The 922746-nt window shown below is 39.9% G+C and carries 758 protein-coding genes, 4 tRNA genes, 16 pseudogenes and 3 riboswitches (2 of these 781 cut by a window edge); of the genes and pseudogenes, 613 read left to right on the top strand and 165 right to left on the bottom strand.

Features of this window, described 5'->3' with window-relative positions; all coding sequences use genetic code 11:
• The 12 genes from uvrA to nusB all read left to right on the top strand — a co-directional run.
• Positions 1–2129 carry the 3' portion of an excinuclease ABC subunit UvrA gene (uvrA, locus tag NYE32_RS08740; protein ID WP_073949518.1) on the top strand. 697 nt of this gene lie to the left of the window's left edge, so only the last 2129 of its 2826 coding nucleotides appear in the window; the start codon falls outside the window, past its left edge; its stop codon occupies positions 2127–2129.
• Between the two features lie 95 nt (positions 2130–2224).
• Positions 2225–2467 carry a DUF3923 family protein gene (locus NYE32_RS08735; RefSeq protein ID WP_037602605.1) on the top strand — a complete coding sequence of 81 codons (243 nt, stop codon included), beginning with the start codon at positions 2225–2227 and terminating at the stop codon, positions 2465–2467.
• A gap of 174 nt (positions 2468–2641) precedes the next feature.
• Complete coding sequence (locus NYE32_RS08730; protein ID WP_171966959.1) at positions 2642–2791, top strand: hypothetical protein; 150 nt, start codon at positions 2642–2644, stop codon at positions 2789–2791.
• 36 nt (positions 2792–2827) lie between these two features.
• The gene (locus NYE32_RS08725; protein ID WP_037602602.1) at positions 2828–3028 is read left to right on the top strand and encodes a hypothetical protein; all 201 of its coding nucleotides are present in this window, start codon (positions 2828–2830) and stop codon (positions 3026–3028) included.
• Between the two features lie 267 nt (positions 3029–3295).
• Positions 3296–4156, top strand: coding sequence for a thioredoxin family protein (locus tag NYE32_RS08720; RefSeq protein ID WP_070437967.1), 861 nt, complete (start codon positions 3296–3298; stop codon positions 4154–4156).
• A 128-nt stretch (positions 4157–4284) separates the two neighbouring features.
• On the top strand, positions 4285–5106 hold the full coding sequence (locus NYE32_RS08715; protein WP_037599087.1) for an ATP-binding cassette domain-containing protein: 822 nt from the start codon (positions 4285–4287) through the stop codon (positions 5104–5106).
• Positions 5096–5818 carry a hypothetical protein gene (locus tag NYE32_RS08710; RefSeq protein ID WP_247924742.1) on the top strand — a complete coding sequence of 241 codons (723 nt, stop codon included), beginning with the start codon at positions 5096–5098 and terminating at the stop codon, positions 5816–5818. The genes NYE32_RS08715 and NYE32_RS08710 overlap by 11 nt, the downstream gene beginning before the upstream one ends.
• Positions 5819–5950: 132 nt before the next feature.
• A complete protein-coding gene (locus NYE32_RS08705) occupies positions 5951–7012 on the top strand; it encodes a Xaa-Pro peptidase family protein (protein ID WP_070437964.1) in 1062 nt (353 codons plus the stop codon).
• A gap of 18 nt (positions 7013–7030) precedes the next feature.
• Complete coding sequence (locus tag NYE32_RS08700) at positions 7031–7486, top strand: deaminase (RefSeq protein WP_002884736.1); 456 nt, start codon at positions 7031–7033, stop codon at positions 7484–7486.
• 115 nt (positions 7487–7601) lie between these two features.
• Positions 7602–8162: an elongation factor P gene (efp, locus tag NYE32_RS08695; RefSeq protein WP_002891830.1), complete on the top strand. Its 561-nt coding sequence runs from the start codon at positions 7602–7604 to the stop codon at positions 8160–8162.
• A 70-nt stretch (positions 8163–8232) separates the two neighbouring features.
• Positions 8233–8622: an Asp23/Gls24 family envelope stress response protein gene (locus NYE32_RS08690; RefSeq protein WP_002884704.1), complete on the top strand. Its 390-nt coding sequence runs from the start codon at positions 8233–8235 to the stop codon at positions 8620–8622.
• On the top strand, positions 8615–9049 hold the full coding sequence (gene nusB, locus NYE32_RS08685) for a transcription antitermination factor NusB (RefSeq protein ID WP_002884506.1): 435 nt from the start codon (positions 8615–8617) through the stop codon (positions 9047–9049). The genes NYE32_RS08690 and nusB overlap by 8 nt, the downstream gene beginning before the upstream one ends.
• A 90-nt stretch (positions 9050–9139) precedes the next feature.
• On the opposite strand, the gene NYE32_RS08680 is transcribed toward nusB, so the two are convergent.
• Together NYE32_RS08680 and NYE32_RS08675 are read right to left on the bottom strand one after the other, a co-directional pair.
• Positions 9140–10105 (bottom strand): LacI family DNA-binding transcriptional regulator, encoded by a 966-nt coding sequence (locus NYE32_RS08680; RefSeq protein ID WP_070437958.1) that lies wholly within the window; start codon positions 10103–10105, stop codon positions 9140–9142.
• An 8-nt stretch (positions 10106–10113) separates the two neighbouring features.
• Positions 10114–11556, bottom strand: coding sequence for a sucrose-6-phosphate hydrolase (locus NYE32_RS08675; protein WP_070437955.1), 1443 nt, complete (start codon positions 11554–11556; stop codon positions 10114–10116).
• A 188-nt stretch (positions 11557–11744) separates the two neighbouring features.
• Here NYE32_RS08675 and NYE32_RS08670 point away from each other — a divergent pair, with 188 nt between their 5' ends.
• The 14 genes from NYE32_RS08670 to NYE32_RS08605 all read left to right on the top strand — a co-directional run bounded on the left by NYE32_RS08670 (position 11745) and on the right by NYE32_RS08605 (position 27216).
• Positions 11745–13646, top strand: coding sequence for a sucrose-specific PTS transporter subunit IIBC (locus tag NYE32_RS08670; protein ID WP_139723691.1), 1902 nt, complete (start codon positions 11745–11747; stop codon positions 13644–13646).
• A gap of 180 nt (positions 13647–13826) precedes the next feature.
• The gene (scrK, locus tag NYE32_RS08665) at positions 13827–14720 is read left to right on the top strand and encodes a fructokinase ScrK (protein ID WP_004183453.1); all 894 of its coding nucleotides are present in this window, start codon (positions 13827–13829) and stop codon (positions 14718–14720) included.
• 65 nt (positions 14721–14785) lie between these two features.
• Positions 14786–15733, top strand: coding sequence for a mannose-6-phosphate isomerase, class I (manA, locus tag NYE32_RS08660; RefSeq protein ID WP_070437949.1), 948 nt, complete (start codon positions 14786–14788; stop codon positions 15731–15733).
• Positions 15734–15735: 2 nt separating this feature from the next.
• Positions 15736–16080: a hypothetical protein gene (locus tag NYE32_RS08655; RefSeq protein WP_241672425.1), complete on the top strand. Its 345-nt coding sequence runs from the start codon at positions 15736–15738 to the stop codon at positions 16078–16080.
• Positions 16081–16262: 182 nt separating this feature from the next.
• Positions 16263–18812 carry a preprotein translocase subunit SecA gene (gene secA / locus NYE32_RS08650; protein WP_004183450.1) on the top strand — a complete coding sequence of 850 codons (2550 nt, stop codon included), beginning with the start codon at positions 16263–16265 and terminating at the stop codon, positions 18810–18812.
• A 20-nt stretch (positions 18813–18832) separates the two neighbouring features.
• Positions 18833–19864, top strand: coding sequence for a 3-deoxy-7-phosphoheptulonate synthase (locus NYE32_RS08645; protein ID WP_002891816.1), 1032 nt, complete (start codon positions 18833–18835; stop codon positions 19862–19864).
• Positions 19865–19948: 84 nt separating this feature from the next.
• On the top strand, positions 19949–20980 hold the full coding sequence (locus NYE32_RS08640) for a 3-deoxy-7-phosphoheptulonate synthase (RefSeq protein WP_073689905.1): 1032 nt from the start codon (positions 19949–19951) through the stop codon (positions 20978–20980).
• A gap of 2 nt (positions 20981–20982) precedes the next feature.
• Complete coding sequence (gene acpS, locus NYE32_RS08635) at positions 20983–21336, top strand: holo-ACP synthase (protein WP_002891813.1); 354 nt, start codon at positions 20983–20985, stop codon at positions 21334–21336.
• Between the two features lie 27 nt (positions 21337–21363).
• Positions 21364–22467: an alanine racemase gene (gene alr / locus NYE32_RS08630; protein ID WP_156685219.1), complete on the top strand. Its 1104-nt coding sequence runs from the start codon at positions 21364–21366 to the stop codon at positions 22465–22467.
• A 132-nt stretch (positions 22468–22599) separates the two neighbouring features.
• The gene (recG, locus tag NYE32_RS08625) at positions 22600–24618 is read left to right on the top strand and encodes an ATP-dependent DNA helicase RecG (protein WP_073689912.1); all 2019 of its coding nucleotides are present in this window, start codon (positions 22600–22602) and stop codon (positions 24616–24618) included.
• Positions 24619–24629: 11 nt separating this feature from the next.
• On the top strand, positions 24630–25136 hold the full coding sequence (locus tag NYE32_RS08620) for a hypothetical protein (protein ID WP_073689907.1): 507 nt from the start codon (positions 24630–24632) through the stop codon (positions 25134–25136).
• 618 nt (positions 25137–25754) lie between these two features.
• On the top strand, positions 25755–26192 hold the full coding sequence (locus NYE32_RS08615) for a hypothetical protein (RefSeq protein WP_073689908.1): 438 nt from the start codon (positions 25755–25757) through the stop codon (positions 26190–26192).
• Between the two features lie 193 nt (positions 26193–26385).
• Positions 26386–26994 carry a DUF2975 domain-containing protein gene (locus NYE32_RS08610; RefSeq protein ID WP_073689909.1) on the top strand — a complete coding sequence of 203 codons (609 nt, stop codon included), beginning with the start codon at positions 26386–26388 and terminating at the stop codon, positions 26992–26994.
• Between the two features lie 9 nt (positions 26995–27003).
• Positions 27004–27216: a helix-turn-helix transcriptional regulator gene (locus tag NYE32_RS08605; RefSeq protein WP_002884695.1), complete on the top strand. Its 213-nt coding sequence runs from the start codon at positions 27004–27006 to the stop codon at positions 27214–27216.
• Between the two features lie 49 nt (positions 27217–27265).
• Here NYE32_RS08605 and NYE32_RS08600 read toward each other — a convergent pair whose 3' ends face one another.
• On the bottom strand, positions 27266–27409 hold the full coding sequence (locus NYE32_RS08600) for a hypothetical protein (RefSeq protein ID WP_171966960.1): 144 nt from the start codon (positions 27407–27409) through the stop codon (positions 27266–27268).
• Between the two features lie 3 nt (positions 27410–27412).
• The gene (locus NYE32_RS08595) at positions 27413–28378 is read right to left on the bottom strand and encodes an asparaginase (RefSeq protein ID WP_073688481.1); all 966 of its coding nucleotides are present in this window, start codon (positions 28376–28378) and stop codon (positions 27413–27415) included.
• Positions 28379–28451: 73 nt separating this feature from the next.
• Between NYE32_RS08595 and NYE32_RS08590 the strand changes: the two genes are divergently transcribed.
• The 16 genes from NYE32_RS08590 to addA all read left to right on the top strand — a co-directional run bounded on the left by NYE32_RS08590 (position 28452) and on the right by addA (position 51765).
• A complete protein-coding gene (locus tag NYE32_RS08590) occupies positions 28452–29837 on the top strand; it encodes a Cof-type HAD-IIB family hydrolase (RefSeq protein WP_073689910.1) in 1386 nt (461 codons plus the stop codon).
• Between the two features lie 117 nt (positions 29838–29954).
• Positions 29955–31136 carry a DUF6574 domain-containing protein gene (locus tag NYE32_RS08585; RefSeq protein WP_073689911.1) on the top strand — a complete coding sequence of 394 codons (1182 nt, stop codon included), beginning with the start codon at positions 29955–29957 and terminating at the stop codon, positions 31134–31136.
• Between the two features lie 46 nt (positions 31137–31182).
• Positions 31183–32910 (top strand): hypothetical protein, encoded by a 1728-nt coding sequence (locus tag NYE32_RS08580; RefSeq protein ID WP_070437928.1) that lies wholly within the window; start codon positions 31183–31185, stop codon positions 32908–32910.
• A gap of 209 nt (positions 32911–33119) precedes the next feature.
• Positions 33120–33566, top strand: a complete 447-nt coding sequence (locus NYE32_RS08575) for a LytTR family DNA-binding domain-containing protein (RefSeq protein WP_070437925.1) — start codon at positions 33120–33122, stop codon at positions 33564–33566.
• Between the two features lie 4 nt (positions 33567–33570).
• Positions 33571–34266 carry a hypothetical protein gene (locus NYE32_RS08570; protein ID WP_339156992.1) on the top strand — a complete coding sequence of 232 codons (696 nt, stop codon included), beginning with the start codon at positions 33571–33573 and terminating at the stop codon, positions 34264–34266.
• Positions 34267–34362: 96 nt separating this feature from the next.
• The gene (locus NYE32_RS08565; RefSeq protein ID WP_156685220.1) at positions 34363–35394 is read left to right on the top strand and encodes a S66 peptidase family protein; all 1032 of its coding nucleotides are present in this window, start codon (positions 34363–34365) and stop codon (positions 35392–35394) included.
• Positions 35395–35762: 368 nt separating this feature from the next.
• Entirely contained in the window at positions 35763–37361 is a 1599-nt protein-coding gene (locus NYE32_RS08560) for an Hsp70 family protein (RefSeq protein ID WP_037598455.1), read from the top strand.
• The gene (locus tag NYE32_RS08555) at positions 37358–37870 is read left to right on the top strand and encodes a hypothetical protein (protein WP_070839230.1); all 513 of its coding nucleotides are present in this window, start codon (positions 37358–37360) and stop codon (positions 37868–37870) included. Before NYE32_RS08560 ends, NYE32_RS08555 begins: the two co-directional genes overlap by 4 nt.
• 9 nt (positions 37871–37879) lie before the next feature.
• A complete protein-coding gene (locus NYE32_RS08550) occupies positions 37880–38665 on the top strand; it encodes an ABC transporter ATP-binding protein (RefSeq protein ID WP_002891779.1) in 786 nt (261 codons plus the stop codon).
• 8 nt (positions 38666–38673) lie between these two features.
• Positions 38674–39489 carry an ABC transporter permease gene (locus NYE32_RS08545; protein WP_107372357.1) on the top strand — a complete coding sequence of 272 codons (816 nt, stop codon included), beginning with the start codon at positions 38674–38676 and terminating at the stop codon, positions 39487–39489.
• Positions 39490–39750 (top strand): hypothetical protein, encoded by a 261-nt coding sequence (locus tag NYE32_RS08540; protein WP_002884593.1) that lies wholly within the window; start codon positions 39490–39492, stop codon positions 39748–39750.
• Between the two features lie 9 nt (positions 39751–39759).
• Positions 39760–41502: a DUF6287 domain-containing protein gene (locus tag NYE32_RS08535; RefSeq protein ID WP_156685221.1), complete on the top strand. Its 1743-nt coding sequence runs from the start codon at positions 39760–39762 to the stop codon at positions 41500–41502.
• 331 nt (positions 41503–41833) lie between these two features.
• Positions 41834–43144: a hypothetical protein gene (locus tag NYE32_RS08530; protein ID WP_156685222.1), complete on the top strand. Its 1311-nt coding sequence runs from the start codon at positions 41834–41836 to the stop codon at positions 43142–43144.
• Positions 43145–43179: 35 nt separating this feature from the next.
• Entirely contained in the window at positions 43180–44553 is a 1374-nt protein-coding gene (locus tag NYE32_RS08525; protein ID WP_073686189.1) for a GHKL domain-containing protein, read from the top strand.
• 248 nt (positions 44554–44801) lie between these two features.
• Entirely contained in the window at positions 44802–48122 is a 3321-nt protein-coding gene (rexB, locus tag NYE32_RS08520) for an ATP-dependent nuclease subunit B (RefSeq protein WP_156685224.1), read from the top strand.
• Positions 48112–51765 (top strand): helicase-exonuclease AddAB subunit AddA, encoded by a 3654-nt coding sequence (addA, locus tag NYE32_RS08515; protein ID WP_156685225.1) that lies wholly within the window; start codon positions 48112–48114, stop codon positions 51763–51765. The genes rexB and addA overlap by 11 nt, the downstream gene beginning before the upstream one ends.
• Positions 51766–52118: 353 nt before the next feature.
• Here addA and NYE32_RS08510 read toward each other — a convergent pair whose 3' ends face one another.
• Entirely contained in the window at positions 52119–52850 is a 732-nt protein-coding gene (locus NYE32_RS08510; RefSeq protein WP_064523930.1) for a DUF554 domain-containing protein, read from the bottom strand.
• Between the two features lie 273 nt (positions 52851–53123).
• Here NYE32_RS08510 and NYE32_RS08505 point away from each other — a divergent pair, with 273 nt between their 5' ends.
• The 30 genes from NYE32_RS08505 to NYE32_RS08360 all read left to right on the top strand — a co-directional run bounded on the left by NYE32_RS08505 (position 53124) and on the right by NYE32_RS08360 (position 79902).
• The gene (locus NYE32_RS08505) at positions 53124–53855 is read left to right on the top strand and encodes an ABC transporter ATP-binding protein (RefSeq protein ID WP_002891761.1); all 732 of its coding nucleotides are present in this window, start codon (positions 53124–53126) and stop codon (positions 53853–53855) included.
• Positions 53856–53857: 2 nt separating this feature from the next.
• On the top strand, positions 53858–55447 hold the full coding sequence (locus tag NYE32_RS08500; protein WP_339156990.1) for an ABC transporter permease: 1590 nt from the start codon (positions 53858–53860) through the stop codon (positions 55445–55447).
• A 119-nt stretch (positions 55448–55566) separates the two neighbouring features.
• Positions 55567–56370 (top strand): glutamate 5-kinase, encoded by an 804-nt coding sequence (gene proB / locus NYE32_RS08495; RefSeq protein WP_175057780.1) that lies wholly within the window; start codon positions 55567–55569, stop codon positions 56368–56370.
• A gap of 1 nt (position 56371) precedes the next feature.
• On the top strand, positions 56372–57622 hold the full coding sequence (locus NYE32_RS08490; protein WP_073689734.1) for a glutamate-5-semialdehyde dehydrogenase: 1251 nt from the start codon (positions 56372–56374) through the stop codon (positions 57620–57622).
• A 92-nt stretch (positions 57623–57714) separates the two neighbouring features.
• Complete coding sequence (locus NYE32_RS08485) at positions 57715–58107, top strand: DUF805 domain-containing protein (protein WP_339156989.1); 393 nt, start codon at positions 57715–57717, stop codon at positions 58105–58107.
• 99 nt (positions 58108–58206) lie between these two features.
• Complete coding sequence (locus tag NYE32_RS08480; RefSeq protein WP_049545893.1) at positions 58207–58623, top strand: DUF805 domain-containing protein; 417 nt, start codon at positions 58207–58209, stop codon at positions 58621–58623.
• 97 nt (positions 58624–58720) lie between these two features.
• Positions 58721–59128, top strand: coding sequence for a DUF805 domain-containing protein (locus NYE32_RS08475; protein ID WP_064523919.1), 408 nt, complete (start codon positions 58721–58723; stop codon positions 59126–59128).
• 99 nt (positions 59129–59227) lie between these two features.
• Positions 59228–59626 carry a DUF805 domain-containing protein gene (locus tag NYE32_RS08470; protein ID WP_084869549.1) on the top strand — a complete coding sequence of 133 codons (399 nt, stop codon included), beginning with the start codon at positions 59228–59230 and terminating at the stop codon, positions 59624–59626.
• Positions 59627–59767: 141 nt separating this feature from the next.
• Entirely contained in the window at positions 59768–60223 is a 456-nt protein-coding gene (locus tag NYE32_RS08465) for a Wzz/FepE/Etk N-terminal domain-containing protein (protein ID WP_073686181.1), read from the top strand.
• 30 nt (positions 60224–60253) lie between these two features.
• Complete coding sequence (locus NYE32_RS08460; protein ID WP_142246488.1) at positions 60254–61303, top strand: hypothetical protein; 1050 nt, start codon at positions 60254–60256, stop codon at positions 61301–61303.
• 113 nt (positions 61304–61416) lie between these two features.
• Positions 61417–62367: a 16S rRNA (cytosine(1402)-N(4))-methyltransferase RsmH gene (gene rsmH, locus NYE32_RS08455; RefSeq protein ID WP_002888254.1), complete on the top strand. Its 951-nt coding sequence runs from the start codon at positions 61417–61419 to the stop codon at positions 62365–62367.
• A 2-nt stretch (positions 62368–62369) separates the two neighbouring features.
• Positions 62370–62690 carry a cell division protein FtsL gene (gene ftsL, locus NYE32_RS08450; protein WP_002891750.1) on the top strand — a complete coding sequence of 107 codons (321 nt, stop codon included), beginning with the start codon at positions 62370–62372 and terminating at the stop codon, positions 62688–62690.
• 3 nt (positions 62691–62693) lie between these two features.
• On the top strand, positions 62694–64961 hold the full coding sequence (gene pbp2X, locus NYE32_RS08445) for a penicillin-binding protein PBP2X (protein WP_037602531.1): 2268 nt from the start codon (positions 62694–62696) through the stop codon (positions 64959–64961).
• 1 nt (position 64962) lies between these two features.
• A complete protein-coding gene (mraY, locus tag NYE32_RS08440) occupies positions 64963–65985 on the top strand; it encodes a phospho-N-acetylmuramoyl-pentapeptide-transferase (protein WP_198463631.1) in 1023 nt (340 codons plus the stop codon).
• Between the two features lie 73 nt (positions 65986–66058).
• Positions 66059–67402 carry a DEAD/DEAH box helicase gene (locus tag NYE32_RS08435; protein WP_339156988.1) on the top strand — a complete coding sequence of 448 codons (1344 nt, stop codon included), beginning with the start codon at positions 66059–66061 and terminating at the stop codon, positions 67400–67402.
• A 479-nt stretch (positions 67403–67881) separates the two neighbouring features.
• Positions 67882–68112, top strand: a complete 231-nt coding sequence (locus NYE32_RS08430) for a Blp family class II bacteriocin (RefSeq protein WP_002884558.1) — start codon at positions 67882–67884, stop codon at positions 68110–68112.
• 273 nt (positions 68113–68385) lie between these two features.
• Positions 68386–69741 carry a metallophosphatase gene (locus tag NYE32_RS08425; RefSeq protein WP_227071962.1) on the top strand — a complete coding sequence of 452 codons (1356 nt, stop codon included), beginning with the start codon at positions 68386–68388 and terminating at the stop codon, positions 69739–69741.
• Between the two features lie 54 nt (positions 69742–69795).
• Complete coding sequence (locus tag NYE32_RS08420; RefSeq protein WP_155198274.1) at positions 69796–70524, top strand: YutD family protein; 729 nt, start codon at positions 69796–69798, stop codon at positions 70522–70524.
• A 63-nt stretch (positions 70525–70587) separates the two neighbouring features.
• Positions 70588–71697 (top strand): 23S rRNA (adenine(2503)-C(2))-methyltransferase RlmN, encoded by a 1110-nt coding sequence (rlmN, locus tag NYE32_RS08415; protein WP_155198322.1) that lies wholly within the window; start codon positions 70588–70590, stop codon positions 71695–71697.
• A 1-nt stretch (position 71698) separates the two neighbouring features.
• Complete coding sequence (locus NYE32_RS08410) at positions 71699–72226, top strand: VanZ family protein (protein WP_155198273.1); 528 nt, start codon at positions 71699–71701, stop codon at positions 72224–72226.
• Between the two features lie 153 nt (positions 72227–72379).
• A complete protein-coding gene (locus NYE32_RS08405; protein WP_048790204.1) occupies positions 72380–72775 on the top strand; it encodes a hypothetical protein in 396 nt (131 codons plus the stop codon).
• A gap of 63 nt (positions 72776–72838) precedes the next feature.
• The gene (locus tag NYE32_RS08400) at positions 72839–74596 is read left to right on the top strand and encodes an ABC transporter transmembrane domain-containing protein (RefSeq protein WP_339156987.1); all 1758 of its coding nucleotides are present in this window, start codon (positions 72839–72841) and stop codon (positions 74594–74596) included.
• A complete protein-coding gene (locus NYE32_RS08395) occupies positions 74589–76334 on the top strand; it encodes an ABC transporter ATP-binding protein (RefSeq protein ID WP_339156986.1) in 1746 nt (581 codons plus the stop codon). The genes NYE32_RS08400 and NYE32_RS08395 overlap by 8 nt, the downstream gene beginning before the upstream one ends.
• A gap of 159 nt (positions 76335–76493) precedes the next feature.
• Positions 76494–76673 (top strand): Blp family class II bacteriocin, encoded by a 180-nt coding sequence (locus tag NYE32_RS08390; RefSeq protein ID WP_339156985.1) that lies wholly within the window; start codon positions 76494–76496, stop codon positions 76671–76673.
• Between the two features lie 15 nt (positions 76674–76688).
• Positions 76689–76856: a hypothetical protein gene (locus tag NYE32_RS08385; protein ID WP_339156984.1), complete on the top strand. Its 168-nt coding sequence runs from the start codon at positions 76689–76691 to the stop codon at positions 76854–76856.
• A 230-nt stretch (positions 76857–77086) separates the two neighbouring features.
• Positions 77087–77176 carry a ComC/BlpC family leader-containing pheromone/bacteriocin gene (locus NYE32_RS08380; RefSeq protein WP_155718521.1) on the top strand — a complete coding sequence of 30 codons (90 nt, stop codon included), beginning with the start codon at positions 77087–77089 and terminating at the stop codon, positions 77174–77176.
• A gap of 188 nt (positions 77177–77364) precedes the next feature.
• Positions 77365–77532 carry a hypothetical protein gene (locus NYE32_RS08375; RefSeq protein WP_002884432.1) on the top strand — a complete coding sequence of 56 codons (168 nt, stop codon included), beginning with the start codon at positions 77365–77367 and terminating at the stop codon, positions 77530–77532.
• A gap of 329 nt (positions 77533–77861) precedes the next feature.
• On the top strand, positions 77862–78263 hold the full coding sequence (locus tag NYE32_RS08370; RefSeq protein WP_156685228.1) for a hypothetical protein: 402 nt from the start codon (positions 77862–77864) through the stop codon (positions 78261–78263).
• A gap of 760 nt (positions 78264–79023) precedes the next feature.
• On the top strand, positions 79024–79320 hold the full coding sequence (locus NYE32_RS08365) for a bacteriocin immunity protein (RefSeq protein ID WP_073686168.1): 297 nt from the start codon (positions 79024–79026) through the stop codon (positions 79318–79320).
• A gap of 291 nt (positions 79321–79611) precedes the next feature.
• Positions 79612–79902, top strand: a complete 291-nt coding sequence (locus NYE32_RS08360; RefSeq protein WP_073686167.1) for a hypothetical protein — start codon at positions 79612–79614, stop codon at positions 79900–79902.
• A gap of 586 nt (positions 79903–80488) precedes the next feature.
• Here NYE32_RS08360 and NYE32_RS08355 read toward each other — a convergent pair.
• Entirely contained in the window at positions 80489–82756 is a 2268-nt protein-coding gene (locus NYE32_RS08355) for a Xaa-Pro dipeptidyl-peptidase (protein ID WP_110981245.1), read from the bottom strand.
• A 120-nt stretch (positions 82757–82876) separates the two neighbouring features.
• Between NYE32_RS08355 and gla the strand changes: the two genes are divergently transcribed.
• Complete coding sequence (gene gla / locus NYE32_RS08350; RefSeq protein WP_037602504.1) at positions 82877–83743, top strand: aquaglyceroporin Gla; 867 nt, start codon at positions 82877–82879, stop codon at positions 83741–83743.
• Positions 83744–83832: 89 nt separating this feature from the next.
• Here the strand turns inward: gla and NYE32_RS08345 are convergent, their stop codons facing one another.
• On the bottom strand, positions 83833–84504 hold the full coding sequence (locus NYE32_RS08345) for a CPBP family intramembrane glutamic endopeptidase (protein ID WP_081371120.1): 672 nt from the start codon (positions 84502–84504) through the stop codon (positions 83833–83835).
• Positions 84505–84677: 173 nt separating this feature from the next.
• Here NYE32_RS08345 and NYE32_RS08340 point away from each other — a divergent pair, with 173 nt between their 5' ends.
• From NYE32_RS08340 to NYE32_RS08330, 3 genes are all read left to right on the top strand, one after another.
• Positions 84678–85433: a CppA family protein gene (locus tag NYE32_RS08340; protein WP_022495893.1), complete on the top strand. Its 756-nt coding sequence runs from the start codon at positions 84678–84680 to the stop codon at positions 85431–85433.
• Positions 85433–86380 carry a serine hydrolase domain-containing protein gene (locus NYE32_RS08335; RefSeq protein WP_110981246.1) on the top strand — a complete coding sequence of 316 codons (948 nt, stop codon included), beginning with the start codon at positions 85433–85435 and terminating at the stop codon, positions 86378–86380. Before NYE32_RS08340 ends, NYE32_RS08335 begins: the two co-directional genes overlap by 1 nt.
• A gap of 100 nt (positions 86381–86480) precedes the next feature.
• Entirely contained in the window at positions 86481–87038 is a 558-nt protein-coding gene (locus tag NYE32_RS08330; protein ID WP_022495895.1) for a hypothetical protein, read from the top strand.
• 16 nt (positions 87039–87054) lie between these two features.
• Here NYE32_RS08330 and NYE32_RS08325 read toward each other — a convergent pair whose 3' ends face one another.
• The 3 genes from NYE32_RS08325 to pflB form a co-directional block, all read right to left on the bottom strand.
• Positions 87055–87507, bottom strand: coding sequence for a GNAT family N-acetyltransferase (locus tag NYE32_RS08325; RefSeq protein WP_037611921.1), 453 nt, complete (start codon positions 87505–87507; stop codon positions 87055–87057).
• Positions 87508–87592: 85 nt separating this feature from the next.
• The gene (locus NYE32_RS08320; RefSeq protein ID WP_110981248.1) at positions 87593–88375 is read right to left on the bottom strand and encodes a carbonic anhydrase family protein; all 783 of its coding nucleotides are present in this window, start codon (positions 88373–88375) and stop codon (positions 87593–87595) included.
• Between the two features lie 263 nt (positions 88376–88638).
• Complete coding sequence (gene pflB / locus NYE32_RS08315; protein ID WP_049553862.1) at positions 88639–90951, bottom strand: formate C-acetyltransferase; 2313 nt, start codon at positions 90949–90951, stop codon at positions 88639–88641.
• 267 nt (positions 90952–91218) lie between these two features.
• On the opposite strand from pflB, the gene dinB reads away from it, so the two are divergent.
• From dinB to NYE32_RS08235, 16 genes are all read left to right on the top strand, one after another.
• A complete protein-coding gene (gene dinB, locus NYE32_RS08310) occupies positions 91219–92325 on the top strand; it encodes a DNA polymerase IV (RefSeq protein WP_073689434.1) in 1107 nt (368 codons plus the stop codon).
• Between the two features lie 115 nt (positions 92326–92440).
• On the top strand, positions 92441–93331 hold the full coding sequence (locus NYE32_RS08305) for a peptidase (RefSeq protein ID WP_073689435.1): 891 nt from the start codon (positions 92441–92443) through the stop codon (positions 93329–93331).
• Positions 93332–93656: 325 nt separating this feature from the next.
• The gene (locus NYE32_RS08300; protein ID WP_173014517.1) at positions 93657–94478 is read left to right on the top strand and encodes a tetratricopeptide repeat protein; all 822 of its coding nucleotides are present in this window, start codon (positions 93657–93659) and stop codon (positions 94476–94478) included.
• The gene (locus NYE32_RS08295; protein WP_002891708.1) at positions 94475–94834 is read left to right on the top strand and encodes a DUF4176 domain-containing protein; all 360 of its coding nucleotides are present in this window, start codon (positions 94475–94477) and stop codon (positions 94832–94834) included. The genes NYE32_RS08300 and NYE32_RS08295 overlap by 4 nt, the downstream gene beginning before the upstream one ends.
• Positions 94835–95041: 207 nt before the next feature.
• Positions 95042–95872, top strand: coding sequence for a transporter substrate-binding domain-containing protein (locus NYE32_RS08290; RefSeq protein ID WP_021143679.1), 831 nt, complete (start codon positions 95042–95044; stop codon positions 95870–95872).
• 387 nt (positions 95873–96259) lie between these two features.
• Positions 96260–97006, top strand: a complete 747-nt coding sequence (locus NYE32_RS08285; protein WP_095559509.1) for an amino acid ABC transporter permease — start codon at positions 96260–96262, stop codon at positions 97004–97006.
• Complete coding sequence (locus tag NYE32_RS08280) at positions 97006–97749, top strand: amino acid ABC transporter ATP-binding protein (RefSeq protein ID WP_073689505.1); 744 nt, start codon at positions 97006–97008, stop codon at positions 97747–97749. Before NYE32_RS08285 ends, NYE32_RS08280 begins: the two co-directional genes overlap by 1 nt.
• A gap of 211 nt (positions 97750–97960) precedes the next feature.
• The gene (locus tag NYE32_RS08275; protein WP_002884393.1) at positions 97961–98185 is read left to right on the top strand and encodes a DUF4059 family protein; all 225 of its coding nucleotides are present in this window, start codon (positions 97961–97963) and stop codon (positions 98183–98185) included.
• Between the two features lie 32 nt (positions 98186–98217).
• Positions 98218–99171: a thioredoxin-disulfide reductase gene (gene trxB / locus NYE32_RS08270; protein WP_255296714.1), complete on the top strand. Its 954-nt coding sequence runs from the start codon at positions 98218–98220 to the stop codon at positions 99169–99171.
• 93 nt (positions 99172–99264) lie between these two features.
• Positions 99265–99861: a 16S rRNA (guanine(966)-N(2))-methyltransferase RsmD gene (rsmD, locus tag NYE32_RS08265; RefSeq protein WP_257056681.1), complete on the top strand. Its 597-nt coding sequence runs from the start codon at positions 99265–99267 to the stop codon at positions 99859–99861.
• Positions 99862–99893: 32 nt separating this feature from the next.
• A complete protein-coding gene (gene coaD, locus NYE32_RS08260) occupies positions 99894–100391 on the top strand; it encodes a pantetheine-phosphate adenylyltransferase (RefSeq protein WP_073689504.1) in 498 nt (165 codons plus the stop codon).
• Positions 100392–100407: 16 nt separating this feature from the next.
• Complete coding sequence (locus tag NYE32_RS08255; RefSeq protein ID WP_013991104.1) at positions 100408–101445, top strand: SepM family pheromone-processing serine protease; 1038 nt, start codon at positions 100408–100410, stop codon at positions 101443–101445.
• Positions 101446–101530: 85 nt separating this feature from the next.
• On the top strand, positions 101531–102475 hold the full coding sequence (locus NYE32_RS08250; protein ID WP_060972564.1) for a TIGR01212 family radical SAM protein: 945 nt from the start codon (positions 101531–101533) through the stop codon (positions 102473–102475).
• Positions 102472–103020: a class I SAM-dependent methyltransferase gene (locus NYE32_RS08245; protein WP_070437881.1), complete on the top strand. Its 549-nt coding sequence runs from the start codon at positions 102472–102474 to the stop codon at positions 103018–103020. The genes NYE32_RS08250 and NYE32_RS08245 overlap by 4 nt, the downstream gene beginning before the upstream one ends.
• Entirely contained in the window at positions 103017–103259 is a 243-nt protein-coding gene (locus NYE32_RS08240; protein ID WP_002891697.1) for a hypothetical protein, read from the top strand. Before NYE32_RS08245 ends, NYE32_RS08240 begins: the two co-directional genes overlap by 4 nt.
• Before the next feature lie 8 nt (positions 103260–103267).
• Positions 103268–105334, top strand: coding sequence for a sodium:proton antiporter (locus tag NYE32_RS08235; protein WP_339156983.1), 2067 nt, complete (start codon positions 103268–103270; stop codon positions 105332–105334).
• Positions 105335–105366: 32 nt separating this feature from the next.
• Here the strand turns inward: NYE32_RS08235 and NYE32_RS08230 are convergent, their stop codons facing one another.
• Positions 105367–105687 carry a hypothetical protein gene (locus NYE32_RS08230; protein ID WP_155213415.1) on the bottom strand — a complete coding sequence of 107 codons (321 nt, stop codon included), beginning with the start codon at positions 105685–105687 and terminating at the stop codon, positions 105367–105369.
• A gap of 256 nt (positions 105688–105943) precedes the next feature.
• On the opposite strand from NYE32_RS08230, the gene NYE32_RS08225 reads away from it, so the two are divergent.
• Positions 105944–107107, top strand: a complete 1164-nt coding sequence (locus NYE32_RS08225) for a hypothetical protein (RefSeq protein WP_080612071.1) — start codon at positions 105944–105946, stop codon at positions 107105–107107.
• Positions 107108–107205: 98 nt separating this feature from the next.
• Here NYE32_RS08225 and NYE32_RS08220 read toward each other — a convergent pair whose 3' ends face one another.
• Complete coding sequence (locus NYE32_RS08220) at positions 107206–107988, bottom strand: ABC transporter ATP-binding protein (protein WP_070839162.1); 783 nt, start codon at positions 107986–107988, stop codon at positions 107206–107208.
• 110 nt (positions 107989–108098) lie between these two features.
• Between NYE32_RS08220 and NYE32_RS08215 the strand changes: the two genes are divergently transcribed.
• The 4 genes from NYE32_RS08215 to NYE32_RS08200 all read left to right on the top strand — a co-directional run bounded on the left by NYE32_RS08215 (position 108099) and on the right by NYE32_RS08200 (position 112327).
• Complete coding sequence (locus NYE32_RS08215) at positions 108099–109430, top strand: hemolysin family protein (RefSeq protein ID WP_013991098.1); 1332 nt, start codon at positions 108099–108101, stop codon at positions 109428–109430.
• A gap of 353 nt (positions 109431–109783) precedes the next feature.
• Entirely contained in the window at positions 109784–110518 is a 735-nt protein-coding gene (locus NYE32_RS08210) for an LPXTG cell wall anchor domain-containing protein (protein WP_155213414.1), read from the top strand.
• A 186-nt stretch (positions 110519–110704) separates the two neighbouring features.
• Positions 110705–111505: a pyruvate formate-lyase-activating protein gene (gene pflA, locus NYE32_RS08205; RefSeq protein ID WP_002891689.1), complete on the top strand. Its 801-nt coding sequence runs from the start codon at positions 110705–110707 to the stop codon at positions 111503–111505.
• A gap of 69 nt (positions 111506–111574) precedes the next feature.
• Complete coding sequence (locus tag NYE32_RS08200) at positions 111575–112327, top strand: hypothetical protein (protein ID WP_155213413.1); 753 nt, start codon at positions 111575–111577, stop codon at positions 112325–112327.
• A gap of 77 nt (positions 112328–112404) precedes the next feature.
• Here NYE32_RS08200 and NYE32_RS08195 read toward each other — a convergent pair whose 3' ends face one another.
• Complete coding sequence (locus tag NYE32_RS08195; protein ID WP_002884397.1) at positions 112405–112857, bottom strand: universal stress protein; 453 nt, start codon at positions 112855–112857, stop codon at positions 112405–112407.
• Positions 112858–113220: 363 nt separating this feature from the next.
• Here NYE32_RS08195 and NYE32_RS08190 point away from each other — a divergent pair, with 363 nt between their 5' ends.
• From NYE32_RS08190 to gatB, 13 genes are all read left to right on the top strand, one after another.
• Entirely contained in the window at positions 113221–114435 is a 1215-nt protein-coding gene (locus tag NYE32_RS08190) for a pyridoxal phosphate-dependent aminotransferase (protein ID WP_004183315.1), read from the top strand.
• Positions 114436–114693: 258 nt separating this feature from the next.
• Complete coding sequence (gene codY, locus NYE32_RS08185) at positions 114694–115479, top strand: GTP-sensing pleiotropic transcriptional regulator CodY (protein ID WP_002884784.1); 786 nt, start codon at positions 114694–114696, stop codon at positions 115477–115479.
• A 65-nt stretch (positions 115480–115544) separates the two neighbouring features.
• On the top strand, positions 115545–116096 hold the full coding sequence (locus NYE32_RS08180) for an isochorismatase family cysteine hydrolase (protein WP_155213412.1): 552 nt from the start codon (positions 115545–115547) through the stop codon (positions 116094–116096).
• 121 nt (positions 116097–116217) lie between these two features.
• The gene (locus NYE32_RS08175) at positions 116218–117066 is read left to right on the top strand and encodes a MetQ/NlpA family ABC transporter substrate-binding protein (protein WP_139723737.1); all 849 of its coding nucleotides are present in this window, start codon (positions 116218–116220) and stop codon (positions 117064–117066) included.
• An 11-nt stretch (positions 117067–117077) separates the two neighbouring features.
• Entirely contained in the window at positions 117078–117587 is a 510-nt protein-coding gene (gene msrA, locus NYE32_RS08170; protein ID WP_139723738.1) for a peptide-methionine (S)-S-oxide reductase MsrA, read from the top strand.
• 152 nt (positions 117588–117739) lie between these two features.
• On the top strand, positions 117740–119179 hold the full coding sequence (locus NYE32_RS08165; RefSeq protein WP_156685229.1) for a 6-phospho-beta-glucosidase: 1440 nt from the start codon (positions 117740–117742) through the stop codon (positions 119177–119179).
• Positions 119180–119350: 171 nt separating this feature from the next.
• Positions 119351–120559, top strand: coding sequence for a glycosyltransferase (locus tag NYE32_RS08160; protein WP_073689521.1), 1209 nt, complete (start codon positions 119351–119353; stop codon positions 120557–120559).
• 3 nt (positions 120560–120562) lie between these two features.
• Positions 120563–121444 carry a glycosyltransferase family 2 protein gene (locus tag NYE32_RS08155; RefSeq protein WP_073689522.1) on the top strand — a complete coding sequence of 294 codons (882 nt, stop codon included), beginning with the start codon at positions 120563–120565 and terminating at the stop codon, positions 121442–121444.
• Positions 121445–121494: 50 nt separating this feature from the next.
• Positions 121495–122793: an accessory Sec system glycosyltransferase GtfB gene (locus NYE32_RS08150; RefSeq protein WP_073689523.1), complete on the top strand. Its 1299-nt coding sequence runs from the start codon at positions 121495–121497 to the stop codon at positions 122791–122793.
• Positions 122774–124246, top strand: a complete 1473-nt coding sequence (locus tag NYE32_RS08145) for a glycosyltransferase (protein WP_073689524.1) — start codon at positions 122774–122776, stop codon at positions 124244–124246. Before NYE32_RS08150 ends, NYE32_RS08145 begins: the two co-directional genes overlap by 20 nt.
• 139 nt (positions 124247–124385) lie before the next feature.
• Positions 124386–124688 carry an Asp-tRNA(Asn)/Glu-tRNA(Gln) amidotransferase subunit GatC gene (gene gatC / locus NYE32_RS08140; protein ID WP_002884769.1) on the top strand — a complete coding sequence of 101 codons (303 nt, stop codon included), beginning with the start codon at positions 124386–124388 and terminating at the stop codon, positions 124686–124688.
• Positions 124688–126154: an Asp-tRNA(Asn)/Glu-tRNA(Gln) amidotransferase subunit GatA gene (gene gatA, locus NYE32_RS08135; RefSeq protein WP_110981255.1), complete on the top strand. Its 1467-nt coding sequence runs from the start codon at positions 124688–124690 to the stop codon at positions 126152–126154. Before gatC ends, gatA begins: the two co-directional genes overlap by 1 nt.
• The gene (gatB, locus tag NYE32_RS08130; RefSeq protein ID WP_002891678.1) at positions 126154–127596 is read left to right on the top strand and encodes an Asp-tRNA(Asn)/Glu-tRNA(Gln) amidotransferase subunit GatB; all 1443 of its coding nucleotides are present in this window, start codon (positions 126154–126156) and stop codon (positions 127594–127596) included. Before gatA ends, gatB begins: the two co-directional genes overlap by 1 nt.
• A gap of 106 nt (positions 127597–127702) precedes the next feature.
• Here gatB and NYE32_RS08125 read toward each other — a convergent pair whose 3' ends face one another.
• Entirely contained in the window at positions 127703–128068 is a 366-nt protein-coding gene (locus NYE32_RS08125) for a hypothetical protein (RefSeq protein WP_073690247.1), read from the bottom strand.
• A 157-nt stretch (positions 128069–128225) separates the two neighbouring features.
• Between NYE32_RS08125 and NYE32_RS08120 the strand changes: the two genes are divergently transcribed.
• The 24 genes and pseudogenes from NYE32_RS08120 (at position 128226) to NYE32_RS08005 (ending at position 148977) form a co-directional block, all read left to right on the top strand.
• Positions 128226–129662: a 6-phospho-beta-glucosidase gene (locus NYE32_RS08120; protein ID WP_073690246.1), complete on the top strand. Its 1437-nt coding sequence runs from the start codon at positions 128226–128228 to the stop codon at positions 129660–129662.
• A 54-nt stretch (positions 129663–129716) separates the two neighbouring features.
• Positions 129717–129974: a SemiSWEET transporter gene (locus NYE32_RS08115; protein ID WP_073690245.1), complete on the top strand. Its 258-nt coding sequence runs from the start codon at positions 129717–129719 to the stop codon at positions 129972–129974.
• Between the two features lie 112 nt (positions 129975–130086).
• Positions 130087–130401 carry a PTS cellobiose transporter subunit IIB gene (locus tag NYE32_RS08110; RefSeq protein ID WP_003096262.1) on the top strand — a complete coding sequence of 105 codons (315 nt, stop codon included), beginning with the start codon at positions 130087–130089 and terminating at the stop codon, positions 130399–130401.
• A gap of 164 nt (positions 130402–130565) precedes the next feature.
• Complete coding sequence (locus NYE32_RS08105; RefSeq protein ID WP_110981256.1) at positions 130566–132542, top strand: PRD domain-containing protein; 1977 nt, start codon at positions 130566–130568, stop codon at positions 132540–132542.
• A gap of 9 nt (positions 132543–132551) precedes the next feature.
• Positions 132552–132866 (top strand): PTS cellobiose transporter subunit IIA, encoded by a 315-nt coding sequence (locus NYE32_RS08100; RefSeq protein WP_003096270.1) that lies wholly within the window; start codon positions 132552–132554, stop codon positions 132864–132866.
• A 29-nt stretch (positions 132867–132895) separates the two neighbouring features.
• Positions 132896–133402 carry a hypothetical protein gene (locus NYE32_RS08095; RefSeq protein WP_048790341.1) on the top strand — a complete coding sequence of 169 codons (507 nt, stop codon included), beginning with the start codon at positions 132896–132898 and terminating at the stop codon, positions 133400–133402.
• 60 nt (positions 133403–133462) lie between these two features.
• Positions 133463–134809, top strand: coding sequence for a PTS cellobiose transporter subunit IIC (gene celB, locus NYE32_RS08090; RefSeq protein ID WP_048674742.1), 1347 nt, complete (start codon positions 133463–133465; stop codon positions 134807–134809).
• 88 nt (positions 134810–134897) lie between these two features.
• On the top strand, positions 134898–135281 hold the full coding sequence (locus NYE32_RS08085) for a hypothetical protein (protein WP_073689588.1): 384 nt from the start codon (positions 134898–134900) through the stop codon (positions 135279–135281).
• A 158-nt stretch (positions 135282–135439) separates the two neighbouring features.
• Positions 135440–136483, top strand: coding sequence for a 2,3-butanediol dehydrogenase (locus tag NYE32_RS08080; protein ID WP_156685230.1), 1044 nt, complete (start codon positions 135440–135442; stop codon positions 136481–136483).
• Between the two features lie 97 nt (positions 136484–136580).
• Positions 136581–137498 (top strand): DMT family transporter, encoded by a 918-nt coding sequence (locus tag NYE32_RS08075; protein WP_155213405.1) that lies wholly within the window; start codon positions 136581–136583, stop codon positions 137496–137498.
• A gap of 136 nt (positions 137499–137634) precedes the next feature.
• Positions 137635–138162 (top strand): YqeG family HAD IIIA-type phosphatase, encoded by a 528-nt coding sequence (locus NYE32_RS08070; protein ID WP_002891674.1) that lies wholly within the window; start codon positions 137635–137637, stop codon positions 138160–138162.
• A complete protein-coding gene (yqeH, locus tag NYE32_RS08065) occupies positions 138162–139280 on the top strand; it encodes a ribosome biogenesis GTPase YqeH (protein ID WP_156685231.1) in 1119 nt (372 codons plus the stop codon). The genes NYE32_RS08070 and yqeH overlap by 1 nt, the downstream gene beginning before the upstream one ends.
• 29 nt (positions 139281–139309) lie before the next feature.
• The gene (gene yhbY / locus NYE32_RS08060; protein WP_002884193.1) at positions 139310–139627 is read left to right on the top strand and encodes a ribosome assembly RNA-binding protein YhbY; all 318 of its coding nucleotides are present in this window, start codon (positions 139310–139312) and stop codon (positions 139625–139627) included.
• A 105-nt stretch (positions 139628–139732) separates the two neighbouring features.
• Positions 139733–140365 carry a nicotinate-nucleotide adenylyltransferase gene (locus NYE32_RS08055; protein ID WP_156685232.1) on the top strand — a complete coding sequence of 211 codons (633 nt, stop codon included), beginning with the start codon at positions 139733–139735 and terminating at the stop codon, positions 140363–140365.
• Positions 140362–140952, top strand: a complete 591-nt coding sequence (gene yqeK / locus NYE32_RS08050) for a bis(5'-nucleosyl)-tetraphosphatase (symmetrical) YqeK (RefSeq protein WP_156685233.1) — start codon at positions 140362–140364, stop codon at positions 140950–140952. The genes NYE32_RS08055 and yqeK overlap by 4 nt, the downstream gene beginning before the upstream one ends.
• 23 nt (positions 140953–140975) lie before the next feature.
• A complete protein-coding gene (gene rsfS / locus NYE32_RS08045; protein WP_014632696.1) occupies positions 140976–141329 on the top strand; it encodes a ribosome silencing factor in 354 nt (117 codons plus the stop codon).
• A 405-nt stretch (positions 141330–141734) separates the two neighbouring features.
• Positions 141735–142475: a class I SAM-dependent methyltransferase gene (locus tag NYE32_RS08040; protein WP_155198243.1), complete on the top strand. Its 741-nt coding sequence runs from the start codon at positions 141735–141737 to the stop codon at positions 142473–142475.
• A 5-nt stretch (positions 142476–142480) separates the two neighbouring features.
• Positions 142481–143572, top strand: a complete 1092-nt coding sequence (locus NYE32_RS08035; protein WP_156685234.1) for a nucleotidyltransferase — start codon at positions 142481–142483, stop codon at positions 143570–143572.
• Between the two features lie 140 nt (positions 143573–143712).
• Entirely contained in the window at positions 143713–143967 is a 255-nt protein-coding gene (locus NYE32_RS08030) for a type II toxin-antitoxin system Phd/YefM family antitoxin (RefSeq protein WP_060971904.1), read from the top strand.
• Between the two features lie 3 nt (positions 143968–143970).
• Positions 143971–144225, top strand: coding sequence for a Txe/YoeB family addiction module toxin (locus tag NYE32_RS08025; RefSeq protein ID WP_070579630.1), 255 nt, complete (start codon positions 143971–143973; stop codon positions 144223–144225).
• 705 nt (positions 144226–144930) lie between these two features.
• Positions 144931–147036, top strand: coding sequence for an ATP-dependent Clp protease ATP-binding subunit (locus tag NYE32_RS08020; protein WP_014634941.1), 2106 nt, complete (start codon positions 144931–144933; stop codon positions 147034–147036).
• Between the two features lie 437 nt (positions 147037–147473).
• Positions 147474–147599: a hypothetical protein gene (locus NYE32_RS08015; RefSeq protein WP_002884447.1), complete on the top strand. Its 126-nt coding sequence runs from the start codon at positions 147474–147476 to the stop codon at positions 147597–147599.
• A 17-nt stretch (positions 147600–147616) separates the two neighbouring features.
• Positions 147617–148235: pseudogene (locus NYE32_RS08010) on the top strand (DUF4230 domain-containing protein).
• Between the two features lie 574 nt (positions 148236–148809).
• Positions 148810–148977: a hypothetical protein gene (locus NYE32_RS08005; RefSeq protein WP_192573950.1), complete on the top strand. Its 168-nt coding sequence runs from the start codon at positions 148810–148812 to the stop codon at positions 148975–148977.
• 180 nt (positions 148978–149157) lie between these two features.
• Here the strand turns inward: NYE32_RS08005 and NYE32_RS08000 are convergent, their stop codons facing one another.
• Both NYE32_RS08000 and NYE32_RS07995 read right to left on the bottom strand, forming a co-directional pair.
• Positions 149158–149457, bottom strand: a complete 300-nt coding sequence (locus tag NYE32_RS08000; RefSeq protein ID WP_060972580.1) for a hypothetical protein — start codon at positions 149455–149457, stop codon at positions 149158–149160.
• A complete protein-coding gene (locus NYE32_RS07995; RefSeq protein WP_037599159.1) occupies positions 149454–149873 on the bottom strand; it encodes an HIT family protein in 420 nt (139 codons plus the stop codon). The genes NYE32_RS08000 and NYE32_RS07995 overlap by 4 nt, the downstream gene beginning before the upstream one ends.
• Positions 149874–149937: 64 nt before the next feature.
• Between NYE32_RS07995 and NYE32_RS07990 the strand changes: the two genes are divergently transcribed.
• The 5 genes from NYE32_RS07990 (at position 149938) to NYE32_RS07970 (ending at position 153348) form a co-directional block, all read left to right on the top strand.
• Entirely contained in the window at positions 149938–150669 is a 732-nt protein-coding gene (locus NYE32_RS07990; RefSeq protein ID WP_060972581.1) for an ABC transporter ATP-binding protein, read from the top strand.
• On the top strand, positions 150666–151703 hold the full coding sequence (locus tag NYE32_RS07985; protein WP_060972582.1) for an ABC transporter permease: 1038 nt from the start codon (positions 150666–150668) through the stop codon (positions 151701–151703). Before NYE32_RS07990 ends, NYE32_RS07985 begins: the two co-directional genes overlap by 4 nt.
• A gap of 57 nt (positions 151704–151760) precedes the next feature.
• Entirely contained in the window at positions 151761–152552 is a 792-nt protein-coding gene (locus NYE32_RS07980; RefSeq protein WP_002884270.1) for a phosphotransferase family protein, read from the top strand.
• A gap of 9 nt (positions 152553–152561) precedes the next feature.
• Positions 152562–153203: a tRNA (guanosine(46)-N7)-methyltransferase TrmB gene (gene trmB / locus NYE32_RS07975; RefSeq protein WP_060972583.1), complete on the top strand. Its 642-nt coding sequence runs from the start codon at positions 152562–152564 to the stop codon at positions 153201–153203.
• A 58-nt stretch (positions 153204–153261) separates the two neighbouring features.
• Positions 153262–153348, top strand: a tRNA-Ser gene (locus tag NYE32_RS07970).
• Between the two features lie 109 nt (positions 153349–153457).
• Here NYE32_RS07970 and NYE32_RS07965 read toward each other — a convergent pair.
• Entirely contained in the window at positions 153458–154639 is a 1182-nt protein-coding gene (locus NYE32_RS07965; RefSeq protein ID WP_060972584.1) for an NAD(P)/FAD-dependent oxidoreductase, read from the bottom strand.
• Positions 154640–154766: 127 nt separating this feature from the next.
• Here NYE32_RS07965 and ilvD point away from each other — a divergent pair, with 127 nt between their 5' ends.
• Positions 154767–156470 (top strand): dihydroxy-acid dehydratase, encoded by a 1704-nt coding sequence (gene ilvD, locus NYE32_RS07960; RefSeq protein WP_060972679.1) that lies wholly within the window; start codon positions 154767–154769, stop codon positions 156468–156470.
• Between the two features lie 156 nt (positions 156471–156626).
• On the opposite strand, the gene NYE32_RS07955 is transcribed toward ilvD, so the two are convergent.
• Positions 156627–156986: a metal-sulfur cluster assembly factor gene (locus tag NYE32_RS07955; RefSeq protein ID WP_037598415.1), complete on the bottom strand. Its 360-nt coding sequence runs from the start codon at positions 156984–156986 to the stop codon at positions 156627–156629.
• Positions 156987–157489: 503 nt separating this feature from the next.
• On the opposite strand from NYE32_RS07955, the gene NYE32_RS07950 reads away from it, so the two are divergent.
• The 3 genes from NYE32_RS07950 to NYE32_RS07940 all read left to right on the top strand — a co-directional run bounded on the left by NYE32_RS07950 (position 157490) and on the right by NYE32_RS07940 (position 159569).
• Complete coding sequence (locus NYE32_RS07950) at positions 157490–158026, top strand: DUF536 domain-containing protein (RefSeq protein WP_002884601.1); 537 nt, start codon at positions 157490–157492, stop codon at positions 158024–158026.
• A gap of 49 nt (positions 158027–158075) precedes the next feature.
• Positions 158076–158666 (top strand): 3'-5' exonuclease, encoded by a 591-nt coding sequence (locus tag NYE32_RS07945; protein ID WP_002891650.1) that lies wholly within the window; start codon positions 158076–158078, stop codon positions 158664–158666.
• Positions 158667–158840: 174 nt separating this feature from the next.
• Positions 158841–159569, top strand: coding sequence for a MerR family transcriptional regulator (locus NYE32_RS07940; RefSeq protein ID WP_060972585.1), 729 nt, complete (start codon positions 158841–158843; stop codon positions 159567–159569).
• 52 nt (positions 159570–159621) lie between these two features.
• On the opposite strand, the gene NYE32_RS07935 is transcribed toward NYE32_RS07940, so the two are convergent.
• Together NYE32_RS07935 and NYE32_RS07930 are read right to left on the bottom strand one after the other, a co-directional pair.
• The gene (locus tag NYE32_RS07935; RefSeq protein WP_060972586.1) at positions 159622–162264 is read right to left on the bottom strand and encodes an FtsX-like permease family protein; all 2643 of its coding nucleotides are present in this window, start codon (positions 162262–162264) and stop codon (positions 159622–159624) included.
• A 14-nt stretch (positions 162265–162278) separates the two neighbouring features.
• Positions 162279–162980 (bottom strand): ABC transporter ATP-binding protein, encoded by a 702-nt coding sequence (locus NYE32_RS07930; protein ID WP_060972587.1) that lies wholly within the window; start codon positions 162978–162980, stop codon positions 162279–162281.
• Positions 162981–164084: 1104 nt separating this feature from the next.
• Between NYE32_RS07930 and NYE32_RS07925 the strand changes: the two genes are divergently transcribed.
• A complete protein-coding gene (locus NYE32_RS07925) occupies positions 164085–164702 on the top strand; it encodes a hypothetical protein (RefSeq protein ID WP_049546044.1) in 618 nt (205 codons plus the stop codon).
• Positions 164703–164820: 118 nt separating this feature from the next.
• Here the strand turns inward: NYE32_RS07925 and NYE32_RS07920 are convergent, their stop codons facing one another.
• A complete protein-coding gene (locus tag NYE32_RS07920) occupies positions 164821–165120 on the bottom strand; it encodes a YbaB/EbfC family nucleoid-associated protein (protein WP_021143723.1) in 300 nt (99 codons plus the stop codon).
• A 311-nt stretch (positions 165121–165431) separates the two neighbouring features.
• Between NYE32_RS07920 and NYE32_RS07915 the strand changes: the two genes are divergently transcribed.
• From NYE32_RS07915 to NYE32_RS07895, 5 genes and pseudogenes are all read left to right on the top strand, one after another.
• Positions 165432–165938 carry a hypothetical protein gene (locus NYE32_RS07915; RefSeq protein WP_073689591.1) on the top strand — a complete coding sequence of 169 codons (507 nt, stop codon included), beginning with the start codon at positions 165432–165434 and terminating at the stop codon, positions 165936–165938.
• A 23-nt stretch (positions 165939–165961) separates the two neighbouring features.
• Positions 165962–166471 carry a hypothetical protein gene (locus tag NYE32_RS07910; protein ID WP_110981271.1) on the top strand — a complete coding sequence of 170 codons (510 nt, stop codon included), beginning with the start codon at positions 165962–165964 and terminating at the stop codon, positions 166469–166471.
• Between the two features lie 354 nt (positions 166472–166825).
• A complete protein-coding gene (locus tag NYE32_RS07905) occupies positions 166826–167710 on the top strand; it encodes a hypothetical protein (RefSeq protein ID WP_110981272.1) in 885 nt (294 codons plus the stop codon).
• 19 nt (positions 167711–167729) lie between these two features.
• Positions 167730–167978 carry a hypothetical protein gene (locus NYE32_RS07900; protein WP_181419176.1) on the top strand — a complete coding sequence of 83 codons (249 nt, stop codon included), beginning with the start codon at positions 167730–167732 and terminating at the stop codon, positions 167976–167978.
• A pseudogene (locus NYE32_RS07895) lies at positions 167902–168096 on the top strand (hypothetical protein); the annotation flags it as partial. The gene NYE32_RS07900 and the pseudogene NYE32_RS07895, both read left to right, overlap by 77 nt.
• A gap of 112 nt (positions 168097–168208) precedes the next feature.
• Here the strand turns inward: NYE32_RS07895 and NYE32_RS07890 are convergent.
• From NYE32_RS07890 to NYE32_RS07860, 7 genes and pseudogenes are all read right to left on the bottom strand, one after another.
• A complete protein-coding gene (locus NYE32_RS07890) occupies positions 168209–170149 on the bottom strand; it encodes a hypothetical protein (RefSeq protein ID WP_110981273.1) in 1941 nt (646 codons plus the stop codon).
• On the bottom strand, positions 170146–172371 hold the full coding sequence (locus NYE32_RS07885) for a glycosyltransferase family 2 protein (RefSeq protein ID WP_037598397.1): 2226 nt from the start codon (positions 172369–172371) through the stop codon (positions 170146–170148). Before NYE32_RS07885 ends, NYE32_RS07890 begins: the two co-directional genes overlap by 4 nt.
• Positions 172361–173425, bottom strand: coding sequence for a bifunctional glycosyltransferase family 2/GtrA family protein (locus tag NYE32_RS07880; protein ID WP_002891621.1), 1065 nt, complete (start codon positions 173423–173425; stop codon positions 172361–172363). Before NYE32_RS07880 ends, NYE32_RS07885 begins: the two co-directional genes overlap by 11 nt.
• A 102-nt stretch (positions 173426–173527) precedes the next feature.
• Entirely contained in the window at positions 173528–174565 is a 1038-nt protein-coding gene (locus tag NYE32_RS07875) for a GGDEF domain-containing protein (protein WP_014635176.1), read from the bottom strand.
• A 21-nt stretch (positions 174566–174586) separates the two neighbouring features.
• Positions 174587–174820, bottom strand: a pseudogene (locus NYE32_RS07870) (PfkB family carbohydrate kinase); the annotation flags it as partial.
• Positions 174817–175401 carry a UDP-N-acetylglucosamine 2-epimerase gene (locus NYE32_RS07865; RefSeq protein ID WP_339156982.1) on the bottom strand — a complete coding sequence of 195 codons (585 nt, stop codon included), beginning with the start codon at positions 175399–175401 and terminating at the stop codon, positions 174817–174819. The pseudogene NYE32_RS07870 and the gene NYE32_RS07865, both read right to left, overlap by 4 nt.
• A 1064-nt stretch (positions 175402–176465) precedes the next feature.
• A pseudogene (locus NYE32_RS07860) lies at positions 176466–177444 on the bottom strand (IS1182 family transposase); the annotation flags it as partial.
• A gap of 179 nt (positions 177445–177623) precedes the next feature.
• Between NYE32_RS07860 and NYE32_RS07855 the strand changes: the two are divergent.
• The 21 genes from NYE32_RS07855 (at position 177624) to NYE32_RS07755 (ending at position 197830) form a co-directional block, all read left to right on the top strand.
• A complete protein-coding gene (locus tag NYE32_RS07855; RefSeq protein ID WP_156685362.1) occupies positions 177624–178133 on the top strand; it encodes a hypothetical protein in 510 nt (169 codons plus the stop codon).
• 163 nt (positions 178134–178296) lie between these two features.
• Entirely contained in the window at positions 178297–180645 is a 2349-nt protein-coding gene (locus NYE32_RS07850; protein WP_339156979.1) for a cation-translocating P-type ATPase, read from the top strand.
• Between the two features lie 94 nt (positions 180646–180739).
• Positions 180740–181090 (top strand): PBECR2 nuclease fold domain-containing protein, encoded by a 351-nt coding sequence (locus tag NYE32_RS07845; protein ID WP_070655470.1) that lies wholly within the window; start codon positions 180740–180742, stop codon positions 181088–181090.
• Between the two features lie 591 nt (positions 181091–181681).
• Positions 181682–181963, top strand: coding sequence for a chorismate mutase (locus tag NYE32_RS07840; RefSeq protein ID WP_070575524.1), 282 nt, complete (start codon positions 181682–181684; stop codon positions 181961–181963).
• A gap of 76 nt (positions 181964–182039) precedes the next feature.
• Complete coding sequence (gene trpE, locus NYE32_RS07835) at positions 182040–183395, top strand: anthranilate synthase component I (protein WP_064520730.1); 1356 nt, start codon at positions 182040–182042, stop codon at positions 183393–183395.
• The gene (locus NYE32_RS07830; RefSeq protein WP_070655476.1) at positions 183392–183958 is read left to right on the top strand and encodes an aminodeoxychorismate/anthranilate synthase component II; all 567 of its coding nucleotides are present in this window, start codon (positions 183392–183394) and stop codon (positions 183956–183958) included. The genes trpE and NYE32_RS07830 overlap by 4 nt, the downstream gene beginning before the upstream one ends.
• A gap of 90 nt (positions 183959–184048) precedes the next feature.
• Positions 184049–185053: an anthranilate phosphoribosyltransferase gene (gene trpD / locus NYE32_RS07825; protein WP_064524247.1), complete on the top strand. Its 1005-nt coding sequence runs from the start codon at positions 184049–184051 to the stop codon at positions 185051–185053.
• Entirely contained in the window at positions 185050–185817 is a 768-nt protein-coding gene (gene trpC / locus NYE32_RS07820) for an indole-3-glycerol phosphate synthase TrpC (RefSeq protein WP_002891600.1), read from the top strand. The genes trpD and trpC overlap by 4 nt, the downstream gene beginning before the upstream one ends.
• Positions 185804–186385: a phosphoribosylanthranilate isomerase gene (locus NYE32_RS07815; RefSeq protein WP_013991048.1), complete on the top strand. Its 582-nt coding sequence runs from the start codon at positions 185804–185806 to the stop codon at positions 186383–186385. Before trpC ends, NYE32_RS07815 begins: the two co-directional genes overlap by 14 nt.
• On the top strand, positions 186382–187590 hold the full coding sequence (gene trpB, locus NYE32_RS07810) for a tryptophan synthase subunit beta (protein WP_002891598.1): 1209 nt from the start codon (positions 186382–186384) through the stop codon (positions 187588–187590). Before NYE32_RS07815 ends, trpB begins: the two co-directional genes overlap by 4 nt.
• Positions 187591–187593: 3 nt before the next feature.
• Positions 187594–188376, top strand: a complete 783-nt coding sequence (gene trpA, locus NYE32_RS07805) for a tryptophan synthase subunit alpha (protein WP_004183217.1) — start codon at positions 187594–187596, stop codon at positions 188374–188376.
• 728 nt (positions 188377–189104) lie between these two features.
• Complete coding sequence (locus tag NYE32_RS07800) at positions 189105–189536, top strand: CopY/TcrY family copper transport repressor (protein ID WP_037599213.1); 432 nt, start codon at positions 189105–189107, stop codon at positions 189534–189536.
• Positions 189537–189539: 3 nt separating this feature from the next.
• Positions 189540–191768 (top strand): heavy metal translocating P-type ATPase, encoded by a 2229-nt coding sequence (locus NYE32_RS07795; RefSeq protein WP_201059337.1) that lies wholly within the window; start codon positions 189540–189542, stop codon positions 191766–191768.
• Between the two features lie 74 nt (positions 191769–191842).
• Positions 191843–192046, top strand: a complete 204-nt coding sequence (gene copZ / locus NYE32_RS07790; RefSeq protein WP_002891592.1) for a copper chaperone CopZ — start codon at positions 191843–191845, stop codon at positions 192044–192046.
• A 136-nt stretch (positions 192047–192182) separates the two neighbouring features.
• Positions 192183–193229: a D-alanine--D-alanine ligase gene (locus NYE32_RS07785; RefSeq protein WP_037599211.1), complete on the top strand. Its 1047-nt coding sequence runs from the start codon at positions 192183–192185 to the stop codon at positions 193227–193229.
• A 108-nt stretch (positions 193230–193337) separates the two neighbouring features.
• Positions 193338–194090, top strand: coding sequence for a hypothetical protein (locus tag NYE32_RS07780; protein ID WP_339156978.1), 753 nt, complete (start codon positions 193338–193340; stop codon positions 194088–194090).
• Between the two features lie 88 nt (positions 194091–194178).
• Positions 194179–194538, top strand: coding sequence for a hypothetical protein (locus NYE32_RS07775; RefSeq protein ID WP_339156977.1), 360 nt, complete (start codon positions 194179–194181; stop codon positions 194536–194538).
• Between the two features lie 316 nt (positions 194539–194854).
• Entirely contained in the window at positions 194855–195535 is a 681-nt protein-coding gene (locus NYE32_RS07770) for an amino acid ABC transporter permease (protein ID WP_214256875.1), read from the top strand.
• Positions 195495–196172: an amino acid ABC transporter permease gene (locus NYE32_RS07765; protein ID WP_002891585.1), complete on the top strand. Its 678-nt coding sequence runs from the start codon at positions 195495–195497 to the stop codon at positions 196170–196172. The genes NYE32_RS07770 and NYE32_RS07765 overlap by 41 nt, the downstream gene beginning before the upstream one ends.
• Position 196173: 1 nt before the next feature.
• Positions 196174–196932 carry an amino acid ABC transporter ATP-binding protein gene (locus NYE32_RS07760; RefSeq protein WP_073950352.1) on the top strand — a complete coding sequence of 253 codons (759 nt, stop codon included), beginning with the start codon at positions 196174–196176 and terminating at the stop codon, positions 196930–196932.
• A gap of 43 nt (positions 196933–196975) precedes the next feature.
• Positions 196976–197830 (top strand): cysteine ABC transporter substrate-binding protein, encoded by an 855-nt coding sequence (locus NYE32_RS07755; protein WP_070579596.1) that lies wholly within the window; start codon positions 196976–196978, stop codon positions 197828–197830.
• Between the two features lie 99 nt (positions 197831–197929).
• Here NYE32_RS07755 and NYE32_RS07750 read toward each other — a convergent pair whose 3' ends face one another.
• From NYE32_RS07750 to NYE32_RS07740, 3 genes are read right to left on the bottom strand one after another with little or no spacing between them, the layout of a single operon-like run.
• Complete coding sequence (locus NYE32_RS07750; RefSeq protein ID WP_048673843.1) at positions 197930–198631, bottom strand: hypothetical protein; 702 nt, start codon at positions 198629–198631, stop codon at positions 197930–197932.
• Complete coding sequence (locus tag NYE32_RS07745; RefSeq protein ID WP_339156976.1) at positions 198600–199328, bottom strand: hypothetical protein; 729 nt, start codon at positions 199326–199328, stop codon at positions 198600–198602. Before NYE32_RS07745 ends, NYE32_RS07750 begins: the two co-directional genes overlap by 32 nt.
• Positions 199297–199992 (bottom strand): hypothetical protein, encoded by a 696-nt coding sequence (locus NYE32_RS07740; RefSeq protein WP_339156975.1) that lies wholly within the window; start codon positions 199990–199992, stop codon positions 199297–199299. Before NYE32_RS07740 ends, NYE32_RS07745 begins: the two co-directional genes overlap by 32 nt.
• A 142-nt stretch (positions 199993–200134) precedes the next feature.
• Between NYE32_RS07740 and murF the strand changes: the two genes are divergently transcribed.
• The 3 genes from murF (at position 200135) to NYE32_RS07725 (ending at position 204167) form a co-directional block, all read left to right on the top strand.
• Positions 200135–201508, top strand: a complete 1374-nt coding sequence (gene murF / locus NYE32_RS07735; protein WP_070655492.1) for a UDP-N-acetylmuramoyl-tripeptide--D-alanyl-D-alanine ligase — start codon at positions 200135–200137, stop codon at positions 201506–201508.
• 89 nt (positions 201509–201597) lie between these two features.
• The gene (locus NYE32_RS07730; protein WP_070655494.1) at positions 201598–202263 is read left to right on the top strand and encodes a TIGR02206 family membrane protein; all 666 of its coding nucleotides are present in this window, start codon (positions 201598–201600) and stop codon (positions 202261–202263) included.
• Between the two features lie 359 nt (positions 202264–202622).
• Positions 202623–204167: a peptide chain release factor 3 gene (locus NYE32_RS07725; protein WP_002884210.1), complete on the top strand. Its 1545-nt coding sequence runs from the start codon at positions 202623–202625 to the stop codon at positions 204165–204167.
• Between the two features lie 411 nt (positions 204168–204578).
• On the opposite strand, the gene thiT is transcribed toward NYE32_RS07725, so the two are convergent.
• On the bottom strand, positions 204579–205154 hold the full coding sequence (gene thiT, locus NYE32_RS07720; protein ID WP_073689546.1) for an energy-coupled thiamine transporter ThiT: 576 nt from the start codon (positions 205152–205154) through the stop codon (positions 204579–204581).
• Positions 205155–205234: 80 nt separating this feature from the next.
• Positions 205235–205353: riboswitch (TPP riboswitch) on the bottom strand.
• Between the two features lie 103 nt (positions 205354–205456).
• Between thiT and NYE32_RS07715 the strand changes: the two genes are divergently transcribed.
• The 3 genes from NYE32_RS07715 (at position 205457) to NYE32_RS07705 (ending at position 208536) form a co-directional block, all read left to right on the top strand.
• Positions 205457–205837 carry a PH domain-containing protein gene (locus NYE32_RS07715; RefSeq protein WP_013991039.1) on the top strand — a complete coding sequence of 127 codons (381 nt, stop codon included), beginning with the start codon at positions 205457–205459 and terminating at the stop codon, positions 205835–205837.
• A gap of 12 nt (positions 205838–205849) precedes the next feature.
• Positions 205850–206755 carry a magnesium transporter CorA family protein gene (locus tag NYE32_RS07710; protein ID WP_002884299.1) on the top strand — a complete coding sequence of 302 codons (906 nt, stop codon included), beginning with the start codon at positions 205850–205852 and terminating at the stop codon, positions 206753–206755.
• A 194-nt stretch (positions 206756–206949) separates the two neighbouring features.
• The gene (locus NYE32_RS07705; RefSeq protein ID WP_049545589.1) at positions 206950–208536 is read left to right on the top strand and encodes a DEAD/DEAH box helicase; all 1587 of its coding nucleotides are present in this window, start codon (positions 206950–206952) and stop codon (positions 208534–208536) included.
• Positions 208537–208742: 206 nt separating this feature from the next.
• Here NYE32_RS07705 and NYE32_RS07700 read toward each other — a convergent pair whose 3' ends face one another.
• The 3 genes from NYE32_RS07700 to NYE32_RS07690 are packed head-to-tail and all read right to left on the bottom strand — an operon-like array spanning position 208743 to position 210765.
• On the bottom strand, positions 208743–209012 hold the full coding sequence (locus NYE32_RS07700; protein ID WP_008535312.1) for a GIY-YIG nuclease family protein: 270 nt from the start codon (positions 209010–209012) through the stop codon (positions 208743–208745).
• 3 nt (positions 209013–209015) lie between these two features.
• Entirely contained in the window at positions 209016–209780 is a 765-nt protein-coding gene (locus NYE32_RS07695) for a tRNA1(Val) (adenine(37)-N6)-methyltransferase (RefSeq protein WP_049545588.1), read from the bottom strand.
• A 49-nt stretch (positions 209781–209829) separates the two neighbouring features.
• On the bottom strand, positions 209830–210765 hold the full coding sequence (locus NYE32_RS07690) for a polysaccharide deacetylase family protein (protein ID WP_049545587.1): 936 nt from the start codon (positions 210763–210765) through the stop codon (positions 209830–209832).
• Between the two features lie 129 nt (positions 210766–210894).
• Here NYE32_RS07690 and NYE32_RS07685 point away from each other — a divergent pair, with 129 nt between their 5' ends.
• From NYE32_RS07685 to NYE32_RS07620, 14 genes are all read left to right on the top strand, one after another.
• Complete coding sequence (locus NYE32_RS07685; protein ID WP_073689619.1) at positions 210895–211650, top strand: 1-acyl-sn-glycerol-3-phosphate acyltransferase; 756 nt, start codon at positions 210895–210897, stop codon at positions 211648–211650.
• 107 nt (positions 211651–211757) lie between these two features.
• On the top strand, positions 211758–212453 hold the full coding sequence (locus tag NYE32_RS07680; protein ID WP_073689618.1) for a helix-hairpin-helix domain-containing protein: 696 nt from the start codon (positions 211758–211760) through the stop codon (positions 212451–212453).
• Positions 212443–214683 carry a DNA internalization-related competence protein ComEC/Rec2 gene (locus tag NYE32_RS07675; RefSeq protein ID WP_073689617.1) on the top strand — a complete coding sequence of 747 codons (2241 nt, stop codon included), beginning with the start codon at positions 212443–212445 and terminating at the stop codon, positions 214681–214683. Before NYE32_RS07680 ends, NYE32_RS07675 begins: the two co-directional genes overlap by 11 nt.
• Positions 214684–214768: 85 nt before the next feature.
• Entirely contained in the window at positions 214769–216031 is a 1263-nt protein-coding gene (locus NYE32_RS07670; RefSeq protein ID WP_073689616.1) for a UDP-N-acetylglucosamine 1-carboxyvinyltransferase, read from the top strand.
• A gap of 65 nt (positions 216032–216096) precedes the next feature.
• Complete coding sequence (locus tag NYE32_RS07665; RefSeq protein ID WP_073689615.1) at positions 216097–216642, top strand: GNAT family N-acetyltransferase; 546 nt, start codon at positions 216097–216099, stop codon at positions 216640–216642.
• Entirely contained in the window at positions 216635–217915 is a 1281-nt protein-coding gene (gene spxR / locus NYE32_RS07660; protein ID WP_037598368.1) for a CBS-HotDog domain-containing transcription factor SpxR, read from the top strand. Before NYE32_RS07665 ends, spxR begins: the two co-directional genes overlap by 8 nt.
• 39 nt (positions 217916–217954) lie before the next feature.
• A complete protein-coding gene (locus NYE32_RS07655; RefSeq protein WP_004183173.1) occupies positions 217955–218815 on the top strand; it encodes a methionyl aminopeptidase in 861 nt (286 codons plus the stop codon).
• Between the two features lies 1 nt (position 218816).
• Entirely contained in the window at positions 218817–219776 is a 960-nt protein-coding gene (locus NYE32_RS07650; RefSeq protein WP_073689614.1) for a YihY/virulence factor BrkB family protein, read from the top strand.
• 90 nt (positions 219777–219866) lie between these two features.
• On the top strand, positions 219867–220376 hold the full coding sequence (locus tag NYE32_RS07645; protein ID WP_073689613.1) for a QueT transporter family protein: 510 nt from the start codon (positions 219867–219869) through the stop codon (positions 220374–220376).
• Positions 220377–220426: 50 nt separating this feature from the next.
• Entirely contained in the window at positions 220427–222385 is a 1959-nt protein-coding gene (ligA, locus tag NYE32_RS07640) for an NAD-dependent DNA ligase LigA (RefSeq protein WP_073689612.1), read from the top strand.
• Between the two features lie 9 nt (positions 222386–222394).
• Entirely contained in the window at positions 222395–223408 is a 1014-nt protein-coding gene (locus tag NYE32_RS07635; protein WP_073689611.1) for a diacylglycerol kinase, read from the top strand.
• 401 nt (positions 223409–223809) lie between these two features.
• Positions 223810–224556: a hypothetical protein gene (locus NYE32_RS07630; protein ID WP_339156974.1), complete on the top strand. Its 747-nt coding sequence runs from the start codon at positions 223810–223812 to the stop codon at positions 224554–224556.
• Positions 224557–224633: 77 nt separating this feature from the next.
• On the top strand, positions 224634–225623 hold the full coding sequence (locus NYE32_RS07625; RefSeq protein WP_073689610.1) for a WYL domain-containing protein: 990 nt from the start codon (positions 224634–224636) through the stop codon (positions 225621–225623).
• 106 nt (positions 225624–225729) lie between these two features.
• The gene (locus NYE32_RS07620) at positions 225730–227358 is read left to right on the top strand and encodes a hypothetical protein (protein ID WP_156685247.1); all 1629 of its coding nucleotides are present in this window, start codon (positions 225730–225732) and stop codon (positions 227356–227358) included.
• A gap of 40 nt (positions 227359–227398) precedes the next feature.
• Here NYE32_RS07620 and NYE32_RS07615 read toward each other — a convergent pair whose 3' ends face one another.
• Both NYE32_RS07615 and NYE32_RS07610 read right to left on the bottom strand, forming a co-directional pair.
• Entirely contained in the window at positions 227399–227878 is a 480-nt protein-coding gene (locus NYE32_RS07615) for a QueT transporter family protein (protein WP_002891543.1), read from the bottom strand.
• 72 nt (positions 227879–227950) lie between these two features.
• On the bottom strand, positions 227951–228778 hold the full coding sequence (locus tag NYE32_RS07610; RefSeq protein ID WP_155198216.1) for an exodeoxyribonuclease III: 828 nt from the start codon (positions 228776–228778) through the stop codon (positions 227951–227953).
• 561 nt (positions 228779–229339) lie between these two features.
• Here NYE32_RS07610 and NYE32_RS07605 point away from each other — a divergent pair.
• Together NYE32_RS07605 and NYE32_RS07600 are read left to right on the top strand one after the other, a co-directional pair.
• Positions 229340–229933 (top strand): annotated as a pseudogene (locus NYE32_RS07605) (LLM class flavin-dependent oxidoreductase); the annotation flags it as partial.
• A gap of 95 nt (positions 229934–230028) precedes the next feature.
• Positions 230029–230781: a DUF4767 domain-containing protein gene (locus NYE32_RS07600; protein ID WP_073689608.1), complete on the top strand. Its 753-nt coding sequence runs from the start codon at positions 230029–230031 to the stop codon at positions 230779–230781.
• 82 nt (positions 230782–230863) lie between these two features.
• On the opposite strand, the gene tehB is transcribed toward NYE32_RS07600, so the two are convergent.
• Together tehB and NYE32_RS07590 are read right to left on the bottom strand one after the other, a co-directional pair.
• A complete protein-coding gene (gene tehB / locus NYE32_RS07595; RefSeq protein ID WP_073689607.1) occupies positions 230864–231742 on the bottom strand; it encodes an SAM-dependent methyltransferase TehB in 879 nt (292 codons plus the stop codon).
• Between the two features lie 777 nt (positions 231743–232519).
• Positions 232520–233893, bottom strand: a complete 1374-nt coding sequence (locus NYE32_RS07590; RefSeq protein WP_148512851.1) for a matrixin family metalloprotease — start codon at positions 233891–233893, stop codon at positions 232520–232522.
• A 213-nt stretch (positions 233894–234106) separates the two neighbouring features.
• Between NYE32_RS07590 and NYE32_RS07585 the strand changes: the two genes are divergently transcribed.
• From NYE32_RS07585 to folP, 9 genes are all read left to right on the top strand, one after another.
• Positions 234107–234844 carry a LytTR family DNA-binding domain-containing protein gene (locus tag NYE32_RS07585; protein ID WP_002891534.1) on the top strand — a complete coding sequence of 246 codons (738 nt, stop codon included), beginning with the start codon at positions 234107–234109 and terminating at the stop codon, positions 234842–234844.
• A 311-nt stretch (positions 234845–235155) separates the two neighbouring features.
• Complete coding sequence (locus NYE32_RS07580; RefSeq protein WP_037601828.1) at positions 235156–236334, top strand: GHKL domain-containing protein; 1179 nt, start codon at positions 235156–235158, stop codon at positions 236332–236334.
• A 111-nt stretch (positions 236335–236445) separates the two neighbouring features.
• Positions 236446–237825 (top strand): hypothetical protein, encoded by a 1380-nt coding sequence (locus NYE32_RS07575; RefSeq protein ID WP_037601590.1) that lies wholly within the window; start codon positions 236446–236448, stop codon positions 237823–237825.
• Between the two features lie 166 nt (positions 237826–237991).
• Entirely contained in the window at positions 237992–238264 is a 273-nt protein-coding gene (gene rpsP / locus NYE32_RS07570) for a 30S ribosomal protein S16 (RefSeq protein WP_002884675.1), read from the top strand.
• 11 nt (positions 238265–238275) lie between these two features.
• Positions 238276–238524 (top strand): KH domain-containing protein, encoded by a 249-nt coding sequence (locus tag NYE32_RS07565; RefSeq protein ID WP_002884680.1) that lies wholly within the window; start codon positions 238276–238278, stop codon positions 238522–238524.
• 162 nt (positions 238525–238686) lie between these two features.
• Positions 238687–239949, top strand: a complete 1263-nt coding sequence (locus NYE32_RS07560) for a folylpolyglutamate synthase/dihydrofolate synthase family protein (protein WP_156685250.1) — start codon at positions 238687–238689, stop codon at positions 239947–239949.
• A 66-nt stretch (positions 239950–240015) separates the two neighbouring features.
• Positions 240016–241860, top strand: a complete 1845-nt coding sequence (locus NYE32_RS07555; protein WP_156685251.1) for an APC family permease — start codon at positions 240016–240018, stop codon at positions 241858–241860.
• A gap of 145 nt (positions 241861–242005) precedes the next feature.
• Positions 242006–242569, top strand: a complete 564-nt coding sequence (gene folE / locus NYE32_RS07550) for a GTP cyclohydrolase I FolE (RefSeq protein WP_002884345.1) — start codon at positions 242006–242008, stop codon at positions 242567–242569.
• A gap of 8 nt (positions 242570–242577) precedes the next feature.
• Positions 242578–243378 carry a dihydropteroate synthase gene (gene folP / locus NYE32_RS07545; RefSeq protein ID WP_156685252.1) on the top strand — a complete coding sequence of 267 codons (801 nt, stop codon included), beginning with the start codon at positions 242578–242580 and terminating at the stop codon, positions 243376–243378.
• Positions 243379–243413: 35 nt separating this feature from the next.
• Here the strand turns inward: folP and NYE32_RS07540 are convergent, their stop codons facing one another.
• Positions 243414–244865 carry an alpha-amylase gene (locus NYE32_RS07540; RefSeq protein WP_073685693.1) on the bottom strand — a complete coding sequence of 484 codons (1452 nt, stop codon included), beginning with the start codon at positions 244863–244865 and terminating at the stop codon, positions 243414–243416.
• A gap of 222 nt (positions 244866–245087) precedes the next feature.
• Between NYE32_RS07540 and folB the strand changes: the two genes are divergently transcribed.
• From folB to NYE32_RS07500, 8 genes are all read left to right on the top strand, one after another.
• Complete coding sequence (gene folB, locus NYE32_RS07535; RefSeq protein ID WP_073685692.1) at positions 245088–245447, top strand: dihydroneopterin aldolase; 360 nt, start codon at positions 245088–245090, stop codon at positions 245445–245447.
• Positions 245444–245935: a 2-amino-4-hydroxy-6-hydroxymethyldihydropteridine diphosphokinase gene (gene folK / locus NYE32_RS07530; protein ID WP_073685691.1), complete on the top strand. Its 492-nt coding sequence runs from the start codon at positions 245444–245446 to the stop codon at positions 245933–245935. The genes folB and folK overlap by 4 nt, the downstream gene beginning before the upstream one ends.
• A gap of 189 nt (positions 245936–246124) precedes the next feature.
• Positions 246125–247027, top strand: coding sequence for a UDP-N-acetylmuramate dehydrogenase (gene murB, locus NYE32_RS07525; RefSeq protein ID WP_073685690.1), 903 nt, complete (start codon positions 246125–246127; stop codon positions 247025–247027).
• Positions 247028–247073: 46 nt separating this feature from the next.
• Positions 247074–248228, top strand: coding sequence for an ABC transporter ATP-binding protein (locus tag NYE32_RS07520; RefSeq protein WP_064524180.1), 1155 nt, complete (start codon positions 247074–247076; stop codon positions 248226–248228).
• The gene (locus tag NYE32_RS07515) at positions 248212–249006 is read left to right on the top strand and encodes an ABC transporter permease (protein WP_048673786.1); all 795 of its coding nucleotides are present in this window, start codon (positions 248212–248214) and stop codon (positions 249004–249006) included. The genes NYE32_RS07520 and NYE32_RS07515 overlap by 17 nt, the downstream gene beginning before the upstream one ends.
• Positions 249003–249782: an ABC transporter permease gene (locus NYE32_RS07510; RefSeq protein ID WP_037598343.1), complete on the top strand. Its 780-nt coding sequence runs from the start codon at positions 249003–249005 to the stop codon at positions 249780–249782. The genes NYE32_RS07515 and NYE32_RS07510 overlap by 4 nt, the downstream gene beginning before the upstream one ends.
• Positions 249775–250842: an ABC transporter substrate-binding protein gene (locus NYE32_RS07505; protein ID WP_073685688.1), complete on the top strand. Its 1068-nt coding sequence runs from the start codon at positions 249775–249777 to the stop codon at positions 250840–250842. Before NYE32_RS07510 ends, NYE32_RS07505 begins: the two co-directional genes overlap by 8 nt.
• A 308-nt stretch (positions 250843–251150) precedes the next feature.
• Positions 251151–252050 carry an SPFH domain-containing protein gene (locus NYE32_RS07500; protein ID WP_002891518.1) on the top strand — a complete coding sequence of 300 codons (900 nt, stop codon included), beginning with the start codon at positions 251151–251153 and terminating at the stop codon, positions 252048–252050.
• 42 nt (positions 252051–252092) lie between these two features.
• On the opposite strand, the gene NYE32_RS07495 is transcribed toward NYE32_RS07500, so the two are convergent.
• Positions 252093–252488: a VOC family protein gene (locus tag NYE32_RS07495; RefSeq protein ID WP_339156973.1), complete on the bottom strand. Its 396-nt coding sequence runs from the start codon at positions 252486–252488 to the stop codon at positions 252093–252095.
• A gap of 115 nt (positions 252489–252603) precedes the next feature.
• Here NYE32_RS07495 and NYE32_RS07490 point away from each other — a divergent pair, with 115 nt between their 5' ends.
• The 14 genes from NYE32_RS07490 (at position 252604) to NYE32_RS07425 (ending at position 264435) form a co-directional block, all read left to right on the top strand.
• Positions 252604–253497, top strand: coding sequence for an ROK family protein (locus NYE32_RS07490; protein WP_339156972.1), 894 nt, complete (start codon positions 252604–252606; stop codon positions 253495–253497).
• A 154-nt stretch (positions 253498–253651) separates the two neighbouring features.
• Positions 253652–254746, top strand: coding sequence for a 3-phosphoserine/phosphohydroxythreonine transaminase (gene serC / locus NYE32_RS07485; protein WP_014632766.1), 1095 nt, complete (start codon positions 253652–253654; stop codon positions 254744–254746).
• A 12-nt stretch (positions 254747–254758) separates the two neighbouring features.
• On the top strand, positions 254759–255316 hold the full coding sequence (locus NYE32_RS07480; protein ID WP_339156971.1) for a GNAT family N-acetyltransferase: 558 nt from the start codon (positions 254759–254761) through the stop codon (positions 255314–255316).
• A gap of 18 nt (positions 255317–255334) precedes the next feature.
• Entirely contained in the window at positions 255335–256513 is a 1179-nt protein-coding gene (locus NYE32_RS07475) for a 3-phosphoglycerate dehydrogenase family protein (protein WP_060972623.1), read from the top strand.
• 54 nt (positions 256514–256567) lie between these two features.
• Positions 256568–257062 carry a methylated-DNA--[protein]-cysteine S-methyltransferase gene (locus tag NYE32_RS07470; RefSeq protein WP_339156970.1) on the top strand — a complete coding sequence of 165 codons (495 nt, stop codon included), beginning with the start codon at positions 256568–256570 and terminating at the stop codon, positions 257060–257062.
• Between the two features lie 34 nt (positions 257063–257096).
• Entirely contained in the window at positions 257097–257450 is a 354-nt protein-coding gene (locus NYE32_RS07465) for an arsenate reductase family protein (RefSeq protein WP_148512842.1), read from the top strand.
• Between the two features lie 57 nt (positions 257451–257507).
• Positions 257508–257578 (top strand) — tRNA-Thr (locus tag NYE32_RS07460).
• 152 nt (positions 257579–257730) lie between these two features.
• The gene (locus NYE32_RS07455) at positions 257731–258105 is read left to right on the top strand and encodes a CidA/LrgA family protein (RefSeq protein WP_037598332.1); all 375 of its coding nucleotides are present in this window, start codon (positions 257731–257733) and stop codon (positions 258103–258105) included.
• Positions 258098–258793 (top strand): LrgB family protein, encoded by a 696-nt coding sequence (locus NYE32_RS07450; RefSeq protein ID WP_060972243.1) that lies wholly within the window; start codon positions 258098–258100, stop codon positions 258791–258793. Before NYE32_RS07455 ends, NYE32_RS07450 begins: the two co-directional genes overlap by 8 nt.
• An 85-nt stretch (positions 258794–258878) precedes the next feature.
• Positions 258879–259439, top strand: a complete 561-nt coding sequence (locus NYE32_RS07445; protein WP_339156969.1) for an HAD-IA family hydrolase — start codon at positions 258879–258881, stop codon at positions 259437–259439.
• Positions 259440–261392, top strand: a complete 1953-nt coding sequence (gyrB, locus tag NYE32_RS07440; protein ID WP_002884534.1) for a DNA topoisomerase (ATP-hydrolyzing) subunit B — start codon at positions 259440–259442, stop codon at positions 261390–261392.
• Positions 261393–261488: 96 nt separating this feature from the next.
• A complete protein-coding gene (ezrA, locus tag NYE32_RS07435; RefSeq protein WP_339156968.1) occupies positions 261489–263213 on the top strand; it encodes a septation ring formation regulator EzrA in 1725 nt (574 codons plus the stop codon).
• Between the two features lie 111 nt (positions 263214–263324).
• Entirely contained in the window at positions 263325–263972 is a 648-nt protein-coding gene (serB, locus tag NYE32_RS07430) for a phosphoserine phosphatase SerB (RefSeq protein WP_201710713.1), read from the top strand.
• A 223-nt stretch (positions 263973–264195) separates the two neighbouring features.
• Positions 264196–264435: a hypothetical protein gene (locus NYE32_RS07425; RefSeq protein ID WP_002884756.1), complete on the top strand. Its 240-nt coding sequence runs from the start codon at positions 264196–264198 to the stop codon at positions 264433–264435.
• A 36-nt stretch (positions 264436–264471) separates the two neighbouring features.
• Here NYE32_RS07425 and NYE32_RS07420 read toward each other — a convergent pair whose 3' ends face one another.
• Both NYE32_RS07420 and NYE32_RS07415 read right to left on the bottom strand, forming a co-directional pair.
• Positions 264472–265362, bottom strand: a complete 891-nt coding sequence (locus NYE32_RS07420) for a DMT family transporter (protein ID WP_073687909.1) — start codon at positions 265360–265362, stop codon at positions 264472–264474.
• A 115-nt stretch (positions 265363–265477) separates the two neighbouring features.
• Positions 265478–265843, bottom strand: coding sequence for a hypothetical protein (locus NYE32_RS07415; RefSeq protein ID WP_049546227.1), 366 nt, complete (start codon positions 265841–265843; stop codon positions 265478–265480).
• 246 nt (positions 265844–266089) lie between these two features.
• On the opposite strand from NYE32_RS07415, the gene NYE32_RS07410 reads away from it, so the two are divergent.
• The 7 genes from NYE32_RS07410 to NYE32_RS07380 all read left to right on the top strand — a co-directional run bounded on the left by NYE32_RS07410 (position 266090) and on the right by NYE32_RS07380 (position 270966).
• On the top strand, positions 266090–266455 hold the full coding sequence (locus NYE32_RS07410; protein ID WP_037598323.1) for an OsmC family protein: 366 nt from the start codon (positions 266090–266092) through the stop codon (positions 266453–266455).
• Between the two features lie 93 nt (positions 266456–266548).
• A complete protein-coding gene (locus NYE32_RS07405) occupies positions 266549–266932 on the top strand; it encodes a PaaI family thioesterase (RefSeq protein ID WP_002891494.1) in 384 nt (127 codons plus the stop codon).
• Between the two features lie 13 nt (positions 266933–266945).
• Positions 266946–267920 (top strand): GyrI-like domain-containing protein, encoded by a 975-nt coding sequence (locus NYE32_RS07400; protein WP_316715180.1) that lies wholly within the window; start codon positions 266946–266948, stop codon positions 267918–267920.
• Positions 267921–268652, top strand: coding sequence for a pseudouridine synthase (locus NYE32_RS07395; protein ID WP_339156967.1), 732 nt, complete (start codon positions 267921–267923; stop codon positions 268650–268652).
• 80 nt (positions 268653–268732) lie between these two features.
• Complete coding sequence (locus NYE32_RS07390) at positions 268733–268861, top strand: DUF4044 domain-containing protein (RefSeq protein WP_002884629.1); 129 nt, start codon at positions 268733–268735, stop codon at positions 268859–268861.
• A gap of 94 nt (positions 268862–268955) precedes the next feature.
• Positions 268956–270269: a GTPase ObgE gene (gene obgE, locus NYE32_RS07385; protein ID WP_156685261.1), complete on the top strand. Its 1314-nt coding sequence runs from the start codon at positions 268956–268958 to the stop codon at positions 270267–270269.
• A gap of 499 nt (positions 270270–270768) precedes the next feature.
• Positions 270769–270966, top strand: coding sequence for a GTPase (locus NYE32_RS07380; RefSeq protein WP_073685679.1), 198 nt, complete (start codon positions 270769–270771; stop codon positions 270964–270966).
• Between the two features lie 76 nt (positions 270967–271042).
• Here NYE32_RS07380 and NYE32_RS07375 read toward each other — a convergent pair whose 3' ends face one another.
• Together NYE32_RS07375 and NYE32_RS07370 are read right to left on the bottom strand one after the other, a co-directional pair.
• Entirely contained in the window at positions 271043–271783 is a 741-nt protein-coding gene (locus NYE32_RS07375) for an amino acid ABC transporter ATP-binding protein (protein WP_145516737.1), read from the bottom strand.
• Positions 271783–273981, bottom strand: a complete 2199-nt coding sequence (locus NYE32_RS07370; RefSeq protein WP_048673755.1) for an ABC transporter substrate-binding protein/permease — start codon at positions 273979–273981, stop codon at positions 271783–271785. Before NYE32_RS07370 ends, NYE32_RS07375 begins: the two co-directional genes overlap by 1 nt.
• A gap of 199 nt (positions 273982–274180) precedes the next feature.
• Here NYE32_RS07370 and NYE32_RS07365 point away from each other — a divergent pair, with 199 nt between their 5' ends.
• From NYE32_RS07365 to rpsU, 9 genes are all read left to right on the top strand, one after another.
• Positions 274181–275116: a type II CAAX endopeptidase family protein gene (locus tag NYE32_RS07365; protein ID WP_339156966.1), complete on the top strand. Its 936-nt coding sequence runs from the start codon at positions 274181–274183 to the stop codon at positions 275114–275116.
• Between the two features lie 72 nt (positions 275117–275188).
• A complete protein-coding gene (locus NYE32_RS07360; protein ID WP_339156965.1) occupies positions 275189–275809 on the top strand; it encodes a hypothetical protein in 621 nt (206 codons plus the stop codon).
• A complete protein-coding gene (gene uvrB, locus NYE32_RS07355; RefSeq protein ID WP_021143783.1) occupies positions 275799–277790 on the top strand; it encodes an excinuclease ABC subunit UvrB in 1992 nt (663 codons plus the stop codon). Before NYE32_RS07360 ends, uvrB begins: the two co-directional genes overlap by 11 nt.
• 44 nt (positions 277791–277834) lie before the next feature.
• Complete coding sequence (locus tag NYE32_RS07350) at positions 277835–278299, top strand: 8-oxo-dGTP diphosphatase (RefSeq protein ID WP_002891484.1); 465 nt, start codon at positions 277835–277837, stop codon at positions 278297–278299.
• A gap of 214 nt (positions 278300–278513) precedes the next feature.
• On the top strand, positions 278514–279326 hold the full coding sequence (locus NYE32_RS07345; protein ID WP_073685674.1) for a transporter substrate-binding domain-containing protein: 813 nt from the start codon (positions 278514–278516) through the stop codon (positions 279324–279326).
• Positions 279327–279337: 11 nt separating this feature from the next.
• On the top strand, positions 279338–280135 hold the full coding sequence (locus NYE32_RS07340) for a transporter substrate-binding domain-containing protein (RefSeq protein ID WP_201709154.1): 798 nt from the start codon (positions 279338–279340) through the stop codon (positions 280133–280135).
• A gap of 244 nt (positions 280136–280379) precedes the next feature.
• Positions 280380–281489: an aminotransferase gene (locus NYE32_RS07335; RefSeq protein ID WP_198463699.1), complete on the top strand. Its 1110-nt coding sequence runs from the start codon at positions 280380–280382 to the stop codon at positions 281487–281489.
• A gap of 61 nt (positions 281490–281550) precedes the next feature.
• Positions 281551–282345 carry an ABC transporter substrate-binding protein gene (locus NYE32_RS07330; RefSeq protein WP_195187545.1) on the top strand — a complete coding sequence of 265 codons (795 nt, stop codon included), beginning with the start codon at positions 281551–281553 and terminating at the stop codon, positions 282343–282345.
• A 194-nt stretch (positions 282346–282539) separates the two neighbouring features.
• Positions 282540–282716 carry a 30S ribosomal protein S21 gene (rpsU, locus tag NYE32_RS07325; protein WP_002884573.1) on the top strand — a complete coding sequence of 59 codons (177 nt, stop codon included), beginning with the start codon at positions 282540–282542 and terminating at the stop codon, positions 282714–282716.
• A 158-nt stretch (positions 282717–282874) separates the two neighbouring features.
• On the opposite strand, the gene mscL is transcribed toward rpsU, so the two are convergent.
• Positions 282875–283255 (bottom strand): large conductance mechanosensitive channel protein MscL, encoded by a 381-nt coding sequence (gene mscL / locus NYE32_RS07320; RefSeq protein WP_002884705.1) that lies wholly within the window; start codon positions 283253–283255, stop codon positions 282875–282877.
• Positions 283256–283417: 162 nt separating this feature from the next.
• On the opposite strand from mscL, the gene dnaG reads away from it, so the two are divergent.
• The 15 genes from dnaG to radC all read left to right on the top strand — a co-directional run bounded on the left by dnaG (position 283418) and on the right by radC (position 300792).
• Positions 283418–285229, top strand: a complete 1812-nt coding sequence (gene dnaG, locus NYE32_RS07315; RefSeq protein WP_339156964.1) for a DNA primase — start codon at positions 283418–283420, stop codon at positions 285227–285229.
• Between the two features lie 3 nt (positions 285230–285232).
• Complete coding sequence (rpoD, locus tag NYE32_RS07310) at positions 285233–286342, top strand: RNA polymerase sigma factor RpoD (RefSeq protein ID WP_002884252.1); 1110 nt, start codon at positions 285233–285235, stop codon at positions 286340–286342.
• A gap of 53 nt (positions 286343–286395) precedes the next feature.
• Positions 286396–286731, top strand: coding sequence for a metal-sulfur cluster assembly factor (locus NYE32_RS07305; RefSeq protein WP_002891474.1), 336 nt, complete (start codon positions 286396–286398; stop codon positions 286729–286731).
• A 10-nt stretch (positions 286732–286741) separates the two neighbouring features.
• On the top strand, positions 286742–287668 hold the full coding sequence (locus NYE32_RS07300) for a glycosyltransferase family 2 protein (RefSeq protein ID WP_064521024.1): 927 nt from the start codon (positions 286742–286744) through the stop codon (positions 287666–287668).
• A 119-nt stretch (positions 287669–287787) separates the two neighbouring features.
• On the top strand, positions 287788–288639 hold the full coding sequence (gene rfbD / locus NYE32_RS07295; protein ID WP_339156963.1) for a dTDP-4-dehydrorhamnose reductase: 852 nt from the start codon (positions 287788–287790) through the stop codon (positions 288637–288639).
• Between the two features lie 102 nt (positions 288640–288741).
• Positions 288742–289890, top strand: a complete 1149-nt coding sequence (locus NYE32_RS07290) for a glycosyltransferase family 1 protein (protein WP_339156962.1) — start codon at positions 288742–288744, stop codon at positions 289888–289890.
• Positions 289887–290843, top strand: a complete 957-nt coding sequence (locus NYE32_RS07285) for a glycosyltransferase family 2 protein (protein WP_014634841.1) — start codon at positions 289887–289889, stop codon at positions 290841–290843. The genes NYE32_RS07290 and NYE32_RS07285 overlap by 4 nt, the downstream gene beginning before the upstream one ends.
• Positions 290827–291636, top strand: a complete 810-nt coding sequence (locus NYE32_RS07280) for an ABC transporter permease (protein WP_037598308.1) — start codon at positions 290827–290829, stop codon at positions 291634–291636. The genes NYE32_RS07285 and NYE32_RS07280 overlap by 17 nt, the downstream gene beginning before the upstream one ends.
• Positions 291636–292841, top strand: a complete 1206-nt coding sequence (locus tag NYE32_RS07275; protein WP_070476746.1) for an ABC transporter ATP-binding protein — start codon at positions 291636–291638, stop codon at positions 292839–292841. The genes NYE32_RS07280 and NYE32_RS07275 overlap by 1 nt, the downstream gene beginning before the upstream one ends.
• 19 nt (positions 292842–292860) lie before the next feature.
• The gene (locus NYE32_RS07270; protein ID WP_339156961.1) at positions 292861–293907 is read left to right on the top strand and encodes a glycosyltransferase; all 1047 of its coding nucleotides are present in this window, start codon (positions 292861–292863) and stop codon (positions 293905–293907) included.
• Positions 293904–295685 (top strand): rhamnan synthesis F family protein, encoded by a 1782-nt coding sequence (locus NYE32_RS07265; protein WP_339156960.1) that lies wholly within the window; start codon positions 293904–293906, stop codon positions 295683–295685. Before NYE32_RS07270 ends, NYE32_RS07265 begins: the two co-directional genes overlap by 4 nt.
• Positions 295682–296608 (top strand): glycosyltransferase, encoded by a 927-nt coding sequence (locus NYE32_RS07260; protein WP_014634836.1) that lies wholly within the window; start codon positions 295682–295684, stop codon positions 296606–296608. The genes NYE32_RS07265 and NYE32_RS07260 overlap by 4 nt, the downstream gene beginning before the upstream one ends.
• A gap of 11 nt (positions 296609–296619) precedes the next feature.
• Complete coding sequence (locus NYE32_RS07255) at positions 296620–298047, top strand: DUF2142 domain-containing protein (RefSeq protein ID WP_339156959.1); 1428 nt, start codon at positions 296620–296622, stop codon at positions 298045–298047.
• Positions 298048–298064: 17 nt separating this feature from the next.
• Positions 298065–300059, top strand: coding sequence for a hypothetical protein (locus NYE32_RS07250; protein ID WP_339156958.1), 1995 nt, complete (start codon positions 298065–298067; stop codon positions 300057–300059).
• A gap of 46 nt (positions 300060–300105) precedes the next feature.
• Positions 300106–300792, top strand: a complete 687-nt coding sequence (radC, locus tag NYE32_RS07245) for a DNA repair protein RadC (RefSeq protein ID WP_060972656.1) — start codon at positions 300106–300108, stop codon at positions 300790–300792.
• Positions 300793–300849: 57 nt separating this feature from the next.
• On the opposite strand, the gene NYE32_RS07240 is transcribed toward radC, so the two are convergent.
• The 6 genes from NYE32_RS07240 to NYE32_RS07215 form a co-directional block, all read right to left on the bottom strand.
• Positions 300850–301545: a gamma-glutamyl-gamma-aminobutyrate hydrolase family protein gene (locus tag NYE32_RS07240; protein ID WP_339156957.1), complete on the bottom strand. Its 696-nt coding sequence runs from the start codon at positions 301543–301545 to the stop codon at positions 300850–300852.
• Positions 301538–302197: a redox-sensing transcriptional repressor Rex gene (locus NYE32_RS07235; RefSeq protein WP_339156956.1), complete on the bottom strand. Its 660-nt coding sequence runs from the start codon at positions 302195–302197 to the stop codon at positions 301538–301540. The genes NYE32_RS07240 and NYE32_RS07235 overlap by 8 nt, the downstream gene beginning before the upstream one ends.
• 141 nt (positions 302198–302338) lie before the next feature.
• The gene (locus NYE32_RS07230) at positions 302339–302686 is read right to left on the bottom strand and encodes a DUF1831 domain-containing protein (protein WP_002884733.1); all 348 of its coding nucleotides are present in this window, start codon (positions 302684–302686) and stop codon (positions 302339–302341) included.
• Position 302687: 1 nt separating this feature from the next.
• Positions 302688–303800, bottom strand: coding sequence for a cysteine desulfurase family protein (locus NYE32_RS07225; protein ID WP_339156955.1), 1113 nt, complete (start codon positions 303798–303800; stop codon positions 302688–302690).
• Between the two features lie 3 nt (positions 303801–303803).
• Positions 303804–304775: a ribose-phosphate diphosphokinase gene (locus NYE32_RS07220; protein ID WP_002886837.1), complete on the bottom strand. Its 972-nt coding sequence runs from the start codon at positions 304773–304775 to the stop codon at positions 303804–303806.
• A 274-nt stretch (positions 304776–305049) separates the two neighbouring features.
• Positions 305050–305625, bottom strand: coding sequence for a CYTH domain-containing protein (locus NYE32_RS07215; RefSeq protein ID WP_002886838.1), 576 nt, complete (start codon positions 305623–305625; stop codon positions 305050–305052).
• Positions 305626–305720: 95 nt separating this feature from the next.
• Between NYE32_RS07215 and NYE32_RS07210 the strand changes: the two genes are divergently transcribed.
• The 4 genes from NYE32_RS07210 to pta are packed head-to-tail and all read left to right on the top strand — an operon-like array spanning position 305721 to position 309093.
• A complete protein-coding gene (locus tag NYE32_RS07210) occupies positions 305721–306395 on the top strand; it encodes a GTP pyrophosphokinase family protein (protein WP_014634828.1) in 675 nt (224 codons plus the stop codon).
• The gene (locus tag NYE32_RS07205; protein WP_002884507.1) at positions 306367–307203 is read left to right on the top strand and encodes an NAD kinase; all 837 of its coding nucleotides are present in this window, start codon (positions 306367–306369) and stop codon (positions 307201–307203) included. Before NYE32_RS07210 ends, NYE32_RS07205 begins: the two co-directional genes overlap by 29 nt.
• Positions 307200–308096, top strand: a complete 897-nt coding sequence (locus NYE32_RS07200) for an RluA family pseudouridine synthase (RefSeq protein ID WP_060972659.1) — start codon at positions 307200–307202, stop codon at positions 308094–308096. Before NYE32_RS07205 ends, NYE32_RS07200 begins: the two co-directional genes overlap by 4 nt.
• 13 nt (positions 308097–308109) lie before the next feature.
• Positions 308110–309093 (top strand): phosphate acetyltransferase, encoded by a 984-nt coding sequence (gene pta / locus NYE32_RS07195; RefSeq protein WP_288628479.1) that lies wholly within the window; start codon positions 308110–308112, stop codon positions 309091–309093.
• A gap of 54 nt (positions 309094–309147) precedes the next feature.
• Here pta and NYE32_RS07190 read toward each other — a convergent pair.
• Positions 309148–310397, bottom strand: a pseudogene (locus NYE32_RS07190) (ISL3 family transposase).
• Positions 310398–310748: 351 nt separating this feature from the next.
• Between NYE32_RS07190 and NYE32_RS07185 the strand changes: the two are divergent.
• The 6 genes from NYE32_RS07185 (at position 310749) to NYE32_RS07160 (ending at position 319368) form a co-directional block, all read left to right on the top strand.
• A complete protein-coding gene (locus tag NYE32_RS07185) occupies positions 310749–312719 on the top strand; it encodes a peptide ABC transporter substrate-binding protein (protein ID WP_339156953.1) in 1971 nt (656 codons plus the stop codon).
• Positions 312720–312900: 181 nt separating this feature from the next.
• Positions 312901–314871, top strand: coding sequence for a peptide ABC transporter substrate-binding protein (locus NYE32_RS07180; RefSeq protein WP_148512819.1), 1971 nt, complete (start codon positions 312901–312903; stop codon positions 314869–314871).
• A 60-nt stretch (positions 314872–314931) separates the two neighbouring features.
• A complete protein-coding gene (locus NYE32_RS07175) occupies positions 314932–316425 on the top strand; it encodes an ABC transporter permease (protein WP_060971834.1) in 1494 nt (497 codons plus the stop codon).
• Entirely contained in the window at positions 316425–317351 is a 927-nt protein-coding gene (gene oppC, locus NYE32_RS07170; RefSeq protein ID WP_339156952.1) for an oligopeptide ABC transporter permease OppC, read from the top strand. Before NYE32_RS07175 ends, oppC begins: the two co-directional genes overlap by 1 nt.
• 9 nt (positions 317352–317360) lie before the next feature.
• Complete coding sequence (locus NYE32_RS07165; protein ID WP_002884363.1) at positions 317361–318446, top strand: ABC transporter ATP-binding protein; 1086 nt, start codon at positions 317361–317363, stop codon at positions 318444–318446.
• Positions 318439–319368 (top strand): ATP-binding cassette domain-containing protein, encoded by a 930-nt coding sequence (locus NYE32_RS07160; RefSeq protein ID WP_021143812.1) that lies wholly within the window; start codon positions 318439–318441, stop codon positions 319366–319368. The genes NYE32_RS07165 and NYE32_RS07160 overlap by 8 nt, the downstream gene beginning before the upstream one ends.
• Positions 319369–319418: 50 nt before the next feature.
• Here the strand turns inward: NYE32_RS07160 and NYE32_RS07155 are convergent, their stop codons facing one another.
• From NYE32_RS07155 to NYE32_RS07145, 3 genes are read right to left on the bottom strand one after another with little or no spacing between them, the layout of a single operon-like run.
• Positions 319419–320204, bottom strand: a complete 786-nt coding sequence (locus NYE32_RS07155; RefSeq protein ID WP_070576856.1) for an ABC transporter permease — start codon at positions 320202–320204, stop codon at positions 319419–319421.
• 11 nt (positions 320205–320215) lie between these two features.
• Positions 320216–320914 (bottom strand): ABC transporter ATP-binding protein, encoded by a 699-nt coding sequence (locus tag NYE32_RS07150; protein WP_002886849.1) that lies wholly within the window; start codon positions 320912–320914, stop codon positions 320216–320218.
• 4 nt (positions 320915–320918) lie between these two features.
• Entirely contained in the window at positions 320919–321296 is a 378-nt protein-coding gene (locus NYE32_RS07145) for a GntR family transcriptional regulator (protein WP_021143815.1), read from the bottom strand.
• A gap of 181 nt (positions 321297–321477) precedes the next feature.
• On the opposite strand from NYE32_RS07145, the gene NYE32_RS07140 reads away from it, so the two are divergent.
• From NYE32_RS07140 to NYE32_RS07000, 29 genes are all read left to right on the top strand, one after another.
• Positions 321478–322272, top strand: a complete 795-nt coding sequence (locus tag NYE32_RS07140) for an HAD family hydrolase (RefSeq protein ID WP_021143816.1) — start codon at positions 321478–321480, stop codon at positions 322270–322272.
• Positions 322265–323083 (top strand): Cof-type HAD-IIB family hydrolase, encoded by an 819-nt coding sequence (locus NYE32_RS07135; protein WP_064521040.1) that lies wholly within the window; start codon positions 322265–322267, stop codon positions 323081–323083. The genes NYE32_RS07140 and NYE32_RS07135 overlap by 8 nt, the downstream gene beginning before the upstream one ends.
• Before the next feature lie 10 nt (positions 323084–323093).
• Positions 323094–324491 (top strand): signal recognition particle-docking protein FtsY, encoded by a 1398-nt coding sequence (ftsY, locus tag NYE32_RS07130; RefSeq protein ID WP_048790790.1) that lies wholly within the window; start codon positions 323094–323096, stop codon positions 324489–324491.
• Between the two features lie 233 nt (positions 324492–324724).
• Positions 324725–325354, top strand: coding sequence for a guanylate kinase (gene gmk, locus NYE32_RS07125; RefSeq protein WP_002884259.1), 630 nt, complete (start codon positions 324725–324727; stop codon positions 325352–325354).
• A 21-nt stretch (positions 325355–325375) separates the two neighbouring features.
• A complete protein-coding gene (rpoZ, locus tag NYE32_RS07120) occupies positions 325376–325690 on the top strand; it encodes a DNA-directed RNA polymerase subunit omega (protein WP_002886855.1) in 315 nt (104 codons plus the stop codon).
• Between the two features lie 142 nt (positions 325691–325832).
• Positions 325833–328229, top strand: a complete 2397-nt coding sequence (locus tag NYE32_RS07115; RefSeq protein WP_339156951.1) for a primosomal protein N' — start codon at positions 325833–325835, stop codon at positions 328227–328229.
• 17 nt (positions 328230–328246) lie between these two features.
• Positions 328247–329182, top strand: a complete 936-nt coding sequence (fmt, locus tag NYE32_RS07110; RefSeq protein WP_339156950.1) for a methionyl-tRNA formyltransferase — start codon at positions 328247–328249, stop codon at positions 329180–329182.
• On the top strand, positions 329172–330494 hold the full coding sequence (gene rsmB / locus NYE32_RS07105; protein WP_339156949.1) for a 16S rRNA (cytosine(967)-C(5))-methyltransferase RsmB: 1323 nt from the start codon (positions 329172–329174) through the stop codon (positions 330492–330494). Before fmt ends, rsmB begins: the two co-directional genes overlap by 11 nt.
• A gap of 43 nt (positions 330495–330537) precedes the next feature.
• Entirely contained in the window at positions 330538–331275 is a 738-nt protein-coding gene (locus tag NYE32_RS07100) for a Stp1/IreP family PP2C-type Ser/Thr phosphatase (RefSeq protein ID WP_037598574.1), read from the top strand.
• Positions 331275–333146 (top strand): Stk1 family PASTA domain-containing Ser/Thr kinase, encoded by a 1872-nt coding sequence (gene pknB, locus NYE32_RS07095; RefSeq protein ID WP_339156948.1) that lies wholly within the window; start codon positions 331275–331277, stop codon positions 333144–333146. Before NYE32_RS07100 ends, pknB begins: the two co-directional genes overlap by 1 nt.
• 144 nt (positions 333147–333290) lie before the next feature.
• Positions 333291–334049 carry a potassium channel family protein gene (locus NYE32_RS07090; RefSeq protein WP_201041407.1) on the top strand — a complete coding sequence of 253 codons (759 nt, stop codon included), beginning with the start codon at positions 333291–333293 and terminating at the stop codon, positions 334047–334049.
• 162 nt (positions 334050–334211) lie between these two features.
• Positions 334212–334910, top strand: a complete 699-nt coding sequence (gene liaF, locus NYE32_RS07085) for a cell wall-active antibiotics response protein LiaF (protein ID WP_339156946.1) — start codon at positions 334212–334214, stop codon at positions 334908–334910.
• Entirely contained in the window at positions 334907–335917 is a 1011-nt protein-coding gene (locus NYE32_RS07080; RefSeq protein WP_002891418.1) for a sensor histidine kinase, read from the top strand. Before liaF ends, NYE32_RS07080 begins: the two co-directional genes overlap by 4 nt.
• Positions 335907–336551, top strand: coding sequence for a response regulator transcription factor (locus NYE32_RS07075; RefSeq protein WP_002891417.1), 645 nt, complete (start codon positions 335907–335909; stop codon positions 336549–336551). Before NYE32_RS07080 ends, NYE32_RS07075 begins: the two co-directional genes overlap by 11 nt.
• A 301-nt stretch (positions 336552–336852) precedes the next feature.
• Positions 336853–336924: transfer RNA gene (locus NYE32_RS07070), tRNA-Gln, on the top strand.
• A 29-nt stretch (positions 336925–336953) separates the two neighbouring features.
• Positions 336954–337025: transfer RNA gene (locus tag NYE32_RS07065), tRNA-Glu, on the top strand.
• Between the two features lie 220 nt (positions 337026–337245).
• A complete protein-coding gene (gene rimM / locus NYE32_RS07060) occupies positions 337246–337764 on the top strand; it encodes a ribosome maturation factor RimM (RefSeq protein WP_060971504.1) in 519 nt (172 codons plus the stop codon).
• Complete coding sequence (gene trmD / locus NYE32_RS07055; RefSeq protein ID WP_002886864.1) at positions 337754–338473, top strand: tRNA (guanosine(37)-N1)-methyltransferase TrmD; 720 nt, start codon at positions 337754–337756, stop codon at positions 338471–338473. The genes rimM and trmD overlap by 11 nt, the downstream gene beginning before the upstream one ends.
• 1 nt (position 338474) lies before the next feature.
• The gene (locus NYE32_RS07050) at positions 338475–339473 is read left to right on the top strand and encodes an NAD(P)/FAD-dependent oxidoreductase (RefSeq protein WP_060971505.1); all 999 of its coding nucleotides are present in this window, start codon (positions 338475–338477) and stop codon (positions 339471–339473) included.
• Positions 339474–339555: 82 nt separating this feature from the next.
• The gene (locus NYE32_RS07045) at positions 339556–341970 is read left to right on the top strand and encodes a DNA translocase FtsK (RefSeq protein ID WP_073950476.1); all 2415 of its coding nucleotides are present in this window, start codon (positions 339556–339558) and stop codon (positions 341968–341970) included.
• 214 nt (positions 341971–342184) lie between these two features.
• Complete coding sequence (pulA, locus tag NYE32_RS07040; RefSeq protein WP_155222492.1) at positions 342185–344380, top strand: type I pullulanase; 2196 nt, start codon at positions 342185–342187, stop codon at positions 344378–344380.
• 169 nt (positions 344381–344549) lie between these two features.
• A complete protein-coding gene (gene glgB / locus NYE32_RS07035) occupies positions 344550–346430 on the top strand; it encodes a 1,4-alpha-glucan branching protein GlgB (RefSeq protein WP_339156945.1) in 1881 nt (626 codons plus the stop codon).
• A gap of 190 nt (positions 346431–346620) precedes the next feature.
• A complete protein-coding gene (locus tag NYE32_RS07030) occupies positions 346621–347763 on the top strand; it encodes a glucose-1-phosphate adenylyltransferase (protein ID WP_225745296.1) in 1143 nt (380 codons plus the stop codon).
• Complete coding sequence (gene glgD, locus NYE32_RS07025; RefSeq protein WP_339156944.1) at positions 347753–348889, top strand: glucose-1-phosphate adenylyltransferase subunit GlgD; 1137 nt, start codon at positions 347753–347755, stop codon at positions 348887–348889. The genes NYE32_RS07030 and glgD overlap by 11 nt, the downstream gene beginning before the upstream one ends.
• Positions 348886–350316 (top strand): glycogen synthase GlgA, encoded by a 1431-nt coding sequence (gene glgA, locus NYE32_RS07020; protein WP_064524093.1) that lies wholly within the window; start codon positions 348886–348888, stop codon positions 350314–350316. Before glgD ends, glgA begins: the two co-directional genes overlap by 4 nt.
• A 343-nt stretch (positions 350317–350659) precedes the next feature.
• The gene (locus tag NYE32_RS07015) at positions 350660–353065 is read left to right on the top strand and encodes a glycogen/starch/alpha-glucan phosphorylase (protein WP_155198459.1); all 2406 of its coding nucleotides are present in this window, start codon (positions 350660–350662) and stop codon (positions 353063–353065) included.
• A gap of 211 nt (positions 353066–353276) precedes the next feature.
• Positions 353277–353837 (top strand): GNAT family N-acetyltransferase, encoded by a 561-nt coding sequence (locus tag NYE32_RS07010; RefSeq protein ID WP_155198458.1) that lies wholly within the window; start codon positions 353277–353279, stop codon positions 353835–353837.
• A gap of 105 nt (positions 353838–353942) precedes the next feature.
• Positions 353943–355472 (top strand): DUF1310 family protein, encoded by a 1530-nt coding sequence (locus NYE32_RS07005; protein ID WP_175063012.1) that lies wholly within the window; start codon positions 353943–353945, stop codon positions 355470–355472.
• Positions 355453–356049 (top strand): hypothetical protein, encoded by a 597-nt coding sequence (locus tag NYE32_RS07000; RefSeq protein WP_201041398.1) that lies wholly within the window; start codon positions 355453–355455, stop codon positions 356047–356049. The genes NYE32_RS07005 and NYE32_RS07000 overlap by 20 nt, the downstream gene beginning before the upstream one ends.
• Positions 356050–356110: 61 nt before the next feature.
• On the opposite strand, the gene gshAB is transcribed toward NYE32_RS07000, so the two are convergent.
• Entirely contained in the window at positions 356111–358375 is a 2265-nt protein-coding gene (gshAB, locus tag NYE32_RS06995) for a bifunctional glutamate--cysteine ligase GshA/glutathione synthetase GshB (RefSeq protein WP_201041397.1), read from the bottom strand.
• 640 nt (positions 358376–359015) lie between these two features.
• Here gshAB and NYE32_RS06990 point away from each other — a divergent pair.
• Complete coding sequence (locus NYE32_RS06990; protein WP_339156941.1) at positions 359016–360761, top strand: ABC transporter ATP-binding protein; 1746 nt, start codon at positions 359016–359018, stop codon at positions 360759–360761.
• Positions 360751–362619: an ABC transporter ATP-binding protein gene (locus NYE32_RS06985; protein ID WP_339156940.1), complete on the top strand. Its 1869-nt coding sequence runs from the start codon at positions 360751–360753 to the stop codon at positions 362617–362619. Before NYE32_RS06990 ends, NYE32_RS06985 begins: the two co-directional genes overlap by 11 nt.
• Positions 362620–362713: 94 nt before the next feature.
• Here the strand turns inward: NYE32_RS06985 and NYE32_RS06980 are convergent, their stop codons facing one another.
• Positions 362714–364237, bottom strand: coding sequence for an ATP-binding cassette domain-containing protein (locus NYE32_RS06980; RefSeq protein ID WP_155198453.1), 1524 nt, complete (start codon positions 364235–364237; stop codon positions 362714–362716).
• A 433-nt stretch (positions 364238–364670) separates the two neighbouring features.
• On the opposite strand from NYE32_RS06980, the gene NYE32_RS06975 reads away from it, so the two are divergent.
• The 22 genes from NYE32_RS06975 to NYE32_RS06870 all read left to right on the top strand — a co-directional run bounded on the left by NYE32_RS06975 (position 364671) and on the right by NYE32_RS06870 (position 442584).
• Positions 364671–365759, top strand: coding sequence for a hypothetical protein (locus NYE32_RS06975; RefSeq protein ID WP_155198452.1), 1089 nt, complete (start codon positions 364671–364673; stop codon positions 365757–365759).
• A gap of 527 nt (positions 365760–366286) precedes the next feature.
• A complete protein-coding gene (locus NYE32_RS06970) occupies positions 366287–381490 on the top strand; it encodes an SspB-related isopeptide-forming adhesin (protein WP_339156938.1) in 15204 nt (5067 codons plus the stop codon).
• Positions 381491–381906: 416 nt separating this feature from the next.
• A complete protein-coding gene (locus NYE32_RS06965; RefSeq protein ID WP_339156937.1) occupies positions 381907–388752 on the top strand; it encodes a Rib/alpha-like domain-containing protein in 6846 nt (2281 codons plus the stop codon).
• Between the two features lie 457 nt (positions 388753–389209).
• Positions 389210–395461, top strand: coding sequence for a ZmpA/ZmpB/ZmpC family metallo-endopeptidase (locus NYE32_RS06960; protein ID WP_339156936.1), 6252 nt, complete (start codon positions 389210–389212; stop codon positions 395459–395461).
• Positions 395462–395918: 457 nt separating this feature from the next.
• Positions 395919–399557, top strand: coding sequence for a YSIRK-type signal peptide-containing protein (locus NYE32_RS06955; protein WP_339156935.1), 3639 nt, complete (start codon positions 395919–395921; stop codon positions 399555–399557).
• A gap of 206 nt (positions 399558–399763) precedes the next feature.
• A complete protein-coding gene (locus tag NYE32_RS06950) occupies positions 399764–402895 on the top strand; it encodes a DUF2971 domain-containing protein (protein WP_339156934.1) in 3132 nt (1043 codons plus the stop codon).
• A gap of 244 nt (positions 402896–403139) precedes the next feature.
• Entirely contained in the window at positions 403140–404348 is a 1209-nt protein-coding gene (locus NYE32_RS06945) for an exonuclease SbcCD subunit D (RefSeq protein ID WP_339156933.1), read from the top strand.
• Positions 404345–407524, top strand: coding sequence for an SMC family ATPase (locus tag NYE32_RS06940; protein WP_339156932.1), 3180 nt, complete (start codon positions 404345–404347; stop codon positions 407522–407524). Before NYE32_RS06945 ends, NYE32_RS06940 begins: the two co-directional genes overlap by 4 nt.
• 384 nt (positions 407525–407908) lie before the next feature.
• Positions 407909–410002, top strand: coding sequence for a glycosyltransferase (locus NYE32_RS06935; RefSeq protein WP_339156931.1), 2094 nt, complete (start codon positions 407909–407911; stop codon positions 410000–410002).
• Between the two features lie 94 nt (positions 410003–410096).
• On the top strand, positions 410097–411323 hold the full coding sequence (secY2, locus tag NYE32_RS06930) for an accessory Sec system protein translocase subunit SecY2 (protein WP_339156930.1): 1227 nt from the start codon (positions 410097–410099) through the stop codon (positions 411321–411323).
• Between the two features lie 100 nt (positions 411324–411423).
• Positions 411424–412995: an accessory Sec system protein Asp1 gene (asp1, locus tag NYE32_RS06925; RefSeq protein WP_339156929.1), complete on the top strand. Its 1572-nt coding sequence runs from the start codon at positions 411424–411426 to the stop codon at positions 412993–412995.
• The gene (asp2, locus tag NYE32_RS06920; protein WP_339156927.1) at positions 412982–414520 is read left to right on the top strand and encodes an accessory Sec system protein Asp2; all 1539 of its coding nucleotides are present in this window, start codon (positions 412982–412984) and stop codon (positions 414518–414520) included. The genes asp1 and asp2 overlap by 14 nt, the downstream gene beginning before the upstream one ends.
• A 2-nt stretch (positions 414521–414522) precedes the next feature.
• The gene (asp3, locus tag NYE32_RS06915; protein ID WP_048674049.1) at positions 414523–414969 is read left to right on the top strand and encodes an accessory Sec system protein Asp3; all 447 of its coding nucleotides are present in this window, start codon (positions 414523–414525) and stop codon (positions 414967–414969) included.
• Positions 414962–417337 carry an accessory Sec system translocase SecA2 gene (gene secA2 / locus NYE32_RS06910; protein ID WP_339156925.1) on the top strand — a complete coding sequence of 792 codons (2376 nt, stop codon included), beginning with the start codon at positions 414962–414964 and terminating at the stop codon, positions 417335–417337. Before asp3 ends, secA2 begins: the two co-directional genes overlap by 8 nt.
• 12 nt (positions 417338–417349) lie before the next feature.
• Positions 417350–418858, top strand: a complete 1509-nt coding sequence (gene gtfA, locus NYE32_RS06905; RefSeq protein WP_339156924.1) for an accessory Sec system glycosyltransferase GtfA — start codon at positions 417350–417352, stop codon at positions 418856–418858.
• Positions 418855–420207: an accessory Sec system glycosylation chaperone GtfB gene (gtfB, locus tag NYE32_RS06900; protein ID WP_339156923.1), complete on the top strand. Its 1353-nt coding sequence runs from the start codon at positions 418855–418857 to the stop codon at positions 420205–420207. Before gtfA (NYE32_RS06905) ends, gtfB begins: the two co-directional genes overlap by 4 nt.
• Positions 420200–420379: an accessory secretory system protein Asp4 gene (gene asp4 / locus NYE32_RS06895; RefSeq protein WP_002883547.1), complete on the top strand. Its 180-nt coding sequence runs from the start codon at positions 420200–420202 to the stop codon at positions 420377–420379. Before gtfB ends, asp4 begins: the two co-directional genes overlap by 8 nt.
• Before the next feature lie 4 nt (positions 420380–420383).
• Positions 420384–420608 carry an accessory secretory protein Asp5 gene (locus tag NYE32_RS06890; protein ID WP_002883546.1) on the top strand — a complete coding sequence of 75 codons (225 nt, stop codon included), beginning with the start codon at positions 420384–420386 and terminating at the stop codon, positions 420606–420608.
• 38 nt (positions 420609–420646) lie between these two features.
• Positions 420647–421648 carry a sugar transferase gene (locus tag NYE32_RS06885; RefSeq protein WP_002883536.1) on the top strand — a complete coding sequence of 334 codons (1002 nt, stop codon included), beginning with the start codon at positions 420647–420649 and terminating at the stop codon, positions 421646–421648.
• A gap of 493 nt (positions 421649–422141) precedes the next feature.
• A complete protein-coding gene (locus NYE32_RS06880) occupies positions 422142–428126 on the top strand; it encodes an accessory Sec-dependent serine-rich glycoprotein adhesin (RefSeq protein ID WP_339156922.1) in 5985 nt (1994 codons plus the stop codon).
• Positions 428127–428581: 455 nt separating this feature from the next.
• The gene (locus NYE32_RS06875; RefSeq protein ID WP_339156921.1) at positions 428582–434602 is read left to right on the top strand and encodes an accessory Sec-dependent serine-rich glycoprotein adhesin; all 6021 of its coding nucleotides are present in this window, start codon (positions 428582–428584) and stop codon (positions 434600–434602) included.
• A 272-nt stretch (positions 434603–434874) separates the two neighbouring features.
• Entirely contained in the window at positions 434875–442584 is a 7710-nt protein-coding gene (locus NYE32_RS06870; RefSeq protein ID WP_339156920.1) for an accessory Sec-dependent serine-rich glycoprotein adhesin, read from the top strand.
• Between the two features lie 201 nt (positions 442585–442785).
• On the opposite strand, the gene NYE32_RS06865 is transcribed toward NYE32_RS06870, so the two are convergent.
• Positions 442786–443217: a hypothetical protein gene (locus NYE32_RS06865; RefSeq protein WP_156685301.1), complete on the bottom strand. Its 432-nt coding sequence runs from the start codon at positions 443215–443217 to the stop codon at positions 442786–442788.
• A gap of 591 nt (positions 443218–443808) precedes the next feature.
• Between NYE32_RS06865 and NYE32_RS06860 the strand changes: the two genes are divergently transcribed.
• The 11 genes from NYE32_RS06860 to NYE32_RS06810 all read left to right on the top strand — a co-directional run bounded on the left by NYE32_RS06860 (position 443809) and on the right by NYE32_RS06810 (position 460957).
• Positions 443809–448158, top strand: a complete 4350-nt coding sequence (locus tag NYE32_RS06860; RefSeq protein ID WP_156685302.1) for a glycoside hydrolase family 70 protein — start codon at positions 443809–443811, stop codon at positions 448156–448158.
• Between the two features lie 782 nt (positions 448159–448940).
• On the top strand, positions 448941–452924 hold the full coding sequence (locus tag NYE32_RS06855; RefSeq protein WP_156685303.1) for a hypothetical protein: 3984 nt from the start codon (positions 448941–448943) through the stop codon (positions 452922–452924).
• 366 nt (positions 452925–453290) lie between these two features.
• Entirely contained in the window at positions 453291–454007 is a 717-nt protein-coding gene (locus NYE32_RS06850; protein ID WP_037600663.1) for an ATP-binding cassette domain-containing protein, read from the top strand.
• Positions 454001–454810 (top strand): hypothetical protein, encoded by an 810-nt coding sequence (locus NYE32_RS06845; RefSeq protein WP_037600665.1) that lies wholly within the window; start codon positions 454001–454003, stop codon positions 454808–454810. Before NYE32_RS06850 ends, NYE32_RS06845 begins: the two co-directional genes overlap by 7 nt.
• Positions 454791–455462, top strand: coding sequence for a hypothetical protein (locus NYE32_RS06840; protein WP_002891342.1), 672 nt, complete (start codon positions 454791–454793; stop codon positions 455460–455462). Before NYE32_RS06845 ends, NYE32_RS06840 begins: the two co-directional genes overlap by 20 nt.
• Positions 455463–455686: 224 nt before the next feature.
• On the top strand, positions 455687–456361 hold the full coding sequence (locus NYE32_RS06835) for a response regulator transcription factor (protein WP_145517557.1): 675 nt from the start codon (positions 455687–455689) through the stop codon (positions 456359–456361).
• Entirely contained in the window at positions 456346–457413 is a 1068-nt protein-coding gene (locus NYE32_RS06830) for a HAMP domain-containing sensor histidine kinase (protein ID WP_155198589.1), read from the top strand. Before NYE32_RS06835 ends, NYE32_RS06830 begins: the two co-directional genes overlap by 16 nt.
• Before the next feature lie 105 nt (positions 457414–457518).
• Positions 457519–458082, top strand: coding sequence for a sugar O-acetyltransferase (locus NYE32_RS06825; protein WP_155198590.1), 564 nt, complete (start codon positions 457519–457521; stop codon positions 458080–458082).
• A 128-nt stretch (positions 458083–458210) separates the two neighbouring features.
• The gene (locus tag NYE32_RS06820; RefSeq protein ID WP_155198591.1) at positions 458211–458621 is read left to right on the top strand and encodes a MarR family winged helix-turn-helix transcriptional regulator; all 411 of its coding nucleotides are present in this window, start codon (positions 458211–458213) and stop codon (positions 458619–458621) included.
• 19 nt (positions 458622–458640) lie between these two features.
• Positions 458641–460032, top strand: coding sequence for an MFS transporter (locus NYE32_RS06815; RefSeq protein WP_173018072.1), 1392 nt, complete (start codon positions 458641–458643; stop codon positions 460030–460032).
• Between the two features lie 166 nt (positions 460033–460198).
• Positions 460199–460957, top strand: a complete 759-nt coding sequence (locus NYE32_RS06810) for a CPBP family intramembrane glutamic endopeptidase (protein ID WP_155198593.1) — start codon at positions 460199–460201, stop codon at positions 460955–460957.
• Positions 460958–461039: 82 nt separating this feature from the next.
• Here the strand turns inward: NYE32_RS06810 and NYE32_RS06805 are convergent, their stop codons facing one another.
• Together NYE32_RS06805 and NYE32_RS06800 are read right to left on the bottom strand one after the other, a co-directional pair.
• Positions 461040–461915: a LysR family transcriptional regulator gene (locus NYE32_RS06805; RefSeq protein WP_070655973.1), complete on the bottom strand. Its 876-nt coding sequence runs from the start codon at positions 461913–461915 to the stop codon at positions 461040–461042.
• A gap of 140 nt (positions 461916–462055) precedes the next feature.
• Positions 462056–462406, bottom strand: coding sequence for a helix-turn-helix transcriptional regulator (locus NYE32_RS06800; RefSeq protein WP_037598004.1), 351 nt, complete (start codon positions 462404–462406; stop codon positions 462056–462058).
• 351 nt (positions 462407–462757) lie between these two features.
• Here NYE32_RS06800 and NYE32_RS06795 point away from each other — a divergent pair, with 351 nt between their 5' ends.
• The 4 genes from NYE32_RS06795 (at position 462758) to NYE32_RS06780 (ending at position 467287) form a co-directional block, all read left to right on the top strand.
• On the top strand, positions 462758–464383 hold the full coding sequence (locus NYE32_RS06795; RefSeq protein WP_155198594.1) for a malolactic enzyme: 1626 nt from the start codon (positions 462758–462760) through the stop codon (positions 464381–464383).
• Between the two features lie 77 nt (positions 464384–464460).
• Entirely contained in the window at positions 464461–465408 is a 948-nt protein-coding gene (locus NYE32_RS06790) for an AEC family transporter (RefSeq protein ID WP_155198595.1), read from the top strand.
• A 12-nt stretch (positions 465409–465420) separates the two neighbouring features.
• Positions 465421–466050, top strand: coding sequence for a hypothetical protein (locus NYE32_RS06785; protein WP_241672409.1), 630 nt, complete (start codon positions 465421–465423; stop codon positions 466048–466050).
• A gap of 223 nt (positions 466051–466273) precedes the next feature.
• Complete coding sequence (locus NYE32_RS06780; protein WP_155198596.1) at positions 466274–467287, top strand: hypothetical protein; 1014 nt, start codon at positions 466274–466276, stop codon at positions 467285–467287.
• 108 nt (positions 467288–467395) lie between these two features.
• Here NYE32_RS06780 and NYE32_RS06775 read toward each other — a convergent pair whose 3' ends face one another.
• The 5 genes from NYE32_RS06775 to NYE32_RS06755 form a co-directional block, all read right to left on the bottom strand.
• Positions 467396–469921, bottom strand: a complete 2526-nt coding sequence (locus NYE32_RS06775) for a glucosyl transferase (protein ID WP_155198597.1) — start codon at positions 469919–469921, stop codon at positions 467396–467398.
• Between the two features lie 383 nt (positions 469922–470304).
• Complete coding sequence (locus NYE32_RS06770; RefSeq protein ID WP_156685311.1) at positions 470305–473184, bottom strand: glucosyl transferase; 2880 nt, start codon at positions 473182–473184, stop codon at positions 470305–470307.
• Between the two features lie 269 nt (positions 473185–473453).
• Positions 473454–475700 carry a glucosyl transferase gene (locus tag NYE32_RS06765; protein ID WP_156685312.1) on the bottom strand — a complete coding sequence of 749 codons (2247 nt, stop codon included), beginning with the start codon at positions 475698–475700 and terminating at the stop codon, positions 473454–473456.
• A gap of 362 nt (positions 475701–476062) precedes the next feature.
• Complete coding sequence (locus NYE32_RS06760) at positions 476063–478939, bottom strand: glucosyl transferase (protein WP_156685313.1); 2877 nt, start codon at positions 478937–478939, stop codon at positions 476063–476065.
• Positions 478940–479220: 281 nt separating this feature from the next.
• Complete coding sequence (locus tag NYE32_RS06755) at positions 479221–482010, bottom strand: KxYKxGKxW signal peptide domain-containing protein (RefSeq protein ID WP_339156919.1); 2790 nt, start codon at positions 482008–482010, stop codon at positions 479221–479223.
• A 329-nt stretch (positions 482011–482339) separates the two neighbouring features.
• Between NYE32_RS06755 and pdxS the strand changes: the two genes are divergently transcribed.
• Together pdxS and pdxT are read left to right on the top strand one after the other, a co-directional pair.
• Positions 482340–483212, top strand: coding sequence for a pyridoxal 5'-phosphate synthase lyase subunit PdxS (gene pdxS / locus NYE32_RS06750; RefSeq protein ID WP_156685315.1), 873 nt, complete (start codon positions 482340–482342; stop codon positions 483210–483212).
• Positions 483213–483806, top strand: coding sequence for a pyridoxal 5'-phosphate synthase glutaminase subunit PdxT (gene pdxT / locus NYE32_RS06745; protein ID WP_156685316.1), 594 nt, complete (start codon positions 483213–483215; stop codon positions 483804–483806).
• A gap of 256 nt (positions 483807–484062) precedes the next feature.
• Here the strand turns inward: pdxT and NYE32_RS06740 are convergent, their stop codons facing one another.
• Complete coding sequence (locus NYE32_RS06740) at positions 484063–486480, bottom strand: glucosyl transferase (RefSeq protein WP_339156918.1); 2418 nt, start codon at positions 486478–486480, stop codon at positions 484063–484065.
• Between the two features lie 740 nt (positions 486481–487220).
• Positions 487221–489749 (bottom strand): KxYKxGKxW signal peptide domain-containing protein, encoded by a 2529-nt coding sequence (locus tag NYE32_RS06735; RefSeq protein WP_339156916.1) that lies wholly within the window; start codon positions 489747–489749, stop codon positions 487221–487223.
• A gap of 1026 nt (positions 489750–490775) precedes the next feature.
• On the opposite strand from NYE32_RS06735, the gene NYE32_RS06730 reads away from it, so the two are divergent.
• The 3 genes from NYE32_RS06730 to NYE32_RS06720 all read left to right on the top strand — a co-directional run bounded on the left by NYE32_RS06730 (position 490776) and on the right by NYE32_RS06720 (position 503554).
• Entirely contained in the window at positions 490776–495458 is a 4683-nt protein-coding gene (locus tag NYE32_RS06730; RefSeq protein WP_339156914.1) for a glycoside hydrolase family 70 protein, read from the top strand.
• Between the two features lie 480 nt (positions 495459–495938).
• Positions 495939–497924, top strand: a complete 1986-nt coding sequence (locus NYE32_RS06725) for a KxYKxGKxW signal peptide domain-containing protein (protein WP_183135773.1) — start codon at positions 495939–495941, stop codon at positions 497922–497924.
• An 890-nt stretch (positions 497925–498814) separates the two neighbouring features.
• Entirely contained in the window at positions 498815–503554 is a 4740-nt protein-coding gene (locus NYE32_RS06720) for a glycoside hydrolase family 70 protein (protein ID WP_339156913.1), read from the top strand.
• A gap of 203 nt (positions 503555–503757) precedes the next feature.
• On the opposite strand, the gene NYE32_RS06715 is transcribed toward NYE32_RS06720, so the two are convergent.
• Positions 503758–505548, bottom strand: a complete 1791-nt coding sequence (locus tag NYE32_RS06715; RefSeq protein WP_156685323.1) for a P-loop NTPase fold protein — start codon at positions 505546–505548, stop codon at positions 503758–503760.
• Positions 505549–505900: 352 nt separating this feature from the next.
• Between NYE32_RS06715 and NYE32_RS06710 the strand changes: the two genes are divergently transcribed.
• From NYE32_RS06710 to NYE32_RS06695, 4 genes are all read left to right on the top strand, one after another.
• Positions 505901–506230: a bacteriocin immunity protein gene (locus NYE32_RS06710; RefSeq protein WP_156685324.1), complete on the top strand. Its 330-nt coding sequence runs from the start codon at positions 505901–505903 to the stop codon at positions 506228–506230.
• Between the two features lie 246 nt (positions 506231–506476).
• Positions 506477–508492, top strand: coding sequence for a M13 family metallopeptidase (locus NYE32_RS06705; RefSeq protein WP_156685325.1), 2016 nt, complete (start codon positions 506477–506479; stop codon positions 508490–508492).
• 132 nt (positions 508493–508624) lie between these two features.
• The gene (locus NYE32_RS06700; protein WP_156685326.1) at positions 508625–508948 is read left to right on the top strand and encodes a hypothetical protein; all 324 of its coding nucleotides are present in this window, start codon (positions 508625–508627) and stop codon (positions 508946–508948) included.
• A 50-nt stretch (positions 508949–508998) separates the two neighbouring features.
• Complete coding sequence (locus NYE32_RS06695; protein WP_156685327.1) at positions 508999–509832, top strand: metallophosphoesterase family protein; 834 nt, start codon at positions 508999–509001, stop codon at positions 509830–509832.
• Between the two features lie 151 nt (positions 509833–509983).
• On the opposite strand, the gene NYE32_RS06690 is transcribed toward NYE32_RS06695, so the two are convergent.
• Both NYE32_RS06690 and NYE32_RS06685 read right to left on the bottom strand, forming a co-directional pair.
• Positions 509984–513481 (bottom strand): KxYKxGKxW signal peptide domain-containing protein, encoded by a 3498-nt coding sequence (locus tag NYE32_RS06690; RefSeq protein ID WP_156685328.1) that lies wholly within the window; start codon positions 513479–513481, stop codon positions 509984–509986.
• 366 nt (positions 513482–513847) lie between these two features.
• On the bottom strand, positions 513848–515113 hold the full coding sequence (locus NYE32_RS06685; RefSeq protein ID WP_060972003.1) for a threonine/serine exporter family protein: 1266 nt from the start codon (positions 515111–515113) through the stop codon (positions 513848–513850).
• Between the two features lie 326 nt (positions 515114–515439).
• On the opposite strand from NYE32_RS06685, the gene dhaK reads away from it, so the two are divergent.
• The 6 genes from dhaK to NYE32_RS06655 all read left to right on the top strand — a co-directional run bounded on the left by dhaK (position 515440) and on the right by NYE32_RS06655 (position 520294).
• The gene (gene dhaK / locus NYE32_RS06680; protein ID WP_156685329.1) at positions 515440–516429 is read left to right on the top strand and encodes a dihydroxyacetone kinase subunit DhaK; all 990 of its coding nucleotides are present in this window, start codon (positions 515440–515442) and stop codon (positions 516427–516429) included.
• 31 nt (positions 516430–516460) lie between these two features.
• Positions 516461–517036: a dihydroxyacetone kinase subunit DhaL gene (gene dhaL, locus NYE32_RS06675; protein WP_070577010.1), complete on the top strand. Its 576-nt coding sequence runs from the start codon at positions 516461–516463 to the stop codon at positions 517034–517036.
• Positions 517037–517039: 3 nt separating this feature from the next.
• Positions 517040–517414, top strand: coding sequence for a dihydroxyacetone kinase phosphoryl donor subunit DhaM (gene dhaM / locus NYE32_RS06670; protein ID WP_014634742.1), 375 nt, complete (start codon positions 517040–517042; stop codon positions 517412–517414).
• Between the two features lie 14 nt (positions 517415–517428).
• Positions 517429–518412, top strand: a complete 984-nt coding sequence (locus NYE32_RS06665) for a Gfo/Idh/MocA family oxidoreductase (protein ID WP_073688774.1) — start codon at positions 517429–517431, stop codon at positions 518410–518412.
• A 143-nt stretch (positions 518413–518555) separates the two neighbouring features.
• Positions 518556–519647, top strand: a complete 1092-nt coding sequence (locus NYE32_RS06660) for a glycerol dehydrogenase (RefSeq protein WP_037601104.1) — start codon at positions 518556–518558, stop codon at positions 519645–519647.
• Between the two features lie 302 nt (positions 519648–519949).
• Positions 519950–520294, top strand: a complete 345-nt coding sequence (locus tag NYE32_RS06655; RefSeq protein ID WP_037601098.1) for a hypothetical protein — start codon at positions 519950–519952, stop codon at positions 520292–520294.
• A gap of 221 nt (positions 520295–520515) precedes the next feature.
• Here NYE32_RS06655 and NYE32_RS06650 read toward each other — a convergent pair whose 3' ends face one another.
• Entirely contained in the window at positions 520516–522000 is a 1485-nt protein-coding gene (locus tag NYE32_RS06650; protein ID WP_037602244.1) for a DUF1846 domain-containing protein, read from the bottom strand.
• A 222-nt stretch (positions 522001–522222) separates the two neighbouring features.
• Between NYE32_RS06650 and NYE32_RS06645 the strand changes: the two genes are divergently transcribed.
• The 10 genes from NYE32_RS06645 (at position 522223) to NYE32_RS06600 (ending at position 535538) form a co-directional block, all read left to right on the top strand.
• Positions 522223–523482 carry an FtsX-like permease family protein gene (locus NYE32_RS06645; RefSeq protein WP_156685331.1) on the top strand — a complete coding sequence of 420 codons (1260 nt, stop codon included), beginning with the start codon at positions 522223–522225 and terminating at the stop codon, positions 523480–523482.
• Between the two features lie 15 nt (positions 523483–523497).
• Positions 523498–524130: an ABC transporter ATP-binding protein gene (locus NYE32_RS06640; protein ID WP_175062974.1), complete on the top strand. Its 633-nt coding sequence runs from the start codon at positions 523498–523500 to the stop codon at positions 524128–524130.
• A 13-nt stretch (positions 524131–524143) separates the two neighbouring features.
• Positions 524144–525520 carry an ABC transporter permease gene (locus NYE32_RS06635; RefSeq protein ID WP_156685333.1) on the top strand — a complete coding sequence of 459 codons (1377 nt, stop codon included), beginning with the start codon at positions 524144–524146 and terminating at the stop codon, positions 525518–525520.
• 71 nt (positions 525521–525591) lie between these two features.
• Positions 525592–526245: a response regulator transcription factor gene (locus tag NYE32_RS06630; protein ID WP_195519984.1), complete on the top strand. Its 654-nt coding sequence runs from the start codon at positions 525592–525594 to the stop codon at positions 526243–526245.
• Positions 526242–527546, top strand: a complete 1305-nt coding sequence (locus NYE32_RS06625; RefSeq protein WP_195519985.1) for a HAMP domain-containing sensor histidine kinase — start codon at positions 526242–526244, stop codon at positions 527544–527546. Before NYE32_RS06630 ends, NYE32_RS06625 begins: the two co-directional genes overlap by 4 nt.
• 150 nt (positions 527547–527696) lie before the next feature.
• Positions 527697–528065, top strand: a complete 369-nt coding sequence (locus NYE32_RS06620) for a hypothetical protein (protein WP_339156911.1) — start codon at positions 527697–527699, stop codon at positions 528063–528065.
• Between the two features lie 148 nt (positions 528066–528213).
• On the top strand, positions 528214–528888 hold the full coding sequence (locus tag NYE32_RS06615; protein WP_070838983.1) for a methylase: 675 nt from the start codon (positions 528214–528216) through the stop codon (positions 528886–528888).
• A gap of 6 nt (positions 528889–528894) precedes the next feature.
• Complete coding sequence (locus NYE32_RS06610) at positions 528895–533274, top strand: Eco57I restriction-modification methylase domain-containing protein (RefSeq protein WP_339156910.1); 4380 nt, start codon at positions 528895–528897, stop codon at positions 533272–533274.
• A 2-nt stretch (positions 533275–533276) separates the two neighbouring features.
• A complete protein-coding gene (locus NYE32_RS06605) occupies positions 533277–534083 on the top strand; it encodes an abortive infection family protein (RefSeq protein ID WP_339156909.1) in 807 nt (268 codons plus the stop codon).
• A 33-nt stretch (positions 534084–534116) separates the two neighbouring features.
• Positions 534117–535538 (top strand): hypothetical protein, encoded by a 1422-nt coding sequence (locus NYE32_RS06600; protein WP_339156908.1) that lies wholly within the window; start codon positions 534117–534119, stop codon positions 535536–535538.
• 230 nt (positions 535539–535768) lie between these two features.
• Here NYE32_RS06600 and tnpA (NYE32_RS06595) read toward each other — a convergent pair whose 3' ends face one another.
• Together tnpA (NYE32_RS06595) and NYE32_RS06590 are read right to left on the bottom strand one after the other, a co-directional pair.
• The gene (gene tnpA, locus NYE32_RS06595; RefSeq protein ID WP_002891962.1) at positions 535769–536242 is read right to left on the bottom strand and encodes an IS200/IS605 family transposase; all 474 of its coding nucleotides are present in this window, start codon (positions 536240–536242) and stop codon (positions 535769–535771) included.
• 245 nt (positions 536243–536487) lie between these two features.
• Entirely contained in the window at positions 536488–537312 is an 825-nt protein-coding gene (locus NYE32_RS06590) for an AraC family ligand binding domain-containing protein (RefSeq protein ID WP_339156906.1), read from the bottom strand.
• A 105-nt stretch (positions 537313–537417) separates the two neighbouring features.
• Between NYE32_RS06590 and NYE32_RS06585 the strand changes: the two genes are divergently transcribed.
• From NYE32_RS06585 to NYE32_RS06450, 28 genes are all read left to right on the top strand, one after another.
• Positions 537418–539583 carry an alpha-galactosidase gene (locus tag NYE32_RS06585; protein WP_339156905.1) on the top strand — a complete coding sequence of 722 codons (2166 nt, stop codon included), beginning with the start codon at positions 537418–537420 and terminating at the stop codon, positions 539581–539583.
• 15 nt (positions 539584–539598) lie between these two features.
• A complete protein-coding gene (locus tag NYE32_RS06580) occupies positions 539599–540849 on the top strand; it encodes an extracellular solute-binding protein (protein WP_339156904.1) in 1251 nt (416 codons plus the stop codon).
• 16 nt (positions 540850–540865) lie between these two features.
• Positions 540866–541732 (top strand): sugar ABC transporter permease, encoded by an 867-nt coding sequence (locus NYE32_RS06575; RefSeq protein WP_002885235.1) that lies wholly within the window; start codon positions 540866–540868, stop codon positions 541730–541732.
• A gap of 16 nt (positions 541733–541748) precedes the next feature.
• On the top strand, positions 541749–542582 hold the full coding sequence (locus tag NYE32_RS06570) for a carbohydrate ABC transporter permease (RefSeq protein ID WP_084914344.1): 834 nt from the start codon (positions 541749–541751) through the stop codon (positions 542580–542582).
• Between the two features lie 81 nt (positions 542583–542663).
• Positions 542664–543797, top strand: a complete 1134-nt coding sequence (ugpC, locus tag NYE32_RS06565) for a sn-glycerol-3-phosphate ABC transporter ATP-binding protein UgpC (protein ID WP_156209591.1) — start codon at positions 542664–542666, stop codon at positions 543795–543797.
• 106 nt (positions 543798–543903) lie between these two features.
• Complete coding sequence (locus tag NYE32_RS06560) at positions 543904–544839, top strand: carbohydrate kinase (RefSeq protein WP_339156903.1); 936 nt, start codon at positions 543904–543906, stop codon at positions 544837–544839.
• Positions 544832–546295 (top strand): sucrose phosphorylase, encoded by a 1464-nt coding sequence (gene gtfA, locus NYE32_RS06555; RefSeq protein ID WP_339156901.1) that lies wholly within the window; start codon positions 544832–544834, stop codon positions 546293–546295. Before NYE32_RS06560 ends, gtfA (NYE32_RS06555) begins: the two co-directional genes overlap by 8 nt.
• Before the next feature lie 222 nt (positions 546296–546517).
• Positions 546518–548128 (top strand): alpha-glucosidase, encoded by a 1611-nt coding sequence (locus NYE32_RS06550; RefSeq protein ID WP_339156900.1) that lies wholly within the window; start codon positions 546518–546520, stop codon positions 548126–548128.
• Between the two features lie 129 nt (positions 548129–548257).
• Positions 548258–549259 (top strand): UDP-glucose 4-epimerase GalE, encoded by a 1002-nt coding sequence (gene galE / locus NYE32_RS06545; RefSeq protein ID WP_195435346.1) that lies wholly within the window; start codon positions 548258–548260, stop codon positions 549257–549259.
• Positions 549260–549389: 130 nt separating this feature from the next.
• Positions 549390–550232, top strand: coding sequence for an aldo/keto reductase (locus NYE32_RS06540; protein ID WP_195435345.1), 843 nt, complete (start codon positions 549390–549392; stop codon positions 550230–550232).
• Positions 550233–550365: 133 nt separating this feature from the next.
• Positions 550366–550581: a DUF6290 family protein gene (locus tag NYE32_RS06535; protein WP_195435344.1), complete on the top strand. Its 216-nt coding sequence runs from the start codon at positions 550366–550368 to the stop codon at positions 550579–550581.
• Positions 550571–550825 carry a type II toxin-antitoxin system RelE/ParE family toxin gene (locus NYE32_RS06530; RefSeq protein ID WP_195435343.1) on the top strand — a complete coding sequence of 85 codons (255 nt, stop codon included), beginning with the start codon at positions 550571–550573 and terminating at the stop codon, positions 550823–550825. The genes NYE32_RS06535 and NYE32_RS06530 overlap by 11 nt, the downstream gene beginning before the upstream one ends.
• A gap of 143 nt (positions 550826–550968) precedes the next feature.
• On the top strand, positions 550969–551655 hold the full coding sequence (locus tag NYE32_RS06525; RefSeq protein ID WP_195435342.1) for a YoaK family protein: 687 nt from the start codon (positions 550969–550971) through the stop codon (positions 551653–551655).
• 90 nt (positions 551656–551745) lie between these two features.
• Positions 551746–552378, top strand: a complete 633-nt coding sequence (locus NYE32_RS06520; RefSeq protein ID WP_195401229.1) for a nitroreductase family protein — start codon at positions 551746–551748, stop codon at positions 552376–552378.
• Between the two features lie 187 nt (positions 552379–552565).
• Complete coding sequence (locus NYE32_RS06515; RefSeq protein WP_339156899.1) at positions 552566–553858, top strand: PTS sugar transporter subunit IIC; 1293 nt, start codon at positions 552566–552568, stop codon at positions 553856–553858.
• The gene (locus NYE32_RS06510) at positions 553845–554708 is read left to right on the top strand and encodes an alpha/beta hydrolase (protein WP_339156898.1); all 864 of its coding nucleotides are present in this window, start codon (positions 553845–553847) and stop codon (positions 554706–554708) included. The genes NYE32_RS06515 and NYE32_RS06510 overlap by 14 nt, the downstream gene beginning before the upstream one ends.
• 181 nt (positions 554709–554889) lie before the next feature.
• On the top strand, positions 554890–555339 hold the full coding sequence (locus NYE32_RS06505; protein ID WP_339156897.1) for an Rrf2 family transcriptional regulator: 450 nt from the start codon (positions 554890–554892) through the stop codon (positions 555337–555339).
• A 133-nt stretch (positions 555340–555472) separates the two neighbouring features.
• Entirely contained in the window at positions 555473–556327 is an 855-nt protein-coding gene (locus NYE32_RS06500; RefSeq protein WP_156685339.1) for a VOC family protein, read from the top strand.
• 136 nt (positions 556328–556463) lie between these two features.
• The gene (locus NYE32_RS06495) at positions 556464–557066 is read left to right on the top strand and encodes a nitroreductase family protein (protein WP_070838966.1); all 603 of its coding nucleotides are present in this window, start codon (positions 556464–556466) and stop codon (positions 557064–557066) included.
• Positions 557067–557562: 496 nt separating this feature from the next.
• Positions 557563–557871 carry an aspartyl-tRNA synthetase gene (locus NYE32_RS06490; RefSeq protein ID WP_049553591.1) on the top strand — a complete coding sequence of 103 codons (309 nt, stop codon included), beginning with the start codon at positions 557563–557565 and terminating at the stop codon, positions 557869–557871.
• 13 nt (positions 557872–557884) lie between these two features.
• Entirely contained in the window at positions 557885–558094 is a 210-nt protein-coding gene (locus tag NYE32_RS06485; protein ID WP_021143931.1) for a helix-turn-helix transcriptional regulator, read from the top strand.
• Positions 558091–558891: a DUF3169 family protein gene (locus NYE32_RS06480; protein WP_171968061.1), complete on the top strand. Its 801-nt coding sequence runs from the start codon at positions 558091–558093 to the stop codon at positions 558889–558891. The genes NYE32_RS06485 and NYE32_RS06480 overlap by 4 nt, the downstream gene beginning before the upstream one ends.
• A gap of 11 nt (positions 558892–558902) precedes the next feature.
• The gene (locus tag NYE32_RS06475; RefSeq protein WP_049482268.1) at positions 558903–559796 is read left to right on the top strand and encodes an ABC transporter ATP-binding protein; all 894 of its coding nucleotides are present in this window, start codon (positions 558903–558905) and stop codon (positions 559794–559796) included.
• The gene (locus NYE32_RS06470) at positions 559793–561007 is read left to right on the top strand and encodes an ABC transporter permease (protein ID WP_073690026.1); all 1215 of its coding nucleotides are present in this window, start codon (positions 559793–559795) and stop codon (positions 561005–561007) included. Before NYE32_RS06475 ends, NYE32_RS06470 begins: the two co-directional genes overlap by 4 nt.
• Before the next feature lie 97 nt (positions 561008–561104).
• On the top strand, positions 561105–562028 hold the full coding sequence (locus NYE32_RS06465; RefSeq protein WP_155123953.1) for an aldo/keto reductase: 924 nt from the start codon (positions 561105–561107) through the stop codon (positions 562026–562028).
• Between the two features lie 399 nt (positions 562029–562427).
• Positions 562428–563468 (top strand): hypothetical protein, encoded by a 1041-nt coding sequence (locus NYE32_RS06460; protein WP_156685340.1) that lies wholly within the window; start codon positions 562428–562430, stop codon positions 563466–563468.
• 125 nt (positions 563469–563593) lie between these two features.
• The gene (locus NYE32_RS06455; protein WP_339156895.1) at positions 563594–563956 is read left to right on the top strand and encodes a hypothetical protein; all 363 of its coding nucleotides are present in this window, start codon (positions 563594–563596) and stop codon (positions 563954–563956) included.
• Between the two features lie 252 nt (positions 563957–564208).
• A complete protein-coding gene (locus tag NYE32_RS06450) occupies positions 564209–564469 on the top strand; it encodes a SemiSWEET family transporter (protein WP_002888017.1) in 261 nt (86 codons plus the stop codon).
• Between the two features lie 105 nt (positions 564470–564574).
• Here NYE32_RS06450 and NYE32_RS06445 read toward each other — a convergent pair whose 3' ends face one another.
• Complete coding sequence (locus tag NYE32_RS06445; protein ID WP_155197955.1) at positions 564575–565057, bottom strand: glutathione peroxidase; 483 nt, start codon at positions 565055–565057, stop codon at positions 564575–564577.
• Between the two features lie 382 nt (positions 565058–565439).
• Between NYE32_RS06445 and NYE32_RS06440 the strand changes: the two genes are divergently transcribed.
• The 5 genes from NYE32_RS06440 (at position 565440) to NYE32_RS06420 (ending at position 569551) form a co-directional block, all read left to right on the top strand.
• A complete protein-coding gene (locus tag NYE32_RS06440; protein WP_049553596.1) occupies positions 565440–566438 on the top strand; it encodes a uroporphyrinogen decarboxylase family protein in 999 nt (332 codons plus the stop codon).
• 18 nt (positions 566439–566456) lie between these two features.
• On the top strand, positions 566457–567323 hold the full coding sequence (locus tag NYE32_RS06435; protein ID WP_002885359.1) for a transporter substrate-binding domain-containing protein: 867 nt from the start codon (positions 566457–566459) through the stop codon (positions 567321–567323).
• 69 nt (positions 567324–567392) lie between these two features.
• Positions 567393–568085, top strand: a complete 693-nt coding sequence (locus tag NYE32_RS06430) for an amino acid ABC transporter permease (RefSeq protein ID WP_073685789.1) — start codon at positions 567393–567395, stop codon at positions 568083–568085.
• Between the two features lie 3 nt (positions 568086–568088).
• A complete protein-coding gene (locus NYE32_RS06425) occupies positions 568089–568775 on the top strand; it encodes an amino acid ABC transporter permease (RefSeq protein WP_104021142.1) in 687 nt (228 codons plus the stop codon).
• Between the two features lie 11 nt (positions 568776–568786).
• Positions 568787–569551 carry an amino acid ABC transporter ATP-binding protein gene (locus NYE32_RS06420; RefSeq protein WP_002885262.1) on the top strand — a complete coding sequence of 255 codons (765 nt, stop codon included), beginning with the start codon at positions 568787–568789 and terminating at the stop codon, positions 569549–569551.
• A gap of 169 nt (positions 569552–569720) precedes the next feature.
• Here the strand turns inward: NYE32_RS06420 and NYE32_RS06415 are convergent, their stop codons facing one another.
• Complete coding sequence (locus tag NYE32_RS06415) at positions 569721–572870, bottom strand: KxYKxGKxW signal peptide domain-containing protein (RefSeq protein WP_156685342.1); 3150 nt, start codon at positions 572868–572870, stop codon at positions 569721–569723.
• Between the two features lie 324 nt (positions 572871–573194).
• Between NYE32_RS06415 and NYE32_RS06410 the strand changes: the two genes are divergently transcribed.
• From NYE32_RS06410 to NYE32_RS06400, 3 genes are all read left to right on the top strand, one after another.
• Complete coding sequence (locus NYE32_RS06410; protein ID WP_002891257.1) at positions 573195–574580, top strand: amino acid permease; 1386 nt, start codon at positions 573195–573197, stop codon at positions 574578–574580.
• 73 nt (positions 574581–574653) lie between these two features.
• The gene (locus tag NYE32_RS06405) at positions 574654–575097 is read left to right on the top strand and encodes an ASCH domain-containing protein (protein ID WP_201042803.1); all 444 of its coding nucleotides are present in this window, start codon (positions 574654–574656) and stop codon (positions 575095–575097) included.
• Between the two features lie 120 nt (positions 575098–575217).
• Positions 575218–577947 (top strand): carbohydrate-binding domain-containing protein, encoded by a 2730-nt coding sequence (locus NYE32_RS06400; protein ID WP_339156893.1) that lies wholly within the window; start codon positions 575218–575220, stop codon positions 577945–577947.
• Positions 577948–578018: 71 nt separating this feature from the next.
• On the opposite strand, the gene NYE32_RS06395 is transcribed toward NYE32_RS06400, so the two are convergent.
• From NYE32_RS06395 to NYE32_RS06385, 3 genes are all read right to left on the bottom strand, one after another.
• A complete protein-coding gene (locus NYE32_RS06395) occupies positions 578019–578216 on the bottom strand; it encodes a CsbD family protein (RefSeq protein WP_008534959.1) in 198 nt (65 codons plus the stop codon).
• 66 nt (positions 578217–578282) lie between these two features.
• Positions 578283–578915 carry a DUF421 domain-containing protein gene (locus NYE32_RS06390; RefSeq protein WP_339156892.1) on the bottom strand — a complete coding sequence of 211 codons (633 nt, stop codon included), beginning with the start codon at positions 578913–578915 and terminating at the stop codon, positions 578283–578285.
• Positions 578912–579364 carry a DUF3290 family protein gene (locus tag NYE32_RS06385; protein WP_195519996.1) on the bottom strand — a complete coding sequence of 151 codons (453 nt, stop codon included), beginning with the start codon at positions 579362–579364 and terminating at the stop codon, positions 578912–578914. The genes NYE32_RS06390 and NYE32_RS06385 overlap by 4 nt, the downstream gene beginning before the upstream one ends.
• Before the next feature lie 376 nt (positions 579365–579740).
• On the opposite strand from NYE32_RS06385, the gene manA (NYE32_RS06380) reads away from it, so the two are divergent.
• From manA (NYE32_RS06380) to msrB, 3 genes are all read left to right on the top strand, one after another.
• On the top strand, positions 579741–580682 hold the full coding sequence (gene manA, locus NYE32_RS06380; RefSeq protein WP_013990384.1) for a mannose-6-phosphate isomerase, class I: 942 nt from the start codon (positions 579741–579743) through the stop codon (positions 580680–580682).
• A gap of 212 nt (positions 580683–580894) precedes the next feature.
• On the top strand, positions 580895–582223 hold the full coding sequence (brnQ, locus tag NYE32_RS06375; protein ID WP_339156890.1) for a branched-chain amino acid transport system II carrier protein: 1329 nt from the start codon (positions 580895–580897) through the stop codon (positions 582221–582223).
• Between the two features lie 134 nt (positions 582224–582357).
• Positions 582358–583308, top strand: a complete 951-nt coding sequence (gene msrB, locus NYE32_RS06370) for a peptide-methionine (R)-S-oxide reductase MsrB (RefSeq protein ID WP_339156888.1) — start codon at positions 582358–582360, stop codon at positions 583306–583308.
• Between the two features lie 885 nt (positions 583309–584193).
• On the opposite strand, the gene NYE32_RS06365 is transcribed toward msrB, so the two are convergent.
• Complete coding sequence (locus NYE32_RS06365) at positions 584194–585543, bottom strand: MATE family efflux transporter (protein WP_002891247.1); 1350 nt, start codon at positions 585541–585543, stop codon at positions 584194–584196.
• Positions 585544–585606: 63 nt separating this feature from the next.
• A complete protein-coding gene (locus tag NYE32_RS06360; protein WP_037601006.1) occupies positions 585607–586440 on the bottom strand; it encodes an Rgg/GadR/MutR family transcriptional regulator in 834 nt (277 codons plus the stop codon).
• A 91-nt stretch (positions 586441–586531) separates the two neighbouring features.
• Here NYE32_RS06360 and NYE32_RS06355 point away from each other — a divergent pair, with 91 nt between their 5' ends.
• Entirely contained in the window at positions 586532–588133 is a 1602-nt protein-coding gene (locus NYE32_RS06355) for an ABC transporter ATP-binding protein (protein ID WP_080611932.1), read from the top strand.
• Positions 588134–588254: 121 nt separating this feature from the next.
• Here NYE32_RS06355 and NYE32_RS06350 read toward each other — a convergent pair whose 3' ends face one another.
• Both NYE32_RS06350 and NYE32_RS06345 read right to left on the bottom strand, forming a co-directional pair.
• On the bottom strand, positions 588255–589523 hold the full coding sequence (locus NYE32_RS06350) for a nucleobase:cation symporter-2 family protein (protein WP_080611933.1): 1269 nt from the start codon (positions 589521–589523) through the stop codon (positions 588255–588257).
• Positions 589523–590104 carry a xanthine phosphoribosyltransferase gene (locus NYE32_RS06345; protein ID WP_004182304.1) on the bottom strand — a complete coding sequence of 194 codons (582 nt, stop codon included), beginning with the start codon at positions 590102–590104 and terminating at the stop codon, positions 589523–589525. The genes NYE32_RS06350 and NYE32_RS06345 overlap by 1 nt, the downstream gene beginning before the upstream one ends.
• Positions 590105–590252: 148 nt before the next feature.
• Positions 590253–590348, bottom strand: a riboswitch (purine riboswitch).
• A gap of 205 nt (positions 590349–590553) precedes the next feature.
• Here NYE32_RS06345 and NYE32_RS06340 point away from each other — a divergent pair.
• The 27 genes from NYE32_RS06340 (at position 590554) to NYE32_RS06210 (ending at position 621199) form a co-directional block, all read left to right on the top strand.
• On the top strand, positions 590554–591234 hold the full coding sequence (locus NYE32_RS06340; protein WP_004182305.1) for a response regulator transcription factor: 681 nt from the start codon (positions 590554–590556) through the stop codon (positions 591232–591234).
• Entirely contained in the window at positions 591224–592198 is a 975-nt protein-coding gene (locus tag NYE32_RS06335; protein ID WP_080611934.1) for a sensor histidine kinase, read from the top strand. Before NYE32_RS06340 ends, NYE32_RS06335 begins: the two co-directional genes overlap by 11 nt.
• 142 nt (positions 592199–592340) lie before the next feature.
• A complete protein-coding gene (locus tag NYE32_RS06330) occupies positions 592341–593099 on the top strand; it encodes an ABC transporter ATP-binding protein (protein ID WP_080611935.1) in 759 nt (252 codons plus the stop codon).
• Between the two features lies 1 nt (position 593100).
• Positions 593101–595101, top strand: coding sequence for an ABC transporter permease (locus NYE32_RS06325; RefSeq protein WP_037602162.1), 2001 nt, complete (start codon positions 593101–593103; stop codon positions 595099–595101).
• A gap of 84 nt (positions 595102–595185) precedes the next feature.
• Entirely contained in the window at positions 595186–595680 is a 495-nt protein-coding gene (locus NYE32_RS06320; protein WP_004182309.1) for a YkgJ family cysteine cluster protein, read from the top strand.
• A gap of 12 nt (positions 595681–595692) precedes the next feature.
• Positions 595693–596358: a hypothetical protein gene (locus NYE32_RS06315; RefSeq protein ID WP_339156887.1), complete on the top strand. Its 666-nt coding sequence runs from the start codon at positions 595693–595695 to the stop codon at positions 596356–596358.
• A 136-nt stretch (positions 596359–596494) separates the two neighbouring features.
• Positions 596495–597172, top strand: coding sequence for a hypothetical protein (locus NYE32_RS06310; RefSeq protein ID WP_156685348.1), 678 nt, complete (start codon positions 596495–596497; stop codon positions 597170–597172).
• Positions 597173–597242: 70 nt separating this feature from the next.
• Positions 597243–598124 (top strand): ABC transporter ATP-binding protein, encoded by an 882-nt coding sequence (locus NYE32_RS06305; RefSeq protein WP_021143962.1) that lies wholly within the window; start codon positions 597243–597245, stop codon positions 598122–598124.
• A complete protein-coding gene (locus tag NYE32_RS06300; RefSeq protein ID WP_021143963.1) occupies positions 598121–598858 on the top strand; it encodes an ABC transporter permease in 738 nt (245 codons plus the stop codon). Before NYE32_RS06305 ends, NYE32_RS06300 begins: the two co-directional genes overlap by 4 nt.
• Positions 598859–598868: 10 nt before the next feature.
• The gene (locus NYE32_RS06295; RefSeq protein ID WP_021143964.1) at positions 598869–599318 is read left to right on the top strand and encodes a cytidine deaminase; all 450 of its coding nucleotides are present in this window, start codon (positions 598869–598871) and stop codon (positions 599316–599318) included.
• 142 nt (positions 599319–599460) lie between these two features.
• Positions 599461–600399 carry a bile acid:sodium symporter family protein gene (locus NYE32_RS06290; protein ID WP_156685349.1) on the top strand — a complete coding sequence of 313 codons (939 nt, stop codon included), beginning with the start codon at positions 599461–599463 and terminating at the stop codon, positions 600397–600399.
• A gap of 430 nt (positions 600400–600829) precedes the next feature.
• Complete coding sequence (locus NYE32_RS06285; protein ID WP_014632978.1) at positions 600830–601039, top strand: hypothetical protein; 210 nt, start codon at positions 600830–600832, stop codon at positions 601037–601039.
• Between the two features lie 10 nt (positions 601040–601049).
• Positions 601050–601229 carry a hypothetical protein gene (locus NYE32_RS06280; protein WP_339156886.1) on the top strand — a complete coding sequence of 60 codons (180 nt, stop codon included), beginning with the start codon at positions 601050–601052 and terminating at the stop codon, positions 601227–601229.
• The gene (locus tag NYE32_RS06275; RefSeq protein ID WP_037600931.1) at positions 601222–602103 is read left to right on the top strand and encodes an ABC transporter ATP-binding protein; all 882 of its coding nucleotides are present in this window, start codon (positions 601222–601224) and stop codon (positions 602101–602103) included. The genes NYE32_RS06280 and NYE32_RS06275 overlap by 8 nt, the downstream gene beginning before the upstream one ends.
• On the top strand, positions 602100–602837 hold the full coding sequence (locus tag NYE32_RS06270) for an ABC transporter permease (protein ID WP_037600926.1): 738 nt from the start codon (positions 602100–602102) through the stop codon (positions 602835–602837). Before NYE32_RS06275 ends, NYE32_RS06270 begins: the two co-directional genes overlap by 4 nt.
• Positions 602830–603924, top strand: a complete 1095-nt coding sequence (locus tag NYE32_RS06265) for a sensor histidine kinase (protein WP_339156885.1) — start codon at positions 602830–602832, stop codon at positions 603922–603924. Before NYE32_RS06270 ends, NYE32_RS06265 begins: the two co-directional genes overlap by 8 nt.
• Positions 603921–604523: a response regulator transcription factor gene (locus NYE32_RS06260; RefSeq protein WP_038676257.1), complete on the top strand. Its 603-nt coding sequence runs from the start codon at positions 603921–603923 to the stop codon at positions 604521–604523. Before NYE32_RS06265 ends, NYE32_RS06260 begins: the two co-directional genes overlap by 4 nt.
• 183 nt (positions 604524–604706) lie before the next feature.
• Entirely contained in the window at positions 604707–606245 is a 1539-nt protein-coding gene (locus NYE32_RS06255; protein ID WP_070438193.1) for a DUF262 domain-containing protein, read from the top strand.
• Positions 606246–606247: 2 nt separating this feature from the next.
• The gene (locus tag NYE32_RS06250) at positions 606248–608332 is read left to right on the top strand and encodes a DUF262 domain-containing protein (RefSeq protein WP_064520812.1); all 2085 of its coding nucleotides are present in this window, start codon (positions 606248–606250) and stop codon (positions 608330–608332) included.
• Between the two features lie 232 nt (positions 608333–608564).
• Positions 608565–609572 carry a WYL domain-containing protein gene (locus tag NYE32_RS06245; protein WP_339156884.1) on the top strand — a complete coding sequence of 336 codons (1008 nt, stop codon included), beginning with the start codon at positions 608565–608567 and terminating at the stop codon, positions 609570–609572.
• Between the two features lie 210 nt (positions 609573–609782).
• A complete protein-coding gene (locus tag NYE32_RS06240; RefSeq protein WP_060971938.1) occupies positions 609783–610052 on the top strand; it encodes a hypothetical protein in 270 nt (89 codons plus the stop codon).
• Positions 610053–610169: 117 nt separating this feature from the next.
• Entirely contained in the window at positions 610170–610412 is a 243-nt protein-coding gene (locus tag NYE32_RS06235; protein WP_060971937.1) for a hypothetical protein, read from the top strand.
• A gap of 418 nt (positions 610413–610830) precedes the next feature.
• The gene (locus NYE32_RS06230; RefSeq protein ID WP_145517441.1) at positions 610831–611823 is read left to right on the top strand and encodes an ATP-binding cassette domain-containing protein; all 993 of its coding nucleotides are present in this window, start codon (positions 610831–610833) and stop codon (positions 611821–611823) included.
• Between the two features lies 1 nt (position 611824).
• A complete protein-coding gene (locus NYE32_RS06225) occupies positions 611825–612643 on the top strand; it encodes an ABC-2 family transporter protein (RefSeq protein WP_060971935.1) in 819 nt (272 codons plus the stop codon).
• A gap of 1 nt (position 612644) precedes the next feature.
• Positions 612645–613430 (top strand): ABC transporter permease, encoded by a 786-nt coding sequence (locus NYE32_RS06220; RefSeq protein ID WP_070438205.1) that lies wholly within the window; start codon positions 612645–612647, stop codon positions 613428–613430.
• Positions 613431–613468: 38 nt separating this feature from the next.
• Positions 613469–613930: a GNAT family N-acetyltransferase gene (locus NYE32_RS06215; protein ID WP_060971933.1), complete on the top strand. Its 462-nt coding sequence runs from the start codon at positions 613469–613471 to the stop codon at positions 613928–613930.
• Positions 613931–614614: 684 nt separating this feature from the next.
• The gene (locus tag NYE32_RS06210) at positions 614615–621199 is read left to right on the top strand and encodes a S8 family serine peptidase (RefSeq protein WP_339156883.1); all 6585 of its coding nucleotides are present in this window, start codon (positions 614615–614617) and stop codon (positions 621197–621199) included.
• Positions 621200–621623: 424 nt separating this feature from the next.
• On the opposite strand, the pseudogene NYE32_RS06205 reads toward NYE32_RS06210, so the two are convergent.
• Positions 621624–621820: pseudogene (locus NYE32_RS06205) on the bottom strand (transposase); the annotation flags it as partial.
• 32 nt (positions 621821–621852) lie between these two features.
• Between NYE32_RS06205 and NYE32_RS06200 the strand changes: the two are divergent.
• Together NYE32_RS06200 and NYE32_RS06195 are read left to right on the top strand one after the other, a co-directional pair.
• Positions 621853–622365, top strand: coding sequence for an NAD(P)H-dependent oxidoreductase (locus NYE32_RS06200; RefSeq protein WP_060933728.1), 513 nt, complete (start codon positions 621853–621855; stop codon positions 622363–622365).
• Between the two features lie 186 nt (positions 622366–622551).
• A pseudogene (locus NYE32_RS06195) lies at positions 622552–622629 on the top strand (XRE family transcriptional regulator); the annotation flags it as partial.
• Between the two features lie 108 nt (positions 622630–622737).
• Here the strand turns inward: NYE32_RS06195 and NYE32_RS06190 are convergent.
• Positions 622738–623649, bottom strand: coding sequence for an XRE family transcriptional regulator (locus tag NYE32_RS06190; protein WP_145517443.1), 912 nt, complete (start codon positions 623647–623649; stop codon positions 622738–622740).
• A 220-nt stretch (positions 623650–623869) separates the two neighbouring features.
• Here NYE32_RS06190 and NYE32_RS06185 point away from each other — a divergent pair, with 220 nt between their 5' ends.
• The 3 genes from NYE32_RS06185 to NYE32_RS06175 all read left to right on the top strand — a co-directional run bounded on the left by NYE32_RS06185 (position 623870) and on the right by NYE32_RS06175 (position 629218).
• The gene (locus NYE32_RS06185; protein ID WP_101799882.1) at positions 623870–624388 is read left to right on the top strand and encodes an RDD family protein; all 519 of its coding nucleotides are present in this window, start codon (positions 623870–623872) and stop codon (positions 624386–624388) included.
• A gap of 118 nt (positions 624389–624506) precedes the next feature.
• Positions 624507–625052, top strand: a complete 546-nt coding sequence (locus NYE32_RS06180; RefSeq protein WP_339157125.1) for a multidrug resistance efflux transporter family protein — start codon at positions 624507–624509, stop codon at positions 625050–625052.
• A gap of 254 nt (positions 625053–625306) precedes the next feature.
• Entirely contained in the window at positions 625307–629218 is a 3912-nt protein-coding gene (locus NYE32_RS06175) for a GH32 C-terminal domain-containing protein (RefSeq protein ID WP_145517444.1), read from the top strand.
• An 88-nt stretch (positions 629219–629306) separates the two neighbouring features.
• Here the strand turns inward: NYE32_RS06175 and sdaAA are convergent, their stop codons facing one another.
• Positions 629307–630176, bottom strand: a complete 870-nt coding sequence (sdaAA, locus tag NYE32_RS06170) for an L-serine ammonia-lyase, iron-sulfur-dependent, subunit alpha (protein ID WP_064520669.1) — start codon at positions 630174–630176, stop codon at positions 629307–629309.
• Positions 630177–630188: 12 nt separating this feature from the next.
• Positions 630189–630860: an L-serine ammonia-lyase, iron-sulfur-dependent subunit beta gene (gene sdaAB, locus NYE32_RS06165; RefSeq protein WP_064520670.1), complete on the bottom strand. Its 672-nt coding sequence runs from the start codon at positions 630858–630860 to the stop codon at positions 630189–630191.
• Positions 630861–631130: 270 nt separating this feature from the next.
• On the opposite strand from sdaAB, the gene NYE32_RS06160 reads away from it, so the two are divergent.
• From NYE32_RS06160 to NYE32_RS06150, 3 genes are all read left to right on the top strand, one after another.
• Entirely contained in the window at positions 631131–631826 is a 696-nt protein-coding gene (locus NYE32_RS06160; RefSeq protein ID WP_339156881.1) for a YjjG family noncanonical pyrimidine nucleotidase, read from the top strand.
• Positions 631827–631897: 71 nt separating this feature from the next.
• Entirely contained in the window at positions 631898–633682 is a 1785-nt protein-coding gene (gene uvrC / locus NYE32_RS06155) for an excinuclease ABC subunit UvrC (RefSeq protein WP_037600702.1), read from the top strand.
• A gap of 312 nt (positions 633683–633994) precedes the next feature.
• Positions 633995–634234 carry a protein rep gene (locus tag NYE32_RS06150; protein WP_002885362.1) on the top strand — a complete coding sequence of 80 codons (240 nt, stop codon included), beginning with the start codon at positions 633995–633997 and terminating at the stop codon, positions 634232–634234.
• A 12-nt stretch (positions 634235–634246) separates the two neighbouring features.
• On the opposite strand, the gene NYE32_RS06145 is transcribed toward NYE32_RS06150, so the two are convergent.
• From NYE32_RS06145 to NYE32_RS06135, 3 genes and pseudogenes are all read right to left on the bottom strand, one after another.
• Positions 634247–634603 (bottom strand): potassium channel family protein, encoded by a 357-nt coding sequence (locus tag NYE32_RS06145; RefSeq protein ID WP_261787309.1) that lies wholly within the window; start codon positions 634601–634603, stop codon positions 634247–634249.
• Between the two features lie 214 nt (positions 634604–634817).
• A complete protein-coding gene (locus NYE32_RS06140; RefSeq protein WP_002885312.1) occupies positions 634818–636368 on the bottom strand; it encodes a BCCT family transporter in 1551 nt (516 codons plus the stop codon).
• 398 nt (positions 636369–636766) lie between these two features.
• Positions 636767–637603, bottom strand: a pseudogene (locus NYE32_RS06135) (IS30 family transposase); the annotation flags it as partial.
• A 145-nt stretch (positions 637604–637748) separates the two neighbouring features.
• Between NYE32_RS06135 and cls (NYE32_RS06130) the strand changes: the two are divergent.
• From cls (NYE32_RS06130) to smc, 8 genes are all read left to right on the top strand, one after another.
• Entirely contained in the window at positions 637749–639299 is a 1551-nt protein-coding gene (gene cls, locus NYE32_RS06130; RefSeq protein WP_171968077.1) for a cardiolipin synthase, read from the top strand.
• A gap of 80 nt (positions 639300–639379) precedes the next feature.
• Positions 639380–639892, top strand: coding sequence for a GNAT family N-acetyltransferase (locus NYE32_RS06125; protein ID WP_037611427.1), 513 nt, complete (start codon positions 639380–639382; stop codon positions 639890–639892).
• Positions 639893–640026: 134 nt separating this feature from the next.
• The gene (cls, locus tag NYE32_RS06120; RefSeq protein ID WP_045768600.1) at positions 640027–641601 is read left to right on the top strand and encodes a cardiolipin synthase; all 1575 of its coding nucleotides are present in this window, start codon (positions 640027–640029) and stop codon (positions 641599–641601) included.
• 15 nt (positions 641602–641616) lie between these two features.
• The gene (locus NYE32_RS06115; protein ID WP_038676220.1) at positions 641617–642270 is read left to right on the top strand and encodes a DNA alkylation repair protein; all 654 of its coding nucleotides are present in this window, start codon (positions 641617–641619) and stop codon (positions 642268–642270) included.
• Positions 642271–642564: 294 nt separating this feature from the next.
• Positions 642565–643641, top strand: a complete 1077-nt coding sequence (locus tag NYE32_RS06110) for an aspartate-semialdehyde dehydrogenase (protein WP_060973253.1) — start codon at positions 642565–642567, stop codon at positions 643639–643641.
• A gap of 344 nt (positions 643642–643985) precedes the next feature.
• Positions 643986–644921: a 4-hydroxy-tetrahydrodipicolinate synthase gene (gene dapA, locus NYE32_RS06105; protein ID WP_048790454.1), complete on the top strand. Its 936-nt coding sequence runs from the start codon at positions 643986–643988 to the stop codon at positions 644919–644921.
• A gap of 157 nt (positions 644922–645078) precedes the next feature.
• Positions 645079–645768 carry a ribonuclease III gene (gene rnc / locus NYE32_RS06100; RefSeq protein ID WP_002885331.1) on the top strand — a complete coding sequence of 230 codons (690 nt, stop codon included), beginning with the start codon at positions 645079–645081 and terminating at the stop codon, positions 645766–645768.
• A gap of 2 nt (positions 645769–645770) precedes the next feature.
• A complete protein-coding gene (gene smc / locus NYE32_RS06095; RefSeq protein WP_060973254.1) occupies positions 645771–649304 on the top strand; it encodes a chromosome segregation protein SMC in 3534 nt (1177 codons plus the stop codon).
• A 95-nt stretch (positions 649305–649399) separates the two neighbouring features.
• Here smc and NYE32_RS06090 read toward each other — a convergent pair.
• The 3 genes and pseudogenes from NYE32_RS06090 to NYE32_RS06080 all read right to left on the bottom strand — a co-directional run bounded on the left by NYE32_RS06090 (position 649400) and on the right by NYE32_RS06080 (position 651884).
• Positions 649400–650649 (bottom strand): annotated as a pseudogene (locus NYE32_RS06090) (ISL3 family transposase).
• A 465-nt stretch (positions 650650–651114) separates the two neighbouring features.
• Complete coding sequence (locus NYE32_RS06085) at positions 651115–651660, bottom strand: DUF3278 domain-containing protein (protein ID WP_156685136.1); 546 nt, start codon at positions 651658–651660, stop codon at positions 651115–651117.
• 26 nt (positions 651661–651686) lie between these two features.
• On the bottom strand, positions 651687–651884 hold the full coding sequence (locus NYE32_RS06080; RefSeq protein WP_156685135.1) for a helix-turn-helix transcriptional regulator: 198 nt from the start codon (positions 651882–651884) through the stop codon (positions 651687–651689).
• A 439-nt stretch (positions 651885–652323) separates the two neighbouring features.
• Here NYE32_RS06080 and pheS point away from each other — a divergent pair, with 439 nt between their 5' ends.
• The 5 genes from pheS (at position 652324) to NYE32_RS06055 (ending at position 657682) form a co-directional block, all read left to right on the top strand.
• Positions 652324–653367 carry a phenylalanine--tRNA ligase subunit alpha gene (gene pheS, locus NYE32_RS06075; RefSeq protein WP_004182138.1) on the top strand — a complete coding sequence of 348 codons (1044 nt, stop codon included), beginning with the start codon at positions 652324–652326 and terminating at the stop codon, positions 653365–653367.
• A gap of 16 nt (positions 653368–653383) precedes the next feature.
• The gene (locus NYE32_RS06070; protein WP_110981468.1) at positions 653384–653902 is read left to right on the top strand and encodes an N-acetyltransferase; all 519 of its coding nucleotides are present in this window, start codon (positions 653384–653386) and stop codon (positions 653900–653902) included.
• A 291-nt stretch (positions 653903–654193) separates the two neighbouring features.
• On the top strand, positions 654194–656602 hold the full coding sequence (gene pheT, locus NYE32_RS06065; protein WP_110981467.1) for a phenylalanine--tRNA ligase subunit beta: 2409 nt from the start codon (positions 654194–654196) through the stop codon (positions 656600–656602).
• Between the two features lie 68 nt (positions 656603–656670).
• Positions 656671–657252 (top strand): hypothetical protein, encoded by a 582-nt coding sequence (locus tag NYE32_RS06060; protein WP_049545159.1) that lies wholly within the window; start codon positions 656671–656673, stop codon positions 657250–657252.
• 91 nt (positions 657253–657343) lie between these two features.
• On the top strand, positions 657344–657682 hold the full coding sequence (locus NYE32_RS06055) for an ATP cone domain-containing protein (RefSeq protein ID WP_002891184.1): 339 nt from the start codon (positions 657344–657346) through the stop codon (positions 657680–657682).
• 40 nt (positions 657683–657722) lie between these two features.
• Here NYE32_RS06055 and NYE32_RS06050 read toward each other — a convergent pair whose 3' ends face one another.
• Positions 657723–658988: a PLP-dependent aminotransferase family protein gene (locus tag NYE32_RS06050; protein WP_073689806.1), complete on the bottom strand. Its 1266-nt coding sequence runs from the start codon at positions 658986–658988 to the stop codon at positions 657723–657725.
• 159 nt (positions 658989–659147) lie between these two features.
• On the opposite strand from NYE32_RS06050, the gene NYE32_RS06045 reads away from it, so the two are divergent.
• From NYE32_RS06045 to tnpA (NYE32_RS06015), 7 genes are all read left to right on the top strand, one after another.
• Complete coding sequence (locus tag NYE32_RS06045) at positions 659148–659678, top strand: DUF5067 domain-containing protein (RefSeq protein ID WP_339156880.1); 531 nt, start codon at positions 659148–659150, stop codon at positions 659676–659678.
• Between the two features lie 137 nt (positions 659679–659815).
• Complete coding sequence (locus tag NYE32_RS06040; RefSeq protein WP_339156878.1) at positions 659816–660325, top strand: ECF transporter S component; 510 nt, start codon at positions 659816–659818, stop codon at positions 660323–660325.
• Entirely contained in the window at positions 660326–661183 is an 858-nt protein-coding gene (locus NYE32_RS06035) for a pyridoxamine kinase (RefSeq protein ID WP_339156877.1), read from the top strand.
• Complete coding sequence (locus tag NYE32_RS06030) at positions 661173–661703, top strand: ECF transporter S component (protein ID WP_156685134.1); 531 nt, start codon at positions 661173–661175, stop codon at positions 661701–661703. Before NYE32_RS06035 ends, NYE32_RS06030 begins: the two co-directional genes overlap by 11 nt.
• A gap of 138 nt (positions 661704–661841) precedes the next feature.
• Positions 661842–663380, top strand: a complete 1539-nt coding sequence (locus NYE32_RS06025) for an ABC-F family ATP-binding cassette domain-containing protein (protein WP_060973265.1) — start codon at positions 661842–661844, stop codon at positions 663378–663380.
• A gap of 289 nt (positions 663381–663669) precedes the next feature.
• The gene (locus NYE32_RS06020) at positions 663670–665043 is read left to right on the top strand and encodes an FAD-dependent oxidoreductase (RefSeq protein ID WP_048675487.1); all 1374 of its coding nucleotides are present in this window, start codon (positions 663670–663672) and stop codon (positions 665041–665043) included.
• Positions 665044–665216: 173 nt separating this feature from the next.
• Positions 665217–665690, top strand: coding sequence for an IS200/IS605 family transposase (tnpA, locus tag NYE32_RS06015; protein WP_002891962.1), 474 nt, complete (start codon positions 665217–665219; stop codon positions 665688–665690).
• A 189-nt stretch (positions 665691–665879) separates the two neighbouring features.
• On the opposite strand, the gene NYE32_RS06010 is transcribed toward tnpA (NYE32_RS06015), so the two are convergent.
• The gene (locus NYE32_RS06010; protein WP_060972460.1) at positions 665880–666866 is read right to left on the bottom strand and encodes an L-lactate dehydrogenase; all 987 of its coding nucleotides are present in this window, start codon (positions 666864–666866) and stop codon (positions 665880–665882) included.
• A gap of 220 nt (positions 666867–667086) precedes the next feature.
• Here NYE32_RS06010 and gyrA point away from each other — a divergent pair, with 220 nt between their 5' ends.
• The 5 genes and pseudogenes from gyrA (at position 667087) to NYE32_RS05985 (ending at position 673239) form a co-directional block, all read left to right on the top strand.
• Positions 667087–669555, top strand: a complete 2469-nt coding sequence (gyrA, locus tag NYE32_RS06005) for a DNA gyrase subunit A (RefSeq protein WP_060972461.1) — start codon at positions 667087–667089, stop codon at positions 669553–669555.
• On the top strand, positions 669555–670316 hold the full coding sequence (locus NYE32_RS06000) for a sortase (protein ID WP_060972462.1): 762 nt from the start codon (positions 669555–669557) through the stop codon (positions 670314–670316). The genes gyrA and NYE32_RS06000 overlap by 1 nt, the downstream gene beginning before the upstream one ends.
• Positions 670317–670352: 36 nt before the next feature.
• Positions 670353–670754, top strand: a complete 402-nt coding sequence (locus NYE32_RS05995; RefSeq protein WP_060972463.1) for a VOC family protein — start codon at positions 670353–670355, stop codon at positions 670752–670754.
• A 114-nt stretch (positions 670755–670868) separates the two neighbouring features.
• On the top strand, positions 670869–671837 hold the full coding sequence (locus NYE32_RS05990) for a DUF1002 domain-containing protein (protein ID WP_060972464.1): 969 nt from the start codon (positions 670869–670871) through the stop codon (positions 671835–671837).
• A 139-nt stretch (positions 671838–671976) separates the two neighbouring features.
• Positions 671977–673239: pseudogene (locus NYE32_RS05985) on the top strand (NRAMP family divalent metal transporter).
• Positions 673240–673364: 125 nt separating this feature from the next.
• On the opposite strand, the gene NYE32_RS05980 reads toward NYE32_RS05985, so the two are convergent.
• From NYE32_RS05980 to yghU, 4 genes are all read right to left on the bottom strand, one after another.
• Positions 673365–673607, bottom strand: coding sequence for a type B 50S ribosomal protein L31 (locus NYE32_RS05980; protein WP_003093591.1), 243 nt, complete (start codon positions 673605–673607; stop codon positions 673365–673367).
• Between the two features lie 104 nt (positions 673608–673711).
• Positions 673712–674644, bottom strand: coding sequence for an FAD:protein FMN transferase (locus NYE32_RS05975; RefSeq protein WP_073689815.1), 933 nt, complete (start codon positions 674642–674644; stop codon positions 673712–673714).
• Complete coding sequence (locus NYE32_RS05970) at positions 674631–675575, bottom strand: bifunctional oligoribonuclease/PAP phosphatase NrnA (RefSeq protein WP_156685133.1); 945 nt, start codon at positions 675573–675575, stop codon at positions 674631–674633. Before NYE32_RS05970 ends, NYE32_RS05975 begins: the two co-directional genes overlap by 14 nt.
• Positions 675576–675655: 80 nt before the next feature.
• Complete coding sequence (gene yghU, locus NYE32_RS05965) at positions 675656–676444, bottom strand: glutathione-dependent disulfide-bond oxidoreductase (protein WP_037600817.1); 789 nt, start codon at positions 676442–676444, stop codon at positions 675656–675658.
• Between the two features lie 174 nt (positions 676445–676618).
• Between yghU and add the strand changes: the two genes are divergently transcribed.
• From add to dltD, 15 genes are all read left to right on the top strand, one after another.
• Complete coding sequence (add, locus tag NYE32_RS05960) at positions 676619–677629, top strand: adenosine deaminase (protein ID WP_073689817.1); 1011 nt, start codon at positions 676619–676621, stop codon at positions 677627–677629.
• A gap of 184 nt (positions 677630–677813) precedes the next feature.
• A complete protein-coding gene (locus NYE32_RS05955) occupies positions 677814–678410 on the top strand; it encodes a thymidine kinase (RefSeq protein ID WP_073689818.1) in 597 nt (198 codons plus the stop codon).
• A gap of 38 nt (positions 678411–678448) precedes the next feature.
• Positions 678449–679528, top strand: coding sequence for a peptide chain release factor 1 (gene prfA, locus NYE32_RS05950; RefSeq protein WP_002891161.1), 1080 nt, complete (start codon positions 678449–678451; stop codon positions 679526–679528).
• Positions 679525–680358 (top strand): peptide chain release factor N(5)-glutamine methyltransferase, encoded by an 834-nt coding sequence (prmC, locus tag NYE32_RS05945; protein ID WP_073689819.1) that lies wholly within the window; start codon positions 679525–679527, stop codon positions 680356–680358. The genes prfA and prmC overlap by 4 nt, the downstream gene beginning before the upstream one ends.
• Positions 680345–680950 carry an L-threonylcarbamoyladenylate synthase gene (locus NYE32_RS05940; RefSeq protein WP_060972471.1) on the top strand — a complete coding sequence of 202 codons (606 nt, stop codon included), beginning with the start codon at positions 680345–680347 and terminating at the stop codon, positions 680948–680950. Before prmC ends, NYE32_RS05940 begins: the two co-directional genes overlap by 14 nt.
• A gap of 93 nt (positions 680951–681043) precedes the next feature.
• Positions 681044–682294 (top strand): serine hydroxymethyltransferase, encoded by a 1251-nt coding sequence (gene glyA / locus NYE32_RS05935; protein WP_073686357.1) that lies wholly within the window; start codon positions 681044–681046, stop codon positions 682292–682294.
• Between the two features lie 5 nt (positions 682295–682299).
• Positions 682300–683277, top strand: a complete 978-nt coding sequence (locus NYE32_RS05930) for a nucleoid-associated protein (protein WP_004182031.1) — start codon at positions 682300–682302, stop codon at positions 683275–683277.
• A 1-nt stretch (position 683278) separates the two neighbouring features.
• Positions 683279–683890: a lysozyme family protein gene (locus NYE32_RS05925; RefSeq protein WP_037597899.1), complete on the top strand. Its 612-nt coding sequence runs from the start codon at positions 683279–683281 to the stop codon at positions 683888–683890.
• Positions 683891–683920: 30 nt separating this feature from the next.
• The gene (locus tag NYE32_RS05920) at positions 683921–685660 is read left to right on the top strand and encodes an ABC transporter ATP-binding protein (protein ID WP_002891155.1); all 1740 of its coding nucleotides are present in this window, start codon (positions 683921–683923) and stop codon (positions 685658–685660) included.
• Positions 685650–687398, top strand: a complete 1749-nt coding sequence (locus tag NYE32_RS05915) for an ABC transporter ATP-binding protein (RefSeq protein ID WP_037597896.1) — start codon at positions 685650–685652, stop codon at positions 687396–687398. The genes NYE32_RS05920 and NYE32_RS05915 overlap by 11 nt, the downstream gene beginning before the upstream one ends.
• A gap of 174 nt (positions 687399–687572) precedes the next feature.
• Positions 687573–687704: a teichoic acid D-Ala incorporation-associated protein DltX gene (locus NYE32_RS05910; protein WP_002885174.1), complete on the top strand. Its 132-nt coding sequence runs from the start codon at positions 687573–687575 to the stop codon at positions 687702–687704.
• Positions 687705–687712: 8 nt separating this feature from the next.
• Entirely contained in the window at positions 687713–689263 is a 1551-nt protein-coding gene (gene dltA, locus NYE32_RS05905; protein ID WP_004182015.1) for a D-alanine--poly(phosphoribitol) ligase subunit DltA, read from the top strand.
• On the top strand, positions 689260–690507 hold the full coding sequence (gene dltB, locus NYE32_RS05900; protein WP_156685132.1) for a D-alanyl-lipoteichoic acid biosynthesis protein DltB: 1248 nt from the start codon (positions 689260–689262) through the stop codon (positions 690505–690507). Before dltA ends, dltB begins: the two co-directional genes overlap by 4 nt.
• Positions 690508–690524: 17 nt before the next feature.
• Positions 690525–690764 (top strand): D-alanine--poly(phosphoribitol) ligase subunit DltC, encoded by a 240-nt coding sequence (gene dltC, locus NYE32_RS05895; protein WP_002891149.1) that lies wholly within the window; start codon positions 690525–690527, stop codon positions 690762–690764.
• Positions 690757–692025: a D-alanyl-lipoteichoic acid biosynthesis protein DltD gene (dltD, locus tag NYE32_RS05890; protein WP_155197901.1), complete on the top strand. Its 1269-nt coding sequence runs from the start codon at positions 690757–690759 to the stop codon at positions 692023–692025. Before dltC ends, dltD begins: the two co-directional genes overlap by 8 nt.
• 138 nt (positions 692026–692163) lie before the next feature.
• On the opposite strand, the gene NYE32_RS05885 is transcribed toward dltD, so the two are convergent.
• The 11 genes from NYE32_RS05885 to pabB all read right to left on the bottom strand — a co-directional run bounded on the left by NYE32_RS05885 (position 692164) and on the right by pabB (position 705752).
• Positions 692164–693216, bottom strand: coding sequence for an HpcH/HpaI aldolase/citrate lyase family protein (locus tag NYE32_RS05885; RefSeq protein ID WP_156685131.1), 1053 nt, complete (start codon positions 693214–693216; stop codon positions 692164–692166).
• Between the two features lie 11 nt (positions 693217–693227).
• Positions 693228–694007: an HAD family hydrolase gene (locus NYE32_RS05880; protein ID WP_156685130.1), complete on the bottom strand. Its 780-nt coding sequence runs from the start codon at positions 694005–694007 to the stop codon at positions 693228–693230.
• A gap of 90 nt (positions 694008–694097) precedes the next feature.
• Positions 694098–696734: a calcium-translocating P-type ATPase, PMCA-type gene (locus NYE32_RS05875; RefSeq protein ID WP_156685129.1), complete on the bottom strand. Its 2637-nt coding sequence runs from the start codon at positions 696732–696734 to the stop codon at positions 694098–694100.
• 101 nt (positions 696735–696835) lie between these two features.
• A complete protein-coding gene (locus NYE32_RS05870; RefSeq protein WP_107373158.1) occupies positions 696836–697465 on the bottom strand; it encodes a TerD family protein in 630 nt (209 codons plus the stop codon).
• A gap of 23 nt (positions 697466–697488) precedes the next feature.
• Positions 697489–698205, bottom strand: a complete 717-nt coding sequence (locus tag NYE32_RS05865; protein ID WP_156685128.1) for a TerD family protein — start codon at positions 698203–698205, stop codon at positions 697489–697491.
• 23 nt (positions 698206–698228) lie between these two features.
• Entirely contained in the window at positions 698229–698825 is a 597-nt protein-coding gene (locus NYE32_RS05860) for a TerD family protein (protein WP_048790424.1), read from the bottom strand.
• Positions 698826–698845: 20 nt separating this feature from the next.
• A complete protein-coding gene (locus NYE32_RS05855) occupies positions 698846–699976 on the bottom strand; it encodes a toxic anion resistance protein (protein WP_107373157.1) in 1131 nt (376 codons plus the stop codon).
• 11 nt (positions 699977–699987) lie between these two features.
• On the bottom strand, positions 699988–701556 hold the full coding sequence (locus NYE32_RS05850) for a YceG family protein (RefSeq protein ID WP_156685127.1): 1569 nt from the start codon (positions 701554–701556) through the stop codon (positions 699988–699990).
• A 150-nt stretch (positions 701557–701706) separates the two neighbouring features.
• Positions 701707–702795: a cysteine protease StiP family protein gene (locus NYE32_RS05845; RefSeq protein ID WP_156685126.1), complete on the bottom strand. Its 1089-nt coding sequence runs from the start codon at positions 702793–702795 to the stop codon at positions 701707–701709.
• A gap of 24 nt (positions 702796–702819) precedes the next feature.
• Entirely contained in the window at positions 702820–703962 is a 1143-nt protein-coding gene (locus NYE32_RS05840) for a phosphoribosyltransferase domain-containing protein (RefSeq protein ID WP_156685125.1), read from the bottom strand.
• Between the two features lie 71 nt (positions 703963–704033).
• Positions 704034–705752, bottom strand: coding sequence for an aminodeoxychorismate synthase component I (gene pabB, locus NYE32_RS05835; protein WP_156685124.1), 1719 nt, complete (start codon positions 705750–705752; stop codon positions 704034–704036).
• Between the two features lie 146 nt (positions 705753–705898).
• Between pabB and NYE32_RS05830 the strand changes: the two genes are divergently transcribed.
• From NYE32_RS05830 to metF, 3 genes are all read left to right on the top strand, one after another.
• On the top strand, positions 705899–706249 hold the full coding sequence (locus NYE32_RS05830; RefSeq protein ID WP_037600816.1) for a hypothetical protein: 351 nt from the start codon (positions 705899–705901) through the stop codon (positions 706247–706249).
• Between the two features lie 252 nt (positions 706250–706501).
• The gene (gene metE / locus NYE32_RS05825; RefSeq protein WP_073689926.1) at positions 706502–708751 is read left to right on the top strand and encodes a 5-methyltetrahydropteroyltriglutamate--homocysteine S-methyltransferase; all 2250 of its coding nucleotides are present in this window, start codon (positions 706502–706504) and stop codon (positions 708749–708751) included.
• A 186-nt stretch (positions 708752–708937) separates the two neighbouring features.
• The gene (metF, locus tag NYE32_RS05820) at positions 708938–709813 is read left to right on the top strand and encodes a methylenetetrahydrofolate reductase [NAD(P)H] (RefSeq protein ID WP_014634607.1); all 876 of its coding nucleotides are present in this window, start codon (positions 708938–708940) and stop codon (positions 709811–709813) included.
• A 137-nt stretch (positions 709814–709950) separates the two neighbouring features.
• Here metF and NYE32_RS05815 read toward each other — a convergent pair whose 3' ends face one another.
• From NYE32_RS05815 to NYE32_RS05800, 4 genes are all read right to left on the bottom strand, one after another.
• On the bottom strand, positions 709951–711669 hold the full coding sequence (locus NYE32_RS05815; RefSeq protein WP_073689925.1) for a phospho-sugar mutase: 1719 nt from the start codon (positions 711667–711669) through the stop codon (positions 709951–709953).
• Positions 711670–711750: 81 nt separating this feature from the next.
• Positions 711751–712323, bottom strand: a complete 573-nt coding sequence (locus NYE32_RS05810) for an ECF transporter S component (RefSeq protein WP_004182389.1) — start codon at positions 712321–712323, stop codon at positions 711751–711753.
• A gap of 28 nt (positions 712324–712351) precedes the next feature.
• Positions 712352–712897 carry a phosphopantothenoylcysteine decarboxylase gene (gene coaC, locus NYE32_RS05805; protein WP_004182390.1) on the bottom strand — a complete coding sequence of 182 codons (546 nt, stop codon included), beginning with the start codon at positions 712895–712897 and terminating at the stop codon, positions 712352–712354.
• Positions 712890–713573, bottom strand: a complete 684-nt coding sequence (locus NYE32_RS05800) for a phosphopantothenate--cysteine ligase (protein WP_073689924.1) — start codon at positions 713571–713573, stop codon at positions 712890–712892. The genes coaC and NYE32_RS05800 overlap by 8 nt, the downstream gene beginning before the upstream one ends.
• A 194-nt stretch (positions 713574–713767) precedes the next feature.
• Between NYE32_RS05800 and NYE32_RS05795 the strand changes: the two genes are divergently transcribed.
• The 3 genes from NYE32_RS05795 (at position 713768) to NYE32_RS05785 (ending at position 717716) form a co-directional block, all read left to right on the top strand.
• Positions 713768–715438 (top strand): formate--tetrahydrofolate ligase, encoded by a 1671-nt coding sequence (locus NYE32_RS05795; RefSeq protein WP_004182072.1) that lies wholly within the window; start codon positions 713768–713770, stop codon positions 715436–715438.
• Between the two features lie 198 nt (positions 715439–715636).
• Positions 715637–716311 (top strand): response regulator transcription factor, encoded by a 675-nt coding sequence (locus NYE32_RS05790; protein WP_049546057.1) that lies wholly within the window; start codon positions 715637–715639, stop codon positions 716309–716311.
• Positions 716301–717716, top strand: a complete 1416-nt coding sequence (locus NYE32_RS05785) for a HAMP domain-containing sensor histidine kinase (protein WP_073689923.1) — start codon at positions 716301–716303, stop codon at positions 717714–717716. The genes NYE32_RS05790 and NYE32_RS05785 overlap by 11 nt, the downstream gene beginning before the upstream one ends.
• An 84-nt stretch (positions 717717–717800) precedes the next feature.
• Here the strand turns inward: NYE32_RS05785 and rpsT are convergent, their stop codons facing one another.
• Complete coding sequence (gene rpsT, locus NYE32_RS05780) at positions 717801–718037, bottom strand: 30S ribosomal protein S20 (protein WP_037597891.1); 237 nt, start codon at positions 718035–718037, stop codon at positions 717801–717803.
• A gap of 69 nt (positions 718038–718106) precedes the next feature.
• Positions 718107–719027 carry a type I pantothenate kinase gene (gene coaA, locus NYE32_RS05775; RefSeq protein WP_037597889.1) on the bottom strand — a complete coding sequence of 307 codons (921 nt, stop codon included), beginning with the start codon at positions 719025–719027 and terminating at the stop codon, positions 718107–718109.
• A 112-nt stretch (positions 719028–719139) separates the two neighbouring features.
• Between coaA and NYE32_RS05770 the strand changes: the two genes are divergently transcribed.
• The 8 genes from NYE32_RS05770 (at position 719140) to NYE32_RS05735 (ending at position 726889) form a co-directional block, all read left to right on the top strand.
• Positions 719140–719730 carry a class I SAM-dependent methyltransferase gene (locus NYE32_RS05770; RefSeq protein ID WP_110981457.1) on the top strand — a complete coding sequence of 197 codons (591 nt, stop codon included), beginning with the start codon at positions 719140–719142 and terminating at the stop codon, positions 719728–719730.
• Complete coding sequence (locus NYE32_RS05765) at positions 719727–721004, top strand: pyrimidine-nucleoside phosphorylase (RefSeq protein ID WP_156685123.1); 1278 nt, start codon at positions 719727–719729, stop codon at positions 721002–721004. The genes NYE32_RS05770 and NYE32_RS05765 overlap by 4 nt, the downstream gene beginning before the upstream one ends.
• 33 nt (positions 721005–721037) lie before the next feature.
• Positions 721038–721700, top strand: a complete 663-nt coding sequence (gene deoC / locus NYE32_RS05760) for a deoxyribose-phosphate aldolase (protein WP_156685122.1) — start codon at positions 721038–721040, stop codon at positions 721698–721700.
• Positions 721687–722085 (top strand): cytidine deaminase, encoded by a 399-nt coding sequence (locus tag NYE32_RS05755; RefSeq protein ID WP_156685121.1) that lies wholly within the window; start codon positions 721687–721689, stop codon positions 722083–722085. Before deoC ends, NYE32_RS05755 begins: the two co-directional genes overlap by 14 nt.
• A 67-nt stretch (positions 722086–722152) precedes the next feature.
• Positions 722153–723217 (top strand): BMP family protein, encoded by a 1065-nt coding sequence (locus NYE32_RS05750; protein WP_338390383.1) that lies wholly within the window; start codon positions 722153–722155, stop codon positions 723215–723217.
• Positions 723218–723332: 115 nt separating this feature from the next.
• Positions 723333–724871 carry an ABC transporter ATP-binding protein gene (locus NYE32_RS05745; protein ID WP_004184111.1) on the top strand — a complete coding sequence of 513 codons (1539 nt, stop codon included), beginning with the start codon at positions 723333–723335 and terminating at the stop codon, positions 724869–724871.
• Positions 724864–725931, top strand: a complete 1068-nt coding sequence (locus tag NYE32_RS05740) for an ABC transporter permease (protein ID WP_049546062.1) — start codon at positions 724864–724866, stop codon at positions 725929–725931. Before NYE32_RS05745 ends, NYE32_RS05740 begins: the two co-directional genes overlap by 8 nt.
• 1 nt (position 725932) lies before the next feature.
• On the top strand, positions 725933–726889 hold the full coding sequence (locus NYE32_RS05735) for an ABC transporter permease (RefSeq protein ID WP_002891122.1): 957 nt from the start codon (positions 725933–725935) through the stop codon (positions 726887–726889).
• Positions 726890–726993: 104 nt separating this feature from the next.
• Here the strand turns inward: NYE32_RS05735 and NYE32_RS05730 are convergent, their stop codons facing one another.
• Positions 726994–727629 carry an MBL fold metallo-hydrolase gene (locus tag NYE32_RS05730; protein WP_073689918.1) on the bottom strand — a complete coding sequence of 212 codons (636 nt, stop codon included), beginning with the start codon at positions 727627–727629 and terminating at the stop codon, positions 726994–726996.
• Between the two features lie 95 nt (positions 727630–727724).
• Between NYE32_RS05730 and NYE32_RS05725 the strand changes: the two genes are divergently transcribed.
• The 16 genes from NYE32_RS05725 (at position 727725) to NYE32_RS05650 (ending at position 744333) form a co-directional block, all read left to right on the top strand.
• Positions 727725–730211 carry a bifunctional DnaQ family exonuclease/ATP-dependent helicase gene (locus tag NYE32_RS05725; protein ID WP_339156875.1) on the top strand — a complete coding sequence of 829 codons (2487 nt, stop codon included), beginning with the start codon at positions 727725–727727 and terminating at the stop codon, positions 730209–730211.
• Positions 730212–730377: 166 nt separating this feature from the next.
• On the top strand, positions 730378–730860 hold the full coding sequence (locus NYE32_RS05720; protein ID WP_004182029.1) for a DUF5590 domain-containing protein: 483 nt from the start codon (positions 730378–730380) through the stop codon (positions 730858–730860).
• 4 nt (positions 730861–730864) lie between these two features.
• Positions 730865–732046 (top strand): pyridoxal phosphate-dependent aminotransferase, encoded by a 1182-nt coding sequence (locus NYE32_RS05715; RefSeq protein WP_022496686.1) that lies wholly within the window; start codon positions 730865–730867, stop codon positions 732044–732046.
• 36 nt (positions 732047–732082) lie between these two features.
• The gene (gene asnS / locus NYE32_RS05710) at positions 732083–733429 is read left to right on the top strand and encodes an asparagine--tRNA ligase (RefSeq protein WP_002891115.1); all 1347 of its coding nucleotides are present in this window, start codon (positions 732083–732085) and stop codon (positions 733427–733429) included.
• A gap of 26 nt (positions 733430–733455) precedes the next feature.
• A complete protein-coding gene (locus tag NYE32_RS05705) occupies positions 733456–733863 on the top strand; it encodes a hypothetical protein (RefSeq protein WP_022496685.1) in 408 nt (135 codons plus the stop codon).
• 108 nt (positions 733864–733971) lie between these two features.
• Positions 733972–734352: a RidA family protein gene (locus NYE32_RS05700; protein ID WP_002891112.1), complete on the top strand. Its 381-nt coding sequence runs from the start codon at positions 733972–733974 to the stop codon at positions 734350–734352.
• A 174-nt stretch (positions 734353–734526) separates the two neighbouring features.
• Complete coding sequence (queC, locus tag NYE32_RS05695) at positions 734527–735180, top strand: 7-cyano-7-deazaguanine synthase QueC (protein WP_037597875.1); 654 nt, start codon at positions 734527–734529, stop codon at positions 735178–735180.
• Positions 735180–735623 carry a 6-carboxytetrahydropterin synthase QueD gene (queD, locus tag NYE32_RS05690; RefSeq protein WP_339156874.1) on the top strand — a complete coding sequence of 148 codons (444 nt, stop codon included), beginning with the start codon at positions 735180–735182 and terminating at the stop codon, positions 735621–735623. Before queC ends, queD begins: the two co-directional genes overlap by 1 nt.
• Positions 735616–736332 carry a 7-carboxy-7-deazaguanine synthase QueE gene (gene queE / locus NYE32_RS05685; protein ID WP_339156873.1) on the top strand — a complete coding sequence of 239 codons (717 nt, stop codon included), beginning with the start codon at positions 735616–735618 and terminating at the stop codon, positions 736330–736332. The genes queD and queE overlap by 8 nt, the downstream gene beginning before the upstream one ends.
• Positions 736333–736454: 122 nt before the next feature.
• Positions 736455–736946 carry a preQ(1) synthase gene (queF, locus tag NYE32_RS05680; RefSeq protein WP_003097375.1) on the top strand — a complete coding sequence of 164 codons (492 nt, stop codon included), beginning with the start codon at positions 736455–736457 and terminating at the stop codon, positions 736944–736946.
• Positions 736947–737208: 262 nt separating this feature from the next.
• Entirely contained in the window at positions 737209–739272 is a 2064-nt protein-coding gene (locus tag NYE32_RS05675; protein ID WP_339156871.1) for a serine protease, read from the top strand.
• A gap of 125 nt (positions 739273–739397) precedes the next feature.
• Positions 739398–740168, top strand: coding sequence for a DUF1003 domain-containing protein (locus NYE32_RS05670; protein WP_339156870.1), 771 nt, complete (start codon positions 739398–739400; stop codon positions 740166–740168).
• Positions 740149–741039, top strand: coding sequence for an RNase adapter RapZ (gene rapZ, locus NYE32_RS05665; protein ID WP_037603141.1), 891 nt, complete (start codon positions 740149–740151; stop codon positions 741037–741039). The genes NYE32_RS05670 and rapZ overlap by 20 nt, the downstream gene beginning before the upstream one ends.
• Positions 741036–742010 carry a YvcK family protein gene (locus tag NYE32_RS05660; protein ID WP_148512532.1) on the top strand — a complete coding sequence of 325 codons (975 nt, stop codon included), beginning with the start codon at positions 741036–741038 and terminating at the stop codon, positions 742008–742010. Before rapZ ends, NYE32_RS05660 begins: the two co-directional genes overlap by 4 nt.
• A complete protein-coding gene (gene whiA / locus NYE32_RS05655; RefSeq protein ID WP_004182012.1) occupies positions 742007–742918 on the top strand; it encodes a DNA-binding protein WhiA in 912 nt (303 codons plus the stop codon). Before NYE32_RS05660 ends, whiA begins: the two co-directional genes overlap by 4 nt.
• A gap of 17 nt (positions 742919–742935) precedes the next feature.
• A complete protein-coding gene (locus NYE32_RS05650; protein ID WP_073689987.1) occupies positions 742936–744333 on the top strand; it encodes a C69 family dipeptidase in 1398 nt (465 codons plus the stop codon).
• Positions 744334–744388: 55 nt separating this feature from the next.
• Here the strand turns inward: NYE32_RS05650 and NYE32_RS05645 are convergent, their stop codons facing one another.
• Positions 744389–745210, bottom strand: a complete 822-nt coding sequence (locus NYE32_RS05645; RefSeq protein ID WP_073689986.1) for a PrsW family glutamic-type intramembrane protease — start codon at positions 745208–745210, stop codon at positions 744389–744391.
• A 157-nt stretch (positions 745211–745367) separates the two neighbouring features.
• Here NYE32_RS05645 and NYE32_RS05640 point away from each other — a divergent pair, with 157 nt between their 5' ends.
• The 3 genes from NYE32_RS05640 (at position 745368) to NYE32_RS05630 (ending at position 747983) form a co-directional block, all read left to right on the top strand.
• Positions 745368–746912 carry a zinc ABC transporter substrate-binding protein AdcA gene (locus tag NYE32_RS05640; protein ID WP_339156868.1) on the top strand — a complete coding sequence of 515 codons (1545 nt, stop codon included), beginning with the start codon at positions 745368–745370 and terminating at the stop codon, positions 746910–746912.
• A gap of 216 nt (positions 746913–747128) precedes the next feature.
• Positions 747129–747527: a hypothetical protein gene (locus NYE32_RS05635; protein ID WP_004182418.1), complete on the top strand. Its 399-nt coding sequence runs from the start codon at positions 747129–747131 to the stop codon at positions 747525–747527.
• A 144-nt stretch (positions 747528–747671) separates the two neighbouring features.
• The gene (locus tag NYE32_RS05630; RefSeq protein WP_037600014.1) at positions 747672–747983 is read left to right on the top strand and encodes a hypothetical protein; all 312 of its coding nucleotides are present in this window, start codon (positions 747672–747674) and stop codon (positions 747981–747983) included.
• A gap of 54 nt (positions 747984–748037) precedes the next feature.
• Here the strand turns inward: NYE32_RS05630 and NYE32_RS05625 are convergent, their stop codons facing one another.
• Positions 748038–749045, bottom strand: coding sequence for a YeiH family protein (locus tag NYE32_RS05625; protein ID WP_339156867.1), 1008 nt, complete (start codon positions 749043–749045; stop codon positions 748038–748040).
• A gap of 172 nt (positions 749046–749217) precedes the next feature.
• On the opposite strand from NYE32_RS05625, the gene NYE32_RS05620 reads away from it, so the two are divergent.
• Positions 749218–749931, top strand: a complete 714-nt coding sequence (locus tag NYE32_RS05620; RefSeq protein ID WP_110981450.1) for a glycoside hydrolase family 73 protein — start codon at positions 749218–749220, stop codon at positions 749929–749931.
• A 93-nt stretch (positions 749932–750024) separates the two neighbouring features.
• Here NYE32_RS05620 and NYE32_RS05615 read toward each other — a convergent pair whose 3' ends face one another.
• Positions 750025–750933, bottom strand: coding sequence for a LysR family transcriptional regulator (locus tag NYE32_RS05615; protein WP_073685470.1), 909 nt, complete (start codon positions 750931–750933; stop codon positions 750025–750027).
• Between the two features lie 207 nt (positions 750934–751140).
• Here NYE32_RS05615 and glmS point away from each other — a divergent pair, with 207 nt between their 5' ends.
• The 14 genes from glmS to NYE32_RS05545 all read left to right on the top strand — a co-directional run bounded on the left by glmS (position 751141) and on the right by NYE32_RS05545 (position 764409).
• Positions 751141–752949, top strand: coding sequence for a glutamine--fructose-6-phosphate transaminase (isomerizing) (gene glmS, locus NYE32_RS05610; protein WP_339156865.1), 1809 nt, complete (start codon positions 751141–751143; stop codon positions 752947–752949).
• A gap of 108 nt (positions 752950–753057) precedes the next feature.
• Entirely contained in the window at positions 753058–753390 is a 333-nt protein-coding gene (locus NYE32_RS05605) for a zinc ribbon domain-containing protein YjdM (RefSeq protein ID WP_048790513.1), read from the top strand.
• Between the two features lie 200 nt (positions 753391–753590).
• Complete coding sequence (locus NYE32_RS05600) at positions 753591–754232, top strand: amino acid ABC transporter permease (RefSeq protein ID WP_014634576.1); 642 nt, start codon at positions 753591–753593, stop codon at positions 754230–754232.
• 8 nt (positions 754233–754240) lie between these two features.
• Positions 754241–754870: an amino acid ABC transporter ATP-binding protein gene (locus NYE32_RS05595; RefSeq protein WP_014634575.1), complete on the top strand. Its 630-nt coding sequence runs from the start codon at positions 754241–754243 to the stop codon at positions 754868–754870.
• A 12-nt stretch (positions 754871–754882) separates the two neighbouring features.
• The gene (locus NYE32_RS05590; protein ID WP_048790512.1) at positions 754883–755734 is read left to right on the top strand and encodes an amino acid ABC transporter substrate-binding protein; all 852 of its coding nucleotides are present in this window, start codon (positions 754883–754885) and stop codon (positions 755732–755734) included.
• Between the two features lie 113 nt (positions 755735–755847).
• Positions 755848–757263 carry a Y-family DNA polymerase gene (locus NYE32_RS05585; protein ID WP_156246768.1) on the top strand — a complete coding sequence of 472 codons (1416 nt, stop codon included), beginning with the start codon at positions 755848–755850 and terminating at the stop codon, positions 757261–757263.
• Entirely contained in the window at positions 757260–757637 is a 378-nt protein-coding gene (locus NYE32_RS05580) for a hypothetical protein (RefSeq protein WP_156246767.1), read from the top strand. Before NYE32_RS05585 ends, NYE32_RS05580 begins: the two co-directional genes overlap by 4 nt.
• On the top strand, positions 757615–757896 hold the full coding sequence (locus NYE32_RS05575) for a DUF5960 family protein (protein WP_156685109.1): 282 nt from the start codon (positions 757615–757617) through the stop codon (positions 757894–757896). The genes NYE32_RS05580 and NYE32_RS05575 overlap by 23 nt, the downstream gene beginning before the upstream one ends.
• Before the next feature lie 121 nt (positions 757897–758017).
• The gene (gene adhP, locus NYE32_RS05570) at positions 758018–759040 is read left to right on the top strand and encodes an alcohol dehydrogenase AdhP (protein WP_156685108.1); all 1023 of its coding nucleotides are present in this window, start codon (positions 758018–758020) and stop codon (positions 759038–759040) included.
• A gap of 419 nt (positions 759041–759459) precedes the next feature.
• The gene (locus tag NYE32_RS05565; RefSeq protein WP_156685107.1) at positions 759460–760089 is read left to right on the top strand and encodes a TetR/AcrR family transcriptional regulator; all 630 of its coding nucleotides are present in this window, start codon (positions 759460–759462) and stop codon (positions 760087–760089) included.
• A 278-nt stretch (positions 760090–760367) separates the two neighbouring features.
• On the top strand, positions 760368–761108 hold the full coding sequence (locus NYE32_RS05560) for an ABC transporter permease (RefSeq protein WP_156685106.1): 741 nt from the start codon (positions 760368–760370) through the stop codon (positions 761106–761108).
• A 134-nt stretch (positions 761109–761242) separates the two neighbouring features.
• Positions 761243–761980 (top strand): ATP-binding cassette domain-containing protein, encoded by a 738-nt coding sequence (locus tag NYE32_RS05555; protein WP_156685105.1) that lies wholly within the window; start codon positions 761243–761245, stop codon positions 761978–761980.
• 2 nt (positions 761981–761982) lie between these two features.
• Positions 761983–763665 (top strand): ABC transporter ATP-binding protein, encoded by a 1683-nt coding sequence (locus NYE32_RS05550; protein WP_156685104.1) that lies wholly within the window; start codon positions 761983–761985, stop codon positions 763663–763665.
• Between the two features lie 159 nt (positions 763666–763824).
• Positions 763825–764409, top strand: coding sequence for a GNAT family N-acetyltransferase (locus NYE32_RS05545; protein ID WP_156685103.1), 585 nt, complete (start codon positions 763825–763827; stop codon positions 764407–764409).
• A 277-nt stretch (positions 764410–764686) separates the two neighbouring features.
• Here the strand turns inward: NYE32_RS05545 and guaA are convergent, their stop codons facing one another.
• Positions 764687–766249, bottom strand: coding sequence for a glutamine-hydrolyzing GMP synthase (guaA, locus tag NYE32_RS05540; protein ID WP_156685102.1), 1563 nt, complete (start codon positions 766247–766249; stop codon positions 764687–764689).
• Positions 766250–766413: 164 nt separating this feature from the next.
• Between guaA and NYE32_RS05535 the strand changes: the two genes are divergently transcribed.
• The 15 genes and pseudogenes from NYE32_RS05535 to trmFO all read left to right on the top strand — a co-directional run bounded on the left by NYE32_RS05535 (position 766414) and on the right by trmFO (position 781414).
• A complete protein-coding gene (locus NYE32_RS05535) occupies positions 766414–767112 on the top strand; it encodes a GntR family transcriptional regulator (RefSeq protein ID WP_156685101.1) in 699 nt (232 codons plus the stop codon).
• Positions 767113–767177: 65 nt separating this feature from the next.
• Positions 767178–767510, top strand: coding sequence for a putative DNA-binding protein (locus tag NYE32_RS05530; RefSeq protein WP_156685100.1), 333 nt, complete (start codon positions 767178–767180; stop codon positions 767508–767510).
• A 32-nt stretch (positions 767511–767542) separates the two neighbouring features.
• On the top strand, positions 767543–769105 hold the full coding sequence (gene ffh / locus NYE32_RS05525) for a signal recognition particle protein (RefSeq protein ID WP_339156862.1): 1563 nt from the start codon (positions 767543–767545) through the stop codon (positions 769103–769105).
• Between the two features lie 112 nt (positions 769106–769217).
• The gene (locus NYE32_RS05520) at positions 769218–769745 is read left to right on the top strand and encodes an ECF transporter S component (RefSeq protein ID WP_022496664.1); all 528 of its coding nucleotides are present in this window, start codon (positions 769218–769220) and stop codon (positions 769743–769745) included.
• A 22-nt stretch (positions 769746–769767) separates the two neighbouring features.
• Entirely contained in the window at positions 769768–770283 is a 516-nt protein-coding gene (locus NYE32_RS05515; protein ID WP_037611366.1) for a transcription repressor NadR, read from the top strand.
• Between the two features lie 94 nt (positions 770284–770377).
• Positions 770378–771067 carry an XRE family transcriptional regulator gene (locus tag NYE32_RS05510; RefSeq protein ID WP_002883906.1) on the top strand — a complete coding sequence of 230 codons (690 nt, stop codon included), beginning with the start codon at positions 770378–770380 and terminating at the stop codon, positions 771065–771067.
• Positions 771068–771195: 128 nt separating this feature from the next.
• A complete protein-coding gene (ylqF, locus tag NYE32_RS05505; RefSeq protein WP_339156861.1) occupies positions 771196–772050 on the top strand; it encodes a ribosome biogenesis GTPase YlqF in 855 nt (284 codons plus the stop codon).
• Positions 772037–772798, top strand: a pseudogene (locus tag NYE32_RS05500) (ribonuclease HII); the annotation flags it as partial. The gene ylqF and the pseudogene NYE32_RS05500, both read left to right, overlap by 14 nt.
• A 15-nt stretch (positions 772799–772813) precedes the next feature.
• Entirely contained in the window at positions 772814–773734 is a 921-nt protein-coding gene (locus NYE32_RS05495) for an ROK family protein (RefSeq protein WP_339157124.1), read from the top strand.
• A gap of 66 nt (positions 773735–773800) precedes the next feature.
• Positions 773801–774640: a DNA-processing protein DprA gene (gene dprA, locus NYE32_RS05490; RefSeq protein ID WP_064524341.1), complete on the top strand. Its 840-nt coding sequence runs from the start codon at positions 773801–773803 to the stop codon at positions 774638–774640.
• A 167-nt stretch (positions 774641–774807) separates the two neighbouring features.
• A complete protein-coding gene (topA, locus tag NYE32_RS05485) occupies positions 774808–776952 on the top strand; it encodes a type I DNA topoisomerase (RefSeq protein WP_339156860.1) in 2145 nt (714 codons plus the stop codon).
• 114 nt (positions 776953–777066) lie between these two features.
• A complete protein-coding gene (locus NYE32_RS05480; RefSeq protein ID WP_008534743.1) occupies positions 777067–777891 on the top strand; it encodes a TraX family protein in 825 nt (274 codons plus the stop codon).
• A gap of 35 nt (positions 777892–777926) precedes the next feature.
• On the top strand, positions 777927–778586 hold the full coding sequence (locus NYE32_RS05475; protein ID WP_008534741.1) for a response regulator transcription factor: 660 nt from the start codon (positions 777927–777929) through the stop codon (positions 778584–778586).
• On the top strand, positions 778577–779953 hold the full coding sequence (locus tag NYE32_RS05470; RefSeq protein ID WP_156685093.1) for a HAMP domain-containing sensor histidine kinase: 1377 nt from the start codon (positions 778577–778579) through the stop codon (positions 779951–779953). Before NYE32_RS05475 ends, NYE32_RS05470 begins: the two co-directional genes overlap by 10 nt.
• A 117-nt stretch (positions 779954–780070) precedes the next feature.
• Complete coding sequence (gene trmFO / locus NYE32_RS05465) at positions 780071–781414, top strand: methylenetetrahydrofolate--tRNA-(uracil(54)-C(5))-methyltransferase (FADH(2)-oxidizing) TrmFO (protein WP_021144085.1); 1344 nt, start codon at positions 780071–780073, stop codon at positions 781412–781414.
• 59 nt (positions 781415–781473) lie between these two features.
• On the opposite strand, the gene NYE32_RS05460 is transcribed toward trmFO, so the two are convergent.
• Positions 781474–782619 (bottom strand): cobalamin-independent methionine synthase II family protein, encoded by a 1146-nt coding sequence (locus tag NYE32_RS05460; protein WP_107373116.1) that lies wholly within the window; start codon positions 782617–782619, stop codon positions 781474–781476.
• 167 nt (positions 782620–782786) lie between these two features.
• Here NYE32_RS05460 and ndk point away from each other — a divergent pair, with 167 nt between their 5' ends.
• From ndk to NYE32_RS05330, 26 genes and pseudogenes are all read left to right on the top strand, one after another.
• Positions 782787–783200 (top strand): nucleoside-diphosphate kinase, encoded by a 414-nt coding sequence (gene ndk / locus NYE32_RS05455; protein WP_192573960.1) that lies wholly within the window; start codon positions 782787–782789, stop codon positions 783198–783200.
• 1 nt (position 783201) lies between these two features.
• Positions 783202–783495, top strand: coding sequence for a rhodanese-like domain-containing protein (locus tag NYE32_RS05450; protein WP_107373114.1), 294 nt, complete (start codon positions 783202–783204; stop codon positions 783493–783495).
• 212 nt (positions 783496–783707) lie between these two features.
• Positions 783708–784472 (top strand): (S)-acetoin forming diacetyl reductase, encoded by a 765-nt coding sequence (locus NYE32_RS05445; protein WP_002883902.1) that lies wholly within the window; start codon positions 783708–783710, stop codon positions 784470–784472.
• A 385-nt stretch (positions 784473–784857) separates the two neighbouring features.
• Complete coding sequence (gene lepA / locus NYE32_RS05440) at positions 784858–786690, top strand: translation elongation factor 4 (protein ID WP_002891049.1); 1833 nt, start codon at positions 784858–784860, stop codon at positions 786688–786690.
• Positions 786691–786872: 182 nt separating this feature from the next.
• Entirely contained in the window at positions 786873–788117 is a 1245-nt protein-coding gene (locus tag NYE32_RS05435) for a hypothetical protein (RefSeq protein WP_339156858.1), read from the top strand.
• A gap of 97 nt (positions 788118–788214) precedes the next feature.
• On the top strand, positions 788215–788556 hold the full coding sequence (locus NYE32_RS05430; protein WP_021146812.1) for a hypothetical protein: 342 nt from the start codon (positions 788215–788217) through the stop codon (positions 788554–788556).
• Between the two features lie 213 nt (positions 788557–788769).
• The gene (alsS, locus tag NYE32_RS05425) at positions 788770–790446 is read left to right on the top strand and encodes an acetolactate synthase AlsS (RefSeq protein WP_339156857.1); all 1677 of its coding nucleotides are present in this window, start codon (positions 788770–788772) and stop codon (positions 790444–790446) included.
• A gap of 15 nt (positions 790447–790461) precedes the next feature.
• Positions 790462–791181, top strand: a complete 720-nt coding sequence (gene budA / locus NYE32_RS05420; protein ID WP_073689341.1) for an acetolactate decarboxylase — start codon at positions 790462–790464, stop codon at positions 791179–791181.
• Between the two features lie 163 nt (positions 791182–791344).
• The gene (locus NYE32_RS05415) at positions 791345–791794 is read left to right on the top strand and encodes a MarR family transcriptional regulator (RefSeq protein ID WP_156685090.1); all 450 of its coding nucleotides are present in this window, start codon (positions 791345–791347) and stop codon (positions 791792–791794) included.
• 3 nt (positions 791795–791797) lie between these two features.
• Positions 791798–792562: a nuclear transport factor 2 family protein gene (locus tag NYE32_RS05410; RefSeq protein WP_156685089.1), complete on the top strand. Its 765-nt coding sequence runs from the start codon at positions 791798–791800 to the stop codon at positions 792560–792562.
• Between the two features lie 13 nt (positions 792563–792575).
• Positions 792576–793541 (top strand): zinc-binding dehydrogenase, encoded by a 966-nt coding sequence (locus NYE32_RS05405; protein ID WP_156685088.1) that lies wholly within the window; start codon positions 792576–792578, stop codon positions 793539–793541.
• Positions 793534–794262, top strand: a complete 729-nt coding sequence (locus NYE32_RS05400; RefSeq protein ID WP_156685087.1) for an ABC transporter ATP-binding protein — start codon at positions 793534–793536, stop codon at positions 794260–794262. Before NYE32_RS05405 ends, NYE32_RS05400 begins: the two co-directional genes overlap by 8 nt.
• Positions 794255–795775: an ABC transporter permease/substrate-binding protein gene (locus NYE32_RS05395; protein ID WP_156685086.1), complete on the top strand. Its 1521-nt coding sequence runs from the start codon at positions 794255–794257 to the stop codon at positions 795773–795775. Before NYE32_RS05400 ends, NYE32_RS05395 begins: the two co-directional genes overlap by 8 nt.
• 110 nt (positions 795776–795885) lie before the next feature.
• Positions 795886–796686, top strand: coding sequence for a PhzF family phenazine biosynthesis protein (locus tag NYE32_RS05390; RefSeq protein WP_156685085.1), 801 nt, complete (start codon positions 795886–795888; stop codon positions 796684–796686).
• 313 nt (positions 796687–796999) lie between these two features.
• Positions 797000–797602 (top strand): hypothetical protein, encoded by a 603-nt coding sequence (locus tag NYE32_RS05385; protein ID WP_002891037.1) that lies wholly within the window; start codon positions 797000–797002, stop codon positions 797600–797602.
• Complete coding sequence (locus tag NYE32_RS05380; RefSeq protein ID WP_195413605.1) at positions 797602–798393, top strand: energy-coupling factor transporter transmembrane component T; 792 nt, start codon at positions 797602–797604, stop codon at positions 798391–798393. The genes NYE32_RS05385 and NYE32_RS05380 overlap by 1 nt, the downstream gene beginning before the upstream one ends.
• The gene (locus NYE32_RS05375) at positions 798369–799205 is read left to right on the top strand and encodes an ABC transporter ATP-binding protein (protein WP_156685083.1); all 837 of its coding nucleotides are present in this window, start codon (positions 798369–798371) and stop codon (positions 799203–799205) included. The genes NYE32_RS05380 and NYE32_RS05375 overlap by 25 nt, the downstream gene beginning before the upstream one ends.
• Positions 799192–799992 (top strand): ABC transporter ATP-binding protein, encoded by an 801-nt coding sequence (locus NYE32_RS05370; RefSeq protein ID WP_073689366.1) that lies wholly within the window; start codon positions 799192–799194, stop codon positions 799990–799992. Before NYE32_RS05375 ends, NYE32_RS05370 begins: the two co-directional genes overlap by 14 nt.
• A 167-nt stretch (positions 799993–800159) precedes the next feature.
• Positions 800160–800522, top strand: a pseudogene (gene pnuC / locus NYE32_RS05365) (nicotinamide riboside transporter PnuC); the annotation flags it as partial.
• Positions 800523–800662: 140 nt separating this feature from the next.
• Entirely contained in the window at positions 800663–801094 is a 432-nt protein-coding gene (locus tag NYE32_RS05360) for an Rrf2 family transcriptional regulator (protein ID WP_073689364.1), read from the top strand.
• A gap of 77 nt (positions 801095–801171) precedes the next feature.
• Complete coding sequence (locus NYE32_RS05355; RefSeq protein WP_156685082.1) at positions 801172–802176, top strand: NADP-dependent oxidoreductase; 1005 nt, start codon at positions 801172–801174, stop codon at positions 802174–802176.
• Between the two features lie 12 nt (positions 802177–802188).
• The gene (locus tag NYE32_RS05350; protein ID WP_156685081.1) at positions 802189–803025 is read left to right on the top strand and encodes an alpha/beta hydrolase; all 837 of its coding nucleotides are present in this window, start codon (positions 802189–802191) and stop codon (positions 803023–803025) included.
• A 1-nt stretch (position 803026) separates the two neighbouring features.
• Entirely contained in the window at positions 803027–803884 is an 858-nt protein-coding gene (locus NYE32_RS05345) for an SDR family NAD(P)-dependent oxidoreductase (protein ID WP_021144115.1), read from the top strand.
• A 246-nt stretch (positions 803885–804130) separates the two neighbouring features.
• Positions 804131–804847, top strand: coding sequence for an ABC transporter ATP-binding protein (locus tag NYE32_RS05340; protein WP_021144116.1), 717 nt, complete (start codon positions 804131–804133; stop codon positions 804845–804847).
• A 1-nt stretch (position 804848) separates the two neighbouring features.
• Positions 804849–805931, top strand: coding sequence for an ABC transporter permease (locus tag NYE32_RS05335; RefSeq protein ID WP_006154045.1), 1083 nt, complete (start codon positions 804849–804851; stop codon positions 805929–805931).
• A 39-nt stretch (positions 805932–805970) separates the two neighbouring features.
• Positions 805971–806594 (top strand): TetR/AcrR family transcriptional regulator, encoded by a 624-nt coding sequence (locus tag NYE32_RS05330; protein WP_059749170.1) that lies wholly within the window; start codon positions 805971–805973, stop codon positions 806592–806594.
• A 220-nt stretch (positions 806595–806814) separates the two neighbouring features.
• Here the strand turns inward: NYE32_RS05330 and NYE32_RS05325 are convergent, their stop codons facing one another.
• Both NYE32_RS05325 and NYE32_RS05320 read right to left on the bottom strand, forming a co-directional pair.
• Complete coding sequence (locus NYE32_RS05325) at positions 806815–807315, bottom strand: HXXEE domain-containing protein (protein ID WP_059749168.1); 501 nt, start codon at positions 807313–807315, stop codon at positions 806815–806817.
• A 15-nt stretch (positions 807316–807330) separates the two neighbouring features.
• Positions 807331–807870 carry a TetR/AcrR family transcriptional regulator gene (locus tag NYE32_RS05320; protein ID WP_156685079.1) on the bottom strand — a complete coding sequence of 180 codons (540 nt, stop codon included), beginning with the start codon at positions 807868–807870 and terminating at the stop codon, positions 807331–807333.
• A 132-nt stretch (positions 807871–808002) separates the two neighbouring features.
• Between NYE32_RS05320 and NYE32_RS05315 the strand changes: the two genes are divergently transcribed.
• The 8 genes and pseudogenes from NYE32_RS05315 to NYE32_RS05280 all read left to right on the top strand — a co-directional run bounded on the left by NYE32_RS05315 (position 808003) and on the right by NYE32_RS05280 (position 815816).
• Positions 808003–808905 (top strand): cation diffusion facilitator family transporter, encoded by a 903-nt coding sequence (locus NYE32_RS05315; RefSeq protein WP_156685078.1) that lies wholly within the window; start codon positions 808003–808005, stop codon positions 808903–808905.
• 112 nt (positions 808906–809017) lie between these two features.
• On the top strand, positions 809018–810112 hold the full coding sequence (gene hemH, locus NYE32_RS05310; protein ID WP_156685077.1) for a ferrochelatase: 1095 nt from the start codon (positions 809018–809020) through the stop codon (positions 810110–810112).
• Between the two features lie 95 nt (positions 810113–810207).
• Positions 810208–811245 (top strand): alcohol dehydrogenase catalytic domain-containing protein, encoded by a 1038-nt coding sequence (locus NYE32_RS05305; RefSeq protein WP_156685076.1) that lies wholly within the window; start codon positions 810208–810210, stop codon positions 811243–811245.
• A gap of 6 nt (positions 811246–811251) precedes the next feature.
• Positions 811252–811527 (top strand): annotated as a pseudogene (locus NYE32_RS05300) (IS30 family transposase); the annotation flags it as partial.
• Between the two features lie 183 nt (positions 811528–811710).
• Complete coding sequence (locus NYE32_RS05295; protein ID WP_156685075.1) at positions 811711–812106, top strand: CopY/TcrY family copper transport repressor; 396 nt, start codon at positions 811711–811713, stop codon at positions 812104–812106.
• 18 nt (positions 812107–812124) lie between these two features.
• A complete protein-coding gene (locus tag NYE32_RS05290) occupies positions 812125–812496 on the top strand; it encodes a cupredoxin domain-containing protein (protein WP_024056338.1) in 372 nt (123 codons plus the stop codon).
• 11 nt (positions 812497–812507) lie between these two features.
• A pseudogene (locus tag NYE32_RS05285) lies at positions 812508–814730 on the top strand (heavy metal translocating P-type ATPase).
• Between the two features lie 321 nt (positions 814731–815051).
• Positions 815052–815816 carry a nucleoside phosphorylase gene (locus NYE32_RS05280; RefSeq protein ID WP_156685073.1) on the top strand — a complete coding sequence of 255 codons (765 nt, stop codon included), beginning with the start codon at positions 815052–815054 and terminating at the stop codon, positions 815814–815816.
• Positions 815817–815877: 61 nt separating this feature from the next.
• Here NYE32_RS05280 and NYE32_RS05275 read toward each other — a convergent pair whose 3' ends face one another.
• Both NYE32_RS05275 and NYE32_RS05270 read right to left on the bottom strand, forming a co-directional pair.
• Entirely contained in the window at positions 815878–816513 is a 636-nt protein-coding gene (locus NYE32_RS05275) for an HAD hydrolase-like protein (RefSeq protein WP_156685072.1), read from the bottom strand.
• A 72-nt stretch (positions 816514–816585) separates the two neighbouring features.
• Positions 816586–819300: a DEAD/DEAH box helicase family protein gene (locus NYE32_RS05270; RefSeq protein WP_156685071.1), complete on the bottom strand. Its 2715-nt coding sequence runs from the start codon at positions 819298–819300 to the stop codon at positions 816586–816588.
• Positions 819301–820007: 707 nt separating this feature from the next.
• Between NYE32_RS05270 and NYE32_RS05265 the strand changes: the two genes are divergently transcribed.
• Complete coding sequence (locus tag NYE32_RS05265; RefSeq protein ID WP_156685070.1) at positions 820008–820976, top strand: iron-siderophore ABC transporter substrate-binding protein; 969 nt, start codon at positions 820008–820010, stop codon at positions 820974–820976.
• Between the two features lie 46 nt (positions 820977–821022).
• Here NYE32_RS05265 and NYE32_RS05260 read toward each other — a convergent pair whose 3' ends face one another.
• From NYE32_RS05260 to NYE32_RS05250, 3 genes are all read right to left on the bottom strand, one after another.
• Entirely contained in the window at positions 821023–822363 is a 1341-nt protein-coding gene (locus NYE32_RS05260; protein WP_073689320.1) for an MATE family efflux transporter, read from the bottom strand.
• A 50-nt stretch (positions 822364–822413) separates the two neighbouring features.
• Positions 822414–823958 carry a hypothetical protein gene (locus NYE32_RS05255; RefSeq protein ID WP_073689319.1) on the bottom strand — a complete coding sequence of 515 codons (1545 nt, stop codon included), beginning with the start codon at positions 823956–823958 and terminating at the stop codon, positions 822414–822416.
• A 173-nt stretch (positions 823959–824131) separates the two neighbouring features.
• On the bottom strand, positions 824132–825790 hold the full coding sequence (locus NYE32_RS05250) for an NFACT RNA binding domain-containing protein (RefSeq protein WP_110981418.1): 1659 nt from the start codon (positions 825788–825790) through the stop codon (positions 824132–824134).
• A gap of 513 nt (positions 825791–826303) precedes the next feature.
• Between NYE32_RS05250 and NYE32_RS05245 the strand changes: the two genes are divergently transcribed.
• The 10 genes from NYE32_RS05245 (at position 826304) to nt5e (ending at position 837077) form a co-directional block, all read left to right on the top strand.
• Entirely contained in the window at positions 826304–827104 is an 801-nt protein-coding gene (locus NYE32_RS05245; RefSeq protein WP_110981417.1) for a TraX family protein, read from the top strand.
• A gap of 132 nt (positions 827105–827236) precedes the next feature.
• Positions 827237–827785: a DJ-1 family glyoxalase III gene (locus NYE32_RS05240; RefSeq protein ID WP_339157123.1), complete on the top strand. Its 549-nt coding sequence runs from the start codon at positions 827237–827239 to the stop codon at positions 827783–827785.
• Between the two features lie 340 nt (positions 827786–828125).
• A complete protein-coding gene (locus tag NYE32_RS05235) occupies positions 828126–828899 on the top strand; it encodes a dihydroorotate dehydrogenase electron transfer subunit (RefSeq protein ID WP_241672399.1) in 774 nt (257 codons plus the stop codon).
• Between the two features lie 9 nt (positions 828900–828908).
• Positions 828909–829865, top strand: a complete 957-nt coding sequence (locus NYE32_RS05230) for a dihydroorotate dehydrogenase (RefSeq protein WP_008534668.1) — start codon at positions 828909–828911, stop codon at positions 829863–829865.
• A 235-nt stretch (positions 829866–830100) separates the two neighbouring features.
• A complete protein-coding gene (gene pyrF, locus NYE32_RS05225; protein ID WP_156685069.1) occupies positions 830101–830796 on the top strand; it encodes an orotidine-5'-phosphate decarboxylase in 696 nt (231 codons plus the stop codon).
• An 87-nt stretch (positions 830797–830883) separates the two neighbouring features.
• A complete protein-coding gene (gene pyrE, locus NYE32_RS05220) occupies positions 830884–831513 on the top strand; it encodes an orotate phosphoribosyltransferase (RefSeq protein WP_004182503.1) in 630 nt (209 codons plus the stop codon).
• Positions 831514–831598: 85 nt separating this feature from the next.
• Positions 831599–833050, top strand: coding sequence for an amidase (locus NYE32_RS05215; RefSeq protein ID WP_156685068.1), 1452 nt, complete (start codon positions 831599–831601; stop codon positions 833048–833050).
• Positions 833051–833159: 109 nt separating this feature from the next.
• On the top strand, positions 833160–834008 hold the full coding sequence (locus tag NYE32_RS05210) for a transporter substrate-binding domain-containing protein (protein ID WP_022496381.1): 849 nt from the start codon (positions 833160–833162) through the stop codon (positions 834006–834008).
• Between the two features lie 58 nt (positions 834009–834066).
• Entirely contained in the window at positions 834067–834720 is a 654-nt protein-coding gene (locus NYE32_RS05205; RefSeq protein ID WP_002890981.1) for an amino acid ABC transporter permease, read from the top strand.
• A 110-nt stretch (positions 834721–834830) separates the two neighbouring features.
• The gene (gene nt5e / locus NYE32_RS05200) at positions 834831–837077 is read left to right on the top strand and encodes a cell surface ecto-5'-nucleotidase Nt5e (RefSeq protein WP_156685067.1); all 2247 of its coding nucleotides are present in this window, start codon (positions 834831–834833) and stop codon (positions 837075–837077) included.
• 35 nt (positions 837078–837112) lie between these two features.
• Here the strand turns inward: nt5e and NYE32_RS05195 are convergent, their stop codons facing one another.
• From NYE32_RS05195 to NYE32_RS05185, 3 genes are all read right to left on the bottom strand, one after another.
• Positions 837113–838054, bottom strand: coding sequence for an AraC family transcriptional regulator (locus tag NYE32_RS05195; protein ID WP_148512712.1), 942 nt, complete (start codon positions 838052–838054; stop codon positions 837113–837115).
• 143 nt (positions 838055–838197) lie between these two features.
• Positions 838198–839568 carry a tRNA uridine-5-carboxymethylaminomethyl(34) synthesis GTPase MnmE gene (mnmE, locus tag NYE32_RS05190; RefSeq protein WP_156685066.1) on the bottom strand — a complete coding sequence of 457 codons (1371 nt, stop codon included), beginning with the start codon at positions 839566–839568 and terminating at the stop codon, positions 838198–838200.
• A 127-nt stretch (positions 839569–839695) separates the two neighbouring features.
• Positions 839696–841039, bottom strand: a complete 1344-nt coding sequence (locus NYE32_RS05185; RefSeq protein ID WP_156685065.1) for a sodium:alanine symporter family protein — start codon at positions 841037–841039, stop codon at positions 839696–839698.
• Positions 841040–841135: 96 nt separating this feature from the next.
• Positions 841136–841242, bottom strand: a riboswitch (glycine riboswitch).
• Positions 841243–841547: 305 nt separating this feature from the next.
• Between NYE32_RS05185 and pcrA the strand changes: the two genes are divergently transcribed.
• The 20 genes from pcrA to NYE32_RS05085 all read left to right on the top strand — a co-directional run bounded on the left by pcrA (position 841548) and on the right by NYE32_RS05085 (position 861600).
• Positions 841548–843857: a DNA helicase PcrA gene (gene pcrA, locus NYE32_RS05180; RefSeq protein ID WP_110981407.1), complete on the top strand. Its 2310-nt coding sequence runs from the start codon at positions 841548–841550 to the stop codon at positions 843855–843857.
• A 120-nt stretch (positions 843858–843977) separates the two neighbouring features.
• Positions 843978–845258 (top strand): O-acetylhomoserine aminocarboxypropyltransferase/cysteine synthase family protein, encoded by a 1281-nt coding sequence (locus NYE32_RS05175; protein ID WP_037597805.1) that lies wholly within the window; start codon positions 843978–843980, stop codon positions 845256–845258.
• Between the two features lie 60 nt (positions 845259–845318).
• A complete protein-coding gene (locus NYE32_RS05170) occupies positions 845319–846074 on the top strand; it encodes an HAD hydrolase family protein (RefSeq protein ID WP_110981406.1) in 756 nt (251 codons plus the stop codon).
• A 67-nt stretch (positions 846075–846141) separates the two neighbouring features.
• Positions 846142–846636 (top strand): thiol peroxidase, encoded by a 495-nt coding sequence (gene tpx / locus NYE32_RS05165; protein WP_110981405.1) that lies wholly within the window; start codon positions 846142–846144, stop codon positions 846634–846636.
• 126 nt (positions 846637–846762) lie between these two features.
• Positions 846763–847383 (top strand): restriction endonuclease subunit S, encoded by a 621-nt coding sequence (locus NYE32_RS05160; RefSeq protein ID WP_156685064.1) that lies wholly within the window; start codon positions 846763–846765, stop codon positions 847381–847383.
• 88 nt (positions 847384–847471) lie between these two features.
• Positions 847472–847705: a DUF1858 domain-containing protein gene (locus NYE32_RS05155; protein ID WP_110981403.1), complete on the top strand. Its 234-nt coding sequence runs from the start codon at positions 847472–847474 to the stop codon at positions 847703–847705.
• A gap of 1 nt (position 847706) precedes the next feature.
• Entirely contained in the window at positions 847707–849053 is a 1347-nt protein-coding gene (locus NYE32_RS05150) for a DUF438 domain-containing protein (RefSeq protein ID WP_073949853.1), read from the top strand.
• Between the two features lie 119 nt (positions 849054–849172).
• Entirely contained in the window at positions 849173–850054 is an 882-nt protein-coding gene (gene truB, locus NYE32_RS05145) for a tRNA pseudouridine(55) synthase TruB (RefSeq protein WP_073949854.1), read from the top strand.
• Positions 850051–850962: a bifunctional riboflavin kinase/FAD synthetase gene (locus NYE32_RS05140; protein WP_110981402.1), complete on the top strand. Its 912-nt coding sequence runs from the start codon at positions 850051–850053 to the stop codon at positions 850960–850962. Before truB ends, NYE32_RS05140 begins: the two co-directional genes overlap by 4 nt.
• 69 nt (positions 850963–851031) lie before the next feature.
• Positions 851032–851445: a Spx/MgsR family RNA polymerase-binding regulatory protein gene (locus NYE32_RS05135; protein WP_002890965.1), complete on the top strand. Its 414-nt coding sequence runs from the start codon at positions 851032–851034 to the stop codon at positions 851443–851445.
• Complete coding sequence (locus tag NYE32_RS05130; RefSeq protein ID WP_004182521.1) at positions 851438–851719, top strand: UPF0223 family protein; 282 nt, start codon at positions 851438–851440, stop codon at positions 851717–851719. Before NYE32_RS05135 ends, NYE32_RS05130 begins: the two co-directional genes overlap by 8 nt.
• Positions 851709–852476 (top strand): inositol monophosphatase family protein, encoded by a 768-nt coding sequence (locus tag NYE32_RS05125; RefSeq protein WP_339157122.1) that lies wholly within the window; start codon positions 851709–851711, stop codon positions 852474–852476. The genes NYE32_RS05130 and NYE32_RS05125 overlap by 11 nt, the downstream gene beginning before the upstream one ends.
• A gap of 80 nt (positions 852477–852556) precedes the next feature.
• Positions 852557–853867, top strand: coding sequence for an RsmF rRNA methyltransferase first C-terminal domain-containing protein (locus NYE32_RS05120; RefSeq protein ID WP_064524440.1), 1311 nt, complete (start codon positions 852557–852559; stop codon positions 853865–853867).
• A 125-nt stretch (positions 853868–853992) separates the two neighbouring features.
• Positions 853993–854868: a phosphate ABC transporter substrate-binding protein PstS family protein gene (locus NYE32_RS05115; RefSeq protein ID WP_064524442.1), complete on the top strand. Its 876-nt coding sequence runs from the start codon at positions 853993–853995 to the stop codon at positions 854866–854868.
• Between the two features lie 2 nt (positions 854869–854870).
• Positions 854871–855785: a phosphate ABC transporter permease subunit PstC gene (pstC, locus tag NYE32_RS05110; protein ID WP_002890959.1), complete on the top strand. Its 915-nt coding sequence runs from the start codon at positions 854871–854873 to the stop codon at positions 855783–855785.
• Complete coding sequence (pstA, locus tag NYE32_RS05105; RefSeq protein ID WP_110981398.1) at positions 855775–856659, top strand: phosphate ABC transporter permease PstA; 885 nt, start codon at positions 855775–855777, stop codon at positions 856657–856659. Before pstC ends, pstA begins: the two co-directional genes overlap by 11 nt.
• 10 nt (positions 856660–856669) lie before the next feature.
• Positions 856670–857473, top strand: coding sequence for a phosphate ABC transporter ATP-binding protein PstB (gene pstB, locus NYE32_RS05100; protein WP_110981397.1), 804 nt, complete (start codon positions 856670–856672; stop codon positions 857471–857473).
• Positions 857474–857485: 12 nt separating this feature from the next.
• Positions 857486–858244 carry a phosphate ABC transporter ATP-binding protein PstB gene (gene pstB / locus NYE32_RS05095; RefSeq protein WP_002890956.1) on the top strand — a complete coding sequence of 253 codons (759 nt, stop codon included), beginning with the start codon at positions 857486–857488 and terminating at the stop codon, positions 858242–858244.
• Between the two features lie 28 nt (positions 858245–858272).
• Complete coding sequence (gene phoU / locus NYE32_RS05090; protein ID WP_004182526.1) at positions 858273–858926, top strand: phosphate signaling complex protein PhoU; 654 nt, start codon at positions 858273–858275, stop codon at positions 858924–858926.
• A 133-nt stretch (positions 858927–859059) separates the two neighbouring features.
• The gene (locus NYE32_RS05085) at positions 859060–861600 is read left to right on the top strand and encodes a M1 family metallopeptidase (protein ID WP_339157121.1); all 2541 of its coding nucleotides are present in this window, start codon (positions 859060–859062) and stop codon (positions 861598–861600) included.
• Between the two features lie 162 nt (positions 861601–861762).
• Here NYE32_RS05085 and xerS read toward each other — a convergent pair whose 3' ends face one another.
• Together xerS and NYE32_RS05075 are read right to left on the bottom strand one after the other, a co-directional pair.
• Positions 861763–862833, bottom strand: a complete 1071-nt coding sequence (gene xerS, locus NYE32_RS05080; protein WP_339157120.1) for a tyrosine recombinase XerS — start codon at positions 862831–862833, stop codon at positions 861763–861765.
• A 209-nt stretch (positions 862834–863042) separates the two neighbouring features.
• Positions 863043–864032: a lipoate--protein ligase gene (locus NYE32_RS05075; RefSeq protein WP_339157119.1), complete on the bottom strand. Its 990-nt coding sequence runs from the start codon at positions 864030–864032 to the stop codon at positions 863043–863045.
• Between the two features lie 123 nt (positions 864033–864155).
• Between NYE32_RS05075 and NYE32_RS05070 the strand changes: the two genes are divergently transcribed.
• Positions 864156–865283: a hypothetical protein gene (locus NYE32_RS05070; protein WP_257056572.1), complete on the top strand. Its 1128-nt coding sequence runs from the start codon at positions 864156–864158 to the stop codon at positions 865281–865283.
• 108 nt (positions 865284–865391) lie between these two features.
• On the opposite strand, the gene glgP is transcribed toward NYE32_RS05070, so the two are convergent.
• From glgP to NYE32_RS05055, 3 genes are all read right to left on the bottom strand, one after another.
• Entirely contained in the window at positions 865392–867653 is a 2262-nt protein-coding gene (glgP, locus tag NYE32_RS05065) for a glycogen/starch/alpha-glucan family phosphorylase (RefSeq protein WP_156685061.1), read from the bottom strand.
• Between the two features lies 1 nt (position 867654).
• A complete protein-coding gene (gene malQ / locus NYE32_RS05060; RefSeq protein ID WP_155222355.1) occupies positions 867655–869154 on the bottom strand; it encodes a 4-alpha-glucanotransferase in 1500 nt (499 codons plus the stop codon).
• A 253-nt stretch (positions 869155–869407) separates the two neighbouring features.
• Positions 869408–870412 carry a LacI family DNA-binding transcriptional regulator gene (locus tag NYE32_RS05055; protein WP_070577218.1) on the bottom strand — a complete coding sequence of 335 codons (1005 nt, stop codon included), beginning with the start codon at positions 870410–870412 and terminating at the stop codon, positions 869408–869410.
• A 180-nt stretch (positions 870413–870592) separates the two neighbouring features.
• On the opposite strand from NYE32_RS05055, the gene NYE32_RS05050 reads away from it, so the two are divergent.
• From NYE32_RS05050 to NYE32_RS05030, 5 genes are all read left to right on the top strand, one after another.
• Complete coding sequence (locus NYE32_RS05050; RefSeq protein WP_080612023.1) at positions 870593–871840, top strand: extracellular solute-binding protein; 1248 nt, start codon at positions 870593–870595, stop codon at positions 871838–871840.
• An 89-nt stretch (positions 871841–871929) separates the two neighbouring features.
• A complete protein-coding gene (locus tag NYE32_RS05045; RefSeq protein WP_339157118.1) occupies positions 871930–873288 on the top strand; it encodes a sugar ABC transporter permease in 1359 nt (452 codons plus the stop codon).
• Entirely contained in the window at positions 873288–874124 is an 837-nt protein-coding gene (locus tag NYE32_RS05040) for a sugar ABC transporter permease (RefSeq protein WP_021144180.1), read from the top strand. The genes NYE32_RS05045 and NYE32_RS05040 overlap by 1 nt, the downstream gene beginning before the upstream one ends.
• A gap of 15 nt (positions 874125–874139) precedes the next feature.
• Positions 874140–875276: a sn-glycerol-3-phosphate ABC transporter ATP-binding protein UgpC gene (gene ugpC / locus NYE32_RS05035; protein WP_038676008.1), complete on the top strand. Its 1137-nt coding sequence runs from the start codon at positions 874140–874142 to the stop codon at positions 875274–875276.
• 158 nt (positions 875277–875434) lie between these two features.
• Positions 875435–875527: a type I toxin-antitoxin system Fst family toxin gene (locus tag NYE32_RS05030; RefSeq protein ID WP_004182539.1), complete on the top strand. Its 93-nt coding sequence runs from the start codon at positions 875435–875437 to the stop codon at positions 875525–875527.
• Between the two features lie 135 nt (positions 875528–875662).
• On the opposite strand, the gene NYE32_RS05025 is transcribed toward NYE32_RS05030, so the two are convergent.
• The 8 genes from NYE32_RS05025 to NYE32_RS04990 all read right to left on the bottom strand — a co-directional run bounded on the left by NYE32_RS05025 (position 875663) and on the right by NYE32_RS04990 (position 891197).
• Positions 875663–875851 (bottom strand): twin-arginine translocase TatA/TatE family subunit, encoded by a 189-nt coding sequence (locus tag NYE32_RS05025; protein WP_003092496.1) that lies wholly within the window; start codon positions 875849–875851, stop codon positions 875663–875665.
• A gap of 12 nt (positions 875852–875863) precedes the next feature.
• Positions 875864–876592, bottom strand: a complete 729-nt coding sequence (gene tatC / locus NYE32_RS05020) for a twin-arginine translocase subunit TatC (RefSeq protein WP_339157117.1) — start codon at positions 876590–876592, stop codon at positions 875864–875866.
• The gene (locus NYE32_RS05015; protein WP_339157116.1) at positions 876579–878264 is read right to left on the bottom strand and encodes an FTR1 family protein; all 1686 of its coding nucleotides are present in this window, start codon (positions 878262–878264) and stop codon (positions 876579–876581) included. The genes tatC and NYE32_RS05015 overlap by 14 nt, the downstream gene beginning before the upstream one ends.
• The gene (efeB, locus tag NYE32_RS05010; RefSeq protein ID WP_339157115.1) at positions 878242–879447 is read right to left on the bottom strand and encodes an iron uptake transporter deferrochelatase/peroxidase subunit; all 1206 of its coding nucleotides are present in this window, start codon (positions 879445–879447) and stop codon (positions 878242–878244) included. The genes NYE32_RS05015 and efeB overlap by 23 nt, the downstream gene beginning before the upstream one ends.
• 5 nt (positions 879448–879452) lie before the next feature.
• The gene (gene efeO / locus NYE32_RS05005) at positions 879453–880325 is read right to left on the bottom strand and encodes an iron uptake system protein EfeO (RefSeq protein ID WP_080610509.1); all 873 of its coding nucleotides are present in this window, start codon (positions 880323–880325) and stop codon (positions 879453–879455) included.
• A 250-nt stretch (positions 880326–880575) separates the two neighbouring features.
• Entirely contained in the window at positions 880576–884289 is a 3714-nt protein-coding gene (locus NYE32_RS05000; protein ID WP_339157114.1) for a pullulanase, read from the bottom strand.
• 120 nt (positions 884290–884409) lie between these two features.
• Positions 884410–887352: a GBS Bsp-like repeat-containing protein gene (locus tag NYE32_RS04995; protein WP_339157113.1), complete on the bottom strand. Its 2943-nt coding sequence runs from the start codon at positions 887350–887352 to the stop codon at positions 884410–884412.
• Between the two features lie 293 nt (positions 887353–887645).
• Positions 887646–891197, bottom strand: a complete 3552-nt coding sequence (locus tag NYE32_RS04990; protein WP_156685057.1) for a GBS Bsp-like repeat-containing protein — start codon at positions 891195–891197, stop codon at positions 887646–887648.
• Between the two features lie 363 nt (positions 891198–891560).
• Between NYE32_RS04990 and NYE32_RS04985 the strand changes: the two are divergent.
• A pseudogene (locus tag NYE32_RS04985) lies at positions 891561–892810 on the top strand (ISL3 family transposase).
• Positions 892811–892888: 78 nt separating this feature from the next.
• Here the strand turns inward: NYE32_RS04985 and lpdA are convergent.
• The 4 genes from lpdA to NYE32_RS04965 all read right to left on the bottom strand — a co-directional run bounded on the left by lpdA (position 892889) and on the right by NYE32_RS04965 (position 898446).
• A complete protein-coding gene (lpdA, locus tag NYE32_RS04980; RefSeq protein ID WP_156685367.1) occupies positions 892889–894646 on the bottom strand; it encodes a dihydrolipoyl dehydrogenase in 1758 nt (585 codons plus the stop codon).
• Between the two features lie 180 nt (positions 894647–894826).
• A complete protein-coding gene (locus NYE32_RS04975; RefSeq protein ID WP_110981385.1) occupies positions 894827–896215 on the bottom strand; it encodes a dihydrolipoamide acetyltransferase in 1389 nt (462 codons plus the stop codon).
• Positions 896216–896451: 236 nt separating this feature from the next.
• Positions 896452–897450 carry an alpha-ketoacid dehydrogenase subunit beta gene (locus NYE32_RS04970; RefSeq protein ID WP_155198491.1) on the bottom strand — a complete coding sequence of 333 codons (999 nt, stop codon included), beginning with the start codon at positions 897448–897450 and terminating at the stop codon, positions 896452–896454.
• Positions 897451–897474: 24 nt separating this feature from the next.
• Positions 897475–898446 carry a thiamine pyrophosphate-dependent dehydrogenase E1 component subunit alpha gene (locus tag NYE32_RS04965; protein ID WP_021144192.1) on the bottom strand — a complete coding sequence of 324 codons (972 nt, stop codon included), beginning with the start codon at positions 898444–898446 and terminating at the stop codon, positions 897475–897477.
• 187 nt (positions 898447–898633) lie between these two features.
• On the opposite strand from NYE32_RS04965, the gene NYE32_RS04960 reads away from it, so the two are divergent.
• Both NYE32_RS04960 and NYE32_RS04955 read left to right on the top strand, forming a co-directional pair.
• Positions 898634–899890: a hypothetical protein gene (locus NYE32_RS04960; protein WP_156685368.1), complete on the top strand. Its 1257-nt coding sequence runs from the start codon at positions 898634–898636 to the stop codon at positions 899888–899890.
• On the top strand, positions 899880–901169 hold the full coding sequence (locus NYE32_RS04955; RefSeq protein WP_339157112.1) for a hypothetical protein: 1290 nt from the start codon (positions 899880–899882) through the stop codon (positions 901167–901169). Before NYE32_RS04960 ends, NYE32_RS04955 begins: the two co-directional genes overlap by 11 nt.
• A gap of 166 nt (positions 901170–901335) precedes the next feature.
• Here the strand turns inward: NYE32_RS04955 and NYE32_RS04950 are convergent, their stop codons facing one another.
• The 3 genes from NYE32_RS04950 to NYE32_RS04940 form a co-directional block, all read right to left on the bottom strand.
• Positions 901336–903273 carry a DUF2207 domain-containing protein gene (locus NYE32_RS04950; RefSeq protein WP_339157111.1) on the bottom strand — a complete coding sequence of 646 codons (1938 nt, stop codon included), beginning with the start codon at positions 903271–903273 and terminating at the stop codon, positions 901336–901338.
• 75 nt (positions 903274–903348) lie between these two features.
• Positions 903349–904617 carry a dihydroorotase gene (locus NYE32_RS04945; RefSeq protein ID WP_156685371.1) on the bottom strand — a complete coding sequence of 423 codons (1269 nt, stop codon included), beginning with the start codon at positions 904615–904617 and terminating at the stop codon, positions 903349–903351.
• A 19-nt stretch (positions 904618–904636) separates the two neighbouring features.
• Positions 904637–905290: a uracil-DNA glycosylase gene (locus NYE32_RS04940; RefSeq protein WP_060971274.1), complete on the bottom strand. Its 654-nt coding sequence runs from the start codon at positions 905288–905290 to the stop codon at positions 904637–904639.
• Between the two features lie 212 nt (positions 905291–905502).
• Between NYE32_RS04940 and NYE32_RS04935 the strand changes: the two genes are divergently transcribed.
• From NYE32_RS04935 to NYE32_RS04925, 3 genes are all read left to right on the top strand, one after another.
• Positions 905503–906699, top strand: coding sequence for a cation diffusion facilitator family transporter (locus tag NYE32_RS04935; protein ID WP_013990637.1), 1197 nt, complete (start codon positions 905503–905505; stop codon positions 906697–906699).
• Between the two features lie 229 nt (positions 906700–906928).
• Complete coding sequence (locus NYE32_RS04930) at positions 906929–908275, top strand: DUF1958 domain-containing protein (RefSeq protein ID WP_110981296.1); 1347 nt, start codon at positions 906929–906931, stop codon at positions 908273–908275.
• A 191-nt stretch (positions 908276–908466) separates the two neighbouring features.
• On the top strand, positions 908467–909792 hold the full coding sequence (locus NYE32_RS04925; protein ID WP_080612032.1) for a D-alanyl-D-alanine carboxypeptidase family protein: 1326 nt from the start codon (positions 908467–908469) through the stop codon (positions 909790–909792).
• A 41-nt stretch (positions 909793–909833) separates the two neighbouring features.
• Here the strand turns inward: NYE32_RS04925 and NYE32_RS04920 are convergent, their stop codons facing one another.
• The 10 genes from NYE32_RS04920 to NYE32_RS04875 all read right to left on the bottom strand — a co-directional run bounded on the left by NYE32_RS04920 (position 909834) and on the right by NYE32_RS04875 (position 918840).
• Positions 909834–910685: a patatin family protein gene (locus tag NYE32_RS04920; protein ID WP_156685373.1), complete on the bottom strand. Its 852-nt coding sequence runs from the start codon at positions 910683–910685 to the stop codon at positions 909834–909836.
• Positions 910682–911302 carry an SGNH/GDSL hydrolase family protein gene (locus tag NYE32_RS04915; RefSeq protein ID WP_002890919.1) on the bottom strand — a complete coding sequence of 207 codons (621 nt, stop codon included), beginning with the start codon at positions 911300–911302 and terminating at the stop codon, positions 910682–910684. Before NYE32_RS04915 ends, NYE32_RS04920 begins: the two co-directional genes overlap by 4 nt.
• 3 nt (positions 911303–911305) lie before the next feature.
• A complete protein-coding gene (locus NYE32_RS04910) occupies positions 911306–912883 on the bottom strand; it encodes an AarF/UbiB family protein (RefSeq protein ID WP_156685374.1) in 1578 nt (525 codons plus the stop codon).
• 17 nt (positions 912884–912900) lie between these two features.
• Positions 912901–913179 (bottom strand): hypothetical protein, encoded by a 279-nt coding sequence (locus NYE32_RS04905; RefSeq protein WP_013990645.1) that lies wholly within the window; start codon positions 913177–913179, stop codon positions 912901–912903.
• Positions 913180–913425: 246 nt separating this feature from the next.
• Entirely contained in the window at positions 913426–914862 is a 1437-nt protein-coding gene (locus tag NYE32_RS04900) for a glycoside hydrolase family 1 protein (RefSeq protein WP_156685375.1), read from the bottom strand.
• A 123-nt stretch (positions 914863–914985) separates the two neighbouring features.
• Positions 914986–916122, bottom strand: coding sequence for an AI-2E family transporter (locus NYE32_RS04895; protein ID WP_107373042.1), 1137 nt, complete (start codon positions 916120–916122; stop codon positions 914986–914988).
• A gap of 77 nt (positions 916123–916199) precedes the next feature.
• The gene (locus tag NYE32_RS04890; RefSeq protein ID WP_156685376.1) at positions 916200–916796 is read right to left on the bottom strand and encodes a histidine phosphatase family protein; all 597 of its coding nucleotides are present in this window, start codon (positions 916794–916796) and stop codon (positions 916200–916202) included.
• Positions 916793–917401 carry a histidine phosphatase family protein gene (locus tag NYE32_RS04885; RefSeq protein WP_022496638.1) on the bottom strand — a complete coding sequence of 203 codons (609 nt, stop codon included), beginning with the start codon at positions 917399–917401 and terminating at the stop codon, positions 916793–916795. The genes NYE32_RS04890 and NYE32_RS04885 overlap by 4 nt, the downstream gene beginning before the upstream one ends.
• Positions 917398–918000 carry a histidine phosphatase family protein gene (locus tag NYE32_RS04880; RefSeq protein ID WP_080612038.1) on the bottom strand — a complete coding sequence of 201 codons (603 nt, stop codon included), beginning with the start codon at positions 917998–918000 and terminating at the stop codon, positions 917398–917400. The genes NYE32_RS04885 and NYE32_RS04880 overlap by 4 nt, the downstream gene beginning before the upstream one ends.
• A gap of 18 nt (positions 918001–918018) precedes the next feature.
• Positions 918019–918840 (bottom strand): Cof-type HAD-IIB family hydrolase, encoded by an 822-nt coding sequence (locus NYE32_RS04875; protein ID WP_156685377.1) that lies wholly within the window; start codon positions 918838–918840, stop codon positions 918019–918021.
• 145 nt (positions 918841–918985) lie between these two features.
• Between NYE32_RS04875 and NYE32_RS04870 the strand changes: the two genes are divergently transcribed.
• Positions 918986–920005, top strand: coding sequence for a phosphodiester glycosidase family protein (locus NYE32_RS04870; RefSeq protein WP_173017856.1), 1020 nt, complete (start codon positions 918986–918988; stop codon positions 920003–920005).
• A gap of 32 nt (positions 920006–920037) precedes the next feature.
• Here the strand turns inward: NYE32_RS04870 and NYE32_RS04865 are convergent, their stop codons facing one another.
• The 3 genes in view from NYE32_RS04865 to glf are tightly spaced (at most 10 nt apart) and all read right to left on the bottom strand, a layout consistent with a single transcriptional unit that may run on beyond the window.
• Positions 920038–921090 carry a galactofuranosyltransferase gene (locus NYE32_RS04865; protein ID WP_155198501.1) on the bottom strand — a complete coding sequence of 351 codons (1053 nt, stop codon included), beginning with the start codon at positions 921088–921090 and terminating at the stop codon, positions 920038–920040.
• A 10-nt stretch (positions 921091–921100) separates the two neighbouring features.
• Positions 921101–922093: a stealth family protein gene (locus NYE32_RS04860; RefSeq protein WP_060972914.1), complete on the bottom strand. Its 993-nt coding sequence runs from the start codon at positions 922091–922093 to the stop codon at positions 921101–921103.
• Positions 922090–922746 carry the 3' portion of a UDP-galactopyranose mutase gene (glf, locus tag NYE32_RS04855; protein ID WP_060972915.1) on the bottom strand. 444 nt of this gene lie beyond the right edge of the window, so only the last 657 of its 1101 coding nucleotides appear in the window; the start codon falls outside the window, past its right edge; it ends in the stop codon at positions 922090–922092. The genes NYE32_RS04860 and glf overlap by 4 nt, the downstream gene beginning before the upstream one ends.

Here is a 922746-nt window from a genome sequence, read left to right as displayed (position 1 = left end):
TGATTGTGGATACTATGGATGATAATGAGTTGCTTTACTCAGAGCATTATTCTTGTCCAGTTTGTGGCTTCACAGTACCAGAGTTGGAGCCGCGTCTCTTTTCATTCAATGCACCGTTTGGCTCTTGTCCGACCTGTGACGGTTTGGGTAATAAACTGGAAGTTGATATGGATTTGGTTATCCCTGATGCTAGTAAAACCTTGCGTGAAGGCGCTCTGGCGCCTTGGAATCCTATATCATCCAACTATTATCCAGCTATGCTTGAGCAGGCCATGGAGCAGTTCGGCGTGGATATGGATACACCATTTGAAAATCTGAAAAAAGAAGAACAGGATTTGATCCTCTATGGATCTGGGGACCGCGAATTTCACTTCCATTATGTTAATGATTTTGGTGGGGTGCGTGATATTGACATTCCTTTTGAAGGGGTTGTGACTAATATTAATCGTCGCTACCACGAGACCAATAGTGATTTCACTCGTAATGTCATGCGAGGTTATATGAATGAGTTGTCATGTCCAACTTGTCATGGCTATCGTCTTAACGAAGCAGCTCTCTCGGTTCGTGTTGGTGGTGAGAATGGCCTAAATATTGGTCAAATCTCTGATTTGTCTATTTCAGATCATCTTCAGGAAATTGATAGCCTGGAATTAGGTGAAAATGAAGGAATGATTGCCCGTCCAATTATCAAGGAAATCAAGGATCGCTTGACTTTCCTTAATAATGTAGGTCTTAATTATTTGACCCTCTCTCGTATGGCCGGAACCCTTTCTGGGGGTGAGAGTCAGCGTATCCGTTTGGCGACACAGATTGGCTCTAACCTTTCTGGAGTCCTATATGTTTTGGATGAGCCTTCTATTGGGCTTCATCAGCGTGACAATGATCGCTTGATATCAAGTCTTAAAAAGATGCGTGACTTGGGCAATACCCTGATTGTGGTGGAGCATGATGAAGATACTATGCGTGAGGCTGACTGGCTTATTGATGTGGGACCTGGTGCTGGTGCTTTTGGTGGTCAAATCATGGCCTCAGGAACCCCAGAGGAAGTTGCTAAGAACAAGAATTCAATCACCGGGCAATATCTGTCAGGTGCAAAATCAATTCCTGTTCCTCAGGAACGTCGTGTAGGTAATGGTCGTTTTATCGAGGTTAAAGGTGCTAGTGAAAATAACCTTAAGAATGTATCTGTCAAGTTTCCACTTGGAAAGTTGATTGCAGTCACTGGTGTTTCTGGTTCGGGAAAATCGACTTTGGTTAACGGAATTCTCAAGAAAAAGATTGCCCAAGAGCTTAATCGAAATAGTGAGAAACCTGGTAAACACAAATCAGTGACAGGAATCGAGTATATCGAGCGTTTGATTGATATTGACCAAAGTCCAATTGGGCGTACACCTCGTTCTAATCCAGCGACTTATACGGGCGTCTTTGACGATATTCGTGATCTGTTTGCCCAAACCAATGAGGCCAAGATTCGCGGTTACAAGAAGGGACGTTTCTCTTTCAATGTCAAGGGCGGCCGTTGTGAAGCCTGCTCTGGTGATGGTATTATCAAGATTGAGATGCATTTCTTGCCTGACGTCTATGTCCCTTGTGAGGTTTGCCATGGCACACGCTATAATTCTGAGACCTTAGAAGTTCGTTATAAGGGGAAAAATATTGCTGAAATTCTGGATATGACAGTTGATGACGCAGTTGACTTCTTTGCGGCTATCCCTAAGATTGCTCGTAAGGTGCAGACAATCAAGGACGTGGGGCTCGGGTATGTGACTTTGGGACAACCAGCAACAACCCTATCAGGTGGTGAGGCTCAACGTATGAAACTGGCTAGTGAGTTGCACAAACGCTCTACTGGGAAGTCCTTCTACATTCTGGATGAACCGACGACGGGTCTCCATACAGATGACATTGCTCGTCTTTTGAAGGTGCTTCAGCGTTTTGCGGATGATGGCAACACTGTTCTCGTGATTGAGCACAATCTGGATGTTATCAAGACCGCAGACCATATCATCGATTTGGGTCCTGAAGGCGGTGTCGGTGGAGGTACTATCGTTGCTACAGGGACTCCAGAAGAGGTAGCAGCCGTTCCGGAAAGCTACACAGGACAATATTTGAAAGAAAAATTGACATAAAGGAAAAAGGGCTCTCTGAGTCTTTTTTTGCTTTAGGCTGGTTTAAGTTGAGTTTGCTATTCTATGGTTAAGAAAAAAGATACAGGAGCCAGACTATGGTTAAAAAGCGTTTTTTTATAGGATTTAATGGTATTCTTCTAGCCTTATTTCTAGATATTTGTCTTTTAATTAGTATTCGTACAGTGGATCATCACGGCCATTTTCAATCAGCAACAGATAAATGGGAAACTTTGCTTTATGTTTTAGGAATTTATTTTAGTTTTCTCCTTTTTGAAGTAATTTTTTATCTTATTCTGAAACACCGTAGAAATAAACAAGTTTTGGAACAGGTCTTATAAAGGCCTGTCTTTTTGTGTTCAGTGGTAGTGACATTTATGTCACTATTTTTTTGAAAAGGGAGAACTTATAATGACCTTATACCCAAATCCACTAGGTCTCCAAGACGACTAAATCTTTGTATAGTCCAAGTGGTCATTGCTGTATTTATTTTTGAAAAGAAAGGAGAAATAAGAATGCGAACTAAGGCATATGGTGAAGAGCTCAATGCTGAAACCTTAGAAAATGTTACAGGGGGTGGTTTTGTATCTAAACCTCAAACCTTACCTGAACGATTGGGTTGGAACAAATGGTGGTTGAAAAGAAGACCTCCTTATGGCGATTAGAAGTTACCATGAGCACCAGATATGGGAAAGAGGAGTATGGATAAACAGAAGAATAATCTTATTAGAAGTTTAAGCATTGTTATCGTGATTGTCTGGCTATTTATTGTGATCATAAATGCTACACTAAGTTTCACCGAAGGCGTTGCCTTTATTGACCATTGTCTCGTTTGGTCAACTTTTTCACTAGCTTTTTCTTTGTTTGCGCTTAGAGTAGCGAGTAAGGATAAGGAGAAATGATTTTCTCTGCTGATTACTATAGCCTCAGGTTGAGCTTGCTTGCTTAGCCTTTTCTTTTTATCTTTATTCCTATGGGATGGTGACATCTATGTCACTATTTTTTATTTCGTTAAGCTCTTATAATGAAGTCATAGCTCGGACTTAGTGGCTAAAATATTAATATAAATAGAAAAAGGAGAGGAACATGGTAATTAGTGTCATGGTACCATTGCTTTTGTTAATTGGTAAAAAGTAAGATGTAACACAGTAAACAAATAAGGAGAATACATGAAGAAAATACAATTTATTTTGATGGCGAGTTTTGTTTTAGGTACTTGCCAGTTGGCGGTGCTTAGTGGAGCAGCGGATGAGTTAGATGTTAAGGAATCTACAGTCGAATTATCCAATAATTCTGTTGAGAATGGTGAAGTAGAGAATGTGGAAGTTTCTTCTGAAACAGCTTCTCAACAGGTAGCTGAGAAAGTTGAATCTATTAGTGAGACAAAGGAAAATTCGCTTCCTCAATCATTACAGACAGGAGTGGTTGAGACAGAAGTAAGGTCCGAAGAGATCTCGGTTGAAACTTATGAAAAGAATCTTGAAAACCTGAAGCCAGTCTCTTATAGTGATGTCACAAATATGTTGACTGAAGATGGCGGGGACCATATCCTTTATGTTGGCCGGCCAACCTGCTACTATTGTCGTCAAAATTCTCCGGTTTTGAAGGATTTCAATACCCTGATTGATGGTCAGCTTCTTTATTACAATACAGATTCAGATCAGTTGGACCGTGAGTCTCGTAAAATACTATTTGATAAGTTAGGAATTCCAGGGACTCCAAGTGTCATTCGTCTCAAAAATGGTCAATTGGTTTCTGGCTATCTTGGCAGTGCTCCAGATGCCCGAGCTATTTATCAGGCTGTTTTCAAGGAAGAAACTGAGAAAACAGAGGCACCAGAGGGAACAGAAGTAGTAGAGAAGGTGGAAAATCCCTTACCTGAGTCCCCTTCTGAAGATACTATCAAGGATAGTGATAAGGATGTAATTAATCATACTGAAGGGTCTGTTACTAGCCTAATGTCTCAAATTAAGCAAGTTTTTAGGAATCTAACAGATCTGCTTATAAGTCTTTTAGGGAAATTTATCTAACAGACTATTTTCTAAGTTGGAGAATAAAAGAATTTATCAAATATGATTTCATCTGACTTGGTCTAAGGTCATTTCTTCGTGTATCATAAGCGATTGGGCTAGTTATTTAAACAAAGAAAGGTAAATACATGACAGTACTAGCGGTGAAAGGCTTAACCTATAGTTTTGGAAAGCAAACCGTTTTGGATAATATCTCGTTCACGTTAGAGAAGGGGGATATTGCTGGTTTGATTGGTAATAATGGTGCAGGGAAGACGACCCTGATGAAACTAGTCTCAGGTATCTTGGCAGGACCCAAGGATATTATTGACTTAAAAACAAAAACTGTAGGAGCCTTGATTGAAGCTCCAGCTCTATATCCTAACATGACTGTTGAAGCTAACCTTAAATTCTATTGTAAATTGTACAGTAAGGATTACGCGTTAATTGATCGTTATAAGGACGAGTTGGAGGTGGCAGCCTATCTTAAACGCAAGGCTTCCAAATTGTCTTTGGGAATGAAGCAACGTGTGGGTTTATTTATCGCCTTAATTGCTTCAGATGAACTCATCCTTCTTGATGAGCCTACAAATGGTTTGGATCCTAATGGAATCAACAGTCTCCTCACATTAATTAAAAAGTTAGCTAAAAACCATGGTCTAACCTTTATTATCTCAAGTCATATCCTGTCTAATCTTGAACAGGTTTGTACGAAAAACTATTTGTTGAAGAATCATAAGCTAATTTACTTAGATGATAGTGATAATGTCAAATATAAGATTTATACTGAGGATTTAAGTTTGAAGTCATTAATGACCCTACTCAAATTAAATGGTATACCTTTTGAACGACAAAAGCATGACATCTTAGTCAAAGGGTTGGCAGCTGTTAAGCAGGTTATGGATCGGGAGGGGATTCCTTTTACTTATGAAAAAGAAGGATTAAGTGAGGTGCTATTCAATGAAAAGTAAATTGAGAACGGTATTTTTAAAGCAGGAATGTGTGACAAGGAGTGTCTTTATTTGTCTTGGATTGGTAGCATTGATTGGTGCAATTGTAATCTTATGTGATGGCTATAAGGGAGCTTACCTTGGGCCATCAGCGATTATTGCCAGTTATTCCTTTATCGTGGATATCGTCTTTGCTTATCTAGCAGTATCTAGTCTTGGACGAGAATTTCAGAATCGAACAATTAATATGATTCGGGTATCTTCCTTATCTGGATGTGAGGTCATTCTTCGAAAACTCTTAAGTTTCCTTGTGTTGTCTATAGTCGCCGCGACTATTTTGGTTTTAGAGTTAGCTTTTTATAAGTATTCTGTGCAACATGTCGATTTTCCTTTGTGGGATTATATCAGAAACATCTATATTGATTTTCTACTCTATGGAGCCTTTATTTATATGATTTCCTCTTTGCTTGTCTTGTTTGTGAAGAATACCTTAACGGCCTTTGTAACGGCTTATTTTGGAGTAACAGGAATGACTTTCTTTACACTCTATTTGGCTAGTTTAGGGGATACCATGACTAAGCTGATGACTTATGTGCCATTTAGTTTTATGCGAGCAGTCTTTACTAGTGGTCAAGAGTTCTTTAATCTTCGCGAAGCCTTTGTTTTGTTTGTTTGGACTTTGGTTTTGCTCCTTTTTATGCCAACTATCTACGAAAAGCGAGCCTTTGTGTAATGCTAATAAAGTCAGAGTTTGATCTGGCTTTTTCTTTATGACCTCAAAAAAACAATCTAAAATGTCAATTTAATCCTTTAAAATCTGAAAATTTGGTATAATTAACCTAAAATACCAAAGGAGTAATTCATAATGCAACGTAGACTTGAACGATTTGATGCCAAACTTGCCCAATCAGGCCTTGATGCCTTGTTGGTGACAGGACAAAACAATATTTATTATTTGACAGATTTCTGGGGGACAAATGCGACTGTCTTCATCACTAAGAGTCGTCGCCTCTTCTTAACCGATTCACGTTATACCCTCATTGCCAAACAATCCGTGCATGGCTTTGATATTATCGAAAGTAAGGACCCACTTAAGGATATTGTTAAAATTATCGAGGCTGATAAACTGGAAACAATCGGATTTGATAATCAGGTATCATTTGCTTACTATCAAGGTCTTCAAGCGATTTTTGAAGGCTACACTTTATCACCACAAAGCAACTTCATGGAAGAGTTGCGTATGATCAAGGACGAAAAAGAATTGGCAACTATCCGTAAGGCTTGTTCTATCTCAGACCGTGCCTTTACAGATGTACTTGATTTTATTAAACCAGGTCAAACAACAGAGCTACAAGTGGCAAACTTCCTAGATTTCCGTATGCGTGAGTACGGAGCTTCAGGGGTTTCCTTTGAGTCTATCATTGCTTCAGGTTACCGTTCTGCTATGCCTCATGGGGTTGCTTCAGAAAAGGTTATCCAATCTGGTGAAACCTTAACGATGGACTTTGGTTGCTACTACAACCACTACGTTAGCGATATGACTCGTACTATCCATATTGGAGACACCACTGATGAGGAGCGTGAAATTTATGATATCGTTCTACGTTCTAACCAGGCCTTGATTGACGCAGCTAAGGCTGGTATGACACGTCGCGACTATGATAAGGTTGCGCGTGATGTTATTGTCGAAGCGGGGTACGGTGACTACTTTACACATGGTATTGGACATGGTATCGGTCTTGACATTCACGAGATTCCTTACTTTGGTAACTCTGATGAGACTATTGAAGCTGGTATGGTCTTGACGGACGAGCCAGGTGTTTATTTGGCTGATAAATACGGTGTTCGTATCGAAGATGACATCATTATCACAGAAAATGGTTGTGAATTGATTACCCTTGCGCCTAAGGAATTGATTGTTCTCTAAGATTTGGAGGAATACTTTATGCCAAACCGTTTATCTTGGCAAGATTATTTTATGGCTAATGCAGAGCTGATTTCTAAGCGTTCTACGTGTGACCGTGCCTTTGTTGGAGCTGTTTTAGTCAAGGACAAGCGTATTATCGCTACAGGTTATAACGGCGGAGTTTCTGAGACTGATAACTGTAACGAAGTAGGCCACTATATGGAAGATGGTCATTGTATTCGTACGGTACACGCAGAGATGAATGCCCTTATCCAATGTGCCAAAGAGGGGATTTCTACAAAAAATACAGAGATTTATGTGACTCATTTTCCTTGTATCAACTGCACCAAAGCTCTCTTGCAAGCTGGTATTGTTAAGATTACATACAAGGCCAATTATAGGCCCCATCCCTTTGCGATTGAATTGATGGAACAAAAAGGCGTTTCTTATTTGCAACATGATGTTCCAGAGGTTCACTTAGGAATGGATGACTAGTTTGTTCTTTGAAAAAAGCCTGAGGATTGGGCTTGAATCTATAAAACATTTGAGCCATGCTATCATTTATGGTAAAATAAACTGATAATAATTTTTTACAAAGAGGTATTTAATAATGATTGAAGCAAGTAAACTCCGTGCGGGTATGACTTTCGTAACTAACGATGGCAAATTGATCAAAGTTCTTGAAGCTAGCCACCACAAACCTGGTAAAGGTAACACAATCATGCGTATGAAATTGCGTGATGTTCGTTCAGGTTCAACTTTTGATACTAGCTATCGTCCAGAAGAAAAATTTGAACAAGCAATCATCGAAACAGTACCAGCACAATACTTGTACCAAATGGATGATACTGCATACTTCATGAACACTGAAACATATGACCAATATGAAATCCCAGTAGCCAACGTTCAAGAAGAATTGAAATTTATCCTTGAAAACTCAGACGTAAAAATCCAATTCTACGGAACAGAAGTTATTGGTGTTCAAGTTCCAACAACTGTTGAATTGACTGTTACTGAAACACAACCATCAATCAAAGGTGCAACAGTTACAGGTTCAGGTAAACCTGCAACACTTGAAACTGGTCTTGTGGTTAACGTTCCAGACTTTATCGAAGCTGGTCAAAAATTGGTTATCAACACAGCTGAAGGTACTTACGTATCACGTGCCTAAGCCCAACTAAGTCTTTCAAACCACTGGTTTGAAGGCTTTATTTTCCAAACTAACGGAAAGGAAACATGCGATGACTACAGAAAATATCGGTGAAATTGTAATTGCCCCTCGCGTGCTCGAAGTGATTACAGGTATCGCTGCAACTAAAGTGGAAGGTGTTTATGCCCTTCAAAATAAAAATGTTACGGATAGTCTCAGCAAAACAAGCTTGGGACGTGGTGTTTACCTCCGAACAGAAGAAGATGGTACTGTAAATGCTGATATCTACGTCTCACTTCAGTATGGGGTTAACGTACCAGCGGTTTCAATCGAAATTCAAAAGGCTGTTAAAGCAGCTGTCTATGATATGGCAGAAGTGGCAATTTCAGAAGTCAATGTTCACGTTGAATCTATTGTTACTGAAAAGTCACAAAAACCAGACTTGGCTGAATTGTTTAACGAGGATTTTTTGAATGACTAATATCTTTAAAGATTCACGTCGTGACCTTCGTGAGCGTGCTTTTCAAACGCTTTTTGCCCTTGAATTTGGTGGAGAAGCTCTGGAACAAGCACATTTCGCTTACACTTATGACAAGCCAATTGACGAAGAAACTGAAGTTGATGTACCAGCCTTTCTCCTTAGCCTAGTAACAGGTGTCCGTGAAGAGTTGGCCCAACTTGATAGTCAAATTGAAGAAAAGTTGAAAGAGGGTTGGAGCCTCTCACGTTTGATTGTGACAGATCGTACTCTCCTTCGTTTGGGACTTTATGAAATCACGTCATTTGAAGAAACACCAGGACGTGTAGCTATTAACGAAATCATTGAAATCGCTAAAAAATATTCTGATGAAACATCTGCTAAGTTCATTAATGGTGTACTTAGTCAGTTTGTGACAGATGAAGCATAAGTAAAAGAAGTTGAGCGTTGTTTCAACTTCTTTTTTTCTACAAATGTAACAAGAAAAAAGTCGCAAGTGGAGATTTCTTGCGACTTTCATTTATATACTGCCACCAGCAATCAGACTCACTGGAAGTACATAATCACGATTAACTGTTTTGCCTTTAATTTTCTTGAGAAGAATTTCGACACAAAGCTTAGCAATTTCATCCAAAGGTTGTTGGATAGTTGCTAACTCTGGGTAGAAGTGACGGATAAAGGCGGTACCGTCATAACCGATGATTTTTAGGTCATCTGGGATAGAAAGTCCCAATTGTCTAGCTATCTTCATAACCAAGATAGCTGTTAAATCGTCCGAAACAAAGATGCCATCTGGTTTTTCACGAGAGATAATAGATTTGATTTCTAATTCTCGTCGCATGAGAGACAAATCGTTTGGAACAGGACAAATAATACCTTCCTTGTCCAATTCATAATTAAAACCTAGTTGACGAAGTCCTGTTGGAGAATCCGAATTATCATAGCCTGTAATCATGACAATGCGTTGACAGCCAGCCTTGACCATAGCTCTTGCGGCTAACTTGCCACCTTCAAAGTTGTCAGACGAAACAATAGGAATCTTTGGAGCGAGATTACGGTCGAAGGCAACGATGGGAGCTTCAACCTTCTCATAATCCTCAATACCAAGATTGTGACTAGACGAGATGATGCCGTCACATTGGTTGGCGGCAAGCATCTCCAAATAGTCTCTCTCCTTGTTAGGATCATGCTCACTATTACAAATAATGGTTTTATAGCCTTGCTTAAAGAGTTCATCCTCAAGACGTTCAATAAGTTCGGCATAAAATATATTGGAAATATTTGGGAAAATCAAGCCAACGAGTTTGGCCGACTTTCCTTGAAGACCTCGAGCTAAATTATTTGGTTTATAGTTGAGTTCTTGCATAGCAGCGTGAACTTTGTCAATGGTCTTCTGTGAGAGGTAGCCCTTTTTGTTTATGACGCGAGAAACTGTGGTTGGGCTCACACCAGCCAGTTCGGCAACGTCAGTAAGCTTTGCGACCATAAATCACCTTAGTATTTCAAGTCGAAGTAGTGTCCAGAAACGTTTCCTGACGTTACTTTGATACCAGTTTGTTCTGCACTTGGGAAAACACGACTAGTGAAGACTTTCTCACCTTTGTTGAAGTAAATTTCAACGATTGAGTTATCTACAAAGATGTTTGCTGTTGCAGCTTGACCGGCATCAAGTGTACATTCACGACTTGTTCCAAAGTCAGTAGCATATTGTTCACCAGCTTTAGAACGGTCAAGGATAACTTTTCCGTTCTCAGTATCAACAGTAAGTGACAAGCCCTTTCTTTCTTGGTCTGCGAAGAGGACAAGTTCTGTTTGAGTGTTAGCTTCAAAGTTAAGTTCAAGCTCGTAAGTGTTAGTTGTTGCCGTTTTTTCAGAGAAATCTTCTTGACTAGCACGTAAGCTTGTAATAGCTTCTACTGGGTATTGGTAGAGTTTACCATCTTTGATAGATAATTCTTTAACCAAGCTCATAGCACCTTGATAGTCGTATTTGTCAGTTGGATAGTCCACGTCTGGGAGACCAATCCAGCTAACAATAAGGGCACGACCATCAGGAGTGTTAAATCCTTGAGTAGCATAAGCTTCGAACCCGTAGTCCAAGTTAATAATTGGTGTGCCATCAACAAGGGCAGGTTTCTCAGGGTCGAAATCTTGGAAAATCTTATAAGTATTAGGGTAAATATTGCCATAGTCAAGTTCAGCTTTATCAAGACCTTGTGGGCTATAAAGAAGAACAGGTTTGGTATCTACAAAGACAAGGTTAGGACACTCAATCATGTATTCTGAGCCAGTGCCACCAAAGTCTAGGTCTCCAACTTCAACCCAGTTTTCGACATCATTATCAATAGCTTTGTAAAGTTTAATAAAACCTTGTTTATTGTGGTTTTGAGCACCTACGATAGCGTAGAATTGTCCCTTGTAATCGAAGATTTGAGGGTCACGGAAGTGCCCAGTAGCGTCAGCAGGTTGTTTGATAAGAACCTTGTCGAATTTTTCGATTTTGCCGTCTTTATCCATCCAAGCGCCGATTTGACGTGGGTCACGAATCCAGTTTTCATCACGAACGTTCCCAGTATAGAAGATAAAGAGTTTATCACCGATTTGATAAGCAGAACCTGAGTAGGCACCGTGGCTATCATTTTCATGGTCTGGCAAGAGTTTGACACCAGTTTCTGTAAAGTGAACCAAATCTTCAGTTTCAGTATGCACCCATTGTTTCAAACCATGAGCAGCTCCAAATGGCCAACTTTGGTAGAAAAGTTGGAACTTACCATTAAAGTAAGAAAAACCGTTTGGATCATTAAGAAGCCCTGTTTCTGGTTCGATATGGTAACTTGCACGCCAAGGTGATTTAGCGACATTTTCTCTAATCTTTGTTTTTTCTTCGTCTGTCCAATCTGCGTATGGACGGTAACGAACTTCTGTTGGTAGATTCATATTTAGTAATCTCCTAATCTATTTGTTAATAATATAGTAAACGTTTTACCTATAAAAATCAACGATTTATAACAAAAAATAAAAAAATATGCTAAACGGTTGACATATGGCAGAAAGATGCTAAAATAGTTATCGTAAAGAAAAGCTAAACGCTTTCATACCAAATTTTATTAAGGAGAATTTTGCAAATGGATAACAAACAAATTGCAAAAGAAGTCATCGATGCCCTCGGTGGACGTGAAAACGTCAACAGTGTTGCTCACTGTGCGACTCGTCTACGTGTGATGGTCAAAGATGAAAACAAAATCAATAAAGAAAAGGCTGAGAACATTGAAAAAGTTCAAGGTGCTTTCTTTAACTCAGGTCAATACCAAATGATTTTTGGTACAGGTACTGTTAACAAGATTTACGACGAAGTCGTTGCTCAAGGTCTTCCAACAGCATCTAAAGACGAACAAAAAGCAGAAGCTGCTAAACAAGGTAACTGGTTCCAACGTGCTATCCGTTCATTCGGTGACGTTTTCGTTCCATTGCTTCCAGCAATCGTAGCGACTGGTCTTTTCATGGGTATCCGTGGAGCAATCAATAACGATACAGTTCTTGGTTTGTTCGGTACAACATCAAAAGCTTTTGCTGCTACTGATTTCTATACTTACACAGTTGTATTGACAGATACAGCCTTCGCCTTCTTCCCAGCCTTGATTTGTTGGTCAGCCTTTAACGTATTTGGTGGTTCACCACTTCTTGGTTTGGTTCTTGGTTTGATGATGGTTAACAACGCCCTTCCTAACGCTTGGGATGTTGCATCAGGTGCTGCTAAACCAATTTACTTCTTTGATTTTATTCCAGTAGTAGGTTACCAAAACTCAGTGCTTCCAGCCTTCTTCGTAGGTTTGCTTGGTGCTAAGTTCGAGCAATGGGTTCGTAAATGGGTTCCAGACGTTCTTGACCTTCTCTTGCGTCCACTTATCGTCTTCGCAGTAATGTCAGCTTTGGCCCTCTTTATCATTGGTCCTGTCTTCCATACTGTTGAAAGCTATGTTCTTGCTGCTACAGAATGGATTCTTAACTTGCCATTTGGTCTTGCTGGTCTTGTTCTTGGTGGAGTTCACCAAGTTATCGTCGTTACAGGGGTTCACCACGTCTTTAACTTGCTTGAAGCTAACCTCATTGCTAATACTGGTAAAGACCCACTTAACGCTATCATCACAGCTGCTATGACTGCCCAAGCTGGTGCGACACTTGCAGTGGGTGTTAAAACTAAAGATGCTAAATTGAAAGCACTTGCTTTCCCTGCAACTCTTTCAGCGGTACTTGGTATCACTGAACCAGCTATCTTCGGGGTTAACCTTCGTTTCGGTAAACCATTTATCATGGGTCTTATCGCTGGTGCTGCTGGTGGTTGGTTGGCCTCAATCCTTAACCTCGCTGGTACAGGATTTGGTGTAACAATCGTTCCTGGTACTCTTCTTTACCTTAACGGTCAAGTGCTTAAGTATGTGATCATGGTACTTGTAACACTTGCTCTTGGTTTTGCTCTTACTTGGATCTTCGGTTACAAAGAGGAAGAAGTTGAAGCTCAAAAAGAAGTTGTTGCTGAAGATATTGCATCTGCAGAATCAGCTCCAGTTGCATTGCAAGCCGAAACAATCGCTGCACCACTTAAAGGTGAAGTTGTAGCTTTGGAAAATGTTAATGACCCAGTCTTCTCATCAGGAGCTATGGGTAAAGGTGCCGCTATTAAACCTTCAGGAAACCAAGTAGTCGCACCATTTGATGGTGAAGTGCAAATCGCCTTCCCAACAGGTCACGCTTACGGTCTTAAATCTGATAAAGGTGCTGAAGTGCTTATCCACATCGGTATCGACACTGTCTCACTTGACGGTAAAGGATTTGATGCTAAAGTTCAAGCAAATCAACGTATTAAAAAAGGTGATGTCTTGGCTACCTTCGATAGCTCAGTAATCACTGAAGCAGGTCTTGACGATACAACTATGGTTATCGTTACAAACACTGCAGACTTCGAAGATGTTTCATCAGTAGCGAATGGTTCAGTTGCTGAAGGTGCAGACTTCATCGCAGTTAAATAATAAGCTAGAAAAGTCGAAGCCAATTCGGCTTTTTTAGTTAAATGGCTCATAAAGAAAAGTATGAAGCAGAGTAGTCTGTACCTCCTTAAACAAGGTCTCATTTAGATTGTCTTTTGCCTAGCTTTTATTTATAATAGTATAAATAGTTATTATTGATCATAAAAGGAGATAGCTTTACCTATGGCTAAACTTTACGGAAGCTTGGAAGCTGGTGGTACAAAATTTGTTTGTGCTGTTGGTGATGAAAATTTCCAAGTCGTTGAAAAAACTCAATTCCCAACAACTACACCTTACGAAACAATTGACCGTACGATTGAATTTTTCAAACGTTATGAAGATCAATTGGCTGGAATTGCAATTGGTTCATTTGGACCAATTGATGTTGATCCAAACTCTGAAACATATGGTTTTGTGACTTCAACACCAAAACCACATTGGTCAAATGTCGACCTTCTTGGTTTGATTGCTAAAGAGTTTAATATTCCTTTCTACTTTACGACTGATGTTAACTCATCTGCTTATGGTGAGACACTTGTTCGTAAAGGTGTTAAGAGTCTTGTTTACTACACTATCGGAACTGGTATTGGAGCCGGTGCTATTCAAAATGGTGAGTTCATTGGTGGTATGGGTCACACTGAAGCTGGTCACGTATATGTACCTCTTCACCCAAATGATGTTTCCAATGAATTTAACGGAACTTGTCCATTCCACCGTGGGTGTTTGGAAGGTTTGGCTGCTGGACCATCACTCGAAGCTCGAACAGGTATTCGTGGTGAATTGATTGATCAGCACTCTGACGTTTGGGACGTCCAAGCTTACTACATTGCTCAAGCTGCTGTCCAGGCAACTGTGCTCTACCGTCCAGAAGTTATCGTCTTTGGGGGTGGTGTTATGGGACAAGAACACATGCTTCGTCGTGTCCGTGAAAAATTCACAGCTCTTTTGAATGGTTACCTTCCAGTACCAGACGTGACTGAGTATATTGTGACACCTGCTGTTTCAGGTAATGGCTCTGCGACACTTGGTAACTTTGCACTTGCCAAAGATGTAGCTGACAAACACTCACGCAAATAAGCAAAATATGTAAAATCGCTTTAAGACATGATCTTAAGGCGTTTTGCTCTATACAGGAGGATGTAATGGAACCTTTATTTTTAGATTCGCCAATGCATGAAAAAATCTGGGGAGGTAATCGACTTAAGACAGAGTTTGGTTACGATATTCCCAGTGAACACACTGGTGAATACTGGGCAATTTCTGCCCATCCTAATGGTGTATCCTATGTCAAAAACGGGAAGTATGCTGGTTTTCATCTGGCAGAACTTTACAAGGATAAACCAGAACTTTTTGGAAATCCCAAGACTAGTGTTTTTCCTTTGTTGACAAAGATTTTGGACGCTAATGACTGGCTCTCAGTACAAGTACACCCTGATGATGCTTATGGACTAGAGCATGAAGGTGAGCTAGGAAAGACAGAATGTTGGTATATTATTGATGCTGAAGAGGGTGCAGAGATTATTTATGGTCACAAGGCTAAGACCAAGGAAGAATTGGCGTCCTTAATTGAAGCAGGTGATTGGGACGGACTTTTGTCGAAAACTCCTGTTAAAAAAGGTGACTTTTTCTTTGTACCAAGTGGTACCATGCATGCTATTGGTCCAGGTATCCTGATCTTAGAGACTCAACAATCTAGCGACACCACTTACCGTGTCTATGATTTTGATCGTAGGGATGATCAGGGCAATAAACGTGAGCTTCATATTCAACAGTCTCTTGATGTCTTGAATTTAGGGGACCCAGAAAATAGTGTCCCAGTAACTGTTAAGACCTTGCAATTAGAGTCGACTTGTTTGACATCAAACTCCTTCTTCACCGTATATAAATGGAAACTCAGTGGCTTGGTTGACTTCAAGCAATCAGCTCCTTATTTGCTTTGTTCAGTACTTTCTGGCAATGGGACTATGACTATCGATTCACGCATTTATTGTCTAAAAAAAGGTGATCACTTCATTCTTCCAAATGATGTGACAGATTGGGAAATTGATGGACAATTGGAGATGATTGTCAGTCACCCTAACGAGGCTTAAGTATGAGTAATGAAAAAGTTTTAGCTGCACTATTTGAGCGTATTGAAATCGGCAAATCCTATTATTTTGAGGGAGCTTACTATCGTCTGAAAGATTATGGAGATCACATTTATGGCTTACAACGGGCCATTCCGGGTATGTGCGGTGAAAAAACGGCCTCCCCTAGCATCAAATTTTACTGGAAAAATGGTGTCTTGGACTATCAATTCTACGTTGATTTTGAAGCTAGCCCTATGATAATGAAGGCCTATAGTAGCACCGACCATGTCTTCTTTGAGCAGGCTTTTGAAAATCTCTTGCATGATTTTGAGGATATCCTAGAGAGCCAAGAGAACTCTAAGAAGTAGTTTTAAAGCATTATTGTCGATATTTTCAGTGAATCTAATAAAAAAGTTTTCGTTTATTTGCAAATCCATTGTGAAAGCCCTTAAACTAGGGCTTTTTTCTTTGTCAATCCTTGAGTGATTTCTTGTTTAAAGGGGGCTTTTGTGGTAAAATATGGAGATAAAGACTGTCGAAAGGAAAAAAGATGGCAAATATATTACGCAAAATCATTGAAAATGATAAAGGCGAAATTAAGAAACTAGAAAAAACTGCCAAGAAAGTCGAGAGCTATGCTGATGCAATGGCGGCTCTTTCAGATGAAGAACTTCAGGCAAAAACAGAAGAATTTAAAAAACGATATCAAAACGGAGAAAGCCTAGACCAACTCTTGCCAGAGGCATTTGCAGTTGTTCGTGAAGGGGCAAAACGTGTTCTTGGACTTTTCCCATATCGTGTGCAAATCATGGGTGGTATTGTTCTTCACCATGGTGACGTCCCAGAGATGCGTACAGGGGAAGGGAAAACCCTGACTGCGACAATGCCTGTTTACCTAAATGCTATTTCAGGTGAAGGTGTGCACGTTATCACCGTTAACGAATACCTTTCAGAGCGTGATGCAACTGAAATGGGTGAGCTTTATAGTTGGCTTGGTTTGTCAGTAGGGATTAACCTTTCAGCCAAATCACCAGCTGAAAAACGTGAAGCTTATAACTGTGATATCACTTACTCAACCAACTCAGAGGTAGGTTTCGACTATCTTCGTGATAACATGGTTGTTCGTAAGGAAAACATGGTACAACGTCCATTGAACTATGCCTTGGTCGATGAGGTTGACTCAGTTCTTATCGACGAAGCTCGTACACCATTGATTGTATCAGGTCCTGTAAGTTCAGAAACTAATCAGTTATATCACCGTGCGGATGCCTTTGTTAAGACCTTGACAGAGGATGATTATGCCATTGATATTCCAACGAAAACGATTGGTTTGAATGACTCAGGTATTGACAAGGCTGAAGAATTCTTCAACTTGGACAACTTATACGATATTGACAATGTTGCCTTGACTCACTATATTGACAACGCCCTTCGTGCCAACTACATCATGTTGCATGATATTGACTATGTGGTCAGTCCTGAGCAAGAAATTCTTATCGTTGACCAATTTACAGGTCGTACCATGGAAGGTCGTCGTTTCTCAGATGGACTCCACCAAGCCATTGAGGCAAAAGAAGGTGTACCAGTTCAAGAAGAAACGAAGACATCTGCCTCAATCACTTACCAAAATATGTTCCGTATGTACAAGAAATTGTCAGGGATGACTGGTACTGGTAAAACTGAGGAAGATGAATTCCGTGAAATTTACAACATGCGAATCATTCCGATTCCAACTAACCGTCCAATTCAACGTATTGACCACGATGACCTTCTTTACCCTACCTTGGATGCTAAATTCCGCGCTGTGGTACAAGATGTTAAACGTCGTTATGAAAAGGGACAGCCAGTCCTTGTTGGTACGGTTGCCGTTGAAACATCTGACTTGATTTCTAAGATGTTGGTTGAAGCAGGTATTCCTCATGAAGTGCTTAATGCCAAGAACCACGAAAAAGAAGCGCATATTATCATGAATGCGGGTCAACGTGGTGCCGTTACGATTGCGACCAACATGGCCGGTCGTGGTACCGACATCAAACTTGGTGAAGGTGTTCTTGACCTTGGTGGACTCTGTGTCATTGGTACAGAGCGTCACGAAAGCCGTCGTATCGATAACCAGTTGCGTGGTCGTGCGGGACGTCAAGGGGACCCAGGGGAATCTCAATTCTACCTTTCACTTGAAGACGAATTGATGCGTCGTTTCGGTTCTGATCGTATCAAACAAGTCTTGGAACGTTTGAATGCTGATGATGAAGATATTGTTATCAAATCACGTATGTTGACACGCCAAGTGGAAGCGGCTCAAAAACGTGTCGAAGGAAATAACTACGATACTCGTAAACAAGTCCTTCAGTACGATGACGTTATGCGTGAACAACGTGAAATCATCTACGCTGAGCGTTATGATGTTATCACAGCGGAACGTGACCTTGAACCTGAGATTAAGGCTATGATTACGCGTACGATTAACCGTACAGTAGATGGTCACAGCCGCAATGATCAAGAGGAAGCTCTTAAAGGTATTTTGAACTTTGCTCGTCAGGCTTTGGTTCCTGAGAATGCCATCTCACTTGAAGATTTACAAGAAGTGGGAGAGGTAACGAAACGTAGTGTTAATTATGACGCTATTAAAGTTTACTTGAATGAGTTAGCAGATGATGTTTATGATCGTCAAATCAAGAAATTGCGTTCAGAGGAAGCTATCCGTGAATTCCAAAAAGTCTTGATTTTGATGGTTGTTGATAACAAGTGGACGGACCACATCGATGCCCTAGATCAATTACGTAATGCCGTTGGTTTGCGTGGTTATGCACAAAACAACCCAATCGTTGAGTATCAATCTGAAGGGTTCAAGATGTTCCAAGATATGATTGGGGCAATTGAATATGATGTGACACGTACAATGATGAAAGCACAAATTCATGAACAATCTCGTGAAAATGTGAATGAACGTGTTTCGACAACAGCAACAGGCAATATCCAGGCCCACCAAGCAGATGCTAATGGTCAAGAAATTGACTTTAGTAAAGTTGGTCGTAATGACTTCTGTCCATGTGGCTCTGGTAAGAAATTTAAAAATTGTCACGGTCGTAAACAATTTTAGGAAAAAAATAGGTAATTATTATGGTTTTTAAAGCAGTAAGTGAAAAAATTGATTTTGATGCAGTTAAAGAATCAACTACATTAACAGGTGAAGCCCTTGCCAAGAAACAAGCTCGTGATAAAGAGCTTGAAGCAATCATCAAGGGTGAAGATGACCGTACGCTTTTGGTTATCGGTCCATGTTCATCTGATAATGAAGAAGCTGTTCTTGATTATGCTCACCGTTTGGCTAAACTTCAAGAAGAAGTTAAAGATAAAGTCTTTATGGTTATGCGTGTCTATACAGCTAAACCTCGTACAAATGGTGATGGCTATAAAGGACTTGTACACCAACCTGATGCTGAAGGGAAACCAAACCTAATTAACGGTATCAAGGCTGTGCGTAACCTTCACTACCGTGTTATCACTGAAACTGGTATCACAACTGCTGACGAAATGCTTTACCCAGAAAATCTTCCTTTGGTAGATGACCTTGTGTCATACATTGCCGTTGGTGCACGTTCTGTAGAAGACCAACAACACCGTTTTGTTGCGTCAGGTATTGATGTTCCAACTGGTATGAAGAATCCAACATCAGGGAACCTTAACGTGATGTTTAACGGTATCTACGCTGCACAAAACAAACAAAACTTCCTCTTTAACGGTGAAGAAGTTGAAACTCCAGGGAACCCATTGGCACACGTTATTCTTCGTGGTTCAACGAATGAATATGGTAAAAACGTGCCTAACTTCTACTATGATGATGTGCTTGAAACAATCGAACACTATGAACAAATGGGCCTTGAAAATCCATTCATCGTTATTGATACAAACCATGATAACTCAGGTAAACGTTACTTGGAACAAATCCGTATCGTTCGTCAAACCTTGATTAACCGTGATTGGAATGAAAAAATCAACAAAGTGGCACGTGGTTTCATGATTGAATCTTACCTTGAAGATGGCCGTCAAGATGCGCCAGATGTCTATGGTAAATCAATCACTGACCCATGTCTTGGTTGGGATAAGACAGAAGAATTGATTCGTGAAATCCACGATACTTTGTCAAAATAATAAGGTAACAGAAACCATATATGGGGAGTGAACCGTTTGGATGACCAAGCGGTTCGCTCTCTTTTCACAAAGAGAGGAAAATAAATGGGAATTCATCAAAATAGTCCGCTGATTGATGTAGCGGAAGTAAGGAAATTACACGCTCTTACGGGAGACGCTCTAGTAACTAAACAAGCTAATGATGAGGCCTTGGCAAAAATTATCAAGGGTGAGGACAAACGTCTTCTCTTGGTTATTGGTCCATGTTCATCTGATAATGAAGAAGCCGTTCTTGACTATGCTCACCGTTTGGCCAAACTTCAGGAAGAAGTGAAGGACAAAATCTTTATTGTTATGCGTGTTTATACAGCTAAACCACGTACTAATGGAGATGGTTATAAGGGGCTTATCCACCAACCAGATGCAGAGGGTGATGTAGACCTTCTTGCTGGGGTTAAGGCGGTTCGCCACCTTCAGTCACGTATTATTACTGAAACAGGTCTTCCCATCGCTGACGAGATGCTTTATCCGTCAAATCTTTCCTTCTTTGATGATTTGCTTAGCTACCACGCTGTTGGAGCACGTTCTGTTGAGGACCAAGAACACCGCTTTGTAGCTTCAGGTATTGATGTGCCAATTGGCTTGAAGAACCCAACGTCAGGGAATTTGAATGTCATGTTTAATGGTATCTATGCTGCGCAGAACCAACAGCATTTCCTTTACAATGGTGCTGAAGTTAAAACAGATGGTAACCCACTCGCTCACGCTATCCTGCGTGGTGCCAACAATGAAAATGGTCAGAACATTGTCAACTACCATTACGAGGACTTGGTTAAGGCTTTGGACAAGTATAGTGCACTTAATCTGGAAAATCCATTTATCCTTGTTGATACTAACCATGACAACTCAGGTAAAAACTTCATGGAGCAAGTTCGTATTGTGCGTGAAGTCCTTCTTAATCGTGAGTGGGATGAGCGTATCGCGGATACCGTGCGTGGCTTTATGATTGAGTCTTACCTTGAGGATGGTCGTCAGGACACACCTGAAGTTTACGGTAAATCAATCACAGATCCATGTCTTGGTTGGGATAAGACAGATAGCCTTATTCGTGAAATCCACAATCAACTTTCGTTATAATTATGATTTTTGGACATGGTATAGACTTGCAGGAAATTTCAGCTGTAAAAAAGGCTTATGACCGCAATCCACGCTTTGCAAAAAAGGTATTGACACCAAAAGAGTGGGAGCGTTTTGAATCCCTTTCTGGTAATCGTCAGATGTCCTATTTAGCAGGGCGCTGGGCCGGTAAGGAAGCATTTTCAAAGGCTTGGGGTACTGGTATTGGAGCAGTCGGCTTTAAGGATATTGAAATATTGACCAATGACAAGGGAGCTCCAGTGGTGACCCAATCACCTTTTGAAGGCAAGGTTTTTATCTCGATTTCCCATAGCGGTGATTTTGTTCAGGCAAGTGTCATTTTAGAAAAAAACTAAGAGATAGATGTTGGAAGAGGATAGCTTATGATTTCAAGTTTACATCGACCAACCTTGGCAAAGGTTGATCTATCAGCAATTTCAGAAAATATTGAACAAGTGGTTAGTCACATCCCTAAACAGGTAAAGACTTTTGCAGTTGTTAAGGCCAATGCTTATGGTCATGGCGCTGTCGAAGTGGCCAAGCATGTATCTAAGCAGGTGGATGGTTTTTGTGTTTCCAACCTAGACGAGGCGCTTGAACTTCGTCAAGCTGGCTTAGAACAACCGATACTTATTTTAGGAGTCGTCTTGCCAGACGAGGTTCCTTTGGCTATTCAAGAAAACATCACTCTGACGGTAGCTTCGCTTGAGTGGTTGGAAATGGCTAAGAATCAAGGGCTTGATTTAACTGGTTTGACCTGCCATATTAAGATTGATTCAGGTATGGGCCGTATTGGGGTGCGTAACCAAGAGGATGCGGATAGCTTGATTGCTGGTCTTAAATCACTTGGTGCGGATGTCGAAGGTATTTTTACTCATTTTGCAACGGCTGATGAGGCAGATGATAGTAAATTCAAGCGTCAATTGGCCTTCTTCACGGACTTAGTTAATAACTTGGTGGACCGTCCTCGCTTGGTACATGCTAGCAACTCTGCGACGAGTATCTGGCATGCAGAAACAGTCTTTAATGCGGTACGTCTAGGTGTTGTTATCTATGGTCTCAATCCTAGTGGTAGTGTTTTAGACCTTCCATATAGGATTCGTCCTGCTTTAAGTTTGGAGACTGCACTTGTTCATGTTAAGACCCTACCAGCAGGTCAATATGTGGGTTATGGTGCAACCTATACGACGACAGCTGATGAGGTTATTGGAACCATTCCGATTGGCTATGCGGATGGTTGGACCAGAGATTTACAAGGTTTCCACGTTATTGTGGATGGACAGTTTTGTCCTATTGTTGGGCGTGTGTCTATGGACCAGATTACCGTTCGTCTTCCTAAGGTTTATCCCCTAGGAACTCCTGTCACTCTTATGGGTGAAAATGGTGGAGCAAGCATCACTGCGACAGAGGTGGCTGAAAAACGTGGTACTATCAACTACGAAGTTCTTTGTTTACTTAGTGACCGTGTACCTCGTAGCTATGACTAATATAAATAAAAAGAGAAATCCAGTTTGATGCTGGATTTTTTGGTTTTAGTTAAGACCATTTTCATGTGTTATAATAGCTGATAAGGCTTCCTTTTTCACGGGAAGAAGAACACGATAGAAATGATAGAGGATATGATTCAACTAGATTCACCAATTGCGGATTTGAAAGGCTTTGGGCCTAAGTCCGCTGAAAAATTTACCAAATTAGATTTATACACGGTTGGGGACCTCTTGCTTTATTTTCCTTTCCGATATGAGGATTTTAAGAGTAAGTCTATCTTTGAACTGATGGATGGCGAAAAGGCTGTTATTACGGGAACAGTGGTGACGCCTGCCAATGTGCAGTATTATGGCTTTAAACGGAATCGTCTGAGTTTTAAAATCAAGCAAGGAGAGGCTGTGATTGCCATTAGTTTCTTCAACCAACCTTATCTTGTGGACAAGATTGAGATGGGGGCAGAAGTGGCTATTTTTGGCAAATGGGACCAGAAGAAGTCTGCTGTGACTGGTATGAAAGTCCTGGCTCAAGTTGAGGACGATATGCAGCCAGTCTACCATGTGGCCCAGGGTGTTAGTCAGGCCCAACTGATAAAGGCCATAAAGGCAGCTTTTGATAGTGGGGCCCTTAATTTGTTGGAGGAAAATCTCCCTCAGGTGCTGCTGGACAAGTACCGTCTCATGGGACGTCAAGAGGCTGTGCGTGCCATGCATTTTCCGAAAGATTTGGCTGAATATAAGCAGGCCCTACGTAGGACCAAGTTTGAGGAGCTCTTTTATTTCCAGATGAATTTACAGGTGCTGAAGGCTGAAAATAAGTCCGAAACCAATGGTCTAGCAATTGCTTACGATGAAGCCAAAATCAAAGCCAAAATTGCAGAATTACCATTCCCCTTAACAGAGGCCCAACAGCGTAGTTTATCGGAAATCCTAGCTGATATGAAATCTGGGGCTCATATGAACCGTCTCTTGCAAGGAGATGTGGGCTCAGGGAAAACAGTTATCGCTAGCTTGGCTATGTATGGGGCCTATACGGCAGGATTTCAGTCTGCCCTCATGGTACCGACGGAAATCTTAGCAGAGCAGCATTATCAGAGTTTACAGGGGCTTTTTCCTGAGTTAGAGGTAGTGCTCCTAACTTCTGGAATGAAGGCGGCGGATAAGAAAGTAGCCCTTTCCAAAATCGAGTCTGGGGAGGCTCAGATGATTGTGGGAACCCACTCGTTGATTCAAGATGCAGTGACTTATCATAGTCTTGGGCTAGTCATTACTGATGAACAGCACCGATTTGGAGTTAATCAACGTCGTATTTTCCGTGAGAAGGGTGACAATCCTGATGTCCTCATGATGACAGCGACCCCTATCCCTAGGACCTTGGCAATCACTGCCTTTGGGGAGATGGATGTATCTATCATTGACCAGATGCCAGCTGGACGTAAGCCCATTATTACCCGTTGGGTTAAGCATGAGCAGTTAGATACTGTATTGACTTGGATTAAGGGGGAGTTGGAAAAAGATGCTCAGGTCTATTTTATTTCTCCTCTGATTGAAGAGTCTGAGGCTCTTGATTTGAAAAATGCGGTGGCCCTTCATCAGGAACTCACAGAGTTCTTTGGGGATTCAGCTACAGTAGCTCTGATGCACGGTCGTATGAAAAATGATGAAAAAGACCAAATTATGCAAGATTTCAAGGACAGAAAATCTCAGATTTTAGTATCAACTACAGTTATCGAAGTAGGTGTTAACGTGCCAAATGCTACAGTTATGGTCATTATGGATGCGGATCGTTTTGGACTTAGCCAGCTTCACCAGCTTCGAGGGCGTGTTGGTCGTGGCGATAAGCAGTCCTACTGTGTTTTGGTGGCTAATCCTAAAAATGATACTGGTAAAAAACGCATGCAGGCCATGTGTGAGACCACGGATGGCTTTGTTCTAGCTGAGGAGGATCTTAAAATGCGTGGCTCAGGTGAAATCTTTGGGACACGTCAGTCAGGTATTCCTGAATTTCAGGTGGCCGATATTGTGGAAGACTACAATATCTTAGAGGAAGCCAGACGGGTGGCTAGCCAAATTGTATCTGACCCTAACTGGCGAGAGAATCCTGAATGGCAGGTGCTAGGGGCACATTTGAGAAGCCAAGGCGAGTTTGATTGAGGAGGAAACCAATGAACAAAAGACGGTTAAAACTCGATTTTTTTGCTATCTTGCATCCCTTGTTTCTTATGATGTTAGGTCTTATATTTTATTTTTTCGCCTTCATCTTGATTTGGTTTATTACCGAATTGACAAAGCTGATAGAAGGAAAGACAGACTTTCATACCCTATATCTTTATTCACTTCTTATCTCTCTAGCTTGTTCGATATTACTGATTATGTACGTCGCGGGTTTTATAGCTCAACTGATTATCCATATACAGCATCAAAAGGAAAGAACGCTTTTGCCGGTCTGGTGCATGCTTACGGCTGTACTGATGCTTGTGCCCCTATTCGAAGATTTTAGTATCTTAGGCTCAGCCTGGAATTTTAAAGGGTATTTTCTTTCCATAGTTGCTTACATTGCCTATCTTTTTACAAAGCTACCCAAGGTTATTGAAAGTTACCGCTATCATGCGACAATTCGCTATGCCGTTTGGGTGGCTCTGGTCTTGGGAATTATTTTATCCATGCTTTAGACAGAAAAACTCTCAGTAAACTCACTGAGAGTTTTAAGTTCCCTTCAAGCTTATTACAAGCTTTCTTTAAGTTAGGCAACCTATAATAAAACCATCAAAACGAGATAGGTTTTGATAATAAAACGTTTTGGCTAGGCCAAACCATTCCTAAAAAGGAGGACAAAACAATGACAGTAAAAATTAAAGTAACCTACAACCGAAATTTCCAGAAGCATCCTCAAGACTTTAAGGTTTATCAAAACTAGTATTGATGCTAGGAAGAGGCTAAATTTACCCATATTCTACAACTTTCATCCCTCATTTTCCAAAATCCCTTTTTCCTTTTTTTCATAACGTAGAATCCCTCTTCTTAAACTCATAAAAAGTCTAGACGGAAGCTTGACCAGTCTAGGCGATTAACATAAGTAAGCTAACCAGTTGAGATTTTCTTGACTGGTTTTTATTTTTTGAAATTTAGATAAAAAATATCGAAAAACGATAAAAATGTGTTGACAAGGAGAAATAAAGAGTGTAATATATAATTATCGATAAACGATAATAAGTTTTCGATAAAGATAATCTTATTCGCGAAAAAGAGAAATTATTTACTAAAACTATTTAACAAAGGAAAAACTTATCATGAAAACACTTAAACCAATCATCAATGCTCTTCTTATTCTTCTTATGGCAATCTACGGTTTTGCAATGCTTGCTTTACTTATCCTTCCTTTTGTGGATGTGACTAATCTTTTCCCAGGTGCTGAGGTTCATTACCTTTCTGGATGGGGTTACTGGCTAGTATCAGAGTTACAATTTGCCTTCTATCTTGCCTTGATTTGTCTTCTTCGTAAAGAGCTTAAAGACTTTACTTGGAAGGCACTTTGGACAGAAGATTTCTCTCTCTTCTTGAAAAAGGCTGCTCTCTTAACCTTTGTGCCATCAGCATTGAATATCTTCTTGCAGTTGGGAACGACTAATCACCTTGTAGTTGACTTCAGCACATCAGTTTGGCTTCTCTTGGTCTCTCTAGCTTGTGATGCTGTCCGTCTTCGTAAGGGACAAACAGCTGTCAAATAATTGAATGAATCTTAGTTGAAAAGTAATAAAATCTTACCTATAAACTAGTATTTTATATTGATATTCGATATAATTGATACTGTTAATAGTTAGCTACTGATTTAGTATAAGGTCAAGGGCTCCTAGAGGCACCTTGGCTTTTTCTAGTCTATACTCCCAAAAAATCAAAATGTATTTACAATCGAGGTAACACATGACAACTATCTTATTCTATTTTTTAATCGTCCTAGCCTTGGCTGGCTCTAGTTATTATGGTTGGAAATCGGCTAAAAGTGCTAAAAATCGTCAGGAGACGCAAGAACAGAAACGTCTGCGTAGTGTTCTCCTGTTCGTTAATGTCCTCCTTTTTGCGGGCTTTTTAAGTCTTGTTATTACCATTCTTAATGACGCCTTTATTCTGACTGGTCATGAAGGACTCTTACAACAAGGTTTGCGTATGCTTCTCGGTTCGGGAGTTACCGTGAAAAGCAAGGGTCCTAGTCTGACGCTTTTTGTAGCAACCATTGATTTCCTTCGTATGGTAGTCAACATAGGTTTCTTGTTGTGCCTACGTGCCTTTTTGATTAATCTTTATCGTTCTGATATTTTCATCGCTAAAAATGCTAGGTTGGTTCGTTGGTCAGCGCATTTGCTCGTTCTTGGGACCTTTATCAATAATGGTATTTTTACGTTTGGAACAGGCAACCAGAGTTATAGTTTCTTTAACATCAGTTATTTGCTAGTTAGCTTTGTCCTCTATGCTGTCGCTATGATTTTGACTAAGGCTAATGCCATTGCTGAGGAAAATGAGTATACGATTTAGGAGGGGCTTATGATTATTGTCAATTTGGACGTTGAACTTGCCAAGAAGAAGATGCGCTCGGGTGAGCTTGCAGAACGGATTGGTATTACCCCAGCCAATCTCTCGGTTCTTAAGACAGGCAAGGCCAAGGCAATCCGTTTTACGACTCTGGATGCCATTTGTAAGGAGTTAGATTGCCAACCAGGAGATATTCTTGAATATAGACCTGACGAAGAAAACTAAAAGCCTGAAGCAGTTCAGTCACCTTTCTGGTGACCATGCTTCAAGCTTTTTATTTTTTCTTCAACCATGCGACTAGCGCTAGACTGGCTAGCACGGTACCACAGACCATGGCGATATGTGTTTTTGAGATGGTTAGTTCATAGTGGAAATCTTTATTTTCCAATTTATCGGTTGCTTCAATGCTAAGTTTCATGTCTTATCCCTCGATATAATCTTTCAATTCTTGGCCTTTTAGTCCTGCACTAAGTGCAATGAGGAGTTTGAGGCGAGCTTTTGGTGCATTGAGTTCTTTAACAAACATAACGCCAGCTTCTTGGAGTTTGACCCCACCCCCTTCATAGGCGTAGACAGGTTCGGCGATACCGTTGAAACAGCGGGAGACGAGCACAACAGGGACTCCTTTGTCCATAAGCTTTGTGATTTCTCCTGCAGCTAGTGGTGGGAGGTTTCCAGCACCCAGGGCTTCGATGACGACACCGTCAATCTTCTCAGGATCCAGGAGACTGATGATACCATCTCCAATACCCATCCCTGCATAGGCTTTTATGATTGGTACTGTTCCTGTAATTTGTTCCAAATCAAAGCGAACACGAGGCTCAGCAGTTTTGAACCAGAGGATATCATGCTTCATGATGATGCCTAGTGGACCATGGGTTGGTGTGTGGAAGGTTGCCACGTTTGTGGTATGGGTCTTAGTCACATACTTGGCTGCATGGATTTCATCATTCATCACGACCAGGATTCCTTTGTCAGCGGCCTTGTCATCACTGGCAACACGTAGGGCTGATAGATAGTTGTAAACCCCGTCGCTTCCTAGCTCGTTTGACGAACGCATGGCACCAGTTAGAACGATTGGAATCTCAGGGACGGCCATGGTATCTAGGAAGTAGGCTGTTTCTTCCAGGGTATCTGTCCCATGAGTGATGACCACACCATCATATTGACCAGCTGTTTCCTTGATTTTTTTGTAAATATCCAGCATGTGGTAGGGTGTGATATGTGGGCTTGGGATATTAAGAAAATCGAGAACGGTTAGTTCTAAATTATCTAAATCAAGTCCCACATGGTTCATGGGATTATCAGCGTTTTGGCTGACCCTGCCATCATTATCCGCTGACATGGAAATGGTCCCTCCAGTGTGAAGGACTAGGATTTTTTTTATCATTTATACTACTCACTATCATATTTATGTTATAATTTATTTTAGCATAAAATGTTAGAAGGAGGGGAGCTCTGTGGCCATTAAAGCAGTCTTTTTTGATATTGATGGGACTTTTCTAAATGACCGAAAACGCGTGTCTAGTTCAACCAAAAAAGCCATCAGTCAAATGAAGGAAGATGGTATCTTAGTTGGTTTGGCAACAGGTCGTGGTCCAGGATTTGTCCAGCCTTTCATGGACAATCTAGGTCTGGATTTTGCAGTCACTTATAACGGTCAGTATATTTTGACTCACGACAAGATCCTTTATCAAAACCAGCTCCCTAAATCAACAGTCTACAACTTGATTCGCTATGCCACCAAGCACCGTAGAGAGATTTCTCTAGGGACTAGTACAGGTCTTGTTGGTTCCAATATTATCAGTATGGGGACGAGTAAGTTTGGGCAAATCGTTAGTCGTATTGTCCCTAAGTCCTGGGCTAAGATGGTGGAGCGTAGTTTCAAGTCTTTGATTCGTCGTTTCAAGCCACAAAGCATTGAAACCCTTAAAACTATCATGCGTGAGCCTATTTATCAGGTAGTTATGGTAGCGACGGTGGGTGAAACACAAGATATTGAAGAAAAATTTCCTCATGTGAAGATTACCCGCTCAAGTCCTTACTCAGCCGATATTATTTCAGCGAATCAATCTAAGTTGAAAGGTATTGCTCATCTAGGTGAGGTTTTTGGTTTCGAACTCAGTGAGGTTATGGCCTTTGGGGATTCGGAAAATGACCTAGAAATGCTGTCTGGCGTTGGCGTTGGTGTTGCCATGGGAAATGGTGAAGACGAACTGAAAGACCAGGCTACCCATGTCACTGATACTAATAACCAGAATGGGATTGCCAAAGCCTTGTCACACTATGGTTTGATTCACTTTGAAACAGAGAATTCATTTACCAGTGATGATGACAATTTCAACAAGGTTAAGGATTTCCACCATTTGATGGATGGCTCAACTACCGATATGCCTCGTGTTTACGGTATTGAGGAAGCTAGTCACCGTTCGGACTTCAAGTTGGAAGAAATTGTCGAATTCCTCTATGCTTCATCAGGTGGGGACAAGCGTGTCTTTGGTCAGGCTGTTCTGGATTTGCATGCTGCTCTTGACAAGGCAGCGCTCAAAGTTAGTTCTAAAGAGCACTCAGAGTCAACTATGGTTGGTCAGGTGGATGCATTGACTGACTTGCTTTACTTGACCTATGGCTCATTTGTCCTTATGGGTGTGGATCCTAAGCCTTTCTTTGATACGGTTCATGAGGCTAATATGGGTAAAATTTTCCCAGATGGCAAAGCTCACTTTGATCCTGTGACTCACAAAATTCTTAAACCAAGTGATTGGGAAGCGCGATTTGCACCAGAACCACACATTAAACGTGAGCTAGATCGTCAGATTCAAAAATCTCTACAAAGAAGTAAATAAGAAGTTATAAAGGTTTGGACAGTTTGCTCCGAACCTTTTTCTAATAAAAATGACATTTATTAATGGCTTTATTTGTGATAAAATAAAGTCATTCTATGTATTTTTAAGGAGATTATTATGACTAAAGCAGATTGGTTAGATTTTTTTGAAGCCATCAATGGTCGTTCAGCGACTGAAGAAGAAATTGCAGCAGCACTTGCAGCTGGTGAGTTCCAAGATGACGCCCCAGCAGTAGAAACTGCTCCAGTACAAGAAGCGCCAGTTCAACCAGCTTTCGCTAGTGCCCAAGAAACACTAGCACAAGAGGCGCAGCCACAACCAACTTTCGCTGGTGCACAAGAGGCGCAACAACAACCGACTTTCGCTGGTGCACAAGAAGCACAACCGCAAGCTCCTTTTGCAAATGCTCAGGCTGCTCAAGCACAACCAAGCTTTGCAGGGGCTCAAACTGCTCCAGTACAAGGAGTGCCAAATCAAGCAGTGCAACCACAAGCTGGTTTTGCCAATGCTCAAGCTGGTCAACAAACAGCTTTTGCTAACGGTCAACCGCTTCAACCAGGTCAAAATGTTCAATTTATCAATGGCCAAGCTGTAGTTGTTCCAGCACAACCATCAGCATTTGCGACAACTTTCAAAAACTATTGGACATGGTTGCTTAATGCATGGCGTCGTCCAGCTGACATGACAGATTATGGTAAGCACAATGGTTGGCTTAACTACATCTTCTTGTCACTCTTGACTGGACTTGCATTCTTTGCAATTTTGAGCGCTGTTGCACGTAAAGTTGTTAGCTCAATTGTGTCAACCACAAATGTACTGTCTAGTATGTTTGGTTCTTATGGAACAGATGCTTACTCATCTCCAGTTTCAAGTCATACATCTAGCATTGGTTTTGGAGCCTTCTTCGCAAGTATCCTAGCTGCCTTCCTCTTTATCTTTGCCTTTATCTTGGCAGGATTTGTGACACGTAAGGCCATCTTCCGTGACCCTGAGACTACTTTCTTGAATAGCTTTGATCGTTTTGGTCGTTTGACATCATTAGCCTTGCCAATCTTGCTTGTAACAATCTTGTTGGGAGCTATTGGACTTGTTGCCTTCCCAGGATTCTTGTTCTATGTTGTTTACTTCTTATTTGCAATTGCTAATCTATTTACAATTGTTCCTGTAACAACAGCGTGGAAGGCTGATAAGTTCTATCAAATGATTTTGGCAGCACTTTTGAATGGTGTGATTTTGTCAATCTTGTTTGCAATCGTATTTGCTATCATGTCATCATTTACAGTAGGTCTTCTATTCTAAGCAAACATCTAGCAATTTTTGAAAAAGTAAGTTTATAGGAGTCTTTATGGCAACAAAAGAAAAGTGGATTGATTTATTTGAAAAGGCAGTTGGTCGTCCGCCCCATGTTTTGGAGATTGAAGAAGGCCAGAAAGCAGACTTTGACTTAAAGGCTATTAAAGGCATTTCGGCAATGGGCTTGGACCAAGAAGCCACTCCTTCTGAACCAACAGAAGAAGTTGATGAGTATGACGTTGCCGAGGAAGTGTTTGAAGATGTACCGCTTGGTGATGAAGAGGAAACGACTCCTTTAGAAACTAAGGAGCTTTCACCAGTATCTCAAGCAGATCAAGGTCAAACTGAAAAAAATTCAGAGGCTGCTTCTAAAGAAGCACAAGCCATCTGGATGAAGGCTTTTAAAACCTATGTTGGACGTCAGCCTCTCCCTGAGGAATTCCTACTTGGTAAGTCTTCAGGTTATGATGTGTCAACCATCCATCAGTTTATCTCAGATGGTAAGGCAGCGAAACCAGCCAAGCCAGCCATGGCTAAAGGAAAGAAAATCCTGATTATTGCTGGTGTTGTTGCAGCAGTCTTAGCGCTTGCTAGTTACGGCTTTGGTTCTTATTACTACTCACGTGGTCAAGTAGCAGAGCGTTATGAAGCAGCAGCTAAGAAGAGCTTTAAAGATAGCTTGGAATACCAAGTATGGTCTGATACTAAAAAGGAAATTAAAACATCCGAAGTCAAGTACACAGACACTAAAAGTACACAAGCCTATAGCAAGAGCCAACTCCTGTCTGGCGAACGTATGCAAAAGGTTGGGCGTCAGTTCCTTATTTTTCCTAAGTGGAGAGTCGTGGTAGATCCTGGAACGGTTGATTTAACCGTTAATACAGCTGATTTGAATGTGACTATTAACGGGGTTTCTTATGCGACTACAGATGGCAATAACTACACGGCTAAATTGAACCATCTCTATCCAGGAACTTACAATTTTGTGGCTTCTGGTAAGGTCAATGATCAAGATATCACTGTCTCATCTGAGGAAAATGTGACCTCTAAAACAGAAGTCAATCTTTCTGTAGAGTATCTTAGCTTTACTGTTAAGTCTAATCTTAAGGATGGAGACCTCTACGTTGGTGGTACCAAGATTGGAACCCTTAACTCAGGGAAACTAGATGTTAACAAGGTAGCAGTAGCTGGATCATCAGCCGTTTATGTTAAGAAGAATTTCGAAGATGGTAGCTCTATCAAGACAGAGACACTGTCTATTAAGAAACTCTCTGAAGGTCAAACGGTTACTCTAGATGCTGATGGTGTTCTTGATCGTGATACGGCAGATCGTCTTTTGACTGCTGCCTACGGTAAATTTGGTAGCTACGCTTCTAATCACAACACAACACCAGATGGTGTATCCGACATTTTCCTTAATGGTACTGATGATACCATGTACAAGGATGTAACAGCTGATATTGATAGAAATACTACGGGTGCTAAAAACCGTGCTGCTGATAGTATTTCTTTCTCAGACGTTGACGTCACAGAAGTCGTTCAGACTGGTGAGAAGACCTTCAAGGTGACCTTCACAGCAGTTTATGATTTCTATTATGGTTATGATTCGAAATTTAAGTCATCAGGAGATATCAAAGATAAAATCTCTTGGTCATGTAATGTGGAATATGTTGGTGACGATAGCGACTCTAGCAGTAGTGGTTCTAACTACAGCGACTACCGTATCAATGGTAAGGCTGGTGAATCACAAAAAGTGAGTCGTGAAGATACTGTGAAGTAGTAGTTGCTTGCCCAGTTAGTCAGCATTGAACAGATTACAAATGGGAGGGAGTCCTCCACACTAAAAATGAGAACTTGGCAACAGCCAGGTTCTTTTGTTTGTCTGTTTTTACCTCTTAGGGGCTAAACCGTGCCACTTGCCCAAAAGGCCTTGTTTTGTGTAAAGCAGTTGTTATAATGGAAGCATCAAAAAGACAGGAAAGGAGTATTATGAAAGTTAGAATCGAATTGGACCCATCCATGGATGAGCCTGAAATCTTGATTCGAGCTCCTCGGTTAACACAGGAATTGGCCCAGCTCCAAGAATCTATTCTAAGGCAAAAGTTAGTTCCTTTAGCCTTTTACAAGGATCGAAGCGAATATTTTCTGGATTTGGCAAATATTCTCTTTTTTGAAACAGACGGGGAAAAGATTTTTGGACATACCAAGGATGAGGCCTATGAGGTGAAGCAAAAGCTCTACGAATTGGAAGGCTTGCTTCCGATTGCCTTTTGTCGGATTTCCAAATCGACGATTGTTAATGCTAAGCAGATTTATTCTTTAGAGAAGTCTTTTTCGGGGACTAGTACGGTGAATTTTTATCAGACCCACAAGCAGGTCCATGTATCAAGACGCTACTATCAAGTTTTAAAAGAACGACTAAACGAAATGAGGTAAGATAATGAGAAAGAAATTAATTGGGATCCTCTTGATCCTTTTGGCAGCTTTGGTAATTGTACAAGACTATTTTATAAAATGGGAAATTAGTATTTGGATGTTGGCCTGGGTAGTCTTATTGGCAATTTTGTCCCTTTCTAGTCTTTTGAAGAGACATTTTGGTCTTGGTTTCGCCTATGGCATTGTGGCTCTATTTTCACTTAATGGACAGTTCCATTTTCTTCCAGTATCTAATTCGGTCCTTATCTTTTCTTCGATTCTTGCAGTTATTGGCTTGAACATTCTCTTCAATCCTTCTAGTAAAACAAAGAATCGCTTTGGATTAGGGGTTACTGGTTCGGAGGCTAATAATGGTGGAAATGATATTGATGTCACTTTTTCAACAGTGACCAAATATCTCAATGACCAGCAATTTACGCATGGGAGTGCGGATGTTAGTTTAGGACAGGCTTCCGTTTATTTTGATAATTGCCGTATTGAGGGGCCATCTGCTCAGTTTGATGTGGACGTTTCTCTTGGAAGTCTTAGCCTCTATGTGCCCAGTGATTGGCGGGTGCATGTGAATGTGGATAACTCTCTTTCAGCTGTACAGCATGAGGAAAATCCTAGCAACTTAACTAACAAGGATTTCTACATCAAAGGTGATGTTTCCTTGGGTAATTTAGAAATTATTTATGTTGGTGAGAATGCGATTGATTAAGTTAGTGGAGGGAACATCTGATTAATATAATACCTATTGTTTTATCTCATCTCCTGTGATAAGATAGGCTCAATCTATTTTCAGGAGGGACAAGACATGGTTTCTACTATTGGTATTATAAGTTTATCTAGTGGGATTATCGGTGAAGACTTTGTCAAGCACGAAGTGGACTTGGGTATTCAACGTCTCAAGGACCTCGGACTCAATCCTATCTTTTTACCTCATTCGCTAAAAGGCTTAGATTTTATCAAAGAACATCCTGAAGCTCGTGCAGAGGATTTGATTCATGCCTTTTCTGATGATAGCATCGACATGATCCTATGTGCCATTGGTGGAGACGATACCTATCGCTTGCTACCCTACCTCTTTGAAAATGACCAACTACAAAAGGTTATCAAACCAAAGATTTTTCTCGGTTTCTCGGATACAACCATGAACCACCTCATGTTGCATAAGCTAGGGGTCAAGACTTTTTACGGCCAATCATTTTTAGCAGACATTTGTGAGTTAGACAAAGAAATGTTGCCATATAGCCTCCACTACTTCAAGGAATTGATTGAAACGGGAAGAATCTCGGAAATTCGCCCTAGTGACGTTTGGTATGAGGAAAGAACTGACTTCAGTCCCAAAGCCTTGGGAACTCCTCGTGTCAGCCATGCAAATACAGGTTTTGACTTGTTACAAGGCAATGCCCAGTTCGAGGGGGAAATCCTCGGTGGTTGTCTTGAGTCTCTCTATGATATTTTTGACAACTCTCTACACGCAGATAGCACAGACCTCTGCCAAAAATACAAACTTTTCCCTGACTTATCCGACTGGGAAGGAAAGATTCTATTGCTAGAAACAAGTGAAGAAAAGCCTGAACCTGATGATTTCAAAAAAATGTTGCAGGCATTAAAAGAAACTGGGATATTTGAAGTCATTAGTGGACTCTTGGTCGGGAAACCTATGGATGAAACCTTCTATGACGACTATAAGGAGGCTTTAATGGACATCATTGATAGCAAAATCCCGATTGTCTATAATCTGAATGTTGGCCATGCCACACCAAGAGCGATTGTTCCCTTTGGAGTCCACGCCCATGTAGATGCAAAGAAGCAAGTTATCCACTTTGACTATAACAAATAAAGCTGAGATAAGACTCTCAGCTTTTTTAGAAAGTAGGAGTATCTTAGTTGCTATAAAGCATGACACTTTAAGTGGATAATACTCCTGTATTTCTAAGTTCATCCAGTCTATCAGATTGATTGATACTCAAGGGGAGTGGGACAAGGAACAATTTTAAAAAAGTTGTTAGGTCCTACTCCCTTTTTTCCTATTTTATAGTCTCTTTATTTGTGATAATATAGTATAGTGAAAAAAACTAGACTGGAATAACTTTACTCTTTTGGAGTTTTATGTGACAGCAATGAATAGATACAATCTAAGCGGCTGCCTACTTGGAGCTATAGTCAAGAAAACTCAAAATGAGGAATGAGGCTAGAAGGGAAATTGTTATGAGAAAAAAAGCGATTGGTATTGATTTAGGAACAACGAATTCCGTTATGGCTGTTGTTCGTGAAGATGTGCCAGAGATTATTCCGATGGGGACGAATGACGATCAAGTCTTACGTTCAGCGGTTTACTTCTCAAATATTAGTGGCCAAAACCATGTATCTTTTGGTAAAGAAGCCATTGAGCGTGGGACAGAAATCGGAAGTACAGAAAACTTTAAATTTGACTTCAAACGTGACATCGGGCGTCCGATTGCTAGTGATACACCAGACCACACACGTGTCAATTCTATTATTCTTTCGGCCTTGGTTTTGAACGAATTCCGTAAACGCGCCTATGTCGTTGGTCAGGAGATGGGACAAGCAGACGGTATCAAGGATGCTGTCATCACCGTGCCTGCCTACTTTACGTCAGATCAACGTGCGGCAACGAAGAATGCTGGTCGTATCGCAGGATTTAACGTCTTGCGTATTATCAATGAGCCTACAGCTGCGGCCATTGCCTATGCCCACACTAAAAGTGCCCAAGGAAATGTCTTGGTCTTTGACCTTGGTGGAGGAACTTTTGATGTTACCATCATGCGCGTGGCTGATCATGCCTATGATATTTTAGCGACTGACGGGAATTCACGCCTTGGTGGGATTGACTTTGATAAGCGTCTTGTGGGCTACATCATGCAGGAGTTGGAAAAACAAGGGGTCAATATGACTAACCTTTCCGAGAAGGAAAAAATTCAACTTCAATATAAGGCTGAGCAGATTAAGACTAGTCTATCTGTGAATGACCAAGCTCTCTATGAGCATTATGTTAATGGTCAAGGTTACGGTGTCTTGATTACTCAAGCAATTTTCAATGAAATTACCTTGGACCTCCTCAAAGATACTGAAATCAAGGTACAATCTACCCTTCAAGCGTCTGGCTTGAAATGGGAAGAGATTGACCATATCCTGCTTGTGGGTGGTTCAACACGTATGCCAATGATTCGTCAAATGATTCGTTTGATGAGTGGTTTGGAACCTAAGTTTGACCTTAATCCAGACACTATCGTGGCACAGGGGGCATCTATTTTGGCGGACCTTATCGTCAATAACGAGGTTAGCTTCTCTGAGCACCAGGATGGTAAGACAACTGAGACAGACAGAGTAGTTGTCAAGGATGTGACCTCTCAGGGAATAGGTCTGCTCTTCAAGAAAAATCCAAACAAGAACTACAGCTTTGTGGGTGACTACTATAATAGTGTCGTGGTTCCACGTAACTCGGTCTTGCCTTTGGCAGTGACCAAGGACCTCTTTGCGGTCGTGGATGGACAGAGTAAGTTCAAGCTTCGTATCACAGAAGGAAATTATGAAAATCCATTTGCTGTGAAGATTTTGGGACAAGTGGAAGGACAAGTGCCACAACCTCGCCAGAAAGGCGAGCTCTTGGCACAAGTCACCTATGCCTTCGATTCGGAACAAATTGTTACCGTAACAGTGTCTGATCCTCGAAGCAATACTGTTGTGGCACGTTTTTCAGTCAACGCACAAGTCAACCAAACCCAAGAAGTGGTTAAGGAAGACTTGTCAGAACTTCAAGCTATTTTTGCTAAATTCATCTCATGATAGACTACTACAAAGCAATTGATACAGAGACAGGACAGGAAGTATCTTATTTAAGAGAGGTCAGTAACCGTATCTCTCCAGAGATGTCGGCTCAAGATTGTTTCGTGGCACTTTCCTTTTTACGTGAAGAGCTGGAGGAACTCTGGACAAATGGTACCTTGGATAAAGAGGGAGAGCGTTTGCGTAGTGAGCTCTACACGATTCGCTCAATCTTTTTCTCAGACCATGAGAAGTTACAATACGACCGAAAACTCAGACAGGCTCAGAGAAAGGCTTGGGAAGTTGAGAAGGGGACGGCTGCTGATACTAGCAATGTATCAGGTAAAAAGGAAATCCCTTTTGAACCTGTTGCGGTGACTCAAACTAAAGAGTCATATCTTAAAAGTTACCTCTTTGCGGCCTTCGCCTTTGTGATTCTACTAAGCTTGATTCTCTTCTTCAATATCAATGTCATCGTTCTTATTATCGGAGCCATTCTAATTGTGGCTTTGATGTTACTTATGTCTTAGGAGATATTAATGGAAACCAATCAATTAACATTTGAACATATCTGTTTCAAATATAAGGGAAATGATAACCAGCTCTTTACAGATTTAGATGTTACTATGGAGACTGGCCAAGTTGTCGGTATCTTGGGTGCCTCTGGTTCAGGGAAAACAACCTTAACTGAGATTCTCCTTGGCCAGCTTAAACCAACCTGCCAACAATTTCGTATTTTAGAAAATGGCAAACCTGTGACTGCTGGTTCACGCTCTTGGTCCTATGTGCCCCAACAAAATCTCCTACGTGAGTACCTCAAGGTATCTGAGACCTTTGATTTTTATGCGGACCATCATCTGAAAGGAAGTGGTAAGCTGACTAAAAAGCATCGCATTGCAGGCATCATGGATGATTTAGGGTTGACGGAATTTGCAAACAAGAAGATTTCAGAGCTTTCTGGTGGGCAAAAACGTCGTGTATCTATTGGTATCGAGCTTCTTAGCCCTAGTCCCTACTTTATTCTTGATGAACCGTCTTCAGGCTTGGATGCCCTTAGTGACCGTAATCTCTTACGTACCTTGAAAATCTTGGCTAAATCAGCTAACAAGTCTATTGTGGTTATTACTCACAATACAGAAAATTTGGCTATTTTTGACAAGATTATCTTCTTGTCTAAGGGACGTCCGACATTTGCAGGAACCTATGAAGAGTTGCTTTTGGAATACAAGACTAGCGATCCTTATATGATTCGTAAATATATGGATATGAATATCGCAGATGTCTATCAAGAGCTCAATGCTTCAACACGTATTTACAAGATTTAGGGAGACTTATGAACGCAGCATTACGATTAAGTTGGTATAAATTTAAACACCACTACATGGATTTTGTGAAGGTACTTCTGGGCATTGTCGCTTTCGAAGGCTTGATCCTTTATATCCAAGACAAGGGATTTTTGAAAGATTTCGAAACAACTCGAATGACCCTCTTTCTCTTGCTTTTCTCAACCAGTCTCTTGATTGTGGTTCAAAACAGTATTTATATTTCTAAGGAACGCTCGGTCCTCAACCGTGACTTTTTCTCAGGTTTGAGTCGTTCAGCCTTCGCCTTGGCTAGTATGGGGATTCACGCCTTCTTTGCTGTTTTGGAAACCATTGTCTTTATCCTATCTTACTCTGTCTTTAGTAAGTTCTTTGACAAGGAATTTCCAGATGCTGGTCATATTTTTGGTTCCTACCGTTGGGAAGTTGGGATTACAGTGCTCCTGGTTTTCTTGGCGTCGCATTTTATTGCCCTCTTTATCTCAGCCTTGGTTGGCAAATCTGAGATTACCTCTGTTATCCTAGCAGTCGTTGTGGGTATCATGCAATTTTCGTTATCAGGAACTATCCTGTCTTTGCCAAAAGCCATTGATTGGGTACAAAAATTTGTCTATCTAGGTTATGGCCACAAGCTTTTTGGGATTTCTAGTGACTTGTCAGACTTGCCATCTAGCTTGGCTAAGTACAGGGTCCCTGTTCCTAAGAGCCAGTTAGAGGCCTTTCAAGGGTCTACAGGCGAATTCTGGGGACAATGGTGGGCCTTGGTGCTTCATTGCCTCGTTTATGCCCTACTCTTTTTCGTCACACTTCAGAAGAAGGAGAAATAAATGCAACAATATGATGAATGGCTGATTGACTTCCAAGTGCAGCATGGCCGCAAGCCAAGTGATAAGGAAGTCGCAGAAGCTGCTAAGACTGGTTTTGCTCTTTCTAGTGGCTTGAGCAGACAGAAAAATTCTAAATTCAGACAAGTTTTGTCTAAGGTTGGTTTGGGTGATCTCAAGTTTAGCTGGTTTTTAGTTTTGGAAATTTTGCTCTTGATTTGTATTGCTCTTTTTGGTTATGTTGTTGGCTATCTATTTATCTAGGAGGACCTCATGAAACAGTTTAAACATAAAAAGTTTATCGGTTTAGCCTTGCTTGTCTTTTTGGTCTTCATGGTACTTGGAAAATACACTCAGAGCACGGCTTTTACATCGTCTTCAAGAGTTTATGCCACAACCGTTGTCGATAAGAATACCGGGAACAAGGTGCGTTTTGAAGTTCGTAAGATCAAGGGAGACAAATACGAAGTCAAAAATACGGAGACCGGGGATACTTATCAGGCTAATGCTCAATCCGGGGAAGACCGTTCTTTGAGCTTTAAGTTGCCTGGAACTAACGGTAGCTCAGACGGTACTATCCGTATCACACCAAGTATGGTACCTGGAGGAGATGCGAAGGTTGAAATGACTGAATCAGATACCTATACTCAGGTTGAGGGAGGCTCTGAAGTCGTTGAGTCTAGCGAGGCTTCGTCTAGTTCTTCAAGTAGCCAAGTTAAAAGCATTATTAAGGATATTTTGGAATCAAGTAGCTCGTCCTCTGGTAGCGATGCAAGCTCAGAATCTTCTTCTAACGATCCAAATAAGCCAAATGCAGATATCAAGACGAAGACTGATGTCAATGGTGATAAGGAAACCACTTATATTGCAGACTATTCGACCGAAGACATTAAGTCTATCACAGAAGCTTTTGGGAAATGGCTCTATCAGTCTGATTATGCCAAGGATGCTGTTTTAGTTCAAAGCAGCTTTGACAGTATCACCAAGGTCAATGATGGTAGTCCAACCTTCCTGTCATTTAAGGCACCTAAGGAAAAAGGTAGCAGCCAAACGATTACCATCCTTGCTAATCTCATCAATGCGGATGGCTATGAACATATTACTGGTGTTCCGAGTGGTATCATCAATGGCAAGGAAGTCTCAAACTATGATTTCAAGGATTATAAAAACACGGTTGATTCCTTTGCTTTAGGGATTAATGACAATAGTGGTAAGACCGCAGACTATAGTCCAAGATCATCCTTCCGTCTTTATACCTTGAAGGATAAGAAACATGCTATGTATGAAGACGATGCTGCTGAACAAAAAGCCCTCTTTAAGGACTTCTCAGCTGATGACAAAACTGGTGGCAATTATAATGGCTACAACAAGCTCTATAAGGATTTGGTTGACCAAGATAAGGATTCTTACCAAATCGTTCTAGGCTCCAACGGTACCGTTTATTATGTGACGAACTACTGGAAGGGTAATTACGATAAGAAGGCTGTTCAGACCTATAAGGTAGCACCAGATGACATGCAAGAGGCTTACCAAGAGTTGCTCAAGCATTACTCTAGTGCTAGCACATCTGAAAGCTCAGAATCTTCAAGTTCTTCACAATCATCAGAGTCATCATCAAGCTCATCAGAAGCTAAGACAGAATCAAAAACGGAAACCAAGACCGAGCAAACAGGCATGGATGTTAATGCTATCAAAGATAATAACTTCCAAAGCCTCGAAGGGACTTGGAAGAATGGGAATGGTAGTAGTTTGACATTTTCTAAGAATCAAGTAACTGCACCAACAGATTATGAGGTTCAAAATGCTAATTCCAGTCTTGAAAATGGCTACCTGAGAGCGAGCCTAAGAACAGGAATGTATGGCGCAATAATCTATTTCATCCCGAAAGGTACGACATTACCGAATGTGTCAGGAAATAATCCTGATGCTTCAGATAATACTAAAGACCGTATCCTAGTGACCCAATCAGGGGATGCACAATCTGACGCCAAACAATTCTACTACAAGGCTGACTAGATCTTAGGTTTAAAAATAAGTCTTGGAACTTCTATGAAGGTCGCAGAGGTCCCTAGTCACCTAAAGAAAGTTTCTAAAAGAATATGTCTTTAATGAAAAAGTTGAGATAAAATTGTCTCAACTTTTTATGTTACATTTGTAACTTTAATTTAATAGTAAGTCTATCTTCTATAAATAAATGGATTCTTAGAGGTTTTATAGACTTTATTAGAAAATTAATTATTGTGAAAACTTACAAAAAGCTATATAATGAGTAGTGTTGTAAAAAGGGCTTCCTAGGGGATTTTTGAGGGAGTTTCTTAAATCAGATTAAAGGGAGAGGGGGAAAAGAATGACTTTTATTATTGAATCGCTATTTGCTGTTTTTAAAGATTTTCATTGGCTAGTATCTATAGACACACTCTTGATTTTCTTTGTCAATTATCTGATGTTTCATGCAGCTGGTAGGGTCAAGATTTCTTGGAGGCTACTTTTATTAGGTGGTCTTTTGTCAGTTGTTTTGACTCCCCTTCTTCCTATGGGATTCAAATTTTTACTTAATCCTCTCATATTATTTTGTTTTAGTTATTACAAACGTCCAGACTTGCCATGGATAGAGCCGGTATTTAATAGCTTTTATGCCTGGGGAACAACTAATATCATTATACGGGGCTTGTCATTAATCGTCTTTCCTTTACTTTTGGGAGCCGACTTGACTAGCCGTATTCCAGAATCTTTAACGGAGTTTACCTGTGTGGTAGTTACCTATCCTATTTACCTCTTGGTTCACCGTTTTATTGGTTATGAATATTTGCAGGTCGAGGAAAAGGAGCGTTTGCGCATACACTTCACCCCTATTGTTATTGGGGTTAGCTTTGCCTTTCTTTCATATGGGCTTTTAAATGAATTCATGCCTTACTTTGCTAGTATCTGGCCTGTGGAAGTGGTTAACAATTATGCTAAGTTGGTCGTTCTATTGGCAACAGGAGCCTTCTTTATCGTTGTTTCCTATGCCAATCAGTGGATAAAGGATGAACTTTTTCTGGAGTTGAAAGAGGAGCAGGAACGTCATTTCCAGAGCTTACAGGAATCTAGTAGGCATATTCTCCATCTTTATCAGGAGTTATACCGTGATGGAGTGCCTAAGGTAGTTGTATCTAAGAAGGCTAAGACTGTTCTGGCTACTAGTCAAGAGGGGGACAGTCAAAACCTATCTGAGGAAGAAGTTCCCTTCAGCAAGGTTATGCCAGATATTTCCAACCTGCTTTCTCAATTGTTACGTTCCGTCATTGAGAGTAAGTATATGGAGTTTCATGCTGTTGGAATTGATTTTATCATGGAGGTTCCAGACCCTATATCCCCATCCCATATTGATATAGTGGATCTATCAGCTGTCCTAACGACCTTCTTGGACAATGCCTTATTGAGAGCTCATGATCAAGAAAATAGCTTAGTTCGTCTGTCTTATTACCAAAGTGGTGAGGTTCAGGTCCTCTCTGTAGAGACAACCCTTTCGCAAGACAGTGCTGAGGCACCTCACAAGGCGTACGAGAATCATCTGTCAATTAATGAACAGATCGAAGATATTATGGAGCGTTACCCTCAGTCTAAACTTAGCTTTAAGAATGATAAGTTGATCTATAGACAGCAATTTGAATACTAAACAACTTGTAAAAAAATATATAGAAAGAAGATTCGATGTTTGAGTCGTTTTTGGGAATAAATTTTTTAAATCTCTATAATACAGATGCCTTTCTAGCCATTCAGATTATTATAACGCTGACGATAAACTGTGCTATTTTCAAACGAATGACAGACATCCGTATCTCCTGGACGGTGTTTCTGACCTTAGCCCTGCTAGATGTGGTTCTTCAGTATAATATTAAGAGTATGAACATGATTGCTGATGTCTTTATTCTGATGGTTTTGGCTATTCTGGCTAAAGGAAAGACTTGGACGGTAACGCAGTATGCTTTTCATACCTTGTTTCCAGTGGTGACGTCAGATTTACTTTATCGTTTATTGGGACTCTTCTTTATTCCCCTTCTCTTGAATCTCCCTGTCGCTGAGGTAGGGTCTAATGCACTTTTCTATCTCTTATCTTACGGTTTGATTTTGCCACTTTATTTTGTTTTTGACCGTTTCTTGGGCTTGGATTTGAAGCGTTGGAAGGTCTATAGTGATGACTCTTTCCATAACCTCCAGATTTCTAGAAGAGCTGCCTTAGCCATGGCTACTTATTTATTGGGAATCTTTCTCAGTATGAATTTAGATGACTGGTTACCTGGTTATTCTTTAGATTTGGAATTGAGACTTCGTATGTTAGGGGTTCTCTTGTCTGCAGTGGCCTTTATTTTCCTAGTTGCTCATCTTAATCAACTGTCTAGGCAGTATTTGGAAGAGAGTTTGGCCATGGAGGAAAAACGGCATTTGAATAGTTTGACTAAGGCCAACCAAAAGATTGATCTTCTCTACAATGAATTGTTACAATATAGACAGTCTTATCAGACGGTTGTGGAACAATTTTCAGAGGAAGTGCGTGACCAGGAAGAGGCCCTTGCTGAGCAGGTGTATCAGAATGTTCTTAGAGAGAGTGCCAAGGAGTTTGAACGTTTCCGTGTCATTGATAATCCTAAGCTAGAAAATATTCAATCCTTGCCCTTACGTAGTCTTCTTTCGGCTCGTATGATGGAGGCTAAACGTAGTAATATTCCAGTGACTTGTGATATTCCTGAGGAGATTTCAGGCTTTACCATGAACGTGGTTGACTTGACCTTGCTGGTGTCCATTTTCTTTAGTAATGCGATTGATGAGAGTAAGCAGGTGCCTGCCAGTCAAATCAATTTTAGTTTTCATCGTCATGATAAGGATGGGAGTTACCATTTCGTCATGGAAAATAGGACGCAAGAAGAAAAAGTTGACCTTGATGCCATTATGCAGGAAGAAAACCAGAAGAAGACCTCAGGTCTTAACCTCCACTCAGCCAAGGATATTCTTAGGAAGTATAGCGATGCCAACCTGATTACAAGCAGTGGTGATTACCTCTTCAAACAGGAATTGATTTTTAAATAAAGATGTAGAGCTGAATCAGAGGATTTGGCTCTTTTTTTAGGTACAGGTCCATAAAGGAGGGGTCTTTGCTGTGGTGCTTGTGCTTATGTGTGAAACTTAGGACATCAGAGGAGATAGGAGCGAGAGAGGAGTCTGATTGTTGCTTCATTCTGTGTTATAATAGCAAGGATTAGTGGTTGTTAGCGCTAAGTGAATGGTAATTCTTCCTTAGCCCAACGACTGGTGAAGAGACAAGAAAGGGACGTCTTATGAAATTACTTTATACGGATATGTCTCAGGATTTAACAGAAATTCTGACGGAGCAGGCAACCAGCTATGCTCAAAAAGGGAAAAGGGTCTTTTATATTGCCCCTAATGCTCTGTCATTTGAGAAGGAGCGTAAGGTCTTGGAATACTTGCCTCAGTCAGCCTCCTTTGAGATTACGGTGACTCGTTTTACTCAGATGGCGAGATATTTTATTCTCAATACGAGCAACCCAAAGACTCAGCTGGATGATACTGGTCTGGCCATGATTTTTTATAAGGTCTTGTCGCATATGGGCGATGATGAGCTCAAGGTTTATGGCCGTTTGCGCAAGGATAGTAACTTTATTAATCAATTGGTAGACCTTTACAAAGAGTTGCAGCAGGCTAATATGACGGTTCTGGATTTGCAGCATTTGGATCAGCTTGAAAAACAAGAGGATTTGCTCAGGATTTTCAGTGCAGCTCAGGACCTCTTGTTGGCAGGAGATTTTGACAATCAATCAAAACTCAGTGCCTTCTTCAAGGAAATTACCTCAGGCCATCTGGATAAGGCCCTGAGTAACACGGTTTTGGTCATTGATGGCTTTACGCGTTTCTCTGCCGAGGAGGAGGCCCTAGTTGCTCTCTTGAATGATAAGTGCCACCAGATTGTCATTGGGACTTATGCCAGTCAAAAAGCTTATAGGGCTAACTTTGTTTATGGCAATGTTTATCAGGCCTCAGTGGATTTTTTGAGAACTTTGGCTCAGACCTATAAGGTGACACCCAACTACGTGACGACAGACAAAGAGGGCAATCCTTCTTTTGCTCGCATTAGCCGTCTTTTGGAGAGCCGTCATGATTTTAGTACGGTAGACGAGCAGTTGACCGATCAAGACAAGCAAGCCTTGCAGGTCTGGGAAGTGGTCAACCAAAAGGAAGAGGTGGCTCAGGTTGCCAAGAGTATTCGTCAGTTGCTGGCAGATGGCAAGCGATATAAGGATATTCTGGTCTTACTTGGTGATGAAGAGAGTTATAAGCTTCAGGTGGGGCAGATTTTCCGAAAATTTGATATTCCCTATTATTTCGGTAAGGAAGAAACCATGTCTAGCCATCCTTTGGTACAGTTTGTGGATTCGCTGGAACGTATCAAGCGCTATAATTATCGTGCTGAGGATCTGCTTAATCTCGTAAAATCCGGTCTCTATGGTGGTTTTGCTCAAGAGGACTTAGATCTTTTTGAATATTATGTCAATTTTGCAGATATCAAGGGGCGTCACAAGTTCTTGTCTGATTTTACGGCCAATAGTCGTGATAAGTATGATTTAGACCAGCTCAATGCCTTAAGGTTACAACTGGTAGAGCCCTTGGACAAGTTGCTTAATAGTCGCAAACAAAAGGGTTCTAGTCTACTCAAGAAACTAGTGGTCTTTTTAGAGGCTGTGCAAGTGCCAAGTCAGATGGCTAGTTTGACTGCCAAGGCCAGTGAGGCCGAAAAAGAACAGAACGAACAGGTCTGGAAGGCTTTCACACAACTCTTGGAGCAGGTTGAGACTATTTTTGGGGAAGAAACTCTGTCAGTGGACGACTTTTTGTCCATTTTGCGTTCAGGAATGTTGGCCTGTGATTACCGTACGGTCCCAGCCACTGTCGATGTGGTTAATGTGAAGAAATACGATTTGATTCAACCACACTCTGCTCCTTATGTTTTTGCCTTGGGGATGACCCAGTCACATTTTCCTAAGGTAGGGCAAAATAAGAGTCTCCTGTCTGACGAGGAACGTAGTCGTATCAATGAGGCTACGGATGAACACAGGAGTTTGGATATTGTTACGCAGAGCAACAGTCAACGGGGGCATTTTGTGGCTATGTCACTTTTTAATTCGGCTAGTGAACAATTGGTGCTTAGTCAGCCACAAATTCTCAATGAGACTCAAGATGACATGTCGGTTTATTTGAAGGAGCTGCTTGACCTTGGTCTTCCTTTGGTTGAAAAGGGACGTAATCGTTTCGAGGCCAAGGGTGACCAGATTGGGAACTACAAGGATCTTCTATCAACTGTCATCGCCCTTAACAGTAGCCATCTAGATGCTGATTTGGACAAGGAAACGCAGACTTTCTGGTCAGTTGCTGTGCGTTATCTCCGTAAGCGACTTGATAAGGACCAAGTCTTGATTCCAAATGTGATTGACGATGTGACGACGACCAAGGTTGATGATCAGGTCATGCAGCTGGTCTTTCCGGGGGAAGAACCACTAAAATTATCAGCTTCGGCTCTGACGACCTTCTATAACAACCAATATCTTTATTTTTTGCGTTATGTTTTGGGGCTTGAAGAGTTGGAGTCCATCCATCCAGATGCTCGACACCATGGGACTTACTTGCACCGTGTCTTTGAGCGTGTTATGGGGGATTCTTCGCCAGAAAACTTCGATGATAAATTGGAAAAGGCTATTGCTCAGACCAATCAGGAACAACCCTTTGAACTTCTCTATACAGAGGACCAAGAGAGTCGCCTGTCTCGTCAGATTTTGGAAGATATCGCTCGTTCAACTGCCAGTGTTTTGCGTGATAATGCGGCTGTTAAGGTTGAGCGTGAGGAAGCCAAGTTTGATTTGCTTTTAGCAAATAGCATCAAGATTACAGGGATTATTGACCGTGTGGACCGTTTAACGGATGGGGCTCTGGGTGTCGTTGACTACAAATCAGGTAAAAATGTCTTTGACATTCAGAAATTCTACAATGGCCTCAGTCCGCAGTTGGTAACCTATCTAGAAGCCCTCCGCCAGACCTATAAGGTTGATGCTGATCAGCTTTTTGGTGCCATGTATCTTCACATGCAGGACCCACAGCTTAGCTTAGCTCAGTTTGGTCTGGATAAGCTAGCAGCTCAGGCTCATAAGGAATTGACCTATAAGGGACTTTTTGTGGCTTCAGAAACAGAGCATCTGGCTGGTGGAAACTATGATTTACAAAAGACTGTCACCTATGACAAGGAGGACCTAGAAAACTTGCTAGACTACAATATCAAGCTCTTTACAAGTGCTGCTGAAGTTATTCGAAGCGGGAATTTTGCGGTTAATCCTTATACCGAGGATGGCAAGTCTGTTCAAGGGGATCAAATCAAGGCAATTACTCATTTTGAGGCCGACCGCCACATGGGACAGGCTCGAAAGCTCCTGCGTTTACCAAGTAAGGGCAAGAAGGAAGCTTATTTGGAGCTGATGGCAAAAGATGAGGACTATAATGAGATGCAAGTTGCTGAAAAAATCGTCCCCTTTCTAGTCACTGATCAAGCTGTGACAGCAGACAAAAAAGACCAGGAGGACAACCATGTTGACTAAAGCTTTTTTAAGTCCAACAGAGATTAAGGAACGCATTGCCCAAGAAGCAGCTTCTGACAAGGAACGCAAGTTAACACCTGAGCAGATTGAGGCCATTTACAGTAATGGTAGTAATATTCTTGTGTCAGCTTCGGCTGGATCAGGAAAAACCTTTGTTATGGTTGAGCGTATCCTTGATATGATTGGACGTGGCGTTGGCATTGACCAACTCTTTATCTCAACCTTTACGGTAAAGGCTGCAGGTGAGTTAAAAGAGCGTCTGGAAAAACGTCTGACAGAGCAGCTTGGACAAGTTGAGACGGATGAAGAGCGTGCCTTTCTTTCAGATCAGATTGCCAAGATTGGGACGGCAGATATTGGAACTATGGATGCCTTCACCCAGAAATTGGTCAATCAGTATGGCTATCTCTTGGGTGTGTCACCTATTTTCCGCATTATGACAGATCCTGCCGAGCAGACACTTATGAAAAATGAGGTTTATGCCGATCTTTTCAACGATTACATGCAAGGAAAGGATGCCCAACTTTTCCAAAAATTGGTCCGCAACTTCGCAGGAAATGGCAAGACTAGTAAGGCTTTTCGTGATTTAGTTTACGATGTCTATAACTTTTCTCAGGCTACTGCAGGTCCTGAAAAATGGCTACGTCAAAATCTTTTAAAAGGGCAGGCAGAGGCCAATCCAGACAAGGCTAAAGCTGAGCTTTTAGAGGATCTCAAAGATGGCTTGTTGGCTGATTTCTTAGACTTCTTAAGAGACCATTTAGGCCTAGCTCAGCGTGAATTTGCCAAGGCTAAGTATCTTAATAATGTGTCGGATGCCATTAGCCTTCTTGAAGGAGCCTTGGCCAATGACCAGACGGATATGGAGGACTTGCTCAAACAACTCTTGACTTTGTCAGGAGGAACTGGTTTGACCAATATGACTCGTCCCAAAGACGAGGAACTCAAGGCCTACAAGGAGGCTTACAACAAGACCAAAAATGAGTTTGTGGCCCAGTTGCGAGAGCTTGATACCCAGCTAACGGTCCTCGAGGTTTTGACCAAGCATAATGATAACATCTTACCTCTGTTAGAGCTGCTTCAGGCCTTTGTACTTGATTTTTCGGACCAGTATTTACAGGCAAAGATTCAGGAAAATGCCTTTGAATTCTCGGATATTGCCCATTTTGCCATCCGTATTTTGGAGGAAAATCCAGAGGTGGCAGCTAGCTACCGTGACCGTTACCATGAAGTGATGGTAGACGAGTATCAGGACAATAGCCATACCCAAGAACGCATGTTGGAGCTCCTATTTAACGGCCACAACCGATTCATGGTGGGAGATATCAAGCAATCCATCTATCGTTTCCGTCAGGCAGACCCTCAGATTTTTAATGGTAAGTTCCAGCTTTTCCTTGAAAATCCAGATGCAGGTAAGCTGATTCTCCTTAAAGAGAATTTTCGTAGTCAATCTGAAGTTCTTGATGCGACTAATGGTGTTTTCAGCCACCTCATGGACCAGGAAATCGGGGATATCCTCTATGACAAGACGCATATGTTGGTAGCGGGTAGCCAGAAGCAAAAAGAACCCCATCCTGAAAATGAGACAGAGGTTCTGATTTACAATAGTGATGAAGCGAGTGTGACTCCTGACGAGGAAGGTGTTGATCAACCTATTAGTAGCGGCGAGATTTCCTTGGTTATCAAAGAAATCATCAAACTTCACGAGCAGGGTGTACGTTTTGAGGACATTACCCTCCTAGCACCTACACGTAATACCTATCTGGACTTGATGGCAAGCTTCGAGGAGCACGGAATTCCTTTGGTTCCTGACGAGTACAAGTCAAGCTACCTAGAGTCACTAGAAGTTATGATTATGTTGGACACCCTTCGTGCCATCAATAATCCTCTCAATGACTACGCCTTGGTTGCCCTCCTTCGTTCACCTATGTTTAACTTCAACGAGGACGACCTGGCTAGGATCGCTGTCCAGGCTGACAAAGGACAATTTTATGACAAGCTTCTTGCAGCTCATACTAAATCAGGACTTCATCCAGAAGTCGTGACGCAAGGACTGGAGGCCAAGTTGACTCTCTTCATTGAGACTCTGGCAGATTGGCGTGATTACAGTAAGTGGCACTCGCTTTACGACCTCATTTGGAAGATTTACGACGATCGTTTTTACTATGATTATGTTGGCAGTTTTCCACGAGCTGAGCAACGTCAGGCCAATCTCTACGCCCTTGCCTTGCGTGCCAATGCCTATGAAAAGACTGGCTTTAAGGGACTTTCTCGTTTTATTGGTATGATTGATAAAATCATTTCTAGCGGTAACGACCTAGAGGAAGTGACAGACTTGGTTCCCAAAAATGCCGTTAGCCTCATGACCATTCACAAGTCCAAGGGACTAGAGTTCAAGTATGTCTTTGTCTTGCAGATGAATCGCAAGTTTATTGGTCACAGCAAGGACGGTCTAAGTGGCAAGTACATCATCAACCGTGAAAAAGGACTAGGCATTAAGTATCTAGCTGACCTCAAAGACCAGGTAAATACCAATTTGCCTAAGTTAAATGTTGTTCTCGAGACCTTAACCTTCCAGGAAAATCGTAGGGAAGAACGCCGAGCAAGTATCTCAGAAGAGATGCGTCTGCTCTATGTTGCAATGACCCGTGCAGAGAAAAAACTCTACCTAGTTGGTAAGGGCAGTAAGGAGAAATTGACCCAGCAATTTGGCACGGATGTTGAAAATAATCGTTTACCAGTAGCTCTACGTGACCAAATCGCTACTTATCAGGATTGGGTTATGGCTTTGGATACTGCCTTCATGAGAAAGGATCTCAAGTTTACTGTTCGCTTTGTTGAGGCTGAGGAGTTGACTCCAGAGGCTATTGGTCAGGTTGAAGTTCAAGCAACAGTAGATGCTGATGATCTATCTAACAATCGCCAGACGGAAGACATTAAGCGTGCCCTAACTGTCTTAGAAAGTGTTGAAAAACTCAATCAACTTTATGCACCAGCGATTGACCTGCCATCTGTGCGTACGCCGAGCCAGCTCAAAGCCTTCTACGAACCTGTCATGGATACTGAAGGGGTGGATATTATGGACAAGAAAGAGGAGGTACAACCTCTGGAGACATCCACTAGCTTTGAACTTCCAGATTTTGGGCAAAAAACGAAGGTCACTGGAGCTGCAGTTGGTTCAGCCACCCATGAACTCATGCAACGCTTGATTCTTTCTAACAAGGTGACCCTCCAAGATTTGACACAGGCCTTGAGTCGGGTATCCGCAGATGATCAAGTCAAGGCGCGTGTGCAGTTAGAAAAGCTACTAGGCTTCTTTGACACCGAACTTGGAAAGCTCATTCTAGCTAACCGTGATAAGTTGCGTCGCGAAGCGCCATTTGCCATGTTGGCAGAAGACCCGGCTAGTAAGGAAGACTTTGTCGTCCGTGGTATCATCGATGGCTACCTTCTTCTTGAAGACCGTATTGTCCTCTTTGACTATAAGACAGACCGCTTCACTCAACCTGGTGAGCTTAAGGACCGCTACAAAGGGCAAATGAGCCTCTATGCTAAAGCACTTAGCCAAGCCTATCAAGTAGATAAGATTGACAAATACCTTATTCTCCTAGGTGGAAAAAACTTGGAAGTCGTAGAAGTATAAGCTATAACATAACCATTCTTTCATAGTGAAAGAGTGGTTTTTTTGGTGTCTCAATCCCACCAAAAAAGACCGGTGTGCACACACCAGTCTTTTCAGATAGATTTCCATCAGTATTGTAAGTTCGTTAAAATATTAGAGGATGGAAATAGTTATGAAAAAAAGTATCTTGTAGGTTGCTTAGGCCTACAAGGGTTATTATAACAAACTCATCTCAGTCTAAACAAGGTTAGAAAAATTAGAATTCAACACCACGAACATTACTATTTTTTAATAATCCAAGTCTATAACAGCTAAAAAATAGACAAAAACCGCCAGCATTAGACTGACAGTATTTGTTTAGTTTAATCCTAATGTCAACTAATCAAAGGCACCACCCAATTGACCCAGGCCCAGGAAATAGGCATAACCAGAATCATGGATGGAATCATATCTGCTGTTGGGAATTGACGCAGTTTCATAATACGAAAACCGGTCGCAATCATGAGGAAGCCCCCGCAAGCCTTAAAGTCTCCAATCATGGCTTTTGTTGTTAGAGGGAGAATGAAACCAGCACTCACAAAGAGGAGGAAGAAAACGATAAATTGTGGAATGGCAATCATGGAGACGATGTAGCCTAGACTACAAGAGAAAATCATGGCTGTAAAGAAATCTAGGATAGATTTGGAAATCAAGATGGAGGAATCGCCTGTCATCCCAGACTCAAGGCTACCGTAAATTCCTGTACCACTCGCACAAAAAAGGACGATAACTGTCAAGAGCTGTGCATAAAACTCATCGTGAGCTAACCCTGTTTGTTTGCTTGGTGTAATCTTGGACAAGCCTTTTTCCATAAGTCCAGCCCCCTTGTTGATGAGGTTTCCAAACTTTAGGGCCAGTCCAATGATGGTACCAATAACCACCGCGAAGATAACCGCAGGCATATTAACCATATTCATAATAGCACTAATCCCCATAACCATAGAGGCTAGACCAAAGATAAGGTTAAGGTTCTCCTTGAAATCGTCTCGAAGATAATCCCCAAAGAGTCCTCCAGCGATTCCTCCTAAGATAATAGATAGCGAGTTGATGATAATTCCAGTTGGCACCAGTGATTTTCCTCCTATTGATCTAAATACTATAAGTTTAGCATTATCAAAGACCGAATGCAAAATTGTCTCGTTTTTACAAACGTTTTCTTGAAATTGTACCTTTGAAATGATACAATAAATGAGAAGGTAAGGAAATAGCCTTATCTAAATCTATTGCCAGTGTTCTTAGAGTATTGTTCATAAAAAACAAGGTACTAACTCTAATTTACAATCTAATATAAAGTGTAAAATGAGACTATTGTTAAATAGATTCTCAAGAAAGGATAAAAGATGATTCGTTTTGAACACGTAACGAAACGTTATGAAGATAAGGATGCTCTCTCAGATCTTAACCTCGAGATTCGAGATGGGGAGATTTTTGGTCTGATTGGTCACAATGGGGCTGGTAAGACCACGACTATTTCCATTTTGACGTCTATCATTGAAGCTAGCTACGGTGAAGTTTACGTCGATGATATGGCCCTCAGCCAACATCGTGATGCTATCAAGAAAAAAATCGCTTATGTGCCAGATTCACCAGACTTATTCTTAAACTTAACTGCTAATGACTATTGGTACTTTTTGACACGTATCTATGATTTGGAAGCTAGTCAGGTTGAGGAACGTTTGACTAATCTTATGGCTACCTTTGACTTGACGGAAAGTCGCTATAACCTCATTTCTTCCTTCTCTCACGGTATGCGTCAGAAGGTTGTCGTTATCGGTGCTCTTCTGGTTAATCCGCAGATTTGGGTTTTGGATGAGCCTTTGACTGGTCTGGATCCACAGGCATCTTATGATTTGAAAGAAGCCATGCGTAACCATGCTAAGGAGGGTAATAGTGTCCTTTTCTCAACCCACGTTCTAAGTGTAGCTGAGCAGCTCTGTGATCGGATTGCTATTTTGAAGAAAGGAAAACTTATCTTCCAAGGGTCTCTAGCTGAACTGAAGTCTCAGTACCCTGACAAGGATTTGGAAACCATTTATCTAGAAATGGCTGGACGTAAGATTGAGGAGGTATAGTCATGAACTGGAACCATGTTTGGGAGCTTTTTAAAATTAATCTCCTCTACGCTAATCCTCAAGCAGTAACTAACCTACAGAAACGTCAGGAGAAAAAGAAAAAAGCCAATTTCTCCATCGTTAATGCCATGCTTAGACAGCAACTCTTGATTCTAGTTGTTTTTACGGTTGTCTATAGCTATCTTTTTGTAGGTGTCGATTATAAGGCAAATCCTGGAGTCTTAACCCTATATCTCTTGACATTTTCAATCATGGGGCTTCTCCAGACTTTTACGGCTCTCTATAGTACCTTTTACGATAGTAAGGATAGCAAGGCTTATCTGCCTCTTCCCTTAAAGCCATCAGAAGTCTTTTTGGCCAAGACCTTGTCAGGTTCTATGGTTGGGATGACCTTCATGGTACCTATCCTTAGTCTTCTCATTCTAGCTTACTGGCAATTTATTGGCCCACTGGGGATAGTCGTGGGGCTGCTATCCTTTATCGTTTCTCTCTTTATCAATCTCGTTTTTTCAGTGATTCTGTCTAATAGTGTTGGAACGCTGATTGTTCGCAGTTCTCGTCAAAAGCTCTATTCGACTATTTTGATGACCCTGTCAACCCTATTGATTATGTTCCCTATCATGATGGTTGGTTTTCTTAATGGTTATGTTAAGGGTGCTGGACATATTGATTTTCCTTTATTGCCTTATCTAAGAGGTTACTATGATGTGGTAGCTGCTCCTCTATCTCCAGAGGCTCTACTAAATTTTTATCTTCCTCTTATCTTAGTGCTTATCTTGGGCTTTTGGTTTTATAAAGTCAGAATGCCTCGTTATTTCCACGAAGCCATTTATAACAAAAAGGCTAGAAAGACTCAGGTAAAAGTTGTTACTCGAAGTCAAAGACAGGTCTTGGTTCGCCATCATTTATCTACTTTGGGAAACTCAACCCTCATTATCAATACCTATGTGGTACCAGTATTATATATGATCATGCTGGGTGGAGGTGCGTTCTTTTTGAAAGATTTAGGTCCAGACTATTTCGGGCTCATGCTTTTAGTCGGAATTGCCTTTGGTTTCTTTTCAGCGCAACCAACAAGTTTTCTTGGGGTGGCAACTTCCTTAGAGGGAACAAACTTTGACTTTATCCGTAGCCTGCCAATCAATACGGGTGACTATCTTCGTCAAAAGTTTTGGATTTTCTATGGCTTGCAAGTCGGTGTATCCCTCTTACTAGGAGGACTTGGTTTAATATTCCTTGCACATCTCCATCCTATTTTGGTGGCAAGTTTCGCTCTTGGTTTTCTCGTAACAACCTATCTTGTAGGTGGCTATTTCTTTGAACGTGACCTTAAATTATTGGAAGTGAATTGGCAGGAAGTCACTCAGCTCTTCAATCGGGGTGGCGGGCAGTGGCTCTATATGGGTATCTTTATTCTTACAATTTTCATCGCTGCCTTGCTAGGAGGTATTGTCTTCTTTGCAAGTAAGTTCTGGATTGCCCTAGTAGTCAACGCTATAGTATCTGGGCTTATAGCTTTAATTGCCCTAATCGTTTATCTTTTTGTTGATCGCAGACGTTGGAAACGTATTAGAGCCATGTTTTTTGCCTAGAACAAACTGTTTAAAGAGTCTCTCCGATTGGAGGGATTCTTTTTTACTGAAAATCCTTAATATGTAAACTTATGCATTATATATGTTAAAATACCTGAATTTAGTGTATAATCATAAACATGAAACGAAATTTTGACTCAGTAAAACGCCTGGTTATCAAAATCGGGACTAGCTCTCTGGTTTTGCCATCAGGAAAAATTAATCTTGAAAAAATCGATCAATTAGCTTTTGTCATTTCTAGCTTGCATAATAAAGGGATTGAGGTTGTCCTCGTATCCTCTGGTGCTATGGGCTTTGGGCTCAATGTCCTAGACCTAGACAAGCGACCGGCTGAAGTCGGTAAGCAACAAGCCGTCTCAAGTGTAGGGCAGGTAGCCATGATGAGCCTCTATTCTCAGGTCTTTTCACATTACCAAACTAAGGTATCTCAGTTGCTTTTGACCCGTGATGTGGTCGAGTATCCTGAGAGTTTGGCCAATGCCATCAATGCCTTCGAGAGCCTCTTCGACCTTGGAGTTGTTCCAGTTGTTAATGAAAATGATGCTGTCAGCGTAGATGAAATGGATCATGCGACTAAGTTTGGGGACAACGACCGCTTGTCAGCTATCGTAGCTAAGATTGTTGGTGCTGACCTACTCATTATGTTGTCAGATATTGATGGGCTCTTCGATAAGAACCCAAATGTCTATGAGGATGCCACCCTTCGTAGCTATGTCCCAGAGATTACAGAGGAAATTATAGCCTCAGCTGGTGGTGCCGGTAGTAAATTTGGTACAGGTGGTATGATGAGTAAGATTAAGTCAGCTCAGATGGTTTTTGAAAATCAAAGCCAAATGGTTTTGATGAATGGTGAAAATCCACGTGACATCCTTCGTGTCCTAGAAGGAGCCAAGATTGGTACACTCTTTAAACAGGAGGACTAAGATGACATATATCGATACGCTAGGTCAACAGGCCAAGGTGGCAGGTCGTCAGATTGCTAAATTGTCAACAGCAGCTAAAAACGACCTTTTAAATCAGGTAGCCAAAGCTCTAGTAGCTGAGAGTGCCTATATTATCACTGAAAATGCTAAGGATATGGCCAATGCCAAGGAAAATGGTATTTCAGAGATTATGCAAGACCGCTTGCTCTTGACGGAAGACCGTATCGCAGGGATTGCTGAGGGTGTCCGTCAGGTGGCAGATCTTCAGGACCCAATCGGTCAAGTAGTTCGTGGCTATACGAATCTGGATGGTCTCAAAATTGTTCAAAAGCGTGTTCCTATGGGTGTTATCGCTATGATTTTTGAGAGCCGTCCCAATGTCTCAATCGATGCCTTTAGCCTGGCCTTTAAAACTAATAATGCCATTATTCTTCGTGGAGGACGTGATGCCATCAATTCCAACAAGGCCTTGGTTACAGTAGCTCGTAAGGCTTTGGAAAATGCGGGTATCACAGCAGATGCCGTTCAGCTGATTGAAGATACCTCTCATGAGGTAGCAGAAGAACTCATGGCGGCGACTAAGTATGTAGACTTGCTCATTCCTCGTGGCGGAGCCCGTCTCATCCAAACAGTTAAAGAAAAAGCCAAAGTTCCAGTCATTGAAACGGGTGTTGGTAACTGTCATATTTATGTGGATAAATATGCTAACTTAGATATGGCGACACAGATTGTCATCAATGCCAAGACTCAACGACCAAGTGTGTGTAATGCTGCAGAATCTCTCGTCGTTCATGCTGATATTGCGGAAGATTTCTTGCCTAACTTGGAAAAAGCTATTTCAAAAGTTCAGGCTGTTGAGTTCCGTGCGGATGAAACGGCTTTGAAACTTATGGAAAAAGCTGTACCAGCTTCACCAGAAGATTTTGCGACAGAATTTCTTGACTATATCATGTCTGTTAAAGTAGTAGATAGCCTTGATGAGGCCATTGATTGGATTAATACTTACACGACATCGCATTCAGAGGCTATTGTGACTCAGGATATCAGTCGTGCGGAGCAATTCCAAGACGACGTAGACGCTGCAGCTGTCTATGTTAATGCCTCAACCCGCTTCACAGACGGCTTCGTCTTTGGATTGGGTGCTGAAATCGGAATCTCAACCCAAAAAATGCACGCCCGTGGCCCAATGGGACTTGAGGCCCTAACCTCAACCAAGTTCTATATTAATGGCCAAGGTCAAATTAGAGAATAAACAAAAAGCTCCTCATGGGGCTTTTTTGGTCTATTTGCTAGAGTATAAAGCTTTTGCTATACTGGGGGTATCAAAAATGAGGAGCTTTTGTGATGTTTAGAGCTTATAAAAAGTATTGGATGGGCTATGTCGATTTCACGGGACGTTCAAGCCGCTCAGATTATTGGTTAGCAGTTCTAGCAAATACTATAGTAACTATCATTTTATTTAGCATAGTTATAGTTGTAATTGTTTTTGATAGTCCCGATAGTCCTTACCATGTTATTCTCAACTTACTGTATCTGCTTGTAATGACCTATTTTCCTGCTAGCTTTATCCCATCTATTTCCCTTCAGGTACGTCGCTTGCGCGATGCAGGCTATCACTGGGCCTTGTTTTTTTTACGTTTTGCCTTTGTTATAGGTGATATCGTACTTTTGGTTTTGTTTTGTCAACCCACAAAAGTAGAATTTCCTTTCAAACAGTTCAATAATTCACAACAATAATAATGACTTAACAGCCTTGCTAGGCTGTTTTTTAGTTGATTTGTCAATCTTCCCTTCTCTTGCTATACTGGGAGTATCATAAAAAAGGGGGATTTTATTATGATTGAAGCCTACAAAAAATTTTGGAAGGGATATGTAGATTTTAAGGGACGTTCAACGCGTTCAGATTATTGGCTTAATGTTCTTGCGCAATGCTTGGTTTATTTATTGTTTAGTTTCTTACTCATACTAATCATGATTTTAGGAGGAGACTCCTCTACGTATACGTCTGATCCATATAGTTTTCAAATGATTTTGGTCTATATTGTAGTGTTAGGAATTGGAGTCTATGCGTTGGCCTCACTTGTACCATCCATTGCAATCATAGTACGTCGTTTACGAGATGCAGGTTACCACTGGGCCTTGATATTCCTATCGCTAATTCCATATCTTGGTGGTTTTATTATTTTTATCTTAACCTTACAACCAACAAAGGTAGAAGTAGCGTTTAATAATTTCAATAACCCACAGCAATAAAAGTGCTTAGCAGCCTTATAGGCTGCTCCTTAGTCAATTTGCCAGAAGACCGGTCTTTTGGTATAGTAGTATTATCAAAAAATGAGGAGATTTTATTATGATCGAAGCTTATAAGAAGTTTTGGAAGGGCTACGTAGATTTTGAGGGACGTTCAACACGTTCAGATTACTGGTTTGCATATTTGGCAAATATGTTAACTGTCGTTGCTTTTTATGTGTTGTTAGCAGTATTTGGAGGAATTGCAGGTGCAACTGATTCAAGCTTTTTAGCTGTTATTTCACTTATCCTACTACTTATCTTTTTTGCCTATGGTATTGCTGCGTGTTTACCTGGTATTGCTGTAACTGTTCGTCGTTTGCGTGATGCTGGCTACAATTGGCCGTATATTTTTGTTGCATTTATCCCATTTGTAGGTGGTATTATCTTAATTGTGTTGTTGTGTAAACCAACTAAGGTTGAGTATCCATTCAATAACTTCAATAACTTCAATAATCCACAGCAATAATAATGACTTAACAGCCTTGCTAGGCTGTTTTTTAGTTGATTTGTCAAGCTCCTTTTCTCTTGTTATACTGAGAGTAACATAAAAAAGGGGGATTTTATTATGATTGAAGCCTACAAAAAATTTTGGAAGGGCTATGTTGATTTTAAGGGCCGTTCAACACCCTCGGATTACTGGTTTGCATATTCGGCACATGTATTGATTTTCTTTGCTTCTTATTTGCTCCTAGCAGTGTTTGAAAGAATGGATTCTGAAACAGGATCAAGCGATTTATTTACTATTGGTGTTATTTTACTACTTATCTTTTTTGCCTATGGTGTTGCTGCGGTTTTACCTGGTATTGCTGTAACGGTTCGTCGTTTACGTGATGCTGGCTATCATTGGGCATATATTTTTATTCCTTTAATCCCATTTGTCGGTATTTTTATCCTTATTTTTTTACTATGTCAACCAACAGAAGTAGAAGTGCCATTGAACAACGTCGATAACCCACAGCAATAATGACAATCAACCAACTCTTTGAGTTGGTTTTTCTAATGTCAAAAAAGTTTTATGTTAATGTTGCACATTTTAATATTTCTGATATAATCTTATCTGAGACTAATCAATACTAAAATATAATTTAAGAAATGTGAATAACTTATGAAACTATTTCGTCACTTGAAAGAAAAACGTTACCTTATTTTGACATTTACCCTACCAGCTATCCTTTTGGCTCTGGCTATCGTCTTTTTGCAACCTGCGCAGAATCATGCTAAGGTCCAAGTTAAGGTGGGGACTAAGCAATCATCATCAAGCAAACCCAAGGCTTCATCCAAGTCATCGAGCTCAAGTTCGTCGTCATCTTCTTCAACTTCAAGTGAGTCTTCAAGCGAATCATCGTCAGCAAGCTCAACGGTAGAAGCAGCTAGTCAGACAGAAGCAAGCTCAACTCCTGCGGTAGCATCGGCGCCAACGCCTTCTTCAGCACAAGAGGCTTATCAAGCGCCCCAGTATAACTATGTGCCACCAACAACTTATACAGAGTCACATAGTGAGTCTTCAAGCTATACAGTACCTGCCTACAGCGCAGATGTTAGCTCTGGAACAACAGAATAAGGGTTAGAGAAAAGGAATTTAGGATTAGAAATGAAAAATAAAGTTTTAGCATTAGTGACAGGATTATCTAGTTTAGTCCTATTAGCAGCTTGTTCAAACCAGCAAAATGACATGATTTCGACGACTTCATCTTCATCAGTAGAGCAGTCACAATCAAGTAGTAGTGAAAGCTCTAGCACGAGTAATAGCTCAAGCTCTAGTCAGGAGAAAAAGGTAGATACCTCTGCCTATGATAGCATCATTAGTAAGTACCAAACGGCCGTGGCCAACAACCAAACGGATGCCTCACTTAATTCTCTCATTGTGACCTATGCTAATTCTCAAACAAGTCCTGCCTCAACGGTCTATACTTATCGTGATTTGGATGGTAATGGTGTTGATGAGTTGATTCTTGCTTTTAAGCCAGGTAAACTCTTTAAAGAACATGTGATTACGGATATTTACACTATCTCTAAGGATAGTGGTCAGGTGATTCGTCTGACAGAAGGTCCACAACTGGGCATGTTGGGTGAGCGTATGACATTGGCCTACCTCATGGATGACACCTTTAGCTACTATGGTAGTGCTGGTGCTATGGCTGGTGGAGGTTCTGGCTACCACTTTAGTAGTGATGGCCAGTCTCTTGTAAAAGATGACAGTGATTCGGGTGCAGACAAGGTTGATCTCTCTAATTGGGGTTGGAAGGACCTGAGCAGCGCCTCTACTAGTAGCTCTAGCACAGCGTCACAAACGCCAACAAGTTCATCAGCTCTTAAGCCTGATGAGCTCAAAAATGGCAATTACAAATCAGCTGTAGGAACATGGAAATCTTCAAATGGAAAGACCATCATCATTACTTCGGATGGACAGTTGGATTTCTGGGGCTATACTTATCCTATCGACAAAGTCTCACCGAATCAGTATGTGTCTGGTATATATACCTTAACTTATGTTGATTCTAGTCCAGTTGGGAATACTCCAATTCAGCTTTGTCCTAAGGGAGTTAGTGATGCAAGTGATGCGGGAGATAACAGTAAGGACCGTATTCTAGCGACGAATGGAGTGCCATCTGAGGAAAGCTATTTTTACAGAGTGGATTAATCTTATCAGATGATATAGTAACTAAAGAGTTAGGCCTCGGGTCTGGCTCTTTTACTATCCTGTCAACTTACAGAACGAGACAATTTCTCTATTCTTGTGCTATAATAAAAGTTATGACTAATGAATTTCACCATGTAACCGTTCTTTTACACGAAACTGTTGATATGCTTGATATCAAGCCCGATGGCATCTATGTTGATGCGACCTTGGGTGGCGCAGGACATTCGTCTTATCTTTTGTCGCAATTATCTGAAAAGGGTCATTTGTACTGCTTTGATCAGGACCAAAAGGCTATTGATAATGCTCAAGTGCGTCTCAAGGACTATATTGATAAGGGTATGGTGACTTTCATCAAGGATAATTTCCGTAATCTCAAGTCCAACCTTGAAGCCTTGGGGGTGTCTGAAATTGATGGCATTCTCTATGACTTGGGTGTCTCTAGCCCACAGTTGGATGAGCGTGAGCGTGGTTTCTCCTATAAACAGGATGCCAAGCTGGATATGCGCATGAATGAGGAGGCGAGTCTGACTGCTTACGATGTGGTCAATACCTATCCTTACAACGATTTGGTGCGTATTTTCTTCAAGTATGGTGAGGACAAGTTCTCTAAACAGATTGCACGTAAGATTGAACAGGCTCGTCAGGTTAAACCAATTGAGACCACGACGGAACTGGCGGAAATCATTAAATCAGCTAAGCCTGCTAAGGAATTGAAGAAGAAGGGCCATCCAGCCAAGCAAATTTTCCAAGCTATTCGTATCGAAGTGAACGATGAGCTGGGTGCTGCGGATGAGTCTATTCAAGAGGCCTTGGATTTACTTGCTGTAGATGGCCGTATTTCGGTCATTACCTTCCATTCTTTGGAGGATCGATTGACTAAACAGCTTTTCAAGGAAGCCAGTACGGTAGATGTGCCTAAAGGTCTACCTTTTATTCCTGAAGACCTCCAGCCTAAGGTGGCCTTAGTTAATCGTAAGCCAATCCTACCTAGTCAGGAAGAATTAGAAGCTAATAACCGCTCGCATTCTGCTAAATTGCGTGTGGCTAAAAAAATCAGGAAATAATTATGGAAAATAAGGAACATCAGATTGTTAATAGAGCCATTAGAAACCATATTCGTTTTATGACGCGTATGGAAAAGGCCTTCTATTCGGCAATTGTTTTGACAGCTATTGTGATGAGTATCGCTGTTGTATTTTTACAAGGGCGTAATCAGGCTATCAAGCAACAAATCACAGACCTTAATAGCAAGATTAGTGATGAAAAAACAGAGCTTAACAATGCTAAGCAGGCGGTTAATGAGTTGACTAACTCTGACCGTATTAAAGAGATTGCTAATAAGGCAGGCCTGTCTATTAATAACGATAGTATTAAGAGTGTGAAGTAACCAATGAACAGATTAAGAAAACTTAAACATTTATTTCTAAACTATGTCGTTAGGGATAGGCGAAAGCCAGCCCAGAATCGACAGCACGTTGGTCAGAACCTTATGGTTCTCAGCATCTTTATCTTTTTCGTCTTTATTATCAACTTTGTGGTGATTATCGGGACAGACAGTAAGTTTGGTGTCGATTTGTCTACCCAGGCTGCTAAATCTTATAACACTAAGACCACGGTGGCTGCCAAGCGTGGGACGATTTACGACCGAAATGGAAATGTTTTGGCTGAGGATTCAACCAGTTATGCCATTTACGCTATCGTGTCGACCAGTTATGTATCAGCGACTCAAGAAAAACTCTATGTCCAAGATAGTCAGTTTGACAAGGTTGCTGATATTTTAAAGGATAAGCTAGGAATTGAAAAGAGTGATTCCTTGGCCCAATTGCGTACTAAGGGTGCCTACCAGGTTTCCTTTGGGCTAAAGGGGAAGGGAATTACCTACTCTGTTAAAGAAGAACTAGAAAAAGCCTTTAAAGATGCGGGAATTAAGGGGATGGCCTTTGAAGCAACAACGTCACGAATGTACCCTAATGGAACCTTCGCGTCAGAGTTTCTTGGTCGTGCCGAAGCTGTTGAAAATAAAAAAGACGGCTCATATTCTTTAATTGGTCAAACTGGTTTGGAGCGCTCGCTCAATAGCCTCTTGACTGGAACAGATGGAGAGGCCATCTATGAAAAGGATAAAAACGGTAATACGCTTCTAGGTACGGAAACCATTACCAAGGAAGCTATCGATGGTAAGAACATCTATACAACCTTGTCAGCGCCTCTCCAAACCTTCTTAGAAACGCAGATGGATACCTTTATGGAGCAGACGCAAGGTGTCAATGCTTCAGCGACAGTTGTCAATGCAAAAACAGGTGAAATTCTTGCGACGACACAACGTCCTACCTATAACTCTGATACCCTCGAAGGACAAGCCAAGAAAAGTTATGACTGGGTTAACCGACTTTATGAGGCCCAATATGAACCAGGGTCAACCATGAAGGTCATGCTCTTGTCATCGGCTATCAATAACGGAAGTTTCAATCCTAATGCGACCTATAGCAATGCCAACGGTATCAAGGTTGATGATGTTGAAATCAATGACTGGTCTATTAATGAAGGTATCTCGTCAGGCCGAACCATGTCATTTGCTCAAGGCTTCTCTTATTCAAGTAACGTTTTGATGACCATGTTGGAACAAGAGATGGGAGACAAGGTTTGGTCAAACTACCTATCACTCTATAAGTTTGGACTTCCAACCCGTTTTGGGATGGTAGGTGAATCTTCAGGGGTTGTCTCAAGAAACTCTGTGAATATTGCGCAATCATCCTTTGGACAAGGGATTTCAGTGACTCAGGTTCAGATGCTTCGTGCTTTTTCAGCTATCTCTAACAATGGTGTTATGTTGGAACCTCAATTTATCAAACAAGTTGCAGATGTTAACCAAGGCACTGTTCGTACGGCTAAGAAAGAAGTTATTGGTAAGCCAGTTTCCAAGCAGGCTGCTTCTGAGACCCGTAATTATATGATTTCTGTTGGTACAGACCCAGAGTTTGGTACCCTGTACAACAAGTCTGAAGGTTCGCCAATCATTAAGGTTGGTAACTATGATGTTGCGGTTAAGTCAGGAACAGCCCAAGTGGCCGATGAAAAAACAGGAACCTATAAAGTTGGGACCAACGAAACGCTCAACTCAGTTGTAGCTATGGTTCCTTCTGATGATCCACAATATGTTATGTATGTAACAGTTCAGGAACCTAAGACCTGGGATAATAATTTTTATGCGACGGTGGTTAACCCTGTCCTAGAAGAAGCTATGTCCATGGGTGATACGCTTGATACCTCTGTTTCTGAAGGTGGTGGAAAGACCGATGAAACGAGCTATCAAACCGGCGATATTATCGGTAAGAGTCCGGGCGAGACAGCTAACACCCTTCGTCAAAACTTGATTCATCCGATTGTTCTGGGTGTTGGTGATAAGATTGAGAAGGTTTCTGTAGATGCCAAAGCCAATATCAAGGCTAATGAACAGATTCTTATCATGACCAATGATTTCACAGAACTTCCAGACATGTATGGTTGGACCAAGAAGAACGTTGAAACCTTTGCCAAATGGAAAGGCATTAAAGTTACTTATAAGGGTGGCAAGTCAGGGACTGTTACCAAACAAAGTGTTGCGGCAGGAAAAGCCCTGTCTAAAACCAAGAAGATTACCATTACTTTAGGAGACTAAGATGACTATGAGTCTGATAGCAGGTGTGGCCGCCTTTGTGTTGACGGTGCTCGCCATGCCTCACTTTATTACTTACTACAAAATCAAGAAAATCGGTGGCCAACAAATGCATGAAGATGTGAAGCAGCATTTGGCTAAGGCTGGAACACCAACTATGGGAGGGACAGTCTTCCTAGTGGTTGCCATCTTGGTTAGCTTGATTTTCAACTTCCACGTCTTTAGCGAGGGACACCAAGCCTATGGTGCCACAGCGGGGATTCTCTTTGTCATTTTGATTTATGGAATCATCGGTTTCCTTGATGATTTCCTTAAGATTTTCCGTCAAATCAATGAGGGACTTAAACCTTGGCAAAAGATGGCCTTGCAGATTATTGCTGGTTTGCTTTTCTACTTTATCCACGTACTCCCTAGTGGGACAGATAGCCTAGCTATTGGTGGATTAACCATTCACCTCGGTGTCTTTTATGTTCTCTTTGTCCTATTCTGGATTGTTGGTTTCTCAAATGCTGTGAACTTGACAGACGGTATTGATGGTTTAGCTTCTATCTCTGTGGTTATCAGCTTGATTGCCTATGGAATTATCGCTTTTGTCAAGGGTGAGTTCGCTATCTTGACTATCATTATCACTATGATTGGGGCACTTCTTGGCTTCTTCGTCTTTAACCACAAGCCAGCCAAGGTCTTTATGGGAGATGTCGGTTCCTTGTCACTTGGGGCTATGCTTGCGGTTATCTCTATTGCCCTACGTGTAGAATGGACGCTACTCTTGATTGGTGTGGTTTATGTCTTTGAGACAGCTTCTGTCATGCTACAGGTCAGCTATTTCAAATACACTAAGCGTAAGTATGGAGAAGGCCGTCGTATCTTCCGTATGACACCATTTCACCATCACCTCGAATTGGGTGGTCTTTCAGGTAAGGGTGACAAATGGTCAGAGTGGAAGGTTGATGCTTTCCTTTGGACCGTTGGAGCGCTTGCAAGTGCCATTACCCTTTGGATGGTTCTTGGAAACGTTATGAAATAAATGAAAAGAGCAGAAATGCTCTTTTTTTGTTATAATGATAAGGATAGACTAGATAGAAAAGAAGTAAATAAATATGTCATTTAAAGATTTTAATTTTAAAACATTTATTCAGGAGGCTCTTGACGAGATTAAGTTTAAAGAGCCAACACCTGTTCAACAGAAATTGATTCCTGTAGTCCGTTCAGGTCGTGATTTGGTTGGTGAATCAAAGACGGGTTCAGGGAAGACACATACCTTCCTCTTGCCAATTTTTGAGAAACTAAATCCAAAGAGTGGTGATGTTCAGGTTGTTATTACAGCACCATCACGTGAATTGGCGACACAAATTTACCAAGCGACAAAACAAATTGCCAAACACTCTGAGACTGAAATTCGTGTGGTCAACTATGTGGGTGGTACAGACAAGCAACGTCAGATTGAGAAACTCAAGGTAGCACAACCTCATATTGTTATCGGGACACCAGGTCGTATTTATGACCTAGTTAAGTCTGGGGACTTGGCTATCCACAAGGCCCATACCTTTGTTGTTGACGAAGCTGATATGACCATGGATATGGGATTCTTGGATACTGTAGACAAGATTGCGGCAAGTCTGCCTAAGGAAGTTCAAATTTTGGTCTTCTCAGCAACCATTCCTCAAAAATTGCAACCATTCTTGAAGAAGTATTTGACCAATCCAGTCATGGAACAAATTAAAACTTCAACAGTTATTGCGGATACCATTGATAACTGGTTGGTATCTACCAAGGGTCGCAACAAGAATGAACAGATTCTTGAGATGCTTAAGGGGATGCAGCCTTATCTAGCAATGATTTTCGTTAATACCAAGGAACGTGCTGACGATTTGCACAGTTACCTAGTGTCAAATGGTCTTAAGGTTGCCAAAATTCACGGCGGTATTCCACCACGTGAACGTAAACGTATCATGAATCAAGTTAAGAAGCTTGAGTTTGAGTATATAGTAGCGACTGACCTTGCAGCGCGTGGGATTGACATTGAAGGGGTTAGCCATGTAATCAATGACGTCATCCCTCAAGACTTGTCCTTTTTTGTTCACCGTGTGGGACGTACTGGACGTAATGGCTTGTCAGGAACAGCCATCACCCTCTATCAACCAAGTGATGACTCAGATATTCGTGAGCTTGAAAAGATGGGGATTACCTTTGAGCCGAAAGTCTATAAGGACGGCGAGTTTCAAGATACCTATGACCGTGACCGTCGTGCCAACCGTGAAAAAGCCTATCAAAAACTTGATACGGAAATGATTGGTTTGGTTAAGAAGAAAAAGAAAAAAATCAAGCCTGGCTACAAGAAGAAAATTCAGTGGAAGGTTGACGAAAAACGCAAACGTGAACGCCGTGCAGCTAACCGTGCTAAGGGACGTGCTGAGCGTAAAGCTAAGAAGCAAAGTTTCTAAGTATTGGCTTCTAGGTGAGAGCAAATTTTAATTTAAAAATTCAAGAGGTTGAAACCAAAGTGTTTCAGCTTTTTTGATTATTATCAAACTTTTTGGAAACTCAAAAGACCTTATTTAGTTTGAAGATATATTTTTCTTTTGAGCCTAAGGTCTCAAAACTTCCCAACGCTTATGACTACAAAGTCTTAGTCGTCATTATCACAGTGACAAGTCTCAGTATATGCTCACTACACTCGCAAAATAATTGGCTGTCTTAAGAACTGAAACTATGACAGATTTTAAATAGTTTTATCACAGCCATTTTTAAGAAGCTTTCCGTTTAAAGTAAAATAATGTGTAAGTTTGAGGTTATTAGTTGAGTCAACTCTCAAAATCAGGTAGTGACATTTATGTCACTACTTTTTTGTTGGCTTTCTATCTATAATACAATCATAGCTTTTGAGAAAAGGCTAAAAAATATTTTAAAGGAGGTTGTTTTAATGACGACACAAATCATTAACAATTTTAACTCACTTAATTCCGAAGATCTTTCTACTGTTAAGGGTGGAGCATGTAGTTTTTGGGGAGCTACAGCTGCCGTAGGCGTCGGGGCTGTTGGAGGAGCCATTAAAGGTGGTATTCAAACAGGTACTTGGCAAGGTGCAGCCTTAAAGGGTATTGGTTATGGTATTAAAGATGGGATTACTTATGGACTTATTTGTCGTTATTAGGCGATTACTGAGTCAATTTTTTGGCCAAATAGTACTTGCGCTACTAATTTATGGGCTTATATTCTTTGCTTGGCAACACTTTAGAGGAGAAATTTTCTCAATTGTGTGCATCTATGTCAGTATATCCCTAGCAGATGACGTCTATCATCTCGCAGAAGAATATGTTAAAAAGAAAGTTAACTAGGAATACGTTCCTGTTTGAAAAATAGCATGTAAAAACTTGGCAAAATGATTGTCAAGTTTTTTTATAGCAAAAGTGCTACAATAGGAGTCATGAAAGACACGATTCGAATTCTTCATATCAATGATTTACACTCTCATTTTGAACAGTATCCACAACTCAAGCGAGCCGTGGATGATTTGAGTCAGACGGATAGAGAGCTGATTAAGGTAGATCTTGGGGACAATGTGGATAAGTCCCATCCCCTATCTGATGCGACAGCTGGGCGTTTTAATGTAGCCATGATGAATGAGTTGGGGATAGACTATGCGACTATTGGAAATAATGAGGGGATTGGTCTAGCTAAGAATGAGCTAGACTGTCTTTATGAGCAAGCTGATTTTCAACCTATCATAGGAAATCTCAAGGATAAGGGGAGACAGCCTGAATGGGCCAAGCCCTATCTTATCCACAAAACTAAAGTAGGTACAAAAATTGCTTTCTTGGCCTATACCTTTCCCTATTACATTACCTATGCTCCCAACGGTTGGGAGGTTTTGAATCCACTCACGCAGTTGGAAGAGGATTTGGCTCGCCCTGAGGTAAAGGATGCAGACATAGTCGTCGTTCTTAGTCATCTAGGTGTTCGTTATGATGAGCAGATTGCAGAGACTTACCCTCAGGTGAATCTTATTATCGGGAGTCACACGCATCACCTTTTTGAAGAGGGCAAGTTGATTAATGAGACTTATTTGGCAGCTGCTGACAGATATGGTTATTATCTTGGCTGTATTGATCTTACTGTGAAAAATGGACAATTGATAGAGTGTCAGATTGAGGCTATCCCCACCAAGTCCTATATCTTGGATTTAGACAAGGAGGACGAAACCTTTATCAAGGCTATGCGTGAGGAAGGCCATCGTCGTTTAGCTCAGAAAAAAGTAGCTAATCTAGGTCGAGAACTAGATTTTGATGAGACCTGCCAATTGGTTTTACAGGCTGTTTGTCAGGAGACCGATAGCCAGTTAACGCTTTTGAATACTGGACTTATCATGAAGACTTTAGGTCCTCAAGTGACCATGGCAGACCTTCAAGAAGCCCTTCCCCATCAGATGCGGATGGCGCGTCTAGTCGTGACAGGACAAGAACTCAAGGAAATCTGTCGTGAAGTTTTTACCAAGGCTGAACTCCTTAAAAACCAAGCTATTAAAGGTATGGGATTTAGAGGGAAGACATTTGGTGAAGTAATTACGGGGAATTTTGCTTACAAAAACGGTAATTTGTTGTATAATAGAAGGGTTGTAGATTCCAATGAGAAGTTTAGTTTGGTCCTTGTGGATCAGTACTACTTTGCTTCTTACTTCCCTACAATCAAGGAAAAGGAGGTCACTCTTCTTTTTCCGGATTTGTTAAGGGAACTTGTGGCCAAGTATTTAAGAAAAAATGGTGCCAATTGGGATAAGATATAGAGACATTATTACAGCATCAGGATAGAAAATAAGAGAGAGCAGAAAGGATGGCACATGCGTAAAGAAATCTTGCCAGAAATGTTTAATTATAATAAATATCCAGGGCCAGACTTTGTGTATGTGGCTGACCTTCTGAAATCAGATGCCTGTCAGTTTACGGTTCTTGAAAATCACAAGGATGCTTTAGACGCTACCCGCTTTAGGCAACGTTTTTCTGAAATCATGCTCAAGTATGATTATATTGTTGGGGACTGGTCTAATGACCAGCTTCGCCTTAAGGGATTTTACGAGGACGAGCGCCCTAATACGCGTAAGACAGACCGCATTAGCCGATTGTCAGAGTATTTACGTGAATACTGTGCCTTTGGTTGTGCCTACTTTATTTTGAAAAATGAAGAGCCGCAATTAATTGTCTTTGAAGAGGAGACTGAGCCTCGTCGCAAGCGCCGTCGTTCTAATAATCGTCGTCATTCTTCTCAGGAATCTAGAGATAGAGAGCACAATGCTTCTCAAAAGAATAAGGGGCAAAAAGCTTCTGCTAAGCAAAAGCCAGACAAGTCCAAACGAAGAGATAGGGATCAAGAGGGCCCAAGCTTTGAGAAAATCAAGCGTCGTCCTAAGTTTAAATCTAGATCCGAGGACGGTGGCCGTGAGCGTAAGTCTAACTTCAAGAAGAGTCAGAAGCAAGCTCCAAAATCTAAAGGTCAAAACACCCCATCGAAGAAACAAAGCCAGACCAAGTCAGATGGTCAGCATTTTACAATCAGAAAAAAAGGAAATTAAACTATGTCAGAAGTAACAACACAAGCAAAACCAGAACGCCGTAAACGTCAGAAGTTAGAGGATATGGAAGGCTACAAACCTTCTATTTATGGTCTTACTCGTGATGAGTTGATCGACTGGGCTATGGAACACGGTGAAAAGAAATTCCGTGCGACTCAAATTTGGGATTGGCTCTACAAGAAGCGTGTGCAGTCTTTCGAAGAAATGACCAACATTTCTAAAGATTTCATTGCCAAGTTGAATGAGAATTTCTGCGTAAACCCATTGAAACAACGTATCGTTCAAGAATCTAAAGATGGTACAGTTAAGTATCTTTTTGAATTGCCAGATGGTATGTTGATTGAGACTGTTTTGATGCGTCAACACTACGGTTTGTCTGTCTGTGTGACAACTCAGGTTGGATGTAACATCGGTTGTACTTTCTGTGCCAGTGGTTTGATTAAGAAACAACGTGACTTGACTGCTGGTGAGATTGTGGCACAAATCATGTTGGTACAAAAATATTTTGATGACCGTGGCGATGGTGAACGTGTCAGCCACGTGGTTGTTATGGGTATCGGTGAGCCATTTGATAACTATGACAATGTGCTTCGTTTCTTGCGTACTATTAACAATGACAATGGTCTTGCTATTGGAGCGCGTCACATTACAGTGTCAACATCTGGTTTGGCACCAAAAATTAAGGAATTTGCTAACGAAGGTGTTCAAGTTAACCTTGCCGTATCACTTCACGCGCCTAACAATGACCTTCGTTCAAGCATCATGCGTATTAACCGCTCATTCCCACTTGAAAAACTCTTTGAAGCGATCGAGTATTACATCCAGACAACCAACCGTCGTGTAACTTTTGAGTACATCATGCTTAATGAGGTCAATGACCACCCTGAAAACGCTCAAGAGTTGGCTGATTTGACTAAGAAAATCCGTAAGTTGTCATACATCAACTTGATTCCATATAACCCAGTATCAGAGCACGACCAATATAGTCGTTCAACCAAGGAACGTGTGGCGGCCTTCTACGATGTGCTCAAGAAAAACGGGGTTAACTGTGTCGTTCGTCAAGAACACGGTACAGATATCGATGCTGCTTGTGGACAATTGCGTTCAAACACTATGAAACGCGACCGTCAAAAAGCAGTGGCAGATGCTTCTGGTAAATCAGAAGGTAAGTAAGATGTTTCAGCTTAAGACTTGGGTAGATAAGGACGGAGAACTAACACCAAAAGGAAGAAAGGTAAGCCAAGTTTTGGTCTGTGCTTATCTCCTTTGTTTAGTGCTCCTATGTTGGACACCCCAGTACGGGCTAGTTGAAGGTGTTGAAACCCCTGGTATTCAACATTTTGGTCGTGTAGTGGTCCTATTAACCCCATTCAATAGTTTGACCAACTTTTATCAGCTGGATAGTCTTAAAGAGATTGTCTTTGTGCTTGGGCAAAATGTGACCAACATTTTCTTGCTGAGTCCGCTGATTTTAGGGCTTTTAGCCTTGTATCCAAGATTCAGGTCTTGGAAAAAGGTCCTTTTAGCGACCTTTGTCATGTCTTTGACGATTGAGGTTGGACAAGTCATTCTAGACCTTCTCATTGATGCTAATCGTGTCTTTGAGTTAGATGATTTATGGACCAATACTTTAGGAGGTTTGCTGGCACTAGGTGTCTACCGACTTCTTGTAAAACTGATTCAAACGCATTTTAAAGAGTAAAAAACCTGGGAGCTTACGCGTCCCAGGTTTCACTTATTTTCTATCATACAAATACAACATATTCAAAAGAGGGAAAAATGAATAAACACGTTTGGAGAAATAATGAAACACTTAATGATGACAGTAGTCACCGTATTAACGTTAGGAGTAACAATGACGATGGTTAAGGCAGATACTTATCAAAGTGGCCGTGATGCCGATATCATGCGAGAAAGAGGACAGGTTTGGAATTATTCTGAGTCTAAGAGAGAGCCTCAATTAGCTAACTACAACACCGATGGTCGCTATCTCAGTGAGGCAACTAACTTTGAATTGTACAATTTTGTCAGAGAGTATAAGACATCTGATGAAATCAGACGCATTTGGAACCCCAAGAAGGACGAATCAGTTATCCACGATAAGGATAGCTACTCTATTGATGATGGGCACAAGGTCTATAATTTTGACTCCTTTGCTTATCAATTGCCAGAGTCTACTGATTTTGGGAAATTGACTTATATTGGTTACTTTCAGTTAGAAGATGGCACAATCTATCGCTATTGGAAGTAACCTTATCATACGAGACTTATACGAGGTCTATTATTAACCATTTGTAAGGATAGGGGGAATCACTTGTTTTTTAAAGAATCAATCATTGCAAAACTTTGGTGGTTTTTCAAGTTAGAAAAACGCCGGTATATTGTCGGGATTTTGGCACTGAGTCTGGTTTCGTTACTCAATCTGATTCCTCCTATGGTTATGGGGCGGGTCATTGATGCTATTACATCGGGAAAATTGACCAATCAGATCTTGCTTTTGAATCTTGTGTATTTGCTTTTGGCAGCTTTAGGAATGTACTATTTGCGCTATGTTTGGCGGATGTATATCTTGGCGACCTCTTATCGCTTGGGTCAGATTATGAGGTCACGCCTTTTTGAGCATTTTACCAAGATGTCGCCTTCTTTTTACCAGAAGTACCGAACAGGGGACCTCATGGCTCATGCAACCAATGATATTAACTCTTTAACCCGTTTGGCTGGTGGGGGTGTCATGTCAGCTGTAGATGCGTCTATCACAGCCTTGGTAACCTTAATCACCATGTTCTTCAGCATTTCCTGGCAGATGACCCTGGTGGCTGTCTTACCCCTACCCTTCATGGCCTTTGCGACTAGTCGTTTGGGACGCAAGACCCATAAAGCTTTTGGAGAATCCCAGGCAGCCTTTTCAGAACTTAATAATAAGGTTCAGGAGTCGGTATCAGGGATTAAGGTAACAAAGTCTTTTGGCTATCAGGAGGCTGAGCTTCAGTCCTTCCAAGAGACCAATAAGATGACTTTTAAAAAGAATATGCATACCATGAAGTATGACAGCCTTTTTGATCCTTTGGTCTTGCTCTTTGTTGGCTCATCTTATGTTTTAACCCTTCTTGTCGGGGCCTTTATGATTCAGGCTAATCAGATAACGGTCGGAAATTTAGTAACCTTCATTACCTATTTGGATATGTTGGTTTGGCCTTTGATGGCCATTGGTTTCCTCTTTAATATCACACAGAGGGGAAATGTATCCTACCAACGTATTGAAAATCTTCTGGAGCAGGAATCAGATGTTCAAGATCCTGCACATCCTCTCCCAAGTATCGAAAATGGTCGCTTAGAATATGCGATTGACCGCTTTGCTTTTGAGGATGAGGATACTTTGCGAGATATTCATTTCACCTTGGACAAGGGCCAAACCCTTGGTTTGGTTGGACAGACTGGCTCAGGAAAGACGGCCCTTGTCAAGTTGCTCTTGCGGGAGCACGATGTTAATCAAGGAGCCATCTATTTAAATGGCCATGACATCAGAGACTATCGCCTATCAGACTTGCGTAGCTTGATGGGGTATGTTCCTCAAGACCAGTTTCTCTTTGCCAGTTCCATTTTAGACAATGTTCGTTTTGGTAATCCTGACCTCGCCTTTGAAAAGGTGGAAGAAGCGACTAAGTTGGCTCAAGTTTATGAGGATATCAAAGCTATGCCTGAAGGCTTTGAAACAATCATTGGTGAAAAGGGTGTCAGCCTATCAGGTGGTCAAAAACAACGTCTGGCCATGAGTCGGGCTATGATTCTGGATCCAGATATTTTGATTTTGGACGACTCCCTATCTGCGGTTGATGCCAAGACAGAACATGCCATTATTGATAATCTCAAGCATACCCGCAAGGACAAGACGACGATCATTACCGCCCATCGTCTTAGTGCGGTGGTGCACGCTGACCTCATCTTAGTCATGCAAAATGGTCGTATCATTGAACGGGGCCGTCATGAGGACTTACTAGCTCAGGGTGGTTGGTATGCCAAGACCTATGAGTCTCAACAGTTAGAAATGGAAGGAGGAGAAGTTGATGCCTAATCAAAACCAATGGTCTGTGTTTAAGCGTCTCTTGACTTATCTCAAGCCTTACAAATTCTTGACCTTTCTAGCTTTGACCTTCCTCTTGTCCACTACGGTTATCAAGAGTATCATTCCCCTTGTGGCCTCTTATTTTATTGACCACTATCTGCATGATGTGAATCAGGCGGCAAGCTTGATTCTGATTGGTTACTATGGGCTTTATCTCTTGCAGACGCTAGTCCAGTATTTGGGAAATCTCTTTTTTGCGCGTGTGTCCTACAGTATTGTCAGGGATATTCGTCGAGATGCCTTTGCCAATATGGAGAAACTAGGTATGTCTTACTTTGACAAAACTCCAGCAGGCTCTATCGTTTCCCGCTTGACCAATGATACAGAGACTATTAGCGAGATGTTCTCAGGGATTCTGTCTAGCTTTATTTCGGCTATTTTTATCTTTGTTACCACCCTTTACACCATGATGATCTTGGACATTCGTCTGACCGGGCTTATTGTGCTCTTTCTTCCTCTGATTGTTCTTTTGGTTAATCTCTACCGCAAAAAATCAGTGGTCATCATTGAAAAGACCAGAGCCTTGCTTTCAGATATAAATGCCAAACTGTCAGAGAGTATCGAAGGGATTCGCATCATTCAGGCCTTTAACCAAGAGAAACGTCTCAAAAAAGAGTTTGATGCCATTAATGAGGAACACCTGATTTACGCCAGCCGTTCCATGTCACTGGATTCTCTCTTTCTACGCCCAGCCATGAGTTTACTGAAGCTTCTGGGCTACGCTGTTCTCATGGCCTACTTTGGCTACCGAGGTATCTATTTGGGCATAACAGCAGGGACCATGTATGCCTTTATCCAGTATATTAACCGCCTCTTTGATCCCTTGATTGAAGTGACACAAAACTTCTCAACCTTGCAAACTTCTATGGTCTCAGCAGGTCGGGTCTTTGCCTTGATTGACGAGCGTACCTATGAGCCTGAACAGAGAGACACAGATGCTAAGGTTACCGAGGGGAACATTCGCTTTGAAAATGTCTCTTTCTCCTATGATGGTAAACACCAGATTTTAGATAACATATCCTTCTCTGTCAATAAAGGTGAAACCATCGCTTTTGTCGGTTCCACAGGTTCTGGAAAATCCTCTATTATCAACGTTTTCATGCGTTTTTATGAGTTCCAATCAGGGCGAGTTCTTCTTGATGGTGTAGATATTCGCGATTATAGTCAGGCAGAGCTGCGTAAGAACATTGGTCTTGTCCTTCAGGAACCCTTTCTCTATCATGGTACAATCAAATCCAATATTGCCATGTATCAAGATTTAATTGATGAAGAGATCAAAGCCGCTGCTGAGTTTGTGGATGCCAACCACTTTATCGACAAACTTCCAGAAGGTTATGATGCTCCAGTTTCCGAAAGAGGTTCAAGTTTTTCAACCGGTCAACGTCAGCTTCTAGCCTTTGCTAGGACCGTTGCTAGTCAGCCTAAAATCTTGATTTTGGATGAAGCGACAGCCAATATTGATTCGGAGACAGAGGCTATTGTTCAAAACTCTCTAGCAAAAATGCGTCAAGGACGTACAACCATTGCCATTGCCCACCGCCTATCGACTATCCAAGATGCCAACTGCATCTATGTCCTAGACAAGGGTCGCATCATCGAACACGGTAGCCATGAGGAGCTCCTAGCCCTCGGTGGTACTTACCACAAGATGTACAGCCTACAAGCAGGTGCAATGGAAGGAGAGTAAGTTAGTCTAGACCATAGATTCTATATTCGAAAAGATTTCTTAAAAATCAAAATCGAGTAGTGACATTTATGTCACTACTTTTTTGTCGGCTTGCAACCTATAATAAAATCATAGCTTGAGAGAAAAAGCTAAAAAATAATATTTTAGGAGGTTGTTAGAATGACAACACAAACAATGAACAATTTTGAAACACTCGATCTCAAGGCACTTGCAAACGTTGAAGGTGGCGGATGGGTTAAGTGTTATGCCGGCACAATTGGCTCTGCTCTAGTAGGATCAGCAGGAGGCCCAGTAGGTTACTGGGGAGGAGCTTTAGTTGGTTACGCTACATTCTGCTAATATTTAGGTGACCCTATGCTTAAAGATAAAAAAATGTATTTACTAGCAATTTTCCTTTTAGGATTTGGCATTGCTAACCTTTTTAGAAATTTAGATTTTGTTCATCATATCATTAATTTGGTAGGGTTGGCATTAATCACTTTTAGTTTGATTTTTAGTAAATGGGAGCGACTCAAAAAATAGAAGTATTCCTGTGAGTGGTCACCTAGGTACTAAATTAGTTCTGTCAATTGAGGAATAATATTTTGGGATATTGCTTCTCTGACATAAATCAGAAGCATTTGAAATGTAGAGTTCTTAAAACACAAAATCGAGTAGTGACATTTATGTCACTACTTTTTTGTTGGCTACCACCCTATAATAAAATCATAGCTTGAGAGAAAAAGCTAAAAATAATTTAGGAGGTTGTTAGAATGACAAGGCAAACAAATAACACTTTTGAAACACTCGATCTCGAGGCACTTGCAAACGTTGAAGGTGGTGATGGATTATGTTTGATTTGAAAAGTTATATTTTAGGGATGGTTTTCATGGCTGTGATGAGTTTTTTAGATAAGCCTATTCTGTCATTTCTTGAAAAACACAAAGTTACCAATTCCGCTAAAAAGAAATCCTAATTGAGATACCTTGTCAATTGCTAGTCTGTGAATAGCTTGAACACAGAACGCTAAAAACACTTTAAGGAGAAAAGTATGTTTAAAAACTCAAAACCGTATTTACTGGCTACCATTCTCATCGGAATGGGCCTCGCTAATCTATTTAGAAGTTTGGATGCAGTCCACCATACCATTAACTTGTTGGGGCTAACCTTGCTTCTTTATAGTCTCCTTTTTAAAAAATGGGCACAGTTTAAAAAGTAACTTGTGGCCCCTTTGAACGTGAGGTGCTTGCAAATGCTTATTTTTGATGTTCCCGAAGTAAAATTATTCTTGCTAATGATAGCGGAGATTGTATTATATTTGATTGCTTTTCTTTGTAATAGAAAAAACAAAGATATGTATATTCGCTTATTTAAAGTATCAGTACTAATGACGCTATTGTATTACATCTCCAGTAGAATTTAATCGCTAAGGTCTTTTTTGAGATCTTACAGCAGTATAAAAAAATACAGAAAGGAATAGAGTTTAATGTAATAGCTTATTCAGTTTACAAGACTGACTGAGGTTATTCATAGCTTAATTGTTTTATCATGAAGTTAAAGAATATTAGTTCGAGAGTGTTGCGATTTTTTAGGACAATCACTGCTACCTTGGCAGTTTTCCTTATAAGTATCAGTATTTCTCTCTATAAGAGCAAGACTTCGCCAGAGATTTGGTTAGCAGTCGGAGCACTAGCTTTAGTAGTCATTTTTGTTAATGGACTGCTCTACTGTATTCTTAAGAAGCGTCCAGATTCAGTAAATCCGTTAACAATACGGCAGTCCTTCCTTGTCTTTCTTGTCATCTCATTGCTAGTGCTTTGTGTAGAGTTTTACACATTACTAACATTCAGTGATACCACAGACCGTATAGTACTAGCCGTATTAATGCTTTTGTTAATCCTCTGTGATTTTCTAGCTTACTTGCAAGTCAAAAGATATTTTAAAAGATAGAAAATATAGTAACTGTTTGTGACATTATTCAATTTACGTTGCATAAAAGTGTTATAATAAGAAAGTGATTAATGAAACATGTGAAAATTAGAGTGAATTTCCAATGTTTGAAGGATAGTCTTCTATCGTATAGACAAAACTTGCAGGGGCTGGGTCTTCAAAAAATGTCATGAAAGGAGGATTACTATTTGAAACAATCACTTATTTCTAGAAAATATATTAAATTTATCGTGCAAGTTATTTTGGCTGTCTGTATTCAATGTGTGATAATATTTTTCTGGCATCAAGAAAGGACATTTTTATTTTACACCTTGTCACTCTATGTTTCTTTATCGCTCTCTGATGATCTTAGTCAGTTGATTTTTAGAAACGATAAGTGATGTATTTGTTTTAAGCAGCATGGAAAGTGACAGATTCGTGTCTTTAGCCATGCTAGATTCAGAATAATAGCCAATCATTCTTTAGATAACGCCCTAGTAGTTTATGTAAATGACTCTAGTAGAAAAGGAATTACTATGGTGATATTACAAAAATTTAGTTCTGCTGTGTTACGTTCGTTACGTTTCCTATCAGCAATCCTAGGAGTAGTCATTTGGAATATAGCTTTAAATGCTCTATCTAGTCAGCATCCAATCTGGATTTGGCTACCATTCGGGACATATAGCCACTTTTTGGGACGCTGGCTTTTAAATGACTATCAGGGTGCTATACTAAAGATGTGATTGAAAAATTAGTTGAAAGAAATAAGGAGGTTTTCTTAATGACAGGACTTAAATGGTTTGCAGGAGGCAAAGAGAGACGAGAACAAGCAGTAGCTATCATCGATGAAGTAATTGAAACGATTGGAGATAAGCCAGATTATGCTGATTTGAAGCAGGTCCTGAACTCCTACCGAACGGAACTTGCAGATTCTCGTTCAGCCACTCCCTATATCTTAAGCAGGATGTCACTGGAAATATCCGAAGTGGTCAGAAAGAACCAGCTAACCTTGTCTCCCTTTATCGAGGAGCGAATGGCAGAGTTGCGAAAATTGCTAGCGATTCGTTATGGCTATTGATGTCATTAGGGAGGATTTCTTGGTTTTAAGGTTGAGTTGTCCATTGAGAAAAGGAAGATGGGGCAAAAAGGTTCTTTTCCAACCTGTTGAGGAGCAGAGAAAGACCCTTAAGTTCTAGTTATGATTATGCCAAGCGGACAAGTGATTGTGATGAAAGGAGAGTGCGATGCCTTATCTTAACCGACTTCGTTCAGGAACGTTACTTTATTTACGACTCATGGTTGTTGCCTTTGGTTTGATATGTGGAAATATTGGTTTAGAATTATTATATAATGGTTCTTCTTTCTTATTTTGGCTGCCTCTGGCATTGCTATCAATCTTTTGCTTGTGTTGCCATTGTTGATTAAGCGAGAGCTTGACCGTCGTCCACTTGAAGAACGACAGTTTACTCTTAAACAAATTTACGCTGGCATGGGCTTGGCACATTTGGCTATTATTTTAGCTGGTATTTATCGTTTGCTGACGGTGAGAGATGCCGAATGGAGCTTAATCATTATTGTTGTGATTGTTTTGGATATTTGTTTACTAGCTTTTCTGACACCTAGAGTGCTTAAAATCATTAAACAAAGTGAACGAGGTTAGAATCGCAGTTTATGATAGACGTGCTTATAAAGATAGCGAGGCTGTAAGTGCTTATCTATGCTTTGGTAACTTTCTAGGTATTGTAAAAACTTTCTGTTTGAGAGAAGTGTGAGGTTTAAGTTTTATGTCAAAAAATCTACGTGCCCTTACGGCCATTGTTTTGTCCCAATTACTTATTGAGTGGATGGGATTCTTTTTAGGTATTCCTCTAAGTAAGATTCTGGTTTTAACAGTACTTAGCAGTCTAGTAGAGATCTTGATGCATCTTTTCCTAAGTAAAAAATCTAAAGTTACTTTGGGTGATAAAGAGATATGGCATCAATACTTTTTATTCGTTAAGAAGACGCTGTGGTTCTCTATTTTATTAGTTGCAATTTTTCTTTTTTATTCGATAATCAAATCTGATAGCTTTATGCTCTATTTTTACTGGCATATCTTTGTATTATTCCATTGTCTTGGATATATCATTTGTTTAAATAACATTAAAATGAATCGTAAAAATTGAAGCCTAAATCTTGTTTATTTCCACACAATCAAAAAATCCCATGAGAGTTCTCATCCTATGGGATTTTTTTGTTATAAAAAGCTAATAAGGCAATGTCATCTGACTTTGGCTTAGGTCCACAGTTAATTCGTAGTCACTATTGTCACGAATGGTGTGCTCAAAGTCTGTGGTATAGAGAACAAGTCGGAGTTTGTCGCCCTTGTTGAGTTTGTAGATGGTTGGTTGCAAATCCAAACCGATAGTCATCCATTCATTTGGAGTGACATCCTCAATGGTGAGGAGGTCTTTACGATTTTGCAGGTTAAGGTGTCCCTTGGTAATGACACGGTATTTTGCCTGCTTGAATGGCAATTCACGTAAGGCTTCTTCCTTGAATAGACGGCCGTTATCTAGATTCATGCGTTTGAGTGCGGGAATAGGTGCGAGATACTTCTTGTCACCGATTTCTAGAACTTGGGCCGAAATGAGACCACGGTTTGTGTTAGACTTAACCTTGAGCTCTAGGTGGACACGACCATTGATTTGGATATCTTGGTCCAGTTCAAAGTCCAAGGTGATGGCGTTGGCTTTGTCTGCAAAGAGGTCATCCTTGAAGCTTTGGTAAGCTTTACCGTATTTGGTGAAGGTTTCCTCTTCATAATGGTTAGCGATGCTAGCTTCAGTCTCACCAAACTGAATGTTTTTACCATTGTCGTGTCCAAAGTTATCGAGGACTTCCCAGGTCTGTTCAGACTGGTTATTTTGCCAGATAACAGTAGGCAGTGTGTAGCCATTCTCCAAACCAAGGAGTTTCTGACAAATCAAGGCGTTCATGCTTTCTCGGAAGTCAATAGACTGCCAAGCATTCATGTAAACGTGGGCACCATTGTGGAAGAAGAGGTGTTTTTCAAGAGTGTCAGGAAGAGCATTGAACATTTGATAGACGTTAATCGGTTTGACGTTCCAGTCTTGGCTACCATGTGTAAAGACAACAGTAGCTTTAACACGGTCTGCGAACTGCACATAGTTACGGTCATGCCAGAACTGGCTATAATCACCATGCTTACGATCAATGGCTGTGCTTAGTTCTTTGAGGTAGGCTTGGTAGTCTTTTTGGTGGCGTAGGTATTCTCCAGCTAATAGGGCACGAGAATAGGTAAATTCAGTCAAGGTGTCGAGATCTTCACCAGGGTATCCTCCAGGACTGACGAGGAGTCCATTTTCACGATAGTAGTCGTACCAAGAAGAAATACCTGCTTCAGCGATGACCATCTCCAAACCGTCGACACCAGTTGTAGCAAGGGCGTTGGACATGGTACCTAAGTATGAAAGTCCGGTAGTAGTCACCTTACCAGATGCCCAATCTGCAGTGATGGTATGCTGTCTACTACGGCTAGTAAAGGCGCGTGCACGACCATTGAGCCAGTCGATGACAGCTTTATAGGCCAGAACCTGTTGATAGTCTCCAGAGGTCATGAAACCTTCTGAGTTGAAGGTACCAACACCGGATACATAGATAGAGGCCACACCACGAGCTAACATGTAATCGTTGAGTGTGTAGGTATCTGTGTGAGCAAAACGCTCCTGAGCTTTTGTGACAGGATTGATAGGCATAAGGTCTGCCTCTGGTACCTTGATTTCAGGTTGTCTAAGAGAGATTTCACCTGCTGGTTTGACGAGCAAGTCTCCCTCCATCTTGTGGGTGAGCTTATCTGAAGCAGGCTCATTAGTCCCTTGTTGATAAGGACTTGCGGTCATCATGGCTGGAACTGGGAAGTCTACATTAGGACGTAAGATAGTCACCTTGACCAAGTCTAACTGCCCGTCTTTATCAGTATCTACAGGTGTTTCGACATAAACCACTTCACGGTGAAGCTGATTAGTGTCAAATGTTGCTAAGCTCTTACCATTAAAGAAGACGTAGTCATTACTTACAGGGATTAAATCCTGAGCTACTAACTGATCAATTAAGGTATTGCCAGACTGTGTGCGTGTCGCCAACAATTGATGCAGGTTGTTAAGACTACCATCAAAAGTGATTGGAAAGGCCATTTTCTCTAGGAAAGCCGCACTGTCTGTAAAGTCCACATTAGGGACAAATCCTAGCAGTTGAAGAGCCACCAAACCAAAGACATCAGCAGTCAAAGAACGGTCTGATTGGAAGAAGGTTAGGAGGTCAGTCTCTGAATCAGCAATCCAATTTTTCAAAGCCAAATCAGTATCTTCAAAGAAAAGGAAGTGCTTGCGAACAAAGGCTTCAAAATTGGCTTTGGCACTAGCATCTAGAGAGACTTCAAAGCCCAAAGAACGGAGTTCCTGACAAGCTATTTCAGGACTAACAGGGATGTAACTAAACTGGTTAAATTTCATATTTAAAAACCTCAAAAATAATACGTAAACATTTCAGAAATATCTTTACATCAGACATTATACTTGATAAAATGATAGATGTCTAAATTATTGTAAAATCGAAAGGAAATAAAGAGACAAATGAATGATTTTCTAAAAGAAGCGTTCACCAGTGAATGGGTTTTGAAATACCTCACTGAGTTTATCGCGACTGCTTTTCTTGTAGCACTTGGTAATGGTGCTGTTGCCAACGTTGAGCTTAAGGGAACAAAAGGTAACAAATCTGGTTGGATTGTAATTGCCTTTGGTTATGGTTTTGGTGTTATGATGCCAGCCCTTATGTTTGGTGATGTTTCTGGTAACCACATCAACCCTGCCTTCACACTTGGACTTGCTGCATCTGGCTTGTTCTCATGGGTAGGTGTTCCTGGATACCTTATTGCACAACTTCTTGGTGCCTTTGTAGGTCAAGCTATCGTGGTTTGGGTTCACCAACCTTACTATGTACAAACTGAGAACCCTAACAATATTCTTGGTACCTTCTCAACGATCTCAGCAGTTGACGATCATGATGATACTCCAGAAAATCGTAATCGTGCATGGGCTAACGGTTTTGCCAATGAGTTTGCAGGTTCATTCCTTCTCTTCTTTGGTGCCCTTGCCTTGACTAACAACTACTTTGGTCACAAATTGGTCTCACAAGCAGTCCAATATGGGTATGATAAAGAAGCTGTAACAGGCCAAATGGCGAATGGATCTCTTGCTGTAGCTCACATCGGTGTTGGTTTCTTGGTTTGTGCCTTGGTTCTATCATTTGGTGGACCTACAGGACCAGCCCTTAACCCAGCCCGTGACTTGATGCCACGTCTTCTTCACCACATCTTGCCAACATCAGTTCTTGGTGAGCACAAAGGTGATTCTAAATGGTGGTATGCTTGGGTTCCAGTTGTAGCTCCAATCCTTGCAGGAATTTTGGCTGTATACTTGTTCAAAGCCCTCTACCTTTAATCAATAACAAAAAATCTGAAGTTAGTGCTTCAGATTTTTTTACGCTAAAAATTTTGAAAGTAGCAAAAAAACTGAGAAAGTTTTCTCAGTTACATAGGAGTAGTTATAACTAGGATTGTAGCACCTAAGGTGAAAAGATTCCATAGGACATGAAGTGAGATAGCAGCTGATAGATTTTCTCTTTTTTGGTAAATCATAGAGAGAGACAAGCCCATTCCAATATAAAGGAGGAGGTGGGCAAGGTTGGTAGGCATATGGAATAGGCAAAAGAGACCAGTACTCACTAAAACAGCAACTGTCGAATAAGGAGCCAGCCAAGAGAAAATCCACTTGCGAAAGAGTAGCTCTTGTAAGAAGGCTGTGGTCATCATGCCAATGGCTACTGGTAGGATAGGCGTTGTCGTAAGAGTTCTTTGAAGTTCTGCATGGTAGTTGGTGTGAGTCAGTAGCATAAGATTGCTCCCAATAACTCCCATCAGAAAAATAAGCACAAAGCCCCAGATAATAGCTTTAGTATCCTTTCGGTCTAGTTTAAAGCGAGTAAGCAAACCTTCATTTTTAGCCCAAAGATAGGTAATGTAAAAAATAATGAGATTGACAGCGATAATTCCCCAGCTTTCAAGGCTAGTGAAGGTCAACCCAGTCTGATTGTTATACGACGTTGTCATACCTAAAGCCAGGTTTGGGATAGCTATCATCAGCAGTAAAAAGAGTCCCTGATAGGTATGTCTAAACGCCAAATGATTGACGAGAGTTTTCATAGTCTCTATTATACTCTAAAATGAGGAAATAGCTAGTCCTAAGGTAAATATAATATAATGATTTTCATAATTTATGTGAAAGAATGTGAAAAAATTACAATCCTGTTTTTTCTTAGGAAAATCCTTGTCACACAGGCTCTTTTCGGATAAAATATAAAAGAATGGAGGTTGTCATGACGCAATCAGGGAATTTTAAGTTTCACACACCAATCTTTCGTGTGAATAACAGACAAGAAAATATTGATTTTTACCAAAATACATTAGGATTTAAGCTTTTGACTGAGGAAAATGCCCTTGCTGTCTTCACAGATTGGACAGACCGTAACTCACTTTTTGTGATTGAGGAGTCACCAGCTTACCGTTGCCGTGCGGTTGAAGGCCCTAAGAAAATTAATAAAGTGGTTATCAAGGTTTCAGATCCACTTGAGATTGAGTACCTTTTGGCGCGTGATGATCACCAAGCCAAGGCTATTTTCCAAGGGGAAAAAGGGTATGCTTTTGAAACAATCTCACCTGAGAATGGTCTTATTTTGATGCATGCCGAAGATGACTTGTCTACTCTCAAGACAGTTGAATACGCAGATGTTGAAGAAAAAGAAGATTTCAAAGGAGTGTCAGACTTTACGGTCGAGTCTTTGACCTTGAACGTTGTTGATACAGCTCAAGCAGCTTTCTTTTACGACAATCTTTTTGGCGAAGAATTGCCTTTGTCTATCCACTTTGAGAAAGCAGAAGGTCCTGACCTCCAAGTGAGTCCAGACCAGACTTGGGATTTGGAAATTCTAGAATTTAAGGTAGCTGAAGACTATGACTTGGTTGCCTTGCATGAGAAACTTGAAAAGGAACAGTTCTCAAGTTATCTAGATACTAAAGAAAGCCTACTCGCACTGACTGATATGAGTAATATTGAGGTTTGGCTAACAAAATAATGACTAATTTTAAACAAACATTGTCAACAATTACAGACTACATCAAGGCTGACATCTTCCCGGGTGCCAGCCTTGCACTTTATGACGGACAAGATTGGCAGGAGCATTATCTAGGAACTCAGGATGGAAATATTCCGGTAGTTCCAGGACTGACCTATGATCTAGCCAGTGTTTCCAAGGTGGTAGGAGTAGGGACCCTCTGTCTTTTCTACTTGCAGATGGGAAAATTGGACTTGGACGAGAAACTATCGACCTATTATCCTGCAGTAGTGGATAAGACGCTAACCCTTCGTCAGCTTCTTTCTCATAGTAGCGGCATTGATCCTTTTATTCCAAACCGTGATGAGTTAGACCAAGCTGGCTTGATTTCTGCTATTAATGCCATCAAAGTTAAGGATGATAAACCTTTCTTGTATACCGATATTAATTTTATTCTCCTAGGCTTGATGCTTGAGAAAGTCTCTGGACAAACACTGGATAAGCTCTTTGACAGCGAGATTTTTCAGCCGTTTGGTATATCTGAAACACGGTTTGGGCCAGTTGAGGTTGCTGTTCCAACTGTTGAGGGAATTCCGGGAGGAACTGTTCACGATCCCAAGGCTCGAGTGCTCAAAGAGCATACAGGTTCAGCAGGCCTCTTTTCAACCCTAAAGGACTTGGAAATCTTTGTTGACCATTATTTGACGGATGATTTTGCTAAAAATCTGACGCAGAATATCAGCCAATCCAATAAGGAACGTAGTGTCGCTTGGGACCTCCAAGGCGATTGGATTCTTCATACTGGTTATACAGGTACCTTTGTGCTTATCAATATCCCAGCTCAACGTGCAGCTATTTTCCTCAGTAATCGTACTTACTACAAGGATGAGAGAGCTCAATGGATTAAAGACAGAGATGTTTTAATTGAGATAATGAAAAAGGAGCTGATTCGTGAAACGGTCGAGTAGACATTCTAAGGAAAGCAAACTTGTCCCTTGTTTTTTGAGTCTCCTCTTTTGTGTGCTTAACGGGAGTAGTATCTTTGTCTGTGGTATGTGTTTTGGGGTGATGGTCGACTTGTTGGCATTTGATAAAGATTCCTTCTATTTAGGTGTTCTTGTATTTTCTTGTATAGTAGTCCCTATAATCGCTTCTTCTTATATCTTGATAAGAGAGATACTATACAAATTGATTCATTGCCTTGGTTATCGTGCCCAACCTGATTTGAAAGTCATTCGTATGAGGAGAGGATTTGATATTCACTTTCCTGTATTTGAAAAGTACAGTCAGGACTATAAGTTACTCTACAAGAAGCGTTCCAAGAAGCTTCAAATAGGGTATTTGCTTATATGTTTAGGATACTTTAGTGGACTTAGCCTTATAATGATTACCTTTACAGTTCTATTGAGAGGACTGTTTGAGCTCCTAGAACTAGAATCAAAACTGTCATCTTCTGAATATAAACAATTTCTTGGTTTTTTGGTCTGCATGGGAGTGTTTGTCCTTCTTTTTAAAGGGCAGAAATACTGGAAAAAGATCGTAGAGACATTAAAGAAAAGAGAATATGTATCAGTTCTTGCTGTCGAGCATGGTTATCCTATATTTGCGACAAAAGAAGAAGCTTAAGCAGTAGGTCAACTGCTTAAGCTTTTTTACTTAGTAAGGATTTTTCAACAGTAATGTGTTGGATACCAGCTTCTTCAAAGATCTTACCGACTTCTTGATAGCCATTGTTGCGGTAGAACTTAAGTGCACCGAGTTGAGCATGGAGAGAAATAGTCTGGAAGCCTTGTTCTTGTGCAAAATCTTCAGCTTCTTTTAGGAGAATGCTCCCCAGACCTTGACCTTGGTAGGCATCGAGTACCGCCATACGTTGGAGCGTAAGCTGAGTCAAGTCTTTATTCGGTAGTAGGCGTACGGTTGCTGCTGCCTTGCCTTTGTCATCATATAGAACAAAGTGGATGCAGTAGGCTTCATTCGCATCAATCTCGATGGAGCGAGGAACACCTTGCCCCTTAACAAAAACAGTGTTTCGGATGGCTACGGCATCGAGGTAAGTTTCTGAGAGTGTATCTCTTGTATGTTTGATAATCATAGGGCAAGTGTAACAAAGTCTATAACTAATTGTCAACGAAAAAAAGCCCGATGCGAGGAGTTATCATCAAGCTTTTTATCTTGCTTTATTCTTTAATTTGTCGACCGTTTGTATCTTGGATAGGGCGGTTATTTTCAAATCCAAGGGTTTGGGTGAATTTTTCCACTTGTTCCTTGCTAACGGTTTCTTGATTCTTGAAGACAATCCAGTTAACACCCTCAGTACATGGCGGTGTTGTCAAGGAACCTTCGAAGTTGTAGTAGTCCTTGTCTTCAGGATAGAAATCATATAGTGAGATAGCCTGAGGAAGCTCAGTTTCTGTATTGGCCGCCTGAGGCATTTTATCCCATATTTGTTTTAAGGCTTGATTTTCATCGCCATAATTATAGAGAACCGAGACAACTGTGATTTTCCCATTATCTGTCTTATAGACGAAGTGCCCCTCTAGAGGATAAGTATGACCATCAATTTCATTCTCACTAGGTGCGTGAAAATGGAACTGCTGTAATTTATAGACATCATCACCAATCGTTAGGGTATTCTTTGGATTTTTAAAGCTGACTTCAATCGTATGCCCGTTATTTTCAACTTGAGCTTCTGATTCTTGATTATTAAGGTTTAGTTCTGGAAGATCAACGTCCTCAGCACCGGTGATATTGATCGGAGATTGTTCTTTACCATTTTTGCTGAGTTCATAATCTTTAGAAAGGTCACCCCAATGGTCTGGACCAGTAGAGCCAGTATAACCCCATTGAACGTCCTTGGACTTTGAGTTTTTGGTTTTTGTCTCGGATTGGCAGGCTACGAGTAGGACTGTACTTGCTACGAGAGCTACTAATCCAATTAGCTTAAAACTTTTCTTATTCATCTTTCTTCCTTGTACTCTTTTATTTTATTGTCATACTAGTTGACCTGTTATTTGTAAACTAGCAGTTAGACAGTGATAGAGTGTCATTTCTCTGAGGTGCTTCTGAGAGTGAAGTGTTTGGAGAAACCAAACGGAAACGCTTTTATTTTATAGCTTATCTTATAAAAAGTCAAATGTAAATGATAGTAGTTTTAGAAAAATGTAATGAAAACTAGTTTTTTGCAAAAATAAAAGAACCCGCTATTGCGAGCTCTTTATTTGTTTTATCCCAAAGCGTCGTCCATTGAAAGAACTTCGTGGAAGACACGTTGTGTCAATTCAGTTTTTTGTTCTGGAGTGAGGTATTTAGTGTTTACACAGTATCCAGAGATACGTACGATAACATCTTCACCGCTCATAATCTTTTCGTAAACGTCTGACAAGTCCATAACGTTCAAGTTAACGTGTTGTCCACCGTTTTCGAAGTATCCGTCAAGGATAGTTACGAGGTTGTCAACTTGTTCGTCGTGAGTCTTACCAAGAGCACGAGGTGATACTTGAGTTGTCAATGAGATACCATCAGCTGCGTAACCGAAGTCAAGGCTTGCAAGTGAGTTCAAGTTTTGCAACCATCCACCTTTAGCTTTGTTAGATGGGTTAGCACCTGGTGAGAAGAATTCCAATTTAGACAAGTTCACTGAACCATCTTCGTTGAGGTATACCCCTTTGTGAACTGGAGAGTTACCAGTTTGTTTAGAGTAAGCAACGTTAGAAGTGATTGTAAGAAGTGAAACTGTAGCTTCTGCATCTTTGTAGAGTTTGTGGCTACGAAGACGAGTAGTGTAAGCTTCGATCAACCATTCTGCCAATTCGTTTGAACGTGGGTCATCTTCACCCCAACGTGGGTATTCACCGATTGTTTCGTAGTCGTAGATGTAGCCATCTTCGTCACGGATTGGTTTAACTGTAGCGTATTTGATTGCTGACAATGTATCGACAGTATTTGCGAAACCACAGATACCGAATCCCATGTTAGCACGTTGTTTAGTTGGCAAGAAGGCCATTTGAACAGCTTCGTAGTTGTACTTATCAGTCATGTAGTGGATGATGTTAAGAGCATCTACGTAAGTGTCAGTCAACCAGTCAAGAGATTTTTCGAAGTTAGCTTTAACAGTGTCAAAGTCAAGAACTTCGTCACGAACTGGTTCGATGTCAAATACTTTATAGTCTTTATGAACATCGTCGTAACCACCGTTCAAACCAGTAAGAAGGGCTTTAAGCACGTTAACACGAGCACCGAAGTATTGGATGTTGTGACGTTGTTCTTCGTTTTCTGGGTCAAGTGGTGATACACAACATGAGATACAGCTCATTTCACCGTATCCGTCTTTAGCCATAGTAGTCACACCTTCGTATTGGATAGAAGAGTGTTTGTGGCTCATGTGCATACAGTAGCGACGGAATGAGTAAGGCAATTTGTCAGTCCAAAGAACTGTCAAGTTTGGTTCTGGAGAGTTACCGATATTGTCAAGAGTGTTCAAGAAACGGTAGTCCATCTTAGTAACACGGTGACGTCCGTCAGCACCCATACCAGCCATAGAAGTTGTGATGAATGTTGGGTCACCTGAGTACAATTGGTCGTAAGCTTTTGTACGAGCAAACTTAACTGTACGAAGTTTCATAACGAAATCATCAACGAATTCTTGGATTTCTGATTCAGTGTAAGTACCACGAGCAAGGTCACGTTCTGCATAGATATCAAGAACGATTGGCACACGTCCAAGAGATGTAGCGGCACCGTTGATCACACGACATACTGCCATGAAGGCGATGTTTGTCCATTGGATAGCTTCTTTAGTATCGAAGGCTGGACGACGAACGTCTACTCCGTAAAGGTCACCAAGGCGAACAACGTCTTGAAGTGCTTGGTATTGAAGGTTAACTTCTTCACGAAGACGGATAGTTTCTTCGTCGATTTCTTTGATAGCATTCCAGTCGTTAACTTTTTCTTGCATCAAGTAGTCAGCACCGTAAAGGGCAAGACGAGCATAAACCCCGATGATACGTCCACGTGAGTAAGCATCTGGAAGACCAGTAACTGTGTGAGCGTGACGTGCACGACGGATGTTTGAAGTGTAAGCACGGAAGATACCATCGTTAACTGTAGTTACGTATTTTGTGAAAATTTCGTGTACAGCTGGATCTGGTTCATAACCGTGTTCTTTCAAAGCAGTTTCCGCCATACGGATACCACCTTTAGGCATGAAGTTCAATTTGAAGAGCTCATCATTTTGGATACCATAGATAAGTTCATCTTCTTTTGAAATGTATCCTGCGTCAATGTCAGCGATTGAAGTTGGACGAGTATCCATTGGGAAGCGTCCTTCAGCTTCATAGCCTGCTTTAGTTTCATCTACGATTTTTTTAATTTTTAGAGAGCGTTCAGTTGGTCCTGCAAGGAAGCTTTCGTCACCATCATAAGGTGTGTAGTTTGCTTGAACGAAACGTGAAACGCTAGCTTTTTCTTTCCAGTCAGTTCCTTTAAAGCCTTCCCACGCTTTTTCAAAAACATCTGTGTTAGTTTTAACCGTTGCCATAGTTTGGATCTCCTATAATTCTAGTAACAAAATCATCTGTTACATTCTCTAGAAGTATTCTATCACACAGTAACCGCTTACACAACTTTAAAACTGTGTTTTTAGAGACATTCTTTTATAATACAGTTTTGAAAACGACAAATCTGTATTATAAATTTCTGTTTTTTGGTAGATTTTGGTATCATAAGGGGAGAATGCTTTGTAGTCCCAAAGTTTTATGTGAAAAGCTTTACAATGAGATAAATCTGAGAAAGGAGGCAGGGAGCCATGTTAGAGTTTCCTCTAATAAATGATACCAGTCGGAAAATCATCCATATTGACATGGACGCCTTTTTTGCTCAGGTCGAGATGAGGGATGACCCCAGTCTTAAGGACAAACCGGTTATTATCGGTCACGACCCTAGAAAAACAGGGGGACGTGGTGTGGTATCAACCTGTAATTACGAGGCTAGAAAATATGGTGTCCATTCAGCCATGTCTTCTAAGGAAGCCTATGAACGTTGTCCTAATGCTGTCTTTATCTCAGGAAATTATAGTCATTACAGAGAGGTAGGAATGCAGATTCGTGAGATTTTTAAACGCTATACCGACTTGGTAGAGCCTATGTCTATCGACGAAGCCTATCTTGATGTGACGATAAATAAGCTTGGTATCAAATCGGCGGTTAAGGTAGCCAAACTTATCCAGTATGATATCTGGCAGGAACTTCACCTGACTTGTTCAGCAGGCGTTTCCTACAATAAATTTATCGCCAAACTAGCTTCTGATTTTCAAAAGCCTGCTGGTTTGACGGTGGTGCTTCCAGAGGAGGCTCAAGAATTTTTGGAAAAGCTACCTATTGAAAAGTTTCATGGGGTAGGTAAAAAGTCAGTTGAACGTCTTCATGACATGGAAATATACACCGGTGCCGATCTTCTGAAGATTCCTGAGATGACTCTGATTGATTGTTTTGGACGTTTTGGATTTGATCTCTTTCGAAAGGCCAGAGGGATTTCCAATAGTCCTGTCAGGCCCAATCGCGTCCGTAAATCTATCGGAAGTGAGCGAACCTACGGCAAGCTTCTTTATAATGAAGATGACATCAAGGCTGAGTTGACTAAGAATGCTAGGCGGGTAGCTGAAAGTGCTCAGAAAACTAAAAAAGTCGGTCGAATTATTGTCATCAAAGTCCGTTATTCGGATTTCTCAACCTTAACCAAGCGTATGACCTTGGACAAATCGACCCAGGATTTCGACACCATCGAAAGGATTGCTCATACCATTTTTGATCAACTGGAGGAAAATAGCAGTGGTGTTCGTCTCTTAGGTGTTACTCTGACAGGTTTGGAAGACCAAGAGGGCAGGCAGTTAGATTTGGATGATTTGGAGTCATGATATAAAACAATATAATAGGTAGAGTTTTGCTTCATACCCTGAAAAGTGACCTTGAAGAATCATCAGACCTATGCTATCTTAAATAGTAACCAATAGAAATGAGGGAATAATCTTAATGAAAAAAGTTTTTACTTATCTGGGCTTGATTTTAGCAACCTGCTTGGTTCTTGTAGCCTGTGCTTCCAATAAACCAGCTGAGAAGAAAAAGGCGACACCAACTCCGACAGAACGTGCCAAGGCTGATGCGACAGTTTTAATTGATACCATGCTTGGAAAATCTAGTAACGGTTTTTCAAAACTCTACGGTGAAAATTACGAAACCTGGACTGAAACGAATGTCTTTGAAAAACAGGTTGCAGACACTATTGAAGAGAAGGGGTATACACCGGAAGAAAAGTATACGTTTAAATACATTGAAGGCTATGATGCCAAGACTCCAACTCAAGTACTTTCTAAGTTCCTTAAGGTCCGTCGTAATATGATTGGTAAGATTCAGGACTATAAGCTGAAGGATGTCAAAGTTAAGGGAAATGATGCGACAGTTACCTTTACTTCACGTTCTGTTAGTGCCTATGGAGCTGCAGCTGCTGTTCGTACTCTCCTTATGAGTCTCTATGACAACGACATAGACAAGTTGAAACAATGGAATCAAGCTGATAACAACGATGTGGAAAAAGGTAAGGCCAAAGATCTCACAACGAAATTCCTTTATGGTGAAAACTTTAACGGTGATTTGACGCAATTTAAGGACATTGATAAAGAAATATCCTATACACCTTTGACAGGTGCTGATAATCTGGAAAAGACCTTCAAGCTTACCAAAGATGATGGTGGAAACTGGACTATTTCTGTAGAAGATTATAAAGAGCTTGCCGAAGCCTTGGTCGACCATGATGAATCAGGAAGCAGAGCCGTTTACGCCGAACGCATCCATAAGAATTTGTCAGACTATCAACCTGAAGATAGTAGCGACTCAAGCAGTAAGTCATCATATAAGGATAAGTAGTGTTTTAGCAAAGATTGATTTTATCTATCACCGCCCCCAGCCCCTGGCTGGGGTTTTCTAATACCCAAATCCTAATAATTTTGTCCCTCTCATAATGTCATGAAAGCTTATTTTCCATGGTATAATGGATATTGTAGTCTGTATTCAGAATATTTCGATAAATGATTTGTCGAGTATTTTGGAAAGAATAGGTTGTGACGGTGAACTCTCATATATAGGGTATAGAGTTAGCCACATTATTTATTTTACGTGAAAGAAGCTAAGAAGTATTTGGAGGAATTGGATTGATAGTGACAGATGTCCATGATTAATGCTAGGAGATAAAATGCTAAAAACTTTGACTAATAAGATTTCAAACATGACAGGTGCTGAGATTTTACGTTTTAAAAAGAGAGAAAAGAATCACTTTCTTATTTCTATTATCTTGATAATGGCTGTGTATGTTTACGGTGGGGTTAGCAATAACCCTTTGATATATTGGTCCGCTTTTATAGTAATGGTTGTGTTGGTATTGTTGCATGTGCTTCGACTTGCTTTTATTGAAAAGGGAGTAAGGAATATTCTTTGTGAACATATTGATTTGGACAGGTATCAAAATATATTTGAACATTACTCGGCTTATGGTCAAAACAGGGCACGTAGGAGTAAATCATCACAAGCGTTTTATTTTATTAATATGGCACAGATTTACTATTTGCGGGGCGACTTTGAAGAGTCCTTAAAAATGTTAGGTGAGTTTAAACCGACAGATTTTAATAGCATACAAACACAATCCATTGCAAGGTACTATTATCTAGAATTTTTAAATAAAGTCTTTAACAGAGATAGCTATGACTTGCAACACTATGTCAGTGTCCTATCGACCATTCCTACAAAATTTCAGAACCAAAAAGAACTGATTTCCCAACAAGTAAATGTGATTAAGATGATTGATAGTATAGTAACCGAGAAAATTCCGATTACTATTTCTGTTGAATCTGGAAACAATCATCTTGAACAGGTGGAACTTTGTTACTACAAGGCGCTAAACTATCTCAACCAAAACCAACCCGAAGAAGCTAAATCCTGCTTTCAAGAAATCGTCAACGAAAATCCGGATTTGTTTTACGTGAAAGAGGCTAAGAAGTATTTGGAGGAATTAGTATGATTAAAGCAACAGAGACACAAGAACGTCAACACTTGCCTATTGGTAGTGTTGTTCGAGTCCATGGCAATGACAACAATATGATGATTACCAGTCTGTTTCCAGTAACAGAAAAAGGTGGTGAACAGGGCTACTTTGATTTTGGAGCAGTCCTTCTACCTCTTGGTGCTGTTACTAGGGATTTAATGTTCTTTAACAAAGAAGACATCGACCAGATTATTTATCTAGGCTATGTGGATGTGCATTTCCAAGAACTCATCGCAAATTATGATGAGCTTGTTGATAAGATTGAATATCCAAAATTTACAGTGCAGGAGTTCAAAGAAATGGATGACCAAAATCCTTTCAAAAAGAACTAAGTAAGAATTCAATAGAGTGAACCAACCCGAAAAGTTAGGTTTTTAGAGTTGTCACATGAGTGGCAGCTCTTTTCTATCTTGTTACTTCTACCCTCACCCCTATAACCATTTTCTATCACCACTTAGGATTTTATTATTAGACGAGTTGGGATGAAGATGGTAAACTGTTATCACTAACTATTAATGAAAGTATCGAGGAATATAGATATGAAAAAATGGCTTGCAGGTTTAGGAATTCTTGGCTTGTCGGTTTTGACTTTGGCTGCTTGTGGAAACAAGAGTGACGGTAAGGCATCTGGTGAGAAACAGACGATTACAGTTGCGACAGACTCTGATACGGCGCCTTTCACTTTCAAAAAAGGTGATGACTTCAAGGGTTATGATATTGATTTGGTCAAGGCTATTTTCAAAGATTCAGACAAGTATGAGGTTAAGTTTGTGACGACACCTTTTGATTCCATCTTGACAGGGGTGGATTCTGGACGTTATCAGATTGCGGCTAATGATTTCAACTACAATGAAGAACGTGCACAGAAATATGGTTTCTCAGATCCGATTTCACGTTCTAACTATGCCATCACTAGTGCTGAGGGGACCAAGTATACCAGCCTAGACGATTTGTCTGGTAAGACGACAGAAGTACTTCCTGGCTCTAACTATGCTCAGTTGCTTGAAAATTGGAACCATGCCAATGCGGACAAGACACCAATTACAATCAACTACGCTTCTAGCTCAACTGGTCTTTCAACACGTGTTCAACATATTCAAGAAGGAAAAATTGACTTTATCCTTTACGATGCCATTTCGTCTGAGTACATTGTCAAAGATCAAGGCTATAAGTTGGCTGTAAACAAGATTAAAGACGATATCGGTATGAAGACTGATGGTCTTGAATATCTTCTTTTCTCAAATGATAAGCAAGGTAAGGAACTCAAGACTTTTGTCAATAAACGTATCAAAGAGCTTAAGAAGGATGGAACCCTTGCCAAACTCAGCAAGGAATACTTCGGTGGCGATTACGTCAGTGATTTGAAATAAGACTGTTAAAAGTTGAGACTGCTGTCTCAGCTTTTTGACGTTAATAAAGCTGAATTATCAGTGATATGATTTCCTTATCACTTTGATAAGAAAAGACTATTTCACAGACTTTCTGAGTCGTGCTAAAATGAATATTATAAAATTTATGATAAGATATTTGAACGGTTAGCACTAGGCTAACCGACTTTTTTAGAAAGAAAGGGCGACATTGTGAAAAAGAGTATAGAAGCATTTAATCGGTCACCTTGGTATCTCCAAGTTATCCTTGGCTTGGTTGGTTTGGCAGTAGCTGTTGCTTTAGCCATTCCCTTATCATGGCTAGTGGAAATCCTTTGGGGCTATGTTTTGCAACTGGTTACGGTTGTCTTCAAATGGATTTCATCTTGGATGCCAGCTGGTAAGCTCTTCTCATGGAAGGCTGTCTTCGATGCTGTTCCTAAGATTGTGGAACGCCTGCCTTTAACTTTGGGATTGACTATTGCAGGTGCCTTCTTCGGTTTGATTTTGGCCCTTGTCTTTGCGGTTGTTAAAATCAATCGAGTACGTATCCTTTATCCAATTCAAGCCGTTTTTGTGAGCTTCTTGCGTGGGACACCAATCCTTGTACAACTCATGTTGACTTACTATGGTATTCCACTCTTCCTTCGTTACTTGAATGGTGAGTTCGGCTTAGATTGGAACATTAATGAGATTCCACCAGCTATCTTCGCTATTACAGCCTTTGCCTTTAATGAAGCAGCTTACATGAGTGAGACCATCCGTGCAGCGATTCAGGCCGTTGACGCTGGGGAAATCGAAGCTGCCCGTTCTCTTGGGATGACATCAGCACAAGTTTACCGTCGTGTCATCATTCCAAATGCGGCAGTTATTGCGACACCAAGTTTGATTAACAGTTTGATTGGTTTGACTAAGGGAACATCACTTGCCTTTAGTGCAGGTATCGTCGAAATGTATGCACAGGCTCAAATCTTGGGTGGTGCCGACTACCGTTACTTTGAACGTTATATCTCAGTTGCCCTTGTATACTGGGCAATCTCAATCTTGATTGAGTACATTGGTCGTTCGGTTGAAAATCATATGGCCATTAAGGCTCCTGAAGCGACTGACATTTCTGGAATTGGAGGTGACCGCTAATGATTAGTATCAAAAATTTGACCAAGGAATTTTCAGGACAAAAGGTTCTCGATGGCATTGATATTGACATTGAAAAGGGTGAAGTTGTGGCTCTTGTTGGTGCCTCTGGTGCAGGGAAGTCGACTATTCTTCGTAGCTTAAACTATTTGGAACAGCCTGATTCTGGTACTATTACCATTGACGATTTCAAGGTAGATTTCGAAACAATTACCAAAGAGCAAATCCTTACTCTTCGTCGTAAGTTGTCCATGGTGTTCCAACAGTTTAACCTCTTTGAACGTCGTACAGCCTTGGATAATGTTAAGGAAGGTCTCAAGATTGTTAAGAAACTTTCTGACGACGAAGCTACCAAGATTGCGAAAGAAGAGCTCGCTAAGGTTGGGCTTTCTAATCGTGAAAATCACTACCCACGTCACTTGTCAGGTGGTCAAAAGCAACGTGTGGCCTTGGCTCGTGCCCTTGCAATGAAGCCTGATGTGCTCTTGCTTGACGAACCAACATCTGCCCTTGACCCTGAGTTGGTTGGTGAGGTTGAAAAATCAATCGCTGATGCGGCTAAGTCAGGTCAGACCATGGTTTTGGTTAGTCACGACATGAACTTTGTTTATCAAGTGGCTGACAAGGTGCTTTTCCTTGAAAAAGGTCATATCCTTGAACAAGGAACACCCGATGAAATCTTTAACCATCCAAAAGAAGAACGAACAAAAGAATTTTTCGCTTCTTATTCAAAACAATATCTTTAAGATGGGATTTTTGTTACAATAGAAAAGGTAGTGGGATAGGACTACAGTTTAGTCCATAGTCAAAATCCCACAAGGATGATTAGGAACTTTTGAATGTTTCAAAGGCGACTATAGTCCAATCAGAGGCTGCATCGTGCAGTTATTACTAGTCGAATTTAGAGGTTGGAGAATGTTATCTCAGCCTTTTCTATTTCTCACTTTAGGATGATTTATGTTATTAAATATTTTTAAATTTTATCTCTTAGGCCTTGTGATTGCTTTCTTTGTGTGCTTGGTGATTGGTGCCATTTGGCTTGGATGGCGTGCGTTACGTCGTGCAGACAAAACTGTTAAGGAGCGTCAAGGTGCCCTCTATGATGCTATTATGATGTCGATGGTTTCGATTCCAGTTTTGGCATTTGCTTTTATGGCGATTCTTATCGTACTGAATGCATAATTCTAGCTTTGTTGGCACATTAGGTGTAAGATATCTCTACAAGAAAATCATATAAGGAGTTACTCATGTACGATACAATTGTTATTGGAGCTGGTCCTGCGGGGATGACTGCAGCACTTTATGCAGCTCGTGCCAACCTTAAAGTGGCAACTTTGGAGCAAGGTGCTCCTGGTGGACAGATGAATAACACGTCTGATATTGAAAATTACCCTGGTTTTGAAAGTATCTCTGGTCCAGAATTGTCAATGAAGATGTTTGAACCCTTGGAAAAATTGGGCGTTGAAAATCTTTATGGTATTGTGTCTGGTATCGAAGACAAGGGTGACTATAAAGTTGTCAAAACTGGTGATGAGGAGTACCAAACCAAGACAGTTATCATTGCGACTGGTGCCAAACACCGTCATATTGGTGTTGCTGGTGAAGAAGAGTACAACAGCCGTGGTGTTTCTTACTGTGCGGTGTGCGATGGTGCCTTCTTCCGTAATCAAGACCTCTTGGTCGTTGGTGGTGGTGACTCTGCCGTTGAAGAAGGAATTTATTTGACACGCTTTGCCAATAGCGTGACCATTGTTCACCGTCGTGATGAATTGCGTGCCCAAAAGGTTCTTCAAGACCGTGCCTTCGCCAATGAAAAGGTCAAGTTTATCTGGGATTCAGTCGTTGAAGAAATCAAAGGTGATGATATCAAGGTTCGCAGTGTTGATATCAAGAATGTCAAAACTGGTGAGGTGACTAACCACGAATTTGGCGGTGTCTTTGTTTATGTGGGACTTGATCCAGTTTCAGATTACTTGACAGGTCTTGACATCACTGACCAAGATGGTTGGGTAATTACAGATGATAAGATGGCGACACGTATTCCTGGTATCTTTGCCATTGGGGATGTCCGCCAGAAAGACCTTCGCCAAATTACAACAGCCGTAGGGGATGGTGCCACAGCTGGTATCGAAGCCTACAACTACGTGACTGCACTTGGTGATAAGTAAAATAAATGGAAACTCGGGAGGTTCTCGAGTTTTTTGTGTGGTCTTGTAGGTATTTAGCATGACTAGATTTCTTTGTGGCAACATCTATGTGTAATTTTTTGTTATAATAGAAAAGTCTTACTAAAAATCAGTAAAAACGAGGTGACCAACTTGCGTGTTGTAGCAGGTGATTTTGGCGGGCGTCCGCTTAAAACGTTAGAAGGCAAAACGACTCGTCCAACAACGGACAAGGTCAAAGGTGCTATTTTCAATATGATTGGTCCTTTCTTTGATGGAGGGCGTGTTTTGGATCTCTTTTCTGGGAGCGGTAGCCTGGCTATTGAGGCTATCAGTCGTGGTATGTCGTCTGCTGTCCTCGTGGAAAAGGATCGTCGGGCACAGGCTGTTATTCAGGAAAATATCAAGATGACCAAGAGTGAGAAGCAGTTCCAACTTTTGAAGATGGATGCAACGCGTGCATTGACACAATTGACAGGTCAATTTGACTTGGTGCTTTTAGATCCGCCTTATGCCAAAGAGCAGATTGTGGCTAATATTACTCAGTTAGAGGAGCAAGGGCTCTTGGCTGAAGAAGTTATGTTGGTTTGCGAGACGGATAAGGCTGTGGACTTGCCTGAAGAAATTTCAAACTTTGGGATTTGGAAGCAGAAAACCTATGGTATCAGTAAGGTGACCGTTTACGTGCGTTAGCCTTTGATAGGGAAGTTGTAGAAAGGAATGCTATGACAAAGATTGCTATGTTTACGGGGTCTTTTGATCCGATTACCAATGGGCATATGGATATTATTGCCAGAGCCAGCAAGCTCTTTGATGAGCTCTATATTGGACTATTTTATAATAAAGATAAGCAGGGCTTCTGGGACATTGAGACTCGCAAGCGTATCTTGGAAGAGGTTGTAGCAGATTTTCCCAATGTCAAGGTTATAACGGCTCACGATAGTCTGGCTGTAGATGTCGCCAGAGATCTTGGGGTGACTTATCTGGTTAGAGGCCTTCGTAATGCGACAGATTTTGACTATGAGGCTAATATGGATTATTTCAATAAGGGGCTGGCGCCTGAGCTTGAAACGGTTTATTTGATTGCTAGTCATGAGGTGACACCAGTGTCATCTAGTCGTGTGCGTGAGTTGATTTATTTTGAGGGGGACATTAGTTCTTATGTTCCTCAAGCAGTTGTTAAGAAAGTGGAGGCCAAGCGTGGCAAACAAGAACGAATCTAAATCACTATTAGGGAAAATGTGGCGGATTAAGTGGTGGTTATTAAGTATTTTTACGGTACTGTTCCTCCTGTTTGCTCTCTTTTTCCCGCTAAATAATTATTATGTTGAGCTTCCGGGTGGTGCTTTTGATACTAAGGAAGTCTTGACTGTAGATAAGAAAGCTGATGATTCAAAAGGATCCTACAATTTTGTGGCAGTGGCTCAAACCAAGGCGACTTTGGCCCTCATGCTCTATGCTCAGCTTAATGATTTTGCAAAGCTTCAAACGGCTGAAGAGGCGACTGGAAATTACTCTGACGAAGATTTCATGCGTATTAACCAGTTTTACATGGAGACTTCCCAAAACCAGGCGATTTATCAGGGCTTGACTCTGGCTGGTAAGGAGGCTAGCTTGGAGTATATGGGTGTTTATGTGCTTCAGGTGGCTGATGATTCTAGTTTCAAGGGTGTCCTTAATATTGCGGATACGGTGACAGCTGTCAATGGCAAGACCTTTGATAATTCTACTGACTTGATTAAATACGTCCAGGGACTTAAGTTGGGTTCAAAAGTCAAGGTCACTTATACGACAGAGGACAAAGAAAAGACTGCCACTGGTAAGATCATTAAGATTGCTAATGGTAAAAATGGTATCGGTATTGGTTTGACGGATCATACTGAGGTCAAGAGTCCTGAAAACGTGAAGTTTAAACTTGATGGTGTTGGTGGACCAAGTGCGGGGCTTATGTTTACTTTGGCTATTTACGATCAGGTGTCTGGTCAAGACCTCAAGGCTGGCCGTAAAATTGCTGGAACAGGCACTATTGAAAAGGATGGGGCTGTCGGTGATATCGGTGGGGCCTACCTCAAGGTGAAATCAGCGGCTGATAGTGGCGCAGATATTTTCTTCGTGCCAAATAATCCAGTAACTAAGGAAATGAAAAAGGCTGATCCGGATGCTAAGACTAACTATCAAGAGGCCAAGGAAGCTGCCAAGAAACTGGGGACCAAGATGAAAATCGTCCCTGTTAAAACAGCTCAAGAAGCCATTGATTATTTGAAAAAGACTAAGTAAGAAGAGAGAGTAGGACAGGCAGAAATCCATGATTTTTGTCCTAGTCTTACTCTCTTTTTAAGGTCAAAGTGTTATAATAGTCTTTATGAAAAAACGTTATAGAACAGTCAATGATTACTATCGTGAGATTTTTGGCGAAAAGATTTTCAAACTTCCTATAGATGCGGGCTTTGATTGTCCCAACCGTGATGGAACAGTGGCTCATGGTGGCTGTACCTTTTGTACGGTATCGGGGTCTGGGGACGCCATTGTAGCTCCTGAGGCACCGATTCGTGAGCAGTTTTACCATGAGATTGACTTTATGCACCGCAAGTGGCCAGAAGTTCAGAAATATCTGGTTTATTTTCAAAATTTTACCAATACCCACGCTCCGCTTGAGATTATCAAGGAACGTTACGAACAGGCTATCAATGAGCCTGGTGTTGTTGGCATCAATATCGGTACTCGCCCAGACTGTTTGCCAGATGATGTGATTGATTATCTGGCAGAACTCACAGAACGTATGCATGTGACTGTTGAACTTGGTTTGCAGACGACTTATGAAGAAACGTCAGAACTCATTAACCGAGCACACAGCTATGAACTCTATGTGGAGACGGTTAAGCGTGTGCGTGAGCGTGCGCCCAAGGCTGAAATTGTTTCGCACCTGATTAATGGATTGCCAGGGGAAACTCACGAGATGATGGTGGAAAATGTTCGCCGTTGTGTGACGGACAATGACATTCAGGGAATCAAACTCCACCTCCTCCACCTGATGACCAATACCCGTATGCAAAGAGATTACCACGAGGGGCGTCTTAAATTGCTGAGTCAGGAAGAGTATGTGTCAATCATCTGTGACCAGTTGGAAATCATCCCTAAGGATATCGTCATTCATCGGATTACTGGTGATGCGCCGCGAGATATGTTGATTGGTCCTATGTGGAGTCTCAACAAGTGGGAAGTCCTTAATGCCATTGACAAAGAGATGGAACGTCGTGACTCATGGCAAGGGTGCAAAGTAGCTAGCGAGCAGGAGGAAAAAGCATGATTAAACGACCCATTCATCTATCTCATGACTTTCTAGCAGAAGTGCTGGATGATGAGAGTCTAGCTATCGATGCGACCATGGGAAACGGCAATGATACAGCCTTTCTGGCTGGCCTTGCCAAGAAGGTTTATGCCTTTGACGTGCAGAAACAGGCGCTTGAAAAGACCAGTCAACGCTTGTCAGACCTGGGAATTGAAAATGCGGAACTCATTTTAGATGGTCACGAAAATCTGGACCATTATGTCACGGAACCTATTCGAGCAGCTATTTTCAATCTGGGCTACCTGCCATCTGCAGACAAAAGTGTCATCACTAAGCCCCATACGACTCTTGAGGCCATTGAGAAAATCCTTGACCGCTTAGAGGTTGGTGGGCGCTTGGCTATTATGATTTACTACGGTCATGATGGTGGTGATATGGAGAAGGATGCTGTGCTAGAGTACGTTATCGGTTTGGACCAGCGTGTTTTCACAGCTATGCTTTACCAACCCCTTAATCAAATTAATACCCCACCATTTTTGGTGATGTTGGAGAAATTACAATGATTACAGATATTAAAGAAAAACTTGCAGATATGCAGGCCAAATATATTGATAAGCAGAGTGCCGAGGGTACTTTGAAAAAGGTTGATAATCGTAAAACGGCTAAGATCAAGAAAAAGTTAGCTAGTCTTGAGGTCGAACGTTGCCATAAACTTTTGGCTAAGGAAGATGTCACTGCCATTGATAAAAAAATTAGTAAGCAAAAAGAACTATTCTCAAACTGTTGTCATAAGGAAGGGTAGGAGGAGCTATGCATCTATCGTTAGCTTTGCTTGTTCTTCTTTTTAGCTTGATTTTATCGAACGTTATCAATCGTGTCTTTCCACGTCTTCCCCTACCCTTGATCCAAATTATTTTTGGAGTGGGTATCGGTTTTCTTTTTAAGGGACGTGCTTTCGAGCTTGAAACGGAACTTTTTCTAGCTTTCATTATTGCTCCCTTGCTGTTTCGTGAGGGTGAAGAAAGTGATATTACCAGTATTTTACGTAACTGGAAACTCATTCTATTTTTGATTTTTCCAGTCATCTTTGTGTCTACGCTGGGAATCGGTTATCTTGCTAAGGCTGTCTTGCCTGCCTCAGTGCCTTTGTCTGCCTGTCTAGCCATTGGGGCGGCTCTTGGACCAACGGATTTGGTGGCCTATTCAGCTATTTCTAAACGCTTCAGTTTTCCAAAGTGGATTAGCTATATTTTGCAGGGTGAAGGACTTCTAAACGATGCCTCTGGCTTGGTTGCCTTTCAGGTGGCGGTGACCGCTTTGACAACGGGTGCTTTCTCCCTCCTTGATGCGAGCTGGAATTTGGTTATTTCTGTGCTTGGTGGTTTTTTGGTTGGCTTGATTACAGCCTTATTTAATCGTCTCTTTTTGACCATTTTGGATAATATGGATGCCGCAGATGTCACAGGTGCTCTCTTACTAGAGTTGGTACTATCGATTTCCTCTTACTTTGTAGCCGAGGAAATTCATGCTTCCGGAATTATTGCTGTTGTCGTAGCAGGGATTTCACTTGCCAGTCGCTTTAAAAAAATTACCGTTTTTGATGCCAAGTTGGATAGTGTTTCTCATACGATTTGGGGAACCATTACCTTCATGCTTAATGGCATGGTCTTTTTCCTCTTGGGGACAGAACTTCCAACCCTAGCAGCCCCAGTACTGCGTAGCACTACCTACGATAATCTCTGGATGCTTCTTGCTATCGTCCTTTTAACAGCGACCATGTTTGGCATTCGTTTTGTTATGATTAGTGCGGTATTTGCCCAAAGAGCTTGGAGGGCCAAACGATCACTGAAAAAAATCTGGAAGGGTGCTACTCTTTTAACCTTTTCTGGGGTCAAAGGAACGGTCTCTATTGCAACCATCCTTTTGCTTCCGGTTGCCAATATGACGGCTTTGGAACATAGTCTCTTGCTCTTTACGGTAGCGGGTGTTACTTTATTAAGTTTCTTAACAGGTATCCTAGTCCTACCTAAGCTAGCCACTGGACCAGCGCACACAACCAACCATTATATGCAGATTGCCATTCTTAATGATGTGGTCGGTGAGTTGGAAAAAGATCTAAAACAGTCAACTAATCAAGGAGCTGTCTATGCTACTATTGACAACTACAATCAACGCTTGGAAGATTTAATCTTGGAGCAGGAATCAAATGATGTCAAAGAAGAGTTGGCCAATATCCGAGTCATGATTATGGAAATTGAGAGTGAGGGTCTGGAATATGCCTACAAGAAGGGTAAGATTTCAGAACTCGAATACAATCTCTACCAACGTTATATCAAGGGCTTAGAGCGTCGTATTAACCGTGGTTTTGTCTCTAGTCTTTCTTACGCTCTAGCTGTCTTTGTGCGAGGCCTTCGTAGATTGTTGCACTTGGCTCTTACTTTCAAGTTTCGTATTAATCAGGATGAAACTAGGAGGGGTCCTAGGTTGACGGAAGAAAACCGTGACCATATGGCTGAACTTTATTTAACAAATACGGAGCAGATTTTAGAAGCCTTGAGTAATCTGGAAGGTGTTTATCATTCAGATCTCTTGTCTTATTTGAAGCGCAATCGACTTCAAGAGGCTGAAATAATTCAATCAGGTGCCTTTGTTGAGCGGGTTATCACCCACCTTCATCCAGACAATGTCGATGAAATGTTACGAGGCTACTATTTGGAACGTAAGGTTATTAACGAGTACGAGCAGGCTGAGCTTATCTCTAGCCGTTATGCCAAGCAGCTTCGTAAGGAAGTCAATACTCTTGAGGATTACTCTCTCAAAGAAACTAGCAATACCTTGACCTATGATATGATTAATCTAGCCCGAGGGCGAGTTTAAGTGAAGAAGCCAAGATTTTTCTTGGCTTCTTTTTAATGTCTCCCTTTCTCATTATCGTGGTTTGGAAAAAGAAAGCCCAGTCCTAGGCATGTTAGGATTCCTGCAACAATCAGGATGCTATTTGATATAGGGAGCACGTCATAGATGGCATTAGCAATCATTAAACCAATCAAAGTACTCATGAGGCTAGATTTATAATCTTTTTTGATAAGATTTTCTATTGCAAAGAAAGCAAAAAGAGCGACTGGAAAGAGTGGCCAAAGGGACACCTCCAATTTTGGGAAGCCGAGAATACTGTAAGTGATAACTGTTGCTGCTGTACCGATTAATCCAATACCTATTACTTTAGTCATGTTTTTACCTCGTTTTCTATATCTGAAAGATATTTTGCTTTAACACCTACTAAGTTATCAAAAGGTTAACTTACGGACAATATCATTTGTCTATGTGGTTCATTCTAGGTTCTATTCGGTCAAAAAGGACTGTTTTGTTATCAAGTAAAGAAAAGAAGAAATATTTCACTTTAAAGGTAAAACGCTTACATAAAAAGGAGTATAATGATATTGAATGATGTTTTCTCTAAGATTAAATGAAAGGTGGGGTGGTTGTATGTCCAGAAAAACTTGGTATTATATACTTATCTTTTTTGAAGTATTGTTGGCTCTTTCTATGCTTAGGTCTTATGGTTTGCATTTTGAGTATGAAACGCTCAATTCTGTATCTGTACTAAGTTCTCAACTTCCACAGCAAGTCGTTTTAGTATGGTTTGTTTTTAGGCTTTTGAAGGACAAGCGGAAAGCTGAGGGCGTCTTAGCTGTGCTTGCCTTCCATATTTGTCAGCTAGTTACCTATTTCATAATACCGGCTTCCATTTTTAAGCCTTGGTTGGTTTCCCCAGTTTTAACTATTATGTGCCTAATTTGGCTTGTCATTACGATTAGGAAGACAGAGCTTCCAACACTCTTAGCCTCCCTTAAGAGTTCGTCAGCTTGGCAGTCCTCTGTTCCCCTTATTGGCCTAGGAATGGTCGCCGTAGTGTGGAGCACACACTATATAAATATTGATTTAGATGATTTAAGTAGTCTTACTTCCATACTGTATCCTATACTAGAGTGTGCAAGTATCTTCCTACTACTTAACTTGATGACTGAAAAAACTCAAAAGAAATTAAGAATTTCTTCAATCCTTATCATAATCATTAGTTTACTTGAGTTGATTTATGGTTTCTTGGTTGACCATATCATTACTGATGTCTCTCTTTTTCTACTAGTAGTATCAGCCTATCTGGTCTATCGTGTAAGTGGCAACACTTCCACACTAGTTAAAAAATGGCAGAAGAAGTATGGGGTTGAGTTGAGTGAGGATGACCTACTGGTGGAGAAAAGAACCAAACCAGTCATTGAAAAGCGTAAGGTTTATGATTATGCGGAGAGCCAAAGACAACCAAATCCTCAAAGTCTTCATTCTCCTTGGCTTTGGACAGCTTTTATTCTATCCTTGAGGAATTTAGTTTTTAATATAATTGCAGTTTTCAATTATCCTACTGATGAAACCAATCCCTTAGCAGGTATCGGTTGGTTTATGTACTTCATCGTGATGATTCCATTAATTATTATTCCTACTGTGATGCTTCCAAATGCCATAAGAACTACTGACAAAAAGCGTCTATATATAGTTGCTATGTTATTTATTTTAGTTGCAAGAAGCTCTATAGAACAGCTCATCGTTCCAGCCTTAATTTTGTACGGCGTATCGAAAATAAAAGAGGAGTAGCCATAAAACAACAAGTCCCCTAGACCTAGTCTGGGGGACTTGTTGTTTTGATGTTGTTTTAGAATTGGCCCTAAATCAAGTTAATTTATGACTTGTCTCTATAAAAGAGGGTTAATGTAAAAACGATGGTCGTCAATTGGAATAATTTGAACAGGATTTTGGTAGAAGTCAGCTAAAACTTCTGGTGTGATGATATCATTTTTTGGTCCTTGTGCCACGATTCTTCCCTGACGGAGTAGGAGAATGTGGTCCATTTTTTCAGTAATCTCTTCAGCGTGGTGGGTGACGTAAAGAACCAATGGAGCATGTGGAAGCGAGGTGATACGGTCAATCTGACGTAAGAGTTTTTCGCGGGCAAATAGGTCCAAGCCAACAGTCGCTTCGTCAAGGATAATGATGTCAGGATCTTCCATGAGACTGCGAGCAATCAAACAAATTTGTTTTTCTCCTTGAGACAGGCCATGGTATTTACGACCTATCAAATCTCCAGCACCAAGTGAGGTCAGCATGTCCTTGGCTTCTTGCAACTCCTTATCCCCATATGCCTTGTAGAGGATTGAGCTCTTGTATTTACCAGTAAGGACGATTTTTTCAGCAGTCATATGCTTAGGCAAACGCTCAGTAATGAAGGAGCTGACGATACCGATATGTTGACGAAGACCTGTGATGTCTCCATTCCCAAAGGTGTAGCCTAGTATCTCAGCCTTTCCCTCAGAAGGGAAGAATTCAGCTGTCAACAAACGTAGGAGGGTTGATTTTCCAGCACCGTTAAGTCCCAGGATAGCCCAGGTTTGTCCTTTTTCAACTGTCCAGTCAAGATTAGACAAGAGTGTTTTTCCTTGTCGAGCCAAGCTGACATTTTCTAAGCGTATAAGTGACATAAGTCTCTCCTTCGATGATAAATTACTCTAATTATAGCATAAAATAGGAACCTATATTGGGAATTTGTGATATAATGGAAGTCAGAATTTTTTTTAGAGGAGAAGAAAAAATGGAAGACTCCAGTGGTCAGTCCTTATTATTTCAATCTATTTTATTACTAATATTAACCTTGCTTACGGCCTTTTTCTCAGCATCAGAGATGGCTTTAGTATCACTAAACCGTTCACGTGTGGAACAAAAGGCTGAAGAAGGCGACAAGAAATTTATTCGCCTGCTCAAGGTTCTTGAAAATCCAAATAACTTCTTATCAACCATTCAAGTTGGTATTACCTTTATCAGTCTCTTACAAGGGGCTAGTCTCTCCGCTTCACTAGGTGCAGTAATAGCGACTTGGTTTGGTCATGCGGCTTGGGCTAAGACAGCAGGTAGCATGATTTCTTTAGTTGTCTTGACCTATATCTCGATTGTTTTTGGGGAACTTTATCCTAAACGTATTGCTATGAACCTCAAGGAAAATCTAGCCATCTACTCAGCACCAGTTATTATTGTTACTGGTAAGATTGTTAGTCCCTTTGTTTGGATTCTTTCAGCATCGACAAATCTTGTGTCTCATTTGACGCCTATGACCTTTGATGATGCGGATGAGCAGATGACTCGGGATGAGATTGAGTACATGTTGGCCAAGAGTGAAGATACACTTGAGGCTGAAGAAATTGAAATGCTCCAGGGGATTTTCTCTCTTGATGAATTGATGGCACGTGAGGTTATGGTCCCTCGTACCGATGCTTTCATGATTGATATCGAAGACAATACTCAAGAAAATATCCAAGCTATTCTCAAGGAAAGTTTCTCACGTATCCCTGTTTACGAAGATGACAAGGATAAGATTATCGGTGTCATTCATACTAAAAACCTTCTAAAAGCAGGTTTTGAACTTGGTTTTGAAAATATCAAACTTCGTCGAATCATGAACGAACCTCTCTTTGTTCCAGAGACTATCTTCGTAGATGATCTCTTGGCGGCCTTTCGTAACACCAATAATCAGATGGCTATCTTGCTTGATGAATACGGTGGCGTTGCTGGTCTTGTTACCTTCGAGGACCTTTTGGAAGAAATCGTTGGTGAGATTGACGACGAAACAGATAAAACTAGTGTGGAAGTTCGTGAAATTGGTGAGAATACTTATATTGTCGAAGGAGCTATGACTCTTAACGACTTCAATGAACATTTTGATACAGAACTTGAGAGTGATGACGTTGATACTATCGCAGGTTATTATTTGACTGGTGTGGGGGCCATCCCAACTCAAGAAGTCAAGGAACACTATTCAGTTATCAACAAGGACAAACACCTCGAATTTATCAATGATAAGGTTAAGGATGGTCGCGTAACCAAACTTAAGGTAATCATCACGGCAGCTCCAGAAGAGGCAGAAGAATAGTTTTCTACATGTTTTTATTAGAAAATATTGGAACTTAAAAGCGACTATTTACTAATTAGGCACTTTCTCTCATTATGAGTGAAAGTGCTTTTTCTTATCTATCTTGGAATATCCGCTTATCAAAATAATAAGATTAGAAAACGTATATAAAATACGTCATAAAGCCTTTTTTAGCTATCAAAACTGCCAGACTTTGTCAGAAAAAGAACTATAATTTTGGAGATGCTCTAACATATTTTAGCGTATCGATAGATTTAGAATAAAAATAAATAAGATTTTAATTAAAACAGTCTTTTATTACTTTTTTATGGTAGAATATAAATTAACTGATAAATGAAAAAAGGAGAATCTTAATGGCTTCTAAAAAATCTATATATAGTAGCTTGCTTTTACTCACCCTTACCCTAGGAGCTTTTGTACCAGTAACTTCTTTTGCGGACGACGGTATTGCGACAAATGATGCTGTTCTTACACAACCAACGACAGATCGTGTAGCAACAGGTCCTTCAACAGCCCCAAGTGATGGTGACTTGGCTCGTAGCAATGATTCAAACACAGGTGCGGCAACGCCAACAACACCTACAGTTCCTGAAGTACCAGCTGAACCAACAACACCAGCAACTCCAGAAACACCTGCGACACCGGCTCCAACAGTTGATTCATCAACAACACCAGCTGATAAACCAACTGAGAAACCAGCCGATAAGCCAGAAGAACCGGCCTCACCAACTGATAAAGGGACAAGTGAAGCAGCTCAAACCCCTGAAACTCCAGCAGTGAACATTAATGGACAACCTGTTGTTACCGTAACACCAACAGCTCCAGTTGTCACTGCAGCTGGTCAAACAATTGTGTCTACACAAAACAGCCAAATTGTCATCGCTAACACTGATGGTACAACAAGTGTTGTCGCTCCTGAAGCAGTAGGATTCAAAGTGAATGCTGACGGTACATTGACTGGTAAAGATGCTAAAGGTAAGGAAGTTACACTTCCTAAGACTGGTGAAGCATCAACAGTAATCTTGACATTGGCAGGAACATTTTTCCTTGCTGCTGCAGCCTTTTTGGGGCTTAAGAAACGTGCCTAATAATATAGATGATAAAAGACTGGATTTTTCCAGTTTTTTTGTTTTTCTTCTGGTATAGTATAGATATCATTTAATTTTAGATGTATTATAGTATAACCTTTGCTTGAATTCAGGCAGATATGGAGCATGTTTCCGATAAAAGAGGTATAATAAAAACATGTAAAAAGCGTTTACAAGGAGGCTGCCATGGCAGAAATTGATTACAGTCAGGTGACTGGACTTGTTCATTCAACCGAAAGTTTTGGATCCGTAGATGGTCCGGGTATCCGTTTTATTGTTTTCATGCAAGGCTGTAAGATGCGTTGCCAATATTGTCATAATCCAGATACTTGGGCTATGGAGTCAAATAAGGCTGTTGAACGTACGGTTGAAGATGTCTTAGATGAGGCTCTTCGTTTCCGTCATTTCTGGGGTGAGCATGGTGGTATCACTGTTTCAGGTGGTGAGGCCATGCTTCAGATTGATTTTGTCACTGCCCTCTTTACAGAGGCTAAGAAGCTAGGAATTCACTGTACGCTTGATACTTGTGGGTTTGCTTACCGCAATACTCCTGAGTATCATGAAGTTGTTGACAAACTTTTGGCTGTAACTGACTTGGTTCTACTGGATATCAAAGAGATTGATCCTGAACAACACAAGTTTGTGACCCGTCAACCTAATAAGAATATCTTGGAATTTGCTCAATATCTGTCTGATAAACAAGTTCCAGTCTGGATTCGCCATGTCTTGGTACCTGGTTTGACAGACTTTGATGAACACTTGATTAAGCTCGGCGAGTTTGTAAAGACCTTGAAAAATGTTGATAAATTTGAAATTCTTCCTTACCATACAATGGGTGAGTTCAAATGGCGTGAGCTCGGTATTCCATATCCTTTGGAAGGGGTCAAACCACCAACAGCAGATCGGGTCAAAAATGCCAAAGCTCTCATGCACACTGAAACGTATCAAGAGTATAAAAATCGTATCGGTGTTAAAACCTTGGATTGAAAAAGAACCTCTTGACAAGGGCTTTTTAACTTTGTTATTATTTAGGGAGCAATAAAGAGCAGGTAAATTATGTTTCGTATTTTAAAATTTGATGATGACTTTGTTTATCTCAGTCATCCTGACGGGCGACTTAAGAAAATAGATCGCACGCTTTTTGATTTTGATATAAAATTAGGAGACCGTATTGATGTCTACCAAGATGGGGACTTGACCGTTGTTACTCCGGCAGAAGTTCAAACGGACTTGAGCTTAGAGGGAGACAAATCTGTTAAATCACACCTCTTGCAAGGAATTTTAGATCTTTTCCTTGAGACTCTTAATATTCACAACAATCATTTGGGTGACTTGAAGAAGATTTTCACGCAATTATTGATTACACTCTTCATGGCTTGGAGCTTGCTAGGTGTTATTCTGGTTGAGATTCTTCTTTTCGCAGAATCGATTATTGTTTTCCTATGGAGACTCTTGGTTCGTCTTATTAAGTGGATGCATATTAAAGACAACACTAAAGTCTTGATTGATGAGACGCAAAAACGTCATGCTAAGCGTGAGCGTCAAAAAGCTCAAAGACTTGAGCAGGAAAGACGCCGTCAGGAAGAGCTAGAAGAACGTGAATACCTTCGTGAAACAGAACGTCAAAAGGAACTCATGATTGTTGAAGCTAGCCTTAGTCAGGAAGCAGAGCGTGAGAGCCTTTCAACTAGCCTTGCTTTGGAGCAAGCAGGTGCCTCAAGTCAATCTGCTAGTGAAGACTTGGTCGAAGAAAGCCAGTCAACTTCAGAGTCAGAAGTGATGTCTAAATCAGCAAAGTCTGAAAAATAGAACAAAAAAGAACTGAGAGTTAAAATCTCAGTTCTTTTTTGTATGAGAAAAGCACCAGAGGTGCTTGTGAGAGGTGACTAAAGTGTTTTTTCAGAGTCACGAACAATGAGCAAGTCAACTTTTGCGTGACGGAGAATGTATTCAGAAGATGAACCAATAAGCAAGCGTTCAAAAGTATTGAGACCAGTGGCACCAACCATAATAAGGTCAACATTTTCCTTATCAGGGATATCAACAGCCAAGAGGCTCTTAGGATTACCGAACTCAATAACTTTGCGAATCTTGGTTAAACCAGCTTCTCTGGCTTGGCGTTCAAAGTCAGCCAAAACAGCTTTAGCTTCGTCTTCTAGTTTTTCATAGATATAAGAGTCGAAAGTCGCAACGCTTTGAAGGGCGCGTGTATCGATAACGTGTACCAATAGTAACTGAGCATTATTACGTTTTGCAACGTGCACACCTTTAATAAAGGCCAGTTCTGATTCGTAAGAACCGTCGACAGCTACCATAATACGTTCATATTGTTGAGACATAAGCTCTACCTCCTATCTTTAGCTTTATTATACTCCTTTAATCTAAAAAATGAAAGCGTTGTTATGGATTTTCTGAAATCTTTTTTTGACTGCTTACTTTAGGATGTCTGTAGTAATGTGAAGATTTCAGTATTATCTAAAAATTGAAGATTGCATGAAAAAGAGGTATAATACAATCTGTTATTAGCTTCGTAAGAAACATGATAATTAAACAATAGGAAGACAAGTCTTCAGAAATGATACCAAATGGCTGAGCCTAAATAAAGTTGGTGTCAATAAAAGTGGAAATCCCCATCAGGTGTTGAATTTTCTTATTTTATGCTAGATGTATCTGCTTTTAGTATCTTTTGAAAGGATTAACTTATGAAAACATTTGATAAATCATCAAAGTTGGAACACGTTGCCTATGATATTCGTGGACCAGTTTTGGATGAAGCCAACCGTATGATTGCTAACGGTGAAAAAATTCTTCGTCTTAATACGGGAAATCCTGCGGAATTTGGCTTTACAGCACCGGATGAAGTCATTCGTGATTTAATTATGAATGTTCGTAACAGTGAAGGGTATTCGGATAGTAAAGGGATTTTCTCAGCTCGTAAGGCGATTATGCAGTATTGCCAGTTAAAGGGATTCCCAAATGTAGATATTGATGATATTTATATTGGTAATGGTGTTTCAGAGATGATTTCCATATCTATGCAGGCCTTGCTTGATGATGGAGATGAGGTCTTGGTCCCAATGCCAGATTATCCTCTTTGGACAGCCTGTGTCAGTCTAGCAGGTGGTAATGCCGTACACTATGTATGTGATGAAAAATCTAACTGGTATCCAGATATTGATGATATCAAATCAAAGATTACATCAAATACTAAGGCAATTGTAGTCATCAATCCCAATAATCCTACAGGTTCGCTCTATCCTAAGGATGTTCTTGAACAGATTGTGGATATTGCTCGACAAAATGATTTGATTATCTTTGCGGATGAGATTTATGACCGCTTGGTTATGGATGGTAAGAAACATACTGCAATCGCTAGTCTTGCACCAGATGTCTTCTGCGTGTCTATGAATGGTCTTTCTAAGTCTCACCGCATCTGTGGTTTCCGTGTGGGTTGGATGGTTCTCTCTGGACCTAAAAAGAATGTCAAAGGCTATATTGAAGGGCTTAATATGTTGGCTAACATGCGTCTTTGTGCCAACGTGCTCTCTCAACACGTTATTCAGACTTCACTTGGTGGCTACCAATCCGTTGATGAGCTCTTGATTCCTGGTGGGCGTATCTATGAACAACGTGAGTTTATCACGAATACCGTAAACGCTATTCCAGGGCTATCAGCTGTTAAGCCAGATGCAGGGCTTTACATCTTCCCTAGGATTGACCGTAACATGTATGATATTGAAGATGATGAAGAATTCTGTCTTCGTCTCTTGAAGAAGGAGAAGGTTCTCCTAGTTCCAGGTAAAGGCTTTAACTGGAATGAACCAGATCACTTCCGTATTGTCTATCTTCCTCGAGTGGAAGAGTTGGCTGATCTCGGTAATAAAATCGAACGAGTCTTGTCATATTACAAGCGCTAATTCCTTAAAAAACTGGACAATAAGGCTTGTCCGGTTTTTATTGTTTCTAAAAGGGGGATATATTTGAGCAAAATCTGAACATTCTTCCTAAAAATGCCATAATATAATGAATAGTAGAATAATAAATAATTTTCAGACAATTGTTTGCAATTTCTGGGTTAAGTGTGCTATAATGATAGGGCTAGTGAGTCTTGACGCAGAAGATTAGTACAAGGCTTGATATTATTATGATTACAATAGAAAGTGAAGACAATAAATATGGCAAATTTGCTGGCTAAAACACGTAAAATTACATCTATCTTGCAACGCTCAGTAGACAGCTTGGAAGGAGATCTTCCATACAACAACATGGCTGCTCAATTGGCGGATATCATTGATTGTAACGCTGCTATCGTTAATGGTGGTGGTGCTCTCCTTGGTTTTGCCATGAAGTACAAAACCAACAATGATCGAGTGGAAGAGTTTTTTGAAGCTAAACAACTTCCAGAAGAATACACACGTGGTATCAGCCGTGTTTATGATACTCAAGAAAACATTGGTATTGACAGTGACTTGACCATTTTCCCAGTGGAGTCAAAAGATGACTTCCCAGATGGTTTGACTACAATTGCCCCTATCTATGGTGGTGGTATGCGTCTTGGTTCTTTCATCATTTGGCGTAACGATCATGATTTTGTGGATGAAGATCTTATCTTGGTTGAGATAGCCTCTACGGTAGTTGGGTTGCAGTTGTTGAACCTTCAGACAGAGAACTTGGAAGAAACGATTCGTAAACAAACGGCTATTAACATGGCTATTAATACCTTGTCTTACTCAGAAATCAAGGCAGTTTCAGCTATCTTGAACGAGTTGGACGGTTTGGAAGGTCGCTTGACAGCATCTGTTATTGCTGACCGTATCGGAATTACGCGTTCAGTTATCGTTAATGCCCTTCGTAAGTTGGAATCAGCTGGTATTATTGAGAGCCGTTCACTCGGTATGAAAGGGACTTATCTTAAAGTCCTTAACGAAGGTATCTACGACAAATTGAAAGAATACGAATAAGAAGAATACTGAAAGAGAGTGAGGTAGGAGGACCTGCCCCACTTTTTTTAAAAGGAGAAAGTAGCATGACAAAGGCATTGATATCAATTGATTATTCTTATGATTTTGTGGCAGATGATGGGAAGTTGACGGCTGGTAAGCCTGCCCAAGCCATTGAAAATCGTATTGCTCAGGTAACTCAAGAAGCCTATGACAATGGGGATTATATCTTTGTTGCCATGGATCGACATGATGAAGGAGATACCTTCCATCCTGAGACTAAACTCTTTCCACCTCACAACATTGCAGGGACATCTGGGCGAGAACTTTATGGTAAGTTAGCTAGTGTATATGATGCCATCAAGGACGACCATCGTGTCTTTTGGATGGACAAGCGACACTATTCAGCCTTTTCCGGAACGGATTTAGATATTCGTTTACGTGAGCGTCGTGTGACGACAGTTGTTTTGACGGGAGTTTTAACAGATATTTGTGTGTTACATACGGCCATTGATGCTTATAATTTGGGCTATGATATCGAGGTGGTAGAGAGTGCAACAGCCTCCTTGACGCCTGAAGCTCATGACTTTGCTATTGGACATTTTAAAAATGTTCTTGGAGCAACAATTGTGGAGTAAGAGTTAGTTCTTACTCTTTTTTTGATAGCTCCTCTCTATCAATTGATTAAGAATATGAATTAGTCAAGCAAGTTTTTTCATGTTAGACTGGAACCACTTATTTATTTGAGAGGAGACAATTATGAAGATAAAACGTTTATTAGGTATTGTAGCCCTTGCAGTCGCTTCTGTAGGGATTTTAGCGGCTTGTGGTAAGGATGCTGCTAAGGATAAGACAGTGGTACGAGTTGGAACCATGGCTAAGAGTGAGTCTGAACAAGCACGCTGGGACAAGGTTGAAGAAATTTTGAAAAAAGAAGGTATTACGCTGAAGTTCAGTGAGTTTACAGACTATTCTCAACCTAACGTAGCTCTAAATAATGGTGAGATTGATATCAATGCATTTCAACACTATAATTTCCTTGATAACTGGAATGCGGACCATAAGACTGATTTAGTACCAATTGCTGAGACTTATTTTACGGCCTTCCGTGTTTACTCAGGAACACAGGGTGATAAGAATAAATACAAGGATATTAAAGAATTGCCAGATGGTGCTACGATTGCTATCCCAAATGATGCTGTCAATGAAAGTCGTGCCCTAAACCTCTTGCAGTCTGCAGGTTTGATTAAGCTTAGTGTCGATGCTGACGATAAAGCTAAATTGACTGATATCAGCGAAAATAAGAAGAACCTAAATATCAAAGAAGTAGATGCGGCTCAAACAGCTGCCAATCTTGATTCTGTAGATGCGGCTATCATTAATAATGACTTCGTAACAGAGGCTGGAATTGATCCTAAGACAGCTATCTACGTGGAACCCGCAAGTAAAAATACTAAGCAATGGTACAACTTACTTGTTGCCCAAAAAGGTTGGGAAAAATCAGATAAGGCTGATGCTATTAAGAAAGTCATCAAAGCCTATCATACTGACGAAGTGAAAGAAGTCATCAAGAAATCGTCTCAAGGTTTAGATGAGCCGGTTTGGTAAGAGAGGACGCTATGGAAAGAGCTATTTTTGCTGGAGGGTGTTTCTGGTGCATGGTACAGCCTTTTGAAGAACAGCCTGGTATTTTATCTGTTCGATCTGGTTACACAGGAGGACATGTACCTAATCCATCTTATGAAGAGGTTTGTCGAAAAACGACGGGGCATACAGAGGCGGTAGAAATTATTTTTGATCCAGAAATTATTTCTTTCTCTGAGTTAGTTGAGATTTATTGGGCTCAGACAGATCCGACGGATGCCTTTGGTCAATTTGAGGATCGTGGCGATAACTATCGTCCTGTGATTTATTATTTTGATGAGCGTCAAAAGGAAATTGCCGAAAAGTCTAAGGAAAATCTTCAGAACTCAGGACGTTTTGACCGTCCTATTGTGACAAAAATTGAACCTGCAGAGACTTTCTATGAAGCAGAGGCCTATCACCAGGGATTTTATAGGACTAATCCTGAACGTTATGCACAGAGTAGTGCCATTCGCCACCAATTCTTAGAAGAAAATTGGAAATAAAATATGATTGAGAGTGGGAATCTGTCCTACTCTCAATTTTTTGTCTAAAATCATAGGATAGTATCAGTTTTCCGTAGTTTACTATAAGAAAACGATTACAGGCTATTGTATACTATTACCATATTAAGTCGAAAGATATAGGAAGTAGAATAATGGCTAAAAAATTAACTTTTCCTGATGGATTTTTGTGGGGTGGAGCGACAGCAGCCAACCAATGTGAAGGTGCCTATGATGCTGATGGGCGTGGTTTAGCCAATGTTGATGTGGTGCCAATTGGTGAGGATCGCCTTTCGATTATTACTGGACGTCGCAAGATGTTTGATTTTGAGGATGGTTATTTTTATCCAGCTAAGGAAAGCATCGATATGTACCACCGTTACAAGGAAGATATTGCTCTCTTTGGTGAAATGGGCTTTAAGACTTATCGACTTTCTATTGCTTGGTCACGTATTTTTCCTAAGGGTGATGAGGCTGAGCCAAATGAAGCTGGGCTTGCCTTTTACGAGGACCTCTTCAAGGAATGTCACAAGCATGGCATTGAACCTTTGGTGACGATTACACACTTTGATTGTCCAATGCACTTGATTACCGAGTATGGAGGATGGCGTAATCGTAAGATGCTTGGCTTCTATGAAAATCTTTGCCGTACCCTTTTCACACGCTTTAAAGGTTTGGTTAAGTACTGGCTCACTTTCAATGAAATCAACATGATTCTCCATGCCCCATTTATGGGAGCAGGACTCTGCTTTGAAGAGGGTGAGAATGAGGAGCAGGTTAAATATCAGGCTGCTCACCATGAGTTGGTAGCCTCAGCTATGGTGACGAAATTGGCTCATGAGATTGACCCTGAAAATAAGGTCGGTTGTATGTTGGCAGCAGGTCAATATTATCCAAATACAGCCCATCCACGTGACTACTGGGCAGCTATGCAAGAAGACCGTAGTAGCTATTTCTTTACTGATGTTCAAGCTCGTGGAGAGTATCCAAATTATGCTAAGAAACAGTGGGAACGTGATGGCATTGAGCTTGAGATGACGGAAGAAGATTTGGCCCTTCTTAAAGAGCATACTGTTGATTTCGTTTCCTTCTCTTATTATGCAAGTCGTGTGGCTTCAGGTGATCCAGAGGTTAATGAAAAGACTGCTGGCAATATCTTTGCCTCTATTAAAAATCCATATTTGGAAGCTTCAGAGTGGGGTTGGCAAATTGACCCACTAGGCCTTCGTATTACCCTCAATGCTATTTGGGATCGTTACCAAAAGCCGATGTTTATCGTTGAAAATGGTCTTGGTGCTGTGGATACGCCAGATGAAAATGGTTATGTTGAAGACGATTACCGTATCGACTACTTGGCTGCCCACATCAAGGCTATGCGTGATGCTATTAATGAAGATGGTGTAGAGCTTTGGGGCTACACAACCTGGGGCTGTATCGACCTTGTTTCTGCTGGAACTGGTGAAATGAAGAAACGTTATGGCTTCATCTATGTGGACCGAGATAACGATGGTAATGGTAGTCTTAAACGCTCTAAGAAGAAATCATTTAACTGGTACAAAGAAGTTATCGCAAGTAACGGTGCCTCTGTAGAATAGTGCATTTGAGTTGTGTGCTGGTCTGGCTATAATTTTACGAATCTAGCAAGCACAGAAAGCAAATTGATCTCCGATTGAAGTCAGCCTTTGGGCTGGCTTTTTTGTAAGGGGTAGAAATTGTAATGTTTTCTAAAAAATGATATTCTTATTAGAGTTTGAGAGGAAGAAAACATGGGTAAAAAATCAGTTGTATTTGTAGCTGAGCTATCCTATATGGAAAAGTTAGAGGTAGCTCTTAAATCTTTGTGTGCACATCAAGGGCAGTGGAAAATTTATGTGCTAAATGAGAATTTACCAACAGAATGGTTTACGCTAATGAATCGTCGTTTAGAGGCTATTGATTCTGAAATTCTTAATTGTCGTGTGTCTGCAGAAAGCTTTAAACAATTTTCGCTTCCAAGTGCGCATATTCATTATGCGACTTTTTTCCGTTATGCGATACCTGAGTTTGTTCAAGAAAATCGTGTTCTCTATTTAGACTGTGACATGATCTTCACGCAGGATTTGTCACCACTTTTTGAAGTAGATCTGGGCGGATTTGGTATTGGAGCGGTAGTGGATCGTCCAACGACGACAGATGGTTTTAACGCTGGTTTGATGATTATTGATACCGATTGGTGGCGACAACACAAGGTGACAGAGTCTCTTTTTGAATTAACTAAGGAACATCACCAAAATGTTTATGGGGATCAAGGGATTTTGAATCTTTATTTTAAAGACGCCTGGCACCAACTTCCATGGACTTATAATCTCCAAGTAGGCTCTGACAAGGATCAGTACAGATATGGGGACTTGGATTGGTATGATGTTTTTAAAGGGGTGCCAGCGGTTATTCATTACACCTCTCACAATAAACCTTGGACCTCTAAGCGTTTCAATCGTTTCAGAGATATTTGGTGGTTTTATTATGCCCTATCTTGGGAAGACATCTTATTGAGAAAGCCATCCTTAAAGCTTAGCTTTAGTGATATGGTCGGTGATTTTCCTTACCATACGACTATTTATACTAATACGGCAGACATCTTTGAATTGGAACATTTACTGCAGGCTCTTCCAGATGTAGCTTTTCATGTTTTGGCTCATTCTCATTTCGGGTTTAATTTGGTGAAATTGGAGCAGTATCCAAACCTTATTCTCTATCCGTCCTTTGATCCATTGACCAGTCGAAAGGTTTTGGAAAAAATAGATTTTTATTTGGATATCAACCCATTTGACGAGGTTGATCATATCACAGAAACGATTCATCAGTTGGGTCTTCCAATTTTCTCTTTTGAAGGGACCAATCATGACCACACTGGAAAAAATCAAGTGTTCAAGAATGACCAAGTAGACCAAATGGTAGAGGCAGTTCGAGACTATATAGATACGATTGAGAGATAGACCATGGAAAATAAAGAAGTAGTTAGTATTGTGATTCCCATTTATAATGTGGAAGCTTACCTGAAGCAGTGTTTGGAAACGATAGTGAATCAGACTTATTCAAACCTTGAAATCATTCTTGTCAATGATGGTTCTCCTGACAATTCAGAGGAGATTTGCAAGGAATTTTTCAAGCGAGACCAACGTATTCGCTATGTGCGACAAGTTAATGGGGGCTTATCTGCAGCCCGAAATACAGGAATTGACTTGGCCACAGGTGATTACATCACTTTTGTAGACCCAGATGACTGGGTAACAGAGGATTATGTGGAGACCTTATACACTCAGCTTAAAAAGTATGAAGCAGATGTTTCTATTGCTAACTATAACTTGTTCAATGAGAGTACAAGTAAGTTTTTGATTAAGGTAACGGAGAACGATTATTCTGAAACCCTCTATGAAGGAAGAGATATCATAGATCAGGATGCCATTCAAGAGACACGAGATATGGCTTGGGCTTGTGCCATGATGAAACTCTACAAGATTTCCTTATTCGAGGATCTTCGTTTTCCTGTTGGTAAGAATGTCGAAGATAACTTCCTTATGTATAAACTATTGTTAAAAGCAAATCGTGTTGTCCATACTGAAAAATGTATCTACTGGTATCGAGTGGGACGTAAAGATACGCTGTCACAGGTCTGGACTGAAAAGCGTGTTTTAGATGAGATGGAAGCCAAAAATGAAAAATTAGCTTTGCTAGGTATGTTGGGCTATGATTTGACCTGGCACCGTTATATTTATAAGACGCGTCTAAAACGGGCGATTGAAAAAATGGAAGAAGCTAATCTTCAAGATACTGAGACCTATATGACGGCACAGGTTAACTTGAGATTTTTGGAGCAATAAAGGTCGAGGGTTAAGCTATTTATAGCTTGGATTAGTCAGAAAGGATAACTATGCTCATTATTGCACAAGAACCCAGTCAGGCAACGGAAAAACTGAGAAGATCACTAAACTCCTTTGGTATTCAGTCGCGTGTGTTTTACACGAATTTTGAAACGGATATTGATAAGGACACTATTAGTTTAGCATCGTCATTTATTTATTCCTCTGAGGAAGATTATCAAGGGAAACCACTCTTTTTTAACAATTTGTCAGTTCCTCTATATTGGGAATTGTGGACTTTGGGGATTACGACCTATATTTTTGATGGTCAAGACCGTCGTGCTAGTGTCATTTTTCGTGACAATCTAAAGGAACGTACGGTCAAACAAGTCCAATGGTTTGGACAAGGGGAAAAAGTTCTTGCGATAGACGATTATAATCGCTATGGCTGGCGTACCAAACAGCGTCTTCTGGATGATCAGGGACAAGGCATTATGGATATTTACTTTAATCGTAATCAAGAAGAGGTCTTGCTTCACTATATTCAAGATGGGTACTTGATTGATCAGGGATCTGAAGGAAGAGATAGGATTTTCTTGGGTAGGGAAGAATTAACTAAGGCTGTTTTGAATCGAATCCTAAAGTCAGACGAAGCTATCATCTGTATGGATTCCAAACTAATCTCGATTTTGCAGACCTTGAATGCTAATCGTCTGGTCTATTGCTCCGACAGTCATGATGGTCTTGAGTTTATTCAAAATCAAGTGAATCATGTTTTGATTACTAATTATTATCCACAAGAGGAACGTAGGTCAGGCATGATTTATTTAGCCGGTGCGGAACAAGAAGGTTCTCAGACTTTTGTGCCTCAGGCTATGGTGATGACTGCTTCTGAAAATATTGAGGGACTAGCTGACTTGGTTGATGCTTTTCCGGATATTGACTTTCACATCGGAGCCCAAACTAGTATGGGACCTAAATTGACTTGTCTCGAAGATAAGGGAAATGTCCATCTTTACCCAGGGATTCGTCAGGAGAAATACCAAGAGCTACTAAGGAAATGTTTCATTTATTTAGACTTGAATTATGGAAGTGAAGTGTCTGATGCAACATTGGATGCGATTGAAAATGGGCAGCTACTTTATGGCTTGGAATCAACGGTTCATCGTCACTACTATAAGGACTTACCAACGGTCTATACTTCCTTAGAGGAACTAGAGCAAGATTTCCGACAACTCTTACAGCAACCAGAGTTTTACCCTAAGTCTCTTGAAAGTCAGAAAGAGGTTTTGAAACTCGCCGAGAGAGAAGAAATCTTAGCTTTCTTTACTAGATTGAAGGGGGAAGAAGATGACAATTTACACCTTTAACCTATTGGTGGGCTTTGAGCCTAATGGTGTGGATGTGGCCCAGGCGTCGAGAGCTTTGATGCTACGTGAATTAAATGAGCCTGCTAAGTTTGTCTTTACGACCTGGCCACAACCCTATAAATTAGACTATTATCTTTCTTTAGGGCATCGCTACGAGGAACTCCTCCATGCCTATCTTAGCTTTACAGATCAAGACAGTCATATCCCATCCTTGACAGTGGGGGCCTTACAGCAAAAATTTAAGTTGACACGTCTAGATTTGAAGAGTCAAAGCGAAACAGACTCTGTTTATGTCTGTTCTGATGGCACTTCTTTAGTCTTCAAGATGGATTCCTACCAAAAAGGTTGTGTGCGGTATGTGGATTACCACGTCAATGGTATGCTTTTAAAGCGTGAGTGGTATGGAACAAGTAAATTAGTCACAGAATACTTTGAAAAAGGCATTACCATCAGGAGAAGTTATCACAATAAAGATGGTCGTATCGCCTTTGAAGAACTCAAGCAAGGGACCAGCTGGTTATATAGGTTGGGAACTGAGATTTTAGTAACAAAAACAGAGGTCATGCGTCGTTTTCTAGCAAGACTTCCGCTGACAACTGCGGATACCTTGTTGCTGGATAGGGCCTCCTTGATGGAGTTTATGCGACCGATTTATGAATTGGATACACCTGCAAAGTTAGGCTTCGTTTTTCATTCAGAGCATGAGTTTGAAAATGGCGACCTCTACTATGAGTATTATTACATCTTTAAGTACGCCCAACGTTTTGATTTCTTCATTACAGCTACAGAGGCACAAAAGGCTGTTTTAGAGAATACCCTGAAAAAGCAAGGTGTAACAGATGCTAGTATTCATGACCTAGCAGTGGGACATTTGGATAACCTTAGTTTTCCAGAGGAGCAGAGGAATCCTCTTAGTTTGATGACGGCTTCGCGATTGGATCCACGTAAACGCTTGGATTTAGCTATAAGAGCAGTCGCCCTTGCTCATGAAAAAGAGCCAAATCTTCACTTTGACATCTACGGCAAAGGTGGCGAGCAAGAGAATCTACAAGATCTGATTGATACTCTTGGGGCCGGTGACTTCATCCAACTTCGGGGTCATGCGGATTTGCGTGATGTCTACCCACAGTATGAACTTTATGTCACCGCCTCTCAGTGGGAGACCTTTGGCTTGACTCTGATGGAAGCGGTGGGAGCAGGTCTAGCCTTGGTTGGTTTTGACGCCCGTTATGGCAATCCAACTTTCATCAAAGATGGTAAAAACGGCTTTCTGGTTCCTTATAGCGAAACTATGGATGAGAACCTACTTGTTTCTCAGATGGCAGACAAAATTGTATTTGCCTTAGAAAGTGATCTTGAGTCTATGCACCAAGTCTCATATGACCTGGCAAAACAGTATTTGAAACCAGAAATCCTAGAGGCTTGGAGAAAGCTCTTGATAGCCATACGATAAGTGTTTTGAAAAAGCTCTATCTCTGTAAACTGTAGTAACAAAAAAGTTACTACAGTTTTTTTATCCTCCAAGCAAAATAGGCCTAATTATGGTAAAATAGAACGTATTGAAAAATCATCATTTCACGAAAGGAAGCAAGATGAAAATTACGCAAGAAGAGGTAACCCACGTTGCCAATCTTTCAAAATTGAAATTCTCTCCAGAAGAGACAGCTGAGTTTGCGACAACCTTGTCGAAGATTGTCGACATGGTGGAATTGTTGGAAGAAGTGGACACAACTGGTGTGGCCCCAACAACGACTATGGCTGATCGTAAGACCGTATTGCGTCCGGATGTTGCTGAAAAAGGGACAGACCGTGACCGCTTGTTTAAAAATGTACCTGAAAAAGATAACTACTACATCAAGGTGCCAGCTATCCTAGAAGATGGAGGAGATGCCTAATGTCATTCAACAATAAAACCATTGAAGAGTTGCACGACCTCCTTGTCTCTAAGGAAATTTCAGCAACCGAATTGACACAAGCGACACTTGACGATATCAAGGTGCGTGAAGAAGCGGTCAATGCCTTTGTGACGGTGGCTGAAGAAGCAGCACTTTCCCAAGCTAAGGCTATTGACGAAAAAGGAATTGATAAAGATAACCTCCTGTCAGGGATTCCACTCGCTGTCAAAGACAATATCTCAACAGATGGTATCTTGACGACTGCGGCTTCAAAAATGCTCTACAACTACGAGCCTATCTTTGATGCGACAGCTGTTGCCAATGCAAAAGCCAAAGATATGATTGTCATCGGGAAGACCAACATGGATGAATTTGCTATGGGTGGATCTGGTGAAACATCTTACTATGGGGCGACTAAAAATGCTTGGGACCACAGCAAGGTACCTGGTGGATCTTCTAGTGGTTCAGCAGCTTCTGTCGCTTCAGGGCAAGTTCGTTTGTCTCTTGGTTCTGATACCGGTGGTTCTATCCGCCAACCAGCTGCCTTCAACGGGATTGTTGGTCTCAAACCAACTTATGGAACTGTTTCACGTTTCGGTCTTATTGCCTTCGGTAGCTCACTTGACCAAATTGGTACCTTCTCACCAACCGTTAAGGAAAATGCCCAATTGCTCAATGTCATTGCCAGTGAAGATGCCAAAGATTCGACTTCTGCACCTGTTCGTGTAGCAGACTTTACTTCTAAGATTGGTCAAGATATCAAGGGCATGAAGATTGCCCTTCCAAAAGAATACCTTGGGGAAGGAATTGACCCAGAAGTCAAAGAAACTATCCTTAGTGCAGCTAAGCACTTTGAGAAATTGGGAGCAACTGTCGAAGAAGTCAGCCTGCCTCATTCTAAATACGGGGTTGCCGTCTACTACATCATTGCTTCATCTGAAGCTTCATCAAACTTGCAACGTTTCGATGGTATTCGTTATGGTTTCCGTGCGGAAGATGCCAAGAACTTGGAAGACATCTATGTGAACACTCGTAGCCAAGGCTTTGGTGATGAAGTGAAACGCCGTATCATGCTGGGCACCTTTAGTTTGTCATCTGGTTACTACGATGCTTACTACAAGAAAGCTGGTCAAGTCCGTACCCTCATTATCCAAGATTTTGAAAAAGTCTTTGCGGATTACGACCTCATCCTTGGTCCAACAGCTCCAAGCGTGGCCTTTGATTTGGATTCGCTCAACCATGATCCGGTTGCCATGTACTTGGCGGACTTGTTGACCATTCCAGTTAACTTGGCGGGTCTTCCAGGAATTTCGATTCCTGCAGGTTTTGCGCAAGGACTTCCAGTTGGTTTGCAGTTGATTGGTCCTAAGTATTCGGAAGAGACCATCTACCAAGCCGCAGCGGCCTTTGAAGCAACAACGGATTACCATAAGCAACAACCCCTTATTTTCGGAGGTGACAATTAATGAACTTTGAAACAGTCATCGGACTTGAAGTCCACGTTGAATTGAATACAAACTCAAAAATTTTCTCACCAACCTCTGCTCACTTTGGAAACGAGCAAAATGCCAATACCAATGTGATCGACTGGTCTTTCCCAGGGGTGCTTCCTGTCTTGAACAAGGGCGTTGTGGACGCTGGTATTAAGGCTGCTTTGGCCCTGAATATGGATATCCACCAGCACATGCACTTTGACCGTAAGAACTATTTCTACCCTGATAATCCAAAAGCCTACCAAATCTCACAATTTGACGAGCCAATTGGTTACAATGGGTGGATTGAAGTGCAATTGGAAGACGGCTCAACTAAGAAAATTGGGATTGAACGGGCCCACTTGGAAGAAGATGCCGGTAAGAACACCCACGGAACAGACGGTTTCTCTTATGTAGACCTCAACCGTCAGGGGGTGCCATTGATCGAGATCGTCTCTGAAGCAGATATGCGTTCTCCAGAAGAAGCCTATGCTTATTTGACAGCTTTGAAAGAAGTCATTCAATACACAGGTATTTCTGACGTCAAGATGGAAGAAGGATCAATGCGGGTCGATGCCAACATTTCCCTTCGCCCATACGGTCAAGAGGAATTTGGTACCAAGACGGAGTTGAAAAACTTGAACTCTTTCTCAAACGTCCGTAAAGGTCTTGAATACGAAGTGGAGCGTCAAGCGAAAATCTTGCGTTCAGGTGGTGTTATTCGTCAAGAAACACGCCGTTATGATGAGGCCAACAAGAGCACGATTCTTATGCGTGTCAAAGAAGGGGCAGCGGATTACCGTTACTTCCCAGAACCAGACCTTCCCTTGTTTGAAATCTCAGATGAGTGGATTGAGGAAATGCGTACATCATTGCCTGAGTTTCCAAAAGACCGCCGTGCTCGCTATGTGGCAGAGCTTGGCTTGTCTGACTATGATGCCAACCAATTGACAGCTACTAAGGTCACATCTGACTTCTTTGAAGCAGCCGTAGCCCTTGGCGGAGACGCTAAACAAGTGTCTAACTGGCTCCAAGGTGAAGTCGCTCAATTTTTGAACGCAGAAGGTAAAACGCTTGAAGAAATCAAGTTGACACCAGAAAACTTGGTTGAAATGATTGCCATCATCGAGGATGGAACCATCTCTTCTAAGATTGCCAAGAAAGTCTTCGTTCATTTGGCGAAAAACGGTGGAGGTGCGCGTGAATACGTCGAAAAAGCTGGATTGGTACAGATTTCAGACCCTGAAGTCTTGATCCCAATCATCCACCAAGTCTTTGCAGACAATGAAGCAGCTGTAGCCGACTTCAAGTCAGGTAAACGTAACGCTGACAAGGCCTTCACAGGCTTCCTTATGAAAGCAACCAAAGGCCAAGCCAACCCACAAGTAGCTCTTAAACTACTTGCCCAAGAATTGGCGAAGTTGAAAGAAGAGTAATAGATAAAAAACCAGCCGAGAGGTTGGTTTTTTATCTATTATTAGGGTATACAAAAACTCCTAACGAGTGGAGTTCGTAGGAGTTTTTGAAAAAGACTAAGTGGCTTTAGAAATGAGGAAGAGCTGAAGCAACCTTCATTTCTTCAGGAACAGTGACAATAACTTGATGAGCTTTTAAATGATATTCATCAATAATCCATTGACGAAGTTTTTCTTTAGAGACATTAGCAGTTCCTCGGAATTCATGTCCGTTATCATGGACAGTCCAGTCTCCCATTTTCTTAAAATCAGTATTCTTAAGTAAGTCAGGGTATTGATCTAGCTCTTTAAGATGAATAATAGTAAAGGTATTACTATTACGTACAATGACGTTTTTCTTCAAAGTCTTACTTAAGTACCAGAAGAGTATAGCAACAGCGCTAACTCCAACAACAAGTCCTGCAAAAGCAATTAAAAACTGTATGAAATTCATATTATTGCCTCCTTATGAGACATAGTATACTCTTTATCTAAAACGTTTTCAAGCAAAGGATGACCTATTACTTTCCGTAGTATTATGGAAAAAGAATGCGTTTTCATTACCGCTTATGGAGTTTATAATAGAAGTATCAAAGTCAGGAGGAAAAACGATGACTACTTTTAAAGATGGATTTTTGTGGGGTGGTGCTGTTGCTGCTCATCAACTTGAAGGTGGATGGCAAGAAGGTGGTAAAGGAATCAGTGTTGCTGATGTGATGACTGCTGGTCGTCATGGAGTTGCCCGTGAAATTACCCCGGGAGTTTTGGAAGGTAAATATTATCCAAACCATGAGGCTATAGATTTTTACCATCGTTATAAAGGAGATATTGCACTTTTTGCTGAAATGGGATTTAAGTGCTTCCGAACATCGATTGCCTGGACACGTATTTTCCCCAAAGGTGATGAGTTAGAGCCCAATGAAGAAGGTTTGCAATTTTATGATGATCTTTTTGATGAGTGCTTGAAGTATGGAATTGAACCTGTAATTACGTTATCTCATTTTGAGATGCCTTATCATTTGGTTACAGAATACGGTGGGTGGAAAAATCGAAAATTGATTGATTTCTTTGCTCACTTTGCGGAAGTCGTATTCAAACGTTATAAAGATAAAGTTAAATACTGGATGACCTTTAATGAAATCAACAATCAGGCCAATTACCAGGAAGATTTTGCACCATTTACGAACTCTGGTATTGTATATGAGGAAGGTGACGACCGAGAAGCTATTATGTATCAAGCAGCACACTATGAGTTAGTAGCTTCTGCTCGAGCAGTAAAAATTGGTCATGAAATTAATCCAGATTTTCAAATTGGTTGTATGATTGCGATGTGTCCTATTTATCCTGCAACTTGTAATCCTAAAGATATTTTAATGGCTATGAAGGCTATGCAAAAACGTTATTACTTTACTGATGTACATGTTTTGGGGAAATATCCTGAACACATTCTCAAGTATTGGGAACGTAAAGGAATCTCAGTTGATTTTACAGATCAAGATAAAGAGGATTTACTTAGAGGAACAGTAGACTATATTGGATTTAGTTACTATATGTCTTTCGCTATCGATTCTCATCGTGAGAATAATCCTTATTTCGATTATCTTGAAACAGAAGATTTAGTTAAAAATAATTATGTTCAGGCATCTGAGTGGGAGTGGCAGATTGACCCAGAGGGCTTACGTTATGCATTAAACTGGTTTACTGATCACTATCATTTGCCACTATTCATTGTTGAAAATGGTTTTGGTGCTATAGACCAAGTTGAAGCAGATGGCATGGTTCATGATGATTATCGGATTGATTACCTAGGGGCTCATATTCGTGAAATGAAAAAAGCTGTAGTTGAAGATGGTGTTGATTTGATGGGATATACTCCTTGGGGCTGCATAGACCTAGTTTCAGCTGGTACCGGTGAGATGAGAAAACGTTACGGATTTATCTATGTGGATAAAGATGATGATGGACAAGGGACTTATGAACGCTCACCAAAGAAATCATTTAATTGGTATAAAGAAGTTATTGCATCTAATGGTGCAACGGTGGAATAAAACTAAGAAGCTGGGTGTATTCCCAGCTTCTTTAGTAAACATAGGAGAATAAATATGATTGGTAGTATTGCAGCAATTTTAACAACATTTGCCTTTTTGCCGCAAGTTGTGCGTTTGGTAAAAACAAAAGATACTGAATCAATTGCCTTAGGGATGTATGTTATGCAGGTTATTGGTATTGCTTTGTGGCTTGCTCATGGCCTTCATATTGGTGACTTACCTTTGATTTTGGCTAATAGTGTTTCCTTTTTACTATCTGGTATTATTTTGATTTATAAATTAAAGACAAATAATTATTTTCCGTATCGTTGAGGAAAAATCAGAAATGGTAATTGTAAGCGCTTTATTTTATAATTAAAGTGTAAATAAGAAGTAACCCAATCAGGTATCAATTTGATGGGATTAGATTAAAGGAGAAAATCTTATGGCAAAAGCATTGATTATTTGTGCAGCTGGAATGTCCTCATCACTTATGGCAAAGAAAACAACTGAGTTTCTAAAGGGGAAAGGTCAGGATATTGAGGTTGACGCTATTAGTGCCACTGAGGGCGGAAAAGCTATTGCAGCATCAGAATTTGATTTATACCTTGTAAGTCCTCAAACAAAAATGTATTTTAAACAGTTTGAAGAGGCAGGGGCTAAAGTCGGAAAACCAGTTGTTCAAATTCCACCACAAGCTTACATTCCAATTCCAATGGGAATTGAAAAAATGGCTAATTTAATTGTAGAAAACATCTAATTTTTGTTAAAGAAATAGTGTAAAAAAATAGATGTTAGTTAATATTATCTGTTGACTAGATTATAAATGATTCATAATGTAACTTATGCTCGATAAAAAGAAGTAAAGGTGTGAAAATATCCTATAATAGAAGGTGAATATATCATTTTTAGGAGGATATGTGATTGTCAAAAACTAGGGAAAAAAGCATCCTTCAATTCTTGATAAAGCATAGGGAACGTTATGTTACGAGTAAAGAGCTTGCTGAATACTTGTCCTGCTCGGATAGGACTGTACGTAGTTACTTAAAATCAATTGATCAAACCTTAAACCTTCAAGGTGTTAGCTTAGTATCAAAACAAGGACAAGGTTATAGACTGTTTTTTGAAAGCCAAGAAGCTTGCCAAACTTTTCGTCTGATTTATGAATTAGGAGATGATTATAATACAAAATCTTCCATGTCCCAAAGTGATGATCGGCTAGCCTTCATTTTAAATAAGCTCTTGTTTGAACAGGTTCCAGTTCTTTTTGATGATTTAGTTGAGGAGCTATATGTCAGTCGCTCAACCTTGTCTAATGATTTTAAAAAGATACGCCAGATGCTGGCTGAGTATAACCTAACTATAGAAAGTAGAGCGAATAAAGGTGTCTACGTTTCTGGTGAAGAACGAGACAAACGTCGCTTTATTATGAGTTATTTCTTGGAGAACCAGTTTTTTAAAGCATTGCACTCTTATGTGAAATCAAATTTTTTTGACCAAAATCTTCCATTAGAGGAATTGGCAAAGATTGTTTTAGAAGAATGTCAGGAAGCCAATCTAAAGTTGTCGGATTTTGTTTTACAAAATTTAGTTGTTCATATAGCTTTAGCAATAGGCCGTATCAAGTCTGGTTTTGAAATTAGTAACTTAGATTGTCAGATGGCAGATAATGATATTGAACGCCGGGTTGCTAAGAGGATTCTTTCAAGAGTTAGCGAGGTAACCAATCAGGAATTTCCAGTTCAAGAGATTGATTATGTTACCCTACATCTGTTAGCTAAAAGTCAGTTGCCCCAAAACAATCAAACAGAGTTTTCTAAAGAGGCACTGAGAGACTCGGTGGTCCAAAGCTTTAAAACCTTAGGGTTAGAGGACATATATCACTTTTCTTCGGATTTTCAACTTATTGAGAGTCTTATAACTCATTTGATGACCTTACAGGTACGTTTAGCCAGTCATATTAATCTTAGTAATCCATTGGTAGATGAGGTTAAACAGAATTATAGTGACGTATTCTTCATGACCAAGGAAATTCTTGCAAATATGGAAGCTTTTTCACAGGCTACTATATCTGATGATGAAATAGTTTATGTCTGTCTTCATTTCTTGGCTGCCATCGAACGTCGAAAAGAAAACCATAAATTTTCAGTATTGGCGATTTGTGCGACAGGTTTTGGAGCTGCTCAAATGCTCCGAAATCGCCTTGAATCTGAGCTTGGGAATCGTATAGAGGTGGTTGATGTCATAGGTTACTATGAGTTGAACCAAGAAAAGATAGAGGGGATTGATTTTATTGTATCGGCTGTTGATTTATCGAACCTTTACTTTCAGATACCAGTTTTTACGGTGAGTGTCTTTCTTAAATCCGAGGAAATATCTCAGATTCGTCATGCTATGAATCAGATGCAAGTCTCGAAAATTAGGAAACGTTCAGAAGTAGCCCCTATTGAAGACGACAATTTTAAACAGTACTTTAGTCAATATAACTTCTTTGTTTGGACGAAAGGCGATAAAACACGACTATTGGAAGAAATGGTTGAAGGTCTATCTGTCGGTGAATCAGATGATTTCAAACAATCTTTACTTTACGAAATTAAACAGCGTGAGGCATTAAGTTCAGTTGTTTTTTCCAAAAGAGTCGCGGTTCCACATCCCATTAGACCTTTGGGGAAAGAAGTTAAAGTCTCGGTTGCTATCTGTCAAGAACCTGTATCTTGGGATAGTCAAAGCTCACATATTCAACTTGTTTTTCTTTTATCACCATCATTATATGGAAATGATGGATTGAAGGATGTGACGAAGAAAATAGTTTCCTTAACAGAAAATGATGACTTACAAAAGCAATTAATTAATTGCAAGAAATTTGAAGAGTTTATTACAATATTCGAAAAAATAACATAGGAGGTTCGTATGAATCAAGAAGAACTACAGGTTGCAGCCTTTGAAATTATTCTTCATTCAGGTACTGCTAGAACAGAAATTCATGAAGCGTTTGCTGATATGCGAGAAGGTCGCTTTGACGAAGCAGAAGCTAAGTTAGACCATTCAAATGAAGAAATTTTAGAAGCACACCATGCACAAACAAAACTTTTGCAAGACTATGCAAGTGGTGTGGAAATCAAGATTGAAATTATCATGGTGCATGCTCAAGACCATTTAATGACCACAATGACTCTATTGGAAGTGGCAAAAGAAATGCTAGTTCTTCATAGAAAGGTTGGCTAAATAGATATAGTTAAACAAGGAGGAAGACAATGACAAAAAAAGAACAACTAGAAATCGAGCGTCAACGTCGGGAGACAGCATTAAAAAATACTTTCTTTAATCGTTACCTTCTTCTACGTTATACAATAGCACTCTTCTTTTTTGGCAATATTTATTGGCTTTTGAATCAATTTATTCGTCCTTCTTTTGTTATTGTTCTCCCTGTTACGTTAATTGTATTAGCGATTTTGGCTACTGTTGAGCAGTTTCGATTGTATGGCAAGCGTGATGAACGTTTGAAAGTGACTCAGATGTTTGTTCGCTCGCAAGCTGTTATTCAGGTGGGACTACTTGTTCTAACTTGGACAAGTCTGTTTACAACTCTTTTCCCAATTTTCGAAAATAATCAAGCTGCACGTTTCTTTGTTTTTGTCATTCTTTTACTAGGCTTGGGTCTATGCTTGCTAAATCTTAAAAGAATTCAAGAAATATATGAACGTAAAGATAAGGCTTATCAACGCTTTATCCAGTTAGAAAAGAGTTCTATAACCTTATAACATCTTTTAAAAGGATTGCTATTGAAATAAATATATAATTATTATTAAGGAGGTCCGATTATGGATCAACAAAACGGATTGTTTGGTTTCCTTGAAAATCATGTCATGGGACCAATGGGAAAACTTGCCCAGTTTAAAGTTGTACGTGCAATCACGGCGGCAGGTATGGCAGCTGTACCATTTACTATTGTTGGGTCAATGTTCTTGGTATTTAGTATTCTGCCACAAGCCTTCTCATTCTGGCCAATTGTAGCTGATATTTTCTCAGCTTCATTTGATAAGTTTACTTCTCTATACATGGTTGCTAACTATGCTACTATGGGTTCCCTCTCTCTTTACTTTGTTCTCTCACTTGCTTATGAGTTAACTAAAATCTATGCAGAAGAAGAAGAACTAAATATGAATCCTCTTAACGGTGCTCTTCTTGCGCTCATGGCTTTCATTATGACAGTTCCACAAATCATTTTTGACGGTGGAATGATGAAGGCTGTAGGTAGCCTAAAAGAAGGTGCAGTCGTTGTTGACGGTTGGGCAATGGGTAATGGTGTTACTCGTTTTGGTACAACTGGTATTTTCACAGCTATTATCATGGCTATTGTGACAGTTCTTATTTATCGTACATGTGTAAAACGTAATTGGGTTATTAAAATGCCTGAAGCTGTTCCAGAAGGGGTTTCTCGCGGATTCACAGCCTTGATTCCAGGATTCGTCGTTGCATTTGTAGTTATCTTTATTAACGGTGCACTCGTGGCGTTGGGAACTGACATCTTTAAAGTTATTGCTATTCCATTTGGGTTTGTTGCTAACCTAACTAACTCATGGATTGGATTAATGATTATTTATCTTTTAACTCAACTCCTCTGGATTGTAGGGATTCATGGTGCTAACATTATCTTTGCTTTCGTTAACCCTATCGCACTTGCTAACATGGCAGAAAATGCTGCTGGAGGACACTATGCTGTAGCTGGTGAGTTCTCTAACATGTTTGTTATCGCTGGTGGATCAGGTGCAACTCTTGGTCTGTGTCTCTACATTGCTTTTGCTGCTAAGTCAGAGCAACTTAAAGCGATTGGACGTGCCTCAGTTGTTCCAGCATTGTTCAACATTAATGAACCTTTGATTTTTGGTTTGCCAATTATCTATAATCCAGCATTAGCGATTCCATTTATCTTAGCTCCAATGGTTACAGCTACTATTTACTACTTTGTTAATGCATTGCATTTGATTAATCCTGTTATTGCACAAGTTCCATGGCCAACCCCAGTGGGAATCGGAGCCTTCTTAGGAACAGCAGATCTCCGTGCTGTCTTAGTTGCTCTTGTCTGTGCAGTTGCTGCCTTCCTTGTTTACTTCCCATTCATTCGTGTTTACGATAAGAAATTGTTGAAAGAGGAACAAGAAGCTTAATTTATGATTAAAGATCTTAACTTTGTTAAGGTCTTTTTTGTTATACTAATGGTATTCAATAAAACATCTATTAAGTAGGAGCAACCCCATGAACAAATTCTTAAGAGTCCTATTTATCCTAGTCATCCTGGCCATGACTGGTGCCATTATTTTTCAGCTATTTTTCCCAACCTATATGGGAAGTCACTCGGGGTACGGTATTTCTGCCGGTTGGCAACGGGAGATTGGGATTTGGAATGTGGCGGTTCTGGTCATCCTCCTTGCCGTTAATCTCAAATACGATTGGTTTTATCTGAGAGCCGTTCTGCTTGCTTTGATTCTAGGTGGCCTGGGTATTGGGACCAATCATTTCCTTAGTTATCTTCAACATCATCACTCAGTGAATGCTATTGGAGCACTTGAAAATTATCTTTTAGTCCTTGGCTGGATTGTGGGTTGGTGGCTAGAGGTGTCTCGAATCAAAAAGAAATAAGGTAACTATTGTTTAGATTAGGGAGGTACTTCATAGGATACTTCCCTTATTTTTTTGGTCTCTTTTTCCTTGACAAGCAAAAAGAAAACGTTTACAATTTGATGTATAATGTTTCCTGAAAAGAAAACCAAAAATTGTGAAAACAAGGAGATCATCATATGGCTACTATGAAAGCAGCTCGCTGGCATGCAGCGAAAGACGTTCGTATCGAAGAAGTGGAAGTACCTGAAGTACAGCCTCATCAAGTAAAAGTGGCAGTCAAGTTCACAGGAATCTGTGGTACAGATTTGCATGAATATTTGGATGGACCACTCTTCATTCCAACAGAAGAACATGTGTATTCTGGTCAAAAAGCACCGGTTACTTTGGGACATGAATTCTCTGGTGAGATTGTAGAAGTCGGAAGTAATGTGACTCGTGTCAAAGTTGGCGATCGTGTAACCATCGAACCAATTCTTGCAGAGCACAACTTGATTGGCGATTATAACCTTGATCCAAACTTGAACTTCGTCGGCCTCGCTGCAGATGGTGGTTTTGCCAAATATTGTGTCCTTGATGGTGATCTTGTCCATGTGATTCCAGATAGCTTGAGCTATGAACAAGCCGCTCTTACAGAACCTGCTGCTGTAGCTGTGTATGCAGTCCGTCAATCTGCTTTGAAAGCTGGGGATACAGCTGTTATCTTTGGCTTGGGTCCAATTGGTCTTTTGATCGTTGAAGCCCTTCGTGCAGCAGGCGCATCAAAAATCTATGCGGTTGAATTGTCTCCTGAACGTCAAGCGAAAGCAGAAGAATTGGGAGCAATTGTTGTTCGCCCAGAAGAAGGGGAAACAGTCGTAGAGGCTATCCATCGTTTGACAGGAGGTGGAGCAGATGTTTCTTACGAAGTTACTGGGGTTCCGGTTGTTTTAGGCCAAGCCCTTGCAGCTGTTCATAAAGCTGGGGAATGTATGGTCGTATCTATCTGGGAACGTGAAGCCAGCATCAATCCAAATGAATTCGCCATCCAAGAAAAATCTCTCAAAGGAATTATTGCCTACCGTCACATCTTCCCTAAAGTTTTGGAATTGATGGAACAAGGCTACTTCCCTGCTGATAAATTGGTTACTAAGAAAATTAAATTGGAGAATATCGTTGAAGAAGGATTTGTTGAATTAACCCAAGATAAATCTCAAATTAAAATCTTGGTTCAACCAGAATAAGCTTATAAATGTCGAATGAATAGATAAAGGTCGAAACCGTTTTGTTTCGACCTTTTTGTGTTACAATAACAGAAACAAATAGATTTGGGAGGTGACTATGTCAAAGACGCTAAAAGGTAGTCTGATGGTCATAACTGCAGGAATTGCCTGGGGATTTTCAGGAGTTTCTGGTCAATACCTAATGGCTCATGGTGTTAATGTCAATCTTTTGACGAGTTTACGTTTGCTTCTGTCTGGAATTTTACTAACGGCTTCGGTCTTTTTTAGGCAGCGAGACAAATTAGTACAAGCTATTAAAGATAGAAAAACCTTAGTAAGTATCGCCTTATTTGCTCTCTTTGGTCTGGTACTAAATCAGTACGCCTATCTTAGTGCTATTCAATACACTAATGCTGGGACAGCGACGGTCTTGCAGTATGTCACCCCAGTTATCATCCTGGCTTTTGTATGTGCAAAATATCGTAGGTTCCCAACAGCAGCAGAGCTAGTGGCGATTATCATGGCTATTGTGGGAACCTTTACCATCGCAACGCATGGTCAGATAAGGGAGCTGGCGATTACACCTCTGGGCTTGTTCTGGGGTCTCTTTTCGGCGGTGACCTATGCACTTTATATCTTACTGCCTGCTAAGGCTATTGAAAAATGGGGAAGTTTGATTGTCATTGGTTTAGGCCTGTTGCTCGGTGGTTTAATCTTTCCGATTGTTATTCAAGCCTGGAAGTATAAGCTTCCTTTGACTGGCGGAAATCTCTTAGCGCTTTTTGGTTTGGTCTTCATTGGGACAGTCTTTGCTTACACTGTTTTCCTTAAGGGGACGATCATGGTTGGAGCTGTCAAAGGGAGTCTCTTGGCTTCGGTAGAACCCGTAGCATCGGTCATTTTGACCGTATTAATTATGGGGGACCGCTTCTTTGCCATTGATGTGGTTGGGATGATTTTAATTGTTCTTGCTGTTATCATCATATCGCTTAAGAATTTAGTTGCCCTTAAAAAACAAGAAAAAATTCAAAGATAAGAATGGAGCCTGAGTGATTGTGGCTCTTTTCTTTATTGTTCTGTAAAGGATGTTCTTAAAAAATAGGACTTAAGTCCCACACATAAACCTTAAAAATATGGTAGAATAAGAGGTAAACTAACATTTTGGAGAGAAAATGACTATAGACGATTACAGGCCCCATTTTATGGTGGAGGCTGTTTATGATTTGAAACCTGACCAGCTACGTGAACACGGTATTCGTGCCGTCTTGGTCGATTTGGACAATACCTTGATTGCTTGGAACAACCCTGATGGGACTCCTGAGCTACGTGCTTGGTTGGATGAGATGACAGAGGCTGATATTCCGGTAGTTGTGGTCTCTAACAATAAATATGAACGTGTTGAACGTGCGGTTGCCAATTTCCATGTGGATTTCGTGAGTCGTGCCATGAAGCCTTTCACTAAAGGCATTAATGAAGCGATTGAGCGTTACCACTTTAATCGAGACGAGGTCGTTATGGTGGGAGACCAGCTAATGACTGACATCAGAGCTAGCCACAGAGCTGGAATTCGCTCGATTTTGGTCAAGCCTTTGGTGAAATCAGATGCTTGGGTAACCAAGTTTAACCGTTGGCGTGAACGTCGCATGTGGAAAAAGATTGAAAAAGCATATGGTCCAATGACCTTCAACAAAGGAATTTAATGGAAGAATTATTTTGTATTGGGTGTGGAGCCCAAATTCAAACAGAAGATAAAGAAAAAGCAGGTTTCACACCTGCTAGCTCTATTAAAAAGGCCGAAGAAACAGGTGAGTTATACTGCCAACGCTGTTTCCGTCTTCGTCATTACAATGAGATTGTGGATGTCCACATCACAGATGATGAATTTTTAAAATTGCTTCATGAAGTTGGTGATAGTGATGCCCTCGTTGTCAATGTCGTTGATATTTTTGATTTTAATGGATCAATCATACCAGGCTTATCACGCTTTGTTTCGGGTAATGATGTGCTCTTGGTTGGAAATAAAAAGGATATCCTGCCTAAATCTGTTAAAGATGGTAAGGTAACCCAATGGTTGACAGAACGTGCCCACGAAGAAGGGATGCGTCCGGTGGATGTTATGTTGACGTCTGCCCAAAACCACCACGCCATTAAAGAGCTAATCCAACGTATTGAAAAACTCCGTAAGGGTCGTGATGTCTATGTTGTTGGTGTGACGAATGTTGGTAAATCAACCTTAATCAATGCCATTATCAAGGAAATTACAGGTGATAAAGATGTTATTACAACCTCTCGTTTTCCAGGAACGACCCTTGATAAGATTGAAATCCCATTGGATGACGGTAGCTATATTTTTGATACACCTGGAATTATTCACCGACACCAGATGGCACACTATCTGTCAGCGAAGGATCTCAAGTACGTTAGTCCTAAGAAGGAAATTAAGCCAAAAACTTACCAGTTAAATGCAGGACAAAGCCTATTCCTAGGCGGTCTTGGACGCTTTGACTTTATTGATGGGAATAAGCAAGGATTTACAGCCTTCTTTGACAATAACTTGAAGCTACATCGTACCAAACTTGAAGGCGCAGATGCCTTCTATGATAAGCATGTTGGAAGTCTCCTCATGCCTCCTGGGCCAAAGGAATTGGCTGATTTTCCAAAACTTGTCCGTCACGAGTTCACTGTCAAAGATAAGACAGACATTGTCTTCTCAGGATTAGGATGGATCCGTGTCCAAGGAAAAGCTGACCAACCAACCATCGTTGCTGCTTGGGCACCAGAAGGTGTTGGCGTTGTCGTACGAAAAGCGATTATTTAAACTTAATTAAGTAGTTAAAAGGAATAAACATGTCATTAACATCAAAACAACGTGCCTTCCTCAAATCGGAAGCTCACACACTTAAACCTATTGTGCAAATCGGGAAAAACGGTCTTAACGACCACATCAAAACTAGCGTTCGTAATGCCCTTGATGCCCGTGAATTGATCAAAGTAACCCTACTCCAAAACACTATGGAAGATATTCATGAGGTTGCTGAAATCTTGGAAGAAGAAATTGGCTGTGATACAGTTCTTAAGATTGGACGTATCTTGATTCTCTATAAAGAGTCAGCCAAAAAAGAAAATCGTAAGTTGTCACCAAAGGTCAAAGCTATCCAAAAATAGTTGCTGACTTTGCTTGGTGAAGGATAAACTAAGGTATAGGAACACTTTTGAAGCATCAGCTAGCCTTAAGTCAGTTGTATAATGCTTGAAAAAGAGGAGGCGTATATGGCACTGGATCTCGTAACCCCATTTACAAAGGTTCAACTAGAAGAAGAAATCAAAGATACTGGCCGTAAGCAGGTGGGAATTTTAGGTGGAAATTTCAACCCTGTTCACAATGCTCACTTGGTTGTTGCGGACCAGGTGCGTCAGCAGTTAGGTCTTGACGAAGTTCTTCTCATGCCTGAGTTTGAGCCACCTCATGTCGATAAAAAAGAGACTATTGATGAACAACATCGCCTAAATATGCTTATGTTGGCTATTAACGGCATTGAAGGATTGGACATCGAAACCATCGAGTTGGAACGTAAGGGAATCAGCTATACTTATGACACCATGAAGCTTTTGACAGAGGCCAATCCTGATACGGATTATTACTTTATTATTGGAGCGGATATGGTCGAATACCTACCAAAATGGCATCGTATTGATGAACTAATTGAGATGGTCCAATTTGTTGGTGTTCAGCGTCCTAAGTATAAGGCTGGAACCTCATATCCCGTTATCTGGGTGGATGTGCCCCTTATGGATATTAGTTCGAGTATAGTCAGAGCCTACATTAAGAAGGATCGTACACCTAACTTTATGGTGCCGCAGTCTGTACTTGCCTACATCAAGAAAGCGGGGCTCTATAAATGACCTATGAAAAATATCTAGACTATTCTCGTGAAGAACTCCTTGAAAAAGTTCGAGCGGTCATGAGTCCTAAACGCTTCAATCATGTTTTGGGTGTTGAGCGAGCTGCTGTTGCTCTTGCTGAAAAGTATGGTTACGATACTGAAAAAGCTGGTTTGGCTGGCCTCCTTCATGATTATGCCAAGGAGCTTCCGGATCAGGAATTCTTAGAGCTAATCGATAAGTATGAGCTCGACCCTGAATTGAAAAAATGGGGAAATAATGTCTGGCATGGTATGGTCGGGATTTACAAAATTCAAGAAGATTTGGGTTTAACTGATTCTGAGATTCTACGCAGTATTGAAATCCATACCGTCGGAAGCCATGACATGTCGACCCTAGACAAGATTGTCTATGTGGCTGATTATATTGAGCATAACCGTAATTTCCCTTTGGTAGAGGAAGCTAGACAAGTGGCAGAGCAATCCTTGGATAAGGCAGTTGCTTTTGAAACCGTCCATACGGTAGAACACTTGGCTCACCAAGCTCTACCGATTTTCCCACAAACCTTGGAAACCTATAATGCTTTTGTGCATTACCTAAAAGATTAATAACAAATTACTGGAGAATATCATTGACTAAAGAAGAATTACTTGAATTGGTTGTCAAAGCTGCTGATGAAAAGCGAGCTGAAGACATTGTTGCCCTTGATTTGTACGGCCTTACAAGCCTAACAGATTATTTTGTTATTTTGAGTGCAATGAATAGCCGTCAGTTGGAAGCTATTGCCGACAACATCCGTGAGAAAGTGAAAGAAGCTGGCCTTGACGCTAGTCACATGGAAGGTGACAACAAGGGTGGTTGGATTCTTTTGGATCTTAACGATGTCGTTGTTCACATCTTTACAGAAGATGAACGTGCACACTATAACCTCGAAAAACTCTGGCATGAAGCACCAATGGTGGATGTGTCAGCTTATTTGGCATAAGAAATTGAACTCAGTTGGCGACAACTGGGTTTTGTTGCTTAAACTAAAGATTTAATAGGAAGGATAGAGCCTTGTGTTTGGTTGGTTTGTTAACTGAACACGAGATAAAAGCTGTGAGAAAAAGATAAACTTCCTTTGTGCTTTTGACGCTCTTTGTATCTTAGAAAGGATTTGAATCCGTCCTGTAATCGTCGGAAAACAGATAGTTCTATGTCGAATTATCAATATTAAAATTTATTATTTGGCGCAGTAGCTGATTGGACTCTTCATTCGCTTTTTAAGCTCGGAAGAGTACCTAATCAGCCTTGCGGGGGTGAGACAACGAACGATTTTTTTAAGAAAACTCGTTCTGTCTCACTCCCCCTAATTTTCATTCCGATTACGGACGGACTTGGTATCATCATTATGGCTACTTATGAAACTTTTGCGGCGGTCTACGACGCTGTTATGGATGATAGTCTTTACGATTTGTGGACGGATTTCTCCCTCCGTCATTTGCCAAAGACTAAGGACAAAAAGAAATTGCTCGAATTGGCTTGTGGAACTGGGATTCAATCTGTACGTTTTTCTCAAGCTGGTTTTGATGTAACTGGACTCGATTTGAGTGCTGATATGTTGAAGATTGCGGAGAAGCGTGCGTCTTCCGCCAAACAGAAAATTGACTTTATTGAAGGCAACATGTTGAATTTATCGCAAGCTGGTAAGTACGACTTTGTGACTTGCTACTCAGATTCAATCTGCTATATGCAGGATGAAGTAGAGGTTGGGGACGTCTTCAAGGAGGTTTATAATGCACTGAATGAAGATGGCGTCTTTATCTTTGATGTGCACTCAACCTATCAGACGGATGAGGTTTTCCCTGGCTATTCCTACCATGAAAATGCAGAAGACTTTGCTATGCTCTGGGATACCTATGAGGATGCGGCTCCGCATTCTATTGTCCATGAATTAACTTTCTTTGTCCAAGAGGAAGATGGAAGCTTTAGCCGTCATGATGAGGTGCATGAGGAACGTACCTATGAGGTCTTGACTTATGATATTTTGTTGGAGCAGGCCGGCTTCAAATCTTTCAAACTTTATGCCGATTTCGAGGACAAGGAACCGACTGAAACTAGTGCCCGTTGGTTCTTTGTGGCGCAAAAATAAGAGCTATGACAGTTACAGGTATTATTGCTGAGTTCAATCCTTTTCATAACGGCCACAAGTATCTCTTGGATCAGGCTAAAGGCGTAAAAATCGTTGCCATGTCTGGGAACTTTGTTCAGCGAGGTGAGCCAGCTATTGTGGATAAGTGGACTAGGGCTCAGATGGCTTTGGAAAATGGGGCAGACCTCGTGGTTGAGTTGCCATTCTTGACGGCAGTCCAGTCTGCCGATTATTTTGCTGCTGGAGCCGTCAATATCTTGTCCCGACTGGGAATTGATAGCCTTACTTTTGGAACGGAAGAAGTCATAGACTATCAGACTTTAGCCGATGTCTATGCTGAAAAGTCAGAGGACATGGAAGCCTTTGTGGAAAACTTGCCGAGTGACCTATCTTATCCACAAAAGACACAAAAAATGTGGGAGAAATTTACTGGTGTGGACTTTACTGGCAATACACCCAACCATATTCTAGGATTAGCATATGCCAAAGCTTGTGCTGGTAAAGGCATTAAGTTGAATCCTATCCAGAGACAAGGGGCAGGCTATCATTCCTCAGATAAGGAAGTATTTTTCGCTTCAGCAACCAGCCTACGTCTCCACAAGCAAGATAGTGATTTTGTGGATAAGTTCATGCCCAATAGCAAACTTTTTCAGAATTCTCCACAGGTCTCTTGGGATAATTATTTCCAATTGTTGGTTTATCAGATTCTTACAAACCCTGATTTGACTAGTGTTTTTCAGGTGAATGAAGAGATTGCCAGTCGTTTAAAAGCTGCTATCCGTGAGGCCTCTTCTGTGGAGGAATTGGTGGATAAGGTAGCAACCAAACGCTATACAAAAGCACGGGTACGTCGTATTTTGACTTATATCCTAGTCGGAGCTGTGGACAATCCTTTACCCCAGGCTGTTCATGTCCTTGGGTTTTCTCAAAAAGGGCAGTCTCATCTCAAATCTGTGAAAAAGTCTGTGGATATAGTGGCTCGGATTGGAAGGGAACCTTGGGATATGCTTACACAACAAGCGGATAATGTTTATCAATTAGGTAACCCCGAGCTTTGCGAACAAAACTTTGGACGTGTACCGATTAGAGTAAAATAGTTTTATAGAAGGTCTACCTCTGGTAGGCTTTTTAAATCTTTTTCGAATAAATATTGTAGAAAGTATAAACTTGTCAGGAACTTGTACAAGTTTATACTTTTGATATATAATAAAAGAAAAGAGGAAAACGAGGTATGCTAATGGAAGCAGTCGTCTATTCAACGTTTCGAAATCATTTGAAGGATTATATGAAAAAGGTTAATGATGAATTTGAACCTCTAGCTGTAGTCAATAAAAATCCCGATGAAGATATTGTAGTGGTCTCAAAGAGTGAGTGGGATAGCATTCAAGAAACATTGCGTATTGTTCAAAATAAAGAACTATCAGACAAGGTTTTAAGAGGAATGGCTCAGGTACGTGCTGGAGAGACTCAAGAACATGCACTAAAGGAGTAGAAAATGTTACTCACTTTCACTGAAGATGCATGGATGGATTATTGTTATTGGCAAAATCAGGATAGGAAGACACTTAAGCGAATTAATAAGCTAATTAAAGATATTCAACGGGATCCTTTTTCAGGTATTGGTAAACCAGAACCCTTGAAGTATGACTTTCAAGGAGCTTGGTCCCGAAGAATTGATGCTGAAAATCGTTTAATTTATATGGTTGATGGTAAGAGCGTCGCCTTTCTATCTTTTAAAGATCATTATTAGGTCTACCTCTGGTAGGCTTTTTTTACTTTTCGTAAAATATTTTCAAAAAGGTCAAAAAAGATCAAATAAAACTATTAACCTTTACTGACCAATGGTGTATTATAATCTCATAAGGATTTAGCTTCCTTATAAATCTTGCAGTGCTAGTCTAAATACTTGTCATAAAGTTATTTTGGTTTGACTACAAAAAAATATAACAAAGGTCAAAAAAAGTCAAAAAAACTATTGACTATTACTGACCAATATTGTAGAATATAAACATAAGGAAATGAAATCCTTATGAAGGCTGTCAAAACAGTCCATATACCGATATGAAAAGATTGCAGCTTGTCTGCTTAAATTTTCATTAAAAAGGTCAGTAAAAGTCAAAACTAAATTCTTGACCCAAGCAGATGAAAGGTATATGATAAAGCTATAAGGAAAAAGGTTTCCTTAATCTACAAGTTTCTTTCTGAAAGAGGCTTGGAAGTTAGCTATATTGAGAGATTCACAGAAAGAAGGTGGCTCTTATGCTAAATGACAATTTATTTAAGACTGTGAAAGTTCTCGGTCTCCTACCAAGAGCAAAACCTGAAATTATTAGAAGAGTAGTTGAAGCTACTAAAAATTTTTAGGGTTTTGGTCAGTAAAAGTCAAAACTTACACATTAACATAAAAAATAACATTTAAAAAATTTCACAAGAAAACACAAAACGAGGTAATTATATGAACAACAACTTTAACAATATGGACGATCTTTTCAATCAATTGATGGGGAACATGGGTGGTTACCGTTCAGAAAACCGTCGCTACATGATTAACGGTCGTGAAGTGACACCTGAAGAATTTGCTATCTACCGTCAAACAGGTCAATTGCCTAGTAATGAAGGTGAAGCAGTGAACCCAACTCAACATCAAGGTAAAGGACCTAAACAAGATGGTATTCTTGCTAAACTTGGTCGTAACTTGACTGAAGAAGCTCGCGAAGGTAAATTGGATCCTGTTATCGGACGTAACAAAGAAATCCAAGAAGCTTGCGAAATCTTGGCTCGTCGTACCAAGAATAACCCAGTCCTTGTCGGGGACGCTGGTGTTGGTAAAACAGCTGTAGTTGAAGGTTTGGCTCAAGCTATCGTTAATGGTGATGTCCCAGCTGCTATCAAGAACAAAGAAATCATCTCAATTGATATTTCTGGACTTGAAGCTGGTACGCAATACCGTGGTAGCTTTGAAGAAAACATTCAAAACTTGGTAAATGAAGTCAAAGAAGCTGGAAATATTATCCTCTTCTTCGATGAAATCCACCAAATTCTTGGTGCCGGAAGCACTGGCGATGGCCAAGGGTCTAAAGGTCTTGCTGATATCTTGAAACCTGCTCTTTCACGTGGTGAATTGACAGTGATTGGTGCAACAACTCAGGATGAATACCGTAACACTATCTTGAAGAACGCTGCTCTTGCTCGTCGTTTCAACGAAGTTAAGGTTAATGCTCCTTCTGCTGAAGATACCTTCAAGATTCTCCAAGGTATCCGTGATCTTTATGAAAAACACCACAATGTTATCTTGCCAGATGATGTCTTGAAAGCAGCAGTAGATTTCTCTGTCCAATACATTCCACAACGTAGCTTGCCAGATAAGGCTATCGACCTTGTCGATGTAACAGCGGCTCACTTGGCTGCTCAACACCCAGTGACTGATGTGAATGCTGTTGAACATGAAATCGAAGAAGAAAAAGCTAAACAAGAAGCTGCAGCTGCCAAAGAAGACTACGAAGCAGCTCTAAATGCTAAAGTTCGCATTGAAGAACTTGAAAAGAAAATTGCTAACCACACAGCAGACCTTAAAGTCACTGCAACTGTTAACGATGTGGCTGAATCTGTAGAACGTATGACTGGTATCCCAGTATCGCAAATGGGAGCAACTGATATCGAACGTTTGAAAGATATGGGCCACCGTTTGCAAACTAAAGTTATCGGTCAAGATAAAGCCGTTGAAGCAGTGGCACGTGCCATCCGTCGTAACCGTGCAGGATTTGACGAAGGTAACCGTCCAATCGGTAGCTTCCTCTTTGTAGGACCTACTGGTGTTGGTAAAACTGAGTTGGCTAAACAATTGGCTCTTGATATGTTCGGAACCAAAGATGCCATTATCCGTTTGGACATGTCAGAATACAGCGACCGCACAGCCGTTTCTAAATTGATTGGTACAACAGCTGGTTATGTTGGTTATGATGACAATAGCAATACTTTGACAGAACGTGTTCGCCGTAACCCATACTCAATCGTTCTTCTCGACGAAATTGAAAAGGCTGACCCTCAAGTCATCACCCTTCTCCTCCAAGTTTTGGACGATGGTCGTTTGACAGATGGTCAAGGTAACACTGTAAACTTCAAGAATACTGTGATTATCGCAACTTCAAACGCAGGCTTTGGTTACGAAGCTAACTTGACAGAAGATGCTGATAAACCAGAACTTATGGATCGTTTGAAACCTTACTTCCGTCCAGAATTCCTTAACCGTTTCAATGCTGTCATCGAATTCTCACACTTGAGCAAAGAAGATCTTTCTAAGATTGTCGACCTTATGTTGGTTGAAGTTAACAAGACGCTTTCTAAGAAAGACATTGACTTGGCAGTTAGCGAAGCTGCTAAAGAATACATGACTGAAGAAGGCTACGACGAAGTCATGGGTGTTCGTCCACTCCGTCGTGTGGTTGAACAACAAATCCGTGACAAAGTCACAGACTTCCACTTGGATAACCTTGATGCTAAACACCTAGAAGCTGATATGGAAGATGGTGTCTTGGTTATCAAAGAAAAAGATGCTAAATAAAAAGCATAAAACCTCCTAATCCTATTTATGAAGCAGAGATGTTAGTAGACATCTCTGCTTTTTTTCTTTTTTATTTAAGACTTTCCTTGGGTGCTACGGACGGAAGCGACTTCCTAACGGAATTCCATTCCTAAGATTTGAGTCTGGGTCTCAAATCTTCCGAGTGAGAGAAGCAATAGGACTTCTCTTACTTTTAGCACAGCGGAAAGTCTTGTTTTGTGTATAGCTGTGACTTTTATATTTATTCTTAAATATAAAATGAGATAAAATTGTTTAAATTATGATAATATGATAAATAGTTAAAAATATATTCTATTTTCAAGAAAGCGTTGACAACGCATTCATATCGCTATATAATTTTTGTGTAAAATTAAATTTTAGTTAGTGATTTCTTGGGCTTAATATTACAATCTTTTGTTATTTGATAAGGAGAAATAATGTTAAAAGTAGTTTTATGGATTTTGGCTATTCTACTTCTTGTAGGAATAGCAATGTTGAACCCCCTAATTGCAGCTGGTATTGTGATTGCAGGATTGTTAATCCAGTTGTTTTTGAAGAAATGAGTTAATAGGAAAAAAGTATGAAAAAGATAATATATGGTATTTTAGCGATTTTATTAGTGATTGTCGTAGGATTCATTTTTCTTAGCGTATATAAAGGGAGTGAGTCATCTGGTAATCAAAAACCAAAGACAGAAATCATAGTAAATGTAAAATCTTTGGAAAAGGTCAGTGAGTTAGTTTTACTCAATGCATCTATTCAAAAAGTTAAGTCAATAGAAAATAATACAAAGTTATTTGGTAGTAACTTTGTAATACCTGGTTCAGAAAAGAAAGCACTCATTATTCTAAATTATACGGCAAAATACGGCAAAATTCGGTATTAAGAATGATGTAACCATTAAAGATAATGGTAATCATAATTATCAAGTTACATTACCCAAATTTGAAGTTATTGGTGTTGAATTAGATAAAGACAAACCTTATACACTCTACGATACTAGTGGAGGGATTCTTAGTTATTCGACTAAAGACATAGATACTGGTGAGGCTGTTGCAGAAGGTTTTTCAAATAAGGAACAACAAGGTTTTATAAAGGACAATAAAAAATTATTAAAGGAGTCAGCCGAGAAGTACTACTCTACAATGATTAAATCTTTGGACCACGAGGCAAAAGTGACAATTGAAACTCAAAAATAAAGGTAAGGAAAAGATATGTTAAAGTAAATTTTTAATGTTAGCGTTTATGTACTTGCAGTTTTTGGATTTATATTTACATTGTTAATAATTTTTTTGGCTATTAGAGATTCTTCGAATGAAAATTCTACTAATGGCAATAATACGTCAAAAGTAGGACAAAGTATTACGGGTTCGAAAAAAAAGTAGCAAAAACGGAAGAACTATATAGTGATAAAAATATTAAAATAACAAGAACTGGTGGAAATATTATTATTGATAACTTAACGGATAAAGAAATTAATATTGAATCAACTATTGTAATTAACAATAGTATTGAAGCAACACCATTTAGTTCGTCACAATCTAGTATCGATCCGAAAGGAAAGCAGTCAGTATCTATATCAGAATTTGTTGCAGTTAATCCAGGACAGAAAGTTGAGGAATCAGACGAAAAAGCAAAAAAAGCAAACTACTATAAGCATAAAATGAAGAGCGGTGAAAATATTGGGTGGACTGCTAATATACAGAATGGTAACTATGATACAATGAATTCATTTAGTATAAATTTTAATTACTAATTGTGAGGAGATGCAGAATGGATTTATTGGATAAACTGTTAAGTAATAAGATTGTTAATACAAATGGTTACACACGTTCAGATACTGGTACCAAAGTCCATTCCTATTTAAGGACACATCCTAAAAATCAAGGCTTAACGAAATCAGCAACATGTTCTATTATTAATGCTTTAAAAAAGAAATAGTAATTATATGAAAATAGGTTTAGTAGCGTTCTCTTTAATCTGATTAGTGGTGCCTTTTATTATTGAATGGTACTTTCTGTTGTGAAAAAAAGGAACATTGAGTGACTATTACACTATCCATAAACTTTTTATAAGTTTTCATCATTGATAAAAAAGGTAAGTAGCACAGGCTACTTACCTTTATTCTTTATCATCACCTTGATACTTTTGCAAGCGTTCTTGGATGATATTGAGTCGGGGTTCGAGGTCTTTCTTGAAGACACGTGTTTTATAGTTGAGGTCTTGTTTGATGTCAGCAAGTACCAGGTTTTGTTCCTTGATGATGTCAAGGTTGCGTTTGATATTGTCCAAATCGTAGGAGATATTTTCTCGTGATTGGTTGAGGTCTAGGATTTCCTCTTTGATGTCTTCACGTCGTTTATAGGCGTAGTAGGCACCGTAGGCGAGGGCTCCAAGAGCTAGAAAGCGTCCAATTTTCATTCTGTTACCTCTTTAGCGATGCTGTCAGCAAGGTCAGCCAGGGCAGCGAAGTCTGGTTCGTGTTCGTCAAATCCCATGTGGATACCATCGTCTGCACCGTAACGAGGAACGAGATGAATATGAGCGTGGAAGACGGTTTGTCCAGCAACTTCTTCGTTGTTATTAAGGATATTCATGCCGATTGCTCTAGTTGCTTTTTGCACGGCACGAGCAATTTTTGGAACACGGCTAAAGACAGTCTCAGCAGTCTCAGCAGACATTTCTAAGATGTTACGAACGTGCTCTTTAGGAATAACCAAGGTATGTCCTTTTGTAGCTTGTGAAATATCGAGGAAGGCTAGAACCTTGTCGTCCTCGTAGACTTTTGATGAAGGGATTTCTCCAGATATAATTTTACAGAAAATACAATTATCCATAATAACGACCTTTCCATGAGTTTTTGTTATAATAGATTATATCATACCAAAGAGAGAAAAGATAATGCTTAAATTAGAAAAGGTGACGGGTGGTTACGCTAATATTCCCGTCCTAAAAGATGTGACTTTTGAGGTGGCTGATGGTGAATTGGTTGGTCTCATTGGTCTTAATGGTGCTGGGAAATCAACAACAATTAACGAGATTATTGGTCTCTTAACACCTTATGGGGGACAGATTGCTATTGATGGGTTAACTATTCAACAAGATCCAGCTAGCTATCGTCAGAAGATTGGCTATATTCCTGAAACGCCAAGTCTCTATGAAGAGTTGACGCTTCGTGAACATTTGGAAACGGTGTTGATGGCCTATGGTCTTGATGTGACTGAGGGGATGGCACGTGCGGACAAGTACCTCAAACTCTTTCGCTTAGATGAAAAGTTAGATTGGTTCCCGACTCAGTTTTCAAAGGGAATGAAGCAGAAGGTCATGATTATCTGTGCCTTTATTGTTGGTCCAAGTCTTCTCATTGTTGATGAGCCCTTCCTAGGTTTGGATCCCTTGGCGATTTCGGACTTGATTGAGCTTTTGGCTGAGGAAAAAGCGAATGGTAAGGCTATTCTCATGTCGACTCACGTTTTGGATTCGGCTGAGAAAATGTGTGAACGTTTTGTCATCTTGCATCACGGTCAAGTCTTGGCACAGGGGACCCTTGAAGAGCTTCGTGAGACATTTGGTGACAGTAGTGCCAGTCTTAACGATATTTACATGCAGTTAACTAAGGGAGAATTGTCATGATAGCTAAGCTATTTAAGGAGCGTAGCAAGCGATTCAATGCCCGCTGTGCTAAGTATAGCCGCTACGTCTTTAATGATCACTTTATCTTGGTTCTTCTCTTTCTGCTAGGTTTTGTCTTGGTTCAGTATAGCCAGTTGCTGAAGCATTTTCCAAAAAATCCGTGGGCAATCATTCTTGGCCTGCTTGTGCTTTGTCTGTTATTACCTTTCTGGGGGAATATTGCGACTTATCTAGAACCTGCGGACAAGCACTACCTTTTGGTTAAGGAAGAAGAGGTGCTAGACCATGTTAAGAAGGCAACGGGGCGTGCTTTTAGATTTTGGGTAATCGTACAAACCCTGATTTTTATTTTGGTTATTCCTCTCTTTTTAGCCTTGGGACTTCCAGTTTGGGGAGTTATCCTTGTAGCTGTGGCTATGGCTATTCTTAAGTATGTTATTTTCCAGAAAAAGGCTCAACCTTTTTATAAGCAGTCTGGACTGAATTGGACTGAAGCTATTGCAGGAGAAAATAAGCGTCAACAATCGATCTTGAAGTTCTTTTCACTCTTTACCAATGTTAAAGGGATTACGTCGAGTGTTAAACGTCGTGCCTATTTGGATGGTATTCTCAAACGTACAAAGAAAGACAAGGAAAATACCTGGTATAATCTTTACCTAAGAGCCTTCTTGCGTTCTGGAGATTACTTTGCCCTTAGCCTACGCCTTTTTGCCCTAACGCTTTTAGTTATCTTTTTGGTTCCTGAAAAATGGCTGGCTATGGTGCTTGTGGTTGTTTTTGACTACCTCTTGCTCTTCCAGCTCACAGCGCTAAAATCACACTTTGCTTATCAGAGAATGGCTAACCTTATGCCAGTTGGAAAAGACATGCAGGTGAGCAATCTTAAGCACTTGATTACTCAGATTGTACTTGTGCTGACTCTGGTCCAGGCTATTTGCCTCTTCGATCTTAAGTTTAGCCTGATTTTGGTTGGAATTATGCTAGTTTTGAGCCTTGTTTACCTACCAGCCAAGCTTAAGAAGATGATTGACTAACACCTATTAAATAAGTTAAAATAGAAACGAATGACTAAAGAAAAAGGAGATGCCTAGGTGACATCAACAGATAAAGATTTGAGCCTGACTCCTCTCAAAGGAAATAGTGGTAAGGCCTATATGGGAACTTACCCAAACGGAGATCGCGTCTTTGTGAAGATGAATACAACACCAATCTTGGCAGCTCTTGCCAAGGAACAGATTGCACCACAGCTCTTGTGGGCTAAGCGTCTGGGAAATGGTGACATGATGAGTGCACAGGAGTGGCTTGATGGTCGTATTTTGACCAAACATGACATGAACAGTAAACAGATTATCCAAATTCTTGGTAATTTGCACCGCTCTAAACACTTGGTTAATCAACTTTTGCAGTTGGATTATCATATTGAAAATCCTTTTGATCTTCTACACGAGTGGGAAGAAAATGCTGCTTACCAATTGCGTGAGAATGGCTTCCTTCAAGACGTTGTTAGAGATTTGAAACGTCATCTTCCAGAGTTTCGTGCAGAGATTGCAACAATTGTTCACGGAGATGCTCGTCATAGTAACTTTGTCATCACAACCTCAGGATTGATTTATTTGGTTGATTGGGATTCTGTACGTCTAACAGATCGTATGTATGATGTGGCACAGATCCTCAGCCATTATATTCCATTGGCACATTGGCCACAGTGGTTGTCATATTATGGCTATAAGAACAATGACCTTGTGATGGACAAGATTTACTGGTATGGGCAATTTTCATATTTGACACAGATTTCAAAATTCTTTGATAGTCGTGATATGGAACATGCCAACCGAGAGATTTATGAACTTCGTAAATTCAGAGAGACCTTGCACAGATATTAGAAAGTAGACATGCGAGTTAGAAAACGTAAAGGTGCAGAGGAACACCTAGCTAACCATCCTCAGTACGTTATTCTTGAGCCGGAAGCTGCTAAAGGTAAGTGGCATGAGCTTTTTGGTAATGATAATCCTATCCATATCGAGGTAGGATCTGGTAAAGGGGCCTTCATTACTGGTATGGCCCAACAAAACCCTGACATCAACTACATTGGTATTGATATTCAGTTGTCTGTTTTGAGCTATGCCTTGGATAAGGTCTTGGCTTCTGGTGCTGAAAATGTCAAGCTCTTGCGCGTGGATGGTTCAGCTTTGACCAATTATTTTGAAGATGGCGAAGTGGATATGATGTATCTGAATTTCTCAGATCCATGGCCTAAGAGCCGTCATGAGAAACGTCGTCTAACTTACAAGACTTTCCTAGATACTTATAAGCAAATTTTGCCTAAAAACGGAGAGATTCACTTTAAGACAGACAACCGTGGACTTTTCGAATACAGTTTGGCGAGCTTTTCACAGTATGGAATGGTTATCAACAAAGTTTGGTTGGACCTTCATGCCAGTGATTATGAGGGCAACGTCATGACTGAGTACGAGCGTAAGTTCTCAGAAAAAGGTCAGGTCATCTACCGAGTAGAGGCTCAGTTTAAAGATTAATTATTGAAAACTTGATTAAAAATAACGATTAGCCTATTGATGGCTAATCGTTTGATGTGGAGAGGTCGCATAGAGGCCGAGTGCGCACGCTTGGAAAGCGTGTAGTCCTTAACGGGGCTCGGGGGTTCGAATCCCCTCCTCTCCTTTGAGAAATAGACAAAGTGTCCCTTCCGTTTTAGAAGGGACACTTTTTAGGTATAGTAATTAAAAAGAAGATGGTTTTAACAGCTTTTTATGATAGGAGGACTCAATCCTTAGTCCCAAGGGCTCTGAATCCCTGCTACCCAACCGGTACAGAGGGCGCTAGTAATGTTAAAGCCACCAGTATGGGCATTGATGTCAAGGACCTCTCCTGCAAAGTGTAGGTGAGGGACTTTTTTACTTTCTAGAGTCTTGGGATTAATTTCCTTAAGGTCAACGCCACCTTTAGTCACAAAGGATTTGGCAAGTGACATTTTACCTGTGATTGGAATTTCCATGCCCTTAAGCTGACTGATAATGTTTTCCAAGTCTTTGGGATGCAGTTGTTTAACCTTGCTATCAGCCTTGTCTTCTGCTAGGAATTCAGCGACACGCTCAGGTACAAGAACTTTGAGGGTGTTTTTGACAGATTTCTCGCGATTTTCCTCAAAGTAAGCCTTGAGATTTTCTTGGCTTTGGTTGGGAAGAAAGTCCAGATGAGCTATCTCACCACCCTTGACAAAACTGGAAAGACGTAGGGCAGCTGGGCCAGATAGGCCAAAATGGGTGAAGAGAAGGTCATGGGTAATCTTGTGCTTGCCATAGGATAGAGTGACATCATCAAGAGAAATTCCTTGTAAGGCCTTGTGGGGGAAGTCGGTTAGGAGTGGACTTTCCGCAGCTTCAAGATCAGTGACTTGGAGCTTAAAATGACGGGCAATATCATGTCCAAAACCAGTTGAACCAGTCGATGGATAAGATTTTCCTCCAGTTGTAACGATGAGTTTATCACTGGTAAAAGTTTGGTCTGAAGACTTAACTTGGAATTGCTCATCAACCTTTTTGACGGAGACAACTTCTGTATTGGTGAGGATGCTAGCACCAAGTTCCTGAATTTTATTTTCCAGAGCTTGGATGATGGTCCGAGATTTATCTGTCTTAGGGAAGACACGTCCGTGATCCTCAACCTTGAGTTTGACACCATTGTCCTCGAAAAAAGCAATGATATCGTGGTTATCAAACTGTGAAAAGACGCTATAGAGGAAACGGCCATTACCTGGAATACCTGCTAGAAGATCGTCTAAAGTCCCGTTGTTAGTAACATTACAACGTCCACCACCAGTACCAGCCAGCTTCTTTCCGAGACGTTTATTTTTTTCAATCAGAAGGGTTTGTTGGCCATAGAAGGCTGAGGCAATAGTCGCCATCATGCCAGCAGGACCCCCACCAATAACGATAGTATCAAAATGTTTCATGCCTTTATTTTAGCATAATTTAAAAAGGGAGAATAGTTTGTAAATGGTCAGTTTTTTTAGATAATTTATGTTAGAATAGGAGTAGAAGTTTAAATTAGAATAGTTATTAACTATGGAGGAAAATATCGTGTCTGAAAATAACATGAAACACCGTTCATCTGTCTACGATAGCATGGTTAAATCACCTAACCGTGCCATGCTTCGTGCGACTGGGATGACGGATGATAGTTTTGAAAAGCCTATTGTTGGGGTTATCTCAACTTGGGCTGAGAACACACCATGTAATATCCACTTGCACGGTTTTGGTCAAATTGCCAAAGAAGGTGTTAAAGAAGCGGGTGCTTGGCCAGTTCAATTTGGTACGATTACTGTTGCAGATGGTATTGCCATGGGGACACCAGGAATGCGTTTCTCATTGACATCTCGTGATATCATCGCTGACTCAATCGAAGCAGCTATGGGTGGTCACAACGTCGATGCCTTTGTTGCTATTGGTGGTTGTGATAAGAACATGCCTGGTTCTATGATTGCCATTGCTAACATGGATATTCCAGCGATTTTTGCCTATGGTGGTACCATTGCACCAGGTAACCTTAACGGTAAGGATATCGACTTGGTTTCTGTTTTCGAAGGTATCGGTAAATGGAACCACGGTGATATGACCGCAGAAGAGGTTAAAGATCTTGAATGTAATGCCTGCCCTGGTCCTGGCGGTTGTGGTGGTATGTATACTGCCAACACAATGGCGACAGCAATCGAAGTAATGGGGATGAGCCTTCCAGGATCATCATCTCATCCTGCAGAATCAGCTGAGAAGAAAGCAGATATCGAAGAAGCAGGTCGTGCAGTTGTTAAGATGCTTGAACTAGGTCTTAAGCCATCAGATATCTTGACACGTGAAGCCTTTGAAGATGCCATCACTGTCACAATGGCACTTGGTGGTTCAACAAATGCGACACTTCACTTGCTCGCTATTGCTCATGCAGCTAACGTTGATTTGACACTTGAAGATTTCAACGATTTCCAAGAGCGTGTGCCTCACTTGGCTGACTTGAAACCTTCAGGTCAATATGTCTTCCAAGATCTTTACAATGTTGGTGGTGTACCAGCCGTTATGAAGTACCTTCTTAAGAATGGTTTCCTTCACGGTGATCGTATCACATGTACTGGTAAGACTGTTGCAGAAAACTTGGAAGCCTTCGATGATTTGACACCAGGTCAAAAAGTCATCATGCCGCTTGAAAATCCTAAACGTGCTGATGGTCCATTGATTATCTTGAAAGGTAACTTGGCTCCAGAAGGTGCGGTTGCCAAAGTATCAGGGGTTAAAGTTCGTAACATCACTGGTCCTGCTAAAGTATTTGACTCAGAAGAAGATGCCATCGAAGCAGTTCTTTCTGATGAAATCGTTGATGGCGACGTAGTTGTTGTACGTTTTGTAGGTCCTAAGGGTGGTCCTGGTATGCCAGAAATGTTGTCATTGTCTTCAATGATCGTTGGTAAAGGTCAAGGGGACAAGGTTGCCCTCTTGACAGATGGACGTTTCTCAGGTGGTACTTACGGACTCGTTGTTGGTCACATTGCTCCTGAAGCTCAGGTTGGTGGACCTATTGCCTACCTCCGTACAGGTGATATGGTTACAGTTGACCAAGATACCAAAGAAATTACGATGCACGTTTCAGACGAAGAGTTGGCGAAACGTAAAGCCGAAACTGAGTTGCCACCACTTTATAGCCGTGGTGTCCTCGGTAAATACGCCCACATCGTTTCTTCAGCGTCACGTGGTGCCGTTACCGACTTCTGGAACATGGATAAATCAGGTAAAGCCTAATGATATGATATAAAACAAAATCACACCGGACATTTGTTCGATGTGATTTTTTGATATTAAATCCTGAGACAGTTGTTGGCAGTATGATGACAAGTAATGGTTTGTCTGTTGTTACTCTAGTAAAAACCGGTTGGAAATGTCCAATCGGTTTTCCTTTTATTTTCCGCCTCGAGGTGAGATACCAAGAGCGATACGTCCATAACGACTGATGCGTGTCATCTTCCAGACTGGTGAATAAGTGGTTTCCACCTTGACAGAGTTAATACCGTCAATGGATTTTAGCTTTTCAGCGATTTCATAAGGCATAGTCTCTTCACAGCCACAACCAGTATCAGTAAAGGTCATAAGGAAGTAGCAGTGGCCATTTTCATCGACAGTGATTTCATAAATCAAACCAAGGTTGTAAATGTCTAGCTCAATCTCAGGATCGAATACAGTGGTCATTTGTTCGACGATTGGCTCTAAGAAGGGCTGGGCCAAATCATTGACCTTAATATCATCACGGAAGTTTTTCATAGGACTCATTCTTTCTATTTTGCTTTTGTTTATTATGGCATAATTTAGGGCTTTTTTCAATCTCGGATGGCAATATGAGGCTTTAGTAAGCGAGTAAAGTAACAATAAAAAAACTCCAACAGTCAAACCGTTGAAGATAATGTGATTTATGCTTCAATATCAAGTCGTTTTGCAACCAAGGTTGCTCGAATACCATCAAAAATTGGAGCAAGAATGAAAATCCCAAACCTTGTGGAATTGTTCCCACCATTCCTAGATACAACAGATCTGATACCGACCAAACCCAATTTGGAAGTACCGATTGTTTAAGTCAAAGACTTTCCTTCTATATACATTTATACCCACACATAGTTTACCAAAAGCCTAGCTTCCTATCAAGTAAATTGTTTGAAGAGTGAAAGGAAAAAAGTCCTTCAGATATCCAGAATAACTAGTCAAATTGACAGAAAGGAGTGATTGTGATATTCTCATAGTAAGACATTTCAAGAGAAAATGAGGCTATTATGAGTATTGAAAAGACAGTCAGCGAGATTGCTGAAATCCTTGGTGTTAGTCGTCAAGCAGTCAATAATCGTGTCAAACAACTTCCAGAAGAAGATCTAGAAAAAAATGCTAAAGGGGTTACTGTCGTTAAGCGCAGTGGCTTGATTAAGTTGGAGGAAATTTACAAGAAAACCATCTTTGACGATGAACCAATCGATGAAGAAACAAAACAACGTGAGTTGTTGGAGATTCTTGTAGACGAGAAAAACTCTGAGATTGCCCGTCTCTATGCTCAGTTGAAGGCTAAGGACGAGCAGTTGTCTAACATGGATGACCAATTGCGTGTTAAAGACGTTCAAATCGCCGAAAAGGACAAGCAAATTGATCAACAGCAGCAATTGACCTTGACTGCAATGAAGGACAAGGAAGAGCTTAAACTGGAACTTGATGAGGCTAAGGTTGAGGTTGACGAAGCCAAGGCCCAAGTGGAAGAAATCCAGACCAAACAAGAAGAAGCTTCTAAAAAAGGTTTCTTTGGACGTCTATTTGGAAAATAAAAAAGAAGCTGGGACTCAGTCTCAGCTTTAACTATTGTAGGAGATTAAAATGGAAAATTTAGAAACTTATATTGCCTTTGATTTGGAGTTTAACACAGTGGATGGTGTTAGCCATATTATCCAAGTATCGGCTGTTAAGCTGAACCAGCATGAGGAAGTGGACCAGTTTGATTCTTTCGTCTATTCGGATGTTCCTTTGCAATCCTTTATCAATGGTTTGACTGGAATTACAGCGGATAAGATTGCCAAGGCACCAAAGCTAGAGTCTGTTCTGGCGGATTTTAAATCATTTGTTGGTGACACTCCACTTATTGGCTACAATGCTCTTAAATCAGATTTGCCTATTCTAGCTGAAAATGGTTTAGATTTGGAAGAGCAATATGCTTTAGATGTTTTCGATGAGGCCTTTGACCGTCGTGCTTCTGATTTGAACGGTATTGTTAACCTCAAGTTGACTAGTGTGGCAGATTTCTTTGGAATCAAGGGACACGGTCATAACAGCTTGGAGGATGCTCGTATGACCGCACAGATTTACGAGAAGTTTCTCGAATTAGATGAGAATGCCAAACTCTTGGAGCAACAGGAAGAAGTCAGTAACAATCCTTTTGCTGCCTTAGGTTTGGGTGGCCTTTTCGACTAGGGCTTTACAGAAGCTGTAAAGGGTGTAAAGAGTGATAGCTAACTTTTTCTGTAAGAAAAGAAAATCCTCTAGGGTTAGGGCTTGCATATTACCTTGCGTTATAAGGTAGAATCTAGGTATCAAAGGTGGTGGAGGACCTCCTTTGATAGAAAATCTTAAAAGGAGGTGACTGAGATGTCGCAGTTTTCAACAGGAGAGTTGGCTAAGGCAGCAGAAGTGTCTGTTAGGACTGTCCAGTACTATAATCAACGTGGTATTTTGACGCCATCTGAAGTCACAGAAGGTGGTCGGAGAATCTATCACGACTCAGACTTGGAACGCCTGCAAGTCATTTGTTTCTTAAGAGATTTGGACTTCTCAATCAAACAAATCAAGAAACTCTTGCAAGAGGAGAATAGGGAACAGGTTTTAGAGCTTTTGTTGACAGATCAAATCGAGAGCTTGGAAAAGTCTTCAGAGGAAATAGAGGTCAAACTAAAACGTGCCCGTCACTTGCAAAAAGCAACTGCTAAGTGGCGTCAACTTTCACTAGAAGATTTGTCAGACATTTCACGTCTTATGGAAAATCAAAAATCATGGCGAAATTTGCAGTTGAGAATGTATGGGAGTGTCGTTCTAATCTCCCTTCTTTATCTGATAGGTCTACTGATAGTTATTTATTATTTTAAGGATCCGAGAGGTTTGTTTGTTGTCTGCCCCGCATTTATCATAGCCACAAATTTAGTGGTGTTTCACTATAGAAAGCAGTTCGAATACCTCTGTCCTAATTGTCATAGGACCTTTGATCCAAGTTTTAAAGAGTTTGCTCTTGCCGGACATACACCAAGGACTCGAAAACTGACTTGTCCTCATTGTCATGTTAAGACCTACTGTTTGGAGTTGGCTAAGACTAAAACGAAATAAATTTATCGAATATAAAAAAACGCTTGAGAATTACTTCTCAGGCGTTTTTAGCTTATTCAACTGAACTTAGAGCTTCGAGCATATTTAGTTTGGCAAGGCGTTTGTTAACGACGAAGCCAAGGATAATAAGAATGAAGCCGATAAGAACAGCTGGTAGAAGGTAAGTAGCCAATCCGATCGATGGATCAAACATGATACGATCTGGCGGAATGATGCTTACCATATATTGGTGGAGTGCTTGTCCAAGACCAAACCCTACGAAGATACCGATGATAGACAGGTAAATAGTTTCACGATAGATGTAGAGGGATACTTCATTATTGTAGAAACCAAGAACCTTAACGGTTGAAAGTTCGTGGATACGTTCTGAAACGTTGATGTTAGTTAGGTTATAGAGAACAACCACAGCAAGGAGAATGGAAACCGTAATCAAAATACCAATAACCTGTGTCAATGAATTGACCATAGTGCTGATTTGCAGTTTAAGATTGTTGTTTTGAACAACACCGTAAACATTTGGCAAGTTGATGAATTTGGCTGCCATATTTTCAACATTTTGCTTAGTTGGTTCAGCGAGAGTAACAAGGTTGGCGTTGTTCACTGAAGGTGTCCCAAAAGCCTTTTGGTAGTAGCTAGCATTCATAAAGAGGAAATGCCCCATGTACATTTCAGTGATACCAGCTATCTTAATCTTGACAGATTCATCCTGACTGTTTTGCACAGTAATGGTATCTCCGACCTTGAGGTTTAGAAGTTTTGCCATTTTTTCAGAGATAATTGCTCCGTCATTAGATAGCTTTAGAGTCTTATTGCGGTCTCGGTCGTGTAAGCTAACGTAACTGTCAATGAGTTTTTCGTCACGGTCGTTGAAGACAAGAGTTGAGATTTCTTGGGTGTCCTTATTGGTACCGGCAATTTTTTGCAAGGTTTCAAAATGGACATTCAAGTATTCTTTGACGTCTTTGCTATCGAGGAGTTTAGTGAGTTCCTCATCCAGAGCACTTGACGCATTTGGTTGCTTGGCAACAATCATATCATAGTGAATGATGTCTTCAAACTGTTGCTGGTTAAGGTTAGATACAGAAGATCGAATTCCTAAACCTGCGAAGAGAAGTGCAATAGAACCTGCGACACCAAAGAGGGTCATAAACATCCGTTGCTTATAGCGGAAAATATTACGCATGGTAACTTTTTCCGTAAAGCTGAGACGTTTCCAAAGCGGTGTGATGCGCTCTAGGACAATCTTAGCTCCTGCTCGAGGTGGTTTTGGAAGGAGGAGTTGGGAAGGTTTTTCCCAGAGCTCTTTCTTGGCAACCACAAAGGCAGGTAGCACAGCAGATAAGAGACCTAAAAGGAAGGCCACAAGGGTAAGTCCTAAGTAGAAGTGCAATTCAAAAGCAGGAAGCTGCAAATCGCTCTTATAAGTGTTGTGAATTAGAATCGGAAGTAGTGTATGACCGGTAATAACACCTGCGGTTGTACCAGTAATACTCGTTATCAAACCATAAATGACGAATTTATGGATAATTCGCGAATTACTGTAGCCTAGGGCGTTGAAAATACCAGCCTTACCACGCTCTTCTTCAACAAAGCGTCCCATGGTTACAAAGGTAACCAAAGCTGCCATAAAGTAGAGAGCGACAGGGAAGATGTTACTCACATCGTGAATGATGTTAATATTACTTTCATAAGCAACATATCCCTCGGAACCCGGAATCTCTCGACGTGAGTAGAATTGATAGCTGGGCGCTGGTAAATTATCAACCATTGCTTGACTTTCTTCGAGTTCTTTTTGCTTGGCTTCAATCTTGGTAGTAGCTTCTTTGACACTAGCAGCTTCAGCAGCGTTGCTTGTAGCCATTTGCTGGGTCTGTGCGAGGGCTGTTTCAAGTTCTTGTTTAGCTTGAGTAATTTGAGCTTGAGACTGAGACTTGATCTCAGTTAGGCGTTTCTCAGGTTCATCTTTAAAGAGTTTCTTAAGTTCAGCCTTTCGTTCAGAAATCTTATTTGCGTATTCTTCACTAAAAGGACTAACATTTTCCAAATCCTTGTAGCGGATGCGGGCAATCATGTAATCATTAGAGGTGAAGTTCGTCTCTGGAACAATGGCGTAGCCATCTAGTTTCCCCGTACCAGCGCTGGCATTACCAAGACGGTTCCTAGAGAGAAGTTCAGAGGAATTAACAAAACCAGTAATGGTATATGTTTGTTCCTTTAACTGTTTTTGCCCTGAGCTATCTACTGGCTCAGAAAAGTTAATCTTATCTCCAACGCTATATTCTTCTTTATAAGTTGAGGAAAGAGCGATTTCCCCGTCCTTGGTAGGAAGTTTCCCCTCAATAAGGTCGTAAGTGGAGATTTTCTTAGGTTTAGAGAAGATACGAAATGCCGTATTCGTTCCCTTGACGACAGCATCTTTGAAATAACCATACTCGATGTCTACATTTTTCTTTTTAATTGTATTGAGAAGGTCCTGATCGGTTTGGTTGATACTGTAAGTACTGATTAAGCTCAAGTCAGCTGTTTGATGCGTCTTGAAGAAGTGTTCCCCAGTTTTCTTCATATTAGGAGAAGTTACTTTAAGACCAATCAAGGCAAAGGATCCCAGTGCCATAAGTAAGGCAATAGAGAGCATACGCCCTTTAGAAGCTACAAAGGTTCGCCAAACATCTTTCCAATAAGTTGTTTTTTTCATGACGTTGCTCCTTTCTAGTATTCCAAGTCCTCGATTTTTTGTGGATTAGGATTAAGTTCCACACTCTTAATCTTGGCATCGTGCATTCGAATGACACGATCGGCAATTGGAGCTAGAGAAGCATTATGGGTAACGATAATAACAGTTGTTCCCTGTTTGCGAGCCATTTCTTGAAGGAGGGTCAGGATTTGTTTTCCTGTTTGATAATCCAGAGCCCCTGTTGGTTCATCACAAAGAAGAATCTTTGGATTTTTGGCAACGGCGCGTGCAATAGCGACACGTTGTTGCTCCCCACCAGATAGTTGTGATGGGAAGTTGTCTAAGCGGTCTCCCAAACCGACTTCGACGAGTGTTTGAGTAGCATCTTTAGCGTTTGGAACGATTTCAGATGCTAGTTCGACGTTTTCCCTGGCCGTAAGGTTAGAAACTAAGTTGTAAAATTGGAACACAAAGCCAACGTCCTCACGACGATAGGTTGTAAGTTCTTTGGCTGTGTATTCAGAGATATGCTTACCATCAATAATGACGCGGCCTTCGTCATTGGTGTCCATACCACCCAAGATGTTAAGAACGGTTGATTTCCCAGCGCCAGAGGCACCAAGAATAACGACAAGCTCCCCTTTTTCGATATCAAAGCTTACGTCGTTGTTTGCGATAATTTCCAGATCACCGGTTTTATAGCGTTTATAGCTATGCTTCATTTGAATATAAGCCATGAATTTCCCTTTCATACGAAAATAATGATGCTGATAATTACCTATCTTTCCGTACTCTATTGTAACGGATTTTCCTTGGAATATCTAGGTTTTGAGGGAAAAAAAGGTTTAAAAGTAGAGAAGTTCTTCTTACATGTGACAGAAATGTGGACGAAGCGCTTACATATGAGAAAATACTATTTCAAATGAGCTTTGAGTAAGGTGAAGATTTGGTGAAATAGTTATAAAGTTAGGTTATTTTTAGTCTTTTACGGAGTGGATATACTATTTTTTTCAATTTCCATAATTATCGGAGAGTTTAGGTCGGTAAATACTTCATCATAGGGGTGCCAAAGGGAATCTAGTTTTCCGTCAAAGTTGATGATAGATAAAGAGTTTTTTCATAGTTTCTAGCAATGACGTATCCAGAATACGGACATTTTTTTTGAATTTGGAGGATACATTTTCTATATGGGGAAAGTTATTTATGGGGAAATAGAGGGCTTTTCGTAATGATTTTTTGTGTGTTAGTTATTTTTAAAGAAGTTGTAAACACCTTAAAAATATATATCTAAATGAGAGATGTGCATCTTTAGGATTAGTTATTTATTATGGGGTGTTCCATAAAGTTACCCTTCAATCCTTTTGTTGTGGCATTCTTTTGACTAATAGAGGAATTCTAGTTCCTAATCTTATTTTAGGATATTGAGAATTCGACTTCCTGTCTCAAGAATTCTTTTTTATAGTTACATTTAAAGTGTTTTGACAAAATTTTCTTATCCGATAAAATTTTTTTGGAGATAAGTCAGCAAAAGTGCTTTCTGAAGAATCTGTCTAAAAAACAACTATTATTTCCCTAAGTACTACTTAAAGAAATTACCATTTGCATAGCGTAAAAAAGCTAATCTGATAATAGATTAGCACCAATTTTAAGACATGAAGTTGTCATTTGTTTAAAATGCTTAAAAATTAAAGAAACGCTTGAAATCAAGGGGGTTGCATGCTAAGATTATTATCTGGGTGAAGGGTTGGTCAAACAGCTCAACCAACCTTTTACCTCCTACAGCAGTAAATAGGACGCCTTGTTAGCCAGTTAGAGCTAACCAAATAAATAGTGAGGGATTTATGATTAAGAACAAAGATAATGGTTTTATCGGCAAAGCAATAATCAGCTTGATTGCTACTTTGGGGATTCTGGCTCTATTCATGGGTACCAGTGGGGCCTCGGCTGACGTCAAAGAAACTCCTAAACTTGATTTAGATGCCAATATGACTAAGGTTCAAACCGTTAGTGATGAGGACTTGAAGAATCATGATGGGCAAGCTCAGAATACGAAGAAGCAAGAAACACCTGGACAAAAACAGCCAGAAACTGAAGAATCTAAGACTACAGATGAGGAAACTCCTGACTACATCGTTATCACCGAGGTAGTGGATTCGTCGGAGCATAAGCAAGACTCTAATCAAGTGGTTGATGGAGTAGCTCAAACGCTTGACCCAGACTTGTTGAATGAGATTTTAGCTCAAACTAGCGAGGTTGGAGAATATCAGATTTATGTCAAGAATGATGATGAACTATTAATCTCAGGACCTGTACCTTCCCAAACAGCGAATGAGGATGTGAATTACCCTACTTTAGAAAGTTCATTGGATTCAGCGAGTATCTACTTAGGTCAAAAGAATCGCTATAAATTGGCAAACGAAGAAGACGCACAGTCAGGTCTTGCTTTGGTTGAAGAATAAAATTTTTATATGACTAACACAAAAAGACTTGGATTTCTTGTCCAAGTCTTTTGTATGTTATGACTGAGTTGCTAGATGAGTATATAGAAAAAGGAACCGTGAGATTCCTTTTCGTTTTTTAGAATGGCAATTTACCTGCAAAGGCACCCATTGATTTTTTAGTCGCTTCGTCAATTTGTTCAAGAGCATTGTTAAGTGCTTGAACAGTCATATCTTGGAGTGTTTCCACATCATCAGGATCTACGACAGCATCAGCGAAAGTGATGTTAACTACTTTTTTGTCACCAGTTAATTCAGCAACTACCAAGTCTTGTGCTGATTTTCCAGTGAAGGTTGTAGCAGCCAACTCAGCTTGGCTTTTTTCCATTTGTTTCTGAAGCTTTTGAGCTTGCTTCATCATGTTTTGCATGTTCATCATAATATTTTCTAGATTCCTTTCATACCAAGGGTTTAGCCCCTGTTTCTTAAATTTTACTGCCCACTTCTGCCCAGAAATAAGTAGTATAAAAATCTTAACTATTATACCATGTTTAGCTTGATTAACAAAGTGAGGAGAAGTATTGGAGGAATTTGTTAAGACTTGATTTTTTCTTGTTCATAAAAATGTTAGATCAGTTACAAAGCTACCAATCCTTAAATTATGAGACTTGTTAAAAATAGTGTACAATGGTTTGTTGTTAATCCGATCAAGAGATTGTTTGGTTGTAGAAAAGGAAAGAGAAGATGACAATGCAAAAAAGAAATATTTTAGGGCTCTTTGTAGGACTAATTATAGGGCTGTATACAATCTTGGGAATGAGCCTATTTATCTTTATTAATTTAAAATTTAACTCTGTTTATTATGCTCAGCATATCCCTCATAAGGAGGGGACAGAGCCGGATCTCGTTATGTTGATAGAGAATATGGACTGGATTTATACACCAGAGATTGATGGTATTCGATACGACAATGATGGAACAAATGCTATTATAAATACTAAAAGCAAATCTTTTCTAACAAAATCCTTAGGAAACTTTTTATATGATAAGGATAATATGACTATCGGTTTTGACAGTACGTTTAGATTTGATCACGTCAGTTATTTTTCAGAAGAAGCAAAAAGAATTCAAGTTAATGAATCGAAAATTAAACAAGAGATTAGGGAAGATTTTTCTCCAATTATGAAGGTTCAAACAAAACCTTTTATCAATCTTCAGTGGTTGTTTAATTTAATTTATCAAAGTAGGTTTAATTAGAGAAAAAGAAAGAGAAGACAGGAATGCAAAAAAGAAATATTTTGGGGCTCTTTGTAGGACTAATTATAGGGCTGTATACAGTCTTAGGAATGAGCCTATTTATCTTTATTAATTTAAAATTTAACTCTGTTTATTATGCTCAGCACATCCCTCATAAGGAGGGGACAGAACCAGACGTCATTATGCTGATGGAGAATATGGGTTGGGCTTATACACCGGAATTAGATGGTATTAGCTATGATGAGGACGGGATGTATGCTATAACTAGAGAAAAAGGAACAGAATCGTCTGTATTAGGTTTTTCAGATGGTACTCTAGTCTTTTACCCGGACTCAGGTGAAAGTTATATGTTTAATCGTAATTTTTCTCTCCAAGATGCTTTTGATGAACATTATCATAAGATTAAGTATAGTCAACGAAAAGTCCAAAAAGAAATTAGAGAAACTGTTCAACCTGTGATTGATGTTCAACCAAAACCCTTCATCAATCTTCAATGGTTGTTTAATCTAATTTATCAAAGTAGGTTTAATTAGAGAATAAGAAGCATAGAAGCATTTTGTAAGATTGATTATGCTTGTGAAGTCTATATAGTTACGCTAGTTAAAAGTATAAACGAAAACGCTTTGCAGTTTGCAAAGTGTTTTTTTACGGTTAGAGGATAGGTGCTAATTCTTCCGAAATAAAAAGTAGTAGAATTGAAAATTATAAGGATGTGGGACTAGGATGTTTTACTTAAATCTCACTTTTGATAGTCAGTTTCAAGTAATCTAATTTTTCATTTGAAGAGGATGAGTGAAAAATGTTTGTATATAGTATAATGATTTTAGAAGAGTTATGGAATGGGGGACCTTGAAAAATAAATTAATATAGTGGGAGGCAACAGTGACATGAAGTCGAAAAGATATACAATTATTGGAATAGTTGCCATTGTGAGTTTAATTTTCTTTGTAGTAGTGACTTTTTGTGGAAAAGGGCATCAGTGGAGTAATAATGTCGTACAAGGATTTAAATCGCTTGGTCTTAAAGGTAATGTAAAAGTAATTAGAACATATAAAGAAATTGAAGCATTTCACGGTACTGTTGTTGAAGTGAATTATACTGAGAGATTTTCTGATGGATATTTTTTAGATGAGAATCTGAGAGCAGATATACGAGAATATAATGGGGAGCATATTTCAGATTTTTATCCTCCGTTATCTACAAAGATCGAAGCATTGCTCAATGACAAAGAAAAAGACTTGTTTGATACTGTCAAATTTAACGAGTTTAGCTTCTTGTTAGATGTTTATAAAATGAGACCAGGTTTTCAACGAGAAGAAGATGAAATCAAAAAAGATGTTGCCAATAAAATTAATAAACTATTTGACAGACAAGTGACGTTTGATTATAGTTATAAGTTTGAGCCAGTATCTAGAGAAAAAATCTACGCTACTATTCTTTCACAGGCAGTCAGGAATCGTGATAATGGAGACTTTGAAGCGGCTGGCTTTTATAATATTAGACCTAAAAATTTAATGAAGAGTAAAGCAGTGAGTCTTCATTTGGATTGTATTTTTGCTTCTCTTGATCCTAACGCTAGCAAGTCATTTTCGAGAGAGCATATTGATTATTTTAAAACGAAACTCTTATCTTTGCCCAAAGGCTCATTTTCTGATGGAATCTATGAAATACGCGGTAATTATTATAGTGAAGAAGGGGAAAGTATTGATGTGACTTGTATATTTGTTGTTGAAGACGGTGTTGGTCACTTTGAAGAAGATAAAATGAACTAAAAACAGAAAATACACCTGAATGAAATTTGGTATAAAAAAGTATCTATACTTGGGTTGTCACTTAAAAGGTATTTGCCATCGTGATGGTAATCAAGGGAACAATATTGCTGCTATTTTTATAGCTTTACAAAGAGGTAAGATTCAAGAAGATTCAAAATCGATATTAGAACAACAACGGTTTATTGTTTTGGATGAATCTATTGACAAAGATTACTTTTCATCAAGTGCAAAATATTGCTTTTGTGGATATGAGATCTTTCTATACTAGTGTTGAGTGTGTGGAACGTGGATTGCATCCTTTAAGGACCTCGCTTTGTGTGATGATTAGAGCAGATAATTCAAACGGATTTATCTTAGCTTCCTCTCCAATGTTCAAGAAAGTCTTTTGAGCACCACAAGAGGCGAAGTCACAAACTCCGCCTCCTTCTACATATTTTTTGTTGTAATAGAATATTTTATTTGAAATATCAAGACTTATGCTTGATAAAGCTAGAAAACTTACCCTTTTCCAGCAAGAATATCTGATACTTTATACAATCCTGGGGAATATGTCCGACCAAATAGTTTTTTCGTCAAGGCATTAAACGTATAATGGTCATCTAAAATCAAGACTTCGTCATACGTTTTTAAGAGTGCAATAAAGTCATCGTCTGTTAAATTGGAACCATCTCTAGTATCGATATTTTCATTGCTGAGGTAATAACTTGTTGCGCTGTCGCTGTATGATGCCATTAAATCTAAAAATTCTTGGTCAACCGACACAAAATTTTCTCTGGCATCAACATTGACATCCCACAGATAATAACGACTAGCATATTGGACAAAATAATTATCTACATTCTCCTTATCTGCTGTTACAACCAAAATTCTATCCGTTGACGAATTACTCTGACTTCCAGTAAACTGATGAATTTCTTTTACGACCTTGTTTGTTTCCTGATTGTTATTGTAAACAATGCTATTATTTTCTGACAAGAACATTCCAATGGCATAAACTGTCAAAACAAGGCTCGCGTATTGGTACAAGTGTTTATTAAATAAGCTCTTGTAAGACCTAGCATTACGTTTACTAATGATTTTTTCATACAGACACTTGTCCATTACCCATGCTAAAGCCATGGTCAAACAACCAAAAGCAAAGATAACGATGCTCGAAGCATAGCGCTCAAATCCTGCTAATTCTAACGCTTCATCAGTCGGCATTGCTGTCAGATACATGAGTAAAATGCCAATATAGTAAGTCACAATCGAAATATCAACAAATCCCCAAGTCAACAAGACAAATTTCTTATATTTCAAACGAATGCCAATCACAATAAAGGCAATCAGCATAATCAGATTGATTATCAAAATTCCATTGCTTGCCAAACTGTCAAACGTAAACACCGATTTGACAAAAAGAGTGATAATTTTTTGTGGGTCGCCTGACAGATTTCCAGTCAATACCTGATCAAGTTCTGACATGGACACCGCATGCTTGGCACTTGAGGCATTTGGGAAATTATCCGTCACATGCTTTTGCCAAATAACAAAAGGAAGACAGCTGACTAGCAAGGTCATTATGAGCAGCACTAGTGCTTTTAAACGTGCTCTTTTACGAACAAGTAAACGCACAATACAAACCACATAAACTACTAAAACGAGAGCGACAAAGAAAAGTCCACTTACTTTGACGATACTTAATAATCCAAGAATTACCGCCGTATTTAGCGACAAAAGCCAGAAACGATTACGATAGACAAAACAACCTGCTATGGCTGCCAAGGCCAAGGCCGGAAGCAGAAAATCAACCAGCAAATTATTTAATCGAATAGCAACGTTGAACGTATTAAAAACAGCAAACGAAGCAAAAATCATGCTAACCATTAAGACACGTCGATCATCACGAAGTGCCGCAAACATGGCATAAAGACTGGAAGCAATCAAGAAGAATTGCCCGACCAACATACTACCTTCTGAAAAGCCTACGATAGTCGTGAAAAAATAAATGAAAAGTGAACTTCCAACAGGATAGGTATAATAACTAATAATCGTATCCTGCTGTGTTGGCAAAGCATTATTGATATGGAAAAATTTTACAATCGTTGCCCAATGCGTAAAATTATCATAATGTAAAAGCGGTGAATGCCAGAGCGTTATTCCAAACAAAAGCAAATAAGCCATCATTCCAAGCGCAATATAATCAAGTCTCCTAAAGCGATATTTCTTTTTCCATACCGCCCAAAGATAATAAAGACTCAAAAGACAGCCCAAAACAGAAATGGCATACACGGTTTGCAACATAAAGCCTAACAAACTACCAAGGTACAATACCAATGTAATGACTGAAAATGTAAACACCCATGTTAGACTGCGATTCATCTTCACAGTATTACGGAAAAAGGCATTATACCCCATGGTAATCACAAAGAACAACAGTAATCTAGCAATACTAATCATACTCTCCCTCTCCATTCATTTGCTAAGGCTTTAAAAGCAGGTAAGCTATCCAAATCCGCTAAATTGGTAACTCGATAAAGCGATTCGTCTCTATCAATATCATAGGACACAAAAGTCAACTGAATTGGCAAATCTTTGTAGGTAAATGCGACATTCGGTTCTTTTTTAGGATTTGTCAATTTTCCAGAAAATGTCATGTAATAATAATCTGTCTTTCTAAGCTGGCATTTTTTTCCAGCAACCTGAACCTCTTCATTAACACGAACTTTCGGAAAAGCTACTTGGTCATAGGCTGAAACAGGACGTTCATTATTTTGGAAACGTTGACTAAAGTTCTCAAATAAATCATCCCATGTTGTCATCCAAGGGTCTTTTTCCTTCGGAAGATTGTGATTAATGCGGTCATAAATGTACTGATAAAATTCGCGCTTATCAGCTTCAGGAATTTCTGAAAATTGAACGCCGTAGCGCCAACCATTATCAATCGCAAAAACACGAACAACATGACCTTTTACCCTCGCATGGTAATCACGTGATTGCAAATTAAGCGTCAGTTCTTTTTCTTTTGGCAAATACAATGGTAAATCCGTATAGAATGAAATCCCCGTTTCTGAAATATCACAGACTCTCACTTGGTAAGAATCATCATCAACCTCAATAACCATAGCTTCATCAACAGTAAAACGCTCACTTGAGCGATAAATCGGACGACCAAGCGCACAGAAAATCGCAAAGGTCAAATTGATGATATGATAAATCAACCAAAAACTGATAATACTTCCATAAAAAAGCTCTGAACCAAATTTTCCATAGTTAAAAGTCACCAAACCATAAACGGCTAATCCCCATAAAACAAGATAAGGAAGCGCATAAAGGTACAACGTCCACGACGTATCATTTCCCTTACGTGTCACCTTAAATTTTTTATCGCTAATGCCAAAGGACTCCAACATCATGGGAATAAACAAATACGGAGCAAAAATCGTTTCCACAATTTCTCCCCAAACCTGTGTTCGGTATTGTTTTGAGACTTCTCGCATTGACAAGTGTGTCAATGCGTAACTTGGCAACCAGAATAGGAACAGTAGCCAGATATTTGACACCACCACACGCACATGGAAAACCGTATATAAAATCGGTGCCAAGATATACAATAACCGTCTAAAGAAAGACCACCAATAAAGATAGCCATTAATATAAATAATTCTTTGCCCCTTTGTCAATTTGGGATTAAAGAAGATATTCATATTGTAGCTACTGCGAATAACGCCACGTCCCCAGCGCGCGCGCTGTTTGAGGACACTCTTCAAATCTGTTGGCGTTAACCCGCTAGCCATTGGACTTTTCGTCGAATAATTTACATAACCAGCCGCATTCATCCGAACACCTAGCTCGAAATCCTCCGTAATGGTATCTGTCGGAAAACCACCAACATCTTCAATCGCCTTGCGGAAAATAAGCGTATTAGACCCCGTATAAACCGCTGCACCGTGCGAATTATTGCAAACATTAATTTCTTTGGAAAAGAAATCTTGTTCGTTTGGTAAGGTTGATTCTGAAAACAAGTTAAATTGGAAAATATCAGCATTGTAAAAACTTTGTGGCGTTTGAATCAAACCAACTTTTGACTTATCATAATCGTCACCATTTTCATAAGCCTCAACTTGTTCAACAAAATAAGGCACAGTTTCCAACAGGAATTCACGATAAGGAATCATATCCGCATCAAATGTCGCCACCAAAGGTGATGACGTCTGACGTAAAGCATTATTGTAGTTTCCTGATTTGGCATCTTTATTATCCGCCAAACCAAAATAACCAACACCAAGCTCATCAGCCAATTTGGCAACTTCTAGACGATTGGTATCATCACAGACGTAGATATGCACCTTAGACTTATCAGGATATTCCATAAAAGTACAGGCATTAATCGTCTTATAAAGCAACTCTGGATCCTCATTATGCGTTGCAATCAAAACATCCACATCTGGGTAACGCTCCTTAGCAATCTCAGGCTTTTCAAGCTCAAAGTCCTTTTGCTTATTCCAAATGAGAATGTAGCCTGTAATGGCTGAAACTAACTCACTTCCCCACAATAAAATCCCAAAGATCAGCGCAAACCATGAATCATGCCACGGAATAGTCGCCACCAAACGCCAAGTTAAATAAAAGGCAGTCGTTACAAATGCAACGAAATAGAGTATCCTCTTACTAGTCTTCATTCTCACCTCCACTAAAAATCAAATGTTTTTGCACAAAATAACTGACAAAGAAAAGTGTACCGTCAACTAAAATCTTCACCAATGAAATTGGCAGCGTCGTCAAGGCATTTCCTAGAACTGTTACCAATAAACTTGACAAAACAATCTGTACTACCACCAAAGTGAAGTATTTTATCGCACTATTTGATTGACCTCGTTTAAAGACCACCTTATGATTCAAGGTGAAATTAACAACAGATGATATCACACGCGCTAAAATCGAAGCTAACGTCACCGCACTAAAACTCAATCCATTAAACAAAGAAATTAAAATCGTAAAAGCAACAATATCAACCAAGAAGGAAAACAATGATGCAAAAATGTACTTGAAGAAAACCTTGTAAATTCTAATCGAGTCACGAATCGCATCAAAATGCGACGACTGATTTTCATCCAAATAAATCGTTGCAATGCCAACTTCACAAATCAGAATATTGTCCTCTTTTGCCTCAAGTAACATATTCATCTCAAATTCATACCGTTCACCCTCCACGGTTAAGAGTTTTGGCAACCATGACATAGGAATCACACGAAGTCCCGTTTGCGTATCAGAAACGTGCACACCTGTCATAGCCCCTAAGACGTCTCTTGTCAATAAATTTCCAAATTTACTACGTAAAGGAACAGATTTTTCAAATGTTCTAACACCCAGCACCAAACTATCAGGATGTTGCAAAAATTCAGCCAAACATTTCATCATGTCTTCGTAGGTGTGTTGACCATCAGAATCAATCGTCACAATTCCTTTGGCATTAGGAAAATTGTCCAAAATATATGAAATAGCCGTTTTTAAAGCACGACCTTTTCCTTTATTATCAGCATGTCTTTGTAAATGACATGCATAGTTACTCTGCGCTATTGCAAATAACGGTGCAAAATCAGCTCCACTACCGTCATCGACTAGAATAATGTCAAACATTTGATTTTCCTTATCCCGAATATTTTTCAAAAGTTCTAACAAACGGTCATCAGGTTCATAGGCAGGAATGACAATAACAACATCTTGAAACATCATCGACGTTCTCCTTTCTGACTTTTATTTTCGTACATTTTCTTATCAGCTATTGCAAATAACGGTGCAAAATCAGCTCCACTACCGTCATCGACTAGAATAATGTCAAACATTTGATTTTCCTTTCTGACTTTTATTTTCGTACATTTTCTTATCAGCTATTGCAAAAAAATCAACGAAGTTTTTATGTGATTGATAAGAGTCCGTATAAGCACCTAAAGATGCTGTAATCCCCATATCTTTGAGAGTCATTTCTGCTTGAACAAGTTTTATTAAAAATTCAGCTTGATTTTCAGAAACTCCAGGGAGTAAAACCGCAAATTCATCTCCACCTAACCTTGCTATTACAGCACTTTCAGGCATTATCTTCGTTAAAATATCACCAAATTCAATTAGAATCTTATCTCCCGTAGCATGTCCAAAGGTATCATTTGCTTCCTTGAATTTATCCAAATCAGATATAATAACCGTAATTTGTTCTTCTTTACGTGTCAGACATTCCTCAAAAGCAAGCTCAATATATCGTCGATTATGAACCCGTGTTAAAACATCTTCGTATGCCATCCTCTGTATTTCAAGTTCATGAAGTCTCTGCTCTGTAACATCAAGAACAAAACAAAAAACACCAATCACTTTTTGGCGATTGTTATAAATGGGAGAATACATATTTTGCCAGTAAAGCGTTTTGTCGCCTGTCTTAATAGTATCCATAAATATAAATGTTTCACCCTTTTTCGCACGATCAACATTTGCTTTTAAACGCGCAGCATCTTCACTATTAAGATAATTCATTGGAAAGTCACCAATTTTGGGAGTGAAATAAAAGATTTCTTCCATGAGCCGAATATCATTCTTATTAACCGCAATAAAACGATAATCTAAGTCTACAGCATAGACGTTAATAAGTTTCGAACTCTGTAAGATAAAGTGGGATAGCATATGCTGTCTTCGATTAAGGTAAGATGCTAGGGTCCAAAGAACTAGTATTCCTATAAAGATTGCTAAAACGATGGGATTATCATGGTCAATCAAAACATCATCATACACTAAGCGCATTAATAACATTAACGCAGCAAAAATACTTAAGTACGTTAACAATCTTTGATGCTTGATTAAAAAATCACTTACTTTTCCTAATACCATTACAGCCTCACCATTCTAAGTAGTTTTAATACCTTCAGCATCCAAACTGTCTGTAACAAAACGTCCTGTAAAACCATCGATGAAGCCCGTAGCAGTATTGTCAATTCCTAAACGTTGTAGAATACGGCTGACATTAATACCCTTACCGCCAGCGAATTTATCATCACTCTCCATGCGGTTAACTTCACCAATCTCTACTTTGTCAATACGAACAATGAAGTCGATTGATGGATTCAGCGTTACAGTATAAATCATACTTCAATAACCCTCGTTTTCTCTTTTAATTCTTTTAGGAGCTCTTCTTCCGAAGCATTTGTAATTATGGTTACTTTCTCGACCTCGGCTACCTTAGCATAGGTAATCTGACCAAGTTTAGAGGCATCCGCTAGAACATAGGCTTTTTGAGCATTAGCTATAACCGTCCGTTTAATAACTGCCTCTTCCATGTCTGGTGTGGTGAAATAATTAGCATCAACGCCGTTAGCACCAATGAACGCACAATCAAAATTCAGTTGTCTGATTTGCTCTTGAGCAGTACTTCCAATAGAAGCATCCGTTGAATGTTTAACCTTTCCTCCAACAATCCTAGTGCTAACACCAAGATCTACCAGCTTAACCGCATGGTGGATAGAATTAGTCACAACCGTTACCTGACGATTCATTTCCTCTGGATATGGTGAATATTTGTCATAAGTTCTAAGCCCAGCCTCAACGTGACCAATACTTACTTTATTGTAAAATGCAACCAATCCAGCAGCAAAAGTTGTTGTAGTATCACCACGAACTAAAACCAAATCAGGTTGTTCTTTCTTAACAACTGGATCAAAATTAGCCAAAATTTTAGAAGTAATTTCCTGAAGTGATTGATTTTTTTCCTATGATATCCAAATCATAATCAGGAACTATTTCAAAAGTCTCCAAAACCTGGTCAAGAATTTGATGGTGTCGAGCTGTGACTACTGTAATAGTATTAATGGTTTCTTGATGTTATTTCAACTCAAGAATTAACGGCGCCATCTTAATTGCCTCTGGTCTTGTCCCAAAGACAACCATAATATTTATTTTCCCATAAGATCCCCCCTATGACCTATACGAAATCAATATAATATTGACAAATAAGACTCTACATTATCACTTTATTATCCCCAATAAAAAGGAAAATGAGTTATCCTTTCTCCAAAAGCATTAAAGGGAATGCCCTCGCTATTGGTCTTGTTTTGCAAATGATGTAAAGTAGATAAAGAAAAAGGTCTCAATAAAAAGACTATCATTACGTATAAAATTCAAGAAGTAAGACAAGAAAACTAAGTCATATCATCCAAGGATATCAATTGTTTTGAGATTTTCTAGTCTTCTCCCCCGAATTTAAAAATACACTATTTAATAAATAAAAAAACTGCAGGAGAAAAAACGCTTTGCTAATAAAAGTGTTTTTGAATCCAGCAGTATTGCTAATTTACATATATTTCATAAAAACTTCTCCCCATTTTAAAGAGCGTCCCCTTTACTTACGCTCTACCCCTATCTTACAAATCAAAATATCGGTATGATAACCCTATCCCAATACCATATCATATAGTACCAAGCACCAACACGTAATCGTATAAAACTCTCCCTAAAAGAGTTGAAAGATTACAATCAAGTTGGCTTCAAGTTACTACTACCAATATTCCCTATTCATATAGACGCTATAATTATAACATGTTATTTTTATTTTTCAAACTTTTTTAATTTTTTTATTATTTTAATGTATGTGACAACCATTATAATGAAGTCGTTTGAATTAAACACTCCTACTTAACAAATACTAATCAAATGATATTTATCTATATTTTAATAAATAATAATTAAACACCCTTTGGCTTTTAAATGGATTTGCATAAAAAAATCAGAATTCCTATTAAAATTCTGATTCAGAATGAAGACAAACATCGTTTTTGATGTTTGTCTTTTTTTATATTCACACTTAATTCTCCCATAATCCAATAATATTGAGGTATTTGGATAAAATAACAGGTCTTCCCTACCATCATTTTTACCAATTTTTTGATATTTAGACATGCCAAAGTAAGCCCAACCTTATCTTCCATTTTGGACTTTCCTTTTTCTCTGGTATAACGCAAGTTATGATATTCTTTAGCTGTTCTGAATAAACGTTCTATCGTTTCTTTCCGGTGTTGGTACCGTTCCTTCATCCCACTTTGATGACGGATATCTTCACAGATGTCTAAGGCATCTTTCCAAATATGACGCACAACAACTTTTTGGTGCTGGCGACTTTCAGTACAAATCGCTAACAAGGGAAAGGTCTTACAAATTTCGGGATTGCTTTTATATTCTCTATAACCTTCACGTGTTGTTGTACGGTAAGTTAATACCTGGTTCTCTGGACAAAGATAGCAGTCAAAATGCTCGTCATAGACAAAGTCTTTAGGACGTAGAAAGCCTCTCTTACCTCTTGGCCTAGTGTAAGGGAATACTGGCGTAATCTCTTTTTCTAAAAGAAACTTGGCAATACTAGGTGTTTTATAGCCTGAATCCGCAATAATGAATTCAGGTGAGAAGGGTTCTATCTTGGCAAAAAGAGCAGGAAAGGCCTGACTATCATGGATGTTACCTGCTTCAACTGTATAAGCCAAGGCCCAACCATGTTTATCACAGGCTACCTGAGCATTATAAGCGAAGACTTCCTTGTGTTCTCCCTTGTGAAACCAACCACTATCTGGGTCTGTCGTTGATTGTTTCTTAGGTTTAGCCTCGCCTTTTTTGGCGGGCTTTAAGAACTTTTTTGCATGTTTCTTCCTGTCTAAATTAATCTCAACATCCAGTTGTTCACTCATGAATTTAGCTTTTTGATCAACAACAACATTTTTGTACTGAGGAGAAGTATTGGAGGAATTTGTTAAGACTTAATTTTTTCTTGTTTATAAAAATGTTAGATCAGTTACAAAGCCACCAATCCTTAAATTATGAGACTTGTTAAAAATAGTGTACAATGGTTTGTTGTTAATCCAGTCAAGAAATTGTTTGGTCGTAGAAGAGGAAGGAGAAGATGACAATGAAAATAAGCAATATTTTAGGGATTTTTGTAGGACTATTTTTAGGGCTGGTTACAGTCATGGGAATGAGCCTATTTACCTTTATTAATTTAAAATTTAACTCTGTTTATTATGCTCAGCATATTCCTCATAAGGAGGGAACAGAGCCCGACATCATTATGCTGATGGAGAATATGGGTTGGGCCTATACACCGGAAATAGATGGTATTAGTTATGATGATGATGGGTCGTATGCTATAACTAGAGAAAAAGGAACTAAAACGTCTGTATTAGATCTTACAGGTGATACTCTATTTTTTCATTCGGAGTCAGATGATATGTATCTTCTTAATCGTAATTTTTCTATCCAACATGCTTTTGACAAACGTTATCACAAGATTAAATATAATCAACGAAAAGTCCAAAAAGAAATTAGAGAAACTGTTCAACCTGTGATTGATGCTCAGCCAAAACCATTATTCAATCTTCAGTGGTTGTTTAATTTAATATATCAAAGTAGGTTTAATTAGAGAATAAAATAGCATAGAAGTGTTTTGTAGGGACTCCTACCTTTGCTATTTGAAAGTAGTTTAGGTTGAGTTAAATAGTCGGGAGAGCGGTTCGATATAATAGGTCTATTTCCTGGCTATTCATGACGGCTAACCTTTGAAAACACCTCATTTTTATGCTACTATGAAAGTTATGAAAAAACAGTTACAAGGCTTGACGCAGGTGGAGGTCAAGCGGCGGATAGATGCCGGTAAAACAAATCATTTTAAAGCAAAAACTGGCTCCAGCAATTGGGAGATTTTTAGGCGTAATGTCTTTAACTCCTTTAATGTGCTCAATTTTGCAATCTTTGTGGCCTTGATTGCTGTTCAGGCTTGGTCTAATCTTTTTTTCTTTGGGATTATTGTGCTTAATGCCTTTACGGGGATGATGACGGAGTTGCGTGCCCGTCGCATGATTGATAAGCTCAATCTCATGAATAAGGATCAGATTCGTGTGGTGCGTGATGGACAGCTTGTTTCTATTGATCCTAAGGATATTGTCTTGGATGATGTCATGCTCTTGTCTGCGGGTGAGCAGGTTCCTAGTGATGCCGTGGTTGTTGATGGGATAGCCGAGCTTAACGAGGCCATGCTGACTGGTGAGAGTGATCACATTCTAAAGAAAGATGGGAAGGAGTTGCTCTCCGGTTCTTATCTTGTGAGTGGTCAGGTCTATGCCAGAGTCATTCATGTAGCCGAGGACAATTACGCTAACAAGCTCATGCTAGAGGCCAAGAATCATAAGCCAATCGTGTCCCGTATTCTTTATAATATGGACAAGATTGCTAAGTTTACGGGAAAGATTGTCATACCGTTTGGGCTTGCGCTCTTTTTTGAGGCTTACTTGATTAAACAGCTCTCCCTTCAAGAGTCGGTAGTTACCAGTTCGACAGCTCTTCTGGGAATGTTGCCTAAGGGAATTGCCCTTTTGACTATTACATCTCTTTTGACGGCTGTCATTAAACTTGGGATGAAACATATCCTGGTGCAAGAGATGTACTCTGTTGAAACCTTGGCCCGTGTAGACGTGCTTTGTTTAGATAAGACAGGGACGATTACACAAGGAAAGATGACAGTTAAAGGTCTGGAACTACTGTCAGAGCGTTTTACGAAAGAGGAGTTGGAGCGTTTGCTTGCGGCTTATATGCAACATAGCAAGGATAAAAATGCAACAGCTCAGGCTATTCGAAATGCTTATGAGGGTCTGGAACATCATTATCAGGTAGGTGACGTTATTCCATTTTCAAGCGATCGTAAATGGGGTGCTGTGAGCGTTAATGGGCTTGGAACTCTCTTTTTGGGAGCACCTGAGATGCTTCTTAAGGAAAATCCTAAAGCAGTTGATCAGGCTCAGGCACGGGGGTCTCGTGTTTTGATTTTGGCTTGGAGTCAGTCAGGTGTTGATACAGAGACCATGACTTTGCCGAATGACGTCGAGGCTTTGACCTTACTTGAAATTGCCGATCCTATTCGTGAGGATGCTGCAGAAACTCTGGAATACCTGCGTTCAGAAGATGTGACCCTTAAGATTATTTCTGGTGACAATCCAGTGACGGTTTCTCATATTGCTCATCAAGCTGGTTTTGCCGACTATCAAAGCTATATTGACTGTTCTAAGGTCAGCGATGAGGAATTGGAGGCTTTGGCTGAGGATACTGCGATTTTTGGTCGTGTATCTCCGCACCAGAAAAAGTTGTTAATCCAAACCCTTAATGCCAATGGGCATACGACAGCTATGACTGGTGATGGTGTCAATGATATCTTGGCACTGCGTGAAGCGGATTGTTCGATTGTTATGGCAGAGGGAGATCCTGCAACACGTCAGATTGCCAACTTGGTGCTTATGGATTCTGAGTTTAAGGACATTCCTGAAATTCTATTTGAGGGACGCCGTGTGGTTAATAATATTGCCCACATTGCACCGATTTTCCTCATTAAAACTGTTTATTCCTTCCTTTTGGGGCTTATCTGTATTGCCAGTATTGTTTTTGGTAAAGCAGAGTACCTCTTGGTCTTCCCTTTTATTCAAGTTCAGATGACTTTGGCGGGTCAATTTATCGAAGGTTTTCCACCGTTTATTTTAACCTTTGAGCGTAATATTCGTCCTGTTGAGAAACATTTCCTCAGACGTTCGCTCCAGTTGTCTATTCCTAATGCCTTGATGCTGGTTATCAGTGTTCTTATTTTCCATCTCTCTCAGGTCTATCTTGGCATGAGCAATACGGATATGCTGACGCTGTCTTACTATATGATGGGATCAACGGGTGTCCTTGCCGTTATTCGTGCTTGTATTCCGTTGAATAAGGGGCGTGTGGCCTTGATTATTTACTCAGTCTTTGGCTTCTTAATCAGCTCCTACTATCTTCGAGATGTGATTGAGATTTCGACACTTAATAGCTATACCTTGCCAATCTATCTGGTTGCAATGGCTATCTGTACACCGCTTTTCTTCTGGATTAGCTATAAACAAGGTGCTTTCCAAAAAGCATAAAGCAAAACTCGAGCTTGGTAACAGGCTTGAGTTTTTTTGATAGCTGAACAGTAGGAAAAGCCTTGATGTGTATGAGGTGTGGTACAATAGAAGCATGAAAATAGTAGGTCACTTGACGCCAAAAGTCATTAAAACTTTTGATTTGGACTACAAGCCTGGTGAAGAAATCACGCTGTCTGCACAACGTAAGAAGCATATGGAAAAACATCGCCAGGAATTCAGTGATTTTGATGCTACCTATGAACGGATTCCAGAGATTATTGCTCATCCGGACTATATCGGTCGCCATCCTAATGGCCAGTCCTTGGAATACATCAAACGTATTGATGGTAATGTTTTGGTAGCTGTCAGATTATGTGATAAACTTAATGTCCGTACCATGTTTGTGATTAAAGATTCTAAGCTGAAAAACTATCTAAATGCTGGTAGAGCTAAGAAAATGTGATATAATATAATTAAGAAGTAACAACGAGGGCGGAAGAGGCAGCCGCCGCACCTTCGGGTCTGAAAGAGATGCAGGACTGTCACCCTGCCGTTGTTTATCAAACCAAGAAGTCCCTTTGGGGGCTTTTTTATTTTGTGTAGCTTAGGGACAAGACTATCTCACTTTCTGGATTAGGTTTAGACAAATCTTATAGGAGGGGAATTGTCAAAATTAACAGAAAATTCTTGACATCTTTTTAAAAAGGAGTACAATAGTTAGTAAATCAGAAAGTAACTGGTCTTAGATTTTCAGGGAGCCTGCGGTGATTGTGAGTAGGTAATCGAGATGAGCGAACATTGGGCTGATTGGATGATAATGAGAAGGTAACACATATTCTTCTCGGTTGGCACCCCTTACCGTGCAACTCCTTGTTAGAGGAGATAGAGATGATGGTCGTTTTTTGAGACCATTAACTGAGGTGGTACCGTGTTAAACTAGATTTAATGCCCTCACAGAGTTTTTCTCTGTGAGGTTTTTTGTTTACTTTTATCTTTAAAGGTCTATTTACCTTAAAGGAGTATTATTTCATTATTCAATGAAAGGTTGGGTATTATGGATGCATTAAACGATATTCGAAGTGATATTGATAATATTGATAGTCAGTTAATTCGACTCCTGGCCCAACGTCAAATACTTGTGGAAAAGGCAGGACGGCTGAAGCCCAAAGGAGATAAGTCCGCAGTCCGGGCGAATGATCGTGTTGCTCAAGTCATAGCTAACCGTCGCAAGGAGGCACTAGAGCTTGGCTTATCGCCAGATGTGGCTGAAAGTGTTTGGAGAAGCATGATTAAAGCCTTTATTGCTTTGGAAGAGAAAGTGAATAAAGAACAATAATGGTGCCGATACATCCTATAAAGGAGTCTTGTATCAGTCTTATTACTCTCGATAAACCAGTTTGAAAGGAAATACTATGAGAAAAATTTTACCAGCCGATACCTTAACACCAATCTTGGCTTATATGCGTGTTCAGGGGGAACATAAGGTTATCCTTGAATCCATTCCTCGTGAGAAGGAAAATGCACGTTTTTCTATTGTTGCCTACAATCCGGTCTTTGAAGTAACCTTCAAGGATGGTGTTCTTTATGAAAATGGTAAGGCGATTGATCAGGATCCTTTCGAATACTTGGACCAAGTAACAGTCAAGGGCATCAAGTCTGACCTACCTTTCGCAGGTGGTGCTATCGGGTTTGCAGGTTATGACATGATTGGTCTCTATGAAAATATCGGTGAGATTCCTGAAGATACGATTGGAACACCTGATATGCATTTCTTCATCTACGAGTCTTATTTAATTTTTGACCACAAGAAGGAAAAGGTTTATGTGGTTGAGGACAATATCTACTCTGGTCGTGACAACGATGCGGTGCGTCAGGCTCTTGGTCAGGTGGTAACGGACCTCCAGACTCAGGCGCCAAACGAGTTTACACCTCAAGCCTTACAAGCCTTGCAATTTTCAAATCATATCGAAAAAGAGGTCTTCATGGATATGGTAGCTAAGGCTAAGAAATTCATTCGTGAGGGAGATATGTTCCAATGCGTGCTTAGCCAACGCTTTTCAGCGGACTTTGAGGGGGATCCTTTGGATTACTACCGTAACTTGCGCGTGACCAACCCATCAAACTACCTTTATTTCTATGATTTTGGAGATTATCAGGTGATTGGTGCTAGCCCAGAGAGCTTGGTTTCAGTGAAAAATGGAGAGGTGGTCACCAATCCGATTGCTGGGACTCGTCCTCGTGGTGCCAATGAGGCTGAAGATGCTGCCTTGGCGGATGAACTCTCACATGATGTTAAAGAAACTGCGGAACACCGTATGTTGGTTGACTTGGGACGTAATGATATTGGTAAGATTGCCAAAAATGGTACGGTCAAGGTGACTAAGTATATGGAGGTTGAGTATTTCCGCTATGTGATGCATCTTACCAGTGTGGTCAAAGGGCAACTCTTGCCTGAGTTGACAGCCCTTGATGCTCTTAAATCAACCCTACCAGCTGGAACCGTGTCAGGAGCGCCTAAGATTCGTGCTATGCGTCGTATCTATGAGCTTGAACAGGAAAAACGTGGTATTTATGCGGGAGCTATTGGTTATCTGTCTGCGACAGGAGATATGGACTTTGCCATTGCTATCCGTACTATGATTCTCAAAAATCAAAAAGCCTATGTTCAGGCAGGTGCAGGTGTTGTCTATGACAGTGTTCCTGAGAATGAATTTTACGAAACGATTAACAAGGCGAAAGCTATGACAAGAATAGGAGATGCCCAATGATTTTATTAGTTGATAACTATGATTCTTTTACCTATAATTTGGCACAATACCTAGGGACATTTACAGAGGTGAAAGTCTTGCGTAACGATGATGAGACTCTCTATGAAGAGGCAGAAAAAGCTGACGGGCTAGTCTTTTCACCGGGTCCAGGTTGGCCAGCTGATGCGGGTAAAATGGAAGCCTTGATTAAGGATTTCGCTGGTAAAAAACCGATGATGGGAATTTGCTTGGGGCACCAGGCTATTGCGGAAACTTTTGGTGGGAAACTTGGCTTGGCTAAGAATGTGATGCATGGCAAACAAAGCAATATTACTTTTGAAACGCCATCGCCAATTTTCAAAGATATTGACAATGATGTCCCAATCATGCGTTACCATTCCATCGTTGTTGACCAAATGCCGGAGGGCTTTGATGTGACAGCTATCACAACTGATGATCAAGAAATCATGGCCATTCAACATAAGGAGCTACCAATTTACGGTTTGCAATATCACCCAGAAAGCATCGGAAGTCCAGATGGGCTCAAGATGGTTGAAAATTTCGTGAAAATTGTTGCAGACTAGTTAGACAGTCTTTTGACTAGATTGGTCTACGCTCAAAACATCTCCTCGTGCATCAGAAAACTTTGAACCGTTTTTAAAAGGAAAACAGATATGAAAGAAATATTCCTACAAATCTCAAACCGACAAGACTTGTCTCAAGACCAAGTCCAAGCAGTCTTTGACCGCATTCTCAAAAATGAAGTCTCAGAAAGCCAAATCGCTGCCTTCCTTATGGGACTTAAAACTAAGGGAGAAACAGCAGATGAAATCACAGGTATCGTGCGTGCTCTCAAATCGCATGCGACGGTCTTGCCTGAGACCTTCACAGATGCTATGTGTAACTGTGGAACTGGTGGGGACCAGTCTTATAGCTTTAACATTTCAACAACGGTTTGCTTTGTCTTAGCAGCAGGTGGTATTCGTATGGCCAAGGCTGGTAACCGTTCGATTTCCTCTAAATCTGGTTCGGCAGATGTCCTTGAAGCCCTTGGAATCAACGTTTCGGCGTCGCCAGAAACCCTATCTAAAGCACTTGATGAGGTTGGTTTGGCCTTTATCTTTGCCCAAACCATGCACCCAGCCATGCGTTTTATCGGTCCAGCTCGCCAAGCTCTTGGAATTCCAACGATTATGAACTTGGTCGGACCACTGGCTAATCCGCTTGACCTTGAGACACAACTTATGGGCCTCTACCGTGTGGAATTGCAAGAGATTGTTGCTAATGCTATCCAACAGTTGGGACGTAAACGTGCGGTTATTATCACAGGTCCTGACAATATGGACGAAGCTGCTCTCTATGGCACTAACACCTACACCCTTTTGGAAGATGGTCACATCAGCCAACACACTTTCACTTATGAAGATTTGGGTATGGAAAAGGTTGAGTTGTCTGATATCACAGGTGGTGATGCTAAGGAAAATGCAGAGATTCTCCTTAGTGTCTTGAAAAATGAAGCCAGTCCTTATCTTGAAACAACAGTGCTTAATGCAGGTCTTGGCTTCTTTGCCAATGGTAAGGTTGAGACCATTAAAGAAGGCGTTGAGCTTGCTCGCCAATTGATTGCGGACGGATCAGCCCTAGAGAAACTTCACCAACTCCAAGAGGTACAAGTATGAGTAAAGCCTTTCTCCCAACAATCTTAGAACAAAAAGAAAAAGAAGTGGCCCAGTTGGTCATGGAAGACTTGCAACCCTTGCGCCAGACCTATCGTCTTTATGAGTTTCTCAAGTCAAATCAAAACAAGCTGCAAATTATTTCTGAAGTGAAAAAAGCTAGTCCAAGTATGGGTGATATTAACCTGGATGTGGATATTGTGGCTCAGGCCAAGACCTATGAGGAAAATGGGGCAGCCATGATTTCTGTTTTGACGGACGAGGTTTTCTTCAAGGGTGATATTTCCTATTTGAAAGAAATTTCGTCAGAGGTGGCTATTCCAACCTTGGCTAAGGACTTCATTATTGATGAGAAACAGATTGTGCGTAGCCGTAATGCGGGAGCGACAGTCATTCTCTTGATTGTAGCGGCCTTGCCAGAAGCTCGTCTCAAGGAGCTCTATGATTTTGCGACTAGCCTTGGCTTGGAAGTCTTGGTTGAAACGCATAATCTGCCAGAATTGGAAGTGGCTCATCGTATTGGTGCTGAGATTATCGGTGTTAACAACCGTAATTTGGTGACTTTTGAGACAGATATCAATACCAGTCTTGAGTTATCAACGCATTTCAAGGACAAGCCTGTTTATATTTCTGAGTCAGCTATTTTCACAGGTCAGGATGCTGCCCTAGTTGCCCCATATTTTAATGGGATTCTGGTAGGAACTGCCCTTATGACGGCTGACAATGTGGCTGAAAAGGTCAAGGAGTTGCAAATTGACAAAGGTTAAAATTTGTGGACTGTCGACACCAGAAGCAGTAGCAACTGCAGTTGAAGCAGGTGCTGACTACATTGGCTTTGTGTTCGCCAAAAGCAAGCGTCAAGTGAGTCTTGAACAAGCTCACGGGCTGGCTAAAGGGGTGACAGGCCAGACAAAAATCGTCGGTGTCTTTGTTTCACCTAGTCTTGAAGAACTGGAAGAAGCGATTAGTCAGGTTCCCTTAGATATCGTTCAGATTCATGGAACTTTTGATGAAGCTCTGATTCCAAAGATATCAGTACCAGTTATTAGAGCTATTCAGATTTCGGATAGTGAGTCTCAAGTCAAGAGCCAGGCGGATTATCTTCTTTTTGATGCTCCTATTGCTGGTAGTGGTCAGACCTTTGACTGGCAACTCTTGGCGGACAAGCAGATTGAACAGGTCTATTTCATCGCTGGTGGTTTGACTGTGGACAATGTGGCAGAGGCCAAGGAAACTTTCCATCCCTATGCCTTGGATGTGTCCTCAGGTGTCGAGACAGATGGTCACAAAGATTTAGATAAGATTAAAGCATTTATAGAAAGAGTGAAAGCATGACATATCAACAACCTGATGCAAAAGGATTTTACGGAAAATTCGGTGGTCAGTTCGTTCCAGAAACGCTGATGACAGCCGTTATTGAATTGGACAAGGCCTATCGTGAGGCCAAGGAAGATCCAAGTTTCCAAGCGGAATTGGATGATCTCCTCAAAAACTATGTGGGCCGTGAGACGCCTCTTTACCACGCTAAACGTTTGACTGATCATATTGGTGGGGCACAAATTTATCTTAAACGTGAGGACCTTAACCACACAGGTGCCCACAAGATTAACAATGCCCTTGGTCAAGTTTTACTTGCCAAACGTATGGGCAAGAAGAAAATCATCGCCGAAACTGGTGCAGGTCAACACGGTGTTGCAACAGCGACAGCCGCAGCCCTTTTCGACATGGACTGTACAATCTATATGGGTGAGGAAGATGTTAAACGTCAGGCGCTTAATGTTTTCCGTATGGAGTTGCTTGGTGCCAAAGTTTTCAGTGTTACAGATGGTTCGCGCGTGCTTAAGGACGCTGTAAATGCAGCCCTTCGTGCTTGGGTAGCAGGTATCGAGGATACTCACTACATCATGGGATCTGCCCTTGGTCCCGCACCATTCCCAGAAATTGTTCGTGACTTCCAATCTGTCATCGGTCGTGAAGCCAAACGTCAATACGCAGAGATTTCTGGCGGTAAACTGCCTGATGCCGTCATGGCTTGTATCGGTGGTGGTTCAAATGCTATCGGTATGTTCTACCCATTTGTTAATGATAAATCAGTAGCTATGTATGGTGCTGAGGCTTCTGGTTTGGGTCTTGATACTGAAAAACATGCCGCAACCTTTGCCAAAGGTCGTCCAGGTATTCTTCATGGAGCGCTTATGGATGTCCTCCAAGATGCTCATGGTCAAATCATGGAAGCCTTCTCTATCTCGGCTGGTCTGGACTACCCAGGGGTTGGTCCTGAGCACTGTTATTTCAACGAAATCGGCCGTGCGACTTACGACTCTATTACGGATGAAGAAGCTCTCGAAGGCTTCAAACTTCTGTCACGTTTGGAAGGAATTATCCCAGCTCTTGAGTCTAGCCATGCTATTGCCCTTGCGCAAAAAGTGGCAGCTAAGATGTCGCCAGACCAAAGCCTTATCGTCTGCCTCTCAGGTCGTGGGGACAAGGACGTTATGCAGGTTAAAGAACGTTTCGAAGCTGAAGCAGAAGGGAAATAAACCATGACAAAAACACTAACAAAACACCTACAAGCTATCAAAGACAGTAAACGCGGTATTTTCGTGCCTTATATCATGGCGGGTGACCACGCTAAAGGCCTAGACGGACTCTTTGAGACTATCGCTCTCTTGGAAAATAGTGGTGTCTCAGCTATTGAGGTGGGTATTCCATGGTCAGACCCAGTGGCTGACGGTCCCGTTATTGAACTTGCAGGACAACGTAGTTTGGCTAAAGATGTGACTTTGACAGCTATTATCAAGAAGCTTCAGGAACAAAAAACACAGGTGCCTTTGGTTATCATGACCTACATCAACCCAGTTTATCAATATGGTATTGAAGCCTTTGTTAAGGACCTGGCAGATACATCTGTCAAGGGGCTCATTATTCCTGATTTGCCAGATGAACACGCTGACTTTATCACTCCTTATTTGAAAGACAGTGATATTGCTCTCGTGCCTCTGGTGAGCTTGACTACAGGTATTGACCGTCAAAAACAGTTGATTGATGGTGCAGAAGGCTTTATCTACGCTGTTGCCATTAATGGTGTTACAGGTAAGACTGGTAATTACCGTGATGACCTTGACAAACACTTGGCTAACTTGACTGCCCATGCAGACATTCCAGTTCTCACAGGTTTTGGTGTGTCAACAGAGGAAGACATTAAACGCTTTAACGCTGTATCAGACGGTGTTATCGTAGGATCGAAAATCGTCCGTGACCTCCACGACGGTAAGGAAAAAGAAGTCGCTGAATTTGTTACATTCGGTTCACATTTTGAAAAATAGAAGATGATGCTCTCCAGAAATGGGGAGTGTTTTTTCATCAAAAACATTCTTGGGGATATTTTGATTTTCTTAGTTTCCAGTATTATACTATGAGTGTGGAGTGGCAATTACATTTATCTCTTGTTCTTATTTTCATCTTACTTATAGAAAGAAGGTAGACAAATGAAAGTATCATTAAGGGTAATGCTAGGAGTCTGTTTCTTAATAGGAGCATTACTATTTTTCTATCGTGGAGAGAATCACTATGCACTGATTTTCCTTGTGGTTGGTGCCTTGTATCTTTATAAGGGGTTAAGCTGAGAGTTAAATCTCGTATTGAATGAATAAGCCTGTTTAGTGACATTTATGTCACTATTTTTTTCTTTTTGGAAGCTATAGAATGATTTTATAACTAAAAAGAAAGGAAGAGAAGGCATCACAGAACATGATTAATCATATTTTTTCATTCTTTCTATCACACAAGAAAGCTCTAGCAATACTCTTTATGATTATTTATTTGGCTGTTATTTACCTAGGCATGTTTAAATTTTTGTATGTTGAAGGCAGGGATTTTGGACGTAGCCTCGTCAACTCAATCTTATCTTAGTAAAGTGTAGCACCTCTTAGGTGGTGTTTGTTTTTTAAAGATAAATCTACAAACGTAAACAAAACCCTTGACATATCTCCACAGCAGTGTTAAAATAAATCTACAAAAGTAAACGAATGATAACATTCAGAAAGGAACTATCATGCTGACAATTTCATCTGCGGAATGGGAAGTCATGCGAGTGCTCTGGGCTAAGGGGCAGGCGACTTCTTCAGAGATTATAGCAATTCTATCTAAGAAGCTAGACTGGTCGCCTTCGACAGTTAAGACCTTGCTTGGACGTTTGGCGGACAAGGGGTACCTAACTAGTCAGCGTCAAGGACGAGGGTTTATCTATCAAGCTAGCTTGGGGGAAGATGAGGCGAATTTTCAGGCTTTAGAAGCTGTTTTTGACAAGATTTGTTTGACCAAACATAGCGATTTGTTGGGTCAACTCATGGCAAAGACGCCGATGACCCAGGCCGATGTGGATAAGTTACAGGCCGTGCTTGCAGCAAAAGAACCTGTGGATCAGGTGGTTTGTGACTGTGTGCCTGGTCAATGTGCTTGTGGGCATCATATGGAGGTGATATAGGAAATGGCAAAAGAAACCTTTGTGGTTAATGGGATGACCTGTGCATCCTGTGTAGCCAATGTTGAAAATGCTGTTAATAAGTTGGATGGTGTGGACAAGGCTGTGGTTAACCTAACCACCGAAAAAATGTCTGTGGATTACGCTGGGGATAAGGTTAGTCCAGAAGCTATTGAAAAAGCTGTGGCTGACGCTGGTTATGAAGCTGAAGTTTACAATCCAGACACAGCCAAAAGCCAGGAAGAGCGTGAAGAAGACAAAATTCACAAGGTACGTGAGCGCCTCATTTGGTCATCTGTCTTCACCATTCCTCTCTTTTATCTTGCTATGGGCCCAATGGTTGGTCTACCTGTGCCAAACTTCTTGTCTCCTCACCATGCAGCCTTGACTTATGCCTTGGTGCTACTAGTTTTGACAGTACCAGTCATGTGGTTGGGCCGTTCCTTCTATAGTAATGGTTTTCGTACCTTGGCCAAGGGTCATCCTAACATGGATGCCTTGGTAGCCTTGGCAACATCGGCAGCCTTTCTTTATAGTCTCTATGGTACTTACCATATTTCATTGGGGCATGCCCATCACGCCCACCAACTTTATTTTGAGTCAGTGGCTGTTATTTTGACCTTGATTACTCTAGGAAAATACTTTGAAACCCTGTCTAAAGGTCGAACTTCAGAAGCTATCAAGAAACTCATGCACTTGTCAGCCAAGGAGGCAACCGTCCTTCGGGATGGTAAGGAAGTCAAGCTTCCTGTGGATGAGGTTGTTCTTGGTGACCATATTGTGGTCAAACCTGGGGAAAAGATAGCCGTGGATGGTCAGGTAATTTCTGGTAGCTCTGCGATTGATGAGAGTATGCTTACAGGGGAGTCACTCCCTATTGAAAAATCCTCTGGTAAGCCAGTGTTTGCAGGTTCTATTAATGGTCAAGGTAGCTTAATTTATGAGGCTGAAAAGATTGGTAAGGACACCTTACTTTCCCAAATCATTAAATTGGTTGAGGATGCCCAACAAACCAAGGCACCGATTGCCAAGATTGCCGATCAAGTGTCAGCGATCTTTGTTCCTGTTGTCATGGCTATCGCACTTGTTTCAGGTCTCTTTTGGTACTTTGTCATGGGACAAACCTTTACCTTCGCTATGACAGTAGCAGTTAGTGTCTTGGTTATTGCTTGTCCATGTGCTTTGGGTCTTGCGACACCGACAGCTATCATGGTTGGTACAGGCCTTGGTGCCGAACACGGTATTCTCTACAAGCGTGGGGATGTGCTCGAGCTAGCTCACAAGGCTGATGTCCTCGTTTTTGACAAGACAGGAACTATTACTCAGGGTAAACCTCAGTTGGTTTCTAGCTATACCTATGACAATAGTGGAGCAACCTTACAGCTTTTGGCATCCTTGGAAGCCAAGTCCGAACACCCTTTAGGTCAAGCCATCCTTGTAGCAGCAGAAAATGCTAACTTGGACTTGTTAGAGATGGATAACTTTTCAAGTTTGACTGGACGAGGTCTTACTGCCAGCTATGCAGGTAAAACTTATCTAGCTGGAAATCAAACCCTTATGGCTGAGGAAAAAGTCGACTTGACTTCAGCACAAGCTGATTTCCAAAGCTTGACGGCCGATGGTCAAACTCCTATTTTCCTAGCTGAAGATGGTAAGTTAATTGGACTCTTTGGTGTAGCCGATCAGGTTAAAGCAGATAGTGAAGATATGGTGGCAGCCCTTCATCAAATGGGCAAGGAAGTCATCATGTTGACTGGGGATAATGACCAAACAGCTCAAGCTATCGCTCAAAAGGTTGGCATCAAACGCGTTATCAGTCAAGTGCTTCCGCAAGAGAAATCTAGGGTGATTAGCGACCTTCAGGCAGAAGGAAAATCAGTCATCATGGTTGGTGATGGTATCAATGATGCCCCAGCCCTTGCGACTGCCGATATCGGTATTGCCATGGGATCAGGGACAGATATTGCTATGGAAAGTGCCGATATGGTCCTTATGAAACCCAACCTCATGGATGTCGTTAAGGCTCTGAAAATTAGTCAGGCGACTATCACAACGATTAAAGAGAACCTCTTTTGGGCCTTTATCTACAATATCTTGTCTATCCCAGTAGCTATGGGTGTCCTCCACCTCTTTGGAGGTCCCCTTCTTGACCCAATGATAGCAGGACTTGCCATGAGCTTTAGCTCTGTCTCAGTCGTCCTCAATGCTCTGCGCCTCAAACGTCGCAAAGTCTAAGTGTCGATTGCTTACAACTCTCGCCATTAAAGGAGTGTACTAAAAAAATAATTAAAGAAAAGGAAGAAAGAAAAATGACAAAAACATATAACATCACAGGAATGAAATGCCAAGGCTGTGTTAACACCGTTACTGAAAAACTCTCCGCTGTCAAAGGTGTAGACAAGGTTCAAGTTGACCTCGAAAACAAACAAGTCACTATTGAAGGGAAACCTTGGAAATGGTCTCTCAAACGTGCCCTTAAAGGCACTAAGTTCGAGCTTGGTGACGAAATTTAAGACAGGAATGAAACAGCTATTAGGCTGTTTTTTTGCCTATAATCTTTTTGAAAATCCCTTCCTTTTGTGATATGATTAAGGTAATTATGTTCTCAAAACTGAGACTAGAAAATCAAGAAAAGAAAACGGTATACCTATGTCTAAACAAACCCTTATCCTTCTCTACGGTGGACGTTCAGCAGAACGTGAAGTGTCTGTGCTCTCAGCTGAGAGTGTTATGCGTGCGGTGGATTACAGCGCATTTGAGGTTAAAACCTACTTTATCACTCAGTCTGGTGATTTCATCAAAACACAAGAATTTACAGAAACACCAAGTGATGATGAGAAGCTCATGACTAATGACACAGTTGTGGCTAGTCAGGTTATCAAACCAAGCGATATTTATGAGGAAGGCGCTGTGGTATTCCCTGTGCTCCATGGACCTATGGGTGAGGATGGATCTATCCAAGGTTTCCTCGAAACCCTTAAGTTGCCATACGTGGGTACTAATGTCTTGTCATCAAGTGTGGCTATGGACAAGATTATGACCAAGCATATTCTTGAAGTTGCAGGTGTCCCTCAGGTTGCCTACACAGTCTACATCGAGGGTGAAGATTTGGAAGCAGCAGTAGCAGAGACGCTTGAAAAATTGACCTTCCCAGTTTTCGTAAAACCTGCTAACATGGGGTCATCTGTTGGGATTTCGAAAGCTGAAAACGAAGCGGAGCTTCGTGCAGCGATTGATCTGGCTCTCAAATATGATAGCCGTATCTTGATTGAGCAAGGTGTGGTTGCCCGTGAAATCGAAGTTGGTATCCTTGGAAATACAACTGTCAAAACGACAGATCCAGGTGAAGTGGTCAAAGACGTGGCTTTCTATGATTACCAAGCTAAATACATTGACAATAAGATTACCATGGACATCCCAGCTCACGTGCCTGCAGAAGTCATGACGCAAATGCGTACCTATGCAGCCAAGGCCTTCCGTGCTCTTGGTGGTTGTGGTCTTGCTCGCTGTGATTTCTTCCTGACAGAGGATGGAGCCATCTACCTTAACGAGCTCAACACCATGCCAGGTTTCACTCAATGGTCAATGTACCCACTACTTTGGGAAAATATGGGACTTTCTTACTCAGACCTTATCAAGGAATTGGTAGCCTTGGGACAAGAAATGTTCGAAAAACGTGAAAGCCATTTGATTTAAGCATATTGGAAATTATGCAAAAAAGGTAGAGTTTAACCTCTACCTTTTTATACTCTCAATTAAACTAGTAATTAACTAACTGTAATTAAGGAAAGTGAGGTAATTGATATGTCTAGAATAGCCTGGTATCGTATACTCTTCTTTTTTGAGAGCTTACTTTTTCTTCCAAACTTTATTGCCAATGTGCAAGTCTTAGCAGAAAAACAAAACAACTCAAACTCCTATCTATCACCTATCTTTTTAGCTTTGATTTATGTAATGCCACTATATTTGTTGATACTATGGCTTATTCATAGGCTCAAAGACTTACGTATAGATGTCGAGGGGCTTATGACGATAGGACTTCTAGGCTGTTGTCATCTATTGGCTTGGTTTCTCCCAACTTCATTAGTGGATCATAAATCGATATTTTTGGCAGTTATGGGTGGAATATGCTTTATCTTGATTTGTTTTATATTAAGTAAGTTTGAACGTAAGCATATTTTTGATTCTTTGAAAAGTAGACTTGGGTGGCAATCTTCGGCAATAATTGTGGGATTAGGTATGACTGTCCTTGAGTTTAGCACAAATTACTCTCTGATAAATGCGGTCTCAAGCAATGGGGGAATTTATTACACAACGGTTGATTTACTTGTTATAGCATTACGAGTGGTAAGGTTGTTGTTGTTTGTCATTTTACTATCTAATAAAAAATATCTAAGTCTTATCACTTGTTCCATACTATTTATTATGTCTTCGTTGAGCGAGTTGGTTTTAGGTATAACAATGACTCATAATTTAAGTACGTCAAATCTTTTTTTTTATGTGTCTTTCCATATATCTTTTCTTAAGACTTTGTGGTATTGGGGCTGCTTTAGTTAGGTTATGGGAAAGAAAGGTTGGTACTCACCTTGATAGAGAATCAAAAGTTGTTGAAGAACCTGCTAAGACTGGTAAAGTCTTTGGGTTCATGGATAAGTTTATTTGTGGAATGGCATTTCAGTCTCCATGGCTTTGGACTGCCTATTTCATAGGAGTTTTGAATCTTATTTTTATGTTAAGTGGCTTTCTAGTAGGTGGTATAATTGGTTTTGTTTTCCTCCTTCTCTTTGCAGGGTTTACTATTGCATGGCTTATTTTTCCAGTAATTATGATTCATTTTGGAATAAAAATGGGACAAAAAGCTCTTCTTTGTGTGGCATTTGTTGTCTATTTATTGACATTTATAGGAATCATAGCTTCTCATACTCCGTTTGACCCTAAATCCGTTTTCCTTCAGCCTATTCAAGTAGTTTTATTATTAATTGGAGTATTGACTGTTAATAAATAGTATCTAGAACACAGACATCTTAGTCTCGGAGAAATCCCTGAGACTGAGGTGTTTTTTTCTTTACAGAAATCTAGATTTTATTTATATCTTTTCTTTATCACGCTGATAAAAAATACATATTATCCAAATAATCTAACAGGTGGTAGAATAAATCTAACGTTTCAAATGAAATAGAGCAATTCATTCGTGTTTGATGAAGATTTGCGTATCGCAATGATTACCAGAGGCGAGTGAAGTCAAAGGGCTAGAAGTTGATGTCAGTGAGTGCTTACGGAATTTTCTACGCCTTTTGTATCTTGTTTTGAGGAGGTAAGTTTTGGACTGGTCCATTGTTCAACAGTATTTGCCCTTTTATCAGAAGGCATTCTTTTTAACTTTACATATTGCCGTTCTGGGGATTCTTGGTTCCTTCCTTTTGGGCTTGGTGGTGAGTGTTATTCGTCATTATCGAGTGCCGGTTTTGAGTCAGCTTTCGACGGCTTATATTGAGCTATCTCGTAATACGCCGCTCTTGATTCAGCTCTTCTTTCTCTACTTTGGCTTGCCTCGTATAGGTTTGGTTCTATCGTCAGAGGCTTGTGCTGTGGTAGGTTTGATTTTCTTGGGTGGTTCCTATATGGCGGAGTCCTTCCGAAGTGGTCTAGAGGCCGTTAGTCAGACCCAGCATGAAGTGGGCTTGTCTATTGGTTTGACGCCGTTCCAAGTCTTTCGCTATGTGGTCTTTCCTCAGGCAGTAGCTGTGGCGTTGCCGTCATTTAGTGCTAACGTCATCTTCCTTATCAAGGAAACGTCAGTATTCTCAGCGGTAGCCTTGGCGGATTTGATGTATGTAGCCAAGGATTTGATTGGTCTTTACTACGAAACCGATGTGGCTCTAGGCATGTTGGTGGTGGCTTATCTCTTGATGTTGCTACCGATTTCTCTAGTCTTTAGTTGGATTGAAAGGAGGTTACGCTATGCAGGATTCGGGCTTTCAGGTTCTTCTTCAGGGGAATAATTTCCTACGTATCTTACAAGGTTTAGGCGTAACTATTGGAATTTCCATCGTTTCGGTGCTTCTGTCCCTTTTACTAGGAACCCTTTTTGGAATTGTCATGACTTCGAAATCCAAGATTGTACGTTTTTTGTCACGTATTTATCTGGAATTTATTCGTATCATGCCCCAGTTAGTCTTGCTCTTCATTGTTTATTTTGGTTTGGCTAGGAATTTTAACATCAATATCTCAGGCGAGCTATCGGCTATTATCGTCTTTACCCTTTGGGGAACGGCTGAGATGGGTGATTTGGTGCGTGGGTCAATCACGTCGCTACCTAGACACCAGTTTGAGAGCGGAAGGGCCCTTGGCTTGACCAATGGCCAACTCTATACCTATGTGATTATTCCGCAAGTCTTGCGTCGCTTGTTGCCTCAGGCTATTAACCTGGTGACACGTATGATTAAAACTACGTCCTTGGTGGTTTTGATTGGCGTAGTTGAGGTGACCAAGGTTGGTCAGCAGATTATTGATAGTAACCGCCTGACTATTCCAACAGCTTCTTTCTGGATTTATGGCACGATTTTGATTCTTTATTTTGCCATTTGTTACCCAGTATCTAAGCTGTCTACTTATCTTGAAAATCGTTGGAGGAATTAAGATGACAGAAAGCATTTTACAAATCAAGGATTTGAAAAAGTCCTTTGGGGACAATGAGATTCTCAAAGGCATCTCCTTGGATGTTAAACAAGGTGAAGTCGTTGTTATCCTGGGTTCCTCAGGTTGTGGGAAATCGACCTTGCTACGTTGTATCAATGGCTTGGAGACCATCCAAGGAGGGGATATTCTCCTGGATGGCAAGTCTATCACTGGTAGCAAGAAGGATTTTCACCTGATTCGTCAGAAAATCGGAATGGTCTTTCAAAGTTATGACCTCTTCCCGCATTTGGACATCCTGCAAAATCTGATTTTGGGGCCGGTCAAAGCTCAAGGGCGTAACAAGGAAGAGGTTATTGTGGAGGCTGAGAAACTTTTGGACCGTGTGGGACTTTTGGACAAGAAGCATAGCTTTGCGCGACAACTGTCGGGTGGTCAAAAGCAACGTGTAGCCATTGTCCGTTCACTGCTCATGCATCCTGAAGTTATCCTCTTTGACGAGGTGACGGCGTCGCTTGACCCTGAGATGGTTCGTGAGGTCCTGGAACTAATCAATGACCTCGCTCAAGAAGGGCGTACCATGTTGATTGTAACCCATGAGCTTCAGTTTGCGCGTGCCATCGCTGACCGTATTATCTTTATGGATAAGGGTGTCATCGCTGAGGAAGGGACTGCTGAAGAATTCTTCAATCATCCAAAGACACAGCGAGCTCAAGAGTTCCTCAATGTCTTTGACTTCAGCCAGTTTGGTGCCTATTTGTAACCCATTGTTTTTAGTAAAAAATATAATATTTTAGGAGATATTTATGAAATTAACAAAGAAAATTTTTGCCCTATTAGCTCTCGTCTTTGCCTTGGTGGCAGTGACTGCTTGCTCAAGTAACAGTAGCTCTGGTAAATCAACAGCCAAAGCACGTACTATTGAAGAAATTAAGAAGAGTGGTGAACTCCGTATCGCCGTTTTTGCGGACAAGAAACCTTTTGGTTATGTAGATAACAAGGGTGCTTACCAAGGTTACGATATTGAACTTGGTAACCGTTTGGCTAAAGACTTGGGTGTTAAACCTAAATACGTCTCAGTAGATGCGGCCAACCGTGCAGAATTCTTGATTTCAAACAAGGTAGATATTACGCTTGCCAACTTCACAGTAACTGATGAACGTAAGAAACAAGTGGACTTCGCTCTTCCTTATATGAAAGTCTCAATCGGTGTGGTGTCACCTAAAGACAAGGTCATTAAGGACGTTAAAGAGCTTGAAGGTAAGACTTTGATTGTTACTAAGGGGACAACTGCTGAAACTTACTTTGAAAAGAACTACCCAAATATCAAATTGCAAAAGTATGACCAATATAGCGACGCTTACCAAGCCCTCCTTGATGGTCGTGGCGATGCCTTCTCAACAGATAATACAGAAGTTCTTGCTTGGGCTCTAGAAAATAAAGGTTACGAAGTTGGAATCACATCGCTTGGTGACCCAGATACGATTGCCCCAGCCGTTCAAAAAGGTAACAAAGAACTCCTTGACTTTATCAATAAAGACATTAAGAAACTTGGCGAAGAGAATTTCTTCCACAAAGATTATGAAAAAACACTTCACCCAACTTACGGTGATGCAGCTAAAGCTGATGATCTCGTGGTTGAAGGTGGCGAAGTGAAATAAGACTAATTCCTCTCTAAGGGGAAGTCTTGCTTAACAAGAATAAAACAACCACTCCTGCTTCTAGCTGAGCTAGATATAAGCAGGAGTGGTTGTTTTGTTTTAGGGTGATTTTTTTCTCACCTTTTTGCTTTTTATGTTTCTCCACCCAATGACAATAATTGACAAGAAAGCGGTTTCCACCATTCCCCAAAAAAGAAAAGAGTCAATATAATCAAAAAAAGTTTTGCGTTCTCCATAGACCGAGGTAGAGCCATCTTTCCAAGTAATGATTTTGTCCCTATCATCAATCCTTTTGTAGGACTCATCATTATAAGTCAAATAATGATCCTTCCGTACATACATATTCAAATAGTTATAGCCGTGCTTTGTGGGAAGGTCTGAAAACAGACTTTCCTTGGCGTAAACTTCAATGTAAATGGTTCCATCTTTAAGACCTTTAGTTTTCTGAGTTCGAGCATTTTTGATAAGGAGTTTTCCATCTTGTACAATCTCCCAATCGTACTTACGACTTCTTCCTCCTTCGTTATAGGAAATAGCAAGCTTGTGGTTTTCAGACTGCCATAGCCCGTAGATACTATTTTCACTGATACCATCATAAAAGAATCTAATATAGATGTTGACTATAGGTACCATGATTAGAAAACAAATACTCAAAATCTTGACTAAACGGTCTTTGAATTTACCCCAACGTGCTCGCCATCCAGTTTTGTACTTTTGTGTTCTTCGATATTCATTTTGTGAATGGTCACTTATATTAATTTTCTGTCGGTCAGCGTATTTTCTCTTTAGTTGATGCCTCATTTAGCCTATTTTTCCTTTTTAGATTTCTTTTTATTCTCCAATCGACAAAAATGACATACAAAATCATAGAACCAATAATTCCAAATACGATATAAGGTTTCAGACGATCAAACAAGGTTATTCGTTGACCATAAAGGGATTTTGAACCATCATTCCAGGTAATGCTCTTGTTTTCATCATCAATCCGTTTGTAGGATTCGCCATCATAGGTCAAATAATTGTCTTTACGGACATACATATTTAAATAGTTGTAGCCGTTCTTTGTGGGAAGGTCTGAAAACAGGCGTTCCTCAGCGTAAACTTCAATGTAGAGGGTCCCATCCTCTAAGCGTTTAATATCATCAACGCGTGCATTTTTAATGAGGATATTTCCATCTTGAACAATATCCCAATCACGCTTACTTCCCTTTGAACCATCTTCATATGATATGGCAAGCTGATGATTTTCAGATTGCCACAGACCGTAGATACCATCTTTAGAAACCCCATCGTCAAAGAAAATCATATAGACGATGAAAATCGGTATCATGAGTAGGAAACATATCCCAACAATGTTGGCTAAACGGTCTTTGAATTTACCCCAACGTGCTCGCCATCCCGTTTTGCGTTTTTGTTCTTTTCGATATGCTTTTTGTGAATGATACTTTCGATTGAGTTTCTTTCGGTCAACGTATTTTCTTTTTGTTTGGTGTTTCATTGAGTTTTTCTCTCCTCTTTTGCCGAGCCTCTAAAATAACAAGAAAGAAGCCCAGTCCCAAAATTCCACGATAGATAGTTTGAACAATTGTAGATAGGTTGGTTTTCCGTTCACCATAAGGGCTGGTAGAACCATCTTTCCAAGTGATAGTCTTGTTTCCAGAATTGATACGCTTGTAGGACTCGCCATCATAGGTAAGATAATTGTTTTTGCGAAGATAGAAATCTATGTAGCTGAAGCCGTCCTTGGTAGGTAGGTCTGTCAGGTAGCCTTCCACAGTGTAGAGCTCCATGTGAAGAGTCCCGTCATTAAGCCGCTTGACCGGGCGAGTTCTAGCAGCATAGATAATATACTTACCATCCTGTACGACTTGCCAGTCGATATTTCCTCGTTTCTGAATATGCTTATAGGAAATCGCTAACTTATGATGATTAGACTGCCAGAGACCATATATGTTATCTTCATTGACTGTATAATGATCATAATAATAAAAGCCACCCCAAAGCAGTGCAAGCAGCACTAAGATAATCAATTCAGATGTTGGCTCTAGTGGGATGATCTTTCTCCAATCAAACCGCCATCCTTTAGGTTCTTCAATACTTTGGCAGTCGCTATTTATATTTTCCTCTCCTTTAGAGAGAGTGATTAATTTTTTCTTTGTCATGCCTAATCCTCTCATCAACCATTGTAACAAATTCATCTCCCAAGCAAAAGCTAGCCTGATTTGTGATATAATTGGGAGTGATTGCGGGCAAGAAAATCTTATTTCTTGCCAGACTTGTAAAAATAAAACAGAGGATTTTAAGATGAAACTGACACTCCATGAAATTGCCAAGGTTGTTGGCGCTAAAAATGATGTCACAGCCTATGAAGATGTTGCCATTAACCAGATTGAGTTTGATAGCCGTAAGATTACAGCGGGAGACCTCTTTTTGCCGCTCAAAGGTGCACGTGATGGACATGATTTTATCCCAACAGCCTTTGACAATGGTGCTCTAGCGACATTCACAGAAAAAGAATTATCGGCTGATCAAGCCCATATCCTAGTCGATGATGCTCTTGAAGCCTTCCAAAAACTAGCTGCCTACTATCTTGAAAAGACCGGTGTTGACGTTGTTGCGGTGACTGGTTCTAACGGTAAGACAACGACCAAGGACATGATTTATGATATCTTGGCCACAACCTATCGTACTTACAAGACCCAAGGTAATTACAACAATGAGATTGGTCTTCCTTATACTGCCCTACACATGCCTGATGATACGGAGAAAATCGTCCTTGAGATGGGGCAAGACCACATGGGAGACATTCACCTCTTGTCAACCTTGGCGAAGCCAAAAACAGCTGTTGTTACCTTAATCGGAGAGGCTCATTTGGAATTCTTTGGTAGCCGTGACAAGATTGCTCAAGGTAAAATGCAAATGCAAGACGGTATGCCTGATGGTAGCCTCTTGCTGGTACCTAGTGATCCTATCGTCGATCCATTCTTGCCAAGCAATCTTGAAGTGGTACGCTTTGGGGATGGTGCGGAGCTTACGGTCTCTGAGTTGACAGAGTTCAAAGACCACCTCACCTTCTCAACAAACTTCCTAGACGGACAAGTTACTTTGCCAGTCACTGGAAAATACAATGCCACAAATGCCATGGTTGCTGCCTATGTCGCAAAACACTTGGGTGTAACTGAGGAAAATATCCTCTCAGCTCTTGCTAACTTGCAGCTTACAAAGAACCGTACTGAATGGAAAAAAGCAGCTAACGGTGCCGACATCCTTTCAGATGTCTATAATGCCAATCCAACAGCCATGAAGCTCATTTTGGAGACCTTCTCAGCCATTCCTAAGAATGAAGGAGGCAAGAAAATCGCTGTCTTAGCCGATATGAAAGAACTCGGTGAACAGTCCGTGCAACTTCACACGCAGATGATACTAAGTCTGACACCAGATGCTATTGATACGGTGATTTTCTACGGTGAAGACATTGCAGAATTGTCACAACTTGCTAGCCAAATGTTCCCTCTTGGTCATGTTTATTATTTCAAGAAAACAGCTGACGAAGACCAATTTGACGCTATGGTTAAGCAAATCAAAGAAAGCCTAGGTGAGCACGATCAAATCTTGCTCAAGGGCTCTAACTCTATGAACCTAGCTAAGGTCGTGGAAGAATTACAAGCTAAGAATTAAGTTCTCTAACCTGCTCTCTAAAGCAGGTTTTTGCTTTACCCTGAAATTTGATATAATAGCAGGCATAGTAATTTCAGCAGGAGAAGAGAATGAAGAATTTTTTGACAACCACCCAAACTCATCCACCTCAGATACCTTTGCCCTATTATTTGCTTATGCTTTTGGCGATGGTACTTCTGAGTTACTTGAGTTGGCGTTGGTATAAGAATAAGATATGGCGTTGGACCTTTCTCACTTTCCAAGCCATTCAACTCTTTGCCCTTTATACCTGGTACCTCTGGCAGGGCTTTCCACTTTACATTAGTCTGCCCCTTTACCATTGCCGCATGGCCATGTTTGCTGTTCTCCTCCTGAAAAATAGTAGAATAAAGAGCTATTTCGCTATTATGGGAGTTGTCGGGACTTACTGTGCATTGATTTATCCAGTATTTGATCCCTATGAGTTTCCACATATCACAGGCTTTTCTTTCCTAATTGGTCACTATGCCCTACTGGTCAATAGCCTCAATGTCATTTTTAACAGTTATAAAATCCATCCCGTCAGCAAGCGGCTGATTGTGGTGGCTACCTTATTACTAAATCTAGCTTTGGTAATAGTTAACCAGACCATCGGTGGAAACTATGGCATGCTTAAACACACACCATTTATTATGGGAACTCCCTTACTTGTCAAATACCTTGCTGTTTCAGGAGCTCTGATTATTCTCATGATAATCATGAAAAAAGGTCTGGAGCATTTTGAAGAGAAATATTAAATAAATGAAGAAACACGCTATCAGAAAGTTGATAGCGTGCTTTGTCAATTTATTTGTTTTATTCTAGTTTTATTCTAACACAAAACGCTTTCAGAATTGCTTTCACACTGTAATTTGGATATAATAAAAGAGCTGTGCCTGCGAGAATTATCGCAAGCCTCGACAACAAATGTAGCTTTCAAAAGACAGAAATTTTCTGAATAAGTGCTACAACGATCTTGCTTTTCGTTCTGGTAAAACCCCTATTGCTATTAGTAGCTCTGGGACATGGGATGTTTGAGATTTACAAAGAAGCTACTGACATCCATACCACTAAGGAAAAGTAACAAAAAGATTATTTTCAAAGAAGAAAGAAAACTATGAGTATTCAAGACGAAATCAAAAAACGCCGTACTTTTGCCATCATCTCTCACCCCGATGCTGGTAAAACAACAATCACTGAACAATTGCTTTACTTTGGGGGTGAAATCCGTGAAGCTGGTACCGTAAAAGGTAAGAAAACCGGAAACTTTGCCAAATCAGACTGGATGGATATTGAGAAACAACGTGGTATCTCAGTAACTTCATCTGTGATGCAGTTTGACTATGCTGGCAAACGTGTCAATATCCTTGATACCCCAGGGCACGAGGACTTCTCAGAAGATACTTACCGTACCCTTATGGCGGTTGATGCTGCCGTCATGGTCGTTGACTCAGCCAAAGGTATCGAGGCTCAAACCAAAAAACTTTTCGAAGTTGTCAAACACCGTGGTATTCCTGTCTTCACCTTCATGAACAAATTGGACCGTGATGGACGTGAGCCACTTGACCTCTTGGAGGAGTTGGAAGAAGTGCTTGGTATTGCCAGCTACCCAATGAACTGGCCTATCGGTATGGGTAAAGCCTTCGAAGGACTTTATGACCTCTATAACGAACGCTTGGAGCTCTATAAAGGTGACGAGCGCTTTGCCAAGATTGAAGATGGTGATACTCTTTTTGCCAACAACCCATTCTATGAGCAAGCTAAAGAAGATATTGAACTCTTGACAGAAGCGGGTAATGAATTCTCTGAGGAAGCTATTTTAGCTGGTGAATTGACACCGGTCTTCTTCGGTTCTGCCCTTACTAACTTTGGGGTTCAAACCTTCCTCGATACCTTCCTCAAATTTGCACCAGAACCACATGGTCACAAGACAGTGGATGGCGATGAGATTGATCCTCTCAACAAGGATTTCTCTGGTTTTGTTTTCAAAATCCAAGCTAACATGGACCCACGTCACCGTGACCGTATTGCCTTCGTTCGTATTGTGTCTGGTGAATTCGAGCGTGGTATGAGTGTTAATCTAACACGTACTGGTAAAGGAGCTAAGCTCTCCAACGTCACTCAGTTTATGGCTGAATCCCGTGAAAATGTCGAAAATGCCGTGGCTGGAGATATTATCGGGGTTTACGATACAGGAACTTATCAGGTTGGTGACACCCTTACAGTAGGTAAAAACAAATTTGAATTTGAACCCCTACCAACCTTTACGCCAGAGTTGTTCATGAAAGTCTCTGCTAAAAACGTCATGAAGCAGAAGTCCTTCCATAAAGGAATTGAACAATTGGTGCAAGAAGGAGCCATCCAGCTCTACACCAATTACCAAACAGGTGAATACATGCTTGGTGCCGTTGGGCAACTTCAGTTTGAAGTCTTCAAACACCGTATGGAAAATGAATACAATGCTGAAGTAGTTATGACACCAATGGGTAAAAAGACCGTACGTTGGATTCAACCTGAGGACCTCGATGAACGCATGTCATCAAGCCGAAATATCTTGGCCAAAGACCGCTTTGACCAACCAGTCTTCCTCTTTGAAAATGACTTTGCCCTCCGTTGGTTTGCGGATAAATATCCAGATGTAACATTGGAAGAGAAGATGTAATACGGCACAAAAGATGACGATTTTAAATCGTTCATCTTTTGACGCTAGCCACTATCTTGTGGCTAGCTAGCCGTCTCACTAACTACGTCAGACGAATAATATCGATTCGTCTGACTTCGTGTCGTAATATCTTAATAATGATATCTACACTACATACTATGAGACCGTGGCTAAGTTCCTTACTAACTCGAAAACGGAAAATAATCGTTTCCGTTTTCTCATGTCGTAATACTATGTATAGTTTATGTAAATCGTTCATCTTTTGACGCTAGCCCCTATCTTGTGGCTAGCTAGCCGTCTCACTAACTACGTCAGCTGAATAATATGGATTCGTCTGACTTCGTGTCGTAATATCTCTTAAAAATAAAAGAAACCATAGGACTTTCACTTAAGACTGTCCTATGGTTTCTTTTATTTTTCTGTATTGAGTAATCTGCCTAGGAATCGTTGCAGGGCGAAGAAAACAATAAGGCTTGCCAATGTTTCTCCTAGGAAGGATGAGCTATTGATAATAAATGAATAGAGATAAGGGCTTTGTCCTTTAGGGGCATAGCTTCCCCAAAAGATGACACCGGCTATAAAGTGAATGAGGTAACGAGCAAAGCTACCAAGCAGAATCCCCTCAGTAATCACCATCAGAGACTTGACTTTATTACCTTCTTTAATGGCTTTATCAAGGGCTGGTTTGACCACACCACTGATACCAATCAGACTAAAGGCGACAAAATACTCCAGAAAACCTTGTGTTAAGGTTAGCCAACCACCGGCTGCCTGTCCTGTCACCACTTGAAGTAGCCCCCAGATAAGACCGCCCATAGCACCAGCCTTTAAGCCCCAGCGAAAACTGAGGAGAAAGATGGGTACCATCTTAAAGGAAAGGGAAATCCAAGGGCCTAGTGACATGGGCTGGGTAACTAGGTCCAGGATATAAGCAATGGTTGCAAAAAGGGCAACCTCAATCATTGGCCGAATATTTGTTTTCGACATAAAAAAACCTCCTATACCAATCGTCTTGATTGGCTATTTTTGCCACATCAAAACGACGTCATAGAAGTTCCTCTATTTCAATCTATTTTGAGACACATCCCTACGCAGGTCCTAACCTGATCAGGTGGTAAGAGTTTAGGCAAGTCTTGAAGAAAAATCAAGCTAGCCATTCTCAGCAATTGCTCCTCTTGTGACTCTTTAATTGTACTACTAGAAACCCATTTCTGCAAGTGTCTGAAATCCTAAAATTGTGGTATAGTTAAAGCAAGGATTATCTTTACAATAAAAAAGGAGAAACAACTATGGGACTTTTTTCAGGACTGCTTGGCAACGCATCTAAAAAAGATAATGATAAGGTTGAGCGCCAATTGGAAGGTATCTTAATTCCAGGTGAACAGGTGGAGTTAGCCTATGTTTTAGTTCGTGACTTGATTGTCTTTACAGAGAAGCGCTTGATTTTAGTCGATAAGCAAGGTGTCACAGGGAAGAAAACCTCTTACAAGTCTATCCCTTATCACTCAATCTCTCGTTTTACTGTAGAGAGCTCGGGGCACTTTGACCTAGATGCTGAACTTAAGATTTGGATTTCATCGGCACTTGAGCCTGCAGAAGTACTTCAATTTAAGAGTGATAATAATGTCTTTGAAATTCAACAAGCTTTGGCAGCAGCAGTGCTAAAGTAATGAGGAAGAAAAATGTTTATTGAAAAAGAACTGGGTTATAAGCGTCACTGGATTAATATTGACTCAGATATTATTTCTGAGCAATCCTACCTTTATACCAAGTATGATATTGATCAGGAAACCATAGAGTATGCCTTGGATAAAAATGAACGTGCTCACATGGACTACAATCGTGAGAATGGGACAATTACCTTTATCTATAATGTTCTGGCTCTTGAGAAGGACAAGGAATACTATGAAACCATTCCTCTGACCTTTATTGTACAAGATACGCGTTTGGTGACCATTAGTAATGAGGATAATGCTTATGTGATTAGCAAAATGGAAGACTATGTGGATAACCATGAGGATTTATCCATTTATAAATTGCTCTTTGCAGGGCTTGAGATGATTTCAAATGCTTATTATCCTGTCATTGAACGTTTGGATCAGCAAAAAGATGAGGTTAGTCGACGTCTAAGACAGACTACGACTAGTAAGAATCTTTACGACCTTTCAGATTTGGAAACAGGCATGGTCTATTTGGTGGCTGCCGCTACACAAAACCGTCTTCTATTGGAACACATCAAGGGGCACGCCATTTATCGTCGTCTCAATGAGGTCGAAAAAGAACAGTTTGATGATGCTATGATTGAAGCTAGACAGTTAGTAGCCATGACGGACCTCATTTCTAAGGTCTTACAGCAACTATCAGGTTCTTATAATAATATCCTAAACAACAACCTGAACAACAACTTGAGTAATTTGACCATTATTGAGGTACTCTTGGGAGTACTTGCCGTCATTACCGGTTTCTTTGGGATGAATGTTCCTTTACCGTTTATGACTGTCAGTCCGGCCTGGATCTTCATCATTATCGGTAGTGTGATTCTTTGTTTGGTCTTGGCCCGCTACCTGCGTTGGTTGGTCCATAAATAATAATTAGTGAGTGAAACCGTCTTCTCAAATTGGAGGCGGTTTTAAAACGTTATTTTCTGTCTTTTTATTTCTAAATATGATAGACTAGATGAGTTGTTAAAATAAACGACTATTAAATACAGGTAGTTAAACTACTACACAACCAAGTCTCATAAGGTGGCTTCGCACCGCCTTCAAATAGAAAGAAGAATACTTTGAAATTTACAGATTTAAACCTATCAGAAGACATCCAATCAGCTGTTGTAGCTGCCGGTTTTGAAAAGCCATCACCTATCCAAGAGTTGACGATTCCACTGGCTCTTGAAGGTAAGGATGTTATCGGTCAGGCCCAAACTGGTACTGGTAAAACAGCTGCCTTTGGTTTGCCTACCCTAGATAAAATTCGTACAGAAGAAAATACAATCCAAGCCCTTGTGATTGCCCCAACACGTGAGTTGGCAGTGCAATCTCAAGAAGAGCTTTTCCGTTTTGGCCGTGATAAGGGCGTTAAGGTTCGCTCAGTCTACGGTGGCTCTAGTATTGAGAAACAAATTAAGGCCCTCCGTTCAGGTGCCCACATTGTTGTAGGGACACCAGGTCGTCTCCTTGACCTTATCAAACGTAAAGCTCTGAAACTCAATAATATCGAGACTTTAATTTTGGATGAAGCTGATGAAATGCTTAACATGGGCTTCCTTGAAGATATTGAAGCTATCATTAGCCGAGTACCAGAAGAACGTCAAACCCTTCTTTTCTCAGCAACTATGCCTGATGCCATCAAACGTATTGGTGTGCAGTTCATGAAAGATCCTGAGCATGTGAAAATCAAGGCTAAAGAATTAACAAATGTTAACGTTGACCAATACTTTATCCGAGTGAAGGAACAAGAGAAGTTTGATACCATGACCCGCCTTATGGACGTTGACCAACCAGAATTGTCAATTGTCTTTGGACGTACCAAACGTCGTGTGGATGAGTTGACACGTGGTTTGAAACTTCGTGGTTTCCGTGCAGAAGGTATCCACGGTGACCTTGACCAAAATAAGCGTCTTCGTGTTATCCGTGACTTCAAGAACGACCAAATCGATATTTTGGTTGCGACAGACGTTGCAGCGCGTGGTCTTGACATTTCAGGTGTCACTCACGTCTACAACTACGATATTCCACAAGATCCAGAAAGCTACGTTCACCGTATTGGACGTACAGGACGTGCAGGCCAATCAGGTCAATCTATTACTTTCGTAGCACCAAATGAAATGGGTTACTTGGGAATTATCGAAAACTTGACTAAGAAACGCATGAAAGGTCTTAAGCCACCAACAGCTCAAGAAGCCTTCCAAGCTAAGAAGAAAGTTGCCCTTAAGAAAATCGAACGTGACTTTGCGGATGAAGCTATCCGTTCTAACTTTGACAAGTTCAAAGGTGATGCGGTTAAATTGGCTCAAGAATTCACTCCTGAAGAATTGGCACTTTACATCTTGAGCTTGACCGTTCAAGACCCAGAGACAATGCCAGAAGTGGAAATTGCTCGTGAAAAACCATTGCCATTCAAACCATCAGGTGGTGGCTTTGGTGGTAAAGGCGGCAAAGGTGGCCGTAGCAACCGTGGTCGCGATAACAACCGTCGTGGTGGATACCGTGGCGACCGTAACCGCGATGACCGAGACGGTGGCCGTCGTGACTTCAAACGCAAGTCTAAGAAGAATAGCCGTGACTTCGAAAACCATGGCAACAAACGCCCACACCGTACCTCAAGCGAGAAGAAAAACGGCTTTGTTATCCGTAACAAGGGTGATAAATAAACAATGAAAACGCTCTATGAAAATAGAGCGTTTTTTTATATACCTATTTTTTGAGACTTCCCTTAGGTGAGTGCGGACGTCAGCGAACTTTTTCAAAGTTCCTAATTATAGTATTTTTTTATGAAAGCGCAAACATTTTAAGTGTAAAATAGTTATTATTAGAAAGTAGAAGTAGTAGTCTCAAGTAAATTCAAAAAAACACACGGTTATTTTTCCGTGTGTTCTTTGATATAGGCTAGTTTTTTCTCTCGGCTTTTTTTCTTAAAGAGTGCTTCGGCGCTCATGGCTTCAGGCTTGCTAGCGAAGGCTTCTGAGTAGAGGAGTTTAACTGGTAGGCGAGCTCTGGTATACTTAGCGCCCTTGCCTGAGTTATGGGTTTTGAGGCGGCGTTCGACATCTGTGGTGTAGCCTGTATAGAGGGTGCCATCAGCACACTCAACCACATACATGTAGGCCTTGCTATCCTTTTCTGTCATCGTTTAGGACTCACCCTCAGTCTTTTTTCCAAAGTAAATCTCATAAATTTCGTCAGTATAATCGCCATTTTCCTTATGCACAAAGAGTGGTGGAAGGATTTTCAAGCCATCTGTCGAGCCGTCTTTAATGGCTTCAATCAGGAGCATATTTGCCTCACGTCCCATCTTAGGATAGATAAACTGGATGCGTTTAGGTGCTAGATTATACTGGCGCATGGTGTCGATGATATCCAAAAAACGATCTGGGCGATGTACCATGGCAATGCGTCCATTGGATTTGAGGGCATGACGAGCGACCTGGCAAATTTCCTCTAGATTGGTTGTGATTTCGTGACGGGCCAAGAGGTAGTGCTCGGACAGATTCTTCTTGGACGTTTCTGTCGCCTTAAAGTAGGGAGGGTTACAGAGAATAAGGTCCACCTGAGATCGTGGGGCATGGTCAAGCAAATTTTTCAGGTCGTCATTGACAACGGTCACCTGGTCCTCTAGTTGGTTGAGAGTGACGGAACGTTTGGCCATGTCAGCCAGACGTTCTTGTAGCTCAACCAAGGTAATTGGTGCCTCAGTACGTGTACTAGCAAAGAGGCCAACGGCACCATTTCCCGAACAGAGGTCGACGATTAACCCCTTCTTGGGAATTTTTGGAAATCGAGAGAGGAGGACACTGTCGATAGAATAGCTGAAGACCTCCTTATTTTGAATGATTTTTACATCTGTGGAGAAGAGTTGGTCAATGCGTTCTCCATCTTTTAAAATTGGGTTTGTCATAGCTTTTATTGTAACAAAAAACAGCTCCCAAAGGAACTGTTGTGAGTGATTACTCTAGGACACCAAAGGTGTAACCTTGATCTTTGAAGTATTCGATAATTTGTGGAAGGGTCTGAACTGTGAGCTCCTTACCAGCAGTGTCGTGCATAAGCACAACCTTAACATGACTCTCAGGGAAATATTTTTGTGAACCATCCAAGTAGGCCATCATGGTTTCAGATGTCGTTGGGCGAACAGAGGCTGGTTCTGCATCACCACAAAGCATGTTCCAGTCAATCCACTGGACACCTTCCTTGGCGAGAGCTTGGTCAGTACTTTCTAAACCTTGCCATGACATATGACCACCAGGATAACGGAAGATTCTTGTCTTGAAGTCTTTACCTAGGATGGCTTGGAAATTAGCCATGGTTTGGTTAACCTCAGAAACAATCTGACTTTGATTAGGAACACGTCCTGGATAAAGGAGATTAAAGTTATGGCTGAGGCTATGGTTGGCAATCGCATGTCCTTCTGTAATTTGGCGTTTGAGGATGTCCGCATTTTCTTGTGTAATGGTGTAACCAATGTGGAAGAATGTGGCGTGAACACCGTATTCTTTCAAAATACTCATGACTTGTGGGGTCAGTGTTGGATCAATCCCATCGTCAAATGTTAAAAAGACTACCTTGTCGTCGATATCCTGAGACTGGCCTCGAATAGTGTTATTCACAGCAGTAACATCGTAAGCATAGTCAGAAGCTGCAATGCTGTGGTTACTACCTTTCTTGAGTTGTGTTTCATCATCTTCTTTAGCTTTTTCTGAAGATGAGCTTGTGCTATTAGCGACTTGTTCAGTCTTTTCAGCCTTGGCTACTTGTTCAGATTTCGTGTTATGGCGTTGGAATAGGACAAAGCCTAGGATAGCCAGAACAGCCAAGTTTGCAATAATGAGGCAAAGATTAAGTGCCTTTCGATTTTTCCCTATAATCTCAATACTTTTTTTCATAGTTACATTATAGCTCAAACTATTAGAAAGTGCCACACCATTTTCAAGACTTTTACAAAGAAATTCGGTGAAAAAAGAGCTCCTTTTTTGGTATAATAGTAAAAAACTTGTAGAAAAAGAGGTAAAAACGTGTTTTACGCTTATTTACGTGGGCTTGTTGTCTTCCTTCTTTGGATTATCAATGGTAATGCCCATTACCACAATCGCGATAAATTATTGAACAAGGATGAAAACTATATCTTGGTTGCTCCGCACAGAACTTGGTGGGACCCTGTTTATATGGCTTTTTCAGCCCGTCCTAAGCAGTTTATTTTCATGGCTAAGAAAGAACTCTTCAAGAGCCGTATCTTTGGTTGGTGGATCCGTATGTGTGGAGCCTTCCCAATTGACCGTGAAAATCCTGGTCAAGAAGCTATCAAGTACCCTGTTAACATGCTTAAGAAGAGTAACCGTAGTTTGATTATGTTCCCAAGTGGTAGCCGCCATTCATCTGATGTTAAGGGTGGGGTTGCAGTTATCGCTAAGATGGCTAAGGTTAAGATTATGCCGGTTGTCTATCAAGGACCTCGTGAACTCAAGGGGCTCTTGACAGGTGAACGTGTGGATATGAACTATGGTAATCCCATTGATATTTCAGATTTGAAGCGTTTGAATGACGAAAATATCCAAGAGGTTGCTCGTCGTATCCAGTCTGAATTTGATCGCCTTGATGAGGAAGCTTTGAGCTATCAAACAGGCAAGAAACCCAATCCTTTGACTTATATTTACCGAGTACCTCTCGGTATTGCGGCTATCATTGCGGTACTTTTGACCATGGCTTTCTCATATGTAGCTAGCTTTGTTTGGAATCCTGAAAAACATCGTGCCAAAGAAACTCAGAAATAAGCTAAAAACTCTATCAGACATAGATCTGATGGAGTTTTTTACTTTTTGATATTTTTTTAAAATTTTTTACGAATAAGAAAGGAAATATATCAATTAAGGAGAATAGCGTGAAGGAAAAGATTCTAGCCTATGTCAAAGATAATCGTCTGTTTGTGAGTGTCATCGCTGTACTGATGGTGATTTTTTGCTTCTTTCTATGGATGACTTGTGGTGCCGGCAACAGCATGGAGGCGGAGACGTCTTATACAGATGTGACAACATTGTCAACCTCCTCATCCAAAGAAGGGTCAAAATCACTTACTGAAGTGTCTTCTCAGTCAAAGACGGAAGAAAGTGAAAAGGATAAGTCAAAAGTAACAGTGGATGTTAAAGGAGCCGTAGTCAAGCCAGGGGTTTATACGCTAAAAGCGGGCACTAGAGTGACTGACGCCATCAAAGCCGCTGGGGGAATGACCGAGGATGCGGATGCTAAGAGTGTTAATTTAGCCGCAAGCTTGTCAGACGAAGAGGTTATCTATGTGGCAACTAAGGATGAAAACCTTTCTGTCCTTGGTCAATCAGGAACTAGTCAGGATTCTGACAAAGGAGGACAAACTAATGCTAAGGATGGGAAAATTAACTTAAATACAGCGACTGCAGAGGAATTGCAAACCATTTCTGGAATTGGAGCTAAGCGAGCAGAGGATATCATCGCCTATCGTGAAAGTCATGGAGGCTTTCAATCCGTAGATGACTTGAAAAATGTCTCAGGAATTGGAGATAAAACATTAGATAAAATCAGAGAGTCCCTCTATGTGGCTTAAAAAAGCTCCAATCAATCTTTTTTCCTTGTCTCTTTTAATAGCTGCCCTTTATTTTACGATTTTTGTCACTAATGTTTACGCTATTGGGACTTTTGTCTTTCTTATGGTCTGTTTTTTGAAGCATCATTGGAAGAATAAGACAGCCCTAAAGTTGGTGGGACTTGTAGGTAGTTTCTTTTTGGTCTACTTTTTATTCTTGCACCACAGAGCTAGCATACAAGATAAACAAGCCCCTGCTGAAATCAATCAGGTGACTCTGATTGCTGATACGCTATCGGTTAATGGTGAGCAATTATCCGCTATCGGTAAGGCCAAGGGACAAAACTATCAGGTCTTTTACCGACTCAAATCTGAGAAGGAGCAGCATTTTTTCAAGACTACTAGTCAAACGCTAGTATTAAAAGGGAAAATTACGTTAATCCCAGCAACTGGTCAACGTAATTTTCAAGGGTTTAATTATCAGTCTTATCTTGCCAGTCAAGGTATTTATCGAATCGCTCAGATTGAGCGCTTGGACCAAGTGGTACCTCAAAAATCTCTATCTCCCCTAGCTTTTTTCCATCAACTGAGGAGGAGGGCTTTGGTTCATATCCAGACGCACTTTCCTAGTCCTATGAGACACTATATGACAGGCCTGCTCTTTGGGTATTTGGATAAGGAGTTCGGTGAGCAGAGCCAGCTTTACACAAGTCTAGGTATTATTCATCTATTCGCACTTTCGGGGATGCAAGTGGGCTTTTTTCTGGGATGGTTTCGCTACGGTCTCCTACGCTTAGGTCTTCCTAAAGATTATCTATTTATCGTCTTGCTGCCTTTTTCCTTATGTTATGGCTTAATGACAGGATGGACAGCTTCAGTCCTACGTTCCTTGGTTCAAAGTTTGCTGGCTGAGTTTGATATTAAAAAACTGGACAATATGGGAATAACCTTGCTTCTATTGTTTCTCTTGTTACCTCATTTTCTCTTAACAGTGGGAGGTGTATTAAGTTGTTCCTATGCCTTCTTGTTGTGTTTGTTTGATTTTGAGGACTTGTCATCTTTAAAGAAATCAATCTATACGAGCTTGGTATTGAGTCTTGGGATTTTGCCCTTTTTAACCTACTATTATGGGACTTTTCAACCAGTTAGTTTGATTCTCACTACAATCTTTTCAATTGTATTTGATAGCTTTCTCTTGCCTGTATTGACGGTATTCTTTGCCCTCTCAGGACTGGTAATCTTTTCTCAAATCAACCCACTTTTTGAATGGATGGAGTCCTTTTTGACTTGGATACAATCCTGGATAGGTCAACCTTTGATTTTAGGGAAACCTAGTTTGTTTCAGTTTGGCTTGATGATAGCTGTATTGATTTTGCTCTTTGATTTTTGGAAAAAGCCTCAGTTTAGGATTTGCCTTTTGATGATTTTTGGTCTTTTGATGGTCTGGGTCAAACATCCTTTAACCAATGAGGTGACTGTGGTTGACGTTGGTCAGGGAGATAGTATTTTTCTGAGGAGTATGAAAGGCGAGACTATCCTAATTGATGTGGGTGGCAAGGTGACGTTTGGAGCTAAGGAAAAATGGCAAGAGTCTAGCCAGACGAGCAATGCGGAGAAAACCTTGATTCCCTATCTACAGGCTAGAGGAGTGTCTCAAATTGATTATCTAGTCCTGACGCATACGGACACAGACCATATTGGTGATTTGGAAGAAGTGGCCAAGTGTTTTAAGATTAAGGAAATCTGTGTCAGTCAGGGGGCTTTGACTAAGCCTAGCTTTGTTAAAAGACTTCGGACTATAAAATGCCCAGTTCACACTCTAAAGGCTGGCGACAAATTACCCATGATGGGAAGCAATCTACAGGTTCTTTATCCAAATAAAGTTGGTGATGGCGGTAACAATGATTCGATAGTTCTTTACGGAAAGCTATTAGGAAGCAGTTTTCTGTTTACCGGTGATTTGGAAAAAGAAGGAGAGGAGGAACTGATGGTCAGCTATCCAACTTTAAGGGCAAGCGTCCTCAAAGCTGGACACCACGGTTCAAAAGGTTCTTCGTCTGAAGCTTTTTTGGACCAGCTGCACCCCTCCCTTGCACTTGTTTCAGCTGGTGAGAACAATCGTTATAAACATCCAAATGATGAAACAATAGAACGTTTTAAGCAACGCCACATTAAAATTTTACGAACAGATAAAGACGGAGCCATCCGTTTTAAGGGCTGGTTTAAATGGTCAAGTGAAACTGTCCGATAATTGTTAGAGTTCTTAATTTGTCATGCACCTCAATCTATGGTAGAATGTAAAAGCTAATATTCCAGTATAAGAAAGATTGAACAGTATGCGTAAAATTATCATCAATGGTGGTAAGAAACTTCAGGGAGAAGTTACAGTATCAGGGGCTAAAAATTCAGTTGTTGCATTGATTCCAGCCATCATTTTATCTGATGGAGTGGTTACCCTTGACGGGGTACCATCAATCAGCGACGTCGATAACCTAATTGAAATTATAGAAGTAATGGGTGGTTCTGTTAAGCGTGATGGCGAAACACTTGAAATTGATCCACGAGGCGTTAAAGATATGCCAATGCCATTTGGTAAGATTAACAGCCTTCGTGCTTCTTACTATTTCTACGGTAGCTTGCTTGGACGTTACGGTCAAGCAACAGTAGGTTTGCCTGGTGGCTGTGATTTGGGACCACGTCCTATTGACCTTCACCTTAAGGCTTTTGAAGCGATGGGTGCTAGCATTTCCTATGAAGACGAATCTATGCGTATTGCGACTGATGCTGGTCAACGCATTAAGGGTGCTCATATCTACATGGATACGGTCAGTGTTGGAGCGACTATCAATACCATGTTGGCAGCGGCTAAGGCTGACGGTCGTACGGTCATTGAAAATGCAGCGCGTGAACCTGAGATTATTGATGTGGCAACACTTTTGAATAATATGGGTGCGCGAGTACGTGGTGCTGGTACAGAAGTGATCACGATTGACGGTGTAGAAAGCTTACATGGCACTCGTCACCAGGTTATTCCAGACCGTATTGAAGCGGGTTCCTATATTGCTATGGCCGCGGCTATCGGTAAGGGAATTAAGGTTAAAAATGTTCTTTATGAACACCTTGAAAGTTTTATTGCTAAACTTGAAGCAATGGGTGTTCGTATGACAGTTGAAGAAGATGCCATCTTTGTTGAAGAGCAAGGTGATTTAAAACCTATTGACATTAAGACATCGCCTTATCCAGGTTTTGCGACGGATTTACAACAACCGATGACACCATTGTTGTTGAAAGCAAGTGGTCGAGGAAAAATTATTGATACGATTTATGAGAAGCGTGTGAACCACGTTCCTGAATTGGCTCGTATGGGTGCTGATATTCAGGTACTCGGTGGACAAATTGTTTACAATGGTCCAACGCAACTCTCAGGTGCGCCAGTAAAAGCCAGTGATTTGCGTGCAGGTGCTGCGCTTGTTACGGCAGGTCTTATGGCAGAAGGTCAAACTGAAATTACCAATATTGAGTTTATTCTTCGTGGGTATTCAAATATCATTGAGAAACTTTCTGACCTTGGTGCAGATATTCGTTTGATTGAAGATTAAGTCTAAGGTTCAACCCCTCGTGGTTGAGCCTTTTTCCATTTCTAAAACTGTGTTATAATACTATCATGGATATTTGGACTAGTCTGGGTGCTTTTGCCTTCTTTGAGTCGGAGCGCCTTTCTTTTAGACCACTCATCTTTTTGGATCGTTTTGATTTACACGAAATTGTATCAAATCCTAAGAATCTACAATTTTTCTTTCCTGCCACTCAAACACAGCATGAAACGGATTGCCTTTTGGTTCATTACTTCATGAAGGAGCCTCTAGGTGTATGGGCTATTGTAGATAAAGAGTTAGAAAAGATGATTGGCGTCGTTCGTTTTGAAAAGATAGATGTCCAGAAACGGACTGCAGAGCTTGGCTATTTTTTGAATGTCTCATACTGGGGTAGAGGATTAATGACAGAGGCAGTTACTTGTCTGTCAAATTTGGCTTTGACAGCTGTGGGAATGGATCGTATTATTCTTATTGCCCACTTGGAAAATAAGGCATCGATTCGTGTAGCGGAGAAGTCTGGCTTTAAACTTGTGTCCCGCTTTAAGGGAGCAGACCGATACACCCGTACCATGCGTGATTATCTCCGCTTTGAGAAGGAGGAGAACTGTGAGTAAACATCAAGAAATTCTAGATTATCTAGAGGCCTTACCTATCGGTAAGCGTGTTAGTGTGCGTAGTATTTCGAATCACTTACAGGTTTCTGATGGAACTGCCTATCGAGCAATTAAAGAAGCTGAAAATCGAGGGTTGGTTGAGACACGTCCTCGGAGTGGGACAGTTCGAATTGAAAAGAAAGTCCAGGTTCGCCTTGATAAGCTGACCTTTGCGGAGATTGCGGAGATTACAGAGTCTGAGGTTATCTCTGGTCATGAAGGTCTGGAACGTGTCTTCAGTAAGTTCTATATCGGAGCCATGACTATTGAGAATATCACCCGTTATCTAACCAAAGGAGATCTTCTTATTGTTGGGGACCGTGAGGATATTCAATTGCTTGCCCTAGAACACAATAATGCTATTCTAGTGACGGGGGGCTTTCGGGTTTCCGATAGGGTCAAAGAGCTTTCACGTTTGAAGCAATTTCCAGTCATGGTAACAACTTACGATACTTTTACCGTGGCAACCATGATTAACCAGGCACTTTCGAATGTCCGTATCAAAACAGACATCAAGACTGTGGCTCAAGTCTATACCAGACGAGAAGACTACAACTACATGACTCCAGAAATGACAGTCAGGGATTTTCAGAATTTGGTGAAACGAACGAACTTGGTGCGTTTTCCTATTCTGTCTGAGGCTGACAAGGTGATTGGGATTGTGACCATGCGAGATGTGTCTAATCAGCAACCGACGACCATGCTCAAGGCAATAATGACCAAGCCGACGGTGACACGACTTGAGACTAGTCTGGCAACTGTGGCCCAAAAGATGATTTTTGAGGACTTTGATATCATTCCTGTTGTGGATGAAGAAAAACACTATCTAGGTGTTATCACCCGTCGTCAGGTTTTGGAAGAACTTCAGGACAATAATCGTGGCAACTTGCACACCTTTAGCGATCAAATGATAGCTAACCTAAACCAGGACAAGCATGCTTTCAGCTTTGAGGTCGAGCCCACTATGATTGATAATTCTGGAAACCTCACTCAGGGTGTTCTTGCAGAGATGGTTAAAGAGGTTGTCTATCGTATCATGGAAAAGCAGGAACAAAATGGTCTTGTGATTGAAGAGATGATGTTTTACTTTCTTCAGGCAGCTCAGATCGATGATAAGGTGACGATTACACCAAGTATTATCGCTGAAACCAGACGTAGAGCCCATCTGGACCTTATGGTTACTCACGGAAATCATACCGTCTGCAAATCAGTCGTTGTGGTTAAGAAAACTTAGTAACTAAAAATAAAAGATATAAAGAAAACGGAGAAAACAATGATTACATTAAAATCAGCACGTGAAATTGAAGCAATGGATAGGGCAGGGGATTTTCTTGCTAGCATTCACATTGGTCTACGTGACCTCTTGAAACCAGGAGTAGACATGTGGGAAGTGGAAGAGTATGTGCGTCGTCGTTGTAAAGAAGAGAATGTCCTTCCCCTTCAGATTGGGGTTGAGGGAAGCATTATGGATTACCCTTATGCGACATGCTGTGGCCTTAATGACGAAGTGGCACATGCCTTTCCACGTCACTATATTTTGAAAGATGGTGACCTCTTGAAGGTTGATATGGTCTTGTCAGAACCTATCGATAAGTCAGTCCTTGATGTGTCAAAATTGGATTTTGACAATGTTGCTCAGGTTAAAAAATACACGGAATCATATTCTGGCGGTTTGGCTGACTCATGTTGGGCTTATGCGATTGGAACGCCATCTGACGAAGTTAAAAAACTTATGGAAGTAACACGTGAGGCTATGTACCTTGGCATTGAACAAGCGGTAGTCGGTAACCGTATCGGTGATATCGGTGCAGCTATCCAAGAATATGCTGAAAGTCGTGGTTACGGTGTTGTTCGTGATTTGGTTGGACACGGAGTTGGGCCAACAATGCACGAAGAACCAATGGTGCCAAACTATGGGGTGGCTGGACGAGGTCTCCGTCTCAAAGAAGGAATGGTTTTGACTATCGAGCCGATGATTAACACTGGTACTTGGGAAATCGATACTGACCTTGAAACGGGTTGGGCTCACAAAACTCTTGACGGTGGACTTTCTTGTCAATATGAACACCAATTTGTTATCACTAAGGATGGTCCAGTAATTTTGACTTCTCAAGGCGAAGAAAGAACTTATTAGTATGAAACGACAAGGCATAATGGCCCGTCTCCTGGATAAACTCCAGTGGCGCCCTTTGCAGGTTTATCTTAGTCATTATCGTAGTGCAGAGGTAGATATTTCAACTATCGCAGTGGCTTACTATCTTATTTTGACGGTTTTTCCACTTATTGTCATTGCGGCAAATGTCTTTCCCTATCTGAATATTGATACGACTGATCTCTTGAAGTTTATGAATGAGCATCTTCCTAAGCAGTTTTATGCACCTGCAGCTAATGTTGTTAAAGATATCTTCTCGACACCTTCTGGACAGTTATTGGGAGTTGCCTCTTTGACGGGATTTTGGACCATGATTAAGTCCTTATCTTCGCTTCAAAAGGCGATTAACAAGGCATATGGTGCTTCAGAACACCGTGATGTCTTTATTAGCCACATTGTTGGTGGTTTCATGAGTCTGGTCATCTTGTTCCTGCTCACCTTTGCACTAATGCTGTCTACGATTATTCAGTCGGTCCTTAGAGTTATTACACAGACCTATCCTATTGGTTCCAAGATGACTCAGTTTATTTTAAATAGTATCCAGCCTCTGAGTATTGCAGTTGTCTTCCTGGGAATGATGGTGCTTTATTTTGTGCTTCCGAATGTGAAGATTCGAAAAATCCGCTATGTTATGCCAGGGACTATCTTTACGACTTTAGTGATTGGCTATTTAAGCAACTTGTTTGGAACTTATGTGATTCGTACCTTGAGTCGATTAGTTGATATCAAGTTATTTGGATCCATTATGATTTTCGTCTTCATGCTTTGGTTCATCTTCTTGGCCAGGATTTTGATTTTGGGGGCCGTCTTTAATGCGACCTATCAAGAGCTTAGACAGGGTGAACTGAAAAGTAGAAGAGGAGATGTGATTACTATTATTCAGAGCTTTTCTGGAGACGGTAGTGACAGCAAAAAACACAAAAAAGATGAGGATGATTCCTAGATGATAAAGAGAGCTTGGTGAGATCCAGGCTCTTTTGACGGGAATATTATCCTTTGTAGATAATAAAAAGATAATGATTATGGAGGAAAAATGAAAAAACAAACTGTTCGTGATTTAACACATATTGCTATTGTGGCAGCTCTTTATGTAGTCTTGACTGTTGTGCCACCTTTTAACTTAACTTCGTATGGTCCCTACCAGTTCCGAATTGCAGAAATGTTCAATCTTTTAGGATTTTATAATCGCAAGTATATCATTGCCGTGACTTTGGGCTGTGTGATTGCTAATTTCTTTAGCTTTAACATGATTGATGTGGTTGTCGGAAGTCTCTCGACACTGGTCTTTGTCGGTTCAGGTGTTTATTTCTTCGACCGATTTAAGAACCAAGATATTTTAGGTGGACTTTTTGACAAGGCTCATGTTTACTTTGCCTTTTACTTCTCATTCTTCATGGTGACAATTGCGGCTGAGTTGACCTTGGTTACTCAGGCACCATTTTGGGCAACTTGGTTCACTGTTGCTATGGGAGAATTGGCTTCTCTCTTAGTTGGTGCAATTCTTATTAAGAAATTGGCCAAAGTTATTGATTTTGTTTCCTAAATTAACGTCTGTAAAGGCGTTTTTTTCTGCTTTTATGTTAAAATGTTCCTATGGAAAAACGAATGAAAGAGCTGGTTGTTAAACTTAACCAGTATGCAAAAGAGTATTATACGGAAGATAATCCATCAGTGTCAGATGCCGAGTATGATAAGCTTTATCGTGAGCTTGTAGCTTTGGAGGCTGAACATCCAGAACTTGTTCAAGCAGATAGTCCAACACATCGTGTGGGAGGGCTGGTACTTGATGGTTTTGAAAAATATCAACATGAGTATCCGCTTTATAGTTTGCAGGATGCTTTTTCACGAGAAGAGCTAGATGCCTTTGATAAGAGGGTTAAGGACGAATTTCCTAATGCTGATTATATGGCTGAACTCAAAATCGATGGGCTTTCTATCTCGTTGACCTATGTGGATGGTATTCTTCAGGTAGGTGCGACACGTGGTGATGGTTCTGTAGGTGAGAATATCACTGAAAATGTCAAGCGTATCTCAGATATTCCTCTGAAGTTGGACCAACCTCTTAATATTACGGTGCGTGGGGAGTGTTACCTGCCTCGGGCTGAGTTTGAACGCATCAACATCCAACGCCAGGAAAATGGTGAGGCCGAATTTGCCAATCCACGTAATGCTGCAGCAGGAACTCTTCGTCAATTAGATACCAAAGTAGTTGCAGAGCGTCGTTTGGCGACTTTCCTTTATCAGGAAGCTAGTCCAACGGAACGTCTAACACAAAATGATGTCTTAAATGAAGTGGCAGAACTCGGTTTCTCTGTTAATCCACGACGCATTGTCACATCATCGATGGATGAGATTTGGGACTTTATTCAAGCTGTAGGAGAAGATCGTGATCACTTGGCCTATGACATTGATGGTGTTGTCATCAAAGTCAATAGTTTGGCTATGCAAGAAGAACTCGGTTTTACAGTTAAGGCGCCACGTTGGGCTATTGCTTATAAATTCCCGGCTGAGGAAAAGGAAGCAGAGCTTCTCTCAGTGGACTGGCAAGTAGGTCGTACGGGTGTAGTAACGCCGACTGCTAATTTGACTCCAGTGCAATTAGCGGGGACAACGGTTAGTCGAGCCACCCTTCATAATGTAGATTACATTGCCGAAAAAGACATTCGTATCGGTGATACCGTAATTGTCTACAAAGCTGGTGATATTATCCCTGCTGTACTTCGTGTAGTAGAGAGTAAGCGTACGACACAGGAGCCGATGGAAGTACCGACTCAATGTCCATCTTGTGGCAGTGGTCTTTTACATTTTGAAGATGAAGTTGCCCTACGTTGTATCAATCCTTCTTGCCCTGCTCAGATTAAGGAAGGTCTGATTCATTTTGCCTCTCGAGATGCCATGAACATCGCAGGTATGGGACCTTCAGTGGTTGAAAAGCTCTTTAAAGCTGAATTGGTTAAAGATGTGGCTGATATCTATGGCTTGAACAGTCAGGATTTCCTTCAATTGGAAGGTTTCAAGGAAAAGTCGGCTGAAAAACTTTACGCAGCCATTCAAGCATCAAAAGAAAATTCTGCAGAGAAATTGCTCTATGGCTTGGGTATTCACCATGTTGGCGCCAAAGTTAGTAAGCAGTTGCTAGAAGCTTTTGGCAGCATACAAGAGTTAGCCAGTGCAGATGTCGAGGCTATTGCTGCTGTAGATGGTTTAGGAGAGGTTATTGCCAAGTCCATCCAGCGCTATTTTGCTAAGGAGGAGGCTCAGGTTCTTATGAAAGAACTGGAATCCTATGGCGTTAATTTGTCCTATCTTGGACAAAAGGTGGCAGATGATGCTATCTTATCTGGTAGGACAGTTGTTTTGACAGGAAAATTGGAGCATCTTAAACGTAGTGAAGCAAAGGCAAAACTAGAAGCTCTGGGTGCTAAGGTGACAGGTTCTGTCTCTAAGAAAACAGATTTAGTAGTTGCTGGTAGTGATGCCGGAAGTAAGTTGGAAAAAGCACAAAGCCTAGGAATTGAAGTAAAAGATGAGGCTTGGTTGCTGGATTTATAGGAGTTCAATATGAAACAAAAACGTGCCCGCTTAATTTATAATCCAACATCTGGACAAGAAATTATGAAAAAAAATGTTGCCGAGGTCTTGGATATTCTGGAAGGTGCTGGCTTTGAAGCGTCAGCCTTTCAAACAACACCAGATGAGAACTCAGCAAAAAATGAGGCCACTCGTGCGGCCAAAGCAGGCTTTGACTTAGTTATTGCTGCTGGTGGCGATGGTACAATCAATGAGGTTGTTTCTGGGGTTGCCCCGCTTAAAAAACGCCCACAAATGGCGGTTATTCCAACGGGAACGACAAATGACTTTGCACGCGCCTTGAAGATTCCAAGAGGAAATCCTGTTGAAGCAGCCAAGGTTATCGCTAAAAATCAGACCCTTCAGATGGATATTGGCCGTGCCTATGATGACAAATACTTCATCAATATTGCGGCTGCTGGTTCCTTTACGGAACTAACCTATAGTGTACCTAGTCGCTTAAAGACAGTACTTGGTTATTTGGCCTACCTTGTTAAGGGGGCAGAGTTGTTGCCACAAGTTAAGAAGGTTCCTGTTCGTATTACGCATGATGAGGATGTTTTTGAAGGTGGTCTTTCCATGATTTTCGTTGCCTTGACCAATTCAGTTGGTGGCTTTGAAACGATTGCCCCAGATGCTAAACTGGATGATGGTAAATTTACTCTAATCATGGTTAAGACAGCTAACCTCTTTGAATTGGTTGACCTCATTCGTCAAATTCTCCAAGGTGGTAAACACATCTATGACAAGAGAATTTCCTATATCAAAACGAGCTCGCTGTATATTGAGCCTTTAAGTGATGATCGTATGATGATTAACCTCGATGGCGAATACGGTGGTGATGCACCAATTCATCTCCAAAATCTGAAGAATCATATTGAATTTTATGCAAATATTGATGAGATTTCTGATGATGCCATCACTCTTCCAGATACAGACGAATTAGCTCTTGAAGCCATCGCACAAAAATTCAGTACAGAAGCTGAAAAAATTGAGAATGACTAATGTTAAACCTTTAAGCAACCTAAGATAGGTTGCTTTTTTAGTATATTTGTAGAAAATGACGCTTTCATTTGTTACAATAGAAAAAACTGGGAAATTGTTATATAGAATATTTAGAGGAGTAGAGGTTTAATAAAGAGAACGAACATTATTTAAGTGATGATCATCTAAAGAATGGTGATCAGGCTTTCGAGTCGGCTTTTAGTAATCAAGGGCCAGAGTTTGACTCTGCTTTTCAGGAGGAAAAAGCTGAAAAGCGACATTTCTTTTTGACTTTTGTTTTGCCATTGATACTCTTAAGTGTGAGCTGGATGTCGGTCTTCTTATCTTGGAGGTATAAGCCGATAATTCTGTATCTGGCTGTAATTGTGGCTTGTTTTGTCCTTGCTATCATTCTCTTTAGAATGGGACAGAAGCGAGGTAGATTTCTCTTTACCGCAATCGTGCTTGCCCTGATTGGATTATCCTTCTTTGCAACTTTAGGTGGTTCTGTCTATCGAGGTGCTATGAAAAAATACAGGCTGATCCAACAAGTATCCCAGTCAGAACTTGATGAGGAGAAACCCGACAGTGATGATCCAAAAGAGTACGAAGATAAGTCTGCGATTTATAACTGGACGGAAGAAGATTTTGAAAATCTGAAACCCAAGGTTGATACCTTACGTTCGATTATTAAAAGTCATGGTAAGGGCAATTATGTCGAGATGGAATCCAGTGGTCTCAAGGTGAGATATGACCGTGGAGATGGCAATGAGTATATTGATCTCTCTTTTGTGAAGGACGAAAAGGGACGCTTTGTTTATGATGGTGGAACAGCGACTTATCCACTTGATGGCGTCACTGAAGTTGCTAACTATAGCAGTAATTGGACTGAAGAACAGATAAATAGCTTACGTACCAAAGACCAAGCTTATTTTGGACCAACAACATCCTTGTCTGAGGTAGTGAGGGAACATCCTCAGGCAAAAGAGGCCTGGAGAAGTATAAAGGTCCATTCATCAGGAATCATGCATAAGTCAGTTGATCTTGATTACACTGATCAGAATAGTCCTATTGAGAAAGCACAATTGTTAAGACTCTCTTTTGAGTATAACGAAAAGAAAAAGGACTATTATTTGAGCTATAATTCTGTGGATCGTGGCCACTGGTGATGACTATCTATGATAATTAATAACTAGACAGCAATTTTTTAGTAATAAGAGGTTTGATTATAAAGGGGGATTTTATAATGACAGCATCAAAAACCAAACGTCTCTTGTACTTTATGTCCGAATTGGAAAAGGGAAATGACATTTCAAAAACGGACTACCTAGCTCGCTTTGGTATCAGTGAGCGTACGCTTAAAGAGGATGTGAGTGAGCTCAAGGAGAACTTGACTGAACTCCGTCCAAATATGAAGGTTAAGTATTCCAGAAAATACGGTTCCTACCATGCTCAGTATGAACAGGGCTATGGTAACCTTAAATACAACCAGGCAGTTATCCTATCTAAGATTCTTTTAGAGAGTCGTGCCCTTCGAAAGGATGAAGTAGCAGAGATAATCAACATCTTTGTTGAGAGGGCTGTAGACGACAAGGAGCGCAGACGTATCAAGCGATTGACTGAGCTAGAATTAGATAGTTATCAAGAACTTAAGATTTATCAGGAACAAGATAAGTCACTCTTACCAGCTATTTCAGCCATTTTCGATGCCATTGTGGACCAACGTCCATTGTCATTTAGTTACCGTAAGCCAGGAGAAAAAGTGGAGGAATATAAGGTCTTTCCAATTTCAGTCATTTTTGACAACCATTATTTTTACTGTATTTCTTACAAACTGGATGATAACTTTACTTGTGATTATCAGTTCTCTGAAATCCGTTATTTCCGTGTAGATCGTTTCCAGACCATTCACAAATCTGAAAATGATTTGGCTTTCACGCTCAGTCCAGAACAAAAAGACCGTCTTATTACAGATGAGCAGGTGCGTTATCAGGCTTTCTCAATGCTTTCTGGTAACGAGTGGGCTCGAATTACCTTTGAGTATAAAGGACTTTACCGTGATGTCTTGGAATCAGATATTCCAAAACTAAAATTGCTTGAAGAAAGCACTAGTGATGGTGTTGATCAGGTCCGTTATGAGATTGAAACCTTTAGTTTATTAGGTTTTCAGAAGTACATTCAACGCTTTGATGGGGATTTTGTGTTCCTCAAGATTGAAGCATTAGATAACAAATGAAAAAGGCCTTCGGTTATCCGAATGCCTTTTTAAATCTGACAAAAATAGTATAATTGTGTTAAAATAGGAGTACGGAAACGTTATCATTTCCATAAGGAGGGAAAATATGAAAGAAAAGAAAAAAGAAATGCAAAAACAAGTCTTAACTCTTTTAGGAATCTTGATTTTTGCTTTTGTCAATGTGTTTATCTTTGATAATAAGATGGGCGCTGGTTTTTCTGCCTTCTCAACTATCACCCTGATGAGTATTGGACTCTTATCTAAGCGCACCAGTCTGCGAGTTTTGGCCATTATTTCCTATCTCATCAATGTGGTAGCAGCCGTTTTTGGCTTCAACTACGTTGGTTTTCTAACAGCAGTTCAAGCCATTGAACTTATCTTCGTTATCTGGTATCTTTACCCACGTGACACGTTTTTGAGACGAGATACAACTGATAAATACACTTACCGCTATCGTTGGATTCATTTGCTCTTGACGGTTTTAATCTCAATTGGAGGTTATATCGTTTTTACAGTTGTTTCTAGTATTTGGAATGGTTCCTTCCTAGAATACGGTGGGAACACAGCTCTCATCTTTGCCATGCAATATTTACTCTTTTTGAGTATTACCAAGTCAAGGGAAGATGAACCGACCAAGGTTGCTCATTTGTTCCAAAAGGAACGCCGTACTAAGGAAATGAAAGCGGCAATAGAGGCTGAACGCCAAGCCAAAGAAAGAGCACTTGCACAAGCCTTCGAGGTACCTTTAAAGGCACCTAATCAAACGGCTGCAAAATTTGGTAACAATATGATCAAATTTGCATCTGTCTGGCTTTTGGTGATGGACATGTCCATCTTGGCTTATTTCTTCCGTCCAAATGATGTTGGCTTCGGCTTTGGTGCCTTCTTTGTACTCTTGACCATTGTCTTGTCCTTGATTTTCAAATCTGAGGAAGACAAGGAGGACGTTTTCTCTATCATCTATCATAAGGTCCGTCCTATTCAACCTATTTTCTTCATTTTACTTTTGATTGCCCATGCGCATAAGTTCAGCTACGGTGCTGCTTACGCTCTCTTGTTCTCAGCTGCTTATTTCTTCTGGGCTATCAATAAGATTAATATGAAGACCCTCTTGACCTTTACAGTCATCATTTATTTCTTCCCAGTCTTTGGTTATCTCTCTAACCCATACCGTCTGGGTGCTGAAAATCTTAAGATGGTAGGTGAACTGGTGACAGATCGTGAGAAGTCTAATACCTTCTATCTCGGTCATTATTGGTCACTTCTAGGTCTACAGAGTGATGGTGAATATGAAGGAGTCCCTACTTCTTGGCAGGCTGCTAAGTTCGCTGACATTCAGACATTCTCTGATGATAGTGACATTACTTCAGGTGTTTTCCAAGTGAATAGCCACAATGATTATGATTATGATTTGCATTTAACAAATAACAAGGGCACCATTGAAGTCACAACTGGCTCTGGAAAAGATAAGAAAGAATACCAGTTCACTGACTTTGCCAGAACCTACTATCGATATGAAAAATTGAAAAAAACGGATAACCAAAAGCGTTATAAAGATTTTTACAAGGTAGGTACTGTTTCGACTGAGTTGGGAACCTATAATCTTTACCTCGAAATGAATCAAGATTGGGTTGATGAGTATCAAAAAGATCCTACTAATGTTGACTACCGTTTGCTTATCTCTGGTGACAAATTGACACCAAAAGAAGCTTACAAGAAAGCATATCATTACTAAAAAAATATCTCTGCACATTGCAGAGATATTTTTGTTTTTGTCAGTCTTTATATCCTCGTTTAGCTAATTCTCGTACCAGGACTGCTCCCAAAATCGCAGGAACTAATTGTCCCAGGAGGAGATTAATAACGAGAGCAAAATAAGGAAGTTTGAGTAAGGCGCTAAGCCAGATTGGTACCACTAAGGCAGGAACGAGTAGGATTGGAAGGATGATGAACCAGCTAGATAACTTAGCTTTACGGATGAGGTAGATGCTACCAGTTGTTAAAAAGCTAGCACAGAAACCACCAACCACGTCAATCAATCCCAAACCTCCAAAAGAGTTAGCGATGGCATTAGCCAGACTAATTGGAAATACTAAAAATGGGAAGATGTAGGTTAATCCATATAAAGCAGTGGCCAGACGCATCTGAACCGCACCAAAGGAAATGGCTTGAGATACAAAGAGGATAGCGATGTAAAGAGCCATCATAATAGCTGACAGAACGAGCTTTTGAGTGGTATTAAGTTTGGTTTTCATAATTTCTCCTTAATTGGGCATAGTAAAAGAGTAGCAGTTCTACTCTTTTTGTGATTTAGGTCTAGAGTTATTTTATAAATCAATCTCTAAGACAATAGGTGTGTGGTCTTGGCGATCACCAGAGTCAATCATGTCTGATTTTGTGACCTTATCGGCAATACGGTTTGAAGTCAACCAGTAGTCGATTCTCCAGCCTGTATTGTTGATTTTAGATGTTTTACTACGTTGGGCCCACCATGTATAGGCTCCTGTAACGTCGCCATTGAGGTGACGGTAGGTATCTGTGAAACGTTTGGCAAGGAGGTTAGTGAAGCCAGCACGTTCTTCATCTGTAAAACCAGGTGAACGACGATTACTTGAAGGGTTAGCCAAGTCGATTTCCTTGTGGGCAACATTGTAGTCACCAGTCGCAAGAACGGGTTTCTGAGCGTCCAATTCAGCTAGGTAATCCGCATATTTTTCATCCCAGATTTGACGTTCAAGCAGACGTTTGAGGCCATCACCAGCATTTGGTGTGTAGACCTGTGTCACAAAGAAATTGTCAAATTCGAGAGTGATGATGCGCCCTTCACAGTCCATGGTTGAAGGTGCCCCAATTTCAGGATAAGTAATGACCGGTGTCAATTCTTTTTTATACAAGAACATGGTTCCAGCATAACCTTTACGGGCAGGTTCAACAGATGAACGCCAAGTATTGTCATAGTCAGGGAAGTAGTCTTCCAAGATTTGCAGATGTTTTTTAGTCGGACCTTTGGCAGACAGTTTTGTTTCTTGAATAGCAATGATGTCTGCATTTTCGGCGACTAAAGTGTCGATAACAGCACGTGACAATTGAGCACGTGCAGAATCACTAGTAAGAGCGGCGTTTAGGGAATCAATATTCCAAGAAATTAATTTCATGTGTACAGTTTCCTTTTTTGAATCTTTCCTTTCTATTGTAGCAGAAAATAAGGTGTCAGGCGAGTTATGGGCTTGATAAGGGAAGCTAGGAGGAGTATACTTATCTTAGATTGAGAGGTACATATTAATGAAAAAGCAATCCTACATTTATTACTTGTTTTGGGGTCTCTTGTTGATACAAGTCTTTCTTACAATCATGATTTGGTGGTCACAGGGGCTAGTGCTTCCTCTTGTTATTTTTCCGGGGATGAGTTTCTTCTTTTTATTTCACTTAAGGTATCTCTTAGGCTACAACCTTAAGCAATCTCCCTCAGAACCCTTATTTGTCCTCCGTAGGTATGGCCTTGGAACCAGTTTAAATCCCAAAAATCCCCTAGGCTATAAGATTAGTCTCCTAGTGGTCGTGGGTGCTTTAGTTTTACTTTTCTGCCTAACCCTATTAGCCTTTCTTGGAAAATAGAGTCTTAGGTTTTTTTATTTGTAATTATCACTAACTAGTTATAATGTATTCTCATAACAAATAAAAGAATCACTGGAGGAAAGATTTATGACGATTGAACTTGGCAAGGTAATCATACTCAGTCTGTTGACAATCGCCCTGTGTATCCACGAGCAGTCCAAGATGATTTGCCGATATGGGTAGCGACAGGTGGTCACATTGAGTCGACCATTCAAATTGCGGAAAAAGGTTTGCCAATTGCCTATGCTACAATTGGGGGAAATCCGAAGGCCTTTACTAAATTAGTAGAAGTTTATAAGGAAATCGGTGCTCGAAATGGTTATTCGGATGAACAACTTAAGGTGGCTGCTCATTCTTGGGGATGGATTGAAGAAAATAATTTCCAAGCGATAGAAAATTATTTTTATCCAACGAAACAAACGGTGGATAACATTGCTAAGGATCGCCCACATTGGTCTGAAATGACTAAAAAGCAGTACTATGCTAGTGTTGGACCAAACGGAGCCATGTTCGTTGGGGACCCCGCTCACGTCGCTCAAAAAATCATTCGTATTATTGAAGATTTACAGCTAAATCGCTTCATGCTTCATCTCCCAATTGGTTCTATGCCACATGAGGCTGTTCTAAAGGCTATTAAACTTTATGGTGAAGAAGTGGCGCCGATTGTTCGTCGTTATTTTGAAAATAAAGGATAATTGGTTGAAGGTAAACCTCAAGTTCTCTATACTATTGTCATCATCCCTGTTCTATGATAGGATGGAAGATAATTGATAAAGAGAAGAGGAAAATTATGCGAAAGCTGTCAGAAGCAGAATGGATAAGTCGTTTTGAGCAAGTTCAAGGGCGTAAACCGAAACCCGATGAACTACAATTAGCTTATCAGTCTGGCCTTATTGGAATCTCGAAAAATTATAATTATATCTATATTCTTCTGGGGGCTCTAGTAGCGATCGTCGTTGGCATTGGCTTGACTCTAGTCTCTAGTTCAATGAAGAACGTCAAACAGACTAAGTCGTCTACCACAGTAGCTAGCTCGATATTCTCATCGACAGATAAGGCTAGTGCAAAGCCAAGTGATTCATCGAGCAAAAATACGAAGTCAAATGAATCTAGCAGTGCAAGTATTGATACACCTGACGCTAATCATGCCAAGGAAGCCTATACTGAAAATCCACGTTGGACCAATGACAAAGCTAGTCGACTTGCTAGTTTGATGGTTTCTTGGGGCAATCAGATGAATCAGCCAGGATACAAAGAAATTACCAATGAAGCTTCTTCCTTGCCTATGCGTTGGATGTCGGACCATAACCAGACTGTGGATGCTACTTATGCTGCAAATGGTAATAGCAATTCGGAGTATACCATTGTTTCGGTATACGAGAGATGGGAGAATGTTTCTGTTCACCGTTATTTCTTTACCATAAAAAAAGATGGGACTCCCTTTGTTCTTTATTCACCTACTACTAATGGTGGTGTGTATTATGTCAAAGAAACAGAAAACGCAGACCTTAAATCAGGGTATGCAGATATTGTAAACAATTAAAAACTAGGAATCCAGCTAGATTCCTAGTTTTTAATTTGAAGACAAGTCAAACTGTGGTCAGCTCTTCTACAGCCATTCGCTCTTATTTAACCTTCTTAGCTAACATGGTTGCAAATTGAAGGGCGATGGGATTGCCATGCTCATCTAAACGGTGAAGGTGACCAAGATTTTCATTGTACTTGATTAATTCCCAGTCACTATAGTAGTTTTTCAACTCACCCTCTTCAAAAGTAAATGGGAAAGGCATGGTACAAGGGTGCTCCTCAGTGTCCATGGCACAAACAATTAGGTTGTAGCCACCGACAACAGTACGCTCTTGCATATTCTTGATAATAGCAGGAATTTGATCGGGATCAAGGAACATAAAGACCACTGTTGAGAGGATGAAATCAAAGGTCTCAGACTCAGGAAGAGCAGCAGCATTGATATCGTAGTAGCCAGCTCTAACATTGTAATTTTCCTCATCTGCAATCATTTGGATGCGTTGTGTAGCTTCGTTATTAACATCAACGGCTGTAACATCATGTCCAAGAGATGCCAAATAAAGAGCGTTACGGCCGTGACCACAGCCTAGGTCGAGGGTGCGACCAGGTTTGATATGGCCAGATTGGACTGCTTCAAGAACCTCGGAGTGAGCCTTAGTGTCATACTTTTTAGCCATGTAGTCCTCAGGTTTACAGTAAAAAGAAAGATAGCATTCCAAATCATCTGAAGCAGCAGCGATGCGATGCCAAGCTTGTGGTTCAACAAAAGGAATCTCTGTCTCGGGGGTAAAGAGGTGCTCTGCAGTAACCTGTCCTTGTTCGTCTAATTCGTAGAAGCGAAGAGATCCTGATAGAATGGTCAATTTAGCCCAAGTTCCTACCTTAGTATTGTGTTTTTGCGTCACCATTTCTGGAAGTGTTGTAGCTGTCCAGTTTGGTAAACGTTTGTAGCAAAGAAGTTGCTGATTTATAGTCATTTTATGAGTTCCTTTCAAACGGTATGGCTCTATTATAGCAAAAGTATGGAAAAATAAAAAAGGCCTAGCCGGGTGAGCTAGACGCTTTTCTTGTGAGAGATCTGATAATCTAGGAATGGGGAAAAGTGTTTGGGGAAGATAGGTATAAATGTTAAGAAGGGTTCCTAGACTATTTAAAAAATGTTTATGAGAACAATAAGTTTTAAATGATAAAAGACTTACCTATAACTCATTAGGTCTCTCTTTACATTATCTATTGTACCAAAAAGATTGAGAGAGAACTTACAAATATTTAAAACGTGTAAGAAAAAATCATGAACAGTCATTTTCTGGTCTTGAATGGTAATTTGTGAAAGTTTTTCTGAGTGTTAACAAATCTACTAGGATAATATCGATGACTATGTGCTTTAACTACACTAAAAAACGCCTAGCTGCTGTTGCTAGACGTTCTTTATTAGGAGAGATCTGGAAATCTAGGAATGGGGGAAAAGTGTTTGGGGAAGATAGGTATAAATGTTAAGAAGGGTTCCTAGACTATTTTTATTCTGTTTATGAGAATAATGAGCAAAAACTAACAAAGTTTAGTCTTCCAACTCATCCGGTCTCTCTTTACATTTTCTATTTTACCAAAAAAAATGAAGAAAACTTTACATAATCAAAAAATGTGTAAGAAAAAATCATGAACAGTCATTTTCTGGTCTTGAATGGTCATCTCACTTGTATAAAAAAAGCAGAACCTGATAGGTCTGCTTATATTTGTAGTGATGGTGTAAGAAGTTAAATCTTGCTATAGAGTTTCTTAACATTGTTAATATCAACAGGTTGGATACTTGTCTTACCACCTTTAGGTTCCATTACAGAGGCAACGGCACTGTTGTGTTCAAGTCCAATTGAGTGTCCTAATTCGTGTTGCGCAGTGTTAAGGAGTTTCCCACCGTTCTTTTGGTAATAATTGTTTTGAACATGGAAGGTGTTCAAGTAAACAGTAGCATTACTATATTGCTTAGTTGGGAGGTAGTAAGTAGAGTAGGTAACTCCAAGAGGAGCTGCCACATTACCTTCATAACGTTCATCAGCAATGATGTTGGCTTTTTGTTTATCGTTAGTGAGCAAGAAATTAAAGGCACCAGTGTTATTCCAAGAAGTGATAGCCTGTTTGTAGGCGTTCACGATTTCAGGATTTTTAGCATTGATGAAAACCGTCGCTTCCTTACTTGACCAGTGAGGAGTATCGTAATTCTCTTTTACGAGTTCGTTATTCTTTTGCCATACTTGAGCAACTCGGTCCACTGGTTTAGCAGGTTGGATAGGAGTAGCTTTAGGAGTTGTTGGTTTAGTGACAGTCGTTGTTGGCTTCTTAGGTTGTGTCGTTCTAGAAGTCGCTGGTTTGTTTACAACAGTCGTTGGTTTCTTAGGTTGAACTGTAGGTGCAGTAGGTTTGTTAGCAACTGTGGCTGGTTTTTTAGGTTGAGTTGTAGATGTTGTAGGTTTGTTAGCAACTGTGGCTGGTTTTTTAGGTTGACTAACAGCAGGAGTTGATTGTTTAGGTTTTGGTGTAGCTGTTGTCGTTGGTTTTGTAGAAGGTGTTAATGGTTTTGGAATATAAGTAGATAGAATCTTATGAACATTACCATTATTAATTTCTGTTGAAACCCATGTGGCACCATCTTTTGACCAGGTTTGTGCTTGAGCGACAGTTTCGGTCTTTGGTTCAGACTGGTTTTCTACAGCCTTATGATTGCTATCTGTATTTGTCGGAATTCTAGTCTCATAGGTTTTGCTTCCAGTCTGGCTGTCGACAGTACTGCTAGCTGTTTGACTATTTTGTTTCAATTCCTCAAAAGTTGGAGTGTTTGTGGGAGTTTGTTCATAGTCATTTTCATGTGTATGAAGATCATCCACAGAGGTATGTGATATAGTAGTCACAGTAGTAGGTGTTTCAGTAGAAACACCTGTTTGAGCGATGGTATTTGTAGTTGTACCTGTTTCAAGTTCGGAAAATGTCAGAGCTTGGTTAGGGTCTGAAACATAGGTTTGATCCGCAGAGGCATGCTGAGGACTTCCTACAAGAAAAGCACTAATTATACCGACAGTTGCAAGGGTCAACAAGGTCTTTGTCTTAGTCCCTTGCGTTTTAAAAGAATGTAACATAACTTTCTCCTTTTTAATTTAAAACAAAAACAATTCTCATGATAACACCTAAAAATGAATATAAAGTGACAATGAGATAACAATTGTTTTATAAATGAAATTAGGTGAGATAAAAAGACTTTATGCTGTAAAAAAAGGAATATTATCCAATTAATTATGATAAAATATTAGATAGGTATATTAAAGTATATTAGAAAGAAAGAGGGATATAAGATGCTTTCTATTATCGTCCTTGAAGATGATGCCTTGCAGCGTCATCGTGTTGGTCGTTTATTGGACGAAGCAGTTGAGGAGTCGAAGGCCGTTGTTGATGGGATTACTTTTTATGAACAGGGTCAGGAATTGTTAGATGCTGATAGAGGTTCGGGTAAATCCATGGTTTATCTTTTGGATATTGACCTTAAAAATCAAACTAAGCAGGGACTAGATATTGGGCTTGAAATCCGTAAGGAAGACTTGAAAGCACAAATTGCCTTTGTTACAGCTTACTCGGAGTTTATGCCCTTGACCTTCCGTTATAAGATTCAAGCTCTAGATTTTGTCGATAAATCCATGGAAGATGTGGATCTTAAGAGAGCTTTAGTAGAACTTTTAGATTTTGCTTATTCACAGGTTGAGCAAGAAACCAAGGCACAGAGTCTAACTGTTAAAACGGATAAAAATGATGTTAATATTCCTTATGATGATATTTTATACATTGAGACAGCCCCTGTGCCACATAAGTTAATCGCTCATACCAAGTCAAACCTAGTGGAATTCTATGGGAAAATTGCAGAAGTAGCAAAATTGGATGATATTTTCTTCCAAACGCACCGCTCTTTTGTTGTCAATGTGAATAATGTGACAAGTGTGGATCGTACAGCTAATATGGTCTTCTTTGAGGGAAACGAGTCATGCCTCCTATCGCGGACACGTAAAAAGGAACTTTTGGAACGTTTGAAAAATCGTTAGGTCTTAGATTTTCCCCTTCTTCTCTAATCATTAATGAAAGTTTTCTGAAATTCGAGATAATTATTTAATTTTATCTCATCTATTATCAGGAATTGTGATAGAATAGTGTTATGGCTTTTTGCCGTATATTTAGAGATGACTAGAAGGAGGTGGCTAACCATTAAATGATGCTCAATTTGCAAATTGCATTAGAATATCTTTTGCATTTCATTGTCATACAGTGGATTTACGAAAGGACCAGCTTGGTCAAGGTACCACGTATGATCCTTCCTATTGCGTTCCTGGTTGAATGTATAGGGGGAATACTGGGGATGTCATATAATGTCGGTTTGTCCTTTATGACACCGTTCTACCTTCTTTTCTATGCCTATTTCTATGGTAAGGAGAGAACCACCAATATGTTGGCTTTTTATGCCTTCTATCCTCTAGTTCTCTATCTGTTGATTTTTAATGGTTATGCCTACTTCCTGATGCCAGGGTTCGGCATCACATCGGATTTTCTAAACAGAAGTTATCTTTATTTCATTTTCTTTGACCTTTTAATTATTCCAACATTTGTCGCTCTATCCAAGCTCCTTAACATTGATTTTAAATATTTGAGGGTCTTAGAGCGAGATCGTAAATTTGGTCGGATTATGTTTTTCACTAACTTTATCTTGATTAGCTATGTGATTTTGAACTATTCTGTCGTCGTGGCCTCGCGATTCTTTGCCTTGTACTATGCTGGACATGTGATAACCTTAGTGGGGTTTGTAGCTATTTTTTATGCTGTTTACAAGGTTAATAAATATGCAGATGAATTCTTTGAAAATGAGCGTAGAAAAGAAAATCGACGTCACTTGGATGATTTAGAGAAGTATTCTGAGCAGGTCGAAAGTCTTTACGAAACGCTACGCAGTTTCCGTCACGACTATACTAATGTTATGATTTCGCTTAATGAAGCCATCCAGATGAAAGACATCGATCAAATCAAGATGATTTATGATAGTGTCTTGAAAGATTCGGCATCAGATTTGAAGCAGCAAAAGTTTGATTTGGCAAAATTAACTCGTGTGACCAATATGCCACTTAAGAGTCTTTTATCATCTAAAGTGGCTGAGGCTTTTGATAAAGGTATTCAATGTCATGTGGAGGTTGAAGAGGGGGTCTTCTTCACAGATATGCGTCCACTCGACTTGATTACAATCATATCAATTCTTTGTGATAATGCTATTGAAGCTACTGTATTAGCAGATAAACCAAAATTATCTATTGCTATCTTTAAGATGGAAAATCAATCAGTTATTGTTGTTGAAAATTCAACTAAGGAAGCTTCTATTGATGTAGCTCCTTTGAAACAAAGAGGATTTTCAACGAAAGGAACAGGTCGTGGTTTGGGCTTAGCAAATATCGAGGAGATTCTCTTCAGATACGACAACGTCACGCTTGAAACAGAATCAGCACAACACCGTTTTGTTCAATTATTGTCTATTACACCAAAAGAAGATTAATGGGGACTTAATAAGAATTTTTAGAATTCTTGTTAATCCCTATTTTTATGTTAAAAAGTATGGTAAAATAGGGAAGTTAATCATGTGTTTTTTAATTCAGGGGGATTTATTATGTTGAAAGACGAATGGTTAGAGTACTTTGAGGCTGTTAATGGCCGAAAACCAAGACCAATCGACTTTAAAGAGGCCTTGGAACGAGGAGAGTTTGTTCTCTCTGAAGGTACAGAGGCTAACCAAGTAGCTGATCAAGGTGAATCAGCAGCTGACCAACAGTTTGAAGAAGGAACCGCAACCGCCAGAGCACTAGCTCAGTCTCAGAAAGAGCGTGACAACGCTCAAGAAGCTATGGTAAATGCGGCCCAGGAAAAGAGAAAGGCCCTATCTCAAGAGACTGTTGGTCAAGTAAGAACCATTCAGTCGGGCCGTCAGGCTGAGGATATTCAAAAGGAAGAAGAACAGCGCAAACGCGTCGCAGAGGCTAAGGAACGTTTGGCAAGTTATGCGCCAACCCGTCCAGATGCAGGAAATCATTCTGTTAATACCTCGAGTGAACCTAATCAAGCTATTCCAGTTTTCAGTAACCAAGCACAGCATCTTGGATTATCTGAGGATTTGACAAAACTTGATCGTAAGGAAGAAAAGGCAGCTAAGAAGATTGCTCGTCAAGCTGCTCGTGATAAGAAAAAAGCCGAAAAGCTAGCTGCCAAAGCTAAATCTAAGGAAGAACAGACAGTTGCCAAATTGGAAAAGAGTTTGGAAAGTCAGGTTCGTCTTCTAGAAACGATTCAAAACGCTAATCAAAAGTCGAAAAAGGCCAAAAATTGGGGCAAAGGAGCCTTGATTTCTAGTCTTGTTGCTGTTGTTTTGATGTTGCTTGTCGGTGGTGTATACGGTTTTTGGCGTAATGCTTCGGGGAACATTGAGGGAACTTGGGAATTAAAATCGTCTAAGGTCTTGGACGAAAATTCTGGTAAGTTAACCAATACTCTGAAAGAACATGAAGATAAAGATGAAATTTACGTCTCTTTCCTTAAAGTTGATCATTCTAATAATTTACAAACGCATTCTTACTTCTATAAAGAAGGTGAGGAGGATCAGCCTACTTTTACAGCTTCAGATTATTTGAAGGAATATCAAGTTGTTGATCAGTGGAATAAATCTATTACCTATACTAAAGAAGTTTCAGAATTTAAGCGTGAGTTGACTAAAGTTGTCTCGCAACTTTATCCAAATGCAGATAAGAATCTAGTAGATTACTATATTTCGGATAACGTAGATAACTACCGACTCTACCGTAAAGGAAAACGCACCAAGTCTTATACTGTAAATAAAGATACCTTGGTTGTTTCTACATACAACGAGGATGGCAAGTTGACTAGTCGTGATACTTATGAGAAAGTGTCAAAGGCAGCGGCTAAGAGTTTAGAAGCTCAATATGCTGAAGCAAAAGTAGCTTATGAAAAAAATCATAAGACCACAACTAAGAAATAGTCTAAAAGGAAGTTAGAGTCAAACTCTAATTTTTTTTTTTGTAGAAAATTCAAGTCTGTCAAGTTTTTTTCTTGACACATAAAAATGATATGGTATACTAGTTAAGGTCGAGGGGCGATAAGAGCCCTCACCATAATAAAAAAACTAAAGAAAAGAGATATTAAAAATGGCAGTAAAAATCCGTTTGACTCGTATGGGTTCTAAGAAAAAACCTTTCTACCGTATTAACGTTGCAGATTCACGTGCTCCACGTGATGGACGTTTCATCGAAACAGTTGGTACTTACAACCCACTCGTTGAAGAAAACCAAGTAACACTTAAAGAAGAGCGTGTTCTTGAGTGGTTGTCTAAAGGTGCACAACCTTCAGATACAGTTCGTAACATCCTTTCAAAAGAAGGCGTTATGAAGAAATTCCACGAATCAAAATTCTCAAAATAATTTTTTAGCCTATGGATACCATTGAAAATCTTATTATCGCTATCGTTAAACCTTTAATTGCTTCACCAGATCAGTTGACCATCAAAATCATTGACGGTCCTGAGTTTTTGGAGTACCATCTTGATCTTGCCCCAGCCGATATTGGGCGTGTTATCGGGAAAAAAGGACGTACTATTACGGCGATAAGAGCGATTGTCTATTCGGTACCTACTCAAGGTAAAAAAGTTCGTCTTGTTATTGACGAAAAAGAGAAAGCTTAAGAGGTGACCCTAGGGTTGCCTTTTTTGCATATTTTGGTTATAGACTAGAAGTCTTTGGTATAATAAGAACGTCAACTCATTAAGCTCAAGGAAAAACTAGGAATCTAGTTTAAATGTCAGTTTAATGACTAAGTTGAAGCATTAGCCAAAAAAGGAGTAATTATGACTTATCAGGAAGCATTGGATTGGATTCATGGGCAATTAAAATTTGGCATCAAGCCTGGCTTGGAGCGTATGGCTTGGATGCTCAAAGAATTGGGAAATCCACAAGATAATCTCAAGGCTATGCATATCGTGGGAACAAACGGCAAAGGGTCTACAGTCAATGCCCTACAAACAATTTTTACCCAGGCAGGCTATGAAGTTGGAACCTTTACCTCGCCCTATATTATTGACTTCAAGGAACGAATTTCTCTTAATGGTCAGATGATTTCAGAAGAGGACTTACTTGACTTGGTTAGTCGTGTGAAGCCTGTGGTTGAACGTCTACCAAAAGAGACAGAGCATGAAAATGCGACAGAGTTTGAAATTATCACAGTCCTGATGTTCCTCTATTTTGGTCAGGTCCATCCTGTTGATATCGCATTCATTGAAGCTGGAATGGGCGGCCTTCATGATTCGACTAATCTATTTAAGCCTTTGGCAGTTCTTTGCCCTTCGATTGGTTTGGACCATCAGGCTATTTTGGGAAATACCCATGCTGAAATTGCAGCAGAAAAAGTTGGTGTTTTGAAGAATGGGGCTCCTTTTATTTATGCGACTGACCGTACTGATGTTAGAGATGTTTTCGAGAAGAAGGCGCGTGAAGAAGGGGCCAAGACCTATGAATTGGGGAGAGATTTCACAGCTGAAGGGTCTAGTCATTCCTTTGATTTTACCTATGGGGAGCAAAGGTTAGATGATATAGCCTTGGCCATGGCTGGTCAACATCAAGTAGCAAATGCTAGTTTAGCTATTATGGCTTCTTTATTGCTTCAAAAAGATTATCCTAAAGTAACTCCTAAACTCATAAAGGACGCACTAGCTCATGCCAATTGGCGAGGTCGAACAGAATTTTTAAGACCTAATCTCATGATTGATGGTGCCCATAATAATGAGAGTGTTAAAGTTTTGATTGACTTGCTGCAATCAGAACATGCAGATAAGGAGATTGAACTTCTCTTTGCGGCTATTGACACCAAGCCTATTGATGGTATGCTAGCTCAGCTAAAATCGGTTGGTGACTTGACTGTAACGAGTTTTGATTATCCAAACAGTGTTAAATTAGATAAATACCCAGAGGTTTATAAGCAGGTACCAGATTTCAAAACATGGATTAAAGAACATGTAACGACTGACAATAAGAAACTTTATGTGATTACGGGATCTCTATACTTTATTTCTCAGGTCAGAAAATGGGTTTTAGAGCAGGCAAGTGATGTTTAAGACTTGAAAGATGACATTTAGGGGCGTATAATAACCTTCGTATGTTTTAAAAGCAAGGAGATCGCAATGTTTCAACGTCTGAAAAGCATTTTAATCGGTGAACCTTTAACTCATGATGATAGTGGTGATGAACACTTATTGTCCAAGATTCAGGCCTTGGCCATGTTGTCGAGTGATGCACTCTCATCTATCGCCTATGGTCCAGAGCAAGTCGTCTTGGTTCTGACAGCTGTATCTAGTGCGGCTATTTGGTGGTCAATCCCTATTGGGCTTTTGGTTCTTGTCCTTTTGGCCAGCCTTACCATCTCTTATAGACAGGTTATCAAGGCCTATCCTCAAGGTGGTGGTGCCTATATGGTAACGACGGAAAATCTGTCTCCTAAGTTTGGCTTGATAGCTGGTGGCAGTCTTTTGGTCGATTACATGTTGACAGTTGCTGTTTCAGTGGCCTCAGGTGCAGATGCCATTACTTCAGCCCTTCCCTTCCTTCATCCTTTCAATCTTGAGATATCAATGATTTTGGTGCTTGTTTTGATGGTTATGAATCTTAGGGGAATGCGTGAATCGGCAAAATCTTTGATGATACCGGTTTATCTCTTCATTGTTTCGACGCTGTTCTTGTTGGGATTTGGTTTCTTTCAAATTTTAACTGGTCATATGCCTTACGCAGCCACAGCACATTTAGGACAACCCATTACAGGGGTGTCATTGATTCTTATTTTAAGGGCCTTTACTTCAGGTTCTGCCTCATTGACAGGGGTAGAAGCCATCTCTAATGCGGTGCCTTTCTTTCAAAAACCTAAGGCTAAAAATGCAGCATCAACCCTCTTTATCATGTCTAGCATTTTGGGGGCTATGTTTGCGGGAATTACCTTCCTCAACTGGTGGACAGGTATTACTCCTCATGTAGGAGTAACTATCTTGTCACAAATGGCTAGAGAAATCCTCGGTCAATCATGGATTGGTAGTATTCTATTTTACATTTTCCAATTCTCTACTGCTATGATTCTTGCAGTGGCAGCTAACACAGGTTTTTCAGCCTTTCCGATGTTGTCCTTTAATATGGCGAAAAATAAATACATGCCTCACATGTATCTTGAAAAAGGTGCACGTATGGGATACTCTAATGGGATCTTGACACTTGCAATTGGTGCCATTACCCTTTTGTTTATTTTCCGAGGAAATACGGAACGGTTGATTCCGCTTTACACCATCGGTGTATTTATTCCATTTGCTCTTTCTCAAACGGGGATGGTTGTCCATTGGATTCGTGAATATGGTAAGGGATTCTGGAAACACTCTTTAGCAAATATCTTAGGTGCCCTCATTTGTTATGCTATCGTTCTCATTCTCTTCCTTTTCCGTTTAGGAGATATCTGGCCATTCTTCCCGATTATTGCAATCTTGATGTGGATGTTCCTTAAGATTAAAAAACACTATAATGGTGTTGCTCAACAGTTGCGTATTGATGGAGCGGTAGAAGAACACCATTATCAAGGAAATATTGTTCTTATCCTTGTTGGGAATGTTACCAAGGCTAATATCGGAGCTATTTCCTATGCACGTTCTATTGGTGACAAGGTTATCGCCATGCATGTATCTACTAAAGATACAGAGAACAAGGACAAGGAAACTGAACAAGAGTTTAAAAAATATTTCCCTGAAATTGAGATGGTTCATATCCAATCACCATATAGCTCAATCACTCAGTCAACCATTCAGTATGTGGACGAGGTCGCCACTCAAGCTGAGAAGGATAATGCGACTCTGACAGTCATGATTCCTCAGTTTGTACCTAAAAAATCATGGCAAACCATGCTTCACAACCAAATGAGTTTACGATTGAAATATTATCTCAAATGGCGTGAGAATATTGTTGTTTCATCTTATTCTTACCACTTGAAAGACTAAAAAATATAAGCGAAGATAACCTCTATATGAAAGGTGGTCTTCGCTTTTTTTGAGATTTAGGTAGCTAGGAAATCTTGTTTTTTGCAAGAAAAATCCAGCAAAATAAGGTATAATAGATAGTATTATAACGTTGCAAGAGGAAATTATGGCAAATCAAGAAAAAGTAGAACAAGCAGTCTATCAACTATTGGAAGCTCTAGGTGAAAATCCTGAGCGTGAGGGACTTTTGGATACACCAAAACGTGTGGCTAAGATGTATGCTGAAATGTTTTCAGGTCTAAATGAAGATCCTAAGGATCAATTTACAGCTGTCTTTTCAGAAGTTCATGACGAAGTTGTCCTTGTCAAGGATATTCCTTTTTACTCTATGTGTGAGCACCATTTGGTTCCATTTTATGGTAAGGCCCATGTGGCTTATTTGCCAAGTGGAGACAAGGTGACAGGACTTTCCAAATTAGCGCGTGCGGTTGAAGTAGCTGCTCGTCGTCCGCAGTTGCAAGAACGTCTTACAGATCAAGTTGCTACAGCACTTGAAGAAGCTCTGAATCCTCGAGGAGTTTTTGTCATGGTTGAAGCAGAGCACATGTGCATGACTATGCGAGGCATTAAGAAACCAGGAAGTAAGACAATCACAACTGTCGCTAAGGGCCTTTATAAAGAAGACCGCGAAGAACGCAAGGAAATTCTTTCATTGATGCGTGATTTTTAGGAGTTAAGATGTTTATCGGTAAACATGAGATTGCAGGTAAGGCCTGTATTATGGGAATCTTGAATGTCACCCCTGATTCTTTCTCAGATGGTGGCGATTTTGACACAGTAGAGGATGCCTTGGCTCAGGTTGAGCGCATGATTGCCCAGGGGGCTGCTATTATCGATGTCGGTGGCGAATCTACAAGACCAGGGGCAGAATTTGTGACTGAGGAAGAAGAGGTTGCTCGTATCGTTCCAGTTATTCAGGCTATCAAGACAAAATATGATGTGCTCATCAGTATTGATACCTATAAGACAGCCACTGCTAGAGCTGCTCTTGAAGCAGGTGCAGATATTCTAAATGACGTCTGGGCTGGACTTTATGATGGTCAGATGTTAGCTTTAGCAGCTGAAAAGAATGTGCCGATTATCCTTATGCATAATCAAAAAGAAGAAGTATACAATGATGTCACAGAAGATGTCTGTACATTCCTCAGTCAACGTGCTCAGGCTGCCTTGGAAGCAGGTGTGGCCAAGGACAATATCTGGATTGATCCAGGCTTTGGATTTGCTAAAAATGTCCAACACAATATTGACCTGCTAAAAGGCTTGGATAAGGTTGTTGCCTTGGGTTATCCTGTTCTTTTTGGAATTTCTCGTAAGCGAGTTGTGGACTACCTACTGGGTGGGAATACCCAAGCTAAGGATCGTGACCAGGGGACAGCTGCCTTATCTGGCTATGCAGTTACCAAAGGATGTCAGATTGTACGTGTGCATAATGTTGATGCCAATCGTGATATCGTTAAGACTATTTCAGGAATTTTATGATACTAAAAAAGCTCAGTTCAACTGAGCTTTTTTTCTTAGTCTTGAATTGTCCAAACGCTGACAGATTTTTCAGAAACTGGAAAGTCTCCCCATCCGTCTTCATCAATGGTTACAGTATCAGAGCAGTTTCCAAGAATGTCATAGAAGGTTTGTCCAGCCCAATCACTACCAATTTCCATAGACTTGCTGTTAGCAGCATCATTAGAAATCGTTACAGCTAATGGAGCCCCATCTTCGTTGCCAGAGCGTGTCCACCCGATACAGTTTGGATCATCAAAGTAGTCTGTTTGCTCACCGTAAGCTAGGTCTTTACGAGCGTAGAGCAAGGTATCTAGGCTCTCTTGGAAATTTTCTTGGGCAAATTCACCCTCAATACCATAGTAGTCACCATAAAATAGGCAAGGAAGACCGTCTTCACGGAGAAGGATGAGAGCGTAAGCAGCTGGTTTAAACCATTCTTCAACAGTGGATTCTAGAGCTTGTCCGCGTTGAGTGTCGTGGTTGTCTACGAAGGTCACGGCATGTTCAGGATGATTTTTGACCAAGGAATGATCGAAAATTGTTGTCAAATCATAATCAGCTCCCGCTGTGCTAGCGTTGTGTAGATTGTTGTGGAGGGGAACATCGACGAGGTCAAAACGTTTTTCAATCTTTTCAAGATAGGTATTGTTATCCTCCTCGTTACCATTCCAAAATTCACCAAAGACATAAAAATCCTGACCTTGTTTTTCTTTGACATCGCGAATAAAATTACGCATAAAGAAAGAATCAATGTGCTTAACGGCATCCATTCGGAACCCTTGAACGCCTGTTGTTTCAACGAACCAGTCTGCCCATTCGTAAATATTTTCAATAACTTCAGGGTGTTTATAGTCTAGGTTGGCATACATAAGGTAGTCGAAGTTACCATTTTCGTTGTCAACCAAGTCGTTGTCTGCCCAGCCTTTGTTGTCACCTTGGATAAGATAGATACCACTTTTATTACGTTTGGCATCGAAGTCGGTTCCGTTAAAGTGGTACCAGTGCCATTCAAAATCGTTGTAGGCTTTATTACGTCCGTCAAAGGTGAAATGTGTCCAGCCTTCGATTTCAAATGGTTCGCTGATCTCTTGGGTACGGTCTTCTGGGTCAACTTCGACCACTTCGAAGGTCTCAAGTTTATCTGCTGCCGCCTTGTGATTAAGCACAACGTCGGCCATAGGTACAATACCAACTTCTTTGAGTTGGTTGATAGCATTGAGATATTCTTCTTTGAGGCCGTATTTGGTGCGGACTGTTCCTTTTTGGTCGAATTCTCCAAGGTCAAAGAGGTCATAGACTCCGTAACCAACATCATCTTTGTTTGTAGCTTTAAAAGCGGGTGGCATCCAAACGTGGCTGATGCCTAGGTCTGCTAAATGTTGGGCATCTTCAGCCAAATTGTTCCAGTGTTGACCGTCACTTGGGAGATACCATTCAAAATATTGCATTGCGGTTTGATTTGTCATAGTTTTTTCCTTATTAGTTGAGATAGTCTTGCTTATAATTCAGGAGTTTCTTTTTAGCTCCTGTGTCTATATTTTACCAAATCAGAAGAATTATGCAATCGATTGCATAAAGTGTAAATACACTAATTTCAGATTTGTCTAAAATATCATACTAATTAGAGACCAACTTTTCAACTGTTTTGTGCTAGAATAAAGAAGAGTCTAGTGTCTTAAGGAGAAACTATGGATAAAATTATTTTAAATGGTTGCCGTTTTTATGGTTATCACGGGGCTTTTGCTGAGGAGCAGACCCTAGGGCAAATTTTTGTGGTTGATTTGGAATTGACTGTTGATCTAACTAGGGCTTCACAGAGTGACAATCTAGATGATACGGTTCACTATGGTTTGGTTTTCGAAGCCGTGCAAAAACAAGCGGAAGATAAAAAGTACATTTTGATTGAGCGTTTGGCGGGTGCGATTTGTGAGGATTTATTTGAACAATTTGCACCTATTCAATCTATTAAAGTTCGAATTACCAAGGAAAATCCACCAATTAATGGGCATTATAAGAGTGTTGGTATTGAATTGGAGCGTAGCCGATGACAAGAGTTTATTTGAGTTTGGGATCTAATATGGGTGATCGTCAGGACTATCTCCAAAAAGCTGTGGAGGCCTTGAATGACTTACCTGAGACAGAGGTTAAAGCAGTGTCTTCCTATTATGAAACGGCTGCTTGGGGACTGACAGAACAGGCTGATTTTTTGAACCTTGCCTTGCTCTTAGAGACTCAGTTGCCAGCTGAAACCTTACTAAGGTCATGTCAGCAGATTGAAAAAGACCTTGATCGCGTTCGTCATGAGCATTGGGGGCCTCGGACAGTAGATATTGATATTCTTCTATATGGGCAGGAAATCTGGGAGACTGAGCACCTTAAAGTGCCCCATCCTTATATGAGTCAGAGAGCTTTTGTTTTGGTTCCCTTGATAGAAATAGCAGATGATTTGGCTGACCCTAAAACTGGCCAAGCCTACAAAAAATATTTGAGTCAATTAAACACTAGTGATGTCCGTAAATTGGAAGTTATGGATTAGTTTTGCGTGAAATTCCTTGTCGTCAAGATGGGGATTTTTTGCTATAATTAATCTTGGCTTTTTGCCGTATTTTTCTTTTTATTTTTAGGGAAAAATACTAACTCATTTTTAGGTAGTGATAGTAATATGGGGAAGTCTATCACGATACCTACAAAGAAATAAATGTATAGAAAAAGTATGGAAAATAACATGTTAGATGAACTTAAAGAAGATTTAGTGGGGATTGATATTCGTTTCGACGAACCCTTAAAACGTTATACATATACCAAGGTTGGTGGTCCAGCGGATTATTTGGCCTTTCCACGTAACCGCTATGAACTCTCTCGTATTGTCAAATTTGCTAATAAGCATGACATTCCTTGGATGGTGCTCGGTAATGCCAGTAATTTGATTGTTCGTGACGGTGGTATCAGAGGTTTTGTGATTATGTTTGACAGACTTAATGGTATTGCAGTTAATGGTTATCAAATTGAAGCTGAAGCGGGGGCTAATTTGATTGCGACAACCAAGGTGGCTCGTTTCCAAAGTTTGACTGGTTTTGAATTTGCAGCTGGGATTCCAGGTAGTGTTGGTGGTGCCGTCTTTATGAATGCGGGTGCCTATGGTGGTGAGATTGCCCATATCTTGGTTTCTGCTCAGGTTCTTACAAAAGACGGTGATATTCGTACGATTGATGCAAGAGATATGCGTTTTGGTTATCGTCGTTCGGTGCTCCAAGAAACAGGTGAAGTGGTTATTTCAGCTAAATTTAACCTCAAACCAGGAGACTACGAGCAAATCAGGAATGAGATGAATCGTCTTAATCATTTGCGAGAGCTTAAACAACCTCTTGAATTCCCTTCGTGTGGTTCGGTCTTTAAACGCCCACCAGGTCACTTTGCAGGTCAGCTGATTATGGAAGCCAACCTCAAGGGACATCGTATCGGTGGTGTTGAGGTTTCGACTAAGCATGCTGGTTTCATGGTCAATGTCGATCAAGGAACAGCAAAAGACTATGAAGACCTTATTTCAGATGTTATCGCTAAGGTTAAGGAAAATTCAGGTGTTACACTAGAGCCTGAAGTACGTATCATTGGCGACGAATTAAACTAATAAAACCCTATCCCTATATTTGCTATCCATGGAGGATTTATGACAATTGACTAAACCGATTATTGCCTTTCGAAATGTCTCAAAAGTGTTTGAAGACAGTGGCACACAAGTTTTAAAAGACATCAACTTTGAACTAGAAGAAGGTAAGTTCTATACCCTTCTTGGGGCATCTGGTTCTGGTAAATCAACGATTTTGAACATCATTGCAGGTCTCTTAGATGCAACCAGTGGTGACGTCCTTTTGGATGGAAAACGAATCAATGATATTCCTATCAATAAAAGGGATGTTCACACCGTTTTCCAATCTTATGCCCTCTTTCCACATATGAATGTCTTTGACAATGTGGCTTTTGCCCTTAAATTGAAAAAGGTGCCTAAAAAGGAAATTGAAGAGCGTGTAGAAGAAGCCTTAAAGATGGTTCAACTAAATGGTTATCAAAAGCGCTCGATTCAAAAATTATCAGGTGGTCAACGTCAACGTGTGGCTATTGCTCGTGCGATTATTAACCAACCACGTGTAGTCCTTTTGGATGAGCCTTTGTCAGCACTGGATTTGAAACTACGTACTGAAATGCAATACGAGTTGCGCGAATTGCAACAACGTTTAGGGATTACTTTTGTCTTTGTCACTCACGACCAAGAAGAGGCCTTGGCCATGTCGGACTGGATTTTTGTTATGAATGATGGTGAAATTGTTCAATCAGGAACTCCGGTTGATATCTATGACGAACCAATCAATCACTTCGTTGCAACCTTTATTGGAGAATCTAATATCCTACCAGGCGTTATGATTGAGGACTATTTGGTTGAGTTCAATGGGAAACGTTTTGAATCTGTTGATGGAGGAATGCGTCCTAATGAACCTGTCGAAGTGGTGATTCGTCCTGAAGATTTACAGATTACACTTCCTGAGGAAGGCAAATTGCAAGTTCGCGTGGAAACTCAGCTCTTCCGTGGGGTCCACTATGAAATCATTGCCTATGACAATCTTGGTAATGAATGGATGATTCATTCAACTCGTAAGGCGATTGAGGGTGAGATTATCGGCCTTGATTTTACGCCTGAGGATATTCATATCATGCGTCTTAATGAGACAGAAGAAGAATTCGATGCTCGTATTGAAGAATATGTGGAAGTGGAAGAGCATGAAGATGGCTTGATTAATGCCATTGAGGAGGAGCGCTATGAAGAAAACAGCTAGTCTCTTCTCGGTTCCTTACCTCCTTTGGCTCCTACTCTTCGTGGTTGCTCCAGTACTCATGCTACTCTATCAGTCTTTCTTTGATATCAGTGGCAACTTTACTTTGGACAATTATGGTACCTTCTTTTCCAGTTGGACTTACTTAAGGATGAGTTTTAACTCGGTTCTTTATGCAGCCATCATTACTCTGGTAACCCTTCTCATTTCTTATCCGACGGCATATCTTTTAACCAGACTAAAGCATAAGCAACTTTGGTTGATGTTGGTCATTTTGCCAACTTGGGTCAACCTCCTTCTGAAAGCTTATGCTTTTATGGGAATTTTTGGGCAACAAGGTGGTATCAATGCCTTTCTCGGCTTCTTTGGGATTGCACCCATGCAAATTCTCTTTACGGATTTCTCCTTCATTTTTGTGGCTAGCTACATTGAAATTCCCTTTATGATTCTACCGATTTTCAATGCACTAGATGATTTGGATGAAAATATTGTGAATGCGAGTAAAGATTTGGGAGCCAATGATTGGCAGACCTTTACCAAGGTTATTTTTCCCTTATCGCTTAATGGGGTACGCTCTGGTGTCCAGTCTGTCTTTATTCCTAGTCTCAGCCTCTTTATGCTGACACGCTTGATTGGTGGGAACCGAGTGATTACCCTAGGGACAGCTATTGAACAGCACTTCCTCACTACACAAAACTGGGGAATGGGGGCAACCATTGGTGTTGTTCTTATTGCTGCCATGATTGCGACCATGTGGTTAACAAAGGAGAGACGTCAATGAAAAAATTTGCAAATCTCTATTTAGCTCTTGTCTTTGTTATCCTTTATTTGCCAATCTTCTATTTAATCGCCTATTCTTTCAATAGTGGTGGTGATATGAATAGCTTCACTGGCTTTACTCTGGATAACTACCAGAGCATGTTTTCAGATAGCCGACTCATGTTAATTTTGGCTCAAACCTTCTTTTTAGCTTTCCTTAGTGCTCTTCTGGCGACGATTATTGGTACCTTTGGGTCTATCTTTATCTATGAGAGCAAACAGAAGCAGCAGACTGGAATCTTATCCCTAAATAACGTACTCATGGTTGCACCTGACGTTATGATTGGTGCGAGTTTCTTGATTCTCTTTACCTTGATAGGTTTCCAACTCGGTTTTGTATCGGTTTTGTTGAGTCACATTGCCTTCTCAATCCCAATCGTCGTTCTCATGGTTTTACCACGTCTCAAGGAAATGAATCGAGACATGGTGAATGCAGCTTATGACCTGGGTGCGACCCAATGGCAGATGTTACGTGAGGTTATGTTGCCATACTTGACACCTGGTATTATCGCTGGTTATTTCATGGCCTTTACCTATTCTTTGGATGACTTCGCAGTAACCTTCTTTGTTACGGGGAATGGTTTTTCAACACTTGCTGTGGAAATATACTCACGTGCCCGTAAAGGGATTTCCTTGGAAATCAATGCCCTATCAACGGTTGTCTTCTTGTTTTCTATTCTTCTAGTCATTGGATATTATATGATTACCAAGGAGAGAAAGGAGGAGCACGATGCGTAAACTCTATCAATTTCTGGCAGGGATTTTAGCAATTATTTTCTTCCTTTGGGGAATTTCTGCCTACATGCAAAGTCGTACAGGAAATGCTTCGGACAAGCTTGTTATATATAACTGGGGTGATTATATTGATCCTGATCTTTTGACCAAGTTCACTAAAGAAACAGGAATCAAGGTCCAGTATGAAACTTTTGATTCCAACGAAGCTATGTATACTAAGATTAAGCAAGGTGGTACGACATACGACATTGCTGTGCCGTCAGACTACACCATTGATAAAATGGTCAAGGAAGACCTTTTGGTGAAGTTGGATAAATCTAAAATCCATGGCTTTGATCAGATTGGTTCAAGCTTTAAAGGACTTAGTTTTGACCCTCACAATGACTATTCCATACCTTATTTCTGGGGGACAGTCGGAATCGTCTATAATACGAAATTGGTGAAAAAAGCACCTCAGCACTGGAATGATCTTTGGTCACCCGAATACAGAAACCAGATTATGCTGGTTGATGGCGCACGAGAAGTCCTTGGTTTCTCACTTAATAGCCTGGGATATAGCTTGAATACGAAGAATATGACTGAATTACGTTTGGCTGAAACTAAACTTAATAGTCTGACACCAAATATCAAAGCTATTGTGGGTGATGAGATGAAGGGCTACATGGTTCAAGGTGATGCGGCTATTGGAGTAACCTTCTCAGGGGAAGCCAGTGAGATGCTTGATAAAAATGAGGACCTACGTTACGTTGTCCCATCAGAAGGCTCAAATCTTTGGTTTGACAATCTAGTGATTCCTAAAACTGTGAAGCATGAGAAGGAAGCTTATGCCTTTATCAACTTCATGCTTAAACCGGAAAATGCAGCGCAAAATGCTGAATATATTGGTTATGCCACACCTAACGAGGCAGCCAAAGCCTTACTTCCAAAGAGTATTACGGATGATAAGGCCTTTTACCCATCAGAATCAACCATTAAAAACCTTGAAGTCTATAATAACCTAGGTCAAAAGTGGCTAGGAATCTATAACGATATTTACCTTCAAGTTAAGATGTATCGTAAATAAGATTTTTGAGACCTAAGTTTTAGATGCAATCTAAAACGGTTCTTCAAACGATTTTATTTTAAAATTACGGAGAGGCTGAAACGCAATAGTTTCAGTCTTTTTCTTACATCGAAAAGTCTCGCCTGTTGCGTACAAGTCTCTCGATTAACAAGAGTTTCCAAGATTTCAGGAGTGCTGACACATAAGAGATTAAGAAAGTGTCTACTTTACACTATTCCGAACAAGCCATACTATTTTTCTTGAAAAATTGTATTGCTGTGCTATAATAAAGCAAAGAAATTTTTAATGTTTATTTTGGAGGACTTAACATGCAAGCAGCATTTCTCTTTTTACTGATTTCATTCTTGATTATCTTGGGAATTCTCATCAGTATGCTTTACGTTGTACGTCAACAGTCAGTAGCTATCGTTGAACGTTTTGGACGCTATCAAAAAATCGCAACGAGTGGTATTCATATGCGTTTGCCATTTGGTATCGATAAAATTGCCGCTCGTATTCAACTACGTTTGCTTCAAAGTGAGATTGTGGTCGAAACCAAGACCAAGGACAATGTCTTTGTCATGATGAATGTAGCCACTCAATATCGTGTAAATGAGCAAAATGTTACAGATGCTTACTATAAACTCATGCGTCCAGAGGCTCAAATTAAATCATATATTGAGGACGCCCTTCGTTCATCAGTTCCTAAATTGACGCTTGATGAGCTTTTTGAGAAAAAGGATGAGATTGCCCTTGAGGTTCAACACCAAGTAGCAGAAGAAATGACAACTTATGGTTATATCATTGTTAAGACCTTGATTACCAAAGTTGAACCAGATGCTGAAGTTAAGCAGTCTATGAACGAAATCAATGCTGCCCAACGTAAGCGTGTAGCAGCCCAAGAATTGGCAGAAGCTGATAAAATCAAGATTGTGACTGCAGCCGAAGCCGAAGCTGAAAAAGATCGTCTTCATGGTGTTGGTATTGCCCAACAACGTAAGGCTATCGTTGATGGATTGGCTGAATCTATTGCAGAACTTAAAGAGGCTAATGTGGGGATGTCTGAAGAGCAGATTATGTCTATTCTCTTGACTAACCAATATTTGGATACCCTTAATACTTTTGCGGCGAAAGGAAATCAAACCTTATTCTTGCCAAATAATCCAAACGGTGTGGATGATATTCGTACCCAAATTTTGTCAGCCTTGAAAGCAGATAATAAAAATTAAGCACAAAAAGAAGCCAGATCTATACGATCTGACTTTTTTGATTTATTTTTCTAGGAATTGAGCCAAACGAATAACTTCAATCTTATAGCCATCTGGATCAGTGATAAAGTAATACATTTTTGGTTTACTAGGAAGACCTGAGAGGTCTGTAACAGTGTATCCAGCCTCTTTGTGAGCTTGGTGTGTAGCTTCTAAATCATCGACACCAACAGCGATATGACCGTATCCATCTCCTAAATCATAGGCTTCGTGGTCATAATTGTAGGTTAATTCCAACTCGTAATCAGGATCATCTTCGAGTTGCAAGTAGACAAGGGTGAACTTATATTCTGGAAAATCATTTCGACGAGCTTCTTTGAAACCAAGAGCTTCTTTATAAAATTTAAGTGAGGCTTCTAGGTCCTTGACACGGACACAAGTGTGTAGAAATTTAGTCATGTGAGATACTCCTTTTATCTAATTCTGTAAGTTTATGATAGCATTTTAAAACCGTTTTTTCTACTATTGGCTCTTTTATGCTATAATGACGAAAAACAATCTGTGGAGGATGATTATGACGATTTTAGCGATTGATTTTGGAGGAACACAGGTGAAGTCAGCACTTGTTTCGGAGGAATTTGCCATTGAAAAAAGTCTGCCGACGCAGTCATCTCCACAAACCTTTGACCAAGCTATTGATGTTATTGATCATATAGTTACTTCAGTTGAAGCCAAGCTATCAGGTATTGCTATTAGTGTTCCTGGGACGGTTGATACTGAGGAAGGTGTCATTTATCATGGTGGCTTATTGAGATTTTTCCATGGTTTTCGTATTAAAGAGGTCCTTGAAGTCAAGTACCATTTGTCTGTAATGGCTCTTAATGATGGTAAAGCGGCAGCCTTGGCAGAGCTAGCCACAGGCCATTTGCAAGGAGCGACCAATGGTGCAGCCCTTGTTTTGGGTTCAGGTCTAGGTGGTGGACTTATAATTAATGGTAAACTTTTTCAAGGAAGTCACTTTCAAGCGGGCGAGTTGACCTTTATTTTACCAGTTCAAATGGAAAAAGTTGAGCCTTCATTGATGCGAGGCATGACTCTGTCGGCTGTAGGTTTAATTACCAAAATTAATGAAGTGTTAGGGAACTCTGACTTAAAGAATGGTTTAGCCGCATTTGAGGCAATTAATGTAGGAGATAAAATGGTCTATCCACTTTTTGAAAGCTATTGCCGTAACTTAGCCATTACCATATTGAATCTTCAAACCATTTTTGATATGGAAACCTTTGTTATTGGAGGTGGTATTTCAGCCCAGCCTATTCTTATCGAGGAGGTCAACCGCCAGTTTGATAAGGTTCACCATGAGATTGACTTTATTGGTAAAATTATTAAACGTCCGAAGATTGTGGCCTGTCATCATCATAATGGAGCTAATTTGATTGGAGCAGCTTATTTTCTTAAGCAGAAATAAACGGATACTAAAATCAAAAGTTGATAGAATAATACCTAAAATACCTAACTTTTTAAAGATGAACGGTTAATTCCGTTCGTTTTTTACTGTTAGGACTTTACAATATTCAGAAAATTCGCTATAATGGGACCATTAAAATTTTGGAGGTGTCTTTATGACAATTTATAATTTCTCAGCAGGACCTGCTACATTACCAAAACCAGTGCTTGAAAAAGCCCAAGCTGAATTGCTTAACTATCAAGATTCCGGTATGTCCGTGCTAGAAATGTCCCACCGTTCTCCAGAATTTGACAAAATCGTTAAAGATGCGGAAGCGACACTTCGTGAGCTTATGGCCATTCCTGATAACTATAAGGTTATTTTCTTGCAAGGTGGCGCTTCGACACAATTTACAATGGTCCCACTTAACCTCGCTCAAGGTAAGAAAGCTTACTACCTTGTAGGTGGTTCATGGGGTAAAAAAGCTTATACAGAAGCTGTTAAACTTTCAAAAACTATTCCTTTTGAACCAATTCTTTTGGCCTCTTCAGAAGAAACTGTTTACGATCACATCCCAAGCTTTGACCCAGCAACAATTGATCCAGAAGCTGCTTATGTTCACTTGACAACGAACAATACCATTGAAGGAACATCTATCTACGATTTGCCTGATACTAATGGTGTGCCAATTGTAGCTGATATGTCTTCAAATATTTTGGCTGCTCGTTACAATGTTGAGGACTTTGCCCTTATCTATGCTGGTGCTCAGAAAAATATTGGACCTGCTGGTGTTACAGTGGTTATCGTTCGTGAAGACTTCCTTAACGACCAACCACAATTGTCTGCCATGTTGGATTACCGTATTCAAGCTGAAGCAGGATCACTTTACAATACACCACCATGTTTCAACATCTATATTTCAAAACTCGTCTTTGACTGGGTTAAAAATGAAATTGGTGGCGTGGACAAGATGGCTGAAATTCAACGTGAGAAATCAGGCCTTCTCTACGACTACATTGAGTCATCTGATTTCTACACAAATCCTGTCAAAGATGCCAAGGATCGTTCTGTCTGCAACATCCCATTTGTAACACCAAGTAAAGAGTTGGATGCTAAGTTTGTAGCAGAAGCAGATGCTCTTGGTTTCAAGAATATCAAAGGACACCGTTCAGTAGGTGGTATGCGTGCTAGTGTTTATAATGCATTCCCACGTCAGGGTGTACTTGACTTGATTGACTTTATGAAGAAATTTGAAGCCGAAAATAAATAATTAGGTAAAGAGATGGAAATTAGACAAGCCTTCCCAAATGAAATTGGGGCTATCATGACTGTGATTGAGAGTGCTAGAACTGCTTTAGCAGAAGCGGGGAGCACCCAATGGCAAGGAGCTGATGGTTACCCTACAGAAGAAACTATCTTTAACGATGTCCTTAATGGGCAGGCCTATGTAGGAATTGTTGATGGTCAAATCGTTTCTTATGCTGCGGTGATTGTTGATGGAGACCCTGCTTACGACAAAATCTATGACGGGGACTGGAAACACCACAATAAGCGCTATATTACTTTTCATAGAATCGCCGTTTTAAGTGAATTTACGGGTCGGGGCATTGCTCAAACCTTCATTCAGGGTCTTATTGAGGGAACTGATGCTCATGATTTCCGTTGCGATACGCATGAAAAGAATACTGTCATGCAGCATATTTTGGAGAAGCTTGGCTATGTCTATTGTGGCAAGGTTCCTATTGATGGTGAACGTCTTGCTTATCAGAAAATCAAAACTAAGCGGGAGAAAGCCTTTTATCAAGAACTTGATGAAGCAGCTCACCACGGGATACATTGATTTAAGAGGAATAAAATTATGGTATTTAGTGTAAAAACATATAACAATATTAACCAGATTGGTTTGAAGGAACTTGGAAATCATTTCCAAATTGATGGTGATTTAGCGGAAAATCCAGATGCCTACATCATTCGTAGTCAAAATCTCCATAATACCGTCTTCCCTGACAACTTGAAAGCTATTGCGCGTGCTGGTGCAGGAACTAATAATATTCCAGTTGACGAAGCAACTGAAAAAGGAATTGTTGTCTTCAATACTCCAGGTGCCAATGCTAACGCTGTTAAAGAAGCTGTTCTGGCCTCTATCTTACTCTCAGCACGTGACTATATTGCGGCCAATGCTTGGGTTAACACACTTAGTGGTGACGATGTTCCTAAACAAATTGAAGCAGGGAAGAAACAGTTTGCTGGTAGCGAGATTGCTGGTAAGACCCTTGGTGTTATCGGGCTTGGTGCTATTGGTGCACGTATTGCCAATGATGCTTACCGTTTGGGTATGAAGGTCTATGGTTACGATCCATACGTTTCTATTGAAGCAGCTTGGAATATTTCTCACCACGTAAGACGTGTTTCTGATCTCAAAGAGATTTTTGAAAACTGTGATTATATCACTGTTCACGTTCCATTGACACCTGACACAAAAGGAACTTTCAATGCGGATGCCTTTAACCTTATGCAAAAAGGGACAACTATCATTAACTTTGCCCGTGCAGAGTTGGTAGATAACGATGCCCTCTTTGATGCTTTGGAAACAGGTGTGGTTAAACGTTATATCACCGACTTTGGTACAGAAGAGCTACTTAATAAACCTCATGTGACTGTCTTCCCACACGTTGGAGGATCAACAGGTGAAGCAGAACTTAACTGTGCGATTATGGCCGGTCAAACCATTCGTCGTTTCATGGAAACAGGTGAGATTGTTAACTCTGTTAACTTCCCACGTGTGCAACAGGCCTTGAGTGCCCCATACCGTATCACCTTGATTAATAAAAACGTGCCTAATATTGTGGCTCGTATCTCTACAGCGGTTTCTGATTTTAATATCAATATTGATAATATCATCAACCGTTCTAAGGGAGACTATGCCTATACACTTCTTGACCTTGATGAAACAGACAAGTCTAAGATTGATGAATTGGTTGCTAAGTTTGAGGCTAGCGACAATATCGTTCGTGTGCGTTTGATTAAAGGTAAATAATAAGAGTTAATTGACAGGAACAAGAGATTCCTGTCTTTTTGTTATAATAAATATATGTTTTATCGTCAGTATTATTTATCTCCTATTGGACGCTTGTGTTTGGTGGCAAGTGACCAAGCGCTTTATGGCATTTGGTTGGAGGGACAAAAGCATTTTCAGGCAGGTATTAAGGAAGAGGAATTAGTAGACACCTCAAATCCTATCTTGAAAATGACGAGGGATTGGTTAGAGGCTTATTTTAAAGGTAATAATCCAAGTCCAGCTACCCTCCCTCTAGCAGATAGAGGGACCTCCTTCCAGTTAAAGGTTTGGTCAGCTTTACAGGACATTCCTGCGGGGCAGAGTAGAACCTATAGTCAGATTGGAAAAGTGATTTCATGTCAATCGGCACAGGCGGTAGGAACTGCTGTTGGTAAGAATCCATGGTTGGTTCTCGTCCCTTGTCATCGGGTTCTTCCTAGTAGTGGTCATATAGGAAAATATGCAGCAGGAGAAGAAGCCAAGCGTTTTTTACTTCATTTAGAAGGCATTAGGTTTGACAAGTCTTAGACAGATATTTTATGCTAGAAAAAAGGAGAAAAACATGTACACTTTTTATGAATATCCCAAATGTAGCACTTGTCGTAAGGCAAAGGCGGAACTCAATCAATTAGGTTTAGATGTTAAATCTATTAATATTAAGGAAAACCCACCTTCGGCTCAGTTTTTAAAAGAGCTTTTGGCAGGGTCAGATTTAGAGCTTAAGAAATTCTTTAATACGAGTGGACAATCCTACCGATCTCTAGGATTAAAGGATAAGCTACCAATGCTATCTCTTGATGAAGCTGTTGAACTCTTAGCTTCAGATGGTATGTTGATTAAACGTCCTATCTTGATTAAAGATGGTAAGGTTTTACAGGTTGGTTACCGTACGCCTTACCAAGACTTATATTTATAAAAAATAAGCAAAAAATCTTGCCACAGTAAATAGAAATATGGTAAGATTAAAACAGTTGCCGCTATAGTTAAATGGTATAATAGAGCAATGGTAATGCTCCGTTCCGAGTTCAATTCTCGGTGGTGGCATCTGTGATAGAGTCCAGCCTTTGGGTTGGATTTTTTTATGTTCAAAGGGGCTGATTTATGGCTCTTAATTTTTCAAAAGAATTTACTGAAAACTCTTGAAATTCAAAAAAAAAGGAGTAGACTAATAGGTGATTAAACCTAGGAGGCAAGTTGTGAAATACTACGTTCAATTCATGTTGATTTGTTTGTTTGCCGTTATTGGTGAAGCTCTGTCAACATTCTTCAAATTACCTATTCCTGGAAGCATTATTGGCTTATTCTTGCTTCTGATTGCTCTCCAGCTTAAGTGGATTCGTCTACGTCATATACATGCTGTGGCAGAATTTTTAATTGCCAATATGACTATTCTATTTTTGCCAGCAGGTGTCGGTATTATGGAACGTTGGAATGCTATTTCAGCGAATATTGTCCCTATTATTTTGATTATTATGGGAGCCTTGGTTCTTAATATTGTAGTGATTGCAGTAGTCGTCGGTTTCATCAAAAAACATTTTGAAGGTGATTACGAGGAGGTTAAACGTGGCTAATTTTTTTAACACACCCTTGTTTGGGCTAACACTTTCTGTACTAGCTTACACAATAGGGCTATTGATTTATCGCCGTTTCCCTAATCCTTTGACGACGCCTCTTCTTGTATCGACTGCCCTGATTATCGTCATTTTGCACTATACAGGAATTTCCTACAAGGATTACTATGTCGGTGGCTCTTATCTTAACAGTTTGATTATTCCTTCAACAGTCGCGCTAGCAGTTCCTTTTTATAAAAATCTACACCTCATGCGCCATCACTATAAGAGTATTTTAATTGGATCAACGGTTGCTTGTGTTCTAAATACGACTTACACGGCCTTGATTGCTAAGCTTTTTGGAATGGATTATTTTTTGGCTATTTCGCTCTTTCCTAAGTCCGTAACGACTGCCATGGCTGTGGGAATTTCGGAAAAAATGCAGGGGATTACGACGGTAACCTTGGTTGTAGTTGTTATTACGGGTATCTTAACCTCTGTCTTAGGTCCTGTCTTTCTAAAAATGATTGGGATTAAAGACCCAGTCGCTATCGGACTTTCACTAGGAGGAACCGGACACGCTGTAGGTACAGGAACTGCCTTCAGATATGGTCAAGTTGCAGGTGCCATGGGTGGTCTCTCAATCGCTGTAACAGGGATTCTATATGTCTTTATTAGTCCTATTGTGGCAAGTTTGATTCTGAAATAAAAAATTAAGGTTTGGATAGGTTTTCCAAGCCTTTTTAGCTGTGAAAAGCAAGCAAAATCTGACCTTTTATGTTATAATTAAGGTTATGAATTATGGAGATTATATCTGGGATTTGGGTGGTACCTTGTTGGATAATTACCAGGTATCAACCCAAGCCTTTCTAGCAACTTTAGAACAATTTGAGCGTACAGCAGAACCTCAAGCAGTCTATGATGCCCTTAAGGTATCAACGAGCACTGCCATTGCTATGTTTGCGCCTGATATAGCTGATTTTCGAACCCTATATAAGCAGGAGGAAGCCAAGCATTTACAGGAACCTGTTCTTTTTAAAGGTGCTAGGGCTGTCCTAGCTAAGATTGTGACCGAGGGTGGGCGTAATTTTTTGGTTAGCCACCGTAATCACTTGGTGCTAGATATCCTTGATAAAGCAGAAATTGCCTCTTATTTTACAGAGGTTGTAACTTCTGAAAATGGTTTTGCTAGAAAGCCGAGTCCAGATAGTTTCCTTTATTTAATTAAAAAATACGATATTAAACACGGCTTGGTCATAGGTGACCGCCAGATAGATATAGAGGCAGGAAAAGCAGCGGGTCTGGATACCTTGCTTGTTGATGGCCATAAATCATTATTGGAGATTGTGACATAAATGACTGATGAATTAAAAAATCTTGAAGAAAAAGCGCAAGAATATGATGCCAGCCAGATTCAAGTCCTAGAGGGACTTGAAGCGGTACGTATGCGCCCAGGTATGTATATTGGCTCAACCTCAAAAGAGGGGTTGCATCATTTGGTATGGGAGATTGTCGATAACTCAATCGATGAGGCCTTGGCTGGTTTCGCCACCCATATTCAAGTCTTTATTGAGCCGGACAATTCTATTACGGTTGTCGATGATGGTCGTGGTATTCCAGTCGATATCCAAGAAAAAACTGGCCGTCCTGCGGTAGAAACTGTCTTTACAGTACTTCACGCTGGTGGTAAATTCGGCGGAGGCGGTTATAAGGTCTCTGGTGGTTTGCACGGGGTTGGTTCTTCGGTCGTTAATGCCCTCTCAACACAACTTGATGTTAAGGTTTATAAAAATGGCCATATCCACTTCCAAGAGTATAAACGTGGGGTAGTGGTAGCAGATTTGGCAGTAATTGGTGAAACAGAGAAACATGGTACGACTGTTCACTTTACGCCAGACCCAGAGATTTTCCAAGAGACAACCGAGTTTGATTTTGGAAAATTGGCTAAACGTATCCAAGAATTAGCCTTTTTGAACAAGGGGCTCCGTATCTCTATCACAGATAAGCGTGAAGGTCTCAAACAAGAGAAACATTATCACTACGAAGGTGGTATCACATCCTATGTGAAATACATCAATGAAAACAAGGATGTTATCTTTGATGAACCTATCTACACTGATGGTGAGATGGATGGTATTTCGGTTGAAGTTGCTATGCAATACACGACTGGCTATCATGAAACGGTAATGAGTTTTGCCAACAACATTCACACCCATGAGGGTGGTACTCACGAACAAGGTTTCCGAACAGCCTTAACGCGTGTCATTAATGACTATGCACGTCAGAATAAGATTCTCAAAGAAAAGGATGATAATTTGACAGGGGATGATGTTCGTGAAGGTTTGACTGCTATCATCTCTGTTAAACATCCAAACCCACAGTTTGAAGGTCAAACCAAAACCAAGCTTGGAAACTCTGAAGTGGTTAAGATTACCAATCGTCTCTTCAGTGAAGCTTTGAGTCGCTTCCTCTTGGAAAATCCTGCTATCGCTAAGAAGATTGTTGAAAAAGGGATTTTGGCTTCTAAGGCCCGTATCGCCGCTAAGCGTGCCCGTGAAGTGACACGTAAGAAGTCAGGTCTTGAAATTTCTAACCTTCCAGGGAAGTTGGCAGACTGTTCATCAAATAATGCTGAAATGAATGAACTTTTCATTGTCGAAGGGGACTCAGCCGGTGGATCTGCTAAATCAGGTCGTAATCGTGAATTCCAAGCTATTCTGCCAATTCGAGGTAAGATTTTGAACGTTGAAAAGGCTAGCATGGATAAGATTCTAGCCAATGAAGAAATTCGTTCTCTCTTCACAGCTATGGGAACAGGTTTTGGAGCTGAATTTGATGTCAGCAAGGCTCGTTACCACAAGTTGGTAATCATGACCGATGCCGATGTCGATGGGGCCCACATCCGTACTTTGCTTCTGACTTTGATTTACCGCTTTATGCGTCCAGTCTTGGAAGCAGGCTATGTCTACATTGCTCAACCACCAATTTATGGGGTTAAGGTTGGTTCTGAGATTAAAGAGTACATCCAACCTGGTGCCGATCAAGAAGACAAATTGCGTGCTGCTCTTGAAAACTACAGTGTGGGACGTTCAAAACCTACAGTACAACGTTATAAAGGTTTGGGTGAAATGGATGACCACCAACTTTGGGAAACTACCATGGACCCTGAAAATCGTTTGATGGCACGTGTTTCTGTGGATGATGCTGCAGAGGCCGATAAGATTTTCGATATGCTGATGGGAGACAAGGTTGAACCTCGTCGCGAATTTATCGAAGAAAATGCCGTTTACAGTACTCTAGATATCTAATATTCTTTTAGAAAAGGGTGCAATGCTAGGATAACTATGATATAATCGTAATGTTATTCTACATTTATGAACATAATAGACGATTAAGGAGAAACTATGTCTAGCGGAATTGTTTTACTGATTGTAGTGGTAGTTATACTTGTAATTGTCGCTTACTTAGTCGGTATTCTTATTAGAAAACGAAATGATTCGCGGATTGCACAGCTTGAAGAACGCAAGCAAAAATTGTTTGACTTGCCAATTAACGAAGAAATTGAAGAAGTTAAAAAGCTTCACTTGATTGGACAAAGTCAAACAACATTCCGTGAATGGAATCAGAAATGGATTGATATCTCGACAAATTCATTCGCAGATATTGAAAATCATATTTTCGAAGCTGAAAATATGAATGATACCTTCCATTTCTTCAAGGCTAGTGGTGAAATCAATAATATTGAGAGTCAGTTAGATCTTGTGGAAGAAGATATCAAGTCTATCCGCGAAGCGCTCTCAACCTTGAAAGAACAAGAAGAAAAGAACAGTGCTCGCGTTAAGCATGCATTAGACTTGTACGAAGAGTTGCAAAACTCAATCGAGGAAAACTCTGATAATTTCGGTTCTACCATGACCGAAATCAATAAGCAGCTTAAAAACATTGAAGCTGAGTTTGCAGAATTCGTGACTCTTAACTCATCAGGTGACCCTGTTGAAGCATCTAGCATCTTGGATCGTGCAGAAGAGCACACTATTGCATTGGGTCAAATTTCAGAGAAGATTCCTGCTATTGTAGCTAAGTTGGAAGATGATTTCCCAGATCAGTTGGATGATTTGGAATCTGGCTATCGCAAGTTGATTGAGCAAAATTATCACTTCCCTGAGAAAAATATCGAACGTCGCTTCCAAGAAATTCGTGAAGCTATCCGTTCAAACTCAAGTGAGTTGGTTTCTCTTGATTTAGACCGTGCGGAAGAAGAAAACGCTGAGATTCAAGAAAAAATTGACAACTTGTATAGCATTTTTGAACGTGAAATTGCCTCATACAAGGTTGTTATGCGTCAAAAGAAAATTTTGCCAGATTATCTCAAGCATGCTAAAGAAAACAACAAGAAACTTCAAGAAGAGCTTGAGCGTCTCATGTTGACTTACATCTTCGATGAAACATATGCGGCAGATGTTCGTAGCTTTGCATCTGATATTTCAGGTGTGGAGACGGCTGTTCTTCCGACCCTTGAAAATTTTGAAACTCAGGTAAAACCATTCTCAGAACTTGAGAAAATCTTTGAAAAGAGTCTTAATACCTTGTCAGCTGTTGAAAATGGTCAGGTTGAGGTCTTTGAAAATCTTCAGGCTATTGAGATAAACGAAGCTAAAGCACGTGAAGAGCTTGATCTTTATGTTAATAAATTGCATGTTATCAAGCGTTACATGGAAAAACGTAACCTGCCAGGTATTCCTCAATCCTTCTTGAGTGTATTCTTCTCAACTAGTGCTCAAATTGAGGCCCTTATGGACGAACTCAGCCGTGGCCGTATTAATATTGATGCGGTAATGCGTTTGACAGAAATATCTAAAAACGCCATTGATCATTTGGAAGAGACTGCTTACTTGGTTGTTCAAAATGCAACCTTGACTGAGCAACTCTTGCAATACTCAAACCGCTACCGTTCGTTCGAACCTGCTGTTCAAAGTAGCTTTGAGCATGCACTTAAATTGTTTGAGGTTGATCATGATTATGATGCATCTTTGGAAGAAATCTCTTATGCTTTGGAAACAGTTGAACCAGGTGTGACAGATCGTTTTGTATCATCTTACGAGAAGACACGCGAACAAATTCGTATGTAAGAGAAAGATTCTGGACTACGGTCCAGAATTTTTTGTAAGGTCCGTTTTTCATTTCATATTTGAATTAAATCTAGTGAAGGCTTATATAGACATCGAAGAATCGAGGTAATTATGTCAGAAGTTAAAGGTTTATTAGTTATGGACGTAGATTCTACGCTAGTCCAAGAAGAAGTTATTGATTTATTGGGAGAAGAAGCAGGCGTTGGTCAAAAGGTTGCTGAAATTACAGAGCGTGCCATGCGTGGAGAATTGGATTTTAGACAGGCCTTGAATGAGCGTGTGGCGACCCTCAAGGGATTGCCAGAGAGTATATTTGACAAGGTCTACGCTCGTATTCATTTCAACAAGGGAGCCAAGGAACTTGTATATGAACTCCACGCCCGTGGCTTTAAGGTAGGCTTGGTTTCTGGAGGTTTCCATGAGACTGTGGATAGACTAGCAGTTGAAGCAGGAATCGATTATGTTAAGGCTAATCACCTAGAGGTGGTTGACGGTGTCTTAACTGGTAAGGTCTATGGTGACATTGTCACCAAAGATGTCAAGGTAGCCAAACTCAAAGATTGGGCAGCAGAAAATGGTCTCGAACTCTCGCAAACCATTGCTATGGGTGACGGTGCTAATGATTTGCCTATGATTAAGACAGCTGGCATCGGCATCGCCTTTTGTGCTAAACCAATCGTCCGTGAACAAGCGCCTTACCAAATCACAGAACCAGATTTGTATAAGGTGATTGAGATTTTGGATGGGGTTAAGAAATAGTAGCTATAAAAAGAGTCCGTTGGATTATTCCAATGGGCTTTTTGGGCATCAAAAAAGCACCGAATCGGTGCCACTTTCTCAAGTTGAATACGGACTAAGCCTTATTTTAACTTTGCTGTATTGTTTCGAATGGTTTCACTCCCCCATTGTAATGATTTTGGTTGACTTCTCTTCAAACGCATCTTATCATAGAGGAGTATAGTATTGAAATGGGGGAAGAGACATGTTATACGAATATCCAGCGATTTTTCACACGATTGAGGAAGGTTATCAAATTAGTTTTCCTGATTTTGGTCGTAGCATTAGGGCAGATTCTTTACCTCTTGCCATGACAAAAGCGTCTGTGTTCTTATCACATATTATTAAGGGGTATGGAGATAAGGCTTTACCTGAGCCGACTGCGGTAAGCAGCATTCCTAATGAGGAAGAACTCGTCGTGTTAATCCAAACAGAGCTTGATTAAGACTAAAAACTCTCGGAAGATTAATTCCCGAGAGTTTTAGGTTTTATTGGCCACATAGACGCCCAAGACGACTAAAATTCCTGCAAGAATTTGTAAATACGAGAAGGGTTCTCCTAAGACGACGACAGCCGCTAGAATTGAGATAATTGTCGAAATCCCAATAAAGGATGCTGTTCGGTTAACCCCGATATTTGCGATGGCAAAATTTGATAGAAGATAGCCCAGAACACTGCATCCCAAGCCTTGATAAAGGATGGTGATAGTGAATTTTGGATTGGTCACAGGGAGTAGCAAGAGCTCTTTCAAATCGCCTGCTAGAAAGCCTTGGCTGAGTGCAAAGAGTCCAAATGTCAGGCAACCACTGGCAAGCATAAAATAAGTAATCTCAAGGCTACTGAATTGACTAGCCCTTTCAACATCAACGCAATACAGGGCGTAGGAGACAACTGCTAGACCTAGAATCAAGTAGCCCACCAGGGAGAAGTGGGTAGAACCGCCAGCAGCAAAGACAGCCATGATGATACCGACGAGGGTGGTGATGACACCAACCACCTGCCAACGGCTGGGCCATTCTTTTAAAATAAGGCTAGACATGATAAGGGCAACGACTGGGATGCAGGCGAGAAAGGCTCCACTTTCAGAAGCCGTCGTCATACGAATACCAATTGTTTCACAGATAAAATAGATTATCGGATTGAGGATAGCAATACGTGTCAGAGGTTTAAGATTTCTACCGTTAATTGTTATCCGACGTCGACTGATGAGAAAATAGAGGTTAATAAAAAGGAAGGCTGTGACAAAACGCCAAGAGATTAAAGCCAGGTCACTGACCTGTGCTGTAATAGATTTGGTAAAGATAAAACTGAGCCCAAAGAGAATCTCACAAGTCGCTGCAGCCAAACATCCCAAGACGATTTTATTTTTCATTGTCTCACCTCCTGAATTTGGATTTCCACGCCTATTATAGCACTTTCAGGAAGCGTTTACATCAATCTGAATCTAAAAAATAGACTAGCAGAATAGCTAGCCTTTTTTATCTTATTTAGTTACCAATTGAGACAGTTCCGTCTGATCCGACTTTGACGTTTGTACCGTCTTGGCTATTAACATCGACTGAACCATCTTGACCAACTGTTGCGCTGTTACCTCCGCTATCGTTAGCTTCTACAGTGTTATTGCCGTTTGTTTTTGCTGAGTTAGCGTTTCCGTCGCTGACTTCAGTTGATCCATCTTTGTTGACTTTTACTGAAGCACTTGAATCAGTTGAAGAAGATTCTTTGGTCACCTTGCTTGATGATGGTGCTGAAGATGATGAGTCAGTTTTGTCTTTAGAGTTGCCACATGCTGCTAAGGTCAACAAGGCAAGAACTGAGACAGAGGCTAAAGTTAATTTAGAAAATGTTTCCATAATAGTCTCCCTTTTTTCTTAGTAAATTCATTTTAAATGAAAAACCATAATATTAAAAGCGCTTCCAGTCGTTTTTACTCAACTGTAACCCCTTGGTAATCTCAGTGTTGTACAAGACTAATCTATTGGAAAATAAGAGTTAAAAACCCTTACGCTTTCTGTTTTTTGATAGATATTTCAAATCGTTCAGCTCGGTCCTTAGCCCTCTCTTTGTTATAATAATAAAAAATAGATTGAGGTGACATGATGTATCAAACAACAATTAAAGGTGACAAACGATTCCATTCACTTTCAGAGGGGTATGGAGCACCTGTGGAACTTTTTGGCTATACGGAAGATGGGGAAACACCTATGAGCCTGGTGAATATTGCTTTGGCTTCTTGTGTGACCATGTGTCTACAGAGTTATTTTGCCAAGTATCAGGGAATTGAGGAGCTTGCTATTCAGGTTGATTCCAACTATGAAGAAGGGCATTTCACACTTGCTATTCATTTACCTAAGGATCTGATTTTGGAAAATGAACAAGAACTCTTGGCTTTTGTGGATAATTATTGTCGAGTGAAGAAGCTTTTTCGTGAAGATATTAAGGTTGATATTAGCTTAGCCAAATAAGCTTATTATCCTTTATGAACTTCGTGTTATACTAGTAGATAAAGACGTGTCATTTCACTAGGTGTGGAATGAGCAACGATAGGAGGGCTTGCTATGGAAGACAAACTACATGAGATCCGTGTATTTGAGAATTTTCAAGAAGAACTATTTGAAGCGGGACATGTTATCGTGACAACTAAGGTAGTCGAGAAGTCCCTGAATTATTTTGGTAATGCTCATGGGGGATATCTGTTTACGCTTTGTGACCAGATCGCAGGGCTCGTGGCCATTTCAACAGGTGACTATGCGGTGACGCTTCAGTCTAATATCAATTATCTCAAGGCAGGTCATTTGTCTGACCAACTCAAGATTGAGGGATTGTGTGTTCATAATGGCAAGACGACCAAGGTGGTGGAAGTTGTCATTACTAATCAGGAAGAGAAAATTCTTACAAGGGCTACATTTACTATGTATGTGACAGGCTCGGTCGAGGAATAGAAAAGGAGCGTTTATGTCAGATTTTCAAACCATGGATGACTTTGCGGTCTTTGTTAATGACTACCTGACACCAAACCAACTGAGCGTTCAAGCCTATTCTTATGCTTCTGACCAGCAGGAGCTCTCTCTTCTGGTGACCATTGATGATTATGAGATGATGTGTCGTTGGCATACTGTCTGGACTTTTTCAGGTTTACACCAGGCCTTCTTTCAGTCTGTAATGGACTCGGATAACAGCTTTTCTATTGATAGTGATAGCTTGGCTATGAAGGCTCGTTTAAGGGATCAAGAGCTCTTGTTTAAGGCAAACGGGTTTGAGATGGTGGTTGTCGATTTACCTGAACCTCTTTTTCGTTTAGCTGATGTGTCTTTTAATGAAGGAGGAAAGCACTTTACCTACCTTTGTGAAGATCAAAGTGTTGCAGCAGAAGATTGGGTCTTGGTTCCTATAGGCTCTGGTAATGCCGAAAAAGAAGCATTTGTAGAAAAGATTTCCTATGTCCTAGCGGACGAGGTTCCAGTTGAGCTGACAAAACTGAAAAAGGTGATTCAAAAGTTGGATTTAGTAACCGTTCGTTATGATGTGAGGGTTGTTCGGAAGGGATTTTTGAGTTTTTCAGGGATGGCTTTTGAAGGCGAGGAATTAGGTAAGCCAACAGACTTCCTTTGGGTACCTTTTTTAGCAGAACAAGATGATTTGGCTGTTCCTACCTATGGCATTCGGATCAATGATGGCAGTCGCAAGACTTATGTAACAGCCTTGGCTGGTGAGGATGATAGTATGGAAATGATTGCTCTAGCACCAGCTACTTATGCGGTATTTAAACTTAGAGGGCCTGCAACGGCAGCTGTTTGGGAGAGTTTTCACTATGCTAAGAACCATTTTGAAATGATTGACCAGCCCACTGTAGAGGTTTATCTCCCAGGAAATCGTCAGGCTGAAGATTATGAAATGGAAGTTTGGATTCCAATAAAGGAGGAAGTTTAGATGCGTCTGGATAAGTTTTTGGTGGACTGTGGTGTCGGGAGTCGTAGTCAGGTCAAGACCTTTCTTAAAAAGAAGCAAGTGACTGTAAATGGTCAAGTGGAGACGTCACCTAAGGCTCAGATTGATGAGAATAAAGACCGAATTGCTTACTTGGGTCAGGAGCTGACACATGAGACCTTTGTTTACTATCTTTTAAATAAGCCTCAAGGTGTCATTTCAGCAACAGAGGATGCCCGTCACAAGACAGTGCTCGATTTACTCGATGACACAGCAAGACATAAGCAGGTCTTTCCTGTTGGTCGTTTGGATATTGACACTCACGGCCTCCTGCTTTTGACCAATAATGGTGACTTAGCTCACGCCATGCTATCTCCAAAGAAACATGTAGACAAGATTTATCAAGCCAAGGTGGATGGTATCCTGGATCAGGAGGATATTCTGGCTTTTGAAAAAGGGATTGAACTCAAAGACCACACTTGCCAACCAGCTAAACTAGAGATTGTATCCGTAGATAGGGATGCTGGGACTAGCTTGGTTCAGATTACCATTGCTGAGGGGAAATTCCATCAGGTTAAGCGTATGGTAGCTGCTTGTGGTAAGGAAGTGACAGAGTTACAACGTATGAGTATGGGGCCTTTAAGTCTGCCAGATGATTTAGAACTTGGTGCTTGGCGACGTTTAACCGAGGAGGAGTTGGAAGCTTTAGCTGTTTTTGGAATTCCTTTGGCTTAAGCTAGTTAAGAGTTGCGAAATGGGCAGATTTTTGTTACTATTATTGTGAAATAATAGAAGAAAAAACGAGGTAAATTCAAGTGGCATTTGGAGATAACGGACCACGTAAGAAATCATTTTTTGAACGTCTAACAGTATTGGTCGTTTTGATTATGCTATTAGTAACAGTTGGGGCATTGATTTTCCAAGCAGTCGCAGCTGTCCTTTAAGACGCTATCAAGCGTTTTTTTGTGTCTGTCAGAAATTCTCTTATATGAGAATGCCTTTATATAGGACACATGAATCAGAAAGAGAGATATAGAGATGAGTATGTTTTTAGATACAGCCAAGATTAGTGTCAAAGCTGGTCGTGGTGGTGACGGGATGGTCGCTTTCCGTCGTGAGAAATATGTACCCAATGGCGGTCCTTGGGGCGGTGACGGTGGTAAGGGTGGCTCAGTCATTTTCAAGGTTGACGAAGGCTTGCGTACCCTTATGGATTTCCGTTATAACCGTAAATTCAAGGCTAAGAATGGCGAAAAAGGGATGACCAAGGGAATGCACGGTCGAGGTGCTGAAGACCTCATCGTTAGCATCCCGCCAGGTACGACAGTTCGTGATGCTGAGACCGGCAAAGTTATTACTGATTTGGTTGAAGATGGCCAAGAGTTTGTCATTGCTCACGGTGGACGTGGTGGTCGAGGAAATATCCGTTTTGCAACACCTCGTAACCCTGCTCCTGAAATCGCTGAAAATGGTGAACCAGGTGAAGAACGCGAACTTCAATTGGAATTGAAGATTTTGGCTGATGTTGGTTTGGTTGGTTTCCCATCTGTTGGTAAATCAACGATTCTCAGTGTGGTAACAGCAGCAAAACCAAAGATTGGTGCCTATCATTTTACGACAATTGTTCCTAACTTGGGAATGGTTCGTACTAAGTCAGGTGAGAGCTTTGCTATGGCTGACCTTCCAGGGTTGATTGAGGGGGCTAGTCAGGGTGTTGGTTTGGGAACGCAGTTCCTTCGCCACATTGAGCGTACACGTGTTATCCTTCATGTGATTGATATGTCAGCGAGTGAAGGACGTGATCCTTACGAGGATTATCTTCAGATCAATAAAGAGTTGGAAACTTACAACTTACGCTTGATGGAACGCCCACAAATTATTGTGGCTAATAAGATGGACATGCCTGAGGCTGAGGAAAACTTAAAAGAGTTTAAGGAAAAATTGGCTGCTAACTACGATGAATTCGATGAGTTGCCACAAATTTTCCCAATCTCAAGTTTGGCTCACCAAGGTTTGGAAAATCTCTTGGAAGCTACTGCAGAATTGCTTGATGAGACAGATGAATTCTTGCTTTATAGCGAGGACGATATGGAACAAGAAGAGGTTTACTACGGCTTTAACGAGGATGAACGTCCATTTGAAATTAGCCGTGATGACGATGCTTCATGGGTACTTTCTGGTGAGAAACTTGAAAAACTCTTTGTCATGACTAACATGGAACGTGACGAATCTATCATGAAATTTGCACGTCAATTGCGTGGTATGGGAGTTGACGAAGCGCTTCGTGAACGTGGTGCTAAGGATGGCGATATCGTTCGTATTGGTAACTTCGAATTTGAGTTTGTGGATTGACGTTGAAAGACTCTCTAAGTGCCAAGCACTTGATAGTCTACGGCAGCCGCTATGGCGGATTGCCTATCAACCTCACTAACTGCGCAAAGTCGGTATAATCGACCGACTTTCCTTCGTGTCGTGACCATGAAAGACTCTCTGAGTGCCAAGCACTTGCTAGTCTACGGCAACCGCTATGGCGGATTGCCTATCAACCTCACTAACTGCGTAAAGCCGGTATAATCGACCGACTTTCCTTCGTGTCGTGACCATGAAAGACTCTCTAAGTGCCGAGCACTTGCTAGTCTACGGCAGTCGCTATGGCGTTCTGCCTATCAACCTCACTAACTGCGCAAAGTCGGTATAATCGACCGACTTTCCTTCGTGTCGTGACCATGAAAGACTCTCTAAGTGCCAAGCACTTGATAGTCTACGGCAGCCGCTATGGCGGATTACCTATCAACCTCACTAACTGCGCAAAGTCGGTGAAATATAAAAATATTGAAATAAGAGGTTTACAATGGGAGATAAACCGATATCCTTCAGGGATAAAGATGGGAACTTTGTTTCTGCGGCCGATGTTTGGAATCCAAAGAAACTTGAGGAACTCTTTACACGCTTAAATCCTAACCGAAAACTCCGTCTTGAGCGTGAACGTTTGGCTAGAGAAGAAGCAGCAAAACACCCTGAATTAAATGAAGCAACAGAGCAAGTCTAGCACTTGCTCTGTTTTTTTTCTTATCCAAATTGGTAATCAAAAACAGCTACTCTAGCAAGAGTAGCTGTTGTGATGATTAAGCGTTTAGAACCTTGTCTAAGAAATCTTTCAAACGTGGGTGTTGTGGGTTATCGAAGATTTGATCTGGCGTACCATCTTCGAGGAACTCACCGTCCGCAGTAAAGATTACTCGGTTGGCTACCTGACGGGCAAATCCCATTTCGTGAGTAACGATAATCATGGTCATACCTTGCTCTGCCAATTCTTTCATAACGTTAAGAACGTCTCCGACCATTTCGGGGTCAAGGGCAGAAGTAGGTTCGTCAAAGAGCATGATGTCAGGATTCATCGCTAAACCACGTGCAATTGCCACACGTTGTTTTTGTCCACCTGACAAGCTATCAGGTGTAGCATCGGCTTTGTCAGCAAGTCCAACACGATCAAGAAGATCCATAGCTAATTTATCAGCTTCTTCCTTGTTCATACGTCCAAGTTCAACAGGTGCAAATGTTACGTTTTCAAGGACTGTCATGTGTGGGAAGAGGTTGAAATGTTGGAAGACCATCCCGATATTTTCACGGGCTTTGTCAAGATTTGTTTTAGGGTCTGATAATTCATAGCCATCAACGACTACTTTACCAGATGTCACTGTCTCAAGTAGGTTAAGTGTACGAAGGAAGGTTGATTTACCTGAACCTGAAGGACCGATGATACATACAACGTCACCTTCGTAGAATTTGGCGTCAATGCCTTTAAGGACTTCATTGTCGCCGTATGATTTGTGCAAGTCCTGCACATCGATTTTCAATTCAGCCATTATTTAAGTCTCTTTTCTAGTCGTTTAGCCAATTTCGTCAAGCATGTGATGATGACCAAGTAAAGGATGGCCAAGATCGCATACATACGGAATGATTGGTAGTTACGAGCAATGATGATTTTACCAGTTTGGAAGAGTTCGACCAAACCGATAGCTGATACGATAGTCGTATCTTTCAATGAGATAACAAATTGGTTGATGAAGTTTGGCAACATCAAGCGAACCGCCTGTGGCAAGATGACCTTACGCATTGTTGTATTGTAAGGAACACCCAAGCTTCGGCTGGCTTCCATCTGACCAATAGGGACAGCTTCAATACCACCACGTACAATTTCGGCAATGTAAGCACCACCGTTAAGTGAAAGGGCAATTGTCGCTGCCACAAAATCATTGATTGGTGACTGGTGACCAGTGATGTTTTCAATCAAGTTAGGAATACCCCAATAGATGAAGGCTGCAACGATCATCAATGGGATACCACGAACCACGTCAACAAAGACTTGTGAAATCACACGAAGTGTCTTGTTTGGTGCAACTGCCATCATACCGAAGATAACACCGATAATCATAGCAATAGCAAATGAAAGAAGGGTCAAACCAAGGGTAATTCCAAGACCTTGGAGAAGTTGTTTGTAGTTGTTTTTAATCAAGCCTACGATGGTTGTTTCATCGGTAGCTTTTTTTGTGCTTCCTTCTTTTGATTTGTTGCTATCGAGGTATTTATTGATAATCTTATCGTAAGTACCATCTTTCACGATAGCAGCCAAACCATTGTTGAACATTTCAATCAACTCAGGATTAGCACCTTTTTTAACAGCAAAGCCGACTTCACCAGTAGCAATACCTTCGATAGGTGTTGTAAAGTTACGCCCTTGTTGGATAGCGTATAGAAGAACGGCTTCATCATCCATAAGAGCATCGATTGAACCAGAGTTCAAGCTGTCGTACATAGTAGAAGCTTCATCGTAAGCACGAACAGTAAAGCCATATTCACCAGCATGGTCTTCCAACCATGAGTAAGATGACGTACCATTTTTAGCTCCTACAGTCTTACCTTTAAGATCCTTGTAAGATTTAACCTTACTTCCTTTAGCTACAGCCAAACGAATGTTTGATGTGTAGTAAGGATCTGAGAAGTCAAAGATTTGTTTACGAGCATCAGTGATGGTCATACCAGCCAATACGGCATCAGCTTGGCTAGATTGTACAGCATTAAGTGATGCATCGAAACCAGGGTTTGTCAATTTGACATTGAAACCTTGGTTTTTAGCAATGGCATTGATGATATCGACGTCGATACCTACATATTTACCTGAACCATTTTGGTATTCGAATGGAGCAAAAGATGAGTCCATTGAGATAGTGTAGGTTTCCTTAGCAGGAGTGGCTTTTGCGTTGGCATCACCAGTCAATTTAAGATCTGCTGAAGGTTTTGATGAAGAAGATTTTGATGAGTCACCCAACCATTTGTTCATGATTTTGTCGTAGGTGCCGTCATTCTTCATTTCCTTAAGAGCTTCGTTGAAATCTTTGATAAGATCTTCGTGTTTTCCACCTTTTTTAACAGCGAAAGCGAAGCTACCGATAGATTCAGGCTTAATGTTGATAGCGTAGTCTTTTCCTTGACCAATAGCGTATTTAACAACTGGTGTGTCGTCCATAGCTGCATCAACAGAACCAGAATCCAAGCTGTTGTTCATCAAGTCGCTAGTGTCAAAAGTTTTAACAGTGAAACCATATTTGCTAGCATTTTTATCAAGCCAAGTTTGAGAAGCGGTACCGTTTTTAACACCGACTGTTTTACCCTTCAATTGTTTGTAGTCGCTGACTTTATCGCTACTACGTGTGTAGATAACAATTGAGGTGTCGTAATAAGTGTCTGAGAAAGTAAAGACCTTCTTACGTGCGTCGGTAACAGTAGTACCGGCCATAAGGGCGTCAGCTTGGCCTGATTGAACAGCATTGACAGCTGCATCGAAACCAGGGAAGGTTTGGTTAACGTCCCAATTTTTACGTTTGGCAACTTCGTTGATGATATCAACGTCGATACCCTTGTAGGTCTGATCAGAATCTTTGAATTCAAATGGGGCATAGGCTGTATCTGAAACGACTGAGATAGTCTCGGCAGATACCTTAGCTCCGAAAACAAAGAAAACTGACATGACACTCAAGAAGAGTGTCAGAAGTTTTTTCTTCATTATAAAAAGTCTCCTTTATAAAATACCTTCCTATTCTATCAAAAAAAGGTCTTGTTATCAAACTTCTTGGAGTTTGATGTTAGAAAATGTAACAAAGTTCGTTAGATATGAGAAGAGTTTTAGAAGAATTTGACAAGCTTGTGTCAATTAGTTACACTGTAATCGAATACATGTAAGATTTGTTACAGGAGCTAAAAAAATGAAGAAACGTATGCTTGAGAAATATACCAGCCTATATGATAAAGTCCCAAGCTGGCTGATGATTATGCTGTCCTGTTTTATTGCCTTTGGTTATTTCCTTATAAGTGGATTTCTATCAGGGATTGTTGTGGGAATTCCAATGGCTATTGTTCTTTCGTTCTTAGTATTAAATGGCAACATTCAGTTCCAGGATATACATTCGATTTCCTATAAAATATTTTCAACTTTGTATTTTCAGTTGGGAGCCTTTGCCTTTACTGCCTTAGCTATCTTTTTCTGGGTTAAAGTTGTTGAAAAACGTCCCATTCGTACACTTGGATTTTTCAAGGGTCATATTTGGTTGAACTTGCTTAAGGGTTGGGGACTTGGAACTTTGCTCTTGTTAGTTAGTTTCCTTGGGACTTATTTACTAGGCGGTTTAGAATTTGTGAAGGTAGACTTTTCGCAGAAAACCCTCTTATACATACTTTCCCTAATACCTTTCTGGTTTATCCAAGGTGGAACCGAGGAACTGGTGACACGTGGTTGGTTGCTTCAGACGGTGACTAATAGATTAAACCTTTCTTGGGGAATTGCTATTTCAAGTTCTCTCTTTTCAATATTACACCTAGGAAATCAAGGTGTTACCGCCTTGTCTCTTATCAGTATTGTTCTAGTAGGGGTTCTCATGGCCCTTTACATGCTCAAGACAGATAATATCTGGGGGGTCGCTGCCCTTCACGGTGCTTGGAACTTTGCGCAAGGAAATCTAGTTGGCGTGTCAGTTAGTGGACAGAATGCAGGTGGCAGCTTATTGCACTTTCAGGCCAGGTCAGGTGTACCTGATTGGTTGTCAGGTGGTGCCTTTGGCCTAGAAGGGAATATCGTTACCTGTGTGGTTCTGTTGGTAGGTATCATCATCCTTCGATTACAATTAAAGAAAGAAAACTTTTAAGGCTGAGTTCTAAAGACTCGGTCTTTTTACTTCTATGTTAAAATAGAAGAAAAGTTTGTAAAAGAGGAAGAGATGATAGTTAAGATTGAGCGAGGTATGATTTGGGTACAGGTTGTCTATGGACTTATACTTCTTATCGCTTACACTGGTTTATTCTGCTGGTTTCTTATAGATGATTATCGTTTTGGGAATTTTGTGGATAACTGTGTTGCCTTCCTCGTTTTACTAATATTTCTTCATGCTCTGACTAACTTAGTTGATGGTATTGTGAGACTTAAAGCTCATAAAAAAATTTTGGAAATTAACAATGATACCTTTATTTATTATGGAAGATTATGTGGACGGGTCACCTTTGAGATTCCGCTGTCTGAGATTGACTTGGTTATGAAGGATTGGTCAACGCCAATGGATGATGCCAAACACTCGTCGACTATATACTATATTCTAAAACGTATCGATGATTTCGGGAATATAAGGTCTTGGGAAAGGAAGAGGTATAGTGTTTTATACATTTTTTTCAAAGATAGTAAAACGGCCTTGAAATATGATAAAAAACTCGGTTATCAGACACGAAGAAAGCGCAAATACGTTGCTGAGACACGAATGATACATATTCCCATCAGTAGTGGAGAAATTTTCTCCGACCAAGAGATGAATGATTACATAAATGAAAGGAAAAACAATGATAGATAGAAAAGAAGACAACCAATTTCATTTGGTTTCTAAATATGAACCTTCTGGGGACCAACCTCAGGCCATTGAAGCCTTGGTTGACAATATCGAAGGTGGGGAGAAGGCTCAAATCCTAAAGGGAGCGACAGGGACAGGTAAGACCTATACCATGAGTCAGGTCATCCAGCGCGTGAATAAACCAACCTTGGTTATCGCCCACAATAAAACCTTAGCAGGTCAGCTTTACGGAGAATTCAAGGAGTTTTTCCCAGACAATGCTGTAGAATACTTCGTTTCCTACTATGATTTCTATCAGCCAGAGGCCTATGTACCATCATCAGATACCTATATCGAAAAAGATAGCTCTGTAAACGATGAAATTGATAAGCTACGACACTCAGCAACGTCGGCTCTCCTTGAGCGTAATGATGTTATCGTTGTGGCTTCTGTTTCTTGTATTTACGGTTTGGGTTCACCCAAAGAATATGCTGATTCAGCAGTCAGCCTTCGACCAGGCCAAGAGATTTCTCGAGACAAGCTGCTAAATGATCTCGTTGATATCCAGTTTGAGCGAAACGATATTGATTTCCAACGTGGGAAATTCCGTGTGCGTGGCGATGTGGTCGAAATTTTTCCTGCCAGCCGTGATGAGCACGCCTTCCGTGTCGAATTTTTCGGTGATGAGATTGACCGCATCTGTGAGATTGAGAGTTTGACAGGACGCAATCTCGGTGAAGTCGAGCACCTTGTTCTTTTCCCGGCGACTCACTTTATGACTAATGAAGAGCATATGGAAGAGGCCATCAAGAATATTATGGAAGAGATGGAAGCTCAAGTTAAACAATTTGAAGCTGAGGGTAAGCTCATCGAGGCTCAACGTATCCGCCAAAGGACAGAATACGATGTTGAAATGCTTCGTGAGATGGGCTACACCAATGGTGTCGAAAACTACTCACGACACATGGATGGTCGTAAAGAGGGCGAGCCACCGTTCACCTTGCTTGATTTCTTCCCGGAAGACTTCCTCATCATGATTGACGAAAGTCACATGACAATGGGGCAGATTAAGGGAATGTATAACGGGGACCAGGCCCGTAAGAAGATGTTGGTTGATTACGGTTTCCGTTTGCCATCGGCACTTGATAACCGTCCACTTCGACGTGAAGAATTTGAGAGTCATGTTCATCAGATTGTCTATGTGTCTGCTACTCCAGGTGACTATGAGATGGAGCAAACTGAGACTGTGGTTGAGCAAATCATTCGTCCGACAGGACTTCTTGATCCAGAAGTCGAAGTTCGTCCAACTATGGGTCAAATGGATGACCTCCTTGGTGAAATTAATGCCCGTACTGAAAAAGGCGAGCGTGTCTTTGTAACAACTTTGACTAAGAAGATGGCTGAAGACTTGACTGACTATCTCAAGGAAATGGGTGTCAAGGTCAAATACATGCACTCTGACATTAAGACTCTAGAGCGTACTGAGATTATCCGTGACCTACGTTTGGGTGTCTTTGATGTTCTTATCGGTATTAACCTTCTTCGTGAGGGAATTGACGTTCCTGAAGTTAGTCTGGTTGCTATTTTGGATGCTGATAAGGAAGGCTTCCTTCGTAATGAACGTGGGCTTATCCAAACGATTGGACGTGCTGCCCGAAATAGCGAAGGGCACGTTATCATGTATGCGGATAAGATTACAGAGTCTATGCAAAAAGCCATGGATGAAACAGCTCGTCGTCGTGAAATCCAGATGGCCTATAATAAGGAGCATGGCATTGTTCCACAAACGATTAAGAAAGAAATTCGTGACCTTATTTCTATTACCAAGGCTAATGAAGCAGAAGTGGCAGAGGATACTGTGGACTATAGTGCCATGAACAAGAAAGAACGCCAAGAAGCCATCAAGAAACTTCAAAAGCAAATGCACGAAGCGGCAGAACTGCTTGACTTCGAGTTGGCGGCTCAAATCCGTGATATGGTTCTTGAGCTGAAGAGTATGGATTAAGGCTAGTTACATCACTTAGGCAATATAAGTAAGAAAGGAAATATATGTCACGTTCACAAGCAACTATTTTAACTAATATGTGTCTCATCGAAGATGGCCGTGGAAATATTGTCATGCAAATCCGCGATCCAAAGCGTTATTACTGGTCGGGAGCAGCCCTACCCGGTGGCCATATCGAAGCACATGAAGGTCTGGTAGAATCAGTTATCCGTGAGGTTAAAGAAGAAACTGGCTTGACCATCAAAAACCCTAAATTAGTTGGTATGAAGCATTTTTACACGACAGATAACGAACGGTACTTGGTTTTCCTCTATAGGACCTCAGATTTTGAAGGAGAAATCCATTCAACAGAGGAGGGCGAAGTTCGCTGGGTTGCCAGGGAGGATGTGCCTAAGATGGACTTGGCTTATGACATGCTCAATCTGCTACGTGTCTTTGAAGAAGACAATCTCTCAGAACTTTTCTATCGGGAGCGCCTTGAAGATGACTTCGTCCGAGAATTTTGGTAATAAAATGAACTATTTATTCAAATGAATGAATAGTTTTTTTGTCTTAAAATCAGATAGAAGGCTTTAAAATAAACGAATTACAAGATTTATAGCAATGCCAATATTAATAAAAATAAAAATTATAATCAATAAAAGTCCATTTTTTCGTTGACAAATGCATAATAATACATTATTATACTTACATAAGTTAATAAATATAGAAAAGAGATTGATTATGAAAACATGGAAAAAACTTTTGTTGGGATTTGCAGGGATTTTCGCTTTGACAGCTTTAGCAGCTTGTTCTTCGTCGAAGGACACTTTGGAAAAGGTACAAGATAAAGGGACATTGACAGTTGCTCTTAATCCTCACTTTGCTCCTTTTGAATTTAAGACAATTCAAAATGGTAAGGATACGATTGTTGGGGCAGATGTCGAAATTGCTAAGGCAATTGCAGATGAGCTTGGCGTAAAAGTCAAATTCTCTGAAATGTCTTTTGATAATGTCTTGGCCAATGTTCAATCTGGTAAGGCAGACATCGCCATTTCCGGAATCTCAGCTACTGAAGAACGTCAAAAAATCTTTGATTTCTCAGATACCTACTATGAGTCTGAAACGGTTCTTGTTGTCAAAAAAGATGCGACAGGAACTTACAAACAAACAGGTGATTTTGCTAAAAAATCTGTAGCTGTTCAAAAAGGTTCTATTCAAGAAAATATCGCCAAAGCCAACTTGTCAGATGCTAATGTGGTATCCTTGGCGCAACCTGGCGAAGCCATCAATGAATTGAAGTCTGGTCAAGTTGAAGGAGTAGTTCTTGAAAAGGCCATTGCAAAAGGTTATGTAGACCAAAACAGCGACCTAGCTGTGTCAGACATCACGCTCAAGTCTGATTCAAAAGATGCCTATGCCGTAGCAATGCCTAAAGGAAGCGATAAGCTAAAAGAAAAGGTTAATAAGGTTATCGCTAAACTCAAAAAAGAAGGTAAGATTGACAGCTATGTTCAAGATGCCTACACTCTTTCACTTAAGAGTTCTAGCAAATAAGGAGTTATCATATGAAGAAATTTTGGTTTATCCTTACAGCTTTAGTCGCTACCTGCTTTCTAGTTGCTTGTAGCGGAAGTCAGGGAGTAAGTCCTAAAACGATTAAGGAAAAGAAGAAAATTGTCGTGGCAACAGAATCAGAATTTGCACCATTTGAGTTCAAATCATTGGTTAACGGCAAAGATACGCTAGTTGGAGCAGACATCGAGTTGGCTAAAGCTATCGGTGAAAAACTCGGCGTAAAGGTTGAATTTTCCGTGATGTCTTTTGATAATGTTCTTGCCAACGTGCAAAGTGGTAAAGCGGATATCGCCATTGCAGGGATTTCGGTGACAGATGAACGTAAGAAGGTTTATGATTTTTCAGACAGCTACTATACGTCAGAAAATGTAGTGATTGTCAAAAAAAACAAGGTAAATGACTATACAAGCACTGATAGTCTCGCAAAACAAACTGTCGGTACGCAAAAAGGCTCTGTTCAAGAAACCGTTGCTAAGAAACAAATTTCTAAGGCAAGCGTAGTATCACTGGCTTCAAATGGCGAAATGATTAATGAACTCAAGTCAGGACAGCTTCAAGCAGTTGTACTTGAGAAGGCCATTGCAGAAGGTTATATCGCTCAAAATGATGATTTAACCCTTGCCAACTTTAACCTCAAGTCAGACGGTTCAGATGCTTATGCAGTCGCAACACGTAAGGGGTCAGATGACTTGCTTAAAGAAATCAATGCTGTCATCAAAGAGACTAAAGACTCTGGAAAATTTGACAAATGGTTAAAAGAAGCATCAACCTACAAACAAAGTAAGTAAATTTAAAACTTCTGAGCACCTGAAACGAGTCAATTTCAGGTGCTTTCATCAACTACGGAAAGTCTCGTTTGGTGTTGGCTTTGCTCACTCAAGGGGAGTCGCCAAAAATTCTTAAATCTAAATGGGGGAATACCCCATTTTTTATTGAATTCTCTGCTAAAAACAGTTATTATCAAAGTAGGTAAGTCTGTCAAAATAGACAAATGACATCGTATAGAGTGCTTAAGAAAAGCAAGGAGAAACTATGAAGCTACCACGTTTTGGTGTTGAAGAATGGCTGAATGTCCATGAAAAGTCTGCCATATATGATATCGCAGGAGTTTCAATTAAGGCCCTCACAATGGAAGAATTATTTGACTTATCAGGCCTTGATAAGGAAGCCTTTTTTGCTCAACTACTAAAGAAAAAGATGGATTACGGCTGGATTGAAGGGTCACCAGAGTTTAAAACTCAAGTGGCTAGCTTATACAAGGACATGCCGGTTGATAATATCCTCCAAACTAATGGGGCTACAGGAGCGACTATGCTAGCCCTTTATGCGCTTATTGAGCCTGAGGACCATGTCGTCTCCATGTACCCGACCTATCAGCAGCTCTATGACATTCCTAAGTCACTAGGAGCAGATGTGGACCTCTGGGAGATTGAGGAGGACAATAACTGGTTGCCTGATTTGGACCAACTTCGCCGTCTGATTCGCCCAAATACCAAGATAATCTGCATTAACAATGCCAACAATCCTACTGGTGCCCTTATGAATACTGCGTACCTTGAGGAGCTTGTGACTATCGCTAAAGAAGTAGACGCCTATATCTTCTCAGATGAGGTCTATCGCAGTTTTGACCAACCTGCACCTTCTATTGTGGATTTGTATGAAAAGGGCATTGCCGTCAACAGTCTTTCAAAGACCTATTCCATTCCCGGTATTCGTGTGGGTTGGGTAGCTTCTAACACTGAGGTGGCGGACATTCTACGTGACTACCGCGACTACACGATGATTTGTGCTGGAGTCTTTGATGATATGGTGGCTACCCTTGTCTTGGAAAATAAAGAGGCCATCTTGAAACGCAACCGTCAGATTGTAGAGGAAAATCTCGCCCTTATGGATGCCTGGATTGCTAAAGAACCTAAGGCGTCTTGGGTTAGGCCTGCTAGTGTTTCCACCTCTTTCGTCAAATTAGATGTAAATCGTCCTATCGAAGATTTTGCCTTAGAGCTTCTTCAGAACTATGGTGTTCTTGTGGTTCCGGGTAACCGTTTTGACAAGGATTCCCATGTCCGCATCGGTTATTGTTGTGATAAGGAAGTCCTTCAAATGGGCTTAGAAAAACTGTCGCTATTTCTTAATAAATGTTGACAATACCACTAATTTTAAGTAAAATAAACGAGCAAAAATTATATTTATACAGGAGTTTCTTATGAAAAAACTATTCCTCGGAGCTATGGCTCTCCTTGCTGCTGTAACTTTGGTAGCATGTGGGTCAAAAAAAGACGCTTACGAATCTATTAAAGAAAATAAAAAACTTGTCGTAGCTGTTAGCCCTGACTATGCACCATTTGAGTTCAAAACATTGGTAGACGGTAAAGACCAAGTTGTCGGGTCAGACATCAAGTTGGCACAAGCTATTGCTGATGAACTTGGAGTTAAACTCGAAGTGACAACAATGAGCTTTGACAATGTCCTTTCTAGCCTTCAATCAGGTAAGGCTGACCTTGCTATCTCAGGTATCTCAGTAACAGCCGAACGTAAGAAAACCTTTGATTTCTCAGATCCTTACTACGAAACACAAAATGCTATCATCGTTCGTAAAGATCAAGAGTCTACTTACTCAAGCCTAGATGATTTCAAAGGTAAGAAAGTAGCAGTTCAAAAAGGTACCATCGAAGAAGGCCTTGCTAAGAAACAATTGAAAGATTCAACAGTCGTATCACTTACAGCAATGGGTGAAGCCATTAACGAGGTGAAATCTGGTCAAGTTGATGCTGTTGACCTTGAAAAACCAGTAGCAGAAGGTTACGTGGCACAAAATCCAGATTTGGCTTTGGCAAGTGTTGCCCTCAAAGTTGATGATGGTGATGCTAAAGCAGTTGCAATGGCTAAAGGCAATGACAAATTGAAAGAAGCAGTAAACAAGGTTATCAAGAAAATGAAAGCTAACGGTACTTACGACGAGTACATCAAGGATGCTTCTAAATACACAGCAGTTGAGTAAAAGATAAGCTAGAGGATGATTCCTCTAGTTTTTTTGTATGGCAAAGCCTCAGATAGTCTCCAATAAGATTTAGAAAATAGCCTTGATATCAAAAATTCCCAAACTTAAAATATATTTCTTGACAGAAAAAGACGAGTCTTGTATACTTGAATAGAACGTGTAAAATGTTACATTATCTTGAGGAGGTGAATTCAATGTCAAAAACAGTAGTACGTAAAAACGAATCACTTGACGACGCTCTTCGTCGTTTCAAACGTTCTGTGACTAAAGCTGGTACTCTTCAAGAGGCTCGTAAACGTGAACATTACGAAAAACCTTCTGTAAAACGTAAACGTAAATCAGAGGCAGCTCGCAAACGTAAAAAATTCTAATTAAGAATGAAATTAACAGAAAAATCTTGAGTCTTCTCAAGTTTTTTTCTTTTTATCGAATAAATAAGTCAGTTAGTAGTCCTGAGATACAAAAAAATAAGACATCTGAGATTTCAGACGTCTTAAGTTTTATATGTTTTTAGTTGAACAAATAAAGATTATTTGTTTGCAAGAAGATCACGGATTTCAGCGAGCAATTCTTCTTGTGATGGACCTGCTGCTTCAGCAGCATCCTCAGCTTCTTTTTTGCTAAGAGCTGTTGCTTTGCTAGCAGCTTTAACAACGAAGAAGAGAGTAGTACCAACGATGATGAAGTTGATAACTGCGCTCAAGAAGCTACCGTATGCGATACCGTTCCATGACAATTTAGAAAGGTTCTCAACGTTAGCGGCCTTAACAACTGGGTTAAGGATAAGTGGTGTGATGATATCACCAACAAGTGAAGTGATAATAGCGTTGAAAGCAGCCCCCATAACAACGGCTACAGCGAGGTCAAGGACGTTACCCTTGAACAAAAAGTCTTTAAGTTCTTTAATCATTTTGACAATGAATCCTTTCTTTTATTTACTTCTAATAGTTTATCTGATTTCGTAAATTTTAACAAGAGATTTGCTCATGAAAAATCAATTTTATTTTACTTTCATTTTTCATCATGTTATAATTAGGGGTAATGCAATTATGGTAAGATAGGGGGCGATTAGATGGTAATTGATAAAGCTTTAATAGAAGATATTAAGAGTAGTACCAATATCGTCGACGTGATTGGTGAAGTTGTCAGTCTTAATCGTGCTGGCCGCAATTACCTGGGTCTCTGCCCCTTCCATAAGGAGAAAACCCCCTCATTTAATGTTATTGAGGATAGGCAGTTTTACCATTGCTTTGGTTGTGGCAAGTCTGGCGATGTCTTTAAATTTTTAGAGGAATACCGTCAGATTTCTTTCCAAGAAAGTGTCAAGGTTCTGGCAGACCGCTTAGGTATTGCAGTTACGATAGATGCACCAAGACAGGCTCAGCAGCAGAATTCTCCTAATCAAGCTTTCTATGATCTTCATGAGGATGCGCTGAAGTTTTATCACGCAGTCTTGATGACGACTAAGATAGGAGAAGCAGCGCGTGCCTACCTCTATGAACGTGGCATGACTGACGATTTACTTAAGACCTTCCAGATTGGTCTAGCCCCTGACGAACCAGATTACCTCTATCAGTCTGTATCAAAAAAATATGACGAAGAGGTACTGACAGAATCAGGTCTTTTTAATCTTTCTGAAAGTAATCGTCTTTTCGATACCTTTAAAAATCGAATCATGTTCCCGCTTAAAAATGAGTTTGGAAAGACCATCGGTTTTTCAGGGCGTGTTTGGACTAAGGAAGATATTGAAAAAGGACAAGCCAAGTACAAAAATACAAGGGCTACTCGTATTTTCAATAAGTCCTATGAACTCTACCACCTCAATCAGGCTAAGCCAGTGATACAGAAAACCCATGAGGTCTATCTGATGGAAGGGTTCATGGATGTTATTGCGGCCTATAGAGCTGGGCATGTTAATGCAGTGGCTTCTATGGGAACGGCTTTGACTCCTGAGCATGTCAATCGTCTTCGTAAGTTAACCAAGAAAATTGTTCTTACCTATGATGGTGATAAGGCTGGGCAAAATGCTATTGCCAAGTCTCTTGAGCTTTTATCGGATTTTCAAGTCGATATTGTTAAAATTCCAGATAATATGGACCCTGATGAATATCTCCAGAAAACATCTGAAGAGGCTTTGGGTAAACTCTTGGTCGAATCCCGCATTTCAGATGTGGAATTTTGGATAGGACAGCTTAAGCCTGCCAATGTAGACAATCTTCAAGCAGAGATTGCCTATGTCGAGCAGATTGCTAAGATTATTGCCAAGTCCCCTTCTGTGACGGCACAAAATTCCTACATTTCCAAGGTGGCTGACCTTTTGCCAGATTTTGATTTTTTCCAAGTCGAGCAAGCGGTCAATAACGAACGATTGACTATGAGGAACCAGCAGACGGCTCAATTATCGACTGCTAGTAATAGTGCTTATGAGTCTTCAGTGTCAGGATTCAGAGGGACGGTCAAACTACCTTCTACACCTAAGATTACAGGCCTTCGTCGAGCGGAAAACCAACTCTTCCATCGCATGTTAAATCATCCGATGATTTTGAATGACTATCGCATGAGAGAGGAGTTTTTCTTCCAAACACCTGAGTTAGAGGAGCTCTATCATATTCTGAAGCAAGATGGTCAAATCGATACGGTGGCCTTGTCTGTACTTTCTCAAGAGGTGCAAACAGCCTATTATCAGGTTTTAGAGGAGATTTTGCCACCTGAAACCAGTTTAGAGGAAGTCCAGGCTATTGAAGAGCGTAGAAATCATTTTCTGAGGGAACAGGACTTCCGTAGGCAAAGTAAACAAATAAGAGAATCAAGTAACCACGGTGATGTGGATGCAGCGGTAGAAGCGCTACAAATGCTCATCGCCCAAAAACGAGATATGGAGTAACACATGGCAAAGAAAAAACAAAATACAGCATTTAACGTTCAAGTCGCTGATTTCATCCGTAACCACAAAAAGGCTGGTACAGCAATTGATGATGAAGTCACAGAGAAACTAGTTATCCCATTTGTTCTTGATGCTGATGGGATTGATGACCTTTTGGAACGTTTGACAGACGGTGGTATCTCTATCACAGATAAGGACGGAAATCCTTCATCTAAATATGTTGTTGAAGCCCCAAAACCAGAAGAATTGACAGATGAGGAGCTTCTTGGTTCAAACTCAGCTAAGGTCAATGACCCTGTTCGTATGTACCTCAAAGAGATTGGGGTAGTCCCTCTCTTGAGTAACGAAGAGGAAAAAGAATTGGCTATCGCTGTTGAAAATGGTGACTTGGAAGCGAAACAACGTTTGGCAGAAGCCAACCTTCGTTTGGTAGTCTCAATCGCTAAACGTTATGTGGGACGTGGCATGCAGTTCTTGGACTTGATTCAAGAAGGTAACATGGGGCTTATGAAAGCCGTTGATAAATTTGACTACTCTAAAGGTTTCAAATTCTCAACTTATGCGACATGGTGGATTCGTCAAGCAATCACACGTGCCATCGCAGACCAAGCACGTACCATCCGTATCCCAGTTCACATGGTTGAAACTATCAATAAATTGGTCCGTGAACAACGTAACCTCTTGCAAGAGTTGGGACAAGACCCAACGCCTGAACAAATTGCAGAACGTATGGATATGACTCCAGATAAGGTTCGTGAAATCCTTAAGATTGCTCAAGAGCCAGTTTCTCTTGAAACACCTATCGGTGAAGAGGATGACAGCCATTTGGGTGACTTTATTGAAGATGAAGTTATCGAAAATCCAGTAGATTACACAACTCGTGTGGTTCTTCGTGAACAATTGGATGAAGTGCTTGATACCCTTACAGACCGTGAAGAGAATGTTCTTCGTCTCCGTTTTGGTCTTGACGATGGGAAGATGCGTACTTTGGAAGATGTTGGTAAAGTCTTCAACGTTACGCGTGAACGTATTCGTCAGATTGAAGCTAAAGCCCTTCGTAAATTGCGCCACCCAAGTCGTAGTAAACAACTTAAAGACTTTATTGAAGACTAAGATAGTAAATGGAAGGGGCCTGATTATTAGGCCCTGATTTTGGAGGAAAAGCTATGTCTGAAGTGAAATACACTGAAGAAGAAATTGAAAAAATCAAAGACCGTATCTTGGAAGCCTTAGAAATGGTCATTGACCCAGAGTTGGGGATTGATATTGTCAACCTAGGCCTTATTTACGATATCCGTTTCCAACAAGACGGCTATACTGAAATCGACATGACCTTGACGACTATGGGCTGTCCTTTGGCAGATCTTTTGACAGACCAAATTTATGACGCTATGAAAGAAGTGCCTGAGGTCACTAAGACTGAGGTCAAGTTGGTCTGGACACCAGCATGGACTATCGAAAAAATGAGCCGTTATGCCCGTATCGCCCTAGGTATTCGTTAGGAGAAGGCTTATGAAAACACTGGCTATCGTTGTTCCTTGTTATAACGAGGAAGAGACCATCCATCCTTTTTTAGAGGCTTGTCAGGCAGTTGAACGACAAATGACCAATCAGTTGACTTTCAACTATTATTTTGTCAATGACGGTTCAAAAGATCGCACCTTAGAGGTTTTGAGACAGGTTTCAAAACAATTTGAAAATGTTCACTATCTCTCTTTCTCTCGTAATTTCGGGAAGGAAGCAGGTTTACTTGCAGGCCTTGAAGCAGCTGAAGGTGACTACGTCACAGTGATGGACGCCGATCTTCAGGATCCACCTGAACTTCTTATCGAGATGTATGCCAAAATCCAAGAAGGTTACGACGTTGTCGGGACACGACGTGCTGACCGCAAGGGTGAGCCACCTATTCGTTCACTCTTTGCTAGGGCCTTTTATTGGTTGATTAATAAAGTTTCTGACACAGAAATGGTAGACGGGGCGCGTGATTTCCGTTTGATGACGCGTCAGGTTGTTGACGCTATCCTTGAGCTCAAGGAAGTTAATCGCTTTTCAAAAGGGCTCTTTTCTTGGGTCGGCTTTGATGTGGCCTACGTCTCTTATGAAAATCGTGAACGTGTGGCAGGAGAAACCTCATGGTCTTTCTGGAGCCTATTGAACTATTCACTTGATGGCTTTATCAACTTCTCCGAAGTACCGTTGAAGCTTGCCACATGGGCAGGAACTTTCTCATTCTTAGTTTCCCTGGTTGGAATTGCCTTTGTCGTTATCCGAAAACTAACTATAGGTGGGAGTGTTGCAGGCTGGGCAAGCCTTGTCTCAATCATCCTCTTTATCGGAGGAATCCAACTCTTAGCCTTGGGGATCATCGGTCACTACATTTCCAAGATTTTTTTAGAAACCAAGAAGCGACCAGTTTATATTGTTAAAGAAAAAGGGTGAAGATAACCAGCTATTTATACAAATAAATTTGTTGTATAGAATTATAAATGAAAGCAGATTTTTTCTGCTTTTTTTGATAAAATTAAAGTGCTATTAATGAAAATTACAAGGAGAAAAATATGATTCTAGTAACAGGTGCAAATGGCCAACTCGGAACCGAGCTTCGTCACCTTCTTGACGAGCGTAACGAAGAGTATGTAGCAGTAGATGTGGCAGAAATGGACATCACAGATGCTGAAAAAGTAGATGAAGTGTTTGCGGAAGTAAAACCAACCTTGGTCTATCACTGTGCTGCCTACACAGCTGTTGATGCTGCTGAAGATGAAGGCAAAGAGCTTGACTATGCAATTAATGTGACAGGTACTGAAAATGTCGCTAAGGCTGCGGAAAAACATGGTGCAACGCTTGTTTATATTTCAACGGACTACGTTTTTGATGGTGAAAAACCAGTAGGTCAAGAGTGGGAAGTTGATGACAAACCAGACCCACAGACAGAGTACGGCCGTACAAAACGTATGGGTGAAGAACTAGTCGAAAAACATGTGTCAAACTACTATATTATCCGTACTGCGTGGGTATTCGGTAACTATGGTAAGAACTTTGTTTTCACTATGAAAAACCTTGCTAAGACTCACAAGACACTCACAGTTGTTAATGACCAACATGGTCGTCCAACTTGGACACGTACTTTGGCAGAATTTATGACTTATTTGGCTGAAAACCGTAAGGAATATGGTTACTATCACTTGTCAAATGATGCAGCAGAAGATACAACTTGGTATGACTTTGCGGTTGAAATCCTTAAAGATACTGATGTTGAAGTGAAACCTGTTGATTCAAGCCAATTCCCAGCTAAAGCTAAACGCCCACTTAACTCAACAATGAGTTTGGCTAAGGCTAAGGCAACAGGGTTTGTCATCCCAACATGGCAAGATGCTTTGAGAGAGTTTTACAAACAGGAAGTGAAATAAAAACACAGCAGTCCTCTGTGGCTGCTTTTCTGTTTGCATTAGGCAAAAGCCTTGTAAAATGGTATAATTGACTAGATTATAGACTTGTTAGAAAGGGGATTTATGCAACACGTATTCATTATCGGAAGTCGCGGACTTCCAGCAAAATACGGTGGTTTTGAGACATTTGTAGATCAATTAGTCTCCAACCAAGTTTCATCCCAAATTAAATACCATGTTGCCTGCCTTTCTGATAAAAAGGCCTATGAGCATTTCGAATATAAAGGTGTAGATTGTTTCACGATTAAGGCACCTAAATTAGGACCTGCTCGCGTTATTGCCTATGATATGATGGCTATTAATTACGCTTTGAAGATTATCCGTGAGGAAAATATAAAAGAACCAATTTTCTATGTTTTGGGAAATACTATAGGTGCCTTTGTGGCTCCCTTTGCTGGTAAGATTCATAGAATTGGTGGTAAATTCTACATTAATCCAGATGGTTTGGAGTGGAAGCGAGCTAAGTGGCCCAAACCAGTACAAGCTTATCTAAAGTATTCTGAGAAAGTAATGACAAGAAATGCTGACTTGGTTATCTCGGATAATCCAGGAATTGAAACTTATATTCAAGATGCCTATCCGTGGTCTAAGACAACTTATATTGCTTATGGAACAGATTTATCACCAACAACACTAACAGATCAGGATGCTAAAGTTAGAGATACTTACAAGACATGGAATACTTACGAGAAAAACTATTATTTGATTCTTGGACGTTTTGTTCCAGAAAATAATTATGAAACGGCTATTCGTGAGTTTATGAGTTCCTCAACAAAACGTGATTTAATTATTATTTGTAATTATGAGGGCAATGCTTATTTTGAGGAATTGCGTTCCAAAACACAGTTTGATACGGATCCACGTGTGAAGTTTGTTGGAACAGTTTATGATCAAGACCTATTAAAATATATTCGCAAAGAAGCTTTTGCCTATATTCATGGTCACGAAGTTGGAGGAACCAACCCTGGCTTACTGGAAGCTATGGCACAAACTGATTTGAATTTAGTATTAGGTGTCTCATTTAACCGGTCAGTAGCTCAAGATACAGCTCGTTATTGGGAAAAAGATGAAGGCAATCTGTCGCATTTGATTGATCAAGTAGATGACGTTTTAGATTACTCTGAACTAGGTAGGTTAGCTAAGGAGAACATGAAACAGAACTTTACTTGGAAAAAAATTGTAGGTAAGTACGAGGAGCTATTTTTATCATGAAAGTAAATATCTTACTGTCAACCTACAATGGTGAGCAGTATTTAGCGGAACAAGTTAAGAGTATCCAAGAGCAAACCTATCAGGAGTGGGAACTTCTCATACGTGACGATGGTTCATCTGATGGAACAGTCGAACTTATTAAACAACTGGCTACACGAGATTCACGTATTCACTTTATTAATGAGAATCATATCGAGAATGTTGGTGTGATCAAAAGTTTCCATGCCCTACTTAAGCATGAGGAGGCAGACCTTTACTGTTTCAGTGACCAGGATGATTTTTGGCTTCCTGAAAAAATCTCACTTCAAGTGGCAGAAGCCAAAAAGTATTCTCAGGATAAACCTCTACTCATTTATACTGATTTAAAGGTAGTGGATGAAAATCTATCTGTCCTTCATGATAGTATGATCCGTACTCAGTCTGACCATGCCAATACTGAGCTGATTCAAGAGTTGACTGAAAATACAGTTACTGGTGGCGTTGCTATGATTAACCATGCTTTAGCGGAACTATGGACTGGTGAGGAAAAGCATGATTTACTGATGCATGACTGGTATCTAGGTTTGCTAGCTTCTGCCTTTGGTAACTTAGTCTATATTGATGAGCCAACTGAGCTCTATCGTCAACATAGTAGTAATGTCCTTGGAGCTCGAACTTTGCGAAAGCGGATGAAAAATTGGGTTAGACCCCATATCCTTTTTGCCAAATATTGGAGTCTTATCAAAGCTAGCCAAGATCAAGCTAGAAATTTGCTGGAACTCCCGTTAAGTTCACAGAATAAGGAAATCATTGAAAACTTTGTAACAATTATGGATGCTCCATTTAGAGAACGTTTAGCACGTATTCGAAAATACGGTTATCGAAAAAATAGAGCATTTCACACAATTGTGTTTACGACATTGATTCTTACAAAGTTTGCATATAGAGGAGAGAAAGATGTTAGACTTTTTTAGTCAGAAAAATCGTATTTTGTTACGAGAAATGGTTAAAACCGATTTCAAATTGCGCTATCAAGGTAGTTTAATCGGTCATTTGTGGTCTATTTTGAAACCACTTATGCTCTTTACAATTATGTACCTAGTGTTTGTTCGCTTCTTGCGTTTTGATGACGGGACACCGCATTATGCTATCGGTCTCTTAATCGGTATGGTTACATGGAGTTTCTTTTCAGAAGCGACAAGTATGGGGATGATGTCAATTGTATCAAGGGGAGACTTGTTACGAAAATTGAATTTTTCAAAAGAAATTATTGTTATTTCTTCAGTTGTTGGAGCTTCAATTAACTATGTGATTAACCTCTTGGTTGTCTTCGTTTTTGCCTTGGTAAATGGTGTTAATTTTTCAGTAGGATGGCTAACTGTTATTCCATTGTTCCTAGAACTCTTCCTTTTTTCAGCTGGTATAGCCTTTGTCTTAGCAACACTCTTTGTTAAGTACCGTGATATCGGTCCGATTTGGGAAGTAGTGATGCAAGCTGGTATGTATGCGACACCTATTATCTATTCGTTGACATTTATTTTGCAACGTGGACAAGTTAAGATTGCAAAACTGATGATGTTGAACCCTTTAGCACAAATTATTCAGGACTTGCGACACTTTATTGTCTTCTCGGGTAGCTTACGTGGTTGGGATTTAATTGGTCATAAAGCTATTGCTATTATTCCATATTTCCTACCACTTGTTATCTTTGCTATTGGTTACTACATTTTCCATCATCAAGCTAAAAAATTCGCGGAGATTCTCTAATGACAGAAAAGAAAATTGCAGTTAAAGTGGACCATGTAAGTAAGTTTTTCAAATTACCGGTTGAGTCTACTCAAAGTCTTAGAACTGCCTTAGTAAATAGATTTAAAGGAATCAAAGGCTATAAAGAACAACATGTTTTGAAGGATATTGACTTCGAAGTCGAGGAAGGTGATTTCTTTGGGATCGTGGGACGAAATGGTTCAGGAAAATCGACATTATTGAAGATTATTTCTCAAATTTATGTTCCTGAACAAGGGACGGTTACAGTAAATGGTAAAATGGTTTCATTTATTGAACTTGGTGTCGGATTTAATCCTGAATTGACTGGACGTGAGAATGTTTATATGAACGGAGCCATGCTTGGTTTTACGACAGAAGAAGTGGACGCCATGTATGATGAGATTGTTGAGTTCGCAGAACTTGAAGATTTCATGAACCAAAAACTCAAGAACTACTCGTCTGGTATGCAGGTCCGTTTGGCTTTCTCTGTGGCTATCAAGGCACAGGGGGATGTTCTTATCCTTGATGAGGTTCTTGCAGTAGGTGATGAGGCTTTCCAACGTAAGTGTAATGACTACTTTATGGAACGTAAGAAATCAGGGAAAACAACAATTCTTGTAACCCATGATATGGGGGCTGTTAAGAAGTACTGTAACAAGGCTATTTTAATTGAGGATGGATACATTAAAGCCAAAGGCGAGCCTAGAGACGTTGCCAATCAATATAGCTTTGACAATACAGAACAAGTAATCACTTCAGATCAACCGGGAATTGAAAGAAGTGGTTCAGTTGTTGAAAATTTGAAGTTATCACTATTGTCTTCTAAAAGAGCTACACCCAATGAAGCAATTTCATTTGATTTGACGTATACCTTGCTAGAAGATGTGCCTACTTATATTGCTATCTCATTTACAGATATTGATCGTAATATTTGGATTTATAATGATAATACGATGGACAACTTAACAAGTGGCAAGGGTGATGTTAAAGTAAACTATCAGTGTTCACTAGCAGGGCTAAATGATATTAAGTTAAAACTCGAAATTACTGTGAGGGATGCGAATAACCAAGTTCTAGCCTTTCTTCCGGCTGATGAGATTCCAGTTATTGTTCTAAATAGGGATGATATTGATGAAGATGACGAGTCAGCCAAAGATTCTGCAACTGGTATTATTCAAAGAAATGGGAAGTGGAGTTTTTCTTAAGAGAAAAAGGAAAGTTTGAATGAAAGTATCGATTATTTGTACCAATTATAATAAGGGGGATTGGGTACGAGAAGCTATGGATAGCTTTCTCAATCAGAAAACAAATTTTGATTTCGAGATTATTATCATTGATGACGCTTCAACAGATCATTCGTATGAGCTTATTCAAGAGTATCAAAATAAGTTTCCTGAAAAAGTTAGAACTTTTCGTAATGAAGTGAATCTTGGCATTACTAGAACTTGGAAAAAAGTTTGCCAAGAAGCTAAGGGACAGTACATCGCAAGATGTGATAGTGATGATTTTTGGACGGACCCATTAAAACTTCAAAAGCAAGTTGATTTGCTAGATGCTTCAACAGATTCACTATGGTCAAATACCGAATTTGACATGGTAGACCTAGACGGAAATCTTATCCAAAAAGATGCCTTTGCGAGTAAGGCACTTCCTTTAATTGATTCTTACGAAGAGATGCTTGTCATGAAAGGAATGACAATGGCTTCAACCTGGTTGGTTGATACCACTCTTATGCAAGATGTATCTGCTCAAATTAGCGATACAGCCGCAGACGATACATTTGAGTTGCAACTTGAATTATTCAAACGCACTAAAATTTCTTTTTTGAGTGATTCCACTACTGTATATCGTATGAATTTGGGATCTGATTCAAAACCTATGACATTGGAGACTGCTGAAAGGCGGTTCACAGGTATCTTAGATTCTCAAATTAAATATCTCAACAAATATCCAGATCAGGATATTCAAAGAATTTCACACTTAGCGCTTGTTAAGGATCGTGATTTGGATATCTTAGTTTTTAAAAAAGATCGTCAGATAGAAGACTTGAATTTGAAATTAAATCAAGTATCACAGATTTCTCATGACCAAAACGAGTATATTGAAGTTTTGAAAAAAGAGAAAGAAGAGTTACGTTCTAATTTGACTAGTGAGTTGAATCGTATACAAAGTCTATATGATGACTTACAAATCCAATATAACAGTGTTGTTGCTTCGAGAAGATGGACAATACCAACTAAAATTATTAATTTCTTTAGGAGAAGTAAATGAAACGTCTATTGCTTTATGTTCATTTCAATAAATATGATCATATTAGTCGACATGTATTTTATCAACTTGAACATATGAGACCCTTGTTTGATAAATTGGTTTTTATTTCAAATAGTCGTCTTAGTGAAAGTGAAGTACAGAAACTTCGTGATAAATACTTGATTGATGATTTTATCCAACGTGAGAATAAAGGTTACGATTTTGCTGCTTGGCATGATGGTATGGAATTTGTTGGATTTGATAACTTGAAACAGTATGATTCTGTCACTGTTATGAATGATACCTGTTTTGGTCCTCTATGGGATATGGCACCAATCTATGATAAATATGAATCAAATTCAAATATAGATTTTTGGGGTATGACTAATCATCAAGGAATCAAGGCTGGTGATATTTATATTCATGAACATTTGCAATCTTACTTTATTTCATTTAAAAAACGTTTAGTTGAATCTAGTGTTTTCCAAAAGTTCTGGAAATCAGTTGAGAGTTTCGATGATGTTCAAAAGGTAATCGATAATTATGAAACTCTTTATACCAAGAAGTTTATGGATGCTGGATTTAAGTATGAATCGATTCTTAATACGATTCCACTAAATGATCAGTTTTTCCATAGTAATTTTACAATTCATTATCCTCATGTTTTGCTTGATGCAGGGGTTCCGTTTATTAAGGTTAAGACATTTGATTTAACCCAGCATCTTGCTCCTTATTTGCTTAAGGAAATCGAGAATAGAACAGACTATCCGGTAGAATTCATTTTGTCTCACATGTCAGATATGAGTTTACCGACTCCACCCTACTTGCTTGACCGCAAGGTTATTAAGGAAAGCTCAAAGCCATATTCAGACAATAAAAAGATTGCTGTACATCTTCATACCTACTATGTTGACTTACTTGAAGACTTTTTAAAGCAATTTGAGAATTTTCACTTTACTTATGATCTCTTCCTAACAACGGATTCAGAAGAGAAGAAGGAAGAGATTCAGTCTATCCTTGATAAGAATGGAAAAGTAGCTCGAATCTTTATTACTGGGAATCGTGGACGTGATGTTATTCCAATGCTTAAGTTGAAAGATGAACTTTCTGCTTATGATTATATTGGACATTTCCATACGAAAAAATCACCAGAATACCCTTATTGGGTTGGAGATTCATGGCGAAATGAACTTTTCTCAATGTTAATTCAACCTGCTGATAATATTATTGCAAATCTAGAACGTGATGATAGGTTAGGGCTTGTAATTGCTGATATTCCAACTTTCTTCCGTTATACTAAAATTGTGGATCCTTGGAATGAGAATCGTTTTGCCGAAGGAATGAATGATTTATGGGAGCGTATGAATCTTGGTCGAGAAATTGACTTTGATAAGATGAATACTTTTATCATGAGTTATGGAACATTTATTTGGTTCAAGTATGATGCTTTAAAACCATTGTTTGACCTTGACTTACAAGATGAAGAGATTCCAGCAGAACCAATTCCTCAACATACCATTTTGCATTCAATTGAACGTATTCTAGTTTACCTTGCTTGGGCAAGACGTTATGATTATGCCATTGCAAAAAACGATATCTATATTACGCCTTTTGTAGATAATGTTGTGTTAAATATCCGACCAGATACTTTACCAAATACCTATATTAATTTTGATAATATCGGTGGTATAAAAGGTGCTCTCAAATATATTATTGTAGGTCCAGGGACCGCTGTGAAGTACATTTTGAGAAGAATAAAGAGAAAATTTAAATCTAATAATATGAAGGAGAAATTATGACAGAAAAAATTGCGGTGCTTTTACCAGCTTACAATGAAGAAGTGACTATCCAAAAGGTTATTGCAGATTTTCAGAAGGTACTTCCAAATGCGGATATTTATGTTTATGATAATAACTCTAAAGATAAAACTAATGAATTAGCAAGAGAAGCAGGGGCGATTGTCCGTTTTGAACCTAGACAGGGTAAGGGAAATGTAGTTCGATCTATGTTCCGTGAAATTGATGCTGATTACTATATTATGGTTGATGCTGATGACACTTATCCCGCAGATGAGGTAGAAAAACTTTTAGAGCCGTTACGTTCAGGTATGGCTGATATGACCATTGGTGATAGATTATCAAATGGTACTTATGCTGAAGAAAATAAACGAGGTTTTCATGGTTTCGGTAATAATTTAGTTAGACTTCTAGTGAATAAATTATATAAGGGTAATTATCAAGATATTATGACTGGTTACCGGGGCTTTAATCGACTTTTTGTTAAGACCTTTCCAGTTCTTTCCCCTGGCTTTGAAATTGAGACAGAGCTTTCTATTCACTCATTAGATAAACGTTTTAAATTGGTCGAGGTTCCGATTACCTATCAAGATAGACCAGAAGGCAGTGAATCTAAGTTAAATACTTTCTCAGATGGTTTTAAAGTTCTTAAAATGATTTTTAACCTTTTTAAAGATTATAAACCTCTTTTGTTCTTTAGCTTAGTTAGTCTTGTATTATTTATTTTAGGTCTATGTGTAGGAATTCCTGTAGTAACTGAATTTGCTAAAACAGGATTAATTGCTAAGATGCCATCAGCAATTCTAGCAACGGGGTTGATGATTCTTGCCGCTTTATCTTTTATTGCAGGGTTTATTCTAGATACACTAGTAAGACAAAATAGAATGCAGTATGAGTTGAAAATCTACGACTTTTATAAGGATTGATAGAATCTATTATGGAAACGATAAAAGATAATTTTTTTAGTAGAAAAGGTTATAGTAATGTTGTACTCACGATCATTCTGATGGTTACTCTACTTACGGGATTAGTGTCTATTACTTTGAGGAGCCCTATGGTGGGATTAGATGAAATGGGGCATTACGCAAGGAGTATTGAACTTTCAAATGGTAATTTACTTAGTTTACAGGATGGAAATCCTGCACTTGCTGGAGGAAAAATTTCAAATACACAATATGAATTTATAGAAAAAGCTAAGCAAGTTCAATCGGGTAATTCTACTAAGTATAAAGCGACGGATAAAGATTGGTATCATAAATTTTCTTCAATTCCTTTTACTAATCAGAAAAGGTTTTATGTGAATACAAATACTGTTCCCTATACACCTTTTTCTTACTTACCATATGTTTTTACAGCTTATTTGTCGAAAATTATTGGAATAAAGCCTGTTACAGAATATTTGTTAATGAGACTTATTGGTTTCTTAACCTATTTTCTTTTGTTTATATTAGCTATCAAAATTACACCAGTTGGGAAGTTTACTTTAGCATTTATTTCTACTATTCCGACTGTAATAGTTAGTTGGACTAATATTTCTGCCGATGGTTATATGGTTGCAATCTCAGCTTTATTCTTTGCTGTAATATTGAGAGTGGTTTATTCCTTAAAGCAAGGAAAAAACATTACTTTAAATGATGTACTAGCTGTCTCGATTGTAACGATATTATTATCAATGGGAAAAATTCCAATATTCTTATATTTATTTTTGCTATTACCGCTTGCGTTCTTACTTAAAAAAAGATCAAATTTTGAACATAAGGCATACTTTTATTTATTGCTTCTTTTTGGTCTTAGTTTTTTGGTAACTATATGGTGGGTACTGATTGTTAAGAACATTAATACAGGTGCTTATTTTGGTAGAAATGTAGATACGTTCAAGCAGTTGAGTTTTATCTTATCAGATATTCCAAGTTTTTTAACCTTACTTGTTCGTACATTATTGGGCTATAATTTTTTTGTATATACTATTGGGTATACGAATGATTTAGCTGTACATGCAATTCCAAAGTTGTTTACCTACTTGAGTGCTACAGCACTGGTATTATCAGTATTTGCTAAATACAATAGTCAAAACTATCTGAAAGCACCAAGAAATATTTATTTTAAGTTATTTGAGATTTCAAAATATTTAATTTCTTTTGCTTTTATTGTTTCGGTATTTATCATACTTTACTTACAGTTCTCAGAAATTGGTAGTCATACCATTGATGGAGTTCAAGAACGATATTTTATCCCAATTTACTTCATTTTATTAAGCATAATTCCTAAACGAAAAATATCATCTGGATTATACCTGACTATAATTTCGTTATTGGCAATTTTACCAGCGATTTCTTACTGGTTAATTCTTTTTAATCAACTCTAGAAATGGAAAATAATTTTATGAAAAAAGCTCGTAGTTTGGGGATATCTTTTATCAAGTGGCGTTACGTAATCGCTCTATTTGCTCTTATTTGTTCAGTAAGTCTGAATCTTAATGGTAGTTCAATTGCTAATTGGAATAACTTTGGTGTTAGAGAAACCGTGTCAGGTGTTCAGTCTGAAACAAAGACAGTTGACGATTATCAAGGCTTTCAAAAATTAAAGTTATGGGTTCCATCACTGTATCGTACGGATGATACTATCATAGGTAGTCCTAGACCAATCAGATCTGATGAATGGTTAGTCCAAACACCTTTTTACTTATCTCAGGTAAAAACAGGAAATCATTTTACAAATAAATCCTATCAAGTTACAGGTCAGAATATGATGCTTGCTTATAATGTTTCATCCTGGCATATTTCAACGATAGGGAAACCATTTAACTGGGGATTTCTTTTCTTAGGAGCCTCTAGAGGGTTATCTTGGTATTGGAGTTTTAAAATTATAGCAATGCTACTATTAGCTTATGAATTTGCTATGATTTTAACCTCTAGGCGTAAGCTATTATCAGCTGTATCAAGTTTTTGGATAACTTTCACACCAACAGTACAATGGTGGTTCATGCAACATCTTGGCGATGTGGTATTCTTTTCATTATTGATAATGGTGTCTATATATCATTATTTTAACTCTGAAAAGAAAGTGTTCAAAATATTAATGGCAATAAATTTGATAATTGCTCTTATTGGGTTCCCATTAATTATATATCCAGCATTCCAAGTCCCATTTGCTTATATTATTCTATTATTTACAGTAATACAGTTTTTCAAGGCATTAAGAAATAAAAAGGTTACACTATTTGATGTGATTGTGATTACATTAACTTTATTTGTTTCGCTTACGATAGATGCATTGACCATTTATCAGAGTTGGGATGCAATATCAGCAACTCTTCATACTGTATATCCGGGAAAAAGAATTTCTGTTGGTGGGGAATATACTTGGAAAAATTTAAGTGATTTCTTATTTAATATCGTTCTGCCATTTAAGGCTCCTCAAGTAAGTAACCAAGTTGAACTATCAAGTTCATTTAATTTCTTACTTTACATACTCCTAATCTTGCCTTTTGTTATTAAAAGGAAAGATATCAATAAAAACATCTTTGGGATTGTCTTAGTAGTTTATTCACTAATGCTGATGCTTTATAGTATAGTTGGTATACCAACCGTACTATCTAAATTAACATTGTTTAGCTATGTACCATTTTCTAGGTCGTGGCAATCGATGTCAGTAATTGCAGTTTTTGCTTCGATATGGTTTATATCTTTTATATGGGATAAATTAGAGAGAGTAAAGTTAACTAAAATTTTACCATCTTTATTCATTGTCACGATACTCTACTTATACAGAGGACTAACAGATGATATCTATAAGAATTATTTAGGAAGGTTTACATCCGTTATTTTAATTGTGATTATGTTAATTGCTTTTATTTGTATTCTTTATAGAAAAAAACGTGTATTCTATCCTATTATGTTAGTCATTATAACTGTGAGTGGATTGACTGTTAATCCACTCACACATGGCATAGGTGCTATTGAAAATAAATTACTATCTCATGAAGTTGAAAGCATTGTAGGAAAAAATCCTAATGCGATTTGGATGTCTGATTCTACAAATCTCTATCACTTTGTTCAAATGTTTGGTGCTAAAAGTATAGATGGTGTTAGATTTTATCCCGATAGACAACTTATGTCTAAAATTGATAAGCAAAATCAATATGAAGATGTATGGAATAGATATGCACACTTAAAATATTCATTAACGAACGAGAACACATCTATGACTACACCAGTTCCCGATAATGTAAATATTAACTTAAATATAAATGAGTTAAAAGACTTAAATATAAAATATATTTTGACAACTAGAGACTTAAATAAAGAATTTGGTTCGTCATTTACAGAGATTTATCAGGATAATGATAATAATAGAATCTTTGAATATTTGAATTAACTTCCCCCTCCCACTTACGAATAGGTAAGTAGGAGGTTTTTTTCTTATGTATAGTATTGTAGCTGAGGAGTCGGGGCTTTTGCCTCGTGAGCGACTCTTACAGAAGGGAGCAGAGGTTTTGTCGGACCAGGAGCTGTTGGCGATAGTGCTGCGAACTGGGACTAGGTCTGAGTCGGTCCTATCTATGGCTAACCGTATTTTAAAAGGGATGACGAGTTTGGCGGATTTGTCTCGTTTGTCCTTGAATGAGCTTCAGGAGATTCCTGGTATTGGGCGTGTGAAGTCTATTGAGCTCAAGGCTATGGTGGAGTTGGCTAAGCGGATTGAGAAGGCTGAGTTGTCTCGTTCTGAGCAGATTATGTCCAGTCAGCAGGTGGCTCGTCGTATGATGTTGGATATTGGGGACAAGCCTCAGGAGCATCTGGTGGCTATCTATTTGGATACGCAGAACCGTATTATTCAGCAAAAGACGGTCTTTATTGGTGGGGTCCGTCGTTCGATTGCTGAGCCACGTGAGATTTTACATTATGCCTGTCATCTGATGGCAACTTCCTTGATTGTGGTTCACAATCATCCTTCGGGGGAAGCCTATCCTAGTCGTAATGATATTGATTTTACTCAAAAGATTAAGCGGTCCTGTGACGACTTAGGGATTTGTTTGCTTGATCATCTGATTGTTGGAAAATCAACCTATTATTCCTTTCGCGAGGAGAGGGAAGATTTTGATCTTTAGGTTGAACCAATGTGATAAAGACAAGAGAAAAGCAACTGAGTGCAGTCTCAGTTGCTTTTAAAGTTCGTTAACGACGTATTCAAAGAGTTTGAGGTCTTCTTCACGTTTGTCTAGGAGAAGCTCTGGGTGCCACTGTACACCAAGAAAGCGAAGGTCTGGACTATTTGACTCAACAGCTTCGACTGTGTTGTCCTCAGGATCACGCGCAATGACACGAAGGTCAGAGGCCAAGTGTTTGATACTTTGATGGTGGAAGGAGTTGATAGAGGTTCCACGTCCGTAGATTTCTGCTAACTTACTGTTCTCATCAACAATCATCTCATGGTAGAGGTAATCAGAAGGCTTGTCCTGCCAGTGATTTTCAATATCTTGATGGAGGCTACCACCTAGTGCGACGTTCATGAGTTGGGTACCGCGACAGATTGAAAAGATGGGTTTCTTCTGCTTAGTGGCTTCCTCGATGAGTGCCATTTCAAAGATATCCCGTTCGAGAAAGAAGTCATCTTCACTGGCATGGTTCTCTTCGTTGTAGAATTTAGGGTCAACGTTTTGCCCACCGATCAGGATAAGCTTATCAATCATGGAGATGTAGGTCTTGGCTTCCGAAGGATCGGATACTGGTAGTAGGATTGCTAGGCCACCGGCTCTTTGAACTCCTTCTACAAAGCCAGATGGGGCATAGGACCATTTGATGTCTTCATGGGCTGGATTAGGCCTTACATTGGCAGTGATTCCGATAATTGGTTTAGTCATTGTTTCTCCTTGATTTTTCTTCTTCTTTCATGAAATAGAGTAGGGTTTGTAGTTCGCTAGTCAGGTCTACGTATTGGACCACCACGTGGCGTGGAAGATTGAGGTTGACCGGAGAGAAGCAGAGAATGCCTTCAATTCCAGCGTCAACCAAAAGATCAGCCACCTCCTGGGCCTTGACTGACGGCACTGTCAGGATGGCTGTTTTAATATCTTCTTGGGCAACCTTGTCCTTGATTTGGGAAATCCCATAGATAGGAATATTGTCCTCAGTTTGAGTTCCAACCAGTTCGTTATCGTCTGTATCAAAAGCCATGACTAGCTGCATGCGATTACGCTCTTGAAAACGGTAGTGGAGGAGGGCACGCCCGACATTCCCAACACCTACAAGGAGTACCTTGGTAGTCGCATTGTCATTAAGGAGTTCAGCGAAAAATGTCATCAGTTTGTTCACGTCATAACCAAAGCCACGACGACCTAGCTCACCAAAGTAGGAGAAGTCTCGACGAACAGTGGCAGGGTCAATCCCAATAGCTTCAGCAATTTGTTTAGAGCTTGCTTTGTCGATATTTTCACGATGGAATCGCTTGAAAATACGATAGTAGAGAGAGAGACGTTTGGCAGTGGCGTTTGGGATGTTTTTCTCAAATGTCATTGATCGCTTTCCTTTCTTCAATTAGTATGATTCTCTTATATTTTAAGAAAAGTTTGTGAAGATTGCAACAAAATAGTGTAGATGAGGCGATATAAAAAACCTATCACATGGATAGGCTATTTATATGTAGTAAGAAAAAATTTAGACTTCTTCTTGCTCGAAAACGTTACGATCAACCAAACTCTGCATCAAGAAGTAGAATTTTTCTTGCAAGATGTGGTGATCTTCATTTTTAAAGATATTAACGTTACGAAGGCCAGATTTGTCTGTGATAGACAATTTGAAGCCTGTCAAGTCTTTGTTAATAGTGATTTTGAGTGGGAAACCTTCGCCTGAGTTAGGCACTTTTTCGAGAAGGCGGTGCAACTCGTAGTTTCCGATTTTATTTTGCACAAAAGTCGTATCACGTAGAGTGAATTTTTTGACATTAGGACTGATGGTGTAACGGTACTTACAGTCAGTCAAATGAATGCTTTTTTCAAATGCCATGTTAGTCTCCTATGATTTGATTAAGTTTTTCTGCTAGGGCCTGGAGTTCTTCAGCGGTATTTTCCTCTGATAAACTAATGCGAATGGCTGTTTTTAGCTTGTCAGAATCCTTGCCATAGAGGGCCTGGATGACATGACTTGGATCAACAGTTCCAGCAGTACAAGCAGAACCTGTTGAGACAGCAAAGCCTGCTAGGTCTAACAAGGTTAAGAGAGGGCCGTTTTCCTTATCAGGAAAACTGATGTTGATGACGTGAGGTAGGCTAGGTCCTCCACCATTGATTTCATAAGGAATGGTAAGGGAATCTAGAAAGGCCTGACGAATCTTTTCAACATGTTGGTAATTGTCTTGGTAGTGGTCACTAGCATGCTTGTAAGCAGCGGTCATACCTGCAATCCCGACCAGATTTTCAGTACTGGCACGGCGTTTTTCTTCTTGCTCACCACCGTGGAGTAGGTTGTCAAAATGCAAATCGTTATGATAGAGCAAGCCGACACCTTTAGGTCCGTGGAATTTATGGGCACTAATAGAGAGAAAATCGGCTCCAAGTTCCTCTGGGTGAATAGGAAGCTTTCCTGCTACCTGAACGGCATCGACGTGGAAGGTAGCTTGGTGATTGGCAAGCAAGTCACCAATTTCCTTAACAGGAAGCAATTGGCCAGTCTCATTATTGGCATACATAACAGAAACCAGAATGGTATCGTCACGTAAGGCATCAGCGATTTGTTGGGCAGTAATGACTTGATTTTCTGGTTGAATATAGGTTACTTCAAAACCAAAACGCTCTTCCAAGTAGGCCATGGTATGAAGGACAGAGTGGTGTTCAATAGCAGTTGTAATCAGGTGCTTACCTTTAGATTGATTGGCTAGGGCGTAACCTTTGATAGCTGTATTGTTTCCTTCAGTCCCACCAGAAGTGAAAATAAGCTTACGAGCAGGGACTCCAAAGTGTTTGGCCATTTCTTCACGGGCTTCACGAAGTTCCTTAGAAGCCTGTCGACCGTAAGCATGGAGGCTGGATGGATTTCCAAAGGTTTCAGTCATGATATGTGTCATAGCTGAAATAGCAGCAGTATTTAAAGGAGTTGTTGCTGCGTTGTCCAAATAAACCATAGCTTAGTCCTCGTTTGCAGTGTAAGCAAAGAGTGGGCTAAGTGGTTGACGTTCGAAAATACGAGTAGTAGCGTTAGCGATTAGCTTACTTGCTGAAATGTATTTAACGTTTGTAGGAACTTTTTCTTTAGTTGCAACTGAATCTGTCACCAAGATTTCTTTAATTGGGGCAGCGTTGAGGACTTCAGCAGCACCTCCTGCAAAGAGACCGTGACTAGCTACTGCATAGATGTCTTTAACGCCACCACGCTCAAGGATTTTAGCAGCTTCAGCAAACGTTTTACCAGTGTTAAGGATATCATCAACCAAGATTGCTGTTTTTCCTTCAACCTCACCGATGATGTAGCCTTCTTCACGTTCTGAATCATCTTGGGCGTAGTCAATGATAGCGATTGGTGCATCAAGGTAGTCCGCCAAGCTACGAGCACGTTTAACACCCGAGTTTTTAGGGCTAACAACGACAACATCACTTCCTGTGAATCCTTTTTTGTTGTAGTATTCAGCAAATAAAGGCATTGTGAAGAGGTTATCTACTGGGATATCGAAGAATCCTTGAACTTGGACAGCGTGAAGGTCAAGCGTCAAGAGACGATTGACACCAGCTTTAACTAGCATATTGGCAATCAATTTAGCAGTGATTGGTTCACGTGACGCAGCGATACGGTCTTGACGTGCATAACCAAAGTAAGGCATAACAACGTTGACAGAGTTAGCACTGGCACGTTTGCAGGCATCAATCATGATGAGCAATTCCCAAAGGTGGTCGTTAACAGGGTTGCTAGTAGATTGGATGATATAGATATCGTCCCCACGAACAGACTCTTCAATGTTGATCATGATTTCACCGTCAGAAAATTGACGTGAAGATACTTTACCAAGTGGCAATCCAGTAGCCTCAGCAATTTTTTCAGCAATTTCTGGGTTTGAGCTGAGCGAGAACAATTTCAATTGTGGGTTTGCTTTTTGATGTACCATGACGATGGTGACTCCTTTAAAAAAATAAGATGCTAAGCCCAGTTAGGGCTATTGTAATAAAACTAAAGATAGTTCTATTTTAGCAAAAAGAAGCAGAAATTTCAGCCTTCAAAGTGTGATATTAGTGAAAAATACCGAACCTTTGTTAGATAAAATTCCTTTGTATGCGTTTTTAGAGAAATCTATTACCCTCTGAAGTTCTAAATACTTGTGGCATTTGAAGCTACATGTGTTTAAAATAAAAAAAACAAGGAGCCAGCTCCTTGTCTAAATTTTAGTCTTTGTCTCGCTTGAGGGTAGCTACAAAGCGTGCAACCTTACTCTTGGCATACTTAAAGTCAATATTATTTTCTTTAAGAAAGGCATCAAAGTCGTCTTTACCTTTCTCAGCATCCGAAACTTCTAGTTCAAGCTCGTAGTCTTTCTTGTCAGCATAGACATTGACATCAAGAGCCATGAGGCCGATGTTGGTCTGGTACTCGCGACGAGTTGTGGTCAAATGTCCGAGGATGGTTAGGTCCTCTAGTTTAACCCCACGTTCTAAAAGAATGGATTTGATTTGACAATCAGGAAAGTCCAGCGACTTAGTCAAAGCCTTAGCATCCGCACAATCCATGGTAACGTTGTACTCCATGTTCCCGACTTTTTCAGGGATTTTCAAGGTCAGCTCACCATGAGTGGGAAGTGTCCTAATACGCAAAGACAACTTTTTATTTCTCATGTCACTCTGAGGAGTGTCGATGTAGTAGTTTGTTTGCGTAACAGGTGTCACATGGGAGAAAAGCATCGCTAAACGATTGTACTCGTCTTTGGTGAGTAGAGTCTTGTACTCTATCTCTAAATGGTTCATGTGTGTCCTCCCTTGTGCTTTCAAATGTGGTATAATATAACAGATTGTATTTATTTTATAAAAAACTAAAGCTTTTGACAAGGAGGAGTCCTATCTTGACCATGGATTGGGAAGAATTTCTAGACCCCTATATTCAGGCCGTAGGTGAGCTCAAAATCAAGCTCCGAGGCATTCGTAAACAATTTCGTAAGCAAAATCGTCACTCGCCTATTGAGTTTGTGACGGGACGTGTGAAGTCAGTGGCTTCCATTGAGGAGAAAATCGCCCTTCGTGGCCTTTCGATTGAAAATTTGGCTCAAGATATGCAGGATATCGCTGGTCTCCGAGTCATGGTCCAATTTGTCGATGATGTGGATGAGGTTTTGGCTTTGCTTCGTCATCGTAGTGATATGACTATTGTTTCAGAGCGAGACTATATCAGAAACCGTAAAAATTCGGGTTATCGCTCTTATCATGTTATTATATCTTATCCCGTTGATACCATAGATGGTCGTAAGGAGATTCTTGCAGAGATTCAGATTAGGACTTTGGCCATGAACTTTTGGGCCACCATTGAACATTCCCTTAATTACAAGTATCAGGGGAATTTTCCTGAGGAGATTAAACTTCGCTTGGAAACTACGGCCCGTATGGCTTATGAGCTTGACGAAGAAATGCGGAAGATACGTGATGATATTAGAGAAGCCCAGTTGCTCTTTGATCCAATTAATAGAACTTTGAAGGATAGTGTAGGAAATAGTGATGACACAGATGAAGACCTCTTCGGATGAGATGAAGGTAGCTATTATTGCCAATGGCAAACCCCAAAGTAGGCGTGTTGCCTCGAAACTTTTTAATGCCTTTCGAGATGATCCTGATTTTTATTTGACCAAGAAAAATCCAGATGTGGTCATCTCAATTGGTGGTGATGGCATGTTGCTATCGGCCTTTCATATGTATGAAAAAGAGCTTGCGCGTGTGCGTTTTGTAGGGATTCACACGGGTCATTTAGGCTTTTATACGGATTATTTGGACAGTGAAGTGGATCAATTAATCGAGACGCTTCGAAAAGACAGTGGTGCTAAGATTTCTTACCCTCTTTTGAATGTCAAATTGACCCTGGCTGATGGGCGTTCTTTTACGTCGATTGCCCTCAATGAAGCAGCCATCAAGCGTAATGAAAAAACCATGGCAGCAGATGTTTGCCTTAATGATGTCTTGTTTGAGAGCTTCCGTGGAGATGGGTTGTCGGTGTCAACGCCTACAGGATCAACGGCCTACAATAAATCACTGGGTGGTGCGGTCCTTCATCCTACCATTGAAGCCTTGCAACTGACAGAGATTGCCAGTCTTAATAATCGTGTGTACCGGACCTTAGGAAGTCCCCTTATTGTGCCCAAGCATGAGAAGATTACCGTTTATCCTACCCGAATGGGAAGCTACACTTTATCCGTTGATAATAAAACCTATACCAACCGTAATGTGAAAAAGGTAGAATTTTCAATCGACCAACGAAAGATTTCCTTTGTGGCCAGTGCCAGTCACACAAGTTTTTGGGAACGCGTACGTGATTCCTTTATTGGAGACATGGAAGAATGAGATATGAATTTACCGTAGGACGTTCATGTCGAGTTAAGACCTTTTTGAAGGAGCATGATATTTCAAAAGGACTTCTAGCCAAGATTAAGTTTGAAGGTGGTCATATTTGGGTCAATGGCGAGGAGCAGTTTGCGACTTATCCTGTCCATGAAGGAGATGTGGTTGCCATTGAAATCCCTGACGAGGCACCGCATGAAACCTTGAAGCCAATTCCTTTTGACTTGGATATCGTCTATGAGGATGATAACTTCTTGGTGATTAATAAACCCTATGGCTATGCTAGTATTCCAAGTGTTAACCATGACAATACCATGGCTAATTTCGTTAAACATCACTTCGTTAGCAATAATTATCCCAACCAGCGTGTGCATATTGTGACACGTTTGGATAAGGACACCTCTGGTCTCATGCTGTTTGCTAAGCATGGTTACGCCCATGCTCGTATGGATAAACAGTTACAACAGAAGTCTATCAAGAAACATTACTATGCCTTGGTTGAAGGTGACACCAAACTTGAGAAGCAGGGTGAAATCATTGCACCGATTGCGCGTGATGTGGATTCTATTATCACACGTCGAGTCCATAAGTCGGGGAAATATGCCCACACTAGTTATCGTTTGGTAGGTGATTATGGTAGGGTTAAACTGGTTGATATCAATTTGCATACTGGGCGTACTCACCAGATTCGCGTCCACTTTGCCCACTTAGGCCTTCCCCTTTTGGGAGATGATCTTTATGGTGGTTCTCTAGACTATGGTATTGAGCGCCAGGCCTTGCATTGTCACCGTCTTGCATTTGTTGATCCTTTTACCAAAAAAGAGATGGTCCATGCATCTTCCTTGACAGATGATTTTGAAACCGTTATCATGAACTTACAAACTAAAAAAGATTGATTGAGGAGTTTTTATGCGTAGTCTATTTGGTGAACTTCGTGAACGTATTGCAGGGAAAGGTGTTAAGATTGTCTTCCCTGAGGGGAACGACGACCGTGTGGTTCGTGCTGCTGCCCGTTTGAAATTTGAAGGATTGGTGGATCCTATTATTTTGGGAGACCCAGCTGAGGTTCACAAAATCTTGAGCGATCTTGGTTTTGCAGACTTTAACTATACGATTATTAATCCTGAAACCTATGAAGGTTTTGAGGAAATGAAGGAAAAATTTCTTGAAATCCGTAAAGGAAAAGCAACAGTCGAAGATGCAGAGAAATTGCTTCGTGATGTGAACTATTTCGGTGTTATGCTCGTTAAACTTGGTCTTGCTGATGGGATGGTTTCAGGTGCCATTCACTCAACAGCGGATACGGTACGTCCTGCCCTTCAAATTATCAAAACAAAACCAGGCATTTCACGTACATCAGGTGTTTTCCTTATGAACCGTGAAAATACTGATCATCGTTTGGTCTTTGCTGACTGTGCCATCAACATTGAACCAAATGCTCAAGAATTGGCAGAAATTGCAATTAATACTGCTGAAACAGCTAAAGTTTTTGGTATTGATCCTAAAGTGGCCATGCTTAGCTTCTCAACAAAGGGTTCTGCTAAATCGCCAAAAGTTGATAGGGTAGTAGAGGCAACAAATATTGCTAAAGAAATGCGTCCTGACTTAGCTATTGATGGTGAGTTGCAGTTTGATGCAGCCTTTGTTCCAGCAACAGCTGCTATTAAGGCTCCAGATAGTAACGTAGCAGGACATGCTAATGTCTTTGTCTTCCCAGGTTTGCAAGCAGGTAACATTGGATATAAGATTGCCCAACGTTTGGGAATGTTCGAAGCCATCGGACCAATCTTGCAAGGTCTTAATAAACCTGTTAACGACCTTTCACGTGGGGCTAGTGCTGAAGATATTTACAATTTGGCGATTATCACAGCTGCTCAAGCTCTTAATGGCTAATTTTTACTTAAAAAGGCTCTTTGTCAACTGTAGTGGGTGACGAAAAGCTAACATCTAGAGAGGACCAGATAGGTCTTCTCTTTTTGTATATTCAGAGTGATGAAAACACGCTTTCTAAAGTTGATAAAATTTTTAAAACCGAAGCCCAGACGTTTAATATCTTTGATAAGCTTATTGGTCCCCTCCAATTTTGCATTTGAGTAATGTGTTTCTAGTGCATTTTTGATGTATTGTTTATGTTTACGAAAAGTCCTAAAGACTGTTTTGAAGTAATGATTGACCTTGCTTATATTCTCCTCTATGAGTTCAAAAAACTCATCCCCCCTCTTCTCCTGAAAGTGAAAAAGCAAAAGCTGATAGAGATTATAATAATTGGTGAGTTCTTCTGAGAAATTCAGTGTCTTCTCAACGACTTCATGTGGGCATAATGTTTGATGGAAGGTCTTTGAGTAAAAAGGGTTGAGAGATAACTTACGGCTGTCCTTTTGGAAGAGTCTCCAGTGATTTTTTAAAGCTCGATAAGGTAGCGACTTCTTATCAAACTGGTTCATAATCGCAATTCTTGTCTTTAAAAAGGCTCGACCAAGGTGCTGAATAATGTGAAATCGATCAAGAACGATTTTGGCGTTTGGAAAGAGCTTGCGAGCCAGTGGCATATAAGCTCCAGACATATCCATAGTGATAAACTGTACCTGTTGTCGGACTTTCAATGGATACTTCAAAAAGTAGTTTCGTATAGTAGTTTGGCAGCGATTATCAAGTATAGTTATGAGTTCGTTTGTCTCATAGTTCTGTGCCACAAAAGCCAATTCCCCTTTCTTGAAGCCAAACTCATCCCAGGACATAATAGCTGGGAGTTTGTCATAATGTTCCTTGAAAGTAAACTGGTCGAGTTTACGATAGACAGTGGACGTTGACACGCGAAGTCTTCTGGCAATATCCGTTAATGACACCTTCTCAGTTAGGAGTTGTGTAACCTTTTGTCGGACTAGATTGGAGATTTGGCAGTTTTTCTCAACGATAGATGTCTCAGCTACCGTGACTCGTCTACAACTTTTACACTGGAAACGACGTTTTTTCAGACGTAGTAGTGTTGGAGTTCCAGCTTGCTCAAGAAGAGGGATTTTAGAAGGCTTTTGAAAGTCGTACTTGATCATCTTTCTATGGCAATGAGGACATGATGGTGCAGGGGAATCGAGTTTTGCTTGAATCTCGATATGAGTATCAGTTTCAAAAACAAGTGAAATATTGATATTTTGGTCTTTAATTCCGATTAATTCTGTGGTATTCTTAATAAGTCTCATAAGTTCTTCCTAATGATGGTTTGGTTGCTTTTCATTATAGTTCTTATGGGACTTTTTGTCTGCATTCAAAAAGCTCTATAATCTCTACAGTAGTTTTACCCACTACAGAAATTATAGAGCCCTTAAAAACAGAGGTCTGACCAAGGTGTTAGACCTTTTTGTTTTATGCATGACGAGTGATTAAAAATAAATTGAATGAAGTGGCTAGAAATCTAGGAAATACAAGGGGTTATTGAGTTTATCGTGTTTTATTATGTAAAATGCTTGTGCAAAATTGTCTGACAACGACTTTTTTTCTTGATTATTTATGCTATAATGAAAAGGTAAAATTTTATTTTTTGGAGAAATCTTATGAAAAAAAGCAAATGGTTAGCCCTTGCGGGTGTGGCACTCCTCAGTGTAGGTGCCTTAGCGGCTTGTTCTTCTAAGTCAAGTGCTAGTGGAACGACTTATGGTTATATTTATAACTCAGATCCTGAAACTTTAGACTATATCACGTCAAATACTGGACCTACTAAGACTGCTGTAACTAACGGTGTAGATGGTCTTATGGAAGCTGATAAATATGGGAACCTTGTTCCTTCTGTAGCTGAAGATTGGTCAGTTTCTCAAGATGGTCTTACCTATACCTATAAAATCCGTAAGGGTGTTAAATGGTACACTTCAGATGGTGAAGAGTATGCTGATGTGACTGCTAAGGACTTTGTGACTGGTCTTAAGCATGCGGCTGATTCCAAAGCTGGAGCCCTCTATTTGGTACAAGATTCTATTGCAGGCTTGTCTGACTACCTCTCTGGTGCCAATAAAGATTTCTCAAATGTAGGTGTCAAAGCAATCGACGATCACACGTTGCAATATACCCTTAAAAAACCAGAACCATACTGGAATTCTAAGACAACCTATGGCTTGCTCTTCCCAGTTAACGAAGACTTTCTTAAGAACAAAGGAAAAGATTTTGGTAAGTCAACAGACCCAACATCTATCCTCTATAATGGTCCTTTCCTTCTTAAATCTTTGACAGCTAAATCATCTATCGAGTTGACTAAGAATGAGAATTATTGGGATAAGAAGAACGTGCATTTCGACGCTATCAAATTGTCATATTATGATGGTTCTGACCAGGAGGCTCAAGAGCGTAGCTTCTCAGATGGTGCTCTCAGCATTGCACGTGTATTCCCTATGAGCTCTAACTATGCGTCAGTAGAAAAGAAATATAAAGATAATATTTATTACACAGCACCAGGTGCGTCTACAGCAGCTATTGGTGTGAATATTGATCGTCAAAGCTATAAATTCTCAGCTAAGAAGTCAGATGCTGAAAAGACATCAACTAAGAAGGCTCTTCTAAACAAAGACTTCCGTCAATCAATCAACTTCGCTATTGATCGTACAGCTTATCAATCTCAAGTTAATGGTAAAGATGGGGCAGCTCTTGCTCTACGTAACCTCTTTGTTCCTTCTGATTTTGTCAGTGCAGGTGATAAGACCTTCGGTGACCTTGTGACAGAGAAAATGAGCACTTACGGTGATGAATGGTCTGGTGTCAATTTTGCGGATGGTCAAGATGGTCTCTACAATGCGGAAAAAGCTAAGACTGAGTTTGCCAAAGCCAAAGAAGCTCTTCAAGGTGAAGGCGTTCAATTCCCAATTCACTTGGACCTTCCAGTTGATCAAAGTTCTAAACTTAATGTTGCTCAAGCTCAATCATTGAAACAAACGATTGAAAAATCATTGGGTAGCGAAAATGTCGTTATCGATATCAACCAATTGTCATCTGATGATATGCAAAATGCTACTCTTAATGCGGCTAATGCGGCAGCAGAAGACTGGGATATTTCAAACGGTGTGGTTTGGGGTCCAGACTATCAAGATCCATCAACTTACCTTGATATCTTTAAGACAACTTCAAGTGAAAATACCAAGACTTTCATGGGGTATGATGATCCAAACAATGCTGCCGCAGCTCAAGTGGGTCTTAAAGATTATGACGCCTTGCTTGATTCAGCAGCTTCAGAAACAACAGACCTCAATGCTCGTTACGACCGTTATGCTCAAGCTCAAGCTTGGTTGGAAGATAGCTCACTTGTCATTCCATTGACTGTTGGTAACGGTGCAGCACCAGTTATCTCACGCTTGACACCGTTTACGGGTGCTAGCATGCAAGTGGGTGATAAGAACTCATCAGACTACTTCAAATACGTGAAACCACAAGAAAAAGTAGTTACTAAGAAAGAATATGAACAAAGTCGTGAAAAATGGCTTAAAGAAAAGAAAGCATCTAACGAAAAAGCTCAAAAAGATCTTGAGAAACACGTTAAATAATATTCTTGAGGAGAAGGCAGTTAGCCTTTTTCTTTTGTCCAAAAAGGGCTAATTCCTAGTGTTCATAAGGGGTATAATTGTGAGAAAGTCAGTATAAGACAAAATATTCTGAAAATTGTACTCATCTTATTTTTTATGGTATAATGTAGGCATATAAAAAAAGATTTTTTGGAGATTGCTTATGAAAAAAAGTAAATGGTTGGCCCTTGCGGGTGTTTCCCTCCTAAGTGTTGGGGTTTTAGTGGCTTGTTCATCAAAATCAAACACTTCAAGCAATACTTATAACTATGTTTATACTGCTGATCCTGAGACATTGGATTACCTTATTTCCAATAAAGGTTCAACGACTGATGCTGTGACAAATGGTGTCGATGGCCTTTTGGAAAATGATAAATATGGTAACTTGGTACCTGCTATTGCCAAGGATTGGACTGTTTCAGCTGATGGTTTGACTTATACTTACAAACTTCGTAAGGGAGTTAAATGGTATACTTCAGACGGTGAAGAGTATGCGGAAGTAACAGCTAAAGACTTCGTAACAGGTCTTAAGCATGCTGCTGATAAGAAGACAGAGTCAATTTATTTGGCAAAAGATTCTGTAGTAGGTCTTGCTGATTATTTCAACGGTACTGATAAAGACTTCTCTAAAGTTGGTGTTAAAGCACTTGATGACTACACTCTTCAGTACACTCTTAAACAACCAGAACCATACTGGAATTCTAAGATGACTTATTCTCTCTTCTGGCCTGTTAACGAAGAGTTCCTTAAGTCAAAAGGGGATAGCTTTGGTAAATCAACAGATCCATCATCTATCCTTTATAATGGTCCATACATCCTTAAGTCATTGACAGCTAAATCATCTATTGAGTTGACTAAAAATGAAAACTATTGGGATAAGAAGAATGTTCACTTTGATGGCATCAAACTTTCTTTCTACGATGCATCTGACCAAGAATCACTTGTCCGTAATTTCACTGATGGCGCTTATAGTCAAGCACGTTTATATCCAACAAGCTCAAACTTTGATTCAGTAGAAAAACAATATAAAGATAATATCTTCTATACACAACCATCTGCAGATATTGGTGGGGTTGGTGTTAATATTGACCGTCAGTCTTACAACCATACATCTAAGAAGACTGATGCTGAGAAAGATTCAACTAAGAAAGCTCTTCTTAACAAGGACTTCCGTCAATCAGTTAACTTCGCTATTGACCGTACTGCTTATTCAGCACAACTTAATGGTGAAAAGGGTGCAGCACTTGCTGTTCGTAACCTTCTTGTGAAACCTGATTTTGTTTATGCTGGTGACAAGTCATTCGGTGATTTGGTAACTGAAAAGATGCCTTCATATGGTGACGAGTGGTCAGGTGTTAACCTTAAAGACAGTCAAGATGGTCTCTTCAACGCTGATAAGGCTAAGACTGAATTTAATAAGGCTAAGGAAGCTCTCCAAGCACAAGGTGTTCAATTCCCAATTCACTTGGACCTTCCAGTTGACCAAGCTGCAAAACCAACTGTAGCACGTGCACAATCTTTGAAACAATCTGTTGAAAAGACACTTGGTAAAGAAAATGTTGTTGTAGACGTTCATCAAATGTCTCAAGATGATCTTCTTAACAGTACTTTGTATGCTGCTAACGCAGCAGCAGAAGACTGGGATATCAATATTTCAGTTGCTTGGGCACCTGACTACGAAGACCCATCAACATTCCTTGATATCTTCAAGACAACAGCTAGTGAGAACACAAAAACTTACATGGGATTTGACGATCCTAACAATGCAGCAGCAGCTCAAGTAGGTCTTAAAGACTTTGATGCTTTGGTTGATAATGCAGCTAAAGAAACAAGCGACCTCAACGTACGTTATGAACGTTATGCAGAGGCACAAGCTTGGTTGGAAGATAGCTCACTCTTCATGCCACTTATGGTTAACAAGGGTGCTGCTCCAATGGTAGCTCGTTTGACACCATTCTCAGGTGCTTACTCTCAAGTAGGACCTAAGGGTTCTGATAGATACTTCAAGTACCTTGAACCTCAAAAAGATGTTGTCACTAAGAAAAACTATGATAAAGCCCGTGAAAGCTGGCTTAAAGAAAAGTCTAAGTCCAACGAAAAAGCTCAAAAAGACCTTGAGAAACACGTTAAATAAAAGGACGATGGAACTTTCTCATTAGATTGGGAAAGTTCTTTTGGAATTAAAGGAAGAGACATGAAAAAATACATTTTATTGAGAACCCTCCGTTCTCTATTGTCAATATTTGTCGTGACGGCCTTGACCTACACGATTATCTATACCATGGTGCCGAGGCGTCTGATTTTCAGACAGGACCCAAACTACAACAAGATTGCTAAGACAGCTGATTCTAAGGCTAACTATGAAAATACAATCTATGAACGTATGGGTTACATTGATTACTATGACACCAAGGAGTTGCAGGAGAAAGCTAGCTCCCTTGATAAGTCAGTAACCACTAAGCCAACAAAAGAAAATAAAGCTATTTACCAAAAATATGTGGATAGTTTAGGACATGGCTGGCGTTTGCATCAATTCAAGCAAAGTAAACAATTCTATGCAACACGTGATGTTCCAGTGCTTGAACGTGTGTTTGGCTTCTATACGCACCTCTTTGAATTTGACAATACTGGATGGGTTAAAGATAAAACAAATCCAAACTTGAAGCGTTACATCCGTATTGAAAATGATCCAGCTATCGGTTGGTCAGTTGTCGGTTCAGGAACAAAGCATAAATATTTGCTTTACTTTAACGGTCAGTTCCCATTTGTTCATCAAAACTTTGTGAAGATGAACCTTGGTACCTCTTACCCAACCTATGCTGAGCAAGGTGTTCTTGATGTTATTACGCAAGGCCAAGGGCAAACACAAAGCTCTGAGGTCAACTTCCCTACTGGTAAGAAGATATCTTCAGTAGATATCTACTCTCGTACTTATAAATCACCAAGTCAGGCTGATGCGAGAGATCGTTCTTACTATGGAAATGACCCATACACAGCAACCAAGAGTCGCTACCAATACCCATCAATGGTGACAAGTTCTGCCATTGCAGGTTTGATTGGTTTGGTCTTGTCTTATGCTTTGGCAATTCCATTGGGATCATACATGGCACGCTTTAAAAACACACTCTTTGATAGTGTATCAACAGGTGTCTTGACTTTCTTGCTTTCACTACCAACCATCGCCTTGGTTTATATCATTCGTTTGATTGGTTCTGAGATTGGTCTTCCAGATTCCTTCCCTATCTTGGGTGCGGGTGACTGGCGTTCATACGTCTTGCCATCTGTAATTCTCGGTCTCTTGTCAACACCAGGTCTTGCCATTTGGATTCGTCGTTACATGATTGACTTGCAATCACAAGACTTCGTTCGTTTTGCACGCGCCAAAGGGTTGTCAGAACAAGAAATTTCGAATAAACACATTTTCAAAAATGCTATGGTTTCCTTGGTTTCAGGGATCCCAGCATCTATCGTTAGTGTTATCACAGGGGCAACCTTGACAGAAACAATCTTTGCCTACCCTGGTATGGGTAAAATGTTGATTGACTCTGTCCGTGCTTCCAATAACGCTATGGTTGTGGGTCTTGTATTTATTTTCACAGCCCTCACCATCTTCTCATTGCTTGTGGGTGATATCCTTATGACTATGATTGACCCACGTATCAAATTGACATCTAAAGGAGGTAAATAATGGCTTCAATTGATAAAAGTAAGTTCCAATTTGTAAAGCGCGATGATTTTGCCTCTGAAACAATTGATGCACCAGCTTATTCTTACTGGAAATCAGTGATGCGTCAATTCTTTAAAAAGAAATCAACAGTAGTAATGTTGGGTATCTTGATTGCCATCGTTTTGATGAGTTTCATCTATCCAATGTTCTCTAAATTTGACTTCAATGATGTCTCAAAAGTAAATGATTTCAGTTTGCGTTATGTACATCCAAACGCTCAATACTGGTTCGGTACTGACAGTAATGGTAAGTCCCTCTTTGATAGTGTTTGGTTTGGAGCTCGTAATTCTATCCTTATTGCTGTTATCGCTACCTTCCTTAACGTTGTTATTGGTTTGCTTGTAGGTGCTGTTTGGGGGATTTCTAAGGCCTTCGATATGATTATGATGGAAATCTACAACATCATCTCAAATATTCCTGCCCTCCTTGTAGTTATCGTCTTGACTTACTCATTGGGTGCTGGTTTCTGGAATATGATCTTTGCCATGACTGTCACAGGTTGGATTGGTATTGCCTATACCATTCGTATTCAAATCATGCGTTACCGTGATTTGGAGTACAACTTGGCTTCTCGTACACTGGGAACGCCAACTGCTAAGATTGTGGTTAAAAACATCATGCCGCAACTTGTGTCAGTTATCGTAACTATGGCTAGTCAACTCTTGCCAGGATTTATCTCTTACGAAGCCTTCCTTTCATACTTTGGTTTGGGGCTTCCAGTTACGACGCCTAGTCTTGGTCGTTTGATTTCAGACTATGCACAAAACGTTACAGTCAATGCTTATCTCTTCTGGATTCCATTGACTACCTTGATTCTCGTTTCCCTTGCCCTCTTTATTGTCGGTCAAAACTTGGCGGATGCCAGCGACCCACGTACGCATAGATAGGAGTCCAATATGACAGAAAATAAAAATGTAATATTATCGGCTCGCGATATCGTCGTGGAATTTGACGTTCGTGACCGTGTTTTGACAGCTATTCGAGGAGTTTCCCTTGATTTGGTTGAAGGTGAAGTTTTAGCCTTGGTTGGTGAGTCTGGTTCAGGTAAATCAGTATTGACTAAGACTTTCACAGGGATGCTTGAAGAAAATGGTCGTGTAGCCAGCGGTTCTATTGATTATCGTGGTCAGGATTTGACTAAGCTTAAGAGTCACCAAGATTGGGCACCTATTCGTGGGGCTAAGATTGCGACTATCTTCCAAGATCCTATGACCAGTCTTGACCCAATTAAGACTATCGGTAGCCAAATTGTTGAAGTCATTGTCAAACACCAAGGAAAATCTGCTAAAGAAGCTAAAAAAATGGCCATTGACTACATGGACAAGGTTGGTATTCCTGATGCTGAAAAACGTTTCAACGAATATCCTTTCCAATACTCTGGTGGGATGCGTCAACGTATCGTTATTGCCATTGCCTTGGCTTGTCGTCCTGATGTCCTTATCTGTGACGAGCCAACAACTGCCCTTGATGTGACCATTCAAGCTCAAATCATTGACCTCTTAAAATCACTCAAAGAGGAGTATGGTTTCTCAGTGATTTTCATTACCCATGACCTTGGTGTGGTAGCAAGTATCGCTGACAAGGTTGCTGTTATGTATGCTGGTGAAATCATCGAGTACGCAACTGTTGAGGAAATTTTCTATGAGCCTTGTCACCCATACACGTGGAGCTTGCTTTCAAGCTTGCCACAGTTGGCTGACGATAAGGGTGAGCTTTTCTCAATTCCAGGGACACCACCATCACTTTATACACCGGTTGTTGGAGATGCCTTTGCCTTGCGTTCAGACTATGCTATGCAGATTGACTTTGAGGAAAAAGCACCACAATTCCAAGTTTCAGATACTCACTGGGCTAAGACCTGGCTCTTACATGAGGATGCACCAAAAGTTGAAAAACCTGCGGTTATCCAAAATCTACATGAAAAAATCCGTGCTAATATGGGATTTGCACATTTAGGAGATGAGGAGGAAGGCAATGCCTGAGAAGTTAGTTGAAGTAAAAGATGTGGAGATTTCCTTCGGTGAAGGAAGCAAGAAATTCGTTGCTGTCCACAATGCTAATTTTTTCATCAACAAGGGTGAAACCTTTTCCCTCGTTGGTGAGTCTGGTAGTGGTAAAACCACTATCGGGCGTGCCATTATTGGTCTAAATGATACAAGTAATGGTGAGATTATTTTTGACGGTAAGAAAATCAATGGACACTTATCTCACTCTGAGAAAAACGACCTTATACGTCGTATCCAGATGATTTTCCAAGACCCTGCGGCTAGTTTGAATGAACGTGCAACAGTCGATTATATCTTGTCTGAGGGCTTGCATAACTTCCATCTCTATAAGGATGAGGAAGATCGTAAAGCAAAAATCAAGAAAATCATCAAAGAAGTGGGACTTCTTGAGGAGCACTTGACACGTTATCCTCACGAATTTTCTGGGGGACAACGTCAACGTATTGGGATTGCACGTTCCTTGGTCATGCAACCGGACTTGGTTATCGCTGACGAACCCATCTCAGCCCTTGACGTGTCAGTTCGTGCCCAAGTTTTGAACTTGCTTAAGAAATTCCAAAAAGAGTTGGGATTGACCTATCTCTTTATCGCTCACGACTTGTCAGTGGTCCGTTTCATTTCTGACCGTATCGCTGTTATTTACAAGGGGACAATCGTGGAAGTTGCTGAGACAGAAGAACTCTACAACAATCCTATCCACCCTTACACCAAGTCACTCTTGTCTGCTGTTCCTATTCCAGACCCAATCTTGGAACGTAAGAAAGTCTTGAAGGTTTATGATCCAAACCAACACGACTATTCTGTCGATAAACCAGAAATGGTTGAAGTACGTCCAGGACACTTCGTTTGGGGTAACAAGGCCGAAATCGAGACTTATCGTAAAGAACAAAGTAAATAAGTCTTTTCAATGCAAAAAAAATCGTGTTCCAGAAGGAACACGGTTTTTCTTTAGTCTAAATTTAAGCGTTTGGTCATGATATAGTAGGTACCAAAGTAACTTGCTGCGATGAGAATGAGAGACTGAGCTAGACTAAATATATATGACGAGTTATTAATTGCAGTATTTGTTGCATTTCCGGTCAAGGCTGCACCGAGTCCAAAGAAGAAACCAATAAAGAATAGGATAGCCTGAATGGCGAAATAGGCGACAAATCCCATAAGAACTTTGTTAGTATTGAAGAGGTTTCCGATACTAATACAGAGGTAATAGAAAAGGATACCGCTAATTGTTCCTAAAATTGTAGAAGGGATGAAGAGGTAGAAAGCGCCTATTTCTTTTAGGATCTGGCCAAAGTAGCTGGTAGCTAGGAGGATATCTTTCATATCAAGGCAGAAAGCAGCTATAATTCCAATCGAAAGGAGTATAACGAGTGATGAAATGATATCTAAAATAAAGGCTACCAAGAGTTTAGACAAGATTAATTGGTGAGCAGAAACTGGGAGCGTATTGGTTAGATAACCTTCTCTCCCAAAGACAGTCTTTGCAAAGCGTCTGACAATGAGAACTATTGTTGCTATATAAATAGTTCCCCATACGATAATGGTAGCAAAAACCATCAGTGTGAAGAAAGCAAAGAAGAGTAGACTAGGTTCTTGGTGGCTCTGTTCAGTTACAAAAATAGATTTTCGAAGCATTAAACCCAAGGGGATAGAGAGTAGGATGGCAATACCATAGATGCCAAGATACCATTTACGGACCGATTGTAATTCATATTTAACTAATTTCCAAAACATGCTCATACCTCCTAGTTGTGGAACATCTCTCTAAAGAGTTTGTCGATAGATTTGCCATGGGCTTGACGGATATTATCAGCATCACCCTGAAGTTCAATCTGACCGTATTTTAAGAAGACAACTTCATCTAGGACGGATTCAATATCTGCAATCAAATGGGTTGAAATGATAACAGAAGCATCTTCAGAGTATTGGTTGATGATGGTTTTAAGAATGTAGTCACGTGACGCAGGATCGACTCCACCGATAGGTTCATCGAGGAGATAGAGTTTAGCTTCACGACTCATAACCAAAATCAACTGAACTTTTTCTTTGTTACCTTTTGAGAGGTCCTTAAGGCGCAAATCAGGCTGGAGCTTTAAATCCTGCAAGAGTTGCAAGGCAAGAGGATAGCGGAAGTCAGCGTAAAAATCTTGGAAGAAGTCCAAGTAGTATTGGATAGTCTTACTTTCATCCAAATAAGTTGTATCAGGTAGATATGCCACTTGAGCTTTGGTGATAGGTGATGGCTGAAATCCATTAATAGTTGCTAAACCAGAAGTTGGTTGAAGGAGGCCGTTCAAAATTTTGATTAGGGTTGTTTTACCACTACCGTTTGGTCCTAAGAGACCAATGATTTTACCAGAAGGGATGGACATGGTCACATCTCTAAGGGCTGGAATACCATTATAGGTCTTGGTGAGATTTGTTAGAGTTACAATATCAGTCATCGGTCTACAAGTCCTTTCCTGTTTGTTCGATGTAGTCAGTGATGATAGATTTGATTTCAGGTGAGCTAAAACCAATGGCTGTCATCTCAGAGACAAAGTTCTTCATGAGACTTTGGGCAATCTCGTGTCGTTTTTGATCAATTAGTTTTTCATCTTCGGTAACAAAGCGACCAGAGGTACGGGCAGAATAGACCAGCCCCTCTTTTTCAAGTTCTTGGAAGGCTCTTTGTACGGTGTTGGGATTGACCCCGGCTTCCTGAGCAAATTCCCTAACAGGTAGGAGTTGTTGTCCCATACTCAATTCCTTGGAAGCTATCTTCAGTTTGACGCGATAGGCGATTTGGAGATAGATTGGCGATTTTTCATCAAATGTCCAAGCCATAAGAGACTCCTTTCTAAAAGTATAATAGTATTATTTTTGTACTACCATAATGATACAACTAAAATACTGAATTTGCAAGTAAAATTCCATATTTTCTCTAATTTCTCTGGCTTTTCCCAAACTTATATTCCTATTTTTGGTACAATAGGGGCAAGTATGTTCGACCTGAAGGGAGATTATTTTGAAAATTTTAGCAACAGATATGGATGGTACCTTTCTAGACCATCTTGGTGCCTATGACAAAGCACGTTTGGATAACCTTTTGGATGCTTGTGAAGCTAAAGATTACGTTTTTACCGTAGCTTCTGGCCGAGCTCTCTTGGCCTTGGAGGAGCTTTTTGATGGTTTTGTGGACCGCATAGCTATTATTGCGGAGAATGGGGCCTTGGTTCAGTACAAGGGTGAAGTCCTGTTTGAGTCCAAGCTAGAACCTAAAGATTATTTGGAAATTGCAGATACGACTTTAGCCTTGCCAACTTGCGAGGGAATTCTCTTGTCGGGACGTCGTGGTGCCTATGCTCCAAACGATGCAGATCCAGCCTATCTTAAGGCCATGGAACGCTACTATGAAAATGTTATGACAACGGACCTTGAAGCGGTTACAGATGATATTTTCAAGGTAACTGCTAAGTTCCAAGGGGATACCATTATGGAACGTGGTGACTACCTCAACACGATTTTTGAGGATATGACAGCTGTGACAACTGGCTTTGATTCTATGGATATTATCCTTAAAGGTGTGGATAAGGGCTTTGGTCTTTACCATCTTTGTCAAGAGTTGGGGCGTCAAGCTTCAGATGTTGTAGCCTTTGGTGATAATCTCAATGATATGGAGATGCTGACCTTTGCTGGGCATGCGGTTGCTACGGAAAATGCCCGCGATGAGATTAAGGCAGTAGCTGACGAAGTGATTGGTCACCATAAAGACGGTGCAGTCTTTGACTACATGGAAGGATTGGTGGACTCAGATGTCTGAGATTAAATTATTGGCCTTGGACCTAGATGGGACACTCTTCACTAAGGATAAGCAAGTAACAGCTGAAAATAGAGCTGCTCTGAAAGCGGCAGAAGCTAAGGGGGTTCATGTGGTCATTACGACTGGTCGCCCTCTGCCAGCTATTACTCATATCTTGGAAGATTTGGGCTTGTTGGATGATAAGCACTATAGTGTGACCTTCAATGGTGGCTTGGTTCAGCGTAATAATGGGGATATCCTCATAAAGAAAGAGATGAGTCGAGAAGATTTAAAGCAGATTTATGCTGTCTTCGAACCTCTAGGGCTTCCTATGGATGTTATCAGTGATGGCATTGTCTATGGTGTGCCAAGTAAAGGCAATCATTCTCTCTATCGTCAGGCTAATCCTACCCTGACCTTCGTTGATGTGGAGAGTATTGATGACATTCCTGAAAATATCGTCTATAATAAGGTAGTTACGGTCTGTGAGGAAGCGTTTTTGGATGCTCAAATTCAAAAACTACCTAAACAGCTATACCAGAATTTTGAAGTTTTTAAGTCTCGTGAAATTATCCTTGAAGTCATGCCGAAAGGGGTTCATAAGGCTGTAGGCTTGAAACTTTTGTCTGATTATCTTGCCCTTGATAAAAGTCAGGTTATGGCTATGGGAGATGAGGAAAATGACTTGACCATGTTGGAGTGGGCTGGTCTTGGTGTGGCTATGGCAAATGCTGTTCCTAAGGTTAAGGCTGTTGCCAAGGCAGTAACGGCAAAAACTAATGAGGAATCTGGAGTGGCTGAGGCCATCCACAAGTATATTCTAGAGAAATAAGGAGAACCAAATGGGTCTATTTGATCGATTATTTGGACAAGAGGAAAACCAGTCACAGGAGACTGTAGCAAATCAGGAAATTTCAGAAACTGAGGCCCTTGATAATCAAGACTTGTCAACAAGTGAAGGGACAAGCCAAAGTCAAACAGAACAGCTCAGTGAGTCAGAGACTCAAGTAGAAGAGATTTCGTCTACAGAATCTGTTGAAGAAAGCGAATCTACAGTGACAGAAGAAAGTGAAGTAGCGTCTGATGAGGACCTATCTGTTGATGATCAGGCCTCAAGCGAAGCAGAAGGCGTATCAAAGTCAGAAGAAAGCCAAGTCGCTGTGGATAACCACTTTGCGGATGTCATGGCTGATTACTATGCTAAAAAGGCTCAGGTAGCTGCTGCTGCAGAAAAAGGTGAAACGGTTACTTTTGAGGCTGTTCAAACCCGTAAAGTTGAGGAAAAACCTGAAGAAGTTCAGGCTTTAAAAACTGAAACAGAACAAGAAAAATACAATCGTACCCTTAAGAAGACGCGAACAGGTTTTGCTGCCCGCTTGAATGAATTCTTTGCGAATTTCCGTCGAGTTGATGAGGAGTTCTTCGAAGAATTGGAAGAAATGCTGATTCTTTCCGATGTTGGGGTTAATGTTGCCACGCAATTAACGGAAGACTTGCGCTATGAAGCCCGCCTCGAAAATGTCAAAAAGACTGAAGATTTGCAACGCTTGATTATCGAAAAACTTGTGGATATCTACGAGAAGGATGATGTCTACAAGGAGCAGATTAATTTCCAAGATGGTTTGACAGTCATGCTTTTCGTTGGTGTCAACGGGGTTGGTAAGACAACGTCTATCGGTAAGTTGGCGCATAAATACAAACAAGAAGGCAAAAAAGTTATGCTGGTAGCTGCCGATACCTTCCGTGCGGGAGCTGTCGCTCAGTTGGTTGAGTGGGGGCGTCGTGTTGATGTGCCAGTGGTGACTGGTGCTGAGAAGGCTGACCCAGCTTCAGTGGTCTTTGACGGTATGGAAAAGGCCCTTGCTGAAGGAGTTGATGTCCTTATGATTGATACTGCGGGTCGTTTGCAAAATAAAGACAATCTTATGGCAGAGCTTGAAAAGATTGGTCGTATTATTAAGCGTGTGGTTCCAGAAGCACCTCATGAAACCCTCTTGGCCTTGGATGCCTCAACAGGTCAAAATGCCCTTAGTCAGGCTAAGGAATTTTCAAAAATCACACCTCTTACAGGCCTTGTCTTGACTAAGTTGGATGGTAGTGCTAAGGGTGGTGTGGTTCTAGCCATTCGTCAAGAGTTGGATATTCCAGTTAAATTAATTGGTTTTGGTGAGAAAATTGATGATATCGGTGAGTTCCATTCAGAAGAATTCATGCAAGGTCTCTTGACTGGTTTGGTTTAAAAGAGTGTTTAAAAAGAGTGAGTACTGGGAAAAGGGATTCACTCTTTTTAATGGTGTCCTCACCTTGAAAAAAGTCACTTTTATTGGTAAAATAGTAAGGAAAAACGCATGCTTTGAAAAGTGAGCTGTAACTTAATCACTGAACAACCCCTAAGCCATAAAAAGAGATGATTACTTTCTCTTTTTTAAGGTGAGTCATAAGAAGATTTTTAATCTTAGTTTAAGGAGAAGACATGTCTGAACGTGGACTTTTGATTGTTTTTTCAGGGCCTTCTGGTGTCGGAAAAGGAACTGTTCGTCAGGAGATTTTTTCAACACCTGACCACAAATTTGAATACTCAGTATCAATGACCACGCGTGCTCAACGTCCTGGTGAAGTTGATGGGAAGGATTATTTCTTCCGTTCGCGTGAGGAATTTGAAGAGCTTATTCGTAATGGTCAAATGTTGGAATATGCTGAATATGTGGGTAACTACTACGGAACACCTTTGACTTATGTTAATGAAACCTTGGATAAAGGTATTGATGTTTTCCTTGAAATCGAGGTTCAAGGTGCCCTTCAGGTTAAGAAAAAGGTCCCAGATGCTGTCTTCATCTTTTTGACACCACCGGATTTGAACGAGCTTCAAGAGCGTTTGGTTGGTCGTGGGACAGATTCTGAGGAAGTTATTGCTCAACGTATCGAGCGTGCGCGTGAAGAAATTGCTCTCATGAGCGAATACGATTATGCCATTGTTAATGACGAAGTGCCATTAGCTGCTGAGCGTGTCAAACGTGTTATTGAAGCAGAACACTTCCGAGTTGACCGTGTGATTGGTCGCTATCGTAATATGATTTCAGAAAAGAAATTATCAGATAAATAAATTAGAAATAGGTATAGAATTATGATGTTGAAACCCTCTATTGACAAACTTTTGGATAAAGTGCCTTCAAAATATTCATTGGTTATTTTGCAAGCCAAACGTGCCCATGAATTAGCCGCTGGTGCTGAACCAACTCAAGAGTTTACGTCAGTAAAACCAACCCTTCAAGCCCTTGAAGAGATTGAATCTGGTAATGTGACTATCCACCCAGATCCAGAATCTAAACGTGAATTGGCACGTTTGAAAGTGATTCAAGCACGTCTTGCTGCTGAGGAAGAAGAACGTAAAATCAAAGAACAAATCGCTAAAGAAAAAGAAGAAGGCGATAAGATCTAAAATCAAAGTCTTGCTTTGGTTTATGAGGAGAGGGGAGCTGAGGCATAGTGTCTCAGCTTCCTTCTTTATGACGATAATAGACAGCTCATATTTTCTTGAGCTTGGAAGATACTGGTCTTAAGGAAGTGACAGGAGGAAATTTATGGTTTTAGTAGCACATATTATTGTCGACGTTCCTCTGATGCAGACGGACAGACCTTATAGTTACCTGGTACCGGAAGCCATGCAAGAACAAATCGCCATCGGTATGCGGGTTCATGTGCCTTTTGGTAAAGGAAATCGTTTACTTCAAGGTTTTATTATTGGCTTGGAAGAGCAGGAAAATTTAAGAGATTTTCCTGAACTAAAACCCATCGCTGAGCTTTTAGATTATGAGCCAGTGCTTAATCAGGAACAGCTGGATTTGGCTGATCAGATGCGACATACGGTCTTTTCTTATAAGATTTCCATCTTGAAGTCAATGCTACCCGGTCTCCTTAATTCGCAGTACGATAAGGTTATCATGGCAACTGATAAACTGGGTGAAGAGGAAAAAGAGACTCTCCTTCAAGGGCAGAATCATATTCTTTTCTCGCAGTTGTCAGAGGTACAACGTCAAGCCATTCCTCGTCTGGTCCAGTCTGGGCGTGTAACGGTTGATTACCTTGCTAAAGATAAGCAGAATATTAAGACTGAGAAGCATTATAGTGTTCAAAAGGGTATTCTCGAGACTTTGGCTATTTCGCAAAGGGCTAAGAAACGATTGGAGTTGCGAGACTTCTTGCTAGAAAAGAGTGGGTCTGGCAAGTTGACGGATCTCCACAAGCTTTTTTCACGAGATGTGGTTAAGTTTTTCATCGAAGCTGGTGCCTTGGTCATCACCGAAGTTGAGGTCAATCGTGCCGATAGCTACTTTGAAAAGGTAGAAAAGACAGATTTTCTTGAGCTTAATGCTCAACAGGCACATGCTGTTGAAGAAATGACGCGCCAAATTGGACAAGGTGGCAAACCTTTCTTATTGGAAGGGGTAACGGGATCAGGTAAGACAGAGGTTTACCTGCATCTTATCGAGAGGACCTTGGCAATGGGTAAAACTGCTATTGTCTTGGTGCCAGAAATTTCCTTGACACCCCAAATGACCAATCGTTTCATTTCGCGTTTTGGGGACTTGGTGGCGATTATGCATTCAGGCTTGTCAGACGGTGAAAAATTTGACGAGTGGCGTAAGGTTAAATCTGGTCAGGCCAAGGTTGTGGTGGGAGCGCGTTCGGCTATCTTTGCTCCTTTGGACAATATCGGAGCTATCATTATCGATGAGGAACATGAGGCAACCTATAAGCAGGAATCCAATCCTCGCTATCATGCGAGAGATGTTGCCTTGCTTAGGGCTAAGAGTCATGGAGCTGTGCTTGTCCTTGGGTCGGCAACACCCTCTATTGAGACACGGGCGAGAGCTCAGAAAGGGGTTTACCATTTTCTTGAGTTGACACAAAGGGCTAATCCTAATGCTAAAATTCCTCAGGTGGAAGTGGTGGACTTCAAGGATTTTGTGGGCCGTCAAGAGGCGAGTGATTTTACGCCACCTCTTTTGGAAAAAATCAGGGAACGTTTGGCACGTAAGGAACAAGTCGTATTGATGTTGAACCGTCGTGGGTATTCCTCTTTTGTCATGTGTCGTGACTGTGGCTATGTGGATGATTGTCCGAATTGTGATATTTCACTGACCTTGCACATGGATACCAAGACCATGAATTGCCACTATTGTGATTTTCAAAAAGCAATACCACATGTCTGTCCTAACTGTCAGAGTCGTCAGATTCGCTATTATGGGACTGGGACACAAAAGGCCTATGATCAATTGACGGAACTCTTGCCAGAAGCCAGAGTGATTCGTATGGATGTTGATACGACACGCAAGAAAGGGGCTCACGAGAAACTCTTAGAGATTTTTGGAAATGGCAAGGCTGACATTTTGCTTGGGACTCAGATGATTGCCAAGGGCTTGGATTTTCCCAATGTCACCTTGGTAGGGGTCTTGAATGCAGATACATCGCTTAATTTACCAGATTTTCGTTCGGCTGAGCGTACCTTCCAGCTTTTGACTCAGGTGGCTGGTCGTGCTGGTCGTGCTGACAAGGAAGGGGAAGTTATTATTCAAACCTATAATCCTAGTCATTATGCCATTCGGTTTGCGCAACAACAGGATTATGAAGCTTTCTATGCCTATGAGATGGGGATTCGACGTCAGTTGGCCTATCCGCCATATTTTTATACGGTAGGAATCACGCTTTCTCACAAGGATGAAGAGTTTGTCGTCCGCAAGAGCTATGAGGTTATGGCTTATTTAAGAGAGCACTTGTCAGACAAGGTGACCTTCCTAGGGCCAACGCCTAAGCCTATTGCCCGAACACATAACCTTTATCATTATCAGATTATTATCAAATACCGTTTTGAGGATAACTTGGAAGAAACGCTTAATAGGGTCCTTGACATGACTCAGGAACCTGAAAACAAGGACCTGCGTTTGATTATCGATCACGAACCTCAGAATTTTACCTAATCTAGAAAAGGAAGAATATGACAAAATTAGTATTTATGGGAACGCCTGCCTTTTCAGCGACTGTGCTGGAAGGACTTTTGACAGATGAGCGTTACGATATTGTTGCTGTGGTGACGCAACCAGACCGTGCTGTCGGCCGTAAAAAAGAAATTCGCATGACACCGGTCAAGGAAGTAGCCTTGGCGCATGACTTGCCAATTTATCAACCGGAAAAATTGTCAGGGTCAGAAGAAATGGCGCAATTGATGGCGCTTGGTGCTGATGGGATTGTTACTGCAGCTTATGGACAATTTTTACCAAGTAAGTTGCTTAATAGCATGGATTTTGCGGTGAATGTCCACGCTTCTCTCTTGCCAAAATACCGTGGCGGGGCACCTATTCATTATGCCATTATCAATGGGGATTCAGAAGCAGGTGTGACAATTATGGAAATGGTCAAGGAGATGGACGCTGGTGACATGGTTAGCCAAAAGGCCTTGCCAATTCTTGACGAGGATAATGTTGGTACCATGTTTGAAAAATTGGCCGTCTTGGGTCGTGACCTCTTGCTCGAGACCTTGCCTGCCTACATTGCTGGAGAAATCAAACCTGTTCCTCAAGATGCCAGTCAGGTAACGTTTTCGCCAAATATTAGTCCAGAAGAGGAGCGACTTGATTGGAACAAGCCGGCTCGTGACATCTTCAATCAAATCCGTGGCATGTATCCATGGCCTGTGGCACATACCTTGCTTGATGGCAAACGTTTCAAAATTTATGAAGCGGACTTGGTAGAAGGCCAGGGACAGGCTGGTCATATCATTGAAAAGACCAAAAAGAGTTTGGTAGTTGCGACTGGTCAAGGAGCCATTTCACTTAAGACAGTTCAGCCTGCAGGAAAACCCCGTATGGCTATTGCTGATTTCCTTAATGGGGTCGGACGCAATCTTGAAGTAGGTGATGCATTTGGCCAATGATTGGAAAAAAACAGCCCGTGGACAGGCACTTGAAGTCTTAGAAGAAGTCTTCCAGGAAGGAGCTTACTCAAATATTGCTCTCAATACCCATCTGAGCAAGTCGCATCTGACAGATAAGGACAAGGCCTTGGTGACGGAAATTGTCTATGGGACCGTGGCTCGTAAGATTACGTTGGAGTGGGTCCTAGCCCATGTCATCGAGGACCGTGACAAGCTTGAACCTTGGGTCTATGACTTATTACTTTTGAGCCTCTATCAGTTGGCCTATTTAGATAAGATTCCAGCCCATGCGGTGGTTAATGATGCCGTTTCTATTGCCAAAAATCGTGGCAATAAAAAGGGGGCTGAGAAGCTGGTCAATGCGGTTCTTCGTAAACTATCTAGCCAGCCTTTGCCAGATTCAAGCACAATCAAACGTGTCAATAAACGCTATTCCGTTCAGTATTCTCTACCTGTATGGTTGGTTAAAAAACTTATCGACCAGTATGGAGAGGATCGTGCCCTTGCTATTTTCCAAAGCCTTTTTGTGAGAAACAAGGCTAGTGTGCGTGTAACGGATGCGTCACGTTTGGAAGAGATTGCGGAGGCCACTGGGGCTGAGTGTTCAGTATTATCCCCAGTCGGGCTTGTTAAGTCTTCAGGTTACTTTGCTGGGACAGATTATTTTAAAGAGGGCTTGTTGACCATTCAGGATGAGACCAGTCAACTGGTTGCACCAACTTTAGGGATTCAAGGTGAGGAAGAAATCCTGGATGCCTGTGCGGCACCTGGAGGTAAGACTGTCCATATGGCCTCTTATTTGACGAGTGGACATGTGACGGCGCTTGACCTCTATGATCATAAGCTTGCTCTTATCGAAGAAAATGCTCAACGTCTTGGTCTGGCTGATAAGGTTAAGACTCAGAAACTGGATGCTAGTCAGGTACATCAAGTCTTTCCAGCTGATAGTTTTGACAAGATATTAGTGGATGCACCTTGTTCAGGAATTGGGCTCATTCGTCGGAAACCTGACATCAAATATAACAAGGATCTCCAAGACTTTGAGTCCCTCAAGGCTGTGCAGTTGGATATCCTATCCAGCGTTTGTCAAACCCTACGAAAAGGTGGTATAATAACATATAGTACTTGCACCATCATAGCAGAAGAAAATCAAGAGGTGATTCAAGCCTTTCTTGAGAGCCATCCTGATTTTGAGCAAGTTGCCTTAGACCATCCATGTAAAGACATCGTGGTCAATGGCTGTTTGGCAATTACCCCCGAACAGTATCTAACTGATGGTTTTTTCATCGCACAGTTGCGTAAAAAAGCTTAGGGTTACAGAGGAGGAAATGCTGACGCAAGTCAGAAAGAAAACTATGGAAATATCATTATTAACGGACATTGGCCAAAAACGGTCAAATAACCAAGATTTTGTTAATAAATTTGTCAACCAAGCTGGTGTTACCCTTGTCGTTGTTGCAGATGGGATGGGCGGACACCGTGCTGGAAATATTGCCAGTGAGATGTCAGTGACTGATCTTGGTCGTGACTGGATTAACACTGATTTTCGTGAGCTGAGTCAGATTCGTGATTGGATGATTGCTGCCATTGATGCAGAAAATCGTAAAATTTATGAACTTGGCCAAAACGAAGAATATAAGGGAATGGGAACAACTATCGAGGTTCTTGCCTTTGTTGATAATGCTGTGATTTTCGCCCATGTTGGGGATTCACGTATTGCCCTTATCCGTAATGGTGAGTATAAGCAATTGACGAATGATCATTCTTTGGTCAATGCTCTTATCAAGGCTGGTCAGTTGACCGAAGAAGAAGCAGCAGTTCACCCACAACGTAATATCATTACGCAATCTATTGGGCAAGCTGCTCCGATTGAAGCTGACCTTGGTGTCCAACAATTAGAACCAGGGGACTATATTTTGGCCAATTCAGATGGTTTGACTAACATGATTTCAGTCGAACAGATTGTTCATATTGTCAACAGCCCTGGTTTCGTCGAAGAAAAAACGAGTCGTTTGGTAGCTGCAGCCAATGAGGCAGGTGGTCTTGATAATATTACCGTTGCTCTCATTAAGGTAGAAAGTGAGGAAGGATAATGATCCAAGTTGGCAAATTGTTTGCTGGACGTTATCGAATCCTTAAATCTATCGGACGTGGTGGTATGGCGGATGTTTATCTGGCTAATGACCTGATTCTGGATAATGAAAAAGTGGCTATTAAGGTACTTCGTACCAATTACCAAACTGATCAGGTGGCTGTGGCCCGTTTCCAACGTGAAGCGCGTGCCATGGCAGAACTCAGTCATCCTAATATCGTTGCTATCCGAGATATTGGTGAAGAAGACGGCCAGCAGTTCTTGGTGATGGAGTATGTGGACGGTTCGGACTTGAAGAAATACATTCAAGACCATGCGCCACTTTCTAACCAAGATGTTGTGCGTATCATGGGGGAGGTCCTTTCCGCCATGACTCTTGCCCATCAAAAGGGCATTATCCACCGTGACCTTAAGCCGCAAAACGTTCTTTTAACTAAGGACGGTACAGCCAAGGTCACAGACTTCGGAATTGCGGTTGCCTTTGCGGAGACTAGTCTAACTCAAACAAACTCTATGTTGGGTTCTGTCCACTACCTCTCACCAGAGCAGGCTCGTGGATCTAAAGCGACTATCCAAAGTGACATCTATGCTATGGGTATTATGCTTTTTGAAATGTTGACAGGTCATATTCCTTATGATGGTGATAGTGCAGTAACCATTGCACTCCAACATTTCCAAAAACCACTACCATCGATTTTGGCAGAGAACCGTAATGTTCCCCAAGCTTTGGAAAACGTGGTTATTCGAGCAACAGCCAAAAAACTAGAAAATCGTTACAATAGTACTTTGGAAATGAGCCGTGACTTGGTAACGAGTTTGCATCCTAGTCATCGACGTGATGCCAAGGTAGTCTTTGATGATATGACGGATACTAAGACCTTGCCGAAGGTTGATCCAGTTCCATCAGCAAGTCTTGAGAAAAAAACCGTTGCTGCTGAACCATCAGAGCCTACACCTGCTCCAAGTAAACAACCAAGGAAAAAAACGACACCAGCTAAGAAGAAAAAGAAGAACTTCTTCTCAACCTTACTCAAGGTTTTCCTAGGACTTGTCTTTATTGGTATTATCATCTTTGCTTATTTAGTCTTTACCAATCCTGATAATGTCCAAGTACCTAATGTGGTCGGTCAGGAGTTGTCCACAGCTCAGACTAAAATTGAGGGTGCTGGATTTAAGGTAGGAGAAGTCAAAGAAGTGGAAGATGACTCTGTCGATACGGGTAAGGTCATCAAGACCGATCCTACAGCTGGAACCACACGAAAAGAAGGATCAAGCATTGATGTCTATGTTTCTTCTGGTAGTAAAGGTTTCGCTTTGAAAGACTACAAGGGTAAAAACTATAAGGATGCCATTGAGGATTTAACTTCGAATTATGGTGTTTCTGAGGACCAAATTGATATTCAGCATGTCGAAGACGACAGTGCTGAAGAGGGAGAAATCCTATCTCAAAGTCCAGGGAAAAACAAGTCTTTCAATCCTAAGGATAGTAAGGCTAAGATTAAGTTCCGTGTGGCAACGCCTAAGATAGTTACCATGCCTGATGTGACTGGTTTGACGGTTTCAACAGCAGTTCAAACCTTGAATCGTAAGAATATCTCAAGTAGTAGCATCGAGTACCACGACTATAATACTGGTGCTAAGTTAGATAAGGATAAGATTCCTAGCAGTACGGAGGTCCTTTATCAAGATCCACAAGCTGGTACAAGTGTTGATGGTACAGTGATTCTCTATGTTTCGGTTGCAACAGCAAGTTCAAACCTTCAGTCAAGCTCAAGTAGTACGACACATTCGTCATCAACGAGCTCAAGTACTGACAGTACAACTTCAAGCACTGAAACCTCGACAGAGGCTACTCACACAGAACTACAATAGATTAAAAAACTTAGACATAATGAAGAGAGGTTATTTAAGCTCTCTTTTTTGCTACCTAGAGATCTTGTCGATAGCCTAAAAAGCCTGCTTGCCAGAGGTCAGAGATTCTTTTATAATGAAGACATCACATATAGGAGAGACGCTATGAGAAACCGTAGAAAACTGAGAAGGTATATCATTACCTACGATATTGTCATAACAGTCCTGGCCCTGATTTCCATTGGCTTGGTTATCTTTGATTTAGTTGGCTTAATTTCAATTGGAAGGCGACCTTTTAGAGTGATAGATCAGTCTATAACGCTCATATTTGCCATTGATTATGCGATTCGTTTCTCCTTAGCACCTCGTAAGCGAATCTTTGTTAAAACACATGTGTTGGACTTGTTGGCTATTATTCCCTATAATGAAGTCTTTACCTTCCTTCGTTTTTCAAGAGTGGGACGTTTTGCCAGGTTGGCCAAACTCTCACGTTTAATTGGTTTGAGCAGCAAGCTCAAGCATATTTCCAATCGTATCAATCGCAGAAATGGCTTTTATTTTCTACTTTCGGTTAATAGTATTATCATTCTTATCAGTAGTGCTGTTATTGCCCGAGTAGAACACCATAATTTTATAGATGCTATTTGGTGGTCTGTAGCAACGGTGACTACGGTTGGTTATGGAGATATCGTTCCTAAAACGCTTGTAGGTAAGGCAGTCGCTGTTATTCTCATGTTTAGTGGGATTGCCACTCTAGGGTTGTTAACTAGCTCTCTTAATAATATTTTTGTGCGGTCAGGTCGTCAGACTGAACGAAAATTAGCCGAGCTTAAGAAAGAATTAGCAGAGCAGCGTGTCATACTGGAGGAAATCAGAAGTACAGTGCTAATGATAAGAAGCAAAATGGACGATACTGACGGTTAAGATTTTTGAATGAAAGACTGTGTTTCCTGTAATGGAGGCACTTTTTTGCTTTCTTCTGCCCCTTTTCTATCTTGGTTAGTCAGTGCTCAAACTGGGTCTTTTTGTCAATTGCCTTAAAATTTGATAGAATGAAGCCTGTATACTTTTATTTGAGAGGTCCTTATGACCAAATTTAATTTTTTCTTAGTGGTGGAAGCCTTGCTTTTGACCATGGGCCTGATTACCATTTTTAATAATGATATTACCAGTTTTATTTTCATTCTGGTTTTAACCTTGTTGGCAGTTCGCTTTTTTAATAAGGAATCCAAAAGTGATTTTGTCTTGACCATCTGTTTGATCTCACTTTTTCTGGTTTCCATGTGGAATATCTATGTGGTGCTTGCGATTTTAGTGGGTGTGGCCTATGTTATGATTAACCATTTTTCACAGGTCAAGAAAAAGAATCGTTACGCTCTTATTCAATTCAAGGAAGACGACTTGGATCCTCAGGCTGTGCGAAATCAGTGGATTGGAACTCGGATGGAACCTGTCAGTGATCGCTATGACTTTGATGATATCAATATCATTCGTTTCTTTGGGACAGATGTGATTGATTTGACTCAGGTTATCGTCTCGGGGCGAGATAATGTTGTGATTTTGCAGAAACTTTATGGTCCGACGACTATCTTGGTACCAATTGATGTTTCCGTCAAGCTCAATATATCAGCGATTTATAGCTCTGTCACCTTCTTCAATGAAGATGAGTACGACCTCCGTTACGAAAGATTGACCTTGCAGGGGGCGGAGTATGAACATGCTCATCGAACAGTGAAATTGATTCTCAATGTGGGAGCTGGACCAGTGGAGGTACGTCGCAAATGAAGAAACAGTACCTATTTTTGATTCTGATTTATTCAGTTGTCGTTCTGGTTGGCGTCACCCTAGTGGTTATGGATAGCTTTAACCTTAACTTTTCATTGGTTTTTGGTAATCTGTCTCAGGTCTTCCATTTCCTTTTTAACATGTTTTTTGTGGTTCTGAGTTTGCTCATTTTGCTTTATATTCTTTGGGCCATTGCCAATGATAACAGTATGCGATCAGTCAATCAGGATTTGCGCCGCATTATCAATAATCAACCAGTCAAACGTCAGGGAGATATTGAGTTAGACAAGAATATGATGCGCTTATCTCATAAGATGCGTAAATTGACTAAGGACTTGCAGAAAACTGAGAATGCCCAAGCTCTTCAAAGCCGTGATATTATCAAGAAGGAGCGAGGACGTATTGCTCGTGACCTTCACGATACCGTTAGTCAGGAACTTTTTGCGGCTAGTATGATTCTTTCTGGTGTCTCTCAGATGGCGGACCAGCTAAGTAAAGAAGATTTGCATAATCAAATTCAGGCGGTTGAGGCCATGCTGACGGATGCTCAAAATGATATGCGTGTCTTGCTTTTGCATCTTCGTCCGACAGAGCTTGAGAACAAGACCTTGCAAGAAGGCTTGCAGATGATTCTTAAGGAATTAACCGATAAATCCAATATCCATGTCGTCTACAAGGATATGGTTAAGAAAGTGCCTAAGCGTATTGAAAATAATCTCTTTAGGATTGCCCAAGAGTTTATCTCTAATACTCTTAAACACGCCAAGGCTAGCCAGATAGAGGTTTATCTCTATCAAAATAGTCAGGAAATTCAATTGAAAATGTTGGATAATGGTGTTGGTTATGATTTAAATGCGTCGACTGACGAGATGAGTTATGGACTAAAAAATATCCAGGAGCGTGTCGATGAAATGGCGGGAACTGTGCAGTTCCTATCTGCTACAGGTAAAGGAACATCTATTGATGTTCGTGTGCCGATATTAAGAGGAGAAGACAATGTCGAATAAGATAAATGTGATTTTGGTCGATGACCATGAGATGGTCCGTTTGGGCCTTAAGAGTTTCCTGAATCTCCAAGGAGATGTCGAAGTGGTGGGAGAAGCGAGCAATGGCCGAGAAGGTGTTGACCTTGCCCTGGAACTTCGTCCAGATGTCGTCGTAATGGACCTTGTCATGCCTGAATTAGATGGTGTTCAAGCGACTTTGGAATTGCTCAAAGAATGGCCAGAGGCCAAGATCTTGGTTTTGACTAGCTATTTGGACAATGAAAAAATTTATCCAGTCATTGAAGCTGGTGCTAAAGGTTATATGCTTAAAACTAGCAGTGCGGCAGAAATTCTCAATAGTATCCGTAAGGTTTACCGTGGTGAAGAAGCTATCGAAACAGAGGTGGACAATAAGATTAAATACCACGATAGCCACCCGGACCTACACGACGACTTGACGGCACGTGAACGTGATATCCTGGCACTTTTGGCTAAGGGGTATGACAATCAGACCATTGCTAACGAGCTATTCATTTCATTGAAAACCGTTAAAACTCACGTGTCTAATATCCTAGGAAAACTCAATGTTGATGACCGTACTCAGGCTGTCGTTTATGCCTTTAGACATCATTTGGTTTCACAGGATGATGAATAGAGTTATCAACTAACCTTGTTATTTAGAGGCTAGGGAGAATTATCATAATTCTTACCCCTAACTCGGATTTTGCAAGTCAAATCTTTTGACTTTATTTCTAGTAAAACATATAATGAAGTCATCCTAAAACTTTTCTTTTTTCATATGAGGTTGAAGCGACCTCATATCATCTATCTAAGTTCGCTTAGATGATGAAATCTCCTAACTCCTAGCAATCGGTATTTCCGGTTGCTTTTTTTGAAAAAAGTTAAAAAAAGTGTTGACAGCCAACTAGTTTTTCTGTAGAATAATAAGAGTCTTTTGGGGTATAGCCAAGCGGTAAGGCAAGGGACTTTGACTCCCTCATGCGTTGGTTCGAATCCAGCTACCCCAGTTCTACCTGAGGGTAGAGACACAGATTATGGTCCGTTGGTCAAGGGGTTAAGACACCGCCTTTTCACGGCGGTAACACGGGTTCGAATCCCGTACGGACTATAAGTGCCAGCTAGAGAAAGCTGGTTTTTTTGTGTCCTTTTTGATAAAATAGAGGGGTTGACTGGCCTAAGCCAGACATTTTATACCACTTTAAAATCATAAACGACAAGACCTCGACCCGAAGAAATAACTTTGTTTTGTGATGGCTGTCAGATGATAACAAATAATTCGTCGAGTCGTGGTTTCATTTGAATACGAAAACATATAATAAGGAAATTCAATGACATACTATAACGTTGGAAAGATTGTGAATACACAGGGCTTGCAGGGGGAACTTCGTGTTTTGTCTGTAACAGATTTTGCGGATGAGCGTTTTAAGAAGAAGAGTGTCCTAGCCCTTTTTGATGACAAAGACAATTACATCATGGATGTTGAGATTGCGAGTCACCGTAAACATAAAAACTTTGATATCGTTAAGTTTAAGGGACTTTACCATATCAATGATGTAGAGAAGTATAAGGGTTGTAGCCTCAAGATTGCTGAGGAAAATCTAACAGATCTTGATGACGGTGAATTTTACTACCATGAGATCATTGGCCTTGATGTTTATGAAGGTGATACTTTGATTGGTCAGGTCAAAGAGATTCTCCAACCGGGCGCTAATGATGTTTGGGTAGTAAAACGTAAAGGCAAAAAAGATTTGCTCTTGCCATACATCCCGCCTGTAGTTCTCGATGTTGATGTTGCAGCTGGACGTGTTGAGGTTGAGCTCATGGAAGGATTAGACGATGAAGATTGATATCTTGACCCTATTTCCAGATATGTTTGCTCCCTTAGAGCATTCCATTGTTGGTAAGGCAAAGGATAAGGGCCTTCTAGAAATCAACTATCACAATTTTCGTGAAAATGCGGAGAAGGCTCGTCACGTAGATGATGAACCTTACGGTGGCGGTCAAGGTATGTTGCTACGTGCCCAGCCAATTTTTGATACCTTTGACAAGTTAAATGTCACTAAGCCTCGCGTTATTCTCCTAGATCCTGCGGGTCGTACCTTTGATCAGGCCTATGCAGAAGAATTGGCGCAAGAAGAGGAATTGGTCTTTATCTGTGGTCACTATGAGGGCTATGATGAGCGCATCAAAACCTTAGTGACAGATGAGATTTCCTTGGGAGATTTTGTCTTAACTGGGGGAGAGTTGGCTGCAATGACTATTGTAGATGCGACTGTCCGCTTGATTCCTGAAGTTTTAGGTAAGGAAGCTAGTCATAAGGATGATAGTTTCTCATCAGGGCTTTTGGAATTTCCACAGTACACGCGCCCAGCTGAGTTTCGTGGCATGAAGGTGCCAGATGTACTCTTGTCGGGTCACCATGTTAATATTCGACGTTGGCGTATGGAGCAGAGTTTGCGAAAGACTTGGGAGCGTCGACCTGACCTCTTGGAAAACTATGACTTTACGGATGAAGAACGTCAGATTTTAGAAGAGATAAAAGCAGAAGGAAAATAAAATGTCAGAAGAAAAGATATACGATATTACTATTATCGGTGGTGGACCAGTCGGCCTTTGGGCTGCTTTTTATGCCGGCCTACGTGGCATGACTGTGAATATTATCGAAAGTTTGTCAGAGCTTGGTGGTCAGCCTGCCATTCTCTACCCTGAGAAGAAAATCTACGATATCCCAGCCTTTCCTCAAACGACAGGTGCCGAATTGACAGAAAATCTCTTGACCCAGCTTAAGCGTTTTGAAAATCGTGTCAGCATTCATTTGAAAGAGGAAGTTCAAACCTTTGAAAAAACAGAAGGTATCTTCACGATTGCTACTAGCAAGGGTCAACACTTGTCTAAGGCTATCGTCATTGCTTGTGGGAATGGTGCCTTCGCTCCCCGTCCTTTGGGTGTGGACAATGAAGAAGATTATGCGGATAATAACTTGTTCTATAATGTGCATAGCTTGGACCAATTTGCTGGCAAGAAGGTTGTGATTGCTGGTGGTGGGGATTCAGCTGTTGACTGGGCCAATCACCTAGATGGGATTGCTGAGAGCGTGACTTTGATTCACCGACGTGATGCTTTTCGTGCCCATGAGCATAGTGTAGAGCTTCTTCATCAATCATCAGTTAATGTGATGACACCTTATGTACCCCTTGAAATCAAGGGTGAAAGTGGTCTTGCCAAAAGTTTGACTGTTCAAAAAGTGAAGTCAGATGAAGTTGTGGAATTGCCGCTTGATACCCTTATTGTTAGCTTTGGCTTCTCAACCAACAATAAAAACCTTCGTAACTGGAATGTTGACTTTAAACGCTCTAGCATTACTGTCAATGCCCAGTTTGAAACTTCACAAGAAGGTGTTTACGCTATCGGTGATGCAGCAGAATATGAAGGCAAGATTGACTTGATTGCTGTGGGAATGGGTGAAGCTCCTATCGCTATCAACCAAGCTATTCAATATATTGATCCAGATGGTAAGAATCGTCCGGTTCACTCAACATCGTTAATTGAAGAATAATGTCAAAAGAAGACTTTGTCTTCAATCTAAGGAGAGACTTGTCTCTCTTTTTTCATGTCTAAAAACGTGGTATAATACACTTATGGCTACAACGAAAAAAACGAAAAAAGGGACGGCTTCTAAGAACGGTAAGAAGCGTCTTACAAAAGCAGAATTAGACAGACAGAAGGCGATTAAGCGAATGCTATGGACCTTCTTTTTTGCCTTTGTCTTAATTTTCCCAGTCTTTCGATTGGGTTTCTTTGGGGTTACCCTCTATAATCTCTTTCGAGTATTTGTGGGGAGTATGGCTTACCCCTTAATTTTTGCTATCTATGTTTATCTCTTTGGCTTTAAATGGTTACGTAAACACAGTAACTATGTCACAGGATTTTGGATGGTCTTCGCGGGGCTCTTGTTGGAGTTTCACGCCTATCTCTTTAGTCTAGATCGTATGAGCGGTCTCGATATTTTCCCTGGTACCAAGGACTTGCTTTTTGGGGAACTTGTGAGTGTGCAAGTCGCTCGTTTTGCGGGTGGTGGTATGTTGGGTGCTCTTCTGTACCAACCGATTTCCTTCCTCTTTTCAAATATTGGTAGCTTCATGATTGGGGTATTGATTATTCTCTTGGGGGCTTTCATTCTTAGCCCTTGGGATGTCTTGGATATCATGGAGTATGCTAAGGAAGCTTGGCAAAAAGGGGCTGAGAAGCGTTTGGAACGGACGGCTCAGCGTCAGGAGAAGAAGGCAGAACGTCAGGCTCAGAAAGAACGCGAAGCAGAAGAACGTGCCGAAGCTGAGCGTCTGGCTGATTTGACTGTTGACGAGGAGACGGGAGAAATCTTAGATGATGCCGCAGAGGCCTTGCCACAAGAAACTGAGATTTTTGCACCTGAACCTGAAATCAGTGATTATGCCTCTGAGGACTACTATGATAATCTGCCTCCGGAGGATTATGAGAATTTCCAAGAAGATTATGCACCTTATCCAGAGGATCTGCCAAGAGAGGAGTTTCCCCCATCTATGGTGGTTGAGGGAGATGATGCTCCTGTCGAGGTTGATTTCACACCGAAGGAACTCCTGCAGTATAAATTACCTCATATAGATCTCTTTGCACCTGATAAGCCTAAGAGTCAATCTAAAGAGAAGAACATCGTTCGTAAGAATATTCGAATCTTAGAAGATACCTTCAAGAGTTTCAATATTGATGTCAAGGTTGAGCGAGCTGAAATTGGACCGTCAGTGACCAAGTATGAGGTCAAGCCTGCTGTTGGGGTCCGGGTCAATCGCATTTCAAATCTAGCTGATGACTTGGCTCTGGCTCTAGCTGCGAAAGATGTCCGTATTGAGGCACCTATTCCTGGAAAATCTTTGGTTGGTATCGAAGTGCCTAACTCAGAGATTGCGACGGTTTCTTTCCGTGAACTTTGGGAACAGTCCAAGACGGATCCTAATAAGCTCTTGGAAGTTCCTCTTGGTAAGGCGGTTGATGGTTCGGCTCGTAGCTTTGATTTGGGACGGATGCCTCACTTGCTAGTCGCTGGATCTACGGGTTCTGGTAAATCGGTTGCGGTTAACGGAATTATCTCTAGTATTCTTATGAAGGCTCGTCCCGACCAGGTGAAGTTCCTCATGGTCGATCCAAAGATGGTTGAACTTTCGGTTTACAATGATATTCCTCATCTTCTTATCCCTGTAGTGACCAACCCACGTAAGGCCGCCAAGGCTCTCCAAAAAGTGGTAGATGAGATGGAAAATCGTTACGAACTCTTTAGTAAGTTTGGTGTGCGTAACATTGCTGGCTACAATGCCAAGGTGGAAGACTGGAATTCCCAGTCGCAAGAAAAACAGATTCCCCTGCCTTTAATTGTGGTTATCGTTGATGAGTTGGCTGACTTGATGATGGTAGCCAGTAAGGAAGTGGAAGATGCCATCATTCGTCTAGGACAAAAAGCGCGTGCTGCGGGAATTCACATGATTCTCGCCACTCAACGTCCGTCGGTTGATGTTATCTCTGGTTTGATTAAGGCCAATGTGCCATCTCGTGTGGCCTTTGCGGTGTCTTCGGGAACAGATAGTCGTACCATTTTAGATGAAAATGGGGCAGAAAAGCTACTCGGACGTGGGGATATGCTTTTCAAACCGATTGATGAGAACCACCCTGTTCGTCTACAAGGTTCCTTCATCTCTGATGATGACGTGGAACGTATTGTGACCTTTATCAAGGATCAGGCTTCAGCTGACTATGATGAGAGCTTTGATCCTGGTGAAGTTTCTGAAAATGATTTTGGTGGAGGTTCCTCTGCCAATGGTGGTAGCTCAGAAGGTGACCCACTCTTTGAAGAGGCCAAGGCTTTGGTCCTTGAAACACAAAAAGCCAGTGCTTCCATGATTCAACGTCGTCTGTCAGTTGGTTTCAACCGTGCCACTCGTTTGATGGAAGAGTTGGAAGAAGCAGGCGTTATCGGACCAGCTGAAGGTACCAAACCACGTAAGGTTTTGATGACTCAAGAATAATGAACTGGAAAGAGTCTCAAGCCTGGTTTTTAAAAGAATTAAAATAGACAAAAGAAATGAGAAAAATGAGTGTTTTGCCATTTATTTTCTCATTCTTTTTTTATGTTCAAAATAGACCAAAAAATTGCAAAATATTCCATAAGAACGCTTACAAAACGAACAATTTTTGCTATAATAGGAGAAAAAGTGAGTAACAAAAACTAAGGAGTAAAAAATGGACAATTTATTAACCGTTCATTTTCATAGTATGCATGGCGACTATTCCAGATACAGTATGTGGAAGTGGCTAGATGGTTATTGGGGCGAAGAAGCCCATTTTTCACGTGAGGATGATTTTGGCCTTGTTGGTCAGGTTACTTCTCCCTCCAATCGTTTTATTGATTCTGTCAATCTTTTGGTCAAAACGGAAGACTGGTCGAGGCAAACACATGATTACCGTGTCCGACGCTTCCTAGGGGATGCTCCCAATGCTATTTGGATAGTTGAAGGTGATCCAACTGTTTATTATTCTAAACAGGCAGCCTTGACTAGCCATAGTTTCGAAGGTCGTGACCAGCATGCCTTTGATATGGCACTTCGTAGACAGGAATTTGATCAGAAGTGGGGCTTTCAAGGTTGGTTAGGTCATAAGTATGAAAAAGGGGCTACAGAGTTTCGCCTTTGGTCACCTCTAGCTCGTCGTGTGAAGCTCTTGCTTTTTAAAAAGGGCAGTAAAAACCCTAAGATCATTAAGATGAGCCGAGGAACCAGTATCAATAAGGACCGTCATGAGATGAATACTCACGGTGTTTGGAGTGCCACTGTCAAAAAGGATTTGGATGGGGTAGCCTACCAATTTCGTGTGTATCATGAGGAAAGCTTCTATCAGGATACAAGAGACCCCTACAGTATTGCCCTTAGCTTAGATAATAAAAAAAGTTTGGTGGTCAATCCTAAGAGACTTGTCCCAAGAGGGTATGAAAAGGTTACTAAGCAAAAAGCGAGCTGGCGTAATGCAAATGCTTGCTCATCCGTTATCTGTGAAATGCACCTCCGTGATTTCTCAATCTCAGAGACGTCTGGTGTTAAGAAGTCCTATAGAGGGACATACCTAGGTGCCTGTCAGAAAGGGACTAAAAATGCCCAAGGAGATGTGACTGGTTTTGATTACCTCAAACGCATGGGTTACAATTATGTCCAGTTGCAACCGGTCTTTGATCACCATAAAACCTACGATAAAGATGGGAAGCTTCTCTATAACTGGGGGTATGATCCTGAGAATTATAATGTCCCAGATCGTCAATTTGCTGCTGATCAAAAGAATCCCGTGGCACCAATTTTAGAGCTTAAGAAGATGATTCAGGCCTACCATGAGGCAGGCATTGGGGTCATCATGGATGTGGTTTATAACCATACTTACTCTTCTTACAGCTCTCCCTTCCAACTGTCTGTGCCGGCCTATTACTACCGTATGCATGACAATGGGTCTTTTCAAGACGGGTCAGGATGTGGAAATGAAACAGCCAGTGAAAAGGAAATGTACCGTAAGTATATGATTGATTCTTTGACCTATTGGGCAGAAGAATTTGGAGTGGATGGTTTCCGTTTTGACCTTATGGGCTTGCATGATGTTGCTACTATGAATGCCATTCGTTCGGCCATGGATGATATTGATCCTAGGATTCTTCTATATGGTGAAGGATGGGATATGGGAATTGGTCTTCCTGTGGATCAAAAGGGCAAGAAGGATAATGCAGCCTTGATGCCTAGAATCGGATTTTTCAATGACAATGCGCGTGATGCCGTTAAAGGGGCAGAAGTCTATGGATACATCAGCAACGGCTATGTGTCTGGAGCCCCATTGGAAGACCAGATTGCCAAGAGTCTACTTGGTAGCCGTGGTTTTGTAAACTACCTTATGCCAGGTCAGGTCCTCAACTATATCGAGGCGCACGACAACTACAATTTGAATGACCTTATGCATCATCTGCATCCACATGATTCGCCAGAAGATATTGAAAAACGTATCTACTTGGCAAATGCTCTTAATCTAAGTATGCAAGGGATGTGTTTCATGCAGTTGGGACAAGAATTCCAGCGTAGTAAGATGGTTGCAACAGGTGAAGACGGAAACTACACGGAAGCGGATGTTAAGCGTGCCATGAATAGCTACAATGCTCCTGATGCCGTTAATCAGGTGGATTGGAATCAAGTGACCCTTAAGAAAGACTTGGTTGCTAAAGTTGCCAAATTAATTGAGCGTAAGCAAACCGTACCAGAATTGTCATATCGTTCATATGCAGATATTTACGATAATCTCTATGTCGCAAAAGCGGAGTACGATTCAGGTATTGTTGAATTGCACATTTCTGGAAAATTGCGTAAGACTTTTGTGTTCAATAATATGAAAAAAGATTTGGAGATTTACTGACAAGGCAGTCAAAAAATGTTATAATACAGGAAACGCTTACACAAGCAGTTTTATTCGCTTGTGAGCCCTATCAATCTGAAGGGTTTTCTAGTGTATTTACATATATTTCAATGTTTTAATTTCTTGATAGATAGATCTATCAAGGCTAGTTTTAGAAAGGAGTGATGGTATGAATCTCGATGAAGCCATGTACACGTTTGGGACAGGTGAGAACTTCCACCTTCAGAATTATCTGGGTGTGCATGAATTGGAGGGTGAAGAAGGATTTATCTTCCGTGTGTGGGCCCCTCATGCTGAGCAGATTCAGGTAATTGGAGATTTCACAGGTTGGTTTGATGAACCTCTGGATATGACCAAAAACCATATCGGTGTTTGGGAGGTAACTTCAGCCCTCCCTCAAGAAGGACAACTCTATAAGTTCTTGGTGAAACGTAAGGGAGGTCAAGTAGTCGAAAAGATGGATCCTTTCGCTACTTATTTGGAACCACGTCCAGGAACAGGAGCTGTGATTCGTAAGAAGAAAACTAAGAAGTGGAAGGATGGCCTTTGGATGGGTCGTCGTAAACGCTTTGGTTTCCAAAAACGTCCGGTTAATATCTATGAAGCTCATGCATCATCTTGGAAACTAAAAGAGGATGGTCAACCTTATACTTTCAAAGAATTGAAAGAAGAGTTGATTCCATATTTGGTTGAGATGAACTATACCCACGTGGAATTCATGCCACTCATGGCTCACCCTCTTGGGATGAGTTGGGGTTACCAGCTCATGGGTTACTTTGCTTTTGAGCATACCTATGGTACACCAGAAGATTTTCAAGATTTTGTTGAAGCATGTCACCAGAATAATATCGGTGTCTTGGTAGACTGGGTCCCAGGTCACTATACACAGAATGACGATGCTTTAGCCTACTTTGATGGTACACCAACTTTCGAATATCAGGATCACGATCGAGCTCATAACTATCGTTGGGGAGCGTTGAACTTTGACTTAGGAAAAAATCAAGTACAGTCTTTCCTTATTTCAAGTGCTCTTTACTGGATTGAAAATTATCATATCGATGGTATCCGAGTGGATGCAGTTTCAAACATGCTCTATTTGGACTATGATGAGGGTCCATGGATGCCAAACAAGGACGGTGGTAACCGTAACTTGGAAGGCTATGGCTTCCTTCAAAAACTCAATCGTGAGATTAAAAAACGCTATCCAGATGTCATGATGGTTGCGGAAGAATCAACTGCAGCAACACCAATTACACAACCGATTGAAGAGGGTGGTCTAGGTTTCGACTTCAAATGGAATATGGGTTGGATGAACGATATCCTCAAATTCTACGAAGAAGATCCAGTTTACCGTCAGTACGATTTCAATCTGATGACCTTTAGTTTCATGTATTGCTTCAATGAAAACTATGTTCTACCTTTCTCACATGATGAAGTAGTTCATGGTAAGAAGAGTATGATGCATAAGATGTGGGGGGACCGCTACAATCAGTTTGCTGGCCTACGTAACCTCTATGCTTATCAACTCTGTCACCCAGGTAAGAAATTGCTCTTCATGGGATCTGAATTTGGTCAGTTCTTAGAGTGGAAATTTGATTACCAACTTGAATGGAATAATCTTGAAGATGAGATGAACCAGAAGATGCAGGCTTTCACTAGCCATATGAATGGTTTCTACAAGGACCATAAGTCTCTCTGGCAGATTGATGATTCTTACGATGGTATTGAAATCATTGACGCGGATAACCGTGCTGAAAGTGTGCTTTCCTTCATTCGTAAGGATGACAAAGGCGATAAGGGTGACTTTCTCGTCTGTGTCTTCAACCTAGCTCCAGTGGAACGTCAAGACTTCACTATTGGATTGCCAGTCGCTGGTATTTATCAAGAAGTGCTTAACACTGAGATGGAAGAATTCGGTGGTGTCTGGAAAGAAGGAAATCCTGAGACCCGTACCCAAAAAGCGAAGTGGAAGGATTATGAAAATACCCTTAGCTTCACATTGCCAGCTCTTGGAGCAAGTATCTGGCGTGTTAAACGTCGCTTGAAATAAAGGGTAGACTTAAACGTGTACACGATTTGTTTTTCAGTGGTGATAGCAGGGAAGTCACGGTTGAAAGAAGCTGTTTGATGCCCAAACTATTGCCACACTGAGGAACTTACTTTAATTGTCATAATCAGTTTCGACTGATTGTCTCACATCCTTTTGAGGATGGAACTAAAAATCATGAGGGGGACTATTCATGAAAAATGAAATGTTGGCTTTGATCCTTGCTGGTGGGCAAGGAACTCGTCTTGGAAAATTGACCCAAAGTATTGCCAAACCAGCTGTTCAATTTGGTGGACGCTATCGTATTATTGATTTTGGTTTGTCAAATTGTGCCAATTCAGGAATTAACAATGTAGGTGTCATTACACAGTATCAGCCACTTGCTTTGAACAATCATATCGGTAATGGTTCAAGTTGGGGCTTGGATGGTGTTAACTCTGGTGTATCAATTCTTCAACCTTACTCAGCTAGTGAAGGTAATCGTTGGTTTGAAGGTACTAGCCACGCTATTTATCAAAACATTGACTATATCGATAGCATCAATCCTGAATATGTTTTGATTTTGTCTGGTGACCATATTTACAAGATGGACTATGATGATATGCTCCAATCTCACAAAGATAACAACGCAAGTCTTACTGTCGCCGTTCTTGATGTGCCACTTAAAGAAGCTAGCCGTTTCGGTATCATGAACACTGATGCTAATAACCGTATTGTTGAGTTCGAAGAAAAACCTGAAAACCCTAAATCTACGAAAGCATCAATGGGTATTTACATCTTTGATTGGAAACGTCTTCGCAATATGTTAGTATCAGCTGAAAAGAGTTCAGTTGATATGTCAGACTTTGGTAAGAACGTTATCCCAGCTTATCTTGAAACAGGTGAAAGCGTCTTTGCTTATGAATTTGAAGGCTATTGGAAAGACGTAGGTACTATCGAATCCCTTTGGGAAGCAAATATGGAGTACATTTCTCCTGAAAATGCCTTGGATAGTCGTAACCGTCAATGGAAAATTTACTCACGTAACGTGATTGCTCCACCAAACTTCTTTGGTGAGAATGCTCATGTTGAAGATTCACTCGTTGTTGATGGATGTTTGGTTGATGGAACTGTTAAACATTCTGTGCTTTCAACAAGTGCACAAATTCGTGAAGGGGCAGTCGTTGAAGATTCAGTGATTATGAGTGGTGCAATTATTGGTAAAGGTGCAAAAATTAAACGAGCTATTATCGGTGAAGGTGCACACATTTCCGATGGTGTGGAAATTGACGGTACAGAAGAAGTGCAAGTCGTAGGATACAATGAAGTAGTGGGGGTACCAAAAGATGAAGATTGATAAATATTCTGCAATTCTAGGAAATACCGTAGGATTCCATGACATGGGTGGTTTGACTGAGCACCGTCCTATTGCCAGCCTACCATTTGGCGGAAAATATCGCCTCATCGACTTCCCGTTGTCTAACTTGGCTAATGCTGGTATCCGTAGCGTCTTCGGAATCTTCCAAAACGAAAACATCAGTTCTGTCTTCGACCATATTCGTTCAGGTCGTGAGTGGGGCTTGTCTACTCTTCTCAGTCACTACTACCTTGGTATTTACAATACTCCTGTTGAAAGCTCAACTATTGATGAGGAATACTATCGTCAAATTTTGACTTACCTTAAACGTTCAGGCTCAGATCAGACTGTAGCTCTTAACAGTGATGTTTTGGTCAACATTGATCTTAACCAAGTTTTCCACCTTCACAATACAACAAAACCAAAAGTTACTGTGGTCTACAAAAAACTTCCTAAAGAACTCATTTCAGATGTAAACAGCGTTTTAGAAATTGATGACTCTGACAAAGTGCTTGGTCATGAGCTCTTCCAGGGTGGCGATAAAGAAGTTTACAATATGTCTACAGACATCTTTGTTGTGGATACACCATTCTTGATTGAAAAATTGGAAGAAGAAGCAGCTAAAGAAGAACCTCGTAAGCTTCGTTATGTACTTCGTGATTTGGCAGTTGCTGAAAATGCTTTTGCTTACGAGTACACTGGTTACCTTTCAAATATCCACTCAGTAAAAGCGTACTTTGATGCTAACTTGGATATGCTGGAATCACAAAAATTCTATAAACTTTTTGCACCAAACCAAAAAGTTTATACAAAAGTTAAAAATGAAGAGCCAACATACTATGCAGACTCTTCTGAAGTTAAGCTTTCACAATTTGCATCTGGTTCGATTGTTCGAGGTAAAGTTGAGAACTCAATGATTTCACGTAATGTTGACTTTTCTGAAGGTTCTAGTGTTAGCCATTCAATTATCTTCCCACGTGTTAAAGTTGCTAAAGGCGCAACAGTTGAATATGCTATTGTGGATAAAGGTGTTGAAATCGCTGAAGGTGTTACGGTTCGCGGTACAGAAAACAACCCAGTTGTCATCAAAAAAGGTAGCGTTGTAACAGAGGATATTGTACGATGAAAATTTTATTTGTAGCAGCAGAGGGTGCACCTTTCGCTAAAACTGGCGGTTTGGGTGACGTTATCGGTGCTCTTCCTAAATCTCTAGTCAAAAATGGTCACGAAGTTGCCGTAATTCTCCCATATTATGATGTGGTTTCGGCTAAATTTGGCGATCAGGTTGAAGACATTGGCTTCTTCTATACAAATGTTGGTTGGCGTCGTCAATATGTCGGCATCAAGAAAATTGTCCGTGATGGTGTGACCTTCTTCTTCATTGATAATGAGCAGTATTTCAACCGCGGTACGGTATACGGTGAGTGGGATGATGGTGAGCGTTTTGGCTTCTTCCAAATGGCTGCCCTTGAGTTGATGGAAAAAGTGGACTTTATTCCAGATATTCTCCATGTTCATGACTACCACACAGCCATGATTCCATTCCTTCTTAAGGAAAAATACCATTGGATTCAAGCTTACCAAGGTATTAGAACAGTCTTCACTATCCATAATATTGAGTTCCAAGGTCAATTTGACAGTGGTATGCTTTGGGAAATCTTCGGTGTTGGTTACGAGCGTTATGCAGACGGTACGCTCCGTTGGAATGACTGCCTCAACTGGATGAAAGCAGCCGTTCTTTATGCAGATCGTGTAACAACAGTTTCTCCATCTTATGCTGGTGAAATTCAAACACCTGAATTTGGTAAAGGTCTTGATCAAATCATGCGCATGGAATCTGGTAAGTTGTCTGGTATTGTTAATGGTATCGATACGGACCTCCTTGATCCAGAAACAGATACTCACATTCCTTACCACTTCTCAGTGGATGATTTGTCAGGTAAGGCCAAAGACAAGGCAGCTCTTCAAGAACGTGTTGGTCTCCCAGTTCGCGAAGACGTTCCATTGATTGGTATTGTGTCACGTTTGACTGACCAAAAAGGTTTCGATTTGGTTGTCAACGAACTTCACAACATCTTGCAACATGATGTTCAGATTGTTCTTTTGGGTACTGGTTACAGCGACTATGAGAACTCTTTCTCTTGGTTCGGTCACGCTTACCCAGAAAAAATGTCTGCCAACATTACCTTCAACCTAGAGTTGGCTCAACAAATTTATGCTGGTTGTGACATTTTCCTTATGCCTTCAGCCTTTGAACCATGTGGCCTCTCTCAAATGATGTCTATGCGCTATGGTACCTTGCCAGTGGTTAGCGAGGTTGGTGGTCTTCGTGATACTGTTGAACCATACAACCCTGTGACAGGCTCAGGTACAGGATTCTCATTTGGTAACTTCTCAGGTTACTGGATGGTTCAAACCCTTGAAAAAGCTCTCGATGTTTACGAAAACAATGCTGATGCTTGGAAACAACTCCAGCACAATGCTATGACACGTGACTTCTCATGGGATACAGCAAGTTTGGCATATGTTGATTTGTACAAACAATTAGTATAATTGCAAAGATAACTTTTCTCGCAAGGGAAAAGTTATCTTCGTGTAAAGCGTTTGAAAACGCTTCTATATAATCTTGACAAAAGTCAGGATAGCATCTCTCAATCTTGCTGATAAAGCAATGAAAGAGAAGATATCTAAAAATCTGAATAGAAGACTAACTCTAATCATGTTATAATAAACCTGACTGTTTTGACAGTTTTGTAAATAAAGATTTTGAAATATCTGTTTCGAATCTTGTCTGGCAAGGTTTGGAAGTTTGAGTAAAATTTCCAATTCCCTCTTATCTGAATAGATACCTGTAAGAAGTGTATTGAAGATAAGGAAGTAGTAAGAAAGGATTTCTATGCAACTCGAAAATTTAACAAAAGAACAATTCATCCGTGACTTTAAGGATACTCTCCATCAAGAGCAGTTGATTAAAGTTGCTAAGGCCACACCAACGGAGATTTTTACTGCCTTGGCTGGTTTGATCCGTAAATATTACACAAATACATGGATTGAACGTAACCATGCACTTTCAGATAATCAAGAAAAGATTGCTTACTACTTCTCGATTGAATTTCTTCCAGGTCGTATGTTGGAAACTAACCTTCTCAACCTTGGTATTCTTGACCTTGTTAAAGAGGGATTCGCAGAACTTGATATTGACTTCCGTGAAGTTGTAGAAGCTGAGCATGATATGGCACTTGGTAATGGTGGTCTTGGTCGTTTGGCTGCTGCCTTCATGGATTCGCTTGCGACTACTGGTTATCCAGGTTTTGGTAATGGTCTTCGTTACCGTTACGGACTTTTCAAACAACGTATTGTGGATGGTTACCAAGTGGAATTACCAGATGGTTGGTTTGGTTCTACAGGTAATGTTTGGGAAACACGTAAAGACCACGATATTGTCTATGTGAAACTCTTTGGTGATGTGGTTCTTGAAAGCAATGAAGATGGTCGCTTTGTCCCAACTTATAAGAATGCTCAAGTCCTTCGTGCCGTACCTTATGATGTGCCGCAAATTGGTTATAAGAATGGTGTGATTAACAACCTTCGTCTTTGGGATGTAGAAATTCCTGAAGAATACGAATTGGATTATCCTACGCTTGATGCACGTCGTCGTGTGAAAGATATTACTGCTATTCTTTATCCAGATGATTCAACGATTAAAGGTAAAGAATTGCGTTTGGTTCAAGAGTACTTCATGACAAGTGCCGGTCTCCAAACAATCATTAAATCTTACCTCAAGATGGGCTTGCCATTGAAAGATATCCACGAAAAAGTATCTGTTCACATCAATGATACCCACCCTGCGGTTGCACCAGCTGAATTCATGCGTCTTCTCCTTGATGAATATGGTCTTTCATGGGAAGATGCTTGGAATGCGACTGTTAAAACTATGAGCTACACTAACCACACTATTCTTCAAGAAGCCCTTGAAAAATGGGATCAACAGCTCTTCAAACGTGTCCTTCCACGTGTTTACCAAATCATCTTGGAAATCGACAACCGTTACATCGCTGAAATGGCTGGACGTGGCGTTGCTGCAGATGTTATCGAACGTACTCGTATTGTTAAGGATAACCAAGTCCACATGGCTAACTTGGCGATTATTGGTGGTCACTCAGTTAACGGGGTTGCCAAACTCCACACAGAACTCCTTAAAGAAGATACCCTCCACGATTTCTATACTATTTTTCCTGAAAAATTCAATAACAAGACAAATGGTATCGTTCAACGTCGTTGGACACAAATTGCAGCTCCAGAACTTTCAGCAGCAATTGATGACGTGATTGGTGACGGTTGGCGTAACGACATCCATGAGCTTGAAAATCTTACAACTTACTTGGATGACAAGGAAGTCTTGAACCAGTTCTATCAAGTTAAGAAGACTGCTAAACAACGTTTGGCAGACTACATCAAAGAAACAACAGGCGTAGAAGTGTCAACAGATGCTATCTTTGATGTTCAAGTGAAACGTCTTCACGCTTACAAACGTCAATTGCTTAACCTTCTTCACATCATCAAACTTTATTGGGATCTGAAAGATAATCCAGATAAAGACATGGTACCTCGTGTATTCATCTTTGGTGCCAAAGCTGCCCCTGGTTATCACTTCGCTAAATCTGTTATCAAACTCATCAACGAAGTTGCCAATCTTGTTAACAATGACGAAAGCCTTCAAGGAAAACTTAAAGTGGTCTTCCTTGAAAACTATCGTGTCAGCCTTGCGGAACTTATCATTCCAGCAGCAGATGTCTCTGAACAAATCTCATTGGCTTCTAAAGAAGCATCTGGTACATCAAACATGAAATTCATGATGACTGGTGCTATTACCTTGGCAACACTTGATGGTGCCAACATTGAAATCAAGGATGAAGTTGGCGATGAGAATGTTGTCATCTTCGGTATGGACAAGGACGAAGTTTATGAACACTATGCACGTCACGATTACTACTCTCGTGCAGTTTATGAAAATAACCCAGTCATTCGTCGTGTCGTTGATACCTTTGTTAACGGTACGATTCCAAATGCTCAATCTGAAGGTACTGAAATTTACGAAGCCCTCATCACCCACAACGATGAGTACTTCCTCTTGGAAGACTTCGCTGCTTATGTAGAAGCTCAAGAGAAAATCGATGCGCTTTATCGTGATCATGACAAGTGGGCACGTATGAGCTTAGCTAATATTGCTAAATCTCACAAATTCACTTCAGATGATACGATCACAGAGTATGCTAAAGAAATTTGGGAATTGAAAAAATAGGCGATAGCTTATGAATCACAAAAAAGATAACGACTAGAAATGGTCGTTGTCTTTTATTTTTAAGAAGAGAGGAGTCGTAGACAGCCAAGCAGCATTTATACATGGCAGTAGGAGTTTACCCGCAGATCTATCTTGGCCCTTGAAACTTGCACTTGCTTATCAAGATGTTATAATGACCTATAGGTATAAGCATCAAAAAGGGGGGAAATTTATGGCTTTACGCAGCCAATTAATTACCAAGGAGTTTCCAGAATTAGATAGGGTAGAGCGCTTAAACAACGAGGCTTTTCCAGAAGAAGAACGTATTCCATTAAGTGACTTCTTAAAATTGGATGGTCGTGATGATTATCATTTCTTTGCCTTTTATGACGAGGATGATTTTGTTGGATTTGCCTCAGTTCTCTACAATGCCAAAGTTTTTTATGTGAGTTTCTTTGCCATCGTTCCTCAAATGCGGAGTCATGGCTACGGAAGTGAGATTATTGATAAACTGGTGGACTTTTATGGACCCTCGCGTTCTATGGTCTTGGAAGTAGAGCGCTTGGATGAACCTAACGACAATCCTGAGCAACGTGCGGCGCGTTGGGATTTCTATAAGCGTAATGGTTTTAAGACTTCTAATGCCTTCTTGGAATACGAAGGTTTGAGTTTTGAGATTCTCTATCGTGGCGATCACTTTGACGAAAAAGCCTACAGAGACATATTCCACAAACTTCAGGAAAATGCTTATTTTGATTTTAGTATTAAACATCGTCGCTTGAGCGATTTATAAAAAATTGAGTTGAACAGGTCTTAGTCGGCCTGTTTTTCATTTGTTTTCAACGTTTGCCAATCGTTTTCAGAATATTTTGTCCACCTATGCTATAATGGAAGTACTATGAAGAAAGTAATTTTACAGTATCTGGCAAGTGCCCTGGCTGTAATCCTCATACTTGGTCTTGTGGTTTTCAATCGACAGCGAAATGACTCTTTGGTAAAGAAGGTCAAAGACCCTGAGATTTCCTATATCTATCAGGATTCTTTGGAAAATATAGATAAACTGGCACTTAGTCAGGCTGGGGTTATCCAATCTTATCAACTCGATGCTTTGTCTGTTAGGAAGGAAGACGGGAAAATTTACCTCGTTCTCCATATCAATCATTCCTATGATATGCAGGTAAATCTTGTCCTAAAGGCAGATATCTACGGTGATTTATCTGTGGTTCAAGCGACACCATCAAAGGCTTTGAAGCTGGCCTTGGAGGACGAGTCTTATCAAAAACGATTGACCTTGATTTCACAGAAGGCAAATGCTATTATGGCTCGTGACCACTGGGATCAGGGCATTAAGCCAGCCTATGTGGCTCAGGTCAGAAGCAAGATGAAAAAGACTTCCTTGACCCAGTTAGACAAGGTTTTACAGGACATTGACCAAGAAAGCAAGGAAGTGGGCTCAGATACCTATACGGCCTTTTTCCAAGCATCTCAACTCCCTAATCATGACAAGCTCAATTTGGTTATGGAGCACATGCAGGTTTATGTGGACAAGTACCAGTTCCTCCAGTTAGGGAAGTCAGGTTATAAATTTTCCAAGAAGCTAGAGCCAACCAGTCCTTTTTATAGTTACTTCCGTGAGGCTATTATGGAGACCTATCAGACGGATCTAGGGCTTGGGGTGGATGACTTAGGTATCAAGCTCCATCTTTTTAGGTCTTGGATTGATAAGCAGTCCATGGACTATATTAGGACCAACTACAAGGGCAAGACAGATTTAGACAAACTTCTGGCCTACAGCAAGGACAAGAAGATTCATTTGGATTACACTACGGGTGCTTCCTACCATAATCGAAGCTTGGGAGACTTTACCTATCCGCAGAACATGAAAATTCAGCTACCTCAGACCAGTGTCATGGGACCTTATGGAGTTAGCAATTCCCGTTTTATTGAGTTTATTGTCAATATGGATACGGGGAGATTTGTCTCTGAGTGGAATGTCTACAAGAAAAGGAAAGACGGTAGCATCGACTCCAATCCCAAGCATTACAAGATTGAAGACGGTGCTGACATTGCCGATACGGATTCTGCTAATTATGGGCTGTCTAAGGGATTGAATGCTGACCTACCAGCCTATCTCAATAATAGCCATACCTATCTTGACGTTCGTCATCCTGCTGACAATGCGATTAGACGCAAGATGGTTAGGAAGTGGAAAAATCCCAAGAATGTCTTAAACGGTGGGCGCTATGCTGATATTGTTAAAAAAGGAGGCTTGAAAGACCTTGAAACATGGAGACAAGTTAAAGCTGAAGACCGGCTCCAGGTCTACAATGCTTACCTTGATTATATTCGCTCTCATCTTGTGCTTAATGGGTTTGACAGCTTTTACCAAGAAACCTACAAGCCCCAAGGTGGAGACAAAAAAGACTGAAAACCTTGATAGTGTCCTTGTCGCTAAGAATTTCTATCGAGTAAGGGATGCTTATGCCATTAAGCTCTACGGACAGGATGAGGGGATGTCCTTTGATGTAGCTGGCCAAAGACTTTTTGGATCAAACATTGCTATTAAGGATGGCCTATTATATGGCTCCAGTCTTGGGGATTTAACCATTGAGGCTTATTTTCAAGGAGAGCTGTCCTACCTTTTAGAGGCTACCCAGAAGCTTCCAGTGGACAAAAATCGCATCAAGGCTAACCACTATAGTCAGGACATTGTTTTGAATAACGTTTGGACTAGTTTGGAAGGTCAAGAAACCTCCAACAGTATCATCACTCAGTTTCAGGATAAGACCCTACTCAAGCTGCGAATCAGCTACAACAAAGAGTTCCTTCCCACAAAGATTCAAGGTTTCTACAATAGTCAGACCTTTAATGGCTGGCGGGACCTCTTTTACATAGATTATCCTTACAGTGATCAGGAAGCCTTCAATCAGGCTCAAGATGCCTACATACAACACATCCAGTACATGGAAACTCATCCTGAGGAAGAAGCAGGAGAGTTTGGTTAATAAAACAAAATCACCTTTATCTCGAGATAAAGGTGATTTTAGGTTTATAGGATTCTAGGTTTTAGTTTTGATTTGTGGCAACTTCTGGAAAAAGCTTGTCTAAGATTTTTGAAGTGATAGCCTGTCCAGGTCCTTCAGCACAGTAGGTGTGCATATACATAGAAGGGTTAAAGTTGAGCTCGATGCAGGTGCAATGAGGGTTTTCTTTGCTAGCAGGTTGGGTTTCATCTGGAATAATGAGGTCAACCCCACAAGCCCAAGCGCCCATACTAGTTGCCATAGCTGCAGCTAATTCTTGGTAAGAGGAATCCATGGTCCCAGTGACATCAATAGAGTCACCACCCGTAGAAATGTTTGAGTTACGACGTAGATTGACCTTTTTCCCTTCTGGGAGAATATCATCAGGGGTATAACCCTGTTGCGTTAACATCAGTTGTTCGATGTCTCCTAGTGCAATGATTTCCAGTGGTGAGCGGTGATCACGTCCTCGCAATGGATTGGCATTTTTCTGAGCGACCAATTCACGAATGGTGTGTTTGCCATCACCGACAACATTGGCAGCGACACGAAGGAGGACAGCCTCACAGCTCCCATCCAGAATGAAGAAACGGTATTCGGTTCCTGGGATAAATTCTTCAACAAGAACAGCTGTATCTTCTGCAAAGGCAATCTCGAGGGCTTTCTTATAGTTATCAAGGCTGGCAGGCTCTTGGAAAATGGAAATGCCCAGACCAAAGTTGGTTGATTTTGGTTTAACCACAATTTGCTTGTCCTTGATAAGAGGATAATAGGCTAGACCTTGTTCCAGACTGGTAAATTCGTCGCCAGCGGGAACAGGGAAACCAGCATCAGTCAGGATTTTTTTGGTCACGGTTTTATTGGCCATGGCAAGAGGTACTACATAGTTGTCTTTTGAGGTCATGTTACCATTTTTGACGTACTCAACATGATCTTTATGCCAAAGTTTAAGGAACTGATCCTGCTCATCTAGGATTTCAAAATGAATCCCTTTTTGAATGGCATCAAACAGTAGCATCTGAGTAGAAAGCTCCATCTCCTCGTAACCCTTAAGAGCATAGTGGGCAGTCCAGTCGTAATCATGATAGGCAAGAGCCTTGTCAAGGGCAAAGTCAGCAAGGGACTTGTCTTTGATATGAGGTAGAAGTTGAGCAGCTAGTGTCTGACTAGGATCTGCAAAGGCATCTTTCACTTGCTTAACCAAACCTTGATGATAGTCACCTAGTCCAAAATGTTGCACCAGTTGGTCCAGAGCCGTCGTAATGTTCTGAGTTTCAGCTTCAGAAGGTAGAGGCTCTAAAGGATGAGAGAGGGCGATTTTTTCATTCAGCGCGTGACCTTGAGCCAGAGCCTGATCGACATTTTCAGGGGCATCCATCCAGAGGAAGGCTAGAAGGAGTAGGTGTACAGTATCCATGGTAGTTTGGCTAATACCGATACGCTCAAAGGGGTTAAGGTCGAAGTTACGGAATTCCAGATAGGTGATTCCCTTGTCAAGGAAGGAACGATTAACCTTTTGTCCACGGAAACGAACAGCTGAGTAAAATTCCTTCTCCGCAATCAAATCTCCTTGTTCGATATAGTTTTCGATGGCAGAGACATAATCTTCTAGGTTTGCAAAAGATACTTGGATTTCTTCCTTATTGACATAACCATGGTCACTGTTACGGAAGGAACGCACGGGTTCTGGCACTTCTTGGTCGAAGAAGCCTTGCTCAGCAACAGGTGCAGCACCAAAGAGATAGGTAATTACCCAACGGTAGCGCAAATAGTTCTGAGCCAGCTTAAGATAGAGGGCGTTCTTGAAAGCAATCATATCAGTCTGGTCACTTTCTTTGAATAAAGCCTCAACCAAATCTTTCCCAAGTTCCATATTATAGTGGATACCTGAGATAGCTTGAAGTTTAGTTCCGTATTTTTCAGCCAAGTAGTTACGATAATGGCGTTCGAATTCATTTTCCAGTTGAGCGACTTGGATTTCTTGGGCCTTGATACGAGGTGGCATGGACAAGGGCCAGAGAAGTTCATCTTTACTGATGGAACGTCCAGCTACATCGGTAATGGCTCCAAGAAAACGACGAGCCTCAGTGGTAGATTTAGCAACTGGCGTGATGAGTTCCATTTGAAACTCACAAAAATCTGTTTGAATATAAGGGTGGAAACTTCGAGCTCCTAGGCAAGAAGGGTGAGGCGTATGTGCTAATTTTCCCTGTCTATCGACACGAAGACTTTCGCGTTCAATTCCAAAGTTAGCTTGAAGGATAGGGCTGGTAGGCTCCAGCTTTTGAAGCAGTTGATTTATAGTCATAGAGTCACCTTTTCATCTAATGTTAGTGTTAGTCTATTATAAATAGGAACAGAAAACAAATTTCTGCTACGTTTGGCTATGATTTACGAACATTTATGATAAGTTTGTGAAAAATGAGCAGCTTTTAGAGCGATATTTTTATCAAACATCGTAAAAAACTTACAAATGTTAGCAAAATGATATTATGCTTGCAATTTTACTCAATTTAACCTATACTAATGACATATATATGAGAACGAAAAAATCCCTAGGGTCTGCCCTCAGGGGCTTTTGTATGCTCTCAAAAGGGTATGACCGTTCTTTTATAGATAAATGATAAGCATAAGACTGTTAGTTTTATGCCTAGAGTAGACGATATTTTTCGCCGTGGTAACAGTTATCTAAATCTGCTCAGTCTTGCTGAAAACAGAGTAAGATACTAACAGTTCGCTCTGCTCAACAGCGATGCTTTCGCCGTGATGATATTCCTATAACTGCAGAAGCAGTTATAGGAAGCGGAGTTATCGAGACTTTGGCTCGATAACTAGTCATGGAACGACTGAGTCGGTCGCTGACGTCCGCCATCACTTAAGAAAGCATCAAAAAAGAAAAATATCAAAAGAAAAATATCAAAAGAAAAAGAATAAAAACGGAGGTAATTATGTTTCAAACCCTGATCGCCCAGATAAAGGAATACAAGAAACCCTCAATCCTAGCGTCCCTCTTCATGACGTTAGAAGTCATGTTTGAGATTTCCATTCCCTTTGTCATGGCCAATCTTTTGGATAAAGGTGTCCAGCAATCCAACATGTCTAACATTTGGCTCTATGGTGGCCTCATGTTGGTCTGCGCCTTCCTGTCGCTTTTCTGTGGGATGCAGTCGGCACGCTATGCGGCCTTTGCCTCTGCTGGATTTGCCAAGAATCTACGCCAGGCCATTTTCAAAAAGGTTCAAACCTTCTCTTTTGAAAATATTGATAAGTTTTCAGCTGGTGGTTTGGTAACACGTATGATGACTGATGTGACCAACGTGCAGAACTCTTACCAGATGATTATCCGCATCTGTGTACGTGCACCACTTAACCTGATTTTTGCCATTACAGCAAGTTTCCTGATTAATGGCGAAATGGCTTGGATTTTCGTTGGTGTAACACTCTTCCTTGGTCTGGTTTTGGCCATTATTACCAAAATCGTATATCCTCTCTTTACTCAAGTGTTTGAGGCTTATGACAACCTCAACAATAGTATCAAGGAAAATATCACCAACATGCGTGTGGTGAAATCCTATGTTAAAGAGCAGGAAGAAACTGACAAATTCAAGAAGGCTTCACGTCGTATTTACAAGATGTTCATGCGTGCCATTCGTGTAGTTGTCATGTCTAACCCAGCCATGATGTTGTCTATGTATGCATCATTCCTCATGATTTCTTGGTTTGGTGCTCATCTTATCGTTGTCGGCAAGCTATCTACAGGTGAATTGACTTCCATGTTCAGTTACACCATGACCATCCTCATCTCACTTATGATGTTCATGATGATCTTTGTCATGTTGTCTATCTCTATGGCCTCTGTAGAGCGTATCAATGAAGTGCTTAATACTGAATCAACCATTATTTCACCTGAAAATGGCTTGACAGAGGTCACAGATGGTTCTATCAGTTTTGATCATGTGGATTTCTCATACACTGATGAAAATGGTGATAAGACCCATGTCCTCAAGGATATTTCGCTTGATATTAAGTCTGGTGAGGTTATCGGTATTCTTGGTGGAACAGGTTCTGGTAAATCAAGTTTGGTTCAGCTCATTCCTCGTCTTTATGATGTGGAAGCCGGTCAAGTTAAGGTTGCTGGCCACGATGTTAAGGATTATGATTTGGATAGCTTGCGTAAGCAAGTTGCCATGGTACTTCAAACCAACGTCCTTTTCTCAGGAACCATTAAGGAAAATATGCGTTGGGGAAATAAACAGGCAACAGATGAAGAAATCATTGAAGCTTGTAAGATTGCCCAAGCTGATGAATTTATCCAAGAGTTTAAGGATGGCTATGATACCAAGATTGAACGTGGTGGAGCCAATGTCTCAGGGGGACAACGTCAACGTCTTTGTATCGCACGTGCCCTTCTCATGAATCCGAAAATCTTGATTTTGGATGATTCGACATCGGCAGTCGATACCAAGACAGATAGTTTGATTCGTCAAGGCTTCGCTTCAAGTCTTAAGGACTCGACCAAAATCATCATCGGTCAACGGATTTCATCTATCCAAGATGCCGACCGTATCATCGTCATGAATGATGGTCGTATCGATGCTATTGGTACTCATGACGACTTGGTGGCTAATAATGCTATCTATCGTGACGTCTACAAGATGCAAACACAAGGGAAAGGAGTAGCAGATGCAGAATAAGAAAAAAGCTAATTGGGGCTCTCTAGCACGTCTTCTACGCTTTTTGTGGCAAGACTACAAACTTTCACTTAGTATTGCCTTTGTCCTCATTGTTGTTGCTTCTTTGGCAACGGTTAATTTGACGGCTTCGATTCAGTCCTTGGTGGACGTTTACGTTCAACCCATGCTCAAATCTGGTAGTCATGATTTTGGGCCACTGTTACGTTTCTTGACGTCAGTTGGGGTCTTTTGTCTTATCGGTGTGGTTGCCAACTATGTGGCCTCCCTCCTCATGGCGACGATTTCACAAGATTCCCTGCGTTCCCTTCGTAATCAGCTTTTTGCTCGTATGCAAAAGCTTCCGGTTCGCTACTTTGACACTCACCAACACGGGGACATCATGTCTATCTATACCAATGACATCGATGCCCTTCGTCAGGCTGTTGAGCAGTCAATTCCGCAGTTGTTACAAACGGCCATTACCCTTATCGGGGTGACTGTAACCATGCTTACGGTTAGTCCCCTTCTCTTTATCGTGGTCCTAGTCATGGTAGGCATCATGTTTATGGTCATCAAAAATGTATCAGCCAAATCAGGTCGTTACTTCGGTGAACAACAAAAGAACCTAGGGATTGAGAATGGTTTTATCGAAGAAATGATGTCAGGGCAAAAGGTCGTCAAGGCCTTCGTCCACGAAGAAGAAAGCATGGCTGACTTCGACAAGATTAATGAACAACTTTTTGAATCTTCTTACTTGGCCAACCGCTATGCCAATGTTCTCATGCCAATTCTTGGGAACTTAGGAAATGTTTCCTTTGTTTTGACTGCCTTGGTTGGTGGTGTATTTGCCCTCAATGGTGTGGGTGGTTTGACTATCGGTGGTCTCATGGCCTTCCTACAATTGAACCGTTCCTTCAACGGCCCAATTACTCAGGTTTCTCAACAACTTAACTTTGTCCTTATGGCCCTTGCTGGTGCTGATCGTATCTTTGACCTTTTGGATGAAGCAGAAGAAGTTGACCAAGGTAAGGTCACTTTGGTTAACTACGAATTGGTAGATGGTCAAATGGTTGTGACAGACAAGAAAACCAATCTCTGGGCTTGGAAACACCCACGTCCAAATGGCGACTACGAGTTGGTCGAGTTGATCGGAAATGTGGTCTTCCAAGATGTTGATTTCTCTTACGATGGTAAGAAACAAATCCTTCACGACGTTAACCTCTATGCGGATAAGGGGCAAAAGGTTGCCTTTGTTGGTGCGACGGGTGCAGGTAAGACGACGATTACTAACTTGATTAATCGTTTCTACGACATCCAATCTGGTGTGATTACTTATGATGGTATTGATGTGAAGCTAATTGAAAAAGATTCTCTTCGTCGATCACTTGGTATCGTACTTCAGGATACCCATCTCTTCACAGGGACTATCGCTGAAAATATTGCCTACGGCCGTGCTGATGCGACTCGCGAGGAAATTCTTGAAGCTGCTCGTATTGCTAACGTGGATTCCTTTGTGCAACATTTGGACAATGGTTACGACACTGTCCTCACAGATGATGGCGCAGGCTTGTCTAATGGACAACGTCAGCTGATTGCCATTGCGCGTGCCGCCCTTGCTAATGCACCAGTTCTGATCCTTGATGAAGCGACATCCTCTATTGACTCTCGTACCGAAAAAATGGTCCAAGAAGGGATGGACCGACTCATGGAAGGACGTACGGTCTTTGTTATCGCCCATCGTCTTTCAACCATCGTTAACTCTGACGTTATCATGGTTATGGACCACGGACGTATCATTGAACGTGGTGACCATGACAGCCTTATGGAACAAGGTGGTACTTACTACCGACTCTATACTGGTGGTCTTGAAATTGATTAAGATTAAAAGAACTCAGGCTTTGCCTGAGTTTTTTTGCATATGAAGAAGATGTTTCTTTTGAGACTTTTCTTGTAAAAACGATAGATTTGATATCTTAAATCTCAACTTCTTTTAAACCGTGTGAGTCCAGGCGATAAATCTTTTGGCAAACTTGTCTGAGGTAGTTGATATCATGTGAGACTGTCAGAATGGCACCTGGATAGTTCTCGAAGAGCTGTCGGACTTGGGGTTGTGAGGTGGGTGAAAAATTTCTGGTTGGTTCATCTAAGATAAGGAGCTGAGGGCTTTCTAAGACCAGGTGTAGCAGGAGTAGTTTTCCTTTCTGTCCTCCAGATAAATCAGAAATGGCATGGCTCATTTCATCATGACTAAAGTTGAGGTTGGCGAGATGGGAGCTTATAACCTCTCGTTCAGACTTGTCGCCTGTCTTACTTAAAAACGCTATCGGTGACAAATCATTTTGCAAGATAGTATTGTAATGTTGAGGCATGTAGCCAATAGTCAGGTCTGTCTTCTTGCTAAGTTCTTGGTAGAGAAAGTGTAAGAGAGTGGATTTACCACAGCCGTTATCTCCAACAATACCAATTTTTTCTTGCCCTTTCAAAGAAAGTTTGAGATGGTCAATGGTCAGGTGAGGAGCGATGTTTATCTGCTTTTTATCCAGATTTAAGAGATATTTTCCCTGAGGTAGAGGAGTGATATGAGAGAAGAATAGTTCAATACTGTCTTCTTTATCAGGCATTTGTGTCATATCTTGGGCAAGGCGGTCGTAGCGTTTTTCTTGCGAGAGGACTGCTTTCATCTTTTTGGCAACCAATCGTCCTTGCGTGCTATCATGCGTATTACGTAGGGTAGTTTGGACATTTTGTTTGATACGGCGATGCTTGGCCATGGCTTTGTCATAGGCTTTTTTCTCGGTTTTCGCTTGCTGCATTTGTTGCTGGAAGGCATCAGTGCGTTGCTGGCTATAGTTATCATAGTCGAGGTGCTCCACACTAGTCCTTGCCTGACGGCGACGTTTAAGGAGTTCCAGATGGATAATGGTATTTGCTGTCTGGCTTAGTAGGTCTTCGTCATGTGAGATATAGATTATGGTTTGATCAGAATGTTTGATAAAATTTTTTAGCCAAGTCATAGTAGTCAAGTCCATATCGTTTGAGGGCTCGTCAAGAAAAATGATGTCGTGGGGACGGGCTAATTCTCGGATGAGTTGAATTTTGAGTTTCTCGCCACCTGACAGAGAGGAGATAAGCTGACTGCTAGCAAAACGATCACTATCAAAATGAAGTTCATCAGCCAGACGATAGAGGGTAGCATAGTCTAGGTCATAAGTATCCGTAAAGAAGTAGTCGTTAAGGGTTAGGGACTGTAAGTCATCCGAAATCTGTTGAGGAATATAGACCTGTGGGCTATCTGGTTTATTAATAGTTCCCTCGTAAGAAAGATGGTCAAAATGTGCTTTAGGATTGACAAGAAGGGTAAGGAGACTTGACTTTCCATTGCCTTCTTCCCCAATGATAGCGACTTTTTCACCAGTAGCTATCGTTAGATTTAAGTCATGAACGAGTTCACGCAAATCTTTGGTATGGGTAATAGTTAGATGTTGAATCTGTATCATAGGACCTCCTAGGTCTGAGTGCTTGTTGATAGTGTTTCATGGAAAATATGGTTCTTACTTCAAACAATATCAAAGGTCAAAAAACAGTCCTACCTTATAAGATAGAACCGTCTTGAATCTAGCTAAAAAGCCCTCTAGGAGATAGTGATGGTGTGGATGCAAAAAAACGCAGATACCACCAATAAATTTTCTACAGAAAAAGAGCGCAAAAAAGACATGAAAACAATCTATCGAATAAAGCAGGTTTATTGTGAATAGACTTAGTTGTTCATGTCTCCATTTACCTCCGAATGTTACTTGCCTTGATTGTACGCTGTTCGAGAGATTTTGTCAAATGAAAATAAAATATCCAGTCCTATTAGACCGCCGATGCACCTTATCAACAGTCTCCACCTATGCTATACTAGAATCAGTACTAAAATGGAGATTATTTATGGAAAATAAGTTTGTAAAGAAACAAACACCTAAGGGGGATAAGTCCACAAGAATTGTTTTTATAGGTCTCTTAGTGGCATTGCTTTTTATAATCGCAGGGACGGCTATCTTCTTTGCTGTGAATAGTAGCAGTAAGGCTACCAAAGGTTCAGCTGCATCAAGTAAGTCGCGTACGACTGTCTATTCCGGCAGCAATGCAGAAGACCCCTTGTTCAAAATCACCCTGAAAACCTTCGGAGATAATAAGGAATTTTTACTCGTGACACCAAATCCTGGTCATGATAGAAACATGTTTAACATTGTGGGGGTAGCTGGTCAATACTTAGTCACTCAAGAGTACAAGGGGGGTGAATCTGGTAAGAAAAATGCCAAGGGTGAGACACTTTATAAGTATGACTACTTTAATATCTATATGTATGACACGGAAAAACCAAATCAAAAACCTAAACAAATTGACCTCTTGAAATTGGCTAAAAAAGCTGGGGATGAAGATTATTTAAATCAGGCAAGTCTAAGGCTTTTCATGCTTAATGAGCAAGCTTACTTACAAATGCCTTTTGGTGCGTCATCAGCTGATTTTGCTTCTAATAAAAAATACCTCAATCTCAAAACGCAAAAGATTGAGGAAATGAATATTCCAGCTAACTCGAATACTTTGGACTCGGAATTGGATTATGCCAATGTTGATATGCGTAAGACTTTAGAGCCTTTTGGTCTTGAAATGTGGCCAGGTGCAACTAATGGTAAGGATCTAGATCATCCAAGAGAAACACCAATTGCAAGTCTGCCTGCTCTTTATTACATTTCTGAAAAAGACAGAAGCCTCAATATGGATAGTACCAACTTTGCCAAAGAGCATAAGGATGCTTATGACGCGATTAAGACCAAACATGCTAGGATCTACACCATTCCAAGCAAGATTAACAATGAAACCTGGTTCAATACCTTACTCCATTGGATGGCACCTGAAGGCCAGGATGCCTACGAGTTACCGGTTAGGGCATTTAGACCGACTCAGGAAGAAGGGAAAGTCAAGTCCTACCAAGAATTGCAGACTTGGAATGACAACCATATCAGAAAAAAATAGAGGAACTTACCTCTGAAACCCATAAGATTATGAACCCAAGTCTATGATACTTGGGTTTTTAGTGTTTTTGAAATGCTAATGGGAGACTTTAGTCGTGAAAGAGGATTATTAAATTGTATATCAATGGTTTATCGAGGGTGTTACAGAATCGGATGGTTTGTAATAAGAAGGTGAAAATTAGAATCAAAGTGAGAATATCGGCCAATAAAATGAGTTAAACTCTCTCATAACTCTGACATCTTACTTGAATAATATGAGAAAGTTAGGAATGAAAAGAAAATAAAATAGAAATTTGAAAACGGTATAAAGCAAATAAAATCAAGGTTTTTACACTTGTAAGAATAAAAAATGAGCGAAAGTTGTTGGTTGAATTGTCAGACAACTTGATTTTTTTTAAAAAAGTTAACTTAATCACTTGACCATGAATTGTCAGAATGTTAGAATGTAATAGAATCATGAGTTCAAGTATAGGATTCTTGTATACTCGTGACCTATAACTAACTATTTCATACAGAGGGAGACTTGAAATGAAAGACATTTTTAACAGACGTCAACGATTTTCATTGCGTAAATATTCGTTTGGTGTCGCTTCAGTCTTGCTAGGAACGGCACTCTTTGCTGCTCATACTGCACAGGCTGATGAAGTAACAGCGCCTGACGCTTCTTCATCAAATCCTGGTTCATCAGTTGAGGGCGAGAGTTCTTCAGACCTGGTTGAGACGTCAACAGCATCAACAGCTCAAGCAGATCCTACTGCAGCTGTATCTTCAACTGAGGCAACTGCGTCAACATTTAACTTGACGCCAGAAGCTTCAACAACAGATAAGGCTGCCGCAGAGACAACTGACAAACAAGCTACAGAAACTGCAAAACCTGAAGCAGCTAAACCAGCTTCAGAGACTGCAAAACCAACTGAAAAAGCTGCTACAGAAACAGCTAAACCAGCTACAGCGGCATCTTCAAATGCAGCTAGCAACAACGTTGAAACAACAGCTTCAGCGACAGCCGCTGCAGCAACTCCAGCTGCAACAGCGGCTAATCGTACTGCAGCAACAGCAGCTCCAGTAGCTGAAGCAACAGCAGCAGCCGAAACTGCGGCAGCAGCAACAAGTGTTAAGCCAAATGTCACAGCACGTGCTTACTCAGTTAGAGCAGCAGCTGAAGATCGCAGTGCAACACTTGATCGCGCTGCTAGTGAAGTGACAAGTGCAGGTGCTTTGGAAACAAGCCGTCGTAGTCGTAGTCGTAACCGCCGTGCTGTTACAGACCACAATAACGAGCCGGTTGCTGTAGCAACTTTCCTAAAAGACGGTGAAGTTGCTACACCTGAGATGACGGATCCAAATGGTGCAAGTGTTCGTTCACAAACAGTACCATCAGGATATGCTGCTAAAGAAGGCGATGTCTACACCTATAGTATTGTAGACCTTACTCGTTTCAATGAACGCTACAATACAAACTACTATACTCGAGCATACAAGAGATTTGATGCTTCAACAGATACAACTGTTGAATTGGTCGATAAAACGACTGGTAATGTAGTAGAAACTAGAACGATTACAGCGTCAAGTGGTATTCAAAAATTCACGACAACTACAGCTGCATCTAGAGGTGAATTGACTTGGCAAGTTGATTACGATCCAGGTACAGGAGCTGGCCCTGGTAAAACGGACCAACCATTCATCCAATTAGGGTATGAAGTTGGTGCAAGTATTCAAGCTTTAGTAAATCCAAAGAACGAAGCTGAACAAAAGTTATATCAAGATGTTTATAACGCTCGTACATCAACAGATATTATCAATGTTGTAGAACCAGCTTATAACGGTCGTCCGATTACGGATACTAATGCCAAGATTCCAGTATCAGTTAATAAAACAACTTACTATAAAGTAGTTGATAAAAATAATCCAACATTTAACGCCAATAAAACTGATGTAACTGTTCAAGATTATAAAGCAAATGGTAATGAAGTAGACTTAGCTTCATACACTCTTAAAGCTATGGAAGGTCAAAACTTCACAGCATCTGGAGAGCGTCAATTTGATGGCTACAAACTTTATCAAGCAGCTGATGCAAACGATCAATCAGGTTATGTAAGCCGTCCTTACAAAGTTGGAACTAAATTCATGGACGCTGAGCGTGCAGGAATTAAACGTATTAAAGAAATCGTAGGTGAAGATGGAACTGTAGTTGTTCGCGTTTATCTTCTAGATCCAAAACAACAAAGCAAACGTTCTGATGGTACATTGAGCACTGATGGCTACATGTTGCTAGCAGAAACTAAACCTATTAAACCTGGTGATTATAACAAACAAGAATTAAATGTTAAGAAATCACCTCTTAACACAATTGCTTTCACAGATAATAAAGGTGTAAACCATCCTAATGGAGTAGAAGTTCCATTTGACTTCCAAACAGCAGCGGGATATACACCTAAGAAAACAGTATTCGTACCATTCTTAGGAGATGGTATCGGACACCTTTCACCAAATAGTCAATTAGAAAATGGTGCATATATAAAAATAGGTACCAACGTTGACTTGCTCAACACTTTGACGCCGTATAAACAACCTGTTTACTACTATGTGAAACAAGAACCTGTAACAGTTACTCCAGAAGTTGAAAAACAATTGGCAGGACGTACCCTTGTAGATGGTGAATTCAGCTTTAAGATTAAGGAAAACTCTTCTGCACCTGGTGTGGAAGAAACTGTCACAAATAAAAATGGTAAGGCAACCTTCTCTAAATTAACGTTTAATAAAGTAGGTACTTATACTTATACTATTACCGAATTACCAGGTGCAGATAAGGATGTCGACTATGATGCTATGAAAGTAACCATGACTGTTACGGTTACTGAAAATGCAACAGGTGATTTGCAAGCTTCTGTTAAATACAGTGGTGCTGGCGGTTTTGCTTCAAGCGCAGATGACAAAGTCTTTAACAACTACGTTGTAGCTCCTGTTAAGACTAAGTTTGACTTTAGCAAGGCTCTCGCAGGTCGTGAGTTGAAAGCCGGTGAATTTAGCTTCGTATTGAAAGATTCAACTGGTAAAGTTCTTCAAACTAAAACAAATACTAAAGCAGGTGTTGTAGCCTTTGATGATTTGACCTTTGACAATACTCAAGTTGGTACTCACAAGTACACTGTAGAAGAAGTTATCCCAGAAAACAAAGAAGCTGGTATGACTTACGATACAATGAAAGCTGAAGTAACAATCACTGTTACTAAGGAAGGTCACGTTCTTAAAGCAACAAACACTCTTCCATCAGATACAGAGTTCAACAATACATTCACACCTGCTGCAACACAAGCACAATTCCGCTTCACAAAACGTTTGGAAGGTAAGACTCTTGAAGCAAATGCCTTCACCTTCGAATTGCTTGAAAACGGCAATGTGATCCAAACTAAGAAGAATGCGGCTGATGGTTCAATCCAATTTGATCCAATCTCATATGCAACTGTAGGTACACACACTTACACTGTACGTGAAGTAGCTGGAACAGATACCAACATTGATTACGATGATATGAATGCAGTTGTAACTGTAAATGTCACAAAAGACGCTCAAACAGGTCTTTTGAACGCTGCAGTTACAATGCCAGCTGATACTGAGTTCAATAACTTTGCTGTTGCACCAGTTAAGACTCGTTTTGACTTCACTAAAGCTCTTGCAGGTCGTGCTCTTAAAGATGGTGAATTTAGCTTCGTATTGAAAGATGCCAACGGAACTGTTCTTCAAACTAAGACTAACAATGCTAATGGTGTTATCGCCTTTGACGATTTGACATTCACAAACGCACAAGTTGGTACTCACAAGTACACTGTTGAAGAAGTTCAAGGTTCTGAAGCTGGCATTCAATATGACACAATGAAAGCTGAAGTAACAATTACTGTTACTAAAGATGGTCATGTTCTTAAAGCTGTTAATACACTTCCAGCCGACAAAGAATTCAACAATACATTCACTTCATCTCCAACACAAGCACAATTCCGCTTCACAAAACGTTTGGAAGGTAAGACTCTTGAAGCAAATGCCTTCACCTTCGAATTACTTGAAAACGGCAATGTGATCCAAACTAAGAAGAATGCGGCTGATGGTTCAATCCAATTTGATTCAATCTCATATGCAACTGAAGGTACACACACTTACACTGTGCGTGAAAAAGCTGGTAACGATACAAATATCGATTACGATACTATGAACGCAGTAGTGAAAGTTAAAGTTACTAAAGATGCCGCTACAGGTCTCTTGAGTACTGCTGTTACAATGCCTGAAGACACTGAGTTCAACAACTATGTTGTTGCTCCAGTTGTGACTAAGTTTGACTTTACTAAGAAATTGGCAGGTCGTGAACTTAAAGCAGGTGAATTCAGCTTCGTATTGAAAGATTCTACAGGTGCAGTAGTTGAAACAGTTAAGAATGATGCTGCTGGTAACGTAACCTTCTCTGAATTGTCATTTGACAATACTAAACTTGGTACACACACTTACACTGTAGAAGAAGTAATTCCTGAAAACAAAGAATTCGGAATGACTTACGACCAAATGAAAGCTACAGTGACAGTTGAAGTTGCTAAGAATGGTCACACATTGACTACTGTTACAAACGTTACATCAACTGGTGGTGTAGACGCTAACGGTAAAGCAACTGATGGTACTGCAGATAAAGAATTCAACAACAAAGTCACTCCTCCGGACACTCCTGAATTCCAACCAGAAAAATTTGTCGTTTCTAAAGAGAAATATGACATCACTGGTGATAAGTTGATGGATGATGACGATGATGTTCCTGGTAACGAGTACACAGCAACAAACGCCAATCCATATGTTGATGGTGTTGCCAACAACGAACCAGAAAACTTGAATACTAAGACTGTTGAACGCGGTTCTAAATTGGTATACCAAGTATGGCTTGATACTACTAAATTCACAGAAGCTAACAACGTTCAATACGTTGGTGTATCTGATACATACGACGCTGATAAATTGGATGTAAACGCTTCTGACATCAAAGCTTACGATTCAGTAACTGGTGCAGACGTGACTGCTAAATTCGACATCAAAGTTGAAAATGGCACAATCACTGCAACTTCTAAAGATGAATTTATCAAAGATAAAGTAAACAACCCTGTTATCGATACTACTAAATTCGCCTTTGGACGTTACTATAAATTTGATATCCCAGCAACTGTTAAAGAATCTGTTAAAGCTGGTGCTGATATTGAAAATACAGCCAACCAAACAGTTCACGTTTACAACCCAGTAAGCAAGACAGTTGAAAAACCTGAAAAACCAACACAAAAACGTGTTAACAGCGTTCCAGTTCCAGTGGAAATGAACTTCACAAAACGTTTGGAAGGTCGTGAACTTCAAGCTAACGAATTCGAATTCGTATTGAAGAAAGACGGCGTTGAAGTTGAACGCGTGAAGAACGACGCTGCTGGTAAGATTGTCTTCAAGACTCTTAAATTTGGTCGTGATGATCTTGGTAAGACATACAACTACACAGTAGAAGAAACTCCTGGTACAGATACAACTGTCAAATACGACACAATGGTTGCTACTGTTAAAGTGGTTGTATCACACGACGGTACAGCTAAAGCAATCGTTGCCAACGTAACAGATGCTGCTGATAAAGAGTTCAACAATACAGTAACTCCACCAGAAGAACCTAAGTTCCAACCAGAGAAATACGTTGTTTCTAAAGCGAAATTCGATATCACTGGTACTAAACTCGTTGATGACGATTCTGAATTGACAGATAAATATGGTGAAACAAACACAAATCCATATGTCGATAATACAAACAACAACGAAGCTGAAAACTTGAATACCAAGACAGTTGAACGTGGATCTAAACTTTACTACCAAGTATGGTTGGATACAACTAAGTTTGACGCAGCTAACAAAGACAATATCCAAACAGTAGGAATCACAGATAACTACGACAAAGATAAATTGACTGTTAATGCTTCAGATATCAAGGTTTACGACTCAGTTACTGGTGCAGATGTTACTAACAAGTTCGATATCACTGATAACAACGGTGTTCTTACAGCTAACCTTAAAGCAGGCTTCACTAAGTCACTTGGCGACGCTGAAAACACTCAAATCATTGATACAACTAAATTCGAATTTGGACGCTACTATAAATTTGATATTCCAGCAACAGTGAAAGACGATGTTGTAGCTGGTGCAGATATCGAAAACAAAGCAGCTCAAGTTGTTAACTACTACAACCCAGTAAGCAAGACAGTTGAAAAACCAAACAAACCAACTGAAAAACGTGTAAATAGTGTTCCAATCTCAGTAGAATTCAACTTCACTAAGAAATTGGAAGGTCGCGACCTTAAAGCTGGCGAATTCACATTCGAGTTGAAAGACAGCGACAATGTTGTGATTGCAACTGCAACCAACGATGCAGCTGGTAAGATTAAATTCTCTCCAGTAGAGTACACAAATAAAGCTGGTGAAACTGTTACAGCCCTTAAATACAAGAAGGGTCAAGAAGGTACTTACAAGTACACTGTAACAGAGGTTAAGGGTACAGATGCAACTGTCACTTACGATGAAATGGTTGCTGTTGTAACCGTTACTGTATCTCATGATGGTACAGCGAAAGCCTTGATCACAAACGTGACAGAACCAGCGGATAAAGAATTTAACAACCGTGTAACACCTCCAGAAGAACCTAAGTTCCAACCAGAGAAATACGTTGTTTCTGAAGAGAAATTCGATATCACAGGTGACAAGCTCGTTGATGATGATAAAGAGTTGGCAGACAAGTACGCAGATACCAATGCGAACCCATATGCGGACGATGCATCAAACAACGAAAAACAAAACTTGAATACGAAGACTGTTAAACGTGGCGACAAGTTGGTTTACCAAGTATGGTTGGATACAACTAAATTCGACGCAGCTAACAAGGACAACATCCAATCAGTAGGAATCTCAGATGACTACGATGAAGCGAAGTTGAATCTTGATGCTACTAAGATCAAAGCCTACGATTCAGTAACAGGTGATGATGTTACAGCTAAATTCGATATCACTGTTAACAACGGTGTGATTACTGCAACTCTTAAAGATGGCTTCACTAAGTCACTTGGCGATGCAGAAAACACTCAAGTTATCGACACAACTAAATTCGCCTTCGGACGTTACTACAAGTTTGACATCCCAACAACAGTTAAAGCTGATGTACCTGGTGGTGTGGATATTGAAAATACTGCAGCTCAAGTAGTTAACTACTACAACCCAACAACTAAGAAAGTTGAAAAACCAAGCAAACCAACTGAAAAACGTGTTAACAACGTACCAGTTGAAGTGGAATTCAACTTCACTAAACGTTTGGAAGGTCGTGAGCTTAAAGCTAACGAATTCAGCTTCGTTCTTAAAGATTCAGAAGGTAAGACTCTTGAAACTGTAAGCAATGATGCTTCTGGTAACGTTAAGTTCTCAGCTATGTCATTCAAGAAGGGTGACGAAGGTGTTCACAACTACACAGTAGAAGAAGTTAAAGGAAGCGACGCAACCGTTACATACGACACAATGAAAGCGAATGTAACAGTTACAGTTAAACACGATGGAACAGCTAAAGTTCTTATCGCGACTGTAGGCGACATTGCGGATAAAGAATTTAACAACCGTGTAACACCTCCAGAAGAGCCTAAGTTCCAACCAGAGAAATATGTATTGAATACAGCTAAATTCTCTATCACTGATAACAAGCTTCTCGATGATGACTCAGAATTGGCAGACAAGTACGCAGACACAAATGCGAACCCATACGCTGACAAAGATGGTAACAACGAAGCAGAAAATATCAATACTAAGTCTGTTAAACGCGGCGAAAAGATCTACTATCAAGTATGGTTGGATACTACCAAATTCGACGCAGCTAACAAAGACAACGTTCAAACTGTAGGAATAACTGATGACTTCGATGAAACTAAGGTTGATGTAGATGGCTCAACAATCAAAGCTTACGATTCAGTAACTGGTGCTGATGTTACAGATAAATTTGACATTAAAGTTGAAAATGGTGTGATGACTGCAACACTTAAAGATGGCTTCACTAAGTCACTTGGCGACGCAGAAAGTACTCAAATCATTGATACAACTAAATTCGCCTTCGGACGTTACTACAAGTTTGATATTCCAGCAACTGTTAAGAACGATGTTCCTGGCGGTGCAGATATCGAAAATACTGCTGCCCAAGTAGTTAACTACTACAACCCAGTAAGCAAGACAGTTGAAAAACCAAACAAACCAACTGAAAAACGTGTCAACAGTGTTCCAGTTGAAGTAGAATTCAACTTCACTAAACGTTTGGAAGGTCGTGAGCTTAAAGCTAACGAATTCAGCTTCGTGCTTAAAGATTCAGAAGGTAAGACTCTTGAAACTGTAAGCAACGATGCATCAGGTAACGTTAAGTTCTCTAAACTTGAGTTCAAGAAAGGCCAAGAAGGCGTACACAACTACACAGTAGAAGAAGTTAAAGGAAGCGACGCAACCGTTACATACGACACAATGAAAGCGAATGTAACAGTCACAGTTAAACACGATGGAACAGCTAAAGTTCTTATCGCGACTGTAGGCGACATTGCGGATAAAGAATTTAACAACCGTGTAACACCTCCAGAAGAACCTAAGTTCCAACCAGAGAAGTATGTATTGAATGCAGAGAAATTCTCAATCACTGATAACAAACTTCTTGATGATGATTCTGAATTGGCTGACAAGTACGCAGATACAAATGCGAACCCATATGCGGATGGTACTGCAAACAACGAAGCTGAAAACATCAATACTAAGACTGTTAACCGTGGCGACAAGTTGGTTTACCAAGTATGGTTGGATACAACTAAATTTGACGCAGCTAACAAGGACAACATCCAATCAGTAGGAATCTCAGATGACTACGATGAAACTAAGTTGGATCTTGACGCTACTAAGATTAAAGCCTACGATTCAGTAACAGGTGATGATGTTACAGCTAAATTCGATATCACTGTTAACAACGGTGTGATCACTGCAACACTTAAAGATGGCTTCACTAAGTCACTTGGCGATGCAGAAAACACTCAAGTTATTGACACAACTAAATTCGCCTTCGGACGTTACTACAAGTTCGACATTCCAACAACAGTGAAAGCTGATGTTAAAGGCGGAGTAGATATCGAAAACACTGCGGCTCAAGTAGTTAACTACTACAACCCAACAACTAAGAAAGTTGAAAAACCAAACAAACCAACTGAAAAACGTGTTAACAACGTACCAGTTGAAGTGGAATTCAACTTCACTAAACGTTTGGAAGGCCGTGAGCTTAAAGCTAACGAATTCAGCTTCGTGCTTAAAGATTCAGAAGGTAAGACTCTTGAAACTGTAAGCAATGATGCATCAGGTAACGTTAAGTTCTCTAAACTTGAGTTCAAGAAAGGCCAAGAAGGCGTACACAACTACACAGTAGAAGAAGTTAAAGGCTCAGACGCAACCGTTACATACGACACAATGAAAGCGAATGTAACAGTCACAGTTAAACACGATGGAACAGCTAAAGTTCTTATCGCGACTGTAGGCGACATTGCGGATAAAGAATTTAACAACCGTGTGACTCCTCCAGAAGAACCTAAGTTCCAACCAGAGAAGTATGTATTGAATGCAGAGAAATTCTCAATCACTGATAACAAACTTCTTGATGATGATTCTGAATTGGCTGACAAGTACGCAGATACAAATGCCAACCCATATGCGGATGGTACTGCAAACAACGAAGCTGAAAACATCAATACTAAGACTGTTAACCGTGGCGACAAGTTGGTTTACCAAGTATGGTTGGATACAACTAAATTTGACGCAGCTAACAAGGACAACATCCAATCAGTAGGAATCTCAGATGACTACGATGAAACTAAGTTGGATCTTGACGCTACTAAGATTAAAGCCTACGATTCAGTAACAGGTGATGATGTTACAGCTAAATTCGATATCACTGTTAACAACGGTGTGATCACTGCAACACTTAAAGATGGCTTCACTAAGTCACTTGGCGATGCAGAAAACACTCAAGTTATTGACACAACTAAATTCGCCTTCGGACGTTACTACAAGTTCGACATTCCAACAACAGTGAAAGCTGATGTTAAAGGCGGAGTAGATATCGAAAACACTGCGGCTCAAGTAGTTAACTACTACAACCCAACAACTAAGAAAGTTGAAAAACCAAACAAACCAACTGAAAAACGTGTTAACAACGTACCAGTTGAAGTGGAATTCAACTTCACTAAACGTTTGGAAGGCCGTGAGCTTAAAGCTAACGAATTCAGCTTCGTGCTTAAAGATTCAGAAGGTAAGACTCTTGAAACTGTAAGCAATGATGCATCAGGTAACGTTAAGTTCTCTAAACTTGAGTTCAAGAAAGGCCAAGAAGGCGTACACAACTACACAGTAGAAGAAGTTAAAGGCTCAGACGCAACCGTTACATACGACACAATGAAAGCGAATGTAACAGTCACAGTTAAACACGATGGAACAGCTAAAGTTCTTATCGCGACTGTAGGCGACATTGCGGATAAAGAATTTAACAACCGTGTAACTCCTCCAGACGAACCTAAGTTCCAACCAGAGAAATACGTTCTTAGCGATGGTAACGGTAAGTTCGATATCACTGGTACTAAACTTCTTGATGACGATAAAGAGTTGGCTGACAAGTACGCAGATACAAATGCGAACCCATATGCGGATAAAGCTGATAACAACGAAGCAGAAAACATCAATACTAAAGCTGTTAAACGTGGCGACACTATTAACTACCAAGTATGGCTTGATACAAATCAATTTGATGCAAACAATAAGGATAACATCCAAACTGTTGGTATCACTGATGATTATGATGAAGCTAAATTGGAAGTTAAGCAATCAGATATCAAGGCTTACGATGGTAAGACTGGTGCTGATGTTACTGACAAGTTCGACATCTCTATCGCTAACGGCGTGATTACTGCTAACCTTAAAGCTGGCTTCACTAAGTCACTTGGCGATGCAGAAAACACTCAAATTATCGATACTACTAAGTTCGAATTTGGACGTTACTACAAGTTTGTCATCCCAGCTAAGGTTACTGACGGTGCTTACGATGGTGCTGAAATTGAAAATACAGCAGCTCAAGTTGTAAACTACTACAACCCAACTACTAAGACTGTTGAAAAACCAAACAAACCAACTGAAAAACGTGTTAACAACGTTCCAACTGCTATCGAGTTGATCTTCGGTAAGACACTTAACGGACGTAAGTTGCAAGATAAAGAATTTACTTTCGAATTGAAAGATGAAAAAGGTAATGTTCTTGAAACAGTTAAGAATGATGCCGAAGGTAAAGTTAAGTTCTCTACTATCAACTATGCTAAAGCAGATCTTGGTAAGACATTCAACTACACAGTAGAAGAAGTTAAAGGAACTGATACAACTGTTACTTACGATAACATGAAAGTCAATGTTACTGTTCAAGTTATCCAACCTTCAGTAGGAGATCAATTGTCAACAGTTATCTCTTACGCTACAGTAGGTGGAGATGCTTATGGTGGTGACGATCGTGTCTTCGATAACAACGTAACTCCTAACTTCAAACCAGAGAAATACGTTGTTTCAGAACCAAGCTTCGACATCATTGGTAACAAACTTGCTGATGACGACGATTCAGCTGATAAAGTTGAAATCCAAAACTTGAATGGTAAGACCCTCAAACGTGGTCAAAAGATCTACTATCAAGTATGGCTTGATACTCGTGACTTCACTGCAGAAAGCAACCTTCAAACAGTTGGTATCACAGACAACTACGAAGAAGCTAAGCTCGATATCGACGCTTCTGAAATCAAGGTTTACGATGGTATCACTGGTAAGGATGTTACAGACAAGTTCGATATTAAAGTTGAAAATGGTGTTCTCTACGGTACATCTAAAGCAAGCTTGACTAAAGCTATTAGTGCAACAGATGCTACTCCAGTCATCGATACAACTAAATTCGAGTTTGGTCGTTACTATAAATTTGATATCCCAGCTGTTGTTAAAGACATTGATGCTAACGACGGTGTAGATATTGAAAATACAGCTAACCAAACAATTCACCAATACAACCCATTCAATAAGAAAGTTACAACTCCTGAAAAACCAACTCAAACACGTGAAAACAACGTTCCAGTTCCACTCGAGTTCAACTTCACTAAACGACTTGAAGGCCGTGAGTTGACTGCAGGTGAGTTTAGCTTCGTATTGAAAGACAAAGACAACAAGGTTCTTCAAACAGTAACCAACGATAAAGATGGTCACATCAAGTTTGAAAAACTCTTGTTCAACAAAGCTGATCTTGGTAAGACATTCACTTACACAGTTGAAGAAGTAGCTGGTAAAGATACTTCAATCACTTATGATGCTATGAAAGCAACTGTAACAGTAGAAGTTACTAAGGAAGGCAAAGTTCTCACAACTGTCGTTAACCACGCTTCAACAGGCGGATTCGCTTCAAGCGCTAACGATAAAGAGTTCAACAACAAAGTTCGCCCACCAGAAACACCTAAGTTCCAACCAGAAAAATATGTTGTTTCTGAAGCAAAATTCGATATCACAGGTACTAAGCTCGTTGATGATGATAAAGAATTGGCTAACAAGGTTGCAGATACAAATGCTAATCCTTACGCTGATGATGCATCAAACAACGAATTGGAAAACATGAATACTAAGTCTGTTAAACGTGGTGATAAACTTGTTTACCAAGTATGGCTCGATACAACTAAATTCGACGCCAACAACAAGGATTACATCCAAACAGTTGGTATCTCTGATGACTACGACGAAACTAAGTTGGAACTTGACGCTACTAAGATTAAAGCTTACGATTCAGTAACAGGTGAAGATGTTACCGCTAAATTCGACATCACAGTTGAAAACGGTGTAATCACAGCTAACCTTAAAGATGGCTTCACTAAGTCACTTGGTGATGCTGCAAACACTCAAATTATCGACACAACTAAGTTTGCCTTTGGTCGTTACTATAAATTTGATATCCCAACCACTGTTAAAGACACTGTTCCTGGTGGTGTAGATATTGAAAATACAGCTGGACAAGTTGTTCACTACTACAACCCAACAACTAAGAAGGTTGAAACACCTAAGGTACCAACTGAAAAACGTGTTAACAGTGTTCCAGTTGAAGTCGGATTCAACTTCACTAAACGTTTGGAAGGTCGTGAGCTTAAAGCTAACGAATTCACATTCGAGTTGAAGGATGCAGCAGGTAAAGTTGTTGAAACTGTTAAGAATGATGCAGCTGGTAACGTTAAATTCTCTAAACTTGAATTCAAGAAAGGCCAAGAAGGCGTTCACAAGTACACAGTAGAAGAAGTCAAAGGAACTGATGCAACTGTTACATACGATACAATGAAAGCGAATGTAACAATCACTGTTTCTCATGATGGTACTGCTAAAGCTCTTGTAGCAACTGTTGGTGAAATTGCTGATAAAGAATTCAACAATGCTGTTCGTCCACCAGAAAAACCTAAGTTCCAACCAGAAAAATATGTTGTTTCTGAAGCGAAATTCGACGTAACAGGTACTAAACTTGTTGATGATGATAAAGAATTGGCTAATAAGGTTGCAGATACAAATACCAACCCTTACGCTGATGATGCATCAAACAACGAATTGGAAAACTTGAATACTAAGTCAGTTAAACCTGGTCAAAAACTTTACTACCAAGTATGGCTTGATACAACTCAATTTGACGCTAACAACAAGGATCATATCCAAACTGTTGGTATCACTGATGACTACGATGAAACTAAGTTGGATGTCGATGCATCAGCAATCAAGGCTTACGATTCAGTATCAGGTGCGGATGTAACATCTAAGTTCGACATTAAGGTTGAAAATGGTGTTGTTACAGCTAACCTTAAAGATGGCTTCACTAAGTCACTTGGCGATGCTGAAAACACTCAAGTTATCGACACTACTAAGTTCGAGTTTGGTCGCTACTATAAATTTGATATTCCTGCAACGGTGAAAGCAGACGTCGCTGGCGGTGTTGACATCGAAAATACAGCCTCACAAATCGTTCACCAATACGATCCACAAAGTAAGACTGTTAAGAAACCTGAAAAACCAACAGAAAAACGTGTCGTAAACATCCCAGTTGAAGTTGAATTTAACTTCACTAAGAAACTTGAAGGCCGTGAACTTAAGGCGGATGAATTCAGCTTCGTTCTTAAAGATAAAGATGGAAACATCCTTCAAACAGTTAAGAACGACGCTGCAGGTAACGTTAAATTTGCTGCTCTTGAATTCAAGAAAGGTCAAGAAGGTACTCACAACTACACTGTAGAAGAAGTTAAGGGTACTGACGGAACTGTTTCTTACGATTCAATGAAAGCTCTTGTCACTGTTGAAGTATCACATGATGGTAAAGCGAAAGCTCTTATCACTAAAGTGAACGACCCAGCAGATAAAGAATTCAACAATACTGTTCGTCCACCAGAAAAACCTAAGTTCCAACCAGAGAAATACGTTGTTTCTAAAGAGAAATTCGATATCACTGGTATGAAACTTGTTGACGATGATGCTGAGTTGAAAGATAAAGTAGGCGATACTAATAAGGATCCTTACGCTGACAACACAGCTAACAACGAAGCTGAAAATATCAATACTAAGACACTCAAGAAAGGTGATAAGTTTGTCTACCAAGTATGGCTCGACACAACTAACTTCACTGACGCTCACAATATCCAATCTGTAGGTGTTACAGATAAATATGACAGCGAAAACTTGACTGTTAACGTTAAAGATATTAAAGCATACGACTCTGTAACAGGAGAAGATGTGACAGCTAAGTTCGATATCCAAATCGTTGACGGTGTGATTACTGCAACATCTAAAGCTGACCTTACTAAGTCACTTGGCGATGCAGAAAACACACAAGTAATCGATACTGCCAAATTGGCATTCGGACGCTACTACAAGTTCGATATTCCTGCAACTATCAAAGGCACTGCTAAAGATGGTGTAGACATCGAAAATACTGCGTCACAAATCGTTCACCAATACGACCCAACTAAGAAATCTGTTGAAAAACCAGAAAAACCAACAGAAAAACGTGTAGTCAATATCCCAACTAAGGTTGAGTTTGAATTCACTAAGAAACTTGAAGGTCGTGAACTTAAAGCTGGTGAGTTTAGCTTCGTACTTAAAGACAGCAAGGGTAATGTGATCGAAACTGTAAGCAATGATGCTAACGGTAAGATCAAGTTCTCAGCTCTTGAGTACAAACGTGGTGAAGAAGGTACTCACGTCTACACAGTAGAAGAAGTACAAGGTAACGATGCAACTGTTACCTACGATAAGATGGTTGCTACAGTCGTTGTTTCAGTAACTAAAGACGGTAAAGTCTTGACAGTAACTTCTCAATTGCCAGAAGATACTGAGTTCAACAATATTGTGACACCACCGACTCCTCCAACACCACCAACACCACCGACTCCACCAACTCCTCCAACACCACCGACTCCTCCAACTCCAGTGGTTCCACCAGTGACACCACCAACTCCACCAGAAGCTCCTAAAGGACCAGCACTCCCTGAAACAGGTGATGATGCGTCTATGGCAGCTATGGCTCTCGGAGGAATCCTTGCGGCAGCTGGACTTGGTTTGGCAGGAAAACGCAAAAAAGAAGACTAAGATAGTTCATAGGTTAAATCCCTCAACATAGTTAGTTAGACTATTTCAGTTTTCGAAAAAGAGACTCATCCCATAAGGGGTGAGTCTCTTTTGTGTCTAAAAATAATCTGACAAATATATTTTTCTGATTATTAAATTAGTTATAGGGATAAGTATGAATAAACTTATAGAATTATTTTAAAATCAGGGGATAACTTATAAAAAGTATTTATAACGGGTTATAAAAAAATTGTAATAGCTAAACTTAAGTGAGCAGATGTTTATATTATAAAAGATTATAAAAAAAGAAAATAATAAAATTATGGGATTTTGTATTGAAAATTTACATTTTTTTGATAACATAATGGAAAGGGGATTAGAATAAATTTTTAGGAAGGGCAATTGGATAGTTAGAATTCCAATTGTTTTGGAGAACTATGGGTAAAGATTTATTCAATGAGAAGAAAAGTCGCTTTTCTCTCCGCAAATTAAATATCGGGGTTTGTTCGGTATTGCTAGGAACACTTATTATGATTGGTGGGACTGCACAAGCAGATGAAAATACTGAAACGACAGCTGCACCGATTACGCCAGTAGCAGAAGCAGGTGAAACGACGGCGTCTTTAGTCGAGACTAGAACAGTCGCAGAGACAACGCCTGCAGTGACAAATCCTGTTGCAAGTGCAACAGCTGCAACAAGTGCTGAAGCACCAGCTACTGTCGCAACGCCTGCGACGTCAACAGCGCCTGCAACAACTACGGAGAGCGCTACATCACAAGATGCAGCAACATCAGAAGCACCAGCAAGCACATCAGCAGCTCCAACTTCTGAAACTGCACAAGCATCGACTTCAGAGGCTGCTCAAGCAAGTAATTCTTCTGAAGCTGAAAAACCACGCGTTCGTTCACGTCGTGCGGTTCCTGCTGCAGCATCTACATCTGCAACAGAAGCATCTACTAAGAATGTATCAACTTCAATTGAAGCTGGTGAGCAATATGTTACGATTCGTACAGATGCAGCTTCAACTGTTAAGGTAACGGTAGATGGTCAAGAAGTCTCAATTAACGGGGCAGATGGTGTTTATACCTTCAAACGTCCATCAGCAGGTGGTACTGTCGTAGCAACAGCTACAGATGCGTCTGGTAAAAATGCTACGAAACAGTTAATTGTCTCACCAAGTACTGTAAATGGTGTCATTAAACCTAGTGATTCATCACTTACAATTACTAATAAATTTGACACTACTGGTATCACAACTGATAAGGAATCTCCTTACGTTGTTAAGAACGCTGGTGTTGAGTTTAATAAAGTCAATGACGATGGTACCATCTCTCTTACTGGGACATCATGGACGCGTCTTGCGGGTGGATGGGCTAAGGATAAAGCTTTCCCTCTTGGAGCTCATATGATTTTGAACTTCCAAAATCCAACCTTCTATGAAAATATTGAAAAAATCACAATCAAACCAACGGCATCAGGAAGTGCACAAAGCTTTACACCTCATGAAGATGGTTCAGTTTGGTCAGTTCCAATTGCCAACAACACTGTAGCTTCTGGTGGTATTGGGGCAGCTTATGACCACCCAATTACTATTACCTTGAAAAATGGCAAGACCTTAAACGCTCTTGGACTTGCAAACACACCATTGTCATTCTCATCTGCATGGATTACAGGTAAGGACTACGGTAGAGTAATTCCTAATAAATTGGTTCGTGAAAGTATTGACAACTCATGGTTTATTGCCTCAGACAACGCTAAAAAAACTGCGTCTGATAATGGTTTGACCAACGCCTTTACAGGAACTCCTGGTAAGGGTGTGAATACACAACCAACTCTAAAAGTACTTCCACGTTTTACAAGCGATGGTAAGGCAGATTCAATTGAATTGGTTTATACCATGAAAGTATCTGCGGCTATGGGTGTTGTGAACTTAGGTTCAAATACCTTCCAATCTGTGCCTTATATTGAACAAGAATTGCCTAAGAGTCTCTTGCCATATCTTGATTTGAATGAAACTTATATTTACAAATCTGATGCGGATGGCTCTGCTGTAAGTGGTGTTCAAAAAACTAAGGTTGTCATGGATGCATCAGGGAAACTTGATACACGTAAGACAGATGCCATTAGTATTGCGACAAAATCTAACCCATCACAAAGTGATGTTGATAAGGTTCGTAATTATATCGACAAAAATATCTTAGGTACTGCCTCAGGGCAACTTGGTTCATATACCATTTCTTACAAGATTAAAGACACAGTTGATTCAGTTGAATTGGCTAAGAAATTGAATGCTGAAATCAAGAAAAATAACGGCATGCTTCTCTTTGAGCAATGGATGGAACGTGGTGTTAAACCAAACTTGAATGCTATCCAACGTAGCTGGAAAGGAAATACCGAAGGTGTTCATCAAGGGTCATATGCAAATGCCTTCCTTGATACTAACCTATTGATTGTTAATGCACCTAAGAATCAAACTTATGATGTGACTTACAGTAAATCAGTAGTCACTGCTGGAGACACAACTCAGCCACAAATTCCACTTGTACGTGATGTCGAAGGTAAGGAAGTATCTGTGCCTTCTGGTACAACTTTCAAAGCTGGCACACTTCCAGCTGGAATTGACTCTGTTTCTGTTGATGACAGTACAGGGGCTATCACAAGTAAGACTTCTGCCAATGCGACTCCTGGCTTGGTAAATGTGCCAATGCTTGTGACATATCCTGATGGAACAACTGAAACAGTCAATGTCCCAATTGAAATCAAGGCTAAACAAACAGATGCTGATAAGTATGAACCGACTGCTAAAGATCAAACAGTTAACATCGGCGAAACACCAGATGCTAAAGGTTCAATTGGCAACGTTTCAGATCTACCAAATGGCACAACATTTGAGTACAAGACACCAGTAGATACAACAACAGTTGGTGAAAAAGACGCAACAGTTGTTGTCACTTACCCAGACGGTTCTAAGGATGAGGTTCCAGTTAAGGTAACTGTTAAAGATCCACGTACGGATGCGGATAAGAACACACCAACAGCTAAGGATCAAACCGTTAACGTAGGCGAAACACCAGACGCTAAAGGTTCAATTGGCAATGTCTCAGACCTACCAAGTGGAACAACCTTTGAGTACAAGACACCAGTAGATACAACAACTGCAGGTGAGAAAGATGCCACTGTTGTAGTGACATACCCAGACGGCTCTAAGGATGAAGTCCCAGTTAAGGTAACAGTCGTAGATCCACGTACAGATGCGGATAAGAATACACCAACACCTAAGGACCAAACTGTTAATGTAGGTGAAACACCAGACGCTAAAGGTTCAATTGGTAACGTCTCAGACCTACCAAGTGGAACAACCTTTGAATACAAGACACCAGTCGACACAACAACAGTTGGTGAAAAAGACGCAACAGTTGTTGTTACTTATCCAGATGGTTCTAAGGACGAAGTTCCAGTTAAGGTAACAGTCGTAGATCCTCGTACAGATGCAGACAAGAACACACCAACAGCTAAGGATCAAACGGTTAACGTTGGTGAAACACCAGATGCTAAGAACTCAATTGGCAATGTTGGTGATCTTCCAGAAGGAACTAAGTTCGAATTCAAGACTCCAGTGGATACAACAACACCAGGTGAAAAATCATCGACAGTCGTTGTGACTTACCCAGACGGTTCTAAGGATGAGGTTCCAGTTAAGGTAACTGTTAAAGATCCACGTACGGATGCAGATAAGAATACACCAACAGCTAAGGATCAAACGGTTAATGTTGGTGAAACACCAGATGCTAAAGGTTCAATTGGCAATGTATCAGATCTACCAAATGGCACAACATTTGAGTATAAGACCCCAGTAGATACAACAACAGCAGGTGAGAAAGATGCCACTGTTGTTGTCACTTATCCAGACGGTTCTAAGGATGAAGTACCAGTTAAGGTAACTGTTAAAGATCCACGTACGGATGCGGATAAGAATACACCAACTGCTAAGGATCAAACAGTAAACAAGGGCGAAACACCAGATGCTAAAGGTTCAATTGGCAACGTTTCAGATCTACCAAATGGCACTACATTTGAGTACAAGACACCAGTTGATACAACAACAGCAGGTGAGAAAGATGCCACTGTTGTAGTGACATACCCAGATGGTTCTAAGGACGAAGTTCCAGTTAAGGTAACAGTCGTAGATCCACGTACAGATGCGGATAAGAACACGCCAACAGCAAAAGATCAAACCGTTAACATCGGCGAAACACCAGACGCTAAAGGTTCAATCGGCAATGTTTCAGACCTACCAAGCGGAACAACCTTTGAATACAAGACACCAGTCGACACAACAACTGTAGGTGAGAAAGATGCTACTGTTGTTGTCACTTATCCAGACGGTTCTAAGGATGAAGTACCTGTTAAGGTGACAGTCGTAGATCCACGTACGGATGCGGATAAGAACACACCAACTGCTAAGGATCAAACCGTTAATGTAGGTGAAACACCAGACGCTAAAGGTTCAATTGGTAACGTCTCAGACCTACCAAATGGCACAACATTTGAGTACAAGACACCAGTAGATACAACAACTGCAGGTGACAAAGACGCAACAGTTGTTGTCACTTATCCAGACGGTTCTAAGGATGAAGTTCCAGTTAAGGTAACTGTAGTTGACCCACGTACGGATGCGGATAAGAACACACCTGTGGCTAAAGATCAAACGGTAAAACCAGGCGATCAACCAAATGCCAAAGACTCTATTGGCAACGTTGGTGATCTACCAGAAGGCACTAAGTTCGAGTACAAGACACCGGTAGACACAACAACACCAGGCGAAAAAGATGCGACAGTAATTGTGACATACCCTGATGGCTCTAAAGATGAAGTTCCAGTTAAGGTAATCGTCAAAGATCCACGTACGGATGCGGATAAGAACACTCCTGTAGCCAAAGATCAAACGGTAAAACCAGGCGATCAGCCAAATGCTAAAGACTCAATTGGTAACGTTGGAGATCTTCCAGAAGGAACTAAGTTCGAATTCAAGACTCCAGTGGATACAACAACACCGGGCGATAAAGGAACAACCGTCGTTGTGACTTACCCAGATGGTTCAATTGATGAAGTTCCAGTCACTATCAAAGTTGTAGACCCTCGTACAGATGCGGACAAGAACACACCAACACCTAAGGATCAAACGGTTAACGTTGGTGAAACACCAAAAGCACAAGATTCAATCGGCAATGTTGGTGATCTTCCAGAAGGAACTAAGTTCGAATTCAAGACACCAGTGGATACAACAACTCCGGGCGATAAAGGAACAACTGTCGTTGTGACTTATCCAGATGGTTCAATTGATGAAGTCTCAGTTAAGGTTACTGTAGTAGATCCTCGTACAAACGCAGATAAGAATACACCAACACCTAAGGACCAAACGGTTAACGTTGGTGAAACACCAGACGCTAAGAACTCAATTGGTAATGTTGGTGACCTTCCAAGTGGTACGAAGTTTGAATTCAAGACTCCAGTGGATACAACAACACCGGGCGATAAAGGAACAACAGTTGTAGTGACCTACCCAGATGGTTCAATCGATGAAGTCCCTGTAACAGTTAAAGTGGTTGATCCACGTACAGACGCCGATAAGAACACACCAACACCTAAGGACCAAACGGTTAATGTTGGTGAAACACCAAAAGCACAAGATTCAATCGGCAATGTTGGTGATCTTCCAGAAGGAACTAAGTTCGAATTCAAGACACCAGTGGATACAACAACACCGGGCGATAAAGGAACAACTGTCGTTGTGACTTATCCAGATGGTTCAATTGATGAAGTTCCAGTCACTATCAAGGTTGTAGATCCTCGTACAGACGCAGACAAGAACACACCAACACCTAAGGATCAAACGGTTAACGTTGGTGAAACACCAGATGCTAAGGACTCAATTGGCAATGTTGGTGATCTTCCAGAAGGAACTAAGTTCGAATTCAAGACACCAGTGGATACAACAACACCAGGTGAAAAATCATCGACAGTCGTTGTGACTTACCCAGACGGTTCTAAGGACGAAGTTCCAGTTAAGGTAATCGTCAAAGATCCACGCACAGATGCCGATAAGAACACTCCTGTAGCCAAAGATCAAACGGTTAAACCAGGCGATCAACCAAACGCTAAGGATTCCATTGGCAACGTTGGTGACCTTCCAGAAGGCACTAAGTTTGAGTACAAGACACCTGTTGACACAACAACAGAAGGCGAAAAAGATGCAACAGTCGTTGTGACATACCCAGACGGTTCTAAAGACGAAGTACCAGTTAAGGTAACTGTTAAAGATCCACGTACGGATGCCGATAAGAACACTCCTGTAGCCAAAGATCAAACGGTTAAACCAGGCGACCAACCAAATGCCAAGGATTCCATTGGCAACGTTGGTGACCTTCCAGAAGGTACTAAGTTCGAGTACAAGACACCTGTTGACACAACAACAGAAGGCGACAAAGACGCAACAGTTGTTGTCACATACCCAGACGGTTCTAAAGACGAAGTTCCAGTTAAGGTAATCGTCAAAGATCCACGCACAGATGCCGATAAGAACGATCCAACTGCGAAAGATCAAACGGTAAAACCAGGCGACCAACCAAATGCCAAGGATTCCATCGGTAATGTCGGTGATCTTCCAGAAGGAACTAAGTTTGAGTACAAGACACCAGTTGATACAACAACTGAAGGTGACAAAGACGCTGTAGTCATTGTCACTTACCCAGATGGCTCTAAAGATGAAGTTCCAGTTAAGGTAATCGTTAAAGACCCACGTACGGATGCGGATAAGAATACACCTGTGGCTAAAGATCAAACGGTTAAACCAGGTGATCAACCAAATGCCAAGGATTCCATTGGCAACGTTGGTGATCTTCCAGAAGGCACTAAGTTCGAATACAAGACACCTGTTGACACAACAACAGAAGGCGACAAAGATGCGACAGTTATCGTTACTTACCCAGATGGCTCTAAAGACGAAGTTCCAGTTAAGGTAATCGTTAAAGACCCACGTACAGACGCCGATAAGAATACACCAACGGTTGACAATCAAGAAACTCCAGCACCAACAGTGCATAAACCTGCTCCTGCATTAGATACAGTTCATGTCGCCTCAAAAGCAACACCAGCTGCAACTGATACTAAGCAAGCTTTGCCTGAGACAGGTGAAAACACTTCATTATTGGCTACTCTATTGGGTGGTTTGATGACAGTGGCTGGACTTGGTTTGGCAGGAAAACGCAAAAAAGAAGACTAAGATAGTTCATAGGTTAGATCCCTCAACATAGTTAGTTAGGCTATTTCGGTTTTCGAAAAAAGAGACTCATCCCATAAGGGGTGGGTCTCTTTTGTGTCTATTACAAGACAGTTCTTGTTTATATTAAAAAATTAGATAAAAATTCAAAAGGTGAAGAGATTTATTCAAAAAATATTAGTAACTTAGATTATAGAGGAAATTCCCATAAATAGTGATATGCATGAAAATGCTTATATGAAAAGGTTTGATTATTTTCACGAGGATCTAGTTACTAATCATAATTCGTTTTTTATATTGATTAAAAATTAGAGAAAATGCTTGCTTAAAGATTAAAAAAAGGATATGATAGACTTCGGAAGAAGGTTAATAAATGTATAGAGTGCGTGTTTTTTCAATAACGTCTTCGTTTTTTTGACGTGCCTTGGGGTACAAGGATTAACATATAGGAAGATTTTGAATGAAACAAGCAAATCATGTTTTTGAAAAAGTGACAAAGTACGCTATTCGTAAGTTGTCAGTAGGTGTAGGGCCAGTTGCTATCGGGACATTCTTGTTAGCAGGTGGTCTTTTCGTGTCTAAACCAGTTTCGGCGGACCAGGTTACTTCGGATGCGTCGGTACACATGGCCTATGTCACTGAAAATGAATTGACAGCTGAAGAGCAGAAGCAAGTGGTCCATGCTATCCCTAAGGAATATCAAAATGATGATACTTTTTATCTGGTCTATAAACGCAAAGGAGACAGTCAAGCTACTCTTCCACAGACAGGAAGTTCTGACTGGGCAGCGACAGGTTTAGGACTGGCAACAGCGACCATGGCTGTCCTTCTATTTTCAAAAAAACATCGTAAAAAAATTATTGGTTTGGTCTTGATTGGGGCTGCAGGGCAAAGTCTCCTTGTTCCCATAGAGGTTCTTGCCTTGCAAAACAAGGAGTTGCAGGCCTATAATCAGACTCTTACTGTTTCAAATGAAGCAGATTTGGCCAAGGGTGTTATTACAATTGATGGTTATGAGTATGTCGGTTATCTGCGTTACTCAGCTAAGCCAGAGCTTGAACAACCTTTGGAGAATACTATCAAAGGACTTGAGTCTTCAATAAAAGAAGATAATACAGTTAGTCAGGGGACAGCTGATAAGGATAGTAAGGGAATCAGTTGGAAAAAAGGTAGTCAGGAGTCAGGTCACGAGGGCAAAGCCCTAGTTCAACCTGCAAATCCAGAGTATACCGGACCAATCAGTGCTAAAGGCACACAAGAGGTTGGCCACGAAGGCGAAGCCCTAGTTCAACCCACCAATCCAGAGTATACCGGCCCATTCAGTGCCAATGGTACCCAGGAAGTTGGTCATGAGGGTGAAGCAGTGGTTCAACCCACCAATCCAGAGTATACCGGACCAATTAGTGCTAAAGGCACTCAAGAATCAGGCCATGAGGGTGAAGCATTGGTTCAACCCGCCAATCCAGAATATACTGATGTTATCAGTGGTAATGGTACTCAAGAAGTCGGTCACGAAGGCGAGGCCCTAGTTCAACCCGCCAATCCAGAGTACACTGGTTCAATCAGTAGCGATACTACAAGTGCCAATGGTACTCAGGAAGTTGGTCATGAGGGTGAAGCTCTAGTTCAGCCCGCCAATCCAGAGTACACTGGTGTTATCAGTGCTAATGGCACACAAGAAGTTGGCCATGAAGGTGAAGCTCTCGTTCAACCTGCCAATCCAGAGTACACTGGTTCAATCAGTAGCGATATTACAAGTGCCAATGGTACTCAGGAAGTTGGTCATGAGGGTGAAGCATGGGTTCAACCCGCCAATCCAGAGTATACTGGTCCAATTAGTGCCAATGGTACTCAAGAAACCGGTCATGAAGGCGAGGCAGCTGTTCAACCCGCCAATCCAGAGTATACCGGCCCAATCAGTGCTAACGGCACGCAAGAGGTTGGTCATGAAGGCGAGGCAGCTGTTCAACCTGTTAACCCAGACTATACAGGTAAACTGGAAGCCAAGGGTACACAGGAATCTGGTCACGAAGGCGAAGCGGCTGTTCAACCAACGAATCCAGAATATACCGGTAAACTAGAAGCTAAGGGTACACAAGAATCAGGCCACGAAGGTGAGGCCCTTGTTCAACCTGAGAATCCTGTTCATACCCCAGTTGTCGGTAGTATCACAGAGACTGAAACGCAAGCCATCGATTATCCTATCGAAGTGATTACGGATGATAGCAAGTATGTGGATGAAGAAGTGGTTGAACAAGAGGGCCAAAAAGGTAGCCAAGAAATCCAGAAAATTTACCAAACCATTGATGGTGTCAAGGTTGGTGAGCCGACTATTGTGTCAGGTAAGGTTATTGAGGTGCCACAACCTAGAAAAATCCGTCGTGGCAGCAAGCCTCTAGATGGCACAACGACCGAAGAATCTATTGTAGAGCTTCCATTTAAAGAAATTGTCCAAGAAGATGACACACTTGAGAAGGGTACCTTGCAGGTTGTCCAAGAAGGTCAAAAAGGACAAAATAAAATCACCAAGGTTTATAAGACTTACAAGGGTAATAAGACAGCTGAAGAACCTACGGTCACTGAAACAGTGCTAGTGCCTGTCCAAGATCGTATCGTTCGCAAAGGGACTAAGGTATCTGAAAAACCAGTGCTTACGCTGACACAGATTGATAAGGATGATTTGGGTCGCAGTGCTAAACTTAGCTACAACTTGACTAATCCAGGTTCAGCAACTATCACGACTATTAAGGCGGTCCTCAAGCAGGATGGACAAGTTGTTCAAACGCTTGATATTCCTAGCACGACCTTGACTACTGATTTAACAAACTTAGACTATTACAAGCCTTATACTCTTACAACAACCATGACCTTTGATCGTGGCAATGGTGAGGAGAGTCAGGTTTTAGCGGACCAAACTATCCAATTGGATCTCAAGAAGGTTGAGCTTAAAGATTTTGCACGTACAGATTTGATTAAGTATGACAATCAAACAGAAGTGGATGAGACTCGTCTGGCAGCTGTACCTCAGGATCTCACGAATTACTACTTGAAGATGACTTCTGCGGATCAGAAGACCACTTACTTGGCAGTAAAAGCCATCGAAGAAACAACGGTTGATGGCAAGGCGGTTTATAAGGTAACTGCAGCAGCGGACAATTTGGTGCAACGTGATGCCCAAAACCATTTTGCTCAAACCTATAGCTATTACATTGAGAAACCTCAGGCTAGCCAAGCCAATGTTTACTACGATTTTGCTGAGTTGGTCAATGCCATTCAGGCTAATCCTTCAGGTGAATTTAGGCTGGGTCAAAGTATGAGTGCTCGTCACGTCGTTCCAAACGGTAAATCATACATTACGACCGAATTTACTGGTAAGTTGCTAAGTGATGGTGACAAACGCTATGCCATCTATGATTTAGAGCATCCATTGTTTAATGTCATCAATGGCGGAACGATCAAGAATATCAACTTTGAAAATGTAGACATCAATCGCTCTGGTCAAAATCAAATCGCGACGGTTGGATTTAACCTTAAAAACAAAGGTCTGATTGAAGATGTTAAGGTGGCTGGTTCAGTGACTGGTAACAATGACGTTGCAGGTATTGTCAATAAGATTGATGAAGATGGCAAGATTGAAAATGTTGCCTTTCTCGGTAAAATCAACTCTGTTGGTAATAACTCAACAGTTGGTGGGATTGCTGGTTCAAACTACATGGGATTCGTCAACAGAGCCTATGTGGATGCGACTATTACAGCTCAAAATGCTAACGCAAGTATGCTGGTGCCATTTGTCACTTACATGCTCAACAGTTGGAAATCAGGAACGAAGGCTAAGGTAACCAATTCAGTAGCTAAAGGTGTTCTTGATGTTAAAAACACAAGGAATGTCGGTGGTATTGTCGCTAAGACATGGCCTTACGGCGCTGTTCAAAATAATGTGACCTATGCTAAGGTTATTAAAGGTCAAGAAATTTTTGCTTCTAACGATGTCAATGATGAAGACGGTGGCCCATACATCAAAGATCTCTTTGGTGTGGTTGGTTACAGCTCGGCCGAAGATGGTACTGGTAAAGATACTAAGAGTCCGAATAAGCTCAAACATTTGACCAAGGAAGAAGCTGACAAGCGTGTTGAAGGTTACAACATCACAGCTGATACATTTGTTAGCGAGCCTTACGCGTTGAATACGCTTAACAATGTTTCTAGTCAAGCTGATTTTGCCAATATTCAAGACTATAAGCCAGAATACAAGCAGGCTTACAAGAATATTGAGAAATTCCAGCCATTCTATAACAAAGATTATATTGTCTATCAAGCAAATAAACTGGCTAAAGACCACAACTTGAATACCAAAGAGGTGCTCTCAGTGACACCAATGAAAGACAGTAATTTTGTTACAGATCTAAGCGATGCTAACAAGATTATTGTTCATTATGCTGATGGAAGCAAAGACTACTTCAAGCTTTCAGAGAGTTCAGAAGGTTTGAGCAATGTTAAAGAGTACACTGTTGCTGATTTGGGTATCGCGTACACTCCAAATGTCGTTCAAAAAGACCACTCAAGTCTTATCAATGGTATCGTTGATATCCTGAAACCGATTGAGTTGCAGTCTGATCCGATTTACCAAAAACTTGGTCGTACCGGTCCAAACAAGGTCAATGCTATCAAGAACCTCTTCTTGGAAGAAAGTTTTGACGCTGTTAAGGCTAATTTAACTAACCTGGTGACTAAGCTGGTTCAAAATGAGGACCACCAGCTTAACCAATCACCAGCTGCCCAACAAATGATTCTTGACAAGGTTGAGAAAAATAAAGCGGCCCTCTTGTTAGGTTTGACTTACTTGAATCGCTACTATGGTGTGAAGTTTGATGATGTTAATATCAAGGAAATCATGCTCTTCAAACCAGATTTCTATGGTAAAAATGTGGATGTCCTTGACCGTTTGATTGAGATTGGCTCTAAGGAAAATAATATCAGTGGTTCAAGAACATACGATGCTTTTGGTGAAGTTCTCGCCAAAAGTACCCTTTCTAGTGATCTGACCGACTTCCTTAATTACAACCGAAAACTCTTTACCACTATCGACAATATGAATGATTGGTTCATCGATGCTGCTAAGGATAAGGTCTACGTTGTTGAGAAGGCATCTCAAAATGAAGGTGTCGGTGAGCACAAGTATCGTGTTTATGATAACCTTAGTCGTGGTCTCCACCGCAAGATGATTTTGCCATTGTTGAACCTTGATAAGACAGAGATGTTCTTGATTTCTACCTATGACACCATGTCTTATGGTACGGCTAACAAGTACAATACAACCTTAGAGAAGTTGAAACCTGAGATTGATCTAGCCGCTCAACGTCAAATCAACTATCTTGATTTCTGGCAAAGATTGGCTGCGGATAATGTCAAAAACAAATTGTTCAAAGACATTGTCAATCCAGTCTGGGAAGGTTTCTACGTCTGGGGTCATGGTTGGCCAGGTTGGCCAGAGCGCTACGGCCAATTCAAGAACAGTACAGAAGTCTATGCGCCAATCCGTGAAATCTATGGACCAGTCGGTGAGTACTATGGTGATAACGGAGCCATGGCCGGTGCCTATGCTGCCATCTACGACAATCCATACGATAATCGTGCCAAGGTTACCTTCGTCATGTCTAACATGATTAGCGAGTACGGTGCTTCAGCCTTTACCCATGAAACAACTCATATCAATGACCGTATTGCCTACTTTGGAGGCTTTGGTCGCCGTGAAGGAACAGACGTTGAAGCTTATGCCCAAGGGATGTTGCAATCACCAGCTACTCAGGGCCATCAAGGTGAATATGGGGCCTTGGGACTTAACATGGCCTTTGAAAGAGAAAACGACGGTAATCAGTGGTACAACACTAATCCAAACAAGTTGAAGTCGCGTGAAGCCATCGACCGTTACATGAAGGGCTACAATGACACCCTCATGCTTCTTGACTCCCTTGAAGGGGAAGCAGTCCTCAGTCAAGGCAAGCAAGAGCTCAATAACGCATGGTTCAAGAAGGTAGATAAACAGTTACGTGGTAACAGTAAAAACCAATACGACAAGGTGCGTGCTCTAAGTGATAGTGAAAAGGCTATTAACTTGACTTCTATTGATGACCTTGTGGATAATAACTTCATGACCAATCGTGGACCTGGAAATGGAGTTTATAAACCTGAGGACTTCTCTTCTGCCTATGTCAATGTGCCTATGATGTCTGCGATTTATGGTGGTAATACCAGTGAGGGCTCTCCAGGTGCTATGTCCTTCAAGCACAATACCTTCAGACTCTGGGGTTACTACGGCTATGAAAAAGGCTTCTTAGGTTATGCGACCAACAAGTATAAACAAGAAGCCAAAGCGGCTGGTAAGAACACCCTTGGTGATGACTTTATCATTAACAAGATTTCTGATGGTCAGTTCAACTCTCTAGAAGACTTCAAGAAAGCTTATTTCAAAGAAGTCAAAGAAAAAGCGTCACATGGTTTAACGACAGTTACGATTGATGGCACATCAGTAAGTTCTTACGATGATTTGTTAGCCTTGTTTAAAGCGGCAGTCGCCAAAGACGCTGCGAGTCTTAAAACAGATAATAATGGCAATAAATCTGTATCTACAAGCCATACGACAAAACTCAAAGAAGCTGTCTATAAGAAACTCCTACAAGAGACAGATAGTTTCACAAGTTCTATTTTCAAATAATAGATGAAAGAATCCCTTTTGGTAACTGCCAAAGGGATTTTTGAATCTGTTAAGAATATGGGAAGTAGGAGCCTCTAGGTCAGTATTGACAAGGGATTGGGAGAGGTGTGGGGTGAGCTATTAAAACATTTTCTTTTTGAAGGGAGAGAATTTTGTATTTTAATAAATATCACCAAAACTAAAAAATAGCGTTAGAGTGACGAATGTTTTTAATAAAAGATGGTTTGATATAAAAGTATTTTAAAAATTATAAAACTGACAAAATAGGGAATTGTGCTAAATAAAAGCACGAACGTTTTGAAGTTTCAAAGGACTTAGATAAAAGTTTTAAATTAATGTTTTCTAATAAAAGTCAAACTTTTACACAATTATTAGTATATATTTGACAATTTAATAATTATAGTATAAAATGGAAATTGTATATAAAGTAATTTGGATATTGAGGAAATTTATTATTATGAGAGATATGTTTAATAAACGCCAACGTTTTTCATTAAGAAAATACAGCTTTGGTGTAGCCTCTGTACTTTTGGGAGTTTCAATCTTCTCAAATGCACAGGGTGCCCAAGCTGATGAAACGGTAGCACCAACTACCGCAGGTATGGAAACAACTGCTGAGCCAGATGTCGTCGTGGAGCAATCAACGCCAACAACATCAGTAGCTCCAGCAACAACAGAAAACGCACCAAGTTCAGTCTCTACTGTGGCCTTGGCTAGTGAACAACCACAATCAGCAGCTCAAAGCCAAGCAGCTTCAACAACTAGTCAAACAGCAGCTAGTTCAGAAGTAGCTTCTCAGGCTGCATCGCAAGCGAGCTCTGAGTCTGCAACCGCGACTGCTTCATCTGTAGCTACAAGTGCTCAAGCTCTTAGCTCAACAGCTGTAGCAGAAACTCCTGTTGCTGGTCAAGTATCAGCACAAACAAGTGCGGCTACTTCAGTTGCGACTGCAGCAGAAACTGCCAGTGCAGAGTCTACAACTAACGCTGTAAATAGCGTCCTTAAAGTAGCGACTAGCGAGTTAGCTGTGACAAGCAGTGAATTGAATGCTGCTGAAGCAAGTCTTAACTCTGAAAATCTCATCAACGCTATGGGACTTGCGGTATCAAACCGTAGTCTTCGTACAGCTGATGCGGTTGCTGTTTTGACAAATGCTGGAGCAGGCTCAACAAACCCTGACTTGACAAACCTCGGCTACAAACTTGCCTATTTGCCAGAACGTCAACAATACTTTGTTAATATTGATTACATCAACCACCTCAAAGTCGGTCGTGATAACCGTGGAGTAATGAGACCTTATGACTACGTTACAAACGGTAATTACATGGTTGTCGTTAACTACGCTAACCTTGGTATTATTGACTATGTTGATGATGCAGGAAACAAGATTCCTGGATCTTCAACATACCGTATCAACAACTCAACTGAAACAATCACAGCAAACGGTAAGACTTACAATAAAATCTACGATGCTGGTGTAACAGAACTTCCACCAGTACCAGCAGGATACCGTATCAAGTATGCATCTGCTGACAAATCTAAAGCTAATGCTTACGTAGATGTCTTGAAGTCAGAACGTCAATACGACTATAACAACGGTATTGCAACAATTCGTTCAGAACGTTCTTGGGACCGTAACCAAAGTCGTGTGGTTGACCTTGTGCAATTTGCCAATGGTTCACAAGGTTTGGACGCTTCAATTGATGCCAATGGTGGTGGTCAATACCTAGCTCCAGGTTACCGTTACCACATCATCGTTGAAAAAGACACTAAAGATGTTACAAAAACAACAAGTCAAACAGTAACTTACACTGGTGCTGATACAAAGACACCAGCTGCTAATACTCAAAATGACTTTAGCTTCAGCGGTAAAGAAGATCCTACAACTAACACAACAACTTGGACTGAAACGACTCACACTTATGGAACAGTTAAGACTCCAGTTGTTATTGGTTACTACGCCGATAAAGCTGTAGCAGGTGGTAAGACAGTTACTCCGGATGCACCAAATGCAACAGACACAGTGACATACAAGGCCTTTGGTAAATTTATCGCTGTGGATGAAAATGGAAATCCAATTCCAGGTGTATCAACAACTGCCTACACTAACGATCCTAATGATGCGACTAAGATGATTGCCATCGACAAGACGCTTCCAAGTATTCCTGGTTACACTGTTAAGGTTGTCCCTGCATCACCATCAAATCCAGGTGAAGACACTCGTGTCGTTTACGTAGCAATCGTTAACGATGTGACTAAGGCGACGAAACAAACAGTTACATTCCAAGGTGCTGGCGATAAAACTCCAGCTGCAGATGTGAAATCTGACTATACCTTTGCAGGTAAGGATAACCAAGCGACTGGCAAGGTGACTTGGAATGAAACTAGCCACACTTACGGTACAGTTAAGGTTCCTGTTGTTAATGGTTACTATGCCGATAAAGCGGTAGCAGGTGGTAAGACAGTAACTCCAGATGCTCCAGAAGCAACTGATACCGTAACTTATAAGGCCTTTGGTAAATTTGTCATTGTCGATGAAAATGGGAACCCAATTGCAGGTGTGTCAGATACTGCCTACATCAATGATCCTAACGATCCAACTAAGATGATTGCAGTTGACAAGAACTTGCCAACTATCCCAGGTTACACTGCTAAGGTAGTACCTGTAACACCAGGTGACTTGTCTAGCGATACTAAGGTTGTTTACGTTAAGAACGATCAAAAAGCAAGTGTTGTTTACCGTGATGAAACAAGTGGTTCAACCCTTGAAACTGTTGCTTTGGCTGGTAAGTCTGGTGAAGCGGTTAACTATTCAACAGCTGAACGTATCAAACACTATCAAGACCTTGGCTATGTCCTTGTAACAGATGGTTACCCAACTGGTGCAAGCTTTGACTTGGATAGCACAGTTGACCAAGTTTGGACAGTAAGCTTCAAACGTGTAGCACTTGACTTTAATCCAGACAATGCTCACGAACCAGGAACACCAATCTATCCTAACCAACCAAACGGTCCAAAATGGCCAGCTAAGGATGCTTACCTTAAAGATGTGACATACACTGTTCACTATGCAAGCAAAGATAGCAATGCTAAATTGCCAGCAGATAGTGTTCAGAAAGCACAATGGAAACGTTCATTGACGCTTGATTCTGTAACAGGTGATATTCTTACAACTGGTGAATGGAAGGCAGATAAGACTAAGTTTGATCTCGTGATTACACCAATGGTTAACGGTTACTTCGCCGATAAAGGCCGTGTGGCTTCTCAAGATGTCACTATGGACAGCAAGGTTGAGACTGTAACTTACACTAAATTTGGTAAGATTATTGCCGTTGACGAAAAAGGGAATCCAATCCCAGGTGTTGAAGCAGTTACTTACACAAATGATCCTAACGATCCAACTAAGGCTGCTATGACACTTGTTCCTGAAGTGAAAGGTTACAAGGCTGATAAGACTGGTGTGACACCAAGCAACCCTGGTGAAGATACAAAGGTTGTTTACAAGGTGGTTAATGCAGAACCTGCTAAACCGGCAGTTAACAAAGAAGTTGGTACTATCGTTGTTATCTACCGTGACGAGTATGGTAACCAAATCAAGATGCCACTTGTGATCACTAACTCTGTTGGTTCAGAAGTTAATGTTCATGGTGACCGTTACATCTACCGTAACGGTGTGAAATATGAATTGATCCGTCAAGAAGGTAAATCTACAGACAAGATGACAGAAGGTCAAACAGTCGTAACTTACATCTACCGTAAAGTCGAAGATGGCTCAACACCATCAAACGGTAACGGTGGTCAATCTGGAAGTTCAACATCTAAGGCTGTCAAAGCAACTTCAAACGGATCTAAGGGTTCTAAAGGTTCTGGATCTGGCTCAGCAGCTGATGGCGCTTCAGATGGTAAAGGTTCAGATAAGAAGAAATCTGGAAACAAAGATGGTAAGAAGGCAGATGGTTCTGATAAAGCTAAAGAAGGCGACGAACAATTGCCAGTAACAGGTGAGGCAGATAACAACCTCGCAGCAATGGGTGTTGTTGTTATGGGACTTATGGCAGGACTTGCGGCTATGAATCGTCGTAAAAACCAAGACTAAGATTTCCACACCTTATCTCTCATAAATTCTAAAAATAAAATCTCTCTCGAGTGAATTGCTCGGGAGAGATTTTTTGGTTTTGCTTAATTGTAAATGTTAAGGGAATTCTTCTGTATTTTGAAGGTGCTATCGTATTGTAAAGTTTTCTTTGATATAATGATATCGTCGCTATAGTAAAACAAAATAAGAAAGAAGGATTAGGAAAAATGAATAGTGATTCAAATCAGGAGTTTATAGAAAAATTTGAAAAATTCGAAAAAGAGTATTTAAAGAATCCAGACTCAGAGGAAATTGCTAGTGAATACCTCGATATACTTTTTGATTTAGCTTCGAAACAGGAAGATGAACAATCTCTCAGAGAGATAGTGGATAAGGCCTCTATTGTTTATGATGACCATTCATATTCAGAAGACATTGTTGATATTTATCTTATTCTATTGTTTTATTTAGCTACTATACAAGAGGGGGATGAGCAACTCTTAAAGGAGACGTTTAGAAAAGCGTCTATTGTTTATGATGAACATGGCGGATTAGAGAAGGTTGCTAATAATTACCTCTGGATTCTTCGTTCTCTGGTCTCAAAACAGGAGGATGAAGAATCTCTTAAAGATACGGCAGATAAGGCGTCAACTGTTTATGACAACTATTCAGACTCAGATGAAAATGCAAATAATTACCTCTGGATACTATATTATCTAGCTAGACAACAGGAGGACGAACAATCTCTCAAAGAGACAGCAGATAAGGCGTCAACTGTTTATGACAGCTATTCAGACTCAGAGGAAAATGCAAATAATTACCTTTGGATACTATATTTTCTAGCTAAACAACAGGAGGACGAACAATCTCTCAAAGAGACAGCAGATAAGTTGTCAACTGTTTATGACAGCTATTCAGACTCAGAGGAAAATGCAAATAATTACCTTTTGATACTATATTTTCTAGCTAAACAACAGGAGGACGAACAATCTCTCAAAGAGACAGCAAATAAGGCGTCAACTGTTTATGCCAATCATTCAGATTCAGAGGAAAATGCTGATAATTACCTTTGTATACTTCGCTGTCTGGCTTTAAAACAAGAGGATGAGGAATCTCTCAAGGATATAGCAGATACAGCGTCTACTGTTTATGCCAATCATTCAGATTTAAAGGGAATCGCTGAAAATTACTCAACTTTACTATTACATATAGCTTCAAAACAAGAGGATGAGGAATCTCTCAAGGATATAGCAAATAAAGCGTCTGAGGTTTATGAAAGCTATTTAAGTTCAGAGAAAATCGCTAAAAATTATTCAGTTATACTATTCTTTTTAGCTCCAAAACAGGAGGATGAGAAATCACTAAGGAATATAGTGGATAGAGCGTCTGAGGTTTATGCTAAGTATCCAGATTCAGAGAGAATTGCTGGTAATTACTTATGGACACTATATTGTCTGGCTAAACAACAAGAGGATGAGAAATCCCTAAGGGATATAGCAGATAAAGCATCTGAGGTTTATGCTAAGTATCCAGATTCAGAGGGAATTGCTAGTGATTACTTAAGGATACTATATTATTTGGCTAAACAACAAGAGGACGAAAAATCCCTTAAAGAGACAGTAGATAAGGCATCTGCTGTTTATAAAAAGGAGTGGAAGGAAAAATGGGAATTAGATCCTATTTTCCTTAGTATATTGGAGTGTCTAGCTTTAAAACAGGAAAAAGTTGAGGATTTAAATCAGACAGTAGATGTGGCCACGACTATTTATAAAAACCTTAATTATGAAAACCTTGATTATAATAAAGAACTATCTATTGAAATAATAGATATTACTTATCTTAAAATACTTTGTTATCTAGCTTCGAAAGAGAAAGACGGAGAAAAATTAAAGGACATAAAAAGTACAGCCGATGCTATTTATAATAAGTATTCGAATTTTGTTGAGGTTATAAAATTATTCGGTAAGATTCTTATAAGTATGATTAGAATCGAGAATAATATCGAAACTTTAAATAAACATTTAATAGAATTAGAGAGCTTGTTAGGGACTCCTTTAAAAGAAAGAGTTGATTTAGTAGTTGAGATAATAAGTGATATACTTTCTAATCTTAATAAAAAGATTAACCATGGAGAAATAATAGAACAAGCAGAATTAAGGCATTGGGTTGAGAAGTTCATTAATAAATTACATAGTATTGAAAGTGTTCAAAAGACGAATAATGGTATGTTATTACATTTATTAGATGGATATAAGCATGATAGAATTGGAACTGAGTATATCTTAAATATATATAGCTTAGTACTAAAAATAAAATATGAATTAGCTGTAAAAGAATTTCCAAGAAAAGGCTTTGGTCACTATACATCCGCACGAACTCTACAAATACACTTGAACCAAGAAGAAAATATTGCTAAACAAAGAGGATACAAAGTTACTAGTAAGTCAAGGTTATACAACGTTGATTATATGAATGATCCAGAAGAAGGAAAGATTTTAGATAGATACTTATCGCAGCAAAAAGCAAATAAAATTGATGATTCTTTGGAACCAAGTCCATGGTTTTTGATGTGTTTAACCACTGCAATTGATGATTTAGCAATGTGGTCACAGTATGGCGCCAATGCAGAAGGGGTATTTCTTGAATTAAAGAGTGATAGTTTTCAATTGGTAAGCGCTCCTAAAGATATAGACTGGTTGAGTGGACAGTCAAATTTTGGAGAAACTAATAATAACCAAGATAAAGAACATAGTTTATCGGAGCCAGAGTCAAAACAAGAATCAGAAAAAGAAAAACTTTTTCGAATTTGTTATTTAGATGAACATGAGTTAAAGAAGGGGAAACTATTAGTTTCCAGTGAAGATGTTTTGTTAAAAAAGAAAGAGAGAGAAAAAGTTACATCGCTATTAAGTAAGCTTAAAGAAAAAATTGATAATGTATATGAATTGGAAAATCCAGAATTACTTAGTGATGTTAACAAACTATTAGAAGAAATTAGATATCTATTTAAGGCATCGGGTTATAAATATGAAAAAGAATTACGAGTTCTAAGATATGCTACGATAGAATCAATAGCAATTGAATCAAAGGAATCAACAACAAATACATCTACATCAGAAGAACCAAAGGAATCAACAGCAAATGCATCTACATCAGAAGAACCAAAGGTGACTGAACTGATAGGAATACAATATGACAGCGATATGTTGGCAAAACCTTATTTGGAAAGGGAGGACCCAATTCAAATAAAAAGGGTAATTTTCGGACCGAAATTTTCTAGACCAGAGTATGTGACTCCATTGATTAGACTTGTTGATAAGGATATCGAATTTACTACTTCTGAAAGAAAATTCAAGTAATTTTGTGGGAGTAATCGAAAAAATTATTAAACGTAATGTATATTAGGTTTTCTCGAATATTTTCTTCCTGATTATCTCTCATAAATTCCAAAAATAAAATCTCTCTCGAGTGAATTGCTCGGGAGAGATTTTTTGGTCTTTTTAGATAAAAAGTGGGAAAACTATCAAAGCCTGTGAATCTTTTAAGCAGTATTCAGTTTGATAAGGTACAATAGAGTAAGACAAAACGAATGAGGAGACTGTCATGAAGTTTTTACATACGTCAGATTGGCATGTGGGGCGAACCCTCAATGGCTGGTCTTTGTTGGAGGAGCAGGAGTGGGCCTTTCAACAGATTGTGGATTTGGCTATTAGTGAAAAAGTGGATGGGGTTATCATTGCGGGAGACCTCTATGACCGTGCGGTACCGCCTGTGGATGCGATTAAGCTATTTAATAAGACCTTGGCCCGTTTGGTGTTGGAGGAGCAGATTCCTGTCTATGCTATCAGTGGCAACCACGATGGTGCGGAACGTTTGCATTTTGGGCGTGACTTCTTTCAACCTCAGGGCCTTCATTTGAGCACACGTTTGGAGGAGGCTTTTGAGCCTATTGAGTTGAAGGCTTGCCAGATTTTCCTGCTTCCCTTTATTGATCCCATTGATGCTCGTATTTACTATAAAGACGATGAGAATAAGGAAATTCAGGGAATTGGTGATGCCTTGGCCTACATTCTCGAGGATATGGAAAAAGCTTTTGATCCTGACAAGGCCCATGTCTTGGTGGCGCATTTTGCAGTTTCTAAGAAGGATGATAGCGATGGTCAAAGTCTACGGGAATTGATGTTGTCTGAAACTAGCAATACGGTAGGTGGTCTTACCAATGTGACCAGTGACCTTTTCAAGGCTTTCGATTATGTGGCCTTAGGGCATATCCATACGCGCTTTGCCAGTCCGAGCCAGCGCGTGCAATATTCAGGCAGTCCAGTCGACTTTAATGTCAAAGAAGCCAAGCGTAGGGAAGAAAAGGGTGTCTATATTCTTGAATTGGATGCAACTGGAGACTTGTCTCAGACCTTCCATCCTCTAGAGGTCAAACGACCGATTTTGGCCTTGCAGGCGTCTTTTGAAACCTTGATGTCACCTGACTTTTATAGGGAACAGCCTTGTCAAAAGGCTTGGTTTGCCTTTGATATTCAACTGTCTAGCCGTAAGGAGTTAGAGGGTATCAATGTGCGTGCCCGTCTGGAAGAGATTTATGGGACAGACATTGTAGAAATCACTTTCAGTCGTTTGGGTGATGTCAGGGAAGAAAGCTTGACTGTAGATCAGCACTTAAAAGATTTGGAAATGCAATCACCGCAGGAAATTGTCTCTGATTTTTACCAGACAGTGACTGGGGGCGATGTCTTGTCTGAGAGACAAACTGCCCTTGTGGAAAGTATTTTTGAGGAGATTGGAAGGAGTGGACAATGAGACCAGTTCAGTTAGAATTGACCAATTTTGGACCTTATCGTAAGGAAGTCATCAATTTCACCCAGTTTGACCACGCTCCCCTCTTTTTGATTGGTGGGGACACGGGGGCTGGTAAGAGTACCCTCTTTGATGCCATGACGGTTGCCTTGTTTGCGACGACCAGTGGCGACCGCAATGTTGAGGAGATGCGGTCAACCTTCGCTGGTCCAGAGGATGACTTGACCAAGGTAACCTTTTATTTCCAACAAGGCAAGCATCTTTATCGCATTGAGCGGGTGCTCCAGCAGGAGAGAGCCAAGCGAGGTGGGGGCACGACCATGCAAAAGGCGACGGCTTCATTAGTCATTGTGGATAAGATTGGGGGTCAGGAAATTGAAAAGCTTGGGGATAAGATCAAGGAAGTGAGTGACCAGATTGAGCAGATTTTGGGGCTCAATGCTGAGCAGTTCAAACAGATTATTCTCCTTCCGCAAAATGATTTTAGCCGTTTCTTGAAAGAAGATTCTAAGACCAAAACTCAAATTTTGAAGAAAATCTTTGGAACGGGTATTTTTGACCGTTTTCAAAAGAGCTTGGAAGAGCGTCTTCGTCAGAGCAATAAGGATATGGATAAGCGCCAAGCTCAGCTAGATGGCCATTTTGCTAGTCAGGTCTGGTCTGAGGAGGAATTAGCCGTCTTGGCCCAAACGCCAGCCTCTGAAAAATTGGCACGCCTTGAAGAGCTTTTGTCTCAGCGTCAAGAAAGTCTTACGGAGCAAAAAAGCATCTTGAAGGATGCCCATGAGGATTTGGCTAAGCTGCAGAAGAGCTTGCAAACTGCCCAAGATTTGGCAATGATTTTCCAAGAATTGAAGCAAGCCAAGGAACGTTACCGTCTGGAAATTGAGGAAGGTGCTCAAGAACAGGCAGAGGCTAAAGTGCATCTGGAGGAATTGCAGTTTGCCCAAGGGTTGCAAGAAACTATTAGTAGCCTCAAACAATATCAGAAACAGTTATTGCAATTAGAGCAGGATTTTGAAATCGCTCAGGAAGAATTGAGTGAAAAGCAGCAGGCTTTTGAGGGAGTTAAGGCACAAAAAGAGGCACTCGCAGCTCAATCTAAGGACTCTCTTCAAAAAGAAGAGGAGCTTGAAACTTGGAAAGAGGATATTATCTATGCTCAGAGTCTTGTCCGAGAGCAGGAGAAAATCAAACGTTCACGTACTAACTACAAGCAGTTGGAAGAAACCTATCAACAGGCGTCGAAAAAGATTGAGCTCCTCAACCAGTCCTTGTCAGATTTGGAGGCCAATCGCCTAAGTTTAGATAGCTTGCATGAAGCCGAAAAACTCCTCCAGTCTGTGGGTTACAGTGTGGATAATCAACTGGCTCAGGACCTGAAAGAAAAAGAGGACTTGAAGCAGGAGTTGGCCAAGACGGAAAAACGTCAACAAGGGTTATCTTTGGATATTGACCAAGCTCAAGAAAGTCTCAAGGAATTGGAAGACCAGTTAGCAACCACTTTAGCTTCACGTCGTCAACTCATGATTGCCCAGTTGCAGGCAGAATTAGAGGATGGACAGCCATGTATGGTTTGTGGTTCCATTGACCATCCTAAGGTCGATGGGACAAAGGCGAATGAAGCGGACTTGAAGGATCTCATGAATCAGGTGGAGGAACTTCAAGCTCAAAAAGAAAGGCAAGTGGCTACCTTGTCAAATCGTCAGGCTACCTTGAGCGAGGTTGAATCTAAACGTCAAGATTTGCTTGACCAAGTAGCTAAAGTCAAGTTAACTCTTGAAAAACACTATCTAGAACTCCAAGAGCAAGTTAAGGGACAATTTGATTTTGATTTTGCTGAGGACTATGAAGCAGACTGTGGACAAACCATACTCCGAAAGGTTGAACAGTATTATCAAGAGCTACACAAACGCTTTGATAAGGAAGAGGCAGATCGTCTCCATTATCAAGATGAGTTAGCCAAGGTTCAGGAAAAATCGATAGATTTGGCTAAAGCCTATCAAGAGGCTAAGGCGGCGCTTGACCAAGCCAAGGAACGTCTTAAGGAGTTACAAGAAGCTCATCAAGAGCTTGAATCTGTTGAGGTTTATCAAGAACGTATTTCCCTAGCAAAGCAGGAGTTGGACCTCTACAATAAGCAAGTCAAGGAAAATAGTGAAGCCTACAACCAACTTCATGCCGACATTCAAGGAATCAGGGGGCAACTTGAGAGCCTAACCAAGTCTAAAGAAAATGCTAGCCAAGAAACTAAGCATTTATCGGCTGAAATAGACCAAAGTCTTATGGCTGAAGGGGCCCTCACCAATGACCTAGAGCAAATCCAGCTTTGGCTTCTTGAGGTGAACAAGCAAGCCATTCCTAAGCTCCAGGCTCAATTGACAAGCTACCAAACTCTTAAACAAGAGTTGAAGGCGCAGATTGTCAAGGGTCAAGAGCTTATCAAAGACCAAGAAAAGCCGGACCTTGGCAATCTAACACAAGCAGTAGAGGCTAGTCAGGAGAGCTATGATAAGCAGCTGGCTCAGGTTTCTGTCATGGAGCAGGGGCTTAAGGATGCGACGGCTACCTACCAAGCGGCCAAAACCCTTCAAGACAGTAATCAAGAGGCCTTTAAAGCTCACCAAGAACTCAGTGATTTGGTTAAGGTGGTTAAGGGAGAAAATACAGCACTAACTGGACGACTCAATCTTGAAGTCTATGTTATCCGTCAGTATTTCCAACAAATCTTGGACTATGCCAATGCTAACTACATCGGTCTCTTAACGGATAACCGCTATTCCTTTGTTCTGAGTGAAGAAGGGCGTCGGGCGCGTGATCACTTCGGCTTAGACATCAATGTCTATGACCAGCTGACAGGTAGCGAGCGTTCCGTCAAATCCTTGTCTGGAGGAGAAACCTTTATCGCTGCACTGGCTATTGCCCTATCCCTCTCAGAGGTGGTGCAAAATACCAGCAAGGGTGCTGTTGTTGAAGCTCTCTTCATCGACGAAGGGTTTGGCTCACTGGATAAGGAAGCCCTGACCAAAGCTATCGCTGTTCTGGAACAAATCGGTGAAAACCGTATGGTCGGTGTCATCAGTCACGTGGACGACATGAAAGAAGGCATCGCCCAACAATTAGCTATCATCAAGTCGCATGATGGCAGTAGCCGTATTAAGATTGTGGATAAAGGGTAAGAGAAGTCAAGGGGTTAAAAACTCTCGTCAAAACGTTTTAATTATTCTAAGAGATAGTTTCTCATCGGAGCTATCTCTTTTTCTATCCACCTATTTCAATCTTCCTAACTATCAGTTTTTTTTGAAAATAAAAGGAAATTTATTTGAAAAAAATCCCTCATAAAAAAGTTAATCTATTAGAAAATTAAGTGATACTATGTTATAATTTAATATGGTTAAGTCTCGATAAAATCAAGGAAAAAGTGTATAGAATGTGTTTACGATCTTTATATCTTGTGACCGTAAAATGCTTGTCAGATTCTTAGACTGTTCCTTGCTATCTTATGAAAGTTTGAGACAGGAAAATAAAAAAATGTATTAGCTAGAAAAAATAAGAAATAAAAAATGACAGAAAAAATTTCCGTAATTATTCCCGTTTACAATGTAGAAAATCAACTCCAGACCTGTTTAGACAGTGTTTTGGGTCAGACCTATCAAAATCTTGAAATTATTCTCATCAATTATGGCTCAATAGATAATAGTGATGCCATTTGCCGTAGTTATGCTGCTAGGGATTCTCGTATCCTCTATTTTAAAAAGGATAATGGAGGGCTTTCAGATGCTCGCCATATTGGTATTCGTCAGGCTAAGGGAGCTTACGTCACCTACGTGGATGCTGAGGATTGGGTAGAGCCAACCTATCTAGAGGAGCTTTATAAGGCGCTTCAATCTCACAAGGCGGATATCGCAGTGGCCAATTACAGTGTCTATAAGGAATCGGAAGATCTCTTTTATTTTTATATCAAGGATGAAGATTATTATGAGCAGGTTTATTCACCGGCTCAGATTATTGATGGTCTCTTTGAAGAAACCAATAACATTAACATCGCTCTGATTTCTGCAACAGGCAAACTCTACAAACGTTCTTTGTTTAATGACTTGCTTTTTCCAAAAGAGCATGCAGGGGAGGATGGCTTTTTCAACCTTAAAGCCTATCTCATGAGTGAGCGTACGGTATATCTCAACAAGGGACTTTATGTATATCGTGAGAGTCCAGAGATGCCATCAGCGACTTGGATGCAAGACTGGATGATGACCTTGGTTTATGCCATGGAAGAACGCTTGGCTATTGTTGCTAGTCATGGTTTCCCTTTGGAGAAATACATGGTTACCTACCGTCAGATGCTAGAGGCTTGCTTGAAAAATGTGGAGGAGCAAGGTCTCACGGATTCTGATGCCTACCGCTCCATTCAGGAGAAATTCCAGGTCTTGAGTTTAGCTCCTCAACGTTATGAGACTAAAAAGCGTGCTATTGTTCTTGCGGCTAACTATACTTATGTTGACCAAGTGCTTACGACCATCAAATCCATCGTTTTCCATCATCGCAACATTCGTTTTTACTTGATTAACGATGATTTCTCTCAAGAGTGGTTTAGAGGACTAAACCGTCATCTGGCTGCCTTTGGTAGTGAAGTGATTAACTGTCGTGTGGATAGTAGTCATATCAAGCAATACAAGACTAATAGCAACTATGCAAGCTATCTTCGCTATTTTGTGGCGGACTTTGTGTCTGAGGAACAGGCCCTTTATTTGGATAGTGACATGGTGGTTACAGGTTCTCTAGAGGACCTCTTTACCCTTGATTTGCAAGGTCGACCTTTGGCTGCCGTGCGTGATTATGCTACTCAGGTTCAGGATTGCCAGGCGATGTTTGATGCTGGCTTCATGGTGATTGATACGGCTTATTGGAAGCAGTACAACATGAGACGCCACCTAATCGACATGACTAGTGAATGGCATGACAAGGTCCCATTTGCGGAGCAGTCCATTCTAAACATGGTCTTCCGTAACAACTGGTTGCCCTTGTCTTTTGACAACAACTATGCGGTTACCAAGTCTAGTTTAGCTGGTTTCCATCTGCCAAATGGTCAAGACTATCCTAAGGTTGTGCATTATGCCTCACACCGTAAGCCTTGGTTACCATTGGCTTGCCAAGCTTATCGCGAGGTCTGGTGGTTCTATGCTCAAATGGATTGGTCAGAGGTTGCTGAAAATGCCACTTTATTGCCACTTTCAGAGGACATGATTTATCCTAAGGGCCGTCCGTTTACTTGTTTGATTTACACCAACATTTCAGAAATTCCGCATTTGACGGACCTTATCTCGGCTCTTCCTAAGGTACAGTTTAAAATTGCCTCTCGACAGCATGTGACAGATAAACTGGCCCAATTGATTACCTATCCAAATGTGACGGTTTACTCAGCCATTGCGGGCTTAAATGGGCTAGATTTGGAATTGTTGCGTACCAGTGACTTGCTTCTAGATATCAATCCAGGAAGAAAAGTAGTGGAAATTCTTGATGCCTTTAGGTTTGAAAACAAACCAATTTTAGGGTTCGAGGACCTTAAGTCAACCAAGCATAACCAACAAACCTACTCAAGAGATCGTTGGAAAGAGATGGCTGAGACCATTCGACAAATGCGTAAGAAGAGCCTGTAATCCTTTGCTTGGATAAGTAGGCTGAAATGGCGTCTCTGTCTCGTTTCAATCGAAATAACATCAGCCTGTCTATGGGCAGGAAATAGGAGTAATAGTGAAAAAAATTAGTCAATCGATAATCACCAAACGTGTCTTATGGACCCTCTTTTTCCTCTTTATTTATTGTTTGGGAAATCAATTGGTTCTACCGTTTGTGGATTTGAAAAATGCAAATATCTTTGGGGGAGCCATGGGTTCCTTGGCTTTCTCTAGTGCCATGATGGGGGGGAACCTCAGGTCCATGTCTCTATTTTCAGTGGGCTTGTCGCCCTGGATGTCGGCCATGATTCTCTGGCAGATGTTTTCTTTCTCTAAGAAAATGGGCTTGAAAAATCTTCCCATTGAGATTCAGGACCGTAGACGCATGTATTTGGCCCTAGGGATTGCCATTGTTCAATCTTTGGCAGTATCCTTGAATTTACCTATCGTTTCAGGGGTTAATGCTAGTCTCGCTATTTTCATGAATACCATTTTATTAATTGCCGGGACCTTCTTCTTGGTTTGGCTATCAGACCTCAACTCTCTCTTTGGGATTGGAGGCTCCATTGTTATCTTGATGGCAAGTATGATGGCCAATCTGCCCTATCAAATCATGGATAGTATTGAAAAGTTAGGTATCGGTTGGGATGTCTTGCTTCCTCTGATTCTATTCAGTTTGGTCTTCCTCTATATTTCAGGGGTTGTGCAGAGGGCTAGATACCGTATCTCAATCAATAAAATCAATATTCATAACCGATTTAAACAGTATTCTTACTTGGATATTATGCTGAATCCAGCCGGAGGGATGCCTTTCATGTATGCCATGTCGCTGGTTAGTATTCCGCAGTATGTTTTTATGCTGATTCAATTTATCCATCCTGAAAGCAAGTGGACCAGTGGTGCCATCAAGGCTTTGACAGTCGGTCAACCTCTTTGGTTGGTTGTTTATCTGGTCATGCTCTTCGTTCTAGGGTTAGCCTTTGCCTTTGTTAATGTCTCTGGTGAGCAAATCTCTGAGCGAATGCGCAAGTCAGGTGAGTATATCTACGGTGTTTATCCAGGCCAAGAAACTAGTGCCTATATCAACCATTTGGTGCTTAGACTTGGTTTTATCGGTGCCCTTTATATGCTCTTTATGGCAGGTGCTCCAATGCTGATTATCTTGGTCAATCCAGATTACCTGCAATTGAGTATGATTCCTGGTACTTTCTTGATTTTTAGCGGTATGATTTACAACGTTAACGAGGAAATGAAAGCCTTGAAGCTTAACACTTCCTATACCCCACTTTTTGAAAATGTATAAACTCTCACCCCTCGTGGGGTTGAGAGGCAGGCTGGTGATGCGTGATCGGTCTGCCCCTCAATCTCAAGTATTGTGATGAAAAGACAATGAAGGAGAACTCATGTATTATTTTATTCCAGCTTGGTATGGACAGACGGACGAATTTTGGAAGACGGCCATTGATCCTTGGTACCGTATCCGCCAAAAAATTGAATTTGATGATAGCTTGCACCAAGTTCGTATTTTTCAGGACGAAGAATTAGCGCCTCAGCTTTTGCTTTTGGCCTATCAACCGCATTTGCGTTATTTCTTGCATCGTCATGATGTCTTGGAAGTTGGCTATACAGCTATTTTTGACTTGATTCAGGGTATCACTGATGAAGATATGAAAAACCTTCAGGTGACAGATTTGGAATGGCCAGAAGGGTCTACCTTTGTCCACACACCATTTGCCATCGTGGTGCAATGTCAACACAAGCGTTATGCCGAGATTGAGTTCGGTTCAGAAGGCTTTATTGGCATGATTCGCTACTTTAAGGATGAGCAAATCATTCGTGAAGATGTCTACGATGACCGCGGCTTTATTTCGAGTAGTCTTTATTATGAAGAGGGGCAGCCCATCTATCGAAACTACCTCAACGCCAAGGGAGTCTGGCAGCTTTGTCATTTCTTTGATGGACGTGGAATTGTAGCCAACCCTCGTACGGATGGCCGTTTTGAAAAGAGTTATTATGGTGATCTTTCAGAAGTTATCTGGGAATTTTTGAATAAATTCTTAGCTGAAGAGGTCAAGGCAGCAGACCGTTTTGTTATTGCGTCAGATCTGCGTCATAACAAGCACCTCTTTAAACATTTGCCAGCAGAAAATACAAAGATTTTGACCTGGTTCGCAGAACGTAATCAGGAAGATAAGGTTGATGCTTATGCAGACTTTCTTCCACAGGTGGACTTGATGATTGCGGATCGTTACGATTACTTGGAGCAACTTCAGGTTGCCTACCCGAAAGAGGCTAAGAAGCTCAAACATATGGCTTCCTTCGATACCCGTTTGGCTTTGGGAACCAGTCAACGTGTCAAAGAGTCTAAAATCTTTTATCAGGTAGACTTCAATCAGTTGGATTTAGAGGCTATTTATCAAGTTTTGGCTTTCGTGGCTAAGTATCCAAAGACACAGGTTGAGTTTGGAGCATTTAATGCCAATCCAGAGCAACTCGGTAGCCTGCAACATCAAGTGGAAAAAATGATTGAAGAACGTTTGAGTCCAGATGCCTTTGAAGAGGTTGTCGAAAGTAGTGGTGCAGAAAATAAATTGGAAGAAAATAATGAAATCGTCAGCCGATTTTCTTTCCAAGACCTGCGTGACGAGACTGCCCTTATCAAGGCCCTTCAGTTTACACGACTTATTGTCGACTTAAGCAAGGAACCTAATCGTTATACACAGATTGCTGGAATCAGTGCTGGTATTCCACAAATTAACCGTGTGGCGTCTGAGTATGTGACCCACCAAGAGAATGGTTATATCTTGAAGCACTTGTCCGATTTTGAAAAAGGGGCTTACTACTATTTGGGACAGTTGAACAACTGGAACCGTTCCCTTATCTACTCTATTGAGAAAATTAAGGAAAATACAGGAGACCGTTTGGTGCAAAAATGGGAAAATTGGTTGAAGGAGGAGCAGAATGACCAAGGATAATCGTCTGAAGATACTACAAGTTGGATCATCCAACTGGTCAGAAAATCAGGAAATTCCTGAAAATATGAAATGGTATTATTGCAATCTTGGTCAGCTTGAGACCTTACAAGAAACCATCGAAGAAGACGAAATCAAGGCTTTCACAGCGGTTATTGTGGACAGTCTTGCGGGTCTTGAGGAATTGATGGCTATTAAAGAGCATTTGATTCCTCATGCTATTTTCTTTGATCAAACGATTGAAGTGTCGGATGAGATACTTGCTCAGTTCATCAAGGAAATGTGTGCTGTGCCGACTGATTTTTCAAATCAAGGACAGTTGCTCTTTACCCTTTCAAAAGCACTCTTTTCAGGCCAATATGGGGATAAGATGTCTCCTTTCACTACCCAGGTTAACCCAAATTTTACTGGTGAGGTGACCTACCACGGTCATGAAAATGTCATTTTAAAAGGTGATTATGGTCAAGATTTTAGTCCTGTCTTGGACTGGACCTATAATGTCAGAGCCAGCAAGGAAAATCCTATCGAGCTTTGGCTGGAATTTGAAAAAGAGGAGACTTGCGAGTGTCGTTTGATTCTCAATCTTTTGCCAGAAGGTTCGGTCGCAGGTATTTTTAAGACCTATATCGTTTCAGAAGAAGAAATGCGCAAGGGGGCCATTGTTCTTGATGAGGACATGACCTTCCTCTTGGCTGCTAGTCTTGAAATGAAGGGCAAAGGTCAGATTACAATTGGTGGTCTCCACCAACGTTTGACCCGTTTCCAATTCGGTAAATTTGTACTTGGTGGTGGTATTCTCCACGACAGCAAGCGTCAGGAAATCAACTATTTCTTTTATCCTGGGGATTTCAAGCCACCTTTGTCTGTTTACTTCTCAGGTTTCCGTCCTGCCGAAGGTTTCGAAGGTTTCGGAATGATGAAAGGGATGGGAACACCATTCTTGCTCTTTTCAGACCCTCGTCTCCAAGGGGGAGCCTTCTACATGGGAACTGAAGAGCTTGAAAATAGTATCAAGGATACCATCCAACATTACTTGGACTATCTAGGTTTTGACAATAGTCAACTCATTCTCTCTGGGATGTCCATGGGAACCTTCCCATCTATGTACTATGGTGCGGACTTTGAACCTCATGCCATCATCATGTCTAAACCCCTAGCCAATGTTGGTACTATCGGTAATCGTGCCAGACTCTTGGCACCAGAGGTTTTCCCGACAGGAATTGATGTCTTGCATTTGCAGACAGGACGCTTGGATAATGAGGGTGTTGAGGCCCTTAATCAGAAGTTCTGGAATAAGTTTGAAAAAGCAGATTTTTCAAACACGACCTTTGGTCTTTCTTACATGAAAGACGAGGATATGGATCCGACGGCCTATGAGGATATTACCAAGTCCCTCTATTACTCAGGGGCTAAGATTCTCAGTAAGGGAACGTCAGGTCGACACAACGATGATTCATATACGGCGACAACTTGGTTTGTCAATTTTTACCGTATGATTTTAGAAAATGATTTTGGAAGGAAGGAGTAAGAATGTTCAGAAACAAGAAATCAGAAATCTTGTGGGGCTTAAACCACAAAGCCTACATGTATGGCTCAAAAATTGTTAAACGCCAAGATGGTTCTGTGCAATTTTACAATCCTTTGGTGCCATCAGGAACGGAAATCCAGTCTTGGATGGCCATCCAAAACTATCAAGCTGCTCGTACCCAGCCTGCCCTCCCACTTTTGAAAAAGGGGCATAGCTATGACTTGACAGCTAATCTCGAAGCTGTACCAACAGGCTCAGTCTTTTTGAAAGTCAGCTTTTTGGACCGTTATGACAATGAAATCAAACAGCTTATTGAAAAAAGTACCCACATGACCTTTATTTACCCTCATGATGCCTATACCTATCGTATTTCTCTCTTGAGTGCTGGGGTCAAAGAGCTGGATTTCTACAGCTTGAAACTGGAAGAAACAGGAGAAGAACATGTTTAAACAACTGAATCCTATTCTCCCTGTTAAGGAGATACTCAAGGAAATCAACGTCCTAGCCGATGAAATGGCCGGTCTGAGCAACCTTGAGTTGAAAAATAAAACGCAGGAATTTAAGGAGCGTTTAGCCCAAGGAGAAAGCTTGGACGACCTCCTGCCAGAAGCCTTTGCGGTTGTTCGTGAAGCAGATAAGCGCGTGCTAGGCATGTTTCCTTATGATGTTCAGGTCATGGGGGGCATTGTCATGCACCAGGGCCATATCGCTGAGATGAATACCGGTGAGGGTAAGACTTTGACGGCAACCATGCCAGTCTACCTTAATGCCTTGTCAGGTGAAGGGGCTATCCTCGTTACGACCAATGAATACTTGGCTATCCGTGACGCCGAAGAAATGGGTCAGGTCTATGAGTTCCTAGGTTTGACGATTGGTGTGCCTTGTGTGGAAGGCAGTAATGAGATGGAACCAGCTGAAAAGCGTGCCATCTATCAATCAGATATCGTTTACACGACCAATGCCAGTCTAGGTTTTGACTATTTGATTGATAACCTTGCTTCTAACCAAGACGGGAAATACATGCGTCCTTTTAACTATGCTATCGTCGATGAGGTAGACTCTGTTCTTCTTGATAGTGCCCAGACGCCCTTGATTATTTCTGGTGCGCCCCGTGTTCAGTCCAACTACTATGGAATGATGGATACACTCATGACTACCTTGGTCGAGGGTGAAGACTACATCTTCAAAGAGGAAAAAGGTGAAGTTTGGTTGACCACTAAGGGTGCCAAGGCTGCTGAAAACTACCTCGGTATCGGCAACCTCTACGATGAGGAAAATAGTACCTTTGCCCGTCATTTGCTCTTTTCACTTCGTGCCCACTTGCTCTATAAAAAGGATAAGGACTACATCATTCGTGATGGTAAGAAAGGGCCTGAAGTGGTCCTTCTTGATAAATCGACAGGTCGTCTCTTGGAATTGACCAAGCTCCAAGGTGGACTCCACCAAGCCATTGAAGCCAAGGAATTAGTGGCCTTGTCACAAGAAACCAGAGCCATGGCTTCTATCACCTACCAAAGTCTCTTTAAAAAATTCAAGAAAATTTCAGGGATGACTGGTACTGGTAAGGTTGCGGAAAAAGAATTTCTCGATACCTATGGTATGAAGGTCATTCAAATTCCAACCAACCGTAAGAAACAACGTATCGACTATCCAGATAAGATTTATGCGACTCTGCCAGAGAAGGTCTTTGCTTCTTTAGAGTATGTTAAGCATTATCATGAAAAAGGCAATCCTATCTTGATTTTCGTTGGTTCGGTGGAAATGTCAGAGCTTTATTCTTCTTTACTTTTGCGTGAGGGGATTGCTCATAATCTCCTAAATGCCAACAATGCACCTCGAGAGGCTGAGATGATTGCTGAATCAGGACAAATGGGTGCCGTGACAGTTGCGACTTCAATGGCTGGACGTGGAACAGATATCAAGCTCGGCAAGGGTGTAGCTGAACTGGGTGGATTGGTCGTAATCGGTACGGAACGTATGGAAAGTCAACGTATTGACTTGCAAATTCGTGGCCGTTCTGGACGTCAGGGAGACCCTGGTATGTCTAAATTCTTCGTCTCACTTGAAGACGATGTGATTAAGAAATACGGTCCATCATGGGTTCACCGTACCTACAAAGAATACGCCATTAATGACCACATTGAGCCTAAGGAACTGACCGGTCGTAAGTATCGTAAATTGGTTGAAAAAGCCCAAGATGCTAGTGAGAGTTCTGGTCGTACCTCACGTCGTCAGACGCTTGAATTTGCAGAGAGTATGAACATCCAACGTGAGATGATTTATGCTCAACGTGACCGTCTCATTTACCACAATCAAGGTTTGGACACTGTTATCGACGAGGTTCTTGACGATTTCATCGACCAAGCTATGGCTGAGGAAGATTTCTCAAAATCGGAAAATCTTTACCATTTCATCTTGCGTAATATCAGCTTCCGCATTAATGAAATTCCTAAGGATTTAGACCTCAACAATCGTGAGCAAGTCTTGGAACTCATCTACCAGTTCGCCTATCGTGAACTTGATGCTAAGAAGCAGGAGTTGAAAACCAAGGAACTTAACGAGTATTTCCAACGCCTATCCATGCTTAAGGCTGTGGATGACAACTGGGTAGAGCAGGTAGACTATCTGCAACAACTCCAAATGGCTATCGGTAGCCAGCAACTCAGTCAAAAGAATCCGATTGTCGAATATTACCAAGAGGCATACAAGGGCTTCGAAGCCATGAAACGTCAAATTAGAAAGGATATGGTTCGTAATCTTCTCCTTAGTCAGGTGCAAGTCACTAAAAAAGGAGATATCATCAGCCATTTCCCATAAAATAAGGAAATTATGACAGTATATAACATTAATTTAGGCATAGGTTGGGCTAGCAGTGGTGTCGAATATGCTCAGGCCTATCGTGCTAAGATTTTCAGGGAAATGGGGCAAGAAGCAAAATTTGTCTTTATGGACCTCATCCTTGGGGATAATATCGAGCATATGACTAGCAAGATTGGTTTTTCAGACGATGAAATCATCTGGCTTCATAACTATTTTACAGATATCAAGATTGCGCCATCGACCATTAGCCTAGCAGAAATAGAGACCGTCTTACCTGCCAATCCTGAGCGCAAGGAAGTTGCTGGTCGCCTCATTCGTTACCATTATCCACAGGATGATATGGTAGTGGCATGTAACCTTCGTGCGATGGACGAAGATGCAGTGGAAACAGTCAGCTACTTTGTCAACGATAAGCTCTTGCGCAAGGACTTTTACTCTTACACTCGTTACTGCAGTGAGTATTCTGCGCCTAAGGATAATCAAGCCAAGGTTTACCAACGTCGTTTTTATAACGAAGATGGGTCCACAGCCTATGACATGATTGTCGGAGACAATAATCAGGATATCTATCGTTTTCCTGATCAGGTTCTTTATGGTAAGCAAGAATTCCTTCGCTATTTCTTCAAACGTCTAGCCCTAACCAAGGATGATGTGGTCATCTTGGACCGTGAAACAGGCATTGGCCAGTTGGTCTTTGAAGAAGCGCAAGCTGCTCACCTAGGCGTCGTTGTTCACGCTGAGCATTTTAGTGTCAATCAAACTGATGACAACTACATTCTCTGGAATAACTATTACGAGTACCAGTTTACCAATGCGGACAAGGTTGATTTCTTTATCGTGGCAACTGATCGTCAGAAGGAAATTCTTCAAGAGCAGTTCCGTCGCTACACCAACCACGATCCAAAAATCTACACTATTCCAGTGGGAAGTCTGCCTGAATTGGTCGGGCAGGACAAACTACGTAAGCCATTCTCAATGATTACGGCCTCACGATTGGCTCAGGAAAAACACATTGACTGGTTGGTTCGTGCGGTTATTGAGGTTCATAAGACTCTGCCAGATATCACTTTTGATATCTACGGTAGTGGTAGTATGGATGCCAAGTTGCGTGAGATTATTGTTGAAGCACAAGCTGGCGACTATATCCGACTCATGGGGCACGCTGACTTGACTGACATTTATAGCCAGTACGAGGTCTATCTAACAGCTTCAACCAGTGAAGGTTTCGGCCTTACTCTCATGGAGGCGGTTGGTTCAGGTCTTCCGATGATTGGATTTGATGTGCCTTATGGGAATCAAACCTTTATCGAAGACGGGAGCAACGGTTATCTCCTCCCTGTCGCTGAAAATCATGTTGTGGATGTCATCACCAAGTCCTATAAGGATGCCATTGTCCGTCTCTATGAAAAAGGCAATATCGAAGCCATGCGTCAAAAATCTTATGACCTTGCCAAAGGCTTCTTGACCAGTCAAGTCAAGGCAGCTTGGAAACAGTTACTTGAGGAGGTACGCTCATGATATTCTTATGTGATTACTACAATCAAGCCAGTAAGGATCTAGCTTACTCACTTCAGGTAGCAGGCTATGATGCCACAACAGTTGTCATCAATCCAGATGGTTTTCTCCCTCAAGGCGCTCTCTCTCCTTTCACCTACTATGTGGAAGCAGAAGAGGAAACTGGTAAACCACGCTTTTTCAACCAAGTTCCTGTGCCAGCCTTTTGGGAAATTTCAGGGAACAATCAGATGGCGCGTGTGTCTAATCTTACCGAAGAACGTGCCCGCATCACCTACCCAGAAGGTAGCAAGGCTCGTATCGTTAAAAGTGTCGAATGGTTAGACAAGTCAGGAAAGATTCGCCAAGTGGACCACTATAACAAATACGGATTCTGCTTTGCCAAAACCACTCATGATGAGAACGGTCAGGCAGTCTTTACCAGCTACCAAACCAAAGAAGGTGACGAACGTATCTTGGAAAATCATCTCACCAGTGATATTCTCTTGACTCTACCAGGACAAGCCCTTCGTCGTTTCGCCAACCGTACCGAATTTGTTAGAGCCTTCCTAGCTCAGGTCTTTGGTGATATCAATCACATTATCTTTAATAGCTTGGCAACACCTTTCGTCGTCTCATGGACTATGCAAAATAAGGGTGCCACTGATGTCCTTGTATGGCAAGAGCCACTGGGTGATATCCTACCAGGAAATATGAATGGTATCTTAGAGGATAATTCAGCCAGAGCAAATGCCATCATCATTCCTGATAAGGTGACTTATGAAAAAGCCTTGACCTTGGTGCCTGAGGATAAAAAATATAAGGTCTTGTCACTTGGCTATGCCTATGACTTCAAGGAAAATCATGGCAAACCTCGTAATGCCTTTATTGCAACCAATTCAGACCAAATTGAGCGTTTAGAAGCCTTGGTTGAGTCACTCCCTGATGTGACCTTCCAGATTGCGGCAGTCACTGAGATGTCCCCAAGATTGCTCTCAATGATGCGTTATTCAAACGTTGTGCTCCATCCAAACGCTAGTCACAAGCAGTTGGACAAGCTCTATCAAGAGTCTAACCTCTACTTGGACATTAACCATCATAATGAATTGTATAAGGCGACGCGAACTGCCTTTGAACACCAATTATTGATTCTGGCCTTTTCAGAAACAGCTCATGGACCTGTCTATACAGCACCAGAGCATATCTATGCCAGTCAGAACTATCCAGCTATGGTTGCCAAGATTAAGCAGGTCCTAAGCGACAATCAAGCCATGCAAGAGGCCATGCAAGCTCAAGAAGATCAAGCCAATACTCTGACTGCTTCTGAGTTGGCCGACCGCTTACAATCACTTTTAGGAGGAAATCATGTCTAAAAAAGATTTATTCTACGGTGACGTTGAAGGCCGTATGGAAGAACTCAAGCAAAAGCCTATCACAAAAGAAAAAGAAACCAGAGGAGAGAAGATTAACAAGAGCTTTTCAATCATGCTCGGACTTGTTATTATCATCGGTTTGATCTTCACCCTTATTGGTTTGTTGAGGTAGTCTTATGATGTTAGTATTTATGGTTCTAGCAGTGATTCTTTCGGTTGCCCTTATCGTCCTAGTGACCATCCAACCGCGTCAAACGCAGATTTTCTCAACGGATGCCACTAGTAATATCGGTAAACCAAGTTATTGGGCTAGCCAACCGATTCGAAAAATGTTGACCTTGGCTATCAGCATAGCCCTCTTTATCCTCTTACTTATTTTTATGATTGTTTCTTATAAGTAAGTAGAGGACTTCCTACCATATAATAGAAAGAAGTATGTATGCGTGTACATTTTACGAATTTATTTGGGCAGTCCCCACGTAGTGTGGCCTTGATTGCCCAAAATGATACCATGAAGATTGCCAAGGAGCTTGGTGCCAATGAATTAGCAATCTATTTCTACGATAATAGCCAGGAGTCAAGTGGTGAATTAAATTCCCGCCTTGATGGTATTGTGGCAGGAGTGAGCTATGGCGATATTGTCTTCTTCCAGTCGCCGTCGTGGAATAGTGTCGCTTGGGACACTAGCCTCATTCATAAATTTAGGGCAGTGCAAACCAAACTTGTGATGTTCATCCATGATGTTCCACCTATAATGTTTCCTAGTAATTATTTCCTAATGCCTAACTACATTGAGATGTACAATCTTTGTGATGTCGTCGTTGTTCCATCAGAACAAATGCGTGATCGACTCATTGAGGAAGGGTTAACGGTCAAAAAGATTATTATCCAGGAACTTTGGGATTTGCCTCATAACCTTGACTTGCACAAACCAAGCTTCCAAAAGAAGCTCATCTTTGCTGGTAATCCAACTCGTTTCCCCCACATTCTCAACTGGCAGCAGGAGACACCTCTTCATGTCTATGCGGAAAAAGAAGAAGACAAGGATTATTCCAGAATTCAACTTGAAGGCTGGCGTAATAAACAGGAGCTCTTGTTTGACCTTTCTAAAGGAGGTTTTGGTCTTGTCTGGGGGAATTCAGAAAAATCTGAAGATGAGCTTGATTACTATAAGTTGAATATTTCCTATAAACTCTCTACCTATTTAGCTGCAGGCTTGCCAGTTGTGGTGCCTGACTATCTTTCAAATGCTGACTATGTCAGAGAACATGGCCTAGGCTTTGTCGTTTCGAGTCTGGAAGAAGCAGACCGTTGTGTACAAGAATGTACCGAGGAGCAGTATGCCCAGATGGTTGCTAACGCACAATACACTGCCTACCTCATTAGCAATGGTTATTTCATCAAGAAGCTTTTTATTGATGCTATAATGGCCCTTGGTTAATAGTCTAAAAAGAATTATCGGAAGGTAATTCTTTTTTGTGACAAATCTGAGCATATATCTTGACTATTTATAAATTAATCAAATCATTTTCACTTTAGACTTAAGGATTTAAGGAAGACCTGTCTCTAATTAGGATTAATGTTAAAAAATAGTCAATAATAGCCTAACAGATGTAAAGAATTCGCCTAAAATAATTGATTGTAATTGTGTGACAATTTATCAAAAATGGAATTGTTGGATAATTTTAAACCGAACGATAGTCAGCTTAAAAATGAGAATAATAGAAATAAATAGCATAAAATAGGGAGTTTCAACCGTTTTCACTTAAAAACAATGGTAATTATTTATAGTAATCAGAAAATTCAGAATTGCGAAAACCTTACATTTTTTTGGAGAAAATGAGATAAAAAAGAACAATTTTTAGTAAACTTGTGATATATTATAAATTGTAATTTCCAGATTAGGAAATAACTCATATTTTTAGGAGGTAAATATGTTTTTTAGACGTAACGAAGGTGAATTCCGCGAAACAGATCGCGTGACTCGCTTCAAACTTATCAAATCGGGTAAAAACTGGCTTCGTGCTGCAACATCTAACTTTGGACTTTTCAAAGTTGTTAAAGGTGGCGCAGATGCTCCGTCAGTAACAGTTCAAAATGTAGAAGAAAAATCTTCTCTTCTTTCAGGTACAGCTCTTCTTAAAGGGATTGCAGCAGCAGGTGCTGTGGCAGGTGGCGCAGTAGCAACTTACACTGCTCAAGCCGAAGAAACAACTGCACCAGCTTTGGAAAGCCAAGCAACTACAAATCATGATATCATTGCTAACTCTGATTCAGTTGCCTTGAGCGCTGCTCCAGTATCCGAAACAGTAGCTTCAGAAGCTCCAGCATCAGCTAGTCAAGAGTCTACAAGCTCTTCAGTTGACGCTCAAGCAAGCACAGACGCTTCAGTTTCAGTATCACAATCTGTATCAGCAGAATTGTCACAAGCTATTTCAGAATCTGTATCACTTAGCAAAGTGAACTCAACTTCTGAAAGCCAATCACACACTGAAAGCAACAGTGGTTCAAACTCAGAATCATCTTCAGCTTCAGAATCAGCAACTTCAACAGCTGCAACTGCATCAGAAACAGCTACTCAAGAAGATGAAAAAACTATCTTGGATCAAAACGTTTCAGAAGCAGAATTGCTTGTAGGTATCGCTAAAGATTACCAAGCTAAGTTGACTGATACAGTAGCTAAAGCTGAAATCCAAACTGCTATCGCAACAGTTCAAGAAGAAGTTGCTAAATCAACAACATTGCTTGCTGCATCAGCAACAAACGCTGCTTACGCAGAACAACGTGAGCGCCTTGGTAACGCTGTTGACAACATGATGACTAAGATCACTGACAACGGCTTCACAGGTAACTCAGTAGTTAACGGTGTTGCAGCAGTTACTGCACAGTTGGCACCAATCTCAACAAGCACTACTGGTAGTGTAGATACTAACCCAGTTATTTCAAATGCTAATGGTGCAACGATTGAAGATGCAGCCTTCAATGAAGCTGGTTATGCTTTGGATCCAAACACAGATCGTTTCACTTTCGGTGTATGGCAATTCCTTAAAACAAACCACGCTACTGGGGCTAAAACAAACTTTGATTACTACGCTACACTTTCAGTAGACCGTTCAGCAATCACAGGTAGCCTTTCAGCTAACCCAGATGTTTACTTGCGTATCGTTAAGAAGTCTGATGGTTCAGAAGTTTACACACGTACAATCAAAGCGGGAGAAAGCAATATCTCACTTCCAAGCTACATCACAAACAATAACTCTGATGTAACTAACACTTTGACATACGCAGCTGCTAACGGAACTAATCCAGGTAACGTTACCTTCTCATTAGTAAATGCTAACCTTGAGTATGAAACACTTCAAATCCGTGATACTAACTACCCAGGTAACCAAGGTGAAGACAAACAAAACGTTCAAACTTCTGTTCCTTATGCTAAAGCTGATCAAACAACTTACTATAAAGTCGTTGACAGTAGCAAGTACACAGAAGGTCAAACATACAAACCAACTGGAAATGAAACAGTTCTTGCAAGCTATACTCAAACAGGTCTTGCAGGGCAACAATTCACAGCCTCAGGAAATCGTGATGTTGCTGGTTACAAACCTGTAGCTGCCACAACAGATTCGACTCAATTGACAACTGGTATCCTTGGTAAGGGTGTTGTTGGTCAAAAACTTGTCGAACTTCAAGGTGGAGCGAACCACTACTATGTGAAACGTATTTCTGAAATCGTTGATACTGATGGCTCAACTGTAACGAAATTCTACGCCCTTGATCCATCACAGGTTAACAATTTTGCTACATCAGATATTGGTACTGAAGATGTATCTAAGTACACACTCATCTATACAAGTAAAGTTAACAAAGCTGGTGAAGAGTGGAAAGCTGATGAGACAAAAGTTACAAAAGTAAACAGCAAAAATGGTGACTACTATATTGAAGTCAACGAAACAGCTGGAAGTAAATCACTCATTATCACTGGTTGGCAGTCTGCTACTGAGACAGATACTTATAAACAAATGGACGGAACTCTACATACTTATCCACGTCCATTCAAAGGTGCTCCAAGCACATCATTGACACCTGCCGGAGCTGGTAATAACAGTTACAACGTGATCGCTGGTAAAGTTCCAGAAATCCAAGCAGAAGGATCTGTTGCGAATGACCCAACAGCACCAAACGGAAAAGTATACTCTGAATTGAAGGGTTATTCATCATTCTCAAACAACTACTCAATTCCAACTGCGATTAAACCATCAACTGATGTGAACTATTACTTCGTTAAGATGAATGATTCTGAATCTGCTTCTCAATCGCAATCATTCTCAAACTCTGCATCAAACTCGCAATCCGAGTCAGAAGTAGTGTCTAAATCACAATCTTCATCAGAATCAGAAGTAGCGTCTAAGTCACAATCTGTATCAGAATCAGAAGTGGTTTCTAAATCACAATCAGTGTCACAATCAGAATCAGAAGTAACATCTAAGTCACAATCTGTATCAGAATCAGAAGTGGTTTCTAAATCACAATCAGTGTCACAATCAGAATCAGAAGTAGTGTCTAAGTCACAATCTGTATCAGAATCAGAAGTGGTTTCTAAATCACAATCAGTGTCACAATCAGAATCAGAAGTAGTGTCTAAGTCACAATCTGTATCAGAATCAGAAGTGGTTTCTAAATCACAATCAGTGTCACAATCAGAATCAGAAGTAGTGTCTAAGTCACAATCTGTATCAGAATCAGAAGTAGTGTCTAAGTCACAATCTGCATCAGAATCAGCTTCATTGAGTGATTCAGTGTCAGCATCTGCATCAGAATCAGCAAGTGCGTCTGAGTCAGCATCTGCGTCAGAATCAGCAAGTGCGTCTGAGTCAGCATCTGCATCAGAATCAGCAAGCGCATCAGCTTCAGCATCTGCATCAGAATCAGCAAGCGCATCAGCTTCAGTATCTGCGTCTGAATCAGCAAGCACATCAGCTTCAGTATCTGCGTCAGAATCAGCAAGCGCATCTGAGTCAGCATCTGCATCAGAATCAGCAAGCGCATCTGAGTCAGCATCTGCATCAGAATCAGCAAGTGCATCTGAGTCAGTTTCAACTTCAGAATCTATCTCAGTTTCACTTTCACTCTCTGAGTCAACTTCAATTGTTACAAATAACTCAGAATCTGAATCAACATCTTCTTCTGAGTCAGCATCTGTATCAGAATCAGCAAGTGCATCTGAGTCAGCGTCTGCATCAGAATCAGCAAGCGCATCTGAGTCAGCATCTGCATCAGAATCAGCAAGTGCATCAGAATCAGCAAGCGCATCTGAGTCAGCATCTGCATCAGAATCAGCAAGCGCATCTGAGTCAGCATCTGCATCAGAATCAGCAAGTGCATCTGAGTCAGCATCTGCATCAGAATCAGCAAGCACATCAGCTTCAGCATCTGCATCAGAATCAGCAAGCTCTTCAGAATCAACTTCTGTATCTGAATCAGTATCAGCTTCTGAATCTTACTCAGCATCTGCTAGCCTTTCAGAATCTACATCAACTTCAACTTCAGTTTCAGAATCACTTTCAAGCTCTGAATCAACTTCAGCTTCAATTTCTGAATCAATGTCAGAAAGTGAAACTCCTAAAGTTGGTGAAGTAATCATCACTTACATCCGTGAGAATGATGGTAAAGAAATCCAAAAACCACGTCAAGATACACCAAACTCACCATATGACACTCCATATAACACAACTGAGGAAGGTGAAAAACCTAACACAATCAAGACTCCAGATGGTAAGACATACAAGATCGTACCAAAAGGTGACTACCCAGTAGGTAAAGTTGACGGAGACGGACACCTTGAATCATCTGATCCAATTAAAGGTAAAGTTGATAAACCTAAATCAACAATCACTTACGTTTATAAAGAAGTGAAGGGTGACGTTTACGTTCACTATAAAGACACTGACGGTAACACAATTAAAGATGATGTCACTGACGAAAAAGATCAACCAGTTGATAAAGATTACGATACAGTAATTGACAACCGTCCAAAAGAAATCCAATACAATGGTAAGACATATGAATTGGTACCAGCAGGTAACTACACTGTAGGTAAAGTTGACGAACAAGGTCACCTTGAGTCATCAGACGCTACAACAGGTAAGGTTATCGAAGGACGTAAAGACGTTACTTACATCTACAAACTCAAAGAACAACCAGCACAACCTAAGGGTAATGTTTACGTTCACTATGTAGACACTGAAGGTAAGACAATTAAAGCATCTGTAACAGATGAATTGGCACAACCAGTAGGTAAAGACTACGATACAGTTGTAGATAACCGTCCAAAAGAAATCGAATTCGAAGGTAAGACATACGAATTGGTACCAGCAGGTAACTACAAAGTAGGTCAAGTCGACGAACAAGGTCACTGGACAGGTGATGACGCTACAACAGGTAAAGTTATCGAAGGCGATAAGAATGTAACTTACGTTTACCAACTTAAAGAACAACCAGTACAACCTAAGGGTAATGTATATGTTCACTACGTAGACACTGAAGGTAACACAATCAAAGCATCTGTAACAGATGAAAAAGATCAACCAGTAGGTAAAGACTACGATACAGTTGTAGATAACCGTCCAAAAGAAATCGAATTCGAAGGTAAGACATACGAATTGGTACCAGCAGGTAACTACAAAGTAGGTCAAGTCGACGAACAAGGTCACTGGACAGGTGATGACGCTACAACAGGTAAAGTTATCGAAGGTGACAAGAATGTAACTTACGTCTACAAACTTAAAGAAGATCCAACGAAACCTAAAGAAGGTGACGTAATCATCACTTACGTAGACGAAAAAGGTAAAGAAATCAAGAAACCTCGTCAAGACACACCAAACTCACCATATGATACTCCATATAACACAACTGAGGAAGGTGAGAAACCTAAGACAATCAAGACCCCAGACGGTAAGACATACAAGATCGTACCGAAAGGTGACTACCCAGTAGGTAAAGTTGATGGCGATGGACACCTTGAATCATCTGACCCAATTAAAGGTAAAGTTGATAAACCACGTTCAATCATCACTTACGTCTACAAAGAAGTGAAGGGTGACGTTTACGTTCACTATAAAGATACTGAAGGTAACACAATCAAGACTTCAGTTGTTGATGAAAAAGATCAACCAGTCGATAAAGACTACGATACAGTAGTAGACAATCGTCCTAAGACTATCACAACAACTGATGGTAAAGTTTACGAATTGGTACCAGCAGGTAACTACACTGTAGGTAAAGTTGATGGACAAGGTCACCTTGAGTCATCAGACGCTACAACAGGTAAAGTTATCGAAGGACGTAAAGATGTTACTTACATCTACAAACTTAAAGAACAACCAGCACAACCTAAGGGTAATGTTTACGTTCACTATGTAGATGAAAATGGTAACACTATCAAACAATCTGTAACAGATGAATTTGGTCAACCAGTAGGTAAAGATTACGATACAGTAATTGATAACCGTCCTAAGACAATTGTTACTGCTGATGGTAAAGTTTACGAATTGGTACCACAAGGTAACTACCCAGTAGGTTCTGTAGATGGTGATGGTCACTTGACAACAACTGACCCAGTAACTGGTAAAGTTATCGAAGGTGATAAGAACGTAACTTACGTTTACAAACTTGTCGATACAACTCCAGAAAAACCAGTAACACCAACTCCAGGTAAACCTGAACAACCAACTCCAGGTAAACCAGTTGATCCAGCTCCTAAAGCTCCAGCTAAAGCTACTCCAGTTAAACCTGCACAAGAAATGGCACAATTGCCAAACACTGGTGAAGAGTCTAACGTAGCAGCTACAGCAGCTCTTGGATTGCTTGCAACTGCATCTGGATTGGCTCTTGCGGCAAAACGCAAAAAAACTGAGGAATAATATTCCTTCGACTTACCCCTAAAACTTATGAGTGACTAGTCCTAATAAAAACTAACTACTCTTAAGTAAGAATAAGCCGATTAGCTTCGTTCTAAAAAAGACACATTCCGATATGGGATGTGTCTTTTTGTCGTGTTTGAAAATGAGAGGGGGTGTCTTAAACGTTAGTCTAAGTCTCATTTAGGCTTAGTATTAGAGAGTGAAGGCTTAGTTTAGTAAGCTAAAATCTTAGATGTGGAAGAAGTAGACTTTGAATTTTAAGACAACTTTAAGTTTTGTTTTGCAAAATGTAAGGTGGGTGAAAATGCTATGAAACAAGCATTTTCATTATTTATACAGCATAAAGCGTTTGCAATCTTTTTTGAGGGAAATAAGAGTTTATATTAGAGCTTACAAGAATTTTATGATAAAATTTATCGGTGAGTTTTAATTCATAAAACAAGAATGGAGTAGATATGTTTTTTAGAAGGAACGAAGGGGAATATCGCGAAACTGATCGCGTGACTCGTTTTAAATTGATTAAATCAGGTAAGCAATGGCTTCGTGCTGCGACATCTAACTTTGGACTTTTCAAGGTTGTTAAAGGTGGGACAGACGCACCATCAGTTTCAGCACAAAGTGTTGAAGAGAAAACACCGCTTCTCTCAGGGCAAGCTCTACTTAAAGGGATTGCGGCGGCAGGTGCAGTGGCTGGAGGAGCAGTAGCTACTTACACTGCTCAAGCGGAAGAAACGACGACTCCGGCTTTGGAAAGTCAAGTAACTGCTAATCAAGATGTGGCGGTCAACTCTGAGTCAGTGGTATTGAGTGCAGCACCAGTTTCTGAAACTTCAGCAGTAGCATCAACAAGCCAAGAGTCTACAAGCTCTTCAGTTGATGCTCAAGCAAGCACAGAAGCATCAGTTTCAGTATCACAATCTGTGTCTCAATCAATTTCTGCTGAATTGTCACAAGCTATCTCTGAATCTGTATCACTCAGCAAGGAGTACTCAACTTCTGACAGTCAGTCACAAACTGAAAGTACAAGTGGTTCAAACTCGGAATCAGCTTCTGATTCAGCAACTTCAACAAGCTCAGTTGCTTCAGAAACTGCAAGCCAAGATGATGAAAAATCTGTTTTGGATCAAAATGTTTCAGAAGCAGAATTACTTGTTAATATTGCTAAAAACTACCAAGCAAAATTGACAGACACAGCTGCTAAGGCTGAAATTCAAACGGCTATTACAACCGTTCAAGAAGAAGTCACTAAATCAACGACATTGATCGTGGCATCAGCAACAAGCGCAGCTTACGCAGAACAGCGTGAGCGTCTTGGTAATGCCGTAGATAACATGATGACCAAGCTGACAAATGCTGGTTTCAATGGGAACTCTACAGTGAATGGCACACCAGCTATCACTTCAAACCTTAACCTAGCGACTGGTGAAACTAAGGTGTATACAGGAACTGGAACAGACTCAAACTATAATGTTCCAATTTACTATACATTGAAAGTGACAAATGACGGGACAAATCTGAATTTTGTCTACGCTGTCACATATGTTAATCCTGCAACATCAACCCTTGGGAATATTTCGAAGATGAGTCCTGGATATTCTATCTATAATACAGGAACATCAACACAAACGATGTTTACTTTAGGTAAGGGACTTACTCCTCCAACAACTGTAACGTCTTATATTACAGATAAAAATGGTAACCAAATTGCAAATCCTAAGGCTAATACAACACCAGTAACAACTCAAGGAAATGGTCTCACTTGGTCAAATGGTTTCCAAATGAATGGTTACCAGGCTAAACAAAGCTATGGTCTGACAACAACTTGGACTGCTAAAATCACTGGTGATGATACATCCTTCACATTCTCACCTTATGCAGGTAAGACAGATACGATTGCCGTTAACTTCTTTAATGGTAGTCAGGTTATCGAGTCTGAATCTGAAGCTGATACAACGAGTGCATCTTTAAGTACATCTCAAAGCATCGTAGAAAGTACTTCAACAGTAGAGTCTCAATCTGTATCAACAAGTAAGGTAGAATCTGCATCAGTTTCAGCATCTGAGTCAGAGGTTGTCTCATCTTCTCTTTCTCAATCAGAGGAAGCATCAGCATCCCTTTCAGAGAGTGTTTCAGAAAGTCTTTTTGAAAGTGCCTCAACAAGTGCATCAGTGAGCGCATCACAGTTAGAGTCAAATTCAGTCTCAGCTTCAGAAAGTGCATCAACTTCAACATCTCAGTCTGAGTCGAACTCAACTTCAGCCTCAGAAAGTGCATCAACTTCAACATCACAGTCTGAATCGAACTCAACTTCAGCCTCAGAAAGTGCGTCAACGTCAACATCACAGTCTGAATCGAACTCAACTTCAGCATCTGAAAGTGCATCAACATCGATTTCTCAATCAATCTCAAATTACGAGTCAGCTTCAGAGAGTGAGTCAACATCAGCTTCACAATCCGAATCAAACTCAGTTTCTACTTTAGTGAGTGAATCAACATCAGCATCACAATCCGAGTCAAACTCAGTTTCTACTTCAGAAAGTGAATCAACATCAGCGTCACAATCCGAATCAAACTCAGTTTCTACTTTAGTGAGTGAATCAACGTCAGCGTCACAATCCGAGTCAAACTCAGTTTCTACTTCAGAAAGTGCATCAGTAAGCACATCACAATCCGAGTCAAACTCAGTTTCTACTTTAGTGAGTGAATCAACGTCAGCATCACAATCCGAATCAAATTCAGTTTCAACCTCAGAGAGTGAGTCAACGTCAGCGTCACAATCCGAATCAAACTCAGTTTCTACCTCTGAGAGCGAATCAACGTCGACATCACAATCCGAGTCAAACTCAGTTTCAACTTCAGAAAGTGAATCAACATCAGCGTCACAATCCGAGTCAAACTCAGTTTCAACTTCAGAAAGTGAATCAACGTCAGCATCGCAATCCGAGTCAAACTCAGTTTCAACTTCAGAGAGTGAATCAACGTCGACATCACAATCCGAGTCAAATTCAGTTTCTACCTCAGAGAGTGAGTCAACGTCAGCTTCACAATCCGAATCGAATTCAGTTTCAGCTTCAGAAAGTGAATCAACATCAGCATCACAATCCGAGTCAAACTCAGTTTCAACTTCAGAAAGTGAATCGACGTCAGCTTCACAATCCGAATCAAACTCAGTTTCAGCTTCAGAAAGTGCATCAGTTTCAGAATCACAATCAGTGTCTAATTCCGAGTCAGCATCAGAGAGTGCATCAGTTTCAGAATCACAATCAGTGTCTAATTCCGAGTCAGCATCAGAGAGTGCATCAGTTTCAGAATCACAATCAGTGTCTAATTCCGAGTCAGCATCAGAGAGTGCATCAGTTTCAGAATCACAATCAGTGTCAAACTCCGAATCAGCCTCAGAAAGTGCATCAGTTTCTGAATCACAGTCTGTATCAAACTCCGAATCAGCGTCAGAGAGTGCATCAGTTTCTGAATCACAGTCTGTTTCAAACTCAGAATCAGCGTCAGAGAGTGCATCAGTTTCTGAATCACAGTCTGCTTCAAACTCAGAGTCAGCGTCAGTAAGTGAATCAATTTCAGAATCACAATCAGTATCTAACTCAGAGTCAGCCTCAGAGAGTGAGTCAACATCGACATCACAATCAGAATCAATTTCAGTTTCAGCCTCAGAGAGTGAATCAGTTTCTGAATCACAGTCTGTTTCTAATTCAGAGTCAGCCTCAGTAAGTGAATCAGTTTCTGAATCACAGTCTGTATCAAACTCAGAATCAGCGTCAGAAAGTGCATCAGTTTCTGAATCACAATCAGTGTCTAACTCAGAATCAGCATCAGAGAGTGCGTCAGTTTTTGAATCACAGTCTGTATCAAACTCAGAGTCAGCCTCAGAAAGTGCATCAGTTTCTGAATCACAGTCTGTATCAAACTCAGAGTCAGCCTCAGAAAGTGCGTCAGTAAGTGAATCACAATCAGTGTCTAACTCAGAGTCAGCATCAACAAGTGCATCTGTCTCAGAATCACAGTCTGTATCAAACTCAGAATCAGCGTCAGTAAGTGCGTCAATTTCAGAATCACAGTCTGCTTCAACTTCAGAGTCAGCGTCTGTAAGTGCATCAGTTTCAGAATCACAGTCTGTATCAAACTCAGAATCAGTGTCAGAGAGTGCATCAGTTTCAGAATCACAGTCTGTATCAAACTCAGAATCAGCGTCAGAGAGTGCCTCTATCTCAGAATCACAGTCTGTTTCAAACTCAGAATCAGCGTCAGAAAGTGCATCAGTTTCAGAATCACAATCAGTGTCTAATTCAGAGTCAGCATCAGTAAGTGAATCAGTTTCAGCTAGTGAGTCAGCATCATTGAGTGAATCTCGAAGTACAAGTGCGTCAGTTTCGGCTTCTGAATCAGAATCATTAAGTACATCAAGCTCTTTGAGTGCTTCTGTATTTGAAAGTCAGTCTCAAGCCATCAGTTCTTCAATTTCTGCAATCATTTCAACTGTTGAGTCTATTTCGAACTCTGCTTCAAGCTTCATTTCAACAAGTGAATCGATTTCAACATCTAACTCAGCATCATTGAGTGAGTCAGCGTCATTGAGTGCATCTGTTTCAGGCTCACAATCAGTATCTAATTCTGAAAGTACATCTGTAAGTGCTTCAGTTTCAGAATCACAATCAGTTTCAAATTCTGAGTCTGCATCAACAAGTGCCTCTATCTCAGAATCACAGTCTGTTTCCAACTCACTTTCAGCGTCAGCCTCAGCGAGTGTCTCTGCATCAGAATCAGCGAGCACATCAGTTTCTGTATCAGAGTCAGCGTCAGTGAGCACATCAGTTTCTGTATCAGAGTCAGCGTCAGCAAGCACATCAGTTTCTGTATCAGAGTCAGAATCATCAAGCGTATCTGCATCAGTCTCTGCGTCAGCCTCAGCAAGCACATCTGCATCAGAATCAGCAAGTGCATCTGAGTCAGCATCTGCATCAGAATCAGCAAGCACATCAGCTTCAGTCTCTGCGTCAGCGTCAGCAAGCACATCAGTTTCTGTATCAGAGTCAGAATCAACAAGCGTATCTGCATCAGTCTCTGCGTCAGCGTCAGCAAGTACATCCGCTTCAGTCTCTGTCTCAGAATCAACAAGTGCATCTGAATCTGCATCAGCATCAGCGTCAGCAAGCACATCAGTTTCTGTATCAGAGTCAGAATCAGCAAGCGTATCTGCATCAGTCTCTGCTTCAGCCTCAGCGAGCGTATCCGCTTCAGTCTCTGCATCAGAATCAGTAAGCGCCTCTGAATCTGCTTCAGCCTCTGCGTCAGAATCAACAAGCACATCTGAATCTGCTTCAGCATCTGTGTCAGTCTCAGTAAGCACATCTGCATCTGAGTCAGCTTCAGCAAGCACATCCGCTTCAGTCTCTGCCTCAGAATCAGCAAGTGCCTCAGAATCTGCATCAGCATCTGCGTCAGTCTCAGTAAGCACATCAGCATCTGAGTCAGCGTCAGTCAGCACATCAGTTTCTGTATCAGAGTCAGCGTTAGCAAGCACATCAGCATCTGAGTCAGCGTCAGCAAGCACATCAGTTTCTGTATCAGAGTCAGCGTCAGCGAGCACATCAGTCTCTGCCTCAGAATCAGTAAGCGCCTCTGAATCTGCTTTAGCATCTGCGTCAGTCTCAGTAAGCACATCTGAATCTGCATCAGCGTCAGCGAGCGTCTCAGAATCAACAAGTGCATCTGAATCAGTCTCAGTCTCAGAATCAGTAAGCGCCTCTGAATCTGCATCAGTCTCTGCGTCAGAATCAACAAGCACATCAGTTTCTGTATCTGCATCAGAATCAGCAAGCACATCCGCTTCAGTCTCTGCCTCAGAATCAGTAAGCGCCTCTGAATCTGCTTTAGCATCTGCGTCAGTCTCAGTAAGCACATCTGAATCTGCATCAGCGTCAGCGAGCGTCTCAGAATCAGCGAGCACATCAGTTTCTGTATCAGAGTCGGCGTCAGCAAGCACATCAGTTTCTGTCTCTGCGTCAGTCTCAGTAAGCACATCTGCATCAGAGTCAGCGTCAGCAAGTACATCCGCTTCAGTCTCTGTATCAGAATCAGTAAGCGTATCTGAATCAGCTTCAGTGTCTGCCTCAGCGAGCGCCTCTGAATCAGCAAGTACATCAGTTTCTGTATCAGAGTCAGCTTCTACATCAGCATTCTTGAGTGCCTCTGAAAGCACAAGTGCTTCAACATCATTGAGTACTTCAGCAAGTCTTTCAACCTCTGCCTCAACAAGCGCTTCAGTGTCTGCCTCATTGAGTGCCTCAGAATCAACTTCTGAAGTGAAAGATCCTAAGCACAAACGTGGTAGCCAAGCGCTTCCTAAGACTGGTGAGGAAAACTCATCATTGTCAATGGCATTTGGTGCTTTGGCAACTGCAACAGGTCTCGCCTTTCTTGCTAAACGTAAGAAAGATGAAGAAGAAAGTGAAGACTTCTAAGTCTTAGTAAGTTTAATCATTATCTTTTAGCAAGATAATCAAATATCCCCTATCGATTAGAGTGATTTCCTAATTGGTAGGGGATTTTTTTAGTCTGATATTCTAAAAATACAAATAGTTTTAATAAGTCTTAGGGTTAGCATTATTATCGTATTTTTAGGGAAATGAAAGAAAGGATTAATCGCTAGAAAGCAATCTTGAAATGAGATTTTTTGCTTAATTTTATGATAAAATTGAAAGGAGTGTTTTAATCAAAAATAAATGGAGTATATATGTTTTTTAGAAGGAATGAAGGTCAATATCGTGAAACCGATCGTGTAACACGCTTTAAATTGGTTAAGTCAGGAAAGCACTGGCTTCGTGCGGCGACGTCGAATTTTGGTCTTTTCAAGGTGCTTAGAGGAGGCATGGATACACCGTCTGTTGCTGCCCATCAGGTAGAGGTGGATGTACCTGCTTTTTCAGGTCAGACAGTGCTTAAGGGAGTGCTTGCAACGGGGACCTTGCTAGGTGGTTCTGTTGTGACTCAAGTAGCTCATGCGGATGAAATGACTGATCAGCCGATTTTGGAAAGTGAAGCAGGAGCTAAGACTGATCTCTTGGCTGCATCTGATTCCGTTGTTCTTGGAAATATGGAGTCTGTGTCCAGTGTTCAAGAGAGTCAAGTTAATAGTCAAGGGTCATCAGAAACTGCGTCAAGTCAGACTTCGGAGGCTTCTTTGAGTGAGTCTTTATCACGCAGCCAATCTGTGTCTGTTTCTGAATTAGCTTCAAGATCGACATCCTTGTCATTGAGTGCCTCGCTTTCTGCTTCCTTGTCAGCTTCATTAGCTTCTAAGTTGGAATCAGTAAGTCAGACGGATTCTTCTTTACATAGTCTGTCAGAGAGCGCAGCTGAAAAATCATCAGATCATAGTACAAGTACATCTGTTCAGTCAGTTAGCAAGAGTGATAGTAGTGATTCTAAAGATGGTGTGAATCTTGTGAGCTCGGAATCTGCTTTGTTAAACGCTTCCTTGACATCTGAAGTGCAAACGAATCTCAAATTGTCTGATACGGCGACTGGTCTGCTAGCTGCCTCGGTTGTGGCAGATGCTGAGCGTTTAGAACAAGAAAAGCGTCTCAAAGATCTTGCCTTAGACATTTATACCTATAAAGCTCAAGCTGTCGATTTGCCAAATACGGATGCTGCTATTCTCAAGGGAGATAAAGCCCTGGATGCCATTCGTGTCAGCCTGGCTGATCGTGACAGTGATGTGGCACCTACGATTACTCAGGCTCGTCAGGCGAGAAATAGTCTTGCCAATGCGGTGCTTCGTGCGACATCTGGTCAGCGTGATCCTCGTAATGGTTCTCGCATTGATGCTAATAGTAATCTCCGTGCACCCCAGTATAATTTAGGTTCGGCTAACAATGCCTTGATTTCTGTTTACAACTCTGACTACATCAATCAGGCTTATAATGTTGTTGAAACTATTCCTACACGAAATAGTATTAAAAGCATTGGCTACGCTTCTGGTAGTGATCGTGTGAATGGAATCAACGTGCCTCAGACCTCTGCATTGAAAAATAGTGCGGTAGCCTTTAATATTTTTGGAACTGTTGGGCAGACAGAGGTCGTAACGCCTGGGAAAATTTATAATGTTTCTTTTGTAGTTACCAATACGGCTAATCAGTCAGTGACACGCACGCTTCGTATCCAGGTTTTGCCACAAAATGATGGTATTCGTAATCCGATTACGGCTGTGACAACGGGGACCTATGTTAATGACACAAGTAATCTCGCTCAAGCCGAAAAAGATAAGGTTTGGGAGGCCTTTAAGACTGCTAACCCAAATATTGCCACTTCAAAGGATTTTAAATCTTATTCGGTTTCATCATCTGGTGTGGTGACTATTACTTATAAAGATAACACCACAAATGATGTGACGGCTCCAGTGAAGCGACTTGCAGCACCAACGGTTGAAACGAGATTATTGGACAAGGCTTACACGCAGGCACCTGTAACGGTGACAGGAGCTGAGCCAGGTTCTACAGTCGTTCTATACAATAATGACGACGAAGTGGGAACAGCAGTGGCAGATGCTTCGGGTCAAGCGATTGTGACGCCGACAGTTAAGTTACAAACAGGTGGTGTAACTGCCAAAGCTCGCATCATGTATGATGATTATGCGGTATACTCAGATGCCAGCAATTCCGTGGCTGTAACGGATGGGACGCGTCCTGAAGTGACGGCTAAGTTGACTGTCGATGGTGTGGAACCTAAGTCTACGCCTCTCGAAGGTGGTGGGAAAAACTATACCATCTATGCTGGCGATGATGCTGTTTTGACTTTCACGGCTACAGATGACAGTGGTAAGCTTAAAGAAATGAAAGTCGTTGCAAGAGCCGACTTGGATGACAATGCCTTGAACGGAAATTTCTTTGGTAGTAGCCAGTATGGAACAGGTAATATTGCACCGATTACGGGAGATATCACAGCAACGAGTGACAATCCTGCAACCATCACAGCGACCATTCATTTGAAAGATGACCTTTACCATTCCTTCCGAAACACATGGCAACGTAATGTTGCTGCTATCGACAATGCATCAAATATGAACCGTCCAAATGGCTTGGGTGAGATTCGTATTACTCAGGGACGCTTAGCAGATCGTACGCCGGGTGTGGCACCGACAAGCACTATTCAGGTGACCAGCCTGACTGCCTTAACAGATGCAGATAAAAGCAAGATTATTGCGGCTGTGTCGGCCTTGAATCCAGAGGTTGCCAACCGTATTAAGTCTTATACGGTTAATAGCGATGGAACGGTAACGATTACTTATAAAGATAGTACGACGAATGTTGTGACGGTGAAATTGTCGGATAGTGATCACAGCCAGTCAGTGTCGCAAAGTGCCAGTCAGTCTAAGCAGGAATCGATTTCTCAAAGTCGAAGTGAGTCTGCTAAGCAGTCTGCATCGACCAGCCTTTCATTGAGCACGGTTGCTTCAAAAAGTGTTTCAAGTTCCTTGAGTTTATCAGCTCAACAGAGTGTTTCAAGATCACAAAGCCAATCTGCTTCAACGAGTGCGTCTTTGAGTGTCGTGAAATCGGCGAGCGTTTCAAGTTCTTTGAGTGAATCCTTGAAGACCAGCGTCTCACAAAGTGAGTCAGCTTCAACGAGTGCATCTTTGAGTGCCGTGAAATCGGCGAGCATTTCAAGTTCCTTGAGTGAGTCTTTGAAGACTAGCGTTTCGCAAAGTCAATCAGCCTCAACAAGTACATCTTTGAGTGCCGTGAAATCGGAGAGTGTTTCAAGTTCCTTGAGTGAGTCCTTGAAGACTAGCGTTTCGCAAAGTCAATCAGCCTCAACAAGTGCTTTTTTGAGTGCCGTGAAATCGGCGAGCGTTTCAAGTTCTTTGAGTGAATCCTTGAAGACCAGCGTCTCACAAAGTGAGTCAGCTTCAACGAGTGCATCTTTGAGTGCCGTGAAATCGGCGAGCATTTCAAGTTCCTTGAGTGAGTCTTTGAAGACTAGCGTTTCGCAAAGTCAATCAGCCTCAACAAGTACATCTTTGAGTGCCGTGAAATCGGAGAGCGTTTCAAGTTCTTTGAGTGAATCCTTGAAGACCAGCGTTTCGCAAAGTCAATCAGCCTCAACAAGTACATCTTTGAGTGCCGTGAAATCGGAGAGCGTTTCAAGTTCCTTGAGTGAGTCCTTGAAGACCAGCGTTTCGCAAAGTCAATCCGCTTCAACGAGTGCTTCTTTGAGTGCTGTTAAGTCAGAGAGTATCTCAAGCTCCTTGAGTGAGTCTTTGAAGACTAGTGTCTCACAAAGTGAGTCAGCCTCAGAGAGTGCGTCTGTTTCAGAATCACAATCTGTATCAAATTCTGAATCCGCTTCAGAGAGTGCTTCAGTATCTGAGTCACAATCCGTTTCAAACTCAGAGTCCGCTTCAGAAAGTGCATCAGTAAGCGAATCACAATCATTGTCTAATTCCGAGTCTGCATCTGCAAGTGAGTCGATTTCAGAATCACAATCATTGTCTACTTCAGAATCCGCGTCTGTAAGCGAATCAATCTCTGAGTCGCAATCAGTGTCAAACTCAACTTCAGCCTCAGTAAGTGCTTCAATTTCAGAGTCACAGTCTGTTTCAACTTCCGAGTCATCGTCAGTAAGTGAATCAGTTTCAGCTTCACAGTCTGAATCGAACTCAGTTTCATCGTCAGTAAGTGAATCAATTTCAGAATCACAGTCTGTTTCAACTTCCGAGTCAGCTTCAACAAGTGAGTCAGTATCTGAATCGCAGTCAGTCTCAAACTCAGAGTCAGCCTCAGAGAGTGAATCAACATCAGCTTCACAATCAGAATCAAACTCAGTTTCTACTTTAGTGAGTGAATCAATTTCAGAATCACAATCGGTTTCAAACTCAGAGTCATCGTCAGAAAGTGCTTCAGTAAGCGAATCACAATCAGTTTCTAATTCTGGGTCAGCATCATTGAGTGCGTCAGTGTCTGAATCACAATCAGTGTCTAATTCAGAATCATCGTCAGTAAGTGAATCAATTTCAGCCTCACAATCTGCCTCAAATTCCGAGTCAGCCTCAGCAAGTGCATCAGTGTCTGAATCACAATCTGTCTCAAACTCAGAGTCCGCTTCAGAGAGTGCTTCAGTTTCAGAGTCACAGTCTGTCTCAAACTCAGAATCATCTTCAGAAAGTGCTTCAATCTCTGAATCACAATCTGTTTCTAATTCCGAGTCGGCCTCAGAGAGCGAGTCGACATCAGCGTCACAATCAGAGTCAAACTCAGAGTCAGCTTCAGAAAGTGCATCAACTTCGACATCACAATCAGTATCCAATTCTGAGTCAGCTTCAGAAAGTGCATCAACTTCGACATCACAATCAGTATCCAATTCTGAGTCATCCTCAGTAAGTGCGTCAGTATCAGAATCACAGTCAGTATCAACTTCCGAGTCAACTTCAGAGAGTGCATCTGTGTCAGAATCACAGTCTGTTTCAACTTCCGAGTCATCCTCAGTAAGTGCTTCAATTTCAGAGTCACAGTCTGTTTCAAATTCTGGGTCAGCATCATTGAGTGCGTCAGTGTCTGAATCACAATCAGAGTCTAATTCAGAATCATCGTCAGTAAGTGAATCAATTTCAGTCTCACAGTCTGTTTCCAACTCAGAGTCAGCATCAGAGAGCGAATCGATATCAGCGTCACAATCAGAGTCTAATTCAGAATCATCGTCAGTAAGTGAATCAATTTCAGTCTCACAGTCTGTTTCCAACTCAGAATCAGCCTCAGTAAGTGAATCAATTTCAGAATCACAATCTGTCTCAACTTCCGAATCCGCATCAGCAAGTGCATCAGTTTCAGAATCACAATCTGTTTCAAACTCAGAGTCAGCATCAGAGAGTGCTTCAGTTTCCGAGTCACAGTCTGTCTCAAACTCAGAATCATCTTCAGAAAGTGCTTCAGTTTCCGAGTCACAGTCTGTCTCAAACTCAGAATCATCTTCAGAAAGTGCTTCAATCTCTGAATCACAATCTGTCTCAACTTCCGAGTCAGCCTCAGAGAGCGAGTCGACATCTGCGTCACAATCAGAGTCTAACTCAGTTTCAGCGTCATTAAGTGAATCTATCTCAGAATCACAGTCTGTCTCAAACTCAGAATCAGTCTCAATAAGTGAATCAATTTCAGAGTCACAATCTGTATCAAATTCCGAATCCACTTCGGAAAGTGCGTCAGTTTCTGAATCACAGTCTGTCTCAACTTCCGAATCCGCTTCAGAGAGTGCATCAGTGTTTGAGTCGCAATCAGTATCAAACTCAGAGTCAGTATCAGAGAGTGAATCAGTAAGCGAATCGCAATCAATTTCAAACTCAGCATCAGCGTCAGTAAGTGCGTCAATTTCAGAATCACAGTCTGCTTCAACTTCAGAGTCAGCGTCTGTAAGTGCTTCAATCTCAGAATCACAATCTGTCTCAACTTCCGAATCCGCATCAGCAAGTGCGTCAATTTCAGAGTCGCAGTCTGTCTCTAATTCAGAATCCGCATCAGCAAGTGCATCAGTAAGCGAATCACAATCAGTATCTAATTCAGAGTCAGCATCAACAAGTGAGTCAAATTCAGAGTCACAGTCAGTTTCAAATTCAGAATCTGACTCTGTAAGTGCTTCAGTTTCAGCTAGTGAGTCAGCCTCATTGAGTGAATCACAAAGTACAAGCGCATCAGTGTCGGCTTCTGAATCAGTATCATTGAGTACATCAAGCTCATTGAGTGCATCTGTTTTTGAAAGTCAGTCTCAAGCTTTCAGTGCTTCGATTTCTGCAATTATTTCAACTGTAGAATCTATATCGAACTCGGCTTCTCGTTTCATTTCAACAAGTGAATCGATTTCAACATCGAACTCAGCATCATTGAGTGACTCAGCATCGTTGAGCGCTTCAGTTTCAGACTCACAATCAGTGTCTAACTCCGAGTCAGCATCAGAAAGTGCATCAATCAGTGAATCACAGTCTGTTTCAAACTCAGTATCAGCTTCAGTAAGTGCTTCGATTTCAACAAGTGAGTCTGTATCATTGAGTGAGTCGCAAAGTGCAAGTGCATCAGCGTCCGAGTCAGCATCTGCAAGCGTTTCAGCTTCTGAATCAACCTCAGCAAGTGTTTCTGCATCCGAATCAACTTCAGTGAGTGTGTCAGTATCCGAGTCAACCTCGGCTAGTATTTCTGCATCAGAATCAGAATCATCAAGTTTGTCTGCATCCGAGTCGGCATCGGCTAGTGTTTCAGCTTCTGAATCAACCTCATCAAGTGTGTCAGTATCTGAGTCAACTTCATCGAGTGTTTCAGTGCCTGAGTCAGCATCGGCTAGCGTTTCTGCATCAGAAAGTGCTTCAATTTCAGCAAGTGAGTCTGCATCATTGAGTGAATCTCGAAGTACAAGTGCATCGGTGTCGGCGTCTGAATCAGTATCATTGAGTACGTCAAGCTCTTTGAGTGCTTCTGTATTTGAAAGTCAGTCTCAAGCCTTCAGTGCTTCAATTTCTGCAATTATTTCAACTGTTGAGTCTATTTCGAACTCGGCTTCAAGCTTCATTTCAGCTAGTGAATCGCTTTCGACATCTAATTCAGCATCGTTGAGTGAGTCGGCGTCATTGGGTGCATCTGTTTCAGGGTCACAATCAGTCTCTAATTCAGTGTCTGCATCAACAAGTGCTTCTGTCTCAGCATCACAGTCTATTTCAAACTCAGTTTCAGCCTATGTATCAGAATCACAATCCGAATCAAATTCAGTTTCTACTTCAGAGAGTGAATCAACGTCAACATCACAATCTGAGTCAAACTCAGAATCAGCATCATTAAGTGCTTCAGTTTCAACAAGTGAGTCTGTATCGTTGAGTGAGTCGCAAAGCGAAAGTGCATCATCCTCAGCAAGCACATCAGCTTCAGTCTCAGCGTCAGAATTAGCGAGCGCATCCGATTCAGTATCTACGTCAGCCTCAGTAAGTACTTCGATTTCAACAAGTGAGTCTTTATCGTTGAGCGAATTACAAAGTGCAAGTGTATCTGTCTCAGCATCAGCCAGCACGTCTGAGTCAGTCTCAACAAGTGCCTCTGTCTCAGAATCTGTAAGCGCATCAGAATCCGCTTCAGTGTCTGCCTCAGAATCAGCGAGCGCCTCAGCTTCAGTCTCAACAAGTGCCTCTGTTTCAGAATCCGCTTCTACATCAGCATTCTTGAGTGTCTCTGAAAGCACAAGTGCTTCAACAAGTATTTCAACATCATTGAGTACTTCAGCAAGTCTTTCAACCTCTGCCTCAACAAGTGCCTCAGAATCAACTTCTGAAGTGAAAGATCTTAAGCACGAACGTGGAAGCCAAGCGCTTCCTAAGACTGGTGAGGAAAACTCATCATTGTCAATGGCATTTGGTGCCTTGGCAACTGCAACTGGTCTTGGATTTCTTGCCAAACGTAAGAAAAATGAAGAATAGGACGAAGATTATTTGTATTTCAGAATTGTAATAGTCTTTGCAATGCTCAGATAAGCACAGAAAAACACCTTCATGTTAGCTAACCATTCTAGCTAGGAGGTGTTTTTTGATTTGGAGATGTTGTGATAGTTTCAAAATGGAACAAACCTTTTGAAATACAAATGACTACATAAAAATAAGAGACCACTTAAACATGGTCTCTTATTTGTTGTCTTGCTCATTATCTTGTTTAAACATCACAGTTCCGATCGTTACTAGAATGGTTAAGAGAATCGGTATGACTCGAAAAACTCCCCAGTCAGGGTCGCTAGCCAAAAGGATAGAGACTATATAAAAACCGATACTTGTGGTTAAGAAATTTTTATTACCTTTTTTACGCCCTATACCTGTTAAGATGGTTGCAATTATATAACAAATAAAGCTAGGTGCTAGGAAAATAATCACAAGAATTCCCCAAGGATTAACGAAAAATAAGGCAAAATAAACTATAGCTAAATAAAAGGCGACTGCAAGGATAATAGAAGCAACCCTGTTGTCTGGAGAATTATTCTTAATGAGGTCTGGCCTAGTGACCTCTTGACCAGTCTTAGCCTTATCTTGGTTTGTGTTGAAGTTTGTATGTTGTACTGACATCTTTCTCACCTACCTCTCTATTTGTGTCTAAATAGGTTAATTCTTTCACCTTTATTATACTCCTTTTTTCCTTAGTTTCAGCAAGATCGATAGGCTTTTGAGCCATTTTTATGTGATGGCTTGTTGCTCGTGTTCTGCTTTCTTACTGGCACTATAGGTCCCAATTTAAAGCCCTTACACCTCAGTAAGTAATGAATGGCTTAGATAGTTAGAATTTAGATTCTGTATGAGAAGATAGTCTAAAAAAGACCCTATCCTGACAAATCTGATGGTTTGATAATGACGGTATTTTTTGTCGCTTTGAAAGGAGAGTCTTAAGGATTTTGTGAATTTTCATTAGACTCTCTTGAGATAGTATTAAAAGAAATACCTTATCAATAATCATTCTAAATAGCGATAGAGTATCATTTGTATTGATTTAAAAAAATAAAATAAGCTATTTTTTATTTCGAAACACTCACTTTAAACTCATTTAATTAAAACAATAAAATGTTTTTTCTAAAAATTATGAAAATTTATCGAATCTTATTGAAAAAAAACTTTCAATGATTTAGAATGAAGCTATAAATGGGAAAAAGGAGTCTTTTTATTATGGACAAAAAAGTACATTATAAAATGCACAAAGTCAAGAAACAATGGGTAACCATTGCAGTTACAGGGATGTCACTCGGTGCAGTCTCAGCGGTTTCATTAGGGACTAACGACGGTGTCGTTCAGGCCGACGAACACACGGATGCTACTGTAGCCATCCCCGATATTACTGTTGATACGGGTACTGTATCTAACGATACAACGGCTGCTCAGGATCCAACTACAGCAGTTGCAACGACAAACAATGCCGCAACTGATCAAGCAGCTCCAACAGCAACTTTCGATTTGACAACTGATACAACAACTACAGTTGCAGCGAATGCTGTTGATACGGCAGCGACAGTCGGTACTGATCGTGCAGCAACTACAACAGATACAACAGCAACCAACGATACAGCTGTTGACACAACAAATAACAATACTACAACTGACACAACAACAGTTACAGACCATGCAGCGACACGTGAACGTCGTGCGACTGGTGCCCGCCGTGGTCCTACAGGAGGCCGTCGTGCCACACCAGTTGCTGGTAATAATAACAATGCTAACAATACGGTCACAGTAGTAAATAACGACCTTCCAGCAACTAACAATGTTGTAACTGATGGCCCAAGCCACATCAAAACAATTGATGGAAAACAATACTATGTTGAAGATGACGGTACTATTCGTAAGAACTATGTCCTTGAACGTAACGGTGGAAGCCAATACTTCAACGCTGAGACCGGTGAATTGTCTAACCAAAAAGATTACCGTTTCGACAAGAACGGTGGAACAGGTTCATCAGCCGACAGCACAAACACAAACGTTACTGTAAATGGCGATAAAAATGCCTTTTATGGTACAACTAATAAAGATATCGAACTTGTTGACGGTTACTTCACTGCCAACACATGGTACCGTCCAAAAGAAATCTTGAAAGACGGTAAAGAGTGGACTGCCTCAACTGAAAATGACAAACGTCCATTGCTTACGGTTTGGTGGCCAAGCAAGGCTGTCCAAGCGAGCTACCTTAACTACATGAAGGAGCAAGGTCTTGGTACGAATCAAACCTACACATCATACAGTTCACAAACTCAAATGGACCAAGCAGCGCTTGAAGTTCAAAAGCGTATTGAGGAACGTATTGCACGTGAAGGCAACACTGACTGGTTGCGTACAACTATCAAAAATTTCGTGAAGACTCAACCTGGTTGGAATTCAACTTCTGAAAACCTTGATAACAGTGACCACTTGCAAGGTGGTGCCCTTCTTTATAACAACGATAGTCGTACAAGCCAGGCTAACTCAGACTACCGTCTCTTGAACCGCACACCAACTAGCCAAACAGGTAAACGCAATCCTAAGTATACCAAGGATACAAGCAACGGTGGTTTCGAGTTCTTGTTGGCTAATGATATCGATAACTCAAATCCTGCGGTTCAAGCTGAGCAGTTGAACTGGCTCCACTACATCATGAACATCGGTACTATCACTGGTGGTTCTGAAGATGAAAACTTCGATGGTGTTCGTGTCGATGCCGTGGATAATGTCAATGCCGACCTTCTCCAAATTGCTTCAGATTACTTCAAAGCTAAATATGGTGCTGATCAAAGTCAAGATCAAGCCATTAAACACATGTCTATCTTGGAAGCATGGTCTCACAATGACCCATACTACAATGAAGACACTAAAGGTGCTCAATTGCCAATGGATGACCCTATGCACTTGGCATTGGTATATTCACTCTTGCGTCCAATCGGTAACCGTTCAGGAGTTGAACCACTCATTTCAAATAGTATGAATGACCGTTCTGAAAGTGGTAAAAACTCTAAACGTATGGCTAACTACGCCTTTGTGCGTGCTCACGACTCTGAGGTACAATCAATCATTGGTCAAATCATCAAAAATGAAATCAACCCTCAATCAACAGGGAATACCTTCACTCTTGATGAAATGAAGAAAGCCTTTGAAATCTACAACAGAGACATGCGTAGTGCTAACAAGCAGTACACACAATATAATATCCCATCAGCATATGCCTTGATGCTTACGCATAAGGACACTGTGCCACGTGTTTACTATGGAGACATGTACACAGATGATGGTCAATATATGGCTCAAAAATCACCATATTACGATGCTATTGAAACCCTCTTGAAAGGCCGTATCCGCTATGCAGCTGGTGGTCAAGATATGAAGGTTAACTACATCGGTTATGGTAATACTAATGGTTGGGATGCTGCAGGTGTCTTGACATCTGTACGTTACGGTACAGGGGCTAATAGTGCTTCTGATACTGGTACAGCAGAAACACGAAACCAAGGTATGGCAGTTATCGTTTCAAACCAACCTGCCCTTCGTTTAACAAGCAACTTGACTATTAACATGGGTGCGGCTCACCGTAACCAAGCTTATCGCCCATTGCTTTTGACAACAAAGGATGGTGTGGCTACTTACTTGAATGACGGCGATGCTAACGGTATTGTTAAATACACTGATGGTAACGGTAATTTGACATTCAATGCAAGCGAAATCCGTGGTATCCGTAACCCTCAAGTTGATGGTTACCTTGCCGTTTGGGTACCAGTAGGTGCTTCTGAAACTCAAGACGTGCGTGTAGCACCAAGTAAAGAAAAGAACAGCAGTGGTTTGGTTTACGAATCAAATGCTTCCCTTGATTCACAAGTTATCTACGAAGGTTTCTCTAACTTCCAAGACTTCGTCCAAGATTCATCACAATACACTAATAAGAAGATTGCTGAAAATGCAAATCTCTTCAAATCATGGGGTATCACATCATTCGAATTTGCACCACAGTACGTTTCAAGTGATGACGGTAGCTTCCTTGACTCAGTCATCCAAAATGGTTATGCCTTTACAGACCGTTATGATATTGGTATGAGTAAGGACAACAAGTACGGTTCATTGGCTGACTTGAAAGCAGCTCTTAAATCGCTCCACGCTGTAGGTATCTCAGCGATTGCTGACTGGGTTCCAGACCAAATCTACAACCTTCCGGGTGATGAAGTGGTCACTGCAACTCGTGTTAATAACTATGGTGAAACTAAAGACGGCGCAATCATCAATCATAGCCTCTATGCTGCTAAGACACGTACTTTTGGTAACGACTACCAAGGTAAATATGGCGGTGCCTTCCTTGATGAATTGAAACGTCTTTACCCACAAATCTTTGACCGTGTTCAAATCTCTACTGGTAAACGTATGACTACTGACGAGAAGATTACACAATGGTCTGCGAAGTACATGAATGGTACTAACATTCTTGACCGTGGCTCAGAGTACGTACTTAAGAATGGTCTCAACGGTTACTACGGTACAAATGGTGGTAAAGTTAGCCTTCCAAAAGTAGTCGGAAGCAACCAATCAACTAACAACGACAACCAAAACGGTGATGGTAGTGGTAAGTTCGAGAAGAGCTGGGGCAGTGTTTACTATCGTTATAACGATGGCAAACGTGCTAAGAATACCTTCATCAAAGATAACGACGGCAATGTTTACTACTTTGATAACTCAGGTCGCATGGCAATCGGTGAAAAGACTATCGATGGTAAACAATACTTCTTCCTCGCTAATGGGGTGCAGTTGCGTGATGGTTACCGTCAAAACCGCAGAGGTCAAGTCTTCTACTATGACCAAAACGGTGTCTTGAATGCAAACGGCAAACAAGATCCAAAACCAGACAACAATAATAATGCATCAGGACGTAACCAATTCGTTCAAATTGGTAATAACGTTTGGGCTTACTATGATGGTAATGGTAAACGTGTAACAGGTCACCAAAACATTAATGGTCAAGAACTCTTCTTCGACAACAATGGTGTCCAAGTTAAAGGTCGTACCGTTAATGAGAACGGCACTATCCGTTACTATGATGCTAACTCAGGAGAAATGGCTCGCAACCGTTTTGCTGAAATTGAACCGGGTGTTTGGGCTTATTTCAATAATGATGGAGCAGCCGTAAAAGGTTCACAAAACATCAATGGTCAAAACCTCTACTTTGATCAAAATGGCCGTCAGGTCAAAGGTGCTTTGGCAAACGTAAATGGTAACCTTCGTTACTATGATGTAAACTCAGGTGAGCTCTACCGCAATCAATTCCACGAAATTGATGGTAGCTGGTATTACTTCGATGGTAATGGTAATGCTGTCAAAGGCATGGTTAATATCAATGGTCAAAATCTCCTCTTTGATAAAAATGGTAAACAAATCAAAGGTCATTTGGTTCGCGTAAACGGTGTTGTTCGTTACTTTGATCCAAATTCAGGTGAAATGGCAGTTAACCGTTGGGTTGAAGTAAGTCCAGGATTGTGGGTTTACTTTGATGGTGAAGGCCGAGGTCAAATCTAATCGTTTCCAAACTGTATGAACCGAGACAACAGTCTCGGTTTTTATGGCGTAACTGGGTTTCCGTAAAGACTTAGATGTGGACTGTGAATAGTCAATTTAACCCGTTCCTTGAGTTAGTTGTGAAAATACCTCTGACTATTTGGTGCCCAGGATGACATCAAAATAGCCTAATCCAAGTAACTATTATTAATACATAATTTAATACGAGAAAACTTTGAATATAGGGATTTTCATTAAATGGTTCCAATCTATTGACGAAGCGTCAAAGTCAATCTATACTAGGAGTAATGACAGTTATTTATTGGTATTCCATAGTCGGGGACTAGGCACGGACCTTGTCTGTGTCATTCTCTTAGGTTGTTCCCTTACAACTAAGGTAAGGCTCTAGTAGCCTTCCAAAGATGAGAAGTAGTTGTAATCGTTTTAAGTGTATTTCTTGTAAGAGTGTCTCTAGTGAGAGAAAACACCATTAAAGACCTATCATTTAAGCTATAGAGGGAATCTCATTTTGATGCCACTTTCGTAAACTACTTGATAGATATTGCACATTAAAACACTATTTTTTCACTTAGGGGTTAAAATGATTAAAGTTCTTACACCTTACTTGTAAAAATTCGATTCTCGTATTATAGTATATATAAGAGATATCAAAAATTTTAATCTTTGATAAGAACTTGTTAGCTTCTCTGAGGGAAAATGAAATCTTAATAGAAAAGATTTCCATGAGAACTTAGCAAGTAAAGGATTTTATTTCTCATAAAAAGAAGAAAGGGGGAGTATTTTTGAGAGCCTATAGGGAAGATGCGACTGAAGCAGCAGCAAGAACTGCCGAAGAGCATATTGCACATAAATCAGCGCACTCTGATTTAGTTGATACTATAGATCTTTCTAAATTATTGACTAACCCAAAAAGTCGCTCTGACCACGGTGCCCCCTCTCCATTAGATTTTGCCAGAGCTGACGAAGTTCTCTTTGATAATCATGCTCAATCGGAAACCGTGAGGATTCCATCTAAGCAAGAGATTATTTTTCAAGGAGCGGATTCGCAAACTCCAGATCCTGAAGTCATGGAAAACCATGTCTTCACAGGGACTAGGGATAGGAAGACTGGTTTAATCGAATGGGACAAGGACAGTTATACCTATCCTAAGATATCGGTACCAGTTGTCCAGGGCTATTTCGCTGACCAAAAGGAAGCGGGTTTTAACGTTGTCACGCCCTATGTGCCAACGGTAACGGAACATGTGACCTATAGGAAATTGGGACGCATTATCCCTGTGACAGAAGATGGGGAATATATTCCAGGTGCTTTGACTAAGCAGTATAACAATAACAAAAAAGATCCACGAAAGGCGGGTGAGACAGCAACACCAGCTGTTCAAGATTATATGACAGATATTAAAAGTGTAGTACCGAACAAACCAGGAGCGGACACTCCGGTTGTGTATCGTAAAATTTTCAAGAAAGCCAGCATCACTTATATTGATGAAACTACCGGTGCTTACTTGGTTAGTGACCAGTTGACCGGTGAATTGGGTGAAGCGATTGAATACGGGACAGCAACACGTATCAAGACTTTCAAGAACATGGGATATGACTTGATTCAGGACGAATTCCCTAAAGATGCCATTTTTGATGATAAAGATATTGATGATCAAGAGTGGTTCGTCCTCTTGCAACACGATGTTGCCAAGGTGGGACCTGAAAATGAGCAAGTCCCAGATACTCCAATCAATCCTAATAATCCAGATGGACCTAAATGGCCATCTAAGTATGCTTACGAAAAAGAAGTAAGCTTCACAGTCTTTTACAGAAGTACAGATGGCAATGCTGATTTGCCAGATGCTGATGTGCAAAAGGCTTATTGGGTGCGTACTCTTACCTTCGACAAGGTTACAGGTGAGCTTGTTGATGAGACAGAGTGGTCTCCAAACAAAACCAAGTATTATGATATTTATGCACCAGTTGTTTTAGGCTATTTTGCGGATAGAGTAGAAGTTAAGGGTAGAGATGTTACTGAGGATAATATAGAAGAAACCGTTACCTATGTTCCACTTGGTAAGATCATTCCTATTGATGCGAATGGACGCTTGATTCCAAACGTGCCTACGCCAACCTTCAACAACGATGCTAATAACCCAACCAAGGTTAGTGAGACTCTTGTTCCTCACATTCCGGGTTACCGTCCAATGCAACAAAGTGTCATGCCTGAGAGCTTGACAGACGATATTCTTGTTGAGTACGCTCCAATCCTTGAAGATGTAACGCAACCAACCTTGCAAACTGTCTTCTTCAAAGGTGCTGGCGAAGCAACACCGTCTGTTAATATTCAGTCTGACTTCAGCTTCACTGGTAAGTACAACCAAGCAGAAGATACTTACACTTGGGATCAAGACAGCTATACTTTCGCTAAGGTCAATGTTCCAGTTATCGAAGGTTACTTTGCGGACAAGGCAGTTGCTGGTATGCAGGTTGTTACACCTGATAAACCAGAAGCAACAGATAGTGTTGCCTATAAAGAGCTTGGTAAGATTATCCCTGTTGATACCTTTGGTAATCCAATCGCGGATGCAGAGCCAGTTCATTATGCTAATGATCCTCAAGATGCTACGCAAGTTATTGAGACACCAGCACCACAAGTTGCTGGCTACCAAGCTGAAAGTGAATTGGTATTGCCAATTGACCTCAGCATGGACCAAACCTTGGTTTACGAGCCAATCTTGGATGATATCACGCAAGATACGAAACAAACGGTTACCTTCCAAGGTGCAGGCTACAAAGATCCAGTTATCAACATTCAAGATAGCTTCAGCTTCCACGGTAAATTTAACCAAGTGGAACAAACAAGCACTTGGGATCAAGACAGCTTCACTTATGATGTCGTAGAAGTTCCAGTTGTAGATGGCTTCTATGCGGATAAACGTCAAGCTGGTGGTCTTGAAGTTCGCCCAGACCTTCCAGAAGTGGAAGATACAGTAACTTATACAGAACTTGGTAAGATTATTCCAGTAGATGATTATGGTACACCAATCGAAAATGCACCTACTCCAAGCTACAACAACGATCCTGAAGATCCAACCATGGCTATGGAAACAGTCGTTCCAGATGTTCTTGGTTACATTTCTGAAAAGGCCTTTATTACTCCAGAACACCCAGGTCAAGATACCAACGTGGTTTATGCTAAGGATGAGCAAAAAGCTATTATCCTTTACATGAATGAGCTTGATAAGTCAGAATTGACTCGTGATGTTGTTGTCGGAAGCTCAGGTGAGAAGATTGACTACTCTACTGATGAACAAATCGCAAACTTGCTCAAACAAGGTTATGAACTTGTCAACGATGGTTATGCAGAAGCCTTTGACCACACTTACAACGGTGATTCTGACTTTGATCAAGTCTTCGAAGTGGTTCTTCGTGAACGTTTGGTTCTTATCGACCCAGATATGCCAGCACCAGTTGCAGGTGAAGTTGTAGATCCAAATGATGTGAATAGCCCAGTTTGGCCAAATAGCGTAGAAATGCTTGAAAACCGTGCCGATGTGACACGTACCATCCAGTATGTCTTCGAAGAAGGTGGCTTGGCTAGCGACGACTACGTTGAAGTTCTTGATTTCAAACGTTTGGCTAATGTAAACCTTGTGACAGGTGCTATCAATTATGAAGCATGGTCAAGTACTCAAGCTGGCTTCTCAGCTGTTCCTTCACCAGAGGTTGTCGGATTTACACCAGACCGTATAGAAGTCGCTGAAATGACAGATGTTTCTGTGGAAACTCCTGAAATCATGGAAGTGGTTACTTACCTCAAGGATGCTCAGAAAGCTACAGTCACTTATGTTGACGGTACAACTCGTAAGAAACTTGAAGTGGTTGACTTGCTTGGTAAATCAGGCGAAGTGATTGAATACTCAACAATCGAACGTATCAAGTACTATAGCGACCGTGGTTATACTCTTCTTGCTGATGGCTTCACAAACGGCGTTATCTTTGATGGCGATTCTCATGTTGACCAAAACTTCATGGTTACCCTTCGTCATGGTACCGTTCAAGTAGGTCCAGATAACATCCAAGAAGCTGGTACACCAATCAACCCAGCAAATCCAGATGGTGCCAAATGGCCAGAACGCGAAAGCTACATCAAAGACGTAACCTTCACAGTTCTCTACACATCTAGCGATGGACAAGCAGAACTTCCTGCCAATAACATCCAAACTGCTCAATGGACACGTAGCTTGACTATTGATAAGGTTACAGGTGAAGAGCTTGGTTCAAGCTACTGGACTTCAAATAAAGGTCAGTTTGAAACAGTCATCACTCCTGAAGTAGAAGGTTACAGTGCTGATAAGGACAAGGTTGAAGGTAAGACAGTAGGTCAACGTAACCTTGAAGAAACCGTTGTTTATATCCCGCTTACAGGCGATATTAACGGTAAACCTAAGGAAGACAAGGCAGACGATATCGTTGTTGAAGAAATCCAAGACCTAGAAGTTCTCGACCAAGTCGAAGAGCAAGTGGAAGCTCATGATGGACCAGTCACTTATGGACCAGGCGATGACTTTGAAGCACCTGTTTCAAGTCAAGCTGAGGGTAAAGGCTCTAAACACAAGATGCCAATTAATCTCTCAAATGAGGAAGAAGCAAGCAAAGGTAAGATTGAAGAAACCATCAATATCGCAGGCTTCACCGTATCGGTAACAGGTCTAGGACTTGGCCGCAACGGACGTAAAAAGAAAAATAAAAAAGATCACAAAGATCAAAAGGACAAATAATATAAAGCCCTGAATGACTCAGGCATGCCCAGACAGAAAGAAAATCTCAAGTTGCTTAGTGCACTTGGGATTTTTTTGTGGATTGTTTCTTATCTAAAATAAGATGTTTAAAGACTATCTCAGAACATTTTTTTATTAAAAATATGTAAAACTATTAACTCTGATTTTTTTCCGAAAAGATATTGATAAACTACAATTATAGTGAAAGGTACCTTCACTATAACAAGATATTCTCCAGATTGGGTTTCAGATTTTAAAACTTCCCCTTATAATGCATATGCATGGGTGGAGTTTGATAATAAGCCTATTGGTGAAAGCATTAATTTATGAAATTTCAAAAGGTTCTATTCGTCAAAGGAAAACAAAATGATTAATATTACTAATTTAAATAAAACATACGATGACAAAGTTGTATTATCAAATATAACTTTTCAAGCTAATAAAGGTGAAATTACTGGTTTGATCGGACCTAATGGTTCTGGGAAATCAACCCTAATAAAAATACTATTAGGGTTGGAGTCAGCTGATAGTGGAAAGGCAACTATTTTAGGAACAACATATAGTGAGTTAGGAGCTGAGCCAATCTCAATAGTAGGAACTTTTTTAGATAGTTATCAACCTTATCCAAGTAGAACTGGTTATGAGCAATTAAGATGGATTGCACTTTCTTGTGGACTAAGTAAGCAACGTTGTACTGAATGTTTAGAAATTGTTGGATTAAAAGATGTTGGTAAGAAGAAAATCAAAGATTATTCTTTAGGAATGAAGCAAAGATTAGGCTTGGCAACAGCAATACTTGCAGACCCAGATATTTTGATTTTAGACGAACCTATTAATGGGTTGGACCCAGAGGGAATCCGTTGGTTAAGAGAGTTTCTCAAAGACTTTGTGAAACAAGGAAAAACAGTACTATTAACTAGCCATTATATGAGCGAACTTGAATTAACCGTAGATAGAGTTGTAGGTATTTCAAATGGTCATGTTGTTCTAAATGACAAACGTGAGCAAGTATTGAAGCAATATGATAGTTTTGAAAACGCCTATTTTAGCTCTGTACATGAGAGGAGTAGTATAAAATGTTAAGTCAAGTTATAAAGGGGTATTTATATAAATATAGCCATCTAACTTTATTTAAAATGGGATTTTTTATCTTAGTTGTAGTTAGTTTGTTTTTTACCTATCAAAATATTCAAGTCATTAATGCACTACACACTGGTGCTGCCAACTCAGTAAATATTGATCAAAATGTAATTGAGACTCCTTATAGAACGGTGAGAGATGCTATTTTATCATCTCCTTATCAAGCAACCGTGTTATTTTTGCCTATATTGTCAGCATTAATTCTAGCAACTGATTATCAATTTGGTGAGGATGAGTTTTCATCACTAATTTGTGCTAACTGGAAAATAAGGTTGTTTTCACAGATATTTAGTATAATTGTTATTTCAATAATGACGACCTTTACGTTGTTTTTATTAAATGCATTACTTCTAAAATTCATGTTAGTTAGTAAGTTACAAAGTATTCTGTCTATAGGTTTAATGCTTGATGTTATCACTAGACTAGGAGCTTTTACAATTACACTTAATTTACTCTCTCTATTACTTGTAAAAATAACAAAAAGATCAATTCCTTCTTTGATTGTGATAGTTTTATTGTTAGTTTTTTCTTTATCAGGCATACTTAAGGCAATTTCTCCTATTTTAGATAATTTATTACCTTTAATTGGAGCTAAGTCTTTTGCTTTTGGTAGGGTCGAAGCCGGTCAGACAACTCAATTATATGGAGCGATTCTTCTATTATTTGAAACTTTCCTTACTACGATTTGTTTATTTTATTTAGAAAAAATAAAATGGGGGAAGAAGAATGAAAAGCCAATTGCATAGCTTATTATATAAAAAATATAGTTTATTACCTATACAGGTTTATTTATTATTTCAGTTAGTATTTGTTATTATAATAAGTTTATTAAGATATCTAAAATTCGAAGTTAATGAAGATTCTATCACTTTTAACAGTTCTGTTTTATTAACTATAATATCTTTCTCTTTTTTAGGGAATGGAGTTTTAAATGCAAGTGTAGAATTGAGGACACAAAGTTATAAGCAAGTTTACCTGAACAACGGAAGTAGGGTGAAGGCAGCATTATACATATTATTAATAGATCTACTAGAATGTTTAACACAGTCAGTATTAGCAGGTTTAATAGTAATGATGTTTAGTCAGGGTATTCATAGTGAAGTAAATTTTTATTATTACTTGTTTGGTTCAGTTGTATACTTTTTAGCGGGTTACTCTTTTTCCTTTTTATGCGGTAATTCAATGATTGCACTTGCAATTTTGCTATTATTTCCTATACTCGTGTTGCCTTTTATAGATAGGGTTTTACCAATAGCTTCAAGTGTAATAATATATGATTTAGTTTTTCAGCTAATACATACAAACTATTCTATAATGCGTTTTATTGTATTTATAATTTGGCTTTTTGGATTATTCTTTACGAGTTATTGCCTTATTAGAAAGGAATTTTTAAAGTAACCCAAATAAAGATTGTTTTTTTAGATGAGACAACATCGAATTTAGATAGATTGACTGAAAAATAGATACAAGACTTTGGAGCACATATTCTGTTACTTAAAAATGAGCATTATTGAGATTTGGTAGAAACTCAATTTATTGAATTATCAATTATATGCTAATTTTGAAATGTATTTTCGATTTTTAATTATGTTACAATATATTCAAAACGTACGAGGGAAAAAATGGTAAAGTCAAAAATTCTAGTTATTGACGATGATTTAAAAATTTTAAGATTGATTAAGAATATTCTGGAGAAAAACTCCTATGTAGTTGAAACTAGAAATTCTGTCGAAGATATTAACCTATGTGACTTCATAGGATTTGATTTGATTTTACTGGATATAATGATGCCAGTGAGTGGTATTGATATTTGTAGTAGTATCAGAAGTCAGATTCAAACACCCATAATTTTTATAACTGCTAAAAACCTTGAAGAAGATATTGTTGAAGCTATTGGAATAGGTGCAGATGATTTTATTACCAAACCATTCGGTATGAAGGAGTTGGTTGCAAGAGTCAAAATGCATATTAGAAGAGATAAAAGGCTACTTTCTGTCGGAGATACTGAGACTAGTGGTTTACTTCAATTTGATAGGGTAGGAAAGGAATTAATAGTAGACGGTAATAGTATTTCTCTTTCGAGAAGGGAATTCGATTTATTATATTTGTTGTTTACCTATCAAACTAAAATCTTTAGTGTAGAGGAGCTTTATGAATATTTGTACCCTCAAAGTTCAGAAGTTCAGTACCGAAGTATTACAGAGTATATCTATCAGATTCGACAAAAATTGAAACCTTATGGTATTGATCCAATTAAAACTCTTTGGGGTGGGGGATATAAATGGCAAAATCAATAACATTAAAGCAGTTGATAAGAGCAACTTATTTGAAAATTATTTTTCAATTTTTGTTATGTATTTGTTTTTTTTACATTATTCCTACCCTATTTACAGCGGTTGAAGGAATTAATGCTAACAATGTGAATAGCTTTACTATGTTTTTTAGTGTTAGCTCGTGGATTTATCTTTGTGTCATTTTAGTTGTTATAATTGTAAGAAATGTACAAAAACTTCTATATGAAATTCAGAGAGAGATGAAGACAGTATATGAACAAAGCTTATATTCAGACAATAACAAATACTCTAAGCCACTAAGGTTATTTGAATTTATTGAGACAAAAGAACATATTATGAAGATGCAGGATAAAATTCAAAAGATGCTTGAAAAAGAGAAGAAACAAAAGCAAGAGCTAATGTTCAGAGTGTCTTCCGCAGCACATGATTTAAAGACACCTCTAACAATAATTTCAGGTAATGCTGAGTATCTTCAAACATTTGATTTGTCTCCTGAGTTAACTCAATGCTTATTAGATATCGAATCTTCAAGTCAACAACTAGATAATTATTTTAATCAATTTATTCAATATTCAAAAACATTTTATAAAGATAATATCAATAAAGAGCATATTACTTCGGAGCAGCTTGCGTCATGTTTGATTAGAGAATTAACTCCTCTGACAACTGGGACTTGTGTTTTAAATGTATTGAATGAAACCCCATCTGATACTACTATTCATATTGACTTAGTATTATTCTTAAGAGCAATTACTAATCTAGTGAATAATGCAATGTCCTATAGTCAATCAATGATGCCAAAGATAGTTATAAAATTATCTTCTAAGCAAAATAAGATTGTTTTATCGGTTTGGAACGATGGCTCAAGGTTCTCAGCTAATATGATTGATAATGTAGGATCGCTCTTTTACCAAGATAATCAGTCAGGAAACGACTCTCAAAATCACCATTTTGGAATAGGGTTATCTTTTGTAAAAAGAGTCGTAGAACTTCATGATTGGGAACTGAAACTTTCTAATGAAAATAATGGAGCTATGGTTACAATTTATATTTAGTAATATTTTTTAAGTTGAGATATTTAGCTAGTTTATATCTGTTCACTTGTGGTAACATCACTTCTATACTAAAATATAGGAGTACAATCACAAAAGGAGACTGCCATGCTGACAGAATATGAAAAAATGATTGCAGGTGACTTTTATAAACCGAGTGATCCTGAGTTACGTGCTCTAGCAGCTAAATCGAGAGAAAACCAAATGGCCTTTAATGCGGAACATGACCGTCTCAAGAGAGCTGAAATTGTCAAATCTTGGTTTGGTTCGACTGGTGAAAATCTTGCCATGAATCCTCAGTTTGTTACGGATTATGGTGTTAATATTCATCTGGGTGAAAATTTTTATTCTAACTGGAACTTGACTATGCTAGACGTCTGTCCTATCAGGATTGGTGACAATGCCATGATTGGCCCTAATTGTCAGTTTCTAACACCTCTTCATCCGCTTGATCCAACCGAGCGTAATTCAGGCCTTGAATATGGGGCTCCAATTACTATCGGTGATAATTTCTGGGCTGGTGGAGGCGTGACCATCCTTCCTGGCGTTACCCTAGGGGATAATGTAGTAGCTGGGGCAGGCGCTGTTGTGACTAAGTCCTTCGGTGATAATGTGGTTCTAGGTGGAAACCCTGCGCGTGTTATTAAGGAAATTCCTGTAAAGAAAGACTAAATGAAGCAACTCAAGGATTTAAGTCCTTGAGTTTTTCTATTTTTTGAAAGAATCTATTGACTTGAGTTAATAATTCTACTATACTGTTAATCGCTAGTTAGCTAACAATAGAGTTAAGGAGTCATGTTTTGGACCATTTCGGACGCTTGTTGAAGCAAGCCAATAACAATATGATGCGCCACTTTGATCAGTTTGCTAGGCAGTATGATTTGACTGGAAATCAGATGGCCATTATTGATTTTATAACCAATCATGCTAATCATGAGGTATTTCAACGTGACATTGAGCACGAATTTGAGATTCAGCGTTCGACAACGACAGTTCTCTTACAGCGGATGGAGAAAAAAGGCCTTATCGAACGACATACCTCATCGAAAGACGCTAGGCAAAAAGCGGTTGTTTTAACGGATAAGGCAGTAAAAATCGCGTCTGCCTGCCAATCTTATCTTCGAAAAGAAGAGGAAGAGTTAGCCCAGCAATTTTCATCTGAAGAGAGAGAAGTCTTTCTCAAAATCTTACAACACTACCGCAATATTTAAGTTTATATAGGAGGAACAAATACTCAGGTCAGAAGAAAAAATCTCCACCAAGATCCTGTGTGCCATCTTTGCGACAGGAATCCTTTCTTTTTGTGGAGTGGCTGGTGAAACAGCTATGAACATCACCTTTCCTGTATTGATGAAGGCATTTTCGGTTAATACGTCAACAGTACAGTGGGTTACAACCATCTACCTATTAGTCGTTGCTTGCGTGGTGCCCTTATCTGCCTATCTCAAGCGTTCGTTTAAGATGAAAACCATCTTTCTGGTCGCAAACCTTTTGTCTATTTTAGGTGTTCTCATCGACTTTATAGCGCCTAGTTTTAGCTTTGTTGTTTTGGGACGATTGGTTCAAGGGATGGGTGTTGGTTTTGCCCTACCTCTCATGTTTAACATCATTTTGGAGCAGGTGCCAAGTCGTAAGATTGGTCTCATGATGGGAGTTGGGACACTGATTACAGCCGTCGCTCCAGCGATTGGTCCGACTGTTGGTGGACTTCTGACGGCACATTTTGGTTGGCGTTCTATCTTCCTCATTCAGTTTCCTATTCTCTTTGCTTCACTGATTGCAGGGCTTCGCTCGATTGAGCAAAAGAGTGAGGTTAAACGTGAATCTTTAGATATCCTCAGTCTACTTGCTACCATCTTTCTTTTCTTGGGCCTGATTTTAGGTCTTCATGGGGTTGCTGAACATGCCTTCTTCAGCTTCTCAGTCTTAGGTTGGCTTTTGATTGGGATCTTAGGTCTTGTTATTTTGATTTGGCGTTCTACAACATTAGAAAATCCCATCATCAACCTCTCTATTTTGAAAAATCGTAAACTGACAGGTCATATTATCGCTTTCTTTTCTTTCCAATTAGGTTCCCTTGCGATGAGTTTCCTCTTGCCAAACTATGTGCAGTTGGTTAACCACTCTAATACCACTCTTGCAGCCTTGATGCTCCTCCCAGGAGCTATCATTGGTGCAGGATTTGCTCCGTTTTCGGGTATCATTTTAGATAAGATGGGAGCTCGTAAACCAATTCTGATTGGAGCAAGCCTTATCGTTCTTGCTCAGTTGCTATTTAGCTTGTTTGGCCACTCCCTTTCAAATACTTTGATTCTCGCCTTTTACATGATTTTCATGACGGGACTCGGGGTTGCCTTTGGTAATGTCATGACTAATGGACAGAAACAACTATCGCTTGATCAACGAGCCGATGCTAATGCCATCTTTAACACGCTCCAACAATTTGCAGGAGCAGTGGGAACAACACTAGCATCTCTAATTGTTGCTATGAGTCAAGCTAACCACAAGATTGACTTTGCACGAGCAACGGCTCAAGGTAGTCGAAATGGATTTGTGGTCCTATTTGTTTTGGCTATTTTCCAACTCCTTGTCTTAGTTAGTGTTGTTAAAAAGAATGATTAATAACAAGTTTGAAGCAAAGGAAACATGCTTTCCCTTGCTTTTTCTTTCCTTAAATGAAATACTAATCTTACTGCAAATTTTAGTATTACTTTAAGGTTAACGACTTATAATAACCTTAAAGAATAAACCAGTCTTCGATGAAGAGGATAGAAGAAAGGAAAGACCAATGTCTTTACTCAAGAAAATTCGTCCCGAACAACCACTAAAGAATCTGAGGTGGTTTGATATCGGTATTGTTACGCTCATTATGTTTGGACAGTTTACTGTCCGTTCGACTGAAATATATTTGGCAAGTTTGGCTCCGACCGTAGCGACAACAGTTACTGAGACGTCAACAAATACAGCCAGTGAGGGAGCAGGCTATTCAAGTAATTTCACCTTGCAGATTATTCTCCTAACCTTAGTGATTATATATCTCTGGATACGTCATTTTGACTTTAAACAATTACCTATACGCCTAAAGTGGTCTGTTCTCTTTTGGGTACCCTTTATTTTCGCTATCTCAGGCCTATTTGCCGATATGGTTAGCACCTTGTCAGGACAGTATAATTATTTTAGTCCTCAAGTTTTAGCCTATATTAATCCTATGGCTGTTATTGATAAGTTTATGGCTTTGTCACCTATGGCCATTGCTTACGGACTGCTTAACGGTTTCTACGAGGAATTTTTCTTCTTAGGGCTCTTGACCTCAGTAAAGGACAAGTATAAATGGTGGGTCTTGGTCTTTTCAACCATTGTCCGTGTGTCCTTCCATACCTATCAGGGGATACTATGGGCTCTGGTTATCGGTGTGGTCTTTGGTCTACTTTATTATTTCCTTTATAAATACAAGGTCAAAAACTTGCTTCCATTCTTCCTCATGCATGCCTTGGCGGATATGTTTGGCTCGAGTCTAATTTATCTCTTGGTAAACTGGAATTATTAGTAAAACAACTCCCTTCGTTTAAGTACGAGGGGAGTTTCCTTTTATTGTTAGATGTATCTTAATTAGCTTAGTATTATCGCTTTTAATTTAATAGTTCTTGGAAGAAGTTTTCTACCTCAGGATGAAGATTAGTTTCCTTAAGTGTAACTAGTGAAACATAAAGCGACATGCGTTCCTCTTTAACCATTGGGATAGAAATTAAATCTTTGTCTTCCTTTGTTATAGCGATTTCAGAAAGAAGACTGATACCAATTTTTTTACGAAGGAGTTGCTTAAGCAAATTAATATCATCTGTTTGAAAGAATGGTGTTGCAGCATGATGATATTGATTATTCAAATGTTGAAAAGCATTTAGATGAACAAAATGTTCGTCTAAAATAATAAAATTTTCATTTAGAACATCAGAGAAAGCGATAGCTTCCTTATCTGCCAATGAGTGGCCTGAAGGTAGAATATAATAAAGATCACTTGTCATAAGAGTTTTAACTGAAAATCGTTTATCGATAATCGGTTCTAAGCTTCCAATAAAACTGGCATCTAGTTCTCCCTTAGACAAGAGGTCTAGAAGTTCAATAGAACCTTCTTGTATAGGGTGAATGTTTCGAAGTGCTGAGACATTTTCAATAAAAGCAGGCTCTTTACGAACAAGATAGTCAATAATAAGAGGCGGAAACCCAATTGTATCATAGGGAGAAATGCTTCGAAGTATTTCTTTTTGGGCACCTTGTATTTCTGGAAGAGCTTTCTTTACATGTCGTAGCAATATATCACCTTGTGGAGTTAGCTTAAATGTCCTATGTGAAGGATCATGCACAAGTAATTGACAATGAAACTCCTTTTCTAAACGTTTAATGGCATAAGAAATAGATGGTTGACTCACCCCGTTTTTTCGAGCTACTGCAGTGAAAGATTGCAGGTTGCTTAGGTCATAAAAATAGTATAAGTCTTTAAGATTCATAAAATCACACTTTCAAAAAATTGTTAAAAAGAGTTACATAGACAAGGCTAGATGAGACGATAAGTAAATATTATCCGTAGTGATGTGTTTGACTATAACTTTTTTATTGAGTTAGAATATGATGATGAGTCAGGAGATGATTATAGGTTATCAAGAATATCTTCAAAAATAGCTAGGATTTTCTCCCTTTTATCAACAGGAACTTGTTTCAGCTTCATGTTAACTCTTTTCAATGAGAGATTATCGGTTTGGTCAGTGGTGGGCTCGAGGCTATTGAAATTGAAAAAGTCCTCTGGTGTCAAGTTTAAGGCGACAATCACTTTTTCTAGACTGTGAATGGTAAGATTCACATTTTGGTTTTCTAATTGATTGATATACTTGAGTCCGAGTCCTGCCTGTTCCGAAAGTTCCTCCTGGCTCATTTTGTTTTGTTTACGAAAATATTTCACTTTTTGTGAAATATATTTTTGTAGATAATTATTAGTTGTCATATAAACAGAATACAAGTTTTAAATGACAAAAATAACTTTTTAAACAATACAAAGTATACTATAAAATCCATATTGTTGTTTATTAGTTCAATATGCTAGTACTCTATTAGTACCATCACAATTGTTGCTACTATACAGCCTGTAAAACAAATGTGTTATAAGGTTAGGCACAGATAAAGTGGTTGTCCATTTGTATCTGGAGGAAAGATGATAACTGGTTGTATAGTTGATTCTGTCATAATTCTTTTTGCCCATTATAACATAAAAGAAATGAGTGGACACTATAAAGCACATTGTTCTTTAAAACGACTATTTTAAGTAGTATAATATAAGTAAAAAGGAGGTTGCACTATGACTGCACATGATATTTTAAACAACCCTTTCCTTAATAAGGGAACTGCCTTTACCTTAGAGGAGCGAAAGGAACTAGGTCTTATTGGTTTACTGCCACCGTATGTTCAAACGATTGAAGAACAAGCGACGCAAACTTATGCGCAAATGCAAACAAAAGCCAATGATTTGGAAAAGCGTCTTTTCCTAATGGAAATTTTTAACACCAACCGAACTCTTTTCTATTACCTCTTTTCTCAACATTTGGAGGAATTCAATCCAATTGTATACGATCCAACCATTGCAGATACCATTGAAGGCTATAGTGACCTCTTTGTAGATCCCCAATATGCGGGATATCTTGATATCAATCATCCTGAAAATATTGAAGCCACTTTGAAAAATGCTGCTGGGGATCGCGAGATTCGTCTCATTGTTGTAACAGATGCAGAAGGAATCCTTGGAATCGGTGACTGGGGAACAAATGGTGTCGACATTTCTGTTGGGAAATTGATGGTCTATACGGGTGCTGCTGGAATCGATCCTTCTATGGTCCTTCCTTTAGTTATTGATGCAGGGACTAACCGTGAAGAACTTCGTAACAATCCTAATTACTTAGGGAATCGTCATGAACGGGTTCGTGGAGATCGTTACTACGACTTCATTGACCAATTTGTTCAAACAGCAGAACGTCTCTTTCCTAAACTCTACCTTCACTGGGAAGACTTCGGTCGCTTGAATGCTGCTAATATTCTTGAAAAATACCGGAAACAAATTCCAACTTTTAATGATGATATTCAAGGTACAGGAATCGTTACCCTAGGTGGTATCTTTGGTTCACTGGATATTAGTGGTGAAAAATTAACAGATCAAGTTTATCTCTGCTATGGTGGTGGTACTGCGGGTGCAGGAATTGCCTCTCGTGTTCTTCGTGAAATGGTGAGTGAAGGTCTTTCTGAAGAAGAAGCCTATAAACGTTTCTTTATGGTTGATAAACAAGGTCTTCTCTTTGATGACATGGATGACCTAACCCCTGAACAAAAACCGTTTGCTAAGAAACGTGCTGACTTTAGTAATGCAGACAAGTTGACTGACCTGCTTGAAGTAGTGAAGACTGTGAAGCCAACCATTCTTGTAGGAACTTCAACTCAACCTAATACCTTCACTAAAGAAATAGTAGAAGCTATGTGTGAAAACACAGAACGTCCGATGATTTTCCCTTTGTCAAATCCAACCAAACTAGCAGAAGCTAGTGCCAAAGATTTGATTGAATGGTCAGATGGCAAAGCTTTTGTCGCAACAGGAATTCCTGCTGATACGGTTTCTTATAAAGGTGTCGACTATGTGATTGGTCAAGCCAATAATGCCTTGATTTACCCAGGTCTTGGTCTAGGTATGCTGGCTTCTGAAGCAAGTCTTTTGACTGATGAAATGATTGGAGCAGCGGCTCATTCATTGAGTGGTATTGTCAATCCAGGCCAACCAGGAGCTCCTGTCTTGCCACCATTCAAGTATGTAGCAGATGTTTCTATTAAAGTAGCAGAAGCAGTCGCTAAAAAAGCACAAGAGCAAGGTCTTGCGCATGCTAAGGAAACAGATATGGCCAAAGCAGTTCGTGATTTGAAGTGGTATCCAGAGTATAAATAATTCACTGCTGCTGCCTATCCTTCGCTAGCGACAGATTTGTATGGGCTGTGGACTTAAGTAATTTAGAAAGGATACCTATGTCACTCTTTTTAACCTCGATTACGAGTATTATTCCGATTATCGCTATCATTGTTTTGGGGTATATTCTTCAGGTGAAGGGATGGTTTGGAGATGCCTTTGGATCTAACCTATCCCGTTTGATCATGAATGTAGCCTTGCCAGCGTCAATCTTTGTGTCGGTGATGAAATACCTGACACTAGATAAGCTAATCAGTCTTTCTGGAGGTCTTCTTTATACATTTGTGGCCTTTATCTTGGGATATAGCGTAGCTTATATTGCAGTTGTGCTTTTCAAGGTTCGTCCAGGACGGCGAGGAACCATGATTAATACCTTTGTGAATGCCAACACTATTTTTATTGGTTTACCTTTAAACGTTGCTCTTTTTGGGGATCAGGCTCTTCCTTATTTCTTAATTTACTATATCACCAACACGATTTCCACCTGGACATTGGGCGTGTATTTGATGACGAGCGATAGTAAATCGGGTCAAAGCAAGAAGACAAGTAAATTTGACTGGAAGAAATTGCTACCAGCTCCGCTTGTAGGTTTTCTTATGGCTCTGCTATTTTTGATTCTTCGAATCTCTATTCCAGATTTCGCAACGAATACCTTAACCTATGTTGGAAATATCGTCACTCCCCTATCTCTGATTTATATTGGTATCGTTCTTGCAAAGGCAGGCTTGAAAACGATTACTTTTGATAAAGATACAATTGTCACTTTAGTTGGACGCTTTATCCTAGCTCCTCTAATCATGCTTCTTGTATTGAAGTTCTTTGCACCAAATATGGCGACAGTAGAATTTAAGACCTTTATGATTCAGTCCGCTACACCAGCTTTGGCTGTTCTCCCGATCCTTGCTAATCAGGGAAAAGGAGATGTGGAATTCTCTACGAATGTAGTGACTCTAAGTACGGTTCTATTTATCGTTGTTATTCCAATATTACAAACCTTGTTAGGATAAGAGGAAGAGATTGTGAGAACAATTTTGAATGGCGTGAAAAAATGGCAGAGACTAATCAAACTTGTGCTATTTTTATCTATTGCTAGTCTGGTTATTGTAGAGATAATCAGACTTTTTAAGACCATTTCGTTTGATAAGATTGGAGCAATCTTTGGAGAACTCTCTCCAATAAAAGTCATTAGTTTAGCTTTGCTTGGTTTTATGGCTGTTGCACCTATGGTATTCTATGATAAAATCTTAAATAAAGAGCTTAATCAGAAACAAAAATTATCTTACTTACTAGAGACAAGTTGGACTATTAATAGCTTGAATAATATGATTGGCTTCGCCGGTTTGGTGGATGTTGGTTTACGATATTCTTTCTATGGTGATGAGGAACGACCTGAAAAAAGTATGCAGGGAATTTCTCGTGTCATACCTTATTTTATGAGTGGTTTCTCACTGTTTGCACTGTTAAGTTTAGTTTTTATAATTATATTTCCTATTTCAAAAGGGGTTAAAAAGTATTGGCCAGCTCTTTTAGGAGCCAGTCTATATCTTCCAATTGTTTTATTGGTTTCAAACAGAAAAAAATGGGCCCATTTTAGTCAACTGAGTGGAAGGACAATTAAATCTTTAGTATTTGCTTCTGGCCTTGATTGAGCTAGCGTATTAAGTTTTTTTCTTTTGGTTGGGTATGCTTTTGGCTATAATTTACCAATTTATGATATAATCCCCTTCAAGGGATTTAGTTCTGTGTAAAACGGAGCTAAATCCTTTTTATATAGTAAAATCAATACCATTAGGAATTGATTTGATTTTTATTAAAAATATGAGATAATAGACTCGGACTAAGTTTAAACAGCAATTTTAGAGGGAGACAATTATGTCAAAACGACTATTATCGGATGAGCCGAATACCCCCAAATCCCTTAAGGAGCTTTTCTGGGAAAATGCGGAAAAAGCTCGTATGGGGGAATTTTGGAAAGACAAGAAGAGTTACAAAGAGCTTTCAGAAGCTACGGGGATTCCGTCAGGAAACCTTCGAATGCTTTTCATGAACAAGCCTAAGGGAAATATTCCAAAGATTGTAACCATTACTAACGGTCTGGCCAAGGTGACTGGGAAAAACATTACACTTGGGAAGCTCTTAGCTCGAGATAATCAGCATGAGGGTTTTGAGTTTCCAAGAAATCCTGATCAGGTCACCCAGAACTTGTGGCACAACATTCGCAAGAAGTTGGAAATCACGGAAGATATGGCTGAGGGGGAAGTCAGAGAACGCATGACAGCCTTTGTAGTCTCATCTGGTATGGCTCAAACCAACTATAATCTGATCAATCAAACAGGAACGGTATCGCTTGATACTTTGGAAAAATTTTCTAAAAGGCTTAGAGTCGAGCCTTATGAATTATTAGCTACCATAAGACGAAGGGAGATTGTTGATAAGGTTGAAGGTCCTATTCCTAAGGGAAATGACAGCGACTCTCACATTGATATTGGCAAGCTTAATACTTTCATTAAATCACAACCTTACTCGCCCAATGGTCAAGAGGTGGCATCTGCAGACTTAAGCCCACAGAATCTCTATCATTATTATGCCAAGGGAAATGTCGGAGATATGCCCATAAAAACAGCCTATAAGTTTAAAAGACTAGTGGATATTTATGAAGCAGAATATGGTATTCTTGAACCTTCAAGCAGAGTTTTAGATGTCAAGGAATTGGAAAAATTCCTTTATAGTGGCATGATCACCGGCTATGCCATTTCTAAGACAGGGTTGATGAATGCGACCAATGGAAATCTCTATATCAAGGGCAAACGTCCTATCGAATCTATGCAACTGGATCGGGCCTTCGGTCTCTATAAACACTTAAAAAGACTGAAAAAGGACCAATAAATTCTTTACCTAACAAAAAGCCCAAATCAATAGTTTGATTTGGACTTTTTGTTTGTCGTTTATCTGTATGACGAATGAGAATAATTTTAGTCGATTTGCGGACTTATTTTACAATTGCTTCACACGTCCATTTTCATCAAAATGATAAGTCACACCATTGATGGTACGAGTTTGGTTGGTGACGAGCTCACCAGAGTTGTCATCGTAGTAACGAGTTCCCTTGTAGTCTGTAACGAAATCGCCCTTCACTTGTTTACCTTCATAATCGAAGTAGAGGTGTTGACCATTGATGACTTGATCAAAGAGGAGGGCCTTACCATCCTTACCGAAGTAGTACCAGTTGCCCTTCCAATTAACGAATTGGTTAGTTACCGCAGCACCTGTTTCAGCATCGAAGTAGTAGTAACTGTGGATTTTAGGTTCGATGATAGTACTACTAGATGTCCGAGGATATCTAGTAGACTCTTTTTGCTCAGGACTAAGCACTTTATCTTTTGCGAGATAACCAGTAACTAAGCTTGTAGACTCTGTATTATCGAGATAATAGAGTTTCCCATCGATTTCTTGAAGACCGAGAAGTTTATTACCATTTTCATCAGTATAGTACCAATCGCCACCTACTTGATGGAATCCTTTTTCTCTGACTGCTGCTCCAGTAACCTCATCGTAGAAAGGTCCTGAACCGGAAGGCCCAAAAGTTCCTTGACGGGCTTGTCCATTTTCATAGAACGAATAGATTACACCATTAATGGTATGAGAACCAGAAAGTGGTTTACCATCTTTATCATAATAGAAGAGCCCATTATCAGCACGAACAAATTGGTTCCGTGGGACTTCCTTCTGTTCACCGGTATCCTTATCATAGTAGTGGCCATTTTTAACTTCGTTTTTGAATTGTGTTCCGAGGTGGTCGTCAAAGTAGACAGGGACACCATCAATGGTATGAGCACCTTTTAGAATATTGCCTTGCTTATCTGCATAGAACCACTTACCTCGAGTTGTAAAGTAACGCCCCTTAACAAGTTCACCAGTATTCTTGTCATAATACTTAACTGGGATACCAAAGACAACAAAGCTATCATAGAGAACATTAATACCATCTTTATCTACAAAGCCATCTTTAGCTTGTGTTCCAAATATTCTATCAAAATGTACCTGAACACCATTGATGACATGGTCACCTTTAAGGATTTTGCCATTTGAACCGACATAATACCACTGGTTATTAATATTATGGAAACGATTCTTTTCAAGTGTGATTCTCGCACCAGAGTCTTTATCATAGTAGTAACCGTCGTCTCCAAAATCGCCTTTAACTTGTCGGCCATAATAAGAATCAAAGTAGACAGGGACATTATTTATGGTTTGTGAACCTTTTAATGGTTTGCCCTCAGCATCCACATAGTACCAATATTTATCTATATTGACATAACGGTTGGTTACAAGTGCACCAGTTGAGGCATCGTAGTATTTACCATTACCTCCGAAGCCACCTTTCACTTGGGCACCGGTCTTTTTATCGAAGTAGTACTCTTTACCATCAATACGAGTAGCACCCTTCATGGCTACACCTTTTGCGCCAACGAAGTAGCTCTTATCGTTGACTGTTACGAATCGGTTGCTTACTAGCTTACCAGTGTGTTCATCATAATAGCGGTTATCCTTGTCAAAATTCCCTTTAATTTGAACACCATTTTCATCGAAATAGAGCTGAGCCCCATTAATGATATGGCTGCCCTTTATAATTTGTCCTCTATCATTGAGATAGTACCATTTTCCTTTGATTTCAACAAAACGATTGGTTCCTAAATTAACGAAAACACCATCCTGATCGTAAAAGTGTCCATTAGGAGCAAAGCGATCAATGATTTGAGTCCCAAATTTATCGTCAAAGTAGGATGATCGACGATTAATTCGATACTCACCATACACAGGATTTCCATCTTCATCTAGATAGTAACGTTCATATTGTTTCGTATCGTTGCTGTAGGCCACGATAAATTGATTTTTGAGAAGAGCACCAGAATCTTTATCATAGAAATTTAGTTTTTTAGCATCATTAGGGTCTTTAGCAAAAACGCCTTTAGCTTGAATGCCATTTTCTTTATCGAAATAGACTTGAACCCCATCTATGGTTTGTGGTCCAGTCAGATCCTTACCATTGGCATCTCTGTAATGCCATTTGCCGTTTTGGTCGCTGTAATATTGACCGCCTGTAACGTTTAAGTCCTCATTGATAACAGGAGTTGTCGCAGTTGTTTCACTAGTGGTACTGTCTCTTGTTGAAGCTGTGTGTGCTTCAACGTTGGCTGTTTCAGTAGGTGATTGACTTTCATTAGTGCTTGCTGAAGCCCTTTCTCTAGCGTTTTCCGAACTTGCTAACTCTGGAGCAACTGTTGAACTTTCAGCAGAAGCAGTTGCCTCAATTCCCTTTGTTTCAACTAAATCTGCTGTTGTTTCAAGATTGGCAGTAACACTTGCTGTCGTGTCATTCTTGAGTGTTTCACTAGCAGTTACTTCATCCGCAAAAGCAGCTCCGGCAATAAGTGCAAAACTAGCAAGAGCAGATGCACATGAAAACGCAATCAGATACTTTTTAGATGCGTGTTTTTTGGCCTTATCATTTTTTTCCATAATAAATACCCCCTTTTAATTTATATTATAAGACAATAAGAAAGCCTTTTCAAGATTAAAATGAAAAGGCTTTCTTATAATGTGAAAAGGAGTAGACAAAAAAGAAAAGTATGCTTTTCTTTGAATATTAAGTGAGATGTTGCCAGTTCTTACTAAATCCAGGATTCATAAAAAACAAAAAAATCCAGGACCTGAGCCCTGAATTTAGGAGATTATGAAAAAGAAAAGTTTTAGGATAGTTATAGTATATAAATCAAATCCTAAAGTTTGCTTAAAGTAGACAAAAATTATTTTCTTGGATTTTTAAAAGGAAGTTGAAATTAATCAACTTCCTTAGTATAGATGTCTTATAAGAATAATTTTAGTCGATTTCCTGACTTATCTTACAATTGATTTGTACGTCCATTTTCATCAAAGTGATAAGTCACACCATTGATGGTACGTGTTTGGTTGGTGACGAGCTCACCAGAGTTTTCATCATAGTAATGAGTTCCCTTGTAGTCTGTAACGAAATTACCCTTCACTTGTTTACCTTCATAATTAAAGTAAAGGTGTTGACCATTGATGACTTGATCAAAGAGAAGGGCCTTACCATCGTTACCAAAGTAGTACCAGTTGCCCTTCCAATTAACGAATTGATTAGTTACAGCAGCACCTGTTTCAGCGTCAAAGTAGTAAGTTGGGTTGTCTTCTGCTCTATTTGGGAAGGAAATATAAAAGTAAGGTCTAGCTAATTGTCCACGAACTTGTTCGTGCGTTTCGTATTTGTTCATTGGATTGTTAGAGAAGAAATAAAGCTTACCATCAATTTCTTTAAGTCCCCTTGCCTTAGTACCATTAGCATCAATATAGTACCAGTCCTTACCAACTTGAAGGAATCCAGTTTTATTTACAGCAGCCCCTGTTTCTTTATCGTGATAAGGAAAGGACCCATAGATTTCGAAAGAATCTCGAAGAATTTCACCATTATTTAGTATGTAATAATCCTTACCATCAATGGTTTTATTTCCTTTTTGACCTTTGCTATCAAAGTAGTACAACTTATCTCCTACCTTAACAAATTGATCACGAGGAACATCTTGGCGAACTCCAGAATCTTTATCATAGAAATAGCCATCAGCGATAATACCTTTAGCTTGAACTCCATAATCATCAAAATAAACGTGTACCCCATCAATGGTTTGTGAGCCTTTAAGGATATTTCCTTCCACATCTGCATAGTACCATTTACCATCATGGCTGAAGTATTGACCTTTTACAAGAGCGCCGGAATCTTTATCGTAGAACTTACTAGGTTTATTGTATGCATTGTATTTTTTTTTGTTTATTAGTCGTCCATTCGAATCAATGAAGCCGCCTTTAGTCTGTATACCGTCATATGGATCAAAATGAACTTTTACCGCGTCAATAGTTTGTTCGCCCTTGAGAATTTTACCCTCATCATTGACGTAGTACCAATTATCATTAACCTGGACGTAGCGGTTTGTTCCTAAATCTACTTTGGCCCCAGAATCTTTGTCATAGAAGTATCCATCATTACTAAAGACACCTTTAGCTTGCTTACCACTATAAGAATCAAAGTATACAGGAATATTGTTAATGGTTTGAGAACCTTTAAGCCGTTTACCGTCATTACCTACGTAGTACCAGTCTTTGTCGACTTGGACATAACTATTGGTTACGAGAGCACCAGTGATTCCATCATAATATTTATCGTTAGTTGCGAAATTTCCTTTGACTTGGGCTCCAGTTTTCTCATCAAAGAAGTATTCAATGTTGTCAATGACTGTTGCCCCTTTGATGGCTTTGCTATCGGCTCCAATAAAGTAGGTTTTGTCTTTAACTGTTACGAAACGATTAGTAACTAGATTTCCAGAGTCTTTATCGTGAAACTGCATTTTATAGTCAAAGTCTCCCTTAACTTGGATACCGTTGTAGCCAAAGTAGACGTGAGCACCATCAATAGTTTGTGCATATTTGAGAATAGCACCATCCTTACCCACATAATACCAGTTACCTTTGATTTGAACATAACGGTTGGTACCTAGGTCAACTCGGTTACCATCCTGATCATAGAAGTAGCCATCGTCACCAAAATTGTCGAAGACTTGTTTTCCGTTAAATTCAAAGTAGACTTGTTTACCATCTATTATTTTAGAACCTCTTACACGAGAACCCTGATTATCCACATAGTAACGTTCATTTTGGCGGGTATAGTTATCGTAGGCAATAACGTAGTTATTAGTAATTAATGCACCCGAATCTTTATCGTAATAGTGTTCAGTATTGTCAGTATCATCTTTAACAAAATACCCTTTAACTTGAATACCATTTTGATAGAAGTAAACCTTAACGCCATCAATGGTTTGTGGTCCCTTTAAAATAGCACCATCATTTCCAGCATAGTACCATTCCCCGTTTAATTCGAAATAGCGGTTTGTTCCGAAATCCACTTGCTTACCGTCCTTGTCATAATAACGGTCATCAGGAGCAAAATTGTTTGTAATTAGTTCCCCGTGTTTATCAAAATAATTCCATGCTCCATTAATTTCTTTGGGTCCGATTACTTTATTACCATTTTCATCAACGTAATAGGTTCTACCATATTCTTTAACGAATTTATTAGTAACAAGAGCACCAGAGTTTTTGTCATAATAGTGATTGTCCCAGCCAAAGTTCCCTTTAACCTGAACACCGCCTGGAGTGAAGTAGACCTTAACGCCATCAATAGTTTGTGGTCCAGTCAGGTCTTTACCACTAGCATCTTTGTAATGCCAGTAGCCATTCTTATCACTGTAGTATTGACCACCGGTGACATTTGTTTCACCGTTTGAAGTTTTGTTAGCTGTTGCTGTCTCACTGGCAGCTCGGTCTGTAGTTACAGTTTCGCGTGTTTGGCCTGAGGCTGATTCTGCAGGTGATTGACTTTCACTTGCAGTTATTGAAGCTGTTTCACTGGCAGTTTCAGAGCTTGCAGCAGAAGTTGTGGCTTGTTCTGAGACATTTGTAGTGCTTTCAGTGCTGGCTGCCTTTTCGGTAGTAGCAGGAGCTTCGACAACTTTAGTTTCTACGAGGTCTGCTGTGGTTTCCACATTGGTTGTGGTAGCAGTAGTTGCATCAAGGTTTGATGTGTTGTCAGCTTTAGCTTCCTCAGCGAGGGCAGGTCTTGCGATAAAGGCAAAACTTGCAAGAGCAGTTGCACATGAGAATGCAATCAGACGTTTTGTGGACTTTTGTCCGGTAAAATTAGAATGTACTTTCATAATTTTTCCTCCATTTCCTAAGTCCTATTATAGCGCTATTTTAGAGACTTTCAAGAAAATATAAGAAATTTAGACAAAAATAAGAAAACGATTACATTTAAAAGTGTCTAACAAGGTAAAATTCACAATTTTTGCAGTCCTTGTAACTTAAAAAACAAAAAAATCCAGGACCTATGCCCTGGATTTTAGGAGATTATGAAAAAGAAAAGTTTTAGGATAGTTGTAGTATACAAAGCGATTCCTAAAGTTTTCTTAAAGTGAGGAATATCTTAAACTTTGGTCGCATTACCATTTTCATCAAAATGATAAGTTACACCTTTGATAGTACGTGTTTGGTTGGTGACTAGTTCACCAGAGATTTCATCGTAGTAGTGACCATCTGGTGTAAAAGCACCTTTAATTTGTTCCCCTCTAGAATTAAAGTAAAGCTTTTTACCATTAATTTCAGAGACACCAATTGCTGCTGTAGCATCTCCATTGAAATAATACCAATTTCCACTGGTAAAGACGAAGCGGTTTTTAACTGCTTTACCAGACTCACCAAAATAGTAAATTTTATCCTTTGTATAATAGAGGAGGCTATTTTTTTCCATTGAAGCAACTCGAATATATTTGCTTGCCCCACCTGGGGTGAAGTAGTAAAATTCGCCATCAATTTCTTTAAAGCCGATTACTTGTCTACCAGTTTCGTCATGGTAATAAGTATCTCCAAATGAGTTTTTTACAAAACCAGAATAGTTTACTTTATATCCATTATTTTTATCATAAAAGTATTCAGGCATATATACACCATCGTGTGCAAACCACCCTTTGACTTGTGTTCCTTCATAGCGACTGAAGATGACTTCATGACCATCAATAGTATGAGCACCCTTTAAAGTATTGCCATTTTTATCAACGTAGTACCAAGATTTGTTGTATTCGATATAACGATTGGTCGCGAGTTCTCCAGAATCTGGATCGAAGTAGTGAACAAGATTATTACGGGCATTGGTATAGGCCCCTTTAACCTGTTGGCCGTTCTCACGGAAGAAGACTTTTTGACCGTTAATGATTTGAGCACCAGTGAGGTTGTCTCCATTCGCGTTTTTATAATACCAGTTTCCGTTATCATCGCTATAATAACCATTTGGGTTAGGAGCATCCGTACCGATGCCATTTTCATCAAATCGATAGGTCATACCATTAACTGTTAGAGTGGTGTTAGAGACGCGTGCTCCAGAATTAGGATCATAGTAGCGAAGAACACCATTGTCGAGAACAAGCTCTCCCTTAGCTTGACGACCATTGGCATAGAGGTAAACGATTTGACCGTCTATATTGACTTCACCATCTTGAGGACGAATTGCATTTCCATCTTCAGCATAATAGTACCAGCCATCATTTTCTTGGACATAGCGATTTTTAACGGCTTGACCAGTAATTGGGTCAAAATAGTATCGACGAGTGATTTTAGTAGGATTACCATAACCATAACTATTACCGCGTGGTGAATTTTTCCCCTCCTCAAGAGAGATACTGATACCTTTTTGTAGAGAGCCAATATAAACAGGGGTAGTAGCATCATATATTTTGAAATAAAAGAGGTTTCCGTCAATCTCACGAACTCCTGTAAACTTAGAGCCATCATTGTTGAGGTAGTAAGTTTTTCCTCCTTTATCATTGACAAGCCCTTCTTTTCTTACTCTAGCTCCAGAGTCAGCATCGTAATAGAAAGTCATATGAGGATAACTATAAGTTTCTCCACTAAAGTCACCTTTGATTTGAACACCTTTATAATCAAAGTAGACTTCTTGACCATTGATAGTTTGTTCTCCAGTGAGGGGATAGCCATTTTCACCTAAATAGTACCAATTACCTTGGTATTCAAGGTATCGATTAGTCCATAGTTGCCCAGTATCAACATCGTAGTAACGAAATAGTCTATTCTTCCAACCGATTAAAGGCCCCTTAACTTGTTGCCCATTACTGCGGAAATAGACATTTTGACCATCGATAGTCTGTTCGCCAACGAGGTTTTTCCCATTCGTATCCTTGTAGTACCAATTTCCCTGATTATCACTATAATATTGACCACCAGTGATATTAGCTTCTCTAGTTGAAGTAGTCTCATTGGTAGCTCGGTCTGTAGTTACAGCTTCGCGTGTTTGGCCTGAGGCTGATTCTGCAGGTACTTGACTTTCGCTTGCAGTTGTTGAAGCTGTTTCACTGGCAGTTTCAGAACTTGCTGTAGAATTTGTGGCTTGTTCTGAGACATTTGTGGTGTTTTCTGTGCTAGCAACATTTTCAGTAGTAGCAGGAGCTTCAACAACCTTAGTTTCGACAAGATCTGCTGTGGTTTCCACATTGGCAGTGGTAGCAGCAGTCGTATTAAGGTTTGATGAGTTGTCAACTTTAGCTTCCTCCGCAAATGCAGGCCTTGCGATAAAAGCAAAGCTAGCAAGAGCAGTTGCACATGAGAATGCAATCAGACGTTTTTTGGACTTTTGTCCAGTAAAATTAGAATGTACTTTCATAATTTTTCCTCCATTTCCTAAATTCTATTATAGCGCTATTTTAGAGAGTTTCAAGAAAATATAAGAAATTTAGACAAAGATAAGAAAACGATTACATAGAAAAGAGAGTGAATATCAAATATCAAAATTTTATCAGTCGTAAGAGTTTAAAAACACAAAAAATCCAGGACCTGCGCCTTGGATTTAGGAGATTATGAAAAAGAAAAGTTTTAGGATGGTTATAGTATATAAAGCAAAGCCTATAGTTTTCTTAAAGTAGACAAAAATTATTTTCTTGGATTTTTAAAAGGAAGTTGAAATTAATCAACTTCCTTAGTATAGATGTCTTATAAGAATAATTTTAGTCGATTTCCTGACTTATCTTACAATTGCTTTGCACGTCCATTTTCATCAAAGTGGTAAGTCACACCATTGATGGTACGTGTTTCGTTGGTTACGAGCTCACCAGAGTTTTCATCGTAATAACGAGTTCCCTTGTAGTCTGTAACGAAATCACCCTTCACTTGTTTACCTTCATAATCGAAGTAGAGGTGTTGACCATTGATGACTTGATCGAAGAGGAGGGCCTTACCATCCTTACCGAAGTAGTACCAGTGTCCATCTGCATAGACGAATTGGTTGGTTACAGCAGCACCTGTTTCAGCGTCGAAGTAGTAAGTTGGGTTGTCTTCTGCCCTGCTAGGAAAAGAAATATAAAACTTAGGTCTAGCTAATTTTCCACGAACTTGTTCGTTTGTTTCGTATTTGTTCATTGGATTGGCAGAGAAATAGTAAAGTTTCCCATCAATTTTTTTGAAACCTGCGATTTTTTTACCATTTTCTAGGTAGAACCAACTACCGCGAGATTTAACAAAACCAGTTTTTTCTACAGCTTCGCCAGTTTCATCATCATAGTAAGGTGGATTTTGATATATGTTAAAGGAACCACGAAGGACCCTTCCGTTTTGCTCAATATAGTAATCCTTACCATCAATAGTTATATTCCCAGTTCGTCCATTACTGCTAAGATAGTATAAATCATTACCAATCTTTATAAACTGATCATGAGGGAGTTCTTTCCCTGCACCACTATCTTTATCGTAGTAGTAACCATTAAGAACAGCATCTTTAGCTTGAACACCATCATCATCAAAGTAAACGTCCACCCCATCAATGGTTTGTGAGCCTTTAAGGATATTACCTTGTGCATCTGCATAGTACCATTTACCATCATGGCTGAAGTATTGACCTTTTACAAGAGCTCCAGAATTTTTATCATAGAACTTACTAGGTGCTTCATAAGTATTGTAGTTCTCTTCACTGATTACTCGACCATTAGAATCAACTAATTCCCCCTTAGTTTGAATACCGTTATATGGATTAAAATTGACTTGAACTCCATCAATGATTTGGTCCCCTTTTAGAATCTTACCTTCAGCATTGACGTAGTACCAATTATCATTAACTTGGACATAGCGATTTGTTCCCAAATCTACTTTAGCACCAGAATCTTTGTCGTAGAAGTAGCCATCGTTACCAAAGATACCTTTGGCTTGTCTACCCCCATAAGGGTCAAAGTATACAGGAACATTGTTAATGGTTTGAGAGCCTTTAAGTGGTTTTCCGTCATTTCCTACATAGTACCAGTTTTTACCAACTTGGACATAGCTATTGGTTACGAGCGCACCAGTGACCCCATCGTAGTATTTATCGTTACTAGCAAAATCTCCCTTAACTTGTGCACCAGATTCTTTGTCAAAGAAGTATTCAACGTTGTCGATGACTGTTGCTCCTTTGATAGCCTTACTATCAGCTCCAATAAAGTAGGTTTTGTCTTTAACTGTTACGAAACGATTAGTAACTAGATTTCCAGAGTCTTTATCATGAAATTGTTTGTTGTAGTCAAAATCTCCTTTCACTTGGATACCTTTATAGCCAAAGTAGACATGAGCGCCATCAATAGTTTGTTCATCTGTCAAGATTTTTCCATCGTTACCGATGTAGTACCAGTTGCCTTTGATTTGAACATAATGGTTTGTGCCTAGGTCGACTCGGTTACCATCTTGCCCATAGAAGTAGCCATCGTCACCAAAATTGTCGAAGACCTGTCTTCCATCATATGTAAAGTAAACCTGTTTACCATTTATAGTTTTAGCACCTTTTACACGAACACCCTGATCATCCACATAGTAGCGTTCATTTTGGTGGGTATAGTTATCGTAGGCAATAACGTAGTTGTTAGTGACTAGTGCACCAGAATCTTTGTCGTAATAATGTTCTTTATTGTCAGTATCATTTCTAACAAAATACCCTTTGACTTGAACGCCGCTTTGATAAAAGTAAACCTTAACGCCATCAATAGTTTGCTCACCTTTTAAGATAGCACCGTCCTTACCGGCGTAAAACCAATAATCACCAAGTTGAAAATAACGGTTTGTCCCGAAATCAACTTGTTTTCCGTCCTTGTCGTAATAACGGCCATCAGAAGCAAATCTATTCCTAACTTGTTCACCGTAGTCGTCAAAATAATTCCATTCCCCATTAATTTCTTTGGGACCGATTACTTTATTGCCATTTTCATCTAGGTAATAGGTGCTACCGTAACTCTCAACGAATTTATTAGTAACAAGAGCACCAGAATTTTTGTCATAATAGTGACCGTCCCAGGCAAATTCCCCTTTAACCTGAACACCGCCTGGATTGAAGTAGACCTTAACGCCATCAATAGTTTGTGGTCCAGTCAGGTCTTTACCACTAGCATCTTTGTAATGCCAGTAGCCATACTTATCACTATAGTATTGACCACCGGTAACATTGGTTTCACTATTGGTATCTGCGGTTGCTGTTGCTGTCTCACTGGCAGCCCGGTCTGTAGTTACAGTTTCGCGTGTTTGGCCTGAGGCTGATTCTGCAGGTACTTGACTTTCGCTTGCAGTTGTTGAAGCTGTTTCACTGGCAGTTTCAGAACTTGCTGTAGAAGTTGTGGCTTGTTCTGAGACATTTGTGGTGTTTTCTGTGCTAGCAACATTTTCAGTAGTAGCAGGTGCTTCAACAACCTTAGTTTCGACGAGGTCTGCGGTAGTTTCCACATTGGCAGTGGTAGCAGCAGTCACATCAAGGTTTGATGAGTTGTCAGCTTTAGCTTCCTCCGCAAATGCAGGCCTTGCGATAAAAGCAAAGCTAGCAAGAGCAGTTGCACATGAGAATGCAATCAGACGTTTTGTGGACTTTTGTCCGGTAAAATTAGAATGTACTTTCATAATTTTTCCTCCATTTCCTAAGTCCTATTATAGCGCTATTTTAGAGACTTTCAAGAAAATATAAGAAATTTAGACAAAAATAAGAAAACGATTACATTTAAAAGTAACTAATAAAGTAAATGTCACAATTTTTGCAGTCCTAGTAACTTAAAAAACAAAAAATCCAGGACCTGAGCCCTGGATTTAGGAGATTATGAAAAAGAAAAGTTTTAGGATGCTTATAGTATATAAAGCAAAGCCTAAAGTTTTCTTAAAGTAGAAGAAATATCTTGTTTTCCATTTTAATTCACTTTTTCAGTTGCTACACCATTTTCATCAATGACATAAGTTTTGCCATCTTTTTCAAGAGTTGCATTAGTTGTGATTGGAGAACCGTAAAGATGTTTCCCTAACGAAGTTGATTTTTCGAAGTGATAGAGCTTACCGTCAATTTCCTTCCAAGTTGGTTGGTAGGAAGAGATTACCTGAGGCTCAAGATAGCAGAGGTAGCCTTCATCAGTGCGGTAGAATCCTGTTCGAATGATTCCATTTTCATCCGAAGCGTATGAGTAATTAGTGTCATTACGCAATAATTCCGTATAAGAACCGAAAAGATAGGTCTTGCCATCTATGGTTTTTGTTGTATTGACATAGCGATATTGGTTGCTTGGATCTAGGTAATAGGTCTTACCGTCAATTTCTCTCCACCCGGTTAATAGTTTTCCTTCTGAATCTGCAAGATATATTATACTAAATGATTTAGCTGGACCATCAACTAGAAGTTGGCCATCTTGATTGAAGTAATAATAATTTCCGTCAATTAGAAGTAACTCTTCTTTAGCTTGAAGACCATCTTCCTTAAAGTAAACACGGTGACCATCTAGTGTGTACCAACCAAAAACTTGAGCTCCATCATTGCCAAAGTAGAGCTTAGAATAGTAATTGTACGGATAGAATGCATTACGGAGGAGTTCACCATTGTTTTCAGAGAAATAGTAGTACTTCCCATCTATAAGGATACGCTTACCTTTTATTTGCTTACCACTGCCGTCAAAGTAGAGTTGGACACCATTAATGGTTTGCCATCCAGTAGCTAATTGTCCCTTATCTTTGAGATAAGTCCAATCGCCATCCTTGTCCTGAACAAAGGTGTTGCGTAGAGATGATGTGACATGTCCTTCTTCATCAATAGTATAGGTTACGCCACCAAGTTCAATGGTACGATTGGTCCATAAAGCTCCGCTATCTTTATCGAAGTAGTAGGTATCCCCATCGATGTCAACCAAAGTTCCTTTGGCTTGCTTACCATTTTTATCAAAGTAGAGCTGAATACCATCAATGGTTTGACGACCAGTTAGGAGCTTGCCATCAGCATCGTAGTAGTACCAGTTCCAAAAATCGTCGCGAATAAATTGATTTTTAGGTGTAACTTCAGTTGAGATTCCCATGTCATCAAAGGAATAGACTTTGTCATCAACTTTCAAAGTTGTATTAGAGACAATAATTGTAGGACGCATACCAGCAGTAGGTTCGACGTAATCTCCATCTGTCAATCGGTAACGTTGCCCATTGATTTCCTCCCATGAAGGCTTAGTGACACTTTTAACCGCTGGTTGGAAGTAGTGGAGTTGACCATCAATACCTCGTTGGAATCCATTTAAGACAATCCCGTTTTCATCAGTGCCATAGATTCCATTAAAGATGCCCTCGATTCGATAGACAACGGGTGCAAAGTAGGCTTTAAGGCTATTTTTTTGGACTTCACTATTAATAACAAAATAATCTTTATTTTCAAAAGTGACAATTCCGTTTAAGACAACTCCATTTTCAGTAAAAATGTATTCCTTACCATCAATAATCTGTCTACCGGTTTGGATGACGCCGTCAGCATCAGTGTGGTAAGTTGTTTTACTAGAGAAGAACATAGAAGGTCTCTCAACGATGCCATACGTGTTCTTAACCAATTGTCCGTCATAATCAAACAAATATTTCTTCCCATCAATGGTTACGACATCATTTTGAGCTCTCAGGCCGTCTGATTGGAAGTAGTAGCGTTTGTTATCGATTGTATGCCAACCTGTAACGGGAGCACCGTCCTCTCCTAGATATTCAAAGAGGTGCGTATACATTGGGTTGGTTCTGTAACTATTAAAGATGATATGTTCATACCATTGATTAGTCATTAAGGCACCATTATGATAGGCAAAATAGTAGTGCTTGCCGTCGATTTCTTGTTTTTGTCCTTTGACTTGTTTGCCATCTTTATCAAAGTAAAGGATGACACCATCAACATTTTGCCAACCAGTCAATTTTTCACCGTTGGCAGTGTAGTAATACCAATCTTTTTGGTTGTCAGATTGAAAATGGCCACCTGTCACGACCTGAGTAGGTAGTTGCGTTTTTTCGGTTAGGATACCATCGGCATCTGCTAGATAAGTTTTACCGTCTACTTCAATGCTTGTATCAGTTACCTTGCGTCCATTATCTTTATCGTAGTAGTAATCCTTGCCATCAATGGTAATCTTTTCACCTTTTGCCTGGATACCATTGTCATGGAAGTAGAGGCTGAAGCTGTCGATGGTTTGTGGACCCGTTAGTTTGTGGCCCTCGCTGTCTAGGTAATACCAGTTACCTTGATCATCTGAGGTGAACTTGCCACCTTGGGAAGGTAATTCCTGAGCAGTAGTTGCGTTGTCGCTTGTTTCGGAAGAGGTTTCAGTACTTTTATCTATAGTAGCTGTTTCAACCTTTTTATCGGCCTCGTTAGCAGGCTGTGTAGCAGTTGCTTCTGTAGGCTGACTGGCGACATTAGTAGATGCAGTGTCAGTTGAGACTGTGTCACTAGAAGTATTTACAACAGCCGTGCTCGCCGGAGCTACTTCGGTTCTTGTTATAAGGCTAGCACTTGTCTCAAGATTGCTGTCAGAGACGACATTTTCAGGACTGTTAACAGCGGTCGTTTCAGGTTTGACCTCATCGGCTCCGACTTGACCAAGGCTAATCAGTGAAGCCCCGATAGCCAAACTTGAGGCAGCGATTGTAATCCAATGTTTCTTAACTTTATGAAGTTTGAAACGAACTTTATTTTCCATAAATTTCCCCCTTTTATGGTTGCTTGGCATACTATATTGTTGAATGACAAGCGATATAAACACCAAAAATTAATTTACGATTATATTTTAATCCTATTTTCTAATAACTTCAATAGAAAACGGATACATAAATGCCATGATTTTATAAAAAGATTCTTATATTTGTGATAGTTATAGTCTATAAAAGAGTTTTCCTAATTTATTTATTTTTTCGTCTATAGATATCATTGAAAGGGTAATTGTCCCCATACAGTTTGAGAAAAAGACTCTTTTATTCAAAAATCATCCTGTGTAAAATAGAGGGCATAAAAACATGAGAGGTGATTGCAATGACAAATCGTTACGACTTAAATAAAAATTTGGCACAGATGCTTAAGGGGGGCGTCATCATGGACGTTCAAAATCCTGAGCAAGCACGTATCGCTGAGGCGGCAGGAGCGGCTGCAGTCATGGCCTTGGAACGCATTCCGGCCGATATTCGTGCGGTGGGTGGGGTATCACGTATGAGTGATCCTAAGATGATTAAGGAAATTCAGGACGCTGTTAGTATTCCAGTGATGGCTAAGGTGCGTATTGGTCATTTCGTTGAAGCACAGATTTTGCAGGCGATTGAGATTGATTATATCGACGAGAGTGAGGTTTTGACACCGGCCGATGACCTTATTCATGTGGACAAAACCAAATTTGATGTGCCTTTCGTCTGTGGAGCTAAGGACCTTGGTGAGGCTCTTCGCCGTATTTCAGAAGGGGCATCTATGATTCGTACCAAGGGTGAACCTGGTACTGGTGATATTGTTCAGGCTGTTCACCACTTGCGACTCATGAATCAAGAAATTCGCCGCATTCAAAATCTCAGAGACGATGAACTTTATATTACTGCTAAAGACTTGCAGGTCCCAATTGATTTGGTCCGTTATGTCCACGAACATGGCAAGTTGCCGGTTGTCAATTTTGCGGCAGGTGGTGTAGCGACGCCAGCGGATGCTGCCCTTATGATGCAGTTGGGTGCTGAGGGTGTCTTTGTTGGTTCAGGGATTTTCAAGTCAGGAGATCCCAAAAAACGTGCGGAGGCAATCGTCAAGGCAGTGACTAACTATAATCGTCCGGACATTTTGGCGCAAGTGTCAGAAGATTTGGGTGAAGCCATGGTTGGTATTAACAAGGATGAAATAGAAATTTTGATGGCAGAGCGAGGAAAGTAGATGACAAAAATCGGAATACTGGCTTTGCAAGGTGCTTTTGAAGAACATGAGCAGGCCTTGAAAGCACTTGGGGTTGAAACGGTTCAAATCAGGAATCGACAGGATTGGGAAGCCAACGTTGATTTAGATGGGCTCATTCTACCAGGGGGAGAGTCGACCGTCATGGGAAAACTCTTGCATGATTTAGACTTGTTTGAGCCAATTAAGACGAAAATTAATGAAGGACTACCTGTATTTGGAACTTGTGCAGGCCTAATCTTGTTGGCTAAAACCATAGTAGGCGACCAAACAAAACATTTGGCAAGTATGGACATTAGTGTCGCACGCAATGCCTATGGTCGTCAGCTGGGCAGTTTTGTCACTAATGCTGACTTTAAGGGAATTGGTGAGATTCCCATGGTCTTTATTCGTGGACCAATTATTGAAACCGTTGGACCAGAAGTTGAAGTTTTATCTCAGGTCAAGGAAGCCATCGTGGCAGCCAAGGAAAAAAATATGCTTGTTACCTCATTTCATCCAGAGTTAACGGGTGACGAAAGGGTTCATGCTTATTTTCTAGAGATGGTAACCCAGGTCAAACAAGACAAACTATAATGCTAGACTCTTCACATGATTAATCTTCCACACAAAAAAATCCAGGACGTGAGCCCTGGATTTAGGAGATTATGAAAAAGAAAAGTTTTAGGATGGTTATAGTATATAAAGCAAAGCCTAAAGTTTTCTTAAAGTAGAAGAAAAAGTTTACTTGTGTTATGAAAAAGGAAGTTGACAGTTGGTCGACTTCCTTTTTAGCGATTTCTAAAATGAGAGCAATTATGCGATATCAATAGTTATTATTTGAATTATATTCTTATACTTCATCAGGTCCCATCAAATGTCCATTACCGTCAGCATCGAATTTGAAGGCACCAGTGTTTGTTCTAACAATGGTATTTTCAGCGCGTGCCCCATTCTTAGCATCGTAATAGTGGACAGTTCCGTCATCGTCAAATTTGAATTCACCTCTAAGTTGTTTACCGTTTTGGTCGAAGTAAACATGGATGCCATTTAAGGTTTGAGGTCCTGTCAGTTTATCCCCTTTAGCATCAACATAGTAGTAGAAATCTTCACGATCTAAATCTTTACTTTCTCTTGGATATTGTCCATCCTGACCTACGATATCATTTCCAGGAATGGTGATAGTAAAGTGGAAGATACGATCACCATCGAGATTTCGGTAATTCCAATTGTAGACATGAACAAAGCTATTAGTTACGAGAGCGCCAGAGTCTTTATCATAATAGTGTCCATCCGGGGCGAAGCGTCCCTTGACTTGTGCTCCGTTAGGAAGGAAGTAAAAGTGACTATTTCCAAAGGTTTGAGGTCCTGTTAATGGCTTACCATCAGCATCGAGATAGTACCAGGCAGTAGTATAGATATTTTGATTGTTGATGTCATCACGACCAATATAAGTTAAGATTTCCTTAAAAGCATTGGTTACGAGAGCGCCAGAATCTTTATCATAGTATTTACCATTTGGTGCAAAATGTCCCTTGACTTGTATACCAGTGAAATCATCAAAGTAAACTTTAACACTATCGATAGTTTGTTCTCCCTTGAGTTTATCACCTTTATCATTGACGTAAACCCAGTTGCCATCTTCAGTTTCAAGATAGCGTTTTGTTACAAGTGCACCAGAGTCTTTATCGAAATAGCGACCATCCTCTGCAAAACGTCCTTTGACTTGTTTGCCATCCTTATCAAAGTAGACTGGAATGTTGTCAACGAAGTTGAGACCGATGAGGTTTTTACCGTTTGCACCCTTGTAGTACCAGTTGCCTTCGTTATCACTATAATAGTGGCCACCAAAAACTCGTGGTGCCTTGTCTAGGGAGACAGTAGGTGTAGGAGTGACAGGGGTATCTATTTCTTCGCCAGGCCCCATCAAACGTCCATTACCATTTGCATCGAATTTGAAGGCACCAGTGTTGGTTCTGACAATGGTATTTTCAGCGCGTGCACCGTTTTTAGCATCGTAATAATGAACGGTACCATCTTCGTCAAATTCAAACTCACCTCTAAGTTGTCTACCATTTTGGTCGAAGTAGACATGGATGCCGTTTAGGGTTTGAGGTCCTGTCAGTTTATCCCCCTTGTCATCTACGTAATAGTAGAAATCTTCGCGATTCAAATCATTGCTAGAAAGTGGGTAATGACTCATATCTAAAAATTGGTTTTCACCGTTAGGTCCAACGACTGAATTATTTGGAATAGTGATGACAAAGTGATTCACACGTTTTCCGTCTTGATTTTGATAATTCCAGTTGTAGACATGAACAAAGCTATTAGTTACGAGCGCACCAGATTCCTTATCATAGTAATGTCCGTCAGGTGCGAAACGTCCCTTAACTTGTGCTCCGTTAGGGAAGAAGTATATGTTTGTTCCACCAAGATTTTGAGGACCTTTAAGTGGTCTTCCATCGGCATCAAGGTAGTACCAATCAGTAGTATAGATGTTTTGATTGTTGATATCATCACGACCAATATAAGTTAAGAGTTCTTTAAAGGCTTTGGTTACGAGAGCACCAGAATCTTTGTCATAATATCGGCCATCCTCTGCAAAATACCCCTTAACTTGAATACCGTCTTGGCTGAAGTAAACAGGAACATTATCCACATAGTTCAGCCCGACAAGATTTTTGCCATTTGCATCCTTGTAATACCAGTTACCATTATCATCACTATAATAATGTCCACCAGAAATATGAGGTGCATTTTCAAGTGTTACAGAAGGTGTGACTGGCTTTTCATTTTCATCGATTGGGGCAGGTTGTTCACTGTTTTTTGTAGGTGTTTTTGTTTCTTCGACAGGAATAGGTTCATTGACTTTTTCTACCGAAGTTTTTGTAGTAGAGGCTTCTGAAGTTGCCGTTTTGATAGGTATAGTTTTATTTGCCTGATTATCTTGATTGCTATTTCCTTGTTCAGAAGTGATTTCTACTGGTGATTCGCTTGCTAATTCAGATGATGCGACTTCACTGCTAGGAGCTTCACTTAGAACCGTACTTGTACTAGTAGGTAGCTCAGCATTAGTTGAGATAGGATTTGTAGTAGGTACTTTGACCTCTACATTAGTTACTACAGTCTCTTGTGCAGGTGCAAGAATCTCAGTTGGTTGACCTGTAGCTTCGGGTATTTTTGCTTCATCCGCAAATGTAGGGCGTGCGACTAAAGTAAAAGTAGCTAGAGCAGTTGCGCAGGATAAAGCAACAAGATGTTTCTTTGACATTTGCCAATGATAATTCATTTCAGTATTCATAATAGACTCCCTTCAAAAATGAACACCGATGTTTAGGTGTGTAACATAAAGGAGCTAGGCCGTCAGAAGAATGTTAAAAGTGAGAAAATCTGTTAAAACGACTGAGCCCCATATCTAAATCTCCCATGTTAAAGCCATAAGAAGATTTTATAGGCGAGCACGTCAAATGTGTGGCAAGGAGAATATGCTTAGGCTGTATAGTTTATATCTAGAAACAAGTGATTTTATTTATCCTAATACTTTTATTTCTCTCCTTTCGTTTTATTTTTGAATCCAGCCTATGGCATCTGTCTTCAAATACAAAAAACTAGAGCTTTTAGTTTGAAGCATTCTCTCTAAAGCTCTAGTTTTGTATTATAGACAGATGTGTGTATGAAAAGAGCCTTAGATTATCATGCCAAAGTGCCTAAGGACCAGTTTTCATGCATAAAAAATTATTTTGACGTTAGAATTCTAAAGCCAAGTTCCTAATCCTAATCCCTCTGTAGTACACTCTCAACGTTTTAGTAAAACGCTTACATGCTCACCTATCTTTATTAAAGTACTTTTTTTATGACAAACAAGTTTTTTAACAAGATAATCGTAAATGTTAAAAAATGTCATAATTGGGTTCTGTTTGTATGACAGTGATTGATGATATGAAAAAGGAAGTTGACAGTTGGTCGACTTCCTTTTGTGTTGGGTAATTGACCATAGTCACTTGTAAATGACTATCGAAGGATATGTCCAACCCCGTCATTATCGAAGTAATAAGTAACGTGATTGATTGTCAAGGTTACATTATCAGCACGATTACCAGAGCCAGGAAGATAATAGTAAGTCTTACCACCTAAAATGATGAGTTTATCTTTAGCTTGTATGCCCTTATATTGTCCGTAATCATCATCGTAGAAGTAGACATGCTTGCCATCGATAACTCTTCTACCAGTCAGAATATTTCCCTTACTATTTGCATAATACCAGTTATTTTTGTATTCGAAGTATTTTCCGGTTACAAGTGCACCAGTCTCTTTGTCATAGTAGTGTCTATTGTAGTTTGAATAGCCGAAGTCACCTTTCACTTTCTCACCGTAATTAAAGTAGTACTGAATTCCGTCCAAATACTTAGCACCGTCAAACTTATTTCCTTCTTTATCAACATAAAACTCTTTGCCCCCATCCTCAACCAATCTATCTGTTACTAAAGCACCGTTATCTTTATCGTAATAGTGATTATCAGGAGCAAAATGGCCTTTATATTGAACACCATTGGTGCCGAAATAAACGTTGACGTTATCAATGGTATGAGCACCAAGGAGGAGGTCACCCTTGTCATTTACATAGTACCAGTTACCTTCGGAATCACTGATATAGCGGTTTCGTTCAGTTGATTGACTTTTAATGCTGAGGACACCAGATTGGTCTGCCACATAGGTCTTACCATCGAAATCAAAAGTTGTATCTTTGACTTTTCGACCGTTATTTTTATCAAAGTAGTAAACCTTGCCCTCGATATCAACGAACTCTCCCTTAGCTTGGCGATGAGTTCCTAAATGGAAATACATCTCATAGCTATCAATAGTTGCAGAGCCAACGACAGGAAATCCATGTTCATTATAGTAACGCCAGTACCCATCTTTACCTTGGACAAAATAAGCGCTCTTAGGTCGAAGGTCCTTAAAATCACTAGAAATGAATTTACCAACCCCATCATTATCAAATTCATAGATATTTGGAAATTCTCTCAGAATATAGTGAGTTGGAATATTCAATCGTATATTTCTAGCGATGGTACCATCACTGTAGAAGTAATAGTTGTTGAAAAATCTGTGTACGACCATATTTCCATCATCTTGGAAATAGTACTTATTACCATTGATGGTTTGCCATCCTGTGACTGGTAGGCCATCGGCACCAAAATAATACCGTTCGAGTTCAGGATGTTCATTATTGAAAAAATTTGAATATACAGCTTCGTCAAATCTTACTTCTTTAGCATAGTTTTCCTCAGGAATAAATCGTCCAGCTTTGAAGGTGACGAGGCGGTTCGTCACAAGGGCGCCGTTATCTGGGTCGTAAAAATAGGATTTACCATTGACCTTACGGCGTTCACCCTTGACCTGTCTACCATCTGAGTCAAAGTAATAGGTTAAGCCGTCAATAGTTTGTGGTCCAGTAACTAGCTTTCCATCTGTATTCATATAATACCAATGCCCAGCATTATCTTGTAGAAAAGCTGGATGGTTATTAGCTAATGTTACGACGCCACTAGCATCAATATTTAGTTGGAAGTCACCATTCTTGAGATGAGTGTCTTTAATTAATTGCCCAGGATTTTCTTTGCCAGCATCTCCAAAAAGATAGAGTTTGTCACCAACCACGTTCAATCCGTAGCTAAGTTGGTCGTTTCTATCAGGATTAAAGTAATAGGTTTGTCCTTTGATATCTTGTAAGCCAGAAACTCGCACCCCATCGCTACCTAGATAGTAAGTTTGACCATTTTCTTCAACAAATTCATCATGGAGCATACGTGCACTATCTGTAAAGTAATAGAGTTTTCCATCAATGGTTTCGAAACCAGGATGTTCTCGCTCTTTTTTGAAATAATAGCGTTCTCCATTAATATCTTGCCATCCCATAAGCTTATTACCGTTATTATCGTAGTAATAAGTAACGTAATAAGGATGTCTTAAGGTAATAAGACTACCTACATAGTTAACTGTTTCGATGCGTTCTTCTTGTTCGGTGACAAATCCATTTCTTTTTTCAGTAAAGGCAGAACGGTCAGTTCCTCTCGTGGTATTTTCGTTTGGGATATCACCAACAGATGACACATTCTCAGCTGTAACACTTTCACTAGTCGTTGTACTTACCTCGGAATGTGCAGTTTCAGAACTAGCTGCTTCCGAACTAGCTGTGCTTGTCACTTCAGAGCTTAGTTTTTCAGAGACTGTTTCTGTTGAAGCAACTTCTGAGGCAGCTACTGGTGCTTCTGATACTGTGGCAGCCTCGTTTGAAGCGGTAGCAGGTGTGTTTTCTGTAGGTTTAGCTGTGGCTTCATTAGTTGCTGGAGCCTCGACGTCAATGGCGCCTTCTTTGATGATGGCTTCAACAGTCGCTTCATTAACAGGGGTAGGGTGTTCTTCAGCTGAAGCGTAGTTAAGGCCTGCAAAACTCAATCCTAAAGTGAGTCCTGTCACTGCAATAGTTACCCAATGTTTTTTAACTTTGTGAAGTTTAAAATGTACTTTCTTTTCCATGATAATTCTCCTTTCATTTTAAACTTTTTACATATCAAAAAATAAGGGCTGTCATAAGAGTTTATGAAAAGTGAGCATTGGGTAGAGTCCCTAAAGTTGTGGGGCAATTTTTTAATGACAATCCTTATTTTTCCAAGTCTCCTCATTTTTTGTATTGTGAGGCTGTTCAAGGCAAACATGAGTCCTGATGAAATGATTCTAGAAAAACGAGAGCCGTTCGAAATTTTCCTCCTTTCTAAGCATGGAAAATCTCGTTTATTTTGGGTTTCTAAGACACAAAAAACTAGAGCTTACTAGTATGAGGTGTCTCCTCTAGAGCTCTAGTTTGAAATGATGCTGTATTTTTAGAAATGAGCCCTAGTTTGATGGTTCAAAGTGACTCAGGAAAAGTGACTCAGGAATGGTCATCCTACTATGATTCTTATTTAGGCATTAGGCAACTAATGCCAATCTTTTAGATAATCCCCAAGTGTCCTTTGAAGCAAAATTAAAACGCTTACACGTCCACCTAGTTTCATTATAATCCTTTTTTAAGAATAAACAATAGAAACTAATAGAATTATCAAAAATGTTAAAGAAGTGACATAAAAGATTCTATATTTAGTTTCGTTAGTCAAATAAGAATTCACCTGTGTAAATCATTTATATTTTTAATTTTTGCTATTCATAGACAGACTATGGTCTTAGTCAGATGAAAAAAAGTAGTCTTTCTATCTAAAAATTTCTTTTCAGAATTATCTTTTTAAGGGTTACTTCTCTCATAGTTTTGCTATCTCTTAAGGTTAATTGAAGCTTACTTTAATGTTCAAAAGCCTTTAAGGATAAGCATTTGAAGGTGTTTGAAAATCGAAAACTTTCTATTTAGGACCTTACATGCGGTGTAAGGTCTCATTTTCAGTGATCAAAGTTAATAAAACTGAGCGCGTGGCAGAGATTTATGAAGAAAAGATGATTTTTTCCTATTTGTAATTTGTCTGAATATATCATAGAGTAGAGACAACAACAGAAAAAGGATGATTGATATAGATGGAAAATAAGGTACGTTTTAAACTACACAAGGTTAAGAAAAACTGGGTAACTATCGGGGTGACGACCCTCTCAATGGTTGCCTTGGCAGGTGGAAGTCTCCTAGCTCAAGGAAAAGTAGAGGCTGATGAGACAAGCACGCCAAATGGAGATGGCTTACAGCAACTAAGTGAGGATGGCACTGCCAGTCTAGTGACGACCACAAGTGTTACTGAGCAAGCTAGTGCGCAAGCAAGTGTGTCAGCAGTAGCAACAGCCAGCGTAAGTCACGAAACAAGCTCTCAGGTGGTAGCAAGTGTGGTTAGCCAAGAGACAACTGCTCAAGCACAAACTAGTCAAGTTGCCAGTCAGGGGGTGGCAGTTTCTTCACAAACTCAAGCTAATGCCCAAGAAACACAGACTACTGAACAGGCTTCACAAGGTCAGACATCGACTCAGGTAGCTGGGCAAACAAGTACTCAGTCCACTCCTAGAGTCTTGACCAATGCAGCACCAGCAATCGCCACACGCGCTGCTGACAGCACTATTCGTATCAATGCTAACCGCAACACTAACATCACGATTACGGCCAGCGGTACGACACCAAATGTAACCATTATCACAGGGCCAAACACTCCTAAGCCAAACGTGACGGTGACAAGTCCAAATGGCACAAGACCAAATGTGACCATTGTAACGCAGCCAAATCAACCGTCCGAACCTAATAAGCCAGTCCAACCAAGTCAGCCAAGTCTTGACTATAAACCAGTAGCTTCCAACTTGAAGACTATTGATGGCAAGCAGTATTATGTTGAAAATGGCGTTGTGAAAAAGAACACAGCGATTGAACTTGATGGTCGTCTTTATTATTTCGGTGAGACTGGGGCTATGGTGGATCAAAGTAAACCTTTGTATCGTGCCGATGCCATTCCAAATAACTCTATCTATGCGGTTTATAACCAGGCCTACGACACGTCAAGCAAGAGTTTTGAACACTTGGATAATTTCTTGACGGCTGATAGCTGGTACCGTCCAAAACAGATTTTGAAGGATGGGAAGAATTGGACAGCTTCAACTGAGAAAGATTATCGTCCCCTTTTGATGACTTGGTGGCCAGACAAGGTGACACAAGTCAACTACCTCAACTATATGAGTCAACAAGGCTTTAGTGATAAGGCCTATACGACTGACATGATGAGCTATGACTTGGCAGCTGCTGCCGAAACGGTGCAACGAGGAATTGAGGAACGTATTGGTCGCGAGGGCAATACCACTTGGCTTCGCCAGTTGATGTCAGATTTCATCAAAACACAGCCTGGCTGGAACTCTGAGAGTGAGGACAATCTTTTAGTTGGTAAGGACCACTTGCAAGGAGGCGCTCTGACCTTCCTCAATAATAGTACGACAAGTCATACCAATTCAGATTTCCGGCTCATGAACCGCACACCGACTAACCAAACAGGAACACGCAAATACCATATCGACCGTTCAAATGGTGGTTACGAGTTGCTCTTGGCTAACGATATCGACAACTCTAACCCAGTTGTTCAGGCCGAGCAACTAAACTGGCTCCACTACATCATGAATATTGGTTCTATCCTTGGCAATGATTCAAGCGCCAACTTTGATGGTGTCCGTATCGATGCGGTGGACAATGTGGATGCGGACCTCTTGCAGATTGCTTCTGATTACTTCAAGGAAAAATACCGTGTGGCTGATAATGAAGCTAATGCCATTGCCCACTTGTCTATCCTTGAAGCTTGGTCATACAACGACCACCAATACAACAAGGATACCAAGGGTGCCCAGTTGTCCATTGACAATCCGCTACGTGAAACGCTTTTGACGACTTTCTTGCGTAAGAGCAATTACCGGGGCAGCTTGGAACGTGTCATTACTAACTCTCTTAACAACCGTTCAAGTGAGCAGAAACACACGCCTCGTGATGCCAACTACATTTTCGTGCGTGCTCATGATAGTGAAGTGCAAGCTGTTTTGGCTAATATCATCAGTAAGCAGATTAATCCAAAAACAGATGGTTTCACCTTCACCATGGACGAGCTCAAACAGGCCTTCGAAATCTACAATGCGGACATGCGCAAGGCTGATAAACAGTACACTCAGTACAATATCCCAGCTGCCTATGCCACAATGTTGACCAATAAAGACAGTATCACTCGTGTTTACTACGGTGATCTCTTTACCGACGATGGCCAATACATGGCTCAAAAATCACCATACTATAATGCCATTGATGCTCTGCTCCGTGCTCGCATCAAATATGTAGCAGGTGGCCAAGACATGAAGGTTACTAAGCATAACGGCTATGAAATCATGTCATATGTGCGTTATGGTAAGGGTGCAGAAGAAGTTAATCAGCTTGGTACTGCTGAAACACGTAACCAAGGAATGCTGGTCCTCACAGCCAATCGTCCAGATATGAAATTGGGAGCAAATGACCGTCTGGTGGTTAATATGGGATCTGCCCACAAAAATCAAGCCTATCGTCCATTACTTCTCAGCAAATCGACAGGGCTTGCGACCTACTTCAAGGATTCTGATGTCCCAGCTGGATTGGTTCGCTATACGGACAATCAAGGGAACTTGACCTTCACGGCAGACGATATTACTGGTCATTCAACTGTTGAAGTTTCAGGCTATTTAGCGGTTTGGGTGCCAGTAGGTGCTTCAGAAAACCAAGATGCCCGCACCAAGGCTTCGACGACTAAGAAGGGTGAGCAGGTCTTTGAATCCTCAGCAGCTCTCGACTCACAGGTCATCTATGAAGGCTTCTCAAACTTCCAAGACTTCGTTAAGACCCCAAGTCAGTATACCAACCATGTCATTGCACAAAACGCCAAACTCTTCAAAGAGTGGGGAATTACTTCCTTTGAATTTGCGCCACAATACGTGTCTAGCCAAGACGGCACTTTCTTAGATTCTATCATTGAAAATGGCTATGCCTTCGAAGACCGTTACGATATTGCCATGAGCAAGAACAACAAATACGGTTCGCTCAAAGACCTCATGGATGCCCTTCGTGCCCTTCACGCTGAAGGTATCTCAGCCATTGCTGACTGGGTTCCAGACCAAATTTACAACCTTCCTGGAAAAGAAGTGGTAACAGCCTCACGTACCAACAGCTACGGGACACCACGTCCAAATGCTGAAATCTACAATAGTCTCTACGCAGCTAAAACACGTACCTTTGGAAATGACTTCCAAGGCAAGTATGGTGGTGCCTTCCTTGATGAGTTGAAAGCTAAATACCCTGCAATCTTTGAGCGCGTGCAGATTTCAAACGGCCGTAAATTGACAACCAATGAGAAAATCACGCAATGGTCAGCCAAGTATTTCAATGGAAGCAATATCCAAGGTACTGGGGCTCGCTATGTCTTGCAAGATAATGCTACAAATCAATACTTCAGCCTTAAAGCAGGTCAAACCTTCCTTCCTAAACAAATGACTGAAATCACAGCAACTGGTTTCCGTAGGGTGGGAGACAAGGTCCAATACTTCTCAACGAGTGGCTACCTTGCCAAGAACACCTTCATTCAAGTCGGTGCTAACCAGTGGTATTACTTTGATAAGAACGGCAACATGGTCACAGGTGAACAGGTCATTGATGGCAAGAAATACTTCTTCCTAGACAATGGTCTCCAGCTACGTCATGTCCTTCGCCAAGGCAGTGATGGTCACGTCTATTACTACGATCCTAAAGGGGTTCAGGCCTTTAATGGATTCTATGACTTTGCGGGTCCTCGCCAAGATGTTCGCTATTTCGATGGCAACGGTCAAATGTATCGTGGCCTCCACGACATGTATGGCACAACCTTCTATTTTGATGAAAAGACTGGTATTCAAGCCAAAGACAAGTTCATCCGCTTTGCAGACGGCCGCACGCGTTACTTCATCCCAGATACAGGAAATCTCGCGGTCAACCGATTTGCGCAAAATCCTGAGAACAAGGCTTGGTATTACCTCGATAGCAACGGTTATGCCGTGACAGGACTCCAAACCATTAACGGTAAGCAGTATTACTTTGACAATGAAGGCCGTCAGGTTAAGGGACACTTTGTCACAATCAATAACCAACGTTACTTCCTTGATGGTGATAGCGGTGAAATTGCTCGCTCACGCTTTGTGACGGAAAACAACAAGTGGTACTATGTCGATGGCAATGGTAAACTGGTTAAAGGTGCTCAGGTCATCAACGGTAATCACTATTATTTCAACAATGATTATAGTCAAGTCAAGGGTGCCTGGGCCAACGGCCGTTACTATGATGGTGACTCAGGTCAGGCCGTAACCAACCGCTTTGTCCAAGTTGGTGCCAACAAATGGGCTTACCTCAACCAAAATGGTCAAAAGGTAGTTGGTCTTCAACATATTAATGGTAAACTTTACTACTTTGAAGGTAACGGTGTCCAAGCTAAAGGGAAACTTCTGACATACAGAGGCAAGAAATACTACTTTGATGCCAATAGTGGTGAAGCCGTAACCAATCGCTTTATCCAAGTTTCTCGCGGTGTTTGGTATTGCTTTAACGCCTCAGGCCAAGCTGTAACCGGAGAACAAGTCATCAACGGTCAACACCTCTACTTTGACGCTTCTGGCCGTCAGGTCAAAGGCCGTTACGTTTGGGTTAAAGGCCAACGTCGTTACTATGACGCCAATACTGGAGCTTGGGTCAGAAAACGATAAGGGGCAGAAGAAAATGTGATTTTGGGACTATCCTAGATGCTTTTGGATTAAAATTCAGTAGGTACCTTCCCAGTCTCACCACTTTTAAGCACTTGAAACATTTTGTTTCAAGTGCTTTTCTTTTATTACTATCTCTTGATATGCCAAGTAGATTGTAAGCAAACAATGAGTTTGATTAATAGATTCCTCAATAAACTGCTTACTTTAGCTTTAAATTATGCTTAGTCCTTTAATGAAGGAAGAGCTAAAACGGCTAAACATCGGAGTTTCTGTGTGAATTTAAGAAAATCTGAACGTTTTTTGGAAACGGTTTCTAACATATAAAAGCTATAGCTATATATCTTAGGCTTGTTTTTTCAAATGGATTATGGGTAGAAGGTTAGTCTTATGAGACTAGAGTTATGCATCTGTAATTGTATTCGTTTCCAAAATCCCTTAACATAGAATAGAGAAATAAAGTTATATTGAAAGGTGTATGTTATGGAAAAGAAAGTTGGATTTAAGTTGCACAAGGTCAAGAAAAACTGGGTGACTATTGGAGTTAGTACGCTGTCGATGGTTGCACTTGCGGGTGGAGCCCTTTTGGCAGACCAATCGGCACAAGCAGATGAAGTGTCACTTCCTAATGGTGATGGTTTTGAACAAACAGATTCAGGCATTGAATCAAGTGCATCATTGATTAATGAAAGCTATTCACCAACCTTGACAGAAGATGCTGGCCGTTTGTCAGCGGTGTCATCTAACTATGGAAGTCAAACAAGCTCAGGCTACGAGTCTTCATCATCTGCCTCAACAGGAGGCTCATCACAGACTGTGGTAGGTGGTGGATCTGGTCAAGTGAGTTCGTCACAATCTTCTCAAGTCGTAGGAACACAAAACTCTAATTCATCACAAACGGGTTCTGCTTACCAATCAAGTAGCAGCTCGGCATCAGTAAGTGCTAGTGCGTCAAGTTCTTCAAGCTCATCAAGCTCAGCTTGGTATTCTTATTCGTCGTCATCATCATGGTCATCATCATCGTCAGCTAGCGGTTTTGCGACAATTACGACGAGTTCGTCTGACTCAAACGGCATTCATTGGAATGGTGGTCGAAACACGACAATCACCATCACAGCCTCAGGAACTACGCCGAATGTTACTATCGTTTCGAATTCTAATAAACTGTTTCCAAACATATCAGTAGGGCATTCGAATGGTTCAAATGCTAATGTCACTATCATTTCACAAGGTAACCAGCAAAATAACTCAGGTTACCAAATCATCACAGGTGAGACTAAACCAAGTGTTGATTCAAACAATGCCAAGTCTTCATTTGTCCGTGTAGGTGAAAATCAATGGTATTATTACGATCAATATGGTCAAAAGGTCAAAGGTGAGAAGGTTATCGATGGTAAGGCTTATTACTTCCTTGAAAATGGTCTTCAAGCTCGTGACTCACTTGTTAAAGGTAGCGATGGTTACACCTATTACTATGATAAAAATGGTGTGAAAGCTATCAACGGCTTCTACGATTTTGCAGGTTATCGTAAGGATGTACGCTATTTCGATTGTTATGGTCACATGGCTACTGGTCTCCTTGAAATGGGTAGCACAACCTTCTACTTTGATACACAAACAGGTATCCAAGCTAAAGACAAATTTATTCGCTTCTCAGATGGCCGTATCCGTTACTTTATCCCTGATACTGGTAATATGGCTGTAAATACCTTTGTTCAAAATAAAGAAAACCAAGCTTGGTACTACCTTGATGAACATGGTTACGCTGTGACAGGAAAACGTATCATCAATGGTAAAGAATACTGTTTTGACTCAGAAGGCCGTCAAATCAAAGGTCAGATGATGCAACAAGGCAACAAGCAATACTACATTTCTGCCCAAACAGGTGAAATGGCTGTGTCACGCTTTATCTTTGAAAACAACAACTGGTATTATGCGGATGCTTTTGGTTGCCTCGTTCAAGGTGCCAAAGTGATTGATGGTAAACTCTATTACTTCAACAAAGACCATAGCCAGCTAAAAGGTGGCTGGGCTGAAGGACGTTACTATGATGCCGTCACTGGTCAAGCAGTCATCAACCAATTCATTCAAATTGCGGCTAACCAATGGGCGTACCTTAACCAAGATGGTCACAAAGTGACAGGTCTTCAAAATATTAACAATAAAGTTTACTACTTTGGTAGCAATGGTGCTCAAGTCAAAGGTAAATTGCTCACTGTCCAAGGTAAGAAATGTTACTTTGATGCCCACAATGGTGAGCAAGTGGTAAACCGCTTTGTCGAAGCTGGACGTGGTTGCTGGTATTACTTCAACGCAGCAGGTCAAGCAGTGACTGGAAAACAGGTTATCAATGGCAAACAGCTTTACTTTGACGGTTCAGGTCGTCAAGTTAAAGGACGTTATGTTTATGTTGGTGGTAAACGCCTCTTCTGCGATGCCAAAACTGGTGAATTGAGACAGCGTCGTTAATTAATATGTACTTTAAAATCTAGAGCGAATTTTTCCTTTTCCTATCTAAATTATTATTATTTTCCTATCATAACTCTAGATGATTAAATAGACGAAAAAGCCAGCATTAGCTGGTTTTTTGAGTTGTTTTAGAGAAACTGTCAGTGTACACCCAGATGCTTTTTTTATGCTTAAATCCTAATAATTTTATCCCTCTCATATTCGCAAGGAGGAGCTATAGCCGTGTTATAATGGGTATTATATTTGCATGTAGGAAAAAAGAGTTAGAGGTAGTTATGGGGAACTATTTTCGTTAAACTCGAGGTGTAATTGACCTTCTAAAGGAGAGAAATCATGGTTATCTTGGCTTGGAGTATCATTGTCATATTATTTATCTTCATTTCGAATTATTACTTTTATAAAACAGACTTCAGACCACGAAAATACCCATTACTCTATGCCATTATTGAAACCATAGGTGCCTTTTTCACTAGGTGGTAGTACATGGAAAATGAGTAAAAAATAGCAATCAAGCGTTTTGTGGACTACTAAATATGGAAAGCATCGCGACCTCCTAACCCATAAACCACGCATACTTTAGCAGGATTTTGCTAGTCCCCGTAACCAAGCCTTTATTTCATCTTAGAAATGAAGGTTTTTTTATTTAAAAATAAATTAATATTGTTGGATGATTCTATCGTCTAAAAAAGTCTTAGTCCTAACGATTTTAGCTGGTTTTATGTTATCCTTAGTGCATTTGTTCACAAGGTGTATTTATTAGGCAGATTATTAAAGGACGTTTTCTGAGAAAACGAAGGTAGATACATTAAACTGATATTACAGTTGTGTAATTGTATTCCCTTGTCAAATAGCTTATGATAGAAGTAATATAAGGGAAAAAGGTAAATATTATGGAACAAAAAGTACGCTTTAAAATGCATAAAGTGAAGAAGAATTGGGTGACTATTGGGGTGACAGCACTCTCAATGGTTACTGTTGCTGGTGGAACTTTGTTGGCGGATCAACAGGTTCAGGCCGATGAGCAAAATCCTGCGAATCAGTCGGGTGATAGCAGTCAAGATTTGCTTCGAGAAGCGCCTGCCACAACTAATGATGCAGCAACTACAGTAGCACCAACTATTTCAGCAGATGCTAATACTGCGAGCGTGGCTATTCCTGTCGCAGATGCGACTAGCACGACAACCGATGTTACAGATAGGGCAGCGGCACCTACTACAACTGCAGCGACAGTTGATACTAACTCAGGTCAAGCTGCACCAAGTACAAATGTGCAAGCAGCTGCAGCTGATACGAGTGCTACAACGAAAGATACAAATAATGCGACTGCAACAGCTACTACAGACCGTGCAGCAACAACTGAGACGGCAAATACAGAAGCTCGTACACGTAGTCGTCGTGCCTTGGCAGAAACTCGTGAAGCCAATACCAATACAGCGACTGGTATCCAATGGATTAACGGCAAACAATACTATGTCAATAGTGACGGTAGTGTGCGTAAGAACTTCGTCTTTGAGCAAGATGGGAAGTCATATTACTTTGATGCTGAAACAGGGGCTCTTGCGACCAAGTCACAGGATGAATTTTCAACAGAACCTATCAAGGCAACTGTGGATTTTTCATCTGGAAATCAGCTCTACAAAAACGATAACAAATCTTTGGACCAACTCGACACCTTCATCACAGCAGATGCTTGGTACCGTCCAAAGAGTATTCTTAAGGATGGTAAGACTTGGACAGCTTCAACTGAAGCGGACAAACGTCCACTCTTGATGGTTTGGTGGCCTGACAAATCAACTCAGGTTAACTACCTAAACTACATGCAAAATCAAGGTCTTGGTGCGGGATCATTTTCAACCAACTCTAGCCAGGAAAGTCTAAATCTAGCTGCTAAAGCTGTTCAGACTAAGATTGAAGAACGTATTGCGCGTGAAGGCAATACCAACTGGTTGCGTACAAGTATCGACCAGTTCATCAAGACTCAGCCAGGTTGGAATAGTAGCACTGAAAATAGTTCATACGACCACTTGCAAGGTGGACAGTTGCTCTTTAACAACAGTAAGGGTGATACTGGTAACCGTACTAGCTACGCCAACTCTGATTATCGTCTACTTAACCGCACACCGACTAATCAGACGGGTACACGTAAGTACTTCAAGGACAATTCTATCGGTGGTCTTGAGTTCTTGCTTGCCAACGATATTGATAACTCAAACCCAGCTGTTCAGGCGGAGCAACTTAACTGGCTCCACTTTATGATGAATATCGGAAGTATCATGGCCAATGACCCAACTGCTAACTTTGACGGTTTGCGTGTCGATGCTTTGGACAATGTGGATGCTGACCTTCTCCAAATCGCTTCAGATTACTTCAAAGCAGCCTATGGTGTTGACAAGTCCGAAGCTAATGCGATCAAACACTTGTCATACTTGGAAGCGTGGTCTGCTAACGACCCATATTACAACAAGGATACTAAAGGGGCACAACTGCCGATTGATAATGCCCTTCGTAATGCTCTTACCAACCTTTTGATGCGTGATAAAAATACACGTATGCAGCTTGGGGACATGACTGCTTTTATGAATAGTAGTTTGAATCCACGTGGTGCTAACGATAAAAACGGTGAGCGTATGGCCAACTATATTTTCACCCGTGCCCACGATACTGAAGCGCAAACCATTATCCAACGTATCATCCGTGATCGTATCAATCCAAATCTGTTTGGTTACAATTTCACCCGTGATGAAATCAAGAAGGCCTTCGAGATTTACAATGCGGATATCAATACAGCTCACAAGACTTATGCGTCTTACAACTTGCCATCTGTCTATGCCCTCATGTTGACCAACAAGGACTCTGTAACACGTGTTTATTATGGAGACCTCTACCGTGAGGATGGTCACTACATGGCCAAGAAGACGCCTTACTTTGATGCCATCGATACCCTTTTGCGTGCCCGTATCAAGTATGTAGCTGGTGGTCAAGACATGGAAGTGAAGAAAGTCGGAAATGACGGCCTCTTGACATCAGTTCGTTATGGTAAAGGTGCCAATAACAGAACTGATTGGGGAACTGCTGAAACCCGTACGCAAGGGATGGGTGTCATCATGACCAACAACTATGATTTCCGATTGGGTAGCAATGAAACTGTAACGATGAATATGGGTAGAGCCCACCGTAATCAGCTTTACCGTCCATTGCTTTTGACGACTAAGGATGGTCTAGCAACCTACCTCAACGATTCTGATGTACCTTCAAACCTTCTTAAACGTACCGACTGGAATGGGAACTTGACCTTCAATGCCAATGATATTTTTGGTGTGGAAAATGTGCAAGTATCAGGTTACCTCGGTGTCTGGGTACCAGTCGGGGCTAAGGCTAACCAAGACGCACGTACACAGCCAAGTAACCGTGCCAATAGCGATGGTCAAGTTTACAAGTCTTCAGCAGCCCTTGATTCGCAAGTCATGTATGAAGCCTTCTCAAACTTCCAAGCTTTTGCGGACGATCAGCCAGAACTTTACATGAACCGTGTCTTGGCTAAGAACACTAATTTGCTCAAAGCTTGGGGTGTTACGTCTGTTGGACTTCCACCACAGTACGTTTCAAGTAAGGATGGTACCTTCCTTGATTCAACAATTGACAATGGTTATGCCTTTGACGACCGTTATGATATGGCCTTGAGTCAAAATAACAAGTATGGCTCACTTGATGACCTCCTTAATGTCCTTCGTGCCCTCCACAAAGATGGTATTCAAGCCATTGCTGACTGGGTGCCAGACCAAATTTATAACCTTCCAGGAAAAGAAGTAGTTAATGCCACACGTGTTAACGGCTACGGTTATCACCAACAAGGTTATCAAATTGTGGACCAAGCCTATGTGGCAAATACCCGCACAGATGGCACAGACTATCAAGGCAAGTACGGTGGTGCCTTCCTTGATGAGCTGAAAGCTAAGTACCCATCTATTTTCAACCGTGTGCAAATCTCAAATGGTAAGCAATTGCCTACGAATGAAAAGATTACCAAATGGTCTGCTAAGTACTTCAACGGAACTAACATCCTTGGACGAGGCATCAACTTTGTCCTTCGTGATGACAAGACCAACCAGTACTTTAATACTTCAGCCAACGGCCAACTCTTGCCAACACCACTTCGTGATACAGGTGCCATCACAAGCACTCAAGTCTTCCAACGTCGTGGACAAGATGTTTACTTCCTTCGTGATAATCAAGTCATCAAGAATGAATTTGTTCAAGACGGTAACGGTAACTGGTATTACTTCGGTGCTGACGGTAAGATGACCAAGGGTGCCCAAAACATCAATAGCAAGGATTACTATTTCTTTGATAATGGTGTTCAATTGCGTAATGCCCTTCGTCGTGCTAGCAACGGCTATACCTACTATTACGGTCTAGACGGTGCCATGGTTAAGAATGCCTTCGTTGATTTTGATGATAAACGTAAGCAAGTCCGTGCCTTTACAACACAAGGAACCATGGTAGTGGGTAACCTTCATTGGAGTGGTCACCATTTCTACTTTGACCGTGAAACTGGTCTTCAGGCTAAGGATCGCATTGTCCGTACCGATGATGGTAAATTGCATTACTATGTTGCTGGAACCGGTGATATGGGACGCAATGTCTTTGCGACTGATAGCAGCACAGGTAAACGTTATTACTTTGACGCTGATGGTAACACTGTGACAGGCTCACGCGTCATTGACGGTAAGACTTATTACTTTAACCAAGATGGTAGTGTCGGTACGGCCTACAGCAACCGAGCTGATTCTATTATCTTTGAAAATGGTAAGGCGCGTTATATCACACCAGCAGGCGAAATTGGACGCAGCATCTTTGTCTACAACCCAGCAACTAAGGCATGGAACTACTTTGATAAAGAAGGTAACCGTGTCACTGGACGTCAATACATTGATGGTCACCTCTATTACTTCAAGGAAGATGGTAGCCAAGCTAAGGGTGAAATTATCGAAGAAAATGGCATTAAGTATTACTATGAGCCAGAATCAGGTATTCTTGCTAGCGGACGCTACCTCCAAGTTGGTGATGATCAGTGGATGTACTTCAAACAAGACGGTTCACTGGCAATCGGTCAAGTTCGTGCTGATCATGGATACCTTAAGTACTTTGATAAAAATGGTATCCAAGTCAAGGGTAAAACCATTGTTGAAGATGGTAAGACTTATTACTATGATGCCCACAGTGGAGCTCTTGTAACAAGCAGCTTTGCTGAGATTGCACCAAACCAATGGTCTTACTTCAATACTGATGGCCAAGCCCTTAAAGGCAAGTGGACTATCAATGGCAAGGAATACTACTTTGACCAAAATGGTATCCAATACAAGGGCAAAGCAGTTAAGGTCGGTAGTCGTTACAAGTACTATGACGAAAACGATGGTCAACCTGTAACCAACCGCTTCGCTCAAATCGAGCCTAACGTCTGGGCTTATTTCGGAGCAGATGGCTATGCCGTGACAGGGGAACAAGTCATCAATGGCCAACACCTTTACTTTGACCAATCAGGTCGCCAAGTTAAAGGTGCCTACGTCACAGTCAATGGCCAACGTCGTTACTACGATGCCAACACTGGCGAATATGTCCCAGGAAGATAAGCAGTAGTAGCCCATGTAATTGACTAGAGAACACACAGCCGAGAATGAGGGAAAATTCTCAAGAAGAAAGATCGTGAAAACGGTCTTTTTTTGTAGAGTATTTTAATAAAATAAAAAAATCCATAACACCTTTAATATCTCAATGATATAGTTATTATGGATTTTTGTTTAATTGAGGTAACAAACAGGAAGTACGTAGTATATTATAAATGTTTACTTGCTTCAGATATAAGTTCTTTCACATGTTCTCTAAAGTTTTTTTCAAACTCTAAAAATTTTTCAGGATTATTACGTAATTCGCTCGCTAAAAATTTATTTTTATTTATATTAATTTTTTTAACTTGTTTTTTGTTTATATTAATTGCAATTCCATCATTGTACATTTGTCCATGACTATCACCAGATGTGTAAACAGAATTAAATTGGTTATAAGAAGAGTAAATATTAATTCCTTGTCCCTTTCCTCGAGTTATTTTTATTCGATTAAATTCATTTGGTATTCCCGAGAATCCGTCTGGGAGAGGTAAATCACGATTGATAGTTTTTTCTTTACCGAATTCTTTTGGTTTAGCTAAGTTGAAGTGATCTTCGCCGACAAGACTATTAAATAGTTTTCTAATAACGTATTGGACATCTTCATTAGGTTTGTGATTTTGCACTATTTTGCTACTTATAACTGAATCAGAGTTACCTATTGCAACGGTATTTGATAAAGTCATTTTTTCTATAAGTTTTTGGAATTTATCGCGTTCTAACTGGGTGCTTTTAGACTCAAGTAGTACCTTTAAATTACTATAAAAATTTCTAAAATCCAGTTTATCTTGTTTGTTTTTTAAGGTAAACTCCCCATTGATAGATAGTAAAGCGTTGTAATCGGCATTTTGTTGTAATTCAAATGTGTTCTCAAGCAAATCGATGAGATAATCTTCTGTATCTTCTATATCATCGGAACAGTTATTTAATGAGTGCAAGATATAATTATATGCATCCTCGAATCGTAATTGAAAACAAACTATTGCGATAAGAAGCGCTTGCTCGTGAGATTTAATCGATTTACTATTATCGATATAAGTTAGAAGGCTGACAGAGTTAAATAATCTATTGATACTGCGAGGATTACTACCGATAGAGTTTTTGATTAATTGGGTTACATTTGAACGAGTTGCGTCATCAAATGAGAAATTAATACGTTTGAGTGAGGTATTAATATAATTTTCTAAATCATAATTGGCAATGGGTACAGTAAATGGTACTTGGATAATTTTTTCAAAAAATGCCTTCCCTTTGTCGTCATCTAAGTCATCTCCATATTTTCCTTTAGTACCTCTAATGACAACGTTATAATCAATTGCCAAGACAAAGACGCAGTGTTGACAATCTAAAAAGAGTTTCAGAATTTCTAAAAGTTCAATGGCTTTTTCAGGGATAAGGCGATCTAAGTCGTCAATAAATATTACAATTCTATCATAATTGTTATTTTCTATCGCTTCGTCGATAACTGACTGTAGATTATTTTTTAGGTTTTTGATGTTATCAGATTTCTCCTCAAAACTATTTAGGTATTCTTGAACCTTTTCAGTTATCTTCTCACCATTTAAGATTCCAAGATCCATATTTAAATATTCAATTCCTTTAGAAAAGGCCCCTCTAGTCTTTTTGAAAAAATCTTTCTTTTTAGATTCAGAAACCTCGAGCTCAGATATTAAATCCGTAATTAAAGCAACAGCTAAGTTATTCCCCATCTCAAATTGTGAATACTGCCAAGTGTTAAAAAAAATGGTTTTTGCATTTTTGGAATTGGTACTTTGATTATAATCCATCAATTTATCTTCTACTTGGTACATAATACTCGTTTTTCCAGTGCCCCAATCCCCTTGAATAGCGATTGTTAAAGGAGTCTCACATTCCATAATAAATTTTGATAATCCTTGTATATAATTCTTGATATTAAATTCATCTTGATGTGCTGGAATATCTGAAAATGATTTTGACATGATAGGTCCTCATAAACTTTCTTCTGATTATTATAATATAAGTATTTAATTTTAAAATAAAGGGGAACAGAATATATAGCTAGTCTTCAATGTATATTATAACAAATAAAAATAATAGAAATTACATTTAAAAGAAGTAATCGTTTGATTACTTCTTTTTATCTGTTTGTGCTAAATTTGGACCATTTGTGGCAGAAGGATATTTTTAGTCTTGAATTTGATATGCTAGATGTGTATAATGATGTCACAGCGAACTATTAAAAGAGGTCGTTGCTCATGACAACACAAACATTAACCAATTTAATTCACTTGCTCGACCTAATCTTGCTACAGGTTATAGGAGGTAATCCAGATGACAAAAAGTAACAACAACCAAATTACGGATATCTTAAACAATATCTATAATCTGATTGTAAATCCAGAAACAACTGAAAATGAGAGAGAGTTGCTTGTCAAGTTTAAAAATGAAATAGAAGTTGGGAAGAAGAATAATGATGAACTTCTAGCAGAATTATGCAGAGCTATTCAAGTTCTAGCAGTCCGCAATCTTTCTAAAGGCAAATCACTGAGTTCTGGAGTGAGTGACTTGAGTAAGACACTCACAGAATTCCAAGAAAAATCAGAACGTAACTTTAATCTAGCAAGAGGATTAACATCACTCGGCAGTTTGTCTTTTAAATGATTTATCTGCTTGTGATGATTAGTAAATGACCAAAAAGATCAACTGAATTCAACCTGCTAAGTTGGATTTAGTTGATCTTTTATTGTTCTTATTTTGAGTGTTATAATACCTAATTTTCGCTATTTAAGAAAATAAAGAGAAGTAATCGTCTGATTACTTCTTTTTGTCTCCCAAAAACAGCTTGCTAAAATCAGTGTTCTAATGATATAATACAAGTATATTAATCTAATTTTCTAAGGAGTATCTATGAAAAAGCGTAAGAAAATTATTCTTGGTTCCATAACGGGAGCTTTGGCCTTGGCTCTTGTAGGAGGTGGTTTTTGGGCTTATAAAACCTTTGTCCCACAAGAAACGCCGATTGACAAGAATGCAACGGTAGCCTCAAATTTTTACCAAGCTGTTAACAAGGACTGGCTTCTAAAAACCAAAATTCCTGCTGATTCTCCAAGCATTGATAATTTTTATACTTTAGATGAAGATATCAAAGGAAAGCTAAAGAAGGATATCAAAAATTTAGGGGAGGGCAAGGAAACGTCAGATATTACAGGGATGTCTGAGTTTATCACCTTCTACAAGGCTGCTAGTGATTACAAGCAACGTGAGAAAGATGGCCTTGAACCTCTCAAACCTTATCTAAAAGAGATTGAGGATATCAAGGATGTAAATGATTTGGCCAGTAAATCTGCTAGCTTGACTGATAAAGGGATTCCTCTTCCATTTGGTTATGACGTAGGAACTAACGCAGAGAATACCAGCCAAAAACAAATCCAATTGAGTCCCCCAAGTATCTTATTGCCAGATGTGTCTATTTATAAAGACGAGGCCAGCAAGAAACAATATTTGACTCCAATCGAAACAGCCACGCAAAAAGCCTTGGAAATGCTTGGATATAGCGAGAAAAATAGTAAACGCATTGTCAAAGAAGCACTGGAGTTCGACGAAATCATTGCTAAGTACAGTCTCAGTAACGAAGAGATGTCTGAAAGTAAGAATTTGGTTCACCCTAAAACAGCAGAAGAGATTAATGCCTACTCTGGTTCCTTCAAATTATATGATGTCATTAAAGGCATTATGGGACGTGATTTAGAAACCATCAATGTCCCTAATACCAAGTATTTTGAGAATTATAGTAAGATCGTCAATCAGGACAATTTTTCTAAAATAAAATCATGGATGTTGGTTCAAGAAGCTATGGCAGCGTCAAATTCTCTAACAGAAGATTACCGCTTAAATTTTCAATCGATTAGCATGGCTATTATGGGCACACAGAAGCCAGTTTCTAAGGAAGATACGGTTTACGAGATGAGTGTCAATCTGTTTAGCGATGTCATGAGTGTCTATTATGGACGTAAATACTTTGGTGAGGAAGCCAAGACTGATGTGACAGGCATGATTGATAAAATCAAAAATGTCTATCGTGGCCGTCTTCAACAGAATGATTGGTTGACGGAAGGCACACGCAACAAGGCCATCGAAAAGTTGGATAAAATGAAGGTTTTTGTAGGTTATCAGGAAGATGTCGATCCTGGTACTAAGGAACTACATCTTGACCCGAACAAGTCCTTCTTTGAATTGTCAGAAGACATTGCCCAGTTCGGAAAACGTTATACCATTGATCATTTTGATGAGCCTATTGATAAGAATAAATGGTCTGGTTCTGCTTTTGATATCAATGCCTATTACAACCCAGAAAGCAATAGCATCAACTTCCCAGCTGGCATTTTGCAAGCTCCATTTTATGACAAGAACCAAAGTACTGAAAAGAACTATGGTGGTATCGGTGTCGTGATTGGACATGAAATTACCCATGCCTTTGACTCCAATGGTGCCGATTATGATGAGAACGGTGACATGCATAATTGGTGGACAAAAGCAGATAGTAAAGCTTTCGACAAGAGGATCAAAGCCTTTGAAGATCAGTGGAATGGTTTGGAAATTTACGGGACTAAGGTAAATGGAAAACTCACAGTCACTGAGAATGTCGCAGATGCTGGCGGTCTTTCGTCCACACTCCAAGTGCTCAAAACAGATATGACAAAACCTAACCTCAAGGATTACTTTGAGAACTACGCAAATATTTGGAAACAAAAGGCTAGCCTACAGTACAATAAATATACCATGGTACAAGACGTCCACGCACCAAATGAGTTACGTGTTAACCAACAACTTAAAAACCTTCCTGAGTTTTATGAGGCCTACCCTCAAATCAAAGAAGGGGATGCTATGTACTTAGCACCAAGCAAACGCATTAGTTTGTGGTAAAAAGTCTTGCTGTTTTGAAATCAAGAAGAAGAGAATTTGGAATGGAAACATTCCAGATTCTCTTTTTATGTTGTCGCTTTGGGGAATCATTTTCTAGTGTTATAATATTGCTATTAAGGAAAGGATTCAAGAATGAAGCATAAAAGGAATCTGATAGAAGATAATAAAAGGGGTGAGAATCAGAGCTTTCTCTATTTCCTACACGAGGAGAAAAAATTTGACGTAAAGGCACTTGATGATTTGTGTCACTACATCATAGAACTGGATAAAATCAGCCTAGAGCAGTTGAGAGATATTCATTATATTGAAAATCAAATACTACGCCATCTCGTGTATCATTTTGATGATAATGATTTAAGTAAAATCTCAAATCTCCCTTTTGAGTACTGGGAGCATATAGAGCCCTTTGAACGTTTGGTGGCATGTTTGTATGAGGGTGATGGTGAGAAAGAATAGTTGAACTTATAGTGGTTTTTATATAGAAAATCATCAGTAAAGGAGTATAGATGAAACATCGTATTGCAATTTTGTCAGATATTCATGGGAATACAACAGCTCTTGAGGCAGTTATTAAGGATGCACAAGAGTTGGGTGCAACAGAATATTGGTTAATGGGGGATATTTTATTACCTGGACCAGGAAGAAATGAACTCTTTGAGCTCTTGTCTTCTATTCCGATAACAGCCACCGTTCGAGGAAATTGGGATGATTGCGTTTTGGAGGCTTTAGATGGGGAATATGGTCTAGAGGACCCTCAAGAAACTCAGCTCCTGAGACTTACCCAGTATTTGATGGAAGAACTAGATTCTAAATATGTTGATTGGATACGTTCTATGCTTCTGGTTGTGAAGAAGGAAATCAATGGGATTCGTTTTTCTTTGACGCATCACTTACCGGAGAAGAACTACGGAGGTGAGTTACGTCCAGCTAATGATACCAGTCACTTTAATCAGTTATTAGATGATCAAACAGATATGGCGATTTACGGTCATGTGCATAAGCAACTGCTTCGCTATGGTAGTAAGGGGCAACAAATTCTCAATCCTGGTACGATTGGGATGCCCTATTTTGATTGGTCACCTCTACAAAATCACAGGGCCCAGTATGCTATTATAGATGTCGAAGAAGATGGTCTTACTAATCTCCAATTTCGAAAGATTGCCTATGATTATGAAGCAGAGTTGCAGTCAGCCAAAGATAAACAGTTGCCCTATATCGAGCTTTATCAAGAGTTACGTAGAAATGACATTTATCCAGGTCATAACAAAGACTTGTTAGAGACTTTGAATCAACAGTATGGCTATGCTAAAGATGTCAAAGACTATTTTGATTTGAAGTAGATTTATGAAAGAGATTTTGCAGGTAGCTTTACTAGGTTTTAGAAAACAAAAAGAAAACACCAGAAAAAATGATTTCTGGTGTTTTTGAATAGATTTTGGCAAAAATGAAGTATTTTTCAAATGGTTGCTGTTTTTAAATTATTGTTGAATATTAATCCTTTTTCTCTGTAGCTACGCCATTTTCGTCAATAATATAGGTTTTTCCATCTTTTTCAAGAGTAGTGTTAGTAGTAATCGGAGAACCCTTTGAGTAGGGACTAACTGATATCGGATTTTCAAAATGATAAAGTTTACCATCAAACTCTGCCCATTCGCCACTTAAAGGTGTAGTCAAATAAATTTCAGGGGTGAAATAATAGAGCCTATTATCTTCTAACCGAATGACACCTGTTTTTACAACTCCATTTTCATCAGAAACACAGAAATTTTCCCAAGAGATGTCTGTAGCTGTATTCCTTAGAAGTCGTCCTTTGGGGCCCAAAAGATAGGTCTTTCCATTGATATTTTGTAGATATGTTCGGTCTTCAGCTCCCCATGGTGGGCTAATATAGTAGGTTTCATTATTGTGATTAACCCACCCGAACTGTAGATGACCGTCCTTATCAGCATAATAGTATTTGTAGTTGCCGTCAATATCATTAGCAAGCATACTACCGTCTTTTTTGAAGAAATAATCGAAATCTCCTATCTTGTATGTATCATTTCGAACTTGGTAGCCATCTTCTTTAAAATAAACACGTTTACCGTCAATAGTTGCCCAACCAAAGATCTGGCTTCCATCCTCGCCAAAATAAGTATATTTTTTAGAAAAGTAATCGCCTGTTTCATGGAATTTATTTACGAACATAGCACCAGTATCTTTATCGAAGAAATAGTATTTTCCATCAAGCAGAAGGCGTTTTCCTTTTGCTTGTTTTCCAGTTGGATCAAAGTAGTATTTTTGATGATTAATAATTTGAAGTCCAGTGGCTAACTGTCCATTCTCTTTAATATAAGCCCAATCACCATCTCTATCTTGAATAAATTGTCCAGGTTTATTCATAGTTACATAACCATTTTGGTCAATGACATAACGAATACCATTAAGTTCAAGTGTTCGGTTAGTCCACATAGCTCCGCTGTCTCTATCGAAATAATGTGTTTGACCGTCAATTTCGACAAGTCTTCCCTTAGCTTGTTTGCCCTCTTTATCAAAGTATAGAGTGACATTATCTATTGAATGGAGTCCTGTGACAGCTTTTCCCTCGTTATCAAAGTAGTACCAATTCCATGCATCATCGTGTTCGAAACGATTTGTTAGTTTAGTTTCGGTCGCTACTCCTTTATCATCAATGAGGTAGGCTTTTTTATTGTAAACTAAGGTCTTGGAAACTGTGAGAGGGGAAGTTTCGGAAAGCGAACTTGTTCTATTGAAAGCATAGAATTTATTATCACTTTGAATTACAGTTTCTTCAATCTTAGTTAAATCTGTGTTTTCTGGAAGTAGATGTCCGATGTAGAAATCATTGTTTTCATCAAGATAGTATAGATTACTATAATTATCACGAATAATACGTTTAATCTTATCGGTCTTTGTTCGTACTCCGTGGTCAATAATGTCTACTTCTTCCCTGACGGTATGGGTATAACTTCTTCCACCATTCTTGTAAGTTCTGTTTATGCTAGGCTCTAAGTGGTATAGCTTATCATCAATCGTTTTCCAAGTAGGTGTTGTAACTGTAAACATTTTGGGGATATTGCTATTATCAAAATAGATATTTTCAAAATAATAGAGTTTACCATTATTTGCAGTGCTAACACCAGTAAGTAGAACTCCATCCTTATCTGTACCTACGATGCCAGAGTAGTATGCATCATAATCCAGTTCCTGACGTCCGAGTAAAGGTCCGAGATAGTTTTTTAGAAGTTTGCCTTCAAAATAGTAATAGTCCTTGCCTCCTTTATTGACTATACCAGTGACTGGTGAACCAGAATTTGAAAAATAGTAGTCATCACCATTAATATGATGTTCTCCGGTTAGTACTTGGCCAAATTTATTGGAGCGATAGCTAGTATTTAAAGTTCCAACAAAGACACGTAATGACTGAATATAAAAGGCATCTTTTACCAATTTTCCATGATTATCAAAGAGGTAGTTTTGTCCTTTGAAGATAGTAAGATCATTTTCAACTCGACCCTTATAATCAAAATAATAAAGTTGATCGCCAACTCGATGCCATCCATAGTAACGTCGACCATCAGAACCATAATAGACGTTATACGTTTTAGCAAATGGTTCCTGTCTTCTGATTTCAATAGACCAAGTATGCCAATAGTTGGTTTTTACAGCACCTGAATAGTGACTAAAATAGTAATGGAAGCCGTCTATGATTCTTTCGCCATTTTTCGCTTGACGACCTTCTTCATCAAAGTAAAGAGTTACTCCATCTACATTTTGCCATCCTCTTAGTTTTTCTCCTGTTGCGGTGTAATAATACCAGTTGCCTGAGGAATCCTCTTCGAAATGGCCACCAGAAACAAGTGGACGTTGAGGAAGTTTCTGTTCAGTTTCAATCAAAAGTCCATTAGCTTCTGCGTGGTAAGTTTTTCCATTAATAGTGATGTCGGTATTTATAACCTTATGACCACTATCCTTATCAAAGTAATAGGGTTCGATACCTATTGTAACGATTTCACCCTTGGCCTGAACACCGTCTGGGTAGAAATACATGTCGAAGCCATCTATAGTCTGTTCGCCTGTTAGAAGTTTCCCTTCTTTATCACTATAGTACCAGTTGCCGTCGTCATCCGACCAAAAACGGTCACGAACCAATTGGCCAGTATCTTTTTGAAAATAATAGGAATTTCCATCTAGGATGACAAAGGCATCTTTAGCTTGAACACCATTAGGGTAAAAGTAGAGTGGAATATTGTCAATAACTTGGCTACCAGTAAGTGCTTTCCCATCGTGGCCTAAATAGTACCAATTTCCATTCTTATCAGATGCAAAAGCATTACGGGTAAGTTGTCCACTATCTTTCTCAAAGTGATATGTTGATCCATTAACGTGACGGGTGTCTCCTTTGACTTGCTTACCATCGGCATCGAAGTAGACATTCACATTATCAATATTTTGCATACCAGTAAGTGCTTTCCCATCCTTAATATAGTACCAGCTGCCCTGATCATCGCTAGTGTAATGACCGCCGGATATTACAGGACTTTCTTCTACTTCATGGGCTGTATTTGTTTCAGAATGTGATGTTTCAGAGCTTACGACTTCACTGCTAGTAACAGTAGAGACTTCCGAACGAAAAGCTTGTTGAGAGTTAATTTCAGAAGTACTTGTTTCTGGAACAGTTGCTTCAGTGGTACTTAGGTCAGATTCAGTAGAAGTAGCTTCAGTGATGTTTTCTCTTGTATTGGGGGCGTCGAAAGATTTGTTTTCTTCTGGTTTAGTAATAACTTCATTAGTTGACGAGCTTACGACATCAATTGCGTTTTCTTGGATGCTGTTTTCAACAGTTGGTTCTGAGGTGGGGTGAGTCTGTTCAGCTGCGGACACATAGCCCAAGTTTGCAAAACTAAGTCCTAGAGCTAGACCAGTTACTGCAATGGTTACCCATTGCTTTTTTACTTTGTGAAGTTTAAAGTATACTTTCTTTTCCATGATAATGCTCCTTTCATTAAACTGAACAATGTTAGCAAGGATATGGTTAACTCATGAGTAAAATTAAGGTAATATTATAGTTCTATTGCTTACATATCAAGTTTATCATCACATTTTAATAAAATCAAAGAATTGTGTAAGCGTTTTTATTTTTTGTATAAACTCTTTCCAACTCTACTCTAAACAAAACTGATAGTATATGAATGATAAACTTTCATTAAAGAGAGTTAATGATGTATTTGCTTTAAGTTAGCAGCGGATAGATCCTTGAGTAGGGTATTTTTGATATTCATAATATGCTATCCACTGATTTTAGAACGCCACCAAAAAAGCCACTGGTATACAAAACCAATGGCTTTCAACAATTTATTTCTTCTTCCCTAGTACAAAATAGCGGCTAGGGATTTGTTGTGTCAAACTGACGGCGATGGCGATGGTAAAGGAGGCCAGGAAACAAGCTCGTAGGAAGCTGAGGCCTAGGTCTGCATTTCCGATTAAGAGGAAGTAGACCGCACGGTAGAAGCTCATCCCTGGGATGAGTGGGAACATGCTTGAGGCTAGGAAGACTGTAGCTGGACATCTACGGTAGTGAGCCAAAAAGCGTGAGGTGATAGTGACTAATAGGGCAGGGAAGAGGATGGCTAAGACCTCGTGATGGGTATTGTTCCAAATCAAGAGGTAGAGGAGCCATGAGCCCGCTCCTAGGGTTCCGAGGTCCAAGAAGTATTTCTTAGGCACTCGGTAAAGCACGGAGAAGGCTGCTGTCCCTAGTCCTGCCATGAAGGTCTGAATCAAGACCCCCAGCCATGAGGTTGACGGTGTTGAGAACATGCCTGATAACTGTTCCGCAAAGGGAAGGATGGAAATCATGGCAAGAACACCGACAGAGATAGACAGACAAGTGGAGACCCCTGACAACATCAGGGCTAGACCGCTATAGTAGTTATTCTGGGTGAATTCTCGAATGGCATTTACAAAGTAGGCCCCAGGAATCAAAATCATCAAGGTGCCCAGAATAATCACGCTACGATGTTGCCCGATACCCAAATAATAGAGAATATTAGCTGATAAAGCGGCAATGGCACTAGAAAGGATAATCTGCAAGAAACTGGTATGAATAAAACGGGAAAAGAGTTGCATGCCAATCCCTACAAAAACTCCCGATATAGCCGCAGCAGTTCCATCAATCCAGCTACTTCCAAGGGCTAGAGAGAAGCTCCCTGCACCAATGACACAGGCTATAATATCCTCTAAAGGACGATAGAAAGTCTTCTGCTCAATGGTTTTCAGCTTTTGGAAAATGCTAGATACAGGCTGATTTGGCTGTTCTGCCAGTTCTCGAGACAGGCGGTTTACTTCCTCTAGTTTACCTAGATGGATAGACGGGACTGAGGTAGCTAGGACACGAGACTCTTTAAGACCTGAGCGGTTGAGTCCAGAAATCATGACTCCTCGATTGACCACATAAGTGGAGAAGTCTCTGATACCAAGAGACTTGGCCATGTGTCCCATGGTGTCCTCGATACGGTAAATCTCGGCACCGCTCTCCATAAGGACACGGCCTGCCTGAAGGACGGCATCCATTTCATTTTTGGTTTCTATTTCTGTCTCTCTTGGAAAATCGATGGTCATTTGAACCTCCTTATCGCTTAATTCGTCATTCCATTATAAGGCTTGAATGGTGGTTTTTCAATAGCTTTGACGACTAAAATAGAACTTTCTATGAGATTTTTCTTCTACTTAATGATAGGGGGCAGGAAAATGGGGGGCTTGCCTTTTGCCTTGCTATTGGTAGAGGCAAATGCTACAATTAAATTATAAAATGTATGCGTTTACATGTTTTTACGCTACCTTTCCTAAAAAGCCTTGCAGTCCTTTATTTATAGAGGTCTTAGCAATTAAAGAAGGGAACAAATGTAAGTGCAAATAGATGATACCTTTGAAAAGGAGGCAATTCCATGAAAAAAATTATCAATAAACCTGAAAATGTTGTGACAGAGATGCTAGATGGTTTGGTTTATGTTCACAGTGATTTGGTGCATCGTGTTGACGGCTTTGACATCATTGTAAGAAATGAGCAGGCTGCTGGTCAAGTTGGTCTCATTTCTGGTGGTGGAAGTGGTCATGAGCCAGCCCATGCTGGCTTTGTAGGTGATGGTATGCTTTCAGCAGCCATCGCAGGTGCAGTGTTCACATCACCAACACCTGATCAAATTTTGGAAGCCATCAAGGAAGCAGATCAAGGGGCTGGTGTCTTCATGATTGTTAAAAATTATTCTGGGGACATCATGAATTTTGAGATGGCTCAAGAATTGGCTGAGATGGAAGGTATCGAAGTTGCCAGTGTTGTTGTGGACGACGATATTGCTGTGGAAAATAGCCTCTATACTCAAGGTCGTCGTGGGGTTGCAGGTACTATTTTCGTGCATAAGATTCTAGGTCATGCGGCTCGCGAAGGTAAGTCTCTGGCTGAAATCAAAGACTTGGCTGACAAGATTGTTCCTAATATCCACACCATTGGTTTGGCCCTTAGTGGTGCGACGGTTCCTGAGGTTGGTAAACCTGGTTTTGTCCTAGCAGAGGATGAAATAGAGTACGGTATTGGTATCCATGGTGAACCAGGCTATCGCAAGGAGTCTATGCAACCTTCTCGACAGTTAGCTGAAGAATTGACAGGGAAGCTCCTTGAAGCCTTTGAGGCTAAGTTAGGTGAACGCTATGCCCTTCTCATCAATGGTATGGGTGCGACACCTCTCATGGAGCAGTATGTCTTTGCTAATGATGTAGCAAGCATTCTTGGAGATGCCGGACTAGATGTGACATATAAAAAGTTAGGTAATTACATGACATCTATTGATATGGCAGGCCTCTCATTGACTCTCATGAAGATTGAAGATGAGGCTTGGCTTGAGGCTTTGGAGAGTCCAGTTAAGACTATTGCTTGGTAGTCTGACGTGAGAACTAGAAATTAGGTATATTATGGATAAAACAGTTGCAGTAAAATGGATGCAAGACTTTGACCAAAAAGTTGAAGCAGAAAAAGACCACTTGTCTGAATTAGACGGTCCTATTGGAGATGGTGATCATGGTGCTAACTTGGCGCGTGGTATGGCGGCAGCCATTGAGGCTATTAAGAGCACGGAACCACAAAGTGCAGCAGAAGTGTTTAAGGCAGTCTCAATGGCCTTGATTAGCAAGGTTGGTGGTGCCTCAGGTCCGCTCTATGGGTCTGCCTTTATGGGCATGATGAAGGCTGAACAAGCTGGACAGGATTTGGCAGGAGTGCTTGAGGCAGGTCTCGAGATGATAAAAAAACGTGGTCATGCACAAGCTGGTGAAAAGACTATGGTGGATGTTTGGCATCCGGTTGTTGAAGCTGTCAAACAAGGTCAACTAACCAATGATGTCATTGACCAAGCTGTTCTTTCAACCAAGGAAGTTGCAGCTACCAAGGGGCGTGCCTCCTATGTAGGAGAGCGTTCTATAGGTCACATTGATCCAGGTTCGTATTCGTCTGGCTTACTCTTCAAAGCCTTACTAGAAGCGGAGGAATAGGACATGCCAGAACTTGGAATTGTGATTGTATCCCACTCTGCTGATATCGCTAAAGGTTTGGTGAGTCTGATTCGTGAAGTTGCACCAGATATTCCTTTAACGGCCACAGGCGGTCTGGAAGATGGTGGACTGGGATCTAGTTTTGACCATGTTCAAGTAGCAGTGGATAGTCAACCTGCTAAACGTCTCTTGGCCTTTTATGATCTGGGCAGTGCTCGCATGAATTTGGAGATGGTTGAAGAATTTTCAGACAAGGAAATCCTTATTCAACAGGTCCCTCTCATTGAGGGGGCCTATGCGGCATCAGCCTTGCTTCAGGCAGGAGCGAGTGAGGTTGAAATCTTATCTCAGATAAATGAATTAACCATTCAAAAATAGAATAAAGGAAAACTATGACAAATCAAATTAAGTATAAATGGGCTAGTCTTGGAACGGGTGTTATTGCCAATGAGTTGGCACAGGCTTTAGAGGCTCTAGGTGGTAAACTCTATTCCGTTGCCAATCGCACCTATGATAAGGGTGTTGCCTTCGCTGAGACATATGGTATTGAAAAGGTTTATCAAGAGATTGATGAAGTGTTTAAAGATCCTGAAGTGGATATTATCTACATTTCAACGCCTCACAATACGCATATCAATTTTCTTCGCAAGGCACTCGCAGCAGGTAAACACGTCCTCTGTGAAAAATCTATCACCTTAAATAGTGAGGAATTGGCAGAAGCTATCCAGCTCGCCGAAGAAAATCATGTCAAACTGGCAGAAGCCATGACTATTTTCCATATGCCTATCTATCGAAAACTATCTGAAATCGTGGAAAGTGGTAAGTTAGGGCCTCTCAAGGTTATTCAGATGAACTTCGGTTCTTATAAAGAATATGACATGACCAACCGCTTTTTCAATCGTAATCTGGCTGGTGGTGCCCTACTTGATATCGGAGTATATGCCCTATCCTTTGTGCGTTGGTTTATGACCTCACAACCGACAGAGATGGTTTCACAGGTTAAATTAGCTCCCACTGGTGTTGATGAGCAAGCGGGTATTCTCCTTACCAATGCAGAAGGGGAAATGGCGACGGTGACACTGAGTCTTCATGCTAAACAACCTAAACGTGGCACCATCGCTTATGACAAGGGCTATATCGAACTTTACGAGTACCCACGGGGGCAAAAGGCAGTTATCACCTATACAGAAGATGGCTCACAAGAAGTCATCGAGGCAGGAGCAACCGCCAAAGCCCTCCAGTATGAGGTCCTAGACATGGAAGCAGCTGTTGCAGGCGAGGATGATCATACCTACCTCAATTACAGCCGAGATGTCATGGAACTTATGACTCAACTCCGCAAAGACTGGGGCTTGGTCTACCCAGAAGAAGAGTAGCGATTAGATGATAAACAAGACCAGTATAATGTACTGACTACAAAAGATAGACAGTCTCTTAAAAGGATTTAGCCCTGCATAAGATAGGAATAGGTCTATTTAACCGATTCTATATAAATACATTTATGTCAAAGGAGAAAGACATGAGAAATTTTGCAAGTCCGTCACGTTACATTCAAGGTGAAAATGCCTTATTTGAAAATGCAAAAGCCATTTCAGAATTGGGAACTCATCCTGTTTTACTATGTGACTCAGTAGTTTATGATATTGTAGGTAAACGTTTCGAAGAATACCTTGTTCAAAATGGACTCACAGTTGTACCAGTCTTCTTTAATGGAGAAGCATCGGATAATGAAATTAATCGTGTGGTCAGCCTAGCCAAAGAAGAAGGCTGTGATTTAGTTATTGGACTCGGTGGCGGTAAGACTATCGATAGTGCTAAAGCTATTGCAGACCTTCTACAATCGTCAGTTGTTATTGCCCCAACTATCGCATCTACAGATGCTCCAGTTTCAGCTTTGTCTGTTATCTATACTGACGAGGGTGCCTTTGAGCGCTATATCTTCTATTCTAAGAACCCAGAGTTGGTTTTGGTGGATAGTAAAGTGATCTCTCAAGCACCAAAACGTTTGTTAGCATCTGGTATTGCAGATGGCTTAGCAACTTGGGTAGAAGCTCGAGCAGTTATGCAAGCCAACGGAAAAACTATGCTAGGTAAACACCAAACTCTAGCAGGGGTTGCCATTGCTGAACGCTGTGAAGAGATTCTTTTTGCAGATGGTCTACAAGCCATGGCCGCTTGTGAAGCTAAAGTGGTAACGCCTGCCCTGGAAAATATTATTGAAGCTAATACCCTTCTTAGTGGTATTGGATTTGAAAGTGGTGGTTTGGCTGCTGCTCATGCCATCCATAATGGTTTCACAGCTCTCACTGGCGATATTCACCATTTGACTCATGGTGAAAAAGTAGCCTACGGAACTCTTGTGCAATTGTTCTTAGAAAATCGTCCAAAAGAAGTTTTGGATAAATACATTCGCTTCTATCAACAAATTGGCATGCCAACTACTCTTAAAGAAATGCATCTTGAAAATGCAAGCTATGAAGATCTCCTCAAGGTTGGTCAACAAGCAACAATTGAAGGAGAAACTATCCATCAAATGCCATTTGAAGTGAAAGCATCTGATATTGCGCAAGCCATCGTTGCTGTAGATGCTTATGTTCATGGATTAGCCTAAGTAAATTTGGTCTTTTGTAGGGAAAGTGCCACCATTCCCGTATAGGAATATTATCCCCCTCAGGCACTTATCCCAACAGGATAGACAAATTGTTATAGGAAAGGGTTCAGTTCTGTATTAGATAGGACTGAGCCCTTTTTACTATTTAAAAACCAATATTTCCAAAGTCCCTCAAAGCGGTTTAAGAACTTTTGAAAACATAAAACATTTTCAAGAAATCTTGATTTAACAGTCATTTCCCTTGTGTAAGCGTTTCAAAAGGTGTATACTATAAATGAAAAGATAGGAAAAGGAGATGACTAGTGGCTAGTATTACAATAGAAGCGAGCAAGGTAGCTAGAAAGAGTCCTATTCGCGTAGACAGTAGTCTTGTGGGGACAGTTTCTGGAGTGGAAGACGTGAGCGTTTCCCTACCATCGTCAAAAGCTCGTTTGAGTGTCGGAAAATTGGGTTACAAGTCTAACACTATTACGGTGGAGGATGGGCAAATTGTCCGTGTTACTAGCAATTTTCTAAATCGCTTTATAGCGATAGCGCCATTGTTACTTTATCTTGTTGGAGGTCGTTATCTCCCACTTGTTGCTGTCCTATCTACTATAATTTTGCTTTTTAGCTTACCTTTTCTCAAGATAGAAATCGTAGGCTGATTAGAATCGGGAGTGGCTTAGCCCTCTGTTTGATACCTTTAACTCACTTTTTCATAATAATGCTAGGCCACTCCCTTTTCATTGGGAACGGGTCGAGACGAAAGAGTGGGTTATCAAAAAGGGAACTCGATAGAGTTTCCCTTTTTTCTTTCTCCAGCTAAAGTGATTTCGAAAAGACCCCAGTTAGTAAAACGGAGGTCTTTCTTGTTTTAAATCATGAATTACTTACGGTACAATTTGTCGTATTGATAGTAAGGATCGAAGGTCACATTGATACCGAGCTTACGAAGAACATTTTTGTCTTCATCGGTAAGAATGATTGTTGAGTGAGCTTCAGAACCTTTGAGGTTACCAAGTTCCTCCATGGCACGCGCCGCATCCGCATTGTTGGCAGCTGTAATGGCCAAGGCGATAAGGATTTCGTTGGAGTGGAGACGAGGATTACGGCTACCCAGATGGTCAATTTTCAGACCTTGGATAGGTTTAACCACTTCAGGCTCGATAAGTTTAGTATCCTTATCAATACCTGCAGAAGTCTTGATAGCATTAATCAAAGCAGCTGCAGTTGGACCAAAGAGTTCTGAATTCTTACCAGTGACGATTTGACCATTTGGCAATTCGAGGGCAAGAGCAGAACCACCTGTTTCTTCAGCCTTAGTGCGTGCTGCAACAACCACTTGGCGATCTTCAGGAGTAATACCAAGGTCATTCATGAGCAACTCAATCTTCTTGACAGCAGTCTCAGGAACACGTTCATTTTTGAAATCAAGGACGGTTTGATAGTAGCGACGGATGATTTCTTGTTTAGAAGCTTCTTTGGCTGCCTCATCATCCGTAATGGCAAAACCAACCATGTTAACACCCATATCCGTAGGTGAAGCGTAAGGTGACTCACCAAGGATGCGCTCAAGCATACGTTTGAGGACTGGGAAAATCTCGATGTCACGGTTGTAGTTTACCGTAGTTTTGCCATAAGTTTCCAAGTGGAATGGGTCAATCATATTGACATCATCAAGGTCGGCAGTGGCAGCTTCATAGGCCAAGTTGACTGGGTGATGAAGTGGCAAATTCCAAACTGGGAAGGTTTCAAATTTTGCATAACCTGATTTGATGCCATTGATTTGGTCGTGGTACATGTTAGACATACATGTCGCCAATTTACCAGAACCAGGACCAGGAGCAGTAACGACGATAAGGTTACGGCTAGTCTTGATATAGTCATTTTTTCCCATACCTTCAGGAGAAATGATATGGTTCATATCCGTTGGATAGCCCTTGATAGGGTAATGGATGTAAGACGTGATGCCATTTTTTTCCAGTTGGTTACGGAAGGCATCAGCCGCAGGTTGACCTGAATACTGCGTAATAACAACAGAACCCACATAGATATTGAGCTCGTTGAATTTATCAATCAGACGAAGGACCTCTTGGTCGTAGGAAATGCCAAGGTCACCACGAGCCTTAGAGTGCTCGATATTGCTAGCATTGATGGCGATAACCACTTCAACCTGATCTTTAAGCTCTTGAAGGAGCTTGATTTTATTGTCAGGCTCATAACCAGGAAGGACACGAGCAGCGTGGAAATCCTCCAACATTTTACCACCAAACTCCAAGTAGAGTTTCCCGTCAAACTGGTTAATACGCTCCAAAATATGGTCGCGTTGCAGATTCAAATACTGTTCAGAACTAAAAGCTTGTTTCTTCATAAATAAAAATACCTCTGAGGAAAATTATATCAAATGCCTGAGGTAAATGCTATTAGCGAAAGTCGATTTGTTGGAGAAAAAGAGTTTAAAGTCAATCATGATTAGAATATTTAATTTCATAAAGGTTTCACATTTGTCGTCTATAATTAGGATAAGAAAATGAAAGCGTCCTCACCTATCTTTGGTGTAGCTGAGGGCTAATGTCTTAAATGGAGGTGGAAGATGGTTCTCTTACAACAGGCAGTTGCTTATATTTTTCGCAAAAAAACGCGGAATATTATCCTTTTTCTCATTTTGTTTTTGATATTATCTTGCTTGTATTTTTGTTTCTCTCTTATGCAAGTTGGTGGAGGAATGAAAGCACAAATCAGGAAGTCAAGTGGGGCAAGTTTTGCTCTGGTAAGTAAAGAAAGAGGCAGTGCATTTTCCTGGAAAGAGGGGGAAAAGATTAGTCATCTATCTGATGTAATGACAACGATACCTGAATATATAAGCCCAGTACGACTAATCGATAAGAAGATCGTTACAGGAAAACAAACGGTGGAACGTGATGACCTTGATAATGAGGCTAATCAAGCCTTGGGAGCGACTTTCACTAAGGAAACAGGCCAAAGTGTTGATTTTCGGAGTGGTGCTTTTCAACTCCTTAAAGGGAAGCACTTATCTGCTAAAGGGCAAATTATGATTCATGAATTGCTTGCTAGGAAAAATAAGCTAAGCGTCGGAGACAAGCTGACCTTGTCCAATTTTCAGATGACTGAAAGTGGAGCTAAGGAAATGACCTTTGATATTGTTGGTATTTTTTCTGGCAAGAAGGAGGAGACATTTACTGGAATGTCCTCAGATTTAAGTGAAAATCAAGTCTTCCTCCATTATGAGGACGCTAGCCAACTGCTTAATTTGACTGATAAGTTAGTGACAAAATTATCCTTTGGTATTAAGAATCCAGATAGAATCGACCAAGTCATTAAACAAGTGAAACAATTAGATATCGATTGGTATCGTCTACGTTTGGACGAGGACCGAAAAGCTTTTGACTCCTTGAAGGAATCGTCTCAAGCGCTACAAGGAATCGTCAGAACGATGTTGATTAGTTTAATTGTTACAGGAGTAGGTATCCTCTCATTTTTAATGGCACTATGGACGCGTGAGCGAAATCATGAGATAGGTATTCTTTTAGCAATTGGGAAGAGCAAGGGACGCATTTTTGTTCAATTTCTTGTGGAGATATTGTTGGTGTCGCTTATGTCTTTGCTACCGGCCATTGCTATTGGACGGCTACTAAGTCGACTGTTTTTGCAAGAATTTTTAGGACAGCAAGGACAGCAGCAGGCTCTTCAGTTATTAGATCAAATTCCTCAGGGACTACCTTTAGGGCTATCTTATCTCTGTCTTCTAGTCTTGGTAATATCATCGCTCGGTGTGACAACAGGTCTCATTTGGCGCAAAACACCAAAAGAAATCTTATCTAATATGAGTTAAGGAGAAAGGAACACTATGTTAGAACTCAAAGATGTTACGTATAGTTATCAAAGTAAAAGTGAAGCTATCCTCTCGAAGGTGAGTTATCGTTTCGAGAAAGGTAAGTTTTATAGTATTATTGGGCAATCTGGAGCGGGAAAATCGACCTTACTTTCACTTTTGGCAGGTCTTGATTATCCCAAGAAGGGGCAGGTCTTGTTTAACGGAGAAAATATCAAGAAAAAAGGCTCCAGTTATCACTGTAGACACCATGTTGCGCTTGTTTTTCAAAATTACAATCTTATTGATTATCTTACACCTTTAGAGAATGTACGACTTGTAAATAAAAATGCCGATAAGAAGATACTTTCTGAATTGGGATTAGATGAAAAGCAAATTAATCGAAATGTCCTGCAACTTTCAGGTGGGCAACAACAACGCGTAGCTATTGCGAGGGCTTTGGTTTCAGAGGCTCCGATTATCTTGGCAGATGAACCGACAGGAAATCTAGACGAGGAAACTGCCAAGGATATTATTGCTATCCTTAAAAGAATGGCCTTAGATCGCCAAAAATGTGTCATAGTTGTCACGCACAGTAAGGAAGTTGCTCAGGCATCTGATGTGGTTTTAGAGTTGAAGAAGCAACAACTCATAGAAAAGAAAAAATAAAGAAAGGACTCTTATGTTTCGAAACGCTTTTGCATATATTACACGAAAATGGTCAAAGTCACTATTACTGTTAACTATTATTCTTTTGATGAGTACTCTTAGTTTGTTAGGACTTGCTATGCGAAGTGCAACCCAAGAAGCTGCATCCAAGAGTCTAGGGGCAATTACCAATAGTTTTTCAATGCAGATTAATCGTAACACGAATCCTGGAACTCCTCGAGGGGCTGGAAATCTTAAGGGAGAAGATATTAAAAAGATTAGTGAGACTAAAGGAATTGTTTCGACTATTAAACGGATAAATGGTATTGGTGATTTACTAGATTATGAGATTATTGAAACAGAGCAAACGCTACAAAATCAATCGCCAGAACGTGCTAAAAATTTTAAGTCTACCTTGATGTTGACAGGAGTCAATGACTCATCAAAAGAAGATAAATTTGTTTCAGGTGCTTATAAACTAGTTGAAGGAGAACATCTAACCGATAAGGACCATAATCAAATCTTGATGCACGAAGGTTTAGCTAAAAAGAATGGTCTTAATGTAGGAGATAAAGTAAAACTTAAATCTAATCTCTATGATGCTGATAACGAAAAAAGGGCTGATGAAACAGTAGAAGTGACTATCAAAGGTTTATTTTCTGGTCAAAATCAAGCTGCCGTTACCTATGCTCAGGAGTTGTATGAAAACACCCTCATCACTGATCTAGACACAGCTGCAAAACTCTATGGTAATACCGTAGAAACTGCCACTTATGAGGATGCCACTTTCTTTGCTAAAGGTGATCAAAATATTGATTCCTTGATAGCAAAGATTCAAAAGTTGGACATTAACTGGACCCTCTACGATCTTGTTAAGAGTTCATCAAACTACCCTGCTTTACAGGAATCTATTCTTGGGATGTATCGTGTGGCAAATCGTATGTTTATTGGAAGTCTCATTTTTACAAGTTTATTGCTAACCCTTCTGTTGATTTTATGGTTAAATGCTCGTCGTAGAGAAGTTGGTATCTTTTTGGCCTTGGGAGTTAAAAAGACACAGGTTGCGGGTCAATTTTTAATGGAATTACTGATGATTGCCTTACCAGCCTTTCTTTTATCATATGGTTTAGCGAGTTTCTTTGCCGAAAAAGTTGGTAAAACAGTCCTTTCCAATGTTACGGAAGGTATCAATAAGCAAATGACAAAAGAATCTCTAGCTGCAAATCTCGGTGGAGGGGCTGAGGCAGAGAGCTTCAGTAAGACTCTGACTCAGATTCATATGACAGTCCAACCTAAGCAACTTTTAGTAGTTATTCTAGTCGGTGGCTTTATCTTAAGCTTGGTATCCTTAATTTCTTCTCGCTGGCTTCTTCACAAGAAACCCAAAGACCTCTTAGTTGATGTTGAATGATAAGTTTGCTGCACCTATAAAAAACGGTATAATGAAAGAAAGCGACTATATATAGATGAAAAGGATCATGTATGAAGATACTAATCGTAGAAGATGAAGTCCTGATTCGAGAAGGGATGAGCGACTATCTCATGGAATGTGGCTATGAGGTCTTTGAAGCAGGTGATGGAGAGGAGGCCCTGGACCTCTTTCACAGAGAAGCTCCGGATCTAGTCTTACTGGACATCCAGCTTCCCATCCTCAATGGCTTGGAAGTCCTTAAGACCATCCGAAAGACTAGCTTGGTCCCTGTTCTGATGCTGACGGCCTTTCATGACGAGGACTATAAGTTGACAGCCTTTGGAGAGTTGGCGGACGGCTACCTGGAAAAACCCTTTTCCTTGTCCCTCTTGAAGGTCCGCATCGAAGCTATTTTTAAAAAGCTTCAACCTTCCCGGGTCTTCACCTATGGAGAGGCACAGGTGGATTTTGAGAGCTACACAGCCAGCCTAGCTGGGCAAGCCATCTCCATGAATGCCAAGGAGTTGGAAATCTTGGAATACCTGCTCCAGCATGAAGGCAAGGCCCGGACTCGCTCTCAGATCCTCGATGCTGTCTGGAAGGAGACGGAGGAGATTCCTTTTGACCGGGTGATCGATGTCTATATCAAGGAACTACGAAAAAAACTGGAGCTGGACTGTATCGTTACGGTACGCAATGTCGGCTATAAATTGGAGAGACCATGACCAAACGGAGTATCTTTGCAAAAATCTTTCTGATTACCTTTGCCCTTTTTAGTAGCTTAGTCATCCTTCTCCATGCTTCGGTTTACTTTATTTTCCCATCGACCTATATCGAGTCCCAGCGCCAGACAATTTTGAAGAAATCGCAAGCCCTGGCTAAGAGTTTCCAGGGTCAGGAAGAAGGGAACATTGAGTCGGTCATCGACCTTTATTCCAAGACCAATGATATCAAGGTTTCGATCAAGGGCAAGGAAAAACAAAATGCCCTAGAGGTCAAGGATGACCTGCTCGTGAACCCTGATAGCCAGAATAATTCCCTGGTCATTGAAGAGCGAAAGATTCAGACTAAGGAAGGGAAAGACTTGACCTTGCAATTCTTAGCGACCGTCGATTCGCAAAAGGAAGCGCGGGACATCAGTCTGGGCTTTCTTCCCTATAGTCTCCTTGCTTCCTTTGTTCTATCGCTGATTGCCTCCTATCTCTATGCCCGCATGATTTCTGCTCCAATCCTTGAAATCAAGCAGATGACCAAGCGGATGAAGCGGCTGGATCGGACAGCCAGTCTTCCTATTCACTCGCAGGATGAGATCGGTGTCCTTAAGCAACAGATCAACGACCTCTATCATCATCTCCTAGAGGTAATCGACAATCTAGAGCAGCAGAAACAGGAAAATCTGAAGTTGGAGCAGATGAAGGTGGAATTCCTACGTGGGGCTTCGCATGAGCTCAAGACGCCTCTGGCCAGCTTGAAGATTATCCTAGAAAATATGCGAGATAAAATTGGTCGCTACAAGGATCGGGACCGCTACCTATTAGTTTCTCTTGACATCGTCGATGAGATGAACCAGATTGTCCTAGAGATCCTGTCTTTATCTTCTGTTCAAGAATTAGGTGGTGATAAGGAGTGGATTCAGTTAGATGATGTGGTAAATCGCATACTCACTCAAAATCAAGTGTTGGTTGAGAATCGCTCCCTATCAATTGACAATTATCTTCCGGCAACTTGTATTTTCATGAATTTACCTATTTTGAAATTGGTTCTCTCAAATATCATCAGTAATGCAGTCAAGCATTCTGATAAGGGTGGAGTGATTCGAATAGGTTTAGAAAATGAAGGAACTGACTTTGTCATTGAAAATACGAGTGTATCTAAAGAAAATATTTCAACTAAAGCTCAGTCTAAGAAAGAAGGAGGATTAGGCCTTTTTGTGGTCAAATACCTTTTAGAGCATGAGGAACTTAGCTATAGATTTGAAGAAAGTTCTACGGGGAGGCGCTTTGTTATGGTCTTGCCCAAAAAGTAAAAAACGATGGTTAATACCTTAACCATCGTTTTTTTGTATTGTTAAAATAAGCAAAGGCTAACCTTACATTTCAACTCTATTATTTTTCAATATTACCAAAAGTTTAAGGAGTCTGGAGTATAGGTTATTTATAACCTTGGTAGCTTATTGATGGAGTTTGAAGCAGGGGAGTCAATTGTGCCACCTGAGATGTATCAGGCCTATGGCTATGCTCCTGATGCTTTGCCATCTGATTTACATTCAAATCGCATTAAGAATAAAGATGGAGAGTTCATCGGATTCTATTCTGATAGAGTCTTTGACGAAAATTTCTTGGTCGAACTAGATTTTGATAATACTATTAGTTACAGGATTTTACCTTATAGCTTAAATTTGAGGGCTGATCAAATTACCAAAAGAGGACTTCCGATATTAAGTGATGATGTAGAGGAGTCTCTCCTATTTCGTCTAAACAGTATCAGTCGAGGAGTATCTTTTGAATTAAAAGATAGTTGGATTTATCCTAAAAGTTCAACATAAGTTTTGAAACTCTATGTCTCAAAGGTGGTTGTCAACTAACTGTTGGCGACCATTTTTACTGTTTAACAATAATGCAGTTACCGTTTTCAAATAATTGCTGAAAATGCTATAATTATAGTAATTGCAACGTTTTAAAGGGAGATTTTAAGTGAATGAAAAAATAATTAAATCAAAACATAGGGTTCAGAAACATGGAGAGGTATTTACACCGTCGTGGATGGTACAAAAAATGTTAGATACCCCAGGAATTAAGGAAGCAACTGAAGATATCTATAAAACCTTCTTAGAACCTTCAGCTGGGGACGGAAACTTTCTGGAAGCTATTTTAGAGAGAAAACTTTCAGCTGTGACTAAAAATTATGATAAGAGGAATTGGAAAACAAAGTCCCTATTTGCCTTATCTTCAATATATGGTATCGAGTTTCTAGAAGATAACCTTGAAGTAGCTCGTTCTCGAATGTTTTTGTATTATTTGGATTGGTATGAAGACTCTTTTGGCGAGAGATTGAGTAGTAAAATTGATATCTATAAATCTGCTCATTATCTAATCAAGAAGAATATTGTAAGAGGAAATACTCTGACAAAGCGTCACCCTGATTCAAATGAACTTATCATGTTTAGTGAGTGGAAGCGAGTGAAAGGACACCCTAGTCTTGTTGAAGAAAAGCGATTTGCTTTTGCCGAACTTTTTGGTGAAAATATTGATGGTGAGGAAAGGGTTGTTGAGGGACAATTAAGCCTCTTTGAAGATTTCGATGAAGATTTGAAGAATGGTAAAACTGAGCAAGTAGCTATTCAAAAGGTGTTTACATTAGGAGAATAAAGAATTATGGCATCAAATTTTGATTTTTTAAAAGTAGACTTAGATACAGCTGAACTTTTTTCAACTGCTAATATGGCGGAAAACAACTACACTCAAAAGGACTATGAGGGTGTGTTGACTAAAGTTCGAAAAGTTGCAGAAAATACAGCAGTTTTATTTGCTGATCGTGCTTTCATTGAGTTACCGTCACATTCTACTTTTCATGATAAATTACAAATCATCAAATATCATATTAATAACAAGGCTATTGTAGATGCATTTTTTGAGATTAAAGGGCATGGAAATAGCTCAGCTCATAAACTAAATCCTAAAGATGCGACACAGGAGAATGCATTAAAATCATTGAAACAAGTTTATATGATTTTAGTTTGGTTTGTTACTGAGTATGTTGATGATCGTATTAAGGTCTCTTTGTATGAAAATTTCTTAGAACCTAAAGCTCAAGAGCGTTATACAACGGCAGAACGTAAGTTTATCTATGTACAGACTGTGAATAATGAAAGTGGGAAATTTGCTGCTTTTGAAGGGGCTCAAAAAATCGGAGAAGGTACAGTAGCCTCAGACGATATTGAAGCAGACTGGACACCTAATAGTGATTTCTTACGTAGTGTTGCACCTAAGCGTATTAAACAATATATGACAACTTCTGGCCTTCCTTTTGAGCTTGGGTGGGTTGAACTAGCATATAAAAAATCAACAAAATCGTGGTTTCATGACCATGATGTTCATGAAGTCTTGAGACGTTCAGGTATTAGTCATCCAAAGCATTTAGAAGGAAATGAGTGGTTTGAAACTGATTTAGAGACAGCTAAGGAAGCTATTAAGGCTGTCAAAGATGGACGGTCATTTATCAGTGAAACTCAAGCTGCATACAAAGCCGAAAAAGTTAAAATTACACTTCGTCCTGAACAGGATGCTGCTGTTAAGCAAACACAAAAAACTTATAAGAAAAAAGATCGTATGCTTTGGAATGCCAAAATGCGTTTTGGTAAGACCTTAACCTCATTGGAGCTTATTAAACAAGAAGGCTTTCAACGTGTTCTAATCATGACACATAGACCAGTAGTTCGTGATTCATGGTTTGAGGACTACAAAAAAATGGAAATGGCAGAAGCTGGGTATTTATATGGATCGGTTGATAAAGGAGAGAAACTAACTACCCTAAAATCTGGTGATAATCCATTCATTTATTTCGCATCTATTCAGTATTTACGTTATAATGGCGCTCAAACTAATCTCCCCCTATTTTCGGATGTAGACTGGGATTTAATCATCATCGATGAAGCACATGAGGGAACACAGACTGAACTTAGTGATACTGTCATGAAATCTTTGGTAAAAGAAGGTCATACTAAGATTTTAGAATTATCTGGTACACCATTTAATCTTCTTGACCAGTTCGCCCCTGAACAAGTCTATACTTGGGACTATGTCATGGAACAACAGGCTAAACTGAAATGGGATTTGGAAAATCCTGAGCATCCTAACCCTTATGAGCAACTTCCAGAGGTACTAATGTATACCTTTGAGATGAAACATAAGGAAAAATTTACCGATGAAAATAAGGCCTTCAATTTCCGTGAATTTTTCAGAGTAGATGATGAGGGTGAATTAGTTTATAAAGCTGATGTCCGACGTTTTTTGGATAATATCACTAACCCAGATAGTGAAACTAATTATCCATTTTCAACAAGAGAATATCGCGATGAACTTCGTCATACTCTTTGGCTCATGCCGGGTGTTAAAGAAGCTAATGCTTTTGAGAAGCTATTAAAAGAACACCCAGTGTTTGGGATGGACTATAAGATTATTAATGTTGTACGAAACGATAAGAGTGATAATATCGTAGATACTTCAGGGGATGATCTTTCAAAGGTGCGTCAAGCGATTACGGATGATCCTTCACAAACAAAAACAATCACCTTGACAGTCCGTAGGTTGACAACAGGAGTCAATGTTCCTGAATGGACAGCGGTGATGTTCCTTTCAAATACTAGCAGTTCTACGAATTACCTGCAGGCTGCATTTCGTGCACAAACGCCGTTCTCTCATGAAAAACTTGGGATGAAGAAACGTTGTTATATCTTTGATTTTGCTCCAGATCGTGCTTTAACAGTAATGGCTGAGACAGCCCAAATAAACTCTGGTGTTGGGAAGAAAAATACTCATCAGCAAAAACAGGCTATGGCAAACTTGCTTAACTTTATGCCTATTTTAGGTAAAAGTGATAATGGCATGGAACCATTTAATGTTGACCGTATGTTGACACAAATCAAAAAGGTTTATGCTGAAAAAGCAGTACGTTCAGGTTTTGAAGATGACAGTCTCTACAATGATAATCTCTTAATACTAACTTCTGATGATGCAGAACGTTTCAATAAACTAAATGCTATCGTTGGTAAAACGCAAAAACAAAAAACGCCTACAAAAGTAACAATAACCGATAGTGGTTTGACTGATGAAGAATATGATCAGGCAGAAAAAGCTAAGAAAAAGAAACCTCGTGAGCGTAGCCAAGAGGAAAAAGAGGCAATGGAGAAACTCAAAGAGGCTCGCAAACAACAAAAAACGATGATTTCTATCTTACGTGGAGTTTCTATTCGTATTCCGATGATGATCTATGGAATGGATGTTGATTTAAGTAAAGATATTACTATCGAAGACTTTATCACAGAAGTTGATGACGAATCTTGGAAAGAATTTATGCCTTCTGGATTCACTAAAGGCATGTTCACAGAAATCACCAAGTATTATGATGCAGAGGTCTTTATTGAAGCAGGTCGAATCATTCGTCAACGAGCTAAATCTTTTGATAGTCTTGATTTTATTGAACGTGCCGAAGAGATTGCAACCTTATTTGGTAGCTTCAAGAATCCCGATAAAGAAACTGTTTTGACACCATGGCGCGTGGTCAATATGCAAATTGCAAAAGGTATTGGTGGACTTAATTTCTATGACGATAACTTTGAGTCAATGACTGATGGTGCTACACCAAATCTCCATTGGGTAGAAACAGATGTTACTGATAGTATCTATCATCCAGAAACTAAGATTATTGATATCAATGCTAAGACAGGGCTTTATCCTTTGCATGCTGCCATGAGTCTCTATTATCAATATGTACAAAATAATGATGATAATCGATTTGATGCCGACAGTGTCTATCGTGGAATCTTAGAAAACAATATCTATGCCATTGCAAAAACACCAATGGCTAAGACCATTACAGAAAGAACTTTAACAGGCTATAAGAAATATAAGACCAATGTAGCCTATATCGAAAACTTCTCAGATACATTGAAATCAAGTATAGAAGAAGGTAAAAAACAAGTTGAGGAGGCCTTTAATAAAGTGAAATTTGATGTTGTGATTGGGAATCCACCGTATCAGGAAAGTGATGGTGGGGCAAATGCTAGTGCTACTCCAACTTATCATTACTTTGTTGAATTAGCAAAGAAGTTAAAGCCAAATAATATTTCACTTATAATGCCTAGTCGCTGGTATAGTGGAGGTAAAGGATTAGATAAATTTAGAGATGAAATGCTGAACGATATTCATATTCGAGAACTGTTTGATTTTCCAAATCCTGATGAGGTTTTCCCAAATACAAATATTCGTGGTGGAGTTTGTGTTGTTAACTGGGATAACTCATATAATGCGAAGGATACTTTGACAAGAGTTGTAACATTTAAAAATAATAAGGTTACTTCTGATGTCTATCGTTCATTAAAGTTTGCACAGTCAGATACTTTTATTAGGGATTATACCTCGGTTCAAATAATAGAAAAAATAAATCAGGTTAGGAAGTTGGATGAGGGAAGAATTTCTGACTTTGTCTCACCACTGAAACCATTTGGCTTCCGTGGATTTTTCATTAGAGATGAAAGGTTCCATAATGATACTTCTGAACTTCAAAAACCTGTGAAATGTTTTGGAAAAGGGACAGTAGGTTATGTTGAACGTGAGGAAGTTAAAGTTAAAACGGAGTGGATTGACAAATGGAAAGTCTTTACCGCACGAGCCAATAATATAGGAACAGAATTAAATGACGATAATTTTAATACTATTGTAGGAGAGCCAGGTACAATTTGTACAGAGACTTATTTAGTGATAGGAGCTGACTTAAAATTAGATGAGAACAGTACTAATAATCTATCAAATTATTTAAAAACAAAATTTTCTAGATTACTACATGGAGTTGCAAAAACTAGTCATGATGCTGCAAGGACTACATATAAGTTTATTCCTTTGCAAGACTTCACAGTAAAATCAGATATTGATTGGTCACAATCAATTGCAGAAATCGATCAGCAATTGTATAAAAAGTATGGGTTGAGTGATGAAGAAATTGCTTTCATCGAAGAGAAAGTTAAAGAAATGGAGTAAGGATGGATATTTCTGCCGTTTATCGTATGGAGTTAATTGAGAAATTAGATAAAACGATTTGGTCAAAGTATGGTAGTTACAAAAAGGTTGAGCAATATGTGAAATTAAATCAAACTTTATATGATGATTTTGGAAATGCGAATTTTGATATTGTTTACGTGAATAATAATATCCAATTACTTGATACTTTAGGAAATATTGCTCAAACTGATTCCGAACTGTTAATTAAAATGGCCATTGATTTAGGAATTGAAACTCCTGATTTTATACCATCAATTCCAACATTTCGTAATAAACTCAAGGATAACTATAAAAACGCTTCAACGAGTTTTGAACAAGCATTTCAGAGCATAGAGAAAAATCCAGCTGATGCGGTTGGAAATGCAAACTCTGTTTTAGAAAGTATTATTAAAGAAATTTTGTCAGATAACCGATTTGCTCATATATCTGATGCTTCTAGTGCTACTAGTAAGAAGGTGGTTCAGGAAATACTAAAAGTATTTCAACTCAATCCAGATAGCCCTGAATTACCAACCCAAATGAAATCTATCTCATCTTCATTTATAACAGTTGCAAAAGCCATAGAAGATTTAAGAAGTGATAATACCCTTTTTCATGGTCAGGATTCTGAAAAATATTTGATTTCAGAACCTTTATATGCCTATTTTGTAGTTAATGCGTGTGCGACTGTTGGACTATTTTTAATTGAATTCTATGAGAAAAAATTTCCAAAAGAACAAAAAACATCAGATGGTATTGAATTTTCAGATTTTTTTGATGATATTTCAGATGATGATTTACCGTTTTAGATGCTTTGATATTAGATTTTGAAAGGAAAATAAATGCTACTTTTCTCTACAATCTTAAACATTGACAAGTCATTAACCAAAGATAACTTCTTAAATTTAGTCATTGAATGGAATCAAAAGAGCCCCCACGATGATAATGTGATTCCTGATTTAAGTTGGGATGGTTCTTATGACCAAAAGTTTGGTAATGAAAAGGTATCTCTTGAGTTTAAGGAGTACCGTAACGAAGATATTATTGCTGTTAGATATGTAAAAAAATTGGATGATGGCATCCTTTGGAACACAGATTATGTCATGAACTTTAAAGAGTATAAGATGTCAATCATGTTGGACCGAAGTTTTACTGAGGATGCTGTTGGAATTGCTCCTTCATTTTCTACTCCATTTTTTATCAGACTATTGATTGAGAAGGGATATGTGCTTGCTGATGGGGATCTGCCAGTGAGTATGAAAGCTCATTTTATAAGTAAGAATAACTATCAGCTTTTGTTAGATATTGTAAATGATATTCGTTCTTATAATCTTCCTATTGTTTATGTTTCAAAAACACTTTCAAATGACACTCCAGTCGATGTTAGCAAATTGGCCTATGATTTAAAAGGGGTTGCACATGTTCTTGTGCAAGAAGAGCTTGATTTAAATAATATTCTTGAGGATCTTAATGAAGATGTCATTGAGGTAGGGGGTTCTATTGGTCTGTATTTCCAATCCGACAGGATGAATAATAGAACAGTTCTTTATCATAATGGATTTGATTCAGATACAATTAGACAAGGAATTGTTAAGGCAGTTGTTAATTTCACTAACCAGCAGAGTATCGATCCTTTGTACACATGGGATGGTGTACTAACTTCTTTACTTCGAGATCGTTTTGAAAGTCAAAAATCTAAACGTACGAAAGCTGAGAGAACCAAAGAGGAGACAGAAGAACTCCTAGATAGTTTTAGTAATGATTTTGATGAGTTAACTGAAGAAAATGGTCGTTTACGTAGTAGTATTTCTGATCTGGAACAAGAGTTAACCTACTATAGAAATCTTTTCAATAATAAACAAGATAGTGATAGTAGTTTTATATCAAGTGGATCTGAGAAGGAATTCTTTCAAGGTGAGAAAAAGGAATTTGTTTTGTCAGTTCTGAGTGATTCCTTACAGAATATCCAAGATGGAACTCGCAAGAAACATATCATTCAAGATATTATACAACAGAATGATAGGGAAAATATTCTCAATCATAAGAGAGACAAGATTAAACGACTATTGACAAACTATAGTGGATTGAATAAAAAGTTGAATCAAGAATTGAAACAACTGGGATTCACCATTACAGAGGATGGGAAACATTATAAGCTAACATATTTTGATGATAATCGTTATACTATTACTATGGCTAAGACACCAAGTGATGGGCGAGCTGGAAAAAATAATGTTTCAGAAATCAATAAAAAGTTGTTTTAATTGAACAATACTTGAATTAGAACTAAACAATAAAAAAGTAGTTGTTGACTTATACTGTGTGCTAATCTCAAAAAGTTAGACAAATAATTTAGTCAAAACCACCCGTGAGAACGGGTGGCTTGCTCTTCGGCTGAAAGCCTCTGCTACCGGCCGAGACCTAAAGGCCTACCGAATGGTTTCCCTTCAGCACCACCTTTGCTAGCTGACCCGTCTAGCGGGTCTCTTTAAGATTACTTTCTTTTATTCTTCTCACCTGTAAACGGATCATACTCCTCAAAAAGACTGAGCTGATCTGCTATCACGTCTTCTTGTAATTGATTACGAATATATTCTTCAATTCGCTTCTGATTTCGCCCAACCGTATCAACATAAAACCCTCGACACCAAAATTTGCGATTCCCATATTTATACTTTAAATTTGCGTGTCGGTCGAATATCATTAAGCTACTTTTGCCCTTTAAATATCCCATAAATGAGGAAATACTTAGCTTCGGTGGTATACTCACTAACATGTGAATATGATCTGGGCAAGCTTCTGCTTCATGAATTTCAACACCTTTTCTTTCACATAATAATCGTAAGATTTGACCAATACTTGCTTTGTATTTCCCATAGATTATCTGACGTCTATATTTTGGGGCGAAAACAATATGATACTTACAATTCCATGTAGTATGTGCTAAACTATTATTATCCTGTCTCATCAGGGGTCCTCCTTTAGTATATTAGTTAGTGGTCGGGAAACCTTATCTAATATAACACTTTAGGGGGACTTTTTTGATACATCGCTAAAAGCTTTTCGGAACCACTAGCACAGCTAGTGGTTTTCGTGAGACAAGAAAAGGCCTTAGTCCTGTACAGGACTGAGGCCTTTTGGTTTTACCTTAATTTGTTAGTTGTTGTAATAATTAATCTAGTTTATAAAAGCTTGTTTCAATCGAGATAATCGTTATTGTTTCAAGGTCCGATATTGACTTGGTGAGCAGTCATAATATTGTCGAAAGGCTTTTGAAAAATGCAAAGGGTCCAGATAGCCTACAGAATAGGCGATAATTTTTATAGGTTGATCGGTGGTTTTCAAGAGTTCCTTAGCACGTTTCATACGTACCTCGAGTAGGTATTCTTTTGGGGAAATCTTATGAAAATCTTTGAAGATGGAGGATAAGTAGGAGCGGTGCACACCAAGTTTATCAGCTATATATTGGATACTAATGTCTTGAGAGTTGTAACCAATATCGATTAGATGTTTGGCTTCACGATAGAGTTTTTGACTGGGTGAGATGGTTTCTTGATCAAGGTTGGGTGAGAGTGCATTCAACTGATGCATGAGCTCAAAGAGTTGGCTGATAACGTGCAGTTGAGATGCCTTACTTTCATCTAGCCGTTCAGCATCTTTGACAATAGTCCCTATGAACTTGCCTAATGCTTTGGTATGGGGTGACCTTAGATAAGCCGTGTCATGGATGCTTGAAAGGTTAAAATATTCCTGGGCTTTGATACCACTTATCCCTAGCCAATAGTAGGACCAAGGAGTCTGATTATCCGCAAAATAATAGGTGACTTCTCCGGGTATAAGTAGAAAAATATCTCCCTTTTGAAGGGGGATTTTTTGCTTCCTATATTCAAGGTAGCCTTTACCTTCAGTAATATAGTGAAGCACGTAGTTCTCTCGAATGGCAGGACCAAAGAACTGATCTGGTAAACAATCCTCATAGCCGTAAAAATCAAGACGTAAATCTAAGGTCCCTGTTTCAAGTTCTGAAAAAATAAGCATTGTTTATCCTCCTTACCTAACATTTTACCATATTCCAGCGACAAAATTCCATTTTAGAAAGCGCATACATCGTTTATAATTAAACCTGTAAATAAGGAGAACACTATGAGCATTGTTGTTAACAAAAATTATTATTACATCACCAGCAAAGATTTGTCGCTCATTATTGAAGAACATGACGGGGATCTTTTGCTAAGACACTTAGGTCGAAAGGTAAATCGCTACCATGGGTCAAATGCAGTCCATGAACGCGATCACGCATTCTCGGGTCAGCTCAATCCAGACGTTAGAACGTATAGTTATGATACACAACGTCAAGTGGTAGGCTTGCATGGTTTGGGAGATTTTCGTCAACCGTCTTTGAAAATCCAGCATGGGGTCTCAGATGTGACACGTTTTGAATTTTCAAAAGCAGAAGTGGTCGAAGGAATGTCACTGGAAAGCAAACTGCCATATCCCCATTCTTTGGAAAAAGCAGAAACGCTGATTTTCACCTTAGTCGATAAAGTCGCTAACTTGGAATTGAAACTCTACTATACAGTAGTTGAAGATAACAACACAATTGTAACTTATAGCGAAGTCATCAACCGTTCTGAACAAGCCGTGGTAATCCATCGAGCACTCAGTACTATGGCAGATGTACCTGCCCGTGACTATGATGTGGTCACTCTCCAAGGTGCTTACGCTCGTGAGAAAACGGTTCGTCGCCAAAGAGTTGAACAAGGTATCTTTAAAGTGGCTTCTAACCGTGGTGCCTCAGGTCATGCTCAGACACCAGCTTTAATTCTTTGTGATCACGAAGCGAGCGAGGGGGCAGGCGAAGCCTTGGGCTTCCAACTCATGTATAGCGGTAATTTCCAAACATTTGTCCAAAAGAGTCAAATCAATGAGGTGCGTGTAGCTATCGGAATTGAGGATGAGAACTTTGCCTGGGAACTTGCTTCAAACGAAAGTTTTGAAACACCAGTTGCTCTCATTACTTACTCCCACAAAGGTTTGACTGGACTTAGTCAAGAAAGTCAAGCCTTTGTTACAGACTACATCATTCCTAAGCAGTTTGCCCATGAAGAACGTCCGATTCTTCTAAATAACTGGGAGGCAACCTACTTTGATTTTGAGAAAGAAAAACTTCTTGAGTTAGCCGAAGATGCTAAACAAGTAGGTGTAGAACTCTTTGTTTTGGATGATGGTTGGTTTGGAAATCGTTTCGACGACAACCGTGCTCTAGGAGATTGGTTTGTCAATGAAGAAAAACTTGGTGGACCACTCCAAGACTTGATTGAAAAAGTTCATGCCAAGGGGCTTAAGTTTGGTCTTTGGTTTGAACCTGAAATGATTTCGGTGGATAGCGATCTTTATCGTAAACATCCAGACTGGGCCATCCAGGTGCCTAATTATGGTCATACTTACTCACGCAACCAACTTATGTTGAACTTAGCTAATCCAGATGTGGTGGCTTACTTGAAAGATGTCTTGGATAAGATTCTTACAGATAATGCTATCGATTATGTTAAATGGGATTATAACCGTAACATGACCAACATCGGAAATGGAGCGAACTACCTTGAAAGCCAAATGCAGAGTCATCAATACATGTTGGGACTATATGACTTGGTAGACTTCCTAACAAGCAAGCATGAGAATATTCTCTTTGAATCATGTTCTGGTGGAGGGGGTCGAAATGACCTTGGTATGATGCGTTACTTCCCGCAAGTTTGGGCGAGTGATAATACTGATGCTATTGCACGTTTATCAATTCAATATGGTTCAAGCTATCTTTACCCAACTATTTCTATGGGAGCTCACGTATCAGCTGTCCCTAATCACCAAATGGGACGCACGACACCTCTGGAAACGCGTGGAGATGTAGCTATGATGGGTAATTTAGGCTACGAACTGGATTTGACGAGCTTGACTCAGGAAGAAAAAGATGGCATTGCTGCACAAATCGCTCATTATAAGGACATTCGTCCTGTGATTCAGTTTGGTCAGCAATACCGCCTCATTAATCCTGAAGCCGGAAGCAATGAAGCAGCAGTTCAATTTAACTATGAAAATAAGGTTCTAGCAACCTATGTCCGAGTTCTTTCAACGGTTGAGACGGTTGAAACGACTCTCAAACTAAAAAATCTCGATCAAGATGCTAACTACATTTTGCAAGGAACAGATCAAGTATACTCTGGTGCTGAACTGATGTATGCTGGAATCACAGTCGTTCTTCCACAGGGAGACTTCCTCAGTAAACAATTTTATTTTGTCAAAGAAGATTAATAAGGAGACTAAGCAATGAAGTGGTACAAAAAACTTGCTCTGGCTGGGCTAGCAACATTAGCTGTTGTGGGGCTTGCAGCCTGTCAAAAGAAGGACCAGTCAGCTGATGGTAAAGTAACAATTGAATACTTTAACCAAAAGACAGAAATGACTGATACTCTTCAAGAACTGGTAAAGGATTTTGAAAAAGAAAACCCAAATATCCATGTCAAATTAACAACGGTTCCATCAGCCGGTATCGTCTTGAAGACCCGTATCCTATCTGGGGATGTGCCCGATATTATCCATATCTACCCACAGAATATGGACTTCCAAGAATGGGCAAAAGCTGGTTATTTTGAAGATATGACTGGTAAGGATTATTTGAAAAGAATCAAAAATAATTATGCTGAAAAGTATGCCATAAATGGCAAAATTTACAATGTCCCATTGAATGCCAATGTTTCTGGTATCTACTATAACAAGACTAAGTTCAAAGAACTTGGCCTTGAAGAACCAAAAACTTTCGAAGAATTCCAAGAGATTACCAAGAAAATTAAGGATAGCGGTACATCACCATTTGCAGTTGCAGGAACAGAAGGTTGGACACTTAACGGATACCACCAATTGTCATTGATTACAACAACTGGTAGTGGAGATAAAGCAAATGATTACCTTCGTTTCTCAAAACCAAATGCTATCAAGGCAACTGACCCAACTCTAAAAGAGGATGCTAAGAAAATGAATCTTCTAGCTGAAAATGCACAAAATGGTTGGCGTGGCGCTTCCTATAACGATGCTGTTGTCGCCTTTGCTAATGGTAAAGCTTTAATGATGCCTCAAGGATCATGGGCTTTAGCAGCTGTTAACCAACAAGATCCAAAGTTTGAAATTGGTATGTTCGCCTTTCCTGGAGATAAGGCAGGACATGAGGCTACAGTGGGAGCAGGAGACTTAGCCCTTTCAGTATCAGCTAAAACAAAACATCCTAAGGAAACTGAGAAGTTCATCGAATACATGACTTCAGCTAAGGCAATGCAAAAGTATTATGATGTTGATGGTTCACCAGTTGCCGTAGAAGGGGTGAAACAGGATCCAAAATCACCACTTGCTAATATTTCTCAACTTGCCTTCACAGATAAACACTACGTTTGGTTGGGACAACACTGGAACTCTGAAGAAGATTTCTTTAACTTGAGTGCAAGTTACCTGATGGATCAAAATATTGATAACATGGCTAATAACCTCAATGCCTTCTTCAACCCTATGAAGGCCGATCTTGACTAGGAGGAGTAATAACAAAATGCGAAAATTTTTGAATAAATATTGGGGATGGACCTTCCTCATCGTACCAATCATCTTACAAGCTGTCTTCTTTTACTTCCCTATGGTACAAGGAGCATTCTATAGTCTCACAAACTGGACTGGTTTGACTTACAATTATAAGTTTGTCGGCCTCAATAACTACAAACTCCTCTTGATTGATGGAAAATTCTTCCAAGCTATCATCTTTACCATCGTCTTAACCTTGGCTTTGATTATTGGAGAAATCTTCATCGGAATGGTTGTGGCGCGTGCGCTCAATTCAAAAATTAAGGGACAAACCTTCTTCCGTGCTTGGTTCTTCTTCCCAGCTGTACTTTCAGGTTTGACCGTTTCCTTGATTTTCAAACAGTTCTTTAACTATGGTCTTCCAACAATCGGTAAGGTTTTGGGTATCGGTTTCTTGCAAGAAAGCTTGCTCGGAACTAGCTTTGGAGCAGTCATTGCAACAATCTTTGTACTCCTTTGGCAAGGGGTGGCAATGCCAATCATCCTATTTCTTGCGGGTCTTCAAAGTATCCCAGATGATATTCTTGAAGCTGCAGCTATTGACGGGGCTACTGCTAAACAAACATTCTGGAAGATTGAGTTACCATACCTACTTCCTACAGTTTCAATGGTCTTCATCCTAGCACTTAAATCAGGGTTAACAGCCTTTGACCAAATCTTTGCACTTACAGGTGGTGGACCAAACAACGCCACAACATCTCTGGGACTCTTAGTTTATAACTATGCCTTCAAGAGCAACCAATACGGTTATGCCAATGCGATTGCCATTATCCTCTTCTTGATTATCGGCGTCGTATCAGTCCTACAAATCAAACTATCTAAGAAATTTGAAATTTAATGGAGGAGTATCATAAATGAAAAAAGAAGAAAAAGTAACGAATTTTTGGAAATACGCCCTCCTCGTTGTCGGTGGTATCCTTATTCTAGTACCACTCTTGGTAACAGTCTTTAGTTCCTTTAAGACTACCAAGGACATCATGAATCATTTCTTTAGCCTGCCTAACCCATTTACGCTAAGCAACTACCAGCGTTTGATTGCGGACGGTATTGGTGGTTACTTCTGGAATTCAGCAGTTATTACAATCCTCTCACTTATTGTTGTAGCAATATTCATCCCAGCAGCAGCCTATTCAATTGCTCGTAACATGTCAAAACGTAAAGCTTTCAACATCATGTATTCACTGTTGATTTTGGGAATCTTTGTACCTTTCCAAGTTATCATGATCCCAATTACAGTCATGATGAGTAAACTTGGTCTTGCTAATATGTACGGCTTGGTAATCCTTTACCTAACATATGCCATTCCACAAACCCTCTTCCTTTATGTAGGTTACATCAAAATTAGTGTGCCAGATAGTTTAGATGAAGCAGCAGAAATTGATGGTGCGGATAAGTTCACAACCTATCGTCAAATCATCTTCCCAATGCTTAAACCAATGCATGCGACAACCCTAATCATCAATGCCCTTTGGTTCTGGAATGACTTCATGCTTCCATTGTTGGTTTTGAACAAAGATTCAAAACTGTGGACGCTTCCACTCTTCCAATACAACTATCAAGGACAATACTTCAACGATTATGGACCAAGTTTCGCATCATACATCGTAGGAATCATTACCATCACAATCGTTTACCTCATTTTCCAAAAGAATATTATTTCAGGAATGAGTAACGGTGCAGTAAAATAAGCTATTTAGACACTAGCCAAACTCAATAAAATATTACGGTAACAATCAAAGAAAGAATCACTCAGATAAAGGGAGAAAACAATGGTCGAATTAAACCTTAACCACATTCACAAAAAATACCCAAATGCTACACATTATGCAGTTGAAGATTTTAACCTCAATATCAAAGATAAAGAGTTCATCGTCTTTGTCGGACCATCAGGGTGTGGTAAATCAACAACACTTCGCATGGTGGCAGGACTTGAAGACATCACTGAAGGACAATTGAAAATCGATGGTGAAGTCGTTAACGACAAATCACCTAAAGATCGTGACATCGCTATGGTTTTCCAAAACTACGCTCTTTACCCTCATATGACGGTTTACGATAACATGGCGTTTGGTCTTAAATTACGTAAATACAGCAAGGAAGAAATTGATAAACGTGTTCGTGAAGCAGCAGATATTCTTGGACTGAAAGAATTTTTGGAACGTAAACCAGCTGATCTTTCAGGTGGGCAACGCCAACGTGTAGCTATGGGACGTGCCATCGTTCGTGACGCCAAAGTCTTCCTCATGGACGAACCTCTCTCAAACTTGGATGCTAAGCTTCGTGTGTCAATGCGTGCTGAAATCGCTAAAATCCACCAACGTATCGGTTCAACAACAATCTATGTTACTCACGACCAAACTGAAGCTATGACCTTGGCTGATCGTATCGTCATCATGAGTTCAACAAAAAATCCTGATGGTTCAGGAACAATCGGACGTGTGGAACAAATCGGTACACCTCAAGAACTCTATAACACTCCAGCCAATAAATTTGTGGCTGGCTTCATCGGTAGCCCTGCTATGAACTTCTTTGAAGTTACTGTTCACGACGACAAGATTGTGAGTGCTAGTGGGGTTGAGCTTGAAGTACCACTTGGTCAACTTAAAATTTTGAAAGACAAAGGTTACCTTGGTAAGAAAGTCATCTTTGGTATCCGTCCAGAGGATGTTACAAGTGAACTTGTTGCTCGTGAAGCTTATCCAAATGCTACTGTAGAAGCAGAAGTAAATGTCGCTGAACTCCTCGGAGCTGAAACTATGCTTTACGTCAAAATCGGTCACGATGAGTTTGCAGCCCGTGTTGATGCCCGTGACTTCCACAATCCAGGCGAAAAAGTTACCTTGACATTCAATGTTGCTAAAGGACACTTCTTCGATGTGACTACTGAAAAAGCTATTCGTTAAAACTATTTGAAAATTGTCCTCTGATAGAGCAAAAATGTCCTGACGATTGTCCAAGGCAAACTATCAGGTGGCAATTTTCTTTGAAAACTGATATAAGGAGACAAGTATGTATGATTTAGAAAAGCCTTTACCTTTGGAAGAAAAAGCAATTGATGTGCTTACAGTGGGCGAGGTTTTAGTGGACATGATTGATCTTGAAGGGAGTTATCATCCTTTCTTTGGAGGCTCCCCTGCTAATATTGCCATGAACGTCAAAGCCTTAGGTGGACGCTCAGCTTTGGTAGCTGCTGTGGGTAAAGACCGTATGGGCGAGTTTTTGAAAGAGACTATCAAACAGCGTAGTCTAACAGATGGCATTATTCAGGAAAATAAAGCATCTACCAGTATGGTTTTGGTCAATAAAACGACTTGCACACCGATTCCTATCTTTTATCGTGGTGCAGATTACCAGCTGGATTACACTAACGAACTAAAAGAACTGGCTTCTGAAAGCAAGATTCTTCATTTCTCATCTTGGCCAATTTCTCAAGAACACTCCCGCAAAACTATTGAGAACTTGATTGAACAAGCCAAAGCAGAAGGAACCTTGATTTCCTTTGACCCTAACTATCATCCTGCCCTCTGGCAAGAAGGACATGACGGTATTGACTACATAAAAGAGTTGATTAAACATGTAGATATTATCAAACCTTCTGAAGATGACGCCGAACGCATTTTTGGACCAGATACTGTTGACAATCAAATCAAGAAATTCCTGGATTTGGGTGCTAAACTGGTCGTCATGACACTTGGCAAAGATGGTCTAGTTGTTGCTAATGGAGAGCAAATGGTTCATAGAAAAACCAAAGCTACCAAGGTTGTCGATGCGACAGGTGCAGGTGATGCTTTCTGGTCAGGCTTCTACACAGGGCTTTGTAAAGGAAAAACAATTCTAGAAGCTGTAGACGATGGCAGTCGTACCTCAGCCTATAAATTACAGTATGTTGGAGCAGTCGTTGAATTACCAACATTGGAAGAACTGGAGGATGCATTAAATGGTTAAAAATAAGGTACAACTCATTACCTATCCAGACTCACTTGGTGGAAATTTAAAAGCACTCAAATCAAATCTAGATACTTACTTCCCTAACCTTTTTGAAGGTGGAATCCACATTTTGCCCCCCTACCCTTCTTCAGGGGACCGTGGTTTCGCACCATTAACCTATTTTGAAATCGATCCTCAGTTTGGTGACTGGGAGGATGTGAGAAATCTAGCAGAGGATTACGATATTCTTCTTGATATCATGGTTAACCACATTTCTCAAAAATCTCCATATTTCCAAGATTTCTTGAAGAATGGCCGTGATTCTCAATATGCTGATTATTTCTTGACGCTTGAAAAAATCTGGGAAGATGGTGTGCCAGTTCAATCTGATATCGATCAAATGTTCTTGCGACGTAAAGTACCGTATTCAGAGTTCATTATTGAAAAAACTGGTGAAGTAGAAAAAGTTTGGACAACTTTTGGTAAAACAACCCCATCTGAACAAATTGACTTGGATGTACACTCAGAGCAAGTAAAACAACTGTTTGTCGATATTTTCAAACATTTCCATGACAATGGCGTTAAGATTATTCGACTAGATGCTGTCGGCTATGTTTTGAAAAAACTTGGAACATCATGTTTCTTTGTAGAGCCTGATATCTATGATTTCCTTGACTGGATTCTTGGTGTGGCGAAATCTTACGATATTGCTCTCTTGCCAGAGGTGCACGCCCATTACTCTATTCAATACAAATTGGCAGAGCATGGTTGCTGGATTTATGACTTTATCTTGCCGTACCGTATTTTTGAGGCTCTTAGTAATGAAGAATCTAAGTTCCTTGTTGATTATCTCCAAACACGTCCACATGGTCAATTCACGATGCTTGATTGCCATGATGGCCTTCCGGTTAAACCAGATTTAGATGGACTTATCGATAGTAAAGAGGCCCGTAAGTTGGTTGACTTGGCATTGGATCGTGGTGCTAACCTCAGTCTTATCGTATCGGATGAGCATAAGGATGAGGATGGCTTTGATGTCCATCAAATTCGCTCGACGATTTATTCTCTCTTTGATGAAGATGATGATACTTATCTCGCTGCACGTGCTTTACAAGTCTTCACACCAGGTATTCCACAAATCTACTACGTTGGTTTACTTGCAGGTAAGAACGATATTGAAGCAGTCGAAGCACGAGGTGATGGTCGTGAAATCAACCGTCATAATTTTGATGAAAAAGAAATCGCGGCAGCGGCAGAAACTGAAGTGGTTAAACGTTTAGTTAACCTTATCCGTTTCCGAAATCAACACCCAGCCTTCGAAGGCGATTTCACTGCTCAAGCTACAAGTCCAACTGAATTGGTGCTCTCTTGGGAAAATGGTGCTGAACGTGCAGGTTTAACCATTGATTTGAAAGCTAAAACTGGACGTGTGGCATACACGGAAGATGGTCAGGAAAAAGTCTTCACTATTTAATTATGTTATCCTTGTTATCGATAATTGATAACAGATATATGAAAGTTCTCCCCTATCTCCAGGAGAACTTTTTCAAAATAAAGAACGAAAACGCTTGCACAAATAGATAAGAAGCGTAAAATATAACTAGTAATGAAAACTGCTTACCTTAACTCAAGAAAGTTAATCTGGCTAGTAAGCAGTCAAAACAACTAAAGAATGATTTTCGAAAGGGAGACAAATATGCAAAAACATTGGTGGCATAAAGCTACAATTTATCAAATTTACCCCAAGTCGTTCATGGATTCCAACGGTGATGGCATTGGTGACCTCAAGGGGATTACAAGTAAACTAGATTATCTTCAAAAACTCGGAATTACAGCTCTTTGGCTTTCTCCTGTTTATGATAGCCCAATGGACGACAATGGTTATGATATTGCTAACTATGAGGCTATTGCGGATATTTTTGGGGATATGAGTGACATGGATGAGCTTTTGGCGGAGGCCAAGAAGCGTGATATTCAAATTGTTATGGACTTGGTGGTTAACCATACGTCTGATGAGCATGCATGGTTCATCGAAGCGCGTGAAAATCCAGAAAGTCCTGAACGTGATTTCTATATCTGGCGAGACAAACCTAATGAGTTAGTATCTATCTTTAGTGGCTCCGCTTGGGAATATGATGAGACCTCAGGCCAATATTATCTGCATTTCTTTAGTAAGAAACAGCCAGACCTCAACTGGGAAAATCCACGGTTGCGCCAGAAAGTTTATGACATGATGAATTTCTGGATTGATAAGGGAATCGGTGGTTTCCGCATGGATGTGATTGATATGATTGGTAAGATCCCAGATCAACTGATTGATACAAACGGTCCAAAACTTCACGATTACATCAAGGAGATGAACCAGGCAAGCTTTGGAAAGCACGACCTTCTAACCGTTGGTGAAACCTGGGGAGCAACACCTGAAATTGCTAAACAGTATTCAAATCCAGATAATCAAGAACTTTCCATGGTTTTCCAGTTTGAACATATTGGACTTCAGCATAAGCCAGATAGCCCTAAATGGGAGTATGAGAAGGAGTTGGATGTTACAGCACTTAAGGCTATTTTTAATAAATGGCAAACCGAGTTAGAGTTGGGACAAGGGTGGAACTCACTTTTTTGGAATAATCATGATCTGCCTCGTATTCTCTCAATGTGGGGAGATACTGGTGTCTATCGTGAGAAATCAGCCAAGGCCTTGGCTATCCTCCTTCATCTGATGAGGGGAACACCTTACATTTATCAGGGCGAAGAAATCGGCATGACCAATTATCCATTTAGAACTTTGGAAGAATTGAATGACATTGAATCTCTCAACTATGCCAAAGAAGCTCTCGAAAAAGGGGCATCGATAGAAGTTATCATGGACCAAATCCGTCAGGTGGGTCGTGACAATGCTCGAACACCAATGCAATGGGATACGTCTAAAAATGCTGGATTTAGCATATCGGATAAGACTTGGTTACCTGTTAATCCAAACTATAAGGACATAAATGTTGAATCAGCCCTTGCCAATCCAGAATCGATTTTCTATACATATCAGAAGCTCGTAGAGCTTCGTAAGACTCAAGATTGGTTGGTAGATGCTGACTTTGAACTCTTGGAGACAACTGACAAAGTCTTTGCTTACATTCGGAAAACCAAAGATAGCAGTTATCTGGTTGTAGTCAACCTATCAGACCAAGAACAAGACTTCTGTTATGATTTCGAAAGAGCAGAAGTTGTCATTTCAAATACCGAATTAGAGCCAATTACAGACCAAGGCAAACTCCAAGCTTGGGATGCCCTTTGTGTCAAGGTGAGATAGAAAGAAAAATGGTTGTCAACTAACTGTTGATGACCATTTTTTATCTTCTTTCCCCTTACTTAACTCAGGTTAGTCCTGTAGACTAGAATTATGTTATAATAATAGAAAAATAAGAAAAAGGTAAATTTTATGGCAATCTTAGTTTTAGGTGGGGCTGGTTACATCGGTTCTCACATGGTGGACCGTTTGGTTGAAGCGGGCCAAGAAAAAGTCGTTGTCGTGGATAACTTGGTGACGGGTCACCGTGCGGCAGTCCATCCAGACGCGGTATTCTACGAGGGAGATTTGGCAGATCAGGACTTTATGCGTAAGGTCTTTAAGGAAAATCCTGATGTCGATGCCGTTATTCACTTTGCGGCCTACTCACTTGTGGCTGAGTCTATGGAAAAGCCACTTAAGTATTTCGACAATAACACTGCTGGTATGGTGAAGTTGCTTGAAGTCATGAACGAATGCGATGTCAAATACATTGTCTTCTCATCAACAGCAGCAACTTACGGTATCCCAGAAGAAATTCCTATCCTTGAGACCACACCACAAAAGCCAATCAATCCCTATGGTGAGAGCAAGCTCATGATGGAAACCATTATGAAGTGGTCAGACCAAGCTTACGGCATCAAGTATGTCCCTCTTCGTTACTTTAATGTGGCGGGTGCCAAACCTGATGGTTCTATCGGAGAGGATCACGGTCCTGAAACCCACCTCTTGCCAATTATTCTCCAAGTGGCTCAAGGGGTTCGTGAGAAAATCATGATTTTTGGTGACGACTACAATACTCCAGATGGTACAAATGTTCGTGACTATGTGCATCCATTCGACTTGGCGGATGCCCACCTTTTGGCAGTGGAATATCTCCGCAAGGGCAATGAGTCAACAGCCTTCAATCTTGGCTCTTCAACTGGATTCTCAAATCTTCAAATCCTTGAAGCAGCTCGCAAGGTAACAGGTAAAGAAATTCCAGCTGAGAAAGCTGATCGTCGTCCTGGTGATCCAGATACATTGATTGCATCCTCTGAAAAGGCTCGTACAGTACTGGGCTGGAAACCACAATTTGACAATATCGAAAAAATCATCCAAAGTGCCTGGGCATGGCATTCTAGCCATCCAAAAGGCTATGACGATAGAGATTAATCATCAGGAATAGGAGCTCCATCTGGTCATAAACTACCATTTGGAGCTTTTTCATAGCCATAGCAAATCTTTGCATTTTTATCTCATATCTTTTAAGATAGTTCTGTTACAACTTGAAAAGGAGAACAGGATGGAAACATATACACTTTCAAATGGCGTTAAAATTCCTAAAATTGGTTTTGGGACTTGGCAGATTCCAGAAGGGGAAGAAGCTTATAACAGCGTTAATTTCGCACTTAAGGCGGGTTACACACATATCGATACAGCACAAATCTACGGTAACGAGGTCTCTGTAGGTAAGGCGATTGCTGATAGTGATGTGGCTCGTGAAGATATTTTCCTAACGACTAAACTCTGGAATGACAAGCACGATTACGAATTGGCTAAGACCTCTATCAATGAGTCTCTCGAAAGATTAGGTGTGGATTATTTGGATCTTTTGCTCATCCATTGGCCTAATCCAAAGGCTCTTCGTGAGAATGATGCTTGGAAGGCTGGCAATGCAGGTGCTTGGAAGGCAATGGAAGAAGCCTACAAAGAAGGTAAGGTGCGTGCTATCGGTGTGTCTAACTTTATGCAACATCACCTCGAAGCTCTCCTTGAAACGGCTGAAATTGTGCCACATGTTAACCAAATTCTCTTGGCTCCAGGTTGTTCCCAAGAAGATTTGGTTGTCTATTGCCAAGAGCGTGACATTCTTCTTGAAGCCTACAGCCCACTAGGAACTGGTAGTATTTTTGGGAATGAGGACGTTGAAGCAGTGGCTGAACGTAACGGAAAATCTGTGGCTCAAGTTGCCCTACGTTGGAGCCTTCAAAAAGGTTTCTTGCCACTACCTAAGTCAGTGACAGCAAAAAATATTGAAGCCAACTTGGATATCTTTGACTTTGATTTGTCAGAGGAAGATATGGCAGTATTGGATAAGATTCAAGGCATCAAAACTCAGGATAATCCTGACACAGTTAATTTTTAATAGAATTGCAAGCAACTCGTGAGGGTTGCTTTTTCTATTGTTTTACGAATAAAAGTATGAATCTATGATCAAAATTGACAAAAAGGAGGAGTGGTAATACAATGGTGTTACAAAAGAGAACGAGGTTAAGGATATGACAACAATTACATTGAAAGTTTCAGAAGCAGATAAGAAGTTCATGCAGGCAATTGCGAAATTTGAAGGGGTATCCTTGTCAGAATTAATTCGTACCAAAACTTTAGAAGCCATTGAGGATGAATACGATGCTAGAGTAGCCGATTTGGCTTTGACAGAATATGAAGCCTATCTAGAAAACAGTGGGGAGGTGTTAAATTGGGATGACCTATAAGATAATACCAACCCCTAAATTTGCCAAAAGTTTTAAAAAGTTAGATCCCTTTGTCAGAAAACAAATTAAGACTTATCTCAATCGCGTGACAGAGAATCCAAGAGCCAAGGGTAAGGCCTTAGTTGCTAATCGAACAGGCCAATGGCGTTATGGTGTTGGTGCTTATCGTGTTATTGTCAATATTCAGGACAATGAACTAATTATACTTTCCCTCGAAGTCGGTCATAGACGTGATATCTATTAGCATTAAAACTCAGGATGATCCTGATACAGTTAATTTTTAATAGGATAGAAGCAACTCATGAGGGTTGTTTTTTATAATGTGTGTGCCCGAATTTGCTATAATAAGACTATCATATCAATTACTATTAGAAGGGAAGTTATGCTATGGAATCTCGGAACCTTCTTCCTCAAAATACGCGTCTGATGGCTAATTTGTTGAGTTTCTCGGGAGGGGCTTTGGATGTCTTTTGTCATATGTACTATCATAGTTTGGTTGCTACACAGACTGGGAATATCCTTCTCTTGGTCGCTGACTGGCAGAACAGTAGTATGTACTATAACTTGTTGCGTTGCTTTTCAATCCTATTCTTTTCTTTAGGCTTTCTTTTTGGCATGTGGTTTAAAGACCAGCGTAAGAATGCTTACTGGCGTGTTTATGGTCTTCTTCCACTTTGTGTGATGACAGCTATCCTGCCTTTTCTACCTTCAAATGCCTTGATTGAGCTCCCGATTATCGCTTTTTCTGCAGGTATCATGATGAAGACTTTTACTGGCAGTCAGATTGAGAATCATCCCTTCGTGATATTTATGACATCAGGAAATTATCGAAGGATGTTAACGGCCCTCTATTATGCCATTCAGGGAAGTGGTGATCAGAGAGAATATCGTCGTCAGGCTGTCAATTATAGCTTTATCGTAGGAAGCTTTGTCGTTGGTGCTATCGTCTCAGCGGTTCTGATGCATTTTGTGCACCTTAAGTCAATCTGGCTAATCACTATTAGCTTGATTACGATTATGGTTTACTATTCATCTGAAGTGAAACGTCTGGGACTCAAGGAAACTAATCTTTAGTCGTCTGTAGCAAATATTTTTGATAACAATTGTCTTGTGTTATAATTTTGATTATATTATTTTCATTTAATCAAAAAAAGGAGACATAAGATGCCTGTAGTGAGCAATGATTTTTCAGATATCGTATATAACCGTCGTTCCATTCGTAATTTTGATCCATCTGTTAAGATTCCGCGAGAAGAACTGTTGGAAATCCTAGATAAGACTGTTACAGCACCATCATCAGTCAACATGCAACCTTGGCGTTTTGTCGTCGTTGATAGCGAAGAGGGCAAGGAAAAATTGACACCTTTCGTCAGCTACAATGGTGTGCAAAATGAAACATCCTCAGCCATGGTCCTTATTTTTGCCGATTTGAAGAGCCAAGAAAGAGCTGAAGATATCTACGGTAAGGCTGTTGCTCAAGGAAAAATGCCTGAAGAAGTCAAAGAAAAACAACTGTCAAGCATTGTACCAATGTATGAAAATGCTCCTCGAGAAATGATGAATGAAATTGTCCACATTGATGCTAGCCTTGCTGCTATGCAGTTGATGTTGGTCGCTCGTTCTTATGGTTACGATACTAATGCCATTGGTGGCTATAAAAAAGAAGGTCTCGCCAAAGCCTTTGGACTTGATGAAGACCGTCATGTACCAGTTTTGCTCATTGCTCTTGGGAAAGCCAATGAAGAAGGCTTTGAGTCTGTTCGTCTGGATGCCTCTGATGTAACGACTTTTGCTTAATAAATAATTGACCGTAAGTCTCGGAAGTGGAGGCTTACGGTTTTTTATATTAAGAGATAGCTAAGTGTTTTTAGTAAGATTGGGTAGTTGCTTTAACCCATGATTAAGGTAAGTCCTTTTCCTTTGTGTTATAATGAAGAAAAATGTTAAATGTAAAGTTTATTTTGCCTTTTACTAGGAGTCTTTTATGACAAACTATTTGGTCCAGAGGTTTCTCTGGTTTCGTGAGCGAGGCTTCGTCCAAATTACGCAGAAAACCTTGGTTTCGCTCTTTCCCTTTTTCCTATTCTCAGGAATTATTCGGGTGATTTCACTATCTGTCTTTTCGGAGCTTGGTTATATTAACCAATTGTTTTCAGTTTCTGACTGGTTACCGGCCTTTAAGATAACTGGGCAGGTGCTCATTAATCTTTCCAACTTTCTTGGTGGCTTAGCCGGGCCCTTATCGACCTACTTTGCAGGAAAATACACAGCTGGTCACTATGGTAGAAGTACTGGTACAGCTGGTGTGACATCCCTTTTGGTTAGCTTAATTATAGGATCGCAGGAGCTGTTGCTGTCACCGCTAAACGATGGTGTTTTGACTCGCATCAATTTACCGGCTTCATTCAACATTATGTTGGCTATCTTTGTGGGCTATCTGGTTGGCCAGATTTTTCGCTTTTCAAGAGCTAGTGATGATCAGATTGTGGACAAGGACTATATTTATCAACCAAAGACCGTCCGTCCCATTTTTTTGTCACTCATTTTAGCTATTGGACTTAACATTCTCTTTGTGATTGGAGAGCAAGATAATGTTTTTCTGACGATTAGGCAGGTTACCTCTACCTTTACTGTAACTGATAATCACCTGTTCTCAACCTTTATGATGGGACTTTTGAACACTTTTTCTGCTTGGATTGGAAATAGTCAGGCTTTTGCCCTAAATTCAATTGCCGAGGATAGTTTTGCCTTGGAAAATTTGACCTATGCTGTTTCCCATCATACGACGACTGGGCTTCCCCACCTTTACACACTAACGAATCTTTATCATAGTTATGGCTTGGTTGCTGGCATTGGCTCAGGGCTAGCCCTCTTGGTGGCTCTGCTTTTAGCATCAACCAGTTATAAGGATAAGAAGGTGAGTCTTCTAAGTGTCTTTCCTAGTCTCTTTAACAATGGGGCTCCATTTATGGTGGGGATACCAGTCTTGCTTAATTTAGTTTATCTGGTTCCTTTCCTATTGGCACCTATAATCAATATGGGTATTGCTGCGGTGGCCTTGGCTATTCATCTTATGCCAGCTGCGGTTTATCCAGTTCCAGATGGTACACCAAGTCTTCTTTTCGCCTTTATCGGAACTGGGGGTAGTTTACGAGCTCTTGCTGTTAGTCTGCTCTGTTTTGCAGTCGACATTGTTATCTTTATTCCATTTGTGCGTCTGTCTAATAAAGTACAACACGGTCTAAAAGAGGAAGGAGAGGGCATTGAAACTAAATAAAAAAACTAAGTTGGTCTTTATCCTTGTTGCTTTCTTTCTCATTGGGCTAGCCGTCCCATCCTATAGTTGGACTAGGAAAAATGTCAAGGAAATAGAGACTTTCTATAATTCAAAATTGTCTCCCATTATCATGATTCCAGGGAGCTCCGCTACGGAAAATAGATTCGACGGCCTAGTACATAAACTCAATCAAGACCGTCCTGGTGTCAAGCATAGCCTTCTCAAAGTCAAGGTCTGGAACAATGGACGGATTACCTTTGAGGGTAAAATCAAGGATAAGGATAACGAGCCAGTCATTGTTATTGGATTTGAGAATAACAAAGATGGCTATAACAATATCAAGAAACAAACCAAGATGATGAATCAGGCATTTGAAGCCTTGCAGAATAAATACAATTTCAATAATTTTAAAGGGTTGGGGCATTCAAATGGTGGCTTGATTTATACAGCTTTTATTGAAAATTATCTTAGCGACTACGATGTCAAGATAAATTCTTTGATGACTATCGGAACGCCCTATAATTTCACTGAAACCAATATTAAAAATAAATCGGTCATGCTAGCAGACTTTATAGCTGCTAAGGAGAATATTCCGGCTACCCTACATGTCTATTCGGTAGCGGGAACCATCACCTATGATTCGGACGAATTGGTTCCCGATGCTAGTGTGTCCGCTGGGAAATATATCTATCAGAATCAGGCAAAAAGTTATACTGAAATCACTGTTACAGGTGAAGATGCCCAACACTCGGATTTACCAACCAATGATGAAGTAGTGGAACTAATCAAACAACATATCGAAGGACAAGGTGTTCGTAAGAAGCAAAAGACCAATCTAGAACCTCAATAGGCTAGAATACTATGTATTATTAGTCTAGTTAGTTATTATCAAATACAAAAGAATAGAGTCTACGATGGCTCTATTTTTTTAGTGTAAGACTAACTCTATAAGTTGTTGTAACTACTTGTTTTACAACGTTGGTTTTGTTATAATTGATTGAAATGAAAAAGATGAATGAGAGGTTCTTGATATGCAAATTCCAAGTCGTTTTACCATTGCTGTTCATATTTTGACCCTTATAGCACAAAATAAGGGAAATGAAACTAAGCTAACCAGTGATTTAATGGCAGGTAGTGTGGGGGTTAATCCAGTTATTATCCGCAAAACCTTGTCGCAACTGAAGAAAGCAGACTTGATTTCAGTTCAAAGGGGAAGTGGAGGAGCCACATTAACCAAGGCAGCAGAGGAGATTAACCTTTTGCAGGTTTATCGTGCGGTGGATAGCATCGGTCCAAGTGGCAAACTCTTTAGTTTTCATGACAATCCTAATCCAGCGTGTCCAGTAGGACGTAATATTCATGGGATTTTGGATCAGAGCCTAGAAGACGTTCAAATGGCAATGGAAAAAGAACTCGAAAAGAAAACTTTGGCTGGTATTTTAAAGGATGCTAAGGCCAACTGGAAAGAAGCTGGAGCTTGATTTTTAGATTTTAAACTATAAGAAATCGAAAGTTTTTCGGTTTCTTTTTAATTTTAGGTTGTAATAATTGACATTACAATAAAACTAAGTATAATAATGTCATATAAATGATTACAACAAAGGAGAAAAACATATGACATACGACTACAATAGTAAGATTTACCTCGCAGAGACGGTACTCAATGTGAAGGACTTGGCACGTCAGACAGCCTTTTATACACAGATTATTGGACTTGAAATCCTAAGCCAAACGGAAACAGAAGTTGTTTTAGGAGCGGGAAACAATCCCTTGGTCCACTTGATTCAAACCAATCATGAGCAAGCGGTCAAGTCTAGTTATGGTCTTTACCATATGGCGATTTTGTTGCCGTCTCGCGAGGATCTGGCAGATATTTTCAAACATATTGCTGAGCTAGATTATCCATTTGTCGGTGCAGCTGACCACGGTTATAGTGAAGCCCTTTATTTGGAAGACCTTGAAGGCAATGGTATTGAGCTCTATAGAGACAAGCCTGTTGCTGAATGGGATATTCGTGAGGATGGTCGCATCGTTGGTGTAACAGAAGAACTATCAGCTCAAGAAATTTACGAGATGAGACACAAGGTTGAGCCTTTTGTGATAGCTAAGGATACTCGTATGGGGCATATTCATTTATCGGTCAAAGATAGTCAGCTAGCAACGGCTTTTTATCAGAATGTTTTGGAGCTGGCAGATAAGTTTACCATTTCAAGTGCTAGTTGGATTGCTTCAGGTGATTACCATCACCACTTAGCTGTCAATGAATGGGGTGGCAAAAACTTAGCCAAACGTGAAAAAGGGATGATTGGTCTTGCCTACTACGTCCTTGAAGTAGAAGACAAAGAAGATTTGATTCCCATAGCAGAACGTGCTAAGAATCGTGGAGCAGAGGTCAAATGGTTATCTTCTAATGCGTTAATCTTCGAGGATAATGATGGTATTTTGACACGGGTAAGAAAAAAATATTAATAATTAGTGATTTTTAAGTCGTAACTATTGACATTACATTTGAAAGGTCTATAATGGTTATTGTAATCAAAGTTATTACAAATAAACTTAACAATTTTAACAATTAACATTCATCACAAAGAAAGAGGGAATAACTATGACCTACTTTACAGACTTACAAACAAAACGTCGTTCAATTTATGCTTTGGGAAAAGACCTTGAGCTCTCTAACCAAGAATTGATTGAAACCATTCAAGGGGCTGTTCTTAACACACCGACAGCCTTTAACTCACAAACATCACGTGTGGTGATTTTGCTGGATGAAGAATCAGATGCTTTCTGGAATGAAATCGCTTATTCAGAGCTTGAAAAAGTAACGCCAGCAGAAGCTTTTGAGGCAACAAAAGAACGTTTGGCAGGTTTTGCTCAAGCTAAGGGAACAATCCTCTTCTACGAAGATCAAGATGTAGTGAAAGGCCTTCAAGAGCAATTCCCACTTTACGCTGAAAACTTCCCAATTTGGTCAGAGCAAGGTCATGGAATCGCCCTTTATGCGACATGGTTGGCTTTGGCTGAGAAGAATATCGGTATGAACGTACAACACTACAATCCACTTGTTGATGCTCAATTGGCTGAAAAATATGACATTCCAGCTAACTGGAAACTCCGTGCTCAAGCGCCATTTGGTCAAATCGTTGCACCAGCAGGAGATAAAGACATCCAAACAGAAGGTCGTTTCAAAGTTTTTGGCGACAAATAATCACTTTAATTTAGTCAGTCAGCTTGCCAGTAGGCTACATACTGACTGAACAAAATCATAATGATAAGACAAAAAAATTAGCAAGATTGAGAAATCTTGTTATTTTTTTATCTTAAAAATAGTAATACCCAAGGAAAGTTATAGCTTGAATTTTGCTAAGGTGACACCGGACGTCAGCAATCTTTTTCGAAGTTTCATGACTAAGTTTTAAGTTTCTAGATTTTAAATTTTTAGGCTCGGGCTAAGACAATTTTCCCAATTTCCGAGTATCTGAAACTATTTGGTTTCGGGCGCTTTTGTAACGGCATCTTGCATATCAATTTTTCCAAGTCATTTTTTTGAAGGAGAAGTGCTATAAGATGTTAGAAAAGTTGTGTTATTTATATCATATTTCCAATGATTTTGACAATATCCTTTTTATTTTTGACAAAGATACTTGTCAAAAATAAAAAGAAGCGTTACAATAGTTTTAGACGAAAGAAGGAGAGGTATTCTTATGGGAGCCATATGGATTCTTTTTATCCCTTTTATAGTTATATTTTATGCAAGCTCAGAAAAGAAGATAAAAGGATTGAACAGACGTATCAGACGATTAGAAAAACAAGTGAAAGGAAATAAAGAAATGTCTAGACTTTTAGAAGAATTGAAAGGCCAAACGGCCACTGTTACAGTAGATGGTGTTGGATTTGAGTATGAAATTATAGATATCGATGAAGATTGGGTCAAACTGACTCGTGTGAATCATAAACAACAGAGGGAAACCAAATTAGTCCGCATCGAAGATATTCAAGGTATTCAACTATAAGGGGGCGAAAGCCATGATTTTAAAAAATCGACTGAAAGAGCTGAGGGCGCGTGATGGGCTCAACCAATCCGAGCTAGCTAAGCTAGCAGGGGTTTCGCGCCAGTCCATCAGTCTCTTGGAGCGAGGGGAATATACCCCTTCTGTAATTATTGCCATCACCATCGCCCAGGTTTTTAAAGAGCCTGTGGAAAATGTTTTTAGTCTTGTAGAGGAAGAGGAATGATTATGAAAAAGCAACAACAAGAACGATCTCCACGTTACCGTTTTTGGAGAAATGTAGGGATCATTACAGTTTCTGGTTTGATCGGAGGAGTCATCGGAGTTTTGACAGGCATGTTTGGATCGAAAACAAGTATTGAATTGCAAAATCTTTTTGATAAAGAGGACTTGTATGTAGGAAGTTTCATTCTTTTTCTAATCATTTTTGCGATTGTATTGTCCTTACTTTTGATGTCACGAAAATCTTATTACAAGATGAGTGAAACAGAAGATGAGGAGGCTTATAGATTTGAAAGTCAGATGAAAAAATGTTACGACTTGGCTACGATTTTCAAAGGGATTCTGCTGATACCTTATATGTTTGTGATTATCTTTTATACTCAACAGTACTCTCTTGATGATAAGATGACAGGAACGTATATGCATATCTTTGGAAGTTACACTATGTTTTATATTTTTGTTAGCCTATTTGCTATGTTTGTTGTGGCTGACCAACTCTATCGTAAGACTTTTAAATTGATTTATGGTATGGAAATCCCTCGCAATGCCAATGCCAAGGAAGTGCGGGAATTTATGATGAGTAGGATGGATGAAGCTGAAAAACAGATTGGCTACGAGGAAAATTTCGAAGTGGTGGTTAAGTTAAGCAATTATATCTTGCCGAGCCTTCTCATTGCTCTCTTAATCATTGGAATTGCCTTCCAGACGGATATCCTCTTGGCTTTGTTGGTCGTATCCATTCTCTATATTTATATCCTTATTTCACAATACAAGATTACCAAACGTTATTATAAAGAGTAAAGGAGTCATTCATGTTAGAAATTAGAAATTTAGAAAAAAGCTTTGGCAATAAGCAGGTCCTCTTTGGAGTGGATCTGACAGCTCAACAAGGGCATATCCTTGGTTTGGTTGGGAAAAATGGGGCTGGGAAAACCACCATTTTCCACAGCATCCTGCGCTTTTTGGACTACAGCGGTGAGATCCGCCTAGATGGCAAAGCGATTACGCAAGAAACTTACAAAGAAATTGGTTATTTGCCGGAAGAACGTAGTCTCATGCCAAAACTCACGATTTTTGAGCAGGTCCGCTATTTGGCTGCCTTAAAAGGAATGAGCACTGCCGAGGTTAAGGAAAAATTACCGACCTGGATGGAAAAACTCCAAGTAAAAGGGAAATTGACTGATAAAATCAAGAGTCTCTCAAAAGGGAACCAACAGAAGGTGCAACTGATCATCACTTTGATTCATGAGCCTAAATTGATCATTTTAGATGAACCCTTTAGTGGGCTGGATCCGGTCAACACAGAAGTGCTCAAGCAGGTCATCTTTGAAGAAAAAGAGCGTGGGGCCACCATTATCTTTTCTGACCACGTCATGACCAACGTCGAAGAGTTGTGTGATGATATCCTAATGATCCGTGATGGTTCGGTTGTCCTTTCAGGGCCTGTCCAAGAGGTCCGGAATAGCTATGGTAAGACTCGCCTCTTTGTCTCTAACGACTTTAGCAAAGAAGAGCTAGAAGCTCTGCCACACGTGACCAAAGTCAGCATGACCAAGCAAGGGACTTGGAAGCTGATCTTGGATGATGCGTCAGCGGGTCCAGAATTATTTGACCGCTTGACCAAGGGCCACTACCTTGCGACCTTTGACCACCAAGCCCCAACTATTGATGAGATCTTTAAACTTGAATCAGGAGTAGAAGTATGAAACAGATGTTTGTCGTAATGAAAGAAACCTATATCAGACAAGTGAAATCATGGAGTTTTCTCTTCATGGTCTTGGGCCCTTTCATCATTTTAGGGTTGGGCATTGGAATCGGTTATCTAACGGATTCTTCTACAGATGCGAAGAATCAGGTGGCCTTGGTGACAGAAGTCTCAGCTGTCAAAGAAAGTCTCAAAGGAACCGATAGCTTGACCTCAGACTACAAAGATGAAGCTGCAGCTAAAAAAGCCATCAAGGATGAGAAAGCAGCTGCTTACTTGACAGTCGATGAAAAAGATGGCCAGCTAGAAGCCACTTATGTGGGCGACCAAGCCATGAAAACAGAATTGAAAACCCTTGTCGCCGCAAAATTAGGCCAAGTTCAACAAGGGATTAATCTAGCGCGTGCTAATCTAAGTAAAGAGCAAGTCACAGCCTTGTCTCAACAGGTTTCTCTCAAAGAAAAAATTGATGAGAAAAAAGAAGGCTTGAAAATGGTGCAAACCATGGTTGCAGGTGGTCTAGGAATGTTGCTTTATATGATTTTGATCTTCTACTCGAGTATCACAGCCCAAGAAGTGGCTAGTGAAAAGGGAACCAAGATCATGGAAGTGGTCTTCTCTAGTATCAAAGCAACTGACTATTTCTTCGCACGCATGCTCGGACTCCTCGGTGTGATCTTTACCCATATTTTTGTCTATGTGATTGGTTTAGTAGCTGTTTGGATCTTTAGAGCAGATATCCCTGTTGTCAAGGATTTTCTCGCTCCAAACTCTCCAATTACCCAGCACCTAGCAGAGTCAATCTCGCTCAATACCGTCTTCTTCATTATCCTTGGGATCTTTATGTATGTGGTGCTCTCTGCCTTCTTAGGCTCCACAGTTGCACGACCTGAAGATTCAGGAAAAGCGATTTCGCCACTAATGATGTTAGTTATCTTTAGCTTCCTTGGGGTAACCACCTTGGGAAGTGCCGGTGATGTCTTCTTATTGAAGATCGGTTCTTACATTCCATTCTTTTCAACCTTCTTCATGCCTTTCCGTACCATCAATGGCTATGCGACTGGTCTTGAATCTTGGGCTTCATTGGGAATTGCGGTCCTCTTTACTATCGTGGGAACAGTGCTTATTGCCCGTATCTATGCGAGTTTAATCCTCCAGACCGATGATCTCGGACCATGGAAGACCATCAAACGTGCTCTCAGCTATCGCTAATTAAACAAGCTCTCAGTTACAGCTGAGGGTTTTTTGATTCCCAATTGATTTTTGAAACCCTTTTCACTACAATAGAGATACAGAAAAGGAGGCAGAGATGAAGTATATTGATTTTGCTGAAAATGAGCGTTTGTCCACGATTGTCCTTGGGATGATGCGAATCAGTCAGATGAGTGAAGATGAGGTGGAGGCCTTGGTGGAGACAGCCTTGTCGATTGGGATCAACACTTTTGATCTGGCGGATATCTATGGCGATGGCCAGTGTGAGGTCTTGCTGGGGAAGGTTCTCAAGCGCCGTCCGGATCTTCGGGACCAGATGTGGATTCAGTCCAAGTGTGGGATTCGTAAAGACGGCTTTACCTATTTTGATTTTTCGAAGGACTATATTTTGGACTCCGTAGATGGCATCCTCGAGCGCCTCCAGATCGAGCGCTTAGATAGTCTTCTCCTTCACCGACCGGATGCTCTTATGGAGCCTGAAGAAGTGGCGGCAGCTTTTGATCACTTGGAGCAAGCTGGCAAGGTCCGTCATTTTGGGGTGTCCAATCAAAATCCTATGATGGTAGAATTGCTCAAAACGGCTGTCAAACAACCACTCAAGGTCAACCAGTTGCAGTTGAGTGCCGCCTTTACACCAAGCTTTGAAGCTGGTTTTCATGTCAATATGGAAGGTCCAAAAGCAGCCGTGCGAGATGGCAGTGTCTTTGAGTATTGTCGCTTAACCGATACGGTGATTCAAGCTTGGTCTGTCCTCCAGCATGGCTTTTTCAAGGGAAATTTTGTCGGCAAGGAAGAGTTTGCGGCCCTTAATCATGTCCTCAATGACTTGGCGAAGAAATACCAGGTCACTCCGACAGCTATCGCCCTTGCTTGGGTCCTCCGCTATCCGGGTAAGATGCAGGCTGTCGTCGGAACGACCAACCCCCAGCATGTCCTTGAAGCAGGGAAAGCAGCAGCAGTGACCCTAACGCGCAAGGAATGGTACCAAATCTACCTTGCTGCAGGTAATGATTTGCCTTAGAATATAAAAAAGAAGTTGCTAGTACTGTACTAGTAACTTCTTTTTGTGATTTAAGTAGCTGAGAACATGCTGTAGTGTTTTGGCAGTCGAATGTCCTCGTTGTCTACCTTGAGCTTTTTAAAAAGTATTAAAATACTATCCTGTCCAGTCTTGAAAATGTTATTTTTACCACTAAAAACCTATTTTTTTATAATGTATTTATCATACATTAAACGACATAAAACACTGTGTTTTGTGTCATTTTATTTTTGTAGTAAATTTTGAGAAATGAATACTTCTGGTATACGCACATTAAACTACGTTTTTAGCTGTTTTCGAGGTTGAATCTCTTATTTTTCTGTGCAATAATAATGGCATCAAAGATGTTATCTGAGTTATAAAAATGAGAGGAGACTTAATATGAAAACACTTGATGTAGAGTCAGTTAAAACTTTAATTCAGTCACGACTTAGCAAGACTGAGAAACTGTTATCGTGTTCACAAGCTCATGGAACTGAGTCAATCTATGTTGCCATTACTAAAGACACCTATTATTACAAGATTTTTCGTTTGAGTGGTCATCAAGCATCACAATCTTTTGGACAAGAGACTGTTTCTAACCGTCATAGTGACTTTTGGCTTAAGTCGTCTATCAGTAATTTGCTTTATAGAGAAGGAAACTGGTATTACTTTGATCAGAGTCAGTATCTGGCTTTGAGACTTCTTCAATCTTTACAGTCGGAGGGTGTGCATGTACGTCTCTATAAACCTAAAGATCCTAAATTTTACATTTTTGTGCCAGATTCGAAAAAGGGATCAGGTCTCAAGTACCAATTTAATCAGACTTATCAAAAGACCTTAAAGAAACTCTTAAGGGGCGGGCTCTTGGCATGTCATCAAAGGAAACTGGTATATTTGACAAAGGCAGCGTATGCTTACTTGGAAGTAATGCGAAAGGATAATGATTTTCAGAATGCATGGCAGCAGTTATCTAAAAGTGCCCATCTAGAGAAGTTACCAGAACACAATACCTATATTAGTCAGGTGACTTATCGTTTATCAAAACAGGAGTTACATTATCAGCTCTCAGGTCAATCTATTGAGCCACCAAAAATTTATGGAGCAAATGCTCAACGCTCAATCTTTAAGCGACTTAGAAATCATTTGATTTATTCAATTAAAGCATTTTTGAAAAAGAAAGTGGGCCAAGTTTTACCTTGTTTGAAGCAAACTTTCTCTAGTAAGGTGAAACGTCTCGAGGCCCCCCAAGCAGTTAGCTTGGAACGAAAAAATCCTATTAATATTTTGTCAAAATCAAAGCTCAATAATGAGAGGGATAGTATCAAACAGGCATGGGAAGCTAATATTAATCATCGTTCAAATGAAAATATCAAAGGTTTAGTTACAAGTGATACTTTGGACAAGTTAGCTCAATTTAGGCAGACACTTTCTGAGGGATAGAAAGGAGATATCATGTCAAATGATTTGACTAAAGGCTGGCGTGCACCGCCAGTAGGATAATAGATAAATAAACGTACATGTCGAGACTATGTGTCTCAAGCAATAAGAGGATTAGGAGTATATAAATGAGTTTTCAAATTGGTGGTGTCAGTTCAACAGGTAAAATTTTGTCATGGGGTGGCCGTTCAGTAGCTATTAACAAGATTAATGCCGTCGATGTCGTTTGTGAGAAGCGTGCATTTCCGAAAATTGCTCTTTTGGGAGTATTTCTGGGATTGATTTTCTTAGGAAAGGATCCGTTTTTGGGGCTTTTATTGCTTGGTATTTGTGGCTTCTGGCTTTACTGGTGGTCTAACCACATTTACCACAATTACTGTGTCCGTATGAAGACGAGCTCTTCACAACCGTTCTATATTAATTTTGGTGATAATGCGGCCATGGCCCGTCAGGTTTGTAGGGCGATTGTTGAAGAAATGTCGGTATTATAACCATTTGAAGACCACTATGAAGGTCTTTTTTCTTATGAAAACGCTACATAAGAGACCAAATTCACTATCACAAGATTGTGACCAATCACAATCTTGTGATAGTTTACATCTTATTAACATTGCCCCAAAATTCTTGAATTCTCTATTGTAAAAGCGTAAGATAGACATTGTTTTAATTCTAGTGCATTAAAACATGCCTTGTACTATTTTTTAAGATGTACAAGGAAAAAATTTATAAAAGAGGAGTCTCGAATGTCTGATAAACAAATGAAAACCCTTGGTTGGGTAGCAACCTTTATGTCAGTGATGATGTACGTATCTTACGTACCACAAATCATGGACAATCTGTCTGGTCATAAAGGAAACTTTATCCAACCTTTGGTAGCTGCAATCAACTGTAGCCTTTGGGTTTACTATGGTCTCTTTAAAAAAGAACGTGACCTTCCCCTTGCTGCGGCCAATGCACCAGGTATTATCTTTGGTTTAATTACAGCATTGACAGCTTTGTTCTAAAATAAAGCAAAATTTCTTTCTATACTATTTTTCTTAACGCAGAAAACGAGAGCAGAACTAGCGACAGTCAGAGATTGTCGTTCTAGTTTTACTCTCGTTTTATTTTTAGTTATTAAGAAGAACCTTGATAGCATCTTCCATTTTTAGTGGATCAGTTTTGGAAGAAAAGCGTTCTAGGACTTTACCTTCACGGTTAATCAGAAACTTAGCAAAGTTCCATTCAATTCTAGCCCCAAGGGGTCCAGATTTTTCTTTTTTAAGCCAATCAAAAAGTGGCTCTGCTTCCTTACCATTGACCTTGATTTTGGCAAACCGTGGGAAGGTTGTATGGTAATTGAGGGTGCAAAAGCTATTGATTTCTTCAGCACTACCAGGTGCCTGTCCCATAAACTGATTACAAGGAAAATCAAGAATCTCGAATCCTTGGTCTTTGTATTTGTCATAAAGTTCCTGCAAGCCCTGATATTGCGGCGTCAAACCACACCCTGTTGCTGTATTGACGATTAAGACGACCTTGCCCTTATAGTCCTGGAGAGACACGGGTTGGTCAGCTTGATCTGAAACTGTAAAATCGTATAAGGATGTCATAGAAAATCTCCTTTTATTTGTTTGAGACTATTATAGCAAAGTTACTCAGAGAAGTGATTCTCCAGGAAGATTAGAGACTAAATTATGTTTGTGATAGTAATTCTCTATCTTGGTGTTAAGAATTACTTATAGCTGATGGTAATAATACTATGTAGGTATATATGCTTAAAAGAAGTAACAATAGGATTTAACGTAATTTAGATTACTATATCATAAATTTTATTTATGGCTAGGGATAATATTTCTTTATTTTTCGGATGTGATAATCTCTGATAAGATAATGTCATTCAGTTTTGAAGCAACCAATGATAATAAGAGATTGTAGTATTTTAGGTGAATTCATTGAGTTGTTGATTTTAGGATAAAAGAAAAGGAGTTTCTTATGTCAGAAAAAAGAGAGTTAGTTTTGAAAGCATTTCGTGGAGAAAGTGTTGATCGTGTCCCAGTAGGATTTTGGCATCATTTTACTACTGAAGACGAGTGGTTACATGGTTTTGAAAATCCAGAAATTATTGATAAAAATAAAGCAGGTCATAAAAAATTTATTGAAGAAGTCAAACCTGATTTTGTTAAATTGATGAGTGATGGTTTCTTCGCATACCCACAACCTGCTTTTAAAGATTTTAAGTCAATCAGTGATTTGCAAACGATTGAACCTTTAGGTGCAAATCATCCTTGGATTTCTGCACAAGTCGAACTTGTAAAAAGTTTGATTGCTGATTTTCCTGAAGATATTGTTGCAATTTACAATATCTTCGCTCCGGTTACTTATTTAAAATGGTTAGTTGGAAAAGTTTCAGGTGGCGATGATCTTATCGCAGATTACATTGTGGAAAACCGAAAAGCTTTGAAGCATGTTTTAGATGTTATTGGCGAAGACATTGCGAGTCTTAGTCAGAGGGTGATTGAAGAAGCAGGTGCTGATGGTATTTACCTAAGTGTTCAAAGTATTCAAGATGAGCGAGTTAGCGCTGAAATTTATAAAGAAATCATTGCTCCAAGTGAATTAAAGGTTTTAGAAGCAGCTAATGGAGCCAAAGGACATAATATTCTACATATTTGCGGATACGAAGGAGCCCGTAATAACATCGAACTCTTTAAAGATTATCCTGCTCAGGTAGTTAATTGGGCGGTCGGTCCTGAAGGAATTAGTTTGGCAAAAGGTCTTAACATTTTTAGAGGTCGCACAGTTCTTGGAGGATTTGAAAATGGAAAAGACGGTCTTCTATATACTGGAACTAAAAAAGCTATTCAAGAAAAGGTTAGGGAGATTATTGCTGATACTGGAATCCATGGGTTAATCATTGGTGCTGATTGCACGATTCCAAGTGATATTAACCATGAGCGTATTGAATGGGTACGTGAAGCAGCAATTTTGTAAGAAAAAGGAGAGATTAATATGAGTAAAAAGACATGGATTATTGGTGGAGCTGTTGTTGTAGCACTTATTGGGGCTACAGTTATTGGACGTAGCTTAACAGGAGATAAAAAAGCAAAATCAGATTCTGGAAAGGTAACAACATTAAAAGTTGCCCATACTCAAAACTATGTTCCTTATGATTTTGTTGATAAGGATGGTAATTCTGATGGCTATGAGGTAGCTGTATTAAAGGAAATTGATAAAAAGCTTCCACAGTACAAATTTGAATATACTGGAACAAGTGATGATGATCTTTTGATTGGTTTAGAGTCAGGTAAATATGACATTGGTACTAAGGGTGCGTGGTACACAGATGAACGTGCTAAAAAATTTATTATTCCTAAAGATCCAATTGGAGCAAGTATTATTGGATTTACCATTCGTAAGGATGATAAAGATAAATATAAAAATATCTCTGATTTTGCAAAACAAAATGGTCGCTTGGTGCCAATCTCACCACAAAATGCTCAGTGGAATGTTATCAAAGACTACAACGATGAGCATAAAGATCAACCAATCGAGTTAACATCTGCGGAATCTTTCCAAGTTTCAGATGCCTATGCATGGGTTCTGGAAAATCGTTATGATGCTTACTTTGATATTAAATTATCTTTTGAAAAGGCTGTAACTGATAAAGATGGTGCGTATCATCAATATGCAGATAAATTGACTTGGTTCCCTTATAAAGGAATTCCAACCTATCCACTCTTCCATCGAGATAGTAAGAACGAAGAGTTTTCAAAAGAATATACTAAGGCTATCAAGGAACTAAAAGAAGACGGTACACTTGAAAAGTTATCTAAAAAATACTTTGGTGAGGATGTCTTCTCATACGTAGACAAATAAGTAAATTGTAACGTCGTAAAAGTATGATGTTTTGATAAGCTTCTGAAGTGAGTTTAGTTAGGAGAAAATATGGTCAATTATGACATTTCAAAAGTTTTTGGAGCATTACCTGAAGTCATAAAGGGCTTACCAATGACATTATTGGTTATCATATTAACGACTTTACTTGGGTCGTTATTAGGAGGATTAATTGCTTGGGCAAGCCTTTCCAAGGATAAAGCTTTGGAGAATTTAGCTAAGGGATATGTTTTTATCTTACGCTGTACCCCACCTATTGTGCTATTATTCTTGGTATTTTACGGAGTTCCAGAATTTCTTAATTGGTGGTTGGGATTAGATATTAATAATTGGTCCAAATTGATATTCGTTCTTGTGACCATGGTTCTCCTATTCTCAGCAATGATATCAGAAGTGTTTAAAGCGGCTTATCAAGCAATTCCTAAAGGACAATTAGAAGCTGGGCTTAGTATTGGGCTTACTTCTGAACAAACCTTTGTAAGAATTATTGCCCCTCAAGCATTTAAGGTTGCTTTACCAAATATTACAACAGCTATACTTAATCTTATGCGCGATGCAGCTTTGGCTTATACAATTGGTTTTATTGATGTTATGGGCAAAGGGAATCTTTTGATTAGTCGCCATTTAGGAAATTATTCTTTGGAGACTTATACAGCTGTTGCCCTTGTTTATTGGGGAATAGCGTTAATTCTATCGTTGATTTCTAGGATAACAGAACAACAATTGAGTGTAAAAGAGAGGTAAATAATGAATATTACTTTTATAATAGATACCTTTATCAAGGCTTTATATGGTGTTCCGGTAACCCTGGGAATCATGGTTGTGGCAATTTTATTGAGTTTTCTACCTGCTTTATTTCTCGCTTTAGGGCAGATTTATAAGTTGAGAGGTGTCAAGACTTTTTCAATTGTTTATCTTGCATTTATTCGTGCAACACCTCCAATTCTGTTAATTTTATTTTTTTATAGTTTGTTCCCTAGTTTGTTAAATCAATTTTTTAAAGGAATTGGGAGTCACATAGATGTCTTCAAAGTTAATCCGCTTTACTATGCTTTTATTATCTATAGCTTGATGACGACAGGAAGTTTATCGGAAATCATTCGATCAGCATTACAAACTGTTGATAAAGGTCAACTAGAAGCTGCACAAGCCATAGGTTTAACAACAAGACAAGCTTATCTGAGAATCGTTTTTCCTCAGGCACTTAAGTCTGCTCTTCCCAATTTGTGTAACTTAGTTATCAATATTGTGAAAGGAACGTCACTTGTCTTTGTTATGACGATAAAAGATATTACCGCAATTGCACGAGTTGAAGCAGCATATGGATATCAATATTTTGAATCTTATTTTGTCATCTTCATTTTATATTTAATCATTTGTGGTATTATTCAAGTTCTCTTTAACCTTGGAGAAAGAAAATTGCAATTTACATAGAGGGAGTCACTATGCTAGAAGCTAAACATATATCAAAAACATTTGGAGATCGTCAGGTTCTTGTTGATGTTAATCTACAAGTGAAACAGGGAGACGTGGTTGTCATCTTGGGACCATCAGGTTCAGGAAAAACAACTTTCTTACGTTGCCTTAATCACTTGGAGAAAGCAGATGGAGGTCAATTAACAATTTCGGGTAAGGACTACTCTTTGGATAAGTTATCAAAGAAAGATATTTTAGATATCCGAAAGAAGACAGCTTTTGTATTCCAACACTACAATTTATTTGCAAACAAGACTGCCATCGAGAATATCTTGGAAGGTTTAGTGATTGCTAGGAAAGTTCCTAAAAGTGAAGCGCAACAGATTGCTGAAGAAGCACTTAAAAAAGTTGGTCTTCTGGATTTTAAAGATTACTACCCATCACAACTTTCAGGTGGACAACAACAACGTATTGGTTTAGCCAGGGCTATAGCAGTTAAGCCGGAGGTTATCTTATTAGATGAACCAACATCAGCCCTTGATCCAGAACTAGTTGGGGATGTTCTGGATGTTATGAAACAACTTGCTCATGAAGGAACAACAATGGTAGTTGTTACTCATGAAATGGGGTTTGCACGAGATGTAGCTAATCATGTCGTTTTCATGGATGGTGGTCATGTCATCGAGGAGGGGAGTCCAAAAGACATTTTTTACAGACCAAAAGAAAAACGTACACAACAATTTTTGGCACGTATTCTTTCTGATGCTAGTTATGATTTGGAATATATGATTTGATTCATCATTGATAAGTTATAATTAGAGTATATAATTCTTGTATAAATAAAATAGGCTGAGGTTATTTCTCAGCCTATTTTTAGTTTCCTAAATGTAATGTTAGTTTATATGGTACTTAACTCCCACAAAAAACCAAGACTTTCGTCTCGGTTTCAGGTTTCATCTCATATTAAGACACCACATGTCCGTCTTTGTCGAAGGTATAGAGTTTACCATCGATGAGGACAGAGCGGTTTGTGTATTTTTCACCTGTTTTAGGGTCGAAATAGTAGGTGTAATTATCAACTGTGACGAAGCGTCCTAGGACTTGTTTGCCTTTAGCGTCGAAGTAGAGGACCTTGCCATCAACTTCTTGGAAGCCGGTCACTTTCTCACCCTTGTCATTGTAATAGTAGTTGTCGCCTTTATCGTAGACAATACGATTGCGGTAGGCAGGTTCACCCTTGCGGTCAGTAACCACGCCATTGTCATCAGCGTTATAGGCTCTATCTCCAATGACAAAACGTCCTGTTTCAAGGTTTCCGCTAGCTCGGAAGTAGTAGTCCTTGCCGTCGATGGTTTGCCAACCAGTAAGAGCAGCCCCGTCGTTACCATAGTAGCGTGTTGGGTAGTATGGGAAGCGTGGAGAACCTTCGTAATTATATGATTTTGAAAAGGCGTTGCGTGTCATGATACCAGTCAATTGGTCAAATTGGTATGTCTTACCGTTGATTGTAACCTCTGTGCCTTTGGCTTGACGGCCATCTTCATAGAAATAGTAACTGACGCCATCAAAGGTCTTCAAACCAGTGACTTTTTGGCCATTTTCATAGAGATAACTTGTACCGCTAGGATCCGTCTGCAATTGGTCAAAGTGGATGGCTTTTTCTTTTGTCGCATCAATACCCTTGGCATCAAAATTAAAGGTCACACCGCGATAGGTAAGGGCTTTGTTAGTTGTTGCAATGGCAACGTTTGTGGTCACTTTTTGACCATTTGGTGCTGTGAAGGTCATAGGTGTTGAGTCGAAATGGTAGAGGTGTCCATTAAGAATATCCCATTCATCAAAAGTTGACCATTGTGATTGGCGGACGTTACTATATTTAGATCCAATAATCTTACCATCATATTGATAAGGACCTTCTTTGATTTTACCATCAGCATCTGTGATATAGACGCCTTTAAGTTCATAATCATTTTCACCAGTACGCTTGAATTCAGGATAGAGACCGTTTGTCAAGAGTTTTCCATCTGGGCTAAAGAGCTGAGAGTTGACGACTCCTGTGTAGAGACCCCCTTTAAAGGCATCATTATCAGAATAGTCGCTAGCGTAGTAACGGTTGCCATCAACTTCAAACCAACCTGTTTTGAAGGCACCATCACTTCCTGCGTAGTAGATAGTTTCAGAGAAGTCACCGTAATGGTCAGTGGATGTATCATGATAAAAGGCGTTGCGAAGAACAGCACCAGTTTCGCTGTTAGCGAAATACTGGTTATCACCTAGGGTAAAGAAAGCACCTCGGATTTGTTGGCCCTTATCGTTAAAGTAGTAGAGGTCCTTGTTAATGGTTTGGAAACCAGTGACCTTTTTACCATTAGCATCATAGTAGTACCATTCTTGATCGCTACCTTGAACAAATTGGTTTCGATTTGTGGTTTGGTCAGATTTAGTCGTCGCCACACCATTATTGTCAAAATTATAGACCGTACCGTTTAAGGTAAGTGAACGATTAACCCACTTTTCACCTGTATTTGGGTCCAAGTAGTAGGTTTTACCGTCAACAGTAACCAGTTGTCCCTTGGCTTGGACACCATATTCGTGGAAATAAAGGTTCTGACCGTTAATGGTTTGGAAACCAGACACGGCTTTACCATCAGATCCGAAGTAGTACCAAGAGTTATCTCTATTAACGAATTGGTTAGTTACTGGATTTCCATTATCTTTATCTAGATAGTAGATATCGTTATCGTAGTAAAGGAAGTCCCCTTTGACTTGTTGTCCACTATTATTGAAGTAGTGAAGGTTGCCGTCCACCGTTTGAAAACCGTGAAGCGCTTTACCATCTTTACCAAAGTAATACCAATTCCCTTTATCATCAGAAACATAACGACTGGTTACCATAATACCAGCCTTAGGATCAAAGTAGTACTGTTGTCCGTTTAGGTTTTGAACGCTTGTCTTATAGTCGGATTGGCTACGGTCTAGGAATTCGGTTTGGAAACCAAATGGGGCTGAGAAGCCTTTAGTTGCCTTGTAATTGTCGAAGTAGTACCAGTTATCCGATTTATCTGAGACAAAGACAGAATCAGGTTGATTACCAGTAGCATCAAAGTAGTAAAGATTACCATTCTCGGTAACAAAGTCATCTTTTACCATCTTGCCATCTTTATCGAAGTAGTAGTAACCAAAGTATTTATGGTTTGCATAATCAAGATATTGGCGACCTGTCACACGACGTCCATTGTCTTTATCGAAATAATAGCTATCACCATTAATAGTAACGATTTCGTTTTTAGCTTGTCGACCGTCTTCGTGGAAGTAGAGGTTAAATGTATCAATGGTCTGAGCACCAGTGACGGGTTTTCCATCTTTGCCGAGGTAATACCAGTTGTGGTTATTATCTTCGATAAACTGGTTGCGTTTGTTCGTTTCAGGGAGAACTGCTGTCAAACGACCTTGGACATCAGCATTGTAGGCTTGACCATCGATGTTGATAGAGGTATTGGTTACCTTACGTCCATTGGCCTTGTCATAGTAGAAAGATTGTCCATTTTCAGTGATGATCTCGCCCTTGGCTTGCTTTCCATCCTCGTGGAAATAAAGGTCGAAATGGTCAACGTTTTGAGCACCTGTTAGATTTTTCCCATCTTTAAGGTAGTACCAGTTGCCTTCAGCATCGCTCTTGAATTGACCGCCAGAAACGACAGTAGTTTCAACAGATTCTGGTGCTTGACTGTTTACTTCAGTGACTGTGCTAGCTGTTTCTGAAGTTGAAGTAGCAGTTCTCGTTTCGCCACTAGCCAAATTGTAAGTGCTACTTGTTTGCTCTTCCTTAAGGACTGGCTGCTTATCAGCTGTGACAGTAGCAGTTGTATCAGCTGCATTATTGGTTGCGACTTGATCAGCTTTTGTTGTATCTACAGTTGTTTCTGTGACGACAAAATCAGGATCTTGGCTGACGCTCTCGGATGTGCTTGCTGAGGTGACTTGATTCGCAGCTTGTTCGTCGGCAGAGACACCAACTCCAATCAATGAGGCACCAAGTGCCAAACCAGATACGGCAATGGTAACCCATTGTTTTTTCACTTTATGAAGTTTAAAATGAACTTTATTTTCCATAAAAGTTCCCCTTTTCCTTTTAATGCCACCATTCTAACATCTTTCATTAGAAGAATCAAACGCATTCATAATATTTTCATGTTTTTTTCTAAAAATTGAAAATTCTTTCGAGATAAGGATTTTAGAAACAAAATGAATGTTAAAGAACCACTTTAGCAAGTTTCTTTTGATAGAGATGTATGTAAAATTAAAAAGCAAGCACTGGGAGTCCCCATTTTCGGTATAGCATTCAACAATAAAAGTATAAAAATACAGAAAGGGGCCCTTTTAGGCCAAGATATATGGTATAATAGTTCGGTATTTCGCAAAAAATGGAGTATAAAAATGAGTATTTTTCGTAAAAAGGATGTTGGTCTCGCTCAGACTGAGATGAAACGACATCTGACCCTTAGGGATGTAGTCCTTCTGGGAATCGGTGCCATGGTTGGGACAGGAATCTTTACAATTACTGGTACCGCAGCATCGACTCTAGCTGGTCCTGCTCTGATTATTTCGGTCTTGATTTCAGCCGTGTGTGTTGGGATGTCAGCTATTTTCTTTGCTGAGTTTGCCTCACGTTACCCATCGGCTGGTGGTGTTTATGGTTATCTCTATGCTGTCTGGGGGGAGTATCCTGCCTGGATGGGTGGCTGGTTGACCATGATTGTCTTTATGAATGCTGTATCCAGTGTGGCCTCTGGTTGGGGTGCCTACCTCAAGGGGCTACTGGCTAGCTTTGGTCTTAAGTTGCCTCAAGCCATCAGTGGACCTTTCAATCCCAGTCAGGGTACTTACATTGACCTCTTGCCAGTCTTGGTCTTGGTCTTGGTGACAGCTCTTCTTCTCATGAATTCTAAACAGGCTTTACGTTTGAACTCCCTCTTGGTAGTACTCAAATTTTCAGCCTTAGCGGTCTTTGTCTTAGTGGGTCTCTTCCATTTGAATCCTAGCAACTGGGCAGATTTTGCACCATTTGGCTTTGGACAAATTTATGGAGGAAAGACAGGAATTATGGCGGGTGCTTCCCTCATGTTCTTTGGTTTCCTTGGTTTCGAGTCTATCTCTATGACAGTAGACGAGATTAAAGAGCCGCAAAAGAACGTTCCTCGAGGTATCGTTCTTGCCTTGATTATCGTAGCTTCACTTTATGCAGTGGTTTCGCTGGTCTTGACAGGAGTTGTTCACTATACCAAGTTGAATGTTGATGATGCTGTGGCTTATGCCCTTCGCTATATCGGTATTTCTTGGGCAGCCAACTACGTATCAGTGGTTGCTATTATGACCTTGATTACGGTATGTATCTCAATGGCCTATGCCCTTAGCCGTATGGTTTATAGCCTGGCGCGTGATGGTTTCCTTCCTCAAACCTTCCAAAAGGTTTCAAAGACTAATAAGGTTCCACATCATGCGACGCTTTTGACAGGTGTTTTGTCAGCTATCTCAGCAGGTATCTTCTCTTTGGCCAATATGGCATCCTTGGTTAACATTGCGACCTTGGCTTACTTGGTCCTCTTGGCTATTGCCCTCATTATTCTTCGTAAGGACAAGGGCTTGCCACAGAAGGATGAGTTTAAGGTTCCATTTGTTCCTGTCTTGCCCATTATTTCAATTATCGTCTGCCTCTCCTTTATGAGTCAGTACAGTTGGCAGACATGGTTAACCTTTGGTTTGGCAGTGCTAATTGGGTCAGCGATCTATGCCTTTTACGGTTACAAACATTCTAAGTATTAAGATGAAAACGTTAGGTCTGATGATCTAGCGTTTTTTGATATAATGGAAGGAGAGTAAAAGCAGGAGTAGATTGATGAAATCAGACCAGATGTGGCAAGCCTATAAGATTTTAAATCAGACAATCGGAGATAAGATTGATGCCTGGGCCTTTGGCGTGGAAGCAGATTATTTGGCAGAACTCGTATTGATGGGGCAAAAGACAGCAACCAGTTCAGCTTTTGACTTGTATGCAGTGGGGAATGAACCATTGCCCAAGGAAAATGAACTGAGCGTCATTCTTGATAGTAAGGAGAATGCTATTTGTATTATTGAAACGACGAAAGTTGAGGTCATCCCATTTAAAGAGGTTTCTAAAGACCATGCCTACAAGGAAGGTGAAGGAGACCGTGGGCTAACCTATTGGAAAGAGCTTCATGAGAATCTCTTTAGCAATTGGTTGGAAGAGGTTGGATTACATTTTAGTCAGGACAGTCTAGTTGTTTTAGAAGAATTTAGAGTAGTTTATCCTAGAGATTGAAAGTTCCCAATATCTTGGGGACTTTTTTACTTTAAGGAAAGATTAACCTTTCTTTAAGTCTTGTCTTAGGTTTCTTGTGTTTAATAGAGGCGTCTCAAAAGTAAGAAAGAGGTCCAACATATGACATACAAAGATACAAAACAAACACAAGAACGTTATGCCATTAAAAAATCATCAAAATGGAAAACAGCAGGATCAGTCCTAGTAGCTAGCTTAATTTTTGGTAGCTCGGTCGTCCTAAATGAAAATAAGGTTTCAGCCGATGAGACGAACACTGAATCAACACTCTCAACGGTTACGACGTGTGAAACCACTGCCGATTTGATTGAAGAAAGTACTCAGACCAACAATACATCAGAAACTACTGAAACAAGCACAGAATCGGCTACAAGTACTTCAACTGCGGCTTCAACTTCAGACACTGATTCGTCAACAATAAGTACAACAAGTACGACAGAGGACACGCCTGCTACATCAACAAGCAGTGAAACATCTGATCATTCAAGTACTTCCGCAACTCCAGAAGCAAGTTCTTCTGAAACTGCTGAAAGCACAACTGAAGAGACTTCAGATACAGCAACGACCACTACAGAAGAAAACACTAGCACTAATACAAACACAAATACCACTGAAGCGACGGCCTCAGAAACGGCTTCTGTTCTAACTAACAATTCTTCTGATACTGCTTCTGAGGCAACGACAACTGAGTCTGAAGATAGTGATTCAGAAAGCTCAACGACAACGATTACTTTCAATGGAACAACCGTGGTAACAAGTGATAGCGGTACTGTCACAGTTGATGGAACGACAATTACCATCAATCAAGCAGGATCATACACTTTGACCGGAAATGGTTCAAGCTATACCATTATTGTGTCAGGTAGCGTGACAGATCCAGTTACAATCTACTTGGATGGTGTGACCTTAACGGATTCGTCTATTACTTCCAATTCTTCAGCAGAATTGACTGTTAATGTCCTTTCAGACAGTTCTATTTCTTCAACATCTGCTAATGCAATTGAAGCAGCGGGAGCCTTGACCATTACCAGTGGTACTGGAAGTAGCTTGACCCTTTCAAGCACTGAAAAGCACGCCATCAAGGCTGACAGTGTAACGGTTGACTCTGTAACACTTGATTTGACTTCTGAGGCAAAGGATGGTATCAATGCGACGAAAGCTGTAACTATTAAAAATGCCACAGTCAACATCACGGCAACTGATGACGGTATTCAGGTCGAAGACGAAACAGATGTGAACAGTGGTGATTTGACGATTACCGACTCAACGGTAACCATTAATGCAACTGATAAAGGTATCACGGTTACAGATGAATTGACTGTCGAAGGCAATTCTAAAGTAACAGTTGTAGCAGGTGACGAAGGCCTTGAAGGGCGTTATATCAATTTGACAGGTGGAACCGTTGATATCACTGCTGGTGATGACGGTATTAACGCCACTGAGTGGACGACCAAGGACAGCGCTGATACTTCAAGCTTAACCAATTCGACTTCTGACTTGGAAAATGAAGTGGGCATCAATATTGACGGTGCAACGGTAACTATCTTGGCAGATGGTGATGGTATCGACAGTAACGGCAATGTGACAGTGAAAAGTGGTTCTCTCTACGTCGCTCAGACAAGTGCAGATAATGCTGCTATCGACTACGATGGAACAGGTATTATTTCTGGCGGTACTGTATGGGCTATTGGTAACCAAGGAATGGCTCAAGCCTTTACAACAGGTTCAAGCCAGTCTTATATCATGGCCAACATCTCTGGTAGTGCTGGAGATACCATCACAGTTACAGATAGTTCTGGAAATGTTGTAGCGACCACAACAGCAACAACTTCATTTGGAAATGTGGTCTTTAGTACCGAGAGTCTAACTTCGGGTGAAACCTATACCATTACGACATCAAGTGGTGCTAGTGTGACTGCAACAGCTACTGAAGAAGGCACAAACAATGGTCCTGGTGCTGGTGGCATGGGCGGCTTCCCAGGTGGTGGTTTTGGTAATAGTTCAATGTCTGATAACTTCGGAGGCTACGGCGGACCAACTAGCTATGGTGGCAGCTCTACAAATACGGGTACCGTCAATACCCCATGGGGTCAATCTGCTTCGACAAGTTCTGAGAATACAACTAGCACAAGTAGTACAAGTTCAACAAGCCAGACGGCTAATACTGGACGTCCTACCCCATCAAACTTTGCTAGTCAAACAAGTAACTCAACGTCTCCAAATGTGAGTACCACAACTTCTACGACTGCTAGTGTCACAATGTCTCCAACTGCGAATGCCTCAGCCTCTGCGACTGCTAGCAATTCAGTAGCAAGTAATGCGAACCAAGCAGATGTAACTACTTCAGCAACGACAGCCAGAAGCACAAGCCCATCAGGTCAAGGTTCATCAACGACTAGAGCTGCAGAGCCTGAAGTACGATCACTTATATCTGAAGTAGCAGTTGCCAATCAGTCAGCAGAAGCACAGCCTGAACAGGCAACTACCAATACATCAAGCAGTGCCCAACAACAAGCTCAAGAGACTGCTGAGAAATTGAATAAGATTCTTACTCAAAATCAAACTTCTGAAGCAGCAAAAGGTCAGACAAGAGAAGTTTCAAGTCAAAAGGAAAATGTAAGCTCAGTCGTACAAACTAATCTTGCTCAGAAACAAAATACCCAAACAAGCTCTAAGGCTAATCAGTCATCTAAAAGTTCACAAAGCAATCAAACAAGTAAATCAAGTCTACCAAATACTGGTGATGTGAGCAGTTTGGGACTAGGTGCATTAGGGGCTGTACTTATGACAACATCATTTGCAATTAAAGGAAGCAAGCATTCTCGTAAGTAATTCTAGTTAAGAACATAAAGAAAAACAGAAGCCCTCTTCAAAAAAGGAAAAGAGCTTCTGTTTATTTATTATTATTTTTTAGAAAAAGCATTTTTAAGGCCTTCAACAGCACCTTCAACGCCTTCTTTAACATCTTCGATACCGTCTTTTGCTTTTGCTACCACTTTTTCAACAGCACCTTCGACTTCAGTCTTTTTGTCGCCAGTCAGTTTACCAGCACCCTCTTTAAGAGCGCCTTTAGCTTGATTCAATTTATCTTCGATTCCCATAGTAGAACCTCCTTTTTATGATGAGACCATTGTAGACAATATTAAACGGTAATGCAAGTGATTTGTTTAATAAGTAACGACATTAATGTTTCCTTTATCGTATTCAGCAATAAAGATATCCGAAACGTTTTCATATCCTAATTTTTGAAGCTCTTCATTTAACCAATCTTCCGTTTTACCAATAGTATCAAGAATTTCTGTTTGAATGACCCCATCAGTAATGATTGTATATTTTGGATTTTCATCGCCAGAACGGACCACAATCAATTGGCCGTTCTGTTCAATAACTGCACGTTTAACCTCTTTGAGTTGAAAAATTCCTTGAGAACGTAATTTTAAAGCGACATCAGAAGCTGAAAGTCCTATAGAGCGACAAGCTTCAGGATCTAGTTGACCCTGTTTGATGATGAGAGTTGGTTTACCGTCAATCAAATGTTTGATGAAGCGAATATTGGTGATGAGCCATTTAAGAAGTAAGATCAAAATAGTCCAAATAATCAGGATAACAAAGTACTGAAGGATGGAAACGGTACTATTATAAATTGTACCACCGATGATTCCACCAAGAACAAAGTTCTGTACTTGGTCAGCAGCTGAGCTAGGTGCTAGGTTTCCTTTACCTGTTAAATTGATAACAAAGACGAGTGAAATAAGCCCCAAAGCTAGTTTAATTGCAACAGCAAGATAAAAAGATGTCATTTTTTAACCTCCACGAGTTCAACATCAGACTTGTAAAGTTTTATTTGTTCTAGCAAGTAGCTGTCAGGTTCTGAACCTGAGATGGCACGATAGTATTTGTTTCCAACTTTGAGGATAGCATCATCTGTAGTAGTAGAAGTATTGACATAAACTTTACTCTTATCAACGTCGAGATTTTTAGACACAATCTCGATAAAGTGAAGAGATGCTCTAAATTGGTCATTGTTTGATTGATTGCTTTGGAAATTACTGATAGCAATTAGAACCACGGCAACTAAGGTTAAAATAGAAATAATAGAGAGTTCACGAAACTTAGTATCATGGCGTTCTTTGAAGGCCTTAAAAGCAAATACGCCGGTCACTAAAATAAGTCCTGCAGTAATGGCAACCATAACCCAGTTTTGTTGGCTAATCTGATTTAGCACATAGTCGTAGGAATAGAATTTCATTGAGAGATTTCCTTTCATAATATCTCTAGTATTATTATTATAGGTTAAAAAGTCTTTAAATTCAATCAGTCTATCCGAAAAATGAAGGAATGAGTAGGATTCTTAAAGGAAATTTGCTATTGAAATGACTTGCAGCCATTAAGCCAAATTTTGTGATTTCTTTAAGGACTTTGTTGATATTTTCACAAATTATGCTTATAATTGAGGTAATCAACAATCAGAACTTGCCTAAATTTTTCGAGAATCAGAAGTCTGGTAACTTAAAGAGATTGGTTATTTTATGTAAGACTTCACTGTTAATCTCTAAGAGAGTCAACACCTTTTCTTGAATTCCAAAAAATGTTAAGGCCTCTCGTTCCTAGAAAAAGGAGTAATTATGTCTGAACCATTATTTTTACAATCTGTTATGCAAGAAAAAATCTGGGGTGGTACGCATTTACGTGATGTCTTTGGCTACGACATTCCAAGTGACCATGTCGGAGAGTACTGGGCTATTTCTGCTCACCCAAATGGTGTTTCTACTATTAAGAATGGTCGTTATGCCGGTCAAACTTTAGATGTTCTTTATGCAGAGCACCGTGAGTTATTTGGCAATCGTCAAGAACCTGTCTTCCCACTTTTGACTAAGATTTTGGATGCCAATGATTGGCTCAGTGTGCAGGTCCATCCAGATGATGCTTATGGACTTGAACATGAAGGTGAACTTGGTAAAACAGAGTGTTGGTATATCATTGCTGCTGAACCAGGTGCTGAAATTATTTATGGCCACAATGCCAAATCAAAAGAAGAACTGCGTCAGCAAATTGAAAGTAAGGATTGGGAAAATCTTTTGACTAAGGTTCCAGTTAAAGCAGGTGATTTCTTCTATGTGCCAAGTGGTACCATGCATGCTATTGGTGCAGGTATCTTAGTTCTTGAAACCCAACAGTCAAGTGACACAACCTACCGTGTGTATGACTTTGACCGTAAGGATGACCAGGGCAACCTGCGTGAGCTCCATCTGGAAAAATCTATCGATGTCCTAAATATTGGTGAACCTGCCAACAGTCGCCCAGTCACAACAAAAGTAGATGACCTCAAATCAACGCTTTTAGTAGCAAGTGATTTCTTCGCCGTTTATAAATGGGAGATTTCAGGTAAGGCTTATTTTGAAAAGACTGCAGATTACAGTTTGTTTAGTGTACTTGACGGTCAAGGAAGTCTCCTTGTTGATGGTCAAGAATATCCAATTGCAAAAGGAAGCCACTTCATTCTACCAAGCGATGTTCAAGCTTGGGAAATTCAGGGAGAGCTTGAATTGATTGTTAGTCATCCTTAATTAAACTATCAAACTAGACGAGATAAGAATCTTGTCTAGTTTTTTCGTACAATGATACAGAAAATTTGCAATTTTAAAAACCTTTCCTAATAAGTCTGAATAGCTTGAAGTTCCAAACTAATCATGTCATACTAAGTAAGTTGACTAAAATAGTAATAAACAAGTTATCTTTTTTGAGATGATATCTTGTTTGTCTTAGATCGGAGAAACTTATGTTAAAAAAAGGAGGCCTTACAGCTTTATTGTTGTTTGGTATGTTCTTTGGAGCCGGAAATCTGACCTTTCCGCCTCAGCTAGGCTTTGAATCTGGAGGTCATTTTTGGCCTGCGATTGCAGGGTTTGTCCTATCAGGTATTGGTATTGCCATCCTAACGCTGGTGATTGGGACCCTAAATCCTAAGGGGTACATTCATGAGATTTCACAAAAAATCTCGCCTAAGTTTGCCCTAGTCTATTTGGCAGTCCTTTATCTGTCTATTGGTCCTTTCTTTGCCATTCCTAGAACGGCAGCAGCAGCCTTTTCGATTGGCTTCTCGCCTTTGATTGGCAGTGGACATACCAGCCTTTGGCTCTTTGTCTTTACCGTAATCTACTTTGCTTTAGCACTTTGGATTGCCATGAACCCATCTAAAATTCTAGATAGTATTGGACGTATCTTAACACCTGTCTTTGCTATTATGATTGTTATGGTTATTGTGGCAGGAGCACTTAAATACGGTGCTCACAGTCCTCAGGTAGCTAGCCAAGCTTATCAAGCTTCTGCATTTGGTAAGGGATTCTTGGAAGGCTACAACACCTTGGATGCCTTAGCTTCTGTGGCCTTCAGTGTAGTGGCAGTAGTCACTCTCAACCAACTAGGCTTTAAATCTAAGAAAGAGTATATCTCTACCATTTGGGTCGTTGGTTTTGTAGTGACGCTTCTCTTTGGTGCTTTGTATTTGGGACTAGCCTTTTTGGGCAATCATTTCCCACTCCAAGTGGCAGGCCTACCAAAAGATGCCAATATTGGTGCTAGCGTCTTGTCACAAGCCACACAAGCTATCTTTGGACCAGCTGCTCAGATTTTCCTAGCTATCATGGTGACAGTGACTTGTTTCACAACAACTGCAGGACTTATCGTTGCGACAGGAGAATTCTTCCACAAGGCATTTCCGAAAGTATCCTACAAGGCTTACGCCATTCTCTTTACCTTGATTGGGTTTGCGATTGCCAACTTGGGACTTAACAATATCATTGCTTTCTCAGTGCCAGTGCTTTTGATTCTCTACCCAATCACGATTACGATTGTCATGATTGTGATTGCCAACAAGTTCGTGGCCTTGTCTAAACCTGGTATGCAGGTTACAGTTGCGGTAGTAACGCTGATTGCCTTGCTTAGCGTGCTTGGCAGCCAGTTCAAGCTTGCAGGACTGAATGCCCTCATTAACTTCCTACCATTGTCAGGAGCTTCCTTACCATGGTTGATACCAGCCATGTTGTGCATCCTCTTGTCTCTCATCTTACCAGATAAGATTAAGAGCGAAAGCTTTGAAATGGAATAAAAATACTAATCCTATCACATAATATGTGGTGGGATTTTTTTTGTCTCTCCAAGTCACCATAAGTGCGAAATCTTCTCAAAAGCGTTAAACTTAAGGCGTGGAGATGCAAGTATCTATTGAAGGGAGTGTTAAAAATGTCAAATCCTAATAATCATACTATTTATCTTGCTGGTGGCTGTTTCTGGGGTGTTGAGGAGTATTTCTCTCGTGTGTCAGGTGTGTTAGATGCTGTTTCGGGTTATGCTAATGGGCGTAGTGAGACGACTCGCTATGAACTTATTGGTCAGACGGGTCATGCTGAAACTGTTCAGGTGACTTATGATGCCAGCCAAGTGTCATTGCGAGAGATTTTGCTACATTACTTCCGTATTATCAATCCTATAAGCAAAAATAAACAGGGCAATGATGTGGGAACTCAGTACCGTACGGGTGTTTACTATACCGATGAAAATGACTTGCCAATTATCGAGCAAGTTTTCCAAGAAATGACTGAGCAATACGGCCAGCCTTTGGCGGTTGAATTGTTGCCTCTGAAGCACTTTATTCCTGCAGAGGATTACCATCAAGATTATCTCAAGAAGAATCCTAATGGCTACTGTCATATCAATGTCCATCAGGCAGCTAGTCCGGTCATTGATGCCAGTGCTTATCACAAGCCAAATCAGGAGGAGCTTAAGGAAAGCTTGAGTCCAGAAGCCTATGCTGTGACCCAGGAAAATGGAACGGAACGTGCCTTTACGAGTCCGCTTTGGAATCAGTTTGAGCCTGGAATTTACGTTGACGTGGTGACTGGCGAGCCACTCTTTTCATCCAAGGATAAGTTTGATTCAGCCTGTGGCTGGCCGAGTTTCTCTCGTCCTATTAGTCCTGAGGTAGCTAATTACAAGGAAGACCATTCTCACAATATGGATCGTATTGAGGTCCGTAGTCGTGTGGGTGATTCTCATCTTGGCCATGTCTTTCCAGATGGTCCAAGTGACAAGGGTGGTTTACGCTATTGTATCAATGGCGTAGCGACACGATTTGTGCCTAAAGCCGATATGGAAAAAGAAGGTTACGCCTACTTAATTGACCAAGTAGACTGATTATTCACTAGTATTAAGAGATTTTCTAGCAGAAGCTTATCATAAAATAAAAGGTTGGTACTGCTTGCTACCAGCCTCTTTTACCTGTAAAAGAATTTATTGAAAGCCCTTTAAAGCTAACATAACATGTTACCTAACCGTTCAGGACAAAAAAGTGACCTTTCATTACATTTTTTTACAATTTTATCCAATTTGTTTTACTTCGTATATAGAAAAAATAGTACACTATAATAGTGAGAAATCTGACAAGTGTAAATGTGTCCTTCTCCTTGGCTTTTGCTGGTTTTGGCGTCTGTAAACATTATTGTACTTTGTGTAATAATGAGTCTTCCCAACCTCCCAATATGATTTTATATGTCTTAACTTACCAAAACAAGACTAGCAAGAGAATACTAAGATATTTCCTTAAGAAGTAATGACAGCGCTTGTTAGATTTTGTGATAACATTCAGATAGTCCTAAGGACTATTTTATTGTGCTAAACCTTTTTGATGGAGATTATTATGGAATGGATGAATAAACTAATCATATTAATAGCCATTTGTGTCTTGTGGTTCTGGTCTTTTCTTTTACTTCCTAAAACAGGGGAGAAAGTAGTTTATCTTTATCATTTCCTAGCTCTGTGTGGTTTAGTCATGATTTATTTTGCCCTAGTTGATCCAGCTGGTCTCTGTGATACTTTTTTCAATATTAAACATCTATGTTTTCATTAATGAATCCAGTTTGGTAATAGGTCAGGAAAATCTGAATTTAATTAATCACTCATCAAAAGAAGCTTTCTGTGTATTGATAACAGTTTATCTGTTTTCAATATGCAGGAGTTTTTTTTCTATATTATCGAGATTTGGACATAGAAAAAGCAGTCGGAAAGACTGCTTCAGGTGTGTTACTGTTGTGATTCGTATCGTTTGACGATTCTATTTAAGCGCCATTGGTAACAGAGACCACTAACGATAAGACTGGCAATCAGGCCAATCCAGTAACTATAGGGACCAAGTCCAGTGACTTTTTCAAGCAAGAAGCCAACTGGGAGGGTGATGCCCCAGTAGGTTAGGACACCGAGATAAAAAGGTACCTTGGTATCTTTATAGCCACGCAGGATTCCTTGAAGCGGAGCCGCAAAGACATCTGCCACTTGGAAGAAGAGGCTATAGGTCATGAAAATGGCAGTCATTCTCAAAAAGTCAGGCTCATGCCCATAAAGTTCAGCCAAATCATAACGCAAGAAATAGAGGAAAATCAAGGTAAAGATAGAAAATCCTAGGGCTGTCAACCGTCCCAGCTTGCTGTAGCTCTTGACGGCATCCATGCGTCTGGCTCCAAATTCGTAGGAAATAATGATAGCCATGGCACTGGAAATGCTGAGAGGAAAGGCATACATGAGATTTGAGAAATTCATGGCCGCCTGGTGACTAGCAATCACTAGTGACGGATACTTAGACATAACCAGACCAACACCAGAGAAGATGGCGACTTCCGCAAAGACCGTTCCACCAATAGGGAGACCTAGTTTAAGGGCGTCAAGCAGAGCTGCTTTATCAAGGGGTTGAATCCTTTCAATGTGGTAGGGCTTAATCTTTTTATGCTTTCTGATAACCGAGATGGAAATAAGGAGAAGGGCCCAGTAAGCCAATGAAGTTCCAAGCCCAGCTCCAGCTCCCCCTAACTCTGGTAAACCAGCAATGCCATAGATGAGGAGGAAATTGAAGAAACCATTGAGGGGTAGGAGCAGAAGCATGAGGTACATGGAAAGGCGCGTGAGTCCAAGCGCATCAAGGAAGGAGCGAACCACGCTAAAGAGTAGGAGGGGAATAATACCAAGACTCAAAAAGCGTAAATAACCAAGGGCTACCTTTCTGACCAAAGGTTCTAAACCTAGATGGTTCAAAACCAAAGGTGCCCCCAGAAAAACAAGGGCAAAGAGGATAAGTGATAGACCCAAAGCCATATAAAGAAATTGATAGAAATCAGGTGCCACTCGGTCCTTGCGACCTGCCCCTAGATGGTGTCCGATAATAGGAACCAAGGCAGAGACGATACCTGTTAAAAAGGTGAAAAAAGGACTCCATAAACTCGTTGCCATGGCTACCCCCGCCAAGTGTAGGGTATCGTATTGACCAGTCATGGTAGTGTCCACAAAGGCTGCCGAGAAGTTGGCAAACTGATAAATCAGTATGGGCACAAAAATCTTGAAGAAAACAAGGAATCGCTCACGGAGAGAATGTGTTTCGTGCATTCTGTTTTCCTTTCTAAATTTTTCAAATTATATAATCATTGTACAACTGTTATCCAATAAAGTCTATAATTGACGGAAAGTTTGGTCCCATTCTCTCAAATTATCGTCATCTCCCATAAAAGCCAAGTAGTGGAGAATTTCTTTATGTATAGTCATTCCCATATTCTTATCGATAAATTTATAAAGGTATGCGGCTTTTAGTTCTTTAAGATAGAGTTTTTGTAACATGAAATAGTCTGGTAATTGAATAGTTTTTAGTTCGTTTATATAGTAGTCACTATCTTCTTGATTTCCGTAAAGAATGATTTGGAAAATACAACGACTGATAACTTCTAAAGTGATTCGATCTAAATTATTTCTAGGATTTTTATTGAGTATTGATAGGAATTCCTTAATGTAGATTTTTAGCGCATCTTCTGTGAAGATATCCTTTACCATATTCAGTAAATTAATATCGAGAAGTGTCCAAATATCAATCGAAAAGAAGTAGTTTTGAAGTTCTGTAGCAATATCTTGGTTAACTGAACGGTTTTGAAGTTTTGAAATCTGACAGTCAATACAAAGACTAATCAGATAATCACTATAATTGGTTTCTCCTAAAATGCGAAACTTTTCTGCGACTTGCTCCAGTGCTTCAAAGTCTAGATGATTTGAGGCTTGATTGAATTGATTAGCAAGTTTTATGTAGGTTTCGTCCACAAGATATTCTTGTCCGAAAAATTCATTATATTCGACTTTTAGATGTTTTAAAAGTTTGAAAAGAGTATCATTTGAGAGTGATGTTTTGTTATTTTCAAAGTCTGAAAGACTCGCTACAGATCCAGCTACTTGAGCGAGTCTCTGAATAGTGTATTTTCTCTGTTTTCGAATCTGTTTAAATTTTTGACCTTGTTCCATATAAAATTCCCTTATCGGATTTCCGAAATTTCAATAGTTGATACTATTAATAAACTAAAATAATAGTATCAAATTGAAGGAGGTAAAAGCAATGATTATTGAAAAAACTAAATCGGTTGCTGTGTCACTGCTTAGATTTATTAAGCTACTTCCTAAGAAGGAAATGGTACTTTATATCATTTTTGCGCTTCTTTATTCGTGTCAAGGCATTGTAATACCTATAATTATCCAGATGGCAGGTCATATAGATAGTAGTGATAGTCGGGATTTAATAGTTTTTACATTTTCGAGTATCTCTCTTTGGGTGGTTGTGTACGCTTTTATGTATATAGAGAATATTCTGCTTCGTTCTATTATTAGAGCGTTTAATGTAAGCCTATCAGAAAATATTTTAAAGAATCATGCTGCCTTTCCTAAAAACATATCCGATTCTGAGCTTTGCTCACTCTTGACACAAGATCTTGGAATTGTAGACCAGGAGTTCCTCCAATCTTTTCTTATCTCGCCAGTGTGGGGCGCCTCTGTCCTAGTATCTGTAATTTATCTGCTCAAACAAAATATTATTGTAGGTAGTCTTTTTACTGTAGGTGCCTTTCTGATGATTTTGCCTCAGTTTATATTTAAGAGAAAGTTAAAAGAGTCAGGAGAATTACTAAGTAGCTCAAAAGAGAAAAATTTAAGAGCTATTACAGACTTTGGTAAAGGGATTGAAACTATTATTTGCAACCAAGCAGAAAAAGAGAATGTAAAGCAAACTCTCATAACCCTTAGTGAGATGGAGACGACACAATTTAAGTATTATACACTTCATAATTTAGTTATGTTTTGGACAGGACCTCTGAAAGCTGTCGGCTTGATTGGACCATTTGTGATTGGTCTTGTCATGAAACAAAATTCAATTACTACACTTATTGCTATGATGTCTGCTTCAACATATCTTATTAACCCCTTACAACAGATTCTGGAGGCTATTGCAAGTATTCAATCAAGTCAAGTGATAAAAGATAAATTATTGACATTTGGAAGTGAGTCAGAAATTCCTTCAAAAGGGCTTCACATACATACTTTAGAAGAAATTCAGTTAAAAAACGTCACTAAATCTTATGATAATCAAGAGATTTTTCGAGATGTTACGGTTACTTTTTCATTGTCTCAGCATAATCTTATAGTTGGTGATAGTGGTATTGGAAAAACAACACTTTTTAGGTTAATATCAGGGCAAGATAAGGCATATAGTGGGAAAATCATTTTTAAAAGCATTGATGGAAGGGAGCTGACTCCAAATTTAGATAATATTGCAATTATTCATCAAAATCCCTATGTCTTTCATACAAGTGTGCGACATAATCTAACTCTTTATCAAGATTATTCTGACTCATTGCTCATTTCAACACTAAAAAAAGTTGGACTATGGGAGGCTTGTTGTCACCAATTAGACTATGAATTAACTGGAGATAACTTTTCAGGTGGTCAAATCATAAAACTTGAGATTGCACGTGCTATTTTGAGGGGCAAGCAGGTTTTACTTGCGGATGAGATGATGGCTTCTTTAGATGTAGCAAGTTCAAAAGAAATAAGTAATGTCCTGAAACAGTTGCCTAATAGCATTATTGAAATTGCCCATCATTACAATCTGGAAGATTATGATGCTGTCTATAGAATTGAAAATAAGTCAATCGTAAGAATTAAATAGCAAGAGCTACTTTCAGTAAAAGTTAGACAGATTAGTTGCTTAGTTTTTTCTTTTGCTTTACAACTTGAAGATTTTAATTTCAAAGAAAACACCTAAGTCAAGTGACTCAGGTGTTCTTGTGTTATTTTTCTTTTTTGTTATGGTTCAAAATGGCATTGAGGACGATGGCAAGCAAGCTTGCAACGACGATACCGTTTGAGAAGAACATTTGGAAAGCATTTGGTAGGCTGTTGAAGAGGTTGCTGCCGTTAAGACCAACCCCTGCAGCGATTGATACCGCAGCAATCAAGAAGTTGTGTTCGTTGTTGGCGAAATCAACACGCGCTAAGATTTGCATCCCTTGGATAGAAACAAAACCGAACATGACAAGCATAGCGCCACCAAGGACCGGGCTTGGGATGATTTGAGCCAAGGCACCAAACTTAGGAAGGAGTCCAAGAAGAACAAGGAAACCAGCCGCATAGTAGATTGGCAAGCGCGTCTTAATACCTGACAACTTCACAAGACCAACGTTTTGTGAAAAACCAGTGTATGGGAAGGTGTTGAAGAGTCCACCAAGGAGAACAGCCAAACCTTCAGCGCGGTAACCGTTACGAAGGCGAGTGCTATCGATTGGTTCTTTGGTAATATCAGAGAGGGCCAAGTAAACCCCAGTTGATTCAACCATAGACACAGTAGCGATAATACACATCATGATGATTGATGACAACTCAAACTTAGGCACCCCGAAGTAGAATGGTGTTGGCACGTGGACAATAGGTGCCGCAGCTACTGGTGAGAAGTCAACCAAGCCCATGCTTGCTGCGATAGCAGTACCGACAATCAAACCAATCAAGATTGAGATGGATTTGATAAATCCTTTAGTGAAAATATTAACTACAAGGATGATAAGAACGGTGATAGCAGCAAGGAAGAGGCTTTGACCAGTTGGTTTGTCAACATTGTTCCCCATATTTCCGATAGCCACAGGGATGAGGGTCAAACCAATAGTTGTGATAACTGATCCTGTAACGATAGAAGGGAAGAGATTGGCTACTTTTGAAAAGACACCAGAAACGAGGATAACATAAATCCCTGAAACGATAAGGGCACCAAACATAGCACCGCTACCGTGTTTCTCACCGATCATAATAAGTGGTGCCACTGACTGGAAGGCAACCCCGAGAACAACTGGAAGACCGATACCGAAGTATTTATTAAGTTGAAGTTGGAGGAAGGTTGCTACACCACACATGAAAATGTCGGTTGAAATCAAGTAGGTTAATTCATGAGCTGAATACCCCAAGGCTCCAGCAATCATGATTGGCACCAGGATTGATCCCGAGTACATGGCAAGTAGGTGTTGCAGTCCTAGGACCGCTGCCTGAGAGTGTTTCTCTTTGTTTTGCATTAGATGTCTGCCTCCTTAAATACGACCTGACCATTTTCAAAACGATCCAAACGAGCAAGTGAAACGACTGGATAGCCAGCTTCTTCCAGAAGGGCACGACCATCTTGGAAAGATTTCTCAATAACGATACCAACCGCTTCGACGTGTGCACCAGCTTCTTCGATGATTTGAATCAAGCCTTTGGCAGCTTGGCCGTTAGCTAGGAAGTCATCAACGATGAGGACCTTATCTTCAGGAGTGAGGAACTTGCTTGCGATAGAGACAGTGCTAGTCACCTGTTTAGTGAAAGAGTAGACCTCAGCAGTGAGGATCCCTTCATTCATGGTGATATTTTTAGCCTTCTTAGCAAAAATCATAGGGACATCCAAGGCCTCAGCAGCGTAGAGGGCTGGAGCAATACCAGATGCCTCGATAGTCACCACCTTGGTGATGCCTGCATCCTTGAACTTTTCAGCAAAGACCTTTCCAATCTCACGCATGAGGTCAAAGTCCACTTGGTGAGTGAGGAAAGAGTCAACTTTGAGGATGTTCTCCCCAAGGACATTCCCATCTTTGAGAATGCGGTCTTCCAGTAATTTCATATTACCTCCTATAAAAAATATAACTAAAGTGTATTTTGATTTTTCCCAGATTCTACTATGACTCTGACAAAGATCAAAACCATCGAATAACAGAAAAAGGCTTGCAAAGCAAGCCTTTAAAATCATAAAAAGACGGTAAAATCTTTTGATGACTTTCTGACTTACTCATTGTTAGGTGTTACGGCACCTTGTAGAAACGTCACGCCGATTCGTGACATAAATAAGTAATGTTCTCATTGTTCGATGAAGCTGTCGTTGGTTGATGATAAACCAACATCAACTCTATTATAATACTATATTTTCTTTGAAGACTCAAAGGATTTTTCCTATGAAAACGCACTATTTTAAAAGTTGGAAAATTCAATCTAACATTATTGTAAGATTTGCTGAGAATTGTAGTTTCTTATAGCATTTTTGTTATAATAGTGGGAAATGAAAGAGGTAGAGTTATGCATAAGATTTTATTAGTGGAGGACGACGAGGTTATCCGTCAACAAGTCAAAAAAATGCTAGAACAGTGGGGTTACGAAGTTGTTCTTGTTGAAGATTTCATGGAAGTATTATCTATTTTTGTAAAAGTAGAGCCCCACTTGGTTCTTATGGATATTGGTTTACCTCTATTCAACGGTTATCATTGGTGTCAGGAAATTCGTAAGGTCTCCAAGGTGCCTATTATGTTCTTGTCTTCCAGAGATCAGGCCATGGATATTGTTATGGCAATCAACATGGGTGGGGACGACTTTGTGACTAAACCTTTTGACCAAAATGTTCTCCTAGCAAAAATTCAAGGGCTTTTGCGTCGTTCTTATGAGTTTGGTAAGGATCAGAGTCTCTTGGAATATATGGGTGTGATTCTGAACCTTAAGGCCATGGATTTGGTTTATCAGGGAGAGGTCGTTTCTTTGACAAAGAATGAGTTTCAGATTTTACAAGTTCTTTTCGATCATGCTGGTAATATCGTTAGTCGGGAAGACCTGATGAAGGAGCTTTGGAATAGTGACTTCTTTATTGATGACAATACCTTGTCAGTTAATGTAGCTCGTTTACGTAAGAAGTTAGAGGCAGTGGGTTTGAAGGATTTTATTGAAACCAAGAAAGGTGTTGGCTACGGGTTGCGTCATGATGGGTAAGTGTCAATTTATCAAATACCATATTAGGTCTCGTCTGACTTTCTATCTTTTATTTGTCTTTAATGCAATCATATTGGTCTTATTTGCCTTTTTATTTGAAGAGGCGGCAGATATTCTTTATTACGCCTTGACCATAATGACATTTGTGACTATCATCATGGTTATTTGGGACTTGGTTAGGTCCTATCGCTCTTATAACTTAGCCTTTCTCTATGAGGAAATCACACCATCAAGTCCTTTAGAATTTTACCTAACCCAAACTTTGGAAAGTGCTAGGGAGAGCCAGATGTCTCAGACTGAGGAGGAGCGCAAGCGCTATACAGATTTGATGGACTACTATACGCTTTGGGTACATCAAATCAAGACGCCAATAGCAGCTAGTCAATTATTGCTTCGGGATATTACGGATAGTAAAACGAGGGCTCTCTTGGAGCAAGAGGTATTCAAGATTGATTCTTACACCAATTTGGTTTTGCAGTATTTACGTTTAGAGAATTTTCATGATGATTTGCAGCTGAGGCAGGTTGCATTAGACCCCTTGGTTAAAGAAGTTGTTAGAAAACATAGTCTATTCTTTATTCAAAAAGGGTTGACTATTAATTTACATGACTTGGATGTTATGGTCGTTTCAGATGAAAAATGGCTCTTGGTTATCATAGAGCAGGTCTTGTCAAATAGTTTGAAGTACACAAAAAGTGGTGGCATTGAAATTTACTTTAAAGATAATGGGCTTCATCTTAAAGATTCTGGGATTGGTATTAAAAATAGTGATATTCTACGGGTTTTTGAGCGTGGCTTTTCAGGTTACAATGGCCGACTGACCCAGCAATCCTCTGGGCTAGGACTGTATCTTTCTAAGAAAATTGCTGATCAGCTTGGACATGATATTAGTATTAGCTCCCAAGTAGGCCAAGGAACCACAGTCTCCATTCATTTTCAAAAGAAGAAGTTAGCCATTGATTGATAACTTACAAAAGTGTAAGAAATTAGACGACAAATGAAAGCAAGGGTTATGGTTTTGCCCCTGCTTTTTCTATAAAATGGTATCGAAGTTAAGTAAGAGATTCCTAAAATCTCTCCTAATTCTACTAATAAAGGAGCTTATTATGACATTACTAGATGTTCAACATGTTAAAAAAATTTATAAAACACGTTTCAAAGGAAATCAGGTTGAAGCCCTTAAAGATATCCATTTTACGGTTGAGAAGGGTGAGTATGTTGCTATTATGGGTGAGTCTGGTTCAGGAAAATCAACCCTGCTCAACATTCTTGCCATGCTTGATAAACCAACGTCAGGGCGTGTCTACCTTAATGGTATGGACACAGCAACTATTAAAAATAAGGATGCTTCCAGTTTCCGTCGTGAAAGATTAGGGTTTGTTTTCCAGGATTTCAATCTTTTAGATACCCTATCAGTTAAAGATAATATCCTGCTACCTTTGGTCCTTTCTCGACGCCCACTTAAGCAAATGATGACACAAGTTGAAGCTATCAGTCGTCAACTGGGAATTCATTCCTTGCTAGAGAAGTACCCTTATGAAATTTCAGGTGGTCAAAAGCAAAGGGTTGCAGTTGCGCGTGCGATCATCACTAAACCAGAAATCCTCTTAGCAGATGAGCCAACAGGCGCCTTGGATTCAAAATCTTCAGCGGCACTCTTGGATGTCTTTGAAACTATTAATGCCAGCGGTCAGACCATTCTTATGGTAACTCACTCAACAGCGGCCGCCAGTCGTGCGCAGCGTGTTTTGTTTATTAAGGATGGTATTCTTTATAATCAAATCTTCAAAGGGGATAAGTCTGAACATCAAATGTTCCAAGAAATTTCCGATACACTAACTACAATGGCAAGTGAGGTGAACTAATATGTTTCGTCTAACCAATAGACTGGCTTTGTCCAATCTCATAAAAAATCGTAAGCTTTACTATCCGTATACATTGGCAACTATTCTGGTTATTGCCATTACCTATATTTTTACATCTTTAACGCTTAATTCGCATCTGGATGACTTACCTGGGGCAGATGCTATCAAGATGGTTTTGGGGTTGGGACTTGGGATTGTCGCCCTATCCTCTGGGATTATTGTTCTTTATGCCAACAGCTTTGTCATGAAAAATCGTTCAAAGGAGCTTGGTCTCTATAGTGTGCTAGGCTTAGAGAAACGTCACCTCTTTAGCATGATTTTAAAAGAAACGATGATTATGGGTTTTGTGACTTTGCTTCTAGGTATAGGTGTAGGGGCGCTATTCGATAAACTCATTTATGCTTTTCTTCAAAGGCTTATCGGTGAAAGTACTGGTTTGGTTTCGACCTTTCAAGTAATGACAATTCCTATTGTTCTTGTCATCTTTGCTTGTATTTTTAGTTTGTTGGTTTTGGTAAATGGTTTCCGATTACTACGGCTTAATCCTTTACAATTAACTAAAGATGGCCTTAAGGGTGAGAAAAAAGGACGCTTCCTAGTTATTCAAACCCTTTTAGGACTTGGGACTATGGGATATGGTTACTATCTTGCTCTTTCTGTTCAGAATCCAGTAACGGCTATTATCAGTTTTTTCCTAGCTGTTTTACTGGTCATTTTAGGGACTTATCTTCTCTTTAACGCTGGGACAACAGTAGTTCTACAACTCTTGAAAAAGAAGAAAAGCTACTATTACAAGCCTAATAATATGATTTCCATTTCCAACCTTGTCTTTCGAATGAAGAAAAACGCAGTTGGGCTTGCTACCATTGCTATCCTCTCAAGTATGGTCCTGGTGACGCTTGTAGGTGCTGCAAGTATCTATGCTGGAAAAAAAGACTATTTGGCCAGTGCTGCTCCACATGAGTACTCAGTTACCGGAACGAATGTAGATGTAACAAGTACACAAAAGGTTATGGATGATTTCTTATCACAGTCGGGAAATCAGGTAAATAGAAAAACGGAAGTAACTTACCTCTACTTTGGTATCAAAGAACAAGAAAAAAACAAGCTAACCATCTTTTCTGAGAATGAAAGAAAAGTTCTACCAAAGTCAGTTTTTCTTGTCTTCTCACAAGCAACTTATAAGCAATTAACAGGTAAAGACCTCAATCTGACTTCAAATCAAGTTGGCTTATTTACTAAAAATAAAATATTGAAAGATCAAAAGAGTGTCTCTATCAATGGTCAAAACTACCAGATTCAGGAAAGCCTTAATGACTTTATTAAAGGTAAAGTACCTAATATCTTTACAACCATAGTTTCTGATTATAGCTACCTTGTCGTTCCTGATATGGATAATTTTAAAGAAAGTATCAAAGGAACAGCAACCACTCAATCTACTTATGTTGGTGTTAACGTCAAAGACCCTACACATGAAGCCAAGAAAAATTCAGATTTGCTAGACAAACTCACGGATAAAGAAACGCAACAGTTAGCTGGACAAACTACTGGTGTCCCTGGGCCTAACCTCACTGCTAATAGCCGATATGATGTAGAAGGGATGCTAAATGGCTTTGTTGGCGGAACCTTATTTATCGGTATTTTCTTATCCATTATCTTTATGCTTGGCACAGTTCTCGTGATTTACTATAAACAGATTTCTGAAGGTTATGAGGATCGTGAGCGCTTTGTTATTCTTCAAAAGATTGGGTTGGACGATCAACAAGTCAAGAAAACCATTCGTAAACAAGTTCTTACTGTCTTTTTCCTCCCTCTGATTTTTGCCTTTACACACTTAGCCTTTGCTTACCATATGATCAGTTTGATTGTGCGTGTTATTGGGGTTCTCAATCCAAATCTTATGTTAGTGGTCACTATTATTGTTTGTGGCGTCTTCTTCCTAGCCTATGTCTTGGTTTTCGCCCTAACGTCGCGTTCTTATCGTAGAATCGTATCGATGTAACTAACATAGAGTCTAGTTCAAGCTAGGCTCTATTTCTTTTATGCTATAATAGATGAAAGAATTATAAATCATCGGAGAAAACACATGTCACAGACTATTGATGTCAAACGTTACGAGGAATTGGCACGTCAAAAGCAGGGGGAGCACCGTAAATTTCTAGCACAACTCAAGAAGAAAGCCCCTAAAAATTTAGATAAGATTGTTCAGCAGGTACACAATGAAGTTTTTCAGGAGATTGATTGTGTCCAGTGTGCCAATTGTTGTAAGACACTAGGCCCAGACTTCACAGAGCAGGACATTACTCGTATTGCCAAGCATTTTCGCATGAAGTTACCTGCTTTCGAGGAGATGTACTTGCAAGTAGATGAGGATGGCGATAAGGTCTTCAAGTCCATGCCTTGTCCATTTTTGGGGCCTGATAATCTCTGTGACATCTATGATGTCCGCCCCAAGGCCTGTGCAGCCTTTCCTCACACAGACCGTAAGAAAATCTATCAGATCAATCATCTGACTATTAAAAATACGCTTTTCTGTCCAGCAGCCTACCTTTTTGTGGAAAAACTCAAGGATAGGATTTAGAAAGGAACTGTTATGAGACGCTTTAATGCAGGTGTTATCACCCTACTTATCATTGCTGCCTATTTTATCGCGACAGCCTTTATTCCAGATTTGTATTTGGCCTTTAATTATAAGTTGATTTTGGCCTTGCTTTTTGTGCTTTTGAGTTGGCAATCTAAGGGGAAATTTCTCTTTTTCTTGGGAATGGCTTTTCTATCAACCTATATTCATGACCTCTTTAGATTGGACTATTCAGAATGGACCCTGTTTGTAGGGATTCTTATCTTGGGAATTGCGGTGGACCGTTTGAGCAAGCCAAGTTATAAAAAGAACTTCTCTTACAAGGTTTCTAAAGAACATGAGCGAGAGATTTTTGCTAAGACCTTATTTTCAGAGTCTGTTCAGGTGGTGACTTCACAAAACCTCGAAACTGTCTATGCCAATGCCGATTTTGGACGTTTGACTTTAGATTTGCGTCAGGCTCAGTTTATGACGGACCGACCTCAGATTGTGGTTCAGGCCAATTTTTCTCATGTTGTCATTCGAGTACCTAAGGATTGGCAAGTGGATACACATGGGCTTCATACAAGCCTAGCAGGAGTGAAAGGCTATGATAGTCTGGGAGAGCGAGACTTGTCTAGCACGACAGTTTCTCTAACAGGCTCAGTAACCTTTGGACAAGTAACTGTCAAACATTGAAAATGATGAAAGGGCGAAAGCTCTTTTTTTCTTGCAATTCCTTCTTATATATTATTGAATACGCTTACAAATAGTGCTATACTGATAGTGAAAATAATTGGAAATTTGCAATCATTTACTAGAAGGGAGTCTCCTTATGAAACGGTTTAATGCTCGGGCCTTCTTGTTGCTTTTACTAGCAGCTTGTTTTATCGCCAGTGCCTTTATTCCAGATTTTTGGATCATGGTCAATTATAATCTGGTTTTCTTCGTGGCCTTTTTTTGTTTTGGTATCTTGAATAGGCGACCGCTCCTCATTTTTCTTGGTTTGGCCTTCTTATCACCCTATGTTCATGACTTATTAGACCTCGATTTTGCACAGTGGAATCTCTTTAGTGGTATCTTTCTGATAGGTTTGGCCTTAGAGTTTCTCTATGGCAATAGGCAAAAGAAGGGTCTCACTAAAGACTATAAGGTCAATAAGAACGACCAAGAAGGACCACATATTTCTGTTAAGACATATATGGCTGAGGATAGGTATCGCATCTATTCTCAAGAAGTCGAAACGGTTGATATGAATATGGCTTTCGGTGAGCTGTGGCTGGATTTGAGTCAAGCCAGCTTTGCATCAAGTCAGGTAGCAGTTCATCTTGATGCTAAGTTTGGTGAAGTTCATATTCGACTTCCTCATGCTTGTGTCATGGACACCACTGGAATCTCACATCCCCTATCATCTGTAAAGGTGGATCGTTTTGAATCTGATTTAGAACAAGTTGAAACAAGGCTTCATCTGAGCGGAAGTCTCTTCTGCACTGAGCTGGAAGTGGTGTATTAAGGGAGTCCAATGATATCAGCTCTATTGTCAATTAGCATGGTTCCTATACAAAAGAAAGGAAATCACAGGTATGAGTGAAACGGTTATTCAAGTCACATCCCTTGGAAAACGCATCAAGGGAAAGACCATTTTAGAGGATATTAGTTTTGAGATAAATCAGGGAGATTGTGTCGCCTTGATTGGACCTAATGGGGCGGGTAAGACTGTCCTGATGTCTTGTATTCTTGGAGATAAAAAGCCCAGCAGTGGTCAGGTCCTCATTGATGGTAAGACAGGTAAGGCCAAAAATAAAATTGCGGTTCTCCTTCAGGAAAATACCATTCCAAATAGTTTGAAAGTGGAAGAGCTGATTGCCTTCTTCCAATCTATTTCTGATAATCCCTTGACCAATCAAGAGGTTCAGGAACTCCTGCAATTTAAGGAAGACCAGTACCAACAGTTTGCGGACAAACTCTCAGGTGGGCAAAGACGTCTTCTGGCTTTCGTCCTTTGTTTGATTGATAAACCTAAAATCCTCTTTTTGGACGAACCGACAGCGGGTATGGATACCTCGACTCGTCAGCGTTTCTGGGAGATTGTCAATGACTTGAAAAAAGCTGGGACAACTATCCTCTATTCCTCTCACTATATCGAAGAAGTGGAGCATACAGCTGACCGTATCTTAGTCCTCCATCAAGGGAAACTTATCAGAGATACCACGCCATACGCTATGCGACACGAAGAGAAAGAGAAGCAGGTCACTCTGCCAAGTAGCTTTGTTAGCATTGTTCACGGACTGCCGGACATCTATGAGATTACTGAGAAGAGAGATGTCATTAGCTTCATGACCAAAGATATCGAAAAGGTATGGCAAAGTCTTGAAGAAGCGGGCTGTGGAATTTCTGATATTGAAATCCAAAATAAAACACTCTTGGATAGCCTATTTGATTCAACAAGGGAGGACAAGGCATGAAAGCATTACTAAAAATTGAATGGATAAAAACGTGGCGAACCTGGCCAGTCTTTATCATGGGAATCGGGATACCCGTCGGATTTTTCCTCCTTTTTTCAAGTATTTTCTCAGCGCCTACTCCAGAAGCCCAAAAAGAGTTTTTGCTATCTTATATGTTAACCATGACTGGCTTTTCTATGTCTAGTTTTGGTTTGTTCACCTTTCCCTATATGTTACAAGAGGATCGAATTGAACACTGGTTGACCTATATCGAGCACTCAAAGGTTAGTATCGCAGCTTATTATCTTTCTAAAATTTTTCGTGTGCTTCTAAACTTTATGGTTGCTATCATTGTGACCTTTTGTGTAGGTACCTTTTTCCGAGATGTAGAGATGCCATTCTTTAGATGGCTAGGATCAGGTGCTCTTTTACTTCTATCAAGCTTGGTCTTTTTGGCCTTTGGCTTGCTTATCGCTCAGATTAAATCTCAACAAATCATGTCTCTTGTAGCTAATATTATTTACCTTGTCTTGCCTATAGTGAGTGGTTCATGGGTTCCTATTTCCATGTTCCCTAAGTGGGTTCAGAGTATCTCTGAGTGGACACCTGTCTATCATGTCAATGAATTGGTCGTTAATTTTGCTATCAATGGGAAATTTTCATGGAAATCACTTTTGTTTATTTTGGCTTATACGGCAGTATCAATAGTGCTTGCACTCTTTATCAAGTCTCATAGAGAAAGTGATCGAGGTTAAAGGAGAAATAATGGATATTTGGCAGAAAATGTATGAAAAGGCTCAAGCCTTGTATCAGCCACAGGAAGTCTCAGACTTTGTCTATGCTAGACATGTTGTGGCTGCCGTTGAGTCTGAAGATGGGCAAATTTTCACGGGCTTTTGTATGGAAGGGACGTGTGGTATTTTCCATCTATGTGCCGAAAGAGCTGCCCTTTTCAATATGTATCAAGAAACTGGTCAAAATAAGGTTAGGCGAATTATCGCCTTTCGTGACCAGCCGCCTCATGGTGGACCGTCTGGCATGCCTTGTGGGGCCTGTCGAGAATTTCTAATGGAACTGCATCCTGATAATCGTAACTTGGAGTTTATGGTTGACTACGAAACACGTCAAACCATTACTTTGGGAGAATTGTTGCCACTGTGGTGGGGAGAAGAACGGGCTCAACAATTTGAAGAAAAGTCGCAAGACAAGGCTTAAGGTTTATAGAAATCACAAAATCCTCGCATGTTAAGTGTGAGGATTTATTTTCTGAAATTAATTTCAGAAAATTCGAAATTTACCTTGAAATTCAAAGTGAAAGTGCTATACTATTCTGTGAAAATAGAAAGAAGGTTTCATTATGGAGTCACTTGTATCTTTTAGTAAATGGCTCAGCAAATGGTTTACTGTAGCTGTTATCCTCTGGGCGGCCTTTAACTATGCCCTTCCCGCAACTAGTAGTTGGGTCATTCCCAATACGGCTTATCTGCTTGGTTTGATTCTTTTTGGTATGGGGCTTACCTTGACCACAGAAGATTTTAAACGTATTGCTAAGCGTCCAATTCCAGTTGTTCTTGGGACTGTAGCTCACTATGTCATCATGCCTGGTTTGGCTTGGTTGCTTTGTATGATTTTCCATCTGAAAGGTGCGACAGCAGCAGGGGTTATCCTTGTTGGCTCTTGTCCAAGTGGGACTTCATCGAGTGTTATGGCCTTCCTTTCAGGTGGGGATATTGCCTTGGATGTCTCTATTGAAACCCTCTCAACTCTCTTGGCACCACTCATGATTCCAACCCTCTTGTCATTCTTGGCTGGTCAGTACGTGAGTGTCCCTGCACAAAGTCTCTTCCTAAGTACCTTGCGTATCGTGGTTGTCCCTATTATCTTGGGTGTGCTCGTTCATTCAATCTTTGGTAAGAAAATCGATGCCATTATCAAGATTATGCCTTTGATTTCACAAGCCGCCATTCTCTTGATTGTTGGAGCAGTTGTTTCTGCCAACCATGCCAATATTTTCACAGCAGCGACAGCCCTTGTTATCCCAGTTGTTATGCTTCATAACCTTTGTGGTTATGCGCTTGGTTTTGGATTTTCAAAAATCCTTGGTTTGGAAGAACCACAACAAAAAGCCATTACTTTCGAAGTGGGGATGCAAGACTCAAGTCTTGGAGCAACCCTTGCCATGAAATATTTCGTGCCACAAGCTGCCATCCCATCAACTATCTTTAGTATTTGGCACAATATCTCAGGTTCTATCCTCTCATCATGGTGGAAGAACCATTCAAAAAATAGTCATTAAGATAAATGAAAAGCTGACCTTGGGTTGGCTTTTATTTTTTAATAAATAATCTTTTCTGAGACTGTCCTTAGGTGATGATGGACGTCAGCGAACGTCAAGGAAGTTCCATACCCAAGCTTAGAGTATAAGGTCTCGATATTTCTGAACCTCTGAAGTTTAAGTTCTTAGGGGGGGTATCATAGCGGAAAGTCTCAGTTATACTCACGTCGTTCATAAAAAAGAATGTTATGTCATTCTTTGCAGACTTTCTTAGTTCATGGCGTATTTGAAAACGTTTATTTACCACTTGAAGCTGACCTAGGGTCGGCTTTTTTACGTCACATGACAAATGTCATGTCATGTCATGACATCTGGTGCTAAAAAGAGAATGACCAAAAAGATATACTTTAGTCATAACTTAGAAATAATAAAAAACGAAAGAGGTCATCTCATGAAAATCAAAACATCTTACCTTATCTACGCTGTCATCGGAACTGTCTTTGCTGGACTTAGCATGTTTACTGACATCTTTGAAAAAGGGAACTTTGAAGCTATCTTCTCAAATCTGGGCATGATTATTGGCTTGTCTATCTCAGCCTACATTCTCATCACTATGGCTAAAAGTTTTATCGACCTTGTCATTAAAGAATTGAAAAACTAGGAGTCCCAGCATGAAACTATTGAAAATACTAAGCATCTTGCTCCTAGCGGTAATTTGGACCATCCTCTTTGCTTATGTCCTACTTCATGGTAGTAATGATATTCTCTACAGTGTCATGGGTGTGTCTGTTGCAGCTTGTTATGTTTTTCTAGCCTTCTACCAAAAGAAAGGAAATCACAAACATGAGTGAAACAATCCTTCAAGTCACAAATCTTGTTAAAAAAATCAAAGGGAAAACGATTTTAGACCATATTAGCTTTGAGGTAGGACAAGGCGATTGTCTTGCCTTAATTGGTCCCAATGGTGCTGGTAAAACGACCTTAATGTCCTGCATTCTTGGTGATAAGAAAGCCAGTAGCGGTCAAGTCTTTATCAAGGGCAAAACGGGTAAAGCACAAGATCAAATTGCGGTCCTTCTCCAAGAAAATACCATTCCTTCACAATTAAGAGTTAGGGAACTGATTACTTTTTTCCAAGATATTTCTGAAAATGGGTTATCTAAAGTAGAGATTCAAGCACTCTTACAATTCAAAGACGATCAGTATCAGCAGTTTGCGAACAAACTCTCAGGGGGACAAAAACGTCTTCTTGCCTTTGTCCTCTGTCTAATTGGCAAGCCTGATATTCTCTTTTTAGATGAGCCGACAGCAGGGATGGACACTACGACACGCCAACGTTTCTGGGAAATCATCAATGATCTGAAAAAGTCAGGTGTGACTATTCTTTATTCGTCCCACTATATCGAAGAAGTCGAGCACACAGCTGACCGCATTTTGGTCCTTCATCAGGGGAGACTCATCAGGGATACTACGCCACACGCTATGCGTAGCGAAGAAAAGGAAAAACAAGTCACCTTACCAAGTCGCTTTGCGCCAAGTCTTGACAAACTGGCAGCCATTTATGATGTGACTGAAAAACGTGATGTTGTAACCTTTATGACTAAAGATATTGAAAGTGTATGGAATAGTTTACAAGCTCACGGCTGTCGCATTTCTGACATTGAAATTCAAAACAAAACACTTTTAGATAGCTTATTTGATAGCACAAGGGAGGACAAGTCATGAAAGCACTACTTAAAATCGAATGGATAAAAACATGGCGCAGTTGGCCCGTCTTTATCATGTCTATCGGAATGCCCGTCGGATTTTTCCTCTTGTATTCAGGTATGGAAATGAGTCCTGACCCAGAGTCACAAAAAGCCTTTATCTTGTCTTATATGTTGACGATGACAGGATTCTCTATGTCCAGCTTTGGTTTCTTTACCTTTCCCTACATGCTTAGAGAGGATCAAACGGAGCATTGGCTAACCTACATCGAACATTCAAAAATCAGTATTCAGGCCTATTACCTCTCTAAAATCTTCCGAGTTCTTATGAACTTTATGGTTGCTATCATCGTAACTTTCTGTGTGGGAGCTTTTGTGCGTGATGTTAAGATGCCATTATCACATTGGCTCGGTTCAGGCGCTCTTTTACTCTTGTCAAGTCTAGTTTTCCTCTCCTTTGGCTTACTCCTAGCCCAAATTAAGTCCCAACAAATCATGGCTATCGTCGGAAATATCGTCTTTCTTGGACTTGCTATTATCGGTGGTTCTTGGATGCCAGTTACCATGTTTCCAATATGGGTTCAGCACATTTCTGAGTGGACACCCATCTATCATATTAATCAGTTGGTAGTCAATTTCGCAAAAAAAGGGGAATTTTCATGGAAATCACTCATTTTTATCTTGGTCTATGCTACAATAGCTACAGGCTTAGCCCTTTTTATCAAATCTTACAGAGAAAGTGACCATGTTTAGAACATACCAGAAAAATGATTTTGCTTATTTTGTTAGTCTGATTTTCCTAGTCTTCCCGATCTTAGGAGTTTTTGGTGGGTATTTTCCAGTTTGGACTTTAGTTTTGACGGGTCTGTTTACCATCGCTTATCTCCTTATGGTGTATTTGAAACAAGCCTATAGCAAGTGGATTCCCTTTCTGTGGTTTTACACTCTAGCTTACATTATCTTTATGTCCATGACCTTCCAGGGTGGCATGATGTGGTTTGTTTTTTTCAACGTCAATCTTCTCGTTTGGCGCTTTGAGGATAGCATATCATCTTATCGATTCTTTTCCTTTCTAGTGACCCTCTTGATTTTGACGTCATCATCCTTCCTATTGACAGACGATTTGAGTACCCACCTCATGTCTATGGCTATTACCTTATTTTCTTTGGGAATGTACTATTTTCAAAACCGTATACGTCAGGAGAGAAAGATGGAAGAGGCCCTTGCGGAGCAGAATCGGACCATTAATATCCTGTCAGCTGAAAATGAGCGCAATCGTATCGGTCGTGATTTGCACGATACCTTAGGACATACCTTTGCCATGATGAGTCTTAAAACCGAGTTGGCTCTGAAACAGATGGACAAGGAGCAGTATGAAGCTGCTAGAAAGAATCTGGAAGAATTGAACCAGATTAGCCGAGACTCCATGTACGAGGTGCGTGAGATTGTCAATAAGCTCAAATACCGAACGTTGGCAGAGGAGTTACTGGAACTCGAGCGACTCTTTGACCTATCAGATATCGTCTTGACCGTGGATAGTAGCCTTGACTTAGACAGCCTGTCACCTGTTAGCCAGTCGACCTTGTCCATGGTGCTTCGTGAACTGGCCAATAATGTCATCAAACATAGCCAGGCTGATAGCTGTCAGATTCGTCTAAGACGTGATCATGGTATTGTCCTTGAGTTTGAGGATGATGGTTGTGGCTTTGAGGAAGTCACTGGACAAGAACTACACAGTATCAGAGAGCGCCTGAGTTTGGTAGATGGAGACTTGGAAATTGTGTCTCAATCGCATCCAACAATCATTCGTGTGCATTTGAAAGAGGGAGGAAAAGCATGAAATTATTAGTTGCCGAAGACCAGTCAATGTTGAGGGATGCCCTCTGCCAACTCCTCATGCTGGAGGACGATGTTGAAGAGGTCCATGCGGCCAGTGATGGCCAAGAAGCCATTGCCCTCTTGGAAAAAGAAGAGGTCGACGTAGCCATTTTAGACATTGAAATGCCAATCAAGACAGGACTTGATGTCCTGGAGTGGATCCGTGCCAATCAAAGTGAAACGAAGGTTGTTATTGTGACCACCTTCAAACGAAAAGGCTATTTTAAACGAGCCCTTGCAGCCCAGGTGGATGCCTACGTGCTCAAAGAACGTTCCATCAGTGACCTCATGGCGACCATCCATACCGTCCTAGCAGGACAAAAGGAGTACTCGCCAGAGCTAGTTGAAGGTGTTGCCTTTGACAATAATCCACTCAGCCAACGCGAACAAGAAGTCTTGGCCATGGTGGCTCAAGGTTCAACCAACCAAGAAATCGCAGAAAGTCTCTTTCTCTCAAACGGAACCGTCCGAAATTACATGACAGCTATCCTGACCAAACTTGATGCAGGCAACCGAACAGAAGCCGTCCGCATTGCCAAAGAAAAAGACTGGTTGGGATGAGGAGAAGTTTATAAAAGAAATTTTATTAATTAAAGGTCACCATATGGTGGCTTTTTTCATGCCGTCACGATATAGAAAGTATTTTGCATTTTTTCCAATATTTTGCTTTATAATAGTGCTATAATTGTAGATGATAATTTTGTCAATTCTAATAACAACGTTTGGAAGATAAGGAGACAACAAATGGTAGTTTCTGAAAAACGAATTGAAGACCTAAAAGGGTTAAAATTTAATGTTCCTTCATATCAAAGGGGATATCGCTGGACTGAACATGAGGTTACAACTCTTTTAGAAGACCTCTATACACATAGTAAACAAAACAGAGATTATAAGTACTGTTTGCAGCCCTTGATTGTTAAGAAAGTTTCAGATAATACTTATGATGTCGTTGATGGTCAACAGAGGCTAACAACGATCTTTATTTTTTTGAAATTTATGTCTGCTGAATTTAGTAGTGGCCGTAGAAGAAGTAATCAATATGATTACTTTGAGTTGGTTTATGAAACAAGAGAACAGAGTGCTAAATATTTAAAAGAATTAAATTTTGATACTTATCAACAAATCGAGGATTATGATATTGATGCACATCATATCAGTAAAGCTTTTGCTGCTATTGATAAATGGGTGGAACGAGAAGATATTAATTCGGATAATGCTTTACACGATATTTATCAAGTCTTAACAGAGGCTGTGTTCTTTATTTGGTATGAAATTGATGAGACAGAAGACCCTATAAAACTATTTACCAAAGTTAACTTAGGTAAGATTCCTTTGACTAATGCTGAGCTCATTAAAGCTTTATTGTTAGATAAAACTAATTATGATTCTGAAAATGATAGTGAAAGGATACATAGGGGGATAGCTTGGGATAAAATTGAACATAAACTTCAAGAGGAATCATTTTGGAAGTTCCTTACAAATAGTGAGAAATATGTCACTAGAATAGATCTTTTGTTTAACCTGCTTGAACATCGTACTTTAGAAATACCTCAAAATGATATTTACTCAACTTTCTACACAATCTACGCAAAATATCAAAATGCCGAAAATAAACCGACTTTTATAAGTAACTACTGGAATGAAATCGACTTATTATTTGATGAATTAACTAACTGGTACAGGGACCTAAATAGATACCATTTAATCGGCTATCTATTATCGGTTGACGCTAAGAAAATTGAAGAGGTCTTTGAAGCTACTAGAGGGATGAAAAAGTCGGAAGCTTTTTCTAAATTAAAAGACCTTGCTTATAAAACTCTTGCGGGTGATATAGATTCTATAGAAGAACTTTCCTATGGTACTAAAAATAAAACTATCAAATCTACTCTTTTACTGTTTAATCTCGTTACTTTGATTAATAAGAGTGAAAAACAATATCGATTTCCTTTTGATATTTATAAGAAAGAGAAATGGGATATCGAGCATATTCATGCTACGGCTGATGAGACTGCTGAAGCTGATGATAGTCTAGCTAATTTAACTTTGCTAGACGCTAATACGAATCGATCTTATGGAAATAGTCCGTTTGATCAAAAACGAAGAATTATTATTGAGGTTGATGCAGAAGGGAAATTTGTACCTGTTTGTACGCGTAATGTGTTTTTGAAAGTCTATAGCAATGAGGTAGATGGACTTGATGACTGGACTGAAAAGGATAAAGACAGTTATATTCAAGCGATAAAACAGGAATTTAACCAATTTTTTGGAGATTATGAGGAGTAGTCATGCAAGAGATCAACGCAAAATATAACTTAAAATCATTGTTAGAAAATTATCGAGTCGTAATTCCATTGATTCAGCGAGACTATGCACAAGGAAGAAAGGATAAAAGAACCACAGAAGTTCGAAAAAAATTACTCCAGGATATAAATACTGCCTTACTTGACACAAACGTTGGACCACTCGATTTGAATTTTATTTATGGAAAATCAATTAATGGGAAGTTTATTCCATTAGATGGGCAACAACGTCTGACAACCTTATTTCTGGTTTATCTTTTTGCCTATAGAGATAATGACGAGTGTGACTTTCTAGGTAATTTTTCTTATAAAACTAGAAAGTCTTCTACACAATTTTTCAAGAGTCTATTTGAGAACAGAAAGAATATCTTTACAGAAACAGAAAGTTCTTCAGAAATCATAACAGATCAGCCATGGTTTGCAGATTCATGGCAGTTAGATCCAACTGTACAAGGTGCCTTGAAAACACTAGATGACATTTCTGATTCTTTTGATTATGGGTTTGATTATGTTTCAGTTTTATCAGATTCTAATAACCAAAAACTTGTCTTCAATTTTCTAGATATTGATAAACTTGGTTCAGAAGATGAGCTCTATATCAAACTGAATTCTAGAGGGCGCCCATTAACTGACTTTGAAAATTTTAAAGCAAGATTAATTGATAGAATAAAGAAAATAGATAGTCATTTAGAAAGGGAATTTTCCCAAAATATTGATACAAAATGGACTGATGTTATTTGGAATATTGATAAAAATGCCTTTGACACCAACTTTTTAAATTTATTTGAAATTGTGCTTATCAATAATTTAGATAGCCTTGATTATTCTAAACGCGACAATTGGACTCTTGAAATCGACTTTGAAACTGTAGAAATAAGTCATATAAAAATAATTGTATCTGTTCTTGACTTTCTCTCTCAGAATAAAGTGCCTGAGGTTTCATCTATCTTAGAAGGTTCAATAGTCGACAAAAAACTGAAGGATAGGGTTTATTTTCACGTTATTTCAACATTCTTAGAACATCACGGTGATTCATTAGATACTAGCTATAAAAATTGGTATCGTATCTTTAGGAACTTGATTAATAACTCAGTTATAGATTCTCAAGAGTCATATGAACGGGCAATCAAGGGGATTAATGAACAAATCGAACATACTTCAGACCTGCTAGAATATCTAGCCGAGGGAAATAGAATTAATGGTTTCAGTATTGACCAAGTTGACGAAGAGATTGAAAAAGCTAAATTGATAACTGCAGATGATTCCTATAGAGAGATTATAGAAGTTGCTGAAAATCATCCCTATTTTGATGGTCAGATTCGAAGTTGCTTTTACTTCGAAGCGGATGATTTGCCAAGCAGAAAGATTGATGTTATTTCAATCTATTGGAATAAAATATCAAAAATGTTTACTGAAACAAAGCATGAAGAAGGTCTATTAATGCGGGCAGCTTTGCTAGCTCTAGGAGACTATACAATGACTACAGCTAATAATTATAAAACGCTGTATCAGGATAATTCAAATGAGTCTTCTGGGTCTGCACCAAGCCTCAAAAGTTTATTTTCATCTCGAAATGAGTATGTCAAAAAACTACTTGATGAACTCGATATGAACAAGCCGCTAGATGTTGAGTATCGTCGTATTATCCAAGAAAATATTAGTAATATAGCTCCTCAAGAATGGCGTTATGCCTTCATTGCTTACTATGAAACCATGTTTAGTAAAATGACTCCTTCACAATATAGAATGAAATCTCCGTTCTGGCTTAATCGTTCAGAGGAGATGTTGTTAATTCCCAATAAGAGCTCTAGTGCTAGAAATTATGATATTCATTTGATAGCACTAGAAGAAAAACTAAAGGAATTAGGAATACAATCTTGTTATGAAAGTGAGAAAGGGATTGAAAGTACCAATAGGATACTCTATATAAATGAAGTATATGAAGTCAGATTTCGAGGAAATCATTTTAGCCTTAATTTAATAGGTGGCGAAGAAGCAGAGGAAGAACATTTTGATTCTACGCTATCATTTTTGGATATAGCAGAATACTTGAATAATAAATTGCACTAATATTATCACAAAGGCTAGTGAAATTCACACTGGCCTTTGTGTATTAAATCTCTATTTTTATTGTAAGCTAGTACAAAAAAGACTAGATATTATTACGAACAGAATTAGGATAATTTTTCAATTTTCAAAGGGACTTTGAGTTTTTTAGATAAGTATTGAAAGTAAAAGCATACTAACGTAGAGGATAATGATATTATATTCTATAAGTTATAATCAAGCATGAGGTCGAATAATGAAAGAAGAAAATAATTTGCAAGGGAAAACCAGTCGTCTTTTATATTTTATGTCTGAATTGGAAAAGGGGCATAAGGTTAATAAAACTGAGTACCTTAAACGTTTTAATATCGCTGAGAGAACCTTTAAAGATGATTTAAGAGAATTAAAGGAAAATCTAAAAATACTTAGAGATGATATGAAAATAAAGTATTCTCGACTTGCAGGAACCTATGAGGCAGAATATAACCATGGTTATGGTAACTTAAAGTACAACCAGGCCGTCATCTTGTCTAAGATTCTTTTAGAAAGTAGAGCACTACGTGTTGAGGAAGTTAGAGAAATCATTGATACTTTTGTAGAGAGAGCTGTTGATGATAGGGAACGTCAGCGTATTAGAAACTTTACGGAACGGGAACTAGAGGAGTATAAGGAATTATCGATTTACAGGGACAATAAGAGTAAATCTATCTTACCTCATCTATCCGCTATTTTTGACGCAATTGAAAATCAGAAGCCTCTTTCTTTTAAGTATACGAAATACCAAGGAAAGGATGCCGATTATGATGTGTTACCGGTCTCGATTATGTTTAATGATCATTATTTTTATTGTATGGCATATAAAGTTGAAGAAAAGGATGGAAGATTAAGAATAGATACAAGGAGTCTTCGTAATTTCAGACTGGATCGTTTTAAAACTGTTCATCGTTCGAAGTATAATACAGAACTAATATTAAGTTCTGAGGAATTAACTCAAATTTTGTCAGATAGTGATGTTCGTTATCATACTTTCTTGATGTTTTCAGATACGGAAAAATTTCGGATTAGATTCAGATATGTTGGTCAGTTTTGGGAAGTACTTGAAGATGATATCCCTGCACTTAAAGTTATCGAGAAAGATACAAGGAGTACAGTTCCTAGGGTAATATATGAAATTGAAACCTATGGCAGAGATAGTTTTCAACGTTATATTGATCGATTTAATGGGGTATTTACTATACTTGAACTAGAAAAAATAAATAAGTAAAATTGACACTTTTTTTTAATAGCATTTCACAAAAAAACAGAAGTACGTTTTATACGTACTTTTTTTGTTGTATTGTTTGAAAGTGTAAAACAGATGGACAATGATGTGTTTAAGGTACTTGTATTGTGTGTTTCTGGTGATAAAATATAGTTATAAAGAAATAATGCAAAACAAAAGTACAGCATTTATTACCAAAAGGAGGAAAGCAAAATGTCTAAAATTAGAAAGATAATCTATAAAAACAAAATGAAACTTATGAAGAACAGACACTCAACAAAAGGTGTTTACTGTCATGGAGCTAAAAAAAATAAAATAGTTTATGAGACTAATGCCAAAGCACTTCGTGCAGTCATGTTGTGTGAGGATCAAACCATTCGTACTTATTATTGTCATTATTGTGCAGGATTTCATACAACCTCAAGACCTGAACATGATGAATTAGATGATTTGTATATGTTTGCGAGAGCATATGTTTGTTAATGGTTAACACTAATAATGAACATAAACAAGGAAAACTCATCTTTTCAGAGTGAAGTGTTGAAATCCATTCATTAGTTGAGAACTAAGAAAATTTATTTTAGAGGGAGAGTAATTATCATGAATCTTATCATATTTTTCGCTACAATTGATGTATTAACTTTTATGGCTTTGGGAATTCTTTTTTCTATGAAATTAAGAGAAACTCGACGGATTAAAGAGATTGAAAAAGAAATCGAAAAGTTTGAAGCTCGAAGAAAGATATATTTAGCCATTTTGGAAGATGACGAGGATGCATTGTTAGCCATTATGAAGAATGACAAAGAGTTATTGTTAGATGTGATAAATGAACTTAGTGTGTAAAGTAGGGATTTATACTTACAGCACTCAAAAAAGGAATTATTTCCAATTCTTTTTAGATTGTCTATCATTAAGTCACCATATGGTGGCTTTTTTGTACCTTATAATCTATCTAAACATTCACAAGCAAGAATGAGAGAAGTTGAAATGAGCCTCTACAGGAATATGTAGAGGCTTTGATGAATTATTGAATTGTGTCATTTTGTTTAGTGAATTAGACGGGTGGTTTTGATTTTTTCAAGTATCAAAACTATTTTCTCTTTTTCGAGAATAACACTTGGTTTCCTTTTTTAACTGCTTTATAATAGAGTAATACTAAGGTCTTCTGCTGTGATAAAGAAGGCAGATTTTAGGAGATGAGAAATTGGCTTTTTGTGTTTAGAGGACACGGTTTGTTGATTTTTTACTGTAGGAGATAGATATGGCAATGATAGAAGTGAAACATCTTCAGAAAAATTTTGTGAAGACAGTCAAGGAACCGGGGTTGAAGGGGGCTTTGAGTTCCTTTATTCATCCTGAAAAGCAGACCTTTGAAGCGGTCAAGGATTTGACCTTTGAGGTGCCCAAGGGGCAGATTCTAGGTTTTATCGGGGCAAATGGTGCTGGAAAGTCGACCACCATTAAAATGCTGACAGGAATTTTGAAACCGACATCTGGTTTTTGTCGGATTAATGGCAAGATTCCACAGGATAATCGCCAGGATTATGTCAAGGATATTGGGGTTGTTTTTGGACAACGAACTCAGCTATGGTGGGACTTGGCACTGCAAGAGACCTACGCGGTTTTGAAAGAAATCTATGATGTACCGGACTCGCTTTTCCATAAGCGCATGGACTTTTTGAATGAAGTTTTGGATTTGAAGGAATTTATCAAGGATCCTGTGAGGACTCTTTCACTAGGCCAACGGATGCGGGCGGATATTGCGGCTTCCTTGCTTCACAATCCTAAGGTTCTCTTTTTAGATGAGCCGACCATTGGTTTGGATGTGTCGGTTAAGGATAACATTCGTCGGGCCATTACTCAGATTAATCAGGAGGAAGAGACAACTATTCTCTTGACCACTCACGACCTGAGTGATATTGAGCAACTCTGTGACCGGATTTTTATGATAGACAAGGGGCAAGAGATTTTTGATGGAACGGTTAGCCAGCTCAAGGAGACCTTTGGAAAGATGAAGACTCTCTCCTTTGACCTGACGCCAGGTCAAAATCATCTAGTCTCTCATTATGAGGGCTTGCCTGATATGTCCATTGATAGACAAGGAAATACTCTCAATATTGAATTCGATAGTTCCCGCTACCAGTCGGCCGATATTATCAAGCAAACCTTATCTGATTTTGAAGTCCGTGATTTGAAGATGGTAGATACGGATATTGAAGATATTATCCGTCGCTTCTATCGAAAGGAGCTCTAGGATGGTCAAATTGTGGAGACGTTATAAACCCTTTATCAATGCAGGGATTCAGGAGTTGATTACCTATCGAGTCAACTTTATTCTTTATCGGATTGGTGATGTCATGGGGGCTTTTGTGGCTTTCTATCTCTGGAAGGCTGTCTTTGACTCCTCCCAGGAGCCTTTGATTCAGGGCTTTAGTATGGCGGATATCACCCTCTACATCATCATGAGTTTTGTGACTAATCTTTTGACCAGGTCTGATAGCTCCTTTATGATTGGGGAGGAGGTCAAGGATGGCTCCATTATCATGCGTTTGTTGCGACCAGTGCATTTTGCGGCCTCCTACCTTTTCACCGAACTTGGCTCCAAGTGGTTGATTTTTATCTCTGTTGGACTGCCATTTTTAAGTGTCATTGTTTTGATGAAAATCTTATCTGGGCAAGGTATTGTAGAAGTGCTGGGATTAACTGTCCTTTATCTCTTTAGCTTAACTCTGGCTTATCTGATTAACTTTTTCTTTAACATCTGCTTTGGATTTTCAGCATTTGTCTTTAAAAATCTTTGGGGTTCCAATCTACTCAAGACTTCCATAGTGGCCTTTATGTCTGGAAGTTTGATTCCCTTGGCTTTCTTTCCAAAGGTGGTTTCAGCTATTCTCTCCTTCTTGCCTTTTTCATCCTTGATTTACACTCCGGTTATGATCATTGTTGGGAAATACGATGCCAGTCAGATTCTTCAAGCGCTTTTGCTCCAGTTCTTCTGGCTTATAGTGATGGTGGGCTTGTCTCAGTTGATTTGGAAACGAGTCCAGTCATTTATCACTATTCAAGGAGGTTAGTATGAAAAAATATCAACGCATGCATCTGATTTTTATCAGACAATACATCAAGCAAATCATGGAATACAAGTTTGATTTTGTAGTAGGTGTCTTGGGAGTCTTTCTGACTCAAGGTCTGAACCTCTTGTTTCTTAATGTTATCTTTCAACATATCCCATCCCTAGAAGGTTGGACTTTTCAAGAGATTGCCTTTATCTATGGATTTTCCTTAATTCCCAAGGGATTAGATCATCTCTTTTTTGACAATCTCTGGGCCTTAGGTCAACGACTAGTTCGAAAAGGGGAGTTTGACAAGTATTTGACTCGTCCTATCAACCCTCTCTTTCATATTCTGGTTGAGACCTTTCAGATTGATGCCTTGGGGGAACTTTTGGTCGGTTGCATTCTATTGGGAACAACAGTATCAAGCATTGCTTGGACGCTTCCAAAATTCTTGCTTTTCCTAGTTTGTATTCCTTTTGCGACCTTGATTTACACTTCTTTAAAAATCGCGACAGCCAGCATCGCTTTTTGGACCAAGCAGTCAGGTGCCATGATTTATATTTTTTATATGTTCAATGATTTTGCCAAGTACCCGATTTCCATTTACAATTCGCTCCTTCGTTGGTTGATCAGTTTTATCGTGCCATTTGCCTTTACGGCTTACTATCCTGCCAGTTATTTCTTGCAGGGTAAGAATGGGCTCTTTAATATCGGTGGTTTGATTCTGATTTCCCTTGTCTTCTTTTTCATTTCCCTCAAACTCTGGGATAGGGGCTTGGATGCCTACGAAAGTGCTGGCTCGTAAGGGGGAAAGTAAGACTAAAATCAAGAAAGGAACTTATGATGTTTACAATTGAAGAAGTCAAGGATGAAGATCAAAAAATGGCAGTTGTTGATGAGGTTTTAAAGGATTTGCCAGAATGGTTTGGAATACCTGAAAGCACGCAAGCCTACATCGAAGGAGCCAAAGATTTGCAAGTTTGGGCAGCCTATCAGGAGAGTAATTTGACTGGATTTGTAAGCTTGTCCTATTCTAGTGAAGAGTGTGCAGAGATTGATTGTCTCGGCGTAAAAAAAGCTCATCAAGGTAGAGGAATTGGGAGTCAATTGCTTGCTACTTTAGAAAGTGAAGCACGCAAACAAGTAGACTACCTACAGGTAAAAACAGTAGCAGAAGGCTCTAATAAAGATTATGATCGAACAAATGTCTTTTATCGAAGTGTTGGTTTTAAAAAATTAGAGATTTTTCCTCAACTTTGGGATCCCCAGAATCCTTGCCAGATTTTGATAAAGAAAATCGTTTAAAACTTCCTGACAAAAAATTGAGAGTGCCATACTATAAAAGTGTTAGCCAATTTAGCTCAGTTGGTAGAGCAAGGCACTCGTAAAGTCTAGGTTATAGGTAGATAAACGACTGAGGATTTGAAAAAATAGATATGTAGAAGATAACCGTTAAGTCTTATTCTTAGCGGTTTTTTATATTGTTTAATAGCGCTGATATTTCATTAATGATGTTTGACTTTGTGATGTTGCTAGTGCTTTAAGTTGATTGCTACTATTTTTGATGGTGTGAATGTTCTGATAATGTACCCCAGCTAACTACGAAAGTTTTTGACTCTATGTTTTTAACGCTTATTAAAAAATAAATTAATGTAGGTTAATTTTTATTGACTTAAATTTTTTAAATGATATACTATTTTTCTGGAGAGCTAACAATTATATATAAATGTACTACTCTATTTCCTAGATAATACTTATACTCGATGAAAATCAAAGAGCAAACTAGAAAACTATCCGCAGGTTGCTCAAAGCACTGCTTTGAGGTTGTAGATAGAACTGACGAAGTCAGTAACCATACATACGCTAAGACGACGTTGACGCGGTTTGATGCGATCTTCGAAGAGTATTAGTAAAACTTTTTATAACAAATGCTAGCAAAGTTAAAGTTTACTATCTATTGGAAGTTAAATAAATATGTAAGGAATTAAAATGAAAAAAAGTACAGTATTGTCATTAACCACAGCTGCAGTTATTTTAGCAGCATATGTCCCTAATGAGGTAATCCTAGCAGATACACCTAGTTCTGAAGATTCTTTAAAAATATCTGATAAAGAAACAGTAGTAGGTAAACAAAACGAAAACAAAGAAAAACTTGAAGATATTCATAATGTTATAGAAACTTCAAAGGATACTGAAGAAAAGAAAACAACAATTATTGAGGAAAAAGAAGTTGTTAGTAAAAATCCTGTGATAGACAATAACACTAGCAATGAAGAAGCAAAAATCAAAGAAGAAAATTCCAATATTGAGGAAAAAGAAGTTGTTAGTAAAAATCCTGTGATAGACAATAACACTAGCAATGAAGAAGCAAAAATCAAAGAAGAAAATTCCAATCAATCCCAAGGAGATAAAGCGGACTCGTCTGCAAGTAAAGACCCAGAAAGTCCCAAAAAAGAGGATAAACTTGTCTATATTGCTGAATTTAAAGATAAAGAATCTGGAGAAAAAGCAATCAAGGAACTATCAAATCTTAAGAATACAAAAGTTTTATATACTTATGATAGAATTTTTAACGGTAGCGCTATTGAAACAACCAAAGATACTCTGGACATAATTAAACTAATAGAAGGTATTTCATCGGTTGAAAGGTCACAAAAAGTCCAACCTATGATGAATCATGCTAGAAAAGAAATTGGAGTTGAAGAGGCAATCGATTACCTAAAATCTATCAATGCACCATTTGGGAAAAACTTTGATGGTAGAGGTATGGTCATTTCAAATATCGATACGGGAACGGATTATAGGCATAAGGCCATGAGGATTGATGATGATGCTAAAGACTCAATGAGATTTAAAAAAGAAGACTTAAAAGGTACTGATAAAAATTTCTGGTTGAGTGATAAAATCCCTCATGCTTTCAATTATTATAATGGTGGTAAAATTACTGTAGAAAAAGCTGATGATGGAAGCGATTATTTTGATCCACATGGGATGCATATTGCAGGGATTCTTGCGGGAAATGATACTGAAAAAGATATTAAAAACTTTAACGGAATAGATGGAATTGCTCCTAATGCACAGATTTTCTCTTATAAAATGTACTCTGACACAGGATCTGGCTTCGCAGGAGATGAAACAATGTTTCATGCTATTGAAGATTCGATCAAACACAATGTCGATGTTGTTTCGATATCATCTGGCTTTACAGGAACAGGTCTTGTAGGTGAGAAATATTGGCAAGCTATTAGAGCATTAAGAAAAGCAGGCATTCCAATGGTTGTAGCTACGGGTAACTATGCGACTTCTGCTTCAAGTTCTTCATGGGATTTAGTGGCAAATAATAATCTGAAAATGACCGACACTGGAAATGTAACACGAACTGCAGCACATGAAGATGCGATAGCAGTCGCATCTGCTAAAAATCAAACAGTTGAGTTTGATAAAGTTAACATAGGTGGAGAAAGTTTTAAATATAGAAATATAGGTGCCTTTTTCGATAAGAATAAAATCATAACAAATGAAGAAGGATCAAAAGCTTCTAGTAAATTAAAATTTGTATATATAGGCAAGGGGCAAGACAAAGATTTGATAGGATTGGATCTTAGAGGCAAAATTGCAGTAATGGATAGAATTTATACAAAGGAGTTAAAAAATGCTTTTAAACGTGCAACGGATAAGGGTGCACGTGGCATTATGGTTGTAAATACTGTAAATTACTACAATAGAGATAATTGGACAGAGCTTCCAGCTATGGGATATGAGGAGGATGAAGGAACTACTAGTCAAGTTTTTTCAATTTCAGGAGATGATGGTGTAAAGTTATGGAACATGATTAACCCTGATAAAAAAACTGAGGTTAAAAGGAATAATAAAGAAGATTTTAAAGATAAATTGGAGCAATACTATCCAATTGATATGGCAAGCTATAATTCTAATAAACCGAATGTAGGTGACGAAAAAGAGATTGACTTTAAGTTTGCACCTGACACAGACAAAGAACTGTATAAAGAAGAGATCATCGTTCCAGCAGGGTCCACATCTTGGGGACCAAGAATAGATTTACTTTTAAAACCAGATGTTTCAGCACCCGGTAAAAATATTAAATCCACTCTCAATGTCATTAATGGGAAATCAACTTATGGTTATATGTCAGGGACTAGTATGGCAACTCCAATCGTGGCAGCTTCTACTGTTTTGATTAGACCAAAATTAAAGGAAATGCTTGAAAGACCTGTGTTGAAAAATCTTAAGGGAGATGACAAAATAGATCTTACAAGTCTTACAAAAATAGCCCTACAAAATACTGCACGCCCTATGATGGATGCAACTTCTTGGAAAGAAAAAAGTCAATACTTTGCATCACCTAGACAACAGGGAGCAGGGCTAATTAATGTTGCCAATGCTTTGAGAAATGAAGTCGTAGCTACTTTTAAAAACACGGATTCTAAAGGTTTGGTAAACTCTTATGGTTCTATTTCTCTTAAAGAAATAAAAGGAGATAAAAAATATTTTACAATTAAGCTTCACAATACATCAAACAGACCTTTAACCTTTAAAGTTTCAGCATCTGCTATAACTACAGATGCTCTAACTGACAGACTCAAACTGGATGAAACATACAAAGATGAAAAATCTCCAGATGGTAAGCAAATTGTTCCAGAAATCCACCCAGAAAAAATCAAAGGAGCAAATATTACATTTGAGCATGACACTTTCACTATAGGTCCAAATTCTAGCTTTGATTTAAATGCGGTTATAAATGTTGGGGAGGCTAAAAACAAAAATAAATTTGTAGAATCATTTATTCATTTTGAGTCAGTGGAAGAAATGGAAGCTCTGAACTCCAACGGGAAGAAAATAAACTTCCAACCTTCTTTATCGATGCCTCTAATGGGATTTGCTGGGAATTGGAACCACGAACCAATCCTTGATAAATGGGCCTGGGAAGAAGGTTCAAAATCAAAAACAATGGAAGGTTATGATGATGATGGCAAACCGAAAATTCCAGGAACCTTAAATAAGGGGATTGGTGGAGAAGGTATAGATAAATTTAATCCAGCAGGAGTTATACAAAATAGAAAAGATAAAAATACAACATCCCTAGATCAAAATCCAGAATTGTTTGCTTTCAATAACGAAGGGATCAACGCACCATCATCAAGTGGTTCTAATATTGCTAAAATTTATCCTTTAGATTCAAATGGAAATCCTCAAGATGCTCAACTTGGGAGAGGATTAACACCTTCTCCACTTGTATTAAGAAGTGCAGAAGAAGGATTGATTTCAATAGTAAATACAAATAAAGAGGGAGAAAATCAAAGAGACTTAAAAGTCATTTCGAGAGAACACTTTATTAGAGGAATTTTAAACTCTAAGAGAAATGATGCAAAGGGAATCAAATCTTCTAAGCTAAAAGTTTGGAGCGACTTGAAATGGGATGGACTCATCTATAACCCTAGAGGTAGAGAAGAAAATGCACCAGAAAGCAAGGATACCAAAGATCCTGCTACTAAGATAAGAGGACAATTTGAACCGATTGCAGAAGGTCAATATTTCTATAAATTTAAATATAGATTAACTAAAGATTACCCATGGCAGGTTTCCTATATTCCTGTAAAAATTGATAATACAGCCCCTAAGATTGTTTCGGTTGATTTTTCAAATCCTGAAAAAATTAAGTTGATTACAAAGGATACTTATCACCAGGTAAAAGATCAATACAAGAATGAAACCTTATTTGCGAGAGATCAAAAAGAACATCCTGAAAAATTTGACGAGATTGCAAACGAAGTTTGGTATGCAGGCGCTGCTCTGGTTAATGAAGATGGAGAGGTTGAGAAAAATCTTGAAGTAACTTATGCAGGTGAGGGTCAAGGAAGAAATAGGAAACTAGACAAAGACGGAAATACTATTTATGAAATTAATGGTGCAGGAGATTTAAGAAGAAAAATCATTGAAGTCATTGCATTAGATGGATCTAGCAATTTCACAAAGATTCATAGAATTAAATTTGCTGATCATGCTGATGAAAAGGGGATGATTTCCTATTATCTAGTAGATCCTGATCAAGATTCATCTAAATACCAAAAGCTTGGCGAGATTTCCGAATCTAAATTTAAAAATTTAGAAAATAGAAAAGAGGATAGTCTTAAAAAAGATACAACTGAGGAAGAAAATCATCAAGAAAATGAAGAGTCTATCGAAGAAAAATCAAGCTTGACTATTCATAAAACTATTTCAACAATTAGAGATTTTGAAAGTAAAGACTTAAAGAAACTCATTAAAAAGAAATTTAGAGAAGTTGATGACTTTACAAGTGAAACTGGTAAGAGAACAGAGGAATACGATTATAAATACGATGATAAGGGAAATATCATTGCTTATGACGATGGTAGTGCCTTACAATATGAAACTGAAAAACTTGACGAAATCAAATCAAAAATTTATGGTGTTCTAAGCCCGTCTAAAGATGGACACTTTGAAATTCTTGGAAAGATAAGTAATGTTTCTAAAAATGCCAAGGTATATTACGGCAATAACTATAGATCTGTAGAAATCAAAACGACTAAGTATGATTCCCACTCAAAAACGATGACATTTGATTTATACGCTAATATTAATGATATTGTGGATGGATTAGCTTTTGCAGGAGATATGAGATTCTTTGTTAAAGATGATGATCAGATAAAAGCTGAAACTAAAATTAGAATGCCTGAAAAAAATAAGGAAACTAAAACAGAATATCCCTATACATCAAGTTATGGGAATGTAATAGAATTAGGAGAAGGTGATCTTTCAAAGAACAAACCAAACAATTTAACGGAAATGGAATCTGGTAAAATCTATTCTGATTCAGAAAAACAACAATATCTGTTAAAGGATAACATCATTCTAAGAAAAGGCTATGCACTAAAAGTGACTACCCATAATCCTGGAAAAACGGATATGTTAGAAGGAAATGGAGTTTATAGCCAGGAAGATATAGCAAAAATACAAAAGGCCAATCCTAATCTAAGAGTCCTATCAGAAAAAATAATTTATGCTGATAGTAGAAATGTTGAAGATGGAAGAAGTACTCAATCAGTATTAATGTCGGCTTTGGATGGCTTTAACATTGTAAAATATCAAGTGTTTACCTTTAAAATGAATGATAAAGGGGAGGCAATCGATAATGATGGAAATCTTGTAACAGATTCTTCTAAACTGGTATTATTTGGTAAAGATGATAAAGAGTATCATGGGGAGGATGATTCCAACGTAGAAGCTATAAAAGAAGATGGCTCTATGTTATTTATTGATGCAAAACCAGTAAATCTTTCAATGGACAAGAACTACTTTAATCCATCTAAATCTAATAAAATTTATGTACGAAATCCAGAATTTTATTTAAGAGGTAAGATTTCTGATAAGGGTGGTTTTAACTGGGAGTTGAGAGTTAATGAATCGGTTGTAGATAATTATTTAATCTACGGAGATTTACACATTGATAACACTAGAGATTTTAATATTAAGCTTAATGTTAAAGACGGTGACATCATGGACTGGGGAATGAAAGACTATAAAGCAAACGGATTCCCAGATAAGGTAACAGATATGGATGGAAATGTTTATCTTCAAACTGGCTATAGCGATTTGAATGCGAAAGCGGTTGGAGTACACTATCAATTTTTATATGATAATGTTAAACCAGAAGTAAACATTGATCCTAAGGGAAATACTAGTATTGAATATGCTGACGGAAAATCTGTAGTCTTTAATATCAATGATAAAAGAAATAATGGATTCGATGGTGAGATTCAAGACAAACATATTTATGTAAATGGAAAAGAATATAAATCATTTGATGATATTAAACAACTAACAGATAAGACACTAAACATTAAGATTGTTGTAAAAGATTTTGCAAGAAATACAACCGTAAAAGAATTCATTTTAAACAAAGATACGGGAGAGGTAAGCGAACTAAAACCTCATACGGTAACTGTGACCATTCAAAATGGAAAAGAAATGAGTTCAACGATAGTGTCGGAAGAAGATTTCATTTTACCTGTCTATAAGGGTGAATTAGAAAAAGGATATCAATTTGATGGCTGGGAAATTTCTGGTGTCGAAGGGAAAAAAGATGCTGGCTATGTTATTAATGTATCAAAAGATACTCTTATAAAACCTGTATTCAAGAAAATAGAGGAGAAAAAGGAGGAGGAAAATAAACCTACTTTTGATGTATCGAAAAAGAAAGATAACGTGCAAGAAAATCATAGTCACTTAGATGAAAATTACAAAAAGGAGGATTTACAAAGAGAAAATCATTCACACAAATCTGATTCAACTAAGGATGTCACAGCTAAAGTTCCTGATGAAAATGATAAAAACTTTGAAAATAAGAAGGAAGTTTATCTTAATGAACCAGAGAACATAGATAATAAACATACCAATATTGATAGTAAATCAACTACTAACAATGATAGGTTGCCAAAAACCGGAACAGTTAGCGAAGTCTTCATGTCATTAGTTGCCGGAATAATGTTTACCTTAGGTGCGTTTCTTGGATTAAAGAAAAAAGATCAAGATTAAGACAAAGCTATAGAAAAATGGTTTGTGTACTGAGATAGTGTGATGATGAAACAGTTTTGTGAAAATAGCCATTTATAACTCAATTATTTAGTTTACTTTACTATTGATACTCTTTTTGGATTTATTAATGTACTTAGTTTCGACAACTAATGAATTGATTGAAAGGGTTAGTATTGACAATATTGGTCATATTAATTAGAAAATAGAGTCTATCAAAATTTAAAGGCTAATAGAGGTGATGAGATAATTTCAAGGAATTAAGTAGCGTTTGGTTGCTTAATTCCTTTTTATTATGTGACTATTAGTCCGTTTCGCTCCGAAGGTGCGAAACAAATAAACCACCCGCTATTGATATGCCCCCTGTCAAGTAGACAGGTTAAATATGGCTCTTTGTCAACTGTAGTGGGTGACGAAAAGCTAACATCTAGAGAGAACCTGATAGGTTTTCTCTTTTTGTATGTTCAGAGTGATGAAAACACGCTTCCTAAAGTTAATAAAGTTTCTAAAACCGAAGCCCAGACGTTTGATGTCTTTGATAAGCTTATTGGTCCCCTCCAATTTTGCATTTGAGTAATGTGTTTCTAGTGCGTTTTTGATGTATGGTTTGTGTCTAAGGAAGGTCAAGCATAATTAAGATAAGAAAGAGAAACGATATGAAAACCATAATTTTTACATTTCACCCTCAATTAAAAACGGGCTCACGCATTAATAAAGAACTGGCAACAGCTGCTGCTGGAGCTGGTTATGACGTGCGAGATATGTACCAACTGTATCCCAATTTTGACATTGATGTCAAAACGGAGCAAAAGATTCTAGAGGTAAGTGATCGCATTGTACTCCAGTTCCCAATTTATTGGTACCAAACGCCAACCCTCATGAAACAGTGGTTTGACGTTGTTTTTGAATACGGTTGGGCCTATGGTTCGACTGGTACTGCCTTACAAGGCAAGGAAGTCATGTTGGTAGCTAGTTTTGGAGCTGGGCAAGATGACTACACGAGAAACGGCCCCTTCCATGTAACAATTGAAGAGATTTTAAAGCCTATCACTACGATTCAGTATTTGACAGGTCTAACATTTCTGGAACCTCTTATCATAACTGGTACTTTAAACATGGATCAAGAGTTATTATCAAATAAAGTAAATAAATACCTACAAATAATATAAATAAGACATATCAACCCTCTATAAATGGAATATACTTTATTATTTTTCTGTTTCAAACAATAAAGCATCAATCAATATACTTGAATACTAGTGGATATTATTGAGTATATTTCATATTGTCCAATTAGGACAATACATAAAATTTTTCCTGTTTTTCCTCTATACTTTTCCTTAGGAGAAAGATTGATGTACCGACGTTTAAGGGATTTGAGAGAAGACAATGATTTCACTCAAAAATTCGTTGCCGAAAAACTTTCGTTTACTCAACGATATTCAGGAAAGATAAGAAGCATCTGAGTTTAACTTCAGATGCTTCTTTGGTAGTTATTACATTTAGAATGAATCATGCTTAAAATGTTGCTGATATATTTTCTATTTTATGTTTAAATCTTTTTTTATTTCCATTTTAAGATTTTTGATGAAGACTTGATCACCAAAAGCTTCAGCTAGTACGGTAGCTGTATTATAAAGCTCAGTCGCTTTATCTCTATTGTTCTCATAGAAAAGATAATATTTCGCTTCAAAAATGAGTACGGCGGGTTTGTAAGCATGTTGTAGCGTCTTATCAATAATAGTATGCATTTTATCGACAATAGTTTTCATATTTCTATAATCATGATGCATCACATAGATTCCACCTATAGTTGACAATGCCCCCAGTAGTTCAACATTAACTAGCTCTTCCCCTTGTAATTCTTGATTAATTAATTTACATCGAAAACTTTCAACAATTTCTTCATCATAGTCACCAACTTGACATTGAAAGGTATAGTATTTTATTAGCAGAAGGTCATTCAAGGTGTACTCTTCTTTTTTTAATACCTGGTTCAAATAGTCTTCATATACAATCTCAACAAGATCTTCTTTCTTCTCTTCAGATATAAAATTCAGGGTTCTTTCAATGATATCAATGGTTAATAGTTCTTCTTCTGGTAGAATATCAATATAGTTGTCGTAGAGTTCCTCAATATCTTTTAGCTTTTTCTTGATACGTTCGAGGTCGCCATAGACAGGAGACTTCATGAGTTTATATTTAGCCTGATAATAATCTTCAGGAATGTCTAGTTTTGTTTCACCTAACAAATAGTTGAGGGAAACTCCTAATTTATCACTGATATACTGCAGTTTGACAATGGTTGGCAAAGAACGTCCGAGCTCAATTCTCATCAGCTGTTTGACAGTTAATTCTTCTTCAGTATCACAAACCTGCTCACGTGTTAAACCAAGTCGTTCACGTTCTTCACGAATTCTTTTTCCAATCTTGATTTTAATATCTTCTGACATACATAATTCCTTATGATTTAGATTTTTAATAATAATATAACGTAAAATTGAAATAAAGTCCAAAAGCCATAATAGAAGTAGTGTATAATAAAACCTACAGGAGTTTACAATTATGAAACAATCTCAATTTGTGAGCTCAATAGCCTACAAATTTTCCTCTCAAATATTATTTAGAATATTAAAAATGTTATAATAGGAGATGATAAAGGAGGAGAGGACGATGAAGATTTTAGCAATCAATCCTATTTCGTTTAAAAAAAGAATGATTGAATTTCTATTCGATTATCTTTTCATACTAGCTTATTTAGTTCTTCTGTTTTTAGGTTCTATGCTTATATACATTATTCTTTTTCATGGCGTCCCAGATTTTACAGAAATTCAGTCTCAGTGTCTTGCATTTTTTACCTCTGTTTTGCCAATCACTCTACTTTTTACATTCTTAGATTATACAAATAATGGGAGTTTTGGGAAGGTAAAAGCGGGACTTGAATTGGTCTACCAGAAAAAAACAGTGCAAGCTAGCTTGATTAGAAACACCATTAAATTTTTGCCTTGGCAACTCGGTCATATGGGCACGATACATGGTGTCTATAGTGAGTTTGATGTGTTATCCATTAGCCTCTCTATTTCGGCGACTCTCCTTGCAGTTTTCTTACTGGCAATGACGATTTTCAGGAAAGATAAGAGGCATCTAGGTGACCTCCTAGCTCACACACAGGTGCAGCTAAAATGTGACTAGGATTAAGTCTCTGTCAAATTGGTATGGTAAGAGATAGCTTAAGTAACATGAGGATAAGTTAAAGTGAATAGTTAAACTAAGGAAGTCATTATGATGACCTCCTTTTTTATTACTCCAAATACTGTACGGTAGAATAATTACAGAAGTTTACAATTTAGGTATTACGCTCATCCAGATTCCTTACCTCGGTAGTGGTCTTGGTAGCGGTGTGGTCCGTGCTAGTCTCTTGATTTTACTGGCCGCTTTTGCCTATCCTTTGGGCAATCGTAAGATGATGGTCCACTGTAAGCAGGATCAGCTTTCAACGACGCAGCGTGTGTTTGGGATGACCTTGATGAGTACGCCTTTTTGGTTGCTTTTGTCAGTTTTTGCTGGTGCAGATGCTGGGCTTCCATCAGGTGGACAGATTTTACAGTCTTTAATTGTAGCAGTCTTTTCTGGGGTTGTCGCAACCTTGCTTTTCTTCGAGGCGACTAATCTAGTTAAGCATAACCATAAGCAACTGGCAGTGGTTGAAGCCACTCAGGCTGGTGAAGTTCTCTTTACCCTCTTGGGTGGTTGCCTCTTCCTCGGAGATAGTCTACCTAGCCTTTTGGGATTCTTTGGGATTGCTATTGTAACCATTGGTATTATTGGAAATAGCCTGCTAACAGGCTCAGATTAAGCATCAGTATGAGACTTTCGAATGGCAAATTCGGAAGTTTTTCATTTATATGAAAAATATTATAGAAAAATGCGACATTTTCAGACGATAGTGCTATAATGATATTAAAAGTAAGCGTTTACCGTTTTAATGTAAATCCTAGAGATATTTCCGGAAACTTTGATAGGCTTATTAATAAAGGCGAATGTATTGACTTTGAATTTTCATGAAAAATGAGTTAACATTTAATGTTGCTCTAAAGAAGGAGAAGAGTCATGAATGATACTGTTTGTAAAAATTGGTTTATGCGTAAAAGTGGGAAAACTTGGGTCTATGGTTGTGCCTTGGTAAGTTTTGTAGGTTTGGCCCTGGCTAGTCCTGTCTATGCGGACCAAGTGGAACAGGCAACTGTGAGCCCAACACCTCAAGAAGTGGTAACTCAAACTGACCATCAAGTTGCCCCTCAAGTGGAGCTTGCACCTAGCACGACCAAGGAAGTCCCCCAAGTGGTAGAGCCGAGCCAGTCTCTTGTTTCCGAATCTGCTAAAACAGCTCAAGAGAATCCCACTCAGCCTAGCCCTGACCAGTCAAAAGAAGTACAAACACAGGCTAGTGAGGCTGAGAAAGTAACTAACCAAACGCAAGAAGCCGATTTGAATCAGACCAATCAAGAACAATCTCCAGTTGTAACGAATAGCACCAGTCCTGTTCATGTGACAGAGGAAAAAACGGATTTGCCTAATAATGAAGCAGTTACCAATCTTGAAGGGATGACCGCAGACCAAAATGGTCACTGGGAAATGCAGGCTGACGGTATTCATTCAGAAGCCAAAGACAAGGGAGACTCTTTCCTTTATTCTCAATCCGAGGGCAAGAATTTTATCTATTCAACAGATGTGACCTTCAAGGAAGCTGGTGGTGCCGCTGCCCTCATTTTCCGTGGTAACAATGATAGTAGCGATAAAAATATGTACGGGGTCAATGTAGACTCTGGTAACCATAAGGTTAAGTTTTGGCGTTGGGTCAATAATCATGATATTCAACTTGTAGATGAGAAAGATGTGACACCAACTGCCGATGAAACCTACAATCTTAGAGTAGTTGCGGCTAATCAGTGGCTATCTTACTATGTCAATGATGTGCTTGTCGCAAGTACAGGTGACGCTGTTCTTCAAAAAAGTGACAAGGGCCAACCTCAAGTCCTTCCAGAAGGTTACTTTGGACTTCTTAATTGGAATGCCAATGTCATTTTCAAAAACACCCGCTATGTTAATCTTGATGATGCCAGTCTTCCTTTGATTGACAATCTTGTGGTGACCTCAAAGACAGGTTCTGTTGAAAAACAAGCCCAATTCTTCTCTGAAGAACCACTCCATATCCAATATGTGGGACACAATGCTGAGACAGTAGGCTTTGACATCACTAAGCATAATCCAAATGCTGTTATCAAGGTAGAAGATGCCAAGGGAAATGTCTACACAGATATTTCACAATTGCCAGTGACTGTAGGTGCCAATTACTTTATTGTTGAAAGTAGTGTGACTGACTCACTAGGTCGTCCTGTGACCTTGACTTATCGTGTTAATATCCACCGAAGACAAAGTGATGATGTGTATTACAACGAGCTTTACCGTGATCAGTATCATTATTCTGTCAAGGATGGCTGGGCTAATGACCCTAATGGCTTAGTCTTCTACAAGGGACGTTACCATCTCTTCTATCAATTTTACGATGATACCAAATGGGGGCCAATGCACTGGGCCCATGCGACCAGCCGAGACTTGCTTCATTGGGATGAAGAGCCGATAGCCTTTTATCCAGATGCGACAGGTCACATGTTCTCAGGCTCTGTCGTGGTTGATAGTACCAATAGCTCAGGCCTCTTCAAATCTCCGGAAGGTGGCCTGGTGGCTATTATCACTTCAAATGGTAATGGGCAACGGATTGAAATCACCTATAGTGAGGACGAGGGTAGAACCTGGCAAAAATATGACAAGGTAGTTGCCGACTGGTCTCAGGATCCTCTTCAAAACCAAGATTTCCGTGACCCTAAGGTTTTCCGCTGGGATAACCAATGGTTTATGGTCCTTGCAGGTGGTCCACTCCGCATTTATTCATCACAAGACTTGAAGAACTGGCAAGTGGAAACAACCTATAAGGATTTGCATACGGAATGTCCTGACCTCTATCCGATTGTAGCCAATGATGGCGCACTCAAGTGGGTTCTCTCACGTGGCGGTCGTTCTTACAAGGTTGGTGATTTTAAACAAGTGGATGGCAAGTGGGCCTTTGTAGCTGATGATGTTTACCAAGATCATGACGAAATCATGAATTTTGGTAAGGATTCCTATGCTGCCATGACTTATTATGTTCATGATTTTGGAACAGCTGACCATCCAAACATCCCACAATTGACTGAAATCAACTGGATGAACACTTGGGAAGATTATTGCAATCTGGTTGCAGATACTGTAGGTCAAAAATTTAATGGTACCTTTAACCTTAATCTTGACCTTGGTTTGGTTAAATCAGGCGACCGTTACCTCTTAACCCAAACTCCTGTTAAGGCCTACGAAAGCCTTCGTGATACAGATGACGCTCAGTATTTTGAAAATGTCACAGTAGCTTCTGACAATGAACTGCTTAAAGATTTTAAAGGTGACACTTATGAAGTGGTTTCTCACTTTGTACCAGGCAAGGATACGACAGCAGTTGGCTTTAATCTACGCGTCGGTGATGGTCAAGCTACTAAGGTCATTTACGATTTAACTAAGGAAACTTTGTCTATTGACCGTAGCCAATCTGGTACTATCCTTTCAGATGCCTTTACTAAGGTTAATAGTCAACAAGTGACTCGCAATGAAGATGGTTCTATTGATTTGCATCTTTATGTGGACCGTGCGAGTGTGGAAGTCTTTGCTAAGGGTAATACAGTAGCTGGTGCTAATCAGATTTTCCCAAGCCCAAGAGCCGTTGGAGCAAGTGTCTTGGTTGAAGGTGGTCCAGCCAAAGCAAACATTGCTATCTACCCAATTAAGAGTACTTGGACTGACAAGAAGGAAGTCACTAAGGCTGTTGCCATGAACACCACAGTTGCAGGTCATTTGGCTCTTGAAGTTGGTCAAAGTAAGGACTTGCAGGTTTATCTCGCACCGGCTTCTGAAGAGCAAGATGTGACATGGACAGTAAGTGATCCAAGTTTGGTGTCCTATACTGAACATGACAATAAACTTTCTCTCAAAGCCCTTCACAAAGGTCATCTAACTGTCACAGCAACCTCAGTTGAAAATCCTTCATTGACCAAAACCTTTAATATTGCCATCACGCTCAACAATTTTGCGACCAACCTTAAAGGCTTGAAAGCTGTCACTGGTAATTGGTATATTGATGACGATACCCTTTACGATAGCAATGTCAGTGCCAATGACTTCTTCATGGCCTATGAAAGTAATGGCTTCAAGCAATTTGACTATGACATCGATGTCAAATACCAACATGGTTTGGTAAACCTCTTTGTAGCTGCGGAACGTGAAGAACCAGGTCGTGCCTACTCTGTCCAATTTGCTGATAACGACACTGTACGTCTCTTCCGTTTTGGTGGTGAAACCATCGCTGAAGCTCACTTGGATAAGGCAATCAATGATGGCCAGTACCACCACGTCAAGGTTGAAAAGGGCAAGGACACCATGACAGTCTATGTCGATGGTAAGGAAGTGCTCCATCATCAATTTGATGCCGTGGATAATTACTTCAATCAAGCCCATGTAGGTGTCGGTCTTTGGGATGGAGCAGTAGAATTCAAAAACTTCTTCGTTACTGAAAAAATGACAAACACAAGCAGTGACACCACTGACGAACCAATCAAACCTGATCCTCAGCCAGACCCTAGTCCAGAACCAAGTCCGGAAAATAAACCAGATGAACCTGAGCATCAACCTGAGGTTGCTCCAGAGCCTGAACCAACTGGACAAAATAATAGTCATGACAATACAAACACATTACCAGATTCATCTCAGGATAATACTGATAAGCAAGAAGAAAATAAGACTCTAGTGGAAACACCTAAGACTATTGCTCCAATAGTTGACAATCTCCTACAAACATTTAATAAATTTAGTCTCTCAACTTTCCTTGCAAGTATTGCTAAAGAAACATGGCACTTTTTGACAAAATGGTTATTCAGCTAAGATCAAAACGTTGAAAAGGCTATATAAGAAGAAAAACTTAGAAGCACTCATACTTCTAAGTTTTTTTTTTGAGATTATTCTAAAAAAATCAACCAAAGATTTCTTTTGCGAGTGCTTTTCCTTTCGGAGTTGCTGCTAAGCCACCTTCAGCAGTTTCACGAAAGGCGGTTGGCATGGCTGAACCGACCTGATACATAGCGTCAACAACCTGATCGACTGGAATGGCAGATGTGATACCTGCCAAGGCCATATCGGCAGCTACTAGGGCAAAGCTTGCTCCCATAGCATTACGTTTGACACAAGGAACTTCGACTAATCCAGCTACAGGGTCGCAAATGAGCCCCAACATATTCTTAAGCACAAAGCAAATGGCCTGGCTAGCTTGGAAGGGTGTTCCACCAGCAGCCATTGTAATAGCGGCAGCAGCCATAGCAGAGGCAGAGCCAACTTCAGCTTGGCAGCCCCCTTCTGCACCAGAAATAGAGGCGTTATTAGCGATAACGAGCCCAAATGCACCGGCAGTGAAAAGAAAATCCAGTTGTTGTGATTGGCTCAAGCCCAATTTTTCGATAGCTGTTGTTAGAACAGCGGGCAAACAACCTGCTGAACCAGCCGTTGGTGTGGCACAAACCAAGCCCATCTTGGCGTTAGATTCATTGACGGCCATGGCATTTCTAGCAGCACCCAGAACAGCAGAATCAGCCAGGGTCTTTCCATTTTTGATATAAGCATCCAGCTTGGCAGCGTCTCCCCCGGTTAAGCCAGTTGGTGATTTCTCAGGGGATAAACCAGCCTGAACAGACTCTATCATCACTTCAAGATTTCGAGTCATGAGAGCTAGGATTTCAGGACGTTCCCGTCCAGTTAGCTCTGTCTCTGTAGCAATCATGAGCTCTGCGATATTACCTTGGTAATCTCGGTCAGCTTGTTGAACTAATTCTTCAATACTGTAAAACATGGAATCCCCCTCTTAGCTGAAAAAGTTGACATTATGTAGATGAGGAATTCTAGCGATTTCATTGACGGCCTCATCACACTGGTGCGAGTCAATTTCGATAATCATAATGGCCTTCTCACCAGCATTTTCTCGAGTGACGGTCATCTGAGCGATATTGATACCATAACGAGATAAAATATCGGTCACAAGAGCAATCATTCCTGGAACATCTTGGTGAACAATAATAAGTGTAGGTGTATTTATTTTGAGGTTGACCGCAAAACCATTGAGCTCAGTCACTTGGATATTCCCTCCACCTATGGAAACACCTGTGGCAGAGATAGTTTTTGTAGCATTTTTTAGTGTAATACGAGTGGTGTTGGGATGCGGTGCATTACTATCTTTGTTGATTTTCCAATAGACCTTGATGCCTTTTTCGTATGCAATGTCCAGTGCGTGCGGAATATCAGGGTCGTCAGTCTCCATCCCTAAAATACCAGCTACTAGAGCTACATCAGTCCCGTGACCTCGATAGGTCTTGGCAAAGGAATTAAAAAGTTGAAATTCCACCTCAGTCGGTGTTTCACCAAAAATGGCAGAGACAATTTTTCCAATACGAACAGCTCCTGCAGTATGACTAGAGGAAGGTCCGACCATGACAGGACCGATAATGTCAAAAACGGATTGAAATTTTAAATTTTTCATAGCACGCCTCGTCTGATTAATCTTGTATTTTCAGTATACCATGAATTAGTGATATTAGGGTTTTAAGTAAAATTGTATTTTTTGAAAAATATCCTATTTTAAGGTTTCTTTAAGCTTTAATGGATATAATGTTGGTCTATTAAGTAAGCAATACTTATTTTTCATAAATCAGAGAGGACGACCTGCGGGTCGTCTTTTTTTATTTATTCATATATAGCTAGATTGTGGTAAAATAGAGCCTAAAGATTCAAGTATCAGAAAGGATACGCCATGACCTATACCCATTTACTTTTCGATCTTGACCATACCCTCCTAGATTTTGACCGTGCTGAAGATTTGGCTTTAAACTACTTGCTTGAAGAGGCTGGTGTGGCTTCACAAGATCTTAAAGTTTACAAGGACCACTATATTCCCATGAACCGTTCCATGTGGGAGGACCTCAACCATGGTTTGATTACAAAACCTGAATTGCTTCGCACGCGCTTTTCACGTCTCTTTGAGCACTTTGGAAAAGAAGTAGATGGTAGTCACTTTGCTGGGCGCTACCAACATTTTTTGAGTCAGCAGGGGCAGGAGTTGCCTCAGGCCCATGCTTTCTTATCAAACGTTAAAGACCGTGGCCACAAGATTTATGCAGCAACTAACGGTGTTAGCTATATCCAACGTGGCCGCCTGCAGGCTTCGAGTATTTTACCTTTCTTCGACGATGTTTTCATCTCTGATGAGGTGGGTGCCCACAAACCGTCTACGGACTTTTTTGAAAAAATTGCGGATCAGGTGAATGACTTTCATCCCGATTCGGCCCTCATGATTGGTGATAGTCTAACTGCTGATATTCAAGGTGGTAATAATGCAGGAATTGACAGCATTTGGTTTAATCCAAAAGGTTTGGTTAATGAGACTCCAGCTGTTCCAACCTATCAAGTCAAAAACTACCAAGAAATTTTGACGATTTTGAGCAAATAGACCTCTTTTCAAATTGTATTTACCCATGACTATTAAGAGCTTTTCAGCTCTTTTTTTGCTACAATGAAAGCATGAATAATCTGATTAAACATAAGCTGGAATTGCTCCCAAACAACCCGGGGTGCTATCTCCACAAGGACAAATTCGGCAATATTATCTATGTCGGTAAGGCTAAAAATCTAAAAAATCGTGTGCGTAGCTATTTTCGTGGAAGTCATGATACTAAGACGGAGCTTTTGGTATCTGAGATTGCAGACTTTGAATTTATCGTAACCGAGTCCAATATTGAGGCCCTGCTTTTGGAAATTAATCTTATCCAAGAGAATATGCCTAAATTCAACATCCGCCTCAAGGATGACAAGTCTTATCCATTTATCAAGATTACTAAGGAGCTCTATCCAAGGCTCTTGATTACCCGCCAGGTTAAGAAGGATGGCGGTCTCTATTTTGGTCCTTACCCAGACTCTGGTGCGGCCAATGAAATCAAGAAGCTTTTGGACCGTATTTTCCCCTTTAAGAAATGTAAAAATCCGGCCAATAAGGTCTGTTTCTATTACCATATTGGCCAATGTAATGCCCACACCATCTGTCACACCACTGAGGACTATTGGCAAGGTTTGGTTGAAGATGTCAAGAATTTCCTAAACGGTCATGATGATAAAATCGTTAATCAGCTTAAGGCCAAGATGAAGGATATGTCTGACCAGATGGAGTTTGAGCGTGCTGCGGAGTATCGCGATTTGATTGAGGCGGTTTCGACGCTTAGGACCAAGCAAAGGGTTATCCGTCAAGACATGCAGGACCGTGATATCTTCGGTTACTACGTGGATAAGGGGTGGATGTGTGTTCAGGTTTTCTTTGTTCGCCAAGGGAAACTCATTCAGCGTGATGTCAATATGTTCCCTTATTATAATGATGCTGAGGAAGATTTCCTAACCTATATGGGTCAGTTTTATCTGGATAGTCGTCATCTCAAGCCTAAGGAGATTTTCATTCCAGGAGACATTGATCAAGAGTCTGTTGAGGCTCTAGTTGGAGATGAGGTCAAGGTCTTTAAACCTCAACGTGGAGAGAAGAAGCAGTTGGTTAATCTGGCGACGAAAAATGCCCGCGTCAGTTTGACCCAAAAATTTGATCTCCTCGAAAAAGACTTGGCTAAGACCCAAGGAGCTATTGAAAATCTAGGCAAACTCATGGGGATTCCGACACCGGTCCGTATCGAGTCTTTCGATAACTCTAATATCATGGGAACTAGCCCTGTCTCTGCCATGGTTGTCTTTGAAAATGGTAAACCTAATAAAAAAGAGTACCGCAAATACAAGATTAAGACTGTTGAAGGCCCTGACGATTATGCCAGTATGCGTGAGGTCATTCGTCGTCGCTATAGTCGTGTCAAACGTGATGGTCTAACGCCACCAGACCTCATTATCATGGATGGTGGTCAAGGTCAGGTCAATGTAGCCAAGGATGTGCTTCGCAAGGAACTCAATCTATCTATCCCAGTTGCAGGTCTTCAGAAAAATGACAAGCACCAAACCAATGAATTGCTTTTTGGAGATCCTTTGCGAGTCATTGATTTGCCACGTCAATCCGAGGAATTTTTCCTCCTTCACCGTATTCAGGATGAAGTACACCGCTTTGCCATCACCTTCCATCGTCAAGTCCGTAGTAAGAATAGTTTCAGTTCTAAACTTGATGGCGTGGAGGGGTTAGGACCTAAGCGCAAACAAAAACTTCTCAAACACTTCAAGTCTATGACAGCTATCCAAAAAGCCAGTGCCGAAGACATTCAAGCTCTTGGAATCCCTGAAAAAGTAGCAGAGGCTCTGTTAGATAAATTAAATGATAACAATTAAGTTAGACTTTTCAAGTAACTCAGAAAAACTTGGTAGGGTGATTGATAATTCAATGATTTCCTAGGAATTCTATTTCTTGAGAGTGGGACAGAAATCGGTAATTCGTTAGAATTCGATTTCGTCGTCCCACCTCCGCACAGTTGAGTAGGGCAGTAAAAGCTGATGAAATCAGCGTAGTAGAGCCCACTCAACCACTGCGTCTTGCTCGACAATCCAAAAACAATAAAGAGGCTAGGACTTTTGTCCCAGCCTCATAATTTTGAGAAATATTAGTAAAATCCATTTGATGTCGAGAAAGAGAATGACAAACAAGTGATTGTCTTGTCTGAAGAGACGAAAGAACGGATAACGGGTGATTTGTTTGAGGGACTTTATCGGAAACGACAGATTGGATTTGGCAAACTCTTCAAGACTATCAAGAAAGAATTAGACTTAGATGATGTCGAAGATGGTAATCTTGTTCAGACTGGAGAGGATAGTCAAGAAGTATCGCGAGGTCAGGAAATTGTAGCCGTTTGGAATTGGCAGAGAAAGAATTATTTTTTACAGTAACTAAGAAATATGTTAGTCAGTTTTATTATTAGGTGTATTTAATTTGCTGTAGTAATTGACAATTACGGCTGATAAGCATCCAAAAAAAATAAGTCCATATACAGTTAAAAAGACGCTAGTAATACGTCCGATTAGAGTAGTAGCTAGTATATCTCCGTAACCTACTGTTGTTGATGTGACAAAAGCATACCATAGTCCATCCCAGTAATTACTTATTTGAGGTTCAACTAATAAAAGTATTCCTCCTGAAATAAAAATAAAACTTACAAAACTTATCAAAAATTGATTAAATCCTGTAACTTTTATAATATGAAATAGAGTATTTAAACGTTTCATTTGGTTCTCCTTTGTTATAGTGTTAATGAAAATTATAGCATACAAAAAGTGTTTAAATATGTATTTTAGACACTTTTTATATTAATTTTTATTATGTTTTCTTGATAGTAAGCCTCTATCGTTACAAGCTCGTTTGTGGTAAGATGAGTATAGGTCATTTATGTTAGTTCCTTTCAGACAAATGTGGTGTTTATCTGAGCCTAACATAGGCTTTTTCTGTCTAGCTTAATTTTACAAATTGGGTTATTTATTCTTCATAAGATTTGAAGGGTTGATCTTTTTTAGGGTATCGTGTCGGTGTGATTGACAGTCCCATCTTGTCTTTTTCGTGTAGCAATTCAATGACTAGGGAAACCATGATCAGTACCATGATGAGTGAAAATGGAAAGGCTACGATAATCAGCGTATTTTGCAAGGCTACTAAGCCCCCTGAAAGAAGTAAGACGATGGCAATAGTCGCAAGGAGTACGCCCCAGAAGATTTTAAGGTTATTCTTTGGTTTGAGATTCCCATCATCAGAGAGCATAGCTAGCACATAGGTCGCAGAGTCTGCTGACGTGATAAAGAAGGTAATGATCAAGATGATGGCAACAACGGAGGCAATAAAACCAAATGGCAGTTGACTGAAGGTTGCAAACAAGGTCTGCTCACTTGGAAACTGTGTTAAATCTACATTTCCAAGTGATTGAACATGCGTTGAAAGTGTTCCAAAGGTAGAAAACCATAAAAAGCTTAATACAGTCGGTGCTAATAAGACGATGGATAGAAATTGTCTGATACTACGTCCTTTAGAAATTCTGGCAATAAAAACTCCCACGAATGGTGACCAAGAAATCCACCAAGCCCAATAGAAAATCGTCCAAGTATTGATCCAGTCACGATTGTATTGACCAAAGGAACCAGCACTGAAACTCATACGGAAGAAATTGGAAATATACAGTCCGATACTATCGGTCAAGGTATTAAAAATCTGGACTGTGGGACCGATGATTATGGTGATGGCGAGTAGTCCAACCGCTAAAATAAGATTGGTGTTTGATAAGATTTTTACCCCTTTTCCAAGACCAGAAAGGGCTGAAATGGTAAAGAGGATGGTTGTGATAATTATGATAATAACTTGCACAAGGGCATTGTTTGGAATACCAAAGAGGTAGTTGAGTCCCCCATTGATTTGGGCTGCCCCAAAACCAAGAGTGGTTGCCACCCCGATAACAGTAGCGACCACTGTAATCGTATCTACGATCTTACCAAGGCTACCGTTTGTTTTTTTACCAAACAAGGGCTTTAAGGTAACCGATAAAAGATATTTCTCTTTTTTTCGGAAACCAAAGTAGGCAAGGGCCAGGGCGATTAAAGCATATATTGCCCAGGCATGGATGCCCCAGTGAAAGAAAGTGTAACGGAAAGCATCGGCTAAGGCTTCCTGCGACCCTGGGGTAGCTCGTACCGTTGAAATGGCATAATGGGATAAGGGCTCTGCGGCACCGTAGAAGACAAGGCCGATTCCCATTCCAGCAGAAAATATCATGGCAATCCAAGAGATAGTAGAGTGTTCAGGCACCGAATTGGGTTCCCCCAGTTTGATTTGCCCAACGGGACTAACCAGGAAAAAGCCACAAAGTAGAACGATTGACGTGACCAGTAATAAGTAAAACCAGCCAAGTTTATCTGAAATAACTTCCCTTAGTTGTTCTGACCAAACTTGGTAGCCGTCAGGCATAACAATACCAAGAAGGACCAGGATAGCCAGTAGCACAAAAGAGGTTTTTAAGACCGGCGTTAAATTTTTAGTTGACATAAAATCTCCTTTCATTCTCTACCATTATATCAAAAATGATAATAACTTAAAAATGAGGGGAGATTAGATAACACCCAGCTAGTTATAATTTTTAGTTGATTAACTAGAGACGTTTAAGAACCTAAATTGTCAAATTAAGTTAGACTTTTCAAGTAACTCAGAAAAACTTGGTAGGGTGATTGATAATTCAATGATTTCCTAGGAATTCTATTTCTTGAGAGTGGGACAGAAATCGGTAATTCGTTAGAATTCGATTTCGTCGTCCCACCTCCGCACAGTTGAGTAGGGCTGTAAAAGCTGATGAAATCAGCGTAGTAGAGCCCACTCAACCACTGCGTCTTTCTCGACAATCCAAAGACAAATTGAGAGGCTAGGACTTTTGTCCCAGCCTCATAATTTTGAGAAATATTAGTAAAATCCATTTGTTTCGGTAATCCATTTCGTCTTAATAAGCCATTAGAATGTTCATTGAGACCTCGTTGACCAGGACATCCTGGATCCGCAAAGAAACTATCAATGTCATGTGCATTCGAAATAGATTTCCAATTAGAAAATTCTTTCCCACAATCAAAAGTTATCGACTTAAAGAGATGACTGGAAACTTGAGACAACCATTGATTGATGGAGGCCTCAATATCACTTGCTTTCCGTCCATTGGTTTTCAGTGTGATGATGGCTTTTGAGCAGCGTTCTACTAAGGTAATGACTGCATTTTTGTGTTTTTCTCCCACAATTGTATCCCCTTCTAGATGACCGAATTCCGTCTTAAAATTAGGATAACTGTCTGCTCTCTCACGTAAATCTCTGAGCAACACTTGTTTTCCTCGTTTTTCGCTATGACCATTTGGTTTTCTTTTGCCTTTCCAAGGGAGATCCTCTTTCTTTAGAATACCACGGTCTGCTAGTCGATAGAGAGTTCTCATAGAACAAGAAACTCTATCTGGATAAGTTCCTTTAATGACATCAAGGCTCCAATTTTGTACTAAATGAGTTTGGATAAAATCTTTTTCTGTTTGCGTAAGACTGGTTTTATTCCTGCCACAGCGTTTCTTATTGATTTTATATCGGTTATAGTAATCATAAGCAGAGTGCCCCTCTTTCAGATAGTTGATGACATTGTAGATTGTCTGTTTTGATCTGCCAAGTGAAGTCACAATATCTAAAACTTTTATGTTTTCTTGATAATAAGCCTCTATCATTACAAGATCGTTTGTGGTAAGATGAGCATAGGTCATTTATGTTAGTTTCTTTCAGATAAATGTGGTGTTTATCTGAGCCTAACATAGATGGCTTTTTCTGTCTTGCTTAATTTTACAAATTTGGTTATAATAAGATTAATTAAAAAGGGAAAGGAGTCATGCTATCAAAAACGAAGCTAAAATTGAACGTCTTTATGATAAGAGTCGTCGTGGCTTTCTTCGTGGAATCTTTAGTCGTGCTACGATTATCTTCTTAATCATCTTACTGCAGCTTGTTGTTGTGGCCATGTCTTACCTCTGGTTGCATCAATATAGGATACACCTGCAAGTTACAGAAGTAGTCCTTCGTATTCTGGCCATTATTTATCTCTTTCAAAGTGATATGGAGTCGACGGCTGTAAATACATGGCTCCTGATAGTCTTGCCTTTCCCTATTATCGGAACCTTGCTCTTGGCTTATACGAAACTTGATATAGGTTACACAGGGATGAAGCGTGCTATTCAGAGCAATATTGACCGCAGTTCTGGTATTCTGAAACAAGATAATCAGGCCCTCGAAGAGCTTAAACAGCGTCACACCAGCAACTATAACTTGGTCCAATATCTTGAAAATGTGAACGGTTCCTTTCCAGTTTATCGTGACACGAAGACGACCTATTTCCCAAGTGGTGAAGCCAAGTTTGAGGAAATGAAGAAACAGCTCCTTAAAGCAGAGAAGTACATTTTCTTGGAATATTTCATCATTGGTGAAGGTGAAATGTGGGGTGAAATCCTAGCAATCTTGAAACAAAAGGTTCAAGAAGGGGTGGAAGTTCGAGTCCTGTATGACGGTATGAATGAATTTTCAACTTTGAGTTTTGACTATAAGAAACGATTGGAAAAAATTGGCATTCAATCTCGAGTTTTTGCATCGGTAACCCCTTTCCTGTCAACCTATTACAATTACCGTGACCATAGGAAAATCTTGCTGATTGATGGTAAGGTTGCTTTCACAGGCGGGGTTAATTTAGCTGACGAGTATATCAACAAGATTGAGCGTTTCGGTCATTGGAAAGATACTGCCTTGATGCTGGAGGGCCCAGCGGTTGATACTTTTTTAGTTCTCTTTCTTCAGATGTGGACCTATTCTAACGAAACTTTAGATGTTACGCCGTATATGGTTGAACATAAGGCGTTTGATACCCCTGGCTTTGTTGTTCCTTATGGGGATATTCCATTGGACAAGGATAAAGTTGGTGAGAATGTCTATATTGACATCCTTAACCATGCGCGTGATTTTGTTCATATCATGACACCTTATCTTATTTTGGATGGTGAACTACTCCATGCTCTCAAGTTTGCGGCTGAGCGTGGGGTAGACGTTAGTATCATCATGCCTGGTATTCCTGATAAAAAATCAGCTTACTACCTAGCTAAGACCTACTACCCAACACTGCTAGCCTCTGGCGTTAAAATCTATGAGTACACACCTGGATTTATTCATGCCAAGATCTTTGTAAGTGATAATAGTCGGGCTGTTGTAGGAACGATTAATTTAGATTACCGAAGTCTATATCATCATTTTGAGTGTGCGACCTATCTCTATAGGACTTCTTCGGTTCTTGCTATTGAGGAAGATTTCCAAGCGACAAAAGACCAGTGTCACCGAGTCAGCACGACTGACGTTGAAAAACTTCCATTCCATCAAAAGGCCTTAGGCTTATTGACCAAACTAGTGGCGCCATTGATGTAATGTCAATTTTTGTAAGAAGAGGGTTGAGCCCTCTTTTTTTATAGTATAAAATAAAGATAATGAAGTCGAAGGAGAAAATGATGTTAACCATTCGTCCAGCCAACTTGGCTGATGCACAAGCTATTCAGGTCATCTATGCACCCTATGTTGAGAAGACGGCCATTACCTTTGAATATGAAGTTCCCAGTGTTCAAGAATTTGAGAATCGTATCAATAAAACCCTTGAAACTTACCCTTATCTGGTCGCTGAAGAGGATGGACAAGTTCTCGGATATGCCTATGCTTCAACCTACTATGCCCGGACAGCTTATAATTGGACAACTGAATTGTCCATCTATTTGCATGAAGATGCCCGTGGTCGAGGTCTGGGAAGTCAGCTCTATGATGCTCTTGAAGAGGAACTTGAACAACGGGGCTTTTTGCGATTCTTAGCCTGTATTGCTGTTCCGAACGAGGCTAGCATTGCTATGCATGAAAAACGTGGTTATGTCCAAGTTGCTCATTTTCCAAAAGTGGGCTACAAGTTTGAGCAATGGCATGATATTGTCTGGATGCAAAAGACCTTAGATGGTCCTGTCAGGAAAATACGGTAGGAGGCTAGAAATGTCTAGTCAAAGTCGACAAATTGATTGTGTCATTTGCCCACGCCAGAATGATACTAATAATTGAAAAATCGTAGAAAAAGCTCTGAACTGTGAGCTAATTTCTTTGTACTAAAGGAGCCTATATGTCCCAAGAAATAAGTGCCCGGCTATTGCCTCAGAAGCCGTCTAAATGGGCTAAAATTCTACTTAATCGTAAGGTACCTATTTTCCTGTTTTTCTTACTAGAATTGGCCTTTCTTGTCTTTTCATATATTAGCCTACAAGAGCATTTCCCATCCATTATCTTATGGGAACACTTATTGAGTGTTTTTACCTTTTTATATTTGCTCAATCGTTCCATGGACTCCCGTTCCAAACTTTCTTGGTTGATCATCATTGCCCTCTTTCCCATTTTTGGGACCGCCTTGCTCTATTTTTCGCTAGCTGATTTTGGTGTCAGACGTTTGAAAAAGCGTCTTGTGGAAGCTACTCAGCAAACTTCCGACTATTTGGCTACCGAGCCAGAGGTTGAGGACTATCTGCCTCATAGCGATAGGCAACTGCAAAGACTGGCTTATTTTCTGGAGCATAGTCCTGCTCATTTTCCAATTTATAGAGATACTAAAGTGACTTATTTCCAACTTGGAGATGATATGCTTCCGGCCTTGTTGGAGGATCTGAAAAAGGCAGAGCGTTATATCTTTATGGAGTATTTCATCATTGATGAAGGCATCATGTGGGGAGAGATATTAGCCATCTTGGAGGAGAAGGCTAAGGCAGGACTGGACGTTCGTGTTATGTTTGATGGGATGAATGAGATGACCACCTTATCCTACGATTATATCGAGAGGTTACACAAGGTTGGTATTAAAGCTCAGACCTTCTCGCCAATTAAGCCAGTTTTATCGACCTATTACAACTATCGAGACCACCGAAAAATAACAGTGATTGATGGTCAAGTTGCTTATACTGGTGGCGTTAATATCGCTGACGAGTATGTTAATAAACGAGAACGCTTTGGCCATTGGAAGGACACGGCCCTTCGCTTAGATGGTTCAGCAGTTCAAACGCTAAAAGCTCTCTTTTTGACCATGTGGACAGTGACTGGAATAGAAGATAAAACGGATATGGAGCACTATCTACAAGAAAAACCTCAACAAAGAAAGAGTCAGGGCTTTGTACTCCCTTATGGCAATTCACCGCTGACCTACCACAAGGTTGCCGAAAATGTTTATTTACATCTTCTGAATACATCAACTAATTATGTCTATATCATGACGCCTTATCTGATTTTGGATGATGAATTGGTCAGAGCCATGACCTTTGCGGCCAGACGAGGTGTAGATGTTCGTATCATTATGCCAGGGATTCCAGATAAACAGTATGCCTTTGATATTGCGACGACCTATTTTAAAGTCCTCTTGGATGCTGGCGTCCGTATTTTCCGTTATACCCCAGGCTTTGTCCATGCTAAAGTTTATGTTTCTGACGCCAAACAAGCTGTGGTAGGTACCATTAACACTGATTACCGGAGTCTCTATCAAAATTTTGAAGATGGGGTCTATCTCTATAAAAATCTGGAAGTGCTTAACATAGAACAAGATTTTGAGAAAACCCAGGCGCTCTCAGAGGAAGTCACTCTGGAAAGTTTGTCAAAAATGCCTATAGCACATCGTCTAGGTGGCTATCTCTTTTCTCTGATTGGACCATTGATGTAAAAAAGAAGAAATCATATGGATACAAACATTCTTTTGAAATTGTTAGAAGACCAAGCTGATTCAACGAAAGTCCCAGCAATGGAAGCTTATATGAAAAATAAATTCAGCTTTCTTGGCGTTCAAAAACCAATTCTCAAAAAGATTGAAAGAGAGTTTTTTAAGCCTTTCATAAAAAATCCAATTGATTGGACTTTTGTGGAAGAGTGTTGGCAGCAACCTTACCGTGAGTTTCAATATATTGCTATGGATTATCTGGATAAAAAGAAGAAGGAGCTTAGACCTGAAGATTTTCCAAAGCTAAAGGAATTGGCTCAAACCAAATCATGGTGGGACAGTATAGATCAATTGGACCTTATCATCGGAGAGGTTACTTTTCACTATCCAGAAACCAAGAATATCATGCGCCAATGGAGTCTTGATGAGGATTTTTGGTTGAGACGTATTGCCATTGACCACCAGCTTATGCGTAAAGATTTGACAGATACTGCTCTCCTAGCAGAGGTTATCTGTAACAACTTTGGGCAGACAGAGTTTTTCATTAATAAGGCTATCGGTTGGAGTTTGCGCAATTACTCAAAGGTAAATCCTGATTGGGTTCGGGCTTTTATTGATCAACATGCTAGTCAAATGGCATCTCTTAGCATTCGTGAGGCAAGTAAGTATTTATAGAAATCAAGAGCTTGACTCTGTCGTTCAATATGCTAGAATAGAAACATGCGATGAGTCGATTGGCTCTTTGGAGCCTTTTGCGCTGAGGAGGTCTACATTAGATTGTAACGCAGGAGCGGACCTTGAGTAGTTGTGTGAACCTGCTACTCTCATCGAAAGATGCCTCCTATCCCTTACCATTTGGTAGGGGCTTTTCTTTATTCTTGGCCTTTTAACCCTTTTCAACTGGGCTTAAACGTAGTATAATAGATTCACTAAACTAAATTGATAGAAAATTCCGAAAGAGGTTTTACTATGGGATACACAGTTGCTGTTGTCGGTGCTACAGGTGCCGTCGGTGCTCAAATGATTAAAATGTTGGAAGAATCAACACTTCCAATCGATAACATTCGCTACCTTGCGTCTGCTCGTTCTGCAGGCAAAGTCTTGCAATTTAAAGGCCAAGACGTGACCATCGAAGAAACGACTGAAGACGCATTTGAAGGTGTAGATATTGCACTTTTCTCAGCTGGTGGATCTACCTCTGCTAAATATGCACCATACGCCGTTAAAGCTGGTGCAGTAGTCGTTGATAATACATCATACTTCCGTCAAAACCCAGATGTACCATTGGTTGTACCTGAGGTCAATGCACATGCGCTTGATGCTCACAACGGTATTATCGCTTGCCCTAACTGTTCAACGATTCAAATGATGGTTGCCCTTGAGCCAGTTCGTCAAAAATGGGGCTTGGACCGTATCATCGTGTCAACTTACCAAGCCGTATCAGGTGCTGGTATGGGAGCAATCCTTGAAACACAACGTGAGTTGAAAGAAGTTTTGAATGACGGCGTTAACCCACGTGATGTTAAAGCTGAAATCTTGCCATGTGGTGGCGATAAGAAACACTTCCCAATCGCCTTCAATGCTTTGGCTCAAATCGACGTCTTCACTGAAAATGACTACACTTACGAAGAAATGAAGATGACAAACGAAACTAAGAAAATCATGGAAGACGATAGCATTGCCGTATCAGCAACATGTGTACGTATACCAGTCTTGTCAGCTCACTCAGAGTCAGTTTACATTGAAACAAAAGAAGTGGCACCAATTGACGAAGTGAAAGCTGCTATTGCAGAATTCCCAGGTGCAGTCCTTGAAGATGACGTTGCTAACCAAGTCTACCCACAAGCCGTTAATGCTGTAGGTTCACGTGATACATTTGTCGGACGTATCCGTAAAGACTTGGATGCTGAAAAAGGTATCCACATGTGGGTTGTTTCAGATAACCTCCTTAAAGGTGCCGCTTGGAACTCAGTACAAATCGCAGAAACACTTCACGAACGCGGCTTGGTTCGCCCAACTTCAGAATTGAAATTTGAATTGAAATAGGGAGCGAAACAGAAATCAGTAACTCGAAGAGTTTGATTTCTCCTTCGCTTTTATACCAACCCCCGCACAGTTGATTAGGAAGTACGAATGTTGTAGACATGAGTAGTTCCAATCAATCACTGCGTTATGATTCAGGAATCAGTAAGGATTTAGTTTTGTATTCAAATACTAAATTCAAGCTGAATCCTATAAAGCAGAGAGACTTCTCTCTGTTTTTTTGTGTTTTGACTATCATATTGAAACAGTCAGTTCTCACGTTTTCAGAAAATTGTTAACTTATCTGTCTGTCTGGTCAAAATTATGGTAAAATGGAAAGGATTAGAAAACGGTTGAAGGAGAATATTATGTCAATTGATCAATTAAGAGATGTCAAACTGATCACAGCCCTTATTACACCTTTCCACGAAGATGGCTCTATCAATTATGATGCGCTTCCAGAATTGATTGAGCATCTTTTGGCTCACCATACAGAAGCTCTTCTTTTGGCGGGGACAACAGCTGAAAGTCCAACACTTACTCACGATGAGGAGTTGGAACTCTTTGCGGCTGTTCAGAAAATCGTTAATGGACGTGTGCCATTAATTGCTGGTGTCGGTACCAACGATACACGAGACTCTATCGAGTTTGCCAAAGAAGTTGCCAAATTTGGTGGTTTTGCAGCTGGTCTTGCTATCGTGCCTTACTACAACAAGCCATCACAAGAAGGTATGTACCAACACTTCAAAGCTATTGCAGATGCTTCTGATTTGCCAATTATCATCTACAACATCCCTGGTCGTGTGGTTGTTGAAATGGCTCCTGATACCATGCTTCGTTTGGCTGAACATCCAAATATTATCGGGGTTAAAGAATGTACCAGCCTTGCTAATATGGCCTACCTTATCGAACATAAACCAGAAGATTTCTTGGTTTATACCGGTGAAGATGGGGATGCCTTCCACGCTATGAACCTTGGAGCTAACGGTGTTATCTCAGTAGCCTCTCATACAAATGGTGATGAGATGCATGCCATGCTTGAAGCTATTGAAAATAGTGACCTCAAGACAGCAGCAACTATCCAACGTAAATTTATTCCTAAAGTTAACGCTCTCTTCTCAGTACCAAGTCCTGCACCTGTCAAGGCTGTTCTTAACCATCTTGGTTTTGAAGTTGGACCACTTCGTTTGCCATTGGTTGCATGTACTTCAGAAGAAGCTAAACGTATCATTAAGGTTGTCCTTGAAGAAGATGTCGAAGCAACACGTGAGACAGTTACAGGTGTCGTTCGTCCAGATTATTAAGAAAATGAAGTTGAGCAGCTTGCTCAGCTTTTTTTAGTTGAAGAGGTTAAATCTCACAAAATAAGCTGATATAGGGTCTAAAAGCAGTTTTCTATCATGAAAATTGGCTTTTTTTGATATAATTATAGTTAGTGTGCTTAAAAAGAAAGGAAGTTTCATGAATCAACTTGAACAAAAACTTGAGCAGGATTTTGGTATTGTTTTTAGCCAAAAAGACCTCTTAGAAACAGCATTTACCCATACCTCATATGCCAATGAGCACCGCCTCCTAAACATTTCACATAATGAACGTTTGGAATTTTTAGGAGACGCGGCTCTGCAATTAGTCATTTCTGTTTATCTTTACAAACGTTACCCTAACAAGCCAGAGGGAGAAATGTCTAAGATGCGCAGTACTATCGTTCGCGAAGAGAGTTTGGCAGGATTTACGAAGGCTTGCGGTTTCGAGCAGTATATCCGTCTTGGTAAAGGGGAAGAAAAATCTGGTGGACGTGAACGTGCCACTATCCTTGGTGACCTCTGGGAGGCCTTCCTCGGTGCCCTTTATTTGGATCAAGGTTTGCCTGCTGTTGAGAAATTCTTGAATCAGGTCATGATTCCTCAGGTTGAAAAGGGGAACTTTGACCGCGTAACAGACTATAAGACAGCCTTGCAAGAGCGTCTTCAGGTCAATGGTACGGTTGATATTACTTATACTGTTATCGATGAGTCTGGACCAGCTCATGCTAAAGAATTTACTATGCAGGTAGCTGTTGATGGTAAGGAACTCAGCACAGGTCTTGGAAAATCTAAGAAATTAGCTGAACAGGCAGCGGCTAAGGCTGCCCTTGAACAACTAGGAAATTAAGCATGTATTTGAAATCAATTGAAATGCAGGGCTTTAAATCCTTTGCGGATAAGACGCAAGTCGTCTTTGACAAGGGAGTAACAGCCGTTGTAGGTCCAAATGGATCGGGAAAATCAAATATTACAGAGAGTCTACGCTGGGCTTTGGGAGAATCCTCTGCCAAGAGTTTGCGTGGGGGCAAGATGCCTGATGTTATTTTTGCAGGTACAGAGGTTCGTAAGGCACTCAACTATGCAGAAGTGGCAGTTACTCTTGATAATAGTGATGGCTTTATCGTGGGTGCTGGTGAAACCATTCGTGTGGAGCGTCACATTTATCGAAACGGTGACAATGATTACTTGATTGACGGTCGTAAGGTTCGTCTACGTGATATTCATGACCTTTTCATGGACACAGGTTTAGGGCGTGATTCTTTTTCCATTATTTCCCAAGGTCGTGTTGAGGCTATTTTTAATGCTAAACCCGAAGAGCGCCGCGCTATTTTCGAAGAAGCTGCTGGCGTTCTTAAATATAAAACACGTAAGAAGGAGACCGAAAGCAAGCTTAATCAAACTCAAGATAATCTTGATCGTTTGGAAGATATCATCTACGAGCTAGATGGTCAGGTTAAACCACTTGAAAAGCAAGCAGCTACAGCCAAACGTTATTTGGAATTAGATGAGGAACGTAGACAGACTCAGCTTAACCTTTTGGTCCACGATATTGAAGTTGGTAAGTCTGAGTTGAGCCAGACTCAAGAGGATTTGGCAGAGGTCAAGGAAAAATTAACCAGCTATTATGAGGAACGTCATCGTCTAGAGACTGAAAACCAAGAGCTCAAGCAGAAACGCCATCAAATTTCAGAACAAATTTCTTCTGACCAACAAACCTTGGTGGATGTCACACGTCTTATTAGTGACTTTGAGCGCCAAATTGATCTCTATACCATGGAGAGTCAGCAACGTTCAGAGAAAAAAGAAGAAACAGAAGCTCGTCTCAGTGAGCTAGAGAGTTTGAAAGCTGAAGCTCAGGCATCTCTAGATAAGGTTAATCATCGCCAAGTCGAATTGAATGCGGAGTTGGAAACTATTGCCCAAGAGTTAGTTGCTATTCAAAAAGAACTGGAGCAATTTTCTGATGATCCAGATACGCTTATTGAACGTTTACGTGAGGACTATGTCAGTCTGATGCAGGAGGAAGCTAAGGTTTCCAACAGTTTGACTCAGGTTACTCACGACATGGATAATCAGACTCAAGCACTAGAGGCACAGGCTGAAGAATATAAACAAGCTCAGGCAGACTTGCTTTCCGCTCAGGAAGTAGCTAGCGAAGCCCAAAAAGCTTATCAAGCAGCCCAAGCCAGTCTTCAAAGCCTCCTAGCTAGCTACAAAGAAAAGGCTCAGGCTTATCAAACTATTGATAAGGACTATCAAGAGGCTCAAAAGCAGATGTTTGACCTCATGGATCACCTTAAAAGTAAAGATGCCCGTCGTCAAAGTTTAGAGTCTATCCAAAAAAATCATTCTAACTTCTTTGCAGGGGTTAAGGCTGTCCTTCAAAATGCCCAATCTATTCAAGGAATTATTGGCGCTGTCAGTGAACACTTGACCTTTGATACGCGCTATCAGACAGCTCTTGAGATTGCTATGGGAGCCAGCGGGCAAAATATTATTGTCGAGGATGAAGCGGCTGCTAAGCGCTCGATTGACTACTTGAAGCGTAATCGTCAGGGACGTGCGACCTTCTTGCCGTTGACTACTATTAAACCACGTCAACTTAATGGACAATTTGCTCAAAGTCTTGCCAATGCACCAGGCTTTATTGGTATGGCTTCCGATTTGGTTACCTATAAGGACCGCTTATCTAATATTTTCCAAAACCTCCTAGGGGTAACAGCAATCTTTGATACCATTGACAATGCTAATAAAGCGGCTCGAGCTGTTCGTTTCCAAGTGCGTATGGTCACTCTTGACGGTTCTGAAATTCGCCCTGGTGGTGCCTTTGCTGGTGGTACCAACAAACAAAACAATAACCTCTTTATCAAGCCTGAACTGGATGCATTGACTTCTGAAATTAACCAGATTAAGGCTCAATTAAGTGATAGTGAATCCAAAGTTGAAGCCCTCAAAATCAAACGTAAGGCTCTACAGAAAGAGCTAGAAGACCTTAAGGTAGATGGTGAAAATGCTCGTCTGCAAGAGCAAAAACTAGACTTAGAACACCAACAAGCCTTGTCAGAGGCGGAGAAAAATCAAAACCTAGTGGATAGTTTCAAACAGGATTCTCAGGGAACTGATGGGGCAAATCTTCAAGATAAGGCTGAACAACTTAAAGCAGAGTTAGCACAAATTGCATCCAAGCGTGAGACCATTAACGACCGTATTGAGGCTATTAAGGAAGACAAAGACGCACTTGGCCAACAAAAACAGGTTCTCTTAGACAAGCAATCTGAACTTCAGTTGAAGGAACGTGATTTGCAAGCAGAATTGCGTTTTGCTAAGACAGAAAGTAATCGTCTTCAAGCCGACTTGTCTGAGTTAATGAAGGAATCGGATAGTCTTAAAGCGCTCCTTAATAACCAGGTCAATGATGACCAAACTGACCGCCTTCCGCATTTGCAAGCACAGCATAAAGAAGCTGTCCAACGTAAGGACGATTTGGAGCAAGCTCTTGTCCGTGCCAAGATTCAGGTGCAAGATTACGAAGGTCAGTTGGAAGACTTGGAGGAGCGTTTGGCTAAAGCTGGCAATCGTAACGAGGACTTGATTCGTCAGCAGACTCGCTTGGAAGAACGTGAAAGTCAGATTAGTCAATCGCTTCGTAAGTTTGCGACTCAGTTGGCTGAAGATTATCAGATGACACTTGAAGTCGCCAAAGGTCAGGCTAGTCCTCTTGACAATGTCGAACAAACACGCCAGAATCTGCAAGGTCTTGAGCGTTCGATTAAAGCTTTGGGTCCGGTCAATGTGGATGCTATTGCCCAGTTTGAAGAGGTTAAGCAACGTCTTGATTTCTTGAACGGACAAAAGGATGATTTGCTCGAAGCTAAGAGTCTCCTTCTGAATACCATAAATGATATGGATGATGAAGTGAAATCACGCTTTAAAGCAACCTTTGAGGCTATCCGAGAAAGCTTTAAACAGACCTTTACCCAGATGTTTGGTGGAGGTTCAGCAGACTTGATTTTGACCTCAGATAATCTCCTAGAGGCTGGAGTAGAAATTTCTGTGCAGCCTCCAGGTAAGAAAATTCAATCGCTTAACCTTATGTCTGGTGGTGAGAAGGCCTTGTCAGCTCTTGCCCTTCTCTTTGCCATCATTCGTGTTAAGACCATTCCATTTGTAATCCTTGACGAAGTAGAAGCGGCTTTGGATGAAGCCAATGTTAAACGCTTCGGTGACTACCTTAATCGTTTTGACAAGTCTAGTCAGTTTATCGTAGTTACCCACCGTAAGGGAACGATGTCTGCGGCAGACTCTATTTATGGGGTAACCATGCAGGAATCAGGTGTCTCGAAAATCGTTTCGGTCAAACTAAAAGACCTTGATTTAGACTAAAAATAGATTATATTTTCATGAAAGATAGTTGATAGCTTTATCACTATCTTTTTTCGGCTCTTTGTCAACTGTAGTGGGTGACGAAAAGCTAACATCTAGAGAGGACCAGATAGGTCTTCTCTTTTTGTATATTCAGAGTGATGAAAACACGCTTTCTAAAGTTGATAAAATTTTTAAAACCGAAGCCCAGACGTTTAATATCTTTGATAAGCTTATTGGTCCCCTCCAATTTTGCATTTGAGTAATGTGTTTCTAGTGCATTTTTGATGTATTGTTTATGTTTACGAAAAGTCCTAAAGACTGTTTTGAAGTAATGATTGACCTTGCTTATATTCTCCTCTATGAGTTCAAAAAACTCATCCCCCCTCTTCTCCTGAAAGTGAAAAAGCAAAAGCTGATAGAGATTATAATAATTGGTGAGTTCTTCTGAGAAATTCAGTGTCTTCTCAACGACTTCATGTGGGCATAATGTTTGATGGAAGGTCTTTGAGTAAAAAGGGTTGAGAGATAACTTACGGCTGTCCTTTTGGAAGAGTCTCCAGTGATTTTTTAAAGCTCGATAAGGTAGCGACTTCTTATCAAACTGGTTCATAATCGCAATTCTTGTCTTTAAAAAGGCTCGACCAAGGTGCTGAATAATGTGAAATCGATCAAGAACGATTTTGGCGTTTGGAAAGAGCTTGCGAGCCAGTGGCATATAAGCTCCAGACATATCCATAGTGATAAACTGTACCTGTTGTCGGACTTTCAATGGATACTTCAAAAAGTAGTTTCGTATAGTAGTTTGGCAGCGATTATCAAGTATAGTTATGAGTTCGTTTGTCTCATAGTTCTGTGCCACAAAAGCCAATTCCCCTTTCTTGAAGCCAAACTCATCCCAGGACATAATAGCTGGGAGTTTGTCATAATGTTCCTTGAAAGTAAACTGGTCGAGTTTACGATAGACAGTGGACGTTGACACGCGAAGTCTTCTGGCAATATCCGTTAATGACACCTTCTCAGTTAGGAGTTGTGTAACCTTTTGTCGGACTAGATTGGAGATTTGGCAGTTTTTCTCAACGATAGATGTCTCAGCTACCGTGACTCGTCTACAACTTTTACACTGGAAACGACGTTTTTTCAGACGTAGTAGTGTTGGAGTTCCAGCTTGCTCAAGAAGAGGGATTTTAGAAGGCTTTTGAAAGTCGTACTTGATCATCTTTCTATGGCAATGAGGACATGATGGTGCAGGGGAATCGAGTTTTGCTTGAATCTCGATATGAGTATCAGTTTCAAAAACAAGTGAAATATTGATATTTTGGTCTTTAATTCCGATTAATTCTGTGGTATTCTTAATAAGTCTCATAAGTTCTTCCTAATGATGGTTTGGTTGCTTTTCATTATAGTTCTTATGGGACTTTTTGTCTGCATTCAAAAAGCTCTATAATCTCTACAGTAGTTTTACCCACTACAGAAATTATAGAGCCCTTTTTTCATAGTCTCAAAAAATTTGTAAGGACTTTCAGAAAAACATTAAGTTTGCGCTTTCAAAATTACGCAATCGATTGCGTAAAATGGCTTAACAAAGGCTATGATTAGGATTTTAGGGTTTATGAGAGAGAGGGTGACTTGTCATTTTGCACTGACATGTTACAATATTTAAGGAAATGTCATATGGGGATATGGTGTTTTTTGAAGTTAGTTATAGTGTATGTGTTAAGATACGATTTTCTGGACACATTTAGGCTTTGAGTAAACAAGTCTAAGAAGTCTTCTTTCGAGCAAAAAATCCAGGCTGGGAAACCTGGATTTTTTCTTTGTCTTTATTATTTTATTGGTCACCTTTCTCAGCTTGAGATTTGGCTTGTTTGATACGAGCATTTACCCAGCCTTGCATGATAGCCCCAAAAAGGATAGCGTCAAAAATGCCTGACAGGATATTTCGGACTGAGAATAATTCTGTCAAATAGTCTTTATGATTAACTAGTAATTGAATCAGGGGCATGCCTAAGAACATATATACGCCAAAGTATAAACCTGACTTAAGGCCCGCATGTTTAAGTTGCTTTTGTTCTTTCTCAGTCAGTTCTTCCTCGTCAATAGCGTTTACAGCACTCATCTTAAACTTATAAGTAAGGACACCGCTAACTACCAGAATGATAGTCAAAAGTAAGATAGGATAAATACGGGCCACTAGTTCGGGATACTTAAAGCTTAGAAATAAGGCAATACAATTACCAAAAATTAAAATATAGAAGAGAACAACGAAAGCCATGTTACCCATTCGATCAACCTGTTGGCGCTTTTGTTCATCTAAAGGGCCTGTGATACCGTAAAAACGTTTAATGAGTTTGTCAGTGAAAGTTTCTTTAATCATGATTTACCTCTTTCTATCTTATATCTCTATTCGCAATTTCCATCCCAAAAGAGACCGTTAAGATCTGTGTCTAGTGCTTTAGCTAGATTTAGACAGAGCTCCAGTGTTGGGTTATACTTGTTATTTTCGATCATGTTAATGGTCTGTCGGGAAACGCCAATAGACTTTGCAAGTTCTAATTGTGAAAGCCCCATATTCTTTCTAAATTCCCTGACATGATTCATAATGGGCCTCCTTCTGAAAGACAAGCTAATGTGTTGCTGTAAGTCGCAATTTATTAATTATGTCAACTTTATCTGACATAATTGTAGCACGTTTATATAGGTATGTCAATTATCTTAGACATATTTTCCATTTTGGCATTAACTAAAGGTTTCTTTGTCAGCTCTTGAAAGCTTTTTGTTTTTTTGGTAAAATTGATAGTAATTGAATAGAAGTCGTAGAGACTAGTAACCTTATGGAAATTGACAGGGATTGGGGGCCATGGACTGGAAGCCTCCTCAAGGGAAGTTTGGCGAATTCACTCATGAAAACGACTGGCGAATCAAGGTCTGGGTAACCAGATAAAAAACGGATGGTACCGCGTGTCAACGCTCCGGGTTGGAGTTTTGGCATGTGGTTTTTTGTTTGCGATTCGAAATTGTTACATCAGAAAGGAATCTCATGGATTTACAAACACAATTGCAAGAGTTGAAAACATCAACGCAGGCTAAATTGGCTGAAATGCGTGGTGAACACTCTAAAGAATTACAAGAATTGCGTGTTGCAGTTTTGGGTAAAAAAGGCTCTTTGACGGATCTTTTGAAGGGGCTTAAAGACCTTCCTAATGAAGAACGCCCTAAAGTTGGTAAAATGGTCAACGAAGTTCGTGACGTTTTGACGGAAGCTTTTGACGAAGCCGCTAAAGTTGTTGAAGCCGCTAAAATTCAAGCTCAACTTGACTCTGAAAGTCTTGACGTAACCCTTCCAGGACGCCAAGTCAAACTTGGTAACCGTCATATTCTTAGCCAAACAGCTGAAGAAATTGAGGATATTTTCTTGGGTATGGGCTTCCAAATCGTTGATGGTTTTGAAGTTGAAACAGATTACTATAACTTTGAACGTATGAACTTGCCTAAGGACCATCCAGCGCGTGACATGCAAGATACTTTCTATATTACGGAAGAAATTTTGCTTCGTACTCACACAAGTCCTGTTCAAGCTCGTACACTTGATAAACACGATTTTTCTAAGGGTCCTCTTAAGATGATCTCACCAGGACGTGTTTTCCGTCGTGATACCGATGATGCGACTCACAGCCACCAGTTCCACCAAATCGAAGGTTTGGTCGTTGGTAAAAACATCTCAATGGGTGATCTTAAGGGAACGCTTGAGATGATTATTCAAAAAATGTTTGGTGCAGAACGTCAAATCCGTTTGCGTCCTTCTTACTTCCCATTCACTGAACCTTCAGTTGAAGTTGACGTGTCATGCTTCAAGTGTGGAGGTAAAGGATGTAACGTATGTAAAAAGACAGGTTGGATTGAGATCCTTGGTGCTGGTATGGTTCACCCACAAGTGCTTGAGATGTCAGGTGTTGATTCTGAAGAATATTCAGGTTTCGCCTTTGGTCTTGGTCAAGAACGTATTGCCATGCTTCGCTATGGTATCAACGACATCCGTGGTTTCTATCAAGGGGATGTTCGTTTCTCAGAACAGTTTAAATAAGGTTTAGGAGGTTGTCATGTCAGTAGTTATTCGTAAGGTTCTTCCGGAAGAAGTAGCAGAATTAAAAGTTATCTCCGAAGACACCTTTAGAGAGACTTTTGCTCATGATAACACCGAGGCCCAGTTGCAAGGTTACTTCGACTCCGCACTTTCTGAAGAAGTTCTCTTAGATGAAATCACTCATGAAGAATCGCGATACTTTTTCATTCTCGTTGATGGTGAAAAGGCAGGTTTTCTAAAGACCAATGTTGGTTCTGCTCAAACAGAGCAGCATTTGGACAATGCATTTGAAATTCAACGAATTTATATCAGTCAGGCCTTCCAAGGCATGGGTTTGGGTAAGCAACTCTTTGAATTTGCATTGCAGGAAGCCCGTGATCTAGGTTGTGATTGGGCCTGGTTGGGTGTTTGGGAAAGAAATTTCAAAGCACAGATTTTTTACGATAAATATGGCTTTGAAAAATTTGCAGAACACAATTTTCCGGTTGGTGACGGTAAAGTAGACTGTGACTGGTTGCTTAAATTAAAACTATAAACCGATTATTAAGTTGATAGAGAGGAGTTTATAAGGCGATTAAACGTGTCAGTTCGTCTTTCTCTTATATCAGCTATACATATTCCTATATTACAGAAAGGATTTGAATACGACCTCAAAGTTCGAGATTAGTTGTTTTTGAATCTGAATGTTTTGTACCTAATCATACAGAAAGGATTTGAACCCGCCCTAAGCTCTGGGCAAAAAAGATAAAGGCTCCTAGGTGCTGATGCACCAACGTTGCCTTTCCTATTTTTGCTGAGAGCTATTAACGGGCTTGGTATCATTATTATGCTAGTTAGTTATAAATGGTTAAAAGAGTTGGTTGATGTGGATGTTACCACTGCTAAACTCGCTGAAAAAATGTCGACGACAGGTATTGAAGTGGAAGGTGTTGAAACACCTGCTGAAGGCTTGTCTAAATTGGTTGTTGGTCATGTCTTGTCATGTGAAGATGTACCTGAAACACACTTGCACTTGTGTCAAGTAGATACAGGAGATGCTGAAGGTCCACGTCAAATTGTTTGTGGAGCTCCAAATGTCACTGCTGGAATCAAGGTAATTGTTGCCATTCCTGGTGCACGCATTGCGGACAATTACAAAATTAAAAAAGGGAAGATTCGAGGCATGGAATCTCTCGGTATGATCTGTTCTTTGGCAGAACTTGGACTTCCAGATAGCATTATTCCTAAGGAATTTGCAGATGGAATCCAAATTTTGCCTGAAGATGCTGTTCCTGGAGATAGCATTTTCCCATATCTCGACCTTGATGATGAAATCATCGAATTGTCAATCACACCTAACCGTGCTGATGCTCTTTCTATGCGTGGTGTGGCCCATGAAGTCGCTGCAATCTATGGTAAATCTGTTCACTTCCCAGAAAAAACAGTCACAGAAGACAGCAAGCCAGCTTCTGATAAGATTTCAGTAGCTATCGAAAGCGATAAAGTAGCTACTTATGCTAGCCGTGTGGTTGAGAATGTTACTGTTCAACCAAGTCCACAATGGTTACAAAACCTTCTTATGAATGCTGGTATCCGTCCAATCAACAATGTGGTAGATGTGACAAACTATGTTCTTCTTTACTTTGGACAACCAATGCACGCCTTTGATTTGGACAAATTTGAAGATTCACGAATCGTTGCCCGTGATGCCCGTGAGGGTGAAAAATTGGTGACTCTCGATGGTGAAGAACGTGAATTGACTACTGAAGATATTGTTATTACAGTTGCTGACAAACCAGTTGCCCTAGCAGGTGTTATGGGTGGTGCATCAACTGAGATTGATGACAATTCTAAAAATGTTGTTCTCGAAGCTGCTGTATTTGATGGTAAATCAATTCGTAAGACAAGTAGTCGTCTCAACCTTCGTTCAGAATCATCATCACGTTTTGAAAAAGGTATCAATAACGATACTGTCCTTGAAGCGCTTGATTTTGCTGCAGCAATGTTGCAAGAATTGGCAAATGGAACGGTGCTTGCAGGCCGTGTTCAAGCGGGGTCAGTTGATACAGAGCCAGTTCAAGTTTCTACAAGTCTTGATTATGTAAATGTTCGCCTTGGTACAGAATTGACTTTTGCAGATATTGAAGAAGTCTTTGCGAAACTTGGTTTTGGATTGACAGGTGATGCTGATAAATTCACAGTATCTGTACCACGTCGTCGTTGGGATATCAGTATCCAAGCAGACCTGGTTGAGGAAATTGCACGTATCTACGGGTACGAGAAATTGCCTACGACACTTCCAGAAGCAGCAGGAACAGCCGGTGAATTGACTGAAACACAAGCACTTCGCCGTAAGGTTCGTAGCATTGCTGAAGGTGCTGGATTGACTGAAATCATCTCATATGCTTTGACAACACCTGAAAAAGCCGTTGAATTTGCTGCGACACCAAGTAATTTGACTGAGTTGATGTGGCCAATGACTGTTGACCGTTCAGCTCTCCGTCAGAATATGGTTTCTGGCATGCTTGATACTGTTGCTTACAATGTTAACCGTAAGAATAGTAACGTTGCCATTTACGAAATCGGTAAGGTCTTTGAACAAAAGGGTAATCCAAAAGAGGAATTGCCAAATGAAATCAATACCTTTGCCTTCGCTATTTCTGGTCTTGTAGCTGAAAAAGATTTCCAAACCAAAGCAACGCCAGTTGATTTCTTCTATGCCAAAGGTATTGTTGAAGCACTCTTTGATAAACTTGAAGTTTCAGTTGACTATGTACCAACAAAAGACCTAGCAAGCATGCACCCAGGTCGTACAGCTGCTATTGTGCTTGATGGTCAAACTATTGGATTCCTTGGTCAAGTTCACCCACAAACTGCCAAAAACTATGGCATTCCTGAGACTTATGTGGCTGAAATTAACCTTAGTGCTGTAGAAGCTGCCTTGCAACCAGATCAACCATTTGTTGAAATCACAAAATTCCCTGCAGTATCACGTGATATCGCCCTTCTTCTCAAGGCAGAAATAACTCATCAAGAAGTTCTGGATGCTATCTACTCTGCAGGAGTCAAACGCTTGGTTGCCGTTAAACTCTTCGACGTTTACGCAGGTGAAAAACTTGGTTCAGGTATGAAATCAATGGCTTATAGCCTTACCTTCCAAAATCCAAATGACAACCTTACAGACGAAGAAGTTGCTAAATACATGGAAAAAATTACTAAAGCTCTCACTGAAAAGGTCGAAGCAGAAGTACGTTAATCATTAGAAAATCCATCTGAGAAGATGGATTTTTAAGTGATTAGACGATATTACATAAAGGAGATAATTTGTTTTTAGAGTTCTTTGACGGGGTATGGGGACATTACACTTTTGAATCTGATAAAGTCAATGTACTTATTGATGGCTTACCCAGTTTTGCTTATCCCTTGGGGCAATTAACATTTTTAGTGTTAGTCTATAGGTTACTCGTTCATCAGTATGTTAAGAAGTTTTTAATCATGTCACCTCAAGATATCTGGGCATGGCAAAAGGAAAAGTTTTGTCAAAGTAAATTATCTTTCATTGTCATCCCAATAGTTTATCTGTTTATTTTCGGAATGACCTATGTTTTGGTTGAGGATGTTTTAGCTACCGTCACTATTTACAAGGATTATGGAGGACCTATAGCTAAAACCATTGATGGTAAAGTTGAACAAATAGATATTAGTCATGTTGGGTCTAAAACGAGTAGTGCTAGGATTAATGCTCACTTTGAAAGTTCTGACGGGCAGACTTATGACATTCACCTGATAAACGGCGATAAAAGAATCGCTAATTATATGCGGCACCCTGAGTCAGATTCCTATACTGCAACGCTTTCCTTTGATAAACATGGAAAACCAGTTTACATTTCTAAATTCTGGGAATAAGCAGTCTGGATAGCTCTTTCAGGGATTTGCACTTGACAAATATGTAAATTCTCTGCATAATAAAAGAAAAAGCCATGAAAAGAGGGTAGCCATGCAAATTATTAAACGTAATGGTCAAGTTGCTGAATTTGATCCTGATAAAATTTACCAAGCCATCTTAAAAGCAGCACAGACTGTGTATGTTCTCGACGATACTTGGCGCCAAAACCTTGCTCAAGTTACGAAAAAAGTAGTGCTTGATCTTCAAGATGCTCAGGTAGAACGCCCAACCATCAACATGATTCAGTCATTGGTTGAAAATCGTCTCATGGAAGCAGGCTTTATCAATATTGCTGAGCATTATATTTCATACCGTTTGCAACGAGATTTGGAGCGTAACGGTTATGGTGACAAAGTAATTGTACACCTACGTTTTGAGCAGACTAAATAAACAAAAGCCATCAAGCGATGGCTTTTGTTGTGTCTAATTGTCACTTTGTCTTTTTTAAAATTTTTAAAAAGGATTCCAGTTCCTGTCCATGACCTATCTGCAGATAAGTTTCAGAAGTTGGTCTAATAAAGGATGATTCTAAAAAACGAATCTGCTTGTGGGCTTTGAATTTTTCAAGTGAAAACTCCTTAGGAAGTTGCCAGGTCACATGTCTAGGGGAAATCTGATAAGGAATGCTAACCTTAGATTTGTCAATGATTGCTTGACTTTTAGCCATGTTTTGTTGAAAGAGGTCACCAAGTTTCTTAATGTTTTTTTGGAACATGCCATTTTCGAGATAAACGGAAAGTGCTTTTTGCATGATGAGATTGGTATCATAGTCAATAAGTCCCTTGTGGCTCAAAAAGGTAGACTTAAGATTAGGAGGTAAAACAAGGCTACCTAGTCGCAAACCTGGAAAAAGGGTCATGGAGAAGGATTTGATATAGATGGTCTGATTTTGAGTATCATAGTAGTGAATAGGGAGATTTTTACTATCACTAAAGTCTCCCATATAGTCATCCTCGACGATATAAACATTATACTGATTGGCAAGTTGGGCTAGCTTTTCTTTTTCGCTAGCATTATAGCTTAATCCGAGAGGATTGGAGTAACGGCTGATAGTATAGAAGAACTTAATCTGTCCAGATTTAAAATACTCTTCCAAGCGGTCAAAATCCAAACCATCAAAACCACGGTTAATCGTCTCGTAAGCTAGATTTTGACGGTTGACAAGCTGGTTCATGCGATGATAGGTAGGTTGTTCTAAAAGAATTTTGTGGCCACCATTACCAAAATCCATCTGTGAAAGGATGTAGAGGGCCTGTTGACTTCCTGAGGTTATGACAATCTGATCTGAATTGACATAAATATCGTCAGCAATTAATCGACTCTTTAAGGCTTCAAGCAAATCTTTGAGTCCAGCTTGTTCATGATAATAGTTGAAGAGGTAGTCCTGATGACCTGCCAAACTTTCATCCAAACAAAGTTTAAAATCCTCGTAGGCTAATTGATTGTAATCGTTAAGGTTAAGAAGGACCTTATTATCGACTTCATTGCGTCCTTCGAGAACATAATAGCCACTTTTGGGTACGGCGTAAATATAGTTTTGATATTTGAGTTCCAAGAGTGCTCTTTGAGCTGTATCCTTACTACAGGCATAAGTCTGGCTAAGTTGACGAATAGAGGGGAGCTTACTCCCTTTTTTTAAAGTACCATTTTGGATATCTTTTATAATGGTCTCGACAATATCTTGATAAATACTCATAACTGACCCCTTACAGATTTTTCCTTATTTTACCTTACTTCCCTTCTCAGAGCAATAGGCCCAGAGAAATTTGACAAGATTATTAGATTTTGACATAATAAGAAGGTTGTAAGGTAAAACTAAATTCCCCTTCCAAATAAGTTTAAGGAGATTATAAGAATGACTTTTAAGAAAATCTTAGGACTTCTCGCTCTTGCATGCTTGACTATTATCGGTTTGTCAGCTTGTACACCCGAGAAAGAGCCTACTTGGACCTACGATAAAAACAAAATGCTATTTACAGGACAAGATGCTAGTGTACAAGTTCTTTCTGCAACTAAAATCGAATCACCAGAAGGTCAAAAAGCTGTACGCGTTTACTATAAACTTAGCAACTCAAGTAAAGAAACCATGAATGCTTACACTCTTTTGATGAAGGTAGTCCTTGATGTGAAACAAGAGAAGGAAGAAGTGAAGGTGGCAACAATGGTCTTTTCTCAGGATGATGACCGAGATAAGATTGCAAATAAAACCCAGATTGCTCCTAAGGAAGTTAAAGAAATCGTTGTTGACTATGCCGTTGCGGATTTTGATCATGATTTGGTTATTGATTTCTCAGACTACGGTACAGAAGCGAATGCGACTGCTAAACTTTCACTCCAAAATCTTGAGAAGGCACCTGTAAAATATTTTGATAAGAAAGCTCAATAAGATTTATCACCACATACTTGTGTGGTGTTTTTTGTTGTCTAAAATCTGTACCCGGACAGTAGCTAAAATACTATCTTGTTTAATCGTCAGAATTTTCATAAACTTAGACTATATTTATTTATCAAGGAGTTTTAGGTATGTCAGCAAAACGTTTAACCCTCTCTGCTTTTTTCATGGCACTTGTGATTATTTTGAGTTCTAGTCTCTTATCCATCCCTGTACCGGGTGGTCATTTCTATTTTAATGGGATTGTTATTTTCCTAGTTGGTTTAATTTTCCCACCTACAGAAGCAGTGATTATTGCAGGTATAGGTTCCTTCATCGGAGATTTTCTCTTTTACCCTCTTCCTATGTGGGTAACTCTAGTGACCCATAGCCTTCAAGTTCTTGCTATTGCACTCATTGTTGGAGGGCGTTTAGGAGAATTGAGCAAATCTAGGGCATCTTTAGGTCTCTTGCTTGGGGCTATTATTGATCTAGTAGGTTATGGCTTAGGAAGAGCCTTTATCTATGGTACGCCAGCTTATGCTATTATGAAGATTCCATTTGACCTTGTAGCTGCTATTCTTGGTTTAGGAGTGGCCTATTACATTTATTTCCACACAAGCTTTGTTAAACAGTTTAAAAAGACATGGGAAGGGAAATAGATGACCAAAGTAATTGTTGCCAATGACCTCGTTGGTCTAGGTAAGGTTGCTATGACTAGTAGCCTCCCTATCATGTCAGCCTGTCAAACTGAAGTCCTTCCCTTGCCAACGGTTCTTTTATCTTCGCATACAGGGGACTTTAATAATATTTATGTACGGGACCTTACAGATGACCTAAAAGGGTTTTGTAAGCAGTGGGAGCACTTGGATTTTACAGTAGATGGCCTTGTGAGTGGTTATTTTAAGTCAGAAGAAGAACTAAAACTTGTAGGTCAATTAGCTCGCGATAAAGAGATACCTCTATTTGTTGATCCTATTATGGCTGACAATGGCCGTCTCTATCAAGGTTTTGATAGAAACTATGTAGAAGCCATGAAAGATTTCTGTCAACAAGCAGATGTCATCATTCCCAATCTGACAGAAGCTGCCTTGTTGACGGATACTCCATATCTTGAAGCAGGTTCCTATGATAAAGTCACTGTTGAAAAGCTTTTGAGAGATTTGGCCAAGCTTGGCACTCGGAAAGTTATTGTGACAGGTATCTCTTTTGAGACAGACAAAATTGGGCTGGCTTATTTTGATAAAGAGACTAATGAAACGGCTTATCTTATGAGGAAAAGTTATCAATCTCATTTTTATGGAAGTGGCGATTTACTAACGGCAATCTTATCAGCTGGTTACTTTTATAACCTAGATTTACTAAAGGTTTGTGATTTGGCCTTGGATGTCATGGATAGAGTTCTTTCATCAACACTGTCCGATGGTCGTCCTTTAAAATACGGCCTATGCTATGAGCCTCATATTGGTTTATTATTTAGTGGTTTTAATGCCCTATTGGAGGAGAAAAATGAAAAGTGATAAAACACGTGAATTAGTTATCCTAAGTTTGTATGCAGCTTTAATTATTGTGAGCGTACAGTTTATTCGTATTCCTTTTGGACCTCAATTTGTCCATTTGGGAAATGCCCTAGTTGTGATTGCTGTTTTGATTTTTGGTTCAAAAAAAGGTGCCCTTGTAGCAACAGTAGGGTTAGGACTGTTTGATATTCTCAATGGTTATGCTGCTGAGGTCTGGATTACTATTTTAGAATCCTTGATTGTCTGTCTGGTGCTCTATCTTGTTTTTGAAAAGCTACTAAAATCAAATGACAAAATGGCTAATATCATACTCATTGGAGTCATAGCTGCAGTGACTAAAATTATTTTGAATTTTATTAAGTATACGATTATCAATAGTATCGTTGCGACTCTACCAGTAAATGCTGCTATGGTATTGGCACTTACTAAAATAGGTGGTACTTTTGGGACATCAGTTGTTACAATTATTGCGGTTCCTCTCCTATATCCTGTCTTTAAACGTATTTTACAGAGAAACTAAAGAGTTAGCAGGTTGGTCCTGCTTTTTCTTTTTAATTTTCCAAAAGCATAGGTCCAAATTTTCACTAAAAAATGGTAAAATAGTAGAGTTAATGTCAAGAAAGGAAAGGGCTGAAGACTGTTTTAGCCCAGATATGCTATGTCTATTTTAGAAGTCAAAAATCTTAGTCACGGATTTGGTGACCGTGCTATTTTTGAAAATGTCTCATTCCGTTTGCTCAAAGGTGAGCATATCGGTCTTGTCGGTGCTAACGGTGAAGGAAAGTCAACCTTCATGTCTATCGTTACTGGAAAATTGCAGCCAGATGAAGGTAAGGTAGAGTGGTCTAAATACGTTACAGCGGGTTACTTGGATCAGCATGCTGTTCTTGAAAAGGGAATGACTGTTCGTGATGTCCTACGTACGGCTTTTGATGAACTCTTTAAGACTGAAGAGCGTATCAACGAGATTTACATGTCTATGGCTGACGAAGGAGCTGACGTTGATGCTCTGATGGAAGAAGTTGGTGAGCTTCAGGATCGTTTGGAAACGCGTGATTTCTACACACTAGATGCTAAGATTGATGAGGTTGCCCGTGCACTAGGTGTCATGGATTTTGGTATGGATACAGATGTAACGGACCTTTCAGGTGGTCAACGTACCAAGATTCTCTTGGCTAAGTTATTGCTTGAAAAACCCGATATCTTGCTTCTCGATGAGCCAACCAACTATTTGGATGCTGAACACATTGCCTGGCTTAAACGCTATCTTCAAGAATATGAAAATGCCTTTGTCCTCATTTCGCACGATATTCCGTTCCTAAACGATGTGATTAACATTGTCTACCATGTTGAAAATCAAGATCTGGTTCGCTATGCAGGTGATTATGACAATTTCCAATCTGTCTATGCAATGAAGAAAGCTCAATTGGAAGCAGCCTATGAACGTCAGCAAAAGGAAATTGCAGACCTTCAAGATTTTGTTAACCGTAACAAGGCGCGTGTTGCTACTCGAAATATGGCCATGTCGCGTCAGAAAAAATTGGATAAGATGGAAATTATCGAGTTGCAGGCAGAGAAGCCAAAACCAGAATTCCATTTCAAGGAAAGTCGTACACCTGGACGCTTTATTTTCCAAACCAAAGATCTCGTTATTGGTTACGACCGTCCGTTGACCAAGGCTCCATTGAATCTTACATTCGAACGTAATCAAAAGGTAGCTATTGTCGGTGCCAATGGTATCGGTAAGACCACTTTGCTTAAGAGCCTGCTTGGTATTATTCAACCACTCGAAGGAGAAGTTGAAACAGGTGATTTTATTGATCTAGGTTATTTTGAACAAGAAGCAGAAGGCTCACGTCAGACGCCTCTTGAAGCGATTTGGGACGCTTTCCCAGCTCTAAATCAAGCTGAGGTTCGTGCAGCTCTAGCCAAATGCGGATTAACCTCTAAACATATTGAAAGTCAAATTCAGGTGCTTTCAGGTGGAGAACAGGCTAAGGTTCGTTTCTGTCTCCTTATGAATCGTGAAAATAATGTCCTTGTTCTGGACGAACCGACCAACCACTTGGATGTTGACGCCAAGGATGAATTGAAGCGGGCCCTTCAGGCCTTTAAAGGTAGTGTCCTCATGGTATGTCACGAACCCGAATTTTATGAAGGTTGGACAGATGTTTGGGATTTTAATGAGTTAGTATAGTGATAAAAGAGTGTTGGCATTCTCTAAAGAGAGAGTTGCTCACTCTTTTTTTATGTTAAAGAGCTGAGTAGACTTACTAAGATTTGATAAGACGGAGATGGTGTAGAGGAAGATCGTCAGCATCATAAAGTGTTTTTCTACAGATTTTGTCGTGACCTATTTGGGTTTTGAGCATACAAATTTAATTTGTTCAAAAAGTAACAAAGTCTGAGCATAAAAGGTGTAACCGTTTTCCGATTATGGTAGAATAAATTAGTAAACTATTATCAAAAGAAAGTTGGATAAACTTATGTCAAAAATCGTAGTTGTTGGTGCTAACCACGCTGGTACTTTTAGTATTAATACTATTCTCGATAATTACGGAGACCAAAATGAAGTAGTTGTTTTCGACCAAAACTCTAACATTTCATTCTTGGGTTGTGGTATGGCCCTTTGGATCGGTAATCAAATCTCAGGTTCTGATGGTCTTTTCTATGCCAACAAAGAAGGACTTGAAAGCAAGGGCGCTAAAGTTTATATGAACTCACCAGTTGAGTCTATTGACTTTGATGGTAAAACTGTTACAGCCCTCGTAGATGGTAAAGAGCATGTTGAATCATATGACAAATTGATTTTGGCTACAGGTTCTCAACCAATCTTGCCTCCAATCGAAGGTGCCGAAATTAAAGAAGGTAGCCGTACTTTCGAAGCTACGCTTGAAAACCTTCAATTTGTTAAACTTTTCCAAAACGCTCAAGAAGTTATTGATAAGTTGAACGACAAATCTCAAGATATCAAACGTGTAGCGGTTGTAGGTGCTGGTTACATTGGTGTTGAATTGGCTGAAGCTTTCCAACGTCATGGAAAAGAAGTTATCCTTATCGACGTTGTTGATACATGTTTGGCAGGTTATTACGACCATGACTTGACTGACCTTATGGCTAAAAATATGGAAAGCCACGGTATTAAATTGGCATTTGGTGAAACTGTTAAAGCAGTAGAAGGTGAAACTAAGGTAGAACGCATCGTTACAGATAAAAATGCTTACGATGTCGATATGGTTGTTCTTGCTGTTGGTTTCCGTCCTAACACAGCTCTTGGTGCTGGTAAGTTGGAAACATTCCGTAATGGCGCTTACCTTGTTAATAAGAAACAAGAAACATCAATCAAAGATGTTTATGCAGTTGGTGACTGTGCTACCGTTTATGACAATGCCCTTGATGATGTGAACTACATTGCCTTGGCTTCAAACGCTGTTCGTTCAGGTATTGTCGGTGGTCATAATGCCGGTGGTGGCGATGTTGAATCAAACGGTGTTCAAGGATCAAATGGTATCTCAATCTATGGTTTGAACATGGTATCAACTGGTTTGACAGAAGAAAAAGCAAAACGCTTTGGTTTCAATCCAGCAGTAGTATCTTCAACAGATCTTCAAAAAGCTGCCTTTATGGAAGATGAAAATGCAGACGTTACAATCAAGATCGTTTATGACAAAGATACACGCAAAGTTCTTGGTGCTCAAATGGTATCACGCATGGACATCTCTATGGGAATCCACATGTTCTCATTGGCTATCCAAGAAGGTGTAACTATTGACCGTCTTCAATTGCTTGATTTGTTCTTCTTGCCACACTTTAACCAACCGCTTAGCTATATTGCTAAAGCAGCTATCTCAGCTAAATAATCTTAAACAGCTAATTCAGTCGAATTAGCTGTTTTTTTTTTGTCTCACGAAAACCACTAGCTGTGCTAGTGGTTCCGAAAAGCTTTTAGCGATGTATCAAAAAAGTCCCCCTAAAGTGTTATATTAGATAAGGTTTCCCGACCACTAACTAATATACAAAAGGAGGACCCCTGATGAGACAGGATAATAATAGTTTAGCACATACTACATGGAATTGTAAGTATCATATTGTGTTCGCACCCAAATATCGACGTCAGATAATTTATGGGAAATACAAAGCAAGTATTGGTCAAATCTTACGATTATTATGCGAAAGAAAAGGTGTTGAAATTCATGAAGCAGAAGCTTGCCCAGATCATATTCACATGTTGGTGAGTATACCACCGAAACTAAGTATTTCTTCATTTATGGGATATTTAAAGGGCAAAAGTAGCTTAATGATATTTGATCGACACGCTAATTTAAAGTATAAATATGGGAATCGCAAATTTTGGTGTCGAGGGTTTTATGTTGATACGGTTGGACGAAATCAGAAGCGAATTGAAGAATATATTCGTAATCAATTACAAGAAGACGTGATAGCAGATCAGCTAAGTCTATTTGAGGAGTATGATCCGTTTACAGGTGAGAAGAATAAGAGAAAGTAATCTTAAAGAGACCCGCTAGACGGGTCAGCTAGCAAAGGTGGTGCTGAAGGGAAACCATTCAGTAGGCCTTTAGGCCTCGGCCGGTAGCAGAGGCTTTCAGCCGAAGAGCAAGCCACCCGTTCTCACGAGTGGTTTTGACTAATACGAAAAAAGCCTCCTACTGGAGACTTTTATTTAACTAATGTTAGATTAGTTTTTTGAAGCTTCTTGGAAATCAGGGTTTTTCCATGCTTCATCAATGATAGCTTGCAATTCGTCAGCAGAAGCTTTCATTTTTTGTTGTTCAGCATCGTTCAATGGGATGTTAACTGGACGTACGATACCGTGTGCACCTACGATAGCAGGTTGACCGATAAAGACGTTGCTTACACCATATTGACCTTCTTGGAATACAGACAATGGAAGTACTGCATTTTCATCGTCAAGAATAGCTTTAGTGATACGAGCAAGGGCAACAGCGATACCATAGTAAGTAGCACCTTTTTTGTTGATGATTGTGTAAGCGGCATCACGAACACCTTCGAACAATTCAACCAATTCAGATTCTTGAACGTTTTGAGTGTCTTTAAGGAATTCTTCAAGGTTTACACCGGCGATGTTAGCGTGTGACCAAACGGCAAATTCTGAGTCACCGTGTTCACCCATGATGTAGGCGTGAACTGAACGAGCATCAACGCCAAGTTTTTCAGCAAGTGCTTGACGGAAACGAGCTGAGTCAAGTGAAGTACCTGAACCGATAACGCGTTCTTTAGGGAATCCTGAGAATTTCCATGTTGAGTAAGTCAATACGTCAACTGGGTTAGCTGCTACAAGGAAGATTCCATTGAAGCCTGATTCAACAACTTGAGTAACGATAGATTTGTTGATAGCAAGGTTTTTACCAACAAGATCAAGACGAGTTTCACCTGGTTTTTGTGGAGCACCAGCAGTGATAACTACAAGGTCAGCATCCGCACAGTCTTCGTATTTAGCTGCGTAGATTTTTTTAGGTGAAGTGAAAGCAAGCGCGTGGCTAAGGTCAAGCGCATCACCAACAGCTTTTTCGAACAATTGTGGAATTTCGATGATACCAAGTTCTTGAGCGATACCTTGGTTTACAAGTGCGAAAGCGTAAGATGAACCTACGGCACCGTCACCAACGAGGATGACTTTTTTGTGTTGTTTAGTTGCAGTCATGGGTCTAAACATCTCCTTATTTTTTAATTGGGTTACCCCGTACACTGCTTATTCTACCACTTTAAGTGATGGATGTCACGAAATAATAAGGAAATAATAGATGAAAGCGTTTACACAACTGAAAAGTAAAGCGTTTTATGGTATAATATTATAGAAATTTTCTATACTCTTTTATTAGAGTTTGGAATGATTTGAATGAAAGAAAAGAGGCATTTTTAGAGTGCAAGATAATAATTTAATTGACGTTAATTTGACGTCTGAGATGAAGACAAGCTTTATCGATTATGCCATGAGTGTTATCGTGTCTCGTGCTCTCCCAGATGTTCGTGACGGTTTAAAACCTGTACAACGTCGTATTCTATATGGAATGAATGAGCTTGGGGTGACACCTGATAAGCCACATAAAAAATCTGCCCGTATTACCGGGGATGTCATGGGTAAATATCACCCACACGGAGACTCATCTATCTATGAAGCCATGGTTCGTATGGCGCAATGGTGGAGCTACCGTTACATGTTGGTTGACGGTCACGGGAACTTTGGTTCTATGGATGGTGATGGGGCTGCCGCTCAGCGTTATACTGAGGCGCGTATGTCTAAAATCGCCTTGGAAATGCTTCGTGATCTCAATAAGAATACCGTTGATTTTCAAGATAACTATGATGGATCAGAACGTGAGCCAATCGTTCTTCCGTCACGTATTCCAAACCTTCTTGTCAATGGTGCGACAGGGATTGCCGTTGGTATGGCGACTAACATCCCACCACACAATTTGGCTGAAACGATTGATGCTGTCAAATTGATGATGGATAATCCTGAAGTCACAACACGTGAACTGATGGAAGTTCTTCCTGGTCCAGACTTTCCAACTGGTGGCTTGGTCATGGGGAAATCTGGTATTCACCGTGCATATGAAACTGGTAAGGGTTCTATTGTTCTTCGTTCGCGTACTGAAATTGAAACAACTAAATCAGGTCGTGAGCGTATTGTTGTCACTGAGTTTCCTTACATGGTCAATAAGACCAAGGTTCATGAACATATCGTTCGTTTAGCTCAAGAAAAGCGTATTGAGGGGATTACAGCAGTCCGTGACGAGTCTTCTCGTGAAGGCGTACGCTTTGTCATCGAAGTGCGTCGTGATGCTTCTGCCAATGTTATCTTGAACAATTTGTTCAAATTAACGCAACTTCAGACTAACTTCAGCTTCAACATGTTGGCCATTGAAAAGGGTGTTCCTAAAATCCTTTCTTTGCGTCAAATCTTGGCTGACTATATTGCTCACCAACAAGAAGTTGTGGTTCGTCGTACACAGTTTGACAAGGATAAGGCTGAGGCACGTGCCCATATTTTAGAAGGTTTGTTGATTGCCCTTGATCATTTGGATGAAGTGATTACGATTATCCGTAACAGTCAAACTGATGCTGAGGCTCAAGCTGAGTTGATGGCTCGCTTCGAACTCACGGAACGTCAAAGTCAAGCTATTCTTGATATGCGTTTGCGTCGTTTGACAGGTTTGGAACGTGATAAGATTCAAAATGAGTACAATGATCTCTTGGCTCTGATTGCTGATTTAGCTGATATTTTGGCAAAACCAGAACGTGTCATTGCTATCATCAAGGAAGAATTGGACGAAAGCAAGCGTAAATTTGCAGATGCTCGCCGCACAGAGCTTATGGTTGGAGAGGTCATTTCTCTTGAAGATGAGGACCTCATCGAGGAAGAAGATGTTGTTATCACTCTCTCAAATAAAGGGTATATTAAACGTTTAGCCCAAGACGAGTTCCGTTCACAAAAACGTGGTGGTCGCGGTGTCCAAGGTACTGGTGTTAACGATGATGACTTTGTTCGTGATATTGTCTCAACAAGCACCCATGATCACCTTTACTTCATGACTAATAAGGGGCGTGTATACCGTCTTAAGGGGTATGAAATCCCAGAATACGGTCGTACAGCCAAAGGCTTACCTATCGTCAATCTCTTGAAGTTGGACGAAGGTGAGACTATTCAAACAGTCATTAATGCCAAGAGTGATCAAGCTTCTGAAAATAATCACCTTGTCTTTGTAACTCGCCAAGGTCTAGTTAAACGTACAAAAGAAACGGAATTTAAGAACATTCGTCAAAATGGGTTGATTGCCTTGAAACTTAGAGAAGGTGATGAGCTAATCAATGTCTTCTTGACTACTGGTAATGAAGAAATTGTCATTGGTACTAAATTTGGTTACAGTGTACGCTTCAAAGAGGACACTATTCGAAGCATGAGTCGTATGGCTGCCGGTGTTAAAGGGGTAACTCTTCGTGATGGTGACCAAGTTGTTGGTGCAGCTGCCATTACAGAAGACCAAGAAGTCTTGATTATCACTGAAAAGGGTTACGGTAAGCGTACCTCAGCTACTGAATACCCAACGAAGGGTCGTGGTGGTAAAGGTATCAAGACTGCCAATATCACAGAGAAGAATGGTAACCTAGCAGGTATTGTAACAGTGTCTGGTGATGAGGATATCATGGTCATCACCGATACAGGTGTTATCATCCGTACTGCCGTTGCTAATATTTCACAAACTGGTCGTGCCACTCAAGGGGTTAAGGTCATGCGTTTGGATGACTCTGCTCGTATTGTTACCTTTGCTTTAGTTGAGCCAGAAGAAGTTGAACAAGCTTCCGAAGATCAAGAAAGTGGTGACAACTAATGAGCAAAGATAAGAAAAATAACGTAACAAAAAAACGCCGTAAGTGGCTTGATATTCTTCGCTGGGTGTTGATTATTGTTCTCTTGGTTGTTGGTTTAGCCTTGATTTTCAATAAGTCTATTCGAAACACAGTGATTGCTTGGAATACAAATAAGTATCAAGTGAGCAAGGTTTCTAAAAAGACTATTGAGAAAAACAAGGAAGCTAAGACTAGCTTTGACTTTGATACCGTTAAATCAATTAGTACAGAGTCTGTCTTGCAGGCACAGATGGATGCTCAAGAGCTTCCTGTCGTTGGTGGTATTGCTATTCCAGAGGTAGGTATCAATCTCCCTATTTTCAAAGGACTCGGCAATACAGAGTTGACTTACGGTGCAGGAACGATGAAAGAAGATCAAGTCATGGGTGGTGAAAACAACTATTCACTAGCTAGCCACCACGTCTTTGGTATTGCCGGTGCATCTGATATGCTATTTTCACCGCTAGATAAGGCTAAGGAAGGTATGAAGATTTATCTTACGGATAAAAATAAAGTCTATACTTATGTTATTAGTGAGGTGAAGGTTGTTCAACCAACTGAAGTAGCAGTAGTTGATGATACACCTGGCAAGTCTGAAGTTACCCTTGTAACTTGTACGGATGCCGAAGCAACTCAGCGTACAATCGTCAAAGGTGAATTGAAATCACAGGTAGATTTTGACAAGGCAAGTTCAGATATTATTGAAGCCTTTAATAAGTCATACAATCAATTTCAAAGTTAAGAAAGGGCCTTCGGGTCTTTTTCAATGGAGGAAAATATGTTTTTAAATACAGTGCACCATGTTGCTATTATTGTTTCTGATTATGACTTGTCTCGAGATTTTTATGTCAATAAACTTGGTTTTGAGATTATTCGGGAAAATCACCGTCCGGAACGTCATGATTATAAGTTAGACCTACGCTGTGGAGGTATAGAACTTGAAATCTTCGGCAATAAGATCAGTGATCCGAACTATGTGGAGCCCCCAAAACGTCCGTCTTATCCTGAGGCATGTGGCTTACGTCATTTAGCTTTCAGAGTGACTAATATTGAAGAGGTCGTCCAAGAGTTAGAACAAAAGGGTATCTCCTGCCAACCTATTCGCAAGGACACTTTTACCGGTGAAAAGATGACTTTCTTTGCTGATCCAGATGGTCTTCCTTTGGAGTTGCACGAGTAGTTTTTTTAACCTTAATTTTTTAAGTCATGGTATAATAGGTGAACGGCTGAGCCTAGAGTCAGTCGTCCTTTAGGAGATTATGGAATACTATTCTATTTTCGAAAGGAAACACACATGAAATTGAAAAAACTTCTTGTTACTGGGATGGCTATGTTGGCTTCAGTAACAGCCTTTACTTCGGTTGCTCAAGCAGCAACATCATCACAAGTCCAAAAGGTTATTGATGAATCTTATGTTCAACCAGACTATGTGATGGGGTATTCATTGTCGGAAGAGCAACGAAATGAAACCTTGAATTTATTAGGGTATGATAGTAGTAAGGATACTAATGTCAAGACCTTGACGACATCTGCTTACGCTAATATCATGAATGTGGCTGACGATTCTAGTCTTCAGCTATATTCTTCGGTTAAGATTGCTAAGCTGGGTGCTAAGGAAACCTTGAGTGTAGAGATTGTGACACCGCAAAATATCACGAAAATCACTCCAGATATGTACCGTAATGCTGCCACGACACTTGGTATTGAACATGCTAAGATTACGGTAGCAGCACCAATCGCAGTTACTGGAGAAAGTGCCTTGGCTGGTATTTACTATTCCCTTGAGCAAAATGGAGCTAAAGTTTCAGATGAAAGCAAAGAGCTTGCGCAAGAGGAACTCAAAACCCTTTCTCAAATTAATGAGGAAAATTCAGGTAAGACTGACTATGATGCAGACAAGCTTAATGTAGCTATGACTGATATTAAGTCAGCTGTTGCTGATAAAGGGGATAAGTTGACTGAAGACCAAGCTAAAACGATTGTTCAGCAAACAATTAATAATTACAACTTGAATCTTTCTGATACGCAAATTAACCTTCTGGTGAATTTTGCTATGAATTTATCTAAGTCTTCAATCATTGATAGTGCTAGCTTTAAGTCAACCTTGAGTTCACTTAAAGATTCTATCGTTTCGAAAGCTGGTAATACTTTCTCTGGAATCAACCTAAACTTTAATGCCAACAAAGCGGTTGAGAACAGCAAAAATATTTTTGCACAAATCTGGCAAGCTATCGTAGATTTCTTTACAGGACTTTCTAAATAGTAAAAGAGCTATCCATTTGGATGGCTTTTTTCTATTTTTCAGAAAATATGTGAAATTCTATTGAAATTATTCCAACAATTGTGTAAAAGGTAAACATCAATTCAGATTATTCTGAAAATTTATTTTAGGAGATTCTCTTATGTCAGAAACAAGTATATCTAGTCAGTCTACCTGGCGTAGTAAAATAAAAGCAATGGGACCTGGTATCCTAATGGCTTCAGCGGCCGTAGGTGGTTCCCACATCGTTTCATCAACTCAAGCGGGTGGTTCTTATGGATGGGCCTTGCTAGGCTTGGTTATTCTAGCTAACCTCTTTAAATACCCATTCTTCCGTTTTGGTGCTGAGTATACCGCAGATACGGGTAAAACCCTTGTTGAAGGTTATGCTGAGAAAGGTAAGTTCTATCTTTGGGTATTCTTCATTTTGAATGTCTTTTCAGCCTTGGTTAATACTGCAGGTGTTTCTATTCTTTGTTCAGCTATCATTGCTAGTGCCTTTCCAATGCTTGGTTTGAGTATTACAACATGGTCAATCATTTTGGTTGCAATCATTTGGGGTATGTTACTCTTTGGTGGTTACAAACTTCTTGATGGCATGGCTAAATGGATCATGTCAGCCTTGACTATCGCAACAGTAGCAGCAGTTATTATTGCAGCAATCAAACACCCAGAGTAAAGTGCTGACTTCGTTGAAAAAACACCATGGCAGTTAGCAGCCCTTCCATTTATCGTTTCACTTCTTGGATGGATGCCAGCTCCAATTGAAATTTCAGCCATTAACTCACTTTGGTCAGCTGAGAAAAAGAAAACTGTTGACTTTAACACTGACGATGCCCTCTTTGACTTTAACGTTGGTTTCATCGGAACAGCTATTCTTGCAGTATTCTTTGTAGCACTCGGTGCTCTTATCCAGTATCCAACTGGTAAACCAGTAGAAGCAGCATCAGCTAAGTATATTGCTCAGTTTGTTGGTATGTATGCCTCAGTGCTTGGTGAGTGGTCACGCTATTTGATTACCTTTATCGCTTTCTTATGTATCTTTGGTACTGTGATTACTGTTATCGATGGTTATTCACGTGTTAACGAAATTTCTCTTCGTCTTTTGTTTAACCAAAAGGAAAAAAATCAAACACCATTGAATGTTTGGATGACATTGACAGCTATTCTTGGTCTCATCATTATTTTCTTCTTCCAAGGTCAAGTAGCAACAATGCTTCGTTTTGCCATGATTGGTTCATTCCTTACAACACCTTTCTTTGCGCTTTTGAATTATGTACTTGTTACAAAAGCAAAGAGAGACCTTCCAACTTGGTTGAAAGGACTTGCTATTGCAGGTTTGATTTTCTTATTCGGATTTGCCCTCTTCTTTATCTGGGCTTTGGCTATTGGTAAAGCAGGTTAATAGGATTAAACGGTTTCCATATGGAAGCTGTTTTTTTATTTTAAAGGAGCGGGGGAGGAGAGATTATAGCCAAGAGAATACAAAAAAACCATTCCAATTGGAATGGCTTAACAACAAGATGTTGCTTATTTGAGACCGTATTTTTTGTTGAAACGATCCACGCGTCCGTCTGCTTGAGTGAATTTTTGACGGCCAGTGTAGAATGGGTGTGAATCTGATGAAATTTCTACACGGATAAGTGGATAAGTTTCACCTTCGAATTCAACTGTTTCGTTTGAGTGTTTAGTTGAACCGCTAAGGAATTGGTAACCAGTAGTTGTGTCCATGAATACTACTTGACGGTAATCTGGATGGATATCTTTTTTCATGTTAAAATATTTCCTTTCTGCCATGGTACTTTCCGCACCATAGTTTTTTAACTATTTTAGTTTATCAAAAGGTGGTCTTCTTGACAAGTCTTTTTTACTATTTTTTAGGAAATTCGCATTTTGTAAATGCCACTTGTCTGAAAGCATCGATTATCTTTATCAACGATGATAGCTTCAAGATTTGGTTGTGAACTAACTTCCTGGAAAATGCGTTCTAGACTTGAGCCAAATAAACGTGTCGTCCAAATTTCACCATCGACTGAGAGGGATGAAATGATGGTAAGACTAGCTAGATCACTAGAGACAGGGTAGCCAGTTTGACTATCGAAAATGTGATGATAGGTTTTGCCATTTATTTCAAAAGTGCGTTCATAGATTCCTGAAGTGACAATAGATTGGTCTCTTATAGCAAGCACCATAAGATTTGTGTTTCTAGTCTCCTTGGGATTTTGAATACCAATCCGCCATTTTTTATCAGGATTATGGAGAGCTGGTCCAAAGGTTAGAACATTACCTCCAAGATTGATTAGGGCACTGGTCACTTTTTCTGCTTTAAGAAAATCTGCAATACGATCTGCAATATATCCCTTTGCCAGGGCACCAAGATCAATTTTCATCCCTTTTTCTTTGAGAAAAACGCTTTGATTTTCCTCGGATAGAACAATGGCATTGGGATTGATAATTTGTAGGAGCGGAGGAATTTCTTCAGGCAGAGGCAGCTTGGCATCCGAAAAACCAATGCGCCAAGTCTGAATGAGAGGTCCTATGGCAATGTTAAGGTGACTTTCAGGTTGGCAGCTATGCCATTTTCCAAGAGCAATAAGTTCAAAAAGCTCTGGGTGAACCGTCACCGAATGTAAGCCTGCTGCCTTGTTAATTTTCATGAGTTCGGAACTGTCATCATTGGCTGAGAAACGCTTATTGTAGGTATGTAGGAGTGCTTCAACCTGGTCTAGCAGGGGTTCTGGTTCTTCATGATAGATAGAGACGTCAATCACAGTCCCCATGAGACGTACACGACGATTAGTGAGTTGCATGGGCAACGGTATCCTTGATTTCTTGATAGATTTGTTCGTTTTCGTCTAAGCTGTAGGAATTGGCACCACTAGCAAGTGGGTGGCCTCCACCGTCATGACGTTTAGCAATCTCGTTGATGACAATGCTTTTACTGCGCAGACGTACACGGTAATGCCCTTCAGGCAGCTCTACGAAAATAGCCCAAGATTCGACGCAATCAATACGACCTGGAGTGCCAACAATTGCAGAACTTTCAGCATCAGTGACATTGAATTCATCCAAAACCTTTCGTGTCAAGACAACTCGAGCTGCACCATTTTCATCGACTTCTAGATTATCGAAAACATAACCTTGTAATTTAGCAATTTTGAATGGGAAACTATCCATACGACGAGCCATTGCTGCAAAATCAAAGTCGTATTCACGAAGTTTAGCCGCAATTTGAAGTGTTTTAGGTGTCGTAGACGGAAAGAGGAAGCGACCTGTATCGCCAACAATACCATTGTAAAGAACACGAGCAGCGGCATCTGACAAGGAAAGGCCAAGAGTGAGAGCCCAGTCAGTCACAATTTCGCTGGCACTTGAAGCAGTCGTATCAACTAAGAGGAGGTCTCCGTAGGCATCGTCGTTAGGATGATGGTCAATTTTGATAAGAAAGTCCCCCTTATCAAAACGGTCGTCGTCGATACGAGGAGTGTTGGCTGTATCGGTAACAATAACAAGCGCTCCTTCATAGTCTTGGTCAGTTACCCTATCCATTTCAGCAATCCAAGACAAGGTAGGTTCATTGACACCTGTCACAAGAACCTTTTTATCTGGAAAGTTTGTTTTTAAAATTTCCTTCAGTCCTACCTGACTACCAATGGCATCAGGGTCAGGTCTTTGGTGGCGGTGAATAATAATAGTGTCATAGGCTTTAATTTTTTCTAAAATAGCTTGAAATACAGTCATGAATGTCTCCTTGTGATTTTCTTTCTATTATATCATGAAACAATAGAAAAACGGTTAGCCTAGGCAAACCGTTATAAAAATTAGATCTCTTTATAGTCGACTTCAAGTCCCCGTTTAACCGCTGGACGGTCAGCAATTTTTTCAGTCCAAGCTTGAAGGTGCTTGTATTCTTTAACATCAAGGAAAATACCAGCCTTGTCCCAGATCTTATCTTGAGCAAGACGACCATACCAAGACCAGATAGCGATATCAGCGATAGTATACTCATCACCAGCAATATAAGGTTTGGTTGCTAATTCTTTATCAAGCAAGTCAAGTTGGCGTTTGGCTTCCATGGCAAAACGGTTGATGGCATATTCGATTTTTTCAGGTGCATAGTGGAAGAAGTGCCCAAAGCCACCACCTAGAAAAGGAGCAGCACCTGTTTGCCAAAAGAGCCAGTTGAGAACTTCTGTATGTTTTGCGTGATCAGTTGGAATGAGTTTGCCGAATTTTTCAGCCAAGTAAAGGAGGATGTTAGCTGATTCGAAGACACGAACTGGTTGGTCTTCAGAGTAATCCATCATGGCTGGAATCTTTGAGTTTGGATTGATTGAAACAAAATCTGAGCCGAATTGGTCACCATCACCAATCTTAATACGATAAGCGTCATAACCCGCTTGAGTCACACCAAGTTCTTTCAATTCTTCCAGCATGATAGTTGCCTTGATACCATTTGGTGTCGGAAGAGTATAGAGTTGGAAAGGTTGGTCACCTTTAGGTAGAGTTTGTTCAAAACGTGCACCAGCTGTAGGTTGATTGAGGCCACCCCAGGCACCTCCCATAGAGGTTGGGTTTTCCCAAACTTCTGGTAAAATATAGTCAGACATAAAGTTTCTCCTTGTATTCTTGATAGTTACATCCTAACAAAATGCTAATGGCATTTCAAGAATCTACTACGTCCTATTAGGCGCGATACCTTGACTTTTTCTATAAGAATGATAAGATAGTAAAAATTAATTTTTATCTGATAAAAAACATATTGTTTAGAGAGGAAGAAAAGAATGACTGCTATTGATTTTCATAAGTTGGCTAAAACAGAACTACACTGTCATTTGGATGGTTCTCTATCATTGGAAACCATTCGCCACCTAGCTGACTTGGCACAGATTGAGTTACCTGAGGACGATGCGGAGCTCAAACACCATGTGACAGCACCTGCTACCTGTGAGAGTCTCTTAGATTATCTTGAGGCTTTTGATTATATTCGTCCTTTGCTTCAAACAAAGGAAGCCTTGACCGTTGCGGCTTATGATGTTGCTAAACAGGCTGCTCTTGAAAATGTTATCTATATTGAAGTGCGTTTTGCTCCAGAATTGTCAATGGATAAGGGATTGACTGTCGCTGAAACCATTGATGCTGTTTGTCAAGGCTTACGTCAAGCTCAAGAAGAATTCGGTATTGTAGCCAAGGCCCTAGTTTGTGGCATGCGCCAATCAGATCAAGAATTAACGGCTCGTATTCTTGATGAAGCAAATGAAGTTGAAGATAGTGACTTTGTTGGTTTTGATTTTGCTGGAGATGAGCATCATTATGGACCTAAAGCGATTAAACCTCTAATTGAACAAGTCCAAAGTTACAACCGTCCGATGACTTTTCATGCTGGTGAGTGTGGTTGCCCAGCCTTTTTGGCTGAGTCAATTGCTATGGGAATTAAGCGTAATGGTCATGCAACGATCCTGGCTCAAGAGCCTGAGCTTCTGGAAGAGTTTGTCAAAAATGGTGTCACAGGAGAGTTATGTTTAACAAGTAATCTGCAGACTAAAGCAGCCGTTACAGTTGCTGATTTTCCTTATCTAAAAATGAAAGCAGCAGGTGCGAATATTACCATTAATACGGACAATCGTACCGTTTCTGATACAAACTTAACCAAGGAATACGAACTCTATCACAAGCATTTTGATAGCTCAGTGCAAGACTTTTATGCTCATAATAAGACGGCAATCGAAGCTTCATTTGCTAGTGACGAGGAGAAAGAAGAACTTCTTGAAAAATTGGCTAAAGCCTATTCATAAGAAGCTATTAGACTGGTGAAACGTTATCAGGGTGATAAGATTGAACCATTTGAAACACAAGTCAAACCTATTATAAAAATAAGGGAGTGAGGCGAACTTTTTTCAAAAATTGTTCAGTCTCCCTCCCTTTTACGCTTAGAATTATGATAAAATAAGTACAATACATATTTTAGAGGAGACTGGTTTGGCACAACTTTATTTTCGCTATGGCACTATGAATTCTGGGAAATCCATTGAAATTCTTAAGGTTGCCTATAATTACGAAGAACAAGGAAAACCAGTAGTATTGTTGACCAGTCGTTTGGATAATCGAGATGGGGTCGGCTATATCTCTAGTCGTATTGGCATGAAACGGAAGGCATATCCTATTGGTGATGATACGGATATTTTTGGTTACATTGCTAATATGGATCCACGACCTTACTGTGTTTTAGTTGATGAGGCTCAGTTTTTGACCCGTGCGAATGTCTATGATTTGGCACGAATTGTTGATGAGTTAGATATCCCAGTGATGGCTTTTGGTCTCAAAAATGATTTTCAGAACAATCTCTTTGAAGGTTCTAAATACCTTTTGCTTTTGTCTGATAAGATTGATGAGATCAAGACCATTTGTCATTATTGCTCGAGAAAGGCAACCATGGTTCTTCGTATGGAAGATGGGAAGCCAGTTTATGAGGGAGCACAAGTTCAAATTGGAGGACACGAGAGTTATATCTCTGTTTGCCGAAAGCACTGGTTTAATCCACCTCACGAAAACATAATCCCTTTGAATAAGGACTAAAAATGACTATTAGTTATAATAAGGAGAAAAGATAACAGATGAATATTTATGATCAGTTACAAGCGGTTGAAGACCGCTATGAGGAATTGGGTGAATTGCTTAGTGACCCTGAAGTAGTTTCAGACACTAAACGGTTCATGGAGTTGTCACGTGAAGAAGCAAATACTCGTGAAACTGTGACAGCTTACCGTGAGTACAAGCAAGTCATCCAAAGTATCTCAGATGCTGAAGAGATGATTAAGGAAGCAAGCGGTGATCCTGACTTGGAAGAAATGGCTAAGGAAGAACTCAAAGAATCCAAAGCCGCTAAGGAAGAGTACGAAGAACGTTTGAAAATTCTTCTTTTGCCAAAAGACCCTAATGATGACAAGAATATTATCCTTGAAATCCGTGGGGCTGCAGGTGGTGATGAAGCTGCCTTGTTTGCGGGTGACCTTCTAGCTATGTACCAAAAATACGCAGAAACACAAGGTTGGCGCTTTGAGGTTATGGAAGCCTCTTATAATGGTGTCGGTGGTATCAAAGAAGTGGTTGCCATGGTTTCAGGGCAATCCGTGTATTCTAAACTCAAATATGAATCAGGAGCACACCGTGTGCAACGTGTGCCTGTGACTGAAAGTCAAGGTCGTGTTCATACCTCTACAGCAACTGTTTTGGTTATGCCAGAAGTTGAAGAAGTAGAGTACGAAATTGACCCTAAGGACCTTCGTGTCGATATCTATCACGCTTCTGGTGCCGGTGGTCAGAACGTCAATAAGGTTGCGACTGCGGTTCGTATGGTTCACATTCCTACTGGAATCAAAGTAGAGATGCAAGAAGAACGTACACAACAGAAGAACCGTGATAAAGCTATGAAGATTATCCGTGCGCGTGTTGCGGACCACTTTGCACAAATCGCTCAAGATGAACAAGATGCTGAGCGTAAATCGACTGTTGGTACAGGGGATCGTTCAGAGCGTATCCGTACTTACAACTTCCCGCAAAACCGTGTAACTGATCACCGTATTGGTTTGACCCTTCAAAAGCTTGATACAATTCTAGCTGGTAAATTAGATGAAGTTGTGGATGCCTTGGTTCTTTATGATCAAACTCAAAAATTGGAAGAGCTTAACAAATGATTTTAGCGGATGTCCTGGATGACTATGAGAAGCAGCTTGATGCTGTTGGTGAAGAGCCAGAGGCCCTTTCCTTCGTTTATCGTGGTTTGAAGCAATGGGACTTGACTCATTTTGTTCTTCAATTGCGTCAAGAAGTTTCAGATGAAGATGCAGAGTTGTTAGCTTATGTATTCAGCCAACTAATGAATCACAAGCCTGCTCAGTATATTTTGGGCTATGAAGACTTTCATGGCTTGCGTTTTCAGGTTGATGAGCGTGTCTTGATTCCACGTCCTGAAACTGAGGAACTAGTGGATTTGATTTTAGCGGAAAACCCTAGCTCAGAGCTCAAGATTCTTGATATCGGAACTGGGAGTGGTGCTATTTCGGTATCTCTGAAAAAGAGTTGCCCCTTTTGGCAAGTAACAGCTAGTGACTTGTCAGCTGACGCCTTAGTACTTGCTAAAGAGAATGCTATACTAAATCAGGTAGACATTAGCTTTGTGCAATCGGATGTTTTCGAAAATACTTCTGGTAGTTTTGATATCATTGTGTCAAATCCTCCCTATATTTCTGAAAATGATAAGAACGAAGTTGGTACTAATGTTTTGGCTAGCGAGCCCAAAATGGCTCTGTTTGCTGATGAAGAGGGACTTGCTATTTATAGACAGATTATTGAGGACGCAGACAAGTATTTAACTCCAAAAGGAAAGCTCTACTTTGAAATTGGCTATAAGCAGGGCCGTGATTTGAAGAAACTCTTGTCTCTACATTTTCCTGATAAGCGTGTGCGTGTTCTTAAGGACCAATTTGGGCAAGATAGAATGGTCGTGATGGATGATGAAAAGTAATAAAGTGTTAAGAGAAATCTTGGCTGACGGTGGAGCAGTTGTCCTTCCTACAGAGACTGTTTATGGTCTATTTGCTAAGGCTTTAGATGAGCAAGCTGTTGACCATGTTTATGAGCTAAAAAATCGTCCCAGAGATAAAGCCATGAATTTGAATGTCGCTTCTTATGAAGATATCTTGTCCTATTCAAAAGATCAACCCAAGTATTTGAAACAATTGTATGATGCTTTTTTGCCTGGACCTTTGACTATCATTTTAAAGGCTAATGATCAAGTCCCTAAGTGGATTAATTCAGGATTGGCGACAGTTGGCTTCCGTTTGCCAGACCATCCTGTCACTAGAGAGCTGATTCAAGCGGAAGGGCCTTTGATTGGTCCATCTGCTAATAAGTCTGGGAAGGCTAGTGGTCGTTATTTCGACGATATTAGAGTACAATTTGATTTTCAGGTGACTGGCTATCAAGATGATGATGCCTTGTTAGGTGTAGATTCGACGATTTTGGATTTGTCTGTTTCACCTGCTAGGATTCTCAGACAAGGGAAAATTACAAAAGAAGACCTATTGGCGGCTCTACCAGAGTTGACCATAGAATAAATGACTAACAGAGACCTATGGAAGTGTGAGATAACTTCCAACTATATGTGGGTGAGTTGATTGAAACCCCCTTAGACCTCAAAGGAGACCTCTATGATTTTTGATAAAGAAGATTACAAAGCATTTGACCCTGAACTATGGAACGCCATCGATGCTGAGGCTGAACGCCAACAAAACAATATTGAGTTGATTGCCTCTGAGAACGTGGTATCTAAAGCTGTTATGGCTGCTCAAGGAACTCTCTTGACTAACAAGTACGCAGAAGGCTATCCAGGTAAACGTTACTATGGTGGTACAGACGTGATTGATGTGGTTGAGTCTCTTGCTATTGAGCGTGCCAAAGAACTTTTTGGAGCAAAATTTGCCAACGTGCAACCTCACTCAGGTAGCCAAGCCAATGCTGCTGTTTACATGTCATTAATCCAACCAGGTGATACGGTTATGGGAATGGATTTGTCAGCGGGTGGTCACTTGACACACGGTGCACCAGTTAGCTTCTCTGGTAAGACCTATAACTTCGTCGCTTACAATGTGGATAAGGATACTGAACTCCTTGATTATGATGCCATTCTTGCGCAGGCTAAAGAAGTGCAACCAAAACTCATCGTGGCTGGTGCTTCAGCTTACTCTCGTATCATTGATTTTGCTAAATTCCGTGAAATTGCCGATGCTGTAGGTGCTTATCTCATGGTAGATATGGCTCACATTGCAGGTCTTGTGGCGTCTGGTCATCACCCAAGTCCAGTTCCTCATGCACATGTGACAACTACAACAACTCACAAGACGCTCCGTGGTCCTCGCGGTGGTTTGATTTTGACTGATGATGAAGCTATCGCTAAGAAATTGAATTCTGCAGTCTTCCCTGGTTTGCAAGGTGGCCCTTTGGAACACGTTATTGCTGCTAAGGCTGTTGCTCTTAAAGAAGCACTTGACCCTGCCTTTAAGGAATACGGTGAAAATGTTATCAAAAACGCAGCTGCTATGGCTGATGTTTTCAATCAACATCCAGATTTCCGTGTTATCTCAGGTGGCACTAACAATCACCTCTTCTTGGTTGATGTGACTAAGGTTGTTGAAAATGGTAAGGTTGCGCAAAACGTTCTTGAAGAAGTTAATATTACTTTGAACAAGAATGGTATTCCTTATGAGCAGTTGTCTCCATTCAAAACATCTGGTATCCGTGTTGGTAGTCCAGCCATTACGAGTCGTGGTATGGGTGAAGCTGAGAGCCGTAAAATTGCTGAATTAATGGTTGAAGCTTTGGAAAATCACGATAAACCTGAAGTTTTGGAACGCATTCGTGGAGAAGTTAAAGCTCTTACAGATGCCTTCCCACTCTATTAAAAACTATGTTAGATTTATATATTAAACGCATTATCATTCACCAGTTTTCGCCAAATGATACGGAGCTGGTTTTAGCAGAAGGGCCTCTTGAAATAACGCCACGCTTAGATGAGTATTTTCGAAAGAAACTCTCTAAAGTTTTCTCTGATGAGGCTAAACGTGGCTATTTCGATGCAGAGAATGTTTTCATCAGTCATTTAGGAGATGATTTGATGGAAAGCTCAGTCAAGATTGCCCAACTTTGGAAGGAAGAATTTGTCATTTCTGAAGATCAAAAGACCAATGATTTGGTCTTTATTCAGTTTGACAAAGAAGGGCAAGAGTATTTTGCTTTCTTGCGTATTGCTCTCAAGGATAGTTTGATTCATTCTTTGGGAGATAGCCAACATCCTATTCAATTGTCACAAAATAATTTGCCTTCTGCAGCCCAGACACCTGATGAAGCTTTGGTAATCAATCGTAGTAGTAAGCAGTATTATTTGATTGAAAAGCGAATCAAGCATAATGGAAGCTTTGCCAATTATTTCTCTGAAAATCTGTTGCAAGTCCAGCCTGAGCAATCTGTCAAGAAATCGATTAAGATGGTTGAAGACACTGCCCAGAAGATTGCTGAGAATTTTAATCAGGATGATTTTAACTTCCAAGGAAAAATGAAATCTGCTATTTTCAATAATTTGGAAGAAGATCAAGAGTTATCACCTGAAAAATTGGCAGACCAGCTCTTTGATAATAATTTGACAGCTCGTTTGACCTTTGTTGATGAGCTCAAAGAGGCCATACCTGAGCCTATCTCGGTATCAGATATTGACCATTCGCGTCAAATTAAGAAATTGGAGAATCAAAAATTATCGTTATCGAACGGAATTGAGTTAATCGTGCCTAATAATGTGTATCAGGATGCTGATAGTGTTGAGTTTATTCAAAATCCTGATGGCACCTACTCTATTCTCATCAAAAATATCGAGGATATCATCAATAAATAATATGTTTAAATGGATAAGACGTCTGGCGGTTTTTGTCGTAGTCCTCATCATAGGTATCCAATGCTATCGAATCCATGCCAATATTCAACATGTCTTAACCTATGAATCCATGGTTAAGGAGGTTTTGGCAGAGGACGACATTGATAATACAACCAATGTCGATTTGGTTCTGGCTATGATCTACACAGAAACCAAGGGGAAGACAGATGACGTGATGCAGTCCAGTGAAAGTTCTACAGGGGTGACCAACTCCATAACAGATCGAAAAGAAAGTATTCGTCAAGGGGTGACGGTGCTGTCGGAAAATCTGGAAGAAGCTGCCCACCATAAGGTGGATCCTTGGACAGCAGTACAAGCCTATAATTTTGGTAAGGCTTATATTGATTATGTGGCTGATAATGGTGGAGTGAACACCGTCGAACTCGCAAAGGCTTACTCTAAAAATGTCGTTGCTCCGAGTCTAGGAAACACTAGCGGGCAAACATACACCTATTACCAACCGGTTGCCATGTACTATGGTGGCGGAAAACTTTATACAAATGGCGGAAATATTTACTACGCTAAGGAAGTACAGTTTAATCTCTTTTTGATGCGTATGTTCTCGCGCCTCTAAGAGTAAGGACGTTAAACTTAGGAAAGACAAATGAAAGCATTATTAGTGTATTTTAGAGGATACATCAAAGACAGTATCCTGGGACCCGTTTTTAAATTAATCGAAGCCAGTTTCGAACTCTTGGTCCCTCTAGTGATTGCTGGAATTGTCGACACAACTATTCCAAATAAAGACCAAAATCATCTGTTTATGATGATTTTTCTCTTGTTCGGACTTGCCGTTATTGGGGTTGTTGTTGCTATTTCAGCACAGTATTTTTCATCCAGAGCAGCAGTTGGCTATGCCCGAGGTTTAACCAATGATTTGTATGAGAAGATCATGCGTTTATCAAAGGAAAAGCGGGATGAGATTGGAACGTCAAGTTTGGTGACACGTTTGACTGGTGATACCTTTCAAATCCAAACGGGCATCAATCAATTTTTGAGGCTCTTTTTGAGGGCACCGATTATCGTGACGGGAGCCATTATTATGGCATTCCGAATCAGTCCACGCTTGACCCTTTGGTTTCTTGGCATGGTCTTGGTATTGACCCTTATTATTGTACTAGCTAGTCGCATCGTCAATCCTTTATACGCCAAGATTCGAGTAATTAATGAGTCAATTGTTACCAATACACGTCAACAACTTGAAGGTATGAGGGTTATTCGGGCTTTTGATCAGAGTGAGGGTGAATTAGATAACTTTACTACTGTCAATAAAGACTTGAAGAAGTGGCAGCTCAAAACAGGAGTAATAGCAAGTCTCATTAGTCCTTTGACTTTCTTGGTTGTTAATATGACCTTGATTGCTATCCTTTGGCAAGGAAATCTGCAAATTCAAGCTGGTCTCTTGTCCCAAGGTATGCTGATTGCTCTAGTCAATTATCTCTTGCAAATTTTGACGGAGCTCCTTAAATTGGCCATGATGTTGACCAATCTGAATCAAAGCTTTATTTCAGCAAAACGGGTACAAGCGATTTTTGAACTTCAAGATGAGGATATTGAGGCACCTTTAGAAGTCCGCACTTCTAGTCAGGCTTCCACAGTGCTAGCTATTGATCAGATGACCTTTACCTATCCTACAGCTAGTTCGCCATCACTCCAAGAGATTCATGTCAGTCTTACTCAAGGTCAGTCACTAGGTATTATTGGTGGTACAGGTTCAGGTAAATCGACTTTGGTAAACTTAATCATGAACTTATATCAGCCTCAGATTGGTTCATTAGCTATTTTCAAAGATCAAAAATCACCAAAAAACCTTAAAGAGTGGCGTTCTTGGGTTGCCTATGTCCCGCAAAAAGCTGAGTTATTTAGGGGAACCATTCGTTCAAACTTGTCATTAGGACTTGACCACGAACCAAGTGAGCAAGAACTCTGGCATGCTCTTGACATGGCTCAGGCTGCTGATTTTGTAAGGGATAAGGACCTTGGTTTAGATGAGCCAGTTGAGTCATTTGGCCGTAATTTTTCGGGAGGGCAACGTCAACGTTTGACTATTGCGCGTGCGTTGATGAGACCAGCACCATTCTTGATTTTGGATGACTCCACCTCAGCCCTAGATTATTTGACTGAAAGTCGCCTACTAGCGGCTATCAGAGACAATCTTAAATCAACGAGTTTGATTATTATTTCGCAAAGAACAAATAGTCTAAAAGCTGTTGATCAAATTTTGGTGCTTGATAAGGGACATCAAGTTGGCTTGGGTAATCATGAAGAATTGCTTGCCACAAATAAACTCTATCAAGACATTCATTATTCTCAACATCAAAAGGAGGTCGCTGATGAAGGCTAGAAATAATAAATCAACGCTTAAACGTTTAAGTAGAGATATCTTAAGTCAGCGTTACCTTTTTGCCTTAGCAACTGTTGGGACCATTATTCAAGTTGCCTTAACGGTTTACTTACCTATCTTAATTGGTGATGCAGTGGACGCTGTTCTTAAGATGAACGCCGTTCTATTGATGTCACGTTTAATTTGGCAGATGCTTGTAGTTATCTTAGCTAATAGTGCAATCCAGTGGCTTAACCCTCTGATTTATAATCGATTGATTTATTCATATAGCGAAAGTTTACGTGAACGAGTCATGATGAAAATTCATGCTATGCCACTTAGTTACCTTGATCGTCAAGGAACTGGAGACATGGTTAGCCGTGTGACTACAGATAGCGATCAGTTAAACAACGGACTTCTCATGGTCTTTAACCAATTTTTCGTTGGGCTTTTGACTATCTTTGTCATAATCATTACCATGGCTCGCTTAGACTGGTTCATGATGCTCTTAGTTCTAGTGATGACGCCTCTGTCAATGCTTGTGGCACGTTTTATCGCAAAGAAGAGCTATCAACTCTATCGCAATCAAACTAAATGGCGAGGTATGCAGACTCAGTTGATTGAGGAAAGTCTGACTCAAGAAGCTTTAGTACAGAGTCTAAATGCTCAAGACCAGATGGTTAGGAGTTTTAAAGACGTCAATGGTAAGTATGCTGATTATTCACAGGGTGCTATCTTTTATTCGTCAGCGGTTAACCCAGCTACACGTTTTGTCAATAGTCTGATTTATGCTCTTATTGCAGGTGTTGGTGCCTATCGAATCATGTCGGGTGGTGCTTTCACAGTGGGACAATTGACTACCTTCCTAAATTATGTGACTCAGTATACGAAACCTTTTAATGATATCTCATCTGTTCTATCTGAACTTCAAAGTGCTTTGGCCTGTGCTGATCGCCTTTATATGATATTGGATGAAGAGGAAATAACAGAAACAGGTAAGGCGGTCTTGGAAGAAGCAGATGTGCAGGGACGTTTTCAATTTGATCATGTCCAGTTTGGCTATTTGCCTAATAAACCTCTTATCAAGGATTTGAGCATTGATATCCCTGCCGCAAGTACTGTTGCCATTGTTGGTCCAACAGGAGCAGGCAAATCTACCCTCATTAACCTGCTCATGCGTTTCTATGATTTGGATAAGGGGAACATTCTACTGGACGGTAGACCTATTACAGATTATACTCGTGAGAGTCTTCGGAAACAGATTGGGATGGTTTTGCAGGAAACTTGGCTTGAGGTCGGCACTATTCATGATAATATTGCCTATGGAAATCCAGAAGCCAGTCGTGAAGAAGTCATAGCAGCGGCCAAGGCTGCCAATGCTGATTTCTTTATTCAGCAGTTGCCTCAAGGCTATGACACCTACTTGAATGATGCGGGGCAATCCCTTTCTCAGGGACAACGTCAGCTTTTGACCATTGCTCGCATATTTGTCAATGTGCCTAAAATCTTAATTTTGGATGAAGCCACTTCTAGTATCGATACTCGTACAGAGCTTCTCATTCAAGAGGCCTTCGCTAAATTAATGAAATGTCGAACAAGTTTCATCATTGCCCATCGATTATCTACCATAGAGAATGCGGACCTTATTTTGGTCATGAATAATGGGGATATCGTTGAACACGGAACCCATGAACAACTGATGCAAGCTAAGGGAATGTACTATCGTATGCAGACGGCCCAAAAGACACAAAATAGTTAAATCCGACAGAGCTTTTAAGCTCTGTTTTTTTGATTTTAGCCAATCATGTATCACGGAAACTTATTAATGAAAAAGAAATGAAATTTAGTTATTTTTTCTTTTTTATTGGAAAAAATACTGATAAGATGGTAAACTAAAGAGGATATTATATAAAAAAAGGTATCGAAAATTAGAATGTTAAAACATAAAAACGTCCTGGTATTTTTAGGACAAACCTTGCTTTATTTCGCCATTTTTATGGCCCTAATTTATCTCTACAATTACCTAGGACAAGGTCAAGGTAATTTTATCTATAACGAATTTTAGGAAGAATAATGACGAATACAAAAATTAAAGATATGATTGAAACGATTGAGCAGTTTGCTCAATCACAACCTGACTTTCCTGTTTACAATATTTTAGGGGAAGTTCACACTTACGGTGACTTGAAGGCTGACTCAGATAGCTTGGCAGCTAAGATTGATAGTCTTGATATTCCAGAAAAATCACCTGTTGTGGTTTATGGCGGTCAAGAGTATGAAATGTTGGCAACTTTTGTCGCTTTGACTAAATCTGGTCACGCTTATATTCCAATTGACAGTCACTCAGCTCTTGAGCGCGTGACGGCTATCGTTGAAGTAGCAGAGCCTAGTCTGATTATTGCTATTAATGACTTCCCACTTGAGGATGTCCAAGCTCCAATCCTAACATTGGATCAAGTGACAACAGCTTTTGAAAGCAAGACTAGCTACGAAGTGACTCATCCTGTTAAGGGGGATGATACTTATTACATCATCTTCACATCAGGAACTACAGGTAAGCCTAAAGGGGTACAAATTTCACACAATAATCTCCTTAGTTTCACTAACTGGATGATTACGGACAAGGAATTTGCGACTCCAAAACGTCCTCAAATGCTGGCTCAACCACCTTATTCATTTGACCTATCGGTAATGTACTGGGCACCAACATTGGCACTTGGAGGAACACTCTATGCGCTTCCTTCAGCTATTACACAGGACTTCAAGAAGCTCTTTGAAACGATCTTCTCACTTCCAATTGCTATTTGGACATCAACACCATCTTTTGCAGATATGGCAATGTTGTCTGAAGACTTCAATGCAGAGAAGATGCCAGAAATTACGCATTTCTATTTTGATGGAGAAGAGTTGACTGTCAAGACTGCTCAAAAGCTTCGCCAACGTTTCCCAGAAGCACGTATTATCAATGCTTACGGACCAACTGAAGCAACTGTCGCCTTATCAGCAGTAGCAGTAACTGATGAGATGCTGGCTAACCTTAAGCGTTTGCCGATTGGTTATACCAAGGAAGATTCACCGACTTATATTATCGATGAGGATGGCAATATCCTTCCAAATGGTCAACAGGGTGAAATCATCGTATCAGGACCAGCAGTTTCAAAAGGATATATGAACAATCCTGAAAAGACTGCGGAAGCCTTCTTCGAGTTTAATGGGCTTCCTGCTTACCATACTGGTGATGTAGGAACGATGACTGATGAAGGTCTCCTTCTTTACGGCGGTCGTATGGACTTCCAGATTAAATTTAATGGTTTCCGTATTGAGTTAGAGGATGTTTCACAAAACCTTAATAAGTCTAAGTATATTGATTCAGCAGTGGCTGTGCCACGTTACAATAAAGACCATAAGGTTCAGAATCTCTTGGCTTATGTGATTCTTAAGGATGGTGTTCGTGAGCAGTTTGAACGTGAAATTGATATCACCAAGGCGATTAAGGCTGACTTAGAAGATATCATGATGTCTTATATGATGCCTACTAAATTCCTCTATCGTGAGAGCTTGCCTTTAACACCAAATGGGAAAATTGATATCAAGGGTCTTATCAGTGAGGTTAACAACCGATGATTGACTTCTTGAAACAGCTCCCCCATTTAGAAGCCTACGGTAACCCCTTCTATTTTATCTATCTTGGATTAGCTCTATTGCCAATCTTTGTGGGTCTCTTCTATAAAAAGCGTTTTGCGATTTATGAATGTTTGGTCAGTCTAGCCTTTATTGTTCTCGCTCTGACAGGAACACATGCTAGCCAATTACTAGCCTTACTTTTCTATATCGTTTGGCAAATCATCTGGGTTTATTCCTACAAACATTACCGCAGTAAAAAGGACAATAAATGGGTTTTCTATTTACACTCATTTCTAGTAGTCCTTCCCTTGATTTTTGTTAAGGTAGAGCCTGCGATAAATGGTACTCAGTCAGTCTTAAACTTTCTTGGTATTTCTTACTTGACCTTCCGATCAGTTGGTATGATTATCGAGATGCGGGATGGTGTCTTAAAAGAGTTTACACTTGGAGAATTCCTCCGATTCATGCTCTTTATGCCAACCTTTACGAGTGGTCCTATTGATCGCTTCAAACGCTTTAACGAAGATTACCAAGCGATTCCTGAGAGAGATGAGTTGATGAATATGTTGGAGCAAGCTGTCAAGTATATTATGCTCGGTTTTCTCTATAAATTTGTCTTGGCTCAAATTTTTGGAAGTATGCTTTTACCTTCACTGAAAACACAAGCTTTAGCTCAAGGTGGTATCTTTAATTTACCAACACTTGGTGTCATGTATGTTTTCGGTTTTGATCTCTTCTTTGACTTTGCGGGTTACTCGATGTTTGCCTTGGCAGCATCAAACCTTATGGGGATAAAGAGCCCAATCAACTTTGACAAACCTTTCATCTCACGAGACTTGAAAGAATTTTGGAATCGTTGGCATATGAGTTTGTCTTTCTGGTTCCGTGACTTTGTCTTTATGCGTTTGGTTATGGTTTTGATGCGAAACAAGGTTTTCAAAAACCGTAACACGACTTCAAATGTGGCCTATGTCATTAATATGATGGTTATGGGATTCTGGCATGGGGTTACTTGGTACTACATTGCTTATGGTATTTTCCATGGTATTGGTCTAGGAATCAATGATGCCTGGTTACGTAAGAAGAAGACTATTAATAAAGAGCGTAAGAAAGCTGGTCTTGAGCCACTTCCTGATAATAAATGGACGAAGGCTTTGGGAATCTTTATTACATTTAACACTGTTATGTTGTCATTCTTGATTTTCTCTGGATTCTTGAATGACCTCTGGTTCACTAAAAAATAAGTAAAGGAATTATAAAAATGGATGTAAAATCAGAAGTTATTGAAATTATTGATGAACTCTTCATGGAAGATGTTTCAGACATGATGGATGAAGACCTTTTCGATGCTGGTGTTCTTGATTCTATGGGAACAGTTGAGCTTATCGTTGAATTGGAATCACGTTTCGATATTCGTGTGCCAGTTTCAGAATTTGGTCGTGATGACTGGAACACAGCTAATAAGATTGTTGAAGGGGTAACGGAGCTTCGCAATGCTTAAGCGTTTATGGCAGATTTTTGGTCCAGTAATTTGTGCCTTGGTCTTGGTAGTGGTAGTCATATATGCCTACCCACAAGGCAGAAAACATAGTTATGAGGCTGAAAAACGTAGTGCAGTAACACTAACAAATGAAAACTTTAAGAGTCGGATGAACAAAACTACAGCTCTTTCAGATAAGGAGCATCGATTTGTCCCTTTCTTTGGGTCAAGTGAGTGGTTGCGTTTTGATGCTCTTCATCCAGCTGTTTTAGCTGAAAAGTACGACCGTAACTATCGCCCATACTTTATTGGACAACGTGGTGCTGCATCTCTAAACCAATATTTGGGAATGCAACAAATGCTTCCAGAATTACAAAACGGTACAGCTGTGTACGTCTTGTCTCCACAATGGTTTACTAAAAAGGGGTATAATTCTGCAGCTTTTCAGCAGTTCTACAATAACGACCAACTTAGTAGTTTCTTAAGTGAAACTCAGACGGATGCAAATTCTCAGTATGCAGCTCAACGTATCTTAGAGATGAAGCCTGAGATTACTATGAAATCTCAACTTTCTAAAGTGGCTAAGGGGCAAGAGTTAAATTCACTTGATAAGACTTATATTCAATTTATGGCAGAGCTTAATAAGCGAGAAGATGCCTTGTTTAGTCCTTTAGCAGCATCAAATAACGCTAATTACGAGAAGAAAGTTCTTCCTTATCTTAAAGAGTTGCCAGACAAGCTCTCTTATGAGGCACTTGATCAGGTTGCTGTAAGAGATGCAGAAGCCCATACCAAGTCAAACGACTTTGGTATCGATGACCGTTTCTATAAGAAACGTTTGTCTAAGAAGATTGGTAAACTTAAAGGTTTCCAGAAAAATCTTTCTTATGAAGTTTCACAAGAATACGGTGACCTACAGTTGGTGCTAAATCAATTTGCTAAGTCAAATACTAATGTCATTTTTGTCATCCCACCTGTTAATAGCAAGTGGATGGCTTATACGGGACTTAGTCAAGAAATGTATGATGCTACGGTTTCTAAAATCCGTTATCAATTGGAAAGTCAAGGCTTTACTAATATTGCAGACTTCTCAAAAGATGGAGATCAACCTTACTTTATGCAAGACACCATTCATATGGGATGGAAAGGGTGGGTAGCCTTTGACAAGGCTGTTGATCCATTTGTAAGTAATCCAACACCTGCACCTAGCTATAACTTGAACGACCGCTTTTATAGTAAGGATTGGGCAGGTTATACAGGGACTCCTAGTCAGTTTAAGTAGTGTTACTTAATAAATCAAGATATATCAAAAAGGCTTTAATAAGCCTTTTATTGTTGCTTCTATTAAAAAAGTCACTAGTTAAATACTAGTGACTTTATGTAATTAGAGAAGGAGTATTTGAATTATACTTACTAATTATCAATTAGATTTTCTTACTCCATAAATGGTTGCTAGGTTAATCATTTTTTTGGCCCATTTGATATGAGTTTTTACTTCATTCATTTTATTTCCCATATGACCTTTTGTAACACCAACAAGAGTTTCATCCATACCAAGTATTTTGAGAGCATCCTCATAATCTTCTTCACTAATAACTAGACTTTCAAGAACAGCATGAAGTTGCGAAGGATGTATACATGTTTTTCCAATAAACCCATTAAGTTGATCCAACACAATTTCATTTTTTAAGCCTGTTAACCATGCTGGAGTTTCCTTAAAATCTGAGTCGTTAGAACCAAAATATTCCCAGACAGGTGCGGAACAGACATAATCTTTACCAAAGATATTAATAATATCCCCTAAACAGTCCTCAATAACTTGAACCATATGAATCGTTTGACTAATGGTGCGGCGAATACCGAAAAGATTTGAAAAATCTGTTGCACCAACCCTTATATTAAGAATGTAATGTTGAACAGGCTTTAGTGTCTGGTAAAGTGCTTCTAATTCTTCAATTCTGCCTTTTTTATTCATTATGGCTTCAGTTTCAAAAATAGGCATGAAATAAAGATTCTCTTGGCTTAGGTGTTGAACTTCATGAAATGCAGTAAGGTAATCTTGAGCACAACTTGTATCAAATTTAGGGAGATTAAAGCCAGTTACTAAATTTAGTAACGGTTTACCTAACTTTGTTCCAAAATCTTTAAGCTGTTGTGAAGATCTTATACGAATAAAAATTAATGGTAATTCTTGTACAGTGATTTCACCAGATGCAAGCATAGATTTTAATTGTTGCAAACAAGATAAAATATTTAACTCAGCCTGTTGCACAGTATTATCACCAATGGCATCTTCTAGATCAATACAGATTGAGGCTTCTGTTGTTTTAAGTATGGAATATAGAAGTTTTTCGTGTGTAGCAGGAATATATAAAAGTGGCCCAACAGCATACTGTAGTAATTCTTTTTGAGTATTTTTTGAAAAATCTTGAGGGGACTTTTTATATTCAAGGTTGTTCATTTTGTACTTCATTGTAACTCCTCTTACACAGAATAATCTAGAACAAGCTGAAGAATTTTTTCTGCGCCAGCTAAACCTTCTGGGACGATGGTATATTTTTCTTTATCATCTAACAGATGATAAATTTCACTTTGATTAGGAATACATCTTACATTGCCAAGAGGTAAAAAGGTTTGATCCATTTTACCATCACCTGCAGTTATCACAAAGTCCTCTTCTAATTTTTCTTTTAGAAAGAGTAGAGCACTCCCTTTTGATATCTTTTTAGGGATAATATAGAGTTTGAGTCCTTGGATAGTATGTGTCCACTCAGTTCCCTCTAGTTCTCTAGTCATAGCTCCATCGATGTAATTGATGATAGTTTTATCGTCAGAAATCTTTGTAAAAAAGAAGATATCATCAATAAGAACAGGTTCTTTTGTTAAGTGTGTCTTATACTGATTTAAAAGTTTAAGTATGTTTGTATATTGATCCTCTAAACGGCGACATATTGAGTCAACGTGTTTCTCCCATTCTGGTAGAGGCTCTCCGTTATGGAGAATAATACCTCCATTTGCGACAACAGCATAAGGAAGATTTTGAACTGGCTGTACACGCTTAAATTGCGCGTAAGAACGTGTTGTAATTGGGATGAGTTGAATACTTGGATTATTTTTTATTTTATTAATCAGTTCTATACTTAAATGCGACATATATGAAATTTCTTTATCATCTAGTATTTCAATGCATTTAACTTGACTAGCATTATCGACGAATTTTGATGAATGAATAATTGTGCGATCTAAGTCGGTTGCAAAAATCATAAGACACCTTCCTATTTTTAAAAAGAGGATTAGGAATAAAACCTAATCCTCTGTATTATTTTATAAGTTACTTAGTCTTTAGTCAACTAGTTACTTATTCTTTGTAAGAGCCTTGCGGATAAAATCTGCAGGGATAATCAAAACTGCGATAAGAAGAGCAACGATATAGTGTTCAACATCCATTGGAACGGTACTAAATACTTTACCACCGAATTGAATAATCAAGGTTTGAACGACAGCAATAGAAATCATTACAATTGAGAATTTCTTGTTTTCGCCGATATGTTCAAAAATATTGAATCCATTACTACGTGTGTTAAGTGAGTTGAAGATGACAGCATAGATAAACACTGTAAATGTGAATGTTGTTACCATTTCAAAGTTGCCAGTTCCATTTGTGATAAAGTCTTGGATACCACCAACATTTTTAAGAATGGCTAAACATACAAGAGTAATGAAGACGCTGGCTACACCAATAGCAGATTTCATATATCCAGTAAGAATGTTTGCCTTCTTAGGAACTGGTTTTTCATTCATATAACGGTCTAGCGTAGGCTCTTCACCAAATGCAAGGGCAGCAAGTGTATCCATGATAAGGTTAATCCAGAGAATTTGGATAATTGTAAATGGCTCTTTGAGACCCAAAAGTGGTGAGAGAAGTGACATGGCAATAGTCGTCACGTTTACGGTTAACTGGAAGATAATGAATTTACTTACTGACTTACTCATAGTACGTCCATAGAGGACGGCTTTTTCAATCGAAGTCAATGAGTTATTCAAGATAACGATATCTGAAGCTTCACGTGCGACTTCAGTACCATCACCCATTGAGAATCCGACATCAGCTGATTTAAGGGCAGGTGAGTCATTGACCCCATCACCTGTCATACCAGCGACCATATCAAGGTCTTGAGCTGCCTCAATAAGACGTTTTTTATCCATTGGAAGGGCACGACTTACCACTTTTAAGTGAGGCAATTGTTGTTTAAGTTCTTGATCTGAGAGGGCAGAGAGTTCATCGTGAGTAAGGACAAGGTCATTTTCTCCAGTGACGATACCGGCTTCTTTAGCGATAGCAACAGCGGTTTCTTTACGGTCACCAGTTACCATAACTACTTGAACACCCGCACGGTTCATTGTTTCAACAGTTTGTTTAATTGAAGAACGAACGTTATCACGGATACATACGATACCAATCAAGACTTTATCATTACCATCTGTATTTAGGATAGCAAGCAAACGCATTGAACGGTTAGCTTGTTCCAATGACAATTCTTGGAAACGAGCTTTAATATCATCTGTAAAGTTTTGTTTATTACCATCTTTATCAAGATAGTAGTAGCAGTCATTTAGGATGAATTCTGGAGCACCTTTGATGTAAGTTTTTCCGTCCTTAGTCGTTACACTTGCGAATTTTGTTGCTGAGTTGAATTGTTGCTTCTCAGTAATTGTATTCGTATCGAAATCAAGTTGAGAACGACCAATAAGGAAATCAAGAAGTGCACGGTCAGTGGCGTTACTACCAACAGCACTGCCATCAGCTACCATGGCATCGTTGTTAAGACCGATACCATTAATCATTTCAGCTTTAAGGCTATCTGACATTGTGTCAAAATCAGGTGCATCAGTTTCACCAGTAGCCGCATAAAGTGTTCCATCAGCAAGGAAAAAGTCAACTACAGATAGTTTACCTTCTGTGATGGTACCAGTTTTATCACTGAAGAGGATATTCATGTATCCGGCTGTTTCAATGGTATCAGGATGGCGAACCAAGATATTTTGTGCTAAAAGTCGACCTGAGTTCATTGAAGAAACGAGTGCCAACATCATTGGTAGACCTTCTGGAACAGCCATGATGATGATTGTAACTGCAAAGAGAATCGTTTCAATGATAAGAAGGAAGATTGAGCCACCATTGAGGTTATTAGCCTTATTAAGGGCAATAAAGCCTAATACAAGGTTGATTACTAAGTATGCAGCACCTGCACTATAACCGAGGACACCGATATTAGCAGCAAGCTTGTTAAGTTTCTCTTTAGATGGTGAATCTTTACTATCTTCTTGAAGAGAAGTATTGATGCTTCCAAGAACGGTGTTATCACCAATTTGTGTAGCTTCCATAACAGCTTCACCCGAAGTAACAACTGTACCACGGAAGACTTTGAGCTCTGTAAAGAGGTCTGAAGAGTCTGGCTCTTTTTGATCACCAAGAGGAAGTTTTTTAGCATCTTCACTTTCACCATTAAGGACAGCTTGGTTGACTTTTAACTCACCTTCCAAGATGATACCATCAACTGGAATCTTGTCTCCTGATTGAAGGAGAATCTGATCACCTTTTACAATATCATCAACGAGAACTTCTTTAAGTTTACCGTCACGATAAACCTTAGCGTTAGTTTTTGAAGCCTCTTCTTGAAGAGTGTTGAATTTTTGCTCATTTCGGTATTGTGAGACTGCTGAGAATCCTGTAGACATCAAAATGGCGAAAATTAGTGAGATAGCCTCATACCAATTAGCTTCACCAATAGCAGGGAAAATCATTCCAACAAAGTTGAAAATGATTTTTAATCCTAAGGCAGCCAAGAGGATAAGAATCCATTGATCTTGGAAGGCTTCGATAAAGATTGAGAGGAGCGAGTTAGCCTCTTTACTAGAGAGCCTATTATCGCCATGGGCGTTTTTACTTGCTTGAACTTCAGCGGAAGTCAAGCCTTTAAATTTTTTCATTTAAGGTTTGTATCCTTTCTAGAAATATTCTTTAGAGAATTAATACTTTCTGAGGTGTTTTTAGTAAAAATAAGTATCTTGATAACTAAAGAATTCTATTATTAACTGAAGAGAGCTGCGATTCCATTAAGGTCAGCTTGTTTTCCTTGACCAATAGCGTGAAATGCCCAGCTAGCACCATTACGTACTAATTCGGCAAATACAACAGCTGTATCAGTAGAGTAGTCATCTTTTAATTGGAATTTACATAGTTCAGAACCAGTATCCTTATTCACAAGTCGTACGTATGAGTTATTTACCATACCAAATGTTTGACGACGTGCGACTGCTTGGTCAATGGTTACAGCACAGACAATCTTATTAACTGTTGGTGAGACAGCTTGAAGATTTAGAGTGATGGTTTCGTCATCACCTTCGCCTGCACCGGTACGATTATCCCCGTTTAATTGAATACCATTTGCTACTGGATTATTGTAGAAGACAACGTCAGAAGCAGAAGTAATCTTACCTGCTTCATTTAATAAGAAAACAGAGATGTCTAAATCGAAGTCGACACCACTTACAGCAATATCCCAACCAGCACATAAATCAACATTATTGAGGCTAGGTGCAGCTTTGGCAAGGTCTAGGACCGTATTTTTTTCGAGATTTAGTGAGATTCCAGATTGTGTAGGTGTGACTTCAGTTGGTGTTGAAACTTCTCCACCCAAACTTGTAAAATTAATAGCCATTTTTCTTCTTCCTTTACATTAAATTATTGATATGCTTTTGCGAGTTCACCAATAGATGCTTTGAAATAATCACCTACGGCTTTAAATGTCCAACCGTTATCAGTACGGTTCAACTCAGCAAATTTAACTGCAGTTGCATTACCACCGTCTTCTGTAAGGTTGAAACGAACCAATTCACGCTCTGGACGTTGTGATTCATCAACTAAACGAACATATGCATTACGTACTTGACCAAAGTTTTGTTTACGTTCTTTACCAGAGTAAATGACAACCGCAACAACAATTTGTTTGACATCTGATGAGACTTGATTAAAGTTTACGAACATATTTTCGTCGTCACCATCACCTGCTCCAGTAAGGTTATCGTGATCCAAGTGGATACCTTGAGAGGATTTGTCACCATAATAGACAACATTTGTAGCTTTTTGAGTTAGACGACCTGAATCATCTAAGAGAAAAGTTACAAGGTCAAGGTCAAAATCTGAACCAAATAATTTTGTTTGTACATCCCAACCAGCAGAAACTCGAATATTCTCTAAAGTAGACTGTGTCTTAGAAAGATTCAAGAAATCGTTCTTTTGGAGATTAAGGATACCTGGCTTATTAAGGTCAAGGCTTACTTCACGTCCTTGACTTTGTGAAGATTGAGAAAGAGTCTCAAAAGTCGGTGCTGGCGCTTCAGGCCCATTGTTTGTTGGTGTGTTTGAATTATTTCCAAGTAGTTTATCAAAAAGTCCCATAATAGTTTCCTTTCCTAAGTGTATTACATATAGCGAGACAAAAGTCCATTGAGGTCAGCAATTGTTCCCTCACCAATAGCTTCAAATTGCCAACCGTTTGGTCCACGGTTTAAGGAACAGGCTGTAACAGCAGTATCTGCAGAATAGTTATCGGTTAACTGATAACGGCAAATTTCAGCATCATTATTATCTGCATCAAGCAAGCGAACAAAAGCATTTTTGATCATACCAAAAGTTTGCTTTTTGCTAACGGCTTCAAAAATTGTCATGAAGAAGATAATACGAGTGATTCGTGGTTCGATGGTATCTAAATTAATTTGGATACGTTCATCATCACCGTCACCTTCACCAGTACGGTTATCTCCTTCGAGTCGAATTCCAGGAGCAGACATATTGTTAAAGAAGATGACGTCTTGTGGAACTTGTGTCACACGTCCACTATCTTCAATAAGAAAAGCTGCCAAATCAAGGTCTGCAGTGGGTCCAGCAACGGCCATATCCCAACCACCACCTAGAACACAGTTCTTGAGTGCTGGTGCTTGTTTAGTAAGGTCAAGCACATTACCTTTTGATAAATTAAGTGATGGTTGCGAACCATTATTAAGTCTTGTGAAATCCATAATAATTTCCCTCCATATAATTAATGCGCGCTAATAAACCCTTTTTCAGCCATATCCGCCTTCATATTTTCCAACTCAACGGAATCAGTCTTGCGTTTTTCAGCAATTTGTTGACTAATTTGTTTGGTTTCATCGATACCTTTTTTGATTGTTTCATAGGTTGATCGTAGGGTTTCAATCTGCACCGCACTACCACCAGCCATTCGAGCAATATTTACAGACTGAGTTGCTGTATTTTGAGCGTTACGTAGTAGAAGCTCATTCGTTTTTTCATCTAATTGACTGATTGATTTCGCTTGGATTTCTTGTCGTTTTAGTTGAATAGCCTGTACTAAACATTGTTTGAAAATTGGCAAGGTGATAATAAATGATGAATTAATCTTACGCATAAGATTAAAGTTGGCCATCTGCATCGTCTGTATCATGGGACAAGTTTGCATTGCAACATTTTCAGCAATCTGCAAGTCATAAGTACGCTGGTTTAGCATATCCTTAATCATTTGTAGTTTCTGTTGTTGAGTCTGCTTTTCTTGTTCAGTAAGATCGGTTCGTTGCATCATTTGTGCTTGATAAGCTTCGATTTCTTCTTGAGCGAGCTCTCCAGCTACGATATACTTCTCGAGTTCTTCATAATATGTAACATTAGTACGATATTGCTTTTCAAGATCTTCTTGTGTTTGATGAATTTGAGATTCATATTGTTTTAAAATCACATAAATCTTGTCAACTTCTTTTCCCATATCTTCATATTTGGCAAACAATTTATCAATGGAATTTTTAATCTTGCCAAATAACTTTTGAAGCATAGATGCGTTTTCTGGATTTTCGAGCTCTTTGATGTCGAACTTATCCATAATCTTTGTAAGTTGTGTCAGCATACGAGAGGCTTCTTCAGTATTAACGCGTTGCATCGAAGACAGTAGCATATCTGAAGTTTGAGAGATTCCCTCGCTAGGTTTTTGACCAAATGCAAGGATGGAATTAACATTTGTGATATCTATTTCATTGGTTAGATTTTGAACCTCTGGAAGAGCTCGCAGACGTTGCTTATAAGCAACATTGTCTGTTAAGACTTCTGGTTGTGTCATCTGCATCTCATTTGTAGGTGATCCGGTCGTAGTAGCACCGAATTCTCCGGTATTAATAGCCATTGATAGTCTCCTTAACTAAAAAATTTACTAAAAAAGTTCTGCTTCCTCTGTTTGTATTTTAAATCTGATAGTCGACGCTCATAGTTTATTTTATCTAAACGGATGGAATTAAAGTAATCACTTTGAATATAACTATTTAAGTTAGATAAACCAGCTGGTGAAAAGATGACAATATCAAATCCAATTTTATTAAGGTAAGCAATTAAATAAGCCTGACGTTTTGAAATTTGTTCTTCCTCTTCTAGAAAAATAACTAGTTTGGGAATATCGTTGGTAAAATCGAAACTGTCAATAGTTCTGATGATTTTTTTATCTAACATTAATATCATCATAGCAAAGTCCAAAATTTCTTCTTTGGAAGAAATCGGTTTTTTGAAGAAACGATGGTCATCAATAGTCTCATTGATTTTTGAAAGGATGAATTTTTCAGTTTCATCATTATATGATGAATAACGATAGAAAGGCAACTTCATGATTTCTTCTATATCAAATTTACCATTGCTTAGTTGACAAAATGTCAATTGAAACTTATCGGATTCTTCAACACCTGGACTAATGAGATTGAAGTTAGCTGTTGAGGATAGAAATAGACTATTTGGATGCTCTATACAGGTTTTAATGAGGTTTGCATATTCGTCTGAATTCTTATATTCACCTTCAATGTCAAAGAAGAAAGTAGGAACATAGACGGTTTTCCCTTGTGTTTTAAAGCCTTGTCTGAGTTTTGCTGGGACTTTCCAGTTTTGTTCAAGATCGATTAAGGTACCATTGAAAAAAATTGGAGAAGTCGTACCATTACGAAATTGCCAAGGACGATAGATACCTGAATTTGAGAATAGCTCTTTTTCAATTTGTTCTTCCAATTCTAAAGTAATTGAGCGATTTTCTTCAATGATATGACCTTCAGAGGCTCGTTGAAGAAAACTTTGAATGGGTAATATTTGTGAATTCTTATGCTTTCTACAGAGCTTATCTGAGTCGATTTCTTTCCAGTACTCGCACTCTCGCAATGGATTAATATAAACAACATCAAATCCCATTATAAAGAGGAGCATTAGAAAATAAATATCATGACGCGAAATATCACCATAGTAGAAGCAATGGTTTGCATGAAAATCTAATTCAGAATAATCTAAGTTCTGTATATATAAGTGAGCATAAAGTAATAGTTTACAGATAAAGTTGTTTTTAACACTATCGTTTAAAAATTTTTCTTGTCTTATGGCAAGATTGACGACGTATTCAAAAGCATTTAAAAAAACGTGATTCAAATCAGAGTTCTCAAAAAGAGTGATATCTTGCTTTGAGAGTTGTGTCACATCCATATTAGCAAGTTCATTTTTTATAGCATTAATGAAGTCGAAATCTACATCTAGGAGAATCTCACCATCAAAAAAGATAGTATGGTGAGGATCAGCCTGAATTTTTGAATAAATCGTTGCAAGGACATCGTTATATTTCCCTTGATTTTCCACACCGATGTAGGAAGTGAAGACGGGGTTAAATTGTGGACGAATGCCCTTTCTTTCCGATTTTCTTCTCCAAAGTTCAAATGGAATCTGTTGGAGGCTTAGACTCATTTAGTCACCCCCTTCCGGCACAATGAGTCTTTTCCCAAATAAGCTATATCTTTATATAGAACTTATTCAAGATACTACTATTCTATGTATTCATTAAAGCGGTGTCAAGATAAAACGCGAACTATAATGATTTTCATAATTGCTGATGGATTATAGGTCTGCTAGCTCTTTAATGATGCCACAAACATTATACTTTTCAAGTGGATAATATTCAACAGGAACTTGTTTTTCTTCTGCGAGTTGTAAAATATGTTGGAGATATTTGGGATTAGCATCTTTGCGAATGAGAATCCGATCAGGTACGCGTCTAAGTAGAACACGAGTTGTTTCACCAACACCAGGCTTGATTTTATTGATATCTTTAATTTTAAAGTCTTTCGCGATACGTTTTACTTCATCTATACCCTTAAAGTCTTCATTTAACTCTTCTGAGGAAGGAGAGAAATAGTTGGGGTCGCAATCATTAAAGTGCTTTTCAACGGTTTCTAAAAACGCGTTTGACTGATCAATAGCTAAGTTTTCTTCATAAAAAATAGCACCATGAAATTCGTCCTCAGTCATAGTTGGTAATTTAACTGTTCGACTAACAAGACCGCTAACTGTTGCATTAAGACATGCACTTGGGATAAGGAAATCTTGTCTAGTTCCATAAAGTTTTGTTACCGATGCTGGATCACTCAATACAGCAAGTTCACTATCAAGTTTTTGAAAATTCTTTTGAGCTCGAAGTTTTTGACAGGCTTCATCTAAAACAGTATTAATGGCTCCTTTACCGACCCAACCGTCTATAAATTGAATATTTTCAGCAGCATGACGATCAACGATATAATGCATAGCTGCTGAGTCAATCCCCTTCCCACGTATAATTGAGATACTGTAGTGCGGTGGCATTACCCCGTATCTAGCTTTGAGATAACGTTGAACGAGAATGCCGATAGGTGTTCCTGCTCTGGCAAGTGAAACTAGAACAAGCTCAGGTCCTTTTGAACTCCATAATTTTTCAGCAAGAGCGACTGTGGCAGATGCTGTTTCAAAAGAGAGTTGGTCTAAGCTATTAAAGTAAAGGTCCATGTAAGTTTTTGTAGGTGCGTATTCTAAAGGAAGCATTTCAGAATAATGGATACCTTGCTGGTTTAATTTTTCACGTTCTGCAGTATCTAAGATGGGGACTCTTCCTTTAACATCTTGTAGTAAGAAAGTTACACTTTCTGCTGGGTAACTGGTGCGAACAAAACGCATGCGTTTCCTCCTATTTATATTGTTTTATTGTTGGATAAAAACAATTTCTTGTCTTGAGTATGGCTGTAATTGTTCCTTGATGGCATCTTCGCAAGCCTTTGTCATTTCTTCGTAGACGATGATGTAGCGGTCAACTTCCTCAGTTACATTGTAAAGGTATGTTGATCGTTGGCTATCATATGCGCTAGGGAGATGAATAGCATTTTTGATGAGGTAATTATCCTCAGTTGAGATAGCTATAGGACTTCGTGTCGTTGATCGAACCTTCGCACCAATTTCTTGTGCAAGGAGAATTGGAAGCCACATATTTTCTTCAGTTCCGACTACTCTTACTTCATACGAGTCTCGATCTAGTGGGGAATCATCTAACTTAGAAATGAGAGTCTCAAGAGACTTGCTGTAATCTCTGAATTCAGTTTGAGTTAATCCAAGACGTGGATTATTTTTAGAAGATAAGGTAACCTTTTCATTTTGATCCAAGTTATTCTCGGGAAGACTCTGATCATCGATAGAAATAGTTGGAACATCATCCTTAAGGTGTCCCTTAATCAAGTAGATAGTGTCGATATTTTCTTCTTTATAAGTAGAAGCATGAGCCATATTTTGCCAGTTAAGGATGGAAGCCACTGCATACTTAGTTCTTTTATTCAATTTTTTAAATTCAGTAATGAAGTTAAGAATAGTATTTCCTGTCGTAATTTCATCTTCAATAAACAAAATAGTGTCATACTCAGGAATGACCTCACGGTAATACAATTTCTGATTTGTTGCGTGAGAATGTTCTTCTTCAAATGAAAGTGTTTGGATAGTTGTATCCAAATCTTCTCGAGTTGTTTGTAGGTAGAAAACGGCGTTTAGGTCATCATTTTCCAAACAAAAATGCATGATGGCTTGACCGATGGCAGTAGCAGTCTCGGCAAAGGCGATGATGAGTATGCGTTCTTGTGAACTTAAATGATCTTTAATTTGTTCGTAAAGTTCTTTAAAAAGCTGAATTGTTGTATTGGCTTGGCTAGGATAATGTTTAGCTTGATATTTATTAACAAAGAGATAGTCTCTTTTAGGATTCTTGTATCGTTTACAGATATGAATCAGATCATCTGGATTAAAGCTTGATTTATTTTCGATTATATTTACAAAATCATTTAGTTTTAATTGATAGGTCATATCAATACCTTTCTATGTAATGGTTCATTAGTTTACATATAGAATAGTAAAAATTGTACAGTTTTTTTGATTTATTTCTCCACCTTCAATTCATACAACCCTCTTACCGCATTACATCCGTAGATGGCCTGAGCCTGTTTCAGATCTTTTACAGTCAGGACTTTTTCTTTCAGCTTATTCTCAGCTATAAGACTTTGTCTGTAGATGCCATTTAAGAGGCCGAGGTGAACTGGTGGTGTGTAGAGTTGGTCTTCGATTTTAAGAACGATGTTACCGATAGAGGTTTCTAGGAGTTGTCCCTCGTGATTATAATAGATTTGTTCGTGAGGTTCGATACTAAGGTGAGGACGGTAACTTGTTTTAAAGAAGGCATAGGGGCTATCCAACGGATGTCTTTGCTCAACTAACCTTGCTTGGCAAAAGTCATCAGATAAGTTTGTTAATTGGCTATGTTCAAACTTCAGTTCACCATCTTTTTTAAGGGACAATTTAAGACGGTAGTCTGTGTCAAGATCTAGTGATTGGCACAGAGCTGTGGCTTGATTGTGAGCTTTTTCTGCATTGAAAGGATAGTCAAAGTATCGGCTACTCTCTTGTAAACGTTTTATATGCTCCTCCAGAAAGAGAAGTTTTCCTTGATGAATACGACCGGTAGAAATGAGATCAAATTTTGGGTTCTGACGGTATAGAACAGCAGCTTTTTGCTTGGTTTCTTCGTATTCGGATTCCCAGTTACTGTCCCAGGTAATCCCCCCTCCGACACCATAGATAGCCTTGGTTTCTTCCATTTGTAGTGTCCGAATGGCTACGTTGAAAATACTAGGTCCCTGTGGCACCAAGATTCCAATAGCTCCACAATAAACACCTCGAGGCTGTTTTTCAACCTTCTTAATAATCTCCATGGTTGCTATTTTTGGGGCACCTGTAATCGATCCGCATGGAAAAAGGGCTTGGAAGACATCGCATAAACTTCTATTTGTCAGGAGTTGCGTTTCAATTGTCGAAGTCATTTGCCAAACTGTAGAGTATTGTTCAACTTGGCAAAGGCTCTTAACATCTTCACTTCCTATTTTAGAAATACGATTCATGTCATTTCTAAGAAGATCAACAATCATCATATTTTCAGAGCGATTTTTTTGGTCCTGAGCTAGCCATCTTGCTTGTGCAAGGTCAGTTTCACTTGTTAAACCTCGATTGGTAGTACCTTTCATAGGACGAGTAGTCAACTTATCGCCATCTTTTTTAAAGAAGAGTTCTGGACTTATAGAAATGATAGAAACATCATCGTGCTGAATAAAGGCATTGTAATGGGCATTTTGCTCAACAACCAATCGATTGTAGATGACAAAGGGATCAGCTGTCAGGTTCTGTTGAAGTTGAACAGTATAATTGACCTGATAAGTATCACCTTGTCGAATATGGTGGTGTATATGCTCAATAGCAGCCTTGTATTCCTCAGCAGAAGTTAGCTCTTGCCAAGATTTTGGTAAGGTAATAGGGTCATAAGTAAGTGGAATAGGCTCTGTTTGAACAGTTTCATGAACAGTGAAGTAGAGGAGATACTCAGACATTAATGGACCATCAATAACCTGAAATTTTGTCTCGAAGGCAGGGGCTGCTTCATAGGAAACATAACCTACTGCATAATAACCTTCATTTTGATAGGCTTCGAGTTCATCTAAAAGGGGTTTGACATCCTTAATGTCCTTTGTTTTTAGTTCTTTAATGGTGTCTGTAAAGATTTGTCTGACACCAAGTTCTTTAAAATCAATAACAGTTTTCTTATGCATACTTAGAGTATAACATAAGAAGTTTCCCTCTGGTTCTTTTTCATGTTTTAATTATCTTTCTCAAAATTTTAACCAAAAATGAACTTTTCAGATAGTTTTACATATGTTATAATGATAGGGACTAAAAGAAGATTTTAGAGGGAAATATGACTGAAAAAAATAACTTTGAGAAAGGCAACAGCAACCTTTCAAACAATAAAATGAAAAAAGGCACTTCTAAGAATTCATGGAAGCACCAGATGTACGAGCTAGAAATAGCTATTGCTAAAGAGTCAAGTAACAAAAAAAGAAATGAACTCATTAAACTTCATAATGGCTATATGAGTGAGTATGATAGCTTAAAGAAACAAATCATATGGTTAGCCGTCTTGGGAATTTGTTTCTTATTAGTATTGGCAATTTTTGGTTATTTTATTTGGAATAGTTACAATAGTGAGAATATGTCTTATACATCATCTTGGCTTCAAGAGAGGGTACTGAGCACTTATAGAGCTTAGTGTTCTGATCCTAGTAAATAATAGAGTCTCTAGACAAAAGTCTAGGGATTTTTTGATATAAAAAGGGATTTAGTAAGTCAATATATAGTTATTAGCTATAACGATATCTAAGCAAAAGGAGATAACAGAAGTCGGTAACCCTTTATTTTATAGGGTATAGTCTAAAACTATATATAGAGAAAACTAATAGCAATTATACAGCTACCCATTTCTTTGGTAAGATAAGTTCAACAACAAAGAGGAGGACACAAGATGTCAACTACTATCATTGGTTTCCCACGTTTGGGTGAATTCCGCGAATTAAAATTTACAACAGAAAAATACTTTAGAAATGAAATTACTGCAGATGAACTTTTAGCAGCAGCCAAAGACTTGCGTGCAAAACACTGGAATATTGTTAAAGAGAAGGGTATCACTGAAATTCCTTCAAATGATTTTTCACATTACGATAACTTCCTTGATGCAGCTTTCCTTTTCAACGTCGTACCTGAATCTGTTCAAAACTTGGATTTGACAGATCTTGAACGTTACTTTGCTTTGGCGCGTGGTTACCAAGGTGAAAAAGGGGATGTACGTGCCCTTCCTATGAAAAAATGGTTTAATACTAACTACCATTACATCGTTCCTAAATTTGAAAAAACAACAGAAGTTAAACTTGCTGGTCACAAGATTTTTGATGAGTACCAAGAAGCAAAAGAATTGGGTCTTAATACACGTCCAGTTGTGGTTGGACCATTCACTTTCCTTCAATTGTCTGATTTTGAAGATGGTGTAAAAGCTGAAGACTTCGTAGATAGCTTTGTTTCTGCATACCAAGATGTCTTTGCAAAATTGGCAGAGCTTGGTGCTACTCGTATTCAACTCGATGAGCCAGCTCTTGTTAAAGATTTGACATCTGAAGAAAAAGCTCTCTTCTTGAACCTCTACAACAAGCTCTTGGCTGATAAGAAAGGCCTTGAAGTTTTGATTCAAACTTACTTTGGTGATGTTCGTGATGTCTACAATGACCTTGTGAACTTGCCAGTTGATGGTATTGGTCTTGACTTTGTTGAAGGTAAGAAAACACTTGAATTGGTTAAAGGTGGTTTCCCAGCTGATAAGATTCTCTATGCCGGTATCGTCAATGGTAAAAACATCTGGCGTAACAACTACGAGAAGAGCCTTGCAATTCTTGAACAAGTTCCAGCTGAAAATGTTGTTTTGACAACCTCTTGCTCACTTCTCCACGTACCATTTACAACTGCTAATGAAGATTTTGAACCAGCTATTTTGGACCACTTCGCCTTTGCGGTTGAAAAATTGGGTGAATTGCGTGACTTGGATGCCATCCGCAATGGTCAAGGTGCAGAAGCACTTGCTGCTAACAAAGAACTCTTTGCGACTGAGCGTGTTGGTGAAAATGCTGAGCTTCGTGCTCGTATTGCAGGTTTGACTGAAGCTGATTACACTCGTTTGCCAGCGTTTGCAGAACGTGAAGCGATTCAAAAGGATGCCTTCAAACTTCCATTGCTTCCAACCACAACTATCGGTTCATTCCCTCAAACTAAGGAAGTTCGTGCTAAACGTTTGGCTTTCCGTAAGAATGAATTGTCACAAGAAGAATACGATGCTTTCCTTGCTGAAATCACTGATGAATGGATTAAATGGCAAGAAGAAGTTGGATTTGACGTTCTTGTTCATGGTGAGTTTGAACGTAATGACATGGTTGAGTACTTCGGTCAGAACTTGTCAGGTTACCTCTTCTCTAAAAATGGTTGGGTTCAATCATACGGTATGCGTGGGGTTAAACCACCAATCATTTGGGGTGATGTCACTCGTCTTAACCCAATCACTGTTAAATGGTCTAGCTACGCACAAAGCCGTACAGACAAACCTGTTAAAGGCATGTTGACTGGACCTGTAACTATCCTTAACTGGTCATTCCCACGTGAGGACATCTCTATTAAGGATTCAACTCTTCAAATTGCTCTTGCAATCAAAGACGAAGTGCTTGACCTTGAAGCTGCAGGCGTGAAAATTATCCAAATTGACGAAGCTGCTCTTCGTGAAAAATTGCCACTCCGTCGTAGTGACTGGTATGAGGATTACCTTGACTGGGCAATTCCAGCTTTCCGTTTGGTACACTCAACTGTAGCATCAGATACACAAATCCACACTCATATGTGTTACTCAGAATTTACAGATATCATTCCAGCCATCGACAACTTGGATGCTGACGTTATCTCATTTGAAGCTAGTCGTTCAAATCTTGAAATCTTGGATGAACTTAAAGCTCAAAACTTCCAAACAGAAGTTGGACCTGGGGTTTACGATATCCACTCACCACGTGTCCCACAAGACGGTGAAATTGACCACACTATCGAAGCAATCTTGGCTAAAGTACCAAGCGGTAAAGTATGGATCAACCCTGACTGTGGTTTGAAGACTCGCGGAATCAAAGAAACTAAAGAAAGCTTGATCAAGCTTGTAGAAGCTGCAAAAGCAGCTCGCGAAAACTTGTAAGCGGAAGTTATCATATGTTGAAGACCTTCTTCCTTAAGTGTAGAAGGTTTTCAATAGCGAATAAATTTCTAAAGATTTTTGCAAGCAGGCTATGATTGACAAGTGTTTCACTATTTTTATGAAGTCAATAGGCACTTAAAACAGCTTTTGTCTTAACAAAAATCTAAAAAGAAGAAGGTATAAAATATGACAAGCCAAACACCATCACTCTCTTTTGAAGTCTTTCCACCTAACCCTGCAGTAGGTAACGAAAAAATTCTACGTGCCCTTGAGGATATGCAAGGATTGGCTCCACACTTTATCAGTGTGACAGCTAGTAATAACAAATATAATATCAAAGAGACGACGGTTCCTTTGGCAGATCATATTCAAAATGACCTAGCCATCCCAACGATTGCCCACCTTCCGGCTATCTATTTGAGTAAAGAAAAGGTTGCTGATACCTTACGTGACTTGGATGCTGTTGGTGTACACCGTATCTTAGCCCTACGTGGTGATATCATTCCTGGTGTGGAACCTCTTAAAGACTTTAGATATGCCACTGATTTGATTGAGTTTATTAAGGAAGAAGCTCCTCAATTTGATATCATCGGTGCCTGCTATCCTGAAGGGCATCCAGATTCGCCAAATCAAATCTCTGATATCCAAAACCTTAAGAAAAAGGTTGATGCAGGTTGTTCTAGCCTTGTAACTCAACTCTTCTTTGACAATGAACGTTTCTATGATTTTCAAGATAAATGTACCTTGGCTGGAATTGATGTACCGATTCATGCGGGTATTATGCCTATTTTGAATCGTAACCAAGCCCTACGTTTGCTTAAGACTTGTGAAAATATCCATTTACCACGTAAGTTCCGTGCCATTTTGGATAAGTATGAGCATGATCCTGAGTCACTTAGAGCAGCCGGTCTTGCTTATGCGATTGACCAGATTGTCGACCTTGTTACTCAAGATGTTGCAGGCGTTCACCTCTACACCATGAATAATGCAGAGACCGCTCGTCATATTCACGAAGCTACTCATTCTTTGTTTAAGCATCATTCACAAGTTAGCGCTCTATAATTGAATCATAAAATTACCACCTATAGATTAGTCTATAGGTGGTTGCTTGTTTCGAGTAGTAAAATGGGTGACTTGCTTACAATCCTAGTATTGTCGTGTATAAAAAAGACTTAGAGCTAAGCTCTAAGTCTTAAATATTATTCGCCTACGAAAGCATTGATTTCTACTTCGATATTCGCAATTTTTTCTTTAGCATCTGCTTCAGATTCACCAACTGTAGCGATGTAGAATTTGATTTTTGGTTCTGTACCTGAAGGACGAACGGCAAACCATGAATCATCAGCCAAGATGTATTTAAGTACGTTACTTGGAGGAGTTGTCAATTTTTCAACGCCGTCAGCAGTAGTAGCTGTTTGTTCCAAGAAGTCTTCTGTCTTAGCAATGTCTGTGTTGTTGAATTGTTTAGGAGCATTGCCACGGAATTTATCCATGATTTTCTTGATTTCAGCAGCTCCGTCAACACCTGAAAGGGTAACAGAGATAGTTTTTTCTGCGAAGTAACCATATTGTTTGTAGATTTCTTCGATACCATCTGCCAAAGTCATACCACGTGAGCGGTAGTAAGCTGCGATTTCAGCAACGATAAGAACGGCTTGGATAGCATCTTTGTCACGTACGAATGGTTTGATGAGGTAACCGAAGCTTTCTTCGAAACCAAGCATGTAAGTGTGGTTGTGTTGTGTTTCAAATTCATGAATTTTTTCACCGATAAATTTGAAACCAGTCAAAACGTTAAACATAGTCGCGCCGTAGCTTTCTGCAATCTTAGTTACCAACTCAGTTGATACGATTGATTTACAGAGGGCAGCATTTTCAGGAAGCGTACCAGCTGTTTTGTGAGCTTCAAGAATATATTTAGCAATGATAGCTCCGATTTGGTTACCAGAAAGGTTGAGGTAAGAACCGTCTGGTTGGCGGATTTCAACACCAAGACGGTCAGCATCTGGGTCAGTTGCAACCAATACATCAGCGTCTACTTTACGACCAAGTTCTTCAGCAAGAGCAAAAGCAGCTTGGCTTTCAGGGTTTGGAGATTTAACAGTTGAGAAGTCAGCATCTGGAACAGCTTGAGCTTCAACAACTTGAACTGCTTCAAATCCAGCTTGCGCAAGAGCACGACGAGCCAACATTTCACCAGTACCATGAAGTGGAGTGTAGACAATCTTCATGTCGCGACCGTATTCATTGATCAAGTCTTGGTTGATGTTAACACCTTTTACTTCTTTCAAATATTCAGCGTCGACGTTTTCACCGATAACTTCAATCAAGCCACTGGCTTTGCTTTCGTCAAGGTCAGCCAATTGGACAGTGAATGGATTTTCGATAGCACGGATGTAATCTGTCAATGCATCCGCATCTGCAGGTGGCATTTGTCCACCATCTTCACCGTATACTTTGTAACCATTAAATGGAGCAGGGTTATGGCTAGCTGTTACCATGATACCTGCAAATGTGTGGAGGTGACGAACAGCAAATGACAATTCAGGTGTTGGACGTAGGCTTTCAAATACATAAGATTTGATACCATGAGCAGCCAAAACTTGAGCAGATTCAAATGCAAACTCAGGAGAGAAGTGACGGCTATCGTAAGCGATAGCAACACCACGTTTTTTAGCTTCTTCCCCTTTTGAGTCGATCAATTGAGCCAAACCTTCAGTTGCTTGGCGAACAACGTAAATGTTAATACGGTTAGTACCAGCACCAATCAAACCACGCATACCTGCAGTACCGAATTCAAGGTTGGTATAGAAGGCATCTTCTTTCGTTTTTTCATCCATTGCGGCCAACTCATCACGAAGGTAAGCAGGCAATTCAGCGAAGTCGAGCCATTTTTGATAATTTTCAGTGTAAGACATAGCAATCTCCTTTATATTTTTAAACGCTTACATTATACCATAATTAAAAGAAAAAAACATGGTAATCACCATGTTTTTTCTTTATTTTTTCAATCTTAATAACACAGGTGTGATACTTAGGGTTAGCAGGCCAGCGATAATCATTTCAGCAATCGAATTTGTTGTGAAAATGGTTGCCATTAGTGTTTTTCCACCCGCTGTGTAGAAGTTAGGGATTAAGAAGTAGATGCCAATAAGTACGAAAAATGTATTTGTGAAAGCACCTAAAACCCCAGATAGAATCAAACCTAGACGGTTTTGAAGTAACTTGTAGACAAAGTAGGGGAAAATACCGATTAGGATGCGAGGGACGATGGCAATGACTGCAGATGCCCAAGTTCCCCCTTCAACAAAGGGACTAAAGAGATAGCTACTAACCGTATAAATGATTGTGTTACGAACAATACTCATAATTCCCATGAAACCACCCAAATAGGCTCCAATTTTAGGACCATAGACGATACTAGCAATAATAACTGGGATGTGCGTTAGGGTTGGTTTAATTGGAAGTACAAAAGCGGCAAAGATGGTTTGACTAAGTACTTCGATAACAACCATAGTCGCTATCAAGAGCGCTAACTGCGCTGTTTGGTTTGCTTTATTTTTCTTATTCATCATAAACTCCTTTTTATTCTCTACAAGGCTATTTTGTTAAAGCATTGTCAATAGATTCAATAATGTCATCGATATCAGCTAAGGCACCGCGTCCCGTATCTCCACAAGCCAGTAAACCTGATTTTGGAAGAATTTCTTGGTAGCCAAGGTCATGCAAAGTATCTAAATTTTTCCTAGTCAGTGGATTTTCATACATTTTCGTATTCATTGCAGGGGCAATTAGTTTTGGGGTAGTGCTAGGTAAAGCTAAAGCAGTAGCAGTAAGCATATTATCGGCAATACCATGTGCTAATTTGGCAATGGTATTTGCTGAAGCTGGAACTACAATAAAGAGGTCAGCTTCTTTTCCTAAGTCAATATGATTAATACGTTCAGCCAATTTTTCTTCCATGACATCAGTGTGAACAGGATTCTTCGAAAGGACTTGAAGTGTCAGAGGGGTGATAAAGGCTTGAGCAGCTTCAGTCATAATGACGTGAACGTCATAACCTTTTTTCTTTAACCTGCTTGTTAGATCAGCTGCTTTATAGGCGGATATTGATCCTGAAACAGCAAGGATGATACGTTTAGTCATGGCATATCCTTTCAAATAAAGCTTGAGCAATTGCAGATTTAGTCGTAACTTTCTCCTCGTTTTTTTCGTCAACAAGATAGGCAATATGCTGATCTGGAGTAATATCACTCAAGTCGTTGGCAACAATAATATCAGCTTTGTTGCGTTTCAGACTTGCACGAGCAACCTCAAAAAGCTCTTCTTTACTTACATTAACCAAAAGTTTGAAGCCAATCAATTGAATAGCAGGATTCCATTGTTTGACGAGGCTAATGACCTTCGGTGTTTTTTTAAGAAAAAGAACCTGATAATCAGAAGCTGAAGATATCTTGCTCTCAGTGTTAGATTTATGCAAGAATTGAGCGAGATCTTCGGTATCCTCCAATTCAGCGAAATCCGTCATATAAATAGGAGTATAATCAGAGACTGCCATACTATGGATAAGAACATCGTGCTCTTTGACGAGTGGCTCCATCTTTTTGAGAAGACTATCTACGTTCGTAATTTCTGTAATCTTTAGATTTTCTTTCGGTTCTGGTTTAACCGCTGTCTTGGTCGTTACTAAGGTTACTTGGTGACCCTTAGCCAAGAAAAGTTCAGCGATTTCCTTTCCTAGATAACCTGTTGAATGGTTTGTGATTCCACGTACAGCATCAATCTTTTCAGTGGTACCACCCGATGTAATCAAAATTTTCATAGTAGTATTGTACTAAAAATTGGGTCATTAGTAAATAAATAGTAGGTATTTTTGGGGTGTACCCCTATAAATTATAGTTATAACGATTTATAACAAAACAAAAACCGAACATTGAAAAGTAATTGACCAAAAATAATGCGTTTTTTATCAAACTCTGATATAATAGATTCTAGAAAAATATAGAGGAGTGTCTCATGAAAACAGATATCGAAATTGCTCAAAGTGTAGAATTAAAACCAATCACAGAAGTAGTTGAAAAAGTTGGAATCGGCTTTGACGATTTGGAACTCTACGGAAAATATAAGGCAAAATTGTCATTTGATAAGATCAATGCAGTCAAAGACAATAAGCCAGGAAAATTGATTTTGGTAACAGCCATCAACCCAACACCAGCAGGTGAAGGTAAATCAACCATGTCAATCGGTCTTGCAGACGCTCTTAACAAAATTGGTAAGAAAACAATGATTGCCCTTCGTGAACCATCACTTGGTCCGGTTATGGGAATCAAAGGTGGTGCTGCAGGTGGTGGTTACGCTCAAGTGCTTCCGATGGAAGATATCAACCTCCACTTCACAGGGGATATGCACGCTATTACTACAGCAAATAATGCTTTGTCAGCCCTTCTTGACAACCATATTCATCAAGGAAATGCTCTCGGCATTGACCAACGTCGTATCATTTGGAAACGTGTGGTTGACCTTAATGACCGTGCGCTTCGTCATGTAAACGTTGGTCTTGGCGGACCACTTAATGGTATTCCACGTGAAGATGGTTTTGATATTACTGTTGCGTCTGAAATCATGGCGATTCTTTGCTTGGCTACTGATATTAATGACCTTAAAGAACGTTTGGCAAATATTGTAGTTGCTTACCGTTATGATCGTACACCAGTTTATGTACGTGATCTTGAAATTGAAGGTGCGCTTACCCTTATTCTTAAAGATGCCATCAAACCAAACTTGGTACAGACAATTTATGGGACACCAGCCTTGGTACACGGTGGTCCATTTGCCAACATCGCTCACGGATGTAACTCAGTTCTAGCTACAGCTACAGCTCTTCGTTTGGCTGATTATACGATTACTGAAGCAGGTTTCGGTGCTGACCTTGGTGCTGAAAAATTCCTTGATATCAAGACTCCAAACCTCCCAACAACTCCTGATGCCGTTGTTATTGTTGCGACACTTCGTGCCCTTAAAATGCACGGTGGGGTAGCCAAAACGGACCTCTCTGAAGAAAATGTTCAGGCTGTTCGTGATGGCTTCGCAAACTTGAAACGTCATGTAGAAAACGTTCGTAAATTTGGTCTTCCAGCAGTCGTTGCTATTAACGAGTTTGTTGCTGATACAGAAGCTGAAATTGCAGCCCTTAAAGAACTTTGTGCAGAAATCGATGTTCCTGTTGAATTGGCTAGCGTTTGGGCTAATGGTGCTGATGGTGGTATTGACCTTGCCAACGCAGTAGTTGATGCTGTTGAAAATGGTAATGCCGACTATAAACGTCTTTATTCTGATGATGATAGCTTGGAAGAAAAAATCACTAAGATTGTTACTGAAATCTATGGTGGTAAATCAGTTGTCTTCGAGAAAAAAGCTAAGAACCAACTCAAACAATTTGCAGAATTCGGTTGGGATAAATTGCCAGTATGTATGGCTAAAACACAATATAGCTTCTCAGATAACCAATTCTTACTTGGAGCACCAGAAGGCTTTGATATCACTATCCGTGAATTTGTTCCTAAAACAGGTGCTGGATTTATCGTAGCTCTTACAGGTGATGTTATGACCATGCCTGGTCTTCCAAAAGCACCAGCAGCCCTCAAGATGGACGTAGCTGAAGACGGAACAGCTGTTGGTTTGTTCTAAGAAGAAATATCGATATAAAACAGTACCTATTGGTGCTGTTTTTTCGTTTCAGTTATGAAAAACTTAAGGAAAGTATAGTAGACTGAATCTAAATAAAAGAAGATCAAAGCACTAGATGATTATGTGTATTTTAGATATAATGATAAGACTTAGTCAAAGTGTTCTTTGTATCTTTGACACCTAACAAGGGGGATAACTATGATTAAAATACTACTAGTAGAAGATGATTTGAGTTTGTCCAACTCAGTTTTTGATTTTTTAGATGACTTTGCTGATGTTATGCAGGTCTTTGATGGTGATGAAGGCCTCTACGAAGCTGAAAGTGGCGTCTATGATTTGATTCTTTTAGACTTAATGTTACCTGAAAAAGATGGTTTCACTGTTCTTAGAGAATTACGTGATAAAGGTGTAACAACTCCTGTACTTATCATGACTGCCAAGGAAAGTCTAGACGATAAGGGACATGGTTTTGAACTTGGTGCGGATGACTATCTAACCAAACCTTTCTACTTAGAAGAGTTGAAGATGCGTATTCAAGCACTTTTGAAACGCTCTGGTAAATTTGACCAAAACACACTTTCTTTCGGTGATGTTCGTGTCAATCTTGCTACAAATTCAACCTTTGTGGGTGATAAAGAAGTAGAACTTCTTGGTAAAGAGTTTGATTTATTAGTTTATTTCTTACAAAATCAGAATGTGATCTTGCCTAAGTCACAAATTTTTGACCGTCTTTGGGGATTTGATAGTGATACCACGGTATCAGTTGTTGAAGTATACGTTTCTAAAATTCGTAAGAAACTTAAAGGAACAGACTTTGCTGCCAACCTCCAAACCTTGAGAAGTGTGGGGTACATTTTGAAGAATGCTGACTAAATTTTTCAATTATCTCTTTAGGAGAATCAAGTCAGAAGGATTTAAGTCTTTCATTCATTTCTTTGCCACTTTTTCTGGTATTTTCCTTGTCATGACTGTCATGATTTTGCAGATTCTGAGTTACGGCGTTTATTCAAATGTGGATTCTAGTCTGAAAATGGCAGCAACTAAGACCAATTCTTATTTAGAAATGGAAATGCTAAAACGGGAACTTTTTCTGACTTCTGAGGTAGATCAAAATAATACGACAACCATCTACCAAGCCTATGATACTAAAGGGTCGACAGATGAAACACCTGACTCGAGTGGCTCTAAAAAAGAATCTAAAAAGAAATCAAAGATGGAAGATGCCCCTCACGATTTATCTGTTGCGGCGAATACCAGTGTCTTAGTGCTTGATAAGAATGGAAAAGTCCTCAATGTCGTTGATAAATTTTCTAGCTTATCCAATTTACCAATAGATAAAAATAACATTGATGTTATCAGCAAGGGAAGCGCTCAGAATTATTTCGATCAAACCGAAAAGTATCGCCTGATTACTGAAAAAGTAGATAATAGTCTCTATCCTGATGCTAAGTACCTTGTTATTGCGATTAATACAACTCAATTGGAAGAAGCCACTGAACGTTATGTCAAGCTCATTGTCATCATGATGAGTTTCTTCTGGCTCCTATCTGTTGCGGCTAGTATGTATTTGGCCAAGTGGTCAAGACGTCCTATCCAGGAAAGTCTGGAGAAGCAGAAGGCATTTGTTGAAAATGCCAGTCACGAGTTACGGACACCGCTTGCTGTGATTCAAAACCGATTAGAAGTTCTTTTCCGCAAGCCTGAGAGCACCATTTTAGATAATTCAGAGAATATTGCTTCAAGTCTTGATGAAGTACGTAATATGCGTCTGTTGACGACAAATCTCTTGAACTTGGCTCGTCGTGACGATGGTATTAAGCCGGAAATCGAAACCTTAGAACCTGCTTTCTTTGATACAGTATTTACCAATTATGCCATGATTGCTGAAGAAAACGAGAAAGGATTTACGGCCCAAAACCAAGTTAGCCGTCCTATTCAGACTGATAAAACGCTACTGAAGCAGCTAATGACGATTTTATTTGATAATGCTATTAAGTATACAGAAGATGATGGACATGTTATCTTTTCGGTTCGCACTAATGACCGACATCTTTATATTTCGGTAGCTGATAATGGTCCTGGTATATCATATAGTGATAAGAAAAAAATCTTTGATCGCTTTTATCGCGTAGATAAGGCTAGAACCAGACAAAAAGGTGGGTTTGGACTGGGCTTATCCCTAGCGCAACAAATTGTTTTAGCTCTTAAAGGAACAATTGTTGTCAAGGACAATCATCCGAAGGGGACTATTTTTGAAGTTAAAATCACTGGAGTTTAATTAATAAAGAAAACCTGCTAGCCTATGGTCTAGCAGGTTTTTATGTTATAAGGTAATAAAAAAACTCCTAAATGGTGCTTTCAATTAGTTAGCCAATTTAGCTGCAAGACGTGATTTATCGCGGCTTGCTTTGTTTTTATGAATCAAACCTTTAGAAGCGGCTTTATCGATGCTAGCAGATGCAGCACGATAAGCTTCTTCAGTTGGGTTAGCGTTGAATGCTTTGATAGCAGTACGCAAAGCTGATTTTTGAGCTGAGTTTTGTTCGTTTTGTTTAACGTTAAGTTCAGCGCGTTTGATAGCTGATTTAATATTTGCCAATGTTTTCACCTCCAAAATTTATCTAACTATGTCATTATACGTTATTTTAGACCCCTTGGCAAGCTTTTTCTATTTTTTTAAGTGGATGAAGTCGATTTTATGATTGTCTCCCTTATGAAGAATCAGTTCGGCTCGGCTTCGTGTAGGTTCGATATAATTTTCCAGGTTAACCAAATTGATATCACGCCAAGTTTTTTGTGCTAAAGATAAGGCTTCATCTTTACTGAATTTAGTGAAACGATGGTAATAGTTATTTTCATCTTTCTTGGCGAGCTCAAGAAGGGTTTGAAAACGTTCGAGATACCATGATTCGATATTATTAACTTCAGCATCAATGTAAAGAGAAAAATCGAAATAGTCACTCATGTAGAGTCTTTGGTTAATAGGATTCTGGAAAACATTAATCCCTTCGACAATCAAAAAATTGGGCTGTCTGATTTCTTGTGTAAGACCTGGTACAATATCATAAATTTCATGGGAGTAAACAGGAATATTGACATCACCACCATTTTTTATAGTATCTAAAAAATTGAGAAGAAGCGGCATATCGTAGGATTCAGGGAAACCCTTACGGTTAAGGATGTCTTTTTCTTTCAAGACTTGGTTAGGATAGAGAAAGCCATCGGTTGTTACAAGTTCAACCTTAGATTGGGGGAAGGTACGTTGTAACAAGAGTTGAAGCAAACGACTGGTAGTGGATTTGCCAACAGCAACTGAACCAGATACCCCAATAATAAATGGACGATTAGTCTGTGATTTTTGTAAAAAGATACTCTTAGAAAAGGTTAAATCATTGGCCGTTTTCTGATAGATACGAATGAGATTGATAAGGGGAAGATAAATATCACTAACTTCTTGCACATCGATCTTGTCATTAAGGCTACGAATGGAATCAAGTTCTTCCGCAGTCAATGGGGCATTACCTTCTTTATGAAGGCGTTGCCACTCCTTACGTGATATCGTTTCGAAATTGATAAATTCATTTAACATAGCTAACATTATAGCAGAAAAAAAGCCGGAATGTAAGCCTTATCATATCACTAGCCTTACTTTGGTATTTATGATACGATAAAGGGAAAAGACTATCTAGAAGGAAAAAATAATGTCAAAAATGTATTATGCTGAGACGCCAGATGCGGCTCACGATATTCATGATTTAAAGGTAAATTTGTTAGGAGAAAGTTTTCAGTTTTATACGGATGCTGGGGTTTTCTCTAAAAAAATGATTGATTATGGAAGTCAAGTGCTTTTGAGTGCATTAGATTTGGAAGCTGGAAACACACTATTAGATGTGGGCTGTGGCTACGGTCCTCTTGGTATTAGTTTGGCCAAGGTACAAGGAGTCAAAGTCACAATGATTGACATCAATAGTAGGGCAATTGATTTAGCGAAACAAAATGCTGAACGAAATAAGGTTGAAGCTACTATTTTCCAATCGAATGTCTATGAAAATGTTACTGGAAGTTTTGACTATATTATTTCTAATCCACCTATCCGTGCTGGCAAGAAGGTGGTTCATCAAGTTATTGAGGAGGCATATGATTATCTCAATCAAGGTGGTAACCTAACTATTGTTATTCAGAAAAAACAAGGAGCTCCGTCAGCTAAAGCTAAGATGGAGGATGTGTTTGGTAATGCTGAAGTCGTTAAAAAGGATAAAGGATATTATATCCTTAGAAGTGAGAAAATATGAGAACCGTTGATTTAATTGAAAAGAAAAGAGATGGAGGCGAGTTAAGCACAGAGGAAATTTCATATCTCATTAATGGCTATGTGTCTGGGAAAATTCCAGACTATCAGATAGCTGCACTGGCGATGGCAATTTATTATCAAGGAATGTCTATTCGTGAAATCCATGATTTGACCACTGATATGGTTGCTTCAGGTGAACAATATGATTTGTCGGAAATTCCAGGTGTTAAGGTAGATAAACATTCGACCGGTGGTGTTGGCGATAAGGTAACCATCATCCTTATGCCACTTGTAGCTAGCTTTGGTGTTCCAGTAGCTAAGATGAGTGGTCGTGGTCTTGGACATACAGGTGGAACGATTGACAAATTAGAGTCTATCAAAGGCTATCAGGTTGAGCGTAGCAAGGAAGAGTTCATTCAGCAAGTTAAAGACATTGGAATTTCCCTCATTGGTCAGTCTGAGCATTTAGTTAAGGCTGATAAACTTCTTTATGCCTTGCGTGATGTCACTGCAACAGTAGATTCCATTCCTCTAATCGCAAGCTCTGTTATGTCCAAAAAGATTGCAGCAGGCGCTGATAAGATTTTACTGGATGTTACTGTTGGTCAAGGCGCTTTTATGAAAAATATGTCTGACGCTGAGAAGTTGTCTGAAACCATGGTTGCACTAGGTCATGAGGTCAATCGTGAAACGATTGCAGTTATTACAGATATGAGCCAGCCACTAGGTAAGGCTATTGGTAACCGTTTAGAAATCACAGAGGCTATTGAAATTATGCAAGGTAGGGGACGTGAAGATATCACTGACTTTATCTGTGAGTTGGCTGAGATTCTATTAGATTTAGCTCAGGTTGAAGCTAGTCAGGAAGAGATTCGTCAGCACTTAGTGGGTGGAAAAGCTCTTGCTAAGTTTGAAGAACTCATTCAAGCTCAAGGTGGTGATTTGACCGATCTTTATCGTCATAGCAGTGCGCCTGTCGTGACAGATATTCATGCTCATGAAACAGGTTACATTAAAGAGTTACCTGCAATGTCATTTGGAAAATTTGCTATGCAATTAGGAGCAGGTCGAGCTACGAAGTCAGATAGTCTTAATTATGAAACAGGAATTGTATTTGAAAAGAAAGTTGGCGATTCTGTGACTCAGGGAGACCTTATTGCCAAGGTCTATAGCCAAGAAATTTTATCTGAAAAAATGCTGACTGAATTCGAAAAAAATGTTATTATGGGTAGTGAATGTAAAGAAACGACAGAAATATTAAAGATAATTCGCTAACCCTTAATTTAATTCTAATCAAGGAGTTTGTTTATGTCTGTTAATAGCTATATTGACCATACCTTACTAAAAGCTGATGCTAATAAAGAACAGATTCTTGCCCTAATTGATGAGGCTAAGAAGTATGAGTTTGCCAGTGTCTGTGTTAATCCAACTTGGGTCAAAACGGCAGCTGAATTGCTAAAAGATAGTTCTGTTAAAGTTTGTACGGTTATTGGTTTTCCTTTGGGAGCATCGACCTCCGCAGTTAAGGCTTTTGAAGCTAAGGATGCTATTGCCAATGGAGCGGATGAAATTGATATGGTAATCAATATCGGTGCTCTTAAATCTAGAAATCTTAAATTAGTTGAAGACGATATTAAAGCTGTTGTTGAAGCTAGTGGAAGTAAACTTGTAAAGGTTATCATTGAAACTTGTCTATTGACTGATGAAGAAAAGGTCGAAGCTTGCCAATTAGCAAAACTGGCAGGTGCAGATTTTGTGAAGACATCTACAGGGTTTTCTACTGGTGGCGCTACCATTGAAGATATTGAACTTATGCGAGAAGCTGTGGGTCCTATTATGGGAGTCAAGGCATCTGGTGGAGCACGAACACTTGAGGCGGCTCAAGCCTTTATCAAAGCTGGTGCAACCCGTATTGGTACTTCGTCAGGAGTGGCCATTATGAAAGGGCAAGAAAGCCATGACAGTTATTGAAAAAGAGCAAGTGATAGAAGCAGCTCGATTGGCAGCAGAAAATGCCTATGTTCCCTACTCTAAGTTTAGAGTTGGTGCGGCTTTGATTACAAAAAATGGAGAAATCTTTCAAGGCTGCAATATAGAAAATGCCTCTTTTGGATTGACCAATTGTGCAGAAAGAACGGCTATTTTTAAAGCGGTATCTGAAGGACACCGTGACTTTGAATGTCTCGCAGTATACGGAGACACCAAAGAGCCCATCTCACCATGTGGTGCTTGTCGCCAAGTAATGGTTGAATTTTTAAAATCTGATTCTAAAGTGATTCTTATCGCTGAAGATAACTCGACAGTCGAGATGACAGTCGGAGAGTTGTTACCATACTCTTTTACGGACTTACAATAGTCTAGTTGTTTTATTCTTTATTAAGCAAGTTTTCTTGCAAGTTATAGGAGGAGTGTTCAAGATGAAATTGAACAAGAAAATTATCGGACTTGGCCTTGTTGCTGTAGCAGCACTTGGTCTTGCAGCATGTGCACGTGGCGGACGCGGTGGATCATCAGCTGATTCAAAAGTTAAAGCTGCTATCGTTACAGATACTGGTGGGGTTGATGATAAATCATTTAACCAATCAGCATGGGAAGGTCTTCAAGCTTGGGGTAAAGCTAACAAACTTGAAAAAGATTCTGGCTACAATTACTTCCAATCTGGTTCAGAGTCTGACTTTGCAACAAACTTGTCTTCAGCACAAAGTCAAGGCTACAACCTCATCTTTGGTGTTGGTTTTGCTCTTCATGATGCAGTAGCAGATGCAGCTAAAGAACACGAAGATGTGAACTATGTAATTATTGACGATGTTATTAAAGACCAAAAGAACGTTGAAAGCGTTTTGTTTGCCGATAATGAAGGTGCTTACCTTGCAGGTATCGCAGCAGCTATGCAATCAAAAACAAATAAAGTTGGTTTCATCGGTGGTCAAACATCAGATACAATTACACGTTTTGAAGCTGGTTTCACAGCTGGTGCTAAGTCAGTAAAACCTGACATCGATGTACAAGTTCAATATGCTGAATCATTCTCTGATGCTGCTAAAGGGACAACAATCGCTTCAACAATGTATGCTTCAGGCGTTGACGTAATCTACCAAGCTGCTGGTGGTACTGGTACTGGTGTCTTCACAGCTGCTAAAGAAGTTAACGAAAAACTTGATGCTGAAAGCGATAAGAAAGTATGGGTAATCGGTGTTGACCGTGACCAAACAGCAGAAGGTAATTATACATCTTCAGACAAGAAAAAATCTAACTTTGTTTTGACTTCAACAATCAAACAAGTTGGTACAGTTGTTAAAGATATTGCTAACGGACAAGTCAAAGGCGATAAATTCGAAGGTGGTAAAACTAAGACTTACGGTATCAAAGACGGTGGTGTTGACATTGTAACGTCTAATCTTCCTTCAGATATCAAGGATTCAGTAGAAAAAGCTAAAGAACAAATCAAGAATGGTGAATTGAAACCAACTGATGGTCTTAGCAAATAATAGTTAAGTATAAGTCTTTATAGAACTTAGACTGAGACAAATTTTTGTCTCAGCAAAGGGAAGCAGTTAATGATCCCCTTTGCTGAAATAAAAATTATTCTTGGAAGGAGATTGTATGACGAAGCCAAATGTCATTGAGATGCACGATATTACCAAAAAATTTGGTGAATTCGTGGCAAATGACCATATCAATCTTGATGTGAGACAAGGAGAGATCCATGCCCTCCTCGGTGAAAATGGTGCAGGTAAGTCAACTTTAATGAATATGCTTTCAGGTCTTTTGCAACCTACGAGTGGTACCATTAAGGTTAAAGAACAAGAGGTGACGATTGATTCACCATCTAAAGCAACGAAACTGGGGATTGGGATGGTTCACCAACACTTTATGTTGGTTGAAGCTTTTACAGTTGCTGAAAATATCATCCTGGGTAGTGAGGTAACTAAAGCTGGTGGTGTCCTTGATATGAAGAAGGCTATCAAGGAAATTACTGAACTCTCTGAAAGATACGGTCTTGCGGTAGATCCAACTGCCAAAGTTGCAGATATCTCTGTTGGTGCTCAACAGCGTGTTGAAATCCTTAAGACTTTGTATCGTGGGGCTGATATTTTGATCTTCGATGAGCCGACTGCGGTATTGACTCCGTCTGAAATTACTGAACTTCTAAACATTATGAAGACCTTGGTTAAGGAAGGCAAGTCGATTATTCTGATTACCCATAAGTTGGATGAAATTCGAGCAGTTTCTGACCGTGTCACTGTCATTAGACGTGGTAAATCAATTGATACGGTAACGATTGAAGGGTCAACAAATGCTGACTTGGCCGAAATGATGGTTGGCCATCAGGTTTCCTTCAAGACAGAGAAAATTCCTTCAAATCCAAAAGAAGTTGTTCTTTCTATTAAAGATTTGGTGGTTAACGAGAACCGAGGAATACCTGCTGTAAAAAATCTGTCATTAGATGTTCGTGCTGGTGAGATCATCGGTATTGCCGGTATCGATGGCAATGGTCAGACAGAACTTGTCCAAGCGATTACAGGACTTCGTAAAGTTAAGTCAGGTGATATTACCATCAAGGGTGAATCTATTATTCATAAGACAACTCGTCAGATTACTGAAATGAGTGTTGGCCATATTCCTGAAGATCGTCACCGTGATGGTATGGTCCTTGAAATGACAGTTGCTGAAAATATCGCTCTTCAAACCTACTACAAAGAGCCAAATTCTAAGAATGGTATCTTGAACTATAATGTCATCAATGCTAAAGCGCGTGAATTGATGAAAGAATTTGATGTTCGTGGTGCAGGAGAGTTAATTGCTGGTGGTGAATTGTCAGGTGGTAACCAACAAAAAGCTGTTATCGCTCGTGAGATTGACCGTGACCCAGAACTTCTTATTGTAAGTCAACCAACTCGAGGTCTTGACGTTGGTGCCATTGAGTACATCCGTAAACGTATTATCGCAGAACGTGATAAAGGTAAGGCTGTGATTGTTGTCAGCTTTGAATTGGATGAAATTCTTGATATGTCAGACAGAATTGCGGTTATCTATGATGGTGCAATTCAGGGAATTCTAGATCCTGCTGAAACGAATAAGCAAGATCTTGGTATTCTTATGGCTGGTGGACAATTGAATAAGGAGGAAGCAAATGTCTAAAAAAGTACAAAATTGGGCAGTTCCTTTAATTGCTGTCCTCTTGGGAATGCTGATTGGAGCCGTTTTGATGTTGATTTTCGGTTACGATCCATTCTGGGCTTACTATGATCTTTTCACAACGGCCTTCGGCTCATTGAAAAATATTGGTGAAATTCTTCGTGCCATGAGTCCGCTGATTCTGATTGCACTAGGATTCTCTGTTGCATCTAAGGCAGGTTTCTTTAACGTTGGTTTGCCAGGACAAGCCTTGGCAGGATGGGTTTCTGCCGTATGGTTTGCTTTGTCATTCCCTGACTTACCAAAGGTGATTTCAGTTATCTGTACAGTCATAATCGGTCTGGTTGCAGGTGGTATCGCTGGGGCTATTCCAGGTATTCTCCGTGCTTACTTGGGAACTAGTGAGGTCATTGTTACCATCATGATGAACTACATCATTTTGTATGTAGCAAACAATATTATTCGCTTTGGATTTACATCTGATATGTTGCGTTCTTCAGAAGCTTCTAACAAGGTTGTAGCCTCAGCTAGTTATCAAACGGAGTACTTATCTCAAATAACTGGTGGTTCGCGTTTCAATATTGGTTTCTTCCTGGCACTTGCGGCTGCCTTCTTAGTTTGGTTCTTGCTTAAGAAAACAACAACTGGTTTTGAAATTACATCTGTAGGTCTTAATCCTCATGCTTCAGAGTATGCAGGGATGTCATCTAAACGTGTTATTATCATGTCAATGATTATCTCAGGTGCTCTATGTGGTCTTGGAGGAACAGTAGAAGGACTTGGTACATTCCAAAATGTCTTCGTTCAAAACGCTTCATTGGCTATCGGTTGGAACGGTATGGCGGTTGCGCTTTTAGCGTCTAACTCACCTGTCGGTATCCCATTTGCCGCCCTTCTTTATGGTGTTTTGTCTATTGGTAAGAGTGGTATGATTGGTGTTCCACCTGAAATTATCGATGTTGTTTCAGCATTGATCATCTTCTTTGTTGGTGCTAATTACATCATTAGATATTGGGTTCGCCCTCGTCATAAATCAGTGAAAGCTAAAGGAGGACAAAACTAATATGGACTTTATTACAATTATAGCCTTGATTGTTGCCTCTATGTTGAAGTATTCAGCACCATTGATTTTTACAAGTATCGGTGGAACTTTCTCTGAACGAGGCGGTATCGTAAATGTCGGCCTTGAAGGAATTATGGTAATTGGTGCTTTCGCAGGTGTTCTCTTTAACTTGACTTTTGCAGAAAGTTTTGGAGATGCGACACCTTGGATTGCTGCGATTGTAGCAGGTCTGGTTGGTGTTCTCTACTCATTGCTCCATGCTGTTGCGACAATTAACTTCCGAGCTGACCATGTTGTCTCTGGTACAGTGTTGAACCTTATCGCACCATCTTTGGCAGTATTCTTGACACGTGTTATCTATGGTGCTGGTCAAACACCTGCTATCAGTCATAACTTTAAGACTGTATCCTTCCCAATCTTGGATCATATCCCTTTCTTGGGTAAAGTTTTCTTCACTAATGTTTCTTTGGTAGCATATGTTGCTATCTTGGTTTCAGTAGCATCATGGTGGCTCATCTTTAAGACTCGCTTTGGTTTACGACTTCGCTCAGTTGGTGAACACCCACAGGCAGCAGATACACTTGGGATTAACGTCTATCGTATGCGTTACTATGGCGTTATGATTTCGGGCTTCCTTGGTGGTGTTGGTGGTGCGGTTTATGCACAATCAATCTCAAACAATTTTGCCGTTACAACAATTGCAGGTCCTGGTTTCATCGCTTTGGCTGCTATGATTTTCGGTCGTTGGAGTCCAATTGGAGCTATGCTCTCAAGTTTGTTCTTTGGATTGTCACAATCATTGGCAATCATTGGAAAACAGCTTCCACTCATTTCACATGTACCAAATGTGTATTTGCAAATTGCACCATATATCTTGACAATTATTGTCTTGGCTGCTTTCTTCGGTAAAGCCGTTGCACCTAAAGCGGATGGTGTTAACTATATCAAATCTAAATAAGCACTCTACAGTGTCTCAGATAAGAAGGTCTATCGGCCTTCTTTTTTATTCGAATAAAAAAGCTTGTCAATACTCACTAAAGTAGGTATGACAAGCTTTTGTTTTTATGAAAAATGTGGGTTAAAGACCTTCTCGTGACCAATAGTGGTATCCCATCCATGTCCTGGGAAAACTTTGTAGTGGTTAGGAAGTGTAAAAAGTTGCTCTTGAATACTAGTGAGTAATTGTTCGTGGTTCCCTGTTGGAAGATCCCAGCGTCCAATTGTTTCTTTAAAGAGGGCATCACCAGAAAATACAGTTTCTTCTCTATCAAAGATAAAAGAAACACCTCCAATAGAGTGTCCTGGAGTTGGAACAACTTTAAACTGAAAGTTCTTGATGTTATAATCTTCAGTAAAATCGAAGTAATGTTCTGCAGGATTGACAATAACGTCTTCCATATCGTCGTGACGTGGGAGACCAGATAAATTATCAATAGGACTCATCAACCAGTCTTTTTCAGCTTCAGCAACATAGACAGGAGGATGATTATATGCCTGACGGACTGCCTCAACACTCATAATGTGGTCGTAGTGTGTATGTGTCAAAAGGATAGCAGCAACTGGTTTGTCTATTGCTTTAAGTTCAGCTAAGATAGCAGAAGTATCACTTCCTGGATCAATGACTAGACAGGCTGTATCGTTTTCTAAAATATAGGTGTTTTCCTGAGCAACAGGATTTAAAATTCGTCTTATTTTCATAGTTCTAGTGTAGCACGAATTTCAGGCTTTTTCCAATATCAGAATGATGGCTTTGTCTTTTTTTGGTGCTTTGTATATGCTATAATAAGGTCACTATGAGTGAAAAAAACACGAATAAATATGCCATTGTTGATTTGGAAGCAACCTCCGCTTCGTCAACGGCTAGTATTATACAGGTGGGAATTGTCATCATGCAAAATGGTCAGGTGATTGACGAATTTGCAAGTGATGTTAACCCACACCAAGAACTAGATGATCACATTATTCATTTAACAGGGATTACCGATCAGCAGTTGGCTCAAGCCCCAGATTTCTCGGAAATTGCTAGAACCATTTTTGAACTGATTGAGGACTGTATTTTTGTTGCCCATAATGTTAAATTTGACGCCAATTTGCTTGCAGAGGCACTTTTCATGGAGGGCTTCGAACTAAGGACTCCTCGTGTGGATACTGTCGAATTGGCTCAGGTTTTTTATCCGACGCTAGAACAATATAAGCTATCTCATTTATCCAAGGTTCTTAATCTTGACCTAGCTCAGGCCCATACCGCTATTGAAGATGCGAGAGCGACCGGACAGCTTTTGTTTCATTTGATGGATAAGATTGCTAGCTTACCTAGACAGACAATTGAGATGCTTTTGACCTTTTCAGATAATCTTCTTTTTGAAACTGAGTTGGTTATTCGTGATGCTATAAGAGGTCAAAATTTAGGTCTATCAAAAGAATATGTCACGCTTGAAGAATCTGGAATTGTTCTTCGTAGACCTTTGACTTATAAGGCAGAACGAAAACTGTCTCAAGATTTTGATACCAATATTGCTCTCTTAGATTTGGAATCAAGACCTAAACAAAGAGAGTTTGCTGAGGCAGTAAGAAAGGAGCTTGATAATACTGATATTTCCATGATTCAGGCTCAGACTGGAATCGGGAAAACCTATGGCTATTTGCTTCCCTTGTTGGCACAGTCTGATGTAGATAAAGTGGTGGTGGCTGTTCCGACCAAGCTCCTTCAAAATCAGATTATGAATCAGGAAGCCAAAGCCTTATCGGATGTCTTTAATATTAACTTCCATAGTCTCAAAGGACCTCAGAATTATATCAAGTTAGATGCCTTTTACCAGACCTTACTTCGTCAGGACAGTAACCGTTTGATTAATCGTTACAAAATGCAACTCTTAGTTTGGTTGACTGAAACGGAGACAGGAGATCTTGATGAAATCAGACAAAAACAGCGCTATATGGCTTATTTTGATGAGATTAAGCACGATGGTAAGTTAAAGGTGGACAGTCTTTTTGCTGAATATGATTTTTGGCAACAGTCCTACCAAAGAGCCCAAGAAGCTAGGGTAGTTGTGACCAATCATGCTTATCTTTTGACGCGTATGGAAGATGATCATGATTTTGTTCGAGGAAAAACTCTTGTGATTGATGAGGGACAAAAAATGGTTCTGGCTTTGGAACAATTTTCACGTCATCAAGTCAATCTTACAGTTCTTTTGCAACATATCCATCGTATTCTTGATAGTGGTAATCAAACCTTACTTCAACAACGCTTGCTCGAAAATTTGCAGTTTGAAGTTAGCCATCTAATCCAAGAACACCAACAATTTCCTCAGAAGCAGTATAATCGCCAACAATTAGACCGTTTGCTACAAACCATTTCTGAACTGGAAGGTGAAAATGATTTGATGGAGATGTTGTCTCCACTGAAGACACCCCTTTACAGCCATTTTTGGCTTGAATCAGACTACTATCAGGAACATCGTGTGACTTATTTAAAGGCGTCACGTCAAGAACTCTTAGAACTTTCAGCTTATCTACCAAGTGCTCAAAAAGTGATAATTGTTTCAGCAACTATTGATGTAGGACCTGATGTTGATGTGGCTGATTTGTTGGGCTTAAAACAGGTACGCAAGGTTAGCCTTCCAATGGACACTTTACCCAATCAAGCTATTTGGATTGATCAAAGCATGCCTATGATTGGAGTTTCTTCTGAGGAGGAGTATGAGGTTGCTCTTGCAAAGCGTCTCCAGAAGCTATCTGAAATGGAATATCCAATTTTAGTACTATTCACGTCTCGAAAGAGTATGATGGCTGTTTCGGATTTATTGGATCATAGGGAAGTTCGTCACCTAACTCAAGAGAAAAATGGGACAGCTTTTAATGTCAAAAAACGTTTTGATAGAGGTGAGACCAATCTCCTTCTTGGTATGGGGTCATTCTGGGAAGGCGTTGACTTTGCTCAACAAGATAGGGTAATTGAGGTTATTGCACGTCTGCCGTTTGACAATCCTAAGGATCCTTTCTATCAAAAGATTGAATCTTGGTTTTCTAAGCAAGGAAAGAGTACCTTTGAGAGTTACAGTCTTCCAATGACGGTTTTACGTTTCAAACAAGCTATCGGACGTGCCCAAAGACGCCCAGAACAGCGTTCAGCTATTCTTCTTATGGATAATCGCCCACTCGTTAAGAGCTATGGAAAACTATTTCTAAAAGAAGTGACACAAGAAGTTGCGCTTAAGCCCGCTAAGTTCGAGGAAGTCAAAGAGGATATTCAGGATTTCTTAGAACAAGAAAGTTAACTTTTTAAAACCAACCTTTTCTAAGATTACTTAGATTACTTAGGTTTTATAAATTTTACTGACTTATAAAAAAGATAGACTTAATTGCTCAATACTAGCTATATTGCTATGTAAAGATTTATCATTTTCTGATATAATAAATTCAGAAACTTTTTTAGGAGGCATTATGCGTAAACAACGTTCACCCTGGACCAAAAAGCAACAGTTCATTTTTGGAATAATTGTAATCGTTGTGACCTTAATTGCCTCTTTGACTGCTATTCTTATTGTAGCGACTAAGCCTTACGTAGACGCTGAAAAGAAGGTTATTGCCATAGCAGAGAGCAAAGCAGATATTAAGACTGTTACTGAATTTGATATCTACCATGGTGAGGCTACCTATTACGGACTTCTTGGAAAGTCTGGTCAAGGTGAGAAACTGGCTGTTATCGTGAGTCATGATTCAGGTGAGGTTGATATCTACAAGCAATCGGATGGTATTAGTAAGTCAGTGGCTAAGAAAGCTGCTAAAGCCTATGGTGCTAAGGATATATCCTATGTCCACCTAGGAAAGTATGGCAAAACTCCTATTTGGGAAGTGAAGTCAGGAACCCAGTATTATCTGGTTGATTTTATCTCAGGTCAGGTTATTAAAGTGGAAGGACTATAATGAAATGACAAAATTATCAAATCGTGTATTACAAATGGAAGAAAGTGTTACTTTAGCTGCCAGTGCGCGTGCTAAAGCTCTTAAAGCTCAAGGACGTGATATCTTGAGTTTGACACTTGGTGAACCAGATTTTGTAACACCTAAGAACATTCAAGATGCTGCCATTGCCTCTATTGAAAATGGTAAGGCAAGTTTCTATACCGTAGCTTCTGGACTTCCAGAACTTAAGGATGCGATTAGCACTTACATGGAAAACTTCTATGGCTATGCTGTAAAACCAAATGAGGTTGTTGTCGGCACTGGTGCGAAGTTTATCTTATATGCTTTCTTTGCTACGGTCATCAATCCTGGTGATGAAGTCATTATTCCAACACCCTGCTGGGTTTCGTATGTAGACCAAGTTAAAATGGTTGAGGGTGTTCCAGTCACTTTCCAAACGACTGAAGCTAATCACTTTAAAGCAACAGTTGAACAACTTGAAGCTGCTCGCACTGAAAAAACTAAAGTTGTCTTGCTTAATTGTCCATCAAATCCAACAGGAATGATTTACAGCAAGGAAGAATTGCAAGCAATCGGTGACTGGGCGGTTGAGCACGATATTTTGATTTTAGCAGATGATATCTATGGCCGTTTGGTCTATAATGGCAATACCTTTACTCCAATTTCAAGTCTTTCAGATGCCATTCGTAAGCAAACAATTGTGATTAATGGTGTTTCCAAGACCTATGCTATGACAGGTTGGCGTGTTGGTTTTGCTGTCGGAGATCCAGAAATTATTTCAGGTATGGCTAAGATTATCAGTCAAACGACATCAAATCTTACAGCAGTTTCTCAATATGCTGCTATTGAAGCCTTAACAGGTGATCAATCTTCTATCGAAGAAATGCGTCAGGCCTTTGAGGAACGTTTGAATACGATTTATCCACTCCTAGCTGAAGTGCCTGGCTTTGAAGTCATCAAACCTCAAGGTGCCTTTTACCTCTTCCCTAATGTTAAAAAAGCGATGGAAATCAAAGGCTACACAAATGTTAATGATTTTACAAACGCTATTCTTGAGGAGGCTGAAGTCGCTTTGGTAACAGGTGCAGGATTCGGCGCGCCTGAAAATATTCGACTTAGCTATGCAACAGACTTGGATACTTTGAAAGAAGCAGTCCGCCGAATCAAAGCCTTTATGGAAAAATAGAATTAATATAGATCAAAAGAAAAGAGAAGTAATTACATGTCTAAACAATTAGTTTCAATTATTGATGTGCCTAAACACGTGGGCGAAGAAATCACTATCGGTGCATGGGTAGCTAACAAATCAGGTAAAGGGAAATTGGCCTTTCTTCAATTGCGTGATGGAACTGCCTTCTTCCAAGCGGTAGCTTTCAAACCTAACTTCATCGAAAAATACGGTGAAGAAGAAGGTACTGAAAAATTTGATACTGTTAAACGCCTTAGCCAAGAAACATCAGTTTATGTGACTGGTGTGGTCAAAGAAGACGAACGTTCAAAATTTGGTTACGAGTTGGATGTGACAGCAGTAGAAGTCATCGGTGAATCACATGATTATCCAATCACACCAAAAGAACACGGAACTGACTTCTTGATGGATAATCGTCACCTTTGGTTGCGTTCACGTAAACAAATGGCTGTCCAACAAATTCGTAATGCGATTATTTACGCAACTTACGAATTCTTTGATAAAAATGGTTTCATCAAATTTGATAGTCCAATTTTGTCAGGAAATGCAGCTGAAGATTCAACAGAATTGTTTGAAACGGATTACTTTGGTACACCTGCTTACCTAAGCCAATCTGGCCAGCTTTACCTTGAAGCTGGTGCCATGGCTCTTGGTCGTGTCTTTGACTTTGGTCCTGTTTTCCGTGCCGAAAAATCTAAAACTCGTCGTCACTTGACTGAGTTCTGGATGATGGATGCTGAGTATTCATTCTTGTCACATGATGAGTCACTTGATTTGCAAGAAGCTTATGTTAAAGCTCTTATTCAAGGTGTTATTGATCGTGCGCCACAAGCTCTTGAAATCCTTGAACGTGATGTAGATCTTCTTAAGAAATACATTGCTGAGCCATTCAAGCGCGTGTCATATGATGAAGCTATCGATCTTCTTCAAGCACATGAAAATGATGAAGATACTGATTACGAGCACCTCGAACATGGAGATGACTTTGGTTCACCACACGAAACTTGGATTTCAAACTATTTTGGTGTTCCAACATTCGTTGTTAATTATCCAGCAAGCTTCAAGGCCTTCTACATGAAACCAGTTCCTGGTAATCCTGAGCGCGTTCTTTGTGCAGACCTTTTGGCTCCAGAAGGTTATGGTGAAATCATCGGTGGTTCAATGCGTGAAGATGACTACGATGCTCTTGTAGCTAAAATGGATGAACTCGGAATGGATCGTTCAGAATACGAATTCTACCTTGACCTTCGTAAATATGGTTCAGTACCACACGGTGGTTTTGGTATCGGTATTGAACGTATGGTTACTTTCGTAGCTGGAACAAAACACATCCGTGAAGCTATTCCATTCCCACGTATGTTGCACCGTATCAAACCATAAGAAAAATTCTTTAGGAGTGCAAAAGTATGAAAAGATGGTTACTTGGTCTGTTGGTCTTGCTTTGTATGGTTTCAATGGTAGCTTGCAGCAAGTCTGCTCCCTCACTAGAGGGTGAATGGCAGGCACAAGATGCCTTAAAGAAGGATTATACGATTGTCTTCAAGAAAGATAAGGTCAAGATTGGTGAGCAGGATTATAACTATACAGTGGATGGTCCCAAGTCTAAAGATGACTTTACCTATTATTCGCTAAAAGTAAAAGATCAGGGAAAAGAAACGTCTTATACATTATTTTTCCCAACTAAATCCAAAGAGGTTGCTCTTTTTCTACAACCAAATGATGAGAAAGAACCCATTAAGGGTCAAATGCTCTTTGCACTTAATAAAAAAGACAAACCAGACTATTATAGCTATGTCAAAAAGTATCTGAAATAGTAGGAGAAGAATTAGCCTAGCGCTGATTCTTTTCTTTTTAGAATTATATGTTTCAATTTTCAGAATATTTTGTTATAATAGCAACATATTAGTCAAAGGAGAACTATCATGGCAAAAACTATTCATACTGATAAAGCACCAGCAGCAATCGGACCTTATGTTCAAGGTAAAATTGTTGGCAATCTTTTGTTTGCTTCTGGTCAAGTACCATTGTCACCAGAAACAGGTGAAATCATTGGCGAAACAATTCAAGAACAAACAGAACAAGTTCTTAAAAATGTTGGGGCTATTTTGGCAGAAGCTGGTACAGACTTTGACCACGTTGTCAAAACAACTTGCTTCCTAAGTGACATTAACGATTTCGTTCCATTTAACGAAGTGTATGCAACTGCCTTTACATCTGATTTCCCAGCACGTTCTGCAGTAGAAGTGGCACGTTTGCCAAAAGATGTTAAAATTGAAATCGAAGTTATCGCTGAGATTGATTAATGAAGAGAGCCTTGGCTCTTTTCTTTTTTTCTCAACTATGATAGACTATTAAAGATAAATCATTTTCGATGTTTGGGAGACACCATCGCTAAAAAAAACCATTACTGGCGTTTTTTTGGCTCCCCCAAGGGGCCTTTTTATGTGTCTCAAACATCACGAATAAAGAGGAATATTATGAAACGTCAATCAGCTTTGGTCGTCTTTAGTGGCGGTCAAGATTCTACTACTTGCCTATTTTGGGCTCTAAAACATTATGAAACAGTTGAATTAGTTACTTTTGCTTACGGGCAACGTCATAGCTTGGAAATTGAAGTAGCTAAAGAGATTGCACGAGAACAAGGGCTTAAACACCATGTTTTAGATATGTCTTTGCTTGGTCAAATTACTGAAAATGCTTTAACATCTGATATTGAGATTGAGGCAGAAGAAGGTGAAGTTCCTAATACTTTTGTGGACGGGCGTAATCATCTTTTCCTTTCTTTTGCAGCTGTTCTAGCTAAGCAACGTGGTATCACTGACATTGTTACGGGTGTTTGTGAGACAGACTTTTCTGGTTATCCAGACTGTCGTGATGTTTTTGTCAAATCGCTTAATGTCACACTTAATCTAGCCATGGCCTATGATTTTGTTATCCAAACTCCTCTCATGTGGTTAGATAAGGCTGAGACTTGGGCTTTGGCTGACCAACTTGGAGCTTTCGACTATGTTCGTGAAAAAACGCTAACTTGCTATAACGGTATTATTGGAACTGGTTGTGGGGAATGCCCTGCCTGCCATTTGCGTCAAAAAGGACTTGAAAAATATCTAGCAGAAAGAGGAGAAGCTTAATGTTCTTTGCACCGAAAGAAATCAAAAAAGAAACAGGTGAGTCTTTGGTTTACAATCCTCACCGTACAATGGTTTCTAAAGAGTTTACTTTTGATGCTGCCCACCATCTCTTTCATTATGAAGGCAAATGCAAATCGCTTCATGGTCATACCTACCATCTTCAAATAGCAGTGAGTGGTTACTTGGATGAGCGTGGCATGACCTATGATTTTGGTGACCTTAAGAGCATTTACAAGGATCATTTGGAACCTCATCTGGATCACCGTTATCTCAATGAGACTCTGCCTTATATGAACACAACTGCGGAAAATATGGTTTTCTGGATTTTCCAGATGACGAGTCAACATCTGCCAGAGGAGAGGGGACTTCGTTTGGAATATGTACGCCTTTATGAAACACCAACAGCCTTTTCAGAGTTTAGACGGGAGTGGTTGGATGACTAGAGAACGTGTACTCAAACTACCAGTGCTTGAAATTTTTGGACCAACCTTTCAAGGGGAAGGGCGAGCAATTGGTCAAAAAACCATGTTTGTAAGGACAGCAGGATGTGATTACCACTGTGATTGGTGTGATTCTGCCTTCACTTGGGATGGTTCAGAAAAGCCAACTCGTATGACAGCTGACGAAGTCATTAAAGCTTTGGATGCGCTAGGAACTTACGACTATGTTACTCTATCTGGAGGAAACCCAGCTCTGCTAGCGGCTAATATGGCTGAACTCGTTTCAAAACTCAAGGCAAGAGGCGTAACCCTGGCCGTTGAAACACAGGGTTCTCGCTGGCAGGATTGGCTAAAGGAAATTGACCAAGTCACCTTAAGTCCTAAACCGCCATCATCCAAGATGGAAGTCAATATGGAAACCCTTGACTTTATCGTTTCTCAGCTTGATCCTGATAAAGTTACCTTCAAGGTTCCTGTTTTCGATGATGCAGATTTAGCCTTTGCTAAAATGATTCAGGAACGTTATCAGCCAGATGTCATGTTTCTTTCAGCTGGTAATCCTGAACCTAAAGCAGAGGGTAATATTGTCCAACATCAATTAGATCGCCTAAAAGAACTGTGGGAGACTGTAGCTGCTGATAATTCGTGGGGCAATGTGCGTGTCCTCCCTCAGCTTCATACCCTACTCTATGATAATGAGCGTGGTGTCTAATCTTCACAGTCTATAAGATTAGAATTAATAGTATTTTGATTTTTTTGATGATTAAGATTAGAAATTTAGATTAAAAATCGACTATATAAAGGTCTAGAAAAATTAACAACAAAGGAAGAAAAATGTCACAACAAGAAGAAATGAAAAACCTCACTCTCCTTGGTAATAAGGAGACACCTTATATTTTTGAATACTCTCCACAAGTCTTGGAGTCTTTTGATAATCGTCACACTGATAATGATTACTTTATCAAATTCAACTGTCCAGAATTTACGTCACTTTGTCCTATTACTGGCCAACCTGATTTTGCAAGTATCTATATTTCTTATATTCCAGACCAGCTCTGCGTTGAGTCTAAATCTCTAAAGCTTTACCTCTTTAGTTACCGTAATCACGGAGATTTCCATGAAAACTGTATTAATACCATTGGTAAAGATTTGGTGGAGCTTTTGAACCCTCGTTACTTAGAAGTTTGGGGTAAATTTACACCTCGTGGTGGTATTTCTATTGACCCTTATTATAATTATGGCCGTCCAGAAACTAAGTATGAAAAGATGGCAGAGCAACGTCTTTTTAATCACGATCTTTACCCAGAAAATATTGATAATCGTTAATATCATGCTAAAAGTCCTTATGTTAAGGGCTTTTTTTATTTTGTTAAACACCAGTCTTTAGGGTGTAAAAGAAAGCTAATCAATAATTTTTTACAAGTAAAAGTAAGGTCATTGTTAGTTTTTTATTGGTCTGTTCTTAGAAAGTTCTATTATTAAAATAATTTGACAATAGAAGTATTATCTCCTACAATTAAAGTAAAACAGAAGCGTAAGCGCTTGCTTATAAAAGGTATATTTGTTTTTAAAAAAGGGGATGAAGACAATGAGAAAAAGTTTACGTCTATTTTCGTGCGCTGTTTTAGGGGCAGCAATATTAGCACCAACGGTAGTTGGTAATGATCATGCACAGGCCGATAGTTATTATGGCCGAGGTTACTATAATAACTATTCTTATAATCCATGGTATAGCAACTATTATCCAAACTATGGTTATAACTACGGATACAATGGTTATTATCCAGGCTATAATTACAATTATGGCTATAACTACGGTTACAATAATTACTATCCAAACTATAACTATGGCTATAATTATGGCTATAACAACTATAATCCTGGTTACAACAACTATAACGAATCAGGTACTTACCGCTATAGTAATGGTTACTTGTACTACATCTTGAGTGATGGTAGCTACTATGTTAACTATAACGGTCGTTGGGTTCGTGGTGGTGACTATAATAACAACAATAGTGGTTCTAATAATACACCAACGACAGGATATGAGGTTTTGAGAAATGACCCTCACTACCGTTACGAAAATGGTACTCACTATTATTTGAAAGATAATGGCGATTACTACTATTATTCAAATGGTAAGTGGGTGCTTGTTAAGGCTTCAAGCACAGATTCTGAAGCTCCAACAACTTCAACTGTGGATTCAACGTCATCAGCAAGTTCAGAAGTAGCCTCAACTGTGGATTCAACTTCATCAGCAAGTTCAGAAGTAGCCTCAACCGTGGATTCAACTTCGTCTGCAAGTTCAGAAGCAGCGTCAACTGTAGATTCAACTTCATCAGCAAGTTCAGAAGTAGCCTCAACCGTGGATTCAACTTCGTCTGCAAGCTCAGAAGTAGCTTCAACTGCCGACTCAACTTCGTCTGCAAGCTCAGAAGTAGCTTCAACTGTAGATTCAACTTCATCAGCAAGTTCAGAAGTAGCCTCAACTGTAGATTCAACTTCGTCTGCAAGTTCAGAAGTAGCTTCAACTGCTGACTCAACTTCATCAGCAAGTTCAGAAGTAGCTTCAACTGTTGACTCAACTTCATCAGCAAGTTCAGAAGCAGCGTCAACTGGTAACTCAAGTTCGACTGTAACTTCTGAATCTTCTTCAACAGCAACTTCAGAGACAGGTTCAACATCAGAAACAAGTTCTGAAGCTCCTGAACTTGAAAAACCACCATATGCGCCTGAAACAAACATTGACTATGATAAGTTGCCAAAACCAACATTGCCACCAACAGATTATCGCATGCACTCAGACCCACGATTTGTAGATGACAACGGTACGTATTACTACCGTGTTGCTTTGACTGATGAGGAAAATGCGCGTGGTATCGATGGTTATTACAAATGGGTTGATGGTAAGTGGAAACTCTACAATGGTACTGCCAATGATGACCCTGAGCTTGATCCAGATTTCCATAAACCAGCAGGAAACGACGAATACATGTACGATGACAACGCATCAAGTGTTAAGTTGTATTCTGAAAATGTAGTTGGTACTGGTAAAGCGGGAGAAGCTCTTCCATTCCAAAATGTTGATGAATTCAAAGACTATGTCATTAATAATCTTGCTCCAAAATTCATAGACAATGCTGGCTGGGATTGTAATGTAACTTGGGAAATTGAAGATGTTGACAACTTCAACGCTTCTAAGGGCAGTGCTTGGGCACGTGATTATGTTATTACAGCTAATCTCAAGAGCGGTGTTGACGACAAAAAATATAGTGATGTTGAATTTGGATATGTTAAATTTATTTATCATGTAGAACCAACTGAAAATTCTGATTATGTTGAAGTTGATTCAGCTAAGGCTGCCTTTAATGAAATCAATGCTCAACGTACAGCTGCCGGTTTACCAGCGCTTACATGGTCTGATGATCTTTACAATAGCACAACTCTTCCACACGCCAAAGATATTTCACATACTTACAACAGTGACGGTATTGTTTACCGTCGTGAATCTGATGGTTCAGTTGTTGCAAATAAATGGTTGAGCAGTGGTATTCGTGAACTTCTCATTAGTCCAGATGCTACTCAAGCTGCAGTGGCTTGTGTTGTCGCAGGTGATGGTACTTACTACTGGACTTTGAATTACCAATAAGAAGATGTTAAATTAATTGTCCCAATAATGAGGAGTCTGAGGTTAGTCTTTGACTCTTTTCCTTTATCTATTGAACGTTTAAGCTTTCAATATGGTATAATAGAGCCTAGAAAGAAGGCGAAAATATGCAGGTTAAGAGAGTTCAGGATTATATCTCTAAAGAGTGGTTCGATGAAACCGATGGCTCCTATTTCGAACGACTAAATAGTCGTTTGCAGGTGCTTTTGAAAAAAGATTACCCTGATTTACAAGGACATGATTTCATTAGTAATATTAGCCTTTTGGATTATAGGTTAGTTTTTCTCGACGAGATTATCGCAAATGCTAATGAGAAAAATGAGCACGTGCGTGAAACAGTTCATGATGTGACCAAGAGTTTGCTCTACGAGGACCAGGATGTCCAGGAACAATTGGATAGTCGAATTACTTTTGGACAGAAAGTGGCGGATGAAGTGGCCAGATTTGGTGGATCTTGGACTTTTATCTTGTCATTCATTGCTTTTATGGCTATTTGGATGGGGCTGAATGTTGTTCAACCCTTTGGGATTGCCTTTGATAAGTATCCTTTTATTCTGTTGAATCTGGCCTTGTCCACTCTAGCTGCCGTTCAGGCACCATTGATTATGATGAGTCAGAATCGGGCATCGGATTACGATCGATTGCAAGCACGAAATGACTATAACGTCAATAAACAATCAAAGGAAGAAATCCGACTTTTACATGAAAAAATTGATCACTTGGTGCAACAAGACCAATCAGATTTGCTTACTATTCAAAAATTGCAGACAGAAATGATTATGGGGGTTAGCCAACAAGTTGAAAAAATGTCAGACGATATTCGTGTCTTGAAAGAAGAAAGACTAGAAAGGGAGTCCCATGGGAACGAAAAAAATTAATTTAGTTGTTGTAACAGGGATGAGCGGGGCAGGTAAGACTGTTGCGATTCAATCCTTTGAGGATATTGGATACTTCACTATTGATAATATGCCACCTTCTTTGGTACCAAAGGTTATCGAATTGGTAAAACATAGTGAAGAGACAGATAAGATTGCTCTTGTCGTTGATATGCGAAGTCGCTTGTTCTTCGATGAAATCAACGATATTTTGGATAAATTGGAAAGCAATGAGGAACTTAATTTCAAGATTCTTTTCTTGGACGCTACGGATGGTGAATTGGTTTCTCGTTACAAAGAGACACGTCGTAGTCACCCACTGGCGGCAGATGGCCGTGTTTTGGATGGCATCAAGTTAGAGCGTGAGCTTTTGTCACCGCTTAAGAGTTTGAGTCAAAACGTAGTTGATACGACAGAATTGACTCCGCGCCAACTTCGTAAGGCTATTTCTGAACAGTTCTCATCTGAACAAGACCAATCTTCTTTCCGTATTGAAGTTTTGAGTTTTGGTTTTAAATATGGACTGCCATTGGATGCAGATCTGGTTTTTGATGTCCGTTTTTTGCCAAACCCTTATTATGATCCTGCCCTTCGTAACCTCACAGGTTTGGATAAAGAGGTTTTTGATTACGTCATGAAGCATACGGAATCAGAAGACTTTTACAATCATTTGACACAGCTTATTAAACCAATCTTACCTGGCTACAAAAAAGAAGGTAAGTCTGTTCTTACTATTGCTGTTGGGTGTACAGGTGGTCAACACCGTAGTGTAGCTTTTGCACATCGTCTAGCCCAAGATCTAAAAAATGATTGGACAGTCAATGAAACACATCGTGATAAGGATCGACGTAAGGAGACGGTGAATCGTTCATGAAAAAACCAAGAATTACAGTAATAGGTGGGGGAACTGGTATTCCAGTCATTCTTCGTAGTTTACGTCATAAGGATGTTGATATCACTGCTGTGGTAACTGTAGCTGATGATGGCGGTTCTTCAGGAGATTTGCGTGATATCATGCAACTGACACCTCCAGGGGATTTGCGTAATGTTTTGGTTGCTATGAGTGATATGCCTAAACTTTATGAAAGAGTTTTTCAATATCGTTTTGATAAAACCGATGGCGCTTTGGCCGGTCATCCACTTGGAAATCTAATCATCGCTGGAATTTCAGAAATGCAGGGCTCTACCTATAATGCCATGCAGCTTCTGACGAAGTTTTTCCACGTCACAGGTAAGATTTTTCCTGCCAGTGAGACTGCCTTGACGCTTCATGCCGTTTTTCAAGATGGTCATGAAGTAGCAGGTGAGAGTAGTATTGCCCAGTACGATGGCATGATTGAGCGCGTTTATGTGACCAATACCTATAATGATGAAGAGCCTAAGGCCAGTCGTAAGGTTGTTGATGCTATTATGAATAGTGATATGATTGTTTTAGGTCCTGGGTCTCTCTATACATCGATTTTGCCCAACCTGGTGATACCAGAGATTCGTCAGGCTCTTATTGAGACCAAGGCTGATGTCACATACATTTGTAATATTATGACGCAGTACGGAGAAACTGAGCAATTCTCAGATGCTGACCATGTGGCTGTTCTTAATCGTCATCTTGGCTCCGATGTGATTGACAATGTCTTAGTTAATATCAAGAAAGTGCCTAAGGAATACATGGCAAGTAATAAATTTGATGAATACCTTGTTCAGGTTGAGCATGATTTTGAGGGCTTACGTCGTGAAGCAAAAACAGTTGTGTCTTCTAATTTTTTGCGACTTGAAAATGGTGGTGCCTTCCACCATGGTGATTTGGTAGTGGATGAGCTCATGCATCTAGTGAGGAATAAGTCATGAGTTTCACGATTAAGGTTAAAGAAGAGATAATTGCAGCTTCAAGCAAAGACAAGGCTGAATTGTCAGCATTGATTAAGATGTCTGGTTCTGTTGGCTTGACCAACCAAGGATTGACTCTTTCCATCTCAACAGAAAATGCAAAGATTGCGCGACATATCTACCAATTAATGGAAAGTCGTTATCAGAGTAATCCTGAATTGAGACATCATAACAAGACTAATCTCAAGAAAAATCGTGTTTACACGGTTTTTGTAGCTGACCATGTCAATGATATTTTGTCCGATTTACAATTGGCGGATTCTTTCTTTGGCTTTGAAACAGGCATCGAAACATCAGTAATGGAAGATGACGAAGCTGGAAGATCCTATTTACGAGGTGCTTTTTTGGCGACTGGAACAGTTCGTGATCCTGAAAAAGGCCGTTATCAATTAGAGATTTTTTCCGTTTACCAAGACCACGCAGAGGACTTGGCTTCCCTCATGAAAAAATTTATGCTCGATGCCAAGGTTTTGAGTCATAAAAATGGTTTTGTGACCTATCTTCAAAAAGCTGAGGATATTATGGACTTCCTCCTTGTTATTGGTGCAATGAACTCTAAGGATACCTTCGAAGAGGTTAAAATTATGCGAGAGACCAGAAATGATCTGAATCGTGCCAATAATGCGGAAACAGCTAATATTGCTAGAACGATTAGTGCTAGTATGAAAACAATTAATAATATTATCAAGATTATGGATACGGTTGGCTTGGAGATTTTACCTGTGGAGCTGCGCCAAATTGCCCAACTCCGTATTGCCAATCCAGATTACTCTATCCAGCAAATCGCAGATAGTATAGAACCTCCTCTGACCAAGAGTGGTGTCAATCATCGTCTCAGAAAAATTAATAAAATTGCGGACGATTTGTAAGTAGAAAGGAAGCTTTTATGGCTTGTACAACGATTTTAGTAGGTAAGAAAGCCTCATATGATGGCTCTACCATGATTGCACGTACTGAGGATTCTCAATCTGGCGTTTTTACGCCCAAAGAATTTCTCGTCGTGACCCCTGAAGACCAACCGCGTCATTATCAGTCTTTGCTTAGCAAGTTTTCAATTGATTTGCCAGATAATCCTCTACGTTATACTTCTGTTCCAGATGCACTTGGTAAAGACGGTATCTGGGGTGAAGCTGGTATTAACTCATCTAATGTTGCCATGAGTGCAACAGAAACAATCACCACCAATGCGCGTGTACTCGGTGCAGACCCTCTTGTTAAAGATGGTTTTGGAGAAGAGGATATGTTAACATTGGTCTTGCCATATATCAAGACGGCGCGTGAAGGTGTCCTTCGTTTGGGGCAACTTCTTGAAACTTACGGAACTTACGAATCTAATGGTATTGCTTTCTCAGATACTGAAGAAATTTGGTGGCTAGAGACCATTGGTGGTCACCATTGGATTGCAAGACGTGTTCCAGATGATGCCTATGTCACTAACCCAAACCAACTTGGCATCGATCACTATGAGTTTGAAAATCCAGACGACTATTTAGCCTCACCAGACATTCGAGATTTTATTAATAAACATCATTTGGATCTGACTTATTCTAATGAACACTTTAATCCACGTTATGCTTTTGGTAGCCAACGAGATAAGGATCGTCATTATAATACACCACGTGCCTGGGCAATGCAGAAATTCTTGAACCCAGAAAAAGATTATGATCCAAAATCATTCTTTATTCCATGGTGTCAAAAACCATACCGCAAAATTACAGTTGAAGATGTTAAATATGTCTTGAGTCTTCATTACCAAGATACACCTTACGATCCTTATGGACCTCAAGGAGATGCGGTGAGTCAACGCCAATTCCGTCCAATCGGTATCAACCGTACTAGTCAAACAGCTCTCTTGCAAATGCGTCCTAACAAACCGTCAGAAACGACTGGTATTCAGTGGTTAGCCTATGGATCAATGCCATTTAGTACAATGGTGCCATTCTGGACTCAAGTCGGAACAACACCTGCTTATTTCCGTCAAACAACTGATAAAGTGGATACAGGTAATTTCTACTGGAGTAATCGCTTGATCGCTGCTATCTGTGATCCTCATTTCCAACAGCATGAAGCTGATTTGGATGCTTATGTAGAAACAACTATGGCTCTTGGCCATGCTATGATTAATCATGTAGATACTGCTTTAGCAAATGGTGAGAGTATTGATTTTGAAGCTGAAAATCAAAAAATTAGTGATAAGATTCAGTCAGAAACAGATAATCTATTGGCAAAAGTCTTAGATGATGCAAGTAATTTGATGACCAATCGTTTTTCTATGAGTGATTAAAGTCATCAAAAAAGCCTTTCCATAAAATTGGAAAGGTTTTTTAGTATTGTAAACATTACTTGTTTTCTTTATCCAGTTTCGAGAGGAGCTGATAAAGCGTAATAAAGAAGAAAAGATTGAGTGAAATGAGAAGGCCTGATGCCCATGGTAAATCGCTTTCTAAATTTCGAAGAGGTGAATTCCAAGCAAAGTGTGCAGCAAAAGCACCGCAAGCATAAAGTATACCAATAAGACTGTATTTAGAATTAATGAGTTTTTGACGGGAACGCCATATAAGGACTAGTCCCATAGCAAGGAAGGATGTGTAAAGCCAGTGAGACGATACGGCACCAATAGTTCGTCCAAGAATACCTGAAATCGTATAAGAAAAACCATCAGGCAAATCTGAAAGAATATAGGAGAAGTCTTCACTAATCTGGAAGCCAAGACCTGCCGTAATAGCAACAAGCAAGATCCCCCTGTAACTTTTCGTTGGTACCATATAGATAGCAAAGAGAAAAGCTGCTAGTTTTAGGGGTTCTTCAACTAGGGGAGCCATAAGGGCATCCTCAAAGCGGTAGAAGAAACTCTTTGAAGAAAGATGGGCAGTTACCCAATCGTGAGAAAAGGTATTGGCATAACCAGCTATCCATCCTGTTATAAAGAGTCCACCAATTAGAGCAAATATGAGAACAAGTGGTTTCACCTGCCATCTCTTGCCTAAGTACTGAATCAGAAATATTCCTGGTACGATATAACATAAGGCAATCAGTGTTGATAGTCCAATAATACCGTATGCCGAACCAGACAAAGCGCCTGAAGTGTATGATTGCGTATCATAAGTCAGGCCTATGGCTGAAAGCAATAAAAAAAGATATAGGATTAATTTTCGAAACATGTATAACCTACTTTCCAAATGATATTTCCAGTATATCAAATAATTCTTTCTCGTCGAAATATTTCAATTTTTTTATTTTAGGACTTGCAAAATAAATGAAGTGTGATATACTTAACCAGTAAACTATTAACTGGTTAAGTATTTTGAAAGGAATATCATGAAAAAGAAACGCATTTTTGGCCTAGCAGGATTAACAGCAGTTGTTTTAGCTGCTGGTGCAGGTATTTATTATACGACTAGTCACCACGGTTCAAAAGGAAATGGTGATTTGAAAGTTGTGACGAGCTTTTACCCTGTTTATGAATTTACCAAGCAGGTTGTAGGAGATGAGGGAGAGGTGTCTTATCTCATTCCTGCTGGAAGTGAAGCCCACGATTTCCAACCATCTACTAAGAATGTCGCTGACATTGAAAAAGCAGACACTTTTGTCTACCTAAATGAAAATATGGAAACCTGGGTTCCAAAAGTTGAAAAGTCTATCAACACAAAAAATACAAAAGTCATTAAGGCAAGTCAAGGCATGGTTCTTTTACCTGGAACAGAGGAAGAAGATCATGATCATGGTGGAGAAGAACATCACCACGAATATGATCCCCATGTTTGGCTCTCACCTAAACGTTCTCAAAAATTAGTTGAAACTATTAGAGACGGTTTGATTGCTCAGCATCCAGATAAAAAAGCAGTCTTTACAACCAATGCCGAGAAATACCTTAAAAAATTAAAGACTTTGGATAAGGAGTATACTGAAGCCTTTAGTCAAGCAAAACAGAAAAGTTTTGTTACTCAGCACGCAGCTTTTGCCTACCTTGCCTTAGATTACGGTTTGACACAGGTACCAATTTTAGGTGTTTCAGCTGAGTCCGACCCTTCTGCAAAACGTATCGCTAGCCTTTCTAAGTATGTCAAAGAATATGATATTAACTATATCTATTTTGAGGAAAATGCTTCAAGTAGTGTTGCTAAAACCTTAGCTAACGAAGTAGGAGTTAAGACAGCAGTTTTAAATCCAATTGAATCACTAACTAAGGAACAGTTGAAAAAAGGTGAAGACTATATCAGTGTTATGACTGAGAACCTAAAAAATCTTCGTTTAACAACGGACGTTGAAGGTAAAGCTATCCAACCTGAAACGGGAAGTGATGACAAGAAAACGGTTCAAAATGGTTACTTCGATGACAAAGATGTTAAAGATAGAGAACTTTCGGATTGGTCTGGTGAGTGGCAATCGGTTTATCCTTATCTTCAAGATGGTACTTTAGATCAAGTATTTGAATACAAATCTCTATTAAATAAAGATAAAACTGCACAAGAGTACAAAGAATACTACACTAAGGGCTATCAAACAGATGTTTCTAAAATTGCCATTGATGGTAAAAAGATGACCATGACTTTCACAAAGAATGATGGAAGTAGTGTGACACACACTTATCGTTATGATGGTTATAAGATTCTAACCTATGCTTCTGGTAAAAAAGGTGTTCGTTATCTCTTTACAGCAACTGATAGTCAAGCAGCAGATAACCCTTACCAGTATGTCCAATTTTCAGATCATCAAATAGATCCAACAACTTCAGCACATTTCCATATTTTCTTTGGAAATAGTAGCCAAGATGAGATTCTAAAAGAAATGGATAATTGGCCAACTTACTATCCTGGAAAACTTAGTGGCTTTGAAATTGCACAAGAAATGGTTAGCCATTGATACTAGAAATGCACTCATTCGTGAGTGTTTTTCTTTTTTAAAAAATCTTTCATTTCTTAAACTCTTAGAAAATTACTAGTGTCATTACTTTTAAACAAAAATTTAAAGCATCGTATTTTTTCTAAAAAAATCTGTAAAAAATTAAATAATTACTACATTTTTTCATTCTTTAGTGGTACAATAATAGTACGATTTTCAGATGACCAGGAGAGACCCATGAACCAGTATTTAGTAGCGATACATTATATTCAACTGCTTCAAGCAGAACTCGATATTCTAAATCATGATGCACGCTTGCTTTTTGATTTAAAGATTGAACCAAATCTTGCTAAAAGAGAGCTTGCTGACTTGAAAGTATCCCTATCTAAATTATCTGACAAAAACCTTTATATCGAAGGTACAATCTGGTATCAGCCAAGTTTGTTTGCAATTATTGATCAAAATTTAGGGGTTATTGATGACTGGCTCAAGGAATTAGATGACTTCTTTGAATTTACCTATAGTACAACAGTTTTCACTGTTTTGAAAGAAAATGAAAATCGAAGTTACGACTTATTACTTGGTCTCTATAGCCGTCTTGAATACGTTATTTCAGAAATAAAAAATTGCCGTTAGATGACTAACGGCTTTTAGTATATAGAAAAATTAGATTCTATTTTAAATATCAAATAATTTGACAAAATACCCAAATGTGTGTAAAATAAAATTTGAAAATACTCTAATAAAAATAATGTTAAGTTAAAGGAAGATAATAACTAAGTGAGTAAGCAGGGGTTGAAATTGGGGGATTTTGTTAAATATTATTTGGTGAGCCTTGTGTCGCTGAGCTTTTTATGTCTTATTTTGTATGGGCTATATTCTTTAAACGGGCTCATTCCTTTTTCTCTAGATAGAGCTTCAGGTCTTGAAGTTAGGCATTATTCAGGACAGACCACCTCTTCTGTAAAAAAAGATGGTGATTATAAGGTTCAGGATATTAGTGGTGAAACTAAGAGCTACAATGTTGATTTGAAAGTAACAAACGATGGGGATAAGGTTATCCAAACCTATGTCTTTGAGTATAAAAAATGATTCTATAATAAAAACTCACAGTCTTAGCCAGATTGTGAGTTTTTTAGATGTCTATTACCAAAGTCCTAATATCTTTTGCATGAGAAGAGAAGCAAGACTAATTAATAACCAACAGACTCCTCCCACTAGAAGTGCTGAGCCTCCTTTAGTGATTAGTTTTTTGAGATTTGTTTGGAAACCGATAGCTGTCATTGCCATAATAATCATAAATTTTGAAAGGTCTTTTAATGGTGAAAAGACGGCAGGTGTTACACCGAGTGACATTGCAACAGTTGTAATCAGTGAGGCCAAAAGGAACCAAAGGATAAAGTTAGGCACTGCTTTGCTTAGCGAGAATGCTTCCTTTGTATTATCCTTTCGTGACTGCCATAAAGATAGACCAAGAGTTATAGGGATGATAGCAAGTGTTCGAGTCAATTTAACAATTGTTGCTTGCTCTAGGATAGATGTTCCATGTAAGCTATCCCAAGAACTAGCTGTAGCAGTTACAGAAGAAGTATCGTTGACAGCTGTTCCAGCAAATATGGCAAAGCCTTGATTACTAAGTCCCAACCAAGATCCCAAGTGAGGAAAGATTAAAGCCGCTAAGATGTTAAAAAAGAAAATTACCGAGATTGCTGTTGCAATAGATTCATCTTTAGCCTTGATTACAGGAGCAGTTGCAGCAATAGCAGATCCCCCACAAATAGAAGAACCAACACCTACTAAAGTAGCAATTTCACTATCTAGCTTGAACACACGATGGACGACATAAGCAGTAAGCAGTGCCGTAGTAATAGTCACTAGAATAATGGGAAGTGACGTTACGCCAACCTTAAAGACTTGAGAAAGATTTAGTCCAAATCCAAGAAGAATAACAGCGTATTGTAATACTTTTTTAGATGTGAATTGCATTCCTGCTTTAAATTTCTGAGAATATCTTAGAATAATTCCTAGCAGAAGTCCTATAAATAAACCAAGGACTGGCCCACCAATAATAGGAAACAAGTTTCCAAGGAACCATGCTAGGAGAGATATAAGTATTGCAATACTTAGTCCGGGTAAGAATTCTTTTATTTTCATTCATTTATCTCCTTAAAATTTGACTATATTATAGCTTATTATAAATATGATGTAAAGGTAACATCTGCTTTATTTATCAAGGAAAATAGGTCTGAAAGTTGCGACTTGTCAGTTTTTCTGATAGAATAGTATTAAAATATTATAATTGAAAATTTTATGAAGGAAGGGTTGTATGTATCGTCATTTAAAGAAGTATATGATTTTTATCGTGGGAGCTTTTGTTTGTTCGCTCTTTTTGGTTCTAGCTTTTACAACAGATAGAAAAAATGATAACAGTGTTAATGCTAAAGCTGAAGCTGCCTACAATCAAACTACGACGGCTTTTATTGATAGTATCGGAGAGACTGCGAGACAGATTGGTCAAGATTACAATATCTATGCTTCTGTTCTAATTGCTCAAGCTATTCTGGAATCAAATTCAGGTCAGTCAGGTTTGAGTCAAGCTCCTTATTACAACTTCTTTGGGATTAAGGGCTCTTATAATGGAAACTCCGTTACTATGCGTACTTGGGAAGACGATGGTACAGGGAAGACTTATGAGATTGATGAACCTTTCCGTTCTTATGGAAGTCTGAGTGATTCCCTAGCAGATTATGCTGCTTTGATGACGTCATCTACTTATGCAGGTACTTGGAAATCAAATACAAGTAGTTATGCAGATGCCACTCAGGCACTGACAGGGACTTATGCTACAGATAGTCTTTACGCTTCTAAATTAAATAGCATTATTGCATACTATGGTTTGACTGCCTATGATCAAGCTCCAGTTACCCAAGCAACTGGTTCAACAAGTGGCCTTGTTTGGAACAGCTATAGAGGCTCATATACAGATGCTGATACCTTATCTATAGATGAAGCTTGGGCAAGCTATAAAAATTATAAATAATGATGAGAGTCGAAAGGCTCTTTTTTGTGCTTTGAATTGGATAGTTTTGGCGATAAAAAGTCCCCAACATTATGTGCTGGGGACTAACATCTATTAGTTGTCAAAAGTGACTTCTTTAACGAGGTTATCAAGGAATTTTTCTCCCATTTTAGAGAGGGTTGCCTTTTCATGCTTCAAGTAAACAATATCAATTTCATCATCAATATCAAGTGGGATAGAGACAATGTTATCACCATTCAAATTACTATTTAAAATACCTGTAGCAATGGTGTAACCATCCAAACCGATTAATAGGTTGAAGAGTGTCGCGCGGTCTGAAACCACGATGGACTTTTTATGGGGAATCTGAGAGAGAATCTCTTCAGAATAGTAGAAGGAATTATGAATCCCTTGGTCGTAACTAAGGTATGGGAAGTCTTCTAAATCTTCCAAAGAGACAACTTTATGCTTAGCCAAGGGATTTGACTTGCTGACAAAGATATGCGGTCTAGCTTTGAAGAGACTGGTATATGTGAGACGGTTGTCGTCAAACATCTTAGTCAAGACATCTCGGTTATAGCTGTTAAGGAAGAGAACACCAATTTCTGAACGGAAGTTCTTAACGTCCTCAATAATTTCGTAAGTACGTGTTTCACGTAGGAAGAGCTCGTAACGTGTCATATCAGCTCTCTTAAGAAGTGAGACGAAGGCATTGACAACAAAAGCGTAGTGTTGAGAGGAAACACTAAACAATTCACGTGTTTCTGTGTGACTCTTGTAGCGTTCTTCCAAGAGATTCGTTTGTTCCACTACCTGACGAGCATAAGAGAGAAATTCAACGCCATCCTTGGTTAAGGTGATTCCTTTAGGGTTACGGATAAAGATATCAATTCCCATTTCTCTTTCCAAGTCACGAACAGCATTTGAAAGACTTGGTTGTGTGATGAAAAGTTGTTTTGCAGCTTCATTCATTGAGCCGGTTTCGACGATTTTGATAATATAATGTAATTGTTGAATTCGCATAGCCTTATTATAGCATATTTTAAGGATTATTCCTTAGGATAAGAGGCAAGTAAAAGGTCTTTTTAGGACTATACCAATTTTTATGCTTGACAATGTCAAATATATGGAATATACTGTCCTCGTTAAGCTTTTTAAAGAGCTTATTGACTATACCAATTTTAAATGAAGGAGATATGACCTCTTTGATCTGAGGTTATTATTAAAAATATGTGTGGAATTGTTGGTGTTGTAGGTAACACAAATGCAACTGATATCTTGATTCAAGGACTTGAAAAGCTAGAATACCGTGGTTATGATTCAGCTGGTATCTTTGTAGCGGGCAATGCATCTAGTCAATTGGTTAAGGCTGTTGGCCGTATTGCGGAACTTGCTGCTAAAACTGAAGGAGTAGAAGGTACTGCAGGTATCGGACATACTCGTTGGGCAACTCACGGTAAACCAACAGAGGATAATGCTCACCCACACCGCTCAGAAACAGAACGTTTTGTTTTGGTTCACAATGGTGTTATTGAAAACTATCTTGAAATTAAGGAAGAATACCTTTCTGGTCACCATTTCAAAGGCCAAACTGATACTGAAATTGCAGTTCACTTGATTGGAAAATTTGTTGAAGAAGATGGTTTGTCAACTCTTGAAGCATTCAAGAAAGCTCTTCATATTATCCGTGGATCATATGCCTTCGCTCTTATGGATTCTGAAGATGCCTCAACAATTTACGTGGCAAAAAACAAATCACCACTTTTGATTGGTCTTGGTGATGGCTATAACATGGTCTGCTCAGATGCCATGGCTATGATTCGCGAAACTAATCAGTACATGGAAATTCACGATCAAGAGTTAGTTATCGTGAAAGCTGATAGTGTCGAAGTCCAAGATTATGATGGTACTGTTAAAGAACGTGATAGCTATACAGCTGAACTTGACCTTTCTGATATTGGTAAAGGCACATACCCTTACTACATGCTCAAAGAAATCGATGAGCAACCAACAGTGATGCGTAAGCTTATCCAAGCCTACACAGATGACAAGGGACAAGTGACTGTAGATGCTGATATTATCAAGGCTGTTCAAGAGGCTGATCGTATCTATATCCTTGCGGCAGGAACATCATATCATGCTGGTTTTGCTTCTAAGAAGATGCTCGAAGAGTTGACAGATACACCAGTTGAGCTTGGTATTTCTTCTGAGTGGGGTTATGGTATGCCACTCCTTAGCAAGAAACCTCTCTTTGTCTTTATTAGCCAATCAGGTGAAACAGCAGATAGCCGTCAGGTTCTTGTTAAAGCTAACGAGTTGGGTATTCCAAGTTTGACAGTGACAAACGTTCCAGGATCTACCCTTTCTCGTGAAGCTGACCATACAATGCTTCTTCATGCTGGCCCAGAAATTGCCGTAGCTTCTACTAAAGCTTACACTGCTCAGATTGCGGCTCTTGCCTTCTTGGCTAAAGCAGTCGGTGAGGCTAATGGTAATGAAAAAGCTAAAGCTTTCGACTTGGTACATGAATTGTCACTTGTAGCACAATCTATCGAATCAACACTCTCTGAAAAAGAAGTCATTGACGAGAAAGTGGCAGCTCTTCTTGCAGAAACACGTAACGCTTTCTATATTGGTCGTGGTCAAGATTACTATGTTGCTATGGAAGCCAGTCTTAAATTGAAAGAAATCTCATATATCCAATGTGAAGGTTTTGCAGCAGGTGAGTTGAAACACGGAACGATTGCTTTGATCGAAGATGGTACACCTGTTATTGCGCTCTTGTCTGACGCTGTTCTTGCTAGCCACACTCGTGGTAATATTCAAGAGGTAGCAGCACGTGGTGCTAAAGTGTTGACTATTGCTGAGGAAAATGTTGCTAAAGAAGGTGATGACATCGTTCTTAATAATGTTCACCCTTACTTGTCACCAATTTCAATGGTTGTACCGACACAATTGATTGCTTACTTTGCAACACTTCATCGTGGACTTGACGTCGATAAACCACGTAACTTGGCTAAATCAGTTACTGTTGAATAAAAATACTAACATCTCTTACAGTGTAAGGGATGTTGTTTGTTTTTATCCTTGCTTAATTGGAGAATCTAAAGTAGAATAGTACCTATATCACAATCTTAGGAGAGAATTATGTCATTACCAAATTGTCCAAAATGTAACTCAGAGTATGTTTATGAAGATGGAATCTTGCTTGTATGTCCTGAATGTGCCTATGAGTGGGATCCAAACGAAGTTGCAGAAGAAGAAGGACTTGTGGTTCTTGATAGCAATGGAACACGTCTTGCTGACGGTGATACTGTTACAGTTATTAAAGATTTGAAAGTGAAAGGTGCGCCAAAAGATATTAAACAAGGCACACGTGTTAAAAATATTCGTTTGGTTGAAGGTGACCATAACATTGATTGTAAGATTGAAGGTTTTGGTGCTATGAAACTTAAATCTGAATTTGTTAAGAAAATCTAAAATAAGCTTTAGGAATGCTAGACTTAAGTATTGTTTGTTTCTCAGGACAGACTATTTAAGTCTCCCAGGAGTGTGATTATGAACTCATTTTGAAAATTGGGTCTAGTCGCACTCCTTTTTACTATTTTCAAAATCTTATATCATTTTTTCAAAAAAATTGGTATAATATTCAATAATACTAAATAATTATAGGAGTTTATATGTCATACGTTTTGGAAGTATTACCAGCCCTTTTGAACGGTGCGGTAGTCACACTTCAAGTATTTTTCATTGTTATCGTACTGTCGATTCCATTAGGGATTGTACTTGCTTTCTTAATGCAGATTAAATTCAAACCTTTAAATTGGTTATTAACCCTTTACGTTTGGATTATGCGTGGAACGCCTCTCCTTTTACAATTGATCTTCGTTTATTATGTTCTTCCGAGTGTAGGAATTGTCTTTGATCGCCTACCAGCTGCTATTCTTGCTTTTACACTTAATTATGCAGCTTATTTCGCAGAGATTTTCCGTGGAGGAATCTTGGCTATTCCGAAAGGACAATACGAAGCAGCAAAAATGCTTAAACTTAGTCCTTTCCAAACCATCCGCTACATTATCCTTCCTCAGGTGGTCAAGATTGTCTTGCCAAGTATCTTTAACGAGATTATTAACTTGGTTAAGGATTCATCATTGGTTTATGTGCTTGGGGTTGGAGACCTTCTTTTGGAAAGTCGTACCGCTGCGAACCGTGATGCGACCTTAGCACCGATGTTTGTGGCCGGAGCTATCTATCTTATCCTTGTGGGTGTTGTGACTGTGGCTTCGAAAAACATCGAAAAGAAATTCAACTATTATAAATAGGAGACCTTATGTTAGAATTAAAAAATATTTCCAAGCAATTTGGTCAACACAAAATTTTTGATAAGTATAATCTGACAGTAGAAGAAGGAAAAATCTTGGCTATTGTCGGACCATCTGGTGGTGGTAAAACGACTCTCTTGCGTATGCTAGCAGGTCTTGAAACCATTGATTCAGGACAAATTATTTATGAAAATGAAGAGATTCCTTTGGATCAGATGGAAAGTCGTAATTTGCTCGGTTTTGTCTTCCAAGATTTCCAACTGTTTCCACATTTAACAGTCTTAGACAATCTAACGCTTTCTCCAATTAAGACGATGGGAATGTCTAAGGAGGATGCTCAGAAAAAAGCTCAAGCTCTGCTTGACCGTTTAGGCCTTGGAGCTCACGGAAATGCTTATCCTTACTCTCTTTCTGGGGGACAAAAACAACGTGTTGCATTTGCGCGTGCTATGATGATTGATCCGAAAATTGTCGGCTATGATGAACCAACATCAGCTCTTGACCCTGAGTTGCGTCAAGAAGTGGAGAAATTGATTTTGCAGAATCGTGAGACTGGGATTACGCAAATCGTTATCACTCACGATATGCAGTTTGCACAACACATCGCCGATGAGATTGTCACTATCAATCCAAAATAGTGAGGATTTTCCATGAAAAAAATAGTAAAAACGATTTTGCTAGGCTGTCTTGTCATTTTGCCTTTGTTTGCGCTATCAGCTTGCAGCTCGCGCTCACATTTTGCAACTCAGAAAGATCAGTGGCAAACCTATACCAAAGAAAAGAAAATCAAAATTGGTTTTGATGCAACCTTTGTTCCTATGGGATATGAGGAAAAGGATGGTAGCTATGTTGGTTTTGATATTGATCTTGCAACTGCAGTCTTTAAATTGTATGGTATCGATGTCGAATGGCAGGCTATTGACTGGGATATGAAAGAAACAGAACTGAAGAATGGGACAATTGACCTCATTTGGAATGGTTACTCGGTCACGGATGAGCGTAAGCAGTCTGCGGACTTCACGGAACCTTATATGGTCAATGAACAAGTACTGGTAACCAAAAAGTCTTCGGGAATTGATTCTGTTGCAGGAATGGCAGGTAAGACCTTAGGTGCCCAAGCAGGCTCTTCCGGTTATGATGCTTTCAATGCTTCACCGAAGATTTTGAAGGATATCGTCGCCAACCAAAAAGCAGTCCAATATTCGACCTTTACTCAGGCCTTGATTGACCTTGATAGTGGACGTATTGACGGCCTATTGATTGACCGTGTGTATGCTAATTACTACTTAGAAAAATCAGGAGTTCTGGATCAGTATAATGTCATGCCTGCTGGTTACGAGGGTGAAAGCTTTGCTGTAGGTGCTCGTAAAGCAGATAAGACACTGATCAAAAAAATCAATCAAGGATTTAGAACCCTTTATAAAAAAGGAGAATTCCAAAAGATTTCTAACAAGTGGTTTGGCGAAGATGTTGCCACAGACCAAGTTAAAGGGAAAAAATAGAAGGATAACAACATTCTAGAAGGGATGTTGTTATTTTTTTATGGAAAATACTTGAAATATAAGAAGTTATAATTTATACTAGTGTTAGTTTATAAACTAACGAAAGGGCAAGCATGGGATATTTTGATTATTCAAGAGAACCGCAAAGTGATATTGCTTTTGTAGATATGAAATCTTTCTATGCAAGTGTGGAGTGTGTTGAACGTGGACTGCACCCTCTTAAGACCTCTCTATGTGTGATGAGTAGGGCTGAAAATGCGAATGGTTTGATACTAGCCTCTTCCCCTATATTTAAGCAAGTTTTTGGCAAGTCAAATGTTAGTCGTTCTTATGACTTACCTTTTGACATTCATTCTCGTAAGTTTCATTATTATAATGCCAAAAAGCAGGGACTTCCAACGGATAGAGCTTTTGTAGATTACATCGAATCTTGGGCCAAGGTTACCTTTATCGTTCCTCCTAGAATGGATATCTATATAAAAAAGAATATCCAGATTCAACACATTTTCCAGAATTATGCCAGTGTTGAAGATATTCTTCCCTATTCCATTGATGAGGGTTTCATTGATCTCACGTCGTCACTGAATTACTTTATTCCCGATAGGACTATTACTAGAAAAGATAAGTTAGATATGATTTCAGGGCGTATTCAAAGAGATATTTGGAGGGAGACAGGTATTTACTCGACAGTTGGAATGTCTAACAGCAATCCCTTATTGGCTAAGTTAGCTCTTGATAATGAGGCTAAACATACGGCTACTATGAGAGCCAACTGGTCCTATGAAGATGTCGAGACTAAGGTTTGGAATATTTCCCATATGACTGATTTCTGGGGGATTGGTAAGCGGATGGAGAAGCGGCTAAACAAGTTGGGAATTTGCTCCATTCGAGAACTTGCTAATAGCAATCCTGATATTCTTAAAAAGAAGTTAGGTATTGTAGGTTTAGACCTCTTTTTTCATGCTAACGGTATTGATGAGAGTAATGTTCATAAACCTTATAAACCAAAGTCACATGGCTTAGGAAATTCTCAAATCTTACCACGAGACTATGAGCGTCAAGCTGATATTGAATTGATTCTAAGAGAGATGGCGGAACAGGTAGCCATTAGGTTAAGACGGGCTCATAAGAAAGCTTGTCAAGTTTCCATTAGCATTGGATTTTCAAAGTTAGAGGGCAAGCGTTCACTACAAGCACAGATGAAGATTGAACCTGCTAATAACACAAGGATATTAATAGGACATGTCATTGCACTCTTTAGGAAGAAATATCAAGGAGGGGCTGTTCGAAGTGTGAGTGTCTCTTATGCAAATTTTGTAGATGAAGGGCTTCAAATTCTTTCTTTATTTGATAATCCAGATGACATTGATAAAGAAGAAAGGCTTCAGGCAGCTATAGATAGTATTCGTCAGGAATTTGGCTTTACGACCATTCAAAAAGCAACTTCTTTACAGGAGGCATCTAGGAGTCTTGCTCGAAGTAAGCTTATTGGTGGACACTCGGCTGGGGGATTAGATGGCTTAAAATGATAGACCGTAGTTACCTTCCCTTTCAATCAGCTAGGGAACATAAAGATAGGGGAATGATGAAGTGGATGGGCTTTTTCTTGTCGGAACACACAAGTTCCCTACATGAAGATAAGACTAAAGAAAATCTTACGAGTCATTTGGATGATTTAGAGAAGTTTACTTTATTAAATCAGCTTTATTCAGGTCAATTATTGGGAAATTTCCAGATAAAGGATCAAGGTAGGTGCTGTAGATGTAGTGGCTATGTGGTTGACTTGGATTTTAATCAAGTTACTATAAAATCTTGCAAGCGACATAAATGTATTCTAACAAAGGATATATTAGGAATTAGTTTGGAGGTTGAAAACATAGATGAGGAAGAGAAAAATTTATGATGATAAACTTCAAATTGACTATTTTTCTGCTAGCTATTTAAAATTTGAAGAAGACTTTTATCGCTATTCTGCTATGGATATACCTCTGACCTTCTTGACGGATGACATTTTAAGAGAAATGGCAATCAGTCAGAAGAACTATTTTTTATTGAATAAAGAGAATGCTAGGGATGGACGCAACCATTATTTCCATTTTGAGGTCAGCCTTCTGGATTCTAGAACACTTGTAAGAAAATACAAGTATCTTGGAAATGATTGATTGGTACAAAGGGCTTTCACGAAAATTTCTAAATGATAGAGAAAGATTATTGTAAGCGTTGACATTTGTTGTGCAAGTGCTACAATGAAGGTGTTAAAGTTCTTATATGGAGGTAACTAAAATGAGAGCAGTTGTTGTTAATAATGAAGGTACAGGAGTAGAAGTTGTTAATCATGACAAACCAGCGGTAGTAGGACATGGTCAAGCTTTGGTTAAAGTGGAATATTGTGGTGTCTGTCATACGGACCTTCACGTAGCTCATGGAGATTTTGGTAAGGTTCCAGGTCGCATCTTGGGGCATGAAGGAATTGGTATTGTTGAAGAAGTGGGTGAAGGTGTTGAAACACTTAAAAAAGGTGACCGTGTGTCAATTGCTTGGTTCTTTGAAGGATGTGGCCATTGTGAATATTGTACAACTGGTCGTGAAACTCTCTGTCGTTCTGTAAAAAATGCAGGTTATAATGTGGATGGTGGTATGAGTGACTATGCCTTGGTTACAGCTGACTACGCTGTGAAAGTTCCGGAAGGACTTAACCCAGCTCAAGCTTCATCTATTACTTGTGCGGGAGTTACAACCTATAAAGCGATTAAAGAGGCTAAAGTTGAACCTGGTCAATGGGTTGCAATCTACGGTGCTGGAGGACTAGGTAACTTGGCTATTCAATACGCTAAGAAAGTGTTTAATGCACGAGTCGTAGCTGTTGATATCAACCAAGATAAACTTGATTTGGCTAAAGAGTCTGGTGCTGATTTAGTTGTAAATGGTAAGGAAGTTAAAGATGTGGCAGGCTATATCCAAGAAAAAACTGGTGGTACTCACAGTGCAGTCGTAACAGCTGTTTCTAAAGTTGCTTTCAACCAGGCTGTCGATAGTGTACGTGCCGGTGGGACAGTCGTTGCGGTTGGTCTACCATCTGAATATATGGAACTCTCAATTGTTAAAACAGTTCTAGATGGTATCCGTGTTGTTGGATCTCTTGTAGGTACACGTAAAGACTTGGAAGAAGCCTTCGACTTCGGTGCACAAGGTTTGGTAGTACCAGTTGTTGAAACCGTTCCTGTTGATACAGCAGTAGAAGTCTTTGATCAAATGGAAAAAGGACAAATCCAAGGACGTAAAGTACTGGATTTCACTAAGTGGTAATATCTCTCTTATAGAGTTGTCACGATTACTTGAAGAGTAGAGCAGTTTAAACAGACTAAATCACTTTTGAAAGAAGCTTATCAGAATAAAATTCCACCGATTTATTTGTGTCGATGGAATTTTTGTTTGTTTAAAACTTCATTTAGATACAAAGTCAACTCTTCCCCCGTTAGAATGAAGTTCTTTAGCCTTTTCTTCTATCATTTTTCCAATTTATATTATCTCTAGTACTAGTATGACATAAAAAGAATAATAAAAGATTTCAGTATAAGTTTTTGAAAGATAATTTTTGTACCCCAAATCAAATTGAGATTAAAAATAGAATACTAAAAATTAGAGAACAAAAGAGAACTTGACATTATTAGTTTCGACCACTACAATAGAAATACATACCATCGGTATGATAGAAAGGGACTAAAATGGCAAGGAATAGAAACTCACATGAAACTAGAAAAAAAATACTAGAGGTCTCAAAAAATTTATTTTTAGAAAAAGGATTTGATAATACGTCAATACAAGATATCATAGATGGCTTAGGTGGATTAACAAAAGGTGTTATCTATCATCATTTTGAGTCTAAATATGATATACTGCAAACAATCATTAGCGAAAATAATCAAGAAATTTTAAATTATAATTGGAGAGGAAATACTGGATTAGAAAAGATACAAAATTCTTTGATGGACTCTTTCTCTAATTTTGAACACCAAAGGCTCGTTTACTCTGCCTCAATCATGCTAAGAAGTCCACGTTTGTTAGGAGAGCAGTATCTAGGTCTATTTTCTGATTTTTTACCCGAAATTAGAGAAAAAGTTTACGAAGGAGTTGAAGATGGGTCTATTAAAACAGAATATCCAGAAGAGCTAGCAGATTTAATTGTTTTAACTCTAAATATTTGGATTGGTTTTCAAATTTCCGTTTATTCATTAGTAGAATTAAAGCGCAAAATGAATTTCATTAAACTTACTTTTGAAGGTCTAGGAGTACAGTTAATTACTGATGAAATGATGGAGGTGATTTTCAACTTATTCGATCACTTAAAAAAATAGTAAATAAGTCGTCGCATGACATTCTTGTTAATACTAATTTCTATTTATGTATTATCAATTGAATAAATTATCTTACATAATTTATAATTAAAAAATAACATACCTTAAGTGTGTTATTAAAAATCTATTATACATACCGTAGGTATGTTTGCTTTTTGGTATATACATACCGATAGTATGTATAGTGTCATTGTCTGAAAAATAAGCTAATTTTTAAATATTTGTCGAGATTAGTCTGAATAGTTTATTCTTTATTTACGCTTTGGAGGAAAGAATCTATGTTGTCGCTTATTAAAATTGAATTAAATAAAGTTTCTAAATCTAAATTATTTTTAGCTTGGTTGTGTACTATATTTATAGTGTTAGGTATTACAGCAATCATTATTATGGGATTAGGTACTGACAATAAACTAGGAGAATTCACTGGACAGGATTCTAATATTATTAGAATTACTGGTAAATGGGAAGGTTGGTCAATTGTAGCTTCATTGTTTTCATCTTTATTTACAAAAGCAGCATTTTTGATTTTCGAATCTTATTTATTGTCTACGATTATTATTGATGAATTTAAACGAAGAACAATTTTTCAGTTGTTTTCTTACCCTATTTCTAAAATAAAGTTACTATGGGGAAAAATTATTTCAGTCATTCTAATAGCATTTATTGCCCATTTTTCTGCACATTTAGTGATTCAATTATTCATTAGATTCATGGCTGTTGTAACTGAATCTAGTTATATCCCTCTAGCTAGTCAATTAATTAACTTAGCTGGAATAACGTTTGCAACAGTACTAATAGGATTACTACCATTTGTTTTAGGTATGATTAAACATTCAACAGCTATAACAATGCTTTCAGGACTTGGTTTAGCAGCATTACTTTCAAATGTAAGTCCAGGAAGTTTATCTAATAATATTGCTGATAACTTATTCTTCTTAATATTTGCTAGTTTCATAAGTTTAATGATTGTTTCGTGTTCAATTTATACTATTTCAAAATCAGATATTAATATCAAGTAGTATATCTGAATTTAATGGAAGTAAAGTGATAATTCTTTGATGATTGCTTTAGAAGAAAAGCTGTATAAATTAGTATTTATGCTCCTGAAGAAAAATTCTTGCATTTAAAGCTGGATATAGAAAGAGAGATAGAAATGAGAAATATTGTTGAAATAAAAGAAGTTTTTAAAACAATTGATAAAGAAGAAATTTTAAGTGGTATCAACCTTCAAATTGCTGAAGGAGAAATCTATGGTTTTTTAGGACCGAATGGTGCTGGAAAAACAACGTTAATGAAATGTATGTTATCCTTATCAACAATTACATCAGGTAGTATTGAAATTTTTGGGAAAAATCTACACGAACACAGAGAAGAAATCCTAAGTCAGATTGGAAGTATTATTGAATCACCAATTTTTTATGATAATTGCACTGCAAAAGAAATTTTGGAAATTCACGCTCAGTATATGGGGAAAAATATTACTGATTCAGATGTAATAAGAGTCTTAAGAATGGTCGGATTAAAGAATACGACTAAAAAAGTAAAAGATTTTTCGTTAGGAATGAGGCAAAGGCTTGGTTTAGCTCGTGCCTTTCTAACAAAACCTAAATTGTTAATTTTAGATGAGCCAATCAATGGTTTAGATCCAATAGGAATTCAAGAAATTCGAAATCTTTTGTTGTCGCTTTCTAAGGAGCATGGAATTACAATACTAATATCGAGTCATATATTATCGGAAATTTCACAGATAGCAGATAAAATTGGTTTTATCAAAAATGGAGAAATGGTAGAACAGGTCTCTATGAAAGAGATTAGGAGAGAGAATATTAACTTAGAAGAATATTTTATGTCTCATTTTCTAAATGATATTAAGAATTATGAGGTAGATTAAGGATGAAAAAATTGATAAAGAATCATCAGAAGGCTTTTTATGCTTTCATGATATTTAATATACTGGTCCCTTTAACTAATATTGCTTTTGCTTATTCTATTAAAGGTATTATTGATAGTGGTATGTCCCAAAATGAAAATGCCTTAACTCAAGCGGTACTAGTAGGAGCTACTGTTATTTTCATCTATGCAGGACTGAACTTTATATCTCTTCGATTGAGAAATAAACTTGTTAGGCAAATCATATCAAGATATAAAAACAAGGTGTTCCAATCTATTTTAGATAGCGATTATAGAGACTTTTCTATAGAAAAATCAGGAAAGTTTATTTCTGTATTAACCGAAAATATGAAGAAAATCGAGCAAGATTATCTACACCAGTATTTTAATATTTCAAAAAACCTTTCCTTAATGATTTTTTCACTCCTAGCTATGTTTATAGGTGATTGGTTTTTGACCTTATTAGTAATCATTGCTAGCATTATTCCAATGATGATATCAGGATTTATTGGGCAAAAATCAGCCTCTCTACAAAATAGTGCTATGATTGCAGATCAGAAGTATTTAGCTAAGGTTAAAGATATATTAGCAGGATTTCTGGTTATTAAAAGTTTTAATGTGAAAGATGCTATCTGTGAGGATTATAGTCATGAAAGTGAAAAATTTGATGAAATAAATTTTATAAAAGGGAAATTTGATGTTTTAGCTAATGTTATTTCGCAGCTTTCAGGGATGATTGTTTTTTTGGTAGCCTTTGGTGGAGGAATGTATCTTGTTTTTAATGGCCATACCACAATTGGAAGTGTAACAGCTATTGTTCAACTGGTTAATTTTGTAGTAATGCCACTAAATGAAGTTGGTATGGGAATGAGTAAATTCCGTGAAGGTCAGGCAACACTAGATGCATTTGAAGTAAAAGATGTAACCGAACTTCAGACTGGTGAAACGAAAGAATATTTCGATGATGTTATTTCTTTTTCAAATATAGACTTTTCTTATCCTAATGCTGAAGAAAAAATTTTTAATCATTTATCTTTGAAGATTAAAAAAGGAGAAAAAATTGCAATTGTAGGAATGTCAGGGAGTGGGAAATCAACTTTGCTCAATCTATTACTGCGTTTTTACGATGTAACAAGTGGACATATTTCAATTGATAATCAAGATATACAAGCTATTTCAGCAGAGAGTCTTTATAACTTAATGACTATTGTTCAGCAAGACGTTTATATTTTTGATGATACTTTAAGAGCGAATATTACTCTTAATCAATCCTTCACTGATGAGGAAATAAAGCAAGCTGTACATCAGTCAGGTTTAGAAAGTTATGTTTTAGAAAATGAATCTGGTCTACAAACTTTATGTGGAGAGAATGGATCAAATCTATCTGGTGGACAAAAACAAAGACTTAGTATTGCGCGTGCCTTGATTCGAAAAACACCAATCTTATTATTGGATGAGGCAACCTCGTCTTTGGATAATCAAGTAACTACTGAAATTGAAAATTCAATCTTGGATATTCAAGATTTAACTGCACTTGTAGTAACCCACAAGTTGAATGAGACCATTTTGAAAAGATACGATAGAATTCTCTTTATGAAAGCAGGCGTCATTGTTGAAGATGGTTCTTTTTGTGACTTATTGGATAGGAAAGGTGAGTTTTATAAGTTGTTTGGGTTGAGTGTGTAGGTATTTTAGTTATACTTAAATTCGTTTGTTGTTGTAATATGTATTGTCCTTAAAAAGATAGACAACATTTTATTCATATGAAAAGTAGTAAAAAAGTTATATAATGATTTCGTAAATAAAGAGTTAAAGAATATTATCATTTATAACAAGGAGTATGAAATGGATTCTACCAACTTGGACTCAGAATTATTCATAGAGTTTAAATCACGTGGAAAACGATGCCAACTTTTATATATATCCGAAAGCCATAGTGAAGGGTTATATAAGATTGTTTCTACTGAACGAGAACGTCTTGCTAAGTGGCTTCCTTGGGTGGAAGATATGAAAAGTATTGAAAATGAAAGAGCGTTTATAAAGTATGCACGTGAAAAAATGGAGCGTAATGAGTTATTTATGTTAACAATTTGCGTCAATCAGAAACCAGTAGGGATGATAGATATACATAATATTGATTTACAAAAATATCAAGCCGAAATTGGATATTGGATATCAGAAAAATATGAAAATCAAGGTTTTGTAAAGCAGGGATTAAAAGAATTAATAAAAATCATTCCATCCAAATTTAAAATTGATAAGCTTTTGATTTATATAGATGTTGATAATGTTAAAAGTAAGTTTATACCAATCAGTTTAGGTTTTAAAAAGGGAAGCAAAATTTCCCAATTCGAGTTCTATAATGGATCCTATCATGATTTTGAAATTTATGGGCTAAATGTCAATGAAAACAATATAGCAAATGGTTAAAGTGAAATTTTTACAAATCTGAGTGTTTTGATTTTCCCCCTATTGTCTAAGTATGTTGTAAGAGTTAGTACTGAACATCAGAAAAGGAAAAAATTTTCTGACCCATATCATTGCTTATTGGTTTATTTTTGTAATTAAGATATAAAAATCCCCACCAGAATTTCTTTCTGGTGGGGTATTTGGTGGGGAACCAAATATAAGTAATTAGATTTTAGCGTTTTAAAACAATTTAAAATGCCGTTAGATCAATCAAGTCACTTTAAATTAGGTTTATATTTTACTCCCACTCAACAGTTGCAGGTGGTTTACTTGTAATATCGTAGACGATACGGTTAACGTGGTCAACTTCATTAACGATTCGAACAGAAATCTTTTGAAGAACTTCCCATGGAAGTTTCGCAAAGTCAGCTGTCATACCGTCAATTGAAGTGATAGCACGGATAGCGATAGTGTAGTCGTAAGTACGGCCATCACCCATAACCCCGACAGAACGAACACCTGTGTTAACTGTGAAGTATTGCCATACATCACGGTCAAGACCAGCTTTGGCAATTTCTTCACGAAGGATAGCATCAGACTCACGAACAGTTTCAAGTTTCTCTTCAGTGATTTCACCCATAACACGGATGGCAAGTCCAGGTCCTGGGAATGGTTGGCGCCAAACGACTTCGTCAGGCATTCCCATTTCAGTACCAAGGGCACGTACTTCATCTTTAAAGAGGGTATTAAGCGGTTCAATCAATTCAAACTGCATGTCTTCTGGAAGACCACCGACGTTGTGGTGAGATTTGATTGTTTGAGCTGTCTCAGTACCTGATTCAATAATATCAGTATAAAGTGTTCCTTGAGCTAGGAAGTCAACGCCTTTAAGCTTACTTGCTTCGTCATCAAAGACATAGACAAACTCGTTACCGATAATTTTACGTTTTTTCTCAGGATCATCAACACCAGCCAAGAGATCTAGGAAGCGTTTAGAAGCATCAACACGGATAATGTTAAGACCAAATCTACCTCCAAGCATCTCCATAACTTGGTCACCCTCACCTTTACGGAGAAGACCGTGGTCAACGAAAATACATGTCAATTGGTCTCCGATAGCTTTTTGCAAGAGAACACCAACAACAGATGAATCAACCCCACCTGAAAGTCCAAGAAGAACTTTGCGGTCACCAACTGTTTCACGGATTTGTGCAATTTGCATATCTACGAAGTTAGCCATCGACCAATCACCTTTGGCACCACAGATACCAAAAGCGAAGTTTTTCAAGATATCATTACCATAAACGGAATGACGAACTTCTGGGTGGAATTGGATACCGTAGAAGTTTTTCTCCGTATTTTCCATTGCTGCAAATGGGCAATCCACTGAATCACCGACTAGATGGAACCCTTCTGGAATCTTTGTAACAGCATCACCGTGGCTCATAAGGACGACCTGCTCTTCAGGAGTACCAGCAAAGAGTTTAGAGTCAGCACGAAGTCGAAGTGTTGATTGACCATATTCACGGTTACCAGCTTCACCGGCAGGAAGAACTTCACCACCAAGTTTGTGAGTCAACAGTTGCATTCCGTAACAAATACCGAGGATTGGAATCCCGAGTTCAAAAATCTCAGGATCAATGCTAAAAGCGTCATCAGCATATACAGAGTTTGGACCACCAGAAAGTACGATACCGATTGGATTAATCTCGCGCACTTCTTCAGCAGAAATCTTATGGCTCTTCAACTCAGAGAAAACGCCGAATTCACGAATACGACGTGCAATAAGCTGATTGTATTGGCTACCATAGTCTAGAACAATGATTTTCTGCACATCATTCAATGTAGAAATGTCAGTCATTATTACCCTTTCTTTTTACGTCACATAAGGACTCTTATGCTTTCATTGTATCACAAATTTAAGGACTTAGCACCTAGATTTATACGAGAAACTACAAGTCATTTAATCACCTTTACAATTCTGACACTTTTTTTGTAAAATAGGGATAACAAAGGGGGTATTAGATGTTACCAGCGTATATTCGCATACATGATAAAATAAAAAAAGATATTGATGAAGGTACTTGGAAAATTGGGCAACGTCTTCCTAGTGAGCGAGATCTTTGCGAAACTTTTGATGTCAGTCGCATGACTGTACGGCAGTCCATAACACTGTTAGTTGACGAGGGGATTTTGGAGCGTAAACCAGGTAGTGGGACCTTCGTTGCCAGTAGTCGTGTTAAGGAGAAGATGCGTGGAACCACGAGTTTTACGGAAATCGTCAAAGCGCAAGGCAAGAAGCCGTCTAGTCAGCTCATTTCTTATAAACGTCTACATCCCAATGAGTTTGAAATCAAGAATTTAGGTGTCTTACCACAGTCTTATGTGATTAGGATGGAGCGTGTTCGCTTTGCCGATGACATTCCAGTTGCCTATGAGATTGCTAGTATCCCTGAGAAGATTATCCGAGGTTTCAAGGAATCAGAAATTACCGAACATTTCTTCAAGACATTAACTGATAATGGCTATGAAATAGGGAAAAGTCAGCAGACCATATCAGCTAGTTTGGCCAATAGTAGTCTAGCCAAGCACCTCAAGGTTAAGACTGGTGATGCCCTCTTAAGTCTGACACAAATTTCCTTTCTTCAAGACGGACAGGCTTTCGAATATGTACGTAGCTACTATGTCGGTGATCGTTTTGAGTTTTATTTGGAGAATAATTAGAAGACACTGCTTTTTTCTGCACAAGAATCGTGCTAACACCATGATTTTATGGTAAAATGGAGCTTATGGAAATTGAAAAAACCAATCGCATGAATGCTCTTTTTGAGTTTTATGCTGCCTTGTTAACAGATAAGCAGATGAACTATATTGAGCTTTATTATGCGGATGATTATAGTTTGGCAGAAATTGCTGAAGAATTTGGCGTCAGTCGTCAGGCGGTATATGATAACATCAAACGTACTGAGAAGATTTTGGAAGCTTACGAGATGAAACTACATATGTATTCAGATTACATCGTCCGTAGCCAAATTTTTGATGATATCATGGAAAAATACCCAGATGATAGCTATCTCCAGGAACAAATTGAAATTCTAAGTAGCATTGATAATAGAGATTAGATTCAAGCAGAAAGTAAGAGAGGAAATAATATATGGCTTTTGAAAGCTTAACGGAACGCTTGCAAGGCGTTTTCAAAAATTTAAGACGTAAAGGAAAACTTTCAGAGAAAGAAGTTCAAGAAGTCACTAAAGAGATTCGTTTGGCACTCCTTGAAGCAGACGTTGCCCTACCGGTTGTTAAGACATTTATCAAACGTGTTCGTGAACGTGCTGTAGGCCACGAAATCATTGATACTCTTGATGCTTCACAACAAATCATCAAGATTGTTAATGAAGAATTAACAGAGATTCTTGGGTTTGAAACATCTGAAATTGAGAAATCTCCAAAGATTCCAACAATCATTATGATGGTTGGTCTCCAAGGGGCTGGTAAAACAACCTTTGCTGGTAAATTAGCTAATAAGCTGATTAAAGAACAAGAAGCCCGTCCGATGATGATTGCTGCGGATATCTATCGTCCTGCAGCCATTGACCAGTTGAAGACTTTGGGACAACAAATCAATGTTCCTGTTTTTGATATGGGTACAGAGACACCGGCGGTTGAGATTGTCAGAAATGGTTTGGAACAAGCGCGTGCCAATAAGAATGACTATGTCTTGATTGATACGGCTGGTCGTTTGCAGATTGACGAGACTCTCATGCAAGAATTGCATGATATTAAAGATTTTGCTCATCCAAACGAAATTCTCTTGGTTGTAGATAGCATGATTGGTCAGGAAGCTGCTAACGTTGCCAAGGAGTTCAATGAACAACTAGATATCACAGGTGTCGTTCTTACTAAAATTGACGGTGACACACGTGGTGGTGCGGCTCTTTCTATTCGTGAGATTACTGGTAAGCCAATTAAATTCACAGGTACTGGTGAGAAAATCACAGATATTGAGACTTTCCACCCAGACCGTATGTCAAGCCGTATCTTAGGTATGGGTGACCTTCTTACCCTTATTGAAAAAGCTTCTCAAGAGTACGACGAGAAAAAATCTCTTGAGTTGGCTGAAAAGATGCGTGAAAACACTTTTGACTTCAATGACTTCATTGACCAATTAGACCAAGTACAAAATATGGGTCCAATGGAAGATTTGCTTAAGATGTTGCCAGGTATGGCTAACAATCCAGCCTTGGCTAATGTTAAAGTAGATGAAAAGCAAATTGCACGCAAACGTGCCATCGTATCATCTATGACTCCTGAAGAACGTGAAAATCCAGATCTTTTGACCCCAAGTCGTCGTCGCCGTATTGCCAATGGTTCAGGGAATACCTTCATCGAAGTAAACAAGTTTATTAAAGACTTCAACCAAGCCAAACAAATGATGCAAGGTGTTATGTCTGGTGATATGGAGCAAATGATGCGTCAAATGGGCCTTAACCCAAATAATCTGCCAAAAAACATGCCAAACATGCCAGATATGGGTAATATGGACATGTCTGCTCTTGAAGGCATGATGGGTGGCGCTGGTATGCCAGATCTTGGAAATATGGATCTTAGCCAAATGCTTGGTGGTGGCCTTAAAGGTAAGGTTGGTTCATTTGCCATGAAACATGCGATGAAGCGTCAAGCTAATAAGATGAAAAAAGCTAAGAAAAAACGTAAATAAGAAACTTAGAACGCTAGGGCATTTTGCTCTAGTGTTTTTTTCTGAAAAATATTGACTAATATAACTATACACTGTAATATACTAATGTATATACAGTAAAAAGGAGTAAATTATGAAACCTAAAAAGAGAATTCAAGAAATGACCTTTGCAGCTTTATTAACTGCAATTGCTATCCTTATCCCAAGTATCATGCCAATTAAACTAATCATCCCACCGGCTTCGTATACTTTGGGGAGTCATGTTCCAATATTTCTAGCTATGTTTATATCTCCCTGGGTAACTGCTTTTGTTATCTTAGCTTCTAGTTTGGGATACTTTATGGCTGGCTATCCGATTGTGGTTGTTTTTAGGGCCTTTTCACATATTATATTTGGCTTATTAGGTGCACTCTATTTGAAAAAATTTCCACAAACGATAGAAAACCATAAATCATCATTACTTTTCAACTTTGTTTTAGGACTTATCCATGCCATAGGTGAAGTTCTTGCTTGCGTGATTTTTTATTCCGTAACAGGAGAGGATTTCCAAAAACTGTTCTATGTTCTCTTTGTTTTAGTTGGTTTTGGCACTATTGTCCATAGTATGATAGACTATGTTATAGCATTAACGATTTTCAAAAGTATTCGAAAAATACGCTAATTGAAAGAGGGATGGTTGGTCTATGGCTTCAAATCGAAAACAAGAATTATTGGCACTCTTAAAGGGAGCTAAAGAGGCAATGAATGGACAAAGTTTGGCGGAGCATTTTGGTGTGACACGTCAAATCATTGTTCAAGATATTGCACTCTTACGTGCAGATGGTGCCCAGATTATTTCAACTAATAGAGGATATATCTATAAAAGTAGCGATGATAATTCTTATGTACGTCGACTGTTTAAGGTGAATCATAAAGTGTCCGATATGGAAGATGAGCTTTTGGCTATTGTTGATAATGGAGGCCGTATTCAAAATATCATGATAGATCATCCAGTTTATGGAGAAATTCAGACTTTGTTGAAATTGACTTGTCGTCGAGATGTTAGTCATTTTTTAGACCAAGCCTCGTCAAATGACTTTCGCCCCTTATCTGATTTAACAAACGGAGTTCATTACCATCTTGTCGAAGCAGATAGTGAGCAAGATATAGATTATATTGAAGAGGCACTTAACCATCTAGGATTTTTAGTTAAAGAATGATATAAAAGAGAAATGTAAAAGTAGTTAGTTTCACTTGAAAACAACTGCTTTTTTTGATAAACTTATGTTAGTTTATTAACTTACGGAGGTAGCCATGTTTTCAGGACAAAGACTTAAGGAAATTCGAGAAGCACAAGGAATGAGCCAAGCATCAGTAGCTAAGCATCTAGGAATTTCACGCTCCTCTTATTTTAATTGGGAAAATGGTAAGACGAAACCTAATCAAAAGAACCTTTCGGTTTTGGCCGAACTTTTTGGTGTAGCTGAGACCTATTTTCTGTCTGAACATGAGATTGTAGAAGTCTACTTGGAATTAAATGAGGAAAATCGCCAAGAAGCTTTGCGACTCACTAAGGCTCTCTTAGAAGAGCAAGAAGCAGAAAAGCAAAAAGCACCTGTTATTCCGCTTTACTCATACAAAGTTTTCGAGCGTTTATCAGCCGGAACTGGTTACACTTACTTTGGTGATGGCAATTATGATGAAGTTTTCTATGATGAAGAATTGGATCATGATTTTGCGTCATGGGTTTTTGGAGACTCTATGGAACCTACCTATCTGAATGGTGAAGTAGTGCTAATCAAACAAACAGGTTTTGATTATGATGGAGCTGTTTATGCTGTAGACTGGGATGGTCAAACCTATATTAAAAAAGTTTATCGTGAGGAAGATGGTCTACGTTTAGTTTCTCTTAATAAACGTTATGGTGACAAGTTTGCACCCTATGACGAAGATCCCCGAATCATTGGAAAAATTGTCGGTAACTTTATGCCTGTTGAGGCTTAGTCAACTTTTATCGATTGGGCATCTTAAACTAAATCTGATATAATATAAGTAAAGTAAAGCCAAGTCTTTGGCTTTTTTTAAAGAGTTTAAATCATATTTTACTAAGAAAATAAAGAGGAGAGATAAACATGGCTACTATTCAATGGTTCCCTGGTCACATGTCCAAAGCCCGTCGACAAGTTCAGGAAAATCTTAAGCATGTTGATTTTGTAACAATTTTAGTGGATGCACGTTTGCCACTGTCAAGTCAAAATCCCATGCTAACTAAAATTGTTGGCGATAAACCAAAACTTTTAATTCTTAATAAGGCTGACCTTGCTGATAGTAATCGTACAAAAGAGTGGCGTAGCTATTTTGAGAGTCAAGGGATTAAAACCTTGGCCATCAATTCCAAGGAACAATCTACAGTTAAATTGGTGACAGATGTTGCTAAGAGTCTTATGGCTGACAAGATTCAACGACTACGTGAACGCGGTATCCAGAAAGAGACCTTGCGAACCATGATTATTGGGATTCCAAATGCTGGGAAATCTACCTTGATGAATCGTTTGGCTGGTAAAAAAATTGCCGTTGTAGGAAATAAACCTGGTGTGACAAAAGGTCAACAGTGGCTGAAATCTAATAAGGACTTGGAAATCCTTGATACTCCGGGGATTTTGTGGCCTAAGTTTGAAGATGAATTGGTTGGATTGAAACTCGCTTTGACTGGTGCCATCAAGGACCAGTTATTGCCAATGGATGAAGTGACGATATTTGGACTCAACTATTTTAAAACTTACTATCCTGAACGTTTAGAGGAACGCTTCAAAGGGATTGAACTTGAAGAAGAGGCACCAGAAATCATTATGGAAATGACTCGAAAACTTGGCTTCCGTGAAGATTATGACCGTTTTTATAATCTATTTGTCAAAGAAGTTCGTGATGGAAAACTAGGCCGTTACACACTTGATATTGTTGGGGTCGATACTGATGGCGACAATTAAAGAAGTCAAGGAGCAATTGGCAGCATTGATAGATCTTGATGACTACCGATGGGCAAGTTTTGAGGAAGATAGTCGAGCTGGTGTACAGACTGCCATTAAGCAACGCCGTAAAGCTATCCTAGCTGAGATTGCTGAGGAAGAGCGCTTAGAAAAGATGCTCAGTTACGAAAAGTCGCTTTATGCTCAGGGAGTTGAACTCATTGCAGGTGTTGATGAAGTTGGACGTGGCCCTTTGGCTGGGCCAGTGGTAGCTGCAGCGGTTATCTTACCAAAGCTTTGTAAAATAAAAGGTCTCAATGACAGTAAAAAAATTCCAAAATCTAAACATGAAGCCATTTATAAGCAGGTCATGAAGGAAGCGGTAGCTGTTGGGATTGGTATAAAGGACAATCATGTGATTGACGATGTCAATATTTATGAAGCAACCAAGCTTGCTATGGCTGAAGCTATTGAAAAACTGAGTCCCAAACCAGAACATTTGTTAATTGATGCCATGAGCTTGGACCTACCAATAGGACAAACATCAATCATAAAAGGGGATGCTAATTCTTTATCTATCGCAGCAGCTTCGATCGTAGCAAAGGTAACTCGGGATAAGATGATGGCTGATTATGATCAGGAGTTCCCTGGCTACGCCTTTGACCAAAATGCAGGCTATGGCACCAAAAATCATCTGTCTGGCATAGATAAATTTGGTGTAACACCAATTCATAGAAGAAGCTTCGAACCAATAAAGTCAATCATAAAAAGTAGGAGAAGTGGCGTGATTTTAGCTATTGATATCGGAGGGACCTTTATCAAATTTGGGTTAGTTGATGATGATTTTAAGATTAGCAATCAATCTAAAGTGTCAACTCCAACAACGTTAGACGACTTTTGGTTGACTTTAGAGCATATTGTCTCGTCTCACAAGGATATCATTTCTGGGATTGCCATTGCGTGCCCTGGCGAAATAAATAGTAAACATGGTTTCATTTTCAAGGGCGGTCTTATCCCATATTTAACAGCTATTCCTCTTGGGTCACGATTGACTAAAACATTTCAACTGCCTGTAAGGGTTATTAATGATGCTGACGCAGCAGCCTTGGCTGAAGCCAGATATGGAAGTCTAAAAGACTTGTATTGTGGGGCAGCCTTGGTTTTAGGTACGGGTGTTGGTTTAGGACTTGTCTCACAAAAGGACTTGCTATCACCTCTGTCGGTCACCCAATATCTGCGAGCTCCAAGTCCCCAAAGCATGAGTCAAACCTCTCTACCTTTCCAGTGGGAATTATTTATGCATGGCTTAGTAAGCCTTGTCGATAATAAGGGGTCTGCAGTAGGCTTTGTTCATGAAGCCAGTCAATTACTTGGGTTAAATCAAGACGATGGTCCAGCCGTATTCTCAACTATAGAGGAAAATCAATCGGAAGACATAAATCTTTTATTTAAAGACTATTGTCATGAAATTGCTGTTCTTGTGCTAAATTTGCAGAGTTTCTTTAGGCTGGAGAAAGTTGTTATCGGCGGTGGTATTAGTAGGCAAGATACTTTAATTGAAGGAATATGTGATGCCTATGAGGAGTTATTTAAAGAAAAGCCTGAATTAGGTTTTGAGCCAATAACTATTCAAGCTTGTTATTTCCATAACGATAGTAACCTACTAGGAGCCGCGTCTTATTTTGCCTCTGAAAATGATTTATAATCACGGAAAGTTCCATAATGGAGCTTTTTTCTTTTCTGTTACGAATAATGAAAAGGAGGTATCTATATGAATAACTTTGAACTTTTTAAACTTAAGGCCGCTGGGTTGACGAATTTGAATATCTTAAATATTTTGGACTATCAAAAGACTCAAGATAGAAAATTGAGTTTACGTGATATGGCAGTGGTATCCAAGTCTAAAAATGCCGTTCTTTTTATGGAAAAGTATAAGAGTTTAGATATTAAACAACTCAAAGAACAGTTTGAACGTTTTCCTACGTTATCGATTTTTGATAAAGAATATCCCATTGAGCTGAAGTATACCTATAATCCTCCTGTCCTCCTTTATTATCAGGGGAATCTTGATTTACTGAGTAAACCAAAGCTAGCTGTTGTTGGGGCAAGAAAGTGTTCTGAAACAGGCAAACAGTCCGTTCGAAAAATTGTTAGTGAACTTGGTAATCACTTTACTATTGTGAGTGGATTGGCTCGTGGGATTGATACTTGTGCGCATATGGAGGCCTTGAAAAATAAGGGGAACACTATTGCAGTTATCGGGACCGGACTTGATGTTTATTATCCTAAAGAAAATAAAGCTTTGCAGGACTATATGGCCAAAAATCATTTAGTTCTTACAGAATATGGACCGGGTGAACAGCCTCTCAAGTACCACTTTCCTGAACGCAATCGGATTATTTCTGGATTGTGTCAAGGAGTTATGGTCGTAGAAGCTAAGCTTCGCTCGGGAAGTCTGATTACTTGTGAGCGTGCCATGGAAGAAGGTAGAGATGTTTTTGCTATTCCAGGAAATATTTTAGATGGAAAGTCAGACGGATGTCATCATTTGATTCAAGAGGGTGCAAAGTGCATTACGACAGGGTTTGACATCCTTTCAGAGTTTTCTTAAAAATCAAACTTCTCCTATAGGGAAAAAGTTTTTTATTGACAGTTAAAGAAAAGGACGGTATCATGTTAGTTGCTCGGTCCAAGATGTTACATTTTTTAATGTCTTGTGACTAGATTTTAGACAGATTAGTGGCGCAGCCAGTTTATAACATTATAAGGAAATAGTCTATGGCGACAGCAACGACAACAAAAACAAAAACTAAAGCAACAAAGAAAACAACGGCTAAAAAGACGACTAAAAAGAGGGCGACACCAAAGAAAAATTTGGTTATCGTGGAGTCTCCTGCTAAAGCGAAAACGATTGAGAAGTATCTTGGCCGCAACTATAAAGTTGTAGCCTCTGTTGGGCATATCCGTGATTTGAAAAAATCAAGTATGTCGATTGATTTTGAAAACAACTACGAACCTCAGTACATCAATATTCGAGGTAAGGGACCTCTTATCAATGAATTGAAGAAAGAAGCAAAAAAAGCCAAGCAAGTCTTTCTCGCAAGTGACCCGGACCGTGAAGGGGAAGCCATTTCATGGCATTTGTCACATATTCTTGGATTAGAGCCAGATGATAAGAATCGTGTTGTTTTTAACGAAATTACTAAAGACGCAGTAAAAAATGCCTTTGTAGAGCCACGCGCCATTGACATGGACTTGGTAGATGCCCAGCAAGCTCGTCGTGTCTTGGACCGTATTGTGGGTTACTCTATTTCACCGCTTCTATGGAAGAAGGTTAAGAAAGGTCTTTCGGCCGGGCGTGTACAATCGGTAGCTCTTAAGCTCATTATCGACCGTGAAAATGAAATTAAGGCCTTTAAACCAGAAGAATACTGGACTATTGATGGTGCCTTTAAGAAGGGTGCTAAGAAGTTTCAGGCTAGCTTCTATGGCTTGGATGGTAAAAAGCTTAAGCTCAACAATAATGAGGATGTTCAAGCCGTTCTGTCTCGTATCACAAGTGATGATTTTAACGTAGATAAAGTAGAGAAAAAAGAACGCCGTCGTAATGCGCCATTGCCATATACAACTTCATCTCTTCAACAGGATGCTGCCAATAAGATTAACTTCCGAACACGTAAGACCATGATGGTTGCTCAACAGTTGTATGAAGGGATTAATCTGGGTTCAGGCGCTCAAGGTTTGATTACCTATATGCGTACGGACTCAACACGTATCAGTCCTGTTGCACAAAACCAGGCTGCTGAATTTATTACAGAACGCTTTGGTTCTAAGTATTCAAAACACGGCAGCAAGGTGAAAAATAGTTCAGGAGCACAAGATGCCCATGAGGCTATTCGTCCGTCAAATGTTTTCCAAACACCAGAAAGCATTGCAAAGTATTTGGATAAGGATCAGCTTAAGCTTTATACTCTTATCTGGAATCGTTTTGTAGCGAGTCAAATGACAGCTGCAGTATTCGATACGATGAAGGTGACCTTGTCTCAAAACGGAGTCATTTTCACTGCAAATGGTAGCCAAATCAAGTTCGATGGTTATATGGCCGTTTACAACGACTCTGATAAGAATAAAATGCTTCCTGATATGGCAGAAGGTGATACGGTTAAGAAGGTTGTGACAACGCCTGAACAACACTTCACGCAACCTCCTGCACGCTATTCTGAAGCGACACTGATTAAGACACTGGAAGAAAATGGTGTCGGTCGTCCGTCAACTTATGCGCCAACGCTTGATGTTATCCAACGTCGCTACTATGTCAAATTGGTGGCTAAACGTTTTGAACCAACAGAACTTGGTGAAATCGTTAATAGCTTAATCGTCGAATTTTTCCCTGACATCGTGGATGTTAAATTCACCGCTGAAATGGAGGGTAAACTTGATAAGGTTGAAATTGGTAAGGAACAATGGCAGAAGGTAATTGATGAATTCTTCAAACCTTTCCAAAAAGAATTGGAAAAAGCTGAAGAAGGTATTGAAAAAATCCAAATTAAGGATGAGCCTGCTGGTTTTGATTGTGACCTCTGTGGTCACCCAATGGTCATCAAACTTGGTCGCTACGGTAAGTTCTACGCATGTAGTAATTTCCCAGACTGTCATAACACCAAGGCCATTACAAAAGAAATTGGCGTTACTTGTCCAACCTGTGGTCAAGGTCAGGTCATCGAACGTAAGACAAAACGTAATCGTGTCTTTTATGGTTGTGATCGCTATCCTGACTGTGAATTTACGTCGTGGGATATTCCTGTTGGACGTAACTGTCCTAAATCAGGCGATTACCTCGTCGAGAAGAAAGTACGTGGTGGTGGCAAACAAGTCATCTGTAGTAACGAAGAGTGTGACTACAAAGAATCTGTTGTTAAATAAAGACATAGCTATCTCAAGTTAAGACTTGGGATAGTTTTTTGTATTTTATCCAAAAAACTGATACTTTCCTTAAATTTGTTTTTTATACTAAGAATGAAAGAAAGGAGAGTTATTATGAAACGTTTAAGTCTATCAGGTTTCCAACTCAAATATATAGCCCTCATTACTATGGTATTCGACCATATTCATTATTTTTTTGACTATACAGGGAAAATACCTATTTGGTTTACTATGATTGGGAGATTAGCAGCCCCCTTATTTCTATTTGCTGTGATTGAAGGTTTCGTTAATACACACAATCGAAAAAAATACTTCCTAAAGATTTATGCTTTAGCGATTTTGATGGGATTGATTCAGTTTGGATTCTATAATTTTCTACATCCTCTTGTAAGGCCAGATGGTTTCTTTCCGCAAAATATGATGCTGTCGTCATTTGCTATCTTGCTCGTTGCTCTTCAAGGTATTGCTTGGATTCAAGAAAAGAAATATCTAAAAGGAATCCCAACCTTACTTTTCCCATTGCTGCTTCCATGGTTATTGGTACCTTTTTATCTGTTAGGTCAAAACAAACCAGTCTTTACTTTATTCATAAATTTACTTAATTACACAGTGTTTCCAACTCATACGTCTATCAGTGATGGAGGAACATGGTTGCTGTTGACCGGTATCGCTATGTATCTTTGTCATAAGAATCTTAAGAAAGAAGTGCTTGCTTTTGTGAGTGTTAGTCTTGTTTGGGTACTAATGGCGATTGTTCTAACTAGACCTTCTTTTCACGATTTAATGTTTAAATACATTGAATGGATGGAAATATTTGCAGCTCCTTTGATGCTTTGTTATAACGGTCAAAGAGGGAATGGGTCAAAATATTTATTCTATGTCTTTTACCCAACACATATTTATCTACTCTACGCCTTGTCAGTTATCTTCTATAGATGATATGATAAAGGTAATTTTGTACGAAAGGAAAGCTTATGGCTCAAATACTTGTTATTGATGATCAAGAAGATATTGTGAAATTGGTTGTAAAAGCTTTAGAGCTTAAAAATCATAAGGTGACGGGGTTTACAAGTGTTTTAGATTTGGATAAGAACTCGCTTCCACGGTTTGACTTGATTATACTGGATATCATGATGCCTGATGTTGACGGTCTCCAGTTTTGTCATGAGATTCGGGATCAGGTGGATTGCCCCATACTTTTTATTACAGCCAGAACGCAAGAAGGGGATATCGTTCAGGGACTGAGCTATGGGGCGGATGATTATATTTGCAAACCATTTGGGGTTAAAGAACTTCAAGCGCGTGTGGCGGCTCACTTGAGACGTGAAAGTCGTGAACGTCACCATAAGCTTTCACTTGGAGATTTTCAGTTTGATTTGTCGGCTCAGGAGCTTTATGTTGAGAATCAGTTGTTAGATTTAACTAAGTCGGAATATGGTATTTGTCAGTTTCTGGCTGAAAATAAGGGCCAAGTCTTTTCAAAAGAACAAATCTACACGCATTTGTACGGCTATGAGGATAAAGGAAGTCCAACAGCAGTGGCTGAACATATTAAAAATATCCGTGCAAAGCTCAAAGATGTTGGGCAAAATCCTATTGAAACAGTTTGGGGGATTGGTTACAAGTGGCACTAATTAAAAAACGAGAACACTCTCTAAGAACAATCTTGTTATCTTATGTCGTTAGCCTGACGGTCCTCTCGGCAATCAGCAGTCTTCTTATTTTGTATTTGTTCAGCTTGTCTTATCGTTTTGGAGTTGTGATTCCAGCAAATCAAGTTGAGAGTGATTTGTCTGCTGTGAGAAGTGATATTGAAACTTCTAAGGTCTTTAATCCCGAGATTTTACCTGATGGTACGAGTTATGTCTTTTTAACTAGGGATTTTAAGCTTAAAAAGTCTAACATGCCTGTTAACTTGCAAGAAGAATCCTTACTAAATTACCAATTCAAGAATGCTCACGGTGGGATATACGGCTATTTTCAGTCTTTTGAACGGTCAGATGGCATAGTCATTGTCAACTATCAATTATCACCTAGGTATCATAATGCGTGGATGAATCAGCATTTTCCTAATGCTGATCTTATGATGATTGGCTCAATGTTTGTATCCATTCTCCTCCTATTTATTATTTTAACTTTTTACTATGCAAATAAATTAAGTCAGCAGCTTAAACCTATATTAAAAGCTACTGAAAAAATTTCCCAACAAGACTTGGATTTTCAAACCTCCCAGTCTACAATTAAGGAATTCAATCAGGTTTTAAGTAGCTTGGATCATATGCGTGTAGCACTTCGTGAGTCCTTGATGGAAAATTGGAAGGCAGAGCAAGATAAGCAAAATCAGATTTCTGCCCTGACACATGATTTGAAGACCCCACTGACAGTTGCTCGTGGGAATGCAGACCTCTTAGCCATGACTTCCTTGGATGCGGAACAGATGGACTTATTAGAACATTTTCAAAAGGGGATTACACAGGTTGATGCTTATGTTAAAGAGTTGTCTGAACTCAACAAAACGAGTTTGACGAAAAGCTTGACGCTTGAAGACATTTCGGTTAGGGAATTTGTTGAAGATATTTACGATCAAACCTTGTCACTAGCTCAAACCAAACAAATCAATGTAGCATTTGACAAGAAGGAGATTAAGAAAGCAATCATAGGCCATTGGGACAGGTCCTTGTTGAATCGAGCTTTTATGAATATTGTTTCAAATGCCGTAGAGTATACACCCAGTGGCAGTCAGTTGCTCCTGACTGCTAGGGTAGAAGAAGATGAATTCAAGTTTATCTACCTTGATTCTGGTCCTGGATTTTCCCTTGAATCTCTTGAAAAGGCTACTCAGCTCTTTTATCAAGAGGATAAAAGTAGACAGAGCCGCAATCATAGTGGCCTTGGTCTGACTATTGCCAATGATATTATTCGCTTACACCATGGTAGTCTTGCTCTTTCGAATGACGATAGCACGGGTGGTGCTAAAGTGACTATCATTTTACCCCTTTAAATACAGATGACTCCTAGTCGCCAGATGAGGAGTTTTTTGCTATACTACTAAGAGTAAAAATGAAGAAAGATTTGTGGGGGCAGGATTTCATCTTGTTCTCGAAGAGGTATTAGTGTCATGTCTCAATCAAAAGCAGATTATATTAACGTGATTGGAGCTGGATTGGCCGGCTCTGAAGCAGCTTATCAGATTGCTAAACGTGGTATTCCGGTAAAACTATATGAAATGCGTGGGGTCAAAGCAACACCTCAGCATAAGACAACAAACTTTGCAGAATTGGTTTGCTCTAACTCTTTCCGTGGCGATAGCTTGACAAATGCTGTAGGGCTTCTTAAAGAAGAAATGCGTCGCTTGGACTCGATCATTATGCGAAATGGAGAAGCTCACCGTGTGCCAGCTGGTGGTGCCATGGCTGTGGACCGTGAAGGTTATGCAGAAGCAGTGACAGCTGAAATTGAAAACAACCCACTAATTGAAGTTATCCGTGAAGAAATCACAGAAATTCCTGATGATGCCATTACAGTTATTGCTTCAGGTCCTTTGACTTCTGATGCTTTAGCTGAAAAAATTCACAAGCTTAACGGTGGAGATGGGTTCTATTTCTATGATGCCGCTGCACCGATTGTTGATAAAGCGACTATCGACATGAACAAGGTCTACCTTAAGTCACGCTATGACAAGGGTGAAGCAGCTTACCTAAACTGTCCAATGACCAAGGAAGAGTTCATGGCCTTCCACGAGGCCTTGACAACAGCTGAAGAAGCTCCTTTGAATTCTTTTGAAAAAGAAAAGTATTTCGAGGGCTGTATGCCTATCGAGGTTATGGCTAAACGTGGTATCAAGACAATGCTCTATGGTCCTATGAAACCAGTTGGTTTGGAGTATCCTGAGGATTATAAGGGACCACGTGATGGTGACTTCAAGACGCCTTATGCGGTTGTTCAGCTTCGTCAGGACAATGCAGCTGGTAGCCTCTATAATATCGTTGGTTTCCAAACCCACCTTAAATGGGGAGAGCAAAAGCGTGTCTTCCAAATGATTCCAGGTCTTGAAAATGCAGAATTTGTACGTTACGGGGTAATGCACCGCAACTCTTACATGGATTCGCCAAACTTGCTCAAACAGACTTTCCAGTCAAAATCAAACCCTAATTTGTTCTTTGCGGGACAAATGACTGGTGTAGAAGGTTATGTTGAATCAGCTGCCTCAGGTTTGGTTGCTGGAATCAATGCTGCCCGTCTCTTTAAAGGTGAAGATGAGGTTATCTTCCCTCACACAACAGCTATCGGTAGTCTTCCATATTATGTGACACATGCTGAAAGTAAACATTTCCAACCAATGAATGTTAACTTCGGTATTATCAAAGAGTTAGAAGGCCCACGTATTCGTGACAAGAAAGAGCGCTATGAAAAAATTGCTGAGCGAGCTCTTAAAGATTTACAACCTTTTATTCAAGCTTAGACAACATTAAAATCCCTTACCGAATACGGCAAGGGATTTTCAGATTTAAAAGTATTCAATTAACTAAAGAATTTCTTAGCGATTTCTTGACCTTGTTTGATTTTAGCCCATTGTTGAGGTGTTGCCAACTCATTACCTGAGTCACATGAGGCGAAACCACATTGGTGAGAGAGGAAGAGACGTTCTTTTGGAAGGATTTGACTCGCTTTTTCAAGCAAATCGAGGACACGTTCTTCGTCATCAAGGTCAGTAGTTTTAGAAGACAAAAGTCCTAGTACAACTTCAGCTTTGCTGTCTTTGAGGGCTTCGAGAGCTTTGATATCACCAGCGGTGTCGCTATCCCACTCAAGGAAGAAACGGTCATAGTGTTGCTCTGCCAAGAACTTCTTAGCGATGGCTTCGTAAGTTCCTTCGGCAGCAGAACGGCTTTCATAGTTGCCACGACAGTTGTGCGTCCAAACCGTTAAACCAATTTCGTGAGCATAGTCTACAACCTCGTTATTGATAGCTACAAACTCATCAGCCAATTCTGCTAAATCAGAATTACCTTCCGCAAAGAAACTTGCAGGGTTTGATGGGTCAAAAAGTTCCCAGAGACAGTCATCAAATTGAACAATTTTTCCACCGATAACCTTATATTCTTCTAAGAATTCTTTATAGGCATTAATCAAACCTTTTTTGAGGTCTTCATTTGTTTCATAGACTTGTCCAGGACCAGCCAAACGGTCAAAGATAGCAAGTTCAGTGTAGGCATGAGCAGGACCCCAGATAGTTTGTTTGGTATCTTCATCACCAGCCTCAGCCTTAACCAATTTATAGATATCTAGGTAATGGTGGTTCTTACCTGAGAGCGGCTCAGTGATGCGAATACCGATATCTTTACGTGTTTCATATTGACCACCATCATGGTCTTTAAAAGTGTAGCCATGCTCAGCAATGTAGCGTTCAATTCCTTTAAATCCCCAGACAAAGTCTAAATGCCACATAGAACGTCCAAACTCACCATCAGTAAGGATGTCAATACCGTTAGCTTTTTGGTCAGCCACAATTTGCTTAATATCTGCAGTTTCAGTTTCTTGATAACCAGGAAGGGCATCATAGAAAGGATACTGGATGTCGTCACGGTGCTCGATTTCGTCCTTATATTTACGGAGATCCGCAGGACGAAGAAGGGAACCTACTAATTGGAATTTAGATTTTGGCATAAAATTAACCTCAAAATATCATTTTATTTCTATCATACTTTTTATTTGCATTAATGAAAAATAGTTAATTTCTTTCTGAGGGTATAGTTTAAGATTATATAAGGTTTTACCCTGCAAAATGATACTTCCTATGGTAAAATGAAAAGAAAACAATGAAGGTTGGGAACATGCAAAAAACATTCTTTATTATTAAACCAGATGCTGTTAAACGCCATCTAATTGGTCAAGTGCTTGATCGAATTGAGCGACGTGGCTTCGTTATTGAGCGTATGGAGATGCTGATGCTTGACGAAGAACGTCTTAGAGAGCATTATGCCCAATTGGTTGATAAACCCTTTTTCCCTAGTATTGCAGAATTCATGATGAGTGGCCCAGCAGTTATTGGTATTATGTCTGGCCCAGGTGTTATCAAGTCATGGCGTGATATGATGGGAGCAACCAATCCTGGGGATGCTACTCCAGGAACGATTCGTGGAGACTTTGCAACTGCACCAGATGGGGACATGATTCCAAATATTGTTCATGGTTCTGATTCAGAAGAATCTGCGGCTCGAGAAATTCAGATTTGGTTTGGTGAGTAAGATGGATTTAGTAAAGATTCAATCTGATTTAGCTAAGGGTGGACTGTTAATTGATGTCAGAAGTCCAGAAGAGTATGCAGAAGGTCATGTTAAGGATGCCTTATTAATACCTCACACGCAGATTTTCACAGCTGACATTCCAGCTAAAAAAGACGCTTCAATTTACCTCTATTGTAAAATGGGGCCTCGTGCAGAATTTGCTGCATCAGTTCTTAAAGAGCGAGGCTATACTAAGGTGACTAACTTGGGTGGCTTGGACGATATGGAAGCACTAGGTTTTGAATTTGAAGAATAATAGGAATAAGGTCACCCAAGGGTGGTCTTATTTGTTTTCAGAAAAGTTTGATAATTACTTGACTACGTTTTCATAAAGGAGTAGAATTTTAATTGAGTTAAGACAAAGCCTATGAAAATGACTTTGCCAGAACTTGACTAACTTAGCGTATTCCAATTGAGATAAGGCTCGGTATTAAGCCAGTGACTCTAATTGGTAGAGGAGGATTTCGTATGTCAAAAGTTGCTATTGTTACAGGTGCAGGTCAAGGTATTGGTTTTGCGATTGCAAAACGTTTGGTTGAAGATGGTTTTAAAGTCGGAGTATTGGACTACAACGCTGAAACTGCAGAAAAAGCGGTTGCTGAATTGTCAGCAGACAAAGCATTTGCGGTTGTAGCTGATGTATCTAAACAAGCTGAAGTAGCAGCTGCTTTCCAAAAAGTTGTTGATCACTTTGGTGACTTGAATGTTGTTGTTAATAATGCCGGTGTGGCACCAACAACACCACTTGATACTATTACTGAAGAACAGTTCCAACGTACATTTAACATCAATGTCGGTGGTGTTATCTGGGGTGCTCAAGCTGCACAAGCACAATTTAAAGCACTTGGTCATGGTGGTAAAATCATCAATGCGACTTCACAAGCAGGTGTCGTAGGTAACCCTAACTTGACTGTCTATGGTGGTACTAAATTTGCAGTTCGTGGTATCACTCAAACTTTGGCGCGTGACTTGGCTGATTCAGGTATCACTGTCAATGCTTATGCACCAGGTATCGTTAAGACTCCAATGATGTTTGACATTGCTCATGAAGTTGGTAAGAACGCTGGTAAAGATGATGAATGGGGTATGCAAACATTTGCTAAAGATATTACTCTTAAACGTTTGTCAGAACCTGAAGATGTGGCAGCAGCAGTTAGCTTCTTAGCTGGACCTGACTCAAACTACATCACAGGTCAAACCATCATCGTGGATGGTGGAATGCAATTCCATTAAAATAAAAGGAGAGCGGAAGGCTCTCTTTTTTTGCTTGATAAAACATAATATTTCTGATAATATAATCGTAATTAATTATGCTTTAAAAGGAGCCTTTCTATGTCAGATATTTTACACTATATTATAGAGCACCCATTTTTTAGTCTCATTCTATTGGGAATTGTTGTACTAGCCTTCGGTTTAGCTCCATTTTCAAGTAGTTCTACAGAAAACAAGCGCTCGGCAATTATTAATAAGCACTACAACGATAATTTTAAGAAGTAAGAAGGACTAAATACGGTCAGAAAGCAGATATTAGAGATAGGCAAAAGCCTGTCTTTTTTGTATAATAGAAGGTAACGATTAGTTTTTTTATAATCACAAGTAAGAACTAGGAAAGATAAAAATGCCAAATATTGAAGAATTAAAACAACGACAGGAGAAGATTCGTAACTTCTCTATTATTGCCCATATTGACCACGGTAAATCAACCCTTGCTGACCGTATTTTGGAAAAGACTGAGACAGTATCAAGTCGTGAGATGCAGGCGCAACTCCTTGATAGTATGGACCTCGAGCGTGAACGTGGTATCACTATCAAACTAAATGCCATTGAGCTTAACTATACAGCTAAAGATGGCGAAACATATATTTTCCACCTTATCGACACACCAGGACACGTGGACTTTACTTATGAAGTGTCACGTTCTCTTGCTGCCTGTGAGGGTGCAATCTTGGTGGTGGATGCAGCTCAAGGAATTGAAGCGCAAACACTTGCCAATGTTTACTTGGCCCTAGATAATGACTTGGAAATCTTACCAGTTATCAATAAAATCGACCTTCCAGCTGCAGATCCTGAACGTGTGCGTACAGAGGTTGAAGATGTTATCGGACTAGATGCTTCGGAAGCCGTGCTTGCATCAGCTAAAGCTGGTATCGGTATCGAGGAGATTCTCGAACAAATCGTTGAGAAAGTTCCTGCACCTCAAGGTGAAGTCGAGGCGCCTCTCCAAGCCCTTATCTTTGACTCTGTTTATGATGCCTACCGTGGGGTTATCCTCCAAGTGCGTGTGGTTAACGGAATGGTTAAACCAGGCGATAAGATTCAAATGATGTCTAATGGCAAGACCTTTGATGTTACTGAGGTTGGTATCTTCACGCCTAAAGCTGTTGGCCGTGACTACCTTGCTACAGGTGATGTTGGTTATATCGCGGCCTCAATCAAGACTGTTGCGGATACCCGTGTCGGTGATACAGTAACACTTGCGGATAATCCAGCAGCAGAGCCACTCCATGGCTATAAGCAAATGAATCCAATGGTCTTCGCCGGTCTTTATCCAATTGAGTCTAATAAATACAATGACTTGCGTGAGGCTCTTGAAAAGCTCCAATTGAACGATGCCAGTCTTCAGTTTGAGCCTGAAACGTCTCAAGCCCTTGGTTTTGGTTTCCGTTGTGGTTTCTTGGGTCTTCTTCACATGGATGTTATCCAAGAGCGTTTGGAACGTGAGTTTAACATTGATCTCATCATGACAGCACCATCGGTAGTTTACCATGTTAATACTACTGACGGTGAGATGCTTGAAGTGTCTAACCCATCTGAATTCCCAGATCCTACACGTATTGATGCCATCGAAGAGCCTTATGTTAAAGCTCAAATCATGGTTCCTCAAGAGTATGTTGGTGCGGTTATGGAGTTAGCACAACGTAAACGTGGTGATTTTGAAACCATGGAATATATCGATGATAATCGTGTGAACGTTATCTATCAGATTCCACTTGCTGAAATCGTCTTTGATTTCTTTGATAAATTGAAATCATCTACGCGTGGTTATGCAAGCTTTGACTATGAATTGTCAGAATACCGTCGCTCACAATTGGTGAAAATGGATATTCTCCTTAATGGTGACAAGGTCGATGCCCTTAGCTTCATCGTTCACAAGGAATTTGCTTACGAGCGTGGAAAACTTATCGTTGATAAACTTAAGAAAATCATTCCACGTCAACAATTCGAAGTGCCTATTCAAGCGGCTATCGGTCAAAAAATTGTTGCTCGTACTGATATTAAGGCCCTTCGTAAAAACGTCTTGGCAAAATGTTACGGTGGTGACGTTTCACGTAAACGTAAACTCCTCGAAAAACAAAAAGCCGGTAAGAAACGTATGAAAGCCATCGGTTCGGTTGAAGTACCACAAGAAGCCTTCTTGTCAGTACTTTCAATGGACGAAGATGAGAAATAAGAGTAATAGTCAGAATGTGATGTTCTGGCTATTTTTGTAAAAAAGTTATGCTAAAGAAGATTTTAAAGTTTCCCTTCTCGAAGCGTGGAAGGATTTATACTGCGACTATACTAATGCTTTTCTTTTTAGGGAATACATATACAAAGCACAAATTTCATGAAAAAGCTGTAGAAGAGTTACAGATGGCTCTAAAAGCAGATAAAGTAACTTCCAATGAGATTTTTGGTAGACGTCAACAATATGTTGCAATTAGTCATGAAGAACCCACTTACTATAATTCTGAAGATAATGTAGCTACTGAGATGATTGGTAGAAATCATTTTGTTCGCTATTACGACACCATGAGTAGTCTCCATCAAGCTCATTTGGTAGTTTATGATATCAACAAAAATTTTGAAAAGAAAATTATTAATTTGACCCCATATTTGAAGAAAATAAAAGATTTTAAAGATATTAAGGAGTTGGCTGTGTCTTTAAAATCGATTGATGGTTATGATTATGTTTTCTTGGAGAATTCTCAAAACGATAAGCAATTTGCTTACAATTTAGATACGAATCAATTTTTAACTAGAGACCTACCAGATTATTCTTACAGTAAGGATGAAATGCTTTATTTTGGTGATAAGAGTTCTGCTCGTAATCAGGTGAATGATAGCAACATGTGGGGATATTTAAAGAGAGAAGGAAACTTGGATGAGCTTTTAAGAATGTTACCAGCTCAAACAAACAACCATTTATCAACTCATCTAAATGTGATCCTAGAGATTGATAATGTAGATACTTCAAAACAAGAGAATCAAATTAATCTATTTAATGAAAATTCTGAGGTTAAGCCTATTTACGAAGAGGCTGTTAATCAGACAACAACAAACAGTAATACCTTAAAGAAATTTAAAGTATTGACCCGTCAAGGTAAGGAGGGAGAATTTCCGGTCGGTCCAACTGAACCAGTGAAAAGCAGCCTACCTAATAAACCAAGCGAGCCAAAGAAAGTTCCAGAATTTAATGTTTTTCCTGATTCTATTTTTCCTATTAAACCTTTAAGTTTTAGTGACATTCTTAATAAGAAGGCAGAACAAGACTATCAGAAAGATTATCGAGCTTACGAAAAAGCACGTCAAAAAGCCCAAAAAGATTATGATAGGAAATATGATGCCTATAAAAAGAAATTGGCTCAATATGAGTCCTATAGAGATAGAGAGTACGACAAACAATCACAAATCTATTTTTCTCCTGAAGAGCAGACCAATGATATTTTACATTGGTTGGGAACAAATGGAGAGCAAGCAATTGTAATTTCTGTAGAGGACGGTGCTGGTATTAGGAAGGAAATTCATTCGTTTGCTGATATTAAGGAGTGGGTAGATAAACATGATTACGATAACACTATAAAATCGGACTTTAGAGATTATAAAGAAGCTAAATAAGGATTCATGGGCTTTTAGTCTTATCAAGAAACCCATCACAAGCATTTTTCTCAGCTTTAGGCTATAATAGACAAAAAGGAATCTTGGGAGGGCCACTATGGATATCATGAGTTTTATCCCCAGTCAGCGCCAGGCTATTCTGGAGCGTTTTCAGCAAGTGGAGGCCTTGGGATTAGGCGCAGTTCGTATTGAATTGAAGGTTGCTAATCCTGTTGGCATCATCTATGAGTGCTTTATTTTAGCAGGGGAGAATTATTTTTCTAATCAAGCAGTGGTATCCTTCCGCATTCTCTATGAAAAGGACTTGGAACGCATTTCTTTGGATGTCGTAGATATCCCTGGTCGCTCAAGCTTGTCTAATTATCTCCAGTTAATAGAGATTTTTGAAGGCTTGCAAAATTATCTTAATCGAGAGTTTGCTAAGGTAAAAAATACATGAACATCTGATAGTAATCAGGTGTTTCTTTTTGTGATAGAAGTTCAAAATTTCACAATCTTTTTTTCACAAGATTGTCTGAAAACTGTGCTATAATGGTAACAGAATTGTGAAGTGATAAAAGTTTGTGAAAAAACGAGCAGACTTTGACACTTTGTGACTTATACTTGAAAGGAAAATTGGCTCTATCATTTTAGGGCCAGAAGGACTGTGTTCATGTCAGAAGAAAAGCAATTGTATGGTGCGGATTTAGTGGTTGATAGTTTGACCAACCATGATGTTGATTATGTCTTTGGGATTCCAGGTGCAAAAATCGATAGGGTTTTTGATACTTTGGAAGATAAGGGACCTGAATTGATTGTTGCCCGTCATGAGCAAAATGCTGCTTTTATGGCTCAAGGTGTTGGACGTATCACAGGGAAACCCGGTGTAGTATTGGTAACATCTGGTCCAGGTGTCTCAAATTTGGCTACTGGTTTGGTAACAGCGACAGATGAAGGAGATCCTGTTCTTGCTATTGGTGGTCAGGTTAAGCGTGCAGATCTTTTGAAACGTGCCCATCAATCAATGAATAACGTTGCTATGCTTGAACCGATTACCAAGTATGCTGCTGAAGTACATGATGCTAATACCCTTTCTGAAACGGTTGCTAATGCCTATCGCCATGCTAAGTCAGGGAAACCGGGTGCAAGCTTTATTTCAATTCCTCAAGACGTGACCGATGCTCCGGTCAGTGTTAAGGCTATCAAGCCTATGACAGATCCAAAACTTGGTTCAGCATCTGTTTCTGATATTAACTATCTCGCACAGGCGATAAAAAATGCTGTATTGCCGGTCTTACTTTTAGGGAACGGTGCTTCATCAGAAGCTGTAACTTACTCTATTCGCCAGATTTTGAAACATGTTAAATTACCAGTTGTTGAAACTTTCCAAGGTGCTGGTATCGTGTCACGTGACCTTGAAGAGGATACTTTCTTTGGTCGTGTAGGTCTTTTCCGTAACCAACCGGGGGACATGTTGCTTAAGAAGTCGGACTTGATTATTGCCATTGGTTATGACCCAATTGAGTATGAAGCACGTAACTGGAATGCTGAAATTTCAGCACGTATTATCGTAATTGATGTTGAACCTGCTGAGGTGGATACTTACTTCCAGCCAGAACGTGAATTGATTGGTAATGTAGAAGCAACTTTAGATTTGCTTTTGCCTGCTATTCAAGGCTACAAATTACCTGAAGGATCAGTTGAATATCTAAAAGGGTTAAAAAATACAGTCGTCGAAGATGTTAAATTTGACCGTCAGCCTGAAGAAGGTACCGTACATCCACTCGATTTAATTGAAGTTTTACAAGAACAAACGGATGATGATATGACAGTTACCGTTGACGTTGGTAGTCACTATATCTGGATGGCTCGCTATTTCAAATCTTATGAACCACGTCATTTGCTTTTCTCAAATGGGATGCAAACTTTGGGGGTTGCTCTTCCGTGGGCCATCTCTGCAGCTATGGTTCGTCCTAAGACAAAAGTCATTTCTGTTTCTGGTGACGGTGGTTTCCTCTTCTCAGCACAAGAATTGGAGACAGCAGTTCGATTGAAATTGCCAATTGTTCATATTATCTGGAACGATGGCCATTATAATATGGTGGAATTCCAGGAAGAAATGAAGTATGGTCGCTCTTCAGGGGTTGACTTTGGTCCAGTTGATTTTGTAAAATATGCTGAGAGCTTTGGAGCGAAAGGTTATCGTGCAACAAGTAAAGAGGAGTTTTCTAGCTTGCTCCAAGAAGCCTTGGCTCAAGCTGTAGATGGACCAGTCCTTATTGATGTTCCAATCGACTATAAAGATAATATTAAACTCGGCGAAACTATTTTGCCAGATGAATTTTACTAAAAAGAGGGTGTAGACATGTCTGAAGCCATAAAATTATTTCAATATAATACTTTGGGAGCCTTGATGGCTGGGCTTTATGGAGGTACTTTAACAGTTGGTGAATTGTTGGAGCATGGAGACTTGGGTCTTGGAACATTAGATTCTATTGATGGAGAGTTGATTGTTCTTGATGGTAAAGCCTATCAAGCTAAAGGCTCTGAAGGTAAAGTCGAAGTGGTAGAAGTTTCTCCAGATGAAAAAGTTCCCTATGCAGCAGTCGTACCTCACCAAGCTGAAGTTATCTTCCGTCAACGTTTTGAAATGACTGATAAAGAACTTGAGGATCGTATTGAATCTTACTATGATGGGGTTAATCTCTTCCGTTCCATCAAGATTAAAGGGCATTTTAAACACATGCATGTCCGCATGATACCTAAGTCTACTCCTGATACGAAATTTGCTGAAGTTGCGACTCATCAACCAGAGTATGAATCTGATAATATTTCAGGTACCATCGTTGGGATTTGGACACCAGAAATGTTCCACGGTGTGAGCGTGGCTGGCTATCATTTACATTTTATATCAGATGATTTATCATTTGGTGGGCATGTCATGGACTTTATTATTGACAATGGTATAGTTGAAGTCGGTCCAGTTGACCAACTCGATCAACGTTTCCCAGTTCAAGACCGTCAGTATCTCTTTGCTAAATTCAATGTCGATGAGATGCGTGAAGATATTACCAAGGCTGAATAAAATATTTTAAAGATATCAATCGATTATAGTTAGAACTTTCCTAGATGATTAGGAAAGTTTTTTTTGTTTTTATAATTATTTCGATATCGAAATAGTTGACAGATGTAACGAACAGTGATACAATGACTGTGATATTTCGATGTAGAAATAAAAAGGAGACAAAATGGACAAGATGCAAGGGGGCTACCAAGCTTTACAGATACGCTTGTTGAACGGGCGTATCTTTCAAAAACTATTGAGCAAGGAACCAGATGCGCAATACCGAAGTGAACAGGGGAAAATTTTAACAGTCTTATGGCAAAAAGAGCAAGGCAGGGCAACTGCAACTGATATTGCTTTAGCGACGGGACTAGCTAATAACACATTGACCAGCATGATAAAGAAATTGGTCGAGCAAGGCTTGGTTAAGATTGAACAGAGTGACCAGGACAAGCGCAAGAAGTTTGTAGTCTTGACGGAATTAGGTTGGGCGCAAAAAGAAATTGGAGATCGCGTTAGTCAGGAACTGGGAGAGATATTCTACCAAGGCTTTTCGGATAACGAAATCCAAGAATTTGAGGAGTATCAAGAGCGTATTATAAATAATTTAAAGAAAAAAGAAAACGTGGAATAAGTCATGTCTATTCAAGCACAAAACGCACAGAATCTATACCTTCATGCCATTCAAGATGGCCGTGTAGCAGAAGCTCAGGCTAGCTTTGTAGGGGATACCTATATCCAACACTCGACAGGGGTGCCAGATGGGAAAGAAGGTTTTGCGGCTTTCTTTGCAGATTTTTTTAAACGTCATCCAGAACGTGATATTAAGATTGTTCGTACCATTGAAGATGGAAATCTTGTTTTTGTTCATGTTCACCAATATCTGAACGGTGGAGAAGCCCAATGGGTAACGACGGATACATTCCGTGCAGATGAAAATGGTCGTATCGTTGAGCATTGGGACGTTATTGACTACTATCGCATACCTGAAAATGGCCAACTAGATCAGATCTTTGGAGATTTTGAAATCAAGGATTTGGGTAAGACAGCAGAAAATAAAAAATTGGTCCGTCGTTTCTTGACAGAAATTTACCAAAACAAGGAACTTGATCAATGGGAAGACTTTGTGGCAGAGGAACTGATTCAGCATAACCATGAGATTGGGCAAGGAAGCCAAGCTTATAAGAACTATGTACGCGAGCACGATGTGGACTATGACTTTGTTTTCCAACTCTTGACACAAGGGAATTATGCAGTTAGTTATGGTCAGGTCTTGATGGATGGAGTGCCTTATGCTCAGTACGATATCTTTCGTGTAGAAAATGGAAAAATTGTTGAGCATTGGGATAATAAGGAATTCATGCCTAAGGTAGAAGACTTGACCAATAGAGGGAAGTTTTAAGAAGGAGTACCTTATGAAAGCAGTTGTTGTGAGCAGTCCAGGTGGACCAGAGGTATTAGAAGTTGTCGAACGACAAAAACCAATTTTGAAGGCCGGTTGGACCTTGGTGAAAATTCAAGGATTTGGTATCAATCACAGTGAAATTTTTACCCGTCAGGGTTTATCGCCGTCAGTTCAATTTCCTCGTGTGTTAGGAATTGAGTGTGTCGGTCTTGTGAAAGAAACGACACGATCGGATTTGAAGATTGGACAGCAAATCATTTCCATTATGGGGGAGATGGGGCGAGCTTTTGATGGAGGTTATGCAGAGTATACACTTCTCCCAAATGAGCAAATTTATCCAATCAAGACAGAACTTGATTTGGAAAGTTTGATTGCCCTTCCTGAGACCTATTACACAGCTTTTGGCTCTTTTCTTAATCTCAAGATTGAGGAGAAAGATTGCGTGTTAGTTCGCGGAGCAACCAGTGGTGTAGGAATTGCTTTTGCTAAACTACTTAAAGGAAAATTTTCTGAGATTCACTTGGTAGGAACTAGCCGAAATTTAGCCAAGGAAGACCAATTGAAGGCGGTTGGTTTTGATCAGGTGATTTTGGAGAAGGATGGCGTTTTGCAAAGTGAGGAGTCTTTCACAAAAATTCTAGATCTAGTGGGACCTCGCCATATCAAAGATAGTATCCATCACTTAAGTGAAGGAGGAATTATCTGCTCTTGTGGTCAATTAGGTGGCCAGTGGACCTTGGCTGATTTTGATCCAATTGTTGAATTGTCGAAGAATGTTTATTTAACGACCTTTTATTCGGGGAATGTTTCAAATGAAAAGCTCCAAGAGTTGATTGATTTTGTGGAATTGTATCAAGTGGATGTCCGGCCTGAGAAGGTTTATAAGCTAGAAGAGATACAAGAAGCGCACACCTATCTTGAAAGTAGCCAGTCCTTCGGGAAAGTAATTGTGAAAATTGAGGAAGAATATGATTGAATATAAAAATGTAGTCCTGCGCTACACGGATACAGACATTTTAAAAGATGTCAATCTCCGTATTGAAGATGGAGAATTTATGGTCCTTGTGGGACCTTCAGGATCTGGAAAAACCACCATGCTCAAGATGATCAATCGTCTTTTGGAGCCGACAGATGGCAATATTTATATGGACGGAAAACGCATCAAGGACTATGTTGAACGAGAGTTACGTCTTTCTACTGGTTATGTTTTGCAGGCCATTGCTCTCTTTCCAAATCTAACTGTCGCTGAGAATATTGCTTTAATTCCAGAGATGAAGGGCTGGGGCAAGGAGCGAGTGGCTTCCAAAACAGTCGAACTTTTAGAAAAAGTAGGCCTTCCAGCTTCTGATTATGCCGATCGCAAACCCCATGAGCTGTCTGGTGGGGAGCAACAACGGATTGGCATTGTGCGGGCCATCATTGCAGAGCCAAAGATTCTATTGATGGACGAGCCTTTTTCAGCCTTGGATGCCATTTCCCGCAAACAGCTACAGGCTCTTACCAAAGACTTGCACAAGGAGTTCGGCATGACCACTATCTTTGTTACACACGATACCGATGAAGCCTTGAAATTAGGAGATCGCATTGCAGTGTTGCAAGAAGGAGAGATTGTGCAGGTGGCGGATTCTGATACCATTCTAGCCCAACCAGCCAACGACTTTGTGGCAGATTTGTTTGGAGGTTCTCACCATGTCTAAACTACTTACAACCTTTCAAGAACGCTTTGGAAACTGGCTTACTGCACTGGGGCAACATTTGCAACTGTCATTACTAACCTTGCTCCTTGCGATTTTTCTGGCGGTCCCTCTGGCTATTTATTTAAGTAGTCGCAAGAGAGCCAGCAATTGGGTCCTACAGTTGGCTGGGATCTTCCAGACCATTCCTTCCATGGCCCTTTTGGGGCTCTTCATTCCCATCATGGGAATTGGAACACTTCCGGCCTTGACAGCTCTCGTCATCTATGCCATTTTCCCCATCCTTCAAAATACCATCACTGGTTTGCAAGGGATTGACCCAAGCCTTGAAGAAGCGGGAATCGCCTTTGGGATGACCAAGTGGGAACGACTCAAGAAGTTTGAGATTACCTTGGCCATGCCCGTCATCATGTCTGGGATCCGAACAGCAGCTGTGATGATTATCGGGACGGCTACCCTAGCTGCCTTGATTGGAGCAGGGGGACTCGGTTCCTTTATCCTTCTAGGGATTGATCGCAATAATGCCAGTCTGATTTTAATCGGTGCCCTGTCTTCTGCCTTCTTAGCTATCGCCTTTAACCTTCTTCTCAAATGGATGGAAAAGGCCAAATTGCGGACCATCTTTGCGGCTTTTGCGGTAATGCTTATTGGATTAGGAGTATCTTATACGCCAAGTCTTCTTCCCAAACCGGAAAAAGAAAACCTGGTCATCGCTGGGAAGCTAGGTCCTGAACCGGAAATTCTAGCCAATATGTATAAGATTTTGATCGAAGAACACACGGACATGACAGTGACTGTTAAACCAAATTTTGGCAAGACCACCTTCCTCTATGAAGCTCTGAAAAAAGGGGATATCGCTATCTATCCAGAGTTTACAGGGACCGTGACCGAAAGCCTCCTCAAGCCGGCGCCACAAGTCAGCCATGATCCAGAAGCAGTCTATCAAGCGGCTCGAGATGGGATCAAGCGACAAGACAACCTGGCCTTGCTCAAACCCATGGCTTATCAGAATACCTATGCTGTCGCGGTGCCTAAGAAAATTGCCCAAGAGTATGGCCTCAAGACCATTTCAGATTTGAAAAAGGTGGAAGGACAACTCAAGGCAGGATTTACCTTGGAGTTTAATGACCGAGAGGATGGGAACAAGGGCCTGCAGAAAGTCTATGGTCTTAATCTACAAGTCTCCACTATGGAGCCAGCCCTTCGCTACCAGGCTATCCAGTCTGGTGAAATCCAGATAACAGATGCCTATTCAACGGATGCCGAGCTTGCTCGCTATGACCTTGTGGCCCTAGAGGATGACAAACAACTCTTCCCACCTTATCAAGGAGCTCCCCTCATGAAAGAAGCTCTTCTTAAGAAACATCCAGAATTGGAAGGCATTCTAAACAATTTAGCTGGTAAAATCACAGCAGAGCAAATGAGCCAGATGAACTACCAAGTGGGAGTAGAAGGTAAACCGGCTGCCCAAGTCGCACATGATTTCTTGGTAAAAGAAGGTGTTATTAAGAAATAATGGAAAATTTGCACAAAAAGTAACTTTTTAAATAACTTTTTTAGTTACTATTTGTCTGTTGTCTACCCTATTTTCAGATATAATAAAGATAACAAATTAAGGAGCCCTTCATGTCAATTAGTCAATATACGATTTCACAATTTATCGTTGATGCTTTTACAGATACCGTTTTTAAAGGGAACCCAGCTGCTGTTTGTCTTCTGGATGAATGGTTGTCGGATAATACCTTACAGAATATTGCCAAAGAAAATAATCTCTCTGAGACAGCTTTTACGGTTAAAAAGAACGGCTATTACGATTTACGTTGGTTTACTCCCGGTGGAGAAATCGATTTGTGTGGTCATGCGACTTTAGCAATTGCCTTCGTTCTCTTTCAATTTATAGAAGTGGATGTTGATAGTCTAACCTTTACAACTCAGAGTGGGGAGCTTTTGGTAACCAAAAGAGGAGAGCTATATGAGCTGAATTTCCCAGTTTACTCGATGCACCAAGTTCCAGTAACAAGTGAGATGGAAGAAGCAATCGGTGTCCGTCCTCTTGAAGCGTGGCTTGGAAGAGATCTAGTGTGTATCCTCCCTCATGAAAATGATGTCATTGCTGCGACTCCAGATTTCGATAAAGTTAAAGCATTAGATGGCTTACTCCTAAATATCACAGCTAAAGGTAAAAACTATGATACCGTTACACGTAGTTTTGCACCAAAATTATCAGTCATGGAGGACCCAGTTTGTGGTTCTGGGCATTGTCATGTCATTCCCTTATGGGCTAAAAAGTTAGGACAAGAAGAATTTAGAGCTTATCAAGCCTCTAAGAGAAGTGGTCATCTTATTTGTCGTCTTGAAGGAGACAGGATTTACCTTGCAGGAAAAGCTACCCTCTATAGCCGTGGCGAGATTTATGTGACAGACTAGATGTTGTCTTGTTAAAAAAGGAAGTATAAGCAATAACGATTAAAGTCATTATAGAAACAAAAGATGTCTAGCTGAGCTAGGCATTTTAAATTATTTCAAATTTCTTGAAGAATTTTCAGAAAAGACTTGACAATTTTGAAAATAAGCGTATGATATAGAGTATGAACTTAGAAATAGTAATTTTACTATATTAATCTATGTCGACTACGGTTGGTATTGTGAAAAGACTAAATAGTTCTATTAACTATTCTATAGAGCGTTGCGTCCGAAAGTCATTCCTGACACGGCTCTTTAAAAACAAAAGGAGAAGATTATGAAAACAGAACCGATTCGTCGTACCAGTATGTGGAAATTTAAGTTAAGTGCTTCCACCATGACTTTGATTCCCGCTGCCGTGGGGATTAACTATGTTGCCAAAGCCTTGGCGGAGGGGTTAAAGTTGCCCGTTTGGCTGGGGTCTTTGGGAACCTTTCTTGCCAGCATGTTGGCTGGGCCGGTTGCCGGTGCCATCAGTGGTTTCATCAACAACGTGATCTATGGGCTGACCTTATCGCCAATTTCAACCGTGTATGCGATTACCAGCATCGGAATTGGGATTGCTGTCGGAGTTTTGCACGCCAATGGGTGGTTCTCGTCAGCGCGACGAGTATTTGTTTCTGCTATTATTATTGCCATCGTTTCAGCTGTCATTTCAACGCCACTCAACGTCATCTTTTGGGGTGGTCAGACCGGTATCGCTTGGGGTGACTCATTGTTTGCGGTAATGGTCGCCAATCATGCACCAGTGTGGCTGGCCTCATTTACCGATGAGTTTGTCTTGGATATTTTGGATAAAGTCTGCGTGGCCTACCTGGCATTTTTCATCTATCGTCAGCTGCCGAAGCGGATGGTGCACTTCTTTAGCGGTGATAAATGATGACTGATCAAACATTGATTTCTGGAGCGCCACGGGTCAAGCTCAAGTGGTACCAGGTGATCGATCCGATTACTAAGCTCTTGTTCATCTTGGACATGACGTTGTTGAGCTTTGCCAGTATGAATTTATTGCTTCAGGCCGGATTAATTCTTGTCGCAACATTGCTATTGTTATTTTCCAAATTGAGTTCTACCATCTTTAAGGCGCTGGGATTCAGCCTGTTTCTGATTTGCACCATGCTGATCATCCAGGGGTTATTTTACAGTCGGAATCAAACTGTGCTGTTTTCTTTGCTTGGGGTGTCGTTCTACAAAGAAGGCCTGATTTATGCCACCACTCTGGGTTGTCGAGTATTGGTGATTATTTTGACCAGTGGCTTTTTTATGGTGACCACGAGTATTTCAGAAAACGCGGCCTATTTGGAACTGTCCGGATTATCTTATAAAACCGTCTACGTTCTGATGTCGGTGTGTTATATTTTGCCGGAAATGATGCGCAATATGCGGAAAATCCAGCAGGCACAAAAAGTTCGCGGAACCAATCCGCAAAAAACGTTGATTCAGAAATTAAAGTCAGTCCTGCCGGTTCTAATTCCATTGGTGATTAAGACCTTGGATCAATCGATGGCGCGGTCGATTTCGCTCCAACTGAGAGGTTTTGATAATCCCAACCGGACTGTCAGAACCTCCCAGCGCGTGTATCGCCTGTCGCGGACGCTGCACATTGGTCTGACTGGATTGGCAATTTTATTGATTGGGTGGAAGATATGGAAGAAGATAAACGGATTGTAATTGAAAATTTGACCACCCGTTATCCGGGTACTGAGCAACCACAACTGCGTCAGATTAACGCGGAGGTTCATACCGGCCAGGTGGTTGGGATTATCGGGAATAGCCACTCCGGCAAATCGACTTTGTGCCGTGTGCTGGCAGGGGTCATTCCCAAAATTGTGTCTGCTGAGATTGAGGGCGACTGGCACATGTTTGGCCAGCGAGTGTCCGACAATTGGCCCGTTTATAATGCCATGAATGGAGTTGTACTGCAAAATCCAGCTGGCCAACTAAGCGGGTTGGCAGACACGGTTGCCGATGAAATCGCCTTTGACTTGATTAATCAGGGAATGGCTGAAGGACTGATTCAAAAACGGGTTGAAGAAGTTGCCACGCAAATGGGGCTGATTGAACAGTTGAATTTGCGTCCCGAGAGCCTTTCCGGTGGTCAGAGCCAGCGGTTGGCAATTGCCACGGCGATTGCGGCTAACCCGGCTGTTTTGATTATGGATGATCCGACCAGTCAGATGGATCCCCTTGGCCGCCGACAATTTTTCCAATGGCTGGCCCAAGTCAAAGAGACGACTGTCTTCATTGTCACCAGTGAAATTGACGATTTGTGCGAAGTCGCCGACGTTGTGTGGGTGCTGCACGAGGGTCAAATGGTAGCCCAGGGTAGGCCGGGTGAGGTGTTTAATCATTTGGCAGCTGACTGGCAGATTCAAGCCCCGACAATCCAGCAACTTGCTCAAAAAATGGATTGGCACTTGGCTGATGGCCGGTATCCGGTGAATGACGCTGATCTGAAGGAGGTTCGTTATGCCCACAATTGAACTGAACCACTTGACGTTCACTTATCCGGAACGGTCCTTTAGCTTGGATGTTGAAGACAAACACTTCGCCGATCCGATGGTGGCGATTGTCGGCCAAAATGGTGCCGGCAAATCAACGCTCTTCAAATTGTTGACGGGCTTGCTGACACCACAAACCGGTGTGATTAAGATCGATGGAGAAAATTTTAATGATCTTAAACCAGTCGAAAAGTTACTGAAGGTTGGGATTACTTTTCAGAATCCTGACGATCAGCTTTTCAACCCGACCGTTCAACGAGAGGTGGAGTGGAGTGTCGCGCAGGTCATGGATGACCACGACACGATTACGAGGCGGGCTTTAGCGGCTCTAAAAAGAGTTGGCTTGGATGATAAAGCAGCTGAAAGTCCATATGACCTGTCATTGTCGGAACGCAAGCTGTTGAGCGTTGCCACAGTTTTGGCAGTGGATCCGGCGATTTATTTATTTGATGAGCCGATGATGTCGCTTGATTGGGAAAGCCGGCGCAAGTTGACCGCAATTTTCCATCAGTTGGCTGATTCGGGCCACCAAGTTGTGACCATCACCCATGACATGGATTGGGTCGCCGCCGAGTTTGAGTCGGTGTATGTTATGGAACACGGGAAGTTTGGCTTCGCCGGCAGTCCACGGGAATTGTTCAGCGATCACGAACTTGTCCAGCGAGTGGGATTACTACCACCGCGGATTATGGACATAGCGGAGTCGCTGGGTGATTCACAGACATATTTATCGGTTAATGATTATTGCCAGAAAAATCGAGATGTATAGAAAAAGTCACCTCTGCGGGTTTTCCAGGTTGAAGGATTAACTTCAGCTTCTGGCAAGAACTCACGGTTCTTTTCTACCATTTGTCAAGTCTATCAAGGCTTTAAGTAAAAAAAAGAGATAAGACAGTATCTATTCTGAGGTTACTGTCTTAATTTTAACACTTTTTGATCTATCAAGCCCAGTTCAAAAAAGAACAGCAGGAATTTGTTGCCCGTAAGTTGGATACCGTGGGATGGACCAAGTACCTCTCAATTAGTGTATTTTGGTGGCTAGCTTTTGGTCTTATTTACCAGTCAATTGGAGCTAATCGTCCTTATCGTGATTCTATTACTGATGCGACAAACGGTGTTGATCAGCTCTTGATGACAGCTGTTTACCGTGAACAATGGATTTTTTGGGCTGCTACTAATGTTTTCTCTATCTACCTCTGGTGGGGAGAAAGCCTTCAAATTCAAGGGAAATACTTCATTTATCTTATCAACAGTCTAGTTGGTTGGTACCAATGGAGCAAGGCGGCAAAGAAAGCTTAATACTTATGTTTATCAATTAATAAGAGGATTCCATAGGGTCCTCTTTTTGTTTTTTAACAGTGAAGCACAAGTCTTGCTTTTCTTTTTATTTATGGTATACTTGTTCTTGCACCAGATACAAGTTATCTAAAGGAGTTTATATGGATACAAAATTTTCAGTAGCCTTACATATCCTAACCATGATTAGTGAAAGCAAGGAAACCCTAAGCTCTCAAGCATTAGCTATTAGTGTTGGGACTAACGCGAGTTACATTCGAAAGGTAATCGCCTTATTGAAAAATGCTGGACTAATCCAGTCTCAGCAAGGAAAAACAGGCTATCAACTCAGTAAGTCCCCAAAGGAAGTGACCTTACTTGAAATTTATTTTGCAACACAAGAAGTCAGCCACATCAGCCTATTTCCTGTTCATCAAAATAGCAATCCGGATTGCCCAGTAGGGAAACATATTCAAGCTGCCGTTTCACCACTATTTGCTAGTGCTGAAGCTCAACTTGAGAAGGAACTAGCTCACCAAACCTTAGAAGATGTCATTAATAATCTTTATAAAGAGGCCAAACAAAAACGAAACTGATTTGCATGCAGATCAGTTTTAAAAAGACTAGACTTGTATCTCAATCGGATACAACAGAAATTAGAAAAGAGAAGACAATGAAAGCCGCACAACATACATCATACAACAAAAAGAATATCACACTGAACATCACAGAAGTCGCTAAACCAAGTAACACAGACAAAGAAGTTTTGGTCAAAGTCACCGCAGCTGGTGTTAATCCTCTGGATAATATGATTTCCCGTGGTGAAGTCAAGATGATCGTCCCTTACAAACTCCCACAAACTGCTGGAAATGAAGTGGTCGGTATCGTTGAAAGCGTTGGAAACCAGGTGAATAACCTTAAAGTCGGGGATCGTGTCTTTGGGCGTCTCCCACTCGACCACATCGGTGCCTTTGCGGAATACGTAGCTGTCGATAGTCAGGCTCTAGCCAAGGTTCCAGACTATCTTTCAGATGAGGAAGCGGCTGCTGTCCCTTTGACTGCCTTGACCATTATGCAAGCCCTAGAACTCATGGGCGCTCAAGCTGGAAAAACCATCTTTATCTCTGGTGGTACAGGCGGTGTCGGCGGTATGGCCATTCCGATTGCTAAGGCTAAAGGTTTGAAGGTCATTACCAATGGGGCTGGAGATAGCGCTGAGCGTGTATTGAAGCTAGGAGCAGACCGCTTTATCGATTACAAAACAGAGGATTATACAAAAACTGTTAGCCAGGTTGATTATGTCCTTGATACTCTTGGGGGCGCTGAGACTGAAAAACAAATGTCTATCATGAAAAAAGGTGGTCAGCTTGTGTCACTTCGTGCTATGCCAAATAGTGACTTTGCCAAACGCATGAATTTGCCAAAATGGAAACAGATGATTCTTGGATTAGTCGGTCGCAAATTTGATAAGATGGCTGACAAATACGGCGTTCACTACCATTTTATCTTTGTAGAAAGCAATGGCGCTCAATTACAAGAGGTAGCTGACCTCTTTAGCAAATTGGAAATCAAGCCATCTATCGATACAGTCTATCCATTTGAAGAAGTGAATAGCGCCTTAGACAAGGTCGCTAATGGTCGCTCGCGTGGAAAAACAGTCCTCAGCTTTAAGAAATAAAAGGAAAAGACAATGTCATATCTTACAACTAAAAATCAATACATCACTGTCCAAGGAAATAAAATCGCCTATCGCGAACTCAGCAAAGGCAAATCAAAACTACCTCTTCTGATGCTGGTCCATTTGGCAGCAACCCTCGATAACTGGGATCCAAAACTCATGGACTTGATTGCTGAAAAACACCATGTGATTGTGGTCGACCTTCCTGGTGTGGGAGCCAGTCAAGGCAAAGTGGCGCCAACCATTCCTGGAATGGCTGAGCAGACAATTGCCTTTGTAAAAGCCCTTGGTTACGATAAAATCAATCTCCTTGGTCTTTCTATGGGAGGCATGATTGCTCAAGAAATGGTCCGAATCAAGCCTGATTTGGTCAACCGTCTCATCTTGGCAGGAACAGGACCTCGAGGAGGAAAAGAGGTCGATAAAGTTACAGGGAAAACCTTTAACTATATGTTTAAAGCGGGACTTGAGCGCATCGATCCTAAACGCTATATCTTCTATAGCCATGATGAACAAGGAAAAATCGAAGCCTTGAAAGTTCTCGGACGAATGGGAATGCGAACCAAGGAATTTGTAGACAAAGACATGAGTGTGCCTGCTTTCTTAACTCAACTCAAAGCTATTAAACGTTGGGGGAAAGATTCTCAAGACGACCTAAGATTTATCACCCAACCAACCTTAATTGTCAACGGGGATAAGGATATGCAGGTTCCAACGGAAAATTCTTATGACATGCATGAGAAAATAAAAGATAGCAAGCTCATCATCTATCCAAATGCTGGTCACGGTTCGATCTTCCAATATGCAGAAGAGTTTTCAACAGAACTCATTGCTTTCTTGGAGGACTAAGATGGTCAAAACCATTCTAATAACAGGTGCTACTGACGGTATTGGTAAACATTTGGCAAAGAAACTGGCTAGTGAAGGTCATCAGGTCATTCTTCATGGACGAAATCCTCAAAAACTAGAATTAGCGCTTCAAGAGGTTCGGGCTGTTTCCCTGAGAGGCAGAGTTTCAAGTTACTTGGCAGATTTTTCAAAATTAGATGATGTCTATCGATTTGTGGAGGAAATCAAGCGTGACTTTCAAAGGGTCGATGTCTTGTTTAACAACGCCGGCCTGTATGCAGGAAAAGAACGAAAAGCGAGTGCTGAAAATGTCGAGTTGACTTTTATGTTATCCGTTCTGGTTCCCTATCTGTTAACAACTGAGCTAAGTCCCTTGTTAGAAAAATCGGCTGACGGCCGTGTCATTAATACTTCTTCCTATATGCATTATTTTGCCAAGGTCAAGGATTTGGACTTTGGATTTGAGAAAGAATACAATCCAGGATTGGCCTATAATAATTCCAAACTCTATACCATTTGGATGACACGCTATCTAGCAAGAGACTTCTTTTTAAAAGGTTCAAACATCACCATTAATGCCTATCATCCCGGCTTAATTTCGACTAACTTAGGGAATAACTCTAGTGATGAAAAAACGAAGCAGTCCCTCTTTGGACGCCTGATGAAGTCTCTCTCAAAAGATCTAGATCAAGGAATCGAAACAGGCTACTACCTCACCTTGTCAGAAGAAATCAGGGGCTTGACTGGCTACTACTTTGATGAGAAGAAAGTGAAGTCGGTATCTGATAAAGGCTATACTTTTGAAAAAGCACAAGTTTTAATCAATTATTGCAATGATAAAATTGGATACTGTCAATAATTATAAGTAAACACTCTAGTAGAGTTTGAACTGCACCCCAAAAGTTAGACAGAAAAAATCTAACTTTTGGGGTGCAGTTTAATTTCAAAAGGAGTGTTTTCTTGTGTCTCATTTTATGGGTGCAGTGCCTTTGTATTCGAGGATTTTTGTTATGAAAATTTTACTTTCACTTGACAAGTGAGTGGATACTCACTATAATAGTTTTATATTTCAAAAGTGAGTAAATACTCACCTAGGAGGATTCAAATGAAAAAATTGTTACATTTAAAAGATTTAGAAAAATCTTTTGGTCGTCAAATGGTCTTAGATCACGTTGGTTTTGATTTACAGCCTGGAGAAATCATTGGTCTAATCGGTCCATCAGGTGCTGGTAAATCAACTATGATTAAAACCATGCTAGGAATGGAAAAGGCGGATAGCGGTATCGCTTTAGTCTTGGACCATACTATGCCAAATCGTCATATTTTAGGTGATATTGGCTATATGGCTCAGTCTGATGCTCTTTATGAGGCCTTGTCAGGTCAAGAAAATCTAGAATTTTTTGGTCAGCTAAAAGGGCTATCCAAAAGAGATCTGACAGCTGAAATTGCCCATGTGGCTCAAGTTGTGGATCTGACAGAGCATTTGAATAAAACGGTATCCGGTTATTCTGGAGGAATGAAGCGACGCTTGTCTTTAGCCGTCGCGCTTCTGGGGAATCCTCAGCTCTTGATTTTGGACGAACCGACAGTTGGAATCGACCCTTCTCTTCGAAAGAAAATCTGGAAAGAATTATTCGCGCTTAGAGACAATGGGGTAGGGATATTAGTTACTACCCATGTTATGGATGAAGCAGAGTTAACGGATAAGGTCGGCTTATTATTAGGTGGAAAAATCATTGCTTTTGATACACCGCAACACTTAAAAGATAGTTATCAAGTTTCAAGTATTGAAGAAGTCTTTTTGAAAGCAGAAGGAGAGTAAGATGAGAACCATTGCTATTGCTAAAAAAGTTATCAAAGAATTGCTTCGTGACAAACGAACCTTGGCTATGATGTTTGTAGCGCCGGTATTTATTATGTGGCTGATGAACCTCATGTTTTCAGCTAGTACAACCGTGAATGTCAAGTTAGCGACACAAGATCTACCAACTGGTTTGGTAACAAAAATGGATGAGCTCGATCATGTGGACGTCGAGACTTATCAAGACTTAGATCAGGCTAAAAAAGCTCTAGCTGACGAGAAAGTAGATGCAGTCATATCGTATAAAGATGGTGAGTATCAGGTCGACTACGCAAATACGGATGCTTCTAAAACAACTATGACACGACAAGTGTTACGAACAAGTATCGTCAATGAAGGCACCGATCAGTTATTATCTCGTGTCAAACAAGCTCTTCCACAATTGAAATTAGATGAAAAGGCGCCTGAAATCAAAGAATCTTACCAATATGGAGATAAAAATACTGGATTCTTTGCACGTATGATTCCAATTTTAATTGGCTTTGTGGTCTTCTTCTTTGTCTTTTTGATTTCTGGTATGGCACTGTTGAAAGAGCGAACAAGTGGAACCTTGGATCGCTTGTTAGCAACCCCAGTGAAACGTTCTGAAATCGTCTATGGCTATATGTTGTCTTACGGTATTATTGCGATTTTTCAAACGGCAGTTGTCGTTTTAGCAGCAATTTGGCTACTAGATGTAGAAGTTGTAGGAAATATTTTAAATGTTATAATAGTTAATGTGGTACTGGCTCTTGTAGCACTAGCTTTTGGAATTCTCTTGTCTACTCTAGCAAAATCAGAATTCCAAATGATGCAATTTATTCCTCTCGTGATTATGCCCCAACTTTTTTTCTCAGGAATTATTCCATTGTCATCCATGGGAGAATGGGCTCCAACTGTGGGGAAATTTTTGCCATTAACCTATTCTGGTGATGCAATAAGCCAGATTATTCTTTACGGACACAATCTTGGTGATATTTTGTCAAATCTTGGTGTTTTAATGATTTTCTTGATCATTTTAACAATTCTCAATATTGTTGGATTGCGTCGTTATCGTAAAGTTTAGAAATCAACATAAATAATGCTAAAAAGGTGTGAAGATTGGATGGATAAGACTGTTTTTGAATCGTTTGAAGATTACTTAGAAGAAGCGAATTACCCTCAAGGAAAGAAAAAAATCATGCAGGCAGCAGTGGATCTCATATCAACCAGGAGTTACCATGGGACCTCAACTCTTCACATAGCTGAGCGTGCTGGACTAAGCCAGGCAACTTTGTTTAAGTATTTTAAGACGAAGGATGATTTACTGACGGCTATTTTACATCCTGTAGTCTCAGGCATTCTCGGTAGTTTTTTTGAGGAACTCTTAGCTTTTGAAACGACAGAAGAGAGGGTTCGTTATCTCGTCCATAATCGTATGAGCTATCTCAAAAAAAATCGTGCCTTGATGAAAATCATTCTACAAGAGAGTTTTTCAAATAAAAAACTAAAAAATGAACAGATTTTTATCTGGAATGCTATTCAAGATAAACTTCGAGTGCTTCATAAGGAATTGCTAGCAGATCCACGTGTAAATCCAGAGATAACGATTCCTCAAATGGTTCGCATCTGTATAGGTCCATTGTTAGCTTACTTCTCTCAACTATATGTCGTTGGCGTCAATGGCGAAATGAGAGAAGAGGACTTAGACTTGTTAGAAAAACAAATCTTAGGTGGTTTGTGGAAGTAGCAAGTTTCTAAATATAGAATGAAAGAGAGAGTGGGACAGAAATCGGTAATTCGTTAGAATTCGATTTCGTCGTCCCACCTCTGCACAGTTGAGTAGGGCTGTAAAAGCTGATGAAATCAGCGTAGTAGAGCCCACTCAACCACTGCGTCTTGCTCGACAATTCAAAGACAATTGAGAGGCTAGGACTTTTGTCCCAGCCTCATTTTTGTTTAATTGGATTTTAGTTTTTTCTGCGCGAGATCTTGTTTGTATTGGCTTTTTGATTTATCTGATGTAGAATCATAAATGATAATACAAGATTTATTAGGATAAGTAATAAGGTAAAGAAAGAGTACCAATAAAGATTGATAGGGACGTTATTTTTGAGATAGAATAGAGAAAACAAACTCGTAAAAATACCCGTTAATAAGCCAGGTACATATTTTTTAATAAGAATTGTTTGAATCAGATGCCCAAACACGTGGTAGATATAAGCGATTACGATGGTCACGTAGATGGTATAGTTGTGAACCTGATAACTAAGAAAAAGTGATAGGAGCAGAATTAGAAACTGTTCCAAGACAATAGCATTGAAAGCAAAGGGCGTGTAATAAGACAGTATTAGATTGTCTGGAAACTGTGCTGATAGTTTTTTGACAAACGAAGGCATCCATATGATTTCCTCAAGTTCGTGAAGCATGAATAAGGCTGGGAAGAGAAAATAAAATTGAGTGAGGGTCATTAAAAAAACTTCTTTCTAGTTTGAACAAACTTTCAGTATCTCCAAATAAAACTGGACAATTTCCTGCTCGCTATAGGACTTACCTTTTTTTAGCCACCAGCTGAGGGTTTCGATAAAGTGGCTGACGACCAAGTGTTTGAGGTAGGAGTGAGGAATATTGGGATAGGATTGGATTAGTTGCACAGCGACCATCGGGTAGACGTCGTGCTCCAGTTCTTTTCGCAGCTGACGAATAAAATAATCGTTTTTAGATAGCAGGAGACTGGTCACATGGTCTTGATTTTTCTTGAAATGCTGAAAGATATGGGCCAGGTAGTCTTTTGTAGAGAGGTGTTGAGCACGCTCAAAGAGATGGTGAAAGAGCTTTTGGCAGAGTTCATCCAGTAGTAACTCTTTGCTCTCATAATGGCTGTAAAAAGTCGAACGCCCCACATCAGCCAGGTCAATAATCTCCTGAACTGTGATTGCTTCGTAGTCTTTCTGATTGAGTAATTGTAAAAAAGCATTATAGATGGCTTTTCGAGTCTTAGTAATACGACGATCCTGAGCAGTCATATGGACACTTTGAACAAACTGTTCAGTAACGTACAACCTAAACGGTTTGCCCCTATCCTTTCTGTTGTGAATGTTAGATAATGATAATGAACATGATGTTCATGAATCTATTATACCAGAGGATTTAGGATTATGAAGACAAAACATGCGGTATGGATAGCTTTTTTCTTGAATTTGAGTTATGCCATTGTTGAGTTTATTGCGGGAGGAATTTTTGGGTCCAGTGCGGTCCTTGCGGATTCGGTCCATGACTTGGGGGATGCGATCGCTATTGGGATTTCAGCCTTTTTGGAGAGCATTTCAAATCGTGAAGAAGATAGCCACTATACCTTGGGCTACAAGCGTTTCAGCCTCTTAGGTGCCATGGTGACCGCTGTGATACTGATGACAGGGTCTGGCATGGTGATTTTGGAAAATATATCCAAGCTTTTCCATCCACAACCTGTCAATGATGAGGGGATTCTCTGGCTTGGAATTATTGCCGTCAGTATTAATGTATTGGCAAGTCTCGTCATTCGCAAAGGGCAAAACAAGAATGAATCTATTCTCAGCCTGCATTTTCTAGAAGATACCTTGGGTTGGTTGGCTGTCATCCTAATGGCCATTGTTCTTCGATTTACCGACTGGTATATCCTGGATCCTCTCTTATCCCTTGCTATTTCCTTCTTTATTCTGTCAAAAGCCATTCCACGTTTTTGGAGCACGCTCAGAATTTTTCTAGACGCTGTGCCAGAAGGAGTGGATATCCAGCAGGTTAAGAGTAATTTGGAGAAGTTGGACTATGTGGCTAGTATCAATCAGCTTAATCTTTGGACCATGGATGGTCTGGAAAAAAACGCCATTGTCCATGTTTGTCTGGAGCATGTCAACCACATGGAGGTTTGTAAAGAAGCGATTCGCACCTTGCTTAAAGATTGTGGCTTTCAAAACGTCACCATTGAGGTAGATGAAGACTTAGCAACCCACCGAGCCCATAAGCGTAATATTGAGGAGTTGGAAGTGGGTCAAAATCAAGGAAATGGTCATCATCATTAAGAAACGTTATTTAAACTCTTAGAGTTTGTCTCTAGGAGTTTTTTTGATACTAAGTTAACTAAAGTAAGCCTTTTCATGATAAAATAGAACAAACGTGGAACAAGGAGTAATTATGAGTAAAAGAGCTGTGTTGATGATGACTTTTGGGTCGCCAGAAGAGATTACCTATGAAGGAGTGGCAGAATTTTTCACTAATATACGACGTGGAGTTCGTCCCGAACCACATGAAATTCAGACCTTATATGATAATTACCTACGAATCGGTGGAACTCCCCTTCAAAGGATATCAAAGGAAGAAGTTGACTTAGTTGCCTCCGCTCTTGGAGAACAAGTGTCGGTTTACTTTGCTAATAAATTTTCTCGACCTTTCATCATAGATGCGATTAAAGAGATGGAGAATGACGGAATTGAAGAGTGTTTGTGTTTGATTCTAGAGCCCCATTATTCATACTATTCAGTCATGGGCTATGAAAAATTTTTAGAAAGTGATCAAATTAAGTTCCAAATTATCAAGGACTGGTACCGCGAACCTTCTCTACTTCACTATTGGGCTGATGAGATCCAAAAGATTTTAGATCAGATTGGAGACGACAGTTATAAGGTAATTTTTTCAGCCCACAGTGTCCCAGTTTTGGCACTTGATTTTGGCGATCCTTATATCGATCAGATTTATGACAATACTCGCTTGATTGTGGAAATTTTAGGCCTTGAAGAAGACCAGTATACCAATACATGGCAGAGTGAAAGTGATATTGGTATTCCTTGGATTAAACCTGATGTCTTAGAATACCTTCATGATGAGAAGGAACACCCTGACCACTATATTTTTGTCCCGATAGCTTTTATTAGTGAGCATATTGAGGTTCTTTTTGATAATGATGTAGAGTGTAAGGAGCTTTGTCATGAGCTTGGTGTGGCCTATCACCGTCCTCCTATGCCAAATAGCGATTCTCGTTTGATTAAAGCCCTTCTTTCAACCATTCAGTCTCATATAGACGGTGACTATCGTTACTATCAACCTCAACTAGAGACTTTTGATGAGTTGGAAGCTCCTTCAAACACAGGACAGATTTTAGAAGAGGAAGAAGATATTCAGATGCCTGATTTCGTCAAAAAATTGATTGCTAAAAAAGGTCGAGAGAATGTCAAGATGCCATATCTAGTTAAGAAAATGCTTGAAAAGAAGTATGGGAAAAAATATGATTAAGTAACTAAATATGACCGTAATAGGGAGTGTATGATGTGAGCGATTTCTTGTTAAAAAGAGTATACTATCAGAAACGAAAGAATAGAGGTTATTAAATGAAATCAGCAGTTTATACCAAAGCTGGGCAGGTCGGCATTGAGGAAATCAAACGTCCAAGCATTCAAGAGGCAGATGATGTCATTATCAAGATAGTACGTACTTGCGTTTGCGGCTCAGACCTTTGGAGTTACCGTAATCCGGAAATGGAAGAAGGACATAGAAATAGCGGTCATGAGGCTATCGGAATTGTCGAAGAAGTTGGCGAGGAAGTTACTACAGTAAAACCAGGTGACTTTGTCATTGCCCCTTTCACACATGGTTGTGGACAGTGTGATGCCTGTCGTGCTGGTTTTGATGGCTCTTGTGACAACCACCCAGGTAATAACTGGTCTGGGGGCGTGCAGGCTGAGTATATCCGTTTCCACTTTGCCAACTGGGCCCTTGTCAAAATTCCTGGGCAACCTTCAGATTATAGTGAAGGCATGCTCAAGTCACTTTTGACACTGGCTGATGTCATGCCGACGGGTTACCATGCAGCGCGTGTGGCTAATGTGCAAAAAGGTGACAAGGTGGTCGTTATCGGAGATGGGGCTGTTGGTCAATGTGCTGTCATCGCAGCTAAGATGCGTGGTGCTTCACAAATTGTCCTTATGAGTCGTCATGAAGATCGTCAAAAAATGGCTTTGGAGTCAGGTGCGACTGCAGTTGTTGCTGAACGTGGCGAAAAAGGCATTGCCAAAGTCCGTGAAATCCTCGGGGGAGGAGCAGATGCAGCTCTCGAATGTGTCGGTACAGAAGCAGCGGTGGACCAAGCTCTTGGAGTCCTTCATAATGGTGGTCGCATGGGATTTGTTGGTGTTCCACACTATGAAAATCGTGCCATTGGATCAACCTTTGGACAAAATACAACGATTGGTGGCGGACCAGCCTCTGTCACAACCTATGATAAACAAGTTTTGTTAAAAGCTGTTCTTGATGGCGACATCAATCCAGGACGTGTCTTCACCCATAGCTATAGCTTGGACGAGATTGATCAAGCTTATAAAGACATGGATGAACGCAAGTCTATTAAATCTATGATTGTGATAGAGTAACGAATTAAGTCGATCACTTTTGATTGCGGAAAAGAATTTTCTAATTGGAAATCTATTTCGAATGTACATGACATTGATATTTTCTTTGCGGATCCAGGATGTCCTGGGTAACGAGGTCTCAATGAACATTCTAATGGCTTATTAAGACGAAATGGACTACCTAAACAAATGGATTTTACGAATAGTTCTCAAAATTATTTATCAGCTACAGCTGATAAAAGAAATAGAATTCCTAGGAAGTCTTTGGATTATCAAACACCATACCAAGTTTTTCTGAGTTAGATGAAAAATATAACTTATATTTGACAATTTAGGGAGATAAAAATAGGGAGTGGAAAAAGCCCAACCAGACAAATCTTCAAAGAAAGATTTGTTTTTTTTTAAAACTTTTGGTTGACAAATGTAAATCTTAGGTGTAAAATAACATCATAAGGTTTACAAATGTAGATTTAGAAAGGAGAGATCATGCAAATTTCCAATGCGGAATGGCGCATCATGAAGATTATCTGGATGGAAGGCAAGCAGACCAGCACGGATTTGATCGCCGTCTTGTCCGAGCGCTTTGACTGGTCGAAGTCGACCATCAAGACCCTCTTGCTCCGCTTGGTGGAAAAGGGGTGCTTGACTAGAGAAAAAACAGGCAAAGCCTTTGTTTACTCGGCATTGTTGACGCAGGACCAGAGTTTAGACTTGGTGGTTGAGGATGTGAAAGATAAGGTTTGCTCAAAAAGAATTGTCCAGGTGCTTGAAAACTTGATTCAGGAGAGTGACTTTACGCTTGCAGATCTTAATCAGCTGCAGCAGGTCCTGGAAGAAAAGAAAGCAGAGGCTGTCGAAACAGTCCCTTGCAATTGTATGTAATAGAAAGAAGGAAATTCCATGTTTGGATTGTTGATTAGTATTGTTTGTTTACTTTTGGTTGCTTTTATTGCTTGGTGGTTCTTTGCAGAGCATGAAAAGGTAAGCGGCCACGCTCGTCAGAAATCAGGTTATCAAGAAATTGAAGTCGAAGTCATGGGGGGCTATTCGCCTGAAACCATTGTCCTGAAAAAGAATGTTCCAGCCCGGATCATCTTTAATCGCAAGGATCCATCTTCATGTCTGGCTCAAGTGATCTTTCCAGATTTTGGCGTTCATGAAGATTTGCCTTTAGGTGAAAAACATGTCATTGAAATTACGCCAGAAAAAGCGGGCGAATATGGGTATTCATGTGGAATGAACATGATGCATGGTCAAATGATTGTGGAATAAAGGAGTTAGGTATGGTAGAAAAACAAAAAGCAGTTGTGGAAAACGGAGTGCAAAAGATCCGTATTACAGCAGAAAAGGGCTATAGTCCCAAAGAATTTCAACTTCAAAAAGGGATCCCTGCTGAAATCACCTTCCATCGGGTCAATCCTTCCGGCTGTTACAAGGAAATTTTGTTTGAAGATCAGGGGATTTTAGAGCCTTTGGAAGTCGGTGTGGATAAGGTGATATCCTTTACCCCGACAGAAACAGGGGACTTTGAGTTTTCATGTGGAATGAAGATGCAAAAGGGTTCCTACACGGTTGTGGAAAAACGCCGTCGTGTCTTAAGTTTACGGGGTCGCTTTTGGATTACTAGTATCTTTACCCTTCCTTTATTGATCTTGATGATTGGGATGTGGGCAGGATTTGTATCCCATTCAGTCAGTCGCTGGGGGACTTTTCTAGCGACAACGCCGATCATGTTGGTAGCAGGAGTACCTTTTATCAAGAGTGCCTGGGCCTCATTTAAGAAGCACCATTCCAATATGGATACCTTGGTAGCTCTTGGAACCCTGGTAGCCTATGTCTATAGTGTATTTGCCCTTTTTACTGGTCAGCCAGTATACTTTGAGGCTGCGGGTTTTATCATCTTCTTTATCCTCTTAGGGCAAATCTTTGAAGAACGGATGCGTAACAATGCCTCCGAGGCTGTGGAAAAGTTGTTGGATTTGCAGGCAAAAACGGCTCAAGTTCTCCGTGATGGGAACTATGTCGAGGTGGCGGCAGAAGATATCCAAATTGATGACTTGATTCGGGTCCGTCCTGGGGAAAAGATTGCGGTTGATGGGACGATTGTAGAAGGAAGTACGACCATTGATGAGTCGATGGTGACAGGTGAAAGCTTGCCTGTGGAAAAATCAGTTGGTGATGCAGTTATCGGCTCCACTATCAACAGCAATGGGACCATTCTCTTTAAGGCTGAAAAAGTCGGTAGTGAGACCCTCTTATCCCAAATTGTGGACTTTGTCAAAATGGCCCAATCCAGTCGTGCTCCCATTCAAGATTTGACGGATAAGATTTCAGGTATCTTTGTTCCAGTGGTGACGATTTTGGCCATTGCGACTTTCTGGGTTTGGTCCGTGCTTCTGGGCGCGTCGCTTCAAGAGGCCATGCTCTATGCAGTCTCTGTCCTCATTATTGCCTGTCCTTGTGCCCTTGGTTTAGCAACCCCAACAGCCCTGATGGTCGGAACCGGCCGTAGTGCCAAGATGGGGGTTCTGATTAAAAATGGAACAGTTCTTCAAGAAGTGCAAAAGATTCAAACCGTTGTGTTTGATAAGACAGGGACTATTACTATTGGTCAACCACTTGTAACCGATGTTGTAGGAGATGAAGCGCGTGTCTTGACACTGGCTGCTAGTCTTGAAACTTTTTCAGAACATCCACTAGCCCAAGCGGTGTTATCCCAAGCAGAAGAAAAAGGTTTGGTGTTATCCCCTGTGGAAAACTTCCAAGCGATTGAAGGAAAAGGGGTCCAAGGTCAGATCGACCAGCAGTTGGTGACCTTGGGAAATGGTAAACTTCATGACGGGACAGCGATGGATCCGGAGCTTGAAAAACGGATGGTAGAGTTGCAAGAGCAGGCCAAAACAGTGATCAGTTTGTCTGTGGATGGGCAAGTGATTGGCTTGATTGCCATTTAAGATGCTCCGAAGGCCAGCTCAAAAGAAGCGATCAAAAAGCTCAAAGAACGGGGCTTGAAAACGGTCATGTTAACGGGGGATAATGAACGGGTGGCCCAAGCTATTGCTAAGCAAGTGGGAATTGACACCGTCATTGCTGATGTCCTTCCTCAAGAAAAAGCTAACGCCATTCAAAAACTGCAAGAAGCTAGCAAGGTCGCGTTTGTTGGAGATGGGATCAATGATGCTCCAGCTCTCTCGATCGCGGATGTGGGGATCGCTATGGGATCTGGAACGGATATTGCGATCGAGTCCGGTGGCATCGTGCTCACGCAAAATGATTTGCTTGGCGTTGTGCGCGCCTTTGACATGAGTCAAAAGACCTTCCGCAGGATCTTACTCAATCTCTTCTGGGCCTCTATCTACAATATCCTTGGGCTTCCAATTGCTGCTGGAGTCTTTGTAGGACTGGGATTGACCCTCAATCCAGAACTAGCAGGTCTTGCCATGGCCCTTAGTTCTTTGTCTGTTTTGACTAGCTCTCTGCTTCTCAATGTTGCGAAAATTGATTAGACTCAATAAAAAAATGGTACAGAATTCATTTAATATTCTGTACCATTTTTTTGTCTTCTTCTACAGTCATCAGAGTATCGTGAATAGATTCTTAACATCAGAAGTTTTCGTGGGACAATAAAAGATGACTGAAATAATCTTTCTTGAATAGAACACAAAAAGGACATGTTTCTGACTAAAGCTGATTTATGTCCTTTCTTTTCAGTTATGTACATTGTTTAATTGGTTTTTCTTTGTGATTCTTGGGAAGTAGTTCCTATGAAATCATATAATCAGTTTGAATTTTTGATATAATAATTTTTAAAACTTAGGAGGCAACAGATGATACACAAACATGAAATCCCAATTTTAGAGTTTGATGATAGTCCTCAGGCTGTGATTATGCCGACACATGAGGACTTAGATTTGGACTTGCCGGCTAGGTGTATTTACGCCTTTTTAGAAGAAGAAATCGAACGCTATGCGAACGCTGTTGAGGCTGATAAAGTTGGGGAGTATGTCTCTGCGACCAAAACTTATCCTATATTTGTTATGACTTACAATGGGGAGGAGATTTGCTTGGCTCAAGCTCCAGTTGGATCAGCTGCAGCTGCACAATTTCTCGATTGGTTAATTGGTTATGGCGTAAAACAAATCATTTCAACTGGGACTTGTGGCGTTTTGGTAAACATGAAGGAAAATGTTTTTTTGATTCCTACTAGAGCGTTGAGGGATGAAGGAGCGAGTTACCACTATGTAGCTCCATCCCGCTATATAGACATGAATAAACAAGCTCTGGAAGCTATTGAGAAAACTTTAAAACAAAAGAAAATCCCCTATGAAGAGGTTATGACCTGGTCGACAGATGGTTTTTATAGAGAAACACCAGATAAGGTTTCCTGTCGCATTGAAGAGGGCTGTAGTGTTGTAGAGATGGAATGTTCTGCACTTGCAGCAGTTGCTCAACTTCGAGGAGCTATTTGGGGATTACTACTCTTTACAGCAGATTCCCTTGCAGATATTGACAATTACGATCAAAGAGATTGGGGCTCAGAGGCTTTTGATAAGGCTTTGGAGCTTTGTCTGGATATCATTGTTCAGATGTAATCTAGATTCAATAGAAAAAAGAGCATGATTAAAGAATCTTGCTCTTTTCGTTTTCTAAGCTTTATTTCAAAATATCCCAAAGTTCTTGGGGAGTCTCAGTTACAAAATCTGGATTTTCTGCTAATAGGGTTTCGTTAGCCCCGAATCCCCAGGTCACCGCTATTGTTTTGATGCCAACTGTTTTTCCACCAATCAAATCAAACTTGGTATCACCAACAATGACGGACTGGTCTTTGGGCGCTTGATTTTCAGTAATGGCACGCTGCAAGACATCAGCCTTATGAAAAGCAGCAGGGGTAGATCCATAAATACCATCAAAATATTCAGTAATCCCAAGGTGTTGACACATTTCTAGGGCAATAGGTTCATTTTTTGAAGTTGTGATAAAGATTTTCTTGTTAGGGTCTTTACTAAGTTGTTCAAGAACTTCCTTAATGCCATCATAGAGGTGAGCTTCCAAGTGTCCTTTGGTCTCATAATAGTCACGATAAATCTTGACAGCTTTGGCAGCACCTTCTTCACTAACCTCTTCTTTAAAGGTTACCTCGAGAGGTGGTCCCATAAAGGTACGAATTTTCTGATCACTAGGAACAGGAAGGCCTAGTCTTTCAAAAGTTTGAACAAAACCATTGTGAATACCCTCAGAACTATCAACGAGGGTACCATCTAGGTCGAAAAAAATATGTGTGAGTGTCATAGAATTCTCCAATATATTCGCTTTGGTTTATTATATCATGATAAAAACGGTTAAAGTGGTTAGGGCTATTTATCATTCTAAAGTTGACATGACTTTTTTATGTGTAACTGTTCGTTCTTGCTTATTTCCAAGTGCCTTGATGCGGGCTTCTAGGAGAATAGGACGTCCTTGAATACTTCGCGTATAAATAAGATCATATTTTCCTAGACTTTTTTGTATATGTCGGAGGAAAGACTCTGCATCTGCCTTTCGCTTTTCAAACATACTTGGAACGGCAAAAAATTCAGTTTGGTCCTTCACTTTGTGACAAGCCTTTAAGATATAGCGTTGATTTTCGATAGGAGCGAAAAATTCAGTCATAGTCTGAGCAAAGATTTCTTTTTCCCTCATGCTAGCACCCTTGAGATAGATGGCGTTATAAATCGCTTGTTTACTGTCTTTTACCACTCTAGGAGCAGATTCTTTAGTCTCAATCTGACCTGAATCCAGCAGAGCTTGATGGATAGCTTTGCCAAAAATTTCCAAACGTTTATAGGGGCTCTTATAGATAAAATATCTTCCCCAAAAGATAGCCAGTACAAGTAGCACAAGTAAGAATATAGGTAGGCTTTGATCAAACGGCTTCCCAACAATCAGATATCTTCCCAAATCAATAATAAAAAAAGTGGCAGCAAGGGCTTGGGAAATAAGAAAGGCCTTCATCCAATCATTAAGGTATACCAACGGTAGAAATTGTTTGTCGACCTCAACTTGGTTGACCACTTCCATTTCTTCGTATAGCGGGAGGGCTTGTTGCCAACGGTCTTTAAGCTCCTGACGTTTTTGAGATAGTGTAATGGCATTTTGATTAAGTTTTTCTAAACCCTTTCGGCTAAAAGTTATTTGATTGAGGTCAAGGCGATCAATACCAGATTCGATAGTAGGCTCTTGATAATGGAGGCCCAGAAACTGTGTCATACGCCGATCTAACAAATCTAAGTCAGGACTAAGTGCATACAACTGCAGCTCTAATGTCTCATCGTATTTTTCTTCCTCATCTTGAAAATCAAACCATCTCCTAGGTGATAAATTAATAGAAACCAAATGCCAGATATTACTCGTTTTATTAGGATTGTCTGGCCAGACACGGATGGCACGGCCTCGCATCTGATTACTTAGCATGAAGCTTCCAACAAAACTAGCTAAAATAAGGGAGTTAACACAAGGGGCATCCCAACCTTCGCCCAATAAAGACTTGGTCCCAATAATCACCTGAATATGTCCTTCTTGGAAAAGTTGGGTAAGGGCAGTCACTAAATCATGGTGAGAACCAGAAACACTCACCTTAAGATAGTCTTCTTGACTCAACTGTCCAATAACATCATAGGATAAACGAGAATTAGGAATGAGTCGCTCTAGATGTTCTTTAGCTGAAGTTGGAATAACCACTAAACTTCCTGTCAATACAGCCACAGGCACGGTCCAGGACTGTTCAATTATTTCTCTACGAATAGATTCAAAGTAAGAGAGCACACCTAGTTGTGTAAATTGTGCACTGTTATCGCCTAGATGAATTTGAAAATCCTTACGTATAAAGTCTGTCAAAACAAGTTGACGGAGATTATCTCCTAGAGACTGGTATTCTGCCTTAAAAATATCTCTAACAGCATTGAGTTTTCCCAATGATTGATTAAGCAGGACATCTTGCTTCTTATTCCGGATAAGTTTAACTTGATTTCTCTCGATAAGACCATTTGCTTTCAAATCACTCTTTAGCTGATTAAAGGCTTCCTCGGTAAATCCATACCAATTTGGGACCTGGAAAATCACGCCATTAAGCAAGGTTTCAAACCACTCAAGCGTAAAAGTTGGCAAGGTTTTTGCAGAGAGAAGTTCTTGAAAACGTTGAGGAAAAGGCAATTCTTTAGACCGTAAGAAAATCAGGGTAGCGGAAAGGTATTTAGGATTAGCCAATAGGTCATCATAGCCAATTTGGCCACTTAGTGCTGGACTAGACTGAATAGTGTTCGAAAAGTTTATATCTTTAGATAATTTAGTTAGAAAGTTAAGTTTCTGCTTATCAAACCGGTCTAATTGTGCACGTTCTTCCTTTGTTGGAAAGGCGAAGTAGACATAGTCCTGATGAGGACAGAGCGTCCCTTCCTTAACCAGTTCAGGCACTGTAATTTCTTCATCAATCTCACCACACATGCTTATATAACGTTCCCAAAGTGCAGGTTCTCCCTCGTATGGGGGTGTTGCTGTCAAAGAGATCATCTTTATATTTGGAAAAGCTTTATGAAAACTCTCTAAACTCTTCCACCATTCATTTCTTAAATGATGGCATTCATCCAGACAAAGAGTCCCTAAATCTTGGTCCCCAAAAGTTTTTCGAATATCGAAACCTTGAAAATCGAAATGCTCTTGTTGTGACTCATCATCTGTGTCCTCAATAAGACTATCGCCCACGACTTGGTTCATAGCACTGTGCAGTGCCTGATAGGTCGCAACCGTAATCATTTTAGGCCTTTTTAAATCCTGTGAAATGAGTTGTTCTACAAGATTGTCATCACTTAAAAAAGCTTGTTTAATCCGATCTACCCATTGTTGACGGATGGTAACTGTCGGAACTAAAATTAAAGTTGGATTACCAAAACGCTGTATAAATTCAATTCCTAAGGTTGTTTTACCAGAACCAGGAGCAGCCACCAAGTGAATCTTTCCATCATCCATAAAACTTTCGGCTTTATCGAGAACACGCCGTTGGTACTGTCGCCATTGTCCCTTAAATGAAAGCTGATTTAACATAATTTCCCTCCAATGTTACTAACTATTATATCATAGTGAAGATAGATAGAACTGGCCATATGGAAAAGCATGAATAGTAATATTTTTATAATATACGTCTCAAATATACAGCCAAAAACACCCCAAAATTGAGCTTTTGGAGTGTAAATCACGGGGTGCAATAATTAAGTTTTTAACGTAAACGAAGAGTTAGTTACGTTTTGGTTTGACTGCCATGCCTAGGCCGAGTGAAAAGGTTGTCAATATTATTTAAGGCTTTTTAAGTTATTTTTAAATGAGTTTTCAGTGTATTTTAATACCTATCTCACCGAAAAAATACTAGTTAGGGATGTTTAAATTCGTATCGCTAATCTAGTAAAATCCATTTCAGTCTGCAGAGCATCATTTGCTATTCACAGAACCCCAAAACAATTGATAAAATCAGGCGTAACCTATAAAGAAGAAGGCTTCAAAAAAGAGATCTCTTACTTAAATATTTAAAAATCAAAGAGGATGATATAATCTGACATTTCAACGGCGTACAAGATGTCCTCTGAAAAAGAAATTGCTGTTTTTTTACTCAAAGGTTATAGTTTATTTCTATAATACCTCTTAGAAATCAAAAACATTCAATTCCTTCCAAAAAATCTTAGTCATAGATTGACATTAAAGAAATTTTAAGATAACTTTAAAGTAACGATTTAATCCGATCTTATCGAGGAGTTGCCATGAAAAAAATAAATCTTCTTTATTTATTAGCTATTCTGGCCATCATATCTGGTCTTTTACTATATTACTTGCCAGACATGACGTCTGGACATAATGCAGAGTCAAATAATACAAGTCAAACTTTTAAGAAGAAGACGATTGTTCATGATTTTGGTACGACAGAGTTGAAAAAAGTTCCTAAACGTATCGTTATCCTCGACAACCTCTATGGTGAAATCTTGGATCCTCTCCATATCACTCCTGTAGGTGCAACAACTGGCCAAGCTGATAGTCATGAATTTTCAACCCTCTTTAAGAAACAATACAAGGATGCCAAGGTGGTTTCAGTTGGTTGGCAGGGAAGTCCAGATTTGGATAAGATTGCTGAGTTAAAACCTGATTTAATCCTTATGACTAGCGAGCAGGAAGACCTCTACGACGAGCTGTCTGAGATTGCACCGACTGTTGGTTACCAAATTAATACAGATGAAAATTGGGACTATCACGAAACCTCATTAAAGGTAGCAGAAATCTTCGACAAACGTGATGAGATGAAGAAGGACCTGGATAGAGTGGATGCTAGGGAGGCTGTTTTCGCAGAGAATGTCAAAGCTAAGTTTGGCAATCAAAAACTCATGTATCTGCGCGTGACAGACAATGACATCCGTTATTACGCTTACGGGCATTTTGGTTATCTGTATGATACTTATCATTTCAATCGTGCTGAAACCTTCAATCCAAATGATATGTTCCAAGTTATCGATCCAGATAAACTAAAAGACATTAATCCGGACCTCCTGATTGTTCAAGCAGATTCTCAAGAACTCCTAGATAACAAACTTAAAAATAACCCTGTCTGGAGTAGCTTAAAGGCAGTTCAAAATAACAAGGTAATTTATGCTGATTACTCAACCTACATGCTAGGCTTTGGGATTGTCTCCCAAGAGGCCATAATGAAACAGATCTCTGATGAATGGGGATTAAATTAAACTAAAAACGACCGTGATGGTCGTTTTTTCTATGTTCAAAAGTAGTCTAACTGATAAACAAGCGTCGAATATGTTTCCTCAAGGCAAAATAGAGCTGAATGGTCATGGGAATCCAAATCAAGGGTTCGCATAGGATAACACCAAGGTAGCCCATAGAAGGAATAACCAAAAGAACAAAGAGAATTTTTCCAAAAAGCTCAATGAAACTAGAGGTTAAGGGTGTGAGTTTCTTACCTAGGCCTTGGAGACTATTTCTGAAAATAAAGAGCATACCTAGAATAGGATAAAAAAGAGAACTGATACGGAGGTAGCGACTGGCGTTGTCAATAATCACAGCATTATCAGAACCAGAGATAAAACCAGCCAAAAAGGGACTTGCTATATAGAGAAGGACACAAGCAATGACAGACCAAGTGATAGAAACAAGACAAGATTGTTTTAAACCAGCCACTATGCGTTTAAACTGTTTGGCCCCGAAGTTTTGTGAGGTGAAGGTGGTCACCCCAGTAGCAAGTGAGGTCAAAGGGAGAACAGCGAAAGACATGATACGCCTTGCTGCAACCTGAGCACTGATGATAAGAGGGCCAAAACCGTTAATGGCATACTGCAAAGTCACTGTACCAATAGAAACAATGGAATTCATAAGTCCCATGGCCATTCCTTGTCCAAAAAGGTCCAAATAAAGACTTGAATCAAGAACAAAGTCTGACTTGCTTGGTAGAAGGAAGGTCACTTTTATCTTAATATAGTAAAGACAGAGGATAGCTGAAAGTCCCTGTGAGATAATTGTCGCTAAGCCTGCTGATTGAACACCAAGATGAAGTTGTGTAATAAAGAAAAGGTCTAAAACAATATTGACTAGAGCTGAAAAAATCAGAAAATAGAGGGCGGTAAGACTATCCCCAACCGCTCTGAGGAGTCCTGCACACAGATTATAACCCAAAGTTATTCCAACACAAGACACAATCATAGAAATATACTGGTAAGATTGTCCGATGATAGAAGTAGGCGTTCCTAAAAATCTTAGCAAAGGATAGAGGCCGAAATGTCCTAGAATCATAACCAAGGCACTCAAGCCTAGACCGATGACAGCAGTGGCCGCCACAGACTGACGAAGTTTCCTAAAGTCTTTGGCACCATAGTAACGTGCGATAACAACGCCCATACCATTTCCAACGCCAAGAGCAAAGCCGATAACCAAATCAAAAATAGCAGAAGAAGCTCCTACAGCAGCCAAGGCATCTGGACCTAGAAAACGACCCACAATCATGACATCGGCAGTATTGTAGAGTTGCTGGAAAATATTGGATATCAGAATTGGTAGAGCAAAGATTAAAAGAGACCTCAGAATTGGGCCTCGTAAAAGATCAACTGACGCATTTTTCATAGACTTATTATAGCAAGATTGTAATTGTGAAACAATGTTAAAAAGCCATCCTAGGATGACTTTTGGATATTTTTTAGGTAGCGTCTAAGTATTTGTGTCATATGATTGTAACCCGCCGCGATCATTGGAATTTGTAAGTAAATATAAGGTAGGGTGTACTGGCTCTTAGTCTCTGATATGAGGTGAAAGAGGATGCCACCGAAAAGATAGAGGAAGGCATAGAGGCCCAGTGTTGCTCCATCTCCCATTCGTTTATAAGTGAAAGCATAGTAGAACGCACCACCAAGATATAAGACTAGGAGATAGCCTTGCATATAGGTCACAAAAAAGAGATGCAGGGTCCCATCGTGATAGATAGAGGTCGCAAACCTATTCCACAAAGGCTGAAACTTGTCTTTACTTGGACCGTTCCAGATGGACTGGAAGCTTCCCTCTGTCCAGGAACTGATAAACTTAGTGCTAAAAAACCAACTGGCCTCATCGGGATGTGCTAGAAGATATTGAACACGTCTATCAAAAAGATGATTGGCGCTTTTTTCAATCTTTTCGATATTGCCCTTTTTCTTAGCATAAATGTCACGGACATAGCCGGTATACCATCCTGGCATTCGTTTAGAATCGGGTTTGTCCTGTAAGCCCATTGCCAACCAAGCAATCTGAGGTGTTCCAGAAATTTTTTGATGAGTGGTAATCTCATAGTAACTGGTTGTCGCCTTATGCAAGCCCATCGGAAAGGCAAAGAAAGCCAAAACCAAAAGTAAATAGCGGTAACGTTTCTCTCTGAGAGTCGTTAGTATCAAAATACCAGATAATGCAATAATGAGAATAATATTATTGCTCCTTACCCAGTAAGCCAATGATAGCATGACCACCGAAAGAATCGCATTCCTAGCCTTACCACGTTTTAAGTAACGTAGAAAGAAGAGAATGGCAAAACTAGAAAAGAACAAACCATACATAAGTCCATAGGCAAACATAATGTTAAAAACTAGAGGTAAGAAACCGAAGCTCATGATGACAGCCAAACGACTGACTAACGGTTTCGTAAACAGTTCATCCGTGATTTTCCATGTCGCATAGTTCATACCAATGACCATGCCAAGATTCAATACATAGAAAACCGAGATGACCGGCAAAGGAATCAGATAGAGAACCAGGCGTTCAAAACTAAGCAATCCCAACTGATGAGGATAGCGGTAAAAGTAGGCTCCTGGTTTAATTAAGGAGAAGTTGCCAGCATTAAACTGGACCGCCCCTTTAAAGACAGTACCTGCATCGTCTCGACCAGCAAAACTCGTCAGAAAAATCAAAAGTAGGCCAAAAATCATAAAGCAAACGGAAAAAAAGATGAAAATCTGCTTTGTTGTAAGTTCCTTTAAGATTTTGCGCCAGAGAAGTGTCAAAAGCAGAATGACACCACCTGAAACATAAACATACCAAGGGACGCTACTAATCTCTGCCCACTCAAAGTATCCCGTCATCATGGTCGTGCGAATGAGTAAAGCAGTCATAAATAATATGCCGAAGACTAAGAGCCCCACGTAGCGCCCTAACCATTCTAAAACAGAACTCGTATATGACATAAGAGCCTTCATTGAAAGTCTCCTTTAATATAGGTAATTACCCTTATAGTTTAGCACAGTCATCGGAAAAATGTAATGAAAACTTGAGGAAAATCTCATTCATCACTAAAAGAAATTGCTCTAATGACGACATCGAAAAAACTCTCTTGTATCAGCAACAAGAGAGTTTGATTTTATAAAGTAGTTTACTTCATCCGCATGCTATCGATTTTTTCTTCAGTCGGTGTGACACGTAAGGTCTTTTGTCCCGTATAAGTTACAAATCCAGGCTTACCAGCCGTTGGTTTGTTGAGTTTCTTAACATCAATCATATCCACTTGAACCAAGTTTGATAGACGAGCCTTAGAATAGTAGGCTGCCAATTCAGCCGCATCGGTCTTGACCTCGTCAGTTGGGTTAAGGTTGTCCTTGATAACTACGTGACTACCTGGGATATCCTTGGCGTGGAACCAGAGCTCACCTTTTTTAGCCATCTTGAAGGTCAACTCCTCATTTTGCAGGTTGTTACGACCAACCATGATAATGGTCTTGCCATCAGAAGCTAGATACTGTTCAGGTTTCTTACGTTTGTGGCGTTTGTCAGTTGAACGACGCTTCATAAACCCAGCCTGAACAAGCTCCTCACGAATATCCTCGATTTCATCCATATTGGCTTGAGAAAGACTGAATTCAACACTTTCTAAATAATCAATGGTCTGTTTGGTTTCCTCAATCAAACCAGTCAAGTGCTTAACAGCCTCCTTGAGCTTCTGGTATTTCTTGAAGTAACGTTGCGCATTTTGGTTAGGAGTCAGAGCCACATTTAGAGGAATGGTAATCTTTTCACCAGTGTAGTAGTTGTCTAGCTCGACACTATCCTTGTCATTTGGCACCATGCTGAGGTAGGTGGTCAACAGTTCCCCTTTTTGACGGAACTCCTCAGCATTTTCAGTCGCCGCAAGCTCTTTTTCCTGTTTAACAAGTTTCTTCTTGTTTTTTTCCAGCTCATTTTGCACACGATGGATTAAATCACTAGCCTGTTGAGCCACACGGTCACGCGCCGCCTTGTCCAAATAGTAGTAGTCCAAAAGGGCAGACAAGGTTTCAAACTCAGGTTGGTCCTGACTATCAGAGAATCTTACAGCTGAAAATGCTTTTGTCGTTAAGTTTGGCTCTACTTCACGATTGAAGAAGGCACGGAAATTCTTGAGCTTATCAGTCTCAAGTAAAGCTGATAATTCATTGGCCGTGTCACGCCCCAAACCTTGGAAAAGTTTTTGAAGGTTTCTAGCTGACAAATCCTCGGTTTGTAGGATTTCAAAGAGCTTTTCGTCTGCAATGTCAAATGGATTCTTGGCGTCTGTCTTAGGCGGTGCGATGTAGGTTGATCCTGGCAGAATAGTACGGTAACTATTTTGTGAGAAACCAACGTGCTTAATTGACTCGATAATTTTGCTCTCGTTTTTGTCAATCAGGATAATATTGGAGTGTTTCCCCATAATTTCCATGACTAGAGTAACCTTGACGCTGTCACCGATTTCGTTTTTGTTTGATACGGAAATCTCCAGAACACGATCATTTTCTACCTGCTGGATATCCTCGATAACCGCTCCCTGAAGGTATTTCCTCATAATCATGGTATAGGTATTTGGATTCTGTGGATTTGGCAAGTCAGCCTTGGTCGTCTGAATACGCCCAAAGACAGGGTGAGCCGAAAGCAGAAGCTTGTAATTCTGACGATTGTTACGAATGGTCAGGACCAACTCACGTTCAAAAGGCTGATTAACTTTCTGGATACGCCCGTAAAGCACCTGCTCACGTAGCTCAGCTGTCATATGATGAAGAAAAAAGCCGTCAAAAGACATGGTGTACTTCCTTTCTTATTATTGATAATACTTGTTTTATTTTTAAAATAAAATTGTCTGTGAGACTTTCCTTAGGTGTTGGCGGACGTCAGCGAACTTTTACAAAGTTCCATGACTAATTTTTGAGCCTAGCGTCTCAAAAATTCCGAGCGCCTGAAACCTTTTAGTTTCAGGCGCTTTTAACACGGCGGAAAGTCTCGGTTAATTGCTCGCTCTGCTCGCAAAAAAGATATTACAAAAACTTGCAGAGTTTATTAGCTTTGTTTGTTTTTTATAAATAATTTGCATACGTTATAAACGTAAATATTGCCTAACTATTATAGCACAAAGAGAGTATAAATGCTTTGGATGGGTAGTCGGAATTGAGTTTGTTATTATTATGGACCATTCTTTATTACAAAAATTGTTCCGCAAAAACAGTTAAAAGTTATGGCTTTTATTATCATGAATACCTTTGAATTTACATCTAACTTATGGTATCATTTAATATGCTGAAAATTAAAGGAGCATTAAATGAACGATATAAAAAAGATATGCAATGCGACTAATTTGAAATACCTAGCTGTTGCACTTATGTTTTTGGACCAAATCTATCAGTTGTTCGGGAGTATGGGGGCACCTATATGGTTGACGATGTTGGGACGTTTGGTTTTTCCAATCTTCCTCTTTCTAGCTGCAGATAGTTTCCATTATACTCATGACCGAATGGCCTACCTTAGACGTCTGCTTTACATGAGTTGGTTCATGACCATTGGTAATGCCATTATTGGAAGTATTTTTCATAATGGTGATATTGGTTTGATGAATAATGCTTTTTCAACCTTCTTTATTACAGGGATTTTTATATGTTCTTGGGATTTGTTGGCTAAGGGGCTTCGCGATAAATCGAACAAGGAGTTAATTCAAGGGATCGGTGTCTTTCTCTTGCCGATTCTTTCATCTATTCCAGTTGTGATTCTTGCAGGCATATTTGAAACGCCACATGCAAACCCACTCCTTGTGCAGATTGTTGCCTTTATCTTGTCACTAGTTCCAAGTATTATCATGGTTGAGGGTGGCTTTGTGATGGTTATTCTTGGTTTGCTATTCTATATCTTCCGAACCAATCGCATCGCTCAAATCATTGTCTTAGCTGTTATTTCAGTGATTGCCCATCTCTTTGATCCGACAGGTGTCCAGTGGATGATGGTTTTTGCTGCGATTCCTATGTATTTCTATAATGGTGAGCGTGGTAGTGGTAACAAGAATTTCTTCTATATTTTCTACCCAGCCCATATTTATCTCTTGTGGATTCTAGCAAGTTTGTTTAGATAAAATGACAAAGACAGTCCTTGTGCTGTCTTTTTTTACGCCCAAAGTCCATTTTTATAGTTTGTTTCCTGCTTCTAAAACTGCTATAATTTAAGGCGTAATAGAATCAAGTAATAAGTCAATTGGAGGTATATCATGACAAAAGTAGCAGTAGTATTTGCGGACGGATTTGAAGAAATCGAAGCCTTGAGCCCAGTGGATGTCTTCCGCCGAGCAGGATTTGACTGTAGCATGCTTGGACTTGAAAGTGCGTCAGTAACTGGCTCACATGGGATTCAAGTTGCTATGGATGGCGTTTTTGATGGCAATTTTGCGGATTATGACTTGGTGGTCCTTCCTGGAGGTATGCCTGGATCAACTAATCTACGCGACAACGAAACTTTGATTGCCTCTCTTCAAGAGGCTGCTAAAGTAGGAAAATATATTGCTGCTATTTGTGCTGCACCAATTGTTCTCGAACGTGCTGGTCTTCTTGAAGGGCGTAAATTCACATGTTTCCCTGGCTTAGAGGAACAAATTGCATCTGGTGAGCATCAAACTGACTTGGTAGTTGTTGATGGCAATATTGTCACTAGCCGTGGTGCTGGAACAGCATTAGCCTTTGCTTATGCCTTGGTCGATTTGTTGGGTGGCGATGGTCAGCAGTTGGCACATACTATGGTTTACGACAGATTGTTTAAATAATGTTTTTTAGGGCTCTTGTTCAAGAACTCTAGCACCTCTTGTTAGGAATGTTGACAATTTATTTTCCCCTATGAGATGATAGAGAACGTATCAAACAGAGGGCCTAGTTATAGGCTGGAGAGACCTTAGCTTAATTTTATAAGCTTAGGTTTTTTCTTTTCTCCTTTGACATCCGTCTTGAAAACGGTTATAATAATCACAAAATAACCTTTAAATGAGTCCAGAGAGGCTTGAAAGGTCGGACAGGTGAAAAAAACAGGGTTCTCCTGTAATTTTTTGTGCGACCTTGCCATGTGGCGAGGTTTTTTTGATGACAGTTTGCAGTTTAGAAAGGGTTGTCATGATTTTAGTTGAAGATTTAACTATTGTGAGTCAGCGTGAGATTGCACCTCGTATTTTCGAGATGGTGCTTAAGGGAGAGATGGTTGCAGATATGCAGGTTGGGCAGTTCGTCCACCTCAAGGTGCCGGACCCAAGTAAGCTCCTTCGTCGTCCGATTTCCATCTCAGAGATTGACTACGACAAGAAAGAGGCAACCATTGTTTACCGTGTGGAGCGTGAGGGCACAGCTATTCTTTCTAAGATGGTAGCTGGTCAAACCATTGATACCATGGGTCCTCAGGGAAATGGATTTGATATTTCCGTTGTCGATGCTGGGCAGAAAGCCCTCCTTGTTGGTGGTGGTATCGGTGTCCCACCTTTGGTTGAGACGGCTAAGCAGTTGAAGGCTAAAGGGGTGGAAGTTGTATCGGTAATTGGTTTTGCCAATAAGAATGCCGTCATCTTGGAGGACAAGCTCAGAGCTTGTGGTGATGTTTATGTGACCACTGATGACGGTTCATACGGTATCAAGGGTTACGTTTCGACAGTTATTGATGGTTTCGACTGGACACCAGATGCCGTGTATAGTTGCGGAGCCCCAGGCATGCTTAAATATGTCGATAGCAAGTTTGAAAATCACCCTCACGCCTATGTTTCTATGGAAGCTCGTATGGCTTGTGGTATGGGTGCTTGCTATGCCTGTGTGGTTCACGTTAAAGGAGAGTCGGACGCCAAAAATCTTCGTGTTTGTGAAGAAGGGCCAGTCTTCCCTACTGGAAAAGTCATCGTCTAGGAGGTTACCATGTCAGAGATTAAATCAGAAAATCGTTTAGCTATTAGCCTTCCAGGGCTTGACTTGAAAAATCCTATTATCCCAGCTTCAGGTTGCTTCGGTTTTGGTCAAGAGTATGCCAAGTATTATGATTTGGACAAACTAGGGTCAATTATGATTAAGGCAACGACTGCCAACCCTCGTTTTGGGAATCCGACACCCCGTGTGGCTGAGACACCATCAGGCATGCTTAATGCCATTGGCTTGCAAAACCCAGGTGTAGATGCTGTCTTGTCTGAAAAACTCCCTTGGTTGCAGGAGCATTATCCTGAGCTTCCAATCATTGCTAATGTGGCTGGATTTTCAAACGAAGAATATGCAGAAGTGTCTCATAAGATTTCCAAAGCCAGCAACGTCAAGGCTATCGAGCTTAATATCTCGTGTCCAAACGTGGACCATGGCAATAACGGCCTCCTCATCGGACAAGTCCCAGAGCTTGCCTATGCGGCAGTAAAAGCCAGCGTTTCTCACTCTGATGTGCCCGTCTATGTCAAACTGACACCAAGCGTGGCTGATATTACAAGTGTCGCTAAAGCAGTCGAAGATGCCGGTGCGACAGGTTTTACCATGATTAACACCTTGGTCGGAACACGCTATGACTTGGCGACTCGCAAACCTATCATTGCCAACGGTCAAGGTGGTATGTCAGGGCCAGCTGTCTTTCCAGTAGCCCTTAAACTTATCCGCCAAGTTGCTCTAGCGTCAGACCTTCCAATCATCGGTATGGGGGGTGTCGACAGTGCCGAAGCCGCTATCGAAATGTTTATCGCTGGTGCCTCAGCCATCGGTGTCGGAACAGCCAACTTCGCAGATCCCTATGCCTGCCCTAAAATCATTGACCGTCTCCCTGAAGTCATGGACAAGTACGGTATCACAACACTTGAAGACTTGCGTAAGGAAGTTCGAACAGACTTGTTGGGGAAATAGAATAAAAATAGCATTTTTAAGGAGTTTAACAAAGGTATAATTACTTTCATCCCCCTTTGACATTCCCTTATAAAAGCGCTATAATAGAACAAATTGAACTGAACCTTTAATCGAGTCCAGAGAGGCGAGAAAGGTGTACTGAGATGCTACGGCATCACTAAAGGGTAGGAACTGCCCTATTTTCGTGCAACCTTCGCTGACTGGCGGAGGTTTTTTGTGTGAAAGGATATAAGAAATGAGAGAAAATCGTCCTGTTATTGCCCTTGATTTCCCGACCTTTGAGGATGTGAAGGCTTTCCTTGCTAAGTTTCCTGCTGATGACAAGCTCTATGTGAAGATTGGTATGGAACTCTACTATGCTGCTGGGCCAGAGATTGTACGCTACGTTAAAGAGCTTGGCCATAGTGTTTTCCTTGACCTTAAGCTTCACGATATTCCAAATACTGTGAAATCAGCTATGCGTGTCTTGTCTAACCTTGGCGTTGATATGACTAATGTGCATGCGGCTGGGGGTGTGGAAATGATGAAGGCTGCGCGTGAGGGCTTGGGAGATGGTCCAATCTTGATTGCTGTAACACAGTTGACCTCTACCTCTGAAGAGCAGATGCGTGATTTCCAAAATATCCAAACCACACTTCAAGAATCAGTGGTTCATTATGCTAAGAAGACTGCTGAAGCAGGTCTTGATGGTGTTGTTTGCTCAGCACACGAAGTAGCAAAAATCAAAGAAGCGACGAATGAAGATTTCGTTTGTTTGACACCTGGTATCCGTCCAGCAGGAGCAGCAGTTGGTGACCAAAAACGTGTCATGACACCTGCCGATGCCCGTCAAATTGGTTCAGATTACATTGTTGTTGGTCGTCCAATTACACAAGCTGATGATCCAGTAGCAGCTTATCACGACATCAAAGCCCAATGGAACGGTCAATAAATTTTCAAAAAGACCTTATTTCATAGGAAAATAGATGGAATTAGGTTATAATAAAGAATAGAAAACGCTTTACGGAGGATAATAATTATGACATTAGCATCACAAATCGCATCTGACTTGCTCGATATCAAAGCTGTTTACCTTAAACCTGAAGAACCATTTACATGGGCATCAGGAATCAAATCACCAATCTACACAGACAACCGTATTACTTTGTCTTATCCAGAAACTCGTACACTTATTGAAAATGGTTTTGTGGAAAAAATTAAGGAAGAATTCCCTGAAGTAGAAGTGATTGCAGGTACTGCAACTGCTGGTATTCCTCACGGTGCGATCATCGCTGACAAAATGAACCTTCCATTTGCCTACATCCGTAGCAAACCAAAAGATCACGGTGCTGGTAACCAAATCGAAGGTCGTGTGGTTAAAGGCGAAAAAATGGTTGTTGTTGAAGACTTGATTTCAACTGGTGGATCAGTACTTGATGCTGTAGCAGCTGCAGAGCGTGAAGGGGCTGATGTTATCGGTGTTGTGGCTATCTTCACTTACGAATTGCCAAAAGCTGAGAAAAACTTCGCTGATGCTGGCGTGAAATTGGTCACTCTTTCAAACTACACTGAGTTGATCAAAGTGGCTAAAGTGCAAGGCTACATCACAGCAGACGGACTTCAACTCTTGAAAAAATTTAAAGAAAACCAAGAAACTTGGCAAGACTAAATATCATGATTGAAGGCGGAACGTTTCAGGCGTTTCGCTTTTTTTAGTATAATTTAGGAAATAATAGAAGCAGGGAGAATATAAAATGTCAATAAATGAGTGGTCAGATGCAACGGCAATGGCTGAGGCCGTGCGAAATAAGACGGTCAGTCCCCGAGAACTTGTAAAGGATACTATAAGTGAAGCGGAGAGGACGAATACTAAAATCAATGCTATCGTCAGTCAACGTTACGAGAAAGCTTTAGAAGAAGCAGAAACTAGAGACTTTTCAGATAAACCTTTTGCTGGTGTCCCAATTTTCCTAAAAGATTTAGGTCAGGAGCAAGCTGGTGAGCCGTCAACAGCGGGTTCTCGCCTATTTACAAGTTATCGGGCTAAGGAAACGGATAATTATGTTAAGAAACTTGAGGAATTGGGCTTTATTATTTTAGGACGTTCTAGCACTCCTGAGTTTGGCTTCAAAAATATCAGTGATGCTCAGATTCATGGTCCTGTCAATCTACCTGATGATGTGAGGCGTAATGCTGGTGGCTCAAGTGGCGGTGCGGCTGCTATTGTGAGCTCTGGCATTTCTCCTTTGGCCCCAGCTAGTGACGGTGGGGGCTCTATTCGCATTCCAGCTTCTTTTAACGGCCTAATCGGTCTCAAGCCTACCAGAGGACGAATTCCTGTCGGTCCTGGTTCGTTTCGTGGATGGCAGGGAGCCTCTGTCCAGTTTGCTTTGACGAAGTCTGTTCGAGATACCAAACGCTTGCTTTATCATATGCAGACATGTCAGATGGAAAGTCCCTTTATCTTGCCCAAGCTTGACAAAGATTCTTTAGGACAAGCAGTTCGACCTCTGAAGATTGCTTTTTCTACGGTATCTCCTATTGGTGGCAAGGTATCAGAATCTGCCATTGCGGCGACAAAAAAGGCTGCTAGAGCATTAGAAAGTCTAGGACATCATGTCCATGAAATCACCTATCAGCCCTTGAATGGGATTGAAGCTATGCAGTCTTACTACATTATGAATAGTGTTGAGACGGCTGCCATGTTTGATGGTATAGAGGCTGGTTTGGGCTGTTCGATGACACTTGAAGATATGGAGTTAATGACTTGGGCTATTTTCCAATCTGGGCAAAAGATTCCTGCCAAAGTTTACTCTAAAGTCCTAACTCAGTGGGACCAGTATAGCCATCAGATGGCGAATTTTCATGAGTCTTACGATATTCTTCTGACTCCTACAGTTGCGGATGTGGCACCTAAGCATGGGCAGTTTGCCCTCTCTGAAAGCCTACAAAACCAACTCAAGCAAATGTCTGAGTTTGATTGGCCAAAGCAACAAGAACTTATTTGGGATATGTTTGCGGATAGTTTAGATTGGACGCCTTTCACCCAACAAGCTAACCTGACGGGACAACCATCGATTTCTTTACCTGTCTATCGTGATGGGCAAGGGCTGTCCCTTGGTGTTCAACTGACAGCCGCCAAGGGAAGAGAAGACCTCCTCTTACACTTGGCCCAACAAATGGAAGAAGGTTCGGTTTTTAGCTAGCTATACTCATTCTCGGTTCAATTTTTTGTAAAACCCTTTCAAATAGTGTAGTCTAAAATTATAAGTTTTTAACTTAACTTTATTATTTGTTTTAAGGAGACACACATAGATGAAAAAGAGATTTTTCGCCGTTTTCAGCCTAATCTTGGCTGCGGTCTTTTTGGTTGCCTGCTCGTCACAAAGTACCGGTGAGAAGAACTGGGAAAAGATTGAGAAACGTGGTAGCATCAAGGTTGCGACTGCTGGAACACTTTACCCACAAACCTACCACGATGATAAGAATAATTTGACTGGTTATGACGTTGAGATTCTCAAAGAAGTTGGAAAACGTCTTAAGTTGAAAATTGAATTCACTGAGATGGGTGTAGATGGCATGCTTACTGCTGTAAATAGTGGGCAAGTCGATATCGCTAACTACTCACTTGAAGACGACAACAAGAATGTTAAAAAATTCTTACGTTCTGAACCATACAAGTATTCCTTCACTTCAATGGTCGTTCGTGAATCGGATAATTCTGGAATCTCTTCATGGAAGGATCTCAAAGGCAAAAAGGCAGCCGGTGCTGCAAGTACAAAGTACATGAAGATTGCCAAAAAAATGGGTGCTGAACTCGTTGTATATGATAATGTTACCAATGACGTTTACATGCAAGACTTGGTAAATGGACGTACAGACGTTATCGTCAACGATTACTATTTGCAAAAGATGGCAGTAGCCGCTATCAAAGACAAGTACCCAGTTAAGATCAACGACGGTATCTACAGTAACCCTTACTCAACAAGCTTTACCTTCTCATTGAAGAATAAAACCCTTCAAGAAAAGGTCAACAAAGCCATCAAAGACATGAAGAAAGATGGTACCCTTACCAAGATTTCAGAGAAATTCTTTGCTGGTCAAGACGTTACAAAGAAAACAAAAGTTGACTATACTGAGATTGATATCTCTGATGTTGAATAATATGAGCGATCCAATTGGATCGCTTATTTGCTAAAGAAATGTTTAGAAAGTTAGACTTATGATTATTGATTTTTCACTGATTCTAAAAAGCATTCCTTATGTCCTATCAGGTCTGCCTTATACCTTAGGAATCTCGCTTTTAAGCTTTATGGTTGGGAATGTTTTTGCTATCATCCTTGCCTTTATGCGAATGTCTCAAAAGCCTTGGTTAAAGTATCCAGCACGTATTTATATTTCCATCATGCGTGGGGTTCCTATGTTAGTCGTGCTCTTCATTCTTTACTTTGGTTTGCCTTATGTTGGTGTTCAGCTACCTGCCCTTCTTTGTGCCTTTATTGGCTTCTCCTGTGTTAGTGCCGCTTATATGGCAGAGATTTTCCGTTCATCCATAGTTGCCGTAGATAAGGGTCAGTGGGAAGCAGCTCGCTCTCTTGGTCTTCCTCAGAAGTCTATTATCCGTCGGATTATCTTACCTCAGGCTATGCGTATAGCAGTAGCCCCTCTTGGTAATGTTATTATTGATATGGTTAAGAGTTCCTCATTGGCTGCTATGATTACAGTGCCTGACATTTTCCAAAATGCTAAGATTATCGGTGGGCGTGAGTATGACTACATGTCTATGTATATCCTAATCGCCCTTATTTACTGGACTTTGAGCTTTACTTTAGAACTGCTTGAAGGCTATCTTGAAAAACGTTTAGCTACCTATTGATTTTTGAAAAAATTGTTTGAATATCTAATAAAATATTGAAATTTATTTAATTCTAATCTTATAAATGTGGTATAATAAAAGCGTTTTAAAAATCAGAAAGGTCTTTTGGAATGAAGAAGAAAACAGTCGTTGCAACGACACTATCAACCCTACTCGTCTCAACTGCCATCTTGGCTAATGCTGTCCAAGCTGACGAGGTAGAAACTCATGCAGCTGTAACAGCACCAAGCACTGAAGTAGTAGCTACAGAGGCAATTACCAATACGACATCTACTGCAGCAACAACTGCATCAAGCGAGTCTGCAGCTCCAGTAGCTAGTACAACATCAGATGTTACTGCTTCAACAGCTGAAACAAGCGAAACACCAGTTGCCACAGCCAGTGAAACAGCAACTGCAGCCGCAACTCCTACAACAGAAGTCGTGACAAATGCTAGCACAAGTGCCAGCAACGACACTGTAACTGTTCTTCACACCAACGATGTTCATGGTCGTATGGTTGAAGATGATCGTAACGGAGTTATTGGGGATGCCCTTTTGTCTGGTATCGTCAACGATTCCCGTTCAAAAGGAACAACCCTTGTCTTTGACTCTGGGGACTCATTCCAAGGTCTTCCAATCTCAAACAGCTCTAAGGGTGAGGACATGGCAAGCGTCATGAATGCTGTTGGTTTTGATGCCATGACAGTGGGTAACCATGAGTTCGACTTTGGTCTTGACCAATTGCGTCGTTTGAGCAAACAAATCAATTTCCCAATCATCACATCTAACGTTTATGTGGACGGCGTACGTCTTTTCCAACCATCTACAATCGTTGACAAAACACCTGGTGTTGATGGAGATGAAGTAGTTGTTATTGGTGTTACTACACCTGAGACAGCTACTAAGACACACCCACGTAATATCACTGGTGTCTCTTTCACCGATCCTATTACTGAGGTTAAAGCTGTTGTTGACCAAGTGGAATCAAATGCTCGTGCTGAAGGTAAGCAATACAAGACTTATATTGTCCTTAGTCACTTGGGTATAGATACAACAACTCCAGTTGAATGGCGTGGATCAACATTGGCAGAAGCTCTTTCAAACTATGCACCTTTGAAAGGAAAACGTGTTCTTGTCCTTGATGGTCACTCACACACTCTTCACACAGCGACATACGGCGATAATGTCACTTACAACCAAACTGGTAGCTACCTTAACAATGTCGGCTGCGTCGTTTATAATTCTGACCGTGTCTTGTCACATGGCGTGATTTCACACGACGAAGCTAAGAAGAATTATCAAGTTAACCCAACAGTTAAAGCTATGATTGATGATATCCAAGCTAAGTACAAGGCAGATTCTTCGAAAGTCGTTATCGAAAATAGTCCAGTTAAACTTAGCGGTGACCGTATGGACGTTCGTGTTCGCGAAACTAACCTTGGTAATGTTGTTGCTGATTCTCTCTTAGAATACGGACAATCAGCCTTCACACACAAGTCTAACCTTGCCGTAACAAACGGTGGTGGTCTTCGTGAAACAATTGCCAAAGACAAACCAATCACTAAAGGTGATATCATTGCCGTTCTTCCATTTGGTAACTCAGTTGCTCAAATTCAAGTGACAGGTCAAAATATCCATGATATGTTTGTCAAATCTCTTGGTTCTATTCTCCAAGTTGACGAAAGTGGTAAAACTGTTCTGGATGAAAATGGTCAACCTCTTCTTGAACCATCTGGCGGTTTCCTTCAAGTATCAGGAGCTCGTGTTTATTATGACACAACACTTCCAGCAGAAAAACGTATCTTGTCAATTGACATTTTTGATCCAGAAACTGGTACCTATAAACCACTCAACACTAATGAAACTTACTACCTTGTAACGAATGACTTCTTAGCTGCTGGTGGTGATGGCTACACAATGCTTGGTGGTCCTCGTGAAGAAGGTCCTTCAATGGATACCGTCTTTGCGGATTACTTGACACATGCAGACCTTTCTAAGTATGCAGTTATCAATCCAAACTCACGAACCATTTCTATTTCAAGTGCTGATTTTGCTGCCTTGAACAAAAAAGAAAATGCAGAAGATCCTACACTCAATCCATTGAGTCCTGTTACGCCATCTAGCGTTGCTGAAGACCTTAAAACAACTAAACCAGTTGTATCTAAAGTAGTAACGACACCTAATGGTAAAGTATTCTTCGTTTCAACAAGAAACGAAGCACTTAAAGAAACAGAAAAAGTGGCAGAAGCTTCTGCTCAAACTGAAGTTCTTCCTACAACAGGTGACAAGGCCTCACACGCTGGACTCCTCGGACTTGGTATGTTGCTAACTCTCTTTGGACTTAGTGGAAAACACAAAGGTAAAGAGAAATACTAAGAAGTTTGCAGATAAAAAAAGAGTTAACCATTTGGCTAACTCTTTTTTGTTTTCTTGTTGTTGCTATGTGTTTTTCGATACTGACTTGGTGTTTGGTCGTAATAGTGTTTAAATTGACGGTTGAAATTTGATAAATTGTTAAAACCAACATCAGTAGCAATTTCCAAAACTGGTTTAACACTATTACGGAGCTCTTCACAAGCAGCATTAAGTCTTGCTTGAATGATAAATTCGGTACAAGAGGTACCAGTTTGTTGCTTAAAAATCGTCATAAAGTGAGTCTTACTATACCCCATAAGCAATGACAACTTATCAATAGTGAGATTTTCGGCATAATGCTGGTTAATGTAATCAATAATTTCCCGAATTTTTTCATTCTTACGATAATGATCATCAGAAGTCTTTCGCTCTACCAAGCGATAGAAGTAGAAGAGATAGATTAATTCCTCAAGTTTTGACTTGAGAAGAAGTTCATAGTGACGATCTTTCTGACGAATTATCTTAAAAATCTCGAAGAGAAGTGCTTTAATTTCCGTATAACCCTCGTCTGATGGTCTTAGACATTGTTTAAACTTAAAATTGGAATTCTGTAAGGGCTGAAGATAACGGAGACTAAGCAGATCCACCAGAGACTGTCCCAACATATCCAAATGAAAATGAAGAGTATCAGTATGATGAGACTGATTATCTATGGGATGAATCGAATGAAGCTCATTAGGACATATCAAAAAAATATCTCCAGCCTGACTGTCAAAATAGTCATAATCAATATGATAGCGAGCTGTCCCCTCATAAACGTACTGTATTTCAAGCTCAGGATGCCAATGAAATAGAATATCAGGGCGTCCATTTTCGACCATAGTTTCCTCCAGTCGAAAAGGAAGCAGATTATCATCAAAATCTATTAAATGTTTAAAATCAGTATCAGTAGCTGCTTGACTCATGATTAACCTTTCAAAATCATAGGATAATACCATGATAGCATTTTCTTTCTTAAAAAGCATGAGTTAATCGTCTTATAGTATTGGTAGTTTTTTGATTTACATAATTTTATTTCTGTATTTATGTATGTAAAATAAAAAGATGACTAAGCATCCTTTTTACATAAATTTAGTTATGTTTATTTTCCTAGACAGAACTGACTAAAGAGTTGTGTAATGAGTTCATCTGGGGCGGCGTCACCAGTAATTTCTCCTAAAACTTCCCAGGTGCGTGTCATATCAACCTGTAAGAGGTCAACAGGCATGCCTAATTCAAGGCCTTGATTGACTGCTTCAAGACTTTCGAGAGCTTTTTCAATGAGTGAAATGTGACGGGCATTTGAGAGATAAGTAGCATCTTTCTCCACTAGGCCAGCATTATCAAAGAAGAGCTGATTGATGCGATCTTCGATTTTGTCAATTTTTTCATTCTTGAGGACTGAAATTGGAATGACATCTTCGGGAAGCTCTTCCATTTGGATTGCTTGTGGTAGGTCTGTCTTATTTAGAAGAATGATGCGATTGTTATTTTGACTAATTTCTAGTAATGTACGGTCTTGCTCTGTTAATGGTTCGGAGCTATTAAGCACAAGGAGAACCAGGTCAGCCTCTTCGAGAGCTTTCTTGGAACGCTCAACACCAATCTTTTCAACCACATCATCTGTGTCTCGAATACCAGCAGTATCGATTAACTTAAGTGGAACACCCTTGATATTAACGTATTCTTCAATGATATCACGGGTAGTACCTTCAATATCCGTAACGATAGCTTTCTCCTCGCGTAGGAGATTGTTAAGAAGACTAGATTTTCCGACATTTGGACGACCAATGATTGCCGTTGAAAGGCCTTCTCGTAGGATTTTTCCTCGTTTAGCAGTGGCAAGGAGATTTTCTAAAAGTGCTTGGAACTCTTGCGTTTTTTCACGGACAAGAGCTGTGGTGACTTCTTCAACATCATCATATTCTGGGTAATCAATATTAACTTCGACTTGAGCCAAGGTGTTAAGGATTTCTTGGCGAGTGTTGTTAATGAGATCCTTGAGCGAACCATCAAGTTGAGAGACGGCAACGGCCATAGCCTTATCAGTCTTAGCACGAATCAAATCCATGACAGCTTCAGCCTGAGTCAAGTCCACACGACCATTCAAAAAGGCACGTTTGGTAAATTCTCCAGGTTCAGCCATACGAGCTCCAGAACGAATAAGGAGTTGGAGGATTTCATTAGTCACAGCAACCCCACCGTGAGTGTTGATCTCCACGACATCCTCACGCGTAAAGGTCTTTGGTGCACGCATAACACTTACCATGACTTCATCAATGGTTTCCTCATTTTCGACAATATGGCCGTAATTGATAGTATGTGAAGTAACCGTTTCTAGATCTCTTCCTTTAAAAACTTTATTAGCAATGGCGATAGCATCGGTTCCAGATAAGCGAACGATACCGATAGCACCTTCACCTAAGGGCGTTGAAATGGCAGTAATCGTATCAAATTCTTTGGTAATTGACATAGTTATTCCTTTGGATTTTTTCTGTATAAGTTTAAAAATGATTTAATTTCATTGTAACGCAAAAGAGCAGTAGTCGCAAGGATTGGTGCTGATAAAGCCAAGAAAAAAGAGCCTGAGCTCTTTTTATTTATTTGTGGCGTTCAAAGTATAATTTGGTTTCTTTAATGATGATTGGTGAAAGGACTAGGAGGGCAATCAAGTTAGGCAATGCCATCAAGCCGTTTACGATATCCGCAATTTTCCAAACAACATCAAGTGTGAGGTAACCACCAAGAGCAACCATAACCACAAAAATGAGGCGGTAGAGTGGAAGGAATTTAGTTGATTTGAAAATGAATTCGAAACAACGTTCACCATAGTAAGACCAACCCAAGATTGTTGTAAAGGCAAAGAGAACCAAAGAAAGTGTTAAGGCAATTTCACCAAAAGTTCCGAAAACAGATGAGAAGGCTGCTTGTGTCATTGGGGCACCTTCCAGGCTACCTGACCATTGACCAGTTACAAGGATAGCAAGACCTGTAAGTGTACAGATGATAATCGTATCAATGAAAGTACCTGTCATCGAAATCAAACCTTGTTCAACAGGTTCTTCGGTCTTAGCGGCAGCGGCAGCAATAGGAGCTGATCCAAGACCTGACTCATTTGAGAAGACACCACGCGCAATACCAAGTCGCATAGCGACCATGACTGTTGCACCAGCAAAACCACCTACGGCTGCTTTCCCAGTAAAGGCAGATTGGAAGACCATTTCAATAACTGGTAAAAGTTGATTAAAGTTTGTAAAGATAACCACAAGAGCTGCTAGGATATAAAGTCCAGCCATAAATGGTACGACCTTTTCAGAAACTTTAGAGATAGATTGGATACCACCAAAAATGATGGCAGCAGTTATAAGAGCAAGTAAGATACTTACGATTTTTGGTGACCAGTCAAAGCTGTTTTGAAGTGAGGCGGTGATTGAGTTAACTTGAGAGAAAGTACCAATCCCCAACCATGCAACAAGCACACCTGCAAAGGCAAAGAAGTAGGCCAAAGGTTTAGCAATTATTTGCCATTTCCCAAAGAAACCATGTGTGATGTAATACATTGGACCACCAGAAACATTACCTTGGTCGTCAAGTGTACGGAATTTAATAGCCAAAAGACCTTCGGAATATTTGGTTGCCATACCAAAGAAAGCGGCAATCCACATCCAGAAAAGGGCACCAGGTCCACCAGTTTTGATGGCTGTAGCTACCCCAACAATGTTACCTGTACCAACAGTTGCAGCAAGAGCTGTCGCAAGGGCTGCAAAACTAGAAATATCACCTTCCCCTTTATCTTCAGCAAAGATAAGTTTAAAAGCTTTAGGAAGACGAAGAACTTGCAAAAGTCCAAGACGAAGCGTAAGGTAAATCCCAGTTCCTACAAGAAGGATCAAAAGGGGTGGACCCCAGACAAAATCATCAATGGTAGTAAAAAAGTCTAACATAAATGTAACAATCTCCTTTAACCGAGACGTCAAAAAAGAGGTTTGGCTTAACCAGACCTCTGAGAATACAAAGCTATTATTACAAGTTAAAAACTTGCGATGCTTTCTGTCCTTTTACCTGAGAGTTTCGGTTATTACCCCTTGCCCCTTCGGTGTCTTGTTTACAGCTAAGGCTGCTTCAAGATCTCTCCAGAAGTCCGTCAATCACCAGTCTTCCTGATGACATCACTCGGTTTTTATTTTATTGTGGTTCTATCTTATCGAAAAAACCGAACAGTGTCAACACTAATTTTCATCAAAACTATAAAAAACCGAATATTATACTTAAGAATCCCTTTCACCAAAACCTAGAAAAGCTTGGAATAACAATCATTTTAAGCAAACAACCTCCCAATAAAAACAAACGATTATTTGCTAAAGTTATTTCACACTCATTATGAATAGAGTCTGCATTTTCATCCAAAAAATGATAAAATAGTAGAGCTTATTTTTGAGAATGGAGAATATGATGAACCCATTATTAACTGGTATGAATGACAAACAGGCCGAAGCCGTCCAAACGACTGAAGGTCCTTTGTTGATTATGGCAGGTGCAGGATCAGGGAAGACACGTGTACTTACCCACCGCATTGCCTACCTTATCGACGAAAAAATGATCAATCCTTGGAATATTTTGGCCATTACCTTTACCAATAAGGCAGCTCGTGAGATGCGTGAGCGTGCTATGGCTTTAAACCCAGCAACTTCAGAAACCTTGATTGCGACCTTCCATAGTATGTGCGTGCGAATCCTTCGTCGTGAAGCGGACCATATTGGCTACAATCGAAACTTTACTATCGTGGATCCTGGTGAACAACGTACTTTGATGAAACGTATTCTCAAGAATCTTAACCTTGATCCTAAGAAGTGGAATGAACGTGCCATCTTAGGGACGATTTCCAACGCAAAAAATGACCTCTTGGATGAAGTGGCTTATGAGCACCAAGCTGGTGACATGTATACTCAAATCGTTGCTAAATGTTACAAAGCCTATCAGGAAGAGCTCCGTCGTAGTGAAGCCATGGATTTCGACGATTTGATTATGATGACTCTGCGTCTCTTTGACAAAAATCCCGATGTGCTCGCTTATTATCAGCAGCGTTATCAGTATATTCACGTGGATGAATATCAAGATACCAACCATGCTCAGTATCAGTTGGTAAAACTCTTAGCATCTCGCTTCAAGAATATCTGTGTCGTGGGTGATGCTGACCAATCAATCTACGGTTGGCGTGGGGCTGACATGCAGAACATCCTTGATTTTGAGAAGGACTATCCTGAAGCTAAGGTTGTCCTCTTGGAGGAAAACTACCGTTCAACTAAGAAAATTCTCCAAGCAGCCAACGAAGTTATCAAGAACAACCGTAACCGCCGTCCTAAGAAACTTTGGACTCAAAATGATGACGGTGAACAAATTGTTTATTACCGTGCTAATGACGAGCGTGATGAAGCTGTTTTTGTTGCTTCAACTATTGATAACATTATTCGTGAAGAAGGTAAGAACTTCAAGGATTTCGCTGTACTTTACCGTACCAATGCTCAGTCTCGTACCATTGAAGAAGCTTTACTCAAGTCTAATATTCCTTATACCATGGTTGGAGGAACCAAGTTCTATAGCCGTAAAGAAATTCGTGATGCCATTTCTTACTTGAACTTAATTGCCAATCCTGCTGATAATATTAGCTTTGAACGTGTCGTTAATGAACCTAAACGTGGAGTTGGACCTGGGACACTAGAAAAGATTCGTACCTTTGCCTATGAGCAAAACATGAGTCTCCTAGATGCTTCAGCTAATATTATGTTATCACCGATTAAGGGGAAAGCAGCTCAGGGCGTTTACGATTTTGCTAACATGATTCTGAACCTACGTGATCAGCTAGATGGACTAAGCATCACTGAAGCTGTAGAGGCTGTTTTGGATAAGTCTGGTTATCTGGATGCTCTTTCGATGCAACAAACACTTGAAAGTCAAGCGCGCATTGAAAATATCGAAGAATTCATGTCTGTTACTAAGAATTTTGACGAAACCAACACCGATGGTACGGAAGACGAGACAGGAATTGACCGTTTAGGCCGTTTCTTAAACGATTTAGCTTTAATTGCTGATACGGACGATGGTGATATGGAAGCAGCAGAGGTAACCTTGATGACTCTCCATGCTGCCAAAGGGCTTGAATTCCCAGTTGTCTTCCTAATTGGTATGGAAGAGGGAGTGTTCCCTTTGTCACGTGCCTCAGAAGAGCCAGATGAACTCGAAGAAGAGCGTCGTTTGGCTTACGTAGGTATCACTCGGGCGGAAGAGATTCTTTTCCTTACCAACGCTAATACGCGTACGCTTTTTGGTAAGACTAGCTATAATCGTCCTAGCCGTTTCTTACGTGAAATTTCAGATGATTTATTACAATATCAAGGTCTAGCACGTCCAGCCAATTCATCATTTGGTGTTCGTTTTACAAAGGAAGAGCCTACACAATTTGGTCAGGGCATGAGTTTACAACAAGCGCTTCAGACCAGAAAAGCAAATGCACAGCCGCAAAGACATACTGGTGCTCAGCCATTTTCAAAAGCCACTGGGGGACTACCTTTTGGTAAGGCTTCAGACTCAGGCAACTCAGCTACTGATTGGGAAATCGGAGATATCGCTCACCACAAGAAGTGGGGAGATGGTACCGTCCTAGAAGTAACTGGAAGTGGCAAGACACAGGAACTTAAGATAAAATTCCCAGAAGTTGGACTTAAAAAAGTCTTGGCAAGCGTAGCACCTATTGTGAAGAAATAGAAAGGGACCGAAAGGTCCTTTTTATAAGCTCTCCCTATCACTTTGATAAAAAATTTCTATTAGACAGCTAGCTTTTCTGGGTGTAGAATGAAGGCAACTTTTGTTTTGGAGGACACCCATATGTCACGAGAATTTTCATTTGAAACCTTACAATTACACGCTGGACAAACACCTGACAAGGAAACAAAATCACGTGCTGTTCCAATTTACCAAACCACTTCATATGTTTTTGACGACGCTCAAGAAGGTGAAGATCTCTTTGCCCTTAGAAAACCTGGTAATATTTACACACGTATTACCAATCCAACAGTAGCAGTACTTGAAGAACGTATTGCAGCCCTCGAAGGTGGTGTTGGTGCCTTGGCTACGGCATCAGGTATGGCTGCAATCACCTATGCTATCCTTGGTTTGGCACATGCTGGCGATCACGTTGTTGCTGCGACAACCCTCTATGGTGGGACATTCAATCTCTTAAAAGAAACCCTTCCACGCTATGGTATCACAACAACTTTTGTAGATGTTGACAATCCTGAAGAAATTGAAGCTGCTATCAAAGATAATACCAAGCTTGTCTTGATTGAGTCTTTGGGAAATCCGCTTATCAATATTCCTGATTTTGAAAAAATTGCTGAGATTGCTCACAGTCATAAGATTCCATTGGTTGCTGACAATACTTTTGGAACTCCATATCTCATCAATGTTATCTCCCATGGTGTAGATATCGTGGTTCATTCTGCAACTAAGTTTATCGGTGGACATGGAACAACTATTGGAGGTCTTATCGTCGATTCTGGTAAATTTGACTGGGAAGCTTCAGGCAAATTCCCACAGTTGGTTGACGAGGACCCATCTTACCACAATATCAGCTATACGCGTGATGTTGGTCCAGCAGCATTTGTAACTGCCCTTCGTACACAACTTTTGCGTGACACAGGGGCTGCCTTGGCACCTTTCAATGCTTTCTTGCTCTTGCAAGGACTTGAAACACTTTCACTTCGCGTCGAACGCCACGTCGAAAATACTAAAAAAATCGTAGACTTTTTGGAAAATCATCCAAAAGTTGAAAAGGTTAACTATCCTGGATTACCATCAAGTCCTTACTATGACTTGGCACAAAAATACTTCCCTAAAGGTCCAGGTTCTATTTTCACTTTCCATGTTAAAGGTGGACAAGACGAAGCACGTACCGTAATTGATAATCTTGAAATCTTCTCAGATTTAGCTAACGTTGCTGATGCAAAATCTTTGGTGGTGCACCCTGCAACAACAACTCACCAACAATTAGCAGAAGCTGATTTACTGGCTTGTGGTGTCACTCCAAATCAAATTCGTATCTCAGTTGGTTTGGAAAACGCAGATGATTTGATTGAAGATTTAAAACTAGCTCTTGATAAAATCTAAGTATTTCAATACAAAATAATTTAACCAGCTCTTTAGCTGGTTTTTTGTTATACTATCCCTATGAAATTTGTTTTTGATTTGGATGGAACCCTATGTTTTGATGGTATGACCATGTCAAAAGACCTACAAAAGGTTCTTTTAACTGCACCAAAATACGGGCATGACATTATTTTTGCAACAGCACGCTCTTACAGAGATTGTCTTAGTATTTTAGAAGGAGAATTGAGAAAGCTGATAGTAGTTGGCTTAAACGGCGGCGAAGTCTTTCAAGATGAACTTTTAGTATCACAATACACAATACCTTCTCCTGCTCTCAGAACGATTGTTAGCTACTGTGATACTTATAATCTCCCTTATTTTATTGATGATACCTTTAATTGTGCTATTCAAAATCCTGAGCAAATCCCTTTTCTTTCAAATGTTGATCCATTAAACAAAGCAAGGATTTTGCCTGTTCATGAACTTAATGAGCCTATCAAAGTTGTTATTCCACTTGTAGAGCATGAAGATATACGTGAAGACCTTATCTTTAATCTAAACAAACTGGAATGTTTAGACCTTAGTTATCATGATATTGAAAGATGTCTTTACATTAATCCTAAAGGTGTGACCAAGGCTAGTACTGTTTTAAACCACTTTGGTAAAGCCTTTGTAGCATTTGGAAATGATCAAAATGATATTTCTCTTTTCAAAAATGCTATATATGGAGTGCAAATTGGTGATTATCCCTACCTAAAAAACTTTGCGGATGAGGTTATTCCTGCAATTAATGCAGTTATTGCTGAAAAAATTAGACTACTGTTTGAAAAGTTCTAAACAAATGCTTAGGCTTATTGCTATATTTACAGTACAATAGTAAAAAAAGTATTGGAGAACAATTAACATGCCAACATTTATTGGAAAACCAGTTACAGTAGCAGAAGACAAACAACTTCAAGTTGGAGATACCTTGCGTGACTTTAACTTAACAGCAGCAGATTTGACGAAAAAATCACTTTCAGAATTCGATGGAAAGAAAAAAGTTATCTCTATCGTTCCATCAATCGATACTGGTATCTGTTCAACTCAAACACGTACCTTTAATAAGGAATTGTCAGAATTAGACGATACAGTAGTTATTACTATTTCAGTGGACCTACCATTTGCACAAGCTCGTTGGTGTGGTGCTGAAGGACTTGAAAATGCCATCATGCTTTCTGACTACTATGATAATAGTTTTGGTAAAGATTATGGTGTCCTCATTGAAGAATGGCACTTGTTAGCGCGTGCAGTTTTAGTGGCAGATGCTGACAATAAGATTACTTATGTCGAATATTTGAACAATATCAATACTGATCCAAACTATGAAGCAGCAGTAGCAGCGGTTAAAAGCTTATAAAATGAGGCTCAGGTCTCTTTTTTATTTTTGCCTTTCTTACAGTTTTTACTTGCAAAAGTATTAGCATCTTGCTATTATTGTATAGCAATACTCAATATGGATAGTAAAATATAAAAAGGAGATTCAATGTCTGAAAAAGAAAGACCTCAACTGATTATCGATTACGAAGCTAATACAGACAAACTTGTTCGTTTAGGCGATGTTGTCGATCAATTTAAAGGAAAAGCTGTTCCTGCTAAGGCAGAACCTGGCGAATTTGCTGTCATTAATCTATCGGATATGACACCCAACGGCATTGCCTACGATGCCCTTAAAACGTTTTCTGAGGAACAACGCAAACTTTTACGATTTCTCTTAGAAGACGGTGATGTTCTTATTGCATCTAAGGGAACTGTACAAAAAGTTGCTGTTTTCGAGGATCAGGGCAAGCGTGAAGTTGTCGCCTCATCAAATATCACAGTATTACGACCTAAGGAAAAACTCCGTGGTTTCTACATCAAGTTTTTTCTTGAGACAGAGATTGGTCGTGCCTATTTAGACTATGCTGATAAGGGAAAGGCCGTCCTAAATTTATCGACGGCTGATCTCCTAGACATCAAAATTCCTGAGATACCAATTGTGAAGCAAGATTATCAAATTGCTGCCTACTTGCGTGGGCGTGCTGATTACCATCGTAAGATGGTGAGGGCTGAGCAGGAGTGGGAAAATATCCAGCATAATGTGACAGAAGCTCTATTTGGAAATTAATCAAAAGCCAGCAAACTAAGATTTGTTGGTTTTTTTTCATTATTCTCGTGTATAATGGAAGTAGTAAATATGTTATTAGGAGGTCATTATGACTACCAACACTATAGATTTATCACAACCTGTTGCAACAATCATTAAAGAGCATCCAGAGGTTAAGGAATTACTGATTGATCTCGGTTTCAAGTCCTTGTCTAATCCAGCTATGCTAAATACTGTCGGTAAGGTGACTAGTCTAAAAGCTGGCTCTAAGTTAGCTAATATTCCCCTAGATAAAATCAAGCAAACCTTGATTTTCAACGGTTATGACGTAATTGGTGACTGATATGGAAGATAATCGTATTCAAATACTCAAAGAAATTCTACTAGATTTGCACCATGGAGCCAGTCCTGAGAGTGTTCAAGAGCGCTTCAATCAACACTTCAAGGGAGTATCTGCCCTCGAAATCTCTATGATGGAGCATGAATTGATGTCATCAGAAGATGGGGTTACCTTTGAAGACGTAATGAGCCTCTGTAATGTCCACGCAAACCTCTTTAAAGGTGCTATTGCAGATGTGGAAGTGGCAGACACTGATCAAGAGGGCCACCCTGTCTATGTGTTTAAACAAGAGAATTTAGCCCTACGTTCAGCTATTCTCCGTATCCGACGTATCATAGAAAATATTAGTAAGCCTGAAAATGAAGATTTTAAATCTGACTTGTTCAATGGACTTAAGCATCAGATGACTCTACTTGGTCAATTCCATAATCATTATACGCGTAAAGAAAAGCTTTTCTTTCCAATAATGGAGCGTTACGGCCATGACTCCCCTCCAAAAGTGATGTGGGGAGTAGACGATGACATCCGAAAACTTTTTAGAGCGGCAGAAGCTAAACTAAAAGAACTTCCAGAGGCTGATTTAGAAGAATTTTCAAAGTCTTTCGAAGCATTCTCAGAAGAGTTTGAAGCCATGATTTTCAAAGAAGAGGCTATCTTACTTATGATTCTGCTTGAAACCTTCACGCAAGACGATTGGCTTTCGATTGCCGAAGAAAGCGATGCCTATGGCTATGCAATAATAAAACCTACAGCTGTCTGGAAACCTAAGCGTGAACGTTTTGAGGAGGTAAATGCTGATACATCGCAAGAACAATCTGAACTAAGTAGTGACGAACATCTGGACAATACCCGAATTATTGACACTCCCGAAGGGCAGTTTACCATCAGCTTCACTCCAAAACCAAAAACTGAAACTGTCGTAGATAGAGAAACGACTCAGCCTTTTGGCAACGGTTATCTTTCTGTGGAGCAGGCCAATCTCATTCTCAACCATCTTCCTTTGGAAATCACTTTCGTCAATAAAGACGATATTTTCCAATACTATAATGATAATGTTCCTGCTAATGAAATGGTTTTTAAACGAACACCTAGCCAAATTGGACGAAACGTTGAACTTTGTCATCCGCCAAAAGTGCTTGATAAGGTCAAGAAAATCTTTGAATTACTAAGAAGTGGAGAGCGTGACCAAGTTCCAATGTGGTTCAAATCTGAACGTTTAGGAAAATTCGTCTATGTTACCTATGCAGCTGTTAGAGATGACAAGGGAGACTTTCAGGGTGTCCTAGAATATGTGCAGGATATTCAGCCTTTCTTTGAATTGGAAAGCGACCTTAATAGAGATATCGATTAATAAGCTAGCAGACCTGCGATTGCTTATGACTATAATACTTAAGAGGTTTGAGACTTTGCTCTCTGCCTCTTTATGTTTCTACCTAGCTCTTTAGGATTGCTTTTGATATAATTAAAAGTATGATTTCAGGAATTATTAATCTCAAAAAAGAGGCTGGAATGACCAGTCATGATGCTGTATTTAAACTACGTAAAATATTACAAGAGAAAAAAATCGGACATGGAGGTACCCTTGATCCAGATGTTACTGGTGTTTTACCTATAGCGATTGGAAAAGCGACTCGTGTTATTGAATACATGACTGAAGCAGGAAAGGTCTACGAGGGAGAAATTACCATTGGATTTTCAACAACTACCGAGGATGCTAGTGGAGATGTCGTTCAAACAACTCCGGTTACAGAGTTAGATGAAGAAACCGTCGATATGGCAATGGCTAGTTTTGAGGGAGAAATCACACAAACTCCTCCTATGTATTCAGCGGTTAAGGTCAACGGAAAGAAACTTTATGAGTACGCCCGCGCTGGAGAAGAAGTAGAGCGTCCACAACGTCAAGTGACAATTACCGAATTTGTCCGTACCTCTCCTATTGAATTGGAAAACAATACCGCAAAATTTACCTTCCGTGTTGCTTGTAGCAAGGGGACTTATGTCCGTACTTTATCTGTCGATTTGGGTGCTAAACTCGGATACGCGAGTCATATGTCTGCTCTTCGTCGAACAGCCTCAGCTGGTCTAACCTTAGATAAGGCACTAACACTCTCACAAATTTCAGAAATGGTAGAAGCGGGGGATACTTCCTTCCTCCTTCCCATCGAATTTGGTGTTCAGGACCTACCAGCTGTTCAAGTCACTGAGGATGATGCTAAAGAAATTTCATTTGGTCGCTTTATTACTATCGATAGCCAAGAACCCTTAGTTGCGGCCTTTTTAGGAGACAAGGTTCTAGCCATCATGGAAAAGCGAAATCAAGTTTATAAACCTAGAAAAGTATTAAGTCAATGAAAGTAACTTCTATTAATGATTATAAAGATATCCATCAGGAAAAGGAAACGGTTCTTGTCTTAGGGTATTTCGATGCTCTTCACCGTGGTCATAAGGTCCTTTTTGATAAGGCGCGCCAGATTGCTGATGAAAAACAGCTTGAAGTAGCTGTCCTTACCTTTAATGAGAGTCCTCAATTGACTTTTCAAAGGTATACGGATGATCTCCTCCTTCATATCACAGCACCTCAGAGACGTTGTGATCTTTTTAAAGCCTATGGCACTGATCAGCTTTATTTAACAGATTTCAATAGTGATTTTGCTCGAACAAGTTCAGACGATTTCATTGCTCGTTATATTAAACGTCTAAAAGCCCAAGAGGTTGTTGTGGGCTTTGATTACAAATTTGGACATCATCGAACAGATGCGGACTACCTAGCCCGTAATTTTTCTGGTAATGTTCATGTCATTGAGGAGCAACAAAGCGATGGTGAAAAGATTTCGTCAACACGTGTGCGTCAATTAATACGAGAAGGCAAGGTTAAAGAAGCCAATAAACTCCTTGGCCATGAATTCTCTACACGTGGCATCGTGGTGCATGGTGATGCCCGTGGACGTACCATTGGTTTTCCAACAGCAAATTTAGCACCTATTGATAGGACTTTTCTACCAGCTGATGGTGTCTATGTTGCCGATGTTGTAATTGATGGCAAACGTTATCGTTCCATGACTAGCCTAGGAAAAAACGTTACCTTTGGGGGAACAGAACTCCGTCTTGAAGCCAATATCTTTGATTTTGAAGGCGATATTTATGGAAAGACAATTGAAGTTTTTTGGCTGGATTATATCCGTGATATGATTAAGTTCAATAATATCGATGAACTATGTGCTCAACTGGAGGCTGATAAAAAAATCGCGGAAAAATTTTAAGAAAGCGTAGCCAAAACTAATCAAATAATGTATAATGATTAGGAATGTTAAAGTGAAAGGGGTGTTTGCGTGGTAACTTTATTTTTATCACCTAGCTGCACCAGCTGTAGGAAAGCACGAGCCTGGTTGACCAATCATGAAGTTGCTTTTGACGAACACAATATTATCACGAGCCCATTAACTCACGATGAGTTAATGAAGATTTTGTCTTACACGGAAAATGGTACTGAAGATATCATTTCAACTCGTTCAAAAGTCTTTCAGAAGCTGAATATCGATGTGGATGATTTGACCATCAAGGAACTCATTCAATTGATTTCTGAATACCCAAATCTTCTTCGTCGACCTATCATTATGGACACCAAACGCATGCAAATTGGTTTCAACGAAGATGAAATTCGTGCCTTTTTGCCTCGTGATTATAGAAAGCAAGAATTGCGCCAAGCGACCATTCGAGCTGAAATTGAGGGTAACAATGACTAAAGGAAATTATTCCTACCCACTCGATCCATCATGGAGCACTGAGGAAATTACCACAGTGCTTCATTTTTTGAGTCAGGTAGAAAAAGCATACGAGAGCAAGGTTGACCGTGACCAACTCTTGCAAGCCTATAAGGCATTTAAAACCGTTGTTCCAGGCAAAGCACCTGAAAAACAACTAGACAAGGCCTTTGAAGAAGCTAGCGGTTTTTCAACCTATCAAGCTGTCAAAGCTGCTAAAGCAAAAGATAAAGGATTTGTATCACTTGGAAAATAAACTGATTTTCGCCAAAGAAATCATCAAAGAAGCCGGTGCTTTTATTAAAGAAAGTTTAAGTAAAACTATCACGGTCGAAGAAAAGACGGCTTATGATGATTTAGTAACTAATATTGACAAACAAACACAAGATTTACTCGTGGCACGTATTAAATCCTCCTTCCCTTCAGACAATATTTTCGCTGAAGAAAATGGCTTGGTTCATAATATTAAAGATGGAAATGTCTGGGTCTTGGATCCTATTGATGGAACGGTCAATTTTATTGTCCAACAAGATAATTTTTGTGTTATGATTGCCTACTATGAAGAGGGGCAAGGAAAATTTAGCCTCATTTACAACGTCATGGCTGATCAACTTTTCTATGGTGGTGGCCAGTTTGATGTGTATTGTAATGACAAGTTGCTTCCAGCATATAAAAACCGACCTTTAGACCGTTGCCTAGTCGCTAGCAATGGAGCTATGTATGCTAAAAATTTTCACGGCTTAAAAGACCTTATTGATAAGACCTTGGGCGTTCGTGTCTACGGTGGTGCTGGTTTAAGCATGTCAAAAGTCCTATCTGGTCAAATTTTAGCTTACTTTTCGGTAATTTACCCATGGGACTATGCCGCAGCAAGTATTATGGGGGAAAAATTGGGTTATCACCTTGAGACCATTACTGGAGAACCACTGGATTATTCTAGTCGTCAAGCTGTGATGCTTGTCCCTAAAGACAGACTTGAAGAAATCAAGCATATTATGGGCTCAGAAAATTAATTTGAAACATAAAACCATACTGGACAAATCAGAACAGCAAGTTCTCTTGGTTAGTCCAGTTTTTTGATAGAAAGGAAACTATGCAATTTCCATCAGACTTTATAGAAAAATATAATAACCTCCTTAGAGATGAAGCTGAGGACTTCTTTGCATCTTTTGATCAAGAAGCCGTATCCGCCTACCGTACCAATCCTTTGAAAAAGCAACAGAAGGACTTTCCTGATGCTATCCCTGAAACACCTTGGGGCCATTACGGTAAAATTTCTGGAAAATCTGCCGATCATGCAACTGGTTTGGTTTATTCTCAGGAACCAGCTGCTCAAATGGTTGCTCAAGTGGCAGCCCCATCCAAGGGAAGTCGTGTCTTAGACTTGGCAGCTGCTCCAGGCGGAAAGTCTACTCATCTTCTTAGTTACTTAGATAATACAGGACTGCTGGTCAGCAATGAAATCAATCCAAAGCGTAGCAAAATTCTGGTTGAAAACATTGAGCGTTTTGGAGCGAGAAATGTTATTGTGACAAACACGTCAGCTGATAAACTAGCCAAAGTTTTCAAAAATTATTTTGATACGATTGTCTTTGATGGACCATGTTCTGGAGAAGGAATGTTTCGTAAAGATCCTGATGCAATCCAATATTGGCATAAGGAGTATCCTAGTGAACTGGCACAATTACAGAAGGACATCTTATCAGACGGTTTGAAAATGCTCGCTCCTGGTGGACAATTGATCTACTCAACCTGCACATGGTCTCCTGAGGAAAATGAAGGTGTTGTTGCTTGGATTTTAGAAAATAATCCTGATCTTGAATTGGTGGCAATCCCTAAATTGAATGGCATGAGTGATGGAATTGATTTTCCGGAAACAGCTCGAATGTATCCACACCATTTCAAGGGTGAAGGCCAGTTTGTGGCAAAATTCCAGGATAAGCGTGTGTCTGAGCAAACACGTATCAAAGAGGGAAAATCTAACCTAAACAAGGAGCAGAAGCAACTTTGGGAAGAGTTTGCAAAAAAACACCTTAAAACTAGACTGGATGGTTTACTGCAAGTTTTTGGGGACAATCTCTACCTGCTTCCAAAAGGGCTCCCAGACCTTTCTAAAGTTAAAATCGCTCGTAACGGTTTGCATCTTGGTGTCTTCAAGAAAAAACGTTTCGAACCAAGTTTTGCTCTTGGAATTGCTTTAACATCTGATGAAGTTGTTTCAAGTATAGAGCTAAGTCAAGACCAGTTTGCCCAATACGTTTCTGGTAATGTGGTTACTCTAGATCAAACACATCCTAACGGTTGGTATCAGCTTTTAGTGGACGGCAATGGTTTTGGGTTTGCTAAAGTTGTTGGAAATACGGTTAAAAACTTCTATCCTAAAGGATTAAGATTTCACATTTAAGAACCTGTAACCAAACTTTAATATGACTTAATTATCCTATACTTGTTATAATTAGATAGGTATCTTTTAACAGCATATCTATGAGACACATTCTTACTTATGTTACAAAATGTCGGAGGACAAAAATGAAAAAAACAAAAGTCCTTGCAGTGATTCTGTCACTGGCAATGGCCATGCTGGTTTTAACTGGCTGTGCCTCTTGGATTGACCGTGGCCAGTCCATTACAGCAGTTGGTTCTACGGCCCTTCAACCCTTAGTGGAGGCGGCAGCAGATGGGTTCGCTGAAAAGAACCCTGACAATATCGTTAACGTTCAGGGGGGCGGTTCTGGTACTGGACTTTCTCAAGTACAATCCGGTGCCGTTCAAATTGGTAACAGTGACCTTTTTGCCGAGGAAAAATCGGGAATTGATGCTAGTAAGCTTGTCGACTTTCAAGTTGCCGTTGCTGGGATTGCAGTTATTACAAATAAAGAAGTCTCTGTAGATAACTTGACAACAGAACAACTGCGTAAGATTTTCACTGGTGAAATCACAAACTGGAAACAGCTTGGTGGTAAAGACCTAGAGATTACTATTATTAACCGTGCAGCTAGCTCAGGATCACGCGCAACTTTCGATGCAGTGATTATGGATGGTAAATCACCAATCCGTACCCAAGAGCAAGATTCTAACGGTATGGTTAAGTCAATCGTTGCTCAGACACCAGGTGCTATTTCATACCTATCATTTGCTTACCTTGATGATTCTGTTAAAACATTGAAGTTAAATGGATTTGAACCCAAAGCTGAAAATGTTGCAACTAACGATTGGCCGATTTGGTCCTACGAACATATGTATACCAAGGGAAAACCGGATAGCTATACCAAACAATTCTTAGATTATATGATGAGTGACGAAGTCCAAGAAAACGTAGTCGCAAAAATGGGTTACATTTCCATCCATAGCATGAAAGTTACCAAGGATGCTGACGGCAAGGTTACAAAGAAGAGTGAGGAGTAAGCATGAAAAATGAAGAATTGGTGAAACAATTAACATCACCCTCTAAAAATTCACGCCTCGAAAAGTTTGGTAAAACAATCACTTTCCTTTGCCTGGCCTTGATTGTTTTCATCGTGGCGATGATTTTACTTTTCGTTGCTCAAAAAGGGCTGGCGACTTTCTTTGTCAATAAAGTTAGCTTGGTCGAGTTTCTCTTTAGTGGTGATTGGTCACCATCTGAAGGCAAATTCGGGGCACTACCAATGATTTTGGGATCATTCGTAGTGACTTTGCTTTCAGCCTTGGTTGCAACCCCATTTGCCATTGGAGCAGCCATCTTTATGACTGAGATTTCTCCTAAAGGGGCTAAATTCCTACAACCCGCTATTGAACTTTTGGTCGGGATTCCATCCGTTGTTTATGGATTTATTGGTCTCCAAGTCGTGGTTCCATTTGTTCGCTTAATTTTTGGTGGAACAGGTTTTGGTATTCTTTCAGGTACCTTTGTCTTGTTCGTCATGATTCTACCAACCGTAACCTTTATGACAACAGATACGCTTCGTGCAGTGCCTCGTCACTATCGTGAAGCTAGTCTAGCAATGGGGGCTACACGCTGGCAAACTATTTGGCGTGTGACACTTAATGCGGCTAAACCAGGTATCTTCACGGCCGTTATCTTTGGTATGGCCCGTGCCTTTGGTGAAGCTCTGGCCATCCAAATGGTTGTCGGAAATTCCGCCGTGATTCCAACTTCTTTAACGACACCAGCAGCAACATTGACATCTGTCTTGACTATGGGAATCGGAAATACAGTCATGGGTACTGTTTCAAACAATGTCCTTTGGTCTCTCGCCCTGGTGCTCTTATTGATGAGTCTTGGTTTCAATATGTTGGTGAAATTCATTACCCGTGAGAGAAAGAGAAATTATGAACGCTAAAAAAATTGATAAAATTGCCATCAGCACACTCTATGTGATTGCTGGCATTATTGTAACAATCCTGGCCGCCTTGATTCTCTATATCTTGGTTCGCGGGATACCACACATCAGCTGGTCTTTCTTGACTAGTCAATCATCATCCTACAAAGCTGGTGGAGGAATTGGGGTTCAACTCTACAACTCATTCTTCCTATTGGTTATTACTTTGATTATTTCTGTGCCTCTTTCAATGGGAGCTGGCATCTTCTTATCAGAATATGCTAAAAAAGGACGACTTACCAACTTTGTCCGTACCTGTATTGAAATCCTATCTTCACTACCTTCAGTGGTGGTCGGACTCTTTGGTTATTTGATTTTCGTTGTCCAATTTCAATATGGATTTTCAATCCTATCAGGTGCCTTGGCCTTAACTGTCTTTAACTTGCCACAAATGACTCGTACGGTTGAAGATAGCTTAAGAACCGTTCACCATACCCAACGTGAAGCTGGCCTAGCTCTAGGTTTGTCTCGCTGGGAAACTATCTGTCACGTTGTTGTTCCAGAAGCCTTACCTGGTATTGTTACTGGTATCGTTCTTGCTTCTGGTCGTATTTTCGGAGAAGCAGCAGCGCTTATCTATACAGCAGGTCAATCTGCACCAGCACTTAACTGGAGCGACTGGAATCCGCTTAGCATCTCTAGTCCAATTTCGATTTTCCGCCAAGCAGAGACACTTGCTGTTCACATCTGGAAGGTCAACTCAGAAGGTACGACACCTGACGCCACTGCAGTATCTGCCGGTTCAGCAGCAGTGCTCTTGATTTTCATTCTGATTTTCAACTTTGGTGCACGTCGTTTGGGAGCTTACCTCCATAAGAAATTAACATCCGCTTAAAGGAGTTATTATGACAAAATATAATTGGGACGAGCGTCATATTATCACCTTCCCAGAGAAGGAGCTCGCTCTTGAAACAAGGGACTTGCATGTCTACTATGGTCAAAAAGAAGCCATCAAAGGCATTGACATGCAATTCGAGAAAAATAAAATCACAGCTCTTATTGGGCCTTCAGGATGCGGTAAATCAACTTTTCTTCGTAGTCTAAACCGTATGAATGATACGATTGATATTGCAAAGGTTACTGGACAAATCCTTTATCAAGGAGTCGATGTTAACGCAAGTAATATCAATGTTTATGAAATGCGTAAACATATTGGAATGGTTTTCCAACGTCCAAATCCATTCGCCAAGTCTATTTACAGAAATATCACCTTTGCTCACGAACGTAAAGGTGTAAGAGATAAGCAAACCTTGGACGAGATTGTTGAAACATCACTTAAGCAAGCTGGACTTTGGGATCAAGTTAAAGATGACCTTCATAAATCTGCCTTTACCCTCTCGGGTGGTCAGCAGCAACGTCTTTGTATTGCAAGAGCTATTGCCGTGAAACCGCAGATTCTCCTCATGGACGAACCTGCAGCTTCATTGGACCCTGTAGCTACTATGCAGCTCGAAGAGACCATGTTTGAACTTAAGGAAGATTACTCTATTATTATCGTGACGCACAATATGCAACAAGCAGCGCGTGCTAGTGATTATACAGCATTCTTCTACCTTGGTGATCTTATCGAATATGATGAAACCAAGAAAATCTTCCAAGATGCTGCCCTACAGTCAACCAGTGACTATGTATCAGGACGCTTTGGATAGAAAGGAGCACTTATGACTGAACCAATCATTTCAATTAATGATTTATCGGTGTATTTCAATAAGAAAAAAGCCCTCAATAATGTGACAATGGATTTCTATCCAAATGAAATCACGGCCCTTATCGGTCCTTCAGGATCCGGGAAATCAACCCTGCTCCGTTCTATCAACCGAATGGGAGATTTAAATCCCGAATGGACACTTACTGGTGCTGTTTCATACAACGGTCACAATGTCTACAGTCCTCGAACAGATACCGTTGAACTCCGTAAAGAAATCGGAATGGTCTTCCAACAACCCAATCCTTTTCCAATGTCAATCTATGAAAACGTGGTTTATGGCCTTCGTATCAATGGTATCAAAGATAAGGCTGTTCTTGATCAAGCAGTAGAAGAATCACTAAAGGGTGCTTCAATCTGGGAAGAGGTTAAAGACCGTCTCCATGACTCAGCACTTGGACTTTCAGGAGGGCAACAACAACGTGTCTGTATTGCACGAGTGCTAGCCACATCTCCAAAGGTTATCCTTCTTGACGAACCAACGTCGGCCCTCGACCCTATATCCGCTGGTAAGATTGAGGAAACCCTCTATAACCTTAAAGAACAATACACCTTGTTGCTAGTCACTCGTTCTATGCAGCAGGCAAGTCGTATCTCACAACGAACAGCCTTTTTCCTTGATGGAGAGCTCATCGAGTATTCATCAACGAAAGACATGTTCCTAAATCCACAACATAAAGAAACTGAAGATTATATTACCGGTAAATTCGGTTAAGAAAGGACAGATTACTAAAAAAATTATGATGTTACGAACTCCCTTCGAAGAAGAATTAGAAAAACTCCACAACCAATTTTACGCTATGGGTACAGAGGTTGCAGCTCAGCTTAAGAAAGCTGTACGTGCCTTTATCAGCCATGACCGTGATTTGGCTAAGGAAGTCATTGAAAATGACGAAATCGTCAATAACTACGAAACCAAACTTGAGAAAAAATCACTTGAAATTATTGCTCTACAGCAACCTGTATCAAGTGATTTGCGTACAGTTATCACCGCACTTAAAGCATCTAGCGACGTTGAGCGTATGGGTGACCATGCCGTTGCTATCGCTAAAGCAACCATCCGCATTAAAGGTGAAGAGCGTCTAACTGAAATTGAAGCTGAAATCAAGAAAATGGGGAAAGCAGTCCGCCACATGGTCGAAGATGCTCTAGATGTTTACTTGAACAGTGACGAACGACGCGCTTATGAAATCGCAGCTTCAGATGAAATCATTGATAACTATTTCCGTGATATTCAAGCCATGACAGTAGAAGGTGTTCGTAAGAATCCAGATGCTGCCTTCGCTGCCAAAGAATATTTCCAAGTACTTATGTATTTGGAACGTATCGGTGATTATGCCCGCAATCTCTGCGAATGGGTTGTCTACCTCAAATCTGGTAAAATCATTGAACTGTAGGCAAAGCTTCCAATCTATGTTATAATGGGTTTGTATTGAATAATTCAGACCCTTTTCTTTTGTAAAAGAGTCTAATATCGAAACATTTGTCAGTCTGTTTCGATACGAAAAGTTAGATTAGGAGTATATACGTATGACAGCATCTGTTGCTCGTTTTATCGAAAGTTTCATCCCTGAAAATTACAATCTTTTCTTGGACATTAATCGTTCTGAAAAGACCTTTACAGGGAATGTTGCCATTACAGGTGAAGCCCTTGATAACCATATCTCCCTTCACCAAAAAGACCTTACCATTAGTTCCGTTCTCTTGGATAATGAATCGTTAAACTTCCAAATGGATGATGCTAACGAAGCCTTCCATATTGAACTTCCAGAGACCGGTGTTTTGACGCTTGTCATTGAATTCTCTGGTCGTATTACAGATAATATGACAGGGATTTACCCATCATATTACAGCTACAATGGTGAGAAAAAAGAAATTATTTCAACGCAGTTTGAATCTCATTTTGCGCGTGAAGCCTTCCCATCTGTTGATGAACCAGAAGCTAAAGCTACTTTTGATTTCTCATTGAAATTTGATGCTGAAGAAGGCGATATCGCTTTGTCAAATATGCCTGAGATCAATAGCCATTTGCGTGAAGAAACTGGAGTTTGGACTTTTGAGACAACCCCTCGTATGTCTACATACCTCCTTGCCTTTGGTTTTGGAGCTCTTCAAGGTAAGACAGCGAAAACACAAAACGGTACTGAAGTTGGTGTCTTCGCTACAGTTGCACAAGCTGAAAACAGCGTTGACTTTGCCCTTGATATTGCCGTTCGTGTCATTGATTTCTACGAAGACTACTTCCAAGTCAAGTATCCTATCCCATTGTCATACCATCTCGCACTTCCTGACTTCTCAGCAGGTGCCATGGAAAACTGGGGACTTGTTACCTATCGTGAAGTTTACCTTCTTGTAGATGAAAATAGCTCAGCTGCAAGTCGTCAACAAGTAGCCCTTGTAGTTGCCCACGAATTGGCTCACCAATGGTTCGGTAACCTTGTTACAATGAAATGGTGGGATGATCTCTGGCTTAACGAAAGTTTTGCCAATATGATGGAGTATGTTTCAGTAGATGCCATTGAGCCTAGCTGGAATATCTTTGAAGATTTCCAAACAACTGGTGTGCCTCATGCCCTCCAACGTGATGCTACAGACGGTGTTCAGTCTGTCCACATGGAAGTCAATCACCCAGATGAGATTAATACCCTCTTTGATAGTGCTATCGTTTATGCTAAAGGTAGCCGTCTCATGCATATGCTTCGCCGTTGGTTAGGTGACGAAGCCTTTGCTAAAGGACTTAAAGCTTACTTCGAAAAACATCAGTACAACAACACTATTGGACGAGATCTCTGGAATGCCCTCTCTGATGCTTCTGGTAAAGATGTCTCTAGTTTCATGGATACTTGGTTGGAGCAGCCAGGTTACCCTGTTGTTAGCGCAGAAGTAGTTGACGACACTCTCATTCTTAGTCAAAAACAATTCTTCATTGGTGAACATGAAGATAAAGGTCGTCTTTGGGAGATTCCATTGAACACAAACTGGAAGGGGCTCCCAGACACACTCTCAGAAGAGCGTATTGAGATTCCAAATTATAACCAGCTTGCTGCTGAAAATAAAGGAGCTCTTCGCCTTAATACAGCAAATACAGCACATTACATTACAGATTATCAAGGTGAACTCTTGGACCAACTCTTAGAGGAATTTGCTAACCTTGATACTGTAAGTAAACTTCAGATTTTGCAAGAACGCCGTCTTCTTGCTGAAAGTGGCCGTATCTCGTATGCAAGCCTAGTCGCTCTTCTTGATCTTGTCGAAAAAGAAGAAAGCTTCTTAATTGCTCAGGCTAAGTCTCAAATCCTCGCTGGTTTGAAACGCTTTATCGATGAGGATACAGAAGCAGAAGTGCATTACAAGGCTTTAGTACGTCGTCAATTCCAAAACGACTTTGAGCGTCTTGGTTTCGATGCCAAAGATGGAGAATCAGATGAAGACGAAATGGTGCGTCAAACAGCTCTTAGCTACTTGATTCAAGCAGACTATCAACCAGCAGTCCTTGCGGCCGCAAGTGTTTTCCAAGCTCATAAAGAGAACATTGAAAGCATCCCTGCAAGTGTCCGTGGTCTCGTTCTCATTAACCAAATGAAACAAGAAAACAGTCTAACTCTTGTTGAAGACTATGTCAATGCATATGTAACAACAAATGATAGTAACTTCCGTCGTCAATTGACTCAAGCAGTTTCATACCTTAAAAACCAAGAAGGTCTTGACTACGTGCTAGGTCAGCTTAAAGACAAACATGTCGTTAAACCTCAAGACTTGTACCTATGGTATATGAATTTCCTCAACAAATCATTTGCACAAGAAACCCTTTGGAACTGGGCGAAAGATAACTGGAATTGGATTAAGGCAGCCCTAGGTGGCGATATGAGCTTTGATAGCTTTGTTAATATCCCAGCAGGAATCTTTAAAACGCAAGAGCGTCTTGATCAATATATTGCTTTCTTCGAGCCACAAACAAGTGATAAAGCCTTAGAACGTAATATCTTAATGGGAATTAAGACAATTGCCGCACGAGTAAACTTGATTGAAAAAGAAAAAGCAGCCGTTGAATCTGCCCTTAAAGATTATTAATAAGTAAAACAAGCTTTCCATGGAGGAAAGTTTGTTTTTTGTGTGTAATATTTTACATAAATTTAGTTATGTTTGCGAAGGAGCATAAAATGGTTTTAGCATAATTAAATTTATGTAAACTAAAAAAAACCACTCCAAATAGGAATGGTTAGACTAGGGTAATTATAAATTATCTAGAGCATTTTTTTGCTCATCATTAACAATATGCGTATATAAATCGGTAACCTGAGTAGAAGCATGACCAAGTTGGTGGCTAACTAAAACCTGAGACTTGGTAGCATCATAAAGACGTGTTGCCAGAGTGTGTCGTAGTTTATGGGGAGTCACACGTATCTTGAAATCCTGAGAATATTTGGCAACCATTTTTTCGATACTTGAAGCATCAATACGGTTTGGAACCCCTCGATATTCCGTTAAAAATAGGGCAAGGTCTTGCTTTTCAGCCTTATAGCGGTTATCACGAATACTAAGATAATTTTCAAGATAAGGTTTTGCAAAACTTGCTACATTAACTGAGTCTCGTTTGCCACCTTTTCGAGTAACATCAATGACCATCATTCTCAGATTGAGATCTTTAAGGTCCAGGTTAACAGCCTCAGAAAGTCGAACGCCTGAAGCCAGTAGCAAGGCTATTATCGCTAAATCACGTTCTTTATTCTTGTAAAACGAAGATTTTGCGCGATTTGAGAGCTTAACTTCGTATTCGTTTTCGACATAATCAAGAAATTCCATTGTTTCATCGCCTAGAAAAAGTTTCTGTTTGATATTCTCAGCACGTGCAGCCAAGGTTTCTTTCTTTTTCTTAGTTGAAACTTTTTTCATGACGTTACGGTAGAAATATGGCTCACCGTCAGGACCCTCGACCTCCTCAGTTAAATACTTATAGAGACTAGATAGAGCTGAAAGCGTACGGTTAATGGTTGTTTGAGAAACTCCCTGTTTCTTGGAATAGGTATTTAAGGACGGACGTTCACGTAGATAGAGCACAAATGACTCCATGTCTTTTTTAGTTAGATTTTCCAGGGTTTTGATGTCAATTGAGGCAATATCATGAGCATCTGAAATACCTGAGTCAATCAACCAGTCAAAAAAGCGTTTATATTCCTTAAGGTATTCGTATAAGGTCGTAAAAGAATATGGAACCGATAGTTTAGACTGATAATACTCCAAGACAAACCAGGGCATTAGAGATTTGTATTCTTCAATTTTTTCGAGTAAGAGTTCACGTTTCATTTGTTTTTTCTCCAAAATTACTTAATAGAAGTATATCACACCCTTATCTTTCTTTCAAGAAAATTACAGTTTTTCGGAAAGATATTATAAGGTGTTTTTTACTTAGAGGTTTTTATAGATTTACCGGCCAGCCTATCTATATAGAGACTCACTTAGTCAATGATAAAAGAAAAAACAACCTGGAGTTTTCCAGATTGTTCAAACAATGATTAAGCTACGATAGCTTTTGCAACCTCCTCGGTTGTCATACGTGAGAAATAATGTGTTGTGTCAATAGTTTTAAGTTTTGCCAAGACATCTTCGTACTCATAAGGTACACCAACCAACAAGTCTTCAATATCTGATACATCTCCGATACCAAAGAAATCTCCGTAAATCTTAACAGATTTAATGATTGAATTTTCAACGTTGGCATAGGTTGAGATTTTACCGGCTTGGTAACGAACATTACGTTCTACTGTATATTCTGGTGATTGTCCGTAAGTCCAATCCCATGTATTGAATTGTTTCTCATAAGAATCCTGAATCTTAGCCAATTCGCTTTCAGAAAGGACGTATTCTGTCATTTCTGGGTAGAATTCTTTCATTTTTTCCAAGATTTTATCTGAGAATTCATTTACAGTGATTTTTTTTGGCAATTCGTCGACGATGTTGGTCACACGAGTACGTACAGATTTAACGCCTTTTGATTCGATTTTGTCTTTGCTGACTTTAAGGGCTTGTCCAAGAACCGACATATCAACGTCAAAAAGCAAGCAACCATGGTGCATCATACGACCTTTATAGTAAGCTTGAGCATTTCCACAGAACTTTTTACCATCGATTTCAAGGTCATTACGGCCAGTAAATTCAGCCTTAACTCCCAAATCAGCAAGTGTAGCGATTACAGGTTGAGAGAAAGTCTTAAAGTCAAAAGCACCTTCATCTGCCTTATTAGAGATGATGGTATAGTTCAGGTTATTCAAATCATGATAAACAGCGCCACCACCAGACAAACGGCGAACGACCTTAATACCATGAGCATCTGTATATTCTTTGTTAATCTCTTGAATGGTATTTTGGTGCTTACCGACAATGATAGCTGGACGGTTAATCCAAAGAATGAACAATTCATCTTCATTCACCAATTCACGAAAAGCATAGGCTTCCAAAGCAATATTATAGGCAGGATCGTTTGATGTATTTACGATATATTTCATGAGGTCTCCTCTTGTAATGTGATACTTATATTATAAAGGAAAACAGTGACAAAGTACACGAAGACGCCTTAGCTATAAGGATTTTCATGATATAATAGTATAAAATATATGGGGAGTTTTGACATGATACAAAATCCTAGTAAATTGAGTCTCTTTTTCTCAAGGCTAACTAATAAAATAAATAAAAAGTTCAAAATAGCCTTAGCTCTGCTTCTTTTTGTAACCCTTGGAATTTTTCTCTATAATGCCTACCAAAGAGCTTATAAGCCTTACCTCTATGATAAGGAGAATTACTATTACAAGGCTTATCATTACAGTGTCAAGAAGATAATACCTCAAAGAAAAGTTGTCAAAGATATTGAGATTGAGGTTCTACACTTCGGAAAAGACGATTTTCCAGATGATTTGTCTGCCTATAAGGTCGGCCATTATATTGATAAAGGAATTGATCCCCGAAGACTTTTCTTACATATTACTTTTACAGATAATACCAATATGACTTTACCATTTGGACAGGTGACCTCTACTGAAAACCATTATGAAGAATATCAAAACTATTTCGATCATAAAGTTTTTGAAGTCGGTCCAGGCTTTGATAAAGAATGGTTTTCTAATGCAGAGAATTACAGACAAATAATTCAGCGTTTCCCTGGATTACATGACAAAACAATGGATGCCGACTTCGAATTATATCTAAGAGATTTTCTTTTTTTGATAGTCCCTGGGGATACCCTATATCAAACTGGAGCTGTCAAAGAAGGTGTCAGTAAATACCACTTTCAGTTGAAAAATCCTAAATCAGGAAAAATGCAAAGTTATTTTATCTATGGAAATGAAGGCAAAATTCCATTATGGGATTGGCAAACTCCCTTTGTTACTTTTGATAAAGATTTTGCTAACAAAGAAAGAATCCAGGAATTTTTCGATGACTACGAAATTAGAGAGTATGGGAATTACTGGGATGGAATGTACAATATAACGTTTCCTCACTTAAATAGCTTTAGGGGTGACAGGTACAACTTTTATAAAATGGCTTTTTACTCAGATGAATTTACAAATTTTCCACTAAGCCTTGATTTAACAGGTAAGAGCGAGAATTTTAAAATTACCATAACAGATTCATACCTACAAGAAGAATCCAGAACTGCAAAAGATCAAATCCATTATCTAAAATACTCAACATCTAAAACTTATGATGCATCAAATAAAGAAGCATATATTAATGATATATTGAATCATTATCATAAGTGACAGAATTAAATTTATGTAAACACAGCTAACCATCTAAATTAGCTGTTTTTTTCATGCAAAAAAAACAAGACCATTTCTGATCTTGTTTCCTTCTATGCAACTAGATTTTTATTTTGTGTGCCAGATGTCTTTGTCATACTGTTCGATTGTACGGTCAGATGAGAAGAATCCTGCTTCAGCGATGTTGTAAACAACTTTTTTGTTCCATGCATCTTGATCTTCGTAAGCTGCGTATACTTCTTCTTTCTTGTCGATGTATTCAGCCAAGTCAATCAATGTCATGAACCAGTCTTTAGAGATAAGTTCTTTGTGGAGACGTTCCAAGCGTTCTTTATCACCAAGTTTAACAAGGTCTTCGCTTACGATAAAGTCAACAGCTGCTTTGATGTTAGCATCTTTTTTGTAGTAATCACGTGATACATAACCTTCTTTTTCGTAAAGGTCGATGATTGTATCAGAGTCTTTACCGAACGTGAAGATGTTTTCTGGTCCTACCAATTCAGCAATCTCAACGTTGGCACCGTCCATTGTACCAAGAGTGAGGGCACCGTTAAGCATGAATTTCATGTTACCTGTACCTGAAGCTTCTTTAGAAGCCAATGAGATTTGCTCTGAGATATCAGTTGCTGGGATAAGGTGTTCAGCAACTGTTACGTTGTAGTTTTCAACCAAGTGAACGTTGAGGTATTTGCTTACTTCTGGATCATTGTTGATGAGTTCAGAAAGCGACAAGATCAAGTGGATAATGTCTTGTGCAATAACGTAAGCAGGAGCTGCTTTACCACCAAAGATGATAGTGATTTTACGTTTTGGAAGGTTTCCTTTTTTGATTTCCAAGTATTTGTGGATGACATACAAAGCGTTCATTTGTTGACGTTTGTATTCGTGGAAACGTTTGATTTGAGTATCAATGATTGAGTTTTCATCAAGATCGATACCTTTGTTGGCTTTAAGATAACGTTTAAGTGACAACTTGTTATCATATTTGATTTCAGCCAAACGTTTGTGAACTGCTGGATCATCTGCAAAGGCAGCCAATTTTTCCAATTGAGTTGCGTCGGTAAGGTAACCATCACCAATCAATTCTTTGATGTAATCAGCAAGTTCTTGGTTTGAGAATTCCAACCAACGACGGAATGTAATACCGTTTGTTTTGTTGTTGAAGCGTTCTGGGTAAAGGTCGTAGAATGGTTTCAACTCAGAAGATTTAAGGATTTCTGTGTGAAGTGCTGCTACACCGTTAACGCTTGTAGAGAAGTGGATATCCATGTGTGCCATGTGAACACGGTTGTCTTTGTCAATGATTTGAACACGTGGATCTTCGAATTTTTCACGAATGATAGCATCCAATTTCTTGATGATAACAACAAGGTGTGGAACAACTTCTTCAAGGTAGTCAAGAGGCCATTTTTCAAGGGCTTCAGCCAAGATAGTGTGGTTTGTGTAACCAACCATTTTGCTTACGATTGCTACTGCTTCATCAAATTCAAATCCATGTTTTTCTGTCAAAAGACGGATCAATTCTGGAATTACCATTGATGGGTGAGTATCGTTGATTTGTACGTAAGCGTAATCTGGAAGGTCGTGAAGGTTAGATCCACGTTCGATAGCTTCGTCGATCAAAAGTTGAGCAGCGTTTGATACCATGAAGTATTGTTGGTAGATACGCAAGAGCTCACCTTTACGAGTTGAGTCATCAGGGTAAAGGAAAAGTGTCAAGTTCTTTTGGATTTCGTCTTGATCAAAAGTGATTCCTTTATCAATCAAACCGTAGTCCACACCATTGATGTCAAAGAGGTTAAGGTAGTTCTTAGTTTCTTTCTTATAACCCAAGATATCCAAACGATCCAAACGTGATTTCAATGTGAAGTTTTTGAATGGAACATCATAAGAGATATCAGTTGGTACCAACCATGATTGATCTTCAATCCAGTAGTTTGGTTCTGCATCTTGTTTGTTGTCTTTGAAGACTTGTTTGAAAAGACCACAGTGGTAGTTAAGACCAACACCTTCACCGTTGATGCCAAGTGTTGCCATAGAGTCGATGAAACATGAAGCCAAACGACCCAAACCACCGTTACCAAGAGATGGTTCTGGTTCAACGTCTTCAATTTCGCTGATTGATTTACCAGCAGCATCCAATTCAGCTTTAACATCCTTGTAGATGCCCAAGTTGATCAAGTTGTTAGACAAAAGTTTACCGATCAAGAATTCAGCTGAGATATAGTAAACTTTACGTTTGCTATCGTTTTTAGGTTTTGGAGCAGCTGCTTCTTTTACGAATTCCAACAAAAGATAGTAGATTTCTTCGTTTGAAAGGTCCTTAAGATTTTTGTTTTTTGCTTCAACATATTGTGTAAATGTAGCCATTTTAGTTATTACCTCGATTATATCTTTCTGTAATGTCTGTCAAAAATTCTTTCTTGTCGACAGTAATTTCACCTGGAAGCATACGCCATTTCCAGTTTTGACCAACTGTGTTAGGGAAGTTTGTACGGCTATTTTCAGGTTTATCAAGGATATCCTGCATAGTCGCAATAGCTGTGTTGCTTACAGTAGCAAAGAGGGTGCGAAGAAGAGCACGTGTGATTGGTTCACCTTGACGACGGTTGATGTATGCATCAGTATAATCACGTTGCTCTTGCGTCAAGTTGTCGTACCAACCGTTGATTACTTCGTTATCATGTGTACCTGTGTAGGCAACTGAATGTTGTGTGTATACGTGTGGAATGTCAATGCTATTTCCAGTAGTATCGTAGAATCCAAATTGAACAATCTTCATTCCAGGGTAACCACAGTCTGCAAGAAGTTTACGTGTCTTATCATCAATGTTACCAAGGTCTTCGGCAATGATTTTAAGATCACCCAATTCTTCTTTAACCACTTTGAAAAGGTCATAACCAGGTCCAGGAACCCATTCACCATTTTCAGCAGTTTCATCTCCTCCAGGAATTTCCCAGAAGTCAGAGAACCCTTTGAAGTGGTCAATACGCAAGTAATCATAAAGTTTAAATGATTCTTGAATACGGAATACCCACCAAGCATAATTTTCTGCTTTGTGTTTATCCCAAGCATAGATTGGGTTACCCCAAAGTTGACCAGTTGCTGAGAAGTTATCAGGTGGAACTCCTGCAATGTAACGCGGTTTACATTCAGCGTCTAGTTTGAAGAGATGTGGTTGAGTCCAAACTTCAACACTATCAGCTGAAATGTAGATTGGCATGTCACCGATGATTTGAATACCATTTTTGTTAGCATAAGCTTTTAGTTCTGCCCATTGGCTAAAGAAGAGGTATTGTACTACTTGGTGATATGTGATAACATCAGCAAGTTCTTTGCGAAGTTTCTCAAGAGTTGCTTCATCGCGTTTAACTGCTTTTTTATCATCCCATTCTTGAAGGGCTTTATTATCAAAGTGTTCTTTGATAGCCATGAATTCAGCATAATCAGCTAACCAGTTAGCATTTTTAGTTTTAAAAGCTTCGAATTTTTTAGCTTCTTTTTTATCTGCCAAGATAGCTTTTACTGCTTTTTCAAGGATTGGACGACGTGCTTCATAAACTTTAGCATAGTCGATAAACTCTGGATCTGATCCAAAGTCAGCGTCTTTAACATCAGCTTTAGTTAGAAACTTGTCACGAATAAGGAAATCCAAATCGATGAAGTGTGTGTTCCCCGCTACCGCAGAGAATGATTGATAAGGTGAGTCCCCATAACTTGTTGTAGTAAGTGGCAAGATCTGCCAGTATGTTTGTTTTGTTTCTTTCAAGAAATCAACAAAGTCATAGGCTGCTTGACCGAAAGATCCGATCCCGTAGTCACCTGGAAGTGATGTGATGTGCATCAATACACCGCTTGCTCGTTTGTTCATAAAGTTTACCTCAAATTATTTTTTACACTTATGATTATAATGCAAACGTTTGCACAAGTCAAGAATTTTTAGCAAAAAAATAGAAATTTTTTTATTTTTTCTTGAATAATTGTTCGCAAAACAAACGCTTACAATTTGAGAGAGTGTTTTTAAGCCGAGGCTTCTAGTGAATTCCGGAAAATAGTCATCTTACATAAAATAAAAAAGTAGCCGGCTAATTTACTAACCAACTACTTAGATTCTCCTTAAGATATTATGAATGCGTTAAGACGCTTTCTCTTTCTATAAGTTTAAATGGAATGATGACTTTCTGTGACTTGTTCTTAGTTGACTTAAGGAGTCCCATAAGACTTTGTACACTTTCTTTAGCAAGTTCTTGGATATTAATATCAAAAGTGGTCAAGAACGGATGCATGATTTCTGCAAAAGTAGAATTATTGAAGGAAATGATAGCATAATCTTCAGGTACTCTAATCCCTTGATTGTTTAGCCATTGAATGAGACGAAGGGCGATAAGGTCATCCTTGACAATCAAAGCTGTCGGAGAAAATCTATCTAATTCCTTCTTTAGCATATCGATTGTTTTAGATGAAAATACAAGTTCAGGTAAGATTTCTAATTCTAGTTCATCTGCTGCTTCTTTATAACCTCGATAACGTTCCTGTCCTACTTGACCAAAAAGGTCATCCGTAATAAAACCTATTTTTTTATGACCATGAGATGATAAATACGTCACTGCTTCCTTACCTAAGGCCTTATTGTCATTATCGATGTAGGTAACCTTATCTTTTGTATCACCTGCAGCTCCAATGACGACAAAAGGAACTTTTTCTTTTAGGAGATAGGATCTAACAGGATCATTCTTCTCAGAGTAGAGAATAATGAAACCATCAGCTCGTTTTTGGCGATGCATGAGTTCGACTTGTTTAACCAATTCATCCAAACTAGCACCTGTGGCAATACTGACAACCTGAGAATTGCGACTTGCTTCTTCATTGATAGCCGTTAGAATTTCCATATAGAAGGGTTGACTGATATTTTCTCTATTCGCCAAAGGAGGAAGAATCACACCTAAACTATGAGTTAAGCCAGTTGCCAACATCTGAGCTGCAAGATTGGGGACATAACCTAATTCATCCATAGCCGCCCGCACCTTGTTTTTTGTTTCTTCAGAAATGGCTGGATTATCTTTTAAGGTCCTACTAACCGTTGAAGGACTTACTCCTGCTTTTTGGGCAACATCCTTAATTGTAGCCATTATTTTCCTCTCATTCTCATAAATATTTATAGTCGTAAAATACAAGAACAATTATAACCGAAACAATTTAGTTTTGCAATCGTTTGCACAAAGTTAAAAATTTTTTTATAAAATACTTGACAGATTGTGGAAACGGTTGCATAATGTTTATCGTAAACTAAATTTCTGGAGGAAATAGAAATGAAAAAATGGCAAAAGGTATTACTTGGTAGTGCTGGATTACTTGTGGCTGGATCGCTCTTGGTAGCTTGTGGCTCAAACTCAAGCAAGAGCTCAAGCTCAGATAGCAAGACTTTGAAACTTTGGGTACCAACTGGTGCTAAGAAATCTTACTCAGATACAGTAGCACAGTTTGAAAAGAAATCTGGTTACAAAGTTGATATGGTTGAAATGGAAGATCCAAATGCTCAAGAAAACTTGACTAAGGACGCTTCTACTGCTGCAGATGTCTTCTCACTTCCACATGACCAACTCGGTAAATTGGTAGACGCTGGAGCTATCCAAGAAATCCCAGAGCAATACTCAAAAGAAATTGCTGAGCAAGATACTGAACAAGCTGCTGTAGGTGCTCAATACAAAGGTAAAACTTACGCCTTCCCATACGGTATCGAAACTCAAGTTACATACTACAACAAATCTAAACTTAATGAAGAAGATGTGAAATCATATGAAACAATCACTTCTAAAGCTAAATTTGGTAGCAACTTGAAAGAAGTTAACGCTTATGTAACTGGTCCTCTCTTCCTTTCAGTTGGTGACACACTCTTTGGTCCTAACGGTGAAGATGTGAAAGGTACTAACTGGGGTAACGAAGCTGGTGTGAACGTTCTTAAATTCATCGCAGCTCAAAAAGACAATAAAGGATTTGTTAATGTCGATTCAGCAAACATGATGGCTAAATTCGAAGATGGTTCTGTTGATGCTTTCCAATCAGGACCATGGGACTACGCTGCAGCTGCTAAAGCTGTTGGTAAAGACAATCTTGGTGTTGCTGTTTACCCAACAGTTAATATCGGTGGTCAAGACGTTCAACAAAAAGCCTTCATGGGTGTTAAACTTTACGCAGTTAACCAAACACCATCTAAAGGTAACGCAGAACGTATCGCTGCTTCTTACCAATTGGCACAAGCTTTGACAAGCAAAGACAGTCAAAATAACCAATTCACTAATGAAGACCGTCACATCATCCCAGCTAACAAAGAAGTTCAAGCTTCTGAAGCTGTTCAAAAGGATGCACTTGCACAAGCTGTAATTACTATGGGTTCATCTGATCAGTACACAACTGTTATGCCTAAACTTAGTCAAATGTCAGTCTTCTGGACTGAAAGTGCTGCTCTTATGAGTGATGCATATAACGGTAAAATCAAGGAAGATCAATTCCTTACTAAATTACAACAATTTGATAAAGATTTGGCAGCAGCTAAATAAGAATCCTAACTATGAGAAAGTAAAGAGGCAGGTCAGGTTCCTAGCCTCTTTATCTATCACTAATTAAACATTTATCTGAGGAGATATCTATGTCACAAACAATCTACGACACAACTCCTATGCGCCAGGTCTTCAAAGAAGGTACATGGGATGTCAAATTATCCTTTCTGGTAATGGGATTGGCAAACTTTGTCAACAAACAGTTCACCAAGGGCTTGCTCTTCCTCCTTTCTGAGATTGCCTTCTTAGTAGCTTTCGTTATCCAAATTATTCCTGCACTTAAAGGGATGATTACCCTGGGGACTCAAGAACAAGGTGAGGCTATTAAAGAGGTTAATGGGGTTAAGCTTACTGTTCAGGTTGCTGGAGATAATTCAATGCTTATGTTGATTTTTGGACTTGCGTCATTAATCTTCTGTGCAGTCTTCGCTTATATTTACTGGTGTAACCTTAAAAGCGCTCGTCATCTCATGGCTCTCAAACAGTCTGGACGTAAAGTTCCTAACTTTATCGAAGACTTCAAGACCTTGGCTGATGGCCGTTTCCACATGGGTCTTATGACTGTCCCTTTGATTGGGGTTTTGCTCTTCACAATCTTGCCTTTGATTTATATGATCTGTTTGGCCTTTACTAACTTTGACCACAATCACCCAGCACCTAAATCACTCTTTGACTGGGTTGGTTTCTCAAGTTTTGGTGAAGTCTTACAAGGTCGTATGGCTGGTACTTTCTTCCCACTTTTGACATGGACCTTGATTTGGGCCGTTGCTGCAACAGCAACTACTTTCTTCTTCGGTATTGTCCTTGCCCTCTTGCTTAACACTAAGGGCCTTAAATTCAAGAAAGTATGGCGTACACTCTTTGTTATCACTATCGCCGTTCCTCAGTTTGTATCCCTTCTTTTGATGCGTAACTTCCTTAATGACCATGGGCCTTTGAATGGTTTGCTTCAAACCTTGCATCTCACTAATGAACCTATTCCGTTCTTGACTGACCCAGTTTGGGCTAAGTTCTCTATTATCTTTGTTAATATGTGGATTGGTATTCCATTCACAATGTTGGTCGCAACTGGTATCATCATGAACTTGCCAACTGAGCAGATTGAAGCAGCTGAAATTGATGGAGCAAGCAAGTTCCAAATCTTCAAGAGCATCACTTTCCCACAAATTCTCTTGATTATGGCACCATCATTGATTCAACAATTCATCGGTAATATCAATAACTTCAACGTTATCTACTTCCTTACTGGTGGTGGACCTACTAATTCTGAATACTATCAAGCGGGTTCAACTGACCTCTTGGTAACTTGGCTCTACAAACTGACTGTTAGCGCTAAAGACTATAACTTGGCATCTGTTATCGGTATCTTGATTTTCGCCATCTCTGCAACATTCAGTCTCTTGGCCTACACAAGATCATCTTCATTCAAGGAAGGGGCTGCTAAATAATGAAACGTAAGAAAAATCTATACCTAACTGGTACTTATATTCTATTGACAGTTCTAGCTGTTATCTGGTTGATTCCTATTATCTGGATCTTCCTTACAAGTTTCCGTGGTGAAGGAGCCAATGCGGTGCCTTACTTCTTCCCTAAGACTTACACATTTAATAACTACATCAAACTGTTTACCAGCGATGCTTATCCATTTGGAAAATGGTTCATCAATACCTTCATCGTTGCCACATGTACATGTATCCTCTCAACTTTGATTACCGTTGGGATGGCCTACTCACTTAGCCGTATTAAATTCAAACACAGAAATGGCTTCTTGAAATTGGCACTTGTACTTAACATGTTCCCTGGTTTCATGTCTATGATTGCGGTCTACTATATTTTGAAGGCCCTTAATTTGACACAAACCTTGACATCTTTGGTTTTGGTTTATTCTGCTGGGGCAGCACTTGGTTTCTACATTGCGAAAGGTTTCTTTGATACCATTCCTTACTCATTGGATGAATCAGCAATGATTGATGGGGCAACTCGTCTTCAAATCTTTACCAAGATTACCTTGCCACTTTCTAAACCAATCATCGTCTACACTGCCCTCATGGCCTTCATGGGGCCTTGGGTAGACTTCATCTTTGCATCTGTTATCCTTGGTGACGTTAAAGATAAATATACCGTTGCCCTTGGACTCTACCAAATGCTTAACCAAGACGCTATCAATGAATGGTTCCTTCCATTTACCTCAGGTGCTATTATCATCGCCATCCCAATCACCCTTCTCTTTATCTTCATGCAGAAATACTATGTTGAAGGTGTAACCGGCGGATCAGTTAAATAATAAAGGATAAATGATATGACAACTCTTAAACTGGATAAAATTTACAAAAAATACCCAAATGCAACTCACTACTCTGTTGAAGATTTCAGTATCGACATCAAAGACAAGGAATTCATCGTTTTCGTAGGTCCTTCAGGATGTGGTAAATCAACAACTCTCCGTATGGTTGCTGGTCTTGAAGAAATCAGTGAAGGTAAACTCTATATTGATGGTGAAGTGGTTAATGACAAATCACCAAAAGACCGTGACATTGCCATGGTATTCCAAAACTACGCACTTTACCCACACATGACTGTTTATGAAAATATGGCCTTTGGTCTTAAACTTCGTAAATATAAAAAAGACGATATCGACAAACGTGTGCGTGAAGCTGCTGCTAGCCTTGGTTTGACTGAGTTCTTAGATCGTAAGCCGGCAGACCTTTCTGGTGGTCAACGTCAGCGTGTAGCTATGGGACGTGCCATCGTTCGTGATGCTAAAGTCTTCCTCATGGATGAACCTCTCTCAAACTTGGATGCTAAACTTCGTGTCACTATGCGTGCTGAAATTGCTAAAATTACTCGTAATATTGGCGCAACAACCATCTATGTTACTCACGACCAAACAGAAGCCATGACTCTTGCTGACCGTATCGTTATCATGAGTTCTACTAAAAATCCTGATGGTTCTGGTACTATCGGCCGTATCGAACAAATTGGTACACCTCAGGAACTTTACAATGAACCAGCCAACAAATTTGTTGCTGGATTTATCGGAAGTCCTGCTATGAACTTCTTCAATGTTAAGGTTGATGGCAACCGTATCACTAACTCTGAAGGCTTGGATATTGCAATTTCTGAAGGTCAAGCTAAAATCTTGAAAGAAACAGGTTATCAAGGCAAAGAAGTTATCTTTGGTATCCGTCCTGAAGATGTTTCAAGCCGTCCAATCGTTCAAGAAGTATATCCAGATGCCAATGTAGATGCTGAAGTCGTCGTTTCAGAGCTTCTTGGTGCAGAAACAATGCTTTACCTAAAACTTGGAGAAACTGAATTTGCTGCCCGTGTTGATGCGCGTGACTTCCACAATCCAGGTGAAAAAGTAAATCTTACTTTCAGCGTTGCAAAAGGTCATTTCTTCGACGCTGAGACAGAAAAACGTATCAGTTTGTAATATAAAAAAATCAGCCTTCTTGAGCTGATTTTTTGTATGGCATGATTAAACTACCTTCTAACTTTTACTTCCTGACACTCACTAAACAACTCTCTCAATCTATGATATAATATCCCTTGGCACCTCGACACCGCCTACGAAGGGAGGTGAGATTGCCTATGATGGATTTACTATTCAAAACTATCATCGGACCCATTGTGGTCGGTGTTATCCTTCGTCTGATCGACAAGTGGTTAAACAAGGATAGATAGTGCTAAAAAAGACCCCGAGCTTATGTGGAAGTTAGCTTGGGGTCTTTTCTTGCCTATGATATAGACTTACTATTCAATACAGGTGTATTATGTCATAAAAGCTTAGAATTGTCAAGAAACTAGAGTATCTAGGAACTAGTCTTTCTTCTCAGTCTCATGATCCTTTTTATCTTCATCGGTCTTATTTACGGCTGCTTTAAACTCGGCTAGCATTTTACCGATAGATTGACCGAGTTCTGGCAAGCGTTTAGGACCAAAGATGAGGAGGGCTCCTAGGACAATAATGATAAGTCCTGGAGCTCCGATATCACGTAGAATTCCCATGAGATCTCCTTTCTATTTATCTTTATATTTTCTTCGTTTACGTTTATAAATGAGCTTACTAAGAGTTACGCTAACTTCATAGAGTAAGATTAAGGGAGCAGTCATGGCCAAGTCACTAATAAAGTCGGCTGGTGTCAAAACAACTGCCAAAACCAAGAGAATAAAGTAAGCATAGCGTCTATAGCGTGCCAGAAATACTGGTGTCAAAATGCCAATGGACGTTAAGAAGCTCACAATTACGGGAAGTTCAAAGAGAACAGCTAAAGGCACTGTCGTATGCAGTAAAAAACTAAGGTAGTTTTGTGCTGTAATCTGGGTATCAAAGAGCCCTTCACCTAGTTTTAAAAGCACTTCTAAGATAGCTGGACTAACAAAATAATAACCAAAGGCAAGACCCAAAACAAAACAGACAAAAGTTGCTGGAATATAGGCAAAAATGGCACGCGCTTCATTGTCCCTCAAACCAGGTTTCACAAACTGCCAAATCTGGTAGGTGGTAAAAGGCAAGGTGACCGTAAAAGCCATGAGACTGGCTAAGTTAATGTAAATCCAGAGAATATCGTTAGGTCCTAGAACCAATAAGGGCTTATCAAATCCTCTAGTCAGATAAGCATAGAGCTCCCCAGCAAACAACAGGGTGATACAGAAAACTAGGGAAAAGCATAACACTACTGCAATAAAACGTCTCCGAAATTCCACCAGATGCTCAACAATGGTCATCTCGTCCTTACTTCTTGCCATGCTGTTTCACCGTTACAAAGGCAATAATAGCAATAAAAATAAGTTGTGGAATTAGGACTTCCCAGCTTGGATAAATACCAGCCCAATCAATGGTTGGGAAACCACTAATCAAATGATTGGACATCATATTAGTCAACTGAAGGGCATGAATGCTGACACCGAGCATCTTGAAGGCCAAGGCATAAATCAACCAGGTCAAAATAAAGAAGATACGATGTGGTTTAATATAGTGACTAGCTTTAGTCATAGCAACGGCAATAATAACAAGAACTGCAATGGCTGAAGCAATACCAATCAAGAAATTAGCTGTCGTGATACGTGGGACAATACCGACATAGAAAAGAATAGTCTCGGCACCTTCACGGAAGACAGCCAAGAAACTAAGTGCAAACATGGACACAAAGCTTCCAGTAGCCGTCACCGTCTTCATCTGGCGGTCCATAAAGTCATTCCACTGTTTGACTGAAGACTTACTATGAAGCCAAATTCCAATCAGAATCATCATCGCAACTGCAAAGATACCAACGCCACCTTCAATAATTTCACGGTTAGCCCCCGAGGTCACAGCTGGAAAGACAACTTGTAAGATAACAGCTATAACTGCGCTGGCAAGAACACCAGCAATGGCTCCGCCATAAACCCATTTAAGTCCCTTACGCATCTTGGCTGCCTTAAGAGTTGTCACAAGGGCCATAACAATGAGGAGGGCTTCAACCCCTTCACGTAAGAGAATCAACATGGCATCAAAGGCATTATAAGAAGCACTTGTATCAATAGCAGATAGGTCTGTGATCAAGGCTTGCAGTTTGTCCTGATAAGCTTTTTCTTTTCCCTTAACCATGATAACAGGTGTTTCACTTTCCACGCGCGTATAAAGGCTTGGATTAGTTGTGCTTACATCGCCTTCAATGGTTGGCCAGATAGTGATGAACTTCTTCATAGTTGCCGCAGCCGTTTTTTCATCACCTGCTTGGAATTGACCGAGAGCTTTTTCCAAGAGCTTAATACCATCTTTAAGAGTTAAACTGGTGCTAGTGCTATCAAGAGGAACACCCTTGATAAAGTCATCAATCCCACCCTTGAGATCATCATAAGATGACTGGATGCTGGTGAAATCAGTAGGTTCTGTTTCAATGCTACTTCTCAATAGTGAAATGGCCGTCTCAATCTTGCCGTAGTAGGCAGTACTGTGGTCACGGACAACAGCTTCATTTCGCGTCCAAGCATTATTTAATTCACTGTAAGTTTTGCGTGTTGCAGCCAGGTCTTTGGCCGTAATGGCATCCTGTAAGTTTTTGAAATAAGGCTCTAGGCGTGTTTCAAGTTTTTCCTTTTCGGCATCTAAATCAACAGGATTTTGCTCTTTCTCAAATTTAAGAAGGGCTGACGAAATGGAGGTTAGGTCCTCTTCTGTCACGTCACCCTTAATATCAAGAGCCTTGCTAACTTTTTTACCTGCCTTGGAATCGTGATTTTCTTTAGTTTCGAAATCAGTCTTAATCTCAGCAACCAATTCCTTAGCTTTTGTTTGATCTTTGTTTTGAACAGCTGTTGTCGCATCTGTAATTTTGATATAGAGGTCACTGTATGATTCAGCAGCTACTGGATAGGTCCAGAATAAGGCTAAAAGCCCAAGCAAAACGAGGAGTTTATTCAAAGAGTGCTTGACCAAGGTAGCCTCCTTTCTCCACGCCAGCAAAGCAAGCAAAGAGCCCACTTCCGATATGGGTGATGTACTCGTTCATCTTGTCTACTGCACCAAGATTGGTCTGAATTTTAACAAAACGGTCTGGATCCTTCTGGTAGGCAATGAAAATTAAGCCTGAATCAAACTGGCCAGTTCTCTCATCAATGCCATCTGAATAAGAATATGAACGACGTAAGATAGGAAGGTCTACTTCTTTAGCCAAACGCACATGCGAATCGACTGGTAATTTTGATAAATCTACTTCATCAAACTCATCTTTCTTTCCAAAAGGTGCGCCGGATTCCTTGTAACGACCAAAGGTGTTTTCCTGCTCCTGCAAATTGGTACGATCCCAAGTCTCCAAATGCATCTGTACCAAACGAAGAGCCATATAAGAGCCACCCTTCATCCAATCTTTACTATCAGTCCAGACAACCTTGTCGAATTCCTTTTCCGTCGTAACATTAGCAGTACCATCCTTGAAGCCAAAGAGATTTCGAGGCGTTTCCTTGCGGTCTCCAATTGCAGCAAAACCTGATTTGCTCCACTTCATGGTAATTTTATTACGACCTTTACGAATCAGATTGCGAACAGCGTGGAAAGCTACTTGTTCATCGTCCGCACAGGCTTGAATCACGATATCACCACCCGTATACTTGTCCTGCAACTGCTCCTTTGGAAATGGAGGCAAATCACGGAAGAGCTTAGGACGTTTAGATTCCAAACCAAGTTTTTTAAGAAAATCAGCCGAGACACCAAAAGTCAAGCTCAAGCGATAGGGGTTGAGTCCCACTGTTTCACCTGTATCTGTTGGAGGCAAGAGGGCATTGGAACCATCTTTTTTGACAAGCTCCCCATCGACCAATTTACTACTATAGTCTGTCCAGTCTTTAAAGAGCTGGATCACTTCTTTTTTATCAGTTGTATGAAGATCTAGCACCACCAAGTAGCAAGCCTTCTGCATGGGAGTCGTAATCCCAGCCTGGTGCTTACCATAGAAGCTAATATCCTCATCTCCATCAAGAGCTTTTTGTGTTGAACTATCCTGATTAGCGAAAAAAGCAGATGCACCAGAAAGACCAAGCGCAAGCCCAGCCCCTCCAATACCTGCTTTTTTAAGAAATTCACGACGGTCCATTTTTTTATCTAAAAATTTTTCGTCAGTCATTTTTCTTATTTCCCATCTAGGATAACACCCATTTGTGATAATGGTTCACCAAGTTTAGTTACAGCTTCGGCCAATTCCTTAGTATCTGCCTCACTCAAATCTGTATAAGACTTATAGTTTTTCTCATCAGTCATGTGTTTGTCTAAAAGACCATTGACATTCTTGAATTCTGCTTCCAAAGTCTTAACAAGCTTAGCATCTTTCTTTTGGATCAACGGCTTAAAGAGTTCGAAGATTTTCTCTGCCCCTTCAATATTAGCACGGAAGTCGTAAAGATCAGTGTGTGAAAAGACTTCTTCTTCACCTGTAATCTTTTGAGTAGCCACTTCGTTAAGAAGGTCTACAGCTCCAGTCAGCATGATATCTGGAGTGACTTTAACAGTTGCAATTTTAGCCTTGAGCTCCTTGATATCGTTGACCAATTGATCTGCATAGGCAGCTGTACCATCGGTCGTGTTGTCTTGCCACATGATGCGTTCAATACGGTGGAAACCTGACCAGCCATCTTCTGATTTATTTTCGTCCATGTAATCAACCAAACGGTAGTCGATTTTCACATCAGACTCACCGAAGCTTTCGGCAATTGGTTCTGAACGTTCGTAAGCCATACGAACCAATGGGTATTGTTTCTTGGCTTCTTCAAGATTTCCTGACTTGAGGGTTTCACTGAATCCTTCAGTATCTTTCAAAAGCTGATCGATTTCGCCTTCAACGAAAGTCTTGTAATCACTTGTAGCCTGCTTCAATTGTTTTTGCTCACTAGCTGTGAGTTTTGAGCTAGATGAGCTAGAATGACTTGAATTATCAGATTTGGCACAAGCCGTCAATAAAAGCCCTGATGCCAAAAGAACAACACCAAGTTTGTTAAGTTTTTTCATGAATGTCTCCTATTTTCAAGATAGTGTTCGACATTTGTCGTTATATATGTGAATCGTTTGTTATTTCGATATGAAAAACGAACGATGATAAGTCAATAATGGTCTCTCATATGTAAGAGAACATATTCTAAACTAACAGAAGAAACCAGCACTGTCAACGGTTTTAGGCTATTTAAGAACTATTCTAAAGAGCAGATAAGAATGATTCTAAATAAAAGAAAAACAACAGGAAATAACCTGTTGTTACTAATTATTTTGTTCGACGTTTTCGAAGGAATCCTAGACTTAGAATGCTTAAGAGACCTGTTACAAAGAGTCCACGATTTGTCTTTTCACCAGTGGATGGCAGTTGCTTATCAGTTCGACGACTAGCTTCAGTCTTAGCCTGACCATTGCCATGGTTAACAAGCTCAGCATCTCCGACAAGGTCCTCTTGACTTGAGGTCTGGACTCTTGTTTTAGTTACCTCAGTCTCTTTTCCACCAAATGACGCAGTCTTCTCAGAAGGCTTAGCTACTTCCTCAGTTGGTGTCTGAGCATTAGTCAAACGAATAATAGTCGCTGTTAGTGGGTCCAAGGTCAAGATGTGATTGTTGATTGCAACACCTGATAGCTCACTAATTCCAGATAGATTAACTTGGTTACCATCTGCTAAAACCATATAGGATAGACCATTTGTAAGCTTGCTCAAATCAAACTGACGAGCCTTGCTATCAGCATTGACATAGACAAGGTAACGATCCCCATTGGAAGCAACAGTTTGGTATCCTAATACCAAATCTTCTTGAGCAACATTATCCTGACCAGGAACTGTCAATAGTGTCACACGAGCATCCACATCTGCTTTAGATTTGAAATTGAAGGCATCCGTAGACTTACGTAAGGCAATTAACCCTTTGGTAAAGGCACGCGTTTTCGTATTTTCTGGGAACGCCTGACTATTAGTCGCCTTAGTCCAGTCAAAATGGTTAACCGCATCACTAGAATCATAAGAATCATGGATAAAGTAAGGATAGTCAAATGGATTGCCCTTTTCATCCACTAAGAGATGTGACTTATTCGGCACCTTGTCCTCAGACACAGGATAACGGTAGGCAGGATCACGGAACTGTTTGGTGCGGCCGTATTCCTGACCAGAGTGAATAAATGGTGTTCCCTGAGCTGTCAAGACCATAAGGTTTCCTAGACGCAAGCGACGATGAATTTCAGCATTATTCTCAGGCTTGCTTGGATCTTTCTTGATTGATTGGGCGATGATATCAAAAAGGGTCAAATTATCGTGAGCAGCAATATATTGAATCACATCACCTGGAGAATCAGCCTCGAAGTTAGTTGGCTGTGCCTTGATATTGTCAAAGACCTTATTAATATCACGTTTGCCACCTGTGATAAAGGCAGGTGTCCCCTCGTTTGGATAACCTGATTTGAGGGTGTTTCGAATATCGTCTGAAAATACAGCTACGGTATCTGTGTCTTTCATCCAAGACTGATCGGCAGGCTGAACAGGGCTATTTTCATCGCCAGTATAAGTCACCCAGCCCTCACCAAGCATAATAAGGTTTGGATTAAGGGCACTTGCAGCATGGTAAGCTTGCTCGATACTTTCAGCATCATGGTCACCCATCATATCAAAACGGAAACCATCCACCTTGTATTCCTTAGTAAGATAAGCAATCGAATCAACCAAGACACGACGACTCATATAGTGAGTCGTGCCTAGACGACCCCCTCCAAAACTCGAACGAGGAGTACCATCAGCATCCATAAAGTGATAATAATTTGGCTCAAGGTCTTCAAAAATAGCTGTCTTGGCTGTATGATTATAGACTACATCCAAGATAACGCCCATACCGTGGGCATGAATAGCAGCAACTAAATTCTTGAATTCTTCGATACGTTTAGCTGGTTCATTTGGGTTTTCAGAATACATACCCGTCAAAGAGAAATAGTTTTGTGGATCATAGCCCCAGTTGTAGTTACTATCACTTGATGCATAGGCATCCAAACGCTTCCCATTTTGCATTTCATTGACGAAATAGTAGCTTAATACTGGTAAAAGCTGAATATGGGTAACACCGAGATCTTTAAGATAATCCAAACGCTCTGCAAAGGCTGCAAAAGTCCCAAACTGGTGTTTCAATTCAGCTGAGATAGCCTTATCAGAGGTGAAATCTCGGACATGAGCCTCATAAATGATGGCATCTTCTCGAGATTTAAAGTTTGGAATCTTAGCGTAGTCAAGATCTTTTGGTCCATAATTAGCAGGATCTACAAAGGCAGCCTTGGCAATCTTGTGTTCAGGTCCCTTGCTGGCATCGTCACTATTCCAAGCAGCCAAAGACTTAGCATAAGGATCCAAAACGATTACAGACTGATCACCACGTTTAATGCGATATTGATAGAAATAACCTGTTAAGTTTTCCAAACCAAGATCAGTCGCAAGCAAGTCAGCTTGCCAAGTACCTCGAGGTCCTTTGCTTAGGGCATGTTCAGCAAGAACCATGTCTTGATTATTCTTATCATAGACAATGATATCTACTTGATCTGCACTTGGTGACCAAAGTGTCACATGTGCCTTAGTACCATTCTCTTGAAGACGGGCACCCAATTCACCATCGTAACTGTAGAGCGCATCCTTCAATTGCCAACTCTCAGACGTTTTAAAACTATCATTGCCCAAAGTGACCTTGTAAGGCAGATTTTCCGCAGCAAAATCACCTGTTAATGTAGCTTTTTTGAGTTTAGCATCCAACTCAAGCTGTTTAAGAGTTGCACTGTTACCATCCTTGTCTGTCACCTTTAGGTCTTTGAGAATATCCTCAGATGAAACATCTTCTAAATTGGTGAAGCTAAGTTCGATTTGGCTTGGACTAAGCTGCTGAGCTCCAGTCAAACGCACATCCTTAACAAAATAAGGGTTGGTGTAGACTGTCGTATCAGTATCTCGTACGAAAAGCTGACGAGTTTTTTTCAAGTCACTAAATTTATAATCATTTGGTTGAATTTTCACATCATCTCCTGTTTTGCTCTCATCTAAGAGTAAAAATCCGATAGATTTAGCAGCCTCGGTTAGCGGAATGTCTAAATAGGCACCATATTTACCATTTGGTTGGAAATTGACACCATCAGGCCAATTACTTGGAGCATCCTTAACATCACCCCAATACCAGACAGACTTATTACTATAGTCGCCATCCGTACGGAAATAATTGATACGAACGTGATCTTGAGGGATAGGTTGATAACTGTAAACTTGAAAATCTTTGTCAATCCAAGCCTCATTCATTTGAGGGCTAAGAATTTCGACTGCTTTATCCCCTGAAAGGTTCGTTCCAGCGGCATTATTAATCAAGAAACTAAGCTTTTTAGGTGTTGAAGACAGCTTTACATCCAAGTAAACACCATAATTATCCTGTTTGGCTTCTGCAAATGAGGTTGCTCCTGTTGGCCAAGCACCTTTCTGAGATGATGGCGTCTCCACATCATCCCAAGTCCAAAGCCCAAGTGATGCCTTATCCTGACTTGGCAACTCTTGGAAATGCAAGCGAATAGTCCCCTCAGCAATAGGTTCCTCAGATGTATTAGTGAGAGCTTGACTATTATTAGTACTTACTGTTTTTGGCGTGTTTTCGCTAGTTTCAGTTAGATTGGTAGGCTCGGTACGGCTAGTATTTTCTTCTGAAAGAGAAACTGGCTCATTTTCCTTGGACACTGTGGCATTCTCGGCTGTTAGAGGAGCTGTTGGCGTTTCAGTTACTAGACCACTGGTGGTAAGACTAGAATCAGCTGATTCTACCTGTGTACTTGAGGCAGGTGTTGACACTACTTCTTCTGCCTTGACTCCATGAGTAGCAGCAAAGCTCAAAAAAACAGCTCCAATGGTTACAGAAGCCAACCCTAACTTGTACTTGCGAAGACTATAACGAAGGACTTTTTCGTCATTAGTTTGAGTATTTCTTTTCATACTAACTCCTTTTGGTTAACGTTTTCATGTTTTTTAATATACCATTTAGATTAGATTTATGCAAGCGTTTTCGCTCCTTTAAAATAAAAAAAGAGAGAACTATAAAATTCTCTCAATCTATTAGTTATAAACAGAATAATAACGCTTAATCCCTGCCACAATTGCGTTAGCTAAAGTCTCTTGATAAGCAGAGGTATTCAAACGGGCTGCTTCTTGAGGATTTGACAAGAAGCCAAGTTCAAGGAGAACTGCTGGCGCTGTCGTTTCACGCAAGACTGCAAAGGTTTGACGTTTCACACCCTGATTCTGAGCGCCAGTCGCATTAATAAGGCTGGACTGGATGGCATTGGCCAAAGTGTCACTCATACTCAAACGAGTCGGATTAGCATGGTAGGTCGCATTAATGCGTGATGGGTATTCTGCATAAGGTTGGTAATAATAAGTTTCGATTCCCTGTGCTGCTGAACTGCCTGAAGCATTGATGTGGATACTTACGAAGATATCTGATTCAGAGGCATTAGCTGCACGAGAGCGATCCGTCAAATCAACATAGGTATCGCTGGTACGTATGGTCACAACTTGATAACCTTCTGATTCTAGTTTAGCTTTCACACGGCTTTGGATTGCCAAAGTCAAGCTCTTTTCAGAAATACCAAAGTACGAAGCTCCTGGATCATAGCCACCATGGCCAGCATCTAGATAGACAACCTTATTTAAAACATCGTAGTTTCCTCTTGATGCCGAACCGATTTTCTTAGGTGCTACCACATCGGCAGAGGTAGCGCCAAAGCCAATATTCTTACCAGAAGCATCAACAATATAGCCATGAACGATATACTTGCCTGAATTCCATTTGTGCTGACTGGCTGAAATAGTCACCTTGTAGGAACCATCATCCTGTTTTGTGGCATTATGCCAAACAAGATCATCCTGACCATTTTGCTCAGACCAAACAGGTATTACCACACCTGAAATACCGCTTGGATTCGTCAGATTAGTGATAAGAACGTCAAAAGTTCCACGATTTTTATCATTATTGGTAATAGTCAATGTTCCTTGAGTTTTAGTGATATCAAGTGTCACTTGTTTGCCACCTAAGCCAATGAATTTACCATCATTGTCAACCAAATAGACATGTGAATTATAAAGACCACTATCTCCCTTATGATTGCTTGAGCGAACGGTTACCTTATAATCTCCATTAGCTTGCTTGGCTGCCTTGTACCAGATGATATCATCTTGACCGTTCTTTTCTGACCAGGTTGGAACTAGAACTTCTTTGAAACCTCGTGGCGCAATCAAGTTTGAGATAACAAGATCATAGCTACCAGTAGCTTTGTTGAGACCAGTGATAGCAAGGTCAGCTTTGGGATCTGACAAAGTAACTTTTGTTTGTGTTCCCCCCACACCGATTTGTGAGCCATCGTTTTGGATATAGTAAAGATGAACATTGTAAAGACCAGTTACGTTTTTGTGGTTGGCTACTTGAACAGTAACCTTGTAATTGCCATCTGTTTGACGTGTGGCTTCATACCAACGAATATCATCTTGACCATCAGTCTCAGACCAGATAGGTACCTGAACCGTACGCACACCTTTAGGGCTATAGACATCGCTGATGACCACATCAAAAGTTCCAGCACCATTGTTATTTAAGATAGAAATACCACCACTTGGCTTAGTTTCATTAACCTCAAGCACAGTCTCAGTCAAATACTGGCGGTTACCAGTATTATCTATGAGATAAGCATCCGCTCTGTATTTACCAGTTGAATGTTTGTGTTCTGAAGCCTTAATCGTCACACGATAGCTGCCATCTGCTTGCTTACTTGCCTTATGCCAAACTAAATCGTCCTGTCCATTAACAAGACTCCATGAAGGTATCATAATCTCTTTAAGACCATTAGGCGAAACAATATTGCGAACCACTGCGTCAAAAGTTCCTGTCGTAGCATTGTTATTTTCAATCGTTAGGCTGGCACTTGGACGCGATTGGCTAACTTCCACCACTTTTTCAGTCAAGTAGAAACGCTTGTTAAAATTATCTACAATATAAGCATCGGCACGGTATTTACCGGTTGAATTTTTGTGGTCACTTGCCTTAATGGTAGCACGGTAAGAACCATCCGCTTGTTTCGTAGCCTTATGCCAAATCAAATCATCTTGTCCACCAACTAGACTCCATGACGGTACTAAGATTTCTTTCAGACCTGTAGGAGCTATGATGTTTTTCACCACAGCATCAAAAGTGCCTGTAGCTGCATTATTATTTTCAATAGTTAGGGTTGCGCTTGGACGAGAGTAAGTTACAGAGACTACTTTCTCAGAAATATAATGTCTCTTATTTGTTCGGTCAACAACATAGGCATCCGCACGGTAATTCCCAGCTTCGCCCTTGTGATCAACCGCCTTAATCGTTACACGATAAGAGCCATCCATTTGCTTAGCTGCCTTATGCCAAATCAAATCATCTTGTCCACCAACTAGACTCCAAGATGGGATAAGAACCTCTTTAACACCCAATGGTGCAACAATATCTCGAACCACTGCATCAAATGTACCAGTTACCTTGTTGTTGTTCTCAATTGAGAAGCTAGCCTTCGGTTTTAAAACATCAGTATCATTAGATGAACCTGAAGCATGAGTCAATTTAGTAGGTCCAGCTACAACCTCGCTTGAAACCTCAGAAGCAGTCGATACCCTAGCATTTTCAGAACTCGCTACCGTGTTCGGCTGAACTACAGATTCAGATGCAACTCCTCTTGATTCAGATGCTAAAACCGTTGTTGAGCTTGCTTGACTGACTTGTGGAGTATTTGAGTTTGTTACTTCACTTGTAGCAATAGTAGCTACCGCCACGGTTGAACTTGGTGTTGCTGATGGTGACTCTTGCGCAAGAACTGCTCCACCACCAAAAATATCTGCTGCAGTCGCAGGTTGATACTGGTTCCCTTCAGTAACTGTAGGCATTTGAGTGGCTACCTCATCCGCACTGGCCACCTGAGTGGTCACCGCCATGAGGACAGCTGCACTAGCATAGTAGATAAAATCTTTTGTTCGCATTTAACTTTCCTTTGACACTTTTTAATACGTCACCCATTTTACCATAGAAAATATCTTACGAATAGAGGAAAAGTGATAATTCTCTAAAAAAACTACAAAAATGATAAAATTTTAAGTAATTTCTATGCTAATAGTACTAACAAAATCCAAAACAATAACGTAAAAACCTATAAATATAAGATTTCAACCCTGTATATAATATTCTGAAAATAGGTAAATAACAAGATAACTATCAAAAATCAACACTAAAAAAGCCCTTAGAAGTTTCCTTCTAAAGACCTTTGATTGATAGATTAAGCAAAGACAGAGAAGAATGGTGCACCAAGCTTAGTATCCATTGAATCTCTACTCTGAACACCATGAATGTAATCCAATGAATACCATCCATTGTTATTGGCGTTAAATGGATCACGAACATATGTTTTACCATTATCATAGCCATGAAGTACGATTTCATGCGTGTAAGGATAATTGATAAATTGACTTGCTCCTACTGCCGCCAAAACGTGTTGCCCTGACATCAAAGCTGAGGCAATGTTAGCAATACTTGAAAGTACGTTGCTCTTCAGACCCCAATTTTTACTTGCTAATACAATACCATCTGCATCAGTACCAGCGACTGATGTTTTGTTAAATGAATTTGTATTGTAGTACAAATAATCCGCAACTGTCGTTGGTGCAATGACAGTTCCCAAGATATCTGTAAAAGTCATGGCAAGTGATGTTGGAACACAGCCAGATTGATCCATATTGCTGACACCATACCACTTAGAAGCCCAACGAGGGTCACGTTGAGAATAATAAGTCGTCTGAGGTTCAACACGACGATTACGTGGAGCAAGAGCTGTCTCACCAAGGTTAAATCCGTCTACAGTATTGTCTACATAATCTACATAAACGTGAGTCGTATAGTTACCGATGAGATTCTTATGATTAACAGTCGATACATTGATTTCAGTATGTGTTCCAGTAGGTGCTGTATTGTACCAAGAAAGGTTTCCTTGGTTACTTTCTGACCATACAGCTACACGAATATTCTTAATCTGACGTCCTTGTGGCGCTTGATCAACTACAACTGTAAAACTACCTGCTTCTGAATTAACATTAGTGATATAGGTTTGCGTTTTAGTCTTAGCATTACGGAATTCAACTGTTGTCGTTGTCCCTCCTACACCAACTTGTGACCCATCATTTAAAATGTAGTACAAATGAATATTGTACAAACCTGTTGAATTTTTGTGGTTAGTAGCTTGAACATTTACCGTATAAGTGCCATTAGCTTGACGTGTGGCTTCATACCAACGAATGTCATCTTGACCATCTTTTTCAGACCAAATAGGTACTTGAACAGTACGAACACCTTTAGAACCATAGACATCACTGATAATGACATCAAAAGTACCAGTATCATTATTGTTATTAACAACTGAAATAGTACCGACTGGCTTATTATGTTTTACGTCTACAATGGTTTCAGTGACATAATGACGTTGGTTGGCATTATCTACGATGTAAACGTCAGCACGGTAATTTCCTAGTGAATTTTTATGCTCACTAGCCTTAATAGTGACACGGTAGCTACCATCAGATTGGCGACTAGCCTTGTGCCAAACGAGATCATCCTGTCCATTAACGAGACTCCATGAAGGAACTAAAACTTCCTTAACCCCATTTGGTGCTACGATATTGCGGATAACAGCGTCAAAAGTACCTAAATCAGCATTATTATTTTCAATAAAGAGGCTTGCACTAGGACGAGTTTGAGAAACTTCTACCACTTTTTCAGTAAGGTAGAAACGTTTGTTAGAGTCATCTACAAGGTAGGCATCGGCACGGTACTTACCAGTTGAATTCTTATGATCCGTTGCTTTGATAGTCACTCGGTAAGAACCATCGGCTTGACGAGTTGCCTTATGCCAGATAAGGTCGTCTTGACCACCAGCTAAACTCCATGAAGGAACAAGAACTTCTTTCAAACCTGTAGGAGCAACAATGTTACGAACAACTGCATCAAAAGTACCTGCTGCGGTATTGTTGTTTTCAATCGTAAGGACACCACTTGGTCGAGCATAATCAACAGCCACTACTTTTTCAGCAATATAATGGCGATTGTTAGAGTTATCCACGATATAAGCATCGGCACGGTAATTTCCTTTAGTGCCCTTATGCTCACTTGCCTTAATGGTTACACGGTAGCTGCCATCAGTTTGCTTAGTCGCCTTATGCCAAATAAGGTCGTCTTGGCCATTTTCAAGACTCCATGATGGCACCAAAACTTCTTTAACACCTAGTGGTGCTGAGATATTGGTGATAACGGCGTCAAAAGTTCCAGCCTTAGCATTATTGTTTTCAATAGCAAAACTTGCTTTAGGTTTCAACTGCTCAGGTGTCTTACCAATGAAGACTTGCGTAGTTGTTCCACCAACACCCGTCAATTGACCATCTTTTTGAACATAATAAAGGTGGATATTATAAAGCCCTGTCGAGTTTTTATGAGCTGAAGCCTTAACGTTTACTGTATAAGTTCCATTATTTTGACGGTTAGCCGTATACCAGATAATGTCATCTTGACCATTAATTTCTGACCAAATTGGGACAGAGACTGTTTCAACACCATTTGGTGCTTTGACATTAGAGATGACAACATCAAAGCTACCAACAGTTGGATTATTGTTGACAATAGAAATGGTTCCACTCAAATTGCCTTGAGTTGCATCAACCTCAGCACTAGCATTAGCTGTGAAACGTCCTGTATAATCCACGCTGTGGTCGAAGACATGTTTACCTGGCAGGATATTAGCAGTTGCTGTAAACTGCCAAGCACCAGTTTTAGCATTGTAACGCATGTTTTTAGCGCTTGTAGCTGTAAGAGTTGATGATGGGTACTGTGCGACCCAGAAATTTTCGATACCAAATTGAGAGGTTGAGACAGGTCCACGGTAGCCTAGATTATTCTCATCCAACCAGCTGGCACTTGTGTAGAACATCAAGTTGTTGTATCCATGCTTACGCATTTCGTTAACCCAAGCTTGAGTGTTACGGTTGATATTTGGAAGCATCTTAGAGTCTTCGAAATCGTTAACCATAACAGTGCTCTTTGGAAGGTTAAGATTTTGTGCAGCTTGAATGTAGAAACGAGCCTCGGCACGTGCTTCTTCCTCTGTTGTGTATCGAGAAAAATGATAGGTAGATACTTGAAGACCGGCAATTTGAGCATTGCGAACTTGTGATGGTGCTTTAGGGTTGTTGTACCAAGTATCCTCAGTCAACTTGACAACGACACCACCAACACCTTGGCGTGCAAGAGCACGATAGTCATCTACACTGATTTCACCATTATGGGTGCTGACATCGATAAAAGTCTTCGGTTGCACCTTAAGAGTTGGCGAAGGAACATCCGTAGAATTCGTTAATTTAGCAGGTGTGGCAACAGCGCTGTTAGGGGCTTCAGAAGCTGTTGAATGTGCAGAAGCGGTCACACTCTCAGAGCTAGCGTTTGAAGTCACTGCTGATGTAGACGTAACAATCGTTGTTGAGTTAGCTACAGATGTTGATGCAGTTGCCGTTGCAGCCTCGGAACTCTGTGAAGCAGGAGACGTAGATACCACTGGAGCACTAGCTTTTGCCACTTCACTCGAAGCTGCGGGTGCTGAAACCGTTGAACTAGGAGTTACAGGTAAGGCTGCTTCACCACCAAAAATCTCAGCCGCTGTCGCAGGTTGATACTGATTCCCTTCAGTAATAGAAGGCGTTTGTGTTGCCACTTCGTCTGCTTGAGCAACCTGAGTAGTTACAGCCAAGAGAACAGCCGCACTAGCATAGTAGATAAAATCTTTTGTTCGCATTTAACTTTCCTTTTGCATTTGTAATACTTGAACCATTTTACCACAGAAAAACTCTCGTGGAAAGGGCGTTATTAAAAATTTTCTAAATAAAATAGAAATATTATAAAATTATAAACGCTACTAAAATAGCGACTTATCTTATTTGAAAACCCTTTAACTAACTATTCGTACTTAACACAAAAAATGCAAAGAAATTTACGAGATTTATCTAAAGATGAAAATTTGCGACAAAAGAAAAATCCGGCTCTATAATTTCTGTAGTGGGTAAAACTACTGTAGAGATTATAGAGCTTTTTGAATGCAGACAAAAAGTCCCATAAGAACTATAATGAAAAGCAACCAAACCATCATTAGGAAGAACTTATGAGACTTATTAAGAATACCACAGAATTAATCGGAATTAAAGACCAAAATATCAATATTTCACTTGTTTTTGAAACTGATACTCATATCGAGATTCAAGCAAAACTCGATTCCCCTGCACCATCATGTCCTCATTGCCATAGAAAGATGATCAAGTACGACTTTCAAAAGCCTTCTAAAATCCCTCTTCTTGAGCAAGCTGGAACTCCAACACTACTACGTCTGAAAAAACGTCGTTTCCAGTGTAAAAGTTGTAGACGAGTCACGGTAGCTGAGACATCTATCGTTGAGAAAAACTGCCAAATCTCCAATCTAGTCCGACAAAAGGTTACACAACTCCTAACTGAGAAGGTGTCATTAACGGATATTGCCAGAAGACTTCGCGTGTCAACGTCCACTGTCTATCGTAAACTCGACCAGTTTACTTTCAAGGAACATTATGACAAACTCCCAGCTATTATGTCCTGGGATGAGTTTGGCTTCAAGAAAGGGGAATTGGCTTTTGTGGCACAGAACTATGAGACAAACGAACTCATAACTATACTTGATAATCGCTGCCAAACTACTATACGAAACTACTTTTTGAAGTATCCATTGAAAGTCCGACAACAGGTACAGTTTATCACTATGGATATGTCTGGAGCTTATATGCCACTGGCTCGCAAGCTCTTTCCAAACGCCAAAATCGTTCTTGATCGATTTCACATTATTCAGCACCTTGGTCGAGCCTTTTTAAAGACAAGAATTGCGATTATGAACCAGTTTGATAAGAAGTCGCTACCTTATCGAGCTTTAAAAAATCACTGGAGACTCTTCCAAAAGGACAGCCGTAAGTTATCTCTCAACCCTTTTTACTCAAAGACCTTCCATCAAACATTATGCCCACATGAAGTCGTTGAGAAGACACTGAATTTCTCAGAAGAACTCACCAATTATTATAATCTCTATCAGCTTTTGCTTTTTCACTTTCAGGAGAAGAGGGGGGATGAGTTTTTTGAACTCATAGAGGAGAATATAAGCAAGGTCAATCATTACTTCAAAACAGTCTTTAGGACTTTTCGTAAACATAAACAATACATCAAAAATGCACTAGAAACACATTACTCAAATGCAAAATTGGAGGGGACCAATAAGCTTATCAAAGATATTAAACGTCTGGGCTTCGGTTTTAAAAATTTTATCAACTTTAGAAAGCGTGTTTTCATCACTCTGAATATACAAAAAGAGAAGACCTATCTGGTCCTCTCTAGATGTTAGCTTTTCGTCACCCACTACAGTTGACAAAGAGCCAAAAATCCTCGAACATCTGTCCGAGAATTTTATCCGTATTATTTACGCTTTGGTGGGTTATGGATTGCTTCTCCAAGTACGTCAGCAAAGGCTTCGTACATGTTTTCAGAGAAGGTTGGGTGACCGTGGATAGATTGCAAGAGCTCATCTACAGTCAATTCATTTTCCATAATTGTTGACGCTTCGTTAATCAATTCAGCTGCAGCCGGTCCAATGATATGAACACCAAGGATTTCATGGTACTTCGCATCTGCAACGACTTTAACAAAACCTTGAGCTTCGTTTGAAGCAATAGCACGTCCATTACCAGCAAAGCTTGATTTACCAATGAGGACATCACCATATTTAGCGCGTGCATCTTCTTCAGTAAGACCACACATTGCGACTTCTGGGTGTGTGTATACAGCAGCTGGTGTGTAGTCAAGGTGAGCCTTACGGACATTGCCACGCATAGCATTTTCAGCTGCAACTTCACCCATACGGTAAGCAGCGTGAGCAAGCATTTTAGTTCCGTTTACATCACCCGGTGCATAGATACCAGGGATTGATGTTTCTTGATAAGCGTTCACTTTGATACGACCACGGTCTAATTCAAGGTTAAGATTTTCAAGACCATCCAACTGAGGAACACGACCGATTGAAAGAAGGGCGCGATCAGCTACAATCTCTTCACCATTATTAAGTTTAAGGGTCAATTGGTTGTTGGCTTCAACAATTTCAGAAACACCAACAGAAGTCATGATCTTCATGCCCTTCTTAGCAAGGATTTTTTGAAGTTCAAGTGACACTTCTTTATCCATAGCAGGAATAATGCGGTCAGCCATCTCAACAACAGTTACTTCTACACCGTATGAAGCATAAACAAGACCAAGTTCGATACCAACGACACCACCACCCATAACAGCAAGTGATTTAGGTAATTCACGCAAGTCAAGGATATCATCTGATGTCATCACAAGTTGTGACTCAATTCCAGGAATATTGATACGTGAAACTTTTGATCCAGTCGCAAGGATAATATTACGTCCCTTGATTGTTTCTGAACCAATAGTAACTGTCTTATCTGGGTTAACTTGACCAAGACCATTGAAAATAGTAACCTTGTTAGCCTTCAAAAGACCTTGAACACCACCAGTAAGTGTCTTAACAACAGAGTTCTTAAAGTCAACAGTCTTATCCATATCGATAGTGTAGTTTGTTGACGCTAGGTTGATACCACGACCTGCAGCAATCTTAAGCCCATCAAGGATTTCTGCATTTTTAAGGTAGGTCTTAGTTGGAATACATCCTTTATTCAAACATGTTCCACCAAATTCAGATTTTTCAATGATAGCAACCTTACCACCAAGTTGTGCCCCACGAATGGCAGAATAGTAACCAGCAGGACCACCACCGACAACAATAATATCGTACTCATTGTCAGCAAGCGGTGCTTTTTCTGCAGTAGCTGCAGGAGCAGCTGGGGCAGGAGCTTTAGGAACTTCAAGACCAGCAGATTCTAATTGAGCAGTTGCTTCTGCAACAGGTGCACTGGCTGCATTATCAGCCACAACTTCACCCTCTGCTCCAATATAACCAATAACCTCAGTAACTGGTACTGTTTCACCAGCCTGACGGGTAATCTTCAAAAGAACACCAGAATCTTCTGCTTCAAGTTCCATGTTCGTTTTATCTGACATGATTTCAAGAAGGATATCTCCCTCATTAACCACATCACCCTCTTGTTTCTTCCACTCGATGATTTCGCCTTCCTGCATGTCCACACCGAGCTTAGGCATAATAATCTCAAAAGCCATATTTTATGATACTAAGAACGCTAAAATGCGACAGAATTTTAGGAGTTTTACGTTAGTGTGCTTGCACACAAGTAAAACTATCTAAATTCCGAAGCATTTCGTTCGAGTTCAAATCAACTCAAACGCTTTAACGCCCTCTCCTTTCTATTTTAAAACTTCAGTTTTCAGATATTTTTTTACTTAAATCAACAATTCCATTGGATTTTCAATCAAATGTTTTAAATCAACCATGAATTTAGCACCATTCATACCATCTACAATACGGTGGTCAATAGTCAAGCATAGACCCATGATTGGACGTACGACAACTTCACCATCAACAACAACCGGTGTCTGAATAGTTGCTGAAACACCAAGAATGGCTGAGTTTGGTTGATTAATGATTGGATTGAATGACTTGGTTCCGAACATTCCCAAGTTAGTGATAGAGAAAGTAGAACCTGACATTTCTGCCGCTTTCAATTTACCAGCCTGAGCTTTTTTGATGACATCCTTAGAGGCCACCACAAAGTCAGACAAACTCATCTTATCTGCACCATGAACGACCGGTACAATCAAGCCATCATCGAGACCAACGGCAATACCGAGATTAACAAATTTGTGTAATTCGATATTTTGCGCATCATCAATCAAGGATGCATTGAGGTAACGGTGTTCCTCTTTCATAAGGGTACGCACAACTGCCAAACCAATCAAATCAGTGAAGGTCACCTTCATGCCAGTCTTATTCATGATTGGATCAAGGACTTGCTTACGAAGAGCCATAAGGTTAGTCATGTCCACATCGTAGTTAAGGGTAAAGGTTGGCGCAGTTAAGTAAGAGTGCGTCATTCCCTTAGAAATAGCCTTACGCATAGCAGACATTGGAATAACTTCCACACCTTCTGGCAAGACTTTTTCTGGCTTAGCTTCAACCACAGGTGCAGCTGCAGCTTCCTTAACTTGGGCTGGGGCACTGATTACAAGGACATCTTCCTTGGTAATCTTACCACCAAAGCCTGTTCCAGATACGCTAGCTAAATCAATACCAAGGTCCGCTGCAATCTTACGTGCCAACGGAGTTGCCTTAGGTTGAGCACCCTTAAAGTCCTCAACGTCATCAGCATGAACACGACCTTTTGCTCCAGTTCCTGAAACTTGAGCGAGGTCAATCCCCAACTCACGCGCTACTTTACGTGCTTTAGGTGTTGCACGTACTTTGCCACCTTCGTGTACGACAGGGGCTTTGGCTTGTGCTGCCACTACAGGTGCTTCCACAGTAGCAACTTCTTCAACTTGCGGAGCAGCTTCTGTAGCTGGTGCGCTCGCAGCATTATCGGCCACAACTTCACCCTCTGCTCCAATATAACCAATAACCTCAGTAACTGGTACAGTTTCACCAGCCTGACGGGTAATCTTCAATAGAACACCAGAATCTTCTGCTTCAAGTTCCATGTTCGTTTTATCTGACATGATTTCAAGAAGGATATCCCCCTCATTAACCACATCACCCTCTTGTTTCTTCCACTCGATGATTTCGCCTTCCTGCATGTCCACACCAAGCTTTGGCATAATAATCTCAAAAGCCATATTTTATGATACTAAGAACGCTAAAATGCGACAGAGTTTTAGGAGTTTTACATTTAGTGTGCTTGCACACAAATAAAACTATCTAAATTCCGAAGCATTTCGTTTGAGTTCAAATCAACTCAAACGCTTTAACGCCCCCTCCTTTCTACTTTAAATTATATTTTCCGATACTCTCACAGTTAAATTAAGAAACACATTTTACTAGCGAGACATATCACTTAACCGTCGCTAGAAAGTTAGTTTCCTTTATTGGCCATCTTGATAATAGCAGCCTTAATCTTTTCAACATCTGGAAGAACCGCTTGTTCCAAGACACGCGCATAAGGTACAGGCACATCTTCACTTGCCAAACGTACAATTGGGTGGTCAAGGTAATCAAATGCTTCACTTTCAGTAACCATAGCAGCAATCTCACCGATGAATCCACCAGTCTTATATGCATCATTGACCAACATCAGTTTACCGGTCTTCTTAACTGACTCGAAAATCAATTCCTTATCAAGTGGGATAAGCGTACGTGGGTCAACGACCTCAACGTTAATACCTTGTTCAGCCACTTCTTCAGCAGCCTTAAGAACACGTTCCAACATACGACCATATGTGACAATAGTAAGGTCAGTCCCTTCACGCTTGATTTCACCTTTTCCAAGTGGAATGTAGAAATCAGGATCTTGAGTCACTTCCTCTTTCTTACCGTAAAGTGCTTTTGGTTCCATGAAGATAACAATGTTATTGTCCTGAATAGCAGATTTCAAAAGACCTTTAGCGTCGTTAGCATTACCTGGAGCAACCACTTTAATCCCTGGAATGTGAGTCAACCATGACTCAAGAGATTGTGAGTGCTGTGCCGCAGAACCAATCCCTGAACCAGAAGCTACACGGAAAGTTACAGGAGTCTTCAAACCACCACCAAACATGTAGTTGTTTTTTGCACCATTATTAACGATAGCATCAAGGGCAATCGTGATGAAGTCCATGAAAGTCAAGTCAACGATTGGACGAAGACCTGTGATGGCAGATCCAACAGCTGCACCAGCGATAGCTGCCTCTGAAATTGGTGTATCTTTAACACGTTTTTCACCAAATTCTGCTAACATCCCAACTGATGTACCGAAGTCACCACCATAGATACCGACATCTTCACCCATAAGGAAGATGTTTTCGTCTTTACGCATCTCCTCGCTCATAGCAAGGTTTACTGCCTCACGCAAGGCCATCATTTTTGTTTCACTCATACTTGTATTCCTCAACCTTTCTCTTTAGTCTACCCATACATCTTCAAAGGCAACTGAAAGTTCTGGATCTGGGCTATTTTGGGCGAACTCATAAGCTGCATCAACCTCTGCCTTAACTTGGCTTTGGATAGCATCTAACTCTTCAGCGCTTGCGATATTTTCAGAAACGAGATAGTCACGGTATTTAATAATAGGGTCGTTATTGTTCTTCCACTCATCAACTTCTTCCTTAGTACGGTAAACACCCGCATCGGCAGTTGAGTGACCAAACCAGCGGTAAGATTCTACCTCAACGATAGCAGGACCGTTGCCACCACGGACATGCTCGACAGCCTTGCCCATTGTTTCATATACAGCCAAAACATCGTTCCCATCTTCACAGTAGAAACCAGGAATACCATAAGCTTCCGCACGTGTATAAAGGTGAGGTGTATTTGTAGCCTTATGGATATCCATTGAGATACCATAACGGTTATTGATGATAAAGAAGATAACAGGTAATTTCCAAGTAGCTGCCATATTGACTGACTCATGGAATGAACCTTCGTTGGTTGCGCCATCTCCAGAGAATGCCACAACAATGTTTCCTGTTTCTTTGTATTGCTGAGTGAGGGCTGCACCTACGGCAAGAGCGTAACCACCACCAACGATACCATTAGTACCATAGTTACCTTTTTCAAAGTCTGCCAAGTGCATAGAACCACCACGGCCCTTAGAAACACCTGTTGCCTTACCAGCAAGCTCTGCCATCATTTTATTCAAATCCATGTCTTGGGCGATAGATTGTCCGTGACCACGGTGATTTGAAAAGAAGATATCGTCATAGCTCAAGTGTTGAACAGCACCAACGTTAGCTGCTTCCTCACCAACTGAAAAGTGAGTCATTCCTTGAACAAAACCACGACGAACCAATTTATTAATACGTGAATCAAATTCACGAATACGTTCCATTTTAGTGAACATCTCAAGATGTGTCTCTTTAGAAAGTTTTACCATATCGATCTCCTCTATCGAAATTTTTCTATACATCTAGGATAGGTTAAAAAAACTTAATGAGCAAGAAATATGCTTGAAAAATGAAAAGCCTTACAACCTTATCACTTATAGGCAATCCGTATGCTTTTTTTTTAGCGCATTATGATATAATTGTATAGATTTTACCCGAATAGGAGAATATTTGATATTGAGTGACGTCATCGTTCACGGGCTTACGGCATGTATAGCTTTTATTTTACAAATTGTTATCTTCAAGGTAACTACGAAAAGGCCTTTAAGATACTGGATTCTTATTTTAGCAGGTTTAGCCATTTTTACCTCTAGTTATTTTGGTATTTCCTTTCCAAAATCCGGTTTTATTGGACTTGTACTTCTTCTAGCTAACAAATCCTTCAAAAATCTGAGACATACCATTTTGGAGACTTTCTTTATACCTTTCACCTTTGCCTTAATGGTGAGACTGGTCATTTTCCTGATTATTCCAATCTTTTTCCCTTCTGTCCTAGATTATTATTTTGCTGGTCCATTTATACTTTTGCTTGCCTTTTTGCTATGGTTTGCTCAAAGTGCCCTTCTTCAAGTGGACTACTCTCGAATGATGCAAATTGATAAAGCGAGACCTTGGTACAAATCAACCTCTGTTGCTCTTTGTGCTCTAGCCATTATTTACTTTGCTTCCGAACTCCTTTCGACAAGCATTCACTTTACCGTTGCTTTTCTTATTATTACAGCTCTGATTCTATCTGGACAGGTTAATCTCTATAGAAAGGACCTCAGTGCGCAAACACAAGAAGCTCAAGAGGAACATTCTCAGCTTCTTCAAAAATCAAGCCAGAACATCAATACTTGGTACCAGAAAAAAACTAGCCAAGAGCTCTTTATCAAGGACGAAGCTGAAAATCTCTACGATATCATCCGTTTCCAACAAAACGAGGAGGCTCAGGAGTTAATTGACTACTTGCTGACTCCGAATCCGCTCGATAAAAAGATTGATCATTTTTATCGAGATAAACTTGAAAATATTAAACTTCCTGATTTGCGAGTCCTCTTTGAAGCTAAATTCCTAAAGGCAAAAGAATTGGATGTTTGGGTTAGTATGGAGGTTCCAGAACCCATTACCGTTTATCCTATTTATCCTTTAGATTGGGTATATGTCCTATCAACAATCTTGGATCACGTCATTGACCAAGCACAAGATAGTGAACAGAAATACCTTAGCTATGCTTATTTTAAAGACGAGGATAGTCAACACTTTGTCGTTGAAAGTTCAAGCACTAAAGAAGATTCAGCTATTACCTCTGATTTCTCTGATCCCGAACTGAAACGCGTCAATAAGATCCTATCCACTTATCCAAACGTTAACATCGTTTCTAATACACGTGCTGGTATTTACCGCTTACAAATCGAGATTGACATGACAAAAGGAGGTTACAATGATTACTAATATTATCAATCCTCTCTTACAGGCTGTTAGTTTCATTTCTATTTGGTACCTCTACCAGACTATGTCTAAGGTTAAGCCACAACGAGGACACCTCTTACTGCTATTTTTGTCCTATGTAGCTGCAGCATCCTATTTTAATCTCGTAAAAATCGTTGTAGACCCTCTTTTCTTCCTTGTTGCTGATTTGGCCCTTGTAAAAGAGCGTTCTTTCTATCATCGATTGCTATACGCCTTTTATCCAACTATCCTTTTTGATATGGCAACACGACTACTTTCACTTGTCATCCTCCCTCACATCTTACATATCAAAGGTGATGTTACTCTCGATACTAACTTATATATCCTGACCTACATCTTAGCTCCATTAATCATTTTCCTAACGCTTAAAATCTTCGCCATAGACCTAAATCAGATGAGTAGTCTTGACGAAGTTTGGGCTAGACGTAACTGGTTGCGAAGCACTGCCTTCCTAGCTGTCTATTATGTCTTCTTTACTGTTATCCATGGTCTTAACAGTATCCTTACGACAACTAATGATCCTAAAAAATTATTTGAAATAATTTTCAGAGTCAATGCTAATAGGTCTGTTATCTTGGTTCTATACATTGCTCTACTACTATGGGATTTTTACAATTGGAACCAGGCTATCCACCAACAATCTATTGATAGGCTGAACAAAGAACGTCATAAATTGTTGGGTACTATGACTAACTACAGCAAATCCTTTATCCAGATTATCACACAAAAGCAAAAATCCTTCGACCTATTCAAAAAAAATCTCAAGGACGTTTCTCTTGCCTTGGAAAATGAAGATACTGCAAAAGCTACGAGTCTACTTGAAATTTATAAAACGGACAATGCTAGTATTGGTAATCCAGAGACTCAAGAACACTTGGATAGGCTTAGCAATCCAATAATAGCAAGTTTTCTTTCAAATCGTATTTTGGAAATGAGAGCGTCTCATGTCGATATCTCCATTAATATAAGCCCTCAGTTTGGTGAGATTCCTTTACCTGACTTAGATTTATATCAACTGCTCCAAGCTTCGGATAAAGCGATATTTAAACTACTTCGTCCTGACATCAAGGTCAACAGTAGTTACCTCCAACTAGATCACTCGCAACTCCTTGTCGTTGAATTACCAGTTTTGGCTGATAAGGTTAGCAAAGATAAAGAACTGAATGAGTTGGTTAAGACTTTGCCAAATGTTGACTATCGTATCGGTTTACATGCAGGTTATCTGACTCAAATAATTGAAATCTTTGAACCTGGTTATTAAGATGATATTGAAAAAGAGCCACCGGCTCTTTTTTTGTTGCTTTTTATCTCTTCACTCTCAAACTTCCTAGCATTTTTGAACGAAGGTAATTCCCCGACAAACAAAAAGACACCCAAAATCATATAGACTGAGTGTCTCTACAAATAGTAAACTCCGACTAGTAGGCTTAGAAGGCACCGCCTCCGCCGCCTCCGCCACCACCAGAGAAGCCACCGCCTCCAAAGCCGCCACTACCACTGTTCGAATTGATAGAGAAGCTACTTACGCTATCTGAGGCAGAAACATAAGATTCTAGATAATTGACATTATTCATCATGATAAACGGTGCTGCTGAATAAGTAAACTCATCTAGAGATGGATTGCTGAGGTGGATGTTGTAACGCTTTAGGACATCACTAACTTTTTTCGCCTGTCCATAGAGTGTCGCATAAACCAAGATACGATTCCATAGGATAACAGATTCTAGTTCGGATTCTTTAAAACTAGGAATACTCTTAATCATATTTTTAAAGCTATGCCACTGGTAATAGGTTGAAATTTGAGTTGCATCAAGACATCTCTGACGACGTCTCTTCACTAAGTACCAGAATAAAATGGTAACTCCTGCTATAGGTAGAAGGCCAAGAATATAGTAAAAACCTAGTCCTGATCCAAAGGCAGCAAATAAGAACAAGGTTGAAAGAATACAAAGCACCATTGAAAGTACCAAAGCTGCTACTCCTAATATGTTAAATGTCTTTTCTTTCGGACTAAAATCTCTATAAATTTTAGGAAGTCCTAGCGCAAATTCCTCTTTTTCTACGCCTTTTGCTACTTGATAGCCGTCATTAGTGAATTGATATTTGACACGTTTTCCCTGAGAACGAATAGCTTCTCGCTCATAGCTTGTTCTAGCACTCTTAAATTGTTTTTCTAAGCCATCTTTATCAAGATAATAGCGTGAGAACATTTCCGTATCTCTAATTTCCATGCGACCATCAAACAACATATCTAAGAAAGACACTTCAAATGAAGAGAGACCTTCCTTTTCAATACGTGTCAGAATATTACTATCACCTTCTTGTCTATAGGTGAGATAACCTCTATCAATCAAATCAAGGATGGTAGCTTGCACCATATATTTAAACTTCAGAGGACCCGTTTCTTCTTTTAGACCTGTTTTGTCGAACGACTGATTATAAACATTCTTGGCTAGGACCAAAGGTGCTAAATCTTGAGGGACTTCATAAAGACGGGCATCTCGAGGGAAAGAAGGCATCCTAGTGCTATAAAGAACAATGAGGTAACAGAAAATACCAATAAGAACAAAGCTTAAGATTACAAGTGGTAAGATGACATAAAAAATGCGTCGAAAGTTTTCTTTAGATTTCTTGATATCTGCTTCTTTTTTTAGAAAGTCTGCCTTATTCGTCTTATTTAATAAGTAAGCCTGATTATTTTCTCGTAAAGCACTGGTCATCGGCCAGTAGGCGTGTAATTCCAATTTACCTGATGCTGGTAAATTGTCTACATGAACCTGATAACCTGTAGAAGTACGCCTAACCTGTGGGTCTTTTCCGAAATAGCCGGTGTGAGCGTAAAGCTCTCCTTGACTTGCATCTAGACCATCAACTGTGAAATCAACTTGTCCAAATCCTTTGTCCCAATCAGAGATAGGAAACCAATTTAAAACTGCAATATCTGAATATAGATTCAATAGGTGTTGGATCTGCCAAGTGACTTTGAGGACAACCCTATCACCATCTGAACCTGAATTATAAACTTTGAGTTTAACACCTTCATAGGAGTCTGTTTTTTCAACTGTAATATCTGTTTTTTCTTTCCCATTTACAGTTGCTGAAACCTTGGGGTCATCCATGATAGAATAACCACCAATTTTCCCCAAGGTTACATACTGACCTTTATAGTCACTATCAAAATCATAAGTCACTTCCTGAGTAAACGTCGCATTACCATCATCATGAATTGAAAGGTGACCAACATAGGAAGGCAGGCTATACTCTACCTCATCAGCTTTAACGTGCTGCAAAGACCATGGCAGAAAACAGACTAACAGAACAGTTAAAGTAACATATTTAACAAAACCTTTCAGTATCTTTTTCATCATTTTGCTCCTTAAAGGACTAAAAAAGCAGGTGCAACACCAAGTGTCTCAATGTGCCCTGCTCTGATCCCTTATTTAGGCTTGATAAACAATCTCACCGTCACAGATAGTGTATTTAACACTGCCCGTAAGCTCTTCGCCTACAAATGGTGAATTGGCTGCTTTAGACTTAAAGTCTGCTGTGACCTGACGTTTTTCCTTGTCCGCAAAAATTACAAGGTCAGCTGGTCCATTTTCAGCCAAATAACCAGCATCGAAGCCATAAAGATCAGATGGGTTGCTAGTCATTACTTTCAAGAGTTCCGTCAAGCTTAAGTGACCTGCTTCAACCAAGTAGGTCAATCCAAGAGATAGAGATGTTTCAAGACCAGTCATTCCTGATGGTGCTTTAGTCACATCATCGACATTCTTTTCATCTGCATGGTGTGGCGCGTGATCTGTGGCAATAACTGAGATGACTCCAGATTTCAACCCTTCGATAACGGCCTGACGGTCAGATTCCAAACGAAGTGGTGGGTTCATCTTGGCATTAGCACCTTTTGAGAGCAAGAGGTCTTCGGTTTTAGAGAAATGCTGCGGTGCCACTTCGGCAGTAACTTGAGCTCCAAGTTTTTGGGCAAATTCAACCACTTTTACAGATTCAGCTTTTGACAAGTGTTGAATATGAACATGTGCTTGTGTATCATAAGCAATCATGACATCACGCGCAATCATACTGTACTCAGCTACACCAGTTGCCCCACAAATATGGAATTCTTTTTTAGCAATATTTTCATTGAAACCGAGAATGCCATTAAGATCTGGATCCTCCTCGTGAAGGCTGATAAAGGTATTATTCTCCTTAGCTAGCTCCATGGCTTTTTTGACAATACCAGCATTGGTCAATGGAATACCATCATCTGAGAAACCAACAGCACCGGCTTCAAGCAAGCCCTTGAAATCAGTGATATTTTCACCATCAAAGTTCTTTGTAATAGTCGCAACAGACTTAACATGGATATTTTCCTTAGCTGCTGAAGTCAAGACTTCCTCCAAGGTTTCCTTGTCTGAAATCGTTGGATTAGTGTTAGCCATCATTACAACTGTTGTAAAACCACCTGCAGCCGCTGCCAAGGCACCAGTATGAATATCTTCCTTATGAGTTTGACCTGGCTCACGGAAATGAACATGGATATCCACCAAGCCAGGAGCAACCACAAGACCAGTCGCATCGATGACTTGAGCATCTCCAGCTTCGATGTTTTCGGCAATCTTAACGACTTTTTTACCACCAACGAGAACATCAGCTTGCGTATCCAAACCAGACTTAGGGTCTACAACACGACCATTTTTAATCAGTAACATAATCTTCCAACTTTCTATTTTACTTCAACCAATCAATTGGGGATTGGCCTTGAGATACAAGGTAGGCATTAGCTTTTGAAAAAGGCTTGCTGCCAAAAAAACCACGATAGGCCGACAAGGGACTCGGATGGGCACTCTCAATAATGGCATGCTTTGGATTGGTCACCAGAGCCTTTTTCTTGCGAGCATAGCCACCCCAAAGTATAAAGACGACAGGAGTATCCTTTTGATTGAGGACCTTGATCACAGCATCTGTAAAAGGTTCCCAAACCTGACCGGCGTGCCCATTTGCTTGACCAGCTGGAACCGTCAGACAGGCATTAAGCAAAAGCACCCCCTGCTCAGCCCATGAAGTTAAATCATGAAAGGGTCTAGGACCCAAATCTTCCTCTAACTCCTTAAGAATATTTTTCAAAGACGGGGGAGCAGGAAGGCTATCAGGTACTGAGAAGGATAGTCCCTGTGCTTGATGAGGCCCATGATAAGGGTCCTGACCAAGAATTACCACCCGCACTTCTTCAAATGGGGTCTCCAACAAGGCATTAAAAACCTTTTCACGTGGCGGATAAACCGTTCCCAGACTATAAACCTGATCCATAAACTGATTTATCTTTGAAAAATAATGATCTGGCAGTTCCTCTTTCAGAAGCTTGTGCCATGTCGAATGTTCCATAAAAACCTCTTTTTAGACTGTTTTACACCCTAAATTATACCATAATTTGTAGGGAATATTCGGAAAATACTGAAAAGCACTCTGATTACGAGGCATTTTCTATAAAGTTTAAAAAATGCGTGACTCCACAAGTTTAAAGGGCTTACAACCTTTAACTCGTTATAGTTTTATGCTATAATTTAAACTTGTATTTTAAGAGAAAAGGTAACCCTATGACTACGTATGAAAATTTAAGAGCAGCCAGACGAGGTCCTATTGTCAGCATAGCTGCCTACGTTCTTCTTACCATTGCAAAACTTCTAGCTGGACACTTTTTAAACTCTAGCTCTTTGATTGCCGATGGTTTCAATAACTTGTCAGATATTTTGGGGAACGTGGCCCTACTCATTGGATTGCACCTAGCTAGTCAACCAGCTGATGCAGATCATAGATTTGGTCATTGGAAGATTGAAGACTTATCAAGCCTAGTCACTTCCTTTATCATGTTCGTGGTAGGTTTCCAGGTCCTGATTCAAACTGTTCGAAAGATTTTTCTAAGAGAGGAAACAGTGGTTGATCCACTTGGTGCTACTGTCGGTATCCTATCTGCTATCGTCATGTGTGGCGTTTACTTTTACAATAAAAGACTTGCTAAAAAGCTGAAATCCAGTGCTCTGATTGCTGCGGCCAAGGACAATCTCTCTGATGCTGTAACTTCTATTGGTACCTCAATCGCTATCGTTGCAGCATCCTTCAACCTGACGATTATTGACTATATTACTGCCATTATCATTACCTTCTTCATCCTAAAGACAGCCTATGATATCTTCATGGAAGCAACCTTTAGTTTGTCAGACGGTTTCGACGAGAGAAACCTCAAGGCCTATGAAAAAGCCATTCTTGAGATTCCAAAAGTCACTAAGGTTAAGAAGCAACGTGGCCGTTCTTATGGTAGCAACGTCTATCTTGATATTGTGGTTGAAATGAATCCTGACCTCTCTGTTTACGAGAGTCATGCCATTACCGAACAAATCGAGGAGGTCCTCAGCAAGCGTTTTTCTGTCTACGACACTGATGTCCACGTAGAGCCCGCTGCCATTCCTGAAGATGAAATTTATGGTAATGTCCTTCACAAACTCTCTCGCAATGAAAAGATTATTCTGTCGAAAATTCCTGACTATGAAAATCTCTTGGCACCTGATTTCTACTTAATAGATGAAAATGGTCATCATCACACTCGTGAAGAAGTCATCGCCAATCAACAACCACTTCTCAATAACTTTGACAGCTTCAAGATGACATCTGTCAGCCAAAAAACGAAATTAATTAGTTATGAGTTGGGAGGAAATTTCCACACTAGTATCTGGCGTCGAAATGAAACCTGGTTCATGATTTACCACCAAGTGACAAGGATAAAAGATGAAAAGTAACGAGCGAGCAAGCTCGTTTTTTTCTACTTCCAACTATATTTGTGTAACATTCAATCAATTCTAAAAATTACATTAAAATGCCGAATGTTGGGAAAACTCTAACTTTTATATGTTATAATTAAGGTGTTTGTCACTACTGAATTTAGGGTTTTGACAGGCAAATGTTATTAATAGATAGAAATAGGTTCTGCCAGCTACAGAACCCCATAGATATTAAAGGAGACACATTGTGAAAAAGAAAATTGTTGCCGTCCTTTTAGCAGCTTGTCTAGCCCTAGCACCGAGTTTGTCTAGTGCAGATGAATTGATGGATATCACACGCGCTGCTGGTTATACTGAAGCCACTGAGGCCTATCGTCCCAAATCAACCCTCTTAATTGATGGCAATACCGGAGATGTCCTCTGGGAAGAAAATGCTGACGAGGTGCGTGACCCTGCTTCTATGTCTAAGGCCATGACACTTTATTTGGTCTTTGAAGCTATGTCTAAAGGAGAGATTTCTGAAGATACTGTTATCACAGCTACTCCAACCGACCAAGCTATTGCCGATATTTACGAAATTTCAAACAACAAGATTGTTGCGGGTGTTGATTATACCGTTTCAGAACTCATCACTATGACTGCGGTGCCTTCCTCTAACGTTACAACCGTGATGCTAGCCAACTACTTGACCAATAATGATCCTGATAAATGGCTAGACATGATGAATGAGAAATCTAAAGAGCTAGGGATGACCAATACCAAATGGTTCAACGCTTCTGGTGCCGTTGCTGTTGCCTTCAAAGGTTACTACAGTCCTCAACGTTATGATAACAACCAAACCAACCAAACAACTGCGCGTGATTTGGCTATCATGACCTATAACTTCATCAAGAAATACCCTGACATTCTCAAGTACACTAGCAAACCTGTTGTCACAGTTAAAAAGGGAACACCTTACGAGGAAACCTTTGAAACCTACAACTACTCTATTCCAGGTGCCAAATACGGAATTGATGGGGTTGATGGGTTGAAGACAGGATCTAGCCCAGAAGGTGCTTTCAACTATATTGATACCATCAAGCGTGGTGATCAACGTATGATTGCTGTCATCATGGGTTCTGGTGATTGGTCTGACCAAACAGGTGAAGAGATTCGTCATACCTTTGGTAATGCTCTCGTTGAGAAGATGTACAAAGACTTCTCTTACAAGAAAGTTCTTAGCAAGGGTGAACAAGAAATCGACGGTAAAAAATACAATGTCGAAAAAGACGTCTATGCCACCGTTAAAAAAGGTAAAGACCCTAAAATCTCTGTTAAAGATGATCACATTGTCATTGATAATGGTCTGAAGACAGTGTCACCTAATATCAAAGCTACTTCTGTTAAGGTAACTAAAGTTAAGGGGTGGTTCGATTTTGGAAGTGACCAAAAAGATAAAAAGGCTACTAAAACAACAGATAAGAGCCAACTCCCAGTTTATTTCTGGTTGCTAAGCCTTATCCCAGTTGGTCTCCTCTACTTGATTTACCTTAATGAAAAAGGACGTCGTCAAAAAGTTAAAGAACGTCGTCAAGCAAGACAAATCAATAAATAAAAGAAAGCGTGTCCATGACACGTTTTTTTTATCCCCTATTAAAGGAGATCACCCCAAGAATACTGATAAAATCACCAAAAACTATGCTATAATGGTACGATGTGACATTTTATTAGGAGACATATAACAAAAATAGATTAAAGGATGCCTTTTAAAAGAGCGTCTAAACGTTGTTACTAAGGAGATTATTTGTGAAAAAGAAATTATTTGGACTCTTCCTGGTAGCTAGTATGGCTTTAGCTCCCAGTCTGACGTCTGCTGACCAACTCGTAGATATTGCACAAAAAGCGGGCTACAAGGAAGCCACCGAGACATACAGACCTAAGTCATCACTTTTGATTGATGCCAATACTGGTGATATCCTTTGGCAAGATAATATCGATGAAGTCCGCGACCCTGCTTCCATGAGTAAGGCCATGTCCCTCTACTTGGTTTTTGATGCACTATCAAAAGGGGAAATCAAAGAAGACACCGTGATTACAGCCAAGCCTACTGATGAGGCTATTGCTAATATCTACGAAATTTCAAATAACAAGATTGTTTCTGGAGTTAAGTACACGGTTTCGGAACTGATCACTATGACAGCTGTGCCATCTTCGAATGTTGCTACAGTCATGCTTGCCAACTATCTCAGTGACAACGATCCTGACAAATGGATTGATCGCATGAACGAAAAGTCTAAAGAGCTCGGGATGACCAATACCAAATGGTACAATGCCTCTGGAGCTGGTGCAGCATCCTACAAAGGGTACTACACACCTAAACGTTATGACAATAACCATTCTAACCAGACGACAGCCCGTGATTTGTCTATCATGGCCTATAACCTTATCAAACATCATCCTGAAATCCTTAAATACACTAGCCAACAGAAAGTAACTGTCAAAAAAGGAACACCATACGAGGAAACCTTTGAAAATTACAACTATTCCTTGCCTGGTGCTGATTACGGCCTCAAAGGTGTTGATGGCTTAAAAACAGGCTCAAGTCCACGAGGAGATTACAACTACATCTCTACATGTAAACGTGGCAATCAACGTGTCATTTCGGTCATCCTCGGTGTTGGAAATTGGGAAGATGAAAGTAGTGAAAAAATTCGCCATGCTTTCGGTAACTCCCTCATTGAGAAGATGTTTAAAGACTATTCCTACAAGAAGGTCCTAAGCAAGGGTAAACAAAAGATTGGTGGTAGAAAATACGATGTCCAAAAGGATGTTTATGCTACAGTCAAAAAAGGACAAGAACCTCAGATCAGTGTCAAAGATGATTATGTCCTTGTAGATAATGGCTTAAAAACAGTCTCACCTAAGATTAAAGCAAGTACTGTCAAGGCAACTGAAACTGGCTTCTTCCTCTTTTCAGGCGGTCAGAAGGACAAACAAACAAGTAATAAGCATAACTTTATGAAACACTTTGCCCTGTTCTGCTTCCTCCTATTACCACTTTACGTGATCTACTTGATTTTTATCAATGAGAAAAAGCGTCGTCAAAAAACCAGAGAACGCCGTCAAGCTTGACAAATGAATAACTAAAAGAACGTGCTCAACCGAGCACGTTTTTAGTTATTTCCAAGAAAGGTTTTGAGATTAGACATATCATTACGCATTTGATCCAATCCTTCTTGGTAAATGGTTTCAAACTTTTCAGGATCTTTCTCCAAACGACTAACTTCAAGTGCGTGTTCTGGACGGATAGCATAAAGATTTCCAGTTTTTTCCAAAGCCTCTATCTTTTCAATACTCTTATTGTAGTGGATGTGGCGATTCGAAGCCACTTGGACAAATTCAGGATACTTGCGGTAAAAGAGCTTGTAGATTCGCTTACTCGTTTTAGATGGCTGTTTACGGTAGCCTTTAGGACGTGTCAAAACTACAATGAGTTTGTCAAAACCCAAATTTTCCATAAAATCAATAGGGAGACTATCAGACAGACCACCATCCATGTAGCGTTTACTCTTGTACTCGACAATTTCAGAAACCAGAGGTAGGGCGGAACTTGCACGAAGGGCTTCCATTTGCTCAAAGACATGGTCAATCTTGATATAGTCTGGTTTTCCGGTCTCAATATCTGTAGTGACCACATAGAAGGGAACACCTGAATCAGCAAAGGCCTCCTGATCAAAAACGTCCAACTCCATGGGAACCTTATAATAGGAGAATTCCTTATTAACGAAGTTACCTGTTGTCAGCCATGACCAGAAACTCATATAACGACGGTCTCCCATAAAACGCTTGTTGTAGCGAAGGGCTCTTTGGGGCTGGTTAGAAAGGTAATTAACACCAAAAAGTGCTCCAGCCGATACCGAAACAACGCCATCCACCTTAATACCAGCTTCTAAAAAGGCATCTAATACACCAGCCGTATATAAGCCACGCATCCCCCCGCCTTCGAGGACTAAGCCAACTTTCATTCTAAAATCTCCTTTATGATTGGTTCCGCAAGGACTTGATAACCTTGTGGACTCAAGTGCAAACCATCCGTTGTATAGTTGTCATTTAACTGTCCCATGTCATCAGTAAGGTAATCAAAAAGATCGACATAGGTCACACCGGGGAGGACAGCTAATTGTTGATTTAGCTCACGTACAGTCGTATTATTTCGAATCTTAACCTTAGAAGCATACTGTGATTCTTCACTAACTGGAAAGACACTCAGCAAATAGACCTCAGTAAAGAGGGATTCCTGACGAACTGTCATGATAATATCGGAAATACGAGTGACAATATCTCGAATAGGGTAACCTCTTCCGATGTCGTTAATGCCAATCAAGAGCACCAATTTACTTGGTTCCAAATCTAAGACCTGCTCTTTAAGGTGTTCTAAAAGCCAAACCGAGTCTGTTCCTGCAATCCCACGGTTAACAAGGGGAAACTCTCGACCCAAATATTTTTTCAATGCAAAAAACTCCGTGATGGAGTCCCCTGCAAAAACGATTTGGCCTTTGTCTAACTTTTGATTTTCATTCACAAATTTGGCTAAACGCTCTTCTTGATAAGCCACAAGCTCAGGCCTAGTTGTTTCAATCATACTTTATCCTTTTTTCTTAAATATTATACGCACTACTGTGATTAAAGCTAGAAAAGTTCCAAGTCCAAGAAATAGCCAGGCAAGATTTTCAAAACCTGATTTATTAGCCAAAAGGGCACCGGAAAGTAGAAATCCCAATGACAATAAGGCTAAAACCAGATTATTTAATACTTTCTCAAAAACTTTAATTCGACCCGAAAAGTTAATAAAATCATGGTTCACCACAATTCGTCCGTTTAAAATTTGCTCCAAGAGCTGATGCAGACGACGTGGAATGTTCTTCCCATTGCGAATCAGATAAAAGAGTTCAATCAAGATACTCTCTTTATTCAGGGCCTGCTTAAGCATATCAGGTCCCATATTTTCTAGGAAGTAATCCTTGGCCAGGGTCATAAGATCCATATTTGGCGCTAACTCTCGGAAAATCCCCTCAATTTGAAGCGAAGCCTTCTCCAAAATGGTAATTTGAGAAGAGGCTTTAAGATGATTTTTCTGGAAAATAGCCATCAAATCCTGCAGCAAATCTGTTATAGAGAGACTTCCCAAGTCAATACCAGAATAACGACCTAACATTTGCTCTACATCTTGACTTAGAACTGCACGATTAAGACCATTATCAAATTGTGTAACGGACAAGATGGCCTTGGTCATACCATCAACATCTTGTGCGGTAAAACTGTACAGGATGTCATTTAAGGACGCACGCATCCCTACTTCCAACTCCCCCATAATTCCAAAATCAATGAAATAAATCTTGCCATCACGTACCAACAGATTTCCAGGATGGGGGTCACCATGAAAATAGCCATCTTTGAAGACTTGCTTGATAAATGACAGCATAAGCTTCTTGCCCACATCTTCTAAGTCATAGCCAGCCTCAATCAGTTGGCTGTAGTGATTAAGCGGAATCCCATTGATGTACTCTTCGACTATGAGATGAGGTGTCGTGAATTCATCATAAACCTCTGGAACGCCCAGACAAGCCACTTGCTTATTGTAAGTCCTAAAACGTTTCATGGCCTCTGCTTCATTCCTAAAATCAAGCTCCTTAATTAAGGTTTCACGCAGATTTTCCAAAACCTCCTGAACATCGACCATGGGGATAAAATGCTTTGGTATATGCCGTGCAAGCTTAATGAGAAGCTGAATATCTTCCTTAACGACCTCATCAATACCGGGTCTCTGGATTTTTACAATCACTTCCTGACCAAACAATAATCTAGCTCTATGGGTCTGAGCGACAGAACCAGAAGCTAAGGGCTCTTCCGAAAAATCAAGGAAACTGTCAGAAAGCTCATTAGGTAATTCTTGCCTAATGGCAGTCATGACTTCCTCTTTATTCAAGGGAGGAACTGAGCTCTGGAGCTTTGATAATTCTTTGATATAGTTTTCTGGCAAAAGGTCAGAGCGCGTGGATAGGATTTGACCAATTTTAACAAAACTAGGTCCTAATTGCTCAAAGGCTTGGCGTAGCTTGACAGGTGTTGTCTGTTGGTCTTGAGGAAGATGCTTTTCACGATAAGAAAGGAGACCAACTGACGAGAAAACCTTCAACACATGTCTCAATCGTTTACTAGCCATTTTAGACTCCTTACATTTTATTTATTTTGACTGAGCAAAGCGTCAAGTTTTTCTTCAAGACGTTTCACATCATCCTTAGTCGCATACTCAACTGAAGATTTCTTAGCATCAAGTTTCGCTAAAAATTCTTGAGCTTCTTCCTTACTTTGACGTTTGAGCTCTTGTTCCAGTTCCTTACCTTCTTCAACAGTCAAACGCCCCTTTTCAACCAACTCTTTGACAAAGCTATCGGCCTTATCAACTGTCATAGCAGTCAACCCGATTCCAGCTAAGAGAACTTTTTTCAAATCATTCATGATCGTTACCTCCATCTAAGTAGGAAAAGCAAAGAGATAGACTCGCTACTTCTTCGGAAAATATAAGAACGCTTTCACACTTTTATTCTACCACTTTTTCAGAAAATATGTGGAATAACATAAACAAAATTACTGGGTATTGTAATACTTTCTTTTTACTCGTAGAAACAAAAATCCAGATACATTAAGGTTGTACTTTAATACTAAAAAAGAATCTCAAATATTTTTGAGATTCTTAACCATATTCTATTTGTAAAGGGCTTCACCATTGCTTTCGATAACAGACTTATACCAAACAAATGATTTTTTCTTATAACGAGCCAAGCTACCACTACCATCATCATTGCAATCAACGTAGATGAAGCCATAACGTTTACTGAGTTCAGCCGTTGAAGCTGATACCAAATCAATTGGCCCCCATGTCGTATAGCCCCAAAGTTCTACACCATCTTGAAGGGCTTCGCCAACTTGAATCAAGTGTTTTTGAAGGTAATCAATACGATAATCATCTTCAACTGTTGGACCATCTGGACTGTCAACGAGAACATCCTTGGCACCTAAACCATTTTCGACGATAAACAATGGCAACTGATATCGATCATAAAAGTCATTCAAAACTAGTCGAAGACCGATTGGATCAATAGCCCAACCCCATTCAGATTTTTCAAGGTAGGGATTTTCGACACCACCTAAGATGTTGCCTTTTCCAACCTTATAGTCTTGCGGATTGTGTGCTGTTGCCACAGACATATAATATGAGAATGAAATAAAATCAACGGTATTCTTCAAGATTTCTTCATCACCTGGAGCAAATTGTATTTCAATACCATTCTCTTTGAAATAGCGTTTAATATAGTTTGGATATTTCCCACGCGCATGGATATCTGAGAAGAGATAGTTTTGATTTTCAAACTCGTGAACAGCCAACTGATCCAAAGGATTAGCTGTCATTCCATAAGCTGGCATGGCAAGAACCATACAACCAATCTTAAAGTCAGGGTTGATTTCATGACCAATCTTGGTTGCTGAAGCCGAAGCGACTAACTCATGGTGAACTGCTTGGTAAAGATCCTGTTTAGAGAGCTCTTCCATCGGAGTTGCAATCCCACCTGACATGAACGGTGCGTGTAAAACAGAGTTCACTTCATTAAAGGTCAACCAATATTTGACCTTATCTTTATAACGTGTGAAGACTGCACGAACATAATTCTCATAAAAACCAATTAATTTACGATTAGTCCATCCATTGTACTCACGCGCCAAGTTGAGTGGTGTTTCATAATGGGACAAGGTTACAAGCGGTTCGATGCCATATTTGGCCAATTCATCAAAAACCTTATCGTAGAAGGCTAGACCTGCTTCATTTGGCTCGGCATCATCACCATTTGGAAAGATACGAGTCCATGCAATTGACATGCGGAAGACCTTAAAGCCCATCTCTGCAAAAAGTGCTATGTCTTCTTTATAACGGTGATAGAAATCTATACCTTCTAGTTTTAGATTATCTGGTGTTGGTTGATCAGTAATCAAAGGATTCAAGGCTCCGGGTTCAAAGGGAACACCGCCTTTTGGCGTTACATCCTGTACGGACAAGCCTTTGCCATCTAGGTTGTAAGCACCCTCAAACTGGTTAGCAGCTGTTGCACCACCCCAGAGAAAATCTTTTGGAAATGTATATGTCATCTTTTATCTCCTTACATTGTTCAATTTACTAATAGTATAACACTTAGAAAACGATTACACTTATACTATCTTATTGAAATCTGATACTATAGCACGAAAAAAACAGACCGAAGTCTGTTTTAATTAGTCATTACTTTCAAGAGTATTTGCTGCTTTGGCTTCTTCTCGCCTAACAACATTATCTTTAACAATCTGATATAGGGTTGCGGCTACTGGCACAGAAACCAACATACCCAAGATACCACCCAAGGCAGAACCTATGGTGATTGCGAAGATAACCCAAATACCAGGAAGTCCGGTAGATCCACCGACCACATAAGGATAGATGAGATTCCCTTCAAACTGCTGCAAAATAACCACGTAGGCAACAAACAAAAGCGCCAAGGTCACAGAGTGCGTCATAATCAAGATGGTACCAATCGTCACACCAATATAAGCCCCCACAACTGGAATCATTGCTGAAAAACCAATCAGGATAGAGATAGTCGCTGCGTAAGGGAAATTAAAGATAATCATCCCAATATAACACAAGGTCCCCAAAATACAAGCCTCAAGCGACTGATAGACGAAGAAATTACGGAATCGATTATTGAGAATAGCAACTACATAGTGGAAAGTCTTACCATAACGTCCTAAATAGACGTCTACCAAACGATTGACCTGATTCCCAAGTTTCTCTTTTCCAGCTAAGACATAACAAGAAAAGACAATACTGATAAAAAGATTAATCAAGGTTGATGGCAGACTCGTTAAAGAAGTCAAGAAGCTGGTCAAACCATTCATGATTTGTTGAAGCAACTGAGCACTATAGCTATTGATTAGCTCTCTAACCTGTGTCACACCACCAAAATCTTGAATAATTTTTTGCAAGGATTTGTTTTTAAGCAACCAATTAATCAAGTTATTAATAGCTGAGCGGTCTTGACTAATTAAGGTGTTGATACTGTCAATCAAATCAGGAAGAACAGTGAACACGACCCAAGTAAAGACCAAACCAATGGTTCCCAATGCTGCAAGTAAAGCAATCGGACGCTTAATCTTAGTAATAAAACCAAATGGAATAAACTTGACCAGCAGCTTCTCATAAAAAGACATCAGGATATTGACCACAAAGGCAATCCCTGCTCCAACCAGGAAGGGCTGACTAGCAACGTAAATGGTGTTACAAATTGAAACAACTGTTTCCCAGTAAGTATAGATCAAGAAACAGCTGAAAAAGAGGACAGCCAACCAAATGAACTGATTTTTTGTAAATTTCATAGGCACTCCATAATTTAAAATACCCTTCCATTATACACTAAGAAAGGGGTTCTTACTATCTTTGATCATGAAAGCCACTAAAATTCCACCAACTCTTGATCCGTTAAAGGATCAATCAGTTTGACAAAGTGAAAGTTCGATCCATCGTAATCAAAGACTAAGATGGCGCAATTGCCTGGACAAGACTGAAAGGCACGCTCCGGCTCCACAGCATGAAGAAAAGTCATCAAGGCTCCTGCGTGACTGACAGCTAAAATAGATTGGTCAGGATGCTTATCTACTATTTCCTTAGCACTCGCAACCACACGCGCAACGAACTGGTCTTGACTTTCCCCGCCAAACTGGGCATAGTGGTCACCAAAATGCCCCACAACAGATGTCTTGGGATGAAGATACTCTGGCTGACCCTCAAAGATACCAAAATGCATTTCTTTAAGCCCCTTAACACGTTGATAATCAGTACGCCCAGTAGCCAATTCAATGGTATCAGAAGCTCTTTCAGTTGTCGTACAATAATACTGGTCAAAAGTCATATCATGTTTTTCAAAATAAGCACGGACCTGACGAGCTTGGTCCCGACCTTTCTCAGTCAAGGGAGAATCACACCAACCTTGAATCCGATTAAGTGTGTTAAAAAGTGTCTGTCCATGTCGCATTAAATAGAGTCGTGTCATTCTTCGCCTCCATAGATATACTCTTCTTCTACAGGATTATATACTGAAACCAGTTCAAATTGCCCTTGATCGTAAGTAAAATGTAAGATACAACAATTTTTAAGACCACGAATATCTGGGACAGGATTTAAAACACGTCTACAGAACTGCAAAATAGATGGTCCATGACTAACAAGCAAAGACTTGGAACCATCGGCCACACTCTCCATGATGGCCCTAATCGTCAACTCCATACGATCCCGAACCTGGGTCGTACTCTCGCCACCAAATTGAACAAAGTAATCACCAAAGCCTTGTCCATCAGGTAAGGTTTTAGGAGTAAGATACTCTGGCTGGCCCTCAAAAGCTCCAAAATCCTGTCCCTTAAGACCTTTAAGTCTTTCATAGTCTGTTCGTCCAGTCACAATTTCTAGAGTATCACTGGCTCTCTCAGAGGTTGAAGTAAAGACATGATCAAAAATTGGCTCCTGCTTGGCTAGATACTGACCAGCCTTTTTAGCCTGTTCGATCCCGACTTCCGTCAAAGGGGCATCGCAGACCCCCTGAAGCCTATGCTGAACATTAAACCGTGTTTGCCCATGTCTCATTAAATAAAATTCTTTCATAATGTTACCTCTAAACCAGAAATCGGATCAATCACCTGAAGAAGCTCCAATTGACCTTGGTTATAATCATAAACACAAACATTACAATTTCCAAAGCCCACTCCTTCAGGAAAGGCCAAGTCCATGAAAATGATTAATCCCCATAAAGCTGCTCCATGACTGACAAATAGGAGATTCTCAGCACCATCTTTTGTGTGTTCTTCTGCTTTCTCTAAGACAGTCTTTAAGACCCTCTGACCGACCTCGCGAATATCTTCACCTCCGTATGGAACCAAGAGATCTTCAAAGGAGCGTGAACCTGGTCGATGTTTGGGGAGGAGGTGCTCTGGTTGAGCTTCAAAAGATCCAAAGTTCATTTCTTTAATTCCCTTGAGTTGGATTACCAAATAGTCAGGCGCCACAATCTTGGCCGTATCAGTCGCTCTCTCTTGCGTAGAGGAGTAGACAGCATCAAAAGAAATACCTTTCTTTGCAAAGTACTCCTTCACTTGTTCTGCCTGCCAAATCCCATTTTCAGTCAAGGGAGAGTCACACCAGCCCTGAACACGCTTTTGTGTATTAAATAGTGTCTCACCATGTCTCATTAAATATAACTTCATTACTCTACCACCCTATCTTTAAACCAATCCTAAATAATCTTCCAAGACAGTCAATACTCCTTGGTCTTTATGATGGGGAGCAATCTGATCAGCCACTTGTAAAATAGCTGGACTGGCATTTTCCATCGCATAAGAGCGGCCAGCCATTTGCAAGAGCTCAAGATCATTGTCACCATCGCCGAAGGCCATGACATTGGACTCAGACAAGCCCCAGTGTTTAAGAAGCTGCTTGAGTCCCCAAGCCTTATGCATGCCTTTTTGAATGAAGTCAATAGCACCAAAACCACTGGGAACAGCAACTAGATTGCCATCAAAATCACGATTAAAAGCCTGTGAAACACGATTAGCCTCTTCAGGACTCAGCAACATGGTAATCTTGATAAAATCATCATCTAAATCCTCCAGCCCATTCAAACGGTGAATGGATGCTTCCATAGCGGCTTGCTCTTCTTCTGTTATCATCTCTTTACCAAAATGTAGTTTCGTTCCTGATAGCAGATAAGCAGATTTAGCACCATTAAATATAGTCGGTTTATCTAACAAATCATAATTAAAATATCTTAGTAATTTTTCAACATCATTAAATGCCATAAACTCCTGACACAGAAGCTTGCCATAGCTAACCACCTGACCACCATTTTCGGCGACAAAATGCAGGCGGTCAAAAGTCTCCGCAAACATAGGTTTAAGGCGACTCATACTATTACCTGATGCAACGACAAAGTGCATATCACGCGCAGCCATGGCATCCAAAATCTGACTAAAACGCTCCTTATCATAGCTCCCTTTATCGTCTAAAAATGTTCCATCCATATCTGATGCAATCACCTTAATGGTCATAAAGCACCTCCTTGACTAACTTATCCCTATTATAACCCTTTTGGAAAACGCTTACCAGTACCATACTAGGAAAAACTGATACTATTCTTGGATATTTAATGGTCTTAGGATTGTTTTGTAAGCCTAGATTGTTTATAATTATAGTATGAAATTGAAGAATATTTTAAGAATACTATTTTCTCTTCTAATGATAGGTGCCATAGTTGGTGGATTGCTCTACCTCACCATCTATTTCAATAATCGAGATATTAAGAAGCTTTCCATGCCATCAAATAAGGATGGATTGAACTTTACCATAAAGAATAAAGAGCTCTTAGATCAGTCTGTCTTACTTGAAAAAGGCAATATTAAAAATGTAGACATGCAGATTCTCTCCTTCAAGAAGGACGGAAAATATGTCCTACAAAAAGGAAGAACCGAAGATAATAATCCTGAACTCACAGAGCAAAGTATTAAGTACGAAGCTAAGCGACGAGAAGCTCTTGCTCTTATTAACTCTGGTTTTTGGTCTTACGAAGGGCTAGATCGTCCTTTCGCTCAAAAAGAAATCGAATTGGGAAAAACAGGCCTTCTATATGGAGATGATCAAAATAATATCACTGCCGGAACCTATCCAAATATCGACACAGCTAAAATGTTTACCCACATGGGAAGCAACGGTTGGGATACAGGTGCCTTTGGTATTCTCATTAAAGATAAAAAAGTAGATAAAATCTGGGAAAAAGGTGATCCTGACCAACCAAATGCTCGTTCCATTTACGTAGAGACCTATGATGGTATTATCCGTATTATCCAAACCTATGGCCACAACTCCCTTAATAAGGGCTTGAATCACGAAGACGTCTATAAGCTTTTAAAAAATATAGGCTACTCTAATATTCGTCTTGCCTTCCTACTAGATGGTGGTGGAACGACTCGTATGTACACGCGATCTGATAATGGTAAGGAAAAGGTTGCTGGTGCCTTTGTCGACAATAGAACCTATATTGAGTACCTCTACCTCACCAAGCGTGATACTAATGCTGCTGATCCAAACATATGGCGTGATCCAGAGCTCGTAAAAGCAGGTAAATCCAAGTCAATCACTTATGACGACTATATTGAAGCAATCTATTCAAATGGAAAAGTTCCGGGAACCCAATACCAGTTTGAAGTCTCCAAATAATGCAAAAAATCCTCACAAGCATGAGGATTTTCTTATTTTAAATTGTTCAATGCAGTAAGTAGGTAGTGACCATCACGAATACCTTTACCGACACGCTTGGTATTTTCAACCAAATCTTGGTAATCAGTATCTGAAAGATTGTCAATTGTCGCCTTCAATTCCTGAAGTGACTCTACTGCAATTCCACAGCCGTTCTCAAGCACAAAATGAGATAAGGCTGACTGTTTCCAAACGACAAGCGGGAATCCTGAGGCCAAGTAAAGTGACGCCTTGTGAGAGTTATTATAGCGAAGGTACTCACCAAAAACACCACTACATGTTTCAGCACTATCACCATCCCAGACAAGCCCAAAACCACCCTCGAGGGCTGCAGGAAGCTCATCAGGTAGAAATGAGCCAAAGTAAGCCTCATTCTCAAGAGCTCTGCTCTCGTCAAAGCCAACACCATAAAGATTATAAGCAGGTTCCGCAGGAAGTGAGTAAAGATAACCAGCTTTTTCTTGTGCCAGATTACCAGCTACAATAATTGGCTGATTCTTACTTAGACCAGTCTTCTCTTGGAAATTTGGAATCAAATAGTCGAAAATGCCAAGACTAACAATCTTATCTTCCGCAATCCCTTTATCCACCAAAACAGATTTCATAATTGAATTGTGGGCGATGATACCATCAGCTGCACCAAGAAGACCTGATTCTTGAATTTGAACCCGAATCTTATGTTTCAAAGGTACTGTATCCAAATTGGCATAACGTAAAACTTCCAAATCGTGGATAATAAAATGAACTTTTACGCCTTTTTTCTGTGCTTTCTTTACATGATGTGTTGTGAAAAAACTATGATGAAGCATTGGGAACTGGATAAGTAACTCATCACCTTGCTTTAGTTGATTCAAGGCCTGTCCAAAAGCCTTCGATTTATGAAGTTGTGCTTTAAGTGTACTCATCTCGTACCAATTATCAACTGAAAGAACCAAGGCTTGATAACCTTCTCTCTTTACAATTTCTTCAACATCATTACGTGCCTTATTACCGGCATTTTTAACATTGTTATCGTGTAAAAATTCTTCTTTTAAATAGTATTTCATCTCTTATTTCTCATTTTTCAAAAGCTGATTTTTCAGGATAGCGTTCTTGTAAGATTTCCTTAAAACGAATGATATTCTCCTCTTTAAAGTCAACTTCATCATTCACACAAAGCAATTTTTTATGTTTATCTTTAAAGATACTCTCTAACCTATCTATTTGATGTAAATTTATCGTTTCACCAAAATTCTTTGATATAGGATAAAACTGATTACTTTCAATATGCCAATACTGACAGATATATTGATTAACGTCTACTTCGTAGTTTCTAATTTTATTTCGTGACGTTCTATCTAAGGTTTCTCCCTCAATTTGCCATAAATTCGCCAAGGTGCTTTTTTTCATTGGTGTAGCTAAATGGTTGTTCACATAGCCAGTTGGCCCCCATGGCAAAAGTAGCAAGTTTTTCAAAACTAAATGCCCATAGCGGTAGTTAAAAAATTTCCAAGGTGAGGACTTTAGGGCCTTCTTATTAGGAAAATGACGATAAATTAACTCAACATTTTTGTAATATGTATTTGTATAAGCTGACCAAGGAACCAAAGCATCATATACAGCAAAAAGCTTAGGTTGACCATTTTTATAAAAATCCGAAGGTTGACTATCCCTAATCAAGTACACATCATCATTGAAATACAAATAATTTTCCGACAATCCTTTAATACGATGAAGATTAAGCTCAATAGCAGCAGAATTATAGGTAGGTAGATACTCTTCAGGCATAAATTCCTTATGAGTAATCCATCTGAGTTTTGGATGCTCCAAGTTCAACCAGTCAGGTTTTTGTCCGTTGGTAACTAAGTAAACATTATTTACCCAAGGGGCATGCTTTTCAATCATTCGGAACCAGTAATTAAAAATTCCAAATTCACGGTATCTTAAATCTCCATCAACTAATTCATTAGAAACTGAGATTTGGCCTGTTACTTCTTGTTTCTCACGGATAAACTCCGGGTCACTGCCATCTACCCAGAGGACAACGATATCAATTTTTTCTTCTGTCATTTACTAAATTCTTTCTCTACGACTTCCAAGGCACGCTCAATGACCACGTGCATGTCGTAGTATTTATAGTCTGCCAAACGTCCACAGAAGATAACCTTGTCATTTTTCTCAGCTTCTTCTTGGTACTTAGCAAACATGGCATTGTTCTTTTCATCATTGATTGGGTAGTATGGTTCATCTCCACGTTTCCAATCAGCTGGGTATTCACGTGTGATAACTGTCTTAGGTTGTGTACCATACTCGAAATGCTTATGCTCAATAATACGAGTATAAGGAATCTCACGCTCTGTGTAGTTGACCACGGCATTTCCTTGATGATTTTCTTCATCCAAGACTTCGTGTTCAAAACGAAGACTGCGATACTCCAACTCACCATGTTTGTAGTCAAAGTACTGGTCAATCATTCCTGTAAAGACAACTTTTTCAGCTGAGGCTTCAAGCTCTTCACGATTGGCAAAGAAGTCAACTCCAAGCTCTACTTCTACATCTCCAAGCATATTTTCAATGATGACATTGTAACCACCGATCGGAATTCCTTGGTAACGGTCATTAAAGTAGTTGTTATCAAAAGTAAGACGAACCGGAAGACGTTTGATGATAAATGGTGGAAGGTCTGTGGCAGAACGTCCCCATTGTTTTTCAGTGTATCCCTT

The organism is Streptococcus sp. FSL R7-0248 (assembly GCF_037967965.1).
Classification (GTDB): domain Bacteria; phylum Bacillota; class Bacilli; order Lactobacillales; family Streptococcaceae; genus Streptococcus.
This window is presented reverse-complemented; position numbering and strand designations above follow the sequence as displayed.

Coding starts and splice junctions, on each gene's coding strand:
- NYE32_RS08735 (WP_037602605.1), top strand. CDS start 2,225: ATGGTTAAAAAGCGTTTTTTTATAGGATTTAATGGTATTCTTCTAGCC.
- NYE32_RS08730 (WP_171966959.1), top strand. CDS start 2,642: ATGCGAACTAAGGCATATGGTGAAGAGCTCAATGCTGAAACCTTAGAA.
- NYE32_RS08725 (WP_037602602.1), top strand. CDS start 2,828: ATGGATAAACAGAAGAATAATCTTATTAGAAGTTTAAGCATTGTTATC.
- NYE32_RS08720 (WP_070437967.1), top strand. CDS start 3,296: ATGAAGAAAATACAATTTATTTTGATGGCGAGTTTTGTTTTAGGTACT.
- NYE32_RS08715 (WP_037599087.1), top strand. CDS start 4,285: ATGACAGTACTAGCGGTGAAAGGCTTAACCTATAGTTTTGGAAAGCAA.
- NYE32_RS08710 (WP_247924742.1), top strand. CDS start 5,096: ATGAAAAGTAAATTGAGAACGGTATTTTTAAAGCAGGAATGTGTGACA.
- NYE32_RS08705 (WP_070437964.1), top strand. CDS start 5,951: ATGCAACGTAGACTTGAACGATTTGATGCCAAACTTGCCCAATCAGGC.
- NYE32_RS08700 (WP_002884736.1), top strand. CDS start 7,031: ATGCCAAACCGTTTATCTTGGCAAGATTATTTTATGGCTAATGCAGAG.
- efp (WP_002891830.1), top strand. CDS start 7,602: ATGATTGAAGCAAGTAAACTCCGTGCGGGTATGACTTTCGTAACTAAC.
- NYE32_RS08690 (WP_002884704.1), top strand. CDS start 8,233: ATGACTACAGAAAATATCGGTGAAATTGTAATTGCCCCTCGCGTGCTC.
- nusB (WP_002884506.1), top strand. CDS start 8,615: ATGACTAATATCTTTAAAGATTCACGTCGTGACCTTCGTGAGCGTGCT.
- NYE32_RS08680 (WP_070437958.1), bottom strand. CDS start 10,105: ATGGTCGCAAAGCTTACTGACGTTGCCGAACTGGCTGGTGTGAGCCCA.
- NYE32_RS08675 (WP_070437955.1), bottom strand. CDS start 11,556: ATGAATCTACCAACAGAAGTTCGTTACCGTCCATACGCAGATTGGACA.
- NYE32_RS08670 (WP_139723691.1), top strand. CDS start 11,745: ATGGATAACAAACAAATTGCAAAAGAAGTCATCGATGCCCTCGGTGGA.
- scrK (WP_004183453.1), top strand. CDS start 13,827: ATGGCTAAACTTTACGGAAGCTTGGAAGCTGGTGGTACAAAATTTGTT.
- manA (WP_070437949.1), top strand. CDS start 14,786: ATGGAACCTTTATTTTTAGATTCGCCAATGCATGAAAAAATCTGGGGA.
- NYE32_RS08655 (WP_241672425.1), top strand. CDS start 15,736: ATGAGTAATGAAAAAGTTTTAGCTGCACTATTTGAGCGTATTGAAATC.
- secA (WP_004183450.1), top strand. CDS start 16,263: ATGGCAAATATATTACGCAAAATCATTGAAAATGATAAAGGCGAAATT.
- NYE32_RS08645 (WP_002891816.1), top strand. CDS start 18,833: ATGGTTTTTAAAGCAGTAAGTGAAAAAATTGATTTTGATGCAGTTAAA.
- NYE32_RS08640 (WP_073689905.1), top strand. CDS start 19,949: ATGGGAATTCATCAAAATAGTCCGCTGATTGATGTAGCGGAAGTAAGG.
- acpS (WP_002891813.1), top strand. CDS start 20,983: ATGATTTTTGGACATGGTATAGACTTGCAGGAAATTTCAGCTGTAAAA.
- alr (WP_156685219.1), top strand. CDS start 21,364: ATGATTTCAAGTTTACATCGACCAACCTTGGCAAAGGTTGATCTATCA.
- recG (WP_073689912.1), top strand. CDS start 22,600: ATGATTCAACTAGATTCACCAATTGCGGATTTGAAAGGCTTTGGGCCT.
- NYE32_RS08620 (WP_073689907.1), top strand. CDS start 24,630: ATGAACAAAAGACGGTTAAAACTCGATTTTTTTGCTATCTTGCATCCC.
- NYE32_RS08615 (WP_073689908.1), top strand. CDS start 25,755: ATGAAAACACTTAAACCAATCATCAATGCTCTTCTTATTCTTCTTATG.
- NYE32_RS08610 (WP_073689909.1), top strand. CDS start 26,386: ATGACAACTATCTTATTCTATTTTTTAATCGTCCTAGCCTTGGCTGGC.
- NYE32_RS08605 (WP_002884695.1), top strand. CDS start 27,004: ATGATTATTGTCAATTTGGACGTTGAACTTGCCAAGAAGAAGATGCGC.
- NYE32_RS08600 (WP_171966960.1), bottom strand. CDS start 27,409: ATGAAACTTAGCATTGAAGCAACCGATAAATTGGAAAATAAAGATTTC.
- NYE32_RS08585 (WP_073689911.1), top strand. CDS start 29,955: ATGACTAAAGCAGATTGGTTAGATTTTTTTGAAGCCATCAATGGTCGT.
- NYE32_RS08580 (WP_070437928.1), top strand. CDS start 31,183: ATGGCAACAAAAGAAAAGTGGATTGATTTATTTGAAAAGGCAGTTGGT.
- NYE32_RS08575 (WP_070437925.1), top strand. CDS start 33,120: ATGAAAGTTAGAATCGAATTGGACCCATCCATGGATGAGCCTGAAATC.
- NYE32_RS08570 (WP_339156992.1), top strand. CDS start 33,571: ATGAGAAAGAAATTAATTGGGATCCTCTTGATCCTTTTGGCAGCTTTG.
- NYE32_RS08565 (WP_156685220.1), top strand. CDS start 34,363: ATGGTTTCTACTATTGGTATTATAAGTTTATCTAGTGGGATTATCGGT.
- NYE32_RS08560 (WP_037598455.1), top strand. CDS start 35,763: ATGAGAAAAAAAGCGATTGGTATTGATTTAGGAACAACGAATTCCGTT.
- NYE32_RS08555 (WP_070839230.1), top strand. CDS start 37,358: ATGATAGACTACTACAAAGCAATTGATACAGAGACAGGACAGGAAGTA.
- NYE32_RS08550 (WP_002891779.1), top strand. CDS start 37,880: ATGGAAACCAATCAATTAACATTTGAACATATCTGTTTCAAATATAAG.
- NYE32_RS08545 (WP_107372357.1), top strand. CDS start 38,674: ATGAACGCAGCATTACGATTAAGTTGGTATAAATTTAAACACCACTAC.
- NYE32_RS08540 (WP_002884593.1), top strand. CDS start 39,490: ATGCAACAATATGATGAATGGCTGATTGACTTCCAAGTGCAGCATGGC.
- NYE32_RS08535 (WP_156685221.1), top strand. CDS start 39,760: ATGAAACAGTTTAAACATAAAAAGTTTATCGGTTTAGCCTTGCTTGTC.
- NYE32_RS08530 (WP_156685222.1), top strand. CDS start 41,834: ATGACTTTTATTATTGAATCGCTATTTGCTGTTTTTAAAGATTTTCAT.
- NYE32_RS08525 (WP_073686189.1), top strand. CDS start 43,180: ATGTTTGAGTCGTTTTTGGGAATAAATTTTTTAAATCTCTATAATACA.
- rexB (WP_156685224.1), top strand. CDS start 44,802: ATGAAATTACTTTATACGGATATGTCTCAGGATTTAACAGAAATTCTG.
- addA (WP_156685225.1), top strand. CDS start 48,112: ATGTTGACTAAAGCTTTTTTAAGTCCAACAGAGATTAAGGAACGCATT.
- NYE32_RS08505 (WP_002891761.1), top strand. CDS start 53,124: ATGATTCGTTTTGAACACGTAACGAAACGTTATGAAGATAAGGATGCT.
- NYE32_RS08500 (WP_339156990.1), top strand. CDS start 53,858: ATGAACTGGAACCATGTTTGGGAGCTTTTTAAAATTAATCTCCTCTAC.
- proB (WP_175057780.1), top strand. CDS start 55,567: ATGAAACGAAATTTTGACTCAGTAAAACGCCTGGTTATCAAAATCGGG.
- NYE32_RS08490 (WP_073689734.1), top strand. CDS start 56,372: ATGACATATATCGATACGCTAGGTCAACAGGCCAAGGTGGCAGGTCGT.
- NYE32_RS08485 (WP_339156989.1), top strand. CDS start 57,715: ATGTTTAGAGCTTATAAAAAGTATTGGATGGGCTATGTCGATTTCACG.
- NYE32_RS08480 (WP_049545893.1), top strand. CDS start 58,207: ATGATTGAAGCCTACAAAAAATTTTGGAAGGGATATGTAGATTTTAAG.
- NYE32_RS08475 (WP_064523919.1), top strand. CDS start 58,721: ATGATCGAAGCTTATAAGAAGTTTTGGAAGGGCTACGTAGATTTTGAG.
- NYE32_RS08470 (WP_084869549.1), top strand. CDS start 59,228: ATGATTGAAGCCTACAAAAAATTTTGGAAGGGCTATGTTGATTTTAAG.
- NYE32_RS08465 (WP_073686181.1), top strand. CDS start 59,768: ATGAAACTATTTCGTCACTTGAAAGAAAAACGTTACCTTATTTTGACA.
- NYE32_RS08460 (WP_142246488.1), top strand. CDS start 60,254: ATGAAAAATAAAGTTTTAGCATTAGTGACAGGATTATCTAGTTTAGTC.
- rsmH (WP_002888254.1), top strand. CDS start 61,417: ATGACTAATGAATTTCACCATGTAACCGTTCTTTTACACGAAACTGTT.
- ftsL (WP_002891750.1), top strand. CDS start 62,370: ATGGAAAATAAGGAACATCAGATTGTTAATAGAGCCATTAGAAACCAT.
- pbp2X (WP_037602531.1), top strand. CDS start 62,694: ATGAACAGATTAAGAAAACTTAAACATTTATTTCTAAACTATGTCGTT.
- mraY (WP_198463631.1), top strand. CDS start 64,963: ATGACTATGAGTCTGATAGCAGGTGTGGCCGCCTTTGTGTTGACGGTG.
- NYE32_RS08435 (WP_339156988.1), top strand. CDS start 66,059: ATGTCATTTAAAGATTTTAATTTTAAAACATTTATTCAGGAGGCTCTT.
- NYE32_RS08430 (WP_002884558.1), top strand. CDS start 67,882: ATGACGACACAAATCATTAACAATTTTAACTCACTTAATTCCGAAGAT.
- NYE32_RS08425 (WP_227071962.1), top strand. CDS start 68,386: ATGAAAGACACGATTCGAATTCTTCATATCAATGATTTACACTCTCAT.
- NYE32_RS08420 (WP_155198274.1), top strand. CDS start 69,796: ATGCGTAAAGAAATCTTGCCAGAAATGTTTAATTATAATAAATATCCA.
- rlmN (WP_155198322.1), top strand. CDS start 70,588: ATGGAAGGCTACAAACCTTCTATTTATGGTCTTACTCGTGATGAGTTG.
- NYE32_RS08410 (WP_155198273.1), top strand. CDS start 71,699: ATGTTTCAGCTTAAGACTTGGGTAGATAAGGACGGAGAACTAACACCA.
- NYE32_RS08405 (WP_048790204.1), top strand. CDS start 72,380: ATGACGATGGTTAAGGCAGATACTTATCAAAGTGGCCGTGATGCCGAT.
- NYE32_RS08395 (WP_339156986.1), top strand. CDS start 74,589: ATGCCTAATCAAAACCAATGGTCTGTGTTTAAGCGTCTCTTGACTTAT.
- NYE32_RS08390 (WP_339156985.1), top strand. CDS start 76,494: ATGACAACACAAACAATGAACAATTTTGAAACACTCGATCTCAAGGCA.
- NYE32_RS08385 (WP_339156984.1), top strand. CDS start 76,689: ATGCTTAAAGATAAAAAAATGTATTTACTAGCAATTTTCCTTTTAGGA.
- NYE32_RS08380 (WP_155718521.1), top strand. CDS start 77,087: ATGACAAGGCAAACAAATAACACTTTTGAAACACTCGATCTCGAGGCA.
- NYE32_RS08375 (WP_002884432.1), top strand. CDS start 77,365: ATGTTTAAAAACTCAAAACCGTATTTACTGGCTACCATTCTCATCGGA.
- NYE32_RS08370 (WP_156685228.1), top strand. CDS start 77,862: ATGAAGTTAAAGAATATTAGTTCGAGAGTGTTGCGATTTTTTAGGACA.
- NYE32_RS08365 (WP_073686168.1), top strand. CDS start 79,024: ATGACAGGACTTAAATGGTTTGCAGGAGGCAAAGAGAGACGAGAACAA.
- NYE32_RS08355 (WP_110981245.1), bottom strand. CDS start 82,756: ATGAAATTTAACCAGTTTAGTTACATCCCTGTTAGTCCTGAAATAGCT.
- gla (WP_037602504.1), top strand. CDS start 82,877: ATGAATGATTTTCTAAAAGAAGCGTTCACCAGTGAATGGGTTTTGAAA.
- NYE32_RS08345 (WP_081371120.1), bottom strand. CDS start 84,504: ATGAAAACTCTCGTCAATCATTTGGCGTTTAGACATACCTATCAGGGA.
- NYE32_RS08340 (WP_022495893.1), top strand. CDS start 84,678: ATGACGCAATCAGGGAATTTTAAGTTTCACACACCAATCTTTCGTGTG.
- NYE32_RS08335 (WP_110981246.1), top strand. CDS start 85,433: ATGACTAATTTTAAACAAACATTGTCAACAATTACAGACTACATCAAG.
- NYE32_RS08330 (WP_022495895.1), top strand. CDS start 86,481: ATGGTCGACTTGTTGGCATTTGATAAAGATTCCTTCTATTTAGGTGTT.
- NYE32_RS08325 (WP_037611921.1), bottom strand. CDS start 87,507: ATGATTATCAAACATACAAGAGATACACTCTCAGAAACTTACCTCGAT.
- NYE32_RS08320 (WP_110981248.1), bottom strand. CDS start 88,375: ATGAATAAGAAAAGTTTTAAGCTAATTGGATTAGTAGCTCTCGTAGCA.
- pflB (WP_049553862.1), bottom strand. CDS start 90,951: ATGGCAACGGTTAAAACTAACACAGATGTTTTTGAAAAAGCGTGGGAA.
- dinB (WP_073689434.1), top strand. CDS start 91,219: ATGTTAGAGTTTCCTCTAATAAATGATACCAGTCGGAAAATCATCCAT.
- NYE32_RS08305 (WP_073689435.1), top strand. CDS start 92,441: ATGAAAAAAGTTTTTACTTATCTGGGCTTGATTTTAGCAACCTGCTTG.
- NYE32_RS08300 (WP_173014517.1), top strand. CDS start 93,657: ATGCTAAAAACTTTGACTAATAAGATTTCAAACATGACAGGTGCTGAG.
- NYE32_RS08295 (WP_002891708.1), top strand. CDS start 94,475: ATGATTAAAGCAACAGAGACACAAGAACGTCAACACTTGCCTATTGGT.
- NYE32_RS08290 (WP_021143679.1), top strand. CDS start 95,042: ATGAAAAAATGGCTTGCAGGTTTAGGAATTCTTGGCTTGTCGGTTTTG.
- NYE32_RS08285 (WP_095559509.1), top strand. CDS start 96,260: ATGCCAGCTGGTAAGCTCTTCTCATGGAAGGCTGTCTTCGATGCTGTT.
- NYE32_RS08280 (WP_073689505.1), top strand. CDS start 97,006: ATGATTAGTATCAAAAATTTGACCAAGGAATTTTCAGGACAAAAGGTT.
- NYE32_RS08275 (WP_002884393.1), top strand. CDS start 97,961: ATGTTATTAAATATTTTTAAATTTTATCTCTTAGGCCTTGTGATTGCT.
- coaD (WP_073689504.1), top strand. CDS start 99,894: ATGACAAAGATTGCTATGTTTACGGGGTCTTTTGATCCGATTACCAAT.
- NYE32_RS08255 (WP_013991104.1), top strand. CDS start 100,408: ATGTGGCGGATTAAGTGGTGGTTATTAAGTATTTTTACGGTACTGTTC.
- NYE32_RS08250 (WP_060972564.1), top strand. CDS start 101,531: ATGAAAAAACGTTATAGAACAGTCAATGATTACTATCGTGAGATTTTT.
- NYE32_RS08245 (WP_070437881.1), top strand. CDS start 102,472: ATGATTAAACGACCCATTCATCTATCTCATGACTTTCTAGCAGAAGTG.
- NYE32_RS08240 (WP_002891697.1), top strand. CDS start 103,017: ATGATTACAGATATTAAAGAAAAACTTGCAGATATGCAGGCCAAATAT.
- NYE32_RS08235 (WP_339156983.1), top strand. CDS start 103,268: ATGCATCTATCGTTAGCTTTGCTTGTTCTTCTTTTTAGCTTGATTTTA.
- NYE32_RS08230 (WP_155213415.1), bottom strand. CDS start 105,687: ATGACTAAAGTAATAGGTATTGGATTAATCGGTACAGCAGCAACAGTT.
- NYE32_RS08225 (WP_080612071.1), top strand. CDS start 105,944: ATGTCCAGAAAAACTTGGTATTATATACTTATCTTTTTTGAAGTATTG.
- NYE32_RS08220 (WP_070839162.1), bottom strand. CDS start 107,988: ATGTCACTTATACGCTTAGAAAATGTCAGCTTGGCTCGACAAGGAAAA.
- NYE32_RS08215 (WP_013991098.1), top strand. CDS start 108,099: ATGGAAGACTCCAGTGGTCAGTCCTTATTATTTCAATCTATTTTATTA.
- NYE32_RS08210 (WP_155213414.1), top strand. CDS start 109,784: ATGGCTTCTAAAAAATCTATATATAGTAGCTTGCTTTTACTCACCCTT.
- pflA (WP_002891689.1), top strand. CDS start 110,705: ATGGCAGAAATTGATTACAGTCAGGTGACTGGACTTGTTCATTCAACC.
- NYE32_RS08200 (WP_155213413.1), top strand. CDS start 111,575: ATGTTTCGTATTTTAAAATTTGATGATGACTTTGTTTATCTCAGTCAT.
- NYE32_RS08195 (WP_002884397.1), bottom strand. CDS start 112,857: ATGTCTCAACAATATGAACGTATTATGGTAGCTGTCGACGGTTCTTAC.
- NYE32_RS08190 (WP_004183315.1), top strand. CDS start 113,221: ATGAAAACATTTGATAAATCATCAAAGTTGGAACACGTTGCCTATGAT.
- codY (WP_002884784.1), top strand. CDS start 114,694: ATGGCAAATTTGCTGGCTAAAACACGTAAAATTACATCTATCTTGCAA.
- NYE32_RS08180 (WP_155213412.1), top strand. CDS start 115,545: ATGACAAAGGCATTGATATCAATTGATTATTCTTATGATTTTGTGGCA.
- NYE32_RS08175 (WP_139723737.1), top strand. CDS start 116,218: ATGAAGATAAAACGTTTATTAGGTATTGTAGCCCTTGCAGTCGCTTCT.
- msrA (WP_139723738.1), top strand. CDS start 117,078: ATGGAAAGAGCTATTTTTGCTGGAGGGTGTTTCTGGTGCATGGTACAG.
- NYE32_RS08165 (WP_156685229.1), top strand. CDS start 117,740: ATGGCTAAAAAATTAACTTTTCCTGATGGATTTTTGTGGGGTGGAGCG.
- NYE32_RS08160 (WP_073689521.1), top strand. CDS start 119,351: ATGGGTAAAAAATCAGTTGTATTTGTAGCTGAGCTATCCTATATGGAA.
- NYE32_RS08155 (WP_073689522.1), top strand. CDS start 120,563: ATGGAAAATAAAGAAGTAGTTAGTATTGTGATTCCCATTTATAATGTG.
- NYE32_RS08150 (WP_073689523.1), top strand. CDS start 121,495: ATGCTCATTATTGCACAAGAACCCAGTCAGGCAACGGAAAAACTGAGA.
- NYE32_RS08145 (WP_073689524.1), top strand. CDS start 122,774: ATGACAATTTACACCTTTAACCTATTGGTGGGCTTTGAGCCTAATGGT.
- gatC (WP_002884769.1), top strand. CDS start 124,386: ATGAAAATTACGCAAGAAGAGGTAACCCACGTTGCCAATCTTTCAAAA.
- gatA (WP_110981255.1), top strand. CDS start 124,688: ATGTCATTCAACAATAAAACCATTGAAGAGTTGCACGACCTCCTTGTC.
- gatB (WP_002891678.1), top strand. CDS start 126,154: ATGAACTTTGAAACAGTCATCGGACTTGAAGTCCACGTTGAATTGAAT.
- NYE32_RS08125 (WP_073690247.1), bottom strand. CDS start 128,068: ATGAATTTCATACAGTTTTTAATTGCTTTTGCAGGACTTGTTGTTGGA.
- NYE32_RS08120 (WP_073690246.1), top strand. CDS start 128,226: ATGACTACTTTTAAAGATGGATTTTTGTGGGGTGGTGCTGTTGCTGCT.
- NYE32_RS08115 (WP_073690245.1), top strand. CDS start 129,717: ATGATTGGTAGTATTGCAGCAATTTTAACAACATTTGCCTTTTTGCCG.
- NYE32_RS08110 (WP_003096262.1), top strand. CDS start 130,087: ATGGCAAAAGCATTGATTATTTGTGCAGCTGGAATGTCCTCATCACTT.
- NYE32_RS08100 (WP_003096270.1), top strand. CDS start 132,552: ATGAATCAAGAAGAACTACAGGTTGCAGCCTTTGAAATTATTCTTCAT.
- NYE32_RS08095 (WP_048790341.1), top strand. CDS start 132,896: ATGACAAAAAAAGAACAACTAGAAATCGAGCGTCAACGTCGGGAGACA.
- celB (WP_048674742.1), top strand. CDS start 133,463: ATGGATCAACAAAACGGATTGTTTGGTTTCCTTGAAAATCATGTCATG.
- NYE32_RS08085 (WP_073689588.1), top strand. CDS start 134,898: ATGAACAAATTCTTAAGAGTCCTATTTATCCTAGTCATCCTGGCCATG.
- NYE32_RS08080 (WP_156685230.1), top strand. CDS start 135,440: ATGGCTACTATGAAAGCAGCTCGCTGGCATGCAGCGAAAGACGTTCGT.
- NYE32_RS08075 (WP_155213405.1), top strand. CDS start 136,581: ATGTCAAAGACGCTAAAAGGTAGTCTGATGGTCATAACTGCAGGAATT.
- NYE32_RS08070 (WP_002891674.1), top strand. CDS start 137,635: ATGACTATAGACGATTACAGGCCCCATTTTATGGTGGAGGCTGTTTAT.
- yqeH (WP_156685231.1), top strand. CDS start 138,162: ATGGAAGAATTATTTTGTATTGGGTGTGGAGCCCAAATTCAAACAGAA.
- yhbY (WP_002884193.1), top strand. CDS start 139,310: ATGTCATTAACATCAAAACAACGTGCCTTCCTCAAATCGGAAGCTCAC.
- NYE32_RS08055 (WP_156685232.1), top strand. CDS start 139,733: ATGGCACTGGATCTCGTAACCCCATTTACAAAGGTTCAACTAGAAGAA.
- yqeK (WP_156685233.1), top strand. CDS start 140,362: ATGACCTATGAAAAATATCTAGACTATTCTCGTGAAGAACTCCTTGAA.
- NYE32_RS08040 (WP_155198243.1), top strand. CDS start 141,735: ATGGCTACTTATGAAACTTTTGCGGCGGTCTACGACGCTGTTATGGAT.
- NYE32_RS08035 (WP_156685234.1), top strand. CDS start 142,481: ATGACAGTTACAGGTATTATTGCTGAGTTCAATCCTTTTCATAACGGC.
- NYE32_RS08030 (WP_060971904.1), top strand. CDS start 143,713: ATGGAAGCAGTCGTCTATTCAACGTTTCGAAATCATTTGAAGGATTAT.
- NYE32_RS08025 (WP_070579630.1), top strand. CDS start 143,971: ATGTTACTCACTTTCACTGAAGATGCATGGATGGATTATTGTTATTGG.
- NYE32_RS08020 (WP_014634941.1), top strand. CDS start 144,931: ATGAACAACAACTTTAACAATATGGACGATCTTTTCAATCAATTGATG.
- NYE32_RS08015 (WP_002884447.1), top strand. CDS start 147,474: ATGTTAAAAGTAGTTTTATGGATTTTGGCTATTCTACTTCTTGTAGGA.
- NYE32_RS08005 (WP_192573950.1), top strand. CDS start 148,810: ATGGATTTATTGGATAAACTGTTAAGTAATAAGATTGTTAATACAAAT.
- NYE32_RS08000 (WP_060972580.1), bottom strand. CDS start 149,457: ATGAAAATTGGACGCTTTCTAGCTCTTGGAGCCCTCGCCTACGGTGCC.
- NYE32_RS07995 (WP_037599159.1), bottom strand. CDS start 149,873: ATGGATAATTGTATTTTCTGTAAAATTATATCTGGAGAAATCCCTTCA.
- NYE32_RS07990 (WP_060972581.1), top strand. CDS start 149,938: ATGCTTAAATTAGAAAAGGTGACGGGTGGTTACGCTAATATTCCCGTC.
- NYE32_RS07985 (WP_060972582.1), top strand. CDS start 150,666: ATGATAGCTAAGCTATTTAAGGAGCGTAGCAAGCGATTCAATGCCCGC.
- trmB (WP_060972583.1), top strand. CDS start 152,562: ATGCGAGTTAGAAAACGTAAAGGTGCAGAGGAACACCTAGCTAACCAT.
- NYE32_RS07965 (WP_060972584.1), bottom strand. CDS start 154,639: ATGAAACATTTTGATACTATCGTTATTGGTGGGGGTCCTGCTGGCATG.
- NYE32_RS07955 (WP_037598415.1), bottom strand. CDS start 156,986: ATGAAAAACTTCCGTGATGATATTAAGGTCAATGATTTGGCCCAGCCC.
- NYE32_RS07950 (WP_002884601.1), top strand. CDS start 157,490: ATGAGTATTGAAAAGACAGTCAGCGAGATTGCTGAAATCCTTGGTGTT.
- NYE32_RS07945 (WP_002891650.1), top strand. CDS start 158,076: ATGGAAAATTTAGAAACTTATATTGCCTTTGATTTGGAGTTTAACACA.
- NYE32_RS07940 (WP_060972585.1), top strand. CDS start 158,841: ATGTCGCAGTTTTCAACAGGAGAGTTGGCTAAGGCAGCAGAAGTGTCT.
- NYE32_RS07935 (WP_060972586.1), bottom strand. CDS start 162,264: ATGAAAAAAACAACTTATTGGAAAGATGTTTGGCGAACCTTTGTAGCT.
- NYE32_RS07930 (WP_060972587.1), bottom strand. CDS start 162,980: ATGGCTTATATTCAAATGAAGCATAGCTATAAACGCTATAAAACCGGT.
- NYE32_RS07925 (WP_049546044.1), top strand. CDS start 164,085: ATGATTAAGAACAAAGATAATGGTTTTATCGGCAAAGCAATAATCAGC.
- NYE32_RS07920 (WP_021143723.1), bottom strand. CDS start 165,120: ATGATGAACATGCAAAACATGATGAAGCAAGCTCAAAAGCTTCAGAAA.
- NYE32_RS07915 (WP_073689591.1), top strand. CDS start 165,432: ATGCAAAAAAGAAATATTTTAGGGCTCTTTGTAGGACTAATTATAGGG.
- NYE32_RS07910 (WP_110981271.1), top strand. CDS start 165,962: ATGCAAAAAAGAAATATTTTGGGGCTCTTTGTAGGACTAATTATAGGG.
- NYE32_RS07905 (WP_110981272.1), top strand. CDS start 166,826: ATGAAGTCGAAAAGATATACAATTATTGGAATAGTTGCCATTGTGAGT.
- NYE32_RS07900 (WP_181419176.1), top strand. CDS start 167,730: ATGAAATTTGGTATAAAAAAGTATCTATACTTGGGTTGTCACTTAAAA.
- NYE32_RS07890 (WP_110981273.1), bottom strand. CDS start 170,149: ATGATTAGTATTGCTAGATTACTGTTGTTCTTTGTGATTACCATGGGG.
- NYE32_RS07885 (WP_037598397.1), bottom strand. CDS start 172,371: ATGAAGACTAGTAAGAGGATACTCTATTTCGTTGCATTTGTAACGACT.
- NYE32_RS07880 (WP_002891621.1), bottom strand. CDS start 173,425: ATGATGTTTCAAGATGTTGTTATTGTCATTCCTGCCTATGAACCTGAT.
- NYE32_RS07875 (WP_014635176.1), bottom strand. CDS start 174,565: ATGGTATTAGGAAAAGTAAGTGATTTTTTAATCAAGCATCAAAGATTG.
- NYE32_RS07855 (WP_156685362.1), top strand. CDS start 177,624: ATGAAAATAAGCAATATTTTAGGGATTTTTGTAGGACTATTTTTAGGG.
- NYE32_RS07850 (WP_339156979.1), top strand. CDS start 178,297: ATGAAAGTTATGAAAAAACAGTTACAAGGCTTGACGCAGGTGGAGGTC.
- NYE32_RS07845 (WP_070655470.1), top strand. CDS start 180,740: ATGAAAATAGTAGGTCACTTGACGCCAAAAGTCATTAAAACTTTTGAT.
- NYE32_RS07840 (WP_070575524.1), top strand. CDS start 181,682: ATGGATGCATTAAACGATATTCGAAGTGATATTGATAATATTGATAGT.
- trpE (WP_064520730.1), top strand. CDS start 182,040: ATGAGAAAAATTTTACCAGCCGATACCTTAACACCAATCTTGGCTTAT.
- NYE32_RS07830 (WP_070655476.1), top strand. CDS start 183,392: ATGATTTTATTAGTTGATAACTATGATTCTTTTACCTATAATTTGGCA.
- trpD (WP_064524247.1), top strand. CDS start 184,049: ATGAAAGAAATATTCCTACAAATCTCAAACCGACAAGACTTGTCTCAA.
- trpC (WP_002891600.1), top strand. CDS start 185,050: ATGAGTAAAGCCTTTCTCCCAACAATCTTAGAACAAAAAGAAAAAGAA.
- trpB (WP_002891598.1), top strand. CDS start 186,382: ATGACATATCAACAACCTGATGCAAAAGGATTTTACGGAAAATTCGGT.
- trpA (WP_004183217.1), top strand. CDS start 187,594: ATGACAAAAACACTAACAAAACACCTACAAGCTATCAAAGACAGTAAA.
- NYE32_RS07800 (WP_037599213.1), top strand. CDS start 189,105: ATGCTGACAATTTCATCTGCGGAATGGGAAGTCATGCGAGTGCTCTGG.
- NYE32_RS07795 (WP_201059337.1), top strand. CDS start 189,540: ATGGCAAAAGAAACCTTTGTGGTTAATGGGATGACCTGTGCATCCTGT.
- copZ (WP_002891592.1), top strand. CDS start 191,843: ATGACAAAAACATATAACATCACAGGAATGAAATGCCAAGGCTGTGTT.
- NYE32_RS07785 (WP_037599211.1), top strand. CDS start 192,183: ATGTCTAAACAAACCCTTATCCTTCTCTACGGTGGACGTTCAGCAGAA.
- NYE32_RS07780 (WP_339156978.1), top strand. CDS start 193,338: ATGTCTAGAATAGCCTGGTATCGTATACTCTTCTTTTTTGAGAGCTTA.
- NYE32_RS07775 (WP_339156977.1), top strand. CDS start 194,179: ATGGATAAGTTTATTTGTGGAATGGCATTTCAGTCTCCATGGCTTTGG.
- NYE32_RS07765 (WP_002891585.1), top strand. CDS start 195,495: ATGCAGGATTCGGGCTTTCAGGTTCTTCTTCAGGGGAATAATTTCCTA.
- NYE32_RS07760 (WP_073950352.1), top strand. CDS start 196,174: ATGACAGAAAGCATTTTACAAATCAAGGATTTGAAAAAGTCCTTTGGG.
- NYE32_RS07755 (WP_070579596.1), top strand. CDS start 196,976: ATGAAATTAACAAAGAAAATTTTTGCCCTATTAGCTCTCGTCTTTGCC.
- NYE32_RS07750 (WP_048673843.1), bottom strand. CDS start 198,631: ATGAGGCATCAACTAAAGAGAAAATACGCTGACCGACAGAAAATTAAT.
- NYE32_RS07745 (WP_339156976.1), bottom strand. CDS start 199,328: ATGAAACACCAAACAAAAAGAAAATACGTTGACCGAAAGAAACTCAAT.
- NYE32_RS07740 (WP_339156975.1), bottom strand. CDS start 199,992: ATGACAAAGAAAAAATTAATCACTCTCTCTAAAGGAGAGGAAAATATA.
- murF (WP_070655492.1), top strand. CDS start 200,135: ATGAAACTGACACTCCATGAAATTGCCAAGGTTGTTGGCGCTAAAAAT.
- NYE32_RS07730 (WP_070655494.1), top strand. CDS start 201,598: ATGAAGAATTTTTTGACAACCACCCAAACTCATCCACCTCAGATACCT.
- NYE32_RS07725 (WP_002884210.1), top strand. CDS start 202,623: ATGAGTATTCAAGACGAAATCAAAAAACGCCGTACTTTTGCCATCATC.
- thiT (WP_073689546.1), bottom strand. CDS start 205,154: ATGTCGAAAACAAATATTCGGCCAATGATTGAGGTTGCCCTTTTTGCA.
- NYE32_RS07715 (WP_013991039.1), top strand. CDS start 205,457: ATGGGACTTTTTTCAGGACTGCTTGGCAACGCATCTAAAAAAGATAAT.
- NYE32_RS07710 (WP_002884299.1), top strand. CDS start 205,850: ATGTTTATTGAAAAAGAACTGGGTTATAAGCGTCACTGGATTAATATT.
- NYE32_RS07700 (WP_008535312.1), bottom strand. CDS start 209,012: ATGACAGAAAAGGATAGCAAGGCCTACATGTATGTGGTTGAGTGTGCT.
- NYE32_RS07695 (WP_049545588.1), bottom strand. CDS start 209,780: ATGACAAACCCAATTTTAAAAGATGGAGAACGCATTGACCAACTCTTC.
- NYE32_RS07690 (WP_049545587.1), bottom strand. CDS start 210,765: ATGAAAAAAAGTATTGAGATTATAGGGAAAAATCGAAAGGCACTTAAT.
- NYE32_RS07675 (WP_073689617.1), top strand. CDS start 212,443: ATGTGGCTTAAAAAAGCTCCAATCAATCTTTTTTCCTTGTCTCTTTTA.
- NYE32_RS07670 (WP_073689616.1), top strand. CDS start 214,769: ATGCGTAAAATTATCATCAATGGTGGTAAGAAACTTCAGGGAGAAGTT.
- NYE32_RS07665 (WP_073689615.1), top strand. CDS start 216,097: ATGGATATTTGGACTAGTCTGGGTGCTTTTGCCTTCTTTGAGTCGGAG.
- NYE32_RS07655 (WP_004183173.1), top strand. CDS start 217,955: ATGATTACATTAAAATCAGCACGTGAAATTGAAGCAATGGATAGGGCA.
- NYE32_RS07650 (WP_073689614.1), top strand. CDS start 218,817: ATGAAACGACAAGGCATAATGGCCCGTCTCCTGGATAAACTCCAGTGG.
- NYE32_RS07645 (WP_073689613.1), top strand. CDS start 219,867: ATGAAAAAACAAACTGTTCGTGATTTAACACATATTGCTATTGTGGCA.
- ligA (WP_073689612.1), top strand. CDS start 220,427: ATGGAAAAACGAATGAAAGAGCTGGTTGTTAAACTTAACCAGTATGCA.
- NYE32_RS07635 (WP_073689611.1), top strand. CDS start 222,395: ATGAAACAAAAACGTGCCCGCTTAATTTATAATCCAACATCTGGACAA.
- NYE32_RS07630 (WP_339156974.1), top strand. CDS start 223,810: ATGGGACAGAAGCGAGGTAGATTTCTCTTTACCGCAATCGTGCTTGCC.
- NYE32_RS07625 (WP_073689610.1), top strand. CDS start 224,634: ATGACAGCATCAAAAACCAAACGTCTCTTGTACTTTATGTCCGAATTG.
- NYE32_RS07620 (WP_156685247.1), top strand. CDS start 225,730: ATGAAAGAAAAGAAAAAAGAAATGCAAAAACAAGTCTTAACTCTTTTA.
- NYE32_RS07615 (WP_002891543.1), bottom strand. CDS start 227,878: ATGAAAACCAAACTTAATACCACTCAAAAGCTCGTTCTGTCAGCTATT.
- NYE32_RS07610 (WP_155198216.1), bottom strand. CDS start 228,778: ATGAAATTAATTTCTTGGAATATTGATTCCCTAAACGCCGCTCTTACT.
- NYE32_RS07600 (WP_073689608.1), top strand. CDS start 230,029: ATGCGAAAGCTGTCAGAAGCAGAATGGATAAGTCGTTTTGAGCAAGTT.
- tehB (WP_073689607.1), bottom strand. CDS start 231,742: ATGACTATAAATCAGCAACTTCTTTGCTACAAACGTTTACCAAACTGG.
- NYE32_RS07590 (WP_148512851.1), bottom strand. CDS start 233,893: ATGTTACATTCTTTTAAAACGCAAGGGACTAAGACAAAGACCTTGTTG.
- NYE32_RS07585 (WP_002891534.1), top strand. CDS start 234,107: ATGCTTTCTATTATCGTCCTTGAAGATGATGCCTTGCAGCGTCATCGT.
- NYE32_RS07580 (WP_037601828.1), top strand. CDS start 235,156: ATGTCATATAATGTCGGTTTGTCCTTTATGACACCGTTCTACCTTCTT.
- NYE32_RS07575 (WP_037601590.1), top strand. CDS start 236,446: ATGTTGAAAGACGAATGGTTAGAGTACTTTGAGGCTGTTAATGGCCGA.
- rpsP (WP_002884675.1), top strand. CDS start 237,992: ATGGCAGTAAAAATCCGTTTGACTCGTATGGGTTCTAAGAAAAAACCT.
- NYE32_RS07565 (WP_002884680.1), top strand. CDS start 238,276: ATGGATACCATTGAAAATCTTATTATCGCTATCGTTAAACCTTTAATT.
- NYE32_RS07560 (WP_156685250.1), top strand. CDS start 238,687: ATGACTTATCAGGAAGCATTGGATTGGATTCATGGGCAATTAAAATTT.
- NYE32_RS07555 (WP_156685251.1), top strand. CDS start 240,016: ATGTTTCAACGTCTGAAAAGCATTTTAATCGGTGAACCTTTAACTCAT.
- folE (WP_002884345.1), top strand. CDS start 242,006: ATGGCAAATCAAGAAAAAGTAGAACAAGCAGTCTATCAACTATTGGAA.
- folP (WP_156685252.1), top strand. CDS start 242,578: ATGTTTATCGGTAAACATGAGATTGCAGGTAAGGCCTGTATTATGGGA.
- NYE32_RS07540 (WP_073685693.1), bottom strand. CDS start 244,865: ATGACAAATCAAACCGCAATGCAATATTTTGAATGGTATCTCCCAAGT.
- folB (WP_073685692.1), top strand. CDS start 245,088: ATGGATAAAATTATTTTAAATGGTTGCCGTTTTTATGGTTATCACGGG.
- folK (WP_073685691.1), top strand. CDS start 245,444: ATGACAAGAGTTTATTTGAGTTTGGGATCTAATATGGGTGATCGTCAG.
- murB (WP_073685690.1), top strand. CDS start 246,125: ATGTTAGATGAACTTAAAGAAGATTTAGTGGGGATTGATATTCGTTTC.
- NYE32_RS07515 (WP_048673786.1), top strand. CDS start 248,212: ATGAAGAAAACAGCTAGTCTCTTCTCGGTTCCTTACCTCCTTTGGCTC.
- NYE32_RS07510 (WP_037598343.1), top strand. CDS start 249,003: ATGAAAAAATTTGCAAATCTCTATTTAGCTCTTGTCTTTGTTATCCTT.
- NYE32_RS07505 (WP_073685688.1), top strand. CDS start 249,775: ATGCGTAAACTCTATCAATTTCTGGCAGGGATTTTAGCAATTATTTTC.
- NYE32_RS07500 (WP_002891518.1), top strand. CDS start 251,151: ATGCAAGCAGCATTTCTCTTTTTACTGATTTCATTCTTGATTATCTTG.
- NYE32_RS07495 (WP_339156973.1), bottom strand. CDS start 252,488: ATGACTAAATTTCTACACACTTGTGTCCGTGTCAAGGACCTAGAAGCC.
- NYE32_RS07490 (WP_339156972.1), top strand. CDS start 252,604: ATGACGATTTTAGCGATTGATTTTGGAGGAACACAGGTGAAGTCAGCA.
- serC (WP_014632766.1), top strand. CDS start 253,652: ATGACAATTTATAATTTCTCAGCAGGACCTGCTACATTACCAAAACCA.
- NYE32_RS07480 (WP_339156971.1), top strand. CDS start 254,759: ATGGAAATTAGACAAGCCTTCCCAAATGAAATTGGGGCTATCATGACT.
- NYE32_RS07475 (WP_060972623.1), top strand. CDS start 255,335: ATGGTATTTAGTGTAAAAACATATAACAATATTAACCAGATTGGTTTG.
- NYE32_RS07470 (WP_339156970.1), top strand. CDS start 256,568: ATGTTTTATCGTCAGTATTATTTATCTCCTATTGGACGCTTGTGTTTG.
- NYE32_RS07465 (WP_148512842.1), top strand. CDS start 257,097: ATGTACACTTTTTATGAATATCCCAAATGTAGCACTTGTCGTAAGGCA.
- NYE32_RS07445 (WP_339156969.1), top strand. CDS start 258,879: ATGAATTATGGAGATTATATCTGGGATTTGGGTGGTACCTTGTTGGAT.
- gyrB (WP_002884534.1), top strand. CDS start 259,440: ATGACTGATGAATTAAAAAATCTTGAAGAAAAAGCGCAAGAATATGAT.
- ezrA (WP_339156968.1), top strand. CDS start 261,489: ATGTCTAGCGGAATTGTTTTACTGATTGTAGTGGTAGTTATACTTGTA.
- serB (WP_201710713.1), top strand. CDS start 263,325: ATGTCAGAAGTTAAAGGTTTATTAGTTATGGACGTAGATTCTACGCTA.
- NYE32_RS07425 (WP_002884756.1), top strand. CDS start 264,196: ATGTTATACGAATATCCAGCGATTTTTCACACGATTGAGGAAGGTTAT.
- NYE32_RS07420 (WP_073687909.1), bottom strand. CDS start 265,362: ATGAAAAATAAAATCGTCTTGGGATGTTTGGCTGCAGCGACTTGTGAG.
- NYE32_RS07415 (WP_049546227.1), bottom strand. CDS start 265,843: ATGGAAACATTTTCTAAATTAACTTTAGCCTCTGTCTCAGTTCTTGCC.
- NYE32_RS07410 (WP_037598323.1), top strand. CDS start 266,090: ATGTATCAAACAACAATTAAAGGTGACAAACGATTCCATTCACTTTCA.
- NYE32_RS07405 (WP_002891494.1), top strand. CDS start 266,549: ATGGAAGACAAACTACATGAGATCCGTGTATTTGAGAATTTTCAAGAA.
- NYE32_RS07400 (WP_316715180.1), top strand. CDS start 266,946: ATGTCAGATTTTCAAACCATGGATGACTTTGCGGTCTTTGTTAATGAC.
- NYE32_RS07395 (WP_339156967.1), top strand. CDS start 267,921: ATGCGTCTGGATAAGTTTTTGGTGGACTGTGGTGTCGGGAGTCGTAGT.
- obgE (WP_156685261.1), top strand. CDS start 268,956: ATGAGTATGTTTTTAGATACAGCCAAGATTAGTGTCAAAGCTGGTCGT.
- NYE32_RS07380 (WP_073685679.1), top strand. CDS start 270,769: ATGGGAGATAAACCGATATCCTTCAGGGATAAAGATGGGAACTTTGTT.
- NYE32_RS07375 (WP_145516737.1), bottom strand. CDS start 271,783: ATGGCTGAATTGAAAATCGATGTGCAGGACTTGCACAAATCATACGGC.
- NYE32_RS07370 (WP_048673755.1), bottom strand. CDS start 273,981: ATGAAGAAAAAACTTCTGACACTCTTCTTGAGTGTCATGTCAGTTTTC.
- NYE32_RS07365 (WP_339156966.1), top strand. CDS start 274,181: ATGAAGAAACGTATGCTTGAGAAATATACCAGCCTATATGATAAAGTC.
- NYE32_RS07360 (WP_339156965.1), top strand. CDS start 275,189: ATGATAGTTAAGATTGAGCGAGGTATGATTTGGGTACAGGTTGTCTAT.
- uvrB (WP_021143783.1), top strand. CDS start 275,799: ATGATAGATAGAAAAGAAGACAACCAATTTCATTTGGTTTCTAAATAT.
- NYE32_RS07350 (WP_002891484.1), top strand. CDS start 277,835: ATGTCACGTTCACAAGCAACTATTTTAACTAATATGTGTCTCATCGAA.
- NYE32_RS07345 (WP_073685674.1), top strand. CDS start 278,514: ATGAAAACATGGAAAAAACTTTTGTTGGGATTTGCAGGGATTTTCGCT.
- NYE32_RS07340 (WP_201709154.1), top strand. CDS start 279,338: ATGAAGAAATTTTGGTTTATCCTTACAGCTTTAGTCGCTACCTGCTTT.
- NYE32_RS07335 (WP_198463699.1), top strand. CDS start 280,380: ATGAAGCTACCACGTTTTGGTGTTGAAGAATGGCTGAATGTCCATGAA.
- NYE32_RS07330 (WP_195187545.1), top strand. CDS start 281,551: ATGAAAAAACTATTCCTCGGAGCTATGGCTCTCCTTGCTGCTGTAACT.
- rpsU (WP_002884573.1), top strand. CDS start 282,540: ATGTCAAAAACAGTAGTACGTAAAAACGAATCACTTGACGACGCTCTT.
- mscL (WP_002884705.1), bottom strand. CDS start 283,255: ATGATTAAAGAACTTAAAGACTTTTTGTTCAAGGGTAACGTCCTTGAC.
- dnaG (WP_339156964.1), top strand. CDS start 283,418: ATGGTAATTGATAAAGCTTTAATAGAAGATATTAAGAGTAGTACCAAT.
- rpoD (WP_002884252.1), top strand. CDS start 285,233: ATGGCAAAGAAAAAACAAAATACAGCATTTAACGTTCAAGTCGCTGAT.
- NYE32_RS07305 (WP_002891474.1), top strand. CDS start 286,396: ATGTCTGAAGTGAAATACACTGAAGAAGAAATTGAAAAAATCAAAGAC.
- NYE32_RS07300 (WP_064521024.1), top strand. CDS start 286,742: ATGAAAACACTGGCTATCGTTGTTCCTTGTTATAACGAGGAAGAGACC.
- rfbD (WP_339156963.1), top strand. CDS start 287,788: ATGATTCTAGTAACAGGTGCAAATGGCCAACTCGGAACCGAGCTTCGT.
- NYE32_RS07290 (WP_339156962.1), top strand. CDS start 288,742: ATGCAACACGTATTCATTATCGGAAGTCGCGGACTTCCAGCAAAATAC.
- NYE32_RS07285 (WP_014634841.1), top strand. CDS start 289,887: ATGAAAGTAAATATCTTACTGTCAACCTACAATGGTGAGCAGTATTTA.
- NYE32_RS07280 (WP_037598308.1), top strand. CDS start 290,827: ATGTTAGACTTTTTTAGTCAGAAAAATCGTATTTTGTTACGAGAAATG.
- NYE32_RS07275 (WP_070476746.1), top strand. CDS start 291,636: ATGACAGAAAAGAAAATTGCAGTTAAAGTGGACCATGTAAGTAAGTTT.
- NYE32_RS07270 (WP_339156961.1), top strand. CDS start 292,861: ATGAAAGTATCGATTATTTGTACCAATTATAATAAGGGGGATTGGGTA.
- NYE32_RS07265 (WP_339156960.1), top strand. CDS start 293,904: ATGAAACGTCTATTGCTTTATGTTCATTTCAATAAATATGATCATATT.
- NYE32_RS07260 (WP_014634836.1), top strand. CDS start 295,682: ATGACAGAAAAAATTGCGGTGCTTTTACCAGCTTACAATGAAGAAGTG.
- NYE32_RS07255 (WP_339156959.1), top strand. CDS start 296,620: ATGGAAACGATAAAAGATAATTTTTTTAGTAGAAAAGGTTATAGTAAT.
- NYE32_RS07250 (WP_339156958.1), top strand. CDS start 298,065: ATGAAAAAAGCTCGTAGTTTGGGGATATCTTTTATCAAGTGGCGTTAC.
- radC (WP_060972656.1), top strand. CDS start 300,106: ATGTATAGTATTGTAGCTGAGGAGTCGGGGCTTTTGCCTCGTGAGCGA.
- NYE32_RS07240 (WP_339156957.1), bottom strand. CDS start 301,545: ATGACTAAACCAATTATCGGAATCACTGCCAATGTAAGGCCTAATCCA.
- NYE32_RS07235 (WP_339156956.1), bottom strand. CDS start 302,197: ATGACATTTGAGAAAAACATCCCAAACGCCACTGCCAAACGTCTCTCT.
- NYE32_RS07230 (WP_002884733.1), bottom strand. CDS start 302,686: ATGGCATTTGAAAAAAGCATTCATTTGACTGACTGTAAGTACCGTTAC.
- NYE32_RS07225 (WP_339156955.1), bottom strand. CDS start 303,800: ATGGTTTATTTGGACAACGCAGCAACAACTCCTTTAAATACTGCTGCT.
- NYE32_RS07220 (WP_002886837.1), bottom strand. CDS start 304,775: ATGGTACATCAAAAAGCAAACCCACAATTGAAATTGTTCTCGCTCAGC.
- NYE32_RS07215 (WP_002886838.1), bottom strand. CDS start 305,625: ATGAACCATTTAGAGATAGAGTACAAGACTCTACTCACCAAAGACGAG.
- NYE32_RS07205 (WP_002884507.1), top strand. CDS start 306,367: ATGACACAGATGAAGACCTCTTCGGATGAGATGAAGGTAGCTATTATT.
- NYE32_RS07200 (WP_060972659.1), top strand. CDS start 307,200: ATGAGATATGAATTTACCGTAGGACGTTCATGTCGAGTTAAGACCTTT.
- pta (WP_288628479.1), top strand. CDS start 308,110: ATGCGTAGTCTATTTGGTGAACTTCGTGAACGTATTGCAGGGAAAGGT.
- NYE32_RS07185 (WP_339156953.1), top strand. CDS start 310,749: ATGAAAAAAAGCAAATGGTTAGCCCTTGCGGGTGTGGCACTCCTCAGT.
- NYE32_RS07180 (WP_148512819.1), top strand. CDS start 312,901: ATGAAAAAAAGTAAATGGTTGGCCCTTGCGGGTGTTTCCCTCCTAAGT.
- NYE32_RS07175 (WP_060971834.1), top strand. CDS start 314,932: ATGAAAAAATACATTTTATTGAGAACCCTCCGTTCTCTATTGTCAATA.
- oppC (WP_339156952.1), top strand. CDS start 316,425: ATGGCTTCAATTGATAAAAGTAAGTTCCAATTTGTAAAGCGCGATGAT.
- NYE32_RS07165 (WP_002884363.1), top strand. CDS start 317,361: ATGACAGAAAATAAAAATGTAATATTATCGGCTCGCGATATCGTCGTG.
- NYE32_RS07160 (WP_021143812.1), top strand. CDS start 318,439: ATGCCTGAGAAGTTAGTTGAAGTAAAAGATGTGGAGATTTCCTTCGGT.
- NYE32_RS07155 (WP_070576856.1), bottom strand. CDS start 320,204: ATGTTTTGGAAATTAGTTAAATATGAATTACAATCGGTCCGTAAATGG.
- NYE32_RS07150 (WP_002886849.1), bottom strand. CDS start 320,914: ATGACTGATATTGTAACTCTAACAAATCTCACCAAGACCTATAATGGT.
- NYE32_RS07145 (WP_021143815.1), bottom strand. CDS start 321,296: ATGGCTTGGACATTTGATGAAAAATCGCCAATCTATCTCCAAATCGCC.
- NYE32_RS07135 (WP_064521040.1), top strand. CDS start 322,265: ATGTCTGAGATTAAATTATTGGCCTTGGACCTAGATGGGACACTCTTC.
- ftsY (WP_048790790.1), top strand. CDS start 323,094: ATGGGTCTATTTGATCGATTATTTGGACAAGAGGAAAACCAGTCACAG.
- gmk (WP_002884259.1), top strand. CDS start 324,725: ATGTCTGAACGTGGACTTTTGATTGTTTTTTCAGGGCCTTCTGGTGTC.
- rpoZ (WP_002886855.1), top strand. CDS start 325,376: ATGATGTTGAAACCCTCTATTGACAAACTTTTGGATAAAGTGCCTTCA.
- NYE32_RS07115 (WP_339156951.1), top strand. CDS start 325,833: ATGGTTTTAGTAGCACATATTATTGTCGACGTTCCTCTGATGCAGACG.
- fmt (WP_339156950.1), top strand. CDS start 328,247: ATGACAAAATTAGTATTTATGGGAACGCCTGCCTTTTCAGCGACTGTG.
- NYE32_RS07100 (WP_037598574.1), top strand. CDS start 330,538: ATGGAAATATCATTATTAACGGACATTGGCCAAAAACGGTCAAATAAC.
- pknB (WP_339156948.1), top strand. CDS start 331,275: ATGATCCAAGTTGGCAAATTGTTTGCTGGACGTTATCGAATCCTTAAA.
- NYE32_RS07090 (WP_201041407.1), top strand. CDS start 333,291: ATGAGAAACCGTAGAAAACTGAGAAGGTATATCATTACCTACGATATT.
- liaF (WP_339156946.1), top strand. CDS start 334,212: ATGACCAAATTTAATTTTTTCTTAGTGGTGGAAGCCTTGCTTTTGACC.
- NYE32_RS07080 (WP_002891418.1), top strand. CDS start 334,907: ATGAAGAAACAGTACCTATTTTTGATTCTGATTTATTCAGTTGTCGTT.
- NYE32_RS07075 (WP_002891417.1), top strand. CDS start 335,907: ATGTCGAATAAGATAAATGTGATTTTGGTCGATGACCATGAGATGGTC.
- rimM (WP_060971504.1), top strand. CDS start 337,246: ATGACATACTATAACGTTGGAAAGATTGTGAATACACAGGGCTTGCAG.
- trmD (WP_002886864.1), top strand. CDS start 337,754: ATGAAGATTGATATCTTGACCCTATTTCCAGATATGTTTGCTCCCTTA.
- NYE32_RS07050 (WP_060971505.1), top strand. CDS start 338,475: ATGTCAGAAGAAAAGATATACGATATTACTATTATCGGTGGTGGACCA.
- NYE32_RS07045 (WP_073950476.1), top strand. CDS start 339,556: ATGGCTACAACGAAAAAAACGAAAAAAGGGACGGCTTCTAAGAACGGT.
- pulA (WP_155222492.1), top strand. CDS start 342,185: ATGGACAATTTATTAACCGTTCATTTTCATAGTATGCATGGCGACTAT.
- glgB (WP_339156945.1), top strand. CDS start 344,550: ATGAATCTCGATGAAGCCATGTACACGTTTGGGACAGGTGAGAACTTC.
- NYE32_RS07030 (WP_225745296.1), top strand. CDS start 346,621: ATGAAAAATGAAATGTTGGCTTTGATCCTTGCTGGTGGGCAAGGAACT.
- glgD (WP_339156944.1), top strand. CDS start 347,753: ATGAAGATTGATAAATATTCTGCAATTCTAGGAAATACCGTAGGATTC.
- glgA (WP_064524093.1), top strand. CDS start 348,886: ATGAAAATTTTATTTGTAGCAGCAGAGGGTGCACCTTTCGCTAAAACT.
- NYE32_RS07015 (WP_155198459.1), top strand. CDS start 350,660: ATGCAACTCGAAAATTTAACAAAAGAACAATTCATCCGTGACTTTAAG.
- NYE32_RS07010 (WP_155198458.1), top strand. CDS start 353,277: ATGGCTTTACGCAGCCAATTAATTACCAAGGAGTTTCCAGAATTAGAT.
- NYE32_RS07005 (WP_175063012.1), top strand. CDS start 353,943: ATGAAGAAAGTAATTTTACAGTATCTGGCAAGTGCCCTGGCTGTAATC.
- gshAB (WP_201041397.1), bottom strand. CDS start 358,375: ATGACTATAAATCAACTGCTTCAAAAGCTGGAGCCTACCAGCCCTATC.
- NYE32_RS06990 (WP_339156941.1), top strand. CDS start 359,016: ATGTTTCAAACCCTGATCGCCCAGATAAAGGAATACAAGAAACCCTCA.
- NYE32_RS06985 (WP_339156940.1), top strand. CDS start 360,751: ATGCAGAATAAGAAAAAAGCTAATTGGGGCTCTCTAGCACGTCTTCTA.
- NYE32_RS06980 (WP_155198453.1), bottom strand. CDS start 364,237: ATGATACAGATTCAACATCTAACTATTACCCATACCAAAGATTTGCGT.
- NYE32_RS06975 (WP_155198452.1), top strand. CDS start 364,671: ATGGAAAATAAGTTTGTAAAGAAACAAACACCTAAGGGGGATAAGTCC.
- NYE32_RS06970 (WP_339156938.1), top strand. CDS start 366,287: ATGAAAGACATTTTTAACAGACGTCAACGATTTTCATTGCGTAAATAT.
- NYE32_RS06965 (WP_339156937.1), top strand. CDS start 381,907: ATGGGTAAAGATTTATTCAATGAGAAGAAAAGTCGCTTTTCTCTCCGC.
- NYE32_RS06960 (WP_339156936.1), top strand. CDS start 389,210: ATGAAACAAGCAAATCATGTTTTTGAAAAAGTGACAAAGTACGCTATT.
- NYE32_RS06955 (WP_339156935.1), top strand. CDS start 395,919: ATGAGAGATATGTTTAATAAACGCCAACGTTTTTCATTAAGAAAATAC.
- NYE32_RS06950 (WP_339156934.1), top strand. CDS start 399,764: ATGAATAGTGATTCAAATCAGGAGTTTATAGAAAAATTTGAAAAATTC.
- NYE32_RS06945 (WP_339156933.1), top strand. CDS start 403,140: ATGAAGTTTTTACATACGTCAGATTGGCATGTGGGGCGAACCCTCAAT.
- NYE32_RS06940 (WP_339156932.1), top strand. CDS start 404,345: ATGAGACCAGTTCAGTTAGAATTGACCAATTTTGGACCTTATCGTAAG.
- NYE32_RS06935 (WP_339156931.1), top strand. CDS start 407,909: ATGACAGAAAAAATTTCCGTAATTATTCCCGTTTACAATGTAGAAAAT.
- asp1 (WP_339156929.1), top strand. CDS start 411,424: ATGTATTATTTTATTCCAGCTTGGTATGGACAGACGGACGAATTTTGG.
- asp2 (WP_339156927.1), top strand. CDS start 412,982: ATGACCAAGGATAATCGTCTGAAGATACTACAAGTTGGATCATCCAAC.
- asp3 (WP_048674049.1), top strand. CDS start 414,523: ATGTTCAGAAACAAGAAATCAGAAATCTTGTGGGGCTTAAACCACAAA.
- secA2 (WP_339156925.1), top strand. CDS start 414,962: ATGTTTAAACAACTGAATCCTATTCTCCCTGTTAAGGAGATACTCAAG.
- gtfA (WP_339156924.1), top strand. CDS start 417,350: ATGACAGTATATAACATTAATTTAGGCATAGGTTGGGCTAGCAGTGGT.
- gtfB (WP_339156923.1), top strand. CDS start 418,855: ATGATATTCTTATGTGATTACTACAATCAAGCCAGTAAGGATCTAGCT.
- asp4 (WP_002883547.1), top strand. CDS start 420,200: ATGTCTAAAAAAGATTTATTCTACGGTGACGTTGAAGGCCGTATGGAA.
- NYE32_RS06890 (WP_002883546.1), top strand. CDS start 420,384: ATGATGTTAGTATTTATGGTTCTAGCAGTGATTCTTTCGGTTGCCCTT.
- NYE32_RS06885 (WP_002883536.1), top strand. CDS start 420,647: ATGCGTGTACATTTTACGAATTTATTTGGGCAGTCCCCACGTAGTGTG.
- NYE32_RS06880 (WP_339156922.1), top strand. CDS start 422,142: ATGTTTTTTAGACGTAACGAAGGTGAATTCCGCGAAACAGATCGCGTG.
- NYE32_RS06875 (WP_339156921.1), top strand. CDS start 428,582: ATGTTTTTTAGAAGGAACGAAGGGGAATATCGCGAAACTGATCGCGTG.
- NYE32_RS06870 (WP_339156920.1), top strand. CDS start 434,875: ATGTTTTTTAGAAGGAATGAAGGTCAATATCGTGAAACCGATCGTGTA.
- NYE32_RS06865 (WP_156685301.1), bottom strand. CDS start 443,217: ATGTCAGTACAACATACAAACTTCAACACAAACCAAGATAAGGCTAAG.
- NYE32_RS06860 (WP_156685302.1), top strand. CDS start 443,809: ATGGACAAAAAAGTACATTATAAAATGCACAAAGTCAAGAAACAATGG.
- NYE32_RS06850 (WP_037600663.1), top strand. CDS start 453,291: ATGATTAATATTACTAATTTAAATAAAACATACGATGACAAAGTTGTA.
- NYE32_RS06845 (WP_037600665.1), top strand. CDS start 454,001: ATGTTAAGTCAAGTTATAAAGGGGTATTTATATAAATATAGCCATCTA.
- NYE32_RS06840 (WP_002891342.1), top strand. CDS start 454,791: ATGAAAAGCCAATTGCATAGCTTATTATATAAAAAATATAGTTTATTA.
- NYE32_RS06835 (WP_145517557.1), top strand. CDS start 455,687: ATGGTAAAGTCAAAAATTCTAGTTATTGACGATGATTTAAAAATTTTA.
- NYE32_RS06830 (WP_155198589.1), top strand. CDS start 456,346: ATGGCAAAATCAATAACATTAAAGCAGTTGATAAGAGCAACTTATTTG.
- NYE32_RS06825 (WP_155198590.1), top strand. CDS start 457,519: ATGCTGACAGAATATGAAAAAATGATTGCAGGTGACTTTTATAAACCG.
- NYE32_RS06810 (WP_155198593.1), top strand. CDS start 460,199: ATGTCTTTACTCAAGAAAATTCGTCCCGAACAACCACTAAAGAATCTG.
- NYE32_RS06805 (WP_070655973.1), bottom strand. CDS start 461,915: ATGAATCTTAAAGACTTATACTATTTTTATGACCTAAGCAACCTGCAA.
- NYE32_RS06800 (WP_037598004.1), bottom strand. CDS start 462,406: ATGACAACTAATAATTATCTACAAAAATATATTTCACAAAAAGTGAAA.
- NYE32_RS06795 (WP_155198594.1), top strand. CDS start 462,758: ATGACTGCACATGATATTTTAAACAACCCTTTCCTTAATAAGGGAACT.
- NYE32_RS06790 (WP_155198595.1), top strand. CDS start 464,461: ATGTCACTCTTTTTAACCTCGATTACGAGTATTATTCCGATTATCGCT.
- NYE32_RS06780 (WP_155198596.1), top strand. CDS start 466,274: ATGTCAAAACGACTATTATCGGATGAGCCGAATACCCCCAAATCCCTT.
- NYE32_RS06775 (WP_155198597.1), bottom strand. CDS start 469,921: ATGGAAAAAAATGATAAGGCCAAAAAACACGCATCTAAAAAGTATCTG.
- NYE32_RS06770 (WP_156685311.1), bottom strand. CDS start 473,184: ATGAAAGTACATTCTAATTTTACCGGACAAAAGTCCACAAAACGTCTG.
- NYE32_RS06765 (WP_156685312.1), bottom strand. CDS start 475,700: ATGAAAGTACATTCTAATTTTACTGGACAAAAGTCCAAAAAACGTCTG.
- NYE32_RS06760 (WP_156685313.1), bottom strand. CDS start 478,939: ATGAAAGTACATTCTAATTTTACCGGACAAAAGTCCACAAAACGTCTG.
- NYE32_RS06755 (WP_339156919.1), bottom strand. CDS start 482,010: ATGGAAAATAAAGTTCGTTTCAAACTTCATAAAGTTAAGAAACATTGG.
- pdxS (WP_156685315.1), top strand. CDS start 482,340: ATGACAAATCGTTACGACTTAAATAAAAATTTGGCACAGATGCTTAAG.
- pdxT (WP_156685316.1), top strand. CDS start 483,213: ATGACAAAAATCGGAATACTGGCTTTGCAAGGTGCTTTTGAAGAACAT.
- NYE32_RS06740 (WP_339156918.1), bottom strand. CDS start 486,480: ATGTCAAAGAAACATCTTGTTGCTTTATCCTGCGCAACTGCTCTAGCT.
- NYE32_RS06735 (WP_339156916.1), bottom strand. CDS start 489,749: ATGGAAAAGAAAGTACATTTTAAACTTCACAAAGTTAAAAAACATTGG.
- NYE32_RS06730 (WP_339156914.1), top strand. CDS start 490,776: ATGGAAAATAAGGTACGTTTTAAACTACACAAGGTTAAGAAAAACTGG.
- NYE32_RS06725 (WP_183135773.1), top strand. CDS start 495,939: ATGGAAAAGAAAGTTGGATTTAAGTTGCACAAGGTCAAGAAAAACTGG.
- NYE32_RS06720 (WP_339156913.1), top strand. CDS start 498,815: ATGGAACAAAAAGTACGCTTTAAAATGCATAAAGTGAAGAAGAATTGG.
- NYE32_RS06715 (WP_156685323.1), bottom strand. CDS start 505,548: ATGTCAAAATCATTTTCAGATATTCCAGCACATCAAGATGAATTTAAT.
- NYE32_RS06710 (WP_156685324.1), top strand. CDS start 505,901: ATGACAAAAAGTAACAACAACCAAATTACGGATATCTTAAACAATATC.
- NYE32_RS06705 (WP_156685325.1), top strand. CDS start 506,477: ATGAAAAAGCGTAAGAAAATTATTCTTGGTTCCATAACGGGAGCTTTG.
- NYE32_RS06700 (WP_156685326.1), top strand. CDS start 508,625: ATGAAGCATAAAAGGAATCTGATAGAAGATAATAAAAGGGGTGAGAAT.
- NYE32_RS06695 (WP_156685327.1), top strand. CDS start 508,999: ATGAAACATCGTATTGCAATTTTGTCAGATATTCATGGGAATACAACA.
- NYE32_RS06690 (WP_156685328.1), bottom strand. CDS start 513,481: ATGGAAAAGAAAGTATACTTTAAACTTCACAAAGTAAAAAAGCAATGG.
- NYE32_RS06685 (WP_060972003.1), bottom strand. CDS start 515,113: ATGACCATCGATTTTCCAAGAGAGACAGAAATAGAAACCAAAAATGAA.
- dhaK (WP_156685329.1), top strand. CDS start 515,440: ATGAAAAAAATTATCAATAAACCTGAAAATGTTGTGACAGAGATGCTA.
- dhaL (WP_070577010.1), top strand. CDS start 516,461: ATGGATAAAACAGTTGCAGTAAAATGGATGCAAGACTTTGACCAAAAA.
- dhaM (WP_014634742.1), top strand. CDS start 517,040: ATGCCAGAACTTGGAATTGTGATTGTATCCCACTCTGCTGATATCGCT.
- NYE32_RS06665 (WP_073688774.1), top strand. CDS start 517,429: ATGACAAATCAAATTAAGTATAAATGGGCTAGTCTTGGAACGGGTGTT.
- NYE32_RS06660 (WP_037601104.1), top strand. CDS start 518,556: ATGAGAAATTTTGCAAGTCCGTCACGTTACATTCAAGGTGAAAATGCC.
- NYE32_RS06650 (WP_037602244.1), bottom strand. CDS start 522,000: ATGAAGAAACAAGCTTTTAGTTCTGAACAGTATTTGAATCTGCAACGC.
- NYE32_RS06645 (WP_156685331.1), top strand. CDS start 522,223: ATGGTTCTCTTACAACAGGCAGTTGCTTATATTTTTCGCAAAAAAACG.
- NYE32_RS06640 (WP_175062974.1), top strand. CDS start 523,498: ATGTTAGAACTCAAAGATGTTACGTATAGTTATCAAAGTAAAAGTGAA.
- NYE32_RS06635 (WP_156685333.1), top strand. CDS start 524,144: ATGTTTCGAAACGCTTTTGCATATATTACACGAAAATGGTCAAAGTCA.
- NYE32_RS06630 (WP_195519984.1), top strand. CDS start 525,592: ATGAAGATACTAATCGTAGAAGATGAAGTCCTGATTCGAGAAGGGATG.
- NYE32_RS06625 (WP_195519985.1), top strand. CDS start 526,242: ATGACCAAACGGAGTATCTTTGCAAAAATCTTTCTGATTACCTTTGCC.
- NYE32_RS06620 (WP_339156911.1), top strand. CDS start 527,697: ATGGAGTTTGAAGCAGGGGAGTCAATTGTGCCACCTGAGATGTATCAG.
- NYE32_RS06610 (WP_339156910.1), top strand. CDS start 528,895: ATGGCATCAAATTTTGATTTTTTAAAAGTAGACTTAGATACAGCTGAA.
- NYE32_RS06605 (WP_339156909.1), top strand. CDS start 533,277: ATGGATATTTCTGCCGTTTATCGTATGGAGTTAATTGAGAAATTAGAT.
- NYE32_RS06600 (WP_339156908.1), top strand. CDS start 534,117: ATGCTACTTTTCTCTACAATCTTAAACATTGACAAGTCATTAACCAAA.
- tnpA (WP_002891962.1), bottom strand. CDS start 536,242: ATGAGACAGGATAATAATAGTTTAGCACATACTACATGGAATTGTAAG.
- NYE32_RS06590 (WP_339156906.1), bottom strand. CDS start 537,312: ATGCTTATTTTTTCAGAACTTGAAACAGGGACCTTAGATTTACGTCTT.
- NYE32_RS06585 (WP_339156905.1), top strand. CDS start 537,418: ATGAGCATTGTTGTTAACAAAAATTATTATTACATCACCAGCAAAGAT.
- NYE32_RS06580 (WP_339156904.1), top strand. CDS start 539,599: ATGAAGTGGTACAAAAAACTTGCTCTGGCTGGGCTAGCAACATTAGCT.
- NYE32_RS06575 (WP_002885235.1), top strand. CDS start 540,866: ATGCGAAAATTTTTGAATAAATATTGGGGATGGACCTTCCTCATCGTA.
- NYE32_RS06570 (WP_084914344.1), top strand. CDS start 541,749: ATGAAAAAAGAAGAAAAAGTAACGAATTTTTGGAAATACGCCCTCCTC.
- ugpC (WP_156209591.1), top strand. CDS start 542,664: ATGGTCGAATTAAACCTTAACCACATTCACAAAAAATACCCAAATGCT.
- NYE32_RS06560 (WP_339156903.1), top strand. CDS start 543,904: ATGTATGATTTAGAAAAGCCTTTACCTTTGGAAGAAAAAGCAATTGAT.
- gtfA (WP_339156901.1), top strand. CDS start 544,832: ATGGTTAAAAATAAGGTACAACTCATTACCTATCCAGACTCACTTGGT.
- NYE32_RS06550 (WP_339156900.1), top strand. CDS start 546,518: ATGCAAAAACATTGGTGGCATAAAGCTACAATTTATCAAATTTACCCC.
- galE (WP_195435346.1), top strand. CDS start 548,258: ATGGCAATCTTAGTTTTAGGTGGGGCTGGTTACATCGGTTCTCACATG.
- NYE32_RS06540 (WP_195435345.1), top strand. CDS start 549,390: ATGGAAACATATACACTTTCAAATGGCGTTAAAATTCCTAAAATTGGT.
- NYE32_RS06535 (WP_195435344.1), top strand. CDS start 550,366: ATGACAACAATTACATTGAAAGTTTCAGAAGCAGATAAGAAGTTCATG.
- NYE32_RS06530 (WP_195435343.1), top strand. CDS start 550,571: ATGACCTATAAGATAATACCAACCCCTAAATTTGCCAAAAGTTTTAAA.
- NYE32_RS06525 (WP_195435342.1), top strand. CDS start 550,969: ATGGAATCTCGGAACCTTCTTCCTCAAAATACGCGTCTGATGGCTAAT.
- NYE32_RS06520 (WP_195401229.1), top strand. CDS start 551,746: ATGCCTGTAGTGAGCAATGATTTTTCAGATATCGTATATAACCGTCGT.
- NYE32_RS06515 (WP_339156899.1), top strand. CDS start 552,566: ATGACAAACTATTTGGTCCAGAGGTTTCTCTGGTTTCGTGAGCGAGGC.
- NYE32_RS06505 (WP_339156897.1), top strand. CDS start 554,890: ATGCAAATTCCAAGTCGTTTTACCATTGCTGTTCATATTTTGACCCTT.
- NYE32_RS06500 (WP_156685339.1), top strand. CDS start 555,473: ATGACATACGACTACAATAGTAAGATTTACCTCGCAGAGACGGTACTC.
- NYE32_RS06495 (WP_070838966.1), top strand. CDS start 556,464: ATGACCTACTTTACAGACTTACAAACAAAACGTCGTTCAATTTATGCT.
- NYE32_RS06490 (WP_049553591.1), top strand. CDS start 557,563: ATGGGAGCCATATGGATTCTTTTTATCCCTTTTATAGTTATATTTTAT.
- NYE32_RS06485 (WP_021143931.1), top strand. CDS start 557,885: ATGATTTTAAAAAATCGACTGAAAGAGCTGAGGGCGCGTGATGGGCTC.
- NYE32_RS06480 (WP_171968061.1), top strand. CDS start 558,091: ATGATTATGAAAAAGCAACAACAAGAACGATCTCCACGTTACCGTTTT.
- NYE32_RS06475 (WP_049482268.1), top strand. CDS start 558,903: ATGTTAGAAATTAGAAATTTAGAAAAAAGCTTTGGCAATAAGCAGGTC.
- NYE32_RS06470 (WP_073690026.1), top strand. CDS start 559,793: ATGAAACAGATGTTTGTCGTAATGAAAGAAACCTATATCAGACAAGTG.
- NYE32_RS06465 (WP_155123953.1), top strand. CDS start 561,105: ATGAAGTATATTGATTTTGCTGAAAATGAGCGTTTGTCCACGATTGTC.
- NYE32_RS06460 (WP_156685340.1), top strand. CDS start 562,428: ATGAAAACACTTGATGTAGAGTCAGTTAAAACTTTAATTCAGTCACGA.
- NYE32_RS06455 (WP_339156895.1), top strand. CDS start 563,594: ATGAGTTTTCAAATTGGTGGTGTCAGTTCAACAGGTAAAATTTTGTCA.
- NYE32_RS06450 (WP_002888017.1), top strand. CDS start 564,209: ATGTCTGATAAACAAATGAAAACCCTTGGTTGGGTAGCAACCTTTATG.
- NYE32_RS06445 (WP_155197955.1), bottom strand. CDS start 565,057: ATGACATCCTTATACGATTTTACAGTTTCAGATCAAGCTGACCAACCC.
- NYE32_RS06440 (WP_049553596.1), top strand. CDS start 565,440: ATGTCAGAAAAAAGAGAGTTAGTTTTGAAAGCATTTCGTGGAGAAAGT.
- NYE32_RS06435 (WP_002885359.1), top strand. CDS start 566,457: ATGAGTAAAAAGACATGGATTATTGGTGGAGCTGTTGTTGTAGCACTT.
- NYE32_RS06430 (WP_073685789.1), top strand. CDS start 567,393: ATGGTCAATTATGACATTTCAAAAGTTTTTGGAGCATTACCTGAAGTC.
- NYE32_RS06425 (WP_104021142.1), top strand. CDS start 568,089: ATGAATATTACTTTTATAATAGATACCTTTATCAAGGCTTTATATGGT.
- NYE32_RS06420 (WP_002885262.1), top strand. CDS start 568,787: ATGCTAGAAGCTAAACATATATCAAAAACATTTGGAGATCGTCAGGTT.
- NYE32_RS06415 (WP_156685342.1), bottom strand. CDS start 572,870: ATGGAAAATAAAGTTCATTTTAAACTTCATAAAGTGAAAAAACAATGG.
- NYE32_RS06410 (WP_002891257.1), top strand. CDS start 573,195: ATGAGTATTTTTCGTAAAAAGGATGTTGGTCTCGCTCAGACTGAGATG.
- NYE32_RS06405 (WP_201042803.1), top strand. CDS start 574,654: ATGAAATCAGACCAGATGTGGCAAGCCTATAAGATTTTAAATCAGACA.
- NYE32_RS06400 (WP_339156893.1), top strand. CDS start 575,218: ATGACATACAAAGATACAAAACAAACACAAGAACGTTATGCCATTAAA.
- NYE32_RS06395 (WP_008534959.1), bottom strand. CDS start 578,216: ATGGGAATCGAAGATAAATTGAATCAAGCTAAAGGCGCTCTTAAAGAG.
- NYE32_RS06390 (WP_339156892.1), bottom strand. CDS start 578,915: ATGACATCTTTTTATCTTGCTGTTGCAATTAAACTAGCTTTGGGGCTT.
- NYE32_RS06385 (WP_195519996.1), bottom strand. CDS start 579,364: ATGAAATTCTATTCCTACGACTATGTGCTAAATCAGATTAGCCAACAA.
- manA (WP_013990384.1), top strand. CDS start 579,741: ATGTCTGAACCATTATTTTTACAATCTGTTATGCAAGAAAAAATCTGG.
- brnQ (WP_339156890.1), top strand. CDS start 580,895: ATGTTAAAAAAAGGAGGCCTTACAGCTTTATTGTTGTTTGGTATGTTC.
- msrB (WP_339156888.1), top strand. CDS start 582,358: ATGTCAAATCCTAATAATCATACTATTTATCTTGCTGGTGGCTGTTTC.
- NYE32_RS06365 (WP_002891247.1), bottom strand. CDS start 585,543: ATGCACGAAACACATTCTCTCCGTGAGCGATTCCTTGTTTTCTTCAAG.
- NYE32_RS06360 (WP_037601006.1), bottom strand. CDS start 586,440: ATGGAACAAGGTCAAAAATTTAAACAGATTCGAAAACAGAGAAAATAC.
- NYE32_RS06355 (WP_080611932.1), top strand. CDS start 586,532: ATGATTATTGAAAAAACTAAATCGGTTGCTGTGTCACTGCTTAGATTT.
- NYE32_RS06350 (WP_080611933.1), bottom strand. CDS start 589,523: ATGCAAAACAAAGAGAAACACTCTCAGGCAGCGGTCCTAGGACTGCAA.
- NYE32_RS06345 (WP_004182304.1), bottom strand. CDS start 590,104: ATGAAATTACTGGAAGACCGCATTCTCAAAGATGGGAATGTCCTTGGG.
- NYE32_RS06340 (WP_004182305.1), top strand. CDS start 590,554: ATGCATAAGATTTTATTAGTGGAGGACGACGAGGTTATCCGTCAACAA.
- NYE32_RS06335 (WP_080611934.1), top strand. CDS start 591,224: ATGATGGGTAAGTGTCAATTTATCAAATACCATATTAGGTCTCGTCTG.
- NYE32_RS06330 (WP_080611935.1), top strand. CDS start 592,341: ATGACATTACTAGATGTTCAACATGTTAAAAAAATTTATAAAACACGT.
- NYE32_RS06325 (WP_037602162.1), top strand. CDS start 593,101: ATGTTTCGTCTAACCAATAGACTGGCTTTGTCCAATCTCATAAAAAAT.
- NYE32_RS06320 (WP_004182309.1), top strand. CDS start 595,186: ATGTCACAGACTATTGATGTCAAACGTTACGAGGAATTGGCACGTCAA.
- NYE32_RS06315 (WP_339156887.1), top strand. CDS start 595,693: ATGAGACGCTTTAATGCAGGTGTTATCACCCTACTTATCATTGCTGCC.
- NYE32_RS06310 (WP_156685348.1), top strand. CDS start 596,495: ATGAAACGGTTTAATGCTCGGGCCTTCTTGTTGCTTTTACTAGCAGCT.
- NYE32_RS06305 (WP_021143962.1), top strand. CDS start 597,243: ATGAGTGAAACGGTTATTCAAGTCACATCCCTTGGAAAACGCATCAAG.
- NYE32_RS06300 (WP_021143963.1), top strand. CDS start 598,121: ATGAAAGCATTACTAAAAATTGAATGGATAAAAACGTGGCGAACCTGG.
- NYE32_RS06295 (WP_021143964.1), top strand. CDS start 598,869: ATGGATATTTGGCAGAAAATGTATGAAAAGGCTCAAGCCTTGTATCAG.
- NYE32_RS06290 (WP_156685349.1), top strand. CDS start 599,461: ATGGAGTCACTTGTATCTTTTAGTAAATGGCTCAGCAAATGGTTTACT.
- NYE32_RS06285 (WP_014632978.1), top strand. CDS start 600,830: ATGAAAATCAAAACATCTTACCTTATCTACGCTGTCATCGGAACTGTC.
- NYE32_RS06280 (WP_339156886.1), top strand. CDS start 601,050: ATGAAACTATTGAAAATACTAAGCATCTTGCTCCTAGCGGTAATTTGG.
- NYE32_RS06275 (WP_037600931.1), top strand. CDS start 601,222: ATGAGTGAAACAATCCTTCAAGTCACAAATCTTGTTAAAAAAATCAAA.
- NYE32_RS06270 (WP_037600926.1), top strand. CDS start 602,100: ATGAAAGCACTACTTAAAATCGAATGGATAAAAACATGGCGCAGTTGG.
- NYE32_RS06265 (WP_339156885.1), top strand. CDS start 602,830: ATGTTTAGAACATACCAGAAAAATGATTTTGCTTATTTTGTTAGTCTG.
- NYE32_RS06260 (WP_038676257.1), top strand. CDS start 603,921: ATGAAATTATTAGTTGCCGAAGACCAGTCAATGTTGAGGGATGCCCTC.
- NYE32_RS06255 (WP_070438193.1), top strand. CDS start 604,707: ATGGTAGTTTCTGAAAAACGAATTGAAGACCTAAAAGGGTTAAAATTT.
- NYE32_RS06250 (WP_064520812.1), top strand. CDS start 606,248: ATGCAAGAGATCAACGCAAAATATAACTTAAAATCATTGTTAGAAAAT.
- NYE32_RS06245 (WP_339156884.1), top strand. CDS start 608,565: ATGAAAGAAGAAAATAATTTGCAAGGGAAAACCAGTCGTCTTTTATAT.
- NYE32_RS06240 (WP_060971938.1), top strand. CDS start 609,783: ATGTCTAAAATTAGAAAGATAATCTATAAAAACAAAATGAAACTTATG.
- NYE32_RS06235 (WP_060971937.1), top strand. CDS start 610,170: ATGAATCTTATCATATTTTTCGCTACAATTGATGTATTAACTTTTATG.
- NYE32_RS06230 (WP_145517441.1), top strand. CDS start 610,831: ATGGCAATGATAGAAGTGAAACATCTTCAGAAAAATTTTGTGAAGACA.
- NYE32_RS06225 (WP_060971935.1), top strand. CDS start 611,825: ATGGTCAAATTGTGGAGACGTTATAAACCCTTTATCAATGCAGGGATT.
- NYE32_RS06220 (WP_070438205.1), top strand. CDS start 612,645: ATGAAAAAATATCAACGCATGCATCTGATTTTTATCAGACAATACATC.
- NYE32_RS06215 (WP_060971933.1), top strand. CDS start 613,469: ATGTTTACAATTGAAGAAGTCAAGGATGAAGATCAAAAAATGGCAGTT.
- NYE32_RS06210 (WP_339156883.1), top strand. CDS start 614,615: ATGAAAAAAAGTACAGTATTGTCATTAACCACAGCTGCAGTTATTTTA.
- NYE32_RS06200 (WP_060933728.1), top strand. CDS start 621,853: ATGAAAACCATAATTTTTACATTTCACCCTCAATTAAAAACGGGCTCA.
- NYE32_RS06190 (WP_145517443.1), bottom strand. CDS start 623,649: ATGTCAGAAGATATTAAAATCAAGATTGGAAAAAGAATTCGTGAAGAA.
- NYE32_RS06185 (WP_101799882.1), top strand. CDS start 623,870: ATGAAGATTTTAGCAATCAATCCTATTTCGTTTAAAAAAAGAATGATT.
- NYE32_RS06175 (WP_145517444.1), top strand. CDS start 625,307: ATGAATGATACTGTTTGTAAAAATTGGTTTATGCGTAAAAGTGGGAAA.
- sdaAA (WP_064520669.1), bottom strand. CDS start 630,176: ATGTTTTACAGTATTGAAGAATTAGTTCAACAAGCTGACCGAGATTAC.
- sdaAB (WP_064520670.1), bottom strand. CDS start 630,860: ATGAAAAATTTAAAATTTCAATCCGTTTTTGACATTATCGGTCCTGTC.
- NYE32_RS06160 (WP_339156881.1), top strand. CDS start 631,131: ATGACCTATACCCATTTACTTTTCGATCTTGACCATACCCTCCTAGAT.
- uvrC (WP_037600702.1), top strand. CDS start 631,898: ATGAATAATCTGATTAAACATAAGCTGGAATTGCTCCCAAACAACCCG.
- NYE32_RS06140 (WP_002885312.1), bottom strand. CDS start 636,368: ATGTCAACTAAAAATTTAACGCCGGTCTTAAAAACCTCTTTTGTGCTA.
- NYE32_RS06125 (WP_037611427.1), top strand. CDS start 639,380: ATGTTAACCATTCGTCCAGCCAACTTGGCTGATGCACAAGCTATTCAG.
- cls (WP_045768600.1), top strand. CDS start 640,027: ATGTCCCAAGAAATAAGTGCCCGGCTATTGCCTCAGAAGCCGTCTAAA.
- NYE32_RS06115 (WP_038676220.1), top strand. CDS start 641,617: ATGGATACAAACATTCTTTTGAAATTGTTAGAAGACCAAGCTGATTCA.
- NYE32_RS06110 (WP_060973253.1), top strand. CDS start 642,565: ATGGGATACACAGTTGCTGTTGTCGGTGCTACAGGTGCCGTCGGTGCT.
- dapA (WP_048790454.1), top strand. CDS start 643,986: ATGTCAATTGATCAATTAAGAGATGTCAAACTGATCACAGCCCTTATT.
- rnc (WP_002885331.1), top strand. CDS start 645,079: ATGAATCAACTTGAACAAAAACTTGAGCAGGATTTTGGTATTGTTTTT.
- smc (WP_060973254.1), top strand. CDS start 645,771: ATGTATTTGAAATCAATTGAAATGCAGGGCTTTAAATCCTTTGCGGAT.
- NYE32_RS06085 (WP_156685136.1), bottom strand. CDS start 651,660: ATGATTAAAGAAACTTTCACTGACAAACTCATTAAACGTTTTTACGGT.
- NYE32_RS06080 (WP_156685135.1), bottom strand. CDS start 651,884: ATGAATCATGTCAGGGAATTTAGAAAGAATATGGGGCTTTCACAATTA.
- pheS (WP_004182138.1), top strand. CDS start 652,324: ATGGATTTACAAACACAATTGCAAGAGTTGAAAACATCAACGCAGGCT.
- NYE32_RS06070 (WP_110981468.1), top strand. CDS start 653,384: ATGTCAGTAGTTATTCGTAAGGTTCTTCCGGAAGAAGTAGCAGAATTA.
- pheT (WP_110981467.1), top strand. CDS start 654,194: ATGCTAGTTAGTTATAAATGGTTAAAAGAGTTGGTTGATGTGGATGTT.
- NYE32_RS06055 (WP_002891184.1), top strand. CDS start 657,344: ATGCAAATTATTAAACGTAATGGTCAAGTTGCTGAATTTGATCCTGAT.
- NYE32_RS06050 (WP_073689806.1), bottom strand. CDS start 658,988: ATGAGTATTTATCAAGATATTGTCGAGACCATTATAAAAGATATCCAA.
- NYE32_RS06045 (WP_339156880.1), top strand. CDS start 659,148: ATGACTTTTAAGAAAATCTTAGGACTTCTCGCTCTTGCATGCTTGACT.
- NYE32_RS06040 (WP_339156878.1), top strand. CDS start 659,816: ATGTCAGCAAAACGTTTAACCCTCTCTGCTTTTTTCATGGCACTTGTG.
- NYE32_RS06035 (WP_339156877.1), top strand. CDS start 660,326: ATGACCAAAGTAATTGTTGCCAATGACCTCGTTGGTCTAGGTAAGGTT.
- NYE32_RS06030 (WP_156685134.1), top strand. CDS start 661,173: ATGAAAAGTGATAAAACACGTGAATTAGTTATCCTAAGTTTGTATGCA.
- NYE32_RS06025 (WP_060973265.1), top strand. CDS start 661,842: ATGTCTATTTTAGAAGTCAAAAATCTTAGTCACGGATTTGGTGACCGT.
- NYE32_RS06020 (WP_048675487.1), top strand. CDS start 663,670: ATGTCAAAAATCGTAGTTGTTGGTGCTAACCACGCTGGTACTTTTAGT.
- tnpA (WP_002891962.1), top strand. CDS start 665,217: ATGAGACAGGATAATAATAGTTTAGCACATACTACATGGAATTGTAAG.
- NYE32_RS06010 (WP_060972460.1), bottom strand. CDS start 666,866: ATGACTGCAACTAAACAACACAAAAAAGTCATCCTCGTTGGTGACGGT.
- NYE32_RS06000 (WP_060972462.1), top strand. CDS start 669,555: ATGAGCAAAGATAAGAAAAATAACGTAACAAAAAAACGCCGTAAGTGG.
- NYE32_RS05995 (WP_060972463.1), top strand. CDS start 670,353: ATGTTTTTAAATACAGTGCACCATGTTGCTATTATTGTTTCTGATTAT.
- NYE32_RS05990 (WP_060972464.1), top strand. CDS start 670,869: ATGAAATTGAAAAAACTTCTTGTTACTGGGATGGCTATGTTGGCTTCA.
- NYE32_RS05980 (WP_003093591.1), bottom strand. CDS start 673,607: ATGAAAAAAGATATCCATCCAGATTACCGTCAAGTAGTATTCATGGAC.
- NYE32_RS05975 (WP_073689815.1), bottom strand. CDS start 674,644: ATGCAACTCACTAATCGTCGTGTACGTCTCATGGGGACTGTGATTGAC.
- NYE32_RS05970 (WP_156685133.1), bottom strand. CDS start 675,575: ATGACTGTATTTCAAGCTATTTTAGAAAAAATTAAAGCCTATGACACT.
- yghU (WP_037600817.1), bottom strand. CDS start 676,444: ATGTCTGACTATATTTTACCAGAAGTTTGGGAAAACCCAACCTCTATG.
- add (WP_073689817.1), top strand. CDS start 676,619: ATGACTGCTATTGATTTTCATAAGTTGGCTAAAACAGAACTACACTGT.
- prfA (WP_002891161.1), top strand. CDS start 678,449: ATGAATATTTATGATCAGTTACAAGCGGTTGAAGACCGCTATGAGGAA.
- prmC (WP_073689819.1), top strand. CDS start 679,525: ATGATTTTAGCGGATGTCCTGGATGACTATGAGAAGCAGCTTGATGCT.
- NYE32_RS05940 (WP_060972471.1), top strand. CDS start 680,345: ATGATGAAAAGTAATAAAGTGTTAAGAGAAATCTTGGCTGACGGTGGA.
- glyA (WP_073686357.1), top strand. CDS start 681,044: ATGATTTTTGATAAAGAAGATTACAAAGCATTTGACCCTGAACTATGG.
- NYE32_RS05930 (WP_004182031.1), top strand. CDS start 682,300: ATGTTAGATTTATATATTAAACGCATTATCATTCACCAGTTTTCGCCA.
- NYE32_RS05925 (WP_037597899.1), top strand. CDS start 683,279: ATGTTTAAATGGATAAGACGTCTGGCGGTTTTTGTCGTAGTCCTCATC.
- NYE32_RS05920 (WP_002891155.1), top strand. CDS start 683,921: ATGAAAGCATTATTAGTGTATTTTAGAGGATACATCAAAGACAGTATC.
- NYE32_RS05915 (WP_037597896.1), top strand. CDS start 685,650: ATGAAGGCTAGAAATAATAAATCAACGCTTAAACGTTTAAGTAGAGAT.
- NYE32_RS05910 (WP_002885174.1), top strand. CDS start 687,573: ATGTTAAAACATAAAAACGTCCTGGTATTTTTAGGACAAACCTTGCTT.
- dltA (WP_004182015.1), top strand. CDS start 687,713: ATGACGAATACAAAAATTAAAGATATGATTGAAACGATTGAGCAGTTT.
- dltB (WP_156685132.1), top strand. CDS start 689,260: ATGATTGACTTCTTGAAACAGCTCCCCCATTTAGAAGCCTACGGTAAC.
- dltC (WP_002891149.1), top strand. CDS start 690,525: ATGGATGTAAAATCAGAAGTTATTGAAATTATTGATGAACTCTTCATG.
- dltD (WP_155197901.1), top strand. CDS start 690,757: ATGCTTAAGCGTTTATGGCAGATTTTTGGTCCAGTAATTTGTGCCTTG.
- NYE32_RS05885 (WP_156685131.1), bottom strand. CDS start 693,216: ATGAAGTACAAAATGAACAACCTTGAATATAAAAAGTCCCCTCAAGAT.
- NYE32_RS05880 (WP_156685130.1), bottom strand. CDS start 694,007: ATGATTTTTGCAACCGACTTAGATCGCACAATTATTCATTCATCAAAA.
- NYE32_RS05875 (WP_156685129.1), bottom strand. CDS start 696,734: ATGAAAAAATTTAAAGGCTTGACTTCCGCTGAAGTTCAAGCAAGTAAA.
- NYE32_RS05870 (WP_107373158.1), bottom strand. CDS start 697,465: ATGGCTATTAATTTTACAAGTTTGGGTGGAGAAGTTTCAACACCAACT.
- NYE32_RS05865 (WP_156685128.1), bottom strand. CDS start 698,205: ATGGGACTTTTTGATAAACTACTTGGAAATAATTCAAACACACCAACA.
- NYE32_RS05860 (WP_048790424.1), bottom strand. CDS start 698,825: ATGGATTTCACAAGACTTAATAATGGTTCGCAACCATCACTTAATTTA.
- NYE32_RS05855 (WP_107373157.1), bottom strand. CDS start 699,976: ATGGCTATTAATACCGGAGAATTCGGTGCTACTACGACCGGATCACCT.
- NYE32_RS05850 (WP_156685127.1), bottom strand. CDS start 701,556: ATGAGTCTAAGCCTCCAACAGATTCCATTTGAACTTTGGAGAAGAAAA.
- NYE32_RS05845 (WP_156685126.1), bottom strand. CDS start 702,795: ATGCGTTTTGTTCGCACCAGTTACCCAGCAGAAAGTGTAACTTTCTTA.
- NYE32_RS05840 (WP_156685125.1), bottom strand. CDS start 703,962: ATGACCTATCAATTAAAACTAAATGATTTTGTAAATATAATCGAAAAT.
- pabB (WP_156685124.1), bottom strand. CDS start 705,752: ATGCATAAGAAAACTGTTATTGATTTTAAAGAACTTGGTGTCAGACAA.
- NYE32_RS05830 (WP_037600816.1), top strand. CDS start 705,899: ATGACTGAAAAAAATAACTTTGAGAAAGGCAACAGCAACCTTTCAAAC.
- metE (WP_073689926.1), top strand. CDS start 706,502: ATGTCAACTACTATCATTGGTTTCCCACGTTTGGGTGAATTCCGCGAA.
- metF (WP_014634607.1), top strand. CDS start 708,938: ATGACAAGCCAAACACCATCACTCTCTTTTGAAGTCTTTCCACCTAAC.
- NYE32_RS05815 (WP_073689925.1), bottom strand. CDS start 711,669: ATGTCTTACACTGAAAATTATCAAAAATGGCTCGACTTCGCTGAATTG.
- NYE32_RS05810 (WP_004182389.1), bottom strand. CDS start 712,323: ATGAATAAGAAAAATAAAGCAAACCAAACAGCGCAGTTAGCGCTCTTG.
- coaC (WP_004182390.1), bottom strand. CDS start 712,897: ATGACTAAACGTATCATCCTTGCTGTTTCAGGATCAATATCCGCCTAT.
- NYE32_RS05800 (WP_073689924.1), bottom strand. CDS start 713,573: ATGAAAATTTTGATTACATCGGGTGGTACCACTGAAAAGATTGATGCT.
- NYE32_RS05795 (WP_004182072.1), top strand. CDS start 713,768: ATGAAAACAGATATCGAAATTGCTCAAAGTGTAGAATTAAAACCAATC.
- NYE32_RS05790 (WP_049546057.1), top strand. CDS start 715,637: ATGATTAAAATACTACTAGTAGAAGATGATTTGAGTTTGTCCAACTCA.
- NYE32_RS05785 (WP_073689923.1), top strand. CDS start 716,301: ATGCTGACTAAATTTTTCAATTATCTCTTTAGGAGAATCAAGTCAGAA.
- coaA (WP_037597889.1), bottom strand. CDS start 719,027: ATGTTAAATGAATTTATCAATTTCGAAACGATATCACGTAAGGAGTGG.
- NYE32_RS05770 (WP_110981457.1), top strand. CDS start 719,140: ATGTCAAAAATGTATTATGCTGAGACGCCAGATGCGGCTCACGATATT.
- NYE32_RS05765 (WP_156685123.1), top strand. CDS start 719,727: ATGAGAACCGTTGATTTAATTGAAAAGAAAAGAGATGGAGGCGAGTTA.
- deoC (WP_156685122.1), top strand. CDS start 721,038: ATGTCTGTTAATAGCTATATTGACCATACCTTACTAAAAGCTGATGCT.
- NYE32_RS05755 (WP_156685121.1), top strand. CDS start 721,687: ATGACAGTTATTGAAAAAGAGCAAGTGATAGAAGCAGCTCGATTGGCA.
- NYE32_RS05745 (WP_004184111.1), top strand. CDS start 723,333: ATGACGAAGCCAAATGTCATTGAGATGCACGATATTACCAAAAAATTT.
- NYE32_RS05740 (WP_049546062.1), top strand. CDS start 724,864: ATGTCTAAAAAAGTACAAAATTGGGCAGTTCCTTTAATTGCTGTCCTC.
- NYE32_RS05735 (WP_002891122.1), top strand. CDS start 725,933: ATGGACTTTATTACAATTATAGCCTTGATTGTTGCCTCTATGTTGAAG.
- NYE32_RS05730 (WP_073689918.1), bottom strand. CDS start 727,629: ATGAAAATAAGACGAATTTTAAATCCTGTTGCTCAGGAAAACACCTAT.
- NYE32_RS05725 (WP_339156875.1), top strand. CDS start 727,725: ATGAGTGAAAAAAACACGAATAAATATGCCATTGTTGATTTGGAAGCA.
- NYE32_RS05720 (WP_004182029.1), top strand. CDS start 730,378: ATGCGTAAACAACGTTCACCCTGGACCAAAAAGCAACAGTTCATTTTT.
- NYE32_RS05715 (WP_022496686.1), top strand. CDS start 730,865: ATGACAAAATTATCAAATCGTGTATTACAAATGGAAGAAAGTGTTACT.
- asnS (WP_002891115.1), top strand. CDS start 732,083: ATGTCTAAACAATTAGTTTCAATTATTGATGTGCCTAAACACGTGGGC.
- NYE32_RS05705 (WP_022496685.1), top strand. CDS start 733,456: ATGAAAAGATGGTTACTTGGTCTGTTGGTCTTGCTTTGTATGGTTTCA.
- NYE32_RS05700 (WP_002891112.1), top strand. CDS start 733,972: ATGGCAAAAACTATTCATACTGATAAAGCACCAGCAGCAATCGGACCT.
- queC (WP_037597875.1), top strand. CDS start 734,527: ATGAAACGTCAATCAGCTTTGGTCGTCTTTAGTGGCGGTCAAGATTCT.
- queD (WP_339156874.1), top strand. CDS start 735,180: ATGTTCTTTGCACCGAAAGAAATCAAAAAAGAAACAGGTGAGTCTTTG.
- queE (WP_339156873.1), top strand. CDS start 735,616: ATGACTAGAGAACGTGTACTCAAACTACCAGTGCTTGAAATTTTTGGA.
- queF (WP_003097375.1), top strand. CDS start 736,455: ATGTCACAACAAGAAGAAATGAAAAACCTCACTCTCCTTGGTAATAAG.
- NYE32_RS05675 (WP_339156871.1), top strand. CDS start 737,209: ATGAGAAAAAGTTTACGTCTATTTTCGTGCGCTGTTTTAGGGGCAGCA.
- NYE32_RS05670 (WP_339156870.1), top strand. CDS start 739,398: ATGCAGGTTAAGAGAGTTCAGGATTATATCTCTAAAGAGTGGTTCGAT.
- rapZ (WP_037603141.1), top strand. CDS start 740,149: ATGGGAACGAAAAAAATTAATTTAGTTGTTGTAACAGGGATGAGCGGG.
- NYE32_RS05660 (WP_148512532.1), top strand. CDS start 741,036: ATGAAAAAACCAAGAATTACAGTAATAGGTGGGGGAACTGGTATTCCA.
- whiA (WP_004182012.1), top strand. CDS start 742,007: ATGAGTTTCACGATTAAGGTTAAAGAAGAGATAATTGCAGCTTCAAGC.
- NYE32_RS05650 (WP_073689987.1), top strand. CDS start 742,936: ATGGCTTGTACAACGATTTTAGTAGGTAAGAAAGCCTCATATGATGGC.
- NYE32_RS05645 (WP_073689986.1), bottom strand. CDS start 745,210: ATGTTTCGAAAATTAATCCTATATCTTTTTTTATTGCTTTCAGCCATA.
- NYE32_RS05640 (WP_339156868.1), top strand. CDS start 745,368: ATGAAAAAGAAACGCATTTTTGGCCTAGCAGGATTAACAGCAGTTGTT.
- NYE32_RS05635 (WP_004182418.1), top strand. CDS start 747,129: ATGAACCAGTATTTAGTAGCGATACATTATATTCAACTGCTTCAAGCA.
- NYE32_RS05625 (WP_339156867.1), bottom strand. CDS start 749,045: ATGAAAATAAAAGAATTCTTACCCGGACTAAGTATTGCAATACTTATA.
- NYE32_RS05620 (WP_110981450.1), top strand. CDS start 749,218: ATGTATCGTCATTTAAAGAAGTATATGATTTTTATCGTGGGAGCTTTT.
- NYE32_RS05615 (WP_073685470.1), bottom strand. CDS start 750,933: ATGCGAATTCAACAATTACATTATATTATCAAAATCGTCGAAACCGGC.
- glmS (WP_339156865.1), top strand. CDS start 751,141: ATGTGTGGAATTGTTGGTGTTGTAGGTAACACAAATGCAACTGATATC.
- NYE32_RS05605 (WP_048790513.1), top strand. CDS start 753,058: ATGTCATTACCAAATTGTCCAAAATGTAACTCAGAGTATGTTTATGAA.
- NYE32_RS05600 (WP_014634576.1), top strand. CDS start 753,591: ATGTCATACGTTTTGGAAGTATTACCAGCCCTTTTGAACGGTGCGGTA.
- NYE32_RS05595 (WP_014634575.1), top strand. CDS start 754,241: ATGTTAGAATTAAAAAATATTTCCAAGCAATTTGGTCAACACAAAATT.
- NYE32_RS05590 (WP_048790512.1), top strand. CDS start 754,883: ATGAAAAAAATAGTAAAAACGATTTTGCTAGGCTGTCTTGTCATTTTG.
- NYE32_RS05585 (WP_156246768.1), top strand. CDS start 755,848: ATGGGATATTTTGATTATTCAAGAGAACCGCAAAGTGATATTGCTTTT.
- NYE32_RS05580 (WP_156246767.1), top strand. CDS start 757,260: ATGATAGACCGTAGTTACCTTCCCTTTCAATCAGCTAGGGAACATAAA.
- NYE32_RS05575 (WP_156685109.1), top strand. CDS start 757,615: ATGAGGAAGAGAAAAATTTATGATGATAAACTTCAAATTGACTATTTT.
- adhP (WP_156685108.1), top strand. CDS start 758,018: ATGAGAGCAGTTGTTGTTAATAATGAAGGTACAGGAGTAGAAGTTGTT.
- NYE32_RS05565 (WP_156685107.1), top strand. CDS start 759,460: ATGGCAAGGAATAGAAACTCACATGAAACTAGAAAAAAAATACTAGAG.
- NYE32_RS05560 (WP_156685106.1), top strand. CDS start 760,368: ATGTTGTCGCTTATTAAAATTGAATTAAATAAAGTTTCTAAATCTAAA.
- NYE32_RS05555 (WP_156685105.1), top strand. CDS start 761,243: ATGAGAAATATTGTTGAAATAAAAGAAGTTTTTAAAACAATTGATAAA.
- NYE32_RS05550 (WP_156685104.1), top strand. CDS start 761,983: ATGAAAAAATTGATAAAGAATCATCAGAAGGCTTTTTATGCTTTCATG.
- NYE32_RS05545 (WP_156685103.1), top strand. CDS start 763,825: ATGGATTCTACCAACTTGGACTCAGAATTATTCATAGAGTTTAAATCA.
- guaA (WP_156685102.1), bottom strand. CDS start 766,249: ATGACTGACATTTCTACATTGAATGATGTGCAGAAAATCATTGTTCTA.
- NYE32_RS05535 (WP_156685101.1), top strand. CDS start 766,414: ATGTTACCAGCGTATATTCGCATACATGATAAAATAAAAAAAGATATT.
- NYE32_RS05530 (WP_156685100.1), top strand. CDS start 767,178: ATGGAAATTGAAAAAACCAATCGCATGAATGCTCTTTTTGAGTTTTAT.
- ffh (WP_339156862.1), top strand. CDS start 767,543: ATGGCTTTTGAAAGCTTAACGGAACGCTTGCAAGGCGTTTTCAAAAAT.
- NYE32_RS05520 (WP_022496664.1), top strand. CDS start 769,218: ATGAAACCTAAAAAGAGAATTCAAGAAATGACCTTTGCAGCTTTATTA.
- NYE32_RS05515 (WP_037611366.1), top strand. CDS start 769,768: ATGGCTTCAAATCGAAAACAAGAATTATTGGCACTCTTAAAGGGAGCT.
- NYE32_RS05510 (WP_002883906.1), top strand. CDS start 770,378: ATGTTTTCAGGACAAAGACTTAAGGAAATTCGAGAAGCACAAGGAATG.
- ylqF (WP_339156861.1), top strand. CDS start 771,196: ATGGCTACTATTCAATGGTTCCCTGGTCACATGTCCAAAGCCCGTCGA.
- dprA (WP_064524341.1), top strand. CDS start 773,801: ATGAATAACTTTGAACTTTTTAAACTTAAGGCCGCTGGGTTGACGAAT.
- topA (WP_339156860.1), top strand. CDS start 774,808: ATGGCGACAGCAACGACAACAAAAACAAAAACTAAAGCAACAAAGAAA.
- NYE32_RS05480 (WP_008534743.1), top strand. CDS start 777,067: ATGAAACGTTTAAGTCTATCAGGTTTCCAACTCAAATATATAGCCCTC.
- NYE32_RS05475 (WP_008534741.1), top strand. CDS start 777,927: ATGGCTCAAATACTTGTTATTGATGATCAAGAAGATATTGTGAAATTG.
- trmFO (WP_021144085.1), top strand. CDS start 780,071: ATGTCTCAATCAAAAGCAGATTATATTAACGTGATTGGAGCTGGATTG.
- NYE32_RS05460 (WP_107373116.1), bottom strand. CDS start 782,619: ATGCCAAAATCTAAATTCCAATTAGTAGGTTCCCTTCTTCGTCCTGCG.
- ndk (WP_192573960.1), top strand. CDS start 782,787: ATGCAAAAAACATTCTTTATTATTAAACCAGATGCTGTTAAACGCCAT.
- NYE32_RS05450 (WP_107373114.1), top strand. CDS start 783,202: ATGGATTTAGTAAAGATTCAATCTGATTTAGCTAAGGGTGGACTGTTA.
- NYE32_RS05445 (WP_002883902.1), top strand. CDS start 783,708: ATGTCAAAAGTTGCTATTGTTACAGGTGCAGGTCAAGGTATTGGTTTT.
- lepA (WP_002891049.1), top strand. CDS start 784,858: ATGCCAAATATTGAAGAATTAAAACAACGACAGGAGAAGATTCGTAAC.
- NYE32_RS05435 (WP_339156858.1), top strand. CDS start 786,873: ATGGCTCTAAAAGCAGATAAAGTAACTTCCAATGAGATTTTTGGTAGA.
- NYE32_RS05430 (WP_021146812.1), top strand. CDS start 788,215: ATGGATATCATGAGTTTTATCCCCAGTCAGCGCCAGGCTATTCTGGAG.
- alsS (WP_339156857.1), top strand. CDS start 788,770: ATGTCAGAAGAAAAGCAATTGTATGGTGCGGATTTAGTGGTTGATAGT.
- budA (WP_073689341.1), top strand. CDS start 790,462: ATGTCTGAAGCCATAAAATTATTTCAATATAATACTTTGGGAGCCTTG.
- NYE32_RS05415 (WP_156685090.1), top strand. CDS start 791,345: ATGGACAAGATGCAAGGGGGCTACCAAGCTTTACAGATACGCTTGTTG.
- NYE32_RS05410 (WP_156685089.1), top strand. CDS start 791,798: ATGTCTATTCAAGCACAAAACGCACAGAATCTATACCTTCATGCCATT.
- NYE32_RS05405 (WP_156685088.1), top strand. CDS start 792,576: ATGAAAGCAGTTGTTGTGAGCAGTCCAGGTGGACCAGAGGTATTAGAA.
- NYE32_RS05400 (WP_156685087.1), top strand. CDS start 793,534: ATGATTGAATATAAAAATGTAGTCCTGCGCTACACGGATACAGACATT.
- NYE32_RS05395 (WP_156685086.1), top strand. CDS start 794,255: ATGTCTAAACTACTTACAACCTTTCAAGAACGCTTTGGAAACTGGCTT.
- NYE32_RS05390 (WP_156685085.1), top strand. CDS start 795,886: ATGTCAATTAGTCAATATACGATTTCACAATTTATCGTTGATGCTTTT.
- NYE32_RS05385 (WP_002891037.1), top strand. CDS start 797,000: ATGAAAACAGAACCGATTCGTCGTACCAGTATGTGGAAATTTAAGTTA.
- NYE32_RS05380 (WP_195413605.1), top strand. CDS start 797,602: ATGACTGATCAAACATTGATTTCTGGAGCGCCACGGGTCAAGCTCAAG.
- NYE32_RS05375 (WP_156685083.1), top strand. CDS start 798,369: ATGGAAGAAGATAAACGGATTGTAATTGAAAATTTGACCACCCGTTAT.
- NYE32_RS05370 (WP_073689366.1), top strand. CDS start 799,192: ATGCCCACAATTGAACTGAACCACTTGACGTTCACTTATCCGGAACGG.
- NYE32_RS05360 (WP_073689364.1), top strand. CDS start 800,663: ATGGATACAAAATTTTCAGTAGCCTTACATATCCTAACCATGATTAGT.
- NYE32_RS05355 (WP_156685082.1), top strand. CDS start 801,172: ATGAAAGCCGCACAACATACATCATACAACAAAAAGAATATCACACTG.
- NYE32_RS05350 (WP_156685081.1), top strand. CDS start 802,189: ATGTCATATCTTACAACTAAAAATCAATACATCACTGTCCAAGGAAAT.
- NYE32_RS05345 (WP_021144115.1), top strand. CDS start 803,027: ATGGTCAAAACCATTCTAATAACAGGTGCTACTGACGGTATTGGTAAA.
- NYE32_RS05340 (WP_021144116.1), top strand. CDS start 804,131: ATGAAAAAATTGTTACATTTAAAAGATTTAGAAAAATCTTTTGGTCGT.
- NYE32_RS05335 (WP_006154045.1), top strand. CDS start 804,849: ATGAGAACCATTGCTATTGCTAAAAAAGTTATCAAAGAATTGCTTCGT.
- NYE32_RS05330 (WP_059749170.1), top strand. CDS start 805,971: ATGGATAAGACTGTTTTTGAATCGTTTGAAGATTACTTAGAAGAAGCG.
- NYE32_RS05325 (WP_059749168.1), bottom strand. CDS start 807,315: ATGACCCTCACTCAATTTTATTTTCTCTTCCCAGCCTTATTCATGCTT.
- NYE32_RS05320 (WP_156685079.1), bottom strand. CDS start 807,870: ATGACTGCTCAGGATCGTCGTATTACTAAGACTCGAAAAGCCATCTAT.
- NYE32_RS05315 (WP_156685078.1), top strand. CDS start 808,003: ATGAAGACAAAACATGCGGTATGGATAGCTTTTTTCTTGAATTTGAGT.
- hemH (WP_156685077.1), top strand. CDS start 809,018: ATGAGTAAAAGAGCTGTGTTGATGATGACTTTTGGGTCGCCAGAAGAG.
- NYE32_RS05305 (WP_156685076.1), top strand. CDS start 810,208: ATGAAATCAGCAGTTTATACCAAAGCTGGGCAGGTCGGCATTGAGGAA.
- NYE32_RS05295 (WP_156685075.1), top strand. CDS start 811,711: ATGCAAATTTCCAATGCGGAATGGCGCATCATGAAGATTATCTGGATG.
- NYE32_RS05290 (WP_024056338.1), top strand. CDS start 812,125: ATGTTTGGATTGTTGATTAGTATTGTTTGTTTACTTTTGGTTGCTTTT.
- NYE32_RS05280 (WP_156685073.1), top strand. CDS start 815,052: ATGATACACAAACATGAAATCCCAATTTTAGAGTTTGATGATAGTCCT.
- NYE32_RS05275 (WP_156685072.1), bottom strand. CDS start 816,513: ATGACACTCACACATATTTTTTTCGACCTAGATGGTACCCTCGTTGAT.
- NYE32_RS05270 (WP_156685071.1), bottom strand. CDS start 819,300: ATGTTAAATCAGCTTTCATTTAAGGGACAATGGCGACAGTACCAACGG.
- NYE32_RS05265 (WP_156685070.1), top strand. CDS start 820,008: ATGAAAAAAATAAATCTTCTTTATTTATTAGCTATTCTGGCCATCATA.
- NYE32_RS05260 (WP_073689320.1), bottom strand. CDS start 822,363: ATGAAAAATGCGTCAGTTGATCTTTTACGAGGCCCAATTCTGAGGTCT.
- NYE32_RS05255 (WP_073689319.1), bottom strand. CDS start 823,958: ATGAAGGCTCTTATGTCATATACGAGTTCTGTTTTAGAATGGTTAGGG.
- NYE32_RS05250 (WP_110981418.1), bottom strand. CDS start 825,790: ATGTCTTTTGACGGCTTTTTTCTTCATCATATGACAGCTGAGCTACGT.
- NYE32_RS05245 (WP_110981417.1), top strand. CDS start 826,304: ATGAACGATATAAAAAAGATATGCAATGCGACTAATTTGAAATACCTA.
- NYE32_RS05240 (WP_339157123.1), top strand. CDS start 827,237: ATGACAAAAGTAGCAGTAGTATTTGCGGACGGATTTGAAGAAATCGAA.
- NYE32_RS05235 (WP_241672399.1), top strand. CDS start 828,126: ATGATTTTAGTTGAAGATTTAACTATTGTGAGTCAGCGTGAGATTGCA.
- NYE32_RS05230 (WP_008534668.1), top strand. CDS start 828,909: ATGTCAGAGATTAAATCAGAAAATCGTTTAGCTATTAGCCTTCCAGGG.
- pyrF (WP_156685069.1), top strand. CDS start 830,101: ATGAGAGAAAATCGTCCTGTTATTGCCCTTGATTTCCCGACCTTTGAG.
- pyrE (WP_004182503.1), top strand. CDS start 830,884: ATGACATTAGCATCACAAATCGCATCTGACTTGCTCGATATCAAAGCT.
- NYE32_RS05215 (WP_156685068.1), top strand. CDS start 831,599: ATGTCAATAAATGAGTGGTCAGATGCAACGGCAATGGCTGAGGCCGTG.
- NYE32_RS05210 (WP_022496381.1), top strand. CDS start 833,160: ATGAAAAAGAGATTTTTCGCCGTTTTCAGCCTAATCTTGGCTGCGGTC.
- NYE32_RS05205 (WP_002890981.1), top strand. CDS start 834,067: ATGATTATTGATTTTTCACTGATTCTAAAAAGCATTCCTTATGTCCTA.
- nt5e (WP_156685067.1), top strand. CDS start 834,831: ATGAAGAAGAAAACAGTCGTTGCAACGACACTATCAACCCTACTCGTC.
- NYE32_RS05195 (WP_148512712.1), bottom strand. CDS start 838,054: ATGGTATTATCCTATGATTTTGAAAGGTTAATCATGAGTCAAGCAGCT.
- mnmE (WP_156685066.1), bottom strand. CDS start 839,568: ATGTCAATTACCAAAGAATTTGATACGATTACTGCCATTTCAACGCCC.
- NYE32_RS05185 (WP_156685065.1), bottom strand. CDS start 841,039: ATGTTAGACTTTTTTACTACCATTGATGATTTTGTCTGGGGTCCACCC.
- pcrA (WP_110981407.1), top strand. CDS start 841,548: ATGAACCCATTATTAACTGGTATGAATGACAAACAGGCCGAAGCCGTC.
- NYE32_RS05175 (WP_037597805.1), top strand. CDS start 843,978: ATGTCACGAGAATTTTCATTTGAAACCTTACAATTACACGCTGGACAA.
- NYE32_RS05170 (WP_110981406.1), top strand. CDS start 845,319: ATGAAATTTGTTTTTGATTTGGATGGAACCCTATGTTTTGATGGTATG.
- tpx (WP_110981405.1), top strand. CDS start 846,142: ATGCCAACATTTATTGGAAAACCAGTTACAGTAGCAGAAGACAAACAA.
- NYE32_RS05160 (WP_156685064.1), top strand. CDS start 846,763: ATGTCTGAAAAAGAAAGACCTCAACTGATTATCGATTACGAAGCTAAT.
- NYE32_RS05155 (WP_110981403.1), top strand. CDS start 847,472: ATGACTACCAACACTATAGATTTATCACAACCTGTTGCAACAATCATT.
- NYE32_RS05150 (WP_073949853.1), top strand. CDS start 847,707: ATGGAAGATAATCGTATTCAAATACTCAAAGAAATTCTACTAGATTTG.
- truB (WP_073949854.1), top strand. CDS start 849,173: ATGATTTCAGGAATTATTAATCTCAAAAAAGAGGCTGGAATGACCAGT.
- NYE32_RS05140 (WP_110981402.1), top strand. CDS start 850,051: ATGAAAGTAACTTCTATTAATGATTATAAAGATATCCATCAGGAAAAG.
- NYE32_RS05130 (WP_004182521.1), top strand. CDS start 851,438: ATGACTAAAGGAAATTATTCCTACCCACTCGATCCATCATGGAGCACT.
- NYE32_RS05120 (WP_064524440.1), top strand. CDS start 852,557: ATGCAATTTCCATCAGACTTTATAGAAAAATATAATAACCTCCTTAGA.
- NYE32_RS05115 (WP_064524442.1), top strand. CDS start 853,993: ATGAAAAAAACAAAAGTCCTTGCAGTGATTCTGTCACTGGCAATGGCC.
- pstC (WP_002890959.1), top strand. CDS start 854,871: ATGAAAAATGAAGAATTGGTGAAACAATTAACATCACCCTCTAAAAAT.
- pstA (WP_110981398.1), top strand. CDS start 855,775: ATGAACGCTAAAAAAATTGATAAAATTGCCATCAGCACACTCTATGTG.
- pstB (WP_110981397.1), top strand. CDS start 856,670: ATGACAAAATATAATTGGGACGAGCGTCATATTATCACCTTCCCAGAG.
- pstB (WP_002890956.1), top strand. CDS start 857,486: ATGACTGAACCAATCATTTCAATTAATGATTTATCGGTGTATTTCAAT.
- phoU (WP_004182526.1), top strand. CDS start 858,273: ATGTTACGAACTCCCTTCGAAGAAGAATTAGAAAAACTCCACAACCAA.
- NYE32_RS05085 (WP_339157121.1), top strand. CDS start 859,060: ATGACAGCATCTGTTGCTCGTTTTATCGAAAGTTTCATCCCTGAAAAT.
- xerS (WP_339157120.1), bottom strand. CDS start 862,833: ATGAAACGTGAACTCTTACTCGAAAAAATTGAAGAATACAAATCTCTA.
- NYE32_RS05075 (WP_339157119.1), bottom strand. CDS start 864,032: ATGAAATATATCGTAAATACATCAAACGATCCTGCCTATAATATTGCT.
- NYE32_RS05070 (WP_257056572.1), top strand. CDS start 864,156: ATGATACAAAATCCTAGTAAATTGAGTCTCTTTTTCTCAAGGCTAACT.
- glgP (WP_156685061.1), bottom strand. CDS start 867,653: ATGGCTACATTTACACAATATGTTGAAGCAAAAAACAAAAATCTTAAG.
- malQ (WP_155222355.1), bottom strand. CDS start 869,154: ATGAACAAACGAGCAAGCGGTGTATTGATGCACATCACATCACTTCCA.
- NYE32_RS05055 (WP_070577218.1), bottom strand. CDS start 870,412: ATGGCTACAATTAAGGATGTTGCCCAAAAAGCAGGAGTAAGTCCTTCA.
- NYE32_RS05050 (WP_080612023.1), top strand. CDS start 870,593: ATGAAAAAATGGCAAAAGGTATTACTTGGTAGTGCTGGATTACTTGTG.
- NYE32_RS05045 (WP_339157118.1), top strand. CDS start 871,930: ATGTCACAAACAATCTACGACACAACTCCTATGCGCCAGGTCTTCAAA.
- NYE32_RS05040 (WP_021144180.1), top strand. CDS start 873,288: ATGAAACGTAAGAAAAATCTATACCTAACTGGTACTTATATTCTATTG.
- ugpC (WP_038676008.1), top strand. CDS start 874,140: ATGACAACTCTTAAACTGGATAAAATTTACAAAAAATACCCAAATGCA.
- NYE32_RS05030 (WP_004182539.1), top strand. CDS start 875,435: ATGATGGATTTACTATTCAAAACTATCATCGGACCCATTGTGGTCGGT.
- NYE32_RS05025 (WP_003092496.1), bottom strand. CDS start 875,851: ATGGGAATTCTACGTGATATCGGAGCTCCAGGACTTATCATTATTGTC.
- tatC (WP_339157117.1), bottom strand. CDS start 876,592: ATGGCAAGAAGTAAGGACGAGATGACCATTGTTGAGCATCTGGTGGAA.
- efeB (WP_339157115.1), bottom strand. CDS start 879,447: ATGACTGACGAAAAATTTTTAGATAAAAAAATGGACCGTCGTGAATTT.
- efeO (WP_080610509.1), bottom strand. CDS start 880,325: ATGAAAAAACTTAACAAACTTGGTGTTGTTCTTTTGGCATCAGGGCTT.
- NYE32_RS05000 (WP_339157114.1), bottom strand. CDS start 884,289: ATGAAAAGAAATACTCAAACTAATGACGAAAAAGTCCTTCGTTATAGT.
- NYE32_RS04995 (WP_339157113.1), bottom strand. CDS start 887,352: ATGCGAACAAAAGATTTTATCTACTATGCTAGTGCAGCTGTCCTCATG.
- NYE32_RS04990 (WP_156685057.1), bottom strand. CDS start 891,197: ATGCGAACAAAAGATTTTATCTACTATGCTAGTGCGGCTGTTCTCTTG.
- lpdA (WP_156685367.1), bottom strand. CDS start 894,646: ATGGCTTTTGAGATTATTATGCCTAAGCTCGGTGTGGACATGCAGGAA.
- NYE32_RS04975 (WP_110981385.1), bottom strand. CDS start 896,215: ATGGCTTTTGAGATTATTATGCCAAAGCTTGGTGTGGACATGCAGGAA.
- NYE32_RS04970 (WP_155198491.1), bottom strand. CDS start 897,450: ATGAGTGAAACAAAAATGATGGCCTTGCGTGAGGCAGTAAACCTTGCT.
- NYE32_RS04965 (WP_021144192.1), bottom strand. CDS start 898,446: ATGGTAAAACTTTCTAAAGAGACACATCTTGAGATGTTCACTAAAATG.
- NYE32_RS04955 (WP_339157112.1), top strand. CDS start 899,880: ATGATTACTAATATTATCAATCCTCTCTTACAGGCTGTTAGTTTCATT.
- NYE32_RS04950 (WP_339157111.1), bottom strand. CDS start 903,273: ATGAAAAAGATACTGAAAGGTTTTGTTAAATATGTTACTTTAACTGTT.
- NYE32_RS04945 (WP_156685371.1), bottom strand. CDS start 904,617: ATGTTACTGATTAAAAATGGTCGTGTTGTAGACCCTAAGTCTGGTTTG.
- NYE32_RS04940 (WP_060971274.1), bottom strand. CDS start 905,290: ATGGAACATTCGACATGGCACAAGCTTCTGAAAGAGGAACTGCCAGAT.
- NYE32_RS04935 (WP_013990637.1), top strand. CDS start 905,503: ATGACTACGTATGAAAATTTAAGAGCAGCCAGACGAGGTCCTATTGTC.
- NYE32_RS04920 (WP_156685373.1), bottom strand. CDS start 910,685: ATGAAAGTTGGCTTAGTCCTCGAAGGCGGGGGGATGCGTGGCTTATAT.
- NYE32_RS04915 (WP_002890919.1), bottom strand. CDS start 911,302: ATGATTGAAACAACTAGGCCTGAGCTTGTGGCTTATCAAGAAGAGCGT.
- NYE32_RS04910 (WP_156685374.1), bottom strand. CDS start 912,883: ATGGCTAGTAAACGATTGAGACATGTGTTGAAGGTTTTCTCGTCAGTT.
- NYE32_RS04905 (WP_013990645.1), bottom strand. CDS start 913,179: ATGAATGATTTGAAAAAAGTTCTCTTAGCTGGAATCGGGTTGACTGCT.
- NYE32_RS04900 (WP_156685375.1), bottom strand. CDS start 914,862: ATGACATATACATTTCCAAAAGATTTTCTCTGGGGTGGTGCAACAGCT.
- NYE32_RS04895 (WP_107373042.1), bottom strand. CDS start 916,122: ATGAAATTTACAAAAAATCAGTTCATTTGGTTGGCTGTCCTCTTTTTC.
- NYE32_RS04890 (WP_156685376.1), bottom strand. CDS start 916,796: ATGACACGACTCTATTTAATGCGACATGGACAGACACTTTTTAACACA.
- NYE32_RS04885 (WP_022496638.1), bottom strand. CDS start 917,401: ATGAAAGAATTTTATTTAATGAGACATGGGCAAACACGGTTTAATGTT.
- NYE32_RS04880 (WP_080612038.1), bottom strand. CDS start 918,000: ATGAAGTTATATTTAATGAGACATGGTGAGACACTATTTAATACACAA.
- NYE32_RS04875 (WP_156685377.1), bottom strand. CDS start 918,840: ATGACCATTAAGGTGATTGCATCAGATATGGATGGAACATTTTTAGAC.
- NYE32_RS04870 (WP_173017856.1), top strand. CDS start 918,986: ATGAAATTGAAGAATATTTTAAGAATACTATTTTCTCTTCTAATGATA.
- NYE32_RS04865 (WP_155198501.1), bottom strand. CDS start 921,090: ATGAAATACTATTTAAAAGAAGAATTTTTACACGATAACAATGTTAAA.
- NYE32_RS04860 (WP_060972914.1), bottom strand. CDS start 922,093: ATGACAGAAGAAAAAATTGATATCGTTGTCCTCTGGGTAGATGGCAGT.